Raw genomic sequence first — 899,534 nt, forward strand, 5'->3', positions numbered from 1 at the left:
GCTGCGGGGCGGCGACACGGCCTGCACCGCAGCGTTCGTGCACGAAGTCCGCCGCTTCTACCCGTTCGCGCCCTTCCTCGGCGGCCTCGCCGTGCGCGATCTGTCCTGGCAGGGCGTCTCAGTGCCGGCCGACGGGATGGTGTTGCTGGATGTCTTCGGTCAGAACCACGACGAGAAGCTGTGGGGGGAGCCGTATGTCTTTCGCCCTGAGCGGTTCCTCGAGCACGCGGTTGAGCGCGACGAACTGATCCCGCAGGGCGGTGGCGAGCCGCGTACCGGCCACCGCTGCCCCGGGGAGGGCCTCACCATAGGTCTGCTCGAAGCCCTCGCCCTCCGCGTGGCCGGCCTCCAATACGACCTCCCCGACCAGGACTTGAGGATCTCCCTGCGGCGCATCCCGGCACGGGTGCGCAGCGGTTTCGTCGTGCGGGACATACGGATGCCGAGCACGTCCTCTCGCCCAGCGTGACAAGCTGCAATGGCCGGCGAGCAGGGCGGGCACGCACGCTAGGCCGGCTTCTCCACCAGCTTCGCCAGGTGGTCCAGTGCCATGCGCTGACCCAGTTCGTTGTCCGCGGGCGGCACCGCGTCGGGGACGCCCTCGTGGTGGATGGTGACGTGCGTTCCGCCGCCCGGAGCGTCCACCAGGGTCGTCGTCAGCGTCATCTCGCCCGAGAGCGCGGGATCGGACGTCTCGAACTCGAAGACCTCCACCACCATCTCGTCCGGGACCAGCCGGAGGAAGTGGCCGTGATACGTGTCGGTGTGCTCCGCTGACTTGCCCGTGTCACCAGCGCTTGTGTACGTGAGCGAGATCCTGAATGCGCCGCCCTCGCGTGCCTCGAACTCATGGACCTCGCTGGTCATGTTGTCGGGCACGCGCCACCGCGCGAGCGCGTCGGGGTCGGTGAGCGCACGGTAGATCGCCGCGCGGGAGGCGTCGAGGTGCCGTGTGAGCCGGGTCTCGTACATATAGGGCACGTTACGCGGGAGCACTGACATCGCTTTCGGTGCTCAGCCACCGGTGATCGACGCGTCGGCCGTCTCCGGTCAGTGACCGGCAGAACGCCACCGGTCCTGCAGGACTGCGGTATCGCTCTCGGCCGGCAACGAGTCGTTCACGGGGCTCAGCCGGTCGGCCGGCGCCGGCGGCGGATCGCCCGAGATCGAGGCCAGGGCCAGAGTGAGCAGGGGGTGAGGACGCTGGAGAGGATGTTGCAGGTTTGGCTGTGGTGCGAACATTTTGTCTCTAGGGGGTTGAGGCCCCAGTTCGCGCCGATCAGAGCGGCAACAGCCATGGTGATCAAGGCGAGTTCGACGGCCGCCTCAGCACGAGCCCCGGGACGTAGCAGCGGCTCTTGCGGCTCCGCCAGGTGCGGGCACCCCCGTAGCCCCTCTGGGTCGGTTCGGAAGAGGACATCTGTCGGTGGTTCACGTGGGGGAGGTTCCATGCGCAGGCCCCCGCCAAGGCGTCCAAATCGCAGGCTTCGTCCCACGCGCAGCGAATTTCACCCGCCCGGACCAGTGGCATGAGCGATAGGGGCCGCACGGACCGCGAGCACCTGCGCCGAGGATGACACCGGGAGTTGGCCGAAACATCAACTCATCACACCTGAAACGCAGTTGTCGCCCATCCCGCTGCTTGGCAGACTCGCCCCACCGGCACCCGTGCGGACGCGTGTGCGAATAAGCACGTGGAAGCATCACGTCGGCGGACGGGGCTCACGTCATCTCACCGGGGGGACCACCCATGAAACTCAGCCTGCCCAGACGCGTCCTGGGCCGTGTATCCGCCACCCTCGCGCTGGCGCTCGCCATGGCCACCGGCACCACCGGCCTGCTCGCAGGCACCGAAGCACACGCCCTCCCGGTCACCGAGGGCTCCTTCAGCTTCAGCGGTGACGACGGCGACTACATCAGTGGTGGCCAGTCGTACACCTACGCGACGGCGACCCAGGACCGCATGAACGTCTCCGGCAACACGGACAACGGGGTGGTCACGGTCTCCGTCGACGGAGCGAACGGCGACTGGTGGACCCTGAATCTCGCGGCGCCGTCCGGCAAGGCACTGACGCCGGGAACCTACACCGGGGCCACGCGCTACCCGTTCAACAAAGCGACCGAGCCGGGCCTTTCGCTCAGCGGCAACGGCCGTGGCTGCAACCAGCTCACCGGCACCTTCACCGTCTCCGCAGTGGAGTTCGGCCCGCAGGGCTATGTGAAAAAGCTCGACGCCTCCTTCGAACAGCACTGCGAGGGAAGCACCCCGGCCGCGCGCGGCGAGGTGCACATCGAGAACCCGGCCCCGCCGGCCGAACTCGACCTCGGTCTCGGCATCGCCCTGGACGGCACGGCCAGCTCCCTCAACGGCAAGGCCACCTTCCACGGCACGGTCAGCTGCACCAAGCCGGTGCAGGTGACAGTCACGGGTGACGTCACGCAGGTGAAGAAGCGCGACCTCATTCGTGGTTCCTACTCCACGTCGGTGGCCTGCACCCCCGGCGCCCCGGTCGCCTGGACCGGCACGGCCGTACCCACCGGTTCGGTCCCCTTCCAGAAGGGGGACGTCGAGGTCGAGGGCCACGCGACGGCGACGGACCCGGACTACGCCCAGGCGGTAACGGTCAACGAGACGGTGGCGGTCCACCTCACCCGCGTCTGACCCCCACGTTCACCACAGGCGCGACGAGCCGTCCGGGGAGGTCAGCAGCGCCAGATGGTCGAGGTCTGCGGGCGGCGGCGTCGTCACCGACCACAGCGGTGGCGGGGACCCGTCCGCCACCGCGGCCGGGGCGTCGGTGAGGTTCATGCGCTCTCGCAGACGGCCGTAGAAGTCCATCGGCCCCAGCCGCACCGCCCGCAGCGGCCGCGGGGCGGCGTACACCCCGATCCAGTCCCCTGGATCCAGTACGCCCCGCAACTGGCCGTCGATGCTGACCGCCGCCGGGCCCGAACGTTCCAGCACGCGCAGTCCGACGGGCTCGTCGGGGGCGGTGACGATGGAACGGTTGAAGGCCATGTGCGGCGCCACCGGGGTGAAGAACAGGGCCTCCGCCCGGGGCGACACGACGGGGCCGCCGGCGGCGAAACTGTAGGCCGTCGAGCCGGTCGGGGTGGCCACGAGCAGGGCGTCGGCGGAGTAGGAGGCCAGGAGGCGACCGGAGACGTACACGCCGACGGAGACCTGGCGGTCCCTGGCCAGCTTCTCCAGGACGACGTCGTTGAGTGCGGTGACGTCCAGCGGGATGCCCCAGTCGGCGTCCACGTCGCAGTCGGGGCGCACCTGGGGCGGCGGCAGAAGAGGGCCACGGCCGTACCGCACCCACGGCTCCATGTGCTCGGGCACTTCCAGGCGGCGGGAGGCCCGCAGGGCGAGCAGCATGCGGCTGTCGATCCTGATCCGGTCCTCGCGCACCGCGTCCAGTGCCTCCCGCACGCCGGCGGCCGACACCTCCGTCAGGAAGCCCACCCGACCCAGATCGACGCCGAGCACGAGTGCGTCGTTCTTCGCGGCCAGCCGGGCTCCGCGCAGGAAGGTGCCGTCCCCGCCGAGGGTGACGACGAGATCGGGATCACCCGCGGCCTCCACCTCCTCGCGGGCGCCGCGCCGCCCGCCGTCGTGCCACACGTCGATGTCCGCACACCGCACGGCGTGTTCCTCGCACCAGGCGCGGACCACGCCGGCCGCTTCCACGGCCTCCGGACGTCCTCCGTGCACGACCAGACCGATCCGGTCCACAGTCACATCCGCCTCCGGAAGATCTCGGTGACCGTGTGGTGGCCACCGTACGGAGTGTCGCTCAAGTGACGGCACGAGTGACACCTTGGCGGGCGTGGTCGGCGGCGAGTCGCAGCCATCGCTGCGCGCGGCCGCCGTAGGCGATCGGGTCCGAGATCGCGGCGAGTGAGAGGCGGAGGCCGACTCCCGAAGGGTCCAAGGGGCCTATCTGGACTTCAGGTGCTCGGTGAGGCGCGCCAGCAGGGGCACCGCCGCTGCGAGCGTCTGCCGCTCATCCGGATCGAGGGCCTCGTCGATCGCGGCGCCGAGCCAGCCCGCGCGCCTTCGGCGCTCCTCGGCGAGCCTGCCGCTTCCCTCCGGAGTGAGGTGGAGCAACAGTTTGCGCCCGTCCCTGGGATGAGCTTCGGCCCGCACAAGTCCTTTGGCGAGAAGTTCCTTGACCGCCTTGGCGGCCGACTGGTGGCTGACGCCCCGCTGCTGCGCGACATCGGCGGTGGTCATCGGACCGTCGCGGTCGATGTAGCCGAGGACGGCGGCCTCGCCAGGGGGCATCTTGTCGGCGGCGCGCACGGTGCGGACGAGTTGCCCGATGGTCAGGCGGAGCTCTTCGGCCAAGTGATCGTCGTCCATGGCGCCCACTCTACCTGAACTCGACAACCTAGCTGTACACCCAAGATGCATTCTATCCACACCCTAGGTGTACAGTCTTGGTGTAGACATTCCCCGCAAGAAAAGGCAGTCCATGAAGCTCACCAAGCACGCCCACGCCTGCGTCACGGTTGAAAAGGACGACACCCGTCTCGTCATCGACCCCGGCACCTTCACTCCCGACGCGGCGGACGCCGTCGCCCGGGCTCATGCCGTCCTGATCACTCACGAACATTTCGACCACTTCGACGAAGAGCTCGTCGCCACCGCCCTCGAAACTCGGCCCGACCTGCACGTCTACGGCACGAAGGCCGTCGCCGCGACCCTCGGCGCGCGCGACGGACGCGTCCACGCCGTGACCGCAGGCGACGCCTTCACCGTCGGCTCCATCAGCGCCACCGTCCACGGCCACCGCCATGCGCCGATCCACGCCGACATCCCGTGCCCCGACAACGTCGGCTACCTCCTCGATAACGGCGCCCTCTACCACCCCGGCGACGCCTACTTCGTGCCCGAGCCTCCCGTGCACACCCTCCTGCTGCCGACCAGCGGCCCGTGGACCAAGCTCGGGGAAGCCGCCGACTACGTCCGCGCCGTCAAGCCGCAGCGCATTATCCAGATACACGAACTCATGCTCAGCGAGCTCGGCCAGCACTCCACCGCCAACCTCCTCGGCGAGAACGGACTGACCGGCACCCCGATCACCCGCCTGGAGCCTGGCACCAGCATCCAGCTGTGATGACCGTTCTCGGCACGGGGAGCGTGCCCGTAGTGGCGCAGGGGCGTCAGGGATCTTCGTCGCCACGAGGCCGAAACCCATGGCGGCTGACCGCTCTCACGACCCGATGCCCATGTCGATGAGGATCTGCGCGGCCGGGGTGGCGTTGTCGGTGCGGGCCGCTTCGATCATCGCAGCGCGCGCCTCTTCGGGTGTCGCACTCGGTGGGACCACAAGGAGGGAGAAGTGGTCGGCCTCGCCCCTGGTGACGAGGACGGTGTCGTCGCCGACCGGGAAGGAGTCGAATACGGACGACTCGATCGTCGACAATCAGGCGCGTCGGCAGTTCCTCCCAGACCGCCAGGTCCAGACCGATCCGTGTGATCGGCCCGAGGTGCGCGGTCAGTGCGTAGACCAGTTGGGGAGTTCGGCCGCGATGTCGCGGGAGCGTGGCCACCACGCTCCGTCGAGAACGCCCTGCCGACCCTCGGCCGTTTCCAGCCGTACGACGGCGGTGCCGGGCTTCACCTCGTTGTGGGAAGCGTCCGGCAGTGACCGGGACGCCTGCGGCGGCTGCGGTCCGTCGTCCATGGTCAGCCTTCCAGGGATGTGCCGGCCGCGGCCGCCATGAGGGGGCTCGCGGCTTCCTCGGTCGTGTCCGGGGGGACGACCAGCAGGTCCCAGCGGCCCTGGCCGGGGGCGAGGAGGACGATGGTGTGCGGCGCGGATGCCGCCAGGGTCCTGCACACTCGTACGACCTCGTTGGACACGAGCATCCGGCCCGGCGTCATGGGCCAGAGCGCGCCGTTGACGGTGACGCTGGTGATGTGACCCCACATCCGCGGCAATCCTGCGAGCAGGGAGGGAAGTTCGGCGAGCAGGTCGTACGAGCGCGGCCACCACGCTCCGTCGATGGACCGGGGCACGTCACCGTGGGGCGCCAGGCGCAGACGCAGGACGGGAGAAGAAGGATGCGGGGGCTGTAGTGCGGCGGTCATGACGACTCCTGCCAACTGCCTTGCACGAATGAGCGGCCGGGGTCGGCCGCGGCGAGCCGCGGTCCGGTCACGGAACGGACGGCCGGTCTCCGCCCCGCGCACGGAACCAGGGCCGTCCGGTGGGAGGAGTGAAGTGCCGTCGTGGGTCTGGGGCGGCGTCCGGCGCGGACGTCGCTACGGAAGTGCTCGGGCTGGACGGCGTGGAATGGGCGGCTCTGCCCATGATGAGGCCCCTGGGACCGAGGTGCGGCCGCGGTCACGGGCGCCCCTGGGACGGTGGTGCTCGATACGACATGCCGGGTGGACTTGACCCACCCTCTTGCGGCCCACTCTACTCCCCATACGGGGAGAAACCGCAGTGCCCCTGATCAGCGCCCTCGGGGGAGCATGCGGTCGAGGACGCACCACGTTGACACGTATGGTCGTCGGACGTTGACTGGCTGAACGGCGGGAAGGGTAGGGTCGACCGGCTCTTCACAGGCCAGCAGCAGACTGCCGAGAAGGCGAATGGCGTCTTCGGGCGGTGTCCCCCGAACAAAGGGAAGCGGTACACACGACCATGTACGACCAGACACGCGCCCAGCAGCCGGCGGACCGGCCCTCGGCCTCCGCCGAGCGCCATACCACGGGCCCCGAGCCGCTGCTCCCAAGGGACGGACGGGACGAGATCGTGCGCTCTCTCGGTCATGCCGTCAACACCTTCGCGGACAGCCCGCGCGAGGCGCTGGAGGAGGCAGAGGCCGCATTCGACGAAGCCACCGCGCAGCTCATGAACGCTCTCGCCGAGCGGCGGCGGGTCCTGCACGAGGGTTGGGCCGACCTGGACCCCGAGACACAGTCCACCGAACTCCGTTTCGTGCTGCGGGAGTACCGGGAAATCACCGGGCGGCTGCTGCGCGCCTGAGCGCAACCGGCGCGGCCCGGCGTGGTGTTGCTCGGCTGCCTTCCACCCCGACCAGGGGTGGCCTGAGGGTACCGAGAGCTCTTCGCGCGGCGCGATCGGCGGTGCCGTTCCCGGCGAGTGCGCAACGGGCAGCCGTCCTCGGCTCCCGGGACGTGACCTGGTGGCCGCGCTGAGACGTACTGGAACTCGAACTGCCCTCGCTCGTCGCCTTGTCGGAACCGGAAATGGGGTGTGCTCCTGGTCGTGTCGCAAGGGGAAACCGCCGACACGGGCGCCCGGTTGTCGGCCGGGGCAGGACGGTAATTCGGGGCTCGAACCGCCCGGTCTGCGAGATCATTCCCAGCCCGTGATCGAGCGTGCCGTGCTACTGTCCCATCAGGTTGCAGTTGTGGTTTGCCAAAGGATTCATTTTCCAACGGGTTGATCATCACGGCGACACGGGGTCCCCGTCTGGCTGACCCCGAGCACCGTTTCCGAAGGAGAATGACATGGCCACCGGCACTGTGAAGTGGTTCAACGCCGAAAAGGGCTTCGGTTTCATCGCGCAGGACGGCGGCGGCGCCGACGTCTTCGCGCACTACTCGAACATCGCCGCGCAGGGCTTCCGCGAGCTGCAGGAAGGCCAGAAGGTCTCGTTCGACATCGCGCAGGGCCAGAAGGGCCCGACCGCCGAAAACATCATTCCGGCCTGACACCGGCTCGGACGCTTTTTTCGCAGCTGGGGCCCGCACCTTGGGGTGCGGGCCCCAGCTCGCTGCATTACCGGCCGGAGCCATTCCCGCCGCCTTCGGCCCGTTATCTCGGTTCTCTGCACCGTTCATCGTGCTGCGGGAATTGCTTGACACGCGCCCGCATCGAGGAAGGTTCCGCATGAACCGAGCTCGCTTTTCACGCACCACTCGCAGCACCCTGACGTACGACCGCTTCGACGGTTTGCCGACCGACCGCACCGGCCGCACCCGCCTCGGCCGCCATCCCCTAGCTCACGCGGCCCAACCCGAGGCTTCTTACGCCGAGGCCCAACCCGTCGCCCGGCACATCGAGTTCGCGCCGCCGAAGACGATCCGCCCGGCGCTGTCCGCTGCCCGGTCGTTCGCCGAACTCGCCCTACCGTCGGAACTGCTGGCCGCACTCCGTCACCAAGGCGTGACCGTGCCCTTCCCGATCCAGGCGGTCACCCTGCCGAACTCGCTGGCCGGCCGCGACGTACTCGGCCTTGGCCGCACCCGCTCGGGCAAGACCCTCGCCTTCGGCCTGCCGGTGCTCGCCCGTACGGCAGGCCGGCGCGCCGAACCGCAGCAGCCGCTGGCGCTGGTCCTGGTACCCACCGGCCAGATCGCCCTACAAGTCACCGAAGCGCTCTCCCCGTACGCCCGGGCCGTGCGGCTCCGGCTGGCCGCGGTGGTCGGCGGAGCGTCGAGCGGCGGGCAGACCTACGCCCTACGGGACGGCGCGGAGGTCGTCGTCGCGACGCCGGGCCGGCTGAAGGACCTCCTCGACCGAGGCGACTGCCGACTGCGTGACGTCGCCGTCACCGTCCTGGACGGGGCCGACCAGATGACCGCCATGGGGTCCATGCCCCAGGTCACGGACCTGCTCGACCAGGTCCGTCCCGACGGCCAGCGCCTGTTGTTCTCGGCCACCGTGGACCGCGACGTCGCCCTGCTCATCCACCGATACCTGAGCGACCCAATGGTCCACTCCGTCGGCCCTTCGGCGGGCGCCGTCACCACGACCGGCCGCATCGTGGCGGCCGTACGACCCAAGCCGGAGCGTCCGGCCCTGCCGTCGCCCTCGTCACCGCCGGTCGACGCACTGCGGTGATCGTCGGCTCGATACCGGGCGAAGCGGCACCGAGCCGCCTCACCGGCCCCAGGCATCGTCGGGTTTCCCGACCGGCAGCGCCTGGCCCAGCGTTGGGGTCCGCCCGCCGCCGCGTGCCCGATCGGCGCCAGATCATCGGCCCGGCGGCCGACAGCCGGTCCGAGAACCCCCTCCCCACCATCCGAACCCATCCCGCAGGAGGCAACCTTGACACCCGTCCAGACGCATCGAACCCGGACCGCTCGCGACCTCGCCACCAGGGTCGACCGCCCCCTGCACACCACCGAACTGCGGGTCGGTGACGACATGACCGTCGAGGTGGCCCTGTCCGTCATGGCCGGTGCCGGGGTGGCCTCCCTCCTGCTGTGTGACGCGGACGACGAGCGCACCGGATACATCACCCGGGCCGAACTGGTCGTGCACCGCGACAGCATCGCCTACACCGACCGCGTCCGCCTGCGGGACGTCCTCGTCGCCCCGCACACGAGCGCGGCTTCCTACTCCTTCTCTCATTGAGGCACCATGCGCTGTGTCATCGCCCGATACCCGTTCGAACTGACCAAGAACGGAGTCCTGGCCTCGATGGCGGGGGTTCGGCCCGAACCCGTCACCGGCGACGCCGTGACCATCGGCCGCCGCCGCTATCCCGTGATGCAGGTCGGTACGGTCATCACCCGGCAGGACCGCCGCGACTTCACCGGCGACGAGGTGGCCCGGGCCATGGCACGCCTGGGCTTCACGTGCCACAGCCGCCCAGAGCCGGTCGCGCCCTCGACCCCGGATGCGCTCACTCCCTTCCAGGTCGCCTCAGCCCTGCTCGGGACTCCCGGCCCGCAGGACAGGTGACGCCTTCGCGGCGGGGGCACTCGGCCGCCCGTCGTCGCGTTCCGACCCGACAGAGGAGATGGGCCGCATGTGCCCTCGCCCCGAACCTGCCGAGCCCTACCGAACACCCCAACTGTTCGACGAATGCCGGATGGTGCGCGCCCGAGGCGAGCTGAACCCGAGGACCGTGGCATCGCTGACGCACGCTCTGGACGAGGCCCGCACCGGATACGGACGCATCTTCCTCATCGTCGATCTCCGAGAGGTGACCTTCACCGACGGAAGCATCCTGGAGCCGTTGCTCACCGCGTGGGACGACTGCCGGGCCCGGCAGGGCTGGGTTCGCGTCGTCCACAGCAGTACCGTGATCGACCTCGTCCTGCTGACCGGCGATCTGCTCGACCGCTTCCCCGCCCACGCCAGCGCCCAGGATGCCTGGTACGGAAGAACTGCGGCAGCTTCCGACGTGGGCGCGCTGAGCCCCCGCGGCGACAAGCGGATGCCGGCCGTGTCGCCATCAATGGCTCAGGTCAGCTCGCCTGCCCCACGGCGGTCGTGAAAGCTCCCGTTCTTCCGTGCTCGATACGGGCCGTCTCCAGCAGGCGCCTCCACGAGGAGACGGTCGGCCGTCGCCGCAGCAGAGCCCGGCGTTCCCGCTCGGTCATGCCGCCCCACACCCCGAATTCGATGCGGTGGTCCAAGGCGTAGGCGAGGCACTCGGTCCTGACGACGCAGCCGCTGCACAGCGCTTTGGCGCGGTTCTGTGCGCCCCCCTCGACGAACAGGGCGTCCGGGTCGGCCGTCCTGCACAGCCCTTGTTCACTCCAGTCCGTCTCCGCCATTAGGTGAGCCGTCCTCTCCCCTGGTGTCTGCTGTGAGTTGCCTGCTGCGCCGAGCAACAGGCATATGACGTTATGTCGTTGGGCGGATCGTTCCTGCATCTGCTCCGCAGCATCACACCTTCGGGTGATCGATGCTTGCCTGGCGGGTGGGGAGGGACTAGGGGAGACGCGAAGTCCTTCCGGGCGCAAACGCGATGTCCGTCCGGGCCGCAAACAGGGCATCGGCCCGCATATGATCCCCGCTGTGACGGCAACACCGGAGGCAGCGCGCACCGAGTACGCCCAGCACCGATGGGGCGCCGCCCGTGACCTCTTCACCGCCGCGGCGAGCGCCGATCTCACCGCCGTGGACCTGGAACGGTGGGGGCTCGCCGCGTTCCTGACCGGTCACGACGACGAATCCGACACCGCACGGGAGCGGGCGCACCACGCCTACGCGCGGGCAGGAGACGTCGACGGCGCCTGCCGGGTGGCGTACTGGCTGGCCCTCGCACTCACGCTGCGCGGCGAGCCGGCCCGCGGCGGCGGATGGTTCGGGCGTGTTCGCAGCGTCCTCGACGGCCATTCCGTGACCGACTCGGTGTGGACCGGATTCCTGCTCGTGCCGCGCGCCATGGCCGCGTTCTTCGGCAATGATCTACCGACGTCCCTCGCCCTCTCCGAGCAGGCGATCGCGTACGCCGGGCGGTTCGGCGACCCCGATCTGGCCGTCCTCGCCCACAACGCGCACGGCCAGGCCCTGGTGGGCAGCGGCGCCGTCGAGGCCGGCCTCTCGGAGCTGGACGAGGTGATGGTCCGGGTGACCACAGCCGAGGACGTATCGCCGCAGCTCGTCGGCCTTGTCTACTGCGCCGTGATCAACACCTGCCGGGACGTCTTCGACGTCCGCCGCAGTCGGGAGTGGACCAACGCGTTGAGCCGGTGGTGCGCCGCACAGCCGGACCTCGTCCCCTACCGCGGGCAGTGCACCGTCCACCGTGCCGAGATCCTCCAGCTCACCGGCTCCTGGCCGGACGCGGACGCGGAGGTCGCCCGTGCGTGCGCGCAGGCCGAGGCCCTCAGCCACGACCCGGCCACCGGGATGGCGCTCTACCAGCGCGGTGAGCTCCTGCGGTTGCGTGGCGACCTCGTCGCCGCCGAAGCGGCCTACCGAGCGGCGATCCGCGTCGGGCACGACCCACAGCCCGGCTTCGCCCTGCTGCGCCTCGCCGAACGGCGAACCGGCACGGCGCTCGCCGCGATCCGCCGCGCCCTCGACGAGGCGAGCCGTCCGTCACTGCGGGCCCGCCTGCTTCCCGCGTACGTCGAGATCGCGCTCGCCGCCGGCGACGTCGAAGCGGCACTGCGCGCGGCCGAGGAACTCGTCGACGTCTCCGGCCCGCGGTCCGCCCCGCTGCTCGACGCGGCCGCCCAGCAGGCCATCGGCGCCGTCCGGCTCGCCGAGGGCGACCCGGCAGCGGCGCTGCCGTGCCTGCGCCGGGCCCGGTCGCTGGCCCAGGCGATTCCCGCCCCGTACGACGCGGCCCGCTGCCGCACCCTGATCGCCCTTGCCTGCCGGGCCCTCGGTGACCACGAGAGCGCCGAGCTCGAATTCGGCGCGGCCCGGTGGATCTTCGAGCAGCTGGGTGCCGTGCCGGAGGTCGAGCGCATGGACAGCCTGACCCGCCGGTCCGAGCCACCGGCCCCCGGCAGGCTGACCCTGCGGGAGGTCGAGGTCCTCAGGGCGGTGGCGACCGGCGCCACCAACCGGGCCATCGCCGAGGCGATGTTCCTCTCGGAGAAGACGGTCGCCCGGCACGTCGCCAACATCTTCACCAAGCTGGACCTGTCGTCGCGGGCTGCGGCCACCGCGTTCGCCTACGAACACCGTCTCGTCTGAACCCGCTGGCGATCTGCATAGTTCTGCCGATGCGGACGGCCACACCGGGCTCCTACGGTCACCACAACCGAATCGACCCAGGAGCCCGTCATGAGCAGGGGATACGCCGTCGCGTACGCACTGAACCTCACGCCTTGGGAGCGGGCCGGCACCAGCGGTGCGGCCGCCCTCGACAAGCTGATCGTCCGAGCGGAGACGGAACTCGGCGGGCCGGGACGCGCCCTCGACCTGGGCTGCGGCTCCGGGCTGCACCTCGTCGCCCTCGCCCAGCGCGGCTGGCAGGCCACCGGCGTGGAGCTGATCGGCAAGGCGGTGCGCCGCGCACGCGCACGCGTGGCGGATGCGGGCGCGGAGGCACGTGTCCTCCAGGGCGACGTCACCGCGCTGGACCGCACCGAGGTCGGCGGGCCGTACCACCTGCTGCTGGACATCGGCTGCTTCCACGGCCTGGACGACGAACAGCGCGCCGCCATGGGGCGTTCGGCCACCGCGGTGGCGGCGCCGGACGCCCTGATGATCCTCCTCTCCTTCCGGCCGGGCGCCGTGCCGAAACCGCTGCCCCGCGGCGCCGACTCCACGGACATCGGGACCGCGTTCCCCGGGTGGCACGTCATCGACAGCGAGCGCGCGCCCACCGAGGGGATGCCGGCGCCGCTGCGCAAGGCGGCACCCACGTTCCACCTGGTGCGCCGCACCGCCTGACTTCCTCCGACCCCTTACGTCTCACGTCTTACGACACCGGGTGCCCACTGCCGTCATCCGTGGAGGAAGGCCCGCGAGCGCCAAGAGTGAACGGCGCGCACGCCCGGTGGTCAGGGGGTCGGCGGCAGTCCCAGTACGGCGCAGGCGGCGCGTGAGACGCGCTCGGGTGCGTCCGGGGTCAGCGGGGAGGGCAGGAGCATGTGGCTGATCGTCAGCCGCACCGCGAGGTCGGCCGCCTCGCCCCGGCGCTCGGGGACCACCCCCGGCGCCACCTCGCCCAGCCAATGCGCCAGCAGCTCCCAGGCGCTGGTGAAGACGGGTTCGGGCCTGCTCGTCAAGAACGGCAGCAGCGCGTCCGTACCACCACGGGCCGCCGTGAGTACGGCGCCGATGAAGGGGTTGGTGCCCGCCTCGGCCAGGGCGTGGGCGACCCCGGCCCGCAACGCGGCGGCGAGGTCGTCGCGGTGCTCGTCCAGTACCGCGGCGAGACCTCGCAGGAACTCCTCCGTCTCACGCAGCACCAGTGCCTGCCCTATGCCCGCCCGGTCTCCGAACTCCTTGTAGATCGAGGGCCGGGAGACGTCCGCCCGCAGTGCCAGGTCGGCCACCCTCACCCGGTCCCAGCCGCCCTCGGCGGCCAGCGCACGGGCCTCTTGGAGCACCCGCTCCCGCATCTGCTTGCGCCACGCCACGCGGGGCGGATCGGGGCGGGGTCCGGGGGGAAGGGACGGCCGGTTCTCGCGCATCCCGGCAGTGTGCCATCGTCCCGTCTCCGCATCCTGTACTGACGTTGTGTCAGAACGTTTACACGGCGCCTCCTTTGTCAGCGCTCTCGTCTCCGTGGCACTGTCTGCTCACCCCCCGAAGCGTGCTTTCGCCGTCCCGGACCGGTGCGGCGGAAGCACGCTCCCTTCGCCAAGGAGTCCTCGTGGAGCCAGCGCCGTACGATGCCCGCGTCTGGCGGGATCCCAAACGCCCCCTGTGGCTGCTCGCCCTGGCCGTGCCGACCCTGCCGTTCCAGGCGGGCGGTCTGGTCGCCCTCACGCACCTGCGCGTCTTCTGGTGGTGGGGTCCGTTCTTCGCCTTCGTGCTCGTCCCCCTCATCGACTGGCTGACCGGACCGGACGGCGCCAACCCGCCGGACGAGGCCGTGCCGCGACTGGAAGCCGACCGCTACTACCGCTGGTGCACCTACCTCTATCTGCCGCTCCAGTTCGGCGCCCTCATCTGGGCCTGCGGCCAGTGGGCGACCGGCCGGCTGTCGGTCGCCGACGACCTGGGGCTCGCCGTGACGACGGGTGTCGTGGCGGGCGTCGCCATCAACACCGCTCACGAACTGGGCCACAAGCGTGAGCAGTTGGAGCGGCGGCTGAGCCGTATCGCGCTCGCGCAGACCTGGTACGGGCACTTCTACGTCGAGCACAACCACGGTCACCACGTCCGGGTCGCCACACCCGACGACCCCGCGAGCAGCCGTATGGGCGAGAGCTTCTGGCGGTTCCTGCCGCGCACCGTGTGGGGCAGTCTCCGCTCGGCCTGGGAACTCGAGGCGCGCCGGCTGTCCCGGCGCAAGCGAGCGGTGTTCGGCCCGCACAACGAGATCCTGACCGCCTGGGCGCTCTCGGCCGCCCTGTTCACCGCACTCACCGCGGTGTTCGGCCTGCGGGTGCTGCCCTGTCTGGCGCTCCAGGCGGTGCTCGGCTTCTGCCTGCTGGAGACGGTCAACTACCTGGAGCACTACGGCCTGTTGCGCCGTCGCCGACCGGACGGCCGCTACGAACGCGTGGCGCCCCGCCACAGCTGGAACAGCGACAACACGGTCAGCAACGTCTTCCTCTTCCAGTTGCAGCGGCACTCCGACCACCACGCCAACCCACTGCGCCGCTATCAGACCCTCCGCCACTTCGACGAGGCGCCCCAACTCCCCTCTGGTTACGCCACCATGATCGTGCTGGCCTGGTTCCCGCCGCTGTGGCGCCGGGTGATGGACCACCGGCTGATGAAGCACTACGACGGCGATCTGACCCGCGCCAACCTGCATCCGCCCCTGCGACGCCGGCTCTTCGGCACCACGGGCGCACTGCCCGCCACGGCGCCGAGCACCCCGCCGGAGGCGCGAAACGCCGGCTGACAGGCACTGCTGCTGTCAGGCGGCCGCGACACCGATGCCTATGGCGATGAACAGCCAGCCGGTGGTCAGTTCCCACCGGTCACGAATCCTCGGACGAGCCAGAAGCGCGCGAAGGCGGGCCGCGACGGCGACCAGCGCGAACCAGTAGACGACACCGATCAGCACGTCCAGAAGGCCGAGGAGGAAGATCTGCCGGGTGGTCGATCCGCCGCCGTGGACGAACTGCGGCAGGATGCTGAGGAAGAACAACGCGGCCTTGGGGTTGAGTACGTTGGTGAGGAAGCCCTGGGCGAAACCGGACGGCCAACGGCTGGCACCGGGCCCAATCTCACTGGTCCGGTGCGGTGTTGGGACGCCCTCGGTGCGATGATGCCCGGCACGCCGCTCCTTGGCCGCCCGACGGGCGGCCAGGACCGCCCGGATTCCCAGGTAGACGAGGTAGGTCGCGCCCAGCAGCTTGACGGCGTCGTAGACCACCGGCGAACGCGCGGCGATCACCGAGAGCCCGACGGCGGCGGCGAGCATGTGCACGCACAAGCCCGCCTGGGCCCCCAGCGCCGCGGCCCGCCCCTTCACGGGATGCTCGGTGGCCGATCTGACCACCACCAGGAAGTCGGGGCCGGGGACGACGTAGGCCACCAGGACCACTCCGAGGAAGCCGACGAGATCGACAGACATCCGCTCTCCGTTTCGTCGGGCCTGTAGCGAAGGTGGCCTCGGGTACCCCGGGTTCACCGAGATAGTGACCGTCGCAGCGACGGGCTGTCAGTTCCGGCCGGTGACCGTTCGGTGGAGATGGTCGAGGGCGACGGGGACGACGGTGCCGCGGTGCCACGACAGCCACAGGCCGACCTGCCTGCCGAGTTCGTGCAGCGCGCCGAGCCGGTCGGGCGACAGATCGTGCAGCGGACGCTCGTGATGGGAGGAGATCATGCCCCTCACCTCGCCGTTCGGACCGAGCAGCGGCACGCTGTGACAGGCCTGACTGCCGGCCTCAAGGATCGTCCTGCGGGAACCTTCGTCGAAGATGTCGGAGGCGGCGACATCCTTGACGGTGACCTGCCGGACCTCTTCGGCGGCCTGCGCGCAGGAGGTCGTCGAGGTGGCGACGAAGGCGAAGTAGTCGGTGAAGGGACGGTCCAGGCCGGTGTGCCTCTCCATGCGCAGCGTCCCGCTCTCCACCACCTGTACGTTGCCCATCTCGGCGCCCGTGAGGTGCAGCGTCCGGTCCAGGGCGGCCTTGAGTACGGCGCCGTAGCCGGCCCGTCCCGCTCCGCTCGCTCGCAGCGCGGGCATCGGCGGCTCGGGCCTGCGCCGACGGCTCGGGGCCCAGTGGGGAGCGTGCGCCTTGGGTGCGGGAAGGCGGACCGCGACCTCGGCGAGGACATGGAGTTTGATGTTGAACCGCTGAGAAGTGCGGCGCAACAGATCGAAGGCCTCCTGCCGGGAGGATATGCCGTACCGCGACACGAGCAGTGCCTCGGCCCGTGCGACACCGGCGTGGGCCAGTCGCCGGTTCCGCTCCCCGACGGCGTCATCCCCGGCGTCGTCCTGCGCGGCGTCCTGGGCGCTGGGGCGCTCCCCGCCGGACGGCGCGACGGGCGTGCTGGGATGGTCGGTCACGGTCAGGCCTCCAGTGTTTGCGGCGATCGTGCGGCGTCACGCGACTGCGTTTCGCGCCCGGGCATCATGCGGTGCTTCCGGCTGGAACACCTACCTCCACTGTATGCATGCTCAAGCGCCTCACGTACCGACCAGGGGGTGGACCGGCATCGTTCCCTTCCTGACCTGGAGCGGTGCACAATTGCCGACCATGGGGTCGAAGGGCGGCCCATCCGGTGCGCGAGTAACTCCTCGAACGTGCCGGCCTGTCCGAGGAGCTCTTCGCGCCGTCGATGACCGCGGCCGTCCATGATTCCGACCCCGGCTTCTGCCGCTGGTTCGTCGAGTCCGTGCTCCACGCGTTCGGACGTCGGCGGGTCACAATCGCCCTGCTTCACCGTGCGCGGAGAGGCACGGACGCGGAGCGGTCGGGCGCCTAGCGGGCCTGGTGCTGCGCCCAACTGCCGCTGCGTGCCGTGCGGTCTCCCGCCCACGTGCCTGGCGGAAGTCGTGACCCGGCTTTCGACGAGTGTCAGGTCGTGGTCGGCGAGTGGCTGCGGTGCGCCGCCTCGTCCGACCGCGGGGCCTGACCGAATGGCCGCCCGGTCCCAGGACCGTTTACGCGGTCAGCCAGCGGTGCAGGGCCTGGTGTACCTCCGCGGGCAGCGCGCTGATCTGGTCGATGGCTTCGCAGTCGCCGGGCAGCGGGGCGATGCCGGCTGCGGTGAGCACCGCGTGCAGTTCCAGACGGCGCAGGTCACGCGGCTCGATGTGACGGGGCAGCCGGTGCGCGGGGTTCGGGGGCGGCAGCAGGTCGTCGTCGGTGTGCAGAGTGCTGATCAACGAGTCGGTCATCAGGGTCATACCGCGCTCCTTGCTCACAGGGGGTGTCGTTGTCGGTGTGGGAGAGGCGAGTTGGCCGGTTGCCGGTTGCGGTCCGCGCGAGCTACCACGCGAAGGATGCAATCCGCTGCTTGTCATATCCGCCGATGCGCAGGCGGAGACAGCCGTGCGGCGGTGCATTACCCGCGCAGGGATGCACGCGTGTCCGGTCGGCGGACGCAGGCAGCCGCCTCTTCAGCGGCCTGCATCTGCGCACACAAGGAACACTCCGCCTCGGCGCTCACGAGGCAGCCGTCGTCCTGAGCAGAGGGTTCGAGCTGTGCCGCGCGTACACCGGAAACGTACTCATCGTGCTGGGGGTGCTCGTTCATGACGTCGTCAACCGGCGCCGGCCCGAGCTGGTTGCTGTCCGTGACCGTGCGCCCACCGCCCTGCGAACACCTCGTGACATTGCGGCCAATACGCAACATTCGGGCGACACCGCGTTTGAGCGCAGGGCTCCGCTTCCGCGCTGGGCCGACCGACGCGGATCAACCGCAGGGAGCGTGTGGTGTGGGCCGAGGCAGGGTGAGGATCCCGTCGACCGTCTCCGCCACTCTCGCCTGTTCCTTGAGCACGGTCAGCCGTTTCAGGAGTGCGTAGCCCTCCACGAGGACGGTCTCGTGCCCCCCGTAGGACTCCAGGTTGGTGACGGCGGCCTCCACGTGCCGGATCTCGGAGACGAGCATCGCCACCGCGTGGCCTCGGGCGACGGCGGTCCCGACGCGGGGATAGAGCATCGGCAGGAGTTCGGCGCCGCTGGCGTTGCGGATCGTGTCGGCGTCACTGCCGCCGATGGCCTCCAGCCGCTCCCTGGCATGTTCGATCACGCGGACGAGAATGCGGAAGTCCGCCTGACTCAACTCAATGGCCACGTTGTTGGCATCTCTGAAGTCGGAGGCAGGTTCGTCCCGTCTTCGCTTCGAGAACCACGCCACTGACGCCCCCCATGTAGACAACCGGAACTCTGACTGATTTATATGCCAACTGTTGCAGGATAAAAACTATCCGTACGCGATCAGTCGTACTTACGGGCGTCAGGACAAGGCCTGCAGTTGCCGTTCCGTGAGCTCGAGCCAAGTCCGGTACCACTGGGCGAAGTTCCGGCCGGACGGCCTGATCCCCCCGTCCGCCGGCCTCAAGTCCTCCCATATGGCACCCCGGTGGGGGCCCGTCATCACCAGGAGCGACGTGTAGCCGCACCCCTGCTCGCTGAGGAACACCGCTCCGGCCTCCTGGGCGTCGCTCAGTTCCTCGCAGTGCGCGTCCCATGCCGCGTAGGCGCGGCGGAACGCGTCCTCGGACGCAAAGGCACCCCTCTCGGGCTCCTGCGTCTCGAGCGCGTCCAGTTCCTCCTGCAGCGCTTCGGCCACGAAGGGTTGTCCGGCGAACCGGGCCGTGGTGGGCTGCCCGGGGTAGGCGAGCCCGACGCCGCGCCATTGCCACCCGCCGTCACCCGATACCGGCGTCATGAGCCCGTAGTGGGGGCCGGCGCCGCCGCCTCCGACACAGCGCAGAAAGCTCCGGTACTCCGTCGGCAGGCCGGTCCCCAGGTCCGCCTCGAGTGCCCGCAGCTCTCCTTCGTCCAGGACCGGACCGAGCCGAAAGCCGTGGCCCCGCGCCCCGAAGATCTTCTCCGCCCCCGGGAGTTCGGCCAGTCGAAGTACCCGCTCCCCGACCCCCGCCCATATGTCCTCGATCATGGAGACACGCTAGTGGTGCACGGGCCACGCGGACACGCGATTATCGAGCGCCGGAGTCCGACACGTTCCGTCGGTGGCCGGCCGCGAGGGTCACTGCCGTGGCGCCGTCATGTGGCGGTGGGCCAGGTTCGCAGCAGGGCGGCGATCTCTCCCGCGGTGCAGGCGGGATCGAGCAGCAGATCCTTGAGGGCGACGGCATCCTCGCGGGCGGGCTTGACGGTGATCCCGGCGGCCTCCAGGTACATGACCCCGGAGGCGGCGGCGACGGCCATGTTGGAGCGCTCCAGCCAGCGGCAGCGGCCCAGCGTGTGCACGAGGGCGGCGGCCTTGGCGTAGGGGCCGTCGTAGACGGGCTGCTCGAACAGCTCGGCCCGGTGCCGGGCCACCGCCGAGACGGGAACGCCGTAGTCGTCGGGGGCCGGATCGTCCGCCCCGGCGGCCTCGGCGACCTGAAGGATCCAGGGAACGTCGATGTGCAGGTCCATCAGGCGGCGCGCGCTCCCCCGGGCGACTGCTGGGCCTCTTCGGCCTCGTCGAAGACGCTCTGGTGTTCGGCCAGGAAGCGGGAGGCCGCGTCCACGGCACGGGCACGCAGACCGCTGGCATCGTCCTGCACCAGCCTGGCCAGGTAGTCGCCGACGCTCAGCCCCAGGTCGGCGGCGCGCTTCCGCGCGAGCTCCGCCACATCCTCGTCCACGCGCGCACCCAGCTGTGTCTTAGCCATACCCCGGATGGTAACAGTTGTTACCGCCCCTTGGGGCGCGGCGGGATGCCATGTGCTCGGACACGCCCGCACCGGGAGAGGCACGGCATGCCGCAGCCGGCTCGGGGGTGACTGCGGCATACCGCGCCTTCGGTCTCCGGAAGGTACGAGGAGGATCACCTTCCGGAGGTGACCATCGACTGCCCCGTCCACGCGCGGTCACACTAGGCCGAACAGGCGAATTGCCAGGCACGTCCGCCACACCGACCACACCCGCAACATCCAAGGTCAGCGGGGGAACCGGGCGTCACCAGGCTTTTCGCCGGAAGCCGCTGCGCGCGCCCCGCCGGCCGCAAGTTATACCCGGCGCAGCACCGGCCCGCCCGGCACGCCTTTTCCACCCCGGGCCCCCGTCGCACCGCGCGAACGAGGTACGGGTCCCGGCCCGCCTTCGTTTCGTGGACGGGCCCGCACCGCGATCTGCGGCTGCTGCGACGGGCGAGTCGCCGGCTGCGCCGCGTGGCGACCTTCGCCGCTCTGGGCTACTTCGCCGTCTTCCTCACCCTGACCGTCCGGCTCCCCTCCCTCATGTCCCGCCCCGCACCCGGCGGGCTGCCCACCGGCCTTCTGCTCGCCGTCGCCCAACTCCCCGTCACCTGGCTGGCGGTGCTCCTCTACGAGTTCACCGCACGCTGGTACGTCGACCCCCTCGCCCGGCGCGTTCGCCGGTATGCGAGCGGCGCCGACGACGGGGAGGGGCGGCCGTGACCGACTTCTCCGGCACCGCGCAGTCCTGGTCACTCGTCGCGTTCTGCACGGTCGTCACCCTCACTCTTCTGCTGTGCGTGCTGACAGGCCCCGACCGCGACGACCTCGCCGAGTTCTACACCGGCTACCGTTCCCTGTCGCCGCTGCGCAACGGCCTGGCCATCGCCGGTGACTACATCTCCGCAGCCACCGTGCTCACCATCGGCGGTGTCATCGCGCTGTGCGGTTACGACGGTGTCGTACTGGCCCTGAGCACCTTGTTGTCGCTGCTGTTGCTGATGGTGTTGCTGGCCGAACCCCTGCATCACACCGGCCGGTTCACCATGGGCGACGTGCTGGGCCGACGGCTGTCGGGCCGCGCCGTGCGCATCACGGCCTGTGTGGTCACCCTTGCCTCGCTGGTGCCGATGATGGTCGTACAGCTCGCCGGTGTGGGGCAGTTGCTGGCCTACGTCCTCGGCTTCACCGACAGCGCGATGCGCACGGGGTGTGTCATCGGAGCCGGCGGCCTGATGATCACGTACGCGGCCATCGGAGGCATGCGGGGCACGGCGCTGATCCAGATCCTCAAGACGGTGATGCTGCTCGGGTCCGGGCTGATCGTCGCCGGGCTCATCCTGCACACCTTCGGCTGGAACCCGCGCAGTCTCTTCCAGACAGCCGCGCACCACAGCGGAGCCGGTGACGCGTATCTGCGTTCCGGCCTGCAGTTCGCCGACGGCCCGCACCGCGACCTCGACATGATCAGCACCCAGTGCGCCATCGTCCTCGGCGGTGCCTGCCTGCCGCACGTCACCATGCGCATGTACAGCGCGGGCAGCGCACGCCAGGTCCGGCGCGCGATGAGCTGGGCGGTCTCCACGGTGGCCCTGTTCATGGCCGTCGTGATCGTCATCGCCGTCGGTGCCACAGCCCTGATCGGGCGGACGGGCGTCACGGCCGCGGACGCCCGCGGCAACACCGCCTATCTGCTGGGCGCGCGGGCCGCGTTCGGGACGCGGCTGTCGAATGCGGAGAGCCTGTTGTTCACGACGGTCACCACGGCGATCTTCCTGACACTGCTGGCGTCCGTGTCGAGCATGACGCTCGCCTGCGCCAACTCCCTGACCCACGACGTCGCCGCCACCCGCCGCCCCCTGGGGCCGCTGCGGGAGACGGCGCTGGCCCGGCTGGCCGCTCTCACCGTGGGCCTCCCGGTGATTCTGCTCGCCGTGGTGGCCCAGCACCGCAGCCTCCAGCCGCTCGCCATCCTGTCCTTCTGCCTGGGCACCTCGGCCATCGCCCCCGCGCTCGTCTACAGCCTCTTCTGGCGCCGCTACACCCGCACCGGCCTGCTGTGCACCCTCATCGGGGGCGCGGTGAGCGTGCTCATTCTCATCACCGGCACCAACCTCGTCTCCGGGAGCCCGCAGTCGGCCTTCCCCGACGCCGACTTCAACTGGTTCCCCTTCACCACCACGGCCCTGATCTCGGTACCGGCGGGCTTCCTGTACGGCCTGCTGGGCACCGTGCTGTCGCGCAGGCGGACGACGGTGCGAGAGGCAGACCGCTACGAGGCGATGGAGCATCTGCTGCTGGCCGGGCCGCCAGGACCCGGGACACGATGACGCTGCATCCCCGGGATCGAGGAAGGGCGCCTTCATTCGCGCCCCAACCGAGCGTTCGACCGCACGGCACACGTCGTACACCCAGGAGAACGAAGTGGAAGCGCGATGCCGTGGCCACCGCATGGCCGGCGTCTCGCACGGGCAGCACTGGGCCGACCTTATGCCGCTTTCGGCCACCACGGAGCAGCACGTGAGCGATGTCGTCTTCACAGCCGATTTCACCTCCGAACGCCAGTGGGTCGCGGGGCGTTCGTGGGCCTATCCCGACGGCGGCCCGACCAACCCCGGCGACAACAAACTCGACTACCTCACCGCGGACCCGGCCTACTCCCGCACCGGCACCTTCCGCGCCACCAGGAGAACGGACGGCTGGTGGGACGCCGGTCTGCTCACCACGGAAGGAAGCGACGAAGGCTTCATGGTCCGCACCGGCGACCGGCTCCGGGCCAGGGTCTGCCTGCCCACCGGGCTCGGGGCGTGGCCGGCGATCTGGACATGGCGGGACGGGGGCAACGAGGTCGACGTCTTCGAATACCACCCCGACAACCCTGACCTGCTGGAACTGTCCAACCACGTGCGGCAGGGTCACAGCTACCTGCGGCACCCGGCGGTGCGCCCTGGCGCGACCATCGACCTGCAGGTCACGTTCGGCCGCCACGATGTGGTGTGGTCGCTCGACGGGACGCAGGTCTTCGCCGACGGCCAGGGCGTCGGAGCCCGCTGGCACGCGTTCCTGATCGTCAACCTGTCCGTCTGCGCCGGCCGCTACCACCCGCGCCCCGACCCCACGGCCACCGAACTGTCCTACCGCGTCGAAACCCTGACCGTGCACCGTCCGTCAGCGCCCTCCGTACCGCACCCCACCGTCCCGGAGGCCCGCAGTGATGATCATGGACGGCGCGAGTCGTCGGCGCACCTAGAATGACGCGAGTGACGGCAAGCTTCATTGACATCGAAAAGGCAGCCGGTGTGCTGCGCGCCGGCGGTCTGGTGGGCCTTCCGACCGAAACCGTCTACGGGCTGGGCGCCAACGCCGAGGACCCCGCCGCCGTCGCGCGCATCTTCCAGGTCAAGGGACGTCCGCCGTCCCACCCGCTGATCGTCCACATCGGCGGCGCGGAGCAGCTGGACGACTGGGCCGAGGACGTGCCCGCGACGGCCCGTCTGCTGGCCGAGCACTTCTGGCCCGGACCGCTCACCCTGGTCCTGCGCCGCGGTCCCCGGGTGCCCCTGGAGGCGACCGGCGGCTTGGAGACGGTGGCCGTGCGGGTGCCCGCCCACCCCGTCGCCCTCGCACTGCTGTCGGCCTTCGGCGGCGGTGTCACCGCCCCGTCCGCCAACCGCTTCGGCTCCGTCAGCCCCACCACCGCCGACCACGTCCGCGCCGAGCTCGGCGACGCCGTCGACCACGTGCTGGACGGCGGCCCGTGCGAGGTCGGCGTCGAGTCGACCATCGTCGACGCCACGGGAGAGGTCCCCCGCATCCTGCGGCCCGGCGGGGTCACGCGCGAGGATCTCGAAGCCGTACTGGGACATCCGCTCGCGGTCCCCGCCACCAGTGACGTCCGGGTGCCGGGCCAGCACCCGTCCCACTACGCGCCGCGTGCGCGGGTCGTCCTCGTCGAGCCCGAGGACGTCGTCGCCGAGGCGGAGCGCGCGCAGGCACTGGGGCACCAGGTGGGCGTCTTCCTTCCCTCCGTCTTCGCCGACGCCGCGCCGAAGGCCCACGCCGTGGTGACGGTCCCCGACTCGATGACCGCCTATGCGCACGGCCTCTTCGGGTTCCTGCGCGAACTGGACCGACAGGGCTGCGACCTCATCGTGGCGTCCCTGCCGGCGGAGGAAGGGCTGGGCTTGGCGATCGCCAACCGGCTCCGCCGCGCCGCGGGGCCCCGAAGCAGCGTCTGACGAGCGCCTCCGCGCTATCGCGTGGGGACCAAGGGAAGATCGTCGGTGTACGAGTTCACCGGCTTGGGGGCTTCCTCCACGGAACGGGCGTCGAGTGCGACGGACGCGGAGCTGGTGCCGAGGGTTCCGCCGGGGTGCCAGGTACCCGTGACGGACACCCAGGTGTCGGCCGGCGGGGCCGAGCCGTAGATCCGTAGCTTCACGGTCTGGGCGTCGGCCGCACAGCAGGAAATGATGATGCGGGTCAGGTACCAGCTGCCGGGCTGTTTGCCGGGCGTGACCAGACCGCTCAGCTGGACCGTACGTCCCTTGATGGCCCGCGTGCGGTCCTGCTGAACGCGGAGGGTGAAGTCGGTGAGGGTGATCGGAAGCGGCGAGGTGGCAGGCAGCGGGTCGAACCTGTCCTGCTGCGTGACCGCCTTGGCCGGCTCACGGGCAGCGGTGTACGCCCCGAGGGCGGGCGGGGCGTAGAGCAGCAGGCTCAGAGCCGGGAGGAACAGCAGCCACGCGACGCGGGGCGCGCTGGAATGGTCGTGCCCATGGCCGCCCTCGCCATGAGGAACGTGCTCTTCGTGCTCGTCCCTCCTGCCGTAGGACATCGCGTCTGCCACGCCGAGCAGGATCAGCAGGACGCCGGAGGCGATGAGCAGCGGGCGCATCCCCTCCTTGACGTAGCGCAGGTACAGGTCGGTGAACAGGGCGATGTGCAGCAGGCCGAGCCCGCTGAGGGCGAGCAGAGTGATCTGAAGCGGACGTCTCACAGCAGTGCTCCCCCGATCAGCGCGCTGGAAAGGACCGCGACGACGACCGTGGCGGCGGAGAACCGGAGCGCGAAGGCCCGGCCGAAGGTGCCCGTCTGGAGGGCGATCAGCTTCAGGTCGACCATCGGGCCGACCACCATGAACGCCAGCCGTGCGACCGGCGAGAACCCGCTCAGTGAGGCCGCCACGAAGGCGTCCGCCTCCGAGCACACCGCCAGCAGGATCGCCAGCCCGGCCAGAAACAGCACCGACAGCCAGGCCGAGCCGGAAAAGGTCTCCAGCACGGAACGGGGCACCGCCACGTTGAACGTGGCCGCCGCCATGGCCCCCACCACCAGGAAGCCGCCCGCGTGCAGGAAGTCGTGCTGGAAACCGGCCCGGAACTCCCGCCACCGGCTCGCCCCGGCCTGGTGCCCTGTGTGCCGTACGGCCGGCTTCAGCCATTCGGCACGCCCCAGCCACAACCACAGCCAGCCCATCACCGACGCCGTGACGATCGAGGCCAGCAGCCTGGCGGCGACCATCGCCGGGTGCCCGGGGAAGGCGACAGCGGTGGCTGTCAGGACCACCGGGTTGATCGCCGGTGCCGACAGCAGGAACGCGAAGGCGGCCGCAGGCGTGACACCGCGGCCGATGAGACTGTTCGCCACCGGCACCGACGCGCACTCGCAGCCCGGCAGGACGACTCCCGCCATACCGGCCACCGGCACGGCGAGCACCGGCCGGCGTGGCAGCACCCGGCTGAACACACGGGCCGGGACGAACGCGTTGATGGCGCCGGACAACGCCGTGCCCAGCAGAAGGAACGGCAGCGCCTGCACCGTGACGGCGAGGCAGACGGTCCGCCACGCCTGCATCGCGGGGGTCTGCAACCCCTTGCCCACGAGGTACAGGACCGTTCCGGGCACGATGGCCGCGCCGAGAAAGATGAGCGGCCAGGTCCGTGGCCAGCCGGGGGCGGCCTCGTCCTTCACCGTTCTGTCCGAGTCGGCCTGCTCGGCCGCCTCCGCCAGTTCTGCTGTTCGCTGCATTGCCGCTCCGCCTGTCAGATGATCGGGGCAAACATAGCGGGCGCCTGCGAACACGAAACAAGAACACGCCGACCGCCGAGCTCAGGGGAAGCGGCCGGAAAAGCACGAGGCCCTGGCCGGGCCGGGGCCGTCCAGGGCTCGTCGCCTGCGTAAAGCTGTGTGCCGCTGCTCGAGAGCGAAGCTCCGGGTACGGGATCGGTGTCGTCCTCCGAATGGGCCGTGGGCCGTGGGCCGGCGGCCTCGGCCGTCTCGGAACGTGTCCGGAACCGAGCGCTTCAGCGTCCAGGCGATCGCGGTGGGGGCGGTCGCCGCGAGAGCGGCCAGTATCGGCGTGGTGTGGCCTCCCGCGCCGTCGGCCGCGGCGGCGACGGGGTTCGCAAACCCCGTTCGGCCGAGCAGCCAGCCGACCCGGCGACGGCCGTGAGTACCGCGCCGGCCAGGCGCTCCCCGGCCTGGACGCGGAGGCGGGCGAGGACCAGCAGCGAGAGCAGGGCCAGGCAGACCAGCTGGCCCGCACCAAGGAGAAGGCCATGCCGTGGCCCAGACCGAAGACGCCGGCCACGGTCGCCTCCCTGCCGGGAAACAGGGGGCGGATGGCGTGGACCGCACCCACCAGGATGCTGACAGCGATGAACCTCCACCGGCCGTCCGGGGATGTCGAGGCGGCCCAGAGAACTCGCGGCCAGGGCGACCGAGTGGCCCACGGTGAAGGCGAGCGTGGTACGGCCGATACGGGCAAGCGCCGTGCGAGCGCTCACCAGGCCGTTCCAACCGCCCCTGCCGGCGGCCAGGGGGGGCCGACAGGAGGAGGATCAGCAGGAACAGCAGATGATCGGTGCCGGTGAGGATGTGGTTGCCGCCGAGTTCGGCCATCGCCACGAAGCAGCGCCACGTGCCGCCGGCCCCGAGATCGACCTTCAGCGGCGGGACCTTCATGTGCCGGACGTCGAGCTCGATGCTGCCGACCTGCGTGACGCCCGTGCCGTCGACCTGCCCGGCCGCTCAGTCCTGACGGTCCGTTACCAGCGTGACGTGCGTGACGACTTGGCGGAGGATGACGTCGTAGCCGAAGGTGCGGCGTACGTCCGCGCCGGCGGGCGTGGTGAGCGCGGCCCGGACGGTCGGCTCGCGGTACGGGCCGGTGGCCGTCTGCCGGGTGCGGCTCAGGTGCATCGCGCCGATGCCGACGCGCCATGCCTTGCCGGCGGTCGTGGTCGGGTGGGTGATGTTCACGGCGAGAGGTGGTGGCCCGCCGAAGTGCAGCTGCCAGGTGCCGGACTTCGACGTGCTGCCCAGGAAGGCCAGGCAGTAGGAGCCGCTGCCGTACGAGAAGCCTCCCTGGCCGCCGCCGGTGCCGCCGGAGGGCGGGGGGCCGGTCGGGAGGTCGGTGGCCGTCGCGCTCGGATCCGCCGAGGCCGAGTCGGTGGCCGAGGGGGCTGTCGAGGCCGAGCCGGTGGCTTCCGCCGAGGCCAGGACGTCGTCGGCCTTGGGGGTCTGCAGGACGTGCTCGTAGCCGGTGTCCTTGCCCGAGCCCAGGGCCACCTTCAACACGTGCTCGGCGGCGGTCAGTTGATCGGCGCTCAGTGAGCCGAACTCGATGCCGGGCCGGCAGGAGGAACCGCACGGCAGGTCCGACCAGCATCCTCATGCCGGGCCCGAAGATTCGGGACTTGTGTGGTGCGGGGTCGGGGACCGGTCGCCCGGTCCCCGGTCACGCGCCGGTCAGGTCCGGTAGGCGTAGTACGCCGCGTTCGGGTACGACGCGACGATGCTTGCCACCGACCTGCGGAAGGTGTTGGTGGAGTGGTACGTCACGTACGGCACCCCCTGCGGGCTGCGGTAGGTGACGATCATCGTGTGGTCCTTGGAGCCGTCCTTGTCGAAGTCCATCTGCAGCACGTCGCCGACGTCCAGCTGGTAGACGTTGGCAAGGCTGGTGGCCCGCTTCGAGTTCAGCGCGAACCAGGAGAACTCGTTGACGCCGACGAACGAGTCCGACTGGATGTCGGAGTTGCCGAACCACTTCGTGTAGTCGTACACGTAGCCGGGAACGTGCTTCCAGCCGCCCGCCTTCAGCGACTGGCTGACGAAGTTGGTGCAGTCGCCTCCGCCGCCCTGGCCGTTGAAGTTCGGGTACGCGGGGTTGTAGTTGCTCCAGTACTTCTCCGCGTACGCGGCCATCGCCTTGTAGTCGTAGCCGGTGGCGGAGAAGTTCTTCGGGTTCGCGGGCGCGGGCCACGTGGTGGCGGAACGCGTAGCCGAGGGCATGTTGTCGTCGGCCGTGGTCGGCGCCGCCTTGATGGACGGCTTGGCCGGCTGGTTGACCGCGAGGTAGCCCGCGTCGGTCTCCCGGATGTTCGACAGCTGCCAGTTGCCGTTGGAGTCGGCCGTGAAGGTCAGCTTGTGGTGAGCCTGGAAGCCGGTCGTCTTCGGCTCGTTGCCGCTGACCTTCTCCCCGCCGACCTTCTTGTACGTCAGCGTGGTCGTCTCGGTGACCTGCACCGTGGCATGCCGACCTCGGACGACCGTCCGGTCCAGCGAGACCTTGGTGTTGCCCGCGCTGTAGGTCTCACCGAGCGCCTGCAGACGGGACTTACGGTTGCGCAGCTGGGACAGAGCGGTCTTCTCGTCGTCCGACAGCGTGGAGGACATGCTCACATCGCCGGAGAAGCGGGACGACAGCGGCGTGCGCCGCCCTTTGCCGCTGTCCAGCAGAGCGTCCGTGCGCTCGGTGAAGACCGCGTCGGCCAGCCGCTGGAAGGTGGCCTTGGTCGCCGGGTCCACGGTCGGCTGGTCGGCCCCGACCGCGGCGCCCGCACTCCAGTTGGGCAGCAGCGCCGCACCGGCGACCACCGATGCGGCGGCCGCCGTCACTATGGTCACGTGACGCCGTCTGCGGCTCAGTTTCCTTGATTTCACTCGATTTTCCCCTCTGCCGGCACAGCGATGTACGTACCGGGCGACGGAATCTTCGCACGCCGTGTGTAGCTGCTGTGAAGGGGGATGCGCCAGTGAAACCGACGAAGTGGCCGCCGACGCAGGACCGTCGACGCGCCGAGCCAGACAGACCGGCACAGTGCCGACCTCATGGGCGGGAACGGTTCTGTGGTCGCATAGCCTCTCTTGGCACGCGCACGACAAGGGGAGGATTATGAGAGGCAGAACAGCCTGGGCCGCGGCCGGCGGAGCGGTGGCTCTGGTGCTGGCCACCGCGACCGGCGCCCACGCCGAGGGGCGGGGCGACGTCCGGGTGGTGAAGACCGTGGTCAACGGCGGCGGCAACGTCATCGTGGGTACGTCGAGGACGATCCGCTACCCGATCGACATCACCGTCAAGGACGACTCGGGGGTGAAGGGACTCACCCACGTCAGCACCTTCAACATGACGAACGGCTGGTCGTTCGCGACGTGGGACGGCGACTCGTCCTGCACGAAGAAGAGCGCGACCACCTCGGTGTGCCGGGCCACGATGACCATCGACCCCGCCTGGATCGCCGACAGCGACGACACCGACAGCAACAAGGTCGCCGGCGTCTGGCAGGTCAACGCTACCGTCAAGGCGAAGGACGGCGACTACTGGATCTCCGACCACATCGCCGAGTACAAGGTGAAGCGGGCCGTTCAGCTCCCGACAGTGATCGCACCCGAGTCGGTCGCCAAGGGCTCCACGGTGACCGTCACCGGCAAGCTCTCGCGGGCCAACTGGGAGGACCTCAAGTACCACGGGTTCACCGGTCAGCAGGTCAGGCTCCAGTTCCGGCAGAAGGGCGCCGCCCACTACAGCACGGTCAAGACCGTGACGACGGGCGACGCGGGGAAGCTGGCCACCAAGGTCACCGTCACGGCGGCAGGCAGCTGGCGCTGGTACTTCCCCGGCACGACGACCACCTCGCGGAAGGTGTCCACCGGAGAGGTGCTCAACCTGAAGTGATCGGCGAACGACGCCGTGGGGGCCCGGAGGCGTTCGTTCTCCGGGCCCCGACTCAGCCGCGCTGCGAAAAGCGTTGGACGGCCGATGCCGGGGCTTGTAGCTTGCGGTGGACCGTGACACCGCCCGAGGAGGTGAGACCCATGAACGCTGTATCGACGTGGGTGCTCCCCCTTGTGGTCACGGCCGGCGACTGACGTGAGTGTCGCCGGGAGCGCCTCCACCACAAGGCACTCCCGAAAGGCAACACCAGTGGACTTCAAGCCCCTCATGTACGACGTGATCATTGCGGGATGCGGGCCGACCGGCGCGATGCTGGCTGCCGAACTACGGCTGCACGACGTGCGGGTACTCGTTGTGGAGCGGGAAACCGAGCCCGTGTCCTTCGCCCGCATCGTCGGTCTGCACGTGCGCACTGTCGAGCTGATGGCCATGCGCGGGCTCCTGGAACGCATGCTCGCCCACGGACGGCGGCGTCCGGCCGCCGGCTTCTTCGCCGCCATCGCCAAACCCGCCCCCAAGGACCTGGATTCCGCGCACCCCTATCTGCTGGGGATGCCGCAGCCGACCGTCGTCCGCCTCCTGGAGGAACACGCGGTCCACCTGGGTGCCCAAGTCCGGCGCGGTTGTGCGGTAGTCGGTCTGGAGCAGGACGACGAGGGCGTGACCGTCGAGCTGACCGACGGCGAACGGCTGCGTTCGCGCTGGCTCGTCGGCTGTGACGGCGGCCGCAGCACCGTACGCAAACTGCTCGGCGTCGGCTTCCCCGGCGAGCCCTCGCGCACCGAGACGCTGATGGGCGAGCTGGAAGTGGGTGTGCCGCACGAGGAGATCGCCGCCAAGGTGAGCGAGATCCGCGAGACCCATCAGCGGTTCTGGCTACGGCCCGTCGGCGAAGGGGTCTTCAGTGTCGTGGTGCCCGCCGCGCACGTCGGCGATCGCGCGGAACCGCCCACGCTCGAGGACTTCAGGCAACAGCTGCGCGCCGTCGCCGGAACCGACTTCGGCGTGCACTCCCCGCGTTGGATGTCCCGTTTCGGCGATGCCACGCGGCTGGCCGAGCGCTATCGGGTCGGGCGGGTGCTGCTGGCCGGCGACGCGGCACACATCCACCCGCCCACCGGCGGACAGGGGCTCAACCTGGGCGTCCAGGACGCGTTCAACCTCGGCTGGAAACTGGCGGCGCAGATCCGCGGCTGGGCGCCGGAAACACTCCTGGACACCTACCAGGCCGAACGCCGTCCGGTCGCCGAGGACGTGCTCGACAACACCCGCGCCCAGATGGAACTGCACTCCACCGAGCCCGGCCCGCAGGCCGTGCGCAGGCTGCTCACCGAACTGATGGACTTCGACGAGGTGAACCGCTACCTGATCGAGAAGATCACCGCGATCGACATCCGCTACGACTTCGGTGCGGGCCCCGACCTGGTCGGCCGCCGCCTGCGGGACATCGACGTGAAACAGGGGCGCCTCTACGATCTGCTGCGCCGCGGCCGCGGTCTGCTGCTGGACCGCACCGAACGCCTGAGCACCGGCGGCTGGTCGGACCGGGTCGACCACCTCGCGGATCCCACCGCGGCACTGGACGTCCCGTGCGTCCTGCTGCGCCCGGACGGTCACGTCGCCTGGATCGGAGACGACCAGCGAGACCTCGACGCCCACCTCCACCGCTGGTTCGGCCAACCCACCGGCTGACCCTGCCGCGGTGCTCTGACGCCCCGGCCGGCGTCAGAGCACCGCGCCCGACACCTCACCGCCGTGCCCGGCTCACACCGTCACCAGTCGCTCGAAGAAGAACTCGTGCTTGAGGAACGACGTCTCGTGCTCCGCCCCCGGGTACGGCGGGATCAGCTGGGCGGCCTGGAAGAGACGCCAGCCGTCCTGGAGTGCGGCGACACCGGTCTCGTACGGCGGCTGGTCCTCGTCTCCGGTGGTGGGCCGGGTCGTGCCGGTGCCGTCGTAACGTGCCCATCCGATGACCGGGGAGTCGAGTGCGGAAGTGTCCAGGTACAGGACGAGGACCTGCTGCCGTACCGTGTTCGAACTGGTCACGCGTGGCTCCTCTGCGCAGGTCGGTTCGAGATCCGGGTGGCCCAGTACTCGATGTCGAAGTCCGGGTCACCGCACAGGACCCGCCAGAGCCTGATCCGGTTGTGGATCTCCAGACGGCCGGTGGCCGTTTCGTACCAGGGGAAGGTCCGTCCCAACTCCTCGCGGACAGCCGGGCCTTGGAGGTCTGTGGTGTCCCACAGCCGTGTCTGCGGCACGGTCGGGTTGAAACGGATCTTGTACATGTGGCGGACGGTGTCACTGTCGTTGCGGCGGCCGCCGTGCCAGACGCCGTGGTGCAGCAGCAGGACCGTGCCGGCCGGGCAGGTCAGCCGGCTCTGGCCGCGCAGGTTCTGGTAACGGCCGGTGTCCGACTCGTTGGTGCGGCGCAGATGGCTGCCCGGGACGACGAGCGTGCCGCCCATGTCCGCGGTGACCTCCTGCGGGTAGTACATCAGCTGCACGTCGAAGGCGTCGGTCCGCAGGTCGATGAGGGCGTCGGCGTGCAAGGGCTGCGCGCTGCCCTCATGCGGTTGACGGGTGTGCACGAAGTGGTGGTCGACCGTGGGATCGGGGCCCACCAGGCTCTCCAAAGCGCCCGCGACCGACGGCAGTTCGACGAGCCGCCGGGCGAAGGATCCCACGGGGAACGCCTTCGGCACAGCGGTGCCGTACGGAACCGGTGGCAGTCCCTCGGCGAAGACGCCGAACGCCTCCTCGTTCAGCTCACGGGGCACGACGCCGTCCAGGCGCAGGAAGCCCTGTGCCACGAACCGCGCCACCTGGGCAGAGCTCAGCAGTTGTCGTGTGGTTGGCATACGGCAACCGTAGGAAGAGACGGCTTGCTCGTCGTGGGCTGTAATCGGCGATCACTGGTAATTTTCCGCCATGACACACTCCGTCGAGCTGACCCTCGACCTGCCTCCGCACGTGGAGAACGCGGGTGTGGGCATCCATGGCCACGCGGGGCCGCACGAGGTGTTCCGGCTGCCGCACCTGTGGCAGCTCCATCTGTACACCTACTCCGGCACCCTGGAGTTCGACGGCTTCCGGCATCCGATCCGCCCCGGACACGTCAGCCTCGTACCGCCCGCCACAGAGGTCCACTTCCACTACGACCGCACGCCCTCCCAGCACCTGTACGCCCACTTCGCGCTGCCCGGAGACGGAGAGCGGCGCCGGATCCCTGCGATGCAGGACGCGGGAGCGGATGCCGCGATCCTCACCGCGATGCTGCGGCAGACGGTGGCCGCGGGCTCCCACTCCCCCACCCGCGCCGCGGCGGAACTCTGGACCATGCTGTGGCGCCTGACCACCCTGGCCCGCGCCTCCGGTACCGGGGAGGGAGCCCGGCATCCCGCCCTGCGGACCGCCATGGCCCACATCGAGCAGCATCTGGCGGAGCAGTTGAGCGTCCCGGACATCGCCCGTGCCGCCGGGATCTCCCACACCCAGCTCACCCGCCTGTTCCGCAAGGACACCGGACTCACCGTCGTCGGCTACGTCCGGCGCCGCCGGATGGAACGCGCCCGGCACCTCCTGATCGCCTCGACGCTCGCCATCCCGGCGATCGCCGCGACCGTCGGCATCCCCGACCTGCAGGCGTTCAACAAGACGTGCCACCGGGAACTGGGCGCCTCACCGCGTGCCGTCAGGCGTTCAGGAGGTCGATGAGGGGCGCGTGCACGCGCTCAGTCGGCGCTCTTCGTCTACCGGTTGACGGACCGCATGCCCGCCTCGTCGTAACGGTCACCGGCGGCCTCGGGCAGCTCCGCGTCGATGCGAGCCAGATCGTCCTTCGTCAGGATGATGTCGACCGCCGCGGCGTTCTGCTCCAGGTAGGTGCGGCGCTTGGTGCCCGGGATCGGCACCAGGTCCTCGCCCTGCGCCAGCACCCACGCGATGGCCAGCTGAGCCGGCGTCACGTCCTTCTCGGCGGCGATCTCCTTGACCTTCGCCGCCAGTCGCAGGTTCGCCTCCAGATTGGCGTCCTGGAAGCGGGGGTTCTGGCGGCGCCAGTCGTTGGAGTCCAGCTCGTCCGGCGAGGAGAACCGTCCGGCGAGGAAACCGCGGCCGAGCGGCGAGTACGGGACGAAGCCGATGCCCAGCTCCCGGCAGGCGGGCAGCACCTCGGCCTCCACGTCCCGCGACCACAGCGAGTACTCACTCTGCACGGCCGTGACCGGGTGTACGGCGTGAGCGCGCCGGATGGTCTGCGCGCTCGCCTCACTCAGCCCGATGTGGCGCACCTTGCCCTCGGCGACCAGTTCCCCCAGCGCGCCGACGGTCTCCTCGATGGGCACGTTCGGGTCGACCCGGTGCTGGTAGTACAGGTCGATGTGGTCGGTCCCCAGACGCTTCAGGGAGCCGTGGACCGAACTGCGGACGTGCTCCGCCGAGCCGTCCTGCGGGCCGACCGTGCTGATGTCGCCCGGCACGGCGTCGTCCATCCGGTAGTTGAACTTCGTCGCGATCACATACTCGTCACGATGACCCCGGATCGCCTCGCCGACGAGGGACTCATTGGTGAGCGGCCCGTACATCTGCGCGGTGTCGAGGAAGTCCACCCCGAGGTCGAGGGCGTGTCGGATGGTCGCGATGCCCTCGTCCTCGTCGGTGGACCCGTAGAAGGCGGACATGCCCATGCACCCCAGGCCGATGGCCGATACCTGCAATTCCCGCAGACTACGCTTCTGCATGTCGTGTCCCAGCCTTTCCTGGTCCCTGTGCGCGGTTACGTCCTCGACGCTATGACTTGGAGCGCACTCCATGGCAAGTCCAACGTGCTCGTGGTGCTTCACAGATGCTCACGGTCTGCATCCCCGGCACGGGGTGGGGGTGAAGCAAGAGGCGAGGACAGGAACGGCAGAGGAGAGACCGTGAACAGCACTGCACCGGCCGGTGATCACCGATGACGAAGTGGACGCCCCGGCCCGACGGCGGGCGGCCCTCGGGGAAGCCTTGTTCCCACATCTGGGCCGCCGATCCGACGCCGCTGAGCGGGACGTGCCCGTCCTGCGCGGCGCGCGGACGTACGCCGGCCGCTCTGCTGCTCTGCCTGACCTGCGGTCACGTGGGTTGCAGCGACAGCTCCCCCGGCGCTCACGCCACGACGCACTTCGACTCCAGCGGACACCCGGTGGCACGCTCCCTGGCACGCGGCCAGGAGTGGGCCTGGTGCTACGAGGACGAGGTGTACCTGGACCCGCTGCCCGAAGGTCCGACGCCGCGTTCCGCGCCGCGACCGCCCGAGTCGGTCTGGGACTACCCGCGACCGCCCGCCGTACGCGAGGACGACCGCCACGTGCGGGTCGAATGCGCAGGCGAGGTGGTGGCGGACACCCGGAGGGCGGTCCAGGTACTGGAGACCAGTCATCCCCCGGTGTTCTACATCCCTCCGGCGGACGTCCGTACGGAACTTCTGATTCCATCAGTCTCGGGCCGGACCTGGTGCGAGTGGAAGGGCGCGGCCCGGTACTGGGACGTCACCGTGGGAGAGGAGGTACGCGCTCGGGCCGCTTGGAGCTATCCCCGTCCCGAGCCGGAGTACGCGATCCTCACCGACTTCCTCGCCTTCTACCCGAGCCGCATGGACCGCTGCACGGTCGCGGGCGAGGTCGTCACGGCGCAGGAGGGCGACTTCTACGGCGGCTGGATCACCTCGGAGGTGCGGGGGCCGTTCAAGGGCGGGCCGGACACCTTGATGTGGTGAAGTCGCGCCTTCGTGCCTCGCGCCCCCATGTCGACCCCTCGCCCCGCTCGTCAGCGCGTGCGCACGGCGCCATACTCGGCGGCCGGCTCGTCCGCCATGCGTGCCACGGAGAACCGTTCGGCCACCAGCTTCCCGCTCGCGGCCGCGTAGCGACGTCGGTCGTCGGCGGAGGTGGCCGCGATACGCCGCAACCCCCGCATCAGCCCGGCCTGGCCGGAGGTGTCCATCAGGATGCCGTTGACCTGGTCGCGGAGGTAGTACGCGACGCCGCCGCGGCGCGGGCCGGCGACGGGAAGTCCCGAGTCCATCGCCTCCAGCACCGCGATCCCGAACTCCTCCTTCGCGCTCGGGCACACGTACCAGCAGCAGGTCGGCCGTGCGCTGCCGCAGGGCACGCTGCAGGCGGCGTACTTCGGCATTCGGCAGGGCGGGGAGCAGGGCCAGGCGTCCGGCGGCCTGCGAGCAGGGTGTCGATACGGCGGCGGATGTCGTCCTCGACGGCCGTGCCGGCGCCGGGGCTGCCGCCGACGAGGACCAGGGTCGTGGTGCGCCAGGTGTCCGTCACCAGCCAGGCCCGGACCAGCAGGTCCTGCTGCTTGACCGGGTGCAGTCGGCCCACGCACAGCAGCACGGGCAGTTCACGGTCCCGGGGGTCAAGGGCGTCGGGGCGTGTGCCGTCCCGGTAGAGCCGCTCCAGTACCGCGCGGCGCCGGTCGTCCTCGTCGGATGCGGGGCGGTAGGGAGCAATGCCCTCGGGCGGCGCGCTCGGTCCGCTTCCCTCGTTGAGGCGGGAGAGGCCGGGGAAGTGGCGGACCAGTTCCCGTGTACCGCCGCGTCCGGGGATACCGACGACCGTGTCCGCGCGCTCGACGAGCCGGTCGGCCACGAACACCCGGTGCAGGTCCTGCCGGAGTGCGTCCGCCGCCGTCGGGTCGGCCGGATCACTCGCCCCATGGCGCTCGGCCCCGGCCGCCGTTCGTGACGCCACATGCCCGGCGCCGGGTCAGCCCAGCGGCCTGCCCGACGCAGGCAGCGGCACCGGCGTGCCGAACCGCACCTGGAGGCCGGGAGCGTACAGAACGCTCACGGGCTCGCCCTGCGGCCTCGACAGGCCGGCCGCCGCGACCGGCGACCGCGTCCTCCACCTCCCCGGCGGGCCCGAAGGCGGCAACTCCGACGCACACGACGACACCGTCCAGGCCGCCCAGCTCCGCGGCCGCCCAGTCGACGGTCTTCGCACAGGAATCGGCGTCCCACGCCTCGAAGGCGCGGGCGGGTACGTGCTCGCACGCCGCCGAGACACGAGTGAGGGCCTCGCGGTTACGACCGGCCAGCGCCGTGCGGACGCCGAGGGCGTGCAGACGGACGGCGAACGCCGCCCCGATCTCCCCGCCGGCACCGGGCACCAGAATCCGTGCGCCTCGTAGGTCCATGCCCCGCCTCCCGATTCCGTCGACGACCTGGCACTACGTGTCTGGTTTCGCCGGTCGGCCGTCGGCCGGATGCAGGCGATGGCACGCCGGAGGAGTCAGCCCGCCTCTCCGTGGACGTCTCCGCCTTCCTGCCGGGCGACGGCCAGTGCGTCCGCGAGCTCCCGCAGGTCCTGCGCGCTGCGGCTGGGCGGGGTCATCGTCCGCGGGTACACGGAGGCGCCGCGCCGCAGCCACGCTCCATGCAGTCCCGCTCGCCGTGCCCCGTCGATGTCCCACGGGTGCACGGCGACCAGCATCGCCTGCTCGGGCCGAACGCCGACCCGCTCGACGGCGTACCGGTAGGCGGCCGGTGCCGGTTTCCAGCAGCGTGGGCCGCTGACGTCCGACAGGGCCTCGAAGCAGTGCAGCACTCCCGCCCTGTCCAGCAACCGCTCGGTCCCGGCGACGCTGCCGTTGGTCATCGCGGTCAGCCGATACCCCGCCTTGCTCAACTTCCGTACGCCGTCCGGCACATCGTGGTGAACGTCCAGCTGGGAGAAGCCATCCAGAATGTGCCTGGCCGCGGCCTCTTCATCTCCCGTCCACTCCCCCAGCCCGGACAGCAGCGTCCGCAGCCCGTCATGGGCCAGGGACATGAAGTCCGCATAGGCACCGGCGGCCGTCAGGGCGAAACCGTCCCGCAGCACCCCGGCGAACCAGGTCGGCAGCAGATGCCCCGGAGCGCCGACGTCCTCGAAGCGACCGCGCAGCGGCGTGAGGTCGCTGAGCGTCTCATTGACGTCGAAGACGAGGACCTGGGGCCGGTCGGCAGCCATGTTCTCCCCCTTCCTGGCGTCCGTACGCGGTCGTCGGACGCCGTGGCCGTCAGGCGGCGAGTACCCGCCCTGCGTGGGGTCGCCGCGGCGTTGCCCGCGGGGGATGACGGCCGGTGGGAGCGCGGCGGGTCAGCAGCCGCCGGAGGTGGCCGGGGCGCCGAGGCCGATCCGGAGCGTGGCCGGGGCTCCGCAGCATCCGCCGCCTTCGCCGCCCTGGGCGGCGTCGGGGTCGTCGAACAGGCCCGCGCCACCGCATACGCCGGTCTCGGGCAGGGTCAACTCGACGCGCTCGGCGGCCTCGCGGTCGCCGGCGATGGCGGCGGTGACGGAGCGGACCTGCTCGTAGCCGGTCATCGCGAGGAACGTGGGGGCACGGCCGTAGGACTTCATGCCGACCAGGTAGACGCCCTGCTCGGGATGGGAGAGCTCGTTGACGCCGTGCGGATAGACCGTGCCGCAGGAGTGGACGTTCGGGTCGATCAGCGGGGCGAGCGCCGTCGGGGCCTGCAGGCGCTCGTCCAGGCCCAGACGGATCTCGGAGAGGAACGACAGGTCGGGTCGGAAGCCGGTCAGGACAATCACCTCGTCGACCGGGTCGAGACGGCGGCCGTCCTCGGCGACCAGGACCAGCCGGTCGTCGGTGGCGCGCTCGACGGCCTCGATGCGGAAGCCCGTGGCCGCGCCGGCGTGTCCGTTGTCGACGGCGGCCTTGGCCCGCAGCCCGAGGGCGCCGCGCGCGGGGAGCTGGTCGGCCGCGCCGCCGCCGTAGGTGTCCGTGCCGATGCCGCGCCGGAGGATCCACACCGCGTGCGTGGCGGGGGCCTCCTCGGCCAGGTCGGCGAGGAGGGCGAGGGCGGTGAACGCCGAGGCGCCCGAGCCGACGACAGCGGTCCGCTTGCCGGCGTACCGGGCGCGCACGGACGGGTCACCCAGGTCGGGGACACGGTAGGAGATCCGGTCGGCGGCGGCCTTCTCACCGAGGGCGGGCAGTCCGTCCGCGCCCATCGGACCGGGCGTGGACCAGGTGCCGGAGGCGTCGAGGACGGCGCGGGCGGTGATCCGCTCCTCGCGGCCGTCCGTGGTGCGGATGTGCACGGTGAAGGGCTGCTCGTCGCGGCCGGAGTCGACGATGCGGTCACGGCCCGCGCGGGCGACGCCGGTGACCGTGGTGCCGTAGCGGACCTTGTCTCCCAGGACGTCGGCGAGCGGTTGCAGATACTTCTCGGCCCAGTCGCCGCCGGTCGGATACGTGGCACCGTCGGGGCGGGTCCAGCCGGTCGGGGCGAGCAGCTTCTCGGCGGCGGGGTCGGTGACCTCGGCCCACGGGGAGAACAGCCGGACATGCGCCCAGGCCCGTACGGCGGTACCGGCGGAGGGTCCGGCCTCGAGGACCAGCGGTTCGATGCCGCGCTCGACGAGGTGGGCAGCGGCGGCCAGACCGATGGGTCCGGCGCCGACGACCACGACTGGCGGCTGCTCGGACGTGGGCAGGCTGGTGATGGGCACAGCCACGGGATTCCCCTTTGCTTCGACGTTCGTCGATGAGTACGCGGCCAGCATGCCAACTGATTCGACGGACGTCAACATAGACATTCATCTAATCACCCCTCCTGGTTCGACATGTGTCAACATAGATGCATGTCGAACACCAAGGCGCTGCCGCTGCTGGAAACCGTCGCCGGGGAGGAAGCGGCGCCGTGCTGCCCGCCCCTCACCGAGCGTCCGTTCACCGCGGACGAGGCGGAGACCGCCGCGCGCATGTTCAAGGCCCTCGGTGATCCGGTACGGCTGAGGCTGTTCTCCGCGGTCGCCTCGCACGAGGGCGGCGAGGCGTGCGTGTGCGACATCTCCGACGTCGGGGTCTCGCAGCCGACCGTGTCCCACCATCTGAAGAAGCTCAAGGACGCCGGTCTGCTCAGTTCCGAACGGCGTGGTACCTGGGTCTACTACCGGGTCGAGCCGTCCGTCCTGGCCACGATGGGCAGGCTGCTGACCATTCCGTCGTCCGGAGCCTGAGCAGGAAGCCACGCACGCCGGGTGACTGTCAGCCCTCCTGCGGTGCGAGCGTGAGCTGCCGGGCGGCCGCGAACCTGCGCCGCCAGGCGAGGGAGACATAGACGAGCGCGACCAGGACGGGCACCTCGATCAGCGGGCCGACGACGCCGGACAGCGCCTGGCCGGAGGTGGCGCCGAAGGTGGCGATGGCGACCGCGATCGCCAGCTCGAAGTTGTTGCCCGCGGCGGTGAAGGCGAGGGTGGCGGTGCGGTCGTAGGCCAGGCCGATGGCCTTGCCCAGGGCGAAGGTGCCGAACCACATGATCGCGAAGTAGGCCAGCAGCGGCAGGGCGATGCGGGCCACATCCAGGGGCCGCGAAGTGATCGTCTTTCCTTGCAGGGCGAAGAGGACGACGATCGTGAAGAGCAGGCCGTACAGCGCCCAGGGGCCGATCCGCGGCAGGAAGCGCGTCTCGTACCCTTCGCGGCCCAGCTTCCGTTCGCCGATACGGCGGGTGAGGAAACCGGCCAGCAGCGGGACACCGAGGAAGATGACGACGTTCAGGGCGATCTTCCCCATGGAGATGTCCAGGTGCCGGCCGTCGCCCAATCCCAGCCAGCCGGGCAGCAGTTCGAGGTAGAACCAGCCGAGCAGGCCGAACGCGAGGACCTGGAAGACCGAGTTGAGCGCGACGAGCACGGCGGCCGCCTCGCGGTCACCGCATGCGAGGTCGTTCCAGATGATGACCATGGCGATGCAGCGGGCGAGCCCTACGACGATCAGGCCGGTGCGGTACTCGGGAAGGTCCGGCAGGAAGATCCACGCCAGCGCGAACATCACGGCCGGGCCGATCAGCCAGTTGATGACCAGCGACGAGATCATGAGCCGCCTGTCACCGGTGACGGCGTCGAGCCTGTCGTAGCGGACCTTGGCCAGGACCGGGTACATCATGACCAGCAGGCCGAGGGCGATCGGCAGGGAGACGCCGCCCATCTCGACCTCGGCGAGGGCGTCGTTCAGGCCGGGGACGGCCCGGCCGAGTCCGAGGCCGGCGGCCATGGCGGCCAGGATCCAGACGGCGAGGAAGCGGTCGAGCGTCGACAGCTTCGCGACGACCGAGGACTCCCCGGCGGTCGTGGTCTGTGTGCGGGTCACGGGCAGGCCCTCTTGTTGTCGGCGGCGCGGCGAGCGGACTCGGCCAGTTCGGCGAACTGGCCGGCGAGCGAGGCGATGACGTCGGGGCGCAGCTTGTAGTACAGGTACCGGCCGCACGGTTCGGTCTCCACGACCCCGGCCTCACGCAGCACTCTCAAGTGGTTGGAGAGGTTGGTCTGCTTCGCACCGGTCTCCTCGATGAGGTGGGTGCTGCAGAGGGTCTCCCGCGCCAGCAGGGTGACGATCCGCAGGCGCAGCGGGTCCGCCAGAACCCGCATCAGATCAGTGTCGACCGGCGTCATCATGGGCTGATACTGTCACATCATTCGATACTGATACCAGCCAGCACTGATCCGTCCGACCCGCATCGCCCCGTCATCCGGCCCCGCGTGCGTTCTTGGTCCACCGACGAAGGAAGAACGATGACCTCCAGCCCGCTCGCGTCCGTGCTGTTCGTCTGCGTCCACAACGCCGGCCGTTCGCAGATGGCCGCCGGATTCCTCGACCACCTCGCGGGCGGCCGGATCGAGGTCCGCTCCGCCGGCTCCGTCCCCGGTGACCAGGTCAACCCGGCCGCGGTCGAGGCCATGCGGGAGGTGGGCGTCGACATCTCCGCGGCCAAGCCGAAGATCCTGACCACGGAGGCCGTCCAGGCGTCCGACTACGTCATCACCATGGGCTGCGGCGATGCCTGCCCGGTCTTCCCCGGCAAGACCTACCTCGACTGGGCCCTTGAGGACCCGGCGGGCAAGGGCGTCGAGGCCGTACGCCCCATCCGAGACGAGATCCGCAAGCGCATCGAGGCACTGATCGCCGAGATCGACGCGAAGCAGGAGGCGTGACCTCGGGACGATGTGCATCCGGCCCGCTCGGCATACCGCGGGAGCTGAAGCCCTGACGGTCTGTCGGGGAGAACTCACTCAGGGATGATCAGTCCGCGCTCGCGCAACTGCGGCAGGCAGGTGTCCAGGCAGGCTTCGACGGAAGCGGCGTCAGTGCGTATGAGCAGGGCGTCGTGGAAAGGAGCGCCGCTCACGACGAAGCTCCAAGGCCTCGTTCCGTCCCGCATGCGCTCCGCATCCGCCTTGAACATCACCGTGACGCCCTGCTCGGCCAGCGCCTCCATGACACGCACTACGTCGGCCAACGTTCCACCCCACCTGGTCGCACAGGTGGGACACCATACCTGTGCGACCAGGGGCTACGGCAGTACGACGATCTTGCGGCCCAGGCCCGACGCGAACTGTTCCAGCGCCTGTGGGTACTGGGTCAGGGGCAGGCGGTGGCTGATGAAGATCTGGGGGTCGAGTACTCCGGTGGCGAAGAGTTCCGCGGCCCGCTCGTAGCTGTGCAGGACGGCCATGGAACCGGTGATGGTGATCTCCTGGTTGTAGACGCGGTACGGCGAGATGGTGGCCGTGGTCGCGTAGTCCGAGACGCCGAACTGCAGGAAGGTGCCGGCCTTGGCGACGCGTTCCAGGCCGTCCTGGATCGCGGCGGCGTTGCCGGTCGCGTCGACGACCACGTCCCAGCCCTGAGGATGGTCCAACTCGTCGGCGTTCGCCGCTGCTCGGGAGCAGCCCAGCTTCTCGGCGGTCGCCAGTCGCTCCGGGTTGAGGTCGACGACGTCCACGGAGGCGGCGCCGGTGCGCTTGGCGAGTTCCAGCATCATCAGACCCATCGTCCCGCTGCCGTAGATCAGCACGTGCGCGCCAAGTCTGCTGTTGAGGACGTCGTAGCCGCGCACGGCGCAGGACAGGGGCTCGATCAGGGCCGCGTCCTGGACGTCCACGTGCTCGGGCAGCCGTACGCAGTTGGCGACCGGTGCCACCGCGTACTCGGCGGCGCCTCCCGCCACGGTCACGCCGATCGCCTGCCAGCGGTCGCACAGGTTGTTGCGGCCGGCCCGGCAGTAGCGGCATTCATTGCAGTACAGCGAGGGGTCGACGGCGACCCGGTCGCCGAGGGCGAGTTCGGTGACCTCGCTGCCGAGGCCGACGACCTCGCCGGCGAACTCATGGCCCGGGACGACCGGGAGGGTCGGTGCGAACTCCCCCTGAAGGATGTGCAGATCCGTTCCGCACAGTCCGCAGGCCGCCACGTCGACCACGACTTCGCGCGGCCCGGGGGTGGGGTCGGGCACCGTGGTGACGGTGACCTGGCCGGGGGCTTCGATGACGGCGGCTTTCACTTGACTGCTCCTAGGGACAGGCCGCGGACCAGTTTGTCCTGGGCGGCGAAACCGGCGATGAGCACGGGCAGGGAGACGAGGGTGGCGGCGGCGCAGAGCCGGGCGAGGAAGAGGCCTTCGCTGGTGATGAAGCCGACCAGGAACACCGGCGCGGTGGAGGCGTTGGTCGCGGTGAGGTTGACCGCGAACATGAACTCGTTCCAGCTGAAGATGAAGCAGATCAGCGCGGTGGCGGCGAGTCCGGGCATGGCGACGGGGGCGACGATCCGCCACAGCACGGTGAGCAGGTTGGCGCCGTCGACTTCGGCGGCCTCCAGGATCTCCTTGGGGACCTCGGCGAGGAAGGAGCGCATCATCCACACCGCGATGGGGAGGTTCATGGCGGTGTAGAGGACGATCAGTGTCCAGACGTTGTCGAGCATCCCGGCGTCCTTGACGATCAGGTACACCGGCAGCAGGGCCGCGATGGCCGGCAGGAACTTGGTGGACAGGAAGAAGAACATCACGTCCGTCCACTTGCGCACCGGCTTGATGGACAGCGCGTAGGCCGTCGGCACCGCCAGGGCGAGCACCAGGATCGTGGAGATGATGCTGGCCATGGCCGAGTTGAGCAGGAACGGGGTGATGTCCCGGCTGAACAGCAGCTTGTACTGGTCGAAGGTGAGCGGCGCGAACGGAGTCGGCGGGTTGGTCGCCGCGTCCGCCTCCCGGTGGAAGGAGGTGAGCACCATCCAGGCCACCGGTGCGAAGAACGCCAGCGTGGCCAGCCAGGCGACGAACGTCCACAGCGGGGAGAGCCGGGGGGCGCCGCCATGGTCGTCCTTGCGGCGCAGGATCTTCTTGAACCTCGCCCCGGGGGCGGCGACTGCCGTGTGAGCGGTCATCGGGACACCTCCTCGCGGAACAGCGACGCGATGGTGCGCAGCGCGAAGGTCGCGATCACGATCGAGCCGAGGACGACGACCACGCCGGCGGCGGCCGCCTGGCCGTACTCGTACTTGCGGAACATGGTCAGGTAGATCTCGTAGGGCAGGTTGGTGGTCTGGGAACCGGGGCCGCCCTGGGTGATCGTGTAGACCGCGTCGAAGGTCTGCACGACGTAGATGGTGCCGAGCAGGACGCCCAGTTCGATGTACTGGCGCAGGTGCGGCAGCGTGATGTGGCGGAAGGTCTGCAGCGCCGACGCCCCGTCCATGCGGGCCGCTTCGAGCACGTCACCGGGTTGGGCCTGCAGACCCGCCAGCAGGATCAGCATCATGAACGGTGTCCACTGCCAGACCAGGGAGATGACGACGGCGGGCATGGGATACGACGAAACCCAGTCGACCGTGGGGCCGTTGGCGGCTCCGAACAGTCGCCATACGGCGTTCAGGGTGCCGTTGAGCAGGCCGTAGTCGGGGTTGTAGATCGCGTGCTTCCACAGCAGTGCCGCCGCGACCGGCATGACCAGGAACGGAGCGATGAGCATCGTCCGTGCCAGGCCCCGGCCGAGGAACCGCCGGTCCAGCAGCATGGCCAGACCGAGGCCCAGGACGACGCTGATGAGCACCACCGACGCGGTGAGGACGACGGTGTTGAGGACCGCGGTGCGCAGCCGCTCGTCGGTGAAGACGAACTTGAAGTTGGACAGGCCGACGAAGTGCCTCTCGCCCGGCTTGAGGATGTTCCACTGAAGGGTGGAGATCACCAGCGTGGCCACGAAGGGCAGTTGGGTCACGATGATCGTGAAGATCAGCGCCGGCAGCAGCGGGATGCGGCGCTTCCACGCGCCGGCACGCGGGGATGTGCGTGGGCGGACGGGTGGCGATGCTGTCTTGGGTGGGGCGGTGAGCGTGGTCATGGATGGTTCCTCCGCCGATGACGGCCGGGGTGGGGGAAGCGGTGCCCGGCCGACGCGAGGGCCGGCCGGGCGATGAAGGTCACTTCTGGTAGTTCTTGGCGACGTCCGCGGCGAGCTTCTGGCCGTCGTTCAGGGCCTTGTCCACGCTGGTCTTGCCGGCGATGGCGGCGGAGATCTCCTGGGTGACCTTCGTGCCCAGGTCCTGGAACTCCGGGATGGCCACGTACTGGACGCCGACCGTCGGGCGCGGCTGGGTGCCCGGGTTGGCCGGGTCGGCACCCTCGATCGACTTCAGCGTGATGTCACCGAACGACCCGGCGGCCTTCTGGTACTGCGGAATGGCGTACGTGCTGGCCCGCTTGCCGGACGGAACCCGGGCCCAGCCGAGCTTGTCGCCGACCAGGTTCTCGTACTTCTTGCTGGATGCCCACAGCATGAACTTCGCCGCGGCATCCGCGTTCTTGGTGGTCTTGGGCATCGCCCACGCCCAGGCCCACAGCCAGCCACTGCTCTTGGTCTGAACGGTCGGAGCATAGGCGTAACCCACGTGACCGGCGATCTTGCTGGAGGCGGGGTCTTCCAGCGAACCGGCGGCGCTGGTCGCGTCGTACCACATGGCGACCTTCTTCTGGCTCATGGCGTTGAGGCACTCGGTGAAGCCGGACTGCGCCGCACCGGCCTCGCCGTGCTTCTTGACCAGGTCCACGTAGAAGTTGGTGGCCTTCCTGAACGCGGGGCTGTCGACCTGCGCCTTCCAGTCCTTCGTGAACCAGGTACCGCCGAAGGTGTTGACCACGGACGTCAGCGGCGCGCCGAGTTCGCCCCAACCGGCCAGACCGCGCAGGCAGATGCCCCGCATGCCGGGCTCGGCACCGTCGACCTTGGCCGCGATGTCGGCGACCTGCTGCCAGGTCGGATGCTCGGGCACCGTGACGCCCTTCGCCTTCATGACGTCCTTGTTGTACATGAGCATGGACGACTCGCCGTAGAACGGCAGGGCGTACAGCTTGCCGTCGGCGCCGGACAGTGACTGCACCATGGGCTTGAGCAGGTCGGCCTTGTCGAAGGCCGTGTCCTTGTCGGCGTAGGAGCCCAGTTCGTGCAGCCAGCCGTTCTTGGTCCAGATCGGTACCTCATAGGCGCCGATGGTGGCGACGTCGTACTGGCCGGCCTGGGTGGCGATGTCCTGGGTGACCTTGTCGCGCAGCTCGTTCTCCGGCAGGACCGTGAAGTTGACCTTGATACCGGTGTCCTTGGTGAACGTGCTCTTGGTCAGCTTGGCGATGTCCTCCATCTGCGGGTTGCCGACCATCAGCACGTTGATGCTCTTGCCGCCGCCACCCGAGCTCGACGAACCACCCGCGCCGCTGCAGGCGACCAGCAGTGAGCCGGCGGCCGTGGCCGTGGCGAGAAGTCGGATCGTTCTCCGTGTACGCATGACTGACTCCAGGGGTGTTCGAGGGCATGGGGAACCAGGCCCTGGCCTTGCGGGGTGGGATGTGTGAGAGGTGGACTGCGGGTCAGGCCTGGACGACCTGGGGGCCCAGCAGTGCGTAGCGGCGGGCCTCGGAACCGTGCAGTCCCGCGTCGGTGACGATGGCCTCGAAGTCGGTGACCTGCGCGAAACGGCAGAAGCTGACGGCACCGAACTTGGTGTGGACGCCGGAGAACACCCGGCGTTTGGCGACCCGCATGACCTCGGCCTTCAGGGCGCCGACCGCGGGGTCGGGAGTGGTGAGTCCGTACTCGCGGGAGATGCCGTTCGCGCCGACGTACGCCAGGTCGATGGCGAAGCCGGACAGCATGCGGGTGGCCCAGTGGTCGACGGTGGCCAGCGTGCCGCCGCGCACCCGCCCGCCGAGCAGCAGGACGTTGATGTTCTCGGCGGATGCCAGGGCGCCGGCGGTGGACAGCGAGGCGGTGACCACGGTCAGTGGCCGGTCGCGGGGAAGGGCGGCGGCGATGAGCTGCGGGGTGTAGCCCTCGTCGATGTAGACGGTTTCGGCGTCGCCCAGGAGTGCGACCGCGGCGGCCGCGATCCGGGACTTCTCGGGGACGTGCATGGTGGTTCGGAAGGCGAGCGTGGTCTCGAAACCCGCGCTCTCCACGGGATGCGCGCCGCCGTGCGTGCGCCGGACCAGCCCGTGCCTCTCCAGCACGTTGAGGTCACGCCTCACGGTCTCCTTGGAGACCTGCAGCTCGACGGCGAGCTGCCCGACGTCGACGGATCCGTCACGACGTGCCGTCTCCAGGATTCCACGTCTTCGTTCCTCGGTGTCCACGACGACACCTCCGTTCCACGGCTCCGCGATGTGTGCCCGAGTGGGCCGAGTCCGGAGCCCGTCCCGTTCGGGCTCTGGTGGCCAAATTTCTACAAGGGGACAGCGGCTACTGACCAGGTTCGTCGTAACGAAGTTCGTGACCGAATGTGACCGCTTTTCGGAGCACGGTTCCCCTGCTCGCCGGGGCGGAGCGCGTCGAGGGAAGGGGAACGGGTGCCTGCTCGCCGACTGATCCGTGCCCGTTGGGTGCCCGTTTCCGGATGGATCAGGGGGTGGATGGGGGTGCGGGAGCGGAAATCCGGTCAGGTGAGGTGACATCCGGTGCTCTCGCGTGCGGCGGCGCGGGGGATGCCGATCGAGGCCTACGAGGCGCTCGACGCGGTCCATCCGTCATTGCTGCGGTGACGGTCCAGGCCCACGGCCTCGAACTCGTCCTCGCCCGGGTGCGCTCGTGCTCCCAGCCGCTGGAGGGCCTGGGAGATGGGGCTGACGGCTCGGGAGAACCGTCTCTTCGCCGGCACGTCCAGCGGGCCGGCCGCGAGTGCTCCGTCGGCCCAGACGGCGGCTCGTTGCTCGCCGACGCCTCCAAAGTACTCGGCCTCCACGTACGCCACCGGGCCCGTGGCGGACCAGTGGGCCAGGAGCGCGTCGAAGCCGCCCGGCAGACGCCAGAATCCCAGGGCTCCTCCTTCGCTGCCGTCCGTGACGGCGTCGAAGACCCCAGAGGTCATCGGCATGAGTGCCAGACCCTGGCGCAGGGACACCACATGGGCCCCGGGAACCTCCCGCGTTGCGGCCCGCAGCAACGCGTCTCCCGCGATGACCGCCTGCAATTCGTAAGCCACTCCGAGCCCTCCACGCCGGCTTCGCTTCCTGACCGGCGGCACGTACGATCCGCTTTCGCCGTTCGTCAGGCCTGCGCCGGGGCCCGCTCGTCCAGAAGGCCTTCGCCTCGCAGGTCGTCCCAGACCCCGTTCGGGATCTCCGAGGTGAAGGCCGCTATGTTGCGCCGTACTTCGTCCGCGGTGCGCATGCCGACCACGATGCCCGCGACGGCCGGGTGGAGCAGGGGGAAGGCCATGGCCAGGGCCGGGAGTGTCAGGCCATGTGCTTCGCAGATGTCTGCGAGGCGGTGAGCGCGCTCGATCATCTGCGGAGCGGCGGGAGCGTAGTCGAAGGTGGCCCCCTGCGAGGGGCGGGCCGTGGCGAGCAGACCCGAGTTGAAGATCGAGGCCGCGAGAACCGAGACACCTCGATCCACGCATGCGGGCAGCAACTCGTCCAGGGCGCTCTGGTCCAGGAGCGTGTAACGGCCGGACAGCATCACCACATCGACGTCCGACTCCTCGACCAGCCGGGTCAGCTTGCCGGGGTGGTACATGCCTGCGCCGATCGCGCCGACCACTCCCTGGGCGCGCAGCTCGGCGAGGGCCGGCAAGCCCTCGTTCAACGCATCCTCGAAGTGCTCCTCCGCGTCGTGCAGAAGCAGCAGGTCGATACGGTCGACGCCCATGCGCTCGAGCGAGTCCTCCACGCTGCGCCGCACCCCGTCCCGCGAGAAGTCCCACACTCGACGGTGGGTGGCGGGCACCGCGAAGACCTCGTCCATCCGGCCCGCCGGGTCCTGCGGGACCAGCAGCCTGCCGACCTTTGTCGACAAGGTCGCCTCCGCGCGCGGCTTGCCGCGCAGTAACCCGCCGATGCGGCGTTCGGAGTGTCCGATCCCGTAGTGCGGTGAGGTGTCGAAGTAGCGGATTCCGCTGTCCCAGGCCGCCTCGAGTGCCTCCGCGGCGGTCTCGTCGTCCAGCGGGGCGAACAGGCCGCCTAGAGGACCGCCTCCGAAGCCCAGTTCCGTGACCTGCACGTCGCTCTTTCCGAGCCGGTTCCGCCTCATTCGAACTTCCTCTCACACGGCTGGTGATCCACGATCATCCTGCCGTGGACCGCATGTCTCTCAAAGGGGTTTGTGAGGTGCGGTCGCCTCGGCGCCTGTGTGAGTCGGTGACTTGGCGGGCGTCGCTCGGGCCGAGGGCCGCCTCACGTGGCCCCCGCGACTCTGCTGGAGGAGCGGCGCGAGCTCCCCCTCAGTCCTGTCCGGCCGCGTCCTGGGCTCGCGGCTTGCTCTTGATGACCTTTCCGCCCGCGTTGCGGGGAAGTTGGGGGACGAGCACGAGGGCCTTGGGGAGCTTGAAGGAGGCGAGCTTTCCGTCGAGGAATGCGGTGAGTTGACGTAGTGACGGGTCGGTCTCCGGTGCGACCGTGACGTCGGCGACCGGTACTTGGCCCCAGCGTTCGTCGGGCCTGCCGATCACCGCGACCTCCAGGACCGCGGGGTGCTCGGCGATGACGTTCTCCAGCTCGGCGCAGTAGATGTTCTCGCCGCCGCTGATGATCATGTCCTTCTTGCGGTCGGCCACCCAGACGAAACCCTCTTCGTCCTGCCTGACCAGGAGTGGAACCAACCCCCGTGGAAGGCTTCCGCGGTCTCCTGGGGCTTGTTCCAGTAGCCCTGCGTCACGGTGGGACCGCGGTAGATGATTTCGCCGGCCTCGCCGACCGCGACGTCGTTCATGGACGCGTCGACGATGCGGTACTGGATGGTGGGGATGGGCCGGCCAACCGATCCGAGCTCGCGCAGTGATTCCTCGCCCCGCAGGACACAGGTGATGGGTGAGGTCTCGGTCTGGCCGAACACCGCGACGTTGGGGGCGTCGGGGAACTTCTCCGCCATGGCTCGCAGCGTCGTGTCGCTCGCGGGCGCGGCTCCCCAGCTGATGACGCGCAGCTTGAGGTCACGTTTGTCGATGTCGGGCTGGGCGCAGGGCAGGTTTTCCGACATCCAGCAGCTGGTGGCCGGTGCGCGCGGGCGCCGGGTCTTCGAGGACGGCGACCTCGAAGCCGGCATCCGGTCCGTCGGCCTGTCACAGGGACTGGTGCGCGACATCACACTTGCGGGGGATCTGGTGGAACGGATCGTGAACGAGGCACACGAGGTGATCACCCGAGTCAGCGGGCTCTTCGCCGACGGCGCGCGGGCATGGCGGCCGGACTGAAGAACCAGACTCCCGCACGACCCAACTCGCCCTGCAACAGGGCGAGTTCTTTATGCAGGCAGGGCACGCCCACGCTGCACACAGCTCCCCTCGCTGACGACTGCCAGACACCCGTTTGTTGGATTTCAGCCATGCGGTGGAGAACAATGCCCATGTCTTCCGTACTATCGCTAGGACACAGGTGTGCAGCAGTAACCGCTGCCGCAAACCTGGTTATCAGGATGAACAGCACACGCATGAAGTTCCGCACATGCCGCAGCCTGCTACCCACCGGCCGTGGCGCCCGGGAAAGGGTGTGAGCACCATGTCCGAAACCACTACCAACACCACCGAGTTGACCTCGCAGTACAGCACACAGGTGGCCGGCGACCTTGAGCGCAACCTCAAGGAGCAGGAGCGAGTCCAGGGCGAGATCGACGCACTGCAGGCGCAGTTGTCCGCCCTGCAGCAGGACCAGACCGTGCTGGTGAACATCCAGCAGGCTCTCGGAGTCCCGGCCACGCCCGTCGAGCCGGAGCCGGAGCTGAAGCCGGAACCGGAGGCCGTCGCGGCGGTGCCCTCTCCCCGCAAGCGGAAGACATCGGCCGCCCCGTCCACGGGCAAGCAGGCCCGCGCCCGCAAGTCCTCCGCCCCGGCCCGTAAGCGGGCCGCCAAGAAGAGCGCCGCCGCGTCACCGGCCGCGCCGTCGCCCTCGACCAAGCTCGTGGATCTCGTGCGCGAACACCTGACCGGGCTGAACGAGCCCCGCTCCGCCGCCGAGATCGCGGACTCTCTGCAACAGCAGCATCCCGAGCGCGAGTTCAAGGCCAAGATCGTGCGCCTCACACTCGAAGGGCTCGTGGCCAAGAACCAGGCACAGCGCACCAAGCAAGGCAGGTCCGTCTTCTACACCACCCCGGAGACCGCCGAGCCTGCCGCCCAGCAGGACGAGTCGGCGGAACAGCCTGCCTGACACCTGTCGGCGAACCGCTACGGCGGCTTCCATGTGATCACGGTGCCGCGCGGGAAGGCCCACGCACTGCCGCACTCGACCAGACCCGCGCCCTGGTCGACTGGGCCGCCGACACAATCGCCTTCATTTTGGTCCGTACCAAAAAAGGCAACAAATATTGACGCTCTCGAACAGCGTGCATAGGTTCCGGGCGAGCCGATCGAAGAGACGCACCGTCAGGCCACCGGTGCGCCCACCCCCACTCGTCGAGCACCGGAGGGACTCCCATGCACGGTTCCCATCCCGCACCTCGGACTGTCATGCGCTCGCCAAGAGCGGTTCCACAACTCCTGCGGTGCGCGGCCTCCGCACTCAGCGCGCTCGTCCTCGCCCTCGGCGTCCTGCTCGGTTTCCCCGCCGCCTCCCAGGCAGCCGGTTCACTCCCGTGCGACATCTACGCCGCGGCCGGCACCCCGTGCGTGGCCGCGCACAGTGTCACCCGCGCCCTGCTGTCCTCGTACAACGGACCGCTCTACCAGGTGACCCGCGTCTCCGACGGGGCCACCAGCGACATCGGCCTGCTCGCGCAAGGCGGTCACGCCAACGCGGGGGCGCAGGACACCTTCTGCGCCAACAGCGGCGGCTGCCGCATCACGAAGATCTACGACCAGAGCGGCCGCCACAACGACCTGACCCCGGCCCCGCCGGTACCGCCGGCACGGGTGCCGACCGCGGCGCCGACGCCTCCGAGATCTCCGTCAGGGCGGGCGGCCACAAGGTCTACGGTCTGTGGGTCTCGCCGGGCGTCGGCTACCGCTACACCGGTGTCGCCTCCGGCGTCGCGGTCAACGGCCAGGCCGAAGGGGCCTACATGGTGGCCAGCGGCACCCACGTCGGCTCCGCCTGCTGCTTCGACTACGGCAACGCCGAAAGCACCCCGGCCGATACCGGCAACGGGCACATGGACGCCGTATCCATCGCCACCACCTGCTACTTCGCCCCCTGCACCGGGACCGGCCCGTGGATCGAGGCGGACCTGGAGAACGGCATGTTCCAGGGCGACAACGGCTCCAACACCGCCAACCTGGGCAACAAGTCGACCTTCGTCACCGCCGTCCTGAAGAACAACGGACAGACCACATACGCGCTCAAGGGCGGCAACTCCCAGTCCGGCGGGTTGACCACCTGGTGGGACGGGGCACTGCCCACCCGGGGCGGCTACCAGCCCATGCACCAGGAGGGCGGCATCATCCTGGGCATCGGCGGCGACAACAGCAACTGGAACCGAGGCACGTTCTTCGAGGGTGTCATGGTCTCCGGCTATCCCACCGACGCCGCCGAGAACGCCGTACAGGCCAACATCACCTCCGTCGGCTACAGCGGTGAGACCGACGTGCCCAACGGCCCCCAGGGCACCGTCACCGGACCGGGCGGCACGTGCATGGACGTGGCCGCCGACGACTCGGGCACCAACGGAGCGGCCGTCCAGCTGTGGGACTGCCAGACCTATGCCGAGGACCAGCACTGGACCCACAACCCCGACGGCTCCCTCTCCACCCTCGGGCGTTGCCTGGACATCGAGAACAACGGCACGGCGGCCGGCGCCAAACTCGAACTGTGGGACTGCAACGGCGTCGGCGGGCAGAAGTGGGTGCAGCAGGCGGACGGTTCCCTGCGCAACCCGCAGTCGGGCCGCTGCCTCGACTCCCCCAGCGGCGCCACCGCCAACGGCACCCGCCTGCAGATCTGGGACTGCAACGGCGCCACCGCCCAGAAGTTCTCGGTCAACGGCGGCGGCACCGTCACCGGCCCCGGCGGCAAATGCGTCGACGTCACGGCAGACGACACCGGCACCAACGGAGCAGCCGTCCAGCTGTGGGACTGCCAGTCCTACGCCGTGGACCAGCACTGGACCCACGGATCGGACAACTCCCTCTCCACCCTGGGCCGTTGCCTGGACATCGTGGGCAACGGCACCGCGAACGGCACCAAGGTCGAACTGTGGGACTGCAACGGCGTCGGCGGGCAGAAGTGGGTGCAGCAGGCGGACGGTTCCCTGCGCAACCCGCAGTCGGGCCGCTGCCTCGACTCCCCCAGCGGCGCCACCGCCAACGGCACCCGCCTGCAGATCTGGGACTGCAACGGCGCCACCGCCCAGAAGTTCAGCCTGAGCTGATCCGGACGGGAAGGGCTCGCCGCACGGTGCCGGCGAGCCCGGTGACCCTGTATGCGGCGCGGCCGCCTCCCGCGAAGTCTGCATCTCTCAACAAAAACCACCATGGCACACGACATAAAAGCAATGAGCTGATTTATGTGTCGACCCCCGACGGATTGTTACTCGGGGCTGCAGCGGATGCATGGCCGAGGGACCCGAGACGGCATGACGGCCACCGGTCTCACGGAACGCCCATGGAACCACTCCGCGGCAGGAGGAGCGTCGTAATGAGTGATGCCGAGCAGGACCGTGCCGGGAGGCTCAGGGAAACCGGTGAAACGGCCAAGACAGAGGCCACAGCCACCGCCGACCAGGCAAAACAGGCTGCGGGGCAGATCAAGGAAACCGTCGCGGAGCAGGGGAAGGCCGTGGTCGGCGAGGCCCGGCACCAGGCCGGCCGCGCCCTCGACGATCTGCGCAGTCGTACGGTCGCGGAGGCCGAGGAGCAGGCCCGGCGCGCCGCGGGAGTGCTGCGCCAGTGGTCGGACGACATAGGCGGTCTCGCCGATCACGCCCCGGGCGACTCACCCGCCCGCAGCCTCGCCGCCCAGATCTCCGACAGCGGCCACCGGGCCGCCGGCTACCTCGAGAAGCAGGGTGTCGACGGCGTACTGACCGACCTTCGACACTTCGCCCGCAGGCGGCCGGGCGCGTTCCTGGGGGGCGCTCTGCTGGCGGGCCTCGCGGTCGGTCGACTGGCCAAGGTGGCGGGCAAGGCGGGACAGTCGTCGTCCGGGCAGCGCAGCCTGCCAGCGACGTCCGAGCTTCCGCCGGAAGCCGAGACGGCAGCCCCGCCCCTTCCGCCCGCCTCCGTGCCGCAGGCCCCGCCTGTGCCGCCCGCCTCCGTGCCGCCCTCCTCCGTGCCTCAGGCCCCACCGGTGCCGCCGGTACCACCGGCTGTCGCGCAGGCGCCGGAGCCTTCCGGGCCGCCACAGGCGCCGCCGCCGGTTCGGCCCTATCCGGAGGTGTGAGATGTCCTCGATCCCCCCGAGCCCTGCGGAGCGCGGGCAGGACAGGTCGGTGGGCGAACTGCTGTCGGCAGTGACCTCCGACGTCCAGACACTGTTCCGCCAGGAGATCGACCTGGCCAAGGCGGAGGTCCGCCAGGAAGCGACCAAGGCCGGCAAAGCGGCCGGGATGTACGGGGGCGCGGGTTTCGCCGGTTACATGGTGCTGCTGTTCCTGTCCCTGGCCGCCGTACTGGGCCTGTCCAACGTCATGGACGGCGGCTGGGCCGCCCTGATCGTCACCGGAGTGTGGGCGATCGTCGCAGCCGTGCTCTACCAACGCGGCCGCACCCAGATGCGCACCGTCTCCCCCACTCCTCAGCAGACCGTCGAAACGATGAAGGAGAACGCCGAATGGGCACGTCACCCGAGCGGATAAGGGCCGACATCGACGCGACCCGCGACCAACTGTCCGCGGACGTGGACCAGCTGACGGACCGAGCCAGTCCCCGGCGCATGGTTCACCGCCGCACCGAACGGGCGAAGGGCACCTTCACGGGCCTGCGGGACCGGGTCATGGGATCCGCCTCGAACACCGCCCACGGGGTCAAGGGAAGCACCCGGTCGGCGGCGGACTCACTCCAGGACAGCGCCGGACAGGCCACCGACTCGGTGCGTCAGACGGCGGAACAGGCGGGCGATGCCGTGCGGCAGGCGCCGGAGCAGGTCATGCGTCAGACCCAGGGAAGCCCGCTGGCGGCGGGACTGATCGCCTTCGGCGTCGGCGTCCTCGCCTCCTCGATGCTGCCTGCCTCCTCCACGGAGGAAGAGGCGGTCTCGACTCTCATGGAACGCGAGGGACAGGCACTGGAGCCGGTCAAGCAGGCCGCCCTGGAATCGGCGCAGCACCTCAAGGAAGGTGCCAGGGAAGCGGCGCAGACCGCCACGGAAGAAGTCAGGTCCACAGCCGCCGACGCCGCACGCACCACCCAGGAGCAAGTACGCGACCAGGGCGCCCAGGTGACCGATCAGGCCCGTGCGTCAGGCCGGCAGATCACCGACGAGGCCCGGCAGCAACACTGAGGCACCACGCCGGTCCGTCGGCCGGGGCCCGTCGTCCACGCACATGTGCCTGGACGACGGGCCTTCTGTCGTCATCAGATGGACGACGCCCGGAACGAGAACGACTCCGGACAGGTCACTGAGAGTGCTACCGGCCCGAGGCGGTGTCCTTCAACGTGATTCGGGCGGTGATGCGCTTGCCGGCCGGCTCGCGCTCGGCGTCGACGCTGAGGGCGAGGGCCGTCACGATCTCCAGCCCGTGCTGCCCCACCCGGTCGGCATCGGCACTGCGCGCCACGGGCAGCACCGGGTCCGAATCCCACACCACCACTTCCACCACCGCACCGGTCACCCGCAGGTGCAGCAGTATCGGGCCCGGCGCGTACTTGCAGGCGTTGGTGACCAGCTCGCTGACCACCAGCTGCGTCAGGTCCGACGCCCGGGCGGAAACCTCCACACCGCGCTCGGCCTGGACCCGGGCGAGGAAGTCCGCCGCCGTATGACGCGCCCGGGCGATGCAGGCGCCGTCCCCGTCCAACGCGAGGGACGTCTGCAGTCCGCCCAGACCATGTCGCAGGGCAGTACCGCCACGGTCGACTCCCGACCCTGGGTCCATCACCGTCGCCTCCACTCCCCGTTTCACACCTACGCGTGTACCCGTGCACGCGAGCCTGACCCTCCGCCGCCCCCGGATGGCCCACCACGTACGTGCATCACCCGTACCGTGTGACACACCATTCTGGCCCAAGCTTGCGCATCACCATCACCGGCCTGGACGAGGAACCGTGAGGAAACCAACCAACTCCCCCGCCCGGCTGTCGGTCGTGACGACCACCACCGACGGCATCCGCGTGCTCTGTCTGACCGGAGAGATCGACCACGACACCGGGGAGATCCTCCGCCATGCCCTGGACGCCGCCGACACCGCGCGCCCGCGCACCGTCGTCGACCTGAGCCGGCTGACCTTCATGGACTCCACCGGCATCAACATCCTCATCGCCGCCCACCGCACTCATACGCAGGCGAACGGCTGGCTCCGGCTGGCCGCCCCCACCGGCTCGGTGCGGCGCACGATGGAGATCGTCGGCGTGGACGACGTCATCGACTGCCGCGAAACCCTCCACCAGGCGCTCCGCATCTGAGGGGGACGCGGCTGCTGCGGGGGGGGCGCGGTGTGCCGCGGCGACTCGGGGATGGCCGCGGCACCCGCGCATACACACCCCGGGGCGCGCCAGGAGGATCACGCCCCGGGGGTGACCATCGAATGCCCCGCCCGCACACGGCCAGTCTGCGCCGAACGGGGGAAACTCGTTCGTCGCCGCAAACGGCGCCTACGGTCGTCAATCCTCATCGCGCTGGTCGCAGCCCTGCCTCCGGTCACCGGGGCATGTGACGACCCAGCTCCCCGGCCTTCTCTCGCAGTCGCGACGCCCAGGTCTCGCCTTCCGGCGGTGCGGACATCCCCGTGGGAGCCGACACCTGCACATCGCTGAGCGTGCCCTCGGGCGTGGCTCCGAGCCGGGCCCAGTCCACCTCGATCCCGGCGCGCTCGGCCAGCACCAGTGTCGTGGCGGTGAAGCCTTCGGAGAGGGCCAGCATGATGGTGTGGCTGGTTCTTCGGTGCTGAGCCAGAAGGGCGTTGGCGAAGATCTCGAAGGCGGCCGGATCTATCTGACACTCGTCGTTCTCCATCGGTCCGATACCGGATGCGAGTCCCAGCTCCGCCTCGAAGGCGGCGACTTGGCGCAGAAACAGGCGGGACGCGCCATTGGACGGGTTCCACAGCGTCTCATCGCCGACGTCGAAGTACTGACTCATCACGGCACCTTCCGGTTGATCACGGCCGGCCAGGGTAACCAGCCGGACGGCCACCGCGGCGGGAATGACGACGTCGTCAGCCGGCGGTAGGTTCCTGCCAGTGGGCAAGTAACCGCGCCGCGCTCCCTCGGTTCCGCCGGTGTGACACGCAGGGGCGATGGCTGCGATCGTCCGTCGTCGTGACTTCGCCGGAGCTAGTCTGCGTCGGGTGAACGCAGACGATGCGAGCCGGCGGTGGACACGCTCCATGCCCGAGGCCTACGAACGTCACCTGGTACCGGTCCTGTTCCGTCCCTTCGCGGCGGATCTGGCCGCCCGGGCGGCCGCGCTGGGGCCCGGCACGATCCTGGAGCTGGCCGCCGGAACCGGAGCGCTGACCTCGGCCCTGCTCACCGCCGTGCCCGGGGCGTCGATGGTGGCGACCGATCTCAACGAAGCGATGGTCACCGCCGGCTCCGCTCGTGAGCCGCGGGCGCACTGGCGGCAGGCGGACGCCCAGCAACTCCCCTTCGAGGACGGCAGTTTCGATCTCGTCGTGTGCCAGTTCGGGGTGATGTTCTTTCCCGACAGACCCGCCGCCTACGCCGAGGTGGGCAGGGTCCTGGCACCGCAGGGGCGGTTCGTGTTCAGCAGTTGGGGCCCGCTGGCCTCGCACGGGTTCGACGCCGCCTTCCAGACCGCATTGGAAGAGTGCTTGCCCGGCGAAGCGCCCCCGTTCTTGAGGGAGACGCCGCACGGCTACACCGATCCGGCGGTCGTCGCCTCCGATCTCGCGGCCGCCGGGCTGGCCCTGGCCGGCGCGGAGGAGATCACCCTGGACGGCGTCGCGGAGTCCGCCGCCTCCGTCGCCACCGGCTTCCTCAACGGCACACCGGTCAGCGCCGCCCTGCAGGCCCGTCCGGACGCCCGGACCCTCCAGGCGGCCGTGACGAAGAAGATGACGGATCGCCTCGGGTCCGGCCAGGTGACCGCACCGATGACCGCGACCGTCTATACGGCACAGCATCAGGCATGATGCTCCCCGCTCCGGTGGCCCCGGTCACCGGAGCATCGCTGGGCGGCTCGGCCGGCGGAGGGCCGTAGCGAAGATGCGGACCCCCGTCGCCGCCCTCAGGGTGGTGGGTGTACGTGTACGAGCCCGCACGCGAGGAGGCCGTCATGGCGAAGAACAAGGACAGCCGGGGGAAGAAGGAGCCGGCCAAGGGCGACAAGGTCGCCTGGAGCAGTCACGGCAGCGAGACCACCGGCACCGTCGAGAAGAAGATCACCAAGCGCACCGAGGCGGCCGGGCACACCGTCGACGCCACTCCGGAGGAGCCCCGGTACGAGGTCCGCAGCGACAAGTCCGGCCGTACCGCCGTACACAAGCCCTCCGCTCTGAAGAACAAGAAGAAGTAGGCGACGAGCCGACGTGACGAATGACGACGACAAGCGCGAGACCTGGGACAGCTTCCGCGACCTGGTCAACATGACGCCCTCCTCACTGGAGAAGTGGCTCGCCACCGACGACTCGCAGGCCGCGGGGCAGCGCAAGGACGGCGGCGAGTCCACGGGGCACGCCTCCGGCCGGGCCATCGCGGACATCCTCCGCACGAACTGGGGCCACGCCCCATTGGACGGCAGCGGGAAGTAAACACGAGGGGCGGCGATTTTCAGCCAGGCGTTGTCCAGTACTCAACAGTCGGCCAGGACACGGCTGTTGCGGGCAAGAGATGATCAATAACCTGAGGCGACAGGTTCGTCACTGCCCTCAGGGAGCTCCATGTCCACCGCGCAACAGGTCCCCGACATCCTCTCGCCCGAGTTCTCCGCGAACCCCTACAGCGCCTACCGCGTCATGCGAGAAACGGCTCCGCTCATCTGGCACGAGCCCACCCAGAGTTACATCATCTCGCGTTACGAGGACGTGGAACGCGTCTTCAAGGACAAGAAGAGCGAGTTCACCACCGACAACTACAACTGGCAGATCGAGCCCGTACACGGCAAGACGATCCTCCAGCTCAGCGGCCGCGAGCACGCGGTGCGGCGGGCACTGGTCGCCCCGGCGTTCCGCGGCAGCGACCTGCAGGAGAAGTTCCTGCCCGTCATCGAGCAGAACTCGCGTGCCCTGATAGACGCCTTCCGCCACACCGGCTCCGCGGACCTGGTGGCCGATTACGCGACCCGCTTCCCCGTGAACGTGATCGCGGACATGCTGGGCCTGGACAAGGCCGACCACCTGCGCTTCCACCGCTGGTACACCTCGGTCATCGCCTTCCTCGGCAACCTCTCCGGCGACCCCGAGGTGACCGCGGCCGGTGAGCGGACCCGGGTGGAGTTCGCCGAGTACATGTTCCCCATCATCCGGGAGCGCCGCGAGAAGCCCGGCGACGACCTGCTGTCCGCGCTGTGCGCCGCCGAGGTGGACGGCGTGAAGATGAGCGACGAGGACATCAAGGCCTTCTGCAGCCTGCTGCTCGCCGCGGGCGGCGAGACCACCGACAAGGCCATCGCCAGCATCTTCGCGAACCTGTTGCTCCACCCCGACCAGCTGGCGGCCGTCCGTGAGGACCGCAGCCTGATCGCCCGCGCGTTCGCCGAGACACTGCGCTACACGCCGCCCGTCCACATGATCATGCGGCAGTCGGCGACCGACGTCGAACTCAGCGGCGGCACCATCCCCGCCGACGCCACCGTCACCTGCCTGATCGGCGCCGCCAACCGGGACGAGAACCGCTACGGCGACCCGGACCGGTTCGACATCTTCCGCGAGGACCTGACGTCGGCGACCGCCTTCTCGGCCGCCGCCGACCACCTCGCCTTCGCGCTCGGCCGGCACTTCTGCGTGGGCGCCCTGCTGGCCAAGGCCGAAGTGGAGACCGGCGTCGACCAACTCCTCGACGCCATGCCCGACGTGCGGCTCGCCGAGGGCTACGACCCCGTGGAGCAGGGCGTGTTCACCCGGGGCCCGCAGTCGCTGCCGGTGCGGTTCACGCCGGTGGCCGACTGACCCCTGAGCAGAGCCAACGGGTGGGCGCCCCACAGCCCACCCCGTTCCGCGCCTGCCCGGACGCTAGTGCACCACCGGGGTGAACTGCACCGGCAGCGAGGTCAGCCCCCGCATCCAGATGGACGGCCGCCAGGTCAGCTCCTCCGGCTCCACCGACAACACCAGGTCGGGCAGCCGCTCCAGGAGCGTCTCGACCGCCGTACGGGCGATGACGTCGGCCAGCAGCGGAGCCGGGTAGGGGCAGCGGTGCTCGCCGTTGCTGAACGACAGATGCGCGGCGTTCTCCGCGCCGACATAGGAGTCGGGCCAGATCTGCGGGTCGGTGTTGGCCGCGGCCAGCCCGAGCACCAGACAGTCACCGGCCCGGATCTGCCGTCCGCCAAGCTGAGTGTCGCGCACCGCCCAGCGGCCGATGAAGTTCTGCGTCGGCGTGTCAAGCCACAGCACCTCGTTCAGGGCCTCGCCCACACTGAGCCGGCCGCCCGAGACGTTCAGGGCGAAGCGCTCGTCGGTGAGCAGCAGCCTGAGGGTGTTGCAGATCCAGTTGGCCGTCGGCTGCTGCGCGGCGGCGATGACGGAGATCAGGTCCTGCACGATCTCCTCGTCGGTCAGCCCGGCCGGATGGAGCACGATCCGCGAGGTGACGTCCGGTCCGGGCCTGTCGCGCTTGTCCTTCACCAGCTGCTGGATCCGCGCGCCCACCCGCCCGTACGCGGCCACCGGGTCGTCGCCCTCCGCCGCGTCGAGGGAGATCCGCAGGTCCTCCACGAGCTGCTGGGTGTCGCTGCCGGTCGCCGGCATCCCGCACATCCGCACCGCGGCGCGCATCGCCAGGGCGTGCGCGTACGCGCTCATCAGCTCCGCCTGGCCGCTGCCGGCGAAGTCCGAGATGAGCCGGTCGGCGATCTGCTGGCAGTCGCGGGCCAGCTCGAACTGGTCGACGCCCTCCAGCGCGTCCGTGATCACCCCCGCCCGCCGCCGGTGCTCCTCGCCCTCGGTGAACAGCACCGACGGCTGGTACCCGACGAACGGCAGCAGCGGCCAGTCGGCCGGGATGTGCTCCCACTGGTTCCAGCGGCGCGAGTCCCGGGCGAACAGCTCGTCGTGACTGGTCACGTAGCTGACCTCGGAGTAGCCGAGGACCAGCCAGGCGGGTATGTCACCGTCCAGCAGCACGGGCGCCACCGCGCCGTGGTTCCTGCGCAGCTCGCGGTAGAGCTGCGACGGCGTCTGCTGGTACTCCAGACCTGCCAGGCGCACCGCCCCGGGGTGGGCGGGGCAGCCCGCGGGAGCCTCGGGCGGGGAGGAGGATCCGGCGTCGGTCACGGTGTCGTCTCCCGGGTCATGGCCAGTTCGTAGAGATGGTTCACGAGGGTGATCAGCACGTCCTTGCCCGATGTCCTGACGCGCGCGTCGCAGTCGATCAGCGGCACGTGCTCCGGCAGGGCGAGCGCCTGGCGGATCTCGTCCAGGGAGTACCGGGAGGGGTCGTCGTCGAAGCGGTTGACGGCCACGACGAAGGGCGTCTTGTGGTGTTCGAGGCGGTCGATGGCGTACCACGAGTCGTCCATCCGGCGCGTGTCGACCAGGACGACCGCGCCGAGCGTGCCGGAGAAGAGCCGGTCCCACAGGAACCAGAAGCGCTCCTGGCCGGGAGCGCCGAAGAGGTAGAGGACCATGTGCTCGTTGAGGCTGATCCGCCCGAAGTCGAAGGCCACCGTGGTGGTGGTCTTCGCCGCCACGCCGTGCGTCTCGTCGACGCCGACGCCTGCCTGGGTCATCACCTCCTCGGTGTTGAGCGGCCGGATCTCGCTGACCGAGCGGACCAGGGTCGTCTTTCCGACTCCGAATCCGCCCACGACGACGATCTTCAGGCCGGTCTCGGCAGCGTCGGCCAGGGGCGTTCGCCGGGAAGGCAGCTCAGAGGTTACGGAGCCCATGGAGCACCTCCTTGAGAAGGGCGGAATCGGGGAGCGAGGCGACGGCCTGCGCCGCGCGCGGGTGGCGGGCGGTGATGCGGCCCATGGCGAGCAGGTCGCCGAGCAGGATGCGCACCACGGTGATGGGCAGTCCGAGCTCCGCCGCGATCTCGACGACGGCCGTGGGATGCCGGCAGAGGTCGAGGATGCGAGCGTGCTCCGACTGCATGCCGCCGGTCGGCTCGCACTCGCTGACCACCAGGGTGACCAGGTCGAAGGAGTCGTCAGCGCGGCTGCGTCCGCCCGTGACCGTGTAGAGCCGGTCGGGATCACCGGTGTCCACGGGCTTGCGGATCACGACGAGGCACTCTCCTGGACGCGGTTGCGTGGCTCGGCCCGCAGGTGCTCTCCGATCTGCTCGACCAGCTCGGTCATCTGGTGGCCGACCACGCCGGGATCGGCGTTCTCCTCGGCGAGGACCGCGAGATGGGCGCCCTCGCCGGCCTCCACGATGAACAGCAGGCCGCCGTGGAATTCGGTCATGGAGTGGCGGACGCCGCCGGTCCCGTCGCCGAACTCGACGGAGGCCCCCTGGGCGAGGGCCTGGATGCCCGAGCAGATCGCCGCCAGCTGGTCCGCCTGATCGAGCGTCAGGTGCTCGGTCCAGCACAGCTTGAGGCCGTCCCGGGACAGGACGAGGGCGTGCCGCGTGCCGGGGGTGCGCTCCAGAAGGTTCTTCAGGAGCCAGACGAGGCTGTTGTCGGTGGTCTGCATGGTGGGTGATGGGGCGGTTGTGCCCGGCTGTCCGGTCACCGACCCGTTCCTCCAATCTCATGAAGTCGAGCGGGGGCATGTGCGCCAGAGCCCTGGGCGCCGTACGGGGATGGACGTGGGCCTAAGCGTTGGGCGGCTCGTCCTCGGGGCGGCTCCCGGAGCCGGGGCTCCCGGTGCCGGACTGGCGGCCGCGGTGGAAGGCGCCGAAGCTCGCGCCCGCGTCGCGCGGCGCGGGGCGTCCGCCCGGCCGGCCCTCGTCCCGGGCGGGGGCGTCGGCACGCGCCCTGCGCTGCTCCCGCTCCTGTTCGGCCTCGGCCATGGTGCGGCCGGGGGCGCGTACGGGCAGACCGTTGGGCGTGGAGCCCGCGGCACGCTGGTGTGTCTCGGGTTCGGGGAGGGCCGGTTGTGCGGTGGGCCGCGGCACGGTGGCGGACGGCTCAGCGGCGGGGGGTGCGGCCGGAGCGGGGCGCACGGTCCGCGGGGCGGGTTCGCGCTGCTGGGCGAGGAGTTGCAGGGGCAGGAGTACGACGACGCCGGTGCCGCCGCGCGAGGAGGGTCGGTAGTTGACGCTGATGCCGTACTTGACGGCAAGCCGGCCGACCACGGCCAGGCCGAGCCGGGTGCCCTGCAGCGTGGCGAGGTCGGCCATCCGCCCCGACACCGCCTGCTCGGCGCGCCGCATTGCCGCGTCGGCCATCTTCAGGCCGCTGTCCTCGATGGTGACGACGATGCCGGCGCTGCGTTCCTCGACGTACACATGGACTTCGTCGATCGGCGGCGAGAAGTTGGCCGCGTTGTCCATCAGTTCGGCGAGCAGGTGCATGACGCCTTCGGCGGCGAAGCCGGAGATCGCGGCGCTCGTCGGGCAGTGCAGGCGTACGCGCTGGTAGGCGGCGATCCGGCCGACCGCGCCGCGCAGGATGCTCTCCATTACGATCGGCTTGTTCCAGGCGCGGCTGGCGCGGCCGCCCATGAGCAGGGCCAGCCGGTCGGTCATCAGGCCGAGCTGCGAGGTGCTGTGGTCCAGCTTCAACAGGTCGCCGAAGACCTCCTCGCCGTGCCGCTCCTGCATGTCACGGAGGTCGGCGAGCATGCTGACGGCCTTGGCCTGCACCCGGCTGAGCGCCTTGGCCGAGGCAGCCTGCGCGGCGGCGGCCCGGCGTTCGCTCTGGGCCAGTTCGCGTACGAACGACTCGGCGGGCCGGTACAGCAACGGAAGCCTCGGCCAGTCCAGTTCGGCGAGCACCGTGTCGGCCGAGTTGCCCTCCCGCAGCATGGCGACCGCGGCGGGCAGGGTCTCGGTCGTCAGCCGTTCAAGTTCGGCGGCCCCCGTCTCCAACTCCCGCCGGATCTGCTGCCGTTCGGCGTCCAGGGCCGCGGCGTGCCGTACGTTCTGCTCCACCGTGGAGGCGAACGCGTCGACGATCAGCCGCAGTTGGGGCTCGGAGGGCATGGGTACACCGGCCAGCGTCTCACCGGCGCCCGCTCCGTCCCGCAGGCGCTTGGCGATCGCGGGCAGTGTCACGTTCCCCAGGTGGGCGGCCTCCGCGGACTGCTGCGACAACTGGGCCTTGAGGTGGGCGACTTCCGCGGCCAATACCGTGGTGGACCGGCCGGAGCGCCGGAGCAGCAGAGCGCTGGAGAGTACGGCGACCGCCACGAGGAGCCAGGCGACCAGGGCCGTTGCGACCGTCCAGGTACGGGCATCCGCGGGCGCCATCGCGACGGCGGCACCGGCAGCGGCAGCGCCCACCAGCAGTACGGCCAGAGGCGCGACCGGCACGGCACGGGGCGGCTTGACTGACCCATGCTGACTGGGCGGTGCAGGCACTGACATTCAGCGGTCCTCGGTCCTGGGAACGGGAAACGGGAAAAGAGGGCTTGGCCGACACGCGACGGTTCGGTCCAGAGGACCGAACACCGGCTCATGCTAGTCATTCCTCCGGAGCCGGAGATCGGACAAGCTGCATAGTCCGCCCAAGATTCGATTTCGTCGCGATCACGTCGCTTCGACAGTTCGACGTGATAGAGACCGTTCCGCATCCCGAGCGCCCGACACACCCCGGATGTCCGATCAGGACGGCCCCTCCGGCCCGTCATACGACGACCGAATTCGGTCTCCAGAACGCCTTATTCACGACAGGAACGCTGGTTTTCGGCCAACTGCGTGCAGGGAAGCCACTTCACGCAGTCGCAGCAGCGGCGGTGGACACTCACCGGACCTCGAGTACGACCTTGCCCTGGATGTGTCCTCGGGCGGCGCGCTCGTGTGCCGCCCGGGCGTCCGAGAGGGCGTACGTGCTGTCGATCGCGACGCGGACCGCGCCCTTGTCGAGCAGGCGTCCGAGTTCGGCGAGCTGCGCGCCGTTGGAGCGGACCTGCGCGGTGGAGACCCTGACGCCCAGCTTCACGGTCTCTTCCTCGTCGAAGTCCCCGGGGAAGACGGGGAACAGGGAGCCGCCGCGGGTGAGGGTGCGCAGGAAGCGGCTGCTGTCGGGGCCGCCGACGGTGTCGAGAACGAGATCGAGGTCGTGCACGAGCTCTTCGGGACGGTGGTTGGTGTAGTCGATGAACCGGTCGGCGCCGAGCTCACGCAGGAAGGTTTCGTGCGCGCCCGATGCCACGGCGGTGACATGTGCGCCCTTCCATTTCGCCAGTTGGAGCGCGAGGTGCCCGACGCCTCCGGCGGCGCCGTTGACGAGGACCCTGGTGTCGGCGTCCAGGGTCGTGGGGCGATGCCGTTCGTTCTGGAAGGGCGAGGGGTGGTCGTGGCCGACCTCGATCAGGAACTGCCATGCCGTCAGTCCGGCCATGGGTACCGCGGCGGCGTGCACATGGTCGAGGGCAGCCGGTTTGTGCGCGAGGTCCGACGCGGGCGCGGCCACGTACTCGGCGTACGCGCTGCCGCCGAAGCTGGGAAAGCGCAACAGGCCGAAGACCTCGTCGCATGGGGCGAAGCCGTCGACGTCCGGGGCGACGGCCTCGACGACGCCCGAGACGTCCGTACCCGGGATCGCCGGCAGGCCGACCGTCGACTCCTTCTCCCCCGGCATCCGGGTCAGCCCGCCGCGCAGGTACCAGTCGGGAGGATTGACGCCGGCCGCGTGCACGCGAACGAGTACCTCGCCCGGCCCCGGCTCGGGAACCGGCACCTCTTCGTACCGGAGCACTTCCGGTCCGCCATGTTCGTGGAGCCGAACGGCCTTCATCGTGTGTGTGGACATCGATCTCTCCTGCCGGACTGCGGGATAGGCTTATTCGGATCAGCGATCCATATAAGTGGACCACTGATCCGAATATATGGACCACTGATCCGGATAGCAAGAGGGACCGATGCGGGCCGACGCCAGGAAGAACCGCGACCACCTGCTCGCCGTCGCGGGCAGCGCCATCACCGAGCAAGGTGTCGAGGTCTCCCTGCGCGACATCGCACGCAGGGCCGACGTCGGGCTGGCGACCCTGCTGCGCCACTTCCCCACACGCGAGGCGTTGCTCGACGCACTGCTCCGCACGAGCTTCGAAGAACTCACAGCGAAGGCGGAGGCCCTCGAGACGTCGAGCTCGCCCGAAGACGCCCTCGTCTCATGGCTCCGCGACTGCGTCGCCTGGACGACCGAATACCGGGGCGCGACCGAACTGATGGCAGCCGCCATCGACGACCCCGAATCCGCACTCCACGCCGCGTGCGTCACCCTGCGCGCGGCCGGGGCCCGACTGCTCACCCGCGCCCAGGCCGCGGGCAAGGCGCGCGACGACATCGACGGCGCCGACCTGTTCGCGCTGATCGCCGCACTCGCCTGGCTTGGCGACCAGCCTTCGCTCGCCCCCCGCGCCGACCACCTCTTCGACGTGATCGCGGGCGCGATCCTGACGACCGGACAGTGATCGTCCAGGTCTTGCCGCGGCCCCTTCCCGACGACTCTGACCAGGACCGTCGGCTCGGCGAATCTCACCGATCCCGATATGCGAGATTCCCCTGTCCAGCATATGAACACCCTCTTGGGGTGAGCGCCTCCTTCTGGAACGATCCCTAGCAAGCAGGTAGGAAAACTAGGGATCCGGGGGTGGGTATGGGAGCGCGCGACCTCGCACGGCTGTCGCTGCCTTTGCTGACCTCGCGGCGTCACATCGACCTCCGTCGTACGTCGAGCGCCATCTGTTGCCCTGTCTGAGGCCGTCCGCACCGCCCGGCCACCCTCAGACCAGCGCACCAGGGCTTCACGCCCCGTCGCTCCGTACGCCCTTCCCTTCCTTTTCCTGAGAGGACACCTTCGTGTCTGCCGCAAGACCGCTCACCATGCTGCGCACCCTCGCCGTCGTCGCGACGCTCCCCCTCCTGCTCACCGCCTGCGGCTACGGCTCCGAGGCGAAGAGCGACGACACCGCCAAGGTCGCCGCCGGCGCGAAGAAGATCGACGGTCTCGACTCGGTCAAGATCGGCTACTTCGGCAACCTGACCCACGCCACCGCGCTGGTGGGCCGTGAGCAGGGCCTGTTCCAGAAGGAACTCGGAGCGACAAAGGCCGAGTACGCCACCTTCAACGCAGGTCCCTCGGAGATCGAGGCGCTGAACTCCGGTTCCATCGACATCGGTTGGATCGGCCCCTCCCCCGCGATCAACGGCTACACCAAGTCGGACGGCAAGAGCCTGCGCATCATCGGCGGTTCGGCCTCCGGCGGGGTGAAGCTGGTCGTCAACCCCAAGAAGATCACGTCGCTGAAGGACGTCAAGGGCAAGAAGATCGCCACCCCGCAGCTGGGCAACACCCAGGACGTGGCCTTCCTCAACTGGGCCGCCGAACAGGGCTACAGGATCGACCCGCAGAGCGGCAAGGGCGACGTCACGGTCGTACGCACCGACAACAAGATCACCCCCGACGCCTACAAGTCCGGGTCCATCGACGGCGCCTGGGTGCCGGAGCCGACCGCCTCCAAGCTGGTCGCCGAGGGCGGCAAGGTCCTGCTGGACGAGTCCACCCTGTGGCCCGACAAGAAGTTCGTGATCACGAACATCATCGTGTCGCAGAAGTTCCTCAACGCCCACCCCAAGGCCGTCGAGGCGGTACTCAAGGCCTCGGTCGAGAGCAACAAGTGGATCAACGCCAATCCTGACCAGGCGAAGGCCGCGGCCAACAAGCAGCTGGCGATCGACTCCGGCAAGGCCCTGCCCGCGAAGGTCCTCGACCCGGCCTGGTCCTCGATCAGCTTCACCGACGACCCGCTGGCCGCCACCCTCGACACCGAGGCCGCCCACGCCGTCAAGGCCGGACTGCTCACCAAGCCCGACCTCAAGGGCATCTACGACCTCACGCTCCTGAACAAGGTCCTCAAGTCCGAGGGCGCGAGCACGGTCGACGACGCCGGTCTCGGCGTCCGCTGACACAGGTTCCGACGAGATTCCCAGGAGGTGACGACCATGGCCACGATCACGACGCTCGCCAAGGCCGACGAGTCGGTCGAGCACGCCGCCCGTATCGCGCACGTCTCGAAGTCCTTCGCGACCCCCGCCGGGCAGCAGCTCGTCCTGGACGACATCAGCCTCGATGTCGCGCCGGGCGAGTTCGTCACCCTCCTGGGGGCCTCCGGCTGCGGCAAGTCCACCCTGCTCAACCTGGTCGCCGGCCTGGACGAACCCAGCGCCGGCACCATCACCACCGACGGCCGCCCGGCCCTGATGTTCCAGGAACACGCCCTGTTCCCCTGGCTCAGCGCGGGCAAGAACATCGAACTCGCCCTCAAACTCCGCGGAGTTCCCAAGCCCGAGCGACGCACGCGGGCCGAGGAGCTGCTGGAGCTGGTGCGGCTCAAGGGCGCGCACGGCAAGCGGGTGCACGAGCTGTCCGGCGGCATGCGCCAGCGCGTGGCCATGGCCCGGGCGCTCGCCCAGGACAGCCGGCTGCTGCTGATGGACGAGCCCTTCGCCGCGCTGGACGCCATCACCCGGGACGTGCTGCACGACGAACTGACCCGCATCTGGGCCGAGACGGGCCTGTCGGTGCTGTTCGTCACCCACAACGTGCGCGAGGCCGTACGCCTGGCGCAGCGGGTGATCCTGCTGTCCTCGCGCCCGGGCCGTATCGCCCGCGAGTGGCGGGTCGGCATCCCCCAGCCGCGCCGTATCGAGGACGCACCCGTGGCCGAGCTGTCCCTGGAGATCACCGATGTACTGCGTGGGGAGATCCGCCGCCATGGCCAGCACTGACACGACACCGGCCCAGGACGCCGGGAGCGTCGAGGCCGGCCTCGACGCCCTGGAGACCACCACCACCGGACGGGTGCCGTTCCGGAAGACGTTCGTCGACAAGATCCTGCCGCCGGTCACCGCGATCGCGGTTGTCCTCGTCGGCTGGTACGTGCTGTACCCGATCGTCGACAACCCCTCCAAGCTGCCTTCGCCGGGCGCGGTGGCCGGCACCTTGAAGGACTCGTGGCTCAGCGGCTCGTTGCTGGGTTACATCTGGACGAGCGTCTCGCGGGGCCTGCTCGGCTTCTGCCTCGCGCTGCTCATCGGCACCCCGCTGGGCCTGCTGGTGGCCCGCGTGAAGTTCATCCGCGCCGCCATCGGCCCCATCCTGTCCGGCCTGCAGTCCCTGCCCTCCGTCGCCTGGGTACCCCCCGCCGTGATCTGGCTCGGCCTGAACAACTCCATGATGTACGCCGTCATCCTGCTCGGCGCCGTCCCCTCCATCGCCAACGGCCTCGTCTCCGGCGTCGACCAGGTCCCCCCGCTCTTCCTGCGCGCCGGCCGCACCATGGGCGCCACCGGCCTCAAGGGCACCTGGCACATCACCCTGCCCGCCGCCCTGCCCGGCTACGTCGCCGGCATGAAACAGGGCTGGGCCTTCTCCTGGCGCTCCCTCATGGCCGCCGAGATCATCGCCAGCTTCCCCGACCTCGGCGTCGGCCTCGGCCAACTCCTCGAAAACGCCCGCACCGCCTCCGACATGGCCATGGTCTTCGAAGCCATCCTGCTCATCCTCTTCGTCGGCATCGCCATCGACCTGATCGTATTCAGCCCCCTCGAACGCTGGGTCCTGCGCAGCCGCGGCCTGCTCGTGAGGAACTGACCGAAGGGCCGTCGACCGCCACTGGCGCAGGTCCGGCAGCATCCCGGAACCCCCCACACGGCACCGGTTCGCAGAGGCGTGACCGCCTCACCGCGAGCCGGTGCCGTCGTGTGCGTGAGGGCTCGCCGTGTCGCCGGACATCACGTGCTCGACCTGGCACAGCGAACTGGCACATCTTCCCCGTCCCACCACGAAATCGCAGGTCAACGACCCATCTGTTGATGAGTCAAGTGGCGCAACAATCCAGCAACACACCATTCCCTACCGGATAGGTATGGTCCAGAACATGTCCTCCAGCGATCGCCTCCGAGACCACGCCGGCCAGGGCGCGAGCACCGTCGCCGCCCACCGTGCGCGGCGCCGGCTGCGCGCGGACCGGGCACGCCAACTCGCCGACCTCCTGCGTCACCAGGTCCTCGGCGGCGCCTTTCCCGAAGGCCCTCTTCCCCACGAGTCCATCCTGGCCACCGACTTCCGCGCCTCCCGCAACACCGTTCGCGAGGCCCTCGACCTGCTGCGCGCCGAAGGCCTCGTGGAGCGCCTCCCCGGCGTCGGCACGGTCGTCGTGGCACAGAAGTACCCCCATGGGCTCGACCGCCTGATGGGCCTCGCGGAGACCCTGCGCGAACACGGCCGCGTCACCAACGAGGTCCGCACGATGGGCCCCGTACCCGCCCCCGCACCGGTGGCCGACCGCCTCCACCTGCCGTCCGGCACCGACGTCCTGTACATCGAACGCCTGCGCCGACTTGGCGGCCTTCCGCTGTCCCTCGACCTGACCTACATACCACTCGACGTCGGCGCCGCCCTGCTGGGAGAGGACCTGGAGAACACCGACATCTTCCGGCTCCTGGAGACGCTCACCGGCCGGCCGCTCGGCCACGCCGAGATCAGCCTGGAGGCGGTGAACGCGGACGTCCACTCCGCCGCCGTACTGCAGGCCCCGCAGGGAGCCGCCGTACTGATGCTGGAGCGCCTCACCCATCTGTCCGACGGCCGGCCCGTCGACCTCGAGTTCATCCGCTTCCGCGGCGACCGCATCACGATGAGCGGCCTGCTCCGCCGGTCGCTGTAAGACACCTGCCCCGCCTGCACACCTTCCTGGAGACAGCCATGCCCTTGGCGCCCCAGCGGGCCGACGTGCCCGTGACCATCGACGAGTCGAAGTGCATCGACGGCTGCACGCTCTGCGTGGACATGTGCCCGCTGGACTCCCTCGCCATCGACGACAGCACCGGCAAGGCGTACATGCACGTCGACGAGTGCTGGTACTGCGGCCCGTGCGCGGCCCGCTGTCCCACCGGAGCCGTCACGGTCAACATGCCCTATCTGCTCCGGTGAGAGGTCCCCAGAAGCCATGAAGAACAAAGCAGTCGGCGCCGCCGTCGTCGTACTCCTCGCACCGCTCACGGCATGCGGTGGCACCGCCGCGGCCGGAGGTGACGGATCCACCGTCACGGTGACCGTCGGCTACCAGTCCAAGACCATCAACACGGTCACCGCGGGAACCCTGCTGCGCTCGCTCGGTTACTTCGAGAAGCAGCTCAACTCCCTGGGTGACGGCCGCACTTACAAGGTCGACTGGCAGGACTACGCCACCGGCGCCCCCATCACCGCCCAGATGACCGCCGGGAAAATCGACATCGGCTCGATGGGCGACTTCCCGCTGCTCATCAACGCCGCCCGGGGCAAGCAGCTGAACCGCCCCACCCGCCTGGTCTCCGTCACCGGCTACAACCTGCGCGGCGGCTTGAACACCATCGTCACCGCTCCCGGCTCCAAGTTGACCTCCCTCGAGGACCTGAAGGGCAAGAAGGTGTCCACGAGCATCGGCTCCGCCGCCGACGGCACGCTCGTACGGGCCCTGCAGCGGGCCGGCATCGACCCGGACAGGGGCGTGCAGAAGCTCAACCAGCAACCCGCCGTGGGCGCGTCCGCCTTGAGCGCCGGCAGCGTCGACGCGCTGTCGCAGTTCGTCGCCTGGCCCGGGCTGCTCGCCCACCAGGGCAAGGCCAAGGCCCTGTACGACGGCGCCCTGCTGAACCTGCCCACCTTCCACGGAGTCACCGCCCGCGAGGACTTCGCCAAACACGACCCGGCCGTTCTGGAGGCCTTCCTCAAGGCCCAGGCACAGGCCACCGACTACCTCCACGCCCACCCCGTGACCGCTGCGGAGAAGGTGGCGAAGGCCACCGGCCTGCCCGCCGAGGTCGTCTACCTCTACAACGGCGCCCACGGCATCTCCACCTTCGACCCGTCCATCAAGCCTCAGCTCGTCGCCGCGCTGAAGCGGGACGTGCCGGTCCTGAAGGCGGCGAAGCTGACCGGTGACGTGGACGTGGACTCCTTCGTCGACGACCGGTACGTGAAGAAGGCCCTGGGAGCGTCGTACGGCAAGGACCTCGCCGCCACTCCCCCGCCCGCCGCGAGCGAGGCATGGCCGAAGGGCGCCGGGCAGACCATTGCCTTCAAGTCCCCCGCGCGGCTTCTGAGTTACGTGTCCGCACACCGTGACGGCATCCGCGCCGCCTATGTCCCCGACGCCACCACCGGCACCCTGTGGTTCGCGGACAAGGCGGTCTGGGTGGCCGACGGCGGCCGGCTGCTGCCCTTCGTCGCCCCGGCGACCGCACACAGCTACGTCCTCGCCCACGCCGACGCCCGCGTCATCACCTACGCCGCCGCCCTGGAGCGTGCCTCGTGACCCGGTACGCGCTGCGGGTCGCCGCCCTCGCGGCCGCCCTCGGGCTCTGGCAGCTGTTGACCAGCCTGGACGTCGACCTGTGGCTGCGTTTCTCGCAGTTCCCCACGGTCACCGACGTGGCCCACGCCTTCGCCGACCGCCTCTCCGGGCCGGACTACTGGACGGACCTCACCGACAGCCTGACCCGCATCGTGACGGGCTTCGTGCTGGCGGCGGTGCTGGGCGTGGCGGTGGGCGTGCTCGTGGCGCGCTCCCCGCTCGCCGAAGACCTGCTCGGTCCGTTGTTGGAGGTCGTCCGCCCGATCCCGGCCATCGCCCTGGTCCCCGTCGCGATCCTCCTGTTCCCGTCCAACGAGCAGGGCATTGTCTTCATCACCTTCACCGCCGCCTTCTTCCCGGTCCTGGTCTCCACCCGGCATGCCGTGCGGGCGCTGACGCCGGTGTGGGAGGAGGCTGTGCTGACCATGGGCGGCGGCCGGTGGCGTGTCCTCGGCTCGGTCGTGCTGCCTGGTGCGCTGCCGGGTATCTTCGGCGGCCTGTCGGTCGGTATCGGCGTCTCGTGGATCTGCGTGATCTCCGCGGAGATGATCTCCGGACAGTACGGGGTCGGCTACCGCACCTGGCAGGACTACACGGTCGTCGACTACCCGGGCGTCTTCGTCGGCATGGTCACGATCGGCGTCCTCGGCTGGCTGACCTCCACGGCGGTGGAACTCCTGGGCCGGCGGCTGACCCGCTGGCTGCCGCGTACTTCGCATGTCGCGGCCGCCCGGTCGACGCCCTCACGCCCGCCCGCCGGTCCGTCCCCCCGCCAACTGCCCTCCGACGCAAAGGAGGCACGCGATGAGCACCTCGTCTGACACGGAACCCGTACTCCGTACAACGACATACCTCACACGCGGCACCGGCCTCACCCTCCGCGCCGCCATCCTCGGCCGCCCCGACGCACCGGTCCTGACCGGAGTCGACCTGGACATCGCGCCCGGGGAGATCCTCACCGTCGTCGGCCCGTCCGGCTGCGGCAAGTCGACCCTGCTGCGCACCCTCGCCGGGCTGTTGCCCCCGCTCGCCGGGCGGATCGGCCAGGACGGTGAGCCCCTGGCCGGGCCGTCCGCCGAACGCGCCCTGGTCTTCCAGGAGGACGCCCTCCTGCCCTGGCGCACCCTGCGCGCCAACGTCGAACTCCCGCTGGCCGTCCGCCGCGTCCCCCGCTCGCAACGCCGCGTCCAGGCCGAGCAGTGGCTGGCTCGCGTCGAACTGGCCGACCTGGCGGGGCAGTTGCCGCACCGGGTCTCCGGCGGCCAGCGCCAGCGCGCCCAGTTGGCCCGCGCCCTCGCCGGGGCGCCGCGCGCCGTCCTCATGGACGAACCCTTCGGCGCCCTCGACGCCCAGACCCGTTCGGGCATGCAGGACCTGCTGGTGGAGGTGTTGCACGGCTCGGGCGCGACCGTCGTCTTCGTCACCCACGACGTGGACGAGGCCCTCTTCCTCGGCGATCGCGTGGTCCTCCTCGGAAACGGCCGGCTGACCGCCGTACGGGACGTACCTCGGCCACGCGATCGCACGGCCCACGACGATCCCGCGCGCGTGGCGCTGCGCCGCGAGGTCCTGTCCTCGCTCGGTACGTGATCCGCAACGTGAAAGGCACCCTGGTGGACACTCTCCTGCAGATTCCGGCCCTCAGCGAGGCGGAGGAGATCTCCTGCGACGTCCTGGTCGTCGGCGGCGGCACGGCCGGCACCATGGCGGCCCTGACCGCCGCCGAACACGGCGCGAACGTCCTGCTGTTGGAGAAGGCCCATGTACGGCACTCGGGCGCGCTCGCCATGGGCATGGACGGCGTCAACAACGCGGTCGTGCCCGGGCGCGCCGAGCCCGACGACTACGTCGCCGAGATCACGCGCGCCAATGACGGCGTCGTCGACCAGTCCACCGTCCGCCAGACCGCGACCCGCGGTTTCGCCATGGTGCAGCGCCTGGAGTCGTACGGCGTGAAGTTCGAGAAGGACGAGCACGGCGAGTACGCGGTCCGCCAGGTGCACCGGTCGGGGTCCTATGTGCTGCCCATGCCGGAGGGCAAGGACGTCAAGAAGGTCCTGTACCGGCAGCTGCGGCGGCGTGAGATGCGGGAGCGGATCCGTATCGAGAACCGGGTGATGCCGGTGCGGGTGCTCACCGCGCAGGGGCGGGCCGTGGGGGCGGCCGGCTTCAACACACGCACGGGCGCATTCGTGGTCGTGCGGGCGGGTGCGGTGATCCTGGCGACCGGTGCCTGCGGCCGCCTCGGCCTGCCCGCCTCCGGCTATCTGTACGGCACGTACGAGAACCCCACGAACGCGGGCGACGGCTATGCGATGGCGTACCACGCCGGCGCCGAGCTGACCGGCATCGAGTGCTTCCAGATCAACCCGCTCATCAAGGACTACAACGGCCCGGCCTGCGCCTACGTCGCCAACCCCTTCGGCGGCTACCAGGTCAATCGGCACGGCGAACGCTTCGTCGACTCCGACTACTGGTCCGGGCAGATGATGGCCGAGTTCGCGGCGGAGGTCGCCAGCGACCGCGGGCCTGTGTACCTCAAGCTGAGCCACCTGCCCGAGGAGTCGGTCTCGGCCCTGGAGTCGATCCTGCACTCCACGGAGCGGCCCACCCGCGGCACGTTCCACGCCGGCCGCGGCCACGACTACCGCACCCACGACGTCGAGATGCACATCTCCGAGATCGGCCTGTGCGGCGGCCACTCGGCCTCGGGGGTACGGGTCGACGACCACGCCCGTACGACCGTCCCACGCCTCTACGCGGCCGGCGACCTGGCCTGCGTGCCGCACAACTACATGATCGGCGCGTTCGTCTTCGGCGACCTCGCAGGCGTGGACGCGTCCCAATACCGGTCGTACGAGGGCGAGTTGCCGCAGGAGCAGCTGCGTGAGGCGCATGAACTGGTCTACCGCCCGCTGCACAACCCGGACGGGCCGCCGCAGCCCCAGGTCGAGTACAAGCTGCGCCGCTTCGTGAACGACTACGTGGCCCCTCCGAAGTCCGGTGCCCGTCTGTCGCTGGCCCTGGAGGCCTTCGAGCGGATGCGCGCCGACATCGCCTCGATGGGCGCCCGGACCCCGCACGAGTTGATGCGGTGTGCCGAAGTCGGCTTCATCCGCGACTGCGCGGAGATGGCGGCGCGGGCCTCGCTCGCCCGTACGGAGTCGCGTTGGGGCCTCTACCACGAGCGGATCGACCACCCGCGGCGCGACGACACGTCCTGGCTGCACCATCTCGATCTGCGCAAGTCCCCGTCCGGGACTATGGAGTTCACACTCCGTCCGGTGGCTCCCTACCTCGTTCCGGTCGAGGAGTTCAGCCCGGTCGGCGGTGCCTCCCGGTACCTCGGCGAGGTGCACCCCGAGCAGGTGGCCACGGCGGGGGCGCGGGAGGCGGCTCCGGTGGCCGCCGGCCCGAGGACCGGCGCGCGCCCCGCGCAGTCCGTGACACCCGACCCCGGCGAGATCGCCTCGCCCCGGCTCCTGGCCCTGCTGGCGCTCGCCGAGGAGGAACCCGAACTCTCGCTCCTGCGGCCCTATTTGGCCGACCCCGACCCGGGCGTACGACGCACGGCGGTCTCGGTCCTCACCGAGACCGTGCCGCCCGGCACCGGACAGGCGCTGGCGGACGCGCTCGCCGACCCCGACGCCCAGGTCCGGTCTGCCGCGGCGGCCTCCCTGCGCGAACTGGTCGAGACCCTGCCGCCCGAACCCGCCCTGCGCCATGCGCTCACCCGGGCGCTCACGGAGGCCGACCCCGTCGTCCGCGCCGCGGCCCTCGACGTCCTGCGGGCCCTGCGCCTGGGGGACGCCGGGCTGTTCGCCGAGTCCCTGGCCGACTCCGACGTAGCGGTGCGGATCGAGGCGGTGCGGGCGCTCGTGTCGGTCGACGCGACCGAGCCCTTGGCGCGTGCGGCGTACGACCCGTCCCGCGAGGTCCGCGTCACCGTGGCCAAGGCCCTGGCCGGCGTGGGCTCTTCGACCATCGCGTCCTCGACGTTGGCGGCGCTCACGGAGGACACCGACCCCCTGGTGCGCGGTGCCGCGTTCGGCGCGCTGGCCTCCGTGGACTGCCCGGCGCTCCTCACCGCCCGCGCGGTGGCCGCCCTGTCCGACGAGGCCTGGCAGGTTCGCGCCGGCGCCGCCACGGCCCTGTCCGCCGCCGACCCGGCCACCGCGGTCCCGGCGCTGGCGAAGGCGCTGGCCGACTCCAATGCCGACGTGCGCAAGGCCGCCGTACTGTCCCTGACCCGGCACCTGCAGGCCCCCGAGGCCCGGGCCGCGCTCGCCACGGCCACCACGGACTCGGACGCGGACGTCAGGGCCTACGCGGCACGCGCGTCGTGACCGAGTCGGCCCACGATCTCAGTCGGCCTCGAGCTGGTGGTCGGCCCAGACGTAACTCTCGGGCAGCAGGTCGGAGATGAGGACGGTGCGGGTGCGGTCGCCCGCGCCGACGATGACCTTCAGGGCGGGGAAGTAGTCGAGCAGCACCTGACGGCACCGGCCGCACGGCGGTACGACCCCGCGATCGCGGTCGCCGACGGCGACGATGGTGTCCAGCTCGTAGACCCCCTGGGCCGCTGCCGTGCCGATGAGGACCAACTCCGCGCACGGGCCGCCGGTGAAGTGGTAGGCGTTGACGGCGGTGACGATCCGGCCGTCGCGGGCGCGGCCAGCGGCCGCCATGGTGTGGTTGTCCCCCCGACACCGTGTGCGCGCGACCTGGGCCGCGGCCTGGATCAGCTCGTTGTCGACCTGTTGGGTCTGCGTGGTCATCTTCTCTGCCTTCGTCGCCTTCGCGGCCACGTTGGCCTGCGGGAAGTGAGTGTGGCAAGTGATTATCGACGCCTCGCGCAACGGGATCCATGAATCCCCGGCCCGGGGCCGGGCGGCCCCGTCACGCCGGAAGCGTGAAGGGTGGGTGTGTGCCGTTGAGGAAGTAGTCGCCGACCTCGCGGAGAGTGTGGGAGAGGGGCTCGCGGAGGGTGTGGGTTCGGGCGTTGCGCCAGAAGCGGTCGAATCCTGGGCGGGAGGAGGCGGCGGGGGCGCCGATGGTGTCCAGGGCGCGGGTGGTGATCTCCTGCACGGCGCGGGAGGCGGCGGCCTCGGCCGCGCTCGCGAGGACGGTGATCTCCGCGCACTCCTCGTCGTCGAGGGCCTCACCCTGGCCGAGGCCGCGAAGCAGGGCCTCCACCGCTTGGTCGGCGAGGGCGGACGCGGCCCGTGCGGCGACGGCGAGTTCGCCGTACGCGACCAGTGCGTGCGGGTCCTGTGGTGGGCTGTCGGGCCAGGGCTGTGCGGAGAAGGGCTGCCAGGGGGACTTCACGACCCGGCCGTACTCGCGGACCTCGTCGAGCATGCCCTCGGCGACGCCGAGACAGAACTGGGCGGAGACCAGGCGTGCGGTCGGGGCGGCCAGGCAGGCGAAGGGTGACAGGACGCCGTCGTCCGGCGACAGGGAACCGAGTACGTCGTCCGCCGCGACCGGCACGGAGTCGAACTCCACGCTCCCGCCGCCGGCCAGCCGCTGGCCGAAGGTGTCGCCGCCGCTTCCGGTCACGACGCCCGGGCGGGTGGGGTCGACGAGGACGGCCAGCGGCTCGCCGGTGCCGGATCTGAAGGCGCGGACCAGCAGGCGGTCGGCGATGCCGACTCCGGTGGGGAACCGCTGGTAGCCGTCCAGCAGATGGCCGTCCGCCGTGGGGATCAGCATGAGCGGGGGTTCGTTACCGGCGATGCCGCCTCCCCAGCACCACTGCCCGGCCGCCGACTCCCGCTGGATACGGGCGACTTGGCCGGGTCGGGCGAAGAACCGGGCGCTGAAGGAGAGGAAGTAGTGGCTGCCGAGCAGGTGGCCGATGGCGCCGTCGGCCGCGGCGACCGTCCGTACGACCCCGCAGGCCGTGCGCCAGCTTGGAGGTGCGGGGTGTGAGGGCACGTGGGTTTCGTCATGCTCACACTCCCCGCCGACCCCCGTCCATAGTTTCCTAGTAATTCGATAGGAATACTAGGGATGGAAGCGCGATGTGGCCGATTCACGCTTATCGGGGGCGCGTTCAGGCGAACGGCACCTGCGCGGCTGGGGCGCGATGCCGGTCGGAGGGATGCCGCCACAGGCCCTGCGCGGCGAGCCTCGGCAGCACGCCTTCGCCGAACCGGTACGCCTCCTCCAGGTGTGGGTAGCCGGAGAGCACGAACTCGTCGATACCCAGGGCGTGGTACTCCTTGATCCGCTCGGCGACCTCGTCGTGGCTGCCCACCAGGGCGGTGCCCGCGCCGCCGCGCACCAGGCCGATGCCCGCCCACAGGTTGGGGTGGATCTCGAGGCCCTCCCGGTTGCCGCCGCCGTGCAGAGCCAGCATGCGCCGCTGTCCCTCGGACTCGCTGCGGGCGAGTCCGGCCTGCACGGCTTTCACGGTCTCCGGGTCGAAGCCGGCGAGGAGCCGGTCGGCCTCCGCCCACGCCTGCTCGGAGGTGTCGCGGCTGATGACGTGCAGCCGGATACCGAAGCGCAGGGTGCGGCCCTCCGCGGCGGCCAGTCCCCTCACCCAGGAGATCTTCTCGGCTACCTGGGCGGGCGGCTCGCCCCAGGTGAGGTAGACGTCGGCGTGCCGCGCGGCGACCTCACCGGCGATCGGCGAGGACCCGCCGAAGTACACCTCCGGAACCGGGTCGGGCACCCGCGCCAGCCTGGCGTCCTCGGCCCGGAGATGCCCACCGTGCAGGTTGACGGTCTTGCCCTCCCACAACTCCCGTACGATGCGGAGGAATTCGCCGGTACGGCGGTACCGCGCCTCCTTGTCGAGGAAGTCGCCGTAGGCCCGTTGCTCATGGCTCTCGCCACCGGTGACGACGTTCAGCAGCAGCCGTCCGCCGCTCTGCCGCTGGAAGGTGGAGGCCATCTGGGCGGCCAGCGTGGGCGAGACGAAGCCGGGGCGGAAGGCGACCAGGAACTTCAGTCGCTCGGTGTGCCGGCTGACCATCGCGGTGGTCAGCCACGCGTCCTCGCACCAGGCGCCGGTCGGGGTGAGCACGCCGACGAAGCCCAGATCCTCCGCGGCGCCGGCGATCCGGCTGAGGTAGGCGACCGTCGGCGGCCGGTCCCGTCCGGAAGCGGTGGCGGGGGTGCCGTGACCGCCGCCGACGACATGGCGGCTGTCGCCGTTGGTGGGCAGGAACCAGTGAAAGGTGAGGGATCGCGCCGGGCCGTGCAGGGACTCGGCATCGCCCCCCAGTGCCGTCGCGCCACTCATCCGGCGGCCGCCAGCAACGTCGTACGACCGCCCAGCGCGGCCGAGAACTGGTCGGTGACCTGGAGCAGCGCCTCGGCCGAGCCCGGCGCGACGGTCAGCGTGCCGTCGTCGCCCACCGTGATGTCCTTGTCGAGGGTGAACCAGCCCGGGGTGATGTGGGCGGGGCCCATGGAGGCGAGGACCGGGCGCAGGGCGTAGTCGATGGCCAGGACATGGGCCGTGCTGCCACCGGTGGCCAGCGGCAGGACGGTCTTGCCCACCAGCGCGTACTGCGGCAGCAGGTCCAGCAGCGCCTTCAGCAGCCCGGAGTAGGCGGCCTTGTAGACGGGGGTGCCGATCACGACGCCCTCCGCCTGCTCGAACAGGGCCGCGGCCCGGGCTATCGCGGGATGGCCGAAGTCGGCGTGCAGCAGGGCCTCCGGTGGGAGCGTGCGCACGTCCAGCGGAACCACCTCGTGCCCCTGGGCGGCGAGCCGCTGGTCGAGGTGGCGAAGCAGCCGTCCGGTGCGGGAGGTCGCGGAGGGGCTGCCGGAGACGGACAGGATGGTGGCCATGACAGGACCTTTCGGTTGGTCGGGTGAACTTCCTCGGGGACACGCGTGAGCGTCAGCTCGGTGACTGGGACGAGTGGCCCCTTCGGCGCCATTCCTCCGCGAGCAGTTCGTACGAGCGGACCCTGTCCTTGTGGTCGTGGGTGATCGTCGTGATGAGCAACTCGTCCGCGCCCGTGGCCTCCTGGAGCTGTTCCAGCTGGTCGGCGACCCGGCCCGGCGAGCCGACGAACTGGGTGTCGAGCCGGTCCTGGACAAGGGCCCGGTCCTCGTCGGTCCAGGTGCGGGCGCGCGCTTCCTGCGGCGTGGGGAACTCGATGGCGCCCTCGGCGGTGCGGATGCTGCGCACCCACGGTCCGTAGCCGGTGGCGAGTTCGCGGGCGGTGGCGTCGTCGTCGGCCACGACGACGTCGGCCGAAACGCTGACGTAGGGCTTGTTCAAGACCTCGGAGGGCTGGAAGTAGGCCCGGTAGCCCTCCACCGCCTCCAGGACCGTGGCGGGGCTGACGTGGTAGTTCGCCGCGAACCGCAGGCCGTTGCGGCCCGCCACGGCGGCGCTCTGGCCGCCGCTGCTGCCCAGGATCCACACCTCGACGTCGGCGCCCTCTCCGGGCACGACGTGCGCTTCGACGCCCTCCGGGGAACGGTAGGTGCCGGCGAGCAGGGCGAGGATGTCGTCGATCTGCTCGGTGTAGTCCTGCGATTCGGCGCCCGGCAGGAGGAGGAGCCGGCGCTGCAGGGCGATGCGGGGAGAGCCGAGCAGCTGCGCGAAGGAGAAGGGAGGCGGGATCAGCAGGCCGTTCGGGGCACGGCCGTCGACGACCTGGGTCGTCGTGGGCGGCGGGGCGTCCGACTGCCCCGGCGGGCGGCCCCCGGAGCGGCCGAGGCCCAGATCGAAGCGGCCCGGGTGCAGCGCGTCGAGCAGGCCGAACTCCTCCACGGTGGACAGCGCGGTGCGGTGCCCGAGTTGTACGGCTCCGGAACCGAGCCGGATCGTCGAGGTGGCGGAAGCGGTCAGGGCCAGGACGACGGCGGGTGAGGTTCCGGCCACGCCCGGGTTGAGGTGGTGCTCGGCGAACCAGTAACGGGCGTATCCCAGGCGCTCGGCCTGCTGCGCGAGGTCGATCGAGTTGCGCAGGGCATCGGCCGCCGTCGAGCCGGACGGGATGGGGACCAGATCGAGGACGCCGAGGGCGATGTCAGACATGGACGGACTCCTGGGTGAGTGGCTGCGTCGGAAGCACGGGGTCCCGCACGAACGGTGGGCCCGGGACCTCGCGCCGCAGCACGGGGGCGACGTGGGACTGGAACAACTCGAGGGAGGCGCGGTGCGAGGCATCGGGCAGGCCTCCGGCGTCGGCGTGAAACTTCACGACGCGACCCGGTCGTCGACGGCGTCGGGGTGCGCGAGCCCCAGGTGGTGGCGGAGGGTGGGGCCCTCGTACTCGGTGCGGAAGACGCCTCGTTCCTGCAGGAGCGGGACGACCTTGTAGGCGAAGTCGTCGAGGCCGGTGGGGGTGATGTGCGGTACGAGGATGAAGCCGTCGGCGGTGTCGGCCTGGACGTAGTCGTTGATGGTCCTGGCGATGGTCGCCGGGGAGCCGACGAAGGTCTGCCGGTTGCCGGTGTTGATGACCAGGTCGCGGATGGACCAGTTGTTGGCGGCGGCCAGCTCCCGCCACTCGCGGGCGGTGGCCAGCGGGTCGCGGTACATGCGCACCTGGGCACGGCCCTTGGAGATGTGGTTGTCGCTGACGTCCGGGTCGATGTCGGGCAGCGGCCCTTCCGGGTCGTAGGAGGACAGGTCCCGGTTCCAGACGAACTCCAGGTGCTTGAGGGCGGTGGCGCCGCTGACCTGTTGGCGGCGCACCTCCCTGGCAAGTTCCTCGGCCTCGGCGTCGGTGTCGGCGAGTGCGAAGGAGGCAGCGGGCAGGATCAGCAACTGGTCGTGGCGGCGGCCGTACTTGGCGAGGCGGTTCTTGACGTCCGTGTAGAAGGCCTGACCTGCCTCCAGGGTGGCGTGCCGGCTGAAGACGGCGTCGGCACTGGAGGCGGCGAACTCGCGTCCCTCCTCGGAGTCGCCTGCCTGGAAGATGACTGGGCGGCCCTGCGGGGAGCGCGGCACGTTGAACTGGCCGTGGATGTCGAAGTGTTGTCCGGTGTGGGCGAAGGCGCCGGCTTTCGCGTCGCGCAGGAAGACGCCGTTGGCCTGGTCGGCAACGATCTCGTCGCCGTGCCAGGAGTCGAAGAGCTCGTTCGCGGTGGCCAGGAACTCCTTGGCGCGGGAGTAGCGCTCCTGTTGCGGCAGAAAGCCACCGCGGCGGAAGTTCTCGCCGGTGAAGGCGTCCCAGGAGGTGACGACATTCCAGGCGGCGCGGCCGCCGGAGAGGTGGTCGAGGCCGGCGAACTGGCGGGCGACCTCGTAGGGCTCGTTGAAGGTCGAGTTGATGGTGCCGGTCAGGCCGAGGTGCTCGGTGACGGCGGCGAGCGCGGCCAGGACGGTGAAGGTGTCGGGACGGCCGACGACGTCCAGGTCGTAGATCTTTCCGCCCTGTTCGCGCAGTCGCAGTCCCTCGGCGAGGAACAGGAAGTCGAACCTGGCGCGTTCGGCGGTGCGGGCGAAGTGGGCGAAGGAGCTGAACTCGATGTGGCTGCCGGCCCTCGGGTCGCTCCACACGGTGGTGTTGTTGACGCCGGGGAAGTGGGCGGCCAGGTGGATCTGCTTCAGAGGCTTACTGGTCATGTCGGCGGGGTCCTTCCGGCTCAGACGGCGGCATAGCGGTTGGCGGGGCGCGCGAGGCCCAACAGGCCGCGCAGGGTGTCGGCTTCGTAGGCGGTGCGGAAGACACCCCGGCGCTGGAGTTCGGGGACCAGGCCGCGGGTGATGGCGGGCAGGTCGTGTCCGGCTACGGCGGGCCGCAGCCGGAACCCGCTCAGCCCTTCCTCCGACACCTCCTGCAACAGATCAGCGAGTTGAGCGGGAGTGCCGGCGAAGATGCGGGCGTCGCTGGTATACGGCTCACCCGCGAGGGCGTCGAGCCGTGCGCGCCGGTCCTCCGCGGCGGCCTGCTCGTCGTCCACGAAGACCACCAGGTCCCCGAAGACGTGCAGGGGTTCACCGGCCCGTCCTGCCGCCTCCTGCTCGGCCCGGATCTCGGCGACGATCGCCCGGGCGTGCGCGGCATCCTGCGGAGTGACGTAGCCGACGTCGGCCTGGCGGGCCAACAGCCGGTAGGGAACGGTCTGGTGGGCGAGGGCGGTGACCAGGGGCTGGCCCTGGGGCGGGCGCGGGGTGATGGAGGGTCCCTTGACACTGAAGTGCTTGCCCTGGAAGTCGATGTAGTGCAGCTTGTCGCGGTCGATGAAGCGTCCGGTGGCGGCGTCCCGGATCTCCGCGTCGTCCTCCCAGCTGTCCCAGAGCCGGCGCACGACCTCGACGTGGTCCGCGGCCTCGTCGAAGAGGTCCGTGAGCCGTTCTTGTCCGGCCGGGCTCCGCAGTTCGTTCAGGTCGATCGGCGGGAAGACGCGGCGGCCGAAGTGGCCGGCCTCGTGCGGCCGGGCGGAGATCTGCACCCGTAGGCCTGCGCGGCCGGTGCTGACGTAGTCGAGGGTGGCGATCGCCTTGGAGATGTGGAACGGCTCGGTGTGGGTGGCGATCACGGTCGGCACCAGGCCGATGTGCCGGGTCAGGGGTGCGATCCGGGCGGCGGTCAGTACGGCGTCCAGCCGACCGCGAACCTGGTCGGTGCGGCCGTCGAGTTCGCCGTAGGAGGAAGACTGCAAGGCGAGGCCGTCCTCGAAGGTGACGAAGTCGAGCAGGCCGCGCTCGGCCTCGGCGACGAGGTCCGCCCAGTATCCGGCGGTGAACAGGTCGCGGGGGCGGGCGACTTGCTCACGCCAGGAGGCGGGATGCCAGCCGGTTCCGTCGAGGGCGACGGCAAGGTGCAGAGGAGTGCGAGGAGTTGTGGACACGAGGGTGCCTTTCCTGGAGGCGGGATGAGAGGGGCTCGGCATGGCTATGCCGTTCTTTCCAGGGCCGCGGCGCCGGTGTGCCGGACGAGCGAGAAGACCGTACGGCTGCGCAGGGTGAAGCCGATCGACTCGTACAGCCGGATCGCGTTCGCGTTGGCGGCCGCGGCGTGCAGGAAGGGCTGTTCTCCGCGCTCCTTGATGCCTGCGGCGACGGCACGGACCAGACGGGTGGCCAGCCCCCGGCCTCGGTGGTCGGGGTCGGTGCACACGGCGCTGATCTCGGTCCAGCCGGGCGGGTGCAGCCGCTCGCCGGCCAGGGCGATCAGCCGGCCGCGGTGGCGGATGCCGAGGTAGGTGCCCATCTCGACGGTGCGGCGCCGGTAGGGGCCCGGCTCGGTGCGGGCGATCAGGTCGAGGATCTGGGGTACGTCGTCGCGGCCGAGGCGTACGGCCTCGGAGTCGGGCTCGGCGCGCAGGGAGGTGTCCACGAGCTGGACGCCGTGTCCGACGCTGACGACCTCCCAGCCGTCCGGCGCCTCGGTGACGCCTCGCACCGCGGCGGTGCCACCGGGGCCGACGAGACTGGCCAGGTCGGCCCAGGCGCGCGGGTCGTCCTCGTCGGAGAGGGCGTGGAAGGGGGCGACGTCCTGGTGGTAGCGGGCGGCGTGGCCGATGCGTTCGGCGAAGTGGGCGTGGGGACCGGTGAGGGCGGCCCAGGCGGGGTTGTCCAGGACGTGCGAGGAGGTGGCGTCGACGGTGGTGACGGACATGGTGTGGCGGTCTCCGGTGTGCGGCTCGGGATGTCCGGCGTGTGGGGACTCCACCGCGAGGTGGTGGTGGAGTCCCCACACGCGGTGGTCAGGAGTTGTCGAGCGGGAGTCCGGGCGGGTTGACCTCGGACTTGGCGACGGCCTCGTTGGAGAGGTTGTAGGCCTTGAGCCACTCGGCGTACTGACCGTTCTTGATCAGGTAGTTGATGGCGTCGGCGAGCGGCTTGGCCAGCCCGCTGTCCTTCTTGGCGGTGGCCGCGATCAGGCCCTGAAGGCTCGCTCCGGCGCCCGAGTAGGTGCCCGCGGTGCGGGTGGCGTTGGGCGTGTTCGCGACCTGGCTGTTGTGGTAGGCGATGCCGGGGTTGGGGCCGAGGTACGCGTCAATCTTGCCGCTGGACAGGGCGAGGTAGACGCTGTTGCTGTCCTGGAAGTACTTGACGGTGAGCTTCTTGCCCTCCTTGGCCAGCTTCGCCTTCCACTCCAGGAGGATCTTTTCCTGGTTGGTGCCAGAGCTGACGGAGATCGTCTTGCCGGCGAGGTTCTCGTAGTCGCCGCCGAAGTTCCAGGTGCTCTTCTTGGGCACGGTGAAGGCGAGGTTGTCCTGCCGGTAGGAGGCGAACTCGTATTTCTTCTTGCGCTCTTCGGTGTCGGTGACGTTGGAGAACGCCACGTCGACCTTGCCGCTGTCGATGCCGACGAAGAGGTTCTCCCAAGTGGAGTTCTTCACCTCGGGCTTGAGGCCGAGGACCGCGGCGACCAGGCGACCGAAGTCGGGCTCCGCGCCGGTGAGGGTTCTCTGGTCGCCGCCGACGTAGGCCAGCGGCGGGAAGCCGGCGGGCAGGGCGCCGATGCCGATCTCCAGCTTGCCGCTCTTCTTGAGAGCGGCGGGCAGTTCGGAGCTGATCGACTTGACCTCGGAGACCTTGATGGTGGTCTGCTGGGCGGCGCCGTTGGAGGCCTGGCCGATGACGACCTCGCCGGACGTGGCGGCGGTGTCGGTGGTGGTGGCCGCGTCGCTGTTGCCACCGCAGGCGGCGAGCCCGGTGACCAGGGAGGCGACGGCGGTCGCCGCGGTGATGCCGCGTATCGGGCTGCGTCGGGTGAAGTGGGTGCGCATGGCCGTTCCTTGTCGCTCAGGGGCGGTGATGAGGGTGGTGGCGTGGGGGGAGGTCGTGGGGGCGGCGGGTCACAGGACCTTGCTGAGGAAGTCCCTGGTCCGCTCGTGCCGCGGTGCGTCGAGGATCTCGGAGGGCGGCCCCTGCTCGATGATCTTGCCGCCGTCGATGAAGACGACCCGGTCGGCGATCTCGCGGGCGAAGCCGATCTCGTGGGTGACGATGACGAGGGTGGTGCCGCTGGAGGCCAAGTCCCGTATGACGGCGAGGACTTCGCCGACCAGTTCGGGGTCCAGGGCGGAGGTGGGCTCGTCGAACAGGATGACGCCGGGGCGCAGGGCCAGTGCGCGGGCGATGGCGACGCGCTGCTGCTGGCCGCCGGAGAGCTGGCGCGGGTAGGCGCCGGTCCTGTCGGCGAGGCCGACCCGGCCGAGGAGCTCGCGGGCCAGCTCCTGGGCTTCGGGCCTGCCGAGCCGGCCGGTGGCAACCGGGGCCGCGGCCACGTTGTCCAGGACCGTCAGGTGCGGGAAGAGATTGAAGTTCTGGAAGACGAACCCGATCCGCCCGCGCTGGGTGAGGATGGCCCGCTCGCTCAGCTCCTTCAGCCGGTCGCCCTGCCGCTTCACGCCGATCGGCTCGCCGTTGATGCTGACGTGGCCGATCTCGGGCTTCTCCAGGTGGTTGATGACCCGCAGCAGGGTGGACTTGCCGGAGCCGGAGGGGCCGAGGATCACGGTGACCTCGCCGGGGCGGACGGTCAGGTCCACGCCGTCCAGGACCCGGTGGGTGCCGTACCACTTGTGCACGTCGTGCACCTCGACGGTGGCGGCTTCGACGTCCGCCACGGCGTCGGCGGTCTTGGCGGTCATACGGCGGCCTCCCGGCGGACGCGGGCCCGCAGGTCGGTGAGACCGGTGCGGAGCTTCTGCAGTGGCGCCGGCGGCAGGCTGCGGGTGGCGCCGCGGGCGTAGTGCCGCTCGACGTAGAACTGGATGACGGAGACGACGCTGGTGAGGATCAGGTACCAGACGGTGACGACCAGCAGGAGCGGCACGATGTCGCCGGGGTAGGTGGAGCCCATGGTCTGCGCCGAGCCGAACAGGTCGAGCAGGTTGGTCACCAGTCCGTGGACGAACTGGGCGACCAGGACCAGGACGATCGCGGTGGCGATCCAGCGTCCCGGCCGTCGCAACGGCAGCACTCGCTGGGCGGTGAGGGCCTTGGACGGTTGGGCGGCGCTGGGCGCCTCGGGCAACGTGACGGTGGCGCCAGGGGGTTCGCTCATGGTGGGCTCCGGCTGGGTGGGAACACCCCGGAGGCACGCCGGCATGCGGGGACGCACACGGCGGCGGGAGACCGGGAGTGGGAAGGGCGACGGCACACCGCGCGGGCGGTGTCGGTCAGGGAGTGCGGGGGCTGCGGGGAGGTGTCAGCCCCGACAGCGGGCACGGCCCGGTGCGGTACACAGTGCGCTGTTGACGCGGAGCAGATCGACGGCGCGGTTGGCGACGAGCACGTTCGTGTACGCCGGTTCGCAGCCCTGGGAACGGCGTGCGGCCGTTCTGGGAGCTGCGTACATGGCGTCACCGTCACTGTTCCGGCCCTGTGGGCCTCGCGCTTACCGACGTGTCATCGGCCGGGTCGTCACCTGGGGCACCCCACCGCGGCGCGAGGGTTGCCGGTCAGCAAGCCAGGGCTTGTCGCTGACACTCATGACCGTTCTGGGCCGTAGTCAAGACAACTGCCCGAACGTATGTCAACACCGGTCCACCAGGTGGAACGGCTAACGGGCCGCGTGTGCAGCCCAGTCGAGCATCTGGACGGCCGATCCGGCCGCCTCCCGCCCGCGGCACTGGGCGTGGTGGCGGCGGTCGATGCCGTCGAGGTTGAGGTGGATGCCGAAGGCGGGGTGGGCGGTCAGACGGCGGGCGTAGGACCACAGCGCCGGGTGGCCGGCGATGCGCTGGACCGCGGCGGCGTCGAGGTGGTGCCGGTGCACGGTGTCGAGCCGTATCAGCGCGACCCACAACTCGACGTCGGCGGCGGTGACTTCGTCGCGGATCAGGTAGGTTCGGCCGTCCAGCCAGCGGTCGAGGGCGCCGAGGGTCTCCAGCAGCGTGGCCAGGGCCATGTCACATTCCGCTGCCTCTCCGCCCACGGCCCCGGCCCGCTGCGCCGCCCCCTCGATACCCTCCACGCACATCCGCTCCACCGCCTCGATCTCCGACTCCGCGCCGCACGGGTAGAGCGAGGGACCGCCGGTGTCGAAGCGGTGGGCGAGGTCGCGCATGATGTCCCGGTCATGGGTGCTGACGATCCGCCCTGACCAGCCGTCACTGAGGACCGGCGCCGCGGCCGGGCCGGGGTAGCGGTGCGCGCTCGCCTCGTACAGCGGGCGCAGGGCCGAGTGGCCGCCCTCGGGACAGTCGGGGACGGCGGGCAGGAGGGCCACCGGACAGACGGCGTCCAGGCCGAGCAATGTGTGGGCGACGGCGATGCGCAGGCCGTCGGGACACGCGGTCGACAGATGGAGCCGGTAGCGGCCGGGAACGGCGTAGTGGCCGCTGCGCGCGTCCCTGCCGATGCGGCCACGGAAGGCCGGCGCGGGCCGGACGGAAACGTGGGCGGCCGGTGATGTGACGGTCATGACTCTCCCCGAAAGCGGGCGCGGACGTACGCGCGGCGGAGGCGACATCGGGCTGGGCCCCGTGGTCGAATCCCCCTCGTCCGCCCGCCGGGGGCGTCGGGGATGCGACCACGGAACCCCAGGAGCGGAGCTCACCTGGGCGCGCCGAACGGAAGGATGTCCCAGGGGACACTGTCGGCACGAAGGGCGCAGGTCAGCCCATGAGGCCGAGCGCGCTGCAGACGCGGAGCAGGTCGATGTGACGTCGGGAGGTCAGCAGAGGCGAACGGCTCACTCGGACAGTGACCGGATCAAGGCGCCTCATACTTCCCTACCTGTTCACTAGGATTCCCTCAGTGAGTGTCGATCCGACGGTCGGCGACGTCAAGAGGGCCGTCCCGCATCGCGGACACCCTGCCAGGTACCGGTGCCGACCCGGTCGGCCCAGGAAGGGGTCATACACGTGGTCCGGACATCGGACTGGTTTCGCCTGCCGGAGTACACCGGCAGCACCCTGCGCCGGCACCTCGACCTGCGCGCAGCTCTCGACACAGGTCCAGGACACATGACTGACAAAAAGCTGTCACACGCGCACCGGAATGCGGCTGCGCCCGGCACCTGTTCTGGACTGAATGACTGTTGGTGCAGCGCACGCCCGCTGGGCGGGCGGCCCTCAACCTGCGCACCAAGACATCCCCGATCCGAAGGAGATCCTCCATGACCACCGAGGCCACCACGACGGACCTCCATGCCTTCACCGAGGCATGGCTGGAGTGGTACCGCGCCCAGGAGGCCCGACTCGCCGCCCCGCACGGGTTCCTGGCGGTCACCGGACTGCACTGGCTCGACGACCGGCCGCAGCGCTTCCCGGACGCGCCCGGCGCCTGGCACACAGGTCTGGAGGGGGTCGTCGTCACCCTCGACGACGGCGAGGAATTGGTCGTCGACGGAACGCCGGTGCACGGTGAGCACCGCTTCGGTGTGCTCCCCGAGCGCGGTGGCGTCGACGCCGTCTGGGGAGACGCCGTGATCGAGGTCGCCCGGCGTGGCGGACAGGACATCGTGCGCCCCCGGCACCCGGACGCTCCGCTGCGTACGGCCTTCACCGGAACGCCCGCCTACGCTCCCGACCCCCGATGGACGGTGACCGGCCGTTACATCCCCTTCGACACACCGCGGCCGACCACCGTCGGCGCTGCGGTCGAGGGCCTGGAGCACGTCTACGACGCTCCGGGCAGGGTCGAGTTCGAGCTGGACGGGCGGCAACTGTCGCTGACCTCGTTCCCCGGCTCCGGCGGGGGTCGGTTGATGGTCCTGTTCACCGACGCGACCTCTGGGGTCACCACCTACGCGGCCAACCGGGCCCTGACCCTGGAACCGCCCGCCGCCGACGGCACGGTCGTCCTGGACTTCAACCGGGCCGCGAACCTGCCGTGCGCCTACACCGACCTGGCCACCTGCCCGCTGCCCCCGGCCGAGAACCGGCTGCCGGTGGCGATCGAGGCGGGGCACAAGATCCCCCGCGAGCGCGGCGGTTCCTGAGCCGGGGCCCGCCCTTGACCAACTGCAAGACGTCTTCGCCCGATCACGAACCGGGGGCATCCATGCAACGCATCTTGGTGGTGGGCGTCACCGGCTCGGGCAAGTCCACCCTCGCCCGAGCGCTGAGCAGTCGTCTGGGCCTGCCGCACCACGAGATGGACGCCCTGTACTTCAACGGCCCCGACTGGTCCGTCAACGGCGAGCTGACCGAAGACGTATCGAGGCTCACCGCCGAGCCCGGCTGGATCATCGACTCCATCGGCTATCCGGAAGTCCGGGACCTGCTGTGGAACCGAGCCGACACGGTGATCTGGCTGGACTGTCCCAAACGCGTCGTCATGCCTCGCGTCCTGCGCCGGTCCTTCCGGCGCACCGTCACACGCGAGGCACTCTTCGGTGGCAACAGGGAGACCTGGAAGGACTGGCTGAGCCGGGAGCACCCGGCCTGGTGGGCATGGTCCCAACACGGCACCCGCCACCGAGAAATCGAGAGCCGGGTGAACGACCCCCGCTTCGCCCCTCTCCACACCCTCCGCTTCGCCCACCCCGATGACACGGCGGCCTGGCTGACGTCCCTGTGAGCCGCGGGCCGGACAGGCAGTCCCGGTATCCCTCGTGTGGCCCGCCGCTGGCCGCGACCGGCGTCGGTGGCGGTCACGCTGGCATCCCGCAACCGAAACGGGGTTCCCATGAAACTGTCGCCGGCGATCGTGGTCGGGGCGCTGACCACGGCACTCTGCTCAGCCGCGGGCTCCGTACAGGCTGCCGCGTCCGCAGCCCGGGCACGGCGGCGACACCATTACCTGACAGGGGTGGCGCTCCGCCCCGTCACCCGTGTGTGCGCTGCTACTCCCGGCCTTTTCGCGTCTGGCCAGGGGGGCCCGCGGGAGACTTCTTCTTGTCTGCGGCCTTCCCCGGGGCCGCATCGGTCGCCTTGCCGTCACCGGACGTCCGGGAGGCAGGACCGGTCAGATGCCGCGTCGGCTGATCAACAGGCAATGAGACAGCACGGCTGTCCGGAACCGTCGCGCGGAGAGGGCGGGCAGCGGCCGAACGGGAGGAGGGCGAGGCCTTCGGAGCGGCGGAACCGCCGTCGTCGGCCGAGGACTTCGGGGACGCGGAGTGGGCGGGGTGATCACTGGCGGACGGAGCCGCCTCGCCGGTGGCGTCGTGCTGCGAGAAACCATCGGTGGCGATGAGACCGGCGGTCATCACGGCGACCAGGGCGGCCGCTGATCCACACACCGCCACCCGGCTGCGGGCGAAGGCGTGCCGGGAGGCCGCCCGTGGAAGACCGGCCGCGCCGGCCGCGGCGGTACCGAGCGGCCGCGCGCCGGGCAGCAGACTGCGGTGCGTGCGGTCGCTGTCACCGTCGCTTTCGTGTGCGGTCGACCGCAATACGGCGCTGCTCATGGCCGGTGCCGTCGGCTGAACCCGCCCCGCACTGGACGTGACCTCGGCCAGATGGGCCAGGGCCCGGGCGCACTCGCGTGCCGTGGGACGGTCCTGCTCCTCCAGAGCCGTCATCCGGTGCAGCAGGTCGCCGAACGCTTCGGGCAGGAAGTCGGGGAGCGCGGGTCGGCGGTGCAGTCGGGCGATGGCCGCCTCCAGGGGGCCGCCTTCGTATTCGAGCCTGCCGGTGAGGCACTCGAGTAGGACCAGTCCGAGGGCGTAGACGTCGGCCGGTGGGCCGACGGGCCTGCCGAGTACCTGCTCGGGGGACAGATAGGCGGCCGTGCCGATGAGGGTGCCGGTGGCGGTGTGCGTGGTGGAGTCCAGCAGCCGGGAGATACCGAAATCGGTCAGATGAGGACTGTCCGAGGCGTCCAGGAGGATGTTCGACGGTTTGACGTCCCGGTGGATGATCCCCTTCTCATGGGCGTGGTCCAGGGCGTCGGCGAGGGCGGCGCCGAGCGTGGCGGCAGCTTCGGGCGACAGAGCGCTCTCGGCGATGCGGCTCTTGAGGGTGGGACCGTCCACGAGTTGCATGACGAGGTAGGCGTCGCCGTCGTGCCTTCCGGCGTCGTAGGCGGTCACCAGTCCCGGATGCTGTAGCTGGGCCAGAATGACCGCTTCGCTGCGGAAGCCCTCCTCGGTGTCGAAGCCGGTACCGGACCGGAAGATCTTCACGGCCACGGGCCGCCGCAGTTGCAGGTCGAAGCCGCGGTGCACGTCGGCCGCGCCACCCCAGCCGATCAGCCCGTCCAGGCGGTAACGGCCCCCCAGTATCCGGGCGTTGCACCGTGTGGGCCGTCCGTCATGCCCCTCACGCAACCTCAACTCGCCCTCCCCGGCCTCGCGGAACAGAAACTGGCAGGCACCCGTCGTGGGCCGGCCACCGAACGCAGGTACCCATCCAGCGACCTCTTGCACAGCGGCGGGCGAATCTTCTGGCCCATGCTCAAGTGATCCGTTACGCGCAAGGCCGCCGGCCGCCGGCTCTGGGACCAGGCGGCCGACGGCCGAAAGGGAGGCAAGGAGGCGAGGCGTCCTCTTGAAGTGTCCTCTTGAGGTGTCCTCTTGAGGTGTCCTGTCGAGGTGTCCTCTCAAGCTGTCGAGGTGTCCCTTCGATGTGTCCTCTCGAAGATTCCGGCCCCTGTCAGGGTCCGGGGCCGCCGCCACAGGGCGGGGCGCGGCCGCTCATGCCATGACGGCGCGGCCGCGCCCGTGATCCTTCACCCTGGTCTCAGTCACCACCAGGCCAGGCCTTGATTCAGGTGGGGGTTTGCTCGAGAGGCGGCACGGTCACCAATAGTGGCGTCGGCCGGCGACCGCGTGCCCCATGGATCCCAGGAGCCAGAAGACGGCGCCGACCACGGCCAGGATGATGCCGATGGTCCACAAGATCGATATGCCGGTGAGGAAACCGACGATGAGCAAAATGATGCCGAGCGCGATCATGACGTACCTCCTGGCGTGACCGGACGTTACCTTCCGGGTGCCCCGAAGCGGCGCTATCACGCCACCTCTCAGGACGCATGTTCCAGCGCCCTTGGTCAACGGAGCCGCCCGTCGCGGGCCGGGCGTCCTGCGTACCACCAGGTCGGCGCGCGGACGGTCGCCGCCCGCTCCCGCTCGTCCCCTCAGGCGGGCTGCACCGCGAACATCTCCAGGTGCCCGCAGACCGGGCAGCGGTAGGCGTCGATCTGCCAGTGCGGCCGGCCCATCCGTCTGGCGCCGCCGAGCGGACCCTTCTCGAGGACGCCGGCGATCCAGTTCGAGTATCCGCGAGCGCCCTGCCCGGAGTCCTCGACGAAGCCCGGCTCCAGCCCCACCGCACCACATTGCGTGCACCGTATGTTGTTCATCGTCGGAGTGTAGACAGCGACTTCGGGCGTGAGTACAAGCGAGTCCCGGTCTCCTCGCGGCAGGGACTCCGAATGGAAACCATGCAAAGCAATAGCCCACCGATTACCGGTTCTTGGTGAAGTATTGCCTGCCGCTTTCTCCGACTTCCCGGACCGGTGTGCATGACACCGCTGCCCATGGTCAACGATCAGTCATGAAACACCCTGGAACGCGCGCCGCCAACTGGCCCGGGGGCAGAGCGAGTTGCCGTTCGACCAGCGGATACGGACCACAATCGACAGGGGAGCGGTCACGCACAAGAGGGCGACAGCCTTGTCACTGTGTAAAAGCTGTCTGATTCCATTGACCTGCGCCTGTCAAATCTGATGTGATCTGCCGCGTCTGACAACGCATCACCTTTCAAGCTTCAAAAGGGGCGGCGCGACCCTTCTCACTGCCCTTTTCTTTCGTTCAGGTCAGGACTGGATTCCCCGCAGATCACAACGCCGCGCGTCAATTGCCCAACTGCCGTGCACACCGCCGCCCGTGCAGTGAAGCAACCACCGTTCGGCTCCCTTGTCCTGCCCAGCGACGAAGCCGGCGTCGACATCGACGTCCGGAGACGGCTGTCGGGTGATGCGCCCCTGTCGGCGTCCCATGCAATCCACCTCCCCGCACCGACGGCGGAGGTCCGCGCGAAGAAAGGTTCCCATCACCCATGGGTACTCCCCACATAGGCGGCGCAGCCCGAGCAACCCTCGCCGGTCTCGCGTCGTTGTCCCTGGCCACCGGCCTGGCACTCGCCATCACCCCGCAGGCGACAGCCGCCCCCCAGGCGACGGTGCACGCGGCGAGATCCAACCCCTACAGCCCCGCGTACCAGCACCCGTACCGGCACGGCGTCCTTCCCACCATCCAGCGGAACGCCAAGATGAAGTCGTGGGCGGCCAACCACCCGGCCGCCACCGCGGCGACCGGCCCGGAAACCCTGTCCTACGGCGGCGGCATCGACGGCATCGGCGTCCAGAGCGGCCACTCCAAGGTCTACCTGGTCTTCTACGGCTCCCAGTGGGGGACGCAGAGCACCAACGGCAGCGGTGACGCCACGTTCTCCGGCGACCCGGACGGCGCCGCCCCCGTCGCTCAGGAGATGTTCAAGGACATCGGCACCGGCAACGAGCGATGGTCCGCGGACCTCACCCAGTGGTGCGACGGGCCGAACGTGTCGACGGGCGCCACCAGTTGCCCCTCCAACGCGAACTTCATCCCGTACCAGAGCGGCGGCGTGCTGTCCGGTGTCTGGTACGACAACTCGGCGGCCTCCCCGAGCGCCGCGACGGGGCACCAGCTGGGCGCCGAGGCCGTCAAGGCGGCCGGGCACTTCGGCAACACCACCGCCGCGTCCAACCGGGACGCGTACTACGTCATCCTGTCGCCGCACAACACCAACCCGGACAGCTACCAGGGCCAGTACTGCGCCTGGCACGACTACAACGGCGACAGCACGCTCTCCGGCGGTCCCGTTTCCTCCTCATACGGTGACATCGCGTTCAGCAACCAGCCGTACAACATGGACTCCGGTTCGGGCTGCGGCGTCGGCTTCGTCAACTCGCCCGGCACACTCGACGGTTGGACCATGACGCTCGGCCACGAGTGGCACGAGATGATGTCCGACCAGAACCCGGCCGGCGGCTGGACCAACCACACCGGCAGCTCCTACGACGGCCAGGAGAACTCCGACGAGTGCGCCTGGATCTCCCCCGGCAGCACGGGCGGGGCGGCCAACGTGACCATGGGCACGGGCACGTTCGCGGAGCAGGCGAGCTGGTCCAACGACACCAACAACTGCGCCATCTCCCACGCCATCGTCGGCGGCGGCAGCAACGGTGGCGGCGGCACCCTCACCAACGGCACCTTCGAGACGGGCAGCCTGTCCAGCTGGACCACCAGCGGCAGCACCTCCGCCATCACCTCGGCGGCGCACAGCGGGAGTTACGGCGCGATGGTCGGGTCGACCGGCCCGACGAACACCTCCTCACTCGCCCAGTCCTTCACCGCCCCGTCCGGCACCAGCAAGGTCTCCTTCTGGTACAACGTCACCTGCCCGGACACCGTGACCTACGACTGGGCCACGGCCACCCTCCAGGACACCACGGCCGGCACCACCACGACGCTGCTCGCCAAGACCTGCACCAAGGGCGCGGGCTGGAAGCAGGTCACCGGCACCGTGACCGCGGGCCACAACTACACGCTCACCCTCACCAACAAGGACGACAACTACGCGGGTGACGCGACCTACACCTACTACGACGACGTGACCGTCTCCTGACACCTCGCACCGCACGGTGGGGGCGGGCCGACGGCCCGCCCCCGCTCCCGTCCCGGCCTCCACCCCGGGCGGTAACCACCGGAGGGCCCCTTGTTCCTGTCGTCGGTCCCCTTCCCCTCGGCCCGGCACACGCTGCGCGCCGGGCTCACCACCGTGGCCGCGATGGCCGCCCTCGGCGGCTGTGCGTCCGGCACGGCGGGATCCCCGTCCTCCACATCGCCGTCCGTGTCCGCCTCCCCCGCCCACTCGGTCGTTCTCGACGAACGGGCTCGTGGAACCGCGGTGCGAGTGCCCCCGGGCACCCGCCTGGTCGTACGTCTTCACAGCAGCTACTGGTCCACCCCCGCGGGCTCGAACCCCCGGGTACTCGACCCCGGCGGCGGCGGAACGACCGTCGCCGCCACCTGCCCGCCCGGCCGCGGCTGCGGCTTCTCCTCCGCGCGGTTCACCGCACTACGGCCCGGCACGGCGCACATCACCGCCCGACGTCACTCGTGCGGAGAGGCCATGCGCTGCCCGCCGGGGCAGGAACGCTACGACGTGACCGTGACGGTCACCCGATAGCGCAGCCGACCCTCGGACCGCCCGGAAAGGGACTGATCCCTTTCGTATCCCGTTCGGCAAAGTCGCCGGACCATGGGCTTACTCTCGGCATCCCTTCCGCGACGGGTGGAGCGCAGTCGCGGTTTCACGCGAGCGCGCGGCCCACGGAACCCGGCAGGGGACTGACCGCGGTCCGGTGCGGGCATCATGTCGGGGTGGCCGTTCCCGACTCCCCACCGCTCGCCGTCGACGACCGCGGCAACGTCCTGGCCTCCTTCGTCCGGGGAACGGAGGACGAACCGCCACCGGACGCGCCCCTGCCCCTTGCCCTCGCGGCGCTGTGGCAGGACGACCGCATCCTGATGGCGTTCAACCGGATTCGGCAGGCCTGGGAGCTGCCGGGCGGACAGATCGCCCCCGGCGAGACCGCTCGTGAAGCGGCCGCGCGTGAGTTACTTGAGGAGACCGGCCACGCGCCCGCAGGGCGACTCACGTTCGTCGGTTACGCGCGGTTCACCCTGGCACCCGATCAACGTGCCGAGTACGGCGCCATGTTCGCCGGAACGGCCGCCGACGGCTCCGGACGCTTCACGCCCAACGCCGAGATCACGGCCGTACGCTGGTGGGACCTCCGGGAGCCCTTGCCAGGCCGACTCCAACCGCTGGACGCCCGCCTGGCGGCGCTCAGCCGCGACACACGGCTCATCTGACCTGGGTGGCCGTCGTCCTCACGTGGATGCCTGGTCGCTGTCCTTGATCGCTCCCCAGCAGTGCCAGCGCTCGACCTCGATCCACGCGCTCACCTGTGGGCGCACCCGATCGGGATAGGGCTTTTCCTGCGCCTCACACGTCGTGAGTGGCCCCTCTACCTGTCTGCGCAGGAACCGTTTCGGTCCCCGGGCTGCTCGATTCCGGGTCGGTCGGCGCGCGCCCCACGTCCGACGGCGTCTCGCGGGCCCGAGCGTCGACGAAGCGCGTCACGAGATGCTGCGCGGCGCCGAAGATGACAGCCCACGCCATGATTTGTGCGCTGGAGTCCAGGTCGCTCAGGCCGGGGATGAAGGCCCCCTGATGAGCAGCACCCGTTGGGAAGTTGGACGACGTTCTTTGGCCTGGTCGGCTCGTACGAGTCAACTCGCCTCGGCGCCGCCGGGTGCGCCGTACGTCCGAGCGCGAGCGACGTAACCCACAGGAAAACGAGGGCGATTACATTTCCTCTGAGTTTCCTGGGGTTTCGCGGACCGTTGAAGGCTTTCCCGTTGGCCATCCCGACCTCCGGCAAAGGCTCCCCCTTTCAGCATAGGACGGGCAGCCAACAGGAGCACGACAGGAGCACGACAGGAAGCGGGCAATGGCAGCAATTGCAGACCGCCCGACGGGGGAATAGCGTGGTTCAGCAGGCATCTCGCCCATCCCCGCCAGCCGTTCAAGCCTTCGGGAGCCGTTATGACGATGCTGCTCATCAACGGATCGTTCCAGATCACGGGAACACAGCCGGACGGCGACACCATCCACTTCACTCCCAACGACCCGACAGAATGGTCCTTGGTGGGCAGTGGAGGCCGCGCCGTCAAACACGACGCGCTCGGACGTGCCACGCTCCGCCTGGACGCGATCGACGCACTGGAAACGCACTACGGGCCCAGCCGCGTGCACCAACCTCTCCACTTCGCCCATGCCGCACGTGACGAACTCCAGACCTGGCTGGGGTTCACGAACGTCCAGCAGGGGCCGGACGAGACCGTGACGGCGGCGACGCCCGACACGGTGCCCGGCTTCATCCTCACCAACGGCGCGGACATTCATGGCCGTTGTGTCGCTCTCGTGGGGCGCGGCGTCCCAGAGGGCGCCAGCGGTACTGACATCGACGTCGGGGCCGACCTGCTACGGACCACGGTGAACCATCACCTGCTCGCCACCGGGCTGGCCTACCCCACCTTCTACCGAAGCCTGTTCCCCAGCCTGCGGGCCGAGTTGACCGCCGCCGTGCGGCAGGCACGGACCGCGCCGGCGCAAGGTCTGTGGCCGAGCGACACGACCACGACCGGGGCCAAGGTCACGGGCCTGTCCTCGCTCACGGACGACGCCGTGATCCTGCCCAAGCTGTTCCGGCGTCTCGTCGACTACCTCCAGCTCGACAACGGCTCGCTGGCCTGCTTCCCGGCCTACCTGGCCGGAGTGCAGGACCGCTTCACCATCACGTCCACCGGCAAACGCTGCACCGGCCTCAACAACGTCGTCGAAGTCACCAACGGTCAGATCGTGCGGCTGACCCAGCCACCCGAGGACCTGGTCTTCGAGGAAGCCTGAGACCGAGGCGGCATGACAGAAGCGCGGCGGCCGCCGGCCGGGCCGGTCATCGAGGGTCCGGGCGGCGGCCCGCACCACGCCATCACCTCAGACGGCTTCCACTTGTCGTTCATCGCTGTCGCGACTTCTCAACCGGCTTCCCAGGGGTTCTTGAATTCCCTGGGAATCTTTCTGCATCCGAATGACACGCCGTCATTTTGCCGACGGACGACGTGGTGTCCGCCCGTCAGATTCTGAGGGGACCGTGCGTCGGCAGAGCCTGGATCCGTCACCGCCCCTTGTCTTGAGTTTGGTCCCGGTGTCCTTGGTCTGCAAACCCGGAATTCCGGCTTCTTCGGTTGTCATGGTTTCGGTTGCAACCAATTGAGATGACGGTTCAATGGTTGATGCTTTAACCGCCCTATGGGCGCATGAGTTGCATGGTCCGGTCGCACCGGCTGAAATTGATGACAAGGCTCCTAAGAGGCTGCGACACGAGGCCGGCGAGGGTGACAGGCCTCCGCGGGGTTGGCTGCCCACGCCATGGTGAGCGAGGCGATCAAGGTGACGTCCCCTCCCCGATTGCGCCTGCTCGGCCAGTTCCGGCTGGAGTATGACGCCAAGCCCGTCGAACTGAGCCGCAACGGCCAGCGCTTGCTGGCGTTCGTAGGACTGCACCGTCGCGTGTCCCGCACCGTCCTGGCCGGAACGCTGTGGCCAGAGGTCACGGAAGAGCACGCCAGGGGCAGCCTGCGCACCACTCTGTGGAAGCTGCCCCGCTGTGACCAGGCGCTGATCCGGTGCAGCGGGGACTCACTGTCGAGTGACACAGGCCTGCACGTCGACGTTCACGCCTTGATCGAGACGGCATTCGATGTCGTGCAGGGCTGTGCTCGCCCGTTCGACGCCCAGCTCCCGCCGGGGCTGCTCGCGGCGGAGGAGCTGCTGCCCGGCTGGGACGAGGAGTGGGTTCTGCTGGAGCGCGAACGCCTTCGGCAGCTGCGACTGCACGCACTCGACGCCCTGGCCGAGACCCTCGTACGAGCGGGGAAGTCGGCGTTGGCCCTGGAGGCGGCATGGGCGAGCGTACGCTCGGACCCGCTGCGGGAGAGCGCGCACCGGGCCGCTGTGTCGGCGCACCTCGCGGAGGGCAATCTCATCGAGGCGGTCCGTCAATACCGCTCCTTCCAAGGGCTACTGCGCGACGAACTGGGCGTCGAACCGTCTCCTCAGTTCACACGGATGCTGGCTCAGCGCGGGATCGTCCTCTTCCGGTGAGGGATGACCGGTCGAGAGACGACGGGTCCGAGGGATGACGGGTCCGAGGGATGAAGGGTCCGAGGGATGAAGGGTCGAGGGATGACGGGTCGGCGGATGACGGGAGACTGACGACAGGCTGACAGTGCGCTGACGGCGCGTCCGTAACCTCGTTCGCGGGATCCTCGACGCGGGACCCTCGACGCGGCCGGAGGACGACGTGACCGCCAGGGCGACCATCGCCGAGATCGTGTGCCCACGGCCGTCGGCCTCGACCGGCCTCTCCCCCGACCGAACACCGACTCCACTCGGAGGTCACCATGTCGTGGCGCGTGGCAGCCAGCCTGGAGACCCTTCTGCACCAGATCGACGCGCGCTTTCCGGGACGCAGCAGGCTCTCCGACGGCGCCATCGGCGACGCCGCCCACCAGACGCGCGACAGCGACCACAATCCCTGGTACGGGCCCGGGATCGTCACCGCTCGCGACTTCACGCACGATCCGGACCACGGCCTCGACATCCAGGAAGTCGCAGACCAGCTGCTGGACAGCCGCGACCCGCGGATCAAGTACGTCATAGCCAACCGTCGGATCGCCACCCGCCGCGACTGGCAGTGGGGACCGTACGACGGGGCCAACCCGCACGAGAAGCACTTCCACCTGTCGGTGGTGGCCGATCCGCTCTGCGACGACCCGCAGGACTGGAAGCTGCCCGTCCTGGGCGACACCCCGGACGACGGGGGCGACGCCGCGACCACCGACTTCGTCACCTGGGGCACCGGAGTCAACGTCCGGGCGGAGCCCCGCCTCGACGCACCCGTCGTGACCATGCTGCCCGGCCCGACGCAGGTGACGGTGCAGTGCCAGACCCGGGGCGACACGGTCAGCACCGCGGGCCATGTCAACGACGCGTGGTCCTTCGTACCCCAGCTCGGCGGATACGTGTCCAACATCTTCATCGACCACCCGGCGGCCTGGCTTCCGGGTGTGGGTGAATGCTGAACTGGAGGACGGCATGGCACCGGCCACGAAACTGCCCATCGTCTACGTCCGGGGATACGCCGGCAACACCGCCGGCATCGACAAGGCCGTGACGGACCCCTTCTACGGGTTCAACGAGGGCTCCACCCACGTCCGTATCGGACCGGACGACGAACCGTCCTTCTACCAGTTCGAGAGCCCCCTGCTGCGGCTGCACCTTGACGAGGGATACCACATCCTCGTGGACGGCGGCCAGGAGCTCTACCTGGCCACCCACGACACGATCCCACCGAACTCCATCTGGATCCACCGCTTCTACGACACCTCCGCGAGCACCTGGGGCATGGGCCCTCATGAGTTCCGGCTGGAGACCGCCGCGGAGAGCCTGCTGACCCTGATCGAGACGCTCAAGGACAAGTCCGGGGCGCCCGGGGTTCACCTCGTCGCCCACTCCATGGGCGGGCTGGTGTGCCGTTGCCTGATCCAGAAGATCATCCCGGATCTCGGCCATGATCCGGCCGACTACGTGGGCAAGCTGTTCACCTACGGCACCCCGCACGGAGGCATCGCCTTCGACGTCGGCTTCGGCGTGCTGGAACGGCTGCGTGACGTCACCGGCATCAACGGCGCGGACATCTTCGGCCCGGAACGGATGTACCAGTACCTGACGCCCAAGGCGCTCACCGACCCCGACGGACCGCCGCACAACTGGGACGCCCGCGCGATGCCCCCCGACCGCCCGTTCGCCCTCCCTCGCGGCCGGGTCTTCTGCCTCGTCGGCACCGACCCGACCGACTACGAGGTGGCGCACGGCCTGTCGGCCGCCACGGTCGGGCCCCGCAGCGACGGTCTGGTGCAGACCGACAACGCCTACGTGCCCGGCGCACACCAGGCATACGTGCACCGCAGCCACAGCGGAGCCTACGGACTCGTCAACTCCGAGGAGGGCTACCAGAACCTGCGGCGCTTCCTGTTCGGGGACTGCGAGGTGAACGCGGAACTCGTCGGCTTCCACCTGCCGCGGCGCGACAGCACGACATGGCAGGCCGAGGTCCGGCTGTCGGTGCGCGGTCTGCAGATCGTCACGCACGAACGGACGAGCGCCCAGTGGTGCCCCGTCCAGTTGTCCGAGACCGCAGCCGACACCGTCGACGGCAGGACATGCGTCCCACTGGTGAACACCTTCCTCAACAGCAACCTGCGCAGCAGCGATTCGGGCACCATGCGGTACGCCCTGCACGTGCGCGTCCTGTCTCTGCACCGCCGTGACGGGCTCCTCAGCTTCAACGACCACCTCGAGCAGACCGCCGACTTCGACGACATCCTCGTCGTCGACGTGGGCGCCGGTGACGACCCGGCTGCCATGCCCACGCTCCGGGCCACCTGGAACTCCACGATCAGCGGCCCGATCAGCGACTACCGACCCGACGGCGGCAGCACCCTCGGCGACGAGAACCCCGCTCCCGGTGTCTGGGTCCACAACATCGAACTGCCCGCCACCGCCACCCCGATCCTCGGAGAGGACGCGCGGATCCGGCTCACCGTCACCCCCTGGGACTGACGGCACGAAAGGAAGCGAGCCGTCATGGTCACCGTCGCCCTGTCGAGAGTCCGGTTCGGTGAGACCAACGAGGACATCCGGACCGTACAGAAAGCCCTGATCGCCCGCGGCCACCCCATCCCCGGCGGCCCCACCGGCTTCTTCGGCGAACAGACCAAAGCCGCCTACCGCGCCGAACAACTCGCCCAGGGATTCAACGGCCACGACGCCGACGGCATCCCGGGCTGCACCTCACTCACCACCCTCGGCCACCACGCCCACTTCGACGTCGACCGCACCCGAGCGCACAAGCCGGGCAAGGGGCGGGTCCCTTCACCGGTACCGAACCACAAGGTGACCTTCGCGTTCTTCGCACGCGGCCCCTACGCCTGGAAGCCCGACGGCGTCGGCCGTCACACCGGCGAGGACTTCGCCGCCAACTCGGGCGTCCCCGTGGTCGCCGTGCGCAACGGCATCGTCGCCTGGTCGAACGGCAACGGCGGGGGCGTACGGCCAGTGGATCGGACTGCACGCCGACAACGGTCACGTCTACACCTACTGCCATCTCTCGCAGCGACAGGTGAAGGATGGTCAGAAGGTCACCGCAGGACAGCAGCTCGGCAAGGTCGGCGCCACGGGCAACGCGACGGAACCGCATCTGCACTTCGAGATGTCGAAGGGCTCCAGCTGGTCCTACGGCAACGTCGCGAAGCCCAACTGGTCAGCGGCCGGGAGAGGTTCGTGATGGCACAGCACAACCCCCATCAAGCCGCCGCGGAGCGGGGTGAGTTGATGCCGATCCAGGTCAGGGCCTGGCAGAACGGCTATGACGCGGGCATCAGCACGCCTCCGGACGTACCTGCGACGCCGCTCGTCCGCAGCCCCGACTACGCGCGGGCCTGGGCCCAGGGCGCGGTGGCCGGCAACGCCGACGGACGCCGGGAGGGCTGGCGGTGGGCGTACTTCGACGGGACCGCCCGGCCCGACCCCGGTGAGGGGGCCGGAGGCCCGTACGGGCCCGGGGACAGCGGCGAACGGCTCCCGTCGCAGAGCGCGGGGTTCCAGCAGAGCTGGCCCTGCGTGGGCGAACTGCCGCTCCGGGTGGTCCTGGCGCAGTTCGCCCCCGGCAGCGACGACGACGGCCGCACCGGCACACTGCTCGCTCGAGCCTGCACGGACAAGGGCGTGGGCCGGCTGTATCTGCCCGTTGGCCTGTCCCCTGCCGGCACACCCCCACAGCCGACCGGCGATCCGCTCGCCGACGCCGGTTACTGGCACGGCACGGTGTCCGAGTCCTCGGCGGAGGCCGGCGAAGAAGCGTTCCGGTGGGTGACCTCCTCCCGGATTCCGCGATACGTCGGCCTCGTACGGTACGAACCCGCGGCCGAGCACCACTTCTTCGACCTCCTCCCGGAGGGCAGCCGACTGCCCCCGGGCCGCTGACGGCGAGGCGCGGCATGGCTGGAATCTTCGGACTGGATCTGGAACGGCTGGCCGACGACCAGCTGCCCACCACCGTGGACATCGACAGTCCGCTCCCCCCGGTCCGGCTGCGGGGCAGGCTGCAGCGTCAGCAGTTCCGCTCGTTCTCCGGCGTCCTGAGCGCGGCCATGCCCGCCACGACCGTGACCGCCTTCGGACAGCTGGACCTGGCGGCGCCCGGCGGGCCGGCGTTCATCGCACTCATGGGTGCGACCTTCCCCGACCCCGGACTTCAGCTCGGCCTGGGGTTCTCCCTCAGCGGCGTGGGCGGGGTCGTGGGTGTCAACAAGGCGGTCGACCGAGATGCCCTGATCGCTGCCATCGCCGACGGCACCGCCGGTGACCTGCTGTTCCCGCCGGATCCGGTGAAGGCCGCGCTACGGGTCGTTCCCCGGCTGCCGGCGCTGTTCCCTACCGCGCCGGGGCGGCTCGTCGTCGGGCCCATGTTCCAGGTCTCGTGGGGCGACCGGATGGTCTCCCTGTCGACGGCCGTGATGGCCGAGCTGCCCGAGCCCGTGCGTCTGTCGCTGCTGGGCATCCTGCGGGTCGCCGTACCGGACCCGGCGGTGCCACTGATCGATCTGAAGGCCACCTTCGCCGGGCAGTACGACAGTGCCGAGCCCAGCGCCTTCCTCATGGCGAGTCTCACCGGCTCGCACATGGCCGGGGTGCCCCTGGACGGCGACGTCCTGGTCCTCAGCCGCGGCGGGGCCGACCCGGCCTTCGTTCTCAGCGCGGGCGGATTCCACCCGGCGTACCCCGTACCGCGCGGCGTACCGGCGTTGCACCGGCTGTCCATGAACCTCTCGCCGGTGCCCTGGATCCAGCTGCGCTGCCAGGCCTATTTCGCGGTGACCAGCAACACCGTGCAGTTCGGGGCACAGCTCTCCCTGGTCGCCGAGATCGCCGACTGCGGGCTGCGCGGGCTGTTCGGACTCGACGTGCTCATCCACCTGGAGCCCAGCTTGTCGTTCACGGCCAACATGCGCGGCTCGCTGGCGGTCGAGGTGTTCGGCGAGACCCTGCTGGGCGTCGCGTTCGACCTCACCCTGGAGGGTCCCGCTCCCTGGCACGCGGTGGGGCGCGGAAGTATCGACCTGTTCCTGTTCAGCGCGTCCTTCGACTTCGACCAGCGCTGGGGCAACCCGCCGCCCGCGCTGCCGGCTCCACCGGCCGATCTCGAAGCCCGGCTGAGGGAGGCGTTCTCGCGCCCGGACGCGTGGAGCGCGCACCCGCCGACCGACCTGCGGCATTCCCCGGTCCTGCTGTCCCCCTCCGCAAACCGGCTGATCGGCGACGGCAGTCGGGTACACCCGCACGGCAGCCTCACCGCACGGCAGCGGGTGCTGCCCTTCGGCGTGGACATCCAGCGGTACGGCCGCTCGGGCGTCGAGCCCGCCGAGCGCTGGGACGTGGCCTCCGCCACCCTCGGCGCGGCGAACGCGACCGGCGGGACGACGGTGGACACCTTCGCTCCCGGCCGGTTCTTCAAGCGCAGCGACGACGAACTGCTCGGCAGTTCCGCGTTCGAGACGTACCGGTCGGGTCTGCGTCTGGTGGCCGACACCTCGGGACCGGCCGACGGCGCGTTCGTCAGGGCCGGCCTCGACTGGGAGACCAGGATCGTCCAGGATCCGGTGCCCGCGCTGCGGCCCGAGGGACTGCTGCGGGCCGTCCGGATCGCCGCCCTGGTGGAATCCGAGCAGGTGGCGGCGGCCGCGGGCTCCGTCCGGGACGCCCACTGGTGGCCCGCCGTGACCGCCGGCCTGCGAGTGGCCGCCGAACTGCCGGTCGTGGCCGCGGCCACCTGGGCGATGGTCGCGGCCGGCGAACCGGCCGGCGCCGCGGCCACCCCGGCCGAGCTGCGCAGGAACCTGGCCGGTGAGCCCGGCATGCGCGCGGTGGAGGCGTGGGAGGTGTCGGGCTGATGGCCGAGGAACTGGAGTTCGCCCCGTTCATGCAGAGTTCCGTCGGCGCGGCGATCGAGAGCGACGTACCGAGCGGGCCGGCGGTCCTCCACCCGCGGCTGTCCCTGGCCGGACCGGGCCGCCGGGTGGACATGACAGCGCCGGGCGGTGCGCTGCGCATGCTCGGCCCCGAGGGCGTCGTCGGCATCGACGCCCGGCATGTCCTGCGGGTCGATCCACCGCCGGGCATCCAGGACACCGAGCCGAACTACATGCCGTGCATCGAGTTCGACGTACCCGAACTGCCCTGGCTGTTCACGCCCGCACGGCCCGCCGGCGACCGGCTGCGGCCCTGGCTCGTGCTCACCGCGATCGAAGCGGACGGTCATCCCCTGCAGAGCGGCCTGCCACTGCCCTTCGTCGACGTGGACGCCGCACTGTTGCCACCGCTCGAGCAGTCCTGGCAGTGGGCCCACGTCCAACGGCCCGCCGGCCGGCCCGGACCGCTGACCTCACGGCTGCTGTGCCCGCTGCATCTGAGGGCGGACACGGCCTATACGGCCTGTGTCGTGCCCGCTTTCGCGGGCGGGGTGGCCGCCGGCCTCCAAGGCGGTTTCACCGACGTCGAGCAGCACGGCGACGCCTGGCGGCGCGACCAGGGCACGGTCCGCCTGCCCGTCTACCACAGCTGGCAGTTCCGCACCGGCGACCCGGGAGACTTCGAGCAACTGGCCACCTCGGTCGTACCGTTGTCCGACGACGAGCGCGCCGTGCTGACGGGCCGGACGGTCGACATCACCGAACCCTGGCCGGGCGGCGCCCCGCTCGCCTCGGACGGCGCGCCCGGCTCCCGGCAGACCATCACCGTGCAGGGTGTGCTCAGCCTGGTGGACAGCCCTCCCGAGCAAGCGGGCGCCGCGCTCGCCGACTTCGCGCGGCGCGTGCGGGAGCACATCGCGCAGGGCACCGGGGACACCGTCGCTCCGCCGCTGTACGGCGGTCACCCCGTCGTACGCGATCGGCTCGAGGACGGCGAGCGGGGCTGGCTCGCCGAGCTGAACCTCGACCCCGAGACCCGGATCGCGGCCGCTCTGGGAACCGGCTGGGTGCGCGACAACCAGGAGTGGCTGATGGCCAGAGCCTGGGACCAGGTGGGTGTCGTACGCGAGGCCAACCGGCTGCGGCGGCTGGCCGCTTTCTGCGGCGAGGTCTCCGCCTCGGTGCACCGGCGGTCCGTGCAGAACCTCTCCCCTGCCGAGTCCCTCGGCATGGCGGCCCCGGTCAGCGAGCGCCTGCGGACGGACAGCGGGCTGCCGCTGCGTACCGAGGTGGCGGTCAGTCCCGCCCCGGACGCGCTGGTCACGCCGGCCCTGCAGCGGCTGTTGCGGCGCCGCGGACCGGTCGCCCGGCGGGCGGAACTGGACACCGAGTCGTACGTCCGGCGCACCCTCACCGGCGACCTGCTGCCACCTCTTCCGGCCGCGATGGTGACACGGCCCGAGCCGTCCGCGCCGCCGGCCGAGACGGAGACGCCCGACCTGACCACCACCGTGGACAGTGCCCTGTACGCCACCGCGACCCTGCGGGACACCCGCCGGATCAAGGTCCTGTCGGCGATGGCACTCTCGGCCCGGACCAACGACCTCGGCGCTCAGGCCGACACTTTGGGCGCGATGCTCACGGGTCCGACCCTGGCCGTCCAGTCCGACGGTGACCTCGGCGCCGACGAGATCAGGAGGTTCCGGGCGCTGTCCGGCCCGATAGGGCCACAGATCGCGGATCAGCTGGCCGTCTCGTTCGCCGAGCACGCCGCGGACCAGGTGCTGAACGTCCCCGAACAGGACGTCGCCCTGCCGGCGCAGCCGTCGATGTCCGACGATCCGGCCGCGCACATCCTGGAGTTCGGCGTGCCCGTGGACGCGGACGGACTGCAGGGGCGGCTCTCCCAGGCCCTGGACCCCGGCCCGCTGCTGACCGCCCGCCTGGACAGCATCGTGGCCCCGGTGTCCGAGACGCCGCTCGACCTGCCGCCGACGGTCGCCGATCCGGTGATGGCCTGCCCCGACTTCCCCGCACCCATGGCCATGGCCCTGAAGGACACCGCTCCGGACTGGTTCCTGCCCGGATCCGCCGACATCCCGGACGACCGGGCCGTCCTGCTCCGCGCCAACGCGCCCTTCATCGCCTCCTTCATGGCCGGCGTCAACGACGAGATGAACCACGAGATGCGCTGGCGCGAGTACCCCACCGACCTGCGCGGCAGCCCCTTCACCCACTTCTGGCCGCGTCCTGACGGCGAGCCGGACATCCCCCCGGTGCACGGCTGGCTGCCGGAACTGGGCCTGGCCGCCCAGCTCACCGGCAACGCGGGCGGTGTGGACGTACTGCTCATCCGGGGCCGGCTGGTGCACCGCTACCCCAACATGATCGTCGCCGCCGTGCCCGCACGGTCCGTGACCGAGAGCGGCGACCTGGCCGAGAACACCTGGGAGCGCCCGAAGATGGTACTGACGCTCGACGAACGCACGTGCGCCTATGCCTTCGACCTGCCCGGCGACATCCACGACTGGTGGTTCGTGCTCGCCGAGAACAGCTACCGGATGCGGTTCGGCTTCGACACCACCGCGCAGGAGTACCAGCACTGGTCGGACCTGACCTGGCCGGTGGGCGAGGGAGGCTTCGCCGATCTCGGAGCGATGCCCGCCCTGCCGGACCAGGAACACGACCATCCGCCGTCGGCGTGGAACGCGGCGACGATCGCCATGGTGACGTTGCAACGGCCCTTCCGGGTCGTCACCTCCGCCCGCAACCTGATCGGAGCACCGCGGTGACCGTGAACCCGGACCTGGCCAAGGCCCACCGCGCCGTCAGCGACGCCCGACTCGCCCGGGACTTGTCGCGCGCCGGACTCGCCATGTACGACAAGCGCATCCAGTCCGGCGAGACCGGGCTCGACGCCGAACACCTCGCACAGGGCCAGCAGGCGGCCACCGACGAGACCTCCTACCAGGCGGCCCGCGAGGCGTACACCGAGCTGGCCCAGGAGGAGCCGCAGCTGTGGCCGCACGAGAGTGCCTCCGACCCGTTGCTGTTGCTCCCCCTGCGTCTGGAGACGGTCTACCGCAACGCCGGAGAGGCCGCCCTGGAACTGTGGATCCGTGCCTACCCCGACGAGATCCACGTCGACTCCCACGAACCGGCCCTCACCCCGGCGGAACGTGTCGCCGCCGAAGCCTACTGGCGCGAGGTCTGGGCCGCGGGCCCCAACCAGCAACGTCGAAAGGCCGCCTGGAGCCGGCTCGTCACCACCGTCGGTCCCGGGCGCGCCGCGTGGGCGGTGCACGCGCTGCGACCGGGGCTGCAGCAGCCGCCGGCCACGGAGACCCCGGCCGGCGGCAACCCGCCCTCCCCGGAGCCCTGGTCGGTACAGCCACCGCAGCGCGACGGCACCTGGACGCGGCCGTCGCGCAGTTCCGTGCTCCCCGACCGGCTGGTGTTCTCCGGTTACGAGATCGTCGGCGACGGGCAGATCGGCCTGGTCTGGCGGCAGGAGGGCGCCCCCATCCCCGAGGTGCTCGACGTGGGGCCCGGCCCGGACAGTCCGGTTCCGCCCGCCTGGCTCTGCGACTTCGAGGAGGCCGTCCGCGTGGGCATGGGGGTCAAGGTGCCCGTCGAGGACGGCATGCGAACCGATTTCCCCCTGGTCACCGTCGCCGGGGTGCGCAGCGGGACCTCCGAGCAGACCTCCGCGCTGTTCGGTTCCCTGCTCGACGCCCACCGCTGCACCGACGGCCTGTCCGTGCTGCCCAACGGCACACCGACCAACAACACCGAGGCGACCAGGTCCGCGTGGCGCACCCGCATACCGCCACCGAGCCCCGAGCAGGCCGACACGCAACGCGCCGCGTTCGTCCCCGGCAGCGCACAGGCCGCAGCCCGCGTCGCCCGGGCCCTCGGTCCCACCGCGGGACGCGTACTGGCCCAGACCACCGACGGCCTCTGCGACGACGACCAGGACCTGCTGCTGCAACTGCACGCCGCGATCGGCGCCATGGCGGCCTCCTCCACCAACTGGATGAACTACGACGGCGACGGGCAGGTCGACCTGGTCTTCCTGGTCTCGCACTTCGCCCAGTACGTACGCGCCCGGGGCCCGCTGCCCACTCTGCGCGTCGGGCGGCAGCCGTACGGCATCCTGCCGGTCACCTCGCTCGACCTGTGGCACGGCACCGAGGTCGACCTGAGGATCCTCGACCACATCCAGGGCTTCCGCACCTTCGCCGAGTCCCAGGGCTGGCGCTGTCCGAGGGTGGGCGGCGGCGGCGACTCCGACCAGGTCATCAACGACATCCTGCACCGGCTCCCCGCCTCGCGCCGACTGCGTTTCGTCCAGCAGGAGCCGGTCACGGCGCCCTTCCAGCCGGCCCCCGTCAACCCGATCGGCGGCATCCCGTACCGGAGTGGCTTCGCCTGGCAGCAGCCGCCCGACCCGGAGGCACTGCCCCTGCCGCTGGAGTTCACCGTGGCCGGCGAGACCACGCCGGAACTCCAGGAGGTGCTGAAGAGCCGTCCGCTGCGCACCCTGTGCGACCTGTGGCAGGAAGAGGCCCGTCTCATCTCCCTCCATGAGGAGATCCCGCCCGAACTGGGCGAGCAGATGCGCAAGTTGGCCCCCGCCCTCGACAACGTGGGGACCGGCCGGATCGGGCTCTGGTACCACCTGGCCATGATGGTCCTGTGGCTCTACCGCTTCCGGCTGCTGGAGCGCTTCGACTCCGACGGAGCGGTGGATCCCCTGGTGGCTCTGACCGACGGCAAGGTCACGGCCGAGGCCGGCACGGTCCCGCAGTTCTACGACTGGGCGGCCATGGCCTTCCGGCAGCTCGCCGCGACCGAGGACATGGCGGGCACGGACCTGCCGCGCCTGGAACGGCTGCTGTGCGAGGTGCTGGACACCCAGGCCCACCGTCTGGACGCCTGGATGACGTCCGTGGCCACTGCCCGGCTGACCCGCCTGCGCGCCGACCGCCCCGACGGCACCCACCTCGGGGCGTACGGCTGGGTCACCGACCTGCAACCGCGGGACTCGGAGCAGCAGCCCGTACCGACCGACCCGGAGGACGCCACGGAGGACGGGGCGGGCGCGCCATCCGAAGACAACGGGCAACCCCAGGACGGCCAGGAACCTCATGACGACGGCTATCTCGTAGCCCCCTCCATGCATCACGCCACCACCGCCGCGGTCCTGCGCTCCGGTTGGCTCAGCCACGCGCACGCGCAGGCCTTCGACATCGATCTGCGGGCGAGCCGGGTGCGCCGTGCGCTCGCCCTGGTGGACGGCGTCCGGTCCGGCCAGTCCCTCGGTGCGCTGCTCGGCTACCGTCTCGAACGCGGCCTGCACGACGCCCAGTTGGACCAGTTGATCGCCCTCTTCCGTGCCGCCTACCCCAGCGCGCACGTCGTCGACCCCGAGGCACCGCACAGCCAGGAGGCCCTGACGGCGATGGCCGCCCGCGACGTCGTCGACGGCCAGGCCCTGCTGGCGGACTGGACGGCACACGGCGGCCAGTTGCAGGACCTCGAATCCCTCACCTCGCAGCTGAACGACGTGTCGCTACCGCTGCTGGACCGGGCGAGCCCACTGGTGGCCGATCTGGAAGACGCCGTGGACGCGGTCGGAGACCTGCTGCTCGCCGAGAGCGTCCACCATCTCGTCGCGGGCAACCCGATGCGCTCCGGTTCGGCCGCCGACGGGATCTCGCGCGGTGAGAACCTCCCGCAGGACTTCGAGGTCGTCCGCACCCCGCAGGCGGCCGTCGCCCTGAGCCACCGCCTGGGACTGCTCGCTCCCGCCACCGGGACGGGCGGCTGGCACGCGGACCGGCCGCTGGCCGCGCTCGAACCGGCGCTGGAACGCTGGTGCGAGCACCGCCTGGGCGACGCCTCCGGATGGAGCTTCGGCTTCGGCGACCCGGCCACGCCCACCACCGTCGGTCTCGCCGACCTCGGACTCTGCGCCCTGGACGTGGTGCTGGACGCCGGGCCGGCCGAGAACGACCGGACGGGCTCCGGGACGTACGGCATGCTGATGCGGCGGCTGTTGAGACGCGTACCGGCAGGTGCGAGCGTCACCGACTCCGGTGCGGCCCGATTCGCCGAACTCCGACTGCTGTGCCGCGGCCTGGCCGACGTCCTGCGCGCCGGCCGCCCGTTGCTCGTCACGGATCTGGACGCCGACGCGGGCGACGACTGGGGCACCGCCGACCTGGCCGAGCTGGCGGCGCGCGTCACCGCCTGGCACGGGACGGTCGTATCCGCGCTGGCCGGACTCCGCGAGGGGATCAAGTCGCTGCCGGGCACGGCGCAGCAGGTCGCCGAGGAGCTGGACACGCTCGCCGACTGCGGACTCCCTGACGCGGCGCCACCGGTAACCGTGTCCGCGGCCGACCAGGAGGCCTTGGGCGCCCACGCCTCCGCGGTTCTCGACCGCTTCGAAGCGACTCCGCTGCCCGACCTCCCCGGGCCGCCCCCCGGGGACCCGTCCGCCGTCCTCGAGTGGGTCACGGCGCTGCGTACGGCGGTCTCCTCCGTGGTCGGCCGGTCCCTGCCCCTGCTGCCGACACTCCGGCTGACGGCGACCGCCGCCGGCGCGGCCCTGTCCGGGCCTCCGCAGGAAGCCGACGAGGACACGGTGGCCGACTGGCTGCTGGAGATGGAGCGGGTCCGGCCCAAGGCCCGGACCTTCGGTGACGCGCTGACGGCCGCCGAGGTGCTGGCCGGGACGACGGCGTGCGCGACCACGGTGGCCCAACTGCCTGCCGGGCAACGGTGGATCGCACGCGGCCCCGCTCCCCTGCCGTCCCGCACCCGTCCGGCCCCGCGCCACTGCGCGGTACTGCGCACCGACGGCCCCGCCGACCCCGGGCAGGTCGCCGGCCTGGTCGTGGACGCATGGACCGAGAGCGTGCCCGAGCCCGCCGCCGCGGCATCCGCGGACGGCCAGAACACGCAGGACGGCCACGAGGCGCGAGAGGAGATGGGCGGACTCGCCTTCCACTACGACCAGCCCGACGCCCGCGCTCCGCAGGCGCTGCTGTTGGCGCTGCCGCCCGACCGCGGGCGCGGCTGGCGCATGGAGGACATCCACGCCGTGGTCGAGGAGACCTTCGCACTCACCCAGATCAGGGGCATGGACCTGAACGACTTCGCCGAACTGCGCGGTCTGCTGCCGGTGCAGTGGACGATGCCACCACACGGATCGGGGCTGCTATGACCATGTTCCGCTACGAGCCCCTGCCACGCGACACCGGCATGGAGGAGGCTCTCGCCGCCCGCACCGCCGATGCCGCGTGGTTCCTGGCCAGGCAGTACGCGCTCGGGGAGTTCCGGGGGGACGACGCGGCCTCGCCGGTCTCGGTCTCGCTCGCCCGGGAGACCCACCGGCTGGACGGCTGGCGAAGCACCGTGGGGGACGAGGGTGGCGAGTGGCTGCCGTACGACCCGGCGACGATGGTGCTGGAGGAACTGGTCGAGAGCGAGCCCGTGACCGGCCCCGACGCCCGGCTGACGCTGTCCGGAGCCCTGCGCTGGCAACGCGCTCTGGCCGCCGCCGGACTGATCGCCCTGCTGCCGGCCTTCGCCAGGGTCTGCCCGTTCGCGGCCGACGGCCCGTTGGCGCCGACCGGTCTGTCCGCCGCCGTACGCGGACGGCTCCCCGACCCGGTCGCACTCGCCCCGTGGCTGGCCCGCCTCGCGGAACGCGACGAGACGGCCGCCAAGGAGTTCGACGCCCCAGACACCGCTCTGGACGCTTTGGCCACCGCCGCGGCGGCCTGGCTGTCCTGGTGGCACGCCCACGTGCCGACGGACACGCCCGTCGGGCCCCCGAAACCGCCGCCGTCGTGGAACACCCGCCGCATGGAGTACGCGTTCGAGGTCCGCGCCTCCAGCCTCCCGGGTCTGGAGCTGCGCGCCGAGGAATACCGCGGCGGCCACCTCGACTGGTGGGCCCTCGACGGCCCGGTCCAGCCGCTGCCGGTCTCGGAGGCCGCGGTGACCCGCGACCGGCGCAAGATCGTCCCCACGCCTGCGGTGTACGGCGGGATGCCCGTCTCCCGCTTCTGGGAGATGGAGGACGCCCGCATCGACTTCGGCTCGGTCGACGCCTCTCCCGCCGATCTGGGCCGGCTCATGCTCATCGCCTTCGCGACGGTCTACAACAGCGACTGGTTCTGCGTCCCGCTGCCCCTGCCCGTCGGTTCCCTCAGCAGGATCGTCGACTGCACCGTCACCGACGTCTTCGGCGGCCGGACCACCCTGCGGCACGCCACGGCCGACGACTCCATCGTCTGGAACCTGTACGGCCTGGGCGGCCCCGGCACGAGCGGAACCGGCGGCATCCCGCCCGCCTCCGGCATGACGCAGCCGCCCTCACCCTGGTTCTACCGGCCTGCCGCACTGCCCGCGGGGCTGGAGAGTCCCCCGGTCGAATCGGTACTGCTGCTCCGCGACGAACAGGCCGATCTGGCCTGGGCCGTGGAGGAGTCCGTCGCCGACCACGCCGACGAACGCGTCGACCGCTACGACCGCTGGGTGGCCACCGCGCCGCCCCCGGCACCGCCCTCGCCGGACGGCAGTCCGCGCTACCGCGTGGTCACCGAGGTGCCCTCCCACTGGTATCCGCTGGTGCCACAGGTCCTCGCCGACCACGAGTCCGTCCGGCTCCGTCTGGTCGGCCTGGCCCGTGGTGACGGCACCCCGCGGCCCACGCTGGGGCAGCTGCTCGGCGAGACCGACTGGCTCTACGAGGAGGAAGTGCCCCGCTCCGGAGTCCGGGTCGAGCGCGCCCGCCAGTACACGCGGTGGCAGGACGGCAGGGCACACGCCTGGACCACGCGCAGCAGGGGCAGCGGCACGGGCGGCGGGTCGAGCGGCCTGCGTTTCGACGTACTGGAAGGAGGCTGAGCGGGCGACGCCGTATCCGACTTGGCTTCAGGAGGACACCATGGGCTGGACCGACGTATCCGATGTGGAACCGGGCGACGTCATCAGCATCCTCGGCATCGACCACGTCTTTTTCGAGGAAGTGATGCGCACGGGAGGGACCGCGTCGTGGAACGACCAGAATCCGGGGAACATCATCACCTCCGGCGAGGCGGAGCGATACGGCGCCTACGCCGGAAAGCACAATGACATCTTCGCCATCTTCCCGGACGAGGCCACGGGCTTCGAGGCCGTCCGCCAGTACCTCGAACACCGCGGCGGCAAGACGGTGCTCGACGTGATGCGGGCGTACGCTCCGGCCGGGCACGGCGCGAACGACCCCGAGGCGTACGCGCAACGCATCGCCGAGGCGTTGCGGGTCGGCACCGACACCACACTGGCCGAACTCGGCGACGAGCAGATGACCGCCTTCGCCCAGGAGATCCAGCGGGTGGAGGGATGGCGGAGCGGCGAGGAGCACGGTCCGGCCGATCTGCCCGACGACCTGGCGCAGTGGCTGACCGATCACCCGAGCCGCGAGGAACGCCTGGAGGCCGACCAGCCCTTCGCCAGGACGGGAACCGTCGCGGAGGGCGTGAAGAACATCCAACGGCGGCTGAACGAACTCGGCTGGAGTCCGCCGCTGTCCGTCGATGGCAAGTTCGGCCCCCGCACCGAGGCGGCGGCGAGGTGGTTCCAGACGAACAACGGCCTCACGTCCGACGGCATCGTGGGCAACCGGACATGGCAACGCCTCGTGGACGCACAGGGCTGATCGCCGACTCGCGCGCTACGCAGCTCCCGGGGGTCAGCGGCCGCCGCCCTCGCCGACCCCGCTGGTGGCGAGCCGCTGGCCCGCCTCCCGGGCGCTGATCTCCCTCTTCAGGATCTTGCCGCTCGGCCCCATGGGCAGCGCGTCCATCAGGCGCACCACACGGGGGTACTTGTAGGCCGCGACCCGGTCCTTGACGTACTGGCGCAACTCATCGGCCGTGGCCCGGGCGTTCGGGCGCAGGACCACGGCGGCCGCGACCTCCTCGCCGAGCTGCTGGTGCGGTACGCCCACCACGGCGGCGAGGGCGACGGCCGGGTGCTCGTGCAGCACCTCCTCGATCTCGCGCGGGTAGACGTTGTAGCCACCGCGGATGATCATGTCCTTCTTGCGGTCGACGATGTAGAAGTAGCCGTCCTCGTCCCGCCGGGCCAGGTCACCGGTGCGCAGCCAGCCGTCGGGGATGGCGGCCGCGGTCTCCTCGGGACGGTTCCAGTAGCCCTTCATCACGTTCGGGCCGCGCACGGCCAGCTCACCGATCTCCCCCGCGCCCGCGTCCCGGCCCTTGTCGTCCAGCAGCCGGACCTCGACATCCTGGATGGGGGTGCCGATGGAGCCGGCCTTGCGGGGCCGGTCGAGGTGGTTGAACGTCACCACCGGACTGGTCTCGGACATGCCGAAGCCCTCCAGCACCGCGCAGCCGAAGCGCTTCTCGAAGCCGTGCAGCACCTCGACCGGCAGGGACGCGCCGCCGGAGACGCACATCCGCAGGCTGGTCACGTCCGTGTCGGTCGGATGCTGCAGCAGGGCCGCGTACATCGTCGGCACGCCCCCGAAGACGGTCGCCCGGTCGCCCGCGATGGCATCCAGCACGGTCTGCGGGTCGAAGCGCGGGACGAGGGTGAGCGAGGCACCGCTGCGCACGGCCACGCTCATCGTGCAGATCTGGCCGAAGATGTGGAACAGCGGCAGACAGCCCACCACCACGTCGTCCGGCGTCATCCGCGTGACGTGCACCTTCATGACCTCAGTGTTGTGCCGCAGCCCGCCGTGGGTGAGCGCGGCGCCCTTGGGCTTGCCGGTGGTGCCGGAGGTGTACAGCAGGACGGCCACGTCGTCGTCGGCGGTGCGGGCCACCTCGGTGGACGGCGCGTGCTCGGCCAGCAGCGCGGCGAAGGACGCGGGCTCCACCGCCACACGTCGCACCCCGGCCGCGGCGGCCCCCTGGGTGCCCTCGCCGGGCGCCTGGTGCCACTCGAACAACAGCACAGCGCCGGAATCGGTGAGGTGGTAGGCGGTCTCCCGCTCCTTCAGCAGCGGATTCAGCGGTACGACGATCGCCCCGGCGCGCAGGGCGCCGTAATACAGGACGACGAACTCGGGGACGTTCGGCAGCATCAGGGCGATCCGGTCGCCGGGGCGCACGCCCTCGGCCCGCAGCAGCGCGGCCGCGCGGGCGCTACCGGCGTCCAGCTCCGCGTAGGAGGTGGTGTGGTCCCCCAGCCGCAGCGCCGGACGGTCGGGCCGCGCAGCCGCGGTCTCCACCAGGAACTCCGACAAATTGGCCACGCCCGCCTCCATGAACTCACCGTCGAGATCCGTCGTACACGCGAACGCCATGGTGCTCAGAGCGCACGTCGCCAGCTATGGACGCGGTGACACCATTGCCCGCCTCCATCTGTTCCCGGGAACAAAAAGGGGGCGTTAAGCTGCGGTGATGGAACTCTCGGAGGTGATCGCGGCGATCCAGGACCAGCTTCCCGGGCTGGGTGAGCGGGTTGCGGACCGCATTCGGTCGAACGTCCCCGCCTACCGGAACGAGTCGCTCATCCCGTTCGACTCGCTGTGCCGGTCCTGCACCGACAACGCCGATCTGGTGCTCAGCCAGCTGCGCCGTACGGGCGCGCCCGATGCCGAGCCCGCCCGGGAGACCGGCCGGATCCGTGCGGAACAGGGCATGCCGCTGGCGGACGTCCTGCACGCGTACCGGATCGGCTTCGAGTTCCTGTGGTCGGAGATCCTTTCCGAGGCGCGCGCCCACTCCGCGGTTCCCGACGCCCAGCTCGTGGACCGCTCGGCGCAGATCTGGCAGCTGTTCGGCCTCTACGCCCAGGCGGTGGCGGCCTCGCACCGGGAGACCACCGCCGAACTGGCCGTGCAGCGCGGCGCCCGCCGCTCGGCACTGGTGGAGGCGCTGTTCAGCGGCGTGATCGGCGACCGCATCACGCTGTGGGACGCGGCCCGTGAACTGGGCCTGCCGGAGCGAGGACCCTACGCGGTCGTCGCGGCGGCGGCCGAGTCCCCCGGCGAGGAGCCCCTGCCGGGTGTGGAGACCTCGCTGCGTCAGGCCCACCTGCCCTCGGCCTGGCGGCTGCTGCCCGACCAGCAGATCGGTGTCATCGCCCTCGGCACACCGGACGCGGAGCCGACCGGCCTGCGCATCCTGCGCCGCGCCGGCGCCCGGGTGGGGGTCAGCCCCGGCTTCTCCTCGCTGCGCGAGACACCGCAGGCCCTGCGCTTCGCCCGGCTGGCTCTCGCCGGCCTGCCGGGCGACGGACCCGGGGTGGCCCGCTTCGACGACAACCCCCTCGCCATGCTGGTCGCCGCGGCTCCCGCCGAGGCGGCTCACCTGATGAGCAGGGTCCTGAAACCCGTACTGGACCTCCCCGGCCTCGAACGCACGCGTCTGCTGGAGACACTGGAAAGCTGGTTCGCGGCCGGCGGATCGGCCGCGACCGCGGCACAGCGGCTCTACGTCCACCCCAACACCGTCCGCTACCGCCTGCGCCGCGTCGAGGAACTCACCGGCCGTTCGCTTTCCGACCCCCACACGGTGGCGGACCTCGGCGCGGCACTGCTGGCGGCAGGGCTCGGTAGGGATGCCGGCCGCACGATGCCGGCGGGATGAGGCAGGGGCGATCGCCGGCGGGGGACATGGACCAGGGCCCTGTCCGGTGGGTGGGGAGGAGCGCCGGAAGGGCCCTGGCGAATGCGGTCGAGGCGGGACGCGTCAGTCCAGCCGGTTGAGGAACGTCAGCACGGAGGCGTCCTCCTCGATCAGCGGGGCGAGGGCGGCGTTGAACGGGGCGCCGTAGGGAGCCTTCAGATGCGCCTGGAAGGCGTCCTCGTCCCGGTACACCTCGAAGATCCAGAAGGCGCGCGGGTCACCGGCTCGGGTGTAGCTGTCGAAGGCGAGGTTGCCCTCCTCCTCGCGCACTTTCGCGGCGTAGTCCCGCAGCAGGAGGGCGACGTCGGCCTCCGCCCCCTCGCGGGCGGTGAACTCGGCGTACAGGGTCTTCTTCACGAGGTCGTGCTCCTCTGCCTCAGCCGGCTTCCGGAACGAGCTTCTTCGCGCCGGTCATGATGGCCACCGCGTCTTCCATGGAGTGCGACTGCGGAGTGATGACCCCGGCGCAGCCGCCGAGGCGCTGGATGTGGATGCGGTCGGCGACGTCGAAGACGTTGGGCATGTTGTGGCTGATCAGGATGACGCCGAGGCCCTGGTCGCGCAGGTCGCGGACGAGCTTGAGCACCTGGCCCGTCTCGCGCACGCCCAGGGCGGCGGTGGGTTCGTCGAGGATGACGACCCGGCCGCCGAAAGCGCCCGCGCGGGCGACCGCGACGGACTGGCGCTGCCCTCCGGACAGGGTCTCGACGGCCTGGTTGATGTTCTGCAGGGTGCTGATGCCCAGCCGTTTGATGTGGTCGGCCGCCTGCTTCTTCATCTCGCCGGTGTCGAGCATGCGGAACACCGAGCCGAGCACGCCCTTGCGGCGGATCTCGCGGGCCAGGAACAGGTTGCTCGCGATGTCCAGGGCCGGGGCGACCGCCAGGGTCTGGTACACGGTCTCGATGCCGGCCTCGCGGGCGTCCTGGGGCCGCTTGAACGCGACCTCCTTGCCGTCGACGAGGATGCTGCCCCGGTCCGGGACCAGGGCTCCGGACAGACACTTGATCAGGGTCGACTTGCCGGCGCCGTTGTCGCCGATGACGGCGAGGACCTCGCCGGGATAAAGGGTGAGGTCGACATCGTTGAGGCCGACGACCCTGCCGAAGACCTTGACCAGGCCCTTGGCCTCGAGCACGGGGGCGGTGGTGGTCGTCACGACTTCACGCTCCGGATCCACTGGTCGACGGAGACAGCCGCGATCACCAGGACGCCGACTGCGAGGACTTGGTAGTTGGGGTCGATGCCGGCCAGCGCGAGGCCGTTGACGAAGACCTGGACGATGAGCGCGCCGATCAGCGAGCCGACCACCACTCCGCGCCCGCCGAACAGGCTGGTGCCGCCGATGACGACGGCGGTGATGGACTGCAGGTTGGCGTTGAGGCCGCTGTTGGGGTCACCGCCGCCGACCCGGCCGACGAGGATCCAGGCACCGACGGCGATGGCGAAACCGCCGACGACGTAGGCGCTCAGCAGGACCCGGTTGACGGAGATGCCGGCCAGGCGGGCGGCCTCGAGGTCGTCGCCCACGGCGTACAGGTGCCGGCCCCAGGCGGTGTAGCGCAGCGCGTAGCCGATCACCACGTACAGGGCGATCATGAGCAGGACGCCGTAGGTCAGGTTCAACTGCCCCAGGGAGATCGTCTCGCCGCTCCACATCAGGATGTTGCCCGGCTGCAGGGAGACGGTCTGGCCCTTGGCGTAGATGAGCGTGATGGCGGTGAAGACGCTCAGGGTGCCGAGGGTGACGATGAACGGCGGCAGCTTGATCTTGGTGACGAGCAGTCCGTTGACCGCCTGGGCGGCGACGGCCACGGCCGCTCCGGCGAGCAGGGCCACCACACCGGGAAGGTGGTTGTCGGCGACGAGCTTCGACATCAGCAGCGAGGCGAGCACCATGACGGCGCCGATGGACAGGTCGATGCCGGCGGTCAGGATGATGACGGTCTGGCCGACGGCGAGCGAACCGATGACGGCCACCTGCTGGGCGACCAGCGACAGGTTCTGCAGCGCGTAGAAGCGCTCGTTGACCAGGGAGAAGACGATCGCGGCGAGCACCAGGACGATCGCCGGGCTGAGAGCGGGCTGCCGGTGCAGCACGGAGTGGATGCGCTGGGCCGGGGTGGCGGGCCGGTTGAGGAACTCCTCCGCCGGTGCCGGTGTGGCTTGACTGTCCACGTGGGTGGTCACAGGGGGTCCTTCCGGAATCTTTCCGCGTGCGGGCCTTCGTACGAACTCATGGGCACGTGTGGCGCGGGCGCGCCGCCGGGGTCGGGGACCGGCGGCGCGCCCGGCACGGACGGGGTCAGTTGCCCCAGCAGGCGGACGCGGCCTGCGACGGGGACTGGACCTTCAGACCGCCGACGGACTTGGCGGCGGCCAGCGCGGTGCCGGTGTCGTAGAACGTCTTGCCGTTGGTGACGCTGGGCTTGCTGCCGCCGCGGGCCAGCTTCGCGATGGAAGTGACGCCGAGGGCGGCCATCTTGCCCGGGTACTGCACGGCGTCGGCGGCGAACTTGCCGCTGGTGACGTTCTTCAGGCCGGAGCAGCTGCCGTCGATCGCGTAGATCGCGACGTTCTTCTCCTTGCCCCCCGCCTTCAGGGCGTTGTACGCGCCTTCGCCCGCGGGCTCGTTGATCGCGTAGACGACGTTGATGTCCGGGTTGGAGGAGAGGCAGTTCTCCATGGCGGTGCGTCCGCCGTCGATGGCGCCCTGGGTGGGCTGGTGGCAGGCGATCTTGTACGTGCCGCCCTTGCCGCCGGTGTACTTGCCGGACTTGGCTTCCTTGCCGTTCTCCGTCTTGCTGCCCGGGTCGATGCCCATGCCCTCCAGGAAGCCGTGGTCGCGCTGGATGTCCACGGAGACGACCTGGTTGTTGAACAGGTCGAGCATCGCGATGACCGCTGGCTTGCCGTTCAGGGCCGCCGCCGCGTACTGGCCGTCGAGCTTGCCGGCCTGCTCGTTGTCCGTGGCGTAGGTGATGTCCGCGACGCTCGGCGGGTTGGGCGCGGTGTCCAGGGCTATCACGAACAGACCGGCCTGCTTGGCGCGCTTCAGGGCGGCGTTGACGGCGTCGCCGTTGGTGGTGATCAGGATGCCCTTGTCGCCGCGCGAGACGGCGTTGTCGATCGCCGTGATCTGCGTCTGGGTGTCGCCGTCGGAGTTGCCGGCCGCGACCGTGAGGCTCACGTTGTCCTTGGCGGCCTGGGCCTTGGCGTCCTTCTCCATGCTCACGAAGTACGGGTTGGTGAGCGTCTTCAGAATCAGCGAGACACCCACCTTCCCGCCGCCGCCCGAACCGGACGAAGAGGAGCCGGAGTCGGAGGAACCGCAGGCCGCGAGGGTGGCACCGAGGCACACGGTGACCCCGATCGCTGCCGCCCGGGTGCGCCGACTGCGGCGGCTCGCCGCCTGGCTGGAGGAGATGTTCATGGCTTGATCCCTTTCGGAGCCGTCCCGTGGTCCACGCTGAGACAACGTTGACTGACCGGGATACTGGGCCCGTATGGACGAGTCCGTCAAGGCACTGGTAGACATGCGTCCGCAACGAGTGGGTAACGCGCAACCGGTTGGAGACAACGATGACTCAGGGCGAGCCGCCGCCACGGGCCCCCCGCAGCCGCCCCACCATGCGTGAGGTGGCGGCTCTGGCCGGCGTGGCCATCAAGACGGTCTCGCGCGTGGTCAACGGGGTCCCCACCGTCGATCCGGCCATCGCCGCCCGGGTGCGCGAAGCGGCCGACAAACTGGGCTACCGGCCCAACCTCACCGCCAGCAGCCTGCGCCGCGGGGACGGCCGTACGGCCACGGTCGGCATGCTCGTCGAGGACGCCGCCAACCCCTTCTCGGCCGCGCTGACCCGCACCGTCGAGAACGTGGCCCGCGAGCGCGGAAGCCTGGTGCTGGTGGGCAGCCTGGACGAGGATCCGGCCCGGGAACGGGAGCTGGCCCAGGCACTCATCGACCGCCGGGTCGACGGCCTCGTGATCGTCCCGGCCGGCCGCGACCACAGTTACCTGATCAGCGAGCAGCGTTCGGGCACCTGCGTGGTCTTCGTCGACCGCGAGCCCAGCCTGCTCGACGCGGACGCCGTCGTCTCCGACAACCGGCAGGGCGCCGTCACCGCGATCGAGCACCTGCTGAAGTCCGGCCACCGCCGCATCGCCTACCTCGGCGACCAGGTGACCATCTCCACCGCCGCCCAGCGCTTCGACGGCTACCGGCACGCGCTGGAACTGGCGCACATCGACTACGACGCCGGGATCGTGCGGCACGTCGGCTCCAGCGAGAGCGCCGCCATCACCGCCGTCAAGGAGCTACTGGCGCTGCCCGACCCGCCCACGGCACTGTTCACCAGCCAGAACTTCGTCACCATCGGCGCCGTCCGGGCACTGCGCGCCCTGGGCCTGCAGGAAACCGTCGCCCACGTGGGCTTCGACGACTTCCCCCTGGCCGACATCCTCAGTCCGGGGATCTCGGTCATCGCGCAGGACATCGAGAAACTGGGCCGGACGGCCGCCGAGATGCTCTTCCGCCGACTCGACGGCGACGAGTCACCCACCAGCACCGTGACCGTGCCGACCCGGCTGATCGAGCGGGGTTCGGGCGAGATCGCAGCCGGAGCAGATCTCGGCTGACGTGGCGAAGTACCGGCGTCTCACTTCCCGCTCGTCGCGCGCCGCCCGCCTGCTCGGGTGCCCAGGCGGGTGACCTGGGCCGCGGTGGTTTCGGCCCGACGCCGCGCCTCGCGCAGAAGCCGGTCGGCGTCGAGGGCCTGCTCGCGTGCCTCTCGGGCGGTCCTCTCGGCCTGACGCCGCCGCTCTTCGAGGCTCGCGAGTTCCTCGGTGAGCTCGCCGATGCGCTGTTCGACGGTCTGCACCGCGGTCTGCGCGTCTGCGGCCTGCCGGTCGGCGGCAGCGGCCTCCTCGCGCCGAGCGTCGAGGACGCGCCCGGCCTCGTCCGCGTCCCGCCGAGCCTGTTCGAGCCGCCGGCGCCGCTCTTCATCGGCCTTCTGCTGACGGCTTGGGGCGGGCGGGGTCTCCTTGCGTGCGCGTGCAGCCTTGGTGGGGCGTGCAGCCTGGGCGGGGCGTGGACGGGCGCCGTCGGCTGCCGCCGGGAAGCCGACGGTCTGGTCGAATGCCTTGACCAGGTGTCCGGCGGCCCACTCCCGCGCGACCTCGGGGTCGGCGAGTACGGCGTGGAGGATGCCTTCGACCTCCCGCTGGACGTCCTCGCCGACCGGGTGTCCGGCCTGGGCCGTCAGTTGGCGGGCCTGGCGTGCCAAGGCGTTGATGACAAGGTGCTGCTGCCTGCTCAGCTCGCGCAGCTGCGCGCCGTCCAGGTCGTGGTGAGCCTGCCGCAGACCTTCGCCGATGCGCAGCAGCGGTTCGATCTCCTCGGACCGCTCACGGACGAGGAGATTGCTCGCCCAGGCCGCCAGGCTGGGCCGACGCAGTTTGCCGATCTTTCCGGCGAGCGCGCGGTCGCCGGCGCGGCGGGCCTCGGCCGCACGGGCGTCCCGCGCGGCGGTGAAGTCCTGCGGCCGCAGCCCGTACAACTCGTCCGCGACACTCTCCAGGTCCACCGCTTGCCTCCGTACCGGTCGCCACTACGTCGAATTTCGTGCTTTTTGTGGCTTATGCCGGGATTCCGCTCCCCTCAAACGGACCCCGAAGCGCACCACCTCCGCTACGGCTGGATCGGCCTCGCCATCGCACTTGGGGGTCCCGGCAGTACGTTGTCCCGATGACCGAACCCTCGCTGCCTGGCGGCGTCGTCGTCGTCGATGCAGGCGAACTGGATGCCCGGTGGGCCGACGCCTGGAGGCCGGAACAGATCGCGGAGCGGCCGGCCGGGGTGGGCGCGCCCTGGTGCATCGCGGCGGGGTGGGCGCTGGACCTGTTCCGAGGGAAGCAGTCGCGGCCGCACGGCGATCTGGAGATCGCGGTGCCGGCGGCAGGGTTCGCCGAGGTCCGCGCCCGCTTCCCCGAGTACGCGTTCGATGCGGTGGGCCGGGGGCGGATCTGGGCAGCGGCCGGAGCCGAGACGCTCGCGGCCACCCACCAGACATGGCTGCGGGATCCGGCGAGCGGTCAGTTCCTCCTCGACGTCTTCCGTGAGCCGCACGAGGGCGCAACGTGGATCTGTCGCCGGGACGAGAGCCTGCGGCTGCCGTACGACGTCGTCATCGAGCGGACGGCGGACGGCATCCCCTACCTGGTGCCGGAACTGGTGCTGCTGTTCAAGGCGAAGGAGCCGCGGCCCAAGGACCACGCCGACTTCGACGGTGTCCTGCCACTGCTGAGCCGGACGCGTCGGGACATGCTCGGGGAATGGCTGTCGCGCATGCATCCCGGACATCCGTGGCCGGCGGCACTGGGCGCGTAATGCCAGACACCGCACCGGCTCAGGCCACAGGTGTCGTTTCGTCCTCGAGGGAGATGCCCAACCGGTCGGCCAACGTGGTGAGTGCCGCTCCCAGCGGAAGGTCGACTCGGGTGACGGCGTGCCGGTCGCCGCGGGTCGCGTCGCGGTTGATGATCAGCACCCGCTTCCCGGACTGCGCGGCCTGACGGACGAACCGCAGCCCGGACATCACCGTGAGCGAGGAGCCCAGGACGATCACCGATTCGGCGGCGCGGACCAGCTCACGGCAGTGCTCGACCCGCCGGGGCGACACGGCCTCGCCGAAGAACACCACGTCGGGCTTGAGGATGCCGCCGCAGTCCGCACAGGGGACCACCCGGAAGTCTCCGACCTGGTCGTCGCCGAGATCGGCGTCCCCGTCCGGGTTGATCCCCGCGGCCACCGGCGCGAAGTCCGGATTGGCCTCCCCCAGCCGCCGGGCCAGTTCGCGGCGCGGGCTGGAGGCACCGCACCCCAGGCACACCACCCGGTCGAGACTTCCGTGGAGCTCCACGACACCTTCACTGCCGGCGGCCTGGTGCAACCCGTCCACGTTCTGGGTGATCGTGCCCGAGAGCAGCCCGTGCCGCCCGAACGCGGCCACCGCCCGGTGCCCCGCGTTGGGACGGGCACGCCCGAAGGCCCGCCAGCCGAGGTGACTGCGCGCCCAGTACCGGCGCCGGGCCTGGGCGCTGCCCGTGAAGTCCTGGTAGAGCATCGGCGTGTGCCGGCTCAGGCTCCCGCCCTCACCGCGGTAGTCGGGGATGCCCGACTCCGTGGAGATGCCCGCACCACTGAGCACGAGCACACCGCCGGCCTCGAGCGCGTCGGCGACCGGCCGCAGATCCGTCGTGCTCGGCGGCGGATCCTCGGTGGGGGTCCAGGTCAGGGTGGGGCGCATGCGCATGGCGCAAGGGTACGGCGACGGATTCGGAAGAGCCGGTCCGTAAGCCCCCGATCAGCACTGCTGGTCGTACTCCGGCAGGTCGTACCGGCCCACACACGGGCGCAGCCGTCGCGTCAACTCCCCTGCCATCGGCTCCGTTACGCCGTGTTCTCGCGCCAACTCCCACACCGAAATCTCATCGATCACCGTCGTGACGGAGATCGTGCCACCGCGCACTGACAACGGGTCGGCGGTCACCCCGCTCCAGGGAAGACAGGGCTGAGCCGAGCCGTCGGGGGTAACCGAAGCGACAGCGAAGGACAAAACCCCCGCAGGGAAGGAGCGTCATGCCAGGCATGATGGAGCGCATCAAGCAGTTCGCCAGGGGCCCCCAGGGTCGGCGCGCTGCCGAGCAGGCGCGGCGGGCCGCGGCCGATCCGCGGCGGCGGGCCCAGGCCCAGCGCCTGCTGGGCAAGCTCCGTGGCCACCGTTGACCGCCGAGCGCCCACCACTGCACAGCCCCGGCTGTCACCCCACATCACACGAGCGGGCTGTACGCGGCCCGCTCGTGCGATGCCACGGAACGCCACCGGGATGCCGCGCACTCACCCAGGACGGGACATGCCTGAAGCACACATCGGGAAACCACGGAAGGCAACACAGGAGGGTTCATCGCTGCGAGCGGTCGGCTGGGCCCGCTCGCTGCCGATGCACAGTGAAGTCAGGGCGGCCCGGGACTGGGCCCGCGACCATCTGAAGGCGCTCGGGTGGACCACCACCGCGCCCCAGACGGTGGACGCCGTACTGCTCACCGTCTCCGAGCTGGTCACCAACGCGCACGTCCACGCCCACAGCAACGCCCAGTTGGTGATGACCTGGGACGAGCAGTGTCTGCACATCAGCGTTCACGACGCGTCCAGCGAGCCGCCGGTCCCCCGCGACGCCAGCACCGAGCGCGTCGGCGGACGGGGCATGTTCCTCGTGGACGCCCTGGCCGACGAATGGGAGGCCAGGTCCTGCCGTCACGGCAAGTCGGTCATCGCCTGCTTCCACGCACCCGCGGAATCCAAGGATGCGAAGGAAGCCGAGGAAGCGACCTCGTAAGCACAAAGCGTGTGTCTGGGACAGAGGCGAAGGGCCGCCACCGAAAGGGGTCCTTCGTCCGCATCGTGGGGTCCATCGGCTGTGCCCCAGGGGCGATCTTCGGTGATGTGATGCGCACGTGCGCTCCGGCCTCACCGCGACGGTGAGGCCGGTCCCGACGGTCCGGCGGCGGCGCACGCGCTTCGCGGAAACCGACAGGAACGACAGGAAGCAATGCCGATGGTCCGCCCAGCCGTTCTCGCTCCCATCGTCTGCGTCCTGGCCTCGGGCGCCGCGGTGATGTCCTTCGCCCGGGGATCCTGGCTGGGCGTGATCTGGCTGCTGCTCGCCGGCCTGACGTCGAACATGGCCTGGTACTACGCTCGCAGGGCGCGATCGGCGGCGCCTGCGCCCGGGGTCGGCGGCTGCGCCGACGGCAGGTCGTGCGGCGCCTGTACGAGGGGGGCCTGCGGGTGAACGACAACTACCACGCCCTGCTCGCCCGCCGGGAGGCCATGCGCCTGCGCGATCGCCTGCTGGCCCCCGCGCGACACCCGGGAAAGGCCACACCCCCAGGTCCCGCGTTCTTCGCCGACTCCCCCGGCAACGACGCCTACGACGGGGCCGCGGACCAGGAGGTGATCATGCGGAACCTGGCGCAGGTCACCCCGTTCGGCCACCTCATCGACCACCTCTACCAGGCCATGTTCGAACGCCACCCCTACCTGCGGAAGCTGTTCCCGGACTCGATGGAGTTCCAACGGGTCCACCTGGAGCGGGCGTTCTGGTATCTGATCGAGAATCTGCACCGACCCGAGGACGTGGCCGCCTTCTGCACCCGGCTCGGCCGCGACCACCGCAAACTCGGAGTGCTGCCGGTGCACTACGGGCTGTTCGAGGAGGCCCTCGTCGAGGCGCTGCACCGGTCGGACGGCCGACTGGGAGCGGACGTCGAGGGGGCATGGCTGCGCATGGTGCGGTTCGCCGCCGCGGCCATGGTGGACGGCGCGAACGAGGCGCTGGCCGAGCCGACGTACTGGAACGGCACGGTCGTCGACCATCAGCGCCGCCGTCCCGACCTCGCCGTCCTGCGCGTGCGGACCGCGGAGCCGTACCCGTACCGCCCCGGTCAGTTCGCGACCCTGCAGACGCCGCTCCTTCCGCACACCTGGCGCCCCTACTCTCCGGCCGGCGCACCGGGCGCGGACGGTGAACTGGAGTTCCACATCCGGCGCACCGGACCCGACGGGGTGAGCGACGCCCTGGTGACCCGCACCGGCGTCGGCGACACCCTGCGCCTGGGGCCTGCGAAGGGAACGACCACGCTGGACGACGACCTCGCGCGCGATGTGCTCATCGTGGCCGGCGGCACCGGATGGGCCACCGCCAGGGCCCTGTTGGAGGACCTGGTCGCGCGGCGCCCGCCGGGCCGGCGCGCCCACCTGTTCCTCGGCGCCCGCACCGCCGACGATCTGTACGACGCGTCGGCCCTGGCGCGACTGGAGAGCCACTGCGCCTGGCTGCGGGTAGTGCCCGTCATCGACGAGGGGCCGGGCGGATCCCACCGAGCCCCGGTCACCGAGGCGCTGGCCGGGTACGGCGACTTCAGCGGCCACATGGCGTACGTCAGCGGCCCGCCGGGACTGGTCGGCGCCGCCGTGCGACGCCTGGCCGAACTGGGACTCCCCTCGGACCGCATCCGATACGACCCGGTGACGGCCGGTGTTCCCACGCGGCCGCCGTCAGGACCGACGGGCACCCGTCCCTGACGTCGTACGGGCCGGACCGTCTGCCGACCGGCGCCGACGGGGCGTCCGCCGAAGGACACCCCACCCGTCAGGCCTTGGCCGCCAGGGGTCGCCACGCGTTCCAGGTCTCCAGCCGCTGCCGGTAGGCGGCCTCGACGACCGGATACGGGTAGGTGCCGAGGAACAGGCGCAGCGGCGGCTCGTCGGTGTCGACCAGTTCGAGGATGACATCGGCGGTGGCCTGCGGATCCTGCGGCGCCCGGGCCGTGGCGCCGGACCGGCGTGCCTCGCGGACGGGTTCGTAGGCGGCGATGGGCCGGGCGTGCACCGCGGAGGCTCCGGACCAGTCGGTGCCGTAGGGGCCGGGTTCGACGATGGTGACGCGGATGCCGAGCGGGCCGACCTCCTGGGCGAGCGCTTCACTCATCCCTTCCAGCGCCCACTTGGAGGCGTTGTACAGCCCCAGGCCGGGGAAGGCGGCCAGCCCGCCGAGGCTGGACACCTGCACGATGTGACCGCCTCGCCGGGCGCGCAGGAAGGGCAGGGCGGCCTGGGTCACCCAGAGCGGGCCGAACAGGTTGGTGTCGAGCTGGGCGCGGGCCTGCTCCTCGGTGGTCTCCTCGACCATGCCGAACAGGCCGTAGCCGGCGTTGTTGACGACCACGTCGAGGTGGCCGAAGGCATCGACGGCCTGATGCACGGCGGCCGTGGCGGCATCACGGTCGGTCACGTCGAGGGTCAGGGGGAGGACGTCGTCGCCGTGGGCGTCGACGAGGGGCCGCAGGGACTCGGGGCGGCGCGCCGTGGCGGCGACCCGGTCACCGCGGGCGAGGGCCGCCCGCGCCCAGATGTGGCCGAGGCCGCGGGACGCGCCGGTGATGAACCATGTCTTCTTCGTCATGCCTCCACCCTGCGAGGCCCGCCGGAAGGCAGCCAGCACCCCCGGAGGGTTACCCTTCGGGACCATGGCGAGCGACAACGTCCTGGGTGAGTTCCTCAAGGCCCGGCGGGGACGGGTCCCGAACTCCCGCGCCGACCTGCCCGCCACCGGCCGCCGCCGTGTCCCGGGACTGCGCCGGGAGGAGCTGGCACGGCTGGCCGGAATCAGTGAGCCGTACCTGACGCGGCTGGAGCAGGGCGTCGACCGGCACCCGTCGCCCCAGGTACTGGGGGCGCTCGCGCGGGCACTGGAACTGGACGCCGACACCACCGCGCACCTGTTCGCGCTCGCCGAACCGCGCCCGGTACGGCCCCGCGAGACCGAAGTGACCGCGGACGTGCACCGGTTGCTGGACGCGTGGAGCGGCGCGCCCGCCTACGTGCGCAACCGGCGCTTCGACGTACTCGCCGCGAACAAACTGGCCCGCGCCCTGGCCCCCCTGTACGAGCCCGGGCACAACCTGGCCCTCGACATGTTCTTCGATCCGCGGATCCGCCGGCTCCTCCCGGACTGGCCGGAGATCGCCGCGCAGACCGCCGCGGCCCTGCGCGCCGAGGCCGACCCGCACGACACCGCGACCCGGTCACTCGTCGCCGAACTGGAGGCGAGCGACGACTTCCGCCGTCTGTGGGCCCGGCACGACGCGCGTCCCTCCCGCGACGAACTCAAGCGCTTCGTCCACCCGGTCGTCGGTGAGCTCTCTCTAAGGCGCCAGGCCCTCACCGTCGGTGGTGCCGAACAGCAGGTCATCATCGCCTATCAGGCGGCCCCCGGAAGCGCCTCCGAGGCCGCGCTCGCCCGGCTCCTGTGAGCCGCCCGCGGCACCGACGGGATGCCCGAGCCGGGCCCGCCGGTGCCGCATTCGGTCCGGGGCGGGGACGATCTCGTCGTCACCGCCGGGTCGGCTACCGGACCGTGACCGTGACGGGGCTGTGGACGGAGCGCTTGGGCAGGGTGATCGTGAGGGTGCCGGTCGAGCTGTTCCAGTGGTAGTCGCGCGGGGTCAGCCGGACGCCGGACGCGGTGACCTTGGTGGGTGCGTGGGCCGTTCCCAGCAGGGACACCGTCCACCGGCGGCTCTGCGCCTGGCCGTGGAAGACGCCCGTCGCCGGGGAGATCGTCAAGGTGTGGTTCCGGCCCTTGTGGCCGTAGCGGACGGTCGTCGTGGCTGCGTGTCCCTTCCGCGCGGTGGTTCCGTCGTCCTCGTACAGGCGGTACGAGCCGGACGCCCCGGAGGCGACGGTCAGAGTGACGTCGGTGAGCGGGTTGCGGTCGTTGTCGGTGACGTCATGGGTGCGGGTCGGCAGGACGGCGCCGGCCTTGAGGAACACCGGCATGGTGTCCAGGCCGGTGGTGACATCCTGGGTGGTGCCGCCCTGGTAGGTCTTGCCGGTGAAGTAGTCGGTCCACTGGCCGGGCGGGAACCAGACGGTGGTGGTCGCGGTCGTGCCCGGTTTCGTCACCGGGGCGACCAGGACGTCGGAGCCGTAGAAGTACTCGCTGCCGGCCGTCTCGTAGGCCCGCGCCTCGTCCGGATACTCCAGGTAGGTGGGGCGGACGATCGGCACGCCGGTCCGGTTGGCCTCCTGGGCCAGGCCGTACGTGTAAGGCACCAGGTTCTCGCGGAGGTTGAGGAACTTGTCGGCCGAGTTCCGCGCCTGGGTGCCGTACTGCCAGGGCAGCCGGTCGCTGTGGTTGCTGTGCAGCCGGTCGATCGGCTGGAAGGTGCCGAACTGCACCCAACGCGCGTACAGGTCGTCGGGGAGTTTGCGCGTGGTACGGGTCTGCCCGCCGTCGGTGTAGGTCTCCGAACCGGTCAGCCCCGTGGTGTCGTTGTGCCCGCCGATGTCGTGCGTGATGGCCGCCATTCCGGTCGCCGCGGACTCCCCCGGCGTGTAGCCGACCTCGAATCTCAGCGTGCCCCAGGTGGAGGCGGTGTCGCCGGTGAAGTGGACGGTACTGCGCTTGTCCGCCCACGGCCCGGTCGGCAGCGCCTGCTGGCCGCTGTACCCGCCGGCCTGCAGCGAACCGTAGGCGCGGGAGAGGACGAACCCGCGACCGAGGGTCTCGCCGGTGAGGTCGGCGTACTGCTGGTTGATCCAGGCATCCGGTGTGACGCCTTGCAGCGAGGACTGCGAGGCATCACAGCACCAGTCCAGCCACCAGAAGCCGTTGCCCTGGTCGTCCATGGTCCGGTGCAGGTCCAGGTATGCCTTGAGCTGGTCGGGGTCGCCGAAGTCGAAGGTGTAGCAGTTGTCCTCGACCGAGGCGGCCCCGGCGCAACCGCCCTTGGTCAGCTTGCCCTTGGCCGTGGCCTGCGCCTGGGCGAACTGGGGGTCGGACGCCAGGATGCTCGGATGCACGTTGAGGGTGTTGTGCAGGCCCTGCCCGGCGGACCAGTCGAAGAAGCCCTTCGGGTCGGGGAAGCGGCCCGGATCCATCTCCCAACCGCTCCAGTTGTTCACGGCCTTGAAGTCGGTGTCGGTCACCAGGACGTCCAGCGGCACGTGTTCGGAGCGGAAGGCCGGGAGGATCTTGTTCTGGTAGTCCGCCGCGGTGCGGTCGATGTACTCCGAGTACCACACGCCGTACGCCCACTGCGGGAGCAGCTGCGGCGGTCCGGTCAGGGTGGCGAGGTCGGTGAGTGCCTGCTTGTAGTCGTGCCCGTAGCCGAAGACGTAACCGTCCAGGTAGGGGGCACCGCCGTGCGAGGGCCTGGGTGTGGCCTTCTTCGACGCGGTGTCGTAGAGCGCCGAGGGGGTGTCGTCCAGGAGGTACCAGCCGTCCCGGTGCAGCAGTCCGGGGGTGGTGACCGGGGCGCGGTCGTCGCCGTTCACGCCGTCCAGCCCGCGACGGTAGCCGCCGAGCGCGATGTGGGGCGCGGGCGCGGGTTGCTGCGGTGCGGTCACGGAGACGGTGTCGAGGTTGACGTGACAGCTCGCGGTTTCGGGGCAGTTCAGGGTGAGGTCGTCCTCGCCGGCCTTCAGGGTGACGGGCACGGAGGTGGTCTGCCAGTCGTCCCAGCCGGCGGTCGCGGGCAGGGACAGGGTTGCGGTGGCCCCGCCGGAGGAGACGGAGGCGGTACGGGTCTGGTGAAGGCCGTCGCTTCCGGTGCCGTTGGCGTAGCGCACGCGCAGGGTGTACGTGCCGTCGGCCGGGACGCCTGCCAAGTGGGTCGTCAGGCTCGATCCCTTGTTGAGCTCCGCGACGAACCCGTTGCCCGCGTATCCCGTGTGGTCGATGGCGGTGACGGCGGTGCCGCCGATCCGTCCGGCTTCCGCCTCGCAGCTCGTGTCCACGGGGCAGTCGGTGATCGCGGTGCTGGAGACGGGCGGGTAGGGGGCACTGGGGCGGACCAGGGCGACGCTGTCGACGTTGACGTCACCGCTGTCGGAGACGGTACGGGTGAGCGCGATCGTGTGGTGGCCCGCCGTGAGGTCGAGGCTCGCTGTGGCCGACTTCCAGGTGTCCCAGTCGGCCGTGGTCGGCAGGGACACCGTCTGCGGGGCGCCGCCGTCCACCGTGAGGGTGAGTGTGCGGGTGCGGGTCTGGCCGTCCGCGCCACGGGAGTTGGCGTACCGCAGGGCGAACTCGTAGGCGCCGGAGGTCTTGACATCGATGTCAGCAGAGGCGGAGCTGCCGGTGCCCTCGAATCCCGCTGCGAAGCCGGTGCCGGTGTGGCCGGCATGGTCCGAGGCCACGGACAGACCGTTCAGTTGAAGGTTCTCCGCCTCGCACAGCGCACCGACTTCGCAGGTCAGCCGCTGCCAGGGGGCGGCGGTCACCGGCGCGCCGCCCGCCGCCAGGCGCAGCGACAGGTTGCGGGCGTTGAAGGGGCCCGAACCGACCTGGTAACGCAAGGCCAGCGCACTGGTCCTGATGGTCAGCCAGCCGCCGGACGTCGTGGCCGTGTAGGCGGCCGGGGTGAAGCCGTCGCGGCCGATCGCGTTGAACGTCTGGGCATCGGTGAACTTGCCGTCCCCGGCGTACTCGGTGCGGATCAACGTCGGCGAGAGGATCTCGAACCGCGCGTCCCCCGAGGTGACCGTGGGTATGCGAGCGGCCTGCGATCCTGCTGCCGACGCCGGGCCCGCACCCGTCAACGCCGTCGCGGCGGCGACCGCAGCGGCCGTGACCGCGCCGAGCCGCCGCCGTACGGATCTGAGCCGCCGCCTCTTCGATACGGCCGTCATGTCAACTCCCCTTCCCTGCAACGCTGCCTCGTTCCTGGGTCGTTGGAACTACACGAGTGGCGTGAGAGTACGTCCTGGGCAGGGGTGCCGATAAGAGGCTGTACAACGTTGTCATCGGCGGATGCCCGTGGAGGGCGGACATGACCCGCGATGTCCGGGGGTCAGGGTCTGTCGTTTGGATCAGGTCGGCTGCAGGGGACGGTGCGTTGCGGCCGAGCCGAGCGGGGTCTGGGGCGTGCAGCTGCAAGGCGGAGGAGGGAGTCGACGCGGAGCGTCGGCGAGTGACGACAACGCGGCTGGGGGCGCCCCCTCTGGGGGAGTGCGTGCCAGGGCCCGCGACGCCGAGCTGATCCGAACGACAGGCCCTAGCGGTGGTGTGGGGGATGCGGGGGTGGGGGCGGGATGGTGGCCAGGTCGGGTGCGGATTCGGGCCAGACCAGGAGTACGGGGCACGGGGCGTGGTCGACGACGAAGCGGCTGGCCGGGCCGAGGCTGTGCGGTCCGAGGTGGCTGCGGTCGCCGTCGCGGGCCAGCACGAGCAGGTCGGCGTCCTCGGCCGCGGCGACGACCTCTCGTTCGACGCGGCCGGTCCGTTCGGTGCGGGTGCAGGGCCGGTCGAGACGATCGGCGGCGGCCCGCAGGAGCTGCTCGGCGGAGGCGGCGGCGAGGTGTTCGACGCGGGTGCCCGGATCCCGTTCGCGGTGGCCGCGACCGAGCAGCCCGGCGAAGGCGCCGTGCGCCACTTCCGGCAGGTCGGACGGGGTGACGTGCAGCAGCACGACCTCGGCGTCCGCCGCGACGTGCCGACGCGCGGCGTCCACACACGCGGGCCAGGTGCCCTCGACGACCCAGACGACAACGGCCATTCGGACAGCCTCCCTCACAGCTCGGCCAGTGAACACCACACTGCCACCCACAGGCCCGGGCTCGTCGACACGGCATACGGGCGAAGCCCACTACGATCATCCGCCATGGACTGGCTCGAGCGCACCGCCAAGCTGAGGCAGTGGACCAGGAGCGGCACCCGCGCTCCGCACAAGCCCCTGCTTCTGCTGTACGCCCTCGGACGGTTCCAGCACGACGCCGACGGCGCACTGCGCTACACCGCGGTGGAGGAGGACCTGCAGCGGCTGCTGACCGAGTTCGGCCCTCCCCGCAGGACCTCGCCCGCCTACCCGTTCCACCACCTGGTCAGCGACGGCGTGTGGGAGGTGCGGACCGACCGCGGGCCCGGCAGTCCCGGAAGCGGGGTGCGGGACCTCCGGGAGACCGGTGCCGCCGGGCGGCTGGCGCCGGACCTCAGAGCGGAACTGCGGCGCGACCCGTCCTTGCTGGGCAGGATGGCGCGGCTGCTGCTCGACCAGCACTTTCCTCCCTCCCTGCACGACGATCTGTGCGAAGCGGTGGGCCTGGAACCGGAGTTGGCGGAGACGGAGCGGATGTCGAGCGTGCCCAGGCAGCGGGACCGGCGCCTGCGCGAGCTGGTGCTGACCGCGTACGAGTACCGGTGCGCGTTCTGCGGATACGACGGCCGGATCGGTGCCGTGCCCGTCGGGCTGGAGGCCGCGCACGTGCGCTGGTGGGCGTTCGACGGCCCGGACGACGTGGACAACGGGCTGTGCCTGTGCTCGCTGCACCACAAGCTCTTCGACAAGGGCGTACTCGGCATGGGCGACGGCCACCGCATCCTCGTCTCACAGCGCTTCGTCGGCCACAGTCCCGCCGCCCACACCCAGGTCACGGCTCTCGCGGGCCGCCCGCTCGTCGGCCCGCAGCCTGGTACGCCCGCGGTCGCGGACGGCCATCGCGCCTGGCACACCGCCCAGGTCTTCCAGGGCTCCCCGCGCCCGGACGGAGGCCGCGGACCGGCCCGTCCCTGACCGTCGGTCGATCTGCCCCGTCCGGCCCCTGTCCGTCGGCGGCCGGACGACGTCCAATTGGCCGAGATGCCGGCCCGCGCGTGCCGGCCAGGAGTGGATATCCGGGTAGTCGGAGAGGAGGGTGACCGACAGCCGCCCCGGCCCGTGCATCACACCGACAGAGCAAGGAGACCGACGTGGAGTTCGATGTGACCGTGGAGATCCCGCAGGGTTCTCGCAACAAGTACGAGATGGACCACACCCTGCACCGCATCCGCCTGGACCGCATGCTGTTCACCTCCACGCAGTACCCGGCGGACTACGGCTACATCGACGGCACCCTCGGCGGCGACGGCGACCCGCTCGACGCCCTCGTCCTGACCGGCGACCCCACCTTCCCGGGCTGCACCATCGAGTGCCGGGCCGTGGGCATGTTCGTGATGAAGGACGAACACGGCCCGGACGAGAAGGTGTTGTGCGTCCCGGCCCACGACCCCCGCTACGCCGACGTGCAGGACATCACCGACATCCCCGAGTTCGACCGGCTTGAGATCACCCACTTCTTCGAGGTCTACAAGGACCTCGAACCCGGCAAGGACGTCGAGGGCTCCCACTGGGAGGGCCGCGAGGAAACCTACGCGGAGATCGCCGCCTCCCGCGAACGCGCCGCGCGGCCACCGGCCGAGGGCGCGTGAACCACCCCGCCGGCCCGCCGTCCGGCGGCACCCTGATCCTGCTCAGGCACGGCCAGGGCGAGGCCAACGCCGCCGGTGTCTTCGGCGGCTGGGCGGACTACCGGCTCAGTCCGCACGGCGAGGAACAGGCCGCCGACGCGGCCCGGTTGATCGCCGACGCCGGGCTCCTGCCGGACGTGGTGCACACCTCGCTCCTGCACCGCTCCATCCGCACCGCGCAGATCGTCGCCGACCGCCTCGACCGCTCCTGGATACCGGTGCGGCGCACCTGGCGGCTCAACGAACGTCAGTACGGCGCCCTGACGGGGCGGAGCAAACGACGGATGCGGCAAGACGCCGGCGCCGATCTCTACGAGCGCTGGCGCCGCTCCCTGCACGCCGTTCCGCCGCCGCTGTCCGAGGACCGGCTGGCCCTGCTGCGTGCGGACCCGCGGTATGCCGCGCTGCCGGGCGAGGCCATCCCGCCCGTGGAGAGCTTCGCCGACCTCCTCGCCCGGGTGAAGCCGTACTGGAGCGACGTACTGGCGCCCGGGCTCGCGCGGGGTGCCACGCTCCTGGTCGCCGCTCACGGCAACTCCCTGCGCGCCCTCGTCACCCTCCTGGACCGGCTCGGCGAACCGGCCGTCCGGGCGCTCAACATCCCCACCGCGGAACCGCTCGTCTACCGCCTCGACCCCGAACTGCGGCCCCTCTCCCCGGGTGGCTCCTACCTCGCCCCGGAGCGGGCGCACGCCGTCGCTGCCGCGGTCGCCGCGGAGGGCCACACCTGACAACAGCCGCCTCTCACGGCGGGGAGCGGTGACCCGAACCCGGGTCACCGCTCCGCTCATGAGGTCTGTCGGATCAGTCGCGGTTACCGGCGTCCCTACTGTCCGAAGCCGTAGGCGAACAGGTGGTCGGTGCCCGTGGAGCCCGTCACCGGCAGGGTGACCGATGCCACCTGCTTGGACGGGTCCAGCGGGACCTTCGTGGCGAAGACGTAGGTCTTGACGTTGTTCCGGCCACCGTCACCGGTGTCGCGGTAACCGGTCGTCACGGCCGTCGTGTTCGCCGGGAGCGGCTTGCTGGATCCGCCGTTGAGCGTCCAGTCGGAGAAGCCGACCGTCGCCTTGGCGGTGGTGCCGTCGGTGTAGGTGACGGTCACCGTTCCCGAGACACCGCTGCCGTCGGTCGGCGCGTTGGTCGCCGCGCCGAGCAAGCCCAGCGACGCACCCGATGTGCCGGCCGGCATCCGGATGGTCTGGCCGGCCATCTCCAGGTTGTCCAGCTGACCGGCCGTCACCTTCGGCCACTCGTAGGAGATGCCGTCGGCCGTGACCGTCGAGCCGCTCGTGACGCCCGCCGCCGCCAGCGCGTTCTGCGAGAACGCCCAGCCGCCGTTGTCGAAGCCGCCCGAGAAGGTGGCACCGTCGGGGTAGACGCCCTCGTTGGTGTCGTACGGCCACAGCGCGCCGGCCTTGGCCACCGCCACCCGGAGGACAGCCGCGCTCAGCGCCGCGCCGGTGCTGTGGTCGGACAGCGCGAGGGTGACCGGATAGGTTCCCTCGCCGGCGCCCGCCGTCACCTTGAACCTGGCCTCGGCGCTGCCCGAGGCGGGCGCCGTCAGGGAGCCGGACGACGTGTCCAGCGTGACGCCCGTGGGCGCGGTGGACTTCCAGTCGACCATGACCGCCTTGCCGCCGAGGTTGGTCACGTCGAGGGTGGCGTCACCGGACGCGCCGGGCTCGAGCACCAGGCCGTCGCTCGACGGGCCGGTGGCGGCCAGCACCCGGCCGCCGCCCGTGGTGTCCGACGGCGGCACCGCCGACAGGCCGGACGCCCAGGAGGTGTTGGGCCGGGTGCCGAGCGTGAAGTCGAGACTGCCGGCGCCCGTCAGTTGCCGGTACGTCAGCCACGAGGCGTTCCACGCCTTGCCCTTGACGTCGAGCGACTGCACGTAGGGCGCGTCGGTCGCGGCCTGCGGCGCGTTGATCCGCACCGTCCTGCCACCGCCGAGGGTCACCTGGGCCACCGGGAACACCGGGCTGCCGAGCACCAGGGTGTCGGCGCCCGGGGTCTCGGGATACATGCCGAGCTCGGACCAGACGTACCAGGAGCTCATCGCGCCGAGGTCGTCGTTGCCGAAGGAGCCGACCGGGGCGTTGAAGTACAGGTCCTGCTGGGCGGCGCGGACGGCTGCCTGCGTCTTCCACGGCTGGCCGGTGTAGTCGTACTCCCAGGGGATCTCGACGCTGGGTTCGTTGCTCAGGTCGGCGTCGGTGTTGCCGGGGTGGGCGATGTCGTCGAGCAGGCTGTCCAGGTAGGACGAGTACGCCTTGGCCCCGCCCCGTGCCTGGATGAGCTGCCGCAGGTTGAAGGGGACCATGGGTGTGTACTGGGCCGAGGTGCCCTCCACGAAGCCGTTGGAGGTCCCGGGGGTGAAACCGCTCGCGAACTGGCCGTCCTTGTTCTTGGCCTGGAGGTAGCCGGTCTGCGGGTTGAAGACGTTCATCCAGTCCTGTGCGCGGGCGGCGAACTTCTCGTACACGTCCGTCTTGCCGAGGGACTTCGCGAAGGCGGCGAGGGCGTAGTCGGCGGAGTCGTACTCGAGTTGGGTGGAGACCGGGCCGTAGAAGTTGCAGCAGCCGTAGTCGTTCTCGTCGAGCGGGAGGTAGCCCTTGGCGTCCCGTACCTTCTCGCCGGGGCGGTCGTTGTTCGGGACGGTGGCCTCGTGCTGGAGAGCGGCGAGCGCCTTGCCCGTGTCGAAGTCCGTCGCGCCGAAGGCGTACGCGCCGGCGATGATGCCGGCGGCCGGGTCGCCGACCATCACGTAGCTCTCGCCGTTGTTCGAGGCCCACTTGGGCAGCAGGCCGGTCTGGTCGTACCCGTTGAGCATCGAGGTGACGACGTCGGCGGTGATCTTGGGCTCGACCATCGCCATCAGCTGGGTCTGGGAGCGGTAGGTGTCCCAGCCGGAGTAGTTGGCGTACTGGGCCTTCTGGCCCTTGGCCAGCTTGTGGACCTGGTTGTCCATGCCCATGTACTGCCCGTTGGCGTCCGAGAAGACGTTGGGGTGCAGGAGGGCGTGGTAGAGCGCGGTGTAGAACTGCACCTGCTGGTCGGAGGTGCCGCCGCCGATCCGGACCTTCTTCAACACGGCGTTCCAGGCGTCGTGATTGGCCTTCTCGACCCCGGCGAAGTCCCACTTCCTGATCTCGGTCGCGAGGTTGTCCGTGGCGTTGGCGTCACTCGTGTAGGAGATGCCGACCTTGGCGTTCACCGTGGGGTCGGAGGAGGTGTCGAAGGTCAGGTACATGCCGTTGGCGCCCGTGGTGGGCGGTTGGGCGGCCTTGGCGGAGGACCGGTGTGCGGTGCTCGCGCTCGGCGCCGGGGACGGCGTACCCGAGCCCTTGTCACCGTTGCCGTGGATCGTCGGGGCCGGCCTCGCCGGGACGGTGAAGTGCTTCTCCTTCCGCGGCGCCGACTTGGATGCCTCGGGAGCGGCCCGGACCGTGCCCGCCTTCAGCGACTTGGCGTCGGGGTTGACGGTGCCGCCGACCCAGGTGCCGCTCGCGGTGAACGGCTGATCGAACTTGACGTCGAAGTGCAGGGTGTACCGGTTGCCCGCCCCGCAGAAGTGACCGCTGTCGATCGCACCGCTGATCTCGTGGTCGTTGACCACCTGGACCCTGGTTCCGTCCACCTGCGTGGCCCCGCCACTGAGCTTGAACAGCAGGTTCGCCTGTCGGCCGGCCGGGAAGGTGAAGCGGCCCAGGCCCGCGCGCGTGGTGTCGGTCAGTTCGGTTTTGACACCGTTGCCATCGGTGACCTTGTAGTACCCGATACCCGACTGCTCGTCGCCGTGGCCGAAGCCGACGGAGGTGTCGCCGAGCTTGCCCGACAACGCGCCGGTCACCGGCAGGACGGGCAGGTCGCCCGCGACGGGGCAACCCGGCCCCGAGACGTGGGTGAGGCTGAAGCCGGAGATCTTGTTGTCTTCGTACTCGTAGCCGCCGCCGTCGGGGCGATGGGGGGTCGTGTCGGGGCCCCACTGCACCATGCCGGCCGGCATGTCGGGTCCGGGGAAAGTGTCCACGGCACCTGACGTGCCGATGAGCGGGTTGACGAGGGACGCGGGGTCCTTCACCAGGGCCGGCGTCGTGGTGCCCGCGGCCTGGGCGCTGCCCGCCGTCGTGAGCGGCAGGGCGGCCATGCCCAAGACGCAGGCCACGGCAAGGCGTTGACGGAGTCTCTTACGGTTGCGCTGTGCGGCTGAACGTCGGGGTCTCACCATCGGTCGCCTCCGCGGCAGTCCGTGCTTCGCACATCAACTGCCGGCACCCCGAGAACCACGGAGCACCGGCCACAGGCAACGACTCCGGGCCGCCTCGGCGACGGACTGACAACGTTGCCATTCACAAGTGTCGAGTGAAACGCCAGTGCTGATGGCGTGTCAACGAGGCGTACGAGGCTTTCTCGGTAAGAAGTTCTCTGCAATCGGCCCGAACGGCCGCCGCCTGTACCGCGGATGTCGAGGACCCGCCACCCGTTCCGTCCCGGACAGGGGACCTCTACGGTGGCCGCGCCACGCGAAGGAGACACGACATGGCGATCCAGCGGATGGACAACGTCCTCATCGTCGTCGACGACATGGACGCGGTCATCGCGTTCTTCGTCGCACTCGGCATGGAACTCGAAGGCAGGGGCCCACTCGACTGGCCCGGCGCGGAGCGGGTCATCGGCCTCAAGGACGTTCGGCAGGACGTCGCCATGCTGCGCGTCCCGAACGGCCAGGGGCGCGTGGAACTGGCCAGGTTCCACTGGCCGAAGGCCATCACCCCCGAGCCGAAGCACGCACCCGCCAACACGCTCGGCCTTCGCCGCGTCATGTTCGCCGTCGACGACATCGATGACGTCGTCGCCCGCCTGCGCACCCACGGCGCCGAACTGGTAGGCGAGATCGTGCGGTACGAGAACATCTATCGGCTCTGCTACGTCCGCGGCCCCGAGGACATCGTCGTCGGACTGGCGGAGGAGCTCGGCTGAAGGACGCCGGCCTCGCGGAGGTGAGCGCATGCGTCATGTGATGCTGGCGTCATGACTGATCACCGCGGGGTTTCCATCGTCCGCTGGCCGGAGCCGGGCCCTCTGGCCGGGGGCGGGCCGGAGACGTTGTTGGCGGCCTATCATCTGCGGACGCAGGCCGAGAAGGGTGAGGGCGTCGCCGGTGTGGACGACCTGCCCGAGCGCTACCGGGCCGAAGTGCTCGATCCGCGGGCCGCGTTCCTCGACGACGTCGTGCTGCTGGCGTTGAGCGGAGATACGGCGGTGGGGTGTCTGGTGCTCACCGCCCCCGTCGACGGACGGGCCGAGCTCAAGAGGCTCTGGACGGACCCGGACCACCGCGGCCTGGGCGTCGCCTCAGGACTCGTCGGGGCAGCGCTCGCGCATGCCGAGCAAGGCGGTGTCGGCGTGGTGCGGTTGTCGGTGTGGAAGTGGCGTGCCGACGCGATAGCCCTGTACGGGCGGCTCGGCTTCACCGTCTCCGAGTCCTGGGACGAGAGGGAGCAACTCGTCTGCATGGAACGCGTCATGTGAGGTGAGGCGTCGCCATTACGCTCGTCACGTGGCTTGAGCCGGTGGGCGTGGTCGTCCACGCTCACCGGCTCAGAAGCGCTCGGAGTGTGCCGTACGTGTCACTCCACCGTCAGCAGCCCGGCGCGCAGCCGCTCCAGCAGACGGCTCAGGAGGCGTGAGACGTGCATCTGGGAGATGTTCAGGCTCTTGCCGATCTCGGCCTGCGTGCGCTCCTCCACGAAGCGCATGTGGAGGATCAACCGGTCGCGTTCGTCGAGGTCGGCGATCAGCGGCGCCAGGGAGTGGAAGTCCTCGACCAGTTGCAGGGCGGTGTCCTCACTGCCGATGAAGTCGGCCAGGACGCTCTCGCCGTCCTCGCTGGTGGAGATGGCGGCGTCCAGCGAAGAGGAGGTGTAGCCGTTGGAGGCCAGCCGGGCCTCGATGACCTCCTCCTCCGACAGGCTCATCAGCTGCGACAGCTCCGCCACCGTGGGCGTGCGGCCCAGGCGGCTGCTGAGTTCCTCGGTGGCCTGGGCGAGCTGGACCCTGGCCTCCTGCAGACGGCGCGGCACGTGGACGGCCCACGAGGTGTCACGGAAGAACCGCTTGATCTCACCGACGATGTAGGGGATCGAGAAGGAGGTGAACTCCACCTCGCGTGACACCTCGAACCGGTCGATCGCCTTGATCAGACCGATCACGCCGACCTGGACGATGTCCTCCATCTCCTGGGGCCCGCGGCTGCGGAACCGGGCGGCCGCGTACCGCACCAGGGAGATGTTCATCTCGATCAGGGTGTTGCGCGCGTACTGGTATTCCTCCGTGCCCTCTTCCAGGACCGCGAGCCTCGCCAGGAACTGACGGGTCAGCTCGCGGGCGTCCTTCGGGGCGATACGGGAGGCATCGACGCCCTCCGACAGCTGTCCCGTGCCGACTTCCGTGGTCAACGCCGCCGTCATGATGAATGTCTCTCCCTCGTCCTCGATACGGCCGGTCAGCCGCTCGCGCTGCCGAATACCCCGGATTCTCGATGTAACGCAGCATCGGATGCAGGTAAGCGTCTGTGGCTGAAAATCGACCCTCGGTTCGAGAACCGGTTCACCCCTTCCTCGCCTTCGAACTGCTCGCGGATTCGCCACGATTTGAGTAACAATGAGGCATTCGTACCCGCACCCGCGCCAGTTTCCCCTTGGCCGAATTGCGCCCCTCCTGATCCCGCGCGCGTCGGCGCGGTCGGCCCGCGCTCAAGGCGTGAGCAGGCGGTCCTGCTCCAGCGGCGGTGTGCCCTCGTGCCAGTCGAGGGCCTTGCCGAAGCGGACGAGCTCGCCGTACAGGGCGGGGTCGACGTGCTCGGTGAAGACCAGGTCGAGGACCGCCGCCGCCGCCCGGGCCGGCGACTGGGCCTGGCTGTAGTCGCTGAACCAGGGGCGTGAGGTGGCGGTGTCGACCATGCCGGGGCACACGGCGGCGATCAGGGTGCCGTTGGCGAGGTCGCCGTCACGGCGCTCGGCGGCGAGGGCGCGGACGGCGGCGACCTGAGCGACTTTGGAGGGCACGTTCAACCACACCGGCCAGCCCGCCTCCTGGGCGGTCCCGTGGTGAATGGCGGCGCGCCACGACTCGACGGCCTTCTCGACCTGCTCCAGGCTCGCCCCGTCGAACAGGTGGTGCAGCCGTGGGTCGAGGTGGCCGAGGGTGCCCAGACTGCTGGCCACGACCAGCAGTCGGCCGCCCCGTCGCAGGGCGGGGCCGAAGGAGCGCAGGATCGCGTGTGTCGCAGTGTTGGAGACGTCGATGAACTCGTCCGCTCGCGCCGCCTGCGAATCCTGCGGCAGAACGCGGGCGACCGCGTTGGAGATCACGACGTCGATCCCCCCGTGGCGGGATCGGAGTTCCTCGGCGAGCCGGCCGATGGCGTCGGTGTCGGTGACGTCCAGAACCCGGCCCTCGACGCGGGCCCGGGTGCCGGGCAGTTCGGCGACCTCTTGGGCGGCGTCCGCCACGCGCCGCCGACTGCGGCCCGTGAGCAGGACCAGGTCGTCGGGGTTCATACGGGCCGCCAGCCCTTCGACGAGGGCACGGCCGAGTCCTTGGTTGGCGCCCGTGACGAGGGCGATGCGCGAAGGGTTCATACCGGCAACGCTAGGAACCGCTCATCCATGAGTCCAACGAGACTTCGGCACGCGTGGTATGCGTAAACGTCATGGACTTCAGGGATGTGTCGATGACGGCGCTGCGCGTTTTCCGGGCCGTCGCCGAGCAGGGGACCTTCACCGCGGCCGCCGTCTCGCTCGGCTACACCCAGTCCGCGGTGTCCCGGCAGATCGCCGCGATCGAACGGGCCGCGGGCGCGGAGTTGCTGGAGCGGCGGCGCGACGGCGTACGGCTGACCTCCGCCGGCCGTGTCGTCATGCGCCGTGCGACGGTCGTGCTGGACGAGATCGAGGCGACCGCGCGCGAGCTGTCGGGCCTGCCCGGGCAGGCCGGTACCGTCCGCCTCGGCTGGTTTCCCAGCGCCGGTGCCGTACTGGTGCCGCGCGCCCTGGCCGCCCTGCGCCGCACGGACCCCGGCCTGCGGGTCGTCGGCCGGGAGGGCAGCACTCCGGCGCTGGTGCGTGCCCTGCGGGCCGGAAGTCTCGACCTCGCGCTGCTCGCCTCGGCGCCGCCGTTCCGGCCGCCGGACGCCGAGTCGCCTCCGCTGGCTGTGCAGACGCTCACCGAGCGCGCTCTGCGTCTGGCGGTGCCGGCCGCCCATCCCCTGGCCCGGGCCGACTTCGTCGATGTCGGCGATCTGCGCGGGCAGCGGTGGATCACCGGTTCCGCGTCGGGGGAGGACACGTCGATGGGCGTGTGGCCGGGACTCGACGAGCGGCCCGAGATCGCCCACACCGTCCGCGACTGGCTCGCCAGGCTGCACTTGGTCGCCGCGGGCTGCGGACTGACCACCGTGCCCGCCGTGCTGGCCCGCGTCGCGCCACCGGGCGTCCGTGTCCTGCCCGTTCGTGGCGGTCCCCAGGAGCAGCGGCGTCTGCTCCTGGCCCGCCTCCCCCACCCGCCGACCGAGGCGAGCGACCGGGTGGCGGCCGCCCTCCGTGCGGCGGCGCTCGACGCCGACACTTCGGTGTCGTACCAGCCGCCGTCGTGACGCCACAGCAGGGAAAGGGTCAGGCGTCCGGTGTGAGGCAGGACGGCAGTGGGCCGGTGGAGGGCGGCGGGTCGGCCAGGCGGGCGGCGGCGCGTTCCGGGCCGAGGAAGGGGACCAGGACGGAGAAGGTCAGAACGGGCAGCAGAGCGGGCAGGTCGGTGGTGCGGCCCGCGGCGATGTGCCGGTAGATCGCGGAGTAGACCCCGCCGACCACGGTGTCGACCACCTCCTGGGTGGGCACGGGCAGCTCGGTCTCGGGCGCGTCGGCGAAGAAGTACCGGAAACGGGCCAGCAGTTCCTCGCGCGCCGCCCGCCCTGCGGGGCCGACCGCGTCGATCTCCACTATGGCCATGGCCGCGAACGCCGGCGCCTCGGCGAGGATGCCGAGCAGCGCGCCGAGCCCGGCCCGTACCCGCGCGGGCCAGTCAGGACCCTGGCCGTGGGCCTCCTCCATCGCGTTGAAGACCAGTGAGGTGCCGTGGTGGTGGGCGGCGAGGAAGACGTCCTCCTTGCCCTTGAACAGCTCGTAGAAGACCGGCCTCGTCACGCCCGCCGCCTTGCAGATGTCGCTGACCCGGGTGCCCGCGTATCCGACCTGGGCCACGGTGCGGACGAATCCGTCGAGCAGCCGGTCGCGTTGGTTGGCGGCGACCGCCTCGGCGGAGGCCCGGCGCGGTCCGGGCCGCAGGGAGCGCTGCGGATCGCGTCCCGTACGCGTTCCTGGCAGCACCAACACAGGTGGCATCGTGGGGGTTTCTGCCATCGCGCACCCTTCTTCCTCACCAACTCACGCGCACGGCCTTGACGTTGAATACCCGTCAGGTTTACAACCTTCACAGGTTTTCCACTCGGCCGGACCGGCGGCGACATGCCATCGGAGCCGTCAGTTTCACGCACCCGCAAGGCCGCAACAAGTACGCCCGCGTCCCCGACGCAGGGTCGGACACCCGCACCGGTCCGCCGTTCCCCCCTCCGGGAACGGCCGTGCGGGGTGCCGCTCCCCCGCCCCGCGGCGGAGCGGCACCCCGCCCTCTTCGCCACCCCCCGTACCAGAGGACCTTCCATGCGCAGACACATGGCTTCCGCCATCCTCGCCACCACCGCCCTGACGACCCTGGCCCTCCTCCCGGCCACCGCGGCCTCGGCGGACGGTTCCGTGCTCACCTACGGCAGCGCCGGCGGCAACGCCGTCTCCGTCGGTGACGTCCTCACCTCTTCGCTCGCCTCCGGCACGAAGGCCACCCTCGCCACCAGCAGCGGCGGTTCCTCCGGCATCACCTGCACCGGCTCGACCCTCTCGGCCACCGTCACCGACAACCCCGCCGCTCCGGGCACCGCCACCGAGTCCGCGACCTCGCAGACGTTCAGCGGCTGCACCAGCAACGTCTTCGGCGTCACGGGCGTGCGCAGCATCACCGTCAACGGCCTGCCCTACACCACCTCCGCCGCCTCCGACGGCAGCGTCACCGTGACCCCGGCCTCGGGCGGCACGATCCAGACCACGGTGGTGCTCTCCACCCTGCTGGGCTCGGTCACCTGCGTCTACCAGGCGCCCAGCCTGTCGGCCGTGAGCTCCAACGGCGACAACAGCCTGGCCTTCGCCAACCAGGCGTTCAGCAAGGTGTCCGGATCGGGGCTGTGCGCGGCCAACGGCTTCTTCTCCGCGACCTACGCGCCCGTGGTCGACAGCAGTGTCAGCGGCTCCCCGGCCGTCTACACCAACTGACCGTCCGCGAGCCCGCACAGCTCCGCCCCGCAGTCGAGCACGACGACTGCGGGGCGGTGGCATGCGCAACCGGGCTCCTGTGGGAGGGGCGACCCGGTTTCCGACGGGGGTTCAGGCGCTCGTGTGGCGTATCGCGGGGACCCGCCGCGGGGCCGCCCGATGTGCCGGCCCGGCCGCGCGGTCACTTTCCAGGCTCCGCAGCCATCGGCAGGCCAGCCCCAACAGGACGGCGAAGACGGCCAGGAGCAACAAGGACGTCCACATGGGCCTGCTGCCGGGAGAGACCCACCCCGTCCAGATGCTCGACGCGGCCCACAACACGACGCCCGCCGTGTAGAAGGCCCGCATGCGACGCAGCTGCCTCGCGGCCGGCAGCGACGAGAAGTGATCAGTCTGGGATGCCATGCGCCCCGTGTACCCCCATCCGCGTGATCCACCGGCACGGATCGGATCCGCGGTCCGACCCGTCATTTCCGCAGGTTGAGCTCCCGTGATCCAGGGCACCCGGCGATGGCTGTTGCCCCAGTCGGCCGACGAAGCAGGAGGCACGTGTGGCCGTACGCCATCGACTGATCAAGGCCGCACCCGAGGTCGTATGGGACGTGCTGTCGGATCCCGACAGGTACGCGGACTGGGTCGTCGGCACTTCCAGCTCCCGCCCCGTGCGTGGTGCGTGGCCGCGGACCGGGGCGGCGATCCGCTACCAGGTCCACCTGGGACCGGCGCGGCTGTCCAACGAGACGATCGTCCGCTTCTGCGACCCCGGCGCCCGCCTCGAACTGGAGGCGCACGCGGGCATCCTCGGCACGGCACGGATCGCGATCGAACTGCGGCCGTGGGGCGAGTACTGCCTGGTGATCGTCGACGAGCACCCCCTACAGGGAGCCGGCGGCAAGTGGCACAACTTCGCCTTCGAAGCCCTCATCCACCTGCGCCATCGCGCGATGCTCGGACGCCTGGCCCGGCTGTGCGAGGACCGGACCGGCGACGAACGGCCCACCCCCCGCCCGGCACCGGTCAACGCGGTGGCCGCGGAGACGGAAGGCGGGACGTGACGTGACCGACGCCGTAGTGATCGGTGCCGGCCCCAACGGTCTGGTGGCCGCCAATCTCCTGGCGGATGCCGGCTGGAGCGTGCTGGTGCTGGAGGAACAACCCGAGCCGGGCGGCGCCGTGCGCCACGACCGGGGCGTCGACCCCGCGTTCGTCAACGATCTGTTCAGCTCCTTCTACCCTCTGGCGGCCGCGTCCCCTGTCCTGACCGGCCTCCGGCTGCAGGACCACGGGCTGCGCTGGAGCCACGCGCCCAGCGTGCTGGCCCATCCGCTCACCGACGGCCGGTGCGCCGTGCTGGACCGGCGCATCGACGTCACCGCCTCCTCCCTCGACACCTTCGCGCCGGGCGACGGCGCCGCCTGGCACCGCCTGCACGAGATCTGGGAGCAGCTGCGGCCCGACCTGCTCAGCGTGCTGTTCACCCCCTTCCCGCCGGTCAGGGCGACGGCCCGGCTCGCGGTCCGGTTGCGGGCGGCGGGCGGGCTGCGCATGGCCCGCACCCTGGCGCTGCCGGTGCGCCGCATGGGCGAGGAGGAGTTCGAGGGGCAGGGCGGCAGGCTGCTGCTCGCCGGTAACGCGCTGCACGCCGACCTCGCCCCAGAAGCGACCGGCAGCGGAGGGTTCGGCTGGCTGATGGCCATGCTGGGCCAGACCTACGGCTTTCCCGTCCCGGTCGGCGGGTCGGGTGCCCTCATCCAGGCCCTGATCCGGCGCCTGGAGTCCTTGGGCGGACAGGTGCGCTGCGGACAGCGCGTCACGTCGATCGTCGTCCGCGAAGGCCGGGCGGTGGGTGTGCGGACGGCCGACGGCCGGCCGATCGCTGCCCGCCGGGCGGTCCTCGCCGACGTGTCGGTGCCCGCTCTCTACGGCGAGCTCATCGACCCCGAGCACCTGCCCGACCAGCTCCTGGCCGACCTGCGGCGCTTCCAGTGGGACTTCGCGACCTTCAAGGTCGACTGGGCCCTCGACGGCCCGGTGCCCTGGCAGGCGGAACAAGCGGCACGCGCAGGGACCGTGCACCTGGCCGACGGCATGGACGAACTGACCCGGTTCGCCGCCCAGATCGCCATGCATCAGGTCCCGGACCGGCCCTTCCTGCTGTTCGGCCAGATGACCAAGGCCGACGCGTCCCGCTCCCCCAGCGGCACCGAATCGGCCTGGGCCTACACCCACGTACCGCACGAGATCACCGCGGACGCCGGCGACGACGGCATCACCGGGCAGTGGAACGCCACCGACCAGGAGCGCATGGCCGACCGGGTCGAGCAGCAGGTGGAGCGCTTCGCACCGGGGTTCCGCTCGCTCGTCCGGGCCCGCCGCATCCTGGCCCCGCCCACTCTCCAGGCGCTCGACGGCAACCTGTGCAACGGCGCCATCAACGGCGGTACGACCGCTGTCCACCAGCAGCTCGTGTTCCGCCCCGTGCCGGGCACCGGGCGGCCCGAGACACCCGTCGCGGGCCTGTTCCTCGCCTCCGCGGGTGCCCACCCCGGCGGTGGTGTCCACGGTGCACCGGGCGCCAACGCCGCACGCGCGGCCCTGCGGCGCCGTCGCTCACCGGGTCTGGCCCGCGCCCAACGCCTGCTGACGCACCGCGACCGCACCGGAGACAAACGCTGACCCCGCCGGCGCCGCGACGCACACCGCGGCGGCAACACCAGGAGCACGCATGAACCACCACCAGACACCCGCCGACCCGCACCACCGGCGCCCCGACGGCGCCGACGACAAGACCGTGGAGGCACTGGCCGCCCTGTCGAAGGCGCTGGAGACGACCGAGCGGGCCAGGGGCCGCCTGTACGACTTCCACCAGCTCACCGGCACGGCCGACTTCCAGGTGGGCGACGCGGTACGGCTCCTGCGGGAGGCGGGCCATCACGAGTGGGCCGAGAAGATCAGCAAGGAGATCCTGGGGCGCAACGTCATCCCCGGGCACTGGACGTTCCAGATCGTCGAGGCCTACAACGCCACCTACTACCGGCCCTTCACCGAACTGGAGGCGGGTGCGAAGGCCGAGCTGGCCGAGCACCGGGACCACCTGTACGAGGCGGAACTCAAGGAGGAGCGCCGCACCCACGGTCACCGGGACCACACCGCACGACCGCCCCTGCCCCGGGACTGACCCGCATCCGATCCAGGTGCCGGAGGCGAAGCACGTCGAAAGGACGTGCTCGCCCCGAGCCGGAAGGAAGTGCCCATGGCGACGGACAGCAGTCCCCTGTCGGGCCGGACGACAGTGGTGACCGGAGCCGCACGGGGTCTCGGCGCGGCCCTGGCCCGCGAGTTCTCCGCACGGGGTGGCCAGGTCGCTCTGCTGGGCCACGAGAAGGCGGCGCTCGACGCGGTCGCGGCCTCCCTTCCCGGCCCGGCGCTGGCCGTGGAGGCCGACGTCACCGACGTCGAGGCGCTCCGAGCCGCCGCTCGTCGCGTCCGCCGCCGGTTCGGACGCCCTTCCGTCGTGGTCGCGAACGCGGGGATCGCCGAGGGCGGCCCGTTCGCCTCCTCGGACCCGGCCACCTGGAGCCGGGTCATCGAGGTCAACCTCGTCGGCAGCGCCCACACCGCCCGGGTCTTCCTGCCCGACCTGGTGGCCACAGCCGGCCACTTCCTGCAGGTGGCCTCCCTGGCGTCGATCGGGGCGGCACCCCTGATGAGCGCCTACTGCGCGTCCAAGTCGGGCGTGGAGGCGTTCGCTCACTCACTGCGGGCCGAGGTGGCCCACGAGGGGGTCAGCGTCGGCATCGCCTACCTCAACTGGATCGACACCGACATGGTGCGCGACGCCGACCGGCACGCCGTCCTGCGCGAACTGCGGGCCCACATGCCGCCCCCGGCCCGCCGCGTCTTGGCGGCGGACGTGGTGGCGGCACGGCTGGTGCGGTCCGTGGAGCGGCGCCGTACGGCCGTGTACGCCCCCGCCTGGCTGCGCCTGACCCAGCCGGTCCGCGCGGCCATGCCGTCGGTGGTGCTGCGGCTGTCCCGGCGGGAACTGCCGCGGCTGCAGGAACGGCAGCCCTGGCAGCACACCGGTCCGCTCGGTGCCGGGGGCCAGGCCGACCAGGCCGCTGCCCGCCACACCGCCTGAACCAAGCGCCCCACAGCGAGGCACGACGACCATGCAGACGTTCCTGCCCGACCCGGACTTCAGGGCCTCCGCCCTCCTGCTGGACCGCCGCCGCCTCGGCAAACAGCGCGTCGAAGCCCTGCAGGTGCTGCGCGGGCTGACCGTGCCGGGTTACGGATGGCGCCGCCACCCGGCCGTGCGGATGTGGACCGGCTACGAGGAGGCTCTGGTCCGCTACGGCCTGGAGATCTGCCGCGTGTGGCGCGAGCAGGGGCACCAGGACAGCTGCGCCGCCTCCCTCGTCGCCGGCCTCGCGGCACACCGCCCCGGGGCGCCGGTGCGTGACCAGGCGGACCTGGCCGCCGGCCACGAACTGCCGCCCTGGCTCGGCGACGAGGCCTTCCACCGCAGTCACCGCTCGGCCCTGGTCCGCAAGGACCCGGAGGTCTACGCGGGCCTGTTCCCCGGCGTGCCCGACGACCTGCCCTACGTGTGGCCCGCTTCGGACCGCCAGGACGTGCCCGCGAGCTGAACCGGCCGGGCAGCGCTCACGGGCGCGGCGCGGCACCCTGCCCGCGGGCCGCCAGGGCTCGCAGCAGTCGGCTGCGGCCGCGGTCGGGCACGGTCCACAGTGGGTGGCCGCGTACGCCCCACGACTGCAGAAGGACGTTGGCCGCCATGAATCCGCTGGTGGCGGCCCGCTCCATCAGGGCGACCGGCAGGTCGGTGCGCACCAGATCGCCCGCGAGGACCAGGCCGCTGTGCGGGGTGCGTACGCCCGGGCGGTCGTCGTAGCCGCCGACCGGGAACAGCGGGCAGTCCTGGCGCCATTCGTGCCGCTGGTCGAGGATGCGCGCGTCACGGGTCTCGGGGTAGACGCGCCACAGCTCCTCGATCAGCCGCTTGGCCTCCACCTCGGGGTCGCCGTCTTCGGGCAGCGCGTAGCCGTGCAGTTCCACCACGGAGCCTGCGGTACGGGAGGTCCAGCGGGCGGCCTCGCCCTCCCAGCGCTCCAGCACGCTGACGTTGTCCAGCGGCCCGTATCCGGCCGTGCCCAGGAACCCGGGCCGGCGGCGGTCCACGGGCCGGTCCAGCCAGAGCCGGGAGACGAGGAACGGCGGCGCGGTGCGCAGTCGGTGCACGCGTTCGCGCCAGGTGGTGTCGCAGAGCCCGGGCGAGCGGCCGACCAGCGAGCGCAGCCCGGGAGTGTCGAGGGCCAGGACGACCGTGTCGTGCCGTGTCGCCCGCCGGTCGGCGAGGACGGTGAAGGCGCCGTCCTCGGTGGGTGCGACCTGTGCGACGGGCGTGGAGGTGCGCAGCGTGGCCCCGTGCCCGCGCAGGTAGTCCCCGAGGGGTTCCCACAGGGCGGTCGGAAAGGGCTCGCGGGGGACGTCGAAGAGCAGTCCCTCGGCGCTGCCGAGGAAGTAGATGTGGAACATCAGGACCATCTCGGCGGCCGAAAGTTGGCGGGGGTCGGCGAAGAAGCTGCGCGAGAAGACCTCGAATGCGAGGTGGCGTGCGGCCTGCGGGAAGCGCAGGGACGCGAGGAAGTCGTGGGCGCTGACGGTGTCGAGGCGGGCGTAGACCTCCGGGACGCGGACGTCGAGCAGTGGCAGGGCCGCGGCGGGGTTCATGCGGATCAAGTCCCGCGAGCGGAAGGACGGGCTGAGCGCGACGAAGCCCAGTGCGCTCAGCGGCGGGGTGCGCGGGACCCTGCGGAAGCTGTCGTGCAGTCCGGCGCCGTGGCGCAGCGGGTAGTCCGGCAGGCCGGTGAAGCCGGCCAGGGTCCGGTCGGTACGGCTCAGCAGGCCGCGCAGGTTGTAGTACTGGCGGAAGAACGCGTGGAAGCCGCGGCTCATGGTGGCGGTGGAGCCGTCGTACAGCTCGACCGGCCAGCCGCCCACGCGGCCGCCCAGGTAGGGCTCGCGTTCGTACAGCGTCACCTCGACACCGCGTTCGGCCAGTGCCGTCGCGGCGGCCAGCCCCGCGATGCCGCCGCCGACCACGGCGGTACTGCGCGGTGGTCCGCCGACCCGGGCGGAGCCGGGCGGCGGGGGCAGGTACACGGCGCGCCGGTCGCGGCCGGGGCGGGCGGGGTGCGCCCTGGGGCCGGTCATCGCGCGGCCCGCGCCGTGGTGCCGGCGCGCCGGCCGACGACGGTGTGGGTGATGCCGGTCTGCCAGCCGGGCAGCGGCAGCGCGCGTACCTGGTCGAAGCCGTGGGCGCGCAGACGGTCGGCGAAGGCGTCGACGGTGTCGAAGTCGACGACGCTGCGCCACAGGTGGCGGTACAGCTCACCGTCCCCCAGCGCGGTGGCGACGGGCAGTACCAGCCCACGGCACACGGCCGTCCACACGGCGCGGTGGGCCGGACGGCCACTGAGGGTGTACTCGTGCACGGCGAGCCGCCCGTGCGGGGCGAGCAGGCCGTGGACGGTGGACAGGACGGCGTCGGGGTCCGAGACGTTGCGGAAGAGGTAGGCGGCGAACACCGCGTCGAAGGGGCCCTCGACGCCCGCCTCGGCGAGGCCTTCCGCCGGGGCGCACACGAACCTGACGTTCGCCGGCCAGGGCTTGGCCGCGGCGCGCTGAAGCATTCCCGCGGAGGCGTCCACGGCCGTGATGCCGGCGCCGGGCAGCGCGGCGCAAAGGGCGGCGGTGGAGGCGCCCGTGCCGCAGCCGAGGTCGAGGACGCGCAGTCCGGTGCCGGGGCGGGGCAGACCCAGTCTGCGGGCCGAGCGGCGCAGGTGCGCGTGGTAGCCGGGGTTGGCGGCCACCAGCGTGTCGTACGACTGCGCCGCATGGTCGAACGCGGTGGCCAGGTCCGCGTCGCGCAGCAGGGTCATGCGTTCTCCTGGGTCGGTGGGGCGGGCGGGGCGCACCGCGGTTCAAGAACCGGTGAAGGGGCGCCGGGGCAGCCGCGGGACTTCCGCGGCGGCGCGGAGCATGGGCAGGACGGGGGTGTGCAGGCCGATGCCCAGATCCTCGGGCAGCCGGGTCGTGCCGTCGAGGAAGCGCAGCAGGCGGGCCATGGGTACGCGGGCGAACAGGCCCGAGAAGAACGCGGCACCGTCCACCAGACCGCTGTCGAGCGCGTGCAGCAGTACGGCGTCCATGGCGCGCGAGCGCGCGGAGTGGGCTTGCGGCGGCACCGGCCGGCGCCCGCGGCGCAGGGCGGTGGCCACGGCCGCGGTCTGCCGTTGCAGGCCGGCGAAGGTGTAGCCGGTCGAGGGCCGGGTGGCTCCTCCGGCGGCGCCGATCCGGAAGACGGACGGCGCCGTCTGGCGCGCGAACGGGGCGTCGGTCATGGGGATGACACCGGTCTCGGTCCCGACGACCTCGTAGTCCTTCAGGCCGAGCACCGAGTCGGTGTAGTGGCTGAGCGCGGCGTCGTAGGCGTCCTTCGACAGGACGGACGGGGAGAACTCCGTGTACTCCACGAGTGCCTGCCGGGTGCCGGTGGGCAGCACGTAGCCGAAGGAGAGGCCTTTGGCGGGCTGGGCCGTGCGGAAGTCCATGAGTTCGGCCCGGGACGGGTCGAAGGCCGGGCGGCCGGTGCGCAGGAACCAGCCGCGGAAGTGCTGCAGCAGGGTGGTGCGGGCCGCGGGCAGGCTGCCGGGCGGACGAGAGTCGAACACCCAGCGCGCCCGCACGGACCGCTCTCGTCCGTTCGCCGCGTGTGCGTGGATCTCGGCGCCTTCCGGAAGTGCTTCCACGTGGTCGACCGTCGCTTCGAGGCGCTCGACGCGGCCGCTGCGCTCGAGGTCGCGCCCGACCAGGGCCTCGAAGTCCTCCGAGCGGATCATCTTGTAGGTCAGCGGCGCGATGTCGTCCTCGATGGGTTCGCCGGTGGGCGGGTGCACGCGCAGGTGCCGCCACGAGGCGGTCAGGGCGGCGTCGTAGCGGCCGCGGCCCGCTTCCCAGAAGCACCAGGTGCGCTGGGGCGGCCGCAGCGGGCCGGGCGGGGCGTCGACCAGGATCGCGGACAGGGGGCGGCCGCCGGCCGGGGGTCGGGACAGACGGTGGGCCAGGGACAGCCCCGCCGCTCCGGCTCCGATGATGGCGACCTCCGCCTTGAGCACGACCGCCTCAACCCCTTTCGCGTATCGGACAGACGACAGCATTCCCGGAGCGGTACCCCTGCGGATGCGATGGTCACCCGCTCGCCAGGGGTGAATTTCCGGCGTCGTCCGTGTCGAGGCGGCGGGCGAGGCGGTGCAGCCCGCGGCGGACGTGGCTCTTGACGGTTCCCAGGGGCCATCCGGTGAGCTGGGCGATCTGGGTCTGGGTCAGGTCGTCGTGGAAGGCGAGGTTGAGCACGCGGCGCTGCGGGGCGGGCAGCCGGGACAGTTCGTCGTCCAGGAGCACCCGGTCGAGCGACGCCTCCGGCCGTACCGTCTCCTGGTGGGCGGTCACCAGGAGTCCGGCGCCCGCGGCGGCGACGAGTTCGGAGCGCCGGGTGCGTGCCGCGAGCGCGTCGGCGATCTTGCGGCGGGTGATGCCCACGAGCCAGCCCGGCAGGGTGCCGCGGTCGGGGGCGAAGCCGGCGCGGCCCCGCCATGCCGCGAGGAACACCATCTGGGTGACGTCCTCCGCGTCCCTCGCGTCTCCCAGGGAGCGCTTGGCGAGGCCGTACACGAGCGAGCGCCAGCGGTCGTGGACGACCTCCAGGCATGCCTCGTCTCCGGCGAGGAACCCGTCGACGAGTTCGGCGTCGTCGAGGAGGTCTGCGCGGGTCTGCGGGGCGGTCGTCATGACTACTCCTCTGCTTCGCCAGGTGGCCGCCTGGAGCGACTGTGACGACCCCACCCTCCAAAATCGATGCAGCGAGGACAACTTGCATCGTCTGTGCGTCGAAACAAGCGTCGTGCGGTGCACGGCCATCCGTGTCACATCCGCGAACAAGACCCCGGCATGCGCCGTAGCACCAGCCCATCGGCGAGTAGATGTGTTCGCATAAGCACACCCCTCAAGACCCTGCATCTCTCCGCGTCGTTTTCCGGATCGCGCCGCATCCGTCTTGGCGACCCGGCCCGAACCGATGACGACGAAGCCAGCTCTGATCACGAGGATCTCGATGACGGGAACCGGCATGAGCCCCACCGCGGCACAGGAACACCGCCCTCACGGCACTCGGCGGCACAGCGCGCATCCGACCGGATCGGACGCTCTGCGTGCCGTGGACGCGGACGTGCCCGGCGCCGTACGCGGTGTGCTCGCCGAACTGCTCGCCCGGCGGCTCACGGCGGCCGAGGCCGTCGATCCGCTCTTCGCCCGGGACCTGGCCGCCCGGGTCGCGCGCTTCACGGAGGACGGCGGCAAGTACAGCCGCTCCCGCCTGGTGTGGTGGGGGATGCGGGCCTGCGGCGGCGACCGGTCGGTGCTGCGCGCCACCCTGCGCGTCGGCGCCGCCCTGGAGCTGATCCAGACCTGCGCCCTCGTCCACGACGACGTGATGGACGGGGCCCCGGTGCGCCGCGGACGCCCCTCACTGCACGCCGAGATAGCGGACCGGTACGCGAGCGAGACCTCCGCCCCGCGCGCCGCCCGGCTGGGCCACGCCTCCGCGATCCTCGCCGGCGATCTCGCCCTGGCCTGGGCGGACGACGTGGTGGCGGACACCGAACTGTCCCGGACCACCGCGCGCGAGGTGCGGGACCTGTGGCGCGCCATGCGCATGGAGATGGTCGCCGGGCAGTACCTGGACGTCCACGGCGAGGCGACCTCGGCCAGGTCCCTCTCCCGGGCGATCCGCGCCGCCTGCCTGAAGAGCGCCCTGTACTCCGTGGAGCGCCCGCTCGCCCTGGGGGCGGCGCTGGCGGGAGCCACCCCCACCACGACCCGTGCCCTGTGCTCGGCCGGCCGCTGCGTCGGCATCGCCTTCCAGCTGCGCGACGACCTCCTCGACGTCTACGGCGACCCCCGCGACACCGGCAAACCCCCGGGCGGCGACATCCGCAGCGGCAAACCCACCTACCTCGCCGCCGTCGCCCAGGCAAGGGCCGAGACCGCGGGCGACGGACATGCCCTCGCCGTCCTGCGCGACACGCTCGGCCGAGCCGACCTCTCCGACGCCGAACTGGCCGCCGTACGCGAGGTGTTCGAGGTCACCGGGGCACGCGGCACCGTCGAGGCCAAGATCGACCGGCTCGTGGCCCAGGGCCTGCGCCACCTCGACGGCGCCCTGCTCGCGCCGCACGCCGGCAACACGCTCCGCGCGCTGCTGCGCTCCGCGGCCGGCACACCACCACCGGAGACACCCGACGCCGCCCCGGACGACGTCGTCCCCGTCTCTCTGTCGCTGACCACCCCGGACGAAGGGGCCCGCCGATGACCCGAACCGTTCCCGGGCGCACCGACCACGTCGTCGTGGTGGGCGCCGGCCTGTCGGGGCTCGCGGCAGCCCTGCACCTGCTCGGCGCCGGGCGCCGGGTCACCGTGGTGGAGCGCGACGACACCCCCGGTGGCCGCGCCGGACGCCTGGTGCGCCACGGCTACCACATCGACACCGGTCCCACCGTGCTGACCATGCCCCACCTCGCCGACGAGGCCTTCGCCGCCGTCGGCGACAGCCTGCGCGACCGCGTCGACCTGGTGCCGTTGCACCCGGCCTACCGGGCGCGGTTCGCCGACGGAAGCACACTGGACGTCCACACCGACGCCGACGCGATGGAGGCGGAGGTCGAACGCTTCGCCGGCGCGCGCGAGGCCGCCGGATACCGCAGGCTGCGGGTCTGGCTCGAGAAGCTCTACCGGGCACAGCTGCGGCGCTTCATCGACGTCAACTTCGACTCCCCGCTGCAACTGCTCACCCCCGACCTCGCCCGTCTGGCCGCACTCGGCGGATTCGGCCGTCTGGACGCGCGCATCGGCCGCTTCCTGCACGACGAGCGACTGCGCCGGGTCTTCTCCTTCCAGTCGCTGTACGCGGGCGTGGCGCCCGAACGCGCCCTGGCCGCCTACGCCGTCATCGCCTACATGGACACCGTGGCCGGCGTGTACTTCCCGCGCGGCGGCATGCACGCCCTCCCCCAGGCCATGGCGGACGCCGCCGAGGCGGCGGGAGCGGACCTGCGCTTCGGCCAGACCGTCACCCGTCTGGAGCGTTCCGGCGACCGCGTCACGGCAGTCGTCACCGAGGACGCGCGGATCCCCTGCGACGCCGTCGTCCTCACCCCCGACCTGCCCGTCACCTACCGGCTGCTCGGACACGTCCCCAGGCGGCCGCTGTCCCTGCGCTTCTCCCCCTCCGCCGTGATCCTGCACGCCGGCACCGACCGCACCTGGCCGTGGCTGGCCCACCACACCATCTCCTTCGGCGCGGCGTGGCAGCGCACCTTCCGCGAACTCACCCAGACCGGACGCCTGATGAGCGATCCCTCCCTGCTCATCACCCGCCCCACCACCACCGACCCCACGCTCGCGCCACCCGGCCGGCACCTGCACTACATCCTCGCCCCCTGCCCGAACACCCGACTGGGGCCGAGCGCGACCGCCTGGGGCGACCTGGCCGCCGACTACCGGCACGAACTGCTCACGGAACTCGACCGGCGCGGCCTGGACGGCATCGCGTCCTCGATCGAGGAACAGTGCCTGGTCACCCCGGCCGACTGGCACGCGCAGGGACATGCGGCCGGCTCCCCCTTCTCCGCCGCCCACACCTTCGCCCAGACCGGGCCCTTCCGGCCGCGCAACCTGCTGCGCGGCACGGTCAACGCGGTCCTCGCCGGGTGCGGCACCACACCCGGCGTCGGCGTGCCGACCGTCCTGCTGTCCGGCAAGCTGGCCGCGGCGCGCATCACCGGCGGTGCGGGCTCTCCTGGCGCCGGTGCCCGCCCCCGGCCCGCCGCCCGCCGGGAAGGGAGGCCCGCGTGACGGACCGCGAACTCGACGCAGCCGGCATCACCGACCCCGGCCTGCGCCAGGCGTACACCCGGTGCCGGCAGCTGAACGCGCGGCACGGCAAGACGTACTTCCTGGCCACCCGGCTGCTGCCGGTGCAGCGCAGGTCCGCCGTGCACGCCCTGTACGGATTCGCCCGCTGGGCCGACGACATCGTCGACACCCTCGACCCGGCCGCCACGGACCAGGACCGCCGAGAGCAACTGGCCCGTCTGCAACGGGACCTCACGGCCGGACTGCGCGACGGCGACAGTACCGAACCCGTCGTCCGGGCCCTGGCCGACACCGCCCGCCGGTACGCCATCGACCACCGGCACTTCACCGACTTCATGACCGCGATGCGCGCCGACCTCGACGTCACCGACTACGCCACCTACGCGGACCTGCGCCGCTACACGTACGGCTCGGCCGAGGTGATCGGGCTGCAGATGCTCCCGGTGCTCGGCACGGTCGTACCGCGCGAGGAAGCGGCACCCCACGCGGCGGCACTGGGCGTGGCCTTCCAGCTGACCAACTTCCTGCGGGACGTCGGCGAGGACCTCGACCGCGGCCGGGTGTACCTGCCCGCCGACCTGCTGGCCGCACACGACGTGGACCGGCAGCTGCTGCGCTGGAGCCGCGACACCGGACGACCCGACCGCCGCATCACCGCCGCCCTGCGGGACTTCGCGGACCTGACCCGCCGGGTCTACGACGAGGCGGCCCCCGGCCTCGCCATGCTCGAACCGGTCTCACGGCCCTGCATCCGCACGGCGTTCGTCCTCTACGGCGGGATCCTGGATGCCGTCGCCGAGGACGGCTACCGCTCGGTGCAGCGCCGGGCGGTGGTCTCCCGCCGCCGGCGCGCCACCGTCGCCCTCGACGGCCTGACCCGCGTGGCCGTCGCCCGGCTGCGCGGTCGGCCGGCCCCCGTCGCAGTCCCGGCCCCGCACCCCGCGCCGCCCACACCGGCGATCCCGCCCACGCCCACGCCCGAGAAGGTCACATGAAACCGCGCCGCTACCCCATTGCCCTGCGGCGGAACGCACCGCGCTGGGAGAAGCAGCAGCCCACCTGGCGTCAGGCCCGTCCCGGCGCCATCGCCGAGGCCCTCAAACGGGCCCAGGCACGCCCCTCCGGGAACTGGTACGTCGTCGGCGCGACCCGCGACGTACGCGAGGACCGGCCCCTGTCCGGCACGGTGGCCGGCCACGAGATCGTGGTGTGGCGCGCCGCCGACGGGCGGCTCGTGGCGGGCCCCGGCATCTGCCCGCACCTGGGCGCGCCGCTCGCCGAGAGCCCGGTGCGCTGCGGCACGCTCGTGTGCCACTGGCACGGCATGGCCCTGGAGGGCACGCCGTTCGCCGGATGGGACCCGGTGCCGGTGCACGACGACGGGGTTCTGGTCTGGGTGCGCCTGGACGCGGTCGGCGGCGAGGCACCGCTGGAGGCGCCCGTCGTCCCCACCCGCCCCCGCCTGTCGGGTTCGGTCGCCGCCGTGTACAGCGGCATCGGGATCTGCGAACCCGAGGACATCGTCGCCAACCGCCTCGACCCCTGGCACGGAGCCTGGTTCCACCCGCACTCCTTCGTGGACCTGACCGTGGCCGCGGCGCCCGGCGCGGACGCCGCCGCCGACGACGGGTTCACCGTCGACGTCTCCTTCAAGGTCGCCGGACGGCTCGTCGTACCGGTACGGGCGGTGTTCACCAGTCCCGAACCGCGCACGATCGTCATGCGCATCACCGAGGGCGAGGGCCGCGGCTCCGTCGTCGAGACACACGCCACGCCCCTCGGGCCGGACGACCGGGGGCGGCCGCGCACCGCCGTGGTGGAGGCGGTCGTTGCCTCCTCGGAGCGTCCGGGCTTCGCCGTGGCCCGCGCCGCGGCACCGCTGCTGCGCCGGCTCATGGTGTCGGCCGCCGGCCGGCTGTGGCGCGAGGACCTGGCCTACGCGGAGCGCCGTTGGCTGCTGCGCTCCACCGGCCGCTTTCCCGGCTGATGCGGCACGGGGACACTCGATGCGAAAGCAGAGCGAATTCCCGGTCGAGCCGGGATCAAACAGCTTTGAATTCCCTGCGTAAGGTGCATCTTCCGGGGCACATGAAGCGCCGGAGGTGTTCGACAAATGGTTCCTTTGCTTCTTGTTCTGCTGCTTGCTCTGATTCTTTTCGGTGCCGGTTTCGCACTGAAGGCACTCTGGTGGATCGCGGTCATCGTCCTGGTGCTGTGGCTGCTGGGATTCGTGGTCCGGCCGGCCGGGAACGGCGGCCGCAGGGGCCGCTGGTACCGCTGGTAGAGGGAGCGGCAAGACAGAGCGGGTCCGCGGCTGCACAGCCGGCGGGCCCGCTCGGCCGTTTTCCGAACCGCACAGCGACCGAGAGAAGGTTCCTCGGCTGATGAGACTCATCCCCCTCGGCGGCCCCGGGCTGCGACAGCAACTGGGCCAAGGCCTTTTCACCCGTGTCGCCGGCCCCGACGGCCCGCGCAACCGAGCCCGTATCCACGGCACTCCCGGCCCGCGCTGGTTCGGCCCGGAACGGCCCATACGCCGGGTGCACGGGGACGCGTCGATGTTCATCGGCGGCCTGTCCGCCCTGCTGCTGCAGTCCCTGCACCCGCACGCCATGGCGGCCGTCGCCGCCCACTCCGGCTACCGCGGTGACCCGTGGGGCCGGCTGCAGCGCACCAGCACGTTCCTCGCCACGACCACCTTCGGCACGGTCGAGCACGCGCAGGAGGCCTGTGCCCAGGTCCGGGCGGTGCACGAACGCATACGGGGCCGCACCCCCGACGGCGACCCCTACCACGCCGCCGATCCCCATCTGCTCGGTTGGGTGCACGCCGCCGAGGTCGACAGTTTCCTGCGCGCCCACCAGCGCTTCGGCACCGCGCCCCTGTCCGACGACGGCTGTGACGGCTACATCGCCGACACCGCGCGCGTCGCCGCCGAGCTGGGCGTGCTCGACCCGCCCCGGAACCGCGCGGAACTCGCGCGCCTGCTGGACGACTACCGCCCGGAGCTGCGCGCCTCCCCGCAGGCCAGGGAGGCCGCCCGCTTCCTGCTGCTCAACCCGCCCGTCCCGCTGGCCGCCCGGCTTCCCTACGGAGTCCTGGCCGCCAACGCCGTCTCCCTGCTGCCCGACTGGGCCGCCCGCGAACTGCGCCTGCCCAGGCTGCCGTTGGTCGACGAGTGGTGCGTCCGGCCACTGGGGCAGGCCGTCACCTCGGCGGTGCGCTGGGCCATGGCCCCCTCGCGATCGGCGCCGGCTCCGACGGCGAGCTGACGGCCGCGCCGGGTCGTGTGCTTCACCGCCTCGGGGGTACCGGGGAGGCTCGGTCGGCAGGAGGCGGGAGGCCACAGCCTTGTTCGAGGACTTCGAGACCAAACAGATGGACGTCGGCGAGGCATCGGCGTTCGTCCGTTACGGCGGCGAGGGGCCGGCGGTCGTGCTGCTGCACGGCCATCCCCGCACGTCCGCGACCTGGCACCGGGTCGCCCCTCGCCTGGTCCGGCGCGGTTTCACCGTCGTCTGCCCGGACCTGCGGGGATACGGCCGATCGGCCGGCCCGGCGCCGACCCCTGACCACGCCGGGTACTCCAAGCGGGCCGTCGCCGGGGACGTCGTCGCGGTGATGCGCGCCCTGGGCCACGACCGGTTCGCGCTCGCCGGGCACGACCGCGGAGGCGCCGTCGCACTGCGGCTGGTACTCGACCATCCCGACGTCGTCACGCGCGTGGCACTGATCGACTGCCTGCCCATCACCGAGCACCTGTCCCGCATCACCACCGAGTTCGCCACCCAGTGGTGGCACTGGTTCTTCTTCGCGCAGCCGGACATACCCGAGCGCGTCATCAACGCCGATCCCGACAGCTGGTACCGCGGCGACCCGCACCGGATGGGACGCGAGAACCACGACGAGTGGCGGGCGGCCATGCGCAATCCCGACGTGGTGCGGGCCATGCTGGAGGACTACCGGGCCGGACTGACCATCGACAGGCGGCACGAGGACGAGGACCGCACCGACGGGGTACGCATCCAGTGCCCGGCCCTGGTCCTCTGGTCGCTCCAGGACGACCTGGAAGACCTCTACGGCGACCCGTTGAAGATCTGGCAGCAGTGGGCGGTCGACGTCCGCGGCCACGGCATCGACGCCGGACACCACGTCGCCGAACAGGCCCCTCAGGCCCTCTCGTCCTCACTGGCGGACTTCTTCGCCGGGCGAACCGAGTAGGACGTACGACGGGACCGCGCCGTTTCCCCCACCGGGTGCCGGGCACCCAGTGGCCATGGAAAAGCGTCCCGTTCCGGTACGCACCATTCTCGCCGCCATCGGTCTGGTGCTCACTGCCTACGTCGCACTGCAACTGGTGGTGCAGACCCGCCGGGTCCTGGTCTGGATCGTGATCGCGCTGTTCTTCGCCGTGGCCCTGTACCCGGCGGTCGACGCGCTGGAGCGGCGGATCACACGCTGCCGGCGTTCGGTAGCCACGTTGCTGGTCTTCCTGCTCGCGGTCGTGATCGTCGTCGGCCTGGTGGCGCTCTTCGTCACCCCGCTGGCCCAGGAGGGCAGCCGGCTCGCCGGCCGTTTGCCGCACTTGGTCGAGGACGCCCGCGCCGGACGCGGCCCGGTCGGGGACCTGCTGGAGCGCACCCATGCCCTGCGCTACGTCCAGCAGCACCGCAGCCAGATCCGCTCCTTCGCGACGGGGCTGGGCACACCCGCCCTGGCGTTCGTCCGCAGCGCGGCGACCACCGTGGCAGGCGCCGTCACCATCTTCGTCCTGGCGTATCTGATGGTTCTCGAAGGGCCCAAGGTCGTCCAAGGTGTGCTCGCCCTGACCGACGAGACCCGCGGCGCACGCATCCGCCGTGTGGGCGCCGAGTGCGCCCGCACCGTCAACGGCTACCTGACCGGCAATCTCCTGATCAGCGTCATCTGCGGTGTCCTGACCTATGTGATGCTGCTGATCGCCGGAGTGCCGTTCGCCGGACTGCTCGCCCTCTTCGTCGCCATCGCCGACCTCATTCCCCTCGTGGGAGCCACGCTGGGTGCCGTCGTCGCCTCGGTCGCGGCATTCATCCATTCCCTGCCGGCCGGCATCGCCGCCATCGTCTTCTTCATCGTCTACCAGCAGGTCGAAAACCATCTCCTGCAGCCGGTGATTCTGTCCCGGACGGTGAAACTCAATCCGCTCACCGTTCTGGTCGCTATTCTGCTGGCCGTCGAGATCGCGGGAATCCTCGGGGCCCTGCTCGCCATTCCCGTCGCCGGAATGATCCAGGTCATTCTCCGCGACATCTGGACCCACCGCGAAGGCCGGCCGCTGAAGCTGCCCATGCGGGGCGACGAGAACCCCGAAAGGCCCGTCCGGGCCGTCACGGACGCCGACTAGCCGATCAGCGACCGTCGTACGAGACGCGGCGCGTAGCGAACCAGACCGGCGCTGGCGAGCCCGATGGCGGCGCCGGCCACGACGTCGGTGGGGTAGTGCGCTCCGCTCCACACCCGTTCGACGGCCACCATGGCAGCGGGCACCGCGCACAAGGTGCCCGCCGGCGGCCAGGCGGGGACGACGGCGGCCGCGAAGGCGGCAGCGGCGGCGGTGTGACCGGAGGGAAACGACGAGGAGTCGGGACGGTCCTCGACCTCGTCGTGCGGAAACCATTCTTCTGGTGGCCGGGGCCGGTCGGTGAGCTGTTTGCACAGACCGCTGCAGATCACCTGGGCCACCACCACGGCGCTCAGTCCGCTGACCGCGGCCAGGCGGCCGCGCCTGCCGCCGAACATGGCCATCGTCCCCGCGGCGGCGCACCACAGCTTCGTCTTCTGCGCGGCCGACTCCACCGCCGTCAACGCTTTGCCGATTCGACCCGGAATTCGGACGGCAGCGTGCCGTGTCAGCATCCGGTCGCTCTCGCACACCTCCGTCAGCACCCTCATGAACTGCGGTTTCCCCAAGAGCACGACTCATAACGGCTCTGGGCGCTCATCGTTCTCCGGTGTGGTCCCCGCCGGTTCGGGTACTTGGGGGAACCGCACAACGGGCTTCACGCCGGACGTCGTACCGGCGTCGCGGCGGCACATGAGGAGGACGAACCGTGGCCCAGCCACAGCACCCCACGCATCAGCATCCGCAGCCGGACTTTCCCTCCCAGGACCAGCCCCATCCCGGCTGGACCGGCCCGATGGACCCGCCCCCGGACCACGGGGAGGAGTCCTACCGGGGCAGCGGCCGCCTGGCGGGCCGCAAGACCGTGGTCACGGGCGGGGACTCCGGAATCGGCCGCGCGGTGTGTCTGGCCTTCGCCCGCGAGGGCGCCGATGTCCTCTTCACCTACCTGGAGGACGAGAAGGACGAGGCCCGGGAGACGGCACGGTTGGTGGAGGAGGCCGGGCAGCGCGCCCTGCCCGTCGCCTGCGACATCCGCGAGGAAGAGAACTGCCGGGCTCTGGTGGACCAGGCGGTGGGCGAGTTCGGCCGCATCGACGTCCTGGTGAACAACGCGGCCTACCAGATGTCTCAGCCGGACGGTATCGAGGCCATCTCCACCGAGCAGTTCGACCGCGTGCTGCGCACCAATCTCTACGGCATGTTCTGGCTGACGAAGTTCGCCGTGCCGCACATCCCGGAGGGCGGCAGCGTCATCAACTCCACGTCCGTGCAGGCGTACAAGCCCAGCCCGCATCTGCTGGACTACGCCATGACCAAGGGCGCGATCGTCACCTTCACCCAGGGGCTGGCCCAGATGCTGATCGACCGTGGCATCCGCGTCAACGCGGTGGCCCCGGGCCCGGTCTGGACTCCCCTGATCCCTGCGACGCTTCCGGACACCGCGGAGTTCGGCAAGCAGTCCCCGATCGGCCGCCCGGCACAGCCGGCGGAGATGGCCCCGGCCTATGTGTTCCTCGCCTCCCAGGAGGCGTCCTTCATCACCGCCGAGATCGTCAACGCCACCGGCGGAACACCGCTGCCGTAGGAGCGCCTTCGACGACTGTGTCACCCCGGCCCCGCGGCCGGGGTTTCGTCGATGCCGCTCCTGGTACCGGAGGACCGAAGGAACAACACCGATGCGGAAATCAGGAGTTGAGCCGAATGAAGCGGTCCTTACCCGTGTCCCGTCTGACTGTGTGGGGTACCTCCGGCCTTGTGTCCGTCGCACTGCTGGCGGGATGCGGCAACGACGACGGGAAGGGTGCGAGCGGTACCCATGGACCTGCGTCGGAGGCCGGGACGCAACAGTCGCCGGCACAAGTTGTGCAGGCCACCAACGCGAAGACCACGCAGGCGAAGACCGCTCGCATCACGCTGTCGACCACCGTCGCCGCCGGCTCCGACGACGAGACGATCACCGGTTCGGGCGTGCTCGATCTCCGCGACGGCACGAGTCGTATGCGGATGGGCCAGGGCAGCAAGCAGCTCGAACAGCGCGTCGTCGACCACGTCCTGTACGAGAAGCCCCCGGCGGCGAGCGGCCAACTCCCCAAAGGCAAGAGCTGGATGAAGGTGGACCTGCGCCGCCTCGACACCTCGCGGAGCGGCGGTGGCGCCGCGATGAGCGACCCGGCCGACTCCTTCGCCTACACCAAGTCCCTGTCCGAGAAGGACGTGCGCAAGGTGGGCGAGGAGACGGTGAACGGCGTGTCCACCACGCACTACCGGGCCGCCCTCGATCTCTCCGAGCTGGCCAAGGGCGACTCGGCACGGGAGCGTGAACTCCGCGACCGCCTCGGAGACAGCGTGCCCGTGGACCTCTGGATCGACGAGAACGGGCGCACCCGTCGCCAGCAGCTCCAGATGACGGTCAAGAACTCCGCGCGGTCGACGGGCTCCAGCGCCTTCCCCCGACAGACCCACGCGAAGGTCGTCATGAACTTCAGCGACTTCGGCACCGCGGTGGACGTCGCCGCACCCCCGGCCGGGCAGACCGTCGACGTCACCGCCAAGGTGTCCCAGCAGGCTCGTGCTCGATAAGCGGTGAGACGTCGAGGATGGTTGCAGGGCCAGGCAGTCACCTCTGCCGTGACGAAGTCAGGTCTGCAACCGTTCGACCTGGTGATGCTGGACTCGGACACCGCCGCCTGGATTTCCATTTGGCTCGAGAGCGGGGACGAGCGCGAGGTCGAAGCGGTCTGATTCGCCGCATCGCCGCGATCTCTGACGCAATGGCGCCTGACACTCGTAAATCTCGTTGTCGAAGCTCTCGGAAGCCGTGCCCTCCGTCTGGGGGGTGAGCCGCGGCTATGCGCCGCATGCCGAGCTGGATCGGCCTCCCCGAGCCAGCCCTCGCACTCGGCCTCGGCGATGCGGGCGACGAGGCTGTCGCGGATCTCCGCCAACCGGCCGCGCTGGGCCGGGTCCGGCGGGAGAAGCGAGCAACGAACGCAAGAAGGGCGGGCGGCCCCGCTGGACCGCCCGCCCCTGAGTGCCCCTGTCGGATCAGGGCGCGTCGACGAGACCGTAGGCCGGGACGGTCACCGTGCGGGCGCCGGTCGTGCCGCCCAGGACGACCTTGCGCAGGGAGACGTTGTTCGTGGTGCTGGTCTCCTTGAGCCGGTGGTCCGGGTTGGCGATGACCTGGATGTAGTACGTTCCGTTCGGCAGGTCGGTGACGTCGAACGACTGGCCGGGACGGATCTGGCTGTAGGTGTCGCCGTTGCCGACGTCCAGGACCTCCCGCACGGACACCGAGTTCTCCTCACCGCAGGCGGTGGCGAGGTCGGTGTTGTCCGGGTGCCAGTTGGCGTTCTTCACCGTGTAGTCGACAGCGTCGGTGTTGGCCAGGCAGAACGCCTCCTTGCCGCTGCGGACGATCTCCTTCTTGTCCGCGCCCAGCAGCCGGTAGCTGGCGAAGTCGTGGAAGTGCCAGTGCTGGTGGCCCTCCCTCGGGTCCCACTCCATGCTGCCGGTGGGCGTGTAGCCGACCTGTTTGCCGTTGGCGTCGTAGAAGTACTGGTAGGCGTCCATCGTTTCGGCGCCGGGCTTGCGGAAGCCGTCGACGACCAGCGGGGAGGGGCCGCCGTTCCACACCGTGGCGCCGAAGGCCAGGTAGTCCTTGCCGGCGGCCGCTCCCATGCCGCCGTCGGAGCCGTCGTTGATGGCGATGCCGTACGCGGGCAGGGCCTTCAGGTCGGGCTTGGGCAGGGCGGCCGCGTCGGTGCGGGCGCCGGTCGGGCGGTGCTTGTTGGGCTTCAGCACATGTGAGGCGGCGCCCGTGGAGGACTTCCCCCTCACCTCGCCGTCGGCGGCACGGGTGCGCGGGGCCACGCCCTCGCCGCCGTCGCCGACGTCCTGCACCGTCACCTTGATCGACTGCGGTTGGTCCGCCATGCCGAAGAGGTCCCGGTACTTCTTGGCCACGTGCACCGTCGCCGTGTACTCACCGGCGGCGAGGTCCGCGGGTTCGCTGGTCCAGCCCTGGCTGACACCGGCCGCCCAGCCCTGCTCGGTCCCCCACACCCCGCCGAGGGTGAAGGGGTTGTCCGAGCAGCCGCGAGGGTAACGGGAGGTCGCCGGGGCGTCCGGGCGGACGCGTCCGGCCCGGTCGTTCGGGCAGAAGGCCTGCTTCTCGTTCAGCACCTGCTTGCCCGCGGCGTCGGTGACCGTGACGTCGAGGAACCCCGGCAGGCCCGTGAAGTCCTTGACCAGGCCGGCCGGAAGGGTCTTGGTGCGCGTGGCACCGCCGCTGCGGATGATCTGCTGGGCGACGACGGGGTCGTTGTAGGACTTGCGGGTCACCCGGAACTCCAGGGCCGCCTTGTCCACGGTGATGTAGGTCCCGAGGTCCAGGTAGACGCCCGGCTCGCCTCTCCAGCGTTCGAGGGTCACGGACTTGGACGCGGCGATCAGTTTGAGTTTGGGGACGACGGGTGTCGCCGCCGTGGCGGTGGGAGCGACCCCGGCCGCGGTGGCGGCCATGGTGAGCGTCGCGGCGGTGGCGATCGCCGAACGACCTAACGTGCTTCTGCGGTACGCGGTCATCGAATCCTCGTTCACAAGTGCCTGACGGCATCTGGCGGATGGTGAGGCACGGCGGAATCTGTGTGCCATATGTGAACAGTGGTACGAGAGCCGGTTGGTTGCCTCACCATGCCCACCAACTGCCTTGTCAGCCAGCTCAGTTCACATGGACGTCGATTCGACCGCGCGTTCCGGCTCGTCGTCGGCTGCCACGTCCGGCCGCTGCGGGCCGCGGGCGAGGATGTACAGCAACAGCGCGCCCATGACGACGACGCCGACCCACATGGCCCGCTGCCATCCGTCGACGAAGGATTCCTGCGCGGCGCGGACCAGGCCCTGGGCGTGGGGACCTGCTGTGCGGGAGGCGTCGACGGCGTTGGCGATCCCCTCGCGGGCGGTGTCGGCGGTGTCGTCGGGCACGTTGTCCAGCCGGGTGTCGATGGCGCTTCGGTATCCGGCGGACAGCAGTGCGCCGAGCAGGGCGACACCGAGTGCGGTGCCGAGTTCGCGGGTGACGTCGTTGAGCGCGGACGCCACGCCTTGGCGCTCGGAGGGCAGCGAGCCGGTGATGGCCTCCGTGGAGGGTGTCATCGACAGACCCATGCCGGCGCCCATGGCGAGCATGCCCGGCAGGACCGACAGGTAGCCTCCGTCCACGGAGACGACGGCCGCCATCAGGGCGAGGCCGGTCCCGGCCAGGGCGACACCGCCGGCCATGGTCGCCCTGGCGCCGATCCGCTCGGCAAGCCGAGGGGCGAGGCCGGACGTCGCCATCATGAGCACGGCCATGGGCATCAGCGCCGAGGTGGACAGCAGCCCGGACCAGCCCAACACCTCCTGGAAGAAGGGGAAGAGGACGACGAAGATCCCCGCCTGGACCCCGAAGACGGCCAGCAGCGTGATCGAACCGCCGGCCAGTCGACGCTCACGGAACAGACGCACGTCGAGGAGCGCGGCAGGGCCGCGTCGCAGCTCCCGGATCACGAAGGCGAGGGTGGCGAGGACGCCGGCGGCGAGGCCGAGCAGGGTCGCGGGCGCGCTCCAGCCCCGCTCGGGGCCTTCCTGCAGGCAGAAGATGAGCCCGACCACGGCGACGACGGAGGTCAGCGCTCCGGCGGTGTCGAAGGAATGCGGGGTCGTCCCACGGGAGTTGGGGACGGATCGCAGGGCCATGGCGAGGGCCACGACGACGAGGACGACGGGCAGGACGAACAGCCGGCGCCAATCCGCCACGTCGACCAGGGCGGCGGAGAGGAACATGCCCAGGATGCCGCCCCCTCCGGCGACACCGGTCCATACACCGATGGCCCGGCCGCGTTCCTCCTCGGGGAAGGTGGACGTGATGACGGCGAGCGTGATCGGCATGATCATCGCCGCACCGACACCGCCGACCAGGCGCGCCGCGAGCATGACGCCGGCGGACGGGGCGAGTCCGGCGACGGCTGAGGCGAGGCCGAAGAGGATCAGGCCGGTCACGAGCACGGGCTTGCGGCCCAGGCGGTCGCCGAGGGCACCGAGCGGCAGGAGAAGCGCGGCCAGGGTGAGGGTGTAGACGTTGATGATCCACAGGACGGTGCTCTGCGAGGCCCCGAGATCGACGGCGAGGTCCGGCTGGGCGACGTTGAGCCCCGAGACCGAGGCGACGACGGCCATCAGCGCGACGCACACGGCGATCAGGATCGTGCGGCGCTGTCTCGCATCCGATGCGGTCGCCGGGGACTGGATCTGGTTCATGGACACCTTCTGAACAGGGCGTACGGAGTCGGCGCTGGTCCGGGCGCGGAATGAGACCCGGACGCGGCTCGGGGACGACCGTAGGCAGGCCTTGCGTGACAGGCATAGGATGTTGCGCATGACGCAAGAAGATGGCGAGCTGGACGGCCTCGTACGCAAGCGGATCCGCGCCCTGAGAGTGGCGCAGGGCTGGTCCCTGGAGGAGCTGGCCGCTCGGGCGAACGTCAGTCAGTCCACTCTCAGCCGTATCGAGAACGGCCGGCGCCGCCTGGCGCTCGACCAGTTGGTCACCCTCGCCCGCGCCCTGGACACCTCGCTCGACCAGCTGGTCGAGACGGCCACGGACGACGTCGTGTCGAACCCCATGATCGACGCCACCCACTCTCTGATGCGCTGGCCGGTCAAGGCCGATCCCGGGATGACCGTCGTGCGTCAGCGCATGACGGATCCGCCGCCGGACAGTGCCGCGCGTATGCGCGCGCACCCGGGCCGTGAGTGGCTCGTCGTGCTGTCCGGGACCGCGGTCCTGCTGCTGGGCAACCGCCGCCTTCGGATCGAGACGAACCAGGCGGCCGAGTTCCCGACCATGCTGCCGCACGCCATCGGTGCCGAGGGCGGACCGTGCGAGATCCTCGGCATCTTCGACCGCGACGCCCGCCGCGGGCACCAGCGCGGCGAAGACGGCGCTCGAATTCAGCCGGAATGACGGTCGGTCAACGGATGACGACCGGAAGCACTTCGAAACATTCGATTGATCGATTCGCCGAAGTTGATCTATTTCGGCTTTCCTATTCTTGGCCAAAAGTCATCTGACCGTAGCGAATCCATGTCGAATGTTTCGAAATAATCACCGAAACTATTGACGCTTGACGAGTGCAGGCCAAAACTGACGGACCGAACCACAACCCGGCCTCTATGGACGAGGAGGACCCGCACATGACGCACGAGTTCACCCGCAGGGGCGTCGGCGCCCTGCTGCTGGGCGGCGCGGCCGCGCTGGCGCTGCCCGGTACCGCCAGGGCCGCCACGGTCGTCACCACCAACCAGACCGGCACCAACAACGGCTTCTACTACTCGTTCTGGACGGACGCCCAGGGCACGGTCTCCATGACCCTGAACTCCGGCGGCAACTACAGCACCAGCTGGCGCAACACCGGCAACTTCGTCGCCGGCAAGGGCTGGAGCACCGGCGCCCGCAGGAACGTCACGTACTCGGGCAGCTTCAACCCGTCCGGCAACGGCTATCTGTCGCTGTACGGCTGGACGTCCAACCCGCTCGTCGAGTACTACATCGTCGAGAACTGGGGCACCTACCGGCCCACGGGAACGTACAAGGGCACCGTCAGCAGCGACGGCGGCACCTACGACATCTACCAGACGACCCGGTACAACGCCCCGTCCGTCGAGGGCAACAAGACCTTCAACCAGTACTGGAGCGTCCGCCAGTCCAGGCGCACCGGCGGCACCATCACCACCGGCAACCACTTCGACGCCTGGGGCCGGGCCGGGATGCCGCTCGGCAGCTTCAAGTACTACATGATCCTGGCGACGGAGGGATACCAGAGCAGCGGCAGCTCCAACATCACGGTGTCGGGATGAGCGGCGCGACCCGACGCCCGTACTACCCCGTGACGACGGCCCTCACGGCCGTCACGCTGGCCGCCGCGGCCACCCTCGCCGTCCAGACCGCACACGCCGTTCCCGCCCGGGCCGCCGGCTGCAACGGCTATGTCGGCCTCACCTTCGACGACGGCCCGTCCGGCAACACACCCAACCTGCTCAACGCACTCAAGCAGAACGGGCTGCGGGCCACGATGTTCAACGAGGGCCAGTACGCGGCCGCCTACCCGGCCCAGGTCAGGGCCCAGGTCGCCGCCGGCATGTGGGTGGGAAACCACAGCTACACCCACCCGCATCTGACCACGCTCGGCCAGGCCCAGATCGACTCCGAGATCTCGCGCACCCAGCAGGCCATCTCGGCGGCGGGCGGCGGTACGCCCCAGCTCTTCCGGCCACCGTACGGCGAGACCAACTCCACGGTCCGGACCGTGGCGGCCAAGTACGGCCTGACCCAGATCATCTGGGACGTGGACTCGCAGGACTGGAACGGCGCGAGTACGGACGCCATCGTGGCGGCCGCCGGACGCCTGACCAACGGCCAGGTGATCCTGATGCACGACTGGCCGGCCAACACGACCGCCGCGATCCCGCGCATCGCGCAGGGGCTCGCCGCTCGCGGCCTGTGCGCGGGGCGGATCTCCCCGCAGACCGGCCGCGCCGTAGCACCCTGAACGCACCCGCAGTACACGACGACCGCGCATCGCAAGCAGTGGCGTCCGTCCCCGACGTCTCCGATGCGCGGTCGCTCCTCCTGCCGGGGGCACGGTCCGGCCACTCGGGCGCGAAGTGACGTGGATCACCAAAGATCTACGAGCCGCACGCAACTGCGCCCCTGCCCATCACTGTCTGACAGGGAGGCGGGCCCGTCAGGGTCGGGGAGCGAGAGAGAGCGGAGCAAGGCGTGGGACGGCGCAAGGGCAGCATAGGGATCGCACTCCTCACGGTCGCGACGCTGATGGGCGCGAGTGCCTGCGGCGGGGGCGGCGGCGACAAGGCGAGCGCGAGCGACGGGAAGGCGTCGGGCAAGGCGAACGCGAGCAGTTCGCCCAAGCCGACGAAGCCCGCGGGCCCGCCGATGCTGTTGGACACCATCACCCCGCAGACCGGGAATACGGTCGGCGTGGCCATGCCGATCTCGGTGATCTTCACCAACCCGGTGGCGGCGAAGGCGCGGGCCACGGTCGAGAAGCACATGAAGGTGAGCGCCTCGCAGCCGGTGGCCGGCGCCTGGCACTGGATGGGCGACCGCCGCGCCGACTGGCGGCCGAAGACGTACTGGCCCTCCGGCACGACCGTCAAGATCGACGCCGATCTGAAGGGCGTCAGCAACGGCAACGGACGCTACGGCGTGCACGGTTACACGCACACCTTCAAGATCGGCGACGACGTGCGCGCGGACGTCTCGGTCACCGGCCACACCATGAAGGTGACCCGGAACGGCAAGCTGGTCCGCACCCTGTCGATCAACGCGGGCAGCGCCGAGTACCCGACGTGGAACGGCACGATGGCCGTCATCGACAAGCAGGAGAAGGTGCACATGACCTCCTGCAGTGTCGGCATCAGCTGCGACAAGGGCAGCGCCAACTACTACGACCTCACGCTGCCCTGGGACGTCCACCTCACCCAGTCCGGCACGTACGTGCACTACTCGACGGGCGACCCGTATCCGGGCAGCGGCAGCGCCCGCGGCTCGCACGGCTGCGTCCACCTGTCCATGTCGGACGCCAAGTGGTTCTACGGCCAGGTCAAGCAGGGCGATCCGGTCACCATCACCGGCTCCCCGCGTGCCAAGGCGTCGGCCGACAACGGCTACGCCGACTTCAACCTGTCGTGGGACCAGTGGCTCACGGGCAGCGCCGCCGGGGAGCAGACGACCGCGACCCTGTGACGCGGGGCGCCGCCCACCCCCGGCGCCCGCGGGCGGGACTCAGTGGATGACGGGGGTGTCCGGCAGGTAGTCGTCGGCGTGTTCACCGGTGACCAGGTACACCACCCGGCGGGCGATGGAGACGGCGTGGTCGGCGAAGCGTTCGTAGTAACGGCCCACCAGGGTGACGTCGACGGCCGTCTCCACGCCGTGGTGCCAGCGTTCGTCCATCAGATGCTGGAAGATCATACGGTGCAGCTCGTCCATGCGGTCGTCGTCCCGCTCCAACTGCAGGGCGGCGTCGACGTCCTGGGTGATCAGGACCTCGGCCGCCTGGGCCATCAGGCGCTGGGCGAGCTGGCCCATCTCCAGGATCGTACGGCGCAGGTCCCGTGGCACGGCGTGCTGCGGGTGCCGCCGCCGGGCCAGCTTGGCCACATGCTGCGCGAGGACGCCGCAGCGCTCCAGGTCCGCGCTCATCCGCAGTGAGGTGACCACCACGCGCAGATCCGTGGCGACCGGCTGCTGGCGCGCCAGCACCGCGATGGCCTGTTCCTCGAGATTCCGCTGCAGCTCCTCGACCTGGCCCTCGGTGTCGATCACGCTCTCCGCCAGTCGGAGATCGGTGTCGAGCAGAGCACCGGTGGCCCGGCCCATGGCCGAGCCGACGAGGTTCGCCATCTCCACCAGCGCCTCGCTGATTGACTCCAGTTCCTTGTGATAGGCCTCCCGCATCGTCCTCATCCTCCAGTCACTACGCGTCTGCAACGCTGCCCAGACTCGCACACCCCCTCGGCGCCCTCGGCGTCCGCCTCCGCCCGCGCGGCTACCCGGCGGTGTGCAGGATGCGAAAGCGGTCGGGCTGCGCCGGATCGCGGTCGACGACCTGGACCGGCGCCCAGGTCCACTGCCAGACGCTGATGCCGGGCGAGCGGGAGAACCGGATCCGCCCGCGGGTGCCGTCGACGGCGACGTGCGGCCAGGACGCGGCCGTGCGTCCCCGGTCCGTGCCGTGCGCACGCAGCATCTCGGCGAGGACGACGACCGTGTCGTAGCCCTCGAAGGCCACGAAGGAGGGCGCTTGGGCCAGGCGCTCGCGCAGCGCCGTCCCGACACGGGCGCCCAGCGGGGTCGGCCGCTCGGGCAGGTAGCACAGGAACGGGACGCCGGTACCGTCCTCGCCCAGCAGCGCCGCCCACTCGGTCAGCTCCGGCTGCCCGGCCGGAGCGCCCAGCAGGAGGCCGGCGAGGCGCGGGTCGTCGCGGACGGCCCTGACGATCGACACGGCCGGTTCCGGGAAGCCGAGCAGCAGCAGGAGGGCGGTCGCGGGGTCGCCGGCGAGTTCGTCGCACAGGGCGGCGGGGGCGATCGTACGCGCGTCGAATTCGGTCAGGGTCGCGCCGTGTGAAGCGAGGTGGTCCCGGAGGATGCCGAATCCCGAGGCCCAGTACACGCTCGGTTCGCTGGCCACGGCGACACGTCTGTGACCCGCGCCGAGCAGGAAGTCCGCGTAGGTGCGCCAGCCGTGGGACTGGGCCGGGGAGAGGCGCGCGACCCAGTCGGTCGGCTGCTCGGTGAGCGCGTCGAGAACCGCCGACGAGCAGAGGTAGGGCACACCGAGGGCATCGGCGCCGGCCGCGGCGGCGCGGGCGACGACGCTGTGGTACTCCCCGGCCAGGGCGGCGACGCCCAGCCGAGCCAGTTCCTCCACTGCCGCCGCGGCCCTGCGCGGGTCGGCCGCGGTGTCACGGACGACCAGCTCCAGTGGCCTTCCGCCGATGCCGCCCGCGTCGTTGACCTCCTCGGCGGCCAGTTCGAGTCCTGCGAGCAGGTGCCGGCCGGACTCGACCCAGCCGGGCCGGCTGAGCGGGACCAGAACACCGACCCGGACAGCCGAGGTGTCAGCCTGCTCGGCATCGGACGGTGAGAGTGGTGTGTTCATGCGTCGGATTATGAGACGGCTGGAAGATCGTTGACCTTGGTGACGTCAAATGTCGCCGGGCCGTCGTGACGGCTTCCTTCGGGTCGCGTCAGCCCGTGACGGGGCGTTCGGGCGAGCAGAAAGGCCCAGCCACCTGGGACAACGCGGCCCCACATTGCTGCTCGCCCTGACGCCGGATCGTCGTCGCCTTCCTCACCCTCTCTTGAATCAGTGGTGGTGCAGCGGTACGCGTCGATGCCACGGGGCTCCCATGGGCATCGAGTACGCGGCCTTGCGGTAGAACATCAGGCCCAGCATGGCCGGGACGGAAAGCATCATGTACCCACGGGCGGCCACGCCGCCGGAGAGGACATGGAGCGAGCACAGGACGATGAACGGGACACCAGGTACGAGCATTGCAGCGGCCATCTCCATCGAGTTCCGCCGCCCGTGGCCCCGCCACAGCATCCAGGCAACCATGGGCACTGTCATGCTGAGACCCATCGAGAGCACGGACTGCCAGGGATACTGACTGAACGCCTCGCTGGAGGACAGCCCGGAGACGGCCCGGAAGAGTCGACCTCCGACGGCCATGCCGAGCCACATGACGAAGAACATCTCCAGGAAGTGCTGCCAGAAGGGCGATATCCGCACCTTGCGCCTCACGGCGGCCGAGTTCGGTTCAGCGGTCCTCGTCTCCCTCAGTTGTCGGGGCGGCGGGATGCCGCTTCCGGTGTGAGCATGAACGTGAACCATGACCCCCACCTCCTCTTTTCACATGTTCACATATTCACTGAAGGCGCAGTCCGCTTGCGGATGGTAGGGGCGAAGGTCCCGCGCGCGTAGGCCTTACGCCCCTCAATTGCCGATGCGTCCACGTCACGACGAAGACTTCGGAGAACTGCGACTCTCCGTGGCTTCCTCGGGCTCGATCGCCTCGGCGCTGCTCGCTCGCCGGGCGCGCGGGACGAGGGCCGCCGCCTTCCCCGCGATGTCCCGGCCGACCTCCTGGAGGAGTTCGGTGTACATGTCGCCGGTGAGCTGGATCGTGGAGTGGCGGAGCACCTTCTTCACCGCGAAGATGTCGCCGCCGCCGGCGTGGGTGAGCGTGGCCGCCAGGTGGCGGAGGTCGCGCAGAACGTCGACGCTCCGGCCGCCGATGGTCCACGGACCGTCAGGTGGACCGTCTGGGTGGGCGGATTTCACTTTGGGCGAGCAACGGGTGAGCTAGCGATCTTGCCGCAGGTGGAAACGGTTCTGCCCGCGTAGTACGTGGTGGGACGGGTGGGACTCGAACCCACGGCCGACGGATTGTTTCCCCGCCGCACCGGCGGCACGGCGATCCTAGATCTTCCTCCTCGTCGATCGAACCGGTGCCAGACTCGACCGTCATGAGCGACTGGTTCCTGCAGCGGGAGTATGGGGTCCGATTCGAGTGGGGTCCCGCCGGCGCCCGGCAACTGGCGTCCGACAGTGCCTGCTTGGTGGTGGTCGACGTGCTGTCGTTCACGACGTCGGTGACCGTCGCCGTCGAGGCGGGAACCAGGGTATTTCCCTACGCGTGGCGTGATGAGACGGCATCCGCGTTCGCCCGGGACAAGGAGGCGGCGCTGGCCGTGGGACGGCGAGCGGCCACGCCCGCCGCGCCGTGGTCGCTGTCTCCGGCGGCGCTCCGGCGGGCGCCGTTCACTCCCCGGCTCGTGCTGCCCTCGCCCAACGGATCGGCCATCTCCGCGGCGGCCGCCGCTTCGACGGTTGTTGCGAGCTGTCTGCGCAACGCCACTGCTGTGGGGCGACTGCTGGCGCAGCGGGGTTACGGCACCGCGGAGCGGCCCCTCGCGGTGATCGCCGCGGGTGAGCAGTGGCCGGACGGAAGCCTGCGCCCGGCACTGGAGGACCTGCTGGGCGCCGGGGCGATCATCGACCAACTGGCATCGCGGGGGGTCGGCCCCCTCTCCCCCGAGGCCGCTGCCGCGCGAGCGTGTTTCACCCGGGCTCCCGACGTCGCCGCTGCCGTGGCTTCCTGCTCTTCGGGCCTCGAACTGGCCCGAAGCGGTTTCGCCGACGACGTGGCCGTCGCGACCGAACTCGACGTGTGCACCGTGGTGCCTGTGCTCGCCGACGGGGCGTTTCACGACGGCGGGTCATAGGCCCGCGCGGCACGTGGAGTTCGGCCGGATCACGCTGGTCGCGGGTACGGATCGTGACGGTACGTGCCGGGCGGTCTCGTGCGGCGGCGCCAGGGCGAAGTAGCTTGCCGTTCGTACGTGAGGTTCCCGATCCTCGGAGGCTGCGATGGGACACCCCGATCCCCTGGTGATCGATTCCGACCCCTTAGTGATCGACGCGACCGGCGGCGACATCCACGGCGAGGCCGCCCGGATCCGCGACCGCGGACCGGTGACCCCGGTCGCGCTCCCCGACGGCGTCGAGGCATGGGCCGTCAGTGACCCCGGCCTGCTCAAACGCCTTCTCACCGACCCCCGTGTCTCGAAGGACGCGCGCCGCCACTGGACCCGCTGGATCGACGGCGAAATCGCGCCGGAATGGCCCCTGTTCACCTGGGTGGCCGTGCAGAACATGTTCACCGCGTACGGGGGCGAGCACAAACGCCTGCGCGCCCTGGTCTCCAAGGCGTTCACCGCACGCCGTACCGCGGCCCTGCGACCGCGTGTCGAGGAGATCACCGAGAACCTGCTGGACCGGGTCGAGTCGGCCGGCGAGAGCGGACGAACCGTCGATCTGCGCGAGGAGTTCTGCTACCCCCTGCCGATCCGGGTGATCAGCGAACTGCTCGGCCTGCCCAAGGAGTTGGGCGCCGAACTGCGGACGGTCGTGGACGGCGTCTTCCACACCTCCGCCACACCGGAGGAAGTCACCGACACCTACGCCCGGTTCTACGCCGTGCTCGCCGAACTCGTCGCTCTCAAAAGGGACTCGCCCGGCGACGACCTGACCACCGCACTCATCGCGGCCCGCGACGACGAGGGCGACACCCGCCTGAGCGAACAGGAACTCCTCGACACGCTGATGCTCATGGTCAGCGCGGGGCACGAGACCACTGTCAACCTCCTCGACAAGGCAGTCCACGCCCTGCTCACGCACCCCGACCAGCTCGTCCTGGTCGTTGACGGCGGCGCCTCCTGGGACGACGTGGTCGAGGAGACCCTGCGTGTCGAGGCACCGGTCGCCAGCCTGCCACTGCGGTACGCCGTGGAGGACCTGGCGATGGCCGAGTTCGGCGGCCCCGAGGGAGTCGTGATCGGCAAGGGCGAGGCCATTCTGGCCGCGTACGCCGCCGCCGGCCGCCATCCCGGCCGCCATGGTGACGACGCGGACCGTTTCGACGTCACCCGCATCGACAAGGAGCACCTGGCATTCGGCTACGGCGCGCACTTCTGCCTGGGCGCGCCACTGGGGCGACTGGAGGCGCGGATCGCGCTGCCGGCACTGTTCGGCCGTTTCCCCGAGCTCCGACTCGCGGTGCCCCAGGAGGAGTTGGAGCCGGTGGACTCCTTCATCTCCAACGGCCACCGAACCCTCCCGGTGCGCCTGCGCTGATCGCGGCCCGCGACGCGGGCGTCGCCGACGGGTCTCAGCGCAGATGAGCGGTGTCGATGATCGTGGACTCGGTGTCGGAGCCGGTCACCAGGATGTAGCCGGGGTTGCCGTTGCGGTCCACGTAGCAGGTGAGGCCGAACGAGGTGACCACGGCCTGGCGGACCGGATGCTTGGCGACCGCGTTGCGGCAGTCGGACGCCGTGGGCAGATTCTGCGAACCCCATTCGGCCAGCTTGCCGTTCGTGGCGTTGAAGAAGCCGCCCGAGACATAGATGGCGTCGGTGGTCGTGCCGGCCCGCGAGGGTGGGGTGTGGGAGAAGTCGTACCCGACGGGTGCGCCCTGGTCGCCGTCCTGCATGTGGAAGCCGCGTACCAGCGCGGTCGACACCGAAGGCGCCGGGTCAAAGAGAGCGGCCTTGGTGGCGAGGCCGCCGCCTCCGACGACCGCGAGAGCCGCGACGCCGGCGATCACGGGGTGCGCGGCCGTCAGGGAAAGCAAGGGGCCGATCACGGGGATCGAGAACTTCAGGTGCGTGTTCTTCTGGTTGATCGTGGCATGGTCGCCCGCGGTGACGGTCGACGATGAGTCGTGGACCCGCGAGCGGTGTCCACCTCTCTGCGGTGGCAGGTACGTGTTGTTCTGGACGCTCCCGTCGCCGACCTGGGCGCCCTTGATCCGGCTGTTCTTCATCAGCTTCGTGCTCTCTCGACTTCCGGGGTGCGGACGGCCGCCTAATGGAACGTGTTGTTCTGGGTGGTGCCGTGGCCGACCTGTACGCCTTTGGCCTGGCTGAGATCGATCCCGCCGGTCGAGAGGTGCGCCGCAGCCGGGGAGAGGAGGGCCAGGAGCCGCTGGGCGTGCTCCGTCACCTCCGTGTCCACCGCTCCCGTCACCACGAGTTCGCGGACCAGTCCCTCGGCGGGCGCCGTCGGCCGGCGTTCCAGGACGCCGATCTGTTCCAGTGCGCCGGGGCGGCCGGAGAGACGGTTGCTCAGAGCTTCCCTGAGCGCCCGATAGGAATCGGTGACGGTGGCGGAAGCGGCGCCGCTGAGGCCCGCCGCCGCGCCCGTGACCAGGGCCTGCACCACCAACGTCGCCGGATCCATCCGCGCTCCTCCGCACAGCTTCCTCGGGATCGCGCGAAGACGATCACCCGGTGTGACAACATGAGGAAGCTATCCGGCGACCGACCGTAACGTCTCGGTTTGCTACCAAACGCTGTTTATCGCCTGTTTGATTACAGAATGCCGACGGCGTTTGTCGCTTTTCCGGCGTCGACGGAGGCCGGGAACGTGGTTCACGCCGGGCCTGCGGGGACACTCCTCATACAACCCCCTTCCTTTGAAAGACCCGCTCCTTTCGCGGCCGACACCGAACCCCGGAACCACCGACGGGCTGTCCTGGAGGAACCCATGTGCCGCCTCTTCGGTCTCAGCAGCGCCCCGCTCCGCACGCGCGCCACGTTCTGGCTCCTCGACGCCCCCGACAGCCTCAGCCGGCAGAGCCACCGCGATCCCGACGGCACCGGCCTCGGCCTCTTCGCCGCCGACGGCACCCCGCACGTGGACAAGGCTCCCATCGCCGCCTACCGTGACCGCGCCTTCGCCCAGGAGGCCCGGCAGGAGGAGTCGGTGACCTTCGTCGCCCACGTGCGCTTCGCCTCCACCGGCAGCCTGGACGTCCGCAACACCCACCCCTTCGAGCAGGACGGCCGGCTGTTCGCGCACAACGGGGTCATCGAGGGCCTCGACCAGCTCGACCGGCATCTGGGCGATGACCGCGAGCTGGTCCGCGGCGACACCGACTCCGAGCGGTTCTTCGCCCTGATCACCCGGGAGACGCGACGGCACGACGGGGACGTGACCACAGGCATCCGAGAGGCCGCCCGCTGGGTCGCCGCGAACCTGCCCCTGTACGCCCTGAACCTGATCCTCGTCACCCCACGGGAGCTGTGGGCACTGCGCTACCCCGACACCCACGACCTCTACGTCCTGGAGCGCCCGGCGGGCGGCCGGCACGGCAGCCGCCACCTCGACCACAGCGGCAGTCACGGCCGCATGCGCGTGCACTCGGCGCACCTGGCCGAGCACCCCGCCGTCGTCGTCGCCAGCGAGCGCATGGACGACCACCCCGACTGGCGCCCGCTGGAGCCCGGCGAACTGCTGCACGTCGGCGCCGACCTCCACGTCACCCACCAGATCGCCCTGCCGACTCCCCCGGCCCAGCCGCTCACCCTGGAAGACCTGCACCCCGACGCGGCCGCCTCCCAGAAGGCCGCCTGACCCCGTCCGCGGAGTCACCCCGCCCGGATCCACCTGCGACGCGCCTCACACCCCTGACTTCAGATTTCGATGCCAGAGTCTGGCTTCATTTTTCATAGTCAGAGTAGAGTGCACGTCAAGGGATCCCGGCATCCGGTCACGCGATCCGCACCGGAACAGTCACCTCAGCTAGGAACGCACATGCCTACCGACAGCCCGCTCGGCTACGACGTCTTCGTCGCCGACCCGATCGCCCAGAACGTCACCGAGCCGGTCCCCAACGGAGACCGGCGGATGTTCTCGCCCCTGTCCGTCACCCTCGTCCACGGGGAACGAGACGCCGTACTGATCGACCCGCCACTGACCTCCGCGCAGGCCGAGGCCGTGGGCGACTGGGTCGAGGCCACCGGAAAGAACCTGACCCACGTGTTCGCCACCCATGGACACGGCGACCACTGGTTCACGGCCGGCGTTCTGGCGCACCGATTCGGTGCCCAGGTGGTCGCGACCGAGGGCACGATCAAAGAGATGCACCGCAATGTCGCCCTCCGCCCGGTCTTCTGGGACCGACTCTTCCCCCAGCAGATTCCGGACGCCCCCGTCACCGCCGTCGCCGTGCCCGGCAACCGGCTCAACCTCGAAGGGCACGACCTTCACATCGTCGAGGTCGGCCACAGCGACACCGACGAGACCAGCGTCCTGCACGTCCCCGACCTGGAGCTCGTCGTGGCCGGCGACGTCATCTACAACGGCGTCCACCAGTACCTCGCAGAATCCGGCGACGGCGGGCGCGACGCCTGGCGCAAGGCCATCACCACCGTGGAAGAGCTCAGGCCGCGCCGAATCGTGACCGGCCACAAGAACAAGCGACTCGACGACGACGCCGACCGCGCCATTGCCGAGACCCGGAGCTACCTCGACGCCGTCGACGAAGTCCTCGCCAAGCACGACGACCCGCTCGGCTTCTTCAACGCCATGCTGGAGCGCTTCCCCGAACGTCTGAACCCGGGCGCCCTGTGGGGCGGAGCCGTCGCGCTGTACGAGTAGCCGCTGACCGTTGCGGGTGCGGCCATCCTGGGGTCGCCCTGTTCCGTCAGGTCGGACGGGCGTAGGACGCCAGGCGGTCGGCGAACGCGGCGACGCGGTCGCGCAGTTCGGCGGGGCGGTCGATCACGAACGGTCGGTCGAGCGCGGCGAGCGTCGCGGGCAGCCAGTCGAGGCTCTCCGCCCGCAGCTCGGCGCGCAGCCACGGTCCGTCCGCGCCCGCCGGGGGTTCGCACTCCTCCAGGGTGGCGAGGCCGGCGGGCAGGTGGGGGCGGATCTGCTCGGCCGTCCCCTGGATCCGGACGGTCACCTCGTGCCGGTACCCGGCCGTGGCGAACCCCGACAGCAGGCGTTGCGCCGGGGCGGGTCCCGCGGGTGCCTCGAAGGTACCGGGCAGGGTGCGGGCGTCAGCGATGCGGTCGAGTCGGAAGGTCCGGTCCTCGCCGATCCCGGCGTCCCTGCCGGTGACGTACCAACGTCCGGAATGAGCGACCACCCCGTACGGATGCAGGGTGCGCTCGCTGCCCCGTCCGTCGCGGTCGGAGTAGCGGAGGGAGACGGGCCGGCGGTGGCGCACCGCGTCGGTCACGGTGAGCAGGACCCCGGTGTCCAGGGTGGCGACCTCGCCCGGCCGGTCCGTGAAGTCGAGTGATCGCAGGAGTGCGTCCAGGCGGCAGGCGGTGTGCTTCGGCAGGACCCGCCGGATCTTGGCCGCCGCGGTCTCGCTCGCCGTGTGCTCCGGCGTCAGCCCGGCCCGGCGGCCGGCGACGAGTCCGAGCAGCACGGCCAGCGCCTCGTCGTCACTGAGCATGAGCGGGGGAAGCCGGTACCCGGGGGCGAGCCGGTAGCCGCCGTAGCGGCCGCGGACCGATTCCACGGGTACGTCGAGGTCGAGCAGCTGGTCGACGTACCGCCGCACGGTCCGCCCCTCGACGCCGAGCCGGTCGGCGAGCTCCGCCACGGTACGGGTGCCGCCCGACTGCAGCAGTTCGAGGAGTGTCAGCACGCGACCGGTGGGTCCAGGCATGCGAACAGCGTACGTGAATACAGGACGGATTCCGTCCTCTATTGCTCCTAGTCTGCGAAGTGCAGCGCTTTTGCGGCGCGAAGAAGTTGCACGCCAGCCAGGGAGATCACCATGGAGTTCGTCTCGATCCGCATCATCACCGGCGACGTCGCGCGTCTCGTCGAGTTCTACGAACGGGCCACCGGACTACGGGCGGTCCGGGCCACCGAGGACTTCGCCGAGATCAGGACGCCGCTCGCCACCCTCGCGATCGCCGGTACCCGTACCGTCCCGTTGTTCGCCCCGGACTCCGCCCGCCCGGCGGCGAACCAGAGCGTGATCACCGAGTTCCTCGTCGACGACGTGGACCGTGTGCACGAGAATCTGACCGGTTACGTCACCGACTTCGTGACCGAGCCGACTACGATGCCCTGGGGCAACCGGTCGCTGCTGTTCCGCGACCCCGACGGCAATATCGTCAACTTCTTCACGCCAGTCACTCCGGCGGCCATCGAGAAGTTCCGGAGTCACTGACTCCCGGTGTCCTGGTCCGGCGCTTCGGCCAGAGACCGTTCTTCCTCGTCCTCGTCGTCGCGTTCCCCCTCCGCCTGGGAGGGAGTCGTCCAGGGCGGGTCGTAGTCGGGGCGGGTTCCGGGCGACTCGGGCGCCGTGTCGTCGTCCCGCTCGCCCTCGGCCTGGGATGGTGTGTGCTCGCTCATCGGCTGGCCTCCGCAGGATCGTCCGGCGTGCCGCCCGGGTGCCCGAGCCGCCGACCGCCAAACGGTCCGCCGCACGGAAGGGGACGACCGACGCCGGACGCTACGGTCCTTCCTCCTCCGGCAGGTCGTCGCCCAGCGGTTTCGGCGGCGGCTCGAAGCGCACGCGTACCTTCTGGAAGCCCTTGAAGGTCTCGGTCTCGGCATACGACCGGTAGGCGCGACGGTCGCCCGGACTGAGCAGCACCTGGTCGGTGAACGGAGTCAACAGGCTGCGCGGCCACAGACGCATCACGCGGACCGAGCTCACCTCGGCCGTCGTCAGGAAGATCAGGGCGCCGAGGTACAGCCAGGCCAGCAGGCCGAGGACGATGCCGAACATGCCGTAGGTGGCCGTGGCGCCCCGCAGGACGTGGTCGACGTAGTACGAGCCGCCCCACTGCAGCAGCTGCCAGGCGCAGGCGCCGCCGAGCGTGGCGCCGTAGAGCTTTCGCGCCGGGAGCCGGCGGTGGGTCAGCACTCGGTAGGCGAGCAGGAGCAGAGCGGCGTTGAGGACGGCCGCCCCCAGTGCGGCGCCGACCCGGATGCCGGTGGCCAGGCGGGTGCCGAAGACGCTGGCGGCGGACTCCGCGGTGGTCAGCCCGGTGGCCACGCACAGCCCGACCGCGAGGATCGACAGGAACATCAGGCCCTTCAGCCGTGAGCGCAGCGGATCGGGCCGCGCGTGCCGGGGCACCGCCCAGATCTTGTTGAGCGCGTACTGCGCGGCCTGGGCCACGCCGAGCGCGCCGTAGAGGCAGCCCGCGATGCCCACCGCCAGCGCGGCGCCATTGGCGTGGAAGGAGTGGACGTTCTCGCCGATCTGGTCGCCGATGACGGGAAACTCGCTGAGCGCGGAGTCGATGACGCGCTGCCGCAGTCCCGGGTCGCCGTGGAGCAGCGCTCCCAGGACGGCGACGAGTATCAGCAGCAGCGGGAAGAGGGACAGGAAGGCGTAGTAGGCCAGGAGCGCCGCGAGGTAGGTGACCTGGTCGTCGTAGAACTTGTACACAACTCCCAGCGGCAGGCCCACCCAGCGGTGGCGTCGCTGGTAGGCATCCACGCGGGCCAGAAGTCCCATGGGTCCCACCCGACGCGAGGTCAGTTCTTCTCCGTGAGGCCCGCGCGGGCGGCGGCGAGGTGCAGGAAGGCGTGGTCCGGCGCCCGGGCGACGGCGAAGTCGAGCGGCCCGAGGGCCTCAGGCTGCGTGCGCGCTTCCATGTACCTCACCATCCAGTTCCCGGCGTTCCGGGCCGACACCTTGGAGTACCCGTAGGAGTGCAGGTCAAGCGGTCGCGGCGGGAGCGACTTCCCCGTCCCCGGGCGGACGTTTCCGGCCACGGCACTCGGGTACTCCCCGGTCACCCGGTGGCCTCGGAGACGGAGCCGCGTACATGACGGGCCGGGTTCGACGGCATGTTCGGATTCCTGGGCGGCCCGTCACCGACCGACGGAGCCGAGCCTCGCGAGGCCGCCGGGCGTGCAGGTTCCGGGCGTTGTCGGTCCGGCCGGAGCACCGACCGGTTTCCGTCCGACCAGCCCGGCAGGTCCGAGCCGGATGGATGACATGGCCGATACGCCCGCCTCCACGGAAGACAGCGACTGCCCACCATGGGTGCTGCGCGAATACGCCGTGCTGGCGGACGGCGAGCGCGGCGCGGTCGTCGATCCGGAGGGCAGGATCGTCTGGCTGTGCGCCCCGCGCTGGCACGACGACGCCGTCTTCTCCGCGTTGATCGGCGGCTCGGGGCATTTCGCGGTGGAACCGGCCGACCGCTGGCACGTGTGGGGCGGCGCCTACGCCGAGGGCTCCCTGATCTGGGTGAACCGGTGGGTGAGCCCGGACTCCGTGATCGAATGCCGTGACGCCCTGGCGCTGCCCGCCTCCCCCGACCGTCTCGTCCTGCTGCGCCGGATGCGGGTCGTACGGGGTGAGGCGCGGCTGCGGCTGAGCCTGGACGCGCGTCCTGGCTTCGGCGCACACCGGATGCGCGACCCGCGCCTGGAAGACGGGACCTGGGTCGCGCAGGCCAAGGGGTTGCGGCTGAGGCTCCTCGGAGCACGGCACGCCTCCTGGGACCCCGAGTCGGGTCTGCGCGGTGAGTTCCACCTGCGCCGGGGCGAGGAGCACGACCTGGTGCTGGAGATCACCAGCGGTGACGAAGCGCCCCGCCTGGACGCCGCGCAGCTGTGGCACACCACGGAGCGCGCATGGCGTCGCCGAGTCCCGGGCTGCTCCGGACTCGCCGCGCCCCGTGACGCCGGCCATGCGTACGCCGTGCTGGGCGGGCTGACCGCCGGTAGCGGTGCCATGGTCGCCGCCGCCACGACCTCGCTGCCCGAGCGGGCCAACTCCGGGCGCAGCTACGACTACCGGTACGCCTGGATTCGCGACCAGTGCTACGCCGGTCTGGCCGTCGCCGCGCACGGACCGCACGAACTGCTCGACGACGCGGTCCGCTTCACCACCGAACGCGTTCTGGCCGACGGGGACCGCCTGCGGCCCGCCTACACCGTCACCGGCGACCCGATGCCGCGCGAGCAGTCACTTCCGCTGCCCGGCTATCCCGGCGGCAGCGACCGCGTCGGCAACCGGGCGGGCGACCAGTTCCAGCTCGACGCCTTCGGCGAGGTGCTCCAGCTGTTCACCGCCGCCGCCCGCCACGACCGGTTCACCCCCGACACCGAAGAGGCGGCCCGGGTCGCGGTGCGCGCGATCGAACGCAACTGGACGCGGCCGGACGCCGGGCTGTGGGAGCTGGAGGACCGCTGGTGGACCCACTCCCGGCTGAGCGTGGTCTGCGGTCTGCGCCGGATCGCCGAGGTGCTGCCCGGCGCCGACGGCCGCCGCTGCGGCGACCTGGCCGACGCCATCGACGCCGAGACCCGGCGTCGCTGCCTGCACCCCGACGGGTACTGGCGCAGGGCCGCCAGCGACGACGGCCCCGAGGCCGCTCTCCTCGTGCCCATCGCGCGCGGGCTGCACGCCTCGGGCGATCCCACCGGCACGGCCACCCGTGACTTCATCGTGGACCGGCTGGCCGAGGACGGATACCTTTACCGCTTCGACCACGCCGGGGTCCCTCTCGGCGAGGCCGAGGGCGCCTTCCTGCTCTGCGGGTTCGCCATGGCGCTCGCGACGCACCGCCTCGGTGACCGGGTCGGCGCCTTCCGGTGGTTCGAGCGGACCCGGTCGGCCTGCGGTCCGTCGGGGCTGTACGCGGAGGAGTACGACGTACGTCAACGGCAGCTGCGCGGCAACCTGCCCCAGGCCTTCGTCCACGCCCTGCTGCTGGAGTGCGCGGTCCGCCTCTCCGACACCGCTCTGCACAACTCATTCCCCTGATTCACACAATCCCCTTGGGGTACTTCCGCTGTGAACGACCGCAAATGGAGGGGATCAGGGCATGGTGTCTCATACGTTCGAACGTGGCGTCCTCGTCGTGACCGTCGAAAGTGATCCCGGAATCGCCCGGCGCGCCACGCTCACGACGGAGATCAGTGATCTTATCCATGCCTACAGGCCGATGCCCGTGGTCGTGGTCCTCGAGGAGGGGGCCACAGGAGCGCCGGTGGTCAGCGCGGTGTTGCGCGCCCATCGTATGTGCGCCCGTCTCGGCGTCCTGATGTCCGTGGCCACCCACAGCGCGCCCGCCCGCCGGCTGCTGGAGGCCGACGCCGACGGCGTCAGCCCCCGCCTGGTCGTCCACGCCCGCACCGACACCGCCATCGACGCGGCCTTCGTCGCGGCGGCATGAGAACCGAAGAGGGGCGGACAGGGCTCAGCGGTAGTCGGGGTTGGGGGCGTCGAAGCGGCAGCCCGCGTCCCACTCCGAGCGCTGGTTGCCGTGGGCCGGGAAACCCTTGGCGCGCTTGAGCATGGCGCCCAGGTGCATGAGGTTCCAGGTCATGAAGGTCGTGTTGCGGTTGGTGAAGTCGTTCTCCGGACCGCCCGACCCGGGGTCCAGATACGAGGGACCCGGCCCCGCCGGCCCGATCCAGCCGGCGTCGGCCTGCGGCGGGATGCTGTAGCCGAGGTGCTGGAGGCTGTAGAGGATGTTCATCGCGCAGTGCTTCACGCCGTCCTCGTTGCCGGTGATCAGGCAGCCGCCGACACGGCCGTAATAGGCGTACTGGCCTTCGGAGTTGAGCAGGCCCGAGCAGCTGTAGAGCCGTTCGATCACCTGCTTGGTGACCGAGCTGTTGTCGCCCAGCCAGATCGGTCCGGCGATCACCAGGATGTCGGCGGCCATGACCTTCTCGTACAACGCCGGCCACTCGTCCGTCGCGAAGCCGTGTTCGGTCATGTCCGGGTAGACGCCGGGGGCGAGGTCGTGGTCGACGGCGCGGATCACGTCCGTACGCACCCCGCGCGACATCATGATCGCGCGGCTCTTGTCGATCAGGCCCTGGGTGTGGCTCTGCTGGGGTGACGGCTTGAGCGTGCAGTTGATGAACAGGGCGGTGAGGTCGTCGAAGCGGTAGCTGTCGTCGGTCGCGTTCACGGTGACTCCTCCAGCGGGGCTGCGGTCCCTCCCGGACGGGACGGCTTCAGCCGCAGCCTCTCGCGTGGATCTCCGTTTGTCGCGCTTTGTCGGTCAAGCGTCATCGTTCCGACCGATGTGGCGCACCCTGGGCCGACCGTCGGCCGCGGCGCGGTCAGTCGGCCTGCAGCCGGCGGACGTCCTCCTCGTCCCAGGTGCGGGTGTCGCGGGGCTGGGTGTAGGGCTCGCGCTCGGGCGGGAGGCCGCCGGCGATGGCCCGCTGCCGTACGCTCTCGGCGTCGAACTCCAGGCCCAGGAGGATCGCGAGGTTGCTGATCCACAGCCAGACGAGGAAGACGATGACGCCCGCCATAGTGCCGTACGTCTTGTTGTACGAGGCGAAGTTGGCGACGTAGAACGCGAAGCCGGCGGAGGCGGCCAGCCAGATCAGCAGGGCCAGCAGGCTGCCCGGGGTGATCCAGCGGAAGCCCTTCACCTTGGCGTTCGGGGTGGCCCAGTACAGGATCGCGATCATCACTGTCACCAGCAGGACGAGGACGGGCCACTTGGCGATCGCCCAGACCGTCAGCGCGCTGTCACCGATGCCGAGTGCCTGCCCGGCCTGGCGGGCCAGTCCTCCGGTGAAGACGACGATCAGCGCGCTGATCACCGCCAGCACCATGAGCACGACCGTCACCCCGACGCGTACCGGCAGTACCTTCCACACCGGCCGGCCCTCCGGCATGTCGTAGACGGCGTTCGCGGCGCGGATGAAGGCGGCCACGTAGCCGGACGCCGACCAGATCGCCAGCACGATGCCGACGATGGCCATGACCGAGCCGATCCCGGAGTTGTTCTGCAGCTGTTCGACCGCCCGGGTGATGATGTCCCGCGCCGAGCCGGGGGCCAGCTGTTTGAGGTTGGAGAGCACCTTGTCGGTGGCGGACTTGCCGGTGATGCCCAGCAGGGACACCAGTACCAGCAGAGCCGGGAACAGGGACAGCACCCCGTAGTAGGTGAGCGCCGCCGCCCGGTCGGTGAGTTCGTCGTCCTTGAACTCCTTCAGGCTGCCCTTGAAAACGGCACCCCAGGCACCCTTCGGCATCTTCGTCGGGGTGTCGGGGGCAGCCTGTTCGACCTCCCCGTCGGGTCCTGCCTCCTGCGGCGAAGGCACCCGGGAGTCCGGGTGGTCGTCGCGGTGGTCGTCGCGGTGGTCCTGGTCTTTCCGTCCCGGAAGATGCAGCTTCGCCATGCCTGCCGGGTAACCCGGTGACGCCGCCTCAAGCCGGGGTAATCCGAAGGGAAGACGTCCCTGGCCGGCTCAGGGCCGCGGCGTTTCCGGCTGATCCAGCGTGAACACCGTGATCCACTCGGCGTCCGCGGCGTGGTAGCCGAGCCCGACCAGGGCCTCGGAGGCGGCGCGCATGTGCCCGGCGCCGTAGACGACGGCGACGGAGAAGGGACCGGTGCGTCCCGCGTAGGCACCGTCGAGGTCGGTCAGGGCCTTGGTCAGCAGCCGGTCCCGGCGTCGCAGCACCAGGTCGTCCAGGCCCGGCCAGAGGTCGGCCGCGGCCTCCTCGCCCTCGCTCATCAGGTCCTCGACGGTGAGGTGCCGGGCGAGCCAGCGGCGAGTCCCCAACAGTCGCATGCCGGCCGTGACGGCGGGGACGAGGGTGGCCACCATCGCGCGTTCCTTCCACGGCAGGCGCCCGTACCCCTCCTGGAACCGGGCGCCGCTCATGTCCGGGCACACCACCGGCAGCCCGAGCGCGTCGAAGCCGAGGTCCTGCACCACCAGGCCCAGGCGTTCGTGACCGTCGAGTCGGCGGTACGAGGCGACGAGGGCGTCGGCGCCGGGTGAGCCCTCCCCGATCCCCTCCGCGACCACCAGGTCGCAGCTGCGACGCAGCCGTGCCGTCACCTCCTGGTAGAAGGCCGCCTCCGCGAGGTGGACCATGGGGAAGAGCACGAACGTCAGGCCCGTCCCCGGCTTCGTGAACCGGATGACGGCCGATCGCACCCCGGCCAGCCCGGTCACTTCGATGAACTGCACGTCCGCCCCCTCCGTCACCGGCCTTCTGCCTGTCATCACGCCAAAGGTGCCTGGGAAGTTGCCGGGCGCCGGTCCGAACGCCCGCTGGGGGCGAGGGGTCAGTCGAGCCTGATCTCGGGGTGGTAGAGGTCGAGCCACAGCGCGAGGTCGAGGGCGCGTTCCAGGCCGCGCCGTTCGGCCTGCGTTCTCACGGTGGTCTCGCGGTGTGCGGCGCGGTGCAGGCGGTCGCGGTCGACGAGGCGCAGGCGCGAAACCCTTGGACGCCGGTGGCGCCGCAGCCGTCCCCACGGGAATCGGCCACAGGCAAAATCTTCTTCAACTCTCAGGGCGTTCCCCGGCGGTTCGCGAAGCAGCCCGACTCCTCTCGCGCCACGGCGAGATGACACGTGAGTACGATGATCGAAGACTCGGCCCGTCCCGAACCCGCCCCGATGGAGCTGCCATGACGACCGGCCCCCAGTCCTCCGGCCGGATCGACACCGGCCGACCGCACCCCGCACGGGTCTACGACTGGCTGCTCGGCGGCAAGGACAACTACCCGGTCGACGAGGCCGTCGGAGAGCAACTGCCCCCCGAGGCACGGGACGCGGCCCGGCAGAACCGGGAGTTCATGCACCGGGCCGCCGCATGGCTCGCCGCCCAGGGCATCGACCAGTTCCTGGACATCGGCACTGGGATCCCCACCGAGCCGAACCTCCATCAGATCGTGCAGGAGATCGCACCGGCGGCGAAGGTCGTCTACGCCGACAACGACCCGATCGTGCTGCGCCATGCCGAGGCGCTGCTGATCAGCCACCCCGAGGGGGTCACCGACTACATCGAGGCCGACGTACGGCACCCGGAGGGCATCGTCGAACACGCCCGCCACGTCCTCGACTTCGACCGGCCCATCGCGCTGTCGCTCATCGCGCTGATGCACTTCATCACCGACGAGCAGGACGCCCACGGCATCGTCCGCAACCTGGTGGCCACGCTTCCGCCAGGCAGCTATCTGGTGCTGTCGCACGCCGCGTCGGACCTCTTCCCGGAGCTCGCCGAACGCGTCACGGCCGAGTACGCCAAGGGCGGCATCCAGCTCGGCTTCCGCACCCGCGCCGAGGTGGAGCGCTTCTTCGACGGTCTGGAACTCGTGCCGCCCGGCCTGGTCACCGCCACCGAGTGGGCAACCTCCACCCCGTCCGCGCAGGCGGAGGGCAGCGGCATCTACGCGGGCGTGGCCCGGGTCGGCTGAGACCTCAGTCGGCCAGAGTGGCGGCGAGTTCCTTGGTGGCGTGGACGACTTCGGCGTCCCGCTCGGCCAACAGACGCGGAATCACGCCGCGTTGGGCTCTCACCGCGCTGCGGGCCGCGCACTCCCATTCGACGTGGTGGCCATGGTGACGGCGGAGCTTCGGGAAGGCGGCGACGGTGGTCTCCCACTGACGGGCGTCGGCGATGTTGCGCAGGAGCCGGAGGATCTGCGCCCGGCAGGTGGTCTGCGGCCGTTGCGCGAGGTCCCACAAGAAGGGGACCGTGACAGCGGTCGCCTGGCCGACGACGAAACCGTACTGACAGATGCGATGTTGCAGCCGCTCCAGCGCGTTGCGGGCGGCGGGCGCGTCACCTGAGGCGACGGCTGCGAGCAGGAAGGGGATGGCCGCGGCGGACCCCGAGACGTCCTCGATGTCGCGCCAGGAGACGAGGCCGACGTCCCGGAGCCCTACGGGGAACCTCTCCCCCGCCACCGGATACTGAGCGCCGCGGACCCCAACGTGTGACGTCATGTCAGGCGGGGGCCTCTGTGGGCAGTATGGCCCAGACCGTCTTGCCCGACGGGGTGTAGCGGGTCCAGCCCCAGTGCTGCGCCAGCGCCTCGACCAGGAACAGACCGCGTCCGTGCTCCTGGAAGGAGTCCGGGGCGTGCGGGCTCACGGGCACGGCGTCGCTCCGGTCGGTGACCGCGCATACCAGCTGAGTCGGCCGGCGCGTGAGCCTCAGGCGCACGTCGGGCTCTCTCTCGTCACCCGTCCCACATCGTCGGGCGTGCAGCATGGCGTTGGCCGTCAGCTCGGAGACGACCATCAGGGCGTCGTCGACACACCCGTCCAGTCCCCAGTCGAGGAGCGCGCGTTCGGTGAACACGCGCGCCTGGCCGCATCCGGTGAGATCCCCGGACAGGCACAGCTGGACCGTCCTGGGTGCGGCGGGCCGGGTGGTACCGGTGACTGCGGCCCGTCCCACCGGGAACGCAGTGGGACCGGACCAGGGTGCTGGGTGCGCGGGGAGCGACACGGCATCTCCTGAAGTGACGTCAGGACGGGGCAGGCATGAAGGTCGGCGTCGTGGTTAGTATCCACCCTGAGAGCGACTCCGTGCAATTTCACGAGAAATTGCGCGCAGTTCCAGCCAGCCAGCGTCACTTGGGACCGGGCCGCCTCGAAAGCGGGCGACCGCGTGGCGCGACACATGCGAGGAGAGAGCGGTGTCATCGATTCCGAACGGGGTGCGGGCCAGCTCACTGGACGTCCGCTGGCTCAAGAGCCGGCACAGCAACGCCGAGGGCAACTGCGTCGAGGTCGCGGCCCTGGCCGAGGGGGGCGTGGCGATGCGCAACTCCCGTGACCCGAACGGGCCCGCGCTGATCTACACGCCGGCCGAAGTGGCCGCGTTCCTGGCGGGCGTCAGGGACGGCGAGTTCGACCACCTGCTGTGACGGCACGGACGCAATCTCTTCCGCCTGCGCCTACGGCAGGAGGCCTACAGATGCGATAATGCATGCTGTTGCCCACTGCCCACTGGGAGTCAGGATGCCCTCCGAGTCACCCCGCGTCTCCCGCCTCGAACCGTACCTGGACCGCACCGAGCCCGCGCCGACTCTGCTGAAGATGCTGGTCGGCGTGCAGCTGGCAGGCTTTCGCGAGGACGCCGGACTCCCTCAGGAACAGGCCGCCCGTGCCGTGGGGTTCAGCCCGGCGAAACTGTCGCGCATCGAGGCGGGTAAGGGACGCAGGCCGCCCACCGAGGCGGATGTGCGAGCCCTGCTGGAGCTCTACAAGACGGAGGAGTACGAGACCTCGGTGCTGCTGCAACTGCTGCGGCGTGCCGGGGAACCAGGGTGGTGGCAGCGCTTCGACAAGCGTCTGATGCCGGAGTGGTTCGACAGGCTGGTCGGACTCCAGGAAGCGGCCGACTCCATCCGTACGTTCGAGATCCAGTACGTTCCCGGACTGCTGCAGACTCCCGCCTACACCCGTGCCGTGGTGCAGCGCGGACTGCCCTCCGCCCCGGCCCGCGAGGTGGAGCGACGCGTCGAACTACGCACGAAGCGCGCCGAGTTGCTGCGGCGGGCCGACCCGCCACAGCTGTGGGCCGTCGTCGACGAGTCCGTGCTGCTGCGCGTCCTGGGCAGCCGGGAGATCATGCGCGAGCAGCTGGAGCACCTGATCGTCATGGCCCAACTGCCGCACGTGACGCTCCAGATCGTCCCGCTGGACGTGACCAACGCCTCCGCGCCGGCCATCCCCGTCACCTATCTGCGCTTCGGCGGACTCGACCTGCCGGACGTCGTCTACCTGGAGCACATCAAGAGCGCCACGTTCCTGGAGGACCGCGACGAGACGGAGCAGTACCGGGTGACCCTGGACCAACTGGCGGACGACGCCCTCGATCCGCGCCAGTCCCTGGCGCGCCTGCGCGAGACGGCCGAACAGCGCTACGGCGTGGTGTGAGCCCTGGTCCGACAGCGGCTACGGCGTCGGGTGAGCCGCGGTCCGGTGACGGCTACCGGATCCGGCCCACTCCGCCGAACTCGATCCACTCCTGGGTGGCCTGGCGAGGGGCCACGTCGGTGTCGGGCCGCCAGGTGGACACCTCCACCAGGCCCGGTTCGAGGATCTCGAGCCCCTCGAACCACTCGGCGACGTCCTTCTCCTGGCGCACCCGGCCCCAGTGGCCCTGCGTCGCCTGGTCCATGAAGTTCGTGACGAAGTCCCGGACCTCCGGGTCCTCGCTGACCAGCTGACACATCAGCAGACAGCTGCCCGGCACGAGCCGTTCGGCCACCCTGCGCACCACCGCCATGGGTCCGTCGGTCTCGCTGTCCGGGATGCAGTGGAACACCGAGTTGAACAGCACCGCCACCGGCTGCGAGAAGTCGATCAGCCGCTTGGTGTCCGGGTGGGAGAATATCTCCTCGGTGTCGCGCAGGTCGGCCTGGATGACGGCGGTGCGGTCGTTCTGGTCCAGCAGGGCGCGGCCGTGCACCAGGACCATCGGGTCGTTGTCGACGTACACCACCTTCGACTGCGGATCGATCCGCTGCGCCACTTGGTGCACGTTGTCCTGGGTGGGCAGCCCTGATCCGTGGTCCAGGAACTGCCGGATGCCGTACTCCTTGGCCAGCTGTCCGACCGCCCGCTGCAGGAAGCGCCGGTTGTTCAGGGCCAGCGCCCGCGTGCTGGGCACCACCTTGTCCAGTTCCTCGCAGGCGGCCCGGTCCACGGCGTAGTTGTCCTTGCCGCCCAGGTAGTGGTCGTACATGCGCGCCGCCGTCGGAACCGTGGCATCGATCTTGGTGGACAGCCGCTTCCCGGACTCCATCGTCTCCCCCAGCCGCAGGTCGCGCACCGAAGTCTCCGGCGCGCCAGACAACCCATCCTAGGGAGAAGGCACTTCACTCGGCCACCTCCTTGGCCCGGCTGCCCGCTCCGATATGGAAGGAGGGCATGCAATCGGCGTCCGGCCCCCCTCGCCGGACCTTCGGCCCACTGTGTGCCGCCCCGGTCCTCGCGAGGGTGGCCTCTTGAGCGGCCACGCCGAGCAGCGGTCAGTTCTCGCGCCGGGCGGTGAAGTCGTGTGTTCCCGGGCCCAGTCCGGAGATCGTCACGCTTCCGTCGACGACTCCGACCCCTTCGGACGCGGCGTGGCGACCGTCCCACAGCGTGCGGCCGCGGGCCCGCACGGTCAGCCCTCGGCCGTCCCCCGGCAGGACGAGCGTGCCCCGCGTCCCTCTCGGCACGTCGAGAGCGATGTGGAAGGTCCTCCCGGAGTTCTCCCAGGCGACCCGCAAGGCACCGTGCGGGGTGGGCAGTTGGCCCTGTGCCCAGGCGACGTCGCCCGGCTGCGGACGCACCTCCCAGGTGGCGTATCCGGGCGAGGTCGGTCTCGCCCCCAGCAGATGGTGGGTCAGGGCCGGCAGGACACCGGTGGACCAGCCGTGGGCCATGCTGGTGTAGGCGTCCTCATACAGGGATCCGCCGGGGCCGATGCCCTCCCAGTGCGTGACGCCGGGGTCATGCCCGTCCATCCACCCGTAGGTGCGCCGGATCTGGTCGAGCGCGGAGTCCGCGCGCCCGGTGAGGAAGCGGGCCACGATCTCCGGGTACGACGTGAAGGCGTACACCCGCTGGGACGCGCCGGCGAAGAGCGTGTCGTTGTCCATGAACGCGTTGCCGTACGGCAGTTGGGTCGTGGCGTCGAGATGGGCGAGGGCCGACGCCGCCCGCCCGTCGTCGGCGACGCCCGCGGTGACGGCGAGGGAGTTGCCGTCCTGGGCGTGGCGCGCGGCCCCGGTGGCGGAGTCGAGGTAGGCGCCCGTGTCGGCGTCCCACAGGTGCGTGTTGATCGCGTCGGTGACCGCCTCGGCGCGCTTCGTCCAGCGGGCCGCGTCGGAGTCGTGGCCCAGCAGCCGGGCGAGTCGCGCGGCGTCCCTGAGGGCCTGGACGTACAGGACGTTGTAGTAGGTGACCCGGCCGGTGCGGCCCAGGAACGCGTAGTCGCCGTAGCCCCCGGTGCCGTTGAGCCCCTTGCTGAGCAGGCCGGCCTCGTCGGTGACGCTCGGGTACCAGGTGTCCAGCGCCTTCACCAGGTTCGGGTGGTAGCGGGCCGCGTACGCCCGGTCCCCGGTGTACAGCACGTAGTCCCAGCTGCAGGTGACCCACCACAGGGGATAGTCGAACAGCGGGAGCGTGTAGCCGGAGATGGAGGCGGGCGGTATCCAGCCGTCGGCGCGCTGGTGGTCGGCGAGATCGGCGAGCACGTTGCGTGCGGCGGCCGCCGCGTCGTCGTGGGTGAGATACAGCGTCCGCGCCGAGACGGCGAGATCGCCCACGTACGGGTCGCGGTCGCGTTTGGCCCCGTCGTGCAGGACGAGTCTGCCTTCGAGCGAGGCGCTCCAGGCGCCGCGCGGGTCGACGTCGTCCTGACGGAAGGTGTCGGTGACGAGCTCGTTGGTGTAGGCGGCGCCGTACCAGTAGCGGTTGAGGTCGTCGTCGGAGCAGAGGAACCATCCGCGGTAGGTGCCGGGCGTGCCCCGGTAGGCGGTGAAGTCCAGACCGACGGAGTCGATCTCGACCGTTCCCCAGGGCTGGGCCGCGGGAGCGTCGGACGGCAGGGCGTCGAGGGTGATCCGCAGGTAGCGGAAGCCGTGCAGGCCGTCGGCGTAGACCTTGTCGCCCACCTGGAAGCCCTTGTGGTCGGTCCAGTCGGCGCCCTGCGGCGGGACGGCGAACTGGTCGGTGCCCTGGCCCGCGCCGCCCGACTGGTCGGAGCGGGTGAAGTCGGAGCGGTCGCTGAGGAAGCGCCGGGTCTCCGAGAACGCCAGGCGCACCCCCGGCGCGTTGTCGGAGGCGGAGGAGAAGCGGACGCGCGGGTAGCCGACGACGACCTTGCCGAAGTCCACCGTGACGGCGGGCGGCGGCGCCGGTGGGTCGACCGGCTCGGGCCACACCTCGTTGATCCTGGTGAACGCCCCGCGAGGGGTGTCCTGCACAGCGGTCACGGTGATGCGCACCCGGCTCACCGGGGCCGGGGTGGGGAAGGGCACCGCCCGTTGGGTGACATCGTTGTCGGTGACCGTGGCGGCGGTCGTCCAGGCGCCGTCCGTCCACACGTCGACCGTGAACGCGGTGGGCACCCCGTCGCTGTTGGAGATCACCGTGATGCCGGACAGCTGCCGGGCCTCGGGCATGGTGATGGTGAGGACGTCGGGGAACGCGGCAAGGGTGTCGTCGTTCCAGAAGGTGTCGGGGTCGCCGTCGATGGCGTTGGTGGCGTCGTAGGTGCGCGGTCGCCCGTCGTTGCCGTTGTTGCCGGCGTGCGCGGTCGAGGCCTCGGCGGTGGTGCCCGCCGGCCAGCGGGGCGCGGGGGCGGGCTGCGGGCGGCGCAGCACGGTGACGGCACCGCCGGGTCTCAGCAGCGCGTCCGGGTCGCGTACGTCGCCGGTGGGGTCGAGCACCCGCTCGGGCCGTACGGTCCGGGACGCTGGGCCGTGCACATAGCGCTGCCACCCGGTCCCCGGGCGGGGGGCTCTGGTCACGGTGTCGGCCTCGGGTGCCGCGGCGGCGGGTGCCGTACCCGGGGGGCCGACGGTCAGGGCTGCGGCTGCGGCGCCCGCCGCGATGACGGCGCGGCGGCGCGGGCCGGGTGGTACGGGGTTCTCCGACGTGCTGCTCGATGTCATGGCACCTCGTCCTCGCTCGAAGGCGGCTTCTGCCCCCTGCTGGTGCGCATCGAAGAAGATCAGTGACATTGAAACGATTCAATGCGCTGGGGCAGGGCGACGTTATCCCATGACCCGAACCACGTACAGACACCGCGCAACTTCTCGGCGCGGGACCAGGTGTTGGCCATGCGGAGCCGGTGCTGGTGCCAGTACCGGTTTCGGTACCGGCACGCGTTCCAATACCGGGATGGCGCGTCCCGGTCCCGGTACGGGGACGGCGATCCGGTATCCCCCGCGCGCCCGTCCTCAGCGCGCGATGCGGTGCTTCCTGCCACCCCGGCGGAAGCGCATGGCGGCGTAGACCAGGTCGGCGAGCAGCACGGCAGCGCCGATGATCAGCAGCCAGAACAGGCCGTGTGCGGCGAACCCGATGATGCCCAGGACGAGGGCCACGAGGACGAGGAAGAGGAAGAGGCTCATCGGCACTCCCGGCGGCTTCGGCGGATGACTGGTGTCAGCGGCGGGCGAGGCGGCGTTCACCGCCGCTTCCCGGCAGGTAGTCGAGTTCGTAGTGCGCGAAGATGTCGGGCTCGTCCGAGGCCGGCAGCTCACCGTCGGTGTCGATCGTGGGGGCCTTCTTCACCACGTCCTTGGGGTGGACGATCTTCAGATAGCCAGGTCCCACGGTCGCGCCGGGCAGCGGCGCGAAGACCAGGCGCCGACGCGTGGGGAGCCCCACGGTCACCGTCGCGAAGAAGGGCTGGTCGGTCGCGGTGTCCACGTAGATCGCCTCCAGGACACCGATCTTGTTTCCGTTCGGGTCGACCACGTCGTGGCCACGCCATTCACGGATGTCGCTTGCCTCGAACATCATGAACCTCCGCCTTGGGGTTACCCCCGACTACGTTCCCGATGTCTTGCCGGACGAGTCCGGCTCGACGTCTCGTCACGGTGACGCCGAGCCTCGTCTCCGCCCCGCTGTGGCGGCCGGCCGTGCCGCGGAGCTCAGTCGTCGGAGTCGATGCCCGTGATCACCGCCGGCCCGAGCGGCGCGCTGCCCTCGTCGAGCCCGACGGAGTCCAGGGCCGCCTCCGCGTACCGGCGGGCCTCCCGTTCGGCCTCCGGGCCGGTGGCCGCGTCGACCGTGACGCGGACGGTGAAGGTGCCGTCGTCGTTGACGGTGAGGACGTCGAGATCCTGCTCGTTGCCCATGTGCGTGCGGTGCGGGTCCGCCGGGCGCAGGGCCCGGGCGAGTTCGGCCTGTGTCTGCTGCCCGGCGTCGCCGGTGAAGGTCCCCGGCACCGAGATGACGTACGTCGTCACTGTTCTCCTCCCTCGGTCCCTTTCCGTCTACCCCGCTCGGGCGTCAAGATCCCGGGCGGTTCCGGCGAGCCGCCCGGCGGGGCGCCCGGTCCGTCGCGCGAGGGCCGGTGTCAGACCCTCGTGAGAGCGTGAGGAGACCGGCACCGTGCGCGTAGAGCCGAGGAGGGCCGCGTGATGGCGGACGTCGATGCGCGGTTTCTGCGCGGCCTGTTCGACGAGGAGGGCAGCCTGCACGCGGGCGGCCGGACGGCGCTTTACCGGCTGTACGGCCTGGAGGGTCTGCTGTATGTCGGGATCTCGGTGGCGCCGCTCACCCGCGTGCGCACCCACCTGCGGGAGCAGCCGTGGCGATCACTCGTGGTCGGGATACGGATCGACTACCCCGAGGACGCGGAGGCCGCCGAACGCGAGGCCGTGTGGAGCGAGCACCCCAAGTACAACGTGATCTTCAACGGTGTGCGTCCGCCCCCTCCCCCGGACCGTGTCGCCCGGCTGAGGAACGAACTCTCCCTGGAGCGGCGGCGGCTGGCGGAGTTCGAGGCGGCCGTGCCCGAGTCGACGACCCATCTGAGGCTGATCGTTCGCGCGATCGAGGCGAAGCAGGCCAGGATCGCCGGGCTGCTGGCACGGCTGGAGGAGGCCGAGGCCGGGCGTCGTGAGGTTCCGGAGCAGGTGAGGCGGGTCGAACGACGGGTTTTCGGCAGCGGTCCGGACGGGCCGCAGGGGGCGGGTTCCGCGCAGTGATCAGCAGCGGTCCCGACGGGCCGCGGTTTCGCCGTCCGCGGACCGGATGCAGCATGGAAGTGCCGTTGCTCGGAACCCGGGAGTTCGGCGTGGCCGGAAAGCGGCGCCTGATTCCACGGACGGTGGAGGTGGTTTCCGGATGGCAGCCGAATCGTTCCCGCCCGAAGGGGATGCGCACGGCATCGACACACCCCCGCCCACCCGGCTGCTGGATGTCCTCAGCGTGGCCGCGACCGTCGTCGACGCCGACGGACGCATCGTGTTCTGGACCCCGCAGGCCGAGGAGCTCTTCGGGTACAGCGCCCAGGAGGCACTGGGCAAGTACGCCGCCCGGCTGTTCATCCACCCCGAGCACCTGAAGGCCGTGGTCAGGCTGTTCACGGAGGTACTGGAGACGGGCCGCAGCTGGGCGGGCGCCTTCCCCATCCGGCACAAGGACGGCAGCACGCGGCTGATGGAGTTCCGCAACATGCGGCTCCAGGACGATCTCGGAGACCTCTACGCCCTGGGCATCGCCGCCGACCACAACCTGCTCCAGCGTGTCGAGACCGATCTGGCGCTGTGCGAGAAGCTGATCGACCAGTCGCCGATCGGCCTGGCCCTCCTCGACCCCGACCTGCGGCACGTCCTGGTCAACCCGGCGCTGGCCCGCATCGACGGCATGTCCGCCGAGGACCATGTCGGCCGCGGGCTGCGGGAGACGCTGCCGCTGCCCGACATCGACACCATCGAGTCCGCGCTGCGCCGGGTGCTGACCACGGGCATGCCGCTGCTCGACCAGTACCACGTGGGCCGTCTGTCGGTGGACGCCGAGAAGGATCGCGCCTGGTCGCTGTCCTTCTACCGACTGGAGGACCCCGGCGGGCGGGTCCTGGGCGCGGCCATGTCGGTCGTCGACGTCACCGAACGCCACCGTGCGGCGGCCGAGGCCGACCGGGCCCGGCGGCGGCTCGCGCTGATCGCCGACGCCTCCGTGCGCGTCGGCACCACACTGGAGGTGGAGGAGACGGCCCGGGAACTGGCGGAGATCACGGTGCCCCAGCTCGCCGACGTGGTCGCGGTGGACATCCTCGACTCCGCGCTGGCCTGCCGCCGCTCTCGCAAGCCGGACGACGGTCCCGAACTCTTCCGCGCCCTGGCGCTCAAGGCGGCCCATCCGTCCGAGGCGCTGCGCGCGGCCGATCCCCCGGGCGGACTCGCCGCCTACGACGGGGACAGGCTGGTCACGTTGTGCGTCCACTCCGGCCGTCCGGTGCTGGTGCGGCACGTCGACGCCCAGGACCTGCCGCGCATCGCCCGGGACGCCGAGGCCGGGTCCCTGCTGGCCCGCGCCGGGGTCCACTCGTACCTCGCGGTGCCGCTGATCGCCCACGGCGAGGTGATCGGTGCCCTCGACCTCAAGCGCACCCGCAATCCGATCCCCTTCGACGAGGACGACGTCGTCCTCGCCACCGAACTGGCCGGACGCGCGGCCGTGGCCATCGACAACGCCCGCTGGTTCCAGAGCGTGCGGAACACCGCCCTCACGTTGCAGCGCAGCCTGCTGCCCGACCATCCGCTCGAGCACTCGGGGCTGGAGCTGGCCTCCCGCTACCAGCCCGCCCAGGCCACCAGTGAGGTCGGCGGCGACTGGTACGACGTCATTCCGCTGAGCGACGACAAGACCGCCCTGGTCGTCGGGGACGTCATGGGCAACGGCATCGACGCGGCCGCCACCATGGGCCGGCTGCGCACCGCCACCTGCGCCTACGCCGACCTCGATCTCGAACCCGCCGACGTGCTCCAGCACCTCGACAAGATCACCTGCGATCTGGAGCACTACATCGTCACCTGCCTGTACGCCGTGTACGACCCCCGCACGAGGCTGTGCCACCTCGCCAACGCCGGCCACATGCCGCCCGCGGTCGCCCACCCGGGCCGCTCCCCGGAGCTGCTCGACCTGCCCTCCGGGGCGCCGCTCGGCGTCGGCGGCATCTCCTTCCAGGCCTCCACGGTGCGCCTCGACCCCGGTGATCTGCTGGTGCTCTACACCGACGGCCTCGTCGAGACCCGGCACCACCCCATCGACGACCGGCTCGACGTCCTCCTGAGCTTCCTCGACGAGCCCCAGCGCCCCCTCGAGGAGACCTGCGACCTCCTGCTGTACGGTCTGCGCCACCCCGACGACCACGACGATGTCGCGCTGCTGATCGCGCGGGCCGTCTAGGGCCTGTCGGACATCGGTTCAGCCCATACGTGCCGCTACGTCACCGTTGACCGTGGTCAGCGTCATGTCGGGGCCCCGTTCCGCCGTGTTCGTGGGAAGGTCCGTGGTGGCGTGGCCGTTGTCGGTGTCCGCCGTGATCCGGTAGGCGGGGGCGCCGTGCGGGACGGTGACGTCGACGGAGCCGTTGGTGGTCGTCGCCGTCACGTTCGACGGCGCCGTGGTGCAGGCGAGGACCACGTCGCCGTTGGTGGTCGCCGCGCGTACCCGCTTCGCGTCGAGGTCCGTCGCGTGGACGGAGCCGTTGCGGGTGGCCAGCCGCACGGGCGCGTCCTCACGTCCGGAACGGGTCACTCTCATGTCCCCATTGACGGTGGTGAGGTCCAGTGCGGCGGCGACGCCCGCGGCGTCGATGCCGGCGTTGCGGGCGCTGACGGTCACGCTCAGGCCGTCCGGCACCTTCACATAGGGCATGCGCGGGCACGAGCCGTGGGTCCGGGCCCCGTCTCGGCACGACAGGTCCAGGGTCCAGGTCCGGCCCCGGTGGGACCACTCGGCGTCGACGCGGTCGTCGACGGTCACCCGGTGGCCGTCGGTGGGGCGCAGCCGTAGGCCGTTGTCGGTGGTCACGACGAGGCGGGTGCCCGGTGCGCCGGTCGCGGGAGCTTCTGCCGTAGCCACCGCGGGGGAAGCGGCGTTTTCGTGACCACCGCACGCCGCGCCGAGGGGGAGCACGCTCAGGGTGACGGCCAGGGACAGGACCCGCGTTGTCGACGTCGCCTTCATGTGCGTACGGCTTCCCCCGCATCGCGCCCTCATGGCTGCCACCCCCCGGCGCGGCCCGCGGCTCACCGTGATTGGCTTGCCCCCATCACCGCGGCCGGTACGCGGTCTTCGACAGACAGAAGGACGTTGCAGCCATGAGCCAGGCTTACGAGTACAAGGTCGTCACCTTCCGGGAGTCGCTCATCGGCGACGCGCTGGACAGCGACAAGTTGGAGAAGGCGCTCAACAAGCAGGCGGAGGACGGCTGGCAGCTGAAGGCCATCACCTCCGCGGACGTCAAGGGCCGCATCGGTCCCGGGGCGGTGGAGGGCCTGCTCCTCACCTTCGAACGGCCGCGCGCGTAACCGCGAGGACCTCGGCGGTCATCGCCGCAACAGATCCAGCAGCGGTGCCGCGGGCAGGGGATGGCGGGTGTCCCCGCGCGGGCCCGTCGTCGTCCTGGCCGTCAGCAGTGAGTTCAGGACGGCCTCCTCCACCGCGTCGAGCACCGCGGTGAACAGGGGGTCGAGAGCGCCGTCGGGTACGGCGGCGGGGCCGGCGGGCGTACCCAGTGGATGGGTGCCGAACGCGAGGCCGTAGTCGCCGCTGCCGTGGCCGTAGGCGGCGCCGACCCTGGCCAGGGCGTACACCGCCCGCCGGGCGAGCCGGGTCGACTGGCGTGCGTCCAGGGGCGCGTCGGTCGCGGCCACGACCATGCAGGAGCCCTGTGCCTGGCCCGGTTCGGCAGTGGACAGGCCGACGTCGGCGGGGGTGACCGGGCGGCCCCGGACGCGCAGTGTGCCGTCGAAGTTGGCCTGCACCAGGACGCCGAGGGTGGCCCGTCGGCCGGCGAGCGGCACCCTGCGGGATGAGGTGCCGATGCCGGACTTGAAGCCGAGCGCGACGGTCCCGGTGCCCGCGCCGACGCATCCCTCGGCGACCGGTCCGGCGGCGGCGGTGTCGAGCGCGGCGCGGACGTGTTCCTCGCGCACCGGGCGCGAGCGGATGTCGGACAGCAGGCCGTCGTTGCACTCCCCCACCACCGGATTCAGGCTGCGGATTCCCGCCCCCTCGGGCCGTTCCAGCATCCAGCCGACCAGGGCGTCGGCGACCCGGAAGGCGGACAGGGTCGAGGTGAGCAGGATCGGCGTCTCCAGAGCGCCGAGTTCGGCGATCTGCGTGGTGCCGAGCAGCTTGCCGCAGCCGTTGCCCGCGAACACGCCGGCCGGCAGCGGATGGCCGGGGCCGACGCCGTCGGGCACGATCGCGGTCACGCCGCTGTGGATCAGCGGGGGCCGCACCAGTGTCGTGTGACCGACACGGACGCCGGGCACGTCCGTGATCGCGTTGTGCGGCCCCGTCGGCAAGTCTCCTACGCCCAGGCCGAGTTCACGGGCCCTGCGCGGGACTGGGGGTGACGGGGGCGGTTCCGGTGCGGGCACGCGCATGACCGGCACACTAGCGGCGCCGCCCGGGCCGGTGCGGCACGACGCCGCTCAGTCGTCGGCGAACTGGCGCAGCTTGTCGGCGGTGCCGTTGAACTTGTCGTGGTCGCCGACGGTCTGACCCGACGCGGTGTACTGCCACATCGTGTACGACGACCAGCCCGCCGGCAGCTCCCCGACGGACGAGGCGTACCGGGCGACCCACAGGGGGTTGGACCCGAAGCCGGCGTAGTCGCCGGTGCAGCTCGCCCACCAGGCGGCGGAGGTGTAGATGACGGCGTCGCGACCGGTGCGGGCGCGGTAGCGGTTGAGGAAGTCACGGATCCACGTGACCATGCCGCTCTCGGACTTGCCGTAGCAGGAGTCGCCGTAGGGGTTCCACTCGACGTCCAGGGCGCCGGGCAGGGTGCGTCCGTCGCCGGCCCAGCCGCCGCCGTGGTCGACGAAATAGTCGGCCTGTGCGGTGCCGCTGCTGGAGTCGGGGGTGGCGAAGTGGTAGGCGCCGCGGATCATGCCGGTGTCGTAGGCGCCGTCGTACTGCTGGTCGAAGTAGGGGTTTCGGTAGAACGTGCCCTCCGTGGCCTTGGTGTAGGCCCAATTGACTCCGCTGCTCCACAAGGTGGACCAGGCGACCTCGCGCTGGTGGCTGGAGACGTCGACGCCCTGGCTGTGGACGGTCCGTGTCGTCGGCGGCGAGCTGTCGGGACTGCCGGTGATTCCGTCGTGGGCCATGATGCCGATGCCCATGTAGGCGGTGCCGCGCTCGGGTATGGACTCGCCGGCGGCGGGGGTGGCCGTCACGGCGGACAGGAGGGCGAGGAGGCCGGTGAGGGCGGCGACGAGACGTCGGCGCGCGCGGCCGTGCTGAGCGGATATGGATCTTCGCATGCCATCCATCTGACCCTCGGCGGCGGGCCACCGCACGTCACGTTCGTCCTGGCGTGGCTCGGGCCGTCGCCCCCCGCACGGCGAGCCGGCTCATCCTTCCCGCAGCCAGGCCCGTGTCCCGAACGACGCGCATGCCCGCGCGGCCGTGGCGGCGGAGGCGTGCAGTGCCTCGGCGAAGCCCTGTTCCGTGATCCGGCCCCGCAGCGCGAGGTGATGGGCGAGGGCTCCGTGCAGGACGTCGCCGGCGCCCAGGGTGTCCACGACACGGACCGGGGGCACGTCCACCGTGCCCCCGCCGTCGGGCCCCTGCCAGACCAGGGGCTCCCCTCCCCCGCTGACCGCCGCCCAGGGGACACCGAGCTCCTTCAGGAACCGCAGGGTGTCCGCCGGTGTGTCCGCTCAGGGCGGCCGGAAGTCGGCCGAGCAGACGGCCACCTCGATCGACGCCAGCAGCGTCGGTGTCCCCTCCTTCCAACTGCCGCCGTCGAACAGGGTGGGTCGGCCGGCGGCCCGGGCCCGGCGGGCGGTGGCCACGGCCAGTTCCATGTGGTGGCCGTCGAACTCGACGAGATCGCAGCCGGCGACCAGCGCGTCGAGGTCGTCGGGCGGCGCGAGACGGCGGCCGGTGGCGTTGGTGGAGGCCACCGCCCGGTCCCCGGTCGACGCGGTCACCAGGATGGACGACACGGCGGGTGGCTCGGCCGAGTCGGCCGCCAGGTCGGACACGGTCACGCCGAGCCGGCGCAGGTCCGTCGTGACACCGACGCCCAGCGGATGGGTGCCGACGGCGGTCAGCAGTGTGGCGGCGCCGCCGAGGTGGCTGAAGGTCACGGCCGCGTTCGCCGCCGGCCCGCCCGCGGCGACCTCCTGCCGACGTGCCGTCAGCTTCTCGTTGGGACGCGGCGGGTGATCGACGAGCTGGATGACGTCCAGCGTGCACAGGCCGACGAACAGTCCCGCGGGACGCCTCTCGACACCGGCTGTTCCACCCACGAGCACCTCCTGCCGCCGGACCGCCGTCAGTGTACGAAGCCGCGCCGGGCCAGGGCCTCGGACGACACCCCGGGCGGTGGAGCTGCCGGATGTGGGCCCCGCGAGGGGCAGGCGCCCTGACCGCCTCCGGCCGTCACGGCTCCTTCGTCTCGGATTCGAGTGACGTCCGGGTCGCCGCGCCGTAGACGCCGGGCTCGTCCTGAAGGATGACCCGGGTGAACTGGTAGCCGCGGACGGCGTTCTCCACGTCGCGGTCGAACGTGCCGTCGGCGGCACCGTCGTAGTAGCCGACCTGCCGCAGCCGCAGCTGCAGTTCGACGACTTCCGGCCCCTTGTCGCCGTTGCGGAGCACGGGTGGGCGGCCCCCGGACTCGCTCGGTGCGGGGGCGCCGGTGGCCGTGCCGGTGCCGGTGGGTGTCGCGCTCGGGGTGCCCGAGCCGGTGGGGGTGGCTGAGCCGCCGGTCGCGGAGGCGCTGGGTGAGGAACTCGCTGTCGTGGACGGCTGTGCCGAGGACGCCGTGGTCGACGGCTGTGCGGAGGCCGACGCGCTTCCCGAGGGCCGCTGGTCCGGCAGGCCCGCCCGCACGCCGTCCGACACGGCGTCCTTCCGCGCGGGGCTGTCGTACCAGAAGATGCCCCCGACGACTCCGCCCGTCACCACGACAGCCGCCGCGGCGCCCACGCCCGTCATCAGCAGTGCCCGGGAGCGTCGGCGGGCCGGGGCCGCGCCGGCCGGCGGCGGGGGCTGATCGACCGGCTCGGCGCCTGCCGTGAGCAGGTCGTCGAACTCCCCCGGAACGCCGGGGTGTTGCGCTGTCGCGTCGCCGCCGGACTCGTCGGCCGGTCCGGATACGACGTCGATCTCGACGTACGGCCGTATGCGCACCGGGTCGAAGTCCTCAGCGGCCGCCGCCTCGGCCGTGCGCGTCTCGCTGCGGACATCGGCGGCGCGGACCGTGCAGGAGCAGGTCGGAGTGCCGTCCGCCGCACGGGGTTCGCCACACTCGGGGCAGCCGGGACCCGCCTGTTCACTCACACGTGCTTCCTCTCCGTACCGGCTCCAGATCCTAGACAGGATTCCCACACGGAATCTTCAAGATCTCCCGGAACTCGGAAGGGGCACGTCCGGAGGGTCGAAAAACGGCCATGGCGTGAAGGCCCCGAGCGGGCCTGCCACCTGCACGGGGCGCCGCGACATCACGGGACGGCGGCGCCCACCGGCGGTCGGTGACGCTTAAACCTTTGGCCAGAACTTGCCTATGTGTTATTTTCGGGCGGCCGCGAACGGTGTGAGCGCCGATGGGCGGATCCCGCTCAGCCCTTCCCACCGGGCTGCCGTCAGAACCGCGGCAGCGGCCCCGGTGCCGAGCACGGCGCCGGCGATCACGTCGCCCGGGTAGTGGACGCCCGTGTGCACGCGCGAGTAGCCCACGGCGCAGGCCAGCAGGCCCAGGGGCAGGGTGGCCGCCGGGAACGCGGGGCCGACGGCCGCGGCGAAGGCGACCGCCGAGGCCGTGTGCCCCGAGGGGAAGGAGGCGGATTCCGGCATGGGCACGTGCCGTCCGGGAAACGGCGAGTCCTCGGCGCGGTGGGGGCGCGGACGCCGCACCAGACGCTTGCCGAGCAGGTTGGCCGTCGCCGACGCGACGCCGATCGCAGCGACCCCGAGTGCCGCGGCCCGACGCGAGCTGCCCGGCCAGAGGGCGAGCGCTCCGGCGACCGCGAACGAGATCTTGGAGTGGTCGGCCGCCGCGGACAGCCGCCGCAGCGCGGCGTCCAGCGTGGGCGTACTGGTGACCGTCACGGCCTCGTAGAGCGCCTGGTCGAGGGCGGCGAGATCGTGCAGCAGTCCTCGCGGCACCCGTGGTTCGCGCGGCGGGCAGTCGGTCATCGCTGTGCTCCTGGTTCCTTTTCGCGTGGGTCGGGGTTTCGGTCGAAGGCGAGGCGCACCACTCGTCGCCAGTCGACGGACGGTGCGATGTACGGGGCACCGGGGCGGTGTCTGGGCACACGTACCCGCAGGACGCCCGGCCGCACCCTGCACACCACAGGTGAGGGCATGGTGAGCGCCTCACCGTCCACGGCCACCGGGATGAGCTCGTCGTCGGACTCGATCACGACCCGGCGGGACGTCAGCGAGGTGATGCCACTGGCCCGCTCGCCCAGCAGCGCGAGTTCCGCGGCACGTGCCGCGCTCTCCACCCGGACGGCGATCACACCGAGGCTGCCGGTGTCGAGCCGCGGCCTGCGTCCGACGCCGAGCGGATCGGCGCGGGCGTAGGGGTTGTTGCTGACGAGCACGGCCTGCGGGGCCTCGACGACCTCGTCGTCCGTCCGGGCGGTCAGCGAGGCCGCCGCGTCGCCGGTCAGCAGGTCCGGCAGCTGCTCGAGCGCCGTGGCCGCCTTGGCGTCCCGGTACTCCGGGCTCTGCACGATCTGCGCGTACGTCCCGAACGAGGCGGTGTTGACGAACGGCAGGCCGCCCACCTCCCCGAGGTCGACCCGGAGCTCCACACCGTCAGTGAGGGCGTCCAGGCTCTTCGCCGGATCGTCGCGGTCCAGGCCGAGGTCCATGGCGAAGTGGTTGCGCGTCCCGGCGGCCACGACCACGAACGGCAGCCCGTGCTCGGCGGCCACGCTCGCCACCAGGGCCTGGGTGCCGTCGCCGCCCGCGGCGCCGAGCAGGTCCGCGCCCTCGGCGACCGCCTGGTGGGCAAGCGCCACGGGGTCGGGGGCGGCGTCGAGGTCGAGGAGTATCACCCGGGCGCCCAGTGCCTCGGCCCGTTCCACCAGGCCGAACTGGCCGACCTTTCCACCCCCCGACCGGGGGTTCATGATCAGTACGGCGCGCCGGAACGGCCGGGCGGAGCGGTGGCGCATGCCGTGCGGTGAGCGCAGTCGGCGCAGGGCGCTTCTGGCACAGGCCACCGCGGTGGTCCACGCCGCCACGGCGGCCACGGCCACCACCCACAGGCCCGACACCGCGTACAGCACCAGGACGCCCACGGGGGCGCCGATCGCCAGCAGGGCGCCGCACAGGCGGGCCAGTCCGCGGTGCGCCAGGGCCCACCACAGGCCCGCACCGGCCAGGGCGAGCCCGGCGAGGCCCAGCAGAAGGATCAGCCACTGGCCGGCTCCGGCCAGTACGGCGGCGACCGCGCCGGCCACGCAGAGCAGGGCGAACCGTGCCAGGGCGCGCGCCGACAGTGGCGTTCTGTCGGAGCCGTCCGGCTCCGCCGCACTCGTCGTTCGGGTCGCGTTCAATGTCGAATCCCGTCACGGCCGGATCGGACAGTCGTCGTCGAGCGGGTGAATGGCCTGCACCGCGAAGTGGATCAAGAATACAGGCCCGGGTGTTTGGGCCACGAGGCTATCCCGATTACCGGAACAGCTTGTTATGACCGCCGTCATGACAGATGCTGCCTCCTGGACGGCGCGGGCGAGCGGGAGGGACCGGCGATGGTGACGATGGCGGCACGGGGCATGTGGGAGCGGTACGAGCCGGTCCACGATCTCGTGTACTTCGCGCCCGAGGCCCGCCGGGCCGCGGACGAACTGGGGATGCGCGGGTTCTGGATGGGTTACTTCGCGCTGCGCGCGGCGCCCCTGGGGCCGGTGCCCGCCCCGGTCGTCACCGCGTGCTTCTACGTCTTCCACCCCGACCGGGTGACGCGCGCCCTGCCGGACGCCTGGCGGTACGCCGCCCCGGGGGACGTCGTCGACGCGCGGGAGGGGGCGATGGACGCGGCGATGACGCGCCTGTTCGGCCCTGACGTCGTCTCCTCGGCGCGGATGACCGAAGCGGCGGACCTGGCGTGGCGGGCCGCCGAGGCCGCGGACACCGCCGGCCGGCCGCTGGCCGCCGCGAACCAGGCCCTCGACCGGCCCCGGCGGTCGTGTGCGCGGCTTTGGCAGGCCCTGACCACCCTGCGGGAGCACCGCGGGGACGGCCACGTCGCCACCCTGGTCGCCCACGGCGTCGGTCCCGTGGCGGCGATGGTGCTCAAGGCGGCCGCCGGGGAGTCCGACGCGGCGCTGCTCCGGGAGGGCCGAAAGTGGGACCAGACGGCCTGGCGTGCGGCCGAGACGGAGCTGCGGGAGCGCGGCTGGCTCGACGGGGCCGGGGCGCTGACCCCGGCGGGGGTCACGGGACGCGCGGCGATCGAGGCGCGGACCGACGCGGCGGCCGAAGGGCCGTGGAGGGCGCTCGGCCAGGACAACACCGCCCGCCTGACGGACCTGCTGGACCCATTGGCGGCCGCGGTCCGGAAGTCCGGCCTGCTCCCGGAGGGCAATCCGGTCGGGGTTCCGGACCCCGGAAGGGATGGGTGACGCTGCGCTGCCCGGGCCTGCGGCCGGGCGGGGTATCGCGGGGCCGTGAGGGGCCGGCATCCGCGCCTTCGGCGGCACGGACTTCGACCTGCGCGGTGCGCTGAAGTCCCTGGTCCGGGCGGCCACCGTGCCGACCGAGCAGGACTGTCCGCGTCACGGGTGCCGGCGTAGGGGACGGGCGGCGATGGGCGCGTGAGCGCCGGCCCTCGACCCGACGGTGCCGGGCTGCGACCCTGTGGTCCCCACGCGGCTGGGACGGCGCGTCGACCGCCGAACGGACACGTCCCCGCCGACACCCATGGCGCCCGCTCACCCCACGCGCTGCGCGAGGCGAACGGCTCGGCCACCCCGGCCGGCGCGTCCTCGCCCCACCGCGATGCCCCCGCCACACCGACCACCACACGGACACATGCCCCACCGCCGCCCAGGCCCACGGCACCCGCTCACCCCAACACTATGCGCCCCCGCCACACCGACCACCGCACGGACACATGTCCCACCGCCGCGCAGGCCCATGGCACCCGCTCACCCCACCGCCACACGGACCACCCGACGGGCACCTGCTCCACCGCGGCGACCGCAGCGCTTCGACCACCGCACGGACCAATGCCCCACCGCCGCCCAGGCCCACGGCGCCCGCTCAACCCAACACTATGCGCCCCCGCCACGCCGACCACCGCACGGACCAATGCCCCACCGCCGCCCAGGCCCACGGCACCCGCTCACCCCACCACGACACCCCCGCCACACCGACCACCCGACGGACACGGGCTCCACCGCGGCGACCGCAGTGCTTCGGCCGCCGCACGGGCACGTGCCCCGCCGCCGCCCTGAGGTGTCGGCCCCCTCACACCACCGTCGCGACCGTGGTGCGTTCGTGTTCGGACCAGGCTCGGTCGCGTAGGTCAGGGGAGAGCAGGAGTTCCACCGCCGTGCAGGCGAGTGCCTCCGTCGCCGCCAGCATCACGCGTCGGCCGCGGTCGGACGCCGCGGCGGCCGCGAACTCGGGGGTGTGGTCGGAGCCCTCCTCGCCCATGACGGCGACGAAGGGGTGGATCGCGGGAACGCGGCCGCTGACGTTGCCGATGTCGGAGGAGCCCAGGAAGACGCCGGGCTCGGGAGGCGTGAGCTCGATGCCCGCGCGGGAGAGGTGGTGGGCGAACCGTCCGGACAGCACACCGCTGTCGCGGAAGTGCTCGTAGCGGGGAGTGGCCCGCTCCACCGTCACGGTCGTGTCGGTCGCCCGGGCCACGCCGTGCGCGCAGGTCAGCAGCTCGCCCGCGAGGTCCTCGAGCCCGGCGGTCGTCACGGCGCGCAGCCCGAAGAGTCCTTCGGCGTACACGGGGACGACGTTCGTCGCCCGGCCTCCGTCGGTGATGATGCCCTGGACGTGCGAGCCCTGCGGCAGCCGCCGCTCGACGACCGCGAGTGTGTTGAACAGCTGGATGAGCGCGGCCAGGGCGTCGATGCCCTCGGTGGGGTTGCCGGTGGGGTGCGCGGCACGCCCGTGGAAGCCGACGCGGTACTGCGCCTGGGCGGTCAGCGGCGCCCACCGCCAGCTGTGGACCCCCGGATGGAACATCAGCGCGGCGTCGAGGTCGTCGAAGACGCCCGCGTCGGTCTCGATGACCTTTCCGCCCCCGCCCTCCTCGGCGGGGGTCCCCACGGCCCACACGGCACCGTCCCCTTCGGCCAGCACGGCCCTGGCCGCGAGGGCGGCTCCGAGACCGGCCGCGGCGATGAGGTTGTGGCCGCAGGCGTGCCCGAGGCCGGGCAGGGCGTCGTACTCGAGCAGCAGGGCCACGGCCGGCCGACGGGGCGTGCCTGACCGCGCCGCGAACGCGGTGGGCAGACCGGCCAGGTCGCGCTCGACGGTGAACCCCTCGCGTGCGAGTTCCCCGCTCAGCAACTCGGCCGCCCGGTGTTCCGCGAACGCGTACTCGGGATTGCCGTGCAGCGTCTGCGCCGTCTCCCACAGCCGATCCGCCCGTACGGCCACCTCGCCCGCCACTCGTCCGACCGCCTCGTCCACAGCGTGCCCCACGTCGGCCTCCCCTTCGCCCTCCGCGTCGATGTCGTGGGTCCGGGTTCCAAGGAGGAGGAACACCACACCAAGAGCACCGCTTCGGAAGCGGTGCGTTAGCTCCCCGGGTGCCAGGGCACTCGTCGGCCGTGGCGGATCCGGACCGGGAGCCGCCACTTCCTGGCTGGAGGTGAAGAGCATGGGACACGGCGGAAACATCATCGACGAGCTGATGACCGACCATCGCGAGGTCGAGGAGATCTTCGGCCGGATCGAGGCCCTGCCGACCGGACACAAGGACCGGAAGGTGTACGCCGATCAGGCCACGATGGAGTTGATACGGCACTCGGTCGCCGAGGAGGAGTACCTCTACCCGGCCGTGCGCGAGCACGTCGCGGGCGGGGACGCCATCGCGGACAAGGAGATCGAGGACCACTCCGAGGCCGAGCAGATCATGAAGGACCTGGAGAGCTGCGAGGCAGACCACGGTGAGTTCGACAGGCTCATCGGCAAGCTGATGACGGATGTCCGCGAACACATCGCCGACGAGGAGCAGAACCTCTTCCCCAAGCTGCGTGCCGCGTGTCCTCCGGACGCGCTGGACAAGCTCGGCGACAAGATCCGCACGGCCAAGAAGATGGCGCCGACCCGGCCGCACCCCTCCGCGCCGGACACCCCTCCGGCCAACAAGCTTCTGGCGCCGGGCGCGGGCCTGGTCGACCGGCTGCGCGACGCGCTCAGCGGCCGCGGCAAGCTCGACGACTGACACAAGCCGCGCCGCGTCACACCCCTGGGGCCCGCCGAACGATCGGCGGGCCCCCAGGGGTGTGCTCCGCGCTCTCAGGCGATGAGGGCCCGGCCGGGCTTCAGCAGGTCCACGAGCTGGTCCTGGTGGAGCGAGGCGACGGGAGCGAGCAGATCCGGGTGCCGCAGGAGTGCCGCGGCACGCCGGTCGGTGGCGTCGGGCGCGGTGAGACGGCGGAAGCGGACCGGTGTGCCGGCCGCGTGGCTGCCCTCGGTGAGCGCGGTCACCGCGAGGCCGGCCAGTTCCGGGTCGGTCAGCAGGGAGGCCGCCCAGCTCGCCACGACCTCGTCGACCCAGGTGCGCCAGGCGTGGACGTCGTCGGAGTGCGTGTCGGCGTCCGCGCCGGTGATCCAGTCGAGCCGGGCGGATCCGCCGGGGCCCGCGATGCCGACGAGCGCGGCGTCCGTCGGGGTGGGATAGCGCAGCCAGGCGGCGACCGTCACGGCCTGGCGGGCCTGGACCTCGCACAGCGCCGAGGCCAGCGCGCCGCCGCTTGCCGGGTAGGCGCGCGTGAGCCATTCCGCGGTCGCGGCGATGAGCGGGGAGAGGTCAGTGAGCACTGCTGGCCGTCCGTACTGCGAGGGAGCTGTGCGAAGACGGTAACGTGCGGCCCCGCTACGACGACATGCCTCTCGGCCGCCCGGACGCGTGGGATCGGCCACACCCCTCCACGCCGGTCGGCGCACGTGCCGGCCACCGGACGCGGCGAAGGCCCGGCGCCGCGGGGTGCACGGCGTCCGGGCCCGGTGCGGGCGGCGGTGATCAGCCGCCGTTGAGGCGTGCGCGCAGCAGGTTCTTGCCCAGTTCCGCGCCCTTGCGGCTGTCCGCCTGCGCCTTGCGGAACAGGTCGGCCACCTCACTGTCCTTCTCGCGCTCGGCGTCCTGGATGTAGCTCTCCAGGCGCAGGGCGTTGCTCAGGCATGCCTCGACGTACCAGATGAGGTTGTAGTCCTTGTCCGGCGTACCGGTCACGCCGCCGGTCTCCGTGCTGCTGGTCATGAGGGCCCTCCTCCAGCGGTTGTCGTTCCGGAGAGTCCGAGTACCCGTCCCGCGCCGGGCAATCAGCCGACGTCCCACAGGAAACGGTGCGTGTGGATGCCGAAGTACGGGAACGACTGGATCTGCCGGACGCCCTCGACGGGCCGTACGACGTCGTTGACGAAGTCGAGGAGTTCGCGCGGGCCGGGGGCGACCACTTCGGCGAACAGGTCGAAGCCGCCGGAGGTCAGCACCGCGTAGACGACCTCGTCACGGCGGGCCAGTTCGTCGGCGACCGCGCGCGGGTCGCCGTCCACGGCGATGCCGAGCAGCGCCATGGCCTGCCCGCCCATGGCCATCGGGTCGGTGACGCCCACGACTTGGACGGTCCTGGTGTCCAGCAGGCGCTGCAGGCGCTGGCGGGCCGCCGACGCCGACAGGCCGACCTTGGGGCCGAGGTCCGCGTAGGCGATACGGCCGTCGGTCTGCAGTTCGCGCAGGATGGCCCGGTCGATCTCGTCCACGTTCCTCGTTCTCCCTCGTCCGGTCGTTTCGTCCGACCCTATGCGCGGTGACCGCGCGGGCTCACCGCACCAGTTCGGCCAGGGCGGCGGCGAACTGCTCGGTGTGGGTGTCGACGTCCTGCTCGGTGGTGTCGGGGCACATGAGGGCCATGTTGTGGAACGGGGTCAAAAGGATGCCCCGGTTGGCCAGGTAGAGGTGGAGGAAGTCCTCCAGGACGGGGTCGGCTGCGGCCGCGGACTCGGTACCGGTGCGCGGCGCCGGGGAGGCGAAGCGGTACTCGGTGCGGGCGCCGAGGCGGCTGACCGTCCAGGGCAGGCCGTGGGCGTCGATGCCTGCGCGGACGCCCGCCTCGAAGCGTTCGGAGAGCTTGGCCATGTGGGCGAACGCGTCGTCGGTCAGGACGTGTTCGAGGGTGGCGCGCATCGCGGCCACCGACAGGGCGTTGCCGGCGAGGGTGCCGCCGACGCCGCCCATGTCGATCAGGTCGAGGTCGGTGCGGCCCAGGAGCCGGTCGGCGAGTTCGGCGGACAGGCCGTAGGCGCCGGCCGGGATGCCGCCGCCGATCGCCTTGCCGATCGTGAGCAGGTCGGGGTCCAGGTCCCAGGCCGCGGTGCAGCCGCCGGGGCCGGCGGAGAAGGTGTGGGTCTCGTCGTTGATCAGCAGCGTGCCGTGACGGCGGGTCAGTTCACGGACACCTTCGAGGTAGCCGGGCTCGGGCAGCACGATGCCGATGTTGGTGAGCGCCGGCTCCATGAGGACGGCGGCCACGTCGCCGTGGGCGAGTTCGCGCTCCAGCTGCTCCAGGTCGTTGAACTCGGCGACGCGGCTGGTGAGCGTGACGTCGCAAGGGGCGCCGACGTTGCCGGGGCGGGCCTCTCCCCGGCCGTCGGGACCCACCACGATGAGGGACTCGTCGACGCTGCCGTGGTAGCTGTAGCTGTTGAAGAGGATCTTGGAGCGGCCGGTGACGGCGCGGGCGAGCCGGATCGCCCATCGGTTGGCGTCCGTCGCCGTCAGCGAGAAGCTCCAGCGGGCCAGTCCGAAACGGCGGGTCAGCTCCGCACCGACCCACTCGGCGTCCTCCGTCGGCAGCATCGCGGTGGCGCCGCCCAGCTCGGCGAAGCGGTGCTGGACGGCGTCGGCCACGGCGGCCGGCGAATGCCCGGTCATCGCGCCCGTGTCGCCGAGGCAGAAGTCGATGTACTCGTGCCCGTCGATGTCCGTGACCCGGGCGCCCCGGGCGGCCGCCAGGTAGCGCGGGAAGGCACCGGCCGTCTTGTTCATCCACGTCATCGGCACCCGCCCGAAGAGGTGGTCGGCGCGCCCGTAGGCGTCCTTCGAACGCGGGCAGCGGCGCGCGGCCTCCGCCGTCTCGCGGGCCAGCAGGTCCTGCAGGCGGGAGCGGTCCATGGATCACCTCTGGGCTTGGGCTCGAATGGTCGAACACTCGGACGGTACGACGGAAAGAGCGGCCAGAGCAAGACTTCGCAATGGATTCACGCGTCACGACGATCGAATCGTGCGCAGGGTCGCACATTCAGCGCCGGTGTCCGGAGGAGGGAAACACGAAGGGCGCGACCAGTCCCCCGTCCCGGTCGCGCCCTGCTGGTTGCCGAACTTACGTGACCTGCGGATTGGTTGGATACCGCGTCCGTGCCCGCTGCGGGCACCGCGAGACTCACCCGTGCACAGGTGAGTCCGGATGATCCTGGTTCGCGCGGTCGAGCACCGGCTCGTCCAGGTCGCCGAGCGCGAGATGGGCCAAGACGACCTCGTAGAGGTCGCTGCCGCCGGTCAGCAACTGGCGTTCGAGGACGGGTTCCGCGCTGCGGACGTGCTCGCGGACGGTCTGCGCGTGCATGCCGAGGCTCTGGGCGGCGCGCTCGGCGTTGCCTCCGGCGGCGATCCAGGTGCGCAGTGTGCGCCGCAGGTCGCGGCCGTCCGTCTCCAGGCGGGCGAGCAGGTCGTGGGCCCAGGTGCGCAGCGCCGAGCCGGCCAGCAGGTCGGTGAGCCGGGCCCGGTCGGTCTCGGCACGGTCGAGCCTGCGGTCGTCGTCGGCCAGGCCGACCTGGGTGTTGAGCGCGAGGTGGACCACCGCGCGGGCCGTGAGGTCGGAGAAGTCCGTGTCCAGCAGCGCCTCGACGCGTTCCATGCGGGCGCGGACGGTGTTGCGGCTGACGCCCAGCACCTTGGCGGCGCTGACGGCCGTGAACTCAAGGCCGAGGCGGGAGGTGGCGAGGAGTTCGGCCCGGGTGTGGTGGGCCAGGGTGTCGAGCGGTTCCAGCAGGGTGGCGGTCCAGGCCCGGAGCACGGCCGGGTCCATCAGGCGTTCGGGGTGGGTGCGTTCGGCGTAGACGGCCTGCTTGTCGGGGCGGAAGCGGGCCACGGCGAGCGCGCTGACGGCCTGTCCGTACGCGGTGGCGGTGCGGGCGAGGCTGTGCGGGGCGCTGCCGCCCAGGAGCAGGCCCGGCCACCGCCCGGTGAGCGAGCGCAGCGCGTCGGCGGCGGCGTCGTGCGGCGCGACGACGATGACGTGGGCGTCCACCGCGGGGCAGCGCACCACCAGCGCCCGCTCCCGGGTGGCGTCGAGACACTCCTCGGCGATGTGGTCGCGTTCCTCCGTTTCGCCTTCCAGGACGTAGACGCACGCGGTGTCCGTGTCGAGCAGGCCGGGCCACAGACCTGCGGCCACGCGGCGCGCGGAGACGGTGTCCTCCACCATCAGCAGTTGCAGGATCGCCAGGCGCAGGTCGGAGGCGGCGCGCCGGAGCCGGTGCGCCGCCTCGTTCGTCTCGCGTGCCCGGAGCAGGAGTGCGACGACCTGTGCGGTGTGGGTGACGATGTCCGAGGCCCGCCGGTCGAAGGCGGTCGTGCGGGACACGGCCAGGACCCCGACGGTGCCGGAGTGCGGCAGCTCCACGCCGACCAGGCGCAGGTGACGGCCCGGGTCGCCCCAGGCGGCGGAGGCGATCCGCCCCGCGGTGATGTCCGCGACCAGGTTGGTGTCGAGCGGGACCGGGACTCCCGCGAGGAGGTTGCCGTCGCCGTCGTGGAGACAGGCGGTCCCCCGCACGGCCTGGGCGAGCCACCCGACGACCCGCTCGACACCGCGTCCGGTGGGCCGCATCTGTTCGAGCAGTTCACGCGCCCAGGAAGCGTCCTCGGTGGCGCCCGTCGTCCGCACGGAACGGGCGTCGTCCGTCGGGCCAGTCATGTCGCCCTTCTCCTCGTGCGTCGCATCGATCTCGGTATGTCGCGGGGACGTTACCCCACGAGTGCCCGACGGCCGCACGAGTACCGTCCCGCTGAACCGGGATTCAGGAGCCGCTCTTGCCGAAGGCGCCGCCCTCGGCGAAGGCCAGTGCGGCGAAGCGTTCGCCGATACGCCGGTGGGTGGTGGCATCGGGGTGGAGGTCGTCGGGCAGCGGCAGTTCGGCGCTGTCGGCCTCGCCGTACAGGCTGCGGCCGTCGAGGTAGTGCAGGTGCGGGTCGTCGGCGGCCCGCTGCTCGACGATCCGGGCCAGTTCCTCTCGGACGACGGTGAGGGTGAGTTTGCCGTTGTCACGGTCCGCCGGGTCTCCCGCGGCCTGGAACCGGAGGCGGCCGGCGCTCAGCGCGCTCATGTCCCAGGCGGTGGGGCCGGGCGTGTCCTCGTGGATGGGGCACAGGATCGGCGAGACGACCAGCAGGGGTGTGGTGGGGTGGCCCTCGCGGATGGTGTCGAGGAAGCCGTGGACCGCGGGGGTGAAGGCGCGCAGCCGCATCAGGTCGGTGTTGACCACGTTGATGCCGAGTTTGACACTGATGAGGTCCGCGGGGGTGTCGCGCAGGGTGCGGGCGGTGAAGGGGTCGAGGAGGGCGCTGCCGGCCAGGCCCAGGTTGATGAGTTCCACGCTGCCGAGCGAGGCGGCGAGGGCGGGCCAGGTGGTGGTGGGGCTCGCGGCGTCGGAGCCGTGGCTGATCGAACTGCCGTGGTGGAGCCAGACCTTGCGGCCGTGGTCGGACGCGGGTTCGACGGGGGCGTTCGTGCGCAGGGCCACGAGTCTGGTGGTCTCGTTGTGCGGGAGCCAGATCTCGATGTCCTTGGGGCGGTCGGGCAGGCCGGTGAAGCGGAGGGTGCCGGGATCACCGGACCGCAGTTCGGTGCCGCCCGTGCTCATGTCGATGGTGACGGTGTCGCCGCCCGCCACGGAGGCCTGGCCGGCCGGGCGGCCGTCGACGAGGAGGTCGTAGAGGCCGTCGGGGCGGGTCGGGGCGCCGGTGTAGGCGCGCTTCAGCGGCAGGGCGTCGAGTTCGACGGCGGTGGCCCGGGTACGGAAGACCAGGCGCACCCCGGACGGCTGGGACTCCGCCATCGCCAGCTGCCCGTCGTCGTACTGGGCCCGGGCCCAGGCCGGCAGCCGGTGCGGCAGCACCCCGCGCTCGGTGTGCTCCACGTCGATCGCGCCGCGCAGCAGTTCGGCGGTGACGGGCGTGGTGATCCAGTCGTGCTCGGTGTCCATGTCCTCAGCCTGTCGATCAAGCGGTGGGATGGGCGGGCCAGTTGCGCAGCAGGGCGTCGAGGGCGTCCAGGACGCGCGTCCAGGACTCCTCGGAGCCGGGGGCGCTGTGACTGAAGGCGCCGGCCGTCTCCAGGCTCGAGTAACCGTGGAAGACGCTGCCCAAAAGCCTTACGGCGTGCGTCTGTTCCGGCTCCGGCAGGTCGTAGCCGCGCAGGATCGCCCGCGTCATGCGGGCGTGGCGGACACCCGCGCTCACGGCAGCCGTCGCCGGGTCGAGCGGGAACCGGGCCGCGGCCGCGCGCCCGGGGTGTTCACGGCCGTAGTCGCGGTAGGCGTTGGCGAAGGCGGCCAGGGCGTCCTTGCCGGCCCGTCCGGCCACCGCGTCCGCGGCCCGGTCGGCGAGTTCCTCCAGGGCGAAGAGGGCGATGCGGGTCTTGAGGTCCTGGGAGTTCCTCACGTGCGAGTACAGGCTCGCCACCTTCACGTCGAAGCGCCGGGCCACCTCCGAGACGGTGACCTGCTCGAACCCGACCTCGTCGGCCAGCTCCGCACCCGCCCGGACCACGCGTTCCGTGGTCAGCCCCATACGCCCCATGGTCAGCCCTCTTCCCTCGCCTGTATCGATTATGCGTTTGCCTAAAGCCTTTAGGCAAATTAGCGTGGCCTTATGGAACCGCTGACCGAGCAAGAGATCCGCGCCGCCTTCGTGAACTGCACCAAGGGCGAGGCCAAGCGGCTGCACGTGCCGCGCGACCTGGCCGACCGCCCCTGGGAGGACCTGGACTACCTCGGCTGGCGCGATCCCCAGGCACCCGACCGCGCCTACCTGGCCGTCCAGCTGGACGCCCGCCCCGTGGCCGTCGTGCTGCGCACCTCCTCCGCCGGCTCGTGGCAGACGCGGCGCAGCATGTGCTCGATATGCCTGACCGTCCATTCCGGCGGCGTGTCGCTGATGGTCGCGCCCAAGGCGGGCAAGGCCGGGCAGCAGGGCAACTCGGTGGGCGCCTACCTCTGCGACGACCTCGCCTGCTCGCTGTACGTGCGTGGCAGGAAGGACGCGCACGCCGGCGCGCGGATGCACGAGACGATCACCGTGGAGGAGAAGATCCGGCGCACCGTGGCCAACCTCGCCGCGTTCGTCGCCAAGGTGCGCACGGCATAAGCTCGGCGGATGGCGAAGTACTACGACGTGCACCCCGACAACCCCCAGCCGCGCACCATCTCGCAGGTCGCGGAGAGCATCCGCTCGGGTGCGCTCATCGCGTACCCGACCGACTCCTGCTACGCGCTCGGCTGCCGGCTGGGCAGCCGTGACGGCATGGAGCGGATCCGCACCATCCGCCACCTGGACGACCGGCACCACTTCACCCTCGTGTGCCAGGACTTCGCGCAACTCGGCCAGTTCGTGCGGATCGACAACGACGTGTTCCGCGCCATCAAGGCGTCGACACCCGGCAGCTACACGTTCATCCTGCCGGCGACCAGGGAGGTGCCGCGCATGCTGCAGCACCCGAAGAAGAAGACGGTCGGCGTCCGCATCCCCGACCACGTCGTCACCCAGGCCCTGCTCGGCGAACTGGGCGAACCCCTGCTGTCCAGCACCCTGCTCCTGCCCGACGAGGAGGAGCCGATGACGCAGGGCTGGGAGATCAAGGACCGGCTGGACCATGTGCTCGACGGGGTCGTGGACTCCGGGGAGTGCGGTACCGAACCGACCACCGTCATCGACTTCTCCGGCGGCGAGGCCGAGATCGTCCGGCGGGGCGCCGGGGACGTCACACGGTTCGAATGAGCCCCTCCGCCTGAGCCGGGGGCCGTGCCGACCGGGTCGGTGGCCCGTGCAACGATGACCGGGCCCGGCCCACCGGGCCGCGCAGTTGGTCGTCGCCGAGCATGCAGAGAGGCACCCCCATGACCTCCGTACAGGGAACAGCCATCGACATCACCACCGAGGACGGCGTCGCGGACGCCTATGTGACGCACCCCGACGACGGCCTGCCCCACCCCGGCGTACTGCTCTACATGGACGCCTTCGGCCTGCGCCCGCACCTGGAGGCGATGGCGGACCGGCTGGCCGAGGCCGGCTACACGGTCCTGGTGCCCAACGTCTTCTACCGGCACGGCCGTTCACCGGTGTTCGACCTGCCGGAGTTCATCGACCCCGCGGCCCGCCCGCAGATCTGGGAACAGGTGACGCCGGTACTGATGTCCCACACCTCGGACCTCGCCGTACGGGACGCCGGCGCCTATCTGCGGTGGCTGGCCGACTCCCCGCTCGTGGCCGACGGCAAGGTCGCGGTGACCGGCTACTGCATGGGCGCACGCCTGGCCCTGTACACGGCGGGCGGCTACCCGGACCGGGTCGCGGCGATGGCCGGCTTCCACGGGGGCCAATTGGCCACCGACGCACCCGACAGCCCGCACACGGTGGCCGGGAACGTCAGCGGTGAGGTGTACTTCGGACACGCCGACGAGGACCCCTCCATGCCGCCCGAGCAGCAGCGGCTGCTGGAGGAGACGCTGACGGCCGCGGGCGTACGGCATCGCTGCGAGGTCTACCCGGGCGCACAGCACGGGTACACGCAGGCGGACACGGCCGCATACAACAAGGAAGGCGCCGAGCGGCATTGGGCCGCGCTGCTCGACCTTCTGGCACGCACGTTCTGACAAGTCCCCTCTCCGGCCACGCGTTTCGACAAGTCGCTCCGGGCGCCCGCGGGTTCACCCCGCGGGCGCTCACGCTTTCCCTCACGGCGATCTTATTGACATGCACGCAACCTGAGTGTCACTTTGAGAGCGCTCTCAGAACAGGTACGGACCAACCCCTCGAGTGACCCCACACACGGAGGTGGAGCGTGCGCCACAAGCTCCTTCGACGACTGCTGTCCCCCACAGCAGCAGCCGCAGTGATCGCCGCGGTGATCACCGTCCAGTCGCCCTCGTCGGCCGAAGCGGCCGTCCCCGCGACGATTCCGCTGAAGGTGACCAACAACTCGGGCCGCGGCGACGCGGTCTACGTCTACACGATCGGCACCCTGCTCTCCACGGGCCAGCAGGGCTGGGCGGACGCGAGCGGCACGTTCCACGCGTGGCCCGCCGGCGGCAACCCGCCGACGCCCGCACCGGACGCGTCGATCCCGGGTCCGGCCGCCGGACAGTCGAAGACCATCCGGATCCCCAAGTTCTCCGGCCGGATCTACTTCTCCTACGGCCAGAAGCTCGTGTTCAAGCTGACCACCGGCGGTCTGGTGCAGCCCGCCGTGCAGAACCCGAGCGACCCCAACCACGACATCCTCTTCAACTGGTCCGAGTACACCCTCAACGACTCCGGCCTGTGGATCAACAGCACGCAGGTCGACATGTTCTCGGCGCCCTACGCGGTGGGCGTGCAGCGGGCCGACGGGAGCACGGCGTCCACCGGGTACCTCAAGTCCGGCGGCTACAACGGCGTTCTCAACGACCTGCGCGGCAGGTCCGGCGGCTGGGCCGGACTGATCCAGACCCGCTCCGACGGCACGGTGCTGCGTGCGCTGTCCCCGGGCCACGGGCTGGAGTCCGGAGCCCTGCCCGCGTCCGTCATGGACGACTACATCAACCGCGTCTGGCAGAAGTACGCCTCGTCCACCCTGACCGTCACCCCGTTCACCGACCAGCCGAACACCAAGTACTACGGGCGGGTCTCTGGCGGCGTCATGAACTTCACCAACGGCTCCGGCGCGGTCGTCACCAGCTTCCAGAAACCGGACGCCGACAGCGTCTTCGGCTGCCACAAGCTGCTCGACGCCCCCAACGACCAGGTACGCGGCCCCATTTCGCGCACCCTGTGCGCGGGCTTCAACCGCACCACGCTCCTGACCAACGCCAACCAGCCGGACACCTCCTCGGCGAACTTCTACCAGGACGCGGTGACCAACCAGTACGCGCGCGCCATCCACGCGCGGATGGCCGACGGCAAGGCCTACGCGTTCGCCTTCGACGACGTCGGCAACCACGAGTCGCTCGTCCAGGACGGCAGTCCGCAGCAGGCGTATCTCACGCTCGACCCGTTCAACTGACACGGAAGGGCCTCACCCACGGAGGGTGAGGCCCTTTTGGTGCGCGGGGATCAGCTGGTCGTCAGGGCGGTGTCGTCGACGACGAAGCTGGTCTGGAGCGAGGAGTCCTCGGCACCGCTGAACTTCAGGGTGACCGTGGAGCCCGCGTACGAGCTCAGGTTCAAGGACTTCTGCGCGTAGCCGGAGGCGGCGTTGAGGTTCGAGTACGTCGCCAGGGTGGTCGAACCGGCGGTGACCGTCAGCTTGTCGTACGCGGTGCTGGTGGTGGTCTCCGACGTGTCGATGTGGAGGTAGAAGGTGAGCGTCGCCTTGCAGCCGCTCGGAATGGTCACCGACTGGGAGAGCGTGTCGGTGTGGGTGGAGCCGTAGCCGTCCAGCCAGGCGTAGTACGAGCCGCCGTGGGCGCTCTCACCGGTGGAGTTGGTGATGACCCCGCTGGACGCGGTCCAGGTGGTGTTGCCCGACTCGAAGCCCTGGTTGCCCAGAAGTTGGGCGGAGGTGCAGGTGCCGCCGCCGCTGGAGCCGACCGTCCAGGTGAAGGAGGCGGTGCCGGTCGCACCCGTGCTGTCGGTCACCGTGACGGTCGTGCTGTAGGTGCCGGCCGTGGTCGGCGTGCCGGAGATCACGCCCGTGGAGCTGTTGATCGACAGGCCCGTCGGCAGCCCGCTCGCGGCGTACGACAACGAGCCGCTGTTGGTGCTGCCGGCCGAGATCTGCAGACTCACCGCCGTGCCGACGGTGGAGGACTGGCTGCCCGGGTTGGTGACCGAGACGCCCGACGAGGGCGGGGTGATGTGGCTGCCGACGTTGATGCCGGCGAAGGCGTTGCCGACCCCGGCGTACTGCGTGGAGCCGGTGCCGTACAGCGCGGCGGCGGCGTTCAGGGCGGCGGTGCGGGCGCCGGCGTAGTTGGTGCTCGACGTCATGTACGTCGTCAGCGCCTTGTACCAGATCTGCAGGGCCGCGGCCCGGCCGATGCCGGTGACGGCGACGCCGTCGGAGGTCGGGCTGTTGTACGTCACGCCGTTGATGGTCTTCGTGCCGCTGCCCTCGGACAGCAGGTAGAACATGTGGTTCGCCGGACCCGAGGAGTAGTGCACGTCGAGGTTGCCGACACCCGAGTACCAACTGTCCGCGGAGCCGCCGTCCTTGCTCGGCTTGTCCATGTAACGCAGCGGCGTGCCGTCGCCGTTGATGTCGATCTTCTCGCCGATGAGGTAGTCACCGACGTCGCTGCTGTTGTTGGCGTAGAACTCCACGCCGGTGCCGAAGATGTCGGAGGTCGCCTCGTTCAGGCCGCCGGACTCGCCGCTGTAGTCCAGGCCCGCGGTGTTGGAGGTGACGCCGTGGCTCATCTCGTGGCCGGCCACGTCCAGCGAGGTGAGGGCGTGGGTGCCGCCCGCGCCGTCGCCGTAGGTCATGCAGAAGCAGCTGTCGTCCCAGAAGGCGTTGACGTAGCTGCTGCTGTAGTGGACGCGGGAGTAGGCGGCGACACCGTCGTTCTTGATGCCGGAACGGCCGAAGGTGTTCTTGTAGAAGTCCCAGGTCGTCTGGGCGCCGTAGGCCGCGTCCGCGCCGGCCGTCTGGGTGTTGGAGCCCGAACCGGTGCCCCAGACGTCGTCGGAGTCCGTCATCAGGGTGCCGGTGCCCGAGGTGCCGTTGTTGAGGTTGTACGTCTTGTGGCCGCCGCGCGTGGTGTCGTACAGCTGGTACGTCGAACCCGACAGCGTCGTGTTCAGCGTGACCGTGCCGCTGTACTGGGTGTTGCCGGTGCCGGTCTCGATCGCCTGGAAGCGGTGGAGTTCCTTGCCCGTGACGGCGTCGGTGATGACGTGCAGCCTGCCGGGGGTGCCGTCGTCCTGGAAGCCGCTGACGACGGTCTCCCAGGCGAGCTTCGGGGTGCCCGTGCCCGCCCAGATGACCTTGCGGGCACTGTCGGCCTTGGGCTGCTTGGCGTCCAGGGCCTTGGCCGCCGTGAGGGCCTTCGTCTTCGCGGCGGACTTGGCGACGTCCGCCGTGGTCGAGGCGACCTTGATGGTGTGCTTGTTGTTGAACGTCGTGCTCACCGTGCCGGCCGCGAGGGAGGCGGGCGGGGTGTGCACGACCAGATCGCCGCCGAGGACGGGCAGCCCGGCGTAGGTGCGCTCGTACCGGGTGTGCACGGTGCCGTCGTTGTCCTTGACTACGTCCTTGACGACCAGCTTCTCCTTGGCGCCCAGGCCGAGGGCGCGGGCGGTCGCGCCCGTCTTCTCGGACGCGCTCCTGATCAGAGCGGTGCGCTGGGCCGGGGAGAGCTTCGCCTCCAGGCCCCCGGTGCGGAGGGGGGTGGGGTGGGGGGCTGCGGGCTGCGCGTTCGCCGGGACCGACTGGATGCCGACGGCGAAGAGGGCGGCGGTGGAGAGCAGGGCTCCTACCGCGGTCCGCTTGCGGGGAATGGGTCTCACTCGTTCTCCTACTGCGGTGGCCGCGTGGGGCGGCCGATGACAGACCGGACAGACGGGCGTACTGACCGGGACGAGCCGAGCTGTGCGGGACCGACTGCGTGTCGAGAACGTGGGGGGTGTACGGCGGTTGGAGGGAGAATGGCAGGTTGACCGGGGCATGTCAGCGACGTCCGGGCTAATCAAGGGTTATCCCTCTGTGCCGGGGGCATCGCGCGGGAAACCCCGAACTCCCGCTGCCGTGAGACGACTTCACATTCAAGACGATCTCGGTCGCCGCCGTGGAGGCGGGCGCGGACGGGCACGCGGGGCGGAAATCGGTTGCGGCGTGGCCGGCGGGCCCGGTGGCGTGGATCCATGGACGGCGTCGCGGAGGGAGCGCAACGGGCCGGGACGGGAAGGCACGCTCCTCCCACGGCCGGCCGCGTGGCGCGGACCGGCGGTACGGGCGGCTCTGATGCCGGCCGCGTTCACCTTCAACACCGCGGAGAACCTGCCCGTCGGACTCCTGGAGCCCACTCCCGGGACCTCGGCGTGTCGGTGTCGGCGGTCGGGCTGCTGGTGACCGGCGACGGCGGCACGGTGGCCGTCGCGTCCCTGCCGCTGGCCCACGGCGTACGGACCGTGCCGCTGGATTCACTGCTCGTGGCCTTCGGCGTTGCGTGTCTGGCCGGGGTGACGCTCACCGGGGCGGTGCTGGGCCCTCGGCCACGGACCGCGCTGAGCACCGCCATCGCCACCCAGGCCGTCGGCATGCTCGGCCTCTGCTCACTCGGCGACCGGCCGGTGGCGGCGGTGCTGTTCCTGATGCTGGTGTGCGGCGCCTTGGGCCCGGTCTTCATGACCACCCAGAACGCGATGCTGTGGTGCGCCCCGGGGCCGCACCGACATGGCCCTCGCCGCGAACTCCGGCCTCCTCAACGCCGGAATTGCGGGGCGCCGCCCTCGGCGGGCTGATCCTGTCGCTGACGGACGTCCGCGCCACGTTCCTCACCGGCGGCCTGACGACCGCCGCCGCGTACGGGGTACTGCTCACCGAGCGACTGCTGCCCGGCCGACCGGCATCCGCCGGGTAGCGTCGCAAACGAGGCGCCGGGCCCCGCGAGCTCACCGCACACTGCGTACATGTCCACCGACGTATACGGCATGATCGAGTGCAGACCCATGGCCCGGCTCTGGGGTGAGGACGACGAGGACGCCGTGTGGCACGCCGCCATTGACCTCTTCCTCCTCGATCCCGGCAACGCCTACAACGCTCTGGCCTGCCTTTTCGGCGTCCGCAACGGCTTCGGCTTCCGTCCGCTCGCCGAGGGCCGCGGTCTCCCGGCGGACGCCTCGGGCGGCCTGCGGGACACCTTCCGGGCGTGGGGCGACCCCTCGGACGCACGCGGCACGACCTGGCTCAGCTGGGCCGAGCTGGAAGCCGCAGACTGGGACGAGACGGACGCGTCCGGTCGGCTCAGTCGGAGGAGCGCTGCCGGGGCGGGCACTCGGTGGGCGCCGGTCTGGGACGTCATGCGCACCCTTGCCGGTCTGCACGGGCCCTCGTACGTGCGGCTTGTGGTCTGGTGCGACTGAGCGTCCCACGTCACCGGGCGTGCCCCTAGGCTTGCAGCCCGGACTGGAACGGCTTGAGGAGTGCAGACGTGTTCGACCCCGCGGTGGAGTGCCCCTATCCCGACGGCGACCGGCCCGACGCGGCGCCCGAGCCGCACGCGCTGCTCGCACCCGTGCTCGGGTTCCTGGGTACGTGGCACGGGCGGGGGCACGGCGGTTACCCCACGCTCGACGGGGACTTCGCCTACGCCCAGAACGTCGTCTTCAGTCATGACGGCCGGCCCTTCCTGCGCTACGAGGCACGGGCCTGGCTGCTGGACACGGACGGTGCACCGTTGCGGCCCGCGGCACGGGAGAGCGGCTGGTGGCGGCTGCAGCCCGACGGGCGGGTGGAGGCGCTGATCACCCAGCCCACCGGCATCGCCGAGATCGCGGTCGGTCGCGCGGCCGAGGGCACGGTCGAACTCGCCACGCACCAGGTCGCGCTCACCCCGACCGCCAAGCGCGTCGACGCCACCGGCCGCCGCTACACCCTGGCCGACGACGACACACTCGCGTTCGAGCACGAGCTCGCGGCCGTCGGCCTGCCGTTGCAGCACCACCTCTCCGCGACCCTGCGCCGCGTGAAGTAGACGTCACGGGGCCGAAGGTCCTCACCGGCGGGCCGCCCGGGAGTCGCCGCCGGGACCCCTGGCACTCATGATGGAGGGAGAGACACCTGGCTCTCCGGGTGCGCACCCGCGGAGGCGGACCGACGACGTCGCCGGGCAATCGGGAGGCGTGCGGCGGGTCGCGCCGGGACCGAAGGCCGGCCTCCGCCCGGGGGGATAGGGAGGAAACCATGAAGATCGCAGTGCTGACCGGCGGGGGCGACTGCCCCGGTCTCAACGCCGTCATCCGCAGCGTCGTCCGTAAGGGCGTCCAGGACTACGGCTTCGAGTTCGTCGGTGTGCGCGACGGCTGGCTCGGCGCGCTGCGCAACAACATGATGCCGCTGGACGTCTCCGCGGTGCGCGGGATCCTGCCGCGCGGCGGGACCATCCTCGGTTCCTCCCGCACCAACCCGTTCAAGCACGAGGACGGGGTGCGGCGCATCCGGGACTCCCTGGCCGCGCACGACGTCGAGGCGATGATCGTGATCGGCGGCGAGGACACGCTCGGCGCGGCCACGGAGCTGAGCCGTCAGGGGATCAAGCTGGTCGGCGTACCGAAGACCATCGACAACGACGTGGCCGGCACCGACTACACCTTCGGCTTCGACACCGCCGTCGGCATCGCCACCGAGGCCATCGACCGGCTGCACACCACGGCCGAGTCGCACATGCGGACCCTGGTGGTGGAGGTGATGGGCCGCCACTCCGGCTGGATCGCCCTGCACGCCGGCATCGCGGGCGGCGCCAACGTGATCCTCCTCCCGGAGCGGCCGTTCGACGTCGACCAGGTCTGCGCGTGGGTGAAGAGGCGCTTCGAGATCAATTACGCCCCGATCGTCGTCGCCGCCGAGGGAGCCGTTCCCAAGGAGGGCGAGATGGTCCTCAAGGACCGCTCGCGGGACGAGTACGGCCACGTGCGCCTGTCCGGCATCGGCGAATGGCTCGCCCGGGAGATCGAGGGACGCACCGGCACGGAAGCCCGTACCACGGTCCTCGGACACGTCCAGCGCGGCGGCACCCCGAGCGCCTTCGACCGCTGGCTGGCCACGCGCTTCGGCCTGCACGCCGTGGACGCGGTCAGGGACGGAGCCTTCGGCACCATGGTCGCCCTGCGCGGCACCGACATCGTCCGCGTCCCGCTCGACGAGACCCGCGGCAGGATCAAGGTGGTCGATCCGGCGCTGTACGACGAGTTCGAGGTGTTCTTCGGCTGAGGCGAGGGCCGTTCGACCTCCGCGAGGTGCCGAACGGGGTCTGCCGCGCCACCACGCCGCGCCGCACGGTGGCAGTGGGCCGAGAGACGGCCGTACGACGCCCTGGGGGTGTGACGATGACTGACATCCAAGGCTTGCTGGGTGACGAGGCGAAGGAACTGCTGACCCATGTCGCCCTGGGGATTCCCAAGGAGGACCTGGTGCTGCCGGGCCCCGACTTCGTCGACCGGGTCGTGGCCGCCACCGACCGCTCGCCCCGCGTGCTGCGCAACCTGCAGGCCCTCTTCGCCCACGGCCGCCTGGCCGACACGGGGTACGTGTCGATCCTGCCGGTCGACCAGGGCATCGAGCACTCCGCGGCGTCCGCGTTCGCCCCCAACCCCCGGTACCTCGACCCCGCGAACATCGTGGAACTGGCCGTCGAGGGCGGCTGCAACGCCGTCGCCAGCACCCTTGGCGTGCTCGGGGCCGTGTCGCGGCGCTACGCGCACCGCATCCCGTTCATCGTGAAGCTCAACCACAACGAGCTGCTGACCTACCCCAACCACTACGACCAGGTCATGTTCGGCAGCGTCCAGCAGTGCTTCGACCTCGGCGCGGCCGGCGTCGGCGCCACGGTGTACTTCGGCTCCGAACAGTCCGACCGCCAGCTGCGGGAGGTCGGCGAGGCCTTCGCCCGCGCCCACGAGCTCGGCATGTTCACCGTGCTGTGGTGCTACCTGCGCAACGCGGCGTTCAAGAAGGACGGCGTGGACTACTCGGCGTCGGCCGACCTCACCGGCCAGGCCAACCACCTCGGCGTGACCATCGAGGCCGACATCGTCAAGCAGAAGCAGGCGGAGAACAACGGCGGCTACCGCGCCCTGGGCTTCGGCAGGACCGACCCGCTCGTCTACGACACCCTCACCAGCGACCACCCGATCGACCTCACGCGCTGGCAGGTCGCCAACTGCTACATGGGCCGCGTCGGGCTGATCAACAGCGGGGGCGCGTCGGCGGGCCAGGGCGATCTCGCCCAGGCCGTGCGGACCGCGGTGATCAACAAGCGGGCCGGCGGCACCGGCCTGATCACCGGCCGCAAGGCGTTCCAGCGACCCACCGCCGAGGGCGTCGGGCTTCTCCACGCCGTGCAGGACGTCTACCTCGACGACAGCGTCACCATCGCCTGACGGTGACGCCCCCGGCCGCGACGGCGGACGGCGGAGCGGAGCCGCCGTCCGCCCGTCCCGGACCGGCCCACATGGCCTCCAGCCTCGCCGACCGGGCGTCACCCCATGGCCGCCGCGGGCCGGCTCCGCCGCCTCGAACGGACACGGCGCCCCGCGGACCACCCGCGCTGGGCACCGCCGCCCGGCAGGCCGAGGAGCGACAGACCACCACGGCCGTGAGCGCCCGGCGACCGTCCGCGCGGGCTCAGTTGGGCGCGCCCGGCGGGACCCTCGGCAGCGGGTCGAGGCGGGCCGCGTCAGGGTCGGCCAGAACGGCGCTGATGAGGTCGGCCGCCTCGCGCTGACCGTCGTGGCCGCCCTGCCGCAACTCGTCGGCGAACCGGCGCAGGGCACTGCGCAGCGCCGTGCGGACGGCGGCGTGCAACGCGCCCTCGCACACCACGGTCAACAGGTGGTTCAGCAGCGTCCAGGCGGCCGTGTACTGGACGGCGACACCGCCGGGGAGGTCCGTCGGCACCGGGTCCGTGCGCCGCCAGGTGACGGTCAGGAGCGCGTCGACGACCTCGGTGACGCCGGGGGAGGCCGGGTCGGTGGCGTGCTGCCAGGCGACCCGGTTGAGGCGGGCCGGTTCCAGGAGCTGTTCGGTGACCAGGGTGACGGCCACCCGGACCGCGTCGAGCGGGTCGAAGACCCGTCCGGCGCCGCTGTCGAGGTACTGCTCGGTACGGCCGTAGCGGACCGCCGGTGGCGTCACCACGCTCAACGCCGTCTGCGGAAGCGCGAGTTGTTCGGCGCGCAGGAGCTGGGCCAGGCCGGTCAGGGCCGAGCGCTGGGTGGCCGCGTCCACGGCCCGGGTGCCGCGGCCGTCCTCGCCGGCCAGGCCGTAGGCGTAACGGACCCCGCCGACCAGCCGGGCCACGGCGATCACCTCGTGGCGGTGCAGGAGGTGCAGGAGGGTCAGCCGTTCCTCCAGTTCGCCGGTCTGCCGGTCGGGCGGGAGGGCACCGCGCGAGAACCCCTCCAGCGCGATGCGGCGGGCCCGCAGCATCGTCTCCAGCGCCTGCCGCGCGTCTCCGCCCGTCACCCAGGTGACGGCGTCGGCGTGGGCCGCGTGCGGGCCCTGCGCGTCCTCGTCCGAGACGAAGAGAAGGCCCGACTCCGCCGCTTCGGCGCGCAGTTGGACGAGGGCGGGGTCCTCGTCGGCGAAGTGCCCGTAGGCATGGGCGACGAGGAAGTGGTCCCAGGGGCCGAGCCCGGTGCTGTACGCGGACGACAGGTCGATGCGGTCGTCGTCGGTGATGATGACGCGGGCGTGCGGGTAGTCCATGACGGACGGCTTCGGATGGGTCGTACTGGCGAAGTTGTGCATGAAGCCGAGCGCGTGGCCGATCTCGTGGGCGGCCAGGTGGCGCAGGCGCGCGAGAACCAACTCCTCCACCACGGCGAGCCGTTCGGCCTCGTCGGGACGGCCGTAGGGGGCGAGCAGGGCCTCGCCGAGGGCGCGCACCTGTTCCAGGCGCTGGGAGCCGAGGCGGACCCGGGCGTGCAGGATCTCGCCGGTGCGGGGGTCGGTCAGCCCCTGCCCGAGCGACCAGCCGCGGCCCGAACGGTGCACCCACACCACGCCGTTGACTCCCACCTCGTACGGGTCGAACGCCTCGTCGCCGGCCTCGACCCGGTAGGCGTCGGGCAGCCCGATCAGCGCGAAGGCCTCCCGCCACCAGTTGCCGCCCTCGATCACCGCCGAGCGGAAGGGTTCCGGGATCGCCGGATCGACCCGGAACACGATCGGCTCGGCATCCGGACCAGCCCGGAACCTCGGCTGCATGCGCACCTGGGTGTCACCCGCGCCGACCCGGCCGTGATCGGCGTAACCGACGCCGTAGCCGCCGGAGTTGGGGTGGAAGCGGCGGACGGGCAGCGGTTCGGAGGGCAGGCGGACCAGGTTGAGCTGCTGGACGACGGTGAGGGCCCGCGGGTCGGCGGCGTGCGCGCGGACCGCCGCGCCGCGGCCCGGTCCGGCGAAGGTGATCAGGGCGGGCAGCCGGGTGGCGGACGGGCCGGTGCGGCTGTCCGCGACGAGCGGCAGACTGCGCGAGTCGTCGACGGCGTACTCCCCCTGCTCCTCGTCGTACAGATGCTCGGCGATCCGGTCGTGGTCGACCAGGGCGAGGCCGGTGGCGTCCACGACCGCCGCGCCGTCCTCCTCGCGCAGCACCGGCCCGCTCCACACCACGGACAGCGGGAACGACTCCTGCCCGGCACGCACGGCGGCCGCGTCGCCGTACGTCTGGAAGTGCTTGTTCCGGACGACGAACAGCACCCGGTCCCCGATCCGCCGGAACTCCGCGAGCCGCGCCTTGCCGGCCCTCCCCCGGTCCAGCCACAGCTCGCTGGAGCCCAGCCCCTGGGAGAGGGAGACGGTGAGCAGGAAAGGCTCGTCGAAGTGGCGGATCCCCAGCAGCAGTCGGCCGCCCGGCCGGTCCGGATCGGGCACCAGGTCGATGAAGTCGGCGGTCATTTGGGGCCTTTCGCGCGGACGGAGCTCGGTCGTGATCCTCCCTCAGGCACGGCACGGCCGCCATGGCGGCGCACCCCCCTCTCGTCCGCCGCTTGATCGTTGTTACCGTGCACCGGTGTCTGACTCCTCACGCGATACCGCCGAGGGCGCCGGCTGGGGCGCCGCGGAACCCGGCGAGTACAAGCGGCTGATGCCCGCCAAGGTCGAGAAGCTCTCCTGGCTCGACCCCAGGACGCTGTGGTCCGCCCGCAACGGCGTGCTGGCCTCCTGGTTCGGCGACCCCACGGGCCGCACCCGCGGCCGTTGGGTGGCCCAGCGGGAAGCGGCCGGCGCGCCCGCCGACAAGGTGATCCGGCGCGACGACCCGGACCGCTTCTCGTTCATGGTCATCGGCGACACCGGCGAGGGCGACGAGCCCCAGTACTCCGTCGTGCCGGGCTTCCTGAGGACCAGTCAGGGCACCGACTTCGCGGTCATCACCAGCGACGTCATCTACCCGGTCGGCAGCGCCGACGACTACGGCAGCAAGTTCTTCCGCCCGTACCGGGACTATCCGGCGCCGATCTACGCCGTACCCGGCAACCACGACTGGTACGAGGGTCTCGGCGCCTTCATGCGCGTCTTCTGCGGGGACGCCCCACCGCTCCCGGCGGAACCCGCACCGCGCCCCCTCACCCGGGCGTGGTGGAGGTCGCTGCTGTGGCACCGGCCCCGTCCGACGGACGGTCAACGCCTGGAGGAGACACGGCAGTTGCGGTCCGCCGCCGCCCAACGGGCCGTACAGCCGGGCCCCTACTGGGCGATCGACGCCGGTCCGCTGCGGCTCATAGGCATCGACACGGGTCTGCTCGGCACCATCGACGCCGAACAGGGCGCCTGGCTGCGCGAGGTCTCCCAGGGGCCCCGCCCGAAGATCCTGCTCACCGGATCGCCCCTGTACGTGGACGGTGAACACCACCCGTGCACGATCGAGGGGGACGGCGGCACCGTCGACGACATCGTCCGCGACCCCGAGCACCACTATGTCGCGGCGATCGGCGGCGACATCCACAACTACCAGCGCTATCCGGTCCAGGTGGACGGCCGCACCATCCAGTACGTCGTCTCGGGCGGCGGCGGAGCGTTCATGCACGCCACCCACACCATCCCGCGCGTGAACATCGCGAACGTGACGGAGAAGGACTTCCGCTGCTACCCGCTGCGCGGTGACTCCCTGGCCTTCTACAGCCGGCTCTACGGACGCCGCCTGCGCCTGCGCCGCTTCTTCACCCTCACCGAGGCCGAGGCCACGGCGGTCGTCGCCGAACGCCTGGGCATCACGCCCACGCGGGCGCCCGGCGGCCCCGTCCGCGTGACCCGCCGCGTCCGCCTCGTGGCGAGCCTGCTGGGCGCGGGCGGCCGCCCCGACCGCACCTCCCGCTTCCGCCTCCCGGTCCGCAAGATCTACACGCAGCTGTTCTCACCCGGCTCGGCCACCTACAGCCCGCCCTTCTTCAAGCAGTTCCTGCGCCTGGACGTCACCCCCGACGCCGTTCGGCTGCGGTGCTTCGCGGCCACCGGCAACCTCGCCCAGGAGATCGAGCCGCCCTTGGAGGACGAGGTGACCATTCCGCTGCCCTGAAAGAGCGCTCCCGGCACGGGGAACACCTGCCGCCGGGACCTGGTTGGCACTGCCGTACTGCTTGATACGTCAAACAACTCGTCGAACAGTTACGGAGCAGCCCGTGCCGCCGACCTCCCGTCCCCTGCGCAAGCTCGGTTTCCTGACCATCGGCCTGTTCGACGAAGACGATCCGCGCCGGGGCCACGAATCCACCCTGGAGATCATCGAACTCGGTGAGCGGCTCGGCTTCGACAGCGCCTGGCTGCGTCACCGGCACCTGCAGTACGGCATTTCCTCGCCCGTCGCCGTCATGGCGGCGGCCTCGCAGCGCACCAGCCGCATCGAGCTCGGCACCGCGGTCATCCCGCTGGGCTGGGAGAACCCGCTGCGGCTGGCCGAGGACCTGGCGACCGTGGACCTCCTCTCCGGGGGCCGGGTCAACCCAGGTGTCAGCGTGGGTCCGCCGATGCACTTCGACCAGGTCAAGCAGGCGCTCTACCCGGACACGGCGGACGCGGAGGACTTCTCCTACGAGCGGGTGCGGCGGCTGCTGGACCTAGTGCGCGGCAAGAGCGCCAGCGAGTTCAGCGGCGTCGAGGGATTCGAGACGTTCTCCGACCGGGTGCAGCCGCACTCGCCGGGGCTGGACCGACGGATGTGGTACGGCGGCGGCAGCCTCGGCTCGGCGCGCTGGGCCGGCGAGAACGGCATGAACTTCCTGACGAGCAGCGTCGTCAAGGCGGAGGCCGAGGCTCCGCACGGATCGGGCCACGACTTCGCCGAGATCCAGCTGTCCCACATCCGCGCCTTCCGCGCCCACCACCCCGACGGCGAGAACGCCCGTGTCTCCCAGGGCCTGGTGGTCATCCCCACCGACTCCGCGTCGCCCGAACAGCGGGCCCGGTACGAGGAGTACGCGGCCCGGCGCACCCCTCGTACGACGTCACCGCAGGGCCCGGCTCGGCTGTTGTTCGCGCCCGACATCGTCGGCACCTCGGAGGAGATCGCCGAGCGGCTGCACGCGCACGCCGCGTTCCGCGAGGTGGACGAGGTGGCCTTCGCCCTGCCGTTCACCTTCGCCCACGAGGACTACGTGCAGATCCTCACCGACATGGCGACGCGGCTCGGCCCGGCGCTGGGGTGGCGGCCCTCCGTCTGAGCTCACCACCTGCCGGGTTCGGTGCCGATCACGGGCTGCGACGGCCTGCCGTCCACGCCGACCGGTACGTCGCCCGTGAGCATGACCCGGTGCATGATCCGCGGGAGGCCGAGGTGGGCGTTGTCGCCGGGCGCCAGGTGGATGGTGGCCCGGTTGTCCCAGAAGGCGACGCTGCCCGGCTCCCAGCGGAACCGCACGGTGTACTCCGGCCGCACCGCCTGCTCCAGCAGCATCTCCAGCAGGGCCCGGCTCTCCGGCCGGGAGACGTCGACGATCTGCTCGACGTAGTAGCCGTTGACGTACAGCACCCGCTCCCCCGTCTCAGGGTGCACGCGCACCAGCGGGTGGACGGAGGCGACCTGGTGGTCCAGCAGGTGTCGCAGGTACGCGTCGTCGCCGGGCCTGGGCTGGTAGCCCACCCCGAGCCGGTGCTCGGCACGCAGGGTGTCGACGAACTCCCGCACGGGCGCGGACAGTCCGGCGTAGGCGGCCGCCAGGTTGGACCACGTCGTGTCGCCGCCGTAGGGCGGTACGGTCTCGGCGCGCAGGATCGTCGCTGCGGGCGGGTCGATCCGGGCGCCGTGGTCGCAGTGCCAGCCGCGCAGCAGGGTGTGGCGTCGGCGCTGCAGCCACTCCTCGTGCTCCATGCCGAACCGTCCGCCCAGTTCGAGCCGGTCGGCGGTGGTCTCCACCTCGGGAAAGTCCGGCGGTGAGGCGCTGCCCCGCTTGCCCAGGACGACGGGTTCGCCGAAGCGGCGTGCGAAGGCGACGTGCCGGGCGTGGTCGAGCCGCTGCCCGCGGAAGAACACCACCTTCCAGCGCAGCACGGCCGTGCGGATCGCGGCGACCACGGCGTCGTCGAGGTCGTCGGCCAGGTCGACGCCGGTGATCTCCGCTCCGATGTGTCCGGCGACCGGTTTCACCTCGACACCCGCGGCCCGCTCCGCCGCCGCGTCCCACTCCGTCGTCATACCCACTCCGTCACTCGTGCGCATCGGCTCCCCTCACGCCCTCATCCCCACCTGTGCGTTTGATCAAGCACCCCGTTGTCCGTGACGCTGGAGGTCCGGCACAGTCGAGGGAAGGGTCGCCCCGTGGTCAGCATCCCGACGCACACGCTCAACGACGGCACGCGGCTCCCCGCGGTCGGCCTGGGCACCTGGCCGATGAGCGACGCCGAGGCGGAGCGCGCCGTCGCCGAGGCCCTGGGCCTGGGCTACCGCCTGGTCGACACGGCCACCAACTACCGCAACGAGTCCGGAGTGGGCCTCGGCATCGCCCACGGCGGCGTGCCCCGCGAGGAGATCGTGGTCACCACGAAGCTCCCGGGCCGCGACCACGGCTACGAGGAGACTCTTGCCTCCTTCGAGGACTCCCGCCGCAGGCTCGGCCTGGAGTACGTGGACCTGTATCTGATCCACTGGCCGCTCCCCCGGGTCGACCGGTACGTCGACTCGTGGCGGGCCATGATCAAGCTCCGCGAGGAGGGCCTCGTCCGCTCCGTCGGCGTCTCCAACTTCACGCCGGAGCACATCGAGCGGCTGGAGAAGGAGACCGGCGTCCTGCCGTCCGTCAACCAGATCGAGCTGCACCCGCTCTTCCCGCAGGAGGAGCTGCGCGCCTTCCACACCGCCAAGGGCATCCTCACCGAGAGCTGGAGCCCGCTCGGCCGCGGCAGCGACCTGCTCGACGACCCGGCGCTCGTCTCGATCGCCGGGGACCTCGGCGTGACCCCCGGCCAGGTCGTGCTGCGCTGGCACACCCAGCTCGGCGCGGTGCCCATCCCGAAGTCGTCGGACCCGGGGCGACAGCGCGCCAATCTCGACGTCTTCGGGTTCGAACTGGACGCCGGGCAGATGCGGGCCGTCGCCGACCGCGCCCACCGCCGACTGGGCGGTGACCCCGAGGTGCACGAGGAGTTCTGAGGCGCCCGTGGGGTACTCGCAGGCCCGCGAGGCAGGACGCACGGAAGGAGCCGGAAGTGGGTGACCGGGACCGGCTGCGGGAGTACCGCGGCAAACGCGATTTCCGGCGGAGCGCGGAGCCGGAGGGCCGGTCCGCATCCTCGGACGGCGAACCCCGCTTCGTCGTGCAGATCCACGACGCGTCCACCATGCACTTCGACTTCCGGCTCCAGGTGGGTGACGTACTGAAGTCGTGGTCCATCCCGAAGGGCCCCTCCGCCGACCCCCACGACAAGCGGCTGGCCGTGCCCACGGAGGACCATCCGCTGCAGTACGAGGAGTTCGAGGGCGTCATTCCGGAGGGCGAGTACGGCGGCGGCACCGTGATCGTCTGGGACCACGGCACCTACCAGCCGCTGAGCCACGACCGCGAGGGACGGCCCGTCGACTTCGAGGAGTCGCTGGAGCACGGACACGCCCGGTTCCGGCTCAAGGGCGCCAAACTGCACGGCGAGTACGCGCTCACCCGGTTCCGCGGCGGGAGGGACGGGGACGGCAAGGAGTCCTGGCTGCTGGTGAAGGCCGGCGGCGAGCGGGACCGCGGACACGGGGCGCCGGATCCGCGGCGGGCCCGCTCGGTGACCAGCGGCCGTACGCTCGCCCAGGTCGCCGCCGACGACGGACGGAAGTGAACGGCCGTGCCGGGGCTGCTCGACTCGCTCCCCGAGGAACGGCGCGGGCTGCTGGCCGCGGCGCGCCCCGGGACGGAACTCGCCGCACGGCCCATGCTGGCCACGCTCAGCGACCGGCGGGACTTCGACGACACCGGCGAGTGGATCTTCGAGCGGAAACTGGACGGTGTACGGCTGCTGGCGGTCCGTGACGCGGGGCGGGTGACGCTGCTGTCACGCACGGGGCGCCGCCTCGACGACAGCTACCCCGAGATCGTCGAGGCGCTGTCCGCCCAGTCCTGCGCCGACTTCACGGTCGACGGCGAGGTCGTCGCGTTCTCCCGCGGCCGCACCGACTTCGCCCGGCTCCAGCAGCGCATGGGACTCACCCGCAGACAGGAGATCGAGGCCACCGGTGTCGCCGTGACGTACTACGTGTTCGACCTGCTCAGGCTGGACGGCGCGGACACCACCCGGCTGCCGCTGCGGCTGCGCAAGTCCCTGCTGCGCCGGGCCCTTTCGTACCGTGCGCCGCTGCGCTGGACCTCCCACCGCAATGCGGGCGGCGCCGATTCGCTGGCCGACGCGTGCGCCCGCGGGTGGGAGGGGCTGATCGCCAAGCGCGCCGACGGGCCGTACCGGCCGCGGCGGTCCCCGGACTGGCTGAAGCTCAAGTGCTCCCAGGGGCAGGAGTTCGTCGTCGGCGGTTTCACCGAGCCCGCCGGCAGCCGGGTCGGCCTGGGGGCGCTGCTGCTGGGCTACCACCAGGACGGGAAGCTGCGTTACGCGGGCAAGGTCGGCACCGGCTTCGACCGGCCGACGCTGCTGTCGCTGCGCGAGCGGCTCGAGCGATTGCGAGTGGACGGCTCGCGGTTCGAGGGCCCCGTGCGGGAGGCGGGCGCCCGCTGGGTGAGGCCGGAGCTGGTCGCGCAGATCGACTTCACCGAGTGGACGCGGGACGGGATGCTGCGCCATCCCAGGTTCCTGGGCCTCAGGGACGACAAGAAACCGGCCGACGTGGTTCGCGAGCGGCCCGCGGCCTGAGCGAACCGATCGACGAGGTGGCCGGATTGACGCGTTCCGGCCCCAACAGGCCTTCCATGGCTCTATGTTCACGGCGGTACTCGATCTTCGCCCCTCGTCCGGAAGGTTGTTCAAGCATGCGCACCGCACTCCGCACCGCCGTCGTCGGCGCGATCGTCACCGGCTCGGTCCTGACCTGCGGCACGGCGGGGGCCACGCCGCCGGGGCCGGGGGTCACCGCCAAGCTGATCAGCACGACCACCGTCGGGGACACCGACTACGTGCTGCGCGAGATCACCGTCCCGCCGGGCCAGAGCACCGGCTGGCACTACCACGACGGAGTGGTCTACGGCTTCGTCCGCCAGGGCACGTTGAGCCACTACCACGCCGACTGCGCCGAGGACGGCGTCTATCCGAAGGGCACCACGGTCCGCGAGCCGGGCGGCCCGAGCGACGTCCACCTGGGCCGCAACGAGGGTGACACCCCGCTCGTCCTCGACGTGCTGTACGTGCTGCCGCACGGCGCGCCGTTCTCGGAGGACGTCCCGAACCCGGGCTGCTCCTTCCAGTGATCACACCGGGGGCGGCAGCGTCTGCTCGGCCCAGATGGTCTTGCCGCGCGGGGTCTGCCTGCTGCCCCAGCGCTGGGTGAGCTGGGCGACCAGCAGCAGTCCGCGGCCGCCCTCGTCGAAGGCGTGCGCCCGGCGCAGGTGCGGCGAGGTCGAACTGCCGTCGGACACCTCGCAGATGAGGGCACGGTCGCGGATCAGGCGGAGCTGGACGGGCGGGGCGCCGTAGCGGATGGCGTTGGTGACCAGTTCGCTGACGACCAGTTCGGTGACGAACGCGGCCTCGTCCAGGCCCCAGGCGATCACCTGCTCGGTGGCGGCCCGGCGGGCGGCGGCGACCCGCTCGGGGTCCGGGGTGATGTCCCAGGTGGCGACCTGATCCGCGCCCAGTGCCCGGGTGCGGGCCAGCAGCAGCGCGACGTCGTCGCCCGGCTCCTCGGGCAGTACGGCCTTCAGGATCGTGTCGCACAGGGTGTCGAGGGTGTCGGCCGGGGCGGCGAGGGCGCGGCACAGTTCGGCGGTGGCGTGGTCGACGTCGCGGTCGCGGTCCTCGATCAGGCCGTCCGTGTAGAGGGCGACGACGCAGCCCTCGGGCAGTTCCAGCTCCGTCGCCTCGAAGGGCAGGCCGCCGACGCCCAGCGGCGGTCCGGCCGCCATCGGCACGAGGCTCACCGTGCCGTCGGGGTACAGCAGGGCGGGCGCGGGGTGACCGGCCGCGGCGAGGGTGAGGCGGCGCGAGACGGGGTCGTAGACGGCGTAGAGGCAGGTGGCGCCGAGTTCCGCCACCTCGTCGCCCCGGTCGTCGGAGGCGAGGTGGATGACCAGGTCGTCGAGGTGCGTGAGGAGCTCGTCCGGCGCGAGGTCCACGTCCGCGAGGGCCCGTACGGCCGTGCAGAGGCGGCCCATGGTCGCCGACGAGGGGATGCCGTGGCCGACGACGTCGCCGACGACCAGGGCGACGCGGCTGCCGGACAGCGGGATCACGTCGAACCAGTCGCCGCCGATACCGGCCAGCGATCCCGAGGGCAGGTAACGGTGGGCCACGTCCACCGCCGCCTGTCCGGGCATGCCCCTGGGCAGCAGGCTGTTCTGGAGGGCCAGGGCGGTGGTGCGTTCGCGGGCGAAGCGGCGGGCGTTGTCGATGCAGACGGCGGCACGGCTGGCGAGTTCCTCGCCGAGGACGGCGTCGTCGCCGGCGAAGTCGTCCGGATTGGCGATACGGACGCCGACGACGACCCCCAGCGTGGTGCCGCGGGCCCGCAGCGGCACCGCGAACATTGAGTGCACGCCCTTGCGGTACGGGCGACCCCCCGGGCCCCGTGTGTTGCGTTCGGCGACCCAGCGCACGAAGTCCGGCTCGCCGGCCTGGCTCACCACGGCCTTCCCGGTGCGCAGTGCCTTCGCCGGCGGGGAGAACGGCGGGTAGACGTCCGCCTCACCGACGTGCACTGCGGCCTCGGGTGTGCCCTCGCTGACCGAGCCGTGGGCGACGCGGCGCAGCACGATGTCGTTCTCCGGCAGGCCCGGGCTTTCCTCGGCGCCCAGTACCCACTCCAGCAGGTCGACGCTGGCGAAGTCGGCGTAGCGCGGCACGAGGAGTTCGACGAACTCCTCGGCTGTGCGCACCACGTCCAGGGTGGTGCCGATGGAGGCCGCCGCCTCGTTCAGCAGGGCCAGGCGCTCGCGGGCCCAGTACTGCTCGGTGCTGTCGAACGCCGCCAGAGCGACGGCGCAGACCTCGCCGGCGGCGTCCCGCAGGGGCCACATCTCGGTGGTCCAGGCGTGGTCGCGGTTGAGGGCGGGGGCGGCGGTGTAGCTCTCGTAGCGTGTCGGCTGCCCCGTCTCGGCCACCAGGCGCAGATGGGCGAGGAAGCCGCGGCTGGACTCGGCGTCCTCGACGGTGTCCGCGAAGAACCGGCCGGTGAGCGTCTGCTCCGACACGCCCATGACACGGCAGGCGACGTCGTTGAGCTGCAGGTAGTGCTGGCGGGTGTCGAAGACGGACATCGACATGGAGGCCCGCTGGAAGGCTTCGGCGGCCAGGGCCGTCCGAGGGTCGCCCGGCGGCTCGACGGTGATCACATAGCCGCCGTGGTCGCCGTTTGCTCCGACGACGGGGCAGGCGCTGAGCCGGAGCTCCACGGTGGAGCCGTCGCGGTGGCGCAGTACGACGGTGCCGTGCCGTGCGGCGACGGCCTCGGCGGGCGCCTCCTCGGCGAGCAGCTCGCGCGCCGCCCGTCCCACGGCCTCCCCGGCCGGGTATCCCGTCAGCCGCCGGGCACCCTCGCTCCACCCCGTCACCGTGCCCCGGGCATCGAGAATCGCTGCAGCGGAGGCCTGCTCCATATTCCACAGGATGGTGCTTTTGCCGTGGGGCTTCAACCGAAGCGGAGGACCGCCGCAGCCCTCCGTCTCCCCGCGGTCACTTCTGTTGTGCGGCCCGCAGGGCCTCCAGTGCCCGGTCGGCGTGGGTGTTCATGCGCAGCTCGCTGCGGACGACGTCGAGGACCGTGCGGTCCTGCCCGATGACGAAGGTGACCCGCTTGGTCGGTGCCAGGGAGAAGCCGCGCTTGACGCCGAACCGCTCACGGATCGTGCCGTCGGCGTCGGACAGCAGCGGCATGCCGAGGGTGTGCCGGCCGGCGAACTCCTGCTGCCGTTCGACGGAGTCGCCGCTGACGCCGACCGGCCGGGCGCCGACGGCGGCGAACTCGGCGGCCAGGTCGCGGAAGTGGCAGGCCTCCGCGGTGCAGCCCGCGGTGAGGGCGGCCGGGTAGAAGAAGAGCACGACCGCTCCGTCGGCGAGCAGTTCGGACAGCTTGCGGACGGTGCCGCTCTCGTCGGGCAGTTCGAAGTCGTCGACCTTGTCTCCGACGTTGATCGGCTGACTCATGCCGCGCCCTCCCCGCTCCTGGCGACACTGCGGGCCCACAGGACGAGGGGCAGTTGCAGCGGCAGCCGCCCCATGGCCGCGGCCTTCTGCGACGCGGGCCGGTCGCGCCAGTCGACGGCCATCTTGACGTTGGCGGGGAAGACGCCGACGAAGAACGCGGCCGCGGCGAGGGCCGCCGTCTTCCTGGTGCGGGGCAGCGCGACACCGGCCGCGAGCGCGAGTTCCGCTGCACCGCTGACGTACGTCCAGGTCCTGGGCGCACCCGGCAGGGAGCGCGGGACGATCGCGTCGAACTGACGGGGAACGGCGAAGTGGGCGGTGCCCGCGGCGGCAAGCAGACCGGCGAGCAGCAGGGGCGAGCGTTCGGACCGTGACACGGTTCCTCCTCTGATGACCTGCCGCGCGATGTTACCGGAGGGTAGAGAGGGCCGGTGACCGGCCTCCCCCGAAGGCGGCCCGGGGGCAGGAAGGGCGGCGCCGAGGTCAAGAGGTGGATTCGGTCTCCTCGTCGCCGGCGTAGGCGAGGAAGTCGTCGACCATGCGGTGGAAGAGGGTGGCGAGCTGCCGCAGCTCCTCCGGCGTCCATTCCGCCAGGGCCGACTGCATGCCGCGGGCGCCGGCGTCACGGACCCGCGCTACGGCCTCCCGGCCCGCCCCGGTGAGTTCGATGCGCTGGGCCCGGCGGTCGTCGGGGTCGGGGACGCGGGTGACGTAGCCGGACTTCTGCAACTGCTGCACGGTGCGGGTGACGTGGGAGGCCTCCACGCCCAGCCGGGTCGCCAGCTCGCCCGGGCGCAGCGGCTCCGAGTCGGCGACTTGGCGCAGCAGTGCGACGGCGGCACGATCCAGCGGCACACCGGCCAGCGCCATCAGCCGCTCGTGCCGGCGGGCGCGGGTGCTCAGGTAGGTGATGCGGGTGAGCGCGCGCTCGATCTCGATGACCTCGTCGGACGCAGGGGTGCCGGGGAGGTCGGGGAGCGGTGGTGTGGGCATACACCACGCTACCACCTCGTTGCGTAACGCAAGTAAAGTCACGCGCTCCCAGGTCCGGTACAACAGCCTTCCGCGTCAGGGCCGGTTCGCCACAGGCGCCAGCCACAGGCCGACGAGCGCGTCGGCGAGGCCGGTCGCGGCGTCGTCCCAGGTGGCGCGCGGGGTAGGCCGGTTCTCGGCCAGGGCGTGCTCGCGCTCGGCGGGCATCTGCACGATCAGATGACGCGCCATCTCGCCCCGCTCGGCGCGGACTTCCGGCGGCAGGTCGGGCAGACAGGCGGTGAGTCCGTCGATGATCCGCCGCAGGGACGGAGAGGAGAGCGACTCGTCGACGACGATCTGATGGAGCACCGGGTCGGTCATGATCTGCGCGCAGAAGCGGGCGTACCAGGTGGGGCCGCCCAACGCCGCCAAGTGCTGTGGGACGGGGCGCACCAGGCAGTCCACCCAGTCGCGTACGTCCGGTGAGTCGCCGATGCCGGCCAGCAGCCGGGCGCGGATCTGCTCGATCCGTGTCGCGTGCTTGCGGACGATGGCGCGCACCAGGTCGGCCTTGGTGCCGAAGTGGTAGCCGACGGCGGTGTTGTTGCCCTGGCCTGCGGCCTCGCTGACCTGGCGGTTGGAGACGGCGTTGACCCCGCGCTCGGCGAACAGCCGCTCGGCGGCGGCGAGGATCAGCTCCCTGGTCGCGTTGACCTGTTCCGCGCGTGCCGTCCTGGCCGCCATGCTCACCACCGCATCGGGACTTCGTTCATCCCGCGGCGGCCAGTCCCTCGGACCGTCGCAGGTCCGCCGCCCGTGCGGCGAGTTCCAGCTGAGGAAGCCTACGCAATCACACCGCTCGAGCCGGACCCGGCCGGCCCGGCTGGACCCTGCGGACGTCGGGTTGACCGAGCCTCTAAGCTAAGTCAATCACCTGCCTTAAATCTTGCATTCGCATCGGGTTTCCTGCTCCTCGCACGCCCACGGAGGCTTCTTCATGTCCGACGCCCTGCCCAACCCGGTGAGCCCGGGCGGACCGGCCGCACCGCGGTCGAACGCCGTGGTGGCCGTGCTGGCCTTCGCCGGCATCGTCGTATCGCTGATGCAGACGCTGGTCATCCCGATCGTCCCGGAACTGCCGAAACTGCTGGACGCTCCCGCCTCGGACACCGCCTGGGCGGTGACCGCCACGCTGCTGGCCGCCGCGGTGGCGACCCCGGTGATGGGCCGACTCGGCGACATGTTCGGCAAGCGGCGCATGCTGCTGGTCAGCGTGGTCCTGCTGGTGGCCGGATCGGTGGTCTGCGCGCTCAGCGATTCGCTGGCTCCGATGATCGCCGGACGGGCGGTGCAGGGCCTGGCGGCGGCGGTGGTGCCGCTGGGCATCAGCATCATGCGCGACGAACTGCCCACCGAGCGGTTGGCGGGGGCCACGGCGCTGATGAGCGCCTCGCTCGGCGTCGGCGGCGCCCTGGGACTGCCGACGGCGGCGCTGATCGCGGACCACTACGACTGGCACGCGCTGTTCTGGAGCTCGGCCGGCATGGGCGTGGTGGCCCTGGCGCTCGTGCTGCTCTTCGTGCCCGAGTCGCAGGTGCGCTCCGGCGGCCGCTTCGACGTCCTTGGCGGTGTCGGCATGGCGGTGGGCCTCGTGTCCCTGCTGCTGGCGATATCCAAGGGCGCCGACTGGGGCTGGACAGACGGCACCACCCTCGGTCTGTTCGCAGCGGCGGTCGTGGTGCTGCTCACGTGGGGCTTCTTCGAACTGCGCACGACCGAGCCCCTGGTGGACCTGCGCACCACCGCCCGCCGCCAGGTGCTGGTGACCAATCTGGCCTCGATCGCGATCGGCTTCTCGATGTTCGCGATGTCCCTGGTCCTGCCCCAACTGCTGCAGCTGCCCGCGCAGACGGGCTACGGCCTGGGCAAGTCGCTCCTGACCGCCGGTCTGGTGATGGCGCCTTCCGGCCTGGTGATGATGGCGTTCGCCCCGGTGTCCGCCGCCGTCTCCAGGGCGAAGGGACCGAAGGTGACGCTGATGATCGGCGCGCTGATCGTGGCCTGCGGGTACGGCCTGAACATCGTGCTGATGTCCGAGGTGTGGCACCTGGTGCTGGTGTCGTTCGTCATCGGCGCCGGTATCGGTTTCACGTACGGCGCCATGCCCGCCCTGATCATGGGTGCCGTGAACCCCTCGGAGACCGCGGCCGCCAACAGCCTCAACACGCTGATGCGGTCGATCGGTACGTCCGCGGCCAGCGCCCTCGCCGGTGTCGTCCTCTCCCACCTGACAATCGACCTCGGCGGCTACGCGCTGCCCTCGCGGAACGGCTTCAAGGTCGTCATGGCCCTCGGCGCCGGGGCCGCGCTGCTGGCCTTCGCCGTGGCGTCGTTCATCCCTGGCCGCCGCTCCGTCGCCGTGGACGCGCCGATGCCCGCCACCGAACCGTCGGCCGACGCCGCCAAGGTCGGCTGACCGGCCGCCCCTGATGGCCGCCGACCACCGGTCCGCGGCCATCAGCCGGCCCCTCACCGGGGCAAGAACCGTGCGTCGGCGCCTGTGGCGCGGTGCTGGTCACCCGGCGGACAGCTTGTCCAACCACTGCCCCAGCAGGGCCGATTCGGCCGGGGTGAAGGACGGGGACCGCGCGGCGCGAAGCCGGGCCGCCAAGGTGGCGGCGGCGACCGGGACGGCCCTGTCCCCGTCACCCTCCTGGCCGTCGGACGCGCCGGAGGGCGGGCGGGTGACCGAGTCGAGCACGGCGTCGCGCAGCCGCTCGGAGAACCCCGGGTCCGAGTACTGCTCGGGTCTGGTGAGTACGGACAGGGCCGCCCCGACGTTGGCGGACATGATCATCTGAGTGGCGAGAGCGGGCGGCACGGTGAGCCGGCCGGCGGCGGCGCAGCGTTCGAGGATCCCGTGCAGCAGGGCGTGTGCCTCCTGCGCCGCCGCGGGCGGGACCGTCAGCTCGGGCGAGTACATCAGCCGGTAGTGGTTGGGGTGCTCCAGCGCGAAGCGCATGTGGTTGTCCCAGCCGCTGCGGAGGTCCGCGACCGGGTCGTCGCTGGGCCGGGCCGCCCGCTTGGAGGCGAGATAGGCCTCAAAGCCCCGGTCCACGACGGCGGCCAGCAGCCCGGCCTTGTCACCGAACAGCCGGTAGAGCATCGGCGCACCCACGCCCGCCGCCTCGCACACCGCCCGCGTGGAGACATCGGCGACCGACGCCTCGGCCAGCAGGTCGGTGGCCGCTTCCAGGATCTTCTCCCGCGCATCCATGGGACCACCGTAGCCCATTCGTAGCACCGATACGAAATCGGAGATACCAGCGCTACGAATCTGTGTTATCGTCGATACGAACCAGTCGTAGCAGCGCTAACAAAGGATGCAGCCATGACCACTCAGCCCCAGCAGGACCGGCGCGTGGCGATCGTGACCGGTGGATCACGCGGCATCGGGCGGCAGGTCGCCCGGAGGCTCGCCGCCGACGGTTTCGCGGTCGTCGTCGGGTACGCCGGCAACAAGGACGCCGCGAACGAGGTCGTCCAGGCCATCGAGGCGGCCGGCGGTACGGCCCACGCCGCCCGCGCGGACGTCGGCGACGATGCCGAGGTCGCCGCCCTCTTCGACCTGACGGAGGCCACCTACGGCGGTGTCGACGCCGTCGTGCACGCGGCCGGACGCATGCCCCTGTCCCCCGTCTCCGAACTCGACCTGGACGAACTCGACGCCCTGTACCGCACCAACATCCGCGGCACGTTCGTCGTCGACCAGCAGGCCGCACGCCGGCTGCGCCCGGGCGGAGCGCTCGTCAACTTCTCCAGCTCCGTGGTGGGACTCGCCTTCCCCGGCTACGGCGCCTATGCCGCGAGCAAGGGCGCGGTCGAGGCACTGACCCTGATCCTGGCCAGGGAGATGCGGGGCCGTGACGTGACGGTCAACGCGGTGGCGCCCGGCCCGACGGCGACCGACCTCTTCCTCGACGGCAAGGACGAGGAGACCGTCGCCCGGCTGGCCGCCCAGCCGCCGCTGGAACGCCTCGGGACCCCGCAGGACATAGCCGGCGTCGTGGCCTTCCTGGTCGGACGCGAGGGCCGCTGGGTCAACGGGCAGGTGCTGCGGGCCAACGGCGGCATCATCTGACGACGGCCGGTGGCAGCGCCGTTCAGGGGAAACCGGTGGGCCGGGCGCGTGACGGCGCGCGGCGGCGTCGACAACTCACCCGTGACCCTCCCCCTGATCCCGCCCATGCTCGCCACCCCGGGCACGCTGCCGCCCGTGTCGCAGGACGCCCGCTGGGCCTACGAGACCAAGCAGGACGGCCAGCGGGTCGTGGCCTACCTCGAAGGGGACGGACGTGTGCGGCTGCGGGCCCGGTCCGGGGAGGAGATCACCGCCGCGTACCCCGAACTCCGCGGCCTCGGCGCGGCACTGGGGACCACGGCCGCGGTGCTGGACGGGGAGGTCCTGGCACTGGACGAACACGGCCGCGCCGACTTCCAGTTGCTGCAGTCCCGCATGGGGCTGGCGCACGCGCCCGCCCGGGCGGCGCGGCAGGCCGCCAAGGTGCCCGCCCACCTGGTGCTGTTCGACGTGATGCACCTGGCAGGCCGGAATCTCACCGCGCTGCCCTACGTCCGCCGCCGGGGGATGCTGGAGGAACTGGGGCTCGACGGGCCCTTCTGGTCCACCCCCGCCGCGCTCGTCGGACACGGACGGCAGGCTCTGAGCGCCACTCGTGAGCACGGCATGGAGGGCCTGGTCTGCAAGCGGCTGGACTCGGTGTACGAACCCGGGGTGCGCTCCCGGGCCTGGATCAAGATCCGCAACATGCGCAGCGAGGATGTCGTCGTGGGCGGCTGGCTGGCGGGCATGGGACGGCTGTCGGGGCTGCCCGGCGCGGTCCTGGTCGGACAGCGGGCGGCGGGGCGGCTGCGGTACGTCGGCGGGGTGGGCACCGGCTGGAGCGAGGCCGAGCGGACCCGGCTCGCCGGGCTGCTGCGGGATGCCGAGACCACCGTCTGCCCCTTCGATCCCGTCCCCTCGGTGCCCGGCGCCCACTGGGTGGTGCCCCGCCTGGTCGGCGAGGTCCGCTACAGCACCCGTACCCGGGCCGGAATGCTGCGCCAGCCCTCGTGGCTGCGCCTCCGCCTCGACCTGACTCCCGAGGAGGCGGCGGCAGACTTCCCGGACGACCTGCTCTGACCCGCCGTCAGAGCTGGCTCGCCGGCGGACATCGAAGCGGCTCCGTCGCGGGCCCGGCGTCGGCGTGATGCGCGTCCGAATAGGTCCGTACGGTGCGAACGCGTCCTTCCGGGGGTCTATCGTGTCCGCATGTCCGTCCCCGAACTGATCCGTATCGTCTCCCGCGACTCGCCCATGGCGCTCGCCCAAGTGGAGCGTGTCCGCGCCGAGTTGGCGGCCCTGCACCCCGGTGTGCGCACCGAGGTCGTGCCGGTGAAGACGACCGGCGACAAGTGGATGGGCGTGCTGTCCCAGGTGGAGGGCAAGGGGGCGTTCACCAAGGAGGTGGACGCCGCGCTGCTGGCCGGCGAGGCCGATCTCGCGGTGCACTGCGTCAAGGACATTCCCGCCGACCGGCCGCTTCCGGCGGGCACGACGTTCGCCGCGTTCCTCAAGCGCGACGACGTCCGCGACGCCCTCGTCCATCCGGGCGGTCTGACACTGGACGAACTCCCCGAGGGCACGCGGATCGGTACCTCCGCGGTGCGGCGCGTCGCCCAGCTGGCCGCCAGTCATCCGCACCTGGAGTGCGTGCCCTTCCGCGGTAACGCCAACCGGCGGCTGGCGAAGCTGGAGGCCGGCGAGGCGGACGCGCTGCTGCTCGCGGTGTCCGGCCTCGAACGCATCGGCCGCCAGGACGTGATCACCGAGGTCCTGTCGGTGGAGACGATGATGCCGCCGATCGGCGCGGGCATCCTGGCCCTGCAGTGCCGGCAGGACGACATCGAGCTCATCGACGCCGTCAGCGGACTCGGGGACCCGGACACGCACCGGGAGGCGACCGCGGAACGCATGTTCCTGCACGTGCTGCAGGGACACTGCAACAGCCCCATCGCCGGGTACGCGCGCGTGGCACAGGGCGGCGAACTGTCCCTGCGGGCGTGTGTGTTCACTCCCGACGGCAAGACGCGCCTGAACGCCCACGAGTGGGCCGGCCGGCTCGACCCGGCCACCCTGGGCACGTCGGTCGCCGTGGCGCTGCTGCGTCAGGGTGCCCGCGAGATCATCGACGGCATCCCGCACTGAGGCGGGCGCGGATCAGGCGGTGCCTTCCTCCGCCTGTTCGCGCAGAAAGGTGCTGACCTGGTGGGCCAGGACGTCCCGCGCGGAGACCGCGTGGGCGCCCACCGTCTCCTCGTGCAGTCCGATACCGCCCGCCCACAGCCGGCGGTCGGCCCACTCCTCGTCGACGCGCAGCTGGATCTGGACGTCGACCTGGCTCAGGGAGGCTTCCGGGCCGGCCGCGAACAGCACGGCGGTGGCCCGACGGAGCGGATAGACGTCGAAGCCCTCGATGAACTGCGAGTTGCGCCAGTCGATGAACGCGGCCTCGCCGTCCGGGCCGATCCGCACGTCGATCTGACCGTCCTCGAGGTGGATGGTCGAGGGCCGGTCGCCGCGGTTCTCGACGGTCACGCGGACGCAGAAGTAGGTGAGGCCGGCGGCCGCGTCGTCCCGGCCGCGCGGGGGCTCGGCGGCTTCCAGACGGTGGACGCGGACACGCAGACCGGCATGCTCGTCGTACTCCTGCCAGTCCCCGACCACGTTCGGCTCGTACACAATCCACCTCTTCGACCTCAGAGAGCTGCTTCCTATCTGTGTGCTCAGCGCACTGTCAAATGAGCAGAATGCGCTGTGGCCAGGGAATTCACCCTCTTTGATCACTGATCAAGCCGTGCGCAGGAACAATCGGCGAAATGTGCCACGCGTACGTGGGAGGGGGCGTGCCGCACATCACGTTCCGAACGGTGTGATCACCGGGCGAGCCGGCCCAGCAGCGAGGAGGCCGCGGTGATGCCGAGCGCGGCGGCCACGAGAAGCACTGACACCGGGTACAGGGCGTTGGAACCCCGGTCAGGCGTGAGGCGGGCCCGCCTCGCGCGTCCCCTCACACAAACACGGCCGGAATGTCTGATTTGTTTTGGATGTGCCTACCCTGGGCATGTGCATTGAGTGCTTCGGACAGGAGGCACGTCCGTGGGAGCCGGCCAGGCCCCGGATGTCTCCGCCGGTCCGAGTCCCTTCTCCCATGGTGTCTGTCCACCCGGCACTGCCCGAGGGAGGTGCGCGCGATGCGCGTCACCACCGGTAGAAACAAGCCCCACCCGCACGACGACGCCCCCGACACGGCAGTGGCCTTCGAACGGCTGGCAGGGCTTCCCGACGGTCCCGAGCGCAAGGCGCTGCGGGACGAGCTGGTCCAGGTCTGGCTGCCCATGGCCGAGCGGATCGCCGTCCGCTTCAAGGGGCGCGGCGAGACCCTCGAAGACCTCTACCAGGTCGCGGCCCTCGGCCTGGTCAAGGCCGTCGACCACTACGACCCGGCCCGCGGGCACGCCTTCGAGGCGTACGCGGTGCCGACCATCACCGGGGAGATCAAGCGGCACTTCCGCGACCACATGTGGACGCTGCACGTGCCACGCCGGGTTCAGGACCTGCGCAACCGGGTCAGGCAGGCCGCCAAGGAGCTGTCCCAGACCATCCCGGGCCGCCCGCCGACCGTCGCCGAGATCGCCCTGCACACACGGCTGAGCCAGAACGAGGTGCGCATCGGCATGGAGGCCCTGGAGTGCTTCTCCGCCCTGTCCCTCGACGCCGAGATGCCCGGCACCGACGGCTACGCCCTCGCGGACGCCATCGGCGGCCCCGATCCGGCGTACGACGTCGTCGTCGACCGCGTGGCGGTCGCACCCTGCCTGCAGGCACTGCCCGAGCGCGAGCGCACCATCCTCTACCTGCGGTTCTTCCGCGGCATGACACAGAGCCACATAGCCCAGCAGCTCGGCATCTCGCAGATGCACGTGTCCCGGTTGCTCAGTGGATGCTTCGCCCAGTTGCGCGAGGAGCTCCTCGCGCAGGCCGGCTGAGCCGCGCCGCGTCCGGTCCCTCGCGGGCCGGGCCGGTCACTGCTCCGGTGACTCCCCCGGTATCTGGGTGGGGCCGAAGCGGTCCAGCGCGTCTTCCAGCTCCGCGCGGATCTCCTCGGGCATGACCCCGCTGCGGCCCCAGATGAGTATGAGCTCGGCCACGTTCCGCAGCTTGATGTTCGTGTGCTGGGAGACCTCTTTCAGCACCTGCCAGCCCTCGTCCGGCCCCACGCGGCCGAGCGCGACGATCATCCCGATCGCCTGGTCGACGACGGCGTGCGACGCGACCGCCTCCTTGAGCTGCTGGACCTCCTCCTGCAGCTCGAAAATCCGCTCCGAGCCCCCGTCCCTGGGCATCGCACCTCCCCGGCGCATGGTCGAAACTCCTTCGGTCTCCTCCATCGTGGCCACTCCTTCAGGCCCGCGCCACCGGGCCCGTCCGCCGTTTCGCGACCCCCTCCGGGGTACTCGGCAGGCGCACGGAGCGGTTCCGGTTGGACACTGGTGGCAGACCGGTGACGGCCGGTCGACGACACCAGGACGCAACTGCCATGAACGACGACACGACACGCCCCACCGCCGCCACCGGGGTGGTCTCCTCGCACTCCGTGTTCGGCGCACCCTGCTGGGTGAGTCTGACCAGCCGCGATCTCGACGTCGCCGAGGACTTCTACGGAGCCGTGCTGGGCTGGCGGCTGCGCTCCGCCAAGCTCGGCGACCGGTTCCGGATCGCCATGATGGGCGACACCCCGGTGGCGGGTATCGCCGCCGTGGCCTCCATGTGGCAGATGGCCGTGGCCTGGACCCCGTACTTCGCCGTGCCGAGCGCCGACGAGGCCGCGGCCCGCGCGCAGGAACGCGGGGGTACGGCGGCCGTGGGACCGCTCTCCTTCCCGCCCGGCCGGGCGGCGCTGCTCGCCGACCGCGACGGCGCGACCTTCGGGATCTGGGAGGGCGCGCTGTTCTCGGACTGGGAGAAGTGGCGCGCGGCCGCCCCCGCCTTCATCCGGCTGCACACCCGCGACGCCTTCGACGCCGCCATCTTCTACGGCGAGGTCCTGGACTGGGCGACCGAGCGCCCCGGCTGCTGCGAGGTCCGCTACGAGGGTGGCGAGGTGGTGCTGCGCAGCCAGGGCGACATCGTGGCCCGCATCGAGTCGGGTGCGCTCGGGGCGGCCCCCGACCCCACCATTCGGCCGCACTGGCAGATCCACTTCGCGGTCGAGGACGTGACGGCCTGTGTGCGGGCCGCGGAGCGGCACGGCGGCAGCGTCCTGTCCAAGGGCGGCGACGAGGCCGTGCTGCGCGACACCGACGGCGCGCAGTTCACGGTGACCTCGCGCAAGGAGCGCTGACCCTCAGCGGGCGCTGCGCGAGGGCCGGGTCAGCAGGACCAGGCTGCGCGCCTCGACGATCGTCTCCGCGCCCGCCTTGTGCTCGGTCTCGTCCGGCGGGCCCTGCGTGATCGCGGTGTCGAGGAGCGTCGTCCACCGTTCGCCGTAGGAGACGTCCGGGAGCACGAAGTGCACGGGCTCCCAGTAGCTGTTGAACAGCAGCAGGAAGGAGTCGTCCACGACCGGGCGGCCGCACGGGTCTGGTTCGGCGATCGCGTCGCCGTTGAGGAAGACCGCCACGGAGTGCCCGTCGCCGCGCTGCCAGTCCTCCTCCGTCATCTCCCGCGCGTCCGGCGCCAGCCACACCAGGTCGGGCAGCCGCTGGCCGGCGTGGGTCGCCGTCTCCCCGCGGAAGAAGCGCCGTCGGCGCAGTACGGGGTGGGCGGCGCGCAGCCCGATGACGTACCGGGTGAAGTCGACCAGGTCGCGCTGTTCGCCGGTCAGCCGCCAGTCGATCCAGGAGACCTCGTTGTCCTGGCAGTAGGCGTTGTTGTTGCCGCCCTGGGTGCGGCCGAGTTCGTCGCCGTGGCAGAGCATCGGGATTCCCTGCGAGAGCATCAGCGTGGCAAGGAAGTTGCGCTGCTGGCGGGCGCGCAGTTCCAGCACGCCGGGCTTGGTCGTGTCGCCCTCGGCGCCGCAGTTCCAGGACCGGTTGACGCTCTCGCCGTCCTGGTTTCCCTCGCCGTTGGCCTCGTTGTGCTTGTCGTTGTACGACACCAGGTCGCGCAGGGTGAAACCGTCGTGCGCGGTGACGAAGTTGACGCTGGCGCGCGGGCGGCGCCGGCTGTGCTGGTACAGGTCGGCAGAGCCGGTCAGACGGGAGGCGAACTCGCCGAGCGTGTGTTCCTCGGCGCGCCAGAAGTCCCGTACGGCGTCACGGTACTTGCCGTTCCACTCCGACCACAGCGGCGGGAAGTTGCCCACCTGGTAGCCGCCCTCGCCCACGTCCCACGGTTCCGCGATGAGTTTCACCCGGCTGATGACCGGGTCCTGCTGGATCAGGTCGAAGAACGCCGACAGCCGGTCCACTTCGTGGAACTGCCGTGCCAGGGTGGCCGCGAGGTCGAAGCGGAAGCCGTCTACGTGCATTTCGGTCACCCAGTACCGCAGCGAGTCCATGATGAGCTGCAGGACGTACGGGTGCCGCATCAGCAGGCTGTTGCCGGTGCCGGTGGTGTCGTAGTAGTGCCCCCAGTCGCCGTCCACCAGGCGGTAGTAGGAGGCGTTGTCGATGCCGCGGAAGGACAGCGTGGGGCCCTTCTCGTTGCCCTCGGCGGTGTGGTTGTAGACGACGTCGAGGATCACTTCGAGGCCCGCCGCGTGCAGTGCCTTGACCATCGTTTTGAACTCGGTGACCTGCTGGCCGCGGGTGCCGCCGGCGGCGTAGGCGTTGTGCGGGGCGAAGAAGCCGATCGTGTTGTAGCCCCAGTAGTTGGACAGGCCGCGGCCCTGCAGCACACCGTCCTGGACGAACTGGTGCACCGGCATCAGTTCGACGGCCGTCACGCCCAGCGAGGTCAGGTGGTCGGTCACCGAGGGGTGGGCGAGACCGGCGTAGGTGCCGCGGAGTTCGGCGGGGACGTCGGGGTGGGTGCGGGTCAGTCCGCGGACGTGGGCCTCGTAGATGACGGTCTCGGCGTACGAATGCTGTGGCGGCCGGTCGTCGCCCCAGTCGAATGCCGCGTCCGTGACCACGCCGAGCATGGTGTGGCCGGCGCTGTCGGCCCGGGAGCGGCCGTGCGACGCCCGTTCGAACAGGGAGGCGTGGTTGTCGACCTGGCCGTCCACCGCCCGGGTATAGGGGTCGAGGAGGAGCTTCGCCGGATTGCACCGGTGGCCCAGCTCCGGCTGCCACGGGCCGTGCACCCGGTAGCCGTAGCGTTGGCCGGGGCCGGTCTTGGGCAGGTAGCAGTGCCAGACGAAGCCGTCGACCTCGGTCATGGGGACTCGGCGCTCGGTGCCGTCGTCCTCGACGAGGACCAGTTCGACGTGTTCGGCGACCTCGCTGAAGAGGGCGAAGTTGGTGCCCTCGCCGTCGAAGGAGGCTCCCAACGGGTAGGGGTGCCCGCTCCACACGGGCACCCCTGCCTTGCGGCGGCGCTTCGCGGTCACCGGGCGGCCTCCAGAACGCCGCTCGACTCGCTCGCGAGAGCCGCGACCGGCACCTCGCGGGGCACTTGCAGCACCGCGCGCAGACGCGGCGCGGGCGCCACGGGGACCAGCGGCACGCGTTCGCCGGCGCGAGCCCGCTGCGAGAACCAGATGACCTTGCTGCCGGTGTCGGTCGCGCAGCACCCCCAGCCGTCGCTCATGACGGCGATGTGCTCCAGACAGGCCCGCAGGTCCTGGTCCGGGCGCAGTTCGCAGTCGTTCTCCCCGATGGCGGTGATCAGGTGCTGACCGTTCCACCACAACTCGATCGACGTGTTCTTGTCCGTGGCGTGCTCATCGATGGCCGTCAGCAGCAGCTCGGCGCCGCGGCAGACCGGCTCGACCAGTGTTTCCAGGTCCCAGAGCCTGAGGTGTGCGGCCAGGATGCGCCTGACCTGTCCGACCCGCTCCGGACTGACTTCCACGTCGAGGTGGTAGTAGCAGGGCACTGCGGTCTTCATCTTCGTTGGCTCCTCACCGGCGAAGCTCCCGCTCCTTCCTCGTCCCGGGCGGGACGGGGCCACCGAACGCGGAGCGTGAGCACTGATCGCTTCTGAGTCACCTCAAGCGTGGGAGTGGTACGCCATTCGTGCAACACGAGCGCGTTGTTGAAGCCCCAACAAGACGTTGCGTGGCCATACATGCACCATGTGTGAAGACCTCTCTCTGCCCGTGCTTGTCACATCCCGGAAGGTGAACGGCGTCATGCTGCTACCGGCAAAAGCCGAAGTGGCCCGGCAACTGCGGCGGTACCGGGCCTGGGAGCGGGTCATGCTCGCCTCCCCCACCGACCGCACGGTGCGAGCCACCTTCGAGGACTCGGGCTACACGCTGTGTGTGCTGATGGGCAAACGCTGTGCGCGCGAGGCCGCCGACGCCGCCGAGCGCTATCTGCGCAGCAGCCTGGGCGCCTACCTCGGGGAGCAGACCGAACGACCCCGGGCGGGCACCGCCTAGCACGGAGGTCCGCCACCGGCGGACCGGTGACACCCGCGGGGAGGCACGGCCTTCCGGCGCGGCTGGAAATTCCCGATCGGGCGAACGGCCCGGTCCTGAGCACGGCGGAGGCGAGACCCATGAGTTCGATCCCGGCCATCGGCCGAATCCCGGTGCGTGACGTCCGCCCGGTCGTGGAGTGCGGAAGACGTCCGGCGAAGGCGGTCGCGGGTGAGACCTTCCAGGTCACCGCGACCGTCTTCCGTGAGGGCCACGACGCGGTCGCGGCCAACGTCGTCCTGACCGATCCGGAGGGCACGCACGGACCGTGGACGCCGATGCGCGAACTCGCCCCCGGCACCGACCTGTGGGGCGCGGAGGTCACGCCCACCTCTGAGGGCCGGTGGACCTACCGCGTCGAGGCCTGGAGCGACCCGGTCGCCACCTGGCGCCACAACGCCCGTATCAAGGTCCCGGCCGGCATCGACGTCGGCCTGGTCCTGGAGGAGGGCGCCGACCTGTTGCAGCGGATGGCCGCCGGGGTGCCCGCGGGTGCCGGACGGGCGGCCGTGCTGGCGGCGACGGAGGTGCTGCGCGACGAGTCACGTCCGGCCGCCTCCCGGCTGGCGGCGGCGTTGACGCCGGAGGTGGACGCGGCGCTGGCCGCGCATCCGTTGCGGGAGCTGGTGACGGCCTCGGAGACGCTGCCGCTGCTGGTGGAGCGGGAGCGGGCGCTGTACGGCGCCTGGTACGAGTTCTTCCCGCGTTCGGAGGGGACCGCCGAGGAGCCGCACGGCAGTTTCCGGACCGCGGCCCGGCGGTTGCGGGCGATCGCGGCGATGGGTTTCGACGTCGTCTATCTGCCGCCGATCCATCCGATCGGCACCACGTTCCGCAAGGGCCGCAACAACACCCTCACCCCCGGCCCGGAGGATGTGGGGGTGCCGTGGGCGATCGGTTCGCCGGAGGGCGGCCACGACAGCGTGCACCCGCGGCTGGGCACGATGGAGGACTTCGCCTGGTTCGTGGAGCAGGCCCGCGCGCAGGGGCTGGAGATCGCGCTGGACTTCGCCCTGCAGTGCTCGCCGGACCATCCGTGGGTGCACAAGCATCCCGAGTGGTTCCACCACCGGCCCGACGGCACCATCGCCTACGCCGAGAACCCGCCGAAGAAGTACCAGGACATCTACCCCATCGCCTTCGACGCCGACATGGACGGGCTGGTCGCCGAGACGCTGCGGGTGCTGCGGGTGTGGATGGCGGCGGGGGTGCGGATCTTCCGGGTGGACAACCCGCACACCAAGCCGGTGGTGTTCTGGCAGCGGGTGATCGCCGAGATCAACGCCGCCGCCCCGGACGTGATCTTCCTGGCCGAGGCGTTCACCCGGCCGGCGATGATGCGCACCCTGGCCCAGATCGGTTTCCAGCAGTCGTACACGTATTTCACCTGGCGCAACTCCAAGCAGGAGCTGACCGACTACCTCACCGAGCTGTCGACGGACACGGCGGCCTACATGCGGCCGAACTTCTTCGTCAACACCCCCGACATCCTGCACGAGTACCTCCAGCACGGCGGCCGGCCCGCCTTCGAGGTCCGCGCGGTCCTGGCCGCCACCCTCTCGCCGACCTGGGGGGTGTACTCCGGCTACGAGCTGTGCGAGAACATCCCGCTGCGCCAGGGCAGCGAGGAATACCTGGACTCGGAGAAGTACCAGCTCAAACCCCGCGACTGGGAGACGGCCGAACGCCAGGGCCGCACCATCACCCCCCTGATCACCAAACTCAACACCATCCGGCGACGTCATCCCGCGTTGCAGCGCCTGCGCAATCTACGCTTCCACGACACCGACAACGACGCGGTCATCGCTTACAGCAAGACCACGGGCCAGGACAGGATCCTCGTCGTCGCCAATCTGGACCCCCACCACACCCAGGAGGCCACGGTCTCGTTGGACATGCCGCAACTCGGCCTGGAGTGGCACACGTTCATGTCCGTACACGACGAACTGACAGGTGAGACCTATCACTGGGGCAGGAACAACTATGTGCGGCTCGAGCCCGGGCGGGCCCCGGCACACGTGCTCCACATCCAGAGGTCGTCAGCGTAGTCACCGATCGGAGGGCCAGAGCCTCATGACTGTCAACCAGCCCGTCCCGGACACCTTCGAGGACACCCCGGCCAAGGACAGGGACCCGGAGTGGTTCAAGCGCGCGGTCTTCTACGAGGTCCTCGTCCGCTCCTTCCAGGACAGCAACGGCGACGGCGTCGGCGACCTCAAGGGCCTCACCGCCAAACTCGACTACCTGCAATGGCTGGGAGTGGACTGCCTGTGGCTGCCGCCCTTCTTCAAGTCGCCGCTGCGTGACGGCGGATACGACGTCTCCGACTACACGGCCGTCCTGCCGGAGTTCGGTGACCTCGCCGACTTCGTCGAGTTCGTCGACGCCGCCCACCAGCGCGGCATGCGGGTCATCATCGACTTCGTCATGAACCACACCAGCGACCAGCACCCGTGGTTCCAGGAATCCCGCAACAACCCCGACGGTCCCTACGGCGACTACTACATGTGGGCCGACGACGACAAACAGTACGGGGACGCCCGGATCATCTTCGTCGACACCGAGGCCTCCAACTGGACCTTCGACCCCGTGCGCGGCCAGTACTTCTTCCACCGGTTCTTCTCCCACCAGCCGGACCTCAACTACGAGAACCCGGCCGTCCAGGAGGAGATCCTGGCCGCGCTGCGGTTCTGGCTGGACCTGGGCATCGACGGCTTCCGCCTCGACGCCGTGCCCTACCTCTACGCCGAGGAGGGCACCAACTGCGAAAACCTGCCCGCCACCCACGAGTTCCTCAAGCGCGTCCGCCGCGACATCGACGCCCACTACCCGGACACCGTGCTGCTGGCCGAGGCCAACCAGTGGCCCGAGGACGTCGTCGACTACTTCGGCGACTACCAGTCCGGCGGCGACGAGTGCCACATGGCGTTCCACTTCCCCGTCATGCCCCGCATCTTCATGGCCGTGCGCCGCGAATCCCGTTATCCCGTGTCAGAAATCCTTGCCAAGACGCCCGCGATCCCGTCGAGCTGCCAGTGGGGCATCTTCCTGCGCAATCACGACGAGCTGACCCTGGAGATGGTCACCGACGAGGAACGCGACTACATGTGGGCGGAGTACGCCAAGGACCCGCGGATGCGCGCCAACATCGGCATCCGCCGCCGCCTCGCGCCCCTGCTGGACAACGACCGCAACCAGATCGAGCTGTTCACCGCCCTGCTGCTGTCCCTTCCCGGCTCGCCGATCCTGTACTACGGCGACGAGATCGGCATGGGCGACAACATCTGGCTCGGCGACCGCGACGCCGTGCGCACCCCGATGCAGTGGACACCGGACCGCAACGCGGGCTTCTCGTCCTGTGACCCCGGGCGGCTCTACCTCCCCACGATCATGGACCCGGTCTATGGCTATCAGGTGACGAACGTCGAGGCCTCCATGTCCTCCCCGTCCTCCCTGCTGCACTGGACACGCCGCATGATCGAGATCCGCAAGCAGAATCCCGCGTTCGGACTGGGCACCTTCACCGAACTGCAGTCATCGAACCCGGCGGTGCTGGCTTTCCTGCGCGAGTACAAGGACGATCTCGTGCTGTGCGTGCACAATTTCTCCCGGTTCGCCCAGCCCACCGAGCTCGACCTGCGCGAGTTCGACGGCCGGCATCCGGTGGAGCTCATCGGCGGCGTGCGCTTCCCGGCCATCGGCGAACTCCCCTACTTGCTGACCCTCGCAGGCCACGGCTTCTACTGGTTCCGGCTCTCCCGAGTCGCATCCCGCATCGGCCGACGCCTTTGAACGTGTGCCGAGGAAAGGACGCGTCACCATGCCGAAGACCGCATCACTGAGTCCGAGACAGGCCGTCGTCGCCGATCCCATGGCCTCGCTCGACGGGCTGCTGCGCGAGTGGCTGCCCAGGCAGCGCTGGTTCGCGGGCAAGGACCGGCCGGTCACGGAACTCGGCCTGCTGTCCCTGACCGAGGTGTTCCCGGGCTGTCTGCACCTGCTGGTGCAGGCCGGTCCGGACTGCTACCAACTGCTGCTGGGTGTGCGGGAGCACGTCTCGCCGCGCCTGGGACGGGCGTTGATCGGCAGGGCCGGGACCGGCCCGCTGGCCGGCCTGACGGTGTACGACGCGCTGCAGGACCCCCGGTCGGCCCAGCTGTTGTTGGAGCGGCTGAGGTGCCCCGGCAGGTCGGGACCGCTGCTCTTCGAGGCGGCGCCCTCCATGGCGGTGCCCGCCGGGCTGGTCCCGCGTGTCCTGGACGCGGAGCAGTCCAACTCGTCGCTGGTGTACGGCGAGGAGTTCATCCTGAAGGTCTTCCGGCGCATCCAGCCGGGCGTCAATCCCGACCTGGAGGTGCCGGGGGCGCTGGCCGGGGAGGGCTGCCGGCGGGTGCCGGCGCCGGTGGCATGGTTCCGGACCACGTATCCGCACGAGGCGACGCTCGGGGTGCTGCAGCCCTTCCTGCGGGGTGCCTCCGACGGCTGGACGCTGGCGCTGCGCGCGCTGGCCACGGGTGACGACTTCGCCGCGCAGGCCCGTGAGCTGGGCCGGGCCACGGCGGAGGTGCACCTCGCGCTGGGTGCCGCCTTTCCCACCGGCACCCATGACGAGGGGGCCCGCACGGCGGCGGCGATGGCCGAGCGCCTGGACGCCGCCGCCCAGGCCGTCCCCGCGCTGCGCCCGTACGTCCCGGGGCTGCGCACCGCGTTCGGCGCCCTCATCTCGTGCGACCCCGGGCCGCCCGCCCAGCGCGTCCACGGCGACCTGCACCTCGGTCAGGTCCTGCGGGCCGGCCGGGACTGGTTCGTCATCGACTTCGAGGGCGAGCCGTCCCGGCCCCTCGCCGAGCGGCGCGGCACCCAGTCCCCGGTCAGGGACATCGCCGGGATGCTGCGCTCCTTCGACTACGCGGCACGGCAGCGCCGCCCCTGGCGCCCGGAGTGGGCGCGCCGCTGCCGGGAGGCGTACTGCGCGGGCTATGCCGACCGGGCCGGCTGGGACCCGCGCAAGAAGCACGGGCTGTTGCGTGCCTATGAGACGGATCGGGCGGTGTACGAGGTCCTCTACGAGGCCCGGCACCGACCCGACTGGCTACCCGTACCGATGGCGGCGATCGAGCGTCTCGCCGTAAGAGGAGGCTGACCCCATGGCTCTGCGCGAGACCTCACTTCCCGAGCCCTCCGGCCCTGACCTGTCCGGGGCCGCCCCGCCGCTGGACGACGGCGACCGTGAGCGGCTGCTGTCCGGCCGGCACCACGATCCGCACGCGCTGCTGGGCGCCCATCCGGTCCCCGGCGGCATCGCCTTCCGGACCCTGCGGCCGTACGCCCGCGCGGTCAGTGTCGTGATCGGCAGGAAGCGGCACCGGCTGACGTCCGAGGGCGACGGCCTGTTCTCCGGCGTGCTCCCGCTGAAGTCGATCCCGCGCAAGTACAAGCTGGCGGTGACGTACGAGGACGGGGAGCACCAGACGGCCGATCCGTACCGCTTCCTGCCCGCCCTCGGCGAACTGGACCTGCATCTGATCGCCGAGGGACGGCACGAGCAGCTCTGGAAGGCGCTGGGCGCCGAGCCGATGACCCACGAGGGCGTGGCCGGCACCCGGTTCACGGTGTGGGCCCCCAACGCCCAAGGCGTGCGTGTCGCCGGTGACTTCACCTGCTGGGACGGCACGGCCCTGCCGATGCGGTCGCTGGGCTCATCCGGTGTCTGGGAGCTGTTCGTGCCGGGCATCGGTGAGGGCGCGCGCTACAAGTTCGAGATCACCTCCCGTTACGGCCACCGCTTCCTCAAGGCCGATCCGATGGCGCGGTGCGCGGAGGTACCGCCGGACACGGCGTCGATCGTGCACGCCTCCCATCACAAGTGGGGTGACGCGAAGTGGATGGCGCACCGTGGTGACGTCCCGGTGCACCAGGCGCCCTTCTCGGTCTACGAGGTCCACCTCCCCTCCTGGCGCCCGGGGCTGACCTACCGTCAGTTGGCCGAGGAACTGCCGTCGTACGTCAGGGATCTCGGTTTCACGCATGTCGAGTTCATGCCGGTGGCCCAGCACCCGTTCGCCGGTTCCTGGGGTTATCAGGTCACCGGGTTCTACGCTCCGGCCTCTCGGCTGGGTACGCCCGACGACTTCAAGTACCTGGTGGATGCTCTGCACCAGGCCGGCATCGGCGTGATCGTGGACTGGGTGCCGGCCCACTTCCCCAAGGATGACTGGGCGCTGGCCCGCTTCGACGGGGACCCGCTGTACGAGCCCGGCGACGCGCGGCGGGCCGAGCACCCTGACTGGGGCACGTACGAGTTCGACTACGCCCGCACCGAGGTCCGCAACTTCCTGGTCGCCAACGCCACTTACTGGTGCGAGGAGTTCCACGTGGACGGCCTGCGGGTGGACGCCGTGGCTTCCATGCTCTACCTGGACTACTCGCGTGACTCCGGCCAGTGGGAGCCGAACGTGTTCGGCGGCCGGGAGGATCTGGCCGCGGCGGACTTCCTGCGGGAGATGAACGCCACCGTCTACCGGCGCAACCCCGGGGTCGTGACCATCGCGGAGGAGTCGACCGCCTGGGACGGCGTGACGCGTCCGACCGACAGCGGCGGCCTGGGCTTCGGCCTGAAGTGGAACATGGGCTGGATGCACGATTCTCTGCAGTACATGAGCAAAGAGCCGGTGCATCGCAAGTACCACCACAACGAGATGACGTTCTCGATGGTGTACGCCTACAGCGAGAACTACGTGCTGCCGATCTCGCACGACGAGGTCGTCCACGGCAAGCAGGCACTGGTGTCGAAGATGCCGGGGGACTGGTGGCAGCGGCGCGCCAACCACCGTGCCTACCTGGGCTTCATGTGGGCCCACCCGGGCAAGCAACTGCTGTTCATGGGGCAGGAGTTCGCGCAGGGCGCGGAGTGGTCGGAGGCGCACGGGCCCGAGTGGTGGCTGCTCGATCCGGACTACGTGGCCGAGGGCGACCACCGCGGGGTGCGGGACCTGGTCCGCGACCTCAACCGCCTGTACCACCGCACGCCGGCCCTGTGGCAGCGGGACACCGATCCGGCGGGCTTCCGGTGGGTGCTGGGCGACGCGGCCGAGGACAACGTCTTCGCGTTCCTGCGGTTCGCCGCAGACGGCAGCCCCCTGCTGGCGGTGTCCAACTTCTCGCCGGTCGTCCGGCACGAGTACACGCTGGGCGTCCCCGACGACGTGCCCGTCTGGCGCGAGGTCCTCAACACCGACGCCGCGTGCTACGGCGGCGGCGATGTCACCAACGCGGACGACCTCAAGCCGGAGGACGGGAGGATCACCCTCACCCTGCCGCCGCTGGCGACGGTCTGGCTGGCCCCCTTGGTGTGACCGTCAGGGGGTACTCGTGGACGTCGTAGACCCCGCGACGTCCCGGAGGCAGCTCACGTGCGCACTGTCGGAGTGGAGGAGGAACTCCTCCTGGTGGACCCGGAGACGGGTGAACCCAAGGCGCTGTCCGGCGCCGTTCTCGCTCGTGCCGAGCAGAGCGGCGCGGACGAGGGCGTGTTCGAGAAAGAGCTGTACGGCCAGATGCTGGAGTTCGCCACGCATCCGCAGGCCGACATGAAGGACCTCGGCGACGAGATCGTCCGGTGCCGCCGCGAGGCGGCCCGGCACGCCGGGGAGATCGGGTGCACGGTGGCCGCGCTGGCCTCCTCGCCGCTGCCCGTCAGCCCGTCCGTCGGGCGGGGCAGCCGCTACCAGTGGATGGCGGAGCAGTACGGCATCGCCGTACAGGAACAGATGGTGCTGGGCTGTCACGTCCATGTGGCGGTCGAGTCCGACGAGGAGGGCGTCGCGGTCTTGGACCGGATCCGGCCCTGGCTGTCGGTCCTGGCCGCGCTGAGCGCCAACTCGCCGTTCTGGCAGGGCAAGGACTCCTGCTACGACAGCTACCGCAGCCGGGTGTGGTCGCGCTGGCCGTCGGCCGGGCCGACGGAGGCGTTCGGCTCGGCCGAGCGCTACCACCGGCGGGTGACGGACATGGTGTCGAGCGGAGTGATCCTCGACGAAGGGATGGTCTACTTCGACGCCCGGCTCTCCCAGCGGTACCCGACGGTGGAGATCCGGGTGGCGGACGTCTGCCTGCGGGCGGAGACGGCCGTACTGATCGCCATGCTGGCGCGGGGGCTCGTGGAGACGGCGGCGCGGGAGTGGCGGGCCGGTCACGCGCCGATGGACCACAGTGTGAGCCTTCTGCGGCTGGCCGCCTGGCGGGCCGCGCGCTCCGGGCTCGGGGAGGAACTGCTGCATCCGTCGACGATGCGCCGGCTGCCCGCCGAGACCGTGGTGGCGGGGCTGCTGCAGCACGTGGAGGAGGCGCTCGGGGAGAGCGGCGACCTCGAGCGGGCGCGTGCGGCGTGCGACACGCTGCTGGACGGCGGCACCGGCGCGCGGCTCCAGCGTGAGCTGCTGGAGCGGACCGGGAGTCTGCGGGAAGTCGTGACCACCTGTGCGCGCCTCACCCAGGAATGAGCCCGGCGGCGTGCTCAGAAGATCAGGACGAGGGCGTACACCAGGAAGAACGCGGCGACCAGCACGACGAGACCGATGATCAGCGTCAGCGGCCCCTTCGCCCAGCCCTTGGTGGGATTGTGCGTCTCGCGCGGCCCCGCCTCGGGCATGCTGCTCTCGGCGGGCGGGGTCTCACCGGGCGGCACTCCCCCGCCGGGCTCCAGGCCGGTGGTGCGTTCGGGTTCCGGATCGGGATTCACGTAACTCATGTCCGCCGAGTCCCCCGATCGCCATCAGATCATCACGGGTCCGCAACTTCGTACGTTCCGGTCACCATCCGCACGCACCTGAGCTAGATTCGAGCACCGCCGACAACGGAACCCGTCGGCATGGTCACCCTCCGTACAGCTCAGGAGCAGCGCATGCGCGACGTCGCCCTCGCTCCCCCCACCGTTTCCCCCCTGACCGGCGGGCTGGCCGACAGCATCTTCGACACGGCGGCCCTCGATGCCACCCTTCCGCTTCTCGCCCGCCGGGCCGATCCCGCCTCCAGTACGTGGGAGGAGGTGACCGCCGTGGAGGTGCGCGACGAGGTCGTGGACCTGGCCAAGGGGCTGGTGGCGTCCGGGATCTCGCCGGGCCACCGCGTCGCGATCATGGCGCGGACCCGTTACGAGTGGACGGTGCTCAGTCACGCGCTGTGGGCGGTGGGCGCCGAGGTCGTGCCGTTGTATCCGACCTCCTCGCGCGAGCAGGTGGAGTGGGTCCTCCGGGACGCAGGCTGCGTGGCCGTGGTGGTGGAGGACGAGCAGGCGGTGATGACCGTCGGTTCGGTGTGCGGTGCGCTGCCGCGGCTGCGCCATGTCTGGCAGCTGGACGCCGGGGCCATGGACGACCTGGTCGAGCGGGGCCGGCTCATCCCGCTGGCCACGGTCGAGTCACTGCGCCGCATCGTGCTGCCGGACTCCGCGGCGGCCATCAGCTACACCTCCGGCACCACGGGACGGGCGCTGGGCTGCGCGCTGAGCCACCGCAACCTGGCGAGCGCCTGCGACACGCTGCTGAACGGCTGGGGCCACACCGTGATCCCGCCGGGCGAACGACAGGCGTCGGTCCTGGCCTTCCTGCCCTTCTCCCACGTCTACGGCCTGCTGGTGCAGACGCTGTGCGTGCGCGGCGGCATGGTCATGGCGCACGAGCCGGACATGAGCGAGGAGGCCCTGGCCGCGTCGCTGCGCAGCTTCCGGCCCTCGTATCTCTGCGCCGTGCCCTCCCTGCTGGAGAAGATCTACAAGAACTTCCTGCGGGCCGCCCAGGAGGCCGGCCGCGGGGCGCTGTTCGAGCGGGCCGCGGACACGGCACGGGACTTCGCCGCGGCGCTGGAGCGCCAGCGGCTGGGCGGCGGTTCCGGTCCGGGGTTCGACCTGCGGCTGCAGCACGCCCTGTTCGAGCGGACGGTGTACCGCAAGCTGCGCGCCGCACTGGGCGGGCGGGTGCAGCGGGCCACGTCCGGCGGCTCCTCCCTCAGCCGGGAACTCTCCCTCTTCTACGAGGGCATCGGCATCTACGTCAACGACGGGTACGGCCTCACCGAGGCCGCCGGTGGCGTAACCGCGCAGCCGCTGGGCCGGGAGATGTCGGGGACCGTCGGGCAGGCCCTGCCGGGCACCGACATCATCGTCGCCGACGACGGCGAGATCCTGGTGCGCGGGCCGTCGGTGTTCCAGGGCTACATCAACGCCGAGGCGGCGACCCGGTCGGTGCTGCGCGGCGGCTGGCTGGCCACCGGGGACCTCGGGCGCCTCGACTCGGAGGGTTATCTGACGATCACCGGCCGCAAGAAGGACATCATCGTCACCAGCAGCGGCAAGAACGTCGCGCCGGCCGCCCTGGAGCAGCGGCTGCGGATGCATCCGCTGATCCACCAGGCCGTCGTCGTCGGTGACAACCGGCCCTGCGTGGGGGCGCTGATCACCCTGGACCCGAAGTTCCTGGCGTACTGGCGGGGCTCTCTGTCGCTGCAGAGCGACATGCCGAGCCACCAGGCCCGCGAGGAGAACGCGCTGCGGGAGGAGATCGGGCGGGCCGTGGCCGCCGCCAACAGTGCCGTCTCGCGCTCGGAGTCGATCCGGGTCTTCCGGGTGCTGCCGGACCAGTTCGACATGGCCAACGGGCTGATGACCCCCTCCATGAAGTTGCGCAGGGACGCGATCGTGCGGCACTACGCCTTCGAGATCGACGCCATGTACCAGGCCCGCTCGCGACCCGGGCGGCAGACCGTGCCGGACGAGCTGTCGAACTGGGACGAGGCCGACAACGTGTTCCGATGAGCGGCTGTGACGTACGGTGTTCGTCACGGCCGCCGGTTTCGGTACGCGTACGCGTAGCCGTCGCGCACTCGGGAACCAGGAAACGACAGGGACACAGGGGCGGGGCAGTGACGTGACCGCCGAGCGGGAAGGCGAGATGGCAACCGATCACCGTTGGCACGGAAGTCCGGTCTCCGGCAACATGCCGGAGCGGGTCGCACGCTACCCGGGCGAGCTCCACAATGTGACGGACGCCCGTCTCGACGCGGAGCAGTTCCTCGACGATCTCGCCCAGGTGACGCCACCGACCGCGCCGGAGCACTGGGACGACATACTGCTGGTCGTCACGGAACTCACGGCCAACGCGGTCCAGTACGCGCCCGGGCCCATCGAGATCCGGCTGCGCCCGACCTTCGACGGGGTGCACCTCGTCGTCCACGACACCAGCAGCACTCCCCCGGCCCCGCGCCCCTTCCACCGGGACGGAAGCGGTGGGGTCGGCTGGCACCTGGTGCATGCGCTGTGCAGCCAGGTCAGCGTCGTCACCAACGACGCCGGGAAGGACATCCACGTCTTCCTGCCCTGGTGAGGGCCTTAACGCAGGGCGCGCAGGGGCACCAGCAGACTGATCGTCTTGCCTCCCCCGCCGCGCCGGTCGATGACGATCTCGCGCGCCAGGCGGATGATGAGCGGCCAGCCGTAGCCGTGTCCGTGGTGGCTCACCGGCAGGGCTCCGGAACCGTAGGCGACGTCCGGGATGTCGTCGCTGTTGTCGTGCACGGCGAGCCGGATCCCCTCGGCGGTGGCGGCGACCTCGAAGGCCGCCAGTCCGCCGCCGTGCCGGATGGCGTTGGTGACCAGCTCGGACACGACGAGGAGCAGGTCGATGACGTCCTCTTCCCGTGCCGTGCGCGATGCCGTGTCCCACTGCCGCCGCACCACCGAGCGGGCGTACTCGCGTGCCGCGGCCGCGGTCGTCACGTGCGGCACGGCAAGGGTCCCGCCCGGCATGCCGCCGTTCCCCTCGGCCGTCTGGTCGGGCCGGCTCACCGCTCCGTCACTGCCCAGGGCGTCTCCACAGCGGACCGGACGTCCGGGGCGAGGACGAAGAACCTCGCGGTGCCTGTCACTTCAAACAGCCTTTCGATGCTTTCGTTCAACGGTCCCGCCACCACCAGCGGCCTGCCGCGCGCCAGGTGAGCCTGCTGTGCCTCCAGCAGTACGTGCAGGATGGCGGAGTCGGCGAACCCGGTGGCCGAGAGGTCGACGACCGTACGCGCGGACGATGCCCGCTCCGCCGCGTGCAGCGCCTCCGCGAGCCGTGGGGCGCTGTCGACGTCGACGTCACCGTGCACACTCACGACGGTGACGTCCCGCTCTCCCTCTCGTACGCGGTGCTGGACGACGGCAGGACTCTCATCGTCGGACATACGACGTCCCCTCCCGCTCACGCTGCTCCTTCCGAACCGGCGAGGAATCTCTGCCGCTCGCTTCACAGCAGCAGTTACCCGGCTCGCCCGATCGCATTCGGCACGACTTCCCGGCGGCGCCGGACTCAGCCCGTCCCCGGCCGCCCCTGGCCGTCGGAGTCCTGCTCGTGGGCGGTGAGATGGCCGTGCGTGCCGGTCATCACAAGGACTCGCTCCAGGGCGACGGGCCGCGCCTCCAGGACCAGACGGACACCCGCCTCGTCGGCGCGGCGCCGAAGCAGCAGCAGGGCCGAGAGGCCGGAGGAGTCGACGCAGTGCAGGCCGGCGAAGTCCAGTCGCACCACGCCGGCGGGGCGGTGCCGCGCGGGATCGCCGGGGGCTAGCAACGGCGTGACCGTGTCCACGAGTTCTCGGTGCGTCTCGTAGTCGAGGTCGCCTTCGACGCGCACCACCACGCCGTCCGGTCCCTGGTCGACCTCGAGGCCGAACAGCGGTGGGTGAGGGTTCGTCATACGTGCTGTCCGTCTCCTGGCTTCCTCGGTGCCGGCAGGTGTCTGGCAAGGGTGTCCCGTGCCGCTCGGAGAATGCGGGTGGCGCGGGGAAAGTCCCTCAGCCGGAGGCCGAGCACCTCGAGTGCCGGGTCCAGCGAGTGGGCGGGCACGTCTCGGGCGGTCAGGACGTCGGCCGTCCAGGCGATGAAGTCGATGAAGAGGTCCTCGTCGGCCACGTACAGGGCCGCCGCGAGATGGTCGAGGATGTGGCCGATGTCCTCGGCCGTGCGCTGCCGCTGCCGGTCGCTGTAGGCGCGCATCGGCGGGAAGCGGTCCTCCAGCTCGACGAGGGCCTCCTTGAGCAGCTCCCGCCGGGTGCCGACCACCATGGTGTACTCCTGGTCGGTCAGGTGGGGCAGGTCGTCGACGGTCTGCCGGATGGCCAGGGGCTCGGGCCGGGCGAGTCCCCGGTCGAGGACGCGGGCCGCCTCGCGGGCGTGCGGTGCCCAGGCGTCGGCGCCCAGGGCACGGGCGTAGCGCCCGTCGGTCCCGAAGGCCGCGCCGCCCGCGAACACGGGTACCCCGACCGCCTGGCAGGCCGTGATCGCCGCGTGTGCCGTGGGCAGGTGGGGGGAGAGCGTGGCGGACAGGGCCACGACCCGGGCGCCCGTCTGGTGCAGATGGGCGATCAGGTGGGGTGTGGGCACGTGCGCGCCGAGGAAGTCGACCTGCCAGCCGCGCCGGCGCAGCACCTCGGCCAGCAGCCTGGCCGGCAGGGCGTGCCACTCCCCGTCCACGCAGGCCACGGTGATCCGGGACCGGCTGGGGGCGGGGCCGCGGTGCTCGGGGTCGTGGGCGAGGGCCGCCACGACCCGTTCGTGGATGGCCGTGGCCGCGTGTTCCTGCGCCACCGTGAGCCGGTTCGCCGCCCATTCCGTGCCCACGCGCAGCTGGACCGCGCCGATCACGTCCAGCAGTGCCGTTTCGGGGTCCAGGCCGGACTCGACGGCGCCGACGACGACGGCGCAGGCCTCGTACTCGTCGCCGGCCCGGACCGCCGTCCACAGCCGGTCGCGGACGGCGGTGAGGCCGGGGTGGGTGGCGTTCGCGGCGGTCATGCCGTGAACCTTCCCCGGGTGTGGCCATCCACGGCGCTGAGGTGGGCGTGGCGGGGAGCGGTCACGGTCACCAGGGCCATGTCGTCGTGCGTGCCGTGACCGACCCACTGCTCGGCCAGCATCCGCACGTGGTCGACCACGGCTTCGGCGGGCATGCCCGCGCAGTGGGCGAGCGCGTCCTCGACCCGCTCGGGGCCGAACATCTCGTCGCCGAGCGGCCCGCCCCGGGCCTCGGTCACCCCGTCCGTGAACAGCAGGCAGGTCTCCCCAGGGGCGAGTTCGACGTGTGCGGTGGTCGAGGCGATGTTCCAGAAGACGCCCACCAGTGAGCCGCGTGTGTCCACGCGCTCCACCCGGCCGTCGGCGCGGACGACCAGCGGCGGCGGGTGGCCGCCGCTGGTGACCCGCAGGTGCACCGTCCGCCCGAGGCGGCGCACGGAGGCCAGCAGCAGGGTGGCGAACCGGGTGTGATGGGAGTTGATCAGGGCGCCGTTGAGGAGCTCCAGCAGCCGCTGGTGGTCACCGGCGAGCGGCAGCAGGGCCTGCAGGGTGTTGCGGATCTTCCCCGTCAGTACGGCTGCTTCCAGACCCTTGCCGCACACGTCGCCCAGCACGACCATGGTCTCCCGGTCGGCGTCCGTGCCGGGGTGGACGTCGTAGAAGTCGCCGCCCACCCGGTCGCTCTCCGCGGACGGCCGGTAGGCCCCCGCGTACTCGACGCCGTGCACGGCTCTGAGCGTGGGCGGGAGCAGGTCGCGCATCAGGGTGCTGGTGATGGCCGCCTGTTCCGCGTACATGCGGGCCGCCGACATCGCCGCTCCGGCCCGGGCCGCGAACAGCCGGGCGAAGATCTCCTCGCTCTCGGAGAACGCCTGCCGGTCGCCGGCGCGCAGGAGGATCAGCGCGCCCGCCGGCACGCCGTGTCCCGGCAGGGGGGTCACCACGGCCGAGCCGACGCCGGGCAGGTCCTCGGGCACCAGCCAGGAGGCGATGCCGGCGGGGTCTATCCAGCGCGAGGGCACCGGGGGGAAGCCGCGGAGGGCTTCGCCCAGCCCGGGGACGCCGGCCGGCTCGGCCTCCACCAGCCGGTGGACGACCTGGCCGTCGGCACCGCAGTGGGTGACGGGGAACCGGCCGCCCCTGGCCGGGGCCACCACGACCGCCGCGTCCGCGAGGTGCTCGGCGGCGAGGGAGGCGGTGACCTCCATGCACCGTTCGAGGTTCAGTGAGGCGAGCAGTGCGCTGGAGGCGGCGGCCAGGAACGAGGTGCGCCTGCGCTCCTCGTCGAGGCTGACCTCGGCCTTGCGGCGGTCGGTGTCGTCGACGAGCCACCACATCACATTGCCGTCGTCCGTACGGCTGGGGCGGCCCTGGAAGACGCGGTCGCCGAGGCAGCCGTGCGCCGCCGAGCCGGCGGCGTCGTCCGCGGTGGCCGGACCGGGGGTCAGCTGCTCGTGGGCGCTGGCGATCCAGGCCGGCGCGACGTCCGCGAGGCGCGATCCGACGGCGGCCGTCGGCAGCAGAACGGCGGCGGCCGGATTCAGGCCGACTACACCGCCCTGGATGTCGGCGACGAGCACGGGATAGGGCGCGGAGCCCCAGGCCCCCTCCGTGGGGGCATCGAGTGGACCGACGAGAGAGTGCTGGGATGTGTCCACAAACAAGGCACGCGGTGCGCGCCCACCGCCTTCCGGGCCGAGGATTGTTTCCTTCCGACAACTCTCTCCCGAGTGACGCCGTGACGGCAAGGGGCCACCGGGAAACCACCCGGAAGGGGACGAGCGTGCGGTCGGCGACATCCCGACGCGGGATCAGTTCGAGCCGGCGGTGGCCCCGTAGGCCTCCCAGCGGACCTCGGGCCACAGGTCGGCGGCGAGTGCGAGCAGCCTCGACGGCTGGGGCCGCAGGCCCGCGATCCGCAGCAGTCCGCCGCGTCCGGTGACGGAGTGGTCGACGGTGCGCAGGAGGTGGAGCAGCGCCGAGTCGACGAAGTCGACGCGGGCGAGGTCGAGGGTGAGATACCGCACAGTGAGCGGCAGCCGGGCCGCGGCGCTCTCGATGGCGGGCCGCGCCCGCTCGTCGATATCGCTGTCCACGGTCAGGGTGGCGGTGCGACCGCCGGGGCTCAGTGAGATGCGAGGCATGACGTGGGCATTCAGGGGTAATCGCGGTTGCGCGGTGCACACTGGTCGCCGTAGTACGCGCTGTTGTTGGAGGTAGACGTGTCCGTTGCCCAGAATCCCCTGTCCGTCGAGGTCAGCCTGCCCCGTGAGGATGTGGCCCTGATCACGGTGCAGGGTTACTTGGACGCCGACACCGCGACCGAGTTCCAGCACCATCTCGCCAACCAGCTGCATCACGGCCGCCGGCATTTCCTGCTCGATCTCTCGGAGGTGCCGTTCATGGACTCGTCCGGGATGAACATCATCCTCCGCGTCTACCAGGAGGCCCGGGAACTGCCCGGCAGTGTGCACATCATCTCGCCCACGCCCGCCGTGCGGCGGATTCTCGACCTCACCGGAGTCAGCATCACGGTCCCCGTGTCGGAGAGCACGGAGGAGGCCCTTGCCCTGGTCGACCAGCCGCAGTCCTGACCAACTGTTGCCGTTTGACAACTATGGGTGCAGGCAAGAGAGTGAGCTCGCACGTGGGCGGGAGAGGTGGGGATGAGAAGGGGTCAGGCGGTGACGGCGGCGGACTCGCCGTCGTCGTGGATCTGCGCCGCCGCGGCGGCGCAGAAGGCCTCCAGCCCCTTCAGCAGGGCGGACCGCTGGGCGGTCGGCATCTGTTCGAGAACGGACTGCAGTGCGCTCTCGCGGCGGACCCGCAGGCCGGTCAGGAAGGCCCGGCCGCGGCGGCTGAGGTACAGCTCCAGTTCCCGCCGGCTGGCGGTGGCCGCCCTGCGCTCGACGAACCCCACGGCCTGCAGCCGGTCGCACAGCCGACTGGTCGACGGCGGGGTCGAGCCCAGCGCGTCCGCGAGCGTACGCAGGTTGATGCCTTCGTTGTGCTCCAGGATGAACAGGACACGCAGTTGGGAGGCGGAGACCGGTGCCGTCGAGGCCCGGCCCCACAGGACCTCCAGAAGTTCGGCAGCCTCGGAGGTCACACGCGCCACCTCCTGGGGCTCCGGGCGCGGGTGCGAGATCGTCACCCGCACACCTTCTCAGGCTTGCCCGTCGCTGTCAGCCCACCCAGGTGCGCGGCGCAAGGGACCGGGAGCGGTCCACAAGGCACGGGTGACCGCGTCGCGTCCGTACGGCCGCGGCGGCTCGCCCTCGCACGGAACGGCATGACCGACGACGTGAACAGACTCCAGGCCGCCGGTCGCGCCCTGCGCACCGCCGCTCCGCACTTACTGGCGGCAACCGTCCGCGAGGTGCTGTGCGGTCCGTACGGCGCCGAGAGCGCGGACTTCCTCATCGTGGACTACGGGCTGAAGGTGTTGCAGCCCGTCTCCGCGACGGCGGATCCCGCGCAGGCGGTGCCCGTGCACGGCAGCGCGGCGGGACGCGCGTTCGGGGCACAGCAGCCCTTCGTGCTGGAGGACGACGACGGCCGGGCGTGGATGCACCTGCCCGTCACCGTGCGCGGGGACCGGCTGGGCGTGCTCAGCGTCACACTGCCGCCCAGCGCACGGCCCGAGGCCGACATGGCCGAACTGGTCGAGCTGGCCCAGATCCTGGGACACGAGGTCTCGGTGGCCGAACGTGACACCGACGTCTACCGGCAGGCCCGGCGCCGGGAGCGGCTCACACTCGCCGCGGAGATGCAGTGGCAGTTGCTTCCGGCCCGGTCCTCGGCCGGTCCGGAGTACGCCCTCGGCGCCCAGCTGGAGCCCGCCTACGCGATCTTCGGCGACAACTTCGACTGGACGGTGTCGGCCGACCGGCTGCTGCTGTACGTCACCGACGGCATGGGCGAGGGCATGGACGCCTCGCTGCTGACCAGCCTCGGGATCAACGCCCTGCGCAACGCGCGCCGGGCCGGCATCCCCATCGCCGACCAGGCCGCCCTCGCCGACCAGGCCGTGTACGCCCAGTACCGCGGCGAGGCGCACCTGTCCGTCCTGCTGGTCGATCTCGAACTGTCCTCCGGCCGCGTGCGGGTGGTCGACGCGGGATCGCCGCGGATGCTGCGGCTGCGGGACGGCGCGGTGACGCCCGTGTCCCTCGACGCGCAGCTCCCGCTCGGCATGTTCGAGGGAACCGACTACACGGCGCAGGAGTTCCGGCTGCGGCCGGGCGACCGTCTGCTGTTCGTCAGCGACGGGGTGCACGCGGTCGCCGCTCCGGGCGGTGAGCAGTACGGAGAACGCGCCCTGGCCCGCGCCTTCACGGCCACCCGGCTGCTGCCGGCCGCCGATGTGCCGGCCGCGGTTCTGCGGGAGCTCAGCGGCCATCGCGGCCGCCCGGAACCGGACGACGACGCACTGGTGGTCTGTCTGGACTGGTTCGGCAAGCAGCCGACGGGCGCGTGAGCCCCGGGGCTCAAGTAACGACACGGTCTCGTTACAGTTGTCGCCCGGCAATGGTTTGCGTCGCCCCGGCCGTTCGGCGGCCACCCCGGTCCACGCAACGCGGACGACTCGGAAAGAGGAGAGAGCAGGTGCCGGAACACCAAGCGGCGGTATGTCAGGGAACGCCGGCTCGGCAGGTAGGGGAATTCCTGTACCGCCATCGCGAACGCATCGCCCAGCGCTGGGCCGACGAACCCCTGTTCCGCAGCGTGTTCACGGTCTCGCGGGACGAGGCCGTGGAGGCGGCCCGGGCGGTCGCCGAAGCGCTGGCCCGGGTGGCCGAGTCGGAGCGCGTGCACGACACGGACGCCTCCGGCTTCGTCGTCGTACGGGAACAGCTGGCCCGTATGGCGGCCGCGCGGTCGCGCGCCGGGGCCTCCATGGCGCAGGTCTCGGGCGAGGTGGAGGCGCTGCGCCCGCCTGTGGCGAGTCTGCTCGTCGAGGAGTGCGCGGACCTGCCCGCCGACGAGGTCCGGGAGTACGCCACCGAGCTGACGGTCCTGATGGGGACGCTGCGGCTGGTCGTGCTGGACACGGCACTGTCCGAGGGACAGGCGCTGATAGAGCGGCAGCAGCTCCAGCTGCTGGAGGTGGCCACCCCGGTGATCAGGCTGTGGGACGGCGTCGTGGCGGTTCCCCTGATCGGGACGCTCGACAGCGCGCGCAGCCAGGTGGTGATGGAGACGTTGCTGGAGGCCATCGTCGAGCAGCACGCGCGTTTCGCGATCCTCGACATCACCGGTGTGCCGACGGTGGACTCGCTGGTCGCCCAGCACCTGATGAAGACGGTGGCGGCCGCCCGCCTGATGGGCGCGGAGTGCGTCGTGTCGGGCATCCGCCCGGCGATCGCGCAGACCATCGTCCATCTCGGCCTGGACCTCGGCACGGTGGTCACCCGGGCCAGCCTCGCCGACGCGCTGGCCTACGCGCTGCACGAGCTGGGCGTGGGCATCGTCGCACCGGCGTCCGGCGGTGCGGGGGCGCGATGAGCGACCGACTCCAGCACGGCGTCGCGAGCCATGTGCCGGTACTCCGCCTGGGCGAGGTCCTCCTGGTCACCCTCCAGGGCGATCTGCACGACAGTGACGCGCAGCGGCTCCAGCAGGACATCTGTGAGGCCGTCGCGAGCAGTGGGGTGACCGGAGTGGTGATCGACATCTCCGGCGTCGAGATCGTCGACTCCTTCCTCGGCCGTGTGCTGGCCGAGATCGCGGCCAACGCCTCGCTGCTGGCCGCCCGGACGGTGGTGGCGGGCATGCGGCCGGCGGTCGCGATCACCCTGGTGGAGCTGGGCCTGACGCTGCCGGGGCTGCGCACGGCTCTCACCACCGAGGCTGCCATGGAACTGCTGACGCACCACGACCCGGCGGCCGGCCGCGGCAGGTTGCCCCAGGAGCACGGTTGATGCCCTCGTCCACGGCCGTCGAGGCGAGTCTGCCGATCCAGTCGGAGATGGATCTGGCCTGGGTCCGCCAGCATGTACGACAGGCCGCCGCTCAGCTCGGCTTCGGTCTCGTGGCGCAGACCAAGCTGGTCACCGCCGCCAGTGAGCTGGCCCGCAACACGCTCGTGCACGGCGGGGGCGGCCGTATGGAATCGGCGGCGGTGACGCGCGGACAGGCACGCGGCCTCCGACTGGTCTTCTCCGACGAAGGGCCCGGCATCGCCGACCTGGAACGGGCCCTTGCCGACGGTTACACCTCCGGCGGCGGCCTGGGCATGGGGCTGGGCGGCGCACGGCGCCTGGTGCACGAGTTCGCCGTCGACAGCACCCCGGGGTCGGGCACCAAGGTCACGGTCGTCTCCTGGGTCACCCCACCGCTCCGTCCCTACGGAGGCCTGTGATGGCGCGCGCATGGGACGTGCCGGTCCACGACCCCACCCGGCTGCGCGACGCCCGGCTGGCCGTCGAGGAGGCCGCGGCCGCGGCCGGACTCGACGAGGCCCGGACGGCGGACGCCGCGCTGGTGGCCACGGAGCTGGCCACCAACCTGCTCAAGCACGCCGAGGCGGGACGGCTGCTCCTCGACGTCGTCCCTACCCCGGCCCCCGTGGAGGGCGGCGACCAGACCCGCTTCGTGCAGATCGCGGCGCTGGACCACGGCCCCGGTATCGCCGACGTGCCTGCCGCCCTCGGCGACGGCTTCACGACGGCCAGGTCGCTGGGCGCGGGTCTGGGCACCTGCAGGCGCGTCGCCGACACCTTCGCCGTGCACAGCGAACCGGGCCGGGGCACGGTGGCGCTGGCCCAGGTCGGTCCCGGCACGCGCGATGCCGCGCCCGCTGACCGCCGGGTACGGGCCGGTGGTGTGAACCTTCCCTTCGGCGGGGCCGAGCACTCCGGCGACGCCTGGACCTGCGTCCGGTCCGGTGACCGGGTGACCTTGATGCTGGCCGACGGCCTGGGACACGGTCCCCAGGCCGCCCACGCCTCCACGGCCGCGGTCGAGGCGCTGCGGGGATCGGCCCACCTGCCTCCGGCGGAATGCCTGGGCCGGCTCGATACGGCCCTGCGCGGCACCAGGGGCGCGGCCGTGGCCGTGGCCCAGGTCGACACCGCCTCCGCGACGCTCCGTTTCGCCGGGCTCGGGAACGCGAGCGCCTGGCTGTGGGAGGACGGTGCCTGGCACTGCCTGCTGTCCCGCCCCGGGATCGTCGGCGTCCACCGGCCCAGGACCCTCACGGACCAGTCGCGGCGCTGGGGCGGCGACCGGGTTCTGCTCCTGCACAGCGACGGCCTCCCCGGCCGCCGCACACCGCCGTCCGCACCGGATCTGCTGGCGGCCGACCCGGCCGTCATGGCCGCGGTCACCCTCCGCGACAGCGGCAGCGCCGCCCGGCCGCCCCGCGACGACACAGCCGTGGCCGTCCTGTCGCCGGCACCGCAGGAGGGCCGATGAAGCGCACCTGGCGGATCGACACCGTCACCGACGCGGCCCAGGCTCGCATCGCCACCGCCCGCCTGGCCTCGGCGTACGGTCTGACCGCGCTCGAACGCACCCGTCTGACGACGGCGCTCAGCGCGCGGCTGCGGCAGTGCCTGGCCAAGGGCGGCTCCTGGCGGCTCACGCTCTGCGTCACCGCCGTCCCCGCCGAGCAGGCGCAGCTGCACGTCACCGTCACCTCCTCGGATCCCGCCGAGCATCCGCCGTGGCGGACGGCCGTCGCCTGCGCCGCGCAGCCGGTCGCGGACGACGATGTCGCGGCCGGCTCCCCGGCGGATCTGGCCGAGTCCCTGATGGTCGCCGACGAGGACACTGCGCTGCTGTTGGAGAAGCTCACCGAGCAGGAGCAGCTGGTCGCCTTCCACCGGGAGGAACTGCACCAGACCAACCAGGGTGTGCTGGCCCTGCACGCGGAGCTGGACGCCGCCGGCCAGGCCCAGCAGAAGGCCTTCGCCGCCGAGCGCAGGGCCCGTCAGGAGGCCGAGAGCGCCCGTCGGCGCCTGACCTTCCTGGCCGATGCCAGCGCCGCCCTGACCTCCTCCCTCAACCACGAAGAGATCGTGCGCCGCCTTCCGGAACTGCTCGTGCCGGAGTACGCCCGCAGCGTCGACGTCTGGCTCTTCGACGGCGACGACGACCGGCGCCCCCCGGGGCCGCGCCCCGCCGTCGCCGTCCTGGCGGCGCGCACCGGCCGCCCCCAGTACGCCGCCCGCGAGCCGGGCCACCTGCCCGGCGTCGACGACCAGCCACCCTCGGCACTCGACCCCGAACGGCCCCTGCTGTGCCTGCCGTTGCCCACCCGCAGGGCGCCGCTCGGTGTGCTGACCCTGGCACCGCCCGGCGACCGCTGGGAACCGGACGACGCGGTCATGCTCATCGAGTTCGCCCGGCGCGCCAGCATCGCGATCGACAACGCCCGGCGCTTCGAACGCAACCGGGACATCGCCGAGACGCTCCAGCGGGCCCTGCTCACGGACCTGCCCGCCACACCGGGCCTCCATCTGGCCGCCCGCTATCTGCCGGCCACCCACGGGCTGAACATCGGCGGCGACTGGTACGACGCCTTCCGGCAGCCCGACGGCTCGCTGATCGCCGTCATAGGGGACGTCACCGGGCACGGACTGCACGCGGCCGTGATGATGAGCCAACTGCGCACCGCCCTGCGGGCGTACGCCGTGGACGGCGGCAGCCCCGGCACCCTGCTGACCCGGCTGCACACGTTCCTGCACCATCTCCAGCCCGACCTGTACGCCACCGCCGTCATCGCCCGCTTCCAGCCCGGCCGGCCCACCCTCACCTGGGCCGCCGCCGGCCACCCGCCGCCGCTGCTGCGCACCCCCGACGGACAGGTGCACACGCTGGACGCCAAACCGGGCGCCATGCTGGGCATCCCGTTGCACCAGCGGATCGACGACCACACGGTGGACCTCCCGCCCGGGTCAACACTGGCGCTCTACACGGACGGGCTGGTCGAACGCCGGGCGGCGGGGATCGATCCGGGCATAGCGCGCCTGGCGGCGTCGCTCGGCGGCTTCCGGCCGGACGAGCTCGAGCGGGATCTGGACGGCTCGGCCGACCGCGTCCTCGACCCCCTGCTCGTCGACTCCGAGCGCGACGACGACGTGTGCCTGCTGCTGTGTCACACCACGGAGGGCTTCGTCTAGACGCGGTCCGGCCATTTCCTTCACTTTTCACCCGGTGCGTTTCCGCCCCCGCGGGGGCAGGGTTGACCCCGACGCGTTCGTCTGCCTGCCGTGCCCGGCTGGCGGTACGGCTCAAGGCACGGTGGGATCGATGTGGTGCAAGCAGAGATCCAGGGCAGGCGAAGGGCGTTGGAAGTGACCGCCTGGAGCCGCAGAGAGGGATGAAGAACCGTGACACGACCCAGGATCCTGGTGGTCGGCGCAGGTTTCGCCGGCGTGGAGTGCGTGCGCCGTCTGGAGCGGAAGCTCGCGCCCGACGAGGCCGACGTCACCCTGGTGACGCCCTTCGCCTACCAGCTTTATCTGCCCCTGCTGCCCCAGGTCGCCTCCGGGGTGCTGACGCCCCAGTCGATCGCCGTCTCCCTGCGCCGCAGCAAGCGGTACCGCACCCGGATCATCCCGGGCGGCGCGATCGGCGTCGACCTGAAGGCGAAGGTGTGTGTCATCCGCACCATCACCGACCAGATCGTCAACGAGCCGTACGACTACATCGTGCTGGCGCCCGGCAGCATCACCCGCACCTTCGACATCCCGGGGCTGACCGACAACGCCTTCGGGATGAAGACCCTCGCCGAGGCCGCCTACATCCGCGACCACGTCATCTCGCAGCTGGATCTGGCCGACGCCAGCCAGGACCCGGCCGAGCGGGCCGCCCGGCTGCAGTTCGTGGTCGTCGGCGGCGGGTACGCCGGCACCGAGACCGCGGCCTGTCTGCAGAAGCTCACGCACGCCGCCGTCAAGCGCTACCCGCGCATCGACCCGTCGCTGATCAAGTGGCACCTGATCGACATCGCGCCGAAGCTGATGCCCGAGCTGGGCGACAAGCTCGGCCGCAGCGCCCAGAAGATCCTGGCGCGCAGGGGCATCGACGTGTCCCTGGGCGTCTCCATCGAGAAGGCCGGTCCCGAGGAGGTCACCTTCACCGACGGCCGGGTGGTGCCCACGCGGACCCTGATCTGGACCGCCGGCGTCGTCGCCAGCCCGCTCATCGCCACCCTCGGCGCCGAAACGATTCGCGGGCGGCTCGCGGTCACCGCGGAGATGACGCTGCCGGGCGAGGACGGCGTCTTCGCGCTCGGCGACTCCGCCGCGGTGCCCGACCTCGCCCAGGGCGACGACGCGCTCTGCCCGCCCACCGCACAACACGCCATGCGGCAGGGCCCGCAGGTCGCCGACAACATCATCGCCACCCTGCGGGGCCGGCCGATGCAGCCGTACCACCACAAGGACCTCGGTCTCGTCGTCGACCTCGGCGGCACGGACGCCGTCGCCAAGCCGCTCGGCATCGAACTGCACGGTCTGCCCGCCCAGTTCGCGGCCCGCGGCTACCACTGGGCGGCGCTGCGCACCAACGTGGCGAAGGTCCGCGTGGCTACCAACTGGACGCTCAACGCCATCGCGGGCGACGACTTCGTCCGTACCGGCTTCCAGGCCCGCAGGCCCGCCAAGCTCAAGGACTTCGAGTACACCGACGCGTACCTGAGTCCGGAGCAGGTGCGGGCCCAGATCGAGGGGGCGCGTCGCGAGCAGCTGTGAGGGCGGGCGCCGGCCTTCCCGGCGGGCCGTGTCATGCTGGATACGGATCTTGACGTGAAGCGGGAGTGAGTACGGCGGCGTGAGGGCAGCGGTGGGGTCGGTCCGGGCGCGTCTGCGCGATCTCGTCGCTGCCAACGACCCGGGCCTGCTGCGCCTCGCCGCGGGTCTGCGGACGGTGGGGGCCATCGCCCTCACGCTCGCCGTGCTCGGCCTGGTGGGGACCGACGTACGCCATCTGGTGGCCGGGGCCATCGCCGCGATGGTCTCCACCTTCGCCATCAGGGAGAAGCAGCGGTCGCGGCAGGCCGTGACCCTGGCGCTGGGCCTTCCGGTGGCCCTGGCCTCGCTGACGCTGGCGGCGGTCCTGAACTCCCGCGTGGGCGGCGACGTCGTCTTCGTCGCGCTGATCTTCTGCGCCGTCTACGCCCGCCGGTTCGGCGACCGCGGCACCGCGCTCGGCCTGATCGGCTTCCAGGTGTACTTCATGTCCCTGTTCGTCGGCGCCACCGTCTCGGCCCTGCCGCAGCTGTACGGGGTGGTCGCGGTGGCGTTCGCGAGCAGCGCCCTGGTGCGTTTCGCACTCGTGCCCGAGACGCCCGCGGGAATCCTGGCACGGCTGCGCGAGGCCTTCCGGGCCCGGCTCGCACAGCTGGTGACCGCGCAGCTGGCGCTGCTCGACGCCGGTCCGGAGGAGATCGACGGGGCGCTCACGGACGTCCGCGTCGGGACCGCGCGGCTGCACGAGACGGCCATGATGATCCAGGGGCGGCTGGAGGACGGCACCGACGACGAGGCCGTGGCCCGGCTGGTGCAGCGCCGCGTCGCGGACGCCGAGATCGCCGCCGAGCGCCTGGGCCTGCTGTTGCTGACCGCGCGCAGCGCCGAGCGGGCCGACACCCTCACCCTGCATCTGCCGGGCGCGCCCGTCCCCGAGGGCGGGCTGCTGCCGGTGCGGGAGGAGGCGACCACCACACTTCGCCGGGACCTCGAGGCGCTGCGCATGCTGGTGCTGCGTCCGGTGTCGGCCGACACGGGGACCGGTCTGGCGCAGGTGCGCAACCGGCTGCTGGGCTACCGGGACGAGGAGAACCTGCCGAAGGCCTCGCCCGCCGTGCAGGACGTCTTCCGGGGTGTCGGCGAGGCGGCCCGGGCGGTGCTGGGGCTGCGGATCGCGCTCGGCGGGGCGCGGGACGAGTCGGACGACTCGCCGTCGACGGCCCGTTCACGCGAGGAGCTGGACGCCGAGGACGCGGCGATCGACGCCGGCGAGGAGGCCGCCGAGGCTCCGGCCTCGGGGTGGCAGCGCCCGACCACCCGGGCCGCCGTACAGGTCGCGGTGGGCTCGTCCCTGGCGATCGTCGGCGGCGAGTTCCTGTCCGCCCAGCGCTGGTACTGGGCGGTACTGACCTGCTGGATCGTGTTCATCAACACCGCGTCGACGGGCGAGATCCTGGTCAAGGGCTACCGGCGGCTGCTGGGCACGGTGCTCGGCGTCGTGGCCGGGCTGCTCCTGGCCGGCCTGGTGGGCCACCACACCTGGACGGCGTTCGCGCTGGTGCTGCTGTGCGTGTTCGCGATGTTCTACACGGCACCGCTGTCGTACACGCTGATGTCGTTCTTCGTCACGGCGGCCCTCGGCGTGCTCTACACGCTGCTGCACACCTACAGCCTGTCGGTCCTGGTGCTGCGGGTGGAGGAGACGGCGCTCGGTGCCGCCTGCGGGATCATCGCCGCCGCGTTCGTGCTGCCGGTGCACACCGACCGCCGTACCAACGACCTGCTGGGTACCGTGCTGGACCGGCTCGCCCAGGTTGCGGAGGCGGCCATCGACCAGCTCAGCGGCGGGCCGCCGGACGATCTGCTGGACCGGGCGCGGGATCTGGACCAGGCGCTGGCCGACCTGCGGGCCGCCACCCAGCCGCTCACCCACCCCGTCACGCCGCTGCGCACCCGGCGCAACACCGCCCGGTACGTCGTCGCCCTGCTGGAGACCTGCGCGTATCACGCGCGTTCCCTGGCCGCGATGGCCGAGCTGCTGCCCACCCATCCCTCCATCGCGGCGGACCCGCGACTGCGCAGGGCCGGGCAGCGCATCCTGGACAACATCGCGGCGATCGCCGCGCGCGCCGCGGACGAGCGGGCCTCGGCACAGGTCGAGACGGGCGCGAGCATCGCGTCCCTGGTGGAGTCCGAGCTGCCGGGCGTCTCCCGGTACGGGCGGATCACCGACCGCGTGCTCAGGCACCTTCAGCGGCTGGACGAGGCCGTGGTGGGCCTGGCCCGGCCGCTGAAGGTGCCCGTGGCGGCGCCGAAGCGGTGAGCGCCGCTCAGAAGTCGGTGGGCAGCCCGCTGACCTCGGCGATGCCGCGCAGTTCCTCGTTCTGCCGGTGCCGTTCCCGGATGAAGTCGGCTATCTCGCCGAGCCGTGCCGGGTCCGAGGCGGTGTCCGCGTCGGTGACCACCCGGACCGGGCCGGTCTCCTCCAGCTGTATCTCGACGACCTCGTTGTCCAGCCTGCCGGTGACCGCCGCGGCGATGACCAGGGCGGCCTCGTCGCGGACCTCCTGGGGCAGGCCGTCGGCCTGTTCGCCGTCGAGCGCGAAGTCCAGCGCGGGCAGCTGCTCGTGGTCGATGGCCCGCAGGACGGGTTCGACGAGGTCGAGCAGCAGCCGGTAGTCGTCCGTGTCCATCCGGTTGCGCAGGAGGCCGAGGTACATGTCGACGGGCCGGTGCTCGGGCGAGAACTCGGATTCGTTCATCTCGTGCGTGTGCCCCGTCTCGCGCGCGTCAGACCCGCCGCCAGCGGGCGAGTGCGAAGGAGAAGATTCCGAAGAGGACGAAACCCGCCGCGACGCAGACCAGCAGCCACGGCCCCAGGGGGGTGTGGGCGAAGGAGCGCAGGGTGTCGTCGAGTCCCTTGGCCCGGTCCGGCCGGTAGTCGACGGCCGAGCGCACCGCGAAGCCGCCGGCGACGGCGAAGACGAGGCCGCGCGCCGTGCCGCCGGCGACGCCGGTGATGTCGACGAGCCGGCTCGCCCATCGGGGCATCTGGGCATGCTTGAGCTTGCGCCGGTAGTCACGCCGGATGGCGCGCACGCCCACCCATATGCCGGCCACCACGACGCCGGCCCCGGCCAGGCCGACGATCCACTGGCCGCCGGGCCAGTGCAGGACCCGCGCGGTGACGTCACGGGACCGGGCGTCGCTGGAACCGCTGCCGCTGCCGTGCGGGCCGGCCGCGAAGGACAGCACGGAGTAGGCGACGAACGAGTAGAAGACGCAGCGGCCCAGCGCGAGCAGCCGCTTGTGCGCCTTGCGTCCGTCGGCGCCCGCCGATCCGAAGACCGCTTCGGACAGCCGCCACAGGGCCATTCCGACGAGCCCGAGGCCCAGCGTCCACAGCAGGAACTTGCCGAAGGGCTGCTGGGCCAGTTCGGCGACCGCTCCGCCGCGGTCGGCCTGGCGGTGTGTGTCGCCGAAGGCGATCTTCAGGGCGATCACCCCGACCAGTAGATAGATCACTCCTCTCGCCGTGAGCCCCGCCCGTGCGGCGCCCTCCGTCATCGATCCCCGCGCCGTCCGCTCGGCCTCGATGCGGCCGGAGCGCGCCATGGTACTCGCGTTCATGTGTACCTCCCGTCGTCCGGATGCCCCGGCGCCGGGCGAGCACGCCCAGCACCTCGGGACCTGAATGTGCGGGGCGACCACCCGCTCGCCCCGTCCGGTCGCCGATCAGGCAGCAGCCGCGCCCGCGAGCGCTTCCTTCGCTCGCGGGCGCGGCTATTGCCTGCTGCCCTCCCCGCCCCGTGGGACGGGGGTGCGGTCACTCGGCCCTGGGGGCGGCGGTCGTCCGGTGGCGCGGTGCCATGGACTCGGCCGCCAGAAGACGGTGGGCGGTTTCCAGGGCCCGTCTGACGTCACGCGTGCCGGTCGTCACGCACAGGGTGTAGGCGAGGTCCTGCGCCCGTGGACTCGACCAGCCGCTGCCGGTCTCGGCCTCCTCGGCCAGCAGGGATTCGTACTCGTCCACGAGTTTGCGCAAAAGGGCGGGATGAGGGATCAGCATGGCTCTCGCTCCTTCTCGGTTCCGATGGGCTCAGGCCGCGCTCGGCCCGCGGCCGCCGCCCTTGCGGCCGTTGTGGCCCATGGCTTCGGCGCGTACCCGGGCACAGCTGCGGCTGATGAGGCGGGAGACGTGCATCTGGGAGATGCCGAGTTGGTCGGCGATCCGGCTTTGTGTCATGTCCTCGAAGAAGCGCATGTAGAGGATGGCGCGCTCGCGCTCGGGCAGACGACGCAGGCCCTCCTTGGCGGACTCGCGGTCGATCACGACGTCGTACGACGCGTCGGGCGCGCCCAGGGTGTCCGCGAGGCTGTAGCCGTCGTCGTCGCCGGAGAGTTCGGCGTCCAGGGACAGGGTGCTGAAGCTCTCGAGGGCTTCCAGGCCGCAGTTGATCTCGTCCTCGGTGAGCCCGGTGTGGGCGGCGAGGGCCGCGACAGTGGGTTCGGGGCTGCCCGGCGTCTGGGTGAGTTCGCGGCGGGCCACGCGGACCTTGTTGCGCAGTTCCTGGACGCGGCGGGGCACGCGCAGCGCCCACATGCGGTCCCGGAAGTGCCGCTTGACCTCACCGGTGATGGTGGGCACGGCGTAGCTCTCGAAGGCGCCGCGCTCCGGGTCGAAGCGGTCGATGGCCTTGACGAGGCCGAGGGCCGCGACCTGGCGCAGGTCCTCGACCGACTCACCGCGGTCGCGGAATCGGCCGGCGATCCGGTGGGCCATGGGGAGCCATGCGGTGACGAGTTCGTCGCGTACGGCGTCCCGCTCGGGGCCGTCCTCCATGACGGCCAGGCGGGCGAAGAGCTCGGCTGTGTCGGGGGCGTCGTCGTGGCGCCGCGCGGCGGTGGTCTGAGGGGTCTGCGTGCCGGGTCGGCTGGTCGACGTGTCGATGAGCATGCGGATTGGCTCCTGAACGAGGGGTTTCAGGGACTTACCGCGGGATCGTCGCCGCCCGGACCGGTACGAGGGCCCGGGGCGGCATACCGCTCCCGCTGGGCGCCTCCGGTCCGAAGCACGAAACTCCGTCTGCCCTGCCGCCGGAGGAACAAACTCCGCCGCTCGAAAAAATGTGATCGGCGCGAATTCCCTCAGGTCAGAGCCACCACGGCAGTGATGCGCTTGCCGCCGGCGGGCAGCTCTGACACACGCACGTCACGGGCCAGCCGGCACACGATGGGCCAGCCGCGGCCGCCCACCCGGTACCGCCCGTGCGCGTCGACCGACGGCCTGGCCACCGGCACCTCGTCGCTGCGGTCGCTCACCGACACGCACAGACAGGGACCGGCGATGTCGACGTGGAAGTCGGTGACCCCGCCGCCGTGCAGGATCGCGTTGGACGTCAGTTCCGAGGCGACCAGCACGGCGTCGCCGAGGGCCTGCGGATCGCACGAGGTGTGCGTCGTACGGCAGCGCTCGGCCACCGCCCGCTCCACCGCCCGGCGCGCCTCGGCCGGCCTGCACAGCCGGGTCGGCCCGGAGCCCTGAGCACCCGACGGCTCGTAGGCTGGTTCGGTCGTGTGCCTCTCGCACATCGCCTGGCTCCCTGTGGGCTGAGTGAACGGACTCCTGGAACGGTGAACGGCGCGCCCGGGCAGGCCCGGGGCGTCTTCGGAGCGGCGGGTGCGCGTCCCGTCGCGGCGGGGTTTCTCACGCTGCGTGAGCAATGCGCGGACTCTTCTTCCGGCTCACCTGCATACGCCCGGCCAAACCTCGTGGCCACGCCCGTCGAAACCGGCCATGCCGGGGCGCGAGAGGGGTACTGGCACGGAATGACCGATGTCGTGGACTCAGACGAACTGCTGCGCCGCCTCCAGCGCGCCCGGGCCTGCGCGCAGCAGGAGGAACGGGTGTGGCGGGACCGGCGGGAGGACCTCGGGGCGGCCGACCCCGACCCGGCCCGCGACGCCGTGGTGCGGGCGCTGGCGTACGAGACGGTGGTGCGGGTGCTGGACGAGATCCTGACCCCGGGAAAGCACGACGAGCCGGGCTGACCGGCCCCTCCCCCGGCCGGGCTCCCGATTGGCACCCCCGGCCGGGGGAACCCGGTGCGCATGACAGCTGATCACCACCGAGCACCGGTACTGGAAGCCCTGGTCGACTACCACCGGCGAGGACAGCTCGCGTTCTCGCCCCCGGGACACAAGCAGGCGCGCGGGGCCGACCCCTCCGTGCGTGAGGCACTGGGTGACGCGGTGTTCCTCGGTGACCTGCTGGCCTCCGGCGGACTGGACGACCGCCTCACCCGTGGGCAGGTGCTGGAGCGCGCAGAGGAGCTGATGGCCGACGCGGTGCACGCCGACCACACGTTCTTCACCACCTGCGGCAGCTCGCTGTCCGTCAAGGCGGCCATGCTGGCCGTCGCGGGTCCGCACGAGAAGCTGCTGATCGGGCGGGACGCCCACAAGTCGGTGGTGTCGGGGCTGATCCTGTCCGGTATCGAGCCGGTCTGGGTGGAGCCCTGTTGGGACGCCGAGCGGCGCATCGCGCATCCGCCGTCCGCCGAGAGTTACGAGAAGGCCTTCGAGATCCATCCCGACGCCAAGGGCGCGCTGGTCACCAGCCCGACACCGTACGGCGCCTGCGCCGAGCTGGACGCGATCGCCGAGGTCTGCCACCGTCGCTCCCTGCCGCTGGTCGTGGACGAGGCCTGGGGAGCGCATCTGCCCTTCCATCCGGCCCTGCCGTCCTGGGCCATGGACGCGGGCGCCGACATCTGCGTGACCAGCATCCACAAGATGGGCAGCGGCCTGGAGCAGGGCTCCGTCTTCCATCTGCAGGGCGATCTCGTCCAGCCGCAGGTGCTGAAGATGCGTTCGGACCTGCTCGGCACGACCAGCCCGTCGGTCCTGCTGTACGCCGGGATGGACGGCTGGCGACGTCAGATGGCCCTGCACGGCCGGGAGCTCATGGGCGGGGCGCTGGAGCTGGCGACCGATGTCCGGGCCGCCATCGAGGAGATCGACGGCATGCACGTCAACGACCGTGACGACTTCTGCCGGCAGGGTCTCGCCGACGACTTCGACCCGCTGCCCTGCGTCATCGACCTGACGGAGCTCGGGATCACGGGCTTCCAGGCGGCCGACTGGCTGCGGGAACACCGGCACGTGGACATGCATCTGACCGACCACCGCCGGATCGGCGCCCAGATCACCCACGCCGACGACCGGGACACGACGTCCCAGCTGCTCACCGCGCTCGAGGATCTCGCGCAGGCCGCGCCCCACCTGCCGCGAGCCCCGCGCGTGGAGGTGCCGGAGCCGGCCGAACTCCGGCTCGCACAGGCCATGCTGCCCCGGGACGCCTTCTTCGGCCCGACGGAGGACGTCCCCGTCTCGGCCGCCGCGGGCCGCGTCACGGCCGAGATGATCACGCCGTACCCCCCGGGCATCCCGGCGATCCTGCCGGGGGAACGGCTCACCGAGCCCGTCGTGCGCTACCTGACCACGGGCATGAAGGCCGGTATGAACCTGCCCGACCCGAGCGACCCTGAGCTCAAAACGATCCGGGTGGTTGCGGCGGACGCGGATCCCGCCGAGTGAAACAGGTCACTCGACCCGGTTTCCGCTACGCGAAAGCCACTTGAATGGTTTACGGTTCATTCATACGTGGTGACGGAGTGGACCGTACCGTCCTCCGACATCACCGCTTACGGCCCTGGCTGGCCTCCCCCGTCCAGCCAGGGCTTTTTCATGCCCTCGGACCGATCGGCGGGAAAGCCGCCGTCCGCCGAGGTGCTCTCGCCGCCCGCAGCGGCTGAAATGGGCATAGGCAGACACCGGACCCGGCCGGCGAGGAGCCCCGCGCCATGACCAAAGCCATCAAACTGCTGACCGCCCTTCCCCCGCCGCAACGCCAGCGCCTGATGACACTCGCCAGGGAGGTGTCCTTCCCGGAGGACGCCCGGATCTTCGAGGCCGGGGGCCGGGCCGACCGGTTCTGGGTCATCCGCTCCGGCGCGGTCTCCCTCGACCAGCGGGTCAACTCCCTGCAGCGGGTGACCGTGGCGAGCCTGGGCTCGGGCGATCTGCTCGGCTGGTCATGGCTGTTCCCACCGCACGAGTGGGACTTCGGCGCCGAGGCGTTCAGCCCCGTACGAGCCTACGAGTTCGACGCGGCGGAGGTGCTGCGGCTGTGCGAGGAGGATCCGCAGCTGGGGATGGTACTGGTACGCAGCGTGGCCGAGATCCTCGCGCACCGGCTGGAGATGACGCGCGGCAAGCTCATGGAGCAGTACACCACCCAGCGGCGCCGCGCCCTGTAGTGCCTCAGACGCGGTAGCGGCGCAGGGCCGGCACCGCGGCGGCCAGGGCCAGCATCACCGCGACGACCAGCAGGCCCCCGCCCGCCACGGCCGCGCGCGGGCCGAAGGCCGAGCCCGCCGTGCCGTGCAGGACGTCGGCGAGGCGCGGGCCGCCCGCCACGACGACCGTGAAGACGCCCTGCATACGGCCCCGCATCTCGTCGGTGGCGGCGGACAGCAGGATCGCGCCGCGGAAGACCATCGAGACCATGTCGGCGACGCCGGCCACGGCGAGGCAGGCGGCCGCGACCCACAGGTTGCCGCTCAGTCCGAAGCCGGTGATCGCCAGGCCCCAGGCGACGACCGCGCCGATGACCATCACGCCGTGCCGGCGGGCCCGGGAGAAGGTGCCGGAGAACAGCCCGCCGAGCACGGCGCCGATGGGGATCGAAGCGAACAGCAGACCGAGGGCGAGGCCTTCACCGTAGGAGCCGTAGGTCTCCGCGGCCAGCTGCGGGAACAGGGCGCGGGGCATGCCGAAGACCATCGCGATGATGTCGGCGAGGAAGGACAGCAGCAGCACCTTGTGCAGGGAGATGTAGCGGAAGCCCTCCGCGATCTCGCGCACGCCGGCCCGCCGGGTCGCGGTGCCCGCGAGCGGCGGCAGCGACGGCAGCCGGTAGACCGCCCACACGGTGACGCACAGCGCGAGCGCGTCGATCAGGTACAGCTCCGGCAGGCCGATGACGGGGATCAGGGCGCCGGCGAGCAGGGGGCCGACGACCTGTCCGGTCTGCATGACGGTCGAGCCGAGCGCGTTGGCGGCGGGCAGCTGGCCCTCGGGCACGAGACGGGCGATGGAGGCGTTGCGGGCGGGGGCGTTGAGTCCCCAGAAGGCCTGCTGAATCGCCAGCAGCACCATCAGCACGGCCACCGACTCCAGCCCGGTGACGGCCTGGAGCCAGAACAGCAGTGAGGTCACCGCGATGCCGGTGTTGGTGATCAGCAGCAGCTTGCGGCGGTCCATGCTGTCGGCGACGGCGCCGCCCCACAGCGCGAACACGATCAGCGGGAGCAGGCCTGCGAGGCTGGCGGCGCCGACCCACGCCGAGGAACCGGTGATGTCGTAGATCTGCTTCGGTACGGCGACCGCGGTGAGCTGGCTGCCGACCGCGGTGACGATGGTGGAGGACCAGAGCCGGCGGTAGGCCGGGATGCGCAGCGGGCGGGTGTCCATGGCCCAGCGGCGCCAGCCGCGCCGGGGCGGGTCGACCGCGACGGGGTCCGGACTCTGCGGTTCGGTGCTGCTCTCGCTGGTGTCCACGGGCTTCCTGGTTGCTCGCTACATCTATCGGGTGCGGGGTTCACTATCGCAGCAGCGGACGGGAGTTCGGGACACACGGTCTCAACGGGCGGACGGTCAGGCCCTGACGACGAGCATGCCGCCGATGGCGATCATCGTCGCGGCGACCAGTCCGTCCAGGACCCGCCAGGCCGAGGGCCTGGCCAGCACGCGCCCGAGCAGCCGGCCGCCGAAGCCGAGCGCCGCGAACCAGCAGAGGCTGGCCAGGACGGCGCCGAGGCCGAAGGTCCAGCGCAACGCGCCACGGTCGGCGGCGATCGAGCCGAGCAGGAACACGGTGTCGAGGTAGACGTGCGGGTTGAGCCAGGTCAGCGCCAGGCAGGTGAGCACGGCGCGCCTGCGGGAGCCCGTCGCCTCCCCCTCCGCCCGCAGGGCGCCCTGCGGCCTGAACACCCGGCGGGCGGCCAGGGCGCCGTAGCAGAGCAGGAAGGCGCCGCCGATCCAGCCGACCGCGGTCAGCGCCTGCGGATACGCCACCACGACCGCGCCGACGCCCCCGACGCCCAGGGCGATCAGAACGGCGTCGGACAGCGCGCAGATGCCCACCACGGCCAGGACGGCGTCCCGGCGGATGCCCTGCCTGAGGACGAAGGCGTTCTGGGCGCCGATGGCGACGATGAGCGAGAGGCCGGTACCGAATCCTGCGGCCGCGGCGGTCAGGGCGTTGGTCATGACGTCGACGCTAGGGAAACGATCTCTGGACGTACAACTAAAGATTCTTACGTATCATTAGCAGGCATGAAGAACGAGCTGACCGAGCTTCCACTCGACCAGGTGCGCACCCTGTTGGCCGTGGTGGACGAGGGCACCTTCGACGCGGCCGCCTCCGCGCTGCACGTGACGCCCTCCGCGGTCAGCCAGCGGGTCAAGGCACTGGAACAGCGCACCGGACGGGTGCTGCTGATGCGCACGAAACCGGTGCGGCCGACGGAGTCCGGCGAGGTCGTGGTGCGGTTCGCCCGGCAGCTGGCCAGGCTGGAGCGCGACGCCCGCGCCGAGCTGGGCATGAGCGGGGCGGGCGAGCCGACCCTGGTGTCGATCGCCGTGAACGCCGACTCACTGGCGACCTGGCTGCTGCCGGCGCTCACCGGGGTACGGCACGAGCCACCGCTCTGCTTCGAGCTGCGCCGGGAGGACGAGACCCGCACCGCCTCCCTGCTGCGCGAGGGCATGGTGATGGCGGCGGTGACCTCCTCGCCCGAGGCCGTCACGGGATGTTCGGTGCACGCCCTCGGCCGGATGCGCTACCTGCCGGTGGCCAACCCCGGCTTCGCCCGCGAGCACCTCGACGGGCCGCTGCCGGACGTGCTCGCCACCGCGCCCACGGTGGCCTTCGACCGCAGCGACGACCTCCAGGACGCCTTCGTCCGCCGGCTGCGGCCCGCCGCCCAGGGCGCCAGCCGGGTACGGCACTTCGTGCCCACCTCGGAGGGGTTCGCGCAGTCGGTGGCCGCGGGCCTGGGCTGGGGCCTGGTGCCCGAGGTGCAGGCCGAGCCGCTGCTGCGCGCCGGCCGCCTCGTGAACTTCGCGCCGGGACGCCGGCTGGACGTCCCCCTGTACTGGCAGCAATGGAAACTCGACTCCCCCGCGCTGGCGACGGTGGCCGAGGCGGTCACCCGCGCGGCCGCGGAGGCCCTGCGCCCCTGATCCCGTCCCGCAGCGCCTCCAGCTGCGCGGCGGCAGAGTCCAGCAGCATCTCAAGCGCCGTCGGATAGGCGCTGTCGACCATCCGTGCGCTCAGCAGCCGGGCGGCCTCGGCAATGCGCGGGTGGGTGGCCGCGGGCAGGCGGGCGTAGGTGGAGCGCCACATGTTCTCGTCGGCGCGCAGCGCGGCGCTCGGCAGGGTCAGGGAGGCGGCGTCGAGGGCGGCGAAGGCCAGGGTCTGGTCGATGAAGGCGTGGTAGACACGCACGGTGTCGGCGAGCGGGAAGCCCGCGGTGCGCAGGATGTCCAGGACGGTCTCGTCGGCGGCCAGTTCGTTGGCCCGGCCGGTGACTCGGCTCGTGGTCAGCACGGCCGCCTGCGGGTGGGCGACGTAGGCGGCGTGGATGCGCAGGCCGACGGCGCGCAGGTCCGCCCGCCACTCCCCCGTCGGCCGCCACCCGTCCAGAGCCTGCCCGATGAGGGCGTCGCCGATGGCGAGCGTGAGGTCGTCCATGCCGCGGAAGTACCGGTAGAGCGTGCTCGGGTCGGCGTCCAGGGCCAGGCCGAGACGGCGGGCGGTCAGGCCCGCGCTGCCGTGTTCGCGCAGCATCCGCAGTGCCGTCTCCACGATCAGCCGCTCGGACAGCACGGTTCCGCTCTTGGTGGGCCGGCGCCGGCGCCGCTTGTCCTCGGGCACCACGGCCTTGGGCATCGCCGCTCCCCTTCGCTCCCGCTCTTATGCCAACGCCATTGACCTTACGCGAGAGCCGGGCGTTGTATCTGCGGCGGGGCCCCTCCTACTTCGACCCCGATCGACAGGGAGTGCTTGTCATGCGTGTACTGCTCGTGGGCGCCGGCGGCGTCGGCACCGCCATCACCCGGATCGCGGCCCGCCGCCGCTTCTTCGACGCGATGATCGTGGCCGACTACGACCCGGCGCGCGCCGAGGCGGCCGTGGCCGCGGTCGGCGACGACCGGTTCGGCGCGGCCCAGGTGGACGCGAGCGACGAGACGGCGGTGACGCAGCTGCTGCGCCGGCACGCCTGTGACGTGCTGCTCAACGCCACCGACCCGCGGTTCGTGATGCCGCTGTTCCGGGCGGCCCGCGCCGCCGACGCCACCTATGTCGACATGGCGATGTCGCTGTCGCACCCGCACCCCGAGCGCCCGTACGCCGAGTGCGGGGTCAAGCTCGGCGACGACCAGTTCGCCCGGGCCGAGGAGTGGGAGAAGGCCGGCGCGCTGGCCCTGGTCGGCATGGGCGTGGAGCCCGGTCTGTCGGACGTGTTCGCGCGCTACGCCGCCGACGAACTCTTCGACGAGATCGAGGAGATCGGCGTCCGCGACGGCGCGAACCTCACCGTCGACGGCTACGACTTCGCCCCCTCCTTCAGCATCTGGACCACGATCGAGGAGTGCCTCAACCCGCCGGTCGTGTACGAGGCCGGGCGCGGCTGGTTCACCACGGAGCCGTTCAGCGAGCCGGAGGTCTTCGACTTCCCCGAGGGCATCGGGGAAGTCGAGTGCGTGAACGTGGAGCACGAGGAGGTCCTGCTCGTCCCGCGCTGGGTCGACGCCGGTCGCGTGACCTTCAAGTACGGCCTGGGCAAGGAGTTCATCGACACCCTCAGGACACTGCACCTGCTGGGCCTGGACAGCACCACGCCGGTGACCGTGCCCGGCCCGGCCGGTCCGGTGGCGGTCTCGCCCCGGGACGTCGTCGCCGCGTGCCTGCCCGACCCGGCGACGCTCGGCGAGCGGATGCACGGCAAGACCTGCGCGGGCACCTGGGTCCGGGGCACGAAGGACGGGGCGCCCCGCGAGGTGTACATCCACCACGTGGTCGACAACCAGTGGTCCATGAAGGAGTACGGCAGCCAGGCCGTCGTCTGGCAGACCGCCGTGAACCCGGTGGTCGCCCTCGAACTCCTCGCCGACGGCGCCTGGTCGGGCTCCGGCGTCCTCGGTCCGGAGGCTTTCCCGGCCCGCCCGTTCCTGGATCTGCTCACGGCGTACGGCTCGCCGTGGGGCGTCCGCGAGCAATGAACACCGATTCCGTACAACTTCCTTCGTTTCACATGCGCATCGACAGGTGACCCGAAAGCGAGTAAGCCATTCGCGAGGGCACGTACGACTCGATCGCAGGTGACTTTTTTTCATGGACTACTGGCGAGACCAGGCCGCGTGCCGCAACGAGGACCCCGAGCTGTTCTTCCCGATCGGCACCTCCGGCCCCGCGTTGATGCAGACAGCACAGGCCAAGGCGGTGTGCGCTCGCTGCCCGGTGCAGGAGCAGTGCCTCGAATGGGCGCTGGAGCACGGGGAGATCCTGGGTGTGTGGGGCGGCACCGGCGAGAACGAACGGCGCGCGCTGCAGCGCAGGCGTCGGCGCACGGCCGCGCGCAACGGCTGACCAGGGGCGCGGTCAGCGCCCGGGCGTTTCGGTTCCCGGCAGGCGGAGAGTGAATGCTGCTCCCCTGCCGGGTTCCCTCTGTGCCGTGACCGTTCCGCCGTGCGCGGCGACCAGGTGGCGGACGATCGGCAGACCGAGGCCGCTGCCTCCGGTGCGCCTGCTGCGTGACTTCTCCGCGCGCCAGAACCGCTCGAAGACATGCGGCAGATCCTCGGCCGCGATGCCGCTGCCGGTGTCCGTAACGGTGAAGACGACGTCGTCGCCGTCGCGGCGGGCGGCCACCGCGACCGTGCCGCCGGCCGGGGTGTGCCGCAGCGCGTTGGAGACCAGGTTGCCGAGCGCCTGCCGCATGCGCACCGGGTCGGCGTCCAGCCACGGATCGCCGTCCACGCCGGTGCGCACCTCGACGTCCGCCGCGACGGCCGCGACGCGGTGGGCGGCGGCGACCTGGTCGAGCAGATCCTCGGCGCGCACCGGCTCCCGGTGCAGGCGCAGGGTGCCCGCGTCGGCGGCGGCGAGGTCCTGCAGATCGTCGATGATGCGCTGGAGCACCAGCGACTCCTCGTGCAGGGAGCCGAGCAGGGCGGGGTCGGGGTCGACGACGCCGTCGCGGGTGACCTCCAGCCAGCCGCGGATGTTGGTGAGCGGGGTGCGCAGTTCGTGCGCGATGTCGCTGACCATGGCCTTGCGCTGCTCCTCCAGGCGTTCCCGGCGCTCGGTGAGGTCGTTGAAGGCCTCCGCGAGGATGCCGGTCTCGTCCCGGGTCGTCACCGGGGCCCGCACGTGCAGCTCGGGGGGCTGCTGGGCGGCCGCGGTGAGCGCCCTGAGCGGGCGGACGAGCCGGGTGGCGACGACGGCCGTGACCGCGACGGTGACGGCGAGGACCAGCCCGACGACACCGACGATCTTGGCCTTGTTGGCCGGGGACATGTCGAAGCGGGGCGGGGTCGTCTCGTCGCCGCCCAGGTAGAGGTCGGCCACGGGGGCGACGTACGGGTCGAGTTGGGCGCGCAGGGCGTTGTCGGTGCAGGCCTGTACGGTCTTCAGGTCCTTGACGTCGCCCGTTCCGGCGAACTTGCCGATGACGTAGCGGCTCAGCGGGTCCCTGCCGGTGGGGTTGATGAACAGGTACAGCCGTGAGCCCTTTCCCCAGCCGTGTTCGCGCAGACAGGTGAGGGCGGCCTCGCTCAACGCGTCCAGGGCCTTCCGCTCGGTCCGGACGGGCGTGTTCTGGCTGTAGCCGCACTCCTCGGGCAGGGACTGGGACGCGTCCTTGCCGTCCGGGTCGAGCAGCACCGCCCGGCCGCTCGGAATGTGCACGATCTTCGTGTCGACGCCGTACCTGGTGAAGCAGACGCGGATCTTGCCGGTCAGCGCGTCCAGTTCGGCGCGTTCGCGAGCCGTGAGCCGGTAGGGCCCCACGGCGCGCGGGTCGACACCCCTGAGCTGTGCGCCGGCCTGGGTGTAGGTGTCGGTGTGCAGGGGGTCGACGGTGGCGGCGGCGCCGAGCGGCAGGGCGGTGCCCTTGCGCGCCGAGTCGGCGACGGGGACGCGGTCGGTGGTGGTCAGGGCGATGCGCCGCCCCGTCCGGGTGGCGAGGCGGTCGACGAGGGACTGCACACCCTTCCAGTCGGGATGGGTGGCGGCGTACCCGCTGAGCTCGGCCAGGATCTTCATGTCGTCGGCGAGGTCCTGGCCCTGTTCCTCGCGCAGGGCACGCGTGGTGGTCTCCACCGCCAGCCAGGTCGTGGCCGCCACGGAGCAGACCGCGATCAGGGCGGAGGCGAACAGCAGCCGCACCAGCAGGCGTTTGCGCAGCGGTATGCGGCGCTTCACGGCCGGCCACCGCTGAGCTTGTAGCCCACCCCGAACACGGTCAGCAGCCTGACCGGCCTGCGTGGGTCGGCCTCGATCTTCTTGCGCAGGTTCATGATGTGCACGTCGACGGCCCGCTCGGTGGAGGACCGGTCGAAGCCGCGGGTGGCCTGCAGCAACTGCCGCCGGGTGAAGACCCGTTCCGGCTCGCCGGCCATGGCCAGCAGGATCTGGAACTCGGCCGGGGTGCACTCCACCGGCTCGCCGTCACAGCGCACCTCGTGCCGATCCGGGTCGACGGCGAGGCCGGCCGCGCGGACCACCGGGTCCTCGCGCACGCCCACCGTCCGCCCACTGCGCCGCAGCACGGTGCGGATCCGGGCCATCAGCTCGCGCGGACTGTAGGGCTTGGTCATGTAGTCGTCCGCACCCAGCTCCAGGCCGAGCAGGACGTCGTCCTCCTCGGAGCGGGCGGTCAGCATCAGCACCGGGATGCCGTCGCCCGCGGGGTCGGAGCCGCGCAGCACACGGCACACCCCGAAGCCGTCGACCACGGGCAGCATCAGGTCCAGGACGACCAGGTCGGGTCTCAGCCGCCGGGCGGCGTCCAGCGCCGCCGCACCGTCGTGCACGACGGTGGCCGTGTGTCCCTCGGCCAGCAGGGAACGGCGTATGAGTTCGGCCTGCATCTCGTCGTCCTCGGCGACCAGCACATGTGCGCACACGCGGCGGAATCCTAGGCGCTCAGCGGGCGAGGGCGTCGGCGTCGCCCATCACGACGACGGGGTGGCGGCCGGGGTCCAAGGCGCGCAGCAGCTCCTTCATGTGCTGCTCGGCGATGCTGACGCAGCCGTGGGTGGGGCCGCCGTGGTCCACGTGGATCCATACGCCGCCGCCGCGCTTCGCCCCGAGCGGACGGGTCCAGTCGAGGGGCGAAGTACCGTTCTTGCGGTTGTAGTTGATGGCGACGACATAGTCGAAGGAGCCCGCGAGCGACTCCCCCTCGAACCCTGTGCCGGGCGAGGTGAAGCCCCAGGAGTGGTGGTACGGCAGCCGGGTGCCGGGGTCGGCGCGCAGGCCGCCCGCGTCGGTGAGGCCATAGACGCCGATGGGCGAGCGCAGGTCACCGGCCATGTGGTGGTCGCTCCAGCCGCGAAGTGCGTTGTGCGCGGGCCAGTTGGCGTCGGCTCGCCAGCCGGTGGCGGTACGTTCGTACAGGACGAGCGTGGACATCGGGGAGTTGCGGCCCTTGCCGGTGACCACGACGGCCTGGCGGGCGTCGGCGGGTATCGCGGCCAGTGTCTTCGGCCCCAGGCCGGGCAGGCCGCTCGGGGCGGACTCGGCGGTCGTCGCGGACGACGGCTCGGGGACCGGTATGGCCGGGGATGTCGTCCTCGGCGTGGCGGCGCCGGAGGGGTGGCCCTGCGAGGCCACGGCCCCGCTGCCGCATCCCGTCAGCAGGAGGGACGCGGCGAGCAGGACGACATGGTGTCTGCGCGTGATCATGAACGCATCCTGGCGCAGACATGTAAGGAACTGGTCAGGAACTACGCCCTGTTCGGCTTGCCCGGGGCGTAGAGCCAGGTCTGGAACAGGCTGTTCAGGTCCTTGCCGGACTCCTGTCGGGCCAGGTTCACGAACTGCTCCGTCGTGCCGTGGCCGCCCCGGTGCCGGCCGGCCCAGTCCCGCAGGATGCGGAAGAACACCGGGTCGCCGACGGCCTTGCGCAGTTCGTGGAGGGTCATGGCGCCGCGGGCGTAGACGGGGTTGCCGAAGATGTTCTTGCCGCTGCCGGGGTCGCCGGGCGGGAAGGCCCACAGGCCGTCGCTCGCGGGGCGGGCGTAGAGGGTGTCGAAGATCTTCTGGGCGGTGGCGGCGCCGTGCTGCTCGCTGTAGAGCCACTCGGCATAGGTGGCGAAGCCCTCGTTGAGCCAGATGTCCTTCCAGGAGGTCAGGGACACGGAGTCGCCGAACCACTGGTGGGCGTTCTCGTGCACCAGGGTGCCCAGGTCGGGTGCCCGGTCGTAGAGGGGACGCGACTGGGTCTCCAGGGCGTAGCCGACGTTCGCCTTGTCGACGATCGAGCCCGCGTCGCGGAACGGGTAGGGCCCGAAGACCTTGCTCTGCCACTCCAGGACGGACGGCAGTTGCTTGAGCACGGGCGCGGCGGCGGCCGCCTCGCGCGGATCGACGGCGTTGTAGACGTGGAGGCCGTCGCGGGTGGTGTACTGCTCGACCTTGAACCTGCCGACGGTCGCGGTGGCCAGGTAGGCGGCCATGGGCTCGCTCTGGCGCCAGTGGAACGTGGTACGCCCGTGCGCGGTGCGCCGGCCCAGCAGCCGGCCGTTGGAGACGGCGGTGCGGCCCTTGGGGACGGTGATCGTGATGTCGTAGGACGACTTGTCCTTGGGGTGGTTGTTCGCCGGGAACCAGGTCATCGCGCCCTGCGGCTCCCCGGCGACGAAGGCGCCGTCGTCGGTGGCGATCCAGCCGTCCGCCGACCCGTCGGGGTCGGTGACCTTCCTGGGGACGCCGCCGTAGGTGACTTTGACGCGGAACTCCTGGCCCGGGTGGAGGGTTCGGCGCGGGGTGACGACGAGTTCCTGGCCGTCGCGACGGAAGCCGGCCGCCGCGCGGTCGACCGTCAGGCCGGTGACCTTCAGCCCCTTGAAGTCGAGGTCGAAGCGCGAAAGGCGCTGGGTGGCACGGACGGTCAGGACCGCGGTGCCGTCCAGGTGGCGGCTTCCGGTGTCGTAACGGAGCGTCAGGTCGTAGTGCTCGACGTGGTAGCCGCCGTTGCCGGCGAGCGGGAAGTACGGGTCGCCGACGCCGGAGGTGCCGGCGGTGTCGGCGACCGCCGTTCCGGCGCCGGCGAGCAGGGCCGCGACGGCGACGGGGACCGTCAGGGTCACGACGGTACGTCTGACGGCCCGTGGACGGGACTGGCTCACATGCGCTCCTTGGGGGGTGGCGAGTGACAAATCCGCCCCAGGCTAGATGCCGGGCCGCCCGGTTTCCTCCTCCTTTCGGCCAAGTCACGCAAGGCCACCCGGCGCTCCCCGATTACGCTCGAAATCACCCGCAGCCACCGGAGAAAGAGGCCGAAGTGAGCGTTCGTGTGCGCCGTGTCTACGAACCGCCCGAGCCGGACGACGGCGTCCGTGTCCTGGTCGACCGGTTGTGGCCGCGCGGCCTGTCCAAGGACGCGGCGCACGTCGACGAGTGGCCCAAGGCCCTGACCCCGTCGACCGAACTGCGCCGCTGGTACCACGCCGGCGTGGGTTCCTACGACGAGTTCGGCAGCCGGTACGAGGCGGAGCTGGAGGCCGCCGAGGCCGCCGAACTCCTCGATCATGTCCGGGAGTTGTCGGACAAGGGCGCGGTGACGCTGCTGACCTCCGCCAAGGACCCCGAGCACAGTCACGCGGCCGTGCTGGTCCGCGTGCTCACCTCCCGTTCCAGGTAGTTCTCCGTGACGGCCAGCGCGGCCGCCATGATGCTCAGCTGGGGGTTCACCTCGGGGCAGCCCGGCAGCACGGAGGCGTCCACCACGAGGACGCCGCGCACGCCCCTCAGCCGCCCCTCGGAGTCGGCCGGGGCCCGCTGCGGGTCCCCGCCCGCCGCGACCGTGCCGGTCGGGTGGAAGGCCGACAAGTGCAGATCGCGCGGGGTGACCGTGTCGAGCAGGGAGTCCAGGCCGGCGGGGGTGTCGGCGCGTGGTGCGCGCGGGATTCCGGTGAGGACCTCCTGGGCGCCGGCCGCGAAGAGCAGCCGGCCCATGGCGCGTACGGCGGTGATCAGCCGGGCGCCGTCCCGGGGGTCGAGGCGGTAGCGCACGAGCGTACGGTCGCGACCGCGCACCCGGCCCGACGGCCGGTCCGCGATCATGGCGCCGAGGACCGCGAGCCGGTCGGCGGTCTCCAGTTCTCGGCGCAGGGAGCGTCCCAGGCCGGGCAGCACGAAGCTGCTCATGCCGGGCGGGCTGGCGGTCGCCTCGATCAGGATTCCCTGGTCGTGCAGTTCCTCGACGCCGACGCTCTGCAGGACGCCCGTCCAGGAGTCGACCGGTTCGGCGAAGCGGCCCGCGACGCTGGTGGCGGGATGCACGCTGAGGTTGCGGCCCAGGCGGGGGTGGCGGCCCAGGCCCGAGCGGCGCAGCAGCGCCGGGGTCTGCAGGGCGCCCGCGGCCGTGACGACCAGGGGGCTGAGGATCTCCAGTTCGCTGCCGTCGGCCCGGCGCGCCCGGACGCCCGCCGCCCGTGGCCCGCCCGGGCCGTCGCGGTCGAGGAGGACGCGCAGCACGCGGGCGCCGGTGACGATGCGCGCTCCCGCGGCGCACGCCTCGGGCAGCACGGACAGCTGGACGCTCTGCTTCGCGCCGGTGGGACAGCCCACCACGCACTGGCAAAGGCCCTTGCAACCGGGTGCGTTGCGGCGCAGCGGTCCGGCCCGCCAGCCGAGCCGTTCGGCTCCGGCAAGTGCCAGCAGACCGTTGACGCCGAGGACGTCGAGGGGCTGGGTGGCCACGCGCAGCGTGCGTTCGATCTCGTCGAGCCGGGATGGGAGTCCGTCGGCGAGGTGGAAGCCGTACCGGCTGCTCCAGCGGTCGATGACGTGGTCCGGGGTGCGGTAGCAGGTGCCGGAGTTGACGACGGTGGTGCCGCCGACGGCCCGTCCTACCGGCAGCAGGAGGGGCGGGTCGCCCAGGGCCGCGGTCGCGCCGCCGTCGCGGTACAGGTCGGTGAAGCGCTCCAGCGGCGCGCGGGCGCCGAAGGACGCCGTGGTGTGGTGCTCGCCCTCCTCGAGGACGACGACGTCGAGTCCGGCACGCGCGAGGGTGCGGGCTGCGACCGCGCCGCCGGCGCCCGATCCCACGACGACGGCGTCGGCCCGGGCCCGGGTGGGCCAGTCCCCGGCCGGGACGCAGTCCAGGGGCGGGTCGGTGAAGGCGGCGGCCGGCGGTGGAGCCGGGGTGCGCTCGGTGGCCGCGGCGAGCAGGACGGGGACCTTCAGCAGGTCGAGGGCCGGCAGGAGCCGGGGGCGGGCGGCGAGCGAGTCGAGCACCGCCTGCCGTTCGTCCGGCGTCAGGGCGTTCAGCCGGCGCCCGCTGTGCAGGACGGCGTAGGCGTCCACGACGCCGGTGCCCGCGCGCACCGCGGTCCGCACGGGCGCGGGCAGTGCGGACAGGAACGCCTCCAGCCTCCCGGGCACCCTGCCCGGCCACTCCTCGTCGCCGGTGTCGGCGAGCAGTGCGGCGACCAGCCCGGGCGCCGTCACCGGTCCCCCACTTCGGCGTGCGCGGTCCCCTTCAGCGTCCAGGTGGCCTCGGTGCGCCAGCGGCCCCACCAGCGTTCCAGCAGGATCGTCGCGTCGGCGCTCTCGCTGTTGCGGCACACCGCCGGGGCTCCGTCCGGGTCGCGGTAGTCGAGGGCGAGGGTGCGCTCGTCGGGCTGGGTGACGTCGACGCGGACGCGGCGCAGCAGCGTGCGGCCGGTCACCGTCCAGCGGGGCAGGCCGATGTCGGCGCGAAAGCGTCCGATGCCGAGCAGGCCGACCGCGGAGCGCTCCGCCCGGCGCGGCCAGGTGCGGCCGCGGTGCCTCAGACGCAGGAAGACCAGCGGGGGCAGCCGCCGCAGCACGGGTCTGGTCGACACGGCGGCGACAACTTCCAGGACGCCGCCGTCGCCCAGGTCGGCGTGCAGCCAGGCCCAGCGGCGGGCGTTGCCGTGGCCGTTGATGCGGGCGGAGGCTCCGGGAGCGCCCCGCAGGGTGAGCGTGCGGTCCTGGTCGGCGAACGTGCCGTCGTAGGTGGCCCGGGCCGCCGGGAGCATGTGGGTGGCGGGGAGCAGGGGGCGCCGCCAGGACCAGCGGGGAAAGGTGAACAGGGGTTCCGCCGCGGGCTGTTCGGTGAGGTTCCAGCTGAGGTCGCCGGCGCTGCCGCTCAGCCGCCCGGGGACCGCCGTGACGTCTCCGGCCGCGAAGCCGTGGGCGGGGCCGGTCCAGGGGACGGGGCCGAAGCGGGCGTGGGTGACCTTGCCCTCCGGGGGGAAGACGGCCGCCCAGCCGTGCGCCATCGGCGCGGATCCGTCGGTGGGGGCGACCAGTTCGTGGTGCAGCCAGAGTCCGGTGCCGGTGGCCGGGTCGGTCAGCGTGGTGTACCAGACCTCGGTGCGGCCGGGACTGCCGTCCCAGCGCGGGGCGTGGTGGTCGGCGGCGTTCTCCCGCCGGGGGAAGCGGAAGCTGAGGAGGAAGGGCGCGAGGCCGGTGGCGAGGGGGAAGCGGAGGGTGCCCTGTCCGACCTGTGCGCCGTCCTCGTGGAGCGAGAAGGGCAGGACCGTCATCGACCGCACCGGGTGACGCGCCGTCACCGACTTCCAGCCGTCCAGGGTGAGGCGGCGGCCCTGCGCGGTGAACGACAGCCGGTAGCGGATGCGGCGCCCGGCGAGCGGGGAGATCTCCAACTCGCCCGTGGCGCCCGGGTCGTCGGCCAGTCCGGTGACGCGGACGCGGCCGTCGATCCGGGCCCGGACCGTGCGGTGGGGGTGCAGGACCTCCTCGGCCCGGGCGCGCAGGTCCAGGCGGATACGGCGGACGGGGTCGGCGGCGTCGAGCCGGACCGTGCCGAGCATGGTCTCCGTGAACCGGGTGCCCCTCATGCCAGTCCCTCCAGCATGATCCGCTCGGTGTCCCGCAGGTAGGCGTCGGCGGCGGCGTGCGCCCGACGGCCGTCGCCGGACACCACCGCGTCCACGACCGGCCCGAGCCGCCGGTGGGCGGCTTCGGCGTCGGTGAAGGGCCCGCGCAGGGCGGCCCGGACGGGGAGGTAGGCCTTGAAGAGGGTGTTGGTCAGCAGCGCGTACACGCGGTTGCCGGTGGCCCGGGCGAGGGCCCGGTGCACCTCGATGTCGGCCAGCTGCACGGCGTCGGCGTCGCCCGCTTCCCGTACGGCCTCCAACAGGCGCCGTAGTTCGGCGTGTTGGTACCGGGTCGCTCGGGCGGCGGCCCGCTCGGCGATGAGGGCGCCGATCGAGCGCCGCACCTCGAAGATCTCGTGGAGCCACTTCGGGTCGTGCCGGACGAGCATCGGCAGCAGGTCCGCGCCGCCCTGCCGGGCGTAGTCGAGGACCCTGGTGCCGACACCGTGCCGGGTCTCCAGGAGTCCGGCCTGGACGAGCCGCCCGAAGGCGTGTTTGAGGGTGGTGCGGGTGACGCCGTAGCCGTCGGCCAACTGGCGTTCCGGCGGCAGGTAGCTGCCCGCGGGATGCCGGCCCGCGAGGATGTCCTCGCGCAGCCGCTCCTCGAGCACGTCCACGATCGTCTCGCGGGGCAGGGCCTCCACGGATGTCTCCTCACGGTGCAGTGGCTCAGTGGCTGAGCCACTCAACCAAGAGGAGCACGGGCGAGTCAATCCCTGTGCGGCGACGCGGTGTTCACAAAAAGGTGGGCGGCCGGCTGCCCGCGCCGACCGCCCACGACGTCTGTGCCGGTCAGGCCGACTGCGCGGCCGCCGCCCGGCCGGCCGCCCGGCCCGAGAAGAGACAGCCGCCGAGGAAGGTGCCCTCCAGGGCGTTGTAGCCGTGCACCCCGCCGCCGCCGAAGCCGGCGACCTCGCCGGCCGCGTACAGGCCGTCGATGGGAGTGCCGTCGGTGCCGAGGGCGCGGGAGTCGAGGTCGGTCTGGATGCCGCCGAGGGTCTTGCGGGTCAGGACGTGCAGCTTGACGCCGATCAGGGGGCCGGCGGCGGGGTCGAGAATGCGGTGCGGGGTGGCGACGCGGCCGAGGCGGTCGCCGATGTAGCGGCGGGCGTTGCGGATGCCCTGGATCTGGGCGTCCTTGCTGTAGGGGTTGGCCAGTTGCAGGTCGCGGGCCTCGATCTGGCGGCGCAGTTCGGCCGCGTCGAGGAGCGGCTTGTCCGTCAGCTCGTTCATCTTCGCCACCAGCTGCTCCAGGTTCGGGGCGGTCACGAAGTCGGCGCCCTTGCGCAGGAAGGCGTCGACCGGGCCCGGGACGCCCTTGCCGAGGCGGTTCTTGAGGACGGCCGCCCGGTCCTTGGCGGTGATGTCGGGGTTCTGCTCGGAGCCGGAGAGCGCGAACTCCTTCTCGATGATCTTCCGGGTGAGGATGAACCAGGAGTGGTCGTATCCGGCGATGTCCTCGGTGGTGCGCAGGTGTTCGAGGGTGCTGAGGGTGTCGTAGCCGGGCAGGCACGGGTCGGGCAGCCGGCGGCCGAGCGCGTCGAACCACATGGAGGACGGGCCCGGCAGGATGCGGATGCCGTGACCGGGCCAGATCGGGTCCCAGTTCCGCACGCCCTCGGTGTAGTGCCACATGCGGTCGCGGTTGACCAGGCGTACGCCCGCCTCGGCGCTGATGTCGAGCATGCGGCCGTCGACGTAGGCGGGCACGCCGGTGACCATCTCGGCGGGCGGGGTGCCCAGGCGCTCGGGCCAGTAGCGGCGCACGATGTCGTGGTTGGCGCCGATGCCGCCGGTGGTGACGACGACGGCCTGGGCGGTGAGTTCGAAGTCGCCGACCCGGTCGCGGTTGGAGGCGACGCCGCGCGCCGAGCGGTCCTCGGCGAGCACCGTGCCGCGTACGCCGCGGGCGGCGCCGTCCTCGATCACGAGCTCGTCGACCTGGTGGCGGTGGTAGAAGGTGAGCAGCCCGTCGCGAGCGGCCTGCCGGGCGGAGTCCACGAAGGGCTCGACCACACCGGTGCCGGTGCCCCAGGTGACGTGGAAGCGAGGTACGGAGTTGCCGTGCCCGTCGGCGCGCAGGTCGCCGCGCTCGGCCCAGCCGACCGTCGGCAGCAGCTTGATGCCGTGCCCGTCCAGCCAGGACCGTTTCTCCCCGGCCGCCCACTCGACATAGGCGCGCGCCCAGCGCACCGCCCAGGAGTCCTCGTCGGCCACCCGGTCGAACCGTGCGCTGCCCTGCCAGTCGCTCCAGGCCAGGTCGAAGGAGTCCTTGATGCCCAGGCGGCGCTGCTCCGGGGTGTCGACGAGGAAGAGCCCGCCGAAGGACCAGAACGCCTGGCCGCCGAGGTTGGCGGCGTTCTCCTGGTCGACCAGGGCGACGCGCCGCCCCTTGCCGGTGAGTTCGTGCGCGGCGACCAGGCCCGCCAGGCCCGCTCCGACGACGATGACGTCCGCATCCATGGCGACCGTTCCCTTTCTCAGTGGCCTTGCTGGGGGGCGCCGCTGCCGTCGGTCAGCAGGGCGGTGAGCAGTTGCTTGAGCCAGACACGGGCGTGTTCGACGTCCTTGTCCAGCAGGAGCTGGGTGGTGACCCCGTCGTAGGCGGCGACCACGGCGTGCGCCGCGCCGTCGATGTCGCCGAGCACGGCGGCCGGCGGGGTGAATCCCCGGGCGCGGGCGAGCCGCTCGGCGATCGCGCCGCGCAGCCGGGCCCGGTGCTCCAGGAGGGTCTCGGCCACTTTCGGATCGCGGGCCGCGTGCACCAGGAAGTCCGTTTTCACCAACAGCCAGTCGAGGTCGAGGAGCAGCACCTCGGTGACGCGGTCCACGGCGGCGGTTACGTCGAGGTCCGGGCCGTCCAGGGCGAGGGCGCCGGAGACCTGCTCGGCGATCAGGTCGGCGCGCTGCCGGTAGAGGGCGAAGAACAGCTCGTCCAGGCTGTCGAAGTTGGAGTAGAAGGCGCCCCTGCTGTAGCCGGCCGCCTCGCACACCTCCTCGATCGAGACGCGCCCGAAGCCCTTGGCGGCGAACACCTCGAACGCGGCGTCGAGCAGGTTCGCACGGGTGCGCACCCGGCGCTTTGTCACGCGCCGCGTGGTCTCCTCGGTCACCAATGGCCCGCCTCCGTTCGATACGGGAATGTATCCGATACACAGATGTATCGAAAGGTCCGCGTACGAATTCGAGGGGAACATATTTTCGAATCAGGGGTAAGCTGGAGTCATGAGCACGCACCTCCAGGGCTCCCTCTTCGACCAGACCGACCACCTGTGTCTCGGCCCCCTCGACGGGATCCGCCGGACGACGCTGGGGTTCGGCGCCTGGATCGACGTGCTGCCCGGGTGGCTGAGCGGTTCGGACGCGCTGTTCGAACGGCTGGCCGCCGAGGTGCCCTGGCGGGCCGAGCGCCGCCAGATGTACGACCAGGTCGTGGACGTACCCCGGCTTCTGGCGTTCTACGGCGTCGACGACCCGCTGCCGCACCCGGTGCTGGACGAGGCCCGCGCGGCCCTGTGCGCGCACTACGCCGAGGAGCTCGGCGAGCCGTTCACCACGGCCGGGCTGTGCTACTACCGCGACGGCCGGGACAGCGTGGCCTGGCACGGCGACCGGATCGGCCGGGGCGCGCGGGAGGACACGATGGTGGCCATCGTCTCCGTGGGCGCCCCGCGCGACCTGCTGCTGCGTCCGGTGCGTGGGGGCGAGAGCGTGCGCCGGCCGCTGGGGCACGGCGACCTGATCGTGATGGGCGGCTCCTGCCAGCGGACCTGGGAGCACTGCGTACCCAAGAGCACGCGGGCTTCGGGACCGCGGATCAGCATTCAGTTCCGCCCGCACGGCGTGCGCTGAGGCGGAGAGGCGGCCGCTTCGGGCGCACGCGGGGGCGGCCTCCGGCGGACGGTGCCGGAGGCCGCCCTTCCTTCGCCGGAGGCCGTGCCGAGGTTGGCGCGGACCCGATGCCTCAGCTCCCGCCCGGGTCTGCTTTGCTGATGCCGTCGGACAGGAGCCGAGACGTGGGGCGGTCATGCGGGCAGACGTACGGCAAGTCGCCGACGGCATTCATCTGGTGCACGGCAGCGACACCAACTGGGTGATCCTCACCGAGGGCGACGAACTCACCCTGGTCGACACCGGCTATCTCGGTGACCGGCAGCAGGTCCTCGACTCCCTCATCGCGGTCGGCGGCGCACCGGAGGCGGTCGCGGCGGTGCTCGTCACCCACGCCCACAACGACCACCTGGGCTCGGCCGAGTACCTGCGCTGCACCTACGGCACGCCCGTGTACCTGCACGAGGCCGAAGTGCCGCACGCCCGCCGGGAGTTCCTGCAACAGGTGACCGTCGGCCAGATCGCCCGCAACGGCTGGCGGCCCGGTGTGCTGCCCTGGGCGCTGCACGCCATGCGCTCCGGCGGCCTGACCGACGTCCCGGTCGCCGCGCCCGAGCCGTTCCCCGCACCGGGCGCCCTGGACCTGCCCGGCCGGCCGGTCCCGGTGCACACTCCCGGCCACACCGACGGACACGCGGTCTTCCACCTCCCGCACGCCGGCGTCGTGATCGCCGGTGACGCGATCGCCACCGCCCACCCCACCTCGCGCCTGAGCGGACCCCACCTGCTGCCCGACATGTTCCAGCACGAGCGCGCACGGGCCGTCGCCTCCCTCGATGTCATCGCCGCGCTGGAGGGTGATCTGTTGTTGCCCGGTCACGGTCCGGAGCACCGCGGTCCGATCCGTGAAGCGGCATTTCAGGCCAAGGAGCGCGCGCTCTAAGGTGAGGTGACGATCACGGCGAGGCGAGGACACGCGACCCATGGCACTGCAGATCAGCGCGACGAACCCGGAGCACCCCGCGCTCCTGCTGGAACTGCCGTGGCACCTGCCGCTGGAGGAGTGGCCGGAGAGGTACCTGGTCCCGCTGCCGCGCGGCATCTCCCGGCACGTGGTGCGCTACGCCCATGCCGGGGACGAGGTGATCGCGGTCAAGGAACTCGCCGAGCGGCCCGCCCTGCGGGAGTACGAGCTGCTGCGCGACCTGGACCGGCTCGGCATCCCCTCGGTCGACCCGCTGGCCGTGGTCACCGGCCGCACCGACGCCGAAGGCACCGCGCTGGAGCCGGTGCTGATCACCCGTCACCTGCGCGGCTCGCAGCCGTACCGGTCGATGTTCGAGACGACCATGCGCCCGGCCACCATGCACCGCCTCATGGACGCCCTCGCCGTCCTGCTGGTCCGCCTGCACCTGGCGGGCTTCGCCTGGGGCGACTGCTCGCTGTCCAACACCCTCTTCAGGCGCGACGCGGGTGCCTACGCCGCCTACCTCGTCGACGCCGAGACCGGCGACCTGCACCCCCAGCTCAGCACCGGGCAGCGCGAGTACGACCTCGACCTCGCCCGCGTGAACATCAGCGGCGAGCTGCTGGACCTGGAGGCGTCCGGGGCGCTGCACCCCTCGGTGGATCCGATCGAGTTCGGCATGGAGATCTGCGCCCGCTACCGTGGCCTGTGGGAGGAGCTGACCCGCACCTCCGTGTACCCGGCGGGCAAGTACCACTACATCGAGCGCCGGATCCGCCGTCTGAACGACCTCGGCTTCGACGTGGCCGAGATGCAGATCGAGCACTCCTCGAACGGCGACACGGTCACGTTCGTGCCCAAGGTCGTCGACGCCGGCCACCACCAGCGCCAACTGCTGCGCCTGACCGGCCTGGACGCCGAGGAGAACCAGGCCCGGCGGCTGCTCAACGACCTGGAGAGCTGGATGGCCACCCAGGACGACTACGCCCCGGGCGACCCCCTCGCCGCCCGCCCCGAGGTGCTGGCCCACCGCTGGGTGCGGGACGTCTTCCGGCCCACCGTGCGCGCCGTGCCGCTGGAACTGCGCGGCTCCATGGACGCGGCGGAGATCTACCACGAGCTGCTGGAGCACCGCTGGTACCTGTCCGAGCGGGCGCAGCAGGACATCGGGCTGGACACGGCGGTCGAGGACTACATCACGAACATCCTGCCCAAGGCGCGGGAGACGCTGCAGCCCACGACCGCCGAGTGACCTCAGGAGTGCGGTACGACGGCCACCGGGCACTCCGCGTGGTGCAGCACCCCGTGCGCCACCGAGCCGATCCGGGCGCCCACGGCCGTACGGTGCGCCCGGCGCCCGACGACCATCAGCTGGGCGCGCGCCGCCACCGACAGCAGCACCTGCCCGGCGCTGCCCATCTCCACGTGCTCCACCACCGGGACGTCAGGGAAGCGCTCCCGCCACGGCCGCAGGGCTGCCGCCAGTGCCTTCTTCTCGAACGGCTCCAGTCCCCCGGCCTGGTCGAGGATCTGCATCGAACCGGGGCTGTAGGCGAACACCGGCGGTAGCGTCCACGCGCGCACCGCTCGCACGCCGGCCCCGCGGGCGGACGCCGTCTCGAAGGCGAACCGCAGCGTGTCGGCGCTGTCCTGCGGATCACCCTGCTGGCCGACGACGATCTCCCGCCCCGCCGCCTCGGCCGACGGCTGGTCACCTGCGCGCACCAGCACTACCGGACGTCTGGCCTCGGCGATCACCTGCTGACCCACGGACCCGATCAGGAAGCCGACGACCGGTCCGTGCCCGCGTGAGCCGAGGACCAGCATCTCGGCCTCGGCCCCGGCGCCGACCAGGGTGTCGACGGTGTCCCCCTCCAGCACGTCGGTGATCACCTCCAGACCCTTGTGCCGCGCCTCGACGGCACGGGCCGCGTCGGCGACCGCGTTCTTCACCCATCCGGCCTGGGTCTCCCGGTCGCCGGCGTCGATCGCCTCGTACGGCTGGAACCGCCAGGCCTGCACCACGCGGAGGGCGAGGTTCCGGCGGACGGCCTCCCGGGCCGCCCACTCCAGCGCGGCGAGGCTCTCCTCGGTTCCGTCGACCCCGGCGGTGATCGGACGCGTCATGCGGTTGCCTCCCAGTGTCGTGCTCACGTCGGTCGGACCCAGTCTTCACTACACTGTGCCCGTGATCTTGGAATGGGAACAGGTGATCGTGGACGCCGCCGACCCCGTGGCTCTGGGCCGCTGGTGGGCCGAGGCGCTGGGCTGGGTCGTGGTCGACGAGTCGCCCGACGAGTACGAGATCCGGCCCGCGAAGGACCGGCTGCCGGGGCTGCTGTTCGGGCGCTCCACCGACTCGAAGACCGTCAAGAACCGCCTCCACCTCGACTTCCGTCCCGAGGACCAGGAGGCCGAGGTGGCCCGGTTGCTGGCGCTGGGCGCGCGGCACGCGGACGTCGGGCAGACGGGCGACGAGCCCTGGGTGGTGCTGGCGGACCCCGAGGGCAACGAGTTCTGTGTCCTGGGGCCGAGGCGCGGCTGAGCGTCCGCCGTCCGTCTCATGGCGGAGCGAAGCGGGACGATCGAACATACGATGGGCGGAAGCCGACGCGGTGACCGCCTCTCACGACAGCGCTCATCATGCCGTCGGTCCGATCCACTCGGGGTGGGAGAGGTATGGCACAGGCGTCCGACGCCGCACGGACCGTGATCATGACCGTGGACGACGACCCGGGAGTCTCCCGCGCCGTCGCCCGTGATCTGCGGCGCCGCTACGGCGAGTCGTACCGCATCGTGCGCGCCGAGTCCGGCGAGTCCGCGCTGGACGCGCTGCGCGAGCTGAAGCTGCGCGGTGACCTGGTGGCCGTCATCCTGGCCGACTACCGAATGCCGCAGATGAACGGCATCGAGTTCCTGGAACAGGCCCTGGACGTGTATCCGGGGGCACGCCGGGTGCTGCTGACCGCCTACGCGGACACGAACGCGGCGATCGACGCGATCAACGTCGTCGACCTGGACCACTACCTGCTCAAGCCCTGGGACCCGCCGGAGGAGAAGCTCTACCCGGTGCTGGACGACCTGCTGGAGGCCTGGCGGTGCAGTGACTTCCGGCCGGTGCCCAGCACCAAGGTGGTGGGGCACCGCTGGTCGGCGCGCTCGTCGGACGTCCGGGAGTTCCTGGCCCGCAACCAGGTGCCCTACCGCTGGTACTCCGCCGACGAGCCGGAGGGCAAGCGGCTGCTGGCGGCCGCCGGGGCGGACGGGCAGCGGCTGCCGCTGGTCATCACCCCCGACGGCACGCCGCTGGTGGAGCCGGAGGCCCCCGAACTCGCCGCCCGGGTCGGGCTCGCGACGACACCGGCCGCCGACTTCTACGACCTCGTCGTCATCGGCGGCGGGCCCGCCGGGCTCGGTGCCGCGGTGTACGGCGCCTCCGAAGGACTGCGGACCGTTCTCGTGGAGCGGTCGGCGACCGGCGGACAGGCCGGGCAGAGCTCCCGGATCGAGAACTACCTCGGCTTCCCCGACGGTGTGTCGGGAGCCCAGCTCACCGAGCGGGCGCGCCGCCAGGCCGCCAAGTTCGGCGCCGAGATCCTCACCGCGCGCGAGGTGACGGGACTGGAGGTCAACGGGGCCGCCCGCACGGTGCGGTTCTCCGACGGCTCCGCGGTCGCCGCGCACAGCGTCATCCTGGCCACCGGTGTGTCGTACCGGCAGCTGGCGGCGCCGGGCTGCGACGACCTCACCGGCTGCGGGGTGTTCTACGGCTCGGCCCTGACCGAGGCCGCCTCCTGCCAGGGGCAGGACGTGTACATCGTCGGCGGCGCCAACTCGGCCGGGCAGGCGGCGATGTACCTGTCCAGGGGCGCCAAGTCGGTGACGCTGCTGGTGCGCGGCCCGGACCTGGCGGCGTCGATGTCGTACTACCTGATCCAGCAGATCAACGAGGCGCCGAACATCTCGGTGCGCGCGCGTACCGTCGTCGAGACCGCACACGGAACCGACCACCTCGAACAGCTCACCCTGCGCGACGTCGACACCGGCGAGACCGAACTCGTCGACGCGCAGTGGATGTTCGTGTTCATCGGCGCGGCCCCGCTGACCGACTGGCTGGACGGCACGGTCCTGCGCGACGAGCACGGGTTCATCCTCGCCGGACCCGACCTCACCCCGGACGGCCGGCCGCCCGCGGAATGGGAACTGGACCGGCCGCCTTATCACCTGGAGACCAACATTCCCGGCGTGTTCGTGGCGGGCGACGCGCGCGCCGAGTCCGCGAAGCGCGTCGCGTCCGCCGTCGGAGAGGGAGCCATGGCCGTGATGCTCGTCCACCGGTACCTGGAGCAGTCGTGAGCGGGCGGGCGCTGCCCTGCAACCCGCAGGAGATCGGGTCGCTGTTCCTGTTCGAGAAACTGTCCGCCGAGCAGCTCGGACAGCTGTGCAGCGCCGGCCGGGTGGAGCAGTTCGAGCCCGGGCCCGTCTACACCGAGGGTGACCCCGCCACCTGCTTCTACGTGATGGTCGAGGGCACCGTCGTGCTGTCCCGGCGGGTCGGCGGGGACGACGTGGAGGTCACCCGGACCTCCCAGCGGGGCGCCTACGCGGGTGCGATGCAGGCCTACCTCGGGGACCGGGTGCGGCAGGTCTACCACAACTCCATGCGGGTGACGGAGCCCTCGCGGTTCTTCGTGCTGCCCGCCGAGAAGTTCGCGGCCTTCATGGAAGAGAACTTCCCGATGGCGGTCCATCTGCTGGAGGGCCTGTTCTGGGGCTCGAAGAACACCCAGCGGGCGGTCGGCCAGCGCGAACGGCTGCTGGCGCTCGGCTCGTTGTCGGCCGGTCTCACGCACGAGCTCAACAACCCCGCGGCCGCGGCGGTCCGGGCCACGGCCACGCTGCGCGAGCGGGTGGGCAAGATGCGGCACAAGCTCGCCGTGATCTCCCAGAGTTCGTACACGCCCGAGGACATGGCGAACCTGATCGACATCCAGGAGCGCACCGCCGAACGCGTCGCCAAGGCGCCGGTGCTCAGTCCGCTGGAGGCCTCGGACCGGGAGGACGCCCTCGCCGACTGGCTCGACGACCACGGCATCCAGGAGGGCTGGCGCATCGCCCCCACCTTCGTGCAGGCCGGCCTGGACGTGGACTGGCTGGATCAGATCGCCGCGGCCGTCAACGATGAGATCCTGCCGAACGCGATCGGCTGGCTCAACTACACCGTCGAGACCGAGCTGTTGATGGACGAGATCAACGACTCCACCGCCCGCATCTCGCACCTCGTCGACGCGGCCAAGCAGTACTCGCAGCTGGACCGGGCGCCCTTCCAGGTCGCGGACGTCCACGAACTCCTCGACAGCACACTGCTGATGCTCTCCGGGAAGACCGGCGAGCGGATCAAGGTCGTCAAGGACTACGACCGGACGCTGCCGAGGATCCCGGCGTACCCGGCGGAGCTCAACCAGGTGTGGACCAACCTGATCGACAACGCCGTCTCCGCCATGAACAGCACCGGCGGGGACGGCACGTTGACCGTGCGGACGGCCCTGGAGAACGACCGGCTGCTGGTGGAGTTCAAGGACACCGGGCCGGGCGTGCCGCGGGAGATCCGCGACCGTATCTTCGATCCGTTCTTCACCACCAAGCCGGTCGGCGAGGGCACCGGCCTGGGGCTGGACATCTCCTGGCGGATCGTCGTGAACAAACACCACGGCACGCTCCAGGTGGAGTCCGAACCCGGTGACACCCGGTTCCAGGTCCTGCTTCCGTTGACGGCCCCGGCCGACGAGACACCCGAGGAGAGCGCATGAGCAGCGGCGACGGTATCGATCCCGGCGTTCCGCCGAGCGGCACCGGCTGCGTGGAGTGCGAGGAGGCGGGCGGCTGGTGGTTCCATCTGCGGCGCTGCGCGCAGTGCGGGCACATCGGCTGCTGCGACGACTCCCCGGCCAAGCACGCCACCGCGCACTTCCGGACCACCGGACACCCGGTGATCCGCAGTTTCGAGCCGGGCGAGGAGTGGTTCTGGGACTTCGAGAGCTCCCAGCTGTACGAGTCGGGGCCCGAGCTGGCGCCGCCGTCGAGCCATCCGGCGGAGCAGCCCGCGCCGGGGCCGGCGGGACGGGTGCCGGAGGACTGGGCGCGGACCTTGAGGGGATGACCTCTCGCGGGGCGGCGCGTACGGGCTGTCCGTGGCCCGTCGCGCCCCTCGGGCCGGCATCCCCGCTGTCAGTGGTGGGTGCCAGGATGGGCGTGTGACTGAAACCGGCTTCGCCACTCCGCTGATCGGGCGCGACGAGGATCTCGCCCGGCTCGACGACGTGCTCGCGCGTGCCCGGCGGGGCGAGGCGGGAGCCGTGCTCGTGGCCGGGGACGCCGGAGTGGGCAAGACCCGGCTGCTGGACGAGGTCGCCCGGCGGGCCGCGGCTGCCGGCACGACCGTGCTGACCGGGCACTGCGTCGACCTCGGTGACGTGGGCCTGCCGTACCTGCCGTTCACCGAGATCCTCGGGATGCTCGCCGCCGACGAGCTGTTCGCGCCGGTGCTGTCGGCACATCCCGTGGTGGACCGGCTGCTCGGCTCGGGGTCGGAGGCGGTGCGGGACGCGGGCGGGCGGCTGCGGCTGTTCGAGGGCATGGCCCAGCTGCTGGCCGACCTCGCCGATCACGCGCCCGTGCTGCTGGTCCTGGAGGATCTGCACTGGGCCGACCAGTCCTCCCGCGACCTGCTGCGCTTCCTGCTCAGCCGGGGTGTCCTGCAGCGCCCCGCGGGCGGCGCCCCCGCCCACCGGCTCGCCGTCCTCGCCTCCTACCGCTCGGACGACCTGCACCGCCGTCATCCGCTGCGTCCCCTCCTGGCCGAGCTGGTACGGCTGCCGGCCGTGGAGCGGCTCGAACTGCGCCCCCTGGCTGACGCCGAGGTCACCCGTCTGGTGCGGGCGCTGCGGACCAGCCCGCTGCCGGAGGCCACGGTCCGCCGCATCGTCGAGCGGGCCGAGGGCAACGCCTTCTACGCGGAGGAACTGGTCGCCGCCACCGGTTCGGAGCCCGGCGGGGTGCCGAGCGGCCTGGCCGACGTGCTGCTCATCCGTGTCGAGCAGCTGTCCGACACCGCCCAGCAGGTGCTGCGCACGGCCGCCGTCGCCGGCCGCCGCGTCGAGCACGATCTGCTGCGGGACGCCGTGGGGCTTCCCGAGGACGAGCTGGAGTCGGCGCTGCGCGAGGCCGCCGGACACCAGCTCCTCGTCCCCGGGGACCGGGACACCTACGCCTTCCGGCACGCGCTGGCGCGGGAGGCCGTCTACGCGGATCTGCTGCCGGGCGAACGGGCGCGGCTGCACGGCGCGTTCGCCCGCCTGCTGGCGGGCCGTGGCCGCTCGGGAGAGACCGCGGCCGAGCGCGCCCACCACTACCGCGAGAGCCACGACCTGGCCGAGGCGCTCGCCGCCTCGCTGGAGGCCGCCGACCACGCCCAGCGGGTGGGCGCGCCCGCCGAGGAGCTGCGGCATCTGGAAACCGCGCTCGACCTGTGGGCGTCGGTGGACGCGGCGGCCCGCCCCTCCGGCGAGGGCGTCGACCGGGTGACGCTCACCCTGCGGGCCTCGGCGGCGGCCGCGCACGCCGGTGAGACGCACCGGGCCGTGTCCCTCACCCGGGCCGCCCTCGCCGGAATCGGCGCGGACGCGGACGCCGAGCTCGCCGCCCGGGTCCGGTACACGCTGGCCGGCAACCTGATGAGCGTCGACAGTCTGACGGCCGCCTTCGCCTACAGCAGCGAGGCACTGTCGCTGATCCCCGCCGAGCCGCCGAGCCGCACCTGGGTGTGGGCCGCCGCCACACATGTCATCGCCGCACGCCAGATCGGCGAGAACGAGGTCGCGCTACGGGTGGCGCGGCACGCGCTGGGCGTCGCCGAGCAGCTGCGGGTGAAGGACGCACAGGCCGACCTGCTCGTCTCCCTGGCCGTCCTGGGCCCCGGCGGCCGCGGCGGGGCAGCGGGGCGCGCGCAGCTGGCGGAGGCCCGTGAACTGGCCCGCGGCGCGGGCAACGCGCCCGTGGAGATGCGGGCCCTGTTCAACCTCGCCATCGGCAGCTACGAGTCCGGTGACCTCGAAGGGTCCTTGCGGTGGGTGACCGAGGGCCTGGAGCGCGCCCGCCGGGCCGGGCTGCTGTCCTCGCCGTATCCGCTGGAGATGCGCTACCTGCACTTGGTGGTGCTGTACACGCTGGGCCACTGGGACGAGTGCCTGCGGGCAGCGGCCGCCGACTCGGCGGTGCTCCCCTCGGCGGGCGGGTACGCGATGGCCCCGGCCTTGTACGTGGCGCTGGCGCGCGGTGATCTGGAGGCCGCCGAACGGGCGCGGGCCCTGCTGGAGGGGCCGTTCGACTGGATGGCCACGCTGGTCGCCGGCATCGTGCTGACCGAGGCGGCCGTGCTGCGCGGCGATGCGCGGGCGGCCGTGGAGCGGGTGCGGGCCACGGTCGAGGCGCTGACCGACGAGACGGGCGCGCGCCCCGACGTGAGCGTCCGGCTGGCGGCGCTCGCGCTGGCGGCGGTGGCCGACGCCGCCGTGGAGCTGCGGTCGGCCGGCGGCGAGGCCCACCAGTGGCGGGAGACCGCCGACGAGCTGGTCGCGCTGGCCCGCGAGGTGGCCCGGCGCGACGAGGACGAGCCGCCGCAGGGCCCCGAGGGCCGGGCCTGGCTGGCCCGCGCGGAGGCGGAGTGGACGCGGGCCGTCACGGGGCCGGACGCGACGGCCTGGGAGAAGGCGGTGGCCGCCTTCGACTATGGGGACGTGTACGAGCGGTTGCGCTGCCAAGTGCGTTATGCGGAAGCCCTGTTGGCGTCGGATCAGCGGCAGGAGGCGGCGGCGCAGGCCGGTGCGGCGCGGGCGGTGGCCGAGCGGCTCGGGACGGCGCCCCTGCTGGAGCGTCTGGACGGTCTGATACGCCGCGGCCGGCTCGCCGCCTCCCCGGCGGACGGGGAGCGCAGTTCGCCGCTCACCGCCCGCGAGCAGGACGTGCTGCGGCTCCTGGCCCGCGGCCGCAGCAACCGGCAGATCGGCGAGGAGCTGTTCATCACCGGCAAGACGGCGAGCGTGCACGTCTCCAACATCCTGGCCAAGCTGGGCGCGGCGAGCCGTACCGAGGCGGTGGCGATCGCCTACCGGCAGGGTCTCGTCGCGCCCGAGCACCAGGCGTCCGGCTGAGCCGGTGTCCTCACCCGCGTCCGGCGCAGTCGAGGCGGGAGAGGTCGACGGCGTCGGCCATCGCCTGCATGCCCTTGTCGTTGGGGTGGATGTGGTCGCCGCCGTCGAAGAACGGCAGCATCCGTTCGTGGTCGTAGGGGCTGCGCAGGATGTGGTCGAAGTCGGTGACGGCGTCGAAGTCCCCGCTGCCGCGGAGGTAGGTGTTGACCTCCTGGCGTACGGCCTCCCCCGCCGGGTCCCACTCGGACCAGCCCTTGAAGGGGGCGACGGTGGCGGCGACGACGCACTTGCCGGCCGCGTGGACCCGCTGGGCGATCTCGCGGTAGCCGGCGATCAGGTCCTGGGCGGTGACCCCGGTGTGGGCCTTGATGTCGTTGACGCCCTCGAAGAGGAAGACGGTGCGCACGCCGGGCTGGGAGAGGACGTCGCGCCGCAGGCGGTTCAGGGCGCTCTGGCCGGCGCCGTCGGCGAGGACCTGGTTGCCGGAGATCCCCTCGTTCGCGACGCCCTTGACCTGGGTGTGGGCGGTGCTCAGACGGCGGGCGAGGTAGTCGGGCCAGCGGCGGTCGAGGTCGGTGGTGGACTGCCAGCCGTCGGTGATGGAGTCGCCGAGGGCGACGACGGCCGCGGTGCCGGTGGGCGGGCGTACGGAGACTGCGTCGAGGTAGGTCCAGGACCCGGTCGTCTCCGCCCAGGAACCGGCGCTCTCCTCGGCGGTGTGGTCGCCCTGGGTGGCGTAGGAGGTCTGCATGGCCATCCAGTGACCGGTCGCCGGGCCCGCGGCATCCGGGGTGTGGATGCTGATCACCAGGTCGGTCGCGGCCGGCAGCCGGCCCGGCAGCGGGTCGCTGAGCGCGACGCCGCCGGCGGGGACGACGACGGAACGCGCGCCGGAGAAGGTCAGCGGGCGGTTGCTGCCATGGACGAGCGCGGCGCCGTCCCTGCGCAGGCCCGCGTGGACGCTGTCGAAGGTCACGGGCCGGTCCCCGAAGGCGTTGGAGAGCCGGATGCGCAGATGGCCGCCGCCGACGCTGGTGTGGACGACCAGCCGGTAGCTGCGGTCGGCGACGCCGTCGCCCATCCGGTCGGCGCTCGCGCCCCAGGTCACCACGTCACGCCGGTCCGGGGTGCCCAGGACGGTGAACGGGTGCGCCACCTCGGATGCGTGCACCGGCGCCGCCTGTACCGTGCCGGCCAGCACCAGCAGGGCGGCCAGCCGGGCGGCTCGCGCGAATCGGCCCCTCACCGCACGAAGTCCTTCCCTTTGAGGATCATGGATGCGCCGGGTTCCACGATCACGGTCCGGGATGCGCCGCGGTAGGCCACCGTCGTACTGCGGCCGCCCACGCTGCGGATGCGCACCTCGGTCGGCCTGCCGTCCGTCCAGCGTAGGTCGACGACGAATCCGCCGCGCGCGGGAGCCGCGGTGAGGGAGCCGGAGGCGGCCCAGGCGTCGGGCAGGGCCGGGAGGAGCTCCAGGTGGCCCGGGCGGGAGTACAGGAGCATCTCGGTCACGGCCGCGGGGGTGCCGAAGTTGGCGTCGATCTGGAAAATGCCGTCGCCCGGTCCGAGTTCGTAGATGTCGAAGAGGTTGGGTGCGGTGCCGTTGCCGCCGCCGGTCGACGGGCGGAGGTTGTTGACGATCAGCTCGTAGGCGTTGTCGGCGTTCTTCAGGCGGGCCCAGCACAGGCTGCGCCAGGCGTTGGCCCAGCCGAAGCTGTTCATGCCGCGCGCGGTGAGCAGGGCGGTGGCACCGTCCACGATGTCGGCCGGGGTGGAGCCGTCGGGGCGGATGCGGTCGCCTGGGAACAGGCCGACGAGCGGGGAGAGATGACGGTGGGTGGTCTCCCCGAGGTTGTCGGGGGACATCCACTCCTCCAGCCAGCCGGTCCTGGGGCTGACCTGGGGCAGGTAGAGGCGCTTGCGCAGGCCGGAGACGGTCTGCGCGTAGCCGCTGTCGCGCTTCAACGCGGCCGCGGCCACGCAGTAGTTGCCGAACAGGGCGTGGACGAGCTCCTGGGCGTAGGTGATCCCCTTGGCGTCCAGCGGCCCCTGTTCGGGCGACCAGTCGCTGTCGGCGATGAGCACCTCCCGGGTGGTGCCGGGCAGGGTCGTCGTCAGCAGCCGCGCCTCCCAGAACTCGCAGGCGCCCTTGAGGAGCGGGTAGATCTTCTCCAGGTGGGAGCGGGAGAGGGTGTACTCGTAGTGCTCCCAGAGCGTGTTGCACAGCCAGGCGTTGCCGGCGGGGTGCCACCACCAGCCGCCTCCGCCGTAGGGGTTGGTGGAGATGGCGACGGTCCAGCCGGCGTTCTTGCCGCTGGAGTTGCGGTAGCGGTTGCGCGGGTCGTTGAACAGGCGGCGGGTCAGGTCGGTCCAGGACGGCAGCTGGGCGACGCAGTAGTCGGTGAACGCCTCGAAGCAGCCGGTCAGGCCGACGCGGTCGGCCATCCAGTAGTTCATCTGGATGTTGATGTCGGTGTGGTAGTCGCCCATCCACGCCGGGTCGTTGCCGTCGAGCCACAGGCCCTGCAGCCCCATGGGCAGGCTGCCGCGCGATCCGGAGATCATCAGGTAGCGGCCGAAGTGCACGTAGGCGGCCTCGAGTTCTGGGTCGGGCTCGCCGTCGCGGGCGCGGGCCCGGATGCGTTCCCAGGTGTCGAGGGAGCGCTGTTCGGGGGTCGAGGTGCCCAGGGAGAGACCGAACGCGCCGGAGGCCGCGCGGTGGTCGGCGACATGGGTGCGCAGCAGGGTGTCGGCCGAGTGGGCGGCGGCGTGGCGCACCTTGGCGATGGCCAGCTTTCGGGGATCGAGGGACGGATCGCGGTATTTCTTGGCCGCGTCGGGCGCGTAGTTCGTGCCGCCGCTGACCACGACGGTGAGGTCCTTGCAGCCGGCGAAGGAGATGTGCCCGCCGTCCACGGTGACGCGGCCCGCGGTGCCGTGGGCGGTGACGGCGGCCCCGTACTTCAGGCCGTTGGGCAGGGCCGCTCCGAAGGAGACGGCGGGGTCCTCGCCGTGTGTGCCGGACAGCGTGACGGTGCCGGTGTAGCGGCCTCCCCCGCTCTGGGTGAAGTGCAGGACGATGACGTCGTCGGGCCGGCTGGCGAAGATCTGCCGCCGGTAGGTGACGCCCGAGCGGATGTACGACGTGGTCACCACGCCCCGCTCCAGGTCGAGGGTGCGGCGGTAGCCGGAGACGGCGCCCAGATCGTGGTCGGGGATGTCGACCGTGAGCCGGGCGAGCAGGGTGAGGGAGCCGAAGTCGTCGCGTCCGTAGGGGAACTGGCCGTCGGCGTCGAGGGTGTCGTTGAGGCCCCCGGTCCACATCGTGGCGTCGGTGAGGAGGAGGAGTTCGTGGCCGGGGTCGTTGCTCGCGAGGGCGCCGAGGCGGCCGTTGCCGACCGGGAGACCCTGTTCGATCATGGAGTTGTCGTCGGCTGGGGCCTGCCACCACAGCTCGTGGCGAGGGTCGGCGCCGTGGACGGTCTCGGTGGTGGCGGGCCGCTGGGGTGCGGCCGACGCGGTGAAGGCGGGCAGGGTGGCGAGGGCGGCGCCGGTCGCGGTGGTGAGGGCGAGCACGTCACGTCTGGGCAGCGGGGTGTTGTTCATGGCGGCTCCTGGTGGCTCGTTCAGGACGACTTGGGCACGTCGATCCGGTCGATGTCGGGCGCGTAGCCGTTGCCGCTGTCGAAGGTGATCGTGTTGGAGCCGGCCTTGAGGGTCAGGGGCACGCTGACCGTTCCGGTCGTTCCCCAGTCGCCGGTCGAGGGGAACCTGTGGTTCGTCGCGCCGCCGCCGTTCGCGGAGACGGCCACCGAGCGGGCGTCACCGCTGACGTAGGCGATCCGCACCTGGTAGGTGCCCGCCTTGGGCACGACGACGTCGTTGACGGTGAGCTTGCCGCCCAGGTAGAGGTTGCCGACCTTCTTGCCGCCGGAGCAGGCGGAGCAGTCGGCGACGGAGGCGTTGCCGGCCAGGGTGTTTGCCGCGGCCTCGGCTTCGTAGCCGGTGTAGGCGAGCGCGGTGCCGTGCGGGGTGACGGTGAACAGACGGGAGCCGTGGGCGGGCAGGGCCTCGGTGATCCTGTCCTTGAAGCTGCCGAGGTTCTCGTGGTTCCACAGGTCGCGCACGGCCGCCTTGCCGGTGAAACCGAGGGAGGCCCAGGGGGCGGAGACTGCGGCGGGGCTGTCGGCGAGGTTGAACAGGGCGACGGTGTAGCTGCCGTCGGGGTTCTTCGCGGCCCACACCTGCTGCGGGTCGGAGGGGGTGATCGGGCGTGCGGGCGGCGTGGCGCCCTGGTTGAGCGCGATCACTTCCTTGTTGGTGAGCAGGGACAGGCCGTAGGAGTCGAGCCGTGTGAGGTCGTCGCCGGTGTAGAGGGGCGACTTGGCGATGGTCCAGAGGGTGGCGTAGCTCTGGCGCTCGGCCTTGGTCAGGCCGTCCATCGCGCCGTTGCCGACGTCGAGGGAGTCGAGGTCGTTCCAGCCGCCGGGGCCCGCGTGGCGGGTCCAGCCGGGGGCGTCGTCCCAGCGGTCGTCGACGGAGTTCTCCCAGCTGACGAGGGTGTTGCAGTAGCACTCGACGTCGGTGTCGATCCGCCAGCCGTTGGAGTACTTCTTCCAGTCGTCGGCGTGGCCGATGTCCAGCGACCAGGAGATCTCGAGGTGGATCGGGCGGCCGGTGGCGGCGATGGCCCTGTGCCAGGCGGCCACGTCGGCAACGTTGTCGTACTGGTCGCCGCTCTTTCCGGAGCCGGGCCCGACGCCGTCGAGCTTGAGGAAGTCGTAGCCCCAGCCGGCGATCAACTGGGCCTGGGAGTCTATGTACTTCTGGGTGCAGGGGCGGGAGAAGTCGAGCTTGTAGGAGCTGTCCCAGCCGTTGGTGGTGCGCAGGTCGCCGTAGACGATGTCGGCGGTGGTGCAGCCGTCGGCGTTCCGGATCGGGGTCTTGCCGTCGCCGTACGCCTCCTTCTCCAGGCCGGCGGGGAGATAGATGCCGGCCTTGAGGCCCTTGGCGTGGATGCGGTCGGCGACGGCCTTCATCCCGCTGGGGAAGCGCTTGGGGTCGGCTTTCTGGCGGCCGTACTGGTCGTACTCGGGTTTCCAGGTGTTGTCGCGCCACCAGCCGGCGTCGATGTTGACGTACTCGTAGCCGTACTTCTTGAGCTTGGCGGCCAGGGCGTCGGTCTGCTTGGTGACGTTGGCCTCGGTGAGGTAGCTGTAGTCGCCATCCGGGTTGAGGCCGGGGTACTTGGACGACTGCATGCTCCAACTCGACCAGCCCATGTAGGGCTTGGCGGCGATCGGCGCCGGGTCGGCGGTCGCGGCGTGGGCCGCGGGGGCGACGGTGACGGCTCCCGCGGCGAGGGCCAGGACCACCGCGGCTCTCATTGCGCGTGCGGGCAGGACGGAGTACGAGGATGACCGCATGGGTCGTACCTCCAGGGGGAGTCGGTTCAGCTGCTCGGGTGCGGGTCGTCGGGGGTGATGAAGGACTGGATCGCGGTGGCGGCGGCGCCGCGGGCCCACTCCTCGAAGGGCAGCGGGCGGGTCTTCACGTCGCATTCGGCGGCGGAGCCGAATGCGGCCGCGGTCAGGGTGTCGCGGATCTGCTCGGCGAAGAGGTCGTAGGCGGCCAGGCCCTCGCCGGAGATGATCACGCGTTCGGGGCCGAGGAGGTTGGCGACGGTGGCGATGCCGCGGCCGATGGCCTCGCCGGCCCGGGCGTACACCTCCCGTACGCCGGGGACGTCCCGGTGGGCGAGGGTCACGGCCTCGGTCGCGTCGCGGACCTCGATGCCCGTGACCTCGCGGACCTGGCGGACGATCGCCGCCTCCCCCGCGATCGCCTCAACGCAGCCGCGGTTGCCGCAGTGGCAGGGCGGGCCCGCCGGGTCGACGGTGACATGGCCGATCTCGCCCGCCACGCCATGGGCTCCGGCGACGACCCGGCCGTGGACGACGAGGCCGCAGCCGATCCCGGCGCCGACGGTCACCACGGCGAAATCGGACAGGCCCACGCCGGCGCCGAACCACTGCTCGGCGACGGTGAGGGCGCGTACATCGTTGTCGACGGTGACCGGCAACCCGACCGTCATGGCGGCGAGTTCGGCGAGGGGGACGTCGCGCCAGTTCAGGAAGGGCGAGTAGCGTACGACGCCTTCGGCGCGGTCGACGTCCCCGGAGACGGCGATTCCGAGGCCGTGGACACCGACGCCCAACTCGGCTGCCTGAGTGAGGAGTTCGCCCACCAGGTCCGCGATCCCCGCGAGGACCGGTTTGGGGGCGCGGTCGGTCAGCGGCACACGGCGGGCGCTGCGGGTGCGGCAGCACAGGTCGGTGAGGACACCGATGATCTCGTCGCCGGTCACCTTGACCCCGAGGAACAGCGCCCGCCCGCCGTCGACCCGGACGGGGTTGGCGGGCCGGCCGAGCGCCGGGCGCATCTCGTCGGCGGCGCCCTCCACCAGGTACCCGGCCTCGATCAGCGGCTTGACCGCCTTGGTGACGGCGGCCGGGGACAGCGCGGTACGGCGGGCCACCTCCAGCCGGGTGAGGGGCCCTTGGGACAGGACCGTGGTGAAGATCTGCGAGGCGGCCGGCGTGTTCGCCGGGAACGTCTCGACGCGAGGGGTCGGGCGCATGGCCGGAACCTATTCCGCTTCTTTTCCGTCGTCAATAAAAGAAGCCGGATTGGTCTGTGAGAGGGCTGTCAGCGCCGGCCGGCGCGAGAGGAGACGGCGGGCCGGGATGGCCGACAGGGCCCACCGCCCCTCCCGCGGCGCCGAGTTCGGCGTGTCCGACGAGGTGGAGGGGCAGTGGGCGTGACGCGGGCGGTGCGACGTCAGTGCCGGTCGGCCGGGGTGTTGGCCGCGGTGACATTGACGGCGGCCCAGGACTGGTCCACCGTCCGGTACTCGACGCTGTTCGCCCCGTACAGGTCCTGCGCCGCCTTCAGCGTCGCGACGCGCGCGTCGTGGAAGTCGGTCGTGGAGACCATGTAGCGGGTCAGGGCGCGGTAGTAGATCGCCGTGGCCTTGGTGCGGCCGATGCCCTTGACCGTGGAGCCGTCGAAGGTGGGCGAGTCGTACTTGACGCCGCCGATCGTCTTCTGGCCGCTGCCCTCGGCGAGCAGGTAGTACGCGTGCGAGGAGACGCCGGAACCGGCGTGCACCTCGGCGTCGTACACCTCGGGCGCCCAGTAGTCGATGGTGCCCTCGAGTCTGTCCAGCGACGGGTGATCGAGGCGGCGCAGGAACTTCTGGGCCAGGCCCATCTTCTCGCCGATGAGGTAGTCCGGCTTGTCCGTCGCGTTGTTGGTGGCGAACTCGACGTTGGAGGCGAAGATGTCGGCGAGGGACTCGTTCAGCGAGCCGGGCTCGCCGAACTGGTTGCCCTGGGAGTCCACCCGCGTCGGCTCCAGCTTGGCGGTGGCGTCCACCACGCCGTGGGTCAGCTCGTGGCCGGTGACGTCCAGGGCGACCAGCGGCTTCTTGAACATGTCGCCGTCGCCGTCGCCGTACAGCATGCAGCCGCAGTCGGAGTCCCAGAAGGCGTTGGCGATCTGCTTGCCCCAGTGCACCATCGCCTTGGCGGGCTTGCTGTTGTTGGCGATGCCCTTGCGACCGAAGGTCTTCTTGTAGAAGTCCAGGGTCTTGGTGATGCCGTACTGGGCGTCGGCCGCGGCGCTGTTGCGGCTCGTGGTGGCGCCGTTGCCGAAGACGTCGTTCTTGGTGGTGATCTTCGTGCCGCGGCCGAAGCTCTCCGTGTAGCTGCCCTTGGCGTCCCGGGTCTCGCTGCCGTAGCGGGTGGGGTCCTTGAGCTGGAAGGTGGTGCGGGCCGTCTGGGTCGTCTTCAGCGGAACCTTGCCGACGAACAGGGACTTGCCCGTGCCGTTCGCCGTCACCGGGTAACGGGTGGCGGCGGACGCCGATCCCGCCAGGAGGCCGGCGCTCTGCGCGCCGGCGCCGGTGACGGGCGCCGAGGTCTCGCCGCGCTCGCGCAGGGTGTCGAGCAGCTTCGGCGAGAGGAACTCGTCGTTGTCCGGCGTGTTGCTGCGTACCTTGCCGCTCACGGCGTCGATGACGACCGTGCGGGAGCCGGTGCCCTGCGTGGTGGAGCTGTCGGCCACCGGCACCCGGTAGGCGAGGGCGGAGGCTCCGTCGCGGGCGTCGACGACGAGTTCGGCCGAACCGGCGTCGCCCTTGGCGACCGACGCCGCCTTCTGCTCCGCCTCGGCGGCGGAGAGCTTCGCGCCGGTGGTCGCGGCCTTGACGGTGTGGTCGGCGGCCCGGGTCACGCCCGCGTACGAGAGCTGCCGGGTGAGGTGGACGACGAGGTCCCCGCCCAGGACCGGCAGGCCCTGGTGCGTCCGGGTGAAGCGGACGTGCCGCGCCCCCTCGGGATCGATCATGACGTCGTGGGCCTGCAGGGCGTCCCCCCGGGAGACGCCCGTCGCCGCGGCGTGGGCGAAGGCGGCCGACCTGGCGGCCGACACGACGGCGGCGGCCGAGGCGTCGGCGGCGGTCGCGTGGGTCCCCGTGTCCGGGCCCGCGAAAGCGGTGCCCGCAAGGCCGGTGGCGGCCGTCGTCACGACGACGGCGACCGCCACGCTGCGTATGTGCGGTCTGCGCACTGGTGAGGGTTTCCTTCCTCGCAGAGCGGTCGGGATCACCAACCGCCCTGAGGGATGGCGCCGTTGGGCGCCATGGGGCTGGTCGGGCCCTGGAACGGAACCCTTTCGGATGAGTCATGCACATGTAAAGCCCAAATGATCGCTTTCCATGCGATACAGGGCAATACTTTGCAAATCCACATCACTCGGTGATCGGAGGGTCACCAACTGTGTGTCATCCGTGGAGATGTGACGAGACGGAAGCAGGTTGCCTCCAGTGAATGTGACTCATCTCGCAACGAGGGGAACGGCTCTGGGCGCGGCCGCGCTCTGCCTCCTCGCCGGGACCGCGCAGGCCGCACCGGCCGGTCCGCTCCCCAAACCCGACCTCGCGGGCGTCGACGGCGTGTTGCGCACCGCGCTGCGCCAGGGCGCGCCCGGGGCCATCGCCCGCGTCGACGACCACGGCACGGTCCGCACGGCGGCCGTCGGCGTCGCGGACCGGGGTACCGGACGAGCCATCTCGAACGCCGACCGGTTCCGCATCGGCAGTGTCACCAAGGTCTTCTCGGCGGTGGTGCTCATGCAGCTCGCCGACGAGGGGAAGCTGAGCCTGGACGCCTCGGTCGACCGCTATCTGCCCGGACTCCTGCCCGACAGCCGGATCACGGTGCGTCAGGTACTGGGCCACCGCAGCGGCCTGTACGACTACACGAACGACATGTTCGCCAAGTCGGTCTCCGGGTTCGAGTCGGTCCGCTCCAAGGTCTTCACCTACCGCCAGCTGGTGGACCGCTCACTGCGGCACACCCGCACCAACGCCCCCGGCGCCGCGTACGCGTACTCCAACACCAACTTCGTGGTCGCCGGGATGCTCATCGAGAAGCTCACCGGCCACTCTGTGGGCACCGAGTACGCCAACCGCATCATCGAACCGCTGAATCTGCGGGACACGTTCTACGTGCACCCGGGCAAGAGCATCCCCGGCCGGTACGCCCGCGGCTACCTCACCCCGGACTCGGCGGGCGCCCCGCTGGTGGACGCGACGCGGCAGACGGTGTCCTGGGCGCAGAGCGCCGGCGCGCTGATCTCCAGCACCCGGGACCTGGACAGGTTCCTGTCGGCCCTGCTGGGCGGCCGGCTGATGTCGGCCACGCGGCTCGGGCAGATGGAGCGCATGATCCCGGTGAACAGCACCCAGGCCTACGGACTCGGGCTGCGGCGCCGTGATCTGTCGTGCGGGGTCTCGGTGTACGGCCACACGGGCGCCGTCCAGGGCTACTACACCTACGCCTTCGCGACGAAGGACGGCCGGCGCAGCCTCACCGCGCTCGCCAACACGTCCAACAACGGCGCCGTCCTCAACACCATGCTGGGCACGCTGGAGTCGGCGTTCTGCGGCAAGCCGGGGAAGGTCCGGCGCGGCTCCGCGGTCGTGGAGCGTCACGAGGACATGGCCCCCGAGGTCGCGAGGGATTGACCGGAACCGGCAAGGGACCGGTGGGGGCGACCGCGTACCGTGCGGCGACCGCCGCCGGGGCAGGGTCGACGGGTGGTGGCCGCACCGCCCGTTCGCCCCGGGCCGCCGCGCGTGCTTGCGCACCCGATGCAGGCACTCCGGTCCGCGATCTTGGCGGAACGGATCCCTCCGGGCCAGGATGCCCGCATGAAGGGTTCCCTCTTTTCCAGCGAGCACATGGTGCAGCCGGCCACCGCGCCCGGCATGACCGTCGAGAACGCCAAGTGCATCAAGTACGCGGTCAACGGCGAGATGCTCGCCCGCCAGGGCGCGATGATCGCCTATCGCGGCAACCTGCAGTTCGAGCGCAAGGGCCAGGGCGTCGGCGGCATGCTCAAACGCGCGATGACCGGTGAGGGGCTGCCCCTCATGGCGGTGCGCGGGCAGGGCGAGGCCTGGTTCGCGCACGAGGCGCAGAACTGCTTCATCGTGGACGTCGACCCCGGTGACGAGTTCACGGTCAACGGCCGCAACGTGCTGTGTTTCGACGCCTCGTTGTCCTACCGGATCTCCACCGTGAAGGGCGCGGGCATCGCCGGTGGCGGACTGTTCAACAGCGTCTTCACCGGGCAGGGCAGGCTCGGCCTGATCTGCGAGGGAAACCCGCTGGTCATCCCGGTCTCACAGCAGTACCCGGTGTTCGTCGACACCGACGCGGTCGTGGGCTGGACGGCCGGCCTGCAGACTTCGCTGCACCGCTCGCAGTCGATCGGCTCGATGCTGCGCGGCGGCTCGGGCGAGGCGGTGCAGCTGATGCTGCAGGGCGAGGGGTACGTGGTCGTACGGCCCAGCGAGGCGACTCCGCAGAAGGCGCAGCAGCACTGACGCCCCGTCGGGTGATCTACGCCTCACAGGCAACCTCCCCGGCGCACGCGACGTCTTGACCGACATCAGGTGATGCCCTGGCCCCCTGGGCCAGGGCACTTCTTCGACGTTCTATACACGCCATGTATACGCAGAGTGTAGAGACTCCATGTAGATACGGCATGTACACGCCGCGTGTATAGCGACCGAAAGGGATGCATGTACGGCAAGGCATTCGCTCCGGAGTACCAGGGCGCCCTCACCACTCTGTCCGTCAACGCGTCACTGACCGACGTACTGGACGCCGGGACAAGGCAGTTGAGGGAGGCCGAGCGGGACGGGCGGCACGGGGAGGCGGCCCGTTCCGGCCTCGCGGTCGCCGAGGCGCAGCGCCGACTGGGCCGGATCGGGGACGCGGACCGCGCATGGAAGGCGAGCTACCGCGCCGCCCGGCAGGCCGGCGACACGGCGGCGATGGCCTGGGCCCTGTGGAGCGGCGGCACCCTGGCCCGGCAGCGGGGCGCGTTCCCACTGGCCCGGCGGCTGCTGGCCCTGGCGGCCGAACTCGGTGAGCGCGGCGGCGACGTGGTCGTGCGGGGCTACTCGCTCGCGGGGCTCGCCGAGACCGGCCGCATCCAGGGCGACTACGAGGAGGTCGCGCGACTGCACGAGCAGCTGCTGGCCGAGGCCCGGCGGCGCGGCGAGGCACGGCACACGGTGTGGGCGCTGGAGGGCATCGCGCAGATCCACCGCAACCGGGGAGACTACGACACCGCCTACGCCCTGTTCGAGGAGGCGGCCGGGATCGCCGCACAGGCCGACGACCGGCGTGGGCACGCCTGGGCACTGCGCGGCCTGGCCGACATCGTCTCGGTCCGCGACGGTGACGTCGAGCGGGCGCTCGGGCTGCTCTCGGAGGCGGAGCGCACCTGCCGCGCCATGAGCCTGTCCAGCGCCCTGGCCTACAACCACAAGATGCGCGGCAACGTCCTGTACCGGGCCGGGCGTTACACCGAGGCCCGGGACCTCTACGAGCAGGCGCTGGCGGAGTTCCGGGCGATGAGCGAGCCCCGCGGGCAGGCGCTGGCGCGGCTCGGGCTGACCAAGGCGCTGGCCCGGCTGGGCCGCGACCGCTCCGAGACGGCTGCCGAACTCGCCTCGCTCGCCGATGAGTTGGACCGCATAGGTCTCAGGCACGCCCGGGAGATGGTGGCGCGGGCGCAGAAGGAGCTCCTGGACTCCGACGCGCGGCGGACCGGGCCGGGGTCCATCCCGGCCGCCGTCCGGGCGGAGGCGGCACGGTGACGGCGCCGTCCTCGGCGCTGTCCGCGCCGCTCGACACGGCCAGGATCCTCGAACGCTGCCGGGAGTTGGTGGGGCCCGCGCTGGCCGATGCGGTCGGGCGGCTGCATCCGTGGGTGGGCGAGATGGCCGCGTACTCCTTCGGCTGGTGCGAGGTGGGCGGCGCGGCGGCCGTCGCCTCCGGCGGCAAGGGGGTGCGGCAGGCACTGGCCGTGCTCGGCGCCGAGGCGTCGGGCGCGCCCGGGCGGGCCGGAGTACCGGCGGCGGTGGCGGTGGAACTCGTGCACGCCTTCTCGCTGCTGCACGACGACATCATGGACGGCGATCAGGCCCGGCGCGGACGCCCCGCCGTCTGGCGGGCCTACGGCACCGGACCGGCCGTCCTCGCCGGCGACGGGTTGTTCGCCCTGGCCGTCGGGACGCTCGCGGCGGCGCCCGCGGGCGGTCGGGCGGTGCGGATGCTCTCCGTGGCCCTGGGCGACCTGGTGCACGGGCAGGCCGACGACCTGCTCTTCGCCGGGCGGCCGTGGACGGGGCGTGGGCGGGTGCGGCCGGCCGAGTACCGGTCGATGGCCGAGGGGAAGACGGGTTCCCTGCTGGGCTGCTCGCTCGCGCTGGGCGCGCTGCTCGGCGGTGCGGCGCCGCCCACGGTCGCCGCTCTGGACCGGGCGGGGCGGCAGCTCGGGGTCGCCTTCCAGATCGTCGACGACATGCTGGGCATCTGGGGCGACAGCGCCGTCACCGGCAAGCCCGTCCACGCCGACCTGCGGGAACGGCGCAAGACGTTCCCCGTGCTGGCCGCGCTCGCCTCGACTGCCCCCGAGACCCGCCGTCTCGCCGTGCTGCTCGAAACCGGTGACGCCCCCGAGGAGGCCGCCGCGCTGATCGACGCGGCCGGCGGGAGAACGGCGGCCCTGGCCGAGGCGCACCGCCACATCACCACCGCCGAGACCGTCCTCGCCGACGCCCCGCTGGACGACAGGGCCCGGGAGGAACTGCGGTCACTGGTGGGATTCCTGGTCCGACGCGAGCAGTGACCGAGGGGCGTGCCGTCCGATGCGCCGGGCCGCCGCGGAGCCGCCCCGGCCGCGGACCGGCGCGGGCCCGGGTTGACCAGGGGCGTTCTTGGGGGTCAGGGTGCAGATGGTGCGGATCGTCGTCCCGCGCCGGAAGGATGAGCGCCTTGATCGGGATCTCGGAGATCGAAGCCACCGCCGAGCGCATCGCCGGGCACGTCGTGCGCACCCCGACCGTGCCCAGCCCCGGCCTGTCCGCGCTGCTCGGCGTCCCGGTCACCGTCAAGCTCGAATTGCTGCAGCGCACCGGCTCCTTCAAGGCGCGCGGAGCGACGGCCAAGCTGCTGTCGCTGAGCGAGGAGGAACGCGCGGCCGGCGTGGTGGCGGTCAGCGGCGGCAACCACGGGATCGCCCTGGCGGTCATGGCCGCCGCCCTGGATGTGAAGGCGACGGTCGTCATGCCTCGCTCCGCGCCCGCGCGTGCCGTCGAGATCGCCCGGGAGTCCGGCGCATCGCTGCGGCTGACCGACGACATGGCCGGGGCGTTCGCGCTCATGACACGGCTGCAGGAGGAGGGGTTGACGCTGGTCCACCCCTTCGACGACCCGGTCGTGATCGCCGGACAGGGCACGGTGGGGCTGGAGTTCGCGGCCGACGCCGGCGAGCTCACCGATGTCCTGGTCAGTATCGGGGGCGGCGGGCTGATCTCCGGCGTGGCGGCCGCGCTGCGCCGGCGCCGGCCGGACGTGCGGATCTGGGGTGTGGAGACCGAGGGCGCCGAGGCGATGTCGCGGGCGCTGGGGGCGGGCGGTCCGGTGCCGGTCGCCCTGTCGTCCCTCGTCTCCACGCTCAGCGCGCCGTCGGTGTCGCAGCTGACGTACGAGCATGTGTCCGCGCTGGTCGACGACGTGCTCGTGGTGCCGGACCGGGAGGCGGTGCGGGGCACGCTGGATCTCGCCGACCACGCCAAGGTGTGGGCCGAGCCCGCGGCCGGCTGTCTGCTGCCGGCGGCCCGCCGGGTGCTCGAGCGGGTCGGCGAGGAGGCCCGGCTCGGGCTGGTGGTGTGCGGGGGCAACGCCACGACCGGTGATGTCATGGGCTGGGCGGAGCGCTTCGGCCTGCGCTGAGTTCCTACGGCCCGCGCTGAGTTCCTATGGCCGCACCTGCGGAATGCCCCCTCTTGAATTACGTTCAGTAAAAGGGGACTTCCGCGAATTCGGCCGACTCCGCGTGAACAAAACGCTTCATCCACGGGCGAGTTGCAGATTCTTTGAACACATCCCGTTGTACCTCCCGTACCTCTGCGTGAAAGGTGAGAGCCAGGGGTTCAGCGAGGGATGACCATGGTCAAGGCGCACGTCTTCACACACGAGTTGGTGGCCGGAAGGTACCGGCTCGTCGATGTCGTCCATCGGGAGACCAACCGCGTCTGCTGGTACGGCAAGGGCGTGGAGGGCGCCCAGCGTCCTTATCTGCTCACCGAGATCGCCCTCCCCGCCGAGCCGGAGGGAGAGGCGGCGCCCCGAGCGAGCGCGACCGTCATCCGGATGTCGGAGACCATGGGGATGCTGTGCCCGGGCAGGGTCGCCACGGTCGTCGACGCCGTGGAGGAGAACGGCACCCTGTGGACCGTCACCGAGTGGATCGACGGCACGCCGCTGGGCGAACTCCTCGCCCAGCAGGGCACGTTCAACTACGTGCGGGCCGCGCGCATCGGCCTGGAGCTGTTGGACGTGCTGGAGACGGCGCACGGCGAGGGCATCACCCATGGCGAGCTGAGCCCGGGCCAGGTGTTCGTGCCGGACCGCGGCCCCGTCGTGGTCACCGGCTTCGGCCTCGCGGGCGCCACCCTGGCCCCCAGGCTCACCGCACCGTCGTACGCCTCCCCCGAACAGGCCCGTGACGAGCGGATCGGGCCGGCGGCCGATCTGTGGGCGCTCGGCGCGATCCTCTACACGATGGTCGAGGGACGGCCGCCCTTCCGGGACCGGGACCGGCCGGAGGCCACCCTGAAGGGCGTGGACCGGCTGCCGCTGCGCACACCGGTGCACGCCGGCCCGCTCACCCAGACCGTGCAGGGACTGCTGCGCAAGGACTCCCGGGAACGGCTGACCCGCAATACGGTCCGCGAGGCCCTGAACCGCGTGCTGACCGAGGACCCCGACACTCTCGCGGAGGCCGCCGTACCGCGGCCGCGGCTGCGCGGCGTCTACACCGCCGCCGTCCACGCGGTACCGGGGTGGAGCCGGACCACGCTGGCCGCCGGGACCGCCCTGGCCGTCGTCACCATCGCCGTGGCCGCCCTCGCCGTCGCCCACCGGCTGCCCGGGACCGACTCGTCCTCGACCGACGCGGGCTCCCGGCAGACCGCCTCCGCTCCCCCGCCCCCGCCCTCGGCCTCCGACCGCACCGACGGCAGAAGCGGCACCCCTTCCGCGTCGCCCACACCCACCCCCTCCCCGAGCCGCACCTCGCCGGCGTCACCCTCCGCTCCCCCGTCGTCCGCCTCGGCCGCCGCCCCGCGGCAGGTCTTCCACCGGTACACCGCTCCCGAGGGCTTCTCCGTCGACCTCCCCAGCGGCTGGAAGCGGACCGACACGACGCGCGTCGGCGACCTGTCGTACCGCGTGACCTTCGGCGCGAAGGGCGATCCGCGCTCACTCGCCGTCACGTACAGCACGGTCCTGGGCCCGGACCCCGTCGCCGTCTGGCGCGACGACGTCGAGCCCGAACTGCGCAAGCAGGGCGTCTACCAGCGGATCGGCGCCATCGAGGCGACCACGTACCAGGGCCACAAGGCCGCCGACATGGAGTGGTACTCCGAGGTCGACGGCGTGCGGACGCGGACCTTCGGACGCGGTTTCCTCCTCGGCGGCGGCCGCGGCTTCTCTCTGCGCTGGACGACTCCGGCCGACGACTTCGACGGCACCGCCAGTCAGCAGGCGCTCAAGACCTTCCTGGCGACCTTCCGGGTGCCGTCAACCTGAGGCACGGGGCGCACACATCCGGCGCAGCGGTGTGCTGCGCAGCGGTGTCGTGTGCCAGCGGGCCGTGAACGTCCTCTCGGGCAGCGAGCAGGTCACGGTCAGCCGGTGGGGTGTCTCCAGGAAGACCAGATCCACGGCGAGCGTGTCCGCGTCGGACCAGCCGCCGCTGACCGCGACCGGCACCGGCTTCTCGGCGACCGTCCAGCCGCTCGCGCCGAGCCGCAGTTCCAGAGGCTCACCGCCCTCGGTGAGCGTCAGGCTCCAGCCGTCCGCGGCCGGCGTCACGGCGACCGACGTCAGCTTCGGCACGCCGGCGCAGGCGCCTCCCCGCGGGGTGAACTTGGCCTGCGTCCACCGCGCCGCGCGCTCGGGCAGGGCGGGCTTGCCCGCGGCCGGCGGCAGCGCGAGCCGGGCGAGCCGCTCCCGCAGGGCCGCGTCCGCCTCGTCGGCGCCGGTCAGCGGTTCGGGCCGGAAGGCCGGCAGCAGGTGCTCCCAGACCAGGTCGAGCAGTTGCGGCATCTGCTCGGTGGCCGCCGTGGTCGCGATCACGGCGTCCTGCTCGGGCAGCACCAGGCAGTACTGGCCATAGGCCCCGTCGCCGCGGTAGCCGTCCCGGGACATCCAGAACTGGTAGCCGTAGCCGCGCTGCCAGTCCGAAGTGACGGGCTCGCCCCCGGAGTTGTCGATGTGCGGGCGCGTGGCCTCGGCCACCCAGCCCTCGGGCAGCAGCCGCTCGCCCTCCCAGACCCCGTCGCGCAGGTAGAGCTGGCCGAGCCGGGCGACGGCGTCGGTGCAGGCGTGCAGTCCGCTGAAGCCGATCTCGCGGCCGGCCCGGTCGGACTGCCAGGCCGCCTCGCCGATGCCGAGCGGATCCAGCAGACGTGGGCGGAGGTAGTCGGTGAGCGACTGTCCCGTGACCCGCTGCACGATCGCGGCCAGCGTGTACGTGGTGGGCTGGTTGTAGGCGAAGACGGTCCCGGGGTCGCGCTCGGGCGGCACCAGGAGGAAGCCGCGCACCAGTTCCTCGCGGTCGGCGGCGAGCGCCCGCTCCAGGGTCTCGGCCTGGTGCCCGCTGGACATGGAGGCCACGTGCCGCACCAGCATCGCGCGGCTGCGCGGGTCCGTGATGTCGGCCTCGAACTCGGGGAAGTACGAGATCACCGGATCGTCGAAGCGCAGCAGCCCCTCGGCGGCGGCGAGGCCGGCGGCCGTCGCCGTGAAGCTCTTGCTCAGCGAGTACAGCAGGTGGGGGCGGTCCGCGGTGTACGGCGCCCACCAGCCGGAGGCCACGAGCCGGCCGTGCCTGAGGATCATCAGGCTGTGCGGCTCGATGTCGGGGGCGGCTTCGAGGGCGTCGAGGAAGGCGTGGACACCGGCGGCGTCGACGCCCTGGGTGGCGGGGGCAGCGGGCGGCAGCGGGCGAACGGTCATGACCGCATCCTCGCCAATGATCCTTCCAGAGGCGAGACCCGTTTTCCGTCGCCGGGGCAGGGGACCCGTGCCCTATGGTGCAAATCGGATACACGATGATGACCGAGCAGGCAGGTCCGCGTGAGCTGGTGGACCATGTGGTGCGCGCCGAGGAGGCCGGTTACGACTTCTCGGTGACCTCGGACCACTACTTCCCCTGGCTGCGCTCGCAGGGGCACTCCCCGTACGCGTGGAGCGTACTGGGCGCCGCCGCCCAGGCGACCTCGCGCATCCCGCTGATGACGTACGTGACGTGTCCGTCCTTCCGCTACCACCCGGCGGTCGTGGCGCAGAAGGCCGCCACCATGCAACTGCTGTCCGAGGGCCGGTTCCGGCTGGGGCTCGGCTCCGGGGAGAACCTCAACGAGCATGTGGTGGGCGGGGGTTGGCCGTCGGCCGACGTGCGCCACGAGATGCTGGAGGAGGCGGTGGAGGTCATCCGGGCGCTGTTCGAGGGCGGCCATGTCAACCACCGCGGCAAGCACTTCGACGTGGAGTCGGCCCGGCTGTGGGACCTGCCGGACGAGCCGCCGCCCATCGGTATCGCCGTCTCCGGGGAGCAGTCCTGCGCCCTCGCGGGCCGGCTCGCCGACCTGGTCATCGCCACGGAGCCCAAGGAGGGGCTGCTGACGGCGTTCGACCGGCACGGCGGCGAGGGCAAGCCGCGGGTGGGTCAGCTGCCCGTCTGCTACGCCCCGGACCGGGACGCGGCCGCCAAGCGGGCGCACGCGCAGTTCCGCTGGTTCGGCAACGGCTGGAAGGTCAACTCCGAGCTGCCGCACCCGGACGCGTTCGAATCGGCCACCCAGTTCGTCACCCCCGACGACGTCGCGGCGTCGATTCCGTGCGGCGACGACCCGGAGGACTTCGTCGAGGCCGTACGACCGTACGCCGAGGCGGGGTTCGGCGAGATCGCGCTCGTGCAGATCGGCGGCGAGTCCCAACCGGCGTACCTGGACTGGGCGGAGAAGACGCTGCTGCCCGCGCTGCACGACGCGTTCGGCTGACCGCCAGCGTGCCGACGCCGAGCCCTGCCGAACCATGCCCAAGCGGTGCATATAGGCTTCCGGTCTGCACTTCGCAGCCCGACAAGCTTTGCACAGGAGAGTCATCGGTGACACTGGCGATCGACCCGTCCGAGGCGTCTGAGACCTCTCAACCCGAGCCGGCCCCCGCGCCCCTGTCCGACCTGGTGGCGCGCGACGCCCGAGAGTTCGGGGTGTACGCGCGCACCGGCGGCTGGGCGTTCGGCCTGATGGTGGCGCGCAGCGTACGGCCCGGCGGTCAGGGCGCGGACGAGACGCCGAAGGTGTCCGCGAAGGAGTTCGCGGAGCTGGCCGGGTGCTCCCCGGAGCGTGTGACGCGCTACTACAAGGCCTGGGACCGGGCCGCCGACGACGGCCTCGTCCCGCACTTCGAGGAGCTCGCCCCGGGTCAGGAGGTGGAGCTGCCGGACGCCGACGTGTGGCTGGGCTACTACGTCTCCCGCAGCAGCGCCGGCTCCGAGCGCGGCACCGCCATCGCGGAGGCCGCCGAGGCCGAGGGGATCAGGCCCACCAAGGCGCTGGAGGTCGCCGAGAACCCCACCGCGCTGCGCGCCGCGATCCTCGCCGACCCCTCCACCGCCCGCGCGGCCCGCCAGGCGCTCCTGGACCGCGTACGCGAGGACCCCGACCTGCAGGCCGAACTGGCCCGGGACGTGGTGCGCACCGACGACCTGAAGAAGGCGATCGCCACCGAGAGCCGGGCCGCCGACCGCATCGGGTACGTCCGCCGGATCGCCGAGTCGGGGCAGGTGAGGACCCCTGCCGGACAGACCGTCGACGCCCCGGCCGACGTGCGCCAGGAGGCCGAGCGGCACCTGTCGCTCATCGACGAGCTGGACGAGGACGAGGACACCGGCGAGTGGGCCACCGAGGCCTACGACAGCATGAAGTCCCTGGTCGCCGAGGCCGTGGAGGCCGATCCCGAACTGCGCGTCACGGAGCGGCGCACCAGGTTCTACAGCAGCCTGCAGAAGGCGACGAAGGCGTTCGAGGAGCTGACCTTCGACGATGTTCAGGAGTTCGCCGAGGACGACATGGTGCAGCAGCTGGAGGAGCTCCAGCGGGCCATCGTCTCGTGCCTGAGCGCGCTGCGCGGGGCCGAGGACTGAGGCGCACATACCCGGGCGGCGCTGAGTAGCGGTACTCATGCCCCCGGGTGGCCGCCGCGGTCAGCATGGGGGCTCCCAGTCAGGAGGAGCCCCCATGTCGATCGCTCTGCGTCCAGCCGTTCCGCGACGGCACCTGCCTGCCGTGGCCGTCACCGTCACGGTCGTCGGACTGGCGGTGTCGGCGTGGAAGCCGCACGACCGCCCGACCTGGTTCCTGGAGACGGTGTGGGTGCTCATCGGCCTCCCCCTTGTCGTGCTCACCCGGCGCCGCTTCCCGCTCACGGACCTGCTGTGCTGTCTGCTGGCCGCGCACGCGCTCGTGCTCGCCGTGGGCGGCCACTACACCTACGCGCAGGTTCCCGCCGGGGACTTGGTGCGCGACACCTTGGGCCTGGCCCGCAACCCCTACGACCGCTTCGGCCACCTCATGCAGGGTTTCGTGCCGGCGGTGCTGGTGCGCGAGCTGCTCAGCCGGACCTCACCGCTGCGCGGCAGCCGCTGGCTGGCTCCCCTGACGGTCTGCGCCTGCCTCGCCTTCAGTGCCGTCTTCGAGATGCTGGAGTGGCTGGCCGCGGTGGTCGGCGGGCACTCCGCGGACGCCTTCCTCGCCACGCAGGGCGACGTGTGGGACACCCAGTGGGACATGTTCTGCGCGCTGATCGGCGCGACGGTATCGGTGCTGGTGCTCTCCCGGCTGCACGACCGGCAGCTCGACGCGCTGGGCGTCAGCGATTCGTATGCCGGCGCAGCGTCCACATCGGCACCACGAACCAGCACAGGCCGTACCACGCGACGACCACGCTGACGATCCAGGGGACGATCGCGTTGTGCGTCGCGACCCGCAGGACCAGCAGGAGTGAGGACGTCATGGTCGCGAGCAGCAGTACCAGGCCGGCCAGGGTCATCCGGGAGGCCCACTCCACGGCCTCCGCCTTGACCCGCTGCCCGGACACCAGGCGGTGCAGCGAGACCGGCCCGATGAGGGCGCCCGTCGTGGCGGCGCCCAGGATCACCGTGATGATGTAGATGGTCTTGTCGGTCTGTTCCAGCGAGGCGTACTTCTGCTGGAACACCACCGTGAGCAGGAATCCGAACAGGATCTGCACGCCGGTCTGGGCGACCCTGACCTCCTGGATCAGCTCACCCCACTTGCGGTCGGCCCTCTCCTCCGCGGTCTCGTGCCGACCCCACTCGTTCACGTCCGAACCGCTTTTCGAGACCGTCAATGTTCCTCCCGTTCATCGGCCCGCGCCTCTCCTGGTCCGGGTTCCCTGATCGCGCGGTTTTGACCGGCCCTTTGCGGAAAAGGGCGGCTGTTTGGACGATCACGGGACGGTTACACGGTGCTGACGGCCCACGACGACCATCCGAGGAGTCCGACCAACATGTCCGGCACCGAACTCACGCTCACTCTCAGCGGCGCCACCGCCGCCGACGCGCGCGCCGTCGTGCACGTCCTGGAACCGGCCTTCGGCAGCCCGAAGGAGGAACTGCCCGCCGACGACCGCGTGACGGTGTACACGGCGAGGTTCGCGCACGATCCGGCGGACCGGCCGTCCGGGGGCGCGCCGGCCGGCGGCACCGGTCATCTCTCGGGGGCGGTCACGGTGACCGTCCAGGGCGCCCCGGACGCGGTGGCCCGGGCTCGCGAGGTGCTGTCCCGCTCCTTCACCACGCAGGACCAGGGCGCGGTCTCCGGCGACCAGGAGCAGGAGAGCCAGCTGCTCCTGGAGCCGTGAGCGCAGGGACCGCGGCCGAAGCCGTGAACGGGCGGACGGCGGCCGCTACCAGCGGCCTTCCACCTGGTCCTTGATCCGGCGGTCGTAGAGGTCGCGGATCGCGGAGAGGGTCTCGTCGGAAAGTTCCGGCAGCTTGGCGGCGGCCGCGTTGGCGCGGGCCTGCTCGGGCGAGCGGGCGCCGGGGATCACGGTGGTGACGCCGGGCTGCTGGACGATCCAGCGCAGGGCGAGCTGCGCCGGGGTGTACCCCTCGGGGGCGAGGGCTGCGAACTCGGCTGCCGCTTCGACGCCGGTCGCGTAGTCCACGCCGGCGAAGGTCTCGCCGACGTCGAAGGCCTCGCCGTGCCGGTTGTAGGCGCGGTGGTCGTTGTCCGGGAAGACGGTGTCCTTGGTGTACTTGCCCGACAGCAGGCCGGAGGCGAGCGGGACGCGGGCGACGATGCCGACGCCGGCCTCGCGGGCGGCCGGGAGGACCTCGCGCAGGGGCTTCATACGGAACGGGTTGAGAATGATCTGCACGCTCGCCACACCAGGACGCGCGATCGCGGTGAGCGCCTCCTGGCAGGTCTCCACGCTGACGCCGTAGTGGGCGATGCGCTCCTCCTCCACGAGGGTGTCCAGGGCGTCGAACACCTCGTCCGTGGAGTACACGGCCGTGGGCGGGCAGTGCAGCTGGACCAGGTCGATGCGGTCGACCCCGAGGTTGCGCCGCGAACGGTCGTTCCAGGCGCGGAAGTTGTCGAGGACGTAGTTCTCCGGGATCTGGTCGACCCGGCGGCCCATCTTGGTGGCGACCATCACGTGCAGGTCCGGCCGGCCCGCCAGGAACGCGGCGATGGTCTGCTCGCTGCGTCCGTCGCCGTACACATCGGCGGTGTCGAAGAAGGTCACGCCGGACTCGGCGGCCGCCTCCAGGACCGCCAGGGCTTCCTTGTCGTCGACGTCTCCCCAGTCGGCGCCCAGCTGCCACGTGCCGAGACCGATGACGGAGGCGTGCTGACCCGACCTGTCGAAAGTGCGCTCGTCCATGCCGTCAGTCTGTCATCCACCGCACCCGAGTGCGGAACGAGCCGCTCCGGTGCGCTCCTTGCGAATCTTTCACTCACACGAGTGACGTGTTTCGACAGCGGGTGGACTCGTGTCACCACGCGCCTAGCGTGGCTCCGTGACTGATCGTTCAGTGAGCAACCCCCCGTCCGGGGCCGGGGACTACCCGTCCTGGAGCCGCCGTGGCTTCCTGCTGTCCGCCGCCGCTCTGGCCGCCCTTCCCGTCCTGGTGGACGTGGATCCGGCGGTGGCGGCCCAGGAGCTGCCGGACTTCCCCGAAGGCGTCGCGCTGTACCGCTCGGCGTACCGCAACTGGGTGGGCGAGATCACCGCCGACGGCCTGTGGGCGTGCGCTCCCGAGAGCCCCGGCCAGGTCGTCGACGTCGTCAACTGGGCCTGGCGGCACGGCTGGGCGGTGCGCGCCCGCGGTGCCTCGCACGGCTGGTCGCCGCTGACCGTCACCGCGCACACCTCCTCGGACACCCCCGTCCTTCTCGTCGACACCGCCCGGCACCTCACCGGCCTGAGCCTCGACTCACCGTCCGCCATCCGCGCGGGAACCGGCGTCACGATGGACGCCCTGCTCGGCCATCTGGAGCAGCACGGCCTCGGGGTCACCGCCGCTCCGGCCCCGGGCGACCTCACCCTGGGCGGTGCCCTGGCCGTCGACGCCCACGGCACCGCCGTACCGGCGCGGGGCGAACAGCGGCCGCCGGGGCACACCTACGGCTCGCTCAGCAATCTGGTGCTGTCGCTGACGGCGGTCGTGTGGGACGAGGGCTCGGGGGCGTACGTCCTGCGCACCTTCCGCCGGGACGAGGCGGACTGCGCAGCGCTGCTCACCCATCTCGGCCGCTCGCTGGTGACCGAGGTCGTGCTGCGCGTGGGCGCGAACGCCAACCTGCGGTGCGTGAGCCGTACGGACATCCCGGCGGCCGAGCTGTTCGCCGCGCCGGGCACCGACGGGCGCACCCTGGCGGGCTTCCTCGACAAGGCCGGGCGTGTGGAGGCCATCTGGTTCGCCTTCACCGAGGTCCCGTGGCTGAAGGTGTGGAGCGTGGCGCCGACCCGGCCGCTGACCTCACGGCATGTGACGTCGCCGTACAATTACCCCTTCTCCGACAACGTGCCGACCGTGGTGGCGGACCTGGTGGGGCGGATGACCTCGGAGGCCGCCTGGTACCTGGCCCCGGTGCTGGGCAACGCGCAGTACGACGTCGCCGCGACCGGACTGGTCGCGACGCTGTCGGCCGACATCTGGGGGCCGTCGAAGAACACCCTGCTCTACATCAAACCGACGACACTCCGGGTCACCGCGAACGGGTACGCGGTGCTCACCGGGCGGGACCAAGTGCAGCGGGTGGTGCACGAGTTCACGTCCTACTACCGGGAGCGGCTCGCCGCGTACGCCGCCGTGGGCCGCTACCCGGTCAACGGCTCGGTCGAGATCCGGGTGACGGGTCTGGACGATCCCGCCGACACCGAACTCGACGGCGCCCGCGCCCCGTTGCTGTCGGCGCTGCGGCGCGAGGCGAGGCGTCCCGAGTGGGACACGGCGGTGTGGCTGGACGTGCTGACACTGCCCGGCACCCCGTATGCGGAGCGGTTCCTGCGGGAGTTGGAGCAGTTCCTGCTGCGCGAGTTCGACGGCGAGGACGCCCTGACCCGGGTCGAGTGGTCCAAGGGCTGGGCGTACACCGACGACGCGGTCTGGAGCGACGAGGAGGTGCTGGGGACGGTGATTCCAGGTTCCTTCGGCGAGGCGGCCTGGGGGCAGGCCGCCGGAATCCTGGACCGGCTCGACCCGCACCGGGTCTTCGGCAACGGCTTCCTCGACCGCCTGTTCCGATAACCGGTTGCCCCCGCCGGGTGCGGCTGCGAGGCTCACGATCATGCCTGCCTTCGCCGCGCCCGACGGGACCGAACTCGCCTATCACGTCCTCGGGGACGACGGGCCGCCCGTGGTCTGTCTGCCCGGCGGGCCCATGCAGGCGTCCGCCTATCTCGGCGAGCTCGGCGGTCTGTCCGCGCGCCGTCGGCTCGTGCTGCTGGACTTCCGGGGGACCGGCGACTCCGCGCTCCCCGAGGATCCCGCCACCTTCCGGTGCGACCGGCTGGTGGACGACATCGAGGCCCTGCGCGCGCACCTGGGCCTGGATTCGATGGACTTGCTCGGACACTCCGCCGGCACCAACCCCGCCGTGCTGTACGCGGCCCGCCACCCGCGGCGCGTGGACAGACTCGCGCTGATCACGCCGAGCGCCGGGGCCGTCGGACTGACGGTCGCGCCGCAGGTGCGGCGGGAGAGCGCGCAGTCGCGGCACGACGAGCCGTGGTTCCCGACCGCGTTCGCCGCCCTGCAGGACATCACCACCGGCCGCGCCACCGTCGACAGCTGGGAGGCCATCGCGCCCTTCCTGTACGGGCGTTGGGACGACACGGCCCGTGCGCATCATGCCGCCGGGGCCTCCCAGCGGAATGACGAGGCCGCCGCGGTCTTCGGCGGGGAGGGGGCGTTCGACCCGGCCGCCACCCGGGCCGCGCTCGCCGGTCTGGCGGCGCCGGTGCTGCTGCTGGCCGGTGAGGTCGACCTCAACTCCCCGCCGTCCATGGTCGCCGAGTTCGCCGGGCTCTTCGCCAAGGCCGAGTCGGTGGTGCAGCCGGGAGCCGGTCACTTCCCCTGGCTGGACGATCCCGAGCGGTTCGCGGCTACGGTCGGGGAGTTCCTGGCGTGAGGTGCCCCTGGACGAGCGGGGCGTACCGCTCCACGATCTCGTCCAGTTCCGCCGCGCGGACGTGGGGGCCGCGGGCGAGACCGTAGATCACGCCGAGACCGAGCAGCGCGGCCACGGCGAGTTCGGCGCGCAGGCCCGCGTCGGGGCCCGTGAGCCGCTCGGTGAGGCGTTCGGTGACCTGGGTGCGGAAGTTGGCGCGCAGAATGTCGCCCTGTTCGGCGTGCAGGGGCGCGAACACGATGCGCAGCAGCGGGTCGGCGCCGTGCCGGGACTGACCGACCAGCACGTGCCGCACCATGTGCCGGCCGAGGTCGTCCAGCGGGGCGTCCAGCAGGGCGTCGGCGTCGGTCTCGAAGGACATCACGCGGGCGAAGAGCGCGTCCTTGTTTCCGAAGTACTTGAGGATCAACGGCGCGCTGACCCCGGCGCGTTCGGCGACGGCCTTGAGGGTGATGTCGGCGTGGGCGTGCCGGGCCAGCAGATAGCGGGCGGCCTTGAGGATGGCCGCCTTGGTGGCCTCGGCGTCCCGGCGGGCGGGCGCGGTCGTGGTGGGGGGAGTGCTCACGGCACTCATGCTCCCTCCAACGCCTCGTCCCGCGCATCCAGGGTGCCGCTCCCGGCCCTGCGGGAACCGCGCCGCCCGGTGTCACCGGGGATGGTCAGCGCCGTGGCGCTCGCCACCAGGGCGACGATCCCGGCCACGGTGAAGGCGAGCAGGTAGCCGTGCAGGGTGGGCACCGGGACGCCGCCGAGCGGGCTGGTGTGGTGGACGAGGATGGCGGCCACGGCGGCGCTGGAGGTGGCCTGGCCGATCGTGCGCATCAGGACGTTGACGCCGTTGGCGGACGCGGTCTGTTCGGCCGGTACGGCGCGCAGGATCAGGGTGGGCAGCGCCGAGTAGGCGAGGGTGGTGCCGGTCGCCACGACCGTGGCGCCCAGGATGATCATCCACAGGTCGCGGCTGTCGGCGATGCGCACCGCGTAGCCGCAGGCGATGACCGCGGCTCCGAGCGAGAGTGTGACGCGCGGGCCGCGCGCGGCGGAGATCCGGGCCGACAGCGGTGAGAAGAGCAGCATCGTCACGCCGCCGGGCAGCAGGCACAGTCCGGTCTCCACGATCGACAGCCCGAGGCCGTATCCGGTGGCCTTCGGCGCCTGCACCAGCTGCGCGGTGACGAGGGAGTTGGCGTAGAAGGCGAATCCGGTGAGCAGGGCCGCGACATGGGACAGCCCTACCCGGGGCCGCGAGACCAGGCGCAGGTCGACCAGCGGCCGCTCGGTGTGCAGCTGCTGCCACCACCACACGGCGAGGAGGGCCACGGCGGCGGCGAACAGACCCACGACCCGGGCGCCGGTCCAGCCCCACTGCCCGCCCTGGGACACCCCGAGCAGCAGGCAGACCAGCCCGGCGGCCAGCCCCAGCGTGCCGGCCACGTCGAACCGGCCGGGCTCGCGCACCGGCGACTCCTTCACCGCCCACCACACCGCGGACACGCCCAGGGCACCGAGGAGGCTGGTCAGCCAGAACATGGTGTGCCAGTCGTAGTACTGCACGACCAGCGCGGCGAGCGGCAGGCCGAGCGCGGCGCCGATCCCGACGGTGGAGCTCATCAGGGCGACCGCGGAGCCCCGGCGCTCGGGGGGCAGTTCGTCGCGCAGGATGCTGATCGACAGCGGCACTACGGAGGCGGCGGCGCCCTGGAGGGCACGCGCCGTGATGAGGACGGCGATGTCGGAGGACAGGGCGCACATCACCGAGCCGACGGTCATCAGCAGCAGCGCCGCGGTCAGCACCCTGCGCTTGCCGTACATGTCGCCGGCCCGGCCCAGCACGGGGGTGAGGACGGCACCGGACAGCAGGGTCGCGGTGACCGTCCAGGAGACCGCGCCGGGCGAGGAGCGGGTGAGCCGGGGCAGGTCGGGCAGCAGGGGGACGACGACGGTCTGCATGACGGCCATGAGGATGCCGCCGAAGGCCAGCACCGGGATCGTGAGTCGGCCGCGCAGCCCCGGCCGCACGGAGGGCTGGGCTATCGGTGCGGGCTGCTCCATCGGTACTCCAGCGGGTGACACGCGAGACACTTGGGTGAATGGCAATTCACCATAGCCGGTGAATTGCCATTCACCCAAGGGCTGGGCCGGCCGTCAGCCCTGCCGGCGCGAGGCGAGCTCCCGTGCGTGCACGGTGCGCGCGACCTTCGGTCCGAGCCAGCGCTTGAAGCGGCGCAGCGCTTCGAGCCGGCCGGCCGCCCGGTCGATCCGGTAGTAGATCTGTGGCGGGACGTACGGCAGCAGCGGCGAGTGCCGCTGGCCGAGCAGGGCGAACATCTGCTGGGGGGGCAGGCGAATGTAGCGGGGCAGGTTCTCGTACCACCGGGCGCTGTAGCGGGCCGCGCTCTGGATGGACAGCAGCTCGGCCTTGCGCTGTCGCTCGTAGCGGACGAGGGCCTGCGGCAAGGAAGGCTCTTCGCGCAGGGCGTCGGCCAGCGCGATGGCGTCCTCCAGGGCGAGGGTGGTGCCGGCGCCGATCGAGTAGTGGGTGGTGTGGGCGGCGTCGCCGATGAGGACGAGGTTGTCGCGGGACCACGTGCCGTTGGTGAGGGTGCGGAAGTTCAGCCACTGGGCACTGCCGTCGGCCGTGGCACGCCCGATGAGGGGGTGGCCATCCAGGACGTCGGCGAAGAGCTTCTCCAGCAGGGCCAGTCCGTCGGCCTCGTTCGCGCTGTCGAGCCCGAGGCCGGTCCAGGTCCCGGAGGCGCACTCGACGACGCAGGTGCTGCGTTCGGGGCTGAAGGGGTAGCCGTAGCACCAGATCCAGCCGTGGTCGGTCTCCACGAAGGCGAAGGTGAAGGCGTCGAAGGCCTTGGTGGTGCCGAGCCAGATGTAGGGATTGCGGCCCGCCGTGATCTCGCTGCCGAAGTGGTCGGCGTGGCGGGTGCGCAGGGCGCTGTTGACGCCGTCGCCGGCGACGACCAGATCGGCGGCGGGCAGGTTGCCGTCGGTCATCTCGTGCTCGAACTCCAGCCGCACACCCAGGGAACGGGCCCGTGCGGCGAGGATCTCCAGCAGCCGGTGGCGGCCGATACCGAAGCCCTCGTCCCCGCCGTGCCGGGTGGTGAGGTCCCCGACGTGGGCGACGCCGGCGTTCCAGCGCACCGAGGCCCGCTCCAGGGCGCGCGCCGACTCGGGGTCGTGCTCGTGGAGCTTGTCGAGCAGGCCCCGCCAGTACGTCACGCCCCAGCCGTAGGTCGACCCTTCCGGATCGCGTTCGTGGACGGTGATGTCGTGGGACGGGTCCTGCCGTTTCAGCAGGATCGACAGATACAGGCCGGCGGGCCCGCCGCCGACGCAGGCGACCTTCACGCACACCCCTAGGAATTACAGGAATTACCCAAAGCAGTCATTTGGCAACGCAGGGTAGCAGGAGGGCGCGACAGTGCCCGTCGTTCGAGATCACGTCAGTTTCCCGAGGTGAGGCGGGCCACTGGCGGCGTCATCTACCGGGAAAGATCATCCGGATCACGGGTTTCCGGAGAAGGAATTCCCTCTTCCGGGGTCGCCGGGCCCCTTTCCCGGCAAGATCAACTTTGTTCAACCTTGCACGAGATGTGGCCAATTGTCCTGATCGTAGCCAACCGGTCTCGACGGATTTCTCCCGCTCTCGTCGGGGCCGATAGGCATGCGGGGTCGTCAATCGAACGAATCCCCGGGAGATCCCGTATGCCCGAACTCAGCCGCCGCCGCGCCCTCGGCGCCGCCGCCGCCCTCACCGCGGCCGCCACGGCCCACACCCTCACCGCGCCCGCCGCCTCGGCCGCACCCTCCGGCCACCACCACGACTCCCCCGAACCCTTCGACGAGGTCTACAAGGGCCGCCGAATACAGGGCCGTGCGGCCTCCATGCCGGAGCACCATCACCACGGCGGCGGCTTCGAAGTGCTCGTCGACGGCGTCCCGTTGCACGTGATGCGCAACGCGGACGGCACCTGGATCAGCGTGGTCAGCCACTACGACCCGGTCCCCACGCCCCGCGCCGCCGCACGCGCCGCGGTCGACGAGCTGCAGGGCGCGGTCCTGCTGCCCTTCCCCGCCAACTGACCCGACTCGCACACCACTTCGGAGCAACCACCACCATGACCGTCCGCAAGAACCAGGCCGGACTCACCGCCGACGAGAAGCGCCGCTTCGTCGCCGCCGTCCTGGAGCTGAAGCGCACCGGCCGCTACGACAACTTCGTCACAACGCACAACGCCTTCATCCTCGGCGACACCGACAACGGCGAGCGCACCGGCCACCGTTCGCCGTCATTCCTGCCCTGGCACCGCAGATTCCTGCTGGAGTTCGAAAGGGCGCTGCAGTCGGTGGACGCCTCGGTCGCACTGCCCTACTGGGACTGGAGCACCGACCGATCGCCCCGCTCCTCGCTGTGGGCACCGGACTTCCTCGGCGGGACGGGGCGCAGCCGGGACGGGCAGGTGATGGACGGCCCGTTCGCCGCGTCGGCCGGCAACTGGCCGATCAACGTGCGCGTCGACGGCCGCACCTTCCTGCGCCGCCAACTGGCCACGAGTGTACGGGAGTTGCCGACGCGCGCCGAGGTCGACTCGGTGCTGTCGATGGCGACCTACGACATGCCGCCCTGGAACAGCGCGTCGGACGGCTTCCGCAACCACCTGGAGGGCTGGCGGGGCGTGAACCTGCACAATCGGGTCCATGTGTGGGTCGGGGGCCAGATGGCGACCGGTGTCTCCCCCAACGACCCGGTGTTCTGGCTGCACCACGCCTACATCGACAAGTTGTGGGCCCAGTGGCAGCGGCGCAATCCCCGCTCCGGCTACCTGCCGACCGGCGGGACACCCGACGTGGTCGACCTGGGCGAGACGATGAAGCCGTGGAACGACACCCGGCCCGCCGACCTGCTGGACCACAGCGCGCACTACACCTTCGACACCGACTGACGGCCCGGATCGGGTGGTTGGCCCCGCAGGTCACGGGTACCCGCGACGGACACAACCGACAGCAGAGCGAAGGAGGGGTTCACCCGTGTCGCAGGTCGAGGAATCCATCGAGGTCGGCGTCCCGGTGCGCACCGCTTACAACCAGTGGACGCAGTTCGAGTCGTTCCCCGAGTTCATGAACGGCGTGGACCGCATCGAACAGCGCACCGACACCCTCACCCACTGGGTGACGAGTGTGAACGGCGTTCACAAGGAGTTCGACGCCGAGATCACGGAACAGATCCCCGACGAGCGCGTCGCCTGGACAACCGTCGCCGGTGAGGCCCGGCAGGCCGGGGCGGTGACCTTCCACCGCCTGGACGCGGACCACACCAAGGTGATGCTGCAGATGGACTTCCACCCGGACAGCATCACCGAGAAGGTCGGCGACAAGCTGGGCTTCGTGAAGCGGCAGACCAAGGGCGACCTGGAGCGCTTCAAGAAGTTCATCGAGAACCGCGGTCAGGAGACCGGTCAGTGGCGCGGCGAGGTCAACTGACCGCCGGCCGTCACCCGGCCTGCGCCGTACGGCACTCCGGGTGCCCCCAGCCCTCAGCGTTCTTGGCGATGGGCTCCCCCGCGGCGTAGGAGCGGCCGCACAGGCAGCGGCCGGGGAACTTGGCCTTGATCGTGCGGGAGGACGAGGCACCACCCTTGCGCGCCGCGCCGGGCTTCCGGCGCGGCGCGCCCGTCTTCGCCTTCGGCGTGTCCGGGGAGGGCGGCGGCTCCGGCGAGCCGAGTCCGCTGCCCGCCGCCTCCTGAACGGTGGCCGCCTGGCTGGCCGCGCGGTCGGCGAAGTCGTTGAGCGGATCGCCGTCGACCTGGTGCGCGGGCACGTAGCGGAAGTCCACCGAGCGGCCGTCCAGCAGCTCGTCGATGCGCACCACCAGGTCCTGGTTGGCGACCGGCTTGCCGGCGGCCGTCTTCCAGCCGTTGCGCTTCCAACCGGGCAGCCACGTCGTGACGGCCTTCATCGCGTACTGCGAGTCCATCCGCACCTCGAGCGGCACGGCCGGGTCGGTCGACTCCAGCAGCCGTTCCAGAGCGGTGAGTTCGGCGACGTTGTTGGTGGCTCTGCCGAGCGGCCCGGCCTCCCAGCGGGCCGGGGCCTCCGACTCGTCGGCGACGACCCAGGCCCAGCCCGCCGGCCCGGGGTTTCCCTTCGAAGCCCCGTCGCACGCGGCCACAACACGTTCACGCATGTGTCCGATCATGCCATGGCCCGGCGGGCCGCTCGCCCGCGGTTCAGGAGACGTCCGTGACCTGCGGCATCTCCCCGGCCGTCGTCGTGATGTCGATCACCGAGAAGTTGGCGCCCTGCGGGTCGCTCAGGGCCGCGAACCGTCCGAACGGGCTGTCCATCGGCCCGAACCGCAGCACCCCGCCCAGCTTGGTCGCCCGCGCGACCGCCTCGTCGCAGTCGGCGACGGTGAAGTAGACGTTGATGTACGGCGGCATTTCGGGCGGGAAGTCCTCCGTCATCTTCATGCGGCCGAGGACCGTCTTCCCATCGAGGTCGAACATGCGGAAGTCGATCGCGTCGTCCTGCATCTGCTTCGCCGTGTAGGAGAAGACCGAGGTGAAGAACCCGTCGGACTGCTCGGGCTCGCGGGTGAAGACCTCGGCCCAGCAATACGCGCCGGGCTGCTGCGGCGACGCCTCGAACCCCTCGTGGACCCCGGCCTGCCACACGCCGAACACCACCCCGCTGGGGTCGCGGCCCAGGCACATCGTCCCGAAGTCGCCGACCTTCATCGGTTCCATCAGCACCTCGCCGCCATTCTCACGGATCTTCCCGGCGGTCGCGGCGGCGTCCTGCGACGCGAAGTACAGGCACCACTGGGAGTACCCCTCCTGGCCCGGCATCGGCGGTACGACGGCGGCTACCGCCTTGCCGTCCGCGTAGGCCTGGGTGTAGTTCCCGTACTCCGACGACGCATCGCCGAAGCTCCAGCCCAGGACGTCGCCGTAGAAGCTCTTGGCTCCCTCGACGTCACTGAACATCGCGTCGGCCCAACAGGGGGTTCCCTCAGGTTGCACGGCCATGACCACGGCCCTCTCCTGTGTCGGCGGTTGGTCCGTTTCCTCACGCTAGTCACCCCTTCGCCGAAGCGCGCGCCGAACGCCCGTGCGCGTCCCACACTGGTCGGGACAAGGGTTTCGGCGCTCGGGACGGGGTGCGCAATGGCTGAGGCGACGATGCGCGCGTGGTCGGTGGCGGTGCCCGGCCCGGTGGAGGAGGAGGGAAACCTCCGCCTGGTGGAGAAGCCGGTTCCGGAGCCCGGAGACGACGAACTGCTCGTGCACGTGCACGCGTGCGGGGTGTGCCGCACCGATCTGCACGTGGCCGAGGGCGATCTACCGGTACGCCGGCCCGGCGTGACACCCGGACACGAGGTCGTGGGCGTGGTGGCGGGGCGCGGTGCGGGCGCCGAGGGCTTCGAGGTCGGTGACCGGGTGGGCGTGGCCTGGCTGCGGCGCACGGACGGCACCTGCGCGTACTGCGCGCGCGGCGACGAGAACCTCTGCCCCGCCTCCCGCTACACCGGCTGGGACGCCGACGGCGGTTACGCGGAGTACACGACCGTGCCCGCGGCCTTCGCGCACCGGTTGCCGGCCGCCCTCAGCGACGCGACCGCCGCTCCCCTGCTGTGCGCCGGGATCATCGGCTACCGGGCCCTGCGCCGGGCCGCGCTGCCCCCTGGCGGACGGCTCGGGCTGTACGGGTTCGGGGGCAGCGCCCATCTGTGCGCGCAGGTGGCACTCGCCGAGGGCGCCACCGTGCACGTCCTGACGCGCGGGGCGGCAGCACGGCGGCTGGCGCTCCATCTGGGCGCCGCCTCCGCGCGCGACGCCTACGACATGCCGCCCGAGCCGCTGGACAGCGCGATCCTCTTCGCCCCGGTCGGCGACCTGGTCCCGGTCGCCCTGCGCGCCCTGGACCGCGGCGGCACGCTGGCCGTCGCCGGCATCCACCTCAGCGACATCCCGTCCCTGCGCTACGAGACCGAGCTGTTCTACGAGAAGCAGGTGCGCAGCGTCACCTCCAACACCCGTGACGACGCACGTGAGTTCCTCACCCTCGCCGCCCGGCACGGCGTACACGCCACCACGCACACCTATTCCCTGTCCCGCGCCGACGAGGCGCTGCGGGACCTGAAGGCGGGACGCTTCGACGGAGCGGCGGTCCTGGTCAACGATCTTTCCTGACCCGCAGGCCGGGCCCGGTGCCTGCGAACTCCGTTGTCTCCCTTCCCCCTTGGGCCCGGCTGTGCTTGCCTGGGGAGCCGTTTTCGGTTGCCGGGGCGGGAGTCGCTGCATGCGCGGACCGTGGATCGTGGGGATGCTGCTGGCCGGTGCGCTGCTGCTGGGCGCGTGCGGCGATCCGTCGTCCGGGCCGGAGACCGCGCCGCCCTCCCCCACCGTACCGGGGGCGTCCGCCGCGACCACGCACCAGCGGGCGCCGGCCTCGCCCCGCGTCCCGGCCGTCGGGCCCCGGGTGCTGTACCTGGGCGACTCGCTGGCCATGGAGGCCCAGAACGTGCTCGGGCAGCGGCTCCGCGAGGACCTGAACGCCACGTACACAAGCGCCCCGTACTCGGGCACCACGCTCTGCGACTACCTGGAGGGCACCGGCGCGCGCTCGCTCGTACCGGACGCGGACAAGGCCGCGGCGCTGGTGCGCGCCCGGCATCCGGACTATGTGGTGCTGCAGTTCTGGGGCAACGCGTGGGGCTACACCTGGTGCATGGACGGCATCACCTACAACGCCTCCCCGCAGCGGTACTTCAGCCGCTACCGCGCCGACCTGCGCCGGCTGACCGAGCAGATCGCGGCGGCGGGCGGGGCGCGGCGGCCGAGGATCGTGTGGGTCCTGCAGGGCCCGGACCCGATCACCCCCGACCGGGTACGGCGCGTGAACGGGATGTACGAGCGGCAGGCGGCGGCCTCCGGCGACCTCGTCGCCGACGCGGGCCGCACGGTCGCCCCGGCCGGGGCCCGCTACACCTGGACCCAGTACCTGCCGTGCACCGCGTACGAACACCAGCACCCCGACTACTGCACCCAGCCGGACCGCGACCGCACCGCGCTCCACCGCGACCCGGACTACCTGCACTTCTGCCTCGCGCCCACGACGCCCACCCCCAAGCCGTGTCCGGTCCGCTCTCCCGGCATCCTGCGGATCTCCCGGGAGATCACCGGGGTGATCCGCCAGGCCGTCAGGCGGTGATCTCCACGCTCAGCCGCGTCACTTGGCAGCGGGTCGGCGGCCGATGGTCGAGTACGTGAAGTGGCTGCGCACCAGCAGCCGGGGGTCGGCGGCCAGCCGGTCCACCTCGTCGAGCTGCTGCGGGGTCATCCCGGCCGCCAGGAAGTCCTTCCTCGCCTGCGCGATGTTGGCGGCGATCAGCAGCGCGCCAGCCGTGCCGCCCGGCCAGGAACGGGCGTGCATGACGGTGTCCACGTCGGTCAGCCCCTCCTCCAGCATCAGCGCGGGCACCCGGGCCGCCCAGCTCGGGTCGTTGCCGTGCGCGGGCAGGACATGCTCGACCAGCAGGGTGTGGTAGGTGTCGATCAGTTCGGCCGCCTCGGGGCTCGGGGCGGCCAGGACCATCTTGCGGAACGTCGCCTCGAAGTCCTCCACGACCAGCGCTCCCCCGGGCGCGAGCGCGGCGGCGAGGCGCGCCAGGATCGCCCGCCGTCCGGGCAGGTGGAGCAGCACCAGCCGGGCGTGGATGACGTCCCACGGGCCCTCGGGCACCGGTTCGGTCTCCAGGTCGTGGCGCAGCACCTCGTACGGTGGATTCGGCGGCAGATGGCGGGTGTTGAGGTCGGTCGCCAGTACCCGGCCGGTGGGTCCCGTCGCGTCGGCGAGCCAGGCCGCGACGCTGCCGCCCCCGGCGCCGACCTCCAGGCACCGCCTGCCGGTCAGATCGCCGAGCCCGGACAGCCGCTGGATCGTGAACTCGTCCAGCAGGGTGGCGAGATGGACGTGCCGGCCCACGGCTTCCGGGTCGTCGTTGTCGAAGGCGTACGTCGGCGGGGTCGCGGACACGGGCAGCTCCTGGTGGGCGAGGGGCGATCGACTCGTCTTCGTCGCCGCGAAGTCGACGACGTCGTCCGGTGTCATACCCACCCCGCCCGCGCCCGCCGTGCACCGGCTCGCGACCGTCGGCCGGCTATTCGCCCTCGTACGCCCTGCGCAGGGCCGCGATGTCGAACTTGCCCATCGCCATGAACGCCTTGGTGGTGCGGGAGGCCTTCTCCTGGTCCGGGTCGCTGATCATGTCGATGAGGGTGTCCGGGACGACCTGCCAGGACAGGCCGTACTTGTCCTTCAGCCAGCCGCAGGGGCCGGGCTCGCCGCCGCCCTCGGTGAGCCTGGCCCAATAGTAGTCGATCTCCTCCTGGTCCTTGCAGAAGATCTGGAAGGACACCGACTCGTTGAACTTGAACATCGGGCCGCCGTTGAGCGCGACGAACTTCTGGCCGTTGGCCGTGAACTCCACCGCCAGCACGGAGCCGGCCGGCCCCGCTCCCCCCTCGACGTTGCGGCCGACGCGGCCGATGCGGGAGTTCTTGAAGATCGACACGTAGTGGTGGGCGGCCTCCTCGGCCTGGCCGTCGAACCAGAGACACGTGGTGAATCCGTCGGTGGTCATGGGCACCTCCTGGGCGTGGAACGCGGTCACCTGTACCGACCGATCCTCGGCGCGGAACTCATCGGTGGGGCGGCCGGTTAATCCATATGGCCCCGTCGGCGCCCCGATCTAGGCTCGCGCCATGACGTCATCCCCCGCGGACCCCACGGACCAGGTCCGGCCCTTCCGGCTCGACATTCCGCAGAGCGACCTCGACGACCTGCACGCCCGCCTCGACCGCACCCGCTGGCCCGACGAGCTGCCCGGCACCGGCTGGGCCTACGGCGTCCCCGCCGACTACCTGCGCGAACTCCACCACCACTGGCGCCATGTGTACGACTGGCGGGCCGCCGAGGCCCGGCTGAACGAGTGGCCGCAGTTCACCACCACCATCGACGGCTCCAACGTCCACTTCGCCCAAGTCCGCTCCCCCGAACCCGACGCCACGCCGTTGATCCTGACGCACGGCTGGCCGGGGTCGATCGTGGAGTTCCTGGACGTGGTCGGACCGCTGACCGACCCCGCCGCGCACGGCGGCGACCCGGCCGACGCCTTCCACGTGGTCGTGCCGAGCATCCCCGGGTTCGGCCTGTCCGGGCCCCCGGCGGACACCGGCTGGGAGGCGGCCCGGGTCGCCGACGCGTGGGCCGAGCTGATGCGGCGGCTCGGCTACGAGCGGTTCGGCGCCCAGGGAGGCGACTGGGGCGCCGCCATCTCCCGCGAGCTGGGCCGGGCCCACCCCGACCGGGTGATCGGGGTCCACCTCAACCTCCTGCCGGGCGGCCAGCAGGCCACCGAGCCCACCCAGGAGGAGCTGGACGAGCTGGACACCGAGGAGCAGGAGCGGGCGCTGCTGTCGTGGCGCCGGTGGAGCGAGTGGTCGCGCGAGGGCACCGGGTACGCGGTCCTGCAGGCCACCCGGCCGCAGACCGTGGCGTACGCCCTGACCGATTCCCCGGTCGGTCAACTGGCCTGGATCGTCGAGAAGTTCCAGGAGTGGACGGACTCGCAGCGGCTGCCCGAGGAGGCCGTGGACCGGGACCGGCTGCTGACCAACGTGATGCTCTACTGGCTGACGGGCACCGCGGGTTCCGCCGGCCGCATCTACTACGAGCGCGCCCATGCGACGGCCGGCGGCGCCCGTCCCACCGAGCCGTCCACCGCGCCCACCGCCCTGGCGCTCTTCCCTGCGGAACCGCAGCTTCCGTTGCGGCACAAGGCGGAGCGCACCGAGAACCTGGTGCGCTGGACGGAGTTCGACCGGGGCGGCCACTTCGCCGCGATGGAGGAGCCGGACCTGCTGGTCGGGGACGTGCGGGCGTTCTTCCGGCAACTGCGCGAGAAGGGCTGACGGCCGGGCTCTGCCGGTGGCGAATCTGCCGCGGGCAGAGAAACCCCGTCGAGGCCGTCCAGCGGGCCGACAGTGGAGTCGACGGCATCACCGCACCGACGGGAGACCCCCATGACTCCACTCGCATCGCTCACGCCACGGGCCGAGGAGGGCGACACCACGCCCTCCCGGTTCGACGACCATCTCGCCGCCCAACTCCTCGGCCAGCGGATCGTGTTCCTCGGCACCCAGGTCGACGAGGTTTCCGCCAACCGGGTCTGCGCCCAGCTGCTCCTGCTGTCCGCCGAGGACCCGCGCACCGACATCAGCCTGTGCATCAACAGCCCCGGCGGCTCGGTGTACGCGGGCCTGGCCATCTACGACACGATGCGGCTGATCCCGAACGACGTCTCGACGCTCGCCATGGGCTTCGCGGCCAGCATGGGCCAGTTCCTGCTGTGCGGTGGCGCGCCCGGCAAGCGGTACGCCCTGCCGAACGCCCGGATCATGATGCACCAGGGGTCGGCGGGCATCGGCGGCACCACCGCCGACATCGAGATCCAGGCGGAGAACCTGGAGCACAGCAAGCGGACCATGGAGCGGCTCATCGCGCAGAACACGGGCCAGAGCCCGGAGACGATCGCCAGGGACGGCGACCGCGACCGCTGGTTCACGGCCGAGGAGGCCAGGGAGTACGGCATGGTGGACCAGGTCGTGGAGTCGCTCGCCGACGTCCGCCCGGCCGCCTCGAAGCGACGGATGGGGCTGTGACATGGGCAACTACACGATTCCGTACGTCGTCGAGCGCACCGCGCACGGCGAGCGGTCCTCCGACGTGTTCAGCCGGCTGCTGTCCGAGCGGATCATCTTCCTCGGCACCGAGATCGACGACGGGGTGGCGAACGTCGTCATCGCGCAACTCCTCCATCTGGAGTCGGCCGCCCCCGAGAGCGAGATCGCGATCTACCTCAACTCCCCCGGCGGCTCATTCACTTCGCTGATGGCGATCTACGACACGATGACCTTCGTGCAGGCGCCGATCTCGACGTTCTGCGTCGGGCAGGCGGCATCCACCGCGGCCGTGCTGCTGGCCGGAGGGGACCCCGGGCGGCGCTTCGTGCTGGAACACGCGCGCGTGCTGCTCGGCCAGCCCGCCAGCGGAGGCAGCCGGGGGGCGATCTCGGACCTGACGCTCCAGGCCAAGGAGATGGTCCGCATCCGCTCCCAGGTCGAGGAGGTGCTGGCCCGCCACACGCACCACGACGTGGCCACCCTGCGTGCGGACATGGATCGCGACAAGGTGTTCACCGCCGATGAGGCGGTGGCCTACGGGCTGGCCGACGAGGTGCTGAGCCGGCGTCTCGTCGCGGTCTGAGGCGCCGGCCCGTCCCGCCTCGTCAGGCGGCCAGGCACAGTCCGTCGTGGCGCGGGCCCGAGGTGCCCCGGCCGCGGGCGGCGTGCCGGCTCGTGACCCGGGTCAGCTCCCCGTGCGCCAGCGACAGCAGATCACCGAGGCCCAGCCCCAGGGCCTGGGCGGCGGCCGCGAGGACCTCCGAGGAGGCCTCCTTGCGGCCGCGCTCCACCTCGGAGAGGTAGGGCATGGAGATCCGGGCCGCGTCGGCCACGTCCTTCAGGGTGCGCTCCTGGGCGAGGCGTTCACGCCGCAGCACGTCACCGACGAGGTCACGCCAGAGGGGTTCCCTCGGCGCGGGGGCGGCAGGAGCCGCCGGAGCCTGGGGCGCCCGGCTCGGCGGCGGGGCGGCCGGAGCACCGGCCTGCGGGCGGCGCAGAGGAATGACGCGGGCTTCGTTCGGCGCTTGGCTGCTCACCCCCTCAGACTAAATTCCCTCGCCGCGAAGGGAAGGGATCGGCATTCTGCCCTGGGTGAATCCGAGAGGCGGAGGATGCAATGACAGCGTTGCGGGAGACGTTCAACCAGGACGCCGAGTTGTACGACCGGGCAAGGCCCCGCTATCCCCCGGAGCTGGTCGCCGAGTTGGCGCGGGCCGCGGCGCTCGGTCCGGACAGCAGCGTCCTGGAGATCGGCCCGGGCACGGGTCAGCTCACGCTGCCACTGGCGGAGTCGGGATGCCGCGTCACGGCGGTGGAACTGGGTGACGCGATGGCGGCCGTGGCCCGTCGGCGGCTGCGTGACCATCCGCGCGTCGACGTCCGGGTGGCGGAGTTCGAGAGCTGGCCGCTGCCCGAGGAGCCGTTCGACCTGCTGGTGAGCGCCACCGCGTTCCACTGGATCGATCCCGCCGTACGGATGGTCAAGGCGGCCCGGGCGCTGCGTCCGGGCGGGCAGCTGGCCCTGGTTCTCACGGAACACGTGGCCGGCGGCACGGAGGAGTTCTTCGCCCGCGTCCAGGACTGCTACGAGCGATGGGATCCGGCCACCCCGCCCGGCCTGCGTCCGCGGCCGGCGTCGGAGATTCCCGCCGGCACCGCCGAGCCGGCCGGCTCCCCGCACTTCGAGCGGGTGACGGTGTCCCGCTTCACGCAGGACATCACCTACAGCACCGACCAGTACATCGACGTCCTGCTCACCTACTCCAATCACCGCGCCCTCGACGAGCCCGCCCGCCGGGGTCTGCTGGCGTGCATCCGGAATCTCGTCGACAATGGGTTCGGAGGTAGTGTGACCAAGCGCTACCTGCACGAACTGGTCATCGCCACCCGCGTCGCCGGATGAATTTTGCGCCGCATGGAAAAGCGGTGGGAATGGGCTGCCCGACCCGGGGTACCCGCATGACGAGGACCCGAGCAGACAGACGTCGGATCGTGACTCGTGGGAGAGGAAATGAATACCGCCGTGGATCGGTCGAAGACTGCGATCGCCCAGACGACCGCCGGGACCGGCACGGAGAACGGTGTGCTGCCGGGCATCGAGGAGCCGCGTTCGGTGGCGCCTCGTGACGCACGGGAGCTGTCCCGCCAGTTCTTCCAGCGCCTGGCCGAGCTGGAGGAGGGCACGCACGAGTACCAGTACGCGCGCAACACCCTCATCGAGATGAACATGTCGCTCGTGCGGTTCGCCGCCGGGCGCTTCCGGGGTCGCGGGGACGAGATGGAGGACCTCGTCCAGACGGGCATGATCGGCCTCATCAAGGCGATCGACCGGTTCGAGCTGTCCCGCGAGTTGGAGTTCACGTCGTTCGCTCTGCCGTACATCGTCGGCGAGATCAAGCGGTTCTTCCGGGACACCACCTGGGCGGTGCACGTGCCGCGGCGGCTCCAGGAGCTGCGGGTGGAGCTGGCCAAGGCACGCGAGGAGCTCAGCAGCCGGCTCGACCGTGAGCCGACGGTCGCGGAGCTCGCCACGCTGATGAACATCTCCCAGAACGAGGTCGTCGAGGCGCAGATCGCGGCCAACGGGTACAACTCGTCGTCGCTGGACGCCGCGCTCACCGGTGACGGGCCGGAGGGCGGCGAGGCGGTCCTGGCGGACTTCATCGGGGTGGAGGAGGACGGGCTGCGGCTCGTCGAGGACTTCCAGTCGCTGGCCCCGCTGATGGCGGAGCTCGGTGAGCGCGACCGGCAGATCCTCCACATGCGGTTCGTGGAGGAGGCCACCCAGGCGCAGATCGGCGAACGGCTCGGCTGCTCGCAGATGCACGTCTCCCGCCTGATCAAGCGGATCATCGCGCGGCTGCGCGAGGGGATGCTGGGCGAGCTCGGCTGCGCCTGAGGAACCGGCACACACGAGGGGCGACCGCCGCGGATCAGCGCGGCGGTCACTTTCCGTCCAGCGACACCACCGCACTGACGCGCTTGCCGACGGGCACTCTCTCGACGACGACCCGGGAAGCCAGCGCGTGGACTATCTCCAGACCGTGCCGGCCGATCCGCTCGGGATCACGGGGGAACCGGCGCGGCAGGGCGCTGCTGCTGTCGTAGACGCACACGGTGACGGCGGCGTCCGTGCCCTCCAGATCCAGGATGTACGGCCCGTTGCTGTGGCGGTCGGCGTTGGTGACCAGTTCGCTCACGACCAGCAGCACCTCGTTCTCGGACCGCTCGTCGATCGTGGCGCACCATTCGGTGCGCAGGCTGCGGACGAAGTGTGCGGCGAAGGACCGCGCCTCGGCGATGCATCCCGGTTCGCCGGTGTAGTGGGCAGCCCGCCTCAGTGGTTCCACCGGCACGTCGAAACCTGCTGGTATCACTGCCCCGCCCACGTGGTCGTTCATGCGTTTCTCTCTCGGAAGCCGGACTGGCCGGACGCTGTTGCCCCAGTGCTGATACCCCGAGCCGGGCCGCACAGTCCCCTGTTGCGGGTGATGTATACCCCTCGGCTCACGCGGACGGCGTCGTGGCGGAGGACACGGGTGCGCTCACTGTGGTGCTGTCGGAGGCGAGCGGCGGCTCGAGCGGGGAGGTTGCGGGCGAGCTCTCCGGTTTCGCGGGCGGCTCGCTGGAGCTCGAGGGCGGTGTGGGGGCGGACGACGACGAGGACGGCGAGAACGGCGGGGGCGGCGGGGTCGACGTCGACGGGCAAAGGCTCGGCTTCGCGGTGCCCACGCCCGGCGCCGGCGAGGAGACGCACGGGGACGGGGAGCTCGACGACGACGGTGCCGTGGGCGTGGTCACGCTCACGGACGGGGAGGGCCGCGCCGGCGGCTTGGCCTGGTGGTCCTTGTGGCCGGTGTCGCCGCGGTGCCGGGAGATCCACTGGTCGTGATCCGGGTCGTAGATCACGAAGACGTTGATGATCCGCGGGGCGGGCGTGACCACCACGACGTTCGAGGAGCGGTACGAAGGCCAGGAGTCGCCGGTCGGCGTGGGCGTGGTCTGCTGGGCGACGGGTGGGGTCAGCGGGTTGCCGCAGGCGCAGCGTGTGCGGGGCACGCCGTGGCCGTCGACGAGGACGGCGGTGCCGGCCTGCAGGACGGCCTGGTAGCCGGTGGCGGTGCCGTCGCGGTAGCCGTGGTTGGTGACCCGGGTGTCCATGCGCAGCTGCACGGGGGTGAGGGCGCGCAGGTAGGCGGGGACCCGGGAGGGCTGGACGCCGACGACGGAGGCGAACGCCTGGTTCTTCGCCGGGACCGACTGCAGGTACCTGATCTGCTTCTCCACGTCGCAGCTGGAGACGTTGCGGCTGCCGCCGTACAGTCCGGCGGCGCCGCCGTCGACGCCGCGCACGGCGTTCGCGGGGGTCGATTCGGGGGTGGTCGGGGAGGCGGAGACCGTGGCGGTGGAGTCGTCCTTCGCCGTGGAGGGGGTGAAGGGGTCGGGGCCTGTCTTGCCCGCGGCCTGCAGAAAGACCTCGCCGCCCTTGGCCGAGCCGCCACCGCCGTTGGACTGCGTGAGGACGACGGCCAGGACGACGGCGGCGACGAGCGCCGTGGTCAGGACCGCGACCCGGGGCGCGGACTTCCACCAGGGGCGGCGGGGCTGCGGCGCGGGTGCGCCGCCGCTGCTGCCGGGCGGCGGCTGGGAGGGCGGGCCCGACGGCGGCTGGGAGGGGCCCGAGAGCGGGCCGGAGGGGGGTCCTGTGGGGCGGCCGGACGACGGCGGTTCGACGCTCACGAGCTCTTCTTCCCGACGTGGTGTATCTGCGGCTCGCCCCGAGTTCCGCCGCTTTCCTGCCTGTCTTCCTTATTGTGTGCCCCGATGGTGTGCCCGCCGCAAGCCGACGCGGACGGACCTCCCGGCGGGCGGGGCGGGCCGGAGCTGCTTAGCGTGGCAAGGGTGAGCCCCCGAGCCCCTTCCGCCCCGGCCGTGGCCCGGCACGGCTGGGTGCAGGCCCTCGTCGCGGTGCTGGCCGCGGTGCTCGCCATGGGGGTGGTCGCCGCGCTGGGGCTGTGGGCGGCCGGGGCGACGGACCTGCCGGAGGGGGCCTTCCCCCGGGTCGTCGCGGCGACCGTGGTCACCGCCGTGGGCGGCACCGTCGAACTGTCGGGCGACGCCGGTTCGCTGGCCGGCGCCGACGCCGGGCTGACCGTGATCCCGCTGTCCGTCACTCTGGTCGGCGCCCTCGTGCTCGCCGCCGGTTTCCTGCGCCCGCTGCGGCACCGGGCGGTGGCGGGTGCGCCGGAACTCGCCGGCTGGGCCGGCCGCGTCGCCGTCCTCTGGCTGCTCGCGCTGCTCGGCCTGGCCCTCGGCGCCCGCCACACCTTCACCCTGTCCCTCGGCGACAGCGCCATCAGCGACATCGGCGACCTGTTCGGCGTCTCGCCGAAGGTCGGCTTCACGACCGACGTTCCGCTGACGGTGCTGTTCGGGCTGCTGTGGCTGGCCGGGGTGCTGGTGCTGGCCCTGTTGGTCTCGCGCGGGGCCCCGCTGCCGGGACGGCTGCTGCGCTTCCAGGAGTCGGTGCGCCCGGCCGCGTACGCGATGGTCGCGCTGCTCCTGGCGTACGTCGCTCTGGGCGTCGTCATCGGTGTGGTCGTGGCGGTGACGCGAGGGCACCGCGCCGAGACCCTCGCCGTGATTCTGCTGGGCATGCCGAACCTGGCCTGGCTGGCCCTGACCCTCGGCCTCGGCGTGACCTGGAACGGCCGGGTGCAGGGCCCGTTCGGGCTGCCGATGCCGCATGTGCTCGACGAGGTGCTGCGCACCAAGGAGGTGTCGGCCCTGAACCTGAGCACGCTCGCCGACCACGACGGGCGCGTCTGGTGGCTCCTGGTGGTCGACGCGGTGCTGCTGCTGGCCGCCGCCTTCGTGCTGGCGGCCCGCTCCCCGGCCCGGATGCGGGCCTGGCAGCACGCCCTGCACATGGCGGTCGCCCTGGCCCTGACCGTGCTCATGATCTGCCTGGTCGGCCGGATCTCCGCGCACTTCGGCCTGTCGGTGCTCGGCATCGGCGACCTGGGCGGAGGGCTGGCCGGGAAGGTGTTCCTGCGGCCCGAGGTGTGGTCCGCGCTGGGTCTCGCCCTGTTGTGGGGGCTGCTGACCGGTTTCCTCGGCGCGCTGCTGGCGAGGCCGGTGCGACGCCGTGGACCGGCGGAAAAGAGGTGGGAAGGATGACGTCGTCCGTGGGAGTGTGCGCCGAGTCGCGGGAGGGACATGGCATGGCGTTGGCACTCGAGGACCGGCTGGCCGTCACGGAGCTGATCGCGTTGCACGGCCATCTGGTCGACGAGGGGCAACTGGACCGCACGGACGAGGTGTTCACCCCGGACGTGGTCTACGACCTGTCCGACTTCGGCCAGGGCGAGGTCGTCGGCCTGGCCGCCCTGACCCGGGCCGCGCTGGCGCTGGGCGCGGCGAACCCCGTGGCGCACCACGTGACCAACGTGGTGGTCGAGGAGGTGGCCGAGGGCCGGGTCCGGGTCCGTTCCAAGGGGCTGGGCATCATGGCGGACGGCTCGTGCGGCTCGGTGACGTACGAGGACGTGGTGGTGCGGACGGCGGACGGCTGGCGCATCGGCCGGCGCAGGGTGGTGGCGCGGCGGGTGCCGCTCAACGGGCTGGGCCAGGGGTCCTGAAGACCGGCTCGGCCCAGCGTGGCGGGGGTTGGGGGCGCTCCTCCCCCGCTGCCCCCGCTGCCCCCGCCACCACGGTCGGCGGATGGCCGACGCCCTCGCGGCCCGCCACGGCCGCGCGCAGCGCGGCGACGAAGGCGAGGCAGGAGTCGTGGCGGTCGTCGGGGCTCTTGGCCAGGGCCCGGTCGAAGACGGTGTCGACGGCGGCGGGCAGGTCGGGACGGAACTCCGTCAGCGGTGGCGGCTGGTCGTACTGGTGGGCCCAGAGCAGCGCCATGTCGTCGTCGCGGCGGAAGGGCGGGCGGGCTGCCAGCGTCTCGTAGACGACGCAGGCGAAGCCGTAGACGTCGCAGCGGCCGTCGACGGGGCGGCCGGAGATCTGCTCGGGGGCCACGTAGTCGAGGGTGCCGACGAACTGTCCGACGCTGGTGAATCCGGTCAGCGACAGGGACTTCTTGGTCAGGCCGAAGTCCGTCAGGTAGGTGTGCTCGGGGTGGTCGCTGTCGGTGCCGCGGGCGACCAGGATGTTGCCCGGTTTGACGTCCCGGTGGACCAGGCCGTGTTCGTGGGCCGCGTCCAGCGCGGAGGCGACCTGGGCGGCGATGCGCAGGGCGGTCGAGGGCGCGAGCGGGCCACGGCGGTCGAGGAGGTGGCGCAGGTCGCTGCCGTCGACGTAGCGCATGGCGATGTACAGGACGCCGTCCGTCTCGCCCGCCTCGTAGACCGGCACGATGTGCGGGTGGTCGATCGCGGCGGCCGCCCGGGACTCGTGGGTGAAGCGGAGGCGGAAGGTGTCGTTGCGGGCGAGTTCCGGGGCGAGCAGCTTGAGTGCGACGGTGCGCTCCAGGCGCAGGTCGAGGGCGCGGTAGACGACGGCCATGCCGCCGCGGCCGATCTCGCGCTCGATGCGGTACCCGGCCACCCGGCGGCCGACCAGCTCGGAGGGCCGGCCGGAGAAGAGGCTGGTGTCACGGGCCATCGGGCGTCACGACCTGGGTGGGGGCGTGTCCGGGGTCGGCGGCGGCGGAGCGGGGCCCGTCGTCGGTCGCGTAGGTGCTCAGGCGTGCTCCGTCGCCGTAGACCCAGCGGCCCTGTTCGGTGTCGTAGAGCCAGACGGACTCGCCGTCGACGACGACCCCGATGCGCAGTCCTCGGGTACGGCCGCGGAAGGACTCCCCGTCCAGGCCGCCGCCGGCGAGGTCTTCGACGGCGGCGCGGTAGCGGGCCAGGGACTGTTCCGCGCGGGCGAGCAGGGGGCGCGGGTCCGGGGTGCGGGCCTGGGGGCCGCCGGTGGCGGGCGGGTCCTGGGGGACGGCGACCAGGAGGCGGCCGTCGACCCAGGCCGACCAGTCGTTGGCACACAGCACGTGGGCCCAGTCGCCGCGCCGCTCCACGAGCTGGACGGGCAGCAGCGGGTCGAGCGCGACGGTGGGCCGGGCCGGGTCCGGGGCCTCCCAGGCGGGCATGCCCTGCTGGGGGACGACGTGGGTGGGCCGGAAACCGGGGGTGGTCATCGCGGCTCCTACTTCCGCATGACGGCCGGCTCGTGGCGGCGCAGCAGCCGGGAGACCAGGAACCCGAAGAGCGCCGAGAGCACGACGAGCATGGTGATGTTCAGCAGCCATGCCCCGGCCGAATGCCGGAACAGCGGGTCGGAGGTCAGGTCGCCGGGCACGATCCGGGCAAGGCCGACGGTGCCGGCCATCGCTCCGAGTGCCCACCGGGAGGGCACCAGCCAGGAGAGCTGTTCGAGGACGGCCACGCCGTGGAGCTGCAACAGGGCGCCGCAGAAGACGACCTGGACGATGGCGAGCAGCACGAGCAGCGGCATCGTCACCTCCTCCTTGCGCACCAGCGCGGAGACCACCAGGCCGAGCATCATGGCGGTGAACGCCAACAGGGCGACGGCGACGGTGATTTCCACCAGGGGTGGCATCAACACACCCTTGCCGCCGGGCGCGTTCAGGTCGACGCCGAGGAGCGCGACCAGGGTCAGCACGACGGCCTGCAGCACGGTGACCGTGCCCAGCACGACGACCTTCGACATCAGGTACGCCGATCTGGACAGGCCGACCGCCCGCTCCCGCTGGTAGATGCCGCGTTCCTTGACGAGTTCGCGCACCGCGTTGGACGCGCCGGTCAGGACGCCGCCGACGCACAGGATGAGCAGCGCGTTCATCGCCGTCTCCTGGGTGAGTGCGCTGCCGGCGAGGGCGCGGGCCATGGCTCCCATCACGAACGGCAGGGCGATCATGATGGCGAGGAAGGTGCGGTCGGCGCTCAGGGCGGTCGCGTAGCGGCGGACCAGGGTACCCAGTTGGGCGCCGCGGCTGCGCGGCCGGGCCGGCGGGGTGATCACGACCGGGCCGGTGCGGGGCACGCGGGGCTGTGCGGTGGCGTCGGTGACGTAGTGCCGGTGGAACGGCGAGAGGCGGAAGTCGCCGCTCCAGTCGCGGTCCCGGTCCTGCTCGAAGGCCTCGAAGGCCTCCGGCCACTGTTCGAAGCCGAAGTAGGCGAGGGCGTCCTCGGGCGGGCCGTAGTAGGCGACCCTGCCGCCGGGTGCGAGGACCAGGAGCCGGTCGCACACGTCGAGGCTGAGCACGCTGTGGGTGACGACGATGACCGTGCGGCCGTCGTCGGCGAGATCGCGCAGCATGTGCATCACCGAGCGGTCCATGCCGGGGTCCAGACCGGAGGTGGGCTCGTCGAGGAAGAGCAGGGACGGCTTGGTCAGCAGCTCCAGGGCCACGCTGACCCGCTTGCGCTGGCCGCCGGAGAGGCTGTGCACGGGCTGGTCGGCCCGCTGTTCCAGGCCGAGTTCCCGGATGACCTCCTCGACCCGGGCCCGGCGTTCGGCCTTGACGGTGTCCTCGGGGAAGCGCAGCTCGGCGGCGTAGGACAGGGCGCTGCGGACGGTGAGCTGGGCGTGGAGGATGTCGTCCTGAGGGACCAGGCCGATGCGCTGGCGCAGCTCGGCGTAGTCGCGGTAGAGGTCACGGCCGTCGTAGAGGACCGTGCCGTGGTCGGCGGGGCGCTGTCCGGTGAGGGCGTTGAGGAGCGTGGACTTGCCCGCGCCGCTCGGACCGACGACCGCGAGCAGGCACTTCTCCCCCACCGGGAACGACACGTGGTCCAGCAGCGTCTTGCGGCCGTGGTCTACGGCGACCGCGAGGTCCTGCACGTCGAGGGAGACCTCGCCGCTGTCGACGTACTCCTGCAGTTCGTCGCCGACGAGGCAGAACACCGAGTGGCCGATGCCGACGATGTCACCGGGTCCGACGGGCGCGGCGGTGACGGGGGCGCCGTTGAGGTAGGTGCCGTTGTGGCTGCCGAGGTCGGCGATCTCGTACGTCCCGTCCGGCAGGGCGCGCAGTTCGGCGTGGTGACGCGAGACGACGAGGTCGTCGATGACCAGGTCGTTGTCGGCGGCGCGGCCGATGCGGACGGTGCGCGCCGGCAGCGGGCGCACGCTGGTGGGCTGCCGGAAGGTCCCGGTCAGGCCCGGCATCGAGACGGCCGAGGGGCGCTCCGGGACCGGGGAGGGACACGCCAGCAGGACCAGGCGCGGGCCGTCGGAGGGGCTGCCGAACCGGATCTCGCTCCCCGCGCCCACACCCCAGGCGTGGATGCGTCGGCCGTCGGCGAAGGTGCCGTTGGTGCTGTTCTCGTCCTCGATGGTCCAGTGGTCGGCCTCGGGGCGCAGGACCGCGTGGTGCCAGGAGACCCGGGCGTCGTCGATGACGATGTCGCTGAGTGGGTCGCGTCCGACGTGGTAGTCGTGGCTCGGACTCATCACCGTGGAGCCCGACTCGGTCTCCAGGACCAGTTCGGGCGCGCCCGGCATGAACGACCGTTCCGCCATGCGGGAGATTCTACCGATTTGTTCATGTACGCGCCCGGCGTACCGGGCTCGGTCGGCGCGGTGGGCGGCTTCAGCCGACGGGCATCACCAGCGCCGGAATGATCCGCTGCATGCGCAGCGCGTCCACGGACTCGGCCAGCAGCTCGTACTCCGTGGTCTCGTCACAGATGGCCACCCGCACCAGCCGGCCGCCCGCCAACTCGTTCGCGACCAGATCCTGTTGGCCGAGATCGGCGCACCACCAGCGCAGCGCCGCCGGTACGTCGGGCACGGTGTCGGCGACCGGGACGAGCGAGCTCGGCGGGAAGTGCTCGGCCTCGGGCCGCGGGTCGAGGCGGTCGGCGATCCAGTTGGCGCGGTCGCGCAGCCACCACAGGGCGAGGGCGAGGGTGGGGGCACGGTAGGTGCCCAGGGGGACGCCGATGCGCTGCCCGGCGCAGACGCCGTAGGCGGTGACGTGGCATAAGAACTCGTCATGCATGGTCATTCCCCCGCTGCTCGTTCGCCTCTCGGCCTTGCCTCGCTTTCCGTGCGGCTCATGTGCGGTACGTGACGGCGTCTTCGCTCGCCGTTAAGTGCCTCAACTGTTGAGTATGTTCACGGCTGAATCACTGTCACCATGAATTTCCGGCCAGTCTCCTGGCATATTCACAGCGGCAGTTGGCCGAAACGCGACGGAAGCCGTCATTACCCGAGGGGTAATCGACCCTCCCGCACCGGCCGGGCATGGTGGTTCCACCGGGTCGCCGAGACCGCGAACCGGTACCTGACCAGCAACGACTACCTCTGTGGAGGCTGATCGCCATGTCCGCGAACACCGAGCGCTACGAGAACGCCGTCGCCCGTTACTTCGAGGCCTGGAATGCCGCGGGCGACGAGGAAGTGGTGAAGGCGGTCGCCGCCGCCTGGGCCGCGGACGGCTCCTACACCGACCCGCTCGCGGACGTCCGCGGGCACGAGGGGATCGCCGCGGTGATCACGGCGGCCCACGGGCAGTTCCCGGGGTTCTCCTTCCGGCCCGTCGGCGCCGTGGACGGCCATCACGACACGGCCCGCTTCGCCTGGGAGCTGGTCAGCGAGGCCGACGGCTCGGCACCGGTGGCCGGTTTCGACGTGATCACGCTCGACGCGGACGGCCGTATCCGCACCGTGCTGGGCTTTCTGGACCGGGTGCCCGCCGGAGCGTGAGACGGGGTCGCGCCGATGGTCGCCGTCGCAGGCGTGAGCCGGGACGACGGCGGCCGGGCCCGGTTCGGCCGAAGGGCGCCGCGTCGGAGGGGGACTCAGCGCCCGCCGGTTTCCCGGTAGCGGCGGGGGGCGACTCCCGTCGACCGCTTGAACGCGTTGCTGAAGGCGCTCTCGGAGCCGTAACCGACGGAACGGGCGAGGACCGCGACGGGGACCGTGTCCTGCCGCAGGGCGCGGGCGGCCAGGCTCATCCGCCAGTTGAGCAGGTAGGTCAGGGGCGGCACCCCGGCCGCCTCCCTGAACCTGACGGCGAAGGTGGTGCGGGACATCGCGGCCGCCCGGGCGAGTTCGCCGAGCTGCCAGGGGTGCGCCGGGTCGCCGTGCATCAGGCGCAGGGCGGGGGCCAGGCGCTCGTCGGCGAGGGCGCGCAGCCAGCCGGGCGGCAGCCCGCCGGAGTCGGCGAGGCAGACCCGCAGCACCTGCACGAACAACAGCTGGGCGAGGTGGTCCGAGGCGAACTCCACACCGGCCCGGTGCGTCCTGACCTCGTCGGCCAGCCGGCCGATCAGCCAGCTCAGCACCGGCGCCTCGGCGGCGTCCGCCCGCACGTGGATCAGCTCCGGCAGCGCACGGCGCAGCAGCTCGCCGCTGTCCCGGCTCAGGTCGATGTGCCCGGACACGCACACCACGTCCTCGGCGGTGCCCTCGCCGAGCCGTGCCATCCGGCTCGCGGGGTCCATGACCGCCCGGCCGGAGTCCAGCGGTTCGAGGCCCAGGTCGCTGCACAGGACGTAGGGCTGGCCGCCGTCGGAGACGACGACGTCCCCCTCGGACACCTTCAGGGGCTCCCCGCCGCCCTCCCGGACCAGCAGACACCCGCCGCGCACCACGGCGACAACCCTGAGCCGGTCCCGCCCGCGCAGCCGGACCGCCCAGCTGCACTTCGAGCGCCGCCCCTACGAGCCGTTCGTCGCCTACGGACAGTCGAAGACGGCCAACGCGCTGTTCGCCGTGGAACTGGACCGGCGCGGGCGGGACCTGGGCGTGCGGGCCTTCGCGGTCCACCCGGGCATCATCATCGACACCGGTCTCGCCAAGCACGTGTCCGCCGAGGCCGTCCGCGCCGCCGGAGCGGTGGACGCGCAAGGGCGCCCGGTCCGCGACCCCGCCCGCCAGCTGAAGACGGTCGCCCAGGGAGCGGCCACCGGCGTGTGGTGCGCGACGAACCCGCGGCTCGCCGGACTGGGCGGGGTGTACTGCGAGAACTGCGACATCAGTCCGCTGGTGGCCCCCGAGGAGGAGGCCGCCTGGCGGGCCGGGGCGGAGATCCCCGGCGTTCTGCCCTACGCCGTCGGCCCGGAGGCGGCGGCCCGCCTCTGGGAGGTCAGCGAACGGCTCACTGCTTGACGATCGCGTCGATGCGGGCGAGCTCGTCGTCGGCGAAGTCCAGGTTCCGGGTGGCCGCCACGCTGTCCTCGATCTGCTGCGGGCTGCTCGCGCCGACCAGGGCGGAGGTGACCCGTCCGCCGCGCAGCACCCAGGCCAGGGCCATCTGGGCCAGCGTCTGGCCGCGGCCCTCGGCGATCTCGTTCAGCGAGCGCAGCCTGCCGACCAGGTCCTCGGTGACGGCGTCCGAGTTGAGGAAGGGGCTGTCGCTCGCCGCCCGCGAGTCCTCGGGGATGCCGTCGAGGTACCGGGAGGAGAGCAGGCCCTGCTCCAGCGGCGAGAAGACGATCGAGCCGACCTGGAGCTCGTCCAGGGCGTCCAGCAGGCCGCCGTCCTCGGGGCGGCGGTCGAGCATCGAGTAGCGCGGCTGGTGGATCAGCAGCGGGGTGCCGAGCTCGCCGAGGATGCGGGCGGCCTCCCGGGTCTGCTCCGCCGAGTAGTTGGAGATGCCGACGTAGAGCGCCTTGCCCTGCTGGACCGCGGAGTGCAGGGCGCCCATCGTCTCCTCCAGGGGAGTCTCCGGGTCGGGGCGGTGGGAGTAGAAGATGTCCACGTAGTCCAGGCCCATCCGCTTCAGGCTCTGGTCCAGGGAGGACAGCAGGTACTTGCGGGAGCCCCATTCGCCGTACGGGCCCGGCCACATCAGGTAGCCGGCCTTGGTGGAGATCACCAACTCGTCGCGGTAGCGCGCGAAGTCGTCCTTGAGCGCCTCGCCGAAGGCCAGCTCGGCGGCGCCGGGCGGCGGGCCGTAGTTGTTGGCCAGGTCGAAGTGGGTGACGCCGAGGTCGAAGGCGCGGCGCAGGATGGCCCGCTGGGTCTCGACGGTGCGGTCGGCCGGGCCGAAGTTGTGCCACAGGCCGAGCGAGATCGCGGGGAGCTTCAGGCCGCTGCGTCCGGTGCGCCGGTAGGGCAGGTCCGCGTAACGGTCGGGGTGTGCGGTGTACAACGCGACTCCAGAGGGGTTGGCACACGGATTGACGGTTCCGGGGAACCGGTCACCCACTCTTTCGTGACCTGCGGCCATTGGTCCAACAGGCGAATGCGATGGAATTCAGCGGGGCGGCTTCTCAATCGCGGGCCACAGGGCCCGCCGGGGGGCCGTTCGGTACCTGCCGGTGGCGGCGGCTCCGGGCGCTCCATGGAGGTATGACGTATGTGCACGACATACCGCAGGCAGCCCCGGCACCGGGCGCGGGCGGCGGGAGGAACCGCTGGACGGCCCTCGTGGTGCTCTGTGTGTCGCTGCTGATCGTGACCTTGGACAACACCATTCTGAACGTGGCGCTGCCCACGCTGGTGAAGGAACTCGGCGCCACGACGACCCAGTTGCAGTGGATCGTGGACGCCTACGCACTGGCGTTCGCCGGGCTGATGCTGGTGGCCGGCAGCAGCGCCGACCGGTTCGGCCGCAGACGGGTCTTCACCACCGGGCTCGCCGTGTTCGGCGCGGCCTCGGCGTGGGCCGCGTATTCGGGCTCGGTCGGGATGCTGATCGCGGCGCGCGCCGCGATGGGGGTCGGCGCGGCGATGATGATGCCGGCGACGCTGTCGATCATCACGAACGTGTTCCGGGACCCCGGCGAACGACGGCGGGCCATCGGTGTGTGGGCCGCCACCAGCGGACTCGGGATCGCCATCGGCCCGGTGGCGGGCGGCCTGCTGCTGGAGCACTTCTGGTGGGGCTCGGTCTTCTGGGTCAACATTCCCTTCGCGCTGGCCGGGCTGGTGTGCGCGCGGCTGCTGGTGCCGGAGTCCCGCAACCCCGCCGCGCTGCGACCGGACCCGGTCGGCGCCGTGCTGTCGATCGCGGGCCTCGGACTGCTGCTCTGGTCGATCATCGAGGCGCCGGTGCGCGGCTGGTCGTCGGCCCTGGTACTGGGCGCGGGCGGCGCCGGGCTGGCCGTGCTGGTGTGCTTCGCGCTGTGGGAGCGGGCCGGCAGCCACCCCATGCTGAACCTGCGCTTCTTCGCCGAGCGGCGCTTCTCGTTCGCCACCTCCTCCGTCGCCCTGGCGATGTTCGGGCTGTTCGGCGCGCTGTTCGTACTGACCCAGTACCTGCAGTTCAGCCTCGGCTACTCGGCCCTCGCCACGGGTGTCCGCACCCTGCCGGTGGCCGGCCTGCTGGCGCTTGTGGCGCCGCTGTCCCCCGTGCTGGTCCGTGCGGCGGGCACCAAGGCGGTCGTGGGCACGGGGCTGCTGGTCGTCTCGGGCGGTCTGTGGCAGCTGTCCCGCGCGGACGCGTCGTCGACGTACGGCGACGTCATCGCCGGCATGCTGCTGCTCGGTCTGGGCGCGGGGCTGGTGGTTCCGGCCGCGCTCGACTCCCTGATGGGCACGCTGCCGCCGGGAGACACCGGAGTGGGCTCGGCGTCGAACGGCGTGTCCGTCCAGCTGGGCGGCGCGCTCGGTGTCGCCGTGATCGGCAGTCTGCTGACGACGCGCTACCAGGACCGCATGGGCCCGCCCCTCGCGCCGTACCGTCTGCCGCGCGATGTGTCCGACAGTGTCCTCGGTTCCCTGGGTGGGGCGCTCGAACTGGCCGGGCGGGTGGGCGGCACGTCCGGGCGGCTGCTCGCGGCGCTGGCCCGTTCGGCGTTCGTCAGCGGGATGGGGCTCGGTCTGACGGTCGGCGCCGCGGTCGCGGCGTTCGGTGCGGCTCTGGCGTTCGCGGCCCTGCCGTCCCGGCCGCGTGACTGATCCGCTGCACCGGCATGCTTGGCCGGCGTGTGTCAGTCGTGCGGTGCGATGCCGGCGAGGACGAGTTCCACCACGCCGTCCAGGAACGTCTCGTCCAGGGGCTCGCGGGTCAGCAGCAGCCGCATGTGCAGGGGGCCCATGAGCGCCTCGAAGACGAGGCGGTGGTCGAGGCCGGGACGCAGTTCGCCCCGTTCCTCGGCCCGGGTCAGCACGGCCGACCCGGCGGCGAAGCGGTGGTCCCAGAACCGTTCGCGGGCGCCCTCGTACTCCGCCATGTCCGCACGCAGCGCCAGCCGCAACAGCAGTTCGCCGAGGGGGGTACGGACGAACGCGGCGGTGCCCTGCAGCAGTGCGGCCAGGTCGGTGCGCAGGGCTCCCGTGTCCGGCACGGGCACTTCCGTCCCGGTGCGGTCGAGCACCGCTTCGAGCGCCAGGTTGAACCTGGTGCCCCAGCGCCGGTAGACCGAGCTCTCGTGGACGCCGGCGCGGCGGGCGATGTCGCCGATCGAGAGGGCGTCGAGGCCGCCGTCGAGCAGGACGTCGACCGTCGCCGCGAGGACCGCGGCGCGGACTCGGGCGCTGCGGCCGCCTGGTCGGCGCACTCGGGAGGTGGTGGGGCCCGGCACCCCGCCAACGTATCCCAGGAGCCGTCACCGCAGACGGTGGTCAGCCCGCCTTGCGGTGCGGCGCGGACTCCTGTTCCGGGCGCGGGAGCCTTACGACCGTCTCGCCGGGGTCCCTCGACCGGCGGGGTGTCGGCGGCCGGTGGCCGGTGCCGCCCGGTGTGAGCGCGGCGACCAGCAGCGCGGCCGCGACGGTGGCCACCAGACCGGCCAGGACGACGAGGGTGAACGAGATCCAGAAACCGTCCGGGAGAAGCATCGAAACGACCTCCCACTAAAGCGAGTTTCTTTGCGTCTACAGTCTTTCGCCGTGTTCCCCTCTAATGCAAGGAGTGTCGCTTTTGGGGGGTGGGAACCGGCCGGAGAGCGCTTGCCTACCATTGCGGGGTGAGACCGGTCGTCGCCTGCGAGAAGGGGTCCGATGGAACTGCGCCATCTCCAGCACTTCGTGGCGGTTGCCGAGGACCAGCACTTCACCAGGGCGGCCGAGCGCCTCATGGTGTCCCAATCCGGCCTGTCGGCCTCGATCCGGGCGCTGGAGCGGGAGCTGCAGACGCCGCTGTTCGTGCGGACGACCCGCCGGGTGACGCTGACGGAGGCCGGACGGGCGCTGCTGGGTGAGGCGGAGCGCATTCTGGCGCAGGTCCGGGCCGCGCACGAGGCGGTGGCCGCCGTGCAGGGGGTGCTGCGGGGCACGCTCTCGCTGGGTACCGAGCAGTGCATCGCGGGGGTGCACACGGCACGCCTGCTGGCCACGTTCCGGCACCGGCATCCGGACGTGGAGATCCGGCTGCGGCAGGCCGGCTCGGTGGAGCTCGCCGAGGAGGTCGCCGCTGGCCGGCTGGACCTGGCGTTCGCCTACCGCACCCAGGCGGACACCGACCAGCTCCGCTCGGCGGCGCTGACCGCAGAACCGATGACCGTCCTGTGCCACCCCAGCCACCGGCTGGCCGCCGACGGCATGGCCGTCACCCCGGACGACCTGGCGGACGAGGTGTTCGTCGACTTCCACCCCGACTGGGGCCCGCGCCGCACGACCGACGCCGCGTTCGCCGCGGCGGGTGTACGGCGCACCGTGGCGCTGGAGGTGAACGACGTGCACAGCCTGCTGGACCTGGTCGACGAGAACCTCGGCGTCGCGGTGGTGCCCCGGCACTTCCGGCACAAGCGGGAGACGCTGACCGCCCTGGCCGTGAAGGACACCGACGAGACCGTGTACGAGACGGTGGCGCTGCTTCCGCAGCACCGGGCCACCAGCCCGGCGGCCCGGGCCCTGATGGCGCTTCTGGAACAGGAGACGCAGGACGGGCCGTGATGCGCGATGGTGGAGGGATGCATGCCAAGGACATCCTCATCGACGCGTTCGGCCGCATCCGGGAAGAAGTCCACTCCGTCGTGGAGGGACTCGGACCGGACGTGCTCAACGCCCGCCCGACCCACGACGCCAACTCCATCGGCTGGCTGGTCTGGCACCTCACCCGCGTCCAGGACGACCACGTCGCCGACGCCTTCGGGCTCGACCAGGTGTGGCTCGCGGAGGACTGGGAGAAGCGCTTCGGCCTCGACCTGTCCCGCCGCGACACCGGGTACGGCCACAGCGCGGCGAAGGTCGCCAAGGTGCGGGTCGACTCCCCCGACCTGCTGACCGGCTACTACGACGCCGTCCACGAGCAGACCCTGCGAGCGCTGCGCTCACTGTCCGCCGCCGATCTGGAGCGCGTGGTCGACGAACGCTGGGAGCCGCCGGTCACCCTGGGCGTACGGCTGGTCAGCGTCCTGTCCGACGATCTGCAGCACGTCGGGCAGGCCGCCTACCTTCGCGGTCAGCTTCAGAGCGCGGCTTCGTAGCCGGGCAGGACGACGTCCTCGATGAGGGCCTTGCGCTCGTCGAACGGGATGAACGCGCTCTTGAGGGCGTTCACCGTGACGGTGCGCAGGTCCTCGACCGTCCAGCCGGCCTCCCGCACCAGCAGCGACATCTCGCGGGTCATCGTCGTGCCCGACACCAGACGGTTGTCGGTGTTGAGGGTGACCCGGAAGCCGAGGTCCTTCAAGGCAGTGATCGGGTGCTCGGCGATCGAAGTCGCCGCTCCCGTCTGGAGGTTGGACGTCGGGCACATCTCCAGGGCGACACGGCGGTCCCGGACCCAGCCGGCGAGCCGTCCGAGCTTGCCGTCGACGATGTCGTCGGTGATGCGCACGCCGTGCCCGATGCGCTGGGCGCCGCACACCTGCAGGGCCTGGTGGATGCTGGGCAGGCCGTGCGCCTCGCCTGCGTGGATGGTGAAGGGCACGCTCTCGCGGCGCAGGTGCTCGAAGGCGTCCAGGTGGTCGGCGGGCGGGAACCCGTCCTCCGCGCCGGCGATGTCGAAGCCGACCACACCGGCGTCCCGGAAGGCGACGGCCAGGTCCGCGGCCTCGCGGACCCGGTCGAACATCCGCATGCCGCACAGCAGGGTGCCGACGCGGACCGGAGTCCCGGCGGCGGCCGCCTTGGCCATGCCGGAGGCGAGACCCTCCTGGACGGTCTCGACGACCTCGCTCAGGGCCAGCCCGCCGGCGGTGTTCAGCTCGGGCGCGTAGCGCACCTCGCCGTAGACGACGCCGTCGGCGGCCAGGTCGAGGACGTACTCCTCGGCGGTGCGCAGCAGCCCCTCCCGGGTCTGCATCACGGCGAGGGTGTGCTCGAAGGTGGCTATGTAACGCACCAGGTCACCGGAGTTGGCGGCCTCGTAGTACCAGGCGGCCAGCTCGTCCGGGTCGGTGGTCGGCAGGGTGTGCCCGACCGTCTCCGCGAGCTCCACCACGGTCTCGGGGCGCAGACCGCCGTCGAGGTGGTCGTGCAGGACGGCCTTGGGGAGGCGGCGGATCACATCGGCATCTACGCGCGTAGCAGTCATGGCGGGCTTTCTCGGGCAGGCGGTTCTGGGGAAGCGGGAGGAGGTCAGTCGGCGGGCTGGAGCAGGTCCCAGCGGTTGCCGTACAGGTCCTGGAAGACGGCGACCGAGCCGTAGGGCTCGTGGCGCGGCGCCTCCAGGAACGTCACGCCCGCGGCGAGCATGCGGGCGTGGTCGCGGGCGAAGTCGTCGGTGTGCAGGAAGAAGCCGACGCGGCCGCCGGTCTGGTCACCGATCCGGGCGCGCTGGGCCTCCCCCTTGGCGCGGGCGAGCAGCAGGGCCGAGCCCTGCTCCGGCGCACCCGGTTCGACGACGACCCAGCGGGAGCCGTCCGGTCGCGGCGCGTCCTCGGCGAGCCGGAACCCGAGGGCCTCCGTGTAGAAGCCGATCGCCTCGTCATAGTCGTCCACGACGAGGGTGACCAGGGCGACGCGTCTCATCGGGGGCCTTCCGCAGCAGGGGATTGACGGGTGAGGTTATACGTAAAACGTCACGAACGCCAGTCCGCCGTCACGGGCGTCGCCGTGGCGCCGGTCCCGCTTCCGGCGGTGGCGGTTTCCGGGAGGGAGGAGGTCGATGGGACCAGGACCGAAGGCCGAGGTGCGAGCGCGTGCGCATCGGTAGCATGCGGGGGAATGAAGATCACCGAGCCGCCCCGTGATCCGCGGCGGCGCAAGGACGACGTACTCGCCCGGTTCGCAGGGGAGTCGGACGTCTGGGTGACGACCGCCGACGCGGACGGACTGCCGTGTCTGGTCGCGTTGGGGTTCGTCCGGGACGGCGCGTGCTTCTGGCTGTGCACCCGCCTGACCGATCCCACCGGCCGCAATCTGCGCGACGGCGGGCGCACCAGGCTCGCCTTCGGCGACACCCGGGACGTCGTGCTCGTCGACGGCGACGTGGAGACGTTCTCCCGCGCGCAGGTGCCGGGTATGGCGGCGGAGGCGTTCGCGGACAGGACCGGCTGGGATCCGCGAGCGGACGCGGAGTCCTACGCGTACTTCCGGGTCCGGCCCCGCGCCGTGCAGGCGTGGTGCGGGGTGCACGAGTTGCCGGGGCGCCACCTTGTGCGACGGCGCCTGGACGGTCTGAGCGGTTCGGGCTCGGGCAAGGCGACCGACGGTGGGCACTCAGCGGGGCACGAGAACCATGCGGAAGCGGGCGCCGCCGGAGAGCATCTTGCGGTAGGCCGCGTCGGCCTGGTCCAGCGGGACCGTCTCGGTCATCGGACGGATGCCGTGCAGAGCGCTGAAGGCCATGGTGTCCTGCACGTCCTGCGCGGTGCCGGACGGGTGGCCACGGACGATCCTGCCGCGCATCAGCAGCTGGACGGGGCTGATGCCCATCGCTTCGCTGTCGGCCCCGATGGCGACGAGTTCGCCGCGGTGCGCGAGGCCGTCGACGGTGGCCGTGATGGCCTCGGAGTTGCCCGCGGTGGCCAGGACGACCTTGCAGCCGCCGAGCGACTGGAGCGCCTCGGCGACCGGGGTGGCGGTCCTGCTGTCGACGTAGTGGTGGGCGCCGAGCCGCTTGGCGAAGTCCGCCTTGTCCGCCCCGCGCGCGATCGCCACGGTCTCGAAGCCCATGGCGACGGCGTACTGCACCCCCAGATGGCCGAGGCCGCCGAGCCCGAGCACCGCGACGAGGTCGCCGGGCCGGGCGGAGCTGCGCCGGAGCCCGTTGAACACGGTGACGCCGGCGCAGGCCATGGGTCCGGCATCGGTCGCCGAGAGCGCGTCGGGAATGCGGGCCAGCGCGTCCACCGGCGCGATCATCCGCTCCGCGAAACCGCCGTCGTAGGCCCAGCCGGGCACCTTGAGGTTGTCGCACACGATGAAGTCGCCCTGCCGGCAGGGTGTGCAGTGGCCGCAGCTGCCGCCGAACCAGCCCACGGCCACGCGGTCGCCCGTCCGCCAGCCCTTCGCGTCCGCTCCCTCGCCGAGTTCCTCGATCCGGCCGGCGCTCTCGTGCCCGGGCACCAGTGGGAACCGGACGCCCGGCACTCCGGCGTTCACGAACAGGGCGTCGCTGTGGCAGATCCCGCACGCCTCCACGGCGATCCGCACGTGCCCGGGGCCCGGCCGCGGCACCTCGCGTTCGGTGATCTGGAACTGTCCACCGGCGGCGTCCACTTGGGCGACTCGATAGGTACTCATCCGCATCTCCTGGAAGGGGCCGGGCCGTGGACCGTCACGCGAGCAGCCGGCGCTTCTGTTCCTCGAACTCGGCTTCCGTCAGGACGCCTTGGGCCTTCAGCTCGCCCAACTGCTTGAGCTGGTCGATCTTGTTGGTCATGTCCTCGGTCGTGGAGGTGGTGGGCGCCGGCTGGGGCGGAGGCGGCGGCGCCTGCTGGTAATAGCCCTGGGGCTCCTGGTAGCCCTGTGACTGTTGCGCCTGGGCGGCCCAACGCCCCTGCTGGCGACGGGAGACACGGTTGGACACGGCGGTCGCCGTGCCCGCGACCACAGCCGTGCGGGCAACCCCGCGAAGAAGTCCTGGCATGGGATATCGCCTCTCACCCGTAAGTCGTGGAACGACGCTGTCTGTTGTTCACCGGTCACCGGATCACGAGTTCTCCGTGGCCCGTGCCGCACCTCACGACGCCGCCTCGGCGGCCTCGAGGGCGGCGAGGACGGCCTGTACGTTCAGGCGCCCGGAGGCGACGAGTTGCGCACCGCCGCGTCGCAGGGCGCGGGCGAAGGGCGCCGCCCAGAGGTTCTCGTAGACCAGCAGGCCGGCCGAGTTGCCCGGCTCCACCGCCGCGGCCGCCTCTTCCAGGTCGTCCTGCCCCAGCAGGTCGGAGCTGGCCCCCTCGAAGACGGCGAGGTCGAGGTGCCCGTCCCCGGTGAGGTCGGCGATCTCCAGGGCGGTCACCGAGCCGTCCTCGTCCTTCTTGATGAACCTCAGGTCCAGGATGCGGATGATGCCGCGGTCGACCAGGTCGACCAGCAGGGGGAAGCCCTCGCCCGTCATGTGACTGCCGGGGAACTCGACCACGACGTAGTCGATCGGCCCCATGTCCTCGAACTGCTCGCTCACGGTGATCACCTCTGGCAGGCGTACGTCCCCTGATTGTCATTCCATCACCGGACATGGGCCACCGCACCTTGTGTCCCGGTCCGTCCGTGTCACCCGGCCGGTTGCGCAGGGCTCGACCATCCTGCTCAGCCGGGATTCCCTTGAAGACATGACATACAGCGACGCACTCCCCCCTGGGCGGCCGCAGGACGGCGAGCTGGAAGAACTGCGGCGTCGGGTGAGCGAACTGGAGAGCGCCCGGCACAAGCCCAAGCACCGGATGCGGGCGCTCGGTTCGGCCCTCCTGATCATCCTGGCGTCGCTGCTGGCCCTGCTCGCCGTGGTCGCGGTGTGGGCGAACAGCATCGTCCGGGACACCGATCGCTACGTCGCCACCATGGCGCCGCTCGCGTCGAACCCCGACATCCAGAAGGCGGTGACCAACCGGGTCACCGACGCCGTTCTCCAGCGGGTCGACGTGGACGGGCTCGTGAAGGAGCTGAGCGACGCGGCCGCGCAGAAGGGCGTGCCGCCACGGATCGCGACCCTGGTCGGCAATCTGGACGGCCCCATCGAGAACGGCCTGAAGCAACTGGTGAGCAACACCGTGCTGCGCGTGGTCTCCAGCCCCGCCTTCGAGACGGCCTGGACGAACGCCAACCGCCGGGCCCACAGCGCCGTGAACAAGGCGCTGACGGGCAACAGCGACAGTGTCGTACGGCTGAAGGACAACGAGGTCGCCGTCGACGTCGGGCCCATCGTGGCCCAGGTGAAGCAGCGACTGGTCGACGCGGGGCTGGGGGTGGCGTCCAACATCCCGACGGTGCACACCGATTTCGTCGTGGTCGAGGGCAAGGACGTCGGCAAGGTCAAGTCGTACATGCGGGTGCTGCAGATCGTCGGCAACTGGCTGCCCGTCATCGCGGTGCTGATCGCCGCCGCCGGCGTGTTCCTGGCGGTCCATCGCAGGCGGGCGCTGATCGGTGCGGCGATCGGGGTGTTCCTCGCGATGGTGCTGCTCGGGGTGGCGCTGACCGTCTTCCGCGCGGTGTACCTGGACCATCTGCCGCCGGGCACCAACTCGGACGCCGCGGGCGCCGTCTACGACGCGCTGGTGCGCTTCCTGCGCTCCAGTGTGCGGGCGGTCGGGGCGCTGGCCCTGGTCACGGCCATCGGCGCGTTCTTCGTCGGTCCCTCCCACGGGGCCGTGTTCACGCGTCACTTCTTCAGCCGGAGCATCGGCGCGGGGCGGGACGCGTCCGTCTCGGCGGGACTGCGGCTGGGTCCGGTGGGCCGGTTCGTGCACCGCTTCAAGAAGTGGATCGGGGTGACGATCCTGGCAGTGGCCGCGATCGTGTTGTTCACCTGGAGCTACCCGACCACGGCGGTGGTCGTCTGGACCGCGCTGATCGTGCTCCTCGCCTTCGCCGTACGTGAGTTCCTGGACCCGGGGCCCAGCGGCGCACCCGGTGCGGTCTGACCGTCCGGCCGCTCGGCGGTGTCGTGGGCTCAGGACGTCAGCTGGGCGATGCTCCTGCTCACCAGGAACAGCCCGGCCACAAGGGCGACGCTCACGAGCGCCTGCTCCTGGTGGGTCTCGATCCAGGTGCGCAGCCTGCCGAGGCGCACCCGCGCCGAGTCCGGGGCGAACGTCGTGTAGATCTCCATGGTCAGCAGACTGCTCGCGGCGAGGAGGCAGTAACCGATCAGAGCCAGGTAGGAGGAGGCGTGCGACAGGTCGGCGCTGACCACCGTCGCCGCGCCTGCGGCCACGAGCCCCCAGGGCTGGAGCAACGGACCCAAGGCCGCCGCGGTCCACATGGACAACCGGTCGAGCCGTGACATCAACCCGCCTGAGGACCTGCGCCGTTGGCCGGTTCGCCCGCGGTTCCTGCGCCGGTACCAGCCGAACCCCACGAGCCCGAGGCCGATGGCGAGCTTGGCGGCTGACGCGGCGGTCGAGGGTGCGGACTTGGGAGCCGGCGGTTCGCCGCCGGTGGTGATCAGTACGGCGGCCAGGACGGCCACGAAACAGGCCAGCCAGGCGAGGATGAACGCCAGGCCCTTGCAGATGCCGCGTTCGGCCGACAGCACGAGGACGAACGCGGTCCCCGACAGGGGGAAGACGGCGATCGCGAGACCGATGACCACCAGGTCAAGCACCATCACGGCCCCGGTACGACGCTGCGCGCCCCGCGACGAAGCGGCTCTCGCCCATGGCTTAAGTCTCACCGGCGGTGAGGCACCCCACAAATCGCGGGATCACGGGCTCCTGGCCGCGGAGGGTGCTCTTCACCCGCTCGGCTCGCGCCGCGCCCCTCGCCGGGGGCCGTTCGGCCGCAGGGGCGGCAGGCTGGAAGCATGCAGCCTCGGACAGGGACCGGAAAGGACCGTCCGGACCGCCCGTCACGCCGTGCATCGGCGCGGAAGCGGAGCTCCTCGACGCGGGCCCGGCTGACGGGGCTGCGAAGCCGCGCCGAGACCCGGTTCCCGGTGATCACCCACCTGCTGTCGCACCTGATCTCGGTGAACGTGCTCGACTCGGCGACCCGGCTGGCCGCCCAGGCGTTCCTCACCGCCGTTCCGCTGCTGTTCGTGGTGGCCTCCATCGCCCCGCCGTCGCTGCGCGATCAGTTCGTCACGTCCGTGCGCGACGCCTTCGGGTTGTCCGGAAGCTCGGAGGCCGAGTTGACCAAGGTCATGCAGGGCACCGCAGGTCCCTCCGACGAGCTTCGGCAGACCACCGGTGTGGTGGGCGGGCTGATGGTCCTCATCTCGGCCACCGCGTGCAGCCGTGCCATGCAACGCCTGTGCGAGCGCGCCTGGAGCATGCCCAAGGCGGGCGCCCGGCTGGCCGCCTGGCGCTGGATCGCCTGGCTCGCGGCGTGGCTGCTCATGTTCGGAGTGCAGGGGCCCCTGCGCGACGGCTTCGGTCTCGGCCTGTGGCTGGGCGTGCCGCTGCTGCTGGTCGCGGAGACCGGCATCTGGTGGTGGACGCAGCATCTGCTGCTGGCCGCGCGCCTGCCGTGGCTTCCGCTGCTGCCGGGTGCGCTGCTGACCGGCACGGCGCTGAGCGTCCTGACGTCGTCCGCGTCGCTCTACGTGCCCCGGGCGCTCAACCGCAGCCTGGAGAAGTACGGCTCGCTGGGCGCGGTGTTCACCGTGTTGTCCTGGCTCATCTCGCTCTGCGTGGTCGTGGCCCTGTGCATCACCGCAGGCGCGGTCATCGCCCGTGAGCCCTGGGCGACCCGCCGTCTGGGCACGCTCGCGCCGCCGGTCACCGGTGCCGGCCGCGCGTAGTCAGCCGGCGCGAGGTGCCTCGGTGGCCGCCCGCTCGGCGGGCCGCTCCCCGACCGCGGGGATCCGCGGTCCCTGCGGCAGGCGCTGGCTGAGCACGAAGGACACGACCGACGCGAGCACCACGAGTGCCACGGTGTCCACATTGCCCAGCAGGAGCACGACCAGGACGACACTGCTCACCGGCAGTCGCAGGGCCGCGGTCACCGACGCCGCCATCCCGGCCGCCATCGCCGGGACCAGCCCCAGGCCGGGCAGCGGCGAAAGCAGCACACCGAACGCGCCGCCCAGGAACAGGGCGGGGAAGACGGGGCCGCCGCGCAGGCTGCCCAGGCACAGCGCGTACGTCAGCCCCTTGAAGACCAGTACGGCGATGAGGGCGCCCACCGACCAGGCGTGCGGGTCCTGTGCCAGTCCGGCCAGCGTGGTCTCCCCGGACAGGGCCGCGTCGGCCGGCGACCGACCCGTGGTGACGGAGTAGAGGGTGACGCAGACCGCCGCGCCCAGCGCGCACACTGTCGTGTTCCGCACGGTCCGGGTCGTGACGAAGCGGGCCGCGAACCGGCCGCCGACGAAGGCCCAGTGGACGAGGAACGCGATGAGGGGCGCCAGTACCAGCACCCACAGCACGTCCCCCCAGTCCAGCGGCGGCGGCTTGGGCAGGCCGATGGACAGGCTCCCCGTCTCCAGGCCGGTCCATCGGACGAACCCGGTGAAGATCAGGTCCCCCACCCCACTGGCGAGGAGGGCCGGCAGCATCAGCGCGAACAGTTGCGGCCCGCCCAGCCCGGCGACTTCCATCAGCAGAACCGCGCCCACGATCGGGTTCCCGAAGAGAGCGGAGATGGCCGCCGCGGCCCCGGCCGCACCGAGCAGCGACGTGCTGGCGTCGGTTTCCGGCGCCCGGACCAGCCTCGCGAACAGCAGGGCCAGTCCCCCGCCCATCGCGATCAGCGGTGCCTCGGGTCCCAGTACCGCGCCCAGGGGCAGACCGACCAGGGCGGCGATCACGACTCCCGGGAGCGCCTTCCGGGTGACGCCCCCCGAGTGCAGGCCCGCCGCCGGGACATGTCCGCCCCGGCCCGGAAGCCGCGCGACCACCACGCCGACGACCAGACCGGCCGCCGTCAGCAGGGGCACCCCCCACCACCAGGGGGCCTGCTTCCAGCCCAGATCCTTGGGCCAGGTCGTCCAGATCAGCTGCTCCAGCCGGTGGACCGCCACCAGGAACCAGAACGCGATCAGCGCCACCGGAATCCCGATGAGCCCGCAGAACACCAGGGCCCTGCGGTAGTCCGGCCGGCCGAGCATGGTGCGCAGCAGATCGGCTTCCGGGGGCTGGTTGCGCGCCGCGGGCCCGGAGCCGCTCTCCGACGTCGTTCCGGCGATGGGGTCCTCCCGGGGTCGGCGCCACGCCACGCGGTGGTGTCGGGCCGACCACCGCATGACCCCTCGGCGCATAGCACGACGAACATACCCATAGCGGAACGAAGGTGCTCGCCGTCGCGGAGCGATGGTGCGGCAGGCGGACCGGTCGCCCTGGCGCCGACAGCGCGGACCGTTCCCGGCGTGGTGGCGCTCCCCGCTGCCGGGACGGCCCTCTCAGCGGGTCGGGCTCAAGGGCTTCTCCAGCACCGCCTTGCGGTGGCTGAACGTCTCGATCGAGTAGCGGCCGTGGTAGCTGCCCATGCCGCTCTCTCCCACCCCGCCGAACGGCAGGTCGGAGACGGTGAGATGGGCGAGCGGCAGACCGTGCCCGAGGCCGCCGGAGGACGTCTCGGCGGCGATCCGGTCGCGGGTGTCGCCGGACTCCGAGAAGACGTACAGGGCGAGCGGCTTGTCGCGGTCGTTGATGAAGTCGATCGCCTCGTCCAGCCCGGGCACCGTGACGATCGGCAGGATCGGCCCGAAGATCTCCTCCCGCATCACCGGCGACTCGGGGTCGACGTCCGCCAGCACGGTCGGGGCGATGTACTTGGTGGCGCGGTCTCCGACGCCGCCGACGACCGTGCGGCCCGAGTCGAGCAGGCCGGTGAGCCGGTCGAAGTGACGTTCGTTGACGATCCGGCCGTATGCGCCGGAGGCCGAGGGGTTGTCGCCGTACAGCGCCTCGACCGCGCGGGTGAGGGCCGGCTCCAGGGCGGCGGCCGTCTCCGGGTCGGTCAGCACGTAGTCGGGGGCCACACAGGTCTGCCCGGCGTTGAGGAACTTGCCGCGGGCCAGCCGGTCGGCGACGACGTCGAGGTCGGCGCCCCGGTCGACGAACGCCGGGGATTTTCCGCCGAGTTCGAGGGTGACGGGGGTGAGGTGCTCGGCGGCGGCGCGCATGACGACGCGGCCGACGGTGCCGTTGCCGGTGTAGAAGATGTGGTCGAAGCGCTCGGCGAGCAGGGCCGTGGTCTCGGGGATGCCGCCCTCGACGACGGCGACCGCGTCGGTGTCGAGGTACTCCGGCAGCAGGCGGGCCAGGGCGGCGGAGGTGGCCGGGGCCAGTTCACTGGGCTTGACGACCACCGCGTTGCCCGCGGCGAGCGCGCCGACCAGCGGGGCCAGCAGGAGTTGGGCGGGGTAGTTCCAGGGCGCGATGACCAGGACGACGCCGAGCGGGTCGTACTGCGTCCAGGCGCGCGTGTCCTCGCCGAGGTGGGCCGGGACCGGGGCCGGTTCGGGGCGCAGCCAGTCGGTGAGGTGGTCGAGGGTGTGGTCGATCTCGCGGACCGTGAAGCCGATCTCGGTGCGGTCGGCCTCGGCGGCGCTCTTGCCGAGGTCGGCGTGGAGCGCGGCGGCCAGCTCGGGACCGTTCTCGGTGAGCATCTCGCGCAGGCGGCGCAACTGGGTGGTGCGCCACTCGACGGGCTTGGTGCGGCCGCTGCGGAAGGTGGCGCGCAGCCGGGCGACGAGGTCGGCGGGCTGCTCGGGGGTGGGCTGGTTCATGGTGCCTCGCTGGTGGAACGGTCGGGTCTGCATGGTCAGGTGTATATGCCAACCTTTCATACACCAAAATAAATTCCGGCAGCGAGGCGGGTCGCTCCCAGCATTGGCGTCACATGGACGGGAGCTCCCGTCGGCGGCCTTCCAGGAAGGCGCGCTCGGCTGGGCTCTCGGCGCGTTCGACGGCCGCCTCGTAGGCCCGTGCGGCCTCGGTCTCGCGGCCCAGCCGGCGCAGCAGGTCGGCGCGGACCGCGTGGAAGACGTGGTACGAGTCGAGGTCCAGGGCGTCGACGAGGTCCAGCGCCCGGCTCGGCCCCTCGGTCTCGGCGATCGCGACCGCCCGGTTCAGGGCCACGACCGGGCTCGGGGCGACGGCCATGAGCTGGTCGTAGAGCTGTACGATCTGCCCCCAGTCCGTGACCCGCGCGTGAGGCGCGTCGCTGTGGACGGCCTGGATGGCGGCCTGGATCTGGTACGGGCCGGGCCGGTTGCGGCGCAGACACCGTCGTACGAGGGACTGCCCCTCGGCGATGAGCTCGCGGTCCCAGCGCTCGCGGTCCTGCTCGGGCAGCGGCACCAGCGCACCGTCCGCGTCCACGCGGGCGTCCCGGCGCGACTCGACGAGCAGCATCAGCGCGAGCAGCCCGGTGACCTCGGCCTCGTCCGGCATCAGCTCGGCCAGGAGGCGGCCGAGGCGTACGGCCTCCGCGCACAGCCCGGGTGAGCCTTCGTACCCCTGGTTGAAGATCAGGTAGACGACGGCCAGCACGCCCGCCAGTCGGTCGGGCAGGTCTGCGTCACGCGGTACGCGGTAGGGGATCCGGGCGGCACGGATCTTGGCCTTGGCACGGACCAGGCGCTGCGCCATGGTCGGTTCGGGCACGAGGAAGGCGCGGGCGATCTGCGGTGTGGACAGCCCGCCCAGCAGGCGCAGGGTCAGGGCGACCCGCGCCTGGGGGGCGAGCGCGGGGTGGCAGCAGGTGAAGATCAGGCGGAGCCGGTCGTCGCGCACGGGGCCCTCCTCGGCCGGTGCGTCGGCGGCGTGCAGCAGGGCGGCCTCGGCGTGTCGCTCGTCGCGTGACGCCTCCCGGCGCAGCCGGTCGATCGCCCTGTTGCGGGCCGTGGTGATGATCCAGCCGGCCGGGCTCGGTGGCACGCCGGTATCGGGCCAGCGCTGCACGGCGGTGGTGAAGGCGTCCTGGACGGCTTCCTCGGCGAGGTCGATGTCGCCGAGGAAGCGCACCAGGACGGCGACCGCCCGGCCGTACTCCGCGCGGAACACGGCCTCGACGTCGACGGTGTCGGGCACGGGCACTAGTGGCTCTCCACGAAGGGCCGGACCTCGATCGGCAGCGTGGTGGCGCGGACCGCCTTCCTGCCCCACTCCAGCGCTTCGTCCAGGTCGGCGGCCTGGATCAGGCACAGCCCGCCCAGGTACTCCTTGCCCTCGGCGAAGGGCCCGTCGGTGATCAGGACGTCGCCGCTCTCGGACCGCAGCATGGTCGCGGTCTCGGGGGCGTGCAGACCGCCGGCGAAGACCCAGGCGCCGGCGTCGCGCAGTTCCTGGTTGAAGGCCTCGACATCCCGCATGATCGCGGCCATCGCGTCGGGCTCCGGGGGCGTGCCGTCGGTGGGGGTGACCACGCTGAGCAGGTAGTACGTCATGACGTCCTCCTAGGCGTCGTAACTGATGTCTCACCTCCTACACGAACGGCACACCCGCGGATCGACACCGCGCGCGACCCGATCGGCAGAATCTTCCATGACCGCCGCACCGCACCCGCTCCTGGCCACCGCCCGGACCCTCGCCCGCGACCTCCTCGCCCCGAACGCGGAGCGCGTCGACCGGGAGTCGGTGCCCGCAGGTCATATCGAGGCGCTCAGGCGCTCGGGGCTGCTGGGGGTGGCCGCGCCGCGGGAGTACGGCGGTGCGGGCGCCCCCGAAGCGGTGGTACGGGAGGTGCAGGAGGTCCTGGCGGGAGCCTGCTGCTCGACCTGGTTCGTGCAGACCCAGCACCACTCGCCGGTGCGCATGCTCGCCGCGTCGCGGCTACCGGTACGGGAGCGGCTGCTGCGTCCGCTGGCGACCGGCGAGCTGCTGGCCGGCATCGCGTTCGCGCACGTACGGGCCTTTCCACGGGTGCCGGTGCGGGCGACGGCCGATCGGGACGGCTGGCGCTTCGACGGAAGGGTGCCCTGGTACACGGGCTGGGGCCTGAACGACGTGATGCTGCTGGCCGGGGTGACCGACTCCGACGAGGTGGTGTTCGCGTTCGCCGACGCCCGCGAGCAGCCGGGGCTGCGCCCGTCGCCGCCGATGCGGCTGGCCGCACTGACGGCGGCCCGCACGGTGTCGCTGGACCTGGACGGCCTGTGGCTGCCCGCCGAGTCGGTGGTGCTGCGGACCGCGCGGGAGGAGTTCGCCCTCGTCGATCTGCCCCGCAACACCAACGCCTCCCCCGCCGTGTTCGGCGTCGCCGACGCGGCGCTGCGGGTGGTGGAGGAGGCCGGTGAGAGCGAGACGGCCCGGGCCCTGCGGACGCGGCTCGTCGAGGTCCGCGGCCGGGCGTACGCGCTGGCCGCGCACCCCGTGCCGCACGAGCGGATCGCGGAACGGCTGGAGCTGAAGGCCCGCGCGTACGACCTGATGCGGGCCGCCACGACGGCGGCCGTGGTGGTCGGAGGCGGACGCGCCATGGACCTCGGCAGCCCGGCCCAACGGCTCGCCCGCGAGGGCCTGTTCCTTCTGGTGCAGGGCCAGACCACCGACGTGCGCCGGGCTCATCTCGCCGCGCTCGCGCGGATCTGAGGCCGGTTCGGCTGTTCATCGGACGTTCAATCCGGTGACGGTTTCGGCCCCGCCCAGTGAGCAGAATCGCCTCATGGCGACCGCACAGGCAACCGACATCACACTCCCCGGCGAACTCAAAGACGTCCCCGGCTGGTTCCCGCCGCTGGACCAGCTCCTGTTCACCTGGTTCCTCGAACGGCAGGAGGCCGCGGGCCTCAGGGGCGACCTGCTGGAACTCGGCGCGTACATGGGCAAGAGCGCGATCCTGCTCGGTCAAAACCGCCGGGACGGCGAGGAGTTCACGGTCTGCGACCTCTTCGGCGGCGAGGCGCCGGACGGGGCCAACAGGGCCGAGACGGCGAAGTCGTACTCCTCCCTGACCCGGGAGGCCTTCGAGCGCAACTACCTCTCCTTCCACGACGCCCTGCCACGGGTGCTCGAGGCCCCCACCTCCGTGATCCCCGCGGAGGTCGCCCCGCGCAGCTGCCGCTTCGTCCACATCGACGCCTCGCACCTGTACGAGCACGTCCGCGACGACATAGGCGCCGCCCACGACCTGCTGCTGCCCGGCGGCATCGTGGTCCTCGACGACTTCCGCTCCGAGCACACCCCCGGCGTCTCGGTCGCCACCTGGGAGGCAGTGCTCAACCGCGGCCTGCGCCCGGTCTGTCTGAGCACGCAGAAGCTGTACGGCACCTGGGGTGATCCGGAGCCCGTGCAGGAGGAGCTGCTGGAGATGCTGGGGGCCCGCACGGACGTCGGTCTGAGCGTGCAGGAGGCCGCGGGCCACCGGCTGGTGCGCACCCGCGCCCTCAAGGGCATGCAGGCCCCGCCGTTTCCCCGCTCCCGCCACTACCGGGAGCCCGAGCCGCAGGTGGTCGCCCCGGAGCCGGCCCCCGCGACCATGCCGGTTCCGGCCTCCCGCCGCTCCCGGTCCCGGGCGCGCCGGATAGGTGCGGACCTGCTGCCGCCGATCGTCACGAGGGCGGTCCGCCGCGCCCTGGCGAACCGCCCCTGAAAGACTCCTGCGCCGGAGTGGCCGTGGGTGGACGGGCCGCATGATGCGGCCCGTCCACCCACGGTCAGTCCTCGTCGCCCGCCGGCACCACCACGAGGAAGGCGTCCGACTTCAGGTCCATGACGACCGTCGCGGACTCGCCTTCGGCGCGTCGCTTGGCCGCATACTCCTCCGCCGGCCACGATCCGCGCGGAGCTCCCGCTGGAAACCGCTCCAACACCTTCGCGCCCATAGCGGCAGACACCTCCGGATTCGGTCTCGGACCATCACTTTCGTACAGTGCGACTGCCCGCTGTGCGCGCCGACATGTCCGATCCGGTGAAGAGATTTGTCGATAATCCGTCAAACGGCTCAGCGCAGCCGGGTCCGCAACCCCGCGAGGGTCCGGCTCAGCAGCCGGGAGACGTGCATCTGGGAGATGCCGAGCTCGGCTCCGATCTGGCTCTGCGTCATGTCGTGGAGGAAGCGCATGGTCAGGATCCGGCGCTCGCGCTCGGGCAGGGCGGCGAGCAGGGGTGCGAGGGTGACCAGGTCGTCCGTCCGGCGGAGGGCGGGGTCCTCGGCGCCGAGCCGTTCGGCGATCTCGGTGCCGTCAGCGCCGGAGCCGAGGGGCGCGTCGAGCGAGACGGCCTCGTGGCCGTCGGCCGCCTGCAGCCCCTCCACCACCTCCTCCTCCGACAGGCCCGTGCGTTCGACGAGTTCGCTGACACGGGGCGAGCGCCCCTCGGACTGCTCGAACGCGACGACGGCCTCCCGCAGCACTCCACGGCACTCCTTCAGCCGCCGGGGTACGTGGACGGCCCAGGTGGTGTCCCGGTAGAAGCGCTTGATCTCGCCGACGACCGTCGGCACGGCATAGGCCTCGAAGACGAAGCCGCGCGCCGGGTCGAACCGGTCGATCGCCTTGATCAGCCCGATGGCGCCCGCCTGCAGAACGTCGTCGCTCATCTCGCGCCGGGCCGGGAAGCGCCGCGCCGCCTGCCGCACGATCCACATGTTCAGCTCCACGAGCGTGTTGCGGACGTACGCGTACTCGGCGGTTCGCTCCTCCAGGGAGCGCAGCCGCTCGAACAGCGGCCCGGACCGGGCGCGGGCCTCTCCCGGGCCCGGTTCGGCGTTCTGCAGGCGCACGGTTCACTCCTCGGTCGAGACCCCGGCCGGTCGGGGTGTCGCTTCCTTTTCGTCGCGGCCGGCCGTGACGGATGCAGTGCTGTCCGGCGCCGAGCGCCACAGCCGCCCGGGCCACCAGGCGACGGCGCCCAGGTCGCGGACGAGGGCGGGCACCAGGAGGGAGCGCACCACGAGCGTGTCGAGGAGCACGCCGAAGGCGACGATGAAGGCGATCTGGGCGAGGAAGGCGAGCGGGATCACCCCGAGGGCGGCGAAGGTCGCGGCGAGCACCACGCCGGCCGAGGTGATCACTCCCCCGGTGCCGACCAGACCGCGCAGGACACCCTCGCGCACCCCGTGCCTGAGGGACTCCTCCCGCACCCGGGACATCAGGAAGATGTTGTAGTCGACGCCCAGCGCCACCAGGAAGACGAACCCGTACAGCGGCACCGAGGGATCGCTGCCGGTGAAGCCGAAGACGTGCCGGAAGACCAGGGACGACACGCCAAGGGTGGCGAGGAAGTTGAGTCCCACCGTGGCCACCAGCAGGGCGGGCATCAGCAGGGAGCGCAGCAGCAGCGTCAGGATCACGAAGATGATCGCGAGGACCACCGGAACGATCAGGGTGCGGTCGCGTTCGGCGGTCCGCAGGGTGTCGTACTGCTGGGCGGTGTAGCCGCCGACCAGGGCCCGCGCGTCCGGCACGGCGTGCAGGGCCTTCCGCAGCCGGGCCACGGTGTCCTTGGCGTTGTCGCTGTCGGCCGCGGAGTTCAGGGTGACGTCGACGCGTGCGCGGCCGTCCACGACCTTGGGGGCGCCGCCGGGGCGTCCGGACGCGGTGACCCCGGCCGCGGAGGCGACGCCCTCGGTGCCGCGGGCCGCGGCGAGCACGCGGTCGACGCGGTCGGCGTTCGCGATGACGACGGTGGGGTTGCCCGAGCCGCCGGGGAAGTGCTGGGCGAGGGTGTTCTGGGCGGCCACGGACGGCGCGTCGTTGACGAAGGTCTCGTCGAGCGGGACGCCCTTGGAGGCAAGCGTCGGGGCGAAGGCGGCGCACACCACGAGGGCGGCCAGGCACACCGCCCACACCTTGCGGGGCGCCCGGTCCACCACGGCGGCGACGCGCCGCCACACGCCGTGGCCGCCGCTCTGCGCGCCGGTGGGGCGGGGTGTGGCGGGCCAGTAGGCTGCCCGGCCGAGCAGGACGAGCACGGCGGGCAGGAACGTCAGCGAGCTGAGGACGGCGCAGACGATGCCGATGGCTCCGACCGGGCCGAGCGCGCGGTTGTTGGTCAGGTCGCTCAGCAGCAGGGCGAGCAGTCCCAGGGCGACGGTCGCGGCGCTGGCCACGACGGCGCCCCAGGACTGCCTGAGCGCGGCCCTCGCGGCGGCGTACCGGTCGGTCCGCTCGGCCAGTTCCTCCCGGTAGCGGGCGGTGATCAGCAGGGCGTAGTCGGTGGCCGCGCCGATGACAAGGATGGACAGGATGCCCTGGACCTGTCCGTCGACGCGGACGAGGTCGTGGTCGGCGAGCGCGTAGACGACCGCGCAGGCCAGTCCGAGGGCGAACACGGCCCCGATGATGATCACCAGGGGCAGCAGGACGCTGCGGTAGACCAGCAGCAGGATCACCAGCACGGTCACCAGGGCCACGGCCAGCAGCAGTCCGTCGATGCCGGCGAAGGCGTCGGCCAGGTCCGCCCCGCTGGCGGCCGGTCCGGCCAGCTGGACCGTGCTGCCGGGCACCCGCTCGGCGGCCGCGCGCAGCCGGTCGAGGGTGTCCGGCAGCCGGTCGCCGAGATCGGGCCTCAGCTGTACGACGCCTTCGAGGGCCTTGCCGTCCTTCGAGACAAGCGCGGGAGACACCTCACCGACCACGCCGGACACGTCGGACAGGGAGGCGAGCGCGCGTCCGGCGGCGGCCTGGCGGTCCCGTACCGGACCGCCTTCGTCGTCGGTCCAGACGACGATCGCGGGCAGCGTCTCGTCCTGCTGGAAGGCCCGCTGCTCGCCGATCACCTTCGTGGACTCGGCGCTGCGCGGCAGGAAGGCGGCCTGGTCGTTGGTGGCGACCTCGCCGAGCCGTCCGGCGAAGGGACCGAGTGCCCCGCCGATGCCGAGCCAGACGACGAGCAGGAGCAGGGGTACGACGAAGCGGCCCCGTCGCGGGGTGAGGGACATGACTCTCCAAGCTCCTCAGTATCCCAATGGAAAACAATCTCAACGATTGAGATAAGTAGCGTCGATGGTAAGTGACGCCCGATCTTCCGCCGCGGGAGCCTCGCCGGATGCACCGGCTTTCGCGGGAGTGTTCCGGTACGGGGTCGGTCAGTCGCCGGGAGACCGCAGCGGAGCGAGTTCCTCGTTCATGGCCGCCAGGAAGCGCAGCACCACGGAGAGTTCCCCGTCGTTGAACTTTCCGCAGGCCGCCTCCGCCGCCTTCGCGAGCGGCCGGAAGTAGGCGCGGGCCGCGGCCCGCCCGTCGGCCGCGTAGTAAAGGTGCACCACCCTGCGGTCGGCGCTCTCCCGGACCCGGCGGATGTGCCCCGCGCGTTCCAGCCGGTCGACGCAGGCGGTGACCGCGCCGGAGGTCAGACCGAGGTGCTCACGCAGCCGGCCCGGAGTCATCGGCTCCTCGGCGTCGAGGATCGCCGCTAGGGCCTGGACGTCCGTGGCGTGCAGCCCCTGCTCGCCCGCGAAGCCGTGCGCCAGACGGTTGATCTCACCGTTCATCCGGCGCAGCTGCACGGCGAGGGAGTGCAGGTCGATCCCCGCGGGGAGCGCCCGGTCGGGTCCCGGCGTCACCGCTCGCTGCTCCCGCTCGTCTGCTCTGGCCACGCGATCAGCCTATAGAAGCGCCCGCCCGCATCCGATCCCGGCGTCCGCGTGGAAGTGATCACAGGGACACCGACACGAAGGGCCCGCAGAAGATGAACGCTGACGACGACGGACCGGGGTTGCGCTGCCTGGTGACCGGGGCGACGGGATACATCGGCGGCAGGCTGGTGCCGGAACTCCTCGCCGAGGGGTACCGGGTGCGCTGCCTGGCCCGCTCCCCCGGCAAACTCCGCGACCACCCCTGGGCCGGGCAGGCGGAGGTCGTGCGCGGCGACGTCACCGACGCCGACTCCGTCGCCGAGGCCATGCGCGGCATCGACGTCGCCTACTACCTGGTGCACGCGCTCGGCTCCGGCGGCGACTTCGAGGACACCGACCGCAAGGCGGCCCGCGTCTTCGGCGCCGCGGCCCGGGAGGCGGGCGTACGGCGCATCGTCTACCTCGGCGGCCTGACGCCCTCGAAGGTGCCGGAGAGCGAGCTGTCGCCGCACCTTCGCTCGCGGGCCGAGGTCGGCCGCATCCTGCGGGGCTCCGGTGTCCCCACCACCGAACTGCGCGCCGCGGTCGTCATCGGCTCCGGTTCCGTCTCCTTCGAGATGCTGCGCTACCTCACCGAACGCCTCCCGGTGATGATCACCCCGAGCTGGGTACGCACCCGGATCCAGCCCGTGGCGGTACGGGATGTGCTGCGCTACCTCGTCGGCAGCGCCCGGATGGCGGCCGACGTCAGCCGCGCCTTCGACATCGGCGGTCCGGACGTGCTGACGTACAAGGACATGATGCTGCGCTACGCGGCCATCGCCGGACTGCCGCGTCGCGTCATCCTCCCCGTGCCCGTGCTCACCCCCGGCCTGTCCAGCCACTGGGTCGGGCTGGTGACCCCGGTGCCTGCGTCGATCGCCCGGCCGCTGACGGAGTCGCTGCGCCACGAGGTCGTCTGCCACGAGCACGACATCGCCCGGTACGTGCCCGACGCCCCCGGCCGGCCGATCGCCTTCGACGAGGCGGTACGGCTGGCCCTGCAGCGCGTGCGCGACGCCCAGGTCACCACCCGCTGGTCGTCGGCGTCGGTGCCGGGCGCGCCCAGCGATCCACTGCCGACCGACCCCGACTGGGCGGGCGGCAGCCTCTACACCGACCGGCGGGAGCTCCTCGTGGACGCCTCCCGCGAGGCGCTGTGGCGGGTGATCGAGGGGATCGGCGGCGACAACGGCTGGTACTCCTTCCCGCTGGCCTGGGCGGTACGGGGCCGGCTGGACCGGCTGGTGGGCGGCGTGGGACTGCGCCGGGGCCGACGCGACGCGGCACACCTGCGCACGGGCGACTCGCTGGACTTCTGGCGCGTGGAGGAGATCGAACCGGGCCGCCTGCTGCGGCTGCGGGCCGAGATGAGGCTGCCTGGACTGGCCTGGCTGGAGATGTGCGCCGACACCGACGACGAGGGCCGCACCCGCTACCGCCAGCGGGCCCTGTTCCACCCGCACGGGCTGCTCGGCCACGCCTACTGGTGGAGCGTCTCCCCCTTCCACGCCGTCGTCTTCGGCGGCATGGCCCGCAACATCGCGCTCACCGCGTCGCGCACGCCCACCACCCCCGAGAGGGAAAACGCACCGAGCCGTTGACGGCCGCATCCGCCGCGTCCACCGCGCCGGAAACACCTGATCGGCCGCCCACCACTCGCCGCCCCGGAGAGAAGCACCATGAACGTCTCGGTCGTCCTGTTCACCGCCGACCTGCGCCTGCACGACCATCCCCCACTGCGCGCCGCCTGCGAGGCCCAGACGGTGGTGCCGCTGTTCGTGCGTGACGAGAGCGTCACCGGTGCCGGGTTCGCCGCGCCCAACCGGCTGGCGTTCCTCGCCGACTGCCTGCGCGATCTCGACAGCGCACTGCGCGAACGGGGCGGCCGGCTGATCATGCGCTCCGGTGACGTCGTCGAGGAGGTGTGCAAGGTGGTCGCCGAGACCGACGCCGACGAGGTCCACATGGCCGGTGACGTCAGCGCCTACGCGCACCTGCGCGAGCGGCGGCTGCGCCGCGCCCTGGAGTCGGACGGGCGGCGCCTGCACGTCCACGAGACGGTGACCACGGCCGTCACGCCCGGCGCGGTCACCCCGGCCTCCTCGGACCACTTCGCCGTCTTCACCCCGTACTTCCGGCAGTGGGCGCAGACGCATCTTCGCGACACGTTCGCCGCACCGCGCACCGTCCGCGTCCCGGACGGGGTCGCCTCCGAGGAACTGCCCACCCGTTCCGCGCTGTCGGGGCTGTCGGAGGGCCTGGCGCCCGGCGGGGAGGTGGAGGGCCGCAGACGGCTGGCCGCCTGGCTGCGCGACGGGGTCGCCGCCTACGAGGACCGCCACGACGACATGGCCGGCGACGCCACCTCCCGGCTCTCGCCCCATCTGCACTTCGGCACCCTCTCCCCGGTCGAACTCGTCCACCGGGCCCGCAAGGTCGCCGGCCCCGGCGCCGAGGCCTTCGTACGGCAGATCGCCTGGCGCGACTTCCACCGCCAGGTCCTGGCCGCCCGGCCCGCGGCCGCCACCGCCGACTACCGCACCAAGCACGACCGTTGGCGCTCGGAACGCACCGCCCGCGAGGACGTCGAGGCATGGAAGCAGGGCCGCACCGGCTACCCGGTGATCGACGCGGCGATGCGCCAGTTGCGGCACGAGGGCTGGATGCACAACCGCAGCCGGCTGCTGACCGCGAGCTTCCTGTGCAAGACCCTGTACGTCGACTGGCGGGTGGGCGCCCGGTACTTCCTGGAGCTCCTGGTCGACGGCGACATCGCCAACAACCAGCTGAACTGGCAGTGGATGGCGGGCACCGGCACCGACACCCGCCCCAACCGGGTCCTCAACCCCGTCACCCAGGCCAAGCGTTACGACCCGGACGGCACGTACGTTCGCCGCTGGGTCCCCGAACTCGCCGGGCTGGACGGCCTGTCGGTGCACGAACCGTGGAAGCTGCGGGGCCTGGACCGTGCCGCGCTCGACGGCTACCCGGATCCCGTCGTCGAACTCTCCGAGGGCCTCGCCCGCTTCAAGCAGGCCCGCGCCCGCGACTGAGGAGCCCTCATACGGCCACCCCCCACTGGCTGTTCGGCGACCAGCTCGGCCCGCAGTTCCTCACCCCCGGCGACGGCGGACGCGACCGCGGAGCACCGGTCGTGATGATCGAGGCCCGGTCCGTCTTCCGCCGCCGCTTCCACCGCGCCAAGGCGCACCTCGTGCTGTCCGCCATGCGCCACCGCGCCGCGGAACTCGGCGACCGGGTGACGTACGTGAAGGCGGAGACGTACCGCGAAGGACTGCAGAGGGCCTTTCCCGGACGGCATGCGACGGTTCATCACCCCACGTCCCGGGCCGCGCTACGGCTGGTGTCGTCGTCGGCCGACGTCACCGTGCTGCCCGCGCGCGGCTTTCTGGTCCCGCACGCGGACTTCCGCGCCTGGGCGGACGGTCACGGCGGACAACGGCTGCTGCAGGAAGACTTCTACCGCTGGGTGCGACGCGGGCACGGCCTCCTCCTGGACGGTGACGCCCCCGCGGGCGGGCGCTGGAACCACGACCACGACAATCGCGAGCCGCCGCCGAAAGGAGTGAGGACACTGGGCGCCCCGGCGCCGTACCGGCCGCGCGAGGACGACCTGGACGCGAAGGTCCGCCACGACCTGGACCGCTGGGAGCGCGACGAGGGCATCCGGTTCGTGGGACGCGACGGCCCCCGCCGGTTCCCGGCCACCCGCCGCGAGGCACTGGCCGCGCTCGCCCGGTTCGTCGGACACCGGCTGGCCGGCTTCGGCCCACAAGAGGACGCCGTACTCGCGGGCGACCCGGTGATGAGCCACAGCCTGCTGTCGTCCTCGCTCAACCTCGGACTGCTCGGTCCGCTGGAATGCGTCGAGCGCGCCGAGGACGCCTGGCGGTCCGGGACCGCGCCGATCAACAGCGTCGAGGGATTCGTACGGCAGATCGCCGGCTGGCGCGAGTACGTGTGGCAGCTGTACTGGTACTTCGGCGAGAACTACCGGCACCGCAACGCGCTGGGCCACCGCGCGCCGCTGCCCGAGTGGTTCCTGGAACTGGACGCCGACGCGGTCACCGCGCGCTGTCTCGCCACGGTCCTGGCACAGGTGCGCGACACCGGCTGGACGCACCACATCCCCCGCCTGATGCTGCTCGGCAGTCACGCCCTGCAACGGGGCTGGGACCCGGCGGCGACCGACTGGTTCCACCGCTGCTTCGTCGACGGCTACGACTGGGTGATACTGCCGAACGTGGTCGGCATGTCCCAGTACGCGGACGGCGGACGCATGACGACCAAGCCGTACACCTCGGGCGGCGCGTACGTGCACCGCATGAGCGACCTGTGCGACCCGTGCGCCTACCGGCCCACCGACCGCGTCGGCGAGACGGCCTGCCCGTTCACGGCCGGCTACTGGGCCTTCCTGCACCGCCATCGCGCCCGCCTGGAACCCAACCCGCGCATGACCCGGGCGGTGCGCGGCCTGGACCGTCTCCAGGATCTCGACGAACTCCTGCGCGAGGACAAGCGCCGCGGCGACGGGCCGCCCTGACGCCTCCGCCCTTCAGGCGCGGTGCAGGTCCCGCAGTGCCTCGTGGGCCGCGCGTGCTCCCGAGGCGAGGGCGCCCTGGACCGAGCCGGTGGAGCGGTGGTCGCCGCACACGTAGCGGCCTGGGCCGACACGGGTGGTGCGGCTGAGCGGCTGCGGCGGCGGCATCGCGGGCAGCGCGTCCTGGACCGTGCGGGTGATCAGCAGGTCCCAGCCGCCGGTGTCGCCGTCGTACACCTCCGCGAGTGCCTCGCGCACCGCCGTCTCCCGTTTCTCGGCGTCCCTGCCGAGGACGGAGGTGGCCACCAGGGCGGAGCCGGCCGGCGCGTACGCCGGGACGACCTCGCTGAGGACGCACGTGTTGAGGAAACGGCGGCGCTCGTCGACCAGGAGGGTGGGCTCGGCCAGCGGCGGACGCGGCGCAACGTGGTAGTACGTGGTCACCGTCCGGTAGTCGGGCAGGTCCAGCCCGGGCAGCAGGTGTGCGGCCGGGCCGGGCCCGGTGGCCACCACCACCGTGCGGGCGGGCAGTTCGGTGCCGTCGGCCGTGACGGCGCCCTCGTCCGTCAGCCCGGTCACGGCCGTCTCCAGCCGGACGGTGCCGGTCGGCAGCGCGGCACCCAGCGCGCGGGGCACCGCCCCGATCCCGGCGGTGGGCAGGCACAGGGTGCCGCGCAGCATGCTGCGCCACACGAGATGGAAGAACCGGCTGGACGTCTCCAGCTCGTCCTCCAGGAAGATCCCCGACAGGAACGGGCGGAAGAAGCGCTCGACGAAGTCCTCGGAGAAGCCCGCGCCGGCCAGCGCTGTCCGGGTGGTGCTCTCCCGCGAGCGCTTCACCAGGCGTACCGGCGCGAGCATGTCCCGCGCCGTCAGCAGGCCGAGCGCCGCCAGATCACGCGGGCCGGCGAGCCGTCCCGGGAGCAGGTCGGGCAGGGTGCGGGGGCGCCGCGTGGGGTCGCTGAAGCGGAGTCTGCCGTCCGCAGTGTGCACGAGGAAGCCCGGCGTGAACGGCCGGAGCCCGAGGTCGCGCAGCGCCACACGGTGCCGCATCTGCGGATAGGAGGTGTTGAAGACCTGGAAGCCACGGTCGACGACGAAGCCCTCGACGCGGTCGGAGCGCATTCGCCCGCCGACCGCGTCGGAGGCCTCGACCACGTCGACCTCGAGCCCGGCGGCGAGCAGGTCCCGGGCACAGGCGAGTCCGGCGACCCCCGCGCCGATCACGAGGACGTCGGGAGTACGGGCGGGCGCGGGCATGTCGGGCTCCTAGAGGTCTCGGACGTCCGGTCGGCGATGGCGGCGCGCCGACGCACGCCTGCGTCGATGCCTTCCGCTGCCACACGTTCCCCGGATGCGCCCACCCCTACCGCCTCCGACTGCCGCGCGGGGTGGCGCACGGCCGTGCGAGGCTGCGGTCGCGTGGGCCTGACGGGCGACGCCGGCTGGACGCCGACACCGGCTCCTCAGGGGCGTTCGGCGGTCGCCTCGCCCCGGTGGGTGGCGTGGGTGCCGGACAGGAGGTCCAGGGCTTGCGGGAGGGTTTGCGGTCTGGGCAGTCCCCGTGTCGAGGGGCCCGACCAGCCGGGTCCGCCCAGGACGACCAGCGGCCCGCGGCGCGCGCCCTTGACGCCCCACTGGGTGTCGGCGACGTGCCGGGCCAGCGGCAGGCTGGCGGTGGAGCGCGCCTGCGCCCACAGGACCACGGCCGACGGCCCCAGTCGCTGCACCGCCGCGGTGAGCGCCTCCACCGGCACGGCGGCGCCGAACATCCGGGTCGGCACGTGGAGTGCGCCGAGGGCCGCGTTGAGCGCCTCGATCGCCAGGGTGTGCTGTTCGCCGGGCACGCAGGCGAGCACGACGGGCCCGGTCGCCGACACATCGCCCTGACGCTCGGGGGCCGGGGTGTGGCGGCGCAGGGTGGTGGACACGTGCCAGGACAGCATGTGCTCGACCTCGACGTAGCGGTCACCGGAAGAGGCCCACTTGCGCCCCACGGCGTGCAGGGTCGGCGCCATCACCTCCTGCCAGGCGACGGCGACGCCGTACTGGTCCACGGCGGCGGCCAGTTGCGCCTCGACGGCCGGGGCGTCCAGTCGTACGGCGGCCCGGGCCAGCCCCCGGCACTCCTGGCGCACATCGCCGAGGGGCAGTGTGCCGGCCGCTTTGGAGGTGCTCGGCGTCGCTGGCCGGAGGTACGTCTCTGCCGTTCCCGGCGGGGTGTGGGCCGTCTCCTTCGCGGCTCGGGCCGCCTCCGCGGGCGGTACTCCCGACGAGGTCAGCCGGCACATCGCCTCGAGCACCGCGACGTCCTGCCTGGTCCAACGGCGGTGCCGTCCGTCGGCGCGGGCTGCGGGGCCGATGCCGTAGCGGCGGTCCCAGGAGCGCAGCGTGGTGGGCGAGACGCCGAGCCGCCGGGCCAGGGCACCGGTCGTCAGCGGCACGCCCGCCTCGGTGGCGGCTTGCGCCTCGCCCCGCTCCTCGCCGTGCGTGGCATCGCCGTACGCGGCCGCTTCGCTCATGAAGGGAGCCTATACGACGCAGAAACGATGCGAGTTGATGACCTTGTTCCCGGACTTCCAGCATGGGCGAACCGGCACCCGCTCCGGCGGACATGTCCGGTCCGCCCGCTCGCCAGCCCGCTCGTCCGACGCAAGGAGCCGCCGTCATGTGCCCACAGCGCAGCACCGTCGCACCGGCCCCCGCGGCAGCCCGCCCCGAGCAGTCGGCCCGCAGGCCCCCGGCGGCGGAGTTGATCGCCGAGGACGAACTCGCCCGCGGGCTGGCCGAGGGCGACGAGCACTGCCTGGAGGCGGCCTATCGGCGCTGGTCGAGCATGGTGCACACGCTGGCCTGGCGCTCCCTGGGCGACGCGAAGGAGGCGGAGGACGTCACCCAGCAGGTGTTCCTCGGGGTGTGGCGCGGAAGCCGCGCCTTCCGGCCGGAGCGCGGCACGGTCGGGGGCTGGATCGTCGGCATCACCAGGCGCAAGATCGCCGACGCGCTCTCGGCCCGCACGCGCCGCCTGGCGGCGGTGGCTTCCGTCGGCTCGTCACCGGCCCTGTCCGACCCGTCGGCCGTACAGCCCGACACGGCCGTCGACCGCGTGCTCGTCCTGGAGGAGTTGGCCAGGCTGCCGGCTCCCCAGCAGCGGGTACTGCGGCTGGCCTTCTACGAGGACCTCACCCAGACACAGATCGCGCAGCGCACGGGCTGGCCGCTGGGCACGGTCAAGAGCCACGCCCGCCGTGGCCTGCGGCAGTTGCGGCGGCGGCTCCAGGCGGAGGACTTCTGAGGAGCTCACGAGCCGTCGCCCGCACCGCTCGCACCCCCTTTCGACGCAGAAACGGTGCGGCACTGCGAACCACCCGTAGAAACACACTCGTACGAGAAGGAGGGGGCGCATGTCCGGCCCGTACCGCATCGGCCATGTACCGCCGGAGCTCCTCATGACCCTCGCCCTCGACGGGAGCCGGCTGCCCCGCTCCGCGGACGTCGTGGCGGCCGAGTGGCACGTGGCGGAGTGCCTGCAGTGCGGCGACGCGCCGGCCGGGCTGGCGCGGGTCGTCGCGGCGGGCCGGTGCCCGGGGCCGGGTGACGGCGTGACCCCGCGACGCTCCGCCCCGGTGTGGCGGGCGGTCGCCGAGCGGATGCGCGGGGCGGCAGGCACCGCCCCCAGGTCCGGCGGGAGAGGGCCGGCCGCACTGCCGGGGCCGGCGGCTCTGCTGGTGGCCTCGGTCGGCGCCGTCGTCCTGGCGCGACGGTGGCGCGGAGGTTTTCGGCGCCGCACCGCATCCGCCGGGCGCCCCGCGCCGGAAGTTGGGGTGTACCGCCGTACCGGCTGACGGACCGGCGGGCCGGGGAGCTCCCCTTCTCCCCGATGGCCTCCGGGGAGGGTCGGCGCCCCCTGGAGGCCCCTCCGCGGAGCACCGCGCACGCCGTCGTCAGCGGCTCGTTCAGCGGCTGGGGACCAGCCACGGCTCCTGCGGCAGCGGACTGCCGGTCTCCAGCAGGGACTTGAGGTTGGACAGCACCGCGGGCCAGCCGAGCGAGACGTCGGACAGCGCGCCCTCGTCCCACAGGTCCTCGTGCGTGACGGTGAGGCGGACGATGTCCTCGTGTGGGGTGATGTCGAAGGTGACCCGGGAATACGTCTCCTCCTGACCCTCCTTCTGCGGGTCCACCCAGGTGGTGACCAGCCGGGTGGGCGGCTCGCTCTCCACGACGGTGCCGACGACGTCGGCGATACCGGAGCCGTCCGTGCGGACGTGCTCCCAGCGTGAACCCCGGCGCCAGTCGGAGACGTTGCTGTGGCCCCAGTAGGACGCGGTCAGGTCCGCGTCGGTGAGCGCGTCCCAGACCTTCTCGGGCGTGCTGCGGATGTAGGTGACGTACACGAACGTGGGCTTGTCTGTCATGGCTTCCTCGGCTTGTCGTTTCACTGCGCCGAGCGCGCTCAGGCGCGGGCGCTCGAACTTGTCGATCCACCGTTCCTGGATCTCGTGGAGCGGGACCGGGTTGAGGTAGTGCAGCTTCTCCCGTCCCCGCCGCACCGTGCTGACGAGGTTCGCGGTCTCGAGAACGGCCAGGTGCTGGGTCACCGACTGGCGTGTCATGTCGATGCGCCCGCACAGCTCGCCCAGCGTCTGGCCGTTGTGCTCGTGCAGCCGGTCCAGCAGCCGCCTGCGCGTGTCGTCGGCCAGCGCCTTGAAGACCTTGTCCATCCCGGTGTCGCTCTCTTCTCGCACACTCAACGTTATGCAGGTAATTACCTGCATGTCAACGAACTGGCCTGACCGGCGGCGACGCGGCGCCGGAAGCGGACCGCGGTTGGTTGTCGTACGGGACGGCGAACCTCCAGGAGGACGGTCCGGAAGGAGCCGGACACGCGAAAGGCCTCCCCGGCGGGAGCGTGTCCGGCCGGGGAGGCCTGTGGAAGGCGGGAAGCGGAGTGGCTCAGGCGCCTGCGGGTGCCGCGTCGGGCTCGTCGGCCTTCAGGTACTCCTCGGTGATCTCCTTCGGTCCGAACGGCCACACCTTCTCGAAGCGGGCCCACAGCAGGTAGGCGACACAGCCCAGCGCCAGCCACGCCAGGGACCACTCGATGGGGTGGCGGCCCGGCGAGTTCTTGTCCGCGTACCCGTAGATCACGCACCAGCCGACGAAGGCGACGATGCTCGGCAGCGGGTACAGCCACATGCGGTAGGGGCGGCGCAGCGCGGGCTGCCGTTTGCGCAGCACGGTCAGGGCGACGATCTGGGCGAGCGCCTGGACCAGCACCATGACGGTCGTCAGCAGTTGGATCAGGGTCGCGAGGTCGGTGTGCCGGCCGATCAGGAAGCCGATGGCGGTGATCACCCCCATGGTGGCCAGGCCCAGCATCGGGAAGCGGTGGCGGGGGTGGAGCTTGGCGTAGGGGCGGAAGAAGACGCGTTCGCGGGCCGCGTCGTACGGCACGCGCGAGCCGCCGAGCAGTCCGGTGAAGACGGAGGCGAACGCCGTGATCAGGATGAGCACGGTGACCGTGTCGGCCGCCCCCTTGCCCCAGGTCTTCTCCAGCACCGCCGAGGCCACCGAGGTGGAGGCGATGTCCTTGGGGTCGGTCATGCGATGCCAGTCGATGACGCCCAGCGTGCCGATCTGCAGCAGCAGGTAGATCGCCATGATGCCGAGGATGGAGAAGATGATCGAGCGGGGCAGGGTGCGGCCGGGGTCCTTGATCTCGGCGCCCATGTAGGCCGTGGTGTTGTAGCCGAGGTAGTCGTAGATGCCGATGGTCAGTCCGGCGGCGAAGCCGAGCCAGAAGTGGTTGCTCGCCAGGTCGAAGGCGTGGGCCGGGTAGGTGAAGGCCAGGTCCGCGCTGAAGTCGGTGGCAGCCGCGAGGATCACCAGGAAGACCGAGGCGATCATGACCGTCCACATCACGGCGGTGATCCGCGCGATGTTCTCGATGCCGCGCCACAGCAGCAGGACGACCAGCGCGACGATGCCGAGGCCGATCAGGTCGCCCTGGGTCTCCGTCAGATCCGGGGCCAGGTAGCCGAGGTACTGCACGAAGCCGACCACGCCGGTCGACATGATCAGCGGGATGAACAGCATCGCCGTCCACACGAACAGGAACGGCATCAGCCGGCCGGTGCGGTACTGGAAGGCCTGGCGCAGGTAGACGTAGCTGCCGCCGGAGCCGGGCATGGCCGCGCCCAGCTCGGCCCAGACCAGTCCGTCGGCCAGCGCGAGGATCGCGCCCGCCATGAATCCGATCACCGCCTGGGGGCCGCCGAAGGCGGCGACCATCAGCGGGATCGTGACGAACGGCCCGATGCCGCACATCTGGCTCATGTTGATCGCCGTGGCCTGGAACAGGCCGACGCGACGGACGAAGCCACCGCTGGGTGGCGGGCTACCGGACATGAGGGCTCCTGGGGGTGGGTGCGGGGCGAGAAGGTGCGGTACGGCGTGCGGACCGGTATCCGGTGGCTGACTGGCCGATAAAGTTAAGGAGCCTTACTTGATGCGTCAAGAGGGGAGCCCGTATGCGCGAGAATGGTGCGATGGCCGCCGGTGACGTCGTGGAGCAGCAGGAACAGCCCTGGAACCGGCAGCGGTTGCGCAGCACCAACGAGCGGTTGCTCCTGGACCGGCTGCGCGCGTCCGGCGCCGCGTCCCGCGCGCAGCTCGCCCGCGACACCGGACTGTCCAAGCCGACCGTCTCCAGCGCGCTCGCCTCGCTGGAGTCGGCGGGCCTGGTCCGCGAGGTGGGAACCCACGCGCCCGAACGCGGCCGTACGGCGGTCCTGTACGCACCGGACCCCGCCGCCGGTCACGCCCTCGGCATCGACATCGGGCGCAGCTGGCTGAGGGTGGCCGTGGCCGACCTGGACGGCACCGTCGTCGCCCGCTCCGACGTGCGCAACCGGGCCCGCAGCTCGGGCGCCCTGGCCGACCTGGTGGTGACGACGGCCCGCCAGGTGGTCGCCGGGTCGGGCGTGGCGCCCGAGGAGGTGGTGCACGCGGTGGTGGGGACGCCCGGCGTCTACGACGAGAAGCAGCGCCGGGTGCGGTACGCCATGCACCTCCCGGGCTGGGGGCGCGCCGGTCTCTTCGACCGGATGCGCGCGGAGCTGGGCGTACCGCTGGAGGTGCACAACGACGCCAACCTCGCCGCCTTGGGCGAGTACACCTACGGGGTGGGCGCGGGCAGCAGGCTGTTCGCCTACATCCTGATCGGCACCGGGCTCGGCATGGGGGTGGTCAGTGACGGGCGGCTGTTCACGGGGGCGCACGGGCTGGCCGGGGAGATCGGGTTCCTGCCGTGGCCGGGGCAGCAGAAGCCGGCCCGGCTGGAGGACGCGGTGTCGGGGGTGGCCGTCGTGGAGGCGGCGCGCCGGTTCGGCATGAGCGGGCAGCTCACGGCGAAGGCCGTGTTCGACGCGGCCCGGCAGGGCAACGACGCGGCGGTCAGGGCGGTGCGTCTGGAGGGCGAGCGCATCGCGTACACGGTGGCGGCGGCCGCGGCGGTGCTCGACCCGGATCTCGTCGTGCTGGGCGGCGGAGTCGGCCACAGCGTGGACCTGCTGTTGCAGCCGGTGCGCGAAAACCTCCGCGCGCTGACCCCGTTGCGGCCGCGGATCGCGCCCAGCCGGCTGGGCGAGGACGCCGTGTTGCTGGGGGCGGTGGCCACTGCCCTCGACACCGCTCGGGACGTGGTGTTCGAGCGCCGGTCGGCCGCCTCCTGAGCAACTCGGGTGTCGACAGGGATTGTTGACAGCGCCTCCCCCGGGTCCTAGCCTGCCTCGAGTTAGTAAAGTTTCCTAACTTTACGAAAGCTGGAGCCTCCGTGAACAGACAGCGTCTCGCCACGGCGACCGCGATCCTGGGACTGCTGGGTTCCCTCACCACCCGCGCCTGGACCGGCGGACCGGACCCCGGCCGGCCGGCCCCGCCCACTCGGGTCACCAGGGTCCCCGCTGCGCCGGGCAGCACGACCGCCCTGTCGGGCTACGCCATCCAGTCGACGGCCAGGGTCCGCGACTCCGCGGCCGCCGTCTCCTCCCCCGGCTACCCGGCGACCGGCTGGCACCCGGCCGGCCCGCGTTCCACCGTCCTGGCGGCCCTGCTCGCCGACGGTGTGTACGCCGACCCCTTCTACTCGACCGATCAGCGGAAGATCCCCAAGTCCGACTTCCAGGTCCCCTGGTGGTACCGCTCCGACTTCACGGTCGCCGACACCTCCGAGCGCACCTACCTCGACTTCAGCGGGGTGGTCTCGGCGGCGGACGTGTACGTCGACGGCAAGCGGGTCGCGACCACGAAGGATGTCACGGGCGCCTACACCCACCACGAGCTGGACGTCACCTCGCTGGTCCGCCCGGGGACGAACACCGTGGCCTTCCGGATCCGGCCCAACGACCCGAACAAGAACCTCACCATGGGCTGGATCGACTGGCTGCAGCCGCCGCCCGACGAGAACATGGGCATCGTCCGCGACGTCGTGGTCCGCCGCGGCGGCCCGGTCGCCCTGCGCGACGCCCACGTGGTGACGAAGCTGGACGTCCCCTCGCTCGCCTCGGCGGACCTCACCGTCAAGGCGCGGGCCCGCAACGACTCCGACGCGCCGGTGACGGCGACGGTCTCCGGCAGCATCGGTCCGACGACGTTCACGCGGGCCGTCTCCCTCGCCGCCCACCAGGCGAAGACCGTGACCTTCACCTCCTCCGACGTGCCCGGCCTCCACCTCGCCTCCCCGAAGGTGTGGTGGCCCGCCGGCATGGGCGGTCAGCCCCTGTACGACCTGAACCTCACCGCGTCCGTCTCCGGCATCCCCTCCGACACGGCGCACGAGACCTTCGGCATCCGGGACGTCCGGGCGCCTTTGAACTCCGACGGCGCCCGCCAGTACCGCGTCAACGGGCGCAAGCTGCTGATCAAGGGCGGCGGCTGGTCACCGGACGAGTTCCTCCGCTGGGACCGGAGGTACGTCGAGGACCGTTTGCGGTACGCCCTCGACCTGGGCCTCAACACCATCCGCCTCGAAGGCCACCTGGAACCGGACGAGTTCTTCGACATCGCCGACCGCTACGGCATCCTCACGCTGCCCGGCTGGGAGTGCTGCGACAAGTGGGAGGGTCAGGTCAACGGCGACGAGCCCGGCGACAAGTGGACGTCCGCCGACCACCCGGTCGCCAAGGCGTCGATGGCCGCCGAGGCCGCCCGGCTGCGCGACCACCCGAGCGTCGTCTCCTTCCTGATCGGCAGCGACTTCGCACCCGACGCGACGATCGAGAAGAACTACCTCGACGCACTGGAGGCAGCCGACTGGAACGCCCCGGTCGTGGCCGCCGCCTCCGACAACTCCTCACCTCAGCTGGGAAGTTCGGGCATGAAGATGACCGGCCCCTACGACTGGATCCCGCCGAACTACTGGTACGCCAAGCGCGAGGGCGGCGCCACCGGCTTCAACTCCGAGACCAGCGCGGGCCCCGACATCCCCACCCTCGACACCCTGCGCCGCATGATGACCCCGGCCGAACTCGACACCCTCTGGAAGGACCCGGGCGCCAAGCAGTACCACCGCTCACCGTCGTCCACCTTCGGCACCCTCAAGCTCTACGACGACGCCCTCACCGGCCGCTACGGCGCCCCGACGAGCCTTACCGACTACGTCAGGAAGGCCCAGCTCGCGCAGTACGAGAACGTCCGCGCGCAGTTCGAGGCGTACGAGCGCAACGCCACCGACGCCTCCAGGCCCTCGACGGGCGTCGTCTACTGGATGTTCAACAGCGGCTGGACGTCACTGCACTGGCAGCTGATGGACCGTTACCTCGACCAGGGGGGCGCCTACTTCGGGGCCAAGAAGGCGAACGAGCCGCTGCACGTCCAGTACTCCTACGACGACCGTTCGGTGGTGGTCGTCGACAACCGGCACGCGGCGGCCTCCGGGCTCGGCGTCCGGGCGACCCTGTTCGACCCCGACGGCACCCAGAGGTACGACAAGGCGGTCACCGGTGTGGACGTGAGCGGCGACGGCGCGCACACCACCGCACTCACCCTGCCCTCGTCGGTGAGCGGACTGGCGAAGACGTACCTGCTGCGGCTGACCCTGACCGACAGCTCCGGCAAGGAGGTCGGCCGGAACGTCTACTGGCTGTCCACCGATCCCGACAGGCTCGACTGGGCTCACACCGACTGGTACTACACGCCGACGACCGCCTACGCCGATCTGAAGGGCCTGGCCTCGATGGCGCGGGTGCCGGTGTCGGCCACCGCGTCGACGGTCTCCTCGGCCGGCACGTCCACGACGACGGTGACCCTGCGCAACACCGGCGGAGGCAGGACGCCGTCGCTGCTGACCGACGTACACCTGGTGGACGCCCGGGGCCGGCCGGTGCTGCCGGTGCGGTGGTCGGACAACGAGGTGAGTCTGTGGCCGGGCGAGTCGGTGACGCTCACCGCCCGCTACCGCACGGCCGATCTGCACGGTTCGGCGCCGCGTCTGCGGGTCTCCGGCTGGAACACGCCGGAGCACACGGTCCCGGCCGCGTGACGGAAGGGGCCCGGCCCGGCGGCCGGGCCCCGTGGGTCTCAACTGACGTTGAGGGCCGTGTCGTCGATGACGAAGGAGGTCTGCAGGGTGGAGCCCTCGGTGCCGGTGAACTTCAGCGTGACGGTCTGGCCCGCGTAGCTCGCGAGGCTGAAGCTGCGCTGGGTGTAGCCGCTCGTGGCGTTCAGGTTCGAGTACGTCGCCAGGGTGCCCAGCACGGTCCCGGAACTGTTGAGGACCTGGACCTTGAGCGTGTCGTAGGCCGTGCTGGTACTGGTCTCCGCCGTGTCGACATGGAGATAGAAGCTCAGGGCGGCGGTGGTGCAGCCGGACGGAATGGTCACCGACTGCGACAGCGTGTCGGTGGTGGCGCTGCCGTAGCCGTCCAGCCAGGCGTAGTACGAGCCCGTACGCGCCGACTCGCCGGTGGAGTTGGTGATCACGCCGCTGGAGGCGCTCCAGGTGGTGCCGCCCGACTCGAAGCCGTTGTTGCCGAGCAGCTGGGCCGCCGTGCAGGTGCCCGAACCCCCGCCGCCTCCGCTGCTGCCGCCCGCGCCGGCCAGCCACGCGGTGGCGTTCAGCGCGAGGGCGGCGTTGGTGGCGCCGGAGTCGTTCCAGCCGTCGTAGAGGGTGTTGCCGGACTGGCCGGTGCCGTCGTCGATGGGTGAGCTGTCGCCCCAGAAGGCCACGCGGCCGCTGCCGAAGGTGGACGTCAGGAAGAACGCGCCGGTGTTGCCGGAGTAACCGGTGCGGTAGAGCAGGCCCTTGACCGCGGAGTTGTCCGCGGGCTTGAGGGTGGCGGTGGTGCCGCTGGCGATGAGGCTCTTGGAGACGGTGCCGAAGGAGCCGTGCAGCACCGGGTCGGTGCTGTCGCTGATGGCGGACGGATAGTCGGAGCTGATGCTCAGCGAGTCGATGGAGAAACCGAACGGGTCGGTCGAGTCGACGCTGTTGTCGGTCATCAGGTCGTTGAGGATCTCGACCGCGTCGTAGCCGTCGTTGTTGCGGTCGGCTCCGGTGTGGTCGGAGATCATGAACAGTCCGCCGCCGTTCTTGACGAACGTCATGATCGCCGTCTTCTCGGCGGTGGTGAACAGGGTGTTGGGCTCCGGCAGGACCAGGGTGTCGAAGTTGGACAGGTCGGTGGAGGACGAGCCGCCGTAAGTCAGCGCGCCGGTGGCCGTCTTGAGGCTGTAGCTGCCCGTCTTCTGCAGCGCCACGCCCCAGGACGACAGCGCCCCGGTCCAGTCCGTCTCGGCGGACGGGGTGGAGTCCTGGCCGAGCGGATCGGGCTTACTGGTGGAGATGATCCAGTCCGCGTTGCCCGCCTCCTCGGCGTGGCCGTCGTCGAAGAGGACGCGGTGGGTGGTGGCCGCGTGGGCGGGGGTGGCGCCCGCCGTGGCCTGGAGAGCGGCGCCCGTGCCGAGCAGACCGAAGACCGCGAGGGCCGTGGTGAGTCTGTGGCGGGTTCTGGAACGAGTGAGCATCCGGCGTACCTCCGAGTGGGGTTGGGGACGAGTGGGGCGGGATGCGGGGCCGGACCTACGCGCGTAGACGTGGGGCATCTGCGCGCGTAGACGTTCGGTCGGACGGGACCCGTGCGACCGATTGAACGGTACATGGCAGAACAGGGGCTGAACAGGCGCCACCGGCCGCACCCCGCGGAGATGACCCGACGTTGACCCGGGCTTGAAACGGAACGGACTGTCCCCCTCCCGAGGGGGCATCTGATTGGTGCGGGGGCCTTGGAAAGAGGGGCGGAGATGGAGATCTCAGGCATCATCAGTGCCATCGTGATCGGCGTCGTCATCGGCGTACTGGGCCGGCTCGTCGTGCCGGGCCGCCAGCGCATCGGGATCCTGCTGACGATCCTCGTCGGCATCGTGGCCGCGCTGATCGGCTCGGCACTGGCCAGTGCCTTCGGCGTGGCCGACACCAAGGGCGTCGACTGGATCGAGTGGCTCATCCAGATCGGCCTCGCCGCGCTCGGCGTCGCCGCACTGGACCGGACGAGGGCGCGCCGCTGAGGGATGCGGTAGGTCCGGCAGGGGGCGTCGGCCCTGTAAAGGCGCGGTGGTCAGGCCCGCCGACGCGGCTCCCCTCAGCAGTCGGCGGGCCGGTCGCCTCGACCGTGCGCCCTGAGCGGGAGAGTCGGACGCGGCGGGAGGCTGTCCCCCGGGTGGTGCACCCAAGGACGAGATTGCCAGCCGCGCCGGTCCGTGAGGCGGGGCCGACCGGCCCTCGACTGCGGTCCGAACAGCCCCAGTTGGCCCCTCAACCTCGCGCCGCCGACTCCGCCGCCGCCGCGAGGCCGTCGCGGCAGGAGAGGTACCGGGGTGTCCAGTCCAGCTCCCGTTCCGCCTTCGCCGAGGACACGCGCATGTTGGTCGACATCATCGTGTGCGCGTACGGCATGGGCCGGGTCAGCCACAGCGGCACGGTCAGCGGCTTGGGCAGCCCGAACTCGTGGGCCACGCACAGGAGATGGGCGCGGAAGCCGAGCGGGGTGCGGTCCGTGACGTTGTACGCCTGGCCGTCCCGGCCGCGTTCGACGGCGGCCACCACCGCGCGCGCGGCGTCGGCGAGGTGGATCCAGGGCAGGACCCGGCCGTGGTCGTCGGGGGCGGGCAGTTGCCGCTTGCGCAGCATGGCCAGGATGGCGTCGGTGCCGCCGGGACCGTAGAACAGGCCGAACCGCAGTGAGATGCCCGTCAGTCCGGCCGCCTCGAAGGTGAGTTGTTCCTTGATCCGCATGCCCTCGACGTGCCGCTCCAGCTCCGGGGTGGTGCCGCGCGGGCCGAACGGGTCGTCCTCGGTGAGGATGCGGTCGCCGAAGTCCCCGTAGCCGTAGCCGAAGACCATCGACTCGCTGACGAAGCGGCGGGCACCGGTGGACTGCGCGGCCTCGACGAGGTGGGCGGTGCCGGCGACGCGCAGAGCGTCGGTGGCGTACATGTCGCGGTGGCGCATCGGCGCCTTGCGCAGGGCGGTGGCGGCGTGGATGACGGCGTCGAAGTGCTGCCCCTCGACGGCGCGCAGCAGCCCGTCCCGGTCCATGAGGTCGGCGCGCACCTGATGGGCCGGTCCCCGGCCGAGCCCGGTGACCTGGTGCCCGGCCTCGGTCAGGGCACGAGTGATGTGGCCGCCGAGCACGCCGCCGGCGCCCGCGAGAAGGATGCTCTGGTTCCTGTGGTTCGTCGTCATACCGTTGCGACGAACCGGGTCGCCACGGATGTGACATCCCCGCGGAAGTGACCCGCGCTTGCGGAGCGGACTGGGCCCGGCCTAGGGAACGTACGTGTACGGAGTCGTCGTGGTCAGTGGGGCGAAGCCCAGGCGTTCCAGGATGGGCCTGCTCTGGCTGGAGGCGTCGACCTGGAGGTAGCGGTAGCCGCGTTCGACGGCCGCGCGGGCGCGGTGGGCCACCAGGGCGCGGTACACGCCCCGCCCGCGCCAGCCCTCGACGGTGCCGCCGCCCCACAGCCCGGCGAAGCGGGTGCCGGGCAGGAGCTCCATGCGGGCCGCGCTGACCGGTTCGTCGCCGGCGAGCGCGACCACGGCGACGATCGTGTCCGGTTCCGCGGCCAGCCGGGCCAGCAGTTGCTCCCGCAGGCGGGAGCCGTCGGTGCCGAACGCCTTCTCGTGAACGTCGGCCACGAGGTGCACGCCCGCCGCGTCGGTGACCGGCAGCAGCCGGACGCCCTGGGGCGGCTGGGCGTCGAGGTCGAGACCGGCGGTCTCGGCGATCATCAGCGTCTCCTCGGGCTCGGCCGTGAACCCGGCTTCCCTGAGCCGCTCCCCCAGGCCCACCGGGCGGTCGTGGCCGTACAGCTTCCACTCGAAATCCCGGCCCAGCCCCGAGAAGAAGGCGATCTGCTCGGAGATCGCCGCCTGTGCGTTCGTCTCGTCGAGGTCGGACCAGACGACGCCGTTCCAGCCGCGCGCGGACGACACCTGGCGCACCACGCCGCCCACCCGTTCGACGCGCGTGTCGGGGCCGTCCGGCTGGGCGTCCTCGCGCATGTCCCGGTCGAAGAGCGCGAGCACCGCTGCATGATCCATGGGGTCACTCCAGCACCCGGCGGCCGGGCGCGGCAACGGCTTTACCGCCGGGCAGGCATGCCCATGCGGTGCGACGCCGTCGCCTGGCGGGGCAGCCCTCGGCCTGCGGCGCGCCTTCCCGGCCTGCGTGGGCGACCGTAGGCTGCAACGTCGAAGATCACGTCGTGAGGAGGGCCGTACGCCATGGTCGTGAAGGACATCGAGCTGCCCCATCTGCGGCGGTGCGTCGAGCTGGCGGCCGAGGCGCTGCGGGCCGGTGACGAGCCGTTCGGGTCGGTCCTGGTGGGCGGGGACGGCACGGTGCTCGGCGAGGACCACAACCGGGTGGCCTCGGGAGACCGCACCCGGCACCCCGAGTTCGAGCCGGCGCGCTGGGCGGCCGCGAACCTGACGCCCGAGGAGCGGGCGGCGGCGCCGGTGTACACCTCCGGCGAGCACTGCCCGATGTGCGCGGCCGCGCACGCATGGGTGGGCCTCGGGCGGATCGTGTACGTGGCGTCGTCGCGGCAACTGTCCTCCTGGCTGCAGGAGTTGCAGGTGCCCGCGCCGCCGGTACGGACACTGTCGGTGAACGAGGTGGCACGGGGCGTGGTCGTGGAGGGCCCGGTGCCCGAGCTGGTGGCGGAGGTGCGCGCACTGCACCTCCGGTTTCACGGCGGGGACGCCTGAGTCGGGCCGTTCCGTACAAGATGCAACGGCGCGCGCCGCGTGCCTAGGCTCTGTGGGTAAGCAGACCAGGTGGACGACCCGGTCTCCTCCGTTGGAAAGAGGCGCTTGCCTTTGTTGCCGGCGCATCGACTGATGGTCGCTCATGCCGCGTCGGTCGCGGCGGCCACAACCCTCTACCTGGTCGTGCCCGCCGCACGCGCCGCGGCGTGGGCTGTCATCGGTGTCGCCGGCGTCGTCGCGGTGCTGACCGGCGTGCAGCTCCACCGCCCCGCCCATCGCTGGCCCTGGTGGCTGCTGGCGGCCGGTCTGCTGACGTTCATCGCGGGCGACACGTACTACAACCTCGTCGAGGAGTACTTCCGCGCCTCCAATCCCTTCCCCTCCCCCGCGGACGCCTGCTACCTGGTCGCCTACCCGCTCTTCGCCGCCGGGCTGTCCGGGCTGGTCCGCTACCGCTGGGCGGGCCACGACCTGCCGAGCCTGCTCGACGCGCTGATCCTCACCGCCGGGCTCACGCTGCCGGTGTGGCTGTACCTGGTGCAGCCGCTGACCGAGGTGAACGGACTGACCTGGCAGCAGCGGGCCATCAGCATCGCCTACCCCCTCGGTGACGTCCTGGTGCTGGCACTGCTGGCCCGGCTGCTCACCCCGAGCCCGGTGGGCGGCCACAACCGCTCCCTCCAGCTGCTGGTCATCGGCACGCTGGCGCTGCTCGGCTTCGACATCGCGTACGGGATACTGCGGCTCAACGACGTCTGGCAGGCGGGCACGGCCCTCGACGCCGGGTGGATCGTCTTCTACACCGCCTGGGGGCAGGCCGCCCTGCACCCGGCCATGGTGGAGCTGACCGCGGCGGCGCCCCGGCACAGGTCCTTGCCGGCCCCCGGCCGCCGGCTGGTCATGCTGACCCTGGCAACGATGATCGCCCCGGGGATCCTGCTGTACGAGGGGCTGACCCGCTCGGCCGAGGACGCCGCGGTGATCGCCGCGTTCTCCGGTGTGCTGTTCGTGCTCGTGATCCTCCGGCTCGGCGGGATGATCCTGGCCCACCGCGGCACCGTGGCGCGGGAGCTGACGCTGCGCACCGCGGCCGTCTCGCTCGTCTCTGCGGTCCGCCAGGAAGAGGTCGCCCGGGCCTGCGCCACGGCCGTCGACAGTCTGCTGGGCACCGCGGTCGACCACCGGACCCTGCTGCTCCCGGCCGAGCGCGCCGCCGACCTGGCACCGCACCACGGGCGCCTGGTCGGCGCCCGCGACCTCGACGTCGGCGACGAGCTGGAGCCCTCCGCCACCGTCCTGGTCTGCCTGATGATCCCGCCGGACCGCCCCTACGGTGACGTCCCCGGTGTACTGCTGGTCGCCGGGCCCCCCGGTCCACTCACCGAGACCCGCGGCTCCCTGGAGATCCTCGCCTCGCACGCGGGCCTGGCCCTGGAGCGCATCGCGCTGCGCCAGGAGATCCTCCGCCGGGAGAGCGAGGCGTACTTCCGCACGCTGGTACGCAACACCTCGGACGTCATCCTCATCGTCGAGGACGACGACACCGTCCGGTACGCCAGCCCGTCCGCCGCGTCCGTCTTCGGCACCGCCGACCTGGTCGGCGTCCCGCTGCCGGACCTGGTCGACCCGCCGGACCGGCAGCGCGCGGCACGGGAGCTCGCGGCCGTACGGGCGTCGGGGCCGCGGGCCACGCACGACCACTGGTGGGTCAGGCACCGCGCGGGCCGGGTCGAGGTGGAGGTGCGGTGCAACGACTTCCGGCACGAGCGGACCGTGGGCGGACTGGTGGTCACGCTGCGCGACGTGACGGAGCAACGCCGGCTGGAGCACGAGCTGACCCAGCGGGCCTTCCACGACTCGCTCACCGGCCTGCCCAACCGGACGCTACTGCTGGAGCGGATCGAGCGCGCCCTGCTGCGCGGGCGCCGCGAGTCGTCCCTGACCTGTCTGCTCTTCATCGACCTCGACGACTTCAAGCAGGTCAACGACACGCTCGGGCACTCGGCCGGCGACCATCTGCTGGTCTCCGTCGGCGACCGGCTGTCCAAGGCGCTGCGCCGCAGCGACACCGCCGCCCGGCTCGGCGGCGACGAGTTCGCCGTCCTGATGGAGGACGCCCGCGAAACCCTGGACGCCGAGTTGCTGGCCGCCCAGGTCATCCAGACGCTCACCCGGCCCTTCGCCCTCGGGGAGGAGTCGGTCACCGTCTCCGCCAGCGTGGGGGTGGCCACGGCCCGCGACAGCACCGACGCGGAGGAACTGCTCGGTCACGCCGACCTCGCGCTCTATGCGGCCAAGGCGGCCGGGAAGCGGCAATGGCGGCGCTTCCGCCCGCTGCTGCACACCCGCATGGTCGAACGGCACGACCTGCAGAACCGGCTCGCCCGGGCGGTCGCCGACAAGGAGTTCACCCTGCGCTACCAGCCGGTCGTGGACATCAAGGCGGGCGAGATCGTCGGCTTCGAGGCGCTGGTGCGCTGGCCGCAGGCCCCGCCCAGGCCCATGCCGCCGGAGCAGTTCATCGCGCTGGCCGAGGAGACCGGGCACATCGCGATGCTGGGCGCGTGGGTGCTGGAGAACGCCGTCAACGACATCGCAGGCCTGCAGCGGCTGCCCGGCCCCTCCGCTCCGCCGTACATCAGCGTGAACGTCTCCGCCCGCCAGTTCCGCGACGCCGGGTTCGTCGACCAGGTCGGTGAGGCCCTGCGCACCCCCGGCCTGGCCCCCGGGTCGCTGCAGCTGGAGCTCACCGAGACCGTGCTGCTGCGGCGCGACCCCCAGATCCAGGCCGTGCTGCGGGCCCTGAAGGAGCTGGGCGTGCACATCGCGATCGACGACTTCGGGACCGGTTTCTCCTCGCTGCGGTATCTGCGCGACTTCCCCGTCGACGTACTGAAGATCGACAAGACGTTCATCGACGACATCACCAGCGACGCCCAGCAGGTCGCGCTCGTCGAGGGCCTCGTGCGGATCGCCGACACCCTGGGGCTGCAGGTGATCGCCGAGGGGATCGAGGAGCCGGCGCAACGCGATCTGCTGGCGGGTATGGGGTGCCGGTTCGGGCAGGGCTACCTGTTCGCCCGGCCGATGACGGTGCAGCAGTGCGAACGGGTGCTGCGCCGGAGCGGCAGCGGCCGGTTCGTCGAGGCCGACCCAGGCTCAGAACCGGGGCCCGACGGCGGCCGCCCCGCGCACCGGCGGCGTGCGGCCCGCACCGCGGGCCTGGAACACCTGCGACGGACCAGCCCGATGAGCGAGGCGGTCCTGGACGAGGTGCGGGGCCGGCACATCCGCAGCCGCGGCCACTGGCTGATCGATTTCGCCTCCTGCCACTACCTGGGCTTCGACTGGGACCCGGAGATCATCGAGGCGGTGGACCCCGCGCTGCGGCACTGGGGCACCCACCCCAGCTGGTCCCGGCTGCTGGGCAGTCCGCGCCTGTACGCCGACATCGAGGAGCGGCTGGCCGAGCTGCTCGGCGCGCCGGACACGCTGCTGCTGCCGACGCTGCCCCTGATCCACACCTCGGTGATCCCCGTGCTGGCCGACGGCGGCCATGTCTTCGTCGAGGCGAGGGCACACCGGACGATCTACGACGGCTGCGTCGTCGCCCGCGCCCAGGGCGCCACCCTGCACCGCTTCCACGCCGAGCGCCCCGCGGAACTGGGGACCCTGCTGGCCTCGGTGCCCACGGGCCTGCCCCGGCTGGTGTGCCTGGACGGCGTCGACAGCATGAGCGGGAACCTCCCCGACCTGCCCGCGCTGGCCTCGGTGTGCCGGGCGGCGGGCGCGACGCTGTACGTCGACGACGCGCACGGGTTCGGGGTGGTCGGGGAGCGCGGGCCCCAGGAGCTCTGCCCGTACGGGACGCGCGGCAACGGAGTGGTGCGGCACACCGGGGAGTCGTACGACGGGATCGTGCTCGCCGGCGGCTTCTCCAAGGCGTACTCGTCGCTGCTCGCCTTCCTCGCGCTGCCGACCGGGACGAAGAACCGGCTCAAGACGGCCGCGGGCCCCTACCTGTACTCGGGTTCCTCCTCCACGGCGTCCCTGGCGACGGTGCTGGCCGGGCTGGACGTCAACGACAGGCGGGGCGACGCGCTCCGCGCGGATCTGTACCGCAGGACGGTCCGGGTACTGGACCACCTGGACGCACTTGACGTCGGGACCCTCAACCGGGACCGGCTGCCGATCATCGAGATCCCGCTGGCGGACGCGGACGACCTGGACGCGGTCGCGGCGTTCCTGTGGGAGGAGGGCATCTATGTGACGCTGGCCGCCCATCCCCTCGTACCGCGCGACCGGGTCGGATTCCGCGTCCAGGTCACGGCGCTCAACTCCGACGACGACATCGAGCGGCTCAATGCGACGCTGACCCGGCTGGCCGCCCGTTTCCCGCTGAGGCCGAAGGGCTGAGGCCGATGACGACGCACAACGACGATGTGGACTGGGACCGGTGGCCGGTGACGGACTACCTCGCGGAGAACTACCGCGATCTGCACCCGTCCGACGCGGCGGTCATCGCCCACCACTCCGCCTTCTACCGGCGCATCCCGCCGAGGTCCCTGGGCCGGTCGGTCGAGTTCGGGGCGGGCCCCAACCTGTACCCGTTGATCCTCGCCGCCGCCGCGAGCCGCCGTGTCGACGCCGTGGAGGCGGGCGCCGGCAACATCGCCTACCTGGAGCGGCAGATCCTCTACGGGCCGGACGCCAGCTGGCTGCCCTTCCACGCGCTGTGCCGGCGGCTGAACCCCGACCTGCCCGCCACCCTGGCCGGGGCGCTGGCGGACGTCCACGTCGTCCATGCCGACGTGCGCGAGCTCGCTCCCGGCGGGTACGACCTGGCGTCGATGCACTTCGTCGCCGAGGGCCCCACCGAGGACCGCTGGGAGTTCGCCGACTTCTGCCGGGCGTTCGTGCGCTGCGTCATCCCGGGCGGACGGCTGGTGGCCGCGTTCATGGAGAACCTGCCCACCTACCGCATCGGCCCGGCCTCGCGCTGGCCCGGCTGCCCGGTGAACCCCGAGACGGTCACGGAGGTCTTCGCCCCGCTGACCCGCGACCTGACCGTGACGCACATCGACGCAGACCCGACGCTGCCCGACTACGGCGACTCCGGAATGGTCCTCATGACGGCCCGGGCGGGACAGCCGTTACCGGGGTGGTGACCGCCGGGACCGCCTGCCGCAGAAGCGGCCGGCGGGGCCGGGGAACGCCGAGGGTAAGGCACGTCAGGGGGTTGCGCTCGCCCGGAGGCGGGGGCCGTGGGGGCCGCCTATCGTGAGCGAGGGCGCCGTTTCCCGCCGGTCCGCTGCGGGCGCCCTGGGAGGCATCGATGCTGGCCAAGCTGACGACGCGGTCCGTGGTGCGGCGCTGCGCGGTCATCGGAGCAGCAGCTGCGGTCCTGGTGGCCGCGGGGCTGCAGTCGGGGACCGCGGACAGCACCGGACCCGACCTGTCGCGCTTCTACCGGCAGAAGATCGTCTGGTCCAGGTGCAAGGGCGCGGACGCGCCGAAGGACCTGCAGTGCGGCAAGGTCACGGTCCCGCTCGACTACTCCAGGCCCCGGGCCGGCACGCTGGATCTGGCGCTGGCCCGCTACCGGGCGACGGCGAAGAAGAAGCGCGGTTCGGTGCTGCTGAACTTCGGCGGCCCCGGCGGCTCCGGGGTGAGCGAACTCGCCGCCGGCGGCGACGACTTCATGGGCCTGACGAACGCGTACGACGTGGTGTCCTTCGACCCGCGCGGCGTCGGCCGGTCCTCGCCGGTCAGTTGCGGCAACGACGTCGGCGCGCTCGCGGCGGTGACGGACGACAACGCCGACCTCGGCCATCCGCAGGACGTGCTGCGCCAGTTGAAGGCGGCGGCCGAGCAGTGCGCGCGGCACTCCGGTCCGGTGCTGCGCCACATAGGCACGGTGAACGCCTCGCGCGACCTGGACGTGATGCGCCACGCGCTCGGCGACAAGAAACTCAACTACCTCGGCTTCTCCTACGGAACACGGCTCGGCGCGGTGTACGCCGCCCAGTTCCCCAAGAAGGTCGGCCGGTTGGTGCTCGACGGGGTGGACACGCTGACCGAGCCCATGACGGAGCAGGGGATCGCGGGCGCCGAGGGCCAGCAGACCGCCCTGGAGGACTTCATCACCTGGTGCGTGAAGGACGTCGCCTGCCCCTTCGGCCAGGACGCGCGCGACGCGCGGGAGCAGGTCGTGCAGTTGGTCCACTCGCTCGACCAGGACCCGGTGCCGGGCGACCTCGGCGGCCAGTTCACCGGCCAGGACCTCGTGGGCGCCATCGGGCAGGGGCTGTACAGCAGGGAGTTGTGGCCCTCCCTGGAGCGCGCCCTCGCCCAGCTCGTCGAGGACGGCGACACCCGCGGCGTCATGAACTTCGCGACCGGCGGGGCCCGGCCGGGCCGGACGGAGGGCGACGGCGGGCTGGTCGACGAGGACGACGTCCCGCTGGACAACCTGCCCGCGGCGCTGATGGCCATCAACTGCGCGGACGACCCCGACCGCCCCGGCGCCGACCGGATCGCCCGCGACCTCGGCCGGTTGCGCGCCGAGTACGAGCAGGCCTCCCCCGTCTTCGGCCGCTACCGGCTCACCGAGCTGCTGATGTGCTACGGGCGCCCCAAGGGCACCGACTTCATCCGGGACAAGGTGCGCGACGTGCACAGCGCCAAGATGCTTCTGGTGGGCACCCGGGGCGATCCCGCCACGCCGTACCGCTGGACCGTGGAGACGGCCGCGCGGCTCGGCTCCTCGGCCGTGGTCCTCGACAACAAGGGCGAGGGGCACACCGGTTACGCCGGCTCCAAGTGCGTGCACGAGAAGGTCGACGACTTCCTGCTGTACGGCTCCCTGCCGCCGAACGGCAGTTCCTGCGCGCCGGAGGAGGACGACTGAGTCAGGCCTCCCAGTCGTGGGCGAGGCGGTGCAGGGCCTCGGCCGTGGCCACGAAGCCGTCCTCGCCCAGCAGTTCGCGCAGCTGGGCGTTGAAGCGGTCGATCTCCGGCCGCGCGGCTCGCAGGGCGTCCGCTCCGGCGTCGGTCAGCTCCAGGACGACGGCCCGGTGCTGGCTCGGGTGCGCCCGCTTGGACAGCAACCCCGCCATGGTGAGGCGCCCGACGAGCGCCGTGACGGCCGACTCGCGCAGACCGAGCTCACCGGCCAGCTCCTGCTGGGTGGCGCCGGGCCGGTCCTGTACGGCGAACAGCGCGCCGACCTGGGCGGTGGTGACGCCGGCGGCGGCGATGCAGCGCCGGTCCACCGCGGTGCGCAGACGGTGTGCCGCCCGCTGCAGCAGGAAGTACAGGCGCTGATCCGGCTCGGACATGGGCCGATCTTGACAGACGCCGACGGTGCGCGCCACCCTCACTTCACTGGTGAAGTGAGATGGAGGGCGGACGGCGCGATGGACTTGGAACTGGCTCGCAAGGCCCTGGCGGAGCAGCCCTTCAGCAGGCTGCTGGGCACCCGGCTGACCGGCTGTGCGGACGGCACAGCCTCGCTGGAGCTGGACATCCGCGAGGATCTGCTCCAGCAGTACGGCTTCGTGCACGGCGGGGTGCTCTCCTACCTGGCCGACAACACGCTGACGCTCGCCGCGGCCACGGTGGTGGGCCCCGGGGTGATCACGTCCGGCTTCACCATCGACTATCTGCGGCCCGCCACGGGCGACGTCCTGCGCGCGGACGCCCAGGTGGTGCGGGCCGGCCGCACCCGTGTCGTGTGCCGCTGCGACGTGACGGCCGTGAACGGCGCCGGGGTGCGGACCCTGTGCGCCGTGGCGCAGGGGAACGTCGCGGTGACGGAGCCGCCGGACGGGGGCCGCCAGGCCAGAAGCTGACCGGGTCGCGCACGATCGGGCACGTCATGCAGTGTCCGCCGCCGCGGCCGCGGTCCAGCTCCGCGCCCACGATGGTGATCACCTCGATGCCGGCCTTGCGCAGCAGCGTGTTGGTGTGGGTGTTGCGGTCGTAGGTGAAGACCACGCCGGGCTCCAGGGCCACCGCGTTGTTGCCGCTGTCCCACTGCTGCCGCTCGGAGGCGTCGACGTCGCCGCCGGTCTCCACGACCCGCAGCCCGGGCAGGCCGAGTGCCTTGAACACGCCCGCCCCGACCATCGAGCCGACCACCATGGTGGTGAGCGTCGGAAGGGAGAGCTTGGCGGTGGTGGGAGCCCTGGTGTCCTTCTCGACCTGCGTCATGGGACGTCCTGCGAGGTTCGGGCATCGGCGCGGGTCCGCGATGCGGGAGACGCCATCCGGCGACTCGGGCGACATTAGCAACCAAATGCCCGTAATGCCCCGTCGAACTGCTCCTCATGCCCGCCCGACGAATCGGTCCTATGGTGCTCTTATGGAGCACGATCTGAGTCCTTCAACCCTCTCCGAGCTCCGGCGCCCGCGGCCGTATCCGGCCGTCTCCGTGCTGACGCCGACGCATCGCCGGGAGCCCGACAACGCCCAGGATCCGGTCCGGCTGCGCAACGTCGTGGCCGAGGCCAAGAAACAGCTGGAGGCCGATCCCTCGGTGACGCGGGAACGGCGCTCCGACGTGGTCCGCCAACTCGACAAGGCCCTCATGGAGGTGGATCTGGCCCACGCCGAGGACGGCCTGGCGATCTTCGCCGCTCCGGGTGAACACCAGGTGTGGTCGCTGGCCCGCACCGTGCCCGAGCGGGTGGTCCTCTCGGACACCTTCCTGACCCGCAACCTGGTCTCCGCGCACGCCGCCGAGCGGCCGTTCTGGGTACTGTCGGTCTCCGCCGACCGGGTCACCCTGTGGAGCGGCGGCATCGATCGCGTCACGGAGGACCGCAGCGGCGGCTTCCCGATGAACCGGCCGACGCCGAACTTCGACGCCGAGCGGCTGGAGCGGATCGGCGACGTGCCGAGCACCTTCCGCGACGAGGGCATCCGCCACTTCCTGCGGGAGGCCGACGCGACCATGGGCATGGTGCTGCGCGGGCAGCCACGGCGGCTCTACGTCACCGGCGAGCAGGCCGCCCTGTCCGTACTGGACGAGGTGGGCGGCGTCACCAAGGAGGCGGTGCACGTCCCGCACGGCGGACTGGCGCACGGCACACCGGAGGCGGTGTGGCAGGCGGTGCGTCCGGTGCTCGACGCCGAGGCCCGGCGCGACACCGAGGCCGTGGCCCGTGAACTGGAGACGGCCCGTGGCCGCAAGTCGTTCGCGGCCGGCGTGGACGAGGTCTGGCACAGCGCCCGCGAGGGCCGGGTCCGCCTGCTCGCCGTGGAGGAGAACTTCCGCATGACGGTGCGCGACGCGCTGGGCGAGCACCTGGCCCCGGCCGAGAGCGGCGATCTGGACGCACGCGAGGACATCGTCGACGAGATCGTCGAGCAGTGCCTGGAGACGGGCGCCGAGGTCCGCTTCGTCCCGGACGGAGCGCTCGTCGACGCGCAGGGGATCGCCGGGGTGCTGCGCTACTGAGACCGGGCCGTCACACGTTGCCGAGCAGGGCGCTCAGGCCGCGGTCCAGCGCCTCGTCCAGATCTTCCTGCCCGGCGGCCACGACGGCGTACGTCCGCACCAGGAACCGCTGCAGGGCGGCCGTGTCGAACTGCAGCAGGGCCATGCCATAAGGCGAGTGCAGTTCGATCACCGTGCGGGCGCGGCCGCAGGGCCACAGGTGCACGTCGCCGCCGCCGACCGGACCGCGCAGCCCCTCCTCCAGCAGGGTGCGGGCGAAGGTCCAGGTCACCGCCGTGCCGTCGAGGGACACGTCGGGCGGGAAGTCGAGGTGCACGGCCAGCGGGTCCGCCGAGGTGTAGCGCAGGGTGGCCGGCGCCTGCAGTTCCCCCTCTCGGGCGGTGACCAGGCGGCCCCGGACGGGCTGCTCGAGGGTGATGTTCATGGCCGCTCCCCTGGTACGGGTCCGAGGTCAGCCGGATCGCCGACATAGTTACGACCCCGAAGACCCCGATCGCATTACACGCAAGCGCTTTCCAGTTTGTGTGACCTCCGTCACTGGGTATCGATGCGAACAAACACCGAACACGCGCCCGTCGAACACGCTGCTGAACACGCACCGGCACTCGTTACGATGCCCCAAGTCACGTACGCCGCCTACGACTTGACGACCCTGGGAGGTAAGCGACAGACGCAGCGCAACCACTCCGAGTAGACGCTGGCATATGCCAGAAGCACCACCGGATCGTGTGTTGCCAAATCACTTACAGGGCGTCGCGGGCTGTGCAACAGTCGTAACGGTCCCTCCGTCCGCCTAGGTCGAAACGTCCCCGCATCGGAGTGCGTCATGCCGTCCCATCTCTCTGCGGATCACCCAGCCGCCCAGCCGCCGGGGCGCGGCTCGGTCGACGCGCTGATCTCGCAGACGCGGCGGCTCAAGGGCGACGTGGACGCCGTACGACGGGACACGCACGCGGACGTTTCGGACCCGCAGGAGCGCTGGCAGCGCGCGCTGTACGACCTGGCGCTGCGTCAACTCAACGACATCCACGCCCACTTGGCGCAGTTACGGGACGGACCGCCCGCCGTTCCCACCGCCCCGGAGCCGGCCGGCGGCCGGTCCGTGCCGCCCCCTCCCCGGCACGGCTCGCTGCTCAGCCGGGTCGGCTCCGCGGAGTGGAACCTGCTGACCGACGAGGCCAGTTGGTCCGGCGAGCTGTACCAGATCCTCGGCCGCGACCCCACGACCGCCCCGCTCACCCTCGACGAACTGCCCTCCCTGGTCCTGGACGAGGACCGCGCGGGGCTGACGGCGATGGTCACGCACTGCCTCGTCGACGCCCAGCCCATCGACGGGGAGTTCCGCGTGGTGCGCCCGGACGGCGAGGTGCGCACCGTGCACATGATGGGCGAGCCCGTGCTCGACGCCGACGGCGGCACCGCCTCGATGTGGGCCGTGCTGCGTGACGTCAGCGAACTGCGCCGCAGCCAGAAGGCGGTGAGCGAGACCCGTGACTCGCTCCAGCGCCACCAGCACCGCACGCAGACCGAGCACCGGCTCGCGGTCGAGTTGCAGGAAGCCGTGCTGCCGCCGTGGCGTGGCTCCCTGCGGCTCCCGCGCCGAGGCCCCCAGACGCTGGACCTCGCCGCGCACTGCCTTCCTCGGTCGGACGGCACACTGATCGGCGGGGACTGGTACGACGCACTGGAACTGCCCGACGGACAGACGCTCCTCGGTGTCGGCGACCTGACCGGGCACGGCGTGACCGTCACCTCGGGCATGGCGATGCTGCTCGGCGCCCTGCGCGGCATGGCGATGGCCGGCACCGCACCGGGACAACTGCTGTCCCTGCTGAACCGGTTACTCGACGCCACCGTGCAGCCCGCCCTGGGCAGCGCCGTCTGCTGCCGCTACCGCCCCGAGACCCGCACCCTGACCTGGGCGCAGGCCGGACACCCCGCCCCGCTGCTGTTCCGCGACGGGACGGGACGCAGGCTGCGCGCCCCGCAGGGCGTTCTGCTCGGCGCGACCGCGAGCGCCGCCTTCGAGGAGGTCCACGAGACCCTCGAAGTGGGCGACCTGCTCCTGCTGCACACCGACGGGCTGGAGCCCGGGCATGCCGCGGGAGTGACGGACCCCGCCGGCCGGCTCCTGGACCTGGCCCCCCGCTTCCGTGAGGCGCGCACCGCACTGGACTGCGTACGGCTGGTCGTGGAGGAGTTCGGCGCGAGCGAGCGTCAGGACGACGCGTGCGTGCTCGTCGCCAGGGTGACGGCGTAAGACACACCGGACCACCGGTGTCCCGGGTGGTCGGCCCGGAGGCGTCAACCCCCTATGCCCGTGCGCTGTTGCCGCCCTGGGACGCCTTCTTCGGCAGGGCCAGTTCGATCTCCTCCCGCAGTTCGTGGATCTTCGGGTAGCTCGAGTACTCGGCCGTCAGCCGGTACATCTGGCGCAGCCGGTCCCAGGTGCGGTGGGACGAGTTCGATCCCATCGACATCAGGGCCAGGCGTGCGTAGCGGTCGGCCTGTTCGGGGTCGTCGGCGATGAAGCAGGCCGACGCCATGGACAGGAAGTCGAAGATCTTCGACCGCTGGCGTCCGTCGACACGCAGGGCCAGGGCCTTCTCCGCGTAGTGCTGGGCGTGCACGGCCGCGGACGGGTCGTGTTCGGCCAGCGTGCGGTAGGCCAGGGCCTGCATGCCGTACAGGTCCTCCTCCTTGAACATCTGCATCCAGCTCGGCGGGGGCACGTCCCCCTTGTCGGAGACGAAGAGGTCCTCCGCCTGCCCGAGGGTTCGGCGCATGGCCTGGCCCTTGCCCATGGACGCCTGTGCCCAGGCCTCGATGGTGTAGAGCATCGCCTTGGTGCGCGGCAGCACCTCGTCGCCCGAGCCGGACCGGGCGAGTTTCATCAGGTCGAGTGCGTCGTCGGGCCGGCCCAGGTGCACCATCTGGCGAGCCGCCCGGGAGAGCGCCTCCCCCGCGCGCGGCCGGTCACCGCCTTCTCTGGCCGCGTGCGCGGCGATGACGAAGTACTTCTGGGCCGTGGGCTCCAGGCCGACGTCGTGCGACATCCAGCCCGCGAGGACGGCGAGGTTGGCAGCGACGCCCCACAGGCGGCGCTGGAGATGGTCGGGGTGACGGTAGGCGAGCATGCCGCCCACCTCGTTGAGCTGGCCCACGACTGCCTTGCGCTGCAGCCCGCCGCCGCGGGCCGCGTCCCAGGCCCGGAACACCTCGACCGAGCGCTCCAGTTCCTCGATCTCCTGCGACCCGATGGGGGCGGCCTCGTAGCGGTCGAACCCAGCGGGGTCGGCGTGCAGGGGATCGTCGAATCGTGGGGCGTCGGCCTTGAGTGTCGGGTCGGTGTGCAGCCAGTCGTGCATGGCGCTGCTGAGTGCGGAGCCTGCGGCGAGCGCGGCGCCCGCGCCCACCAAGCCGCGTCGGTTGAGCATGAGGTCCATTCCCGTGAATTCGGTGAGGACCGCAGCCGTCCGCTCGGGCGCCCACGGCACACCGTCGGGATGTTCCAGACTCCCGCCGTCCTGCCGCTTCCCCGTACGCCCGTGCCGGACCAGACCGAGGTCCTCGATGGTCACGACACGGCCGAGACGCTCGGTGAACAGAGCCGCCAGCACCCGCGGCACCGGATCGCGCGGGATCTCTCCCGTGTCGATCCAACGCCGCACCCGGGAGGTGTCGGTCGACAGCTGGGGGTGGCCCATGGCCGCCGCCTGCCGGTTGACCAGCCTCGCGAGTTCACCCTTGGACCAGCCGGCCAGGCCGAACAGGTCCGCCAGGCGGGTGTTGGGTTGTCCGCTCACGTCAAGCCCCCAGGTTCTCGGCTGAGTTGACAGTAGCCCGGGGAGAGTTGCCGGGCGACTATTCGCCAGGGTTCGCCAGGGTGCGCCAGATGGTGTGCCAGTGGGCATCGGGTGTCAGGTAGGAAAGCGCCACCCCGACCCGGTTGCCTTCGTGAACAAGGGACGCATTCCCCAGGGTGCTCCCGAGGGGCCGGGCCGGGTAGCGCGTCTCAGCACAGGCAATGCAGGCACACGAAGGGATCTGTTTCGCCCATGTACGCAGCATCGTCCTCCGTGTCCGCCCCGCCCCGGTCGCTGCGCTCCCGCCCGGCGGGCAGCGGCCCCTACCTCGACCCCGCCGGGCGTCCGGTGGCCCCCGCGCTCGGCGTGGGACGGCCGCGGCGCGCCCCGGGGCCCGGCACCCAACCGCTCAGCGGGAGACTCGACTTGTCCGGCCCTCAGGGCGCCCAGTTGCGTACGGCGATCGCGTCGGTGCACCGGATCTGTCCGGAGTTCGCTCCGGTGCAGGTGCTGCGCCGCAGCGGACGGTCCGTGCTCCTGGTCGGCACGACCGGGCGCAGTACGGCCGTCGCCAAGTGTTTAGTGGACCACTCGCCCGTGTGGTCCGAGCGGATCCGGCACGAGATAGCGGCTTACCGCTCGTTCGTCCGGCACCGCCCTCCGGTGCGGGTGCCGAGACTGATCGCGGCGGACCCGGAAAACTGCACACTGGTCATCGAGCGGATGCCGGGACGGGTGGCCGCGCTGCAGCGGCATCCGGCCGAGGCTCCTCCCCGGGCGGACATCAGGGCGGCGCTCGGCGCGATCTGCCGGCTCAACGCCTGGCGGCCGCCGGCGGGCACCTTCGACGCCCCCGTGGACTATGCGGCCCGGATCTCCCGCTACCACGAGCTGGGCCTGCTGACCGACCGGGACATGGGCGACCTGCAGAAGCTGCTGCACGGCATCGCGCACTCGGCGGGCCGGCAGGGCATGGGCCAGTTCTGCCACGGTGACGCACTGCTTTCGAACATCCTTCTGTCACCGGCCGGTCCAGTGCTGGTGGACTGGGAGCACGCGGGCTGGTATCTGCCGGGCTACGACCTGGCCACCCTGTGGTCGGTGCTCGGGGACGCGCCGGTGGCCCGCCGTCAGATCAGCCAGATCGCGCAGTCGGCGGGCCCGGCCTCGCGGGACGCGTTCCTGGTGAACCTGATGCTCGTCCTCACGCGTGAGATCCGCACCTACGAGACGGCCGTGCAGCGTTCGATGCACGACATGACCCCGACGGCACCGGGGGTGGCCCACCCGAGTGCCGCGCCGTCCGGCGAGGAACAGCGGCTGCTGCTCAGGCGGCTGCACGACGACTGCCAGCTGGCCCGGCGGGCCGTACGCGCGGCGGTCGGCACTCGCTGACGGGGACGAAGGTCCGCGGTGCGCCCGGGGGGAGGAGCGCGCCGCGGACCTTCGTGTTGGACGGGCTCCCCCGTACGGGCCATTGGTGTACTCCACTGACGCCCCGCAGGCCCGGGAGCCGCCGCCCGGAAACTCCTCCATCCTCGTGTTGACATGGGAAATCTCCTGCTCGTGGGCATGATTGACGGATCGTCGGCAAGCCGGTACCACAGACCCACCACCGGTCCTGCACGCCCCGCCACGCCCGCTCGTCCCAGGAGGCTGCATTGCGAGGATCCGTCACCGACCCCACATCCGCCCCCGGCCACAGACACACCCGTCGAGCCGCCAGTGCCCTCGCGACCGGGGCGCTGCTGCTGCCGCTGCTGGGCGCGGCCCCGGCGGCGAGCACGGCCGAGTCGTCGTCGGGCTCGCTGCAGCGGGCGTTCGCGGCCGCGGCCGCCGAGTACCACGTCCCGCAGAGCGTCCTGCTCGGCGTCTCCTATCTGCAGTCACGGTGGGACGCGCACGACGGCGCGCCGAGCGTGTCCGGGGGTTACGGCCCGATGCACCTCACCGACGCCCGCGGCGCGCTCGCCGCCGCCTCGCACCACAGCCAGGGCACCGAGGACGCCCGCGGTGACAGCGCCCGCGCCGCCCTGCACCCCCACGTCCGGCTGCCGGCGGACTCCGAACTCCCCGCCCGGCTGCGGACGTTGCCGAAGGCGGCCGAGCTGACCGGCATCCCGGCCGAGCGGCTGAGGACGGACGAGGCCGCCAACGTGACCGGCGGAGCCGCGCTGCTCGCCGCCGCGCAGCGGGACCTTGGCAAGCCGCTAAGCGCCGATCCGGCGGACTGGTACGGGGCGGTGGCCCGCTTCTCGGGTGCCGACGACACGGCGACGGCTGCCGCGTACGCCAACGATGTCTACGACGTGATCCGCACCGGCGAGGAACGCCTGACGGACGCCGGGCAGCAGGTCGTCCTGGCCGCCCGGCCGTCTCTCGCCCCGGACACCGGGCAGCTGCGCGCCGCGGGCCTGCGGACGGTGTCCGCCGACGGCACGGAGTGCCCGAAGTCCGTGTCCTGCGAGTGGATCCCGGCCCCCTACCAGCAGTTCGGGGAGGACGACTACGGCAACCACGACCTGGGAGACCGCCCGGCGTCGCAGAGCATCAAGTACATCGTGGTGCACGACACCGAGGGTGCCTGGGACGGTGTGCTGAAGCTGGTCCAGGACCCGACCTATGTGTCGTGGAACTACACGATCCGCTCCACGGACGGTCTGATCGCCCAGCATGTGAAGGCCAAGGACGTGGCCTGGCACGCGGGGAACTGGTACGTGAACGCCAAGTCGATCGGCATCGAGCACGAGGGTTTCCTCGCCTCGCCGGACGCCTGGTACACGGAGGCGATGTACCGCTCCTCGGCCCGGCTGGTGCGCTATCTCGCCGCGAAGTACCGCATCCCGCTGGACCGGCAGCACATCCTGGGCCACGAGAACGTCCCGGGCCCGACGACGTCGACCATCCCCGGCATGCACACCGACCCCGGCCCCTACTGGGACTGGCGGCACTACTTCGAGCTGATCGGCCACCCCTTCGGGTGGACCGCGGGCAAGAGCACCGGAGTGGTGACGATCCTGCCGGACTACGACACGAACCAGCCGCAGTACACGGGCTGTGTCACCAAGGACGAACCCTGCGCGCCGCACGGCTCCGGTGAGGTGCGGTTGTACGCGGACCACGACGAGAGCTCGCCGCTGATCAAGGACGTCGGCCTGCACAAGGGCGCCGACTCCACGATCGACGTCAACGATGTGGGCTCGCGGGTGTCGACCGGCCAGCAGTACGCGGTCGCCGGGCGGTACAAGGACTGGACGGCGATCTGGTACCTGGGCCAGAAGGCGTGGTTCCGCAACCCGCACAAGGACCCGACGGCGGTGCCGGCCTCCGGTCTGGTGGTGACGCCCAAGGCGGGCCTGGACAGCGTCCCGGTGTACGGCCGGGCCTACCCGGAGGCGGCGGCCTATCCGGCGGGCGTGCCCGTCCAGGCGGTGTCCCCGCTGCCGTACACCCTTCCGAAGGGGCAGAAGTACGTGGTCGGTGACGTGGTGCCCGGCGAGTACTACTACGCGGTCACCTTCACCACCGACGCGCACCGGGTGGTGGTCGGCAAGGACCTGTACTACGAGATCCAGTACGGCCATCGCGTCGAGTTCGTGCGCGCGGCGGATGTGGATGTGCTGCCCTCGGGCCGGTAGCCGGGTCAGCCCTGCTGGAAAAGCTCCGCCGGGAGTGGCTTCAGCAGGGCGTACAGGTCGTCGGTGATGGGTCGGTCCCAGGCGGCGATGGTCACCAGGACGTTGTCGCTGCGGTCGAACTGGACGCAGGAGATCCGGCTCTCGGAGAGCTTGAGGCGGCGCACGATCAGGAGGTTGTCGCCCTGCATGACCGGCATGTCCTCGACGCCGACGACCGTCACTTCCTCCTCGTTCTCCAGCGCGAGGAGGAGCTGGGCGACCTCGAAGGGGATCTCGCCCTCGGCGACCTCGCGGGCCGGGGAGCCCTCGGGCAGGTTGCCGATGATCATCGCGGGGCCGCGGCCGCCGAAGAGGTCGTAGCGCAGGAAGACGCCCTGGCAGCTGCCGTCGGGGGCGGGCAGCAGGCCGGCGCCGAGGTTGCCGGGCCAGTCGCCCGGGTCCATGGCCAGCACGTCGAAGTCGGGGCCGGCGGGGGTCGCGCTGCGGCGGCGGAGGAACGACATGCGCCAATGGTACGGGGCAGGCGGACATGGTGCGGGGGCTGGTCGTACTCCCCTAGGTGGCCCGGTCCTCCGTCGCCTTGAGGGTGGCCGCCAGGCCCGTGCTGTCCGTGCCGAGCTTGCGGTAGACCGCGGAGAGCAGGCGGACGACCGCCGGCTCGTCGATGTGCAGTTCGCTCGCGATGTCCGCCTCGGTGCGGCCCTGCGCCGCCAGGTTCGCCGCCGAGCGCTCGCGGGAGGTCAGGGTGTCCGTCTCGGTGCTGTGCAGGCGCCGTGGGCGCAGCCCCGCCGCGGTGAGTTCGTCGCGGGCTTCTTCGACCAGTCCGTCGGCGCCGCACTGGACGGCCGTGTCGAGGCCCCGGTAGAGATGCTCGGCCGCCTCCCGGGAACGGCCGCTGCGGCGCAGTTCCGTGCCGAGGGCGACGAGGGCGCAGGCGAGCTCGTAGGCGGCAGGTGAGCGTTCGAGGTGGCTGACGGCCTCCTCCAGGTACTTGACGCGGGCGGAGCCGGAGGAGACTTCGGCGGCCGTGCGCAAGGCCTGGCCGACGGCCGAGGGGGTGCCGAACTGGCGGGCCCGGGCGACCGCTTCGAGGGCGGTGGTGACGGCCCGTTCCGGGCTGGTGTGGGCCTCGGCGCGGGCGAGGTGGAGCTGCCAGGGGCACCATGCGGGGTTGCGGATTCCGCGCGGGTCGAGGCGGCGGCCGGCCGCGGAGAGCTCCTCGGCCGCCTTCCGGTGCAGGCCGCGGGCGAGGAGCAGTTCGCCGCAGACGGTCTGGGCGTCGGGGAAGACGACGGCCGCCGGGTAGGGCGCGCAGAAGGAGTAGTCCTCGCCCGTCCGGGCGGCTTCGATGACCCGGCCGCGGGCCAGCAGCACCTGGATGAGGATGCCCACGGCGTACCACTCGGCGGGGGTGCCGGGGCCGACGCGTTCGGCAAGCCGCAGTCCCGCCCGGACGAAGTCCTCGGCCTCGGCGAGCCGGCCGCGCCGGTAGCGGACGTAGGCGAGGAGCGTGTAGGCGAAGGAGAGGTGGGCGCCGCGCCAGCCCTGGCGTTCGAAGTCGGCGATGCCGGCCGCGAAGAGTTCTTCCGTACGCCCGGGCCGGTCGGCGTACATGAAGGCGAGCGCGACCAGAACGGGCACCTCGAAGCCGCGGTCGGGTTCGGCCCAGCCCAGGCCGCCGGCCAGGGCGCGTTCGGCGTGGTGGAGGGCGATGTGGGCGGGCTCGCCGCGCAGGACGGCGTCCCAGGTGCGCAGGCCGATGACGTAGCGCTCGGTGAGGTCGCGGCCACTCAGGCGGTCGGCGAGCCTGGCCAGGCGGCGGGAGCGGGAGGGGTGGTCGGGTTCGTCGGCGCGGAAGGCGTCCCACATGAACTGTTCGGCGACCATGCGCAGCCTGACCCGGGCGTCGTCGGTGACGCGGATCTCGCGGGCGAGGGTGTCGGAGGCCTCGGCGAGATGGTCGCTGTGCGCGAGGACCTGGGAGAGCCGGTAGACGATGTGGTGGCGCAGGCCCGGGTCGGTGACCGGTTCCTCCAGGGCGGCGCGCAGATGGTTGACGGTGGTGGCGGGCTCGGTGAGCAGGGAGGCCGAGCCCAGTTCGTACAGGACGGCGGCGCGGTCCCCGGGGGGCGGGGGTTCGCGCAGGGCGCGGGCGAGGTAGCCGCGGGCGGCGTCGGGGGCGCCGGCGCGCAGGGTCTGTGCGGCGGCGGCGCGCAGTTGCTGGACGACCCAGTTGTCGCCGTCCGGGTGGGTCTCCAACAGGTGGCGGGCGGCCGCGGAGGGGCCCTGTCCGTCGTTGATCACGCACCAGGCGGCCTGGCCGTGGAGGGCGACCCGGACGCCGGGCGGGATGGCCCGGTAGACGGCGGTGGCGATCAGCGGGTGGACGAACTCCAGGGTCTCGGCGCCGGTGAGGATGCGGGCCGTGCGCAGCGCGTCGGCGGCGTCGGCGGCCTCCTCGTGGCCCAGTCCGGCGACGGCGGCGGCGAGCAGGGGATGGATCTCGGTGCCGAGGACGGCGCAGGCCCAGGCGAAGCGCACGGTGGAGGCGCCGAGTCGTTCCAGGCGGGCGACCAGGCCGCTGCCCTTGACGGCGGCGGCGAGGTCGCGCAGCAGCGGGGCGGCGGACTCGGTCGGGGTGAGACCGCGCTCGCGTACCTTGGCGAGCAACTCGACGGTCTCGAAGGGGTTTCCGGTGGTGACGGCCCAGCACTCGTGGCAGAAGGCGTTGTCGGCGCGGGCGCCGAGCGTCTCGCGTACCAGCCGGGCGACGGCGGCGGCGCTGAGCGGTTCCAGACCGAGGGGACGCGTGCCCGCGCGGCCGGGCAGTCCCCTGAACGACTCGGCGTGCTCGGGGAGTTCGTCCGGGCGGTAGGCGACGACGATCAGCAGCGGGAGTTGTTCGGCGCGGGGCGCGAACGCGGCGAGCCAGCGCAGGGATTCGGGGTCGGCCCAGTGGGCGTCGTCCAGCACCAGCACCATCGGGGCGCGCAGTGCGGCGAGATGGGTGAGGATCCAGTCCAGGCCGTCGCGCAGGCCCTGTTGGTCCGGTGGGGCGGACGGGGTGGGCGCGCACAGGCCGAGGGCGGGGCCGACGATGTCGTACCAACTGCCCAGTGAGTCACGCAGGTCGGCCTGTGCGGCTCCGGCGAACTGGGGCTGGAGCAGTTGGCGGGCGACGTGGAAGGCGACGCGCTGTTCCTGGTCGCCGCCCCGTGCGGAGAGCACGGTGCAGCCCTTCGCGGTCGCGAGCCGCCGGACCTCGGCGAGGAGGGTGGTCTTGCCGATGCCGGCGCGCCCGGCGAAGGCGAGGAGGGCGCCGCGGGGAGGGTCGGGCGGTTCCGCCCCGTCCCCGCGCAGGCCGGTGAGTGCGGCCAACGCCTCGTCGACGGCCGCGAGTTCACTCTCGCGCTCGAAGAGGGTCCGGCTGCTCCGTACGACACGCTGCACCATGGCATACCCCCTGCCGCGGTGGTGTGTTCGCGCGGGGAGCGGACACGCACCGTGGCCTCCAGGCACCTCAGAGTACGCCGCAGGCGGGTTGCACGCCGTGGTACGAGCATTACTGACCGAAACCGGTTCAAACAGTGCTTCGGTGTCGTTCGTGATGCCGTGCGACCCGGGCGCGGTTGCCGCAGGAGGGCTTGCACCACTCCTGACGGGGGTGCTCCTTGAGGAAGTAGCGGACGCAGCGCGGTGCGTGGCAGGCACGCAGTCGCTGCCGGTCGGGGCCCGCGAGGAAAGCGATGGCGGCCTGGGCGAGGGCCGCCGTGAGGTCCTCGGCGCCGTCGGGCGCATGGCGGCTCACGGCGGGTTCGGCGTCGTCGTCCCAGTGCAGGACCGGCACGGTGGGGGTGCGCGCGGCCGCGGCGTTGAGGCGGGCGAGGGCGTCGGGCACGGGCAGGAGGCGGGTGGCGTCGGCGGGGCTGGGCTCGGCGGGTCGCACCGCGCGGGCGAAGAGGGCGCGGACGGCCGCCCGCAGTTCCCGTACGGCGGTGAGGTCGCCCTCGTCGGCGACCCACCGGTGGGCGTCCGGCACGGCCTGGGGGTGGTCGCGGACCCAGGCGGTGAGCCCGGCGGCGTCGCTCAGGTCGTCGGCGACGCCGCCGTGGCCGTCGTGGCGGACGGTGAGGGCGAGGTCGAGGCAGAGTCGGGCTTCTGGAGCGAGCGGGTCCGGCATGCCCCTAATGATAGGGCCGAGCCCATCCATTAAGTCGTCCTCCGCCGAGGAGCGGCGGATCCAGCCCTGTCGTCAAGTTCCCGTCGTCCGCCCGCAGGGCGGGCCCGGAGGCGTCTGGTGCGTGCGATCGCAAGGCGCCGGAGCGCCCTGACAGCGGGGCTGTTCGGGCGTTTGGGCAACGCCGCGAGCGCGCGTGCCAGGCGCCTCCGGGCAGGCGGGAATCTGACGACAGGGTCTAGCCCTCCCCGGGCTCCGGCGGTACGACGGCGACCGGGCTCGCCGCGTGCAGGAGGACCGCCTGGGTGACCGAGCCGAGCATGCGGGCCGGTGCGAGCAGGCGGCGCCGGTGGCGGCCGACCACGACCAGGTCCGCGTCCTTGGAGGCGCCGACCAGCAGCCCGGCCGCGTCGCCCGGCAGGGCGAAGGCGTCGGCGCGCACATCGGGGTGGTTCTTGCGGTGCGGGGCGAGGAAGCCCTCGGCGAGCGTCCAGGTCTCGTTCTCGACGGCCTCCTGGTCGATCATCTCCGGGGCGAGTTCGGCGGGGACCGCCCAGGACCGCACCGGCCACGCGTAGGCGGCGACGACCTGGAGGCGGGCGCCGCGCAGCGCGGCCTCGGTGAAGGCGAAGGACAGGGTGGCGTCGTCGGGAGCGTCCACCTGGAGACCGACGACCACGCGCGGCCCCGGTTCGACGGGCGCGTCCCCGTGCACCTCGCGTCCGGGCCGGGGAACCACGACGACCGGGCATTCGGCGTCGCGGGCGGCGGCCATGCCGTTGGAACCGAGCAGCAGGCTGGCGAAGCCGCCCCGGCCGCGGGAGCCGAGGACCAGCAACCGCGCGGTGGCACCCAGCCCCGGCAGCACGGCACCCGGCGCGCCGTCGAGGCCGACGTACTCGATCCCGGGCGGGTGGGACCGGTCCTTCAGAAGGTCGCGCGCCTGGGCGAGCACGGAGTCGTCGCCCGGGTCCGGCGGTCCGGCGACCAGGACGTCGGGCTGGGCCCAGGCGGCGTACTGCCGCACATGGACCACCCGCAGCGGGGCCCCGCGCTCGCGGGCGGCGTCGAGCGCCCAGTCCAGGGCGCGCAGGCTGTCGTCCGAACCGTCGACCGCCGCGACGACGGGCAGGCTGTCCATGGGGTCCTCACCTCCGGATCTCGACCTCGCCTCCCGGGGGCCGGCCCCGGGAGGGTGTCGGCGCCGGGAAGGTGCTCAAGGTCGAGTGTCCGGGAAACGGGCGGCGGACACCGCCCGGCCGGCACGAACCGCGCGGCTCAGGTCAGGTCGAATTCGCCCTCCCTCGCGCCCGACACGAACGCGCCCCACTCCGCCGGTGTGAAGATCAGGGAAGGGCTCTCCGGGCGGCCGCTGTTGCGCATCGCGATGAATCCCTCGACAAAGGCGATCTGGACATCCCCCAGGCCACGGCTGCTCGAGTGCCATTCGGCGCTGCTGAGGTCCAGCTCCGGCTTGTCCCAGCCCGCGAGCGGGTGCTGCTGGATGGTGGTGCTCTCGGCCACGTCCTGCTCCTCCCGATTCGTCGTCCGCGGCCAGCCTAGCGATCGACCCCTGATGCCAACAGGCCACGTGAAGGGGACCTTTGGCGAGCCCTTCAGGAGGTGGGGGGTTCGCTGCCCACGAGCCACATGGAAAAGAACTGCGATCCACCTCCGTAGGCGTGCCCGAGGACCCGCCGCGCGCCCTCCACCTGGTGTTCTCCGGCCTGCCCGCGCACCTGCAGGGCAGCCTCCGCGAAACGGATCATGCCGGAGGCACCGATGGGGTTGGTCGACAGCACCCCGCCCGACATGTTCACGGGAAGATCGCCGTCCAGTTCCGTCACCCCCGACTCGGTGAGCTTCCAGCCCTCGCCCTCGTCGGCGAAGCCGAGGTTCTCCAGCCACATGGGCTCGTACCAGGAGAACGGCACGTAGATCTCGGCGGCGTCGATCTCGCGGCGCGGGTCGGCAATGCCGGCCTGCCGGTACACGTCGGCGGCACAGTCCTTGCCGGCCTGCGGGGAGACGAAGTCCTTCCCGGCGAAGAGGGTGGGCTCGCTGCGCATCGCCCCGCCCAGCATCCAGGCAGGCGGCCGCGGCGACCGGGCCGCGCCGGCCCGGTCGGTCAGCACCATCGCGCAGGCGCCGTCGGAGGACGGGCAGGTCTCGGAGTACCGGATCGGGTCCCAGAGCATGGGCGAGGCCTGGACCTTCTCCAGGGTGACGTCGTGCTCGTGCAGATGCGCGTACGGGTTCTTCAGCGCGTTGCGCCGGTCCTTGTACGCCACCAGCGAGCCCACCGTGTCGGGGGCGCCGGTACGCCGCATGTACGCGCGCACATGCGGGGCGAAGAAGCCGCCCGCCCCGGCGAGCAGGGGCTGCTGGAAGGGGATCGGCAGAGACAGCCCCCACATGGCGTTGGACTCGGACTGCTTCTCGAAGGCCAGCGTCAGGACGGTGCCGTGGACGCGGGCCGCGACCAGGTTGGCGGCGACCAGCGCGGTGGACCCGCCGACGGAGCCGGCGGTGTGCACGCGCAGCATGGGCTTGCCGACCGCGCCGAGCGCGTCGGCGAGGTACAGCTCGGGCATCATGACGCCCTCGAAGAAGTCGGGCGCCTTGCCGATGACGACGGCGTCGATGTCGGCCCAGGACAGCTCGGCGTCGTCGAGGGCCCGCCGGGCCGCCTCGCGGACGAGTCCCGCGATCGACACATCGCGCCGGGCGGCCACGTGCTTGGTCTGGCCGATCCCTGTGACGGCCACGGGCTCCTTGCTCATCGCGGATCCCCTTCGAGTACGGCGACCAGGTTCTGTTGCAGGCACGGGCCGGACGTGGCGTGGGCGAGCGCCCGGTCGGACTCGCCCCGGTGGACGGCGGCGGCGGCCTCCCCGAGGCGGATGAGCCCGGCGGCCATCATCGGGTTGGCGGCGAGGGCGCCGCCGGAGGGGTTGACGCGCACGGTGTCGTCCAGCCGGAGCGCCTTGCGCAGCACGACCTCCTGGGAGGTGAACGGCGCGTGCAACTCGGCGGTGTCGACGGGCCGTTCGAAGGCGCCGGCCTTCTCGGCGGCCAGCCGGGCGGAGGGCGAGTCGGTCAGGTCCCGCACACCCAGGCTGTGGGCCTCCGTGCGGTGGTCGATGCCGCGGATCCAGGCGGGCCGTTCGCACAGCTCACGGGCTCGCTCGCCGGCGGCGAGGATCACCGCGGCGGCGCCGTCGCCGATGGGCGGGCAGTCCCCGGTGCGCAGGGGCCGTACGAGATAGTCGCCCTGCGGGATGGAACCCCTCAGCTGGGCGTGGGAGTTGGCGGTGGCGTCCGCGCGGCTGCGGGCGGCGACGGCGGCGAGCGCGGGCTCGTCGGTCTCCCCCGCGTCGATCAGTGCCTGTGCCTGGAGGGCGGCCAGGGCCACGGAGTCGGGCCACAGCGGCGCCACGTAGTACGGGTCGAGCTGCCGGGTGAGCACGTCCCGCACCGAGCCGGGCGAGGACTTGCCGTAGGAGTAGACGAGCGCGGTGTCCGCGTCCCCCGTCAGCAGCTTGGTCCACGCCTCGTACAGCGCCCAGGCGCCGTCCATCTCGACGTGCGACTCGGAGATCGGGGGCCAGGCGCCGACGCCGTCGAGGGCGAGGGTGAAGGAGAAGGCGCGGCCGGCCAGGTAGTCGCTGGAGCCGGAGCAGGTGAAGCCGATGTCGGCGGTCCTGAGGCCGGTCTGGTCGAGCACACCGTGCAGGACCGGCATGAGCATCTCGACCTCGGAGAGCTCGTCGGTGGTGCGCCGGTGGTCGGTCTGGGCGAAGGCGACCAGTGCTATGTCACGTGTCACAGCAGCTCCTTGTAGGCGTCGTACTCCGCGTCGGGCTCACCGGTCGGCCGGTAGTGGTCCGGGTAGCGGGCCCCCTCGGTCCACACCGCCTCGACGCGCAGGCCCATGCGCACCTGGTCGTAGGGGATGCCGCCGATGCGTCCGTGCAGCGCGAGGTCGGCGCCGTCGAGGGCGATGTGCGCGTAGACGTACGGCACTTCGATGTCGAGGTTCTTGGCCTTGATGTTGACGATGCAGAAGGTGGTGACCGTACCGCGGGGCCCCACTTCGACCTGTTCCGAGGTGGCGACACCACAGGTGGGGCAGGCGCCCCTCGGCGGCACGTACACCTTGCGGCAGGTGGGGCAGCGTTCGCCGACGGTGCGGCGGTCGGCGAGGGCGTGGATGTACGCCGACTGGGCGCGGCCGGGCGAGTAGGTGTAGTCGAGGCGGGCGGGGGCGACGATGCCGGTGACCGGTTCCTCGAACTCCCCCGCGTGCACGCTGACTTCCGTGTCGTCACCGTCGTACGGCTCGAAGCAGGCGATGTCGGTGATGGCGCCGGAGCGCTCCTCGGCCCAGCGGATGCGGACCCTCATGCCCGTGTGCACGGCGTCGGGGCCGGGGGCGTCCAGGGCGTGCAGCAGGGCGGTGTCGGCGCCGTCGAGGCGGACCAGTACCCAGGCGAAGGGGGTGTCGAGGGGCTGGCCGCGGCGGGGTTCGTGGTTCCAGGCCCAGGTGGTGACCGTGCCGGTGGAGGCCACGGGGACGAGGTCGCGGATCTCCTCGGCGGTGACGGGGTCGTATTCGACGGGCGGGACCAGGGTGCGGCCGTCGACGGTCTTCACGCCGAGCACGACGCGCTCGCGCAGACCGGTCAGGAAGGCGCTCTGGACGGGGCCGAGGGAGCGGGTGAAGGGGAACTCGACGGCGAGGGGTGCTTTGAGGACTTCGGGCATGCCCGGTCTCCTTCTGGTCAGGCGCGCTTGTAGACGGGCGGCCGCTTCTCCGCGAAGGCGCGGGCGCCTTCCTTGGCGTCGGCGGTGTCGAAGATCGGCCAGCCGCGCTTGAGTTCGGAGGCGAGGCCGTCCGTCTCGGTCATCTCGGCGGTCTCGTAGACCGAGGCCTTGATCGCCTCGACAGCCAACGGGCCGCAGGAGTTGACCTGTTCGGCGATCTCCAGTGCCTTGGCGAGCGCGGTGCCGTCGGCGACGACATGGCCGATCAGGCCGATGCCGGCGGCCTCCCGAGCGGTGTAGGGGCGCCCGGTGAGCAGCATCTCCAGGGCGTGGGTGCGCGGGATCTGGCGCTGCAGCCGGACGGTCGAGCCGCCGATGGGGAACAGTCCGCGCCTGACCTCGTAGAGTCCGAAGGTCGCCGACTCGCCCGCGACGCGGATGTCGGTGCCCTGCAGGATCTCGGTGCCGCCCGCCACGCAGTGGCCCTCGACGGCGGCGATCACCGGTTTGCGGGGGCGGTGGTGGCGCAGCAGCGCCTTCCAGTGCAGGTCGGGGTCGGCCTTGAGGCGGTCCCGGTACTGCTCGCCCCGCGTGCCCTGCCCGGCCAGGGCCTTGAGGTCCATGCCGGCGCAGAACGATCCGCCCGCGCCGGTCAGCACGATCGACCGGACCCCGTCGTCCTCGTCGGCCTCCAGCCAGCCGTCGTACAGGCCGACCAGCATCGGCAGCGAGAGCGCGTTCTTGGCGTCGGGCCTGTTGAGCGTGAGCACCAGTGTGGCGCCTTCGCGCCGGACGGTGAGGTGTTCCGTCCCACCCATGACCATCTCCCCTCTCCGGGAACGAGAACAGGTTGCAGTAGCACGGGAGGCACTTCAAGAGTTTTCTGACAGGTAGTCAGATTTCTTCGCGCGAACCCTTCACAGTTGCCGTGCCCTTTGCTCTGATGACCGGCGAACCGACGGATGCGCCTTTCTTCGTCACGGCTGCACGGGGTCAGGAGGAACGGTGGAGTACAACCTTGCGGACCTGTTCGAGTCGGTCGTCGACGTGGTGCCCGACCGCGAGGCCCTGGTGTACATCGACCATCCGGGGACGGGTGCGGAACGCCGGCTGACTTACGCGGAGCTGGACGCTGCGGCGAACCGGATCGGCCACCACCTGATCGACGCGGGGATCAGGCCCGGCGAGCATCTCGGACTGCATCTCTACAACGGCATCGAGTACCTGCAGACGGTGTTCGCCTGCCTGAAGGCGCGGATCGTGCCGGTCAACGTGAACTACCGCTATGTCGAGGACGAGTTGGTCTACCTGTACCGGGACGCCGACCTGACCGCGCTGGTCTTCGACGCGGAGTTCGACGCACGGGTGGCCGCGGCGCTGCCGCAGTGTCCGAGGCTGCGTCACCTGGTGCGGGTGGGCGGCGGGGACGAGGGGGTCTCGGCGGCGGTGCCGTTCACCGAGGCCGAGGCGGCGGGCTCGCCGGAGCGCGGCTTCCCGGCGCGCTCGGGCGACGACCAGTTCATCATCTACACCGGCGGCACCACCGGCATGCCCAAGGGCGTGATGTGGCGTCAGGAGGATCTGTTCTTCTCGGGGCTGGGTGGCGGGGCGCCGACCGGTGAGCCGGTGAAGAAGCCCGAGGAGCTCGCCGAGCGGGTCGCGGCCGGGGGCAGCGGGATCACGTTCTTCCCCACTCCCCCGCTGATGCACGGCACCTCGACCCTCACCTCGCTCATCGGTTTCAACTTCGGCCAACGGGTCGTGATCCACCGCAAGTTCGTGCCCGAGGAGGTGCTGCGGACGATCGAGAAGGAGAAGGTCACCAGCATCTCGCTGGTCGGTGACGCGATGCTGCGGCCGCTGGTCGACGCGCTGGCCGGCCCCATGAAGGCCACGGACTGCTCGTCGGTGTTCAGCGTCTCCTCCTCCGGGGCGGTGCTGTCGGAGACGGTCCGCAGGCAGTTCCAGGAGCTGCTCCCCCACGCCGTGCTGCTGAACAACTACGGCTCCTCCGAGTCCGGCTTCAACGGCACGGCGACGGCCGACTCCGGGGCCGGCCAGAGCTTCCGCATCCGTGTCAACTCCCGTACGCAGGTGGTCGATCCAGCCACCCATGAGCCGGTCGTGGCGGGCGAGGTGGGCCGGGTCGCGCAGTGCGGCCACGTCCCGCTCGGCTACTACAACGACCCGGCGAAGACCGCCGAGACGTTCTTCGACAAGGACGGTGAGCGCTGGGTGCTGCTCGGGGACATGGCCACGGTGGACGAACACGGCGTGGTCACCGTCCTCGGCCGGGGTTCGCAGTGCATCAACACCGGCGGCGAGAAGGTGTACCCCGAGGAGGTCGAGCAGGCCCTGAAGTCCCACCCCGACGTGTACGACGCGCTGGTGGCGGGGGTGCCGGACGCGAAGTGGGGCAACCACGTGGCGGCGGTGGTGCAGTTGCGCGAGGGCGCGGCGCGGCCGTCCCTGGAGGACGTCCAGAGGTACTGCCGCACCCATCTCGCCGGTTACAAGATCCCCAGGCAGCTGGTGATCACAGAGGCGATACGGCGGTCGCCGAGCGGCAAGGCGGACTACCGGTGGGCCCGGGACGTCGCGGAGGCCGCCGACCGGTAGGCGCGGGGGCGGGCGTAGTCTTTGCCCGCGGTTGACCTGCGGACCTGAACGGAGGGTGACGGCGGTCCGTACGCGAGGTAGGCGGCCCCGACCTGCGGGCCCGGTCCGCCGCACCAGCACCGGGAAACCGTACGGAAGGACCTACGGGTGTCGCACCTCACGCCCCCTCGCCAGCTGCCGGACACGGACGCGGACGCCGACGGGAGCCCGGACCCCGACGTGACGGCGACCGACGACCCCCGGAAGGCCTCCGAGCCGGCCGCCGAGCCGACGCCGACGACGCCCACCGCGGCGGAAGCCGCCCCCGAGACCGCCGCCCGCGACGAAGCCGAGCCCGAACCGCAGGAGACCGCCGCCCGCGACGGCGTCGAGCCGGGCGCGCAGGCCCCCTCCCCCGCCCGCCCCGGCTGGTTCGGCTGGCGGCGGCGCTTCCCCCGTACCGCGCGGGGTGTGTGGCTGGGCACGACCGTGCTGGCCGCCGTGCTGGTGTTCGTCGTCCTGCTCGTGCCGAACCGGCTGGACTACATCACCGTCCAGTCCTTCCTCCGCCTTCCCGTCGAGGGGATCTTCCTCGCGGCCGTCCTGCTCGCACTGCCCTCGCGGGCCCGGCGGGTCACGGCCGCCGCCCTCGGTGTGCTCCTAGGACTGTCCGCCGTCCTGAAGTGCCTCGACATGGGCTTCCGCCAGACCCTGGCCAGGCCGTTCGACCTGGTCTTCGACTGGGTCCTGCTCAGCGACGCCGCGGACTTCCTCAAGGACTCCCTCGGCCGCACGGGCGAGGTGTTCGCGGTGATCGCGGTGATCGCCCTGGTCCTCGCCGTGCTCGTGCTGAGCGCGCTCGCGACGGTGCGGCTGGCGAACGTAGTGGCCCGCCACCGCCCCGTGGCCGTGCGTTCCACACTGGTCCTCGGCGTCGTGTGGATCATCTGCTTCACCCTGGGAGTGCAGTTCGGCGGCGTCACGGTGGCCACCAAGGGCTACGCCCAGTACCTGTCCAACCGTGTGCAGTACGTCAGCGACGGCCTCGGGGACGCCGAGGTCTTCAAGAAGCAGCTCACCGTCGACGCCTACGCCAAAACCCCCTCCGACCAGCTGCTGACCGGACTGCGCGGCAAGGACGTCATGCTCACCTTCATCGAGAGCTACGGCCGCGTGGCCATCGACGATCCCACGATGGGACCGGAGGTCGACGCGACGCTCAAGGCGGGTGACGCCCGGCTGAAGGCCGCGGGCTTCTCCGCGCGCAGCGGCTGGCTCAGGTCGCCCGTGACCGGTGCGGGCAGCTGGCTCGCCCACTCCACCTTCCTGTCCGGCCTGTGGGTCAAGAACCAGCAGCGGTACCGGACCCTGACCACCAGCGACCGAGCCACCCTCACCAGCTACTTCCAGAAGACCGGGGCCTGGCGGACGGTAGGCATCGTGCCCGGCGTCCGCAAGGCCTGGCCCGAGGGCAAGTACTTCGGCCTCGACCACATCTACGACTCCACGCACCTCGGCTACCAGGGCCCCTACTTCAGCTGGACGCCGGTCCCGGACCAGTTCAGCCTGGAGGCCTTCCAGAAGCTGGAGCACGGCAAGAAGAACCGCGACCCGATCATGGCCGAGATCATCCTGGCCTCCAGCCACAACCCCTGGTCGCCCATCGCCCACACGATCGACTGGAAGGACCTCGGCGACGGCAAGGTCTTCTACAAGATCAAGAAGGAGGGAACCAACCCCACGGAGGTCTGGAAGAGCGCCAAGCGCGTGCGGACCGAGTACCGCAAGGCCATCCAGTACTCCCTGGACAGCCTGACCCAGTGGGTCCAGCGGTACGGCGACGACAAGACCGTCCTCGTCTTCCTGGGCGACCATCAGCCCGTCCCGACGGTCACCGGGGGCACCAGCAACAGGGACGTGCCGGTCACCGTCGTCGCCCGTGACCCCAAGGTGCTGGAGCGCATCTCCGACTGGGGCTGGACGGAGGGCATCAAGCCGGCCGACAACGCGCCGGAGTGGAGCATGAACACGTTCCGGGACCGGTTCATGACGGCGTACGGGCCGCAGGACGGGTGATCCCACGTCCGCCGGGGGTCGTGGGCCGGGGGCCTTCGGACGGCGTAGCAAGACGCGCCGGGGGCCCGGACCCGTCCCTAGGGTCGAAGTGACGGTGAATCGGATTCACCGTCACTGAAAGGGACCCGCCATGAACATATGCACACGCACCCTGAGCACGGCCGCGCTGGCGCTCGTCGCGACCGTCGGGCCCGCGGCCGCCGTGGCCCACGCGCAGAACAACTTCAATTGCCCTGACTTCGCCTTCCAGGAGGACGCACAGGCCGTGTTCAACAGCGATCCGAGCGACCCCAACCGCCTGGACGCGGACAACGACGGCATCGCCTGCGAGGACCTGCCGCACCGGTCCACGGCCACGGCAACGGCCACCGCTGCCGCCACCGTCGTACCGCAACGGGGTGTCAACGCGGGCCTCGGCGGCAGCACGGGGCCCGCCGACTTCGAGGTGGTCGGCGGAGTCGGCCTCACCGTCCTCGGTGTCGGCCTGGCGGCCGGTCACCTGGTGCTGCGGCGGCGCCGCAGGGCCGCGCTGGGCCGGAGGCACTGAGGCCGTCCGGTGGGTCACCGGTCAAGGAACGCGGCGACCCGCCGCGCGAACCACTCCCCGTCGTCCATCCACGGGTAGTGCCCGGCACCGGGCTGGACGTCGAACTCGGCGTTCGGGAACACGTCGGCGGCGGCGCGCGCGAGGTCCGGGCAAGGCCCTCCGTCGAGGCCGCCGGCGAGGACCAGCACCGGCGCGGTGACCTCGGCGAGGGCGGCGCGGGTGGCGGGCGGGTCGTAGGCGCCGTCGGAGCCGTAGATGTCGTGGGCCTCGTCGTTGAACTCCGCGTCGGAGCGCGCCATGTGCTCGGCGGCGGCCCGGTCCCAGCGGCCGTAGTAGAACGGCGCGAACACGGGGTCGAAGTCGGACCTTCCGGCCAGCCAGTCCTCGAAGGCGGGGAACGCCTCCGCGAACCAGGGCTCACCACTGCGCGCACGGGCCGCCGCCAGCCGCTGCTCCCGGGTCGCCCGCAGGCCCAGTGCCCACGGGATCGCGGTCACCAGGACTAGCCGGGCCACCCGCTGCGGATACCGGGCGGCGTGGAGCATGGCGAGGCTGCCGCCGGCCGAGTGCGCCAGCACGTCCATGCGCTCCAGCCCCAGGTGGACCCGCAACGCCTCCACGTCGTCCACGAGCCGGTCGCAGCGGTACGTCGCCGGGTCCGCCGGCACCGCGGAGTCGCCGGTGCCGCGCAGGTCCAGCAGGATCAGCCGCCGATGCGCGGCGAGTCCGCCCAGGTCACCGAGGTAGGAGGAGGCCTGCATGGGCCCGCCGGGCAGGACGACCAGCGGGGCGCCCTCCCCCCGTGAGTGGTAGGCCAGCTCGGTTCCGTCCGGGGCGGTGAAGGTAGGCATGCCGCCGATCTTCACGGACGGTCCCCGCGGGTCGCAACGGGGTTCCGCGCCCCGCGGTCCCGGTGAGAAATTCCGGGTGGACCCCTTGCCTGCCCGTGGGTGGCCTGAATTACTTGATCCCGAAGAGCTCGACCGAATGATCGGTCGCCCGAATTGATGTGGTCGGTGAGGGAGAAGCCCCCATGGCGGATGGTGCGGAGCTGCTGGACAGCGGGGAACGACTTGACGCGCAGGCGCTGCGGGCGCTGCAGCTGGAGCGGTTGCGGTCCTCGCTGCGGCACGCGTACGAACACGTGCCGTTCTACCGTGAGGCCTTCGCCAAGGCAGGGGTGCGGCCGGAGGACTGCGAGTCCCTGTCCGACCTCGCGCGTTTCCCCTTCACCACCAAGGCCGACCTGCGCGAGAACTACCCGTACGGGATGTTCGCCGTGCCCCAGGACCGCATCCGCCGCATCCACGCCTCCAGCGGGACCACCGGGCGCCCCACGGTCGTGGGCTACACGGACGGCGACCTCTCCGTGTGGGCCGACGTGGTGGCCCGCTCGCTCCGGGCGGCCGGCGGCAGGCCCGGCGACAAGGTCCATGTGGCCTACGGGTACGGGCTGTTCACCGGAGGTCTCGGCGCGCACTACGGCGCCGAGCGGCTCGGCTGTACGGTCATCCCGGCCTCCGGCGGCATGACGGCCCGTCAGGTCCAGCTGATCCGGGACCTGGAGCCGCAGATCATCATGGTGACGCCGTCGTACATGCTCACCCTGCTCGACGAGTTCGAGCGGCAGGGCGTCGATCCGCGCGGTACGTCACTGCGGGTCGGCGTGTTCGGCGCCGAGCCGTGGACGGAGGAGATGCGGCGGGAGATCGAGGAGAGGTTCGCGATCGACGCCGTCGACATATACGGGCTGTCGGAGGTGATGGGTCCCGGGGTGGCGCAGGAGTGCGTGGAGACCAAGGACGGGCTGCACATCTGGGAGGACCACTTCTATCCGGAGGTCGTCGATCCCATCACCGGTGACGTGCTGCCGGACGGCGAGGAGGGCGAGCTGGTGTTCACCTCGCTGACCAAGGAGGCGATGCCCGTCGTGCGGTACCGCACGCGCGATCTGACGCGACTGCTGCCGGGTACGGCCCGGGTGTTCCGGCGGATGGAGAAGGTCACCGGGCGCAGCGACGACATGGTGATCCTGCGCGGGGTGAACCTCTTCCCGACGCAGATCGAGGAGATCGTGCTGCGGACGCCGGGGGTGGCGCCCCACTTCCAGCTGAAGCTGACCCGTGAGGGCCGTATGGACGCCCTCACCGTGCGGGCCGAGGCCCGCGCCGACGCGGGGGCGGAGGTGCGGGAGGCCGCCGCTGCGGCGATCGCCGCGGCCGTCAAGGACGGCATCGGTGTCTCGGTCGCCGTCGAGATCGTCGAACCGGAGTCCCTGGAGCGGTCGGTGGGCAAGATCCGCCGCATCGTGGACCTGCGCCCGCGCGCCTGAGGCCTGCGGCCTGGCGTGAGCGTGGTCGGGGCGCCGGCAAGGCCGGGGACGGACGCGGGCCTGCGGCGGCGCACCCGAAATCCCTGACCGGAGGCGGGCCTGCGTCCGCGCGTCTGAGGCCTGCGGCCAGGCGTGAGTGTGGCTCGGGGCGCCGGCAAGGCCGGGGACGGACGCGGGCCTGCGGCGGCGCACCCGAAAACCCTGATCGGACGCGGGCCCGCGTCCGCACGCCTGACGCCTGCGGCCAGGCGTGAGCGCGGGTCGGGGCGCAGTCAATGCCAGGGGCGGACGTGGGCCTGCGTCCGCACGCCTGAGATCCGGGATCAGGGGCGGGCCTGCGTCCGCGCGCCTGTGACCGCGTCATCGGGCGCGGGCCTGCAGCCGCCCGCCGGCGGCCCCCGGGCAGGCGTGGACCCGCGTCCGCGCGAAACCGAAACCCGTGGTCAGGCGTTCTCCGCCGCCGTGATGGCGAGGGGCGGTGACATGGGGCGGGTGATGCCGGACAGGTCGCGGAAGACCACGCTGTTGCGGTCGGTGACCGAGCGGCCGAGCGCGTGGTGCGGCCACAGCCCGCCGGCCATTCGGCGGCTGCGCTCGCCCCACTCCAGGGCCTCCGCGCCACGCGCCTTGAAGAAGTTCAGGGCGTAGCCGCCGGAGTGGATCCTGAGCAGGCTGAAACCGCCGGGGTACTCCTTGGCGGCGCCGACCTCCTGCAGGGCGACGTGCGGGGCCTGCGGTACGAGGGTGCGCTTGTTGCGGTGGGTGTGGCCGGCGTGATGGAGGAAGACGCCGGGGGTGGTGGCGTAGGCGTCGATGATGGAGCGGGCCTGGCGGCGGCCGAGGCGCTGTCCCGCGCTGACGGGGAAGAGCGAGTCCCGTACGGTCAGCGGATGATGCCCGAAGACCACGGTGGGCTGTTCCCGGTTCTCCCGCAACCGGCTGCGGAACCAGGCCAGTTGCTCGGGGCCGAGCCCGCCCGAGTCGGCGCCGTTGCCCCGCTTCTCGTAGGTGTCCAGGCCGATGATCCGCAGACCGCCCAGCTCGCGGGCGAAGTAGCCGGACTCGTCCGCGCGGCCGAACCCGCGGCGGAAGCCGTCGCCGTCGACGTCCTCCGAGCCGGGCCGGTCGTGGTTGCCGCGGACGACGAAGTAGTCGCGGTCATGGGTGCCGAAGCCGTCGAGGATGCCCCTGGCGCGGGCCAGGTCGGCAGGGCCGCCGCCGGCGGATATGTCGCCCGCGGCCAGCAGCAGGTCCGCTCCGCGCCGCAGGGCCTCCTCCACCAGGGCCCGCGTCATGATCTCCGGGTACGGCGGCAGTCCGGGCTCCTGCGACACCCCGCGCAGCAGGGGGAAGCCGGTCACGAGGCCGGCGACGGTCTCACCGAGGTGCAGGTCGTTGCAGAGGGCGATGGACATCAGGTGGCGGCCGGGCGGCGGCTGCGGCGTGGTGAAGGCGTACGGGCCGCCGAGCGAGCCCAGGCCGTGCAGGGAGGTGCCCGCGGCGTTGCCGCGCACCAGGTGCAGGGTGGTGGGCCGGGCGGCCACGCCCCGGGAGCGGGCCTGGTAGTAGTACGTCTGCCCCGGCTCCAGGCCGGTGAGTTCCACGTGGTGGTGGGCGGTGGGCCCGTCCTCGCCCGCGGTGCGGTTCAGGTGGGACGGGTGGGTGCCGTAGACGACCTCGCCCTCCGTGAGGGCGGGCAGCATGCGGCCGAAGCCGTCGTCGGTGCCGGGGACGCCGGTGTACCACGTGATGACGGCGCGGTCCTCGGTCAGGGTGACCAGTTCCAGATGGACGGCCGCGATCTGGTGCGGGTGCGGGAGGCGTGAGCGGGCGGCGGAGGCGGCCCTGAGCAGGGCCGGAGCGAGCAAGGCTCCCGAGCGCAGCACCTCACAGGGGCCGGGGACTCCGGCGAGGGCGGCGAGAGGAGCGGAGAAGCAGCATCGCATGCTTGTTGGGTGCCCTCCTGCCGTATACATGACTCATGGTAGCGGTGGCAACACCGGATACGGCAGGAGACCGCTTGTGCATCGCGTCACGTGCCGAAGCGGTCCCGCAGGCGCCGTTTGAGGATCTTCCCGCTGGCGTTGCGCGGCAGTTCCGTCACGAACACCACCCGCTTCGGCGCCTTGAACGGGGAGAGTTTCTGGCGGGCGTGCTCGATGAGTTCGGCCTCCGTGACGTCCCGGCGGGGGACGACGATCGCCGTGACGGCCTCGACCCACCGCTCGTCGGGCAGGCCCACCACGGCCACCTCGGCGACGGCGTCGTGCGTGTACAGGGCGTCCTCGACCTGGCGTGAAGCGACCAGTACGCCACCGGAGTTGATGACGTCCTTCACCCGGTCGACGATCGTGTAGTAGCCGTGCGCGTCGCGCACCGCGAGGTCGCCGGAGTGGAACCAGCCGTCGCGGAAGGCCTCGGCGGTCTCCTCGGGCTTGTCCCAGTACCCCTCGCACAACTGCGGGGAGCGGTAGACGATTTCGCCGGGGGTGCCGTCGGGCACTTCCTTGCCGTTCTCGTCGACCACGCGGGCGTCGACGAAGAGGACGGGCCGGCCGCAGGAGTCCATGCGGCCCTTGTGCTCGTCGGGCGCCAGCACGGTGGCGAGGGGGCCGATCTCGCTCTGCCCGAAGCAGTTGTAGAAGCCGAGCTTCGGCAGCCGCTCGCGCAGACGCTCCAGGACGGGCACCGGCATGATCGAGGCGCCGTAGTACGCCTTGCGCAGCCCGTCGAGGTCGCGGGTGGCGAAGTCGGGGCGGTTGGCGAGGCCGATCCACACCGTGGGCGGCGCGAACAGGCTGTCCACGCGGCCGGCCTCGATCAGGTCGAAGAGGCGGTCGCCGTCGGGGGCGTCGAGGATGATGTTCGTGGCGCCGACCGCGAGGTAGGGCAGCAGGAACACGTGCATCTGCGCCGAGTGGTACAGCGGCAGCGAGTGCGCGGGGCGGTCGCCGGCGCTGAGGTCGAGTGCGGTGATCGCGCTCAGGTACTCGTGGACCAGGGCGCGGTGGGTCATCATCGCGCCCTTGGGCAGGGCCGTGGTGCCCGAGGTGTACAGCAGCTGCACGAGGTCCTCGGTGCGCGGCTCCGGGCCGTCGTACGCGGGGGCCGTCGCGAGCCGGGCCAGCAGGGAGTCCTCGGCGTCGCGCAGCGGCAGCGTCCGCACACCGTCGGCGAGCCGCGGCGCCAGGTCGGGGTCGGCGAGGACCAGGGAGCTGCCGGACTGGCCGACGATGTAGGCGAGGTCGTCGCCGGTCAGGTTCTGGTTGACCGGGACGTGCACGAGTCCGGCGCGGGCACAGGCCAGGAAGCCGATCAGGTACGCGTCGCTGTTGTGGCCGTAGGCGCCGACCCGGTCGCCGGGGGCCAGGCCCCGGCCGAGGAGGACGCTCGCCGCGCGCGAGACGGCCTCGTCGAGTTCCTGGTACGTCCACCTGCGGTCGGCGTACTCGATCGCGACCCGCGCCGGGGTGCGCCGGGCGCTGCGCCGCAGCACCCCGTCAACCGTGCTGCCCTGTCCCTGCGTCATGACTCATGATCCTCGGTCCGTGGCCGGGGCGGGTCAAGCACCCGGGCGGGTCACCACCGCGGGCATGCTCAACCACCGCTCCTCTCAAGGATGTTGGGAGACACCATTGCGCACCCGTAGAAGACGACTGGTCGTCGCGGCCGTCGCGTTACTCACCGCCGCGACCGCGTTGCCGGCCACCGCGGCCGAGCGTCCGAGCCGCCAGGAACATCCCTCGCACGGCGGTCTGTCCGCCGTCATCCGCTACACCGAGTACGGAATCCCGCACATCGTGGCCAAGGACTACCCGGACCTGGGCTTCGGCACCGGCTGGGCACAGGCCGCCGACCAGGTGTGCCTGCTCGCCGACGGCTTCACCACCGTGCGCGGCGAGCGCTCACGCTACTTCGGCGCCGACGCGACGACCGACCGTTCGCTGTCGTCGGCGTCCACCAACCTCGCCAGTGACCTGTACTTCCGGGGCGTACGCCGGTCCGGCACCGTGGAGCGGCTGCTCACCCATAGGGCCCCGCTGGGTCCGAGCAAGGACGTGAAGGACCTGATGCGGGGCTTCGCAGCCGGGTACAACGCGTGGCTGGCCCGGAACCGGGTCACCGACCCCGCCTGCGCGGGCGCCGCCTGGCTGCGGCCCGTCACCGCGACGGACGTGGCCGTCCGCTTCTACGCCCTCTCGGTGCTGGCCGGCCAGGGCAGCGCCGTGGACGAGATCACCGGCGCCGAGCCGCCCTCCGGGAGCGCGGCGACGGAACGGGCCGCCGGGGCCGATGCCCTGGTCGGGCTGGTGCGGGACCGGTCGGCGGACATGGGGTCGAACGCGGTCGCCTTCAGCGGCGCGACCACGGCGAACGGCCGGGGCCTGCTGCTGGGCAACCCGCACTACCCATGGCAGGGCGGACGCCGGTTCTGGCAGTCGCAGCAGACCATCCCGGGCCGGCTCGACGTGGCCGGCGGCTCGCTGCTGGGTTCCCCCACCGTCTCCATCGGCTACAACTCCCGCGTGGCGTGGTCCCACACCGTCGCGACCGGTGTCCCGTTCAACCTGACCCGGCTGACCCTGGACCCGGCCGACCCCACCGTCTACCTGGTCGACGGCAGGCCGGAGCGGATGACGAAGCGGACGGTGACCGTGCCCGTCAAGGGCGGTACCTCCGTGACCCGCAGCCAGTGGTGGACGCGGTACGGCCCGGTCGTCGCCGATCCCCAGGGCGATCCGCCGCTGCCCTGGACCGCGACGACGGCGTACGCGCTCAACGACCCGAACGCCGCCAACTTCCGCTTCCCCGACACCTCGCTCGGCTTCGCCCGGGCGCGCTCGACCGCGGGTGTCCTCGCCTCCCTGAAGCGGTACCAAGGGCTTCCCTGGGTGAACACCGTCGCCGCGGACTCCGCCGGGCACTCCCTGTACACCCAGTCACAGGTGCTGCCCCGGATCACCGACGACCTCGCGGCCCGGTGCTCCACGGACCTCGGCAGGATCACCTACCCGCAGGCGGGTCTCGCGGTGCTCGACGGCTCCCGCGGCGACTGCGCGATCGGCAGTGACGCCGACGCCGTACAGCCCGGCATCCTCGGCCCCGCCCGCATGCCCACGCTCAAGGACGCGCCCTACGCCGAGAACTCCAACGACAGCGCGTGGCTGGCCAACGAGGACCGACCGCTCACGGGCTACGAGCGGGTCTTCGGCGACATCGGCACCCCGCGCTCGCTGCGCACCAGGGGCGGCGTCGAGGACGTCGCGGCGATGGCGCGGCGGGGCGGGCTGACCGTCCGGGACCTGCAACGGCAGCAGTTCGCCAACCGGGTGCCGGCGGGTGATCTGGCCGCCGCCGACGCCGCGAAGGCGTGTGCCGCGCTGGCCGGTGGCACGGCGACGGCCGGTGACGGCACGGTGGTCGACGTCTCCGCGGCCTGTCCCGTGCTCGCGGCCTGGGGGCGGACCATGGACACCCACAGCCGGGGAGCGCTGCTCTTCGACCGTTTCTGGCGGAAGCTGACGGCCGCGGTGCCGCCCGGCCGGCTCTGGAAGGTGCCGTTCTCGGCAGCGGACCCGGTCCGCACCCCGAACACGCTGAACACCACTGCGCCGGGCTTCGCCACGGCCCTCGCCGACGCGGTGGCGGAACTACGTGGCAAGGGCACCGCGTTGGACGCCCGGCTCGGCGACCACCAGTACGTCGTCCGGGGTGGCGAGCGCATCCCCGTACCGGGCGGCTCGAACCGGCTCGGTGTGTGGAACGTGATCGAGCCGACGTGGGACGCGGCGAGCGGGGCCTACACGGAGGTGCCGTTCGGGTCCAGCCACATCCAGGCCGTCGGCTGGGACGGCAGCGGCTGCCCGGTGGCCCGCACGCTGCTGACGTACTCCCAGTCGTCGAATGCCGACTCGCCCCACTACAGCGACCAGACGCGGCTGCTGGCCGGTGAGAGGTGGGTGACGGCCCGGTTCTGCGAGAAGGACGTCCTGGCCTCGCCCGCGCTGCGGGTGGTCCGGGTCGGCGAACACCGCTGAGCACCGTACGGCCCCCGTCCCGTGCGGCGTGCGCGGGGTGGGGGCCGATCCGGCTCAGCCACCGCTCGGGGACGTCAGCGGGCGACCGGTGAAGGCGTCCAGGAGGATGCGGTCGCCCAGCGGCCGCTTCAAGGTGACCGTCCTCGGCTCACCGATCATCTCGCTGGTGCAGATGCCGCCCTTGCGCCCGGTGATCGACGCGGACAGCACCACGCTGTCGTCGGACTCCAGGACGCCGACCGCGGGGCCCTCGTCGCAGCCGCCGTGCTGAGTGATCACGGTGAGGGAGCGGCCGTCGCGGGCGACGTTCATCAGCCGCCCCAGGGGCCACAGTTCGTCGCTCGGGACCTTCGCCGCCGGCCGGATCGGCGGGGCGGCCGGGCGCGAGGGGTCGAGGGCCACTCGTTTCAGCGGGGTGTCGTAGCCCTCGATGGTGAACAGCCAGGCCGGGACGGTCGCCGGGCCGCGGCTGGTGAGCAGGGTCGTCTCGCCGAGCCGGGCGTCCGTCACGGTGAGATGCGGTCCGTCGTTGCCGCCGCGGGCCAGGGAGTCGTACGCCTCGCGCGCGCCCGTCAGCGGCAGGGTGAGCGAGCCGCCGTGGGACCACCTCACCCGGCCGGTGCGCGGCGCGACGGTGGGCAGGGTGGTGCGCAGGACGAAGTTCTCGGTGGCGTAGGCGCGTTTGTCGGCGTCGGTGCGGAAGGCGCCGTCGGGCAGTTGCACCACGTCGCCCAGGGGGTAGTAGCCCTTCGTCCAGGCCTCGGCCGCCTCGGAACCGCGCCAGGCTTCGGCGACCGCGCGCGCCCGGGCCTGGGAGGTCCGCTGCGAGCCCGGACCGCCGCCCGCGGCCAACTCGCCGCCGCAGCCTCCGGCCGTGAGCAGGGCGAGTACGGACAGCAGCATGGCTGCGCGAGTGGTGCGCATGGGGTCCCCCGGGGCCGACGGTGACGGTGACGAACGCGGTGCCCCACTACGACGCACGGACGGCGCGCGGCGTTCGATCCCTCCTCCGTCGGCCGGTGCCCGTCACACGGGCCGGGTCCGCCCTTCCCAGTACGGCTCCCTCAGCCGCCGCTTGTACAGCTTGCCGTTGGGGTCGCGGGGCATGTCCGTGATGAAGTCGACGCTCTTGGGCCGCTTGTAGCCGGCGAGCCGCTCGGCGCAGTGCTCCATGATCGAGTCGGCCATTGCGGGGCCCGGCTCGTGTCCCGGCGCAGGTTCGACCACCGCCTTGACCTCCTCGCCCCAGTCGTCGTGCGGGATGCCGAAGACGGCGGCGTCGGCGACGGCGGGGTGGGCCAGGAGCGCGGACTCGATCTCGGCCGGGTAGATGTTGACACCACCCGAGATGATCATGTCGATCTTGCGGTCGCGGAGGAAGAGGTATCCGTCCTCGTCGAGGTAGCCGAGGTCGCCGACGGTGAAGTAGTCGCCGATGCGGTTCTTCCGCGTCTTGGCCTCGTCCTTGTGGTAGGCGAAGCCGCCGGTGGTCATCTTCATGTAGACGGTGCCGAGTTCGCCGGGCGGCAGCCGGTTGCCGTCCTCGTCGAAGACGGCGAGTTCGCTGATGGGCCATGCCTTGCCGACGGTGCCGGGCTTCTTCAGCCAGTCCTCCGCGGTGGCGAAGGCGCCGCCGCCCTCGCTGGCCGCGTAGTACTCCTCGACCGAGTCGCCCCACCAGTCGATCATCGCCCGTTTCACGTGGTCGGGGCAGGGGGCGGCGCCGTGGATGGCGTGCCGCATGGACGAGACGTCGTAGGAGCGGCGGACGTCCTCCGGCAGGGCCAGCAGCCGGTGGAACTGGGTGGGGACCATGTGGGTGTGGGTGCACTTGTGGGTGTCGATGAGGCGCAGCATCTCCTCGGGCGTCCACTTGTCCATCAGGACCAGTCGGTGGCCGATGTGCAGGGACGCGCCCGCGAACTGCAGGACGGCCGTGTGGTAGAGCGGCGAGCACACGAGGTGGACGTTGTCGTCGAACGGCCTGATGCCGAAGATGCCGAGGAATCCGCCGAGGTAGGCCTCCTCGGGTGCCCTGCCGGGCAGTGGGCGGCGGATGCCGCGCGGGCGGCCGGTGGTGCCCGAGGTGTAGTTCATGACCCAGCCGAGCTCGCGGTCGGCGGGCGCCGACTCCGGTTGTCCGTCGAGGAGTTCGGTGTAGGGGCGGAAGCCCTCGACCGCGCCGACGGCGTAGCGGTGGGTGGCCGGCAGGCCGGCCTCGTCGGCGGCGTGCCGGGCGGGGCCGGCGAACCGTTCGTGGGCGATGAGCACCTTGGCGCCCGAGTCGGCGACGATCCAGCCGATCTCCGGGCCGACGAAGTGGTGGTTGACCGGCACGAGATAGAGACCGGCCTGGCTCGCGGCGAGGTAGGCGGTGAGGAACTCGACGCCGTTGGGCAGGACGACCGCGAAGGCGTCCCCGCGCGCGAGTCCCGCGGCGCGCAGGCCGTGCACGAGGCGGTTGGCGGCGGCGTGCAGGCGTCCGGCGGTCCACTCCTCGCCGTCGGGGGCGACAAGGACCTTTCGGTCGGGGTCGGCTGTGGCCTGGGCCCAGAATCCGGCCGGGGGCGTGCTCGTCGTGCTGGTCATTCACCGCTCCTTCCGGCGATGCGGTTGACGCGGTCGACGGCTTTCTCGAAACCGCGGGTGAGGTCGTCGAAGACGGCCCGGACGCTGCGTTCACTGGTCATCCGGCCGACGATCTGGCCGACCGGCGTGCCGAGCAGTGGTTCGACCTCGTACTTCTGGATGCGGGTGAGGGCGTCGGCGACGAGCAGGCCCTGCAGGGGCATGGGGAGGGTGCCGGGTCCGCTCGGGTCGTCCCAGGCGTCGGTCCACTCGGTACGGAGCTGGCGTGCGGGTTTCCCGGTCAGGGCGCGGGAGCGGACGGTGTCGCCGGAGCCGGCGGCCAGCAGTTTGCGGGTCACGGCGGGCGAGGAGAGGTCGGCCTCGGTACAGGTCAGCCAGAGGGAGCCGAGCCACACCCCCTGGGCGCCGAGGGCGAGGGCGGCGGCCACCTGCTGTCCGCTGCCGATGCCTCCGGCGGCGAGGACCGGCAGTGGGTCCACGGCCTCGACGACCTCCGGGGTGAGCACCATGGAGGCGATCTCGCCGGTGTGACCGCCGGCCTCGTAGCCCTGGGCGACGACGATGTCGATGCCGCCCTCCTTGTGCTTGAGGGCGTGCCGGGCGCTGCCCGCGAGGGCGGCGACGAGGACGTCCTGGTCGTGCGCCCGGGAGACCACGTCGGCGGGCGGGGAGCCGAGGGCGTTGGCGAGCAGCCGTATCGGGTAGTCGAAGGCGACGTCGAGCTGACCGCGGGCGACCTGTTCCATCCAGCCGGTGATGCGCCAGCCGGAGGCGTCGCCCTCGGCGAGTTCGGGCACGCCGTACTTGGCGAGGGTGTCCTTGACGTACTGGCGGTGTCCCTCGGGGATCATCGCCTCGACGTCGGCCTCCGTGACGCCTTCGACCTTCTTGGCGGGCATGACGACGTCGAGGCCGTAGGGCTTGCCGTCGACGTGCGCCTCGACCCAGTCGAGGTCGCGCTTGAGGTCGTCCGGGGCGGTGTAGCGGACCGCGCCGAGCACTCCGAAGCCGCCGGCCCGGCTGATGGCCGCGGCGACGGCGGGGAACGGCGTGAAGCCGAAGATGGCGTGCTCGACTCCCAGTTTCTTGCTCAGCTCCGTCTGCATGGGCGCAGGATGCCGCAGTCCTCCGGACGACGGAAGGCCTTTTCTGATGCTCCGTCAGATTTCTTGCCGATGCCCCGCCCTGTTGACACACGGCACCCCTGACATGAAAGTTTCAGTCCGCAAGGTGATCCCGGAAAGATACTTTCAGGCACGGGAGGCTCACCCATGACGGACGACGTGGCGGCCCGGCCGGGACTCTCCCGGCGCCAACTGGCCCGAAGAACCCTCGCCCTGGGCGGCGCCCTGGCCCTCGCCCCGTTCCCCGCCGGTCCCGCGGCCGCGGCCGCCCCCGCCTCGGCCCGCCCCACCTTGCGCCACGGCTCGCCGGAACGCGCCGGTCTGCTCGCCGAGCACCTCGGCCAACTGGTCACGGACGCCGAGGCGTTCCTCGGCCCCTCCCCCAAGCACCCGTGGTACGCGGGCGCCGTCCTGCTGGCCGGGCGCGGCGGGACCGTGGCGCTGCACCGGCCCATCGGCATGGCGGTGCGCTACCGGTCGTACGACGAGAAGACCGACACCGGCGTCGAGTTCCCGGCCGACCAGCAGATCCCCATGGCCGAGGACACCGTCTTCGATCTCGCCTCCGTCTCCAAGCTGTTCACCTCGTTGCTGGCGGTGCGGCGCATGGAGCGGGGCGAACTGGAACTGGAGGCGACCGTCGCCTCCTACGTCCCGGAGTTCGGGGCCGCGGGCAAGCAGGACGTCACCGTCCGCCAACTCCTCACCCACACCTCGGGCTTCCGTGACTGGATTCCCCTGTACAAGGCGCCGACGTACGACGACAGGATCCAACGCGTCTACGACGAGGCACCGATCAACCCGCCCGGCACCAAGTACCTCTACTCCGACCTGAATCTGATCTCCCTCCAGCTGGTCCTGGAGAGGATCACGGGCCGCACCCTGGACGTCCTCCTGCGCGAGGACATCACCGAACCGCTCGGCCTCGAGCGCACCCGCTACAACCCGCCCGCCTCCTGGCGGCCCGCGATCGCGGCCACGGAGGACGAGCGGGCGCCGTGGTCCGGACTGGACCGCGGGCTGGTGTGGGGCGAGGTGCACGACGAGAACGCCTACAGCCTGGGCGGGGTCGCCGGTCACGCCGGGGTGTTCTCGTGCGCCTGGGACCTGGCCGTGCTCGGCCGGACACTGCTCAACGGCGGCGCCTACGGCCGCGCCCGCATCCTGCGCCCGGAGTCCGTGGAGTTGCTGTTCACCGACTTCAACACCGCCTTCCCCGGCCACGAGCACGGCCTCGGCTTCGAGCTCTACCAGCACTGGTACATGGGCGCGATGGCGACCCCGCGCACCGCGGGCCACACCGGCTTCACCGGCACCTCGCTGGTCCTGGACCCGTCGACCGACTCCTTTCTCGTCGTGCTCGGCAACTCGGTCCATCCGGTGCGCACGTGGCGCTCCGGTTCCGCTCCCCGGGTCGCCGCCGGCAACCACCTGGCGCGGGCCGTACCCGTCCGCCCCGTGCGCGGACGTACCGCCTGGTTCTCCGGCATGGCGAACGCCACGACGGCCACGCTCACCCTGCCCGCCCTCGACACCCGGCCGGGCGGCGCGCGGCTCGGCGCCGCACTGTGGTGGGACACCGAACCCGACGCGGACGCAATGACGTTGGAGACCACGGAGGACGGCGGCGCCACCTGGCAGCCCCTGCCCTTCACCACCACCCGCCACGGCGAGCAGGCGCGGCAGCACCCGTCGGGTTCGGTCACGGGCTGGTCGGGCCGCGTCTGGCACCGCCTGACGGCCGAACTTCCGACGGCAGCTCAACTCGCCGTGCGCTGGCGGTACTCGACGGACAAGCTGTACGTGGGGCGGGGTGCGTACGTCGACGCGATCCGGGTCCGGGCGGGCGACGACGTGCTCTTCGACGAGGCCCGTCCGGCCGACTCGGCACGAATCACGGCCGTGGGCTGGACCGCCTCGGCGGACTGGGCAGACGGAAAAGCCATGATCGGTCGGGGCGGTGTTGGCTAGGGTGCGGCCCATGAACCGACGGCGGCAGAAGAAGCTCACCAACCGGCTCTTCGAGGCGGTCCTGGGGGACGATGCCGTCGGGGTGGCTGTGCTTCTGCGGGCCGGAGCCGATCCGGGACGAGCCGACCGGGAGGGCACCACCCCGCTGTACGAGGCGGCCGTCAACGGCCGGACCGCGATCGTCCGGCTGCTCCTGGCGGCCGGCGCCCCGCCCGACGCCGAGAGCAGCGGGACCGGCGCGGAGGGCACACCGCTGTGCGCCGCCGCCTGCTGGGGACACACCGACGTGGTACGGGAGTTGCTGGCGCACGGCGCCGATCCGTCCCTGCGCGAGGACCACGGCACGGGCTGGTCCCCGCTGCGGTGGGCGGAGAACGGTCCCCACCCCGGCACCGCCGAACTCCTCACCGCGGCCGGTGCGGGCTGACACGTCAGCCGCGGCGGCGCAGGGCCGCGTCCAGCAGCGCGGGCGGCGCGTCGAACTTCTCGTGGGCGGCGAGGTCGGTGCCGGGCGCGACGATCGCGTCGATCGCGTCGAGCACGTCGGCGGAGAGCACCGTGTCGGCCGCGGCGAGCTGGCTGCGCAGGTGGTCGAGGGTGCGCGGGCCGATGAGCGCGGCGGTGACGGCGGGGTGTGCGGTCACGAACCCGAGGGCGAGCTGGATCAGGGTCAGGCCGGCCTCGTCGGCGACCTTGGCGAGCCGCTCCACGGCGTCGAGCCGGGCCCGGTTGTACGGCAGGCTCAGGTCGAAGCGTTCCGGCATGAACGCCGAGCGGTTGGTGGTGACTTCAGCGCCCTCGCGGACGGCGCCCGTCAGCCAGCCGGAGGCGAGCGGGCTCCACACCAGCACGCCGAGCCCGTACTCCTCGACGACGGGCAGGACATGGGCCTCGACTCCGCGCTGCAGGATCGAGTAGCTGGGCTGTTCGGTGACGTAGCGGCCCAGGCGGTGCTCGCGGGCGGCCCACTGGGCCTGCACGATGCGGTGGGCGGGGAAGGTCGAGGAGCCGAAGTAGCGGATCTTCCCGGCCCGTTGGAGGTCGGTGAGGGCCGACAGCGTCTCCTCGTCACTGGTGGTCGGGTCCCAGCGGTGGATCTGGTAGAGGTCCACGTGGTCGACGCCGAGCCGACGCAGGCTGTCGTCCAGCGCCGTGACCAGCCAGCGGCGTGAACTGCCGCGGTGGTTGCGCTCGTCGCCCATCGGCATGGTCGCCTTGGTGGCCAGGATGATGTCGTCGCGGCGGCCGGCGATGGCCTTGCCGACCATCTCCTCCGATCCGCCGGCGCTGTACATGTCGGCGGTGTCGATGAGGTTGACGCCCGCCTCCAGGGCGGCGTCGACGATGGCGGTGGCCTCGTCCTGGGTGGTCTTCCCGATGGCGCCGAAGTTCATCGCGCCGAGCGCGAGCGTACTGACCTGCACGCCGGTGCGGCCCAAGGTGCGGTACTGCATGTCCGTGTCTCCTCATGGCATGGCTGGTTACCGGGTCCCCGCTCTGCCAGAATGGGCAAACCGGAACCTCGTTCCGGAATGACGATACGGAACCGCGTTCCGTTTTTGCAAGCGATGGTGGAGGGAAGAGCGCTGTGAAGGACGGCGACAGCGACGAGACGGGCGGGCGCGGTGCTCCGTCCCGGCGTAAGGACGCCCGGCGCAACAAGGAGACGCTGCTGGAGGCGGCCGCCGCGGTCTTCGTCACCAAGGGCGTGGACGCGCCGGTGCGGGACATCGCGGCCGAGGCGGGTGTCGGGCTCGGCACGCTGTACCGCCACTTCCCCACCCGGGCCGACCTGATCATCGGCGTGTACCGGCACCAGGTCGAGGCCTGTGCCGAGGCCGGCCCGGCCCTCCTGGCGAGCAGCGGGAGCCCCTACACCGCGCTGGCACTCTGGGTCGACCGGTTCGTCGACTTCCTGGTCACCAAGCACGGGCTGGCCGGTGTCCTGCAGTCCGACAGCGCCGGGTTCGAGACGCTGCACGCCTACTTCCTGGACCGCCTGCTGCCGGTGTGCGAACAGCTGCTGACCGCGGCGGAGGCCGCCGACGAGATCCGCCCCGGTCTGACGGCCTACGAACTCATGCGCGGCGTCGGCAACCTGTGCGCCGGCACGGAGAGCGACCCCGACTACGACGCGCGCCGCCTGGTCGAACTCCTGGTCGCGGGACTGCGCGCGACGCCGTCCTAGCCTGTCGCCCGGCCCGTGAGGACCGGCTGGTAGAAGCCGGTGGCGTCCGGCGTGCGCCAGTCGAGGCCGGTGAACCCCGCCGCGCTCGCGGCCTCCATCAGCTGCTCCCGGGACAGCGCCCGCGAGGCGGCCTGCCGGACGCGGACCTCCCAGCCCTCCCCCTGCGTCAGGAGCTGGAAGTACTCCTGGTCGTAGTGCTCGCCGTCGGCGTGCCAGTGCCAGAGCTGGAAGGTGATCGTCCGGCCGTCGGAGCCGTACGACACCTGGGGCGGAGTCGACGCGGGGCGGGTGCGCCGGAGGTCGTCGTAGTCCCGGAGGGTGAGCACGAGCAGCCCGTCGTCGCGCAGCATCCGCCGCATCTCACCGAGCGCCAGGGCCGTGTCCTGAAGGGTCAGCAGGTGGGCGATCGAGTTGTCGGCGCAGACGACCGCGTCGAAGGCGCCGGGCCGGAAGGGGAGTCGGCGCATGTCGGCCGCCACGACCGGTAGCCCTATGCCGCGGGCCGCGGCTTCGGCGGCGGCCCGTGCGACGGCGACGGGACTCAGGTCGCTGCCGACGACGCGGTGCCCGGCCCGGGCCAGCCCGATCGCCTGGGTGCCGATTCCGCAGGCGCAGTCCAGCAACCGGTGCGGCCCCGGACCGAGTTCGCTCCGGAGCAGGCCGTCCAGGGCTCCGGCCTGACGGGCGATGCTCGCCTCCCAGTCAGGGAAGATCCGGTGGTAGTCCGGGGCCAGCGAGTCGTAGAAGTCCCCGGCCGAGGAGGTCACTCGCCGGTCGCCTCCAGTGCTGCCATCGCCGCGTTGTGGCCCGGGACGCCGCTCACGCCGCCGCCGCGGATCGCGCCCGCGCCGCAGAGCAGGACGTTGTCGTGGCCGGTCTCCACGCCCCAGCGCCCGGTGCCTTCCTCGGTGGTGTGGGGCCAGGACAGGGCGCGGTGGAAGATGTTGCCGCCGGGCAGGCGCAGGTCGCGCTCCAGGTCCAGGGGCGTCTTCGCCTCGATGCAGGGGCGGCCGTCCGCGTCGACGGCCAGGCAGTCGGCGAGCGGTTCGGCGAGGTGGGCGTCGAGCTGGGCGAGGGTCGACTTGAGGAGTTCCTCGCGTACGGAGTCGTTGTCCCGCTCGAAGAGCCGGGCCGGTGTGTGCAGGCCGAACAGGGTGAGCGTCTGGTAGCCCTGCTCGGCCAGGTCCGCACCGAGGATCGTGGGGTCGGTCAGGGAGTGGCAGTAGATCTCCGAGGGCGGCGCGGTGGGCAGCCGGCCCTCGGCGGCCTGGGCGTGGGCGGTGGCCAGCTGCTCGTAGCCCTCGGCGATGTGGAAGGTGCCGGAGAACGCCTCGCGCGGGTCGACGGAGTCGTCGCGCAGCCTGGGCAGCCTCTTGAGCAGCATGTTCACCTTGAGCTGGGCGCCCTCGGCGGGGGCGGGCGGCGCGTCGCCGGTCAGCTCGGCCAGGGCCTGTGGGGAGGCGTTGACCAGCACGTGCCGGGCGGCGGCGACGGCCTCGCCGTCCGCCGAGCGGTACGTCACCTCGGCGGCTCGTCCGTCCGTGTCGATCCGTACCGCCTCGTGCCCGGTGGCGATGACCGCGCCCGCCTCCCGGGCCGCCCTGGCGAGGGCGTCGGTCAGCGCGCCCATGCCGCCGACGGGGACGTCCCACGCGCCCGTGCCGCCGCCGATGACGTGGTAGAGGAAGCAGCGGTTCTGGGCCAGCGATGGGTCGTGGGCGTCGGCGAAGGTGCCGATGAGGGCGTCGGTGAGGACCACGCCCCGCACGAGGTCGTCGGCGAAGCGGTCCTCGACGGCGACGCCGATCGGCTCCTCGAACACGGTGCGCCAGGCCTCCTCGTCGTCGATGCGGCGGCGCAGCTCCTCCCGGGTGGGCAACGGCTCGGTGAGGGTCGGGAAGACCCGCTCGGCGACGCGGCCGGTCATGCCGTAGAAGCGCTGCCAGGCCTCGTACTCGCGGTCGGAACCCGTGAGCCGGGCGAAGGCCTCCCGGGTGCGCTTCTCGCCGCCGCCGACCAGCAGTCCGGTGGCCCGGCCGGCGCGTTCCACGGGGGTGTAGGACGAGATGGTGCGGGCGCGGACGCGGAAGTCGAGGCCGAGGTCGCGCACGATCTTCTTCGGCAGCAGGCTGACCAGGTACGAGTAGCGCGACAGCCGTGCGTCCACGCCGGCGAACGGCCGGGTGGAGACGGCGGCGCCGCCGGTGTGGCCGAGGCGCTCCAGCACCAGCACGGATCGTCCGGCCCGGGCCAGGTAGGCGGCGGCGACCAGGCCGTTGTGGCCGGCGCCCACGACGACGGCGTCGTAGCTGCGGTGTGCCTCGTGTGCGGTCATGGTTCTTGGTAACACGCGTTGATCCGGATCGGCCAGAGAGCGATGCCGACCGGTGAGCAGCCACGCGGTCTCCTCGACCGGCGATGCGAACCACCGCCGTCGATCCGGAACCGGCGTGGTCACTGCCCGCCGGGTGCCCGCTGCTGCCGGCGCAGCACCGCGACCCTGCGGTACAGCTCGACCGCCTCCGCGCCGCGGCCGAGCTGCTCCAGGCAGTGGGCCTCGTCGTTGCGGCCGGCGAGGGTGTCCGGGTGCTCGGGTCCCAGCACGCGCTCGCGGGCGGCGGCCACCCGCCGGTACTCGGTCAGGGCGTCGGCCCAGCGGCCCAGCCAGCCCAGGCCCACGGCGACCTCGCGGCGGCTGACGAGGGTGTCGGGGTGCTCGGGGCCGAGCACGCGCTCGCGGATGGCGCAGACGTCGCGGGACTCGGCCAGTGCCTCCTCCCAGCGGCCCAGCCGGCCGAGGTTGACGCCGAGGCCGTGCCGGGCGCGCAGGGTCTCGGGATGGTTGGCTCCCTGGACCCGGGTGCGGTCGTCGATCAGGGCACGGTAAAGGGCGAGCGCGTCCTCGCTGCGGCCGAGGCGGCCGAGGCTGATGCCGACCTCGTAGCGGGCGGCGAGCGTGTCGGGATGGTCGGGGCCGAGGGCGCGGGAGCGGGCCTCGGCGACCTCGAGGTAGGTCTGCAGCGCCTCCTGCCAGCGGCCCAGCTGACCCAGCGCGTAGGCGACCTCGTACCGGGTGACCAGGGTGTCGGGGTGCTCGGGCCCCAGGACGCGGGCGCGGGCGGCGGCCACGTCGCGGGCCATGTGGTAGGAGTCCTCGGGGCGGCCGAGCCTGCTGAGGTTGAAGGCGAGGTTGTGGCGGCAGCGCAGGGTGTCGGGGTGGTCGGCGCCCATGCCGCGCTCGCGGGCGGCGAGTACGGCGGTGTACACCTGGTGCGCGTCGAAGTGGCGGCCCAACTGGCCCAGCACGTAGGCCATTTCCTGGCGGGCGGCCAGGGTGTCGGGGTGGTCGGCGCCCAGGGCCCGCGTTCTCGCGGCGGCCACGAACTTGTACTCCCGCAGGGCGTCGGCGGCGTGGCCGGTGCGGCTGAGGGTGAAGGCGACCTCGTAGCGGCTGGCGAGGGTGTCGGGGTGGTCGGGGCCGAGCAGCCGTGCGCGTTCGGCGGCCACGGCGCGGTGCACCTCCCCGGCCTCCGTCCAGCGTCCCGACCGGGCCAGGGCGAGCCCGGCGTTGTGCCGTCCGGCCAGGGCGGAGAGTGTCTGCGGGGAGGGCTCCGGCGCACTCTCGCCAGGCCGCGCCGTGACGGGGCGCGGGATCCACTCGCCGGTCAGCCCGGCGGCGGCGTCCGGCGGGGTGGCGTCCGCTCCGGCGCCGGTGGCCTTGGGACCCCTGGTCATGCCGCGGGTCCAGGACGGCAGGCGGGGCGTGCCCGCGGGCCGCTGCCCGGGCGGGTGGAGGACCGGCCGCGGGGTCACGACGGTCGGCACGTACGCCGGTGTCGTACGCCCCAGACCGAGACGGCGGCCCAGCTCCTGGGCGTCCGGCGGGCGTTGCTCCGGACGCTTGGCCAGCAGGTCCAGGATGATCCTCTCGAGGTATTCGGGCAGGTCGGCGCGGTGGCTGCGGGGCGGCCGGGGCGGGGTGTCGCGGTGGCCGACGAGGATGGCCCAGGGGTCGTCGAGGTCGAAGGGCGGGACTCCGGTGGCGATCTCGTACAGGACGCAGCCCAGCGAGTACAGGTCGCTGCGCTGGTCCACCTCGGAGCCGCCGATCTGCTCGGGGGACATGTAGTGCGGGGTGCCCATCGCGACGCCGGTGCCGGTGAGCCGGGAGGTGAAGCCGATGTCGTGGCCGAGCCGGGCGATGCCGAAGTCGCATATCTTCACCGCGCCGTCGGTGAGCCGCACGATGTTGGCGGGCTTCAGGTCGCGGTGCACGATGCCCTGCTTGTGGGTGTAGGCGAGGGCGGAGGCGACCTGGTCGGCGATGTCGACGACGTCGGCGACGGGCAGCGGGTGGTGCTTGTTGTCCTCCAGCAGCTGGCTGAGGTTGCGGCCCTCGAGAAGTTCCATCACCAGGAAGAGGATGCCGTCGGTCTCGCCGAAGTCGTGCACGACGGTCACCCCGCGGTGCTGGAGGGCGGCGGCCACCCTGGCCTCGCGACGGAACCGCTCCCGCAGCACTCTGGTGAAGGCCTGGTCGTGGTGGGGTCCGAGGGGCTTGAGGCACTTCACGGCGACGTGCCGGCCGAGCGACTCGTCCCGGGCCCGCCACACCTCGCCCATACCGCCCCGCCCGATCAGGTCGAGCAGCCGGTACCGGCCCTGGATCAGCCTGCTGTCCCCCATCGTCCGCGACCGCCCCCGTACCTCTTCGCCCCGCCCACCCCTGGCTCGTCCAGTATGGCGACCTATCGTCCGAGTTTGTACGGTGCCGGGCGGGACCCGGGGCCGAGCCGGTCCATGGCCCGCAGGATGTGTTTGGGCGGCAGTTGCCAGCGCACGCGTGCGGGGACGCAGCGCAGCAGGTTGCCCGTGGCGCGCAGGCGCAGGGTGACGGTCGCCGGTTTCGGCGCCGGTCTGCCGTACAGCTCGTGGGCGTACGGCGGCAGGGCGGCGTAGGCCAGTTGTGCCACGCGCCGCCACAGCACCTCGCGCGCCGGGACCAGGAGGGGATGCGTCGGCGGGCGGAGCAGGAAGTCGTCCACCTCGCGTGCCTCGGGTCCGACGGCGAGTTCGGGGCGGACCTTGTCGAAGTAGGCGTTCATCTCCGCCTGGTTCGCGGGTACGGCGTCCGGGTCGAGGCCCACCAGGCGGGCGCTGACGCGGTGTTCGCCGATGTAGCGGTCGGCCTCGGCGTCGGTGAGGCGGAAGCCGGAGCGGCGCACGACCTGCAGATAGGAGTCGATCTCGGCGCAGTGCACCCACAGCAGCAGCTCTGGTTCGTCGACGCCGTACCGCTCCCCGGTGCCGGGGTCGACGGCCGACAGCATCCGGTGGATCTTGCGGACCCGGGCGCCCGCCCGCTCGGCGGCCTCCGTGGTGCCGTAGGTCGTGGTGCCCACGAAGTCGGCGGTCCGCATCAGCCGCCCCCAGGCGTCATTGCGGAAGTCGGAGTTCTGCATGACTCCGCGCACCGCGCGTGGATGCAGGGCCTGGAGGTAGAGCGCGCGGATGCCGGCGACCCACATCATCGGGTCGCCGTGCATCTGCCAGGTCACGGAGTTCGGCGTGAACAGCCCGGGATCACCCATGCCCGCAGGCTAACGCCGTACCCGCGGCATCCCCAGGCCGATCCAGGAGATGATCTCCCGCTGGATCTCGTTGTTGCCGCCGCCGAAGGTGAAGATGACCGCCGAGCGGTAGCCGCGCTCCAGTTCGCCGTGGAGCACCGCGCCCGCGGAGCCCTCCTTGAGGGCGCCCGCGGCGGCGACGATCTCCATCAGCCAGGCGTAGGCGTCCCGGCGGGCCTCGGAGCCGTAGACCTTGACCGCGGAGGCGTCCTGCGGGGTGAGGGTGCCGTTCTGGACGGCGTTCACCATCTGCCAGTTGAGGAGCTTCATGGCGTCGAGCCTGGCGTGGGTCCGGGCCAGGAGGCGGCGCACCCAGGGCAGGTCGACGACGCGGCGGCCGTCGGCGAGTTTGGTCTCCATGGCCCAGCGCTGCACGTCGTGCAGGGCGCGGATGGCCATGGTGCCGTGGGCGGCCAGGGTGACGCGCTCGTGGTTGAGCTGGTTGGTGATCAGCCGCCAGCCCTCGTTCTCGGCGCCGACGCGGCGGGAGACTGGGACGCGGACGTTCTCGTAGTAGCTGGCGGTGGTGTCGTGGGAGGCGAGGGTGGTGATGACGGTGCAGGAGTAGCCGGGATCGGTGGTGGGGACCAGCAGCATGGTGATGCCCTTGTGGGGCGGGGCGTCCGGGTCCGTGCGGGTGGCGAGCCACACCCAGTCGGCGGTGTCGCCGTTGGTCGTCCAGATCTTCTGCCCGTTGACGACGTACTCGTCGCCGTCGCGCACCGCGCGGGTCTTGAGCGAGGCGAGGTCGGTGCCGGCGTCGGGTTCGCTGTAGCCGATGGCGAAGTCGATCTCGCCGGAGAGGACCTTGGGCAGGAAGTACGCCTTCTGCTCGTCCGTGCCGTACCGCATGATCGTGGGGCCGACGGTGTTGAGCGCCATGAGCGGCAGCGGGACGCCGGCCTGGGCGGCCTCGTCGAAGAAGATGAACTGCTCCATCGCCGTCAGGCCGCGGCCGCCGTACTCCTCGGGCCAGCCCACGCCGAGCCAGTGATCGGTGCCGAGACGACGGATCGTCTCGCGGTAGAAGCGTTTCTGCGCGGCGGGGTCGGCGTGCCGGGCGTAGGCGTTGTCCGGTACCAGCTCGGCGAAGTAGTCGCGCAGTTCGGCACGCAGCCGCTGCTGCTCGGGCGTGTATTCGAGGTGCACGGCGCCTCCAGGCATCCCAGGCCGGTCCTGACGGCGCACACCGTAGAACGTGTTCCAGTAATTGGGAATGGCGAGGGTGCCCGAGGGTGCGGAATGAGCCGGGCCGGGGTCAGTTCAGGGTGGCGAGGAAGTCCGTGCACGCCTGCGCGCACTCCCGGCAGGCCTTGGCGCCGTCCTCGGTGCCGGCCAGCCGGTCGAAGGCGTGCGCGGCCTCCAGGCACACCGTGCGGCACCATTCCACCTGGATGCGGATTCCCGCCTCGTCCAGGCGGTTCTGCTCGGAGAGCACACGACAGGTCGCGTCGCACACCTCCGCGCACATGATGCCCTTGCGTCGTACGAGTTCCTGCTCCTCCGTGCCGTCCGGGTCCACGAGGCTCGCGCGCAGAGCACACGCGCGTGCGCACTCCGTGCACGCCTGAGCGCACGCGAAGCGGTCCTCCAGGAACTGGAAGAGCTCCTGCTGGGTCGTTGTCGAAGTCACCCGGTTCGGGTAGCCGCGGCCCGCGCCGTCAAACACGGTGTCGCCGGTGGCCGTGCCGTTCGCGTCACCCGCGGCGAGCCGGGCCGCCTCACGCGTCACCTGCACAGAGCCGCGGCCGTCTCACGCGCCCCCGCGGAGAGCGGGCCGGTTCACGTGTCGGGCTCGGGGTACTCGCGGGTCATGAACAGCGCATCGATGCACATCGCCGCAAGCAGCGCCTCCGCGATGGGTCTCATCGCGGCCGGTGTCGTGGTCGTGGCCCTGCTGATGGGCGCCTTCTGGATGGGCTCGCGCATCCGCCGCCGGGAGCCCGGTCCGCCGCGCCCGGAGGAGCAGCCCCATCTGCCGGACGGGGGTCCCGTCCGCGAGGTCCGGGAGGTCCGGGAGGCCGACGAGGTACCCCGCTCCGACACCCGGCTGACCCCGCACGAGCTGCCGGGCCACGGCAACTCGCCGACCCGTTCCTCCGCCTCGCAGGAACGCCCGCGCTGGACCGGGGGCAACAGCGGGTCGTTCGGCAGCGGGAGCCCGGGCGGACACTGATCCCGCGGCCTTCCACCGCCCTCCCGAGAGGAAGTGAGAGCCATGACCGACCCCGCCCGCAGCACCCTGCCGCTGCCCGACTACGACCACCTTCCGCTGGGCGGCCTGGAGAGCCGGGTGCGGTCGCTGACCGCCGACGAGGTCGACGCGCTGCTCACCTACGAACGCTCGCACGCCGACCGGCGGCCGGTGACCGAAGTGCTGTCGGCCCGGCTGGAGCAGCTGCGTGCCGGCGCCGAGCCCACCGGGGGCGACCCCACGGCCCTGCGTCCCGAGCAGCACGGCCGGACCACGGGCTCCCCGGTCTCTCCGGCGACCTCCCCCCAGCCGTCCAGCGCGCCCCCGCACGGCACCCCCGACCAGCGGGGCAAGCCGAAGGGCGACCGCACCTAGAAGTTTCCGCGCACGGCGCACGGGCACCCGTGCGCCGTGCTGCCGAGGAAGAACAGTGACCACGCCCTGCCCGCGGCGGAGCGGGCCGCGGACGCGCTCGACGCGCGGCTCCCGGTGTACGACGGGGGAAAGCTGCTGCGCAAGGCCTTCCCCGACCACTGGTCGTTCCTGCTGGGCGAGATCGCCCTCTACAGCTTCGTCGTCCTGCTGCTGACCGGCGTCTGGCTGACGCTGTTCTTCCACCCCTCCATGACGGACGTCGTCTACGGCGGCTCGTACCGGCCGCTGGACGGGGTGCGCATGTCTGAGGCGTACCGCTCCACCCTCGACATCAGTTTCGACGTGCGGGGCGGTCTGCTGATCCGCCAACTGCACCACTGGGCGGCCCTGGTGTTCGTCGCGGCGATCGGCGTACACCTGCTGCGGATCTTCTTCACGGGCGCGTTCCGCCGGCCGCGCGAGGTCAACTGGCTGATCGGCGTGACCCTGTTCGTGCTGGCGCTGGCCGAGGGCTTCGCCGGCTACTCGCTGCCGGACGACCTGCTGTCGGGCACGGGCCTGCGCATCGCCCAGGGTGTCATGCTGTCGATCCCGGTGGTGGGGACGTATGTCAGCATGTTCGTCTTCGGCGGCGAGTACCCGGGACATGAGCTGATCCCGCGGCTGTACTCGCTCCACATCCTGCTGATCCCCGGCCTGCTGCTGGCCCTGGTCACCGTCCACCTGATGCTGGTCTTCTACCTCAAGCACACCCAGTGGGCGGGCCCGGGGCGCACCAACCGCAACGCCGTCGGCAAGCCCATGGTCCCGCAGTTCGCGGCGAGTTCGGGGGGCCTGTTCTTCATGGTCTTCAGCCTGCTGACGGTGCTGGCCGGGGTCGCGCAGATCAACCCGGTGTGGGTGTACGGCCCCTACCGGCCCGACATGGTGTCGACCGGCTCCCAACCGGACTGGTACGTCGGCTTCCTGGAGGGCTCGCTGCGACTGATCCCGCCGTGGGAGACGGCGGTGGCCGGGCACACGGTGATGTGGAACGTGCTGCTGCCCGCCGTGGTGCTGCCGCTCGCCCTGTTCGCCGTGCTGTACGCCTACCCCTTCCTGGAACGGTGGGTCACCGGGGACGACCGGGAGCACCACCTGTGCGACCGGCCCCGCGACAACCCCGCCCGGACGGGACTCGGCGTCGCCGGCATCTGCTTCTACGGCATCCTGCTCCTGGCCGGCGGCAACGACATCCTCGCGCACACGTTCCGGATCTCCCTGAACACGCTGACCTGGATCTTCCGGGTCGCTCTGGTGGTGTTGCCGCCGCTGGCCATGATGGTGGCCAAGCGGGTGTGCCTGGCCCTGCAGGAGGCCGAGCTGGAGCGCCTGGCCGAGGGCGAGGAGACGGGCGCGGTGCGGCAGACGATCGCGGGCGGCTTCACCGAGGGCCACGAACCGCTCGACGAGGACAAGCAGTACGTGCTCCGGGCGCGCCGCCAGGCCGAACCGCTGCCGGCACCGCGGCCCCGGGCCGACGCCGGGCAGGTGCAGCGGCTGCGGGCGGCGCTGAGTTCCTGGTACTACGGTCACCGGATCCAGGAACCGGGCCATGGTGAAGTCCCGGGCGACGGTGAACTCCCGGCCGGGGGCGAGGTCCCGGCGAACGGCGAGGCCGCTCAGCGCGACCGCGAGTTGAAGGGCTGACCGGGCGGGGCGGCGGGCCCGGACGGTTCGGAGCCCGGGTCGGGCCGGTCTACGTACTGGAAGACCATGCCGAAGACGCCCAGCCCCAGGACACCCAGCCCGAGCAGGGCCAGCCACAGCCCGAAGACGATGCCGAGGGCGAGAAGGACCGCGCCGAACGCGACGACGATCGGCCAGGGACTGTGCGGGGAGAAGAACTCCAGCGGGCCCGCCGTGTCGAGGATCTCGGCGTCCGGCCGGTCCTGGGCGCGCAGGCCGCGCCGGCGGTACTGGACGTGCAGGAAGAACGCCACGAGCGCGGCCATCAGGAAGGCGACGCCCAGCGCGGCCGTGCCCGCGGGCTCTCGGGAACGCCACCAGTAGCCGGCCGCGGTGACGGCGAAGAAGACGGCGACCCCGGCGAACAGCCGGGACTCGGTACGCATCAGCCGCTCCGTTCCGTCTGCTGTGCCGCCGTGACCTCCGGGTGGTGCGCGTCGAACGCCGGGGACTCGGAGCGGATGCGGGGCAGGGCGGTGAAGTTGTGCCGCGGCGGCGGGCAGGAGGTGGCCCACTCCAGGGAACGGCCGTAACCCCAGGGATCGTCGGTGTCGACCTTCTCGCCGTACCGGGCCGTCTTCCAGACGTTGTAGAGGAACGGCAGGGTGGACAGGCCCAGCAGCAACGCGCCGATGGAGCTGACCGTGTTGAGCAGGGTGAAGCCGTCGGCGGCCAGGTAGTCGGCGTAGCGGCGGGGCATGCCCTGCTCGCCGAGCCAGTGCTGGACGAGGAAGGTGGTCTGGAAGCCGACGAACAGCGTCCAGAAGTGGATCTTCCCGAGGCGTTCGTCGAGCATCTTCCCGGTGAGCTTGGGCCACCAGAAGTAGAACCCGGCGAACATCGCGAACACCACGGTACCGAACAGGACGTAGTGCAGGTGGGCGACGATGAAGTACGAGTCGGTGAGGTGGAAGTCGAGCGGCGGGGACGCGATCAGGACCCCGCTCATGCCGCCGAGCAGGAAGGTGGCCATGAAGCCGCACGACCACAGCATGGGCGTCTCGAAGGACAGCGAGCCTCTCGTCATCGTGCCGATCCAGTTGAAGAACTTCACGCCCGTCGGCACCGCGATCAGGAACGACATCAGCGAGAAGAACGGCAGCAGGACCGCGCCGGTGGCGAACATGTGGTGGGCCCACACCACCGCGGAGAGCATGGTGATGGCGATGGTCGCGCCGACGAGGGTGACGTAGCCGAAGATCGGTTTGCGGCTGAACACCGGGATGATCTCGGAGACGATCCCGAAGAACGGCAGCGCGACGATGTACACCTCGGGGTGCCCGAAGAACCAGAACAGGTGCTGCCACAACAGGGCTCCGCCGTCGGCCGCCTCGAAGATCCGCGCCCCGAACTTCCGGTCCGCCTCCAGCGCGAGCAGGGCGGCGGTCAGCACGGGGAACGCGGGCAGCACCAGGATCGACGTGAACAGCACGTTCCAGGTGAAGATCGGCATCCGGAACATGGTCATGCCGGGGGCGCGCAGGCACAGGATCGTGGTGATGAAGTTGACGGCGCCGAGCGTGGTGCTGACACCGGTGACCACCAGCCCCATGGCCCACAGGTCACCGCCGGCGCCGGGGCTGTGGACGGCGCTGTTGAGGGGCGCGTAGGCGAACCAGCCGAAGGCCGCCGCTCCCCCGGGCACCAGGAACCCGGAGACGACCATCAGCCCCCCGAACAGGTACAGCCAGTACGACAGGGCGTTCAGCCGCGGGAACGCCACGTCCGGGGCACCGATCTGCAGCGGCATCACCGCGTTGGCGAACCCCGCGAACATCGGCGTCGCGAACAGCAGCATCATGACCGTGCCGTGGATGGTGAACAGCTGGTTGTACTGCTCCTGGCTGACCAACTGCAGTCCGGGGCGGGCGAGTTCGGCCCTCATCAGCAGCGCAAGGACGCCGCCGAAGAGGAAGAAGGAGAAGGCGGTCGTGAGGTACAGATTGCCGATGACCTTGTGATCGGTCGTGGTCGCCCAACGCAGCAGCGCCCGTCCCAGCGACGAGCGCGTGCGCGGCCGCTGCGGCGCCCGGCGCGGCCGCGCCGTTCTCCTGTCCACCGCCATGCGGCGGCGGGTACCCGGGGACGGCGAGCCCACTCACCGTCCCCGGCGTCCCTCACCTGCTGTCGCTCGTGCCGGTGGTCTCCGTCAGAGCCGCGCGTCCCGCCTCCAGCCGGGCCGCCGGGATCCGGAACGGCGAGCAGGAGACGTAGTCCAGGCCCGCGCGGTGGAAGAAGTGGATGGAGTCGGGGTCACCGCCGTGCTCGCCGCAGACACCCGTCTCCAGACGGGGGTTGACGGCGCGGCCGGCCTCGACGGCGATCTCCACCAGCCGTCCGACGCCCTCCTGGTCGATCGTCTCGAAGGGAGACACCGAGAAGACGCCCTTGTCGATGTACAGCGGGAAGAAGGACGCCTCCGCGTCGTCCCGGGACAGGCCCCAGGTCGTCTGGGTGAGGTCGTTGGTGCCGAAGGAGAAGAAGTCGGCGACCTCGGCGATGCGTCCCGCGGTGAGCGCGGCCCGCGGCAGCTCGATCATCGTGCCGATCGGGCAGTCGAGGGTCAGTCCGGTCTCGGTCTCCACCTCGCCGAGCACGGTCTCCGACTCGTCGCGGGCCAGCCGCAGCTCCTCCACGGTGCCGACCAGCGGGATCATGACCTCGGCGCGCGGGGTGCCGCCGTCGCGCAGCCGCTGGGCCACGGCCTCGGCGATCGCCCGCACCTGCATGGCCATCAGGCCCGGCACGGCCAGGCCCAGGCGGACGCCGCGCAGACCCAGCATCGGGTTCTGCTCGTGCATCCGCTCGACGGCCGCGAGCAGTTCGCGGTCGTGCTCGTCCGGGTGCTCGGTGCGGGCGAGGCGGACGGCGAGTTCCGTGCGGTCGGGCAGGAACTCGTGCAGCGGCGGGTCGATCAGCCGGATTGTCACCGGCAGCCCGTCCATCGCCTCCAGAATGGCGGTGAAGTCGGCCCGCTGCAGCGGCAGCAGGGCGTCGAGCGCCCGCTCGCGCGCGGTGTCGTCGCGGGCCAGGATCATCGCCTCGACCAGCGCCCTGCGCTCACCGAGGAACATGTGCTCGGTACGGCACAGGCCGATGCCCTGCGCGCCGAGCGCACGGGCGCGGACGGCGTCCTCGGGTGTGTCGGCGTTGGCGCGGACCTCCAGGCGGCGCACCGAGTCGGCGTGGGCGAGGGCGCCCAGGACCGCGTCGGTGAGCGTGTCGGAGGCGGTGGCGGTCTCCAGGGCGCGTCCGACCTCGGACGCGGTCAGCGGCAGGGCGCCGAGGTGGACGGTGCCCGCGGTGCCGTCGACGGAGACGACGTCGCCCTCGCGGACCACGGCGCCGGACGGAGCGGTGAACTGCCGGGCCACCGTGTCGACGGCCAGCTCCTCGGCGCCGCACACGCACACCTTGCCCATGCCGCGGGCGACCACGGCGGCGTGGCTGGTCTTGCCGCCCCGGCTGGTCAGCACGGCCTCGGCGGCGATCATGCCGGGCAGGTCGTCGGGGGTGGTCTCCCGGCGGACCAGGACCACGTGCTCGCCGGCCGCGGCACGGCGTACGGCCTCGGCGGAGTCGAAGACGGCGGCTCCCACCGCGGCGCCCGGCGAGGCGGGCACGCCGTGGGCGAGTGGCCGGTCGGTGGACTTGGCGTCGAAGCGGGGGAACATCAGCCGGGTCAGCTCGGCGCCGTCGACGCGGACCAGAGCCTCGTCGGCGGTGATGGTCCTCTCCTCGCGCAGGTCGTGGGCGATGCGGAAGGCGGCCTCGGCGGTGCGCTTGCCGACGCGGGTCTGCAGCACCCACAGCTTGCCGCGCTCCACCGTGAACTCCACGTCGCACAGGTCGCGGTAGTGGTCCTCCAGGGTGTGCAGGTGCTTGCCGAGCTCGGCGTAGGCCTCCGGGTCGAGCTTGCCGAGCTCGCTCAGCGGCAGCGCGTCGCGCACGCCGGCGACGACGTCCTCGCCCTGCGCGTCGGGCAGGTAGTCGCCGTACCGGCCGCGTTCGCCGGTGGCGGGGTCGCGGGTGAAGGCGACGCCCGTGCCGGAGTCGGAGCCGAGGTTGCCGAACACCATCGCCTGGACGTTCACGGCGGTGCCGAGGTCCTCGGGGATGTGTTCGCGGTGGCGGTAGACGCGGGCGCGCTCGGTGTTCCAGGACTCGAAGACCGCGCGGATGGCGCGGGAGAGCTGGTCGGCCGGGTCCTGCGGGAACTCCTCGCCGGTCTCCTCGCGGATGATGGCCTTGAACTCCTCGGTGAGCCGCTTGAGGTCGGCGGTGTCGAGGTCGTGGTCGTCCTTCTTCTTGTGCCCGGCCATGGCCTCCTCGAAGAGGTCGCCGTCGACACCCATCACGGTGTGGCCGAACATCTGGATGAGCCGCCGGTAGGAGTCCCAGGCGAACCTCTCCTGCCCGGAGGCCTCGGCGAGGCCAGTGACGGAGCGGTCGTTGAGCCCGATGTCGAGGATGGTGTCCATCATGCCGGGCATGGAGAAGCGGGCACCGGAGCGTACGGACACCAGCAGGGGGTCGTCGGCCGCACCGAGGCTGCGGCCCATGGCCTGCTCCAGGTCCGCGAGCGCCTGCGCGGCCTCGACGCCGAGCTCGGGCGGCTCCTCGCCGGTCTTGAGGTAGACCTTGCAGGCCTCGGTGGTCACGGTGAATCCGGGCGGGACGGGCAGACCGATCCGGGTCATCTCGGCGAGTCCGGCTCCCTTGCCGCCGAGCAGGTCGGCCATGTCGCGGCCGCCCTCTGCGAATCGGTACACGTACTTCACGGGCGTGCTCATTGAAGAGGCCTCTCAGGCGTGAGGGACGACGGCCACGGGGCAGCCGACGTGGTGGATGGCGGCATGGGCGACGGGGCCGGTGCGCGGGACCGTCGGGTGTTCGGTGGTGCGGCGGCCGACGACGAGCAGGCTCGCTCCGGAGGCGGCGCGGACCAGCACGGACTGCGCGCGACCCTCGGTCACGGTCTCGACGACCTCGACCTCGGGGTACTTGTCGCGCCACACGTGGAGCACTGCGCCGAGGAAGCCGAGCCACTCCCCGGGCCGCTCGGACTCGGCGACCAGTGCGAGGTCGCCGGGGCCGAGGCCGATCGCGGAGGGCTGTTGCCAGGCGTGGACGGCCTTCAGACGCGCTCCGCGCATCCGGGCCTCCTCGAAGGCGAACTCGATCACCTCGTCGCAGGGGTCGTTTAGGTCGATGCCGACGACGACGTCGCGGTATCCGGTCTCCTCGGACGCGATGCCGTCGGCCCCCGGAAGGTGCTCGTCGGCGGCTTCCTCGTCCGCCCGGACCAGGACGACGGGCCCGCCGGCCCGCGCCACCACGCCGAGGGCGACCGAGCCGACCAGGAATCCGGTGAAGCCGCTGAGGCCGCGCGAGCCCAGCACGAGCAGGTCGGCATCTTCGGCGGCCTTCAGCAGGGCGGCCGTCGCGGGTCCCTCGACCTGTTCGTCCTCGACCTTGACGCTCGGGCAGACTCGGTGGATGCGGTCCTCGGCCTCGCGCAGGGCGCGACGGGCCAGGAACCGCTCGACGGCCGTGGGCGGCTCACCCTCGCCCTGGCGGGGGTGCCAGTTCCAGGCGTGCACGAGCCGCAGCGGCCGGTCTCGGCGGGCGGCCTCCCGGGCGGCCCACTCGGCGGCGGCGAGACTCTCGGCGGAGCCGTCGACTCCGGCGATGACGGGCGGAAGCATGTGCGTACCTCCAGCGCTCGGTCTGCTCTTCGGTCCCAGCGTCGTCCCCTGCCCGGGGCGGCGATATGGGCCGCCGGGTCTTCGGGCGGGGACCGTTCGGCCCTCTGTCGCGGGCCGCGGTCGGCGGGCACGGTGGGGGTCGAACGGACGGAAGGGGATACGGCATGGGGCGAGTGGTCGTCGCGGGCGACGACGATTCCGCGGCGGGCCGGGCCGCGGTGGCGTGGGCCGAACGGGAGGCCCGGCTGCGCGGGCTGACGCTGTCTTCGGACGACGTCGCCGGCCGGGACGTGGAGCTGCTGGTACGGCCCTCACCCGCGGCGGACGCGGGCGGGGCGGTGTCCGCCGTGTCCGGCTCACCCGTCGTCTTCGTGCCCGGTGCCCCGGTTCGGCTGCCCGACCGGGTGGCGGTCGGCGTCGACGCACGGGATCCGGCACAGGCGGCGATCGGCTTCGCCTTCGAGGCGGCGCGGCTGCGCGGGGCCGGGCTGCACGCGGTGCACGCCTGGACGCTCCCCGCCGAGGCCGCCGACACGCCCTTCGCCCTGCCCGAGGAGGACCGTGCGAGGTGGGAGGACCAGGAGGTGCAAGTGCTGTCGGACGCCCTGCGCCCGTGGCGGGCGCGATACCCGGACGTGGAGGTGCGGCCGGACGTCCTGTCCTTCCCTCCACCCCACGCCCTCACCCACGCCTCCACCACCGCCGGCCTCCTGGTCCTGGGCCTCCGCACGGGCCGGACGGCGTCGGCGGTACTGGGGGCGGCGCGTTGCGCGGTGGCCGTGGTGGCCGGGTGACGGCTGGGGCCGACGCACTCGCCTGGCAACCGGTCACCGTCGGGCCCGGCGAGCGCGGCGACATGTCACCCGGGCCGTACGGCGCCCGCGGTCGTCGTGGCGGGTGGCTCCGAGGGCTGCGCGCCGCCGTGGCACCCGGTCACCGTCGGGCCCGGTGAGCACAGCGGAAGGTCGTTGGCCCGCGCCCGGGTCATCTTGCGCCCTCAGTCGTGTTGCCCCGGTGGCTTCGGAGAAGGTGGAGGCTGCGCACGCGGTGGCCGTGCTCGGTGGGGAGGGTCGGCCCGGTGTACGGGTCCGTTCGGCCCATGCCGGGGTGGGGCGCGGCGAACCACCGTGAGGGCATGAGGACTCGCACGGGTATCGCCGTGATCGGCGTCGGCAACGAGTTCCGGCGCGACGACGGCGTGGGCTGGGCCGTGGTCGCGCGTCTGAAGGAGCGCGCCGAGGACCACCCGCTGCCCGCCGGCACGGTGTTCGCCACCTGCGACGGCGACCCCGGCAGGCTGATCGGCCTGTGGGAGGGCGCCGGGCTCGCCGTGGTCGTGGACGCGGCGCACGCCCACCCCGGCACCCCCGGCCGCGTGCACCGCCTCGAACTCGACGCCGGGCACATCGCACCGCCCTCCGCCACCAGCTCGCACGGGCTGGGGCTGGGCGAGGCAGTCGAACTGGCCCGCGTCCTCGGCCTGTTGCCGGAACGGCTCGTCGTCTACGCCGTCGAGGGCGCCGACAGCGACTTCGGCACCGGCCTGTCCGCCGCCGTCGCGGCCGCCGTGGAGCCCCTCGTGGTCGCGGTCGAGATCACGGCCGGGAGCGGGTCATGACCGTTCGGCGCTTCCATGTGGAGGGCATCGTCCAGGGCGTCGGGTTCCGGCCGTTCGTGTACCGCACCGCGTCCGCGCTGGGCCTGGACGGCTGGGTGGCCAACGTCAACGGGCACGTCGAGGGCGAGGTCGCCGGCCCGTCCCGGGACATCGAGGAGTTCGCGGCGCGCCTGCGCGCGGACGCCCCGGCCCTGGCCCGGGTCCGCCGGATCCGGCTGAGCGACGACGTCCGGGCGTATCTCCCCCCGGGGTTCCTGGTCCGGCACAGCCCGCCCGGCGCGCCGGACACCGCACCCCGCGAGATCCCCCCGGACGCGGCGATCTGCGACGCCTGCCTGCGCGAGCTGCGCGACCCGTCCGACCGCCGGCACCGCTACCCCTTCATCAACTGCACGGACTGCGGCCCGCGGGCGTCGATCATCGAGGACCTGCCCTACGACCGGGTCCGCACCACCATGCGGCACTTCCCGCTGTGCGCGGACTGCGCCGCCGAGTACGCCGACCCGGGCGACCGCCGCTTCCACGCCGAGCCCGTCGCCTGCCCGGTCTGCGGGCCGCGCCTGGCCTGGGACGAGCTGCGCGGCGAGGAGGCGCTGCGGGCGGCCGTGAAGACGGTCGCCGACGGCGGGATCGTCGCGTTGAAGGGCCTGGGCGGCTACCAACTGGTGTGCGACGCGGGCGAGTCGGCGGCCGTCGCCGAGCTGCGGCGGCGCAAGCGCCGTCCCACGAAGCCCTTCGCCGTGATGGTCCCCGACCTGCCCGCGGCGGACCGGCTGGCCCGCGTCGGCGCCACCGAGCAGGCCGCGCTGACCTCGCCGGAACGCCCCGTGGTCCTGCTGGCCCGGCGCAGGTGGCACGGCGCTTCCCCGCTGGCGGCCGAGGTGCACCCGGGTCTGACCCGCGTCGGCCTGTTCCTGCCCACGACCGGTCTGCACCACCTCCTGCTGGACGAACTGGCCCGCCCGCTCGTGGTCACCAGCGGCAACCTCAGTGACGAGCCCCTCTCCATCGACGACGCCGAGGCGCGGCACGCGCTCGCCGGTGTCGCCGACGGCTTCCTCACCCACGACCGGTCCATCCGCTCCCGCTACGACGACTCCGTCGTGCAGTTCGCCGGACGGACCCGGATCACCGTCCGCCGGGCCCGCGGACTCGCCCCCGCTCCGCTGCCGCTGCGCGTACAGCGGCCGGTCGCCGGGGTGGGCGCCCAGCTCAAGCACACGTTCACGCTGGCCGCCGACGGCCGCGCGCATGTCGGTCCGCACACCGGCGACCTCGCGGACGTCATGACCCACGACGCGTTCGTGGCGTCGTACGAACATCTCAAGCGGCTGACCGGCATCGAACCCGCCGTCCTCGCGCACGACCTGCACCCCGGATATCTGTCGACCCGCTGGGCCAAGGCGCAGCCGGTGCCCCGGATGGCGGTGCAGCACCATCACGCGCACGTCGTCGCGTGTGCGGCCGAGCACGGGGTGCGGGGCCCGTTCATCGGGGTCGCCTACGACGGGCTGGGGCTCGGCGACGACGGGACGCTGTGGGGCGGCGAGATCCTCGTCGCCGGTCTCGGCGGCTACCGGCGCGTGGGCAGGTTCGCGACGGCGCCCCTGCCCGGCGGCGACTCGGCGGTGCGCCACCCCTCCCGGACGGCCCTCGGGCTGTTGCTCGGCGCGGAGACGCTGGGCTCCCCGCGGCCGTATCCCTGGCTCACCCGGCCCTTCATCGAACGCCTCGACCCGGCCGAGGCGACGGCGGTACGGGCCATGGTCGCCCGGAACGTCAACTGCCCGCGCGCGTCCAGCGCCGGACGGCTCTTCGACGCGGTCGCCGCCCTCCTCGGGCTGTGCGACCGGACCTCGTACGAGGGCGAGGCGGCCGTCCTGCTGGAGACGGCGGCGGGCGATCTGCACGCGGTGCCGCTGGCCCACCGGATCGTGCGGGCGCAGGGCCTGTGGGTGTACGACCCCACGCCGACCGTCGCGGACCTGCTGCGGCGGCGGCTCGGCGGGGAACCGGTGGAGGCCCTGGCCGCGGCCTTCCATCTGACGCTCGGGATCGTCACCGCGGAGCTGGTCGCCCAGGCGGTGGCCGACGGCGCGCCGCACACGGTGTGCCTGGGCGGCGGTTGCTTCGTCAACCGCCGGCTGCTGACCGAGGTGAAGCGGCGTCTGCACGCGCAGGGGCTGCGGGTGCTGGTCGGCGGTGAGGTGCCGGTCGGGGACGGCGGGATCAGTTACGGACAGGCGGCGGTCGCGGCGGCGCGGCTCGGTGCGAAGGGATGAGGGCGGATGTGCCTGGGAATTCCGGGGCGGGTCGTGGAGGTGCACGACGACGCCGGACTGCGGATGGCGACGGTGGACTTCGGGGGTGTGCGGCGCGAGGTCTGTCTGAGTTGCACGCCGGACGCGGACGTGGGCGCGTACGTCATCGTGCACGTCGGTTTCGCCATCACGCAGGTCGACGAGGAGGAGGCCCGGCGGACGCTGGACGTGCTGCGGGCGATGGCGGGAGCGGTCGAGAGCGAGCTGGGCGAGCCGCTGCCCTAGGCCGGCCCGGACCGGTTCGGGCCGTCACGGGCGAGTGCCCGGTCGGCTCGTGCGGGAGGGCCGGTCGGCCCCTGCCACGGGCCTGCCCCGACGACCAACCTGAAAGTGGATCCGCGTGACCCGCCTTTCTACGAGGAGGACCGCCATGACCGCCACCGCAGCGCCGGCCGTGCTCGACCGGGAGGGCCTGGACGCCCTGGTCGCGGCACTGGTGGCACAAGGGCGGACCGTCGTCGGACCGACCGTCCGCGACGGGGCGGTGGTGCTGGCGGAGCTGACCTCCGCGGACGCGCTGCCCTTCGGCTGGGGAGTGGAGCTGGAGGCCGGGCGCTACCGGCTGGTGCGGCGGGAGGACGGCGCCGCCTTCGCGCACAGCGCGGGGCCCCAGTCCTGGAAGAACTTCCTGCACCCGGCGCGGGAGCGGTTGTGGAGCGCCGACCGGAAGCCGGACGGCGAGGTCACCTTCAGCGCCGAGGAGCCGGCCGACCCGTCGTACGCCTTCCTCGGGGTGCGGCCCTGTGATCTGCGGGCCATTGCGATCCAGGACCGGGTGCTGACCGGGGGACGGTACGAGGACTCCGGCTACGGCAGGCGGCGGTCCGGGGCGCTGCTGATCGCCGCCGAGTGCACCGACCCCGGCGCCACCTGCTTCTGCGTCTCCATGGGGGGCGGCCCCGCCGCCGACCCCGGGTACGACCTGGCGCTGACCGAGGTCGTGGACGAACACGGGCACCGGTTCCTGGTGCGGGTCGGCAGCGAGGAGGGCGCCCGGCTGCTGGCGCGGGTGCCGCATCGCGCGGCCGATCCGGTCACCGAGGACACCGCCCGGGCCTCGGTGGACGACGCCCGGGACCGTATGGGGCGCTCGATGCCGCCGGTCGACCTGCGGACGCTGATGGGTTCGAGCATGGACGCCGAGCGCTGGAACGACGTCGCCGAGCGCTGTCTGACCTGCGGCAACTGCACCATGGTGTGCCCGACCTGCTTCTGCACCACCACGGAGGAGGTCACCGACCTGACCGGTGACCACACCGAGCGCTGGCAGCGCTGGGACTCCTGCTTCGACCTGGACTTCTCGTATCTGCACGGCGGGCCGGTGCGCCGTTCGGCCCACAGCCGCTACCGGCAGTGGCTCACCCACAAACTCTCCACCTGGCACGAGCAGTTCGACACCTCGGGCTGCGTGGGCTGCGGGCGCTGCATCGTCTGGTGCCCCGTCGGCATCGACATCACCGAGGAAGTGGCCGCACTCAAGGCCGAGCTCGAAACGGAGACCGACTGATGCCCCCCTCGATCGCCCTGCGCATGAACCACGCTCTGCCGGCCGAGCACCGCGAGCGGCTGCTGCGCATCGGCCGTGAGACCGACTTCCCGCAGGGCGCCCGCCTCTTCGAGGAGGGCGGGCACGCCGACCGGTTCTGGATCGTCCGCAGCGGGACGGTCGCCCTCGACATGCATGTGCCGGGCCGCCGGCCGCCGGTCATCGAGACCATCGGGGTCGGTGACCTCGTCGGCTGGTCCTGGCTGTACGAGCCGTTCGTGTGGCAGCTCGGAGCCGGAGCGGTGACCTCGGTGCGGGCCTACGAGTTCGACGCGGTCGCCGTCCGTCTGATGTGCCTGAACGACGCCGAGTTCGGGCGCGCGGTCGAGCACTGGGTGGGCCGGGTGCTGGCCCACCGGCTCAACGCGGCGCGCGCCCGGCTCGTGGACCTCTACGGCATCTACGAGACCAAGGAGGAACGATGACCGCCGTGCCGGTCCCCCATCGCGTGGTCGCCCGCCGCCCGGAGACCGCGGACACGGTCACGCTGCGCTTCGAGCCGGTCGGCCGCCCGCTCCCGGACTTCCTGCCGGGACAGTTCGCGATGGTCCACGCCTTCGGCCGCGGCGAGATCCCGGTGTCGGTGAGCTCGGTGCAGGCCACGGGCGGGCTCGCGCACACCGTGCGGTCGGTCGGCGCGGTCTCCGACGGGCTGTGCGCGGTCCGGGTCGGCGACGTCGTGGGCATCCGCGGGCCGTACGGCACGAGCTGGGAGCTGGAGCGGGCCCGCGGGCGGGACGTGGTGATCGTGGCGGGCGGCATCGGCTTCGCCCCGCTGCGCCCGCTGATCCTGGGCGCGCTGGCCGAGCCGGAGGCGTACCGGCGCATCAACGTCCTGATCGGGGCGCGCACCCCGAGCGATCTCATCGCCCGCGCCGAGGTGGCGAGCTGGGCCACGGCGTACACCGGGGTGACGGTGGACCAGCCCGAGCCGGACTGGCGCGGGGACGTCGGCGTGGTCACCCAGCTGCTGGGGCGGGCCCACTTCGAGCCGGAGGAGACGACGGCGTTCGTGTGCGGGCCCGAGCCGATGATCCGGGCCACCGCACGCGAACTGATCCAGCACGGCGTGCCCCACGACCGTGTGCAGGTCTCGCTGGAACGCAACATGCGCTGCGCGACCGGGCACTGCGGGCACTGCCAGCTGGGCCCCGTGCTGGTGTGCCAGGCCGGCCCCGTCGTGGACTGGGCGCAGGCCGAACCCCTGCTCGCGGTAAGGGAGTTGTGAGATGGCACCGAAACTCGCGGTGTTCAAGCTGGCCTCCTGCGACGGCTGTCAGCTCACCCTGCTGGACTGCGAGGACGAACTCCTCGCGCTGGCCGGCGAGGTCGAGATCGCGCACTTCCTGGAGGCCACCAGCACGGTGCAGCCGGGCCCGTACGACCTGTCCCTGGTCGAGGGCTCGGTCACCACGCCGTCCGACGCCGAGCGCATCCGGCAGATCCGGGCCGCCTCCCGGCACCTGGTGACCATCGGCGCGTGCGCGACCGCGGGCGGCATCCAGGCCCTGCGCAACTTCGCGGACGTCGACGAGTACCGGCGCACCGTCTACGCGCACCCCGAGTACATCGAGACGCTCGCCACCTCCACCCCCGTCTCGGCCCATGTGGACGTCGACTTCGAGCTGCGCGGCTGTCCGATCGACCGGCGCCAGCTCATCGAGGTGCTCACCGCGTTCCTGGCCGGCCGCAAGCCGGACATCCCCGACCACAGCGTGTGCTTCGAGTGCAAGCGGCGCGGCACGGTCTGCGTGACCGTCGCGCACGGCACGCCCTGTCTGGGCCCGGTCACGCACGCCGGCTGCGGGGCACTGTGCCCGGCGTACCACCGCGGCTGCTTCGGCTGCTTCGGCCCGTCCGGCTCGGTGAACCTGCCCGCGCTGATCCCCGTGCTGCGCCGCGACGGTATGGACGACGACGCCGTGGAGCGCTTCCTGCACACCTTCAACGCCCCCGCGTTCGAAAAGGAGATGGGCAAGTGACGCACCGCGGATCCCGTGTCCTGCACGTCGGCTCGCTGTCCCGGGTCGAGGGCGAGGGCGCGCTGCGCCTGCACGTGCACGACCGCACGGTCACCGAGGCACGGCTGGAGATCTACGAGCCGCCGCGCTTCTTCGAGGCGTTCCTGCGCGGCCGGTCCTACACCGAGCCGCCCGACATCACCGCCCGGGTGTGCGGGATCTGCCCGGTGGCCTACCAGATGAGCGCCTGCGCGGCGATCGAGGACGCCTGCGGGGTCGAGGTGGACCCGGCGATCCGGGATCTGCGCCGGCTGCTGTACTGCGGCGAGTGGATCGAGAGCCAGGCCCTGCACATCTATCTGCTGCACGCCCCGGACTTCCTGGGCCACCCCAGCGCGATCGACCTGGCCCGCACGCACCGGGCCGAGGTGGAGCGGGGGCTGCGGCTGAAGAAGGCCGGCAACGACATCATGGAGCTGGTCGGCGGCCGCGCCGTGCACCCGATCAACGTACGGCTGGGCGGCTTCCACCGCGCCCCGGCCCGCACCGAACTGCGGCCGCTGCGCGAGGAGTTGCAGCGGGCGCTGGACGACGCGTGGGAGACCGTGCGCTGGGTGGCGGGCTTCGACTTCCCCGAGGCGCGCACCGACGCGGACCTGCTGGCGCTGGCCGAGGCGGACACGTACGCGATCGAGGGCGGCACACCGACCGTGCTGCGCGCCGACGGCAGCCGCGGCTCCTTCCCCGTAGGGCAGTTCACCGACCATGTCAGCGAGACCCATGTGGCCCACTCCACCGCGCTGCACTCGCGGCTCGACGGGCGGCTGCATCTGACGGGCTCGCTGGCCCGGTTCGCGGTCAGCGGCTCCCTGCTGTCGCCGGTGGCGCTGGAGGCGGCCGTGGCGGCGGGGCTCGGTGACCCGCGCGAGGGCGCGGTGTGCCGCAACCCGTTCCGGTCCATCCTGGTGCGGGCGGTGGAGGTGGTGTACGCCGTCGGCGAGGCGCTGCGCATCATCGACGGCTACGAGCCGCCCGCGTCCCCGTACACCGAGGTGCCGCCGGTGGCGGGCGTCGGGCACGGCGCCACGGAGGCTCCGCGCGGGGTGCTCTACCACCGCTACGAGATCGACGCCGACGGCCTGGTCGCCGACGCGACGATGGTGCCGCCCACCGCCCAGAACCAGGGTGCGATCGAGGACGACCTGCGCCGGATGGCCCAGGCCGCCATCGGCGAACGCGACCCGGACGACGACGAGCTGACGGCCCTGTGCGAACGCGCGATCCGCAACCACGACCCGTGCATCTCGTGCTCCACCCACTTCCTCGACCTGACCGTCGTCCGTACCTCGGGCCCGACCACGGGAGGCCACCGTGCCTGAATCTCCGTACACCGTGAGCGATGTGATGACGCAGACCGTCATAGCCGTCGGGCGCGACGCCTCCTTCAAGGAGATCGTCGGCCTGATCGACCAGTGGAAGGTGAGCGCCCTGCCCGTCCTGGTCGGCGAGGGCCGGGTCATCGGCGTGGTCTCCGAGGCGGATCTGCTGCCCAAGGAGGAGTTCCGCGACGGGGGCGAGGAGGACGCGGAGCGCGCCGAGCGGCAGAAGGCGGCCGCGCTGACCGCGGGCGAGCTGATGAGCACCCCCGCGGTGACCGTGCACGCCGATGCCTCCGTCGCCGAGGCCGCCCGCATCATGGCCCGCCGGCACGTCAAGCGGCTGCCGGTGGTGGACTCGGTGGGCATCCTGCAGGGCGTGGTCAGCCGCAGCGACCTGCTGAAGGTCTTCCTGCGGGACGACGAGGAGATCGCCGAGGAGGTCCGGCACAGCGTCCTGGGCCAGCTGCCGATCACCACTCCCCTGACGGTGAGCGTGGCCGACGGTGTGGTCACCCTCGGCGGCGTGCTGCCCGACCGTACCCTCGTGCCGATCGTGGCGCGGGCGGTGCGGGCCGTGGAGGGTGTCGTGGACATCCGGCTGGACCTGACGCACCGATGAAATACCTCGACGAGTACCGCGACCCGGCGCTCGCCCGGCGGCTGCTGGAGGAGCTGCGGCGCACGGCCGGCCGGCCCTGGCGGATCATGGAGGTGTGCGGCGGTCAGACGCACACCCTCGTCCGCCAGGGCATCGACGAGCTGCTGCCCGCCGGGATGCGGATGATCCACGGCCCCGGCTGCCCGGTGTGCGTCACCCCGCTGGAGACCCTCGACCGAGCCATGGCGATCGCCGCCCGCCCCGGCGTTATCTTCACCAGCTTCGGGGACATGCTGCGCGTGCCCGGCAGCGAGACCGACCTGCTGTCCCTGCGGGCGCGCGGCGCCGACGTCCGGGTGGTGTACGCCCCGATGGACGCCGTGCGCCTGGCCGCAGCGAACCCCGACCGGGAGGTCGTCTTCCTCGCGGTCGGCTTCGAGACGACGGCGCCCGCGAACGCCACGGCCGTCCTGCACGCGGCCCGGCTGGGGCTGACGAACTTCTCCATGCTGGTCAGCCATGTCCTGGTGCCGCCGGCGATGACCGCGCTGCTGGAGGACCCCGACTGCGAGGTGCAGGCGTTCCTGGCGGCCGGGCATGTGTGCGCGGTGATGGGCTGGACCGAGTACGAGCCGATCGCGGCCCGCTACCGGGTGCCGATCGTGGTGACCGGCTTTGAGCCGCTGGACCTCCTGGAGGGCGTCCTGATGGCCGTCCGGCAGCTGGAGGGGGGCCGCTTCGAGGTCGAGAACCAGTACGTACGGGCCGTGCGCCGCTCGGGCAACACCGACGCCCAGGAGGCCGTACGGAAGGTCTTCCAGGTCACCGACCGGTCCTGGCGCGGCATCGGGGCGCTGCCGGACAGCGGGCTCGAACTCGCCGACGCCTACGCCGGGTTCGACGCCGCCCGCCGGTTCGACGTGGGCGGGCTGCGGCCCGTGGAGGACCCCGAGTGCATCGCGGGCGCCATCCTGACCGGCGCCCGGCTGCCCACCGACTGTCCCGCGTACGGCACCCGCTGCACGCCCCGTCATCCCCTCGGCGCGCCCATGGTGTCGTCCGAGGGCACGTGTGCCGCCTTCCACGCGGCCGGACGCACCGCTTCGGCGAGGAGCACACCATGACCATCGAATGCCCGACTCCCCGGCACGAGGAGGAGGTCGTGCTGCTGGGCCACGGCGCCGGCGGCCGGCTCACCGAGGAACTCCTCGACACGCTGGTGCTGCCCGCGGTCGGCGAGACCGAGGGGCCGCTGGAGGACGCGGCGCTGCTGCCGGGCCGGCCGGACCTGGTGATGAGCACCGACAGCTTCGTCGTCAGCCCGCTGTTCTTCCCCGGCGGGGACATCGGGTCCCTCGCCGTGCACGGCACCATCAACGACCTGGCGATGCGGGGCGCCCGGCCGCTCGCGCTGTCCGTCTCCCTGATCATCGAGGAGGGGCTGCCGCTGTCCGAACTGCGGGCGGTGATGGCCTCGTTGGGCAAGGCGGCCCAGGACGCGGGGGTGCCCGTGATCACCGGCGACACCAAGGTCGTGGGCCGGGGCGCCGCCGACCGGCTGTTCATCAACACCACCGGGGTCGGGCAGCGGCATGCGCCGATGTGCCCGTCGGCGGCGAACGCCCGCCCCGGTGACGTGGTCCTGCTGTCCGGGCCGATCGGGCTGCACGGCACGACGGTGCTCAGCACCCGGGAGGGGCTGGGCTTCGAGGGGGACATCGCCTCCGACAGCCGTCCGCTGCACCGCCTGGTGCACGCCCTGGCGCCGCTCGGTGCCGCCGTGCACGTGCTGCGCGACCCCACGCGGGGCGGGCTGGCCGCCTCGCTCAACGAGATCGCCCGGGACTCGTCGGTGGCCGTGGAGATCGAGGAGAGCGCGGTTCCCGTGCCGCAGGCCGTCGCCTCCGCGTGCGACCTGCTCGGCCTGGATCCGCTGGTCGTCGCGAACGAGGGCTGCATGGTGGCGTTCGTCGAGCCGGAAGCCGCCGAGGAGGCGCTGACGGCGATGCGGTCGGTGCCGGAGGGCGCGCAGTCGGTCCGGATCGGCGAGGTACTGCACGAGGGCCCGCTGGGCCGGGCGACCCTGCGGACGCTGGTGGGCGCCCGCCGCATCGTGGAAATGCCACTCGGCGAGCAGTTGCCGCGCATCTGCTGAGCACCGGGCGCGCAGGTCGGCCACTGGCGCCGCGGCCGCGACTCACTCGCCGAGGTGGCGCCCCGGTTCAAGACCGGCGCCGCCCGGCTGACCCGAGCACGCCGACCCCGCCCCACCAAGGGCGGCCCCGCGGCCCTGGCCGGACAGAGCACCGGCGACCCCGTCGGCACCCGCGGCACCCGAAAGCGCCGCCGTGAAGACGAAGATGCGGCGATCCGGCCTCCGCTCGGACGTCGACGCCCGTCGTCGACGAGGTCAGGAGCGCGGCTCTGCCCGGCCCGCGTCGGACCGCCGGCCGGAAAGGCGTCAGCGTGTCTTTCCGCCCCACTGCCGGTCCACGCGGGCCCACTCGGTGTCCCACTGCACCAGGCGGCGTCGGTCGAGCAGGGTGCACATCCCCGAGCCGGTGAGGAGCACCACTCCGGCGACGGTCACGCCGGCCAGTGTGCCCAGCACCACGGCCTGGAACCGCGCCTGGCCGACGCCCGCGGGCTCGGGCACGAGCCGGTCCTGGGCGTCCAGCCAGATCCGGGTGGTGCTGCCGGCCCTGCTCGCGGCCGCGACCCGGGTGACGCCCGTGCGCGGCGTCCCGTCTGCCGCGGTCCAGCGCACGGTGGCCCAGGCGCGGGCGTCGCCGACGCCGTCGACGGAGGAGGTGCCGCTCTCCGCGTCCTTGGTCAACACGGCCCGTACGGAGTGCCGTTCGGCCCGCAGTCCGGCGCTGTCGCGCTCGATGGCGCCAGCCGCGCCCAGGCCCGCGGCGACGGCCGCCAGCAGAGCCAGCGTCCACACGGCCAGCAGCAGCCAGGCCTCCACCAGGTAGCTGGGGCGCCTGAGCGGGTTGCGCCGCAGCCGCCACCAGCGCTTCCTGGCCGGTCGTACGTGCCGTACCGCGGCCATCGTCACCACCGGACCAACGCGTCGTCCCGGACGAGGACTTCGGAGGCCGGACGGCGGGCAGTGGTCCACACTTGCGCCGGGACACCCAGCCGCAGCACCATCTGCGGGAAGTTCCCGGCGGCCAGGCGCCGACGCAACTCGGCGCGGATCTCGGGGAGTTCGAGCGGCTGGGTGTGGAAGGCGGCCATGACGTGGCGAGCGGCGGCGGACAGCAGCACACGCTGCAGCGCCTGTCCGGCCCGCAGCCAGTCCATCCGGCCGTCGCGCGGCGTGGACAGCACGGCGACGGTGCCGGTGCCGAGTCCGCGCCGGCGGGCGGGGACGATGAACCGCCGTGCCAGGTCGAGGTAGTCCCGGCCTGCGAGGAGCGTGGCGTCCGGGTGGAAGCGGGCCGCGTCGGCGGGCACCTTGTCGGGACCGACGCTGCGCGTGACCTCCCAGCTGTGGCCGGCGTCCGCCCGGTGCGCGTCCTCGGCGGTGCGCACCAGGCGCGCGATCAGGTCCAGTTCCTCGGGTTCCTCCAGGACGTGGAGGACGGCGCCCTCCATCCGGGCTTGTTCGCGCAGGTCGTCGAGGAGCCCGCTGGGCAGCGCCAGGGAGGCGAAGGGTCCGCGGTGGGTGTGGCGGTGGGGCATGGCGTCGATCAGCTGCGCCTCGTCGGCGGTGGCCGGGGCGTGCACGGCGAAGCCCACGCGGGCCAGGAAGGTGGAGTCGCCGGGCCGCGGCAGCAGATCCACGGACGGCTGGAAGCCGAGGTGGCGCACGGCCATCCGCGTGTTGAACAGGGCCGCTCCGCAGGCGATGACCATCTCCCGGCCGCCGGGGTCGGTGAGGATCATGCGCCGTCCGCCGTCCGCGTGCACCTCGAAGCCGTGGTCGTGGCCCTCCTCGACGAAGAACCAGGGCTGGCTGTTGTGTGGGGAGGGCGCGAGGGAGGCGGCACGGGCCAGGTGAACCGCCGCGTGGCCGGACTTCTCGTACGACACGGTCATGGTGGATCCCGCCTTTCGCGAACCGTCCACCTTTCGTGAACCATCCCTCCCCAGGGTCCCCGGGTGCGGCCGGCGGAGGCAGGGGCCGAGGGTCCCGGTGCGCGGCCTGTGCGGCCCTCTTCCGGCTCTCCGGTCCCCGGCCGGCCGACAACGCGGGCCGCCGTTCGGCCCTCGAGGGGAGCCGGACGGCCCTGGGAGCCCTGGGCGGGGAGCGGTTCGCTGGAAGTGTGGGAGGAGGATGCCATGTCCAGTGGAACGCGGTCCGCGTCGGCGGCCCGCACGGCGACGGTCCCGAAGCCGTCGGCCGACGGCACGGGCACATCATCGGCGAAGAGGGTGCGTACGGCGGTGTACTTCCTGCACGACGGGAAGGTCTCGGCCGTCCCCCGCACCGTGACGGCCCCGGCGACCGCCACCGCGGCCCTGCGCGCCCTGCTGTCCGGCCCCAGCCGCTTCGAGGGCCACCGGGGCCGTACCACCGCCGTCCCGGCCGGTACCGAGCTGCGCTCGGTCGACGTCCAGGGCCGTCTCGCGACGGTCGACCTGTCCGACCGCTTCCTCGACGACTCCGGCGGCCCGTCGATGCGGGCCCGGCTGGCCCAGGTCGTGTTCACGCTGACCAGGTTCCCGACAGTGCGCAAGGTGGCCTTCGAGATCGAGGGCAAGCCGGTGCGGTACTCCGGCCCCGAGGGCATCGTCCTCGACGGTCCGGTCGGCCGTGCCGACTTCGAGGACCTGTCGCCCGCCGTGCTGGTCGAGTCGCCCCTGATCGGTGACGCGGTACGCACCCCGCTGCGGGTGTGGGGCAGCGCGGACACCTTCGAGGCGGAGTTCCGGCTGATGGTGACCGACGTCTCCGGGCACCGGGCGGCCGACGTGCCGGTCCGGGCCACGTCCGGCACGAGCACTCGCGGCACCTTCGACGTCACCTTCCCCTACCGGGCGGTGCGCACCGGGCCGGGTCTGCTGACGGCGTACTTCGTCTCGCCCGAGGACGGACGCCCGGTGACCGTGGACACCGTGCCGCTGGCCGTGAACCGCTGACTCCGGCCCGCGGCACGAGGACCCCGGCGCGAGGACCGCGCCGGGGTCGTCCAGTGCGTTGCCCCTCAGACCTTTGTCAGGGGGTGGTGGTGAGCCAGGTGCCGGGCCAGCAGGACCAGTCCGACGATGGCCGGTATCACCAGCGGCACCAGGGGCAGGCCGGCGACCGAGGCGGCCAGTCCGAGGCACAGGAACGCCAGGATCGCGGCGAGTAGATAGAGCACCGCCTCGGTGGTGACGACGGGGATCTGACGGATGTTCATGATGCGCCTCCTTGGGGAGGGTCTTCTCTCAGGTCGTCTGCTCCTTCTTGACCAGTTCGTCGGCGACCCCGGCCGCCCACGCCTCGATCTCGGGGAAGTCGCGGAAGTCACCGCCCTTCCCGTTGCGGATGATCATCCGGGCGATGCGCCCCTTGGCGCCCTCCTGCAGGCAGCCGCCGAAGGTGACGTGGCCGCGGGCGTCGAGCTTGTCCACGGCGCGCCGCACCCAGGGCACGGGCGGGATGTCCTTCTCGGAGGCCGAGGCGTCGAGCGGGCCGCTGCTGAACAGCCACACCGGCCGCTCGGCCAGGACCCGCCGGTGCCGGCGCACGAAGCGGCGGGCGTCGCGGTGCCAGCGCCCGGCGTACAGGGCGCCGCCGACCACGAAGGCGTCGTACGACGTCACGTCGGTGACCGTGGCCGCGGACGCCGTGTCCACGACGAGGCCCTCCCTGCGCAGGACGTCGGCCACCGCCTCGGCGATCCCCGCGGTCGATCCGTTCGTCGTTCCATAGGCGACCAGCACGTTCTCGGGCATGGGGTCCGCCTCCTCTCACGTCACAGCTTGCGCATCCAGTCGTCGGCGACGCCGTGCATGGCGGACTCCTCGGCCGGCCGGACGTGCGAGTCGTCCAGACGGAAGGTGAGCTTGTCGACGACGGCGACCACTCCGTCGATCTGACGGGTCATGGAGACGGCTATCTCCGTCTCGCTCTTGCGTTCCATGTGTCCGGCGAGCGTGACCACGCCCTCGACCACGGAGACGTCGATGCTGCGCTCGGGGAGCCACAGGGCGCGGACGATGACCTCGCCGACGACCTCGTTGCGGATCTCGGAGTCGGGCCGCAGGAAGACCTGGAGCAGGTCGCGGCGGGTGACGATGCCGACGAGCCGCTGCTCCTCGTCCAGGACGGGCAGCCGTTCCACATGGTGCAGGGCCATGGTGCGGGCGGCCTCGACGATGGTGTCGTCCGCGTGCACGGTGACGGCCGGTTCGGTCATCAGCTGGCCGGCGGTGCGGGCGCGGGCCTTGGCCTTGCGGGTGCGGCTCTCCCGGGTCAGGGCGGCGAGCGGGTGGTGCCGGGGCTGCTCGTAGGGGTCCGGCGTGTCGGCCTGCCGGATCATGAGGTCGGTCTCGGAGATGACGCCGATGACCTTCTCGTCCTCGTCCACCACCGGCAGTCCGCTGATGCGGTTCTCACCGAGCAGCCGGACCACTTCCTTGAAGGGGGTTCCGTACTCGGCGCGGACGACGTCCGTGGTCATGACGGAGCCGACCTTGTTGTGCTTCATGGCTTCTCCTCCTCAGCGCAGCCGGCGCAGATAGGGGTCCTGCTGCCTGCTGGGCAGCAGGCGCACCCGCGCATCGAGCACGCTGACGCCGCCCGGTGACGCGAGTACGGGGTTGAAGTCGGCCTCGGCCAGCTGCGGCAGGTCGCTCGCCATCCGGGACAGCCGCAGCAGCAGCTGTTCGAGGGCTTCGAGGTCGGCGGGCCGCTCGCCGCTCGCCCCGAACAGCAGCGGGGCGCAGCGGGGGGCGGTGATCAGGTCGTGCACGTCGTGGTCGGTGAGCGGGGCCAGACGTGCCGCGTGGTCGGCGAGGATCTCGGTGGCGGTGCCGCCGAGTCCGAACAGGACGAGCGGTCCGAAGACCTGGTCCTGGACGACGCCGGCGAACAGTTCGGTGCCGCGCGCGGCCAGGGGCTGTACGACCACGCCCGTCAGCCGGCCGGCGAACCGGGTCTCCAGGTCGCGGAACGCGGCCCGTACCTGCGAGTCGCCGCGCAGGTCGAGGTGGACGGCGTGTTCGACGCTCTTGTGCAGCAGCCCCGGCCAGTGTCCCTTCATGACCACCCGGCCGTCGGCGCCGCGCAGCCGGTCGGCGGCGAGGACGGCGTCGTCCTCGGTCTCCGCCCAGGCCCAGGGCGACAGCGGGATGCCGTAGCAGCCGAGGAGTTCGGCGCAGACGCGGGGATCGAGCCAGCCGCCGTCGGGGTGGGCGTCGAGGTAGGCCTCGACGACCGCGTGGGCGCGGGCGGTGTCGACGTCCGCCGGGGCGGGGACGGTGCCTGCGGGGCGGGCCAGCCAGGCCGCGCGGCGTGCCGCGTGGGCCAGCGCCCGCGCGGCGGCCTGGGGTTCGGCGTAGGCGGGGACGGCACCGCCGTCCGCGGTGGCCAGCAGCTCGACGGGCAGCGCCTGTTCGAGCCGTACCGCGGCGATCGGCTTGGCCCGTCGGCCGGGGGCTCGGGTGAGGGCCCGGACGAGGTCGTCGCCGGTCGCCGCGGCGACCGCCGTGGGGACGAGGGCGACGAGGACGGCGTCGACTCCGCCGTTGCGCATGATCCGCTCCACGCACTCCATGAGCTGTTCCTCGCCGACGGCGGCGGTGGCGTCGACGGGGTTGCCCACGGCCGCGCCCTCGGGCAGGACGGCGAGCAGGTCGTCGACGAGCTGCGGGGTCGGCGCGGGCAGGATCAGCCCGGCCTCCGCGCAGGCGTCGGCGGCGAGCACACCGGCGCCGCCCGCGTTGGTGACGATGGCGACGCGGGGTCCGGCGGGCAGCGGCTGGGCGTGCATGAGGGCGGCGGCCTCCAGGAGTTCGCCGACCGAGCGGGTGGCGGTGATGCCGGCCTGGGTGAACAGCGCGCCTCGGGTCATGGTGCGGGTGGCGGCGGCCGCGGTGTGCGAGGCGGCCGCGCGGCGGCCCGCGTCGGTGCGTCCGGCGTCGACGGTCAGCACCGGCATCCGGCGGGTCACCCGCCGGGCGGTGCGGGAGAAGGCGCGGGGGTTGCCGAAGGACTCCAGGTGGAGCAGGGCGAGGTCGGTGCGGCCGTCGCTCTCCCACCACTGGAGCAGGTCGTTGCCGCTGACGTCGAACTTGTCGCCGAGCGAGACGAAGGAGGAGACACCGATGCCGAGCCGGGACATGCCGTCGAGGAGGGCGATGCCCACTCCCCCGGCCTGCACGGCGACGCCCGCGGTGCCGGGGCGCGGGTGGCCGGCGGCGAAGGTGGCGTCCAGGCGCAGTTCCGGGTCGGTGTTGGTCACGCCGAGGCAGTTGGGGCCGACGAGGCGCATGCCGTAGGTGCGGCAGGCGGTCAGCAGCGCGGCCGCCTGGTCGGCGTCGAGGCCCGCGGTGACGACGAGGAGGGTGCGTACGCCCGCCTTGCCGCACTCCTCGGCGGTCTCGGCCACCGCGGTCGCCGGTACGGCGAGGACCGCGAGGTCGGGTGTCCTGGGCAGGGCGGCGACGGAGGGGTAGGAGGGGACGCCGAGGATGGAGGTGGCGGCGGGGTTGACGGCGAACAGGCGCCGGGTGAAGCCGCCGGAGTGCAGGTGGTGCAGGATGGCGCGGCCCACGGAGCCCGGTTTGCGGCCGGCGCCGACGACGGCCACCGCGTCCGGGCGCAGCAGGGGCTGGAGGCTGGCGACGTCGGCGGCCCTGCCCCGCTCCTCCACGGCCGTGAGGTAGCTCTCGCTCTCGTCGAGCTCGATGGTGCAGCGCACCTCGGGGCCGTCGAAGTGGCGGGCGGTGTGCAGACCGAGGTCGGCGAAGAGCCGCAGGATCTCGTGGTTCTCGCACAGGGCGTCGGCCTTGAAGGCCGTGATGCCCTCGGCGCGGGCGGCCGAGACCAGGTGCTCGGTCAGCAGGGTACCGACGCCCCGGTGGTGCAGGGTGTCGGCGACCGCGATGGAGATCTCCGCCTCCTGGCCGGCGCCGGAGGTGTCGTACTCGGCGAGGCCGATGACGCGGCCCTGGGTCTCGGCCACCAGGGCCCGGTATCCGGGGTGGGACGTGGCGCAGGCCCGGTCGGCGGCCATCTCGCCGGAGCGCCGGCTGATGGCGAAGAACCGCAGCCTGAGGTTCTCCGGGGACATCTCCTCGTAGAAACCCCGCAGCTGCTCGTGGTCGCCGGGCCGTACCTCGCGGATGCACACGGTGGTGCCGTCCGCGAGCAGGGCGTGGACCTGGGGCCTGCTGAGAGCGTCGTGCGACATCGCGGATCCCTTCCACGTCTGTTGACACTTCGAGGGTCCAGCGGAACGGGCCGCGCTCCCATGGGCTGTCCGGGGGCGGATCGAGGGCCGGTCGGCCCCCGATCCGGGCCCTGTCAGGCGTTCCAGCCCCAGTCGGCGACCTCGGGCAGATCGGTGCCGTGCTCACGGATCCACGCCTGGTGGCGAGTGCGGGCGTCTGCCATCTGCTGGCGTACGGCGGCGGCGCGCACGGCGAGTCCGGGGACGCGGTCGATGACGTCCATGACCAGCCGGTAGCGGTCGAGGTCGTTGCGGACGACCATGTCGAACGGCGTGGTCGTGGTGCCGGACTCCTTGTAGCCGCGCACGTGCAGGTTCTTGTGCCCGGTGCGGCGGTAGGCGAGCCGGTGGATCAGCCACGGGTAGCCGTGGTAGGCGAAGATCACCGGCTTGTCCTTGGTGAACAGGCCGTCGTACTCGAAGTCGCTCATGCCGTGCGGATGCTCCTCGCGGGGCATCAGGCGGGCCATGTCGACGACGTTGACCACGCGGACGGCGAGGTCGGGCAGGTTGCGGCGCAGCAGCTGGGCGGCCGCCAGGACCTCCTGAGTGGGCACGTCGCCGGCGCAGGCCAGGACGACGTCCGGCTCGCCGCCGTTCTCGGTGCCGGCCCAGTCCCAGATGCCGGCGCCGCGGGCGCAGTGGGCGCGGGCGGCGTCCATGGAGAGCCAGTCGAAGCAGGGCTGCTTGCCGGCCACGATCACGTTGACGTAGTCCTTGCTGCGCAGCGCGTGGTCGGCCACCGAGAGCAGGGTGTTGGCGTCCGGCGGCAGATAGACGCGGACGACCTCGGGGCTCTTGTTCAGGACGTGGTCGACGAAGCCGGGGTCCTGGTGGGAGAAGCCGTTGTGGTCCTGGCGCCACACGTGCGAGGTGAGCAGGTAGTTGAGGGAGGCGATGGGTGCCCGCCAGGGCAGCTCCCTGGATGTCTTCAGCCACTTGATGTGCTGGTTGACCATGGAGTCGACGATGTGCACGAACGCCTCGTAGGAGGAGAACAGTCCGTGCCGGCCGGTCAGCAGATAGCCCTCCAGCCAGCCCTGGCAGGTGTGTTCGGAGAGGATCTCCAGCACCCGGCCGTGCCGGTCGAGGTGTTCGTCGACCGGGAGCACGATCGCCTGCCAGGCCTTGCCGCTGGCGTCGAAGACGGCCTGCAGCCGGTTGGAGGCCGTCTCGTCGGGGCCGACGAGACGGAAGTCGCGGCGGTGCGAGGTGTCCTTCATGATCTCCTGCAGGAGGTCGCCGAGGATCCGGGTCGGCTCGTGCAGGGTGGTGCCGGGCTTGTCGACCGGTACGGCGAAGCGGTCCAGGGAGGGGACGGGCAGCTCGCGCAGGAGGACGCCGCCGTTGGCGTGCGGGGTGGCGCCCAGCCGGCGGTCGCCGTCGGGGACGCAGGCGAGGACGTCGGCGACGGGCCGGCCGTCGGCGTCGAAGAGGCTCTCGGGGTGGTAGGAGCGCAGCCAGGTCTCCAACTGCCGCAGGTGATCGGGGTTTTCCCGGACGCCGGCCAGCGGGACCTGGTGGGCGCGCCAGGTGCCCTCCACCGGCAGGCCGTCGACCTCGGCGGGGCCGGTCCAGCCCTTGGGGGTGCGCAGCACGATGACGGGCCAGCGCGGGCGTTCGGTGACCCCGCCCTCGCGGGCCGAGTTCTGCAGCAGGGCGATGCGGTCCAGTGCCTCGTCGAGGGCCTTCGCCATGGCGCGGTGGACGGTGATGGGGTCGTCGCCGGTGACGTGGAGGGGAGCGTGGCCGTAGCCGCGCAGCAGTTCGTCCAGTTCGTGCTCCGGCAGGCGCGCCAGCACGGTCGGATTGGCGATCTTGTAGCCGTTGAGGTGCAGGATCGGCAGGACGGCGCCGTCGCGCACCGGGTCGAGGAACTTGTTGGAGTGCCAGGAGGCTGCCAGCGGGCCGGTCTCCGCCTCGCCGTCGCCGATCACGCAGGTGACCACCAGGTCCGGGTTGTCGAAGGCTGCGCCGTAGGCGTGCGAGAGGGAGTACCCGAGCTCACCGCCCTCGTGGATGGAGCCCGGCGTCTCCGGCGCGACATGGCTGGGCACCCCGCCGGGGAAGGAGAACTGCCGGAACAGCCGCTCCATGCCGTCCCCGTCGCGGGTGACGTCCGGGTACGTCTCGCTGTAGGTGCCCTCCAGCCAGGAGTTGGCCAGGACGGAGGGGCCGCCGTGGCCGGGGCCCCAGATGCACAGGGCGTCCAGATCGCGGGCCCTGATGACGCGGTTGAGGTGGGTGTAGACGAGGTTCAGGCCGGGCGAGGTGCCCCAGTGGCCGAGCAGCCGCGGCTTGATGTGCTCGGGCCGCAGGGGCTCGCGCAGCAGGGGGTTGGCCATCAGGTAGATCTGTCCGGCGGCCAGGTAGTTGGCGGCCCGCCAGTGGGCGTCCAGGGTGCGCACCTCGTCGTCGGTCAGTACGGTGGCGTCCTGGTGTTCGACCTTGGGCATGAGTGACTCCACAAGTCATCGAGGGGAAGAGGCGGCATGGCCGGCAAGAAGGCGGAAAAGCTGCCGCGCAAGGCGTACGAGAAGGAACTGCTGCGCCAGCAGACGGAATTGGTGAAGCTGCAGGAGTGGGTCCGGGCGCAGGGCGCGCGTCTGGTCGTCGTCTTCGAGGGCCGGGACGCGGCGGGCAAGGGCGGGACGATCAAGCGCGTGGCCGAGCACCTCAATCCCCGTGTGGCGCGGATCGCGGCACTGCCCAAGCCGACGGAGCGCGAGCGCACCCAGTGGTACTTCCAGCGGTACGTCGAGCATCTGCCGGCCGCCGGGGAGATCGTGCTGTTCGACCGGTCCTGGTACAACCGGGCCGGCGTCGAGCACGTGATGAGTTTCTGCACCAAGGAGGAGTACCAGCTCTTCCTGCGCCAATGCCCCATCTTCGAGCGGATGCTGGTCGAGGACGGGATCCTGCTGCGCAAGTACTGGTTCTCGGTCAGCGACCGGGAGCAGCAGGAACGCTTCCGGCGCCGGCTGGAGGACCCGCTGCGGCGCTGGAAGCTGTCGCCCATGGACCTGGAATCGATCACCCGTTGGGAGGCCTACTCCCGGGCCAAGGACGAGATGCTGGTGCACACCGACATCACCGAGGCGCCGTGGTACGTGGTCGAGAGCGACGACAAGCGGCGCGCCCGGCTGAACATGATCGCCCATCTGCTGGGCTCGCTGCCGTACCACGAGGTGCCGCCGGCGGTGCTGAAGCTGCCCGCCCGCCCGGCGTCGACCGGATATGTGCGCCCGCCGCGCGACCTGCAGAACTACGTCCCGGATCACGCGGCGGGCCTGTAAGGCACTCACGCCGGCTGTGGTACGACGGCGACCGGGCAGGCGGAGTGGTGCAGTGCCGCGTGCGCGACGCGGCCGAGCTGGAGCCCGAGGTGTCCTTCCCGGCGCCGGGCGCCGACGACGAGCAGGTCGGCGTGGTGGGAGAGGTCCACCAGCACCCGGCGGGCGTTGCCCTCGACGGTGCGGCGGCGCACGTCGACGTCCTCCGGGGCGTCCCGCAGTGCCTCCTCCAGGGCCTCGACGGCCCGCTCCTCGTGCAGCCGGGCGGGTTCGCCGGCCATCAACGGGTGGTCGGTGGTCTCGTGCGCCGGGCACCGCCAGGCCCGTACGGCCTCCACGGGCACCCCGCGGCGCCGGGCCTCGTCGTAGGCGAAGCGCACGGCGGCCGAGTCCTTGCCGTCCTCACCGACGCCCACCAGGACGCGCCCGTGGGTCGCGGGCTGGGCGCGGTTGTCGTGGCTGCCGCGCAGCACGATCACCGGGCAGTCGGCGTGGGCTGCGACGGCGAGGCTGACGGAGCCGAGGAGCATCTCGGCGATGCCGCTGCGGCCGCGGGTGCCGACCACCAGCGCGGTGGCGTTGCGCCCCTCGCGGACCAGGGCGTACTCCGGCTCCTCGGGCAGCACCTCGCCGGTGACCGGGAGCCCGGGGTGCCGGCGCAGCGCGCGTTCGACGGCGTTGCCGACGACGTCCTCGGCCATGACCTCGTCGGACGGCTTGCCGAGGTCCTCGGCGAGCGCGTGGCCCTCGTAGCGTTCCCACAGCGAGGCGTACACCACCCGGAGCGGCACTCCGCGCAGCGCTGCCTCGTCGGCCGCCCAGTCCACGGCGCGCAGACTGGGTTCGGAGCCGTCGGCCCCCACGACCAGGGGCAGTTCCATGGTGCTCACCTTCCCGTGCCGAGATCGAACACGATGCGCGCCTTGACCTGGCCGCGCAGGACCTCGTCGATCGATTCGTTCACGCTCTGCAGGGGCCGGGTCTCGTAGATGACCTTGGTGCGGCCGTCCGCGTGCAGCCGGAAGACCTCGGCGAGGTCCTGCCGGGTGCCGACGATGGAGCCGATCACCGAGGTGCCGTTGAGGACGGTGTCGAAGATCGGCACCTGGATGGTGCCGTGGGCCGGCAAGGCCACCATGACGAGCTTTCCGCCGCGCCGCAACCCCGCGTTGACGGCCTCGAAGGCGGCCGGGTTCACCGCGAGTGCGATCGCGGCATGGGCGCCGCCGTGCCGCTTGAGGACCGCGCCGACGTCCTCCTTGCGGGCGTCGATGACGATGTCCGCGCCGAGTTCGGCGGCCAGTTCGAGCTTGTCGTCGGTGACGTCGATCGCGGCGACGGTGGCGCCGGCGATCTTCGCGTACTGCACGGCCAGATGGCCGAGCCCGCCGACGCCGGAGACGGCGACGAGCTGGGCGGGCCGCACGTCGGCGACCTTGAGCGCCTTGTAGGTGGTGACGCCGGCGCAGGTCAGCGGGGCGGCCTCCAGGGCGCTGACCCCCTCGGGCACGGGCTGCGCGTAGTCGGCCCAGGCCAGCATCTTCTCGGCGTACCCGCCGTCGCAGCCATAGCCGGTGTTGATCTGCTGCTCGCACAGCGTCTCCCAGCCGGACAGGCAGTGCTCGCACCGCCCGCACGCCCGCCCGAGCCACGGCACGGCGACCCGCTGGCCGACGCTCAGGTGGGTGACGCCGTCGCCGATTTCCTCGACGAGGCCGACGCCCTCGTGGCCGGGCACGAACGGCGGGTTCGGCTTGACCGGCCAGTCGCCGTGGGCGGCGTGGATGTCGGTGTGGCACAGGCCGGAGGCCTCCAGCCGGATGCGGACCTGGCCGGGGCCGGGCTCGGGGTCGGGGCGTTCCTCGATGACCAGGGGTTCACCGAACGCTCGGACGACCGCTGCCTTCATGGTTGTTGCTCCTCGGGGTGTCGGGGGGGACGTCAGTCGTGGGCGACGACGGCGACGGGGGCCTTGGCGTGGTGCAGGACGGCGTGGGCGACGGGGCCGATGTGCGGGCCCAGCGGGCTGCGGCGGGTGCGTCGGCCGACGACGACCAGGGAGGCGTCGGCGGAGCCGTCGATCAGGAAGGTGGCGGCGCTGCCCGCCCGGGACTCCTCGACGACCTCGACGTCCGGGTACTTCAGCCGCCACGGGCGCAGGGCCGCGGCCAGGGCGGTGGCCTGCTGGCGGCCGACCTCCCGGTCGAAGTCCGGGTCCACGGACAGGCCGTAGGTGTAGTAGGGCGGCAGGTTCCAGCCCGCCACGACCCGCAGGCCGGTGGAGCGGCGGGCGGCAGCGTCGAAGGCGAACTCGATGACGGAGTCGTCGGCGTGGGCGGGGTCGAGGCCGAGCAGGACGGGCAGGTAGGGGGTCGCGGCGGACGGAATGCCCACCGGGTCCGCCCGGTGCTCGTCGGCGGCCTGCTCCCCGGCACGGACCAGCACGACCGGCCGGGCGGCGTGCGCGACGACGGCGAGGCCGACGGAGCCGACCAGGAAGCCGCCGATGCCGCTCAGTCCGCGGGAGCCGAGCACGAGCAGTTCGGCCTCCTCGGCGGCCTTCGCCAGGATCTCGGCGGGCTGGCCGGTGGAGTGCTCGATGGTGACCTCGAGGCCGGGGTGGCGCAGCCGGAGGCCTTCGGCGGCCTCCCGCGGGATGCGCTCGGTCCAGTGCTGCTGGGTCTCGGCACCGAGCAGGGGGGCCTGGGCCATCGGAGCGGGCACGGGCTCCCAGATGTGCGCGATCTTCAGGGGAAGACCACGCAGCTTCGCCTCGCGCGCCGCCCACTCGGCCGCGGCGCGGCTTTCGGGTGAGCCGTCGAGACCTGCGACAACGGTGCGGACCATGATGCTGCCTCCTGATCGGGTATCTGTGTCCAGCGTCGGGCCGGGAGGCGGCCCGGCTGCAGGGGCCGCTTTTCCTCAACCGGGACCGACCGGCCCAACGGCCATGCGGAACGGCGGGTCCCGTGAGTCCGGGATCCGCCGCCCCTCCCGCGCTCGGCGGGCCGGCTGTACGGGGGACGACCACGCGCCGGCAGCCCGCCGGTGGACGACCGCTCCGCCGGGGCGCACCGGCCGGCGCTCCCGTACGGCCGGGCACGGCGGCTGCCGTGCGCCGGCCGACCGAACCGGGGCCCGGATCGAGCCGATCGGCGGTGCCGGACGCCCGCGCCGTGTCGCCACGGCCCGGTGCCCGAGGGCGTCCACGTTCCCGACGCTGCTCCGGGCCGGTCCGCAGCGCACGGTGCCGATGGTCGGGGCGCGCGGGGCCGAACGGCTTTTCGCGCAGGTCCTGTCGGGCCTCGCGGGGCCGGGGCCCTTCCCCGCGGCGGGGCGAATGGCCGATTCTCGGTGGATGCTGAGGGAGTGTGACGACACAACGCCCATGTCGCGGGGCTGGAGCGGGCACGTACGCGCGTGGCGCCGCCTGACGCCCGGACTCGTGGCGCTGTCCCGGTACCGCCGTTCCTGGCTGCGCGGCGACCTGCTGGCGGGCCTGACGGTGGCCGCGTATCTCGTGCCGCAGGTGATGGCCTACGCGGGCGTGGCCGGTCTGCCGCCGGTCGCCGGGCTGTGGGCCATCCTGCCCGCGCTCGCCCTGTACGCGCTGCTGGGCTCCTCGAGGCTGCTGTCGGTGGGCCCGGAGTCGACGACGGCGCTGATGACGGCCACCGTGGTGGGTCCGCTCGCGGGCGGCGCCCCGGGCCGCTACGCCGAGCTGGCGGCCTGTCTCGCCCTCACCGTGGGCCTGCTGTGCGTGGCGGCCCGCGTCCTGCGTCTGGGTTTCGTCGCCGATCTGCTCTCCCGCCCGGTGCTGATCGGCTACCTCGCGGGCGTGGCCCTGATCATGATCATGGACCAGCTGCCCCGGCTGACCGGCGTGCCCACGACCGGTTCGGTGTTCTTCGCCCAACTGTGGTCGTTCGTACGGCACCTGGGGCAGGCGCACACGGCCACCGTGCTGTTCTCGGCGCTGACGATCGCGTTCCTGTTCACGGTGCCCCGGCTGTCCCGCGCGGTGCCCGGGCCGCTGCTGGCCGTCGCGCTGGGCACCTCGGCGGTGGCCGTGTTCGACCTCGACGACCGGTTCGGCATCAAGGTCATCGGCGCGGTGCCGTCGGGACTGCCCTCGTTCGCGCTGCCCGATCCGGCCGAGCTGCCGTCTCTGGTGCTGCCGGCGCTGGGCGTGCTGATCGTCGCCTACACGGACTTCGTGCTCACCGCCCGCGCCTTCCCCGGGCCCGACGACGACGCGCCCCCGCTCGACGCCGACCAGGAGTTCCTGGCGCTCGGCTCGACCAACATCGGCGCGAGCCTGCTGCACGGCTTCCCGGTCAGCAGCAGCGCCAGCCGGACCGCGCTCGCCGCCTCGGCGGGCGCCCGCAGCCAGGCGTACTCGCTGGTGGCGGGCGCGCTGGTGCTGTGCGTGCTGATGTTCCTGAGCCCCCTGCTGAGCCGTACCCCCGCGGCGGTGCTGGGCGCCCTCGTCGTCTACGCGGCCGTCCGCATGATCGATCTGGCGGGCTTCACCAGACTCGCCTCCTTCCGCCGCCGCGAACTGCTCCTGGCGCTCGGCTGCCTGGCCGGCGTGCTGACCCTGGACATCCTCTACGGCGTACTGGTCGCCGTCGGCCTGTCCGTGGCCGAGCTGCTCAGCCGGGTCGCGCGCCCGCACGACGCCGTCGAGGGGCTGGTGCCCGGGGTGGCCGGCATGCACGACGTGGACGACTACCCGCAGGCCCGCACGATCCCGGGCCTGCTCGTCTACCGCTACGACTCCCCGCTGTTCTTCGCGAACGCGCAGGACTTCCACCGCCGCGCCCTGGCCGCCGTGGACGAACAGATCCGGCCGGTGCGCTGGTTCGTGCTCAACACCGAGGCGAACGTGGAGGTGGACATCACCGCGCTGGACGCCGTCGACGCGCTGCGGCGCGAGCTGACGCGCCGCGGCGTCGTCTTCGCGCTGGCCCGGGTCAAGCAGGACCTCCTGGACGACCTGGAGGCGTACGGGCTGGCGGAGACGGTGGGCCGGGACCTGATCTTCCCCACCCTGCCGACCGCCGTGACCGCTTACCGCGAGTGGAGCCGCGAGCACTGATCGGCCGGGTGGCCCGCAGCTGGGGCCGGGTGGCCCATGGCCGCGGCAGGGGGCCGCCGAGACCCTGGAGGTGGCAGTTCCGTACGCCTGAGTGGAGGCACGCCATGAACGCTCCCGCAACGTCGAGCATGCCGCGGGCCCTGTCTCCCGAGTACCGGGAGCGGCTGATGCGGATGGCTCGCGAGGTGTCGTTTGCCGAGGGCGCCAGGCTCTTCGAGGAGGGTGGCCACGCCGACCGGTTCTGGATCATCCGTACCGGCACCGTCGATCTCGATCTGCGCGTGCCGGGCCGTCAGGCGGCCGTGATCGACTCCCTCGGCCACAACGAACTGCTCGGCTGGTCCTGGCTCTACCCGCCGCACACCTGGCATCTGGGCGCCGAGGCGGTCACCCCGCTGCGCGCCTACGAGTTCGACGCCGCGGACGTGCGGGCCGAGTGCAAGCGGGACGCGGAGTTCGGCCGGACCGTCGCCGAGTGGGTGGGCCAAATCGTGGCGCACCGGCTGCAGGCGGCCCGCACCCGGCTGCTGGACCTGTACGGCCCGTACGGCAGCGGAGGCATGCGATGACCACGCGCCAGGACCATGAGGACCGTACCGGCCGCGGAACCGACGGGCACGGCTCGCCGCGCCTCGTCGGGGACGTGATGACCAGTGCCGTCGCGGTGGTGGACGTCGGAGCGGCGTTCAAGGACATCGTGCGCACCATGCAGGAGCGCCGGGTGAGCGCTCTTCCGGTCGTGGACGGCACGGGAGCGGTCGTCGGGATCGTCTCCGAGGCCGACATGCTGCCCAAGGAGGAGTTCCGCGACAGCGACCCCGACCGCTACACCCAGTTGCGGCGGCTGTCCGACCTCCTCAAGGCCGGTTCGGTCACGGCCGGCGAACTGATGACCTCCCCCGCCCTCACCGTGGCCCCGGACGCGACACTCGCGCAGGCCGCGCGGGAGATGGCGCGGGCCCGGGTCAAGCGGCTGCCCGTCGTCGACGCGTCCGGGCGGCTGGTCGGCATCGTCAGCCGGGCCGATCTGCTGAAGGTCTTCCTGCGCGACGACGAGGAGATCGCCGAGGAGGTGCGCCGGGACGTGGTGACTTACCTCTTCCCCGCCTCCGCCTCGACCGTGCGCGTGGAGGTCCGCGACGGTGTGGTGACGCTCGGCGGCCACGTCGCCGACACCTCGCTGGTGCCGGTGGCCGCACGCATGGTGCGGTCGGTCGAGGGGGTCGTGGACGTGCGGTTCGCCCTCGACGGGCCGGACCCCGCCGGCTGATCAGCCGGTGGTGTGCCCCCAGCGGCCGTCGATCCGCTCCCATTCGGTGCCCCACGCCTCCGTGGCGCGCCGCTGCACGCGCAGCCGCACCAGCCGCCCGCCGACGAGGGCCAGCAGGCCCGCGGTCATTGCGGCCCCGGTGCCCGCCAGTACCGCGCGGGTCGTCGCCTCCGCGGGTCCCACGGGCTTGGACAGCAGATGGCCGTGGCCGTCCGTCCAGGCCCGCACCCTGCTGCCGGCCCTGATCGTGGGGGCGACCTCCATCGTGCCGGTCCGCTCGGTCCCGGCCCCGTCCCGCCAGCGTACGGTCGCCAGGGCCCGGTCATAGCGCACGCCGGTGACCGCGTCGGGGGCGCCGCCCGGCAGGATGCGGACCAGCACCGCGGAGACGGGCTCACGGCCCGCCCGGTCCCGCTCGGCCGCGCGCTCCGACAGCTGCGCGCCGAGGATCCCGGCGAGCGCCGCCAGGACCGCGGCGAGCGTCCAGGCGGCCAGGACGATCCAGGCCTCCAGCACGTCACTGCGCCGCCGCAGCGGATTGTCACGCCAGCGCCACCCCAGGACCTTGCCGGCTCTCACGTTCCGCATCGGTCACACCCCCTCAGGGCGCAATGGGACGGACACACCTAAAAGGTCTCACCTATCGATCTCGGACGGGAGAGGATTGCGGCTGCGCCCTCGGGGGAGCTTTGATGGGGAGTCATGGTTCGGTGGGGCCGGTCGGCCCTAGTGCCTCCGGCCCCGGCGAGTCATGATCTTCAGCACAGACGGCCCGCAGTCCGTCTCACATCAGGGGAACGAGAGGTCGACATGACCGAGGCACGCACCTTCACGGCGCAGGATCCCATCCGCGTCTTCCTGCTCGACGACCACGAGGTCGTCCGCCGCGGCCTCGCGGACCTGCTGGACGCCGAGCCGGACATCAGCGTGGTCGGTGACGCCGAGAACGTCGAGCACGCCCTGGTGCGCGCGCCCGCGGTCCGGCCGAACGTGGCCGTCCTGGACGTGCGGCTCCCCGACGGCGACGGCATCTCCGTCTGCCGTGAGCTGCGCAGCCGTATGCCGGAGTTGGCGGTGCTGATGCTGACCTCGTTTGACGACGAGGACGCCCTGCTGGACGCGATCATGGCAGGGGCGTCGGGGTACGTGCTCAAGCAGATCAAGGGCTCCGACCTGGTCTCGGCGGTCCGCACGGTCGCCTCGGGCCAGTCGATGCTCGACCCGGCGACCACGGCCCGGCTGATGCGGTCACTGCGCACCGAGCCGGCCGAGGCCCCCGAGGTCTCCCCCGAGCTGGCGAGCCTGTCCCCGCGCGAGCGGGAGATCCTCACTCTCATCGGGGACGGCCTGACCAACCGGGAGATCGGCAAGCAGCTGTACCTGTCGGAGAAGACCGTCAAGAACCACATCTCGCGGCTGCTGGCCAAGCTGGGCGTGCAGCGCCGGGTGCAGGCGGCGGTGCTCGCCTCGCATCTGGAGCAGCCCGAGCAGGGCGCGTCGCACACCCGCTGAACCGGGCGGGGCCGTACGGCGGGATTCGAGGCCTTACGGCCCCTGCCCCGAGGTCCCCGTCGGGACCACCCTGGACAGGGTCAACGACCCGTTCCACCGCCCTCGGTCATCGGGCGGGGAGGAGGCCCCCATGTCCACCGCGCTGCTCGACGTGGCGACCCTGGAGAAGCTGATCTCGGCTGCCGTGGCCGCCCCCTCCATCCACAACACCCAGCCCTGGCGGTTCCGGCTCGACCCGGACACGCTCACCCTGGAGATCCGCGCCGCGCAGGACCGCGGACTGCGCCACCTCGACCCCTCCGGGCGGGCCCTGCACGTGTCGGTCGGCTGCGCGCTGTTCAACCTGCGGCTGGCGGTGGCGCACTTCGGCTGGGCCCCGGTGACCCGGCTGCTGCCCCGGCCCGGCGAACCCGAACTCCTCGCCTCCGTCCGGCTGGGCGGCCCGGCCCGCTTCACGCCGCCGACCGAGCTCTACGAAGCGCTCTGGCACCGGCGCAGCAGCCGCTTCCCGTTCTCCGACCGGCCGCTGCCCACCGCCCTGCACCACGAGCTGGCGGAGGCCGCGCACGCGGAGGGCGCCCTGCTCAGCAGCCCGGAGACCGCCGAGACCGAGCGGCTGCTGCGGGTGACGCTGGAGGCGGAGCGCCGCAACAGGGCCGACGCCGACCGGGCCGCGGAGAGCCGCCGGTGGATCCGTGAGCCGGACGAGTCGGCGCTCGGCATTCCGCCGGCCGCCGTCGGCCCGCAGGACTACCGCGACCATGTCCCGATGCGGGACTTCGGGGCCCATCTCCACCCGTCGACACTGGCCGCCCGTGCCTTCGAGAAGCGGCCGACGCTCGCCGTGCTGTCGACCCCGCACGACCGGCGGGCTGACTGGCTGCGGGCCGGCCAGGCCCTGCAGCACGTACTGCTGGTGGCCACCCGGCACGGTGTGCGCGCCTCGCTGCTCCACCAGGCCCTGGAGTGGCCCGACCTGCGCGACCAGCTGATCCGGGACCCGGAGGACGGGCGCGTCCACGCCCAGATGGTGCTCCGCCTCGGCTACGGCCCACAGGGGCCCGCCTCGCCCCGGCGGACCGTGACGCAGACGCTGGACCAGGACACGTTCGCGACGCCCGGCCCGGCGGCCGGCGTATCCGGGTGAGCGGGCCCGCGCGCATCGGGTCGGGAAGTGGGTCCGGGTGACGCGGGAGGCGCCGGACGGCGTGGAGTGGGCGCACTTTGCGCAGCAGATGGCCGCCATGGCGCGGGATCTGCTGGCCCAGGACTCCGTCGGTGCCACGCTGGAGCGGATCACGGCCTCCGCCGTCGAGCTGGTGCAAGGGTGTGACGCCGCCGGCATCCTCGTCCTGCAGGGCAGGAAAGTGCAGACGTTGGCCCCCACCGATGATCTCGTGGTCGAGAGCGACCGGCTGCAGGAGCGGCTGGGCGAGGGGCCGTGCTTCGACACCGCCCGCAGCACGGTGCGCGAGCGGGTCCTGCGCATCGCCGATCTCACCGGGCAGCACCCGCGCTGGCCCGCCTTCGCCCCGCAGGCCTCCCGGCTCGGCGTGGGCAGCATGATGGGTTTCCTGCTGTTCACCGAGGACGAGGACTTCGGCGCGCTGAACCTGTACTCCCGCAAGCCCGGCATGTTCACCGGGGCCAGTGAGCTGGCGGGATGGCTGCTGGCCTCGCACGCGGCGGTCGCGTTCTCCAGCGCCCGCACACATGCCCAGCTGGAGCAGGCCATGGCCACCCGCCATGTGATCGGCGAGGCCATGGGCATCCTCATGGGCAGCCACCACCTCGGCGAGGACGAGGCCTTCGACGTGCTGCGCCGCTACTCGCAGGAGCGCAACGTCAAGCTGCGGGAGGTCGCCCGGATGATCTGCGAACAGGGCGGCATCGCCTGAATCCCGGCGGCGGCTTCCCTGGCTCGGTGTCAGAACCAGAGAAGCCTGGCCGGGCCGGCCCCCCGGGGGAGCGCGCCGCACCCGACGTGACCACCAAGTCCCCTGTGTCGCCGCCTCCACACACCTCACGTGCGGATCGCCGATCAGGCGGCCGCGAACATGTCGACCAGGCCCCGCGGGGTGTCGTCCCCGAAGAGGAGTCCGTGCAGGTGGGCGCCATCGGTCGCGGCTTCGGCACTGCGCGGGAAGAGTGCCTGCTCGTACGCGGTGAGGGCGGCCTCGACGTCGTCGGGGCGGGCGGCGAGCGCCTGGCCGAGTTCGGCGCCGTCGTACATGGCCAGGTTGGCTCCCTCACCGTTCGGGGGCGAGAGGTGGGCGGCGTCGCCGAGCAGGGTCACGCCCGGTACCCGGTCCCACCTGTGCCCGGCCGGCAGCGCGTGCAGGGGGCGCAGGACCGGCGCGGTGTCGGTGTCGGTGATCAGCGCGGTGAGCTCCGGTGCCCAGCCCTCGAACTCCGCCGCGACGCGGGCGGTGGCCGCCGCGCGGTCGGTGAGGTCGACGGCGGCGAACCACTCCTGCGGCCGGGCGAGCGCCACATAGGCGTGGAGGGTTCCGCCGCTCTCGCGGTGGGCCTGGATGCCCTTCCCGGGGGCGAGCGCGAAGAGCGATCCGCCGCCGACGGCCTTCGCGGCGGCGGGGTGCCGGGTGTCGGCGTCGAGGAGGTAGGTCTCGACGAACGACATGCCGGTGTACCGGGGCGTGGCGGTGGAGAGCAGGGGCCGGACGCGTGACCACGCGCCGTCCGCGCCGACCAGCAGGCTCGTGGCGACGCTGGTGCCGTCGGCGAAGGCCACCTCGTGCTGTCCCCCGCCGAGGGCGCGGACGCCGACGGCCTTGTGGCCCCAGCGGACGGTGCCGGCCGGGAGCGAGTCGAGCAGCATCCGCCGCAGTTCGCCGCGCTGCACCTCGGGGCGGCCGCCCGTGCCGTCGTCGGGCTGCTCGAACAGGACGGTGCCGTCCTGTTCGAGGACCCGCAGAGCCTGGCGGCCTTCCAGGACCAGGCCGCGGAACTCCTCGAACAGGCCCGCCGCGCCCAGCGCCGGCTGCCCGTTGTGGTCGTGGATGTCGAGCATGCCGCCCTGGGAGCGTGTCGTCGGTGAGCGCTCCGCCTCGTGGACCGTGGCCGGGATGCCGTGGACGTGCAGGACGCGGGCCAGGACGAGGCCGCCGAGCCCGGCGCCGATGATCGTGACGGGAGTGGTCATGGGGTTCCTTCCGGGAGGCCGCGCGTCACGCCGGGCGGACACCCGGCTCGCACACTGGAACGACGTTCCAGTCACCCCAGATTGGAACGCCGTTCCAGTCATTGTCAAGGTGGAACAGCGTTCCATGCGGCTAGACTGCCGCCATGGCAACCAGGACGCGCCGTGCGGACCGACGGCAGGAACCGCTCTCCCGGGAGCGCATCGTCGGCGCCGCCGTGGAACTGCTCGACGCGGTGGGCGAGAGCGGCCTGACCTTCCGCGCGCTGGCCGAACGCCTGGCCACCGGCCCCGGGGCGATCTACTGGCACGTCACGGGCAAGGCGGAACTCCTGGCCGCCGCCACCGATGCCGTGGTCGCCGACGCCCTCGCCGACGACGGCACCCCCGACGCCTCGCCGCAGGAAGTGATCCGGGCCCTCGCACTCGGACTGTTCGACGCGATCGACGCCCATCCGTGGGTCGGCACGCAGTTGACCCGCGCGCCCGGGCAGCCGCCGATGGTGTCGGTCTTCGAACGCCTCGGACGGCAGGTCGAGGCGCTCCAAGTGCCCGAGGCGGCCCGGTTCACCGCGGTGTCGGCGCTGCTCAACTACATCCTCGGCGTCGCCGGCCAGAACGCCGCCAACGCCCGCTCCCAACGGCCCGGCACGGACCGCGCCGACTTCCTGGATACGGTCGCGAGGGCATGGTCGGAACTGGACCCCGAGCGCTACGCCTTCACCCGCAGCATCTCCGACCGGCTCCGCGAGCACGACGACCGCGAGGAGTTCTCGGCCGGCATCGACCTGATCCTCACGGGAATCACGACGAACCTGCCGCCGAGCACGGACTGAGGTTCACCTCTTCGGGGCTCCCGGTGGGACCACCGCGACGGTGCACGGGGCGTGGTGCAGGAGGGCTCGGCCCAGTGAGCCGGTCAGGGTGTCCGTGAGGCCGGTGTGGGTGGGAACGCCCACGACGGCGAGCTGCGCGCCCGCGCTGGCTCCGACGACGACCGGGCGGTTGCGGCCCCGGATCCGCCGGTGGCGCACGACGACGTCGGGGTAGGTGCGCCGCAGCTCGGCCACCACCGCGGAACCGTCACGGCCGTGTCCGCGCGTGTGCAGGACGACCAGTTCCGCGGCCCGCTGGGCGGCCTCGGCGAAGGCGAACTCGGCCGCGGCGCGGGCCGCGGGCGAGGCGTCGTCGGACGCCAGGACGACGGGGCCGCTGCGGCCCGTCCTGCCGCGCACGACCAGCACCGGGCAGCGTCCCTGCGCGGTGAGCCGGCCGGCGACCGAGCCGAACGGCAGCCCGCCGAAGCGGCCTTGGCGGCGGCCGCCGACCACCGCCAGCGAGGCGGCCCGCGACTGGGACTCCAGCACCGTCCCGGGCTCGCCGACGGCCACCTCACTGGTGATCGGCAGCCGGGGTGAGACCCGCCGCGCGTGCCGTTCGGCCTCGGCGAGCGCTCCCCCGGCCGACGCGCGCAGGCCGGCGCCGTCCGGGTCCCAGGGCGGCACACCGGGCGCCACGGGATCGGAGGGCCACGCGACGGCGTGCGCCAACCGCAGGCCCACACCCCGCCGTTCGGCCTCCCAGGCGGCGGTCTCCACCGCGGCCAGGCTCGACGGCGACGCGCCCACCCCCACCACAACCGGTCCGTTCATGACGCCTCGTCTCCTCTCCGGCCGACCTCGACCGGTCGTCCCGGCCCCGCGGCCACGTCCCTTCGTGCCGCATCCAGCGTCCGCTCGTGGCCCGCTCCCGGCACTGGGCCGTACGGCTCCCGACGCAGCACCGACCGACCCGTTCGGCGCCCGTGACGGAGCCACTCGGCCCAAGTCCCGTACGGGCCGCCCCGGGAGACTGGGACACCGGGGAACATCCGGCGAGGAGGGCTGTCATGGCGGAACGCGCGGTCGGCAACAGTGTCGTGGTCGGGGTCGACGGGTCGGAGGCGTCGGTGGCGGCACTGCGCTGGGCGGCCCGGCAGGCGCGGGCCCTGCACGCCACCGTCGTCGCCGTGCACGCCTGGCAACGGCCCGGATTCGCCCCCTACGCTCCGGCCACGGCACGGCCGACGGCCGCCGAACAGCGCGACGGGGCGGCACGATTGCTCACCGCGACGCTCCGCGAGGTCTTCGGACCGCAGGACGACGACGCCGTACGAGCCGTCGTGGCCGAGGGGGCACCGGCCCGCGTCCTGGTCCAGCAGGCGCAGGACGCCGTACTGCTGGCGCTCGGGCGCACCCCGCACAGGGGGCACGACGAGCACACGGCGGGAGCGGTCGTGCGCGCCTGCCTGGAGCAGGCCACGGTCCCCGTCGTCACGGTGCCGGGCAACCGGCGGTCCGTCCCCGCGCCCGCCGCTGCCGGGACGACCGGCCACACCGTCGCCCCGGCCCCGCGCCACGGCGCCCGTTGGACGTGCACCGTCGCCGGCTGAGCGTGCCACCGTGACGCCCCCCTCAGGCTCTCGGCCGCCAAGTGGCCTCCCGCCGGGCGGAAGTTCTTCGACATGAAGAGGTCCATCGGCCGGGGAGGGGGACGGTCGGATCATGTGCGGGCGCCGACGACCGTTCCAGACTCGCAGTAGGAGATTCACGGGAGGGGTTGGTCATGGCATCGGTCACCTTCGAGAAGGCCACCCGCCGCTTCGCGGGCATGGAGCGCCCGGCGGTCAGCGACCTCGATCTGGACATCGCCGACGGGGAGTTCATGGTCCTGGTCGGGCCGTCCGGCTGCGGCAAGTCGACCAGCCTGCGCATGCTCGCCGGGCTCGAGGACGTCGACTCCGGAACGATCCGCATCGGCGAGCGGGATGTGACCCATCTGCCGCCCAAGGACCGCGACATCGCGATGGTGTTCCAGAACTACGCCCTGTACCCGCACATGACGACGGCCGACAACATGGGCTTCGCCCTGAAGATCGCACGCATGCCCAAGCCCCGGGTACGGGAACGGGTGCGGGAGGCCGCCGCCATCCTCGACCTGCAGGAGTACCTCGACCGCAAGCCGAAGTCGCTCTCCGGCGGCCAGCGGCAGCGCGTCGCCATGGGGCGGGCCATCGTGCGCGAGCCGCGGGTGTTCCTGATGGACGAGCCGCTGTCCAACCTGGACGCCAAGCTGCGGGTGCAGACCCGCACCCAGATCGCCGTGCTGCAGCGCCGTCTGGGCACCACAACGGTGTACGTCACCCACGACCAGGTCGAGGCCATGACCATGGGCGACCGGCTGGCCGTCCTCAAGGACGGGGTGCTGCAACAGGTGGGCACGCCCAAGGAGGTCTTCGAGCGGCCTGCCAACACGTTCGTCGGCGGCTTCATCGGCTCGCCCGCGATGAACCTGTTCCGGCTGCCGCTGACGTCGGACGGTGTACGGCTGGACGGGCTGACCGTGCCGCTGTCCCGTGACGTCCTGCGGTCCGCGTCCGCGGAGGAGGCCACCGAGATCACGCTCGGCGTCCGGCCCGAGCGGTTCCGGATCCTCTCGCCGGAGGACGACAAGACCCCCGCGCTGGACCTCGTCGTCGACGCGGTCGAGGACACCGGCTCCGTCGCCTACCTGCACGCCACCGCACGCGTGGGCGGGGACAGCGCGCCGGTCGTCGTCCGGCTGCCCGGGCGCGCCACGCAGGGCAAGGGGGCCCGGGTCCGGGTCGTGGTGCGGGCGGACGCCGCGCACTGCTTCTCGGCCGCCACGGGACTGCGGCTCGACGAGGGCGCGGGGACGGCCCGGACCGAGCCGGTCACCGGTCCGCAGGACGCCGTGGCACAGGACGCGCGGGGGGCCACGGCGGCCTCGGCATGACGTCCCGGCCGGCGGGCCGTTCGGCCCTGTCCTGGCCCCCGTCAGGGGCGCAGGCTGGGAGGTGAGCGGAGGAACCCGTACGTCCGGGTGCCTGCTCCTCACCCCTCCGCCCGGGAGTGATCACGATGCAAGCCAAGCAGTGGACGGTACAGATCTTCATCAGTGAGGACGGCGACGAGACCCACGCGCGGGCCGTGCTCACCACCCGGGACACCGCGACGGTCACCGGCCGGGGCGTGGCCCGCAAGAACCCGGTCGACCGCCCGATCCCCGAGGTCGGCGACGAACTGGCCGCCAGCCGTGCGCTGGAGGACCTCGCCATCCGGCTGCACGACGTCGCCTCCGACGACATCCTCCAGCTGGCGGGGCCCGTGCTGCGGTGACGGTCGCGCACGATCGGCGGCCGCCGGCGGGGGTGTCCCCGGCCGACGGCCGCCGTTCCTGCGCGGTCACTGGAACGCCGCGTGCACCTCGTCCTCCGTGGCCTCGTGCGAGACGACGAGGATCTCGTCCCCGGCCCGAAGGGCCAGCGTGGGCGCCGGTACGACGGGGCCGCCGTCGCGGACGACCGCGGCGAGGACGGTGCTCGCCGGCAGCGTGATGTCCGCCAGCATGCGGCCGACCGCACGCGAGCGGGCCGTGATGGTGGTCTCGATGACGTTCACACCGGCCTTGCTCAGCCGCAGCAGGGCGACGGTGTCGGTGGCTCCGGCGGCCTCCTCGATGAGCGAGATGAGGGGCATGGCGGCGGGCACGGCGGCGTCGACGCCCCAGTTCCGGTCGAACAGCCAGGCGTTCTCGGTGTCGTTGACCCGGGCCACCACCCGCTCGACGCCGAACTGGCGCTTGGCGAGGAGGCTAATGACGAGGTTGTCCTCGTCCTCCCCGGTCGTCGCGACGACGAGGTCGGCCGAGTGCGCGCCGGCGCGTTCGAGGATCGAGGGTTCGCAGGCGTCCCCGGTCTCCAGCCGCACCGGCAGCCGGTCGTGGAGGGCGGCGATGCGGTCGTCGTCGCGGTCGACGACGGTGACCTGGTTGCCCGCGGCCGCCATCACCTGGGCGACCTGCCTGCCGAGCCGGCCGGCGCCGGCGACGATGACCTTCATGTGCCGAGCTCCTTGTCGAGGAAGCCGCGCAGCCGGGTCAGGGCCTCGGCGGCCACGGCGAAGGTGATCAGATCCTCCGGTTCGGCGGGGGTGCTGTGCGTCGGCAGGAACGAGCGCCCGCCGCGGGTCACCTCCACGAGCCGGATCTCGCCGTCGACCTCCAGCTCGCCCAGCCGCCGGCCGGTGAGGTGCGCGGGCAGTTGGGAGCGCAACAGCAGCGTTTCGCCGTTGCCGAAGCTGAGTTCGGGGGTGAGGTGGCGGTGCAGCAGCATCTGGTGGAGCCGGTCCGCCGTCCAGCGGACGCTCGCGATGGTGGGGATGCCCAGGTCGCGGTAGATGTCGGCGCGCCGTGGGTCGTAGATGCGGGCCAGGACGATCGGCACGCGGTAGGTCTCCTTGGCGGTACGGGCACTGACGATGTTGGTGTTGTCCCCGGAGGTGACCGCGACGAACGCGTCGGCGTGCTCGATGCCGGCCGCCTCCAGCAGGGTGCGGCTGAACCCGTTGCCGTGCAGGACCTGACCGGGGAAGCCGGCCGGCAGCAGGGCGCGGGTCTTCGGCTCGCGGTCGATGATCCGCACGTCGTGGCCCTCGTTGACCAGCCGGGTGGCGAGGGCGGAGCCGACCCGGCCGCAGCCCACGATGACGACCCTCATGGCTGTTTCCTCTCTGGCTGGTGCGGTGGTGTGCGGCGCACCCACGCCTTGCGGGCTTCCTCGGCGGCCAGCAGCAGCACCCCGAAGCCGGTGAGCACCGCCCAGTCGGTGGCCGAGATCGGCGCGGTGTTGAAGACGGCCTGCAGGGGCGGCGCGTAGCTGATGGCGGCCATCAGCGCGATTCCGAAGCAACCGGCGGCCAGCAGCCGCGGGTTGGAGAACAGGCCGACCCGGAAGACGCTCTCGCGGTCGGTGCGCACGGCCAGGGCGTTGAAGAACTGGCTGACGACGATGGCGGCCTGGGTCAGGGTGATGGCCTTGCGGTAGGCGGGTGTGTCCGTGGTGAAGTCGGCGAAGGGGATGCCGGCGGAGTGGATCTGCCAGAAGAAGACCGTGCACACGCCGATGGACTGCACGATGCCGAGGAAGAGGAAGCGGCGTACGAGCGCGGCGGAGAACAGCCGTTCGCGCCGGCCGCGGGGCGGGCGCTCCATGGTGTCGGGCTCGGGCGGCTCGGCGCCAAGGGCCAGGGCGGGCAGTACATCGGAGCCCAGGTCGATCGCCAGGATCTGCACGGCGCTCAGCGGGACCAGCGGGAAGCCGACGAAGGTGGCGGCCAGGATCGGGGTCAGCTCGGCGATGTTGTGGCTGAAGAGGTAGGTCAGGAACTTGCCGATGTTGCGGTAGACGGAGCGGCCGAGCTCGACGGCCGCGGTGATGGAGGCGAAGGAGTCGTCGAGGAGCACCATCACGGAGGCCTCGCGGGCTACGTCGGTGCCGCCGGCGCCCATGGAGACACCGATGTCGGCGTGTTTGAGCGCGGGGGCGTCGTTGGCGCCGTCGCCCGTCACCGCGACGACGTCGCCCCGCTTCTGGAAGGCGGCCACGACGCGCATCTTGTGCTCGGGGCTGACCCGGCACAGCAGCAGTTCTCCCGGAGCCGCGATCACCGCGTCGAGTTCCCCCGCGTCCATCTCGCCGAGCCGGGCTCCGGTCACCACGGTGGGGGCGGCCCCGGTGACGATGCCGACCCTGCGGGCGACGGCCTCCGCGGTGAGCGGGTGGTCGCCGGTGACCATGACGATGCGGATGCCGGCCCTGCGACAGGCCTCGACGGCGGCGGAGACCTCGGGCCGGGGCGGGTCGAACATGCCGACGAGGCCCAGCAGGGTCAGCCCGGACTCGGCCTCCGCGCTGTCGCCGGGCGCCGAGGTCACCGGGCGCAGGGCCGCGGCCAGGACGCGCAGTCCCTGGGCGGCCATGGTGTCGTTCGCCTCGGTGACGCGGGCGCGCAGCTCGTCGGTGAGGGGCCGGGAGACGCCGTCCAGCAGGAGGTGCGTGCAGTGGGCGAGGAGTTCCTGGGGCGCGCCCTTCGCGCACACCACGTCACCCTCGGGCGTGCGGTGGACGGTGCTCATCAGCTTGCGGACGGGATCGAAGGGGAACTCGGCGATCCGCGGCGCGGCGGCCCGCTCGGTGGCCGGGTCGAGTCCGGCCTTGGCCGCGGCGACGAGGATCGCGCCCTCCGTGGTGTCGCCGAGGACCCGCCAGTCGGCCTGCTCGTCCGGTGCCAGCAGCCGGGCGTCGGAGCACAGCACGCCGACGCGCAGCAGGTCCCGTACGGACTCCGGATCGATGACGGCGCCGACGGGGGCGTAGCCCACACCGGAGACCTCGTGCCATTCCCCGCCGCTCCACAACCGGGTGACGGTCATCTCGGCCTGGGTCAGGGTGCCGGTCTTGTCGGTGCAGATCACCGTGGTGGAGCCCAGCGCCTCCACCGCCAGCAGCTTCTTGACCAGGGCCTGGCGGCGAGCCATGCGGCGGACGCCGATGGCGAGGGACACCGACAGGGTGGCGGGCAGTCCCTCGGGGACCAGGGCGACCATCACGCCGAGGGCGAAGACGAACGTGGACACCAGCGGCTGCCCGCTCTGCAGGCGGACAGCGAGGACGAGCAGGCCGATGGCCACGGCCAATACGGCCACCCGGCGGGCCATGGAGGCCACCTGCTGCTGGAGCGGGGTCTGCTGCTGCGGTGCCTCCTGGGTGAGCCGGTAGATGCGGCCGAACTCGGTGTCGGCGCCGATGGCGAACACGACCGCCTTGCCCGATCCGGAGACCGCCGTGGTGCCCATGAACACGCAGTTGCGGGAGTCGAGGACGGTGGCGGCCGCCGTGGGCTCCTCCACCCGGCCGACGGCCACGCTCTCCCCGGTCAGCGAGGCGTTGTTGACCATGAGGCCGTGCCCCTCGACGACACGGCAGTCCGCCGGTACGGCGTCCCCCGCCTCCAGGACCACGAGGTCGCCGGGGACGAGCGCCGACGTGGGCAGTTCCAGGCGCTCGCCGTCGCGCAGCACCCGGCAGGTGTGCGGCACCATCGCCTGCAGCGACTGGGCGGTGCGCTCCGCCGAGTACTCCTGGACGAAGCCGATGACCGCGTTGAGCACCACCACGCCGAGGATCGCGAAGGCCAGCTGCAGGTTGCCCACATCGCGGGGGTCCTGCAGGGCGTAGGCGAGGAAGGTCAGCGCGGAGGCCACGATCAGCAGGATCGCGAACAGATCGGTGAACTGGGCGAGGAAGCGGCGCCACAGGCCGGTACGGCGCGGTTGCGGCAGTTCGTTGGGGCCGTACCGGATGCGCCGCCGCTCGGCCTCCGCCGCGGCCAGGCCCCGCCGTGAGGTGCCGAGCTGCGCGAGCACCTCGTCGGCCCGCTGCCGGGGCAGCGGGGGCCCGGATGCGCGGGGTGCGGGCACCGTGCCGCCCTCCGGGCCGGTGGCGAGCCGCTGAGCGACGCTGTCCTTGTCCACAGGAAGCCCTCCGGACTCCGAGACGACCTCTCCAGCTTCGACGCCCCGGCCAGCCCACTGCCATGGGTCATGTGACCCCCGGGTGGGGCCGGGTGGATCCGGGGCGCCTGGTCACGCCCGCTCGCAGCTGCGATCGGGGCCGGCTCACAACCTTGCGATTCCGCGCACTCGCCGAGCACGAGCGAGTCCGACCCGGGCCCAGGGCCTGGCCCGTCATGTCCGGTCGCCCAAGGCGCGGGCCGCCCAGCGGCGGCGGACCGCGTCCTCGTGCTCGCTCTGTTCCAGGGCGGCGTCCACGCGGGACAGGGCGTGTTCCAGGCGGGGGATCCAGTGGCGTTGCAGGGCTCGGACGCGCTGGCGGGTACGGAGGACCTCCGCGCCGATCTCGCGTGCCGCGGCGTGGGCGACGGCGTGGTCGGCGGCGGCCCTTACCGCCTCGGCGTAGGCGGCCTCGGCGTGGACCAGCGCGGTGTTCACGGGTGCGGGAGTGTCCGGTTCGCGTGGCGGCAGCGCGCAGGTGGCCGTCTCGGGGTGGCGCACGCCCATCGTGGAGGTCCGGACGACGTCGATCTCGGCGGGGTGCGGTGGCGCCGGGGTTTCCAGTGCCTGCTCGCCGGCCAGCAGCAGCCCGCGCCGCTGCCAGGTCTCGGCCTCCCGCAGCCGCTCGTGCCAGGCGTCGCGCGCGCTCTCCTCGGCGGCCAGCAGCGCCTCGTGGCGGGCGCGCAGGATGCGCAGCTTCTGGTCGAGCAGGTCGGCGCCGCGGCGGGCGACGTCCAGGCTGTGGCGCAATCTCATCCGGCCGGCCCGGCCGGGCGGGGTCCGCAGGTCCTTCACGGGGCTCACCCGCCTTCCGGCGCCGCGTGGGCGTCGAGGAACTCGGCGGGCAGCATGGACAGTTGGCTGCGCGGCAGGGTGAGCAGCACCTGCCAGGCGCGCTCCAGTGTCTGCTCCAGCGTGCGCCGTTCGTCGCGGCGCTGGTGGACGAAGCCGTGCGCGAACGCCTCGTCGAAGGCCAGGTAGCGGCGGTCGGTGGGGCTCAGCGCCGCCTGCCCGACCAGATCGGCCAGCTCCCGGACCTGGCGGGCCCGGGCCAGTGCGGCGAGCAGCTGGGCGGCGACATCGAGGTGGTCGTCGCGGGTGCGGCCGGGGCCGGCGCCCTTGCGCATGAGCCGGGACAGCGAGGACAGGGCGTCGACCGGCGGGTAGACGCCCTTGGCGTGCATCTCGCGGGAGAGCACGACCTGTCCTTCGGTGATGTACCCGGTGAGGTCGGGGACGGGGTGGGTGATGTCACCGGCCGGCATGGTGAGCAGCGGCAGCACGGTCACCGACCCCGGCAGCCCGCGGATGCGTCCGCAGCGCTCGTAGAGGGACGCGAGGTCGCTGTAGAGGTAGCCGGGGTAGGCGCGGCGGGCCGGGATCTCGCCGCGGGCCGCGGAGACCTCGCGCAGCGCCTCGGCGTAACTGGTCATGTCGGTCATCACCACCAGCACATGCCGGCCGCCGGTGAACGCCAGCTCCTCGGCGATCGTCAGCGCGATGCGCGGGGTGAGGATGCGTTCGATCACCGGGTCGGCGGCGGTGTTGAGCAGCAGCACCAGTTCGCCCGCCGCGGAGCGCTCCTCCAGCGCGTCGCGCACGAAACCGGCGTCCGCGTGGGTGACTCCCATGGCGGCGAACACCACGCTGAACGGCTCTCCCCCGGCCGTCGACTGGGCCGCGATCTGCGCGGCCAGCTCCAGGTGCGGCAGGCCCGCCGCGGAGAACACCGGCAGCTTCTGACCGCGTACGAGGGTCGTCAGGGCGTCCACCGCGCTGACCCCGGTGAGCACCGGTTCGGCCGGCGGCTCGCGGCGCACGGGGTTGACGGGGTTGCCGCCGACCGCCGAGGTGGTGGAGCCGAAGACGGGCGGGCCTCCGTCGAGCGGTTCGCCGCGGCCGTTGCAGACCCGGCCGAGCCAGCCGGGGCCCACCGGGATCCGCAGCGGCGTGCCGGTGAAGGCGGCCCGGATGCGCGCCGGATCGATCTCGGCGGTGTCCTGAAGCACCTGTACGACGGCGGTGCCGCGGTCGACGTCGAGGACGAGTCCGTGCCGTTGCTCGCCGGAGTCGAGGGTGAACAGCACGAACTCGTCCCAGCCGACGCCCTCGACCTTGTCGACGACGACGAGGGGGCCGTGCAGTTCACGGATGGAGGTGTACTCGACGAGGCCCCAGCCCCGCGTGTCCTGCGTGTCCCGCGTGTCCGTCATGTCAGCTCCCCCAGTCGGTCGAGCATGCTCCGGCCGAGTGCCCGTACGGTGTCCGCGTCGTGCGGTCCCGCTTCCTCGCGGGCGCGCAGTACGGGGGTGAAGTCGGCGTCCTCGATGTGGGCCGCGGGCACTCCGGCGTCGGCCAGTTCGCGGCAGCGGTCGACCACGCCGAGGACCGCCTCGGCCAGTGCGGCCGTCTTCTCCGCTCCGCTGTAGGCGTCCCGCCGCGACAGGGCGCTCTGCTGGAGGACCCCTTCGCGGACGAGCCGGCCGCCCAGGACGCTGACGCGCTCCTGCGCGGGCAGCGCGGTGATGCCGACGAGGTCGACGAGGTCGGCGAGCCGGTCGGCCTCGGCGAGCAGACCGGCGACCCGGGCACGCCGGGCCGGCCAGTCCGGGTCGTCGGTGGCGGCGCGGCGGGCGCCGAGGGCCTCGGCGTCGCGGGAGAAGGACTCCGCCCAGGAGACGGCCGGGTAGTGGCGGGCGTAGGCGAGTTCGCGGTCCAGGGTCCACAGGCAGCGCACGAAGCGCTGGGTGTGCGCGGTGACCGGTTCGGCCATGTCGCCGCCGGGCGGGGACACCGCGCCGATGACGGTCACCGAGCCGCTGCGGCCGCCGAGGGTGGTGACCGCGCCGGCCCGCTCGTAGAACGCGGCGATCGCCGAGGCGAGACCGGCCGGGTAGCCCTCCTCGGCGGGCAGGGCGCCGGTGCGGGAGGCGAACTCGCGCAGCGCCTCCGCCCAGCGGGAGGTGGAGTCGGCGATGACGACCACGTCCAGGCCCATGTCCCGGAAGTACTCGGCGACCGTCACGCCCGTGTGGATGCTGGCCTCGCGGGCCATCATCGGCATGTTGGACGTGTTGGCGACGATCACGGTCCGGTCGGCGAGCCGGCCGCCGGTGCGCGGGTCGGTGAGGGCGCCGAACTCGTCGATGACGTCGGCCATCTCGTTGCCGCGTTCGCCGCAGCCGACGTAGACGATGACGTCGGCGTCGCACCACTTGGCGATCTGCTGCAGCAGTACGGTCTTGCCGGTGCCGAAGCCGCCGGGGACGGCGACGGTGCCGCCGAGGGCCACCGGGAAGAGCAGGTCGATGGCGCGCTGCCCGGTGCCCAGGGCGCGGGGGGAGTCGAGGCGTTCGCGGACAGGTCGGGGGGTGCGGACGGGCCAGGGAGTGGTCATGCGTACGGCCGTGCCCGCGACGGATGCGACGACGGCGTCAGCGGGGTGGCGGCCGGCGTCGGCGACGTGGTCCACGGCGCCGGACCGGCCGGGCGGCACCAGCACCTCGAGCGGCACGGGTCCGGGGCCGTGGATCTCTCCGAGTACGTCGCCCTGCGCGACGAGGTCGCCCGCCGAGGCCCGTGGCACGAACTCCCACTGGCGTGCCGGGCCGCTCCCGCGGCCGGCGGCGCCGGGTTCCAGCCAGGCGCCGGCCGTCGCGAGGGGGCGCAGCAGGCCGTCGAAGACCCCGCCCAGCAGGCCCGGGCCGAGCGGCGCGGACAGGGGGCGGCCGAGCGGGCGGGCCCGCGCGCCGGGGGCCAGGCCGCCCGTGTACTCGTACGCCTGGACGGTGACGACCCCGTCCCGGATGGCGACGACCTCACCGGGCAGTTCCGCCTCGCCCAGCGCGACCAGGTCGTTCATCGCGGTGCCGGTGACGTACTCGGCCTCCACGAGGGGGCCGGCGACGCGCAGGATGCGGCCGTCCGCCGACGACACGTCCGTCATGGTGCCCACAGCTCCTCCGCCTCCCCGTCGATGCGGTCCAGCGCCCGCAGGGCGAGCGCGGTCAGGTCGCACTCGAGCCTGCGGTCCGCCGTACGTCCCCTGACTCCCCCGCGCGGGGCCTCGGTGACCTCGGCCTCCGGGCCGAGCGCGGCGCGTACGTGCGCGGCCATCCGGGCGCGCAGAGCCGGGTAGGAGTCCGCGTGGCGCAGTTCCTCCACGCCGGCCACCACCCGTCGGCGCAGTTCCTCCCAGCACTCCCGGCGGGCGGCGAGTTCGCGGGCGCGGGCGGTGCGGCGGGCCCGGGACCGGACGGCGTCGCGGGCCGCGGCCGCGTCGGCCTCGCCCATGCCGCGGGCCTCGTCCAGAATCGCGGCGGCCTGCCCGTCGGCCTCGGCGAGCACGGCCCGGACGTCGGCATCGGCCGCGGCCGACAGAGCGTCGGCCTCGGCTCGCGCGGCGCGCAGCAACTGCGCCCGCACCGGTTCCAGCGCGACGTCGGCCGAGCCCAAAGGCGGGTTCCTCATACCGGCACCACCACCCCGAACGGCATCTGACCACCGAGGGCATCGGCATCGCCCCGGGCGGCACGCGGCGACCGCGCGGCCCTCATGGCGGCATCACCGCCACCAGCGGCTCCTGGCCCTCGATGGCCTCGGGGTCGAGGGCGTCGGCGGCGGCAGGGGTGAGGAGGACCAGGTCGACGTCCGGCGGCAGGTCCCGCCAGGCGGCGCGCGCGGCGGCCGGACCCTCGGCGGGGCTCAGCAGGACGCCCGCGGACGCCAGTCCGAGGATGCGCAGGGGTTCGCCCATCGCCGCGATGTGTCCCATGGTCAGGTCTTCCCGAGCAGGATGACGGCCACGACCAGGCCGTAGATGGCGATGCCCTCGGCGAGGCCGACGATGACCATGGCCCGGCCGAAGAGTTCGGGGCGTTCGCTCATCGCCGCCAGAGCGGCGGCGCCGGTGTAGGCGACGGCGATCGCCGCGCCGATCGAGGCGCCGGCGACCGCGATGGCGGCGCCGATGAACGCCGCGGAGCCGGAGCCGGAGCTCTGCGCGGCGGCAGTGGCCGTCTGGGCCTGCGCCGCACCGCCGCTCAGCGCGACGACCAGCAGTGCCAGCGCCCCGGCGAACAGGGCGGCGTCCACCACGAGGATGGCCCGCAGGGCCCCTCGGCCGCGGTGGCGCAGGAGTCGGCGGGTGACGGCGAAGGCCCCGACGAGAACGGGAAGCGCGATCAGCCAGGCGATCATGTTGTCACCTCCGTTTCGTGTCGTACGGGTGCGTGGGTGGGCTCTGTGGGCACGTGCCAGGGCATGAACGGCCGGCCCTCGGCGTCGAAGACCCGGGAGAACAGTTCGTAGAACTCAAGGCGCAGCGCCTGGATCCCGGCGACCAGCGCCTCCAGCGCGAAGGCGAGGGCGTTGCCCAGGAGGAAGACGAGGAGCGCAGCGGCCACCGCGAGGGGGCCGCGGCCGGCCAGGGCCGTGGTGGCCTGCCAGACGATGCCGCCGAGCGCGGCGTGGGTCAGTCCGAAGGCCGCGAGCCGTGCGAAGGAGACGGTGTTCGAACCGATGCGGACCACGACGTCGAAGAGCTGGACGCCCGTCTGCAGGACGCCGGAGGCACCGCCCCCGGACTCCGCGATCAGGCCGACGCCGACCAGCACCAGTCCGGTGACGGCGAGCGCCGCTCCGCTCCAGGTGAGGGCCGGGGTGTGCAGCAGCACTCCCCCGGCGGCGAGCGCGAGGCCGAGGAACACCGCCGCACCGGCGATGCCGGAGGCCGCGTACAGGGCGCGGCCGGGCCCGTTCTCCCGCCAGCGGTTGACGATGCCCGCCGCGTAGGCCAGGGCGAGCAGGATCGCGCCGAACCCGACGGCGCTCGCCAGGAGCCGCAGGGGCTCGTCCAGCGGGTCGAGCCACAGCACGGGCAGCACGCCGGTGGGGCCGAAGAACTCGCCGTAGGCGAGGCCGGCCAGGGTGCTGGTGAGCCCCGCTCCGGCGACGAAGGGCCACAGCGGTCGCAGCGGGGCGAGCCGGCGCGGGCGGCCGAGCCGCAGCAGCAGGGCGCCGAGGAGGAGCAGGGCGCCGTGGCCGGCGTCGCCGAACATCATCCCGAACATGACGACGTAGGCGACTCCGGCGGGGACCGTGGGGTCGATGTCGGTGTAGGGGACGGTGCCGTATGTGCGCACCAGGGGGCCGAAGGAACGCCGGACGGGGCTCGTGGTGAGCAGGGTGGGCGGGTCGATGCCGCGGGGTTTCCGCAGGGGTACGAGGGCGCCGCCGGCGTCGGCCAGGTCGGCGCCGAGCCGGGGCACGTCCGTCACGGGGCACCAGCCGGCCAGCGCGGCCGCGGGCCCGCGCGATACCGCGGCCGCCCGGTGCGCCTCGAGCTGGGCCTCGCCGGCCAGCAGGTCGGTACGGCCCGCCGCCTGCAGTTCCGGCATGTCGGGAGGGGTGAGGGACAGCAGTGGCGGGGCGGCTTCGGTGCGCAGCGCCCGCAGGGCCCGCGCGGCCGGCGCGGTGCCGCGGGGCGCGTCGTCGGGGTGGTCCAGTTCCAGGCAGCCGGCGTCGGCGACGCGCACCAGGACGTCCCGCAGGGCGCCGCGGGGGGCGACGACGGCCACCCGCTGCATGCGGACCGGTGCCGCGCGGGCCGGGGAGTCACTCCAGGAGGTCATCGAACGCCTCCCCGGCCCGGCCCTCGTGCGCGGCGGCCAGCAGGGCGGCGCGCAGCCGCCAGGCGTCGGCGGACAGCACGGCGACGGCGCCCACGACGGGGGTCACGCCGAAGTCCGCCTTGTGCAGCATCTCCAGGCCGTCCCGTTCGACGGCGGCCCACCAGCGGGCCTCGGCGCGCCACAGGTCGGCGGGCCGCCCGGTGTCCTTCAGCGCCCAGCGCGCCGCCGAGGGCAGGCGGGCGCGGAAGTCGTCGTAGGAGACGGCCCGTACGGCGGACCGGCCGAGGATGCGCTCGGCGTGTCCGGCGGCCCGTCCGGTCGGCGGACGGTCCAGGACGTAGGACTCGCGGGCCAGCATCAGCGCGGTGTCCCCCGCCGCCCAGCGGGCCGCCTGCGGCAGGTCGGCCACGATGCCGACGGCGGCGGACAGCCGCATCCCGGTCAGTACGGCCGTCGCGGACTCGCCGCCGGGGTCCCCCCAGGGCGAGGCGGTCAGCACGGCCCGCACCCCGCGCGCGTCGGCCGTCCGCGCCAGTCGGGGCCAGGCGGTGGCGAGCGCGCCCAGGCGGTACGGGGCCGGGCACGGCTCCCCGGCCAGGGCGCGCAGATGGTCGCGGGTGTTGGCGATCTCGAAGCCGGCGGCGAGCCGGCGCAGGGCGGCGACACCCGCCAGGGGCTGCCATCCGGCGAGCACGCGCAGCTGCCACAGGAGGGCGGCGGAGACCGCGCGGCACGCCGCGGCGGGCTCGGCCTCGGCCTCCGTCTCGCGGACCTTGCGGTAGCGGGTGTTCGCCAGGGCGCGCAGGGCCTCGGTCAGGCCGGCGGAGGCGGCCAGCTCCCGAGCTGCGTCGGGGCCGAGACGTCCGACGGCCATGGACCTGGCCCGTGTCACCCCCGCGACCCAGCCGGCGCCCATCACGGCCTCCTACTCCGGTCCGCCCCGCTCGGCGGACAGGCCCAGGTCGGCGGCCACCCGCGCCACGATCCGCGCGGCGAGGGCGGGGGTCCGGGCGCGTGCCCGTGCCCGCAGCGCCTCCGTCTCGCGCCGCGACACGGCGTCCGCCCGCTCGGCCTCGGCGGTGGCCTCCCGCCGTATGCGGGCCGCGGTCTCGTTCCTGACGTCCAGGGCCCGTGCCCGCGCGGCCCGCACGATTTCCTCGGCCTGTCGCCGCGCGGCCCGGCGCCGCTGGTCGGCCTCGTGGGCCGCCTCGGCGCGGATGCGGTCGGCGTCGGCCGCCGTGTCGTCCAGCCAGGTCAGCGGGGGCTGCAGTTCGGTCGTGAGTTCGTCCGACCGGTCGGCGGGGACACCGCCCGGCGCGGCCGGACCGGGCGAGCCGGCCGGCCTGAGTCGTATGCGGAACTCGCGGAACCCGGGCATGAGAACCTCCGGACCCGGCGCGGGTGCCCGCCGTGGCCCACTCTCACGCTACGAAGGCGGCCGGAGGTCTTCCAGGGCTGTTCGCCCCGTAGAAGGGACCGGTCGGCCCTGGAAGCGGCCACCGTGTCGGCGAGACGGTAGGACCAGGAGGGGTGTGGTCTCCACGCACGCTGGGAGGTAGCCATGAGCGACCGAGAGGCACGAGAACACGCCGCCGCGTCGGTGGAAGCCCAGCATGCGGTACCGGCCTTCGCGCCGTCGCCGGCGGAGGACGTCCATCAGGACATGATGGTGCGCTACCTGCAGGCCATGGCGTCCCATTCGGCGTCCGCGCCGGAGGCACCGGTCGCCGCAGGCCCGCACCCCGCCGAGGCCCACCACGTCCACCACAAGACACGGACGAGCGCGGAACTGCGGGTGCGTGACGTCATGCGGCGGTCGGTGGCGGGCGTCTCCCGCGACGCGCCGTTCCTCGACGTCGCCCGGATGCTGGCACGCCGGCAGACGGGGGCGGTGCCCGTCGTGGACGAGGCCCAGCGGGTGATCGGCGTGATCGCGGAGTCCGACCTGCTCGCCCGCGCGGCGTCCATCACCGCGGGCGACCACCCCGGCGCGTTCGCCCGAATGCTGCGCCGGCATCCGCGGGACGCGGGCGCGGGGGTGACGGCGGGCATGCTGATGTCGGCGCCCGCGCTCACCGTCCACTCGTGGACCCCCGTGATCGAGGCGGCGCGCATCGCCTCGCGTTCCCGGATCAGGCAGCTGTTCGTCACCGATCACAAGGGACACCTGGTGGGCGTCGTCAGCCGCAGCGAGCTGCTGCACGCCCTGGTACGGGACGACGCGGCCATCCGCTACGAGGTCCTGCACCGCGTCGTCCGGGGCGAGTTGGGCATCGACCCGGCGCAGGTGGACGTCGAGGTCCACGACGGGACGGTGACGCTCAGTGGTTCGCTGGACGCCGGACGGATCCCGAAGCTGGTCGCCGAGGTGGAACGCATCGCCGACGTCGTCGCCGTGGTGGACCACCTGATCCCCGACTGAGCACGCGCCGGCCGCCGGCCTTGCCCCGGCGCCTGGTCACTCCCCCGTGGAGCGGATCACGGCGACGGGGCAGTGCGCGTGGTGCAGCAGGGCCTGGCCGACCGAGCCCAGCAGCAGCCCGGTGAAGCCGCCGTGGGCGTGCGCGCCGGTCACCACGAGCTGTGCCCCTGCGCTCGCATCGACGAGCGTGCCGCCCACCCGGCCCCGGACCAGGCGCCGCTCGACGGCGACGTCCGGGTACCTCTGGCGAAGCCCCGACAGTGCCTCGGCCAGTACCCGCTGCTCCTCGTCGCGCAGCCGGTCCTCGTCGTACGTCATGAAGGGCGGGTCGGCCGGGCCGTCGTACACCCGTTCGGTGGCGGTGTTCCACACGTGCTGCGCCACCAGGTCGGCGCCGCGCGACTGGGCTTCGGCGAAGGCGAACTCGACGGCCGGGCGGGCGGCCGGGGAGCCGTCGACGGCGAGGAGCACGGGCCCGGACGCGTCCGGGCGGCCGCGCACCACCAGCAGGGGGCGGCGGGCATGGGCGGCGAGGTGGGCGGCGGTGGAGCCGAGCAGCAGGCTGCCGAGCCTGCTCAGCCCACGGTTGCCGACCACGAGGAGCGAGGCGTGACGGGAGACGATCTCCAGGACCATGACCGGCTCGCCGAGCACGCTGTCGGTGACGGTCCGCACATGCGGTGCGATCCTGCGGGCCCGCTGTTCGGCCTCGGTGAGCATGCCGTCCACCCGCTCGCGTACGCCCGCGGCGTCCGGGTTCCAGGCGGAGCGGCCCCGCCGCAGCGGAAGCGGCGGCCATCCGACGGCGTGCACCAGGCGCAGCCCGACACCCCGCCAGGCGGCCTCGCGTGCCGCCGTCTCCACGGCGGCCAGGCTCGACGCCGAACCGTCCACTCCCACGACGACGGGGCCGCTCATCACGCACCTCCCCTCGCGGCCGCCGCTCCCGGTCTCGACGCGGGTGATGACGGCGGCAGCTCGGGGCGGCGAAGGTGTCACGGCCGGCAAGCGCGGGCGGACACACCCACCGCTCCGGTCACCAGCCTGCCCCGACAGGCCGTGCTCCCCCAGGGCCGGACGGGTCCCAACAGCGCACCGTCCGGCCCTCCCACCGCCGTCGGGCCCGGGGCGACGCTGGAAGAAACGGACCGAGGGGGACCTGGACGCGGTGCCGCGGCACGGCCGTCGTACCGCCGGGAGGTGCGCCATGACCGGACCCGTCGTCGTCGGAGTCGACGGCTCCCCCGCCGGCACGACCGCCGCGTGGTGGGCCGCCCGGGAAGGCATGACCAGGCGGCTGCCGGTGCTCCTGGTCCACTCGTGGACCACCCAGCCGTTGAACGTGCCGGTCGCGCAGGAGGCCTTGAGCAAACAGCACTACGGGCAGGGCCTGCTGCTGCGGATCGAGGCCGAACTGCTGCACCGCTACGGCGAGCTGAGCCTCACGACCGAGCTGGTGGAGGTCTCCGCGTCGCAGGCCCTGCTGGAACACAGTGAGCGGGCCGCCCTGCTCGTGCTCGGCTCCCGCGGACACGGTTCGGCCGCGAGCTTCCTCCTCGGCTCCCACAGCCTGCACATCTTGGGCCTGTCGCGGTGTCCCGCCGTCATCGTCAGGGCCGGCGATCCGGCCGTCGGGACCGGCTGGGGGCATCCGGGCACGGAGCGGGGCGACGTCGTGGTCGGCGTCGAGCCGGGGCCGGGCGCCGACGCCCTGCTGGAGTTCGCCTTCACCACCGCCGAGGCGCACGGCTGCGGCGTCCACGCGGTACGGGCCCTCCCTCACCAGTACACGGTCGCGACCGGTCGGCAGGCGGAGCAGGGCGCGGTGGACCGCGCGCGGCTCACGGCCTCTCTGGCACCGTGGCGCGAGAAGTTCCCCGGCGTTCCCCTCGTCGACGAGGTGACGGCGGGGCCTGCGGCCCAGGTGCTGCTGTCCGCCGCCACGCGGGGCCGGCTCACCGTGGTGGGGCGCCGCCGGCACTCGTCCCACCTCACCTGGAAGCTCGGACCCGTCGCGCACGCCGTGCTGCACCACGCGCCGTGCCCGGTCGCCGTGGTCCCGCACGACTGACACTCTCCGCGGGTCAACCGCCCGGGACGATCTCCAGGACCTGCTCAACGGGCCGCCGCGGGCTCGCGACCCCCGCGGGGCCGTAACCGAGGCGCAGCACCATCTGGACGAAGCCCATGCCCGAGACGGGGTCGCGGGCCAGCTCGCGCAGGTCCTGACGTTCCAGGCTGTGCGAGGTGAGCGAGGTGGCCAGCCCGTGGAGGGTGGCCAGCAGCAGGACCCGTTCCATCGCCTCTCCGGCGCGCAGCCAGTCGGCGGGGTGGTCGTGGGTGGTGCCGAGCAGGGCCAGGTTCGGGACGGTCTCGAAGACGGCCGCGGGACGGCCGGGCAGGGGCCGGCGGCCGGCGAAGTCCCGCACCGGGGCGCGGCCTCCCCGTTTGCTCGGCCCGAAGGCGTAGTCCGGGACCCCGTCCACGGCGGCGTCGGTCTCCTGCGGACCGACACGGGTCCAGGCGCGCATCTCCGCCATGTACGCGGCGTCGAAGTCGTCGCGTCCCTCGGCGTCGCGGACGTCGTCCAGCAGCGACTCGATGTGCCATCTGTCGGGGAACACCAGCCGCGTCCCCTCCTGTTCGGCCGCGTGCCGCAGGGTTTCCTGCACGGCGGCCGGGACCGGCCGGTCCTCGAACGGGTGGCGGCTGGTGTGGCGCCGGCTGATCACCGCGAAGAGCCGGGCCAGTTCGCGGTCGGGGTGGTCGGTGTCGGTGACGCGCACGGTGGCGAGCAGCTGCCGGTCCGTGGGATCGGGCAGCAGCCGGACGTGCGCGTCCCGGCCGCCGTCGGCCGCGGCGACGCGCAGGTTGAACAGGGCGGCGCCGCACCCCAGGTGCAGACCCCGCAGGTCGGGGTCGAACCGCGGCATCGTCCGCTCGAGGTCGGCCCGCAGTTCGAGCGTGTCGCCGCCGGCGACGTGCCGGAACCGCCAGGGCTGGGCGTTGTGCAGGGACGGGGCGGCCGTGGCCGCGGCCACCAGGGCCGTGACCGTCGTGGTGTCCAGTGGTCGCGCGAGCCCGGGGTGCGTCCTTCCGGGCTCGGAGCCGTGGTTCCCCTTCATGGCGGCCCCTTCCTCTCGCTCGGACCGCTCTATTGGAAAAGCCTCGCCCCGGCCGGCCGGCCGGGGGTAGGGGCCATCGGGTCTCGGCGGTGGCCCATCAGGCCCACCGCCGTTCCCGCCCGTCAGTCGACCAGCAGCAGGTGGCCGGACTCGCCGGGCCGCAGGCTCACCGACCGGTCGGGCAGCCGTACCTCGATCGGCAACGCCTCGGACTCGGGTACGGCGATCTCCAGCCGGCCGCGGCTCAGGCGCAGCCGTACGTCCCAGTGGCCCTGGTAGCGCAGGACGAAGCCGTACGACGACAGCTCCGGCAGCGGCACCGGATCGAGCCACAGGGCGCCGGCGCGGGTCTCCAGGCCGGTCAGCCCGCGCTGCACGAAGTCGAGGGTGCCGGCCATCGCGCCGAGGTGGATGCCCTCCCCGGTGGTGCCGCCCTGCAGGTCGGCGACGTCGCCCTGCAGGGCCTCCTGGCAGAACTTCCAGGCCTCGGCACGCCGGGCGCGGGCCAGCAACCAGCCGTGGACCAGGCCGCTGAGCGTGGAGCCGTGACTGGTGCGGGTCAGGTAGTGGTCGACGGTGCGCGACCAGGTCCCGTCGTCGACGGCCACCCCCAGCCTGCGGAACAGGCCGGCGAGTTCGGCCGGGGAGAACAGGTAGCCGAGCATGAGGACGTCGGCCTGCTTGGACGCCTGGTAGCGGTTGACGGTGTCGCCCTCGGCCTCCAGGATCCGGTCCAGCCGGCGGATGTCTCCGTACTTCCTGCGGTAGCCGTCCCAGTCGAGTTCTTCGAGGTCGCCGTAGCCCTCGAACTGGCTGATGACGCCCGCGTGCACGGGCACGTGCAGAGTGCGGGAGACGTCTTCCCACTGTTCGAGTTCGCCGCCGTCCAGGCCGGTGCGCTCGACGAGTTCGCGGCGGCGTGACTCGGGCAGGTCGTCCAGGACCTCCAGGGTGCGGGCCAGCACCCAGGCGGCGGTGACGTTGGTGTAGGTGTTGTCGTCGAGGCCGGGCAGTTCGGCGCCGGGGTAGGCGTCGTGGTACTCGTCGGGGCCGACGACGCCCTTGATGCGGTGCCGGCCCAGGTCCTCGTCGTAGACGGCGGCGTCCCCCCAGAACCGGGCGATCTGCAGGAGCATCTCGGCGCCCTTGGTCTGCAGGAACTCGGCGTCGCCGCTGGCCTGGCAGTACTGCCACACGTTGTACGCGATCGCGGAGCCGACGTGGTGCTGGAGGCGGGAGTGGTCGGGCAGCCAGCGGCCGGAGTTGGGGTTGAGGTGCAGCCGCTGGGTCTCCTCGCGGCCGTCGCTGCCGCTCTGCCAGGGATACATGGCGCCTCTGCGGCCGGCCTCCCGGGCGGCCGTGCAGGCCTGTTCGAGGCGGCGGTGGCGGTAGCGCAGCAGGGCGCGGGAGACCTCGGGGAAGTGCAGGTTGAGGTAGGGCAGGACGAACAGTTCGTCCCAGAAGACGTGGCCGCGGTAGGCCTCGCCGTGCAGGCCCCGGGCGGGCACGCCGACGTCGAGGTCGGCGGTGTGCGGGGAGAGGGTCTGCAGGACGTGGAAGAGGTGCAGGCGCAGGATTCGGCCCGGTTCGCCGGGGACTTCGAGGTCGGCCCGCCGCCACAGTTGGTCCCAGGCCGTGATGTGGTCGTCCAGCAGGGTGTCGAAGCCGGGCACCCGGCCGACCCGGTCGACGGCGGCGTACAGCGGGTCGCTGATCGCGGGGTCGCGGGAGGTGTGCAGGGCGATCGTCTTGTCGACGGTGACGGGGCGGCCGTCGGTCAGGCGCAGGACGGTGTGCTGGGCGGCGCGGGGCCCGTCGTGCCGGACGGTGACGGGCGTGTCGGCGCTGAGCCGGGCGGCCATGCCGACGCGGATGTCGGAGGTGCGGGTGCGGCAGCGCAGCCACACGGTGCCGTCGGCGGCGCCGGTGTGCACATGGGTGAGGTGGCGGCCGTCGAGGTCGCGGTAGCGCGGCACGCCGGCGTTGGTGACGGTGCCGTCGAGGGCGGCCTCCACTTCGAGCGTGCCGTCGAAGCCCTCGGCGGTGAACTCGGTGCGCAGCGCGGCCACATGGGGGTCGCCCATGTGCACCAGCCGCTCCTGGCGCACCACGAGCGCCCGGCCCTCGCCGAGCCCGTACCGGGTGCGGCGTTCCAGCAGTCCCGACGTCAGGTGCAGCGTCTGGCGGTGGTCGAGCACGGTCGCCGTGTCCGGGGTGAGCCACGGGCCGCCGGGCAGGCGGAAACGCAGCGGCAGCCAGTTCGGCAGGTTGACCATGTCCTCGTTCTCGACGCTGCGGCCGGCCACCTCGGAGGTGAGCCGGTTGTAGCAGCCGGCGACGTAGGTGCCCGGGTAGTGCACCTCGTCCGCGGCGCACTCGGGCAGGGCGCCGCGGGTCGCGAAGTAGCCGTTGCCCAGCGCGCACAGCGACTCGCGCAGCCGCTCGTCCTCGGGGGCGTACCCCTCGTACTCCCAGACCTGGTCCGTCACGTCGCCGGCCCTCCCGTCGTCCCCGTCGGCACCGTGGCCGGTCACATCTGCTGCGGTACGACGGCCACCGGGCACTCCGCGTGGTGCAGCAGCGCGTGTCCCACCCGGCCGAGCTGGAGCCCGAAGTGTCCGTGGCGGCGCCGCGCCCCGATGACGACGAGATCGGCGGCGGCCGACCGGTTCAGCAGCACCTGCCGGGCCGGGCCCTCCACCGTGAACCGGCGTACCCGGACGGCCGGGTGGTCGGCGGCGGCGTCGTGCAGCACGGCGTCCAGCAGGGCCGCCGCCCGCTGTTCGTGATAGCGGGCCTGGTCCGTGCCCGCGCCGAAGTCCGTCGCGCTCTCGCGTTCCGGGCAGCGCCAGGCGCGTACGGCGTCCAGGCCGCACCGGCGTGCCTCGGCCTCCCGGACGGCGAACCGCGCGGCCTCACCGCTGGTGGCCGGGTCGCCCGCGCCGAGCAGGATCCGCTCATGGGTGCCCTCCAGGCCCGCCTTGTCGCCGCGGACGACGATGACGGGGCAGTGGGCGCGGGCGGCCACGGTCAGGCCGACCGACCCGAGCAGCAGTCCCGCCAGTTCGCTACGGCCACGGCAGCCCGTGATGAGGGCGAAGGCGTTGTGACCCTCGCGCAGGAGCGCGTCCGCGGCGTCCTCGGGCACCACCTCGCCGGACACCGGCACCCCCGGTGCGGCACGGCGGGCCCGCTCCACGGCGGATCCGACGATGTCGTCCGCCATCGCCTGCCCCGACGGGCGGTTCCGGCCGCCGGACGGCACGGCGCCCTCGTAGCGCTCCCACAGGGAGGCGTACACCAGGCGCAGCGGCCGGTGGTGCCGGGCCGCCTCGTCGGCCGCCCAGTCGACCGCCGCCAGGCTGGACTCCGAACCGTCGACACCCACGACCAGGGGCAGCTCCATCGTTCCCACCGCCTTTCGTCGGCCGCGGAGCCCGCGGCAGCGCAGGTCTCCGAGTTCACCGTGGCACCCCTACGCGCCCGGCGCGATGGGTGGTTCGGCCCCGGACCGGGACGTTCGGCCCCCGGTGGTGGCACGGCAGAGGGCCTGCGGGACTGGTGAGCGCCTCTGCGTCCAGGGATTCCCGCAGGTGAGGGGCCATTCGGGCCTGCCGCCTGCCCGTTCAGCCCTTGGAATGCGGCCGCGCCGGTGGAGACGCTGGAGATGAGCCGCAGGGGGGAGGCCGCCGGCCGTCCCGGTCAGGCTCGTCGGTACCGGTCTCCGCCCGTGTGCGGAGAACCGAAGGAGGGCAGCCATGTATCTTCCGCTCCTGCTGGTGGCCGCGGCCGTCGTGGGCACCTGCATGGTGTTCGGTTACAGCCAGGCCGTGGTCGGGCTCGCCCTGATGGCGGTCGGCATTCTCGGTCTCATCATGTTCCTGTCCACGCGGGGCATGGTGAAGCGTCCCGGCGAGAGCGGGACGGTCATCGAGGAGCGCCACTACATGGGCACCGGTGAGCGCGACGACCGGCGCCACCACCACCTGTGATTCCGGTGCGGCCCGCCCGGTCCGTAAGGGACCGTTCGGCACCTGTGCACGGCCGCCCGGCCCACGCCCCGGCCTTCCGGGCCGGGGCACGGTGACCCCAGAGTCCTATCGGGAGGCAGCTCGGGAGGCAGCCATGGCCGAGAACACCGCCGGCCGTCCCGTCGTGGTCGGCGTGGACGGCTCCGAGGCGTCGGTGGCCGCGCTGCGCTGGGCCGGGGAGCAGGCGCGGGCGCTGGGCACCGGGGTCCTCGCCGTGCACGCGTGGGAGCCGGCCGCCGGCCTGGCCCCCTACGCCCCGGCGTCCGGCCGGCCGACGCGGGCCGAGCAGCGCGAGGCGGCCGCCGGGCTGCTCGCCTCGGCCGTGCGCAGGGTGTTCGGGGGCCGGGTCGGCACCGGCGTACGCGCGGTGCTGGTCGAGGGGCCGCCCGCGCGGGTGCTGCTGCGGCAGGCGCGTGGCGCCGCGCTGCTGGCGCTGGGGCGCGGCGATCACGGTCGGTGGGACGGGCCGGCGCTGGGCGCGGTGGGCCGTGAGTGTCTGCGGTACGCCCCGGTACCGGTGGTGACGGTGCCCGCGCCCGACCGGGGCGCGGCTCGCCTGCGGAGTGTGGGAGAGGCGTTCACGCCCAGCGGCGCCGCCTGAGGGCGCACGTCTGTCGCGACCGTCCTTCGCGTGCCGTCGTTCACGGCCGGGCGGGCCGCCGCGGTGTGGAAACGGCGCGGATCCACGGCGGCGCATCGCGGTGGCGTACGGCGGCTGACGCCGCCTCGCCGGTCAGCCGCGGACGGGCATACGGGGGTGCCGGGGCGTCGGCCGGTACGCGGCCTGGGCCGGCGGTGTCGGCGGCCGGTGCCCGCCGCGGTTCGTCAGCCGCACCACGAGCGTGTCGAACAGCGCGGCGAGGACGAAGGTCACGGCCATCGCGGCGACCAGCAGCACGGCGAACCGCTCCCAGAATTCCGGTGTCAGGGTCGTACCCACTGTCCTCCCTCCTCTCGGGTAGGCGTTGTGTTCCTTCCCTTACAGCCAACTCCCTTGCGCTGCCCGGCACATGAGTCCTAGGTCCCGACGGGGGGCCTGGAGCGGCCCTTGCGCCGGGCCCGCGCGGCCGCTGCCGTATGAGCCGGTCGGCCCCCGGCCCGGGGGTGCGCGGTGGCCCACGGCGTGGGGAAGGTCGCCTCATGGGCGTGCGGCGCGCGGCGGACGAGGCTGGGGGGATACGCGGCGCCGGAATTCCGGCGGACCGCGGACCACGACCCGGGAGGCGACGGTCATGAGGCGGATACAGCAGACCAGGCGCCCCGGGACACCGCGCCGGCCGGAGCCCGAGGATCCGCGCACCCCCTCCGGGCGGCCCATGCCCTACTGAGCGGCGGTCGGTCCTCAGCGGACCAGCACCCGCTCGCCGGAGCGCGGTACCACGGCGGTCCAGCCCAGGGTGTGGTCGATGCGCTCGCGCAGGGCCTCGGCGGCCTCCTGCTCGCCGTGGACCAGGTAGGTGACGTGCGGGGCGGGGGCGTCGCGCAGCCAGTCGACGATCTGCGCCGCGTCGGCGTGGGCCGAGAAGTGCGGCACGTCGGCGATCTGGGCCCGTACGGGGACGTACTCGCCGAACATCTTGATCGCCGTGGCGCCGTCGACGAGGTCGCGGGCCCGGGTGCCCTGGGCCGCGAAGCCGACCACCACGACGGCGTTGCGCGGATCGGGCAGCAGCCGCCGCAGATGGTGCAGGACGCGTCCGCCGGTGGCCATGCCGGACGCCGAGACGATGACGGCCGGCCCGCCGGCGCGGCCGAGTTCGAGGGACTCCTGGAGGGAGCGCACGGTCCGGAACGGTTCTGGGCTCAGCACGGCGGTGCCGGCGGCGGTGACGTCGGGCCGCAGGTCGGGGGCGCGGGTGAGCAGGGCGTCCCGGTAGACGTCCAGGGCGGCCAGCGCCATGGGGCTGTCGACGTACACCGGTACGGCGGCCGGGAGGCGGCCCTCCCGGCGCAGTTGGGCCAGCTCGTGCAGGACGACCTCGGTGCGGTCGAGGGCGAAGGCCGGGATGACGACGGTGCCGCCGCGGGCCAGGGTGCGGGTGAGCACGTCGGCGAAGTTGGTCCGGGCCTCCCGCTCGTCGTGGCGCCGGTTGCCGTAGGTCGACTCCATGAGCAGGACGTCCGCTCCGGAGAAGGGTTCGGCGGGGCTCAGCAGCGGATGGCCGGGACGGCCCATGTCGCCGCTGACGGCGAGGGTGCGGCCGTCCTCCAGGGTGAGGCGGGCCCAGGCCGAGCCCAGGATGTGGCCGGCGGGGTGCAGGGTGAGCCGGGTGCCCGCGGCGATGTCGACGGGCGCGTGGTAGGGGACGGCCTCCACGAGCTTCATGGTGCGGTCCACGTCGGAGTCGTCGTACAGGGGCTGTGCCACCCGGTGCTTGGACCAGCCGTGTTCGTTGGCGTGCTGGGCCGTCTCCAGTTGCAGCTTGGCGCTGTCGCGCAGCACGATCTCCATCAGCCGGGCGGTGAACTCCGTGGTCACGATGCGGCCGCGGAAGCCGTGGCGCACCAGGCGGGGCAGGTATCCGCAGTGGTCGAGGTGGGCGTGGGTGACCACGACGGCCTCGATGTCGGCGCCGTCGCAGGGCAGTTCGCGCCAGTTGCGCCTGCGCAGGTCGGCGATGCCCTGGAAGAGGCCGCAGTCGACGAGGACGCGGGCGTGGTCGCTCTCCACCAGGAACTTGCTTCCGGTGACCGTCCCCACGCCGCCGAGGAAGGTCAGCAGTGCGGGCCGGCTCCGTCGCTCGGGCCGGTCGTCGGGGTGTGCTGGCACGGTGGTCATGGCCACGGTCTCCTTCGCGGATGAGGCCCATCGGCCCTGGCGCACGCATGGCGGGCGTGGTGTGCTGGATGTGACGGGAAGGACCCGGCGAAGACGCGGAGCAGCGGACCCGAGCCGCGCACCGCGCAATCAGGATCCGCGAGAAGCGGATGGGTCCTTCCCGCCCCCGTCGTGCCGGGGCGTTGAGGGTGTCGTTCTGCACGCGGGCCGCCTCGGACGACGGTCCGCTCCCCTGCGCAAGGTCGCCGGCCTCCCCGGTGGACGCCGCCGTCCGGCCGGACGGACCCGATGACGACAGCGGGTTCGGCGAGCACGACGACCCCGGCACGGGTGCAGGCGGCCATGCGTCCTCTCCCTCCGCTGGTTCCCCTACCAGCGTGCGGGGCCGCGCAGGCGGCGGCTTGGGCCGAAGGGGTCCGGGGTCGGGACCGATGTGCCCCTGCCGGACCCCCGGGACGGGGGGTCGAATGGAGGGAAGGCGGAATCCCGCGTCGGAAGGAGCGGCGGTGTCGCCGCCGCAGTGCGCGCATGAGGAGGTGGCCCATGCGTTACCGGGATCGCAGGGAGGCGGGTCGACGGCTGGCCCTGCGTCTGGATTATCTGCGCGGACAGGACGTGGTGGTCCTGGGGCTGCCGCGCGGCGGTGTGCCGGTGGCCCACGAGGTGGCCCGCGAGCTCGGCGCGCCCCTCGACGTGCTGGTGGTGCGCAAGCTGGGCGTGCCCTGGCAGCCGGAGCTGGGCTTCGGCGCGATCGGCGAGGGCGGAGTACGGGTCCTCAACGACGACGTGATACGCGAGGCCGGTCTGGAGCGCGACGACCTGGCCGCCGTCGAGCAGGCCGAACGGGCCGAACTGGACCGGCGGGTACGCCTTTACCGCGGCGGGCGCGCACCCGTGCCGGTGGCGGGGCGCACCGTCGTGATCGTGGACGACGGGCTGGCCACCGGCGCCACCGCCGAGGCCGCCTGCCGGCTGGTCAGTGGCCGGCACGCCGCCCGGATCGTCCTCGCGGTGCCGGTCGCGCCTCCGGCCACGCTCGCGCGGCTGCGGGGAGCTGTCGATCGGTCGGTCGTCCTGCACCAGCCGCGGCCCTTCGGCTCGGTCGGTGTCTGGTACCACGACTTCACGCAGGTCACGGACGCCGAGGTGACGGACCTGCTCGCCCTGTCCGGGTCCGGCGGTTTCGCGGACCGGCCCGGGGACGGCGAGATCCAGGTTCCCGCCGGCCGGGTCAGGCTCCCGGCGCGTCTGTCGGTGCCCGGGGCGGCCCCGGCGGTCGTGGCGTTCGCGCACGGCAGCGGAAGCAGCCGGCACAGCCCCCGCAACCGCTACGTCGCCGACACCCTCAACCGGGCCGGCCTGGGCACGCTCCTGCTCGATCTGCTCAGCGCGGAAGAGGAGGAGAACCGGCACAACGTCTTCGACATCCGCATGCTCGCCCAGCGTCTGCACGCCGCCGCCCTGTGGCTGCGGCGCGAAACCGGCCTGTACGTGGCCTACTTCGGGGCCAGCACGGGCGCCGCGGCCGCTCTGGAGGCCGCCGCCGCTCCCGACGCCGACGTGGTCTCGATCGTCTCGCGCGGCGGCCGCCCCGATCTGGCGACGCCCGCCGCCCTGGCGCACGTGCACGCGCCGACGCTGCTCGTGGTGGGCTCCGCGGACACCCGGGTACTCGGCCTGAACCGGCTCGCCGCGGACTGGATGCGCTGCGAGCACCGGATCGCCGTCGTGCCCGGCGCCACGCATCTCTTCCCCGAACCGGGCGCCCTGACCATGGTCGCCGAACTGGCCTGCGACTGGTTCACGGGCCACCTCGCGCGTCCGTCCGCCGGAGCCTCGTCGGGCCGGCCGGTGTGAGGCCGGAGGTCAGCCGACCGGTGTCGGCCCGACCGGGCGGGCTCGCGGCGGAGCCCGCCCGGGATCTCCTCGCGGAGCGGCGGACGTTCGTCACTGCGCGTACCGCAGCTGCTCGTCGACCGGCTCCTGGGACGGCCGTTCGCGGGTGAAGACGTCCTGCCCGACGGCCGTGGCCTCCCAGGTGTTGCCCGGGTTCGCGGACGCGGTGAGCAGCCACGTGGCGCGGATCCGTTCCCTGCCGTCCTTGTGGTACTGACCGTTCCAGCTGGTCACCGAGCCGGCGTCGGACTGCCCGTTGTGCCAGGCGACCGTCCAGCCCAGGGTGGTTCCGTGGTCCGGCAGGGCGGCGCTGTCGTAACGGCCGACCAGCGGGTAGGTGCCCGGGGCGTGGCCGTTGGCCGAGACGTAGGTGCCCCTGAGGCCGCCCGTCGGGTCGGCCGTGATCCTCATGTGCGAGCCGTTCTCGCTGTACCAGTCTCCGCCGATGCCCATGACTCGCTCCTCCCTTCGTGTACCCGTGCCCGAAGTGCGGGGGCACCCCGGACGCCGAAGTGCGCGGCCGGCGGATCACCGGTCGCGCACGGGGTGCGGCTCGGCGCCGTGACAAGCGCTCAGACGTGCCGCACGGGGATGGTCCGGGTGTCCGTCTTCTTCTCGGGCACCGGGACCGTGATGGTCAGCACCCCGTCCTTGTACTCGGCGGTCGCCTCGTCGCCCTGTGCCCCCGCGGGCAGCCGCAGGGAGCGGGTGAAGGTGCCGTAGCGGAACTCGGTGTGGTGCTTGTCGGTCGTCTCCTCGGTGCGCGTGGCGCGCAGCGTCAGAATGTCTTCCGCGACGGTGATCTCGACGTCCTTCGACGGGTCGACGCCCGGAAGCTCGGCCCGCAGCACGTACGTCCCGTCCTTCAGCTGCTCCTCGATGCGAATGCCGTGCGTCCCGGGAGCGGTGTGCGTCGCCGGGAATCCGCCCTCGACCCAGCCGAACAGGTCGGGGAGCGCGGGCCAACCCGGGAACCGCTCGATCATGCCGCTCATCTCGCCCTCCTCCTCGTCTCCTGCTTCCAGCGTGGCGCCTTGGACGGGCGCCCGCGTGGGCCGTCCGGCCTCGCGCGGGACCCGGTGGGCCCTGTCAGCCGAGCATCCGCTTGCGCCACTGGGGACCGACCTGCCGCCACTCGGCCGCCCACTCCTCGTAGCAGCGGCGGTCCAGGCGGCCGCACACCAGCCGGCCGCCGAGCAGGACGAGGGCGCCTGCGGCGAGTCCGGTGGGCACGGCCAGCAGGAGGGCCTGGGCGCGCGCCACGGTGGGGCCGGCGGGTTCGACGACCGGGGTGCCCTCGCGGTCGAGCCACACGGTGACGCGGCTGCCCGCGGTCCCGCCGGGTTCGGCCTTGGCCAGGTCGGTGTGCACGGTGCCGTCGCTCACGGTCCAGCGCACCTTGGCCCACACGGTGCCGTCGGAGCCGTAGGGGCTGACGACCGCGGTCTTGGGCGCGTCCTGGAGGAGGACGGCGGACACGGAGTGCACCGAGGCCCGTCGTGCGGCGAGGTCGTGCGCCGCCCAGGTGCCGGCGGCGAGTCCCGCGAACAGGCCGCCCAGCAGGGCGAGAAGCCAGGCGGCCAGGAGGACCCAGCCCTCCACGCGGTCGCTGCGGCGCAGGAGCGTGTTGTGCCGCCACCGCCAGAACCGCAGTCTGGCCGGCCGGGTACGGCGTTGCTGCCTCATCGTCGACGCCCCTTTTCGCGTCTGCCGAGAACGGTTCCTCGTTCCCCTGAGGGAAACGCCTCATGTACGGGCGTCGCAGGTCAGGGGCCGACCGGGGTCGTCACGAGGACATCCGGACCTCTTCCGGGCCCGTCGGGTCCCCGTCGGCCTTGTCTTCGGGCAGGTCGGGCAGGTCCGCGTCGAGGTCGACCCGGCGCGGCGGGCCGGCCAGTCGGCAGTCGACGTCGACCACGCCCTCCACCGCCCGCGCCAGACGGACGGCGACGGGCACGAAGGCGGTGTCCGCGACCCGGCCGGTGATCCGTACGACACCGTCTCGCACCCGGACCGTGATCGGTTCGAGGGGGGCGGGGAAGAGCGGGGCCATCACCTCGCGGCGCACCTCCTGCTCGATGTCGGCGTCCTCGCGCAGGAACACCTCCAGCAGGTCGGAGCGGCTGACGATGCCCCGTAGCACGCCGGCCTCGTCGACGACCGGCAGTCGCTTGACCCCGTACTGGGCCATGACGCGGGCCGCCTGTGCGAGTGTGGCGTCGGCCCGGACGGTGAGCGCGGGGGCGGTCATCAGCTCGCCCGCCGTGCGCGCGCCCGCCTTGGCCAGGTCGCCGCCGCGGTGCATCCGGGTGTACCGGTCGGGGGTCCGGTCGCGGAACTCCTCCTTCGGCAGCAGGTCCGCCTCGGAGACGACACCGACGACGCGCCGGTCCTCGTCGAGCACGGGCAGGGCGCTGACCTGCCACTGACGGATCGCCCTGACGATGTCCTTGAACGGCGCGGCGCTCGCAAGGGCCACGACGGTGCGGGTCATCACATCGCTCACGGTGTGCGGAGTGCCGTACATGATGTCCTCCGGCCGGCCCGGGCGCACGCTCGCGCCCCTCGGGAACGAACCCCTTGCCTTCAGATTCGGCCTCCGGACGGCCGATGGCATGGGCCGAACGGCACAAGCACCCGGCCCCGACGGGCACTTCTGCCGCCCGACGGCCACACGCCGGGCCGACAACGGACAGGAGTGAACAGTGTACGCACAGTAAGCGACATCGCGGTGTGGCGCGGGCGTCGAGGAGGTGTGATGGCCGGATCGTCCCCGGCGGTGGAGGTGAGGCGGAGGTGACCGACTTCGTCGAGACGGAGCTGCAGCCCAGTGTCGGGGTGCGCGAGGGTTGCCGGTGTGCGGCGGCGGTCCGGGAGGGGGCTCCCGGAGGCGCGGAAGAAAGGTTCCGGGGGCTGCTGGAGGCGGCGCCGGACGCCATGGTCATCGTCGACGACACGGGCGTCATCAAGCTCGTCAACGCCCAGACCGAGGCCCTGTTCGGCTACGGACGCGAGGAACTCCTCGGGCATCCGGTGGAATTGCTCATGCCGTATCGGTTCCGGAGCCAGCACACCCTGCACCGCGGCGGTTACGCCGACAACCGCCAGGTGCGTCCCATGGGAGCGGGGCTCGATCTGCACGGGCTGCGCAAGGACGGCACCGAGTTCCCCGTGGAGATCAGCCTCAGCCCGCTGGAGACCTCGGACGGGCTGCTGGTTTCCGCGGCGGTCCGGGACGTCAGCGACCGCAAGGCCGCCGAGGCCCGCATCAACGAACTCGCCGCGCTCGTGGAGTCCTCGCAGGACGCGATCCTCGCCAAGACCCTCGACGGCTACATCACCTACTGGAACGCGGCCGCGCAGGACCTCTACGGCTACACGGCCGAGGAGGTCATCGGCCGGCACGTCTCCCTCCTGGCCCCCGAGGCCCTGCGCGACGAGGTCAGCATCCTGCTGGGGCGGCTGCGGGACGGCGAGAAGGTCGAGCACTTCGAGGCACTGCGGGTCACCAGGTCCGGGGGCCTGCTGGACGTCGACGTCACACTGTGGCCGACCCGGGACACCGCCGGCACCGTGGTCGGGGCGTGCGCCATCGTGCGGGACATCAGCGACCGCAAGAAGGCGGAGGCCGAGCTCACCGCGCTGTACGAGCAGCAGCGTCACATCGCCCTCACCCTGCAGCGCAGTCTGATGGGCGCCCCGCCCTCGCTGCCCGGACTGGCCACCGCCAGCCGCTACCGCCCGGCCACCCAGGGCGCCGGGGTGGGCGGGGACTGGTTCGACCTGATCCCGCTGGGCGCCGACCGGGTCGGGGTGCTCATAGGTGATGTGATGGGCCGCGGTCTGGAGGCCGCCGCCGTCATGGGCCAGCTGCGCTCGGCGGCGCACGCCCTCGCCAAGACCGGCATGCAGCCCAGACAGCTGATGCAGGCCCTGGACACCTGCGTGGGCGACCTGGACGTCCCGGACCAGCTCGTCACCTGCTGCTACCTGGTCATCGCGCCGGACACCGGGACGGTGACGGTGTGCTCCGCCGGCCATCTGCCGATCCTCATCGCGGGCGTCGACAAGGGTGTGGGGAGCCTGTCCTCCCCCGTGAACGCGCCGCTCGGCGTGGGCGGCGTCCTGTACGAACAGTCCTGTACGGCGATCCCGCCGGGCGCGACCCTCGTGCTCTACACCGACGGGCTGATCGAGACGCCGGGCAGCGACATCGAGGAGCGGGTGGGCGAACTCTCCCTCGTGCTGGAGGAGTTCTTCGTCGGTACGCCGTGTCTGGAGGCCGCGGCCGACCATGTGCTGGCGAGTCTCCTCCCCGACCCGGAGAGCCACAACGACGATGTGACGCTGCTGCTGGCGCAGTTGCCGGCCGCGCCGCTGGCGGCCCTCGGCATCGAGCTGCCGGCCGTGCCGTCCTCCGTGCCGGAGGGGCGGGCGTTCCTGCAGAAGGCGCTCACCTCGTGGAACTGCACGCCGAGCGCCCTGGACGCCCTTCTGCTGCTGTCGGAGACCCTGACGAACGCCGTGCAGCACGCGGAGGGCCCCATCGGCCTGCATCTGCACCGCACCGCCACGGACCTGACCGTCGAGGTCAGCGACCACAGCCCGCATCTCCCCCAGCCGCGTCTGGCGGCGGAGGACGAGGAATCCGGACGAGGCCTGCTGCTGGTGCGGGCCCTCGCCGACACCTGGGGGGTACGGCCCACCGACGAGGGCAAGACGACATGGTTCACGCTCAAGCTGTGAGCGGCTCGGACGGGCCAAGGTCGGCTCAGGCCGTGCGCGGCTCCGTGGGGGCCGCGCCCTCGGGCCGTACGACGTCCACGGGGATGACCCGGGCGCGCGCGTAGGCCACCAGGTGGGCGGTGGCGTCACCGCCGTCCGAGAGGGAGCCGTCCCACACCGCGAGGACGGTGCCGCCGCGGCGGACGAGCCGTTCGTCGGCACCGACGCGGGCGCCGCGGTCGGTGGGGTCGAACTCCGCCAGACGTACCTCCTCGGCCAGGAGGAGCAGTTCGCGCGCTTCCCACCCGGTCCTTGCCGGGCAGCGTCGCGGGTACCGAATGCTGGGCGGGCAGGAGCATTCACGAGCCGCCTGCCGGACGCGCGCACCGCCCCCGAAGACAACCGGTAGCCCGACCCCGGCACACACCAGACCGGCGCCGCCGCCCACGGCCGCCGCTCCTGGAGCGGCGGGGGACGGGGCTGTGGCCGACGGCGACGGACCCGGCTGCGCTGATGCCGCGCCGAGTCCCGGGTTTCGGCGGGCTCGCCCGGCTTCCCCCCACCGGAAGCCGGGCGGGCCGCCCGGGGTCGCCGTTCGTGCTCCGGCGACCCGGTCCGGGAGAACGGTTCCGGGACCGGCGGCGGCGCGCCGGCCGGGGCGCGCGGTCCTGTCGTTCTCCATGGACCGGGACGCTATGCGGGTCGCCGACCGACCCACCGTGGGCCGAACGGCCCCGTGCGGGTCCCGACCGGCCATATGTCGAGGTCCTTCGGCCCACGGCACCGGCGGGATCGATCCCCAACCCTTGCTTCAGTCGTTCACCCGCAGAAGGGACCAGTGTCATGCTCCAGCCGTCGAGGAACCCGCAACAGGCGCCGTCGGCACCGGTCCCAGGGCGGGCCTGGCTGATGCTGGCCCTGGCCACCGTCGGATTCGCCGTCAACTTCTGGGCCTGGGCGCTGCTCAGCCCGCTCGGCCCGCGGTTCAAGGACTCCCTCGAACTGTCCTCCTTCCAGCAGTCGCTGCTGGTGGCGGTGCCGGTCGTCGTCGGCTCGCTGGGCCGCATACCGGTGGGCGCGCTCACCGACCGCTACGGCGGCCGGCTGATGTTCCCGCTGGTGTCCCTCATCACCGTGGTGCCCGTGCTGTACCTGGGGCTCGCCGGGCACTCCTCGCTCACGGCGCTCCTGGTCGGCGGCTTCTTCCTCGGCGTCGGCGGTACCGCCTTCGCCGTGGGCGTGCCGTTCGTCAACGCCTGGTTCCCGCCCGAGCGGCGCGGGCTCGCCATCGGCCTGTTCGGCATGGGCATGGGCGGCACGGCGATCAGCGCGCTGAGCACGGTCAAGCTGGTCAAGGCGCACAGTGTCGAGACGCCGTTCCTGATCACCGCCGCGGTCCTCGTGGTGTACGCGGTCGTGGCCGCGCTGGTCCTGCGGGACGCGCCGGACCGTGTCGTGCCGATGGAGCCGCTGAGCACCCGGCTGGCCGCGACCCTGCGGCTCGGCATCACCTGGCAGGCCTCGGCGCTCTACGCGGTGGCGTTCGGCGGTTACGTCGCCTTCTCCGTGTACCTGCCCACCTACCTGAAGAACGGCTACGGCCTCACCCAGGCCGACGCGGCGAACCGCATGGCCGGGTTCGTGCTGCTGGCGGTGGCGATGCGGCCGGTCGGCGGCTGGCTGTCGGACCGCATCGGCCCGGTGCGGGTGCTGGCCGGCTCGCTGGCCCTGGTCGTCACCGGCGCGCTCGTGCAGTCGGCGACGCCGACGCTGGCGCCGATGGGCACGATCGCCTTCCTGGCCATGGCGGCCGCGCTCGGCGCGGGCAGCGGCGCGACCTTCGCCTTCGTGGCCCTGCTCGCCCCGCCGCAGCGCACCGGTTCGGTCACCGGCGTCGTCGGCGCCGCCGGCGGCCTCGGCGGCTTCGTCCCGCCGCTGGTGATGGGCTCGCTCTACGGCTCCTACGGCACCTACGCGGTCGGCCTGTTGCTGCTGGCGGGGGTGGCGGCGGTGGCGCTGGTGTTCACCGGCACCGAGGTGCGGCGGGCACTGACCCGGCGGACGCCGGTCGGCGCCGCCCACTGATCCCGGGGTGGCCCGGGCGGGGAGCAGGGCCGTTCGGCCTGGTGCCGAGGACGGCCAGCCCCTGCCCGGGCCTTCGTGCGCGCGCCGACTCTGGTGGCATGACCCGTGCCGGAGCGGACCGCGCGGGCACCGATCCGGGGAGGTGTTGGCCGTGCTTCGCCCCGTTGTCGTGGGACTGGACGGTTCACGTGAGAGCCTCGCCGCCGCCGACTGGGCTGCCAGGGAGGCGCTGCGGCGCGGGCTGCCGTTGCGGCTTGTGCACGCGTACGAGGGGCTTCCGCCCGACGCGTCGGGCCTGCCGGAGCTGGAGGCACCCCGCTACTGGGCGGGACGGATCCTGCGCGCCGCCCTGGACCGGCTGAACGAGCAGTATCCGCAGGTCGGCCTGAGTTCCGAGCAGATCGCCCGGCCTGCCGCGGAGGCGCTGGTAGGGGTGGGCTCGCAGGCTGAGCTGCTGGTGCTGGGCAGCCGTGCGTTCAGCGGCTTCGGCGGCTTCATGGCCGGGTCCGTGGCGCTGGCGACGGTCGCGCACGTGTCGCGGCCCGTGGTGCTGGTGCGGGCCGATCAGGCCTCCGAGGACGAGCACGTCCCGGACCCGGTGGGGCGGCCGTCGAGGCGGGAGCCGTACCGCGAGGTCGTCGTGGGGGTGGACACCGGGCATCCGTGCGAGGAGGTTCTTCGGTTCGCCTTCGAGAGCGCGGCCCTGCGGGTGGCCCCGCTGCTGGTGGTGCACCTGTGGCAGCAGCCGCGGCTGTCCCGTCCGGCGGACGAGGAGGCGAACGCCGCGGCGCAGGCGGCGGCCGAGCAGCAGCTGGCCGCCATGGTGCGGCCGTGGCGGGAGAAGTTCCCGGCGGTCGAGGTGCGGGAGCTGGTGGAGAACGGGCGTCCGGCGCAGGAGTTGCTGCACGCGACGACCGAGGCCGGTCTGCTGGTCGTCGGCCGCAGGGCCCGCGCGGGCAGGCTCGGCACGCACACCGGTCCGGTGGCCCACGCGATGATGCACCACGTGCACTGCCCGGTCGTCATAGTCCCGCACGGCTGACCCGGCTGAGCGGCAAAGGACCGGCGGCGCGAGCTTGTCAAGGAACCTGAGCTCCCCGGGTCAGCGGCCAGGAGGCGTGGTCCTGGTCGTCCGGGTCGGAGGAAGGTCGGCCGAGGGCGGGTCGGCCGGCCGTGCTTCGAGGCGGCATCGGGATCACACGCGGTATCCCCCTCACTCACCAGACAAGCCGGAGGCCGGCCATGAGTGTCGGACAGACCTTGAAGGGCCGGATCACCGAACGCATGGGCCGTACCACCCACAACAGGCGGCTGCAGCGCAAGGACAGGACCGACCGTGTCGCGGGAGACCTCAAGCAGTCCGGCGACAGAGCCAAGGACGCCTTCAGGCCGTGACCACGAACGCCCCGGGTGGTCCCCACGTCGCGTCGAGAATGCCGGAGACCATGGTCGAAGCGCCGTACGGGACGTCGTCCCGGTGCGCAGATCCGGACTACGTGACGGACTGACGGTGGCGGGCGCCGCGGCGGCCGCGCATCACGAAGCCGACGATCCAGACGACCAGCAGGACGACGGCGGCCCACCACAGGAGATGCATGATGAAGCCGAACCCGAAGACCACCAGGATCAACAGCAGGAGAAGGATCCAAAGAATCATTGCCGGGCCTCCGGATCGCGAGGGATTTGCCTGATCCGCGGGGTCCGGGCGAAGCGGGGAGGTGGAATGCCGCGACCGGTGATCCGGAGTGGCATGGCCCTACGCCGTGCTGCCAGTCAACGCCCGGCGGCCTCCCCTGTCAACGCGGTGCGGACATGGGCGGGTTCCGGGAGGTGCGCCGGGGCTGCCGGGGCGAGGGGAGCCTGGGCGCGGGACGCGGCCGGCTCGGTCGGCGGCGACGGCAGGATGCCGGAGGTCGTCGCCGCCTGGGAGGGCAACCCGCTCCCGGTGCGGATGCAGCAGGCGCTGCGGCGCCCGTTGCGGCGCCTTCACGCGGAGGACCGGGAGTGCTCGTCATTGGCCGATGAGCCGATCAGATAGGCCCGGATTGCCGAGTGCCGGCCGTCGGCAGCATCCGGAGGCCGGCCCGGGCAACGGCGCCCGCGTGTGCTCGGGCAAGGCCCTAACGCACCCGCTCCTCTCGGGGCTCCTGTGTGTCGTCGTCCGGCAGGTGCACGTCGTTGACGGCGATGTTGACCTCGACGACTTCCAGACCCGTCATCCGTTCCACCGCCGCGATCACGTTCTCTCGGACCTCTGCGGCGAGGTCGGTGATGCTCACCCCGTATTCGACGACGACCTGGAGGTCGATGGCGGTCTGCTTCTCACCGACCTCGACCTTGACGCCGCGTCCCACGCTCGCCTGCCCGCCCGGGACCCGGTCGCGCATCGCGCCCATGGTGCGGGTGAACCCACCGCCCAGGGCGTGGATTCCCGGGACCTCCCGTGCGGCGATGCCGGCGATCTTCTCCACCACCCCATCGGCGATGGTCGTCCGGCCGCGGGTCTCCGGCGGTTCCTGGAGCCGGGGACGTGCGGCGTGCGGTGTCGTGGCCTGGTCGGTGCTGAACTCCCTGAGACCGGGTTCGGGCAGAGTCGAACCGTTCGGTTCCGTCATGCGAAGCCACCTCCTCGGGTGGTGCACGGTATGACGTGCCCGGCGGCCGTCGGCCGCCGCGTTTCGCGCCGCTTGCCCAGTACCGCGCTACGCGTAGGACATGCAGGCGTACGGCAACGCATCGGGGTCACGGTAAAGGGGCCGGGATCGGGCGGGGCACCGGAACCCCGCCGGACCACTGCGGAGACTATGCTGCTGTAGGGACGTCCCAGACCCCGGCGGCTTGTCATTGCTCGACACAGATGGCGTGGGGAGCGGGCTCGTGGTCCGTCACCCGGCGCCTCCTTGGAGCGGACCAGGTGATCCTCGGGCCTGTTGTCAGGCTTTCGGACCCGCCTCACTCTGCCTCCGCCGAACGTACGCCCCTGCCGGGAGCGCCCAGGCAGCCGGAAGTCCGGCGCCACCGGGACCGCTGCCGGATGGTCTTTCGAACCGAGGCGTCATGCCCCTGCCGCAGCTCACTGTTCACCGCCATGACCGAAGGACAAGGACGCTGATCACCCTGATCGGTGAGATCGACCTGGAATCGGCGCCCCTGGTGCGCGCGTCCCTGGATTCGTGTCTGCGCGACGGCCCTCGCGCCATCGACGTCCACCTCAGCCTCGTCACGTTCTGCGACTGCAGCGGACTCAACACGTTCCTCCACGCTGCGCAGCAGACCACCGTCGCGGGCGGAACCCTGCGACTGCACCACCCGCCGCCGATGCTCACGCACATCGTCCGCATCGCCGGCTGCGAGTTCCTGTTCGTCGGGTCCCCATCCGTCCCCCTGCCGCCTTCCGCCGGCGACACCGCGACCGCGCCCCGTCCAGCCACGCCGCACCGCTCCGCCCCATCTGGGCCCGTTCTCTCGGGTGATGTGCGATGACGGCCGGACCCGGGTGGGGAGAGGTACGGAAGCCCGGCGACGGCGAACCGCCCGCAGCGGCGCCGGTGCGGTTGCGTCGACTGAACCGATGGCTGGTGGAGGACGTCCTCGGGGATCTGGCGGATCTGTATGTCGACTGTCGCGCAGCGGTGCCGGGTGACACGTACCGCCGTCCCGGCCGACGGGACTTCCTGAACCGTGTCGCCGCTGACATGAGGCGGCCGGGATTCGCGATGGTGATCGCCGAGTCGGACGGCCTCATGGGATGCGCCTTCGGATTCCCAGTGCGCGGTGACGGCTCGTGGTGGCTCGGTTTCGACGGAGCACTGCCGCGCAGCGTCGGTTATGTCACGGTGTCCGGCAGGGCTTTCGCGTTCGGTGACATCCTGATCCGCCCGCACCCGCAGGACGGGCGCCTCGCCCGTCGTGTGCAGGAGCGGCTCCTGGCCGATCACCAGGCGTTGCTCGGCGCCACCTTGGTGGACGGGGCCGATCATCCTGCTCTCGCCGCGCTCCACTCCTGGGGGTGGCGGGATGTGGGAGAGCTTCGCAGGCCACTGGGCACCACCACCTTCCGCGCGCTGGTGTTTCCCGCCGAGGAACGTACCGCGTCGAGGCTGGAGGGTCTTGTCACCATGTCGGGGGGCGGTGGCCCGGGTGGGCCCTGAGAGCAGGTCGGCGCGCATCCATCTGCTCGTGGCCGAGCAGGCGGCCCGACGCGGTGCACGGATCGCTGTGGTGGACGTGTGCACTGCGGCCGTGGCCGCGCTGCCGGTCGGCGGGGCCGGGCTGTCGGCCATGTCCAGAGCCGCGCCGAGCCACCCGCTGTGCAGCACCGACGACATCAGCGAGCGACTGGAAGAGCTCCAGCTCACGATGGGCGAGGGGCCCTGTGTGGACGCCTTCCTGCACGGCTCGGCCGTCCTGACACCCGATCTGCTCACCCGTGACCTGCAGGACCGATGGATGGTGTTCGCCGAGGCGGCACTGGAAGCCGGGGCACGCGCGGTGTTCGCGCTTCCCCTGCAGATAGGGGCGATCAGCCCGGGAGTTCTGGACCTGTACGCCCGCGTTCCGGTCCGGTTGGACGCGGAGGAACTGGCTGACGCGCTGGCGTTCGCCGACCTCGCGACGCTGGTGCTGCTCGACACGCGCGTCGGCGAGACGGGCGGGCCGCGTGGGGACGGCGTCGACGACCTGGGCGCGCACCGGGCGGAGATCGACCAGGCCAGCGGAATGCTCACCGTCCAGCTCGGCGTCGGCATCGAAGAGGCTTTCATCCGGCTCCGCGCCTACGCCTACGCGCAGGGTCGCGGGCTCGCCGACGTGGCCGCGGACGTGGTGGCCCGTCGCCTTCGCCTCCCACCGGACCCGGAGCCGGACCAGGCCGGGGAGGACACCTGACGCAATGGTGCCGATCGAGAAACGCGCCGCACTTCCCGCTCCTTGGGGCCGGGACTCATCTCAATCGAGGGTGTCCACGATGAATCAACAACTTCTGGCCAAGACCTTCGTCGAACTGGCCGACAATCTGGTCGCCGACTTCGACCTCATCGACTTCCTGCGCCTGCTCACCGACCGCTGCGTCGGCATGCTCGACGCGAGCGCAGCCGGGGTGCTGCTCGCCGACCGGGACGGCAAACTCCGCGTCATGGCCGCCTCCGACGAACAAGTACGCCTGCTGGAGCTCTTCCAGCTCCAGAACGACGAGGGTCCCTGTCTCACGTGCTTCCGCACCGGCGCACCGGTGATCGTCCCCGACCTGACCCGGGAGATAGACCGCTGGCCGCGCTTCGTCACGGCTGCCCACCGCAGCGGATTCGGGGCCGTCCAGGCCCTGCCCATGCGCCTGCGCGAGGAAACGGTGGGCGCCCTGAACCTCTTCCGCGCCGCGCCCGGTCCCTTCGACCCGGCCGCCACCCTCGTCGCCCAGGCGCTGGCCGACGTCGCCACCATCAGCTTGCTGCAACAACGTACCGCCCACCGCAGCACGGTGCTCAACGAGCAGCTGCAGACGGCGCTGAACAGCCGGGTGCTGATCGAACAGGCCAAGGGGAAGCTCGCCGAACGCCAGGGCATCGACATGGAGCAGGCGTTCAGCACACTGCGCGGCTACGCCCGTTCCCACAATCGGCGCCTGGCCGACGTGGCGCGCGCCTTCATCGACGGCTCCGAACCCCTTGCCGGGCTGGCGTCCTGACCCACGCCCCGCCACAACTCGCGCGCTCGGCGCGCCGCTCCTGCGCCGGGGGTCCGTGATCCGGACGGCCGCCCCCGTCTCGCGGTGGCGGCCGTCCGGAGCGCGAGGATGGGAGGCCCCCCTCCGCCGTTTCCTCGCGCGCTGTCCTCCACGGCGGCGGGACTGATGGGAACACCCCGTCTGGAAAAATGCCAGGAGGACTGGGGCAGGAACCGCGTTGTCCGGCGATGCGGCTCCGGCCTGGCCTGGGTTTCCGACTCGGGGGCAGGGAGCCTGAATGGGGAGACCTGCTGGTACCTGACACGGTCGCAGTCCCGTCTTCCCTGCGTGCAGCCTAGAACAGATTCAGGAGCGGCGGAACAGGGCCTACATGTGCTGCTCTCGTGTCAACTCCGGGCAGCTGCGGCGGCGGTGCCGCATCGCACCCCGGGCCGATCCCGGACACGACAGGCGAGCGACGGCGACTCGGAGCGCCCTTACGACCCCCCAACTGGCCCTGGCGCGGCACCGATCCGGGGCTAAGCTGATACACAGACGCCCCGGCCCCCGGCGCCGTACGGCACACCGTCCACGATGGCACTCCCGCCCATCTGCCGGTCTCCAGAACCGAGGCGCCCCATGCGCACTCCGCGGCAACCCAACGAACCGGAAAGTCCGAAGCCGTCCGCCATGGACACGGTGCGGCTGCGCCGCCTGAACCGGTGGCAGGCCGAGAGCCTGCGAGAGGACCTGGCGGATCTGTACGTGGAGTCCACCACCACCCTGCCGGGCGAGGAGTTCCGCGGTCGGCAGGAGTTCCTGCTCCGTCTGGCGGACGGCGTGAAACGGCCGGGATTCGACATGCTGGTCGCTGAGGCCCGGTCCCTGACCGGCTGTGTCTTCGGAATCCCCGTCCCACGTGACGGCTCCTGGTGGCAGGGGTTCGGCGGGCCGCTGCCGCGGAACCTGGAGCAACTGACCGCATCCGGACACGTCTTCGCGATCCTCGAGACCGTCGTCCATCCGCACCAGTACGGTCGTGGGCTCGCCCGTCGGCTCCAGGAGCGCCTGCTCGACGACCATCAGGCCTCCCTCGGCGTCACCTTGCCGGACCGGTCCGACCGCTCGGCCCGCGCCGCCTTGGAGGCGTGGGGCTGGCAGGAGGTGGGCCGGATCCACCGTCCCCCGGCCGTCCTGTGCGTACTGCTTCTGTCCCTCGGTCAGCGCACGACGGAGCATCCGGACGGCCTCGCGCACAATGACCGGACCCAACGGCCCGGATAGCCACCTGCCCCGGGCGCGCCGCGTGCGAAGACGTGGATTGCGAAGAGCCGGAGGCTGGGTGGAGCCGTCTCAAGAGCAGAAGGCGCGGCGGATCGCCGCGGTCCGCCGACGACACCCCGGACACTCCGCCCGACAGGGCCTTCCATGCCACCGGCCGGCCGCCGACGGCACCGGGGCCCGCGCCACACCACCGACGCCGCGTTCGCCGCGGCGGGTGTACGGCGCACCGTCCACACCACGGCCCGCCTTGATGTGATCCGCCGTCGCGCGGCGGTGGCAGGCGCTGGAGTCCGCCAGGAGAGGACGAGCTGCCGCCGCGGATTCCATGGATCGGCCGGCCGGAGGAGTACAGTGGTGTTACCGAGAGTATTTCGAGCACCGGTCTCAACGCCTCTGCCATTTTCGGCGATTCACGACACCGGGCCGGTGCGACCGGCCCGGGGCAAGGGTTCGCATCATGACTGCGACCGTTTCGTACGCGCCGACGATCGAAGACCGGCCCTCTGCTTCGTCTCTCCCCACGTCGTTGGCTCTCACCGGTTCGATTCCGGATAGGCCGGACGGCGCCTGGTGGCACCGTTCCTGTTATCCGGGGGCGGCCCCTCCCCCATCGACAACAGGCGGCACGGTCGTGGGACGCCGAAGGATGCCGTAAGGCCCCCCGTCCGACCTCACGTCCACGGATTCCGGTGATCAACCCGATCTCGAGATCCAGCTGTCGGGTCTCCTCACCGCGCCGACGGCACGCCTGGCTTCCCGGTGATCCCACCCGGGGCCGGTATCGGGCCCGCACACGCCGATGGTCGTGGCCGTACAGGGCGACAAACGCCGTATCGGCTGAGCGGATTCTGGCCGCCACCGGCATCACCAGGGCCGGCCGGAACGACTTACCACGGAGTTCTCCCGGCTGAGCCGGGCCTACGTAGCAGAGCATCGACAGCAGCCCCGGACCCCGGCCGCTCCACGGACACCGGCTGGGGTCCTCCCGTGGCCGGGTGCTTCCCGGTCCGCTCGGGTCCGGGGACGACATCGACGTAAGGAATGTGAGAACCATGGGTGTTCTGATCACCGTGCTGGTGCTGTTCGCCGTGGCCGGGCTGGTCCTGCTCGGCCTGAGCGTGCGCAACGTCCAGCAGTATGAGAAGGGCGTGGTGTTCCGCTTCGGGCGGCTGCTGCCGGACATCCGGGGGCCCGGCCTGCGCGTCATCCGGCCGATCGGGGACAGGATGCGGAAGGTTTCCGTCCAGACCGAGGTGCTCGGCATCCCGCCGCAGGGGTCCATCACCGCCGACAACGTGACACTCACCGTGGACGCGGTCGTCTACTTCAAGGTCATCGATCCGGTCAAAGCCCTGGTGAACGTCCGCAACTACCCCAGCGCCGTCTCCCAGATCGCCCAGACCTCGCTGCGCGCGGTCATCGGCAGGGCGGATCTCGACACGCTCCTGTCCGACCGGGACCACATCAACGCGGAACTCAAGAAGGTGATGGACGCCCCCACCGAGGAACCCTGGGGGCTGCGCATCGAGCGGGTGGAGATCAAGGACATCGCCCTGCCGCAGTCGATGATGCGCTCCATGTCCAAGCAGGCCGAGGCCGAGCGTGAACGCCGTGCCCGGGTCATCGCCGCCGACGGTGAGTTCCAGGCGTCCCAGCGGCTGAGTGACGCCGCGGCGACCATGGCCGACACCCCGGGTGCTCTCCAACTGCGTCTGCTGCAGACCGTGGTGGACGTGTCGGCGGAGAAGAACAGCACGCTGGTCATGCCGTTCCCGGTGGAGATGCTCCGCTTCTTCGAGCACCAGAGCCGGGAGACCGACGGCGAATCCCTCCACCGAAGCATCCCGCGCCCCGCGCTCCCCGAACGCCAGGAGCTACCGGAACTGATCACCTCCGCCCCACCCACCGCGCCCGCCTTCCCGCTGAGCGGAGAACGCGTCGGCTCCCACGGAGACCGGGTCGGCACCCGCGCTGCGGTGGCACGGGAACGGCGGGACAACTGGCCGACCCAGGCGGACTCCGACTCCGGCTCCGACGCCTCACGTGCCGACGGCTGATCCCTCCCCGGTTCCGTCCCCGGGGGCTCCGTAATGGGGCTTCCGGCCTTCGGGCCAGGCATGGCCTCCCCCACCTGTCGCCGATGATCCGGCCGCCCAGGGACCGCGCACGTGCTACCCCCTCGGGCCCCCGCTCGGGGACCTTCGGCCCCTGCGAGGTCGGGGTGGGGCGGAGGTACGACTGGAGACAAGGCTCCGGGAGGAGGGTGCCGTGTTTCAGGTACGCATCCACGGTCGCGGCGGGCAGGGTGCCGTGACGGCCGCGGAGTTGTTGTCGGTGGCGGCGTTTCTGGAGGGCCGTCACGCGCAGGCGTTCCCGAGCTTCGGCTCGGAGCGCACGGGCGCGCCGGTCATGGCGTTCTGCCGTATCGACGACCGCCCCATCCGGGTGCGCGAACCCGTGATGCGACCCGACGCCCTCGTCGTCCAGGACGCCACGCTCCTGCACCAGGTGAACGTCTTCGAGGGCCTCCGGCCGGAGGGCGCCGTGCTGATCAACTCGCCGCGCCCGATCGAGGAGCTGGGCCTCGCCGATCTCGCCGAGACAGTGCCGCACGCCGTCGCGCTGACCGTGCCGGCCACCGCGCTCGCGCTGCGCCACTTCGGGCGTCCGGTGCCCAACGCCGTGCTGCTGGGCGGGCTGGCCGCGCTCACCGGGTGCGTACGCATCGACTCGCTGACCGCGGCGATCCAGGAACGCTTCCCCGGCGAGCTGGGCGCGGCCAACGCCGCGGCGGCCCGGGAGGCGTTCGACCATGTCCGCGCCGAGCGTGAGGAGCTCGTCCATGCTCAAGCAGACTGAGGGCTCGCGCGCGGTCGCGGAGACGGTGGCGTACTGCCGGCCCGAGGTGATCGCCGCCTACCCCATCTCACCGCAGACCCACATCGTCGAGGAGCTCAGCCGCCTGGTGAAGTCCGGCGCGCTCAAGCCCTGCGAGTACGTCAACGTCGAGTCGGAGTTCGCCGCCATGTCTATGTGCATCGGCGCCTCCGCGGCCGGTGCCCGCACCTACACGGCGACCGCCAGCCAGGGGCTGCTGTACATGGTGGAGGCGCTGTACAACGCCTCCGGTCTCGGCCTGCCCATCGTGATGACGGTCGCCAACCGGGCCATCGGCGCCCCCATCAACATCTGGAACGACCACAGCGACACCATGTCCCAGCGCGACTCCGGCTGGATCCAGCTGTACGCCCGCGACAACCAGGAGGCCGCCGACCTGCACCCGCAGGCCTTCCGGCTGGCCGAGGAGCTGTCGCTGCCGGTGATGGTGTGCATGGACGGCTTCGTGCTCACCCACGCCTGGGAGCGGATCGAGGTGCCGGAGCAGACGCAGGTCGACGCGTTCCTGCCGCCGTACGAGCCGAGGCAGGTGCTGGACCCCGACGAGCCGGTGTCGATCGGCGCGATGGTCGGCCCGGACGCCTTCACCGAGGTGCGCTATCTGGCGCACGCCAAGCAGATGCAGGCCCTGGAGGCGATCCCGCGCATCGCCGAGGAGTTCCGGGAGGCCTTCGGGCGTTCCTCGGGCGGCCTGGTGCATCCCTACGCCTGCGAGGACGCCGAGACGATCGTGGTGGTGCTGGGGTCGGTGTTCGGCACCGTGTGCGACGTCGTCGACGAGATGCGCGAGCGCGGGGTGCGGATCGGGGCACTGGCGATCACCTCCTTCCGGCCCTTCCCGCTGGAGGCGGTGCGCACGGTGCTCGGCGGTGCGCGTCAAGTGGTGGTGCTGGAGCGGGCGTTGGCGGTCGGCATCGGCGGGATCGTGTCGGCGAACGTGCGCACCGCGCTCTCCGGGATCCAGCTCGCCGGCCACACCGTGGTCGCCGGGCTCGGGGGACGGCCGATCACCAAGGAGTCCCTGCACCGCCTGTTCGACGACGCGGTCGCCGGACGGCTGGAGCAGCTGACCTTCCTCGACCTCAACACCGAACTGGTGGAGCGGGAGCTCGCGCGGATGGCGAAGACCAGGCGGTCGGGTCCGTCGGCGGAGAACATCCTGCGCGATGTGGGGAGCAACCGATGAGTGCCGCACCGCAGGTCAAGTTCTACCAGGTGGGCAGCTTCGCCGCCGGAAACCGGCTGCTGGGGCCCGAGGCACAGTCCGACCAGGCCGACCCGGGCCGCTCCAACGCGCTGACCTGCGGTCACCGGGCCTGCCAGGGCTGCGGCGAGGCGCTCGGCGCCCGTTACGCCCTGGACGCCGCCCAGCGGGCGGCCGGCGGCAAGGTCATCGCCGTCAACGCGACCGGCTGTCTGGAGGTCTTCTCCACACCCTATCCGGAGACGTCGTGGCAACTGCCGTGGCTGCACTCGCTGTTCGGCAACGCGCCGGCCGTCGCGGCCGGAGTGGCCGCCGCCCTGCGCGCCAAGGGCCGCACGGACGTCCGGGTGGTCGGGCAGGGCGGCGACGGCGGCACGGTCGACATCGGCCTGGGCTGCCTGTCGGGCATGTTCGAGCGCAACGACGACGTGCTGTACATCTGCTACGACAACGAGGCGTACATGAACACCGGCGTGCAGCGGTCCGGGGCCACCCCCGCGACCGCGCGCACCGCCACCACCCAGGCGGTCGGCGAGCAGCCCGGCGCCCCCTTCGGGCAGGGCAAGAGCCTGCCGCTGATCGCGATGGCGCACGAGATCCCCTACGTCGCCACGGCCACCGTCGCGGGCCTGCGTGACCTGGAGGCGAAGGTGCACCGGGCGATGGGGATGCGCGGCGCCCGCTATCTGCACGTGCTGGTGCCCTGTCCGCTGGGCTGGGGCACGGCCTCCCACGACACAGTGCGCATCGCGCGGCTGGCCGAACAGACCGGGCTGTTCCCGGTGTTCGAGGCGACCGGCGGGGTGGTCACCGACGTCACACCGATCCGGCGGCGCGTGCCGGTGGAGGAGTACCTGCGGCCGCAGAAGCGGTACGCGCACCTGTTCACGCCAGAGCCGCGCACGGATGTCATCGCCCGTCTGCAACGGGTGGCCGACCGCAACATCGCCCGGTTCGGGCTGCTGGCGCAGGAGGAGGAGGTGTCGTCGTGAAGGAGAAGCCGTTCGCGATCACCCTGGACGTGGGCTCCAGCCTCGCCAACCGCACCGGGGCCTGGCGCACCGAGCGTCCCCGGTACGTCGACCGGATGCCGCCGTGCAACCAGGCCTGTCCGGCCGGCGAGAACATCCAGCAGTGGCTGTTCCACGCGGAGAGCGGCGACTACGAGTCCGCGTGGCGGCAGTTGATGCGGGACAACCCGCTGCCCGCCGTGATGGGCCGGGTCTGCTACCACCCCTGTGAGACCGCCTGCAACCGTGTCCAGGTCGACAACGCCGTCGGCATCAACTCCATCGAGCGGTTCCTGGGCGACGAGGCGATCAGGCGCGGCTGGAGCGTCGAGGCCCCGCCGGCGACCAGCGGCAAGCGGGTGCTGGTGATCGGCTCCGGACCCGCCGGGCTGTCGGCCGCCTACCATCTGCGGCTGCTCGGCCACGAGGTGACCGTCCGCGAGGCGCAGGACCGGCCCGGCGGCATGATGCGTTACGGCATCCCGCGCTACCGGCTGCCGCGTGAGGTGCTGGACGCGGAGATCGACCGGATCACGGCCCTGGGCGTCACGCTGGAGCTGGGCGCCAAGGTCGACGATGTGCTCGCGGCGCAGTCGGACGGCGGCTTCGACGCCGTGTTCCTGGCCGTGGGCGCGGGGATCGGCAAGCGCGCCTACATTCCCGCCGGGGACAGCGCCCGCATTCTCGACGCGGTGTCGCTGCTGGGCAGCATGGAGGGCGCCGGCCCGCCGCTGCTGGGCCGCAGGGTCGCCGTCTACGGCGGCGGCAACACCGCCATGGACGCCGCCCGCACCGCCCGCCGGCTGGGCGCCACCGACGCCGTGGTGGTCTACCGGCGCACCCGGGACCGGATGCCCGCGCACGACGTCGAGGTCCAGGAGGCGCTGGAGGAGGGCGTGCGCATCAAGTGGCTCTCCACCATCAAGCACGCGGGCGAGGACCGGCTGACCATCGAGCGGATGGAGCTCGACGAGACCGGATTCCCGCAGCCCACCGGGGAGTTCGAGGAGCTTGAGGCGGACAGCGTGGTGCTGGCGCTGGGCCAGGACTCGGACCTGTCCCTGCTGCGGGACGTGCCGGAGCTGGCCGTGGACCACGGCATGGTGCGGGTCGCCGACGGTCTCATGACGGGCCATCAGGGGATTTTCGCGGGCGGCGACATGGTGCCCGCGGAACGCACCGTGACGGTGGCCGTTGGGCACGGGAAGAAGGCGGCGCGGCACATCGACGCGTATCTGCGGGGCACCACCTACGACCCGGGCGCCAAGCACGCTCCGGCCGAGTTCGACCTGCTCAACACCTGGTACTACTCCGACGCCCCCGCGTCGGTGCGGCCACGCCTCGAACTGGCCCGCCGGGTGTCGACGTTCGACGAGGTGGTGCAGGGACTCGACGAGTCCACCGCGCTGTTCGAGGCCCGGCGCTGCATGTCCTGCGGGAACTGCTTCGAGTGCGACAACTGCTACGGCGTCTGCCCGGACAACGCCATCAGGAAGCTGGGCCCGGGCAAGGGCTTCGAAATCGACCTGGACTACTGCAAGGGCTGCGGGCTGTGTGCGGCCGAATGTCCGTGCGGGGCCATCGAGATGGTGCCGGAGGAGGGCTCCGGCGCATGACACCCCTGTCGAAGCGCCCCCGCGGGTCACCGCGGGGGCGCCGTGCTGTGCGGTTCAGCCGACGAACTCGCCGACCGCCGACTTCAGTTCGCTCAGGCCCTTCTTCGCGTCGGTGAAGAACATCCCGGTCTTGGGGTCGGTGTAGAGCTCGTTGTCGATGCCCGCGTATCCGTGGCCCATCGAGCGCTTGATGACCACGACGCTCTTGGCCTTGTCGACGTCCAGGATCGGCATGCCCGAGATCGCGTTGCCGGGCTTGCGGGCGATCGGGTTGGTGACGTCGTTGGCGCCGATGACGAGCGCGACGTCGGCCTGCGGGAACTCGGGGTTGACGTCGTCCATCTCCTTCAGCTGGGTGTAGGGGACGTTGGCCTCGGCCAGCAGCACGTTCATGTGCCCGGGCATGCGGCCCGCGACCGGGTGGACGGCGTAGCTGACGTCCACGCCGTTGTCGCTGAGCAGCTTGGCGAGGTCGCCGAGTTCGTGCTGGGCCTGGGCGGCGGCCAGGCCGTAGCCCGGGACGAAGATGACCTTGCTCGCGTAGGCGAGCTGGATCGCGACGTCGTCGGCGGAGACCGGCCGCACCTGGGCGGGGGCGCCTCCGGCGACGGCCGCCGGGGCGCTGTCACCGGTGCCGAAGCCGCCGACCACGATGTTGGCGATGGACCGGTTCATGGCGTCGGCCATCAGCTTGGTGAGGATGCCACCGGAGGAGCTGACCAGCATGCCCGCGATGATCAGCGCGGTCTCGTTCAGGACGAAGCCGGCCATCGCGACCGCGGATCCGGTGAAGGCGTTCAGCAGGGCGATGACGACCGGCATGTCCGCGCCGCCGATGGGCAGCACCATCGTCACGCCGAACAGCAGGGCGACGGCCACGAGCCCGTAGAGGGCGCCGAGGGAGTCGGGCGACAGCACCAGCCAGACGGTGCCGGCGACGAAGGAGGCCGGCAGCAGCACGTTGAGCAGCCGTGCTCCCGGGAAGACGACCGGCGCGCCGGAGACGACGCCCTGGAGCTTGCCGGCCGCGATGAGCGATCCGGAGAAGGTGACCGCGCCGATCACGATGTCCAGGGCGCCCGGCAGGGAGACGCGGGCGCCGAGGGCGGCCGGGTGGTCGGCCTGGAGCAGGTCGTTGACGGCGATGAGGGCGGCGGCCCCGCCGCCGACTGCGTTGAACAGGCTGACCAGTTGGGGCATGGCGGTCATCTTGACCTCGCGCGCGGCGTACAGGCCGAGCGCGGCGCCGATCAGGCCGCCGGAGACGAGCACCAGCCAGCCGGTCGTGGTGATCGTGTCCTCGTGGATCACCAGCCACACGGTGGCGGCGATCGCGACGGCCATGGCACCGGCGGAGATCGCGTTGCCGCGGCGGGCGGTGCGCGGATGGTTCATCAGGTGCAGGCCGAGCACGAAGCAGGCCGCGGTGCCGAGGAAGACGTAGTGGACGGCGTTGGAGACGGTGTCCATGGCGCTCACACGTCCTTCTTCTCACTCGGCCTGGCCCGGAACATCTCCAGCATCCGATCGGTGACGACGTATCCGCCGACGACGTTCATCGCGCCGAACACCATGGCCACGAAGGCCAGGACGTAGCCGAGCCAGGTGTGCGACTCGGCGGCGATCAGCATGGCGCCGATGACGACGATGCCGTGCACGGAGTTCGAGCCGGACATCAGCGGGGTGTGCAGGGTCGCGGGGACCTTGCTGATGACCTCGACGCCGACCAGGACGCTCAGCACGAAGACGGTGATCGCGGTGAGGAGATCGAGTTCGTTCACGATGTCGCGCCTCCCTTCGGTGACGCTTCGCCCAGGAGCGCGGCCGTGATCTCGTCGGCCGGGTCGAGGACGAGTTCGCCGTCGCGCACGAGGTGGCGCAGGAGCGCGACGAGGTTGCGGGCGTAGGCCGTGGAGGCCGCGGTCGCCATGGCGGACGGCAGCCGGCCGGCGCCGATGACGGTGACGCCGTTGTCGAGGACGTCAGTCTTGTCGGGCTCGGATCCCTCGACGTTGCCGCCGAGGTCGCTCGCGGCGAGGTCGACGACGACCGAGCCGGGTTTCATGCCCCGCACGGCGGCGGCGGTGACCAGCAGCGGCGGCTTGCGGCCGGGCACCTGGGCGGTGGTGATGACGATGTCGGTGCGGGCGATGTGCGCGTCCAGTGCCGCGCGCTGGGCCCGCTGCTCCTCCTCGGTCAGCTCCCGTGCGTAGCCGCCCTGTCCGGCGCCCGGTTCCCCTGGTGCCTGGCTCTGGATGTCCAGGAACCGGGCGCCCAGCGACTCCACCTCCCCTCTCGACTCGGGGCGTACGTCGTACGCCGTGACGACGGCGCCGAGGCGGCGGGCGGTGGCGATCGCCTGCAGCCCGGCCACCCCGGCGCCGAGGACCAGGACCTGCGCCGGGCGCATGGTGCCCGCCGCGGTGGTCAGCATCGGGAAGAACCGGTCGTAGGAGTCGGCCGCGAGGACGGCCGCCTTGTAGCCGGCGACATTGGCCTGGGAGGTCAGCGCGTCCATGGACTGGGCGCGGCTGAGGGTGCGCGGCAGCAGATCGAGGCTCACCGTGCGCGCTCCGCGCTCGGCCAGTTCCCGCACGAGCGCCGGGTGGCGCAGTGGTTCGAGCAGGCCGATCAGGGTCTGTCCGGCGCGCAGCGAGCGTGCGGTCTCGGCGTCCGGCGGGCCCACGCACAGCACGGCGTCCGCACGCGTGTACAGCTCGTCCGCCGGTACGACGCCGGCGCCCGCCTCGGTGTAGTCGGCGTCGGTGAACCAGGCGCCTGAGCCGGCCCCGGTCTCGACCAGGACGTCGATGCCGGCCCGGGTGAGCAGGGTGACCGCCTCGGGGACCAGGGCGACACGGCGTTCGCCGGGCGCCCGCTCCCGTACGGCACCTACGGTGACGTTTGGCATGATCTGCTGCCTCTCTCCTGGGCCGCGGGGGTCTCCCGGGCCTCAGAACTCGAAGACGAGCCGGGCTTCGGCCCGTCCGCCGAGGACCTCGTCGAAGGAGTCGTTGACCTGGTCCAGGCGCCGGGTCTCGGCGATGACCTGGGTGCGGCCGGCGGCGTGCAGGGCGAAGACCTCGGCCAGGTCCTGGCGCGTGCCCACTATCGAGCCTATGACGGAGATGCCGCCGAGGACGGTCTCGAAGATGGGCACATTGATCGCGGCGTTGTCGGCGGGCAGCGCGACCATGACCAGGCGTCCCCCGCGGTTGAGCGACCTGAACGCCTGCTCGAAGGCCTTGGGGGCAGCGGCGAGCACGACGGCGACGTCCGCGCCGCCGGCCTTCTTGATCTCCTCGACCGGGTCGTGGGTGCGGGCGTTGACGATCTCGTCGGCGCCGAGCCGGTGGGCCAGGCCGAGCTTGTCGGGTTCCAGGTCGACGGCGGTGACCAGGCCGCCGACGAGACGCGCGTACTGCAGGGCGAGGTGGCCGAGGCCGCCGACGCCGAAGACGGCGACCCGCTCGGCGGGGACGACGCGGGCGACCTTGATCGCCTTGTACGTAGTGACGCCGGCGCAGGTCAGGGGTGCCGCGTCGAGGGAGCTGACCCCGTCGGGCACGTGCACGATCCCGCTCGCGTCGGCGACGGCGTACTCGGCGTAGCAACCGTCCACGCTGTAGCCGGAGTTGACCTGGGACTCGCACAGAGTCTCCCAGCCGGAGACGCAGTAGCGGCAGGTGCCGCACGACGAGCCGAGCCACGGCACGGCGACCCGCTTGCCGACGAGGTCGGCCGGGACGCCGGCGCCGACGGCCGTGACGGGTCCGATGCCCTCGTGGCCGGGGATGAACGGCGGCCGGGGCTTGACCGGCCAGTCGCCGTGCGCCGCGTGAATGTCGGTGTGGCAGAGGCCGGAGGCCTCCATCTTCACGAGTACCTGGCCGGGGCCGGGCTCGGGGACGGGCAGGTCCTGGATCTCCAGGGGCTTGCCGAAGTCGGTGACGACTGCTGCCTTCATCGATCTGCTCCTCAACTGGTCGGTTCGCCGGGCGCCTCGGCCCGGGTCACGAAGTGCAGCCCGTCCCCGGCTGCGAGGGAGAATCCGCCCGGTGTGCCCTCTTCGACGTCCAGGACGAAGGAGGGGCGGCCGAGCGCTCGTACTGGTCGGCGTCCACGTGGAAGGTGCAGCCGTCGATCTCGCCGACGAGCAGGTCGCCCGCTCCCAGGGCGAATTCGCCGCCCTCGAAGCACATGGGGTCGCTGCCGTCGCAGCAGCCGCCCGACTGGACGAACATCACCGGCCCGCCCTGGGCGGCGCACAGGGCCGCGATCGCCCCGCGCGCCGCCGGTGTGGCGGTGACGCGCCCGGCGGTGCCGTTCTCCGCCTTCTCGGACATGTCGCCGTACTCCTCCTAGAACAGCCCGAGCGGTTTGTCGTCGTAGCTGACCAGGAGGTTCTTGGTCTGGCTGTAGTGCTCGAGCATCATCTTGTGGGTCTCGCGGCCGATGCCGGAGATCTTGTAGCCACCGAACGCGGCACCCGCGGGGTACTGGTGGTAGCAGTTGGTCCAGACGCGGCCGGCCTTGATCGCGCGGCCCATCCGGTAGGTGCGGGAGGTGTCGCGGCTCCACACGCCGGCGCCCAGGCCGTACAGCGTGTCGTTGGCGATCTCCAGGGCCTCGGCCTCGTCCTTGAACGTGGTGACCGCGAGGACGGGTCCGAAGATCTCCTCCTGGAAGACCCGCATCCTGTTGTGGCCCTTGAGGACGGTCGGTTCGAAGAAGTAGCCGTTCTCGAACTCGCCGCCCATGGAGGGCCGGTGGCCGCCGACCAGGAGCTCGGCGCCCTCCTTCAGGCCGATCTCGACGTACGACGCGATCTTCTCGATCTGCTGCTTGGAGACCTGGGGTCCCATCATGGTGTCGGTGTCGAGCGGGTCGCCCTGCTTGATGGCGCGGATGCGCTCCAGGCAACGTGCCATGAACTCCTCGTAGATGTCCTCCTGGATGAGCGCGCGGGAGGGGCAGGTGCAGACCTCGCCCTTGTTGAACGCGTACAGGACGAGTCCCTCGACGGCCTTGTTGAGGAAGTCGTCGTCGTGGGCGGCCACGTCGTTGAAGAAGATGTTCGGCGACTTGCCGCCGAGCTCCAGGGTGACGGGGATGATGTTCTCCGCCGCGTACTGCATGATCAGGCGGCCGGTGACGGTCTCGCCGGTGAAGGCGACCTTGGCGATGCGCTTGCTGGTCGCGAGGGCCTTGCCGATCTCGGCGCCGGGGCCGTTGACGACGTTGAGGACGCCCGCCGGGAGCAGGTCACCGACGACCTCCATCAGCTTCAGGATCGACCACGGGGTGGGCGAGGCCGGCTTGATGACGGTGGCGTTGCCTGCGGCGAGCGCCGGGGCGAGCTTCCACGCGGCCATCAGCAGCGGGAAGTTGAACGGGATGATCTGGCCGACCACGCCCAGCGGCTCGTGGAAGTGGTAGGCGATCAGGTTCTTGTCGATCTCGGTGATCTCGCTCTCCTCGGCGCGGATCGCGGCCGCGAAGTAGCGGAAGTGGTCGGCGGCGAGGGGGATGTCGGCGGCCAGGGTCTCGCGGACCGGCTTGCCGTTGTCCCAGCTCTCGGCGACCGCGAGTTCCTCGCGGTGGGCGTCGATGGCGTCGGCGACCTTGTTCAGCACCGCGGCCCGCTCGGCGGTGGAGGCCTCGCCCCACTTGCCCTGGGCGGCGTGGGCGGCGTCGAGGGCGAGTTCGATGTCGGCGGCCCCCGAGCGCGGGATCTCACAGATGGGCTTGGCGGTGGCCGGGCACAGGTTGGCCGAGTACTGATCGGTGGTGGGCGCCTGCCACTTGCCTCCGATGAAGTTCTCGTAGCGTGGCGCCACGTCGACCGGGCTGCCGGGCCTGCCCGGAGACTCGTACTTCATGACCGTCCCCTTTCGATGACGACGATCCGCTGATGCTCGACACGCTAGAAACGGGGACGCTGCAATACCGCTGCATGCCGTCCGGGCCGCGGGATCACACCGTTCTCCAGGCCGAGGGCGCGAGCCCTGGCGGCAGCCGCCGCGCGCTGCGGGGAGCCGCCCGGCAGGGTGTGGGCGAGCGCCGACCAGGCGGGGGCGTCGTCTCCGCCCCAGCCGGCGTCGACCCAGCGGCGCAGCAGCCCGGCGTCCCGGCTGGCCAGGACGGCGCCACGCAACTGCTGTTCCAGGCAGCGGCGTTGCTCCACGATCACCGGTGCGTCGGAGCGGGGCAGCAACGGACCCGCGTAGTGGGCGAGGGCCTCGGCCACCCGGCCCTCGGCGAGGAGTTCCGCCACGTCGCCGAAGTCGGTGCGCACGGGGCGCAGCAGGGCGTACGGCCGTGAGCCGAGCAGTTCGGGGCCCAGCACGGCGCGCAGCCGCGTCAGTTCGGCCCGCAGGGTGGAGGCGGGCACCTCACGCTCCGACAGGTCCACCGCGAGCCGCTCTCCGGTCGCACCGTGGCCGGCGAGGGCGAGCGCGAGGACGATCTCGCTGTGCCGGGGGCTGAGCCGGTGCGTCCGTCCGGCGCCCTCCAGCAGGACACTGTCCCGGCCCAGCGCGTACAGGCGCATCGGGTCCCCCTGGGGCGTTCGCAGGCGGGCCAGCTCGGCCTCGGCGGCCAGCGCTGCTGCCCGCACCGCCGCGAGGGCCGGCGGGGTGGCGATGGTCGGCCCGCCGGACAGGTCGACGACGCCCACGACGCGGCCGGTGCGCGGATCACGGACGGGCGCGGCGGCGCAGGACCAGCCGTGCACGGCGGCGCTGTAGTGCTCGCCGGTCACGATCTGCACGGCGCGCCCCAACTCCAGCGCGGTTCCGGGGGCGTTGGTGCCGGCCTGCCGCTCGGACCAGCCGGCGCCCTCCGCGAAGTGCATGCGTTCGGCGCGTCCGACGGCGTTGGTGTCGCCCTCGACCCACAGCAGGGTTCCGTCGGCGTCGCCGACGGCGAACACGTGCCCGTCGTCGGCGGCTCCGGTGCCCAGTACCTCGCGGAGCATGGGCAGCGCGGCGGCGAGCGGGTGGGCGGTGCGGTAGGTGCGCAGTTCCTGCGTGGTCCTCAGCAGCGGCGGCAGCCGGCTGCCGTCGGGGCGTACCGCGCACTGCGCGCACCGCCGCCAGGACTCGGCCACCAGGCCACGGGCTCCCGGTGCCGTGCCGGGGGAGGCGATGAACCGCTCGTGCGCGGTGCGCGACGCGGAGAGCGAGGCGGCGGTGGAAGCGTCCATGGCACCTCCCGCATGGCTTCCTCCCGGTCGGGTCACCCCAGCCTCGGGCGTGCGCCGCGCGGCCTGCAGAGGCCGAAGGGCCCCGGGGCAGGGCCGCTCGGACCCCGTCCGGACACATGGCCGCGACGGGCTGTCCCTTCGCGTTCCGCCTCTCAGCCTGGGCCGGCGCAGGAGTCATGGGGAGGGGCCACCCGGTCATGCCGGGCGGCCGCTGGGCCCCACTTGGGCGGACACTCTCGGAGGCGCCGCCTCAGGCCCGGCTCAGCGCTCCCCCACCGGCACCAGCCACACCAGCGTCGTGCCGCCGCCCTCGGGGCAGTCCACCCGCAGGGAGCCGCCGAGCTGTTCGGCACGTTCGGCCATGTTGCGCAGTCCGCTGCGGCGGCCGCCGGAGGGGATGCCCCTGCCGTTGTCGGCCACGGTCAGCCGCACCTCGCGGCCGTCGGTCTCCAGGGCCACGTCCGCGCGGTGCGCGCCGGAGTGCCGGGCGATGTTGGTCAGCGCCTCGGAGAGCACGGCTATCACATGGTCGGCGGTCTCCTGCGGTACGTCCGTGTCGACCAGGCCCTCCATCCGCACGCTGGGTGCGAAGCCGAGGACCGGGGTGGCCTCGCCCACCGCCCGGACGACGCGGGCGCGCAGTCCGGTGCCCGCCCCGCCGTCGCGGGCCCGGAGCCCGAAGATGGTCGACCTGATGATCTTGATGGTCTCGTCCAGGTCGTCGACCGCGCGGACCACGCGCTCGGCGGCCTCCTCGTGCTCGATGAAGCGGCCGGCGCTCTGCAGCGTCATACCGGTGGCGAACAGCCGCTGGATGGCCAGGTCGTGCAGGTCACGGGCGATCCGGTCGCGGTCCTTGAGCACCGCGATCTCCTCCGCGTCCCGGCGGCGTTCGGCGAGCTCCATCGCGATGGCGGCCTGTGCGGCAAAGGACTGCAGGGGTTCGATCTCCGTGGTCGAGTACACCGGCCGCCCGTCCTTGCGGGCCAGCAGGACGACGCCGCGCGGCCCCTCCTCGCCCGTGCCGATGGGGACGGCCACGGCGGGGCCGAGTCCTTCGAAGCGCGGCGGCTCCAGGGAGATCCGCTGGTCGTGCGCGGCGTCGGAGCTGGTGACGGGGGCGGCGCCGGAGAAGGCCAGCCCCATCAGGCTGCGGTCCATGGGCAGCACGAGCCCGCGGTGGGCGTCGGCGTCCAGGCCGAAGGCGATCTCCACGGCGAGGGAGTCGGTGTCCTCCATGGGCAGGGCGACCGCCGCCAGGGCGGAGTCGGTGATCTCGCCGGCCCGCTGGGCGATCAGTCCGAGGACCTCGCTGCTCGGACCGCCCGACATCAGGCTGTGCGTGATCTCGGCGTTGGCCTGCAGCCACCGCTCGCGCAGCCGGGACTCCTCGTACAGACGGGCGTTGTCGATCGCGACGCCGGCCGCCACGGCCAGCGTCGACAGGACCGACTCGTCCTCCTCGTCGAACTGTGCCCCGCCGCGCTTCTCGGTCAGGTACAGGTTGCCGAAGACCTGCTCGCGCACCCGGATGGGCACGCCCAGGAAGGAGTTCATCGGGGGGTGGTGGGCGGGGAAGCCGTAGGAGGCGGGGTGCTCGGAGAGCTTCGCCAGCCGCAGCGGCTCGGGATGCCGGATCAGCTCCCCGAGGATGCCGTGCCCCTCGGGGTAGGGACCGATTCTGGCGATCTCCTCCGGGCCGACGCCCACGGTGTGGAAGGCCGACAGCCGCTTGCCGTCCGGGCCGATGACGCCCAGTGCGGCGTACTCGGCGTCGACCAGCAGCGCCGCGGCCTCCACGATGCTGCGCAGCACCTGCTCCAGCTCCAGCTCCCGGCCGACCGAGAGCACCGCCTCCAGCAGGCTGTGCACCCGGTCGCGGGTACCGCGAGCCGCGTCCAGCCGCGCCTGCAGCTCCTCCAGCAGCTCGTCGAGCCTGAGCTGGGGCAGCCGCATGCGAGCCTCCGCGGGCTCCTCGGAGCGTCCCACCCGTGTTCCTCCACATCCCCTGTGCCGTGTCGCCGACCGGCCTCGGCCTCATGTGCCACGGTAACGGTCTTGACGAGGGGACGATACGGGATCTGACGTGGGAGGGGCCGCTCCGGGCCGGTCAGCTCCTGGGCAGCCGGGCGATCACGTGCTCGGTGAGGTCCAGCAGCCGGTTGGTGTAGCCCCATTCGTTGTCGTACCAGCCGAAGACCTTGACGAGTTCGCCGTGTGCCTGGGTGAGCGGGGCGTCCAGGACGCAGGAGGCCGGGTCGCCCACGATGTCGCGGGAGACGATCGGTGCGTCGGAGACCCTGAGGACACCCTTGAGCGGTCCGTCGGCGGCCTCCCGGTAGGCGGCGTTGATCTCCTCGGCGCTCACCGCCCGGTCCAGGACGATGCTCAGGTCGGTCAGCGAGCCGTCCTCGACGGGCACGCGGACGGCGATGCCGTCCAGGGTCCCGGCCAGCTCCGGCAGGACCAGGCCGACGGCGCGGGCGGCGCCGGTCGAGGTGGGGATGATGTTGACGGCGGCGCTGCGGCCGCGGCGCAGGTCCTTGTGCGGGCCGTCGAGGACCACCTGGTCGTTGGTGTAGCCGTGGATGGTCGTCATCAGGCCCTTGACGACGCCGAAGTGCTCGTCGAGGACCTTGACCATGGGGGCCACGCAGTTGGTGGTGCAGGAGGCGTTCGAGATCACGTGGTGGTTCTCGGGGTCGTACGTCCCCTCGTTGACACCCATCACCACGGTCGCGTCGACGTCCTTGCCCGGTACGGACAGCAGCACCTTGCGCGCTCCCGCCCTCAGGTGTGCCCCGGCCGTCTCGCGGGTGCGGAAGCGGCCGGTGGACTCGATGACGACGTCCACGCCCATCTCGCCCCAGGCCAGCGCGGCCGGGTCACGCTCGGCGGTGACCGCGATGCGGTGTCCGTCGACGGTGATCGAGGTGTCGTCGTGCTCGACGGTGCGGCCGATGCGGCCGTACGTGGAGTCGAAGGCCAGCAGGTGGGCCAGCGTGGCCGGCGAGGTGATGTCGTTGATGCCGACGACCTCGATGCCCGTGCCGTTGCCGGCTGCGGCGCGCTCCAGCACCAAGCGCAGGTAGTTGCGGCCGATGCGGCCGAAGCCGTTGATGCCCACACGCACGTTCATGTCCGTCCCTCCTCGGGTGCCCGGTGGTGTCCGGGCTGCACTGCAAGCCTGCGGGAGGCGGGCCGGGTCCGGCATGGGCCGTACGGGGGCGGCCGAGGGCCGATCGGACCCCGCTGGGCCGGATCAGTGGCCCTGCTGGCGCAGCCGGTCCTGGGCCTGGGTGGCGATGACGGCGGCCTGGATGCGCCGCTCCACGCCCAGCTTGGCCAGCAGGCGGGAGATGTGGTTCTTCACCGTCTTCTCGGCCAGGAAGAGCCGCTGGCCGATCTGCCGGTTGGTCAGTCCCTCCCCGATCAGCGCGAGGATCTCCCGCTCGCGGTCGGTCAGCCCGGGCAGCGCGTCCGGTTCCTCCTCCTGGCGCTGGTCGTGGCGCAGCCGCGCCATGAGCCGGGTGGTGGCGCTGGGGTCGAGCAGGGACTGCCCCGAGGCGACGGTGCGCACGGCCGACACCAGGTCGGAGCCCTGGATCTGCTTGAGCACGTATCCGGAGGCGCCCGCCATGATCGAGTCGAGGAGGGCCTCCTCGTCGTCGAACGAGGTCAGCATCAGGCAGCTCAACTCGGGCATGCGCGAGCGCAGTTCGCGGCAGACGCTGACGCCGTCGCCGTCGGGCAGGCGCACGTCGAGGACCGCCACGTGGGGTCGGAGCGCGGGGACGCGGACCAGGGCCTGTTCGGCGGTGGCCGCCTCGCCGACCACGGAGATGTCCGGCTCGTCGTTGAGCAGGTCGTGCACCCCGCGTCGTACCACCTCGTGGTCGTCCAGCAGGAAGACCCGAATCGGTTCGTCGGGTCCCGGCCGCCGGCTGTCCGCCATCAGATGCTCCTCGCCGTGTCTGTCGTGTTCCGCCGTACCGCCTCCCGCGCAGATGGGCGCGGAACCGGTTCCATCACGAGATCCTTCTCGCCCAAGGGTCCGATGGCCAGGGCCGGTCGGCCCTGATTCCCGCCCCTTCCCCGTACCGCGCGAGTACCCGGGACCACCGTCCGTGCACCTCGGCCACGGCGAGGACCCCCGGCCCGGGTCCGGGGGCCGGGCGGCCCCTGGGGTGGAGCGGACCCCGGAGGGAGTCTGTAACTGCTCACAGACGATCAAAGGGGTGGAGCACATGACTCCCAGGGACACCGGCACCGAGGCCGCCACTGCCTTCGCCGTGCGGGTACGGGCCGAGGGCGATGTGGACGAGGCGGCTCTGGCCTACGTCCGGACCAAGGTGGCCGCGGCGCTCGAGCGGCCGGGCCTGCCCGCAGTCGACGGAGAGGTGCGGGTCGCCAAGGCGGCCGCCCACCATGTCGAACAGCCCTGGTCCGCCGGCGCCGAGATCCGGGTGGGCGGCGAGCTGCTCGTCGTCCACGCGAGCGAGGCGAGCGCCCATGAACTCGCCGACCGGCTGCAGGACCGCCTGCGCACCCGGCTGGACCGGCTCGCCGACCGCTGGGAGACCACCCGGCGCACGGCCACCCCACCGCCGTGGCGGGGCGGCCCGGGCCAGGAGCGACAGGGCTAGGACGACACACGCCCCAGGACGTCCGTGGCGGGCAGGGCACCCTGCCCGCCACCCGCCGGAACCAGGAAGAAGGCGCCGTGGAACCGCACATCATCGGCGAGGTGATGACCAGTGAGGTCGTGCTCGCCCACCGCACAACGCCCTTCCAGGAGCTGGTGGGGCTGCTGGACCGGCACCGCATCAGCGGGCTGCCGGTCGTCGACCACGACGACAAGGTCCTCGGCGTGGTCTCGGGCACCGATCTGGCGCGCGCCGCGACCGGCACCCTCACCGCCGGGGACCTGATGTCGACACCCGCGGTCACCGTCCACCCCGAGCAGGCCGTCTCGGACGCCGCCCGGGTGATGGAGCGGCACGGCATCGAGCGGCTGCCCGTGGTCGACGAGGAGGACCGGCTGATCGGCATCGCCACGCGGCGCGACCTGCTGCGGGTCTTCGCGCGCACCGACGACACGATCCGCCGCGAGGTCGTCGACGGCATCGTGGTCGGCGTGCTGGGCCTGCCGCCCGAGTCCGTCGACGTCACCGTCCGGGACGGCATGGTCACGCTGACCGGCCGGGTGCCCCGGAGCAGCGAGATAGCGCCGGCCGTGCGCTCGGCGTGGAAGATCGAGGGGGTCGTCGGCGTCGTCAACGGCCTCGCCTACGGGGACGGCGACGCCGGAACGCGCGAGGGCTGAGGCCCGCGCGGCAGGCCCGACCGCCCGAACCGGTGTGAAGGGTCCACCGGGTGCGGGACAGGGCCCGAACGGCCCTAGCGGGCGCTGTCCCGCACCGGTTTCCATGGCCCGATCGGACGCCGCCCGCGGCACGCGGCGACGGACGACCCACCGAGCGAACCACGAGAACCTACGGAAACCGCCCATGGCCCTGGACCAAGCCCAGCCGGTTCCCACAGGACCCCGCCAGAGCATCGCGCTCGACAGTGCGGAGGCCCTGCGGCTCCTGGGCAGCGTCTCGTACGGCCGGATCGTCTTCACGCAGCACGCGCTGCCGACGGTCCGCCCCGTCAACCACGTCCTCGACGACGGCGACATCGTCATCCGCACCCACGAGCGCGCGGCCATGACCTCCCGCACCCGGCAGGCCGACGGGCAGGGCGTGGTCGTCGCCTACGAGGCCGACGTCATCGACCCGGACACGCATCTGGGCTGGAGCGTGGTGGTGACGGGCTATGCCCATCTGGTCACCGACCCCCAGCAGCTGGCCCGCTACCAGGAGCTGCTGCGTCCCTGGGTCGGCCGTGCCATGGACTACGCGGTGCGCATCCGCCCCGATCTGGTGACCGGGATCCGGCTGGCCCCCACCGACGCCTGAGCCGGCGCGGCGGGGGCGCGGCCCGCGGTCAGTCGTGCGGTACGACCGCCACCGGGGCCACCGCGTGCCGGACCACTTCCTGCGTCACGGGCCCGATCGGTGAACCGACGGCCGCCGTACGGCGGTTGCGGCGCCCGACGACGACCAGGGCCGCGTTCCGCGAGGCGTCCACGAGATGCGGCCCCGCCCCTCCGACGACGGCCTCGCGGGTCACCTCGACCGTGGGGAACTTCTCCCGCCACGGCCGCAGCAGCGTGTCCAGGACCTCCCGCTCGTCCGTGCCGGCGGACAGCACGTCGGGGTAGGCCGGGAGCCGCCAGCCGTGGACGATCCTGAGGGCCGCCCCGCGGCGCGAGGCGGCGTCGAAGGCGAAGGCGAGGAGGGTGTCGTCGGCGTGGTCGTGCAGTTCCAGGCCGAGCACCACGTCCCCGTCCACGGCGCCCGCGTGGTCCCGCGCCGGCTGCTCGTCCGAGGTGTCGTCGGCGGCGCGCACGAGCACCACGGGCTGTTCCGCCCGGTCCAGTACGGCCGCGGCGACGGAGCCGAGCAGATGGCCGGCGGCGCGGCCCAGTCCGCGGGAGCCGAGCACCAGCAGGTCGGCCTCGCGGGCCGTCTCCAGCAGGGCCGCGGCGGGGCGGCCGTCGAGCCGTGCCGCGGTGACGTCCAGGCCCGGGTGACGGTGGGTCAGCGAGGCGCGGACCTCCCGCAGCATGCGCTCGGCCCGGTCCTCGCCGGGCGCCGCCACGGCCTCGCCGGCGAACGGCCGGTAGGCGGAGGGCTGTTGGTCCCCGGCGTACACGGCGCGCAGCGCGGCCGGCCACAACAGGGCTTCCCGGGCGGCCCATTCGGCGGCCGCGAGGCTTTCGGGCGAGCCGTCCAGGCCGACGGTGAGGGTTCGGGACATGTGTGCAGCCTCCTTGTTGTCAGGACCACTCTCGTCGGCGGCGGCCCGCGGCGGGTAGGTCCACAAGTCCCTGTCCGGTACCGATGGGTCCCGCCCTGCCGCACGCGAAAGGGCGCCGCCGCTGCGGGAATCGGATCCCCTCAGCGGCGGCGCCCCTGCCCCGGTGTGCACCGGGCGGTCAGAGCAGCCAGCGGTTACGGCTGACGAAGGGCAGCCGCGCCCACAGCCTGCCCAGGCCCCAGGTGGCGCCGGCGCCCACGACCGCCAGGGCGATCATCACGACGGCGTAGATGACGTGGTAGTCGACGAACGGGTTGGTCGACATGCTCGGCGAGCCGTCCGAGAGGTGCTTGGCCGGCGGCCATTCGGCCATCCACATCAGAGCCATCATCAGCGTGCCCGCGACGGCCGCGAGGCGCAGCGCCACGCCCGAGATCAGCGCGAGGCCGATGCCCAGCAGACCGAGCATGAACAGCCAGTCGGCCCAGCCGGCCCCGGCCCAGTCGTGGAACGTCGACTCCATCGGCCCGGCCGCCACCGAACTCAGGAAGCCCTTGGTGGGCGAACCGCCGTCGATCCAGCCCTTGCCGGACGGGGTCGCGTAGCCGAAGCCGAACGTCTTGTCGAGGAACGCCCACAGGAAGACGAACCCGGTCAGCAGGCGCAGCCCGGCGAGGACGTGCGCGCCGGTCACGGCCGCCGCCGCCGTGGTGTCCGTGGTGCGGGGGGCCGTTCCGGTCCGGCGCAGGGACGGGAAGTGGAATCCCTGGTGACGCTGCGGGTGGTCGTGCACTGCCATGATCTTCATCCCCTCGAAGGAGTCTCACGGGGGCTTTTCAAGCCCTCGTCACGTTTTCAAATATCCCGCCCTCGCGACGGCCGTCGCATGGGCTGCAGGGCCCGGCCGCCGGTCCGAACGTCCCCGCCGCCGGGACCACTCGGATCCCGGCGGCGGGGGCCGTCACGCCTCGGTCGGCACCAGCACGACGGGGCAGTGGGAGTGGTGCAGCAGGGTGTGCGCGACCGTGCCCAGGTGCGGGCCGACACGGCCCGTGCGGCGGTGCGTGCCGATCACCACGACGGACGCGTCCGCGGTGGCCTCCAGCAGTGCGTGGGCCGGCCCGCCGCGGACCGTGCGGGCGTCGACGCCCACCCGGGGGTGCCGTTCCTGCAGCCGGGCGAGGCTGAAGCGCGGTACGGCCTCCTCCGCCCGGTCGTGCTGGGCCAGGCGCTGCTGGCCGGGGCTGGTCGCGGGGATCAGCGAGGGCAGTTCGGGGGCGACGTGCCGGTGGTTGAAGGAGTGCAGCACGTGCAGCCACACCCCGCGCCGCTCGGCCTCCTCGAAGGCGTAGGCGGCCACGTCGGCGTCGCCGTCGCCCTGCAGGCCGAGCAGAACGTGTCGGCCGGCGTCGAACGGCGCGGGGGTGTGGTCGACGGGGTGGTCCCCGCGCACCACCATCAGCGGGCCGTGCACCTGGGCGGCCAGCCGCAGGCTCACCGAGCCGAACAGGGTGCCGGTGACCCCGCCGAACCCGCGGGTGCCGACGACCGTGAGGGCGGCGCCCTCGCTCGCGTCGGTCAACGCCCGTACGGCGTTGCCCTGGACGACCTCGGTCGTCACCCGCAGGCCGGGGCGCCGGGCGTGGACACGGGCCACGGCGGACGCCAGTATCGGCGCGGCCTCGTCCCGGTCGGGCACGGCGTAGACGACGCGCAGTTCGGCGTCGCGTCGTGCGGCCTCGTCCGCGGCCCGGTCCAGGGCGCGTACGGCGGCCAGTGTGCCGTCGACTCCGACGACGACGTGCTGGAGAGTCATGTCCCGTTTCCCTTCTGTGCCGTGCTCTTCCCGTGCGGCGGGAAGGAGCCGCCGGGACCGGGGCGCGTACGCCGCCGTGCGGCTCGCGGGGATCCCGCTACGGCCATCACCTAGATGGTCGTGCCGTGCGGGCGCCGGGGGCAGGGACCGCGCGAACCCGGCGGGGATGCCGGACGGCCCCTTGCCGTAGGGCCGTGCGGTCCTTGAGGCGAGGGGCCGTGCCGTTCGCTCAGCGGGGGGCCTGCAGATCGACCCCGTACAGGCTGCGCCCGGCGATCAGTTCGCGTCCGGTCACCAGCTCGGGCTCGATGCGCACGAAGACCTCCCTCGGGGAGGGCGCCCAGGAGCGGGGTCCGGTGCGGACCAGGCGCTCCTGCTCGGCCGGGTCGGTGACCATCGCCGCGTGGCCGGTGACCACGACGCTCCAGCCGGCGTGTGCCTCGGCGTCGACCTCGTCGGCCTCGAAGGCCACCACCGCGCCGTCGATCGCGCGGACCAGTTCCGAGGTGGCCGAGGTGCGCAGCAGCACCGCACCGTCGGTGTCCAGGGAGAAGTTGACCGGGAGCACCGCGGGCAGGGCCTGACGCGTGTGCACGATACGGCCGACGGGCGCCTTCGCCAGCAGACGCAGGCACTCCTGCCGTTCGAGTTCGCGGAATCCGTCATTGGGATACATCAGCCAGTCGCTTTCGGCCCGTCGTCTGCCGCCCGGACAGGGCGGTCGGGGTGTGTCTCTCCATGGTTGGCGCGGCGGGACCGCGGGCTAAGGGCCATCGGTCCCGAACAGGTCGGGCCAAGGGACCTTTCAGGCGGTGATCCGGCGTCCGGTGAACGCGAGCGGTTCTATGCGGACCCAGGTGTCCCGCCGCCCGCCGGCCCAGGGTTCGCCGCGTGCCTGCTCGGTCAGCCGGCGTACCGCCGCGGGGTCGGTCACGATCCGCGCCAGCCCGCGTACCAGCACGCTCCAGCCCTGGCTGAACACCTCGTCGATGCGGTCCACCTCGAACGCCACGCGGCAGCCGGCGGCCTGGGCCGGCAGGGTGCCGGGGGCCGTGCGGAAGACGATGGCGCCGTCCACCACGCTGTAGTTGACGGGGACGACGAGAGGTCCTTCGACGGTGGGCACCGCGATGCGTCCGACGCCGTGGGTCGCCATCAGGGCGCGGCACTGCTGCGGGGTGAGTTCGGTCAGCTCGGCGTGGCGGGCCGCCCGCGTGGGACCGGGCGGCACCTCCACCTCTCCGCCGGTCAGTTCGGTCAGGGTGGTGCGCAGCGCCCCGGCGAGCCTGAGCAGCGTGCTGGTGCCGGGAGCGGCGGTCGGCTGCTCCTCCAGGTACTGGAGGTAGCCGACGGCCATGCCCGCGCGGGCGGCCGTCTCCTCACGGGTGAGGCCGAGGTCTTCACGTCGCCGGGCGAGTCGGCGCCCGAGATCGCCCGGGGCCGTGGTCTCGTGCGCGTTCGACGGGATCGGTGCGGTCATGGCCCGTCACTCCCTCCGGTCTGGTCCGGTCACGTCGTCCGGACGGCGACGGCCTCGTGCGTCTCCTCGCCGAGCACCACCTTCAGGGCGCCGGTGTCGGCGGCGCGGGCGAAGACGTCGTACGCCTCCTCCATGGCGTTCAGCGGGAAGGTGTGGGTGACCAGGGCCCCGGCGGGCAGCCGGCCGGCGGCCGCCATGCGCAGCAGGGTCGGCGTGGAGCTGGTGTCGACCAGGCCGGTGGTGATGGTCACGTTCTTGATCCACAGGTCCTCGAGGTGCAGGGTCGCGGGGGCGCCGTGCACGCCGACGTTGGCGACGTGGCCGCCAGGGCGCACCATCCGGGTGCACATCTCGAACGTCCCCGGGGTGCCGACCGCCTCGATGACGACGTCGGCGCCGAGGCCGTCGGTGAGGTCGGCGACGAGCTGCTCGGGCTCCTCGCGGGCGTCGGCCACGGCGTCGGCGCCCAGCCCCTTGGCGGCGTCCAGGCGGGCGGCGGCCAGGTCGACGGCGACGACGCGCTCCGGGCTGAACAGCCGGGCGGTGGCGATCGCGGCCAGGCCGACGGGTCCGGCGCCGACGACGGCGACGGTGTCGCCGGGGCGGATGCGGCCGTTGAGGACGCCGACCTCGTACGCGGTCGGGAAGATGTCCGCGAGGAGGACCGCCTCCTTGGCGTCCAGCGTGCTGGGCAGGGCGTGCACGGACAGGTCGGCGTGCGGCACGCGCACGTACTCGGCCTGGGTGCCGTCGATCAGGTGGCCGAGGGCCCAGCCTCCGCCGCCCCGGCACTGGCCGTACATGCCCTGCCGGCAGTAGGCGCAGCGGCCGCAGGCGGTGATGCAGGACACCAGTACCCGGTCACCGGGGCGTACGGTGCGCACGTCGGTGCCGGTCTCCACGATCTCGCCGACCGCCTCGTGGCCGAGGACGGTGCCGGGGCGGACCTCGGGGACGTCGCCCTTGAGGATGTGCAGGTCGGTGCCGCAGATGGTGACGGCGTCGACGCGGACGACGGCGTCCGTGGGGTCCTGGATGCCCGGGTCCGGAACGTCCTGCCAGGAGGACTTGCCGGGTCCGTGGTAGACGAAGCCCTTCATGTCGTTTCTTCCCTCCTCGGCCTGTCGCTCCCGGGGTCCGGGAGGGCCGCGAGCCGGTGCGGCGCCGGGATTGCCCCGCAGGTCCAGCTTGTCCGGCCGTGCCGGGCGGACGCTTGGGCCGGTCGGCCCCCACGGTTCCGCCGGACGGGTCCTCGGCCCCGGCCTTGCCCGTACGGCCCACCCCGGGAGGATCCTGCTGGACCGAACGGCCCTACCCGCCGCCCGGGCGCGCCCGCTTGCCTTTCCCCATGGCCGAAATGCACTCCGATCCCCCACCGCCGACGGTGCGCGTCGTCGCCGGCCGCACCGTCGTGGCGCTGCGCGGGGAGATCGACCTGTCCACGGTGCCGTCGCTTTCGGCCCGGCTCGACGAGCTGACCGCGGGTCCACGTCCCGACCTGGTCGTCGACCTGCGCGACGTGTCCTTCATCGACTGCTCCGGACTGGGCATGCTGTGCCGGACACGCAACCGTGTCGTGGCCCACGAGGGCCGCCTGCGACTGGTCACGGACAGCCCCGACTTCCGGCGCCTGCTGCCCCCGGTGGGCCTGGCGGACGTCTTCGACCTCGAAAGCCGCCTCTGCGAGGCCGTCGCGCACACGGCGGACGCGGGGGACTTGGCCCGCGCGACGGGTTGACGTCCCGGCCCTCGATCGGCGGGACACACGCCGCGCCGACGAGGCGGGGAGGGCGAGATCGCCGGACACCCGACAGCGAGGAAAACCAGACCGCCCGCCAACGGACGGACGCATGGCTGCCGCGGAGATTCGCACCGACAGGACGTCGGTCGACAGCAGCAGCGGCCGCCGCCCGGCCGCGGGCCGGCCGGTGGACCCGCGGCCCGACCCCTCCACCGAGGAAGACGAGACCACCGGCCGACGGACAGACGCGCGGCTGCCGCGGAGATTCGCACCGACAGGACGTCGGTCGACAGCAGCGGCGGACGCCGCCCGGCCGCGGGCCGGCCGGTGAACCCGCGGCCCGACCCCTCCACCGAGGAAGACGAGACCACCGGCCGACGGAGGGACCCGCGGCTGCCGCGGAGGTTCGCACCGACAGGCCTCGGTCGGCAGCAGCAGCGGCCGCCGGCCGGCCGCGGGCCGGCCGGTGAACCGGCGGCCCGACCGCTCCACCGAGGAAGGCAGACCACCGGCCGACGGACGGACGCGCGGCTGCCGCGGAGGCGAGCAGCGGCGGCCGTGGCCGCCCGGCCGCGGGGCTGGGTGTGGTAGGGGGCTGAACGGCCCAAGTGGGTCGGGCAGCAGGTCCCGGATGGTCCCGCGAAAGCGCCTGGTCGGCCCATCCCGGCGCGTCCTTCCCGGTGTCACCGTCTTGTCCGTGACCACAAGGAGGAGGTGCGGACCGATGAGCGGCAAGCCCGTGAAGAAGCGGCTGTGGCGGTGGCGGAACAACCCACTGCGCCGGCACGACGACATCGTCGAGGCCTGGGTCGTCCTGACCATGTGGATGGTCATCGCCGTCGGCGGCGCGATCGCCGGGCTGGTCACCGCGCACGCGGCCGACGACGTGCTCGCCCGGCAGCGCGCCGAACGGCATTCCACCCGGGCCGTACTCCTCACCGACCTGCCCAGTGCCTCCTCGAGCGGGGACACGGCCGAGCGGATATCGGCGAACGTCCGCTGGACCACCTCCGACGGCACGGCCCACACCGGCCGGGCCCTGGTGAGCGCCGGGCAGAAGGCCGGTGCCCGGGTCCTGGTCTGGCTGGACGCCGAGGGCCGGCTCACCTCCGAGCCGCCCAGCCGCGTGGAGGCCGGCTTCGAGGCCGGTCTGCTGGGCACGGCGGCCTCACTGGCCACCGCCGGCGTCGTGTTCGCCGCCGGGGCCGTGGTCCGCTGGCGGCTGGACCGGCGGCGCCTGGCCGGATGGGACACCGAATGGGCCATGGTCGGCCCGCGCTGGGGGCACAAGACCGGGTGAACACCCCGCCCCGGAGCGGCTGAGGACCATCTCCGCGCGGCACCGCCGAGCTCGACAGGGCGGGACTCGGCCGGCGGCCGCGGAGCCCGTGCACCACACCGGTGCACGGGCTTCCTCACGTTCGGGGCGCGGCCGCCGACCAACCGTTCCCGGCCGTTCCCGGCGACCGACCTCGCGCCGGACTCCCACGAGCACTCCCGCGCGCCGACCCCGGGAAGACCGCCTGGCCGGCATCGGGCCGGCATCGGGCCGGTGGGGCCGCCGACGGTGAAGTCCGAGCCCGCAGGCCTCCCTGATGGTCTCACCGCCCGTCAGCCCACCGTGAGGTCCGGGCGGACCAGGGTGCCGGAGCGGCCGTGGACGATCTCGTAGGCCGCGTCCAGGGCCCCGATGGCGGCCAGTGCGCCGGTGCGGGCGACGAAGCGGGCTGCGGCCTCGGTCTTGGGGCCCATGGACCCGGCGGGGAAGCCGCCGCGGCGCAGCTCGATGGGGGTGGCGTCGAGTACGGGCCGCTGGTCCGGGGTGCCGAAGCCGGCGTACACGCACGGGACGTCGGTGAGGATCAGCAGGAAGTCGGCCTTGAGGTCCTGGGCGAGCAGGGCGGCCGCGAGGTCCTTGTCGACGACGGCCTCCACCCCGGTCAGGCCTCCGCAGTCCGGGTCGGCGACGACGGGGACTCCCCCGCCGCCGGCGCAGACGACGAGTGTGTCGGCGGCGAGCAGGTCGTGGATGGTCTCCGTCTCCACGAAGGACTCGGGCGACGGCGAGGGGACGACCCGGCGCCAGCCGTTGGTGTCCCGGGCCACGCTCCAGCCCCGTTCGCGGGCCAGCGTCTGGGCCCGCGCCCGCGAGTACACCTGGCCGACGAACTTGGTCGGCCGGTCGAAGGCCGGGTCGTCGGCGCGTACGCAGGTGTGGGTGACCAGTGCGGCGATCTTGCGGCCGGGCAGCGCGTCGTGCAGGGCCCGCACCAGCAGGGACCCGATCATGCCCTGGGTCTGGGCGCCCAGCACGTCGAGCGGGTAGGGGGCGGTCAGCGCGGGGTCCGTGGCGCTCTCCAGCGCCAGCATGCCGATCTGCGGGCCGTTGCCGTGGGTGATCACCAGCTCGTTCTCCTGGGCGAGCGCGGCCAGCGCGGTGGCCACCCGGACGATGTTGGCGGACTGGACCTGCGCGTCGGGGCGTTCGCCCCGGTGCAGCAGGGCGTTCCCGCCGAGGGCGACGACGATGCGCATGGTTCAGTCCTCCAGGGTGGCGACGAGCACGGCCTTGATGGTGTGCAGCCGGTTCTCGGCCTGGTCGAAGACGATCGAGGCGGGCGAGGAGAAGACCTCGTCGGTGACCTCCAGGCCGTCGAGGCCGTAGGTGTCCAGGAGTTGGTGGCCCAGCCGGGTGCGGTGGTCGTGCAGCGCGGGAAGGCAGTGCATGAACCGCACGTCCGGGTTGCCGGTGGCCGCGAGCGTCCCGGCGCTGACCTGGTAGGGCAGCAGCAGATCGATGCGCTCGCGCCAGGTGTCGGCGGGTTCGCCCATGGAGACCCAGACGTCGGTGTGCAGGAAGTCGGCTCCGCGTACGGCGGTGTCGACGTCCTCGGTGACCGTGATCCGCGCCCCGGTGCGCTCGCCGAACCAGCGGCAGTCGGCGACGAGGCCGCGGTCGGGCCACAGCGCGGCGGGAGCGGCGATCCGCACGTCCATGCCGAGCAGGGAGCCCATCGACAGCAGGGAGTTGGCCATGTTGTTGCGGCCGTCGCCGAGGTAGCAGTAGCTGATGTCGGTGAGCGGCTTCGGGCTGTGCTCGCGCATGGTGAACACGTCGCACAGGCTCTGCGTGGGGTGCGCGGTGTCGGTCAGCCCGTTGTAGACGGGTACTCCGGCGTGGCCGGCGAGCTGGGTGACGGTCGACTGCGCGGAGCCGCGGTACTCGATGCCGTCGAACATCCGGCCCAGCACGCGGGCGGTGTCGGCGACGGACTCCTTGCCGCCGAGGTGGGTGTCGCCGGGGCCGAGGCAGGTGGTGGCGGCGCCCTGGTCGGCGGCGGCCACCTCGAAGGCGCACCGGGTGCGGGTGGAGGTCTTCTCGAAGATCAGCGCGAGGTGACGGCCGGTGAGCCGGGGCCGCTCGGTGCCGGCGCCCCTGGCCTTCTTCAGCTCGGCGGCGCGGTCGAGGAGGTGGTGCACCTCGGCCGAGGTGAAGTCGAGTTCGCTCAGGTAGGAGCGGCCTCGCAGGTCGATGTTCATGGAGGTCTCCTTGCCGGTCAGTCGGCCGGGTCGCGTTCGATCGGGCAACTCATGCAGCGCGGTCCGCCGCGGCCGCGCCCGAGTTCGGCACCGGCGATGGTGACGATCTCGATGCCCTGCCTGCGCAGGTAGGTGTTGGTGGTGACGTTGCGCTCGTAGCCGACGACGGCCCCGGGGGCGAGGGCGAGGAAGTTGCTGCCGTCGTCCCACTGTTCGCGCTCGGCGCCCCGGATGTCCTGGGGCGCGGACAGCATCCGCACCTTGTCCAGGTCGAGGGCCTCGGCGAGGGCGGTGGCCAGGTCGGAGTTGGGCGCGACGTCGAAGCCGATCCCGCGGGCGGGCTCGGGACGCAGGGTCCAGGAGCGCAGCGAGTCGGCGAGTCCCGGGTACACGGTGAAGGCGTCGCGGTCGACCATGGTGAGCACGGTGTCCAGGTGCATGTAGGCGCGGGTGGCGGGCAGTTGGACGGCGATGACCCGGTCGGCGGCGCGGGCGGCGAAGAGGCGGGCGGTCAGGTTCTCCACGGCCTGCGCGGTGGTCCGCTCCCCCATGCCGACCATCACGGCGCCGTTGCCCAGGACGTGCACGTCGCCGCCCTCCAGGGTGCCCACGGCGCCGTCGAGGACCGGTGCGGGCGCGGTGCCGCGGAACATCGGGTGGAAGCGGTAGACGGCCTCGGCGTGCAGGGTCTCGCGTCTGCGGGCGGGCTTGGCCATCGGGTTGACCGACAGCCGGTCGTAGATCCAGCAGGAGTTGTCGCGCGGGAAGAGGTGGTTGGGCAGCGGGGCGAGGGCGAAGTCCTCGGCGTCCAGGGCGTCCCAGACCAGGCTGTGCGGCGCGGCCAGTGGCAGGTCGCCGCGCAGCAGCCCGCCGATCAGGTGTCCGGCGAGGGTCTCCCCGTCGAGCGCGGCGAGGAATTCGCGTACGGGCTCGACGAGGGCCGGGCCCACGGTGGCGGGGGTGACGACCCGGTCCAGCAGCCAGTCGCGGGCCTCGGGCACGTCGAGGGTCTGGGCCAGCAGGTCGGCGAAGTAGTGGACGCGGGCGCCGTGGTCGCGCAGTACCTGGGCGAAGGCGTCGTGCTCCTCGCGGGCCCGCTTGGCCCACATGATGTCGTCGAAGAGCAGGGCGTCGACGTTGCGCGGGGTGAGCCGGGAGAGTTCGAGTCCGGGGCGGTGCAGGATCACCTGGCGCAGGCGGCCGACCTCGGAGTCGACGTGGAACGTGGTCATGGCGGGACTCCCGGGATTCAGTCGTGGTGGCGCAGCACGTTCCCGCGCGGTCCGCGCTGCCGCGGAACGCGCGGGGCCGGCTTCAGGGGCGGGGTCTCCGGTGCGCGGGACTCGGCGGCGGGCAGGGCAGGGCTCTCGCCGTACTCGCCGCGGCCGCGCTTGAGCCAGAGGTAGACCGGCAGGCCGAGGAGCAGCACGAACAGGCCGTAGTAGACGGTCTGGTAGCCGCTGCCCTGGATCGACCAGTACGAGAAGGTCATGGCCAGCGCGGCGACCGTGGCGTCACGGATCAGCCGGCCGCGGCCGAGTCCCTCGCGGCCGCGGACGAGCAGCCAGTACAGCTGGGCGGCCGCGGAGAACAGGTAAGGGACGACGGCGGTCAGCACGCTCAACAGGACGATCTTGGTGAAGACGTCCTCGAAGCGGGTGTAACTGAAGACGGTGATCAGCGAGGCGAGCACGGTGGAGGCGACGATGCCGAAGACCGGGACGCCGTTCTGGCCGCGCAGCCGGGCGAACGCGGCCGGGAAGAGCCCGTCGCGGGCCGCCGCGTACGGCATCTCGGCGCACAGCATGGTCCAGCCGTTGAGGGCGCCGATGCCGGAGATGATCGCGGCCGCGGCGACGACGTCACCGGCCCAGGTGCCGCCGAAGATGTTGTTCGCGGCGTCCGTGAAGGGCGCGGTGGAGGCGCCGAGCCGGCTGTGCGGGACGGTGCCGAAGACGGCGAGGGTGCCGAGGATGTAGATGACGGCGCAGACGAGGGTGCCGTAGACAGTGGCGCGCGGCACGTTGCGCCGGGGTTCGCGTACGCGTCCGGCGACGACGGAGGCGGCCTCCAGACCGAGGTAGCTGAACAGGGCGATGGCGCCGGCGGCGGAGATCGCGCCGGTCGCGGACCGGCCGGAGGCGTTGAAGGGGCCGAAGTCGGCGGACTCGATGAACAGCAGGCCGACGGTGGCCATGAAGACCAGCGGGACGAACTTCAGCACGGTGGTGATCACCTGGAAGGCGCCCGTGTTCCGTGCGCCGGTGAGGTTCACGGCGGCCGGGATCCACAGCCCGACCAGTGCGATCAGGATCGAGACGCCGGTGCGGTGCCCGGTGTTGACGAACACCTCGACGTAGCCGACCCAGGCGACCACGATCGCGGCGTTCCCCGCCCACGCGGTGATCCAGTACGACCATGCGTTGAGGAATCCGGTGAACTCGCCGAAGGCCTCGCGGGCGTAGACGTACGGCCCGCCGCTGGCCGGGACGCGTCCGGCGAGCGAGCCGAAGGTCAGGGCCAGGGCGAGGGCGCCGAGTGTCACGGCGGCGAACGCGACGAGTGCGATCGGCCCGTAGGGCGCCAGGGCGGAGGGGAGCGCGAAGACGCCCGTGCCGATGATGCTGCCGATCACGAGCGCGGAGGCGGCGGGCAGGCCGAGTGCCTTCCCGGGGCCCCGGTCCGGTGCCTCTCGTCCTGTGGGTGTGGCGGACATGACAGTGCTCCTTGCGCCGGTCGCTGCGGTGGGGCGGTCCCGGAAACGATCCTTCTGCGCCGCGCCCGGCGTGGTGAGCGGCCGCAGGTCCCCGGACGTGCCCATTGGTCCCTGGGCGGACGGCCGTCGGCCCGGTGGCCCGTCACCGGCGCGGGTGAACCGGCCCGCTCTCCGGGGCGGGAACGGGGCCGGCGGGGCGCTACTGCACATGCCGCTCCCGGTGTCCCCCGTAGTACGCAAAAGCCCCCGGCCCGCGGAATCCCGTCGGCGCCGGGGGCTAGGGCTGTGGTCTTACGACCTGCTCCACCGCATCCCTCAGGAGGTACGCCGAATGACAGACAGACACCGTGCGACCGTCCGCGGTGCCGCCGTGGTCGCGCTCGGCATGCTCGCGTTCACCGCGGTCCAGCCGGCGGCGTCGGCCGTACCGGGCCGCGGCCCGGCTCCCACCGCCGCCAAGACGCTCGGCGCCGACAAGCCGTCGCCGCAGGTCCTGCACGCCCTGGAACGCGATCTGCGCCTGACGCCGGACCAGGCGGCCACCCGCTTGGTCAACGAGGCCGAGGCCGGCACCCGGGCGGGTGTCCTGCGCAACACCCTGGGCACGCGCTTCGCCGGTGCCTGGGTCAAGGGTGCGACGGCGGCCGAGCTGACCGTCGCGACCACCGACCGGGCGGACTTCTCCGCGATCCGGGCGCAGGGCGCCACCCCGGTGGCCGCCCGGTGGGCGCTGGCCGACCTGCGGTCGGTCAAGCGGAAGCTGGACCGGGCGGCGGCCGGCGTCAAGACCGCCGACACCCCGGTGTGGTACGTGGACGTACGGACGAACCGGGTCGTGGTGGAGGCCAGAAGCCGGAAGGCGGCGGCCGCGTTCGTCAAGGCCGCCGGCGCCGAGGCGGGCCGCACGGCCGTGCGTCTGTCGGCGAAGCGGCCACGCCTCATGGCGGACATCGTCGGCGGGGACGCCTACTACATCGACGCCAAGGCACGCTGCTCCGTCGGCTTCTCGGTCACCAAGGGCGAGCAGCCGGGTTTCGCCTCGGCCGGCCACTGCGGCCAGCCGGGTTCCAAGACCGTCGGGGCCGACCAGACCACCGCCCAGGGGACCTTCCAGGCCTCCACGTTCCCCGGCAAGGACATGTCCTGGGTGGCCACGGACTCCGGCTGGACGGCCACCCCCTACGTCAAGGGGGAGAACGGCCAGAAGGTGGAGGTGGCCGGCTCGGTGCAGGCCATGGTGGGCGCGTCGGTGTGCCGGTCGGGCTCGACCACGGGCTGGCACTGCGGCACCGTCAAGGAGCAGGATGCCGGCGTCAGTTACGCCGAGGGCACGGTCAACGGACTGACGCAGACCGATGTGTGCGCGGAGCCAGGGGACTCGGGAGGCCCCTACATCTCCGGCGCGCAGGCGCAGGGGGTCACCTCGGGCGGCTCCGGTGACTGCACGAGCGGCGGCACCACGTTCTTCCAGCCGGTCAACCCGATCCTCGGCGACTTCGGGCTGACGCTGAAGACGACGGGAGCGACCGCCAAGGCGCCGGAGCCGGCCGACGCGCGCGCCTGGCGTGCGGGGCGGGTGTACGAGGTGGGGACGGAGGTGACGGTCGGGACGGTCACCTACCGGTGTCTGCAGTCCCACCAGGCCCAGAGCTCGTGGGCTCCGGACGTCACGCCCGCCCTGTGGCAGCGTCTGTGAGGCCGCTCCGGCGAGGATGAGGACCCGTCGGGCCCGGGAGCGAGGAAACGCGCCCGGGCCCGGCCGGAGGTGGGCTTCGAGGCTCGGTCAGCAGCGTCGCATGTCCGAATGCGTCCGGCATAATGCTAAAAATAGCGCATTTTAATTACTTACCTGTTCAATTTTCCCGAGCCGCAGTCGCTGTTGCGTGGAGAAGTTGAAGGCGAACATCCGGCGGGCGAAACGCCGCGCACGTGACCATCGCCGTCGGAACGTCGATACTTCCCAGTGTGAGCTGCCGGGACTGCGGCTCAGCGGACACGTTTCCCGGAGGTAGTCATGAAGATGCTCATCAATGTCGCTGAGACCGTGGTGGCGGACGCGCTGCGGGGCATGGCGGCCGCCCACCCCGAGCTGGCGGTCGACGTCGAGAACCGGGTGATCGTACGGCGGGACGCCCCCGTCGCCGGGAAGGTCGCCCTGGTCTCCGGCGGCGGCTCCGGGCACGAGCCGCTGCACGGCGGGTTCGTGGGTCCCGGGATGCTCTCGGCGGCCTGCCCGGGCGAGGTGTTCACCTCGCCGGTGCCCGACCAGATGGTGCGCGCCGCCGCGGCCGTGGACAGCGGGGCCGGCGTGCTGTTCATCGTGAAGAACTACACCGGCGACGTGCTCAACTTCGACATGGCCGCCGAACTCGCCGAGGACGAGGGCATCCAGGTCGCCAAGGTGCTGGTCAACGACGACGTGGCGGTCACCGACAGCCTCTACACGGCCGGGCGGCGCGGAGTCGGCGGCACCCTGTTCGTGGAGAAGATCGCGGGCGCGGCCGCGGACGAGGGCCAGCCGCTGGAGCGGGTGGAGGCGATCGCCCGGCAGGTCAACGAGAACTCCCGCAGCTTCGGCGTGGCCCTGAGCGCGTGCACGACGCCGGCCAAGGGCAGCCCCACCTTCGATCTGCCCGCCGGTGAACTGGAGTTGGGCATCGGCATCCACGGCGAGCCGGGCCGGGAGCGGCGGCCGATGATGACCTCCGGCGAGATCGCGGACTTCGCGGTGAACGCGGTCCTGGAGGACATGCCGCCGCGCAACCCGGTGCTCGTCCTCGTCAACGGCATGGGAGCCACGCCCCTGTTGGAGCTGTACGGCTTCAACGCCGAGGTGCAGCGGGTCCTTTCGGAACGCGGCGTCGTCGTCGCCCGCACGCTGGTCGGCAACTACGTCACCTCGCTGGACATGGCAGGGGCGTCGGTCTCCATCTGCCAGGTCGACGAGGAACTGCTGCGGCTGTGGGACGCGCCGGTGAAGACGCCGGGACTGCGCTGGGGCATGTGAGACGCCGGACATTCGGGCCGCACCTACCACGCAAGGAGATCCAGTGCTCGACGCCGATTTCTTCCGCCGTTGGATGACGGCCACCGCCGCGTCCGTGGAACGCGAGGCGGAACGGCTCACCGCCCTCGACTCCCCCATCGGGGACGCCGATCACGGCAGCAATCTGCAGCGCGGGTTCCGGGCGGTGACCGCGACCCTGGAGAAGGAGGCGCCGGACACGCCCGGCGCGGTCCTCACGCTCGCCGGACGCCAGTTGATCTCCACCGTCGGCGGCGCGTCGGGGCCCCTGTACGGCACGCTGCTGCGCCGTACCGGCAAGGCCCTCGGGGACGCCGCCGAGGTGGGCGAGGATCAGCTGGCCGAGGCGCTGCGGACCGGGGTGGACGCCGTCATGACGCTGGGCGGCGCCGCGCCGGGCGACAAGACCATGATCGACGCTCTGGTGCCGGCGGTGGACGCGCTCGCCGACGGTTTCGGCGCGGCCCGGGCCGCCGCCGAGCAGGGCGCGCTGGCGACGACTCCGCTGCAGGCACGCAAGGGCCGGGCCAGCTACCTGGGCGAGCGCAGCATCGGCCACCAGGATCCCGGTGCGACCTCGTCGGCGCTGCTGATCGCGGGACTGGCGGAGGCGAACGGTGAGTGACGACAAGACCGTCGGGATCGTGCTGGTCTCGCACAGCGCCGAAGTAGCGTCATCGGTGGCCGAGTTGGCCAAGGGCCTGGCGGGCGGCGGCACTTCGGTGCACGTCGCCCCGGCGGGCGGCACCGAGGGCGGGGGGCTCGGCACGAGCGCGGAGCTGATCGCCGCGGCGGCCGCGTCCGTGGACCGGGGCGCGGGGGTCGCCGTCCTCACCGACCTCGGCAGCGCGGTGCTGACCGTGAAGGCGCTGCTCGCCGAGGGCGACGAACTCCCCGACAACACGCGCCTGGTGGACGCCCCCTTCGTGGAGGGAGCGGTGGCCGCGGTGGTCACGGCGGCCACCGGAGCGGACCTCGCGGCGGTGGAGGCGGCGGCCGCGGAGGCGTACACGTACCGGAAGGTCTGACGGCCCGGGCCGGGAAGCGCCTACCCGAGCCCCTCCGCGACGACGGCGAGGGCCGAGCGGACGATCCGCGTCAACTCGTCCTGCGCCGTCGCGCGGTCGGGCTCCGCCTCGGCGGTGTGCCAGGCGTAGTGCTCGACCGCGGCGCGCAGGGCCGCGTTGAACATCGCCGCCCGGATGACGGGCCGCAGGTCGTCCGGCGGCAGCCCCGCGCCCTCGGCGAGAGCGCGCGCGAACGCGGGTTCCGCCTCGTCGTAGGTCTGCAGCCAGACGGCGCGCAGGCCGGGCTCCGTGCGGGTCAGCCGTACCAGGGCGCCCACGGTCTCGTGGTCGGGACCGACGAGTTCACCGAATCGCGCGGTGGCTTCCGGCGCGAAGATGTCCTCGAGCGGCCGCCCCGGCGCCCATGCCCGCAGCCGGTCGGCGACCATCTCGATCCCCGCGGTGAACAGCGGCCGCACACAGGCCTCCTTGCTCGGGAAGTAGCGCCAGACGGTGCGCGCGGAGACCCCGACCGCCTGCCCGATCTGTTCCCCGGTGGTCGCGGCGACGCCCTGGGTGACGAACAGCTCCACGGCGGCCCGGGCGATGCCCAGCCGGATCTCGGCCTTGCGCTCGTCGGTCAGCGGCGGTCGTCCAGCGCGTCCGCGGGCGGCGGTCATCCGGTCCTCCGGTTCGGGGGTGATCACTCCTGCGGAATTCTCCCCCACTATTTTATGTCACTGAGAGACATTAAGTCGTAGGGTGTCCTCCACCAGGACCGTCCCAGGAACAGGAGCACCACATGGCCGGCCAATTCGACGGACGCGGCGTCATCGTCACCGGAGCGGGCTCGGGCATCGGCCGCGCCGCCGCGGTTGCCTTCGCGGCCCAGGGTGCCCGGGTCCTCGCCGCGGACATCGACGCCAAGGGCGCGGACGACGTCGTCCGGGAGATCGAGGGGGCGGGCGGCGTCGCTCTCACGGTCGTGGGTGACCTCGGTGAGCAGAGCGTGGTCGACGAGGTGGTGCGAACCGCCGTGGACGGCTTCGGCCGAGTGGACGTCCTGGTGAACAACGCCGGGATCATGGACCGGATGTCGGCGCTGGCGGACGTGACCGACGCGGAGTGGGAGCGGGTGCTGCGGGTCAACCTCACCGCGCCCTTCCTGCTCACCCGGGCGGTGCTGCCGCACATGCTGGCGGCGGGCGGCGGCGCGATAGTGAACACCGCGTCGGAGGCCGGCCTGCGTGGCAGTGCGGCGGGCGCCGCCTACACGGCCTCCAAGCACGGCATGGTGGGGCTGACGAAGTCCCTGGCGGTGATGTACCGCAGGCAGGGCGTCCGGGCGAACGCCATCGCCCCGGGCGGCACGGCCACCGGCATCGTTGTGGACGCCGACCAGGCCGCGCACGGCCCGGCCGCGCTCGGCCCGCACTTCGTCAACCTCGGACGCATCGCCCGGCCCGAGGAGCAGGCCGCCGCCATCCTGTTTCTCGCCTCGGACGCGGCGAGCGACATCAACGGCGTGGTGCTCCCCGTCGACGACGGCTGGTCGGCCGTCTGACGCATCCTCGCCGCCCTTCCGGTGGACCGACGCACCCCCTGTCTCATCCGCCCCGCACGAACAGCCGCGCCAGGCGCCGTCCCGCGGCGACGGCGGCGGCGTGGTCCTCGATCGGCTTGACCTGCGAGTTCTTGAAGACGATGTAGGTGACCCCGGAGGGCGTGCCGCCGCGCCGCGGGTCGGGGGTGATGCCGAGGCCCCGCGCGGTGGCGTAGGACGCCTCGCCGATCACGTCGCGCGGGCCGATGTCGCCGACTACCGCGTACTGCACCCGGTCCCGGTAGACGACCGCCGCGACCGAGCCGCCGCGCACGCCGTGGTCGCGGTGGTTCCAGAGGCGGCTGACGGCGGGCACGACGATGTACGGCAGGCGTTCGGCGCTCAGATGGCGGCCGTCGGACTGCTGGTAGGCGGTGAGGGAGGAGAACTGCGGGTCGGTGCGGCGGTTGCAGCGTCGGCCGGCCCGCCCGTCGCAGTCGACGTCAAGGTCGGCCTTCCAGAAGACGGCGTCCCGGGTGCCGCAGACCGGGATGGTCGCCGGGGTGCCCTCGTCGCTGCGGTAGCGGCCGCGGGAGACCCGGGTGCAGCCGCGCACCTTGGCGAGGAGGTCGGCGGCGCTGACGTCGCCCTCCCGCCGGGCCACCGGCTGCGCCGCGAAGCGGGCCTCGGGTGCGGGCGACGTAGCGGGGGCGAACACGTCGGCGGCGCTGACGTCGCCCTCCCCCCAGGCCACCGGCTGCGCCGCGAAGCGGGCCTGGGGTGTGGGCGATGTCGTGGGGGCGAGCACGTCGGCGGCGCTGACGTCGGCCTCCCCCCAAGCCACCGGCTGCGCCGCGAAGCGGGCCTCGGGTGCGGGCGACATCGTGGGGGCGAGCAGGGCGGCGCAGGCCGCGGCCAGCGTCAGCGACTGAACATGCACGATAGGGGGAGCCTCTCCTGGGGGACACTGACGAACACTCAGTCAATCTGACCCCGGTGCGCCGGCGCGGCCACCGCAGGGGGGCCGGACGGTGCACAACCCGAACGGCGGGCAGGGGCCGGGGGACCTGAGCCGGCGTCGGCTCAGGTCCCCCGGCCGCCCGTTCCCGGCGCGGGATCAGCGACGACAGCGGCCCGCGCCACGGCATGAACTCCCGAGCCCTCGAGGAGAGTTCGGCCGTCAGGAGCTTCAGCATACGTAACCTCCGCGGGCGGTCACCAACGCACCGTGTCGGCAGCACGGCCCCTTGCCGCGCGTACGCACCCGCCGCCATATTGGTCCGTACCATTGCCGCCGTGTCCGTCCGGAGGGCCGAGCCGTGCCTCTCGCCGCCGTTCTGCTGCGTCGATCCCTCGCCCTGTGCGGCGCTGTTGCCTGTGCCGCGGCGTGCGGCTCAGGGGGCACCGACGACGGCCGGCTGCCGGCGGCACCCGCCGGCGTCACCGCGGCGGCGGGCAGCGCCGCGAGCGTGCACGTGATGTGGGACGCGGTGTCGTCGACTCCCCGCGCCCGGTACTACGAGGTGTACCGCGGCACCACAAAAGTCGCCCGCGTGCCGGCCTCCGAGCACATGGTGGACGTCACCCGCCTCCGACCCGCCACCCACTACGTCTTCACCGTGCGGGCACGCGACAGCGAGGGCCGGCTCGGCCCGCCCAGCCGCCGGGTGCGCGCGACCACCCCGGCGGCCGTGGCCGCGGACGACACGGCCCCCACCCGCCCGGCACGGGCCCGCGGCCGGATAGTCGGCAGCCGCGAGGTCCAGCTGTCCTGGTCCGCGTCCCGCGACGACACGGCCGTGCTGTCGTACGACGTCTACCAGAGCGGCACGAAGATCCACAGCGTGGGCGGGAACCAGACGGCGACCGTGCTCACCGGCCTGCGGCCGGGCACCCGCTACGCCTTCTCCGTCCGCGCCCGCGACGCCGCCGACAACGTCTCCCCGCCCGGCGGCACCGTCCGCCTGACCACCCCCGGCACCGACGACGGACGCGGCACCGCGCCCACCGCCTTCCGCGCGAAGTGCCACCGCGCCGGCGGGGCGTACTACCTCGACCTCTCCTGGACCGTGCCCCGCACGGACGGCGTGGTCACGGAGTACCAGATCCGGCTGGACGGACAGCCGGCCACCTCCCTGGTGTACGGCGGCGCCGCGCCGCGCGACCGGGCGCGCTACAGCTTCTACGTCGGCCGGGACACCGGTGTCACCCACCGCGTACGGGTCCGCGCCAGACTGCCCGACGGCACCTGGGGCGGCTTCTCGGCGGAGCGGTCGGTGACGACGCGGTAGGCGGCGGTCGCGCCACGGACGGGGGAACGCGTCACCTGCCCGGCTGCGCTCCGCATGCGCTCCCGGACGCTGCCACGTTGGCTGACCCCGAGGCAGCACGGGCCGATCCCGACCCCCGGCGGCGCAAGGGATGTACCGCCGACCGTGCCGCCGGAGGGCAGTCGACATGCGCAACTCTCAGCCTCTGATCCGGACCGGCCTGGCCGTGGCAGCCGCCGCCGCGCTGCCCGTCGCCCTGGCCGCCGCCACGCCCGCCGCCGCGCTGGGCTCGGGCATCTCGGTGAGCACCAGCGGGTCCACCGTGTCGGTGACGACCACGGTGTGCAACCAGACCGCGAGCAACGGCATGTGGGGCACCGCCTCACTGCTCAACAGCAGCCAGGCGAACTTCTCCCAGGGCCGGCAGGTGGCGCTGTCGGGGACGACCAGCATCCAGACGGCCGCCTGGCAGGGCGTCAGCCCCGGCACCTACACCGTGATCGTGATGTGCGCCTTCAACAACAGCACCGCGGGCACGCAGTCCGTCATTGTCTCGTCGGCCTCCGCGTCCCCCACCATCTCGGCCACCTCCTCGGCGTCGCCGTCGAGGGGCGTGATGGGCGGTTTCGGCGGCGCGGTGCGGGACTACGGACCCGTGACGCTGGGTGTGGGCAGCGCGCTGGTGGGGACGGGTGTCATCGCGACGGCCTGGTACCTGCGCCGCCGCACCAAGCCCCACCGGCTCTGAGGCTCACGCGCCCTCGCCGCCGGGCAGTTCGGCGAACTCCTCCAACGCGTGGGCGAGCCACTGCGTCCAGAAGGTCTCCAGGTCGATGCCCGCCCGCAGCACGAGGTGCCGCAGCCGGTCCTCGGCACTGGCCCTGCCGGGCGGGAAGTCGCGCTTCTCGATCTCCTCGTACTCCGCCAACTGCCGCTGGTGCAGGGCGAGATGCCGACGCAGGTCGGCCTCGATGCCCTCGGTGCCCACGACGGCCGCGGCGCGCATCCGCAGCAGCAGGGTGTCGCGGTGCGGCCGCGGGTCCTGGGCGGCGGCGGTCCACCGCTGGAGTTCGGCGCGGCCCGCGGGCAGGACCTCGTAGCTCTTCTTCTGCCCGCGGGCCGGCTGCTCGGTGGGCAGCGCCCGGATGTGTCCCTCGGCCTCCAGCCGTCCCAGTTCCCGGTAGATCTGCTGGTGCGTCGCCGACCAGAAGTAGCCGATCGACCTGTCGAACCGGCGGGTCAGCTCCAGCCCCGAGGACGGCTTCTCGAGCAGGGCGGTGAGGATCGCGTGCGGGAGGGACATGGAGTCATCCTAGGGACGGCCCCTACAGGGCGGCCGCGACCTCGGTGCCCTGCTTGATGGCGCGCTTGGCGTCCAGTTCCGCGGCCACGTCCGCCCCGCCGATCAGGTGCGCGCTGCGGCCGGCGGCCACCAACTCCTCGTACAGGTCGCGGCGCGGCTCCTGGCCGGTGCACAGCACGATGGTGTCGACGGGCAGGACGGTGGACTCCTCGCCGACGGTGACGTGCAGTCCGGCGTCGTCGATGCGGTCGTAGCGCACGCCGGGGACCATGGTGACACCGCGGTGCTTGAGCTCTGTGCGGTGGATCCAGCCGGTGGTCTTGCCGAGGCCGGCGCCGACCTTCGACGTCTTGCGCTGGAGCAGGTGCACGGTGCGCGGCGGGGCGGGGCGCTCGGGGGCGGCGAGTCCGCCGGGCGCCCGGTAGTCCATGTCGACGCCCCACTGGCGGAAGTACGTCGCCGGGTCCTCGCTCGCCTTGTCCCCGCCGTCGGTCAGGAACTCGGCCACGTCGAAGCCGATACCGCCCGCACCGAGGATGGCGACGCGGTCGCCGACGGGGACGCCCTCGCGCAGGACGTCGAGGTAGCCCACGACGCTCGGGTGGTCGACGCCCGGGATGTCGGGGGTGCGCGGGCTGACGCCGGTGGCGACGACGACCTCGTCGTAGTCGGCCAAGTCGGTTGCGACGACGGTGGTGTTGAGGCGCACGTCCACGCCGTGCGCGTCGAGCTGGTGGCGGAAGTAGCGCAGGGTCTCGTCGAACTCCTGCTTGCCGGGGACCTTTCGGGCGACGTTCAGCTGGCCGCCGACCTCGCTCGCGGCGTCGAACAGCACGACGTCGTGGCCGCGTTCGGCGGCGGTCACGGCGCAGGCCAGTCCGGCCGGGCCGGCACCGACGACGGCGACGCGCTTGCGCAACCGGGTGGGCGACAGCACCACTTCGGTCTCGTGGCAGGCGCGCGGGTTGACCAGGCAGGAGGTGATCTTCCCGCTGAAGGTGTGGTCGAGGCAGGCCTGGTTGCAGCCGATGCAGGTGTTGATGGCCTCCGGCGTTCCGGCGGCGGCCTTGTTGACGAAGTCGGGGTCGGCGAGCATCGGCCGGGCCACGGAGACCATGTCCGCGTACCCCTCGGCGAGCAACTCCTCGGCCAGATCCGGGGTGTTGATGCGGTTGGTGGTGACGAGCGGGATCGACACCTCGCCCATCAGCCGCTTGGTGACCCAGGTGTAGGCCCCGCGCGGCACGGAGGTCGCGATGGTGGGGATGCGGGCCTCGTGCCAGCCGATGCCGGTGTTGATGATCGTCGCACCGGCGGCCTCGACGGCCTTGGCCAGCGTGATGACCTCGTCGAGGGTGGAGCCGCCGGGGACCAGGTCCAGCATGGACAGCCGGTAGACGATGATGAAGTCCTCGCCGACGGCCTCGCGCACCCGGCGCACGATCTCGACCGGGAAGCGCATGCGGTTGTCGTACGAGCCGCCCCAGCGGTCGGTGCGGTGGTTGGTCTGGGCGGCGATGAACTCGTTGATGAGGTAGCCCTCGGAGCCCATGATCTCGACACCGTCGTAGCCGGCCCGCTTCGCGAGGCGGGCCGCGCGGGCGTAGTCCTCGATCGTCTGCTCGGCCTCGGCGTCGGTCAGCTCGCGGGGCGGGAAGGGGCTGATCGGCGCCTGGAGGGGGCTCGGGGCGACCAGGTCCTGGTGGTAGGCGTACCGGCCGAAGTGGAGGATCTGCATGGCGATCCGGCCGCCGGCGCGGTGGACGGCCTCGGTGATCACCGTGTGCTGTTCGGCCTCGGCGTCGGTGGTGAGCTTCGCGCCGCCCTCATAGGGCCGTCCGGCGTCGTTGGGCGCGATGCCGCCGGTGACGATGAGGCCCACTCCCCCGCGGGCCCGGGCGGCGTAGAACTCCGCCATACGCTCGAAGCCGCGCTCGGCCTCCTCCAGGCCGACGTGCATGGAGCCCATGAGGACGCGGTTGGGCAGCGTGGTGAAGCCCAGGTCGAGCGGGTTCAGCAGGTGCGGGTAACGGCTCATCGGGCCCCTCCGTGCGCGGTGTCGTGTCTGTAGTTGTAGAGGACCGCCGAGGCTTTGTGCAACTAATTGCACAACCCTGGGTGCGTGACTCCGGCCACCGTCGGGCACAGTCACCGCATGACCGCGGAGACCGTCGAGCTGGCCCAGGAACTGATCCGCCGCCCGAGCCGGGGCGGGATCGACGACCACGGCCCCGTCCTCGCCGTCCTCGACGACTGGCTGGGCGCGCGGGAGCTGCCGCGGCGGCGGCTGCGGGACGACTCCGGGCGGACCGTCGCCCTGCTCGTGGAGATCGCCGGCGGCCGTCCCGGGCCCTGGTGGACGCTGGACGCCTGCGTCGACACCGCCCCGTACGGCGACGAGAGCGCATGGTCGTTCCCGCCGGACGCCGGGGACGTGGTGGACGGCTGGCTGCGGGGGCGGGGCGCGGCCGACTCCAAGCTGGCGGCGGCGCTGTTCTGCCGGATCGCCGCCGAGGTGCGGGAGCGGGCCGGCGCACTGCGCGGCGGGCTCGCCGTACTGCTGGACGCCGACGAGCACACCGGTCGCTTCGGCGGCGCCCGCGCCTATCTGGCGGATCCTGCGGCGGTGCGCCCGGCCGGGGTGATGATCGGCTATCCGGGGCCGGACGAGGTCGTGGTCGGCGGGCGGGGGCTGTGGCGGGCCACGCTCGCGGTGCACGCGGAGACCGGCCACTCGGGATCGAGGCGTACGGCGCCGGGTGCCGTCTCCCGCGCGGCCCTGCTCGTGCGACTGCTGGAGGAGGCCGAACTACCGGACGCGGAAGGGGAGTTCCCGTTGCCGCCCAGGCTGACGGTCACCTTCTGCCACGGCGGGGAGGGCTTCTCGGTGGTCCCCGGGCGGTGCGAGGTGGGCGTCGACATCCGCACCACGCCGGGCTTCGGCGCCCAGGACGCGGAGGCCGTCGTCCGCGCCGCGGTCGCCGAGCTGGACGCGCGGATGCCCGGCCCCCGGCCGACCGGCGTCACGCCGGTGGCGTCCTGGCCTGCGTACCGGCTGGCCGAGGACCGCCAGCCCGCCGCCGCGCTGCTGGCGGCCGCCGCCCGCGAGGGTCTCGCCGTACGCGCGAAGACCGCGGGCCCGTCGAACATCGGCAACCTGCTGGCGGCCGAGGGCATCCCGGCCACCGCGGGCTTCGGCGTCCAGCACGAGGGCCTGCACGGCGTGGACGAACGGGCCCGCCTGTCGGACCTGCCCAAGGTCCATGCCACCTACCGCCGAGCGATCCTCACCCTGCTGTCCTGAACCCGCGCCCGAAGGGGCGCGGGGAACTGCGCGACCAGCCACGACCAAGCCGCACCCCACCAACCACCGGACCCGGAGCCTGCCGACCCGAACCCATCAGCACCGGCCCGCCACCCCACCCCAGGGGCGCGGGGAACTGCGCGACCAGCCACGACCAAGCCGCACCCCACCAACCACCGGACCCGGCACACGCAACCCGGCACCCGGCACCCCGCCCCGCACCTCTCAGCGGCTCTCCAAGATCACATGCAGCTCCCGCTCCTGATCCCCCGACGCGGAGGACAGGTCGCGCACGCTGAACAGGGGATCCAGCGTGCTGCGCAGCCGCTCGATCGCCCAGTAGCCGCCCTGGGCGTCGACCTCGACCGAGGACGTGAGGCGGGCGGGTGGCGGGCAGGAGTGGGCTTCGGTGACCTCGAAGGTGCCGAGCCACACCATCGGCCGGGTCTCGTGCAACTGCTGGGGCACCTCGTCGGCGCCGCGGTCGGACTCGAAGCACGCGCACAGCGCGTCGAACACGATCCGGGCGTCCTCCTTGCTGCAGCCACTGATCTCGAGGGAGACGGGCTCCTCGTGCGATCGTTCGCGGTCCATGTCCTGATCGCTCCTCTCGTGGAGGTGACGCGGCACGGCGGGTTCCCCGCGAACCGCGTCACATCCCCAGAAAAGCACCACTGCGGTCAGGGGACCAGCGAGGGCTCAGCTCTTGGTGAACCGGTAGGTCTTGCTGTCCGTCAGCACGCAGAAGCCCGGCGAGACGACGATGACGCGCAGGGTGCCGTCGCGGCGGTCGTAGTCGATGCCCTCCGCCTCGAACGTGCCCGAGCAGGAACTCCGCAGCGGCAGCTGCCGCACCGCCGTGACATGGCCGGTGACGTCGGACGCGCCGTTCGGCGGGGCGGACAGGTCGACCTGGAGCAGCGGCTTGGTGATCCCGAACAGCGTGCCGGCGGGGTCGTCGGAGGAGCACAGCAGCCGCGTAGCCGTGACGAAGTCGCAGCCCTGCACATCGCGGACGGCGTGGTCGAGACGGACGGTGGAGACCTGCGGGAGGTTCGCCGAGGGCGAGGTGGCCGCGTTGACGCCGGGGGTCGGGAAGACGAGGAAGCGGCTCATGGTGCCGTACTCGCCGGACAGCATCCACTGCCCGTCGGGCGAGATCGCCACCCAGGAGTTGTTCAGGGCCTCGCCGGAGCCCAGCGTGTGCGTGTACTCGGACCAGGTGCCGCCGGGCGCCTGCACCCGGAACATCTTCGCGGTGCCCGAGTCGGCCTGGTAGGGCTCGATGTAGTAGCCGGTGGAGGAGGCGTCGGGGTCGCCGACGTGGTTCCAGCCGCGGCTGGAGACGGAGACGGGGATGGTGCCGATGCCGGTGTAGCGGTTGGGACTGCGGGCCGGGACCTCCACCGAGGTCAGGCCCTGGCTCTCGGTCAGCGGGTCGGCGCGGTCGGAGCCCACCTCGGTCCAGGTGTCGGCGGCCGAGGCGGACGGCGCGGCCGACAGGACGGCGGCGGTGGCGAGGGCGAGGGCGGTCAGGACCGTGTGACAACGTTGCCGGGCACGCAGAGGCATGCGGGGCTCCTCCATGGGGGGCGGGGTGTGCGCTCGGCGGCCAGTCTGGCCCGGACGGAGGGTCATGTACAGACCAAGTCGACCTCGAAGGCTCGCGGTCCGGTGACAGCGCGTCCCCGGTAGTGTCGTCACCGCTACGACGACGTCCCGGTCGTGTCGAGGGATGGTGGAGGTGGGCGACGGGGACGTCACGAAGACGGTTGAGCGCGGTAGAACATGGGGAGTCGGCACGGGGGACGGCGTGCCGCGCGAACGGCGAAGGCGGTGCGTGCCATGGGTGCACCCGGGTTTCCGGTGGCCGACGGCCACGAGCCGGTGCGGCCGAGCGGTCTGCTCGACGTACTCGGCATGGCCTCGGTGGTGCTGGACGCCGAGGGGCGAATCGTGCTGTGGAGCCCGCAGGCCGAGGAGCTGTTCGGCTACCCGGCGCAGGAGGCGCTCGGGCACTACGCGGCCCGCATCATGGTGCACGAGCAGAATCTCGACCTGGTGATCAAACTCTTCGCCGACGTCATGGTCACCGGCCAGAGCTGGGCCGGCGCCTTCCCCATCCGCCGCAAGGACGGCAGCACGCGTCTGGTCGAGTTCCGCAACATGCGGCTGCTGGACGACCGTGGTGACGTCTACGCGCTGGGCCTGTGCGCCGACCGCTCGACGGTACGGCGGCTGGAGCGCGACGTGGCCCTGTCCACGCGCATGATCGCCCAGTCACCCATCGGACTGGCCGTCCTCGACATCGACCTGCGCTACGTCTCCGTGAACCCGGCACTCGAACGGCTCAACGGCGTTCCGGCGGAGAAGCTCATCGGCAGGTCGACGCGCGAGGTGCTGCCGCACCTGGACGTCGACGCCATCGAGGCGGCCGCGCTCGACGTGCTGCGGACCGGCCGCCCGCTCGTGGACCGGCTCACCGTCGGCCGGACCCCGGCGGATCCGGTGCGGGAGCACGCCTGGACGATCTCCCTGTACCGCCTCGAGGACGCCGTCGGCACCGTGCTGGGCGTCGCCGCCATGGTCGTGGACGTCACCGAGCAGCACCGGGCGGGCATCGAGGCCGAGGCCGCGCGGCGGCGGCTGGCCGTCATCGCGGACGCCACGACCCGTATCGGCACCACCCTGGAGCTGGAGCGCACGGCACGCGAGCTGGCCGAGGTGGCCGTGCCGGAGCTCGCCGACGTGGCGGCCGTGGACCTGCTGGACGCGGTGGTGGCGGGCAGACGCAGCATTCTCGGACCGACGGAGCCGGCGGTGATAAGGGCTCTGGCCGTACGCGCGGACGACGCTCCGGAGGCGCTGCGGGCGGCCGACCCGCCCGGGCAGGTGGCCCGCTACGGCTCCGATCGCCTGGTCACCGAGTGCGTGCGCACCGGCCGGCCGGTCATGCTGGCGCGGGTCGAGGAGGCCGACCTGCCGCGCATCGCCCGCTCCGCGGAGGCGGCCGAGCGACTGGCCCGTGCGGGCGTCCACTCCTATCTGGCGGTGCCGTTGATCGCGCGCGGCGAGGTGCTGGGCGCCCTCGACCTCAAGCGCACGCGCAACGCGCTGCCGTTCACCGAGGACGACCTGCTGCTCGCCCGGGAGCTGGCGTCCCGCGCGGCCGTGCAGATCGACAACGCCCGCTGGTACCAGAACGCCCGCGACACCGCCCTGACCCTGCAGCGCAGCCTGCTGCCCAGCCATCCGCCGGTCATCGGCGGTCTGGAGGTGGCCTCCCGCTACCAGCCCGCCGGCGCCACCAGCGAGGTGGGGGGCGACTGGTTCGACGTGATCCCCCTGGACGGAGGGAAGACCGCGCTGGTGGTGGGCGATGTGATGGGCAGCGGCATCACGGCCGCCGCCACCATGGGCCGGCTGCGCACCGCCACCAACACGCTCGCCTCCTTGGACCTCGACCCGGCCAGGCTCCTGGAGCACCTGGACCGCATCACCGAGGACCTGGACCACTCCATCGCCACCTGCGTCTACGCCATCCACGACCCGGCGCTGCGGCAGTGCCGGATCGCCAACGCCGGCCATCTGCCGCCGGTCCGGCTGCGCGAGGGCCGTCCCCCGGAACTGCTCGAACTGCCCACCGGTGCGCCGCTGGGCGTGGGCGGGGTGGCCTTCTCCACCACCACGGTCGACCTCGGCCCCGGCGACCGGCTCGTGTTCTACACCGACGGTCTCGTCGAGACCCGGCAGCACCCTCTCGACGAACGCCTGGACGCGCTGCTGTCCCTGCTCGACGGCCCCGACCGTCCCCTGGAGGAGGTCTGCGACCTGCTGCTGCGCACGCTGCACCAGCCGGACAACTCCGACGACGTGGCCCTGCTCATCGCCCGCGTGCAGCACCCGTAGCGGCGGCCCGGGGGCGTCCGTCGGCCGCGGCCCGGCATTCACAGCTACTGATTATCCGGCCCTTATCGGGCTGCTCGCACAATCACAGCAAGGGATGGCATGGGGATGCCGGGTGCCGTGACCGATGGGAGCACACCGTGACACACGATCCGCACGAGGAATCCGCCGCCGGCGGCGGGCCGTCCGAACACCGTGGCGATATAGCACCGCAGTGGGAGGTGATGACGGGGCCGGGTGGCGCGGAACCCGCGTCGGAACCGGCCTGGGACCGGGTCTGGAGGCATCGCTCCGGCCGCGCCCGGGCGGTGATCGCGGCGACGACGGTCGCCGTGCTGGCCCTCGGCGGCACCGTCGCCTACGCCGCCACGTCGGGCGGTCCGGCTTTGGGCGCCACACCCGCCGCCTCGGGTTCCGCCTCCGCGTCCCCGGACCGACCCGGGCACGGGCACGGCGGCCGCTGGTTCGACTTCGGCGGCATGGGCGTGCACGGCGAGTCGACGGTGAAGGACCAGGACACCGGCAAGTGGGTGGTACGGGTCTGGCAGCGCGGGACCGTCGAGAAGGTCGCCGGCGACCAGGTCACCGTCAAGAGCGAGGACGACGCCCAGTGGTCGTGGATCGTCGACTCGGGCACCACGGTCCTGCACGACGGCACCAAGGGCACGGGGGCCGGCGCCCTGAAGAAGGGCGACACCGTCTTCCTGGTGGGCAGCCGCTCGGACAGCGGCACCAGGACGGCGCTGCGGGTGCTGTCCGGGACCTTCGACGGCAGGGGGCCGGGCGACGAGGACTCGGGCCGCGGCCCGCACGGCGGTTTCCCGGGCCACGGCCCCCGCGGCTGGGGCATGCCCTCGCCGTCGGCGAGCCCTTCGGACAGCGGGACGACGGCCTGACGGATGCCGTGACCCGGCCCGCCGGACCTACGGCCTGACGGATGCCGTAGCCCGGCCCGCCGGAGCTACGGCCTGACGCCGATCACCACGTGCGCGTACAGCTCCTCGGAGACCGCGGTCGTGGTCCTGAGTCCGGCGCCGGAGAAGGCGTCGACGGCCGTCTCCGCCTGGCGTTCGCTCGTCTCCACCAGCACACAGCCACCCGGTGCGAGCCAGTCCGGCGCCTGTGCGGCGACCCTGCGCAGGACGTCCAGCCCGTCGGAGCCGCCGTCGAGGGCGACGAGCGGTTCGTGGTCGCGGGCCTCCGCGGGCAGCAGGCCGACCTCGCCGGTGGGGACGTAGGGCACGTTGGCCGCGAGGATGTCGATCCGGCCGCGCAGGTCGCCGGGGAGCGCGTCGAAGAGGTCTCCCTCGTGGACGCGGCCGCCGGCGCCGGCGATGTTGCGGCGGGCGCAGCGCACGGCGGCCGGGTCGATGTCGGCGGCGTGCAGTTGCACGGCGCCGAGGGCGGTGGCCAGGGCGGTGCCGACGGCGCCAGAGCCGCAGCACAGGTCCACCACGACCGATGCCTCGGGGGCGTGCGCGAGGGCCTGTTCGACGAGGAACTCGGTACGGCGGCGGGGCACGAAGACGCCGGGTTCCACGGCGATGCGCAGTCCGCGGAACTCGGCCCAGCCCAGGACGAGTTCGAGGGGCAGTCCGGCGGCCCGGCGCTCGACGAGCGCGGACAGCTCATCCGGTGTGCGGGCGGTGGCGAGGATCAACCGGGCCTCGTCCTCGGCGAAGACGCAGCCCGCGGCGCGCAGCGCGGTCACGATCGAATCATGGGAGGTCAGGGGGAAGGGTGGCATGGAGCCGAGAGCCTTTCGGTGGAGCGAAGGGCGCTCTCGCGGTCGCCTAGCGGCGGCGATCCGCGTCGACGCGAGGAGAGAGCACCCGAGCTGACACAGCGGTAATGGGTCTCACCTCCTCGGTCCCCGGCGGCCGGGACACTCCGCGGCCGGACGGCAACACTACCCCAACGCCCAGACACCGACGGTCTCCTCGCGACCACCGTGAGCTTCAGTTGTACTATACAACCAGTAGCGCGAGGGAGGCCCCGGTGGACGCGGACGAGGCGGTGGAGACGATCCAGCGCGAGATGACGGCTTTCGCCCGGCGCGCCCGGGCCTCGGCGGGGCGCATGCATCCCGAGCTGTCGCTCGTGTCGTACACGCTGCTCGGGCACCTGGAGGAGAGCGGCGGCTGCCGGGCGACCGACCTGGCGGCCCACTACGCCCTGGACAAGTCCACGGTGAGCCGTCAGGTGGCGGCGCTGGAGCGGGCCCGGCTCGTCGAGCGGCGCCTGGATCCGGACGATCACCGTGTGCAGGTCCTGCACCTGACCGAGAAGGGCCGCCGCATCCTCGCCCAGGTGACCGACAGCCGCCGGGCCGCGTTCCGCGAGCGGCTGGCGGACTGGCCGGAGGAGGACCTGCGGCGGTTCGCCGGGTACCTGGCGCGGTACAACGCGTGGGCGACGCGAGGCGCGGAGGGGTAGGCCCGGGGTGCCGCCGAGGCCCCCTCGTCCGTTCGGGGCCGGTCCGGCAGCGACGGGTCCCCGACCGAGGTCGTCCGAGCGCACGATCGCACCGCGCCGGCGCGGCAGCCTCCGGGCGGACGAGCCATGTGGATGGTCGGCGCCGCAGGCATCGCCGCCGATGCCGGGCAGCTCCCGGCCGGGGCAGGAGGCCGCGTCGGTACAGCCGCTCGAAGGCGAAGGCGCGCGAGGCGCCGCCGGGCGGCCGGCACCGACGGCGGAGCCTAGGACACCGCCAACTCCCTGCCCTCCGTGAGGTGTTCGGGGGCGCGGGCCGCCAGGAAGGCGGTCGTGCGGCGGAGCCGGAAGCCGAGGGTCTCGTACAGGCGGATGGCGTCGGTGTTGCGGGCGGAGGTGTGCAGGAACGGGGTCTCGCCGCGCTCGCGGATGCCGTGGGCGACGGCGAGGATCAGCCGGGTCGCCAGTCCCTCGCCGCGGAAGGCGGGATCGGTGCAGACGGCGCTGATCTCGGTCCAGCCCGGCGGACGCAGTCGCTCCCCCGCCATGGCCACCAGGGCGCCGTTCCGGCGTATGCCGAGGTAGGTGCCGAGCTCGACGGTGCGCGGCAGGAACGGGCCGGGCCGGGTGCGCGCGACGAGGTCGAGCATCTCGGGCACGTCGGCGGGGCCGAGACGGACGGCCTCCGCGTCCGGCGCGGCGGGGAGGCCGTCGTCGACGAGTTGCGCGCCCTCGACGTGGAAGACGACCTCCCAGTCGGCGGGGACCTCGGGGCAGTAGCCGTTCAGCGGCACCTCCGCCCCGGGGCCCGCGAGGGCGGCCAGGTCGGCCCAGTCGTCGGCGTCGGGCTCGTCGGGCAGCGCGAGCCACGGTGAGACGTCCACCGGGTAGCGCAGCACCCGGCCGCGCCGCTCGGCGAAGTGGGCATGCGGGCCGGTGAGGGCGGCGAGGGCCGGATTGTCCAGGACGTGGCTCATCCGGCGACTCCTATGACGATCGCGCCCCGGACGTCGACGCTTCCGGCCTCCGCCACTCCCGCGGTCCGCACCGCGATGAGGCGCCGACCCGAACCCCGCTCCCGTCCGGGCGCCTCGACGAGTCCCTCGGCCTCCAGGCCCCCGTACCGCCTGACGACGTGCGCCTTCGGCATGTGCTTCCACTCTCCTTCGTGCTCACCCGCTGCCACAGGCGGCAAGGAAGATCGGGGAGCGGCTGTTCCCGGGGCCCGGGAGAGTTCACACGGCGTTGACGATCGCGGGGTCCCCGGGGTCGGGGCATACCTGACGTGCACGTACGGTTGAACACGTAAGAAACCGATCTCCCTCCCGCTGGATCCCCATGAACGTCACCCGAGGCTTCACCGGGCGCCCCCGCGTCCCCGATCCGGGCCTGCCGCCCGGCCAGTACGACGCGGGCGACGACTGGCCCGTCCTGTCCGCCGAGGTCACGCCCGAACTGGCGGCGGCCGACTGGACCTTCCGCGTCGACGGACTGGTGGAGCGGCCACTGACCTGGGACTGGGCGCAGGCGCACGCGCTGCCCGGGTCGGCGTACAAGGGCGACATCCACTGTGTGACGGGCTGGTCCAGGTTCGGCGTGCGGTTCGCGGGCGTATCTCTGGACGCCTTTCTCGACGAGGCGCGGCCCCTGGCGTCGGCCACCCACGCCGTCGCCTACGCGCACACCGGGTACACCACCAGCCTCCCCCTGACGGACCTGACCGGCGGGAGGGCCTGGATCGCCTGGGAGTACGACGGCGAGCCGCTCCCCGCCGAACACGGCGGTCCCGCACGGCTGTTGGTGCCGCATCTGTACTTCTGGAAGAGCGCCAAGTGGATAGCGGGCATCCGGCTCCTGGACCACGACGAGCCGGGCTTCTGGGAGCGGAACGGCTACCACGAACGCGGCAACCCGTGGGAGGAGCAGCGGTACTCCGGTGACTGAGCGAGCGACCGAGACGTCCCCCGTGTTCGTTCCCCCGACGCGCTTCGCCGTGCCCGGCCGGATCGAGGTGAGCGACCAGGGTGCCGCGCACTGGCAGACCGCCACCCTCACCGAGATCCGGCCCGAGACGCCGCACGCCTCCACGTTCCGCTTCGCGGTGCCGGCCTGGACGGGTCATCTGCCCGGCCAGCACCTGATGCTGCGGCTGACGGCCGAGGACGGCTACGTGGCCCAGCGGCACTACTCGATCGCCTCCGCTCCGGACGACGGCGGGCACATCGAGCTGACCCTCGACCACGTCGACGGCGGCGAGGTCTCGGGCTGGTTCCACACGGTGGCACGACCCGGTGACCGGGTCGAGGTGCGCGGCCCGGTGAGCGGCTTCTTCGCCTGGCCCGGCGACCGGTCCGCGCTGCTCATCGGCGCCGGCTCCGGTGTCGTACCGCTGATGTCGATGGTGCGCCACCGCCGGGCGCGTGGCCTGGACGTGCCGCTGCGGCTGGTGGTGTCGGCACGCAGTCCCCAGGAACTGATCTACGCGAGGGAGTTCGGCGCGGAGACGACGGCGGTCTTCACGCGGAGCGCTCCCGAGGGTGTGCCGGTGGGCCGTCTGGCCGCCGCCCATCTGGCACCGCTCCTGGCCGATCGGCCGCCCGGCGGGTGGGAGGCCTATGTGTGCGGCTCGAACTCCTTCGCCGAGCACGCCTCCCGGCTGCTCGTCGCGGCCGGGCAGCCCGTGGACCGGATCCGCATCGAACGCTTCGGCTGACGCACGGGTCCGGCCGGCCCGACGGTGAGCGATCTCGCCGCCGCTGGGTACCCGCTTCCCTGGGAACTCGCGCGCGCATGCGGCGCGGAGGGACAATACGGACCGGACCCCATCAGTCCCTCCGGCTCCGGTGACGGCGGGGAGGTCGAGATGCGAACCCGGGTGCGCGGCTGGCGCTGGCGGCGCAATCCGCTGCGGCGCCGGTCGGACGTCGTGGAGGCGTGGACGGTGCTGGCCGTCGCCGTGCTGCTGCTCGTGGCCGCCCCCCTGGCGGGGGCGGTGGCCGGCTGGTGGGCACACGACCACGCGCGGGCCGTGGCGGCCGCGGACCGGGCCGAACGCCATCGGGTGCGGGCGGAGGTCGTCGGCACGCCGCCCGACAGGCCCACGACGACACCGGGCGGGCGCGACCACTCGTACCCCGTGGAGGTGCGCTGGACGGATCGGGCGGCCAGGACGCACACCACGCAGGCGCGCGTCCCGGCGGGCACCCGGCGCGGCGACACCGTCGACGTGTGGTTCGACTCCCGGGAGCGCAGCGTTCCCCCGCCGCCCGGGGACAGCCAGATCTGGCAGCACACCGTCACCATCGGCACGTGCGCCGCGGGCGGCGCGGCCGCCGTGGTGCTTCTGGCCAACGCCGTGGTCCGCCGGGTCGCCACCCGCCACCGGCTGGCCGAGTGGGAGCGCGCATGGGCGCGCACCGAGCCGCAGTGGACGCGACGGCAGGCCGGGGGACCCTGACCCCGCTGGAAGGCGGATCTCTCCGCCGGGCCTGGCTACGTTCGAAGGACCGGCCTCCCGGTCGGACCTGGCTACGTTCGAAGGACCGGCCTCCCGGTCGGACCTGGCCCCGTTCGAAGGCCGGACTTCCCGATCGGACCTGGCCCCGTTCGAAGGCCCGACCTCTCCGTGCGGCCGAGCGGCCGACGCCGCTCGTCCGATCCGTCGGACAATTCCATGCACGCGTTCTTGACCTGCTGATTCCTCACCTGCGGCGGCTTCTCGCCGTCGAGCGGGCGAGAGACAGAGGTCTGGCGAGTCGTCCGATCACCCACGTACGGTGTGACAACCGTACGGCCCCGACTCGAAGGCGGTCCTGCATGGCCCTGTTCGACCTTCCCCTCGACGAGCTCCACGACTACCGCAGCGCGTCCGTCGAGCCCTCGGACTTCGACGCGTTCTGGTCCAAGACCCTCCAGGAGGCCCGCGAGCACGACCTGGACGCCCGCTTCGAGCCGGTCGACACGGGGCTGACGACGGTCCAGGTGTACGACGTGACGTTCGCCGGGTTCGGCGGGCACCCCGTGAAGGGCTGGCTGACGCTTCCCGCCGGAACGACGGAACCGGTCCCGCTGGTCGTGGAGTTCATCGGCTACGGCGGCGGACGCGGACTCCCGCACGAGCACCTGCTGTGGGCGTCCACCGGCCGGGCGCACTTCGTGATGGACACCCGCGGCCAGGGCAGCGCCTGGGGCGGCGGTGGCGGCACGGCGGACCCGATGGGCGGCGCCCCCGCGTACCCGGGGTTCGTGACCCGTGGCATCGACGCGCCCGAGAACTACTACTACCGCCGCGTGTTCACCGACGCGGTCCGCGCCGTCGAGGCCGCTCGGTCGCATCCGCTGACCGACGCCTCCCGCACGGTGGCGACCGGCGGCAGCCAGGGCGGCGGCATCACGATCGCCGTGGGCGGGCTGGTCCCGGACCTGGTCGCGATCGCCCCGGACGTCCCGTTCCTGTGCGACTTCCCGCGCGCCACCACCGTGACGGATCGTCACCCCTACCGTGAGATCGGCCTGTTCCTCAAAACACACCGCGGCCGCACCGAGGACGCCCTGCGCACCCTCTCCTACTTCGACGGCGTCCACTTCGCCACGCGCGGCCGCGCGCCCGCCCTCTTCTCGGCGGCCCTGGAGGACCAGACCTGCCCGCCCTCGACGGTCTACGCGGCGTTCAACAACTGGGCGCACGCCGACAAGAAGATCGAGGTGTACGAGTTCAACGACCATGAGGGCGGGGGGCCTTACCAGGAGGCGGCCAAGGTGAAGTGGCTGCGGGCGTATGCCTGAGGGGCCCGGCATGGAGACACAAGAGGCGGCGGAACGCTTCGTCCGGGTCTGGGAGCGGGCCTCGGCCGCGCACGACGTGGACGCCCTGCTCAGGCTGTACGCCGAGGAGTGCGTCCACCGCTCCATGCCGTTCCGCCGGCCGCACCGGGGCCGGGCCGAGCTGGCCGACTACCTGCGCCGGTCCTTCGCACGGGAGCGGGTGACCGACGTGCGCTTCTCGCCGCCCGTCGTCGGCCCGGACGGGGTGGCCGTGGCCGAGTTCCGAGTGCTCGCGGAGGAGGACGGAGCGCCCTCCACCCTGGCGGGCTGCGTGTTCGTGCGGTTCGACGAGGAGGGGCTGGCGGTCGCGACACGGGACTACTGGCACACGGTGGACGGTCACGAGGAGCCGGCAGGCGACCTGTTCTTCCTCTGACCTTCCCTCCAGTCCGACCAGTCGGTACGTTCAGGAGGCCCGGATTGCGGCGGAGCGGCCCGGGCTTCCGACGGACGACGGAGGGGCCCATGGCGGAACGCGAGCCCATCGCGCGGGGACACTGTGACGCGCGGTTCGAGGCGGTGCGCACGGCGTTCGAGGAGAACTTCCGCGAACGCGGGGAGCTGGGCGCCGCGGTCACGGTGACCGTCGGCGGTGAGGTCGTGGTGGATCTGTGGGGCGGCTGGGCCGACGCGGACCGCACCCGGCCCTGGGAGCGGGAGACCCTGGTCAACGTGTGGTCGACGTCGAAGGGGCCGACCGCGCTGTGCGCGCACATCCTGGCGGACCGGGGGCTGCTCGACTTCGACGCGCCGGTGGCCGACTACTGGCCCGAGTTCGCCGCGGCCGGCAAGGGGAAGGTCCTCGTACGGCACCTGCTGTCGCACCGCTCCGGCCTGTCGGGCCTGCGTGAGCCGCACTCCGTCGAGGAGCTCTACGACTGGGAGCTGACGACGCGGCGGCTGGCGGCGACGGAGCCGTGGTGGGAGCCGGGGACGGTGTCCGGCTATCACGCGCTCACCTTCGGCCACCTCGTCGGGGAGGTCGTGCGGCGGATCTCGGGGCTGTCGCCGGGGGCCTTCCTGGAGCGGGAGGTGACCGGACCGCTGGGGATCGACTTCACCATCGGCCTGCCCGAGAAGGAGGCGGGGCGGGCCGCCGAACTGGTGCATCCGCCGGCCGCCTCCGACAGCGAACAGGCCGCCGCCTTCGGCCGGTTGACGCCCGCGGTGCTCGCCGCGCTGACCAATCCCCCGGTGGGCGCGGCCGAGGCGAACACGCCGGAGTGGCGGGCCGCGGAGATCCCGGCCGCGAACGGCCACGGCACGGCGCGGGCGGTCGCCGCCCTGTACGGGATCTTCGCGGGACGAGGATCGTACGGCGGCCGGCTCGTGCTCTCCCCCGAGTCGGCGGAGCGGGTGCGCGAGGGGCAGGGCAGGTGCCGGGACCTGGTGCTCGGCCCCGGACTCGGCGCCGACACGGAGATCGGGCTCGGCCTGTGGCTGAGCGGGCCGAACGGCTCCTACGGGCCCAACCCGAGGGCTTTCGGACACGACGGTTTCGGCGGCTCCTGCGGACTGGCCGACCCCGAGGCGGGGGTGTCTCTGGGCTACGTCATGAACCGGATGGGGCCTCATATCGCCGACGACCCGCGGAAGACGGCACTGATCGAGGCCCTCTACGGCGCCCTGTGAGCCCGGTGCGCGGCGGGCCGGTTTCGGCCGAACCGCCCGCCCACCCTTCCCTGGTGGTTTAGACCAATGCTAGATCTGGTGGCGCACCGACCCCGTACGGCTACCGCACGTCACCAACAGGAGGCGCGGCATGGCCCGCACCACCCCGCACGACCACTCCACCGTCCCCGGCCCGCCGCTGTACTGGCGCGTCGCCACGCGCCTGCTGGACGAGCTGCACGACGGAGGCATCCCGCCGGGTGAACGGCTGCCGAGCGAGAGGAAGCTGGCCGAACGCATGGGGGTCAGCCGGGAGACCGTACGGCAGGCCCTGGAGGTACTGCGCCGGGACGGTCTGGTCGCCACCGACCGGCGGGGCAGCCATGCCACACTGCCCGGACCGGCGGTACGGAGCCCGTCCTCGCTCACCTTCCCGATCGGCGCCCGGGTCACGGACCCCGGCGGCGCGGTCGACCGGGCCACGGTCACCTGGGAGCCTCCCCCGCCCGAGCACGCCGAGGCCCTCGGGCTCGCCCCGCACCGGCCGACACTGATGCACCGCTACGAGTCGGCGGGCGCCGACGGCCGGGGCCGCCGTACCGCCGTGACCTCCTTCTCCGCCGTCGCCCTGTCGGAGGTCGAGGAGCTGGCCCGCTACCGCGACCGCGCCGACGGTGCCGCGACGGCACAGCTGCGCCGTGCCTACGACTGGATGCGCAAGGCCGGCCTGACGCTCCACCACCGCGACTGCATCACCCCGCTCGCCGACGCGCCCTCGGTACGGGTGAGACGGCGCGTGCACGACCAGTACGCGCGGCCGCTGGAGATCACCGATCTGCTGGTGGACGCCCAACAGGAGGCTCTGGTCTACGAGTTCACGCTGCCGGCGGCCGGCTGAGCGGCGCCCGGGCGAGGCACCGGCCCGCCGAGAGAGGCCGAACGGCCCGCCCGGCGCACCTTCCGGCCCTGCCCCCGGTGCCGGGACGACGGCGATCCTTGAAGCGGGGACTGCGTACGGCGCGGCCGCCCCGGGTGCCGCGCCGGGACCGGAGGTGGGCCATGACCGGACCTGTCGTCGTCGGAATCGACGGCTCCCCGGCCGGGACGACGGCCGCGTGGTGGGCCGCCCGCGAGGCCGCGACCACGGGGCGGCCTCTGCTGCTGCTCCACTCCTGGTCCACGCAGCCGCTCGACGTCCCCCTCGCCCGGGAGGCGCTCGGCAAGCAGCGCAACGGAGGACGGCTCCTGCAACGGACCGAGACCGAACTGCTGCGCCGGTACCCCGGTCTGAAGCCGACCACGGAACTGACGTCGACGCCCGCCGCCGAGGCGCTGCTGGACCTCGGCGGGCTCGCCGAGCTGCTGGTCCTCGGCAGCCGGGGGCACGGTTCCACGGCGAGCTTCCTGCTCGGTTCCACCAGCCTGTACGTCCTGGGGCGGGCACGGTGTCCGGCCGTCGTGGTCCGGGCCGGCGATCCGGCGGTCGAGGACGGCTCGGGCCGTCCTGGGGCGGACCGCGGCGAGGTCGTCGTCGGCGTGAAGGAGACGGGCCCGGCCGCCGAACCACTGCTCGAGTTCGCGTTCACGGCAGCCGACGCGCGCGGCACCCGGGTGCGCGCGGTGCGGGCCCTGCAGCCGTTCGGGACGGTGGACCCGGTGCACGCGATGGCCGCCTCTCACGCCGACAGCCGTCACGAGGCGGAGAAACACGCCCGGCTCACGGCCGCACTGGCCCCCTGGCGGGAGAAGTTCCCCCATGTCCCGGTCGTGGAGCAGGTGGCGGCCGGTCCGGCCGGCGCGGTGCTGCTGTACGCCGCGGAGCACGGCGAACTCACCGTGCTGGGGCGCAAGCGCCACCCCTCGCACCTGACCTGGAAACTCGGTCCGGTGACCCACGCGGCCCTGCACCACATGCCGTGCCCGGTCGCCGTCGTCCCGCACGGCTGACCCAGGTCGGCCGGCCAGTGGGGACGGGACCGCTCAGCCGGCGCACCGCACATGGTCGAAGGCCTCGGCCTCATGGCACGAGGGACATGTCACGCGCCGCGCGAGCCTGCGGCCGACGCTCGGCCCCGAGCCGGGGGCGCGCTCCATCAGCAGTCCGACGACATGGGCGTGCCGCAGGCACACACCGCAGCCACAGCGGTCGCACACCGCGACAGCCGGGGCCGTCGTGTCCTTGAGCGCGCAGTCGTAGCAGTTCACGACGCACCTCCCTGAGGCCCGTTCCGCACTGTCATCGTGGCGCGCGGCGGGGTCCGAGGCGCCGGGCCGGTCGGACCTTTCCGGGGACCGATGGCCCAGCCCCGCCCTCAGCCCCTGACGGCCCGCACCAGCCGCACCCGCGGGCTCCCGTCGCCCCGCCGCCCGAACTCCGGCAGCGCTTCGAGGCCGACACGGAATCCGGCACCCTCCAGGTCCCGCCGGACGTCCCCGAGCCGGAAGGCCCGGTAGTACATGACGAAGGGCGGGCGCCACACGGCGTTGCGCACGCGCATGACGGCGTCGAAGCCGAGCAGCATCCAGAAGGCCGGCGACGAGGGCCGGGGCGGTGCGAGGACGGGGAAGGCGAAGCAGCCGCCGGGCCGGAGCACCGCGTGCACCTGCCGGAACAGGCCCGGGAGTTCGCCGGGCAGGAAGTGGCCGAACGCCCCGAAGCTGACGACTAGGTCGAAGGCCGGGCCGAACGGCAGCGCCCGGGCGTCCGCGCGCACCCAGGAGACGGCCGGGCCCGCGGGCCGGACGTTCTCCCGGGCCACGGCGAGCATTCCCGCGCTGAAGTCGACCCCTGTCACGCTCTCCCGGCAGACCCGGCCGAGCACCTCGGTCCCCGCTCCGGTGCCGCAGCACAGGTCGAGCCCCGCCCTGTAGGGCCCGGTGCGGGCAAGGGCCGCCGCGACGGCGTCGAGCACCGTTTCGGCCGTCCGGAAGGGGGTGTGGTCGAACTTCGGCGCGAGCAGGTCGTATCCGCGCTCGACGGACGAGAGCGCCTGGACGGCGAGTTCGCGCAGGCTGGGGCCTTCGGGGCTGAACATCTCCGTCAGCTTAGGGGAAACCGGTCGTGGGCGGCCGCCCATGGACAGGCGCCCGGCTACTGGATAGTGTCATCGGCACCTATTCCACTAGTTCACTATGGAGTGATCGATGCGCGCGTTCCGCGAAGCGGTCGAGGCGGGTGATCTCGACGCGGTCGAGGCGCTGCTGGCGGAGGACGTCGTGTTCTCCAGCCCGGTGGTGTTCAAGCCGTACCCGGGCAAGGCGATCACGGCGGCGATCCTGCGGGCGGTGGCGCAGGTCTTCGAGGACTTCCGTTACGAGCGTGAGCTCGCCGGGCCCGACGGCCGCGACCACGCCCTGGTGTTCGCCGCGCGGGTGGGCGACCGCGAGCTCACGGGCTGCGACTTCATCCACCTCGACGAGGACGGCCTGATCGACGAATTCACCGTCATGGTCCGACCGTTGTCCGGCGCCCAGGCGCTGGCGGCGGCCATGGGCGCGAGGTTCGAGGAGATCGCCAAGGAGGCGGAGGCGCGGTCCGCCTCCGCCTCCTGACGTCACGCGACGGTGAGGACCAGGGCGCCCCTGTAGCCGCGGACTGGTGAACAACGCGGCATTCCCCTGCGGGCCCGTCTCGGCGAGGTCGAACTCGCGGACGGGAACCGGGCGTTCGCGGTCAACATGACCGGCGCCCTGCTCGGCATCCAGGCCCTGACACCCCTGATGCCGCCCGGCTCCTCCGTCGTGAACGTCGGTTGGTCGCCGCCCTCACGGCCCGCCACGCGGTGGCGTACACGGCCAGCAAGTGGGCGCTGCGGGGCCTGTCGAAGTTGCGGCCCCGGAACCGGCCCCGCGCGGCATCCGCACCGACCTCGTCAGCCCGGTTACATCGACACGGCGCTGATGGAGTCCGCCAACCCGGTGTTCGTCCGGGCCCACGTCTCGATGACGCCCCAGGGCCGCGGCGATACCGTCGACGAGGTCGCCCCCCTGGCCGTCTACCTGCTCTCCGACGAGGCCTCCTACGTCAACGGCGCGGAGATCACGGTCGACGGCGGCTACACGGCGCACGGCGGCGTGAAGGCCATCACAACGCCCTGGACCCGGGCAAGGGCCGGTCGGCGTCAGCCTCCGAGGCGCTGCCCGGCCAGCCAGATGTCCGGGGCGCCGGGGGTGTGGATCGCGCGCAGGAGCGCGGCGAGGGCTCGGCGGAGTCGGTCGGGTCGGGGCGTGGTCATCGCGGTCTCGGTCATCGCGGTCTCCTCGGTGGCGAGTGGTCTCACCCCACCGACGAAGGGCCCTCCGCCGATCGACACTCCGCGAGCCGCTTCTCCAGGAACCTCCGTTCGGAGTCGTTCTCCACGAGTTCCAGGGCCCGTTCGTAGGCCTCGGCCGCCTCGGCGGTACGCCCGTCGCGGCGCAGCAGGTCCGCGCGGGTGGCGGGGAGCAGGTGGTAGTCGGCGAGGTCGCCGTCCCGCTCCAGTTCGGCGACCAGGGCGAGCCCGGCGTCCGGGCCCTCGGCCATGCCGACGGCGACGGCGCGGTTGAGCCGGACGACGGCCGAGGGCACGAAGCGGAGCAGGGCGCCGTAGAGCGCGGCGATGTCCGCCCAGTCCGTCTCGTCCGCCGAGGCGGCGCCTGCGTGACAGGCCGCGATGGCCGCCTGGATCTGGTACGGCCCGGGCCGGCCGCGGCGCAGGGCCGTCTCCACCAGCGCCGTGCCTTCGTCGATCTCCGCTCGGTCCCAGGCCGTACGGTCCTGGTCCTCCAGGGTCACCAGGTCGCCGGCGGCGTCCACGCGCGTGTGCCGGCGGGCGTCGTGCAGCAGCAGGAGGGCGAGCAGGCCGAGCGTCTCCGGCTCGTCGGGCATGAGACGGGCCAGCAGCCGGGCGAGGCGGACGGCCTCCGCGCACAGGTCGGTGCGTACCAGTTCGGCTCCGGAGGTGGCGGCGTAGCCCTCGTTGAAGAGGAGGTAGACCACGCCCAGGACGCCGGTGGTGCGTTCGGGCAGGAGGTGGGCGGGCGGCACCCGGTAGGGGATCCCGGCGTTGCGGATCTTCCTCTTGGCCCGCACCAGGCGCTGGGCCATGGTCGCCTCGGGGACGAGGAAGGCGCGGGCGATCTCCGGCGTGGTCAGGCCCGCGAGGGTGCGCAGGGTCAGGGCGACCCGGGCCTCGACGGGCAGGGCGGGGTGGCAGCAGGTGAAGATCAGGCGCAGCCGGTCGTCCTGGACGCCGCCGTCGTCACGGTCGTACTCGGGGTCGTACGGATGCTCGTCACGGGCCAGCACGGCGGCCTCCCGGAGTCTGGCCGCCCCGACTGCCCTGCGGCGCAGGACGTCGAGGGCGCGGTTGCGGGCGGTGGTGGTCAGCCAGGCGCCGGGGCGGCGCGGGACGCCGTCGCGCCGCCACCGGTCGAGGGCCTGGGCGAAGGCGTCCTGCGCGCACTCCTCGGCCAGGTCCCAGTCGCCGGTCACCCGGATGAGGGTGGCCACGACCTGGCCCCATTCCTCGCGGAAGGCGGCGGCGACGGCCGCCTCGACGTCGTCCGTGGCGCTCACTCCCAGACCGGCCGTACCTCGACCGAACCGCCGTCGAGGGCGTACGGATGCCCGGCCGCCAGGGCGATGGCCTCGTCGAGGTCGTCGACGTCGATGAAGGCGATCGCGGCCAGGTCCTCCCCTCTGTTCGCGAACGGCCCGTCGCCGAGCAGGACTTCACCGGACTGGACGCGGACGGTGGTGGCGTCGGCGGCCGGCCGCAGCCGCACCCGGCCGGTGATCTCCGGGGGGACCAGGCACTCCGCAGGACGTTCCTCACCCCCGGCCGGGCAGCGGACCAGCAGGGCGTACCTCATCACGCCCCCTTCAGGGCCACGGCGTGTTCGTGGGTGATCAGCCGGCGCAGGCCGGTGTCGCGGTAGCCGGTGGTCACCCGCAGTGTCTCGTCGAGCGCCGTGCCGTCGGCCCGGTCCGCCGTCAGCCGGACCAGGGCATGGGCGAAGCCGACGCTCTCGTCCACGTGGACCCGCAGGTCCAGGACCTGGCGGGTCACGGGGCCGGTGACGGACGCGAACAACTCCCGCAGCGCCTCCCGGTGGGCTTTCAGGCCCTGGCGCTCCCGGCCGTCGGCGAGGTGGAAGACGGCCGCGTCCGGTGTGTAGCAGGCCAGCGCGCGGTCGAGGTCGCGGGCGCGGAAGGCGGCGGTGAGTTCCGTGTCGCGGGCGCGGATCGCGCTCTCGGCGTCGTCCTCGTCGTCCATCGGCCAGAACGGCCGTACCTCCATGGCCCCGATGGTGGCCACGGGGTGTGCGGCGGCCGCCGCGACCGCCTCCTCCAGGCTGTCGCACTCCAGGATGTCGAATCCGGCGACGTACTCCTTGGTCTCGGCGAAGGGCCCGTCGGTGCGCAGGACCTCGCCTCCGCGCACCCGCACGGTGACCGCCTCGGCGGGCAGGGCCAGCCGGTGGCCGTGCAGGCGTGCGCCGCGCTCCCCGAGTTCCTCCACCCAGGGCTCGACGGGTGCCATGCCGGAGGCGTCGGCGGTGTCGTCGCCGCAGACGAGCAGCATGTACTTCATGGGGCCCTCCCGGTCGTCATGAGCTTCCTACACCCCACCGACGAACGGGACCGCACCGAATCGACACCCGGCGTGCCGAGAGGCCGGAGCGAGTGCCCCGGCCTCTGTTCGCTCGTCCTTTACGCCGACCACGCCGACGCCGTCTGCACCGTCGGCTCTCCCGCGCCCACCGTCGACCGGGCGATGTTGCCCCGGACCAGCAGCATGGTGACCAGGGCGCCCAGCAGGGAGGCGCAGCCGCAGATCACCACGCCCACCGCCATGCCGTGCCGAGGGCGCTCTGGGCGGCGGCGCGGGCGCTGTCGCTGCCGGCGTTACGACGGCGAGCGGTCCGGCGGCCGCCTCCATGCCGGCGTCGGCGCCGCTGAGCTTGCCGACGAGCACCGAGGATGCGGCACTCATCGCGACCGTGCTGACGACGGCCGGCCCGAGGGCCTGGCCGGACTCGCGGACCAATCAGCAGCCAGCGGGGCTCGACCCGGGTGAGCATCCTGCTCAGCACGGGCGCCAGCAGCAGCGGGATCAGCTACGGGCCCCGAAGGGGCAGGCCGGCCCTGAGGGCGCTGCGGTGCATGACGGCGCCCAGCCGGATGGACACGCAGTAGGCGATGCAGATGAAGCCGCACATGCCGGCCAGGGCGACGGCGGCCGCGAAGAGTAGGCCGGGACGGCGATCCTCGGCTCGCTCGCCCTCGCCGCCATGGCCCTGATCGGGTTCCTCGTCGCGGAGATGCGTGCGGCGTCCCTTGGTGGCAGGTATGCGCCCCGAGCGGAATAGGCGCGGCGCCCAGCGTGTTGAGGATGCTGAGCAGTCGAACCGGTTTGGGCCCGCGGCGCCTGTGGTACCGTCCTGCTAGCACTTGTGTACGCCCCGTTGAGGGCGCCGGTGCCAGTTCCACTTCAGTTGGCCGCCCGCCCGCCGTCTTCCGGCCGGCGCACCGGCTTCCCACCTCCACCTCGTGACCGGCGCGTTCCCGCCCCGCATCGAGGTGCCGTTCCCGCCGCCGAAAGCGCATGCCTGCCTTTCCCTCGCGGCCTTCCCCCTCCCTCCCGCATGTCCCATGCCATTCGTCCTCGAAAGGACCGACCATCATGACCACCACTCTCGAACACCCCCCTGTACAGCAGGAATCCCGGACACAGCTCGCCGGCGGTGTCCTCGACATCGACGCGGGCGGAAAGGGCCATCTGCGCGCCGACAGCCTCCACGCCACACCTTCCGACCTGCCGGTTCCGCCCGCGCTGATCCGCCGTCACGGCCTGCGCAAGGGCGACCTGGTGGAAGGCGTGCGCGACGACAGGCGCGCGCTCACCGAGGTCGTACGGGTCAACGGGCGTACGCTCGAGGAACTTCGCGGCCGCCCGCACTTCCGCGACCTCACCCCGCTGCATCCCCGGGGGCGCATCCGCCTGGAGCACCCGGCGGCCGGGCTCGCGGGGCGTGTCACCGACCTCGTCTCACCCGTCGGGAAGGGCCAGCGCGGTCTGATCGTGGCCCCGCCCAAGACCGGCAAGACCGTGCTGCTGCAGCAGATCGCGGCCGCCGTCGCCGGCAACCATCCCGAGTGCCACCTGATGGTGGTGCTGCTGGACGAACGGCCCGAGGAGGTCACCGAGATGCGGCGCTCCGTGCGCGGCGAGGTGTACGCCTCCACCTTCGACCGGGGTCCCAAGCAGCACATCGCGCTCGCCGAACTCGTCATCGAGCGCGCGAAGCGGCTCGTCGAGGCCGGCGAGGACGTCGTGATCCTGCTCGACTCCCTGACCCGGCTGTGCCGGGCGCACAACAACGCGGCCGCCTCGAGCGGCCGTACGCTCAGCGGCGGTGTGGACGCCTCCGCGCTGCTCGGCCCTAAGCGGTTCTTCGGCGCCGCCCGGCTCGCCGAGGAGGGCGGCTCGCTGACGATCCTCGCCACCGCCCTGGTGGAGACCGGCTCGCGCGCCGACGACTACTTCTTCGAGGAGCTGAAGAGCACCGGCAACATGGAGTTGCGCCTGAGCCGCGAACTCGCCTCGCGCCGCGTCTTCCCGGCCGTCGACATCAACACCTCCGGCACCCGCCGTGAGGAACTCCTCCTCTCCCCCGCCGAGTTGACCGCCGTACGCGGCCTGCGCCGTGCCCTGCAGACCCGGGACGGGCAGGCGAGCCTGGAGACCCTTCTGGAGCGCATGCGCGACACCCCGGACAACGCCGCCTTCCTGCGGCGCATCCAGCCCACACTGCCGGCCGGCTGACGAAGCCCCTCGGTTCTGAGCACCGGATTGTCCCCTATCCTTCGGGCTGACCTGCACATGCAAAGCACAGGTTCGACACGGGGGTACAGCACATGACATATCGGCGCGCGGTCATACCGGTACTGGCCGGAGGCGCCCTGCTCACACTGCTGATGCTGTGGGCGGGAGCGAGCGCCTCGGCACTGCAACTCCAGGGCTCGGGCAACGTGTTCGACATCGAGTCCGCGAACGCCCTCAGAGTCCTGCTCTCACCCTGGTCGTACTCGGACGTGGGCGGCGGCGGCCCGTACACCGACCTCTACCGCACCGCGATGCAGATCAGGTTCGTGACGCTCTTCCTGTTCTTCGTGGCCGGTGCGCTCCTCCTGCTGCGCCGGCTGCCGCCGGTGCAGGGCCGCACACCTGCCACGCTGCTCGCGCTGTGGGCCTGGGCCCCGGTGGCGGCGACGCTGGCCGTGACCGTGTCGGCGCCCTGGCTGATCGCCTCGCGGGGGCACGGCAGTTTCCGGGTGCTGCCCCAGCTCGCGGGCGTGATCGCGTCGGGCGGTCCGGTCGCGGTGTTCGCGGGGCTGCTGGCCGCCCCGGTCACGGTGGTGGTGGCGCGTGTCATGGACAAGGACGAGGAACCGCTGCCCCGGAGAAACGTGCCGCCGCTCGCGGCCCGTCTGTCGGCGAGCACCGGGACCGCCGTGGTGGCGCTGTCGCTGGTGGTCCTCTCGTACCAGTCGGTGGCGGCCTGGATCCAGACGTCCTTCCCCGGCGAGGGACTGCTGTCCGAGCCCGGCGACCTGCTGCGCGAGTGGCTGCTGCTGGGAGCATGGAGCGACCCGACGACGTCACCCCTGGGCGACTGGCTGACGTACCGGGCGGCCGACGTGCTCGTGCTCGCCGTGGTGTGGTGGGCGCTGCGGCTGCTGCCGGCCCTCCTCACCGAGGCCACGGCGCCGACCATGGCGGCGGGCGCTGTCTGCGCGACCGTGCTGGGCCTGCTGGCGAGCCAGCTCCTGCACTGGGCGATGGACGACACCACCGCCGTACGCGGGCCGGTGTCCCTGTTGGCCGGGCTCGGCGGCGGCGTCCCGGCCGCCCTCACCTTCGGCATTCTCGCGGGGATCGCGGCCGTCGTGACGCTACGGCTGGCCGGGCACCGCAAGACCGCCGACTCCTCCGGGTGACTGCGGCATCCGGGTGCTCCCGACCGTGGCCCGGCCCGGCCATCGGCCCGCACGCCGGACCGATTCCTACGTTGACGATATGACCATCGGATTCTCCTTCCGTATGCCTCGCACCGCGGTCGCATTCCGTGTGCCCGGGACCGCGGCCGCGTTCCGTATGCCCAGGGCGGCCGCCGCGACCTGCGCGGTGTGCGTGGCGGGCGTTCTGGCGCTCGCGCCCGTCGCGGCCGCCGCCGCGACGAAGCCGGCTCCGGCCGGCGGGCCGAGGGCGGCGGCGATGCCGCGCCCGTCGCTGCTGTACCGGCACGGCACGCTCGTGCGCCCCCACCGCGGCGCTCCCGCGCTTCCCGACGTCTCCGCGCTGTCGTGGCTGGTGGCCGACGCCGATAGCGGCGAGGTGCTCGCCGCGCACGACGCGCATCGCAGGCTGCCGCCCGCCAGCACCCTCAAGACCCTGTTCGCGCTCACCGTGCTGCCGACCCTGCCGGGCGGCATCCGGCACCGGGTGCGGGAGGAGGAGTTGGCGGGCATCGGAGCAGGCAGCAGCATGGTCGGCGTCGCCGAGGGACACACGTACACCGTCGCCGACCTGTGGCGCGGGGTGTTCCTGAACTCCGGCAACGACGCGGTGCACGTCCTCGCCGCCCTCAACGGCGGCTGGGCCACGACGGCCACCCGGATGCAGGCCGAGGCGCGGGCCCTCGGCGCCCTCGACACACAGGTGCGCTCGCCCGACGGCTACGACACGCCGGGCCAGGTGTCGTCGGCGTACGACCTCGCGGTCTTCGGCCGGTCCGGGCTGCGCAACGCGGACTTCGCGCGGTACTGCGGCACCGCAGAGGCGCAGTTCCCGGACGGCACCGGAGGGTCGTACGGCATCCGGAACACCAACCGGCTGCTGACCGGAGCGGACGGTGTGGAGCCGTACCGCGGGCTGATCGGCGTCAAGAACGGCTACACCACCAACGCGGGCAACACCCTCGTGGCCGCCGCCCGACGAGACGGGCGCACCCTTGTCGTCACGGTGATGAACCCTCAGGCCGGTGGCGGAGTCACCGTCTACGAGGAGGCCCGTCAGCTGCTCGACTGGGGGTTCGGGGCGGCCGGGCGGGTGGCACCGGTGGGGTCGCTGGACGGGCTGCGGGCGCGGCCCCACCCGGGACCCCACGCCGCGCCCTTGGCCGCGGTGGTGATGCCGGAGGGCGGCGGCCCCGGATGGCCGGAGACCGGCGTCATCGCGGGGGCCGCCGCGCTGGGTGCCGGTGCCGTGGCGCTCGTGCTGCGGGGCAGAAGCCCGCGCCCGTCGGAGAGTTGACCGACGGGCAGCCGCAGCAGCAGACCGAGGGTGATCCACGCGTAGGCGTTGCCGCCCAGGAATCCGTCGATGCCGGAGGCGTCGTCGAACCACAGCCACACCACGCTGGTGCACAACACCGCGTACAGCACACCGGCGGTCCGCGGGTGCCCGGCGCGGACCAGCACCGCGAGCGCCGGCAGCACCCACACCAGGTGGTGCACCCAGGTGATCGGACTGAGCAGACACGCGGTCAGGCCGGTGAGGGCGAAGGCGCCCGGCCAGTCCCCCGCGGCGACGGCCCGCCTGGTCCGCCGGGCCCACACGGCGAGCACCACGAGCACGACGCACGCCCAGACCGCGTGGTCCGGCACTCCGAGGCGGGCCAGGACACCCTGCAGGGACTGGTTGGAGACGTAATCCAGGCGGCCCACCCGGCCGGTGTCCCACAGCGCCCGTGTCCAATAGAACCGAGAGGCGCCCGGGGCCGCCCACGCGGCGAACGCGGTCGCCGCGCACGCGACGACCGCGGTTGTGCCAGACCGCTGCCGGCCTTCGTGAGCAGCGTGGCGGTGGCGCGGCCGAGCAGGCTGGTCAGCGCCCAGTTGTGCGGGGAGACGGGCGTCCCGAGCGCCGCGATCCAGCCGTAGCCGGCGCCGGTCAGGACGGTGGTCGCGACGGCGGCCGCGGCGGTCGTGAGCACCGCGGGTGCCGGTCCGTGGCCGGCGCGGACACGAAGCGCGACGACCGCCACGAGACCGAGCACCGCGGGTGCCTTGACCAGGGCGGCCAGGGTGACGAGCACGGCCGCCGCCACCGGCCACCGGCCGAGCGCGGCAACCAGTCCCGTGCCGAGCAGTCCGAGCATGATCGCGTCGTTGTGGGCGCCGGCCACCAGGTGCAGCAGGACCAGCGGATTCAGCGCGCCGAGCCAGAGCGCCTGAGCGGGATCGGCGTCGCTGTGGCGGGCCAGGCGGGGCAGCGCCGCCGCCATCAGGGCCACGCCGAGCAGCGCCAGCAGGCGCATCCCGATCAGCCCGGCCGGCAGTTCACCGCGGGTCAGGCCCGTCAGGGCGGAGGCGACGCCGAGGAACACCGGGCCGTAGGGGGTGGCCGTCTGCCGCCACAGCGCGGGGACCTCGTCGGCGAGCGGCCCGCCGAGGTGGGCGGGACCGTATGTGTACACGTCCATGTGCGCGTCGACCATGGCGCCCCTGGGCGAGGTAGCTGTAGACGTCCCGGCTGAACAGCGGCGGGGCGAGCAGCAGCGGCGCCGCCCAGACCGCGAGGACCAGCAGCAGGGCCCGTGTCGTGGGAGGCTCGGCGGCGCGCACGAGCCTGCCCAGCAGCAGCCATGCGGCGATCAGCAGGACGACACCGAGGTACACGCAGACCAGCCCCAGCGCCACGCGCACGTCGGCGGGGGCCGACAACTCCTCGACGGGCAGGGCGCCGGCCGTCTCCCCGCCCAGCGCGAGGAAGGCGGTACCGGCCAGCCCCAGCACCTGGCAGCGGCGGAGATCGACGGGAAAGGCCATGGCCAACACTCGGGAAGCGTGTCAACGCCGGATGGCCGGAGATTGACGCGCCGCCCTCGCGTCGGAGACCTGGACGTGACCGGCGTGTGATCCCGTGGACGCGGCGATGAGTTCCACCGGGCCGGGGGGTCCTACCCGCATACGACACACCAGCGAACGGACGTGATGACGATGCCGGACAGCTCCGCCCATGCCGAGGTCAACGGGCTCCACATGTACTACGAGCTGCACGGCTCGGGCGACGGCGACCGGCGCCCGCTGGTGCTGCTGCACGGCGGGGTGCACACGATCGAACTGTCCTTCGCGGCCGTGCTGCCCGCGCTGGCCTACGGCCGGCGGATCGTCGCGCCCGAACTGCAGGGGCACGGCCGCACCGCCGACACGGCGCGCGAGATGACGGTGGCGAACCTCGCCTCGGACGTCCTGGCCCTCCTCGACGAACTCGGCATCGAGCAGGCCGACTTCCTCGGTTTCAGCCTCGGCGGGCTCACCGCGCTGGAGATCGCGGTGCGCCATCCCGAACGCGTCGGCCGCCTGGTGCTCGCCGCCACCCACTACCGCCAGGACGGCTACCACGACGAGGTGCGCACACCGGACTACGCCTCCCCGCGGCTGCCCAGCCAGGCCGACTTCCAGGAGATGGCCGAGGCGTACGCCGCCGTCGCCCCGCACCCCGAGCACTTCCAGGACTTCCTCGTCAAGGTCACGGGCGCGGCCCACGCGACGCTGCCCTGGACCGCCGACGACCTGCGCGCGCTGACCGCGCCCACCCTCCTGGTCATTGGCGACAACGACTTCGTACGAGTGGAACACGCGGCGGAGATGCAGGCTCTGATCCCCGCGGCACGGCTCGCCGTCCTGCCCGGCACCACACATGTGACCCTGATGCGGCGGGCCTCGGTGCTGGTGCCGCTGCTGACCGAGTTCCTGGACTGAGCGCGGCCCGGCGGCTCAGAACACCGACAGGCCCGTCAGGGTGGTGAAGCGGTCCAGTGCCGCCACCCCCGCCACCGAGTTGCCGCGCTCGTCGAGCCCGGGGCTCCACACGCACAGCGTGCAGCGCCCCGGCACGACCGCGATGATGCCGCCGCCCACCCCGCTCTTGCCGGGCAGGCCGACCCGGTAGGCGAACTCGCCGGCCGCGTCGTACGTCCCGCAGGTCAGCATCACCGCGTTGACCTGCTTGGCCTGGCTGCGGGTGAGCAGCCGGGTGCCGTCGGAGCGGATGCCGTGGCGGGCCAGGAAGGTGGTGGCCAGGGCGAGGTCGGCGCAGGATGCCGTGAGGGAGCACTGGCGGAAGTACTGGTCGAGCAGGACCGGGACGGGGTTGTCGATGTTGCCGTAGGACGCCATGAAGTGGCCCAGGGCGGCATTCCGGTCGCCGCGCCCCGCCTCCGAGGCGGCGACGTCCTTGTCGAAGTCGAGCGCCGGGTTGCCGCTCTCGGCGCGCAGGAAGGACAGCAGCTCGCCGGCCGCGTCGCCGGTACGAGTGTGCAGGCGGTCGGTGACGACCAGCGCGCCGGCGTTGATGAAGGGATTGCGCGGGATGCCGTTCTCGTACTCCAGCTGGACCAGGGAGTTGAACGGGTTGCCGGAGGGCTCGCGGCCCACGTGCTCCCACAGCTCGTCGCCCTCGCGGGCCAGGTCGAGGGCGAGGGTGAAGACCTTGGTGATGGACTGCGTGGAGAACGGCTCCCGCCAGTCCCCCACCCCGTACACCGTCCCGTCCAGCTCGGCCACCGCCATGCCGAAGCGGCGCGGGTCGCGGGCGGCGAGCGCCGGGATGTAGTCGGCGGGCCGGCCGCGGCCGGGGGTGCGTTCGACCTCCGCGAGGATGCGGTCGAGTACCGGTTGGAACTGCGCGGACATGATCTTCATCATGCCGTATGCCCGTTCCTGATCGCACGGCGGACGGTCGGCCACCCGACGCGGGCCCCTTCCTTCCTTGGCAGGAGGCCAATCAGGCATGTCTTGAACGAACCCCGCGCGCTGCCCCTGCGTCGGGCGCGCGGCAGGTCAGGGTGAGGGGTCGCGGGCTTCGCCGATCCGGGTCCGCGGCTGTCCATAGAGCAGAGGAGGAGCGACGCTGCGCCGGCAGAACGAATGCACCGCAGTCGCCGGCTCACCTGGGCGAGCCGACGGGCGCAGCCCCGGGGGCATGGGACTCCTGCGCACACGCGCCGCGGCGGGACTGTGCGCGACAGCGCTGGTGCTGGCCGGATGCAGCCTGCCCCGTCCGCATGTTTCCCCCCGCAGGCCAATGCTCAGACGCGGGCGGACGTTCCACCTCAGCCCGCAGGGCGACGACGGCGCCGACGGCCGCACTCCGCAGACCGCCTGGCGGCCACTGCGGCACGCCGACGCCCTGCGCTTCAAGCCGGGCGACCGGCTGCGGCTGAAGGGCGGGGCGCGCTTCACCGGCACCCCGAGCATCGGGCCGGGAGACGCCGGCGACGTCCGCAAGCCCGTCGTGGTCGAATCCTATGGATCGGGCCGTGCGACCGTCGCCGCCGTCGGCACACGCGGCATCGAGGTGCACGACACGAGCGGGGTCAGCGTCCGCGACCTGGTCCTCGTCGGCGACAAGGAGTCCTACCGGCTCCGGGACTGCATCCCCTTCGTCAGCGATCTTCCGGGCCGCCCGCGCTCGCCGCACGCGGACGGGACGTCAGATCGCCTGCGGCGCGCCGCTGCCGGCGAGCACCTCCGGCCGCAGGAGCTCGGCCAGCCGTTCCGACGGCAACAGGCCCTTCTCCAGGACGAGTTCGGCCACACCGCGGCCGGTGACGAGGGCCTCCTTGGCGATGTCGGTGGCGGCCGTGTACCCGATGTGCGGGTTGAGGGCGGTCACCAGGCCGATGGAGTTCTCGACGCTCGCGCGCAGCCTCTCGGTGTTGGCGGTGATGCCGTCCACGCACCGCTCGGCCAGCGTGACGCAGGCGCTCTGCAGATGCGTGATGCTCTCCGAGAGGGAGTGCAGGATGATCGGCTCGAAGGCGTTCAGCTGGAGCTGCCCGGCCTCGGCGGCCATGGTGATCGCGACGTCGTTGCCGATCACCTCGAAGGCGACCTGGTTGACGACCTCGGGGATCACCGGGTTGACCTTTCCGGGCATGATGCTCGAACCGGCCTGCACCGGCGGCAGGTTGATCTCGCCCAGGCCCGCACGCGGCCCGGACGACAGCAGCCGCAGGTCGTTGCAGCTCTTGGAGAGCTTGATGGCGATCCGCTTGAGCACCCCGGACATCTGGACGAACGCTCCGCAGTCCTGGGTGGCCTCGACCAGGTTGGCGGCCGTGACCAGCGGCAGCCCGGTGATGGCTGCGAGGTGGCGGCGGGCCGCCTCCGCGTATCCGGCCGGAGCGTTGAGTCCGGTGCCGATGGCCGTGGCACCGAGGTTGATCTCATGGATCAACTGGACCGCCTCGTCAAGACGGTTGCGGTCCTCGTCGATCATGACCGCGTACGCCGAGAACTCTTGACCGAGCGTCATCGGCACCGCGTCCTGCAACTGTGTACGGCCCATCTTGAGCACGTCACGGAACTCGACGGCCTTGCGGGCGAAGGAGTCCTGCAGTACGGACATCGCCTTGAGCAGTCCACGTACCGCGAAGACCGTCGCGATCTTGACGGCGGTCGGGTAGACGTCATTGGTCGACTGGCCGAGGTTGACGTCCTCGTTGGGGTGCAGGAATCCGTACTGCCCCTTCTCGTGCCCCAGCAGCTCCAGGGCCCGGTTGGCGACGACCTCGTTGGCGTTCATGTTGGTCGAGGTCCCGGCGCCGCCCTGGATCACGTCGACGACGAACTGGTCGTGCAGCTTGCCGCCCCGGATCTCCCGGCAGGCCCCGACGATCGCGGCGGCCTTCTCCGGCGCCAGCAGCCCCAGCTCCTCGTTGGCGAGGGCGGCGGCCTCCTTGACCGCGGCCAGGGCGTCGATCAGATGCGGGTAGGCGGAGATCGGCGTGCCGGTGATCGGGAAGTTCTCCGTGGCCCGCAGGGTGTGCACACCCCAGTAGGCATCGGCGGGAACATCCCGGTCACCGAGCAGATCGTGCTCGCTACGGGTGAGGGCGGCGGTCATGAGGGTACGGTTCCTCTTTCTGAGAGGGGGACATGGGCGCCCCTGCAAGGGGCGCGGGGAACTGCGCGACCGGCCACACCCGGCCCGCAGTCGCGAAACTGCACATCTGGCAGGGCCCTAGGCGCAGGCCTTGACGACAACGGGGTCCAGCGACCGAGCGGGCCGCACACACCCCACCGGCCGCCCACCACCGAGAAGCGCCTCACCCCGGAACTCGGCGAGCACCGCCGGATCGACCCCGGCCCGCGCCAGGGCGGCCGCCGCCACCGGCACCCGCGCCCGGTTCGCCCCGTCGGCGATCTTCACGGCCACGGCCCGCCCGTCCGGCAGCGCGGCGACCTGCACGCCCTCGAAGCCGTCCTTGGCGAGCAGCCCCGGCACGGCCCGCATGAGGGCGGCCACGTCCCGGCCCGAGCCGGAGGCCATCTCGGCGTGGGCGCGCATCGCGTCGGCGACGCGCGCCTCCGGTGTGCCGACGGCCGCGGTGGTGACGCGCGCGGCGGCCCGGGCGAGCCCGTGCAGGGACACCGAGAACAGCGGCGCCCCGCACCCGTCGACCGTGACCCGGGCGATCCGCTGTCCGGTGAGGTCCTCGACGATCTCGGCGATCGCCTGCTGCAGCGGATGCGCGGGGTCGAGGTACCCCTCCAGCGGCCAGTCGTTGAGCACGCACGTGTACAGCATCGCCGCGTGCTTGCCCGAGCAGTTCTGGGCGAGCCGCGAGGGCGGCCGGCCCTCCCGCACCCAGGTGTCCCGGACGACCGGGTCGAAGGGCAGGTCCGGGACGTTGCGCAGCTGGTCCTCCGTCAGAGCGGCGAGTTCGAGGATGCGCCGGGTCCCGGCGAGGTGCCGCTCCTCGCCGGAGTGGCTGGCCGCGGTGAGCGACAGGAGCTCGCCGTCGAGCGGCAGCCCCGCCCGGACCATGGCGACGGCCTGGACGGGCTTGAGGGCCGAGCGGGGGTAGAAGGCGGCCTCGATGTCGCCGAGCTGGAAGTCGACCTTCCCGTCGGTGCCGAGGACGACGACGGAACCGTAGTGGATGCCCTCCACGACCCCGCCGCGTATCAGGTGGGCGACGGGGGCGTGGAGGGGCTCGCGGATCAGGGGTGCGTCCGCGACGGAACTGCTGAACATCACTGCCTCTTGTCAGGGAGCGCCGCGTGGGTCACGCGTCGGCTCCGGTAGATGCGTTCTCGGTGGAGGTGCGTCCGACACGGCCGCGGATGGCGAACCATCCGCCGACCAGGGCTCCGACGATCAGCGGCAGGCACAGCACGGTGGTGCGGCCGGCGCCTCCGTCGGCGTACATGAGGACCAGGACGGAGGCGAGGAAGGCCAGCGTCACGAGTTCGGTCCAGGGAGAGCCCGGCAGCCGGTAGCCGGGGCGAGTCAGCTCGCCGTTCTGGGTCTTCCGCCAGAACAGGAGGTGACAGACCATGATCATGCCCCAGGTGGAGAGGATGCCGATCGCCGCGAAGTTCAGGACGATCTCGAAGGCGTCCGCGGGGACCACGAAGTTCAGGCCGACGCCCAGGACACAGATACCGCTGGTGAGCAGGATGCCGCCGTAGGGGACCTGGCTCCGGCTCATCACACGGGTGAACTTCGGCGCGGAGCCTGACATGGCCATGGAGCGCAGGATGCGGCCGGTGGAGTACAGGCCGGAGTTGAGCGAGGACATGGCCGCAGTGAGCACGACGAGGTTCATCACGCCGCCCGCCGCGGGGATGCCGATGTTGGAGAGCACGGTCACGAAGGGGCTCTCGGCGGCGCTGTACCTGTTCCAGGGCAGCAGCATCGACAGCAGGACGACCGAGCCGACGTAGAACAGGCCGACGCGCCACATGATCGAGTTGATCGCCTTGGGCATGATCTTCTCGGGGTTCTGGGTCTCGCCGGCCGCGACGCCGACCAGTTCGACGGAGGCGTAGGCGAAGACGACGCCCTGGATGATCAGCAGCATGGGCAGCAGGCCGTTGGGGAAGACGCCGCCGTTGTCGGTGATCAGGGACGGTCCGGGGTGCGCGCCGTCGACGGGGTGCTGGGTGACCAGCAGGAAGATGCCGATGCACATGAACACCACCAGCGCGCTGACCTTGACGATCGCGAACCAGAACTCGAGCTCACCGAAGATCTTGACCGAGATCAGGTTGACGGTCAGCACGACGGCGAGGGCGATCAATGCGATCAGCCATTGGGGGACGTCGGAGAACATGCCCCAGTAGTGCGTGTAGGTGGCCACGGCGGTGATGTCGGCGATGCCGGTGGTCGCCCAGTTCAGGAAGTACATCCAGCCCGCGGTGTAGGCGCCCTTCTCGCCCATGAACTCGCGGGCGTACGACACGAAGGCGCCGGAGGAGGGCCGGTACAGCACGAGTTCGCCGAGGGCGCGCACGACCAGGAAGGCGAAGATGCCGCAGACCGCGTAGGCGATGAACAGGGAGGGGCCGGCGTCGGCGAGACGGCCGCCGGCGCCGAGGAAGAGACCGGTGCCGATGGCGCCGCCGATGGCGATCATGTTGACGTGCCGGGACTTCAGCGACTTGCTGTAGCCCGCGTCGCCCGCGTCGACGTGTACGGCCGGTGTGCGCGTCTCTTCTTTGAGGTGCTCGCTCACGCCTCGGGTCCGCCTTCCGTGGGTGTTTCCGCGCGCGGAGGGCGCACGATGTCGGTGAGGGTGGTCTCGACGCGGTCGAGATGGTGCGCCATGGCGTCCGTCGCGTCGAGTTCGGAACCGTCCATCAGCGCCTCGACGATCGCCCGGTGCTCGCGGTTGGACTGCTCGCGGCGTCCGCCCAGTTCGTTCAGGAAGGCCGACTGACGCGCCAGTGCGTCGCGGATCTCCTCGATGACCCGGCGGAAGACCGGGTTCTGGGCGGCCTGGGCGACGGCGAGGTGGAACAGCGAGTCCAGGGCGACCCAGGAGGTGGTGTCGGTCTCCCGCTCCATGCGCTCCAGCAGGTGCGTCAGGTGGTCGAGGTCCTCCGGGGTGCGGCGCCGGGCCGCGTAGCCCGCCACCGGGATCTCCACGTGGCGGCGCACCTCCAGCAGGTCGCTGGCCGCGTAGTCGCCGAAGGTGGGGTCCTCCACGGCGCTCGCGACGACGAAGGTGCCCTTGCCCGTCTTGGAGACCGTCAGGCCCATCGTCTGCAGGGCCCTGAGGGCCTCGCGCAGGACGGGCCGGCTGACCTCGAGGGTGCGGCACAGCTCGGCCTCGGAGGGAAGCTTGTCCCCCACCGCGTACTCGCCGTTCTCGATGGCGGCGCGCAGATGGGCCAGGACCGCTTCCATGGCGCTGATGCGCCGCGGACCCTGACTGGCTGTCTTGCTGTCTGACAGGTTCACGGGAGTGATCCTCCGGGTGACGTACGGGGGCTGTCAAGGGAGCTGAATGAAAAGATTCGCGGGGTGTGCGATCTGAAAACAGACCTCACACCCCGCGTCGGGCGACCGTACGGGTCAGCTGCTGATCGCGCCCCCGCCGAGCAGGCCCAGCAGCAGCACGCCGACGATGATCCGGTAGATCACGAAGGCGTTGAAGGAGTGCTTGGCGACGAACTTCAGCAGCCAGGCGATGGAGGCGTAGGCGACCACGAAGGAGGTGGCGGTGCCGACGGCCAGGGGGGCGAGCCCCACCCCGGCGCCCAGGGCGTCCTTGAGTTCGTACAGGCCCGCACCGGTCAGCGCGGGGATGCCGAGGAAGAAGGACAGGCGCGTGGCGGCCACGCGGTCCAGGTCCAGGATCAGGGCCGTGGACATGGTGGCACCCGACCGGGAGAAGCCCGGGAACAGCAGGGCGAGGATCTGCGAGCCGCCGACCAGCATCGCGTCCTTGAACGTGGTGTCGTCCTCACCGCGCTTGTGCCGGCCCATCTGGTCCGCCGCCCACATCACACCACTGCCGACGATCAGCGAACCGGCGACCACCCACAGCGAGGCGAGCGGGCCCTCGATCAGCGGCTTGGCGGCCAGACCCACGACCACGATGGGGATGGTGGCGTAGATGACCCACCAGGCGAACTTGTAGTCGTGGTGGTAGCGCTCCTCCTTGTTGGCCAGACCCCGGCCCCACGCGGAGACGATCCGCACGATGTCCTTGAAGAAGTACAGGAGCACCGCGGCGATCGCGCCGACCTGGATGACCGCCGAGAAGCCGACGACGGCGTCGTCGTCGACCGGGATGTTCATGAGCCCTTCGGTGATCTTCAGATGCCCGGTGGAGGAGACGGGAAGGAACTCGGTCAGTCCTTCCACGACTCCGAGGACGGCGGCCTGACCGACGTTGATGACGCTCATGGGATCCAGTTCTGAGGAGTTGGTCGACAGTGCTGTAGACAGTCTTACTACGAGCGGGTGTGGGCCTTTGCGGCTACCCCCACAGCGCCCGGGCGAGCGAAACCCCGGCAAAGGCCGCACCCAGGCCCGCCGTCACACTTCCGACGACGTTGGCCGCAGCGTAGAGCCCCGCCCCTGTCTCGGTCAGCCGCAGGGTCTCGTAGGAGAAGGTCGAGTAGGTCGTCAGCGCTCCGCACAGGCCGGTTCCGAGGAGCAGCTGCGCCTGGGAACCGGCGGCACCCTGGGCCGCGGCACCGGTCAGCAGGCCCAGGATCAGGCAGCCGGTGACGTTGACCGCGAACGTGCCCCAGGGGAAGACCGAGTCGTGCCGGGACTGCACCGCGCGGTCGGTGAGGTAACGCAGCGGTGCGCCGACCATGGCCCCCGCGACGACCAACAGCCAGTTCACAACGACTTCTTACCCTTCCTGTCCGACGCACCGGCGGCCCTGTCGCGGCCGACGTACCGGATGACCTCGCAGTCGTCGAGGATCACGAGTCCTTCCTCCACGAGTTCGTCGAGCTGCGGCAGGAAGGCGCGGACGCGCTCCTCGGTGTCGACGACGACGATCGCCACCGGCAGGTCCTCGCTCAGCGACAGCAGCCGCGAGGTGTGGATCAACGAGGAGGCGCCGAAGCCCTCGATACCGCGGAAGACGCTGGCGCCGGCGAGGCCGGCCGCGTGCGCGCGGTGGACGATCTCGGAGTACAGCGGTTTGTGGTGCCAGGTGTCGTTCTCACCGATGAAGACGGTCACGCGCAGGGCACTGCCGGTCAGCCTCGTCATGGCTGCCTCCACTTCAGGACGCGGCGGGCGGCGGTGACCGCGAGCCACACCGCCGTGAGGGCCGCGAGCAGCGTCGCGGCGAGGTAGGCCAGCCCGGTGCCCGGGTGGCCGGCGTCGACGAGCTTCTGGATGTCGACGGCGTAGGTGGAGAAGGTGGTGAAGCCGCCCAGGACCCCGGTGCCGAAGAAGGGGCGCACGAGCCGGTGGGCGGCCCACACATCGGTGATGACGACCATGAAAACGCCGATCACGGCGCAGCCGACGACATTGGTCCAGAACGTCGCCCACGGGAAGTGACCCGCCGGGGTGGGCCACGCCAGGGTGAGCGCGTAACGGGCGCTCGCGCCGAGGGCTCCGCCCAGCGCCACCACCGCGAGGACCGGCGCCTGGGTGCGCCAGGCCGGCGCTCGCCGGGTGCGGGCCGGGGCGCGCAGGCTCTCGGCTTCCGGTGCGGTCATGGTCGTACGTCTCCTACTCGCCGGGATCCGGATGCGCGGGCGCCGCTCCTTCGCAAGTAGGGACCGTTGGCGGCACCGGTGCCGCGGTTCGGGTACGGCGGGCCCCACCGCCGCGCCGCGAAAGGGGTCGCGGCCGGGCTACAGCGTAGCGTCCGGGCCGCGCGGAGGTCATTTCGGGTCCGGCCGCTCGCACACGGCCACTCCGCGCTCCCAGATGCTGCCCAGGACGAGGCGGTCGCCGGCCTGGCAGACGCTGGTGACGAAGCGGAAGCCGGAGCGGTGGTGGGTGAGGTGGTGGACGACCGTGCCCCGGTCGTCGACCGCGAGGACACCGATGGTGCCGGTGGGGCGGTAGGGGGCGCGGACGGCGACACGGGCGGCCGCGGCGCGGACCGCGGGGGCGGTGCGGTGCAGCAGGTCCAGCGGGGGGATGCGGGGGCCGGCCAGGGAGACCCAGACGGGTCCGTCGGGTGCGCAGCGCCAGATGTTGTCGGGCATGCCGGGGAGGTTCTCGACGAAGGGCTCGCCGTGTCCGGCCTTCGGTCCGCTCAGCCAGTAGCGGGTGAGCCGGCGGGCGCCGGTCTCGGCGACGACCAGGAACGACTCATCGGAGCTCAGCGCCAGCCCGTTCGCGAACTGCAGGCCGTCCAGCAGCACTTCGGGGTGTTCGCTGCCGGGCGCCAGGCGCAGCAGCCGGCCGCTGGCGGTGTGTTCGACGATGTCGCCGATCCACTGGTGCAGGGGGTAGCGGCGGCTGGAGACGGTGAAGCAGACGCTGCCGTCGGACAGCGCCACGACGTTGCTGCAGAACCGCAGCCGCTCCCCCGCCACCGAGTCGGCGAGGATGCGGACGATGCCCTCGCGCAGGTCGACGCGGAGCAGGCCGAGCTCGGCGTCGCAGACCAGCAGGGCGTCGTCCGGCAGCAGTTCGAGGCCGAGGGGCCGGCCGCCGGTCTCGGCGAGGACCTCGACGCGGGCGGGCGAGTCGTCGGTGAGGCCGTCGATGCGCAGGATGCGGCCGTCCTCCACGCCGGTCAGCACGCGGCCGCGGGCGTCGGCCACGACGTCCTCGGGGCCGCGGCCGCCGACGGCGACGTATTTCAGCGGGACAAGTGCGGCGGGACGGTCCATGAGAACCTCCTCGTCGAGGTCGGGACAGTTCATGCTGGCATGCGTACGGACGTCCGACGGGTACCCGCGTCACTCGATCAGGTTTACCTCGGGGCTTTTCTGCCCACTCAGTCCATCGCCACCAGTGTCTCCACCGGACCATGCGCACAGCGGTGTTCCGGTCACGAAGAAGGGGTGGTCCCATGTCACGGTCGTCCGCGTGGTGGCACCGACTGGGGCTGGCCGAGCTCCATCGGCGCGGCGCGGAACTGGAGTTGCTGCACCGGGCCATGGGCTTCGCCACTCTCGCCCTGGTCACCCTGGCGCCGCTGCTGATCGTCGTCGCGGCGGCGGATCCGCTCGGGCACGGTGGGTTCGCGTTGTGGCTGGTGGACGGCATGGACCTGTCGGGCCGGTCCGCGCAGGCGCTCTCGCACGTCTTCACCCCGCCGCGCAAGGTCATCAGCACCACCAGCGCGTGGAGCGTGGCACTGCTCGCGCTGTTCGGTCTGTCCTTCGCGTCCAGCGTGCAGAACGGCTACGAGAGGATCTGGAAGCCGTCGGCCGGCCCGTGGCACCGCCTGTACCGCCAAGTGGTGTGGCTGGTGGTGCTGATGATGTACGTGTACACGCAGGTGCAGACCCGCAGTGTGCTCGGCGGCACGCCCCGCATCCCGCTCAGCCTGGTGGTCGGGCTGCTGTTCTTCTGGTGGAGCGCCCACTTCCTGCTCGCCGGCGAGGTGCGCTGGCGCCATCTGCTGCCCGGGGCCGTCGCCACGATGGCGGGTCTGGTGGGCCTGCGCTGGTTCTCGTATCTGGTGTTCACGCCGCTGCTGGTCACCAACGCGGTCAGCTACGGGCCCATGGGCACCATCCTGGTGGTGGAGTCCTGGCTGGTCGGCGTGGGATTCGTGGTGTTCGGCGGCGCGCTGGTCGGGCGGCTGCTGTGCGAGCGGTTCGGTTACACGGAGGAGCCGCCCGAGGACGAGAGCGGCACGGATCAGGGACCGCCGACGGTGCCGTCGTCGCGGGGGACGGTCTAGGGGCCTGTCCCACGTCCCCTCCCCCGCCGCGGCTACCAGCCCTTCTCGAACATGCGGGCCACCTCGGCGATGCGCACCTCGTCGCGCCGGTAGTAGGTGCGCTGCCGGCTCCCGCTGGTGCTCAGCAGGCCCAGGTCCGCGAGCAGGTCGAGGTGGGTCACGGCGACGGCGCGGGGCACGCCCAGCCTGCTCGCCACGGCGTCCGCGGTGACACCGTCCTCGACCGGGTCTCCGTGCGGCTGCGGGGCGAAGTGCGCGACCGGGTCCTTGAGCCACTCCAGGATGTCCTGACGCAGCGTGCCGCCGGGAGTCCTCAGCATCTCGTCCCCCTTACCGGACGGGGCCACCGCGTACCGCGTCCTCCCACTGTCCCGCAGGGCGCGCCGCCGTGTCCGGGACTCGGTGGCCTTTGTCCGGGACCCGTCGGCCCGGTGCGGGGTGGGCCGTCGGTCCCGGCGGCGGGAACATGGGCGAGGGCCCGGCCGCTCCCCTGCGACCGGGCCCCCTCCACACAGGTTCAGCGATGGCTGAACCAGCTCATGGCCGAGGTCGCCCTGTCGTTGTAGTCGAACAGGGCCTGGTTCTCCCAGCCGTTGCCGGAGGCGGAGTCGGTGGGGTCCCAGCCGTTGCCGGTGACCGCGGTCCAGGTGGCCTCCCAGTAGAAGACGCCGAGGCCCTTGTTGCCGGGGACGGCCTCCACGATGTTCGCGACGGCGTTCATCCAAGCCAGCTGGCCCGCCTGGGTGGCCGGGTAGCCGGTGACGAGCTCGCCGGTGGTGTCGATCTGGTTCTCCAGCGAGTCGTCCTGGGCGAGGGTGAACGGGTAGGCCGTCTCCGCGACGAACACCGGCTTGCCGTAGCGGGAGACGACGTCGTCCAGGGTGGTCTGGGCGGCGGCGAGCGAGCCGTGCCAGTACCCGTAGTAGGACAGGCCGATGACGTCGTAGTCGACGCCGTACGTCCTGGCGTTGTCGAACCACCAGCGGACGGTGGAGTCGTCACCGGCGTTGGCCAGGTGCAGCGCGACCCGGGTGCCGGCGGAGACCGCCTTGACGGCGCTGTAGCCGGAGTTGAGCAGGCCGGCGAGCTGCGACCAGTTGTCCGTGGAGCCCTCGCTCCACAGCATGCCGCCGTTGATCTCGTTGCCGACCTGCACCATGTCGGCGGTGGTGCCCTGCGCCTTCAACGCGTTCAGCACGTCGTACGTGTGGTTGTACACGTCCGTCTTGAGCTGACCGTAGGTGTGGCCGGACCAGGCGGCCGGCTTGGTCTGCTTGCCGGGGTCGGCCCAGGAGTCCGAGTAGTGGAAGTCGACCAGCAGCTTCATGCCGGCCAACTTGACGCGCTTGGCCATGGCCAGCACACGCGCCTTGTTGTTGTAGCCGTCGGCCGGGTCGACCCAGACCTTCAGCCGCGCGTAGTTCATGCCGGCGCTCTTGAGGATGGTGACCGCGTCACCGGTGGTGCCGGAGCCGGTCCTGTACACCCCGCCGAGGGCCTCGCTCTTGGCGAGGGAGGATATGTCGGCACCCTTGACGGACAGTCCCGTCGATCCGGATGCGAACGTCAGGTCGTCGACATTGATCCAGTTGCCCGCGTTCGCGTCACTGTTGATGCTGATGGTGCACTGATTGTTGGTCACCTTGACCGACGTGACGACACGGACCCAGCTGCTGGTGGAAACCGGCAGGTCGGTGCGCTGTTCGGAACTGCCGCAGTTCTTCAGGGACATGTACGCGGAGTTCTGCCCGCCGCTGGAGCGCACCCAGGCGGTGAGCGTGTAGCTGCCATTGGTCAGCCCCGACAGGTACTGGTAGGTCTCCACCTTGTAGGCGGACGCCGAGTAGTGGGACAGCCGGTAGCTCCCGCTGTGACCGCCGGACTCGGTGTACGAGGCGCCGGTGTCGCCGTACTCGGACCAGCCCGCGGGGGCGGCGACGCCCGTGCCGTCGGACTCGAAGCCGCCGTTGGCCAAAGCGGTGGCCGCGTGTGCGCTGGTGGCGGGCAGGGCGATGAGGGCGAGCCCGGCCACGAGCGGCAGCAGCAGGGCTCTGAGGGTGCGTCTGGGATGGAACATCGTCGTCCGTCGTCCCTTCGACGAATGGGGATGGGGGTTCCCTCCGATGGGCCCTCCGATGGAGGTGCACCTCCGATGGAGACCCTTCGGTGGAGGTGCACGTCCGATGGAGACCCCCCGGTGGAGGTGCCTTTCGGTGGTGCCCGGAGGGAGAGCCCCTCCGCCCGCGGCTCTCGTGGCACACGCGGGCGGAGGGGAGTCGGCTCAGCCGTCGAGTCGTACGACCCGCACGGCTCCCGCGGGCACTTCCAGGCGGCCCGCGGCGCGTTCGCCCGTGAGCAGTTCGGTGCCGTGCGCCTCCAGCGGCACCTTGGCGTCCGTGGCGGTGTGGTTGATCGCGAAGAGGTAGCTGCCCGAGTCGCCGGTGCGGCGTACGACCTCGACGTCGCGGGGCAGGTCGGCGCGCGGCGCGATACGGGCGTCCTCGACGGCCCAGCCGAGCAGCGCGTCCAGCCCCTCGGGGGCAAGGCGGGTGGAGACGTACCAGGCGGTGCCCTCGCCGAGGCGGTGGCGGGTGACGGCCGGGTGGTCCGCGGTCAGGCCGTCGGCGTACGTCCACACGGTCTCCGCGCCGCGCGGGGCGACGAACTCCGTCCACACGTCGCCGGCGAGTTCGGAGCCGTCCGGGCCGGTCAGGCGCACCGACTCGCCCGGCAGCAGCGGCGAGAACTCCTCGACGGTCAGCCCGAGCACGTCCCTGAGCGCGCCGGGGCAGGCGCCCTCGTGGACCCCGTCGTGCTCGTCGACGATGCCGGAGAAGTACGACACCACGAGGGTGCCGCCGTTCTCGACGTACTCCCTGAGGTTGTTCCCGGCCGCCTCCGTCATCAGGTACAGGGCGGGCACGACGACAAGGGGATATTTCGACAAGTCGGCTTCCGGGTGCGCGAAGTCGACGGTGAGGTGGCGGTCGTAGAGGGCTTCGTAGAAGGCGTCGGCGCGTTCGCGCGCGTCGTGGTCCTGGCTGGGGCGCCAATCGAGGGTCTGCGCCCACCAGGAGTGCCAGTCCCACAGGACGGCGACGTCGGCCTCGGTGCGGGTGCCGCGGACGGTGCCGATCGAGCCGAGTGCCGCGCCCAGTTCGACGACCTCGCGCCACACGCGCGTGTCGGTGCCGCCGTGCGGGACCATCGCCGAGTGGAACTTCTCGGCGCCGCGCCGGGACTGGCGCCACTGGAAGAACATCGCACCGTCGGAGCCGCGGGCCACGTGTGCCAGGGAGTTGCGGGCCATCTGGCCCGGCGCCTTGGCGGGGTTGCGGGGCTGCCAGTTGACGCCCGAGGTGGAGTGTTCGAGCAGCAGCCAGGGGGCGCCGCCCGCCACGGAGCGGGTGAGGTCGGCGGCCATGGCGAGGTTGACGTGGGTGCGGCGGCCGTCGGTGATCAGGTAGTGGTCGTTGGTGACGATGTCGACCTCGCGGCCCCAGGCCCAGTAGTCGACGGAGTCGCATTGGCTGAGGGCGGTCATGAAGTTCGTGGTGACCGGCACGCCCGGCGAGAGGCGGTGCAGGATGTCCCGCTCCATGCGGAAGTTCTCGCGCATGGTGGCGTCGGCGAAGCGCTTGTAGTCCAGCGCCTGGGCCGGATTGACGGCCGTCGGGGTGGCGCTGGGCGGCGCGATCTGCTCGAAACCGGTGTAGCGCTGGCCCCAGAAGGCCGTGCCCCACGCCTCGTTGACGGCTTCGAGGCTCCCGTACGACGACTCGAGCCAGCGTCGGAAGTGGGCGGCGCAGGAGTCGCAGTAGCAGGCCGAGACCGGGACGCCGTACTCGTTGTGCACGTGCCACATCGCCACGGCCGGGTGGGCGCCGTAGCGCTCGGCGAGCCGAGTGGTGATCCCGGCGGCGGCCGCGCGGTAGTCGGCGTTGCTGTGACAGATGGCGGCGCGCGAGCCGAACGCGAAGCGCACGCCCTCGCGGCTGACCGGCAGCGCCTCCGGATGGGCCCGGTAGAACCACGCGGGCGGGCAGACGGTGGGGGTGCCCAGGTCGACGCGGATGCCGCCCGCGTGCAAAAGGTCGAGGACGCGGTCCAGCCAGCCGAAGTCGTACGCGCCGGGTGAGGGTTCCAGCAGCGCCCAGGAGAAGATCCCGACGCTCACCATGGTGACGCCGGCCTCGCGCATCAGCCGGACGTCCTCCTGCCACACGCTCTCCGGCCACTGCTCGGGGTTGTAGTCCCCGCCGAAGGCGAGCCTGGTGAGGCCCCTGGGGCTGTTCTCCGGCATGGATCTCTCCCGAGTTGGTCGATCATTTGGGAACGTGCACACACATCCGGGGCGGTGCTAGCCCAACATAACCGCACAGCAACAACCATTGACAAGTGTCCGGGATGTTTCTCTACTGTGAACGCTCACAGAGCAGAACGACAGGTCCTCGCGACGGGCGGGGGCCCGGCTCATGTGATTCGCACGGCAGATTCCCGCAGAAGGCGGGACCCAGGTCAGGGGAGAAATCCATGCCCAACGCGCAGCGCCGCCGTCTCGCTGTCAGAAGTGCAGCGTCCGCCCTCGCCGTCGCCCTCGGCGCCACCGCACTCACCGCCTGCGGTTCGTCCGACGGCGACAGCAAGGCCGAGTCCGGTCCGGTCTCGCTGACGTACTGGACCTGGACGCCCGGCATGGACAAGGTCGTGGACCTGTGGAACGAGGGCCCGGGCAAGAAGGACCGGATCAAGGTCACCGTGAAGAAGCAGGCGTCCGGCGACTCGCTGGTCACCAAGATCCTCACCGCGCACAAGGCGAAGAAGGCCCCGGACCTGGTGCAGGCCGAGTACCAGGCGCTTCCGACGCTGGTCAGCAATGACGCGCTGGCCGACATGGCGAAGGACGTCGGCGACGCCGAGGGCAAGTTCGCCGCCGGCGTCTGGCAGCAGACCACGCTGGGCACGGACGCGGTCTACGCGATCCCGCAGGACATCGGGCCGATGATGTTCTACTACCGCGCCGACCTGTTCAAGAAGTACGGCCTGAAGGTCCCGACGACCTGGGACGAGTTCGCGCAGGTCGCCCGGCAGCTGAAGAAGAAGGCCCCGGACAAGGACCTGACCACCTTCTCCGCCAACGACTCGGGCCTGTTCGCGGGCCTCGCCCAGCAGGCCGGCGCCAAGTGGTGGACGACCTCCGGCGACAAGTGGAAGGTCGGCATCGACGACGCGGCGACGCAGAAGGTCGCAAGGTTCTGGGGCGGCCTGGTCAAGGAGGGCGCCGTCGACAACCAGCCGATGTACACCCCGGCCTGGAACAAGGCGCTCAACACCGGCAAGCAGATCGCCTGGGTCTCCGCCGTGTGGGCGCCGGGCACGCTGACCACGGCCGCGCCCGCCACGAAGGGCAAGTGGGCCATGGCCCCGCTCCCCCAGTGGTCCGCCGGCCAGAACGTCACCGGCAGCTGGGGCGGCTCCTCCACGGCCGTCACCACGGACTCCGCCCACCGGGAGGCCGCCGCCAAGTTCGCCGCGTGGCTGAACACCGACGGCTCCGCGCTGCAGGCGCTGGCCAAGGAGAGCGGCATCTACCCGGCCGCCACGAACGCCCAGACCAGCGGCGCCTTCGCCACTCCCCCGGCGTACTTCGCCAACCAGTCGGACTTCTACACCAAGGCCGCCGAGATCGCGAAGACCACCGCGCCCTCCGCCTGGGGCCCGAACGTGAACGTCGCGTACACCACCTTCAACGACGCCTTCGGCGCCGCCGCCAAGAACAAGTCGGACTTCGTCGCCGCCCTGAACACAATGCAGGACGCCACGGTCGCCGACCTGAAGAAGCAGGGCTTCGGGGTCTCTCAGTGACCAGCGCCGCCCGCCGGAGGTCGTACGGGGTCAAGGGGGCCCCGTACGGCTTCCTGATCCCCGCGACGACCCTCTTCCTGCTCTTCTTCGCGCTGCCCATCGGCTACGCCGTCTACCTCAGCTTCCGCAAGGTGCACGTCTCCGGACTCGGCCTGGGATCGGGTGCGCGGAGCGAGGTCTGGGCCGGCGCCGAGAACTACACCGACGCGCTGACCGACAGCGAACTGATGCACGGGGCGCTGCGCGTGCTGGGCTACGGCTGCATCGTCGTACCGGTGATGCTGGGCCTCGCCCTCCTCTTCGCGCTGATGCTCGACTCCGACAAGGTGCGGTTCGCACCCGTCACGCGGCTCGCCATCTTCCTGCCGTACGCCATCCCCGGCGTCGTCGCGGCGCTGATGTGGGGCTTCCTGTACCTGCCGGACGTCAGCCCCTTCTACTACGTGCTCGAAAAGCTCCACCTGCCGCAGCCGGACCTCCTCGACGGCGGTCCGCTGTACCTCGCCATGTCGAACATCGCGGTCTGGGGCGGCACCGGCTTCAACATGATCGTCATCTACACCTCGCTGCGGTCGATCCCGGCCGAGGTGTACGAGGCGGCGAGGCTGGACGGCGCCACCCCGCTGCAGACCGCGCTGCGGATCAAGATCCCTATGGTGGCGCCGTCGCTGGTGCTCACCTTCTTCTTCTCGATCATCGCCACGCTCCAGGTGTTCAACGAGCCGACGACCCTCAAGCCGCTCACCAACTCCCTGCCCCTGACCTGGAGTCCGCTGATGACCGTCCACCAGGACGCGTTCCGCAAGGGCGACATCTACCAGGCCGCCGCCGAGGCCGTGATCATCGCTGTCGTGACGCTCGTGATGTCCTTCGGCTTTCTGCGGGCGGCCAACCGCCGCCAGAAGCAGGAGGTGAAACGATGAGCTCCCTCGCCGTCCGCAAGGCCCCGTCCGCCGCGGGCACCACCGGCGCCACCCGAAGCCGGCCGCCGTCGCGCCGCCGTATCGCCCTGGTCCCCACGCTCACCCTGGTGCTGGGCGCGCTCTACACGCTGCTGCCGGTGGCGTGGGTGATCATCGCGTCCACGAAGTCGGGCAGTGAGCTGTTCTCCACGTTCACCTTCCTGCCCGGCACCGGCTTCGGCGACAACATCGAGCAGCTCGACGCCTATCGCGACGGCGTGTACTGGACCTGGATGGGCAACTCCGCCCTGTACGCCGGTCTGGGCGCGCTGCTGTCGACGTGCGTGTCGGCGTTCAGCGGCTTCGCGCTGGCGACGTACCGGTTCCGCGGCCGCGAGACGATCTTCAACATCCTGCTCGCGGGCGTGCTCATGCCGCCGATCATCCTCGCCATCCCGCAGTACCTGCTGCTGGCGAAGGTGGACCTCACCGACTCCTACCTGTCGGTGCTGCTGCCGCAGATCCTCTCCCCCTACGGCGTGTACCTGGCGCGGATCTACGCCTCCGCCGCCGTGCCCGCCGACGTGGTGGAGGCCGGGCGGATGGACGGCGCCGGCGAATGGCGGATCTTCACCCGGGTCGCGCTGCCGATGATGGTGCCGGGCCTGGTGACGGTGTTCCTGTTCCAGTTCGTGGCCGTGTGGAACAACTTCCTGCTGCCGTACATCATGCTCAGCGACGACGAGAAGTTCCCGATCACGCTGGGCCTGTACACGCTGCTCGAGCAGGGCTCGAACCAGCCCGCGCTGTACACCCTGGTGATCACGGGAGCCTTCCTGGCGGTGCTCCCGCTGATCGCGCTCTTCCTGGTCATCCAGCGCTTCTGGAGCCTCGATCTGCTCTCCGGGGCCGTAAAGTCATGACCATGAGCAACACGGGGGGCCGACGCAGGCCGCCGACGATCCACGACGTGGCGCGCGAGGCCGGTGTCTCACGGGGCACCGTCTCGCGGGTGCTCAACGGCGGGCACTACGTCAGCCCGGCCGCGGCGGAGGCGGTCAACGCGGCGATCCGCAAGACCGGCTACGTGGTCAACCGGCACGCCCGCTCGCTGATCACCGGCCGTTCGGACTCCGTCGGCTTCCTGTTGACGGAGCCTCAGGAGCGGTTCTTCGAGGACCCGAACTTCAACGTGCTGCTCAGCGGCTGCACGCAGGCGCTGGCGGCGCACGACATGCCGCTGCTGCTGATGCTGGCGGGCACCAAGGACGAACGGCGTCGCATCACGCGCTACATCACCGCGGGCCATGTCGACGGGGTGCTGCTGGTCTCCAGCCACTCCGGCGATCCGGTCGCGGAGGAGCTGCGCAAGGCGGGGGTGCCCCTCGTGCAGTGCGGCAAGCCCATGGGGCCCGGCTCCAAGGTCAGTTACGTCGCGGCGGACGACCGGGACGGTGCCCGGGACATGGTGCGCCATCTGCTGTCCCTGGGCCGCCGCCGCGTCGGCATGGTGACCGGCCCGCTGGACCTGCCGGGCGGTGTGGACCGCCTCGCCGGTTACAAGGAGGTGCTCGGGGAAGCGGGCATCGACGTCGACGACCGGCTCATCGTCTCCGGCGACTACAGCCGCGCCAGTGGGGAGGCGGGCGCCGAACGGCTGCTGGCGCAGGCCCCGGACATGGACGCCGTGTTCGTCGCCTCCGACCTGATGGCGCAGGGCGCGCTGACCGCGCTGGCCCGCGCGGGCCGCCGGGTCCCCGAGGACGTGGCCGTGGGCGGCTTCGACGACTCCGTCGCGGCCGTGGAGGCCACCCCTGCCCTCACCACCATCCGGCAGCCCTACGACCGCATCAGCGCCGAGATGGTGCGGGTGCTGCTCGCGCAGATCGGCGGCGAGGACCCGGCGGCGGTGATCCTCCCGACGGAGCTGGTCAAGCGGGACTCGACGTAGCGTCCGGCCCGGGCCGCGCGGGCCGTGCCCCTGCCCATACTGAGGGGCATGGCCATCTACGACACGCTCGGCACGACGTACGGCCGGACCGTCGGCCCGATCCACGGATCGCCGCTCGGATACACGCGGCTCTCGGGGATGCCACGGACGTGGTCAACGTCGGGGCGGGCACCGGTTCCTACGAGCCCGCGCGCACCGTGCTCGCCGTCGAGCCCAGCCGGGTCATGGTGGCCCAGCGCCAGCTGGGGAGCGCGCCCGCGGTGTGCGCGGTGGCCGAGCGTCTTCCGCTGCGGGACGGCGCCGCCGACGCCGTCATGGCGCTGCTGACCGTCCATCACTGGACCGACCCGGCGGCCGGGATCGCCGAACTGCGCAGGGTCGCCCGCCGCCGGATCGTCGTTCTGACCTGGGATCAGCGGATCTTCCGCGAGCGGTTCTGGCTGGTGCGCGAGTACCTGCCCGCGGCGGCCGCCTTCGACGACTCCCGGGCCGTCGCCGTCGACCGCCTCGCGGCCCTGCTCGGCGGGGCGCGCGCGGAGCCGGTGCCCGTCCCGCACGACTGCACGGACGGCTTCGGCGCCGCGTTCTGGCGCCGCCCCCACGCCTATCTCGATCCTCGGGTCAGGGCCGGCATCTCCCTGTTCGCGCAGACCGGCGAGGACGCCGTCGCACCCGGGCTGGCAGCGCTCGCCGACGACCTCGCGGCGGGGCGCTGGCAGGCACGGCACGCCGGTCTGGTCACCTTGGACACCCTCGACGTCGGCTACCGGCTCCTGGTGGCGGATGTCTGAATCGCAACCGGTCAGGATCCGAGAAGCCCCACCCCGCTCCCCCGCTCTAGCGTGACATCACCGACGAAATCCGTCGGTGACACCGCCGAGTCGAGGAGAACGCCATGACCGCCGGCCTGAACACGATCATCTACCCCGTCAAGGACATCGCCCGAGCGAAGGCGGTGTTCAGCGCCCTGCTGGAGACGGAGCCCTACGCGGACGAGCCGTACTACGTCGGCTTCAAGGACGCCGGACAGGACATCGGTCTCAACCCCAACGGCCACGCGCAGGGGTGGACCGGGCCGGTGCCGTACTGGCACGTCTCCGACATCCGGGGACGTCTGGCCGCGCTGGTGGAGGCGGGTGCCGAGGTGCTGGAGGACGTCCGCGACGTGGGCAACGGCAGGCTGATCGCCTCCCTGAAGGACGCGGACGGCAACCTTATCGGGCTGCTCCAGGACCCCGCCGCCTGACGTTCCGCGGGCCGCATGCATCCGCACTAGTTGCACACTCAACAACTGGCCGATTCGGTGTTACCGTGCGGGTATGGCGGTGAAGACGGCAGACGCCCGGCTCGAGGCGAAGTGGCGGGACATCCTGTCCGTGCACGCGCGCGCGATGTGCGAGATCGACCGGGCGCTGCACCCGCACGGCCTGGGCGCGAGCGATTTCGAGGTGCTCGACATCCTCGCGTCCGAGGCGCCCGAGGAGGGCGCCCAGTGCCGGGTGCAGAACCTCGTGGGGCGGGTGCATCTCAGCCAGAGCGCGCTGTCCCGCCTCATCGGCCGGCTGGAGAAGGACGGCCTGGTCGAGCGTTCCGTCTGCGCCGAGGACCGGCGGGGCGTGTACGTCGCTCTCACCCGCAAGGGGCGCGACCTGCACACCGAGGTCCTGCCGCTGCAGCGCGCCGCGCTGGGGCGCATCCTGGGCTGATCAGTCCGGCGCGCAGCCCCGCAGCACGAAGGCGATGACGTCGTCGAGCCCCGTCTCGCCGACCTCCGGGGGCAGGTGTCCGGTCGCCGCGAGGTCGGCGTAGCCGTGCAGCACCGCGAAGATCGGGCTCCCGACCCGCTCCAGCGACCCCTTGCGCACCTCGCCCCTGCGCTGCCCCTCCTCGATCAGCCGCTCGAGCAGCTCCGACCAGCGCTCGGTGGCCACGACCAGGGCCTCGGACGCCTCCGGGGCGTGCTTGAGCGAGTACATCAGCTCCAGCAGCGCGGCGTTCTCCAGGGCGAAGCCCACGTAGGCGCGGACCATCGCGTCGAAACGCTCCGCGAAGGATTCGCCGGCCCCCTGCTGTGACGCCTCAAGGACCTCCCGCAGCCGTTCGAATCCGGCCTGCGCCAGCGCGTCCAGCAGCGCCTGCTTGTCCTTGAAGTGACGGCTCGGCGCGGCGTGGCTGACGCCGAGATCGCGGGCGAGTTCCCGCAGCGACAGGTCGGCCGGCCCCCTCTCGCGGAGCGTCTGCTCGGCTCGCGCCATCAGGGCGGCGCGCAAATCTCCGTGGTGGTAGCGGCGAGTCCGGGAGTGCATGGGCTTCAGTGTAACGGTCATGTTTGTGACGCCTACATTGTTGCCGCCGTCACCATTGTTGTCATTGACAGCATTGTTGGCGCCGCCTACATTTGCGGTCATGGCTACTCGATCCAGCAAGTGGAATCTCAGCGACATCCCCGACCAGACCGGCCGTACCGCCGTCGTCACGGGCGCCAACAGCGGGCTGGGCATCGCCACCGTGGAGGCGCTGGCCGGCGCCGGCGCACATGTGGTGCTCGCCGTGCGGGACCCGGCTCGGGGCACGGCCGCCGCGGCGCGGGTGAACGGAAGCGTGGAGGTACGCCGTCTCGACCTCGCCGACCTTGCCTCCGTGCGGGAGTTCGCGGCGCAGTGGCAGGGCGATCTGGAGCTGCTCGTCAACAACGCCCGCGTCATGAACATCCCGGAGTCCACCACGAAGGACGGCTTCGAGACGCAGTTCGGCACCAATCACCTGGGCCACTTCGCCCTGACCAACCTGCTGCTGCCGCACATCACCGACCGGGTGGTGACCGTGTCCTCCGGCGCGCACCGGATGCCGGGCAGCCCGCGCATCCACTTCGACAACCTCAACCTGACCGGCGAATACGCCCCGATCAAGGCCTACAGCCAGTCGAAGCTCGCCAACCTCCTGTTCACCCTGGAACTGCAGCGCCGGCTCGAGGCCTCGGGCTCGTCCATGCGGGCGCTCGCCGCGCACCCCGGGTGGGCCGCGACCAACCTCCAGAGCCACGACGGCAGCGCGGTGCGCCGCCTCCTGATGCGGTTCGGCAACCGCTTCGTCGCCCAGGACAACAAGGCGGGCGCCCTGCCCACCCTGTACGCCGCCGTCCAGGACCTGCCCGGCGCGAGCTACGTCGGGCCGGACGGCCTCGGCGAGATGCGCGGTGCCCCGGCCCTGGTCGGCCGTTCCGCGGCGGCCAGCGACCCGGTCACCGCCCGCCGCCTGTGGGACGTCTCCGAGGAACTGACCGGCGTCGCCTTCCCGCTGTCCGCGGCCGTCGCGCGGGTGTGAGCGGTGACGGCGCTGCTCCTGGCGGCCGTACTCCTTCTCGGCATCGCCTGCCTGGTCACCGCGGTCGGCTTCTGACGGGCCCCGGTCGGGCACACACGCGACGCGGCACCACCCGCCCGGCCACGCGCCGCGCCCTGACTCACTTCGTCGGTCCCGCTGCCGGTGGTCGGCCCGAGGAGTCCTCGCCCGGTCTGCGGTCCGCCGGGCGGCGCGGGGGGATGGGGGTCGAGGTGAAGTCGCGCGGGCCGGTCCACAGGGCCGGTACGGCGTCGCAGCGGCGGCACAACCGGTAGGCGATCGACTCGTAGTTGACCCGCCACCCGTGGAAGTGCGGCCAGGCCTCGGCGGTGGCGCGTTCGACGCGGAAGCCCGCCGCCTCCAGCATGGCGACGGCGGCCTCGAACTCGACGGGGTCGAGCTGGATCGGGGCGTCCGGGTCGGGATCGGGGTCGAAGGGTATGCGCAGGGCACGGGCGACATCACGCAGGGCGGTGAACCCGGCGCGCAGCACCAGGCGCGCCTCGGGCGGGGCGCTGCGCGGAGTGAGCGCCAGCTGCATGGCCGCCGCGTCCATCACGGCGACGAGGCCGACCAGCCAGTGCCGGTAGGGCCGGGGTGAGCGGAACGCCAGCAGCACAGGGTAGGTGGAGTGGCTCTCGCCGATGTCGGAGGCCAGCCGCTCCCAGGCCCGGTACAGCTCCGGCAGCGCGGTCTCGGTGTCGACGAGGTACTGCCGGGCCAGGATCTCCGGACCCCACGCCGGTTCGCCGGCCCGTGACTGCAGCAGCGTCACCTCCAGTTCACGGCGGTTGTAGGCCGCGTAGAGCGTGGGCAGGTAGGCGATCTGCAGGGCGATGAGGACGGGGCCGGTGGCCGCCGCGACGAAGTCCAGTGCGGACAGCCGCAGCCGGGCGCCGCTGGCGAAGCCGAGGGTGAGCAGGCTGGAGCCCGCCTCCCGGAAGGAGCTGCCCCAGGACAGCCCGGACAGGGCGTGCAGCAACAGCCCGAAGCCGACCAGGGCGCCGCCCAGCCAGCTGGCGAGCATGCCGATCAGGATCAGCGGAGCGAGCCAGGTCTGCGCGCGGTCGATGGCGCCGTAGTCACCGCGCGGCGCAGCGAGCCGCAGCAGCCGGCGCAGCGTCCACCACAGCCGGTACACCAGCGTCGAGTACAGGCCTCGGGGTACGACCAGAGTGCGCAGCACACTGAGGCCCATGACCGCCAGCAGCAGCCCACCGGCCACGCCGGAGATCCATGTCATGCGGCCATTGTGACCCGAGCCGAGGCCCGGCGATCAGTGGCGGGGAGACGCAGGTCGGGGCCGGCACGATGCCCCACGATCGGCCTCGCACTCGGGGGACGGGTGGTTCGCCACCGGCGACCTCGGCTCCCTCGACGAGGACGGCTAGGCGGTCGGGACCAACGCAACATCTCGCGGGCAGCGGCGGGCCGGCCCCGTGGGGCCGATGCGCGTTACGGCCGGGCCAGCAGGGTGCGGACGCCTTCCGAGGTGAGCGTCAGGGGGCGGTCGGAGCCGGCGTCTATGGTCAGCGACAGGTCGTCGGCGGGCCACTGCGAGGCGAGCGCGCCCAGCGGCACCAGCCGGTAGCGCGAGACGAAGGGCAGCAGGTCGGCGAGTTCTCCCTCCGACGTGAACACGGGCACCACCGGGTCACCGCCCGGCTGCTCGAGGACGGGCAGCGCCACGGCCGAGGGGTCGGCGCCGTCCTCCTGGTTCGCGTCGTCGGGTACGGGCACGAGCACCTCGCTGCCGGCGAGGGTGTCCAGCGCCGCGGTGTCGTCGGTGTTCACGGCCAGCGCGTCCAGCGCCTGCCGGGCCGGTGTGGCGGGGTGGTCGTTGGCAGGTGTGTCCATGGAAAGTCCCCAGGTAGCGGCGGTCGTACGGCCTGCCCGGGGCATGATCGCGTCCGGGCACGGTTCTGCTCGCGTACCCGAACCCCGGCAGGCCATTCCCGTGACGCCCGGGGAAATCGCGGCGGTTCGTCCAGCGCATTGAGGCGGACCGTGCCGACTCCGGCGGTTCAGGGCAGCGGCCGGCACTCCAGCGCCTGTTCGTCGGCGCCGCCGCGCCCGTCCGGCTCCACCCGGTGCACACGGGCGTGCGGCAGCCGGGTCACAGTCTCCGTGAGCCGGCCGTCCGTGAACAGGGCGCCCGTCCCGTCGTCCAGCGCCCAGCCGGCCGGCAGCGATCCGGCGGCGACGGCGGACCGGTAGGAGGGGCGCCGGCCCGGTTCGCTGTCGTAGTGGGGGCAGACGGAGCCGGGCAGCAGGCCCAGTCCGTCCCGCAGGAAGGTCAGCGGGCCGAAGGAGTCCGTGTGCGAGCCCTCCGCCCAGCAGTTGGCGCCGGCACTGATGCCGCACAGCAGGGTGCCGCGGTCGTAGGCCTCGCGCAGCAGCCGGTCGACGCCGTGCACGCGCCACACCGCGAGCATGTTGGCGGTGTTGCCGCCGCCCACGTACACGACGTCCTGCGCGAGCAGATGCGCGCGCAGGGCGTCATTGTCCAACTCCCTTTCGAACAGCGGAAGTACGGAAGGCATGCAGTGCCGACGGGGCCGGAAGGCGTCGAGGAACCGCTCGACGTACTCGGGCGCGTCACCGCTGGCGGTCGGCAGGAAACAGATGCGCGGCCAGTCGGTGCGCACATGGCTGAGCATCCAGTCGTCCAGGAGCCCGTCGTCGTCGCTGCTGAAGCCTCCGCCGAGGAGGGCCACGCGGCGTCGCGGGCTCGGGGTCGGGTTCGTTCCGGCTCTCACTGCGCCTCCGCGAGCAACTGGGCGACCGTGGTGACTCGGACCAACGGCCGGTAGAGGTCCATGATGTGCAGCGCCTTGGCGTGCGAGTCGTCATCGGCGCCCGCGCAGGCGTCCGCGGCGACCAGTACTTCGATGCCGGAGTCGGCGGCGGCGAGGGCGGTGGACAGCACGCAGCAGTCGGTGCTCACCCCGGCCAGGACCAGATGGCCCTCGGGCTCCGCGAGGGCGGCGAGGGAGGGGCCCCACTTGCCGAAGGTCGGCGCGTCCAGGACGCGCGGGGCCAGGTCGCCGAAGTCGTCGGTCAGCTCCCACAGGCGGGCATCCGGCGCCTGCCGGGCGAAGGGCCACCGGTCGTAGTAGGCCCGCCAGGCGCCCTCGGGGCGGGTGGGGGCCACGAAGCGGGTGAAGACGGTCCGGTCGCCGTGGGCCGGCAGCAGGCGTCGTACTCCCGCCGCGGCCTCGGCGTAGCGCGGTGCCGCCCAGGGGCTGTCGGGTTCGGCGAAGACGCGTTGCATGTCGATGACGGCGAGCAGTCCGCTGGTCATACGACCGCTCCCGCGTCCGCCTGGCTCGGGGCCTGCGCTTCCTGGTCGCGCACCCGCCCGCGGCCCAGCGCGAGGGTGCCGAGGAAGCCCAGGGCGAGGGCGGCGAGGACCCCGAGGTTGGCGTAGGCCCAGGCGCCGCTCTTGCCGCCGAGGCCGAAGGGCTGCAGCAGGTAGCCCTGCCAGGTGAGCCAGTGGGCGGCCGAGTTGGTGACCAGGCCCCAGCCGAGGGCGGTGGCGGCGACGGTGAGCAGGAGCGGGGTGAGGGGTACGTCGCCGTAGCGGCCGGCGGGGCGGTACAGGTCGCTCTCGTCGTAGTCGCGGCGGCGCAGGGCGAGGTCGGCGAGCATGATGCCGCACCAGGCGGCGATGGGGACGCCCAGGGTGGTGAGGAAGCCCATGAACTGGCCGAGGAAGTCGTCGGCGACGAACACGATGTAGACCGAGCCGGCGATCATGAGGACGCCGTCTATGAGCGCGGCCAGGTAGCGGGGGATGCGCAGGCCCGCGGAGAGCAGGGCGAGGCCGGAGGAGTAGATGTCGAGGACGGCGCCGCCGACCAGGCCGAGGACGGCGACGACGGCGAACGGCACCAGGAACCAGGTGGGCAGCAGGGTCGTGAGGGCGCCGATGGGGTCGGCGGCGACGGCGGTGCCGAGCCTGTCGGAGGAGCCCGCCAGCAGCAGGCCGAAGACCAGCAGGAGCAGGGGGGCCACCGACGCGCCGAAGGTGGTCCAGCCGATCACACCGCGGCTGGAAGAGCCGCGCGGCAGATAGCGGGAGTAGTCGGCGGCGGCGTTGACCCAGCCGAGGCCGAAGCCGGTCATCATGAACACGAGCGCGCCGATGAACTCCTGCGCGGAGCCCGCCGGGATCGCGCTGACGGTGCTCCAGTGGATGTGGTCGGCGACGAGGACGACGTAGACGACGGTGAGGACGCCCGTGACCACGGTGATCACCGTCTGCAGCCGCATGATCAGGTCGAAGCCCATGACTCCGCCGACGACGGTGAGCGCGCCGACGATGATCAGGGCGACGACCTTGGTCTCGGTCCCGCCTCCCCAGCCGAGGCGGGAGAAGACGGTGGCGGTGGCCATGGTGGCCAGCGCGCACAGCACGGTCTCCCAGCCGACGGTGAGGACCCAGGAGATCACCGAGGGCAGGCGGTTGCCGCGTACCCCGTAGGCGGCCCGGCCCAGCACCATCGTCGGCGCGGAGCCGCGTTTGCCGGCGACCGCGATGAAACCGCACAGCAGGAACGAGAAGACGATGCCGACGATCCCGGCGATCAGCGCCTGCCCGAAGGAGATCCCGAAGCCGAGCGCGAAGGCGCCGTAGCTGAGTCCGAGGATGGAGACGTTGGCTCCGAACCAGGGCCAGAACAGGGTGCGGGGCGTGCCCTTGCGCTCGGCGTCGCCGATCACGTCGAGCCCGTGCGTCTCCACCTGGAGCTGCCGGGCCGCCGCTCTGCCCTCGGGGTTGTCCGGGGACCCTGCCATCGACGACCTCCCGTGTCGCGCGCGTGATGGCTGGAGGCTAAGTCGGGGCCGGTCGGCCGTCAATGATCAATGGGGACCGCCGCGCCGCGCTCGCCCCGGACCGCGCGGGGCGATGCCGCCTCGGGAGCCTCAGCGCGCCCAGAACGGCAGCGGTGCGCAGACGTTCGCGCAGGTGTAGCCGCCAGGCATGAGCAGGCCCGCGTCGTCCTCGTTGTTGTCGCCGCCGGCGAAGTGGACCTCGGGGACCCAGCCCCAGCGGCCGTTGTCCGCCATGGTGCTGCCCCACCAGTTGTTCTCGGCGGTGCCGTCCCGGACGGTCTGGCCCTTCATCTCGGTGACTGACCGGTTCGCCGCGTGCCCTGTTCGAGGTGGCCGACGACGAGGGCGCCCGGTGAGCGGGAGGCCAACACCGGGACATGCCCGCGGGTGAGGTTGCAGTGCAGGACGGTGGTGCCCGGCCACACCCGGCCGGAGAGCGGATCGGTGAGGTCCCGCTCGACGGGGCCGTGGCAGGGGACGTCGTCGGTCGCGTGGGCGGCGGGAGCGGTCAGGGCCGCCAGGGCGGCGAGCGCCGCTGGCGGCCCGTGAGGAGTCCGCGCTTGATGTGGATCACGCAGAAGGGAACGACCCCTCGCCCGGGGGTCACGGCGGTGTGGGTCAGGCGGGGGTCTCGGTCCGGTCGGGCGCGGCCCAGTGGGTGTGGAAGGCGCCGGGGCGGTCGGTGCGGAGGTAGGTGTGGGCGCCGAAGTAGTCGCGCTGACCCTGCAGGAGGGCGGCGGGCAGGCGGTCGGCGCGCAGGGTGTCGTAGTGGGCGAGCGCGGCGGAGAAGGCGGGGACGGGGATGCCGCGGCGGGCCGCGGAGGCGACGGTCTCCCGCCAGGGCACCTGCGCGTCGGTGATCTCCATGGCGAACTCCATCTCGCCGAGCAGGCTGACCAGTTCGCGGTCGGCGGCGTACGCGGCGCGGATGCGGTCGAGGAAGGAGGCGCGGATGATGCAGCCGCCGCGCCAGATCTTCGCGACCGTGCCGAGGTCGATCTTCCAGCCGTACTCGGCGGCCGCGTCCTGGATCATCTTCAGCCCCTGGTCGTAGGCGATGACCTTGGAGGCGTACAGGGCGTGCTCCACCTGGGAGGTGAAGCGTTCGGCCTCGGTACGGCTGAGCGCGGGCCGGGTGCCGCCGGGCAGCCCGGCGTAGGCGGCGCGCAGTTCGCTCTGGCCGGAGGCGGCGCGGGCGAAGGTGGCCTGGGCAATGGCGGTGACGGGCGAGGCCAGGTCGAGCGCGGTCTGCACGGTCCAGCGGCCGGTGCCCTTCTGGCCGGCGGCGTCGGCGACGATGTCGACGAAGGGGGCCCCGGTCTCGGCGTCGGTGTGGGCGAGGACCTCGGCGGTGATCTCCACCAGGTAGGAGCCGAGGCGGCCCCGGTTCCAGCTGCGGAAGACGTCCGCGATCTCGGCGGGCGTGTACCCGGCGACCTGGCGGAGCAGGTCATAGGCCTCGGCGATGAGCTGCATGTCGGCGTACTCGATGCCGTTGTGGACCATCTTGACGAAATGCCCGGCGCCGTCGCTGCCGATGTGGGCGGCACAGGGCTCGCCGTCGACCTTGGCGCTGATCCTTTCGAACATCGGCCCGAGGACGTCGTACGCCTCCGCCGAGCCGCCGACCATGATCGACGGTCCCTCCAGCGCGCCCTCCTCGCCGCCGGAGACGCCGGTGCCGACGAAGTGCAGGCCCCTTTCGCGCAGGGCGGCCTCGCGGCGGCGGGTGTCGGAGTAGTGCGCGTTACCGCCGTCGATGATCATGTCGCCGGGCTCCAGCAGCGGGGCGAACTCGTCGATGACGGCGTCGGTGGCCGCTCCCGCCTGGACCATGATCATGAGGCGGCGGGGGCGTTCGAGGGCGGCGACGAACTCCTCGGCCGTCTCGGCGGGCACGAACGCGCCCTCGTCGCCGTACACCTCGATCAGCGCGCGCGTGCGACTGGCCGAGCGGTTGTGGACGGCGACGGTGTAGCCGTTGCGGGCGAAGTTGCGCGCCAGGTTGCGGCCCATCACGCCCAGGCCGGTCACGCCGATGGCTGCGGTTGCGTTCATGGAGTTCGTCCCTTGAATCGGAGCGGTGGCGGGGCGGGCGTGCCCCATGCCCGTCAGGTACGGACGGGCGGCCGGATCGTCTCGATTTCCGCGGAGGCGGATGTGACGAACCCCGCTCAAACGATCGATCAACCAGGGTTTAACATATGAGCGCCGCCTAGCTCGAAAGATGGATCAGTGACTGCTGTCAACGACGACTCGTTCACCAACTGGAAGACCCGCGAGGAGATCGCGGAGTCGATGATCCCCCTCATCGGGAAGCTGCACCGCGAGCGGGACGTCACCGTCCTGCTGCACAGCCGCTCCCTGGTGAACAAGTCGGTGGTGAGCATCCTCAAGACCCACCGCTTCGCCCGGCAGATCGCCGGCGAGGAGCTGTCGGTCACCGAGACCATGCCGTTCCTGCGGGCGCTGACCGCGCTCGACCTCGGTCCCTCCCAGATCGACCTCGGCATGCTCGCCGCGACCTACCGCGGCGACGACCGCGGTCTGACGGTGGAGGAGTTCACCGCCGAGGCCGTCGCGGGTGCCACGGGCGCCAACAAGATCGAACGCGGCGAGGGCCGGGACGTCGTCCTGTACGGCTTCGGCCGCATCGGCCGGCTCGTGGCCCGCCTGCTCATCGAGAAGTCGGGCTCGGGCAACGGACTGCGGCTGCGCGCGATCGTGGTGCGCGGCGGCGGCGAGCAGGACATCGTCAAGCGGGCCTCGCTGCTGCGCCGGGACTCCATCCACGGGCAGTTCCAGGGCACCATCACCGTGGACGAGGCGTCGAGCACGATCTTCGCCAACGGCAACGCGATCAAGGTGATCTACGCCAACGACCCCTCCGAGGTCGACTACACCGCGTACGGCATCCGCAACGCGATCCTCATCGACAACACCGGCAAGTGGCGCGACCGCGAGGGCCTGTCGCAGCACCTGCGTCCCGGCATCGACAAGGTCGTGCTGACCGCGCCGGGCAAGGGCGACGTCCCGAACATCGTGCACGGCGTCAACCACGACACGATCAAGCCGGACGAGCAGATCCTGTCCTGCGCGTCCTGCACCACCAACGCGATCGTGCCGCCACTGAAAGCCATGGACGACGAGTACGGCGTGCTGCGCGGCCACGTGGAGACGGTCCACTCGTTCACCAACGACCAGAACCTGCTGGACAACTACCACAAGGCCGACCGCCGCGGCCGCTCGGCGCCGCTGAACATGGTCATCACCGAGACCGGCGCCGCCTCCGCCGTCGCCAAGGCTCTGCCCGACCTCAAGGCCCGGATCACCGGCAGCTCGATCCGCGTCCCGGTCCCGGACGTCTCGATCGCGATCCTCAACCTGCAGCTCGCCCGGGAGACCGACCGCGAGGAGGTCCTCGACCACCTCCGCGAGGTGTCGCTGACCTCGCCGCTCAAGCGCCAGATCGACTTCACCACCGCCCCCGACGCGGTCTCCAGCGACTTCATCGGCTCGCGGCACGCCTCCATCGTCGACGCCGGCGCGACCAAGGTGGAGGGCGACAACGCGATCCTCTACCTCTGGTACGACAACGAGTTCGGCTACTCCTGCCAGGTGATCCGGGTCGTCCAGCACGTCTCCGGCGTCGAGTACCCGACCTTCCCGAGTCCGGCTGCCTGACCTGGGAGCGCGTCTGGTCAAGGGTCGGCAATGCCACCTTTGACCAGACCGTTCCAGGGAATGAATCCGGCCACAGGGTGGATCTGTTCTCTGGAGGCGCCGTGACCACAACGTCCGAACCGCGGGTGCAGGGCCTGGAGATCCGGTCCATCGACTACGTCCCGCTGGACGAGCGCCACGGCAAGCTGTGGCACCTCGGCCCGCTGTGGTTCATGTCGAACGCGCAGATCGCCACGCTGGCCGTGGGCCTGATCAGCATCACCGAGGGCGGCAACCTGATCTGGTCGCTCATCGCGATCGTGTCGGGCACCGTCCTCGGCACCTTCTTCATGGCCTTCCACTCGGCCCAGGGCCCCCAGCTGGGCCTGCCGCAGATGATCCAGTCGCGGCCCCAGTTCGGCTACGTCGGCGCCCTGCTGGTCTGGCTGTTCGCCTACGTCCAGTACGCGGGCTTCAACGTCTTCAACACGATCCTCGCGGGCGAGGCCATGCACACCACCGTGCACGGCGGAGTGAAGCTGTGGGTGGTCGTGGTCACCGTGCTCGCCCTCGTGATCGCGCTGGTGGGCTACGACATCATCCACAAGGCCGAACGGTTCCTGACCTACACCTTCCTGGTCGTCTTCGGCGTCTTCACCGTCGGCGTCCTTCTCACCCTGCACTACCCGGCCGGCTCCTTCGACCTCGGCGCCTTCAAGTGGACGCCGTTCCTGGCCCAGTTCGGCGTGGTCGCCGGCTACCAGATCAGCTGGGCGATCTACGTCTCCGACTACTCCCGCTACCTGCCGCCGAACGTCACGGTCCGCAAGACCTTCTACTGGACCTACTTCGGCTCCGCCCTCGGCGGCATCTGGCTGATGGTCCTCGGCGCCCTGCTCGCCGCCTGGGCGGGCAAGGACTTCGACACGATCAGGTCGATCAACACGGCGGGTGACAAGGTGTTCAGCGGCTTCGGCGCGATCGTGCTGCTGTTCGCCGCGCTGGGCCTGGTCTCGGTCACCGCGCTGAACATGTACGGCGGCTCGCTCACCCTGATCAGCGCCATCGACTCGTTCAAGCGGGTGCGGCCCACCCTCGCCGTCCGCCTGGTCACCATCGGCCTCACCGCGGTCCTCTCCCTGGTCGGCGCACTGGCCGCGACGTCCAACTTCCTGGAGAACTTCAACAACTTCCTGCTGCTGGTCCTCTATCTCTTCATCCCGTGGACCGCGGTGAACCTGATGGACTACTACGTGGTGCGCCGCGGCCACTACGCCATCGCCGAGATCTTCAACCCGCGCGGGCTGTACGGCCGTTGGGGCTGGCACGGCATCATCGCCTACCTGGTCGGCTTCGCCGTCATGATCCCGTTCTTCTCCGTCGGCACCCTCTACACCGGGCCGGTCGCCGACGCCCTCGACGGCGCCGACATCTCGCTGTTCATCGGACTGCCGGTCTCCGCGTTGCTGTACTGGTGGCTGACCCGCTCGATCGACGTGGCGGCCGAGCAGCGGGTGGCCGAGGCGGAGGCCGAGGCACTGGAGCTCGCGGCGCACGAGCACCGCGAGCCCTGACCCGCCCGCCTTGTCACCGCCGCACTAACCGCGCTCCCCGGGCACTCAACTCCCGCAAAACACAACCCTCAACCATCCCCCTCGCCGTGGCCTCGCTGCCATATTCGAAAGCCACTTCGGAGGTGGCTGTGACGCGAGAGGCGACGACATCCCGGAACGGGGACACGGCGGCGCACGCCCCCGACGGCACCGCCGCGCAGCTCGCCCAACTGGAGAGCCGCCGCGTACGGGCGGTGGCCCCGGGCGGCGCGCGACGGCGGGGGCGACTCGGTGCGCGGGAGCGGATCGAACGGCTGCTGGACGCGGGCTCCTTCACCGAGACCGGTCTGTTCGTGCGGGCCCGCGGGGCCGGGGACGGTGCCCGGCGCCCGTACGGGGACGGGGTGGTCACCGGACACGGCACGGTCGACGGCCGTCCCGTCTGCGTGTTCGCCCAGGACTCCACGGTCTTCGGCGGCAGCATGGGCGAGGCCTTCGGCGAGAAGACGGTCGCCCTGATGGACCTCGCCCTGAAGATCGGCTGCCCGGTCGTCGGGCTCAACGACGGCGGCGGGGCCCGCATCCAGGAGGGCGTCGCCTCCCTCGCCCTCTACGCCGAGCTGGTCCGCCGCAACGTCAGGGCCTCCGGGGTCATCCCGCAGATCTCCGTCGTCCTCGGCCCCTGCGCGGGAGGCGCCGCCTACTCCCCTGCCATCACCGACCTCACGGTGATGGTGGACGGCGCCTCCCACATGTTCGTCACCGGCCCGGACGTCATCGAGGCCGTCACCGGCGAGCGCACCAGCGCCGAGGAGCTGGGCGGCGCCCGCACCAGCAACACCGTCAACGGCAACGCGCACTTCCTCGCCGCCGACGAGGAGGACGCGCTGGACACCGTGCGCGACCTGCTGTCGTACCTGCCCGCCAACAACCTCGAACGGCCCCCGGAGTACGCCCCCGGCTCGGCGCGCGACGGCGCCTGGCTGGACGAGGTCGTACCCGACCGGCTGGGACAGGCCTACGACATGCGGGACATCCTGCACGCGGTCGTCGACGACGGCGAACTCCTGGAGGTCCAGGCCCTGTTCGCGCCCAACATCGTCTGCGCGCTGGCCCGGGTCGAGGGCCGTACCGTCGGCGTCGTCGCCAACCAGCCCCTGCACGCGGCCGGTGTGCTGGACATCGACGCCTCGGAGAAGGCGGCCCGCTTCGTACGGTTCTGCGACGCGTTCGGCATCCCGGTGCTGACCTTCGCCGACGTGCCGGGCTACCTCTCCGGCGTCCGCCAGGAGCAGGCGGGGATCATCCGCCGCGGCGCCAAACTCCTGTACGCGTACGCCGAAGCGACCGTCCCCAAGGTCACCGTCGTCGTCCGCAAGGCCTACGGCGGCGGATACGCGGTGATGGGCTCCAAGCACCTGGGTGCCGACGTCAACCTCGCCTGGCCCACGGCCCGTATCGCCGTGATGGGCGCCGAGGGCGCCGTCGGCATCCTGCACCGGCGCGAACTGGCCGCCGCGGCCGACCCGCAGGCGCTGCGGGCCCGGCTCGTCGCCGCGTACGAGAGCACCCACGGCACCCCGTACCTCGCCGCCGAGCGCGGCTACGTCGACGCGGTCATCGCGCCGCACGAGACCCGCGATCAGGTGTGCCGCGCGCTCAGGACCCTGCGCGGCAAGCGGGCCCCGATGCCGGAGCGCCGGCACGGCAACATCCCCCTCTGAACCCACTGAACGCTCTGAACCCGCTGAACCCTGCCCTCTCTGACCCCGCGCACCGCTCCCACCGCCGCGCCCCACACGCCGACCACGTCAGGAGCCATGCCCGATGGACAGCCGCCGCTCCCCGCTCGTGCCCGCCCACCGCAGCCTGCCGGAACTCGTGCGGCACTGGGCGCAGACCACCCCCGACCGCCGGGCGTTCACCTACGTCGACCATCCCGCGCCGGGCTCCCGAGGCGTCCACCGCACGCTGACCTGGCGGCGCCTGGACCTGCGGGTGCGCGCCCTGGCCGCCCGGCTCGCCGAGGACGCCGAACCGGGCGCCCGGGTCGCGCTGCTGTGTCCGCAGGGCACGGAGTACGTCACCGCCTTCCTCGCCGCGCTCACGGCCGGTCTGGTCGCGGTACCGCTGTATCCGCCGGACCTGCCCGGGCACGGCGACCGGCTCGCGGCGGTGCTCGCCGACGCGCGTCCGACGGTCGTGGTGACCACGAGCCAGGCCGCCGCCGCGGTGCGGGACTTCCGCGCGGACACCGCGGCCCGGGTCGTCGTCGCGGACCAGGTGCCCGACACGGCCGCGGACGGGTGGCAGCCGGTGCCGCCGCGGGAGTCGGCGGTCGCCTACCTGCAGTACACCTCCGGCTCCACCCGCACCCCGGCGGGCGTGGAGATCACCCATGCCAACGTCGTCGCCAACGCCTGCCAGGCCCTGACCGCCTACGCCGCCGACGCCCACCCGGTGACCTGCGTGGGCTGGCTGCCGCTCTACCACGACATGGGGCTGGTGCTGAGCGTGGCCGCCCCGGTGGTGCGCGGGCTGCTCTCGGTGCTGATGGACCCGGTGGCGTTCCTGCACGAGCCGGTGCGCTGGCTGCGGCTGCTGGGCGCGCACCCACGGGCGGTGAGCGCGGCACCCAACTTCGCCTACGACTACTGCGCCGCCGCCGTCACCGAGGCGCAGAAGGCGGATCTGCGGCTGGGTGACATCGCCGCGCTGATCAACGGCAGCGAGCCGGTCCGCCCGGGCACCGCGGACCGCTTCCACGCCGCCTTCGCCGCCCAGGGGTTCGATCCGGCGACGCACTGCCCGTCGTACGGACTGGCCGAGGCCACCGTCTTCGTCAGCGCCGCCCGGCCCGGCGAACCGCCGCACCGCTTCGCCCTCGACCGGGATGCCCTGGCGATCGGCAAGGCGCTGCCCGCCCGGCCCGACGACCCCAGGGCCGTGCTGCTGGCGGGCTGTGGCGCACCGGCGGGCCAGCGGGTGCGCATCACCGACCCGGTGACGGACGCCGTCCTGTCCGAGGGCGAGGTCGGCGAGATCCGGGTGCAGGGACCGAACGTCGGGCGCGGCTACTGGAACCAGGAGGAGCACACCCGGCGCGTCTTCGGTCCCGACGGATGGCTGCGCACCGGAGACCTCGGGACCGTGCTGGAGGGGCAGTTGATCGTCACGGGCCGGCTGAAGGACCTCATCGTCGTCGACGGCCGCAACCACTACCCGCAGGACGTGGAGGCCACCGCCCAGGAGGCGCACCCGGCCCTGCGGCCCGACCGGCTCGCCGCCTTCGGGGTTTCGGGCGCCTCGGGCGAGCGGGTGGTCGTCGTCGCCGAGCACGTGCGCGGCACGTCCCTGGCCGAGATCGACGTTCCTGCCCTCAAGGGTGCCGTGCGCGCGGCCGTGTCGGCCCGGCACGGGCTGCGGCTGGCCGATGTCGTCCTGGTACCGCCGGGCACCGTGCCGCGGACCTCCAGCGGCAAGGTGTCGCGGTCGCTGACCCGCGAGCGGTACCTGGCGGGCGCCTACCCGGCCGAGGGGGTGCGGTGAGCGCCGTCGACGAGCGGGCGGTGCGCCGGCTGATCGCCCGGCGGGTGGCCGAGTGGGGCGGTACGGCGGCCGAACAGGCCCCGATGGACCGGCCGTTGGCGGATCTCGGCATGTCCTCGCGGGACGCGGTGACCCTGGCCGGGGAGCTGTCCGCCCTGGCCGGACGTGAGCTGCCCGCGACCCTGGTGTGGGAGGCACCCACCGGGGAGGCGCTGGTGGAGCGCCTGTGCGGCCCGCCGGAAGCCGCCACCGCGGACGACGGCCGGCCGGGGATCTCCGGCGGACACGGGACGGCACGACAGCTGCCGTCGGGCGAACCCGCTCCGACCGAGGGGGCGTTGGCCTCCGGCGAACCCGTGGCGGTCATCGGCGTCGGGTGCCGGCTGCCCGGCGGGGTGCACGGACCGGACGACTACTGGCGGCTGCTGGGCGAGGGTGTCGACGCGGTCCGTCGGGTGCCCGAGGACCGGTGGCGCGACTTCACCCCCTTTCCGCCCGCCGACGCGCTCCCCTACGGCGGCTACCTGGACGACATCGCGGGGTTCGACGCGGACTTCTTCCGCATCACCCCGCGCGAGGCCGCCGTGATGGACCCGCAGCAGCGGATCCTGCTGGAGGTCGTCCACGAGACGCTCGATCACGCCGCCGTCCCGGCCGCCTCCCTGGCGGGCACCAACACCGGTGTGTTCGTGGGCGTTTCGGCGCCGGAGTACGGCGGACTCACCGGCGCCGACCCGGGCGCGGTCGACCCGTGGGCCCCGGCGGGCGCCGCGCTCAGTGTCACCGCGGGCCGGCTGGCCTACGTCCTGGACACCCGGGGGCCCAGCATGGCCGTCGACACCGCCTGCTCCTCGTCCCTGGTCGCTGTGCACCACGCGTGTGTGAGTCTGCGGACGGGCGAGAGCGACACGGCGATCGCCGCCGGCGTCAACCTGCTGCTCTCCCCCACCGTCACCGTCGCGTTCCGGCGGGCGGGGGCCCTGGCCCCGGACGGGCGCTGCAAGCCGTTCTCCGCGGCGGCGGACGGCATCGGGCGTGGCGAGGGCTGCGCCGCCGTACTGCTGAAACGGCTGTCCGACGCCGAACGGGACGGCGACCGTGTGCTGGCCGTCATCCGGGCCACGGCCGTCAACTCCGACGGCCGCTCCAACGGCCTGCTGGCTCCCAACCCGGCGGCCCAGAAAGCCCTGTTGACCACCGCGTACGCGCGGGCCGGTGTCGTGCCGGCGCAAGTGGACTATGTGGAGGCGCACGGCACCGGCACCCCGCTCGGCGATCCGATCGAGGCGGGCGCGCTCGGCGCGGTCCTGGGCACGGACCGCGACCCCGACCAGCCGCTGCTGCTGGGCTCGGTCAAGGGCAACCTCGGTCACCTGGAGTCGGCCGCGGGCATCGCCGGGCTGGTCAAGACCGTCCTCGCCCTGCACCACGACATCGTCCCGCCGTCCCTGCACTGCGCGGCCGGCAGCGCCGTGGACGGCACGCGGCTGCGGGTGGTGACCGAGCCCGAGCCCTGGCCGCGCTACGGCGGCACGGCCGTGGCGGGCGTCTCGGGGTTCGGCTTCGGTGGCACCAACGCCCATGCGGTGCTGGAGGAATGGCGGCCCGCCCCGACTCCGTCCCCCGAGAATCCGGCCGCCCGGCTGCACTTGCTGTCCGACGTCGACGCGGAACGGGTCCGGGACACCGCGTCCCGGCTCGCCGACTGGCTCCGCACCCCCGCGGGCGCCGGCGCGCACCCGGCCGACGTCGCGCGCACGCTCGCGGGGCGGACCGGCCGGGGTCCTGTGCGGGCCGCGGTCGTCGCCCGTGACCGCGCCGAACTCATCGAAGCCCTGGGCGCGTTGGGTTCGGGGCGGGCGCACGACGGGGTGGTGACCGAGGACCGGGATCGTGTCGGGCGCGGGCCGGTGTGGGTCTTCTCCGGGCACGGAAGCCAGTGGGCCGGCATGGGCCGCCGACTGCTCGCCGAGGAGCCGGCGTTCGCGGCCGCGGTGGAGAAGGCGGATGCCCAACTTGCCGCCGAGTGCGGGTTCTCGCTCTACGACCACCTCGCCTCCGGCGGTGGGATGGAGCTCCTGGAGGTCGCCCAGCCCGTGCTGTTCGGGATCCAGGTGGCCCTCGCCGAACTGTGGCGCGCCCACGGTGTCGAGCCCGCCGCCGTCATCGGCCACTCCGTGGGCGAGGTCGCCGCCGCGGTCTGCTCGGGAGCCCTGGACCTGTCGGACGGGGCGCGGATCGTCGCCGTACGGGCGCGGCTGCTCAGCCGGCTGCGGGGCGGCTCGATGGCCGTGGTCGACCTCGACGAGGCCGAAGTCGACGCGCTGCCACGGGAGTTCACCGGTGTCCATATCGCCGTGCACTCCTCACCCGGACAGCAGGTCGTCACCGGGGAGGAGGCGGCGGTGGCCCGCCTCGTACGACGGCTCCAGGACCGGGGGCGCGCGGTCAAGGCGATGAAGGTCGTCGGCGCCGGGCACTCCCCCCAAGTCGACCCTCTGCTGCCCGAGTTGGCCCATTCGCTCGTCGACGTCCAGGGCAGGCGGCCTCGGGTGCGGGTCTACTCCACCGTCCTCGACGACCCGCGCGGGGAGAGCGTCTTCGACGCCGCCCACTGGGTCGCGAACCTGCGGCGGCCGGTCCGTCTGGACCGGGCCGTCGCGGCCGCCGCGGCCGACGGTCACACCGCCTTCGTGGAGATCTCGCCCCACCCGGTTCTGCTGCGTGCCCTCACCGGGACCGCGCCGGGCGCCCTGTCCCTCGGCACGCTCCGCCGGGACGCCGACGACTCGGCCGCCTTCCTCGGCCGGTTGGGCGTGCTGTACGCGGCGGGCCTGCGGCTGCCGCTGCCGGCCGGGCGCGTCACCGACCTGCCCGTGCCGCGCTGGCGGCACGCGCGGCACTGGTGGACGGACGGGCGGACTGCGCCCCCGGCGACGCCGAAGAAGGAACCGGTGGAGGACGAGGACTCCGTCACCGCCCGCCTGCGTCACCACCTCGCGGCCGTCACCGGCCATGTGCCGGGCCGTCTCACCGCCGCCACCCCGCTGGCCGACCTCGGACTGGACTCGTTGATGGCCGTCCGCGTCCGCACCGCGCTGGAGCGCGAGTTCCGGACCGAACTGCCGCTGCGCGACCTGATGGGCGCTGCCCGGCTCGGCGACCTCGCCGACCGCCTCCGACATGCCCTCCCCGCCGGTGACTCCGGCCCGCTGCGGACCTTGAACGCCACCGGTTCCGGGACCCCGCTCTTCCTGGTCCACGCCGCGGGCGGGACGACCGACGTCTACCGGACGCTCGCCGAACGCCTCGGCGACGACCGGCCGGTGTACGGGCTGAACCGGATCGAGGAAGCCGGAACGGTCACCGAGAAGGCCCGTCGTTACGCCCGGGCCATCACGGCCGCCCACCCGAACGGGCCCTGCCTGCTCGGCGGTTGGTCCTTCGGCGGGTTCGTCGCGCAGGAGACGGCGCGGCAACTTACGGACGCCGGGCGCGAGGTGGAGCTGGTGGTGCTCATCGACTCCGTACGGCCCCACCCCCGGGCCGACCGGCTCCGCGCCCACCTCACGGGCTTCGCGGCGCACGTGGCGGACGTATACGGGGTGCGGCTGGAGCTGCCGTACGACGAGCTCGTCGCGATGGACGACGACGGCGAGCGCATCGACACCGTGCTAGGGGCCCTGCGCGAGGCCGCCGAGGTGCCGGCCGCCGCGCTGGAGCACCAGCGCGCCTCCTACCTGGACCTGAGGATCGGCGAGGCACACCGGCCACGGCGCTACGACGGGCCGGTGGTGCTGTACCGGGCGACCGAGCCCGCGCCGCACACGGTGCGCGACCCGGCCTACGAACGCGACGACGAGGCGCTCGGCTGGGACGAGGTGTGTCCGCGGCTGACCGTCGTACCGGTCGCGGGGCACCATCTGTCGCTCCTCGACCCGCCCCACGTCGACGAGCTCGCCGCACGGCTGCGGCGGGAGTTCGCCGAGCAGGTCCGCTGAACCGGAGACCCGAGGAGCCGCCATGTCCCACCCGCACCGCACCGCCGCAGTGTCCCGACGCACCGTCGCCAAGGCGGCGGCCACCGGACTGGCCGCGTTCTTCGGCGCCGCGACCGGCACCGCGCGGGCCGCCACCCGTCTGACGGCCCGCACCTTCGATGTGTCGCTCCCGTCCGCCGCGCTGGGCCGCAGCGCGCCCGTACGGCTGATCCTGCCGTCGGGCTTCGACACCCAGCCCGGGCGGACGTACCCGGTGCTGTACCTGCTGCACGGCGCCCACGACGACTACACGTCCTGGACGAGGGAGACGGACATCGAGGCCTTCACCGAGGGCCGGAACCTGATCGTGGCCATGCCGGACGCGGGGCCCACGGGCATTCCCACGGCCTGGCGGGGCGGCCCGGACTACGAGACCTTCCAGCTCTCGGAGGTGCCGGCGCTGCTCGCCCGCGACTACCGGGCCTCCGCGGTGCGGGCCGTCGCCGGCGTCTCCACGGGCGGCTACGGCGCCATGGCCCACGCGGCCCGCCACCCGGGCGCGTTCACGGCCGCGGCCTCCTACAGCGGCATCCTCGACACCACCTTCCCCGGCGTGCCGACGCTCGTCGACGCGATCGTGGCCCGCGAGAACCTGGCGCCCCTGTCCCTGTGGGGCAACCCCGTGCTGGACCTGCTCACCTGGCAGAACTTCAACCCCAGGGCCCGCGCGCAGGGACTGCGCGGCACGCCCCTTTACGTCTCCGGCGGCAGCGGTGTGCTGGGCGGCATCGGCGACTGGCTGCCCGAGGCGCTGGAGAGCGCCCTGTGGCCGTCGGCGCACAGCTTCACCGACGCCCTCGACCGGCTCGGCATCGCCGTGACGAAACACTTCTACTCGGGCGGCGGACACAGCTGGCAGTACTGGAAGCAGGAGTTCACCGCGTCGTGGCCGATGCTCGCCCGTGCGCTGGGGGTGCCGGAGTGATGTCGGTGCCGTCGGGGCACGGAACGGAGCGCAGGGGGCGTCCGTCCAACACGGGACATGCCCCTCGTCCCACGGGCAACAGCGCGCGGGTGAGCCTGTTCCGGATGAAAGGAGTGACCTCGATGGCCGTCCCCACCCCCCACGAGGGGCCGGCCGGGCGGGCGGCCCCACTGCTCCCGCCCGATCTGGCCGAGCTGCTGCGTTCCCGGCTCGAGGCGGTCGCCGACGAGGTGGAGGAGGAGGTCCGCAGACAGGTCCCCGAGTACGCGGGCCCGGCCGACGGTGCCTATACGAGGAATCTGCGGGCCGGCGTGGTGCAGGCCCTCACCCTGTTCGTCGACCACATCGCCGACCCGCGCGGCCCGGGCGACGCGATCGCGGCGACGTACTACGAACTCGGGCGCGGTGAGGCCCTGGTGGGCCGCGGCCTGGACGCGCTGCAGTCGGCGCTGCGGATCGGCGGGCTGCACGCCTGGCGGCTGATGGGCCGGACCGTGGAGGAGCTCGGGCTGGACTCCCAGGTGGTGGCCACGCTCGGTGAACTCGCCTTCCGGACCGTGCACGAGGTCGCCGAGGCGGCCGCCGAGGGGTACGCGGACGCGCGGCTGCGCAGCACCGACGAGCTGGAGCGGCGGCGCCGGCGGCTGCTGGACCTGCTGCTGGGCGACGGGCCGGTGCCGGTGGAGGCCGTGCACGAACTGGCGCACGGGGCACGGTGGTCGGTGCCGCGGTACGTGGCCGTCGTCGCGCTCGCCGCCGCCGGCGAGCGGCGCGAGGACGACCGGCCGCTCGCGGCGGCGGGAGCGCTCGTGGACATGGGGTCGCGGCCGCCGCGGATGCTGGTACCCGATCCCGACGGCACCGGCCGCTTCGCCGGGCGTGCCTTCGCGCTGGCGCTGCGCGGCCGTCCGGCGGCGATCGGGCCGACGGTGCCGCTCGCCGAGGCCGCGCGGTCGCTGCGCTGGGCGTCGCTGGCGCTGGGGCTGATGGGGCGGGGCATTCTGCCCCGGCAGGGTGTCGTGCGGTGCGACGAGCACCTGTCGACCCTGCTGCTGCACAGCGACGAACCGCTGCTCGTCCAGCTCCGGGCGCGCGCCCTGGCACCGCTGGAGCGGGTCTCCGAGGGCCAGCGCGCCCGCCTCGCCGAGACGCTGCTGGCCTGGCTGCTCAGCGGCAGCAACGTCCCCGACGTCGCCACCCGGCTGCACGTCCACCCGCAGACGGTCCGCTATCGGATGCGGCAACTGGAGAAGGTCTTCGGCGACGCTCTGCACGACCCGGACGCCCGCCTGGAGATGATTCTCGCGCTGCGTGCCGAGGAGACCCGTCTGCGGGCAACAAAATCAGGGGAATTTCTGAATTCCCCGCAATAACACCCCGTGACGGAACGCGAATACGTTCGGGGGGTCCTTTTCCCCAAGGCGCGCAACGCGCCCGACCCGCAAAGGATCCCCATGCGTATCCGCTTGTGCCTCGCCGCGCTCTCCCTGGTCGGCGGGGCCGGACTCACCACCCTCTCGGCGCCCGCCGCAACGGCCGCCACCTGCTCGGACATCGACGTCGTCGCGGCCCGCGGCACGTTCGAGCCCGGCACGCTGGGCGCGATCGTCGGCGACCCCGTGTATTCCGCGCTGCAGCAGAAACTGACCGGCCGTAGCCTCTCCGGCTACAAGGTGAACTACCCGGCCGACCTTTCTCTCACGTCGGCCGCGCAGGGAAACGCGGACCTCGTGAACCACGTCAACAGTCAGGCGGCGGCCTGCCCCAACCAGCGTTTCATTCTCGTCGGCTATTCGCAGGGCGCGAATGTGGTCGACAATTCCATCGGCATCAGCAGCGACGGCGCGGTCGTGGGCAGCCCCATCGTGGCCACGCTTCCCGCCGCCGTGGCGCCGAGAGTCGCGGCGGTGCTGCTGTTCGGCAACCCGATCCGGGCCCTGGGCAAGAGCGTCACCGGCCCCTACCAGAGCCGCACCGTCGACTTCTGCGCCAAGGGCGACCCGATCTGCGAGAACGGCGGCGGTGACGTCCTGGCCCACCTCGGCTACACCGCCAATGCGGGCGCGGCGGCCGACTTCGCGGCGACCAGGCTCTGACGGCCGGCGCCGGCCACGCCGAGGGCCCGGGAGCGGATCTGCTCCCGGGCCCTCGGCTCGTGCCGTGCGCCGGTCACTGGGGGTTTTCGGCGAAGCGTGCGAGGTTGATGGAGACGGGCTCGGGCCGTCCGTCGTTCTGCACGGGCGCGGCGGTGAGCACGTCCAGGTGCTGGTAGCCGTCGGCGATGACGGGGTGCAGGTCGGCGGGGACGCGGCCGGCCAGCAGTCCGTCGCCCGCGAGCACGGTGAGCGTCGGATCGGCGGTCAGCCCGTCCGGGTGCACGACGAGTTGCCTCACCTGGGGCGAGGCGGCCAGTTCGATGTCGGTGACCAGCTTCGTCGGGAAGTACTGCTCGGTGAAGTCCAGCGGTTGCCGGGCCAGGCTGCGCGCCAACTCCTGGATGTCGGTGACCTCTTCACCGGCGCCGGTGAACGGCGTGCCGTCGGAGGAACGGTAGCCGGGGTCGTCCGGGGCGCCGACACGGTCGTAATCGCGCCATGTGTAGAGCGGGCCGTGCGGCTCGGCCGGGATGGCCTTGTACCGGGTACCGAACAGTCCTGGCTGCGGTGAACCTCCGTTGGCGGCTGGGAAGTTCTTGTCGGTGACGGGTCCGCCGTCGAAGAAGCCGACGCTGCTCTGCAGGAAGGCCAGGGGGACGGAGTTGTCGTCCAGCAGGGCTCCGAGCACGGCCTGGTGGGTGAGCCGGAAGTCCTTCACCGAGGGCGATCCGGTGAGGAAGGTGGTGGGGTCCCTGGAGAACAGGAAGCGGTTGGTCGCCTCGATGTTGGTGTTGGAGGGCAGGTAGGCCGGCAGGTCGGACTCGCCGCCGGGATTCTGCAGGGCGCCCACCCCGGCGATGGCCAGCAGGGTCATGGTCTCGGGGTTGAGCAGAACCGGCGCGGACAGCGAGCGCGGGAGGACGCCGCTGTCCAGGCCGGCCTGGACAGCGGCGTAGCCGAGGCCCACGTCGGGCAGGTCGGTGTCGTCGGGGATGCTGCCGCTCAGGTCGGCGAGTGAGGTGGAGACGGTGGTGTCGAGGGCGAAGTAGCCGGCGCACTGGTTGTATCCGGCGTCGGCGGTGGTGGCGGGGTCGCCGTCGAAGTCGGCGGTCGCGAAGTAGCCGGTGACGACACCGCCGAGCGAGTGCCCGCCGCACAGCAGTTTCCGCTTGCGCAGGTTCTGGTCGGGCAGTTCGGCGGTGAGCAGGTCGTACTGGTCGCGCACGGTCTGCCGGATGCCGAGTTTCGCCATCCAGCCCAGTTGTCCGTTGTCGGCGAACCCGGCGAAGGTGCGGCCGTTCACCTGCTTGCCGCGGTAGTAGTAGTCGACGGCGGTGTGCTGGTCGCCGGAGTCGACGCCGGTGTGGTCCTCCAGGCAGTTGGAGCGCCGGTCCAGCGCCCAGAACTCGATGTGCTCGCCCTGCTCGGCGGCGCTGGTCACGGTGTTGCGGGCGACGCTGTCGAAGGCTCCGGCGCCCTCCAGGATGCCCGGCTGGGCGACCAGGACGCGGTCGGCGTCGGCCGAGGCCGCCGGCCCCGCGGAGGAGCGGTAGCGCAGGTACGACAGCCAGTCGCACGCCGCCGGACGCGCCCCGAAGGACGCCGGCAGCGGCACCTTGACCCGCACCACGGACTCGGTGACCCCGGCCGCGGTGCCCACCGGCGTCTCGGTGCGCGCGCCGCCCGCGTGGGCGTTTGGGGCGGCCGCGGTGAGCGCCCCGGTGGTCAGCAGCGCCGCGAGCGCTGCCGTGCGCAGGGCCTTCGGGGTTCTTCTGCTACGACTCGTGTCCATGGCCGGACCGTAGGACCGCGCGGGACCGGAGTCGGGGCGGTGCTCACAAAGTCTCAGCTCCCGACTGCACGTTTGTCACACCACCGCATGGTGGTTGCGCGGATACGTCGTGGCCGAACTATGTAGCCCCGCCACATGTGCGCCCGACGTGCGTCTTCCTACGGTGTGCCGACACGTACCCGTCCCCATCGCACACGAGGAAGTGGCGCACATGGCCTCCGCAGCAGCATCCGCTCCACCGACCCCCGCCAGCCTCAAGCGCATCGTCGCCGCCAGCCTGATCGGCACCACGATCGAGTGGTACGACTTCTTCCTCTACGGTTCCGCCGCCGCGCTCGTCTTCAACAAGCTGTTCTTCCCGGACTCCGACCCGCTGGTCGGCACGCTGCTGTCGTTCCTGACGTACGCCGTAGGATTCGCCGCCCGGCCGCTGGGCGCCCTGGTCTTCGGGCACTACGGGGACCGGATCGGGCGCAAGAAGCTGCTGGTGCTGAGTCTGCTGATGATGGGCGGGGCGACCTTCGCGATCGGTCTGCTGCCCACGCACGCGACCGTCGGCGGCGCGGCTCCCGTGCTGCTGACCACGCTGCGGCTGGTCCAGGGATTCGCGCTCGGCGGTGAGTGGGGCGGCGCGGTGCTGCTGGTGTCGGAGCACGGCGACGCGCGGCGGCGCGGCTTCTGGGCGTCGTGGCCGCAGACGGGGGCGCCCGCAGGGCAGTTGCTGGCCACCGGTGTGCTGTCCCTGCTGACGGCCCTGTTGACGGACGCCGCCTTCGGATCGTGGGGCTGGCGGATTCCGTTCCTGCTCTCCGGGGTCCTGGTGGTCGTCGGTCTGTGGATCCGGTTGTCGGTCGACGAGTCGCCCGTCTTCAAGGAGGCGTTGGCGCAGGCGGAGGCCCGCAAGGCGGCCCGGGGCGGTGAGGCGGAGAAGCTGCCGCTGGTGTCCGTGCTGCGTCACCACTGGCGGGACGTGCTGGTCGCGATGGGCGCCCGCATGGCCGAGAACATCAGCTACTACGTCATCACCGCGTTCATCCTCGTCTACGCCACCACCTCGGCCGGCGTGTCCAAGCAGACAGCGCTGAACGCGGTGCTCATCGCCTCGGCCGTGCACTTCGCGGTCATCCCGGCGTGGGGCGCGCTGTCGGACCGGATCGGACGGCGGCCGGTGTACCTGCTGGGCGCGGTCGGCGTCGGGCTGTGGATGTTCCCCTTCTTCTCCCTCGTCGACACCGGCGGCTTCGGCGCCCTGGTACTCGCCGTCACCGTGGGCCTGGTCCTGCACGGGGCCATGTACGCTCCCCAGGCGGCCTTCTTCGCCGAGATGTTCGCGACCCGGATGCGCTACTCGGGTGCCTCCATCGGCGCCCAGTTCGCCTCGGTCGCCGCGGGCGCGCCGGCCCCGCTGATCGCCACCGCGCTGCTGGCCGACTACGACAGCTCCACCCCGATCGCGCTGTACGTCGTCGCCGCGGCGGCCCTGACGGTGATCGCCGTGCTCGCGGCCAAGGAGACCCGTCACCGGGACCTGGCCGACGTCGAGCCGTCCGTGGACGCGGAGACCACGGCGGTGCCCGCGGCGGACGCGCGCACCGTCTGAGCGGGCTCGGCACCGGTCCCCGTACGCCCGCGCGTACGGGGGTCAGTGCTGTGCCGGTGCGGACAACCGGTGCAGCCGCAGGGCGAGTTGGATCTCCAGGGCGCGGGCGGGGTCCTGCCAGTCGTCGCCGAGGAGTCTGCCGACGCGCTCCAGGCGCTGGGCGACGGTGTTGACGTGGACGTGCAGCGCGTCCTTGGTGCGGGCCGGGCTCATGCCGCAGGTGAAGTAGGCGTCCAGGGTGCGCACCAGGTCGGTGCCGCGGCGTTCGTCGTAGGCGACCACCTGGCCTATGGTGCGATCGACGAAGCCGGCGATGTCCCGGTCGCCGGCGAGCAGCAGGCCGAGGAAGCCGAAGTCCTCCGCGGCGGCGCCGTCGCCGGCGCGGCCCAGCAGGCGCAGGGCCTCCAGGCAGCGGCGGCCCTCGGCGTAGCCGGCGGCCACGTGGTCGGGGTGGGCGGCGAGGTCCCGGACGGGGGCGGAGGCGCCGACGGTGACCGGTTCGTGGACGGCGGTGCCCAGGTGGCGGGCGGTGCGGCGGGCCAGGCCGGTCGCGGTGTCGTCGCCGGTGAGGGGCAGCAGCAGGACGGTGCCGCCGTCGCGGGCGGCGGCCAGGCCGTGCCGGGTCGCGGCGAGGTGGGAGGCTGCGGCCCCCAGGCGTCTGCGGGCGGCGGCCTCCTGCTCGGCGTCGGCGGCGGGGCCGTCGAGACGCGCGGCGAGGACGACATGGGTGGAGTCGAGGTCGGCGTGCAGCCGGGAGGCGCGCTCGCGCAGCAGCCGCGGATCGCGGTCGCGGGCGTCGAGCAGGTCGTCCAGGAGTTCGCCGCGGACGCGCTGCTCGGCGTCGGCGGCCGAGCGTCTGGCCAGCAGGAGCAGCGAGGTGACCATCGCGGCCCGCTCCAGGGTGAGCTGGTCGACGGGGTCGAGGCCGGGGTGGCCGCGCAGCACGAGAGCGCCGAGCAGTTCGCCGCCGGCGGTGACGGCGGCGATCCAGTCGTCCTCGTGCCGTACGGCGTGGCCCTCCGCCCGGGAGGCCTCCAGGGGTGCCGCGGCCGTGTCGGCGGCTTCGGTGAACTCGACCGTGCCGTCGAGGACCTGGGAGACGGCCGCGGCCACGTCGTGCACCCCGCCGCCGCGCAGCACGAGCTCGGCGAGCCGGTCGTGGACGTCGGAGGCGCGCTCGATGACCGCGCTGCGGTCCCGGATGATCTCGTTGGCCCGCTCCAGGCCGGCGAGGGCCGAGCGGGTCTCGGTGAGGAGGTTGGCGGTGTCGATGGCGGCCGCGGCCAGGGCGGCGAAGGAGCCCAGCAGGGCGATCTGTTCGCGTTCGAAGACGCGGGCGCGCCGGTCGGCGGCGAAGAGCACGCCGATCACGTGATGGCCCAGCATCAGGGGGACGCCGAGAATGGCGACCAGACCCTCGTCGCGGACTCCGGCGTCGATCGTGCGGGTGTGCTGGAAGCGGCCGTCCTTGAAGTAGTCGTCCGTGACGTAGGGGCGGGCCGTCTGGGCCACCAGCCCGCCGAGCCCCTCGCCCATGCCGAGCCGCAGCTGCTGGAAGCGGGCGGCGACCGAGCCCTCGGTCACCCGCATGTAGGTGTCGCCGCGCTCGGGGTCGTTCAGGCTGAGGTAGGCGACGTCCGTGCCCAGCAGGGAGCGGGCGCGCTGCACGATCGCCCTGAGGACCGCGTCCAGGTCGCGCAGTCCGGCCAGGTCGTGGGCGGTCTCGAAGAGCGCGGACAGCTCGGCCTCGCGGCGGCGCCGACCCTCCAGCTCCGCGCGCACCCGCAGCGCGAGCAACTTGGCCCGCTCCAGGGCGCCGATCGTCTCGGCCGGTCGTCCCTCGGCGCGTGCCAGCAGCACCGGCTGCTCGTAGGCGTCGGCCGACGCTCCCCTGGCCAGCAGCTCCAGGAACGGCGTCTCGACGCCGGTGAGCGCGGCGGGCGGCGCTTCGGCGGCGGAGCGCTCGGCGGACTGCACGTGATCGCGGGACATGCTCACAGGATTCCCCATCCCACGGCCGCCCCGTCAGCCCTGTGGACAACTCCTCTTCGCACAGGTGTACGCCGGATCAGTGGGCGGTCCAGCCGCCGTCGAGGACGAGCGAGGTGCCCGTGACGAAGGACGCCTGCGGTCCGCACAGATACGCCACGGCCTCGGCGACCTCCGCCGGTTCGACGAGGCGTTTCACCGCGCTGTCCTGCAGCAGCACCTCGGTCAGGACACGCTCCTCGGGGATGCCGTGCGCCTGGGCCTGGTCGGCCAGCTGCCGTTCGACGAGGGGGGTGCGCACATAGCCCGGGTTCACACAGTTCGAGGTGACCCCGTGGGGGGCGCCTTCCAGGGCGGCGGTCTTGGACAGGCCCTCCAGGCCGTGCTTGGCGGCCACGTAGGCGGACTTGTAGGGCGAGGCACGCAGCCCGTGGACGGAGGACACGTTGACGACGCGGCCCCACCCCTGCCCGTACATGTGCGGCAGGGCGCCGCGGATCAGCCGGAAGGGCGCCTCCAGCATGACCGTGAGCACGGTGTGGAAGACGTCGGGCGGGAACTCCTCGATGGGGCGGACGAGCTGCAGGCCGGCGTTGTTGACGAGGACGTCGGTGCCCGCGGCCGCGTGTTCGGCGGCGTCGAGGTCGGTGAGGTCGAGGACGTGCGGTTCGATGCCGCCCATGAGTCCCGCGGCCTCCTGGGCCAGGGACTCCAGTCCTTCGGCGTCCCGGTCGACGGCTCTGACCTTGGCCCCGGCGGCCGCGAGCCGCAGCGCACAGGCGCGGCCGATACCACTGGCGGCGCCGGTGACGAGGGCGGTGCGACCGCCGAGGTCGAGGGCGAGGGCATGTGGGGGCGGGAGGGCACCGGTCGGGGTCATGGCACGACCCTAGGCAGCGCTGTGCCCCCGCCACATGTGGTCAAAGCACATACTTCATTGGGGCGCCGTGGGGTCGAACCATGTGGGTTCGTCGGACAGGGCCTGCTTGATGCGGAAGTAGTGGAACTCGGTCATATCCGGCAGCTCGTCCAGGGGGAACCAGCCGACGGCCAGCGACTCGTCGTCGTTCACCCGCGCCTCGCCGCTCAGGACGCGGCAGCGGAAGCAGAGGTCCATGAACTGGCAGACGTCACCGTTGGGGTAGGTGACCTGCCTGCTGGAGCGCACCGAGACCAGCCGCTCGACGGCGACGCGGACGCCGGTCTCCTCCTCCACCTCCCGCACGACGGCGGCGGCGGGCTGCTCGCCGGGGTCCGGGATACCGGAGATCAGCGCCCACCTGTGGTTGTCGGCGCGCTGTCCGAGCAGCACGCGGCCCTCGTCGTCGAGGACGACGGCACTGACGCCGGGGAGCCAGAGCAGTTGGTGGCCGGCGGTGGCCCGGATCTCGCGGATGAAGTCAGGAGTCGTCATGGCACCGACCCTAAAGGGCCGGTGCCGGCGTCCCGGCGTACCCCAGGGGGCGTGGGCCCGGCGTACCGCTACACAGCCCCGCGTACGGCTGCACGGCCCTCGCGTACCGCTGCTACGCGTCCCCCGCGCGCCGCCCACGCACCGCCGCGCCGACCGCCCAGCCGAGACCGCCGGCGGCGACCAGCACGAGGGCCATCTCCGGGAGGATGCCCAGCCGGGTGGCGGGCGTCTCGGAGGACCGCAGGGGCACCTTCTGCACCAGGTGGGCGTGGACGAACATGCCGGTCTTCTGGGTGATCCGCCCGTCCGGCATGATGACCGCGCTGACGCCGCTGGTGACGGGCACGGTCACGGTGCGGCTGTGCTCGACGGCGCGGACGCGCGACATGGCGAGCTGCTGGTAGGTCATCTCGCTGCGGTCGAAGGTCGCGTTGTTGCTGGGCACGGAGATCAGCTGCGCGCCGTCGGTGACCTCGGAGCGCACGGCCCAGTCGAAGGCGGCCTCGTAGCAGGTGACCAGGCCGACCTTGGCGTGGTCCATGGTGAACACGCCCGGCTTGCTGCCCCGGCTGAAGTCCTGGCGGACCATCGAGGTCCAGTTGCCGTTGATCGCGCCGATCAGTCCGCGCAGCGGCAGGTACTCACCGAACGGCTGGATCTGCCGCTTGTCGTAGGTGTCGGTCGGGCCCTTCTTCGGGTCCCAGAGGATCTGCTCGTTCCACAGCTTGCCGTCCCGGGCGACGACGCCGCCGACCGAGACGGGCGCGCCGATCGCCTTGGCGGCGTGGTCGATGACGGCGTAGGCGTCGGCGTTGGCGAAGGGATCGACGTCGGAGGAGTTCTCCGGCCACAGTACGAGGTCGGGCCTGGCGATCTTGCCGGCCTTGACCTCGGCGGCCAGGCGCTCGGTCTCGCGCGCGTGGTAGTCGAGCACCGCCCTGCGCTGCGCGTTGAACTCCAGCCCGGAGCGGGGCACGTTGCCCTGGATGAGCGCGACGGTCGTGTAGCCGTCCTGCGCCTTGTCGCTGACCAGAGCACGGGCGGCCACCGCGCCCGCCACCGGCACGGCCACGCTCAGCAGGGCCACGGCCGCGGCCGACCGCCGGATCTCCCGGGTGCGCCGCGCGTCCAGGGCCAGGCGTACGACCTCGTACAGGCCGAAGCCGCACAGGACGACCGCGAAGCCCAGCACCGGGGTGCCGCCCACCGCGGCGAGCGGCAGGAACACTCCGTCGGCCTGGCCGAAGGCGAGCTTGCCCCAGGGGAAGCCGTGGAAGGGCACGCGTGCGCGTGCGGCCTCGCCCGCGATCCACACCGCCGCCGCCCACAGCGGCCAGGCGGGCAGTCTGGACACCGCGGCGACGCCCGCGCCGACCAGCGCGATGAACATCGCCTCGATCGCGGCCAGGGCGATCCACGGCACGGGCCCGACCTCCACGCCGGTCCACACCAGCAGGGGCAGCAGGAAGCCGAGGCCGAAGAGGTAGCCGAGGCCGAGACCCGCCTTCCAGCCGCGGCCGCGCAGCACCCAGCCGAAACCGGCGAAGGCCGGCAGCGCCAGCCACCACAGCGGGCGCGGCGGGAAACTGACGTAGAGCAGCACTCCGCAGAGTGCGGCGGCGAGGGCCGGAACGAGGCGTACGAGGCGCGCCGCGCGCGAGGAGGGCGCGGTCCGCGGCTGCAACTGGTCCGACTCGTCCACGGAAGTTGCGGTGACGGTCACTCGGGGAGTGTACGGCGGGTGACCTTGGCCGGGACAGCGCGGTCCACATGGCAGCACACGGGCCCGCGGGAACCGGCCGCCCCACTGTTCCTGCGCATCTCGGTCCAACTCATCCACAAAACGTCCATCAGCGGTTACGGTGTGCCCAGCCACAGTCGCCCGGCCGGTCACGGCCTCGACGGGCGGGTCGTGCGAGGTCGGGGGGCTTCGGTCGGGTGTGGGGGGCGGGGTGGGTTCCACGGGGACGACGTCCGTCGCCGGTCCTGGGGAGGACGGCGACAGACGAAACGTTTCGGACGCGGCGGGCGTGGTCGCGCTGGGCGGCTGCGCGACCTGGTCGCTGATCACGGCGACCGCGCACGACGGGCGCCCGGAGGGCGTGCTGCTGGCGGTGCTGGCCGTGGCGGCCGGCTACGCCGCGGGCCGGATCTGCGGCGCCCTGCTGCCGGTCGCGGCGCTGTGCGCGGGCGTGCTCGCCGGGCTCGTGCTGATGCTGGTGGTGCCACGCCTAGCGGCCGGCCCGCAGATCGACGCGCCGCTCGGACACGCCGGCGGTACGGCCGCCCTGCTCACCCTCTGCACCGGTGCCGCGTGCTGTGCCGCGTGGGAGGCCAGGTCACCGACCCTGCGGTTCGCGCTGGGCGCGCTGGCGGCCGGGATCGTGGTGGCCGCGCCGGTGCTGGGGTCGGTGAGTGGTTTCGTCGGCTGTACGGCCGTACTGCTGTGCTCGCTCGCCGCCGGCCGGATGCGCCGTCGCGCCCTGGGGATGGCCGGTCTGGCGCTCGGTGCCGTCGCGGTGGGCCTGCTCACCTGGGCGGTCGCCGCCGGCTCGCTGCCCGGCGGGCTGACCGCGGCGTTGCGGGGCGAGCTGACGCCGCACCGGCTGCGGCTGTGGCACGACGCCCTGCGCCTGTCCCGCGACAACGCGGCCCTCGGAGTCGGGCCGGGCCGCTTCGGCGAGGTGAGTCCCACGGCGAGCCGCACCCTGTTCCCCGACGGCAAGCCGCACTCGGCGCTGTTGCAACAGGCGGCGGAGCAGGGAGTCGTCGGGGTACTGCTGCTGGCGGCCGTGTTCGGGTGGCTGCTGTACACGCTGTGGCGCTCTCCGCGCCCCACCCCGGTCGTGCTCACGGCGGGCGCGGCGCTCACGCTGCTCGCCGCGATCGCCTCGGTCGGCAACGCGCTGAGCTTCACCGCCGTCTCGGTCGGTGCGGGCCTCCTGGCGGGCCTGGCCACCGCCCGGCCCCTCACCGACGACTCCCCGGGCCACGAGACCCGCGCCCGCGAGCGGGATGACCGACTGACCCCGTGAGACGGCGGTCGGTACGACGCACTTCGGGACACCGACTGCCTCCGCGAGGGCAGCAGCGGAGCGACCGGGCGGCGCCGCATGGATTCCGGGCCGCGGGCCCGGTGCCCGCCGGGGCGCCGACGACGGAGTGTCCGGCGTACGCCGCGAGGCCCCGCTCAGAGGGATCGTGCGGTGGCACGACCGGGCGCCGCCATGCGGATTCCGGGCCGCGGGCGGAACACCCGCCGCCTGGCCGGCCACGGCCAGGCCAACAGGTCCGTCCCAGCACAGGGCCGCCGCCGACCGTCCCGCATACCCCGCGAGGACTCGCACAGAGAGCCGCGCCGCGGACCGACCGGGCCGCACCGCAAGATCTCCGGGCCGCCGCGCCGGCACCCGCCCGCCACGGCCAGGCCAACAGGTCCGTCCCAGCACAGGGCTGCCGCCGACCGTCCGGCATTCCCCGCGAGGACTCGTACAGAGAGCTAGCCGCGGACCGACCGGGCTGCGCCGCGAGATCTCCGGGCTGCCGTGCCGGAGCCCGCCACGGCCAGGCCAACAGGTCCGTCCCAGCACAGGCCCGCCGCCGACCGTCCGGCATTCCCCGCGAGGACTCGTACAGAGAGCTAGCCGCGGACCGACCGGGCTGCGCCGCGAGATCTCCGGGCTGCCGTGCCAGCGCATGCCCTGGCCTTCCGCGGCGGCACCGACAGATCCGGGCTTCAGAGCCTGCGACGTCCGACCGGCTTACCCCGCCGCCCCTCCGTCAGTGGGCCCTGCCCGGTGTGCCCGGGCGGAGGCGGGCCCTGATGACCCGTACGGCGGTCTCGGCGTTGTCCACAGTGATCGTGAAGGTGTGGCCGTCCCACAGTTGCAGGACGACGCCCTCGCCCCGGCGTACGACGACCGCGGTGCCCTTCTCGGGCCGCCAGCGGTAGCCCCAGCCGCCCCACTGGCGCGGAGTGACGTGCGGGGCGAACTCGGCGCCGGCCACGTGGTCGAGGGGGATGCGGCGGCGCGGCACGCCGATGTGGCCGCAGCGCACCTCGAGGGACTCCTTGTCGAGCTTCAGGTCCACGTGCACGAAGGCGAGCGTGCCGAACAGGACCAGCAGCCCGGCCGCGATGCAGCCGACGACGGACATGACCAGCGGGGCGATGCCGGAGGTCCAGGCCGAGTCGACGGCCAGCTCGACGCCGAGCGCCATGAAGGCCGCGCCGCCGAGCGCCAGCAGCCACTGGGCGCGGTTGGTGGCACGTCCGGTCCAGACGTCGGGGTGCGGGGGGCTCTCGTCGTGGGGGTGGTCCCTCATACCGATGAGGTTACCCAGGTTTCGCAGCGGTGGTACCGGGTCGCGGACAGTGACTGCGCCGACCGGGCACCGGCCGGTCACGGCGCGGTGCTGACCGCCTGGAGGAAACGTCCCTCCTCGTACCTCAGCGCCGTCGCGGGCAGCTCGGCCCGCCGTCCGCTGAGCAGCACCGTCAGCGAGCCGTCGACGTCGGCCTCGGGGTCGGGCTGCGCGCCGATCCGGCGCAGCGCCTGGGCGACCACCGCGCCGGCGGTGCCGTGCAGGATGAGCGGCGGCTCGCCCGGCCGCTGAACCGCTGTGCGGATGCGCTCGGCGACCAGCTCGTAGTTGGTGCAGCCCAGGACGAGGGTGGTGACGTCCCGCGGGGTGCGCGCGGCGGCCGCGGCGACGGCGGCCTCGATCGCCGCGTCGTCGGCGTGGTGCACGGCGTCCGCCAGCCCGGGGCAGGGCACCTCGGTGACGTCCACGCCGGCCGCGAACTCCTGGATGAGGCCCCGCTGGTAGGGGCTGCCGGTGGTGGCGGGCGTCGCCCAGATCGCGACGGGGCCGCCGCCCGCCGCGGCGGGCTTGATCGCGGGCACGGTGCCGATGATCGGCAGCTTCGGCTCGAAGCGGGCGCGCAGCGCGGGCAGCGAGTGCACGGAGGCGGTGTTGCAGGCGACGATCAGCACGTCCGGGTCGTGCTCCGCGGCCGCTCCGGCGACGGCCAGGGCCCGCTCGGTGATGTCCTCCGGCGTGCGCGGTCCCCAGGGCATCCCGTCCGGGTCCCAGGACAGGACGAGGTCGGCGTCGGGCCGCAGACGGCGCGCCACGGCGGCGGCGGGAAGCAGACCGATTCCGGAGTCCATGAGCGCGATCTTCACCCGGCCACGATAGACGATGAGCCGTTCGGGGCCGGTCGGGTGGGGCAGACTGCGCGGGTGAGCGCCATCGTGTGGACCGCCGCCGTATCCCTCGCCGCCTGGCTGTGGCTGCTGCTGTGTCAGGGCTTCTTCTGGCGCACGGACGTCAGGCTGCCGCCCCGCCAGGATCCCGGCGACTGGCCCCCGGTGTGCGTCGTCGTCCCGGCTCGCGACGAGGCGGCAGTCCTGCCCGCCGCCCTGCCTTCTCTGCTCGCGCAGGACTATCCCGGGCAGGCGGAGGTCTTCCTGATCGACGACGGCAGCTCGGACGGCACGGGCGAACTGGCCCGCGAACTGGCCAAGTCCCACGGCGGGCTGCCCCTGACCGTGGGCTCCCCCGGCGAGCCGCCGGCCGGCTGGACGGGCAAGCTGTGGGCCGTGCGGCACGGCATCGGTCTGGCACGCGCGCGGGGACCGGAGTACCTGCTGCTGACGGACGCCGACATCGCGCACGCGCCGGACACTCTGCGCGAGCTGGTCGCGGCGGCGCGCACCGGCGGCTTCGACGTGGTGTCGCAGATGGCCCGGCTGCGGGTGGAGAGCGCGTGGGAGCGGCTCGTGGTCCCGGCGTTCGTCTATTTCTTCGCGCAGCTGTATCCCTTCCGCCGGATCGGCGGGCGGCGGGCGCGGACGGCCGCCGCGGCGGGCGGCTGCGTCCTGATGCGTGCGGACACCGCCGAGCGGGCGCGGATCCCGGACGCCATCCGGCATGCCGTGATCGACGACGTGGCGCTGGCGCGGACGGTGAAGGGCGCCGGCGGGCACATCTGGCTGGGGCTGGCCGAGAAGGTGGACAGCGTCCGGCCCTATCCACGGCTGCACGACCTGTGGCGGATGGTGTCGCGCAGCGCGTACGCCCAGCTGCGCCACAATCCCCTGCTGCTGCTCGGGACGGTCGCCGGGCTGCTGGTGGTCTATCTGGTGCCGCCGGTGGCCCTGGTCGCGGGGCTGGTGGCGGGACACCCGGCGGCGGCCGTCCTCGGCGGGCTCGCCTGGCTGGTGATGACGGGCACGTACGTGCCGATGCTCCGCTACTACCGCCAGCCGCTGTGGCTCGCCCCGCTGCTGCCGTTCACCGCGTGCCTGTACCTCCTGATGACCATGGACTCGGCGGTGCAGCACTACCGCGGGCGGGGCGCGGCCTGGAAGGGCCGCACGTACGCGCGCCCGGACACCGTCGCGGACGAGCGGACTCTCTGAGGGCTCCCAGGGCGGTCACTTCCGGCCGGGGGTCCAGTTCATGCCCCAGCCGTAGGCGTAGTCGACGGTGCGCTGGGGGCTCACCCCGCGCTCGGGCACCAGATAACGGGCCTCGCGCTGGACGATCAGATCGCCGCCGGTGTTGGTGATCAGGGCGAGCGCGCACACGGTGGAGGGGACCGTGCACTCGTCGAGCGAGAAGTCGATCGCCGCGCCGTACTGCGGCTGAAGGGTGACCGTGGCGTGCAGGTCGGCGAAGGAACGCGCTCCCTCGTAGATGGTCACGAAGACGAGGATCCGCCGGAAGCTCGCCCTGTGGTCGAGGTTGACGGTGAGGTTCTCGCCGCTGGATACGGCGCCGGTGCGGTCGTCGCCGTCGAGGTGGATGTACGGCGGGCGGTTCAGGGAACCGAAGGCGTTGCCGAGTGCCTGTACGACTCCCTTGCTGCCGTCGGTGAGTTCGTACAGTGCGCACAGGTCGAGATCGAGGTCGGCGTGCATCGCCACCGCGCGGCCCCGCTTGCTGCCCCATCCCGAGAACTGCTTGCGCACCTCCCAGTTGAGGTTCACGCGCATGGCGCCGGAGGTGCCGCCCTGTTTGGTCAGGGAGACCGCCGGGGCCGCCTTGGTCAGGGTGATTTTGCTCAGGCGGACCGGTGCGGTGGGGGGCGCGGGGGGCTGGACGGGGGCCGGGGGGCCGGCCGGCGCCGGCATCGTCACGGGCGGCGGAACGGTCGCCGGCCGGTCGACCGGGGGCGCCGTGGGAGCGGCGGCGGACGGGGTCTGCTGGGGTTCGTCCACGGTGATGCCGAAGTCCGTGGCGAGGCCCTCCAGTCCGCTGCTGTATCCCTGGCCGACCGCACGGAATTTCCACGCGCCCTGCCGACGGTAGAACTCACCCAGGACGAAAGCGGTTTCTAGACTCGCGCCGGTGCTGTCGAATCGAGCGATGACCGCATTGGAGCCGGCATCGCGGACTTCGATATAGAGATCCGGGACCTGTCCGAACGTACCGCCGTCGGCGGACGCGGCAAGGACGACGGTCTCGATCGACGCCTCCACGCGCGCGAGGTCGACGAGGAGGGTGTCGGTGATCCTGCCGCCGCCGTCGCTCTTGCCCTCATGCCGCACCGCCCCGGAAGCGTGCGTGGGCTGGTTGTAGAAGACGAAGTCGCTGTCGGAGCGGACCTTGCGGCCCACCAGCAGCAGCGCCGAGGCGTCCGCATCGGGGACCCCGGGCCCGGAGCGCCAGCCCAATTCCACCCGCAGCGCCGTCGTCGGCACCGGAGTATTCGATCCTTTGGGCATTGACATGTCCGCCCCCTCGCGTGTCACAGCGCCGCTCCGCGCCCGGAAGCCGCCTTCGGGTTCTCCGTCTGCCCACAACCTATTCCTCAGGGCGGCGAACTCCCATGCGGGGCGCGACGAGACCCTCCGCGACCCGCCGGTAACCCGCCCGGAACTCGGCCTTTACCCGATCACGGCCCCGCGCGGCGCCCCTTTTTGGCACGTTCGATCGCATTGGGCATCCCGGGCCACTGCAGACACGGAAAACAACCTTCTTATCGGTCTCCCCAACCAGCACATCGTGGGCTTAACTTATGTGCCATGACCTCCCCCCGCTCCACTTATGGCGGCGGTTACTACTCCGCCTTCCCGGACACTCCGATCTACGACAGGCTCGTCGCCGAGCGGGGTACCCCGCAGATCGCTCCGATCAGGGTCCCCGCCGCCTACGACATGCCGGGCAGCAATCTGCCCGCGCTGCCGTCGGCCCTGCCCGCCCTCCCGGCGGGCCCGTCCCAGCCCTCCTACGGCTACCCGCAGGCGCAGCAGCCCTCACCGCTGCAACAGGCGCCCGCCGCCTACATCCCGCAGCAGGCCACCGCGCCGCGCGGCTATCCCGGCCCCCAGCAGCAGCCGCAGCGCCCCATGGCGGCCGGCACGGGCTACGAGGCCATGCGTCCCGCGGCTCCTCGTCCTGCGGCCCCCTACCAGGATCCGTACAACCAGCAGCAGTACCGCGGCTACTGAGCCGCTCTCCCCGCTGTCGCCGCCGCCTGGCACGATGGCCCCATGGGGAATGCGCGGCTGCGGTCGATTCACGTTCATCCGGTCAAGGCGTTCCGGGGCCTCGCGCCCCGGGAGGCCGTCGTGGAGCCCTGGGGGCTGGCCGGGGATCGGCGCTGGGCGCTGATCGACGACGGGGGAAAGGTCGTCACACAACGTCAGCAACCGCGTCTCGCACTGGCCGCCGCCGAGCTCCTGCCCGGCGGCGGCGTCCGGCTGTCCGCCCCGGGCATGGACCCATTGACGGTGCCGGTGCCGCGGCCGCAGGGCACGGTGACGTTGGAGATCTTCGGTGACAAGGTGGAGGGCGTCCTCGCGGAGCAGCCGGCCGCACACGCCTGGTGCAGCGAGTACCTGGGCGCCGGGACCCGCCTCGTGCACATGGACGATCCGGCTGTGCGCCGCCCCGTCGAGCCGGAGTTCGCGCTCCCGGGCGAGACGGTGACCTTCGCGGACGGTTATCCCCTGCTGCTCACCACCGACGCCTCCCTCGACGCCCTCAACTCCCTGATCGCGCAGGGTCCGCATCAGGCCGAGGGCCCGCTGCCGATGAACCGGTTCCGGCCCAACCTCGTCGTCTCCGGCACCGCCGCCTGGGCCGAGGACGACTGGACGCGCATCGCGGTCGGGGAGGTGACCTTCCGGGTCGCCAAGGTGTGCGGGCGCTGCGTCGTCACGACGACCGACCAGTCCACGGCCGAGGTGGGCAAGGAGCCCCTGCGCACGCTGGGACGCCACCGCCGGATGGGCAACAAGCTGGTCTTCGGCCAGAACCTGGTGCCCCTCGAGCGCGGCACCATCCGGACCGGCGACGCTGTCACGATCCTCGAGTAGGCCCCGCCGACAGGTCTCGACGAAAGATCCGGCCAACACCCGCGCCCCGGGAACCGGCGCCGGGGCGCCGGGCGTTGCATGTTCGGTGAGAACTCCATGAAAGGCCCCGCGGAGGTGATTTCGCTCTCTCTTCGACGGGGCCCGGCCGTGGACGACTCCGCCAGGGGCTATCACGGAGTGGGGAAGGGGGGTGCGGGACGGTGCGAGCGATCGGCGGACTATGGCGCTGGCGGCACAATCCGCTGCGCCGCACGAGCGATCTGGTCGAGGCGTGGGTGGCGCTGGTCGCCCTGCTGCTGATCCTGGCCGCCGCGCCCGTGGTCGGCTCCCTCGTCGGCCGCGTCGCCCAGAACTCCCTTCAGCAGTCCGTCCGCGATCAGCGCGCCGCGCGTCACGCGGTCACGGCCACCGTGGTGCACAAGCTCGACCGCTCCCCGCTGGACACCGACCCCGAGACCTCCTCGGCGCGCGACCTGCGCAGCCGCGTCCTCGCCGACTGGACGGCCCCCGACGGCACCGCACACCACGCCGTGACCCTGGCCGCCCTCAAGTCCCCGCACCCTGGCGACCACTTCACGATATGGACGGACACCCACGGCCGGCTGGTGGCCCGTCCGCTGGACCCGGCGACGGCGACGACCCACGCGGTGCTCGCCGGATTCGGCGCCGCCCTGCTGACCGCGGGCGCCGTCGAGGGCACCCGGCGATTGATCCTCTGGCGCATGGTCCTTCGCCGTTACGCCCGTTGGGACCGGGCCTGGGACCGGGCGGGCCCGGACTGGGGCAGGACCGGCACCGGCAGCTGACGGCCTTCCGGCTCTGGTCAACCCACCCCCCGCGCGCACGCTACGGTGGACCGGCCGAGCTCGTTCGGCAGCAGGAACCCGCGTACTACGAGGTGGGGGCACAGCAACGCCATGGCACAGGGCACGGTCCAGGTGACGCACACCGGAACATCGCGGTGGCGGCGCCGCACGGGTGAGTACGCGTCGCTCGCCGCCGCCCTGGAGGCCGCGGCCGACGGCGACGTCCTCACCGTCGCACCCGGCACCTACCGGGAGAACCTCGTCGTGCAGCGGGCGGTGACGCTGCGCGGCCCCGAGGGCTCCCCCGGTTCGGTGCGGATCGCGCCCCTGGACGGCGTACCGCTGACCGTGCGATCCTCCGCCGTGGTCCAGGACCTGCACGTGGAGGGCCAGGACGCGGCCGCGCCCGCGCTGCTGGTCGAGGAGGGCACGCCGGAGCTGCTGGACGTGCGGATCGTGACCCGGTCGGCGGCCGGGATCGAGGTGCGCGGAGGCGCGCGGCCCACCGTACGACGCTGCACGGTCGACAATCCGGCGGGCATCGGCATCGCCGTACTCGACGGCGGCAGCGGGGTGTTCGAGGAGTGCGAGGTGGTCGCGGCCGGGCAGGCGGGCGTCGCGGTCCGCGGCGGCGCGCACCCGCGTCTGGAGCGCTGCCGGGTCCACCACGCCTCGGGCTCGGGGCTGACGGCGACGGGGGAGAACTCCGCCCTGGAGGCGGTCGGTTGCGAGGTGTACGAGGTCCGCGGCAGCGGGGTGCAGATCACCGGCCGGGCCACCGCCCATCTGACGGACTGCGATGTGCACCGCACCACGGCGGACGGGGTCACCCTCGACACGGACGCGGTCCTCACCCTCGCTGACTGCCGTATCCACGACATCCCGGAGAACGCGGTCGACCTGCGGTCGCGTTCGGTGCTGACGCTGACGCGCACGACGGTGCGTCAGTTCGGGCGCAACGGCCTGTCGGTGTGGGACCCGGGCACGCGGGTGGACGCCAACCAGTGCGAGATCTTCGACAGCACCGGCGACTACCCGGCGGTGTGGGTCAGTGACGGAGCCACGGCGGTGCTGGAGTCCTGCCGGGTGCACGACGTGCCCGACGCCCTGTTCGTCCTGGACCGCGGTTCCCGCGCGGACGTCGTCGACAGCGACCTGTCGCAGGTGCGCAACACGGCCGTCTCGGTGAGTGACGGAGCGATGGCCCAGCTCGACGACTGCCGGATCCGGGACGCGGCGACGGGCGCCTGGTTCCGCGACCACGGCAGCGGCGGCACCCTCAACAACTGCACCGTGGACGGCACCCAGACCGGTGTGATCGTCACCAAGGGCGCCGATCCGACCATCGAACGGTGCACGGTCGACTCCCCCGCCGAGGCCGGCTTCTATGTGTCGGCCGGCGGCCGAGGCAGCTTCCTGAACTGCCGGGTGACGGGCAGCGGCGGCTACGGCTTCCATGTGATCGACGGCTGCCGCACGACGCTGCGCAAGTGCCGTACGGAGCGGTGCGCGCGCGGGGGTTACGAGTTCGCCGACGCCGGCCCGGACGCCGCCGCCGGCACGGGCCCCGACGTCGAGGACTGCACCAGCGACGAGAGCGGCTCCGGCGTGCGCCCGCCGGCGGCACGGGAGACGGCGGTGCAGACGGCGCACCAGTCCCCCGGTCTGCTGGGCGCCATTCCGGGGCAGCGCGTCACCGAGCAGGGACCGCAGGCCGTCCCCGCGGAACCGGAGCAGCCGACGCGGACCTCGAAGGCCGTGCTCGGTGAACTCGACGCGCTGGTCGGCCTGAACAGCGTCAAGCGCGAGGTGCGGGCGCTGACCGACATGATCGAGGTGGGCCGCCGCCGGCAGCAGGCGGGCCTGAAGGCGGCCTCGGTCAAGCGGCACCTCGTCTTCACCGGCTCCCCCGGCACCGGCAAGACCACCGTGGCGCGCCTCTACGGCGAGATCCTCGCCTCCCTCGGGGTGCTGGAGAAGGGTCACCTCGTCGAGGTCTCCCGTGTCGACCTGGTCGGCGAGCACATCGGGTCGACGGCGATCCGCACCCAGGAGGCGTTCGACAGGGCGCGCGGCGGGGTGCTGTTCATCGACGAGGCCTACGCCCTCTCGCCGGAGGACTCGGGTCGGGACTTCGGCAAGGAGGCCATCGACACCCTGGTGAAGCTGATGGAGGACCACCGGGACGCGGTGGTCGTCATCGTGGCGGGCTACACCGCCGAGATGGAACGGTTCCTTTCGGTCAACCCCGGTGTGGCGTCCCGTTTCTCACGGACCATCACCTTCAGCGACTACAGCCCCGAGGAGCTGCTGCGGATCGTCGGACAGCAGGCCGACGAGCACGAGTACCGGCTGGCGGAGGGCACCGCGGAGGCGCTGCTGAAGTACTTCACGGCGATCCCGAAGGGCCCGGCGTTCGGCAACGGCCGCACCGCGCGGCAGACCTTCGAGGCGATGGTCGAGCGGCACGCGAGCCGGGTCGCCCAGGTCGACGAGCCGAGCACGGACGACCTGACGCTCCTCTACGCCGAGGACCTGCCCGACTACCCCTGAGGGCGCGGGGCCGGCACCTCCGGGCGCAGCCGGGCCAGCAGCCGTTCCCGTTCCTCGGCGAAGACGGGGTCGGCCTGGTAGTCGCTGTGCCCGAGGATCGGCGCGGGCAGCGGATGGCGGGCGGTGCGGCCGTAGGCGAGGGGGTCCCTCAGCGGTGTGTGGTCGACCTCGGGGCCGCAGTCGCCGGGCAGCCGTACGGGACCGCCGATCGGGTCGGTCAGCCGGTAGAGGTTGCGCCAGCAGTCGACCTCCTGGTGCAGGGAGCTGAGCGCGGCCGGGCCGAAGTGGGCGGGGAACCAGCGGCCGTAGAGGCGCTCCAGGGGTGAGCCGTAGGTCAGCAGCGCGACCCGCTTGCGGTCGGACGGCTCGAGTTGCCAGGCCGCCGCCGCGGCGAGGACGCTGCCCTGGGAGTGGCCGGAGATGACCAGTCGGCCGCCAGTGGCGCGGGTCCAGGTGGCCATGCGCCAGGTGAGGTCCGGGACCGCCCGCTCGGCGTAGCAGGGCGGGGCGAAGGGGTGGGCGGCGCGCGGCCAGAAGGTGCCGACGTCCCACAGGATGCCGATGGTGCGGCGGGCGGAGGCGTCCTTGTAGGCGCGCCGGCCCCAGGTGACGAAGAGGATGAAGCCGACGCCGATCAGCCAGGAGCCCAGCGCCTGGGCGGTCTGTGCGGTGCCGTGCACGAAGGCCTGACCGTCGCGGGCGGCCGGGGCGGGTGCCTCGTCGGTGAATGCGGCCCCCGCCAACGCGGCGGCGCCCAGCACCAGGGTGGCGGCGGCGGTCACGGCGGCGATGAGAGGGCCTCGGTCGGTGAGCGTGGCCATCGCGCGCGTGGTGGCGATGGCGCGGGTGCGGGCGGCGTCCCGGCGCTTCCCGGGGTATTCGGCCTCCACCTCCTCCAGCTCGCCGCGGCGCAGCCGCCAGGTGCCGCGTCCCAGCCAGCCGCACACCATCAGCAGGACGAGGAGGAGGACGGGGATGACGGAGGACTGCCAGGTCAGCAGGACGGGCGGCCCGTCGATGGAGGCCCTGGTGCCGTCCAGCCAGTCCGACAGGCGCTGGGAGACGCCGCCGGACATCACCCCGCCGAGGGCGCAGGCCAGCATCGCGACGGCCGGTCCGGCCAGGCCCCGCATCGCCGCCCGGGGATCGGGGTGGGTGCGGTACAGGAGACGCGCCACCACGCCGAGGGCGATGACCAGACCTCCCTGGGCGAGCGCGATGGAGCCGAACGTGGTGCCGCCGCCCAGCAGCCGGCCCTCCGACTCCCACCCCGGGCGCTCCCAGCCGGCGTACACCGCGGCGAGCAGCAGCAGTGCGAGGGCGGCCAGCGGCAGACGTCGTACGAGATGCCTGTCGAGCCGCCGGTCCAGACGGTTCTCGGTGCGCCCACGGCGGCAGATCACCCACAGCGTCACGACGGCGTTGGCGGCGAGCGCGGCGTACAGGAGCCATCCCAGCGTGTCGAGGAGGGCGGGGCCACCCGGTTCCCGGTCGAAGCGGGCCGCCGAGGAGGCCAGGGCCGCGGCGACCGTCAGCAGACCGGCCGCCGTGTGCGCGGCCCGCAGCCGGGCGACCAGGCGGCGGCCGTACCAGAAGCCGGGGCGGCCCAGGGAGGTGCGGACGCTGTCCTCCTCGGATTCGTCGGGGTGGGAGACCGGCTGAACCGATTCGTACGCGCTCCAGGTGCGGCGCGAGAGGTACCACAGCAGGCCGGTGAGCGCCGTGGGGACCAGGGCGGCCAGGGCGAGGCGGCGGCCGGGGCGGCTCCACCAGCCGTCGTGCGAGGCCTCCGGTGAGAGAAAGCCCAGCCAGGAGTGGCGCGCCGCGCACGCGCGGGTGCCGGCGCACTGCCAGGCCGCGAGGTCGAGGGCGACCTCGCAGGCGGCGGCGACCAGCAGCACGGTCAGGGTCAGGCCGGCGAGGCGGACGAGCAGCCCGTAGAAGCGGACCGTGCGGGCGCGTCCGCGAGCGGTGGGGCGCATCCAGTGGGCGAGGTTGACGACCATGAACGGCAGCAGCAGGAGCCACAGGGCACGCGCGCTGTTGCCGGAGGTGAGATTGCACCAGACGTAGGCCTCCGGGACCGGGCGGCCCCGATAGTCCTCGGGTCGGCTCTCGGCGTCCGTGTCCTCGGCCCTTCGGAAGACGGCGGCCGTGTCGTCGCCGGTGACCCGCACCGTGCGCGGATCCCCGAGCATGTCCTGTGGAGTGGTGCCGCCCACCCCGTGGACCAGCAGTTCCAGGGCGATTCCGGATTTCCCGGCCGGCCGGCCGGGGCCTTCCGTCGAGGCGGCTTCCTGCGCGCGTTCCACTGTTCGCACTTCCCCCATGACGAGCCGTCGGCTTGTGCCCGTGCGGCCTCAAGGATCTCCGCCGCGGCGGCGCCCTACACCTCTTCTCACCGAATCTCCCCTATACGTGTGACAAGCGGCGGGCGGATGATGCCTGGCCGGCATGCACGCGTCGTGACAGTCGGTGGCGCCGCCGGGACCAAGGCGTGCGAGGATGGGACGTCCGCGCACCGGGGCCGGGAAGAATGTCCTTGTCGGAGAGGGTGTGCCGGGCGTGTCGGACTGCATGTGGCGAAAGGACCGGAGCGTACGTGAGTGAGAATCAGAACCTCCTCGCGGAGCAGCGGCGCGCCCTGATCCTGGACGAGGTGCGGCGCCGGGGCGGGGTCCGTGTGAACGAGCTGACGCGCAAGCTCGGCGTGTCGGACATGACCGTGCGCCGCGACCTGGACGCGCTGGCCCGGCAGGGCGTGCTGGAGAAGGTGCACGGCGGCGCGGTGCCCGTGGTCGAGGCGAGCACCCACGAGCCGGGTTTCGAGGCCAAGTCGGGTCTGGAGCTGACGGCCAAGGAGGACATCGCGCGGTCGGCGGCCGAGCTGGTCGCCCCGGGCAGCGCGATCGCTCTGTCGGGCGGTACGACGACGTACGCGCTGGCCCACCAGCTGGTCGACGTGCCCGATCTGACCGTGGTGACCAACTCGGTGCGGGTCGCCGACGTCTTCCACGCGGCGCAGCGCAGCTCCGGACCCCGGCAGGGCGCGGCGACCGTGGTCCTGACCGGCGGGGTGCGCACCCCGTCCGACTCGCTGGTGGGGCCGGTCGCCGACCAGGCGATCGCCGCGCTCCACTTCGACGTGCTCTTCCTCGGTGTGCACGGCATATCGGTCGAGGCCGGCCTGTCGACGCCGAACCTCGCGGAGGCCGAGACCAACCGCCGTCTGGTGCAGTCCGCGCGGCGGGTCGTGGTGGTCGCCGACCACACCAAGTGGGGTGTCGTCGGCCTGAGTTCGTTCGCGGCGCTGGAGCAGGTCGACACGCTGGTGACGGATGCGGGGCTGGCGGGCGAGGCCCGCGAGGAGATCGCCGATCACCTGCGGCGGCTGGTGGTGGCGGGCGAGCCGGAGGACTGACCCCGGCGGGGCGGTGCTGACATCTGACGGGACGCCAGTTATCGTGACGTCGCCCAGGTCAACCACCCTTACCCGCAAGGGGGTTCGCGTTCATGGCCAACCGTCTGCGCCCTGTCGGGCTCGACTTCATCGCGACCGCCCCGGTACGGCTGGTCTTCGCACAGGAGATCTCCGCGGCACCCGAGACGGTCTTCCACGCCCTCAACGACGACGTGCCGGGCTGGGCGGAGTGGTTCGCGGCCGTGACGCACGCCCGGTCGATCGACGACGGCGCCGGGCGCGACATCCGGCTCAAGGGCGGCGGACGCTTCCGGGAGACGGTCATCGCCGCCAAGGAGCCGGAGCTGTACGCCTACCGGGTCGACGTGACCAACGCGCCGGGCGCCCGTGCACTCGCCGAGGAGTGGCGGCTGATACCGGCCGGAACCGGCACGCGCGTGCAGTGGACCTTCGGCGCGGACGGGACGGCACCTTTCCGGTGGGTGATGAAGGCGGCACGCGCCGGGCTCGGCCGAGCCTTCCGGGACGCGGTGACGTCACTGGACCGACGGCTTGCGGAACGGGGGTAGCGCCGCTGGGCGCGGGGCGTCTGATGCCGCGCGCGGAACGGCGGGTGCCGCACGGCGCAGGGCGCATGGCACCGGGCTGGATCGGGGGCAACCGCGCGGCGCGGGGCGCCTGACACCCTCAGTGGCCCGAGGGCGCCGCGGTGTCCTGGCGGTAGCCATTCAACTTCGGACGTGAGCGCCGGGTGGCCGTCGCCGGCAGTGACTCGATCTCGGCCGGGCGCGCGGGCGCAGCCGTCAGCGCCACACGCCCGTCGCCAGCAGTGACTCGATCGCCGTGGTGTACGGCGCGATGTCCAGGCCCTGTTCGATGAGCCACGCGTCCGAGTAGTACTTGTCGAGATAGCGGTCGCCCGGGTCGCACAGCAGGGTCACCACGCTCCCCTGCCGTCCCGCGGCCACCATCTCCGCGACGATCTTCAGCGCGCTCCACAGCCCGGTGCCCGTCGAACCCCCCGCCTTGCGGCCGATGGCCCGCTCCAGGGCCCGCACGGCAGCCACACTCGCCGCGTCCGGAACCTTCATCATCCGGTCGATCGCGCCGGGTACGAAGCTCGGCTCCATGCGGGGTCGGCCGATGCCCTCGATGCGGGAGCCGCAGTCGCAGGTGACGTCCGGATCGCCGGTGGTCCAGCCGTCGAAGAAGCAGGAGTTCTCCGGGTCGGCGACGCAGATACGAGTGTCGTACTGCATGTAGTGCACGTAGCGGGCGAGGGTCGCCGAGGTGCCGCCGGTGCCGGCCGTCGCGACGATCCACGCGGGCTCCGGGAACCGCTCCAACTCAAGCTGACGGAAGATGGATTCGGCGATGTTGTTGTTGCCTCGCCAGTCGGTGGCCCGCTCGGCGTAGGTGAACTGGTCCATGTAGTGGCCGCCCGTCTCCGCAGCCAGGCGGGCCGACTCCTCGTACATCTTCCGCGAGTCGTCCACGAAGTGGCACTGCCCGCCGTGGAACTCGATCAGTCGGCACTTCTCGGCGCTCGTCGTGCGTGGCATGACGGCGATGAAGGGCACGCCGATCAGCTTCGCGAAGTACGCCTCCGACACGGCCGTCGAGCCGCTGGACGCCTCGATCACCGGGCGGCCCGGCCGGATCCAGCCGTTGCACAGTCCGTAGAGGAAGAGCGAGCGGGCGAGGCGGTGCTTGAGGCTGCCGGTCGGGTGGGTCGACTCGTCCTTCAGGTACAGGTCGATGCCCCACTTCTCGGGCAGCGGGAAGCGCAGGAGGTGGGTGTCGGCCGAGCGGTTGGCGTCGGCCTGGACCTTTCGCACGGCTTCTTTCAGCCAGTGGCGGTAGGCGGCGTCGCTGTGGTCGACGTCGAGGGTTTCGCCGGTCGGGGCTTGCTGTGTGGTGCTCACCACGGGCTCCTTACGCTTCGCGCCGACGGCGTGTCGCGCTGCCGACACCTCGATCATAGACACCTTCCGCACCCGTCTCACCTGCATAAACACCCCTTTGAGCAGCCCAAAGGACACCTGGGGGCGCGATCGGGCGGGCGTGGGGGCGCATTCGCGCGAGTGCTCCGGATGCCCGGTGCGAGCGCGCCATGCGCACTGGTGCTCGACGGCGGGTGCGGGCAGACTGCACCGAACGGGGCGGCACACTGGATCACGAAAGGCGCTGGACCGGAGCCCGCGAAGGAGCCACGGGCCGGCGCACCCACGCGTACGAGGGGGCATACGGCATGGCGGAGCCGGAGTTCACGGCTACGGGCGTGCGGATCGAGAAGCGGCTGCGTTCGCTCACCCGGGCCGGGCAGGTCCGGATCACGGACGGCAGAGTGCAGCTGCTGACCAGTTACGGCAGCGAGATCGACAGCGCGCCGATACAGACAGTGCGCGCCTCCAAGCCGTGGTTCGCGGCCGACGACCGGGCGCTCGCCGACCTCAACGGCAAGCGCTACACGCTCACACTCGGCGACCACGACCCCGCGCCGGGCGAAGGGGGGCCGCCGGCGGCACGGCGGTTCATCGAAGCCGTGCGGAGGGCCGCGGGGCGCGGGGGCTGACCCGGCCTGGTCCGATGACGCAGAGCCCGCGCGGGGTGACGGCGAGTTGCGGTCCCGCGCCTCTTGCGTCACGCTGGTCTCACGTCACTCTGGGTTTACCGGCGATAACGCTGCGAACCAGCCCGCCGGGCACGACAGCAGCCGACCATCTCCGTCCGGGCCGCTGCTGCATCCGAACTCCGTGTTCTTCCGGACCTCAAGTCGGGGAGTCGCAGCCGTGATCAGTCACCCAAGCAGGCACTGCACGGTGGAGCTCCAAGCCCTGCCGTCGCGGATCGGCCAGGTCCGCAGAATCCTTTCAGCGCAGTTGCGCTACTGGCATCTCGATCCCCTCATAGACCGGGCCGCGCTCGCCGTGACCGAGCTGCTGACCAACGTCCACCGGCACGCCCAACCGGACAAACAGTGCACCGTCAAGATCGAGCTTCTGCTGGACAGGCTCACGGTCTCGGTGCGCGACCACGACCCGCGCCTGCCCGAAGTGCGGGACGTGGAGCCTTGCGCCACCAGCGGGCGCGGGCTCGCCATGGTGGCCGCGGTGAGCGAGAGCTGGGGGGTACGGCCCGAGGGCGAGTCCGGCAAGGTCGTGTGGTTCACGCTCCCCGCATCCGCCGTGACGGTCACCGCGCCCAGCCGGCGCCCACGGCGTACGGCCGAGAAACCCGTACGGCGCTTCGTCGAGCCCGAGCACGCGGTGGAGGGGCACAGGGCCGGGCATGCTCCCGCCCGGTCGGCCGTTGTCGGTTGACCGGGCGGTGATGGGGGGCCGGGGTGCTATCGGGGCTGAGTTGGCGCTGTAGTTGGGTTTACCGGCTGTAGTGCCCTCACCCTTTGGATTGCTCGGTCGCCTCCGGGGGCGCTTTGTGTCGGTGTCGAGGGGGCGATCGTGCTCGGTGCTGCCCGCCTCCGCGCGTTCGCCCTCTCGACACCGACGCGCCCCCTGCGGCTCCCTCGCGGCCGGCGCGTTGGCACAGGGGGCGTGGGTGGGCTCTTGCCCGGAGTTGTTCTTCACTCCGTTGCTATCGCGCGTAGTACGTCCAGGCGCGCCGCTCTGCGGGCCGGGCGCAGGCCTGCCAGGGCGCCTGCCGTCAGGCCCACGAGGGTGACGACCAGCAGACGGGTCGGCGGGAGGGCGAAGGCGAAGCTGCTGTCGCTCGCCCCGTCCGAGGCCTTGACCAGGACCCAGCCGAGGAAGGCGCCCAGGCCCAGGCCACCCGCCGTGCCGAAGGCCGCCACGAGGACCGACTCCCAGCGGACCATGGCCCGCAGTTGGGAGCGGGTCTGGCCGACGGCGCGCAGCAGGCCGAGTTCGCGGGTGCGCTCGTGGATCGCCAGGGTGAGGGTGTTGGCGATGCCCAGCAGGGCGATGAGCACCGCGAGGGCCAGGAGCGCGTAGACCAGGGTCAGCATCATGTCGATGCCTCCGGCCGAGGACTGCGCGTACTCCTCGCGGGTCTGGACGGCGGGATCGCCGTAACGGGTGGCGACCTGTTCGACCACGTTCTTGCCCTGCTTCGTGCTCACGCCCGGCTTGAAGGTGACGGCGACGAGCGTGTCGGAGTCCTGGGTGCGGTGCGGGGCCCAGGCGGCGCGGGTGATGACGTAGTCGCCGGCGAGTTCGGAGCGGCCGTAGACCGCGCGGACCGTGAAGGTCCGCCTCCGGCCGTCGGTGAAGGCCAGCCGGGCCTTGTCGCCGGTGGCCAGGTGTTGGCGGGTGGCCTCGGAGCGGGTGATCGCGATGCCGTCGGTGCCCAGGCCGGCGAGGGAACCGTCGATCCTGCCGAGGTCGAAGGTGCGTTTCAGGGCGACGGGGTCGGTGACGGTGAGGGCGCGGCCCTTGCCGTCGACCTCGGCCACTCCTCGGCCGAGGCCCACCGCCGTGTCGACCTGGGGCAGTTGACGGATCGCCCCGGCCAGGCGGGGGCTCAGTCCGCTGCCGCCCGCGCCGAAGGACGGGGTGCTGACCGCCACGTCGCCCGCGAAGGAGCGGGAGACGGTCTGGTCCATGGTCGCCTTGAGGGACGCGGCGAAGACCGTGAACAGGGAGACGACCGCCACCCCGATCATCAGGGCGCCGGCGGTGGCCGCCGTCCGCTTGGGACTGCGCAGGGCGTTGCGGCGGGCCAGGGAGCCGGTGACGCCGCGCAGTCGGTCCAGGGGGGCGCCGAGGATCCGTACGACCTTCGTGGCGGCGACCGGGCCCAGGACGATGAAGGAGGCCAGGGCGAGTACGGCGCCAAGTCCCGCCAGCGGCAGGGAGGGTGAGGCCAGGACGCCGTAGAGGGTCGCGGCCGCGGCGAGGACCGCCATCGTCGTGCCGGTGACGGCCCGGGTGCGGGAGGCGGCCGAGGCGTCGACGGCCGTCTCGCGCAGGGCTGCCAGCGGGGCGATGCGGCCCGCTCGTAGCGCCGGCAGGAGGGCGGAGGCCAGGCAGACGGTGATGCCGACGGCCAGCGGGATCGTCAGGGAGAGGGACTTGATGACCAAGTCGCCGTCGGGGAAGGGGAATCCGATCGCCGGGAAGAGGGCCTGCAGGCCGGCCGCCATGCCGATGCCGCCTGCGAGACCGGCGGCGGACGCTGTCACGGCGACCGCCGTGGCCTCGATGAGAGTCGTGGCGGTGATCTGGCGGCGGGAGGCGCCCAGGGCACGCAACAGGGCGTTCTCCCGGGTGCGTTGGGCCACGACGATCGCGAAGGTGTTGTGGATGGAGAAGGTCGCGACGAGGAGGGCGATGCCGGAGAAGACGAGCAGGAAGGTCGTGAAGAGGGTCAGGAACTGGCTGGAGATCATGTCCGTGTTCTCCTGGGCCGACTCCTGGCCGGTGATCGCATCGACTCCCTTGGGGAGTACGGGAGTCAGGCGGGCGACCAGTTCTCGCTGGGTGGTGCCGGAGTCCGCCCGGACCTTGATGCTCGCCGCCTCGCCGGGGCGGGCGGTGAGGTACTTCTCGGCGTCGGCGCGGGTCATGCCGGTGAAGGTGACCTGGGCCATGCCGTCCTCGCCCGCGAAGGTCGCGAGGCCCACGACGGTCACCCGGACCGGGTCGGGGGTGCGCAGTGTGGTCGTGTCGCCGATCCTCAGGTGGCCCTTGGCGGCGGCGCCCCGGTTGATGACGACTTCCCCGGTCGCCCGCGGGGCGCGGCCTTCGGCGAGCCGGTAGGGGTTGAGTTCGGGGTCGGTGATCCAGTTGCCGGCGAGGGTGGGCGGGCCCTTGCCGCCGATCGCCTTGCCGTCCTTGCCGACGAGTTGGCCGGCGCCCTCGATGTCGGGTTCGGCGGCCGCGACGCCCGGCACCCTCTCGATCGTGTTCGCGAGGGCCGCGGGGACCGGTTGGCGGGTGCCCTGGCTCTCGCCGGGGGTGGTGATGGCGTCGGCGCTGCGGACGACGGCGTCCGTGCCGGCGGCGGCCCTGCCGAACATGGTGTCGAAGCCGGCGCGCAGGGTGTCGCCCATGACGAGGGTGCCGGCCAGGAACGCGACGCCGAGGAAGACGGCGAGGAAGGTACCGGCGAAGCGGCGTTTGTGGGCGCGCAGGGAGGACGCGCTCAGGCGTACGGCGGCGTTCATGCGGGCACCTCGAAGGCTTTCATGCGGTCCAGGACCCGGTCGGCGGTCGGGGCTTCCATGCGGTCGACGAGACGGCCGTCGGCCAGGAAGACGACCTCGTCGGCGTGGGCCGCGGCGACCGGGTCGTGGGTGACCATGACGACGGTGCGGGAGGTCTGGCGGACGGCCCGGCCCAGCAGGCCGAGGACTTCGCCGCCGGCGCGCGAGTCGAGGTTTCCGGTGGGTTCGTCGGCGAAGACGACGTGCGGCCGTCCGGCGAACGCCCGTGCCACGGCGACGCGTTGCTGCTGCCCGCCGGAAAGTTCGGAGGGACGGTGGTGGAGGCGGTCGCGCAGGCCGACGACGTCGATCAGCGCATCGAGCCACTCCTGGTCGCGTTTGCCGCCCGCGAGGTCGAGGGGAAGCGTGATGTTCTCGGCCACCGTGAGCGTCGGGACGAGGTTGAAGGCCTGGAAGACGAAGCCGACGCGGTCACGGCGCAGCAGGGTGAGGCGGCGGTCGTCCAGCGTGCCGAGGTCGGTGTCGCCGATGTGGGCGGTGCCGGAGGTGAGGGTGTCCAGGCCGGCGGCGCAGTGCATCAAGGTGGACTTGCCGGAGCCCGAGGGCCCCATGATCGCGGTGAAGCGGCCGGCCGGGAAGTCGACGCTCACCCCGTCCAGGGCCCTCACCGCGGTGTCGCCACGGCCGTACACCTTCACGGCGTCGGCGACCCGGGCGGCCGCGCGCACGGTGGTCGCGGTCGTCATGCCGCGCCGCCCTTCGTGCGGCCGAACTGCTCGTCCAGGACGGACAGTCGGCGCCAGTACTCGTCCTCGTCGATCTCGCCCGAGGCGAAGCGGCGGCCGAGCACCGCGAGGGGTGAGTCGCCGGAGGGGCGTGGGTCGTCCATCGGGCGCCAGGGGCCCCGGCGGCCGCGCCAGACGGTGCGGCGCAGGAAGGTGGCGACGCCGATCACGACGGCCGCCCAGATCAGCGGGAAGAGGAGCATCCAGGGGCCGGGGCCGCCGTGCCAGTCCGCGAGGCTCTGCATCTCGGTTCATCTCCTGAGTGGTTGTCGGTGGTGATGCCTCGAGACTGGCGCCGGCAGGGGGTCCGGGTCGTCGTACGCCCAGCGGCAGTGCGGATACCTCCTGGGGAGTACCGGCGGGCTCGTGCGCTGCTCCCTCGCGCTCTCGACTTCTGTAACTACTAGTATGTACAGTGCGTGCATGAGCACCTCGGAGAGCACTTCGGACCGTCTCGTGGAGTCCACGCGCGAGCTGCTGTGGGAGCGCGGTTACGTGGGCACGAGCCCCAAGGCGATCCTGGAGCGCGCGGGCGCCGGGCAGGGCAGCATGTACCACCACTTCAAGGGGAAGCCCGACCTCGCGCTGGCGGCGATCCGGCGGACGGCCGCGGAGCTGCGGGCCACCGCCGAGGGAGTCCTGGGCGGGCCGGGGAGTCCGTACGAGCGCATCGAGGGGTATCTGCTGCGCGAGCGCGACGTGTTGCGGGGCTGCCCGGTGGGACGGCTGACCATGGACCCGGACGTCGTCGCCAGTGCCGAGCTGCGCGCTCCGGTCGACGAGACGCTGGACGCGATCCGCGAGCTGATCGCGGGGATCGTGGAGGAGGGCAAGGAGCTCGGCGAGTTCGCGCCCTCGCTGGACGGCGAGCAGATCGCCTCGGCCGTCCTCGCGACCGTCCAGGGCGGTTATGTGCTCGCCCGCGCCTCCGGCTCCCCCGCCGACTTCGACGCCGGCGTCCGGGGACTGCTGTCCCTGCTCGCGCCGCGACCCGCCTGAGGAGGCATCCGATGCACGCCATGCAGTACGAGCTGACCCTCCCCGCCGACTACGACACGAACGTCATCCGCGACCGTGTCGCCCGGGTCGGGCATCTGCTGGACGACTGGGAGGGGCTCGGGTTCAAGACCTACCTGCTGCGCGAGCGCGGGGTGGACGGCTCACCGGTCAACCAGTACGCGCCGTTCTACCTGTGGAACAGCATGGAGGGCATGAACTCCTTCCTGTGGGGAGGGGCCTTCCAGGGGCTGAGCGACGACTTCGGGCGGCCGTCGGTGCGCCAGTGGTCGGGGCTCGCGTACGCGGAGGGGGCGGCCGCCTCGGGTGCGGCGCGCATCGCGGTGCGTCGCCGTCGGCGGGTGCCGGACGGTGTCGTACTGGCCGATGTGATGGCGGAGGCGACGGACGAGGTCGCTCGGCTGGCGGGCGAGGACGGGGCCGTGCTCGCGGCGGCCGCCGTGGACACCAGCCGCTGGGAGCTGGTGCACTTCTCGCTGTGGGAGCACCGGGCGCCCAAGGCGGAGGGGGACGTCTTCCAGGTGCTGCACCTGTCCGCTCCGGGGCGCGATGACCTGTCGGAGGGGCGGCAGTGGTGAGTTCGATCCGTACGGTGCTGGGGGACGTACGTCCCGAGGAGCTGGGCGTGTGCGACGCGCACGACCATCTGTTCCTGCGCAGTCCCCGGTTGCCCGGCCAGGAGCTGAACGACGCGGCGGCCGCCCGGGCCGAGCTGAACGCGTTCCGGGCCGCCGGCGGCGGCACCGTGGTGCAGTGGACGCCGTACGGCATGGGCCGGCGGGCCGCGGACCTGCCCGACCTGTCCCGGTCCTCGGGGGTGCACGTGGTGTGCGCGACCGGTCTGCACCAAGCGGCGCACTACAGCACGCAGTTGCTGGAGGAGCTGCGTGGCGGGCTCGCCGAGGTGTTCGTCGCGGAGCTCACGCAGGGCATCGGCACCTCGGGGGTGCGGGCCGGGCTGATCAAGGTGGCGGGCGGCTTCCACGCGCTGGACGCGCACGCCCGCTGGACGATGACCGCGGCGGCCGAGGCCCATCACGCGACCGGGGCGGCGATCGCCGTGCACCTGGAGATGGGGACCGGGGCGCTGGACGTCCTCGACCTGCTGTGCGGCAGGCTCGGTGTGGAGCCGCACCGGGTGATCCTCGGGCACCTCAACCGTTCCCCCGACCCGGTCGTCCAGCGCCAGGCCGCCGAAGCCGGCGCCTATCTCGCCTTCGACGGCCCGTCCCTGGCCCACCACGCCACCGACTGGCGAATGCCGCAGGCCGTGCGGGCCTTGGCCGACGCCGGCTTCGGGCATCGGCTGCTGCTCGGCGGGGACACCGTGGTCGCCGGGGCCAGGTCGGTCGACGGCGGCCCCGGTATGCCGTATCTGCTGCGCAGGGTCCGGCCCCGGCTGGCGCTGGAGCTGGGCGAGGAGTTGACGGACCGCGTCCTGACGGAGAACCCCGGCCGGGCGTTCGCCGTACGGTGGCGCTGAGCCGTAAGGAGGGACGCGGGCATGCCCTTCGTCCGTATCGACACGCTGGGGACCGACACGGCACGCCTGGACGCGCTCGGCCGGGCCGTGCACGAGGCGCTGGTGGAGACGATCGGCATCCCGCCGAACGACCGCTTCCAGGTCGTGACCGGCCACGACGGCGTGCACAGCACACTGCGCTGGGACGACTACCTCGGCGTCCCGCGCGACGAGGGCATCGTGTACGTCGCGATCACCATGCGGTCGGGGCGCACACCCGAACGGAAGCGGGCGCTGTACCGGCGGATCGCCGAACTGGCCCACGCCTACGCGGGGACGGAGCCGCGGAACGTGTTCGTCAGCGTGACCGAGAACGAGTCGGCCGACTGGTCGCTCGGTCACGGGCTCGCGCAGTACACCGGGACTCCCCCTTCCTGAACGAGGTCAGCGGCAGAGGGCGTCGACGTCGTCGGAGAACGACGGGAACTCGGCCTGCGCCTCGTCCACGATCTCCCGCGCGGGACGGCGCCGAGTGGTGGCGTGCCGCTCGGCGAGCGCGGTCAGTGTCGGGTTCGGCCGACCCTCGCGCTGCCCGAAATCCACGATCTCCAGGGGCCCGAGGCCGTCGGCGAGGATCCACAGGAAGTCGGACAGGTTCGCCGCCACCACTCCCCGCTCCCCCTCGGAGCCGAAGAACACCACGGGCTGCTCGGCGAGCGGCCGGCCGGGCCGCACGCACCACAGGGCGACGAGACCGCCGGTGCCGTCCTGGCCGAAGACCCGGTAGGCGTCGCCGTCGAGTTCGTGGTTGCCGGTCCAGTGGCGCAGCCAGTCGGTGGTCTCCTCGGCGGAGTCGAAGGCGCCGTACGGCTCGAAGTCGACGCCCTCGCCGTCGTCGTAGTCGAACTCCACCTGGGCCACGTCGGCCAGGGCCGGCGGGAAGCGACGGGAGTCGTCCGTTGTCTCGATCATGCCCGCAGGCTAGCGACCGGCACTGACAACGCCGCCGGCCCCGCCTGGGCGACGGAGATGTCCACGGAGGGGCGCAGCTTCGCAGCCGCGGCCAGGGCCTCGTGCACCGGGTGGGTGCCGAAGGACGCCAACAGGGCGTCGTTCGCCGGGGCTTCGGCGGCGGGGTAGGCGATCTGCTCGTAGGCGGCCCGGAAGCGGGGACCCCAGCGGCGGCCGCCGAGCCGGGCCGGGCGGGAGCAGTTGTCAACCATGTGGGCGACGTTGCGGGCGTGCGGGCATGGCAGCAGGGGCTGTGCGTGCGCCGAGCAGATCTGCGACGGCCCCCGGTGGCGGCCCTGTGGAGCCTTGCCGGTCGCTCGGGAAGCGTCGGCTGAGTCAGGAAGCGGTCCCGCGCAGATCGAGCCGCTCGACGCGGGCGACGTTCTCGCGGTCCTCGGCGTCCTCGCTGGCCGCGGCGGCGAACCAGGCGTCCAGGATCTCCTTCAGCAGCGGTTCGGAGGTCAGCCGCAGGCTGAGCGCGAGGACGTTGGCGTCGTTCCAGCGGCGGGCGCCGTCGGCGCTGTAGGCGTCCGTGCACAGCGCCGCCCGTACGCCCGGCACCTTGTTCGCGGCGATGGACGCGCCCGTGCCGGTCCAGCAGCACACGACCGCCTGGTCCGCCCGGCCGGCGGCGACCTCCCGGGCCGCCGCCTCCGAGCAGGCGGCCCACTGCGGGTCGTCGCCGGGGCTGAGCGCGCCGTGGGCCGTGACCTGGTGGCCGCGCCGGCCCAGCTCGGCGACGAGGGCGCGGGCGACGGGTTCGTCCATGTCGGAGGAGACGGAGATCCGCATGCCGACGAGCCTAGCTCGTCCCGCCGCCGACCGGCGGCGCCGGCCGCTCGGGCAGTCCCCGGACCGGCGAGGCCCGGAGCCTTCCCGCGCGCCGGACGGACGTGCTAGGTCGTCACATTCCCGTCGTCCGCCCGTAGGGCGGGCCCGGAGGCGTCCGGTGCGTGCGATCGCAAGGCGCCGGAGCGCCCCGACAGCGGAGCTGTTCGGGCGTTTCGGCAACGCCGCGAGCGCGCGTGCCAGGCGCCTCCGGGCAGGCGGGAATGTGACGACAGGGCCAAGAGGTGGCCGACCTCCAGGGCCAGACCCGGACTGCCGGTGCGGAGGCGGCCGTCGAGGACCAGGGCGCCGCCGACGCCCCGGTGCCCACACACAGCAGGTCCCGGGCGCCGCGGCCGCGCCGCCTCGGGCGACCCGGGCCCGCGCCCGCCGGGTGTCCTAGGCGAGCGCTCCCAGCGGGTCGTCCAGGACCGGCTGCCAGGCCAACTCCGCCGCTCCCACCAGGCTGTTGTGGTCGAGGGTGCAGGCCAGGATGGGCACTCCCCCGCTCTGGCCCCACAGGCTGCGGTCGGCGACGACGGCGCGCAGCCGGTCGGGGTCGGCGTCCAGGAGGGTGCGGTGCAGGCCGCCGAGGATGATGCGGTCGGGGTTGAGGATGTTGACCAGGCCCGCGAGGCCGAGGCCGAGGCGGTCGATGAGCGTTTCGGCGGCCGTGCGGACGGCCGGGTCGTCGTAGTGCTCGCGGACCAGGTCGTCGGCCTGCCTGAGCAGGGACATCTCGGGGCCCGGGTCCAGGCCGGCCGCCGTGAGGAGGGCCAGCGGATCGGCCTCTACGTCGAGGCAGCCGCGGCTGCCGCAGTGGCAGGGGCGGCCCTCGGGGTTGACGGTGAGGTGGCCGACCTCCAGGGCCAGACCCGAACTTCCGGTGTGGAGGCGGCCGTCGAGGACCAGGGCGCCGCCGACGCCCCGGTGCCCGGTCGCAACGCACAGCAGGTCCCGCGCACCGCGGCCGGCGCCGTGCCGGTGCTCGGCGAGGGCGGCGAGGTTGACGTCGTTGCCCGCGAAGGCCGGCCCGGTGATGCCGGCCGCGCGCACGCACTCGGCGAAGATCCGCCGGACCGGCGCGCCGACCGGCCAGGCCAGGTGCAGGGGGTTCAGGGCCAGGCCGTCGGGTTCGGCGACCGCGGACGGCACGGCGAGACCGGCGCCGACGCAGCGCCGTCCCGTGGAGCGCAGCAGGTCCGTGCCCGCCTCCACCACCGAGCCGAGGACCTTCGCCGGGTCGGCGTCGACGGTCTCGCAGCCGGGCGCGGTGGCCACGATCCGGCCGCCCAGGCCGACCAGCGCGGCCCGGAAGCCGTCGGCATGGACCTGCGCGGCGAGCACGACCGGCCCGTCGTCGGCGACCGCGAGCCGGTGGGAGGGCCGGCCCTGCGAGCCGGCCGCCGCGCCGGGCCGGGCGTCGACCCGGATCAGCCCCAGCGCCTCAAGCTCGGCCGCGACCGCCCCCGCTGTCGCCCGGGTGACCCCGAGCTCGGCGGTGAGCACGGCCCGGGTGGGCGCGCGTCCGGTGTGCACGAGCTCCAACGCGGGCCCGAGCGCACCGCGCCCCCGGTCCAGCCGCGTCCTCGAGGTGGTCCCTTCCCCCGCCGGCCGGGGGTCCGCCTTGCCGCTCATGAGGGCGAGTCTCCCATGATCCGCGGCCGTGTCCGCCTACAGGCCGCTGACCCGGAGCGTGATGTTGAGGCGTCCGCACAGCCCCAACTGCGCAGGCGCGCTGCCCGCGTACACGCGGGGGACCCCGTGGTAGACGAGCCGGGAGGGCCCGCCGAACACGAACAGGTCACCGCTGCGCAGCTCGAGGTCCCTGTAGGGCCTGGCGCGGGTCTCGGTGTTGCCGAAACGGAAGACGCAGGTGTCGCCGAGGCTCAGGGACACCACCGGCGCGTCCGACCTCTCGTCGCTGTCCCGGTGCATGCCCATCCGGGCGTCGGCGTCGTAGAAGTTGATCAGGGCGATGTCGTACGGCGGCGCGGGATCGCCCAGCGCGTCGGCGACGGCCCGTCGTCCCAGCTCGCCGAGCCATTCGGGGAATGGTTTCACGGGCGCGCCGTCACCGTCGACGACCGTGCGTGCGTAGCCGTACGGGTGCCAGTGGTGGCCGAGGCAGACCTGGCGGGCGGACATGGTGCCCCCACCGGGGACCCGCACCGTCCGCAGTCCGGCCGGGGGGCGCGCCCACTCCCGGCAGGCCTCCAGCAGCGCGCGCTGTCGACCGTCGTCGAGCCAGTCCGGCAGGTGCACGGCACCGGGAGACACCTCGGTCCGGGGCCTGGGGAACAGCTCGCCTTCCATACGAGCCATCCTGCTCCACCCGTTCCGTACGAGCCATCCTGCTCGACCCCGGTCAGCTCCGGCGACGGCGGCGGTCGCGGCGGCGGGTGGTGAACCACAGCACGTGGACCGTGAGGAGTGATCCGAGGGTCAGGAGCGCGTCGGCGAGGTCGAGGCCGGTGCGCGCCGTGCGCAGACCGGTCACCGCGGTGAGGATCAGCCGGAGGTCCGCCGGGAGGGTGTAGAGGGCGAGTCCGGCCAGGCAGATGGTGGTTCCGACGACCTGGATCACGCTGTAGACGCGCACCGCGCGCCGTTCCGCCGGAGGCAGGGCCCGGGTGGGGTCGGTGTCCGGGGTGCGCCTGCGCAGCAAGCGGCCCGCCATGTGTCGGGCGTGGGCGCGGCCGTCCCCGTACAGGTTCCGGCACCCGGTGAGGTCCTGCAGGACGAAGTACACGTCCGTCCGCATGAACACCATCAGCTGGAAGGTGAGCGGCAGCAGCGCCCACAGCACGGTCGCGGCGAGCAGCCGGTGCGGGGCCGACCCGGGTGCCATCACGAGCAACAGCAGGAACGCCGTGGCGGCCACGGCGAGATTGACCGCGACGCCGGCCAGGTAGGCCGTCAACCGGTGCCGCCGGGGCGCGAGTTCGATGCCGCTGATGTCCGTCTGCGCGACCAGGAACTGCAGCCGGGTGCCGAAGCCGACCCGGCCCGGGACGCCCGCGGCCCTGGCCACGGCGAGGTGCGCCAGTTCGTGGAGCAACAGGATCGACCAGCCCACGGCGGCACCGGAGAGGATCACCACCCTGCCCCGGTCGCTCCACAGCAGGCTCCGGTAGGCAGGGGCGAGTTCGGGGTGCCGGACGAGCGCGACGAGAGCGGCGACGACCAGGGCGGCGGGCAGCAGTGGAAGGAGGGGGCTCAGCAGGAAGCGCATGTGCTCGGGCCGCAGCCGGGGCATGGTCGGCGGGCGCACCGGCTCCGCCGCCACCGGGAGGCCCGCCGCCTCTGCCACGAATCCCAGGCCGATGAGGTCGCGCACGAACTCGGCCACGTCGAGTTCCTCGCCGGTCTCGGCGAGCACCCGCTCCTGCGTCGGCCCGACGCTCAGTCCGCGCTCCAGCAGGCGGATGACCGTGATGGCGGTTTCCGGTACGGCGACGGACGTCCGTGTCTCGCGACGTCCCACGATCCACTCGGCGCCGTCCGGTCGCCGGGCCAGGTCGTGCAGCCGGACACGGGACGCCGGTCCCACGGTGATCGTCGTTCCCTCGGCGTCCTTCGTCGTGCTTCTGCTGAACCATGGCCGGTTCCGTCACCGGAGCCCCCGCATTGACTCGGTCATGCCATCCTGATCCGGTTCCCGAACCCGTGACAAGGGCGCGCCCGGCCCCGCCAGGGCCGCGGCTTCGGCGGTACGGGGCCGCCCGACCGGGGATGACCTGCGGCTCCGCTAGCCTGGTCGCACGATGAACGACCGTATGACGACGCCCTGGGGCGAGTTCGCGCTGACCCGTTTTCCCGAGGATCCGCGCGAGCGGCTGCGCGCGTGGGACGCCTCCGACGAGTATCTGCTCGCGCACCTCGCCGAGGAGAAGGTCCCGCTGTCCGGCACGGTCGTGGTCCTCGGTGACCGCTGGGGCGCGCTGGTCACGGCGTTGGCCGAGCACCGGCCCACGCAGATCACCGACTCCTTCCTCGCACAGGAGGCCGCCCGGCTCAATCTCGCGCGCAACGGCGTCGAGACCGGTGCCGTGCGCCTGCTGACCACCCAGGACGCGCCGCCGGAGCGGGTCGACGTCCTGCTGGTGCGGGTGCCGAAGAGCCTCGCCCTGCTGGAGGACCAGCTGCTGCGGCTGGCGCCCGCCGTGCACGAGGGCACGGTCGTCGTCGGCACGGGCATGGTGAAGGAGATCCACACCTCGACGCTGGAGCTGTTCGAACGGATCCTCGGCCCGACGCGCACTTCCCTCGCGGTGAAGAAGGCCCGGCTGATCTTCTGCACGCCCGATCCGGCGCTGGAACGGCCCGCCGACCCGTGGCCGTACTGCTACACGCTGCCCGATGGCATCGGTCCGGTCTCGGGGCGCACGGTCGTCAACCACGCGGGCGTCTTCTGCGCCGACCGGCTGGACATCGGCACCCGGTTCTTCCTGCGGCACCTGCCCGCCCCGGGCGCTCGCCGGGTCGTGGACCTCGGGTGCGGCAACGGGGTGGTGGGGACGGCCGTGGCGGTCGCCGACCCGGACGCCGAGGTGCTGTTCGTCGACGAGTCGTTCCAGGCCGTGGCCTCCGCGGAGGCGACGTACAGGGCGAACGGGGTGCCCGGGCATGCCGAGTTCCGGGTCGGGGACGGGCTGGCGGGGGTGCCGGCCGGGAGTGTCGACCTGGTGCTCAACAATCCGCCGTTCCACTCCCACCAGGCGACGACCGACGCGACGGCGTGGCGGATGTTCACCGGGGCGAAGCGGGTGCTGCGGCCCGGTGGCGAGCTGTGGGTGGTCGGCAACCGGCACCTGGGCTACCACGTCAAACTCAAGCGGCTGTTCGGCAACAGCCACCTGGTCGCGAGCGACCCGAAGTTCGTCGTGCTCAAGGCCGTCAAGCGGTGACCGGACCGGCGTGCGGATGATGGCGGTCACGGTCTTCGGACCAGCGTGCGGATGATGCCGGTCACGGTCTTCGGACCAGCGTGCGGATGATGGCGGTCACGGTCTTCGCCATCGCCTCCCGGCCGACGCCGAGGTACTTGCGTGAGTCGACGACCTCGGGGTGGGCGGCGAGGAAGTCACGGATCGCGCCCGTCATGGCGATGTTGAGGGCCGTGCCGACGTTCACCTTGGAGATGCCGCCCGCGACGGCCGCGACGAGTTCGTGGTCCGGTACGCCCGAGGAGCCGTGCAGTACGAGGGGCACGTCCAGGGTGGCCGAGAGGCGCTTGAGGAGGGCGTGGTCGAGAGTGGCGGTGCGGGTCGTCATGGCGTGCGTGCTGCCGACGGCGACGGCGAGGGCGTCCACGCCGGAGTCGGCGACGAAGGCACGGGCCTGGTCGGGGTCGGTACGGGCGCCGGGGGCATGGGCGTCGAGGGCGGGCTGTCCGGCCTTGCCGCCGACCTGGCCCAGCTCGGCCTCGATCCAGAGGCCTTGGGCGTGCGCCCAGTCGGCCGCCGCCCGGGTCGCGGCGAGGTTGCGCTCGTAGGGCAGGCGGGCCGCGTCGTACATGACGGAGCTGAAACCGGCGTCCGCGGCCTGGCGCAGCAGGTCGTCGCTCTGGACGTGGTCGAGATGCAACGCCACGGGGACGGCCGCGCGTTCGGCGGCGGCGACTGCGGCGCGGGCCAGTGGGAGCAGCCGGCCGTAGCGGAACTTGACGGCGTTCTCGCTGACTTGGAGCACCACGCCGGCCTGTGCGGTCTCGGCGCCGGCGATGACGGCTTCGACGTGCTCGAGCGTGATGATGTTGAAGGACGGGACGGCGGAGTGCGCGGCGGCGGCCCGGGTGACGAGTTCGCCGGTGGTGACGAGGGGCACGGTTTCTCCCGGGGGAAGGGGTGCGTCAGGGGGCGAGGATCACCGAGCGGGTGAGGTGGCGGGGCCGGTCCGGGTCGAGTGCGCGGGCCGCGGCGACGGCGACGGCCAGGCGCTGGGCGCGGACCAGTTCGGCGAGCGGGTCCAGGCCGCCCGCGATCCACAGCCCGCCGGTGCCGCGCACCTGTTCGGCCAGACCCTCGGGCGCCTCGCCGAGCATCCAGGTGGCCGTGCCGTGGGTGGTGACGCTGATGGGGCCGTGCCGGTACTCCATCGCCGGGTAGGACTCGGTCCAGGCGAGCGCGGCCTCGCGCATCTTCAGCCCGGCCTCGTTGGCCAGGCCCACCGTCCAGCCGCGGCCCAGGAAGGTGAACTGGGTGCAGCCGACGAGCCCTTCGGGCAGGGGGCGGGCGAGCGCGGTGCGGGCGTCCGCGACGACGGCGTCGGTGTGCACGCCGAGGTGGGCCCGGAGCAGGGTGAGCGCGGTGGTCGCGAACCGGGTCTGGACGACGGACCGTTCGTCGGCGAAGTCGAGGACGACGACGTCGTCGGCCGCCCGCATGACCGGGGTGTGCGGGTCGGCGGTGAGCGCGGTCGTACGGGTGGTGCCGCTCAACTCGTCGAGGATGTCCAGGACTTCGGTGGTGGTGCCCGAGCGGGTGAGGGCCAGGACGTGGTCGTAGGAGCGGCCGCGGGGGAACTCGGAGGCGGCGAAGGCGTCCGTCTCGCCCTGTCCCGCCGACTCGCGCAACGCGGCGGCGGCCTGCGCCATGAAGTAGGAGGTGCCGCATCCGACGATGGCGACCCGCTCCCCCGGCGCCGGGAGCACCGCCGCGTGACGTGGCGCCTCCGCCGCCGCCCGTGTCCAGCACTCCGGCTGACTGCTCAGCTCGTCCTCGACGTGCGTCATGCCGCACCCTCCCTCTCTTTGCTTGTTCTTGCAAGATATAGCGAGCTTTCGAGCACAATCAAGCATGGAGTCCCTATCAGGGTGCGCTAGGGTCGCCGGGAGATCGAGGAATGGAGGGCGGATGTCGCGCGACGCCCGCTGGAAGGCGCTGCTGGAGCTGCTCGTCGAGCGTGGCCGGCTGGACGTCGAGGAGGCGGCTACAGAGCTGGAGGTCTCCGCGGCGACGATCCGGCGCGACTTCGACCAGCTCGCCGAACAGCAGATGCTGGTGCGCACCCGCGGCGGCGCGGTCGTACACGGGGTGTCGTACGAGCTGCCGCTGCGCTACAAGACGGCCCGGCACGCCTCCGAGAAGCAGCGGATCGCGAAGGCGGTGGCGGAGCTGATCGCGCCGGGCGAGGCGGTGGGCCTGACCGGCGGCACCACGACGACCGAGGTGGCGCGCGCCCTCGCCGTGCGCGGCGACCTGGCCTCCGGCTCCCCCGCGCTCACCGTCGTCACAAACGCCCTCAACATCGCCAACGAGCTCGCCGTACGCCCTCAGTTCAAGATCGTGGTGACCGGCGGGGTCGCGCGCCCGCAGTCGTACGAGCTCATCGGGCCCCTCGCGGACGGTGTGCTCGGGCAGATCACCGTGGACATGGCGGTGCTCGGCGTCGTCGCCTTCGACGTCACGCACGGGGCCGCGGCGCACGACGAGGCGGAGGCGGCCATCAACCGGCTGCTGTGCGAGCGCGCCGAGCGGGTGGTCGTCGCCGCCGACTCCAGCAAGCTGGGACAACGGGCGTTCGCGCGGATCTGCGGGGCCGGGGCGGTGGACACGCTGGTGACGGACACGGCGGCGGACCCGGAGGAGGTCCGCCGGTTCGAGGAGGCGGGCGTCGAGGTCCTCACCGTCTGACCCGGCACGTCCGGTACTGCGATCCCCGCGCCGCCGCCCCCGTTTCCGCCTAGGCTGAGTTCCGGGATGCGTGTCGGGTGCGGGAGGCAGCGATGGACGCACGAGCGATCGACGAGGACGTCCCGACGGCCGCCGGCCGGTATCTGCCGATCGCCGAGCACGGGCTGATCGGCGACCTGCGCAGCGTGGCCCTGGTGGGCACGGACGGCACCATCGACTGGTACTGCTGCCCGGCCTTCGACGCGCCGAGCGTCTTCGCGGCGATCCTGGACGCCGAGCGCGGCGGTTGCTTCGAGCTGAGCGCATCCGTGCCGGCGAAGACGAAGCAGTTCTACTTCCCCGACACCAACGTCCTGATCACCCGCTTCTTCACCGAGGACGGCGTCGGCGAGGTGCAGGACTTCATGCCGGTCGACGACGGGTTCGGGGAGCCCGAGCGGCATCGGCTGATCCGGCGCGTGGTGTGCGTGCGCGGCTCCATCCCGTTCCGCACCCGGGTCGCGCCGCGCTTCGCCTACGGCACTCGGCCGCACACCGTACGGATGGCCGGTGAGGTCGCGGTCTTCGAGTCCGACGAGCTCTCCCTCGCCCTGACGTCGACCGTCCCGTTGGAGGCCGAAGCCCAGGACGCGCGCGCCGACTTCAAGCTGTCCGAGGGCGAGACGGCGGTGTTCGCGCTGGACCAGGTCGGCGGTGCCGTGGAGCCGCGCCGCTGCGCCAAGGTCGAGGCCGAGGAGCAGTTCAACACGACGGTGGCGTACTGGCGTCGCTGGCTGTCGGCGTCCAAGTACCGGGGCCGCTGGCGGGAGATGGTGCACCGCTCGGCGCTCACCCTCAAGCTCCTCACCTACGCGCCCACCGGTGCCATCGTGGCCGCGCCGACGACGAGCCTGCCCGAGCAGCTGGGCGGCGAGCGCAACTGGGACTACCGGTACGTGTGGGTGCGCGACGCGGCCTTCTGCGTGTACGCGCTGCTGCGGCTCGGCTTCACCGACGAGGCCGAGGCGTTCATGAAGTTCGTGACCCGGCACATCAGCCCTGGCGACGGCAGGCCGTCCGGCCCCCTGCAGATCATGTACGGCATCGACGGCCGCACCGACCTCACCGAGGCCGAACTCCGCCATCTGGAGGGCCATCACGGCTCGGCACCGGTCCGGATCGGCAACGCCGCCGCCGATCAGCTCCAGCTCGACATCTACGGCGCGCTCATCGACTCCATCTACCTCTACGACAAGTGGGCCAAGCCCATCTCCAGCGACCAGTGGGACGACGTGTGCGCGCTGGTGGACTGGGTGTGTGAGCACTGGGACCAGCCGGACGAGGGGATCTGGGAGACCCGCGGCGGGCGCAAGAACTTCCTGTACTCGCGCCTGATGTGCTGGGTGGCGATCGAACGGGCCATCCGCATGGCCCACCGCCGGGGCCTGCCGGCCGACCTGCCGCGCTGGCGCCTCAGCCGTGACACGATCTACCGGCGGATCATGAAAGAGGGCTGGTCGGACCGGCGGCAGGCGTTCGTGCAGCACGAGGGCGGCGATGTGCTGGACGCGGCGGTGCTGATGATGCCGCTGACGAAGTTCATCGCGCCGACCGACCCCAAGTGGCTGTCCACGCTCGACGCCCTCACCCACGAACTGGTCTCCGACTCGCTCGTCTACCGCTACGACCCGATGGCGAGCCCCGACGGGCTGCGCGGCGACGAAGGCACCTTCTCCATCTGCTCGTTCTGGTACGTCGAGGCGATGGTCCACGCCGGGCGGGTCGACGAGGCACGCCTGGCGTTCGAGAAGATGCTGACGTACGCCAACCATCTCGGGCTGTACGCCGAGGAGATCAGCCACACCGGGGATCAACAGGGCAACTTCCCGCAGGCGTTCACGCATCTCGCGCTGATCAGCGCGGCCTTCAACCTGGACAAGGCGCTGGGCTGACACGGGTGCGGCGGGTGGAGGTGACACCACCCCGCATCCGGTGTCCAGAGCCAGGGACGACGGGCCGCGCGACCGACAGGATTCATGACGTCGGCACAACGGCCGACGCCTCATCCATCGTCGCAGCTCGGGGGGCCACCCATGAACGAAGTCTTCGCCAGGCGCCTGACCGGTATCGCCGGGGTCGTCGCCGCGGTCGCGCTCATCGTCGAAGTACCCCTGTACTTCGTCTACTCGGGGCCGCCGCCGGACGCGAACGTGCTGTCCCGGCTGCTGCTCGGCATCGTCGGACTCACCTCGCTGGCGCTGTTCGCGACCGCCTTCCGCGAACTGGTCAGGCGCACCCGCCCCGACTACGAGTGGGCGGCCGCGATCGCCTCCGCCACCGGGCTCGTCTACGCGACGATCGCCCTGGTCTCCTCGGGGCTGGAGGCCGGCGCGGTCATCGCCGCCGACCACCCGATCGATCCGACGATCACGGTCAGCGGCACGTACATCCTCTACGGTTCGATCTCCCGGCTGCTGCTCGGACTCTTCCTCGGCACGCTGGGCTACGTGGTCACCCGCACCGGTCTGCTGCCGCGCTGGGTCGGCAGGTCGGCCTGCGCCCTCGCGGTGATCAACCTCGCGTTCGTGCCGTCGCTGTTCTTCGGCAACACGCCCGCGCACTTCTACGCCGCGAACGGCTGGGGCACCACCGCCCTGATGGGCGCGATCCTCAGCTGGTGGCTGCTGGCCGTGGGCATCTCCACCTACCGCGGCGCGACCGGTGCCCGAGCGGCGGTGCCCGCGTAACCTCGGGGCAGATCATCCGGCGGCGGGGGCCACGAGTGGCCCCCGCCGTGCGCGTCCTGACGCCTGGAGCCCGCATGACGACCGTCGACGACACACCCGCTCCCCTCACGGACGACGAGTCCGAGGGCCAACCGCCCGCGCTGACCCTCGCCCGGGTGCGGCTGGGACCGGGCGGCCCGCTGGGCAGTGTGCGGATCGACGGCGGCAGGATCGTCGCCGTCGCGGAGACGGACGAACTCGGTGGACCCGCCCTGGACATGGACGGGCGCACCGTGCTGCCGGGGCTGTGGGACGCCCATGTGCACGCGGCGCAGTGGGCCGGCAACCGGCGGCGGGCCGACCTCGCCGGCCTGGAGTCCGCGCGGGCGGTGGCCGAAGCCGTACGGTCGTACGCGCGTGGTCTGCCGGACGGTGAGGTGCTCGTCGGCCAGGGTTTCCGGGACGGGCTGTGGCCGGACGCGCCCGACAAGGCGCTGCTGGACTCGGTGTGCCCGGACCGGCCGGTCGCGCTGATCAGTGCCGATCTGCACGCCGCATGGCTGAACTCCGCGGGCCTGGCCCTGGTGGGGCGGCCCGGGCACGCGACGGGACTGCTGCGGGAACACGACTGCTTCGAGGTGCTGCGGGCGCTGCCCGAGGTGCCGGTCGAGGTCCTGGACCGTTGGGCGGCCGAGGCCTGCCGGGAAGCCGCCGGGCGGGGCGTCACGGGGATCGTCGACTTCCACTTCTCCGACAATCTCGCCGACTGGGGTCGGCGCGCGGCTCGGGGGCCGCTCGGGGTGCGGGTGCGGGCCGCCGTGTATCCCGGGCACCTGGACGCGGTGATCGAGCGCGGCTTCCGGACGGGTGACATGCTGCCCGGGACCGGCGGCCTGGTCCGGGTCGGGCCGCTGAAGCTCTTCACGGACGGTTCCCTGAACACCCGAACCGCCCTGTGCTGCGAGCCGTATCCGGGCCTGGAGGGCACGCCGGAGGCCCACGGCATCGAGGAGACGGCGTACACCGAACTCGTCCGTCTCATGCGGCGGGCCGCCGCGCACGGCATCGAGCCCGCCGTCCACGCGATCGGCGACCGCGCCAACAGGCTGGCTCTGGACGCGTTCGGGGCCGTGGGCTGCCGGGGGCGGATCGAGCACGCTCAGCTGCTGAGGACGGCCGACATGCCGCGGTTCGCGCAGCTGGGCGTCACGGCGAGCGTGCAGCCGGCGCACGCCGTCGACGACCGGGACGTGGCGGACCGGCACTGGGCCGGGCGCACCGGCCGTGCCTTCGCCTACGCCGATCTGCTGGCGGCCGGCGCCCGGCTGGAGTTCGGCTCCGACGCTCCCGTCGCACCGCTCGATCCGTGGCTCGGCATCGCGGCCGCCGTCCACCGCACCGACGACGGGCGGCCCGCCTGGCATCCCGAGCAGCGCGTGCCGATGCGGACGGCGCTCGCGGCCTCGGCCCGCGGCCGCACGGCGATCCGCGCCGGGGACCCGGCCGACCTGGTGATCGTCGACGCCGATCCCGGGACGGCGGACGCCCGCACACTGCGGCGGATGCCGGTGTACGGCACGCTGCTGGGCGGCCACTGGACTTACGGCCCCGGATGACGGAGCCCGGCGGACCGCAACCTTTCGGCCATCCTGAATGTCTACTGCCATATCAGCACCCACCACACTCCGGGGGACGAGATGAAACGAAGCAGATCAGTTTGGGCGGCAGTGGCACTCCTGGTCGCCGCGCTGGGCGCGAGCGCGGTTCCGGTCGAGGCGGCAACGGCCGCCACGGCCCGGACGACCGCCTGCCCCACGGGCTGGGGCAGTCTTCCCAAGTCCCACTCGGCGGCCACCTCGAGTCCGTTGAAGAACGTCAGGACCGGCCGCCACACCTGTTACGACCGGATGGTCATCGACGTCCCCGGCGCGAACCGGAGCGCCCTCGGCTACTCCGTCGGGTACGTCAGCCACCTCTACCAGGACGGATCGGGGCGCGAGATCCACGTCGGCGGCGGAGCGGTCCTCGAGGTGCGGATCAACGCGCCCGCGTACGATCCCGAGACCGGGAAGCCGACGTATCCGGCCAAGGCCGGCCGTCCGCTGCCGGGCGTCGACCTCACCGGCTACCGCGCCTTCCGCGACACCCGCTTCGCCGCGAGCTTCGAGGGCGACACCCAGCTCGGGCTCGGAGTGCGGTCCCGGCTGCCGTTCCGGGTGCTGCGGACGGACGGCCACGTGATCGTGGACGTGGCCCACAGCTGGAACGGAACCCCCTGAGCCCGGGGGCGGGCGCCCTCAGTCGTCGGTGACCAGCTCCACCGGTACGGCGACGACGTCCACCAGCGCTTCGCCGCGCAGGGCGGTCAGCGCCAGGGGGCGCCCGATGGCGTCCTCCAGCATCAGGCGCTGCAGCGCCTGGGCGCTGGTCACTGGAGCGTCGCCCGCGGTGAGCAGCAGGTCACCGGCGCGCAGGCCGGCGCGGGCGGCCGGGGACGCCGGGACGACCTCGACGATCCGCAGGCCGGTGCGCCGCCCGGTGCGGGCGCGCACCGGTGGGGGCAGCGGGCCCGGGGTGCCGGCGAGACCGAGGTAGGCGCGGCGGACCCGGCCCGTGGCGAGCAGAGCCGCGATGATCTTCCGGCTGGTGCCGTTCACGGGGATCGCCAGGCCCAGTCCGACATCGGCGATGGCGGTGTTGATACCGACGACCCGGGCGTCGGCGGTGGCGAGCGCGCCGCCCGAGCTGCCGGGGTGCAGAGTCGCGTCGGTCTGCACGACGTCGTCGATGACCCGGGTCGCCCGGCCCGTGCCGGCCGGCAGCGACCGGCCCAGCGCGCTGACCACTCCGGCGGTGACGCTGCCGGCCAGGCCCAGCGGGTTGCCGACGGCGACGACCAGCTGGCCAACCCGGAGGGCGTCGGCCTCGCCGAGGCGGGCCGGCGGTGGGGTCGGCCCGTCGGCGCGGACCACGGCGAGGTCGGACAGCGGATCCGCCCCGATGACGTGGAAGGGGGTGGTGGTGCCGTCCGCGAAGGAGGCCGTACCGGCGTCGGAGTGGCCGACGACGTGGGCGTTGGTCAGCAGGAAGCCGTCGTCGGTGAAGACGACCGCGGAGCCGGTGCCGACCACGAAGCGTCCGGCGCGGCGGTGCGCGACGTTCAGGGCCGCCACCTTGGGGGTGAGCTCGCCGGCGACGGAGGTGACGGTGCGCGAGTAGGAGTCGAGCGCGGCCTGCTCCTCGCCGGAGCGGTCGGGCCCGGAAAGTGTCTCGGCCACGAGTCGGCCTTTCCGCTTGCCCAAGAGGCTGGGATTACATGCTTACACCCCTGCCTCGGCAGACGGACCGGACTTCGCTGCGGGCTGACGCCCGCCCGCCGCACATGATCAGCGGGGGCCCGGTCCCGTCCCCCGCGAGGTGCGCAGTGTGCCGATCGTCCTCAGCAGGCGGTCGGCGGGGGCGCGCAGCTCGGGGTGGGCGTTGACGGTGTTCCGCAGGCCGCGCACCGGCCGGCGCCACAACTGGTGGGCCGTCGCCACGGGGTGGGGGCGGCTGGCGAAGCCCTCCGACACGCGCAGCTCGCGGGTCTTGAGCCAGTCCTTGTACTCCTTGTCGCCGCGGCCGAGGTCCATGAGCGTCACCCCGTGGCGGGCCGCCGCCTCGGCGGTGCGCAGGTGCATCATCAGGCCGGGCGAGTAGTAGTGCAGTTCGGGGTCGTAGGCGGTGAACCAGGCCGCGAGCACGGTGCGCGATCTCGGCCCGAAGTGGGCGGCGACCGGGCGGTCCCCGGCGTAGAGGACGGACAGCACCCCGGTGAAGTGGGGCTCCCGGACCTGGAACAGGTGGTTCACCAGGTCGACGATCCACGGCTTGGAGAAACGGTCCATCCGTCCCGTTCTGCGGTACTGGGCGGACTTCCACTGCATGAGCCGGCGCAGCATCCGCGGATCGCGCTCGTCGAACTCGAAGCGCACCTCGCCGACGTCACGGCCGAGGCGGCGTTCCTTCTTCAGCGTGGTCTTGGCGAGCCCCGGATAGGCGCCGCGCAGCCACTGGGCGTAGCCGCTGGGGTCGGGCTTGAGGTCGACGACCGGGGAGGCGAACGTCCCCGTGACATGTCTGCCGAACGGTTTCTGTTCCGCGACGAGGTGATCGAACTCGAAGACGGACAGCCCGCACGCCTTCAGCAGTTCCTGGGCGTCCCAGGTGAACCCGGGGCGGTGCACGAGGGCCTGGCAGTCGGACAGGCCGAGACCGACGGCCCGGCCGACGCCGAAGGGGTTGCGCTCGTACGGGAAGAACCCGGCCGGGGCGCCGCCCTCGCGCAGCACGGCGATGCGCGCACCGGATCGGCACCGGCCGACGCCGAGGGCGAACTCGGGCGCCAGAAAGGGGTTGGAGTACTCCGGCGACTCGTCCATGGCCCGGTGCCAGGCTTCGCGCAGTGAGGCGTTCAGTTCGTGGGCTCTGTGGATCGTGACGTCCACTTCAGATCAACCGTCCTTCCACAGGCTCCGCGAGGAACGCGCCGACGGCGACGCAGGCCGGATGGGCGGGTGACCTTCTGTTCATGGATCGCATCGGCGATCGCTCCCCCGTGACGTCCCCCCATGACGCGCTGTCCGCGTCCTACCGCTCAATTCAGTATCAGCCGATTCCACGCTGTGTACACGCTCGTTTCGCGATTGACCCTTCCGGTCGCGAACTGTCCGACGTGGATCAAACCTCGCGAAACAGTACGCATGTTGTCAAGAGCGCCTGCCCCGGCACAGGTCGGTGATGCGCCACCCACCGGGCCGCTCGCGTCACCGGTGTTCACAGGGCCACCGGCCGTCCGCCGCGTGCACGCAGGCGGAGCGAGGCGAGGGTGCCGCAGAGCAGGGCGGTGCCGAGGGTCGGCTTCGCCGCCTCGGAGGCCGCGGGCCGTTTCGCGCCGGGCCCCCTCGATCCTCGGGGCCGCCGCGGGCAGTTGCCGCAGAGCGCGCTCCCCGGCCACAACAGGCTCGCGCCCTGGCTGGACCTTCCGCTGGACCTGGGCGCAGAGTTCGAGGCCGACCTGGAGGACATCCTGCACCTGGTGGAGGCGGCCGCGCGCAAGCGCCCCAGGGGGTGAGGAAGTCCTACTCCGCGCGCACCGCCCGCACCCAGACGCCGTCCTCCGTGAGGTACTCGTCCACCCGCAGGCCGGCCTCCGCCAATGCCTCCTCGAACTGCTCCTTGGTCAGGGGCCGGGTCAGGAAGGTGTGGGTCCAGGTGGCGTCCGGGAACACGTACTCCGCGTGAACCGAGTTCACTCCGTCGCCGACCGGTTCCGCCGAGACGATCCGTACCGTGTAGCCGCTGGGGTCGACGCGTTCGCGGGGCACGTTCGTGTGCCAGTCTGCGCCCTCGCGCTGGATCAGCACACGGCCGCCGGGGCCGAGATGCCGTACGCAGGTGCGCAGCAGCGCCCGGCGCACCTCGGGGTCACCCGCGTGCACCAGGAACGACGCGAGCAGCACGGCGTCGAAGGTCTCCCCCAGGTCCAGTTCCTCGATGGGCGCGCATATCGTGCGCGCCCCGCGGACCCGGGCGAGCATCTCCGGCGACTCGTCCACCGCCGTCACGGCGAAGCCGCGCTCCAGCAGTGGACGGGTCACCCGCCCCACGCCGCAGCCGAGTTCCAGGATGCGCGCCCCTTGCGGCACGGCCGCGGCGACGACGTCGGGCTCCTCCCGCGCCGGTAAGCGCGCGTACAGCTCCACCGCGCATCCGTCCGGCGTGATCGCACCGGGCCCCGTCCCCCGGTGCCCCGTTCGCATGTTCAGCGCCATGCCGTTCCAACGAAGCCCCGCCCGCCGCCGTTCCCTTCGGCCTGCAAGCGTTTTCGGACATTCACGGCCCCGTCATGTCGGGGCCGTTGAGCTCGGCGCCGGCGGCACTAGCGTCTGCGGACGGCCCGACCCGACACGAGTGAGGTAGTGATGTCCACAAGACGCGTCCTCGCCGGCCTGGCGCTGGCTCCGCTGTTCGCTCTCCCGGTGGCCGCTCACGCCACGCCCTACGACGGCACCCCCGCACCGCACCCGAAGAGCCGGTTCGACCTGCAGGCCCACCGCGGCGGCATCGGCATGACGACCGAGGAGTCCCTCGCGGGGTTCGCCAAGGCGATGCGGCTCGGTGTGTCCACCCTGGAACTGGACACGCACATCACCAAGGACGAGAAGGTCGTCGTCACCCACGACCGGCAGGTCAGCTCCGTCAAGTGCCGTGACACGGCACCGGTCACCCCGGGCGATCCGGTGTACCCGTACGTCGGCAAGTACATCAAGGACCTGACGCTGGCCCAGGTCAAGACGATGGACTGCGGTTACCAGCAGCTCCCCGGCTTCCCCGACCAGGAGGTGGTCAAGGGCAACCGGATGGCCGAGCTGAAGGACGTCCTGAGCCTGGTCAGGAGCTACCACGCGTGGGGTCTGAAGCTGAACATCGAGACCAAGGTGGAGGCGGGCGCGCCCGAGGAGACGGCTCCGCGCGAGCTGTTCGTGCGCCGGGTGTACGAGGAGATCCACCGATCCGGCATCGAACGCCAGGTCACCATCGAGTCCTTCGACTGGGGCGCGCTGAAGGCCATGCACCGGCTGGCTCCCAGGTGGCCGCTGGTCGCCCTGACCAACTACGACTTCCTCCAGGTGGGCAAGCCCGGCGCCTCGCCGTGGCTCGGCGGCATCGACGCCGACGACTACGGCGGCGACTTCGTCAGGGCCGCCGCGACGATTCCCGGCGTACGCGCCCTCTCCCCCAACTACGGCTTCCCGCAGACCGGCAAGGTCGGCGACGCCGGCTTCCGCTTCTACTCGGACCGGGCGATGGTCCGCGAGGCCCATGCGCGCGGGCTGAAGGTCGTTCCGTGGACCTGCGACGACCCGGCCACCGTCGAGGCCCTCATGGACATGGGTGTCGACGGCGTCATCACGAACCACCCCGATCACGTCCGACAGCTCATGGCCGACCGCGGCATGCGCCTGCCGAGGCCCTACGAGCCGCACCGGTCCGCCGCTGCCGGGCACACCGACAGCGCAACGTGATCGCCGCCGGGGAGCGGATCCGAGCCGCGGTCTCAGTCGTGCGGTGCCTGGCCGCTCACCCGGTGGTCCGCGTGACTGAGCGCCTCCAGGACGAGACGGCGCAGGTGCCCGTCGCTGAGGCGGTAGTGGATGTGCCGGCCCTCCCGGCGCGTGTCGACGAGGCCGGCCAGGCGCAGCTTCGCCAGGTGCTGACTGACCGCGGTGCGTGAGGCGTCGGTGTGCTCGGTGAGCGTCCCGACGTCCGACTCGCCCTGCGCCAGCAGCCACAGCAGATGCAGCCGGGTGGCGTCCGAGAGCATCGCGAAGACCCCGGTCGCCTCGGCCAGTCGTGCGCTGTCCGGGGTCCGCAGATGCGCACCGGATGCAGTTGACATGGGGTCGCGTCCCGACATGGGAACAGCGTAGAGGCACCGCGGCCCGGCACGGGCAGAGCCGTCGACGCAGCCGCGGCTCCCCTTCCAGCCATCATGTGCGCAGATGCGCACATGATGGCTACACTGGCCGTTCCGAGCCGACGCACGCCCTCGCGCCCAGGAGCCGCCGCATGCTCGCCGTCCTGCGCAACCGCACCTACCGCCACCTCTTCACCGCACAGGTGATCGCCCTGGTCGGCACCGGGCTGGCGACCGTGGCCCTCGGGCTGCTGGCGTACGACATCGCGGGCGGCGACGCCGGCTCGGTGCTCGGCACCGCCCTCGCGATCAAGATGGTGGCCTACGTCCTGATCGCACCGGCGATCGGCGCGGTCGCCGACCGGCTGCCGCGCCGGGCCCTGATGGTCACCGCCGATCTGACCCGGGCCGGGGTCGCGCTGCTGCTGCCGTTCGTGGACCAGGTCTGGCAGGTGTACGCCCTGGTCTTCCTGCTGCAGTCGGCCTCGGCCGCGTTCACCCCGGCCTTCCAGGCGGTCATCCCCGACGTGCTGCCCGGGGAGCGCGACTACACCCAGGCTCTGTCGCTGTCCCGGCTCGCCTACGACCTGGAGAGCCTGTTCTCCCCCGCGCTCGCCGCGGCCCTGCTGACCGTGGTCACCTACAACTGGCTGTTCACCGGTACCGTGCTGGGCTTCCTCGCGTCGGCCGCGCTCGTGGTCTCCGTACTGCTGCCGAAACCGGCCGCCACCGGCTCCGCGCGACCCGGCCGCGGCCACGCCAGGGCCACCGCGGGCACCCGGCTCTTCTTCGCCGTACCGCAGCTGCGCGCGCTGCTCGCCCTGAACCTCGCGGTCGCGGCCGCGAGCGCGATGGTGACCGTCAACTCCGTCGTCTACGTGCGTGACGTGCTGGACCGGCCGGCCGGCGCCGTGCCTCTCGCGCTGGGCGCGTACGGCGCGGGGTCGATGGCCGTGGCGATCGCGCTGCCCCGCGTGCTGGAGAAGGTTCCCGAGCGTGCCGTGATGCTGCGCGGGGCCCTGCTGCTCGGCCTCGTCTTCGCGGGGCTCGGCGCCATCACTGCGGCGGGGAGCGGGAGTTGGCGCTGGCCCGCCCTGCTGGTGGTCTGGGCGGCCTTCGGCGCCGCCTGCTCGATGGTGCTCACGCCCACCGGACGGCTCGTGCGTCGCGCCGCGCCGGCCGAGGAACGTACAGCGGCGTTCGCGGCCCAGTTCTCGCTCTCGCACAGCTGCTGGCTGCTCACCTATCCCCTGGCGGGGTGGCTCGGCACGGTGGCCGGCCTGCAGACGGCCGTCGTCGTGCTCGGCGGGATCGCGCTGGCCGCCTCCGCGGGCGCGGCGCGATTGTGGCCGTCGCCTCGCCCGGCCACCGTCGGGTACGGCCCCGCCGCATCGTCCCGTCCGCTCACCACCGCAACCCGCGTGGCCCACGACCGCTGAGAGGTCCCGGGCTCAGGGCGCGGAGTCCTTCTTGTCGCTCGCCGCCGCGTAGGCCTGGGCCGGGGTCATGGCGACGCCGTTGATCTCGACGGTCTTGTACGGGCTGACCTTCGCGCAGGTCTTGGCCTTGTCGGCGGTCTGGGCATGTGCGTCGGAGACGGCCGCGTGCGTGTCGGCGGGCGCCGCCGACGAGCCGCCCGAGGAACCGTACGCCGTACCGGAGGGCCAGTCGCCGCCGATGACCAGGACCACGCCGGCCGCGGTGCCCTGCGTCAGGTGCGAAGCGGGCAGCCCCAGCGCGGCGGCGACGGTCTGGGCCTGGGCCTTCTGTCCGGGCCCGTAGGTGATCGTCGTCCTCGACGACCGGGTGGGGGCGTTGCCCGAGGTGGTGCCGGAACCGAAGCCCTTGGCGAGGAGCGCGTCGGCGACGACCGAGGCACGTCCGCCGGTGGTGGTGCCGTTCTCCACCTCCACGGCGACCTCGGAGGCCGGCACCGTGGCCGCGGCGGACGCGGACGGTGAGGCGGACGCCTTCTTCTTGCCGCCGGTCAGCGACTGGTCGTTGACGATGGCGTCGAACAGGGCCTTAGCGGCGGCCGCGGGCACGACACGGTTGGCGTCGGCCGGGTCGGCCCCGGTCTGCATGGTGGTGAACGTCATCCGCTTGGAGGGGACCTTGTTCAGGTCGGTCGCGAGGTCGACCAGTTTCGAGACGCTGCCCAGACCGGTGTCCACGGTCAGCGCCTTGGTGGCCGCGTCGGCGAGAGAGTACACCTTGGCCGGGTTCTCCAGCGTGCCCGCGCTCTTGAACTTGCGGATCATGGCGCTGAGGAAGAGGTGCTGGGAGACGGTGCGGCCCAGGTCGCTGCCGTCGCCGAAGCCGTGCCGGGAGCGGACGAACTCCAGCGCCGCGTCCCCCTTGAGGGTGTGGGTGCCCTTGGCGAGCTTGAGGTGCGAGTAGGTGTCGTAGACGTTGTCGCTGACGCACACCGACACACCGCCCACCGCGTCGGACATCTTCACCACGCCCGAGAAGTCCAGCATCACGAAGTGGTCGACGGTGATGCCGGTGAGGTCGTGGACGGTCTTGACCTGGCAGGCCGGGCCGTACTGCAGGGCGCTGTTGATCTGCCCGTAGTAACCGGCCGTGGACTGGCCGCTGTCGGGGTCCTTGCAGGCGGGGACCCGGGTCATGGTGTCGCGGGGGATGCTCATCACGGTGGCGTTGGAGCGGTCGGCGGAGACGTGCACCAGCATCTCCACGTCCGCGTTGTGCCCGACGGTCGACTTCGCCGAGCCGCAGCCGCCGCCCAGCTTGCAGTCGGCGGCGTTGTTCCGGCCGTCCGAGCCGATCACCAGGATGTTGATCGGGGTCCGCCCGAAGGCGTCCGCCTTCTCCTTGCCGCCGGCACCGTCGTCGAGGGCGACGCTGTTGATGTTGCCGTTGAGGTGCTCGTACAGCCAGGCGCCGGCGCCCGCGATGACGAGGACCAGCCCCGAGACGGTGAAGAGGGCTATGCGGGCCAGCCGCCTGCGGCGGGCGACGGGTTTGGCCCGGCGCCCCGCGCGGCGTCCCCGTGTCTGGGCCGCCCGCCGGGCGGCCGCCCGGCCGCCGGGGGCGAGGTCGGACGCGTCGTCACCGGTCTCCCGCTGCCGGGGGACTCCGGCCGTCCGGCTGCGGGTGCCCGTACGGCCGCGGGTTTCGCCCCAGGGGTCGCTCAAGTCCCACTCCCTACGCTGTGGCCGACGCCAACCGTCCCGGCGCGACGACCGGGCGGCGGGCGACCGCCCCACACGTCAGGGCGCACCCCACGGATTGGATGATTGCGCAATATAGCAACCGTTGCTGAGCCCGCCCGTGGCCGGGATCACATCCCCGCCTGCGCGTTCGATGTCCCGGCCACGACGGTCGAGGTGGCGGCGCGCTCGTCCGCGGCGGACGTCACGCCGGCGGCTTCGCCGCCCCCTGCGTGGCCCGCAGATCCGCGAGCAGTTCCGCCTGCCCGGCCAGCACCCCGGAAAGGATCGTCCGCGCCACCCGCAACAGTTCGGCCACCTCCGGACTGGTCAGCGAGTAGTACACGGTCGAGCCCTCCTTGCGGGTCACGACCAGGTTCGCCCGCCGCAGCACCGCGAGCTGCTGGGACAGATGCGCGGGTTCGATGCCCACCTCGGGCAGCATCTCCGCGACCGCGTGCTCCCGTTCGCTGAGGAGTTCCAGCACGCGGATGCGTGCCGGGTGCCCGAGGGTTTTGAAGAACTCGGCCTTCAGCTGGTACAGCGGCGTACTCACCGTGCCGTCTCCTCCACCCGCCCAACAGGTCGAACCGCCGATTCCGGCGGTACGACATCATCAATTATCGACTTTAGCAATTACCGATTGTCATGTGACGATCATCGTCGGCCGCTCCGGTCAGAGCGGCAGGGTGATCCAGATGCTCTTGCCGCCGCCGTCGGCGTCGGGGCGGACGACCGCGGTGCCGTGCAGGCCGAGCAGCAGTTCCATGACGGTACCGAGACCCCCCGTGCCGGTCCCGGTGACCGCTCCGGACAGCGGCGGCTGGTAGGGGTGGCGGTCGTGCACGGCGAAGGCCAGGCAGTCCGCGCCCGCCGCGTACGTCACGGTCACCGTCGGGGACACGGCGGCGGCGTGCCGGACGCTGTTGGTGACCAGCTCGCTCAGGATCAGCAGGGCCGGGTCCACGGTCCTGTGCCGTAGCCCGATCCCCCACTCGACCAGGGCCTGTTCGGCCGTCTCCCGGGCCGTCCGGACGGCCGACGGCTCGGTGGGCAGGGTGAGGACGTGGCGGTGGGGAAGGGTCTGCGGTCGTGTGGGCATCCCTCACACCTCCCTGTGGGCGACCCGGAAACCGGCGACGGTCCGGGGGCGGATGCGCAGGACCGTGTCGTGCGGGCCGGGCGGCCGGCCGCCGGGAGTCGGGCACGCGGCGTCCTCGATGTCGGTGACGACCTCGGCCGGACCGGAGACGGTGACCGTCCAGCCGGTGCCGGGCACGGCGCCGATCTCCTCCACGTCGTACGTGGCCGTCACGGGCCCGACGGCGGCCGGGGCCGACGTTCGCACGAACAGGCGGCCGTCGGCCCACACGTGCGCGGCGGGGCGCAGCACGGTCAGGTCGCGTTGCGTGTACACGAGCCGGCCCAGGCTGCTGCGTTCCAGCAGGCACAGGGCCTCCGCCCCGGAGACCCGGACCATGCGGAGGGTGGCGGGGGCGGTCCTCATCGCAGGGCCTCCTTCGCCGCGCTGTCCGAGGGCCTGGGCGGGGGCAGGAGTCCGGCCGCCTCCAAGTGGTCGCGCGCGGCACGGATCGCCTCGGGCGTGGTGGCGTACTCGTGGCCGTCGCGCCTGAGGAGGTCCAGGGCACCGACGGAGTCGAGGACCTGCATCTGGCCGGCGCGTATGCCGGAGGCGAGGACCACGATGCCCCGGCGCCGCAGCTTCTCCACCGCGTCCTTCAGGACCAGGGCGCCGGTCGCGTCCATCGTCGAGACCCGGGACATGCGGAGGATGACGACGCGGACGTCGGCGACCTCGGTCAGCTCCAGCAGGAAGCGGTGGGCGGCGGCGAAGAACAGCGGACCGTCGATGCGGTACGCCACGATGTGCTCGGCGAGCAGCGCGTGCTCCTCGTCGCTGTGGTCGCCCCGGTCCAGCGGCACCTGCTCGACCCGGGCCTGCTGGGCGACGGCGCGCAGGGCGAGGGTGCCCGCCACGACGAGGCCGATGATCACGGCGTACACGAGGTCGAGGGCCAGGGTCGCGACCGCCGTCAGGACGAGGATCAGCGCGTCGGAGCGCGTCGCCTTCGCCATGGCCCGCAGTGAGCCGACCTCGACCATGCGGATCGCGGTGGCCAGCAGGACACCGGCGAGCGCGGCCAGCGGGATCCGCGACACCAGCGGAGCCGCCGCGAAGACGATCAGCGCGAGGACGGCGGCGTGCACGAGGGAGGCGAGGCGGGAGCTCGCACCCGTGCGGACGTTGACGGCGGTACGGGCTATGGCGCCGGTCGCCGGGACCCCGCCGAACAGGGGTGCCGCGATGTTCGCCAGGCCCTGTCCGAACAGCTCCCGGTCCGGGTCGTGCCGCTGGCCCACCGTCATGGCGTCCGCGACCGACGCCGACAGCAGTGACTCCAGGGCGGCCAGGGCGGCGACCGCGACCGCGGGGGCGAGCAGGGTGCCTAGCGAGCCGAGGTCGAGGAAGGACAACGACGGCATCGGCAGTCCGGACGGCAGGTCGCCGATCGGCTTCGCCGCGTCGAGGTGCGCCAGCTGTGCCACGGCCGTCGCGGCGATCACGGCGACGATCGAGAACGGCACGGTCGGCCGCCACCGCGCCCCCAGCAGCATCACCGCGGCCACGCCGACCGCGAGGCCGGCCGCCGTCCAGTTCGGGGACTGCGCGAACTCCTCGACGGCCCGCCAGGCGACGACCAGCACCCGGTCGCCCGCCGGCTTGGGCACGCCGAGCGCGTTCGGGAGCTGCTGCAGGCCGATCACGCAGGCGATGCCGAGGGTGAACCCCTCGACGACCGGCGCGGGCACGTACTGCATGTACCGGCCGGCCCGCAGCACCGCCAGGCCGACCAGCAGGACGCCCGCCATGAGGCCGACGGTGAGCACGCCCGCCGGGCCGTACCGGCCCACGATCGGGACCAGGACGACCGTCATGGCGCCGGTCGGGCCGGACACCTGGAGGTTGGATCCGCCGAACACCGCGGCGAGGGCGCCCGCGATCACGGCGGTCGCCAGTCCCGCCTCGGCGCCGAGTCCGGAGGAGACGCCGAAGCCGAGCGCGAGGGGCAGGGCGACGATGGCCACGGTCAGACCGGCGAGCAGGTCACGGCGCGGATCGCGCCGTACCTGCGCGAGATCGGTGCGGGAGGGCAGCAACGAGGAGATACGGGCGGCCGCCCTGTGGATTGCGGTGGTCATCGGGTGGCGCCCTCGACTTCCCTGGCATTACTTGCGAGCACAGCAATCACAGCATCTAACGAATTGCGAAAATTTGCAATTCAGCATCTGCCGGGAAGAGGGGCGTGGATGCGGGACGGCAGGGCCAACCGGCCGTGCGGTGAGGCCTGTTGGACCGGGATCGGCGCGGTGGGGCCGGTTCCATGATGGCGAGCACGGCCGCGGACGGTGCCTGCGGCGCGTCACCGAGGAGGGGACCGGATCATGACCGACACCGGAGCGCTGCTGGCCAAGGTGGTGGGGGCGGAGCACGTCCTGAGCGGGGAGGGTGTTCCGGCGGAGTACGGGCACGACGAGTCGCTGACCGCCGTGGCCCGGACGCCCGCGTATCTGGTGCGCCCGGCCACGGCGGACGAGGTGTCGCAGGTGGTGGCGGTCGCCGCGGCGCGGCGGATCGCGGTGACGGCCCGCGGGTCGGGTACCGGTCTGTGCGGCGCGTGCGTGCCGCGCGCGGACGGAGTCGTCGTCTCGTTCGAGCGGATGAACCGGATCGTCGAGATCGACAGCGACAACCACGTCGCCGTCGCCCAGGCCGGCGTGACCCTGGCCGAACTGGACGAGCGCACCGCCGCGTCCAGGCTGTGCTATCCCGTGCGCCCCGGTGAGCAGGGGGCGTCGGTCGGCGGGACCGTCAACACCAACGCCGGTGGCATGCACGCCGTCCGGCACGGTGTGACCCGTCACCACGTCCTCGGTGTAGAGGCCGTCCTCGCGTCCGGCGAGATCGTGCGCAGCGGCGGCAAGTACGTGAAGACCAGTACCGGCTACGACCTCACCCAGCTGATCGTCGGTTCGGAGGGCACCCTGGCCCTGGTGACCGAGGCGGTCCTGCGGCTGCGTCCCCGGGCGGAGCACCGCGCGACGGTACTGGCGCCGTTCGGCTCGGCCGAGGAGGTCTCGCGCGCGGTGCCGCGGCTGCTGGCCGGGGGCGTCGATCCGCTGGCCCTGGAATACGTCGACATGCTCACGATGGCGGCCATGACCGAACGGCAGGAGCTGGCCCTCGGCATTCCCGAGCAGGTCCGCCGCACCGCCCTGGGCTATCTCGTCGTGGTCCTGGAAGAGCGCTTCGCCGAGCGGCTGGAGGCCGACGTGGAACGGCTGGGCGAGCAGTTGCTCGGCCTGGGTGCGGCCGACGTCTACGTGCTGCCCGCGGCCGCCGCGCGGGATCTGATGGAGGCCCGTGAGCGGGCGTTCTGGGCGTCGAAGGCGGCCGGCGCCGACGAGGTCGTGGACATCGTCGTCCCCCGGGCCGCGCTGCCGAGGCTGTTCGCCGAGGCGGACGTCATCGCCCGGGACAGCGCGTCGGTCATCACCGGCTGCGGGCACGCCGGCGACGGCAACGTGCACCTGGCCGTCTTCCAGCCGGACCCCGAGCGGCGTGCGGCGGTGCTGCGCGGGCTGTTCCGGGCCGGTGCGGAACTGGGCGGCGCGATCTCCGGCGAGCACGGCATCGGTACGACGAAGAAGAGGTACTTCCTCGAACTGGAGGACCCCGCCAAGGTGGAGCTGATGCGCCGCATCAAGCACGCCTTCGACCCCGACGGGATCCTCAACCCGGGGATCCTCTTCGACTGACCGCGTGAAAGGCCGAATCACCGTGAACGGTGCCCATGCCGTGGCCCGCACCCTCCTGGAGTGCGGCGTCGAGATCTGCTTCGCCAACCCCGGCACCTCCGAACTGCACTTCGTGGCCGCCCTGGACGACGAGGCCGCCCTGCGGGCCGTGCCCTGTCTGTTCGAGGGGGTGGCCACCGGCGCAGCCGATGGCTGGGGCCGGATGACGGGCCGGCCGGCGGCCACCCTGCTGCACCTCGGGCCCGGCCTGGGCAACGGCCTGGCCAACCTGCACAACGCCCGCCGCGCGCACACCCCGCTGGTCAACCTGGTCGGCGACCACGCCGGCTTCCACAAGAAGTACGACGCCCCGCTGGAGTCGGACGTCGACGCCCTGGCCGGGACGGTGTCCGGCTGGGTGCGCCGCTGCGAGGACGCCGCCACGGCCGCGGGCGACGTGGCCGAGGCGGTGGCCGCAGCCGGCGGCGCACCCGGGCAGGTGGCCACGGTGATCCTGCCCGCCGACGTCTCCTGGTCGGACGGCGCCCGGCCCGCGCCGCCCGTGGCCGTCCGGCCGCCCGCCACCGTGCCCGAGCGGACCGTCGCGGAGGTCGCGCAGGCGCTGGGCAGCGGTGAGCCGGCCGCGATCCTCCTCGGGGGTCCCGCCACTCGCGAACCGGCGCTGCGGGCAGCGGCCCGGATTGCCGCCGCCACCGGCGCCCGGCTGCTGTGCGAGACGTTCCCGGCGCGCCTGGAGCGTGGCGCGGGTCTGCCGGCCGTGGAGCGGCTCGGCTATCTCGCGGAGGGAGCGATGGCGCAGCTCCGCGACGTGCGGCACCTGGTGCTGGCCGGTGCCCGTGAGCCGGTGTCGTTCTTCGCCCATCCCGGTCTGCCTGGTCTGCTGGCGGCCGAAGACTGCCGTATCCACACGCTGGCGACGGCCGCCGACGACGCGGCGGCGGCCCTCGGCCGACTGTCCGACATCGTGGCCGCGGGCGCGGTGCCGGTGCTCCAGGCCGCCGAGCGGCCCGCGGAGCCGTCCGGTGCGCTGACCGCCGAGAGCGCGGCGGCCGCCGTCGGCGCTCTGCTGCCGGAGGGCGCGATCGTGGTCGACGAGGCCAACACCTCCGGACTCTGGCTGCCCGGCGCCACCGCGGGCGCGCCCCGGCACGACTGGCTGACCCTCACCGGCGGCGCCATCGGCCAGGGCCTGCCGCTCGCCGCGGGCGCAGCGCTCGCCTGCCCGGACCGGCCGGTGCTGTGCCTGGAGGCCGACGGCAGCGCGATGTACACGGTCTCCGCGCTGTGGACGCATGCCCGTGAGGGCCTGGACATCACCACGGTGATCTTCTCCAACAGCGCGTACGCGATTCTGAAGATGGAGTCGCAGCGGCTCGGCACGAGCGCGGACGGGCCTGCCCGCCGTGATCTGCTCGACCTGTCCCGTCCCCGCCTGGACTTCGTCGCCCTGGCCCGGGGCATGGGCGTGCCCGCCACCCGGGCGACGACCGCCGAGGACTTCACCGCCCAGTTGCGTACGGCTCTCGCCGAGCCCGGTCCGCACCTCATCGAGGCGGACGTCCCCCCGCTGTTCTGAGCCACGGGTCACGGGATCACCGGGGAGGTCAACTCCCTTGCGGGCAGGCGGCGTTGACACTCGGACCGATCCGCGAAACGGTGATTGTCCCGTCGGCCCGCCCGGAGGTCCGCCATGGCTCCGCCGCCAGCATCCTCGTCCGACACCGGTCTCGTGGCACGCCTGCGGGACCTCGCCCCCTTCGTCCGCACGCGCTCGGCCTGGCGCGGGGTGCGCTGGCGGAGTTCACCGAGCGGATCCACCGCCGGGGCATCACGTACACCTTCCACACGCGGCAGCACGAGGCCGGCGTGACACATCTGCAGGCCGCCGAGGCGGCGATGAAGATCTCCTGCGCCGAGCTGCTGACGCGGGACTTCGTCGCCCGTGTCGAGGCGGGCGGGCCGTACCCGCAGCGGGACCGGGCCAGGATCCGGGCGCAGACGGGCTACGTGGCACGGTTGGGCAAGGAGGCCAAGGACCTGATCGCCTCCGCCGACGGGGCGTCGTCCCTGCATCGGAGGTGCCGATCCAGCGGGCGGTGCGCGATGTGCAGGCCCTGAACCTGCACTCGTTCGTCAATCCGGCGACCAATCCGGAGCTGTACGGCCGGGTGCTGTCGGGGCTGGACGCGGGCACCCCGTTCCTGTGAGGTCCAGGGGGCGGTGTCCGGGAACAATCCGGTCGTCGCGGGCGCTCACCTGGATACCACCGCAGGTACGAATGTGAGCGAGAAGGAAGGGCGTGAGTCCGATGACGGGCACGGGAGGAGAGCGGTTCCGCGAGATCGCCGACTCTGATCTGGTCACCGGTTGCGGCCGCCGTATCGCGGTGAAGTGTCTGCGTCTGACAACGGCGGAGCGGCCCATCACCCGGATCGCGCTGGACGTGGGCCGGGACGGGGGCGGCGTGCCGGGCGCGTGGGCCGCACTGACCGCGGACGAGGCACGCGGCCTGGCCCAACTGCTGCTGGCCCAGGCCGCCATGGCGGAGCGCGGCACCGACGGGCCGCGCGGAGCGGTCAGGTGAAGATGATCTGGCCGCCGGCGGCGTGCTCGTAGAACTCGCCGACGGTGATGATGCCCTGGACCTGCTCGACCAGGTCGTCCTTGTCGAGTTCGAAGAGGTCGACGGACGCCTTGCAGGCGTAGATGCCCGCGCCGGTGTCGGCGATCATCTCGATGAACTCGGGGATCGGCGGGATGTCGAGCTTGTCCATCTTGCGTTCCATGTAGCGGGTGACCAGGTCGGGTACGCCGGGCATGCCGCCGAGCAGGGTCGGCAGGTGCAGGCCGGGGTTGCCGACGGTGGCCAGCTTGATGTGCTCCCAGCGCTTCTTCGTGATCGCGTCCAGCCCGAAGAACGTGAAGAACAGATCGGCCTCGATGCCCTCGGCGCGGGCGCCGTTGGCCATGATCAGGGCCGGGTAGATCCCCTCCAGGGACCCCTTGGAGACAATGATCGAGACCTTCTCGATCGTGGCGGTGTCGGCCATGACCGGCATCCTCCTCAGATGCAGCCGCGGGGCTTGGGGATACCGGCGATCTTCGCGGCGGTCTTCGCCGGTCCCTTGGGGAAGAGCTGGTAGAGCTCCTTGACGCTCACGCCGGAGGTCTTGCCCAGCACCCGCACGGTGGGCCCGGTGCCCTTGGCGGCGTACTGCTCGCGCATGAAGCGGATGACCGTCCAGTGCCGGTCGGTCAGGGTGTCGATGCCGAGTTCCTTGGCGATCTGCTCGCCCATGGGCTCGGTCCACCGCTCGGGCTCGGTGAAGAAGCCCTCGTCGTCGACCGGCACGAGGGTGCCGTCATAGGTGGCGGTGGGCATGACTGTCTCCTTCTCGTTCAGGCAGGAAGGTGGATCTTGCCGCGCTCGGGCATCGCCGAGCCGATGCCGGGCAGCTCCCGGCCGGGCAGCAGGCTGTGCCAGTACAGCCACTCGAAGGCGAGCTTGCCGAGATGGGCGGCGTGCGACTCCTTCATCAGCGGCAGGCCCACCGGGCCGGGGAAGTGGCCGGGCAGTGGCTCGGTGTCGTAGTTGAAGTCGATCAGCAGGGCCCTGTGGAAGCCGGTCTCCACGAAGCAGTTGGCGTGCCCGTCGAAGGAGCCGTCCAGGGGCTGGCCGGCGAGGAAGCGGCCGATGTTGCGCACCAGCACCTCGCCCTCGAAATGGGCCACCGAACCGGCCTTGGAGGCCGACAGCCCGGCCGCGTCACCGATGGCGAACACCTCGGGCCGGTCGGGAAGTTGCAGGGTGTGCGGGTCGACCGGCACGAAGCCCAGCTCGTCGCCCAGGCCGGGCGAGCGCTCGACGTACTCGGCACCGCCGTGCAGCGGCACGACGACGGCCAGGTCGAAGGGCACCTCCCGTTCGTCGTACGACACCAGCCGGCCGCCCTTGCCGTCGACCTCGCCGAGCGTGAACTCGGTGACCAGCTCGATGCCCTTGCGCTCCAGCAGTCCGCTGAGCGCCTTGGCCGCGACCGGCTTGGTGAACGCCCCGTCCAGCGGGGTGGCGTACGTCAGCTCGACGCGGTCCCTGATGCCGCGGCGCTGGAAGTACCAGTCGGCGAGGAAGGCGAACTCCAGGGGTGCGACCGGGCACTTGACCGGCATGTCCGCCACGTCGACGACGACACGGCCGCCCTCGAAGCGCTCCAGCGCGTGGTGCAGGCCGACGGCGCCCGGCAGGTCGTAGAAGGTGAGGACGTTCTCGCCCCAGCCGGGGCCGGTCAGCCCCTCGGTCTCCTCCGGGAGCAGCCGGGCGCCGGTGGCGACCACGAGGACGTCGTAGGCGATCCAGCCGCCGACCGCGAAGTACACCGTCCGCGCGTCGAGATCGACCCGGTCGATGCGGGCCCGCCGGTAGTCGACGCCGTCGTGCAGCTGGTGCGGCCGGGAGCGGACCAGGGCGTGCGGCTGGGCGAGCCCGAACGGCACGAACAGCAGTCCCGGCTGGTAGACGTGGCTGTCGTCCTGGTCGACGACCGTGATCCGCAGTTCACTCTCGTCGTACGCGCGGCGCAGCCGGTTGGCGGTCATGGTGCCCGCGGTGCCGCTTCCGAGAATCACGATGTGTTTACCCATGTCTCCACGGTCGTGCGGGAGATCGGGCCGGGGCAGGGGCCGATGGTCCCCCCACGGGTACCCACCGGGGTATACGTTGCGGCTCTTGCGACCGGGGCGCTCGACGGCGGACGGGACGCGTGACCGCGCCTCGGCCGCTCCGCCAGGGCCGAACGGCCCCCTCGGCACCCGGTCGGCCCGCTGTCCGCGCCGCGTCCGCGCGTTGCACTGAATGAGGACAGCGGGCACGGCACCGAGGAGGCAGGTCATGGCAGGAATCGCGCCGGAGACGTCCACGACAGTTCCCGTGCGGGACTTCGGGCACGTCATCGACGTCACCCATGTCGACGGGGACGCCTACGCCGTCGACGTCCGCGACCACCGCCTCCTGGTCGACCAGCCGCTGGACGCGGGCGGGACCGACACCGCGCCGACCCCGACCGAACTGTTCGCCGCTTCCCTGGCCACCTGCGTCGCCTTCTACGCGGGGCGCTTCCTGCACCGGCACGGACTGGCGCAGACCGGGCTGCGGGTGCGGGCCGAGTTCACGATGGCGCCCGACCGGCCGGCCCGGGTCGACGCCGTACGCATCGTCGTGTCCCCGCCGCCGGGGCTGCCCCCGGAACGGCTGCCCGCGCTGTCGGCCGTCGTCTCGCACTGCACCGTCCACAACACCCTGCGGCAGCCGCCCGAGATCGCCATCAAGGTGGTGCCGTGAGCGCGTCCGCCGAGTACCGGCCGGTGGCGCCGGGCCCCGCGCCGCGAGGAGGTGAGCCTGCCGTGCCCTTTCCCCGGCTGCTGAGCCGCCGGCTGCGCGGCAGCGTCAACAGGACGACCCTGCACCTCGCCGGTCACCTCGCCTTCGCCGACCTCGAACACGTCGGCCGCCGCACCGGCACCGTGCGCCACACACCGCTGCGCGCGTTCCGTACGGGGGACACGGTCGTGGTCGGCATCAACTTCGGTCGTGAATCGGACTGGTTGCGCAACATCCGCGCATCCGGCGGTGGCCGGATGCGGCTGGGCGGCCAGTGGCTGACGCTCGGCGCTCCGCGGATCGTGCCCGTCAAGAAGGGCGTACGGGACATGCCGTGGCTGTTCGGCGCCGCGCTGCGCTACGTGGTGCGGACGAAGGAGTGCGTGGAACTGCCCGTGGTCGGCGAGGAGGGATCGGAACCACCGCCATGATCACCGTCGCCGCCCTGCTCCAACTCCTCATCCTCGCGGGGGCCTTGTACGACACGGCCCGCCTGCTGGGACACTCCGCGGCTCCCCCCGGTGCCGCGCGCTCCCGACGCCGCCGCGCGGCACTGGAGACCACCGAGCGACGGCTCGTCGAGCGACGGCTGCGCGGCCGGATCGACGCGGTCGCCTACCGAGAGGCGATGCACGCGCTCGCGGAGGGGCGTCGGGCGAGGGTGCGGTGGCGGGCGCCGGTGTGGCGGCATCCGCACGCCGGGGCCGGACGCACGCCGGTGGGGCGGCACCCGCTGGCGGAAGGGCGGCGAGCACCGGCACGGAGGCATCCGCGCACTGAAGGCCGCGACGGACACTGATCCGGCGATGCCCGCACGCCGAGGCCGGACACACGCCGGTCCGGCGACGCCCGCTCGCGCAGGGGGCGCGGCCGGAGGCGGACCGGGCCCGCCTTGTCCTGCTGCCCATGACTGAGACCGGCGTGCGGCCTGCGCAGCAGGGCGGGAACGGCGGCGCGCGCGAGGTTGGCCACGCCCATGACGTCCAATGGGATGCGACAGCCGGTTGGCGCGGGGGCCGCGACCGGCACCGCGCACCCTGCCTCGACCCGCCTTCGCGCGCCGCAGCCTACGGGAATGCAGGCCGCGCCTCGTAACCTGCCGTGACACCGCCCGCGGTGGCCCCCACCGCGTGTCAAGGGACCGACCGGCCCCGGCTCCGGGTCGCTCGCCTCTCCTGCATCCGTGGTCGCAGACATGATCATTGGAGTAGGCGCGGACGCCGGACCCGGTACTGCAAGGGGCTCCCCCGTCCCCTCGGTGAAGGCGTCCGTGCCAGGGGGACGGCCGCTCGCCGGACCTCGGTAGCGAGTGGGTCGTCCACCGGGTCCCTGGCCGGGCGGTCCGTTCCCCGTCGGGGCTCACCCGGCGGCGGGGACCGTGCGTCTCCCCCGGGCGCGCCCCGTCAAGCGTTCTTGCGGCCGACTCCCGCGTACACCCAGTACTCGCAGGGGTTGTCCGGGACCTGGTCCCGCGGATCCGGCCGCCACAGCGGGACGTGGACGAGGCCGGGTTCGGCCAGGTCGAAGCCGTCGAAGAAGCCGAGGATCTCGTCGTGGGAGCGGGTGGCGACCTGCGAGGTGGCCCGGGAGTTGTACAGCTGCGTCACCGCGGCGGCCGTTCGCGGGCGGTCCTGGTTCGTGGCGTGGGACAGGGCCAGCCAGCCGCCCTCGGGCAGCGCGTCCCGGTAGGCGGCGACGATGCCGGCCGGGTCCTCCTCGGGCGTGACGAAGTGCAGGATCGCGACCATCAGCACCGCGACCGGCTGGTCGAAGTCGATCAGCTTGCGCAGCTGGGGCGCGGACAGGACGTCGGCCGGGCGGCGTATGTCGGCGTCGACGATGTCGGCGTCCGGGTTGTCCGCCAGCAGTGAGGTGCTGTGGGCGATGGCCACGGGGTCCTTGTCGACGTAGACCACGCGGGCCCCGGGGCTGGCCGCCTGGGCCACCTCGTGCACGTTGCCCTGGGTCGGGATGCCCGAGCCGAGGTCGATGAACTGCCGCACCCCTTCTCCGACGAGGTGGCGCACGGCCCGGCCGAGGAAGGCGCGGTTGGCCCGGGCGAGCATGCGCACCTGGGGATCGATGGCCGTGACGGCCGCGACCGCCTCCCGGTCGATGGCGAAATTGTGCTCTCCGCCCAGCATCGCGTCGTACATGCGCGCGACACTGGCCCTGTCGGAATCGGTCACCGGTGGTCCTGCACTGTCGGACACCACAACATCCTCTCGGATCAGGGCTCTTGACGTCCCATCATATAGTTGCTGTCGACGCGCGGTGATCCGTTGTCACAGCCGCGCGGCCGGCCCCCCACCCGGAAAGGCACGACCCTGCGGAACGAACCGCGCAGCTCCGCCGACGACACCCCCGCCGTCCTGCCGTCGCCCCGCCGGTCGGCCTTCTCTCCTGCGGCGGACGCCATCGGCTCCGAACTCGACCTGCGCTTGACGGGCAGTCATGTCGTACACGCCCTGACACCCGGGTTCTGCGACGCCGCGTCCGTGTACCTGCTGGAGCGCTGGCGGCGCGAGGAGAGCGCGTACGCCGTCGCCGACCCGCCCCAGCGGGAGGCCCGTCGGCTGGCGGTGCGCGTGGGCACGGACGCGCCCGAGACCTGGGAGGGCGTGCTGCCGGTCGGCGAGGTGATCGTCTTCCCGCGCGGGACGCCGTACGCCCGTGCCCTCACCGACGGGCATGCGCAACTGCTGGACACCGTCGACGCGCACACGTCCGAGCGGCTGAAGGCCTCGGCGGACGGCGACGAGCGCATCCACCGGCTGCTGCAGGTGGGGTCCTTCCTGGTGGTGCCGCTGCGGTTGCGCAGCGACGCGATCGGTTTCGTGGCCTGCACCCGCGGCCCGGAGCGCGGGCCGTTCACCACCGCGGACGTGGCGGCCGTGGAGTCGCTGGCCGCCCGAGCCGCCGTAGCGCTCGACAACGCGCGCCGCTACGAGCGCGAGCGCCGCACCGCCCTGGCCATCCGCAACAGTCTGCTGCCCGGCGCGGTCCAGGAGGTCGAGGGCTGCCGCATCGCCCACGGCTCGCTGCCGGCCGGGCAGGGCACGGTCATCGGCGGCGACTGGTCCGACGTGCTGCGGCGGCCGGGCGAGCGGGTCAGTCTGATCGTCGGGGACGCGATGGGGCACGGCCCGGAGTCCGCGGTCGCGATGATCCAGCTGCGCACCGCGGTCCGCACTCTGGCGGGCCTGGACATCCCCGCCGCGGAACTCATACGACGCCTGGACGCCCTCGCCAGCGAAACCCCGGGCGCCTCCTTCGCGACCTGCATCTACGCCGAGTGGGACGCGCGTCTGCGCACCTGCACCCTGGTGGGCGCCGGGCACCCTCCCCCACTGCTGCGCGGCGCGGACGGCCGGACCGCGCCGGTGCAACTCGTCGGCGCCGGCCTGCCCCTCGGGCTGGGCGCCGGCAGTTACGAGCCGACCGTGCTGGAGGTGGCGCAGCCCAGCGTGCTGGTCCTCTACAGCGACGGCCTGGTGGAATCCCGCGAGGACGACATCGACCACGGGATCGCACGGCTGGCCGGTGCCGTGGACGAGGCCGCGCTCGCGCCGCCGGGCGCCGTCGACGACGTACTGTCCGCCGTGTGCCGGCAGTTGCTGCACGCCCCCACCGGCCCGGGCGGCGGCGACGACCGCACTCTGCTGCTCGCCGAGCTGACGCCCGCGAAGGACTGACACCGCGCGCCTTCAGGCCGTCAGGTTCGCCCACACGGCGTTGCCGCCGGTGAGTCTGGAGCGGTCCACCCCCCAGGCGTCGGCGAGCTGTTCGACCAGGAGCAGCCCGCGTCCGCCCTCGTCCTCGGGGCCCGCCTCGCGGAGCGGCAGTTCGCTGCCCGAGTAGTCGTGGTCGTGCACCTCCAGGCGCAGGCACACGTCGCTGACGAAGCCGATGCCGCACAGGATCCGCGCGCTGAGCGTGTGGCGCACGGCGTTGGTGGCCAGTTCGGACAGCAGCAGCACCGCGTCCTCGCTCAGCGCGGCCGGCAGCCGCCAGGCGGTGAGGCGGGCGCCGATGGAGCGGCGGGCCACTCTCACGCTGGAGCGGTGGGCGGGCAGCTCGAGCCAGTGCGTACGGTCGGGGTTCGCCACGTCTAACAGCTGCGGTGACGATGTCAGGTGGGGGGACACGGTGTTGGCCTTCCGTGGGGCGGGCGGCAGCCAGGCGCGGGGGACGCCTCGAACGTCGGAGCACGTCAACTCGGCTTGAGGTGGGCAGGGTTGACGGACCGCGCTCGCGTTCGGCGGCACGGTTCACACAAGTAACTATGATCGCACCCAAGTTCAACCTGCAACAGACCTGCTGATAATTTCAGCGGGCCGGTATCGGTCTGGTGAGGTTCATCAAGTCACTGTCAGACTCGGACGGGTGACAGACCCTCAGGAGGTAAGGGCGTGAGCGAAGGCCGTCAGGGCACGGGTGGCAACAGTGCCCCCACCGTGCTGCGCATGATCCTCGGCCGTCGGCTGCAGGAGCGTCGGCAGGGTGCGGGCGTCTCACTGGAGGCGGCCGCCAAGGCGCTGCGCGTCACGCCCCTCACCATCCGCCGCCTGGAGAAGGCGGAGGTGGGGCTGCGCCCCCTGTACGTGGAGCTGCTGCTGCAGGCGTACGGGGCCGACCGGCAGGAGATCGACGAGTTCGTCGTCCTCGCCGAGCGGGCCAACGAGCCCGGTTGGTGGCACACCTACCGCGATGTGCTGCCCAGTTGGTTCAGCGCCTACGTGAGCCTGGAGACGGGTGCCAGGACGCTGCGCACCTACGAGCCGCACTACGTCACCGGACTGCTGCAGACGCCCGCGTACGCGCGCGGGGTGCTCGGCGGCGGCTTCCCGAACGACAGCGACGAGGACCTCGACCGGCGTGTGGACCTGCGGCTGCGCCGGCAGAGCCTGCTGGAGAGAGCCGACGCGCCCACGCTGTGGGTGGTGATGGAGGAGGCCGTGCTGCACCGGGTGGTGGGCGGCCCAGAGGTGATGCGGGAGCAGATCGAGCGGTTACTGGAGGTCTCGGAGCTGGCGCACGTCAGCGTCGACGTCGTGCCGTTCACCGCGGGCGCCCATGTCGGGGCGTGCGCGCCGTTCACCTACTTCCGCTTCGAGGCCCCGGAGCTGCCGGACATCGTCTACACCGAGGTCCTCTCGGGCGCGATGTACCTGGACCAGCGCTCCGACGTCGTGGCGCATCTCGAGGCGCACAACCGCATGTCCCTGCTGACCTCGGACTCCGACAGCAGGGCACTCCTGAACCGCATGCGCAAGGAGTACTAATGAGCTTCATCGACTGTCACGTGTACAACGGCATGCCCGCGTCGGACCTCGGCGAGCAGGGCTGGGAGTCGCCCTGGAGCGGCCCCAACGGCGGACAGTGCGTGCAGACGAAGCAGCTGGCCGACGGCCGCGTGGCCCTGCGCCAGTCGACCGACCCGGCCGGGCCCGCCCTCATCTACACCCCGGAGGAGATCGCCGCGTTCGTCGCCGGCGTCAAGCGGGGCCTGGCCGACCATCTGGCCACCGGCTGACCGAGAACCCCAGCGGGAAGGACCCGTGCCGGCCCTGGCCGCGACCTGCCCGACACCCCCACGATCACCACCGAAAGGGACAGGATGACCAACTCCCACGCCGCGCGGGACATCGACACCAGCAGGCCGCACTCCGCCCGGATGTACGACTACTACCTCGGCGGCAAGGACCACTTCGAGATCGACGAGCGGGCCGGTGAGCAGGTCGCCGGTGTCTTCCCGGCGATCTACGTGTGTGCCCGCGAGAACCGGGCGTTCATGCACCGTGCCACCCGGGTCCTCGCCCGGGAGCACGGCATCCGGCAGTGGCTGGACATCGGCACCGGTATCCCGACCGAGCCCAACCTGCACCAGGTCGCCCAGTCGGTGGTCCCCGACGCCCGGGTGGTGTACGCGGACAACGACCCGCTGGTCCTCAAGTACGCCGAACGCCTCATGCGCAGCACGAGCGAGGGCCGTACCACCTACATCCACGCCGACTTCACCGAGCCCGACACCATCCTGAACGCGCCCGAGCTGGCCGAGGCGCTGGACCTGACGCAGCCGGTGGCGCTGTCCCTCAACGCGCTGCTGCACTTCATCCCGGACGCGTGGGGCCCGTACGACATCGTGGCCCGGCTGATGGACGCCCTGCCGTCGGGCAGCGCGCTGGCCATCAGTCACTGCACGCCGGACTTCGACCCGGAGACCTGGCGGAAGCTGGTGGACATCTACATCAGCTCCGGCACGCAGGTGCAGGTGCGGTCCAAGGACGAGTTCGCCCGCTTCTTCGAGGGGTTCGAGCTGCTGGAGCCCGGTGTCAGCGTGGGCCACCGCTGGCGCCCGGACGGCGCGAGCGACGCGACGGACGCCGAGGTCAGCCTGTGGACGGCCGTGGGGATCAAGCCGTAGGGCCGCACGGGAGAGGGTGGAGGGGCCGGTCGGCTCCGGAACCGGGCGGCCCCTGGGGGCCGGTGGTCCCCGGTCCCGGGGCCGATCGGCCCCTCTTGGCCTCCACGCCCCGAAACGGCCCGGAAACCCCGGTGGGTGCCTGCTACACCTGAGGCCGCCGCCCGCAGACGGGGCGGCGCTCTTCCTGCCAACCGTTCCCGTCCGGGAGGTCCCCATGCTGTCCGCAGAGTCCGCCGCCGTGGTCCGTGCCACGCTGCCCGCCGTGGCGGGAGCACTCGACGAGATCACGACGCGCTTCTACGGCGCGATGTTCCACGACCGCCCGGAACTGCTCGACGGGATGTTCAACCGCGGCAACCAGGCCAGCGGCGCCCAGCGCCGGGCGCTCGCCGGTTCGATCGCCGGGTTCGCCACCATGCTCCTCGACCACCCCGACGTCCGGCCCGACACCCTGCTGGACCGCATCGCCCACAAGCACGCGGCGGTCGGGGTCACCGACGACCAGTACACGATCGTGCACAAGTACCTCTTCGGCGCGATAGCCGAGGTGCTCGGCGACGCGGTCACCCCCGAGGTGGCGGCCGCCTGGGACGAGGTGTACTGGCTGATGGCCGGCGCGCTGATCGGCCAGGAGGCGCGGCTGTACCAGGAGGCGGGCGTCCAGCCGGGCCGGATCTGGCGGCGGTGGACGGTCGTCGAGCGCCGTACCGAGACGCCGGACGCGGTGTCCTTCCTGTTGCGTCCCGCCGACGGCGAGGCGGCGCCGCGGGCGCGCGCGGGCCAGTACGTCAGCGTGCGGGTGCGCATGCCCGACGGGGTGCACCAGCTGCGCCAGTACAGCCTGTCCTCGGCTCCCGGCGGCGACCTGCGGCGCATCACCGTCCGGCGGGTCGAGGGCGAGGGCGGCGCGCCGGACGGCGAGGTCTCCAACCTGCTGCACGCCGAGGTGCGGGAGGGCGACGAACTGACGCTGTCGGCACCGTTCGGCGACGTGTTCCTCGACGACCCGGCCGACGCCACCACCCCCGTCGTGCTGGTCTCGGCGGGCATCGGCGGCACCCCGATGACGGGCATCCTGGCCCACCTCGCGGCCCTCGGCTCCACCCGCCCGGTCACCGTCCTGCACGCCGACCGCTCCCCCGCCGAGCACGCGCTGCGCGCCGAGACGCGCGAGCTGGCCGGCCGACTGCCGGGCGCCCGCGTGGAGTTCTGGTACGAGCGGCCCGGCGCGGAGGAACCCACCGCCCGCACCGGTCTGATGGACCTCACCGGCATCGAACTGCCCGCCGACGCCACGGTGTTCCTGTGCGGCCCGCTGCCCTTCATGCGCGCCGTCCGCACCCAGCTGCTGGGCGCGGGCATCCCGGCCCGCCACATCCGCTACGAGGTCTTCGGCCCCGACCTGTGGCTGCCCGGCGAGACGGACTGAACGGGCCTCGCCCGTACGGGCCGTCCGGTCCCCCCGGGTGCCGGACGGCCCACTGACTGCCCTGGTCCGCCAGGGAAGAGTGAGGTTCGCGGTCGCGGAACGGCCGTGGGGAGACGAGGAGTCGGGCGATGGCGAAGGCATACCTGGTGGGCGGTGGGATCGCGGCGCTGGCCGCGGCCGCCTTCCTGATCCGCGACGGCGGGTTCGAGGGGGCGGACATCCACCTCTTCGAGGAACAGCGGCGGCTCGGCGGCAGCCTCGACGCCGGCGGCTCGCCGGACGCCGGCTACAGCATGCGCGGCGGGCGGATGTTCGAGGCGGAGTTCCGCTGCACCTACGACCTGCTGTCCGGCATCCCCACCCTCGACGACCCGTCGGTGTCGGTGACGCAGGAGATCCTTTCCGGGCACGAGGAGTTCGCCTGGGACGACGTCGCGCGGCTGGTCGACGGCGAGGGCCTGATCGTCGACACGTCCACGATGGGCTTCTCCGAGCGCGACCGGCTGGAGCTGGTGCGCTGCCTGGCGACCGCCGAGAGCCATCTGGACGGCAAGCGGATCACGGACTGCTTCGGCGAGCACTTCTTCACCACCAACTTCTGGTTCATGTGGTGCACCACGTTCGCCTTCCAGCCCTGGCACAGCGCCATCGAGTTCCGCCGCTACCTGCGCCGCTTCATCCACCTCTTCCCCGAGTTCTCGTCCATGTCGGGGATCCACCGCACCCGTTACAACCAGTACGACTCGATCGTGCGGCCGCTTGCGGCCTGGTTGCGCGAGCGCGGTGTCGTCGTGCACGCCGGCGCCCGGGTCACCGACCTGGCGTTCACGCCCGGGCGGCACAGCGGGACAGTCGAGACGCTCTACGTCACCGAGGGCGGCGTCGACCAGAAGATCGCCGTGACGCCCGAGGACCTCGTGTTCGTCACCAACGGCTCCATGACCGACGCCTCCTCCCTCGGCACCCACACCTCGGCCCCGCCGCCGGCACCGGGCCGCTCGGGCTCCTGGCTGCTGTGGCACCGACTGGCCCGGGGGCGCGAGGAGTTCGGCAATCCGGCGGCCTTCGACAAGCACGTCAAGGAGTCGCGCTGGGAGTCGTTCACGGTCACCGCGAAGGATCCCGCCTTCCTCGACGCGCTCGCCGAGTTCGACGGGCGCGAGACCGGCCGGGGCGGCCTGATGACCTTCACCGACTCCAACTGGCTGCTGACCGTCGTCGCCAACCGCCAGCCCGTCTACCCCGACCAGCCCGAGGGCGTCTCGGTGTGGTGGGGCTACGGTCTCTTCCCGGGCCGCGCGGGCAACCAGACGCTCAAGCCGATGACCATGTGCTCCGGCCGGGAGATCCTGGAGGAGGTCCTGCACCACCTGCGCATCGACGGGGAGCTCGCGGAGCGTGTCCTGGCCACCTCCACGGTCGTGCCGTGCGTGATGCCGTACATCACCAGCCAGTTCCTGGTCCGGCGTCGCGAGGACCGGCCCCACGTGGTGCCGGAGGGATCGGTGAACCTCGCCTTCATCGGGCAGTTCGCCGAGGTGCCGGACGACGTCGTCTTCACCGTCGAGTACTCGGTGCGCACCGCCTGGACGGCCGTGTCCCGGCTGCTGCGCCTGGACCGGCAGCCGCCGGGAGTCTACAAGGGCCACCACGACCCGCATGTGCTGGCCGCCGCGCTGGAGACCATGCACCGCCGGTGACTCACCGCCGGACGGGCCGAATACTGATCGAAACCGCTGTCGACGCGCCGCTGCTGCGTTAGCCTCGTCTTCCCCTCTTGGGCGAACTGGCATACGACGAACATCACTTCGGGGGACCCGTGTCAGAACACCGCTCGGTGCCGTCGGGCGCGGCACCGGACGAGGCCGCGGCGCTGCGGCAGACCGGCGCCGCGCCCCTGCACTCGGGAGATCCGCGCCGCATCGGCCCCTACGTGCCGCTGGCGCTGCTCGGCAGCGGCGGCATGGGGCGGGTGTATCTCGGCCGTCCCGCGGGCGGCGGGTCGGGCCTGGTCGCGGTGAAGGTGATCAGGCCCGAGTACGCGGACGACGCGGGTTTCCGGCGCCGGTTCGAACGCGAGGCGTCGGTGCACGACCTGGTCCGCACCACCCGTACGCCCCGGCTGTGCGGCACGGGCTTCGAGGACCGACTGCTGTGGATGGCCACCGAGTACCTGCCGGGACTCGATCTGGCGGACGCCGTGCGCGAGGACGGCGCCCTGGCGAGCGCCGCGGTGTGGCGGCTGGTGGCCGAGCTGGGGCGGGCCCTGGCGGACCTGGCCGCCGCCGGGATCGTGCACCGCGACCTGAAGCCGTCGAACGTCCTGCTGTCCGTCCACGGCGCCCACGTCATCGACTTCGGCCTGTCGAAGGCCGTCGACGCGAGCGCGCTGACCGGCACCGGCAACCGGGTGGGGACCCCGGCCTACATGTCGCCGGAGCATCTGCGCACGGGCACCTGCGAACCGTCCTCGGACGTGTTCTCGCTGGGCGCGACGCTGGTCTACGCGGCGACCGGGCATGCGCCGTTCGGCGACGGCACGGGCGTCGACGTGATGCACCGGGTGGCCTTCGAGGAACCCAACGGGGAGCTGCTGGGTGAGGTCGCGGCGGCGGACGCCGACCTCGCCGCCCTGCTGTCCGCCTGTCTGTCGAAGGAGCCCGAGGGCCGGCCGGCCCCGCAGGAGCTCGTCGACGCGGCCTCGGCCCGCGCCGGGGCGGCCGACTGGCCCGAGCCGCTGGCCGGCCGGGTGCTGGCCCGGCAGCGGGCGTACGAGGTCCTCGACGGCCTCCCCGGTGACGAAACGACGCGCCTGCGCTCCTGCGACGCCCCGCCGGTGCCGGCTCCCGCTCCGGCCGGGCACGCGGCGCCGTCCGCCGGGGGCGAGGCCGAAGCCCCCGAGAGTCCGGCGGACCCGCCCGAGCGCTTACGCGCCGACGAGCCCCGCACCACCGGCCGCAGGAAGCCGCTGCTGGTCGTCGCCGCCGGTGTCGTGCTCTGCGCGACGGCCGCGGGCATTCTCGCCCTGGACAGCCCGCTCCCGCCCGGCCCGGGCACCTCCCCCGGCTCCCGTACGAGCAGCGGCGGCACCCTCTCGGACGGCGCCAGGCCGTCGGCGTCGGGTTCCGCGGCGTACACGTCCGCCTCCGGCAAGAGCGTCGACGGCGGGGCGCGGACCGCCGAATCCTCCTCCGCGTCCGCCGCCTCCGGCTCGGCCCGGCCCGGGCGGCAGGGCGCCTCCGCCTCCCCGTCGGCCCCGGGGCCGAGCGCGAGCGACGATCCGACCGGGACGGCGCCGGCGACCGGCACGCCCGAGGGCCCCGCGACCCCGCCCTGGATCTCCGACTGCACCTATTACGCCGGCAGCGGCCGCACCCGTGAGGGCGACAGCGGCAAACGTGTTCTGCAGGTGCAGTGCATGCTCACCAAACGCGGCTACGACGTGGGCGGTTCGGGCGTGGACGGCGAGTTCGGCCCGGGCACGACGGCCGCCGTGGAGAGTTTCCAGAGCGCCAAGGGGCTCGATGCCGACGGCGTCGTGGGCCACGACACGTGGACCGCGCTGCGCGAAACCGACTGAGCGCGTGACCGATACCACAATCGAGACGATGCCGTTTCGATAGCAACGGGACTACGCTGATTCCTCACGTGAACGAAACGGTTTCGTTCAGGGGAGAAGCCCGCCATGACCTCCGTACTCGTCGTCCACGACCAGTCCCTGCAGCGCCTCGGCCTCCGTATGCTCCTCGCGGCCGAACCCGACCTGACCGTCACCGGCGAAGCTGCGAACGCCTCCGACGCCGCCGACCGGTGCGAGGAACTCCGTCCCGACGTGGTCGTCATGGGCAACGGCGCGTCCGACGCGGACGGCATCCAGGCCATCCGCCGCATCACCCGCCCCGTCGCGCCGGGCGAGCGCCGCCCGCGCGTCCTGGTGCTGACGCCGACCAGCAGCGAGGCGTACGCCTCCGCCGCACTGCGCGCCGGGGCAGGCGGCTTCCTCGCCCAGCACGCCACTCCGCAGGAACTGACCGCCGCGGTCCGCGTCGTGGCCGCCGGGGACGCCGTCATCACGCCCGCCCTGACGCGCGCCCTGATCGAGACCGTCCGCCTGGAGCAGCCGGCCCCCCGTACCGCCCGCCGGGCCGGACTGGCCACGCTCACCGATCGTGAGCGCGACATCCTCACCGCCGTGGCCTCCGGCTGGTCGAACGCCGAGATCGGCGAGCGGCTGTCCATCGCCCCGACCACCGTGAAGTCCCACGTCAGCCATATCCTCGCGAAGATCGGCGCGCGGGCCCGGGTACAGGCCGTGATCTTCGCCTACGAGACGGGCCTGGTCCGTCCGGCCGCCGCCTGACTCGCGCTACACCCCGAAAAAAAGGCCTCGCCGCAACGGCCGGGCGCAGTTCGACCGTTGCGGCGAGGAGTCGGTCAGCCCTGGACGGGCCGGCCGCGGCCCCAGGCCCAGGCCAGCCGGTCGGCGCCGGACTGGTTGGTGGTGGCCAGCCACGGGCGGGAGGGGTCACCGACCAGCTTCTGCATCGAGTAGATGTCGTCGGTGCGCAGTCCGGGCCAGTACACCGAACCCATGCCGAGCTCGCGGGCGGTGTCGGTCTCGGCCTGGATGAAGTTGACGTAGTTGTCGTCGGGCGCGGGCTTGTCGTAGTCGAGGCCCGTCGTCATCGGGGCGCCGAACTCGTCGATGACCGTGCGGTTCGCGCAGTCGCCGATGCGCTCCTTGAGGTCGGACACCCACTGGTCGTAGGTCGCGTACGACTTCCAGAAGCCGTAGTGGTGCAGCGAGAGGTAGGTGCCCTTCAGACGCGGGTCGGCGCAGACCGAGGTGACGTGGTCGTTGTAGCCGGCGCCGCTGACGAAGACGCGGTCGCGCGGGACGGACGGGTAGGTCGCCAGCCACTTGGCGGCGATGTCGGCCCACTGGGCGTCCGTGTAGCCGTGCGGTTCGTTCATCGGCTCGAAGTAGACGCGCGAGTTGTGCTGGTACGTCTTCACGACGGTGTCCCACATGGGCCAGAAGGTGGCCTCGTCGTCGATGTAGCCGTCCCGCTTGTCGCCGGTGCCCTCCCAGTAGGACACGATGACCTTGAAGCCGTGGGCCGAGGCCGCGTCGATGACCGCGCGGTAGGACTTCCAGTACGCGCCGTTGACCGTGTACGGGTTGATGGGCAGCCGGACCGTGTTGGCGCCCAGGTTCGCGCGGAACGCGCTGATGATCCGGCTCGCCTTCGCGTACGTCTGCGCGTAGCCGTCGGAGGTCGACAGGCCCGACAGCTGGAGGTAGTCGTCGGCGAAATTGTCGCGCGGGTCGGCCCAGTTGACGCCCCGGAACTGGCTCGTGCCGGTCGGAGCGGCGGCGGTGGCGGAGGCGGGGCTGCCGGCCAGTGTCGCGCCGCTGACCGCGGCGATCGCCACCGCCGCACAGGTGGCGCGCAATCGGGAGCTGAGGCGGTTCTTGGCGGGGGTCTTGCGCATCGACGTGCCCTTTCAGGAGGTGGCGGCTCGGCGCTCCGCGATGTTTACGTAAACATCTGCTGCCGTCGTGGGGGATGTTTACGTAAACTCGGCGGCGCCGGAATCGTGGCATCCGCCCCGGCGGCAGTCAAGGTGTCTCATGCGTAACATCCGGTGGGCCCCGCAACGGGTGCGGGGCCGGGTCGAAGGAGGCTCCAGTGGTGGAGCGGGGTGGTTCCGGTGTGCCCGGCGGGCGCCGCAAGCAGCGGGTGTCGATGGCCGACGTGGCCAAGCTCGCGGGTGTCTCCTCGCAGACGGTCTCGCGGGTCTCCAACGGCCATCCCGGCGTGATCGCCTCCACCCGCGAGCAGGTGCTGGCGGCGATGAGGGAGCTGGGCTACCGGCCCAACAGCGCGGCGCGCGCCCTGCGTTACGGCCAGTTCAACACCATCGGCGTGATCCTGTTCAGCCTGTCCTCGACCGGCAACAGCCGCACCGTGGAGGCCATCGCCACGCATGCGGCGGCCGAGGGCTACGCGATCACGCTGATCCCGATCGACGTGCCGACCCAGGACAACGTCCTGGGCGCCTTCACCCGCATGGGTGAACTGGCCGTCGACGCGGTCGTCGTCATCATGGAGGTCCACCTCCTGGACACCGGGACGGTCCAACTGCCGCCCGGCGTCCACGTCGTGGTCGTCGACTCCGACGCCGGTGACCGCTACTGCGTCGTCGACACCGACCAGGCCGACGGCGCCCGCCGGGCCGTACGCCATCTGCTCGACCTGGGCCACGAGACGGTCTGGCACGTCACCGGCCCCGAGAGCTCCTACGCCGGACAACGCCGAACTCAGGCCTGGCGTACGGCGCTTGAGGAAGCGGGGCGCCCGGTGCCGCCTCCGCTGCACGGCGACTGGTCGGCCGAGTCCGGCTACACGGCCGGCCACACCCTTGCCGGACACCCCGACTGCACCGCCGTCTTCGCGGCCAACGACCAGATGGCACTGGGCGTGCTGCGCGCCTTCCACGAACGCGGGGTCGCCGTCCCGGAGGACGTCAGCGTGGTCGGCTTCGACGACATCCCCGACGCCGCGTACTTCGTGCCGCCACTGACCACGGTCCACCAGGACTTCGCGGAGGTGGGCCGACGGTGCGTGGAGAAGGCCCTGCAGCAGATCCGCGGGGACGACGGGGTACGCGCGGGCACGGACCTGGTGCCGACGTCGCTGGTGGTGAGGGGCAGCACGGGGGCGCCGCGGAGGTGACAGGGCGCCGCTGGGATGCTCCCCCATCGACCGACGGACGGTTCGCGACCCAGCCCGGCAAGGGCTGTTTCCGGGCGCGGTAGGTGCGGGCCAGGGTCGGGCGGGCCTGTTCTGCGCCGTCTTCGGTGATGCGGTGGAAGCGGCGGCGGGGGCGGGCGCGCCCCCGCCGATCGGTGGCTCAACCGGTCGTGCAGGTGCTGCCGTTCAGGGTGAACGCGGTCGGGGCGGTGTTGGTGGAGCTCTTGCTCGCGATGAAGCCGACGGTGACCGAGCCGCCGGCGGCGATGGTGGTGGTGTAGGACGCCGGGGTGACGGTCACCGCGCCGCCGGACTGCGCGGCCGTACCGCCCCACATGTTGGAGACGGTCTGGCCGTCGGCGAAGGTGAAGCCGAGTTTCCAGCCGTTGATGGCGGCGGCGCCGGGATTGCCTATCTTGATCTCGCCCTGGAAGCCTCCGGGCCACTCCCCCACGACGCGGTAACCCACCGAGCAGGCGGTGGTCGGGGCCTTGTCGGTGGTGACGTTCACGGTGGCCGAGCGGGTCGAGCGGTTGCCGGCCGCGTCATGGGCGTAGACGGCGAAGGTGTACGCCGTCGCGGCGGTCAGCCCCGACACGGTGGCGGTGTTGGTGGTGGCGGTGGCGGCCCTGGTTTCGTCGGAGCCCGTGACGCGGACGACGTCGTAGCCGGTGACCCCGACGTCGTCGGTGGCGGCGGGCCAGGTGAGGGTGACGGACGTGGCCGTCACGGTCGAGGCGGTGGGCGTGCCGGGGGCCGTCGGCGCCTGGGTGTCGCCGGACCCGCCGCCGAAGACGGTGGCCTCCTTGGCGGTCTGGGCGATGCCGTTGGCGCCGTTGAAGGCGCGCTGTCCCCATGAACTGAGCTGCTTGGGGTCGAAGTTGACCGCCAGGTCCAGGATCGGGTCGGTGTTGCCGCTCCACGACCAGGCCAGGTAGCCCAGCTTCAGCTGCTGGGCGGTGGCCATCATGGTGTCCTCGTCGGGGTCGCCGTACTGGTCGGCGGGGCCGCCGAACTCGCCGATGAGGATGGGCAGTTTGGCGTCGACGTAGGCGTTGAGGTAGTCGGTGATCTCCTGCGCGGTGTCGTACACGCTGTACATGTGGATGGAGAAGATGAGGTTGCCGGTGGTGTCGGCGTCGTAGACCGACCTGGCGTTGGCGCGCATCACGCCCTGCCAGTCCTGACCCCAGTTGGGGGCGTCGACCATGATCGTGTGCTGGAGTCCGGCGGCGCGCAGCTTCTTGACGGCGGCGATGGTGGGGGCGGTCCAGCCGTCGGGGTTGGTGTTCCCCCAGGGCTCGTTGCCGATGTTGATGATGATGTACTTCTCCTGGCCGGCCAGGACGTCCTTCAGGCCGATCCAGTAGTCGGCCGCCTGGTCGAGCGTGCCGGCCGCGCTGTCCTCGCCGTAGCCGGTGGTGTCGTGCACCTCCAGGACGCAGATGAGCCGGTTGGCCTTGCACTGGGCGACGACGTCGGCGACGTCCGAGGCGCTGTTGGCGGCCCAGCGGTGACCGTCGGCCAGGACGACCCGGACGGAGTTGGCGCCGAGGGCCTTGATGTCGGCGAGCGACTGCTTGGTCTTGCCCGGGTACCAGGTGTGGGCGGCGTTGACGCCCCGCATGACGAAGTCGTTGCCGTTGCCCTCGATCAGCCGGCCGTTGCTGATGTGCAGGCCGGCGGCCTGTACGGCGGGCGACTGGGCGTGGGCGACGGCGGGGAAGAGCGCGCCGACGAGGACGAGTCCGAGGAGGCTCGCCAGCAGGGCCACCAGGCCCGTCAAGGGGTGCTGTTGTGTCGTGCTTCTTGTTCTTCTCACTGCGGCTCCATGGGGGTGAGCGCCGGGAGATCCAGGCGTGGAAAGGGCACGAGCAGGTGCATGGGAGCGCTCCCATGAAATCCACATCGTCCAGTACACGTCAAGAAGTGGGGCGTGGTTCCGTCCGCCCGCTCCGCTCAGACCACGAGCCCCGCGATGTGTGCGACGACCGTGTCGAGGATCTCCGACCAGGCCGACTCGTCCCCCAGGACGAGGAAGTTGAGGGTCAGCCCGTCGGTGACGGCGGCCAGGTAACGGGCCAATACGGGTACGGCCACGGTGAGTTCGAGATCCCGCTCCAACCGCAGCCGCTCGATGAGTTCCGCGAAGGCGCTGGCGTACAGCTCGTGCTGGCGCCGGGCCAGGTGCTCGAATCCCGGCTCGCGCAGCGCGTACTGGGTCAGTTCGTAGGTGAGCATGTGCTCGTCGGGGTGGGCACGCACATGGTCCCAGTACGCCTGGAAGCCGGCCCGCACGGTCTCCTCCAGCGTCGCCTTCGGGCGCAGCGCTTTGTTCACCACGGCCACGGAGTGGTCGGTGAGGGTCGTGATGACCGACTCGATCAGGGCCTGCTTGGAGTCGAAGCAGTAGTGGAAGACGCTCAGGGACACGCCGGCCTCGGCGGCGATGGACCGGGTCGTCGTCCTGGGGACGCCGTCCCGGGCCATCGCCCGGATCGCCGCTTCCGTCAGCTGTCTGCGTCGTTCGGCCGACGGTCTGCGTGCCATGCGTGTCCTCGGGTTTCGTGCGGGGGTGTCAGGCGCTGTGGACGCCGACGTCGTAGAGCGAGTATCCCCAGGAGGTGCCGCGGGCGAGGCCGTGGACGCGGACGTAACGGGCCGGTGTGCCGGTGAACCTGGCCGTGTCCAGCCCGCCGTCGCCGGAGGTGGTGGACCACGCGGTCTGCCAGGTGGTGCCGTCGGTGGACAGCTCGATGCGGTACGACTTCCCGTACGCCCGCTCCCAGTCGAGGGTGACCCGGCAGACCAGGTGGGTGGAGCCGAGGTCGACCTGCCACCACTGGTCGTCCCTCCAGTCACTGGCCCAGCGTGTGCCGCCGTCCCCGTCGACCGCCCGCCCCGGCTGATAGCTGGTGAACGGGTTCCACTCGGACGAACTCGCCGTCGCCGGCTGCCCCTTGGCGAGATCGACCGTGGCCTGGTGCCGCTCCGTCGCACCCCAGGTGTCGAGGTAGGACTGCGCGCCCCGGAACAGGTCGTCGACCACGGTCTGTCCGCCGACCTTCCTGATGTCCTCGACCCAGTCCGGGATCATGCCGACGTGGGCGGCGCCGTCGGTGTTGATGTCGAAGGTGCGCTCGCCGGAGGTCTGCCTGTCGATGACCGAGCCGCCGTCGACGCTCTTGAAGGGGTACGTCACCGGGTTCGAGGTGTGCGCGCCGCGGGGGGCGGGGTGGTCGCCGACGCCGTTGAAGTCGGTGCCGAAGCCGTAGCCGACGCCGTACTTGTCGCGCAGGGGCTTGGTGCGGGCCGCCTCGGCGACGAAGCCCTCGGAGCCGTGCATGTACTGGGCGACGAAACCGCCGAGGGAGTAGACCCGCTCGGTCCAGTTCAGGTCCATCCAGCTGTGCGAGGAGAGCACGCCGGGGTAGGAGGCCGACTCCAGGACGTCCAGCGCCTGACCGACCGCCTTGACGCTCATGTGGTCGATCTCCAGCATCATCTTGCGCTTCATCATCCCGCGCACGGCGTACTCGCCGAGGTCGGTGAGCCCACGTTTGTTGCACTGGGCGTCGGAGTCGTACGAGGGCACCGTCACACCCGACGGCAGGTCGGACTCGGCCGCCGAGGCGGCGTTGCCGATGGGGTTGTCGTGCTGCGGGCCTGTGCACTTCTCGGTCTGCCAGAAGGTGCCGGTGGACAGGAACTGGCCGACGTTGATGGCCGTTCCGAGGCCGCCGGAGTCGAACCGGACGCCGCACAGGGCGTTGTCGAACTTGTGGCACAGGAACATCGAGCGCACACCGAGCCCGTACAGCTCGTCCAGCCCCTTGTCGATGTCGGCCTTGCTGCACTGCGGGATGTCGAGGATCTGCTTGCAGCCGAACGGCTCGGAGGTCTCCACGCCGAGGATGACCGCCAGCTTGCCCTGTTCGATGACCTCGCGCGCCTGCGCGCTGTCGGTGACGATCCGGAACCAGCCCCTGCCGGGGCCGCCGTACATGGCGTCGACGTAGTCCTGCAGCTGGTACGTCATCCTCGCCTGCAGTCTGATCGACGTCATCTCGTCGCAACTGCGGTCCTTGAACGGGTAGATGGAGCAGATCATGCCGTTGGTGACGAGGTCGTTGACCAGCACCCGCTGCCCGCCGCGCCAGGCCCGCTCCACCCAGGCGTAGTAGTCGGCCTGGTGGGTCATCGAGTCGTGGGCCGGCCAGTCCTTGAAGGTGGGCCAGCCGACCGGGTCGTGCCTGCCGTCGCCGCCGTGGGTGATGTAGTCGAAGACCGCGAGGGTGCCGTCCGGGTAGTGCTCGGGGCAGTCCTTGAGCGCGTCGGCGACGCCGTTCGGGGAGAACACCTTGCCGCAGATCAGCCGCCCGCCGAAGGCCTCGTTGCCGAAGAGGTGGTTGTGGGCGTCGACGAACCCGCGCACCTTTCCGGCCGAGTCGGTGCCGGTGAACGGCTCACCGGTGACGTTGATCTGCAGGTCCGGGGTGGGTGGCGCGGTCGGGATCCACCAGTCGCCGCCCGCCGCCGAGCTCGGCGTGGGGCCGAGGATCACGGCGAGCACCAGGAGGAGCAGCGACATCAGGGTGACGTTCCTGCGTCTGCGGTTCGAGCGTCGGTTCGGCGTCACTGCCCACGTCCCTCCGTCGGCGCGGCCGGCCCCAGGGCATGGGGGAACCATGGGGTTGTCATGACCAGCGCAATATCTGGGACGAGGATCGGGGCGGCGGCCCGGCGAGTCAAGGGTCCGGGACGCTTGACCTGATGACACCCGGGGACGTTCGCCGGCCCCGATGGCCTCAAGGAGCGTTCAGCCCCCGAACCGGGCCCATTCGCCGAGCACGGGTACGCACTTCTCGGCGAAGTACTCGTAATCGGCGGCCGTGTTGTACACGTGCGCGGACAGGCGCCAGTAACCGGTGCCGGCGAAGCTGGTGAAGGCCGCCTCCACGTCCAGTTCGCGGGCGACCCGGTCGCGCAGGGCGTCGGCCTCGACGCGGGTGCGGCCCAGGCCGCCGGGAAGACGGACCAGACGCATGCCGGGCACGGGCATGCCGACGTCGACCCGGCTGTCCTCGCCGGTGAGTTCCGCGAAGGCGGCGCCGACGACGCGGGCACCGTGGTCGGCGAGGTCGTCCATGTAGCGGCGGGCGGCGTCCCAGCCCCAGGTGTGCTCGACGAGCGCCAGGGCGGTCGGCGCGGCCAGGTAGGAGGTGGCGTCGATGGTGCCCTGCTGGTCGAAGCGGTCCGGGTAGGGGTCCTGGGCGCCCCAGGAGTCGATGAGCGGGTACAGCAGGTCGCGCTGCGGGCCGCGCGCGACGAGCGCCGCGGTGCCACGCGGGGCGCAGCCCCACTTGTGCAGGTTGCCGGTCCAGAAGTCGTACGGGGCGTCGGCGAGCGGCGTGGCGAGCAGCCCGGGCGCGTGCGCGCCGTCGACGAGCATCGGGATCCCGCGCCGCCGCGCCTCCTCGCCGATCGCCTCCACCGGCAGCCTGCGCGCGGTCGCCGAGGTGATCTGGTCGACGACGATCAGACCGGTGGCCTCGCCGATTTCGGCGACCACGGCCTCGTACGCCTGCTCGGCGTCGGCGTCCAGCGGCACCCGCGCGGTGCGCACGCGGCCGCCCCAGCGCCGGGCGAGTCGTTCGGCGCCCATGGTGACGGCGCCGTAGCCGTGGTCGGTGACGACGATCTCGCCGCCCGGGCGCGGGGTGAGGGCGGCGTAGACGACGCTCGCGCCGGCACTGGCGTTCGGCACCAGGGCGAGGTCGCCGGTGTCGACCCGCAGGAACTCGGCGAGTTCCCGGCGGGCGGCGGCCAGACGCGGGGGCAGCGTCGGGAACCACACCACCGGTGAGCGTTCCATCTCGGCCCGCAATTCCTGCTGCCGCTCCTGCGCCGCCAGTGGGACGGCGCCGAAGGATCCGTGGTTGAGATGCCTGAGGGCGGGGTCCAGCGACCACGCCTCGGCGGCGGGCCGGCCGTCGGGCAGCAGCAGGGGGGTCGGCGCGGTGGCCGGCTCGGTTTCGCTCACGTCGGGCAGCCTTCCGGAGGACGTACGATCACCCGCATCCTGACACGGCACGCGGGCCGCCCGAACGCCCGGTCCGGCGGGGAGGCCCGCTCCAAAAAAACGTTTGACGAAGATCGGCACCGGGCGGTCGGATGGCTCCCCATGACCACAGGGCAGATGCATCCCGGCGCGCACCCCGTCGACGAGGACCTCGTACGGCGGCTCGTCGCCGGGCGGTTCCCGCGGTGGGCGGGGCTGCCGGTGCGCCGGTTCCCCTCGGGCGGCACGGTCAACGCCATGTACCGGCTGGGCGAGGACATGGTGGTACGGCTGCCCCTGGTGGCGGGCGGGGCCGAGGACGTGGTGCGGGAGCGGCGCTGGCTGCCCGCTCTCGCGCCGCTGCTGCCCACGGCCGTGCCCGAGGTGCTCGGCGCCGGGGAGCCCGCCGAGGGATATCCCTGGCCGTGGTCGGTGTACCGGTGGCAGGAAGGGCGCAACCCCGAGGAGGGGGCGCTCGAGGCCCCGGTGGCACTGGCGAGGGACCTGGCGGCCTTCGTCACGGCGATGCGCGGCCTGGACCTGCCGGACGCGCCGCGGGCCCACCGCGGCGGACCGCTGACCGCCCTCGACGCCGGGACACGGGCGGCGATCGAGGCACTGCGCGCGCTGCCCGAGGAGGGCGTCGACTGCGACGCCGTGGCCGCCGTGTGGGAGGACGCGCTGCGGGCCCCGGACCGCAAGGGCCCTGACGTGTGGCTGCACGCCGACCTGATGCCGGGAAACCTGCTCGTGGCGGACGGCCGGCTGGTCTCCGTGATCGACTTCGGGTGCATGGGGGTCGGCGACCCCGCCTGCGACCTGTTCCCGGCATGGAACCTGCTGCCCGCCGGGGCGCGGGCGGTCTTCCGGGAGGCGCTCGACGTGGACGACGCGTGCTGGCGGCGCGGCCGGGCGCGGACGCTGTCGCAGGCGGTGATCGCGCTGCCGTACTACCGGACGACGAACGCGGCGATGGCCCGCAACGCCCGGCACGTGATCCGGGCGGTGCTGGAGGAGGTCTGAGGCGGCCGCACCTGCGTGGAGGAGAGGCGGGACGACTGCTCCGGCGGCCTCACGCGGCGGCCCTCGGCCGCGCCACCCGCGTCCGAAGCGCGCCTGCCTCAATCCACCGGCCACGTGTGGGCGGGGGCGTTGAGGTGCATGTAGTCCATGTAGGTCGTGGTCATGCGGCGCAGGGCCTCCGCGCGGTCGGAGACGCCCGCCTTCTGCAGGTGGTGCACCATCTCCGCCTGCCACAGGGCGCCGTTGCGGGCGGTGACGCAGCGCTGTTCGATGATGCCCAGGAGGGGTTCGCGCCAGGCCGCGTCCAGGCCGGCCAGCTCCAGGCCCCGGTGGGCCAGTGGCAGCAGGCGGCGCAACACCAGTTCGGTGACGGGGACTTCGCCGGTGCCGGGCCAGTACAGGCGGGCGTCGATGCCGTCGCGGGCCGCGGCGTGCAGGTTCTCCTCGGCGACCGCGAACGACATCCGCGTCCAGACCGGCCGGTCCTCGTCGACGAGGGCGCGCGTCAGGCCGTAGTAGAAGGCGCCGTTGGCGATGATGTCGGCGACCGTGGGGCCGGCGGGCAGGACGCGGTTCTCGATGCGCAGGTGCGGACCGCTGTCGGTGACGGCGTAGACGGGGCGGTTCCACCGGTAGATGGTGCCGTTGTGCAGGGTCAGCTCGCCCAGCTCCGGAATGCCGCCCGCGTCGAGCGCCTCCTGCGGGTTCTCGTCGTCGCAGAGCGGCAGCAGCGCCGGGAAGTAGCGCACGTTCTCCTCGAACAGGTCGAAGACGCTGGTGATCCAGCGCTCCCCGAACCACACCCGCGGGCGCACGCCCTGGGCCTTGATCTCCTGCGGCCGGGTGTCGGTGGCCTGCTCGAACAGCGGTACGCGGGTCTCGCGCCACAGCTCCTTGCCGAAGAGGAAGGGCGAGTTGGCCGCCAGGGCGATCTGCACCCCCGCGATCGCCTGTGCCGCGTTCCAGTAGTCGGCGAACTCCTTGGGGTCCACCTGCAGATGGAACTGGGTGCTGGTGCAGGCCGCCTCGGGCGTGATGGCGTCGGCGTACATCGACAGGCGCTCCACACCGTCCACATTGATGCGCAGGTCCTCACCCCGCGCCGCGAAGATCTGCTCGTTGAGGAGCTTGTAGCGCGGATCGCCGGACAGGGCCGCCTCGCCCACGTCAGACTCCCGCAGCGTCGGGAGGATGCCGACCATCATCAGGTGGGCGCCCACGGCACGGGCGCGTTCGTCGGCGTGGTTGAGGGCCTTGCGGATGGCTTCTTCCCAGGCGCCCGGCCCGCCGGTCGTCAGCTCCCGGGGCGGGATGTTGATCTCCAGGTTGAAGCGGCCCAGCTCGCTGGACCAGGCGGGGTCGGCGATGGCGCCCAGCACCTCGGTGTTGCGCATCACGGGCAGTCCGTCGTCGTCGACCAGATTGAGCTCGATCTCCAGCCCGACCCGGGGGCGTTCGCTCTCGAAACCCGACTCGCGCAGCATCTGGGCGAGTACGTCGAGGCAGGTGTGCATCTTGTCCCGGTACCGTCGGCGGTCCTCCCGCGTGAACACCAGGGCCGGCACGTCACGTCCCATCGGGCCCTCCCGAGTCCCCTCGGCGGATGCCTGTCGTCCCAGCGTCGCACCTCACGCGGCTCGCGGACAGTCGGAGCCGGGTGTACCGGCGGTACGGCGAACCTGCGGTCACGGAGCGTGCTCTTCGGCGCTTCCCTGGATCGAGGCGTCCCACGATTGTCCGGGTGCCCGCTTCCGGCGGACCGGAACGTCCGCGGTGGCCGCGAGGATGTGCCGGAAGGTGGGGCACTCCATGTGGCTGGGCGCCGGGCAGGCGGCGACGTGCCGCAGGGAGTCGCGCAGGACGACCAGTTCGGTGATCCGCCGGTCCAGTTCTCCGGCCTTGTCCAGCAGAGCCTGCCGGTTGATGTGGATGGCTCCGTCCGGTGCGAACACGCGCGCGATCTCGTCGAGCGGGAACCCGGCGGTGCGCGCCAGCGCGATCAGCGCGAGACGCTGCAGCACGGCGGGGTCGTACTGGCGGCGCAGGCCCCGGCGGCCGACCGGCGTGATCAGGCCTTTCTCCTCGTAGTAGCGCAGCGTGGAGGCGGGCACCCCGGCGCGCCGGACCACCTCGGCGATGTCCAGCTCTGTCATCCTCTTGACCTCAAGTCGGCTTGAAGTAGCACGGTGTCATCCTGGCCCGATGACGGCAAGTACAGGAGACGGTCATGGACGTGGAGCGCAACACCGGTGACGAACAGGCGGCCCGTTGGAACGGCGCCGCGGGACAGCCCTGGGTCGAGTCCCAGGCAGTGCTGGACGGGTTGCTCAGGCCGTTCGAGGCGCCGCTCCTCGACGCGGTGGAGACGTTCGCCGGGCCGGAGGGCCGGGTGCTGGACGTGGGCTGCGGAACCGGCGGCACGACGCTGGCGGCCGCGCGGCGGCTGGGTCCGGCGGCCCGCTGTGTGGGCGTGGACATCTCCGAGCCGATGATCGCCGCCGCGCGGGAGCGCGCCGAGCGTGAAGGGACCGCCGCGTCCTTCGTCCGTGCCGACGCGGCGGACCACGCCTTCGAGCCGGGCGCCTTCGACGCGGTGGTGTCCCGCTTCGGCGTCATGTTCTTCGCCGACCCCGTGCGGGCCTTCGCCAATCTGCGGCGGGCGGCGCGGGAGGGGGCCGGGCTGCGGTTCATCGCCTGGCGCGGACCGGCGGACAATCCGTTCATGACGACGGCCGAACGCGCCGCGGCCCCGTACCTGCCCGACCTTCCGGTACGCCGGCCCGACGAGCCGGGCCAGTTCGCCTTCGCCGACCCCGACCGGGTGCGGAGCATCCTGGCGCAGAGTGGCTGGACCGGGATCGAGGTCCAGCCGTTCGACGCCGAATGCACTTTCCCCGAGGGGCAGTTGAGCGGCTACTTCACGCGGATGGGGCCGGTCGGGCAGGCCCTGCGGGAGGCAGACGAGGCGACCCGGACGAAGGTGGTGGAGACCGTCCGGGCCGCGTTCGAGCCCTTCGTGCACGGCCCGGAGGTCCGTTTCACGGCGGGCGCCTGGCTGGTCGACGCCCACGCCTAGGACGCCGGGTCGCCGTGCGCTACATGTACTCCGTCGCCGCGTCCAGCAGCCAGTCGGTGAGGTAGCCGGCGAAGGAGGAGCGGACCAGCACCCAGAAACCGGCCCGTGCCTCGTCGCGGGAGACCACGACGACCTGGGTGCGGCCCAGCGCGGTCTGGGCGCAGCGGCCGGGGCCGAAGACACGCGGGTGCAGGTCGAGGGCGCAGCCGTGGGCCAGCAGATCGCGGGCGTGGGGGCCGGCGACCAGGAGCGTGGTGCGCTGGGCGGAGACGTCGGTGACGGACACCGGTTCCTCTCCGGCCGCTTCCCGGACGCGGCCCTCCAGGTCGTGCTGGGTGCCGGGCGGGCCGACCAGCAGCCACTCGTCCGGGCCGAGCCACAGCGCGGTCAGCTCCCCCGCGCGCACCACGGTGTCGGGTTCCAGCGGCAGTTGCAGGCCCAGGGCGAGCGTCACCGCGTCCGCCGCGGGCCCCTTGGCGTCGAGGCGGACGTTCACCTGGGCCAGGAACGGCAGTTCGGCCAGCCGGACCGCGCCGCCGGAGGCGCGCGTCACGGCCGCCAGACGGCCGGCGGCGTGCGCCAGGGGGCTGCGGGGCGGGGCGGTGAGCGCGGTGTCAGCCATCGCGGCGGGCTCCCTCGGGGTCGTAGAGAACGGGGCTTGCGACGGTCACCGGGACCAGCCGGTCGCCGACGGGCGCGTACAGCCGGTCGCCGATGCGGTCCCGGCCACCCTTGACCAGGGCCAGGGCGAAGGTCCGGCCCAGGGCGGCGCTGCGGTAGCTGGAGGTGACGTGGCCGAGCATCGGCACCGGCGGGGCGGGCAGCACGCTGTCGGCCACCAGGTGCGTGCCCTCGGGCAGGAAGGCGGCCGGGTCCTCGGGGAGCAGGCCGACCAGGTGCTTGCGGTCGGGGCGGACGCTGTCGGCGCGGGCGTGGGAACGCTTGCCGATGAAGTCCGGCTTCTTCTTCGACACCACCCAGCTCATGCCGAGGTCCTGCGGGGTGACCGTGCCGTCGGTGTCCTGGCCGACGATCGGGTAGCCCTTCTCGGCGCGCAGGACGTGCATGGTCTCGGTGCCGTAAGGGGTGATGCCGTACGGGGCGCCGGCCTCGTACAGGGCCTCCCACAGGGCGAGGGCCTCCCAGGGCGAGACGTTGATCTCGTAGGCGAGTTCACCGGAGAAGCTGATGCGGCAGACGCGGGCCTCGATTCCGGCGACCGTCGTCTCCCGCCAGGCCATGAACGGGAAGTCGTCGTTGGCGACCGCCAGTTGAGGCGCCAGTGAGCCGAGGACCGCGCGGGACTTCGGGCCGACCAGGGCGACGGTGGCCCACTGCTCGGTCACGGACGTGCAGTGGACGCGGAGTTCGGGCCACTCGGTCTGGAGCCACTCCTCCATCCAGTCCAGTACGGCGGCCGCGTTGCCCGTGGTCGTGGTGACCAGGAAGCGGTCGGGGGCGAGACGGATGACCGTGCCGTCGTCGAAGACCATGCCGTCCGGGCGGCACATCACGCCGTAGCGGATCATGCCGACCTTCAGCGTGCTCATCATGTTCGTGTAGAGCCGGTCCAGGAGGACGCCGGCGTCCGGGCCCTGGACGTCGATCTTGCCGAGGGTGGAGGCGTCCATGAAGGCGACGCCCTCCCGGGCCGCGGCGCACTCGCGCAGGACCGCGCTCTCCATGTCCTCGCCGTCCCGCGGGTAGTACCAGGGGCGCTTCCACTGGCCGACGTTCTCGAACAGGGCGCCGTGTCCGACGTGCCAATCGTGCAGGGCGGTGGTGCGCACCGGGTCGCTCAGCACGCCGCGGTCGCGGCCCGCGAGGGCGGCGAAGGAGACCGGGGTGTAGGGCGGGCGGAAGGTGGTCGTGCCGAGCGCCGAGACGTCCACGCCGAGCAGTTCCGCGACGACTCCGCTCGCCAGGACGCCGGAGGTCTTGCCCTGGTCGTTGGCGGTGCCGGCCGTGGTGTAGCGCTTGGTGTGCTCCACCGAGCGCAGACCGGCGCCGGTGGCGCGGGACAGGTCGTCGACGGTGACGTCGCGCTGGAGGTCGACGAAACGGGGGGCGCCCTCGCGGCCGGGGACCGTGAAGACCCGCATGGGGGGTGTCGAGCGCGGCTGGGCGGGCGGCCTCGGCAGGCGGGGGGTCTCGGCGGTGTACCCCTCGGCCTCGAGCGCCCGGACGCCGGCGGCGGCGCCCTGCGCCAGGACCCCGGCCAGGTCGAGGACGCCTCTCGCGCTGCCCGCGACCTCGAGGGCCTGCCGGCAGGTGTCGGGGACGAAGGAGCCGAGCCCGTCGTCGAAGCGGAGCCTGCCGCCGGCCTGGCTGAACAGGTGCGCCACCGGGTTCCAGCCGCCGGAGACCAGCAGCAGGTCGGCGGCGAACTCCCGCTCTCCCACGGTCTGTCCGTACGGGGCGACGGTCACCGCGGTCAGCCGTGCGTCGCCGTCCGTGCCGACGACGGCGTGCCCGGGCAGCACCTCGATGCCGGCCGCACGGGCCCGCTCCGCCCACTCGCCCGGGTCGGTGCGGGTGTCGACGATCGCGGTGATCCCCACGCCGGCCCCGTGCAGGTCCAGCGCCGCCGCGTACGCGCTGTCGTTGGTGGTGAAGACGACCGCGTGGCGGCCGGGCAGCACGCCGTGCCGGTTGACGTAGGCGCGGGCCGAGGCGGCCAGCATCACGCCGGGGCGGTCGTTGTCCGCGAACGCGAGCGAGCGTTCGTGGGCTCCGGTGGCGAGGACGACACGGCGGGCGCGGATGCGGTGGACGCGTTCGCGGGCGACGTGCGGCGGGGCGGCGGCCCCGAGGTGGTTGGTACGGCGCTCGACGGCCAGGAGGTGGTTGTCGTCGTAGTAGCCGAAGACCGTGGTGCGGCGCAGCACCTTGACCTCGGGTGCGGTGTCGAGGTGGGCGGCCGTCTCGTGGACCCAGTCGAGGAGTTCGCCGGTGCCGAGGAGGCTGCCGCCGAGTTCGGGGCGGTCGTCGGCGAGGATGACGCGGGCGCCGCTCCGGGCCGCGGCGGCCGCCGCCGCGAGGCCGGCCGGGCCGGCGCCGACGATCAGCAGGTCGCAGTGGTCGTGTACGGCGTCGTAGCGGGCCGGGTCGGGGCTGGTGGCGAGGCGGCCCTGGCCGGAGAGGCTGGACGCGACCAGACCGTCGTAGAGCTCGACGGTCGTCGCGGGGAGCATCGGCTCGGGGAAGGGCTCCTCGATCTGGACGACGGCGTTGGGTTCTTCGACGCCGGCGGAGAAGATGCCGCGGCGGCGGCCGAGTTTGATGCTGGTCGCCGCCGCGATGATGCCGTTGGCGAGGAGGGCGGAGGCGAGGGTGTCTCCTTGTACGCCCTGGTACTCGGTGCCGTCGAAAGTGAAGGTGAGGGTGCGCTTGCCGGTGCGGACCGGGGGCTCCGCCCCCGCACCCCCGATCGGCCCCGAAAGGGCCTTGTCCTCAATCGCCGGACGGGCTGGATCGTCCGGACGGGGCTGAGAAGTGGCCGGGCGTGGGCTCACGGACTCGGGACGCTCCTCCCCCGTCCGGTACACCGCCAGGACCTCGTTCGTCGCGGTGTCGCGTACCGCGTTGAACCAGCGGCGGCAGCCCGTCGCGTGGCTCCAGCGCTCGGCGAAGGGGCCCTTGGGGTTGGCACGGAAGAACAGGTACCTGGCCCACTCCTCGTCGGACAGGGCCGAGGGGTCCTGGGGGTAGGGGACGTGGGCCTGGCCGCCGTAGTGGAACTCGGACTCGTCGCGGGGCCCGCACCAGGGGCAGGAGATCAGCAGCATGAGGTCGGCTCCTACGGGTCCTAGTGGGCGACCGCGGCCGCGCCGTGCTCGTCGACGAGCGCGCCGGTGGTGAAACGGTCGAGCGAGAAGGGGGCGTTGAGGGCGTGCGGGGTGTCGTGGGCGATGGTGTGGGCGTAGACCCAGCCGACGCCCGGCGTGGCCTTGAAACCGCCCGTGCCCCAGCCGCAGTTGAGGTAGAGGTTGTCGACGGGGCTGAGGCCGACGATCGGCGAGGCGTCGGGGGTGACGTCGACGATGCCGCCCCAGGTGCGCAGGACGTGCGCGCGGGCGAAGACGGGGAACAGTTCCAGGGCGGCGGACATCTGGTCCTCGATGATGTGGAACGCGCCGCGCTGGGTGTAGGAGTTGTAGGCGTCGATGCCCGCGCCCATCACCAGCTCGCCCTTGTGCGCCTGGCTGACGTACACGTGGACGGCGTTCGACATGACCACGGTGGGGTGCACCGGCTCCAGCAGTTCCGACACCAGTGCCTGCAACGGGTGGCTCTGCAGCGGGAGTTCGATACCGGCCATGGCGGCGAGGACCGAGGTGTGCCCGGCCGAGCAAAGGGCGACCTTGCCCGCGGCGATCGGCCCCTGGGTGGTGCGGACTCCCACCACTCGGCCGCCGACCACGTCCAGGCCGGTGACCTCGCAGTTCTGGATGATGTCGATCCCGGCGGCGTCGGCGGAGCGGGCGAAGCCCCAGGCGACGTAGTCGTGCTTGGCGATGCCGGCGCGGGGCTGGTAGGTGCCGCCGAGGACCGGGTAGCGCACGTCGGGCGAGATGTTGACGATCGGGCAGACCTCTTGGACCTGCTCGGCGTCCAGCCATTCGGCGTCGACGCCGTTGAGGCGGTTCGCCTCGACGCGGCGCACGCTGTCCCGGACGTCCTGGAGGCTGTGGGCGAGGTTCAGGACCCCGCGCTGGGAGAAGAGGATGGGGTAGTCCAGCTCCTCCTCCAGCCCCTCCCACAGTTTCAGCGCGTGTTCGTAGATGCCCGCGCTCTCGTCCCACAGGTAGTTGGAGCGGATGATCGTGGTGTTGCGGGCCATGTTGCCGCCCGCCAGCCAGCCCTTCTCCAGCACGGCCACGTTGGTGATGCCGTGGTTCTTGGCGAGGTAGTGGGCGGTCGCGAGGCCGTGCCCGCCGCCGCCCACGACGACGACGTCGTACGAACGTTTCGGCTCGGGCGTGCGCCACAGGAAGTCCGGGTGGTCGGGGAGGTCGGCGCCGGGGGTGGTGGGGCTCATCGGGCGTCTCCTGCGGGTCCGGAAAGGTGCGGGTAGAGCGGGTGCCGGGCGGCAAGCGCCGCCGTGCGGGCGCGCAGGGCCGTGGTGTCCGGCTCCGGCTGGAGGGCGAGGGCGATGACGTCGGCGACCTCGGTGAAGTCGTCCTCGGTGAAGCCGCGGGTGGCCAGGGCCGGGGTGCCGATGCGCAGGCCGGAGGTGACCATGGGCGGGCGCGGGTCGAAGGGGACCGCGTTGCGGTTGACGGTGATGCCGATGTCGTGGAGGAGGTCCTCGGCCCGGCGGCCGTCGAGCGTGGACTCCCGGAGGTCGACGAGGACCAGGTGGACGTCCGTGCCGCCGGTCAGGACCTTCACTCCGGCGGCCGCCGCGTCCGGCCGCGTGAGGCGTTCGGCGAGGATGCGGGCGCCGGCCAGGGTGCGGGCCTGGCGCTCGGCGAACTCGGGTGACGCGGCGACCTTGAAGGAGACCGCCTTCGCGGCGATGACGTGTTCCAGCGGGCCGCCCTGCATGCCGGGGAACACCGCCGAGTTGATCTTCTTGGCGAGGTCGGCCTCGTTGGTGAGGATGACGCCGCCGCGCGGGCCGCCGAGGGTCTTGTGGGTGGTCGTGGTGGTGACGTGGGCGTGCGGGACCGGGTTGGGGTGAAGGCCGGCCGCGACCAGGCCGGCGAAGTGCGCCATGTCGACCATCAGCAGCGCGCCCACCTCGTCGGCGATCCGCCGGAACGCGGCGAAGTCCAGCTGCCTGGGGTACGCCGACCAGCCCGCGATGATCATCTTGGGGCGGTGCTCCTTGGCGAGGCGCTCGACCTCGTCCAGGTCGACCAGGTTGTCGGCCTCGGAGACGTGGTAGGGCACGACGTTCAGCATCTTGCCGCTGTAGTTGATGCGCATGCCGTGGGTGAGGTGGCCGCCGTGCGCGAGGTCCAGACCCAGGATCGTGTCGCCGGGCTGCAACAGGGCGAAGAACACGGCCGTGTTGGCCTGGGCTCCGGAGTGCGGCTGGACGTTGGCGAACCCGGCGCCGAACAGGGACTTGACCCGCTCGATCGCCAACCGCTCGGTGACGTCGACGTGTTCGCAGCCGCCGTAATAGCGGCGGCCGGGGTAGCCCTCGGCGTACTTGTTGGTGGCGACCGAGCCCTGGGCCTCCATCACGGCGGTCGGGGCGAAGTTCTCGGAGGCGATCATCTCCAGTGTGGACTGCTGGCGGTGCAGCTCGGCGGCGAGGGCCGCGTGGACCTCGGGGTCCAGCTCCGACAGCGGGGTGTTGAGCGCGTTCATACGGCGTTCGCGTTCCTCTCGGCTGCCTCGACGACGTTGGCGAGCAACATCGCGCGGGTCATGGGGCCCACGCCCCCGGGCATCGGCGCGACCCATCCGGCGACCGTGGCGGCCTCCGGGTGCACGTCGCCGACCAGCCCGTGTGCGGTGCGGGTGATACCGACGTCCAGGACGGCCGCGCCGGGGCGCAGCATGTCCTTGGTGATCAGTCCGGGCGATCCGGCGGCCGCGACGACGATGTCCGCCTCGCGGACGTGCCACGCCAGGCCCTTGGTGCCGGTGTGGCAGAGGGTGACGGTGGCGTTGTCGGAGCGGCGGGTCAGGAGCAGGCCGATGGGGCGTCCGACGGTGATGCCGCGTCCGATCACGCAGACCCGCGCCCCGGCGAGGGGCACCTCGTGGCGGCGCAGCAGTTCGACGATGCCGCGCGGGGTGCACGGCAGCGGCGCCTCGCTGCCCAGCACGAGCCGGCCGAGGTTGACCGGATGCAGTCCGTCGGCGTCCTTGGCAGGGTCCATGCGGGCCAGTACGGCGTTCGCGTCCAGGTGTGCGGGGAGCGGGAGTTGGACGATGTAGCCGGTGCACGCGGGGTCGGCGTTGAGCTCGTCGACGACGTCCTCGACCTGCCGCTGGGTCGCGTCGGCGGGCAACTCCCGCCGGATGGAGGCGATCCCGACCTGCGCACAGTCCCGGTGCTTGCCGGCCACGTAGGCGCGACTGCCGGGGTCGTCCCCGACGAGAACGGTCCCGAGCCCGGGCGGCGGCCCACCGGCGGCCGTCAACTTGGCCACCCGGTCGGCGAGTTCACGCCGGATGTCGGCGGCGGTGGCCTTGCCGTCAAGCACCTGTGCGGTCACCGACGGTACTTCCTTTCCTGACGAGGACTGGATGCCGTAAAGGGGCGCGGGGAACTGCGCGACCAGCCACAACGAACCCGCAGCCGAACAACAACCCACCGCGGCCCCATCCGACCTCACCCACGCAGCCGCGACATCGTCGGATCGAACAACGGCTCTTCGGCGACGACCGCCTCGATCCGCTGATCGAAGTACCCGATGTGCAGCACCACCCCCGGCGCGGCCACCTCCACCGGCAGCCACGCGTACGCGATCCCCTTGCCGATCGTGTAGCCGTACGCCGCGCTGGTGACGTACCCGACGGCCCGCTCGCCGTCGTAGACGGGCTCCTTGCCCAGCACGACCGACCGCGGGTCGTCGATGGTGAGGCAGGTCAGCCTGCGCCCCACGTTCTCCTTGCGGAGCATCAGCGCCGCCTTGCCGACGAAGTCCTCCTTGTCGGGCTTGACCGCGAAGCCGACGCCGGCCTCGTAGGGGTCGTGCTCGTAGGTCATGTCGGTGCCGAAGGAGCGGTAACCCTTCTCCAGGCGCAGGCTGTTGAAGGCGCCACGGCCGGCGATGATGCCGCCGAGCGGCTGGGCCGCGGCCCACAGCGTGTCCCAGAGCTTCTCGCCGAGGTCGGCGGTGGTGTACAGCTCCCAGCCGAGTTCTCCGACGTACGACAGCCGCATGGCGGTGACCGGGACGCTGCCGATGTGGGCGCGCTTGGCGCGGAAGTACTTCAGGCCGTCGTTGGAGAAGTCCTCGTCGGTCAGCGGCTGCAGGACCTTGCGGGCCAGGGGGCCCCACAGGCCGATGCAGCAGGTGCCGGGCGTGATGTCGCGGACCTGGACGGTGCCGTCGGCGGGCAGGTGGCGGGTGAACCAGTCGAGGTCGAGGTTGCCGTTGGCGCCGACCTGGAAGAGGTCGCGGGCCAGCCTCGCCACGGTGATGTCGCTGCGGATGCCGCCGTCGTGGTCCAGGAGCAGCGTGTACGTCACCGAGCCGACGGACTTGGCGACCTTGCCGGTGACCAGGCGCTCCAGGAACTCGGCGGCGCCGGGACCGCTGACCTCCAGGCGCTTGAGGGCGGTCATGTCGTACAGGGCGACCGTCTCGCGGGTGACCTGGGCCTCGGCGCCGACGATCGGCGACCAGTACCGCGCGGCCCAGTCGTTCGGGGTGGGGATGGAACGGCCTTCCACCAGGTGCGCGTTGGCCTCGTACCACTGCGGCCGCTCCCAGCCGTTGGCCTCCAGGAAGAAGGCTCCGTGCTGCTGCTGGCGGGTGTGGAAGGGGCTCTTGCGGATCGGGCGCGGCTTACCGCTCGGCTGGAGGGGGTGGAGGATGTCGTATACCTCGACGAAGTTCTGGCAGTCGCGTGCCAGGACGTACTCGGGGGTCAGCTGGTGCGGCTCGAAGCGGTTGACGTCGCACTCGTGCAGGTCGAAGGACGAGCAGTGGCCGTCCACCAGCCACTCGGCCATCGCCCGGCCGACGCCCGCGGAGTGGGTGACCCAGACGGCCTCGGCGACCCAGAAGCCCTTGACGTCGGGGGACTCTCCGAGGAGTGGGAAGTTGTCGGTGGTGAAGGAGAACAGGCCGTTGATGCCCTCCTCGACCTTGGCCTCCTGCGTCGCGGGGAGCAGTGACTGCGTCTCGGTCCAGGCGGGCGCGAAGTCCTCCTCGGTGAACTTCAGGACCGAGGGCATCTGGTCGGCCTCGTCGACGGAGAGGATCTCGTCGGCGGTGATGGGCATAGGGCGGTGGCCGTAGTAGCCGATGCCGATGCCGTCGAAGCGGTCGCGGTAGTAGAGATCGGCGTCCTGGTGGCGCAGGATCGGGCGGACGGCCTCCTCGGTCTGGCCGGCGAGGGCGGGGATCGGGCCGGTCCAGGCCAGCTGGTGGGCGAGTGGGGTGAGCGGGAGGTTCATGCCGGCCATGCGGGCGATCTTCGGCCCCCAGATGCCGGCGCAGCACACGACGATGTCGGCTTCCAGGTCTCCCTGGTCGGTGCGGACGCCGGTGACCTCGCCGTCGGCCCGGAGCACGTCCAGGACCTCGTGGCGGGCGAGGAAGGTGACGCCGCGCTCGGTGGCCCGGCGGATCTGGGCCTCGACGGCGAGGACGGCCTTGGCCAGGCCGTCGGTGGGGACCAGGAGGCCGCCGAGGACCTTGTCGCGGTCGACCAGCGGGTGCTGCGCGACGCACTCGTCGGGGGTCAGCAGCCGGGACTCGATGCCCCAGGCCGTGACCCAGCCGTGGCGGCGGTGCAGTTCCGCCAGCCGCTCGGGGGTGGTGGCCACCTCCAGGCCGCCGACCTGGAGGAAGCAGGGCTTGCCGTCGACGTCGAGGGAGCAGAACTTCTCGACGGTGTAGCGGGCCAGTTCGGTCATGGTCTTGGACGAGTTCGTCTGGAAGACCAGACCGGGGGCGTGCGACGAGGATCCTCCGGTGGCGGGGAGGGGGCCCTGGTCGACCACGGTCACTTCGGTCCAGCCTCGCGCGGAGATCTCGTCCGCGAGAGCCGCTCCCACGACGCCCGCTCCGATGATCACCACTCGGGGTCCCGCCATCGCCGCACCTCCGGAATCAGAACCGTTCAGTTGCTTTCTGCGCAACGTGATTCAGGTTGCGCAACTCAGCGTGCCTTCCGCGCATGGGGGTGTCAAGAGGTCCGTGACGTCGGAAAACGGCGCGAAACACGCCCTGAACACGGCAATGCCCGGCGGGCGGTACGCAGAGCTGCGCACCGCCCGCCGGGCGTGTTCGACCGGCCCCGGGCCGGGCCTACTTGAGCCAGGCGTCCACCTTGTCCTTGTTGGCGTCGACCCACTTCTTCGCGGCCGCGTCGTCGGTCATCTTGTCCTGCGCGATGTACTTGGCGACGGTGTTCTGGTCCTCGTTCGTCCAGTTGAAGTTCTTCACCAGGTTGTAGGCGGGACTGCCGGACTTGGCGAACTTCGTGCTGACGATCTTGTCCAGGTTGTAGACGGGGTAGTCGCAGGCGATCTTCTCCGCCACGGCGTCGCAGCCGGTCGTGTACTTGGGCAGCGACACCTTCTTCAGCGGGACCTCGGACAGGAACCACTGCGGCTCGTAGAAGTAGCCGATGACCCACTTCTTGTTCTTCTCGGCGTCCCGGAAGGACTGGATGAGCGCGGTCTCGCTGCCCGCGTACACCACCTTGAAGTTCAGCTTGAGGTTCTTCACCAGGGCGGCGTCGTTGGTGACGTAGGACGGGTCGCCGTCCAGGAGCTGGCCCTTGCCGCCCGACTCGGAGGTCTTGAAGTTCGCGGCGTACTTGTTGAGGTTCTTCCACTCGAGGATGTCGGGGTGTGCCTTGGCCAGCCACGGCGGCACGTACCAGCCGATGATGCCCTTGTTGCCGGTCTGGCCGGCCTCCTGGGCGGTCTTCTGCTGGGTGATGTACTTCTTCTTCAGGTCGTCGTGACCCCAGTTCTCCAGGACGGTGTCGACCTCGCCGGTGCCGAAGCCCTGCCAGGCGATCTCCTCCTTGAGGTTCTTCTTGTTCACGGTGCAGCCCAGGCTGTGCTGGGCGACGTAGGCCACGACCGCGGCGTCGGCCTCGTAGCCCACCCAGGGGTTGACCGCGAGGTTGAAGTTGCCGCACTTGCCGGAGCTGCCCGCGTTGTTCGAACCCGAGGAGGTGTCGCCGACCTTCGCGCCGCCGCAGGCGGTGAGGGTGAGGCCGAGGACGGCCAGGCCGGCCGCGCCGGCACGCCAGTGTCTTGCCATGGTGTCCTGCTCCTTAAGCGCTCGCGCGTCGCGCCGCTGCCTGAGTGATCCGGTCGAACATGACTCCGAGCAGTACGATGGCGAGCCCCGCCGCCAGCCCCTTGCCGTACAGCTCACCCTGCGAGAATCCGGCCACGACGTCGTAGCCGAGGGCGCCCGCTCCTACCAGGCCGCCCACAACAACCATCGACAGCACGTAGATCAGGCCCTGGTTGGTCGCGAGCGTCAGGGCACTGCGTGACATCGGCAGTTGAACCTTGGTGATGATCTGCCAGGTGTTGCACCCGGCGGAGGTGGCCGCCTCCACGGTGGTCTCCGGCACGGCCCGGATCCCGTCCGCGATGATCTTCATGGCGACGGGCGCCCCGTAGACGACGGCGGCGACGATGGCCGTGAAGCGAGTGGCGCCGAACAGCGCGAGGAACGGCACGAGATAGACGAACGGCGGCATGACCTGGGCCGCGTCGAGGCTGGGCCGGATGACGCGGTCGACGAGCGCGCTGCGGCCCATCCACACGCCGAAGACGATGCCGAGGACCATCACCAGCACGGTCGCCACCAGCGTCGAGGCCAGCGTGGTCATGGCGTCCGACCACAGACCGGTGCCGACCAGCAGGCCGACGCACACGGCCGCCGTGACGCCTGCCTTCCAGCCGCCGAGCACCACGCCCAGCACGACCAGCACCGCACCCACCAGCCACCACGGGGAGTCGGTGAGCAGGGTCTGGAACGGGTTGAGCAGGCCGTTGGTGAGGGCGTCGCGGACGGCGTTGGTCAGGCCCGACAGGTGGTCCTGCGCCCAGTTGGTCGCGGTGTCGGCGGCACTGGCGATGTGGGTGCCCACGGTGCCGTCGCCGGGGAAGTCGGCCGCCCACAGGTAGGTGTGCGACAGGTAGACCAGGACCAGCGTGAGGACCGCGCCGGCGCCCAGCAGCGGCCGGCGCCACCTGGCGAAGCGGTCCTTGGCGTTGCGCGACGTCTCCTCGCGGGCGCTGGCCGCGGTGGTCACCCGGTCCAGCACGATCGCCATGACGACGATGGCGAGGCCCGCGTTGAAGGCCGTGCCCACGTCCAGCGACTGCAGGGCCTGGATGACGTTCGCGCCGAGTCCGGGAGCATTGATCAGCGCCGCGATGGTCACCATGGCCAGGGCGGCCATGATGGTCTGGTTGACGCCCATCACCACGGTCCGCTTGGACATCGGCAGCAGGACCTTCAGCAGCGACTGGCGGCGGGTGGCGCCGAGCGAGTCGGCCGCCTCGACGGTCGTCTTCGAGACGTTGCGGATGCCGTGCGCGGTGATGCGGATCGTCGGCGGGGCCGCGTAGATGACGGTGGCGATGGTGGCGGAGGCGCCGCCGATGAGGAAGAACAGGGTCAGCGGTGCCAGGTAGACGAAGGTCGGCATCGTCTGCATGAAGTCGAGGAAGGGCGTCACGACGCGGTTGAACCGGTCGGACAGACCGGCCCACACGCCGAGCGGGATCGCGAAGAGCAGGGCCACGAACACCGCCGAGAGGGTGAGCGCGAGGGTGTCCATGCTCGCCTGCCACAGACCCTGCAGCCCGAAGAAGGTGAAGCCCGCCACCGCCAGCAGCGCCACGCGCCAATTGCCGACGGCCCAGGAGACATAGCCGGCCAGGCCGACCACGCCGAGCCAGCCGATCTGCGGGACCGGGCGGCCGCCGGAGGGCTGGGAGATCAGGTGCTGGACGAAGGTCACCAGGTTGTCGATGACCAGCCGGATCTCGTTGAAGAAGTACAGGAAGAGCGGGTTGGAGTTGCGGTTGGCGCCGATGGAGTCGTTGAGGTCGTTCAGCCACTTGTGCAGACCGGTGAGGTCGGCCGCCGCCAGGGACAGTGTCTGCCTGCCGCGCAGTACGGCGAACAGCACCAGCCAGACGACCAGGACGGCGCCGACCACCATGGCCCGGCTGATCCTGCGGGTCTTCTCGACTGCGGCGGCGGGGACCGCCCTTTCCGCCGTCCCCGGTTTCTCGTCGGGTTTCTCGATGGTGACGGCCATCATGCGCCGCCTTCCTGCCCGGCGACCACGGAGAGAATCTCCTCGTCGCCGACGATGCCGAGCAGCTTGCCGTTCTCGACGACCTTGACCGGCTTGTGGGCGGCCAGCACCGTCCGGGTGGCTTCCTTCACGACCACGTCCGGGCCGAGCTCGGGGCCGTCCAGTTCGTCGCCGTCGGCCGGCGGGCGCATGATCCACCGCAGGGTGAGGACCTCACCGCGCGGTACGTCCTTGACGAACTCGCGGACGTAGTCGTCGGCCGGGGCGCCGACGAGTTCGTCGCCGGTGCCGCACTGGACCGTCCTGCCGTCGCGCATGATCAGGATGCGGTCGCCCAGCTTGAGCGCCTCGGAGAGGTCGTGGGTGATGAACACCATGGTCTTGCCGACCTCGTGGTGCAGCCGGATGACCTCGTTCTGCATGTCTCGGCGGATCAGCGGGTCGAGCGCGGAGAACGGCTCGTCGAAGAACAGGACGTCCGGTTCGCCGGCCAACGCCCTTGCCAGGCCGACGCGTTGCTGCATGCCGCCGGAGAGCTGGTCGGGGTAGGAGTGCTCGTATCCGGCGAGCCCGACCAGTTCCACGACCTCCATGGCGCGCCGGGTGCGCTCGGCCCTGCTCATGCCGCGGATCTCCAGGCCGAAGGCCACGTTGTCGACGACCCGGCGGTGGGGCAGCAGCCCGAAGTGCTGGAAGACCATCGAGAACTTGCGGCGGCGCAGCTCCCGCAGCCGGGCCGCGTCGGCGCCCCGGATGTCCTCGCCCTCGAAGACGACCTCGCCGGAGGTGGGCTCGATCAGCCGGGTCAGACATCGTACGAGCGTGGACTTGCCGGACCCGGACAGACCCATGACGACGAAGACCTCGCCGGGGGCGACGTCGAAGCCGACGTCCCGGACGGCGGCCGTGCAGCCGGTACGGTCCATGAGCTCGCGGCGGCTGAGGCCGCACAGCTCCTCGGACTCCGGCACCTTCTCGGCCTTCGGCCCGAACACCTTCCACAGCTTGCGCACGGAGATCACCGGCGTGCCGGCCGAGTCCTGGGGCCCGCCGCGCCGCTGCGGCACCTCGGTCTGTGTGGTGGTCACGTTCGACCTCATTTCGGCGTTCAGCCGCGGAACCAGTGCTGCGGCCGAGGTTGGATGTTCTGCCAGATGTGTTTGGGCTCGCGGTATTCGTTGAGGCCGGTAGGTCCCAGCTCCCGGCCCGTGCCCGAGTGCCCGAAGCCACCCCATTCCGCCTGCGGCACATAGGGGTGGTAGTCGTTGATCCACACCGTGCCGTGGCGCAGCCGCCGGGCGACCCGCTGGGCCCTGCCCGCGTCCTGCGTCCAGACGGCTCCGGCGAGGCCGTACTCGGTGTCGTTGGCGATGCGGACGGCGTCGTCCTCGCCGGTGAAGCGCTCCACGGTCAGCACGGGTCCGAAGGACTCCTCGTGCACGACCCGCATGTCCTGCCGGCACTCGTCGAGGACGGTCGGCGGGTAGTAGAAGCCGCCCGCGAGGGCGGGGTCGTCGGGCCGCTCGCCTCCGCAGCGCAGTACGGCGCCCTCGGCGAGCCCGGCGGCGACGTAGGCCTCGACCTTCGCAAGGTGCTGGGCGGAGATCAGCGCGCCGGTCTCGGCGTCGGAGTCGAAGGGGCCGCCGAGCCTGATGTGCCGGGCGCGGCGGACGACCTCGTCGACGAACCGGTCGTGCAGCGTGTCCTCGACGATCAGCCGGGCGCCGGCCGAGCAGACCTGGCCGGAGTGCAGGAAGACGGCGGTGAGGGCGAAGTCGACCGCCGCGTCGAAGTCGGCGTCGGCGAAGACGACATTGGGGTTCTTGCCGCCGAGTTCGAGGGCGACCTTCTTCACGGTCGCGGCGGCGGTGGCCATGATCCGCTTGCCGGTCTCCAGTCCGCCGGTGAAGGAGACCATGTCGACCGCGGGGTGTTCGGCGAGCGGGGCACCCGCCTCGGGTCCGGCGCCCAGGACGAGGTTGCCGGCACCCGCGGGCAGTCCCGCCTCCTCAAGGGCCCGCATCAGCAGGACGGAGGTGGAGGGGGTGAGCTCGCTGGGCTTGAGGACGAAGGTGTTGCCGGCGACGAGGGCCGGGGCGACCTTCCAACTCGCTTGCAGCAGGGGGTAGTTCCAGGGGGTGATCAGTCCGCACACCCCGACCGGCTCGTACTCGACGCGGCTGACGGCGTCGTCGCGTCCGGTGTCGATGACGCGTCCGGCGTCGGTGCCGGCGAGGCCGCCGTAGTGGCGGAAGCAGGAGACGACGTCGGCGATGTCGTACTCGCTCTCCACCAGCCGCTTGCCGGTGTCCAGCGACTCGGCGCGGGCGAAGTCCTTGGCGTCCCGCTCCAGGATGTCGGCGGTGCGCAGCAGCAGGGCGCCGCGCTCGCGCTCGGGGGTGCGCGACCAGGGGCCTTCGTCGAAGGCGCGGCGGGCCGCGGCGATCGCCGCCTCGGTGTCGGCGCGTGTCGCTTCGGAGACGGTCGCGGCGAGCGTGCCGTCAGCGGGACAGCGGATCTCGCGGCGGCCACCGGCCACCGACTCCCGCCATTCACCGTCCACATACAGGTCTGCCACGCGCCCAGCCCTTCAACCGAAATGCGTTGCGCATCGTGCACCGTATTGCTTGTGGTGGAACACCCTGGCGAATGTGAGGACATACGTCAAGGGGTCCGCCGATGACGATTCGGCAAGGGTCCAAAGGCCCCTTCTCTCTTGACCGAGAGTCCCGCAAGCCCGGACTATGTTGCGTATCGCTCACTGAGTTGTGCAATGCGCACCGACGGAGGCCGCCGTGTCCCCTAAGTTCCCTCGTCCGCAGTCAGGCCGCGAGTACGTCCTCACCCTCTCCTGTCCCGACAGCGCGGGACTGGTCCATGCCGTGAGCGGCTTCCTCGTCAGGAACTCCGGCAACATCCTGGAGAGCCAGCAGTTCGACGACCGGCTCAAGGGCCGCTTCTTCATGAGGGTGCACTTCGACGTTTCCGATCCAATCGCGGATCTGGAAACCCTGCGTTACCGGTTCGGCCCGGTCGCCGAGGCCCACCGCATCTCCTGGATCATGCGGGACGCCGCCACCCCGACCCGGACGCTCATCATGGTGTCGAAGTTCGGGCACTGCCTCAACGACCTGCTCTTCCGCCGGCGCACCGGGTCCCTGAACATCGAGATCCCGGCGATCGTCTCCAACCACCGTGACTTCGAAGGGCTGGCCGAGACCTACGGCGTCCCCTTCCACCACGTCCCCGTCACCAGGGACACCAAGCCCGAGGCCGAGGCCCGCCTGATGGAGCTGGTGCGCGAGCTGGACATCGACCTGGTCGTGCTGGCCCGCTACATGCAGATCCTCTCCGACGACCTGTGCAAGCAGCTCGACGGCCGCGCCATCAACATCCACCACTCCTTCCTCCCGAGCTTCAAGGGCGCCCGCCCGTACGAGCAGGCCTACGCCCGCGGCGTGAAGCTCGTCGGCGCGACCGCGCACTATGTGACGCCGGACCTGGACGAGGGCCAGATCATCGAGCAGGACGTGGTCCGCGTCGACCACTCCCTCGACCCCGGCGAACTGGTGACGGTCGGCCGCGACGTGGAGGCGCAGGTACTGGCGCACGCGGTGAAGTGGCACAGTGAGAGCCGCGTGATGGTCGACGGCAACCGCACGGTCGTCTTCCGCTGAGGCCGCGGGGCCCGTCCCCTGTATACGGCGGCCACAGGCCGTATACAGGGGACGGCGCGCGGGCGAGCGCGGCCTCAGCCGCCCAGCCGCTCCCGCCACGCCCGGCGCCAGCGCTCCGTCTCGGCGATCTGGTTGAAGGTGAACAGGTGCAGGCCCGCCACACCGGACGACGGTGCGGTCAGGGCCTGATCGGCGCGCTCCAGCAGGCGCTGCGGCGCGTGACCCGCGGGAGCGGCGAACCGCAGGAACCACGACGGGTGCCTGCGCAGGAACCGCGTCGACTCCCCCACGCCGATCTTCGTCGCCATGGCCAGCAGTTTGGCCCGCTGCACGGGCCCGGCGACGCCCACGTACAGCGGCAGTGTCACTCCCCGGCGCCGTACGCGCGCGATCCACTCCCCCAGCACCCGTGCGTCGAAGCACAGGTTGCTGACGATGTACGTGGCGTGCGCGCGCTTGTCCCACATCGACTGGACGGTGAGGTCGTCGTGGATGAGGGGATGGCTCTCGGGGTAGCCCGTGATGCCGACCCGGGCGAAGGGCGCGCCCAGCTCGCCGAGCCTCACCAGCACCGGCAGGGCGCCGTCGTAGGCCCCCGCCGGCGGATCGGCGTCGCCCGCCGGTACGAAGACGTCGTCGACGCCCGCCTCGCGCAGGCGCGCGACGACCTCCTTGAGGTGGACGTCGTCCCGCAGCAGCCGCGCCGGCACGTGCGGGACCACGCGGTAGCCGTGCGCGGCCAGCCGCCCGGCCAGTTCCAGGGTCGGCTCCAGTCCCTTGACCGGCGACGCCGTGACGGTGATCACGACGTCGTGCGGGACATGCGCGAGCACCTTCTCCTCCGTCGCCGCCGCGGGCAGCACCTCGTAGCGCACGTGCTCCAGCAGCGCGCGGAGCGCTTCGCCGGCCAAGGTCTACCCGGCCTGCTTCTGGGCGTCGCGGTGGCGGTAGTAGGCGGCCTTGGAGGCGGGCAGCGGCTCCTTGCCGAGGATCAGGTCGGCGGCCTTCTCGGCGACCATCATCACCGGCGCGTAGATGTTTCCGTTGGTGACGTACGGCATCACGGAGGCGTCGACGACGCGCAGGCCCTCGACGCCGTGCACCCGCATGCTGGCCGGGTCGACCACGGCCATCTCGTCGGTGCCCATCTTGCAGGTGCAGGACGGGTGCAGGGCGGTCTCGCCCTCCTTGGCTACCCAGGCGAGGATCTCCTCGTCGGTCTCCACCTTCGGGCCCGGTGAGAGCTCCCCGCCGTTGTAGGGGGCCATCGCGGGCTGGTTGAGGATCCTGCGGGCGACCCGGATGGCCTCGACCCACTCGCGGCGGTCCTGCTCGGTGGAGAGGTAATTGAAGCGCAGCGCAGGGTGCTCGCGCGGGTCCCGGCTCCTGATCTTCACCGAGCCGATGGCGTCGGAGTACATGGGGCCCACGTGCACCTGGTACCCGTGGCCGCCGGAGGGCGAGGAGCCGTCGTAGCGGACGGCGACGGGCAGGAAGTGGAACATCAGGTTGGGGTAGTCGACGTCGTCGTTGCTGCGGGCGAAGCCGCCGGCCTCGAAGTGGTTGGTGGCGGCGGGCCCCTTGCGGAACAGCCACTGCAGGCCGATGAAGGGTGCGCGCCACTTCGCCATGTACGGCTGCATGGAGACCGGCTGCTTGCAGGCGTACTGGACGTACACCTCCAGGTGGTCCTGCATGTTCTCGCCGACGCCCGGCAGGTCGTGGACGACGTCGATGCCGAGCGCGCTCAGCTCCTCGGCGTTGCCGACCCCGGAGAGCTGCAGGAGCTGGGGGGAGTTGATGGCGCCGCCGCACAGGATGACCTCTTTGGCGCGGACCTGCTGGGGGGCGCCCCTGCCGCGCCGGTACTCGACGCCGACGGCCCGCTTGCCCTCGAACAGGACGCGGGTGACGAGGGCGCGGGTGGTGACGGTGAGGTTGGGGCGCCTCATGACGGGCTTGAGGTAGGCCTTGGAGGCCGAGAGGCGGCGGCCGCGGTGGACGTTGCGGTCGAACTTGGCGAAGCCCTCCTGCCGGTAGCCGTTGACGTCGTCCGTGGGCGCGTAGCCGGCTTCCTCGGTGGCCTTCTGGAAGGCGGTGAACAGCGGGTTGGTGGCGGGGCCGCGCTCCAGGACGAGGGGGCCGTCGTGGCCGCGGAACTCGTCGTCCGGGTCGGCGGCGAGACAGTTCTCCATGCGCCGGAAGTAGGGCAGGCAGTGGGCGTAGTCCCATGTCTCCATCCCGGGGTCGGCGGCCCAGCGCTCGTAGTCCAGGGGGTTGCCGCGCTGGAAGATCATGCCGTTGATGCTGCTGGAACCGCCGAGCACCTTGCCGCGGGCGTGGTAGATGCGACGGCCGCCCATGTGGGGCTCGGGCTCCGACTCGTACTTCCAGTCGTAGAAACGGCTGCCGATGGGGTACGTCAGGGCCGCGGGCATGTGGATGAAGACGTCCCACGGGTAGTCGGACCGGCCCGCCTCCAGGACCAGCACCTTGTTCGCCGGGTCCGCGGAGAGCCGGTTGGCCAGTGCACTGCCGGCCGAACCGCCGCCGACGATGACGAAGTCGTATTGCAGGGGAGCCATGGTGCCTCGTCTCCTCGCGCCGTAGATACGCGAGGCATGCTAATACCGGTATCGCTATACGCACTAGGTTGCGACCCACGCAACTTGACGGCGCCGAGCCGGCGAAACGATCTCCACCCCGACACCGGCCCCGCACCCAGGGGTGGGGGCTTATGCTTACGGCCACGGCGGTCAACCCGGCAGGTCCGGGTTTTTCAACCCTTTCCCAATCCCTTGTCGAAAGTCCCCCGCAGGCCATAGCCTTGCGCCGCGCCGGTGCTGGTGTTCACTGCCGACCCGGCCGGGACCGGCCTGGGAAGGGATGGGGACGAACGTCAGTGAAGACTCCAGTGAAGCGCACATCGCGTGACATCCGTACCGCGAACCGCTACGAGGTGCTGCGCCAGATCATCGCCGAGTCTCCCACCTCCCGGCAGGAGCTCGCGGCCGCCACCGGCCTGAGCCTGGCCACGGTCGCCACGCTCGTCGGCGAACTCCTCGACCTGCGGATGATCACCGAGGTCGGCTTCGAGGACTCGGCCGGGGGCCGCCCCCGCGGCCTGGTGGCCGTCAACGCGTCGGGGGGCGCGTTGATCGGCGTCGACATCGCCGAGACCTACGTCCGCGTCGAGCTCTTCGACCTCGGACTGAACGTCCTGGCCCGCGCCATGGAGGAGATGCGGCCCGGCGAGAACCGGCCCGAGCAGGTCGTCGGCCATGTCGCAGCGGCCGTCGGCGCCGTGGTCACCCAGGCCGGTGTGGAGGGCGCCCGGGTGCTGGGCGTCGGGGTGAGCGTGCCCGGCCAGGTGGACCGCGCGACGGGCATCTCGGAGTACGCGCCCAACTGGGACTGGCACGACGTGCCGCTGCTCGACCTGCTCTCCGAGGTCATCGCCTATCCCCTCTACCTGGACAACCCGCTGCGCGCCTGCGCGGTGGCCGAGCTGTGGTTCGGGGCCGCGCGCGGGCGCAGGGACGCCGTGGTGGTGAACCTCGGCACCGGGGTGGGCGCCGGCCTGATCCTGGACGGCGCGCTGCACCGGGGAGTGAGCAACAGCGCCGGCGAGTGGGGGCACAACACGATCGTCCTGGACGGCAGGCTGTGCCACTGCGGCAACCACGGCTGCGTGGAGACGTATGTCGGGGCCCCCGGAATCATGCTGAACCTGCGCGAACTCAGCCCGCGCAGCACGCTGTTGCACCCCGAGGACCAGACGGCCACCATCGACGCGCTCGCCGCCTCGGTCGCCGTGGCCAACCCGGTGGCCGTCAAGGTGGTGAGGGACACGGCCCGTTACCTCGGCGCGGGCATCGCCAACCTGGTCAACCTGTTCAACCCCGAAGTGGTCGTCCTGAGCAGCTGGGTCGCCAAGAAGCTGGCCGAGCCGCTGCTGGACGAGGTGCGCGCCGCCGTGGGGCGGCACGCGCTGAAGCGGCCGATGGCCGCCACCGAGATCGTCCTCTCCCCCATCCCCACCGACCCGGTGTGCCTGGGCGCGGCCACGTTCGCGCTCGAAGGGGCCCTGCAGTCGGTGAGCCAGAGGACGGGCAGACGCACCACCCCCGCAAGGAGCCGTACCGCACCACCTTCATGACGACGGAAGGGATGCACGTGACTCACCCCCACCGCAGGAGATCGCTCCTGCTGACGGCCGCGGCCGCGCTCGCCGTCACCGGCCCCCTGATATCCGCCCCGACCGCCTCGGCCGCCACCCCCACGGCGGCCGAGGTCTCCCCCCATGCCGCGCAGACCATCGACGACATCGGCGCGTCGGGCGCCTGGTGGGTCAATGATCTCCAGCACTTCGAGCCCGGGGTACAGGCCCGGGTGGCGAAGCTGCTGTTCTCCAAGCAGGGCCTGGCCCTGTCCTCCTACCGCTACAACATCGGCGGCGGCGGAGTCGCGGTCACCACCCCGGCCCGCGCCGCCGAGGACTTCCTGAACCCCGACGGCTCCTACGACTGGAGCAGGGACAAGGGCGGCCGGACCTTCCTCACGTACGCCTCGGCATACGGCGTCAAGGACCTGATCGGTTTCGTCAACAGCGCACCCGCGCAGTGGACGACCAACGGGCAGAGCTGCGGCGGCCAGTTGAAGGCCGAGAACGAGGGCGACTTTGCCGAGTACGTCGCCGACGTCACCGACCACTTCGCCCGCCACGGCGTGAAGCTGGACTACATCAGCCCCTTCAACGAACCCGACAACGACTTCGGTTCGTGCGGCCAGGAGGGCATGAAGGTCACGGTCGACCAACGCGACGACATCGTAAGGGCGTTGGGCGCCGAGCAGCGGGCCCGCAAGCAGAAGACGTCGATCATCGCCGACGAGTCCAGCCAGACCACCCAGTTCGTCTCCGAGCTGCCGCAGTGGATCTCACAGCCGGGGACGCAGCAGTACGTGTCGGCGCTCGCCCACCACACGTACAACAATCCGAACGACGGTCAGCTCGCCAACGTCCACGAGACGTCGAGGACCGTCGGCCAGAAGTCCTGGGCCACCGAGATCTGCTGCTTCGGCAAGGGATCGACGGGCTGGAACCAGGAGTACGACCCGAGCATCGACAACGCCCTGCTGATGTCGCGGATCATCTACAAGGACTTCGCGAGCGCCCACGACTCCGCCTTCCAGTGGTGGGTGGCCCTGGCGAGCGGCTACGGCAGCGACCCGTACACGAGGAACGACACCGGCTGGAACGACGGCCTGGTCTACTACGACCCCGACTACGCCACGAACGGCAACCAGAGCCTGTACTTCACCAAGCGGTACTACGCGCTCGGCCAGTACAGCAAGTTCGTCCGGCCGGGGTCGGTCGCGCACAACGTGACCGGGGCGCCGGACGGCGTCGAGGTCTCGACGTACGACCGGAACGGCACATGGGTCGTCGTGGTCAACAACCACAACGCCACCGACACACCGCTGAGCCTGCACTTCAACAGCAAGGCGCCGGTACGGGCCACACAGGCCGTACGGACCTCGGCGACCGAGGACTGGGCCAAGGTCGACAAGCCGTCGGTGAGCGGCGGCACGGTTTCGGCGAACCTCGCCGCGCGCTCCGTCACGACGTACGTCCTCGACCAGAGGGGTCACGGCAGTACGGCCGTCACGGGCGCCTGGCAGGGCAAGCAGTCCGGCAAGTGCCTGACCGCGGGCGCCACGGGAGCCGCCATCAGCACCTGCACGGGCGGCCCGGAGCAGTCGTGGTCGTACGACGGAAAGGGCGCCCTGAAGGGCGTGAACGGCTATCTGACAGCCGGGAGTTCGGGGCTGACGACGACCTCCGACTTCACCGGTGACCCGACCCAGCGATGGCTGCTCAACGCCAACGGCCAGATCATCGGCGAGGCGTCCGGCAAGTGCCTGGACGTCAGCGGGCAGGCGACCGCCGACAGCAGCAAGGTGATCCTCTACAGCTGCAACGGCGGCGGCAACGAGGCGTGGTTCAGGCAGTGATCATGTAGCGCTCGCCGTTTTCGAGGGCCGCCGGCCAGCCATGGCCGGGCGGCCCTCACTTACCTCAACTCCCGTGGAAAGTACCCGCGTTCGGCATGCCGAACGGCAGACAACGTTTCGCGCAGACTTCGTCCAACCCCTTGCCTAAGCCCTGCTCGAAAGCTTAGCGTCCGGCCCTGCAATCACATTCGAGCCACCGGGCGCTGAGCCGCAGAGCCGCAGCCGCACTCGAGACAAGGACGTCAGCATGTCGGCATTGAGCAACGACAACTTCTCCCGCCGGTCCCTCTTCCGGGCCGCCGCGGGCATGGCCGCCGCCGGCACCCTCGCCGCGTGCGGCAGCAACAACGGGCGCGGCGGGAGCGGTGGCTCCGGCACCCAGCTCGTGCAGTACTTCCACGCCTACGGCGAGGCGGGCACCGAGCAGGCCATCAAGCGTTACGCGGCGGCGTACAAGAAGGCCGGCGTCAGCACCAACTGGATCACGGGCAACAACTTCGAGGCGAAGCTCTTCTCTGCGCTGCTCACCAAGCAGGCCCCGGACGTCTTCGAGTTCCACCCGCAGCTGCAGATGGTCAAGAGCGGCCAGGTGGCCGACCTCAGCGACCTCATCGACCCGGTCAAGGACGACTTCAACCCGAACGACATCAAGTCGCACACGGTCGACGGCAAGATCTACGGCATCCGGATGATCGACGACCCGCAGTTCTTCTATTACCGGAAGTCGATGCTGGAGAAGGCCAAGGTCGAGGTCCCGACCACGCTGGACGAGCTGCTGGACGCCGCCGCCAAGCTCACCACCGACAAGGTCAAGGGCGTCTTCCTCGGCAACGACTTCACCGCGATCCAGAACAACCTGATCTTCTCGGCCGGCGCCGAGACCCTCGACGCGAACAACAAGATCGGCTACCACACCGACGGCGTCGTCGAGGGTCTGAAGAAGCTTCGGACCCTGTTCACCAGCGGCCACGTGCTGCTTGACGCCCCGACCGACTTCTGGGACCCGTCCGCGCTCAACCAGGGCCTGTGCGCGATCCAGTGGGGCGGCATGTGGTCCATGCCCGCCATGCAGAAGGCGCTGGGCGACGACCTCGGCATCTTCCCGTTCCCGAAGATCGGCAGCGCCGGCAAGCTGTCGGTCTACAACGGCGGCTGGTCGATCTTCGTCAACGCCAAGGGCAAGAACGTCGACGCGGCCAAGGAATACGTCAAGTGGCTGTGGATCGACCAGAAGAAGTACCAGGAGGACTGGGCGCTGTCCTACGGCTTCCACATCCCGCCGCGCACCTCGACAGCCCAGTCCGCCACCAAGCTCAAGTCGGGCCTGCCCGCCGAGGCGGTCAAGCTCTTCACCGACTACGGCCACTTCGACAACATCGGCTTCGACCAGGTGATGATCACCGCGTTCAACGACGTGATCGCGTCCTCCGTACGCAAGAACGGCAACCCGGAGGCGGCGCTCGACGCCTGCGACAAGAAGGTCAACGTCGAGCTCAAGAAGCTGTTCGGATAGGCCGCCGGGCAGACCACGACATGTCGACCACCACCACACGCGGGGTCGCCCAGCCCGCCCCGGCCAAGGCCTCCCAGGCCCGGCCGCGGCGGGGCCTGCGGGGCAACCCGACGCTCAACTTCTGGCTCTTCACCGGCCCCTTCCTCATCGGCCTGGTGATCTTCGTCTTCGTACCGATCGTCTGGAGCGTCTGGCTCAGCTTCTTCGACGCGCGGTACACCGTCACGCCGAGCAACTTCATCGGCCTCGACAACTACAAGCAGATCCTGACCAACAGCAACTTCCCCGACTCGTTGCTGACGTTCAGCGTGTTCGCCGCCTTCATAGTGCCGACGACCTGGGCACTGTCCCTGGGACTGGCGCTGCTGGTGAACCAACTGCGGTTCATGCGGGCCTTCTTCCGGTCCGTGTTCTTCCTGCCGACCGCCGTGTCCTATGTCGCCGCGGCGCTGATCTGGAAGATGTCCATCTTCAGCGGCGTCCGCTTCGGTCTGATGAACACCGTCCTCGGCTGGTTCGGGGTCGACAACATCGCCTATCTGGCGGACCCGACCCCGCCCTGGTACTGGCTGGTCATCGTGACCCTGCGCCTGTGGATCCAGTCCGGGTTCTACATGATCCTTTTCCTGGCGGCGCTGCAGAACATCCCGGCCGAGCTGTACGAGGCCGCCGCCATCGACGGCGCCAAGAAGGGCTGGCAGACCTTCCGGTACATCACCCTGCCCCAGCTGCGAGCCACCTCGACCGCGGTGATCCTGCTGCTGCTCATCGCCGCGTACCAGGCGTTCGACGAGTTCTTCAACATCATCGGCACCAAGGCGACGTGGGCGCAGACACCGCTCATGGAGCTGTACAAGGCAGCCCTCGGCACCAATCAGGACTACGGGGCCGGCAGCGCGGGCGCGGTCATCCTGTCGTTGCTCATCTGCCTCGTCACCCTGATCCAGGGCAAGTTCATGGGCTTCGGAAGGGGGGATGAGTCCAAGTGACCACCACCGCACATCATCAGGTCGGCGATCAGCGCAAGAGGGCCCGCGGCGTCCTCGGCAGCACGGGACTGTACGTCTCCGTGGGCGTGGCCGCCCTGCTCTTCCTGGTCCCGTTCTACCTGATCGTCCGCAACGCCCTCTCCACGGACCCGGAGATCACGGGCGAGAACTGGAAGCTGCTGCCCTCCTTCCAGTGGGCCAACATCTCCGAACTGTTCGACGATCCCACGGTCGAGTTCGGCCGCTCCATGGTGAACTCGCTGGTCGTCGCCGTGTCGACCACGCTCGGCACCCTCCTGGTCTGCTCCATGGCCGGCTACGGCCTGGCCCGCATCCCGTACAAGCACGCCAACAAGGTCTTCTACGCGGTCCTCGCGACCCTGATGGTCCCCACGGCCGTCACCTTCGTGCCCAGCTTCGTGCTGGTCTCGTCCCTCGGCTGGGTGGACACCTACCGCGGGCTGATCATCCCGGGCCTGTTCAGTGGTTTCACCTGCTTCCTTTTCCGGCAGTACTTCCTGGGATTCCCCAAGGAGCTGGAGGAGGCGGCACGCGTGGACGGGCTCGGTTACTGGGGCGCGTACTGGCGGATCGTCGTACCCAACTCGCTGAACTTCTTCGCGGCGATCGCCACGATCACGTTCATCAGCGCCTGGAACTCCTTCCTGTGGCCGCTGGTCATCGGACAGGACCCGAGTTCCTGGACCGTCCAGATCGCGCTGTCCTCCTTCATGACCAACCAGACGGTCAACTTCCATCTGATCTTCATGGCCACCGCCATCTCGATCCTGCCCCTGGTCTTCGTGTTCCTGTTCCTCCAGCGCTGGCTGGTCCAGGGAATCGCGCAGACTGGTATCAAGGGCTGACGCCCTCCACTCACGACCTGGAGACCGATGTCTTTCCGTACCTCCCCATCGGCCGTCGACTACGTCGAGGACGTCTCACCCGGCAGCGGGGCCCTTCCGCCCCGTGCCTGGTACGCGTCCTCCGACGCGACGTCACTCTCGCTCAACGGCAGCTGGCGGCTGCGTGTCTCGCCGACCGCCGACGCCGAGGACGACTCGTTCGCCGAGCCCGGCTTCGACGCCGGGGGCTGGGACGAGGTCACGGTCCCGGGCCACTGGGTGCTCCAGGGCGACGGCGCCTTCGGCCTGCCGATCTACACCAACCACCTCTACCCCTTCCCGGTCGACCCGCCGCACGTCCCGACGGAGAACCCGACCGGCGACCACCTGCGTGTCTTCGACCTGCCCGCGGACTGGCCGTCCGAGGGCGGGGCGGTGATCCGCTTCGACGGCGTGGAGTCCTGCGCCCGCGTCTGGCTGAACGGCACGGACATCGGCGAGTTCAAGGGCTCCCGGCTGCCGCACGAGTTCGCGGTCGGGCACCTGCTGAAGCCGACCGGCAACGTGCTCGCCGTCCGCGTCCACCAGTGGTCGGCCGGCTCCTACCTGGAGGACCAGGACCAGTGGTGGCTGCCCGGCATCTTCCGTGACGTGACGCTGCTGCACCGCCCGGCGGGCAGCGCGCTCGACTTCTTCGTGCACGCCTCCTACGACCACACCACGGGCGAGGGCACCCTGCGCGTCGACTCAGACGTCGACGGGCGGGTGTCCGTGCCCGCCCTGGACATCGATGTCGAAACGGGCACGACGGTCACGGTGCCGGTCCAGCCCTGGTCGGCCGAGGTGCCGAAGCTGTACGACGGCGAACTGATCACCGAGGGCGAGCGGGTCCCGCTGCGCATCGGGTTCCGTACCGTGGAGCTGGCCGACGGGCTGATCAAGGTCAACGGGCGGGCGGTGCTCTTCAAGGGCGTCAACCGCCACGAGTGGCACCCGGAGAAGGGCCGCGCCCTGGACCTGGAGACGATGCGCGAGGACGTGCTGCTCATGAAGCGGCACAACCTCAACGCCGTGCGCACCTCGCACTACCCGCCGCACCCCGCCTTCCTCGACCTGTGCGACGAGTACGGCCTGTGGGTCATCGACGAGTGCGACCTGGAGACCCACGGCTTCACCGAGCAGGCCTGGCGCGACAACCCCGTCGACGACGACCGCTGGACCCCGGCCCTCCTCGACCGCGCCGCGCGCATGGTGGAGCGGGACAAGAACCACCCGTCGGTGGTCATCTGGTCGCTGGGCAACGAGGCCGGCACCGGGCGTGGCCTGACCGCGATGGCCGAGTGGATCCACGATCGGGACTCCTCCCGCCTCGTGCACTACGAGGGCGACTGGAACTGCCGTGACACGGACGTCTATTCGCGGATGTACGCCTCTCACGCCGAGGTCGAGGCCATCGGCAGGGACCTGGACGGCGGTACGCACAAACGTCGTGAACTGCCCTTCATCCTGTGCGAGTACGGGCACGCCATGGGCAACGGCCCCGGCGGCATCGCCGACTACCAGCGGCTGTTCGAGGCCCACGACCGCCTCCAGGGCGGCTTCATCTGGGAGTGGATCGACCACGGCGTCACCCACGCCGAGCTGGGCTACGCCTACGGCGGCGACTTCGGCGAGGAGCTGCACGACGGCAACTTCGTCTGCGACGGCCTGATCTTCCCGGACCGGCGGCCCTCCCCCGGCCTGCTGGAGTTCAAGAAGGTCATCGAGCCCGTCTCCCTCGAGCCGTCCGACGGCACCGTGCGGGTGACCAACAAGCAGGACTTCGCCGACCTTTCGGCCTTCGCCTTCGAGTGGTCCTACCAAGTGGACGGTGAGACGGTCGAGTCGGGCTCCCTGGCCGTGCCCGCGCTCGCCCCGGGCGAGTCGGCGGAGGTGAAGCTGCCCGACCGGCCGCACGGGCACACGGGCACCGAGACACTGTGGACGGTACGGGCGTCGCTGGCGGCGGACACCGCCTGGGGGCCGAAGGGCCACGAGGTGGCCTGGGGCCAAGTGCCCGTAGCCGCACGACCGTTGCCGGTGGTGTCCGCGAGCGCCGGGCCGGTGGCCGACGGCGGCGTGATCACGCTCGGCCCGGCCACGTTCGACGCCCGCAGCGGGGCGCCGATGACCATCGGCGGCGTCGAGGTCAGCGGTCTGCGGCTGGACGTGTGGCGGGCGACCACCGACAACGACGAGGGCGCGGAGTGGCAGTCCGACACCCGCTACGCGCAGCTGTGGCGCAAGTACGGCCTGCACCGCATGCGGCATCGGCCGGACTCCGTCGAACTCGACGGCGACGCGCTGACCGTACGCACCCGGGTGGCGCCCGCAGCCTGGGAGTTCGGCCTCGCCGCGGTGTACCGGTGGACCTCGGACGGCGACCGTCTGAAGCTGACGGTGTCCGTGGGACCGGAGGGCGAGTGGCCGGTGCCGCTGCCCCGGCTCGGTGTGCGGTTCGGGCTGGCGCAGGCCGATGCGGTGAAGTGGTACGGAGGCGGCCCCGGCGAGGGCTACCCGGACACCAAGTCCGCCTCCCGGCTGGCACGTTGGGAGTCGACGGTGGACGGGTTGCAGACGCCCTACCTGCGTCCGCAGGAGAACGGCGCGCGTGCCGACGTCCGGTGGGCGGAGCTCGGCGGGCTGCGCGTCGAGGGCGACCCGGAGTTCTTCTTCACCGCCCGGCGCTGGACGACCGAGCAGCTGGACGCGGCCACCCACCTCACCGACCTGACGCCCGGTGAGACGGTGTGGGTCAACCTGGACCACGGCCTGCACGGCATCGGCACCGGGTCCTGCGGGCCCGGTGTGCTGCCCCCGTACTGGCTGCGGGCCGAGCCGGCCGAGTTCTCCTTCGTGTTCTCGGCCGCCGAGTGACACATCCCGAGTGACCCTCGGACCGTGGCCGTCCCGTCCTCGTCGACGGGGCGGCCACGCCATGCCGCCGTGAAGAGCGAGGAGACCCCTGTGCACCACGCCGTCGACCACGTCGTCGAGGCCTACGGACTCGGCACCGGACCATGGACGATCACACCGGTCACTCGCGGCGCACTGGGGCAGATCTGGAGACTCGCCAGGGGCGGCCGCCGATGGGCCGTCAAGGAGATGCTGTTCGGCTGCGACGAGGAACAGGTGCGTCGCGAGGCCGCTCTGAGGGACGCCGGGGAACACCTCGGCATCGCCTCGCCCAGGCTGCTCGCCAACCGGGACGGCAGTCACGTCTCGACGCTTCCGGCGCGGGTGGGCGGCTCTTGTGTGAAGGTCTACGACTGGGTGGACGGAAGCGGCGCCGACCCCAGCCGCCCGGAGATCCTCGCCTGGGTCGGACGCACCCTCGCACTGCTGCACATCGCCGGAGCGGGGGCGAGCGAGACACCGGTCTCCTGGTACGAGCGGTGCCCCGACGCGTCCGACTGGGAGGCTCTGCACCGCAAGATCCGCGCATCCGGGCTGCCGTGGTCGGACCGGCTGGAGGAACTCGCCGTGGGCCGGGCGGCGGAGCTGGCGCGGTTCGTGACACCGGCCGACCGCACCGGCCTGGTGACGTCGCATCTCGACGTCCAGCCGCAGAACGTGCTGGTCGGCCCGGCCGGCCCGGTCCTGATCGACTGGGACAACGCGGGGCCCGTGGCACCGGAGCGCGAGCTGGCCTCGGCCGTGTACGCGTGGTCCGGCGGGAACGCCGTGCACGCCGACTCCGCGCGCCGGCTGGTGCGTGCCTACGTGGACGCCGGCGGCCCGGGGACGATCAGGAGCCTGGACGCGTTCTCGATGCTGTTCGCGACCAGCCTCAACTACTTCCAGGTGCAGGCCGAGGCGGCGGTGGACCCCGAAATCACCGCCGAGCAGCGGGCGTTCGCGGACCGACAGGTCCATGACTCCCTGGACGCCGTCCCGGACCCGAGCGCACTCTCCCACCTGGTCGAGGAGCTCGAGGACGAGTGGGGACCCGGGCGGCGGGGCGCGTAGCTACGGGCGCGCGGTGACGGGATCCCCCGCCCATCGGTGCAGGGCGGCCTCCAGACCTGTGACGGCCACCGTGCCCTCGCCGTCGGCTTCGGTGGCCCAGGCGACCACGCCGTCGGGGCGTACCAGCAGCCCGGCCGGCGTGCCGTGGGCGTCGGTCACGCTGTTCACCCGGTCGCCCCAGGCGGCGGCGCGGCGGGCGAACCCGGCGTCCGCCGTGCGGTCGAGCAGCAGGAACCCGCCGTCGTGCCCGTGGTCGGCCAGCCGGGAGCCGTCCGCCAGCCACAGATCGGGGGCGTACCGGCCGGTGAGCGGGTGGTCGCCGGGCAGGTCGAGGCGCTGCGTGACACCGGAGATCTTCTTGACCGCGTAGGTCGCTCCGGCGCCGGTGCTCAGCAGATCGGCCACCACCTCCCGCAGCGCGGCGGACTTGGCGTCCCCGCGCAGCACTCCGATCTGGGCCCGTGTCCAGTCCAGCACCCAGGCGCCGAGGGGCCGGCGCTCGTCGTCATAGGTGTCGAGCAGTTCCTCGGGCGCCCGTCCGGCGGCCACGGCACCGAGCTTCCAGCCGAGGTTCATCGCGTCGCCGGCCCCGAGGTTGAGTCCCTGGCCGCCGAACGGCGAGTGCACGTGCGCGGCGTCGCCCGCCAGGAACACCCGGCCCGACCGGTAGGCCGCGGCCTGGCGGGCGTTGTCGCTCCAGCGGGTCGCGGTGCCGCGCAGTGCGGTCAGCGTGACATCGGTCCCCGAGACCCGGCGCAGACTGGCCTGCACCTCGTCGAGGGTGACCGGCGCCCTGCGGTCGGCGGCGGCTCTACCGAACTCGACCGTGACCACCCGCCCGGGCTGCGGCCCGTGGCGGTACGCGCCCTGGGGCGACCACGCCCAGCCGTTCGCGAGCTTCTCCGGGTCGGCGATGTCGGCGACCGCGAGGTGTCCGGTGAGTTCGGGGTCGGTGCCGGGGAAGTCGATGCCCGCGAGGCGGCGCACGGTGCTGCGTCCGCCGTCGCATCCCACCAGCCATCCGGTGCGCAACGGGCCGGCGGTGGTGCCGACGAGCACCTCGTCACCGGTGTCCCGGAGCGCGGTGACCTCGACCCCGCGGTGCACGGGTACGCCGAGGCGCGCCACGTGGTCGGCCAGCAGCGCCTCCAGTTCGGGCTGCGGCACCATGCGCGCTCCGTCGACCGCGGTGTGCGCGGCGAGGTCGGGATCGGACCAGTCCACGAGGCCGGGGTCCAGGACGATCCCCGCGAAATGCCCGGTGAACCGGTGATCGCGCGCCGCCCGGCCTGCGGTCGTCCCGGCGAACGAACCGACCCTCTCGAAGATGTCGCGCTGCACTTTCTCGGCCTCGGGCAGCAGTCCCCGACGGTCGAGCGCCTCGGCCGTCGGCACGTTGATCGCTCCGGCCTTCATCGCCCTGTCGGGCGCGGCGAGCCGTTCGAGCACCTGCACCGAGGCCCCGGCGAGCGCCAGTTCTCCGGCGAGCAGGAGGCCCACCGGTCCGGCGCCGACCACGGTCACGTCCACGTCGTACTTCTCATTCGCTGTCACGAACGGTGTTCTATCTACGAACACTGTTCGCGTCAAGTTATAGTGTTCGGGTGAACCCCAGAGAGCGACGCGCGGCACGTCACCTGCCGCCGAAGACCGAGGCCGTAGCGGGCCCCAGGCCCCGGCGCCGCAGGGACCCGATCACCGTCGAGCAGGTCGTCGACACCGCGCTGGGCATGATCGCCGCCGAGGGCTACGACGCCCTGACCATGCGGCGACTGGCCGGTGCCCTCGACACCGGTCCCGCGTCGCTCTACGCCCACGTCGTCAACAAGGCCGATCTCGACGAGCTGCTCATCGGCCGGCTGTGCGCCGAACTGGTCCTGCCCGCGCCCGATCCGGAGGCCTGGCGGGAGCAGGCCCACGGCGTGTGCGCCCAGATCCGCGACCAGTACCTGAAGTACCCGGGCATCTCCCGAGCCGCGCTCGCCATGGCCCCCACGGACCTCGAGACCATGCGTGTCAGCGAGGGGCTGCTGGCGATCCTGCTCGCCGGCGGCGTCGCTCCGCAGGCCGCCGCGTGGGCCATCGACGCGCTCCTGCTGTACGTGGCCGCCTACTGCCTGGAGACCTCGATCGCCAGCCTGCGCGCGGCCGACGACGACGCCGTCTGGGTCGTCGACCGCGCCGAGCTGCTGCGGCGGTTCGCGGCCCTGCCCGCCGAGACCTTCCCCCACACCACCCGCCACGCCGCCGAACTCACCGCGGGCGAGGGCCACGACCGGTTCGACTTCACCCTCCGCCTGATGATCGACGGCCTGGCACGCCACTGAGGCGCTTCCCGTCTACTGCGATCGCAGCAGGCGCGAGTGTCTGCGGACGGCCGACGGCGTAAGGCCGCGGGGCCGCGAGCGTGAGGGTGGGCCGTGACCGCCGGCCCGTTCCTGGTGTGTCCCCGGAAAGGCCCGTCGATGTCCCCTCTCTCGCCCGCTGGTGCCACCGGTACCGGCTCGCCGTCGTCCTGGTCTGGGTGGGCGTGCTGCTCGCCCTCGGGGCCGGGGTCGGTGCGGCCGGCAGTGCCTTCGGCAACAGCCCGACCTCGCAGAACACCGACTCGGCCAAGGCGACGGCCCTGTTGCGACGGGCCTCCGACAGCGCGGCGGGCAAGAGCGGCCGGGTCGTCCGGCAGGTCGACGGCGGCAGGGTCACCGATCCGGCGGCCGAGCGGGCCATGGCGAGCGCGCTGGACCGTATCGCCGACGCTCCGGGCGTCGCCTCCGTCGCCGGCCCCTTCACGGCCGCCGGCCGGGCACAGGTCAGCGAGGACGGCCGTACCGCCTATGCCACGGTCGCGTTTGCCGCGAGGTGGCCGACGCGCAGATCGAACACGTCCAGGACCTCGCGACCGCCCCGGAGTCGAAAGGGCTGCACGTCGCACTGAACGGGCAGGCGTTCACCGTCAACCCGGCGCCGAATCCGGTCGCCGACGCCATGGGCATCGCGCATCGCACGCGACCTGCACGACGCGGTCGCACACCACATCACCCTCGTCAACGCCCAGGCAGGGGTGGCCCACCATCTGCTGCGCACCGACCCCGACCGGGCGTACGAGGCCCTGGCCCACATCAAGGACGACAGTCGCACCGCGCTGGACGAACTGCGCGCCACCGTCGGCCTGTTGCGCCAGCCCGACGACGCACCGGGCGCACGCGCCCCCATCCCGCGCCTCGCCGACCTCGACACGCTCGTCGGCGGCATCCGGGCGGGCGGGCTGCCGGTGTCGGTGGCCCGCACCGGCAGCGCCTGCCCCCCTGGCGCCCGCCACCGGGCTGACCGCCTACCGCATCATCCAGGAGGCCCTGACCAACGCCCACAAGCACGCGTCCGCGACCCGGGCCGAGGTGGTCCTGGACTACGGTCCGCTCGCGCTGCGGGTCACCGTCACCGACGACGGACGCCCCGGCGCGTCCGAGGCCACGGGCGGCGGCCACGGCCCGGTCGGCATGCGGGAGCGGGCCACCGCCATCGGCGGCAGCGTCACCGCAGGCCCGCGGCCCGGCAGCGTCACCGCGGGCCCGCGGCCCGGGGGCGGCTTCCGGTTCGTCGCCGAACTGCCGCTGTCCCTCGCCCCCTCCACGCTCTGACAGCCCCCTCGCCTCTTGAGGAAGCACCCCCGATGACGATTCGTGTCCTGCTCGCCGACGACCAGGCCCTGCTGCGCGGCACCTTCCGGCTGCTCATCGACGCCCAGCCGGACATGGAGGTCGTCGCGGAGGCCGCCCACGGCGGGGAGGCGGTCCGGCTGGCCCGTTCGGAACGGGCCGACATCGTGGTGATGGACATCCGGATGCCCGAGGTCGACGGCATCGAGGCGACCCGCCTCATCGGCCGGGACGAGGACCTGGCCGGCGTCAAGGTCCTCGCCCTGACCACCTTCGAGGAGGACGAGTTCGTCATCGAGGCCCTCCGGGCGGGCGCGAGCGGATTCCTCGGCAAGGGTGTCGAACCGGCGCGGCTCCTCGACGCCATCCGCCTCCTCGACGCCATCCGCCTGGTCACCGCCGGAGAGGCGCTGCTGTCGCCCGCGGCCACCAGGGGGCTCGTCGCCCGCGTGCTCGACCAGCCCTCGACGGGCGACCTCGTCGACCCCGAGCGCCTGGCCACGCTCACTCCCCGGGAGCGCGAGGTGATGACGCTGGTGGCCCAGGACCTGTCCAACGACGAGATCGCCGAACGTCTCTTCGTCACCCCGGTCACCGCCAAGACCCATGCCAACCGGGCCATGACCAAACTCGGCGCCCGCGACCGGGCCCGACTCGTCGTCATCGCCTACGAGAGCGGTCTGGTGCGCGCCGGGCGGCGCGCGGACCCGGGGACGGCCTCCACCGGGTGACGCCGGCTCGCGCACCATCCGGCTCCGGCGAATCACGCGTCAGGCATTGACGTCCGGCACAGGATTCCTATCATCCTGAGAGTCCGAAGTTCCGAGCAACGTTCGATATTACGAACGCGCATGGACAGGCTCGGAATCGCACCTCCGCGCCATCCGTTCGGCTCCCGCACCGCAGCGCACATGCGACGGCACACCTCACCGCACTGCCCCGGCACAGCTCTGCCCCGGAGTTCGGCCTGCCTGCGACCGCGCCGTATCCGCACTCAGGACGGACTCCCCGGGCACGACCCCCCACCACCGAAGGAGTTCACCCATGTCCCTGCGCCTTGGGCCACGGCCCCTGCGGCACGCCCTGCTCGCCACCGCGGCGACCGCCGCGCTCGGCGTCGGCCTGCTGACCGCCGCCGCGCCGGCCGCACCGGCCGCCACGTCCGGCCCCTGCGACCTCTACGCGTCGGGCGGCACCCCCTGCGTGGCCGCGCACAGCACCACCCGCGCCCTGTACGCCTCCTACAACGGCCCGCTGTACCAGGTGCGCCGCGCCTCGGACAACGCCACCCGGGACATCGGTGTCGTCAGCGCGGGCGGCGTGGCCAACGGCGCCGCCCAGGACTCCTTCTGCTCCGGCACCACCTGCCTCATCACCGTCATCTACGACCAGTCCGGCCGCAACAACCGCCTCACCCAGGCACCCCCCGGCGGCTTCTCCGGCCCGGCCGCCGGCGGATACGACAACCTCGCCAACGCCACAGCCGCCCCGATCACGGTCGGCGGCCGCAAGGCGTACGGCGTCTTCGTGGCCCCCGGCACCGGGTACCGCAACAACGCCACCAACGGTGTCGCCAGGGGCGACCAGGCGGAGGGCATGTACGCCGTCCTGGACGGCACGCACTACAACGGCGGCTGCTGCTTCGACTACGGCAACGCCGAGACCAACAGCCGCGACAACGGCAACGGCACGATGGAGGCCATCTACTTCGGCAACATCAAGGTCTGGGGCTACGGCAGCGGCAACGGCCCCTGGATCATGGCCGACCTGGAGAACGGCCTCTTCTCCGGGGTCAACCAGCACTACAACGCGGGCGACCCCTCCATCAGCCACCGCTACACGACCGCCATCATCAAGGGCGGCCCCAACCACTGGGCCATCCGCGGCGGCAACGCCCAGTCCGGTGCCCTGTCCACCTTCTACAACGGGGTCCGCCCCAACGTCGCCGGATACAACCCGATGAAGAAGGAGGGGGCCATCATCCTCGGCATCGGCGGCGACAACAGCCACGGCGCCGCGGGCACGTTCTACGAGGGCGTCATGACCTCCGGCTACCCCTCGGACGCCACCGAGAACGCCGTTCAGGCCAACATCACCGCGGCCGGCTACGGCAGGTAGAGGTCCGGCACGGCCCCTTCCCCTCCCCGGCACGGAAGGGGCCGTGCCGTCGCCCCAGATGTGAGCATCCACACCTCCTTCACCATTGCGCCCCCTGTCACGGCAGGGCAGAGTGTTCCAACTGCGGGACACGTGAGGCGAGTTGCCCGCACTCACACGGCAAGGCGGCACGGACGACCCGGAGGAACCAGTGAGCCCGATCTCGGTCCGCGGATTCGCGGTGGCCTCGGCGTCCGCGGTCACCGCCGTCGGAAGCGTCGTCGGCGTCGCCTCGGGCAGTGCCGCGCAGACAGGCGGCGCCGAGGCCGGCGCGGCCGACGCGACCCTCCTCGCGGACATACCCGCGGGCCAGCAGGCCCAGGTGCAGACCGCCTCCCTGAACATGCAGGCCGACGCACAGGCCGTGCAGGCGGACGCCGGCGCCAGGAAAGAGGCCGAGGCGGCCGCCCGTAAGGCCGCCGCCAGGACGGCCGCGGCGAAGAAGGAAGCCGCGAAGCGCGCCGAGACCAAGAGCGCCGCCAGTCGTGGCGCCGGTGTGTCCCTCCAGCGGACGTACACCGTGGCCGAGCTCCAGGCGCTCGCCCGGCAGATCGTGCCCAGCGGGCAGTACCAGTGCTTCAGCAACATCGTGGAGCGCGAGTCCAGCTGGAACATGCACGCCCTGAACGCCTCCTCCGGCGCCTACGGCCTCGTCCAGGCCCTGCCCGCCTCCAAGTACGCCACGGTCGGCGCCGACTGGCAGACGAACCCCGCCACCCAGATCAAGTGGGGGCTCAACTACATGAACGCCGCCTACGGCAGCCCCTGCGACGCCTGGGCCTTCTGGCAGGTCCACCACGCGTACTGAGACACACCCCCCTGCTTCGACGGACTTCTATGTTGACGTCCGTCGATGCAAGGAGCAGGCTTGCATCAAGGAAGCCTGGGGGTGCGTCATGAACGAGCAGTCCACCGATCTGCGCGAAGCGGTACGTCGCCGGTACGCGGCGGCAGCCGTCAAGGTCACCGAGGGCGCGGCCGCCTGTTGCGGACCCGAGCCGGTCGAGGTCGGCGACGACTTCGGCTCCACGCTGTACCCCACGGACGAGCGCGACGCCCTGCCGGTGGAGGCCGTCGCCGCCTCCCTCGGCTGCGGCAATCCCACCGCCGTCGCCGAACTGCGCGCGGGCGAACGCGTGCTGGACCTCGGCTCCGGCGGCGGCATCGACGTCCTGCTGTCCGCCCGCCGTGTCGGTCCGACCGGCAAGGCGTACGGGCTGGACATGACCGACGAGATGCTCCAACTCGCCGTGGCCAACGCGGCGAAGGCGGGCGCGACGAACGTGGAGTTCCTCAAGGGCACCATCGAGGCGATCCCGCTGCCCGCGGACACCGTCGACGTGGTGATCTCGAACTGCGTCATCAACCTGTCCACGGACAAGGCCGCCGTGTTCGCGGAGACCTTCCGCGTGCTGCGGCCCGGCGGCCGGATCGGCGTCTCCGACATCGTCGCGGACGACACCCTCACCGTCGAGCAGCGCGGCGAGCGCGGCGACTACGTCGGCTGCATCGCCGGCGCCCTGTCGTTCGCCGAATACCGGGCGGGCCTAGAGGCCGCCGGGTTCACCGACATCGAGATCACCCCGACCCACCCGGTCGCCGACGGCATGCACTCCGCCATCGTCCGGGCGGTCAAGCCTGCCGAGAGCAGGTCGTAGAGACGGGCGCCGCGCGGCCGTGGCGCCCTGTGCTGCATCTGGCGACCCCGGTGCGCCGGCGGGGGCGATTCGGCCGTACCCTGCGACATCATGAGCGATGTCTTCCCTTCCGGCCCGCACGAGGCCTACGACCTGCTCCTGGCGGGCAACCGCCGCTTCGCCGCCGGCACGCCCCTGCACCCCAACCAGGACGCCGCCCGCCGCGCCGATCTGACCTCCACCCAACGCCCGTTCGCCGTGCTCCTCGGCTGCTCCGACTCCCGGCTGGCCGCCGAGATCATCTTCGACCAGGGGCTGGGAGACCTGTTCGTCGTCCGCACCGCCGGACACGCCGCGGGTCCGGAGGTGCTCGGCAGCATCGAGTACGGGGTGAGTGTGCTGGACTGCCCGCTGGTCGTGGTCCTCGGTCACGACGCCTGCGGAGCGGTCGCCGCGACCAGGGCAGCCGTGACGGAGGGCAGGGCCGCGCCCGGCTACCTGCGGGACGTGATAGAGCGGGTGACCCCGAGCGTGCTGGCCGCTCACGCCGCCGGTGCGAGCGAGGACGAGGAGTTCATCGCCACCCACGTGCGGCACACGGTCGACTTCGTCATGGACCGCTCCCGGGAACTCGCCGACCAGGTCGCCCGCGGACGCACCGCCGTGGTGGGTCTGACCTACCGGCTGGCCGACGGCAGCGCCCACCCGGTCACCGCCCGCGGCCTGGACCTCCCGGCCGACCACCCCGGCGCCGCCTCACGAGCCGAGGTCGGCTGACGCGCCCGCCGCGTACGAGGAGACCAACACTCCGAAGCCGATCAGTACGACGCCCGTGGCGCGGCCGAGCGCACGGCCGAGCGCACGGCCGATCCGCGGATGCCCCAGGACGCCGGCGGCGGCCACGAGAGGGGTCAGCACGCCGTCGGCCTTCCCGGGTTGGCGGCCGTGCCCTCGGTGCTCAGCAGTACGACGACCGAGGCCGGCCCGAGCCCCAGTGCCGTACGGCGTTCCGCGGCGCCGGTGCCGGTGAGCGCCGCCCGCAGACCGGCGAGCGCCGCGGCACCGCAGGGCCCCGAGGAGACACCCGAAGCGGCGAGGTCGGCGGCGGCGCGGGCGCAGTCGGCGTCGGTGATGGCGATCGCGGCGTCCAGCCCCGCCAGCAGGTGGGGCCAGGCGATGCCGGACGGTGTGCCGCAGTTGAGGCCGGCCATCACGGTCTCGCCCGTGGGCACGGTGACGGGCCGGCCCAGGGTGAGGCTGCGCAGGACGCAGGCCGCGGTCTCCGGCTCCACCGACAGCAGCGCCGGGGCCCGACCGGAAGGGCGGCTGCGGTAGTGGGTCACCACCGCTTGGGCCAAAGACCCCACGCCCACGGGCAGCGCGACGAGGTCGGGGCCTTCGGCGGCCCCCGCGGCGGTCAGCTGCTCGTCGGTCTCGGCGCAGAGGGTGGAGTACCCCTCGACGATCCAGCGCGGGATCCGCTCGTAGCCCGGCAGGCCGGTGTCCTGGATCAGGAGGGTGCCCGGCGCGGTGGCCGCCTTCGCCGCCATGCGCACGGCCTCGTCGTACGGGCCGGCGACCTCGGTGACCCGGGCCCCTTCGGCGGCGATGGCCGCCACGGCCTGCGGATGCAGGCCCCGGGGGACGAAGACGTGGGCGGCGTGCCCGTGAAGGTGTGCCATGCGGGCCACGGCACGGCCGTGGTTGCCGTCGGTGGCCGCCACCAGGGTGACCGGGCCGGGTTCCGTGCCCTCCGCGGCCCGCTCGGCGAGGGCACGGTGCACCGCCCAGGACGCGCCCAGCGCCTTGAACGCGGGCAGTCCCAGCCGGCACGACTCGTCCTTGACGAAGACGCGGCCGACTCCGAACTCCGCGGCCAGTGCGGGGAGTTCGGTCAGCGGGGTGGGGGCGTGGTCGGGCAGCGAGCGGTGGAAGCACCGTACGTCGGCGGGTGCGGGCTCGCACCGCCAGGTGCGGGCAGCGGGTCGCGCGTACCAGGAGGGCGCGTGGGGAGGCAGAGAGTCGTCGGACACCCGTCCAGGGTCCGACGCGCCCCTACGATCGGTCCATCGAATGTTTCCGATCCGTATTCGTCGAAAAACCGAGCATTCGCGATCACTGGCCCGCGAGAGCGGGAAGGCGTACGGCCCATCGCCGAGGTCGGTGTCCCCGTGCTCGAACCGGTGGGGCGGCGGGTGCGGCTGACCGTGCAGGCGGAGATCCTCGTCGCCGTCTGCTGCGCGACCGGCATCCGGGACTGCGCGTCCACGTCACGCACATGGAGCCGGAAACGGCCCTGCCCGCCCTGCAGGCACGCGACTTCGACCCCGTCCTCGCCGAGGAGTACCCGGGCGGCCCCAACCCGCGGCCCGCCGAACTCGAACAGGCCCGGCACCGGACCATGTCGCCGTGCCGCGACGCCGGCTTCGAATCCGACGTACGGTTCGAGACCGCCGATCTCCTGCTCCACCAGCGCCTCGTCGAGCAGCGGCGGGCGTTCCTCCCCGGCCTCGTGTGGAGCGGACAGCCCCCGACCGTTGCCCTGCGGCCGCTCCCACGCGGCCGGAGCACGCGCCGCGTCGCCACCGTGGTACGTCGCGGCGGCGGCCGTCACCCGGCCGTACAGGCGTGCCGGAGCGCGCTCCAGGAGCCCTCGCCCTGCACGCCGTCAAGGATGCCTCGCACGAGGCCGGTTGAGTCCTCCCCGTTCCAGGCCTGTTCAGGTGGCGATGGTGGCCAGGCCGGCGATTCCCACCAGGTAGATGACGACGGCCGTGACGCTGTCGATGCCCATCCGCGCGTACTGCCGGCGGGGGCGGAAGACGAGTCCCGCCATGTAGGTGACGGTGAGGATGATGCCGAGGGCGGTGAGATAGATGTCGGTGTCGTGCGCGGCGGGCAGGACGGGCTTGCCGGAGATGACCGTGGCCTGGAGGAACAGCACGGGGAGGAAGGCGTTGCCGCCGAAGATGTCGCTGATGGCGAGCTGGTGGTCGCCGAGTTTGGTGGAGGTCAGGCCGGTGCTGACCTCGGGCAGGGAGGTGGCCGCGGCCAGGACGGTCGCGCCGAACAGCACACCGCTCAGCCCCTGACGGGCGAAGAACTCCTCGCCGCTGCGTTCGACGACCACTCCGGCGACCAGCGTCGCGAGGGCCGCCGCACCGAAGATCAGCCCGGCGCGGCCGGTGTGCATACCCTTGTCGGTGGCGTCCTTCTCCTTCTTCCCCCGGGAGTGGCCGCGCGGTTCGGGCTGGCTGTCCGGGGCGTCGCCGCCCTCCCGCCACGGCAGCCCGCGACCGGCCCGGTTCAGCAGTACGAGCCCGATCACCCACAGGGCGGCGATCGCCACGGATGCCGGAGCCAGCCGGCCGGCGTGCAGGCTGGGCGAGAGCTGGGTGCCCATGACGACCACGGCCAGGACCACCACCACGAGGGCGCCCTCCAGGACGAGCTGGAGGCTGGCGGCGACGCGGGTCAGCGGGGCGCGCGGACGGGTCCCCGCGGCGTCGAGGACGGCCAGGACGACGGTCTGGATGGCGATGCCGCCGAGGATGTTGCCGACGGCGACGTCCAACTGGCCCGCCAGGGCCGCCGAGACGGTGATGGCGATCTCGGGCAGGTTGGTCGCGACGGCGAGGAGGATCAGCCCGCCCAGCGCACTGCCCAGGTGAAGACGCTCGGCGAGGACGTCGGTGGTGTCGGACAGTTTGATGCCCGCGTACCAGATGACGGCCGCGCTCAGGACGAACAACAACAGCAGAACCGGAGAGCTCAGAGATCCCATGCGCGGGCGGGTACCCACCGATCGTCTACACGTGTACGACGCTCGTGCCTCAGCTCTCCTCCGCCGCCGAGTGCTCCTGCGCCGCGACCGAGACGGCGTGTCGCCGGACATGTCCGAAGAACCGTTCGGAGTTCGGCGGCAGGGTGCGGGAGGTCGGCTTGGCGATGCCGATGTCCCTGGCCGCCTCCACATCCGTGACCTGCAGGTACGACGGTCCGCGTGCCGGAGCGGCCGAGTGCGGGCGGGGGACGAGCGCGACGCCCGGTCCCGCGCCGACCAGAAGGCGGCCACCGCCCGTTTCTGAGGCCGTGGACCGCCACAGGCTGCTCACCTGTGTCCAGGAGGGGCTGCGCGACTTCCAGGTCCCCTACGCCGGTCGGCCGACGAGGTCGCCGACTGGCGGGGGGCCCGAAGGTCGGGGCCATTTCCAACCGCTGTACGCTCCGCGCTCATACCTCGTTGGGGCGGGCGAGTCCGATGTCGTAGGCGAAGATCACGGCCTGGATGCGGTCACGGGCGCCGATCTTCGCCAGGACGCGGCCGACGTGGGTCTTGACGGTGGACTCGGACAGCACGAAGTGCGCGGCGATCTCGCCGTTGGTCCAGCCCCTGCCGACGGCCTCGAGGATCTCGCGTTCCCGGTCGGTCAGGGTGCTCAGTCTGGGGTCCTCGGCGGGGTCGCCGGGGCGGACGGGCCGGTGCCGGGCGTACTCGTCGAGGATGCGGCGGGTGAGGGCGGGGGCGATGACGGCGTCGCCCGCGGCCACGGCGCGAATGCCGGCGAGGAGTTCCTCCGGGCGTGCGTCCTTGAGGAGGAAGCCGCTGGCTCCGGCGCGCAGGGCGGCGTGGACGTACTCGTCGAGGTCGAACGTGGTCAGCACCAGGATGCGGGAGCGGTCGCCGGAGGCGACGATGCGGCGGGTGGCCTCGATGCCGTCCATGCCGGGCATCCGTACGTCCATCAGCACCACGTCGGGCCGCAGTTCGGCGGCCTTGCGGACGGCCTCGGCGCCGTGCGCGGCCTCGCCGACCACGTCGGTCTCCGGGACCGATTCCAGCAGGATGCGGAAGCCGTAGCGCTGCAGGTGCTGGTCGTCGACGATGAGCACGGTGGTCACCGCGCGCCTCCCTGCGGGGTGAGGTCGAGCGTGGCCCGCACGCTCCAGCCGCCGCCGGGCACCGGGCCGGCGCTGACGGTTCCGCCGTAGAGTGCCGCTCGTTCGCGCAGGCCCACCAGCCCGTGTCCTTCCTCGCCCGGCGGTCCGGGCAGCAGGGCGGGGCCGCTGTCGCGGACCCGGATGGTCAAGGAGGTGTCCTCCACGAGGACGGCCAGGTGCACCCGGGTGTCGGGCCCGGCGTGCTTCAGGGTGTTGGTGAGGGCTTCCTGCACGATCCGGTACACCGTCAACTGCACGCCGCTGTCCAGCGCTTCGACGTCTCCGGCGGTGCGGTAGACGACCTCCAGGCCCGCGGCGCGCACGCCGGCGCACAGGGCGTCGATGTCCGCGAGGCCGGGCTGCGGGCTGAGCGCGGGCCCGGCGGGGGAGGCGTCGGAGGTCTCGCGGAGCACACCGAGGACGCGCCGTAGTTCGCCCAGCGCCTGCCGGCCGGTGTCGCCGATGAGCCGCAGGGCCTCCTTGCCGCGTTCGGGGGCAAGGTCGGTGGCGTATCGGCCGGCGTCGGCGAGGGTGATGATGACGGACAGGTTGTGGCCGACGATGTCGTGCATCTCGCGGGCCACGCGTGCCCGTTCGGTGGCGACCGCGAGTCTGCCGCGCTGGTCGCGCTCGATCTCCAGCCGGGCGGCCCGCTCGCGCAGCCCGGCGAGCTGGGCCCGGCGGATGCGCACCGTCAGGCCGAGCGCGAGCGCCGCGGTCGCCGTGCTCAGCAGGAAGAACAGGGCGTCCCAGACGGACACCGCGTGGGCCACGCGGAGCGCGACCACGGTCATGGCGCCCGCCACCGCCGCGCAGGCCCACGGCAGTTGCCGCAGCCGCCCGTGCAGCGCCAGGCTGTAGAGGGCGATGAACAGGGCGATGTCCGCGCGCAGCCCGGCGCCCAGGGACCACTGGAGCAGGAACACGGCCGTGATGACGCCGAACGTCGCCGGCGGCCGTCGGCGCCGCCAGAGCAGGGGCAGTACGAGCCCGGCCTGTAGCGCCAGCGTCGCCGGCAGGGGCAGGTCGGTGAGGGCGAGGCGCAGCCGGTGCGGTCCGTCGCCGCCGGTGACCGCGCCCGTGGCGCGCAGCAGGTCCGGCACGCAGAACAGCGCGAAGACCACGACCACGACCGCGGTGTCCAGCGCCCAGGGGCGGGCGCGGTCGGCCTGCCGCAGCCGCTGGCCGGCCCGTGCGAGGCGGGCGACCAGCGGCCCCAGGCCGCCGGCGTCGTCGAAGGTCACGGATGTCACCCGTCCATGGTGCAGGCGGTCACACGTCGGTGCGCACCAGCCGGTACGCCGCGCCGGCCAGTGCGAGGGCCGTCCAGCCGAGGAAGACCCACAGTCCGGCGCCGGGCGAGAGGGTGGTGGCGTCGTGCGTGAGGGCGTACATCGCCTGACCGGCGTTGCCCGGCAGGTAGGGGCTGATGTCGTCCTGCCAGGAACTGGGCAGCAGCGTCACCAGGCCGGGGATCAGCATCAGGGTGGCGACCAGTACGGAGATCCCGCCGGCGACCGAGCGCAGCAGCATGCCGAGGGCCGCGCCGATCACTCCGACCAGGCCGAGGTAGAGCCCGGCCCCGAACAGGCTGCGGACGACTCCGGCGTGCGACAGGCTCATGGCGGCCGGTGTGCCGGAGAGGATGCCGCTGCCGATCCGGAAGGCGACGAACGCGCCGGCGGTGCCGACGACGAGCACGACCGCGCCGTAGAGGGCCGCCTTGGACCACAGCACGGGCAGGCGGCGTGGCACGGCGGCCAGGGTCGAGCGGATCATCCCGGTGGAGTACTCGCCCGCGGTGATCAGGACGCCGAGGACGCCCAGGGCCAGTTGGGCGAAGTTCGTGCCGAACAGGGACAGTTCCACGCCCGTGGAGCTGGCGAAGTCCCTGTTCAGGGTGCCGGAGGTGTAGCCCGACTTGTAGCGGGTGGCCGCGATGAGCCCGAACGCGACCAGGAAGAGCACGCCGAGGGCGAGCGTGATCCAGGTCGAGCGCAGGGACCACAGCTTGGCCCACTCCGAGCGCAGCACTCCCCCGGTGGTGACCCGGTAGGCGGGCCGCGGGGTGGTGGTGGGCGGTGTTCCGGTGGTGTCCGTGGTCGCGGTGACGGTGCTCATGCCGCCCTCCCGGGGTTTTCTGCGGTGGCCGTGGTGCCGTGGTACTCCACCGCGTCCCTGGTCAGGTCCATGAATGCCTGCTCCAGCGACACCGTGCGGGGGCTGAGCTCGAACAGGGCGATGCCGTGCTCGGCCGCCTTCAGGCCGATCTCGCGGGCGGTGACCCCGGTGACCTGGAGCTCTTCGGAGCCGACGTGTCCCGTGATGTCGACGCCGGGTCCGGCCAGCGCCTCGCGCAGCCGTGCCGGGTCCTGGGTCTTGACCGTCACGGTGTCGCCGCCCGCCCGGCGGACCAGGTCCCGCACGGTGGTGTCGGCCAGCAGCCGCCCCCGGCCGACGATGATCAGGTGGTCGGCGACGAGTGCCATCTCGCTCATAAGGTGCGAGGACACGAAGACCGTGCGGCCCTCCTCGGCGAGGGTGGTCAGCAGGTTGCGGATCCACAGCACGCCTTCGGGGTCCAGGCCGTTGACCGGTTCGTCCAGCATCACCGTCTGCGGGTCGCCGAGCAGCGCGGCCGCGATGCCGAGCCGCTGTCCCATGCCGAGGGAGAAGGCGCCGGCCCGCTTGCGGGCCACGCTGCCCAGGCCGGCGAGGTCGATGACCTCGTCGACGCGGCGGCGGGGGATGCCGTGGGTCAGCGCCAGCGACCTGAGGTGGTTGTGGGCCGAGCGCCCCGGGTGGATCGACTTGGCCTCCAGCAGCGCCCCCACCTCCTGCAGCGGCGCGCGGTGCCGGGCGTAGGGGCGGCCGTTGACCGTCACGGACCCGGCGGTCGGGGCGTCCAGCCCGACGATCATGCGCATGGTGGTGGACTTGCCGGCGCCGTTGGGCCCCAGGAAGCCGGTGACGGTGCCCGGTTTCACGACGAAGTCCAGCCCGTCGACGGCCGTCGTCTCGCCGTACCGTTTGGTGAGTTGCCGTGCCTCGATCATCCGCGCCTCTCCCTCGGTCCGCGGCGCCGGTCGGACACCGCACCACCCACGCTAGGAAGAGATCGGTCCGTTTCGGTGGTACCGCGGGCCGATCTGCGGTCGTGGCGTGGTACCCGGGTACTACACGGACCGGTGCGGAGGCCGGATCAGTCCGTGTCGGCGCGCAGCACGAGGTCGAGCAGGCCGGGGAAGCGCGCGTCGAACTCCTGGCGGCGCAGCCGGTTGACCCGCCGCGACCCTTCGTCGCGCTGTTCGACCAGGCCGGCGCCGCGCAGGACGGAGAAGTGGTGGCTGAGCGCCGCCTTGCCGACGGGTACGTCGAAGCTTCCGCAGCTTCGGGTCCACTCCGCGGAGCCCGCGAGTTCGCGGATGAGCTTGAGACGCACGGGGTCGGCGACCGCGGACAGCGCGGTCAGCACGGACACGTCCGCGGGATCCGTGTGCACCGGCGCAGCCCGGTGACTGCCGCCCACAGCCTGCTTCGACATGCCCCTCTTCCCGTCCCGCGCGCCTCGCCGGTCCGCCCGGAGGCGCGCCGCCGCTTGCCGAGTGTTCGATCCGTATCTTACAGTCCCAGTGTTCGGTTTTCATTGAACACCTCTCCGAGAGGCGGGTACGGCCCATGCGTGCAGTGGAGTTCCAGGAGTACGGCGGCCCCGAGGTGCTGAGGGTCGTCGAGGCCGACGTGCCCGAGCCGCGGGCGGGGCAGGTGACCATCGACATCGCGTACGCCGGCGTCAACTTCGCGGACCTGAAGGCACGCTCCGAGGGCTACCGTGTGCGGTCGCTGCCCTTCCGCCCGGGCCTGGAGGTGTCCGGACGGGTCCGGGCCGTGGGTGCGGGCACCGAGGGACTGCGTGCCGGTCAGGACGTCGTCGCCCTCGTCGACAGCGGCGCGTACGCGGAGGTCGTGCTCGCCGAGGCCGCCACCGTCTTCCCGCTTCCCGAGGGCCTGGACCTTCGGACCGCGGCGACGCTGCCCACCGTGCTGCCGACCGCGCACGCCCTGCTGCACGAGGTGGGGCGGCTGCGCGCCGGGGAGAACGTACTGGTGCACGGTGCGGCCGGCGGCGTCGGCACGGCGGCCGGCCAGCTGGCGCGGGCGGCCGGTGCCGGCGCGGTCTACGGCGTGGTCTCCTCAACGGACAAGGCCGACCACGCCCTCAAGCACGGCTACGACGAGGTGTTCCTCGCCGACACCTTCGCCGAGGACGTCCACCGCGCCACCGGCGGCAGGGGGGTCGACCTGGTGCTCGACCCCGTGGGCGGCGACACCCTGCGCCAGGGCCTGGACGCGCTCGCCGTCTTCGGACGCCTGGTGTCGTACGGCAACGCGAGCGGGGCCGAGCCGTGGCAGGTCGGACAGCCCGAGCTGTACCCCTACGGCCGTTCCGTCGCCGGCTTCTCCATCCTGGGCCTCGCGCAGACGACCCCCGAGGCGCTGCGCTCGCTGACCGAGCGCGCCTTCCGCAAGGCGACCGACGGCACCGTGAGCCTCCCGGTCACCGCGGAGTTCCCGTTGGCAGAAGCGGCCGAGGCGCACCGACTGATGGGTGGGCGCACCTCCACGGGCAAGCTGCTGCTGCGAGCACGCGGCCAGCACGCGCTCCCGCCGGGGCCGGTACGGCACATCAACGCCGGTGGTACCGACAGGTAACAACTTGTGCCGTACTACGCGTATAGTTTCGCTGTGAGCAACCACAGCACAGACACCGAAACGTCAAATTCACAGGCCGGCGGAGTGCAGTCGGTCGATCGTGCCATCAGCGTCCTGGAGATCCTGGCCCAACGCGGCGAGGCCGGCGTCAGTGAAGTGGCCGCCGAGATCGATGTTCACAAGTCCACCGCGTTCCGCCTCCTCGGCGCCCTGGAGGCACGCGGTCTGGTGGAACAGGCGGGCGAGCGGGGGAAGTACCGGCTCGGCTTCGGCATCGTACGGCTGGCCGGCGCGGTCACCGGCCGCATCGACATCACCCAGCAGGGCCGCCCGGTCTGCGAGCGTCTCGCCGAGGAGATCGGCGAGACCGTCAACATCGCGGTGCTGCAGGAGCATTACGCCATCAACCTCTACCAGGTGCGCGGTCCCGGGGCGGTCACCGCCCACAACTGGGTCGGCCAGCTCACCCCGTTGCACGCCACGTCGAGCGGCAAGGTCCTGCTGGCGCATCTGCCCGCCAAGGAGCGCGCCACGCTGCTGGCCGAAGCGGGCCTGAAGAAGGTCACTCCGCACACCATCACCTCGAAGGCGAAGCTGGAGAAGCACCTCGCCGAGGCGCGGGAGGCCGGATACGCCTGGACCCTGGAGGAGTTGGAGATCGGTCTGCACGCCATGGCCGCCCCGGTCCTCGACCGGGACGGGAAGGTCATCGCGGCGGTCACCGCCTCCGGGCCCTCGTACCGCTTCACCGAGGAGCGCATGCGCGAGCTGGCCCCGGTGCTGATCAAGGGCGCGGAGGAGATCAGCCACCGGATGGGCTACCTGGGCTGAGGAAGCCCGCCGCTGAGCCGTTCGTTCACCCAGTCGTGAAAGGCGCCGATGTGGTGCTCGCTGGGCACCAGCACGCCGCCCTTGGCGTACATACGCGAGCTCATTCCGGGCTGTGTGCGCTCGCAGGCGTCGAAGTCCTGCTGGTTGACGCGGTGGAAGAGCTCCACGGACCGCGTGACGTCCTTGCCGCTCTCGACGACGTGCGGCAGATAGAGCCAGTCGCACTCGACGATCGTGCGGTCGGCCGACACCGGGTACATGCGGTGGAAGATCACGTGGTCGGGGACGAGGTTGATGAACACTTGCGGCTTGACGGTGATCGCGTAGTAGCGGCGGTCCTGCTCGTCGCCGACGCCCGGGATGCGGTCGAGGCCCTCGCCGCCGTCGACGGTGAAGCCCCGGACCTCCTCGCCGAACTCGGCGCCGTGGCCGACGTAGTACTGCGCGGCGTAGCCGTCCGCGAACTCCGGGAGCACCTCGGTGAGTTCGGGGTGGATGGTGGCGCAGTGGTAGCACTCCATGAAGTTCTCGATGATGAGCTTCCAGTTGGCCTTCACGTCGTAGGTGATGCGCCTGCCGACGGAGAGGTTGTCGATGTCGTAGTGCTCGATCGACTCGACGTCCCCCAGCCGTTCGACGACCGCCCCGATGACGTCCTCCTCGAAGGAGGGCGGGTTCTCCGCGAGGCAGACCCAGACGTAGCCGAGCCATTCGCGCACGGCGACGCTCGCCAAGCCGTACTCGGTCCGGCCGACGTCGGGCATCTTGGTGAGGTTCGGCGCGGCGACGAGCTTGCCGTCCAGGCCGTAGGTCCAGGCGTGGTAGGGGCACTGGAAGGCGCGCTTGACCTCGCCGGACTCCTCGGTGCACAGCTTGGCGCCGCGGTGCCGGCAGACGTTGAAGTAGGCGCGGATCGAATGGTCCCGGGCGCGGGTGACCAGGATGGACTCGCGGCCCACGTCGACGGTGCGGAAGGCGCCGGGTGCGGCCAGTTCGGAGGCGCGCGCCACGCAGAACCACATCGTCTCGAATATGCGCTCCTGCTCCTGGGCGAAGACCGCCGGATCCGTGTAGGAGGAGCCGGGCAGGGTGGCGATCAGGCTGTCCGGCAGGCTGGTCGAGGTCACGGTGCACTCCTCGGGGAACGTCGTGGAGGGGTCATTCACGCGCCGGGAAGAGCGACTCCGGACGGCGTTGGGGCGATACGCGCTTCTGTTGTTCATTACGCAACTGCGCGTGCTGTACGCAACCGCTGAGTTCGCAGCATGTGATGCCGCGGCGGCGGTGTCAAGACATGGCGGCGAGCTGCTTGCGCCACCGCGTGAACAGCCGGGGCTGGTTCATTCCGAGCACGGCGACCGGCTCTCCTGCACGCCGGTAGACGGCGAGGACGTCGCGGTCGTCCACGGCACCCGCCTCGACGGTCACACTGTCGGCGCCGGCCGCGTGACCGGCGAACTGGATCTTCACGCCGTACTGGTCGGACCAGAAGTACGGCGGCCTGGGCACGCCCGGTTCCACGGCGCCGCCCGCCAGCAACGCAGCCACGGCGGCGTCGGGGCGTTCTCGCGCGCCGGTCCAGTGCTCGACGCGGCGATGGGCGCCCGCGCGCGGGTCGTACCAGTTGGCGCAGTCGCCGACCGCGACCACACCGGCGAGGCTGGTGCGCCCGTCCGCGCCGCACTTCACGCCGTTGTCGAGAGCGATGCCGGAGCTCTCCAGCCACTCGACGCACGGACGGGCGCCCACGCCGACGACGACGATGTCGGCCGGCACGCTGCGGCCGTCCTCCAGCAGCACGGCGTCGACGTGCTCCTCGCCGCTCAGGCCCTTGACGCCGACGCCGCACAGCAGCCGTACGCCGTGGTCGGCGTGGAGGCCGGAGACGACGGCGCCCATGGTCATGCCGAGAGGCCCGGCGAGGGGGGTGGGGGCCGCCTCGACGACCGTGACGTCCAGCCCGAGGACGTACGCGGTGGAGGCGACCTCGGCGCCGACGAACCCGCCGCCGATCACCACCAGGCGTCCGCCGCGGGCCAGTTCGTCCCGCAGGGCGCGGGCGTCGTCGAGGGTGCGCAGGGTGTGCACGCCCGCCAGGCCCGCGGAACCCGGCAGGGTGCGGGCGGCGGCGCCGGTCGCGATGACCACGCCGTCCGCACGCACCTCCCGCCCGTCGGCGAGCCGCAGGGCACGGGACGCACGGTCGAGCCCGACGGCGCGGGATCCGAGCAGCCACTCGGCGCCCAGGTCCTCGCCCTCGGTCTCCAGTCCCAGGTCCGCCTCGCCGAGGGTGCCGGCCAGGAACTCCTTGGACAGCGGCGGTCTGTCGTAGGGGCGGTGGGTCTCGTCGCCGATGACGACGAGCCGGCCGTCGTAGCCCTGTCTGCGCAGTGAGCGCGCCGCCGACAGACCCGCCAGCGACGCGCCCACCACGGCGACGGTCCTCACGCGGGACCTCCGGCGAGCCGGGAGGCGACGCACGGCGGCAGGTTCGGGGCGTCGGTCGACACCCGCACGTAGACCATGCCGTCCTCGACGACGACCTCGTGCGTGCGGACCGGCAGCCTGGCCGGGGGCGCGTCGACGGCACCGGTGCGCAGGTCGAACTTCGAGGCGTGCAGCGGGCATTCGACCTCGCAGCCCTCCAGCCAGCCGTCGGCGAGCGAGGCGTCCTGGTGGGTGCAGGTGTCGTCGATGGCGAAGACCTCGCCGTCGTCGGTGTGGAACACCGAGACGGGCGGGTCGATGTCGAGCCGGAAGGCCTCGCCTCGCGGGAGATCCGCGAGACGGCACGCGGGAATCATCATGACACCTCGGTGCGTATAGCGAAACGGATTGCGGTAAGCGCAACATCAGTCTGAGGTCGCCCAGAATGCTTGTCAAGGAGTTCCGACGCCGCGACACCCCGTAAGGCGTGGTTGCTCCATTCGCAACACCGCGCGCGATACGAGACACAAAAAGCGGCAGCCCGCCGTTCCGTCCGGCGTGGGCCGGACGGAACGGCGGGCGTGGGCGAGGTGGAAGGGGACGGCGGTCAAAAGCCGCGGTCGATCCACTCCTGGAGATGGGGCGCCTCGGCGCCGACGGTGGTCGTCTCCCCGTGCCCGGTGTGGACGACCGTGTCGGCGGGCAGCGTCAGCAGCCGCTCGCGGATGGACTCCACGATGGTCGGGAAGTGGGAGTACGACCGCCCCGTGGCACCGGGCCCGCCGGCGAAGAGCGTGTCACCGCTGAAGAGCGCCGACAGGGCCGGTACATGGAGACAGACCGCGCCGGGAGCGTGTCCGGGGGTGTGCAGCACGGTCAGTTCGACGCCCGCGACCGCCAGCACCTGCCCGTCGGCCAGTTCGGCGTCGGGCGCGCGGTCGGGATGCGTCTGCTTCCACAGTGGCAGGTCGTCCGGGTGGAGGAGGACGGGAGCGCCGGTGCGGGCGGCGAGGTCCGGCGCGGCGTCGATGTGGTCGTTGTGCGCGTGGGTGCACACCACCGCGCGCACCCGGCGTCCGCCCACGGCCGCGGCGATGGCGTCGGCGTCGTGGGCGGCGTCGATGACGACGACCTCGTGGTCGTCACCGACGAGCCACACGTTGTTGTCCACGTCCCAGGTGCCGCCGTCGAGGCTGAACTGCCCGGAGGTGACGATGAGTTCGATGCGGGCGGCCATCACAGCACCACCACCGAGCGCAGCACGTCACCGCCGTGCATCCGCTCGAAGGCCTTCTCCACCTCGTCCAGGGCGATCGTCTCGGTGACGAAGGCGTCCAGGTCGAGCCGGCCCTGCCGGTAGAGGTCGATGAGCATGGGGAAGTCGCGGGAGGGCAGGCAGTCGCCGTACCAGGAGGACTTCAGCGACCCGCCCCGGCCGAAGACATCGAGGAGCGGCAGCTCCAGCTTCATCTCCGGGGTGGGCACGCCCACCAGCACGACCGTGCCGGCGAGGTCACGGGCGTAGAAGGCCTGCTTGTACGTCTCCGGGCGGCCGACCGCCTCGATGACGACGTCGGCGCCGAAGCCGCCGGTCAGCTCACGGATCGCCTCGACGGCGTCGTTCTCCCTGGAGTTGACCGTGTGGGTGGCGCCCAGCCTCTTCGCGGTCTCCAGCTTCCGGTCGTCGATGTCCACGGCGACGATCTTCGCCGCGCCCGCCAGCCGGGAACCGACGATCGCCGCGTCGCCCACACCACCGCAGCCGATCACCGCGACCGAGTCGCCCCGCCCCACGCCTCCGGTGTTGATGGCGGCCCCGATGCCCGCCATCACGCCACAGCCCAGCAGACCCGCGGCCGCCGCCGACGCCTCCGGGTCGACCTTGGTGCACTGCCCGGCGGCGACCAGCGTCTTCTCCGCGAACGCCCCGATCCCGAGCGCCGGGGACAGCTCGGTGCCGTCGGTCAGCGTCATCTTCTGCCGGGCGTTGTGGGTGTTGAAGCAGTACCAGGGGCGCCCACGCAGACAGGCCCGGCACTGACCGCACACAGCACGCCAGTTGAGGATCACGAAGTCACCCGGCGCCACATCGGTGACGCCCTCCCCCACCGACTCCACCACACCTGCCGCCTCATGCCCCAGCAGAAAGGGAAAGTCGTCGCTGATGCCGCCCTCGCGGTAGTGCAGGTCGGTGTGGCAGACCCCGCACGCCTCGATCTTGACCAGCGCCTCGCCCGGACCGGGATCGGGCACGAGGATGGTTTCCAGGCTGACGGGGGCGCCCTTCGCGCGCGCGACGACAGCACGGACCTGATGAGTCATGGCCACTCCTCGGCTGGTACGAGACCTGATCCCGATGTTGCTCATTACGGCACGCATCTCACGTGTCGCAACACAGCATCACCGGAGTGGTGCACGAGGGTCAAGGAGTCGGTCCGTCGGCCTTGAGCGAGTCGATCCAGTCGAGGAGGCGGGCGCCCTCGCGGGTCATGACCTCGGGATCGCGCAGGGCGTTGGCCAGCAGCGACATGCCCTGGTAGGCGGAGACGAGGGTGAGTGCGTGCCCGTCGGGGTCGGGGACCCCCGCCGCACGGAACTGCTCGGCGGCCCAGTCGAGGAGCTGCCGTATGACCGCGGCCGCCTCCACGTCGAGGGTGCCCTCCTCGCGCTTGTCGAGCTCGACGGCCAGTGTTCCGGTGGGGCATCCGCGGCGGGCGGCGGTGTCACGTCCGTCCACCCAGGCCGCGATCAGCCGCTTGAGCCGGTCGAGCGGGTCGGCCGACTCCTCCAGGGCCGCGGTGAGTTCGTCCAGCCGGGAGCGGTGCTCGGACAGCGCGGCCTGGACCAGCTCGTCCTTGGTCTTGAAGTAGTAGTAGACGTTCCCGACCGGCACGTCGGCCACGCGCGCGATGTCGGCGAGTGTGGTCCTCTCGACGCCCCGCTCGTGCAGCACCTCGGCCGCCGCGGCCTTCAGACGACGTCGTTTGTCGGCCGCGCGCGCCACCCGGGGCGCCACTGAGTCAGTCACCCAACCAACTATAGGCAGCGGCCGCGTTCTGCTGCTAAGGTCCTTCCAAGTCAGTCGACTAACTAACAAGGGGGAAGACGATGATCGTGGTGACGGGTGCGACCGGCAATGTGGGGCGAGAACTGGTGCCGTTGCTGGCCGGGGCGGACGAGGAGGTCGTGGCCGTCTCACGGCGGCCGCGGCTCGCGGACCTCCCGGACGGCGTCCGGCACGCCCGGGCCGACCTGGCGGACGCCGCGAGCCTGCGGTCGGTCCTCGACGGCGCCGACGCGCTCTTCGTCGTGCTCGGCGGGGAGCTCAACAGCCACGGAGAGAGCCCGAAGGCCCTGCTGGACGAGGTCACGGCCGCCGGTGTGAAGCGGGTCGTCCTGCTGTCCTCGCAGATCAACTCCACCCGCCCGCAGGCGCCTTCGCACACGCGTCTGCGCGAGTTCGAGGACGCCGTGCGTACCTCGGGAGCGGACTTCACCGTCCTGCGCCCAGCCGGCTTCGCCTCCAACGCCTTCGCCTGGGCGGAGTCGGTGCGGACCCGGCGCACGGTGTTCGCACCGTTCGGCGAGGTCGCCCTGCCCGTCGTCGACCCGGCCGACATCGCGGAGGTCGCGGCGGCGGCGCTGCGGGAGGACGGACACGCGGGACGGACGTACGAACTCACCGGACCGGAGGCGATCAGTCCGCGTCGGCAGGCCGCGGTGATCGCCGAGGCGCTGGGCGAGGACGTCGCCTTCGTGGAACTGTCCCGTGCGGAGGCCCATGCCCACCTCGCACGGTTCATGCCCGAGGAGGTCGTCGGCGGCACCCTGGACATCCTCGGTCTGCCGCTGCCGGCCGAGCAGACGGTCGCCGCCGATGTGCAGCATGTGCTGGGCCGTCCGGCGAGGCCGTTCGCCGCCTGGGTCGCCCGCAACCTGGCGGCCTTCCGATAAGACCCGGTGGAAAAGGAGTTGGGGCAATGGCGTGCGCTTGGTAGCGTGCGACAGCCGTGAGACCGAGCGAGGAGGTGAGACCCGTGAACGCTGTATTCGTGTGGGTGCTCCCCCCTCCCGTCACGGTCGGGCGACTGACGTAGCCGTCGCCGGGAGCGCCGCGATCACCAGGCACTCCCGAAAGGCGCACGCCATGAACTCTTCCTTCTTCACCGCCGAGAACATGTCCGAGGGCGTCCTCGAACGCGACTTCACCGTGGGCGACGTCCCCGGTGTCCTCTGGTCACCCACCTCCGGCGCCGACCGCGCACCCCTCGTACTGATGGGCCACGGCGGCGGCACCCACAAGAGGTGGCCCGCGATGACGGGCCGCGCGCACCGACTCGTCACCGGCGCCGGTTTCCACGTCGCCTGCATCGATGCGCCGGGTCACGGCGACCGGCCGCGTACGGCGCACGACGAGCAGGAGATCGCCGTCATGCAACGGGCGATGGCGGAGGGCGAGCCCGTCGGCCCGATCGTCGTCCGCTACAACGCCCACCTGGCCGAGCGCGCCGTACCGGAATGGCGGGCGACCCTGGACGCACTCCAGGAACTCCCCGAGATCGGGACCGCGGGACCGGTGGGCTACTACGGCCTGAACATGGGCACCGCGATCGGGGTGCCGCTGACCGCGGCGGAGCCGAGGATCACCGCCGCCGTCTTCGGCCTCCACTGGCCCGACGCCCTGGCCGAGGCGGCGAAGCGGATCACGATCCCCGTCGAGTTCGACATGCAGTGGGACGACGAGCACATCCCACGGGAAGCCGCTCTCGCCCTGTTCGACGCCTTCGCCTCCAAGGAGAAGTCGCTGCACGTCAACGCGGGCCGCCACAAGGAACTGCCCAGGTTCGAGGCGGACAGCGCGGTCCGCTTCTTCGCCCGCCACCTGACCCGCACGGTGGCGGTTCCGGCCTGACCGAAGGGATGCCGGCGCCCGGCCACCGGTCGGGCGCCGACTGCCCGGACCCGGGGCCTAGTCGGGCAGTTGTTCCAGCACGGCGGCGATTCCCGCTCGCTCCGCTACGTCGATCAGGGCCTGGCCCATCACGGAGACCGGCTCCCGTGCGGGCAGGACCAGGCCGATGCGTTCCGTGCGGACCGGGCGGACCAGCGGCACGGCGTGCATGCCCGCGGGGACGCCGAAGACGTGCAGCCAGGCGTGCGGCACGATGCTCGCCCACTGGCCCGCCCTGACCTGGGCGAAGAGGGAGGCGATCGAGTCGGTCTCCACCCGTGGGGTCACGGAGACGCCGACGGCCTCGAACGCCGCCTCCAGCACCTGGCGTCCCTGCATGCCGGGGTGGAGCAGACACAGGGGGTACTGCGACGCGTCCTGCCAGGAGATCTCCGCCGGGTCCGTGTCCGGGGCGGTGCGCCGGATCAGGAGGACGTAGCGCTCCCGGTACAGCGGGACGAACTTGAAGCCGTGTGCGGCGACGGTGCTGTGGTAGGTCACGGCGGCATCGAGCTCGTACGTGCCGAGCCTGCCCACGATGTCCACGGACTGCAGGTCGGCGAAGACCTGCACGGTCGCCAGCGGGTTGGCGGCGCAGAACGGCTGGGTCAGCAGGGCCACCGCCGTGGCCGCCGTCGGCACGGTACCGATGCGCAGCCGGCCGGTCAGCCCCGCGCGCAGCGCCCGGATCTCGTCCTGCATCGCGTCCCGGTCGGCGAGGATGCGCCGCGCCCACTCCACGACCCGCTCGCCCTCCGGCGTGAACCCGTCGAACCTGCGCCCCCGCCGGACCAGCGGGATGCCCAGCTCGTCCTCCAGTTTGCGGATGCCCTCGGACAGGGTCGGCTGGGAGACGAAGCAGGCCTGCGCCGCCTTCGCGAAGTGGCGGGCACGGGCGAGGGCGACGAGGTACTCGAGTTGGCGCAGCAGCACCCTCCCATGATCCCCCGCATCCGGCCCGCCGGCACCGGTGGCCCGCACAGGCAGCGGTGATCGGCGTGGCCTGTCAGGCGATCGGAACTTCCGCTTTGACCCGGCCCGACACCGCCCGAACAGTGGGGAGGCACATTTACGGAAAGGGGCGTGTCGCCCGATGCGGGACTTCGACGAACCGGACGGGGACGAACTGACCGTCACGGCTCCCAAGACCTGGGCCACCGGCGCGCCCGCGGTCGCCCACGCCCTGAAGTACGCCCTGGGCCAGACCTCGCCCCGGCGCACCGCCCTGACGCTGCTCGGCATCAACCAGGCGAAAGGCTTCGACTGTCCTGGCTGCGCCTGGCCCGAGCCCGCCCCCGGGCAGCGGCACCGCAACGAGTACTGCGAGAACGGCGCCAAGCACATCAGCGACGAGGCCACCACCCGGCGGGTGACCGCGGAGTTCTTCCGCGAGCACTCGGTCGACGAGCTCGGCCGCAGGTCCGACCACTGGCTCAACCAGCAGGGCAGGCTGACCGAGCCGATGGTGCTGCGCGAGGGCGACACCCACTATCAACCCATCGGCTGGGACGAGGCGTTGGACCTCCTCGCCGGTGAACTGCGCGCCTTGGACCACCCCGACGAGGCGCTGTTCTACACCTCCGGACGGCTGGCCAACGAACCCGCCTTTCTGCTCCAGCTGTTCGCGCGTGCCTTCGGCACCAACAACCTGCCGGACTGCTCCAACATGTGCCATGAGTCCAGCGGCTCGGCCCTCGGCGAGACCCTGGGCATCGGCAAGGGCAGCGTGAGCCTCGACGACCTCTACGACGCCGACCTCGTCTTCGTCGTCGGCCAGAACCCCGGCACCAACCACCCGCGCATGCTGTCCGCGCTGGAGGAGACCAAGCGCCGCGGCGGCCGGGTCGTCGCCGTCAACCCGCTGCCCGAGGCCGGGCTGCTGCGCTTCAAGCACCCGCAGAAGGCACGCGGCGTCCTCGGCCGCGGCACGCAGATCGCCGACCAGTTTTTGCAGATCCGGCCCGGCGGCGACCTCGCCCTGTTCCAGGCGCTGAACCTGCTGCTGCTGGAGGCGGAGGACAAGGAACCGGGCACCGTCCTGGACCGGGAGTTCATCGAGGCGCACACCACGGGATTCGACGCCTTCGCCGAACACATCAGGCAGACGTCCTGGGCGGCGGTCCTCGATGCCACCGGGCTCACCCGCGACGAGATCGAGCAGGTCCACGAACGCGTCCTGGCCAGCCGCGGAGTCATCGTCTGCTGGGCGATGGGCCTGACCCAGCACAAGCACGGCGTGCCCACCATCCGGGAGGTCGTCAACTTCCTTCTGCTGCGCGGCAACATCGGCCGTCCGGGCGCGGGCGTGTGCCCGGTGCGCGGGCACAGCAACGTGCAGGGCGACCGCACGATGGGCATCTGGGAGCGGATGCCGCAGCCGTTCCTGGACCGCCTCGGACGCGAGTTCGCCTTCACGCCGCCGACGGCGCACGGCCTGGACTCCGTGGACTCCATCCGGGCCATGCGCGACGGACGCGCCAAGGTCTTCGTCGGCGTCGCCGGCAACTTCGTGCGGGCCACGCCCGACAGCGACGTCACCGAGCGCGCCCTGCGCAACTGCCGTCTGACGGCGCACATCTCGACCAAGCTCAACCGCTCCCACGCGGTGTGCGGGCGCACCGCGCTGATCCTGCCGACGCTCGGCCGCAGCGACCGCGACGTCCAGGCGGGCGGGGAGCAGTTCATGACGGTCGAGGACTCCATGAGCGAGGTCCACGCCACCCGCGGCCGGCTCGCCCCCGCCTCCCCGAACCTGCTCAGCGAGGTCTCCATCATCACCCGCCTCGCCCGCAGGGTCCTCGGCGCCGAACCGGCCGTCCCCTGGGCGGACTTCGAGGCGGACTACGACCTCGTCCGCGACCGCATCGCACGGGTCGTCGACGGCTTCGAGGCCTTCAACGAGCGGGTACGGCGCCCCGGCGGCTTCCGCCTGCCCAACCCCGTCAACTCCCGTGTCTTCCGCACCCCCAGCGGCAGGGCCGTCTTCACCGCCAACGACTTCACCGCGCTGCGGGCCCCCGAGGGCCACCTGGTCCTGCAGACGCTGCGCTCGCACGACCAGTGGAACACCGTCCCCTACGCCCTGGACGACCGCTACCGCGGCATCAAGGGCGGACGGCGCGTCGTCCTCGTCAACGAGGCCGACCTCACCGGTCTCGGCCTCGCGGACGGTGACCTCGTCGACCTCGTCGGCCTCTGGACCGACGGTTCGGAACGCCGCGCCGACGCCTTCCGCGTCGTCGCCTACCCCACTCCCCCGGGCTCCGCCGCCGCCTACTATCCGGAGACCAACGTCCTGGTTCCGCTCGCCAGCGTCGCCGACATCAGCAACACCCCGACGTCGAAGAGCGTGATCGTACGGCTGGAGCGTGCGGGCACGGCCGGCTAGGACCTCCTCGGGCCTCGCTCAAAACGTTGCAACCCCGCACGGGGTAGAATTGCGTCGCCTACAAGGACCACGTCGTGCCTGCTCGCGCGGCTGTCACAGCGAGGGGGTGGACGCCATTCCGGTTCGCCCCGCCCGTATCCAGGACGTCGCGGCCGCCGCCGGGGTCTCGGTGTCGACGGTGTCGAACGTCCTCAACCGGCCCGAGCGCGTCAACGCCCGCACCGCGGAGCGGGTCCGCGACGCGGTGGCGGCGCTCGACTACGTCCCCCACCCGGGCGCGGCCGGCCTGCGCACGGGCCACTCGTCCTCGATTGGCCTGGTCCTGCCGGACGTCACCAACTCCTTCTACGCGCGCATCGCGAGGGGCGCCGCCGACGCCGCCTACGACCACGGCTATTCCCTGGTGCTCTGCCACAGCGGGGACGCGCCGGAGCGGGAGCAGGGCTACTTCACCATGCTCGCCGAGCAGCGGGCCGTCGGCGTCGTGGTGGTGCCGCTCAGCGCCGATCCCACCCGGCTGACGCGGCTGCGCGAGCGGGGCATCCCGCTGGTGCTGGCGGACCGGGCGATGCCCTCCCAGGACGGCTGTTCCGTCTCCGTCGACGACATCGCGGGCGGCCGTATCGCCGTCCGGCACCTCCTGGAGTGCGGAGCGCGCGACGTCCTCGTGGTCAACGGGGAGCGGTCGATACGGCAGTGCGCCGACCGGTATCAGGGCGCCCGGCAGGCCGTGCGCAGCCGGCGCGAGGCACGGCTGGGGCAGGTGGTGGCCGAGGAGATGACCGTCGGCTACGGCCTGGAGATCGCCCGTGGCCTCGACGACCTGCCCGACGCGGTGTTCTGCACCAACGACTTCCTCGCCGCCGGGCTGTGCCGCGGGCTGGCCGAGCGGGGGGTCAAGGTTCCCGAGGACGTGCAGGTGGTCGGCTACGGCGACCTCGACATCGCGAGTTTCGTGGGGACGACCCTGACGACGGTGCGCCAGCCGGTCGAGGAACTCGGCAGGGCGGCCGTGGAGATGCTGCTGGACGAGGTGGAGGCGGGGCCCGAACACGCCCATGAGGCAAGGGTGTTCGCGCCGGAGCTGGTTCTGCGGGACTCCACCCTGTCACTGTCCGCCGGCTGATCCGGGGAGCGTCAGCGTCACCGGCCCCAGCAGGCCCGACGCCAGCTGTGAGGGGAACGCCCAGGCCGTCGGAGTGGCTTCGGCGAGATACGGCGCCAGGGTGTTGCGCACCGTCACCTCGATCCGGACCGTGCGGCCCGCGGCGCCGCGCAGCTCGAAGCGGTACGGCGGGCAGAACGCCTCCCCGACGGGTTCGCCGTCGACCGCGACCTCGACGCTGCCGCGCACCCGTCCCAGATCCAGCACCGGGTCCGCCCCCGCGGCTACCTCCACTTCCCGGGCGTAGGTCACGCCGCCGCTCCACCCGCCGAGGCCCAGCGACCGCCAGTCCCCCAGGGGCAGCGGTGCGGGCTCGGTACGCACGCGTACCGGCCCGTGCCATGCGCCACCGCCGCGCAGCACGGCCGTGGGCGCGGTGACGACCTCGACGTCGGCGGCCTCGGCCAAGGGCCGCTCCAGCGTCAACTCGACTGCTGTGAGCGTCCGTTCGGGCTCTCCGTCGATCTTCACGCGGGCGGGCAGCGCCAGCGGCAGGTCGAGCGCGACGGTGCCGGGCGGCACGGTGAAGCGGAAACGCTGTGCCGCCTCGCGGACGTCGTCGGTGCAGCGCAGGGGCAGTACGGCGGACCCGAGGACGGGAGTGCCGTTGAGCCACTCGGCGTCGGGCAGCGGGTGCGGCCGTACCGCCGATTGGCAGTGCTGCAACTCCCCGAAACGGCCCCCGTGTTCCACGGTACGGCCGTGCCACGACCCCGTCCGTGCCTCCCACCCGGCGCCGCTCACCAGCGAGGTCGCGCCGGCCACCAGGTCGACGAACACCGCGTCCCGGGTGCGGGTGCCGTCCGCCACGACGTCCAGCACGTGTTCGCCCGCCGCAGGGGTCAGTTCGTGCCGGAAGAACATCGGCACCGCGCCCCAGTCGGACTCGTAGTACTCGGCCTTCTCCTGCCGGGCCACGACGACCCCGTCGAGGAGCACGGTGACGCCCGCCGCGGCCCCGACCACCAGCACCGCCCGAGTCTCGTCGCCGTCGACGGACAGCCGCCCCCGGTAGGTCACGGAACCGTCCGGCCGTACGCCCTCGGGCAGGCACATGAACTCAGGGCGGGGTCCGAACCGGTCCGGGTGGGATAGGCAGAAGTAACTGCCCAGGGGGGCATGGGCCTTGGCGGAGATCTGGGACGGGCGGTCCTCGGCGCCTGACAGTTCGTACTCGAGGACGTTGCGTTGCCGCTCCACGTCCACGCGGGCGCTGGTCAGGTAGCCGTCGCCGGTCTCCAGCAGATCGCCGTTGAACCAGACGCGTTTGGCCGCCGCCGCGCCGACGTTCAGGTCGGCGGGCCCGCGGTGGTCGGTCTCGACGATGGTCCGGACGCGGGCGACGGTTCCGGCGCCGGGCACCGGAACCCGTACGAACTCCTCGGTCACCAGGCCCTTGTTGCCGAGCAGACCGTCGGGGTCGGGGATGCCGCGGCTCGACGAGAACAGCGACACCGCCCACCTCTCGGCGGGCGGCACGAGCGGCAGTTCGCCGGTCAGAACGCGTGCGACGCCGGCACGGTCCAGTGGGTCGGGGGCCCGGTCGGCCGGTACCGGAGGCAGGTGGCGCACCCGGTTGCCGTAGGTCGCCCGTGTCCGCCCCCAGCCGGTGTCGTCCTCCGTCCAGTCCATGGTCCAGATCTGCGGCTCGTCGACGGCGGTGTCCGCGGGCAGGGCGAGGTCGCCCCAGGTGTTGTCCAGGGTGGGGACGAGGCGGCCCTGCCAGCCGGACGAGAGGTCGACCGTCCGGGACGGCTCGCGCCGGCGTGCCGTGCCGCGGGCGACCGGGTCGCCTTCGCGCCACACGACGAGGGCGGCCGGGGCGCCGTCCAGCGGTACGTCGATGTGCGACGCGGCCGGGGTGACGGTGACGTGGGCGGGGTGGCGGGTGCCGGTCGCGGGGTTCCAGAACTCGGCCTCGGCGACCGGGGCGCGTACGGTGACCGTCCTGGTGCGGGCGTAGCGCGCGGGGTCGATGGTGTGCTCGCCCTTGGGCGGGTGGGCCCGGGCATCGGGGAAGGCCGCCGTCACCAGGGCGACGGCCTGCTCGCCCTGCCGCCGGACGAGCAGGGGCACGTCGGCCGTCGCGTGACCGGCGGCGTCCGCGACGGCCGCCGCTCCGGCCTCGGCGTCCGGCGCGCGCAGCAGCCGCGGATGCGCGGTCAGGGCCGCTACGGCGGAGTCGTCGCCGGCCGTTCCGGCCGCGGCCTCGGGGAGGCGGCCGACGGCCACCACCCGGCCGCCGGCGTCGAGCAGTTCGGTCAGCCGTCGTGCCGTGCCCTCCTCCAGGACAGTCGCCGAGGGCAGCAGCACCGCCCTGTACGCCAACTCCCGCAAGCGCAGGGCACCTTCGTCGGCCCTGGCGCGCTGCACCGAGGAGTCGTCGATGACGTCGAAGGAGATGCCGTGCCGGTCGAGGGCGCCCGTTCGGGGCCGGAGCCAGTTGTTCGTGCCGCACAGCTCCAGGTAGTGTCGCTGGGTCTCGTCGACGTCGGCGTGGTCCTCGCCGAGGCGGCCGTCGCCGAAGTGCCTGACGGGTGCGTTCAGGGGGACGAGGGCCTGCATGGTGGCGGTGGGGTGCAGGACGGCGACGTCGGCACTGTAGGTGCCCCAGGACATGATCGAGCAGATCCGGGCGACGGCTCGGGAGAAGGCCGGGTACTGCCGCCAGTACGGCTGCCGCCAGTCGGTGGAGGGCGGCGCCCACTCGAACCAGCCGCCCGCGGTGCCGAAGTAACTGGCGTGCGGGTTGTACAGGTTGGCGCCGCTGCGCAGGAACGGCAGCAGCCAGTCGTAGGTGTCCTCCAGGGTGCCGCCCCAGCCGGAGGAGTGGAACGCCTCGATCCACACTCGTTCGTGGCCGTAGAGGTGGGCCATGGAGGAGTGCACCTTGGAGTCGCCGTGGTGGTCGCTGCCGGCGGCGCTGAACCAGCGGTGGGTGCGGAAGTAGTCGGTGTAGATCTGGGTGGACTGGGCGGGGTAGCCGGAGCGGGCGGGGTGGCTCTGGTCGCAGCCCAGGAGCATGCCGCGTTCCCCGTGCCAGGCGGCGAGCGGCTTGAACAGGGCTTCCTCGGTGAGTTCGGCGCGGACCGCGTAGTAGTCGGCGCGGATCTTCGCGGTCCGCGGGTCGCCGGGCGGTTCGCTGTCGAAGAGCGCGGGGAGGTGGTCGAGGAGGTCGTAGCCGCGGCGGGCGAGGAACTCCTTGGGGAAGCGGGTGCTCCAGGAGTTGGTGCCGGGCAGTTCGTCCTGGAAGCTTCCCGCGACGACATTGCCCAGGTATTCGGGGACCCGGCGGTCGAACTCGTGGTGGACGGTGTCCATCAGCCGGGCCACGGCGTCCGGGGCGAGGTAGTCGAAGGCCGTGGGGACGGCGGTGACGAGGTCGACCCGGGTTCCGTCGGGGGCCGCGATCCGCCCGGTGCCGGTGCCGGTCCCGTTGCCGTTGCCGGTCAGGCGCCGGCCGTCGGCGGCGTAGGCGCCCACCACAATCTCCGAACCGCCCAGCGGCACGGTGCCGTTGGTGAGGGTCGTCCGGCGGCGGCGCAGCGCGAGGCCGGCCGCCTCGGGGTGCAGGCGGGTCACGCCGCCCTGGACGTTGGCGCCGGAGAAGCCGATCTGGTCGTAGAACCACAGGCGCATGCCCGAATCGCGGGCCAGAGCGCAGGCGTCGGTGAAGCGGGCCCACCACTTCTCACTGAACCACGGCGGGTCGTCGGCGGGAGCGCCGAAACCGGGCCCGGCGGGGGCCAGGTTGATGACCACGAGGTTGTGGACGCCGCCCTCGGCGAACCGGCGCATCTGCCAGGCGAGGCGTTCCCGCGTAACCTTCGCGCCCGACCACCACCACAGCGGTGTGGGGCCGAAGTCGCGGGGCGGGTCGTCGAACAGCTGCTGCAGGGCGGACGAGATCACGGATGCGGTCCTTCCGGCGGCGGCTCGGACGCTCTCACGGACCAAAAACGTTCTATACGTGATTCACGGTAGAACACCGACAGGGAACCCACCAGCGTGGCGGCGCCGCGGGTGCTCGATTCCCTCTTTCGCAGCTATTACGTGCGCCACGTCTTGTTGGAACGTTTTTCGGATCCTACAGTCACTGTGACTCGGCCTCCCCGGCCCGCCCGGCCGCAGAGTCGCGACGTTCCCCTCCGCTCGGCCATTCCCCAGACGACGGAGTCGCATCATGGCCTCAGCCACGAACTCCCCCACGCATGCCGAACAACCGCCCATCCCCAAGCATCTGTGGAAGGTCGCCGCCCTGTCGGGCATGGCGTCCTACCTCGATGCCGCGCTGATCGTCAGCATCGCCGTCAACCTGGCCATCTACCGCGACAGTTACCACATGGGTGTGTGGATGGCGGGCGCGATCAGCGCGATCGTCACCGGCTGCATCGCAGTCGGCTCCCTGGTCGGCGGCCGGCTCGCCGACATGTTCGGCCGCCGCCGCGTCTACAACTGGGACATCTTCTGCTTCGCCCTGGGCGCGGTCGTCATCACCCTCGCTCCCAACGACATCGTCCTCTTCGTCGGCGTGCTCGTCGCGGGCCTGGCAGCCGGCGCGGATCTGCCGACCTCCCTCGCCGTCGTCTCGGACGCCGCACCCGCCGACGGCCGGGCCCGGCTGGTGTCCTTCACCCAGGTCATGTGGGTGGCCGGCATCGTCGTCGTCATCTTCCTCGGCTATCTGCTGTCCGACACCGGCATGACCGGGGCCCGCTGCATCACCGGCCACCTGGCCGTCGCCGCCCTGGTCACCTGGCAGTTGCGCTCCCGGCTGGAGCTGGCCGACGAACCCTCCGACGCCGAAGTGGCCCAGGAGGCGGCCGTGTTGGAGGCGCCGCGCGGCACCGCGCTGAAGAACGTGTGGAACCGCGCCGCCCTGCTGCCGATGGCCGCGACCTTCGCCTACTACGTCACCTGGGGCATCGGTGCCAACACCTTCGGCCAGTTCGGCACGTATCTGCTGGTGACGGTGAGCGGCGCCTCGCAGAGCCTGGCCACCGGGATCAACCTGGCCTTCCTGCCGATCGCGCTGGTGCTGACCTTCGTCTTCGTGCGTCTCGCCGACACCCCCTGGCGCGACCGGCTGTTCTACGTGTTCACGCTCGTGCAGATCCTCGCTTTCTGCATCGCCTCGCTGACGGCCGGCGCCCTGGCCGGCATGCTCGTCTTCTTCGTGCTCTACCAGATCTCCAACCCCTTCGCGGGCGAGGCGAGTTACAAGGTGTGGTCGCAGCTCACCCTGCCGCCGGACACCCGGGGCACCACCCAGGGCCTGACCTACGCCCTGTCGCGGGGGGTCTTCGCGGGCGTCGCGTTCGTCACGCCGGCCCTCATGGAGTACAGCGCGTCCCTGCTGCTGTGGTCGATCACCCTGTGCATGGCCGCGTCCGCGGTCGCGGGCGTGTACATCGTCCGCGTCCTCATCCGCCGTACCCCTCAGGCGGTGCAAGCACCGGCGGATCTGGGCGTGGCCGGGGCCTGAACGCCGCAGCGGACCCCATCCGGGGCGCGGACCTCACAAGGAGCACCGACCATGGCAACGACCCACACCCCGACCGCGAGCGAGGACCGCGCCGCCGTACTGCGCGATCTGCTCCCCCCGATCGCCCGCCGTCGCCCCCGAATCGGCCTGGTGGCGGGCGGACTCGGCACGTACTGGCCGCAGTTCCCCGATCTGCTGCCGCAGTTGAAGGAGTCGGCCGGCTACGTCGCCGAGCGGCTGCGGCGGATGGACGCTGAGGTGACCGACGTCGGCTTCGTCTCCGACGCCGAGGAGGGCGCCGCCGCGGCCGAGCGGCTGCGGCGCACCGACTGCGATCTGATCGTGCTGTTCCTGACGACCTATCTGACGTCGTCGATGGTGCTGCCGATCGCCCGCCGCTCCCACACACCCGTCCTGGTCGTCGACCTCCAGCCGACCGAGCGGATGGACCACGCCCGCTTCGACACGGGTGCCTGGCTGGCGTACTGCGCGCAGTGCTCGGTGCCGGAGGTCGGCAACGTCTTCCGCCGCGCCCGTATCCCCTTCCGTTCGGTGTCGGGCTGGCTGCGGCAGGAGTCCGCCTGGCGGCGCATCGAGCAGTGGATCAGGGCCGCGCACGTCCGCGCCGCGCTCCGGCACGCCCGGCACGGTCTGATGGGGCACCTGTATCCCGGCATGCTGGACGTGTCGACCGATCTGACCCTGCTGTCCACGACGTTCGGTTCGCATTTGGAGGTGCTGGAGTTCGACGACCTGCGCCACCGGGTGGAGCGGGTGAGCGAGGCGGAGACCCGGGAGCGCGTGGAGCTGGCCCGCCGGGTGTTCACGCTCGACGAGAGCGTGGTGGACGAGGACTTCGCGTGGGGCGCGACGGTGTCCGTGGCGCTGGACCGGCTCGTCGAGGACTTCGGCCTGGACTCCCTCGCCTACTACCACCGCGGCCTCGACGGCGAACTGCACGAGCGGCTCGGCGCCGGCATGATCCTGGGAGCCTCTCTGCTCACCGCCCGCGGCGTGCCGGCGGCGGGCGAGTACGAACTCCGCACGAGCGTGGCGCAGTTGGCCTCGCAGAGCATGGGCGCGGGCGGCTCCTTCACCGAGATCCAGGCGCTGAACTTCGAGGACGGCGTGGTGGAGATGGGGCACGACGGGCCCGCCCACCTGGCCGTCAGCGCCCGCGAGCCGCTGCTGCGCGGGCTCGGTGTCTACCACGGCAAACGCGGCTGGGGTGTCAGCGTGGAGTTCGACGTCCGGCACGGCCCGGTGACCCTGCTCGGCCTCGGCCAGGACGCCGATGGGAGCCTGTCGTTCGTCACCTCCGAGGGCACGGTCGTACCCGGCCCCCTGCTGGAGATCGGCAACACCACCAGCCGTGTCGACTTCGGCCGCGACCCGGGCGAGTGGGTCGACGCCTGGAGCGCCACCGGCGTGGGCCACCACTGGTCCCTGGCGATCGGCCATCACGCCGCCGACTTCCACGCGGCGGCAAGCCTGCTCGACATCGACCACCGGCACGTGTGACACCGGCCCGAAGGCGCCTGCCGACAGACGCCTTCGGGCAACGGGTCATCACCGGCTCCGCCCGGCCGCCCCACGTTCGAGATGACGCCCAACAGCCTTATCCGGTGGGCACCTTGAGGCCTACGGCCTCCGATCGCGCCGGTCTCGTCGTCGAGCCGTCGGTCACTCCGGGCGCGTCACGATCCTGAAGGAACCCGACCGCCGCGCCGGCCGGCAGGTGGTCACCGTCGTGTGCGGCAGCGATGCCGTTCCGCGCGTCTGCCACCGCTGGACAGACACGGTCGCCGGCCGATCACGGCGACCGCGGGTCCGGCGGTCAGATCTCCCGGCGCTCCAGCGGCCTTGTCGCCGGTCCCTGGACGACGTTGCCGTCGGGGTCGAAGCGGGAGCCGTGGCAGGGGCATTCCCAGGTGCGTTCGGCGCGGTTGAAGGCGACCAGGCAGCCCAGGTGCGTGCAGCGGGCGGCGACGGCGTGGAGCTCGCCGGACTCGTCGCGGTGGACCGCGCAGTGGTGTCCGCCGGCCAGGACGACCGCACCGTCTCCCGGGGCGATGTCGTCGACCGAGCCTCCGCCCGACACCGAGGGCAGCCGGTCGCCGACGAAGTGCCGGGCCACATGGGCCTGGTGGCGGAGGAAGGCGGGCGCCTCACGGACGACGGTGCCCAGCCGACGGGGGTCGTAGAGCCCGCTCCACGGTGAACTCCGGCCGGTGATCAGGTCGCCGAGCAGCCGCCCGGCCATGATGCCGCCGCTCATGCCCCAGCCGCCGAAGCCCGTGGCCACGTAGGTGTGGCGGCCCATCGTGGGCAGCGGTCCGACGAGGGGCACCGAGTCGGTGGAGTCGTTGTCCTGCGTGGCCCAGCGGTGGGTGAAGTCGAGTTTTCCGAAACGTTCCACGGCCCAGCGGGCGAGCCGGTCGAAGCGCTCCTCGACGTCGGCGGTGCCGGGGGCGAAGTGCTCACCGGTGACGATGAGCAGCCGCTGCCCGTCGGCGTACGGGGCCGTGCGCACCGAACGGGTGCCCTGCTCGGGGGTGATGAACATGCCGTGCGGGTCCAGGTCGGCGGGGACGGGCGCGGCCCAGACGAGTTCGCGGCGCGGGGAGAGCCGGGTGAAGAGCATGGCCCGGTCGAAGATCGGGTAGTGCGTGGCGACCACGACGTCGTCGGCGCTGAGCGTGACCCCGGCCTCCGTGGTCAGACGGCAGGGCTCGCCCTCCTTGAGACCGACGACGCGTGTCCCCTCGTAGATGGACACGCCTTGCCGGCGCAGTTCGTCGGCGAGGGCGAGGAGGTACTTGCGGGGGTGGAACTGTGCCTGCCCGGTCACCCGGACGGCGCCCGCGACCGGAAAGGGCAGATCCGTCCCGGTGACGAACTCCGCGGGCAGGCCGGCTGCCCGGGCGGCCTCCGCCTCGGCCTTGAGTTCGCCGACGCGCGCCTCGTCCTCGGTGTAGGTGAAGGCCGCCGTGTCCTCCCAGTCGCAGTCGATGCCGAGTTCGCGGGCCGTCTCGGCGGCGTGGCGGACGGCTTCGGTCTGGGACTGCGCGTACAGCTTCGCCGCGTCCTCGCCCCGGGTGCGGCGCAGCCGCTCGTAGACGAGGGTGTGCAGCACGCTCACCTTGGCGGTGGTGTGGCCGGTGACCCCGGCGGCGATCCGGTCGGCCTCCACGAGCGCCACGCTGCGGCCGCTGCGCGCCAGTTCCCATGCCGTGCTGAGGCCCGCGATGCCCGCGCCGATCACGGCGACGTCGACGGTGGTGTCCCGCTCCAGCGGGGGATGGGGCTCTCGTTGGGGTGCCGTGTCGATCCAGTACGACCGCTGCTCGGCTGCGTACGTGTTCATGGCAGCCGGGTTCCCCGGGCGGGCCCGCCGAAGCGCCCGCCGTCGGCCGGGGTGTCAGCGCAGCGGCGAGCGTACGTGTTCGGGTTCCGTCCAGCGGCACAGCAGCCGGAAGCCCTGGACCAGGGTCAGCGGCCACAGCCCGGCGAAGGCCCAGATGACCGGGGGATCCGACGTGCGGATGCCGACGACCATGAGGAAGAGGGATGCGGCGCCCAGCAGCGTCACCGCCAGCGGCAGCCAGTAGGAGCGGACCCGGTGCCCGGAGCGCATACGGTGCCTCAGCCGCGGGTCGCGCCGCAGCCTGCGCTCGATGTCCTTGAGGATGAATCGTTCGCTCAGCGAGAGCGGGGGGTCGTCCACGCCCACCGAGTACCCGGGCGTGGCCGCCGAAACGGTACCGGCGGACCCCCGCCGACAGGCTGTGCTCCACTGTCGGCGGTCGCGAAACGGAGCCCGTCGGCGGGGTTCCGGCCCCTTCCGACGGGCTCCGTGTCGTGTGCCGCTCTCATCCGGGGGTGACCCGGCCGCGCCAGGACCCGGTCTCACCGCCGTGCTCCTCGATGTACTCCTTGAACCGCTTCATGTCGCCCTTGACCCGCCGGTCCACCATGCCGAGCGCGTCGGCGGCCTTCTCGGCGGCCCCGCTCGTCTCCACCTCCATGACCAGCTCCACGCGCGTGTGCGCGTCGTCGAGGCTCTCGAAGTGCACCATCCCCATCTGCTTGGTGTCGCCGCCGACCGTGCGCCAGGCGATCCTCTCGTCCGCCAGCTGGTCGACGATCTCGGTGTCGAACTCCCGGCGCACGCCGCCGATCTTGGTGGTCCAGTGGTTGTGGGTGTCGTCGACCTGGGTGACCTTCTCGACGCCCTCCATGAACTTCGGGAACTCCTCGAACTGGGTCCACTGGTTGTATGCGGTGTGGACCGGGACGGCGACCTCGACCGCTTCCTTGACCTTGCCCATGACCGTTCCTCCCTCTCATCGACGCTCGTTGTCGTCCGGCTCGTGAACGGTGTGCCGGGTACCCCGGATCCGCGCCGGTACCGACCCGGGACCTCGCCCCCTGCCCGTAGAAGCGGCTCACCGGGCCCGGCGCCGCATCGGCCCCCACTCACGTGCCCGCTCCTGCTCCTGCACGGCCCGCCGCGCCTCCTCGATGACGCTCTCGCCGATCCAGCCGATCGGCTCCACGTCCCGGACCAGCGGCTCGTTGTCGGGACCCCGTCCCCCGACCCGGCCGCGCAGCACCCAGGGGCGCACCCCCTCGCCCTTGTCGCGGGGCAGGTGCGAGTAGTCGTACAGCCGCCGCGCCACCCACAGCTCGGCCGAGCGGTCCTCCCACCACGGCTCGACGTCGAGCGGGTTGGCGGACAGGCCGGGCAGCCGTATCCCGGTCAGGCCGTCCCGGCTCTCGGCGATCGCCTCGTCGGCCTCGGGCCCTTGTGACCAGCGCACATACAGGTGGGGCGTGGACTGGACCACCTCCGCCAGTTCGCGGAGGGTCCGCAGCACGGGCAGGTCGTCGCGGGCGTTCATCGGGTCGTCTTTCCGTCCTGGCAGTCGTCGGGGGTTTCGGGGTGCGCCGGGTACCCCGCCGACCTCCCGGGACACGTTCATTACACGGGGCCGGACCGGTGGCCGTTCGTCGTGCCGGAACAGCCCCTCGCCGCACCGTCGCCACCGTTCGCCGACGTCTGGACTGGCACGGCTTCGATCGGGTACTTGGGCCGCACAGGGTTCATTTGCACCTTTGTGCCCTCGGAGACAGGAGGCTGCCACTCATGAGCACGCCAACATCCACTCCGGCCGGCAACATCGCCGACCCCGGTCCGCTCGGACTCGCCGCCTTCGCAGCCACGACGTTCGTCCTGAGCACCTTCAACGCCAACCTGATCACCGACAAGAAGCTCGTCGCCGTCGTCCTCCCCCTCGCCCTCTTCTACGGCGGCCTGGCCCAACTCCTGGCCGGTATGTGGGAGTTCCGCAAGGGCAATACCTTCGGCGCGACCGCGTTCTGCTCCTACGGTGCCTTCTGGCTGTCATACGCCGCCTTCGCCAAGTTCGTGGCCCCGGGGCTGCCCGCCTCCACCGCGCACCAGGCGAGCGGGCTGTTCCTGCTGGTGTGGGCGGTCTTCACGGTGTACATGACGGTCGCCGCGCTCCGTACGACGGGGGCGATCCTGGCGGTCTTCGTGACCCTGTCGGCGACCTTCATCGTGCTGTGCATCGCCGACTTCGCCCAGTCCGAGACCACCGTCAAGGCGGGCGGCTGGCTCGGTCTGGTGACCGCCGTGTGCGCCTGGTACGCGTCCTTCGCCGGCGTCACCAACTCCACCTCGGAACGTCCGGTCGTGCCGGTCTTCCCGAACGTCGCCACCCGCCTGCACCTGCAGCGGGGCGGACCGGTGGCAGGGGCACGGGCATGACCGACACCGGTGGCGAGACACTCTCGAACCTGCTGCGGGAGGAGCGGCGGTTCCCGCCGCCGACGGAGCTGGCCGCCACGGCGAACGCCACCGCGGCGGACTACGAGCGGGCCGACGCCGACAGCCAGTCCTTCTGGGCCGCCCAGGCGGCCCGGCTGGACTGGGCGCGGCCCTGGGACGAGGTGCTCGACTGGAGCCGGGCACCCTTTGCCCGCTGGTTCACCTCGGGCCGCCTGAACGTGGCCCACAACTGCGTGGACCGGCATGTGGCCGCGGGCAACGGCGACCGGGTCGCCTTCCACTGGGAGGGCGAGCCGGGCGACACCCGCACCCTCACCTACGCCGATCTGAAGGACGAGGTCTGCCGGGCGGCCAACGCCCTGGTGTCGCTGGGCGTCCGCACCGGCGACCGGGTGGCCATCTACATGCCGATGATCCCGGAGACGGTGGTGGCGATGCTGGCCTGCGCCCGCATCGGCGCCCCGCACACCGTGGTCTTCGGCGGCTTCTCGGCCGAGGCGCTGCGCGGCCGGATCCTGGACTGCGACGCCCGCGTGGTGATCACCGCGGACGGCGGCTACCGCAGGGGCAGCCCCTCGGCGCTGAAGCCGGCCGTCGACGAGGCGCTGCGCGAGTGCCCGGACGTGCGCAGCGTGCTGGTGGTGCGGCGCACCGGACAGGAGGTCGACTGGAGTGACGGCCGGGACGTGTGGTGGCACGAGCTGGTGGCGGCGCAGCCGGCCGAGCACGAGGCCGAGGCGTTCGACAGCGAACACCCGCTGTACATCATGTACACCTCCGGTACGACGGCCCGCCCGAAGGGCATCCTGCACACCACCGGCGGCTATCTGACGCAGGTGGCGTGGTCGCACTGGGCGGTGTTCGACGTCAAGCCGGAGCGGGACGTCTTCTGGACGGCCGCGGACATCGGCTGGGTCACCGGCCACTCGTACATCGTCTACGGGCCGCTCGCCAACGGCGTCACCTCCGTCATGTACGAGGGGACGCCGGACACCCCGCACAAGGGGCGCTGGTGGGAGATCGTCGAGAAGTACCGGGTGTCGATCCTCTACTGCGCGCCGACCGCGATCCGCACCTTCATGAAGTGGGGCGGGGAGCACCCCGAGCGCTTCGACCTGTCCTCGCTGCGGCTGCTGGGCTCGGTCGGTGAGCCCATCAACCCCGAGGCGTGGATCTGGTACCGGCACCACATCGGCTCGGACCGCTGCCCCGTGGTGGACACCTGGTGGCAGACCGAGACCGGGGCCCAGATGATCAGTCCCCTGCCGGGGGTGAGCACCTGCAAGCCGGGCTCGGCGCTGCGTGCGCTGCCGGGCATCCGGGCCGACGTCGTCGACGACACCGGCAAGCCCGTGCCCGACGGCTCCGGCGGCTACCTGGTCCTCACCGAGCCGTGGCCGGCGATGCTGCGCACCATCTGGGGCGACGAGCAGCGCTACCGCGACACCTACTGGTCCCGTTTCCCGGGCATGTACTTCGCCGGGGACGGTGCGAAGAAGGACGAGGACGGCGACATCTGGCTGCTGGGCCGGGTCGACGACGTCATGAACGTCTCCGGCCACCGCATCTCCACCACGGAGGTCGAATCGGCCCTGGTCTCCCACCCGATGGTGGCCGAGGCGGCCGTGGTCGGCGCCACCGACCCGACGACCGGGCAGGGTGTGGTGGCCTTCGTCATCCTGCGCGGCGAGGCCGGGACGCCCCAACCGGAGGACGTGTCCACCGAGTTGCGTGCCCATGTCGCCAAGGAGATCGGGCCGATCGCCCGGCCGCGGCAGATCCTGGTCGTCGCCGAGCTGCCGAAGACCCGCTCCGGGAAGATCATGCGGCGGCTGCTGCGGGATGTCGCCGAGAACCGCCGGCTCGGTGACGTGACCACGTTGACCGACTCGACGGTCATGGACGAGATCCGCGACCGGCTGCCCGGCGCGGGGACCGGTGGGGACGAGGAGGCGTAGCGGACCGCGCGCGGGGCCGTGACCCGTCACGGCCCCGCCGGTTCCGCGCCCAGGTACCGCAGCACCGCCAGCACCCGCCGGTTGGCGTCCTCCGCCACCGGCAGCGTCAACTTGCCGAAGATCGCGGCGACATGTTTCTCCACCGTCCCCGCCGACACCTCCAGCCGCCGGTCGATCGCGGTGTTGGAGCGGCCCTGCGCCATCAGCTCCAGCACCTCGTGCTCGCGTGCCGTGAGCGCGCCGATGCCGTCGACGCGCCGTGCCGCACCGGCGAGTTGGGTGACCACCTCGGGATCGAGGGCGGTCCCGCCGGCCGCGACCCGGTCCAACGCGTCCGTGAACTCGGCCACGTCGGCCACCCGGTCCTTGAGCAGGTAGCCGACGCCCGCGGAGCCGGCCGCGAGCAGCCGGGTGGCGTACCTGGTCTCGATGCACTGCGAGAACAGCAGCACCGGAGTCCCGGGGCGCCGCTCCCGGATGTCGATCGCGGCCCGCAGCCCCTCGTCGGTGTGTGTCGGCGGCATCCTGATGTCCACCACGCTCACGTCGGGCCGGTGTTCGGCCACGGCCGCCCGCAGCGCGTCGGCGTCGCCCACGGCCGCGCACACGTCGTGACCGCGTTCGGTGAGCATCAGGGCGAGCAGCTCCCGCAGCACCGCTGCGTCCTCGGCGATCACCACGCGCATGACGGGCATGATCCCGTAATTCGCTTGACCCCGCCACGGGGTGACACCGCATGGTGGCGGGGCACCACGGGTCGTGGTGCCGGTTTTCGCGGGAGGCGGCGGCAGCGATGGAGATACGTTCGACCACCGATGAGGACCTCGACGTCTTCGTGGACACGCTCCACACAGCCTTCGGACTCTTCCCGGAGACGCCGGCCGAAGGGGGCGGCGGGGTCTGGTGGTCGGCGCTCGAGATGGACCGCGGTCTGCTCGCCCGCACGGCGGACGGCAGGCCCGTCGGCACCGCCGCGTCCTACTCCTTCGAACTGACCCTGCCCGGTGAGACCCTCGTCCCGGCCCCCGGGGTGACCGCCGTCGGCGTCCTGCCCTCGCACCGACGCCAGGGCGTGCTCAGCGCGATGATGCGGCATCAGCTCACCGGACTGCGGGCCGGGGGCGAGTTCCTGTCCGTGCTGCTGGCCTCCGAGGCCCTGATCTACCGCAGGTTCGGCTACGGACCGGCGACGTACACGCAGCGGCTGACGGTGCCGCGCCACCGGGGCGCCGTCGCCCACCCCCGGGCGGGCGGAACGGCCGAGGCACCCACGACCGGCTCGGTCGAGGTGCTGCGGCGCGCCGAGTGCGGCGAGATCCTGGAAGAGGTCTACGACCGCTACCGCCGCGCACAGCCCGGCGCGCTGTCCCGTCCGCACCGCTGGTGGGCCCTGCGCGCCGGACAGCCCCCGATCGCGCCGGCGGCACGGTACATCGCCGTCCACCGTGACACCGACGGCGTCCCCGACGGGTACGCCAGCTACTCGGTCGACTCCGGCACCCTGACGGTCGACGAGACCATCACCACGGACGACGCCGTCTTCACTTCCCTGGCCCGGTTCGTTCTCGGCCACGACCTGGTCGCCCAGGTGGTGTTCAAGCACGTTCCGCCCGGGCATCCGCTGCGCTGGCAGCTCGCGGACTTCCGGGCCGGCCAGGTGAGCGACCACACGGACTGGCTCTGGGTACGGCTGCTCGACGTCCCGCGCGCGCTCACCGCGCGCGGCTGGTGCACGGACGGCGAGCTCGTCCTCGACGTCGACGACCCCTTCCTCGGCGAACGGAACCGCTATCTGCTGTCCGTCCGGGACGGCAAGGCCGACTGCGTCCCGACGGACCGCGAACCCCACCTGTCCCTGGACATCACCGACCTGGGTTCGGTCTACCTCGGCGGCACCGCGCCGAGCACGCTCGTACGGGCCGGACACGTCCGGGCCCACCGTCCGGGTGCGGCCGCCCTCGCCGACGCGTTCTTCGCGGCCGAGCGCATCCCGCACTGCCTGCACTGGTTCTGACCCGCGGTCAGAGCCGGAACGCCGCTGTCAGCACCTCGGTGAGGGCGTCCCGCGTCATGGTGGCGTCGACCGGAACCGCGCGCAGACCCAGCCGCTCGGTCTCCTCCCGCAGGTGTTCCGTGAACAGGCCGTCGCGTTCGGCGAGGTTGCGGCCGGCCCGCTCCGGATCGCTGGTCCTCCACAGGAACCCTTCACCGGGCGCCGCTCGGCTGCGGAAGGCGGCCCGGCGGAAGTCCGGGGTGGGAAGGAGCCAGACCGCGTGGTCGGGATCGGCGAGGAGCGGCTGCACGAGGTGCGGCAGCAACCGGAAACCCTCGACGACGACGCAGGGCCGGCGCGGCAGGCGCAGCAGGTCCTCGACGATCAGCCCGAAGCCCTCGCCGCGGAACCAGTGGAAGGTCTCCAGCATGACGCGCGGAGGCCGGTTCACCCAGCGCTCGTCCATGTCCATGGCCATGAACGCGTGCAGGAAGGGCGCTTCGTCGGGTGTGGTCCGGGCGGCGTGGTCCGGCATCGCGTCGTCGGTCGAGTACAGCCGCCAGCCGTGGCGGTCGGCGAGCCGGCGGGCGACCGTCGACTTCCCGGCCCCGCTGCCGCCGCCGATCCAGTAGACGTGCGACAGCCGTGCGGCGAGGCCGGTCACGTAGCCGAGGAGAGCTGTCGGCGCACCCATTCCGGATCGGGGTTAATGTGCGGCCGGCCCGCCACGACGACGGTCGGCACGGTCTCGTCGCCGCCGTTGGCGGCCCGCACCACCGCCGCCCCGGCGGGGTCGCGCCGGATGTCGACCCAGTGCAGCCGACGGGCCCGGCGGCCCAGCCGCACGCAGTACGCGCAGCCCGGCCTCCAGTAGACGACGGGGCGTCCGTCGGCGGCGCTGCGGCGCTGTGCCTCCTGCGCGTCGACCGACCTCGGGAAGATCAGGGGCGAGTTGACCGCCGCCAACGCCAGGAACACCAGCAGCAGTGCCGTGGCCTCGACGGGGCTGCCCTCGAGGGCGAGGTCCGTCGCCAGGGCCGAACCGCACAGCACGAACAGCAGGGGCGGCAACCAGACGCGCGTCATACTGCCGCAGGCTACTCACGCATGCAGCGGCAGCACCACCGTCACCGTCGCCGGCCCGCCCACCGGACTGCTGATCTCCAGCGTGCCGTCGACCGTACGGACGCGCTGCGTCAGCCCGGTCAGACCGCTGCCGGAACCCGCTCGCGCTCCGCCGCGCCCGTCGTCGGTGACGCACAGCCGCAGCGCGCCGTGCCTCCGGGTGACGTCCAGTACGGCTCGGCGGGCGCCACTGTGCCTGATGACGTTGGTGAGCAGTTCGGCGGCGCAGAAGTAGGCGATGGTCTCCATGGCGGGGGTGGGCCGCTCGGGCACGTCGACCGCCGGCTCGACGGGGAGGCCGCTGCGCGCCGCGAGGGTGGCCAGGTCGTCGGGCGGACCGCCGTCGAGGACGGGCAGGTGGAGGCCGCGGGCGAGGTCGCGCAGCTCGGTCATGGCTTCGGTGGCGTTGCGGTGTGCCAGTTCGACCACTTGGCGCACCCGGCCGGGGTCGGCCACCGGCTCGCCGGCCGCGCCCAGGCGCTCCCTGGCCACGGCCGGTCGTGGTCACGGACGCGACGCTACGGACGGGCACCTCCCGGCGGAACACGGCCGTCCCCCGTCTCACCCGGGGGTTTTCCCCAGCGTGCCGCGCCGCTGCCGGGTTAGTCTGCGCGCATCGGACCACTCACGGCACGGAAGGGGGCTCACCGCCCATGCTGATCGAACACCGCGGGCGGCGCCCGCTCGTCCCCGATTCCGCGTACGTGGCGCCCAGCGCCACCCTGTGCGGGGCGGTCGTCCTGGGTGAGGGCGCCCGGGTGCTGCACGGCGCGGTACTGACGGCCGAGGACGGGGAGGTGCGCGTCGGCGTGGACACGGTGGTCATGGAACACGCCCTCGTGCGCGGACGGGCCCAGCATCCGGCGGTGATCGGCGACGCCGTGCTGATCGGCCCGCACACCCATGTCAACGGCGCCGTCGTCGAGGACGAGGTCTTCGTGGCCACGGGTGCCTCGCTGTTCCCGGGTTCGGTGGCCGGCGCGGGAGCCGAACTGCGCATCAACAGCGTGCTGCAGGTGGGCTCCCGGCTCGCGCCCGGCACCGTGGTCCCCATCGGCTGGATCGCGGCGGGCGACCCGGCACGGCTCTTCGCACCGGAACAGCACGAGGAACTGTGGCAGGTGCAGCGCGAGTTGGACTTCCCGGGGACGGTGTACGGGGTGCCGCGGGGCACGCCGATGCGCGACATCATGACCCGTCAGAGCGCGTTCTACGGCGCCCACCTGGACGACCGGCTGCTCGAAGAGGAGTGACCGCGCCCCAAGCCCCCGGCCGCCAATTCCTCGACTTCCGTCGGACATTGGCATAGACCTGACCATGATCACCGACTAGGATCTGCGGCGCACCCCCCTGAGAGCGCTCTCACCGTTCTGCTGTTCCACCCCCACTCCGCTGGAACAACGAAGGGGCACCCCCTTGAGACGCATCACATCCCTGCGCACCGGCCTGTCCGCGCTCCTCCTGCTCGGCACCTGGGCCACCGCGAGCAGCCTTCCGGCCTCCGCCGCGGACTCCCCCGCGCGCTCCTCCTCCGAGGCACCCGCCTCCGCCTCCCTCCTCACCGCGATGCGGCACGACCTCGGCCTCACCGACGAACAGGCCAGGGCCCGGCTGGCTGCCGAGAAGACCGCCACGGCCGTGGAACGCAAGGCAAAGCGAGCCGCGGGAACCTCCTACGGCGGCTCCTGGTTCGCCCCGGCCACCGGCAGGCTCACCGTCGCCGTCACCCGCGGCGCGAACACCGAGGCCGTCCGCGCGACCGGCGCGACCGTGCGGATCGTGGAGCACAGCGCACGCCGCCTGGACGCGACGAAGGCGCACATCGACGCTCTGTCCGCGCCCGCCGGGGTCGGCAGCTGGTACGTCGACCCCAGAGCCAACAAGGTGGTCGTGGACGTCGTAGCCGCACACCGCGGTGACAACGATGTCCGCGCGTTCCTCGCCCGCGCCCGTCAGGCCGGGCCCGTCGCCGTCGAGGAGACCGCCGCGGCGCCGCGCACCTTCGCCGCCGGAACCGTGGGCGGCGACCCGTACTACACCGGCAACGTCCGCTGCTCCATCGGCTTCTCGGTCTACGGCGGCTTCATCACCGCCGGGCACTGCGACCAGCACACCGGCGCGGTGTACGGCTGGGACCGCTCCTACATAGGCAACTTCCAGGGCTCCTCGTTCCCGGACAACGACTACGCCTGGGTGAACGTCGGCAGCGGCTGGTGGACCGTCCCGGTCGTGCTCGGCTGGGGGACCGTCTCCGACCAGCTGGTCCGCGGCTCCGCCGAGGCCCCGGTCGGCGCCTCGATCTGCCGTTCCGGCTCCACCAGCCACTGGCACTGCGGCACCGTCCTGGCCAAGAACGAGACGGTCAACTACAGCCAGGGCGCCGTCCACCAGATGACGAAGACGAGCGTGTGCGCCGAACCGGGCGACTCCGGCGGCTCGTTCATCAGCGGTGACCAGGCACAGGGCGTCACCTCCGGTGGCTGGGGCAACTGCAGCTCCGGCGGCGAGACCTGGTACCAGCCCGTCAACGAGATCCTCAACCGGTACGGGCTGACGCTGCACACCGCCTGATTCCCGTACGGCGGCTCCGAGGTGGGCTTCAGCGGCTCCCGGCCCACCTCGCAGCCGCTGAAACCCGCCATGCGGAGGGTCAGCACCGAGCCCTTCCGGCCGTGGGCGCGGACCGTCTACATTCTCGATCACCATGAGGCACACGCAGACATACGACACCACGACAGCCCGCGGCGCGCGCGGCCCAACCGCCGCCGGGGGGAGCCTTCTTGTGGGCCCGGCGGACACGCCCCGGTGAGGGCTTTCGTGCTGACCGCGCCCGGGGCGTACGAAGTCCTGGAGGTCGCGGCGCCGGTGGCCGGGCCCGTTGAGGTCGTGGTGGACGTGGAGCGGGTGGGCGTCTGCGGGACGGACATGGAGTTCTTCACCGGCGCGATGGCCTATCTCCACCAGGGGCACTCGGCGTATCCGATGCGGCTGGGGCACGAGTGGGCGGGCCGGGTCGCGGCGGTGGGCGAGGGCGTCGACCCCGCGTGGCTGGGCCGCCGGGTCATGGGCGACACGATGCTCGGCTGCGGTGGCTGCCGCCGTTGCCTACGGGGCCTGCAGCACGTGTGCGAGAGGCGGCAGGAGGTCGGCGTCCGCGCCGGCCGGCCCGGCGCCTTGGCGGAGCAACTGGCCGTGCCCGCCTCCTCGTTGCACGCCCTGCCCGACTCCGTCGACGCCACGCTCGGGGCCCTCGTGGAGCCTGGCGGCAACGCGTTGCGCGCCGCTCGGGCCACGGCCGTGGGCCCCGGCGACCGGGCGCTCGTCCTGGGTCCGGGGACGATCGGGCTGCTGACCGCGATGTTCCTGCGCGTCACCGGCGCGGAGGTGCACCTCGCCGGTCTCACGGAAGCGTCCCTGTCGTTCGCACGCGACCTGGGTTTCGCGCACGTGTGGCCGGAGGACTCCGTCCCCGGCCTTCCCTTCGACGCGGTCGTCGACGCCACGAACGCGGCCCATCTGCCGCGCAGGGCGGTTGAGTTGGTGGAGCCGGCCGGTCGCGTGGTCTGCATAGGACTGTCCGGCGGACCCAGCCGGGTCGACACCCGCGCGCTCGTCCTGAAGGACGTGACCGCGATCGGCATCCTGTCCGCCTCCCCCGGCCTGGCCGCCACCATCCGGGCGTACGCCGAGGGGGCGGTGGATCCCCGGCCGCTGGTGGCGGCGACGGTGGGGCTGACGGAGGTCGGCGCGGTACTGGCGGGAGAACGACCGCCCGGAGCCGGGGCGGGACCGAAGATCCAGGTGGATCCCCGGTAGTCGGCGCTGAGCAGTGCCCTGCGCGCCGCCGCGGAGGGCGCCGATTGCGCGTGCGCCGACGTCGGCCCCGGCGCCGTACGAAATTCCCTGAAGTGTCTGCCTCTTAGGGCAGCATCACGAGCTTGCCTGCGGCCTGGTCTTCCTCCATGTACCGGTGGGCGGTGACGATCTCGTCCAGGGCGAACACACGGTGCACGTTGGGCCGGTAGGTGCCGGCCTCGACCTCCCGGACGACCCGCTGGAGCACGGACGCCCCGGCGCTGCCCTTGATGTCGTCGCTGTGGAAGGCCGTGAGCCGGGTGCCGGACGGGATCATGGCGATCGGCTCGAAGTCCGGGATCAGCCAGCCGCTGAGCGAGCCCGACATGCACACCGTGCCGCCCCGGCGCACCAGTCGCAGTGAGTCCACGAGCGTGTCCGCCCCGACCAGGTCCAGCACATGGTCGGGGCCCTCGGGCCAGATCTCGCGCAGCCTCTTCTCCAACGGCTCCCCGTCGTCCAGGAGTTCGTGGTCGACGCCGGCCGCGGTGAGCGCGTCCGCCTTGTCCGGGCGCCGGGTCGTGGCGGCGGTCTCCAGCCCGTGCCCGGCCGCGATGGACGCGGCCGCCATCCCCACCGAGGAGGTGCCGCCGCGGATCAACAACCGTCCCGGGACGCCCGGTTCGATGCCCAGGGCGTCCAGGGAGCCCCGGGCGGTCAGGTACGTCTCGGGCAGCGCGGCCAGGACGTCCCAGGGCAGGGTGGTGGCGAGCGGCATCAAAAGGGGGTTCGGCAGCAGCGCGTACTCCGCGTAGCCGCCGTCGAACTCCCGGCCCATCTCGCCCATCACCGCCGCGACGGTGGTGCCTTCGGGCAGTCGCGGATCGGTCGAGACGGCCACGACTCCCACGCACTCGATCCCCAGCACACGCGGGAACGTCACACTCGGCGAGTGCCCCTGACGGGTCCTCAGCTCCGAGCGGTTGAGGCCCGCGCCCTTCACCCGCACCAGGCTCCAGCCCTCCCGTACCTCCGGCACCGGCAGCTCACGGACCTCCAGCACCTCCGGGCCGCCCGGCCGGACACAGACCGCGGCTCGCATCGTCGCAACCATTGCCACTCCCCCAAGTCGAAGCGTCGTCGCCCTCGACCGTAGGCGACCGTGCTCGCGGTGGCTCGTGGATTCAGCGAGCGAGTCGCTTGCGCAGGCGTCGCTTCGAGGCGTCCGCCCAGGCGGCCGGCAGCTGCCGCTCGCGCTCGGCGGCCGCGGCCTGCTCCTGGCCGTAGAGCAGGCCCCAGGTGAAACCGGGCTCCCCCGCGGCGTGCGCGGCCACGGCCAGCTTCCGCAGGGTGTCACGTGCCACGACGCTGTCCTGGTGATCCCCGAGGACCTTCTGCACGGCCTTCACGCGTTTGCCGAGCCGCTTCGCGGGGGCGCCGAGCGAGGCACGCGCAGGTTCGGTGGCGTAGCGCGTCTTCTTGGCGGCCCTGCGGGCCTCGTGCAGGGCCTTGTCGAGGTCCTTCCCCGGCGGCAGGTCCAGCGCGTGCGCCATGCGCGCTGCCAGGCGGTCGTACTCCTTGAGGATCGCCTTGGGCATCGCCTTGCGCGGCTTGCGGCCTGCCTTGCGGCGCAGTGGGGGCTGCTGGGTCAGCGTGGCGAGGGAGTCCAGCAGGGCGAGGTAGCGGGGCGAGTTCAGGGCGTCGAGGGTGCGTCGGCGCCCCTCGGCGGTACCGGCGACGTGCCACGCCTTCAGCCGGGCGGCGACCGGTCCGAGGACCAGCTCCGGGGGCGCGGCGCCGACGCGCGCGTCGAGGCGTTCTTCGAGGACCTCGCGGTCGCGGGCCTCGGCCAGCTCCCCGCCCAGCCATTTCAGGTCCTCGCGGATCGGGTCGGTGATCTCCCGGTCCAGTACGGACCGGTACGACCGCAGGACGCTGCGCAGCCGGCGGCAGGCGACGCGGAACTTGTGGACCGAGTCGGGCAGGTCGCGCCGTACCGCGGGATCGAGGGCCACGAGGGTGCGCACCTGCTCGTCGACGTAGCGGAGGACCTTGTCTCCCGCCGAGCCGGGTACGACCCGCTCGGCGCGGGCGTCCGGCAGGCGTGGCGCGCTGAGTCCCGTCTCCTCCAGGGCCCGGGCCAGCTTGGAGGGGTGGGCCGCCCGTTCGATGCCGCTCTTGCGCAGCGCCTTCTCCACGAGGTCCAGCACCGCGGGATCGGCGTCCTCGGCGAGCTCGACCTCCATCTCGGTCCAGGCGGCCAGGGTGGTGGTGCCGCCCAGGGACTCGGCGCGGACGCTGTCGACGGTCAGCTCGGCCAGCACCTTCTCGTCGGGACCGACGAGGTGCCGGGTGCTGCGGGTGGACCGGACACGGACGACGGGGGCCAGCGGCGCCCCGCGGGTGCGGGAGAGGGCGAGGTCGCGCAGGTCGTCCGGGACCGTCTGGGACAGCGGCGCCTGGACCTCCTCCCGGCTGTCTCCGGCAAGGGGCAGCTTCAGGTGCCAGCCGGCATCGGGCCCGCCCGTCCTGCGCCGCAGCGTGGCCGACGCGCCGGCCAGGCGCAGGTCCTCGGTGTCGTGGTACACGGCGTCCAGGTCCTCGGAACCCCGCTCCACGACCGACACCACGCCGTCCGCGCCGGTGAGTTCGCGGAGCCACGCCGTGTCGCCGGCCGACGGAGCGGCGTACTTTCGCTCTGTCTCACGCTTCGACTGGGTCATATATGTCGCGTGGCCGCATCCGGGCCGCTCAAACACCCCGCGGGCCTCGCTCACCTACGCGGCCGTGCCGCACGGGCGGGGAGCGGAGGGGCGCGGATTCAGCGGGGTGTTCTGGCGAAGGTGTACGGCGCGGAGACGAACGAGCTGTGATGGTCGGCCGCGCGCAGGGCGGCCGTCAGGCGCTCGCGCGGCTTGAGGCCGAGCCCGGCCGTGGCGTGCAGGGCGCCCAGCGCCAGGTCGTCGCCGCAGCCCACGGCTGCGTAGCCCGCGGCGGGCTCGCCGACCTGGTAGTCGTCGTGGATCTCGAAGAGTCGGCCCTGGACGCCGACGAGGAAGGCGCCGGCCTGTTCCTGTTCGGAGTCCTTGCGGGCCCATCCGCCCTCCTTGAGGCAGGTGCGCACCGCGTCGACGAAGGTCGTGACCATGAAACGGTCGAGATCGCCCTCGGGGTGCGGGGCCTGGAAGGCGTGGTGCAGGAGCTGGCCCATGCGGAACGAGGTGGTGAAGCCGAGTACGTAGGGGCCGTTGGTGAAGACCTTCGGGTCGCGGCGGATGGTGAGCTGCGAGCCGCTGCTGCCCGCGGAATCGCCCGCGAGGTGGACGCGCCGTCGATGGACCAGGCCGACGATGACGGTCAAGTCACCACCTCCACGCGTTCGTTGGGACTTCGCAGTGCTCCATGGTCTCGTTCTGCCCGCCGGCCGGGCGGATCTACCGCTTCCGTGCCCTTCCCGGAAGCCGCCGCGCCCTTCCCGAAAGCGCTCCGCGTCCTTCCCGGAAGCGTGCCGTCTCCCTCCCGGAAGGGTGCCGCCTCCCTCCCGAAAGCCAGCCGCCCCCTCCCGAAAGCGCGCCGCCCCCTCCCGAAAGCGCGCCGCCTCCCTCCCGGAAGCCAGCCGCCTCCCTCCCGGAAGCCACGCCGCCTCCCTCCCAAAAGCGCGCCGTCTCCCTCCCGAAAGCCAGCCACCTCCCTCCCGAAAGCCAGCCGCCCCCCTCCCGAAAGCGCGCCGCCTCCCTCCCGAAAGCCAGCCACCTCCCTCCCGGAAGCCACGCCGCCTCCCTCCCGGATGCGAACCCCGCCCTTGTCCCCGCCGTCGGACCTCGCCTAGCCTGAGTTTGTGCCGCAAGTAAACAAAGCCCGATCGCACAGCGCCGTGCCGGGCCCCCGCAGCGACCTCGCCCGGCTCCGTGTCGTCCTCACGGTCTTCTTCGCCCTCGACGGCTTCGTCTTCGCCGGCTGGGTCGTCCGCATCCCCGCGATCAAACAGCAGACGGGCGCCTCCGCCAGCGCCCTCGGTCTGGCCCTGCTCGGCGTCTCCGCCGGCGCGGTCGTCACGATGATGCTCACCGGCCGCCTCTGCCGGCGCTTCGGCAGCCACCCGGTCACCGTCGTCTGCGGCGTCCTGCTCTCGCTGAGCGTCGCGCTGCCCCCGCACACCCACTCGGCGCTCGCCCTGGGCCTCGTCCTCCTGCTCTTCGGCGCCGCCTACGGCGGCATCAACGTCGCCTTCAACAGCGCGGCCGTCGACCTCGTCACCACACTGCGCCGGCCGATCATGCCCAGTTTCCATGCCGCGTTCAGCCTGGGCGGCATGATCGGCGCCGGGCTCGGCGGGCTGGTCGCCGGGCAGCTCTCCCCCGCGTGGCACCTATTCGGCCTGACCCTCGTCGGGCTGCTGGTGACCGCCGTCGCCGGACGCGCCCTGCTGCGCATCGAGCCGCCCCGACCCGCCGACCGGCCGGCCGACGCCCCGTACGACGGCCCACGCCGACCGGACGCCCGCACCCGTGGGCTGGTCGTCGTCTTCGGCCTCATCGCCCTGTGCACGGCGTACGGCGAGGGCGCCATGGCCGACTGGGGCGCCCTGCACCTCGAACAGGACCTCGGCGGCTCCCCCGGGGCCGCCGCCCTCGGGTACTCCTGCTTCGCGCTCGCCATGACGGCCGGGCGGCTGACCGGCACGACCCTGCTCGAACGGCTCGGCCGTACCCGTACCGTCGTCGTCGGCGGGAGCACCGCCGCGGCCGGCATGCTGACCGGGGCCCTGGCGCCCTCCCTCTGGGCGGCGCTGGTGGGCTTCGCCGTCACCGGCCTCGGCCTCGCCAACCTCTTCCCGGTCGCCGTGGAACGCGCCGGGACGCTCGCGGGCCCCAGCGGGGTCGCGATCGCCTCCACCCTCGGCTACGGCGGCATGCTGCTGGGCCCGCCGGCCATCGGCTTCATGGCGGACTGGTTCTCGCTTCCCGCGGCGCTGACCAGCGTCGCGATACTGGCCGCGGTCGCCGCGCTCATCGGCTTCGCGACCCGGCGGGCGACGGCGCCCTGACCCGGCCCGGCGGTTCCGGACGCGGTCAGCGGTCCCGCAGTCGTACGAGGTGGTACAGCACCGGTATCGCGGTGGTGTGGTTCTCCCGCAGCGTGGGCCGCAGGAAGCGGTAGAAGCTCGGCTTGCCGAACTGGCGCAGCGCCGCGGCGGGCAGGCTGAGGTCCCAGCGGGCGTGGGCGACGTGGGTGTAGGGCGAGGCGTCGGCGTCGAGGGGTTCGAGCAGCAGGGCGTTGTCCAGGCCGGTCTCGGTGGCGTACCAGCCGGTGAGGTGCTCCCAGAGTTCGGCGACGCGTCGCGGGTCCTCGCCGGCGAGGTAGTGGAAGAGGAACAGTCCCTGCCGGGTGCGGTCGACGTCGGCCACGCACTTGCCGCAGCGGGCGGTGAGCACCTGCATCTCCCGGCCGTGGTGTTCGAGTCGTCTGCGCAGGTCGCGGTAGGCGGCGGTGCGCTGCACGGCCGGGATGTCCTGCGGCGTCCTGGTCTCCACGAGCACGGCCACGTCGTGGGGGGCGCGGGGCGGCCCGTCCGGTGGGTTCCAGCCGATCGCCGGTGCCGTGGCGGCCGCCCGGTACACGCTGGCCCGCTTGACCTCGGCCAGGCTGGCCAGGTCCTCGGCCTCGGCGCGCAGCATGTCGAGCAGGAGCGCCCGGTCGCGGTGGTGGCCCGGCCTGCCGGGTCCGGCCGCCGACGGCAGGAGCGTCGCGGCGAGGTGGAGGTAGCCCGACGGCGGCGGCTCGGTGAGCGGGGCCGGGTGGAACTTCGGGCGGGGGTGGACGAGGGTGACGCTCATGGGATCTCCCGCGGGGCGGTGTCTTCCCTGGTGTCCTGGCACCTACCCGATGGCAGCCGCCTCACGCCCCCGCCACGGCCCCGGCCCACTCGCGGCGCCGCGCTCATCCGCAGGGGTTCCTCTCCGCGTTCGCCGCTCTGCCCGACCGCTCCAGCGGCATCGCCTCCGCCCTGACGGATTTGGCCGCGGACACGTCACTCTTCTCCGCCCCGGGCGTCCTGGGACCGTTCCGCCGGGTGGCCGCCACGGTGCCGGCCCGCGGCGCCTTCCTCGCCGAGCGCGGCATCGCCCCGGACGCCGTCCTCACCCTCGACGCCTTCCGTGAACTGCCCCTGTCCGATGTGGAGTCGAGGCCCCGCGGGGCGCGCACCCCCGGCTGGCGAAAATGCCTGCGGTCCCCTGCCCGGACCGACGTACTCTGACCTCCGCTGTCTGCCGAGGGAGAACACATGGGGATCCGTAGCCTGACCCGTAGCGAAGCCGAGCGACGGGCCGCGCTGCTCACGGTCGAGCGGTACGACGTGGAGATCGACCTCACCGCTCTGCCCACCGGGCCGGAGGTCCGCTGCGTCTCCACCATCACCTTCACCTGCCACGAGGCGGGCGCCGAGACCTTCGTGGACTGCGCGGCCCAGGTGCGCGGCGCCACGCTGAACGGCGCCGCACTCGCCCCCGGTGACGACGGCCGCATCCCGCTGCCCGCCCTGGCCGGGCACAACGTGCTGCGCGTGGAGAGCGTCCAGTCCGACACGGCCGCCGGTCCGGGGGTGCACCGGGCCGTCGATCCCGCGGACGGCGAGGTCTACGTGTGGATGAGCTTCGAGCCGGACGAGGCCCGGTTCGTGTGGGCGTGCTTCGACCAGCCCGACCTCAAGGCCCCGCACGCCTTCACGGTCACGGCCCCGGCCGCCTGGACCGTGACCAGCAACTCCGGTGACGCCCGCGTCGAGGACCTGGGCGGGTCCCGGCGCTGGACCTACCCGGACACCCCGCCGCTGTCGGTGTACAACACCGTCGTCAACGCGGGCCCCTTCCACGAGATCCGCCGCGAGGCCGACGGCCGCGACCTGGGCCTGTACGCCCGCCGCTCGCTCGCCGAGGTCCTCGACCGCGACGCCGACGAGATCTTCACCCTCACCCGCCAGGGCCTCGCCTTCTACGGCGAGGCCTTCGCCATGCCGTTCCCGCAGCGCCGCTACGACCAGGTGTTCATGCCGGAGTTCGGCGGCGCGATGGAGAACTACGGCTGCGTGACCTGGTCGGACGCCTTCCTGCGGCGGGCCGAACCGACGCCCGCCGAGCGGGAGTTGCTCGCCGTCGTGCTGCTGCACGAGATGGCGCACATGTGGTTCGGCAACATCGTCACCATGCGCTGGTGGGACGACCTGTGGCTGAACGAGGCGTTCGCGGAGTTCGCCTGTCACTGGGCAGCCGAGGGCGCCACCCGCTACACCGACGCGTGGGCGGGCCATCTGGCGGCCGACAAGCTCAGGGCGTACCTGGCCGACCAGGGTCCCGCCTCGCACCCGATCCACCAGCCCATCCACGACGTCGCCCAGGCCGCGTCCATCTTCGACAGCATCACCTACCCCAAGGGCGCCTCCGTCCTGCAGCAGCTCATGACGTACGTCGGCGAGGACCGCTTCCGGGCGGGCATGGCCGCCTACTTCGCCCGCCACGCCTGGGGCAACACCTCGCTCCAGGACCTCGTCGACGCCCTCGCCGAGGCCGGCGGGCGCGACCTGGACGCGTGGCGCGCCGCCTGGCTGGAGAGGGCGGGCACCGACCGGTTCTCCCTGGAGCGGGACGGCGAGAGCGTGACGCTGGTGGCCGCCGACACTCCTCGCCCGCAGGTGCTGGCCGTCGGCGCGTACCAGCGGAAGGGCGGTGACGGCGAGGCGCTGGAGCGCGCCGCGCTGGTGCGCGTCGAGGTGACCGGGTCCCGGACCCCCGTGACCGGCCTGCCGCCCACCGCGGACCTGCTGCTCGTCAACGACGACGACCTCACCTTCGCCACGACCCGCCCCGACCCCACGACGAGGGACGCCTTCTTCGGTACGGCGGCACAGCTGCCCACCGCCATCTCCCGTGGCGTGGCCGTGTCCACGGTGTGGGACATGCTGGTCACCGGCGAGGCCACGGCGGCGGAGGCCGGACGGTGCGTCACCGCGGTGCTGTCGGCCGAGACGTCCGACGCCGTGATCGAGCCGTATCTGGACCTCGCCGCGAACATCGCCGAACTGTGGGCGCCGCCCGCCGAGCGCGCCGGGCTGACGGCGGCGGTGGCCGCGGCCTGTCGCGAACTGGCCGCGGACCCCGGCCGCCGGCAGGTGGCGCTGCGCGGTCTGGCCCGCACCGCGACGGGCCCGGACGACCTGGCCTGGCTGCGCGAGCGGGCGGGCGACGACGTGGACCTGCGCTGGCGTGCGCTGGTCCGCGAGGCGGAGCTGGGCGGGGACGTCGCCGCCGAGACCGCGCTGCTGCTCGAACACGATCCGGACCCCGACGCCCGGATCCGCGCCCTCGCCGTACGCGCCGCCCGGCCCGACGCCGCAGCGAAGGCCGAGGTCTGGCAGCGGCTGGCCGTGGACCGCGAGGTCCCCGTCTCCGCGGTCGGCCAGATCGCGACGGCCTTCTGGCGCCCGGACCAGGACGATCTGCTGGCCCCCTACACCCAGCTGTACCTGGAGGCGATCCCCCAGCTGCACGTCGGCGGGATGATCCCGGCGATGGGCTACACCCGGCACCTGTTGTCCCCGTACGCCGTCGATGCCGACTACCTCGACAAGGCCCGCCAGGCCTCCGCCGAGGCGCCCCCGGTGGTCCGCACCACCCTCCTGGAGCGTTCGGACGCCATCGCCCGCATGCTCCGGGCCCGCGCCGGGGCCGCCTGACGGACCCGGCCCCTTCGCCCACGCCCGGCCGGGACTCCTCGGGGATCCCGGCCGCCGTCCGCCCTCAGGGGTTCCGGGCGGGGGCCGGGGCGCGCAGCATGAAGACGTCGACCGGGTCCTCGCTCTGCGGCTCGAAGCCGAACCGCTCGTAGAGGCGTCGCGCCGGGCTGCCCTGCAGCACGTTCAGGCGGACGGGGACACCGGCACGGTCGCACCGTCCCAGCAGTTCGCGCAGCACCGCCGATCCGATGCCGCGCCCCTGGAGAGGTGGGTCGAGGAGGAAGTGCTCCAGCCAGTGCGCGTCCTCGGCGGGCCGCAGGGCCACGCAGCCGGCGAACGCGCCGTCGACCTCGATGATCGAGGTGTGCGCCGGTTCGAATCCGTCCCGCAACCGCTGCCGCACCCGGTGCTCGTCGTACCGCCCGAGTCGCTCCAGATGGGGCCGCATCACCACGGCCCGCAACTCCACCACCGGCTCGAGATCCGCCCACGTCGCCGACCGTATGTCCCAGTCCTCCATGATCACCACGCTAACGGGACGGACCGGGGCGGTACGCAGGCGTCCGTCATTCAGGACGGAGCCCGGCCTACTTGCCGCCTGGCGTCGGTGTCCTGCGAGCGATCCGGAAAGGCAGGGCCGTCATGTCCGAGCAGCGTCGAGGAAGGCCCCCGTGTCGTCGGTGACGACCCAGGGCGCGACCCCTTCGGCCACATCTGGTGGGTGGTCGCCCGCGTCGAGGACGTCTCCGAGGAGGAGATGTGGAAGCGGCTGCGGGAGCCTGGGTACGCCGAGGTCGTGCGCGTGTCCCTGGAAACGTTCGACGCCGAACTCGGCGGCCGGAGCCGGGGGCGCGGCAGCGCCCCGGTGCGGACGACCGGCTGACGGAACGGTCGCCTTCGGCCGGCCGCGCTCCGTCCGGCACAATCCCCTCATGGAGACAGCGGAGTTCTTGGAGACCCTGGACCGGGAGGGCCGGCTGCTGGCCGCGGCCGCCGAGCGGGCCGGCACCGACGCCAAGGTGCCGACCTGTCCGGACTGGACGGTACGGGATCTGCTGCGGCACACCGGGGTGGTGCACCGCTGGGCGGCCGGCTTCGTCGGCGAGGGGCACGCCTCGCCCCGCCCCATGGGCGATCCGCCCGGGCTCGACGGCGCCGAGCTGCTCGCCTGGTTCCGTGCGGGGCATCGGGCTCTCGTCGAGACCCTCGCCGCCGCCCCGTCCGACGTGGAGTGCTGGCACTTCCTGCCCGCGCCGTCCCCGCTCGCGTTCTGGACCCGGCGGCAGGCACACGAGACGACCGTGCACCGGATCGACGCCGAGGCGGCACGCGGCGGGGCGCCCGGCGAGATCGCGAGCGAGTTCGCCGCGGACGGTGTCGACGAGCTGCTGAGGGGGTTCCACGCCCGCGCCAGGAGCAGGGTCCGCAGCGAGCGGCCCCGGGTCCTCCGGGTTCGGGCGACGGACGTCGACGGCGCGGTGTGGACCGTACGCCTGGCCGCCGAGCCGCCGGTGACCGTGCGGGACGACAGCGGTGCCGCCGACTGCGAAGTGGCCGGGCCCGCCGCGCAGTTGTACCTGTCCCTGTGGAACCGGCTGCCGTTCCCGAGCGTGACCGGGGACGCCTCGGTCGCCGCGCTGTGGCGCGAGAGGTCCGCCGTCTGAGGCCGAGAGCCCTCAGCCCGCCAGCATCTTCGTCAGGACCGCGCGCTGTACCGGCAGCACCTCGCCGTACAGCGCGCGCCCCTTCTCCGTGAGCGCCACCCGCACGCCCCTGCGGTCCTCGGGGCACATGGCGCGGTCGACCAGACCGTCCTTCTCCAGCCGGGCGATCAGGCGCGACAACGCGCTCTGGCTCAGATGGACCCGCTCGGCGATCTCCTGCACGCGGTAGGTGCAGGACTCGCCGGACAGCACGTCGAGCACCTCGAAGTCGCTGGCACACAGGCCGTGTCGGTGCAGTGCGCGGTCGAGTTCGCACTGGGTGCGGGCATGCAGCGCGAGGATGTCCCGCCACTGGTCCACGAGCGCCTGCTCGGCCTTCTTCGCCGCCATGGCCGCACCGTAGCAGAGAAACGAATTCATTGCATTGGAATTAAATGCGTTTGCATTCGATGCATGCGCATGTAGTGTCTGTGGACATGACCTCTCCGCTCACCAACCCCGCGGCCCCGGTTTCGGCGGTCCGCTGGACTCCCCGGCTGTGGGGCACCCTGCTGGTGCTGTGCGCCGCGATGTTCCTGGACGCCCTCGACGTGTCGATGGTCGGCGTCGCCCTGCCGTCCATCGGCTCCGACCTCGGCCTGTCCACCTCGACCCTGCAGTGGATCGTCAGCGGCTACATCCTGGGTTACGGCGGTCTGCTCCTGCTCGGCGGCCGCACCGCCGACCTGCTCGGCCGGCGCCAGGTCTTCCTGATCGCCCTGGGTGTCTTCGCGCTCGCCTCGCTGCTGGGCGGCCTCGTCGACTCCGGCCCGCTGCTGATCGCCAGCCGGTTCGTCAAGGGACTCAGCGCCGCCTTCACGGCACCGGCGGGACTGTCCATCATCACCACGACCTTCGCCGAGGGACCGCTGCGCAACCGCGCCCTGTCGATCTACACCACCTGCGCGGCCACCGGCTTCTCCATGGGCCTGGTCCTCTCCGGACTGCTGACGGAGGCCAGTTGGCGCCTGACCATGCTGCTGCCCGCGCCGATCGCCCTGATCGCGCTGCTGGCCGGCCTGAAGCTGCTGCCGCGCAGCGAACGCGAGAAGGACCACAACGGCTACGACATCCCCGGCGCCGTTCTCGGCACCGCCTCGATGCTGCTGCTGGTCTTCACCGTCGTGCAGGCACCCCAGGCCGGCTGGGCCTCGGCCCGCACCCTGCTGTCCTTCCTGGCCGTAGCCGTCCTGCTGACCGTGTTCGTCCTGGTCGAGCGCCGCTCCCCCGGCCCGCTGATCCGGCTCGGCGTACTGCGCTCCGGCAGCCAGATCCGCGCCCAGCTCGGCGCGGTGGCCTTCTTCGGCTCGTACGTCGGCTTCCAGTTCCTGACCACCCTCTACATGCAGTCGCTGCTGGGCTGGTCGGCGCTGCACACGGCGCTCGCCTTCCTGCCCGCGGGCGCGCTGGTCGCGGTGTCCTCCACCAAGGTGGGCTCGATCGTCGACCGGTTCGGCACCCAGCGGCTGATCGCGGCGGGCTTCGCCCTGATGGTGCTCGGGTACGCGCTGTTCCTGCGCGTCGATCTCGACCCCGTCTACGCCGCCGTCATCCTGCCGTCGATGCTGCTCATCGGCGCGGCCTGCGCACTGGTCTTCCCCTCGCTCAACATCCAGGCCACGAACGGCGTCGAGGACCACGAGCAGGGCATGGTCTCCGGTCTGCTCAACACCTCGGTGCAGGTGGGCGGCGCGATCTTCCTGGCCGTGGTGACAGCGGTGGTGACCGCCCACGCGCCGCAGCACGCCACCGCCCAGAGCGTGCTGGACAGCTACCGGCCCGGCTTCCTGGTCGTCACCGGGGTCGCGGCGGCAGGCCTGCTCATCACCCTCACCGGCCTGCGCACCCGCCGGCCGGCACACTCGGTGGTCGTCGCCAAGTCCACCTCCCTGGAGGCGGATCGCGTGCCCGTACGCGACTAGAGGGAGTCTCCATGCTTGCGCCCGGCGGGAGTTGGTTGCCCGCCGGGCGCACGGCTGTGAGACTGAACGGATGGACGGGCACGGGGGACGGCCGCACAAGGCCGAGCGGGACGCACTGACCGTGGAGGTCGGATTCGCGCTGGTCAGTGCGGCTTTCCTGGCCGCCTTGGTGTTCGCGGCCGTCGTCGGCCCGGCGTTCCTCTTCGGCCTGCCCGACCTGCTGTCGGCGCTGCTGTTTCAGGTGGGCCTGGCGCTCGCCCCGGTCGTGTTCGTCGTCCGGGTCGTGTACGTCCTGGTGGATTTCCGGCGTGGCGCTCAGCCCAGCCAGCCCGGCCGGACCAGTCCCGACTCGTAGGCGAGGACCACCAGTTGGGCCCGGTCGCGGGCGCCCAGTTTGACCATCGTACGGCTGACGTGGGTCTTCGCGGTGAGCGGGCTGACGACCAGGCGGCGGGCGATCTCCTCGTTGGACAGACCGATGCCGACCAGCGCCATCACCTCCCGTTCACGCTCGGTGAGTTCGGCGAGGGCGTCCACGGCGGCGGGCTCCTTCGAGCGGGCCGCGAACTCGGCGATCAGCCGCCGCGTCACCCCCGGGGAGAGCAGGGCGTCCCCCTCGACCACCGCCCGCACCGCGCGCAGCAGTTCCTCCGGTTCGGTGTCCTTGACCAGGAAGCCCGAGGCGCCCGAGCGGATCGCCTCGAAGACGTACTCGTCGAGTTCGAACGTGGTCAGCATGACCACCTTCACCTCGCCCGGAGCGGTGTCCCCGGTGATGCGGCGGGTCGCGGCAAGACCGTCCAGCACCGGCATGCGGATGTCCATCAGCACGACGTCGGGGCGCAGTTCACCCACCTTGCGCAGCGCCTCCTCGCCGTCGGCGGCCTCCCCGGCCACCTCGATGTCCGGTTGCGCGTCGAGCAGCGCCCGGAAGCCTGCCCGTACCAGTGACTGGTCGTCGGCGAGCAGTACACGGATCACCGGTCGTCCTCCTTCGCCGCGGGCTTCAACGGCAGTACGGCGAGCACCCGGAAGCCCCCGTCGGGGCGCGGGCCCGCCTCGATCGTGCCACCCAGGGCGGCGGCCCGCTCACGCATTCCGGCCAGGCCGTTGCCGCTGCCGCCGGCGTCCGCGCCGGTGGCGGGGCCGTCGTCGTCGACCCGCAGCCGCAGCGCCCCGGCATCGTGGCCGACGCGCACGCGCGCGTGCCGTGAGCCGGAGTGCCGTACGACGTTGGTGAGCGCCTCCTGCACGATGCGGAACGCGGCCAGGTCCGTGCCCGGCGCGAGCCGCGGCGGCGCCCCCTCCACGTCCACCGTCAGACCGGCGCTCGCCGCCTGCTGCACCAGCTCCGGCAGCCGGTCCAGGCCCGGCGCGGGCGCGCGCGGCGCGTCTCCGGGCGTACGGAGCGTGTCGAGGACGTGGCGGACCTCGCCGAGCGCCTCCTTGCTGGCGGACTTGATGGTCGTGAGCGCGGCGCGCGCCTGCTCGGGGTCGGTGTCGAGCAGAGCCAGGCCGACACCCGCCTGCACGTTGATCACCGAGATGCTGTGCGCGAGGACGTCGTGGAGTTCGCGGGCGATGCGCAGCCGCTCCTCGTCGGCCCGGCGCCGCGTCGCCTGTGCCCGTTCGGCCCGGTCGCGGGCCCACTGCTCACGGCGGGCGCGGGCGAGTTCCGCCAGCGCCACGACCGCCGCGACCCAGGCGGCGATCACGCCCTCCTGCGCCCAGGACGCGGGGTGGCCCCCGGCCGGCGGCAGCCATCGGTACAGCCAGTGGGCCACCAGCACATGCCCCGCCCACAGCATGCCGACCGCGCCCCAGGCCGCCCTGCGGTGCCCCGCGACGACGGCGCTGAAGCAGGCCACGACGACGGTGAGGAACACGGGCCCGTACGGATACCCCGCACCCAGGTAGGCCAGCACGGCGGCCGCCGTGCCGAACACCACCGCCACCGGGTACCGGCGCCGCCACAGGAGCAGCCCCGACGCGACCAGCAGCAGCGCCCATGCGAAGACGTCCAGATCCGCCCGTTCGCCGTGCTGCCGGTGGGCGGCGAAATGGGAGCCGAACAGCACGAAGGCCGTGAGCAGCACGGTGGAGCGCCACGGCCACCGGGCCGCCCGCTCCGCCTCGCCGCGGCGGGCGGCCCACGGCGGCCCGTGCCGCCCCCGCCACGGCGGGCCGCCCCCGCGCACGCCCTGCTGCTCGTCCATGACGGCCACGCTAGACGCCGTCACGCCCGGTGGGCGTCAGCCGGGCGAGGTGATCACACGTACTCCCCGGGAAGTACGACAGGTGAGTCGCTGTGGGCGCGCACATCCGCATCGACCGGGTAGTGCGGCAGGTGGGGTCGCTGTGGGCGCGCCCATCCGGATCGAGGCGCGACGGCCTGACGGGGCGACGAGGCGCGGCAGCGCGGTCGACGAGGCACGGCGGCGCGGTGGACGAGGCACGGCTGCCCGACGGGGCGAACCATACGCGGCTGCGCGGTGGACTAGGCACGGCTGCCCTGGCTGACATACGCGCGCCTGCCCGAGCGAACGGGCGCAGCCGCCCAGGCCGAAGTGGGCGCGCCCGCCCCGACGAGTCCGGCCGCCTCGGTCGACGAGGCGCGCCCGCCCGGGGGGACGAGGTCGATGGGCGCGGCCGGCCGCGTCGGTGACCTCGCCCGGCGTATCCATGAGGCAGCCGCCTCAGCGCCTCGCCGACGGGCGGTCCGAGAGTCCGACGCCCAGGGCGAGTTGGCCCGCGGCATGCCGGAAGAACGCCTCCCGGTCCTCGACGACCCGGTTGAACTGGCCGAACAGCTCGAACCCCACCAGCCCGAACAGCTGCGCCCAGGCGGCGACCAGCGCCGCCGCGACCTCGGGCGGCAGATCGGGGGCGATGTCGGCGGCGAGGCGCTCGGCCTCCGGGCGCAGTTCGGCGGCCAGCGGGGGGAAGGTCACGCCGGGGTTCTTGATCGCGTCGCGCACGATGCCGATCAGCAGCAGGCCGACCCGGGAGGCGGCGGGGACGGTGGTCTGCGGGGCGACGTAACCGGGCACCGGTGAGCCGTAGATGAGGGCGTACTCGTGGGGGTGCGCGAGGGACCAGGCGCGTACGGCTTCGCAGACGGCGATCCAGCGCCGGGTGGGCTTGGCGTCGGAGACGGCCTCGGCCGCCGCCTCGGCCGCCGCGCCCAGGGAGTCGTAGGCGTCGATGATGAGCGCCGTCAGCAGGTCGTCGCGGCTGGGGAAGTACCGGTAGAGGGCGGAGGAGACCATGCCCAGCTCGCGGGCGACGGCCCGCAGCGAGAGCTTGGTCGCGCCCTCCGAGGCGAGTTGCCGGCGGGCCTCGTCCTTGATGGCGGCGGTGACTTCGATCCGGGCTCGGGCGCGGGCGCTGTGGGGGGTACTCATGCGTGGCAGTGTGCCACGAAAACAGAGCAGTGCACACAAACGAGAGCGCTGCACAAAAAAGAGAGCAGTGCTCTTGCTTTGGATCGGCGATCCGGTGCAGACTGCTCCTCGTAGGGAAAACCGAGAGCACCGCTCACAAAAGAGAGCGCCGCTCACCCACTCCATGGGGGACATCATGTCCGCGCACGTCCACGTCCAGAAGCCCGGTTGGTTCACCGTCAACGTCTTCAACCGCGCGGTCGCCTGGATGACCCGCCGCGGCCTCAGCGTCTGGGGCTCCCGGGTCCTGGCGGTGCGCGGCCGCAAGAGCGGCGAGTGGCGCACCACCCCCGTCAACCTGCTGACCGTCGACGGGCAGCAGTACCTGCTCGCCCCGCGCGGTCACGTCCAGTGGACGCACAACATGCGCGCCGCCGGCGGCGGTGAACTGCGCCTGGGCAAGAACGTGGACGTGTTCACCGCCGTCGAGGTCGCCGACGACGACAAGGTCCCGCTGCTGCGGGCCTACCTCAAGCGCTGGAAGGCCGAGGTCGGAGTCTTCTTCAACGGCGTGGGCCCGGACTCCCCCGACGCCGACCTGCGCCGCATCGCGGCCGACCACCCCGTCTTCCGGATCACCGTCACGAACTGACCTCGGCGCCCTCATCGCCCACCGGGCCGGCCGTCACGCCGCCGGCCGGACGCCGGTCCAGCGCGCTCAGGGCGCGATGCGCCATCGGGTGGGTGCGCACGAGCTCGCCGAGGGACGTCGAACCCTGGGTGATCTCCTTGAACGCGTTCCACGCGGGCCGGAACCCCGTCAGCACCGCGTGGAACAGACCGGGACGGCGCTCGAAGACCGTCAGCATCCGTTTGCCGACGCTCATCTCGACACCGAGCCCCGCCTTGATCGCGAACGCGTAGTTCAGGGCCTGCCGCCGGGCGTCCACCGCGTCGTGCGCCTCGGCGATCCGCACCGCCCACTCTCCCGCGAGCCGCCCGGAGCGCAGCGCGAAGGAGATGCCCTCGCGCGTCCACGGCTCCAGCAGTCCGGCCGCGTCGCCGCACACCAGCACCCGGCCGCGCGACAGGGGCGAGTCGTCGGCCCGGCAGCGGGTCAGGTGGCCGGAGGAGATGCTCGGCTCGAACCCGGCGAGACCGAGCCGGCCGATGAACTCCTCCAAGTACCGCTTGGTGGCCGCGCCTTCGCCGCGGGCCGAGATCACACCGACCGTGAGCGTGTCCCCCTTGGGGAACACCCAGCCGTAACTGCCGGGCATCGGCCCCCAGTCGATCAGGACCCGCCCCTTCCAGTCCTCGGCGACGGTCTCGGGCACCGGGATCTCCGCCTCGAGGCCGAGGTCCACCTGGTCGAGCTTGACGCCGACGTGCGCTCCTATCCGGCTCGCGCTGCCGTCCGCGCCGACCACGGCCCTGGCGAGCAGCGTCTCGCCGCCCTGCAGGACCACGGCGACCGTGCGCCGGTCGGGGACCGCCGAGCCGTGCTGCTCGACGCGCTGCACGGTGACGCCGGTCCGCAGCTCGGCGCCCGCCTTCTGCGCGTGCTCGACGAGCTGCTGGTCGAACTCGGGCCGGTTGATCAGCCCGAAGAGCATCTGCCGGGAGCGGCGGGTGCGGGTGAAGCGGCCGTTGTTGGAGAAGGTGACCGCGTGCACGCGGTCCCGCAGCGGCAGCTCGAAGCCGGGCGGCAGGCTGTCGCGCGAGGGCCCGATGATGCCGCCGCCGCACGTCTTGTAGCGCGGCAGCTCCGCCTTCTCCAGCAACAGCACACGCCGTCCCGCCACCGCGGCCGCGTAGGCGGCCGAGGCCCCCGCGGGTCCCGCGCCCACCACGACGACGTCCCACACCCGCTGCACGTCGTCCGCCGAAGAGTTCTCGCTGCTCACGATGGTCTACTGCTCCCGATCAAGCCGCTGCCGCACCTGTCCACCGCATCCTACGGCGGACGTCGTCGCAGGCCACTGTGGGAGGATCCCGATATCCACCTGTACAACGTCGCACCCACGAGGAGCGTGCCCATGTCGTCGAATCCGGTCGCCGAGACCGTCGCCTCGCTCATGCCGCGAGCGCGGGACGAGCTCGCCGAACTGGTGGCCTTCAAGTCGGTGGCGGACTTCGACCAGTTCCCCAGGAGCGAGAGCGAGGGCGCCGCGCGCTGGATCGCCGACGCGCTGACCGCCGAGGGCTTCCAGGACGTGGCCCTGCTGGACACCCCGGACGGCACCCAGTCCGTCTACGGCCACCTGCCCGGACCCGAGGGCGCCAGGACCGTCCTGCTCTACGCCCACTACGACGTGCAGCCCCCGCTGGACGAGGCAGGCTGGGCCACCCCGCCCTTCGAGCTGACCGAGCGCGACGGCCGCTGGTACGGGCGCGGGGCCGCCGACTGCAAGGGCGGTGTGATCATGCACCTGCTCGCGCTGCGCGCCCTGAAGGCCAACGGCGGCGTCCCGGTCCATGTGAAGGTCATCGCCGAGGGCTCGGAGGAGCAGGGCACGGGCGGTCTGGAGCGGTACGCCGAGGAGCACCCCGACCTCCTGGCCGCCGACACCATCGTCATCGGCGACGCGGGCAACTTCCGCGTCGGCCTGCCGACGGTCACCTCCACCCTGCGCGGCATGACGATGCTCCGAGTCCGCGTCGACACCCTCGAAGGCAACCTGCACTCGGGCCAGTTCGGCGGCGCCGCCCCGGACGCGCTGGCCGCGCTGATCCGCGTACTGGACTCGCTGCGCGCGGAGGACGGCTCGACCACGGTCGACGGGCTGAGCGCGGACGGCCCCTGGGAGGGCCTGCAGTACGACGAGGAGCAGTTCCGCAAGGACGCCAGGGTGCTGGACGGAGTGCGGCTGATCGGCTCGGGCACGGTCGCCGACCGCATCTGGGCGCGGCCGGCCGTCACCGTCCTCGGCATCGACTGCCCGCCGGTCGTCGGCGCCACCCCGTCCGTGCAGGCGAGCGCCCGCGCGCTGGTCAGCCTGCGGGTGCCGCCGGGCGCGGACGCGGCCGAGGCGACCAAGCTGCTGCAGGCCCATCTGGAGGCGCACACCCCGTGGGGTGCCCGCGTGGCCGTCGAGCAGATCGGTCAGGGCCAGCCGTTCAGCGCCGACACCACCAGTCCGGCATACGCGGCGATGGCGGGGGCGATGGCGGTCGCCTACCCCGGCCAGGAGATGCAGTACGCCGGCCAGGGCGGCTCGATCCCGCTGTGCAACACGCTCGCCACGCTCTACCCGGAGGCGGAGATCCTGCTGATCGGTCTGAGCGAGCCGGTTGCGCAGATCCACGCGGTCAACGAGAGCGTTTCGCCCGAGGAACTGGAGCGGCTGTCGGTGGCCGAGGCCCTGTTCCTGCGCAACTACGCGGCGAACTGAGCCGCTTCGCCGTCGGCAGAGGGTCCTCGCCTTCGGGCGGGGGCCCTCCTACGGTCGTCCGCATGGACGTCGTAGAGCTGCTGCCGCGGCTGTATCTTCTGCGTTTTCCCGTGGGCCAGGCCTATCTGTGGTGCGACGCCGACGAGTTGACGCTCGTCGACGCGGGTCCGGCAGGCTCGGGGGCCGCCGTCGCGGCCGTTGCCGAGCCGCTCGGCACGATCCGCCGCATCGTGCTCACCCACTTCCACGAGGACCATGTGGGCGGCGCGGGCGAGCTCGCCGCGCTGACCGGCGCCGAGGTGGTGGCCCACCACCTGGACGCCCCCGCGATCCGGGGCGAAGTGCCGGGCCCGCCGCCGGTGTTCGAGGACTGGGAGCTGCCGATCCACGCGGAGGCCGCCCGCCGTCTCCCCGAGGCCCCCTTCGTCCGCCCTTCGCTGATCACCGAAGTCACCGACGGTGACGTCCTCGGCTTCGGCAACGGTGCCCACGTCCTGCACACCCCCGGTCACACGGACGGCAGCATCGCCGTCCATCTGCCGCGTCGGCGGGTGCTGTTCACGGGTGACACCGTGGCGGCGTCGCCGGTCGACGGCGGGGTGATGCCGGGCGTGTTCAACCTGCACCGGCCCCGGTTGCTCGCCTCGTTGCACCGACTGGCCTCGCTGGACTGCGACGTGGCGTGCTTCGGGCACGGTGATCCGGTCGTCGGCCAGGCCGGCACGGTCCTTCGCCGAACGGCGGACAGGCACCCGGTCCGACCCTGACCATGGAGGTATGTCCTCCGTCGCCCGCATCGCCCGCATCGCCCGCATCGCCCGCCATACCGAACTCGCCACAGAGCTGGCCCTGTTGGGGGACGCCGAGCTGGCCGATCTGCTGGCGGCCGGGACGCCCGCGGGCGTCGGCATCGGCGGGCGCTACGTGCTGGTCGAGGTGGCGGGCACCCCCCTGTTCGTGAAGCGGGTGCCGCTCACGGACATCGAGTTGCTGCCGCCGAACGCCCGCTCCACGGTGAACGTCTTCGACCTGCCGGCCGCCTGCCACTACGGCACCGGACGCAGTCCCGGCTTCGGCGCCTGGCGCGAGCTGGCCACGCACACGATGACGACGAACTGGGTGCTGTCCGACGCCTTCCCCGGCTTTCCGCTGCTGCACCACTGGCGGGTGCTGCCGGACGACGTACAGCCCCTGCCCGAGGAACTGGCCGATGTGGACGGCACGGTGGCCTACTGGGGCGGCGCCCCGCAGGTACGCGAGCGCCTGGAGGCCCTGCGGACGGCGTCCGCGAGCCTGACGCTGTTCCTGGAGTACTTCCCGCACACCCTCCACGACTGGCTCGACACGCAGGTCCGCACCGAGGACTCGGATCGGATCTGCACGCGGGTGGACGACTGGCTCGGCGCGCTGACCGGCTTCCTCCGGCGCCGTCAACTCCTCCACTTCGACGTCCACTTCCAGAACGTCCTCACCGACGGCGCCGACTTCTTCCTCACCGACTACGGCCTGGCGTTCGGCCCCCGCTTCCGCCTCTCCCGGCCGGAGCACGCCTTCTTCGACCGGCACCGGGACTACGACCTCTTCCACGGCCGCGCCCACCTGGTGAACTGGCTCGTCACCGCCCTGTACGGATACGACAGGCTGGAGCGGGAGGCCTTCGTACGCGCCTGCGCGGTCGGGGCCCGTGCCGACGGCGTCCCGAAGGCGGCTGCCGCGATCATCTCCAGGGACGCGCCGCTCACAGCCGTCCTCAACGGCTTCCTCAGCCGTCTGCGCCGGGAGGGCAGGCGGACGCCGTACCCGTACGAGGAACTCCGTCTCGCCCACGACACCTCCACGCTCTCCGCGTAGTGGCACGCGAGGGGAGCGGCGAAAGTGGCACACGCAGGTGGACCGGAAACGGGTGTGCGGATGGATGGATGAATCAGCCGAGCGGAATGCCCGCCTCGAGGTAGAGCGCCGCGCCGCGTTCCCGCGCCCGCAGGGCCCAGCGCAGCCGCTCGTAGCGGACCGGCGGCAGCAGGTCGGCGGCCTCCTGCTCGCTGACGAAACGCCAGTCGCGCAGTTCGGGCCCCGGCAGCAGCAGCCGCTCCGCCTCGGCGGATTCGAGCCGGCCGCCGTCGAACAGGAGCCGCAGCCCGCCGAAGCCGGGCGGCGCGGGCGCCTCCCAGTCGACGACCAGCAGCCGCGGTACGTCGTCCAGGTGGATGCCGGTCTCCTCGGCGACCTCGCGCATGCCGGCGCGGGCGGGTGCCTCGCCCGGTTCCACGACGCCGCCGGGGAACTCCCAGCCGGCTTTGTAGGTGGGGTCGACGAGGAGGACGCGGTCCTGTTCGTCGAAGAGGAGGACGCCGGCGGCGAGCGTCTCGGCGGTCGGCTCGGGCGTCTGCACTATGTCGCACACCGGCACCTGACCGCTGCCCACCGCCTCCGCGACGCGGACCGCGGCCTCGTACGGGGTGAGAGCACCGGTGTCGACGGGGTGGGCGTCGGCGGTGAGCCAGCCGGCCAGGGCGCTGCGGTACGGCTCGATGTGGTCGTACGACCACTGCCGTATCCGCATCTCGCCGTCGGGGAGGTCGGGCGGGACCTCCCGGGCGGCTATTCGCTCGCGCAGGATCGTTTCGGCCGGGGCGAGGAGCACATGCCGGACCGTGATGCGACGGGCGGCGAGCCCGCCGAAGATCTCGTCGCGGTACTCCTGGCGCAGCAGGGTCATGGGGACCACGAGCGTCCCGCCGAGTTCCGCGAGCATGGCGGCCGCCGTGTCGATCACCAGACGCCGCCAGATCGGCAGGTCCTGGTAGTCGCCGACCTCGGCGAGGTGCTTGGCCGGGAGCAGGTGTGCCAGCGCTCCGCCGACGACCTCGGGGTCGAAGAGCGTGCTGTTCGGGATCAGTTCGATCAGTTCCCGTGCGGTGGTCGTCTTCCCCGCACCGAACGCGCCGTTGATCCAGACGACGGTCACAGGTCCCCCTCTTCTGTTGGCCCCCTGAGGCTTGCCCGCTCCACCCTGCCACGGAAACCAGCCCCAGTTGAGGGCACACATGGAGCGGCGCCGGTGCTCCCGGGGCGGGAGCACCGGCGCCGTGCCGCCAGGGCCTTATCCGAGGGTCTTGTCCGCGTCGGAGAAGCTGCCCTCGCCGACGGTGTCGGTGACCGTGCCCACGGTGTCGTCGACGCCGAGGTCACTGAGCACGGGGTGATCGCCGAGGACGTGGTGGTCCCCGGTGTGCGTGGGGCTGATCGCCGCGACGACGAACCCGGCGGCGAGGGAGGCGATGGCCATCATGCTGCGCTTCTTCATGCCCCGATCAACTGCCGGACCCGGGCGGGGGTCACGCATCCGGGAGGCGTGGGGCGTGGCGACATCCGACGATCACCCCGTTATTGGTCTGAACCAATGAAGGAACCTCACACTACCGCACCTCTTCCAACACGGTCCGACACGTTCTACCGTAAACGCGCACCGATGACGGGGACATGGCGTCATCCCACCTTTGTGTGTTCGGAGGAACGTAACGATGCGTCACCCGCACACCCGCACATCCCGCCGAAGAATGCTCGGAGCGCTCACCGCGGGCCTCCTGGGCACCGCCGGACTCGCCGCACCGGCCGCCGTCGCAGCACCCGCCCCGAAGCCCGCCGCCGAGACCGCCGCTCCCGCCCTCGCCGACGGTCTCGCCCTCACCCCTCCGATGGGATTCAACAACTGGAACTCCACGCACTGCCGTGCCGAGTTCAACGAGTCCATGGTCAAGGGAATCGCGGACCTGTTCGTCGAGAAGGGCCTCAAGGACGCGGGCTACCGGTACGTCAACCTCGACGACTGCTGGGCCCTGCCGAACCGGGACGCGGACGGCCGGCTCGTCCCGGATCCGGCCCGGTTCCCGAACGGGATCAAGGCCGTCGCGGACTACGTGCACTCCAAGGGCCTCAAGCTCGGCATCTACACCAGCGCCGGCACCAAGACATGCGACAGCGTCGGCTTCCCGGGCGCGCTCGGACACGAGTACAGCGACGCCCGGCAGTTCGCCGACTGGGGCGTGGACTACCTCAAGTACGACAACTGCAACAACCAGGGTGTGGACGCCAAGGTGCGCTACACCACCATGCGCGACGCCCTCAAGGCGACCGGGCGGCCGATCGTCTACAGCATCTGCGAATGGGGCGAGAACAAGCCGTGGGAATGGGCCGCCGACGTCGGTCATCTGTGGCGCACCACGGGCGACATCAGTGACAACTGGGGCTCGATGCTGGGCATTCTGAAGCAGAACCTGCCGCTCGCCCCGTACGCCGGTCCAGGGCACTGGAACGACCCCGACATGCTGGAGGTGGGCAACGGCGGCATGACCGACACCGAGTACCGCAGCCACTTCTCCATGTGGTCGGTCATGGCCGCCCCGCTGCTCATCGGGTCGGACCTGCGCAAGGCCACTCCTGCGACCTTCGACATCCTCGACAACAAGGAGGTCATCGCCGTCGACCAGGACCCGCTGGGCAAGCAGGGGACGGTCGTCTCCTCGTCGGGCGGCCGCTGGGTCGTGGCCAAGGAGATGAAGGACGGCAGCCGCGCGGTGGCCCTCTTCAACGAGAACGGCACCGCCCAGCACATCTCCACCACCGCACAGGCCGTCGGCCTGCCCGGCGCCCGCGGCTACACCCTGCGCGACCTGTGGCGGCACAGCAGCTACAACACCGCGGGCACGATCTCGGCGACCGTCCCGGCGCACGGCACGGTGCTGCTGCGCATCTCGGCCGACCGCGCCTGGGCCACCCACCCGCCGGCCGTGGAACTGGGCCTGAACCGCAGCCCCTTGGTCGAGGCGGGCACACCCGCCACGCTCACCTCCGTCGTCACCGACTGGGGCCGCACGCCGGCCACACGGGTCTCGGTCTCGCTCACCGGACCGGACGGATGGGCGGTCCGGGCGGCCTCACGCCCCACCGCGGCCCTGCTGCCCACCGGCCGCTCCCTGAGCACCAGGTGGACGGTCACCGCTCCACAGGGGACGCCGACGGGCTCGTACGACCTGACACTCAGGGCGAGTTACCGCTCGCCGACCGGTCTGCGCGCCACGCAGGTCCTGCCGCTGACCCTGTCCGTCGTCGTTCCGCCGCCCTCCGGAACCTCCGGGCTCGGCGACCTGCCGTGGCTGTCGGCCACCAACGGCTACGGGCCGGTCGAGCGCAACACCAGCAACGGGGAGAGCGCCGCCGGTGACGGACATCCGATCACCATCGGCGGGACGGTGTACGCCAAGGGCCTCGGCGTCCACGCGAGCAGCGAGGTCGAGTACTACACCGGCAAGGCCTGCGAGAAGGTCACCGCGGACGTCGGGGTCGACGACGAGAAGGGTGCCAACGGCACCGTCGCCTTCGAGATCTGGGCCGACGGCACGAAGGTCGCCTCGACCGGCGTCCTGACCAACGCGATGCCCGCCCAGTCGCTCACCGCGGACGTGACCGGCACCCAGGTGGTCCGGCTCGTCGTCACCGACGGCGGGGACGGGATCGACTCCGACCACGCCGACTGGGCGAACGCGCAGGTGAGCTGCTGACACCGGAAAGGTCGTGCCGGCAGCCCGCCTGAAACGTTCCTGCCGCCGACGCCCCGGCAGCGCGACTCAGACCGCGGCCGCGTCCGCCCGCTTGGCGAGCGCGGCCGCCGCCGCTCCCACCAGCCCGGCGTCCGTGCCCATCTGCGCCGGGGTGATCTGAAGGCGCTGCACGAAGGACAGGGTCGCGTAGTCGCCCAGCGCCTTGCGCAGCGGGGTGAACAGGACGTCGCCGGCCTTGCCCACTCCCCCGCCGATCACGGCGATGTCGATCTCGACGAGCGTCGCGGTGGCCGCGATCCCGGCGGCCAGCGCCTGGGCGGCCCGCTCGAACGACGCCACCGCGACCGGGTCGCCGGCTCGCGCGGCCTCCGCCACCGCGGCGGCGGAGGCGTCTCCGTCCGGACCCGGCCGCCAGCCGTTCTCGATCGCCCGGCGGGCGATGTTGGGCCCGCTGGCGATGCGCTCCACACACCCCCGCGAGCCGCACGGGCACAGGTCACCGTCGAGATCCACGCTGATGTGGCCGATGTGACCGGCGTTCCCGGTGGGTCCCGGGTGCAGCTGGCCGTTCAGGACCAGACCGCCGCCGACACCGGTGGAGACCACCATGCACAGCGCGTTGTCGTGGCCGCGGGCGGCGCCCTGCCAGTGCTCGGCGGCCGTGATGGCCACGCCGTCGCCGATCAGCTCGACGGGCAGGCCGCCGGCTGCCTCCTGGACCCTGCGCACGAGCGGGTAGTCGCGCCAGCCCGGCACGTTCACCGGGCTGACGGTACCGGCGGAGGCGTCCACCGGGCCGGCGCTGCCGATACCGAAGGCCGTGGCGCGTCCCCACAGGGGCGAGGCGGTCAGTTCACCGACGACCTCCTCCACGGCGCCCATCACGATGTCGCCGTTCTCCTGCGCGGGCGTCGCGCGCTGCGCGCGGACCAGGATCCGGCCGTGGCCGTCCACCAACGCCCCGGCGATCTTGGTGCCGCCGATGTCGAGCGCGGCCACGAGGTCGGTGTGCATCAGAGTCGGACTCCCCGTCAAACCATCGAATCCCGGTGGACCAGGGGAACTTACCCCTTCGGCCACGGGGATGAGCGGGCCGGCCTCGCGGTGGGGGCGCAGGCCGGAGATTGTGGTGGACAGTCTCTCGCGCATATGACAACGTTGTCCAGGCTCTATGCTCGACGCCACATCCTCATACAAACTCATGGTCCGACGCATCCCCGTGGACAAGACCCGTCGACGAGACAGGACAGGACAGCGCATCGTGCCCGAGACCGCCCGCCGCACCGACCGATTTTCCGGCAGCCGCTACGGCAACCGTCCGACCATGAAGGACGTGGCCGCGCGGGCCGGGGTCGGGCTGAAGACCGTCTCCCGCGTGGTCAACGGCGAACCCGGGGTCACCCCGGAGACCGAACGCCGCGTCCAGGAGGCCATCGAAGCGCTGGGCTTCCGCCGCAACGACAGCGCCCGCGTCCTGCGCAAGGGCCGCACCGCCAGCATCGGCCTGGTCCTCGAGGACCTGGCCGACCCGTTCTACGGCCCCCTCAGCCGCGCGGTCGAGGAGGTGGCCCGTGCGCACGGCGCCCTGCTCATCAACGGCTCCAGCGCGGAGGACCCGGACCGCGAGCAGGAGCTGGCGTTGGCGCTGTGCGCCCGCCGGGTGGACGGACTGGTGATCATCCCGGCCGGTGACGACCACCGCTATCTGGAGCCCGAGGTCAAGGCGGGCGTGGCCACGGTGTTCGTGGACCGGCCGGCCGGGAGGATCGACGCGGACGTCGTCCTCTCGGACAACTTCGGCGGTGCCCGCAGCGGGGTCGCCCACCTGATCGCCCACGGCCACCGCAGGATCGGCTTCATCGGCGACATGCCCCGTATCCACACGGCCGCCGAGCGTCTGCGCGGCTACCGGGCGGCCATGGAGGACGCCGGCATACCGGTCGAGGACTCCTGGATGTCCCTCGGCGTCACGGACCCGGAGCGGGTGCGCCGGGCCGCCGAGGACATGCTGACCGGCCCCGACCCCGTCACCGCGATCTTCGCGGGCAACAACCGGGTGACCGTCACCGTGGTGCGCGTCCTCGCCGAGCAGAGCCGCCGGGTGGCCTTCGTCGGCTTCGACGACATCGAGCTCGCGGATCTGCTCCAGCCGGGGGTGACCGTGGTGGCCCAGGACGCGGCGGCGCTCGGCCGGACCGCCGCCGAGCGGCTCTTCCGCCAGCTGGACGGCGAACTGATCGCACCGGAACGCATCGAACTGCCCACTCGCCTGATCACCCGCGGCTCGGGCGAACTGCCACCGGCGGACTGAGCGGCCGGTGGACGAGGCGAGGCGCAAGGAACGGAGTCCGGAGGACCGGACACCGGGGAACCGGCTGCGCCGAGGGCGGATGACGCAGGACCGGCGGTCTCGGGACCGGGCGGCGGAGGAGCGGAATCCGGAGGACGGAGCGCCGGAGGGCTGGGCGCCCGAGGACCGGATGCGCCGGGGTCGGACGGCGGAGGAGCGGCTGCCCCGCGAGCGGGCGGCGGAGGAGCGGTTCCCGGGGGACCAAGTGGTCGATGGGCCATGGTCCGACGACCCGAGTCCGGAGGACCGGGGGCCGGACGAGCAGCCGTGGGGGCGGCGGGGTGTGCGGGAAGCGGGAGCGTCATTGGCGGCGCTGGGGCTGGACTGTGTGCCGCGGGAGGAGCCGTTGCTCTATCCCGGGGCCTGGCCCGCCGAGTCGGGGCTGCTCGACGGGGACCGGCTGCTGCCGCTGGACCGACTGGTGCACGAGGACCGCGTTCCCGTCCTGGCGGTCGGCTCCAACGCCTGCCCCGGCCAACTGCGCTACAAGATGGCCGAGTCGGGGATCACCGCGCCCATCCCCATGGTCCGCGCCCGGGTCACCGGCATCGACGTCGGCGTCTCCGCGCATGTGAGCCGTCCCGGATATGTCTCGGCGTCGCCGTTCCAAGCACCGGATGCCGTACACGAGTTGTTCGTGACCTGGTTCGACGCCGAGCAGCTCGCGGTGATCGACGCCAGCGAGGGTGTACCGCTGCCGCACGGCAACTACCGGCGCGCCTGGCTGCCCGCGCCCGAGGTGCGGATCGAGCTGGAGGACGGAAGCCGGCTGCCCGGCGCCCACATCTACGTCAACCGGCGCGGAGTGCTGCGCAACGGCACCGACATCCCGCGCCGGCACCCGGGGCAGCGGCGGCTGCTCACCGAACTCCTCGTCGGATCGGCCCGGTTGAGGGAGTTGTTCGGCGTCACACCCGAGGAGTTCTGCGCACGGGCCCGCGCCGACGCGTGGCTGCGCGAACGGGGCGCCCGGGTGTTCGCCGAGGAGAAGATGGTGACGGCGTCCGGTCTGGAGAGGTTCGTAGGAGATCAGCAGACCGGCAGCCCGGGGACGGGTTCGTCGTTGTCCCCGCCCTTGATGTAGACGTCGCTGACGTAGACGTTCGTGCTGCCGCTGTCGTCGTCCGTCTTCGCCCACCAGACGTTGGTCCACTGCCCGTACGTCTCGCGGCGCCCCAGATTCTGCTGGCAGTAGAAGTAGTTGACGCCCGCGTCAAGGACCCCGGCCTCGGTGCCGGAGGCGGTGGAGGACTTCGCGGTGCGCCAGACGGTGCAGTCGTACGTGCCGCCGCCGACGGGGGTGCGGGCCGGGGCGGGGGTGGTCGCGGTCCCTCCGCCGGTCGTGCCGCCCGTGGTGCCGCCACACCCTTTGCTCCCGCTCCCCGAGGTGGCTCCCGCCCCGCCGCGTGAGGAGTTCGCGGTGGCGGAGGCCGAGGCGCGGCCCGTCGGCGGGGCCTCGCCCTTCTTGCCGCCGGACGCCGTCGGCTCGGGGGTTTTCTCGGGAGCGGCGGTGACGGTGTCGGCCGGCGGTGACTGCCGTGACCGGCCCGCTACTTGGCGGACGCGGTCAGGTCGCCGCGCCGGGGCGCCGCGAAGCCCTCCAGGTCGGCCCGGGTGAGGCCGGTGAGTCGGGCCACCTCGGCGATGTCGAGGGCGCCGCAGTCCAGGCCGCGCAGCAGGTAACCGCTGAGGGCCTTGGCGGTGGCGGGCTCGTCCATGACGTCGCCGCCGGCCCGGTTGGCGTAGCGGGCGAGCCGGGCGGCGGCCTGTTCGAAGCCCTCGCGGTAGAAGGCGAAGACGGCGGCGTAGCGGGTGGGGAGGTGCCCGGGGTGCATGTCCCAGCCCTGGTAGTAGGCGCGGGCGAGGGCCCGCCGGGTCAGTCCGTAGTGCAGCCGCCAGGCGTCGTGCACCTTCTGCGTCGGCCCTACGGGCAGCACGTTGGTCGAGCCGTCCGACACCCGCACCCCGGTCCCCGCCGCCGCGACCTGCATGACCGCCTTGGCGTGGTCGGCGGCCGGGTGGTCACTGGCCTGGTGGGCGGCGGAGACGCCGAGGCAGGCGCTGTAGTCGAAGGTGCCGTAGTGCAGTCCGGTGGCGCGCCCGTCGGCGGCCCGGATCATGCGGGCGACGGTGGCGGTGCCGTCGGTGGCGAGGATGGACTGGCTGGTCTCGATCTGGATCTCGAAGCCGATCCGGCCGGCGTCCAGGCCGTGCGCCTTCTCGAAGGCCTCCAGGAGCCGGGCGAAGGCGCTCACCTGCTCGGCGTACGTCACCTTCGGCAGGGTCAGCACCAGCCCGTCGGGCAGGCCGCCGGCCCGCATCAGGCCGGTGAGGAAGACGTCGAGGGTGCGGATGCCGCGGTCGCGCACCGGCGCTTCCATGCACTTCATGCGGATGCCCATGTACGGGGCCCCCGTGCCGTTCTCGTACGCCTCGGCGATCAGCCGGGCCGCGCGGGCGGCGGTCTCGTCCTCCTCGGCGTCCGGGCGCGGGCCGTAGCCGTCCTCGAAGTCGACGCGCAGGTCCTCGACGGGCTCGTGCTCCAGTTTGGCGCGCACGCGCGTGTAGACGGGCTCGGCGAGGTCGTCGGCGAGGCCGAGGACGGCGGCGAAGGAGGCGGCGTCCGGGGCGTGTTCATCGAGGGCGGCGAGGGCCTGGTCGCCCCAGGAGCGGATGGTGTCGGCGGCGAAGACGTCACCGGGGACGTAGACGGTGTGGACGGGCTGACGGGTGCCGGGGTCGCCGGGGTAGCGGCGCTCCAGTTCGGCGTCGACCGGGGCGAGGGAGGCACTGATCTCCTCGCTGACGGCGCCCGCGAGGCTCGTCGCCACCGTCTCCTGCTGGCCCTGACCCATCCCACACCCTCCAGCTTTCCGCTCTACGGAATCAACAATCCGTAGAGTGAAGGTATCCGTGCCCGGTCGGCCCGGTCAACACCGTGTCCACGGGCCGACCACGCGATGACCTCGGCATGTTCACTCCCCGCCGCACCCCGGGTATCACACTGCTCGACGCACAACTCCCCCCACGCGAGACTCGTCCGGCCCGTGCGACCGAAGGAGCCCCCGTGCCCGAACAGCGCCGAGTCACCCGCCGTCTGGGCCTGCGGGCCCTGTTCGCCGCGGCCCTCACCGCGCCCCTCTCCGGAGCCGCCGCCATCTCCGTCTCGTCACCGGTGCAGGCCCGGGTCCGCAGCGCCCCGGTGCGCGGGCATCAGGGCCCCCGTCTGCAGGTGATGACCTTCAACCTGCGTTTCGCGAGCACCAGGGAGCCCAACAGCTGGAGCGACCGCCGGCCCGTGATGCGCGAACTGCTGCGCCGTGCGCGTCCCCATGTCATCGGCACCCAGGAGGGCCTGTACCAACAGCTGCGGGACATCGAGTCCGACCTGGGCGCCCACTACGACTGGATCGGCACCGGCCGTGAGGGCGGCAGCCGCGACGAGTCCACGGCGGTCTACTACGACAACCGGCGGCTGGCGCCCGTCGAGCACTACACCTACTGGCTCTCGGACACGCCGGAGACCATCGCCTCCAACACCTGGGGCGCCGCCTTCCCCCGCGTCGTCACCTGGATCAGATTCCGCGATCTCGCCGACGGCGGGCGGGAGTTCTACGTCTGCAACACCCACTTCGACCACGCGAGCCAGTACGCGCGGGAACGCAGCGCCGATCTGATGACCCAGCGGATCGCCGCGCTCCGGCACCCGCTGCCGGTCGTGGTGACGGGCGACTTCAACGCCGCCGCGCACAAGAACCCCGCCTACGACCGGATGCGGTCCACGGGTCTGGTCGACGCCTGGGACGCGGCGGCCGAGCGCGGCACGCTCTACGCCACCTTTCACGGCTACCAAGGGCTGAAACCGGACGGCGACCGGATCGACTGGATCCTCACCAACGCTGGAGTGACCGTGCACCGCGCGGCGATCGACACCTTCTCCGCGCACGGCCGGTACCCCAGCGACCACCTGCCGGTGCGGGCCTGGCTGAGCCTGGCATGAGACGAGGCCCCCGCGACCGTTCGTGCGGTCGCGGGGGCCTCGTTCGGCAGGTGTCGGTGATCAGCCCTTGCGGGCCTTGATCTCCTCGGTGAGGGCGGGGACGACGTCGAAGAGGTCGCCGACGACGCCGTAGTCCACGAGGTCGAAGATCGGGGCCTCGGCGTCCTTGTTGACCGCCACGATGGTCTTGGAGGTCTGCATGCCGGCCCGGTGCTGGATGGCGCCGGAGATGCCGTTGGCGATGTACAGCTGCGGCGAGACGGACTTGCCGGTCTGGCCGACCTGGTTGGTGTGCGGGTACCAGCCGGCGTCGACGGCGGCACGCGAGGCGCCCACCGCGGCACCCAGGGAGTCGGCGAGGGCCTCGATGATCGCGAAGTTCTCGGCGCCGTTGACACCGCGGCCGCCGGAGACCACGATCGCGGCCTCGGTCAGCTCGGGGCGGCCGGTCGACTCACGCGGGGTGCGGGAGATGACCTTGGTGCCGGTGGCCTGCTCGGAGAAGGACACCTGAAGGGCCTCGACCGCACCGGCGGCCGGGGCGGCCTCCACCGCGGCGGAGTTGGGCTTGACCGTGATGACCGGCGTGCCCTTGGAGACGCGGGACTTGGTGGTGAAGGAGGCGGCGAACACCGACTGCGTGGCCACCGGGCCCTCGTCGCCGGCCTCCAGGTCGACGGCGTCGGTGATGACGCCCGAGCCGAGACGCAGCGCCAGACGCGCGGCGATCTCCTTGCCCTCGGCGGAGGACGGCACCAGCACGGCGGCCGGGGATACGGCGGCGACGGCGGCCTGCAGCGCGTCGACCTTCGGCACGACCAGGTAGTCGGCGTACTCGGACGCCTCGTGGGTGAGGACCTTGACGGCGCCGTGCTCGGCCAGCGCGGCGGCGGTGCCGGCGGCACCCGCGCCCAGCGCGACGGCGACCGGCTCGCCGATGCGGCGCGCGAGGGTCAGCAGCTCCAGGGTGGGCTTGCGGACGGCACCGTCCACGTGATCGACGTAGACGAGAACTTCAGCCATGGGAACGAAACTCCTTGCGGATGTGCGAAGTCTGAGGGGCGGAAAGGGAGTTGAGCCTTAAGGGCCGGGGGCCCTTAGATGAACTTCTGGCTCGCGAGGAACTCGGCGAGCTGCTTGCCGCCCTCGCCCTCGTCCTTGACGATCGTGCCCGCGGTCCGCGCCGGGCGCTGGGCCGCCGCCTCGACCTTCGTCCAGGCACCTTCGAGACCGACCTCTTCGGCGTCGATCTCGAGGTCGGACAGGTCCCAGGACTCCACCGGCTTCTTCTTCGCCGCCATGATGCCCTTGAAGGACGGGTAGCGCGCCTCGCCCGACTGGTCGGTCACCGACACCACCGCCGGCAGCGAGGCCTGAAGCTGCTCCGAGGCCGTGTCGCCGTCGCGACGCCCCTTGACCGTGCCGTCCTCGACCGAGACCTCCGACAGCAGCGTCACCTGCGGCACGCCCAGGCGCTCGGCCAGCAGCGCCGGGACCACGCCCATGGTGCCGTCGGTGGAGGCCATACCGGAGACGACCAGGTCGAAGCCGGCCTTCTCGATCGCCTTGGCCAGCACCAGCGAGGTGCCGATGGCGTCGGTGCCGTGCAGGTCGTCGTCCTCGACGTGGATCGCCTTGTCCGCACCCATCGACAGCGCCTTGCGCAGGGCGTCCTTGGCGTCCTCCGGGCCCACCGTCAGGACGGTGACCTCGACGTCGTCGTCGGAGTTCTCCGAGATCTGCAGCGCCTGCTCGACGGCGTACTCGTCGAGCTCGGAGAGCAGACCGTCCACGTCGTCCCGGTCGACGGTCAGGTCATCGGCGAAGTGCCGGTCGCCAGTGGCGTCGGGCACGTACTTCACAGTGACAACGATCCTCAAGCTCACGCCGGCTCTCCTACTGCATCGTCATTTCGGTGCTGCCTACCTTCAGGCAGCATAGGCGCCTCTAGCGGCCGATCCCGATCGGGGCGACCCCGCGCTCCGAGCGAAATATTACTCGTCAGTACACCCAGTTGGTTCCCGCTAAGCAAGCGCTTTGAACTGTGACCTTCGCAACGCAGCGTAATCGGAATCCGACCGTCTCGCAGGGCGAAGCCGGCGACGATCAGTCACGCAGACCGTTGAACCGGCCCTGGTGGTACAGGAGGGGACGGCCGGGGCCGGCGGGGTCACCGAGGACGACCTCGGCCACCACGATGCGATGGTCCCCGGCCGGCACGCGGGCGACGACCCGGCACACGAGCCAGGCTAGGACGTCGTCGAGGACGGGGACTCCCTCGGGCCCCTCGCGCCAGGCGGTGGATGCCCCGAAGCGGTCGGCGCCGCTCCTGGCGAAGGTGGCGGCCAGCTCCTGCTGGTGCTCGCCGAGTATGTGGACCCCGACGTGGTCCGTCCCCGATATGGCGGGCCAGCTGGAGGCGCCGGTGCCGACGCCGAAGGAGAGCATCGGGGGTTCGGCGGAGACGGAGCTGAGGGAGGTGGCGGTGAAGCCGACCGGGCCGGCCTCGCCCCGCGCGGTGATCACGGCGACGCCCGCCGCGTGCCGCCGGAAGACGGAGCGCAGCAGGTCGGGAGAGGCGAGGCGAACGCTGTGGGCGTCGAGGTCGGGAGTGGCCGGCACGGCGGTGTCCTTCTGCGAGGAGGGGCGAGCGGAGTCGGGGCTGCTCAACAGCCGGGACAGCGCGCGCTCGCGGTGCGGGCCAGGTCGATGTGGGCCCGCCCGTGCAGCAGGATTTCCGTGGGCATGCAGTCAGGCTGGCGATACGTGGCGCACACAGTCAAGTACGTTACGGCATGTGGGAGATGCCTCACCGTCCACGTCAAGGGCTCAGACGGCCTCCCCCAGTGCGGCGATGACGTCGGCCTTGCGGGGCTGGCCGGTCGCGCGCCGCACGACCCGGCCGTCGGCGTCGAGGACCAGCACCGTCGGGGTCTTGAGGATGTCCAGTTCGCGGACCAGCTCCAGGCGGTCCTCCGCATCGATCTCGACGTGCCTCACGCCGGGCACCATGCCGGCCACCTCGCCGAGGATCCTGCGGGTGGCCCGGCAGGGGGCGCAGAAGGCGCTGGAGAACTGCACGAGGGTGGCTCGCTCGCCGAGTTCCCCGCCCAGTTCGGCCGCGTCGAGCCGCTTTCCGTCGTCGCGCCCGCGCACGCGCACCCTCCCGCTCCGCTGTCGGTGCAGCACTCCGAAGGCGCCCGCCACCGCGAGCACCGCCACGCACACCACCACTCCGGTCATCGACTGCTCCAGCGTTCACAAGACTGCAAAGATTCCCGAGCCCCTGAATCATTTTCCATGCGGAATGCTTGATTCATGGACATCGATGTGAGGGGTCCGCGCTTCGGCGCGGTCGTGACGACCCTGGTGCTGGTCCTCGTGCTCGTCACCGGGAGCGCCTGGCTGCTGGCCTGGCAGACGCTGGTCTTCGCCCTGGGCGCGGCCGGACGTTCGCCCTACGGCTGGCTGTTCCGCATGGTCGTACGGCCCCGGATCGGGCCGCCGACCGAGTTCGAGTCGCCGCGGCCGCCGCGGTTCGCCCAGGCGGTGGGACTGGTTTTCGCCGTTCTCGGACTCGTCGGGTACTGGCTCGGGCCCGCCTGGCTGGGGATGGCCGCGACGGGGCTCGCGCTCGCGGCCGCCTTCCTGAACGCCGCGTTCGGATACTGCCTGGGCTGCGAGATGTATCTGCTGGTGCGCAGGGTGACACCGCGCACCGAGTAAAGGGGGTTTAAAAGGGCGAGGTGGATCACCGGGGCGGACGTGACGAGGATCTCCGCCGCCGACCGGAACTTGGGCTGGCTCCCGGGCCGTTCTTCGGGCACGATCTGCGACATGCCGTAACCTACGGCTGCGTAACTTTCCGCTGGGAATCTCTTCCCAGGCCGAGAAGGAAGGGTCCACCCCGTCCATGGCAGAGCTTGTCTACCGCCCCGTCATCGGTCTCGCGCTCACGTTGTTCAAGGCGTGGGACCTGAAGATCGACTGCAAGGGGTCGGAGAACATCCCGCGCTCGGGCGGCGCCGTGCTGGTGAGCAACCACATCAGCTATCTGGACTTCATCTTCGACGGCCTCGCGGCACTGCCGCAGAAACGACTTGTTCGCTTCATGGCGAAGGAGTCCGTCTTCCGGCACAAGATCTCCGGCCCGCTGATGCGCGGCATGAAGCACATCCCCGTGGACCGCGAGCAGGGCGAGGCGGCGTACGCGCACGCGCTGGAATCGCTGAGGTCCGGTGAGATCGTCGGGGTGTTCCCCGAGGCGACCATCTCCCAGTCCTTCACCCTGAAGTCCTTCAAGTCCGGTGCCGCGCGCCTGGCCCAGGAGGCGGGCGTCCCGCTGATCCCGATGGCGGTGTGGGGGACGCAGCGGCTGTGGACCAAGGGGCATCCGCGCAACTTCAAGCGCAGCCACACCCCGATCACCATCCGGGTCGGCGAGGCGATCGAGGCGTCCAAGGACAAGTACGCCGGCGCGATCACCCGTCAGCTGCGCGAGCGGGTGCAGGAACTGCTCGAGGCCGCCCAGCGCGCCTACCCCGTCCGCCCCAAGGACGCCGACGACACCTGGTGGATGCCGGCCCATCTGGGCGGTACGGCCCCCACGCCCGAGCAGGTACGGGAGTCCGAGGCACGCTGAGACGGCGCCGGCGGCCGGCCCCGGACCGGCGATGCGAAAAAGTCACCTGCGCTTCCCCGGAAACGGCCTCCTGACGGCCCGTCGCCCCCACGGTGCGCCCGCTTCATCCCCACCCCGGACGACGGCCCCGTCCGCCGCCACTCAAGCCCCTCCAGGCGTCGGCCACGGCTTCCGCGCCGACCGCCCGAACTCGGCGTCAGCGCTGCTCAGGCCTAGGATCCCGGGGCGGAAGGGGATCTGATGGACCGGAACATACGCACGGTGGAGGACGCCCTGCGGCTCCTGGACGGGCTGTTCGCCTCGACAGCCGACCGCTGGACGGGGAGCGCGGGCTCCTGGTGGGACGACTTCTACGCGGACCGCTCCAGACCCGTCCCGTTCTTCGCCGCGAAGCCCGACGAGAACCTCGTCTCCCACGTCGGCCGCGGCCTGGTCACCCCGGGCCGCGCCCTGGACCTGGGCTGCGGCCCGGGCCGCAACGCGCTGCACCTCGCCTCGCTGGGCTTCGAGGTCGACGCCGTGGATCTGTCGCCGGTGGCGGTCGACTGGGCACGGGAACGCGCCCGCGAGACGGGCGCCCAGGTCCGCTTCCTGTGCGGCGACGCCTTCGCACTGCTCGACGACGGGATCCTCGGCCGCTACGACCTGATCTACGACTCCGGCTGCTTCCACCACCTGCCGCCGCACCGCCGCATCAGCTACCTGGCGCTGCTCGACCGATGTCTCGCGCCCGGCGGCCTGTTCGGCCTCACGTGTTTCGCAGCCGGCGCCATGGGGTCCGAGCTGCCCGACGCGGAGTTCTACCTGCGCGGCCGCCTGGAGGGCGGCCTCGCCTACACCCCCGAGTCGCTGCGCCGGATCTTCTCCGGTCTGACGGAGATCGAGTTACGGCGGATGCGGGACGAGCCGCCCGACTCCGCCCGCTTCGGCGAACCCTTCCTGTGGACCGGCCTGTTCCGCCGCCCCTGAGCCCGCGCTCAGCCGGCGGATCTCGCCGCGTGTACGTCGATCCGCGCACCTGGGCTGAACTTCTCCAGCAGCTCGGCGAGTTCGGCCCCCGCCGCCTCCAACTCGGCGTCCGGAAGCGGGGCCATGCCCTCCAGCAGGAAGATGCCCGAGACGGTCTCCTCGGTGAGCCGGGTGCGCGGGCCCTGGCGCCAGTTCCAGCGGCGGCAGGTCACACCGGCGTCGTCGCGCCACACCACCTCGCCCGCGTCGGGGTGTTCGACGACCTCCTCGCCTCCGGCCACCGTCACGAAGTCCTCGTCGCCCGCGGCCCGTACGAGCCGCATCCCGCCCCGGATGCGGTCGACGTCCTCGCCGCCCACCGGGATCAGGTGGGCGACGCTGACGGCGTTGTAGAGGTCGACCAGGAGGTTGACGCGGGGCAGGCCGGCGTCCGACAGGGCCCTCTTCGCCAGCGCCTCGGCCGAGTTGCGGGTGCGGGAGGGCTTGGAGCCGAACGCGGTGTACACCGCGCGCCAGGCGGCCATGTGCGGGTCCTCGTGCGGGGCGCGGCCGTCCAGGCGAGTGGCGAGACGGCGGGCCGCGTCGTCCAGCAGGGCCGAACTCCCGGCAGTGCTGGGCCCGTTGACCAGGCCGTGCGCCTCGATCGCCAGGTGGGTGAAGCCGGGCGCGAGGGCGCGCACCTCGTCGGACACGGTCAGCGAGAGGGTCATCGTCTGCCTCAGAGTGCGGTGGGGAGCGTCTTCCACAGGTACGCCCGGTCGGGGGCGGACCTGAGTGCGTCGAGGACGGCCGGGTGTGGTTCAGCATACAGGACCGGATAGTCCAGCTCATTGAACTCCGGGTCCGGCGCGAAGGCCAGGCGCTCCCCGTCGAGGGAGAACTGCGCGTCCACGCCGGGTTTGTTGCCGCGCGGGTCCTGCCGGTGCCAGGCGCCGTTGAAGCGGACGGCGACCAGGCCGTGGAGCACGTCGAACTTCTGGTAGCAGAGCGCGGTCGGGATGTCCTCCGCCCGCAGCAGGGCCGCCAGCGCGTGGGCCTTCGCGTAGCAGATGCCGGTGCCCTGCTCCAGGACGTCGGAGGCCCGCCAGGTGACGCGCGGATCCCCGGAGTCCTGGGAATGCGGGATGGTGTCGCGAACGAACTCGAACGCCAGCCGCGCATAGGCATACGAGTCCTCGGCATCCCGCGCGAGTCGGGCCGCCGTCCGCCTGACGAGCGGATGGTGATGGTCGATGACCTCGTCGGCGGCCAGATACGCGGACAGGTCGGGGGTGTTCTGGATCAGCTCCATGCCCGCAGAGCATAGAAACGCGATCACCCGACCGTCAATGACTTTACGGGCGATCGCATATCTATGCATCCGAAGCGTGGGATCTACTGGCGCGCCATCTCCTCCTTCAGCGCCGCCACGAACGCGTCCACGTCGTCCTCGGTCGTGTCGAACGCGCACATCCAGCGCACGACACCGGCCGCCTCGTCCCAGAAGTAGAACCGGAAGCGCTTCTGCAACCGCTCGCTCACGTCGTGCGGGAGCCTGGCGAAGACGCCATTGGCCTGCACCGGGTAGAGGATCTCCACGCCGTGCACGGCGCGCACGCCCTCGGCCAGGCGCTGGGCCATCTCGTTGGAGTGGCGGGCATTGCGCAGCCACAGGTCCTTGGCGAGCAGGGCCTCCAGCTGCACCGACACGAAGCGCATCTTGGAGGCGAGCTGCATGGACAGCTTGCGCAGGTGCTTCATGTGGCTCACGGCGTTCGGATCGATCACCACGACCGCCTCGCCGAAGATCGCGCCGTTCTTCGTCCCGCCGAGGGAGAGGATGTCGACGCCGACCGCGTTGGTGAACGTCCGCATCGGGACGTCCAGCGACGCGGCGGCGTTGGCGATGCGGGAGCCGTCCAGGTGCACCTTCATGCCGTGCGCGTGGGCGTGCTCGCAGATCGCGCGGATCTCCTCGGGCGTGTAGAGGGTGCCGAGCTCCGTGCTCTGGGTGATCGAGACGACCTGCGGCATGGCGCGGTGCTCGTCCTCCCACCCGTACGCCTGCCGGTCGATCAGCTCCGGCGTGAGCTTGCCGTCGGGCGTGGGGACCGTGAGCAGCTTCAGGCCGCCCATGCGCTCGGGCGCACCGCCCTCGTCGACGTTGATGTGGGCGCTCTCGGCGCAGATCACCGCGCCCCAGCGGTCGGTGACCGCCTGGAGCGCGACGACGTTGGCGCCGGTGCCGTTGAAGACCGGGAAGGCCTCCGCCGTGGCCCCGAAGTGGCTGCGGATGATCCGCTGGAGGTTCTCGGTGTACTCGTCCTCGCCATAGGCGACCTGGTGCCCGCCGTTGGCCAGGGCCAGGGCGGCGAGCACCTCCGGGTGTGCCCCGGCGTAGTTGTCGCTGGCGAAGCCGCGGACGTCCGGGTCGTGGTGGCGACGGGCGTCGGTCTTCGGGGGGTTCACGGCTTGTCGGTCAGCCACAGACGCTTTCCGTTCACTTCGGCGGCGGGCTTGCTCCAGACGTCTGCGATGGCCTCCGCGAGGTCCTTGACGTCCGTGAAGCCCGCGAACTTCGCGTTGGGGCGCTCGGCGCGCATGGCATCGTGCACCAACGCCTTCACCACCAGGATCGCAGCCGCCGACGTCGGCCCCTCGGAGCCCCCGGCCTTGCGGAAGTAGTCGGCCATGGCGAGCGTCCACGCCTCGGCGGCGGCCTTGGCGGCGGCGTACGCGGCGTTCCCGGCGGTCGGCTTGGAGGCGCCGGCGGCGCTGATCAGGACGTAGCGGCCGCGGTCGCTGCGCTGGAGCGCCTCGGAGAAGGCGAGCGAGGTGTGCTGCACGGTGCGGATGAGCAGCAGCTCCAGGAAGTCCCAGTCGTCGAGGCTGGTCTTGATGAAGGTCTCGCTGCCGCGCCAGCCGCCGACGAGGTGGACGACGCCGTCGACGCGGCCGAAGTCCTTCTCGATGTGCGTGGCCCAGTCCCGGGTGGACTCGAGGTCCAGCAGGTCGACGGACTCACCGGTGACCGTGGCGCCGCCCGAGGCGTACCGGGCCGCGTCCACGGCCTCCGCGAGCCGCTCGGGATCGTTGTCGGCGCCGACGACGGTCGCCCCGGCCTCGGCCAGCCGCAGCAGCGCGGCCCGTCCGGCGGGTCCGCCCGCGCCGGCCACCGCGATCACCGCACCGCTGAGAGCTCCGTTCCCCGCCATGTTCTTCGCCTCCTGAGCTTGCTGAGCAGTGTTCCCGGTGCCGCGCACGCTCACGCGGCGGCCCGCTCGGCGCTCTGCGCCGTGATGCCCCGGGTCGAGGCGATCACGTTCTTGAGCTTCTTGGAGAGGGCCTCATAGAACATGCTCAGCGGAAACTCGTCCGGAAGCACGTCATCGACGAGTTTCCGGGGCGGCTGGCTCAGGTCGAGTGCGTCGGGGCCCTTGGCCCACTTGGAGCCCGGGTGCGGGGCGAGGTAGGTGGAGACCAGCTCGTACCCGGCGAACCAGTGGACGAGCTTGGGGCGGTCGATGCCGTCGCGGTAGAGCTTCTCGATCTCGGCGCACAGCTCGTTGGTGACCTGCGGGGCGCGCTGCCAGTCGATGTGCAGCTTGTTGTCGGTCCAGCGGACGACGTCGTGCTTGTGCAGGTAGGCGAAGAGCAGCTGGCCGCCCAGACCGTCGTAGTTGCGCACCCGCTCGCCGGTGACCGGGAAGCGGAACATGCGGTCGAAGAGGACCGCGTACTGCACGTCACGGGCCTGCGGGACGCCGTCGGCCTGGAGCTTGACGGCCTCCTTGAAGGCGGTGAGGTCGCAGCGCAGCTCCTCCAGGCCGTACATCCAGAACGGCTGGCGCTGCTTGATCATGAACGGGTCGAAGGGCAGGTCGCCGTGGCTGTGGGTGCGGTCGTGGACCATGTCCCACAGGACGAAGGCCTCCTCGCAGCGCTTCTGGTCGTGGACCATCGCGGCGATGTCCTCGGGCAGCTGAAGGCCCAGGATGTCGACGGCGGCGTCGGTGACCCGGCGGAAGCGGGCGGCCTCGCGGTCGCAGAAGATGCCACCCCAGGAGAATCGTTCCGGCGCCTCGCGGACGGCGATGGTCTCGGGGAAGAGGACGGCGGAGTTGGTGTCGTACCCGGCGGTGAAGTCCTCGAACTTGATGCCGCAGAACAGCGGGTTGTCGTAGCGAGTGCGCTCCAGCTCGGCCAGCCAGTCGGGCCAGACCATGCGCAGCACGACCGCCTCGAGGTTGCGGTCGGGGTTGCCGTTCTGGGTGTACATCGGGAAGACGACCAGGTGCTGCAGGCCGTCCGCGCGGTGCGCGGCGGGCTGGAAGGCCAGCAGCGAGTCCAGGAAGTCGGGCACCTGGAAGCCGTCCACGGACCACCGCTCCAGGTCCTTGACCAGGGCCTCGTGGTAGGCGGTGTCGTGCGGGAGCAGCGGGGAGAGCTCCTCGACGGCCTCCGCGACACGCCGTACGGCGGCCTCCACATCGGCAAGGTCGGGGGCACCCTCGGCCTCGAAGTCGATCGACCCGTCCTTGGACTGCCATGGCCGGATCCGCTCCACGGCATCCTTGAGCACCGGCCACGCCGGGTGCTCGACCACCCTGGTCGCGGGAGGAACCTGGTCCCCCGAAGCCGCCTGCACAAGAATTTCCGTCATGTCCCATCCTCCACGGGAGAAGCTTGCGTAAGGAGACCGTATACATACGGGCTTTCTCCCAGCAAGAGCGCCCTCCGGAAATTATCCTGCGCACCCGCATCGTCACGGAACTTTTTCCTGCCCGACGCAGTGAAAACGGCTCCGCCGGGTATACGACGGCACCGCACGGGTATCAGCCAACCGGTCAATGCCCGCAGGACTCGCCCACGCCCGGGTGAGCGGCCCCGGCCACAAGGGCCGTACAGGCCCCGTACGCCACGCCGATCCCCCGTGTACGCAGGGGTTCATCGCGCGGCCGGGCCGTTAGGCTGCGGCTCTGCCCGCGCGGCCGTCCGCTCCGGTCCGCGCGCGGTCCGAGCCGCCCGTCGACGGAAGCGAGTTGAACTTTGAACTTCCTTACCATCGGTCACCGCGGAGTCATGGGTGTCGAGCCCGAGAACACCCTCCGTTCCTTCGTCGCCGCCCAGCAGGCCGGCCTCGACGTCATCGAACTCGATCTGCACCTGAGCAAGGACGGCGCACTCGTCGTCATGCACGACACCGACGTGGACCGCACGACCGACGGCACCGGCCCCATCGCCGAGAAGACCCTCGCCGAGCTGCGCGCCCTGGACGCCGGCCGCGGCGAGCACGTGCCGGTCTTCGAGGAGGTCCTGGACGCGGTGCGCACGCCGCTGCAGGCCGAGATCAAGGACGTGCAGGCCGCCCGGGCGCTGGCCGAGGTGATGCTCAAGCGGGACCTGGTCGCCCGGGTGGAGGTGTCCTCCTTCCACGACGAGGCGGTCGCCGAGATTGCCCGCCTCGTGCCCGGGGTGCGCACCGCGCTGATCGGCAGCCGCTTCGGCACCGACATCGTCGACCGCGCGGTCGAGGCCGGCGCGGCGACCGTCTGCCTCAACATCCGCCGGCTCACGCTGGAGATCGTGGAGCGGGCCCGCAAGGCGGACCTGCGGATCATCGGCTGGGTGGTCAACACCCAGGATCATCTGCGTCTGGTCAGGGCCCTGCAGCTGGACGGCGCGACCACCGACTACCCGGAGATCAAACGCACCGCCCGCTTCACGGCGTGACGCTCAGCCGAGCTCCTTGACCAGCAGCTCGAACTGCAGGTCGTCGCGCTGCGGGATACCGAAGCGCTCGTCGCCGTACGGGAAAGGGGTCATCCTTCCCGTACGGCGGTAGCCGCGGCGCTCGTACCAGGCGATGAGGTCCTCGCGTACGGAGATCACGGTCATGTGCATCTCGCTGACGCCCCACGCCTCGCGCGCCGCGCGCTCCGCCTCCGCGATGATCACCTTGCCGAGGCCGCCGCCCTGGAGTCGCGGGCTGACCGCGAACATCCCGAAGTAGGCGTGGGCGCGGCGGTGTTCGAGCTGGCAGCAGGCGATGACCACGCCGTCGCGCTCGACCGTGAGCAGACGGCTGTCGGGGGACTTGATGACCGCGAGCACACCCTCCTGGTCGGTGCGCTGCCCCTCCAGGATGTCCGCCTCCGTGGTCCACCCGGCCCGGCTGGACTCTCCGCGGTACGCCGACTCGATCAGCGCGACCAGGGCGTCGACGTCGGCGTCGGTGGCGTCGCGGAAGGTCAGTCCGGCGGCGGTTTCCATGGGGCGGCTCTCCGATCTCTGACACGGCACGGCACGGCACCGATGAGGGTAACGCCGCCACTAGGCTTCGGGTGCATGGTGCACGTTCTCAGCAGTCGTACCCTGCTCCGGCCCTCGGACCCCGAGCGCTCCCGCCGCTTCTACGGCGAGCAGCTGGGCCTGGCCGTCTACCGCGAGTTCGGCACCGGGCCGGACCGCGGCACCGTCTACTTCCTCGGCGGTGGCCACCTGGAGGTGTCGGGACGCTCCGATGCCCCGCCCTCCCCCGCCGTACGGCTGTGGCTGCAGGTCGAGGACGCCGACACGGCGCACGAGGAGCTGCGCGCCAAGGGGGTCGCGATCGTGCGGCCCCCGGTGCGCGAGCCCTGGGGGCTGATCGAGATGTGGATCGAGGACCCGGACGGGACGCGGATCGTGCTGGTGGAAGTGCCGGCGGACCATCCCATCCGGTACCGGCCCGGCATCTGAACCGCCTGCGGTGGTACCGGAGCACCCCGGATCAGGGGCGCGCCGCGAGAGGGGTCACCGTGATCCGGTCGATCACCGGGGCGTAGGGCGAGCGCTGGCCGTGGGGGTTCCGGGTGTCCCCGTCGAAGTCGGGGAGTTCGTCGGCGGTGAGGGTGACGGTGTTGGTGCCCTCGCCCAGGGTGACGGGGACGGTGAGGTGCCGGAAGTCGTTGAAGTGGAAGGTGGTCGGGAAAAGCGCCCGGTGCGGGGCCGCCCCGTTGACGGAGATGTCCGCGTGACGGCAGATGGGGTCGGGGTTGTAGTGCGTGGCGGGGGCCTGTTCGCCGTTGGAGTAGCGGATGGTCAGCGCGTGCCGGCCGGCGTGCGCCGCCGTCACGGTGAGGGTCAGCGCGTTGGCGGGACCGGCGCCGATGCCGTCGACCGCCTTGCCGCCGGTGGCACGGGAGTACGCGGTCACCTCGGCGGCACCGGACAAGGTGCCCTCCTCGGCGGCGTAGGCGGTCGTGGGCAGCAGGCCGCGCGACGGGCCGACGGTCAGCCGGTCCACGACCAGATGCTCCGAAGTCCCCGTCACCGTCACCTTGTTGACGCCGCCGGCGAGGAAGAGCGGGACGGGTCCGCGCGCCAACGGCCCCGTCTCCTCCCCGTTGACGGTGAGCAGGCCCTCACCGGGGCCGAGCAGGTCGACGGTGACCGTCGCCTCGCCGTCGCCGGCGGCGTGCACCCAGAAGGTGACGGTGCCGCCGCGCGGGAGGACCACGGCGCCGGGGCCGCCGGCGCCGCGATACGTGCAGTCGACTCGCGCTCCCGCCCCGAGCGCCGCGAACTCGGCTTCGTAGGCGTCCACTTGGTGTTCGTCGCGCAGGACGAGGTCCAGTCGGTCGATCACGGCGTCGCCCATGGTCGCGCCGAGGTCGGGGTCCAGGGCGGCAAGGGTGATGCGGTGCGGGCCACGGGTCAGCCCGGCGCGGGTGTCCGTGTGTCCCCACACGGCCCACTTGTAGCCGAGCGGCAGCAGCAGTTCGCGCGGGTCCTCGCCGTCGATGCGCAGGAAGACGTTGGTGGGGCCCGACTCGCGCACCAGGTCGGCTTGGTTGTGGGAGTTGGCGAAGACCCGGATGTCGTACGTCCCGTCCTGAGGCACCTCGACGTCGAAGGCGAGGACGCCGTCGGAGCCGGTGCGCAGGCCGCCCACGTGATAGCCGCCGGAGGTGGCGAACTTGTCGACGGCGGAGGGGGACCCCTCGGGGCCGTTCCGCGAGTAGCCGCCGCCCGTGTAGAGCGCGTCCTCCGCCTCGTACGTCCCGCGCCAGCCGGTCGACGGCGCGAGCGGCACGGCCCCGTTGCCGCCCGGGGAGATGATCAGCTGGTAGGCGGACATCTCGTCGAGGCCGGTCAGCGGAAGCGTCACCCTGCCCGCGGTGACCGGCAGTTCGACGTCGCGCAGCCGCGACGGCTGTGCGGAGGCACCCACTTGGCCGGTCCAGGGGATCTCCTGCAGCCGCAGGTGGACCCGGGTGCCGAAGAGCTCCGCGTCGACGCCCTCGACGACCAGGTCCGCCGCCCCGCCCGCGCCGCCGAACAGCACCCGCGCCTGGCGCTTGTCCCGGTCGAGCGTGGCGACGCCCTGCAGCGTGTACTGCGCGTTGGGGTGCGGCGCGGTGACCCGCACGGTGCTGCCGGACATCTGGCCGTAGGCGTTGAACAGCCACCACTGCCCGTTGGCCTTGTTCGCCTCCACCGCCGAGTCGTTGAGATTGCCGGCGATGTTCCAGTACGCCATGTCGGCGTCGACCTTCGACTCCTCGACGGCGGCGATCCACTGGATCATCTGGCCGGGAACGGAGAGGTGGTAGTTGTGCGCGTACTCGTTGAGGTTGACGGGAAGCGGGCCGATGCCCAACTCCTTCTCCATGGCGCGGTACTCGGCGACTCGCGTGCGGACCTCGTCCGGGGACGACAGCTCGTGCCAGGTCACCACGTCCGGCAGTACGTCGTGGTCGCGCGCGAACTCCAGGAAGCCCCGCACCTCGGGGTAGAGGATGCTGGTGTTGGGGCCGGCGACGCGTGCGCCGGGGTCGATCTCCTTGATGAGGCGGTGGGCCCGCGTCCAGGCCGAGAAGAAGGGACCGGGCTCGGTCCGCCAGGAGACCCCGTCGTAACTCCACTCCCCCGTGCCGAACATGTTGCCCTCGGGCTCGTTGAACGGCACCCACACGAGGTGGGACGTGAGCGCGCCGAGCCGCTGCGCCTGCCGCACCTGCCGGCGGACGGTCTCCAGGTGGCCGGCGAGCCTTTCCTCGCCGGTGGCGCCCGGCCATTCGTAGGGGAAACCGCGGTGGAAGTCGGTCGTGTACACGTAGACGTCCCTGCCGCCCGAGGCGACGAAGGACGGCAGGATCTCCAGGGCGTCGGCGCCGGGGTGCTGGACGCCGTCCTGGGCCTTGGTGGTGACCGTGCGGACGTACATGCCCTCGACCACCGCGCGGCTGGGAACGCCGTCGCCGTAGAGGCCGTAGAGCGTGCCGCTCGCGCCGCCGTGGAAGGGGCCCGTCTCGGTGCCCAGGTCGACAGTGAGCGTCTCGGCCGTCACGGCGCCCTCTTTCGTTCGAGATCCCGTACGCCAGCCGAAGATCCGAACCGGCCTGGTCGAACCTAGGGAGCGGCCGGGGATCGCGTCAACGGGGGTCCGGTCTACGAAAATTTCCGGAAGCCGCCGCTCAGGCCCGCAGCATGCCCGGGGTGCCCTCCAGCCGGCCGAGCAACTCGCCCAGCAGGTCGGCGAGTTCGCCCTGGCCTCGCGGGTCGAGGACGGAGAGCACGGCGGTCTCGTAGGCGAGTTGCTCGGGCAGGATCGAGTCGACGAGGTCCCGGCCGGCGTCGGTGAGGCGGACGTGGGCGACGCGTCGGTCACGGGTGTCACCGCGGCGCTCCACCAGGCCACGCTCGGTGAGCGCCTTCAGCCGCTTGGTGACGGCGGCGCCGGAGGAGAAGGTCTCCCGCGCCAGTTCGCTGGGGGTGAGTTCGTGGCCGGTGCGCCGCAGCGCGCCGAGCAGGTCGAACTCCGGGCGGCTCAGGCCCGCCTGGCGCAGCGGGGCGTCCTCGGCCTGCTGCAGGAGGGCGGCGCAGCGGTTGATCCGGCCGATGATCTCCATGGGACCGGTGTCGAGGCCGGGGTGGACGGCCTGCCACTGCCGGACGACCGCGGAGACGGTGTCGCCCCCGGTCGCGCCCTGCCGCCGCCCGTTCGCTGCCGTCATGGCCGTACGTCCTCCCTCGCGCCGCGCAGCCCCAGCTGCCGTACCGTCGCCGCGAGCGTACGGTGTCCGGCCTGCTCGGCGCCCACGACCCGCTCCTGGGGCAGCGCGCGCTGCCACCATTCCCCGGACGCGGCGTCCACGGTTGCGCGCAGGTCGGCCAGAGCCGCGGCGAGCCCGCGCCGGGCGGCTTCCAGGGCGGCGGGGGCGGCGGGCCCGGCCAGCAGACGGGCGGTGCGTTCGCGGACGCGCTCGACGTCGGCCAGCGCGTGCTCGACGCGGTCGCCGGAACGGCGGTTGGTCACGGCCACGGCGACGAGGAAGCCGACCAGGGCACCGACGAGGGTGTCGACGACGCGCTCGGTGATGAGCTCTCCGGGCGCCTGGTAGCGGTTGAACTCGGTGATGAGCAGGGCCATCGGGGTCACACAGACGGTCCCGAGCCAGTAGTTGCGGCCGATCAGGGCCTCGGCGCCGAAGTTGAAGGCGAGGCAGCACAGGACCAGGGCCGGCCGCCCGAGGTGGGCGAGCGGGGCGACGGCGGCGAAGAGCAGCACGCCGAGGATGTTGCCGACGACGCGCTGGACGCCCCGGCTCCAGGTGAGGGTGAGGTTGGCCTGGTAGAGGGACGCCGCGGTGACCAGGGCCCAGTAGGGGCGGCCGACGCCGAGGGCGAGGGAGGCGTAGCCGGCCAGGGCGCAGCCCAGTGCGGTGCGGACGGCGAGGGGGGTGAGCGGGCCGAGCCTGGTCCACAACGGCCGTGCCGGGACGGCGAGTTCAGCGTCGACGCCGAGGAGTTCGTCGGCGTCCCGCGGTTCGTGGAACTCGGGGATCGGGCCGCTGCCGCACAGGTCGCGCGACCAGGTGCGCAGCAGTTCGGGGTCGGTGTCGGCGGGGGCGGCGAGGGCGACCTCGGCGCGCACCAGGAGGCGCTCCAGGGCCCGCCGGGCGGAGGGGTCACCGGAGGCCAGGAGGGCCTGCCAGGCGGCCTGGATCGCGGCGGCCGCTGCGGCGCGGGATCGGGGGTGGCCGTCGTCGGCGCCGTGGGTGGCGGCGCAGGCGGCGGCCGCGTCGAGGGCCTGGGCGGTGGCCCGGCGTTCCGGGCCGTGCGGGCGCAGCAGGCCGGGCGCCATGCCGACCAGCCAGGCCCAGGCGCCCGCCGCGAGGGCCAGGGCGAGATGGCCGGGGAGCTGCGCCAGGGCCTGCGGGACGAAGAGGGAGGCGGAGCTGATGAAGGTGAGCACGACGTTGCCGGGCGGGCCGACCCGGGTCACGTCGCACAGCACCTTCTGCGCCGCCGCGAGCACCGCGCCCACGGTGACCAGGACGACCGCGCTGGAGGTGAGGGAGGCCGCGGTCAGGGCGACGGCGAGGCCGCCGACCATGCCCAGGACGACCCAGGCCAGAACGCGGGCCCGGGCGGCGTAGGGGCGGTTGTGGGCGTACAGGGCGCACAGCGATCCGGCCATCGTGTACATGGCCAGGTCTTGCCGGCCTAGGGCCAGCAGGAGGAGGTTGGGCGGGGCGACCGAGGCGACCACGCTCAGCGCGGGCTTGAACCAGATGGCCGAGGGGCGACCGAGACGCAGGACGCCGGCCAGCGGGAGTCGGCGGGCGCGGGGGGCGGTGGGGACGGGGGTCGCACGGCTCATGGAGACAAGCTTAGCAGGTGTTTTACTAGTAAATCATTTCGTCATGGGCCGCTCACCTGCCGTGCTCCCTCGAATGCTCCCCGTGTACATCCTTGCGCTCGCGTGCGCACCGGGCGGCCCGGGCATCGACGCACTGTCGAGACCGTCGAGCGGGGAGGTGCGCGTGCACGGACCGGCTTCGCCCGGCTGGCTGCTGGTCGCGCTGTGTACGACGACCGGGGCCTACTGTCTGCTGCGGATGCGCAGCAGAGTCGAGGAACAGCGCCGCTCCGCGGGCGGCGAGGCGCTGATGGGCTTCGGAATGGCCGCGATGGCCGTACCGGCGGCGGCGGTCGGCCAGCCGTCGTGGGCCTGGCCCGGTTACGCGGTCCTGTTCGGGTCCGCCGCGCTGCGCGCCCTGTGGGCGGCGCGGCGGGACCCGCACCATCTGCACCACCTGGTCGGCGCCTCGGCGATGGTCTACATGGCGGTGGTGATGGCCGCCTCTCCGGGCCACCACACCGGGCACGGCGGGCCGGCCGGGGTGCCACTGCTCACGGGTGCGCTGCTGCTCTACTTCACCGGCTACGTCCTGGTGTCCGGCGTCCGGCTGATACCCGTGGCCGCGGGCGGCGGGACCGTGGGATGGGGGGACCGGCCGGAGCTGGCGAGGGCGTGCCGGCTGTCGATGGGCATCGCGATGGTGGCGATGCTGATCACGCTCTGAGCGCCGCCGTGGAGGCCGGCCGGCCCCGCGTAGCCACCGCCGCTGATCACGCGCCGAGCGCCGCCGGCCCCCAGGGTGGCCACCGCCACTGATCACGCGCCGAGCGCCGTCGCGGAAGCCGGCCGGCCCCGCGGCTGATCACGCGCCGAGCGCCGTCGCGGCAGCCGCCCCCGCACGGCCACCGCCGTCACCTCGCACGCGGCGCCGGGCCGGAAGGGGCCCGCGCGGGAACCCGTGGAGGACACGGCCCTCCGCGTAAGCCACGGGCCTCCCCCGTCGGCGAGGATCACTCCATGCACAACACGTCCGTCGATTCCCCGCCCCGCCCGCCGGACCACCGCCCCGCTGCGCGCGCCGCGGGGGCGGCGGGTGTCCTGGCGGTGTGCTCGGCCCTCCTGCTCGCCCTGGTCGTGGCCGAGTGGCACCCGTTGATGGCCCTCGACAGTGACGTGGCCCGCACCACCCACCGCCGGGCCGTGGACGAACCCGGCCTCACCCACGTCTGCCGCATCCTGACCGACTGGGTCTGGGACCCCTGGACGATGCGCCTCGCGACCGCGCTCGCCGTGGTGTGGCTGGTGTGGCGGCGCTCGGCGCGGTGGACCGCGTACTGGCTGGCGGCCTCGGTCACCCTGGGTTCAGTGCTCCAGCAGGGGCTGAAGGCCGCGGTCGGCCGTCCGCGCCCCGTCTGGCCCGACCCCGTGGACTCGGCGCGCTACGCGGCCTTCCCCTCGGGTCACGCGATGACCGCCACCGTCGTCTGCGGGCTGCTGCTGTGGCTGGTCCACCACTACGGCGCGGGGCCCGCCCTGCGGCGAACGGCACTGTGGCCGGCGGTGGTCTCGGCGGTCGGTGTCGGCCTGACCCGCGTGTGGCTGGGCGTGCACTGGCCCTCGGACGTGCTGGGGGGCTGGCTGCTCGGGGCGACCCTGGTCGCCGTCGCCGTCGCCGTCCATCAGCGGTGGGGCCCCGAGCGCGCCTGAGCGAGGTCCTCTCGTACGGCGGAACCTCGCACCGTAGGATCCACCCATGCTCGCCGTCCTCTTCGACTTCTCCGGCACCCTGTTCCGCATCGAGTCCACCGAGTCCTGGCTGCGCGCCGTGTTGCAAGAGGCCGGGACGGCGCTTCCGGAGCAGGAGTTGCTGCAAGCGGCGAAGGCCCTGGAGGCGGCGGGCGCTCTGCCGGGCGGGGCGTTCCCGCTCCAGGTGCCCGCGGACCTCGCCGAGCTGTGGCGGGTGCGGGACGCGAGCGCCGAGCTGCACCGGGCCGCCTACACCGGCCTCTCCCGTAAGGTGCCACTGCCCGACCCCGCCCTGCACGACGCGCTGTACGACCGGCACATGACGCCGGCCGCGTGGGCGCCGTACCCCGACGCCGCCGAGGTGCTGTACGCGCTGTGCGAGCGCGGGCTCGGCATCGGCGTGGTCAGCAACATCGGCTGGGACCCGCGGCCCGTCTTCGAGGCACACGACCTGGACCGGTTCGTGGACACGTATGTGCTGTCGTACGAGCACGGCATCCAGAAACCCGATCCGCGGCTGTTCGCCCTCGCCTGCGAGGCCCTCGAGGTCGAACCCCGCGAGGCGCTGATGGTGGGCGACAGCCGGGAGGCGGACGGCGGGGCGGCGGCTCTGGGATGCCGGGTGCACTTCGTGGACCATCTGCCCGTCGCGCAGCGGCCGGGCGCACTGCGTCCGGTGCTGGATTTGGTCGGCTGAACCGCGTCCGCGGCGCCTACTCCAGATATCCCTCCACCTGCGAGGAGGGACGCACACTCGCCTCGTCCGGGTTCTCCCCGAACTCCGCCTTGGCGCGCCGCTGGCGCAACAGGTCCCAGCACTGGTCGAGTTCACGCTCCAGCCGGCCGAGCCGCTGCTGTTCCGTCTCGCCGTCGATCTCACCGGAGGCGAGAGAGGTGCGGAGCCTGCGCTCGTCCTCGACCATCTCCGAGATCCTGGCCAGGATCCGCTCGTCCTGTTCCATGCCCCTACGCCTCCTCGGCTCGACACCGATGACCACTGTAGGGACGCGGAGGCCGCTGTGCGACGGGAGTGCAAGAACCGGAGGTCGCGGCCGTGAGGGAGCGGAAACAGTAGCCTCAGGACACCTTCGGGGCGGTATGACCGCCCGCCTGAGACGATCCCCCGCGTCGCCCCAGACGGACGGCAGCCCTGACCACGCCCTTAAGAGGCGGCGGCCCGGATGCGTTGAGTATAGTTGGCTGGCAGCCAGTCAACGCAGGAGTTACAGCATGTCCCCGCGCAGCGCCTCGGTCAATGAAGAGTTGCGGAGACGTTCCCGGGAGCGGCTCCTGCAGGCGGCTGTCGAGATGGTCGGCGAGCACGGCTACGAGGCGACGACGCTCGGCGACATCGCGGACCGGGCCGGCTCGGCGCGCGGTCTGGTGTCGTACTACTTCCCGGGGAAGCGGCAGTTGGTGCAGTCGGCGGTGCACCGGCTGATGCACCGCACGCTGGAGGAGGCGCTGGAGCGCGAACCGCGCACCGAGGACGCGCGGGAGCGGATGGCGCGGGCCATCGACGCGATCCTCGGCCTGGCCCGGGACCGGCCGGTGTTGATGCGCCAGCACATGGCGGGGCTGCTGCAGGCCGAGGGGTTCATGCAGTGCCCGGAGCAGCAGCGGCTCGCCGAACTGCTGCGGGACACCGTCGCCCGGCACGGTTCGCGGGACGCGGCCACCGACTACCCCATGCTGCGCTCCCTGTTGATGGGCGCCGTCTACGCGATGGTGCTGCCGAACGTTCCGATGCAACTGACCACCCTGCGGGCCGAGTTGTTCGCGCGTTACCGGCTCGACTGGGAGATGGGCGTCCCGCCGGACACCGGGGAAGCGTCCGGCGGGACTCAACCGTCCGACCTGTCACGGTTCTTCGCCACGGGCGAGGGTCCGGACGAGGGATCGGAGGTCTCGGCCGGGTCGAAGTAGCCCGGCACCACCGGGAGCAGAACAACTCGGCGGCTCAGCGCCGAGCGTGACGGGGAGTCAGGAAACCCGCTTCACGCGCCTGCGAGATCATCCGCAGTGACTTGCGGCGGCTGTGCCCGGTCGCGCACATCACCGCGAGGACAGGGTCGACGCCCTCCTCCTGGGCCGCGCGGTACTCCTGCGCCACCAGCCACCGCCCCTCGATCCCGCGCGGCCAGGACGGCCGGGCCCGACGTCCGCCCCCGGCCCCCTCGCCCTCCGCGCCCGGCTCCCCGGTGGCGCCGCACGCCTCGAAGAGCGGCTCCTCGATCCACTCGGCGAGCACGGCGAGGTCGTCCAGGGACAGCGCCGGCTGCGCCCGGACGTCCTCCAGGCAGACACACCCCCCGCCGACCACGGCGAGCGCGTCGACCCGGGCGCCATCGGTGAACGCCAGCCGGACCTGGAACCACGCCGTACTGTCCCCGCCCTCCCGCACTTCCCACGCGGGCCACACGGACACGGCCCCATCCGTCGGACAACGATCAGAAAGATTAAGAAAGGATGCTTCTAGCACACACGCAACGTAACCGCATGATCACTTTCCCTACGAACGGACACGCACGCGGTGGCTCGCCGACACCCTGTCAGCGCAGCACCGGCGGTGCCATCCTTGAGCCGTCCGCGATCTCCCGCCGTGAGGAGTTCCGCCGTGCTGCATGTCGCCGTGGTCGGCTCCGGGCCGAGCGGTTGCTACACCGCCCAGAATCTGGTCCAGGCGGACCCGGAGGTCCTCGTCGACGTCCTGGACCGCCTGCCGTGCCCGTACGGACTGGTGCGGTACGGGGTGGCACCGGACCACGAGAAGATCAAATCCCTGCAGAACAACCTCCGTTCGGTGCTGGAGCACGAGCGGGTGCGGTTCCTCGGTGGCGTCCGGGTCGGCCCGGGCGGGATACCGGCCTCACGGCTGCGCGAGTCGTACCACGCGGTGGTGTACTGCGTGGGCGCGGCCACCGACCGGCACCTGGGCATCCCGGGCGAGGACCTGCCGGGCAGCTGGTCGGCGACGCAGTTCGTGGCCTGGTACAGCGCCCATCCGGACGCCGCCGACGACGGGTTCGTACGCGACGCCCGCTCCGCCGTGGTCATCGGCGTCGGCAATGTGGCGGTGGACGTCACCCGGATGCTCGCCCGGGGCGCGGCCGAGCTGAGCACGACCGACATACCGCAGGCGGCCCTCGGCGCGCTGGCCGCCAGCCGGGTCACCGACATCCACATGGTGGGGCGGCGAGGGCCCTCGCAGGCCCGCTTCACCACCAAGGAGCTGCGCGAGCTGAGCGGTCTGCCGGACACCGAAGTCACCGTCGACCCCGCGGAGTTGGCACTGGACCCGGCCTACGCCGATCCGTCCGCGCTGCCGACGGCGCGGCGCCGCAACGTGGAGGTGCTGCGGGGCTGGTCGTCCGCCCCTCCACGCGCTGGATCGGCCGCCCGGACCGCGTCCCGCAGGATCGCCCTGCGGTTCTTCCTGCGTCCCGTCGAACTGCTCGCCGACAAAGGGCGGGTGGGCGCGGTGCGCTTCGAGCGGACCGTGTGCGACGGGGACGGCGGTGTCACGGGCACGGGGCGGTACGAGGAGATCGAGGCGCAGTTGGTGCTGCGCTCGGTGGGCTATCGGGGTCTGCCGCTGGAGGGGCTGCCGTTCGACGCGGCGCACGGCACCGTGCCGCATCTCGCCGGGCGGGTGCTGCGCGACGGTGCCGTCGGGCCCGGCGAATACGTGGCCGGCTGGATCAAGCGCGGCCCGACCGGCGTGATCGGCACCAACCGGCCGGACGCCAAGGAAACGGCGACCTCCCTGCTGGAGGACGCCCCCGTGCTGCTGCGCAGGGACGTGCCCGGCGACCCGCTCGCGGCGCTGCGGGCGACCGGTGTCGAGCCGGTGACGTGGGCCGGCTGGCAGGCGATCGAACGTGCCGAGGCGGCGCTCGGGGCCTCGCTGGGGCGGAGAGTGGTCAAGCTGGCCGACTGGGAGTCGCTGCTGGCGGCGGCGCGGACGGCGGCCCCGTAGCGGAGTCCGCCGCCTGTGGGTGGGCAGTACACAGAACGGCAACACGACAGAAATCAACAAACTGTTCAAGCCTCGTACGGTCTCGTGCTGTTCGGATGCCCCCGCCGCCCTGGAGTTCCCATGACCTCACCCGCCCCCGTCCATCCCGTCGACGAGGTCCCGCCCGTACGGCAGTTGGCCGCCTTCGGGCTGCAGCACGTGCTCGCGATGTACGCGGGCGCGGTGGCCGTCCCGCTGATCGTCGGCGGGGCCATGAAGCTGTCGCCGGCGGACCTGGCGTACCTGATCACCGCCGATCTGCTGGTGTGCGGCATCGCCACGCTCGTGCAGTGCGTGGGGTTCTGGCGGTTCGGCGTCCGGCTGCCGATCATGCAGGGCTGTACGTTCGCCGCGGTGTCGCCGATGGTGCTCATCGGGACGACCGGTGGCGGTCTGCCCGCGATCTACGGGTCGGTGATCGTCGCAGGACTCGCGATCGTGCTCCTGGCGCCGGTGTTCGGGCGGCTGCTGCGCTTCTTCCCGCCGCTGGTGACCGGCACCGTGATCCTGATCATCGGGGTGTCACTGCTGCCCGTGGCGGGCAACTGGGCCGCGGGCGGCGCCGGTTCGAAGGACTTCGGCGAGCCGAAGAACCTCGGCCTGGCCCTGTTCGTGCTGCTGGTGGTGCTCGGCGTCCAGCGGTTCGCGCCCGTTTTCCTGAGCCGCATCGCGGTGCTGATCGGCATCGCGGTGGGGCTGGCGGTGGCGGTCTCGTTCGGCTTCACGGACTTCGGCGGCGTCACCGACGCGGACTGGCTGGGCATCAGCACGCCGTTCCACTTCGGCGCGCCCGCCTTCCACGCCTCGGCGATTGTCTCGATGCTGGTGGTGGCGCTGGTGACGATGACCGAGACCACCGGTGACCTGATCGCCGTCGGCGAGCTCACCGGGCGCGCGGTCGAGCCGCGCTCGCTGGCGGACGGGCTGCGCGCCGACGGCCTGTCGACCGTGCTGGGCGGGGTCTTCAACACCTTCCCGTACACGGCGTACGCGCAGAACGTGGGCCTCGTCGGGATGACCCGGGTGCGCAGCCGCTGGGTGGTGGCCGCCGCGGGCGGCATCCTCGTGCTGCTCGGCCTGCTGCCCAAGCTGGGCGCGGTGGTCGCGGCGATACCGGCGCCGGTGCTGGGCGGCGCGGGGCTGGTGATGTTCGGGACGGTGGCCGCGAGCGGCCTGCGCACCCTCGCGCAGGTGGACTTCAAGGACAACCACAACCTCACGGTCGTAGCGGTGTCGGTGGCCGTGGGCATGCTCCCGGTCGGCGTACCGACGGTCTACGAGCAGTTCCCCGACTGGTTCCGGACCGTGATGAACAGCGGCATCAGCGCGGGCTGTCTGACGGCGATCGGGCTGAACCTGCTGTTCAACCACCTTCCAGCGAAGGGGGCTTCAGTCCCCGAGGCGGGCGGCCTGCCGGCCGGCGGCGGCGAGCAGGGCGTCGAGCAGTCCCGGGAAGAGGTCGTCTAGGTCGTCCCGGCGCAGGCCGTTCATCTTGGCCGTGCCCCGGTAGCACTGCCGGATCACCCCGGCCTCGCGCAGCACCCGGAAGTGGTGCGTGGTCGTGGACTTGGTCACCGGCAGCGCGAACTGCGAACACGTGAGCTCGTCGTCGGCGGCGAGCTCACGCACAATCTGCAGCCGCATCGGATCGGAGAGCGCGTGCAGCACGGCTTCCAGGCGGATGTCCTCGCTCGCGGGGTGCGGCAGGTCGCGACTGCTGGTGGCGGGGGCGGTACTCACGGGACCATTGTACGAGGGGCATCGTAGTTTGACACTCGACGTACTACGATGGTTATCGTACGAGCGTCATTCGGTCCCGCGAGAACGGAGCAGCTCGTCATGAGCGCCCTCTTCCAGCCCTTCACCCTGCGTGACGTGACCATTCCGAACCGGGTGTGGATGGCCCCGATGTGCCAGTACTCGGCCGACCCCGAGGGCCCCGGGACCGGCGCGCCGAACGACTGGCACTTCACCCACCTCGCGGCCCGCGCGGCCGGGGGCACGGGCCTGATCCTCACCGAGGCCACGGCCGTGTCGCCCGAGGGCCGCATCTCCCCGTACGACCTGGGCATCTGGAACGACGCGCAGGTCGAGGCGTTCCGGCGGATCACCCGCTTCCTCGCCTCCCAGGGCACGGTGCCCGGCATCCAGCTCGCCCACGCCGGCCGCAAGGCCTCGACCGACCGGACGTGGAAGGGTGGCGGACCGGTGGGTCCGGAGGCGTACGGCTGGCAGCCGCTCGCGCCGAGCGCGGTCGCGTTCGACGACCGGCACGTGGTGCCGACCGAGCTGTCGGTGGAGCAGATCCAGGAGATCGTCGGCCAGTTCGCCGACGCCGCCCGCCGCGCCCTCGCCGCCGGTTTCGAGGTCGCCGAGATCCACGGCGCCCACGGCTACCTGATCAACGAGTTCCTCTCGCCCCACTCCAACCACCGCACCGACGCCTACGGCGGCTCCTACGACAACCGCACCCGTTTCGCCCTCGAGGTCGTGGACGCCGTTCGGGAGGTGTGGCCCGAGGACAAGCCGCTGTTCTTCCGGATCTCGGCGACCGACTGGCTTCAGGACGGCGGCTGGACGGCCGACGACACCGTCCGGTTCGCCGCGGACCTCCGGGCCCACGGCATCGACCTGCTGGACGTCTCCACCGGTGGCAACGCCTCCGGTGTGCGCATCCCGGTCCGTCCCGGCTACCAGGTGCCGTTCGCGGCCCGGGTGAAGGCCGAGACCGCCCTGCCCGTGGCCGCCGTCGGCCTCATCACCGACGCCGAACAGGCCGAGAAGATCCTGGCCAACGACGAGGCCGACGCCGTGCTGCTGGGCCGCGAGCTGCTGCGCAACCCCTCCTGGGCGCGGCACGCGGCGCGGGAGCAGGGCGGGGACGTGCACGTGCCGGACCAGTACCACCGGTCCGTGTAGCTCACTGCGGGTCGAAGTCGGAGCCGGCCGCGACGGCGTGGCCGTGCAGGCCCTGCCATGCCTGGTGCTGGGCCAGCTCGGCCACCTCGCGGGTCTCCGCCACGACGTCACCGCGTTCCCGGACGAGGCTTTCGTAGACGGGTAGGTGATCGATGTGGGTCGCGTTCGATGTCACGGCTTGATCCTTCTCGGTGCGGTACGGACGACCAGCAAATAAAACAGAGCCAGGTGGTCGTAAGCGCGGAGAAGACGGACGCTTTCTGTGCCTATGGTGCGAACATCCTGTGTCACCGGGCCAGCCGCCGCACCGCCTCCTCCAGCCCGGGCACGGCCCGCTGCCCCGCAAGCGCCAGCGCGATCGCCGCGGCGACACCCGCCCAGGCGACCGGTCCCAGCGGGGTGCAGCCGAACAACCCGCTGACGCCCGGGGTCTGGATCAGGGCGACCAGCGCCACCGCGGAGCCGATCGACGTGACCCGCACCAGCGGGCTGTCCCGGCGGTCCAGCAGGGTCTGCGCCAGCTGGGTGCCGACCACCCCGCACAGGGCCATCGTGCCGGAACGGCGGGCCGTGCCCGGTGTGAAGCGGCCGAACAGCCACGCCGCGGTCGCGCCCAGACTGGTCGTCAGGGCACGGTCCCGGATCTGCCGGATCAGCGGCGCGCCCAGCACGTCGGAGGTGTCCTCCGGCGACCCGGCCGCCGCCGCCTGCGCCTTCTCGTCCGGCGTCACCGCCACCGCCATCGCCGGGAACAGGTCGGTGAACAGGTTCACCAGCAGCATCTGCCGGGTGGACAGCGGCGCTCGGCCCGACAACAGCGTGCCGAGGATGCCGAAGCCGACCTCGCCGGCGTTGCCGCCGATCAGGATGGCGATGGCGTCGGCGACGCTGTGCCACAGGGCACGGCCCTCGTGGATCGCCTCGATCAGGACCGACAGGTCGTCCTCGGTGAGAACCAGGTCGGCGGCGTTGCGGGCGGCCGCCGAACCCCGGGCGTTGATGCCGACGCCGACGTCGGCCGCCCGGATCGCGGCGGCGTCGTTGGCGCCGTCGCCGACCATGGCGACGACCCGGCCCGCGTCCCGCAGCGCCTCGACGACCTGCAGCTTCTGCTCGGGCGCGACCCGGGCCACCACACCCACGTGCTCCAGCATCCGCGCCCTGGCCGAGCGGTCCGCGGCCGTCAGCTCGTCGCCGGTGACCACGACCGTGTCCTCGGGCCAGCCGAGGTCGGTGGCGATGGACCGCGCGGTCTGCGGATGGTCGCCGGTGAGCATGACCGGCCGCACGCCCGCCTCGCTCAGGCCCCGCAGCAGAGCCGGGGAGGTCTCCCGCGGCGGGTCCGACAGCGCCAGCAGTCCGACGAACTCCAGTTCCTGCAAGGGCTGTTGGAGTACGTCCGGGTCGCTCTCGCCGTCCGCCGGCCGGCGTTCGGCCACGGCCAGCACGCGCAGCCCGTCGGCGGCCAGCGCGGACGCCGTGTCAAAGACGTGGGAGGGCAGGCCGGCGCAGGCCGGCAGGATGTTCTCCGGCGCCCCCTTGACCACCAGCATCCGTGTGCCGTCCGCGCCCCGTCCGACGGCGGCGGCGTAGCCGCGGGCGGCCTCGAACGGCAGCCCCTCGAGCTGGCTCCAGTCAGGGTCGGGGCCGGCCGCGTCGAGCACCGCCTCGTCGGTGGCGTGCACGATCCGGTCGGTGTCGCCGTTCTGGGGACAGGCGCGCGCCGCGACCCGCAGCGTGGGCACGGCCGCGTCGTCGTCCACGGCGTGGACATCACCGTCGGCGTCCGAGACCCGGGTCAGGCGCAGCGCGTTCTCGGTGAGGGTGCCGGTCTTGTCGAAGCAGATGATGTCCATCCGGCCCAGCGCCTCGAGCGTGCGCGGGGTGCGGACCAGGACACCGCGGCGGCTGAGCCGCCGGGCGGCGGCGAGCTGGGCCACCGTGGCCACCAGCGGCAGCCCTTCGGGTACGGCGGCCACGGCGACGGCCACCCCACCGGCGACCGCCTCGCGGATGGGGGTGCGGCGCAGCAGCGCGAGCCCGGTCACCGCCGCTCCCCCGGCCAGGGTCAACGGCAGTGCCTTGGCGGTGAGTTCCTGCAGCCTGCCCTGCACTCCGGCGGCCGGGGGCGTACGGGAGGCGAGGTGGACGGCGCGGGCGGCCTCGGTGCGCTCGCCGGTGTCCACCACGACGGCGCGGGTCTGTCCCGCGACCACGGTGGTGTGCTCGAAGACCATGCAGCTGCGCTCGGCGACCGCGGCGTGCGGTGTCGGGTCGGTCTGCTTCTCCACCGGCAGGGACTCCCCGGTCAGCGCGGACTCGTCGACCTCCAGCCCGTCCTGCCACAGCAGCCGCGCGTCGGCCGGGACCACGTCGTCGGCACCGAGTTCGATCACGTCGCCGGGCCGCAGCCGGGCCGCGTCGACGATGCGGGTGCCGCCCTGCTCGGCCTCGTCCCGGGGCGCGACGCGCGCCATCTGCTTGTGCTCGTCCAGCAGCCCGGACAGGGCCCGCTCGGCCCGCAGCCGCTGGAACCCGCCGACCAGGGCGTTCAAGTCGAGCGCGCCCACGACCAGCAGGGCGTCAACGGCGGAGCCGAGGATCGCCTCGGCGGCCGAGCCGACCACCAGCACCGGGGTGAGGGGATCGTCCAGCTCCCCGCGCACGGCCTGGGCCAGCTGCACCGACCAGCGCGCCGGTGCGAACAGCGGATGCCGGCCCACGCGGCGGGCGGCCCGACCCGCCTGGGCCGTCACCCGCCGCCTCTCGCCCGGTTCCGCCTCGGCCAGACGCTTCAGGTGACGTCGTACGCCCTTGTGGTCCAGTTCGTGCCAGGCCACCCGGGGGCGCGGGTGCGGAGCGGGTGCCGCCGCCACGCGCAGGGCCGCGCGGGCGCCGGAGAACAGGGCCACGGCCGCGCTCACGTCGACCGGGGTGTGGCGCAGACCGGGCCACGGCGGGCGGTTGCGGCCCCGGGCGCTGGACTCGCCGACCGCCACCAGGATCCCGGACAGTGTGGCGCCGGAGCGGGCGAGCGTCTGCGACCTGCGGCCGACCGCGCGCGCCGCCGGGATGGCGGCCAGCAGCCGCCACGCGTCGCTCAGACCGTGCGGCGCCAGCACGTCCGCGCCCCACACGACGGCACCGTCGTGATCCGTCAGCGCGACCGCCACGTCACCGGCGAGCAGCCCGGTCAGTACGTCCGTGTCGTCCGCCGACCGGGGCCGGGCGACGGTGACCACCGTGGCGCCTTCCTCGCGCAGCCGGCGCACCGCCTCGCCCAGCGACTCTTCGGCGGGCAGCACGGTGTCGGCGAGACCGGTGAAGTCGGCGAGCGCCGGATCGTCCCCCAGCACGACGCGCAGCCCCGCCCTCCGAGCCGCGTCCAGGACCGGCTCGGCCCACTTGTCCGCTCCCTCGCCCGGTGTGCGCAGGGCGCTCGGGTGCAGGACGACGGTGTCGGCCATCTCCAGCTCTCGCAGGCGCTCGGTGTCACGGACCAGCACCCCGGTCCGCGACAGCGCGGTGCTCAGCACGGCGTGGAAGGCCGCGGGACCGTAGCGCGCCGCCTTGGGCGAGCCCGCGAGGACCGCCTCGGCGGCCTCGTTGGTGTCGCGCTTGACCAGCAGGGCGGCCACGGCACCGAGCAGACTGCCGACGGAGGCGTGACCGGCGTACTCCTGCGCCGGGGACGTCCGCAGCGGCGGGCGCGGCGAATGATCCGCCGGTACGCCGCACCGGTCGGGGGTGCACACCTCGTCGTGCGCCGTTTCGAACGCGGTCACCCGGGCCACCGTCTCGACCAGCTGGCAGGAGCGCAGCGCCCCGTCGAGCACCAGGGCGGTCGGGGTCCGGCCGGCCCCGTGCACGGCCGCGTTGACGCCGGCCAGCAGCAGGTCCATCCGGGTACGGCCGAGCCGGTCCCGCAGCCAGCCGCGGACCCTGGGGTTCTCGCGCAGCAGCGTCACCAGCGCGGTCACCTGGCGTGGCGTCGGCGGCAGCCGCAGGCCGTAGCCGGCCAGCGCGAGCGCGACTCCCAGCCCGTCGGCCGCGAGGGCCATCGCGGCGGCCCGTACCCCGGCCGGGTCGGCGGGGTGGGCGAACTCCTCCACCGCCTCGTCGGTCGGCACCAGGCCGTGCCGTTCGGCGGCCTCGCCCGCCGCCTCCACGACCCGGTCGCCGAGCGTCTCCTCGGCGGCGACCACCACCAGCCTGCGCAGTCCGCCGTCCCAGTACGCGTACGCCACGTCCGGCCGCTCGGCCAGGGTCTCCGCGACCCGCCGCGCCAGATGCTCCTTCCCGCCCTCCCGACGCACCCGCTCCGGCTCCTCGGGGCGCAGTGCGAGATGCGTCCTGGTGCCGACCCGCCAGGGCCCCCGGCTGCCCGGCAGCGCCGCCCGGGCGACGCGCGTGACGTGCGCGACGCCGTCCGCGCCGCGCACCCCGGCCCGGGCCGCCCCCGCCACGGCCCCGGCCGCCGTGCCCACCGCGGGAGCCGTCCCGCGGACCAGCAGCCGCGGCCCTGCCACGGCGAGCCGGCCCGCGGTGGCGGCGGGCCGTGTCAGCAGTCCCAGAACCATCACACCCCCTCCCCCGAAGCACGCCCACCGACGCCCCCGTCGTCCGACCCGCTCTCGGCAGCCCCGGGCTCCGGCGCCTCGGGACCGGGCAGATCCTCCACATCACGGGCGAGCACGGGACCCGGCGCCTCGGTACCGGACGCCTGCGGCACGCCACCGGCGCCCTTCTCCGCGGCCGCCCCGGGCTCCGGCGCCTCAGGACCGGGCAGATCCTCCACATCACGGGCGAGCACGGGACCCGGCGCCTCGGTACCGGACGCCTGCGGCACGCTACCGGCGCCCTTCTCCGCGGCCGCCCCGGGCTCCGGCGCCTCAGGACCGGGCAGATCCTCCACATCACGGGCGAGCACGGGACCCGGCGCCTCGGTACCGGACGCCTGCGGCACGCCACCGGCGCCCTTCTCCGCGGCCGCCCCGGGCTCCGGCGCCTCAGGACCGGGCAGATCCTCCACATCACGGGCGAGCACGGGACCCGGCGTCTGACCCGGCGTCTGCCGCGTGTCACCGGGCACCGGCGCCATCGCACCGGCTTCCGGCGTCTCCACGCCCGTCCATCCGGGACCCGCCGCCTGCGTGTCGGACAGCTGCCGCCCATCGCCGGTCACCGGCTCCATCGCGCCCAGGACCGGCGCGTGCCGCCCCAGAATCCGCTCCTCGTCGTCGGTCGTCGTCTCGGCCTCGCCGGGGGCCGGCGCCCTGGGGCCCGTGGGCAGCTGGGTGTCACCGGTGATCACCGGCTGCTCGTCGGACGGGAGGCCGCCGGGCGCTCCGCCCCTACCGGCCCCGGGCGTCGTGCCCACATCACCCGAGGGCGCTTCGAACACCTGGCCCGAGGAGGTGTCAGGCCCCTGGCCCGAGGAGGTGTCAGGCCCGTGGCCAGAAGACCTCTCGGAGCCCTGGCCGAACATCTCGGCCCCCTGGCCCGAGGACGCCTCGGACCCCCGGCCCGAAGGCGTCTCGCGCCCCTCGCCCGCGCGCATCTCCCCCATCTCGTCCGCGGGCGTCTCCGGCTCCTCGGGTTCCTCGTCCAGCGGGATCACCCCGATCTCACCCGCGGGTACGCCACCCCCGGACTCCCCCGAGCCCCGGGAGTCCCCGGCGTCCCCGGAACGCTCCCGCTCCTCCGGTCGCGGCTGTGTCAGCCAGGCC

845 protein-coding genes, 17 pseudogenes and 1 riboswitch (2 of these 863 cut by a window edge) are annotated in these 899,534 nt (G+C 72.0%); of the genes and pseudogenes, 417 read left to right on the plus strand and 445 right to left on the minus strand.

Annotation, left to right across the window (positions count from 1 at the left end):
• Nucleotides 1-469 carry the 3' portion of a cytochrome P450 gene (locus FBY22_RS21405; RefSeq protein ID WP_313905444.1) on the plus strand. 464 nt of this gene lie to the left of the window's left edge, so 469 of the gene's 933 nt are visible here — the last part of the coding sequence; its start codon lies beyond the left edge, outside the window; the stop codon is at nt 467-469.
• 38 nt (nt 470-507) lie between these two features.
• On the opposite strand, the gene FBY22_RS21410 is transcribed toward FBY22_RS21405, so the two are convergent.
• Nucleotides 508-972 (minus strand): SRPBCC family protein, encoded by a 465-nt coding sequence (locus FBY22_RS21410; RefSeq protein WP_142148326.1) that lies wholly within the window; start codon nt 970-972, stop codon nt 508-510.
• Between the two features lie 778 nt (nt 973-1,750).
• Here FBY22_RS21410 and FBY22_RS21415 point away from each other — a divergent pair.
• On the plus strand, nt 1,751-2,662 hold the full coding sequence (locus FBY22_RS21415) for a hypothetical protein (protein WP_142148327.1): 912 nt from the start codon (nt 1,751-1,753) through the stop codon (nt 2,660-2,662).
• Between the two features lie 9 nt (nt 2,663-2,671).
• Here the strand turns inward: FBY22_RS21415 and FBY22_RS21420 are convergent, their stop codons facing one another.
• On the minus strand, nt 2,672-3,745 hold the full coding sequence (locus tag FBY22_RS21420; protein WP_142148328.1) for an NAD(+)/NADH kinase: 1,074 nt from the start codon (nt 3,743-3,745) through the stop codon (nt 2,672-2,674).
• 198 nt (nt 3,746-3,943) lie between these two features.
• Nucleotides 3,944-4,369 carry a MarR family winged helix-turn-helix transcriptional regulator gene (locus FBY22_RS21425; RefSeq protein WP_142148329.1) on the minus strand — a complete coding sequence of 142 codons (426 nt, stop codon included), beginning with the start codon at nt 4,367-4,369 and terminating at the stop codon, nt 3,944-3,946.
• A gap of 112 nt (nt 4,370-4,481) precedes the next feature.
• Here FBY22_RS21425 and FBY22_RS21430 point away from each other — a divergent pair, with 112 nt between their 5' ends.
• Complete coding sequence (locus tag FBY22_RS21430; RefSeq protein WP_142148330.1) at nt 4,482-5,126, plus strand: MBL fold metallo-hydrolase; 645 nt, start codon at nt 4,482-4,484, stop codon at nt 5,124-5,126.
• Between the two features lie 96 nt (nt 5,127-5,222).
• On the opposite strand, the pseudogene FBY22_RS21435 reads toward FBY22_RS21430, so the two are convergent.
• Both FBY22_RS21435 and FBY22_RS21440 read right to left on the minus strand, forming a co-directional pair.
• Nucleotides 5,223-5,696, minus strand: a pseudogene (locus tag FBY22_RS21435) (DUF5994 family protein).
• A 2-nt stretch (nt 5,697-5,698) separates the two neighbouring features.
• Nucleotides 5,699-6,103, minus strand: coding sequence for a DUF5994 family protein (locus FBY22_RS21440; RefSeq protein WP_142148331.1), 405 nt, complete (start codon nt 6,101-6,103; stop codon nt 5,699-5,701).
• 559 nt (nt 6,104-6,662) lie between these two features.
• Between FBY22_RS21440 and FBY22_RS21445 the strand changes: the two genes are divergently transcribed.
• The 6 genes and pseudogenes from FBY22_RS21445 to FBY22_RS21470 all read left to right on the plus strand — a co-directional run bounded on the left by FBY22_RS21445 (nt 6,663) and on the right by FBY22_RS21470 (nt 10,215).
• Nucleotides 6,663-7,007 carry a hypothetical protein gene (locus FBY22_RS21445; RefSeq protein WP_142148332.1) on the plus strand — a complete coding sequence of 115 codons (345 nt, stop codon included), beginning with the start codon at nt 6,663-6,665 and terminating at the stop codon, nt 7,005-7,007.
• A 488-nt stretch (nt 7,008-7,495) separates the two neighbouring features.
• Nucleotides 7,496-7,699, plus strand: coding sequence for a cold-shock protein (locus FBY22_RS21450; RefSeq protein ID WP_142148333.1), 204 nt, complete (start codon nt 7,496-7,498; stop codon nt 7,697-7,699).
• A 178-nt stretch (nt 7,700-7,877) separates the two neighbouring features.
• Nucleotides 7,878-8,741, plus strand: a pseudogene (locus FBY22_RS45275) (DEAD/DEAH box helicase); the annotation flags it as partial.
• A 363-nt stretch (nt 8,742-9,104) separates the two neighbouring features.
• Nucleotides 9,105-9,347 (plus strand): CBS domain-containing protein, encoded by a 243-nt coding sequence (locus FBY22_RS45280; RefSeq protein WP_174267365.1) that lies wholly within the window; start codon nt 9,105-9,107, stop codon nt 9,345-9,347.
• Between the two features lie 6 nt (nt 9,348-9,353).
• Nucleotides 9,354-9,677 carry an SCO5918 family protein gene (locus FBY22_RS21465; RefSeq protein ID WP_142148335.1) on the plus strand — a complete coding sequence of 108 codons (324 nt, stop codon included), beginning with the start codon at nt 9,354-9,356 and terminating at the stop codon, nt 9,675-9,677.
• A 130-nt stretch (nt 9,678-9,807) separates the two neighbouring features.
• Entirely contained in the window at nt 9,808-10,215 is a 408-nt protein-coding gene (locus FBY22_RS21470; protein ID WP_186363025.1) for an STAS domain-containing protein, read from the plus strand.
• On the opposite strand, the gene FBY22_RS21475 is transcribed toward FBY22_RS21470, so the two are convergent.
• Complete coding sequence (locus FBY22_RS21475) at nt 10,187-10,498, minus strand: WhiB family transcriptional regulator (protein ID WP_142148336.1); 312 nt, start codon at nt 10,496-10,498, stop codon at nt 10,187-10,189. The two genes, FBY22_RS21470 and FBY22_RS21475, sit on opposite strands and share 29 nt — an antisense overlap.
• 244 nt (nt 10,499-10,742) lie before the next feature.
• Here FBY22_RS21475 and FBY22_RS21480 point away from each other — a divergent pair, with 244 nt between their 5' ends.
• Entirely contained in the window at nt 10,743-12,377 is a 1,635-nt protein-coding gene (locus FBY22_RS21480; RefSeq protein WP_222127816.1) for a LuxR C-terminal-related transcriptional regulator, read from the plus strand.
• A gap of 90 nt (nt 12,378-12,467) precedes the next feature.
• Nucleotides 12,468-13,079 carry a bifunctional 2-polyprenyl-6-hydroxyphenol methylase/3-demethylubiquinol 3-O-methyltransferase UbiG gene (locus tag FBY22_RS21485; protein ID WP_142148339.1) on the plus strand — a complete coding sequence of 204 codons (612 nt, stop codon included), beginning with the start codon at nt 12,468-12,470 and terminating at the stop codon, nt 13,077-13,079.
• Between the two features lie 110 nt (nt 13,080-13,189).
• Here the strand turns inward: FBY22_RS21485 and FBY22_RS21490 are convergent, their stop codons facing one another.
• Entirely contained in the window at nt 13,190-13,825 is a 636-nt protein-coding gene (locus tag FBY22_RS21490; RefSeq protein ID WP_142148341.1) for a TetR family transcriptional regulator, read from the minus strand.
• A gap of 182 nt (nt 13,826-14,007) precedes the next feature.
• Between FBY22_RS21490 and FBY22_RS21495 the strand changes: the two genes are divergently transcribed.
• Nucleotides 14,008-15,210: an alkane 1-monooxygenase gene (locus FBY22_RS21495; protein WP_142148343.1), complete on the plus strand. Its 1,203-nt coding sequence runs from the start codon at nt 14,008-14,010 to the stop codon at nt 15,208-15,210.
• Between the two features lie 15 nt (nt 15,211-15,225).
• Here the strand turns inward: FBY22_RS21495 and FBY22_RS21500 are convergent, their stop codons facing one another.
• The 7 genes from FBY22_RS21500 to FBY22_RS21530 form a co-directional block, all read right to left on the minus strand.
• Nucleotides 15,226-15,888 (minus strand): LysE family translocator, encoded by a 663-nt coding sequence (locus tag FBY22_RS21500; RefSeq protein ID WP_142148345.1) that lies wholly within the window; start codon nt 15,886-15,888, stop codon nt 15,226-15,228.
• Between the two features lie 87 nt (nt 15,889-15,975).
• A complete protein-coding gene (locus FBY22_RS21505) occupies nt 15,976-16,833 on the minus strand; it encodes an ANTAR domain-containing protein (protein ID WP_260845051.1) in 858 nt (285 codons plus the stop codon).
• Between the two features lie 597 nt (nt 16,834-17,430).
• Entirely contained in the window at nt 17,431-17,676 is a 246-nt protein-coding gene (locus tag FBY22_RS21510; protein WP_142148347.1) for a hypothetical protein, read from the minus strand.
• Between the two features lie 509 nt (nt 17,677-18,185).
• A complete protein-coding gene (locus tag FBY22_RS21515) occupies nt 18,186-18,524 on the minus strand; it encodes a hypothetical protein (protein ID WP_260845052.1) in 339 nt (112 codons plus the stop codon).
• A 207-nt stretch (nt 18,525-18,731) separates the two neighbouring features.
• Nucleotides 18,732-19,397: an SMI1/KNR4 family protein gene (locus tag FBY22_RS21520; RefSeq protein WP_142148351.1), complete on the minus strand. Its 666-nt coding sequence runs from the start codon at nt 19,395-19,397 to the stop codon at nt 18,732-18,734.
• A 107-nt stretch (nt 19,398-19,504) separates the two neighbouring features.
• The gene (locus FBY22_RS21525) at nt 19,505-19,882 is read right to left on the minus strand and encodes a fic family toxin-antitoxin system, toxin component (RefSeq protein WP_142148353.1); all 378 of its coding nucleotides are present in this window, start codon (nt 19,880-19,882) and stop codon (nt 19,505-19,507) included.
• Nucleotides 19,882-20,121 (minus strand): hypothetical protein, encoded by a 240-nt coding sequence (locus FBY22_RS21530; protein WP_142148354.1) that lies wholly within the window; start codon nt 20,119-20,121, stop codon nt 19,882-19,884. The genes FBY22_RS21525 and FBY22_RS21530 overlap by 1 nt, the downstream gene beginning before the upstream one ends.
• A 498-nt stretch (nt 20,122-20,619) precedes the next feature.
• On the opposite strand from FBY22_RS21530, the gene FBY22_RS21535 reads away from it, so the two are divergent.
• The 4 genes from FBY22_RS21535 to FBY22_RS21550 all read left to right on the plus strand — a co-directional run bounded on the left by FBY22_RS21535 (nt 20,620) and on the right by FBY22_RS21550 (nt 24,383).
• Nucleotides 20,620-20,868 carry a DUF485 domain-containing protein gene (locus tag FBY22_RS21535; RefSeq protein WP_399211604.1) on the plus strand — a complete coding sequence of 83 codons (249 nt, stop codon included), beginning with the start codon at nt 20,620-20,622 and terminating at the stop codon, nt 20,866-20,868.
• The gene (locus FBY22_RS21540; protein ID WP_142148358.1) at nt 20,865-22,475 is read left to right on the plus strand and encodes a cation acetate symporter; all 1,611 of its coding nucleotides are present in this window, start codon (nt 20,865-20,867) and stop codon (nt 22,473-22,475) included. The genes FBY22_RS21535 and FBY22_RS21540 overlap by 4 nt, the downstream gene beginning before the upstream one ends.
• A 190-nt stretch (nt 22,476-22,665) precedes the next feature.
• Nucleotides 22,666-23,400: a beta-glucanase gene (locus FBY22_RS21545; RefSeq protein WP_260845053.1), complete on the plus strand. Its 735-nt coding sequence runs from the start codon at nt 22,666-22,668 to the stop codon at nt 23,398-23,400.
• Nucleotides 23,397-24,383 carry an L-threonylcarbamoyladenylate synthase gene (locus FBY22_RS21550; protein ID WP_142148360.1) on the plus strand — a complete coding sequence of 329 codons (987 nt, stop codon included), beginning with the start codon at nt 23,397-23,399 and terminating at the stop codon, nt 24,381-24,383. Before FBY22_RS21545 ends, FBY22_RS21550 begins: the two co-directional genes overlap by 4 nt.
• Nucleotides 24,384-24,397: 14 nt before the next feature.
• Here FBY22_RS21550 and FBY22_RS21555 read toward each other — a convergent pair whose 3' ends face one another.
• The 4 genes from FBY22_RS21555 to FBY22_RS21570 all read right to left on the minus strand — a co-directional run bounded on the left by FBY22_RS21555 (nt 24,398) and on the right by FBY22_RS21570 (nt 29,058).
• On the minus strand, nt 24,398-25,144 hold the full coding sequence (locus FBY22_RS21555; protein WP_142148362.1) for a TIGR03943 family putative permease subunit: 747 nt from the start codon (nt 25,142-25,144) through the stop codon (nt 24,398-24,400).
• Nucleotides 25,141-26,175: a permease gene (locus FBY22_RS21560; RefSeq protein WP_142148364.1), complete on the minus strand. Its 1,035-nt coding sequence runs from the start codon at nt 26,173-26,175 to the stop codon at nt 25,141-25,143. Before FBY22_RS21560 ends, FBY22_RS21555 begins: the two co-directional genes overlap by 4 nt.
• Before the next feature lie 1,002 nt (nt 26,176-27,177).
• Complete coding sequence (locus tag FBY22_RS21565; RefSeq protein WP_142148366.1) at nt 27,178-27,804, minus strand: DUF3500 domain-containing protein; 627 nt, start codon at nt 27,802-27,804, stop codon at nt 27,178-27,180.
• 93 nt (nt 27,805-27,897) lie between these two features.
• Entirely contained in the window at nt 27,898-29,058 is a 1,161-nt protein-coding gene (locus FBY22_RS21570; protein ID WP_260845054.1) for an amidase domain-containing protein, read from the minus strand.
• A 268-nt stretch (nt 29,059-29,326) separates the two neighbouring features.
• Between FBY22_RS21570 and FBY22_RS21575 the strand changes: the two genes are divergently transcribed.
• Together FBY22_RS21575 and rox are read left to right on the plus strand one after the other, a co-directional pair.
• Complete coding sequence (locus FBY22_RS21575; protein ID WP_142148370.1) at nt 29,327-30,106, plus strand: hypothetical protein; 780 nt, start codon at nt 29,327-29,329, stop codon at nt 30,104-30,106.
• Nucleotides 30,107-30,373: 267 nt separating this feature from the next.
• Complete coding sequence (gene rox, locus FBY22_RS21580) at nt 30,374-31,798, plus strand: rifampin monooxygenase (protein WP_142152434.1); 1,425 nt, start codon at nt 30,374-30,376, stop codon at nt 31,796-31,798.
• A gap of 72 nt (nt 31,799-31,870) precedes the next feature.
• Here rox and FBY22_RS21585 read toward each other — a convergent pair whose 3' ends face one another.
• Complete coding sequence (locus FBY22_RS21585) at nt 31,871-32,155, minus strand: hypothetical protein (RefSeq protein WP_142148372.1); 285 nt, start codon at nt 32,153-32,155, stop codon at nt 31,871-31,873.
• Nucleotides 32,152-32,970 carry a phytanoyl-CoA dioxygenase family protein gene (locus FBY22_RS21590; RefSeq protein WP_174267229.1) on the minus strand — a complete coding sequence of 273 codons (819 nt, stop codon included), beginning with the start codon at nt 32,968-32,970 and terminating at the stop codon, nt 32,152-32,154. Before FBY22_RS21590 ends, FBY22_RS21585 begins: the two co-directional genes overlap by 4 nt.
• Nucleotides 32,971-33,040: 70 nt before the next feature.
• On the opposite strand from FBY22_RS21590, the gene FBY22_RS21595 reads away from it, so the two are divergent.
• A complete protein-coding gene (locus FBY22_RS21595; RefSeq protein ID WP_142148374.1) occupies nt 33,041-33,826 on the plus strand; it encodes a helix-turn-helix domain-containing protein in 786 nt (261 codons plus the stop codon).
• A 35-nt stretch (nt 33,827-33,861) separates the two neighbouring features.
• On the opposite strand, the gene FBY22_RS21600 is transcribed toward FBY22_RS21595, so the two are convergent.
• Nucleotides 33,862-34,851 carry an aldo/keto reductase gene (locus FBY22_RS21600; RefSeq protein ID WP_142148376.1) on the minus strand — a complete coding sequence of 330 codons (990 nt, stop codon included), beginning with the start codon at nt 34,849-34,851 and terminating at the stop codon, nt 33,862-33,864.
• 212 nt (nt 34,852-35,063) lie between these two features.
• Between FBY22_RS21600 and FBY22_RS44590 the strand changes: the two are divergent.
• Nucleotides 35,064-35,348, plus strand: a pseudogene (locus FBY22_RS44590) (UBP-type zinc finger domain-containing protein); the annotation flags it as partial.
• Entirely contained in the window at nt 35,346-35,864 is a 519-nt protein-coding gene (locus FBY22_RS44595; protein ID WP_399212525.1) for a DUF427 domain-containing protein, read from the plus strand. The pseudogene FBY22_RS44590 and the gene FBY22_RS44595, both read left to right, overlap by 3 nt.
• Before the next feature lie 50 nt (nt 35,865-35,914).
• On the opposite strand, the gene FBY22_RS21610 is transcribed toward FBY22_RS44595, so the two are convergent.
• The 4 genes from FBY22_RS21610 to FBY22_RS21625 all read right to left on the minus strand — a co-directional run bounded on the left by FBY22_RS21610 (nt 35,915) and on the right by FBY22_RS21625 (nt 39,705).
• Nucleotides 35,915-36,283, minus strand: coding sequence for a glycosyltransferase (locus tag FBY22_RS21610; protein ID WP_142148381.1), 369 nt, complete (start codon nt 36,281-36,283; stop codon nt 35,915-35,917).
• 522 nt (nt 36,284-36,805) lie between these two features.
• Nucleotides 36,806-37,297 (minus strand): SDR family NAD(P)-dependent oxidoreductase, encoded by a 492-nt coding sequence (locus FBY22_RS46025; protein ID WP_142148383.1) that lies wholly within the window; start codon nt 37,295-37,297, stop codon nt 36,806-36,808.
• 95 nt (nt 37,298-37,392) lie between these two features.
• Nucleotides 37,393-38,112, minus strand: a complete 720-nt coding sequence (locus tag FBY22_RS21620; protein WP_142148385.1) for a haloacid dehalogenase type II — start codon at nt 38,110-38,112, stop codon at nt 37,393-37,395.
• A gap of 129 nt (nt 38,113-38,241) precedes the next feature.
• The gene (locus FBY22_RS21625; protein ID WP_174267230.1) at nt 38,242-39,705 is read right to left on the minus strand and encodes an FAD-dependent oxidoreductase; all 1,464 of its coding nucleotides are present in this window, start codon (nt 39,703-39,705) and stop codon (nt 38,242-38,244) included.
• Between the two features lie 45 nt (nt 39,706-39,750).
• Between FBY22_RS21625 and FBY22_RS21630 the strand changes: the two genes are divergently transcribed.
• Nucleotides 39,751-40,128, plus strand: a complete 378-nt coding sequence (locus FBY22_RS21630; protein WP_142148389.1) for a helix-turn-helix transcriptional regulator — start codon at nt 39,751-39,753, stop codon at nt 40,126-40,128.
• Nucleotides 40,129-40,156: 28 nt separating this feature from the next.
• Here the strand turns inward: FBY22_RS21630 and arsB are convergent, their stop codons facing one another.
• Nucleotides 40,157-41,263: an ACR3 family arsenite efflux transporter gene (arsB, locus tag FBY22_RS21635; protein ID WP_142148391.1), complete on the minus strand. Its 1,107-nt coding sequence runs from the start codon at nt 41,261-41,263 to the stop codon at nt 40,157-40,159.
• On the minus strand, nt 41,260-41,568 hold the full coding sequence (locus FBY22_RS21640) for a helix-turn-helix transcriptional regulator (protein WP_142148393.1): 309 nt from the start codon (nt 41,566-41,568) through the stop codon (nt 41,260-41,262). The genes arsB and FBY22_RS21640 overlap by 4 nt, the downstream gene beginning before the upstream one ends.
• A 117-nt stretch (nt 41,569-41,685) precedes the next feature.
• Here FBY22_RS21640 and FBY22_RS21645 point away from each other — a divergent pair, with 117 nt between their 5' ends.
• Complete coding sequence (locus FBY22_RS21645; RefSeq protein ID WP_142148395.1) at nt 41,686-42,105, plus strand: arsenate reductase ArsC; 420 nt, start codon at nt 41,686-41,688, stop codon at nt 42,103-42,105.
• A 74-nt stretch (nt 42,106-42,179) separates the two neighbouring features.
• Here the strand turns inward: FBY22_RS21645 and FBY22_RS21650 are convergent, their stop codons facing one another.
• From FBY22_RS21650 to FBY22_RS45790, 10 genes are all read right to left on the minus strand, one after another.
• Nucleotides 42,180-42,389: a hypothetical protein gene (locus FBY22_RS21650; RefSeq protein ID WP_174267231.1), complete on the minus strand. Its 210-nt coding sequence runs from the start codon at nt 42,387-42,389 to the stop codon at nt 42,180-42,182.
• Between the two features lie 75 nt (nt 42,390-42,464).
• Nucleotides 42,465-43,454: a zinc-dependent alcohol dehydrogenase family protein gene (locus tag FBY22_RS21655; RefSeq protein ID WP_142148399.1), complete on the minus strand. Its 990-nt coding sequence runs from the start codon at nt 43,452-43,454 to the stop codon at nt 42,465-42,467.
• Nucleotides 43,451-44,338: a carbohydrate ABC transporter permease gene (locus FBY22_RS21660; protein ID WP_142148401.1), complete on the minus strand. Its 888-nt coding sequence runs from the start codon at nt 44,336-44,338 to the stop codon at nt 43,451-43,453. Before FBY22_RS21660 ends, FBY22_RS21655 begins: the two co-directional genes overlap by 4 nt.
• Nucleotides 44,335-45,294, minus strand: a complete 960-nt coding sequence (locus FBY22_RS21665; protein WP_142143657.1) for a carbohydrate ABC transporter permease — start codon at nt 45,292-45,294, stop codon at nt 44,335-44,337. Before FBY22_RS21665 ends, FBY22_RS21660 begins: the two co-directional genes overlap by 4 nt.
• Before the next feature lie 79 nt (nt 45,295-45,373).
• Nucleotides 45,374-46,732 (minus strand): sugar ABC transporter substrate-binding protein, encoded by a 1,359-nt coding sequence (locus tag FBY22_RS21670; protein ID WP_142148403.1) that lies wholly within the window; start codon nt 46,730-46,732, stop codon nt 45,374-45,376.
• Nucleotides 46,733-46,814: 82 nt separating this feature from the next.
• Nucleotides 46,815-47,576 (minus strand): DeoR/GlpR family DNA-binding transcription regulator, encoded by a 762-nt coding sequence (locus FBY22_RS21675; RefSeq protein ID WP_142148405.1) that lies wholly within the window; start codon nt 47,574-47,576, stop codon nt 46,815-46,817.
• Between the two features lie 362 nt (nt 47,577-47,938).
• A complete protein-coding gene (locus FBY22_RS21680; protein ID WP_222127817.1) occupies nt 47,939-48,421 on the minus strand; it encodes a hypothetical protein in 483 nt (160 codons plus the stop codon).
• A gap of 65 nt (nt 48,422-48,486) precedes the next feature.
• Complete coding sequence (locus tag FBY22_RS21685; protein WP_142148407.1) at nt 48,487-49,470, minus strand: aldo/keto reductase; 984 nt, start codon at nt 49,468-49,470, stop codon at nt 48,487-48,489.
• 190 nt (nt 49,471-49,660) lie between these two features.
• The gene (locus FBY22_RS45785) at nt 49,661-49,993 is read right to left on the minus strand and encodes an AMP-binding enzyme (RefSeq protein WP_313905445.1); all 333 of its coding nucleotides are present in this window, start codon (nt 49,991-49,993) and stop codon (nt 49,661-49,663) included.
• A complete protein-coding gene (locus FBY22_RS45790) occupies nt 49,969-50,415 on the minus strand; it encodes an AMP-binding protein (protein ID WP_313905446.1) in 447 nt (148 codons plus the stop codon). The genes FBY22_RS45785 and FBY22_RS45790 overlap by 25 nt, the downstream gene beginning before the upstream one ends.
• Between FBY22_RS45790 and FBY22_RS21695 the strand changes: the two genes are divergently transcribed.
• From FBY22_RS21695 to FBY22_RS21725, 7 genes and pseudogenes are all read left to right on the plus strand, one after another.
• A complete protein-coding gene (locus FBY22_RS21695; RefSeq protein WP_174267222.1) occupies nt 50,306-50,629 on the plus strand; it encodes a hypothetical protein in 324 nt (107 codons plus the stop codon). The genes FBY22_RS45790 and FBY22_RS21695 overlap by 110 nt on opposite strands.
• Before the next feature lie 304 nt (nt 50,630-50,933).
• On the plus strand, nt 50,934-51,581 hold the full coding sequence (locus FBY22_RS21700; RefSeq protein WP_142148411.1) for a hypothetical protein: 648 nt from the start codon (nt 50,934-50,936) through the stop codon (nt 51,579-51,581).
• 299 nt (nt 51,582-51,880) lie between these two features.
• Nucleotides 51,881-52,881, plus strand: a pseudogene (locus FBY22_RS45295) (arabinofuranosidase catalytic domain-containing protein); the annotation flags it as partial.
• Nucleotides 52,882-53,001: 120 nt separating this feature from the next.
• Nucleotides 53,002-53,736: an RICIN domain-containing protein gene (locus tag FBY22_RS45300; protein WP_260845311.1), complete on the plus strand. Its 735-nt coding sequence runs from the start codon at nt 53,002-53,004 to the stop codon at nt 53,734-53,736.
• Nucleotides 53,737-54,002: 266 nt separating this feature from the next.
• Nucleotides 54,003-54,746, plus strand: a complete 744-nt coding sequence (locus FBY22_RS44460) for a hypothetical protein (protein ID WP_186363034.1) — start codon at nt 54,003-54,005, stop codon at nt 54,744-54,746.
• A 1-nt stretch (nt 54,747) separates the two neighbouring features.
• Nucleotides 54,748-55,161: a phage holin family protein gene (locus FBY22_RS21720; RefSeq protein WP_142148413.1), complete on the plus strand. Its 414-nt coding sequence runs from the start codon at nt 54,748-54,750 to the stop codon at nt 55,159-55,161.
• Nucleotides 55,137-55,805 carry a DUF3618 domain-containing protein gene (locus FBY22_RS21725; protein ID WP_142148415.1) on the plus strand — a complete coding sequence of 223 codons (669 nt, stop codon included), beginning with the start codon at nt 55,137-55,139 and terminating at the stop codon, nt 55,803-55,805. The genes FBY22_RS21720 and FBY22_RS21725 overlap by 25 nt, the downstream gene beginning before the upstream one ends.
• 127 nt (nt 55,806-55,932) lie before the next feature.
• Here the strand turns inward: FBY22_RS21725 and FBY22_RS21730 are convergent, their stop codons facing one another.
• Nucleotides 55,933-56,400: an ATP-binding protein gene (locus tag FBY22_RS21730; protein WP_142148417.1), complete on the minus strand. Its 468-nt coding sequence runs from the start codon at nt 56,398-56,400 to the stop codon at nt 55,933-55,935.
• 169 nt (nt 56,401-56,569) lie between these two features.
• On the opposite strand from FBY22_RS21730, the gene FBY22_RS21735 reads away from it, so the two are divergent.
• Nucleotides 56,570-56,926, plus strand: a complete 357-nt coding sequence (locus FBY22_RS21735; protein WP_260845055.1) for an STAS domain-containing protein — start codon at nt 56,570-56,572, stop codon at nt 56,924-56,926.
• A 235-nt stretch (nt 56,927-57,161) separates the two neighbouring features.
• On the opposite strand, the gene FBY22_RS21740 is transcribed toward FBY22_RS21735, so the two are convergent.
• Nucleotides 57,162-57,602 (minus strand): DUF6086 family protein, encoded by a 441-nt coding sequence (locus tag FBY22_RS21740; RefSeq protein WP_142148419.1) that lies wholly within the window; start codon nt 57,600-57,602, stop codon nt 57,162-57,164.
• A 247-nt stretch (nt 57,603-57,849) separates the two neighbouring features.
• On the opposite strand from FBY22_RS21740, the gene FBY22_RS21745 reads away from it, so the two are divergent.
• From FBY22_RS21745 to FBY22_RS21760, 4 genes and pseudogenes are all read left to right on the plus strand, one after another.
• On the plus strand, nt 57,850-58,617 hold the full coding sequence (locus FBY22_RS21745) for a class I SAM-dependent methyltransferase (protein ID WP_142152438.1): 768 nt from the start codon (nt 57,850-57,852) through the stop codon (nt 58,615-58,617).
• 143 nt (nt 58,618-58,760) lie between these two features.
• The gene (locus FBY22_RS21750) at nt 58,761-59,000 is read left to right on the plus strand and encodes a DUF2945 domain-containing protein (protein WP_142152439.1); all 240 of its coding nucleotides are present in this window, start codon (nt 58,761-58,763) and stop codon (nt 58,998-59,000) included.
• 13 nt (nt 59,001-59,013) lie between these two features.
• Nucleotides 59,014-59,205 (plus strand): annotated as a pseudogene (locus tag FBY22_RS21755) (DUF3140 domain-containing protein); the annotation flags it as partial.
• 159 nt (nt 59,206-59,364) lie between these two features.
• Nucleotides 59,365-60,591, plus strand: a complete 1,227-nt coding sequence (locus tag FBY22_RS21760) for a cytochrome P450 (protein ID WP_142148420.1) — start codon at nt 59,365-59,367, stop codon at nt 60,589-60,591.
• Between the two features lie 63 nt (nt 60,592-60,654).
• On the opposite strand, the gene FBY22_RS21765 is transcribed toward FBY22_RS21760, so the two are convergent.
• The 6 genes from FBY22_RS21765 to FBY22_RS21790 form a co-directional block, all read right to left on the minus strand.
• The gene (locus FBY22_RS21765) at nt 60,655-61,917 is read right to left on the minus strand and encodes a cytochrome P450 (protein ID WP_142148422.1); all 1,263 of its coding nucleotides are present in this window, start codon (nt 61,915-61,917) and stop codon (nt 60,655-60,657) included.
• Nucleotides 61,914-62,531 carry an ATP/GTP-binding protein gene (locus FBY22_RS21770; protein ID WP_142148424.1) on the minus strand — a complete coding sequence of 206 codons (618 nt, stop codon included), beginning with the start codon at nt 62,529-62,531 and terminating at the stop codon, nt 61,914-61,916. The genes FBY22_RS21765 and FBY22_RS21770 overlap by 4 nt, the downstream gene beginning before the upstream one ends.
• Nucleotides 62,512-62,868: a DUF742 domain-containing protein gene (locus tag FBY22_RS21775; RefSeq protein ID WP_174267232.1), complete on the minus strand. Its 357-nt coding sequence runs from the start codon at nt 62,866-62,868 to the stop codon at nt 62,512-62,514. Before FBY22_RS21775 ends, FBY22_RS21770 begins: the two co-directional genes overlap by 20 nt.
• The gene (locus tag FBY22_RS21780; RefSeq protein WP_174267233.1) at nt 62,865-63,284 is read right to left on the minus strand and encodes a roadblock/LC7 domain-containing protein; all 420 of its coding nucleotides are present in this window, start codon (nt 63,282-63,284) and stop codon (nt 62,865-62,867) included. The genes FBY22_RS21775 and FBY22_RS21780 overlap by 4 nt, the downstream gene beginning before the upstream one ends.
• Nucleotides 63,285-63,405: 121 nt before the next feature.
• On the minus strand, nt 63,406-65,121 hold the full coding sequence (locus tag FBY22_RS21785) for an ATP-binding protein (protein WP_142148428.1): 1,716 nt from the start codon (nt 65,119-65,121) through the stop codon (nt 63,406-63,408).
• 376 nt (nt 65,122-65,497) lie between these two features.
• Complete coding sequence (locus FBY22_RS21790; RefSeq protein WP_174267234.1) at nt 65,498-66,508, minus strand: NADP-dependent oxidoreductase; 1,011 nt, start codon at nt 66,506-66,508, stop codon at nt 65,498-65,500.
• 109 nt (nt 66,509-66,617) lie between these two features.
• Here FBY22_RS21790 and FBY22_RS21795 point away from each other — a divergent pair, with 109 nt between their 5' ends.
• The 11 genes from FBY22_RS21795 (at nt 66,618) to FBY22_RS21840 (ending at nt 77,440) form a co-directional block, all read left to right on the plus strand.
• Nucleotides 66,618-67,169 carry a TetR/AcrR family transcriptional regulator gene (locus FBY22_RS21795; protein WP_142148430.1) on the plus strand — a complete coding sequence of 184 codons (552 nt, stop codon included), beginning with the start codon at nt 66,618-66,620 and terminating at the stop codon, nt 67,167-67,169.
• A 185-nt stretch (nt 67,170-67,354) separates the two neighbouring features.
• Nucleotides 67,355-67,456, plus strand: a complete 102-nt coding sequence (locus FBY22_RS46030) for a putative leader peptide (RefSeq protein WP_351478117.1) — start codon at nt 67,355-67,357, stop codon at nt 67,454-67,456.
• Nucleotides 67,457-67,581: 125 nt separating this feature from the next.
• Nucleotides 67,582-68,664 carry an aliphatic sulfonate ABC transporter substrate-binding protein gene (locus FBY22_RS21800; RefSeq protein WP_142152443.1) on the plus strand — a complete coding sequence of 361 codons (1,083 nt, stop codon included), beginning with the start codon at nt 67,582-67,584 and terminating at the stop codon, nt 68,662-68,664.
• Nucleotides 68,665-68,700: 36 nt separating this feature from the next.
• On the plus strand, nt 68,701-69,486 hold the full coding sequence (locus FBY22_RS21805; protein WP_142148432.1) for an ABC transporter ATP-binding protein: 786 nt from the start codon (nt 68,701-68,703) through the stop codon (nt 69,484-69,486).
• Nucleotides 69,473-70,351 (plus strand): ABC transporter permease, encoded by an 879-nt coding sequence (locus FBY22_RS21810; protein WP_142148434.1) that lies wholly within the window; start codon nt 69,473-69,475, stop codon nt 70,349-70,351. The genes FBY22_RS21805 and FBY22_RS21810 overlap by 14 nt, the downstream gene beginning before the upstream one ends.
• A 286-nt stretch (nt 70,352-70,637) precedes the next feature.
• A complete protein-coding gene (locus FBY22_RS21815; protein WP_142148436.1) occupies nt 70,638-71,426 on the plus strand; it encodes a GntR family transcriptional regulator in 789 nt (262 codons plus the stop codon).
• Between the two features lie 38 nt (nt 71,427-71,464).
• On the plus strand, nt 71,465-71,692 hold the full coding sequence (locus tag FBY22_RS21820; RefSeq protein WP_030180763.1) for a ferredoxin family protein: 228 nt from the start codon (nt 71,465-71,467) through the stop codon (nt 71,690-71,692).
• Nucleotides 71,693-71,708: 16 nt separating this feature from the next.
• A complete protein-coding gene (locus tag FBY22_RS21825; protein WP_142148438.1) occupies nt 71,709-73,055 on the plus strand; it encodes an ABC transporter substrate-binding protein in 1,347 nt (448 codons plus the stop codon).
• Complete coding sequence (locus tag FBY22_RS21830; RefSeq protein ID WP_142148440.1) at nt 73,052-73,915, plus strand: ABC transporter permease; 864 nt, start codon at nt 73,052-73,054, stop codon at nt 73,913-73,915. Before FBY22_RS21825 ends, FBY22_RS21830 begins: the two co-directional genes overlap by 4 nt.
• Nucleotides 73,899-74,684 carry an ABC transporter ATP-binding protein gene (locus FBY22_RS21835; RefSeq protein ID WP_142148442.1) on the plus strand — a complete coding sequence of 262 codons (786 nt, stop codon included), beginning with the start codon at nt 73,899-73,901 and terminating at the stop codon, nt 74,682-74,684. The genes FBY22_RS21830 and FBY22_RS21835 overlap by 17 nt, the downstream gene beginning before the upstream one ends.
• Nucleotides 74,681-77,440: a fumarate reductase/succinate dehydrogenase flavoprotein subunit gene (locus tag FBY22_RS21840; protein ID WP_260845057.1), complete on the plus strand. Its 2,760-nt coding sequence runs from the start codon at nt 74,681-74,683 to the stop codon at nt 77,438-77,440. The genes FBY22_RS21835 and FBY22_RS21840 overlap by 4 nt, the downstream gene beginning before the upstream one ends.
• 18 nt (nt 77,441-77,458) lie before the next feature.
• Here the strand turns inward: FBY22_RS21840 and FBY22_RS21845 are convergent, their stop codons facing one another.
• The 14 genes from FBY22_RS21845 to FBY22_RS45795 form a co-directional block, all read right to left on the minus strand.
• On the minus strand, nt 77,459-77,872 hold the full coding sequence (locus tag FBY22_RS21845; protein ID WP_142148446.1) for a cytidine deaminase: 414 nt from the start codon (nt 77,870-77,872) through the stop codon (nt 77,459-77,461).
• Between the two features lie 121 nt (nt 77,873-77,993).
• The gene (locus FBY22_RS21850; protein ID WP_260845058.1) at nt 77,994-79,034 is read right to left on the minus strand and encodes an acyl-CoA dehydrogenase family protein; all 1,041 of its coding nucleotides are present in this window, start codon (nt 79,032-79,034) and stop codon (nt 77,994-77,996) included.
• A gap of 118 nt (nt 79,035-79,152) precedes the next feature.
• The gene (locus FBY22_RS21855) at nt 79,153-80,349 is read right to left on the minus strand and encodes an LLM class flavin-dependent oxidoreductase (RefSeq protein ID WP_142148450.1); all 1,197 of its coding nucleotides are present in this window, start codon (nt 80,347-80,349) and stop codon (nt 79,153-79,155) included.
• On the minus strand, nt 80,346-80,903 hold the full coding sequence (gene ssuE, locus FBY22_RS21860) for an NADPH-dependent FMN reductase (protein ID WP_142148452.1): 558 nt from the start codon (nt 80,901-80,903) through the stop codon (nt 80,346-80,348). Before ssuE ends, FBY22_RS21855 begins: the two co-directional genes overlap by 4 nt.
• A 52-nt stretch (nt 80,904-80,955) precedes the next feature.
• On the minus strand, nt 80,956-82,107 hold the full coding sequence (locus FBY22_RS21865; protein WP_142148454.1) for an LLM class flavin-dependent oxidoreductase: 1,152 nt from the start codon (nt 82,105-82,107) through the stop codon (nt 80,956-80,958).
• Entirely contained in the window at nt 82,100-82,273 is a 174-nt protein-coding gene (locus FBY22_RS43975) for a hypothetical protein (protein WP_160159925.1), read from the minus strand. Before FBY22_RS43975 ends, FBY22_RS21865 begins: the two co-directional genes overlap by 8 nt.
• On the minus strand, nt 82,270-83,643 hold the full coding sequence (locus FBY22_RS21870) for an NtaA/DmoA family FMN-dependent monooxygenase (RefSeq protein WP_142148456.1): 1,374 nt from the start codon (nt 83,641-83,643) through the stop codon (nt 82,270-82,272). The genes FBY22_RS43975 and FBY22_RS21870 overlap by 4 nt, the downstream gene beginning before the upstream one ends.
• A gap of 20 nt (nt 83,644-83,663) precedes the next feature.
• On the minus strand, nt 83,664-84,872 hold the full coding sequence (locus FBY22_RS21875) for an LLM class flavin-dependent oxidoreductase (protein WP_142148458.1): 1,209 nt from the start codon (nt 84,870-84,872) through the stop codon (nt 83,664-83,666).
• Between the two features lie 44 nt (nt 84,873-84,916).
• On the minus strand, nt 84,917-85,642 hold the full coding sequence (locus FBY22_RS21880; RefSeq protein ID WP_142148460.1) for a GNAT family N-acetyltransferase: 726 nt from the start codon (nt 85,640-85,642) through the stop codon (nt 84,917-84,919).
• Nucleotides 85,643-85,730: 88 nt separating this feature from the next.
• Nucleotides 85,731-86,759 carry an ABC transporter substrate-binding protein gene (locus FBY22_RS21885; protein ID WP_142148462.1) on the minus strand — a complete coding sequence of 343 codons (1,029 nt, stop codon included), beginning with the start codon at nt 86,757-86,759 and terminating at the stop codon, nt 85,731-85,733.
• Nucleotides 86,760-86,828: 69 nt separating this feature from the next.
• Complete coding sequence (locus tag FBY22_RS21890; RefSeq protein WP_142148464.1) at nt 86,829-87,626, minus strand: amino acid ABC transporter ATP-binding protein; 798 nt, start codon at nt 87,624-87,626, stop codon at nt 86,829-86,831.
• Nucleotides 87,623-88,042 carry a hypothetical protein gene (locus tag FBY22_RS21895; RefSeq protein ID WP_142148466.1) on the minus strand — a complete coding sequence of 140 codons (420 nt, stop codon included), beginning with the start codon at nt 88,040-88,042 and terminating at the stop codon, nt 87,623-87,625. The genes FBY22_RS21890 and FBY22_RS21895 overlap by 4 nt, the downstream gene beginning before the upstream one ends.
• A 324-nt stretch (nt 88,043-88,366) precedes the next feature.
• Nucleotides 88,367-88,475, minus strand: a riboswitch (SAM riboswitch).
• 65 nt (nt 88,476-88,540) lie between these two features.
• Nucleotides 88,541-89,404: a glutathione S-transferase C-terminal domain-containing protein gene (locus tag FBY22_RS21900; RefSeq protein ID WP_142148468.1), complete on the minus strand. Its 864-nt coding sequence runs from the start codon at nt 89,402-89,404 to the stop codon at nt 88,541-88,543.
• 193 nt (nt 89,405-89,597) lie between these two features.
• Nucleotides 89,598-89,708 (minus strand): putative leader peptide, encoded by a 111-nt coding sequence (locus tag FBY22_RS45795; protein WP_313905447.1) that lies wholly within the window; start codon nt 89,706-89,708, stop codon nt 89,598-89,600.
• A 392-nt stretch (nt 89,709-90,100) separates the two neighbouring features.
• On the opposite strand from FBY22_RS45795, the gene FBY22_RS21905 reads away from it, so the two are divergent.
• Together FBY22_RS21905 and FBY22_RS21910 are read left to right on the plus strand one after the other, a co-directional pair.
• The gene (locus FBY22_RS21905; protein WP_142148470.1) at nt 90,101-90,925 is read left to right on the plus strand and encodes a DUF1684 domain-containing protein; all 825 of its coding nucleotides are present in this window, start codon (nt 90,101-90,103) and stop codon (nt 90,923-90,925) included.
• A gap of 62 nt (nt 90,926-90,987) precedes the next feature.
• Nucleotides 90,988-91,506, plus strand: coding sequence for an AAA family ATPase (locus FBY22_RS21910; RefSeq protein ID WP_142148472.1), 519 nt, complete (start codon nt 90,988-90,990; stop codon nt 91,504-91,506).
• A 265-nt stretch (nt 91,507-91,771) separates the two neighbouring features.
• Here FBY22_RS21910 and FBY22_RS21915 read toward each other — a convergent pair whose 3' ends face one another.
• The 3 genes from FBY22_RS21915 to FBY22_RS21925 all read right to left on the minus strand — a co-directional run bounded on the left by FBY22_RS21915 (nt 91,772) and on the right by FBY22_RS21925 (nt 94,233).
• Nucleotides 91,772-93,205, minus strand: coding sequence for a serine/threonine-protein kinase (locus tag FBY22_RS21915; protein ID WP_260845059.1), 1,434 nt, complete (start codon nt 93,203-93,205; stop codon nt 91,772-91,774).
• 465 nt (nt 93,206-93,670) lie between these two features.
• The gene (locus tag FBY22_RS44260; RefSeq protein WP_142148474.1) at nt 93,671-93,826 is read right to left on the minus strand and encodes a DUF6131 family protein; all 156 of its coding nucleotides are present in this window, start codon (nt 93,824-93,826) and stop codon (nt 93,671-93,673) included.
• A gap of 182 nt (nt 93,827-94,008) precedes the next feature.
• Nucleotides 94,009-94,233, minus strand: a complete 225-nt coding sequence (locus FBY22_RS21925) for a hypothetical protein (protein WP_174267235.1) — start codon at nt 94,231-94,233, stop codon at nt 94,009-94,011.
• Nucleotides 94,234-94,931: 698 nt separating this feature from the next.
• On the opposite strand from FBY22_RS21925, the gene FBY22_RS44465 reads away from it, so the two are divergent.
• The 3 genes from FBY22_RS44465 to FBY22_RS21940 all read left to right on the plus strand — a co-directional run bounded on the left by FBY22_RS44465 (nt 94,932) and on the right by FBY22_RS21940 (nt 97,795).
• Nucleotides 94,932-96,542 (plus strand): hypothetical protein, encoded by a 1,611-nt coding sequence (locus FBY22_RS44465; protein WP_186363026.1) that lies wholly within the window; start codon nt 94,932-94,934, stop codon nt 96,540-96,542.
• A gap of 90 nt (nt 96,543-96,632) precedes the next feature.
• Nucleotides 96,633-97,106 (plus strand): hypothetical protein, encoded by a 474-nt coding sequence (locus tag FBY22_RS21935; protein WP_142148476.1) that lies wholly within the window; start codon nt 96,633-96,635, stop codon nt 97,104-97,106.
• Nucleotides 97,107-97,300: 194 nt separating this feature from the next.
• Entirely contained in the window at nt 97,301-97,795 is a 495-nt protein-coding gene (locus FBY22_RS21940; RefSeq protein WP_260845060.1) for an NUDIX hydrolase, read from the plus strand.
• Between the two features lie 18 nt (nt 97,796-97,813).
• Here FBY22_RS21940 and FBY22_RS45305 read toward each other — a convergent pair.
• Nucleotides 97,814-97,915 (minus strand): annotated as a pseudogene (locus tag FBY22_RS45305) (PPOX class F420-dependent oxidoreductase); the annotation flags it as partial.
• 616 nt (nt 97,916-98,531) lie between these two features.
• Between FBY22_RS45305 and FBY22_RS21955 the strand changes: the two are divergent.
• From FBY22_RS21955 to FBY22_RS22000, 11 genes and pseudogenes are all read left to right on the plus strand, one after another.
• Nucleotides 98,532-99,395 carry a nuclease gene (locus FBY22_RS21955; protein WP_142148478.1) on the plus strand — a complete coding sequence of 288 codons (864 nt, stop codon included), beginning with the start codon at nt 98,532-98,534 and terminating at the stop codon, nt 99,393-99,395.
• Between the two features lie 522 nt (nt 99,396-99,917).
• On the plus strand, nt 99,918-100,652 hold the full coding sequence (locus tag FBY22_RS21960; protein ID WP_142152447.1) for a BTAD domain-containing putative transcriptional regulator: 735 nt from the start codon (nt 99,918-99,920) through the stop codon (nt 100,650-100,652).
• A 311-nt stretch (nt 100,653-100,963) separates the two neighbouring features.
• Nucleotides 100,964-101,632: a hypothetical protein gene (locus FBY22_RS21965; protein WP_260845061.1), complete on the plus strand. Its 669-nt coding sequence runs from the start codon at nt 100,964-100,966 to the stop codon at nt 101,630-101,632.
• Between the two features lie 13 nt (nt 101,633-101,645).
• Nucleotides 101,646-103,172, plus strand: a complete 1,527-nt coding sequence (locus FBY22_RS21970; protein WP_142148481.1) for a triacylglycerol lipase — start codon at nt 101,646-101,648, stop codon at nt 103,170-103,172.
• A 24-nt stretch (nt 103,173-103,196) separates the two neighbouring features.
• Nucleotides 103,197-103,337 (plus strand): annotated as a pseudogene (locus FBY22_RS46035) (peptidoglycan-binding protein); the annotation flags it as partial.
• Between the two features lie 340 nt (nt 103,338-103,677).
• Nucleotides 103,678-103,896 carry a M23 family metallopeptidase gene (locus FBY22_RS45310; protein WP_260845312.1) on the plus strand — a complete coding sequence of 73 codons (219 nt, stop codon included), beginning with the start codon at nt 103,678-103,680 and terminating at the stop codon, nt 103,894-103,896.
• Nucleotides 103,897-104,608: 712 nt separating this feature from the next.
• Nucleotides 104,609-106,561, plus strand: coding sequence for a DUF6603 domain-containing protein (locus tag FBY22_RS21985; protein ID WP_142148485.1), 1,953 nt, complete (start codon nt 104,609-104,611; stop codon nt 106,559-106,561).
• Nucleotides 106,561-109,371 carry a hypothetical protein gene (locus FBY22_RS21990; RefSeq protein ID WP_142148487.1) on the plus strand — a complete coding sequence of 937 codons (2,811 nt, stop codon included), beginning with the start codon at nt 106,561-106,563 and terminating at the stop codon, nt 109,369-109,371. The genes FBY22_RS21985 and FBY22_RS21990 overlap by 1 nt, the downstream gene beginning before the upstream one ends.
• Nucleotides 109,368-113,813, plus strand: coding sequence for a hypothetical protein (locus tag FBY22_RS43980; protein ID WP_160159926.1), 4,446 nt, complete (start codon nt 109,368-109,370; stop codon nt 113,811-113,813). The genes FBY22_RS21990 and FBY22_RS43980 overlap by 4 nt, the downstream gene beginning before the upstream one ends.
• Nucleotides 113,810-115,504, plus strand: a complete 1,695-nt coding sequence (locus FBY22_RS21995) for a hypothetical protein (RefSeq protein WP_160159927.1) — start codon at nt 113,810-113,812, stop codon at nt 115,502-115,504. The genes FBY22_RS43980 and FBY22_RS21995 overlap by 4 nt, the downstream gene beginning before the upstream one ends.
• 40 nt (nt 115,505-115,544) lie before the next feature.
• Nucleotides 115,545-116,297, plus strand: coding sequence for a peptidoglycan-binding protein (locus FBY22_RS22000; RefSeq protein ID WP_142148491.1), 753 nt, complete (start codon nt 115,545-115,547; stop codon nt 116,295-116,297).
• A gap of 33 nt (nt 116,298-116,330) precedes the next feature.
• Here the strand turns inward: FBY22_RS22000 and FBY22_RS22005 are convergent, their stop codons facing one another.
• Nucleotides 116,331-117,863, minus strand: coding sequence for a long-chain fatty acid--CoA ligase (locus FBY22_RS22005; protein WP_142152448.1), 1,533 nt, complete (start codon nt 117,861-117,863; stop codon nt 116,331-116,333).
• A 148-nt stretch (nt 117,864-118,011) separates the two neighbouring features.
• Here FBY22_RS22005 and FBY22_RS22010 point away from each other — a divergent pair, with 148 nt between their 5' ends.
• On the plus strand, nt 118,012-119,202 hold the full coding sequence (locus tag FBY22_RS22010) for a CdaR family transcriptional regulator (RefSeq protein WP_174267236.1): 1,191 nt from the start codon (nt 118,012-118,014) through the stop codon (nt 119,200-119,202).
• A gap of 102 nt (nt 119,203-119,304) precedes the next feature.
• Here the strand turns inward: FBY22_RS22010 and FBY22_RS22015 are convergent, their stop codons facing one another.
• The 4 genes from FBY22_RS22015 to FBY22_RS22030 form a co-directional block, all read right to left on the minus strand.
• Entirely contained in the window at nt 119,305-119,598 is a 294-nt protein-coding gene (locus FBY22_RS22015; RefSeq protein WP_142148493.1) for a putative quinol monooxygenase, read from the minus strand.
• A 19-nt stretch (nt 119,599-119,617) separates the two neighbouring features.
• The gene (locus tag FBY22_RS22020; protein ID WP_142148495.1) at nt 119,618-120,400 is read right to left on the minus strand and encodes an ATP-binding cassette domain-containing protein; all 783 of its coding nucleotides are present in this window, start codon (nt 120,398-120,400) and stop codon (nt 119,618-119,620) included.
• A complete protein-coding gene (locus tag FBY22_RS22025; RefSeq protein WP_142148497.1) occupies nt 120,397-121,431 on the minus strand; it encodes an ABC transporter permease in 1,035 nt (344 codons plus the stop codon). Before FBY22_RS22025 ends, FBY22_RS22020 begins: the two co-directional genes overlap by 4 nt.
• Nucleotides 121,432-121,546: 115 nt before the next feature.
• Nucleotides 121,547-122,674, minus strand: a complete 1,128-nt coding sequence (locus FBY22_RS22030; RefSeq protein WP_142148499.1) for a substrate-binding domain-containing protein — start codon at nt 122,672-122,674, stop codon at nt 121,547-121,549.
• Between the two features lie 149 nt (nt 122,675-122,823).
• Between FBY22_RS22030 and FBY22_RS22035 the strand changes: the two genes are divergently transcribed.
• Nucleotides 122,824-123,879: a LacI family DNA-binding transcriptional regulator gene (locus FBY22_RS22035; protein ID WP_142148501.1), complete on the plus strand. Its 1,056-nt coding sequence runs from the start codon at nt 122,824-122,826 to the stop codon at nt 123,877-123,879.
• Nucleotides 123,880-123,899: 20 nt separating this feature from the next.
• Here FBY22_RS22035 and FBY22_RS22040 read toward each other — a convergent pair whose 3' ends face one another.
• Nucleotides 123,900-124,826 carry a hypothetical protein gene (locus FBY22_RS22040; RefSeq protein ID WP_142148517.1) on the minus strand — a complete coding sequence of 309 codons (927 nt, stop codon included), beginning with the start codon at nt 124,824-124,826 and terminating at the stop codon, nt 123,900-123,902.
• Nucleotides 124,827-124,987: 161 nt separating this feature from the next.
• Here FBY22_RS22040 and FBY22_RS22045 point away from each other — a divergent pair, with 161 nt between their 5' ends.
• The gene (locus FBY22_RS22045) at nt 124,988-125,629 is read left to right on the plus strand and encodes a nucleotidyltransferase domain-containing protein (protein ID WP_142148519.1); all 642 of its coding nucleotides are present in this window, start codon (nt 124,988-124,990) and stop codon (nt 125,627-125,629) included.
• Nucleotides 125,630-125,648: 19 nt separating this feature from the next.
• Here FBY22_RS22045 and FBY22_RS22050 read toward each other — a convergent pair whose 3' ends face one another.
• On the minus strand, nt 125,649-126,554 hold the full coding sequence (locus FBY22_RS22050) for an NAD-dependent protein deacetylase (protein ID WP_142148521.1): 906 nt from the start codon (nt 126,552-126,554) through the stop codon (nt 125,649-125,651).
• Between the two features lie 326 nt (nt 126,555-126,880).
• Here FBY22_RS22050 and FBY22_RS44265 point away from each other — a divergent pair, with 326 nt between their 5' ends.
• The 4 genes from FBY22_RS44265 (at nt 126,881) to FBY22_RS22065 (ending at nt 129,385) form a co-directional block, all read left to right on the plus strand.
• Nucleotides 126,881-127,027: a hypothetical protein gene (locus FBY22_RS44265; RefSeq protein WP_174267237.1), complete on the plus strand. Its 147-nt coding sequence runs from the start codon at nt 126,881-126,883 to the stop codon at nt 127,025-127,027.
• A 214-nt stretch (nt 127,028-127,241) separates the two neighbouring features.
• Nucleotides 127,242-127,637 (plus strand): ATP-binding protein, encoded by a 396-nt coding sequence (locus FBY22_RS22055; protein WP_142148523.1) that lies wholly within the window; start codon nt 127,242-127,244, stop codon nt 127,635-127,637.
• Between the two features lie 219 nt (nt 127,638-127,856).
• On the plus strand, nt 127,857-128,093 hold the full coding sequence (locus FBY22_RS22060; RefSeq protein WP_142148525.1) for a hypothetical protein: 237 nt from the start codon (nt 127,857-127,859) through the stop codon (nt 128,091-128,093).
• Nucleotides 128,090-129,385: a globin domain-containing protein gene (locus FBY22_RS22065; protein WP_260845063.1), complete on the plus strand. Its 1,296-nt coding sequence runs from the start codon at nt 128,090-128,092 to the stop codon at nt 129,383-129,385. Before FBY22_RS22060 ends, FBY22_RS22065 begins: the two co-directional genes overlap by 4 nt.
• Before the next feature lie 67 nt (nt 129,386-129,452).
• On the opposite strand, the gene FBY22_RS22070 is transcribed toward FBY22_RS22065, so the two are convergent.
• The gene (locus tag FBY22_RS22070; protein WP_142148526.1) at nt 129,453-130,265 is read right to left on the minus strand and encodes an SDR family NAD(P)-dependent oxidoreductase; all 813 of its coding nucleotides are present in this window, start codon (nt 130,263-130,265) and stop codon (nt 129,453-129,455) included.
• A gap of 64 nt (nt 130,266-130,329) precedes the next feature.
• Here FBY22_RS22070 and FBY22_RS22075 point away from each other — a divergent pair, with 64 nt between their 5' ends.
• A complete protein-coding gene (locus tag FBY22_RS22075; protein WP_142148528.1) occupies nt 130,330-131,115 on the plus strand; it encodes a helix-turn-helix domain-containing protein in 786 nt (261 codons plus the stop codon).
• Between the two features lie 94 nt (nt 131,116-131,209).
• Here FBY22_RS22075 and FBY22_RS22080 read toward each other — a convergent pair whose 3' ends face one another.
• On the minus strand, nt 131,210-134,497 hold the full coding sequence (locus FBY22_RS22080) for a TIM-barrel domain-containing protein (protein WP_142148530.1): 3,288 nt from the start codon (nt 134,495-134,497) through the stop codon (nt 131,210-131,212).
• A 365-nt stretch (nt 134,498-134,862) separates the two neighbouring features.
• Nucleotides 134,863-135,363 carry a universal stress protein gene (locus FBY22_RS22085; RefSeq protein ID WP_142148532.1) on the minus strand — a complete coding sequence of 167 codons (501 nt, stop codon included), beginning with the start codon at nt 135,361-135,363 and terminating at the stop codon, nt 134,863-134,865.
• 105 nt (nt 135,364-135,468) lie between these two features.
• Here FBY22_RS22085 and FBY22_RS22090 point away from each other — a divergent pair, with 105 nt between their 5' ends.
• The 3 genes from FBY22_RS22090 to FBY22_RS22100 all read left to right on the plus strand — a co-directional run bounded on the left by FBY22_RS22090 (nt 135,469) and on the right by FBY22_RS22100 (nt 137,821).
• Complete coding sequence (locus tag FBY22_RS22090) at nt 135,469-136,377, plus strand: phosphorothioated DNA-binding restriction endonuclease (protein ID WP_142148535.1); 909 nt, start codon at nt 135,469-135,471, stop codon at nt 136,375-136,377.
• Nucleotides 136,378-136,553: 176 nt separating this feature from the next.
• Nucleotides 136,554-137,051 carry an inorganic diphosphatase gene (locus FBY22_RS22095; RefSeq protein WP_142148536.1) on the plus strand — a complete coding sequence of 166 codons (498 nt, stop codon included), beginning with the start codon at nt 136,554-136,556 and terminating at the stop codon, nt 137,049-137,051.
• Complete coding sequence (locus tag FBY22_RS22100) at nt 137,048-137,821, plus strand: 2,3-diphosphoglycerate-dependent phosphoglycerate mutase (RefSeq protein WP_142148539.1); 774 nt, start codon at nt 137,048-137,050, stop codon at nt 137,819-137,821. The genes FBY22_RS22095 and FBY22_RS22100 overlap by 4 nt, the downstream gene beginning before the upstream one ends.
• 95 nt (nt 137,822-137,916) lie before the next feature.
• Here the strand turns inward: FBY22_RS22100 and FBY22_RS22105 are convergent, their stop codons facing one another.
• On the minus strand, nt 137,917-141,243 hold the full coding sequence (locus FBY22_RS22105) for a lectin (RefSeq protein WP_260845065.1): 3,327 nt from the start codon (nt 141,241-141,243) through the stop codon (nt 137,917-137,919).
• Nucleotides 141,244-141,635: 392 nt separating this feature from the next.
• Here FBY22_RS22105 and FBY22_RS22110 point away from each other — a divergent pair, with 392 nt between their 5' ends.
• The gene (locus FBY22_RS22110) at nt 141,636-142,076 is read left to right on the plus strand and encodes a VOC family protein (RefSeq protein WP_142148543.1); all 441 of its coding nucleotides are present in this window, start codon (nt 141,636-141,638) and stop codon (nt 142,074-142,076) included.
• A gap of 51 nt (nt 142,077-142,127) precedes the next feature.
• Nucleotides 142,128-142,628 (plus strand): GNAT family N-acetyltransferase, encoded by a 501-nt coding sequence (locus FBY22_RS22115; RefSeq protein ID WP_142148545.1) that lies wholly within the window; start codon nt 142,128-142,130, stop codon nt 142,626-142,628.
• A 98-nt stretch (nt 142,629-142,726) separates the two neighbouring features.
• Here FBY22_RS22115 and FBY22_RS22120 read toward each other — a convergent pair whose 3' ends face one another.
• A complete protein-coding gene (locus tag FBY22_RS22120; protein WP_142148547.1) occupies nt 142,727-143,566 on the minus strand; it encodes a SigB/SigF/SigG family RNA polymerase sigma factor in 840 nt (279 codons plus the stop codon).
• A 285-nt stretch (nt 143,567-143,851) separates the two neighbouring features.
• Nucleotides 143,852-144,739: an SDR family NAD(P)-dependent oxidoreductase gene (locus tag FBY22_RS22125; protein WP_142148549.1), complete on the minus strand. Its 888-nt coding sequence runs from the start codon at nt 144,737-144,739 to the stop codon at nt 143,852-143,854.
• A 71-nt stretch (nt 144,740-144,810) separates the two neighbouring features.
• Here FBY22_RS22125 and FBY22_RS22130 point away from each other — a divergent pair, with 71 nt between their 5' ends.
• Nucleotides 144,811-145,752 carry a LysR family transcriptional regulator gene (locus FBY22_RS22130; protein WP_142148550.1) on the plus strand — a complete coding sequence of 314 codons (942 nt, stop codon included), beginning with the start codon at nt 144,811-144,813 and terminating at the stop codon, nt 145,750-145,752.
• Between the two features lie 19 nt (nt 145,753-145,771).
• Here the strand turns inward: FBY22_RS22130 and FBY22_RS22135 are convergent, their stop codons facing one another.
• On the minus strand, nt 145,772-146,515 hold the full coding sequence (locus tag FBY22_RS22135) for a TetR/AcrR family transcriptional regulator (protein ID WP_260845066.1): 744 nt from the start codon (nt 146,513-146,515) through the stop codon (nt 145,772-145,774).
• A gap of 300 nt (nt 146,516-146,815) precedes the next feature.
• Between FBY22_RS22135 and FBY22_RS22140 the strand changes: the two genes are divergently transcribed.
• Nucleotides 146,816-147,478 (plus strand): Tat pathway signal sequence domain protein, encoded by a 663-nt coding sequence (locus tag FBY22_RS22140; RefSeq protein WP_142148552.1) that lies wholly within the window; start codon nt 146,816-146,818, stop codon nt 147,476-147,478.
• A gap of 111 nt (nt 147,479-147,589) precedes the next feature.
• On the opposite strand, the gene FBY22_RS22145 is transcribed toward FBY22_RS22140, so the two are convergent.
• Nucleotides 147,590-147,883, minus strand: coding sequence for a hypothetical protein (locus FBY22_RS22145; protein ID WP_142148554.1), 294 nt, complete (start codon nt 147,881-147,883; stop codon nt 147,590-147,592).
• A 146-nt stretch (nt 147,884-148,029) separates the two neighbouring features.
• On the opposite strand from FBY22_RS22145, the gene FBY22_RS22150 reads away from it, so the two are divergent.
• The 5 genes from FBY22_RS22150 to FBY22_RS22170 all read left to right on the plus strand — a co-directional run bounded on the left by FBY22_RS22150 (nt 148,030) and on the right by FBY22_RS22170 (nt 152,130).
• On the plus strand, nt 148,030-148,533 hold the full coding sequence (locus FBY22_RS22150; RefSeq protein ID WP_142148556.1) for an SRPBCC family protein: 504 nt from the start codon (nt 148,030-148,032) through the stop codon (nt 148,531-148,533).
• Nucleotide 148,534: 1 nt separating this feature from the next.
• On the plus strand, nt 148,535-150,154 hold the full coding sequence (locus FBY22_RS22155; RefSeq protein WP_142148558.1) for an NAD(P)/FAD-dependent oxidoreductase: 1,620 nt from the start codon (nt 148,535-148,537) through the stop codon (nt 150,152-150,154).
• A 49-nt stretch (nt 150,155-150,203) separates the two neighbouring features.
• The gene (locus tag FBY22_RS22160) at nt 150,204-150,656 is read left to right on the plus strand and encodes a hypothetical protein (protein ID WP_142148560.1); all 453 of its coding nucleotides are present in this window, start codon (nt 150,204-150,206) and stop codon (nt 150,654-150,656) included.
• A 75-nt stretch (nt 150,657-150,731) separates the two neighbouring features.
• The gene (locus FBY22_RS22165; RefSeq protein ID WP_142148562.1) at nt 150,732-151,619 is read left to right on the plus strand and encodes an SDR family oxidoreductase; all 888 of its coding nucleotides are present in this window, start codon (nt 150,732-150,734) and stop codon (nt 151,617-151,619) included.
• Nucleotides 151,620-151,650: 31 nt separating this feature from the next.
• A complete protein-coding gene (locus FBY22_RS22170) occupies nt 151,651-152,130 on the plus strand; it encodes an MSMEG_6728 family protein (RefSeq protein WP_142148564.1) in 480 nt (159 codons plus the stop codon).
• Between the two features lie 16 nt (nt 152,131-152,146).
• Here the strand turns inward: FBY22_RS22170 and FBY22_RS22175 are convergent, their stop codons facing one another.
• The 4 genes from FBY22_RS22175 to FBY22_RS22190 all read right to left on the minus strand — a co-directional run bounded on the left by FBY22_RS22175 (nt 152,147) and on the right by FBY22_RS22190 (nt 156,352).
• Nucleotides 152,147-153,715 (minus strand): FAD-dependent oxidoreductase, encoded by a 1,569-nt coding sequence (locus FBY22_RS22175; RefSeq protein ID WP_142148566.1) that lies wholly within the window; start codon nt 153,713-153,715, stop codon nt 152,147-152,149.
• Entirely contained in the window at nt 153,712-154,443 is a 732-nt protein-coding gene (locus FBY22_RS22180) for a methyltransferase domain-containing protein (RefSeq protein WP_142148568.1), read from the minus strand. Before FBY22_RS22180 ends, FBY22_RS22175 begins: the two co-directional genes overlap by 4 nt.
• Before the next feature lie 42 nt (nt 154,444-154,485).
• A complete protein-coding gene (locus FBY22_RS22185; protein ID WP_142148570.1) occupies nt 154,486-155,679 on the minus strand; it encodes a lycopene cyclase family protein in 1,194 nt (397 codons plus the stop codon).
• Between the two features lie 73 nt (nt 155,680-155,752).
• Nucleotides 155,753-156,352 carry a sigma-70 family RNA polymerase sigma factor gene (locus tag FBY22_RS22190; protein ID WP_142148572.1) on the minus strand — a complete coding sequence of 200 codons (600 nt, stop codon included), beginning with the start codon at nt 156,350-156,352 and terminating at the stop codon, nt 155,753-155,755.
• A 337-nt stretch (nt 156,353-156,689) separates the two neighbouring features.
• Here FBY22_RS22190 and FBY22_RS22195 point away from each other — a divergent pair, with 337 nt between their 5' ends.
• The 8 genes from FBY22_RS22195 to FBY22_RS22230 all read left to right on the plus strand — a co-directional run bounded on the left by FBY22_RS22195 (nt 156,690) and on the right by FBY22_RS22230 (nt 164,876).
• Nucleotides 156,690-157,931 carry a polyprenyl synthetase family protein gene (locus tag FBY22_RS22195; RefSeq protein ID WP_260845067.1) on the plus strand — a complete coding sequence of 414 codons (1,242 nt, stop codon included), beginning with the start codon at nt 156,690-156,692 and terminating at the stop codon, nt 157,929-157,931.
• Nucleotides 157,928-159,472, plus strand: a complete 1,545-nt coding sequence (gene crtI / locus FBY22_RS22200) for a phytoene desaturase family protein (protein ID WP_142148576.1) — start codon at nt 157,928-157,930, stop codon at nt 159,470-159,472. The genes FBY22_RS22195 and crtI overlap by 4 nt, the downstream gene beginning before the upstream one ends.
• On the plus strand, nt 159,469-160,488 hold the full coding sequence (locus FBY22_RS22205; protein ID WP_142148578.1) for a phytoene/squalene synthase family protein: 1,020 nt from the start codon (nt 159,469-159,471) through the stop codon (nt 160,486-160,488). The genes crtI and FBY22_RS22205 overlap by 4 nt, the downstream gene beginning before the upstream one ends.
• Nucleotides 160,485-161,480, plus strand: coding sequence for a DUF5914 domain-containing protein (locus FBY22_RS22210; protein ID WP_142148580.1), 996 nt, complete (start codon nt 160,485-160,487; stop codon nt 161,478-161,480). Before FBY22_RS22205 ends, FBY22_RS22210 begins: the two co-directional genes overlap by 4 nt.
• Before the next feature lie 126 nt (nt 161,481-161,606).
• Nucleotides 161,607-161,777, plus strand: coding sequence for a DUF5670 family protein (locus tag FBY22_RS22215; RefSeq protein WP_142148582.1), 171 nt, complete (start codon nt 161,607-161,609; stop codon nt 161,775-161,777).
• Nucleotides 161,778-161,877: 100 nt separating this feature from the next.
• Nucleotides 161,878-162,765, plus strand: coding sequence for an oxygenase MpaB family protein (locus tag FBY22_RS22220; protein WP_142148584.1), 888 nt, complete (start codon nt 161,878-161,880; stop codon nt 162,763-162,765).
• A gap of 79 nt (nt 162,766-162,844) precedes the next feature.
• Nucleotides 162,845-163,714 (plus strand): alpha/beta fold hydrolase, encoded by an 870-nt coding sequence (locus tag FBY22_RS22225; protein WP_142148586.1) that lies wholly within the window; start codon nt 162,845-162,847, stop codon nt 163,712-163,714.
• Between the two features lie 55 nt (nt 163,715-163,769).
• Nucleotides 163,770-164,876, plus strand: coding sequence for an AI-2E family transporter (locus tag FBY22_RS22230; protein ID WP_142148588.1), 1,107 nt, complete (start codon nt 163,770-163,772; stop codon nt 164,874-164,876).
• Here the strand turns inward: FBY22_RS22230 and FBY22_RS22235 are convergent.
• Nucleotides 164,873-165,424 (minus strand): phosphatase PAP2 family protein, encoded by a 552-nt coding sequence (locus tag FBY22_RS22235; RefSeq protein WP_142148590.1) that lies wholly within the window; start codon nt 165,422-165,424, stop codon nt 164,873-164,875. The two genes, FBY22_RS22230 and FBY22_RS22235, sit on opposite strands and share 4 nt — an antisense overlap.
• Nucleotides 165,425-165,582: 158 nt before the next feature.
• Here FBY22_RS22235 and FBY22_RS22240 point away from each other — a divergent pair, with 158 nt between their 5' ends.
• Both FBY22_RS22240 and FBY22_RS22245 read left to right on the plus strand, forming a co-directional pair.
• Nucleotides 165,583-166,461, plus strand: coding sequence for an SDR family oxidoreductase (locus FBY22_RS22240; protein ID WP_142148592.1), 879 nt, complete (start codon nt 165,583-165,585; stop codon nt 166,459-166,461).
• Nucleotides 166,462-166,739: 278 nt separating this feature from the next.
• Nucleotides 166,740-167,456, plus strand: a complete 717-nt coding sequence (locus FBY22_RS22245) for an LppX_LprAFG lipoprotein (protein WP_260845068.1) — start codon at nt 166,740-166,742, stop codon at nt 167,454-167,456.
• 465 nt (nt 167,457-167,921) lie between these two features.
• Here FBY22_RS22245 and FBY22_RS22250 read toward each other — a convergent pair whose 3' ends face one another.
• Together FBY22_RS22250 and FBY22_RS22255 are read right to left on the minus strand one after the other, a co-directional pair.
• On the minus strand, nt 167,922-169,463 hold the full coding sequence (locus FBY22_RS22250; protein WP_142148596.1) for a lysyl oxidase family protein: 1,542 nt from the start codon (nt 169,461-169,463) through the stop codon (nt 167,922-167,924).
• Nucleotides 169,464-169,604: 141 nt separating this feature from the next.
• Nucleotides 169,605-171,176, minus strand: coding sequence for an MFS transporter (locus tag FBY22_RS22255; protein WP_142148598.1), 1,572 nt, complete (start codon nt 171,174-171,176; stop codon nt 169,605-169,607).
• 118 nt (nt 171,177-171,294) lie between these two features.
• Here FBY22_RS22255 and FBY22_RS22260 point away from each other — a divergent pair, with 118 nt between their 5' ends.
• The 4 genes from FBY22_RS22260 (at nt 171,295) to FBY22_RS22275 (ending at nt 174,684) form a co-directional block, all read left to right on the plus strand.
• Nucleotides 171,295-171,882, plus strand: coding sequence for a helix-turn-helix domain-containing protein (locus FBY22_RS22260; protein ID WP_142148600.1), 588 nt, complete (start codon nt 171,295-171,297; stop codon nt 171,880-171,882).
• Nucleotides 171,883-172,112: 230 nt separating this feature from the next.
• Nucleotides 172,113-172,775, plus strand: a complete 663-nt coding sequence (locus FBY22_RS22265) for a glycoside hydrolase family 11 protein (protein WP_260845069.1) — start codon at nt 172,113-172,115, stop codon at nt 172,773-172,775.
• Nucleotides 172,772-173,467, plus strand: coding sequence for a polysaccharide deacetylase family protein (locus tag FBY22_RS22270; RefSeq protein ID WP_142148602.1), 696 nt, complete (start codon nt 172,772-172,774; stop codon nt 173,465-173,467). The genes FBY22_RS22265 and FBY22_RS22270 overlap by 4 nt, the downstream gene beginning before the upstream one ends.
• A 284-nt stretch (nt 173,468-173,751) precedes the next feature.
• Nucleotides 173,752-174,684 carry a L,D-transpeptidase gene (locus FBY22_RS22275; RefSeq protein ID WP_260845313.1) on the plus strand — a complete coding sequence of 311 codons (933 nt, stop codon included), beginning with the start codon at nt 173,752-173,754 and terminating at the stop codon, nt 174,682-174,684.
• A gap of 39 nt (nt 174,685-174,723) precedes the next feature.
• Here the strand turns inward: FBY22_RS22275 and phoU are convergent, their stop codons facing one another.
• The 4 genes and pseudogenes from phoU to FBY22_RS22295 form a co-directional block, all read right to left on the minus strand.
• Entirely contained in the window at nt 174,724-175,398 is a 675-nt protein-coding gene (gene phoU, locus FBY22_RS22280) for a phosphate signaling complex protein PhoU (protein WP_142148606.1), read from the minus strand.
• Nucleotides 175,399-175,489: 91 nt separating this feature from the next.
• Nucleotides 175,490-176,605: an ABC transporter substrate-binding protein gene (locus FBY22_RS22285; RefSeq protein ID WP_142148608.1), complete on the minus strand. Its 1,116-nt coding sequence runs from the start codon at nt 176,603-176,605 to the stop codon at nt 175,490-175,492.
• Between the two features lie 207 nt (nt 176,606-176,812).
• Nucleotides 176,813-177,250, minus strand: coding sequence for a hypothetical protein (locus FBY22_RS22290; RefSeq protein ID WP_142148610.1), 438 nt, complete (start codon nt 177,248-177,250; stop codon nt 176,813-176,815).
• Nucleotides 177,251-177,463: 213 nt separating this feature from the next.
• Nucleotides 177,464-177,721 (minus strand): annotated as a pseudogene (locus FBY22_RS22295) (site-specific integrase); the annotation flags it as partial.
• Between the two features lie 254 nt (nt 177,722-177,975).
• Between FBY22_RS22295 and FBY22_RS22300 the strand changes: the two are divergent.
• Nucleotides 177,976-178,734: a 2-phosphosulfolactate phosphatase gene (locus FBY22_RS22300; protein ID WP_142148612.1), complete on the plus strand. Its 759-nt coding sequence runs from the start codon at nt 177,976-177,978 to the stop codon at nt 178,732-178,734.
• Between the two features lie 145 nt (nt 178,735-178,879).
• Complete coding sequence (locus FBY22_RS22305; protein ID WP_142148614.1) at nt 178,880-180,145, plus strand: cytochrome P450; 1,266 nt, start codon at nt 178,880-178,882, stop codon at nt 180,143-180,145.
• A gap of 34 nt (nt 180,146-180,179) precedes the next feature.
• On the opposite strand, the gene FBY22_RS22310 is transcribed toward FBY22_RS22305, so the two are convergent.
• Nucleotides 180,180-180,836, minus strand: coding sequence for a hypothetical protein (locus tag FBY22_RS22310; RefSeq protein ID WP_142148616.1), 657 nt, complete (start codon nt 180,834-180,836; stop codon nt 180,180-180,182).
• A gap of 41 nt (nt 180,837-180,877) precedes the next feature.
• Entirely contained in the window at nt 180,878-181,252 is a 375-nt protein-coding gene (locus FBY22_RS22315; protein ID WP_142148618.1) for a hypothetical protein, read from the minus strand.
• A gap of 306 nt (nt 181,253-181,558) precedes the next feature.
• On the opposite strand from FBY22_RS22315, the gene FBY22_RS22320 reads away from it, so the two are divergent.
• Both FBY22_RS22320 and FBY22_RS22325 read left to right on the plus strand, forming a co-directional pair.
• Nucleotides 181,559-182,428, plus strand: coding sequence for a class II glutamine amidotransferase (locus tag FBY22_RS22320; protein ID WP_142148620.1), 870 nt, complete (start codon nt 181,559-181,561; stop codon nt 182,426-182,428).
• Nucleotides 182,429-182,608: 180 nt separating this feature from the next.
• Nucleotides 182,609-183,454, plus strand: coding sequence for an MBL fold metallo-hydrolase (locus FBY22_RS22325; protein WP_142148622.1), 846 nt, complete (start codon nt 182,609-182,611; stop codon nt 183,452-183,454).
• A gap of 46 nt (nt 183,455-183,500) precedes the next feature.
• On the opposite strand, the gene FBY22_RS22330 is transcribed toward FBY22_RS22325, so the two are convergent.
• The gene (locus FBY22_RS22330) at nt 183,501-184,478 is read right to left on the minus strand and encodes a YafY family protein (protein WP_142148624.1); all 978 of its coding nucleotides are present in this window, start codon (nt 184,476-184,478) and stop codon (nt 183,501-183,503) included.
• A gap of 111 nt (nt 184,479-184,589) precedes the next feature.
• Between FBY22_RS22330 and FBY22_RS22335 the strand changes: the two genes are divergently transcribed.
• On the plus strand, nt 184,590-184,991 hold the full coding sequence (locus FBY22_RS22335; RefSeq protein WP_142148626.1) for a VOC family protein: 402 nt from the start codon (nt 184,590-184,592) through the stop codon (nt 184,989-184,991).
• Here FBY22_RS22335 and FBY22_RS22340 read toward each other — a convergent pair.
• The gene (locus tag FBY22_RS22340) at nt 184,985-185,176 is read right to left on the minus strand and encodes a hypothetical protein (protein WP_142148628.1); all 192 of its coding nucleotides are present in this window, start codon (nt 185,174-185,176) and stop codon (nt 184,985-184,987) included. The two genes, FBY22_RS22335 and FBY22_RS22340, sit on opposite strands and share 7 nt — an antisense overlap.
• Nucleotides 185,177-185,276: 100 nt before the next feature.
• Entirely contained in the window at nt 185,277-186,293 is a 1,017-nt protein-coding gene (locus tag FBY22_RS22345) for a YihY/virulence factor BrkB family protein (protein WP_142148630.1), read from the minus strand.
• A gap of 477 nt (nt 186,294-186,770) precedes the next feature.
• On the opposite strand from FBY22_RS22345, the gene FBY22_RS22350 reads away from it, so the two are divergent.
• Together FBY22_RS22350 and FBY22_RS22355 are read left to right on the plus strand one after the other, a co-directional pair.
• Nucleotides 186,771-188,558 carry a glycoside hydrolase family 15 protein gene (locus FBY22_RS22350; RefSeq protein ID WP_142148632.1) on the plus strand — a complete coding sequence of 596 codons (1,788 nt, stop codon included), beginning with the start codon at nt 186,771-186,773 and terminating at the stop codon, nt 188,556-188,558.
• A gap of 61 nt (nt 188,559-188,619) precedes the next feature.
• Nucleotides 188,620-188,970, plus strand: a complete 351-nt coding sequence (locus FBY22_RS22355) for a hypothetical protein (protein WP_142148634.1) — start codon at nt 188,620-188,622, stop codon at nt 188,968-188,970.
• 24 nt (nt 188,971-188,994) lie between these two features.
• On the opposite strand, the gene FBY22_RS22360 is transcribed toward FBY22_RS22355, so the two are convergent.
• The 3 genes from FBY22_RS22360 to FBY22_RS22370 form a co-directional block, all read right to left on the minus strand.
• Complete coding sequence (locus tag FBY22_RS22360; RefSeq protein WP_142148636.1) at nt 188,995-189,717, minus strand: flavodoxin family protein; 723 nt, start codon at nt 189,715-189,717, stop codon at nt 188,995-188,997.
• Nucleotides 189,718-189,871: 154 nt separating this feature from the next.
• Complete coding sequence (locus tag FBY22_RS22365; RefSeq protein ID WP_142148638.1) at nt 189,872-190,948, minus strand: YihY/virulence factor BrkB family protein; 1,077 nt, start codon at nt 190,946-190,948, stop codon at nt 189,872-189,874.
• Between the two features lie 69 nt (nt 190,949-191,017).
• Nucleotides 191,018-191,785 carry a hypothetical protein gene (locus tag FBY22_RS22370; protein WP_260845070.1) on the minus strand — a complete coding sequence of 256 codons (768 nt, stop codon included), beginning with the start codon at nt 191,783-191,785 and terminating at the stop codon, nt 191,018-191,020.
• 406 nt (nt 191,786-192,191) lie between these two features.
• On the opposite strand from FBY22_RS22370, the gene FBY22_RS22380 reads away from it, so the two are divergent.
• Nucleotides 192,192-192,980, plus strand: coding sequence for an SAM-dependent methyltransferase (locus tag FBY22_RS22380; RefSeq protein WP_142148642.1), 789 nt, complete (start codon nt 192,192-192,194; stop codon nt 192,978-192,980).
• A gap of 4 nt (nt 192,981-192,984) precedes the next feature.
• Here the strand turns inward: FBY22_RS22380 and FBY22_RS22385 are convergent, their stop codons facing one another.
• A complete protein-coding gene (locus tag FBY22_RS22385) occupies nt 192,985-193,512 on the minus strand; it encodes a hypothetical protein (RefSeq protein ID WP_260845071.1) in 528 nt (175 codons plus the stop codon).
• A gap of 1 nt (nt 193,513) precedes the next feature.
• On the minus strand, nt 193,514-193,969 hold the full coding sequence (locus tag FBY22_RS22390) for an ATP-binding protein (protein ID WP_174267238.1): 456 nt from the start codon (nt 193,967-193,969) through the stop codon (nt 193,514-193,516).
• Nucleotides 193,970-194,219: 250 nt separating this feature from the next.
• On the opposite strand from FBY22_RS22390, the gene FBY22_RS22395 reads away from it, so the two are divergent.
• Together FBY22_RS22395 and FBY22_RS22400 are read left to right on the plus strand one after the other, a co-directional pair.
• Nucleotides 194,220-194,441, plus strand: a complete 222-nt coding sequence (locus tag FBY22_RS22395) for a DUF397 domain-containing protein (RefSeq protein ID WP_142152456.1) — start codon at nt 194,220-194,222, stop codon at nt 194,439-194,441.
• A gap of 94 nt (nt 194,442-194,535) precedes the next feature.
• On the plus strand, nt 194,536-195,456 hold the full coding sequence (locus FBY22_RS22400) for a helix-turn-helix transcriptional regulator (protein ID WP_142148644.1): 921 nt from the start codon (nt 194,536-194,538) through the stop codon (nt 195,454-195,456).
• A 52-nt stretch (nt 195,457-195,508) separates the two neighbouring features.
• Here FBY22_RS22400 and FBY22_RS22405 read toward each other — a convergent pair whose 3' ends face one another.
• From FBY22_RS22405 to FBY22_RS22420, 5 genes are all read right to left on the minus strand, one after another.
• A complete protein-coding gene (locus tag FBY22_RS22405) occupies nt 195,509-196,327 on the minus strand; it encodes an SAM-dependent methyltransferase (protein ID WP_142152457.1) in 819 nt (272 codons plus the stop codon).
• 226 nt (nt 196,328-196,553) lie between these two features.
• Entirely contained in the window at nt 196,554-199,187 is a 2,634-nt protein-coding gene (locus FBY22_RS22410; protein ID WP_142148646.1) for an alpha-L-rhamnosidase C-terminal domain-containing protein, read from the minus strand.
• 288 nt (nt 199,188-199,475) lie between these two features.
• The gene (locus FBY22_RS44270; RefSeq protein ID WP_174267240.1) at nt 199,476-199,649 is read right to left on the minus strand and encodes a hypothetical protein; all 174 of its coding nucleotides are present in this window, start codon (nt 199,647-199,649) and stop codon (nt 199,476-199,478) included.
• A 34-nt stretch (nt 199,650-199,683) separates the two neighbouring features.
• Nucleotides 199,684-200,040 carry a PRC-barrel domain-containing protein gene (locus FBY22_RS22415; RefSeq protein ID WP_142152458.1) on the minus strand — a complete coding sequence of 119 codons (357 nt, stop codon included), beginning with the start codon at nt 200,038-200,040 and terminating at the stop codon, nt 199,684-199,686.
• 134 nt (nt 200,041-200,174) lie between these two features.
• Nucleotides 200,175-200,492 (minus strand): hypothetical protein, encoded by a 318-nt coding sequence (locus FBY22_RS22420; RefSeq protein ID WP_142148647.1) that lies wholly within the window; start codon nt 200,490-200,492, stop codon nt 200,175-200,177.
• Between the two features lie 174 nt (nt 200,493-200,666).
• Between FBY22_RS22420 and FBY22_RS22425 the strand changes: the two genes are divergently transcribed.
• Together FBY22_RS22425 and FBY22_RS22430 are read left to right on the plus strand one after the other, a co-directional pair.
• Complete coding sequence (locus tag FBY22_RS22425; RefSeq protein WP_260845072.1) at nt 200,667-201,236, plus strand: GIY-YIG nuclease family protein; 570 nt, start codon at nt 200,667-200,669, stop codon at nt 201,234-201,236.
• 139 nt (nt 201,237-201,375) lie between these two features.
• The gene (locus FBY22_RS22430; RefSeq protein WP_142148649.1) at nt 201,376-203,442 is read left to right on the plus strand and encodes a SpoIIE family protein phosphatase; all 2,067 of its coding nucleotides are present in this window, start codon (nt 201,376-201,378) and stop codon (nt 203,440-203,442) included.
• 18 nt (nt 203,443-203,460) lie between these two features.
• On the opposite strand, the gene FBY22_RS22435 is transcribed toward FBY22_RS22430, so the two are convergent.
• A complete protein-coding gene (locus tag FBY22_RS22435) occupies nt 203,461-204,225 on the minus strand; it encodes a DUF4097 family beta strand repeat-containing protein (RefSeq protein WP_142148651.1) in 765 nt (254 codons plus the stop codon).
• Between the two features lie 134 nt (nt 204,226-204,359).
• Here FBY22_RS22435 and FBY22_RS22440 point away from each other — a divergent pair, with 134 nt between their 5' ends.
• Nucleotides 204,360-204,569: a DUF4177 domain-containing protein gene (locus tag FBY22_RS22440; protein WP_142148653.1), complete on the plus strand. Its 210-nt coding sequence runs from the start codon at nt 204,360-204,362 to the stop codon at nt 204,567-204,569.
• Between the two features lie 18 nt (nt 204,570-204,587).
• Here FBY22_RS22440 and FBY22_RS22445 read toward each other — a convergent pair whose 3' ends face one another.
• From FBY22_RS22445 to FBY22_RS22470, 6 genes and pseudogenes are all read right to left on the minus strand, one after another.
• Complete coding sequence (locus tag FBY22_RS22445; protein WP_142148655.1) at nt 204,588-205,652, minus strand: P1 family peptidase; 1,065 nt, start codon at nt 205,650-205,652, stop codon at nt 204,588-204,590.
• 48 nt (nt 205,653-205,700) lie between these two features.
• Complete coding sequence (locus FBY22_RS22450) at nt 205,701-206,537, minus strand: lysozyme (RefSeq protein ID WP_260845073.1); 837 nt, start codon at nt 206,535-206,537, stop codon at nt 205,701-205,703.
• A gap of 90 nt (nt 206,538-206,627) precedes the next feature.
• Nucleotides 206,628-207,530, minus strand: a pseudogene (locus tag FBY22_RS22455) (PfkB family carbohydrate kinase).
• 133 nt (nt 207,531-207,663) lie between these two features.
• On the minus strand, nt 207,664-208,566 hold the full coding sequence (locus tag FBY22_RS22460) for a peptidoglycan-binding protein (protein WP_142148657.1): 903 nt from the start codon (nt 208,564-208,566) through the stop codon (nt 207,664-207,666).
• Between the two features lie 228 nt (nt 208,567-208,794).
• Nucleotides 208,795-209,421, minus strand: a complete 627-nt coding sequence (locus FBY22_RS22465) for a phosphatase PAP2 family protein (RefSeq protein WP_142148659.1) — start codon at nt 209,419-209,421, stop codon at nt 208,795-208,797.
• On the minus strand, nt 209,418-210,794 hold the full coding sequence (locus FBY22_RS22470) for a diacylglycerol kinase family protein (protein ID WP_260845074.1): 1,377 nt from the start codon (nt 210,792-210,794) through the stop codon (nt 209,418-209,420). Before FBY22_RS22470 ends, FBY22_RS22465 begins: the two co-directional genes overlap by 4 nt.
• Nucleotides 210,795-210,989: 195 nt before the next feature.
• On the opposite strand from FBY22_RS22470, the gene FBY22_RS22475 reads away from it, so the two are divergent.
• Nucleotides 210,990-211,862, plus strand: coding sequence for an SCO6745 family protein (locus FBY22_RS22475; RefSeq protein WP_142148661.1), 873 nt, complete (start codon nt 210,990-210,992; stop codon nt 211,860-211,862).
• An 847-nt stretch (nt 211,863-212,709) separates the two neighbouring features.
• Here FBY22_RS22475 and FBY22_RS22480 read toward each other — a convergent pair.
• Entirely contained in the window at nt 212,710-213,906 is a 1,197-nt protein-coding gene (locus FBY22_RS22480; protein ID WP_142148663.1) for an amidohydrolase, read from the minus strand.
• A 178-nt stretch (nt 213,907-214,084) separates the two neighbouring features.
• Here FBY22_RS22480 and FBY22_RS22485 point away from each other — a divergent pair, with 178 nt between their 5' ends.
• A complete protein-coding gene (locus FBY22_RS22485; protein ID WP_142148665.1) occupies nt 214,085-214,651 on the plus strand; it encodes a hemerythrin domain-containing protein in 567 nt (188 codons plus the stop codon).
• 74 nt (nt 214,652-214,725) lie between these two features.
• Here the strand turns inward: FBY22_RS22485 and FBY22_RS22490 are convergent, their stop codons facing one another.
• From FBY22_RS22490 to FBY22_RS22520, 7 genes are all read right to left on the minus strand, one after another.
• On the minus strand, nt 214,726-215,250 hold the full coding sequence (locus FBY22_RS22490; RefSeq protein WP_142148667.1) for a hypothetical protein: 525 nt from the start codon (nt 215,248-215,250) through the stop codon (nt 214,726-214,728).
• A 202-nt stretch (nt 215,251-215,452) separates the two neighbouring features.
• On the minus strand, nt 215,453-215,689 hold the full coding sequence (locus FBY22_RS22495; RefSeq protein WP_142148669.1) for a hypothetical protein: 237 nt from the start codon (nt 215,687-215,689) through the stop codon (nt 215,453-215,455).
• 62 nt (nt 215,690-215,751) lie between these two features.
• A complete protein-coding gene (locus FBY22_RS22500) occupies nt 215,752-216,192 on the minus strand; it encodes an Lrp/AsnC family transcriptional regulator (protein ID WP_142148670.1) in 441 nt (146 codons plus the stop codon).
• A 61-nt stretch (nt 216,193-216,253) separates the two neighbouring features.
• Nucleotides 216,254-217,603, minus strand: coding sequence for a transaminase (locus FBY22_RS22505; protein ID WP_142148672.1), 1,350 nt, complete (start codon nt 217,601-217,603; stop codon nt 216,254-216,256).
• A 268-nt stretch (nt 217,604-217,871) separates the two neighbouring features.
• Nucleotides 217,872-219,407 carry a helix-turn-helix domain-containing protein gene (locus FBY22_RS46040; RefSeq protein ID WP_142148674.1) on the minus strand — a complete coding sequence of 512 codons (1,536 nt, stop codon included), beginning with the start codon at nt 219,405-219,407 and terminating at the stop codon, nt 217,872-217,874.
• Between the two features lie 103 nt (nt 219,408-219,510).
• Entirely contained in the window at nt 219,511-220,695 is a 1,185-nt protein-coding gene (locus tag FBY22_RS22515; protein ID WP_142148676.1) for a GDSL-type esterase/lipase family protein, read from the minus strand.
• Between the two features lie 16 nt (nt 220,696-220,711).
• A complete protein-coding gene (locus FBY22_RS22520) occupies nt 220,712-221,290 on the minus strand; it encodes a TetR/AcrR family transcriptional regulator (protein WP_142148678.1) in 579 nt (192 codons plus the stop codon).
• 72 nt (nt 221,291-221,362) lie between these two features.
• Between FBY22_RS22520 and FBY22_RS22525 the strand changes: the two genes are divergently transcribed.
• The 4 genes from FBY22_RS22525 (at nt 221,363) to FBY22_RS22540 (ending at nt 224,750) form a co-directional block, all read left to right on the plus strand.
• Nucleotides 221,363-221,857 (plus strand): FBP domain-containing protein, encoded by a 495-nt coding sequence (locus FBY22_RS22525; RefSeq protein ID WP_142148680.1) that lies wholly within the window; start codon nt 221,363-221,365, stop codon nt 221,855-221,857.
• A gap of 9 nt (nt 221,858-221,866) precedes the next feature.
• Complete coding sequence (locus tag FBY22_RS22530) at nt 221,867-222,487, plus strand: L-threonylcarbamoyladenylate synthase (protein ID WP_174267241.1); 621 nt, start codon at nt 221,867-221,869, stop codon at nt 222,485-222,487.
• Between the two features lie 119 nt (nt 222,488-222,606).
• Nucleotides 222,607-223,362 carry a dienelactone hydrolase family protein gene (locus FBY22_RS22535; RefSeq protein WP_142148682.1) on the plus strand — a complete coding sequence of 252 codons (756 nt, stop codon included), beginning with the start codon at nt 222,607-222,609 and terminating at the stop codon, nt 223,360-223,362.
• A 188-nt stretch (nt 223,363-223,550) separates the two neighbouring features.
• On the plus strand, nt 223,551-224,750 hold the full coding sequence (locus FBY22_RS22540) for a glycoside hydrolase family 64 protein (RefSeq protein WP_142148684.1): 1,200 nt from the start codon (nt 223,551-223,553) through the stop codon (nt 224,748-224,750).
• Between the two features lie 50 nt (nt 224,751-224,800).
• On the opposite strand, the gene FBY22_RS22545 is transcribed toward FBY22_RS22540, so the two are convergent.
• Nucleotides 224,801-227,194, minus strand: a complete 2,394-nt coding sequence (locus FBY22_RS22545; RefSeq protein WP_142148686.1) for a M4 family metallopeptidase — start codon at nt 227,192-227,194, stop codon at nt 224,801-224,803.
• A 531-nt stretch (nt 227,195-227,725) separates the two neighbouring features.
• Here FBY22_RS22545 and FBY22_RS22550 point away from each other — a divergent pair.
• From FBY22_RS22550 to FBY22_RS22570, 6 genes are all read left to right on the plus strand, one after another.
• The gene (locus tag FBY22_RS22550) at nt 227,726-228,148 is read left to right on the plus strand and encodes a hypothetical protein (RefSeq protein ID WP_260845075.1); all 423 of its coding nucleotides are present in this window, start codon (nt 227,726-227,728) and stop codon (nt 228,146-228,148) included.
• A complete protein-coding gene (locus FBY22_RS45320; protein WP_260845076.1) occupies nt 228,121-228,267 on the plus strand; it encodes a hypothetical protein in 147 nt (48 codons plus the stop codon). The genes FBY22_RS22550 and FBY22_RS45320 overlap by 28 nt, the downstream gene beginning before the upstream one ends.
• A gap of 49 nt (nt 228,268-228,316) precedes the next feature.
• Nucleotides 228,317-228,769: a hypothetical protein gene (locus FBY22_RS22555; RefSeq protein ID WP_142148688.1), complete on the plus strand. Its 453-nt coding sequence runs from the start codon at nt 228,317-228,319 to the stop codon at nt 228,767-228,769.
• Between the two features lie 68 nt (nt 228,770-228,837).
• Nucleotides 228,838-229,380 (plus strand): FABP family protein, encoded by a 543-nt coding sequence (locus FBY22_RS22560; RefSeq protein WP_142148690.1) that lies wholly within the window; start codon nt 228,838-228,840, stop codon nt 229,378-229,380.
• A 209-nt stretch (nt 229,381-229,589) separates the two neighbouring features.
• On the plus strand, nt 229,590-230,615 hold the full coding sequence (locus tag FBY22_RS22565) for a 6-phosphofructokinase (RefSeq protein ID WP_142148692.1): 1,026 nt from the start codon (nt 229,590-229,592) through the stop codon (nt 230,613-230,615).
• A gap of 116 nt (nt 230,616-230,731) precedes the next feature.
• Entirely contained in the window at nt 230,732-231,784 is a 1,053-nt protein-coding gene (locus FBY22_RS22570) for a class I fructose-bisphosphate aldolase (protein ID WP_142148693.1), read from the plus strand.
• A 244-nt stretch (nt 231,785-232,028) separates the two neighbouring features.
• Here FBY22_RS22570 and FBY22_RS22575 read toward each other — a convergent pair whose 3' ends face one another.
• Nucleotides 232,029-234,305 (minus strand): zinc-dependent metalloprotease, encoded by a 2,277-nt coding sequence (locus FBY22_RS22575; RefSeq protein ID WP_142148695.1) that lies wholly within the window; start codon nt 234,303-234,305, stop codon nt 232,029-232,031.
• A gap of 115 nt (nt 234,306-234,420) precedes the next feature.
• On the opposite strand from FBY22_RS22575, the gene FBY22_RS22580 reads away from it, so the two are divergent.
• Complete coding sequence (locus FBY22_RS22580) at nt 234,421-235,926, plus strand: metallophosphoesterase (RefSeq protein WP_142148697.1); 1,506 nt, start codon at nt 234,421-234,423, stop codon at nt 235,924-235,926.
• A 103-nt stretch (nt 235,927-236,029) separates the two neighbouring features.
• A complete protein-coding gene (locus FBY22_RS22585) occupies nt 236,030-237,067 on the plus strand; it encodes an LLM class flavin-dependent oxidoreductase (protein WP_142148699.1) in 1,038 nt (345 codons plus the stop codon).
• A gap of 2 nt (nt 237,068-237,069) precedes the next feature.
• On the opposite strand, the gene FBY22_RS22590 is transcribed toward FBY22_RS22585, so the two are convergent.
• Nucleotides 237,070-238,038, minus strand: a complete 969-nt coding sequence (locus FBY22_RS22590; protein WP_142148701.1) for a TauD/TfdA family dioxygenase — start codon at nt 238,036-238,038, stop codon at nt 237,070-237,072.
• 123 nt (nt 238,039-238,161) lie between these two features.
• On the opposite strand from FBY22_RS22590, the gene FBY22_RS22595 reads away from it, so the two are divergent.
• The 4 genes from FBY22_RS22595 to FBY22_RS22610 all read left to right on the plus strand — a co-directional run bounded on the left by FBY22_RS22595 (nt 238,162) and on the right by FBY22_RS22610 (nt 241,237).
• On the plus strand, nt 238,162-238,992 hold the full coding sequence (locus FBY22_RS22595; RefSeq protein WP_142148703.1) for an aldo/keto reductase: 831 nt from the start codon (nt 238,162-238,164) through the stop codon (nt 238,990-238,992).
• A 56-nt stretch (nt 238,993-239,048) separates the two neighbouring features.
• Nucleotides 239,049-239,663, plus strand: coding sequence for a DNA polymerase ligase N-terminal domain-containing protein (locus FBY22_RS22600; RefSeq protein ID WP_142148705.1), 615 nt, complete (start codon nt 239,049-239,051; stop codon nt 239,661-239,663).
• Nucleotides 239,664-239,669: 6 nt separating this feature from the next.
• The gene (gene ligD / locus FBY22_RS22605; RefSeq protein ID WP_142148707.1) at nt 239,670-240,686 is read left to right on the plus strand and encodes a non-homologous end-joining DNA ligase; all 1,017 of its coding nucleotides are present in this window, start codon (nt 239,670-239,672) and stop codon (nt 240,684-240,686) included.
• Between the two features lie 116 nt (nt 240,687-240,802).
• Nucleotides 240,803-241,237: a cupin domain-containing protein gene (locus FBY22_RS22610; protein ID WP_142148709.1), complete on the plus strand. Its 435-nt coding sequence runs from the start codon at nt 240,803-240,805 to the stop codon at nt 241,235-241,237.
• Here FBY22_RS22610 and FBY22_RS22615 read toward each other — a convergent pair whose 3' ends face one another.
• The 5 genes from FBY22_RS22615 to FBY22_RS22635 all read right to left on the minus strand — a co-directional run bounded on the left by FBY22_RS22615 (nt 241,238) and on the right by FBY22_RS22635 (nt 245,846).
• On the minus strand, nt 241,238-243,580 hold the full coding sequence (locus FBY22_RS22615; RefSeq protein ID WP_142148711.1) for a SpoIIE family protein phosphatase: 2,343 nt from the start codon (nt 243,578-243,580) through the stop codon (nt 241,238-241,240).
• Between the two features lie 76 nt (nt 243,581-243,656).
• Nucleotides 243,657-244,127, minus strand: coding sequence for a peroxiredoxin (locus FBY22_RS22620; RefSeq protein ID WP_142148713.1), 471 nt, complete (start codon nt 244,125-244,127; stop codon nt 243,657-243,659).
• A complete protein-coding gene (locus FBY22_RS22625) occupies nt 244,124-244,504 on the minus strand; it encodes a hypothetical protein (protein ID WP_142148714.1) in 381 nt (126 codons plus the stop codon). The genes FBY22_RS22620 and FBY22_RS22625 overlap by 4 nt, the downstream gene beginning before the upstream one ends.
• 106 nt (nt 244,505-244,610) lie before the next feature.
• On the minus strand, nt 244,611-245,120 hold the full coding sequence (locus FBY22_RS22630) for a MarR family winged helix-turn-helix transcriptional regulator (protein ID WP_142148717.1): 510 nt from the start codon (nt 245,118-245,120) through the stop codon (nt 244,611-244,613).
• Between the two features lie 75 nt (nt 245,121-245,195).
• A complete protein-coding gene (locus tag FBY22_RS22635) occupies nt 245,196-245,846 on the minus strand; it encodes a TetR/AcrR family transcriptional regulator (protein ID WP_142148719.1) in 651 nt (216 codons plus the stop codon).
• Between the two features lie 253 nt (nt 245,847-246,099).
• On the opposite strand from FBY22_RS22635, the gene FBY22_RS22640 reads away from it, so the two are divergent.
• Complete coding sequence (locus FBY22_RS22640) at nt 246,100-247,578, plus strand: MFS transporter (RefSeq protein ID WP_142148721.1); 1,479 nt, start codon at nt 246,100-246,102, stop codon at nt 247,576-247,578.
• A gap of 99 nt (nt 247,579-247,677) precedes the next feature.
• Here the strand turns inward: FBY22_RS22640 and FBY22_RS22645 are convergent, their stop codons facing one another.
• Complete coding sequence (locus FBY22_RS22645) at nt 247,678-248,379, minus strand: TetR/AcrR family transcriptional regulator (RefSeq protein ID WP_142148723.1); 702 nt, start codon at nt 248,377-248,379, stop codon at nt 247,678-247,680.
• Nucleotides 248,380-248,493: 114 nt separating this feature from the next.
• On the opposite strand from FBY22_RS22645, the gene FBY22_RS22650 reads away from it, so the two are divergent.
• The 3 genes from FBY22_RS22650 to hemC all read left to right on the plus strand — a co-directional run bounded on the left by FBY22_RS22650 (nt 248,494) and on the right by hemC (nt 251,370).
• Complete coding sequence (locus tag FBY22_RS22650) at nt 248,494-249,243, plus strand: SDR family oxidoreductase (protein ID WP_142148725.1); 750 nt, start codon at nt 248,494-248,496, stop codon at nt 249,241-249,243.
• 81 nt (nt 249,244-249,324) lie between these two features.
• A complete protein-coding gene (gene ligD / locus FBY22_RS22655) occupies nt 249,325-250,305 on the plus strand; it encodes a non-homologous end-joining DNA ligase (RefSeq protein ID WP_142148727.1) in 981 nt (326 codons plus the stop codon).
• Nucleotides 250,306-250,434: 129 nt separating this feature from the next.
• Entirely contained in the window at nt 250,435-251,370 is a 936-nt protein-coding gene (gene hemC / locus FBY22_RS22660; protein ID WP_142148729.1) for a hydroxymethylbilane synthase, read from the plus strand.
• A 12-nt stretch (nt 251,371-251,382) separates the two neighbouring features.
• Here hemC and FBY22_RS22665 read toward each other — a convergent pair whose 3' ends face one another.
• The gene (locus FBY22_RS22665; protein WP_142148731.1) at nt 251,383-251,904 is read right to left on the minus strand and encodes a hypothetical protein; all 522 of its coding nucleotides are present in this window, start codon (nt 251,902-251,904) and stop codon (nt 251,383-251,385) included.
• 512 nt (nt 251,905-252,416) lie between these two features.
• Between FBY22_RS22665 and FBY22_RS22670 the strand changes: the two genes are divergently transcribed.
• A complete protein-coding gene (locus FBY22_RS22670; RefSeq protein ID WP_142148733.1) occupies nt 252,417-253,211 on the plus strand; it encodes a SigB/SigF/SigG family RNA polymerase sigma factor in 795 nt (264 codons plus the stop codon).
• A gap of 36 nt (nt 253,212-253,247) precedes the next feature.
• On the opposite strand, the gene FBY22_RS22675 is transcribed toward FBY22_RS22670, so the two are convergent.
• The gene (locus tag FBY22_RS22675; RefSeq protein WP_142152462.1) at nt 253,248-253,568 is read right to left on the minus strand and encodes an ANTAR domain-containing protein; all 321 of its coding nucleotides are present in this window, start codon (nt 253,566-253,568) and stop codon (nt 253,248-253,250) included.
• Nucleotides 253,569-253,762: 194 nt separating this feature from the next.
• Between FBY22_RS22675 and FBY22_RS22680 the strand changes: the two genes are divergently transcribed.
• Nucleotides 253,763-254,566 (plus strand): VOC family protein, encoded by an 804-nt coding sequence (locus FBY22_RS22680; RefSeq protein ID WP_174267242.1) that lies wholly within the window; start codon nt 253,763-253,765, stop codon nt 254,564-254,566.
• Nucleotides 254,567-254,569: 3 nt separating this feature from the next.
• Here the strand turns inward: FBY22_RS22680 and glgX are convergent, their stop codons facing one another.
• Nucleotides 254,570-256,717, minus strand: coding sequence for a glycogen debranching protein GlgX (gene glgX, locus FBY22_RS22685; protein ID WP_142148737.1), 2,148 nt, complete (start codon nt 256,715-256,717; stop codon nt 254,570-254,572).
• Nucleotides 256,714-257,217, minus strand: coding sequence for a pep a2 (locus FBY22_RS22690; protein WP_142148739.1), 504 nt, complete (start codon nt 257,215-257,217; stop codon nt 256,714-256,716). The genes glgX and FBY22_RS22690 overlap by 4 nt, the downstream gene beginning before the upstream one ends.
• Nucleotides 257,218-257,461: 244 nt before the next feature.
• Between FBY22_RS22690 and FBY22_RS22695 the strand changes: the two genes are divergently transcribed.
• The 6 genes from FBY22_RS22695 (at nt 257,462) to FBY22_RS22720 (ending at nt 266,253) form a co-directional block, all read left to right on the plus strand.
• A complete protein-coding gene (locus FBY22_RS22695) occupies nt 257,462-257,713 on the plus strand; it encodes a DUF5133 domain-containing protein (RefSeq protein WP_142148741.1) in 252 nt (83 codons plus the stop codon).
• A 119-nt stretch (nt 257,714-257,832) separates the two neighbouring features.
• A complete protein-coding gene (locus FBY22_RS22700) occupies nt 257,833-259,800 on the plus strand; it encodes an alpha-1,4-glucan--maltose-1-phosphate maltosyltransferase (protein WP_142148743.1) in 1,968 nt (655 codons plus the stop codon).
• Nucleotides 259,801-259,825: 25 nt separating this feature from the next.
• Nucleotides 259,826-261,544: a maltose alpha-D-glucosyltransferase gene (gene treS, locus FBY22_RS22705; protein ID WP_142148745.1), complete on the plus strand. Its 1,719-nt coding sequence runs from the start codon at nt 259,826-259,828 to the stop codon at nt 261,542-261,544.
• A gap of 28 nt (nt 261,545-261,572) precedes the next feature.
• Nucleotides 261,573-262,895: a maltokinase N-terminal cap-like domain-containing protein gene (locus tag FBY22_RS22710; RefSeq protein ID WP_142148747.1), complete on the plus strand. Its 1,323-nt coding sequence runs from the start codon at nt 261,573-261,575 to the stop codon at nt 262,893-262,895.
• Nucleotides 262,896-262,899: 4 nt separating this feature from the next.
• A complete protein-coding gene (gene glgB / locus FBY22_RS22715; protein ID WP_142148749.1) occupies nt 262,900-265,107 on the plus strand; it encodes a 1,4-alpha-glucan branching enzyme in 2,208 nt (735 codons plus the stop codon).
• Nucleotides 265,108-265,164: 57 nt separating this feature from the next.
• Nucleotides 265,165-266,253, plus strand: coding sequence for a glutamate--cysteine ligase (locus FBY22_RS22720; protein WP_142148751.1), 1,089 nt, complete (start codon nt 265,165-265,167; stop codon nt 266,251-266,253).
• A gap of 14 nt (nt 266,254-266,267) precedes the next feature.
• Here the strand turns inward: FBY22_RS22720 and FBY22_RS22725 are convergent, their stop codons facing one another.
• Nucleotides 266,268-266,501: a DUF6480 family protein gene (locus FBY22_RS22725; protein ID WP_142148753.1), complete on the minus strand. Its 234-nt coding sequence runs from the start codon at nt 266,499-266,501 to the stop codon at nt 266,268-266,270.
• A 153-nt stretch (nt 266,502-266,654) separates the two neighbouring features.
• Here FBY22_RS22725 and FBY22_RS22730 point away from each other — a divergent pair, with 153 nt between their 5' ends.
• Nucleotides 266,655-268,562 carry a long-chain fatty acid--CoA ligase gene (locus FBY22_RS22730; protein WP_142148755.1) on the plus strand — a complete coding sequence of 636 codons (1,908 nt, stop codon included), beginning with the start codon at nt 266,655-266,657 and terminating at the stop codon, nt 268,560-268,562.
• 136 nt (nt 268,563-268,698) lie between these two features.
• Complete coding sequence (locus tag FBY22_RS22735; protein WP_142148757.1) at nt 268,699-269,130, plus strand: ATP-binding protein; 432 nt, start codon at nt 268,699-268,701, stop codon at nt 269,128-269,130.
• 5 nt (nt 269,131-269,135) lie between these two features.
• On the opposite strand, the gene FBY22_RS22740 is transcribed toward FBY22_RS22735, so the two are convergent.
• The 6 genes from FBY22_RS22740 to FBY22_RS22765 form a co-directional block, all read right to left on the minus strand.
• Complete coding sequence (locus FBY22_RS22740; protein ID WP_313905449.1) at nt 269,136-269,591, minus strand: ATP-binding protein; 456 nt, start codon at nt 269,589-269,591, stop codon at nt 269,136-269,138.
• Nucleotides 269,588-269,971 (minus strand): STAS domain-containing protein, encoded by a 384-nt coding sequence (locus FBY22_RS22745; RefSeq protein ID WP_142148759.1) that lies wholly within the window; start codon nt 269,969-269,971, stop codon nt 269,588-269,590. Before FBY22_RS22745 ends, FBY22_RS22740 begins: the two co-directional genes overlap by 4 nt.
• A gap of 125 nt (nt 269,972-270,096) precedes the next feature.
• Nucleotides 270,097-270,483, minus strand: a complete 387-nt coding sequence (locus FBY22_RS22750; protein WP_142148761.1) for an STAS domain-containing protein — start codon at nt 270,481-270,483, stop codon at nt 270,097-270,099.
• Nucleotides 270,480-271,580, minus strand: coding sequence for a B12-binding domain-containing protein (locus FBY22_RS22755; protein ID WP_142148763.1), 1,101 nt, complete (start codon nt 271,578-271,580; stop codon nt 270,480-270,482). Before FBY22_RS22755 ends, FBY22_RS22750 begins: the two co-directional genes overlap by 4 nt.
• Nucleotides 271,577-273,238, minus strand: a complete 1,662-nt coding sequence (locus FBY22_RS22760; RefSeq protein ID WP_399211670.1) for a PP2C family protein-serine/threonine phosphatase — start codon at nt 273,236-273,238, stop codon at nt 271,577-271,579. Before FBY22_RS22760 ends, FBY22_RS22755 begins: the two co-directional genes overlap by 4 nt.
• A 153-nt stretch (nt 273,239-273,391) precedes the next feature.
• Nucleotides 273,392-273,724, minus strand: coding sequence for an STAS domain-containing protein (locus FBY22_RS22765; protein ID WP_142148767.1), 333 nt, complete (start codon nt 273,722-273,724; stop codon nt 273,392-273,394).
• A 78-nt stretch (nt 273,725-273,802) separates the two neighbouring features.
• Here FBY22_RS22765 and FBY22_RS22770 point away from each other — a divergent pair, with 78 nt between their 5' ends.
• A complete protein-coding gene (locus FBY22_RS22770) occupies nt 273,803-274,174 on the plus strand; it encodes an STAS domain-containing protein (protein WP_142148768.1) in 372 nt (123 codons plus the stop codon).
• 83 nt (nt 274,175-274,257) lie between these two features.
• Here FBY22_RS22770 and FBY22_RS22775 read toward each other — a convergent pair whose 3' ends face one another.
• On the minus strand, nt 274,258-274,689 hold the full coding sequence (locus tag FBY22_RS22775; protein ID WP_142148770.1) for a MarR family winged helix-turn-helix transcriptional regulator: 432 nt from the start codon (nt 274,687-274,689) through the stop codon (nt 274,258-274,260).
• 183 nt (nt 274,690-274,872) lie between these two features.
• Here FBY22_RS22775 and FBY22_RS22780 point away from each other — a divergent pair, with 183 nt between their 5' ends.
• From FBY22_RS22780 to FBY22_RS22815, 8 genes are all read left to right on the plus strand, one after another.
• Nucleotides 274,873-276,060: a PP2C family protein-serine/threonine phosphatase gene (locus FBY22_RS22780; protein WP_142148772.1), complete on the plus strand. Its 1,188-nt coding sequence runs from the start codon at nt 274,873-274,875 to the stop codon at nt 276,058-276,060.
• Nucleotides 276,061-276,188: 128 nt separating this feature from the next.
• Complete coding sequence (locus FBY22_RS22785; protein WP_174267243.1) at nt 276,189-277,088, plus strand: STAS domain-containing protein; 900 nt, start codon at nt 276,189-276,191, stop codon at nt 277,086-277,088.
• Complete coding sequence (locus FBY22_RS22790) at nt 277,085-277,504, plus strand: STAS domain-containing protein (RefSeq protein WP_142148776.1); 420 nt, start codon at nt 277,085-277,087, stop codon at nt 277,502-277,504. The genes FBY22_RS22785 and FBY22_RS22790 overlap by 4 nt, the downstream gene beginning before the upstream one ends.
• Nucleotides 277,504-277,944, plus strand: coding sequence for an anti-sigma regulatory factor (locus FBY22_RS22795; protein WP_142148778.1), 441 nt, complete (start codon nt 277,504-277,506; stop codon nt 277,942-277,944). The genes FBY22_RS22790 and FBY22_RS22795 overlap by 1 nt, the downstream gene beginning before the upstream one ends.
• Nucleotides 277,944-278,999 carry a SpoIIE family protein phosphatase gene (locus FBY22_RS22800; protein ID WP_142148780.1) on the plus strand — a complete coding sequence of 352 codons (1,056 nt, stop codon included), beginning with the start codon at nt 277,944-277,946 and terminating at the stop codon, nt 278,997-278,999. Before FBY22_RS22795 ends, FBY22_RS22800 begins: the two co-directional genes overlap by 1 nt.
• Entirely contained in the window at nt 278,996-280,708 is a 1,713-nt protein-coding gene (locus tag FBY22_RS22805) for a PP2C family protein-serine/threonine phosphatase (protein ID WP_142148782.1), read from the plus strand. The genes FBY22_RS22800 and FBY22_RS22805 overlap by 4 nt, the downstream gene beginning before the upstream one ends.
• A 210-nt stretch (nt 280,709-280,918) precedes the next feature.
• Complete coding sequence (locus FBY22_RS22810) at nt 280,919-282,283, plus strand: NAD(P)/FAD-dependent oxidoreductase (RefSeq protein ID WP_142148784.1); 1,365 nt, start codon at nt 280,919-280,921, stop codon at nt 282,281-282,283.
• Between the two features lie 79 nt (nt 282,284-282,362).
• Nucleotides 282,363-284,603: an FUSC family protein gene (locus FBY22_RS22815; RefSeq protein WP_142148786.1), complete on the plus strand. Its 2,241-nt coding sequence runs from the start codon at nt 282,363-282,365 to the stop codon at nt 284,601-284,603.
• Between the two features lie 7 nt (nt 284,604-284,610).
• Here FBY22_RS22815 and FBY22_RS22820 read toward each other — a convergent pair whose 3' ends face one another.
• The 5 genes from FBY22_RS22820 to FBY22_RS22840 all read right to left on the minus strand — a co-directional run bounded on the left by FBY22_RS22820 (nt 284,611) and on the right by FBY22_RS22840 (nt 287,872).
• Complete coding sequence (locus FBY22_RS22820; protein WP_142148788.1) at nt 284,611-285,042, minus strand: hypothetical protein; 432 nt, start codon at nt 285,040-285,042, stop codon at nt 284,611-284,613.
• A 28-nt stretch (nt 285,043-285,070) separates the two neighbouring features.
• Nucleotides 285,071-285,910 (minus strand): DUF1206 domain-containing protein, encoded by an 840-nt coding sequence (locus FBY22_RS22825; RefSeq protein WP_142148790.1) that lies wholly within the window; start codon nt 285,908-285,910, stop codon nt 285,071-285,073.
• Nucleotides 285,911-286,106: 196 nt separating this feature from the next.
• Complete coding sequence (locus FBY22_RS22830; RefSeq protein WP_142148792.1) at nt 286,107-286,349, minus strand: DUF5133 domain-containing protein; 243 nt, start codon at nt 286,347-286,349, stop codon at nt 286,107-286,109.
• 30 nt (nt 286,350-286,379) lie between these two features.
• Nucleotides 286,380-287,237 carry a SigB/SigF/SigG family RNA polymerase sigma factor gene (locus FBY22_RS22835; protein ID WP_142148794.1) on the minus strand — a complete coding sequence of 286 codons (858 nt, stop codon included), beginning with the start codon at nt 287,235-287,237 and terminating at the stop codon, nt 286,380-286,382.
• A gap of 191 nt (nt 287,238-287,428) precedes the next feature.
• Nucleotides 287,429-287,872 (minus strand): ATP-binding protein, encoded by a 444-nt coding sequence (locus tag FBY22_RS22840; RefSeq protein ID WP_142148796.1) that lies wholly within the window; start codon nt 287,870-287,872, stop codon nt 287,429-287,431.
• A gap of 237 nt (nt 287,873-288,109) precedes the next feature.
• Here FBY22_RS22840 and FBY22_RS22845 point away from each other — a divergent pair, with 237 nt between their 5' ends.
• From FBY22_RS22845 to FBY22_RS22855, 3 genes are all read left to right on the plus strand, one after another.
• Complete coding sequence (locus FBY22_RS22845) at nt 288,110-288,331, plus strand: hypothetical protein (protein WP_142148798.1); 222 nt, start codon at nt 288,110-288,112, stop codon at nt 288,329-288,331.
• A 60-nt stretch (nt 288,332-288,391) separates the two neighbouring features.
• On the plus strand, nt 288,392-289,879 hold the full coding sequence (locus FBY22_RS22850; RefSeq protein ID WP_142148800.1) for an aminotransferase class I/II-fold pyridoxal phosphate-dependent enzyme: 1,488 nt from the start codon (nt 288,392-288,394) through the stop codon (nt 289,877-289,879).
• Between the two features lie 266 nt (nt 289,880-290,145).
• Nucleotides 290,146-290,601, plus strand: a complete 456-nt coding sequence (locus tag FBY22_RS22855) for a cyclic nucleotide-binding domain-containing protein (protein WP_142148802.1) — start codon at nt 290,146-290,148, stop codon at nt 290,599-290,601.
• A gap of 4 nt (nt 290,602-290,605) precedes the next feature.
• On the opposite strand, the gene FBY22_RS22860 is transcribed toward FBY22_RS22855, so the two are convergent.
• Together FBY22_RS22860 and FBY22_RS22865 are read right to left on the minus strand one after the other, a co-directional pair.
• The gene (locus FBY22_RS22860; RefSeq protein WP_142148804.1) at nt 290,606-291,904 is read right to left on the minus strand and encodes an MFS transporter; all 1,299 of its coding nucleotides are present in this window, start codon (nt 291,902-291,904) and stop codon (nt 290,606-290,608) included.
• Nucleotides 291,905-292,000: 96 nt separating this feature from the next.
• Nucleotides 292,001-292,615, minus strand: a complete 615-nt coding sequence (locus FBY22_RS22865; protein ID WP_142148806.1) for a LysE/ArgO family amino acid transporter — start codon at nt 292,613-292,615, stop codon at nt 292,001-292,003.
• A 66-nt stretch (nt 292,616-292,681) separates the two neighbouring features.
• Between FBY22_RS22865 and FBY22_RS22870 the strand changes: the two genes are divergently transcribed.
• Nucleotides 292,682-293,590: a LysR family transcriptional regulator ArgP gene (locus FBY22_RS22870; protein ID WP_142148808.1), complete on the plus strand. Its 909-nt coding sequence runs from the start codon at nt 292,682-292,684 to the stop codon at nt 293,588-293,590.
• Here the strand turns inward: FBY22_RS22870 and FBY22_RS22875 are convergent.
• A complete protein-coding gene (locus FBY22_RS22875; protein ID WP_142148810.1) occupies nt 293,556-294,299 on the minus strand; it encodes a TetR/AcrR family transcriptional regulator in 744 nt (247 codons plus the stop codon). The two genes, FBY22_RS22870 and FBY22_RS22875, sit on opposite strands and share 35 nt — an antisense overlap.
• A 119-nt stretch (nt 294,300-294,418) precedes the next feature.
• Here FBY22_RS22875 and FBY22_RS22880 point away from each other — a divergent pair, with 119 nt between their 5' ends.
• Together FBY22_RS22880 and FBY22_RS22885 are read left to right on the plus strand one after the other, a co-directional pair.
• Nucleotides 294,419-295,633 carry a saccharopine dehydrogenase family protein gene (locus FBY22_RS22880; RefSeq protein WP_142148811.1) on the plus strand — a complete coding sequence of 405 codons (1,215 nt, stop codon included), beginning with the start codon at nt 294,419-294,421 and terminating at the stop codon, nt 295,631-295,633.
• Between the two features lie 112 nt (nt 295,634-295,745).
• Nucleotides 295,746-296,000 carry a WhiB family transcriptional regulator gene (locus FBY22_RS22885; RefSeq protein WP_142148813.1) on the plus strand — a complete coding sequence of 85 codons (255 nt, stop codon included), beginning with the start codon at nt 295,746-295,748 and terminating at the stop codon, nt 295,998-296,000.
• A gap of 12 nt (nt 296,001-296,012) precedes the next feature.
• On the opposite strand, the gene FBY22_RS22890 is transcribed toward FBY22_RS22885, so the two are convergent.
• From FBY22_RS22890 to FBY22_RS22905, 4 genes are read right to left on the minus strand one after another with little or no spacing between them, the layout of a single operon-like run.
• Complete coding sequence (locus FBY22_RS22890; protein WP_142148815.1) at nt 296,013-297,836, minus strand: HAMP domain-containing sensor histidine kinase; 1,824 nt, start codon at nt 297,834-297,836, stop codon at nt 296,013-296,015.
• Nucleotides 297,833-298,540, minus strand: coding sequence for a response regulator transcription factor (locus FBY22_RS22895; protein WP_142148817.1), 708 nt, complete (start codon nt 298,538-298,540; stop codon nt 297,833-297,835). Before FBY22_RS22895 ends, FBY22_RS22890 begins: the two co-directional genes overlap by 4 nt.
• A 19-nt stretch (nt 298,541-298,559) precedes the next feature.
• Nucleotides 298,560-299,321: a L,D-transpeptidase family protein gene (locus FBY22_RS22900; RefSeq protein WP_142148819.1), complete on the minus strand. Its 762-nt coding sequence runs from the start codon at nt 299,319-299,321 to the stop codon at nt 298,560-298,562.
• A 41-nt stretch (nt 299,322-299,362) separates the two neighbouring features.
• Nucleotides 299,363-300,766 (minus strand): M1 family metallopeptidase, encoded by a 1,404-nt coding sequence (locus FBY22_RS22905; protein ID WP_260845080.1) that lies wholly within the window; start codon nt 300,764-300,766, stop codon nt 299,363-299,365.
• Nucleotides 300,767-300,921: 155 nt separating this feature from the next.
• On the opposite strand from FBY22_RS22905, the gene FBY22_RS22910 reads away from it, so the two are divergent.
• Entirely contained in the window at nt 300,922-301,281 is a 360-nt protein-coding gene (locus tag FBY22_RS22910; protein WP_142148821.1) for a DUF488 domain-containing protein, read from the plus strand.
• On the opposite strand, the gene FBY22_RS22915 is transcribed toward FBY22_RS22910, so the two are convergent.
• From FBY22_RS22915 to FBY22_RS22935, 5 genes are all read right to left on the minus strand, one after another.
• Nucleotides 301,236-303,092, minus strand: coding sequence for a GMC family oxidoreductase (locus FBY22_RS22915; protein ID WP_142148823.1), 1,857 nt, complete (start codon nt 303,090-303,092; stop codon nt 301,236-301,238). The genes FBY22_RS22910 and FBY22_RS22915 overlap by 46 nt on opposite strands.
• Complete coding sequence (locus FBY22_RS22920) at nt 303,089-304,471, minus strand: hypothetical protein (protein WP_142148825.1); 1,383 nt, start codon at nt 304,469-304,471, stop codon at nt 303,089-303,091. The genes FBY22_RS22915 and FBY22_RS22920 overlap by 4 nt, the downstream gene beginning before the upstream one ends.
• Complete coding sequence (locus tag FBY22_RS22925) at nt 304,468-305,154, minus strand: FadR/GntR family transcriptional regulator (RefSeq protein ID WP_142148827.1); 687 nt, start codon at nt 305,152-305,154, stop codon at nt 304,468-304,470. The genes FBY22_RS22920 and FBY22_RS22925 overlap by 4 nt, the downstream gene beginning before the upstream one ends.
• Before the next feature lie 148 nt (nt 305,155-305,302).
• Nucleotides 305,303-306,973 (minus strand): FAD-binding dehydrogenase, encoded by a 1,671-nt coding sequence (locus FBY22_RS22930; RefSeq protein ID WP_142148829.1) that lies wholly within the window; start codon nt 306,971-306,973, stop codon nt 305,303-305,305.
• Nucleotides 306,974-306,990: 17 nt separating this feature from the next.
• Nucleotides 306,991-307,626, minus strand: a complete 636-nt coding sequence (locus FBY22_RS22935) for a TetR/AcrR family transcriptional regulator (protein WP_142148830.1) — start codon at nt 307,624-307,626, stop codon at nt 306,991-306,993.
• Between the two features lie 109 nt (nt 307,627-307,735).
• On the opposite strand from FBY22_RS22935, the gene FBY22_RS22940 reads away from it, so the two are divergent.
• From FBY22_RS22940 to FBY22_RS22950, 3 genes are all read left to right on the plus strand, one after another.
• Complete coding sequence (locus FBY22_RS22940; protein WP_142148832.1) at nt 307,736-308,362, plus strand: alpha-ketoglutarate-dependent dioxygenase AlkB; 627 nt, start codon at nt 307,736-307,738, stop codon at nt 308,360-308,362.
• 175 nt (nt 308,363-308,537) lie between these two features.
• A complete protein-coding gene (locus tag FBY22_RS22945) occupies nt 308,538-309,284 on the plus strand; it encodes an MBL fold metallo-hydrolase (RefSeq protein WP_142148834.1) in 747 nt (248 codons plus the stop codon).
• 40 nt (nt 309,285-309,324) lie between these two features.
• Nucleotides 309,325-310,560 (plus strand): DUF4032 domain-containing protein, encoded by a 1,236-nt coding sequence (locus FBY22_RS22950; protein ID WP_142148836.1) that lies wholly within the window; start codon nt 309,325-309,327, stop codon nt 310,558-310,560.
• A 2-nt stretch (nt 310,561-310,562) separates the two neighbouring features.
• Here FBY22_RS22950 and FBY22_RS22955 read toward each other — a convergent pair whose 3' ends face one another.
• Nucleotides 310,563-311,435, minus strand: a complete 873-nt coding sequence (locus FBY22_RS22955) for a universal stress protein (protein WP_142148838.1) — start codon at nt 311,433-311,435, stop codon at nt 310,563-310,565.
• A gap of 61 nt (nt 311,436-311,496) precedes the next feature.
• Here FBY22_RS22955 and FBY22_RS22960 point away from each other — a divergent pair, with 61 nt between their 5' ends.
• The 5 genes from FBY22_RS22960 to FBY22_RS22980 all read left to right on the plus strand — a co-directional run bounded on the left by FBY22_RS22960 (nt 311,497) and on the right by FBY22_RS22980 (nt 318,517).
• Nucleotides 311,497-311,853 (plus strand): VOC family protein, encoded by a 357-nt coding sequence (locus FBY22_RS22960; protein WP_142148840.1) that lies wholly within the window; start codon nt 311,497-311,499, stop codon nt 311,851-311,853.
• 134 nt (nt 311,854-311,987) lie between these two features.
• Nucleotides 311,988-313,664: an FAD-dependent oxidoreductase gene (locus FBY22_RS22965; protein WP_142148842.1), complete on the plus strand. Its 1,677-nt coding sequence runs from the start codon at nt 311,988-311,990 to the stop codon at nt 313,662-313,664.
• A complete protein-coding gene (locus FBY22_RS22970; RefSeq protein WP_142148844.1) occupies nt 313,661-315,118 on the plus strand; it encodes an ATP-binding protein in 1,458 nt (485 codons plus the stop codon). The genes FBY22_RS22965 and FBY22_RS22970 overlap by 4 nt, the downstream gene beginning before the upstream one ends.
• Complete coding sequence (locus FBY22_RS22975; protein WP_142148846.1) at nt 315,115-315,468, plus strand: UBP-type zinc finger domain-containing protein; 354 nt, start codon at nt 315,115-315,117, stop codon at nt 315,466-315,468. Before FBY22_RS22970 ends, FBY22_RS22975 begins: the two co-directional genes overlap by 4 nt.
• A 94-nt stretch (nt 315,469-315,562) precedes the next feature.
• Nucleotides 315,563-318,517: a helix-turn-helix transcriptional regulator gene (locus FBY22_RS22980; protein ID WP_142148848.1), complete on the plus strand. Its 2,955-nt coding sequence runs from the start codon at nt 315,563-315,565 to the stop codon at nt 318,515-318,517.
• Between the two features lie 10 nt (nt 318,518-318,527).
• Here FBY22_RS22980 and FBY22_RS22985 read toward each other — a convergent pair whose 3' ends face one another.
• The 5 genes from FBY22_RS22985 to FBY22_RS23005 form a co-directional block, all read right to left on the minus strand.
• Entirely contained in the window at nt 318,528-319,763 is a 1,236-nt protein-coding gene (locus FBY22_RS22985; RefSeq protein WP_142148850.1) for an SGNH/GDSL hydrolase family protein, read from the minus strand.
• Nucleotides 319,760-322,126 carry a glycosyl hydrolase family 95 catalytic domain-containing protein gene (locus FBY22_RS22990; protein ID WP_142148852.1) on the minus strand — a complete coding sequence of 789 codons (2,367 nt, stop codon included), beginning with the start codon at nt 322,124-322,126 and terminating at the stop codon, nt 319,760-319,762. Before FBY22_RS22990 ends, FBY22_RS22985 begins: the two co-directional genes overlap by 4 nt.
• A 20-nt stretch (nt 322,127-322,146) precedes the next feature.
• A complete protein-coding gene (locus tag FBY22_RS22995; RefSeq protein ID WP_142148854.1) occupies nt 322,147-323,946 on the minus strand; it encodes a carbohydrate-binding protein in 1,800 nt (599 codons plus the stop codon).
• 26 nt (nt 323,947-323,972) lie between these two features.
• Complete coding sequence (locus FBY22_RS23000) at nt 323,973-325,160, minus strand: ROK family transcriptional regulator (protein ID WP_142148856.1); 1,188 nt, start codon at nt 325,158-325,160, stop codon at nt 323,973-323,975.
• 200 nt (nt 325,161-325,360) lie between these two features.
• Nucleotides 325,361-327,151 (minus strand): M4 family metallopeptidase, encoded by a 1,791-nt coding sequence (locus FBY22_RS23005; protein WP_142148858.1) that lies wholly within the window; start codon nt 327,149-327,151, stop codon nt 325,361-325,363.
• A gap of 262 nt (nt 327,152-327,413) precedes the next feature.
• On the opposite strand from FBY22_RS23005, the gene FBY22_RS23010 reads away from it, so the two are divergent.
• The 6 genes from FBY22_RS23010 (at nt 327,414) to FBY22_RS23035 (ending at nt 334,758) form a co-directional block, all read left to right on the plus strand.
• Nucleotides 327,414-328,610, plus strand: coding sequence for a serine hydrolase (locus FBY22_RS23010; RefSeq protein WP_142148860.1), 1,197 nt, complete (start codon nt 327,414-327,416; stop codon nt 328,608-328,610).
• Between the two features lie 186 nt (nt 328,611-328,796).
• On the plus strand, nt 328,797-329,474 hold the full coding sequence (locus FBY22_RS23015) for an AIM24 family protein (protein WP_142148862.1): 678 nt from the start codon (nt 328,797-328,799) through the stop codon (nt 329,472-329,474).
• 198 nt (nt 329,475-329,672) lie between these two features.
• Complete coding sequence (locus FBY22_RS23020; protein WP_142148864.1) at nt 329,673-330,758, plus strand: tetratricopeptide repeat protein; 1,086 nt, start codon at nt 329,673-329,675, stop codon at nt 330,756-330,758.
• Nucleotides 330,755-331,792, plus strand: coding sequence for a polyprenyl synthetase family protein (locus tag FBY22_RS23025; RefSeq protein WP_142148866.1), 1,038 nt, complete (start codon nt 330,755-330,757; stop codon nt 331,790-331,792). Before FBY22_RS23020 ends, FBY22_RS23025 begins: the two co-directional genes overlap by 4 nt.
• A 146-nt stretch (nt 331,793-331,938) precedes the next feature.
• A complete protein-coding gene (locus FBY22_RS23030) occupies nt 331,939-332,898 on the plus strand; it encodes a threonine/serine dehydratase (protein ID WP_142148868.1) in 960 nt (319 codons plus the stop codon).
• 216 nt (nt 332,899-333,114) lie between these two features.
• A complete protein-coding gene (locus tag FBY22_RS23035; RefSeq protein WP_142152465.1) occupies nt 333,115-334,758 on the plus strand; it encodes a serine/threonine-protein kinase in 1,644 nt (547 codons plus the stop codon).
• Here FBY22_RS23035 and FBY22_RS23040 read toward each other — a convergent pair.
• On the minus strand, nt 334,750-336,189 hold the full coding sequence (locus FBY22_RS23040) for a serine hydrolase (RefSeq protein ID WP_142148870.1): 1,440 nt from the start codon (nt 336,187-336,189) through the stop codon (nt 334,750-334,752). The two genes, FBY22_RS23035 and FBY22_RS23040, sit on opposite strands and share 9 nt — an antisense overlap.
• Before the next feature lie 74 nt (nt 336,190-336,263).
• On the opposite strand from FBY22_RS23040, the gene FBY22_RS23045 reads away from it, so the two are divergent.
• The 3 genes from FBY22_RS23045 (at nt 336,264) to FBY22_RS23055 (ending at nt 339,188) form a co-directional block, all read left to right on the plus strand.
• Entirely contained in the window at nt 336,264-337,235 is a 972-nt protein-coding gene (locus tag FBY22_RS23045; protein ID WP_142148872.1) for an LLM class F420-dependent oxidoreductase, read from the plus strand.
• Nucleotides 337,236-337,342: 107 nt separating this feature from the next.
• Entirely contained in the window at nt 337,343-338,383 is a 1,041-nt protein-coding gene (locus FBY22_RS23050) for a hypothetical protein (RefSeq protein WP_142148874.1), read from the plus strand.
• A gap of 94 nt (nt 338,384-338,477) precedes the next feature.
• Nucleotides 338,478-339,188, plus strand: a complete 711-nt coding sequence (locus tag FBY22_RS23055; protein ID WP_142148876.1) for a DUF2238 domain-containing protein — start codon at nt 338,478-338,480, stop codon at nt 339,186-339,188.
• On the opposite strand, the gene FBY22_RS23060 is transcribed toward FBY22_RS23055, so the two are convergent.
• Nucleotides 339,109-339,582 (minus strand): DUF6328 family protein, encoded by a 474-nt coding sequence (locus tag FBY22_RS23060; RefSeq protein ID WP_142148878.1) that lies wholly within the window; start codon nt 339,580-339,582, stop codon nt 339,109-339,111. The genes FBY22_RS23055 and FBY22_RS23060 overlap by 80 nt on opposite strands.
• 186 nt (nt 339,583-339,768) lie before the next feature.
• Between FBY22_RS23060 and FBY22_RS23065 the strand changes: the two genes are divergently transcribed.
• Nucleotides 339,769-340,122, plus strand: coding sequence for a hypothetical protein (locus tag FBY22_RS23065; RefSeq protein ID WP_142148880.1), 354 nt, complete (start codon nt 339,769-339,771; stop codon nt 340,120-340,122).
• Nucleotides 340,123-340,167: 45 nt separating this feature from the next.
• Here the strand turns inward: FBY22_RS23065 and FBY22_RS23070 are convergent, their stop codons facing one another.
• Nucleotides 340,168-341,151 carry an aldo/keto reductase gene (locus FBY22_RS23070; protein WP_142148882.1) on the minus strand — a complete coding sequence of 328 codons (984 nt, stop codon included), beginning with the start codon at nt 341,149-341,151 and terminating at the stop codon, nt 340,168-340,170.
• Nucleotides 341,152-341,287: 136 nt separating this feature from the next.
• Here FBY22_RS23070 and FBY22_RS23075 point away from each other — a divergent pair, with 136 nt between their 5' ends.
• Complete coding sequence (locus FBY22_RS23075; RefSeq protein WP_142148884.1) at nt 341,288-343,021, plus strand: cholesterol oxidase substrate-binding domain-containing protein; 1,734 nt, start codon at nt 341,288-341,290, stop codon at nt 343,019-343,021.
• Between the two features lie 40 nt (nt 343,022-343,061).
• A complete protein-coding gene (locus FBY22_RS23080; protein ID WP_142148886.1) occupies nt 343,062-343,904 on the plus strand; it encodes an alpha/beta fold hydrolase in 843 nt (280 codons plus the stop codon).
• On the opposite strand, the gene FBY22_RS23085 is transcribed toward FBY22_RS23080, so the two are convergent.
• The 3 genes from FBY22_RS23085 to FBY22_RS23095 all read right to left on the minus strand — a co-directional run bounded on the left by FBY22_RS23085 (nt 343,879) and on the right by FBY22_RS23095 (nt 347,273).
• Nucleotides 343,879-344,478, minus strand: coding sequence for a TetR family transcriptional regulator (locus FBY22_RS23085; RefSeq protein ID WP_142148888.1), 600 nt, complete (start codon nt 344,476-344,478; stop codon nt 343,879-343,881). The two genes, FBY22_RS23080 and FBY22_RS23085, sit on opposite strands and share 26 nt — an antisense overlap.
• Complete coding sequence (locus tag FBY22_RS23090) at nt 344,475-345,956, minus strand: MFS transporter (protein ID WP_142148890.1); 1,482 nt, start codon at nt 345,954-345,956, stop codon at nt 344,475-344,477. Before FBY22_RS23090 ends, FBY22_RS23085 begins: the two co-directional genes overlap by 4 nt.
• Before the next feature lie 93 nt (nt 345,957-346,049).
• Nucleotides 346,050-347,273: an FAD-dependent monooxygenase gene (locus FBY22_RS23095; protein ID WP_142148892.1), complete on the minus strand. Its 1,224-nt coding sequence runs from the start codon at nt 347,271-347,273 to the stop codon at nt 346,050-346,052.
• Nucleotides 347,274-347,624: 351 nt separating this feature from the next.
• Between FBY22_RS23095 and FBY22_RS23100 the strand changes: the two genes are divergently transcribed.
• From FBY22_RS23100 to FBY22_RS23110, 3 genes are all read left to right on the plus strand, one after another.
• Complete coding sequence (locus FBY22_RS23100; RefSeq protein WP_142148894.1) at nt 347,625-348,002, plus strand: apotyrosinase chaperone MelC1; 378 nt, start codon at nt 347,625-347,627, stop codon at nt 348,000-348,002.
• A 35-nt stretch (nt 348,003-348,037) separates the two neighbouring features.
• Nucleotides 348,038-348,862 (plus strand): tyrosinase MelC2, encoded by an 825-nt coding sequence (locus FBY22_RS23105; protein WP_142148896.1) that lies wholly within the window; start codon nt 348,038-348,040, stop codon nt 348,860-348,862.
• Between the two features lie 85 nt (nt 348,863-348,947).
• On the plus strand, nt 348,948-349,400 hold the full coding sequence (locus tag FBY22_RS23110; protein WP_142148898.1) for an SRPBCC family protein: 453 nt from the start codon (nt 348,948-348,950) through the stop codon (nt 349,398-349,400).
• A gap of 10 nt (nt 349,401-349,410) precedes the next feature.
• Here the strand turns inward: FBY22_RS23110 and FBY22_RS23115 are convergent, their stop codons facing one another.
• Both FBY22_RS23115 and FBY22_RS23120 read right to left on the minus strand, forming a co-directional pair.
• Nucleotides 349,411-350,115, minus strand: a complete 705-nt coding sequence (locus tag FBY22_RS23115; RefSeq protein WP_142148900.1) for a ribonuclease H — start codon at nt 350,113-350,115, stop codon at nt 349,411-349,413.
• A gap of 31 nt (nt 350,116-350,146) precedes the next feature.
• Nucleotides 350,147-350,947, minus strand: coding sequence for a VOC family protein (locus tag FBY22_RS23120; protein WP_142148902.1), 801 nt, complete (start codon nt 350,945-350,947; stop codon nt 350,147-350,149).
• 153 nt (nt 350,948-351,100) lie between these two features.
• Between FBY22_RS23120 and FBY22_RS23125 the strand changes: the two genes are divergently transcribed.
• Together FBY22_RS23125 and FBY22_RS23130 are read left to right on the plus strand one after the other, a co-directional pair.
• Entirely contained in the window at nt 351,101-352,111 is a 1,011-nt protein-coding gene (locus FBY22_RS23125) for a zinc-binding alcohol dehydrogenase family protein (RefSeq protein ID WP_186363030.1), read from the plus strand.
• 109 nt (nt 352,112-352,220) lie between these two features.
• Nucleotides 352,221-353,132: an SGNH/GDSL hydrolase family protein gene (locus FBY22_RS23130; protein ID WP_142148906.1), complete on the plus strand. Its 912-nt coding sequence runs from the start codon at nt 352,221-352,223 to the stop codon at nt 353,130-353,132.
• 18 nt (nt 353,133-353,150) lie between these two features.
• Here the strand turns inward: FBY22_RS23130 and FBY22_RS23135 are convergent, their stop codons facing one another.
• The gene (locus FBY22_RS23135; protein WP_142148908.1) at nt 353,151-354,032 is read right to left on the minus strand and encodes a class I SAM-dependent methyltransferase; all 882 of its coding nucleotides are present in this window, start codon (nt 354,030-354,032) and stop codon (nt 353,151-353,153) included.
• Nucleotides 354,033-354,081: 49 nt separating this feature from the next.
• On the minus strand, nt 354,082-354,564 hold the full coding sequence (locus tag FBY22_RS23140; RefSeq protein WP_142148910.1) for a VOC family protein: 483 nt from the start codon (nt 354,562-354,564) through the stop codon (nt 354,082-354,084).
• 121 nt (nt 354,565-354,685) lie between these two features.
• Here FBY22_RS23140 and FBY22_RS23145 point away from each other — a divergent pair, with 121 nt between their 5' ends.
• From FBY22_RS23145 to FBY22_RS23155, 3 genes are all read left to right on the plus strand, one after another.
• Complete coding sequence (locus tag FBY22_RS23145) at nt 354,686-355,894, plus strand: epoxide hydrolase family protein (protein ID WP_142148912.1); 1,209 nt, start codon at nt 354,686-354,688, stop codon at nt 355,892-355,894.
• Nucleotides 355,895-356,005: 111 nt separating this feature from the next.
• Entirely contained in the window at nt 356,006-356,644 is a 639-nt protein-coding gene (locus tag FBY22_RS23150; RefSeq protein WP_142148914.1) for a ClpP family protease, read from the plus strand.
• 1 nt (nt 356,645) lies between these two features.
• Complete coding sequence (locus FBY22_RS23155) at nt 356,646-357,248, plus strand: ClpP family protease (RefSeq protein WP_142148916.1); 603 nt, start codon at nt 356,646-356,648, stop codon at nt 357,246-357,248.
• A gap of 22 nt (nt 357,249-357,270) precedes the next feature.
• Here FBY22_RS23155 and FBY22_RS45800 read toward each other — a convergent pair whose 3' ends face one another.
• Nucleotides 357,271-357,702, minus strand: coding sequence for a helix-turn-helix domain-containing protein (locus FBY22_RS45800; protein ID WP_142148918.1), 432 nt, complete (start codon nt 357,700-357,702; stop codon nt 357,271-357,273).
• An 80-nt stretch (nt 357,703-357,782) separates the two neighbouring features.
• Here FBY22_RS45800 and FBY22_RS23165 point away from each other — a divergent pair, with 80 nt between their 5' ends.
• A complete protein-coding gene (locus tag FBY22_RS23165) occupies nt 357,783-358,568 on the plus strand; it encodes a class I SAM-dependent methyltransferase (RefSeq protein WP_142148920.1) in 786 nt (261 codons plus the stop codon).
• Nucleotides 358,569-358,676: 108 nt separating this feature from the next.
• The gene (locus FBY22_RS23170) at nt 358,677-359,564 is read left to right on the plus strand and encodes an RNA polymerase sigma factor SigF (RefSeq protein ID WP_142148922.1); all 888 of its coding nucleotides are present in this window, start codon (nt 358,677-358,679) and stop codon (nt 359,562-359,564) included.
• 46 nt (nt 359,565-359,610) lie between these two features.
• Here FBY22_RS23170 and FBY22_RS23175 read toward each other — a convergent pair whose 3' ends face one another.
• Nucleotides 359,611-360,066, minus strand: a complete 456-nt coding sequence (locus FBY22_RS23175) for an ATP-binding protein (RefSeq protein WP_142148924.1) — start codon at nt 360,064-360,066, stop codon at nt 359,611-359,613.
• A gap of 106 nt (nt 360,067-360,172) precedes the next feature.
• Nucleotides 360,173-361,405 (minus strand): DUF6777 domain-containing protein, encoded by a 1,233-nt coding sequence (locus tag FBY22_RS23180; protein ID WP_142148926.1) that lies wholly within the window; start codon nt 361,403-361,405, stop codon nt 360,173-360,175.
• A 162-nt stretch (nt 361,406-361,567) separates the two neighbouring features.
• Here FBY22_RS23180 and FBY22_RS23185 point away from each other — a divergent pair, with 162 nt between their 5' ends.
• Both FBY22_RS23185 and FBY22_RS23190 read left to right on the plus strand, forming a co-directional pair.
• On the plus strand, nt 361,568-362,845 hold the full coding sequence (locus tag FBY22_RS23185; RefSeq protein ID WP_142148928.1) for a streptophobe family protein: 1,278 nt from the start codon (nt 361,568-361,570) through the stop codon (nt 362,843-362,845).
• Between the two features lie 44 nt (nt 362,846-362,889).
• On the plus strand, nt 362,890-363,306 hold the full coding sequence (locus tag FBY22_RS23190) for a nuclear transport factor 2 family protein (protein ID WP_142148930.1): 417 nt from the start codon (nt 362,890-362,892) through the stop codon (nt 363,304-363,306).
• Here the strand turns inward: FBY22_RS23190 and FBY22_RS23195 are convergent.
• The 4 genes from FBY22_RS23195 to FBY22_RS23210 form a co-directional block, all read right to left on the minus strand.
• Complete coding sequence (locus tag FBY22_RS23195) at nt 363,281-364,282, minus strand: serine/threonine-protein kinase (RefSeq protein WP_142148932.1); 1,002 nt, start codon at nt 364,280-364,282, stop codon at nt 363,281-363,283. The genes FBY22_RS23190 and FBY22_RS23195 overlap by 26 nt on opposite strands.
• Entirely contained in the window at nt 364,272-364,817 is a 546-nt protein-coding gene (locus tag FBY22_RS23200; RefSeq protein WP_142148934.1) for a hypothetical protein, read from the minus strand. Before FBY22_RS23200 ends, FBY22_RS23195 begins: the two co-directional genes overlap by 11 nt.
• Before the next feature lie 8 nt (nt 364,818-364,825).
• Nucleotides 364,826-367,165 (minus strand): FHA domain-containing protein, encoded by a 2,340-nt coding sequence (locus tag FBY22_RS23205; protein WP_142148936.1) that lies wholly within the window; start codon nt 367,163-367,165, stop codon nt 364,826-364,828.
• Between the two features lie 70 nt (nt 367,166-367,235).
• On the minus strand, nt 367,236-367,646 hold the full coding sequence (locus tag FBY22_RS23210; protein WP_142152466.1) for a hypothetical protein: 411 nt from the start codon (nt 367,644-367,646) through the stop codon (nt 367,236-367,238).
• Between the two features lie 323 nt (nt 367,647-367,969).
• Here FBY22_RS23210 and FBY22_RS23215 point away from each other — a divergent pair, with 323 nt between their 5' ends.
• Nucleotides 367,970-368,353, plus strand: coding sequence for a nuclear transport factor 2 family protein (locus FBY22_RS23215; protein WP_142148937.1), 384 nt, complete (start codon nt 367,970-367,972; stop codon nt 368,351-368,353).
• 95 nt (nt 368,354-368,448) lie between these two features.
• On the opposite strand, the gene FBY22_RS23220 is transcribed toward FBY22_RS23215, so the two are convergent.
• Nucleotides 368,449-369,243 (minus strand): AraC family transcriptional regulator, encoded by a 795-nt coding sequence (locus FBY22_RS23220; RefSeq protein ID WP_260845081.1) that lies wholly within the window; start codon nt 369,241-369,243, stop codon nt 368,449-368,451.
• A gap of 121 nt (nt 369,244-369,364) precedes the next feature.
• Here FBY22_RS23220 and FBY22_RS23225 point away from each other — a divergent pair, with 121 nt between their 5' ends.
• The gene (locus FBY22_RS23225) at nt 369,365-369,760 is read left to right on the plus strand and encodes a hypothetical protein (RefSeq protein ID WP_260845082.1); all 396 of its coding nucleotides are present in this window, start codon (nt 369,365-369,367) and stop codon (nt 369,758-369,760) included.
• Here FBY22_RS23225 and mgrA read toward each other — a convergent pair.
• Nucleotides 369,750-370,745: an L-glyceraldehyde 3-phosphate reductase gene (gene mgrA / locus FBY22_RS23230; RefSeq protein WP_142148942.1), complete on the minus strand. Its 996-nt coding sequence runs from the start codon at nt 370,743-370,745 to the stop codon at nt 369,750-369,752. The genes FBY22_RS23225 and mgrA overlap by 11 nt on opposite strands.
• A 200-nt stretch (nt 370,746-370,945) precedes the next feature.
• On the opposite strand from mgrA, the gene FBY22_RS23235 reads away from it, so the two are divergent.
• Complete coding sequence (locus FBY22_RS23235; RefSeq protein ID WP_160159929.1) at nt 370,946-372,496, plus strand: MFS transporter; 1,551 nt, start codon at nt 370,946-370,948, stop codon at nt 372,494-372,496.
• A 32-nt stretch (nt 372,497-372,528) separates the two neighbouring features.
• Here the strand turns inward: FBY22_RS23235 and FBY22_RS23240 are convergent, their stop codons facing one another.
• The gene (locus FBY22_RS23240; RefSeq protein WP_142148946.1) at nt 372,529-373,122 is read right to left on the minus strand and encodes a TetR/AcrR family transcriptional regulator; all 594 of its coding nucleotides are present in this window, start codon (nt 373,120-373,122) and stop codon (nt 372,529-372,531) included.
• Between the two features lie 40 nt (nt 373,123-373,162).
• The gene (locus FBY22_RS23245; RefSeq protein WP_142148948.1) at nt 373,163-373,378 is read right to left on the minus strand and encodes a hypothetical protein; all 216 of its coding nucleotides are present in this window, start codon (nt 373,376-373,378) and stop codon (nt 373,163-373,165) included.
• Nucleotides 373,379-373,540: 162 nt separating this feature from the next.
• On the opposite strand from FBY22_RS23245, the gene FBY22_RS23250 reads away from it, so the two are divergent.
• Together FBY22_RS23250 and FBY22_RS23255 are read left to right on the plus strand one after the other, a co-directional pair.
• Nucleotides 373,541-374,434 carry a LysR family transcriptional regulator gene (locus FBY22_RS23250; RefSeq protein ID WP_142148950.1) on the plus strand — a complete coding sequence of 298 codons (894 nt, stop codon included), beginning with the start codon at nt 373,541-373,543 and terminating at the stop codon, nt 374,432-374,434.
• 17 nt (nt 374,435-374,451) lie between these two features.
• A complete protein-coding gene (locus FBY22_RS23255) occupies nt 374,452-374,967 on the plus strand; it encodes a mycothiol transferase (RefSeq protein WP_142148952.1) in 516 nt (171 codons plus the stop codon).
• Here FBY22_RS23255 and FBY22_RS23260 read toward each other — a convergent pair.
• Complete coding sequence (locus tag FBY22_RS23260; protein ID WP_142148954.1) at nt 374,949-376,019, minus strand: adenosine deaminase; 1,071 nt, start codon at nt 376,017-376,019, stop codon at nt 374,949-374,951. The genes FBY22_RS23255 and FBY22_RS23260 overlap by 19 nt on opposite strands.
• A gap of 44 nt (nt 376,020-376,063) precedes the next feature.
• Nucleotides 376,064-376,456 carry a VOC family protein gene (locus FBY22_RS23265; RefSeq protein WP_142148956.1) on the minus strand — a complete coding sequence of 131 codons (393 nt, stop codon included), beginning with the start codon at nt 376,454-376,456 and terminating at the stop codon, nt 376,064-376,066.
• Between the two features lie 195 nt (nt 376,457-376,651).
• Between FBY22_RS23265 and FBY22_RS45330 the strand changes: the two are divergent.
• Nucleotides 376,652-376,876, plus strand: a pseudogene (locus FBY22_RS45330) (pyridoxamine 5'-phosphate oxidase family protein); the annotation flags it as partial.
• Between the two features lie 270 nt (nt 376,877-377,146).
• On the opposite strand, the gene FBY22_RS23275 reads toward FBY22_RS45330, so the two are convergent.
• The 3 genes from FBY22_RS23275 to FBY22_RS23285 form a co-directional block, all read right to left on the minus strand.
• Nucleotides 377,147-378,172 carry an alcohol dehydrogenase catalytic domain-containing protein gene (locus FBY22_RS23275; RefSeq protein WP_142148958.1) on the minus strand — a complete coding sequence of 342 codons (1,026 nt, stop codon included), beginning with the start codon at nt 378,170-378,172 and terminating at the stop codon, nt 377,147-377,149.
• A gap of 34 nt (nt 378,173-378,206) precedes the next feature.
• Nucleotides 378,207-378,518 (minus strand): SHOCT domain-containing protein, encoded by a 312-nt coding sequence (locus FBY22_RS23280; RefSeq protein ID WP_142148960.1) that lies wholly within the window; start codon nt 378,516-378,518, stop codon nt 378,207-378,209.
• Between the two features lie 93 nt (nt 378,519-378,611).
• Nucleotides 378,612-379,034, minus strand: a complete 423-nt coding sequence (locus tag FBY22_RS23285; protein WP_142152467.1) for a DUF6325 family protein — start codon at nt 379,032-379,034, stop codon at nt 378,612-378,614.
• Between the two features lie 169 nt (nt 379,035-379,203).
• On the opposite strand from FBY22_RS23285, the gene FBY22_RS23290 reads away from it, so the two are divergent.
• The gene (locus FBY22_RS23290) at nt 379,204-380,514 is read left to right on the plus strand and encodes a hypothetical protein (RefSeq protein WP_174267246.1); all 1,311 of its coding nucleotides are present in this window, start codon (nt 379,204-379,206) and stop codon (nt 380,512-380,514) included.
• A 29-nt stretch (nt 380,515-380,543) separates the two neighbouring features.
• Here the strand turns inward: FBY22_RS23290 and FBY22_RS23295 are convergent, their stop codons facing one another.
• Nucleotides 380,544-381,200 carry a GAP family protein gene (locus tag FBY22_RS23295; RefSeq protein ID WP_142148962.1) on the minus strand — a complete coding sequence of 219 codons (657 nt, stop codon included), beginning with the start codon at nt 381,198-381,200 and terminating at the stop codon, nt 380,544-380,546.
• Between the two features lie 327 nt (nt 381,201-381,527).
• Between FBY22_RS23295 and FBY22_RS23300 the strand changes: the two genes are divergently transcribed.
• Nucleotides 381,528-382,334: a YhjD/YihY/BrkB family envelope integrity protein gene (locus FBY22_RS23300; RefSeq protein ID WP_260845085.1), complete on the plus strand. Its 807-nt coding sequence runs from the start codon at nt 381,528-381,530 to the stop codon at nt 382,332-382,334.
• On the opposite strand, the gene FBY22_RS23305 is transcribed toward FBY22_RS23300, so the two are convergent.
• The 4 genes from FBY22_RS23305 to FBY22_RS23320 all read right to left on the minus strand — a co-directional run bounded on the left by FBY22_RS23305 (nt 382,335) and on the right by FBY22_RS23320 (nt 386,927).
• Entirely contained in the window at nt 382,335-383,642 is a 1,308-nt protein-coding gene (locus FBY22_RS23305; RefSeq protein WP_142152469.1) for a chloride channel protein, read from the minus strand.
• A 291-nt stretch (nt 383,643-383,933) separates the two neighbouring features.
• Nucleotides 383,934-385,265, minus strand: coding sequence for an aldehyde dehydrogenase family protein (locus FBY22_RS23310; RefSeq protein WP_142152470.1), 1,332 nt, complete (start codon nt 385,263-385,265; stop codon nt 383,934-383,936).
• 109 nt (nt 385,266-385,374) lie between these two features.
• Nucleotides 385,375-386,571 carry an RNA polymerase sigma factor gene (locus FBY22_RS23315; protein ID WP_142148965.1) on the minus strand — a complete coding sequence of 399 codons (1,197 nt, stop codon included), beginning with the start codon at nt 386,569-386,571 and terminating at the stop codon, nt 385,375-385,377.
• A gap of 5 nt (nt 386,572-386,576) precedes the next feature.
• Complete coding sequence (locus FBY22_RS23320) at nt 386,577-386,927, minus strand: YciI family protein (protein WP_142148967.1); 351 nt, start codon at nt 386,925-386,927, stop codon at nt 386,577-386,579.
• Nucleotides 386,928-387,024: 97 nt separating this feature from the next.
• Between FBY22_RS23320 and FBY22_RS23325 the strand changes: the two genes are divergently transcribed.
• Entirely contained in the window at nt 387,025-388,071 is a 1,047-nt protein-coding gene (locus tag FBY22_RS23325; protein WP_142148969.1) for an acyl-CoA dehydrogenase family protein, read from the plus strand.
• A 73-nt stretch (nt 388,072-388,144) separates the two neighbouring features.
• On the plus strand, nt 388,145-389,071 hold the full coding sequence (locus FBY22_RS23330) for a class I SAM-dependent methyltransferase (protein WP_142148971.1): 927 nt from the start codon (nt 388,145-388,147) through the stop codon (nt 389,069-389,071).
• 64 nt (nt 389,072-389,135) lie between these two features.
• Here the strand turns inward: FBY22_RS23330 and FBY22_RS44275 are convergent, their stop codons facing one another.
• The 4 genes from FBY22_RS44275 to FBY22_RS23345 all read right to left on the minus strand — a co-directional run bounded on the left by FBY22_RS44275 (nt 389,136) and on the right by FBY22_RS23345 (nt 393,019).
• Nucleotides 389,136-389,303: a hypothetical protein gene (locus FBY22_RS44275; protein WP_174267247.1), complete on the minus strand. Its 168-nt coding sequence runs from the start codon at nt 389,301-389,303 to the stop codon at nt 389,136-389,138.
• Between the two features lie 119 nt (nt 389,304-389,422).
• Complete coding sequence (locus tag FBY22_RS23335) at nt 389,423-390,202, minus strand: SigB/SigF/SigG family RNA polymerase sigma factor (RefSeq protein WP_142148973.1); 780 nt, start codon at nt 390,200-390,202, stop codon at nt 389,423-389,425.
• A 3-nt stretch (nt 390,203-390,205) separates the two neighbouring features.
• Nucleotides 390,206-392,362 (minus strand): MMPL family transporter, encoded by a 2,157-nt coding sequence (locus FBY22_RS23340; RefSeq protein ID WP_142148975.1) that lies wholly within the window; start codon nt 392,360-392,362, stop codon nt 390,206-390,208.
• Between the two features lie 147 nt (nt 392,363-392,509).
• Nucleotides 392,510-393,019, minus strand: coding sequence for a MarR family winged helix-turn-helix transcriptional regulator (locus FBY22_RS23345; RefSeq protein ID WP_399211701.1), 510 nt, complete (start codon nt 393,017-393,019; stop codon nt 392,510-392,512).
• A 92-nt stretch (nt 393,020-393,111) separates the two neighbouring features.
• Between FBY22_RS23345 and FBY22_RS23350 the strand changes: the two genes are divergently transcribed.
• The 3 genes from FBY22_RS23350 (at nt 393,112) to FBY22_RS23360 (ending at nt 397,604) form a co-directional block, all read left to right on the plus strand.
• The gene (locus tag FBY22_RS23350) at nt 393,112-394,641 is read left to right on the plus strand and encodes an SDR family oxidoreductase (protein ID WP_142148976.1); all 1,530 of its coding nucleotides are present in this window, start codon (nt 393,112-393,114) and stop codon (nt 394,639-394,641) included.
• A 78-nt stretch (nt 394,642-394,719) separates the two neighbouring features.
• Complete coding sequence (locus FBY22_RS23355) at nt 394,720-396,093, plus strand: deoxyribodipyrimidine photo-lyase (RefSeq protein ID WP_142148978.1); 1,374 nt, start codon at nt 394,720-394,722, stop codon at nt 396,091-396,093.
• Complete coding sequence (locus FBY22_RS23360) at nt 396,090-397,604, plus strand: cryptochrome/photolyase family protein (RefSeq protein WP_142152472.1); 1,515 nt, start codon at nt 396,090-396,092, stop codon at nt 397,602-397,604. The genes FBY22_RS23355 and FBY22_RS23360 overlap by 4 nt, the downstream gene beginning before the upstream one ends.
• Before the next feature lie 12 nt (nt 397,605-397,616).
• On the opposite strand, the gene FBY22_RS23365 is transcribed toward FBY22_RS23360, so the two are convergent.
• Both FBY22_RS23365 and FBY22_RS23370 read right to left on the minus strand, forming a co-directional pair.
• Nucleotides 397,617-398,861: an NAD(P)/FAD-dependent oxidoreductase gene (locus FBY22_RS23365; protein WP_142148980.1), complete on the minus strand. Its 1,245-nt coding sequence runs from the start codon at nt 398,859-398,861 to the stop codon at nt 397,617-397,619.
• Nucleotides 398,862-399,067: 206 nt separating this feature from the next.
• Nucleotides 399,068-400,123: a MerR family transcriptional regulator gene (locus FBY22_RS23370; protein WP_142148982.1), complete on the minus strand. Its 1,056-nt coding sequence runs from the start codon at nt 400,121-400,123 to the stop codon at nt 399,068-399,070.
• Between the two features lie 146 nt (nt 400,124-400,269).
• On the opposite strand from FBY22_RS23370, the gene FBY22_RS23375 reads away from it, so the two are divergent.
• A complete protein-coding gene (locus FBY22_RS23375; RefSeq protein ID WP_142148984.1) occupies nt 400,270-400,896 on the plus strand; it encodes a sigma-70 family RNA polymerase sigma factor in 627 nt (208 codons plus the stop codon).
• Between the two features lie 109 nt (nt 400,897-401,005).
• The gene (locus FBY22_RS23380; protein WP_142148986.1) at nt 401,006-401,446 is read left to right on the plus strand and encodes a hypothetical protein; all 441 of its coding nucleotides are present in this window, start codon (nt 401,006-401,008) and stop codon (nt 401,444-401,446) included.
• A gap of 111 nt (nt 401,447-401,557) precedes the next feature.
• Here the strand turns inward: FBY22_RS23380 and FBY22_RS23385 are convergent, their stop codons facing one another.
• Nucleotides 401,558-402,325 (minus strand): metalloregulator ArsR/SmtB family transcription factor, encoded by a 768-nt coding sequence (locus tag FBY22_RS23385; protein ID WP_142152473.1) that lies wholly within the window; start codon nt 402,323-402,325, stop codon nt 401,558-401,560.
• Nucleotides 402,326-402,557: 232 nt separating this feature from the next.
• Nucleotides 402,558-404,012, minus strand: a complete 1,455-nt coding sequence (locus FBY22_RS23390; protein ID WP_142148987.1) for an APC family permease — start codon at nt 404,010-404,012, stop codon at nt 402,558-402,560.
• 140 nt (nt 404,013-404,152) lie between these two features.
• Between FBY22_RS23390 and FBY22_RS23395 the strand changes: the two genes are divergently transcribed.
• Nucleotides 404,153-405,337: an ROK family transcriptional regulator gene (locus tag FBY22_RS23395; RefSeq protein ID WP_142152474.1), complete on the plus strand. Its 1,185-nt coding sequence runs from the start codon at nt 404,153-404,155 to the stop codon at nt 405,335-405,337.
• 101 nt (nt 405,338-405,438) lie between these two features.
• Nucleotides 405,439-408,144, plus strand: coding sequence for a glycosyl hydrolase 2 galactose-binding domain-containing protein (locus FBY22_RS23400; RefSeq protein ID WP_142148989.1), 2,706 nt, complete (start codon nt 405,439-405,441; stop codon nt 408,142-408,144).
• 38 nt (nt 408,145-408,182) lie between these two features.
• Here FBY22_RS23400 and FBY22_RS23405 read toward each other — a convergent pair whose 3' ends face one another.
• Nucleotides 408,183-409,628: a hydrolase gene (locus tag FBY22_RS23405; protein WP_142148991.1), complete on the minus strand. Its 1,446-nt coding sequence runs from the start codon at nt 409,626-409,628 to the stop codon at nt 408,183-408,185.
• A gap of 276 nt (nt 409,629-409,904) precedes the next feature.
• Between FBY22_RS23405 and FBY22_RS23410 the strand changes: the two genes are divergently transcribed.
• On the plus strand, nt 409,905-410,168 hold the full coding sequence (locus tag FBY22_RS23410; RefSeq protein ID WP_142148993.1) for a GlsB/YeaQ/YmgE family stress response membrane protein: 264 nt from the start codon (nt 409,905-409,907) through the stop codon (nt 410,166-410,168).
• A gap of 247 nt (nt 410,169-410,415) precedes the next feature.
• Here FBY22_RS23410 and FBY22_RS23415 read toward each other — a convergent pair whose 3' ends face one another.
• Together FBY22_RS23415 and FBY22_RS23420 are read right to left on the minus strand one after the other, a co-directional pair.
• The gene (locus tag FBY22_RS23415; RefSeq protein WP_142148995.1) at nt 410,416-411,345 is read right to left on the minus strand and encodes an NAD(P)-dependent oxidoreductase; all 930 of its coding nucleotides are present in this window, start codon (nt 411,343-411,345) and stop codon (nt 410,416-410,418) included.
• An 81-nt stretch (nt 411,346-411,426) separates the two neighbouring features.
• On the minus strand, nt 411,427-412,203 hold the full coding sequence (locus FBY22_RS23420) for a GNAT family N-acetyltransferase (RefSeq protein WP_142148997.1): 777 nt from the start codon (nt 412,201-412,203) through the stop codon (nt 411,427-411,429).
• Between the two features lie 183 nt (nt 412,204-412,386).
• Here FBY22_RS23420 and FBY22_RS23425 point away from each other — a divergent pair, with 183 nt between their 5' ends.
• The 4 genes from FBY22_RS23425 (at nt 412,387) to FBY22_RS23440 (ending at nt 419,782) form a co-directional block, all read left to right on the plus strand.
• Nucleotides 412,387-412,872, plus strand: coding sequence for a nucleoside deaminase (locus FBY22_RS23425; protein ID WP_142148999.1), 486 nt, complete (start codon nt 412,387-412,389; stop codon nt 412,870-412,872).
• A 132-nt stretch (nt 412,873-413,004) separates the two neighbouring features.
• A complete protein-coding gene (locus FBY22_RS23430) occupies nt 413,005-417,288 on the plus strand; it encodes an aminotransferase class I/II-fold pyridoxal phosphate-dependent enzyme (protein ID WP_142149001.1) in 4,284 nt (1,427 codons plus the stop codon).
• 5 nt (nt 417,289-417,293) lie between these two features.
• Nucleotides 417,294-418,040: a class I SAM-dependent methyltransferase gene (locus FBY22_RS23435; RefSeq protein WP_142149003.1), complete on the plus strand. Its 747-nt coding sequence runs from the start codon at nt 417,294-417,296 to the stop codon at nt 418,038-418,040.
• 167 nt (nt 418,041-418,207) lie between these two features.
• Complete coding sequence (locus tag FBY22_RS23440) at nt 418,208-419,782, plus strand: alpha/beta hydrolase (RefSeq protein ID WP_142149005.1); 1,575 nt, start codon at nt 418,208-418,210, stop codon at nt 419,780-419,782.
• Nucleotide 419,783: 1 nt separating this feature from the next.
• On the opposite strand, the gene FBY22_RS23445 is transcribed toward FBY22_RS23440, so the two are convergent.
• Nucleotides 419,784-420,212: a MarR family winged helix-turn-helix transcriptional regulator gene (locus FBY22_RS23445; protein ID WP_142149007.1), complete on the minus strand. Its 429-nt coding sequence runs from the start codon at nt 420,210-420,212 to the stop codon at nt 419,784-419,786.
• A 78-nt stretch (nt 420,213-420,290) separates the two neighbouring features.
• Between FBY22_RS23445 and FBY22_RS23450 the strand changes: the two genes are divergently transcribed.
• Complete coding sequence (locus tag FBY22_RS23450; RefSeq protein ID WP_142149009.1) at nt 420,291-420,725, plus strand: PaaI family thioesterase; 435 nt, start codon at nt 420,291-420,293, stop codon at nt 420,723-420,725.
• Here the strand turns inward: FBY22_RS23450 and FBY22_RS23455 are convergent.
• A pseudogene (locus tag FBY22_RS23455) lies at nt 420,718-420,987 on the minus strand (arginine deiminase family protein); the annotation flags it as partial. The gene FBY22_RS23450 and the pseudogene FBY22_RS23455 overlap by 8 nt on opposite strands.
• A 250-nt stretch (nt 420,988-421,237) precedes the next feature.
• Here FBY22_RS23455 and FBY22_RS23460 point away from each other — a divergent pair.
• Nucleotides 421,238-422,335 (plus strand): chemotaxis protein, encoded by a 1,098-nt coding sequence (locus FBY22_RS23460; RefSeq protein WP_142149011.1) that lies wholly within the window; start codon nt 421,238-421,240, stop codon nt 422,333-422,335.
• A gap of 10 nt (nt 422,336-422,345) precedes the next feature.
• Here the strand turns inward: FBY22_RS23460 and FBY22_RS23465 are convergent, their stop codons facing one another.
• A complete protein-coding gene (locus FBY22_RS23465) occupies nt 422,346-422,759 on the minus strand; it encodes an SsgA family sporulation/cell division regulator (RefSeq protein WP_142149013.1) in 414 nt (137 codons plus the stop codon).
• A 402-nt stretch (nt 422,760-423,161) separates the two neighbouring features.
• Between FBY22_RS23465 and FBY22_RS23470 the strand changes: the two genes are divergently transcribed.
• Nucleotides 423,162-424,595, plus strand: coding sequence for a PP2C family protein-serine/threonine phosphatase (locus FBY22_RS23470; RefSeq protein WP_142149015.1), 1,434 nt, complete (start codon nt 423,162-423,164; stop codon nt 424,593-424,595).
• 52 nt (nt 424,596-424,647) lie between these two features.
• On the opposite strand, the gene FBY22_RS23475 is transcribed toward FBY22_RS23470, so the two are convergent.
• Complete coding sequence (locus FBY22_RS23475) at nt 424,648-426,141, minus strand: hypothetical protein (protein WP_142149017.1); 1,494 nt, start codon at nt 426,139-426,141, stop codon at nt 424,648-424,650.
• Nucleotides 426,142-426,393: 252 nt separating this feature from the next.
• On the opposite strand from FBY22_RS23475, the gene FBY22_RS23480 reads away from it, so the two are divergent.
• Complete coding sequence (locus FBY22_RS23480; RefSeq protein WP_142149019.1) at nt 426,394-427,536, plus strand: aminoglycoside phosphotransferase family protein; 1,143 nt, start codon at nt 426,394-426,396, stop codon at nt 427,534-427,536.
• A gap of 266 nt (nt 427,537-427,802) precedes the next feature.
• The gene (locus FBY22_RS23485) at nt 427,803-429,779 is read left to right on the plus strand and encodes an N-acetylmuramoyl-L-alanine amidase (protein WP_142149021.1); all 1,977 of its coding nucleotides are present in this window, start codon (nt 427,803-427,805) and stop codon (nt 429,777-429,779) included.
• 5 nt (nt 429,780-429,784) lie between these two features.
• On the opposite strand, the gene FBY22_RS23490 is transcribed toward FBY22_RS23485, so the two are convergent.
• The 9 genes from FBY22_RS23490 to FBY22_RS23530 all read right to left on the minus strand — a co-directional run bounded on the left by FBY22_RS23490 (nt 429,785) and on the right by FBY22_RS23530 (nt 439,541).
• Complete coding sequence (locus FBY22_RS23490; protein WP_142149023.1) at nt 429,785-430,282, minus strand: hypothetical protein; 498 nt, start codon at nt 430,280-430,282, stop codon at nt 429,785-429,787.
• 52 nt (nt 430,283-430,334) lie between these two features.
• Nucleotides 430,335-433,232 (minus strand): AAA family ATPase, encoded by a 2,898-nt coding sequence (locus FBY22_RS23495; RefSeq protein WP_142149025.1) that lies wholly within the window; start codon nt 433,230-433,232, stop codon nt 430,335-430,337.
• A 127-nt stretch (nt 433,233-433,359) separates the two neighbouring features.
• Nucleotides 433,360-433,959 carry an ABATE domain-containing protein gene (locus FBY22_RS23500; protein ID WP_142149027.1) on the minus strand — a complete coding sequence of 200 codons (600 nt, stop codon included), beginning with the start codon at nt 433,957-433,959 and terminating at the stop codon, nt 433,360-433,362.
• A gap of 235 nt (nt 433,960-434,194) precedes the next feature.
• Nucleotides 434,195-435,097 (minus strand): universal stress protein, encoded by a 903-nt coding sequence (locus tag FBY22_RS23505; RefSeq protein ID WP_142149029.1) that lies wholly within the window; start codon nt 435,095-435,097, stop codon nt 434,195-434,197.
• Nucleotides 435,098-435,234: 137 nt separating this feature from the next.
• Nucleotides 435,235-435,480, minus strand: coding sequence for a DUF397 domain-containing protein (locus FBY22_RS23510; protein WP_058928597.1), 246 nt, complete (start codon nt 435,478-435,480; stop codon nt 435,235-435,237).
• A gap of 92 nt (nt 435,481-435,572) precedes the next feature.
• The gene (locus tag FBY22_RS23515) at nt 435,573-436,739 is read right to left on the minus strand and encodes a thiolase domain-containing protein (RefSeq protein WP_142149031.1); all 1,167 of its coding nucleotides are present in this window, start codon (nt 436,737-436,739) and stop codon (nt 435,573-435,575) included.
• Nucleotides 436,736-437,785: a thiolase domain-containing protein gene (locus FBY22_RS23520; RefSeq protein ID WP_142149033.1), complete on the minus strand. Its 1,050-nt coding sequence runs from the start codon at nt 437,783-437,785 to the stop codon at nt 436,736-436,738. The genes FBY22_RS23515 and FBY22_RS23520 overlap by 4 nt, the downstream gene beginning before the upstream one ends.
• The gene (locus FBY22_RS23525; protein WP_142149035.1) at nt 437,782-438,723 is read right to left on the minus strand and encodes a Zn-ribbon domain-containing OB-fold protein; all 942 of its coding nucleotides are present in this window, start codon (nt 438,721-438,723) and stop codon (nt 437,782-437,784) included. The genes FBY22_RS23520 and FBY22_RS23525 overlap by 4 nt, the downstream gene beginning before the upstream one ends.
• Nucleotides 438,724-438,740: 17 nt before the next feature.
• Entirely contained in the window at nt 438,741-439,541 is an 801-nt protein-coding gene (locus FBY22_RS23530) for a crotonase/enoyl-CoA hydratase family protein (RefSeq protein WP_142149036.1), read from the minus strand.
• Between the two features lie 187 nt (nt 439,542-439,728).
• Here FBY22_RS23530 and FBY22_RS23535 point away from each other — a divergent pair, with 187 nt between their 5' ends.
• The 3 genes from FBY22_RS23535 (at nt 439,729) to FBY22_RS23545 (ending at nt 443,944) form a co-directional block, all read left to right on the plus strand.
• On the plus strand, nt 439,729-441,342 hold the full coding sequence (locus tag FBY22_RS23535) for an acyl-CoA synthetase (protein WP_142149038.1): 1,614 nt from the start codon (nt 439,729-439,731) through the stop codon (nt 441,340-441,342).
• A 147-nt stretch (nt 441,343-441,489) separates the two neighbouring features.
• Entirely contained in the window at nt 441,490-443,397 is a 1,908-nt protein-coding gene (locus FBY22_RS23540) for a sulfatase (protein WP_142149040.1), read from the plus strand.
• 130 nt (nt 443,398-443,527) lie between these two features.
• Nucleotides 443,528-443,944, plus strand: coding sequence for an excalibur calcium-binding domain-containing protein (locus FBY22_RS23545; RefSeq protein WP_142149042.1), 417 nt, complete (start codon nt 443,528-443,530; stop codon nt 443,942-443,944).
• Nucleotides 443,945-443,958: 14 nt separating this feature from the next.
• On the opposite strand, the gene FBY22_RS23550 is transcribed toward FBY22_RS23545, so the two are convergent.
• Nucleotides 443,959-444,795, minus strand: a complete 837-nt coding sequence (locus FBY22_RS23550) for an alpha/beta fold hydrolase (protein WP_142149044.1) — start codon at nt 444,793-444,795, stop codon at nt 443,959-443,961.
• Nucleotides 444,796-444,977: 182 nt separating this feature from the next.
• On the opposite strand from FBY22_RS23550, the gene paaK reads away from it, so the two are divergent.
• A complete protein-coding gene (gene paaK, locus FBY22_RS23555) occupies nt 444,978-446,276 on the plus strand; it encodes a phenylacetate--CoA ligase PaaK (RefSeq protein WP_142149045.1) in 1,299 nt (432 codons plus the stop codon).
• Nucleotides 446,277-446,719: 443 nt separating this feature from the next.
• On the opposite strand, the gene FBY22_RS23560 is transcribed toward paaK, so the two are convergent.
• A complete protein-coding gene (locus FBY22_RS23560) occupies nt 446,720-448,222 on the minus strand; it encodes a metallophosphoesterase family protein (protein WP_142149047.1) in 1,503 nt (500 codons plus the stop codon).
• An 86-nt stretch (nt 448,223-448,308) separates the two neighbouring features.
• Nucleotides 448,309-449,805: an acyl-CoA synthetase gene (locus FBY22_RS23565; RefSeq protein WP_142149049.1), complete on the minus strand. Its 1,497-nt coding sequence runs from the start codon at nt 449,803-449,805 to the stop codon at nt 448,309-448,311.
• A gap of 106 nt (nt 449,806-449,911) precedes the next feature.
• Between FBY22_RS23565 and FBY22_RS23570 the strand changes: the two genes are divergently transcribed.
• Nucleotides 449,912-452,314 carry a penicillin acylase family protein gene (locus FBY22_RS23570; protein ID WP_142149051.1) on the plus strand — a complete coding sequence of 801 codons (2,403 nt, stop codon included), beginning with the start codon at nt 449,912-449,914 and terminating at the stop codon, nt 452,312-452,314.
• A 54-nt stretch (nt 452,315-452,368) separates the two neighbouring features.
• Here FBY22_RS23570 and FBY22_RS23575 read toward each other — a convergent pair whose 3' ends face one another.
• The 3 genes from FBY22_RS23575 to FBY22_RS23585 form a co-directional block, all read right to left on the minus strand.
• Nucleotides 452,369-453,238: a hypothetical protein gene (locus tag FBY22_RS23575; protein WP_142149053.1), complete on the minus strand. Its 870-nt coding sequence runs from the start codon at nt 453,236-453,238 to the stop codon at nt 452,369-452,371.
• Nucleotides 453,239-453,340: 102 nt separating this feature from the next.
• The gene (locus FBY22_RS23580) at nt 453,341-454,903 is read right to left on the minus strand and encodes an acyl-CoA synthetase (protein ID WP_142149054.1); all 1,563 of its coding nucleotides are present in this window, start codon (nt 454,901-454,903) and stop codon (nt 453,341-453,343) included.
• Nucleotides 454,900-456,009 (minus strand): nitronate monooxygenase family protein, encoded by a 1,110-nt coding sequence (locus FBY22_RS23585; RefSeq protein WP_142149057.1) that lies wholly within the window; start codon nt 456,007-456,009, stop codon nt 454,900-454,902. Before FBY22_RS23585 ends, FBY22_RS23580 begins: the two co-directional genes overlap by 4 nt.
• Before the next feature lie 165 nt (nt 456,010-456,174).
• Here FBY22_RS23585 and FBY22_RS23590 point away from each other — a divergent pair, with 165 nt between their 5' ends.
• Nucleotides 456,175-457,998, plus strand: a complete 1,824-nt coding sequence (locus tag FBY22_RS23590; protein WP_142149059.1) for a serine hydrolase domain-containing protein — start codon at nt 456,175-456,177, stop codon at nt 457,996-457,998.
• A gap of 10 nt (nt 457,999-458,008) precedes the next feature.
• The gene (locus FBY22_RS23595) at nt 458,009-458,425 is read left to right on the plus strand and encodes an ankyrin repeat domain-containing protein (RefSeq protein ID WP_142149061.1); all 417 of its coding nucleotides are present in this window, start codon (nt 458,009-458,011) and stop codon (nt 458,423-458,425) included.
• Nucleotides 458,426-458,429: 4 nt separating this feature from the next.
• On the opposite strand, the gene FBY22_RS23600 is transcribed toward FBY22_RS23595, so the two are convergent.
• Nucleotides 458,430-459,452: an aldo/keto reductase gene (locus FBY22_RS23600; protein WP_142149063.1), complete on the minus strand. Its 1,023-nt coding sequence runs from the start codon at nt 459,450-459,452 to the stop codon at nt 458,430-458,432.
• Between the two features lie 134 nt (nt 459,453-459,586).
• Here FBY22_RS23600 and FBY22_RS23605 point away from each other — a divergent pair, with 134 nt between their 5' ends.
• Nucleotides 459,587-460,186 (plus strand): TetR/AcrR family transcriptional regulator, encoded by a 600-nt coding sequence (locus FBY22_RS23605; protein WP_260845086.1) that lies wholly within the window; start codon nt 459,587-459,589, stop codon nt 460,184-460,186.
• On the opposite strand, the gene FBY22_RS23610 is transcribed toward FBY22_RS23605, so the two are convergent.
• The 6 genes from FBY22_RS23610 to FBY22_RS23635 form a co-directional block, all read right to left on the minus strand.
• On the minus strand, nt 460,183-460,953 hold the full coding sequence (locus FBY22_RS23610; protein ID WP_142149067.1) for a class I SAM-dependent methyltransferase: 771 nt from the start codon (nt 460,951-460,953) through the stop codon (nt 460,183-460,185). The genes FBY22_RS23605 and FBY22_RS23610 overlap by 4 nt on opposite strands.
• On the minus strand, nt 460,950-462,521 hold the full coding sequence (locus FBY22_RS23615; protein WP_174267248.1) for an NAD(P)/FAD-dependent oxidoreductase: 1,572 nt from the start codon (nt 462,519-462,521) through the stop codon (nt 460,950-460,952). Before FBY22_RS23615 ends, FBY22_RS23610 begins: the two co-directional genes overlap by 4 nt.
• A 119-nt stretch (nt 462,522-462,640) precedes the next feature.
• On the minus strand, nt 462,641-464,872 hold the full coding sequence (locus FBY22_RS23620; RefSeq protein WP_142149069.1) for a serine/threonine-protein kinase: 2,232 nt from the start codon (nt 464,870-464,872) through the stop codon (nt 462,641-462,643).
• A 62-nt stretch (nt 464,873-464,934) separates the two neighbouring features.
• On the minus strand, nt 464,935-465,777 hold the full coding sequence (locus FBY22_RS23625) for an oxygenase MpaB family protein (protein ID WP_174267249.1): 843 nt from the start codon (nt 465,775-465,777) through the stop codon (nt 464,935-464,937).
• Nucleotides 465,778-465,786: 9 nt separating this feature from the next.
• Nucleotides 465,787-466,965, minus strand: a complete 1,179-nt coding sequence (locus FBY22_RS23630) for an acyl-CoA dehydrogenase family protein (RefSeq protein WP_142149071.1) — start codon at nt 466,963-466,965, stop codon at nt 465,787-465,789.
• A 109-nt stretch (nt 466,966-467,074) separates the two neighbouring features.
• Nucleotides 467,075-467,449, minus strand: a complete 375-nt coding sequence (locus FBY22_RS23635) for a ferredoxin (protein WP_142152477.1) — start codon at nt 467,447-467,449, stop codon at nt 467,075-467,077.
• A 180-nt stretch (nt 467,450-467,629) separates the two neighbouring features.
• Here FBY22_RS23635 and FBY22_RS23640 point away from each other — a divergent pair, with 180 nt between their 5' ends.
• Genes FBY22_RS23640 through FBY22_RS23650 form a run of 3 tightly spaced genes read left to right on the plus strand, consistent with a single transcriptional unit; the run spans nt 467,630 to nt 470,074 of the window.
• A complete protein-coding gene (locus FBY22_RS23640) occupies nt 467,630-467,992 on the plus strand; it encodes a DUF6479 family protein (RefSeq protein WP_142149073.1) in 363 nt (120 codons plus the stop codon).
• 42 nt (nt 467,993-468,034) lie between these two features.
• Nucleotides 468,035-468,385: a hypothetical protein gene (locus tag FBY22_RS23645; protein WP_142149075.1), complete on the plus strand. Its 351-nt coding sequence runs from the start codon at nt 468,035-468,037 to the stop codon at nt 468,383-468,385.
• 39 nt (nt 468,386-468,424) lie between these two features.
• Entirely contained in the window at nt 468,425-470,074 is a 1,650-nt protein-coding gene (locus tag FBY22_RS23650) for a cytochrome bc complex cytochrome b subunit (protein ID WP_399212533.1), read from the plus strand.
• On the opposite strand, the gene FBY22_RS23655 is transcribed toward FBY22_RS23650, so the two are convergent.
• Genes FBY22_RS23655 through FBY22_RS23670 form a run of 4 tightly spaced genes read right to left on the minus strand, consistent with a single transcriptional unit; the run spans nt 470,047 to nt 475,821 of the window.
• Nucleotides 470,047-470,499, minus strand: a complete 453-nt coding sequence (locus FBY22_RS23655) for a cytochrome c oxidase subunit 4 (protein ID WP_142149079.1) — start codon at nt 470,497-470,499, stop codon at nt 470,047-470,049. The genes FBY22_RS23650 and FBY22_RS23655 overlap by 28 nt on opposite strands.
• Nucleotides 470,499-472,178, minus strand: coding sequence for a cytochrome c oxidase subunit I (ctaD, locus tag FBY22_RS23660; protein ID WP_142149081.1), 1,680 nt, complete (start codon nt 472,176-472,178; stop codon nt 470,499-470,501). The genes FBY22_RS23655 and ctaD overlap by 1 nt, the downstream gene beginning before the upstream one ends.
• A gap of 52 nt (nt 472,179-472,230) precedes the next feature.
• A complete protein-coding gene (ppdK, locus tag FBY22_RS23665) occupies nt 472,231-474,906 on the minus strand; it encodes a pyruvate, phosphate dikinase (RefSeq protein WP_142149083.1) in 2,676 nt (891 codons plus the stop codon).
• A gap of 12 nt (nt 474,907-474,918) precedes the next feature.
• Nucleotides 474,919-475,821: a universal stress protein gene (locus FBY22_RS23670; RefSeq protein ID WP_142149085.1), complete on the minus strand. Its 903-nt coding sequence runs from the start codon at nt 475,819-475,821 to the stop codon at nt 474,919-474,921.
• A gap of 164 nt (nt 475,822-475,985) precedes the next feature.
• Between FBY22_RS23670 and FBY22_RS23675 the strand changes: the two genes are divergently transcribed.
• The 12 genes from FBY22_RS23675 to hypE all read left to right on the plus strand — a co-directional run bounded on the left by FBY22_RS23675 (nt 475,986) and on the right by hypE (nt 487,399).
• Nucleotides 475,986-476,615 carry a universal stress protein gene (locus FBY22_RS23675; RefSeq protein WP_142149087.1) on the plus strand — a complete coding sequence of 210 codons (630 nt, stop codon included), beginning with the start codon at nt 475,986-475,988 and terminating at the stop codon, nt 476,613-476,615.
• 341 nt (nt 476,616-476,956) lie between these two features.
• Nucleotides 476,957-477,439 carry a hydrogenase maturation protease gene (locus FBY22_RS23680; protein WP_142149089.1) on the plus strand — a complete coding sequence of 161 codons (483 nt, stop codon included), beginning with the start codon at nt 476,957-476,959 and terminating at the stop codon, nt 477,437-477,439.
• Entirely contained in the window at nt 477,436-479,721 is a 2,286-nt protein-coding gene (gene hypF, locus FBY22_RS23685) for a carbamoyltransferase HypF (RefSeq protein WP_142149091.1), read from the plus strand. The genes FBY22_RS23680 and hypF overlap by 4 nt, the downstream gene beginning before the upstream one ends.
• 6 nt (nt 479,722-479,727) lie before the next feature.
• A complete protein-coding gene (locus FBY22_RS23690; RefSeq protein WP_142149093.1) occupies nt 479,728-479,985 on the plus strand; it encodes a HypC/HybG/HupF family hydrogenase formation chaperone in 258 nt (85 codons plus the stop codon).
• 145 nt (nt 479,986-480,130) lie between these two features.
• Nucleotides 480,131-481,267 carry a 4Fe-4S dicluster domain-containing protein gene (locus FBY22_RS23695; RefSeq protein ID WP_142149095.1) on the plus strand — a complete coding sequence of 379 codons (1,137 nt, stop codon included), beginning with the start codon at nt 480,131-480,133 and terminating at the stop codon, nt 481,265-481,267.
• Nucleotides 481,267-481,731 carry a Crp/Fnr family transcriptional regulator gene (locus FBY22_RS23700; protein ID WP_142149097.1) on the plus strand — a complete coding sequence of 155 codons (465 nt, stop codon included), beginning with the start codon at nt 481,267-481,269 and terminating at the stop codon, nt 481,729-481,731. Before FBY22_RS23695 ends, FBY22_RS23700 begins: the two co-directional genes overlap by 1 nt.
• Entirely contained in the window at nt 481,728-482,534 is an 807-nt protein-coding gene (locus FBY22_RS23705; protein WP_142149099.1) for an FAD/NAD(P)-binding protein, read from the plus strand. Before FBY22_RS23700 ends, FBY22_RS23705 begins: the two co-directional genes overlap by 4 nt.
• A gap of 1 nt (nt 482,535) precedes the next feature.
• Complete coding sequence (locus tag FBY22_RS23710) at nt 482,536-483,288, plus strand: oxidoreductase (RefSeq protein WP_142149101.1); 753 nt, start codon at nt 482,536-482,538, stop codon at nt 483,286-483,288.
• The gene (locus FBY22_RS23715) at nt 483,285-484,646 is read left to right on the plus strand and encodes a Ni/Fe hydrogenase subunit alpha (protein ID WP_142149103.1); all 1,362 of its coding nucleotides are present in this window, start codon (nt 483,285-483,287) and stop codon (nt 484,644-484,646) included. Before FBY22_RS23710 ends, FBY22_RS23715 begins: the two co-directional genes overlap by 4 nt.
• Nucleotides 484,639-485,265 (plus strand): CBS domain-containing protein, encoded by a 627-nt coding sequence (locus FBY22_RS23720; RefSeq protein WP_142149105.1) that lies wholly within the window; start codon nt 484,639-484,641, stop codon nt 485,263-485,265. The genes FBY22_RS23715 and FBY22_RS23720 overlap by 8 nt, the downstream gene beginning before the upstream one ends.
• The gene (gene hypD / locus FBY22_RS23725) at nt 485,262-486,368 is read left to right on the plus strand and encodes a hydrogenase formation protein HypD (protein WP_142149107.1); all 1,107 of its coding nucleotides are present in this window, start codon (nt 485,262-485,264) and stop codon (nt 486,366-486,368) included. Before FBY22_RS23720 ends, hypD begins: the two co-directional genes overlap by 4 nt.
• Nucleotides 486,365-487,399, plus strand: coding sequence for a hydrogenase expression/formation protein HypE (gene hypE / locus FBY22_RS23730; RefSeq protein ID WP_142149109.1), 1,035 nt, complete (start codon nt 486,365-486,367; stop codon nt 487,397-487,399). Before hypD ends, hypE begins: the two co-directional genes overlap by 4 nt.
• Before the next feature lie 306 nt (nt 487,400-487,705).
• Here the strand turns inward: hypE and FBY22_RS23735 are convergent, their stop codons facing one another.
• Together FBY22_RS23735 and FBY22_RS23740 are read right to left on the minus strand one after the other, a co-directional pair.
• Complete coding sequence (locus FBY22_RS23735) at nt 487,706-488,299, minus strand: hypothetical protein (RefSeq protein WP_142149111.1); 594 nt, start codon at nt 488,297-488,299, stop codon at nt 487,706-487,708.
• 2 nt (nt 488,300-488,301) lie between these two features.
• Nucleotides 488,302-489,291, minus strand: a complete 990-nt coding sequence (locus FBY22_RS23740; RefSeq protein WP_142149113.1) for an Acg family FMN-binding oxidoreductase — start codon at nt 489,289-489,291, stop codon at nt 488,302-488,304.
• A gap of 243 nt (nt 489,292-489,534) precedes the next feature.
• Here FBY22_RS23740 and FBY22_RS23745 point away from each other — a divergent pair, with 243 nt between their 5' ends.
• Nucleotides 489,535-490,335 (plus strand): GerMN domain-containing protein, encoded by an 801-nt coding sequence (locus tag FBY22_RS23745; RefSeq protein ID WP_142149115.1) that lies wholly within the window; start codon nt 489,535-489,537, stop codon nt 490,333-490,335.
• A gap of 65 nt (nt 490,336-490,400) precedes the next feature.
• Here FBY22_RS23745 and FBY22_RS23750 read toward each other — a convergent pair whose 3' ends face one another.
• From FBY22_RS23750 to FBY22_RS23770, 5 genes are all read right to left on the minus strand, one after another.
• Nucleotides 490,401-490,598 carry a hypothetical protein gene (locus FBY22_RS23750; RefSeq protein ID WP_142149117.1) on the minus strand — a complete coding sequence of 66 codons (198 nt, stop codon included), beginning with the start codon at nt 490,596-490,598 and terminating at the stop codon, nt 490,401-490,403.
• Nucleotides 490,599-490,626: 28 nt separating this feature from the next.
• Nucleotides 490,627-491,136, minus strand: coding sequence for a flavodoxin domain-containing protein (locus tag FBY22_RS23755; RefSeq protein WP_142149119.1), 510 nt, complete (start codon nt 491,134-491,136; stop codon nt 490,627-490,629).
• Between the two features lie 20 nt (nt 491,137-491,156).
• Nucleotides 491,157-491,891: a CBS domain-containing protein gene (locus tag FBY22_RS23760; protein ID WP_142149121.1), complete on the minus strand. Its 735-nt coding sequence runs from the start codon at nt 491,889-491,891 to the stop codon at nt 491,157-491,159.
• 12 nt (nt 491,892-491,903) lie between these two features.
• On the minus strand, nt 491,904-494,597 hold the full coding sequence (locus FBY22_RS23765; RefSeq protein WP_142149123.1) for a bifunctional GNAT family N-acetyltransferase/acetate--CoA ligase family protein: 2,694 nt from the start codon (nt 494,595-494,597) through the stop codon (nt 491,904-491,906).
• 113 nt (nt 494,598-494,710) lie between these two features.
• Nucleotides 494,711-497,092 carry a phosphoketolase gene (locus FBY22_RS23770; protein ID WP_142149125.1) on the minus strand — a complete coding sequence of 794 codons (2,382 nt, stop codon included), beginning with the start codon at nt 497,090-497,092 and terminating at the stop codon, nt 494,711-494,713.
• A gap of 36 nt (nt 497,093-497,128) precedes the next feature.
• On the opposite strand from FBY22_RS23770, the gene ppk2 reads away from it, so the two are divergent.
• A complete protein-coding gene (gene ppk2 / locus FBY22_RS23775; RefSeq protein WP_142149127.1) occupies nt 497,129-497,932 on the plus strand; it encodes a polyphosphate kinase 2 in 804 nt (267 codons plus the stop codon).
• Nucleotides 497,933-497,937: 5 nt separating this feature from the next.
• Here ppk2 and FBY22_RS23780 read toward each other — a convergent pair whose 3' ends face one another.
• Genes FBY22_RS23780 through FBY22_RS23790 form a run of 3 tightly spaced genes read right to left on the minus strand, consistent with a single transcriptional unit; the run spans nt 497,938 to nt 500,776 of the window.
• Nucleotides 497,938-498,810 carry a universal stress protein gene (locus tag FBY22_RS23780; RefSeq protein WP_142149129.1) on the minus strand — a complete coding sequence of 291 codons (873 nt, stop codon included), beginning with the start codon at nt 498,808-498,810 and terminating at the stop codon, nt 497,938-497,940.
• A 5-nt stretch (nt 498,811-498,815) separates the two neighbouring features.
• Nucleotides 498,816-499,838 (minus strand): alcohol dehydrogenase AdhP, encoded by a 1,023-nt coding sequence (gene adhP / locus FBY22_RS23785; protein WP_142149131.1) that lies wholly within the window; start codon nt 499,836-499,838, stop codon nt 498,816-498,818.
• A 32-nt stretch (nt 499,839-499,870) separates the two neighbouring features.
• On the minus strand, nt 499,871-500,776 hold the full coding sequence (locus tag FBY22_RS23790; protein WP_142149133.1) for a universal stress protein: 906 nt from the start codon (nt 500,774-500,776) through the stop codon (nt 499,871-499,873).
• 541 nt (nt 500,777-501,317) lie between these two features.
• Between FBY22_RS23790 and FBY22_RS23795 the strand changes: the two genes are divergently transcribed.
• The 3 genes from FBY22_RS23795 to FBY22_RS23805 all read left to right on the plus strand — a co-directional run bounded on the left by FBY22_RS23795 (nt 501,318) and on the right by FBY22_RS23805 (nt 504,300).
• Complete coding sequence (locus tag FBY22_RS23795; RefSeq protein ID WP_142149135.1) at nt 501,318-503,030, plus strand: SulP family inorganic anion transporter; 1,713 nt, start codon at nt 501,318-501,320, stop codon at nt 503,028-503,030.
• Between the two features lie 104 nt (nt 503,031-503,134).
• Nucleotides 503,135-503,599, plus strand: coding sequence for a Crp/Fnr family transcriptional regulator (locus FBY22_RS23800; protein WP_142149137.1), 465 nt, complete (start codon nt 503,135-503,137; stop codon nt 503,597-503,599).
• Nucleotides 503,596-504,300 carry a CBS domain-containing protein gene (locus FBY22_RS23805; RefSeq protein ID WP_142149139.1) on the plus strand — a complete coding sequence of 235 codons (705 nt, stop codon included), beginning with the start codon at nt 503,596-503,598 and terminating at the stop codon, nt 504,298-504,300. The genes FBY22_RS23800 and FBY22_RS23805 overlap by 4 nt, the downstream gene beginning before the upstream one ends.
• Here the strand turns inward: FBY22_RS23805 and FBY22_RS23810 are convergent, their stop codons facing one another.
• Entirely contained in the window at nt 504,301-504,888 is a 588-nt protein-coding gene (locus FBY22_RS23810) for a hypothetical protein (RefSeq protein WP_142149141.1), read from the minus strand.
• Between the two features lie 222 nt (nt 504,889-505,110).
• Here FBY22_RS23810 and FBY22_RS23815 point away from each other — a divergent pair, with 222 nt between their 5' ends.
• From FBY22_RS23815 to FBY22_RS23825, 3 genes are all read left to right on the plus strand, one after another.
• Nucleotides 505,111-505,812, plus strand: a complete 702-nt coding sequence (locus FBY22_RS23815) for a response regulator transcription factor (RefSeq protein ID WP_142149143.1) — start codon at nt 505,111-505,113, stop codon at nt 505,810-505,812.
• A 130-nt stretch (nt 505,813-505,942) separates the two neighbouring features.
• Nucleotides 505,943-506,959, plus strand: a complete 1,017-nt coding sequence (locus tag FBY22_RS23820) for an Acg family FMN-binding oxidoreductase (protein WP_142149145.1) — start codon at nt 505,943-505,945, stop codon at nt 506,957-506,959.
• 88 nt (nt 506,960-507,047) lie between these two features.
• Nucleotides 507,048-507,710 (plus strand): GAF and ANTAR domain-containing protein, encoded by a 663-nt coding sequence (locus tag FBY22_RS23825; RefSeq protein ID WP_142152478.1) that lies wholly within the window; start codon nt 507,048-507,050, stop codon nt 507,708-507,710.
• A gap of 143 nt (nt 507,711-507,853) precedes the next feature.
• Here the strand turns inward: FBY22_RS23825 and FBY22_RS23830 are convergent, their stop codons facing one another.
• A complete protein-coding gene (locus FBY22_RS23830; protein WP_142149147.1) occupies nt 507,854-508,975 on the minus strand; it encodes an NAD(P)/FAD-dependent oxidoreductase in 1,122 nt (373 codons plus the stop codon).
• Between the two features lie 143 nt (nt 508,976-509,118).
• Here FBY22_RS23830 and FBY22_RS23835 point away from each other — a divergent pair, with 143 nt between their 5' ends.
• On the plus strand, nt 509,119-509,808 hold the full coding sequence (locus FBY22_RS23835) for a TetR/AcrR family transcriptional regulator (protein ID WP_142149149.1): 690 nt from the start codon (nt 509,119-509,121) through the stop codon (nt 509,806-509,808).
• A 3-nt stretch (nt 509,809-509,811) separates the two neighbouring features.
• On the opposite strand, the gene FBY22_RS23840 is transcribed toward FBY22_RS23835, so the two are convergent.
• On the minus strand, nt 509,812-510,624 hold the full coding sequence (locus FBY22_RS23840) for a universal stress protein (RefSeq protein ID WP_142149151.1): 813 nt from the start codon (nt 510,622-510,624) through the stop codon (nt 509,812-509,814).
• Between the two features lie 236 nt (nt 510,625-510,860).
• On the opposite strand from FBY22_RS23840, the gene FBY22_RS23845 reads away from it, so the two are divergent.
• The 3 genes from FBY22_RS23845 (at nt 510,861) to FBY22_RS23855 (ending at nt 513,150) form a co-directional block, all read left to right on the plus strand.
• Nucleotides 510,861-511,403: a universal stress protein gene (locus FBY22_RS23845; protein ID WP_142149153.1), complete on the plus strand. Its 543-nt coding sequence runs from the start codon at nt 510,861-510,863 to the stop codon at nt 511,401-511,403.
• Nucleotides 511,404-511,576: 173 nt separating this feature from the next.
• Nucleotides 511,577-512,767, plus strand: coding sequence for an ABC transporter ATP-binding protein (locus FBY22_RS23850; RefSeq protein ID WP_142149155.1), 1,191 nt, complete (start codon nt 511,577-511,579; stop codon nt 512,765-512,767).
• A 125-nt stretch (nt 512,768-512,892) separates the two neighbouring features.
• Nucleotides 512,893-513,150 carry a DUF1876 domain-containing protein gene (locus FBY22_RS23855; RefSeq protein WP_174267250.1) on the plus strand — a complete coding sequence of 86 codons (258 nt, stop codon included), beginning with the start codon at nt 512,893-512,895 and terminating at the stop codon, nt 513,148-513,150.
• Between the two features lie 66 nt (nt 513,151-513,216).
• On the opposite strand, the gene FBY22_RS23860 is transcribed toward FBY22_RS23855, so the two are convergent.
• From FBY22_RS23860 to FBY22_RS23915, 12 genes are all read right to left on the minus strand, one after another.
• A complete protein-coding gene (locus tag FBY22_RS23860) occupies nt 513,217-513,873 on the minus strand; it encodes a TrkA family potassium uptake protein (RefSeq protein ID WP_142149159.1) in 657 nt (218 codons plus the stop codon).
• The gene (locus tag FBY22_RS23865) at nt 513,870-514,529 is read right to left on the minus strand and encodes a TrkA family potassium uptake protein (RefSeq protein WP_142149161.1); all 660 of its coding nucleotides are present in this window, start codon (nt 514,527-514,529) and stop codon (nt 513,870-513,872) included. Before FBY22_RS23865 ends, FBY22_RS23860 begins: the two co-directional genes overlap by 4 nt.
• Nucleotides 514,526-517,345, minus strand: a complete 2,820-nt coding sequence (locus tag FBY22_RS23870; RefSeq protein WP_260845088.1) for a cation-transporting P-type ATPase — start codon at nt 517,343-517,345, stop codon at nt 514,526-514,528. The genes FBY22_RS23865 and FBY22_RS23870 overlap by 4 nt, the downstream gene beginning before the upstream one ends.
• Nucleotides 517,346-517,558: 213 nt before the next feature.
• Complete coding sequence (locus FBY22_RS23875; RefSeq protein ID WP_260845089.1) at nt 517,559-518,179, minus strand: V-type ATP synthase subunit D; 621 nt, start codon at nt 518,177-518,179, stop codon at nt 517,559-517,561.
• A gap of 5 nt (nt 518,180-518,184) precedes the next feature.
• Nucleotides 518,185-519,597: a V-type ATP synthase subunit B gene (locus FBY22_RS23880; protein ID WP_142149163.1), complete on the minus strand. Its 1,413-nt coding sequence runs from the start codon at nt 519,595-519,597 to the stop codon at nt 518,185-518,187.
• Nucleotides 519,594-521,330, minus strand: coding sequence for a V-type ATP synthase subunit A (locus tag FBY22_RS23885; RefSeq protein WP_142149165.1), 1,737 nt, complete (start codon nt 521,328-521,330; stop codon nt 519,594-519,596). The genes FBY22_RS23880 and FBY22_RS23885 overlap by 4 nt, the downstream gene beginning before the upstream one ends.
• A complete protein-coding gene (locus FBY22_RS23890) occupies nt 521,327-521,854 on the minus strand; it encodes a V-type ATP synthase subunit E family protein (protein WP_142149167.1) in 528 nt (175 codons plus the stop codon). The genes FBY22_RS23885 and FBY22_RS23890 overlap by 4 nt, the downstream gene beginning before the upstream one ends.
• A gap of 82 nt (nt 521,855-521,936) precedes the next feature.
• A complete protein-coding gene (locus FBY22_RS23895; protein ID WP_174267251.1) occupies nt 521,937-522,158 on the minus strand; it encodes a hypothetical protein in 222 nt (73 codons plus the stop codon).
• Between the two features lie 2 nt (nt 522,159-522,160).
• Nucleotides 522,161-522,583, minus strand: coding sequence for an ATP synthase subunit C (locus FBY22_RS23900; protein ID WP_142149171.1), 423 nt, complete (start codon nt 522,581-522,583; stop codon nt 522,161-522,163).
• Entirely contained in the window at nt 522,580-524,016 is a 1,437-nt protein-coding gene (locus tag FBY22_RS23905) for a V-type ATPase 116kDa subunit family protein (protein WP_174267252.1), read from the minus strand. The genes FBY22_RS23900 and FBY22_RS23905 overlap by 4 nt, the downstream gene beginning before the upstream one ends.
• Complete coding sequence (locus FBY22_RS23910; protein WP_142149173.1) at nt 524,000-524,932, minus strand: hypothetical protein; 933 nt, start codon at nt 524,930-524,932, stop codon at nt 524,000-524,002. Before FBY22_RS23910 ends, FBY22_RS23905 begins: the two co-directional genes overlap by 17 nt.
• Before the next feature lie 9 nt (nt 524,933-524,941).
• On the minus strand, nt 524,942-525,394 hold the full coding sequence (locus FBY22_RS23915) for a hypothetical protein (protein WP_142149175.1): 453 nt from the start codon (nt 525,392-525,394) through the stop codon (nt 524,942-524,944).
• A gap of 183 nt (nt 525,395-525,577) precedes the next feature.
• On the opposite strand from FBY22_RS23915, the gene FBY22_RS23920 reads away from it, so the two are divergent.
• On the plus strand, nt 525,578-526,438 hold the full coding sequence (locus tag FBY22_RS23920) for a CBS domain-containing protein (RefSeq protein WP_142149177.1): 861 nt from the start codon (nt 525,578-525,580) through the stop codon (nt 526,436-526,438).
• A gap of 36 nt (nt 526,439-526,474) precedes the next feature.
• Here FBY22_RS23920 and FBY22_RS23925 read toward each other — a convergent pair whose 3' ends face one another.
• Nucleotides 526,475-527,356, minus strand: a complete 882-nt coding sequence (locus FBY22_RS23925; protein WP_142149179.1) for a universal stress protein — start codon at nt 527,354-527,356, stop codon at nt 526,475-526,477.
• A 289-nt stretch (nt 527,357-527,645) separates the two neighbouring features.
• On the opposite strand from FBY22_RS23925, the gene FBY22_RS23930 reads away from it, so the two are divergent.
• Nucleotides 527,646-528,509 carry a universal stress protein gene (locus FBY22_RS23930; RefSeq protein WP_142149181.1) on the plus strand — a complete coding sequence of 288 codons (864 nt, stop codon included), beginning with the start codon at nt 527,646-527,648 and terminating at the stop codon, nt 528,507-528,509.
• Nucleotides 528,510-528,522: 13 nt separating this feature from the next.
• Here the strand turns inward: FBY22_RS23930 and FBY22_RS23935 are convergent, their stop codons facing one another.
• From FBY22_RS23935 to FBY22_RS23945, 3 genes are all read right to left on the minus strand, one after another.
• The gene (locus FBY22_RS23935) at nt 528,523-529,563 is read right to left on the minus strand and encodes an Acg family FMN-binding oxidoreductase (RefSeq protein ID WP_142149183.1); all 1,041 of its coding nucleotides are present in this window, start codon (nt 529,561-529,563) and stop codon (nt 528,523-528,525) included.
• Between the two features lie 122 nt (nt 529,564-529,685).
• The gene (locus tag FBY22_RS23940; RefSeq protein WP_142152482.1) at nt 529,686-532,052 is read right to left on the minus strand and encodes a glycoside hydrolase family 65 protein; all 2,367 of its coding nucleotides are present in this window, start codon (nt 532,050-532,052) and stop codon (nt 529,686-529,688) included.
• Nucleotides 532,053-532,093: 41 nt separating this feature from the next.
• The gene (locus FBY22_RS23945; RefSeq protein ID WP_142149185.1) at nt 532,094-532,969 is read right to left on the minus strand and encodes a universal stress protein; all 876 of its coding nucleotides are present in this window, start codon (nt 532,967-532,969) and stop codon (nt 532,094-532,096) included.
• A gap of 352 nt (nt 532,970-533,321) precedes the next feature.
• Between FBY22_RS23945 and FBY22_RS23950 the strand changes: the two genes are divergently transcribed.
• Both FBY22_RS23950 and FBY22_RS23955 read left to right on the plus strand, forming a co-directional pair.
• Nucleotides 533,322-533,555, plus strand: a complete 234-nt coding sequence (locus tag FBY22_RS23950; protein ID WP_142149187.1) for a hypothetical protein — start codon at nt 533,322-533,324, stop codon at nt 533,553-533,555.
• A 133-nt stretch (nt 533,556-533,688) separates the two neighbouring features.
• A complete protein-coding gene (locus tag FBY22_RS23955) occupies nt 533,689-534,195 on the plus strand; it encodes a universal stress protein (protein ID WP_142149189.1) in 507 nt (168 codons plus the stop codon).
• Between the two features lie 132 nt (nt 534,196-534,327).
• Here the strand turns inward: FBY22_RS23955 and FBY22_RS23960 are convergent, their stop codons facing one another.
• Together FBY22_RS23960 and FBY22_RS23965 are read right to left on the minus strand one after the other, a co-directional pair.
• Nucleotides 534,328-534,534, minus strand: coding sequence for a hypothetical protein (locus FBY22_RS23960; RefSeq protein WP_142149191.1), 207 nt, complete (start codon nt 534,532-534,534; stop codon nt 534,328-534,330).
• A 402-nt stretch (nt 534,535-534,936) separates the two neighbouring features.
• Nucleotides 534,937-536,373 carry an MBL fold metallo-hydrolase RNA specificity domain-containing protein gene (locus FBY22_RS23965; protein WP_142149192.1) on the minus strand — a complete coding sequence of 479 codons (1,437 nt, stop codon included), beginning with the start codon at nt 536,371-536,373 and terminating at the stop codon, nt 534,937-534,939.
• Nucleotides 536,374-536,916: 543 nt separating this feature from the next.
• On the opposite strand from FBY22_RS23965, the gene FBY22_RS23970 reads away from it, so the two are divergent.
• Nucleotides 536,917-538,230: a phosphoribosyltransferase gene (locus FBY22_RS23970; RefSeq protein WP_142149194.1), complete on the plus strand. Its 1,314-nt coding sequence runs from the start codon at nt 536,917-536,919 to the stop codon at nt 538,228-538,230.
• 90 nt (nt 538,231-538,320) lie between these two features.
• Here FBY22_RS23970 and FBY22_RS23975 read toward each other — a convergent pair whose 3' ends face one another.
• From FBY22_RS23975 to FBY22_RS23990, 4 genes are all read right to left on the minus strand, one after another.
• Nucleotides 538,321-538,722 carry an avidin/streptavidin family protein gene (locus FBY22_RS23975; protein WP_142149196.1) on the minus strand — a complete coding sequence of 134 codons (402 nt, stop codon included), beginning with the start codon at nt 538,720-538,722 and terminating at the stop codon, nt 538,321-538,323.
• 119 nt (nt 538,723-538,841) lie between these two features.
• Entirely contained in the window at nt 538,842-539,264 is a 423-nt protein-coding gene (locus FBY22_RS23980) for an Hsp20/alpha crystallin family protein (RefSeq protein WP_142149198.1), read from the minus strand.
• Nucleotides 539,265-539,358: 94 nt separating this feature from the next.
• Nucleotides 539,359-539,955: a hypothetical protein gene (locus FBY22_RS23985; protein WP_142149199.1), complete on the minus strand. Its 597-nt coding sequence runs from the start codon at nt 539,953-539,955 to the stop codon at nt 539,359-539,361.
• A gap of 100 nt (nt 539,956-540,055) precedes the next feature.
• Nucleotides 540,056-540,796: a CBS domain-containing protein gene (locus FBY22_RS23990; protein ID WP_142149201.1), complete on the minus strand. Its 741-nt coding sequence runs from the start codon at nt 540,794-540,796 to the stop codon at nt 540,056-540,058.
• Nucleotides 540,797-541,065: 269 nt separating this feature from the next.
• Here FBY22_RS23990 and FBY22_RS43990 point away from each other — a divergent pair, with 269 nt between their 5' ends.
• The gene (locus FBY22_RS43990; RefSeq protein ID WP_160159930.1) at nt 541,066-543,015 is read left to right on the plus strand and encodes a PAS domain S-box protein; all 1,950 of its coding nucleotides are present in this window, start codon (nt 541,066-541,068) and stop codon (nt 543,013-543,015) included.
• Nucleotides 543,016-543,040: 25 nt separating this feature from the next.
• On the opposite strand, the gene FBY22_RS24000 is transcribed toward FBY22_RS43990, so the two are convergent.
• The gene (locus tag FBY22_RS24000) at nt 543,041-543,442 is read right to left on the minus strand and encodes a hypothetical protein (RefSeq protein ID WP_142149203.1); all 402 of its coding nucleotides are present in this window, start codon (nt 543,440-543,442) and stop codon (nt 543,041-543,043) included.
• A gap of 395 nt (nt 543,443-543,837) precedes the next feature.
• Between FBY22_RS24000 and FBY22_RS24005 the strand changes: the two genes are divergently transcribed.
• The 3 genes from FBY22_RS24005 (at nt 543,838) to FBY22_RS24015 (ending at nt 546,474) form a co-directional block, all read left to right on the plus strand.
• On the plus strand, nt 543,838-545,079 hold the full coding sequence (locus FBY22_RS24005; RefSeq protein WP_142149205.1) for an MFS transporter: 1,242 nt from the start codon (nt 543,838-543,840) through the stop codon (nt 545,077-545,079).
• Between the two features lie 151 nt (nt 545,080-545,230).
• The gene (locus tag FBY22_RS24010) at nt 545,231-546,121 is read left to right on the plus strand and encodes a universal stress protein (RefSeq protein ID WP_142149207.1); all 891 of its coding nucleotides are present in this window, start codon (nt 545,231-545,233) and stop codon (nt 546,119-546,121) included.
• A 200-nt stretch (nt 546,122-546,321) separates the two neighbouring features.
• On the plus strand, nt 546,322-546,474 hold the full coding sequence (locus FBY22_RS24015) for a CsbD family protein (RefSeq protein ID WP_142149209.1): 153 nt from the start codon (nt 546,322-546,324) through the stop codon (nt 546,472-546,474).
• 97 nt (nt 546,475-546,571) lie between these two features.
• Here the strand turns inward: FBY22_RS24015 and FBY22_RS24020 are convergent, their stop codons facing one another.
• Nucleotides 546,572-546,736: a hydrophobic protein gene (locus FBY22_RS24020; RefSeq protein WP_174267253.1), complete on the minus strand. Its 165-nt coding sequence runs from the start codon at nt 546,734-546,736 to the stop codon at nt 546,572-546,574.
• A gap of 463 nt (nt 546,737-547,199) precedes the next feature.
• The gene (locus FBY22_RS24025) at nt 547,200-547,694 is read right to left on the minus strand and encodes an Asp23/Gls24 family envelope stress response protein (protein WP_142149211.1); all 495 of its coding nucleotides are present in this window, start codon (nt 547,692-547,694) and stop codon (nt 547,200-547,202) included.
• A gap of 442 nt (nt 547,695-548,136) precedes the next feature.
• Here FBY22_RS24025 and FBY22_RS24030 point away from each other — a divergent pair, with 442 nt between their 5' ends.
• The 10 genes from FBY22_RS24030 (at nt 548,137) to FBY22_RS24075 (ending at nt 558,753) form a co-directional block, all read left to right on the plus strand.
• Nucleotides 548,137-548,562 (plus strand): STAS domain-containing protein, encoded by a 426-nt coding sequence (locus FBY22_RS24030; RefSeq protein ID WP_142149213.1) that lies wholly within the window; start codon nt 548,137-548,139, stop codon nt 548,560-548,562.
• A gap of 95 nt (nt 548,563-548,657) precedes the next feature.
• A complete protein-coding gene (locus FBY22_RS45335; protein ID WP_260845090.1) occupies nt 548,658-549,230 on the plus strand; it encodes a hypothetical protein in 573 nt (190 codons plus the stop codon).
• Between the two features lie 70 nt (nt 549,231-549,300).
• A complete protein-coding gene (locus tag FBY22_RS24040) occupies nt 549,301-549,966 on the plus strand; it encodes an ANTAR domain-containing protein (protein WP_260845091.1) in 666 nt (221 codons plus the stop codon).
• 79 nt (nt 549,967-550,045) lie between these two features.
• A complete protein-coding gene (locus FBY22_RS24045; RefSeq protein ID WP_142149215.1) occupies nt 550,046-550,762 on the plus strand; it encodes a GAF and ANTAR domain-containing protein in 717 nt (238 codons plus the stop codon).
• 669 nt (nt 550,763-551,431) lie between these two features.
• Complete coding sequence (locus FBY22_RS24050; protein WP_260845092.1) at nt 551,432-552,025, plus strand: hypothetical protein; 594 nt, start codon at nt 551,432-551,434, stop codon at nt 552,023-552,025.
• A gap of 1,052 nt (nt 552,026-553,077) precedes the next feature.
• Entirely contained in the window at nt 553,078-554,082 is a 1,005-nt protein-coding gene (locus FBY22_RS24055) for a slipin family protein (protein ID WP_142149217.1), read from the plus strand.
• A 211-nt stretch (nt 554,083-554,293) separates the two neighbouring features.
• On the plus strand, nt 554,294-554,884 hold the full coding sequence (locus tag FBY22_RS24060) for a 2-oxoacid:acceptor oxidoreductase family protein (RefSeq protein WP_142149219.1): 591 nt from the start codon (nt 554,294-554,296) through the stop codon (nt 554,882-554,884).
• Nucleotides 554,868-556,109 (plus strand): pyruvate ferredoxin oxidoreductase, encoded by a 1,242-nt coding sequence (gene porA / locus FBY22_RS24065; protein ID WP_142149221.1) that lies wholly within the window; start codon nt 554,868-554,870, stop codon nt 556,107-556,109. The genes FBY22_RS24060 and porA overlap by 17 nt, the downstream gene beginning before the upstream one ends.
• A complete protein-coding gene (locus FBY22_RS24070; RefSeq protein ID WP_142149222.1) occupies nt 556,106-557,119 on the plus strand; it encodes a thiamine pyrophosphate-dependent enzyme in 1,014 nt (337 codons plus the stop codon). Before porA ends, FBY22_RS24070 begins: the two co-directional genes overlap by 4 nt.
• Nucleotides 557,116-558,753 carry an NAD(P)-binding protein gene (locus tag FBY22_RS24075; protein ID WP_142149224.1) on the plus strand — a complete coding sequence of 546 codons (1,638 nt, stop codon included), beginning with the start codon at nt 557,116-557,118 and terminating at the stop codon, nt 558,751-558,753. The genes FBY22_RS24070 and FBY22_RS24075 overlap by 4 nt, the downstream gene beginning before the upstream one ends.
• A 54-nt stretch (nt 558,754-558,807) precedes the next feature.
• On the opposite strand, the gene FBY22_RS24080 is transcribed toward FBY22_RS24075, so the two are convergent.
• The 10 genes from FBY22_RS24080 to FBY22_RS24125 form a co-directional block, all read right to left on the minus strand.
• Nucleotides 558,808-560,223, minus strand: a complete 1,416-nt coding sequence (locus FBY22_RS24080) for an NAD(P)(+) transhydrogenase (Re/Si-specific) subunit beta (RefSeq protein ID WP_142152485.1) — start codon at nt 560,221-560,223, stop codon at nt 558,808-558,810.
• Nucleotides 560,224-560,228: 5 nt separating this feature from the next.
• Nucleotides 560,229-560,534, minus strand: a complete 306-nt coding sequence (locus tag FBY22_RS24085; RefSeq protein WP_142149226.1) for an NAD(P) transhydrogenase subunit alpha — start codon at nt 560,532-560,534, stop codon at nt 560,229-560,231.
• A complete protein-coding gene (locus FBY22_RS24090; protein WP_142149228.1) occupies nt 560,531-561,664 on the minus strand; it encodes an NAD(P) transhydrogenase subunit alpha in 1,134 nt (377 codons plus the stop codon). The genes FBY22_RS24085 and FBY22_RS24090 overlap by 4 nt, the downstream gene beginning before the upstream one ends.
• A gap of 42 nt (nt 561,665-561,706) precedes the next feature.
• Nucleotides 561,707-562,720 (minus strand): zinc-dependent alcohol dehydrogenase, encoded by a 1,014-nt coding sequence (locus tag FBY22_RS24095; protein ID WP_142149230.1) that lies wholly within the window; start codon nt 562,718-562,720, stop codon nt 561,707-561,709.
• A gap of 46 nt (nt 562,721-562,766) precedes the next feature.
• Entirely contained in the window at nt 562,767-563,099 is a 333-nt protein-coding gene (locus FBY22_RS24100; RefSeq protein ID WP_260845093.1) for a DUF779 domain-containing protein, read from the minus strand.
• Between the two features lie 15 nt (nt 563,100-563,114).
• Nucleotides 563,115-564,635 (minus strand): aldehyde dehydrogenase family protein, encoded by a 1,521-nt coding sequence (locus FBY22_RS24105; protein ID WP_142149232.1) that lies wholly within the window; start codon nt 564,633-564,635, stop codon nt 563,115-563,117.
• A gap of 44 nt (nt 564,636-564,679) precedes the next feature.
• On the minus strand, nt 564,680-565,960 hold the full coding sequence (locus FBY22_RS24110) for a GAF domain-containing protein (protein WP_142149234.1): 1,281 nt from the start codon (nt 565,958-565,960) through the stop codon (nt 564,680-564,682).
• Nucleotides 565,961-566,221: 261 nt separating this feature from the next.
• A complete protein-coding gene (locus tag FBY22_RS24115) occupies nt 566,222-567,916 on the minus strand; it encodes a GAF domain-containing sensor histidine kinase (protein WP_399212535.1) in 1,695 nt (564 codons plus the stop codon).
• Between the two features lie 154 nt (nt 567,917-568,070).
• A complete protein-coding gene (gene gap, locus FBY22_RS24120; RefSeq protein ID WP_142149238.1) occupies nt 568,071-569,099 on the minus strand; it encodes a type I glyceraldehyde-3-phosphate dehydrogenase in 1,029 nt (342 codons plus the stop codon).
• Nucleotides 569,100-569,222: 123 nt separating this feature from the next.
• Nucleotides 569,223-569,915, minus strand: a complete 693-nt coding sequence (locus tag FBY22_RS24125; protein WP_142149240.1) for a response regulator transcription factor — start codon at nt 569,913-569,915, stop codon at nt 569,223-569,225.
• A 292-nt stretch (nt 569,916-570,207) separates the two neighbouring features.
• Between FBY22_RS24125 and FBY22_RS24130 the strand changes: the two genes are divergently transcribed.
• The 3 genes from FBY22_RS24130 (at nt 570,208) to FBY22_RS24140 (ending at nt 571,923) form a co-directional block, all read left to right on the plus strand.
• Nucleotides 570,208-570,606, plus strand: a complete 399-nt coding sequence (locus FBY22_RS24130) for an HPF/RaiA family ribosome-associated protein (RefSeq protein ID WP_142149242.1) — start codon at nt 570,208-570,210, stop codon at nt 570,604-570,606.
• A gap of 77 nt (nt 570,607-570,683) precedes the next feature.
• Nucleotides 570,684-571,286, plus strand: a complete 603-nt coding sequence (locus FBY22_RS24135) for a CBS domain-containing protein (protein WP_260845094.1) — start codon at nt 570,684-570,686, stop codon at nt 571,284-571,286.
• A 184-nt stretch (nt 571,287-571,470) separates the two neighbouring features.
• Nucleotides 571,471-571,923: a pyridoxamine 5'-phosphate oxidase family protein gene (locus tag FBY22_RS24140; protein ID WP_142149244.1), complete on the plus strand. Its 453-nt coding sequence runs from the start codon at nt 571,471-571,473 to the stop codon at nt 571,921-571,923.
• 28 nt (nt 571,924-571,951) lie between these two features.
• Here the strand turns inward: FBY22_RS24140 and FBY22_RS24145 are convergent, their stop codons facing one another.
• The 6 genes from FBY22_RS24145 to FBY22_RS24170 all read right to left on the minus strand — a co-directional run bounded on the left by FBY22_RS24145 (nt 571,952) and on the right by FBY22_RS24170 (nt 577,223).
• Complete coding sequence (locus tag FBY22_RS24145) at nt 571,952-572,827, minus strand: universal stress protein (RefSeq protein ID WP_142149246.1); 876 nt, start codon at nt 572,825-572,827, stop codon at nt 571,952-571,954.
• Between the two features lie 178 nt (nt 572,828-573,005).
• On the minus strand, nt 573,006-573,626 hold the full coding sequence (locus FBY22_RS24150; protein ID WP_142149248.1) for a DoxX family membrane protein: 621 nt from the start codon (nt 573,624-573,626) through the stop codon (nt 573,006-573,008).
• Nucleotides 573,627-573,788: 162 nt separating this feature from the next.
• Entirely contained in the window at nt 573,789-574,643 is an 855-nt protein-coding gene (locus tag FBY22_RS24155; RefSeq protein ID WP_142149250.1) for a universal stress protein, read from the minus strand.
• Between the two features lie 229 nt (nt 574,644-574,872).
• Entirely contained in the window at nt 574,873-575,319 is a 447-nt protein-coding gene (locus tag FBY22_RS24160) for a pyridoxamine 5'-phosphate oxidase family protein (RefSeq protein ID WP_142149252.1), read from the minus strand.
• A gap of 129 nt (nt 575,320-575,448) precedes the next feature.
• Nucleotides 575,449-576,123 (minus strand): pyridoxamine 5'-phosphate oxidase family protein, encoded by a 675-nt coding sequence (locus tag FBY22_RS24165; RefSeq protein ID WP_142149254.1) that lies wholly within the window; start codon nt 576,121-576,123, stop codon nt 575,449-575,451.
• A 29-nt stretch (nt 576,124-576,152) separates the two neighbouring features.
• Nucleotides 576,153-577,223, minus strand: a complete 1,071-nt coding sequence (locus tag FBY22_RS24170) for a zinc-dependent alcohol dehydrogenase family protein (RefSeq protein WP_142149256.1) — start codon at nt 577,221-577,223, stop codon at nt 576,153-576,155.
• A 248-nt stretch (nt 577,224-577,471) separates the two neighbouring features.
• Between FBY22_RS24170 and FBY22_RS24175 the strand changes: the two genes are divergently transcribed.
• Nucleotides 577,472-577,861 carry an STAS domain-containing protein gene (locus FBY22_RS24175; protein ID WP_142149258.1) on the plus strand — a complete coding sequence of 130 codons (390 nt, stop codon included), beginning with the start codon at nt 577,472-577,474 and terminating at the stop codon, nt 577,859-577,861.
• Nucleotides 577,862-578,588: 727 nt separating this feature from the next.
• A complete protein-coding gene (locus FBY22_RS24180) occupies nt 578,589-579,164 on the plus strand; it encodes a hypothetical protein (RefSeq protein WP_142149259.1) in 576 nt (191 codons plus the stop codon).
• Between the two features lie 311 nt (nt 579,165-579,475).
• On the opposite strand, the gene FBY22_RS24185 is transcribed toward FBY22_RS24180, so the two are convergent.
• Genes FBY22_RS24185 through FBY22_RS24200 form a run of 4 tightly spaced genes read right to left on the minus strand, consistent with a single transcriptional unit; the run spans nt 579,476 to nt 584,039 of the window.
• The gene (locus FBY22_RS24185) at nt 579,476-580,399 is read right to left on the minus strand and encodes a carbamate kinase (RefSeq protein ID WP_142149261.1); all 924 of its coding nucleotides are present in this window, start codon (nt 580,397-580,399) and stop codon (nt 579,476-579,478) included.
• 3 nt (nt 580,400-580,402) lie between these two features.
• Nucleotides 580,403-581,404: an ornithine carbamoyltransferase gene (argF, locus tag FBY22_RS24190; protein ID WP_142149263.1), complete on the minus strand. Its 1,002-nt coding sequence runs from the start codon at nt 581,402-581,404 to the stop codon at nt 580,403-580,405.
• 17 nt (nt 581,405-581,421) lie between these two features.
• The gene (locus FBY22_RS24195) at nt 581,422-582,636 is read right to left on the minus strand and encodes an arginine deiminase (protein WP_142149265.1); all 1,215 of its coding nucleotides are present in this window, start codon (nt 582,634-582,636) and stop codon (nt 581,422-581,424) included.
• 17 nt (nt 582,637-582,653) lie between these two features.
• Nucleotides 582,654-584,039 carry an APC family permease gene (locus FBY22_RS24200; protein WP_399212537.1) on the minus strand — a complete coding sequence of 462 codons (1,386 nt, stop codon included), beginning with the start codon at nt 584,037-584,039 and terminating at the stop codon, nt 582,654-582,656.
• 412 nt (nt 584,040-584,451) lie between these two features.
• Here FBY22_RS24200 and FBY22_RS24205 point away from each other — a divergent pair, with 412 nt between their 5' ends.
• The 4 genes from FBY22_RS24205 to dhaM all read left to right on the plus strand — a co-directional run bounded on the left by FBY22_RS24205 (nt 584,452) and on the right by dhaM (nt 588,173).
• Nucleotides 584,452-585,816, plus strand: a complete 1,365-nt coding sequence (locus FBY22_RS24205; protein WP_142149269.1) for an alpha-lytic protease prodomain-containing protein — start codon at nt 584,452-584,454, stop codon at nt 585,814-585,816.
• Between the two features lie 318 nt (nt 585,817-586,134).
• Nucleotides 586,135-587,127, plus strand: coding sequence for a dihydroxyacetone kinase subunit DhaK (gene dhaK, locus FBY22_RS24210; protein WP_142149271.1), 993 nt, complete (start codon nt 586,135-586,137; stop codon nt 587,125-587,127).
• A 43-nt stretch (nt 587,128-587,170) separates the two neighbouring features.
• Complete coding sequence (gene dhaL / locus FBY22_RS24215; protein WP_142149273.1) at nt 587,171-587,770, plus strand: dihydroxyacetone kinase subunit DhaL; 600 nt, start codon at nt 587,171-587,173, stop codon at nt 587,768-587,770.
• Nucleotides 587,763-588,173, plus strand: coding sequence for a dihydroxyacetone kinase phosphoryl donor subunit DhaM (gene dhaM / locus FBY22_RS24220; RefSeq protein ID WP_142149275.1), 411 nt, complete (start codon nt 587,763-587,765; stop codon nt 588,171-588,173). The genes dhaL and dhaM overlap by 8 nt, the downstream gene beginning before the upstream one ends.
• A 20-nt stretch (nt 588,174-588,193) precedes the next feature.
• On the opposite strand, the gene FBY22_RS24225 is transcribed toward dhaM, so the two are convergent.
• Nucleotides 588,194-588,832: a TetR/AcrR family transcriptional regulator gene (locus tag FBY22_RS24225; protein ID WP_142152487.1), complete on the minus strand. Its 639-nt coding sequence runs from the start codon at nt 588,830-588,832 to the stop codon at nt 588,194-588,196.
• 122 nt (nt 588,833-588,954) lie between these two features.
• Here FBY22_RS24225 and FBY22_RS24230 point away from each other — a divergent pair, with 122 nt between their 5' ends.
• A complete protein-coding gene (locus FBY22_RS24230) occupies nt 588,955-589,716 on the plus strand; it encodes an SDR family NAD(P)-dependent oxidoreductase (protein ID WP_142149277.1) in 762 nt (253 codons plus the stop codon).
• A gap of 43 nt (nt 589,717-589,759) precedes the next feature.
• On the opposite strand, the gene FBY22_RS24235 is transcribed toward FBY22_RS24230, so the two are convergent.
• Nucleotides 589,760-590,635, minus strand: a complete 876-nt coding sequence (locus tag FBY22_RS24235) for a glycoside hydrolase family 75 protein (protein ID WP_260845096.1) — start codon at nt 590,633-590,635, stop codon at nt 589,760-589,762.
• A 379-nt stretch (nt 590,636-591,014) separates the two neighbouring features.
• On the opposite strand from FBY22_RS24235, the gene FBY22_RS24240 reads away from it, so the two are divergent.
• Both FBY22_RS24240 and FBY22_RS24245 read left to right on the plus strand, forming a co-directional pair.
• The gene (locus FBY22_RS24240; RefSeq protein WP_260845097.1) at nt 591,015-591,986 is read left to right on the plus strand and encodes a fibronectin type III domain-containing protein; all 972 of its coding nucleotides are present in this window, start codon (nt 591,015-591,017) and stop codon (nt 591,984-591,986) included.
• 166 nt (nt 591,987-592,152) lie between these two features.
• Entirely contained in the window at nt 592,153-592,713 is a 561-nt protein-coding gene (locus tag FBY22_RS24245; protein WP_142149279.1) for a hypothetical protein, read from the plus strand.
• Nucleotides 592,714-592,716: 3 nt separating this feature from the next.
• On the opposite strand, the gene FBY22_RS24250 is transcribed toward FBY22_RS24245, so the two are convergent.
• Together FBY22_RS24250 and FBY22_RS24255 are read right to left on the minus strand one after the other, a co-directional pair.
• Nucleotides 592,717-593,268: a PadR family transcriptional regulator gene (locus FBY22_RS24250; protein WP_142149281.1), complete on the minus strand. Its 552-nt coding sequence runs from the start codon at nt 593,266-593,268 to the stop codon at nt 592,717-592,719.
• Between the two features lie 22 nt (nt 593,269-593,290).
• Nucleotides 593,291-595,306: an NADPH-dependent 2,4-dienoyl-CoA reductase gene (locus FBY22_RS24255; RefSeq protein WP_142149283.1), complete on the minus strand. Its 2,016-nt coding sequence runs from the start codon at nt 595,304-595,306 to the stop codon at nt 593,291-593,293.
• A gap of 117 nt (nt 595,307-595,423) precedes the next feature.
• Here FBY22_RS24255 and FBY22_RS24260 point away from each other — a divergent pair, with 117 nt between their 5' ends.
• Nucleotides 595,424-596,572: a M20 family metallopeptidase gene (locus FBY22_RS24260; protein ID WP_142149285.1), complete on the plus strand. Its 1,149-nt coding sequence runs from the start codon at nt 595,424-595,426 to the stop codon at nt 596,570-596,572.
• Nucleotides 596,573-596,797: 225 nt separating this feature from the next.
• On the opposite strand, the gene FBY22_RS24265 is transcribed toward FBY22_RS24260, so the two are convergent.
• Together FBY22_RS24265 and FBY22_RS24270 are read right to left on the minus strand one after the other, a co-directional pair.
• Nucleotides 596,798-597,166, minus strand: coding sequence for a hypothetical protein (locus FBY22_RS24265; protein ID WP_142149287.1), 369 nt, complete (start codon nt 597,164-597,166; stop codon nt 596,798-596,800).
• 105 nt (nt 597,167-597,271) lie between these two features.
• Nucleotides 597,272-598,144 (minus strand): hypothetical protein, encoded by an 873-nt coding sequence (locus FBY22_RS24270; RefSeq protein ID WP_142149289.1) that lies wholly within the window; start codon nt 598,142-598,144, stop codon nt 597,272-597,274.
• 273 nt (nt 598,145-598,417) lie between these two features.
• Between FBY22_RS24270 and FBY22_RS24275 the strand changes: the two genes are divergently transcribed.
• Nucleotides 598,418-600,481 (plus strand): SpoIIE family protein phosphatase, encoded by a 2,064-nt coding sequence (locus FBY22_RS24275; RefSeq protein ID WP_142149290.1) that lies wholly within the window; start codon nt 598,418-598,420, stop codon nt 600,479-600,481.
• A 221-nt stretch (nt 600,482-600,702) separates the two neighbouring features.
• Nucleotides 600,703-601,374 carry a hypothetical protein gene (locus tag FBY22_RS24280; protein ID WP_260845098.1) on the plus strand — a complete coding sequence of 224 codons (672 nt, stop codon included), beginning with the start codon at nt 600,703-600,705 and terminating at the stop codon, nt 601,372-601,374.
• Between the two features lie 65 nt (nt 601,375-601,439).
• Here the strand turns inward: FBY22_RS24280 and FBY22_RS24285 are convergent, their stop codons facing one another.
• A complete protein-coding gene (locus FBY22_RS24285) occupies nt 601,440-602,225 on the minus strand; it encodes a putative protein N(5)-glutamine methyltransferase (RefSeq protein ID WP_142149294.1) in 786 nt (261 codons plus the stop codon).
• A 251-nt stretch (nt 602,226-602,476) separates the two neighbouring features.
• Between FBY22_RS24285 and FBY22_RS24290 the strand changes: the two genes are divergently transcribed.
• Entirely contained in the window at nt 602,477-602,914 is a 438-nt protein-coding gene (locus FBY22_RS24290; protein ID WP_174267254.1) for a MarR family winged helix-turn-helix transcriptional regulator, read from the plus strand.
• Between the two features lie 263 nt (nt 602,915-603,177).
• On the opposite strand, the gene FBY22_RS24295 is transcribed toward FBY22_RS24290, so the two are convergent.
• Nucleotides 603,178-603,888, minus strand: a complete 711-nt coding sequence (locus tag FBY22_RS24295; protein ID WP_142149298.1) for a GNAT family N-acetyltransferase — start codon at nt 603,886-603,888, stop codon at nt 603,178-603,180.
• Nucleotides 603,885-604,061, minus strand: coding sequence for a hypothetical protein (locus FBY22_RS43995; protein ID WP_160159931.1), 177 nt, complete (start codon nt 604,059-604,061; stop codon nt 603,885-603,887). The genes FBY22_RS24295 and FBY22_RS43995 overlap by 4 nt, the downstream gene beginning before the upstream one ends.
• Before the next feature lie 188 nt (nt 604,062-604,249).
• Here FBY22_RS43995 and FBY22_RS24300 point away from each other — a divergent pair, with 188 nt between their 5' ends.
• The 8 genes from FBY22_RS24300 to FBY22_RS24335 all read left to right on the plus strand — a co-directional run bounded on the left by FBY22_RS24300 (nt 604,250) and on the right by FBY22_RS24335 (nt 611,293).
• A complete protein-coding gene (locus tag FBY22_RS24300) occupies nt 604,250-604,855 on the plus strand; it encodes a sulfite oxidase-like oxidoreductase (RefSeq protein WP_142149300.1) in 606 nt (201 codons plus the stop codon).
• Entirely contained in the window at nt 604,848-605,624 is a 777-nt protein-coding gene (locus FBY22_RS24305; RefSeq protein ID WP_142149302.1) for a ferredoxin reductase, read from the plus strand. The genes FBY22_RS24300 and FBY22_RS24305 overlap by 8 nt, the downstream gene beginning before the upstream one ends.
• Nucleotides 605,625-605,774: 150 nt before the next feature.
• A complete protein-coding gene (locus tag FBY22_RS24310; protein WP_142149304.1) occupies nt 605,775-606,368 on the plus strand; it encodes a DUF3592 domain-containing protein in 594 nt (197 codons plus the stop codon).
• Nucleotides 606,369-606,727: 359 nt separating this feature from the next.
• Nucleotides 606,728-607,696, plus strand: a complete 969-nt coding sequence (locus FBY22_RS24315) for an acetylxylan esterase (protein ID WP_142149306.1) — start codon at nt 606,728-606,730, stop codon at nt 607,694-607,696.
• A 10-nt stretch (nt 607,697-607,706) separates the two neighbouring features.
• On the plus strand, nt 607,707-608,111 hold the full coding sequence (locus tag FBY22_RS24320; RefSeq protein WP_142149308.1) for a nuclear transport factor 2 family protein: 405 nt from the start codon (nt 607,707-607,709) through the stop codon (nt 608,109-608,111).
• A gap of 89 nt (nt 608,112-608,200) precedes the next feature.
• Nucleotides 608,201-609,367 carry a serine hydrolase gene (locus FBY22_RS24325; RefSeq protein WP_142149310.1) on the plus strand — a complete coding sequence of 389 codons (1,167 nt, stop codon included), beginning with the start codon at nt 608,201-608,203 and terminating at the stop codon, nt 609,365-609,367.
• 130 nt (nt 609,368-609,497) lie between these two features.
• A complete protein-coding gene (locus FBY22_RS24330) occupies nt 609,498-610,244 on the plus strand; it encodes a GntR family transcriptional regulator (protein WP_142149312.1) in 747 nt (248 codons plus the stop codon).
• A gap of 161 nt (nt 610,245-610,405) precedes the next feature.
• On the plus strand, nt 610,406-611,293 hold the full coding sequence (locus FBY22_RS24335; protein WP_142149314.1) for a universal stress protein: 888 nt from the start codon (nt 610,406-610,408) through the stop codon (nt 611,291-611,293).
• A gap of 33 nt (nt 611,294-611,326) precedes the next feature.
• On the opposite strand, the gene FBY22_RS44000 is transcribed toward FBY22_RS24335, so the two are convergent.
• Both FBY22_RS44000 and FBY22_RS24345 read right to left on the minus strand, forming a co-directional pair.
• The gene (locus tag FBY22_RS44000; RefSeq protein WP_160159932.1) at nt 611,327-611,551 is read right to left on the minus strand and encodes a DUF2180 family protein; all 225 of its coding nucleotides are present in this window, start codon (nt 611,549-611,551) and stop codon (nt 611,327-611,329) included.
• Nucleotides 611,552-611,658: 107 nt separating this feature from the next.
• Complete coding sequence (locus FBY22_RS24345) at nt 611,659-612,381, minus strand: class I SAM-dependent methyltransferase (RefSeq protein WP_142149318.1); 723 nt, start codon at nt 612,379-612,381, stop codon at nt 611,659-611,661.
• Between the two features lie 109 nt (nt 612,382-612,490).
• Between FBY22_RS24345 and FBY22_RS24350 the strand changes: the two genes are divergently transcribed.
• Both FBY22_RS24350 and FBY22_RS24355 read left to right on the plus strand, forming a co-directional pair.
• On the plus strand, nt 612,491-612,898 hold the full coding sequence (locus FBY22_RS24350; protein WP_142149320.1) for a nuclear transport factor 2 family protein: 408 nt from the start codon (nt 612,491-612,493) through the stop codon (nt 612,896-612,898).
• Between the two features lie 40 nt (nt 612,899-612,938).
• Nucleotides 612,939-613,435 (plus strand): annotated as a pseudogene (locus FBY22_RS24355) (SDR family NAD(P)-dependent oxidoreductase); the annotation flags it as partial.
• Between the two features lie 32 nt (nt 613,436-613,467).
• Here the strand turns inward: FBY22_RS24355 and FBY22_RS45340 are convergent.
• The 5 genes from FBY22_RS45340 to FBY22_RS45345 form a co-directional block, all read right to left on the minus strand.
• Nucleotides 613,468-613,596 carry a hypothetical protein gene (locus FBY22_RS45340; protein ID WP_260845099.1) on the minus strand — a complete coding sequence of 43 codons (129 nt, stop codon included), beginning with the start codon at nt 613,594-613,596 and terminating at the stop codon, nt 613,468-613,470.
• 26 nt (nt 613,597-613,622) lie between these two features.
• On the minus strand, nt 613,623-614,903 hold the full coding sequence (locus FBY22_RS24360; protein ID WP_142149322.1) for an RNA polymerase sigma factor: 1,281 nt from the start codon (nt 614,901-614,903) through the stop codon (nt 613,623-613,625).
• Nucleotides 614,900-615,199: a YciI family protein gene (locus FBY22_RS24365; protein WP_142149324.1), complete on the minus strand. Its 300-nt coding sequence runs from the start codon at nt 615,197-615,199 to the stop codon at nt 614,900-614,902. Before FBY22_RS24365 ends, FBY22_RS24360 begins: the two co-directional genes overlap by 4 nt.
• Nucleotides 615,199-615,921, minus strand: coding sequence for a YciI family protein (locus FBY22_RS24370; RefSeq protein WP_142149326.1), 723 nt, complete (start codon nt 615,919-615,921; stop codon nt 615,199-615,201). Before FBY22_RS24370 ends, FBY22_RS24365 begins: the two co-directional genes overlap by 1 nt.
• A gap of 119 nt (nt 615,922-616,040) precedes the next feature.
• On the minus strand, nt 616,041-616,178 hold the full coding sequence (locus tag FBY22_RS45345; RefSeq protein ID WP_260845100.1) for a hypothetical protein: 138 nt from the start codon (nt 616,176-616,178) through the stop codon (nt 616,041-616,043).
• Between the two features lie 835 nt (nt 616,179-617,013).
• On the opposite strand from FBY22_RS45345, the gene rho reads away from it, so the two are divergent.
• The 3 genes from rho to FBY22_RS24390 all read left to right on the plus strand — a co-directional run bounded on the left by rho (nt 617,014) and on the right by FBY22_RS24390 (nt 620,646).
• Entirely contained in the window at nt 617,014-618,156 is a 1,143-nt protein-coding gene (rho, locus tag FBY22_RS24380) for a transcription termination factor Rho (RefSeq protein ID WP_142149328.1), read from the plus strand.
• Between the two features lie 92 nt (nt 618,157-618,248).
• Nucleotides 618,249-619,331 carry a hypothetical protein gene (locus FBY22_RS24385; RefSeq protein ID WP_142149331.1) on the plus strand — a complete coding sequence of 361 codons (1,083 nt, stop codon included), beginning with the start codon at nt 618,249-618,251 and terminating at the stop codon, nt 619,329-619,331.
• Between the two features lie 79 nt (nt 619,332-619,410).
• Complete coding sequence (locus tag FBY22_RS24390; protein WP_260845101.1) at nt 619,411-620,646, plus strand: D-alanyl-D-alanine carboxypeptidase family protein; 1,236 nt, start codon at nt 619,411-619,413, stop codon at nt 620,644-620,646.
• A gap of 272 nt (nt 620,647-620,918) precedes the next feature.
• On the opposite strand, the pseudogene FBY22_RS45350 reads toward FBY22_RS24390, so the two are convergent.
• Together FBY22_RS45350 and mptB are read right to left on the minus strand one after the other, a co-directional pair.
• Nucleotides 620,919-621,269: pseudogene (locus FBY22_RS45350) on the minus strand (glycosyltransferase 87 family protein); the annotation flags it as partial.
• A pseudogene (mptB, locus tag FBY22_RS44280) lies at nt 621,161-622,163 on the minus strand (polyprenol phosphomannose-dependent alpha 1,6 mannosyltransferase MptB); the annotation flags it as partial. The pseudogenes FBY22_RS45350 and mptB, both read right to left, overlap by 109 nt.
• Before the next feature lie 171 nt (nt 622,164-622,334).
• On the opposite strand from mptB, the gene FBY22_RS24400 reads away from it, so the two are divergent.
• Nucleotides 622,335-623,099, plus strand: coding sequence for an alpha/beta fold hydrolase (locus FBY22_RS24400; protein WP_260845102.1), 765 nt, complete (start codon nt 622,335-622,337; stop codon nt 623,097-623,099).
• A gap of 15 nt (nt 623,100-623,114) precedes the next feature.
• On the opposite strand, the gene FBY22_RS24405 is transcribed toward FBY22_RS24400, so the two are convergent.
• The 10 genes from FBY22_RS24405 to FBY22_RS24450 all read right to left on the minus strand — a co-directional run bounded on the left by FBY22_RS24405 (nt 623,115) and on the right by FBY22_RS24450 (nt 632,957).
• Nucleotides 623,115-624,041, minus strand: a complete 927-nt coding sequence (locus FBY22_RS24405; RefSeq protein WP_142152492.1) for a glutaminase — start codon at nt 624,039-624,041, stop codon at nt 623,115-623,117.
• A 790-nt stretch (nt 624,042-624,831) separates the two neighbouring features.
• Nucleotides 624,832-626,247 carry an aspartate ammonia-lyase gene (gene aspA, locus FBY22_RS24410; protein WP_142149333.1) on the minus strand — a complete coding sequence of 472 codons (1,416 nt, stop codon included), beginning with the start codon at nt 626,245-626,247 and terminating at the stop codon, nt 624,832-624,834.
• Between the two features lie 117 nt (nt 626,248-626,364).
• Nucleotides 626,365-627,381 carry an asparaginase gene (locus tag FBY22_RS24415; protein ID WP_142149335.1) on the minus strand — a complete coding sequence of 339 codons (1,017 nt, stop codon included), beginning with the start codon at nt 627,379-627,381 and terminating at the stop codon, nt 626,365-626,367.
• 31 nt (nt 627,382-627,412) lie between these two features.
• Nucleotides 627,413-628,864 (minus strand): amino acid permease, encoded by a 1,452-nt coding sequence (locus FBY22_RS24420; protein WP_142149337.1) that lies wholly within the window; start codon nt 628,862-628,864, stop codon nt 627,413-627,415.
• Complete coding sequence (locus FBY22_RS24425; protein WP_142152493.1) at nt 628,861-629,538, minus strand: FadR/GntR family transcriptional regulator; 678 nt, start codon at nt 629,536-629,538, stop codon at nt 628,861-628,863. Before FBY22_RS24425 ends, FBY22_RS24420 begins: the two co-directional genes overlap by 4 nt.
• Nucleotides 629,539-629,706: 168 nt before the next feature.
• On the minus strand, nt 629,707-630,543 hold the full coding sequence (locus FBY22_RS24430; protein ID WP_142149339.1) for an undecaprenyl-diphosphate phosphatase: 837 nt from the start codon (nt 630,541-630,543) through the stop codon (nt 629,707-629,709).
• A 73-nt stretch (nt 630,544-630,616) separates the two neighbouring features.
• Nucleotides 630,617-630,991, minus strand: a complete 375-nt coding sequence (gene crcB, locus FBY22_RS24435; RefSeq protein WP_142149341.1) for a fluoride efflux transporter CrcB — start codon at nt 630,989-630,991, stop codon at nt 630,617-630,619.
• The gene (locus tag FBY22_RS24440; RefSeq protein ID WP_142149343.1) at nt 630,988-631,368 is read right to left on the minus strand and encodes a DUF190 domain-containing protein; all 381 of its coding nucleotides are present in this window, start codon (nt 631,366-631,368) and stop codon (nt 630,988-630,990) included. The genes crcB (FBY22_RS24435) and FBY22_RS24440 overlap by 4 nt, the downstream gene beginning before the upstream one ends.
• Nucleotides 631,365-631,826: a fluoride efflux transporter CrcB gene (crcB, locus tag FBY22_RS24445; protein ID WP_142149345.1), complete on the minus strand. Its 462-nt coding sequence runs from the start codon at nt 631,824-631,826 to the stop codon at nt 631,365-631,367. Before crcB (FBY22_RS24445) ends, FBY22_RS24440 begins: the two co-directional genes overlap by 4 nt.
• Nucleotides 631,827-631,994: 168 nt before the next feature.
• Entirely contained in the window at nt 631,995-632,957 is a 963-nt protein-coding gene (locus tag FBY22_RS24450) for an SMP-30/gluconolactonase/LRE family protein (RefSeq protein WP_142152494.1), read from the minus strand.
• Nucleotides 632,958-633,139: 182 nt separating this feature from the next.
• On the opposite strand from FBY22_RS24450, the gene FBY22_RS24455 reads away from it, so the two are divergent.
• Nucleotides 633,140-633,979, plus strand: coding sequence for a YihY/virulence factor BrkB family protein (locus tag FBY22_RS24455; RefSeq protein ID WP_260845103.1), 840 nt, complete (start codon nt 633,140-633,142; stop codon nt 633,977-633,979).
• 32 nt (nt 633,980-634,011) lie between these two features.
• Here FBY22_RS24455 and FBY22_RS24460 read toward each other — a convergent pair whose 3' ends face one another.
• The 3 genes from FBY22_RS24460 to FBY22_RS24470 form a co-directional block, all read right to left on the minus strand.
• Entirely contained in the window at nt 634,012-634,299 is a 288-nt protein-coding gene (locus FBY22_RS24460) for a helix-turn-helix domain-containing protein (protein WP_142149347.1), read from the minus strand.
• Between the two features lie 197 nt (nt 634,300-634,496).
• The gene (locus FBY22_RS24465; protein WP_142149349.1) at nt 634,497-636,056 is read right to left on the minus strand and encodes a glycosyl hydrolase 53 family protein; all 1,560 of its coding nucleotides are present in this window, start codon (nt 636,054-636,056) and stop codon (nt 634,497-634,499) included.
• A 204-nt stretch (nt 636,057-636,260) separates the two neighbouring features.
• The gene (locus FBY22_RS24470; protein ID WP_142149351.1) at nt 636,261-638,282 is read right to left on the minus strand and encodes a beta-galactosidase; all 2,022 of its coding nucleotides are present in this window, start codon (nt 638,280-638,282) and stop codon (nt 636,261-636,263) included.
• A 230-nt stretch (nt 638,283-638,512) separates the two neighbouring features.
• Between FBY22_RS24470 and FBY22_RS24475 the strand changes: the two genes are divergently transcribed.
• From FBY22_RS24475 to FBY22_RS24505, 7 genes are all read left to right on the plus strand, one after another.
• Nucleotides 638,513-639,844, plus strand: coding sequence for an extracellular solute-binding protein (locus tag FBY22_RS24475; RefSeq protein WP_142149353.1), 1,332 nt, complete (start codon nt 638,513-638,515; stop codon nt 639,842-639,844).
• Nucleotides 639,841-640,767, plus strand: a complete 927-nt coding sequence (locus tag FBY22_RS24480) for a carbohydrate ABC transporter permease (RefSeq protein WP_142149355.1) — start codon at nt 639,841-639,843, stop codon at nt 640,765-640,767. The genes FBY22_RS24475 and FBY22_RS24480 overlap by 4 nt, the downstream gene beginning before the upstream one ends.
• Nucleotides 640,764-641,669: a carbohydrate ABC transporter permease gene (locus FBY22_RS24485; RefSeq protein WP_142149356.1), complete on the plus strand. Its 906-nt coding sequence runs from the start codon at nt 640,764-640,766 to the stop codon at nt 641,667-641,669. Before FBY22_RS24480 ends, FBY22_RS24485 begins: the two co-directional genes overlap by 4 nt.
• Nucleotides 641,666-642,697: a LacI family DNA-binding transcriptional regulator gene (locus FBY22_RS24490; protein ID WP_142149358.1), complete on the plus strand. Its 1,032-nt coding sequence runs from the start codon at nt 641,666-641,668 to the stop codon at nt 642,695-642,697. Before FBY22_RS24485 ends, FBY22_RS24490 begins: the two co-directional genes overlap by 4 nt.
• A 149-nt stretch (nt 642,698-642,846) precedes the next feature.
• Nucleotides 642,847-643,488 carry a class I SAM-dependent methyltransferase gene (locus FBY22_RS24495; RefSeq protein WP_260845104.1) on the plus strand — a complete coding sequence of 214 codons (642 nt, stop codon included), beginning with the start codon at nt 642,847-642,849 and terminating at the stop codon, nt 643,486-643,488.
• A 104-nt stretch (nt 643,489-643,592) separates the two neighbouring features.
• Nucleotides 643,593-643,943 carry a VOC family protein gene (locus tag FBY22_RS24500; protein WP_142149359.1) on the plus strand — a complete coding sequence of 117 codons (351 nt, stop codon included), beginning with the start codon at nt 643,593-643,595 and terminating at the stop codon, nt 643,941-643,943.
• Between the two features lie 73 nt (nt 643,944-644,016).
• Nucleotides 644,017-644,403, plus strand: coding sequence for a MarR family winged helix-turn-helix transcriptional regulator (locus tag FBY22_RS24505; RefSeq protein WP_142149361.1), 387 nt, complete (start codon nt 644,017-644,019; stop codon nt 644,401-644,403).
• On the opposite strand, the gene FBY22_RS24510 is transcribed toward FBY22_RS24505, so the two are convergent.
• On the minus strand, nt 644,404-645,003 hold the full coding sequence (locus FBY22_RS24510) for a TetR/AcrR family transcriptional regulator (protein ID WP_142149363.1): 600 nt from the start codon (nt 645,001-645,003) through the stop codon (nt 644,404-644,406).
• Between the two features lie 100 nt (nt 645,004-645,103).
• On the opposite strand from FBY22_RS24510, the gene FBY22_RS24515 reads away from it, so the two are divergent.
• Entirely contained in the window at nt 645,104-646,021 is a 918-nt protein-coding gene (locus FBY22_RS24515) for an oxidoreductase (RefSeq protein ID WP_142149365.1), read from the plus strand.
• A gap of 139 nt (nt 646,022-646,160) precedes the next feature.
• Here FBY22_RS24515 and FBY22_RS24520 read toward each other — a convergent pair whose 3' ends face one another.
• The 7 genes from FBY22_RS24520 to gndA form a co-directional block, all read right to left on the minus strand.
• A complete protein-coding gene (locus FBY22_RS24520; protein WP_142149367.1) occupies nt 646,161-647,282 on the minus strand; it encodes a hypothetical protein in 1,122 nt (373 codons plus the stop codon).
• 212 nt (nt 647,283-647,494) lie between these two features.
• Entirely contained in the window at nt 647,495-647,896 is a 402-nt protein-coding gene (locus FBY22_RS24525) for an SseB family protein (protein WP_142149369.1), read from the minus strand.
• A gap of 167 nt (nt 647,897-648,063) precedes the next feature.
• Nucleotides 648,064-648,798 (minus strand): peptidase E, encoded by a 735-nt coding sequence (locus FBY22_RS24530; protein ID WP_142149371.1) that lies wholly within the window; start codon nt 648,796-648,798, stop codon nt 648,064-648,066.
• Nucleotides 648,795-649,343, minus strand: coding sequence for a cysteine hydrolase family protein (locus FBY22_RS24535; protein WP_142149373.1), 549 nt, complete (start codon nt 649,341-649,343; stop codon nt 648,795-648,797). The genes FBY22_RS24530 and FBY22_RS24535 overlap by 4 nt, the downstream gene beginning before the upstream one ends.
• Nucleotides 649,340-650,839, minus strand: a complete 1,500-nt coding sequence (locus FBY22_RS24540; protein ID WP_142149375.1) for a cytosine permease — start codon at nt 650,837-650,839, stop codon at nt 649,340-649,342. The genes FBY22_RS24535 and FBY22_RS24540 overlap by 4 nt, the downstream gene beginning before the upstream one ends.
• 129 nt (nt 650,840-650,968) lie before the next feature.
• Entirely contained in the window at nt 650,969-651,169 is a 201-nt protein-coding gene (locus tag FBY22_RS24545; RefSeq protein ID WP_142149377.1) for a hypothetical protein, read from the minus strand.
• A 327-nt stretch (nt 651,170-651,496) separates the two neighbouring features.
• The gene (gene gndA / locus FBY22_RS24550) at nt 651,497-652,936 is read right to left on the minus strand and encodes an NADP-dependent phosphogluconate dehydrogenase (protein ID WP_142149379.1); all 1,440 of its coding nucleotides are present in this window, start codon (nt 652,934-652,936) and stop codon (nt 651,497-651,499) included.
• Between the two features lie 177 nt (nt 652,937-653,113).
• On the opposite strand from gndA, the gene FBY22_RS24555 reads away from it, so the two are divergent.
• The 8 genes from FBY22_RS24555 (at nt 653,114) to FBY22_RS24590 (ending at nt 666,704) form a co-directional block, all read left to right on the plus strand.
• The gene (locus tag FBY22_RS24555) at nt 653,114-654,562 is read left to right on the plus strand and encodes a glyceraldehyde-3-phosphate dehydrogenase (RefSeq protein WP_142149381.1); all 1,449 of its coding nucleotides are present in this window, start codon (nt 653,114-653,116) and stop codon (nt 654,560-654,562) included.
• 101 nt (nt 654,563-654,663) lie between these two features.
• Nucleotides 654,664-656,115, plus strand: a complete 1,452-nt coding sequence (locus FBY22_RS24560) for a cytosine permease (protein ID WP_260845105.1) — start codon at nt 654,664-654,666, stop codon at nt 656,113-656,115.
• A 128-nt stretch (nt 656,116-656,243) separates the two neighbouring features.
• The gene (locus FBY22_RS24565) at nt 656,244-657,818 is read left to right on the plus strand and encodes an acyl-CoA carboxylase subunit beta (RefSeq protein WP_142152496.1); all 1,575 of its coding nucleotides are present in this window, start codon (nt 656,244-656,246) and stop codon (nt 657,816-657,818) included.
• Nucleotides 657,819-657,921: 103 nt separating this feature from the next.
• Nucleotides 657,922-659,643, plus strand: coding sequence for a fatty acyl-AMP ligase (locus FBY22_RS24570; RefSeq protein WP_142149383.1), 1,722 nt, complete (start codon nt 657,922-657,924; stop codon nt 659,641-659,643).
• Complete coding sequence (locus FBY22_RS24575; RefSeq protein ID WP_142149385.1) at nt 659,640-663,644, plus strand: type I polyketide synthase; 4,005 nt, start codon at nt 659,640-659,642, stop codon at nt 663,642-663,644. The genes FBY22_RS24570 and FBY22_RS24575 overlap by 4 nt, the downstream gene beginning before the upstream one ends.
• Before the next feature lie 22 nt (nt 663,645-663,666).
• Nucleotides 663,667-664,608: an alpha/beta hydrolase family protein gene (locus FBY22_RS24580; RefSeq protein WP_142149387.1), complete on the plus strand. Its 942-nt coding sequence runs from the start codon at nt 663,667-663,669 to the stop codon at nt 664,606-664,608.
• A gap of 122 nt (nt 664,609-664,730) precedes the next feature.
• Nucleotides 664,731-665,981 (plus strand): CdaR family transcriptional regulator, encoded by a 1,251-nt coding sequence (locus FBY22_RS24585; RefSeq protein ID WP_142149389.1) that lies wholly within the window; start codon nt 664,731-664,733, stop codon nt 665,979-665,981.
• A gap of 81 nt (nt 665,982-666,062) precedes the next feature.
• A complete protein-coding gene (locus tag FBY22_RS24590; protein WP_142149391.1) occupies nt 666,063-666,704 on the plus strand; it encodes a cutinase family protein in 642 nt (213 codons plus the stop codon).
• A 73-nt stretch (nt 666,705-666,777) separates the two neighbouring features.
• On the opposite strand, the gene FBY22_RS24595 is transcribed toward FBY22_RS24590, so the two are convergent.
• A complete protein-coding gene (locus tag FBY22_RS24595; RefSeq protein ID WP_142149393.1) occupies nt 666,778-668,496 on the minus strand; it encodes a hypothetical protein in 1,719 nt (572 codons plus the stop codon).
• Between the two features lie 211 nt (nt 668,497-668,707).
• On the opposite strand from FBY22_RS24595, the gene FBY22_RS24600 reads away from it, so the two are divergent.
• The gene (locus tag FBY22_RS24600; RefSeq protein ID WP_142149395.1) at nt 668,708-670,096 is read left to right on the plus strand and encodes an MFS transporter; all 1,389 of its coding nucleotides are present in this window, start codon (nt 668,708-668,710) and stop codon (nt 670,094-670,096) included.
• Nucleotides 670,097-670,138: 42 nt separating this feature from the next.
• Here the strand turns inward: FBY22_RS24600 and FBY22_RS24605 are convergent, their stop codons facing one another.
• From FBY22_RS24605 to lnt, 4 genes are all read right to left on the minus strand, one after another.
• Nucleotides 670,139-672,088 (minus strand): GAF domain-containing protein, encoded by a 1,950-nt coding sequence (locus tag FBY22_RS24605; RefSeq protein ID WP_174267255.1) that lies wholly within the window; start codon nt 672,086-672,088, stop codon nt 670,139-670,141.
• Between the two features lie 76 nt (nt 672,089-672,164).
• A complete protein-coding gene (locus tag FBY22_RS24610) occupies nt 672,165-672,965 on the minus strand; it encodes a 3-hydroxybutyrate dehydrogenase (protein ID WP_142149397.1) in 801 nt (266 codons plus the stop codon).
• A 54-nt stretch (nt 672,966-673,019) separates the two neighbouring features.
• Nucleotides 673,020-673,499 (minus strand): NUDIX domain-containing protein, encoded by a 480-nt coding sequence (locus tag FBY22_RS24615; protein WP_142149399.1) that lies wholly within the window; start codon nt 673,497-673,499, stop codon nt 673,020-673,022.
• 112 nt (nt 673,500-673,611) lie between these two features.
• Nucleotides 673,612-675,222: an apolipoprotein N-acyltransferase gene (gene lnt / locus FBY22_RS24620; protein WP_142149401.1), complete on the minus strand. Its 1,611-nt coding sequence runs from the start codon at nt 675,220-675,222 to the stop codon at nt 673,612-673,614.
• A 229-nt stretch (nt 675,223-675,451) separates the two neighbouring features.
• Here lnt and FBY22_RS24625 point away from each other — a divergent pair, with 229 nt between their 5' ends.
• Nucleotides 675,452-676,534 (plus strand): O-antigen ligase, encoded by a 1,083-nt coding sequence (locus FBY22_RS24625; RefSeq protein WP_142149403.1) that lies wholly within the window; start codon nt 675,452-675,454, stop codon nt 676,532-676,534.
• Between the two features lie 745 nt (nt 676,535-677,279).
• On the opposite strand, the gene FBY22_RS24630 is transcribed toward FBY22_RS24625, so the two are convergent.
• Together FBY22_RS24630 and FBY22_RS24635 are read right to left on the minus strand one after the other, a co-directional pair.
• Nucleotides 677,280-677,825, minus strand: a complete 546-nt coding sequence (locus tag FBY22_RS24630; protein ID WP_142149405.1) for a hypothetical protein — start codon at nt 677,823-677,825, stop codon at nt 677,280-677,282.
• A gap of 77 nt (nt 677,826-677,902) precedes the next feature.
• Nucleotides 677,903-678,688 carry a glutamate racemase gene (locus FBY22_RS24635; protein WP_142149407.1) on the minus strand — a complete coding sequence of 262 codons (786 nt, stop codon included), beginning with the start codon at nt 678,686-678,688 and terminating at the stop codon, nt 677,903-677,905.
• Between the two features lie 39 nt (nt 678,689-678,727).
• Here FBY22_RS24635 and FBY22_RS24640 point away from each other — a divergent pair, with 39 nt between their 5' ends.
• On the plus strand, nt 678,728-679,927 hold the full coding sequence (locus tag FBY22_RS24640; protein WP_142149409.1) for a glycosyltransferase: 1,200 nt from the start codon (nt 678,728-678,730) through the stop codon (nt 679,925-679,927).
• Nucleotides 679,928-679,942: 15 nt separating this feature from the next.
• On the opposite strand, the gene FBY22_RS24645 is transcribed toward FBY22_RS24640, so the two are convergent.
• Nucleotides 679,943-681,235, minus strand: a complete 1,293-nt coding sequence (locus FBY22_RS24645) for a TerD family protein (protein WP_142152498.1) — start codon at nt 681,233-681,235, stop codon at nt 679,943-679,945.
• A 300-nt stretch (nt 681,236-681,535) separates the two neighbouring features.
• Here FBY22_RS24645 and FBY22_RS24650 point away from each other — a divergent pair, with 300 nt between their 5' ends.
• The 4 genes from FBY22_RS24650 to FBY22_RS24665 all read left to right on the plus strand — a co-directional run bounded on the left by FBY22_RS24650 (nt 681,536) and on the right by FBY22_RS24665 (nt 686,190).
• Nucleotides 681,536-681,961, plus strand: a complete 426-nt coding sequence (locus FBY22_RS24650; RefSeq protein ID WP_058927034.1) for a DUF6643 family protein — start codon at nt 681,536-681,538, stop codon at nt 681,959-681,961.
• A 42-nt stretch (nt 681,962-682,003) separates the two neighbouring features.
• The gene (locus tag FBY22_RS24655; protein WP_142149411.1) at nt 682,004-682,831 is read left to right on the plus strand and encodes an MOSC domain-containing protein; all 828 of its coding nucleotides are present in this window, start codon (nt 682,004-682,006) and stop codon (nt 682,829-682,831) included.
• Nucleotides 682,832-683,031: 200 nt separating this feature from the next.
• The gene (locus FBY22_RS24660) at nt 683,032-683,637 is read left to right on the plus strand and encodes a hypothetical protein (protein WP_142149413.1); all 606 of its coding nucleotides are present in this window, start codon (nt 683,032-683,034) and stop codon (nt 683,635-683,637) included.
• 111 nt (nt 683,638-683,748) lie between these two features.
• A complete protein-coding gene (locus FBY22_RS24665; RefSeq protein ID WP_174267256.1) occupies nt 683,749-686,190 on the plus strand; it encodes a right-handed parallel beta-helix repeat-containing protein in 2,442 nt (813 codons plus the stop codon).
• Here the strand turns inward: FBY22_RS24665 and FBY22_RS24670 are convergent.
• Entirely contained in the window at nt 686,181-688,502 is a 2,322-nt protein-coding gene (locus FBY22_RS24670) for a lipase family protein (protein WP_142149417.1), read from the minus strand. The genes FBY22_RS24665 and FBY22_RS24670 overlap by 10 nt on opposite strands.
• A gap of 290 nt (nt 688,503-688,792) precedes the next feature.
• Here FBY22_RS24670 and FBY22_RS24675 point away from each other — a divergent pair, with 290 nt between their 5' ends.
• Together FBY22_RS24675 and FBY22_RS24680 are read left to right on the plus strand one after the other, a co-directional pair.
• The gene (locus FBY22_RS24675; RefSeq protein ID WP_142149419.1) at nt 688,793-689,611 is read left to right on the plus strand and encodes a DeoR/GlpR family DNA-binding transcription regulator; all 819 of its coding nucleotides are present in this window, start codon (nt 688,793-688,795) and stop codon (nt 689,609-689,611) included.
• Nucleotides 689,612-689,703: 92 nt separating this feature from the next.
• Nucleotides 689,704-690,180 carry an SRPBCC family protein gene (locus tag FBY22_RS24680; protein WP_142149421.1) on the plus strand — a complete coding sequence of 159 codons (477 nt, stop codon included), beginning with the start codon at nt 689,704-689,706 and terminating at the stop codon, nt 690,178-690,180.
• Between the two features lie 234 nt (nt 690,181-690,414).
• Here FBY22_RS24680 and FBY22_RS24685 read toward each other — a convergent pair whose 3' ends face one another.
• The gene (locus tag FBY22_RS24685) at nt 690,415-691,536 is read right to left on the minus strand and encodes a PLP-dependent cysteine synthase family protein (RefSeq protein WP_142149423.1); all 1,122 of its coding nucleotides are present in this window, start codon (nt 691,534-691,536) and stop codon (nt 690,415-690,417) included.
• A 326-nt stretch (nt 691,537-691,862) separates the two neighbouring features.
• On the opposite strand from FBY22_RS24685, the gene FBY22_RS24690 reads away from it, so the two are divergent.
• Together FBY22_RS24690 and FBY22_RS24695 are read left to right on the plus strand one after the other, a co-directional pair.
• On the plus strand, nt 691,863-692,186 hold the full coding sequence (locus tag FBY22_RS24690; RefSeq protein ID WP_142149425.1) for a hypothetical protein: 324 nt from the start codon (nt 691,863-691,865) through the stop codon (nt 692,184-692,186).
• A 217-nt stretch (nt 692,187-692,403) separates the two neighbouring features.
• Entirely contained in the window at nt 692,404-692,934 is a 531-nt protein-coding gene (locus tag FBY22_RS24695; RefSeq protein ID WP_142149427.1) for an ATP-binding protein, read from the plus strand.
• A gap of 260 nt (nt 692,935-693,194) precedes the next feature.
• On the opposite strand, the gene FBY22_RS24700 is transcribed toward FBY22_RS24695, so the two are convergent.
• Genes FBY22_RS24700 through FBY22_RS24710 form a run of 3 tightly spaced genes read right to left on the minus strand, consistent with a single transcriptional unit; the run spans nt 693,195 to nt 696,786 of the window.
• On the minus strand, nt 693,195-695,756 hold the full coding sequence (locus FBY22_RS24700) for an ABC transporter permease (RefSeq protein ID WP_142149429.1): 2,562 nt from the start codon (nt 695,754-695,756) through the stop codon (nt 693,195-693,197).
• The gene (locus FBY22_RS24705) at nt 695,753-696,502 is read right to left on the minus strand and encodes an ABC transporter ATP-binding protein (RefSeq protein WP_142149431.1); all 750 of its coding nucleotides are present in this window, start codon (nt 696,500-696,502) and stop codon (nt 695,753-695,755) included. The genes FBY22_RS24700 and FBY22_RS24705 overlap by 4 nt, the downstream gene beginning before the upstream one ends.
• Nucleotides 696,499-696,786, minus strand: coding sequence for an SHOCT domain-containing protein (locus FBY22_RS24710; protein WP_142149433.1), 288 nt, complete (start codon nt 696,784-696,786; stop codon nt 696,499-696,501). Before FBY22_RS24710 ends, FBY22_RS24705 begins: the two co-directional genes overlap by 4 nt.
• A gap of 163 nt (nt 696,787-696,949) precedes the next feature.
• Here FBY22_RS24710 and FBY22_RS24715 point away from each other — a divergent pair, with 163 nt between their 5' ends.
• From FBY22_RS24715 to FBY22_RS24730, 4 genes are read left to right on the plus strand one after another with little or no spacing between them, the layout of a single operon-like run.
• The gene (locus FBY22_RS24715; RefSeq protein WP_142149435.1) at nt 696,950-697,540 is read left to right on the plus strand and encodes a TetR/AcrR family transcriptional regulator; all 591 of its coding nucleotides are present in this window, start codon (nt 696,950-696,952) and stop codon (nt 697,538-697,540) included.
• 11 nt (nt 697,541-697,551) lie between these two features.
• Nucleotides 697,552-698,136, plus strand: coding sequence for a DUF4865 family protein (locus FBY22_RS24720; protein WP_142149437.1), 585 nt, complete (start codon nt 697,552-697,554; stop codon nt 698,134-698,136).
• Nucleotides 698,133-699,041: a phosphotriesterase gene (locus FBY22_RS24725; protein WP_142149439.1), complete on the plus strand. Its 909-nt coding sequence runs from the start codon at nt 698,133-698,135 to the stop codon at nt 699,039-699,041. Before FBY22_RS24720 ends, FBY22_RS24725 begins: the two co-directional genes overlap by 4 nt.
• Nucleotides 699,042-699,062: 21 nt before the next feature.
• The gene (locus FBY22_RS24730; RefSeq protein ID WP_142149441.1) at nt 699,063-699,458 is read left to right on the plus strand and encodes a tautomerase family protein; all 396 of its coding nucleotides are present in this window, start codon (nt 699,063-699,065) and stop codon (nt 699,456-699,458) included.
• A 6-nt stretch (nt 699,459-699,464) separates the two neighbouring features.
• Here the strand turns inward: FBY22_RS24730 and FBY22_RS24735 are convergent, their stop codons facing one another.
• From FBY22_RS24735 to FBY22_RS24765, 6 genes are all read right to left on the minus strand, one after another.
• Nucleotides 699,465-699,992, minus strand: coding sequence for an SMI1/KNR4 family protein (locus FBY22_RS24735; RefSeq protein WP_142149443.1), 528 nt, complete (start codon nt 699,990-699,992; stop codon nt 699,465-699,467).
• Nucleotides 699,989-700,243 (minus strand): hypothetical protein, encoded by a 255-nt coding sequence (locus tag FBY22_RS24740; RefSeq protein WP_260845106.1) that lies wholly within the window; start codon nt 700,241-700,243, stop codon nt 699,989-699,991. The genes FBY22_RS24735 and FBY22_RS24740 overlap by 4 nt, the downstream gene beginning before the upstream one ends.
• A 124-nt stretch (nt 700,244-700,367) precedes the next feature.
• Nucleotides 700,368-700,823, minus strand: a complete 456-nt coding sequence (locus FBY22_RS24745) for an RpiB/LacA/LacB family sugar-phosphate isomerase (RefSeq protein WP_142149445.1) — start codon at nt 700,821-700,823, stop codon at nt 700,368-700,370.
• 435 nt (nt 700,824-701,258) lie between these two features.
• Entirely contained in the window at nt 701,259-702,497 is a 1,239-nt protein-coding gene (locus FBY22_RS24755) for an ROK family protein (RefSeq protein ID WP_142149447.1), read from the minus strand.
• Between the two features lie 36 nt (nt 702,498-702,533).
• On the minus strand, nt 702,534-703,175 hold the full coding sequence (locus FBY22_RS24760) for an alpha-ketoglutarate-dependent dioxygenase AlkB (protein ID WP_142152499.1): 642 nt from the start codon (nt 703,173-703,175) through the stop codon (nt 702,534-702,536).
• A 52-nt stretch (nt 703,176-703,227) separates the two neighbouring features.
• The gene (locus FBY22_RS24765; RefSeq protein WP_260845107.1) at nt 703,228-704,412 is read right to left on the minus strand and encodes a site-2 protease family protein; all 1,185 of its coding nucleotides are present in this window, start codon (nt 704,410-704,412) and stop codon (nt 703,228-703,230) included.
• 226 nt (nt 704,413-704,638) lie between these two features.
• On the opposite strand from FBY22_RS24765, the gene FBY22_RS24770 reads away from it, so the two are divergent.
• Nucleotides 704,639-705,769, plus strand: coding sequence for a methyltransferase (locus FBY22_RS24770; RefSeq protein ID WP_142152500.1), 1,131 nt, complete (start codon nt 704,639-704,641; stop codon nt 705,767-705,769).
• A 61-nt stretch (nt 705,770-705,830) separates the two neighbouring features.
• Here the strand turns inward: FBY22_RS24770 and FBY22_RS24775 are convergent, their stop codons facing one another.
• Nucleotides 705,831-706,688 carry a class II fructose-bisphosphate aldolase gene (locus tag FBY22_RS24775; RefSeq protein WP_142149451.1) on the minus strand — a complete coding sequence of 286 codons (858 nt, stop codon included), beginning with the start codon at nt 706,686-706,688 and terminating at the stop codon, nt 705,831-705,833.
• A gap of 25 nt (nt 706,689-706,713) precedes the next feature.
• Complete coding sequence (locus FBY22_RS24780; protein ID WP_142149453.1) at nt 706,714-707,595, minus strand: SIS domain-containing protein; 882 nt, start codon at nt 707,593-707,595, stop codon at nt 706,714-706,716.
• A 121-nt stretch (nt 707,596-707,716) separates the two neighbouring features.
• Between FBY22_RS24780 and FBY22_RS24785 the strand changes: the two genes are divergently transcribed.
• The 5 genes from FBY22_RS24785 (at nt 707,717) to FBY22_RS24805 (ending at nt 713,480) form a co-directional block, all read left to right on the plus strand.
• A complete protein-coding gene (locus FBY22_RS24785; protein WP_142149455.1) occupies nt 707,717-708,496 on the plus strand; it encodes a DeoR/GlpR family DNA-binding transcription regulator in 780 nt (259 codons plus the stop codon).
• 92 nt (nt 708,497-708,588) lie between these two features.
• Nucleotides 708,589-710,427 (plus strand): glycoside hydrolase family 15 protein, encoded by a 1,839-nt coding sequence (locus FBY22_RS24790; RefSeq protein ID WP_142149457.1) that lies wholly within the window; start codon nt 708,589-708,591, stop codon nt 710,425-710,427.
• A gap of 141 nt (nt 710,428-710,568) precedes the next feature.
• Nucleotides 710,569-711,222, plus strand: a complete 654-nt coding sequence (locus FBY22_RS24795; protein ID WP_142149459.1) for a hypothetical protein — start codon at nt 710,569-710,571, stop codon at nt 711,220-711,222.
• 74 nt (nt 711,223-711,296) lie between these two features.
• Nucleotides 711,297-712,817 carry an amidohydrolase gene (locus FBY22_RS24800; RefSeq protein ID WP_142149460.1) on the plus strand — a complete coding sequence of 507 codons (1,521 nt, stop codon included), beginning with the start codon at nt 711,297-711,299 and terminating at the stop codon, nt 712,815-712,817.
• An 81-nt stretch (nt 712,818-712,898) separates the two neighbouring features.
• Nucleotides 712,899-713,480, plus strand: a complete 582-nt coding sequence (locus FBY22_RS24805; protein ID WP_142149462.1) for a hypothetical protein — start codon at nt 712,899-712,901, stop codon at nt 713,478-713,480.
• An 18-nt stretch (nt 713,481-713,498) separates the two neighbouring features.
• On the opposite strand, the gene FBY22_RS24810 is transcribed toward FBY22_RS24805, so the two are convergent.
• Nucleotides 713,499-714,479, minus strand: a complete 981-nt coding sequence (locus tag FBY22_RS24810) for a S1C family serine protease (RefSeq protein ID WP_142149464.1) — start codon at nt 714,477-714,479, stop codon at nt 713,499-713,501.
• A 108-nt stretch (nt 714,480-714,587) separates the two neighbouring features.
• Nucleotides 714,588-715,688, minus strand: a complete 1,101-nt coding sequence (locus tag FBY22_RS24815; RefSeq protein WP_142149466.1) for a GNAT family N-acetyltransferase — start codon at nt 715,686-715,688, stop codon at nt 714,588-714,590.
• A 380-nt stretch (nt 715,689-716,068) separates the two neighbouring features.
• Between FBY22_RS24815 and FBY22_RS24820 the strand changes: the two genes are divergently transcribed.
• The gene (locus FBY22_RS24820) at nt 716,069-716,314 is read left to right on the plus strand and encodes a hypothetical protein (protein WP_260845109.1); all 246 of its coding nucleotides are present in this window, start codon (nt 716,069-716,071) and stop codon (nt 716,312-716,314) included.
• A gap of 7 nt (nt 716,315-716,321) precedes the next feature.
• On the opposite strand, the gene FBY22_RS24825 is transcribed toward FBY22_RS24820, so the two are convergent.
• Nucleotides 716,322-717,014 (minus strand): bifunctional 2-polyprenyl-6-hydroxyphenol methylase/3-demethylubiquinol 3-O-methyltransferase UbiG, encoded by a 693-nt coding sequence (locus FBY22_RS24825; protein ID WP_174267257.1) that lies wholly within the window; start codon nt 717,012-717,014, stop codon nt 716,322-716,324.
• A gap of 150 nt (nt 717,015-717,164) precedes the next feature.
• Between FBY22_RS24825 and FBY22_RS24830 the strand changes: the two genes are divergently transcribed.
• Nucleotides 717,165-718,268 carry a glycerophosphodiester phosphodiesterase family protein gene (locus FBY22_RS24830; protein WP_142149470.1) on the plus strand — a complete coding sequence of 368 codons (1,104 nt, stop codon included), beginning with the start codon at nt 717,165-717,167 and terminating at the stop codon, nt 718,266-718,268.
• Nucleotides 718,269-718,300: 32 nt separating this feature from the next.
• On the opposite strand, the gene FBY22_RS24835 is transcribed toward FBY22_RS24830, so the two are convergent.
• Complete coding sequence (locus tag FBY22_RS24835; protein WP_234491065.1) at nt 718,301-718,642, minus strand: metalloregulator ArsR/SmtB family transcription factor; 342 nt, start codon at nt 718,640-718,642, stop codon at nt 718,301-718,303.
• Between the two features lie 170 nt (nt 718,643-718,812).
• Here FBY22_RS24835 and FBY22_RS24840 point away from each other — a divergent pair, with 170 nt between their 5' ends.
• Nucleotides 718,813-720,099 (plus strand): MFS transporter, encoded by a 1,287-nt coding sequence (locus FBY22_RS24840; RefSeq protein WP_142149474.1) that lies wholly within the window; start codon nt 718,813-718,815, stop codon nt 720,097-720,099.
• Between the two features lie 12 nt (nt 720,100-720,111).
• Here FBY22_RS24840 and FBY22_RS24845 read toward each other — a convergent pair whose 3' ends face one another.
• The 5 genes from FBY22_RS24845 to FBY22_RS24865 form a co-directional block, all read right to left on the minus strand.
• Nucleotides 720,112-721,821 carry an LCP family protein gene (locus FBY22_RS24845; RefSeq protein ID WP_174267258.1) on the minus strand — a complete coding sequence of 570 codons (1,710 nt, stop codon included), beginning with the start codon at nt 721,819-721,821 and terminating at the stop codon, nt 720,112-720,114.
• 220 nt (nt 721,822-722,041) lie between these two features.
• Nucleotides 722,042-722,392 (minus strand): metalloregulator ArsR/SmtB family transcription factor, encoded by a 351-nt coding sequence (locus FBY22_RS24850; RefSeq protein ID WP_142149476.1) that lies wholly within the window; start codon nt 722,390-722,392, stop codon nt 722,042-722,044.
• Between the two features lie 120 nt (nt 722,393-722,512).
• Nucleotides 722,513-722,938 (minus strand): ATP-binding protein, encoded by a 426-nt coding sequence (locus FBY22_RS24855; RefSeq protein WP_142149478.1) that lies wholly within the window; start codon nt 722,936-722,938, stop codon nt 722,513-722,515.
• A 3-nt stretch (nt 722,939-722,941) separates the two neighbouring features.
• Nucleotides 722,942-723,343 (minus strand): pyridoxamine 5'-phosphate oxidase family protein, encoded by a 402-nt coding sequence (locus FBY22_RS24860; RefSeq protein ID WP_142149480.1) that lies wholly within the window; start codon nt 723,341-723,343, stop codon nt 722,942-722,944.
• Nucleotides 723,340-725,058, minus strand: coding sequence for a SulP family inorganic anion transporter (locus FBY22_RS24865; protein ID WP_142149482.1), 1,719 nt, complete (start codon nt 725,056-725,058; stop codon nt 723,340-723,342). Before FBY22_RS24865 ends, FBY22_RS24860 begins: the two co-directional genes overlap by 4 nt.
• Nucleotides 725,059-725,301: 243 nt before the next feature.
• On the opposite strand from FBY22_RS24865, the gene FBY22_RS24870 reads away from it, so the two are divergent.
• The 4 genes from FBY22_RS24870 (at nt 725,302) to FBY22_RS24885 (ending at nt 729,259) form a co-directional block, all read left to right on the plus strand.
• Nucleotides 725,302-726,675 (plus strand): FAD-binding oxidoreductase, encoded by a 1,374-nt coding sequence (locus FBY22_RS24870; RefSeq protein WP_142149485.1) that lies wholly within the window; start codon nt 725,302-725,304, stop codon nt 726,673-726,675.
• Between the two features lie 22 nt (nt 726,676-726,697).
• Nucleotides 726,698-728,251, plus strand: coding sequence for an acetolactate synthase large subunit (locus tag FBY22_RS24875; protein WP_174267259.1), 1,554 nt, complete (start codon nt 726,698-726,700; stop codon nt 728,249-728,251).
• Between the two features lie 80 nt (nt 728,252-728,331).
• Complete coding sequence (locus FBY22_RS24880) at nt 728,332-728,793, plus strand: hypothetical protein (protein ID WP_313905459.1); 462 nt, start codon at nt 728,332-728,334, stop codon at nt 728,791-728,793.
• 190 nt (nt 728,794-728,983) lie between these two features.
• Nucleotides 728,984-729,259 carry a hypothetical protein gene (locus tag FBY22_RS24885; RefSeq protein ID WP_142152502.1) on the plus strand — a complete coding sequence of 92 codons (276 nt, stop codon included), beginning with the start codon at nt 728,984-728,986 and terminating at the stop codon, nt 729,257-729,259.
• Here FBY22_RS24885 and FBY22_RS24890 read toward each other — a convergent pair.
• From FBY22_RS24890 to FBY22_RS24900, 3 genes are read right to left on the minus strand one after another with little or no spacing between them, the layout of a single operon-like run.
• Nucleotides 729,252-729,725: a DsrE/DsrF/DrsH-like family protein gene (locus FBY22_RS24890; protein WP_142149489.1), complete on the minus strand. Its 474-nt coding sequence runs from the start codon at nt 729,723-729,725 to the stop codon at nt 729,252-729,254. The genes FBY22_RS24885 and FBY22_RS24890 overlap by 8 nt on opposite strands.
• Nucleotides 729,726-729,739: 14 nt before the next feature.
• Nucleotides 729,740-730,057: a TusE/DsrC/DsvC family sulfur relay protein gene (locus FBY22_RS24895; RefSeq protein WP_142149491.1), complete on the minus strand. Its 318-nt coding sequence runs from the start codon at nt 730,055-730,057 to the stop codon at nt 729,740-729,742.
• 17 nt (nt 730,058-730,074) lie between these two features.
• A complete protein-coding gene (locus FBY22_RS24900) occupies nt 730,075-731,316 on the minus strand; it encodes an NAD(P)/FAD-dependent oxidoreductase (protein WP_142149493.1) in 1,242 nt (413 codons plus the stop codon).
• A gap of 247 nt (nt 731,317-731,563) precedes the next feature.
• Between FBY22_RS24900 and FBY22_RS24905 the strand changes: the two genes are divergently transcribed.
• The 3 genes from FBY22_RS24905 to FBY22_RS44470 all read left to right on the plus strand — a co-directional run bounded on the left by FBY22_RS24905 (nt 731,564) and on the right by FBY22_RS44470 (nt 732,851).
• Nucleotides 731,564-732,013, plus strand: a complete 450-nt coding sequence (locus tag FBY22_RS24905) for an OsmC family protein (RefSeq protein ID WP_142149495.1) — start codon at nt 731,564-731,566, stop codon at nt 732,011-732,013.
• A 62-nt stretch (nt 732,014-732,075) separates the two neighbouring features.
• A complete protein-coding gene (locus tag FBY22_RS24910; protein WP_142152503.1) occupies nt 732,076-732,483 on the plus strand; it encodes a nitroreductase family deazaflavin-dependent oxidoreductase in 408 nt (135 codons plus the stop codon).
• Nucleotides 732,480-732,851, plus strand: coding sequence for a hypothetical protein (locus FBY22_RS44470; protein WP_186363027.1), 372 nt, complete (start codon nt 732,480-732,482; stop codon nt 732,849-732,851). Before FBY22_RS24910 ends, FBY22_RS44470 begins: the two co-directional genes overlap by 4 nt.
• 604 nt (nt 732,852-733,455) lie before the next feature.
• On the opposite strand, the gene FBY22_RS24920 is transcribed toward FBY22_RS44470, so the two are convergent.
• Nucleotides 733,456-734,241, minus strand: a complete 786-nt coding sequence (locus tag FBY22_RS24920) for an SAM-dependent methyltransferase (RefSeq protein WP_260845111.1) — start codon at nt 734,239-734,241, stop codon at nt 733,456-733,458.
• A 93-nt stretch (nt 734,242-734,334) separates the two neighbouring features.
• Between FBY22_RS24920 and FBY22_RS24925 the strand changes: the two genes are divergently transcribed.
• Entirely contained in the window at nt 734,335-735,747 is a 1,413-nt protein-coding gene (locus tag FBY22_RS24925; RefSeq protein ID WP_142149499.1) for a PP2C family protein-serine/threonine phosphatase, read from the plus strand.
• 12 nt (nt 735,748-735,759) lie between these two features.
• Here the strand turns inward: FBY22_RS24925 and FBY22_RS24930 are convergent, their stop codons facing one another.
• Entirely contained in the window at nt 735,760-736,200 is a 441-nt protein-coding gene (locus FBY22_RS24930) for an ATP-binding protein (protein WP_142149501.1), read from the minus strand.
• Between the two features lie 264 nt (nt 736,201-736,464).
• Between FBY22_RS24930 and FBY22_RS24935 the strand changes: the two genes are divergently transcribed.
• From FBY22_RS24935 to FBY22_RS24965, 7 genes are all read left to right on the plus strand, one after another.
• The gene (locus FBY22_RS24935) at nt 736,465-737,337 is read left to right on the plus strand and encodes a helix-turn-helix transcriptional regulator (RefSeq protein ID WP_142149503.1); all 873 of its coding nucleotides are present in this window, start codon (nt 736,465-736,467) and stop codon (nt 737,335-737,337) included.
• Nucleotides 737,337-737,588 (plus strand): DUF397 domain-containing protein, encoded by a 252-nt coding sequence (locus tag FBY22_RS24940; protein WP_058926992.1) that lies wholly within the window; start codon nt 737,337-737,339, stop codon nt 737,586-737,588. The genes FBY22_RS24935 and FBY22_RS24940 overlap by 1 nt, the downstream gene beginning before the upstream one ends.
• A gap of 84 nt (nt 737,589-737,672) precedes the next feature.
• Nucleotides 737,673-738,479: an SAM-dependent methyltransferase gene (locus tag FBY22_RS24945; protein ID WP_142149505.1), complete on the plus strand. Its 807-nt coding sequence runs from the start codon at nt 737,673-737,675 to the stop codon at nt 738,477-738,479.
• Between the two features lie 214 nt (nt 738,480-738,693).
• Nucleotides 738,694-739,908, plus strand: a complete 1,215-nt coding sequence (locus FBY22_RS24950) for a globin domain-containing protein (RefSeq protein WP_142149507.1) — start codon at nt 738,694-738,696, stop codon at nt 739,906-739,908.
• A 128-nt stretch (nt 739,909-740,036) separates the two neighbouring features.
• Nucleotides 740,037-741,608 carry an oleate hydratase gene (locus FBY22_RS24955; RefSeq protein WP_142149509.1) on the plus strand — a complete coding sequence of 524 codons (1,572 nt, stop codon included), beginning with the start codon at nt 740,037-740,039 and terminating at the stop codon, nt 741,606-741,608.
• 119 nt (nt 741,609-741,727) lie between these two features.
• On the plus strand, nt 741,728-743,488 hold the full coding sequence (locus tag FBY22_RS24960) for a serine/threonine-protein kinase (protein ID WP_260845112.1): 1,761 nt from the start codon (nt 741,728-741,730) through the stop codon (nt 743,486-743,488).
• Nucleotides 743,489-743,593: 105 nt separating this feature from the next.
• The gene (locus tag FBY22_RS24965; protein WP_142149511.1) at nt 743,594-744,268 is read left to right on the plus strand and encodes a response regulator transcription factor; all 675 of its coding nucleotides are present in this window, start codon (nt 743,594-743,596) and stop codon (nt 744,266-744,268) included.
• Between the two features lie 74 nt (nt 744,269-744,342).
• Here the strand turns inward: FBY22_RS24965 and FBY22_RS24970 are convergent, their stop codons facing one another.
• Nucleotides 744,343-745,404 carry a glycoside hydrolase family 5 protein gene (locus FBY22_RS24970; RefSeq protein WP_142149513.1) on the minus strand — a complete coding sequence of 354 codons (1,062 nt, stop codon included), beginning with the start codon at nt 745,402-745,404 and terminating at the stop codon, nt 744,343-744,345.
• Between the two features lie 197 nt (nt 745,405-745,601).
• Here FBY22_RS24970 and FBY22_RS24975 point away from each other — a divergent pair, with 197 nt between their 5' ends.
• Entirely contained in the window at nt 745,602-746,648 is a 1,047-nt protein-coding gene (locus FBY22_RS24975; protein WP_260845113.1) for a LacI family DNA-binding transcriptional regulator, read from the plus strand.
• Nucleotides 746,649-746,826: 178 nt separating this feature from the next.
• Here FBY22_RS24975 and FBY22_RS24980 read toward each other — a convergent pair whose 3' ends face one another.
• The 4 genes from FBY22_RS24980 to FBY22_RS24995 form a co-directional block, all read right to left on the minus strand.
• Entirely contained in the window at nt 746,827-748,488 is a 1,662-nt protein-coding gene (locus FBY22_RS24980; RefSeq protein ID WP_260845114.1) for a cellulase family glycosylhydrolase, read from the minus strand.
• Between the two features lie 137 nt (nt 748,489-748,625).
• Complete coding sequence (locus FBY22_RS24985; RefSeq protein ID WP_142149515.1) at nt 748,626-749,216, minus strand: TetR/AcrR family transcriptional regulator; 591 nt, start codon at nt 749,214-749,216, stop codon at nt 748,626-748,628.
• Between the two features lie 28 nt (nt 749,217-749,244).
• Nucleotides 749,245-751,257, minus strand: coding sequence for a discoidin domain-containing protein (locus FBY22_RS24990; protein ID WP_142149517.1), 2,013 nt, complete (start codon nt 751,255-751,257; stop codon nt 749,245-749,247).
• A gap of 228 nt (nt 751,258-751,485) precedes the next feature.
• On the minus strand, nt 751,486-752,709 hold the full coding sequence (locus FBY22_RS24995; RefSeq protein WP_142149519.1) for an aminotransferase class V-fold PLP-dependent enzyme: 1,224 nt from the start codon (nt 752,707-752,709) through the stop codon (nt 751,486-751,488).
• A gap of 141 nt (nt 752,710-752,850) precedes the next feature.
• Here FBY22_RS24995 and FBY22_RS25000 point away from each other — a divergent pair, with 141 nt between their 5' ends.
• Nucleotides 752,851-753,750: an aminoglycoside phosphotransferase family protein gene (locus FBY22_RS25000; protein WP_222127819.1), complete on the plus strand. Its 900-nt coding sequence runs from the start codon at nt 752,851-752,853 to the stop codon at nt 753,748-753,750.
• Nucleotides 753,751-753,848: 98 nt separating this feature from the next.
• On the opposite strand, the gene FBY22_RS25005 is transcribed toward FBY22_RS25000, so the two are convergent.
• Both FBY22_RS25005 and FBY22_RS25010 read right to left on the minus strand, forming a co-directional pair.
• On the minus strand, nt 753,849-755,327 hold the full coding sequence (locus FBY22_RS25005; RefSeq protein ID WP_142149521.1) for a glutamate-cysteine ligase family protein: 1,479 nt from the start codon (nt 755,325-755,327) through the stop codon (nt 753,849-753,851).
• Between the two features lie 108 nt (nt 755,328-755,435).
• Nucleotides 755,436-755,903 carry a helix-turn-helix domain-containing protein gene (locus FBY22_RS25010; RefSeq protein ID WP_142149522.1) on the minus strand — a complete coding sequence of 156 codons (468 nt, stop codon included), beginning with the start codon at nt 755,901-755,903 and terminating at the stop codon, nt 755,436-755,438.
• 74 nt (nt 755,904-755,977) lie between these two features.
• Here FBY22_RS25010 and FBY22_RS25015 point away from each other — a divergent pair, with 74 nt between their 5' ends.
• Nucleotides 755,978-756,826 (plus strand): class I SAM-dependent methyltransferase, encoded by an 849-nt coding sequence (locus tag FBY22_RS25015; RefSeq protein WP_142149524.1) that lies wholly within the window; start codon nt 755,978-755,980, stop codon nt 756,824-756,826.
• Nucleotides 756,827-756,845: 19 nt separating this feature from the next.
• Here FBY22_RS25015 and FBY22_RS25020 read toward each other — a convergent pair whose 3' ends face one another.
• The 10 genes from FBY22_RS25020 to FBY22_RS25065 form a co-directional block, all read right to left on the minus strand.
• The gene (locus FBY22_RS25020) at nt 756,846-757,448 is read right to left on the minus strand and encodes a sarcosine oxidase subunit gamma (RefSeq protein WP_142149526.1); all 603 of its coding nucleotides are present in this window, start codon (nt 757,446-757,448) and stop codon (nt 756,846-756,848) included.
• Nucleotides 757,441-760,614 carry a sarcosine oxidase subunit delta family protein gene (locus FBY22_RS25025; RefSeq protein ID WP_142149528.1) on the minus strand — a complete coding sequence of 1,058 codons (3,174 nt, stop codon included), beginning with the start codon at nt 760,612-760,614 and terminating at the stop codon, nt 757,441-757,443. Before FBY22_RS25025 ends, FBY22_RS25020 begins: the two co-directional genes overlap by 8 nt.
• A gap of 20 nt (nt 760,615-760,634) precedes the next feature.
• On the minus strand, nt 760,635-761,867 hold the full coding sequence (locus FBY22_RS25030; protein WP_142149530.1) for a sarcosine oxidase subunit beta family protein: 1,233 nt from the start codon (nt 761,865-761,867) through the stop codon (nt 760,635-760,637).
• On the minus strand, nt 761,864-763,150 hold the full coding sequence (glyA, locus tag FBY22_RS25035) for a serine hydroxymethyltransferase (protein ID WP_142149532.1): 1,287 nt from the start codon (nt 763,148-763,150) through the stop codon (nt 761,864-761,866). Before glyA ends, FBY22_RS25030 begins: the two co-directional genes overlap by 4 nt.
• The gene (locus tag FBY22_RS25040; RefSeq protein WP_142149534.1) at nt 763,147-764,007 is read right to left on the minus strand and encodes a bifunctional methylenetetrahydrofolate dehydrogenase/methenyltetrahydrofolate cyclohydrolase; all 861 of its coding nucleotides are present in this window, start codon (nt 764,005-764,007) and stop codon (nt 763,147-763,149) included. The genes glyA and FBY22_RS25040 overlap by 4 nt, the downstream gene beginning before the upstream one ends.
• Before the next feature lie 116 nt (nt 764,008-764,123).
• Entirely contained in the window at nt 764,124-766,562 is a 2,439-nt protein-coding gene (locus tag FBY22_RS25045; RefSeq protein WP_142149536.1) for an FAD-dependent oxidoreductase, read from the minus strand.
• Between the two features lie 214 nt (nt 766,563-766,776).
• Nucleotides 766,777-767,745, minus strand: coding sequence for an ABC transporter substrate-binding protein (locus tag FBY22_RS25050; protein ID WP_142149538.1), 969 nt, complete (start codon nt 767,743-767,745; stop codon nt 766,777-766,779).
• Between the two features lie 13 nt (nt 767,746-767,758).
• Complete coding sequence (locus tag FBY22_RS25055; RefSeq protein ID WP_142152508.1) at nt 767,759-769,771, minus strand: proline/glycine betaine ABC transporter permease; 2,013 nt, start codon at nt 769,769-769,771, stop codon at nt 767,759-767,761.
• Nucleotides 769,771-770,859, minus strand: coding sequence for a glycine betaine/L-proline ABC transporter ATP-binding protein (locus FBY22_RS25060; RefSeq protein WP_142149540.1), 1,089 nt, complete (start codon nt 770,857-770,859; stop codon nt 769,771-769,773). Before FBY22_RS25060 ends, FBY22_RS25055 begins: the two co-directional genes overlap by 1 nt.
• Nucleotides 770,860-770,879: 20 nt before the next feature.
• On the minus strand, nt 770,880-772,349 hold the full coding sequence (locus FBY22_RS25065; RefSeq protein ID WP_142149542.1) for an aldehyde dehydrogenase family protein: 1,470 nt from the start codon (nt 772,347-772,349) through the stop codon (nt 770,880-770,882).
• 217 nt (nt 772,350-772,566) lie between these two features.
• Here FBY22_RS25065 and purU point away from each other — a divergent pair, with 217 nt between their 5' ends.
• Nucleotides 772,567-773,448 (plus strand): formyltetrahydrofolate deformylase, encoded by an 882-nt coding sequence (gene purU / locus FBY22_RS25070; protein WP_142149544.1) that lies wholly within the window; start codon nt 772,567-772,569, stop codon nt 773,446-773,448.
• Between the two features lie 74 nt (nt 773,449-773,522).
• On the opposite strand, the gene FBY22_RS25075 is transcribed toward purU, so the two are convergent.
• Nucleotides 773,523-774,359 carry a methylenetetrahydrofolate reductase gene (locus FBY22_RS25075; RefSeq protein ID WP_142149546.1) on the minus strand — a complete coding sequence of 279 codons (837 nt, stop codon included), beginning with the start codon at nt 774,357-774,359 and terminating at the stop codon, nt 773,523-773,525.
• Between the two features lie 3 nt (nt 774,360-774,362).
• A complete protein-coding gene (gene betA, locus FBY22_RS25080; protein ID WP_142149548.1) occupies nt 774,363-776,033 on the minus strand; it encodes a choline dehydrogenase in 1,671 nt (556 codons plus the stop codon).
• Nucleotides 776,034-776,362: 329 nt separating this feature from the next.
• Between betA and FBY22_RS25085 the strand changes: the two genes are divergently transcribed.
• From FBY22_RS25085 to FBY22_RS25115, 7 genes are all read left to right on the plus strand, one after another.
• A complete protein-coding gene (locus FBY22_RS25085; protein WP_142149550.1) occupies nt 776,363-777,607 on the plus strand; it encodes an ROK family transcriptional regulator in 1,245 nt (414 codons plus the stop codon).
• Between the two features lie 11 nt (nt 777,608-777,618).
• Entirely contained in the window at nt 777,619-779,463 is a 1,845-nt protein-coding gene (locus FBY22_RS25090) for a glycoside hydrolase (protein WP_142149552.1), read from the plus strand.
• Between the two features lie 247 nt (nt 779,464-779,710).
• Nucleotides 779,711-780,976, plus strand: a complete 1,266-nt coding sequence (locus FBY22_RS25095) for an ABC transporter substrate-binding protein (RefSeq protein WP_174267261.1) — start codon at nt 779,711-779,713, stop codon at nt 780,974-780,976.
• Nucleotides 780,977-780,996: 20 nt separating this feature from the next.
• Complete coding sequence (locus FBY22_RS25100) at nt 780,997-781,965, plus strand: carbohydrate ABC transporter permease (RefSeq protein WP_142149553.1); 969 nt, start codon at nt 780,997-780,999, stop codon at nt 781,963-781,965.
• The gene (locus tag FBY22_RS25105) at nt 781,962-782,831 is read left to right on the plus strand and encodes a carbohydrate ABC transporter permease (protein ID WP_142149555.1); all 870 of its coding nucleotides are present in this window, start codon (nt 781,962-781,964) and stop codon (nt 782,829-782,831) included. Before FBY22_RS25100 ends, FBY22_RS25105 begins: the two co-directional genes overlap by 4 nt.
• A 27-nt stretch (nt 782,832-782,858) precedes the next feature.
• Complete coding sequence (locus FBY22_RS25110; protein ID WP_142149557.1) at nt 782,859-785,726, plus strand: glycoside hydrolase family 2 TIM barrel-domain containing protein; 2,868 nt, start codon at nt 782,859-782,861, stop codon at nt 785,724-785,726.
• A 90-nt stretch (nt 785,727-785,816) separates the two neighbouring features.
• Nucleotides 785,817-786,818 (plus strand): phosphotransferase enzyme family protein, encoded by a 1,002-nt coding sequence (locus FBY22_RS25115; protein ID WP_142152510.1) that lies wholly within the window; start codon nt 785,817-785,819, stop codon nt 786,816-786,818.
• Here FBY22_RS25115 and FBY22_RS25120 read toward each other — a convergent pair whose 3' ends face one another.
• Complete coding sequence (locus FBY22_RS25120; RefSeq protein WP_260845117.1) at nt 786,819-788,372, minus strand: FAD-dependent monooxygenase; 1,554 nt, start codon at nt 788,370-788,372, stop codon at nt 786,819-786,821.
• A 50-nt stretch (nt 788,373-788,422) separates the two neighbouring features.
• Here FBY22_RS25120 and FBY22_RS25125 point away from each other — a divergent pair, with 50 nt between their 5' ends.
• From FBY22_RS25125 to FBY22_RS25160, 9 genes and pseudogenes are all read left to right on the plus strand, one after another.
• Complete coding sequence (locus FBY22_RS25125; protein ID WP_142149559.1) at nt 788,423-789,145, plus strand: TetR/AcrR family transcriptional regulator; 723 nt, start codon at nt 788,423-788,425, stop codon at nt 789,143-789,145.
• 116 nt (nt 789,146-789,261) lie between these two features.
• A complete protein-coding gene (locus tag FBY22_RS25130; RefSeq protein WP_260845118.1) occupies nt 789,262-789,753 on the plus strand; it encodes a hypothetical protein in 492 nt (163 codons plus the stop codon).
• Nucleotides 789,754-789,852: 99 nt separating this feature from the next.
• Nucleotides 789,853-789,945: pseudogene (locus FBY22_RS45360) on the plus strand (hypothetical protein); the annotation flags it as partial.
• A 226-nt stretch (nt 789,946-790,171) separates the two neighbouring features.
• Nucleotides 790,172-790,456, plus strand: coding sequence for a sensor histidine kinase (locus tag FBY22_RS45365; RefSeq protein WP_399212543.1), 285 nt, complete (start codon nt 790,172-790,174; stop codon nt 790,454-790,456).
• Between the two features lie 32 nt (nt 790,457-790,488).
• On the plus strand, nt 790,489-791,205 hold the full coding sequence (locus FBY22_RS25140) for a response regulator transcription factor (RefSeq protein WP_142152512.1): 717 nt from the start codon (nt 790,489-790,491) through the stop codon (nt 791,203-791,205).
• A 313-nt stretch (nt 791,206-791,518) separates the two neighbouring features.
• Nucleotides 791,519-792,583, plus strand: a pseudogene (locus tag FBY22_RS25145) (arabinofuranosidase catalytic domain-containing protein); the annotation flags it as partial.
• A gap of 199 nt (nt 792,584-792,782) precedes the next feature.
• Complete coding sequence (locus tag FBY22_RS25150) at nt 792,783-793,439, plus strand: lytic transglycosylase domain-containing protein (RefSeq protein ID WP_142149561.1); 657 nt, start codon at nt 792,783-792,785, stop codon at nt 793,437-793,439.
• An 88-nt stretch (nt 793,440-793,527) separates the two neighbouring features.
• A complete protein-coding gene (gene arsM, locus FBY22_RS25155) occupies nt 793,528-794,289 on the plus strand; it encodes an arsenite methyltransferase (protein WP_142149563.1) in 762 nt (253 codons plus the stop codon).
• A 90-nt stretch (nt 794,290-794,379) separates the two neighbouring features.
• Nucleotides 794,380-795,045, plus strand: coding sequence for a carbonic anhydrase (locus FBY22_RS25160; RefSeq protein ID WP_142149565.1), 666 nt, complete (start codon nt 794,380-794,382; stop codon nt 795,043-795,045).
• Here FBY22_RS25160 and FBY22_RS44010 read toward each other — a convergent pair.
• From FBY22_RS44010 to FBY22_RS25205, 9 genes are all read right to left on the minus strand, one after another.
• The gene (locus tag FBY22_RS44010) at nt 795,025-795,186 is read right to left on the minus strand and encodes a hypothetical protein (protein WP_160159934.1); all 162 of its coding nucleotides are present in this window, start codon (nt 795,184-795,186) and stop codon (nt 795,025-795,027) included. The two genes, FBY22_RS25160 and FBY22_RS44010, sit on opposite strands and share 21 nt — an antisense overlap.
• Complete coding sequence (locus tag FBY22_RS25165; RefSeq protein ID WP_142149568.1) at nt 795,180-796,301, minus strand: diaminopropionate ammonia-lyase; 1,122 nt, start codon at nt 796,299-796,301, stop codon at nt 795,180-795,182. The genes FBY22_RS44010 and FBY22_RS25165 overlap by 7 nt, the downstream gene beginning before the upstream one ends.
• A 686-nt stretch (nt 796,302-796,987) precedes the next feature.
• Complete coding sequence (locus FBY22_RS25175; protein WP_142149570.1) at nt 796,988-798,052, minus strand: sodium:calcium antiporter; 1,065 nt, start codon at nt 798,050-798,052, stop codon at nt 796,988-796,990.
• A gap of 49 nt (nt 798,053-798,101) precedes the next feature.
• Entirely contained in the window at nt 798,102-798,383 is a 282-nt protein-coding gene (locus tag FBY22_RS25180; RefSeq protein WP_142149572.1) for a hypothetical protein, read from the minus strand.
• Between the two features lie 118 nt (nt 798,384-798,501).
• Nucleotides 798,502-799,170, minus strand: a complete 669-nt coding sequence (locus tag FBY22_RS25185; RefSeq protein WP_142149574.1) for a response regulator transcription factor — start codon at nt 799,168-799,170, stop codon at nt 798,502-798,504.
• Nucleotides 799,167-800,462, minus strand: coding sequence for a sensor histidine kinase (locus FBY22_RS25190; protein WP_142149576.1), 1,296 nt, complete (start codon nt 800,460-800,462; stop codon nt 799,167-799,169). The genes FBY22_RS25185 and FBY22_RS25190 overlap by 4 nt, the downstream gene beginning before the upstream one ends.
• Nucleotides 800,463-800,481: 19 nt before the next feature.
• The gene (locus FBY22_RS25195; protein WP_142149578.1) at nt 800,482-801,330 is read right to left on the minus strand and encodes an ABC transporter permease; all 849 of its coding nucleotides are present in this window, start codon (nt 801,328-801,330) and stop codon (nt 800,482-800,484) included.
• A complete protein-coding gene (locus FBY22_RS25200; RefSeq protein WP_142149580.1) occupies nt 801,327-802,265 on the minus strand; it encodes an ATP-binding cassette domain-containing protein in 939 nt (312 codons plus the stop codon). Before FBY22_RS25200 ends, FBY22_RS25195 begins: the two co-directional genes overlap by 4 nt.
• Before the next feature lie 146 nt (nt 802,266-802,411).
• Complete coding sequence (locus FBY22_RS25205; protein WP_142149582.1) at nt 802,412-802,753, minus strand: helix-turn-helix transcriptional regulator; 342 nt, start codon at nt 802,751-802,753, stop codon at nt 802,412-802,414.
• Nucleotides 802,754-802,887: 134 nt separating this feature from the next.
• On the opposite strand from FBY22_RS25205, the gene FBY22_RS25210 reads away from it, so the two are divergent.
• A complete protein-coding gene (locus FBY22_RS25210; RefSeq protein ID WP_142149585.1) occupies nt 802,888-803,922 on the plus strand; it encodes a zinc-binding dehydrogenase in 1,035 nt (344 codons plus the stop codon).
• 84 nt (nt 803,923-804,006) lie between these two features.
• Nucleotides 804,007-804,753 (plus strand): IclR family transcriptional regulator, encoded by a 747-nt coding sequence (locus FBY22_RS25215; RefSeq protein ID WP_142152513.1) that lies wholly within the window; start codon nt 804,007-804,009, stop codon nt 804,751-804,753.
• Here the strand turns inward: FBY22_RS25215 and FBY22_RS25220 are convergent.
• The 6 genes from FBY22_RS25220 to FBY22_RS25245 form a co-directional block, all read right to left on the minus strand.
• Nucleotides 804,741-805,880, minus strand: coding sequence for an aromatic ring-hydroxylating dioxygenase subunit alpha (locus FBY22_RS25220; RefSeq protein WP_142149587.1), 1,140 nt, complete (start codon nt 805,878-805,880; stop codon nt 804,741-804,743). The two genes, FBY22_RS25215 and FBY22_RS25220, sit on opposite strands and share 13 nt — an antisense overlap.
• A gap of 160 nt (nt 805,881-806,040) precedes the next feature.
• A complete protein-coding gene (locus FBY22_RS25225) occupies nt 806,041-807,201 on the minus strand; it encodes an NAD(P)/FAD-dependent oxidoreductase (RefSeq protein WP_142149589.1) in 1,161 nt (386 codons plus the stop codon).
• On the minus strand, nt 807,198-807,560 hold the full coding sequence (locus FBY22_RS25230; protein ID WP_142149591.1) for a bifunctional 3-phenylpropionate/cinnamic acid dioxygenase ferredoxin subunit: 363 nt from the start codon (nt 807,558-807,560) through the stop codon (nt 807,198-807,200). The genes FBY22_RS25225 and FBY22_RS25230 overlap by 4 nt, the downstream gene beginning before the upstream one ends.
• Nucleotides 807,561-807,787: 227 nt before the next feature.
• Nucleotides 807,788-808,417: an MBL fold metallo-hydrolase gene (locus FBY22_RS25235; protein ID WP_142149593.1), complete on the minus strand. Its 630-nt coding sequence runs from the start codon at nt 808,415-808,417 to the stop codon at nt 807,788-807,790.
• Nucleotides 808,417-809,502 (minus strand): S-(hydroxymethyl)mycothiol dehydrogenase, encoded by a 1,086-nt coding sequence (locus tag FBY22_RS25240; protein WP_142149595.1) that lies wholly within the window; start codon nt 809,500-809,502, stop codon nt 808,417-808,419. The genes FBY22_RS25235 and FBY22_RS25240 overlap by 1 nt, the downstream gene beginning before the upstream one ends.
• A 100-nt stretch (nt 809,503-809,602) precedes the next feature.
• Nucleotides 809,603-810,208, minus strand: coding sequence for a TetR/AcrR family transcriptional regulator (locus FBY22_RS25245; RefSeq protein ID WP_142149597.1), 606 nt, complete (start codon nt 810,206-810,208; stop codon nt 809,603-809,605).
• An 80-nt stretch (nt 810,209-810,288) separates the two neighbouring features.
• On the opposite strand from FBY22_RS25245, the gene FBY22_RS25250 reads away from it, so the two are divergent.
• Together FBY22_RS25250 and FBY22_RS25255 are read left to right on the plus strand one after the other, a co-directional pair.
• Nucleotides 810,289-811,134 carry an NAD(P)H-binding protein gene (locus FBY22_RS25250; protein WP_142149599.1) on the plus strand — a complete coding sequence of 282 codons (846 nt, stop codon included), beginning with the start codon at nt 810,289-810,291 and terminating at the stop codon, nt 811,132-811,134.
• Between the two features lie 193 nt (nt 811,135-811,327).
• Nucleotides 811,328-812,092, plus strand: a complete 765-nt coding sequence (locus tag FBY22_RS25255) for an alpha/beta hydrolase (RefSeq protein ID WP_142149601.1) — start codon at nt 811,328-811,330, stop codon at nt 812,090-812,092.
• A gap of 57 nt (nt 812,093-812,149) precedes the next feature.
• Here FBY22_RS25255 and FBY22_RS25260 read toward each other — a convergent pair whose 3' ends face one another.
• Complete coding sequence (locus FBY22_RS25260; protein WP_142149603.1) at nt 812,150-813,064, minus strand: LysR family transcriptional regulator; 915 nt, start codon at nt 813,062-813,064, stop codon at nt 812,150-812,152.
• 160 nt (nt 813,065-813,224) lie between these two features.
• On the opposite strand from FBY22_RS25260, the gene FBY22_RS25265 reads away from it, so the two are divergent.
• Nucleotides 813,225-815,519: an FdhF/YdeP family oxidoreductase gene (locus tag FBY22_RS25265; protein ID WP_142149605.1), complete on the plus strand. Its 2,295-nt coding sequence runs from the start codon at nt 813,225-813,227 to the stop codon at nt 815,517-815,519.
• A gap of 106 nt (nt 815,520-815,625) precedes the next feature.
• The gene (locus FBY22_RS25270; RefSeq protein WP_142149607.1) at nt 815,626-816,645 is read left to right on the plus strand and encodes a LacI family DNA-binding transcriptional regulator; all 1,020 of its coding nucleotides are present in this window, start codon (nt 815,626-815,628) and stop codon (nt 816,643-816,645) included.
• Here the strand turns inward: FBY22_RS25270 and FBY22_RS25275 are convergent.
• Nucleotides 816,628-820,596, minus strand: coding sequence for a glycosyl hydrolase (locus FBY22_RS25275; RefSeq protein WP_142149609.1), 3,969 nt, complete (start codon nt 820,594-820,596; stop codon nt 816,628-816,630). The genes FBY22_RS25270 and FBY22_RS25275 overlap by 18 nt on opposite strands.
• 271 nt (nt 820,597-820,867) lie before the next feature.
• Here FBY22_RS25275 and FBY22_RS25280 point away from each other — a divergent pair, with 271 nt between their 5' ends.
• Both FBY22_RS25280 and FBY22_RS25285 read left to right on the plus strand, forming a co-directional pair.
• Nucleotides 820,868-822,169, plus strand: coding sequence for an MFS transporter (locus FBY22_RS25280; protein ID WP_142149611.1), 1,302 nt, complete (start codon nt 820,868-820,870; stop codon nt 822,167-822,169).
• A 51-nt stretch (nt 822,170-822,220) separates the two neighbouring features.
• On the plus strand, nt 822,221-823,690 hold the full coding sequence (locus FBY22_RS25285; RefSeq protein ID WP_142149613.1) for an L-fucose/L-arabinose isomerase family protein: 1,470 nt from the start codon (nt 822,221-822,223) through the stop codon (nt 823,688-823,690).
• A 316-nt stretch (nt 823,691-824,006) separates the two neighbouring features.
• Here the strand turns inward: FBY22_RS25285 and FBY22_RS25290 are convergent, their stop codons facing one another.
• The 4 genes from FBY22_RS25290 to FBY22_RS25305 form a co-directional block, all read right to left on the minus strand.
• Nucleotides 824,007-825,536, minus strand: coding sequence for an FAD-dependent oxidoreductase (locus FBY22_RS25290; RefSeq protein ID WP_142149615.1), 1,530 nt, complete (start codon nt 825,534-825,536; stop codon nt 824,007-824,009).
• A gap of 54 nt (nt 825,537-825,590) precedes the next feature.
• Nucleotides 825,591-825,896 (minus strand): DUF3040 domain-containing protein, encoded by a 306-nt coding sequence (locus FBY22_RS25295; protein WP_174267262.1) that lies wholly within the window; start codon nt 825,894-825,896, stop codon nt 825,591-825,593.
• Between the two features lie 145 nt (nt 825,897-826,041).
• Nucleotides 826,042-826,500: an SRPBCC family protein gene (locus tag FBY22_RS25300; protein WP_142149619.1), complete on the minus strand. Its 459-nt coding sequence runs from the start codon at nt 826,498-826,500 to the stop codon at nt 826,042-826,044.
• A gap of 117 nt (nt 826,501-826,617) precedes the next feature.
• Nucleotides 826,618-827,073, minus strand: a complete 456-nt coding sequence (locus tag FBY22_RS25305; RefSeq protein ID WP_142149621.1) for a DUF6098 family protein — start codon at nt 827,071-827,073, stop codon at nt 826,618-826,620.
• Between the two features lie 245 nt (nt 827,074-827,318).
• Here FBY22_RS25305 and FBY22_RS25310 point away from each other — a divergent pair, with 245 nt between their 5' ends.
• Together FBY22_RS25310 and acs are read left to right on the plus strand one after the other, a co-directional pair.
• The gene (locus FBY22_RS25310) at nt 827,319-827,963 is read left to right on the plus strand and encodes an acetate uptake transporter (protein ID WP_142149623.1); all 645 of its coding nucleotides are present in this window, start codon (nt 827,319-827,321) and stop codon (nt 827,961-827,963) included.
• On the plus strand, nt 827,960-829,942 hold the full coding sequence (acs, locus tag FBY22_RS25315; RefSeq protein ID WP_142149625.1) for an acetate--CoA ligase: 1,983 nt from the start codon (nt 827,960-827,962) through the stop codon (nt 829,940-829,942). The genes FBY22_RS25310 and acs overlap by 4 nt, the downstream gene beginning before the upstream one ends.
• A gap of 26 nt (nt 829,943-829,968) precedes the next feature.
• Here acs and FBY22_RS25320 read toward each other — a convergent pair whose 3' ends face one another.
• Nucleotides 829,969-830,628, minus strand: a complete 660-nt coding sequence (locus FBY22_RS25320; RefSeq protein ID WP_142149627.1) for a response regulator transcription factor — start codon at nt 830,626-830,628, stop codon at nt 829,969-829,971.
• 107 nt (nt 830,629-830,735) lie between these two features.
• Here FBY22_RS25320 and FBY22_RS25325 point away from each other — a divergent pair, with 107 nt between their 5' ends.
• Nucleotides 830,736-831,956 carry a GNAT family N-acetyltransferase gene (locus FBY22_RS25325; RefSeq protein ID WP_142149629.1) on the plus strand — a complete coding sequence of 407 codons (1,221 nt, stop codon included), beginning with the start codon at nt 830,736-830,738 and terminating at the stop codon, nt 831,954-831,956.
• A gap of 7 nt (nt 831,957-831,963) precedes the next feature.
• Here FBY22_RS25325 and FBY22_RS25330 read toward each other — a convergent pair whose 3' ends face one another.
• Genes FBY22_RS25330 through FBY22_RS25340 form a run of 3 tightly spaced genes read right to left on the minus strand, consistent with a single transcriptional unit; the run spans nt 831,964 to nt 833,552 of the window.
• Entirely contained in the window at nt 831,964-832,599 is a 636-nt protein-coding gene (locus tag FBY22_RS25330) for a hypothetical protein (protein WP_260845120.1), read from the minus strand.
• Nucleotides 832,596-833,021, minus strand: a complete 426-nt coding sequence (locus tag FBY22_RS25335) for a hypothetical protein (RefSeq protein ID WP_142149633.1) — start codon at nt 833,019-833,021, stop codon at nt 832,596-832,598. Before FBY22_RS25335 ends, FBY22_RS25330 begins: the two co-directional genes overlap by 4 nt.
• Before the next feature lie 15 nt (nt 833,022-833,036).
• On the minus strand, nt 833,037-833,552 hold the full coding sequence (locus tag FBY22_RS25340) for a sensor histidine kinase (protein WP_260845121.1): 516 nt from the start codon (nt 833,550-833,552) through the stop codon (nt 833,037-833,039).
• 161 nt (nt 833,553-833,713) lie between these two features.
• Here FBY22_RS25340 and FBY22_RS25345 point away from each other — a divergent pair, with 161 nt between their 5' ends.
• The 3 genes from FBY22_RS25345 to FBY22_RS25355 all read left to right on the plus strand — a co-directional run bounded on the left by FBY22_RS25345 (nt 833,714) and on the right by FBY22_RS25355 (nt 836,876).
• Nucleotides 833,714-834,313: a gamma carbonic anhydrase family protein gene (locus FBY22_RS25345; RefSeq protein WP_142149635.1), complete on the plus strand. Its 600-nt coding sequence runs from the start codon at nt 833,714-833,716 to the stop codon at nt 834,311-834,313.
• A gap of 163 nt (nt 834,314-834,476) precedes the next feature.
• Nucleotides 834,477-835,631: a S1 family peptidase gene (locus FBY22_RS25350; RefSeq protein ID WP_174267263.1), complete on the plus strand. Its 1,155-nt coding sequence runs from the start codon at nt 834,477-834,479 to the stop codon at nt 835,629-835,631.
• Nucleotides 835,632-835,865: 234 nt separating this feature from the next.
• On the plus strand, nt 835,866-836,876 hold the full coding sequence (locus tag FBY22_RS25355) for a zinc-binding dehydrogenase (protein WP_260845122.1): 1,011 nt from the start codon (nt 835,866-835,868) through the stop codon (nt 836,874-836,876).
• Nucleotides 836,877-836,979: 103 nt separating this feature from the next.
• Here the strand turns inward: FBY22_RS25355 and FBY22_RS25360 are convergent, their stop codons facing one another.
• The 3 genes from FBY22_RS25360 to FBY22_RS25370 form a co-directional block, all read right to left on the minus strand.
• The gene (locus FBY22_RS25360; RefSeq protein ID WP_142149639.1) at nt 836,980-837,969 is read right to left on the minus strand and encodes a zinc-binding dehydrogenase; all 990 of its coding nucleotides are present in this window, start codon (nt 837,967-837,969) and stop codon (nt 836,980-836,982) included.
• Nucleotides 837,970-838,039: 70 nt separating this feature from the next.
• Nucleotides 838,040-839,578, minus strand: a complete 1,539-nt coding sequence (locus tag FBY22_RS25365) for a CYTH and CHAD domain-containing protein (RefSeq protein ID WP_142149641.1) — start codon at nt 839,576-839,578, stop codon at nt 838,040-838,042.
• A 98-nt stretch (nt 839,579-839,676) separates the two neighbouring features.
• On the minus strand, nt 839,677-840,216 hold the full coding sequence (locus tag FBY22_RS25370) for a hypothetical protein (RefSeq protein ID WP_142149643.1): 540 nt from the start codon (nt 840,214-840,216) through the stop codon (nt 839,677-839,679).
• Nucleotides 840,217-840,729: 513 nt separating this feature from the next.
• Between FBY22_RS25370 and FBY22_RS25375 the strand changes: the two genes are divergently transcribed.
• On the plus strand, nt 840,730-841,902 hold the full coding sequence (locus FBY22_RS25375; protein WP_142149645.1) for an MFS transporter: 1,173 nt from the start codon (nt 840,730-840,732) through the stop codon (nt 841,900-841,902).
• A 25-nt stretch (nt 841,903-841,927) separates the two neighbouring features.
• Here FBY22_RS25375 and FBY22_RS25380 read toward each other — a convergent pair whose 3' ends face one another.
• Nucleotides 841,928-842,692, minus strand: a complete 765-nt coding sequence (locus FBY22_RS25380; protein ID WP_142149647.1) for a hypothetical protein — start codon at nt 842,690-842,692, stop codon at nt 841,928-841,930.
• Nucleotides 842,693-842,928: 236 nt separating this feature from the next.
• Here FBY22_RS25380 and FBY22_RS25385 point away from each other — a divergent pair, with 236 nt between their 5' ends.
• Nucleotides 842,929-843,114 carry a hypothetical protein gene (locus tag FBY22_RS25385; RefSeq protein WP_160159935.1) on the plus strand — a complete coding sequence of 62 codons (186 nt, stop codon included), beginning with the start codon at nt 842,929-842,931 and terminating at the stop codon, nt 843,112-843,114.
• 27 nt (nt 843,115-843,141) lie between these two features.
• The gene (pepN, locus tag FBY22_RS25390; RefSeq protein WP_142149651.1) at nt 843,142-845,586 is read left to right on the plus strand and encodes an aminopeptidase N; all 2,445 of its coding nucleotides are present in this window, start codon (nt 843,142-843,144) and stop codon (nt 845,584-845,586) included.
• Between the two features lie 64 nt (nt 845,587-845,650).
• Here the strand turns inward: pepN and FBY22_RS25395 are convergent, their stop codons facing one another.
• Nucleotides 845,651-846,106 (minus strand): GNAT family N-acetyltransferase, encoded by a 456-nt coding sequence (locus FBY22_RS25395; protein WP_142149653.1) that lies wholly within the window; start codon nt 846,104-846,106, stop codon nt 845,651-845,653.
• Between the two features lie 174 nt (nt 846,107-846,280).
• Here FBY22_RS25395 and FBY22_RS25400 point away from each other — a divergent pair.
• Both FBY22_RS25400 and FBY22_RS25405 read left to right on the plus strand, forming a co-directional pair.
• Nucleotides 846,281-846,469 (plus strand): annotated as a pseudogene (locus FBY22_RS25400) (VOC family protein); the annotation flags it as partial.
• A gap of 49 nt (nt 846,470-846,518) precedes the next feature.
• Complete coding sequence (locus tag FBY22_RS25405; protein ID WP_142149655.1) at nt 846,519-847,250, plus strand: maleylpyruvate isomerase family mycothiol-dependent enzyme; 732 nt, start codon at nt 846,519-846,521, stop codon at nt 847,248-847,250.
• 12 nt (nt 847,251-847,262) lie between these two features.
• On the opposite strand, the gene FBY22_RS25410 is transcribed toward FBY22_RS25405, so the two are convergent.
• Complete coding sequence (locus FBY22_RS25410) at nt 847,263-847,640, minus strand: MarR family winged helix-turn-helix transcriptional regulator (protein ID WP_142149657.1); 378 nt, start codon at nt 847,638-847,640, stop codon at nt 847,263-847,265.
• Nucleotides 847,641-847,726: 86 nt separating this feature from the next.
• On the opposite strand from FBY22_RS25410, the gene FBY22_RS25415 reads away from it, so the two are divergent.
• Both FBY22_RS25415 and FBY22_RS25420 read left to right on the plus strand, forming a co-directional pair.
• Entirely contained in the window at nt 847,727-849,211 is a 1,485-nt protein-coding gene (locus FBY22_RS25415; RefSeq protein ID WP_142149659.1) for an MFS transporter, read from the plus strand.
• Nucleotides 849,212-849,281: 70 nt separating this feature from the next.
• Nucleotides 849,282-849,566, plus strand: a complete 285-nt coding sequence (locus FBY22_RS25420) for a DUF6332 family protein (protein ID WP_142149661.1) — start codon at nt 849,282-849,284, stop codon at nt 849,564-849,566.
• Here FBY22_RS25420 and FBY22_RS25425 read toward each other — a convergent pair.
• The 3 genes from FBY22_RS25425 to FBY22_RS25435 all read right to left on the minus strand — a co-directional run bounded on the left by FBY22_RS25425 (nt 849,527) and on the right by FBY22_RS25435 (nt 852,615).
• Nucleotides 849,527-850,192: a response regulator transcription factor gene (locus FBY22_RS25425; protein ID WP_142149663.1), complete on the minus strand. Its 666-nt coding sequence runs from the start codon at nt 850,190-850,192 to the stop codon at nt 849,527-849,529. The two genes, FBY22_RS25420 and FBY22_RS25425, sit on opposite strands and share 40 nt — an antisense overlap.
• Nucleotides 850,189-851,427 (minus strand): sensor histidine kinase, encoded by a 1,239-nt coding sequence (locus tag FBY22_RS25430; protein WP_142149665.1) that lies wholly within the window; start codon nt 851,425-851,427, stop codon nt 850,189-850,191. The genes FBY22_RS25425 and FBY22_RS25430 overlap by 4 nt, the downstream gene beginning before the upstream one ends.
• Before the next feature lie 480 nt (nt 851,428-851,907).
• Nucleotides 851,908-852,615: a TetR/AcrR family transcriptional regulator gene (locus tag FBY22_RS25435; RefSeq protein WP_142149667.1), complete on the minus strand. Its 708-nt coding sequence runs from the start codon at nt 852,613-852,615 to the stop codon at nt 851,908-851,910.
• Between the two features lie 175 nt (nt 852,616-852,790).
• Here FBY22_RS25435 and FBY22_RS25440 point away from each other — a divergent pair, with 175 nt between their 5' ends.
• Entirely contained in the window at nt 852,791-853,246 is a 456-nt protein-coding gene (locus tag FBY22_RS25440; RefSeq protein WP_142149669.1) for a nitroreductase family deazaflavin-dependent oxidoreductase, read from the plus strand.
• Here FBY22_RS25440 and FBY22_RS25445 read toward each other — a convergent pair.
• Nucleotides 853,236-854,501, minus strand: a complete 1,266-nt coding sequence (locus FBY22_RS25445) for a geranylgeranyl reductase family protein (protein WP_142149671.1) — start codon at nt 854,499-854,501, stop codon at nt 853,236-853,238. The two genes, FBY22_RS25440 and FBY22_RS25445, sit on opposite strands and share 11 nt — an antisense overlap.
• 132 nt (nt 854,502-854,633) lie before the next feature.
• On the opposite strand from FBY22_RS25445, the gene FBY22_RS25450 reads away from it, so the two are divergent.
• From FBY22_RS25450 to FBY22_RS25460, 3 genes are all read left to right on the plus strand, one after another.
• Nucleotides 854,634-855,989, plus strand: coding sequence for a dipeptidase (locus tag FBY22_RS25450; RefSeq protein ID WP_142149673.1), 1,356 nt, complete (start codon nt 854,634-854,636; stop codon nt 855,987-855,989).
• Nucleotides 855,990-856,051: 62 nt separating this feature from the next.
• Nucleotides 856,052-856,756 (plus strand): MBL fold metallo-hydrolase, encoded by a 705-nt coding sequence (locus FBY22_RS25455; RefSeq protein ID WP_142149675.1) that lies wholly within the window; start codon nt 856,052-856,054, stop codon nt 856,754-856,756.
• 10 nt (nt 856,757-856,766) lie between these two features.
• Entirely contained in the window at nt 856,767-857,840 is a 1,074-nt protein-coding gene (locus tag FBY22_RS25460; RefSeq protein WP_260845123.1) for a protein kinase family protein, read from the plus strand.
• 73 nt (nt 857,841-857,913) lie between these two features.
• Here the strand turns inward: FBY22_RS25460 and FBY22_RS25465 are convergent, their stop codons facing one another.
• Entirely contained in the window at nt 857,914-858,957 is a 1,044-nt protein-coding gene (locus FBY22_RS25465) for an NUDIX domain-containing protein (RefSeq protein ID WP_142149677.1), read from the minus strand.
• Between the two features lie 135 nt (nt 858,958-859,092).
• Nucleotides 859,093-859,296, minus strand: coding sequence for a hypothetical protein (locus FBY22_RS25470; protein WP_142149679.1), 204 nt, complete (start codon nt 859,294-859,296; stop codon nt 859,093-859,095).
• Nucleotides 859,297-859,513: 217 nt separating this feature from the next.
• On the opposite strand from FBY22_RS25470, the gene FBY22_RS25475 reads away from it, so the two are divergent.
• A complete protein-coding gene (locus tag FBY22_RS25475) occupies nt 859,514-861,550 on the plus strand; it encodes an NPCBM/NEW2 domain-containing protein (protein ID WP_174267264.1) in 2,037 nt (678 codons plus the stop codon).
• A gap of 66 nt (nt 861,551-861,616) precedes the next feature.
• On the opposite strand, the gene FBY22_RS25480 is transcribed toward FBY22_RS25475, so the two are convergent.
• Nucleotides 861,617-862,564 (minus strand): ROK family protein, encoded by a 948-nt coding sequence (locus FBY22_RS25480; RefSeq protein ID WP_142149681.1) that lies wholly within the window; start codon nt 862,562-862,564, stop codon nt 861,617-861,619.
• A gap of 187 nt (nt 862,565-862,751) precedes the next feature.
• On the opposite strand from FBY22_RS25480, the gene FBY22_RS25485 reads away from it, so the two are divergent.
• Nucleotides 862,752-863,861 carry a LacI family DNA-binding transcriptional regulator gene (locus tag FBY22_RS25485; protein ID WP_174267265.1) on the plus strand — a complete coding sequence of 370 codons (1,110 nt, stop codon included), beginning with the start codon at nt 862,752-862,754 and terminating at the stop codon, nt 863,859-863,861.
• Between the two features lie 385 nt (nt 863,862-864,246).
• On the plus strand, nt 864,247-864,984 hold the full coding sequence (locus FBY22_RS25490) for a hypothetical protein (protein WP_260845320.1): 738 nt from the start codon (nt 864,247-864,249) through the stop codon (nt 864,982-864,984).
• A gap of 466 nt (nt 864,985-865,450) precedes the next feature.
• Here FBY22_RS25490 and FBY22_RS25500 read toward each other — a convergent pair whose 3' ends face one another.
• Complete coding sequence (locus tag FBY22_RS25500) at nt 865,451-866,755, minus strand: DUF6986 family protein (RefSeq protein WP_142149684.1); 1,305 nt, start codon at nt 866,753-866,755, stop codon at nt 865,451-865,453.
• 212 nt (nt 866,756-866,967) lie between these two features.
• Here FBY22_RS25500 and FBY22_RS25505 point away from each other — a divergent pair, with 212 nt between their 5' ends.
• The gene (locus tag FBY22_RS25505; protein ID WP_142149686.1) at nt 866,968-867,900 is read left to right on the plus strand and encodes an endonuclease/exonuclease/phosphatase family protein; all 933 of its coding nucleotides are present in this window, start codon (nt 866,968-866,970) and stop codon (nt 867,898-867,900) included.
• 60 nt (nt 867,901-867,960) lie between these two features.
• On the opposite strand, the gene FBY22_RS25510 is transcribed toward FBY22_RS25505, so the two are convergent.
• From FBY22_RS25510 to FBY22_RS25525, 4 genes are all read right to left on the minus strand, one after another.
• Nucleotides 867,961-868,923 carry an electron transfer flavoprotein subunit alpha/FixB family protein gene (locus FBY22_RS25510; RefSeq protein ID WP_142149687.1) on the minus strand — a complete coding sequence of 321 codons (963 nt, stop codon included), beginning with the start codon at nt 868,921-868,923 and terminating at the stop codon, nt 867,961-867,963.
• Between the two features lie 74 nt (nt 868,924-868,997).
• A complete protein-coding gene (locus FBY22_RS25515; RefSeq protein WP_142149688.1) occupies nt 868,998-869,786 on the minus strand; it encodes an electron transfer flavoprotein subunit beta/FixA family protein in 789 nt (262 codons plus the stop codon).
• Between the two features lie 220 nt (nt 869,787-870,006).
• On the minus strand, nt 870,007-870,522 hold the full coding sequence (locus FBY22_RS25520) for a flavin reductase family protein (RefSeq protein WP_142149689.1): 516 nt from the start codon (nt 870,520-870,522) through the stop codon (nt 870,007-870,009).
• A 207-nt stretch (nt 870,523-870,729) separates the two neighbouring features.
• Nucleotides 870,730-871,143, minus strand: a complete 414-nt coding sequence (locus tag FBY22_RS25525; RefSeq protein WP_142149690.1) for a thioredoxin family protein — start codon at nt 871,141-871,143, stop codon at nt 870,730-870,732.
• A gap of 75 nt (nt 871,144-871,218) precedes the next feature.
• Between FBY22_RS25525 and FBY22_RS25530 the strand changes: the two genes are divergently transcribed.
• The 3 genes from FBY22_RS25530 (at nt 871,219) to FBY22_RS25540 (ending at nt 873,511) form a co-directional block, all read left to right on the plus strand.
• The gene (locus tag FBY22_RS25530) at nt 871,219-871,626 is read left to right on the plus strand and encodes a DUF4395 domain-containing protein (protein WP_142149691.1); all 408 of its coding nucleotides are present in this window, start codon (nt 871,219-871,221) and stop codon (nt 871,624-871,626) included.
• 187 nt (nt 871,627-871,813) lie between these two features.
• Entirely contained in the window at nt 871,814-872,542 is a 729-nt protein-coding gene (locus FBY22_RS25535) for a 1-acyl-sn-glycerol-3-phosphate acyltransferase (RefSeq protein ID WP_142149692.1), read from the plus strand.
• 240 nt (nt 872,543-872,782) lie between these two features.
• A complete protein-coding gene (locus FBY22_RS25540) occupies nt 872,783-873,511 on the plus strand; it encodes a class I SAM-dependent methyltransferase (protein ID WP_142149694.1) in 729 nt (242 codons plus the stop codon).
• A gap of 8 nt (nt 873,512-873,519) precedes the next feature.
• Here FBY22_RS25540 and FBY22_RS25545 read toward each other — a convergent pair whose 3' ends face one another.
• From FBY22_RS25545 to FBY22_RS25565, 5 genes are all read right to left on the minus strand, one after another.
• Nucleotides 873,520-874,221, minus strand: coding sequence for a B3/4 domain-containing protein (locus FBY22_RS25545; RefSeq protein ID WP_142149696.1), 702 nt, complete (start codon nt 874,219-874,221; stop codon nt 873,520-873,522).
• A gap of 8 nt (nt 874,222-874,229) precedes the next feature.
• Nucleotides 874,230-874,802, minus strand: coding sequence for a transglutaminase domain-containing protein (locus FBY22_RS25550; protein WP_142149698.1), 573 nt, complete (start codon nt 874,800-874,802; stop codon nt 874,230-874,232).
• An 83-nt stretch (nt 874,803-874,885) separates the two neighbouring features.
• Nucleotides 874,886-875,959, minus strand: coding sequence for a low specificity L-threonine aldolase (locus FBY22_RS25555; protein WP_142149700.1), 1,074 nt, complete (start codon nt 875,957-875,959; stop codon nt 874,886-874,888).
• Entirely contained in the window at nt 875,956-876,705 is a 750-nt protein-coding gene (locus tag FBY22_RS25560; protein WP_142149702.1) for an SDR family oxidoreductase, read from the minus strand. The genes FBY22_RS25555 and FBY22_RS25560 overlap by 4 nt, the downstream gene beginning before the upstream one ends.
• A 50-nt stretch (nt 876,706-876,755) precedes the next feature.
• Nucleotides 876,756-878,153: a DUF6421 family protein gene (locus FBY22_RS25565; protein ID WP_142149704.1), complete on the minus strand. Its 1,398-nt coding sequence runs from the start codon at nt 878,151-878,153 to the stop codon at nt 876,756-876,758.
• Nucleotides 878,154-878,539: 386 nt separating this feature from the next.
• On the opposite strand from FBY22_RS25565, the gene FBY22_RS25570 reads away from it, so the two are divergent.
• Nucleotides 878,540-879,223 carry a glycerophosphodiester phosphodiesterase family protein gene (locus tag FBY22_RS25570; protein ID WP_142149706.1) on the plus strand — a complete coding sequence of 228 codons (684 nt, stop codon included), beginning with the start codon at nt 878,540-878,542 and terminating at the stop codon, nt 879,221-879,223.
• Between the two features lie 3 nt (nt 879,224-879,226).
• Here the strand turns inward: FBY22_RS25570 and FBY22_RS25575 are convergent, their stop codons facing one another.
• Nucleotides 879,227-879,763: a GNAT family N-acetyltransferase gene (locus FBY22_RS25575; RefSeq protein WP_142149708.1), complete on the minus strand. Its 537-nt coding sequence runs from the start codon at nt 879,761-879,763 to the stop codon at nt 879,227-879,229.
• A 75-nt stretch (nt 879,764-879,838) separates the two neighbouring features.
• Here FBY22_RS25575 and FBY22_RS25580 point away from each other — a divergent pair, with 75 nt between their 5' ends.
• The gene (locus FBY22_RS25580; RefSeq protein WP_142149710.1) at nt 879,839-880,231 is read left to right on the plus strand and encodes a VOC family protein; all 393 of its coding nucleotides are present in this window, start codon (nt 879,839-879,841) and stop codon (nt 880,229-880,231) included.
• 31 nt (nt 880,232-880,262) lie between these two features.
• Here FBY22_RS25580 and FBY22_RS25585 read toward each other — a convergent pair whose 3' ends face one another.
• The 3 genes from FBY22_RS25585 to FBY22_RS25595 all read right to left on the minus strand — a co-directional run bounded on the left by FBY22_RS25585 (nt 880,263) and on the right by FBY22_RS25595 (nt 885,140).
• Nucleotides 880,263-882,866 carry a cellulosome protein gene (locus FBY22_RS25585; RefSeq protein WP_399212545.1) on the minus strand — a complete coding sequence of 868 codons (2,604 nt, stop codon included), beginning with the start codon at nt 882,864-882,866 and terminating at the stop codon, nt 880,263-880,265.
• Nucleotides 882,867-882,951: 85 nt separating this feature from the next.
• Entirely contained in the window at nt 882,952-883,491 is a 540-nt protein-coding gene (locus tag FBY22_RS25590; RefSeq protein ID WP_142149714.1) for a MarR family winged helix-turn-helix transcriptional regulator, read from the minus strand.
• Nucleotides 883,488-885,140, minus strand: a complete 1,653-nt coding sequence (locus tag FBY22_RS25595; protein WP_142149716.1) for an FUSC family protein — start codon at nt 885,138-885,140, stop codon at nt 883,488-883,490. The genes FBY22_RS25590 and FBY22_RS25595 overlap by 4 nt, the downstream gene beginning before the upstream one ends.
• Before the next feature lie 163 nt (nt 885,141-885,303).
• Here FBY22_RS25595 and FBY22_RS25600 point away from each other — a divergent pair, with 163 nt between their 5' ends.
• The 3 genes from FBY22_RS25600 (at nt 885,304) to FBY22_RS25610 (ending at nt 887,565) form a co-directional block, all read left to right on the plus strand.
• Nucleotides 885,304-885,846: a DUF5134 domain-containing protein gene (locus FBY22_RS25600; RefSeq protein ID WP_142149718.1), complete on the plus strand. Its 543-nt coding sequence runs from the start codon at nt 885,304-885,306 to the stop codon at nt 885,844-885,846.
• 293 nt (nt 885,847-886,139) lie between these two features.
• Nucleotides 886,140-886,829: a phosphatase PAP2 family protein gene (locus FBY22_RS25605; RefSeq protein ID WP_142149720.1), complete on the plus strand. Its 690-nt coding sequence runs from the start codon at nt 886,140-886,142 to the stop codon at nt 886,827-886,829.
• A gap of 46 nt (nt 886,830-886,875) precedes the next feature.
• On the plus strand, nt 886,876-887,565 hold the full coding sequence (locus FBY22_RS25610; RefSeq protein ID WP_142149722.1) for an HAD family hydrolase: 690 nt from the start codon (nt 886,876-886,878) through the stop codon (nt 887,563-887,565).
• 16 nt (nt 887,566-887,581) lie between these two features.
• Here FBY22_RS25610 and FBY22_RS25615 read toward each other — a convergent pair whose 3' ends face one another.
• On the minus strand, nt 887,582-887,830 hold the full coding sequence (locus FBY22_RS25615) for a DUF2630 family protein (RefSeq protein WP_142149724.1): 249 nt from the start codon (nt 887,828-887,830) through the stop codon (nt 887,582-887,584).
• A gap of 268 nt (nt 887,831-888,098) precedes the next feature.
• Between FBY22_RS25615 and FBY22_RS25620 the strand changes: the two genes are divergently transcribed.
• A complete protein-coding gene (locus tag FBY22_RS25620; RefSeq protein WP_142149726.1) occupies nt 888,099-888,794 on the plus strand; it encodes a TetR/AcrR family transcriptional regulator in 696 nt (231 codons plus the stop codon).
• Between the two features lie 34 nt (nt 888,795-888,828).
• On the opposite strand, the gene FBY22_RS25625 is transcribed toward FBY22_RS25620, so the two are convergent.
• Nucleotides 888,829-889,296: a DUF6214 family protein gene (locus tag FBY22_RS25625; protein ID WP_142149728.1), complete on the minus strand. Its 468-nt coding sequence runs from the start codon at nt 889,294-889,296 to the stop codon at nt 888,829-888,831.
• 189 nt (nt 889,297-889,485) lie between these two features.
• Between FBY22_RS25625 and FBY22_RS25630 the strand changes: the two genes are divergently transcribed.
• Both FBY22_RS25630 and FBY22_RS25635 read left to right on the plus strand, forming a co-directional pair.
• Nucleotides 889,486-890,847, plus strand: coding sequence for an FAD-dependent oxidoreductase (locus tag FBY22_RS25630; RefSeq protein ID WP_142149729.1), 1,362 nt, complete (start codon nt 889,486-889,488; stop codon nt 890,845-890,847).
• Nucleotides 890,848-890,967: 120 nt separating this feature from the next.
• On the plus strand, nt 890,968-892,353 hold the full coding sequence (locus FBY22_RS25635) for a nucleobase:cation symporter-2 family protein (protein WP_142149731.1): 1,386 nt from the start codon (nt 890,968-890,970) through the stop codon (nt 892,351-892,353).
• On the opposite strand, the gene FBY22_RS25640 is transcribed toward FBY22_RS25635, so the two are convergent.
• A complete protein-coding gene (locus tag FBY22_RS25640; RefSeq protein ID WP_142149733.1) occupies nt 892,276-892,626 on the minus strand; it encodes a helix-turn-helix transcriptional regulator in 351 nt (116 codons plus the stop codon). The two genes, FBY22_RS25635 and FBY22_RS25640, sit on opposite strands and share 78 nt — an antisense overlap.
• A 99-nt stretch (nt 892,627-892,725) precedes the next feature.
• Between FBY22_RS25640 and FBY22_RS25645 the strand changes: the two genes are divergently transcribed.
• Nucleotides 892,726-893,805, plus strand: coding sequence for an NADH:flavin oxidoreductase/NADH oxidase (locus FBY22_RS25645; protein ID WP_142149735.1), 1,080 nt, complete (start codon nt 892,726-892,728; stop codon nt 893,803-893,805).
• A 1-nt stretch (nt 893,806) separates the two neighbouring features.
• Here the strand turns inward: FBY22_RS25645 and FBY22_RS44285 are convergent, their stop codons facing one another.
• The 3 genes from FBY22_RS44285 to FBY22_RS46045 all read right to left on the minus strand — a co-directional run.
• Nucleotides 893,807-893,980 (minus strand): hypothetical protein, encoded by a 174-nt coding sequence (locus FBY22_RS44285; protein WP_174267266.1) that lies wholly within the window; start codon nt 893,978-893,980, stop codon nt 893,807-893,809.
• Between the two features lie 112 nt (nt 893,981-894,092).
• Complete coding sequence (locus FBY22_RS25650; RefSeq protein ID WP_142149737.1) at nt 894,093-898,385, minus strand: cation-translocating P-type ATPase; 4,293 nt, start codon at nt 898,383-898,385, stop codon at nt 894,093-894,095.
• Nucleotides 898,385-899,534 carry the 3' portion of a hypothetical protein gene (locus tag FBY22_RS46045; RefSeq protein ID WP_399211820.1) on the minus strand. Its footprint extends 239 nt past the window's final position, so only the last 1,150 of its 1,389 coding nucleotides appear in the window; its start codon lies beyond the right edge, outside the window; its stop codon occupies nt 898,385-898,387. The genes FBY22_RS25650 and FBY22_RS46045 overlap by 1 nt, the downstream gene beginning before the upstream one ends.

This window comes from Streptomyces sp. SLBN-31 (genome assembly GCF_006715395.1).
Taxonomy (GTDB): Bacteria; Actinomycetota; Actinomycetes; order Streptomycetales; family Streptomycetaceae; genus Streptomyces.

Bases quoted from the DNA above. Each gene is read 5' to 3' on its own strand.
- FBY22_RS24315 (WP_142149306.1), top strand. From the start codon at position 606,728: ATGGCCCTGTTCGACCTTCCCCTCGACGAGCTCCACGACTACCGCAGC.
- FBY22_RS21660 (WP_142148401.1), bottom strand. From the start codon at position 44,338: ATGACCGCTCACACGGCAGTCGCCGCCCCCGGGGCGAGGTTCAAGAAG.
- FBY22_RS25435 (WP_142149667.1), bottom strand. From the start codon at position 852,615: ATGAGTACCCCCCACAGCGCCCGCGCCCGAGCCCGGATCGAAGTCACC.
- FBY22_RS24520 (WP_142149367.1), bottom strand. From the start codon at position 647,282: ATGACATGGATCTCCGGCGTGGCCGGTGGGCTGCTGCTGGCGGTCATG.
- FBY22_RS21970 (WP_142148481.1), top strand. From the start codon at position 101,646: ATGGCACCGGCCACGAAACTGCCCATCGTCTACGTCCGGGGATACGCC.
- FBY22_RS21665 (WP_142143657.1), bottom strand. From the start codon at position 45,294: ATGACCACGCTCACCGCCCCACCCAAGACAGCATCGCCACCCGTCCGC.
- FBY22_RS22865 (WP_142148806.1), bottom strand. From the start codon at position 292,615: ATGACCAACGCCCTGACCGCCGCGGCCGCAGGATTCGGTACCGGCCTC.
- FBY22_RS24170 (WP_142149256.1), bottom strand. From the start codon at position 577,223: ATGAAGGGCTTCGTCTACCACGGACCCGGCAAGTCCTCCTGGCAGGAC.
- FBY22_RS22940 (WP_142148832.1), top strand. From the start codon at position 307,736: ATGAGCACGCACCTCCAGGGCTCCCTCTTCGACCAGACCGACCACCTG.
- FBY22_RS25635 (WP_142149731.1), top strand. From the start codon at position 890,968: ATGACCTCACCCGCCCCCGTCCATCCCGTCGACGAGGTCCCGCCCGTA.
- FBY22_RS23370 (WP_142148982.1), bottom strand. From the start codon at position 400,123: ATGAGCGAAGCGGCCGCGTACGGCGATGCCACGCACGGCGAGGAGCGG.
- FBY22_RS25015 (WP_142149524.1), top strand. From the start codon at position 755,978: ATGGACGTGGAGCGCAACACCGGTGACGAACAGGCGGCCCGTTGGAAC.
- FBY22_RS23385 (WP_142152473.1), bottom strand. From the start codon at position 402,325: ATGGACAAGGTCTTCAAGGCGCTGGCCGACGACACGCGCAGGCGGCTG.
- FBY22_RS22990 (WP_142148852.1), bottom strand. From the start codon at position 322,126: ATGAACAACACCCCGCTGCCCAGACGTGACGTGCTCGCCCTCACCACC.
- FBY22_RS44270 (WP_174267240.1), bottom strand. From the start codon at position 199,649: ATGAGCCTCTTCCTCTTCCTCGTCCTCGTGGCCCTCGTCCTGGGCATC.
- FBY22_RS23550 (WP_142149044.1), bottom strand. From the start codon at position 444,795: ATGCCTACCTTCACCGCCCCGGACGGAACCGAGCTGGCCTACCACTCA.
- FBY22_RS23375 (WP_142148984.1), top strand. From the start codon at position 400,270: ATGTGCCCACAGCGCAGCACCGTCGCACCGGCCCCCGCGGCAGCCCGC.
- FBY22_RS24475 (WP_142149353.1), top strand. From the start codon at position 638,513: ATGCCCAACGCGCAGCGCCGCCGTCTCGCTGTCAGAAGTGCAGCGTCC.
- FBY22_RS22530 (WP_174267241.1), top strand. From the start codon at position 221,867: ATGGCGAAGTACTACGACGTGCACCCCGACAACCCCCAGCCGCGCACC.
- FBY22_RS24515 (WP_142149365.1), top strand. From the start codon at position 645,104: ATGGCTACTCGATCCAGCAAGTGGAATCTCAGCGACATCCCCGACCAG.
- FBY22_RS24155 (WP_142149250.1), bottom strand. From the start codon at position 574,643: ATGACTCTCCAGCACGTCGTCGTCGGAGTCGACGGCACACTGGCCGCC.
- FBY22_RS23390 (WP_142148987.1), bottom strand. From the start codon at position 404,012: ATGTCCGGTAGCCCGCCACCCAGCGGTGGCTTCGTCCGTCGCGTCGGC.
- FBY22_RS43995 (WP_160159931.1), bottom strand. From the start codon at position 604,061: ATGCCGAAGGCGCACGTCGTCAGGCGGTACGGGGGCCTGGAGGCCGAG.
- FBY22_RS24900 (WP_142149493.1), bottom strand. From the start codon at position 731,316: ATGGGTAAACACATCGTGATTCTCGGAAGCGGCACCGCGGGCACCATG.
- FBY22_RS23970 (WP_142149194.1), top strand. From the start codon at position 536,917: ATGCGTTACCGGGATCGCAGGGAGGCGGGTCGACGGCTGGCCCTGCGT.
- FBY22_RS25140 (WP_142152512.1), top strand. From the start codon at position 790,489: ATGACGATTCGTGTCCTGCTCGCCGACGACCAGGCCCTGCTGCGCGGC.
- betA (WP_142149548.1), bottom strand. From the start codon at position 776,033: ATGGCTCCCCTGCAATACGACTTCGTCATCGTCGGCGGCGGTTCGGCC.
- FBY22_RS23470 (WP_142149015.1), top strand. From the start codon at position 423,162: ATGCCGTCCCATCTCTCTGCGGATCACCCAGCCGCCCAGCCGCCGGGG.
- FBY22_RS22820 (WP_142148788.1), bottom strand. From the start codon at position 285,042: ATGAACGAATCCGAGTTCTCGCCCGAGCACCGGCCCGTCGACATGTAC.
- FBY22_RS23065 (WP_142148880.1), top strand. From the start codon at position 339,769: ATGTCCGGCACCGAACTCACGCTCACTCTCAGCGGCGCCACCGCCGCC.
- FBY22_RS44470 (WP_186363027.1), top strand. From the start codon at position 732,480: ATGATCACCGTCGCCGCCCTGCTCCAACTCCTCATCCTCGCGGGGGCC.
- FBY22_RS24865 (WP_142149482.1), bottom strand. From the start codon at position 725,058: ATGACCACCGCAATCCACAGGGCGGCCGCCCGTATCTCCTCGTTGCTG.
- FBY22_RS21610 (WP_142148381.1), bottom strand. From the start codon at position 36,283: ATGCCGAAGTACGCCGCCTGCAGCGTGCCCTGCGGCAGCGCACGGCCG.
- FBY22_RS23460 (WP_142149011.1), top strand. From the start codon at position 421,238: ATGGAGCACGATCTGAGTCCTTCAACCCTCTCCGAGCTCCGGCGCCCG.
- FBY22_RS23285 (WP_142152467.1), bottom strand. From the start codon at position 379,034: ATGGGGCCGATCGACTACGTCGTGGTCGAGTTCCCCGGCAGTCACATG.
- FBY22_RS24025 (WP_142149211.1), bottom strand. From the start codon at position 547,694: ATGACGGAACCGAACGGTTCGACTCTGCCCGAACCCGGTCTCAGGGAG.
- FBY22_RS24780 (WP_142149453.1), bottom strand. From the start codon at position 707,595: ATGACGCACGTCGAGGACGAGCTGAGCAGTCAGCCGGAGTGCTGGACA.
- FBY22_RS23210 (WP_142152466.1), bottom strand. From the start codon at position 367,646: ATGCATGACGAGTTCTTATGCCACGTCACCGCCTACGGCGTCTGCGCC.
- FBY22_RS23055 (WP_142148876.1), top strand. From the start codon at position 338,478: ATGTCGATCGCTCTGCGTCCAGCCGTTCCGCGACGGCACCTGCCTGCC.
- FBY22_RS22965 (WP_142148842.1), top strand. From the start codon at position 311,988: ATGGCACAGGCGTCCGACGCCGCACGGACCGTGATCATGACCGTGGAC.
- FBY22_RS23820 (WP_142149145.1), top strand. From the start codon at position 505,943: ATGTCCACCGCGCTGCTCGACGTGGCGACCCTGGAGAAGCTGATCTCG.
- FBY22_RS21530 (WP_142148354.1), bottom strand. From the start codon at position 20,121: ATGGCTAAGACACAGCTGGGTGCGCGCGTGGACGAGGATGTGGCGGAG.
- ppdK (WP_142149083.1), bottom strand. From the start codon at position 474,906: ATGAGCACGCCCGTGAAGTACGTGTACCGATTCGCAGAGGGCGGCCGC.
- FBY22_RS45795 (WP_313905447.1), bottom strand. From the start codon at position 89,708: ATGAGGCGCCTTGATCCGGTCACTGTCCGAGTGAGCCGTTCGCCTCTG.
- FBY22_RS22835 (WP_142148794.1), bottom strand. From the start codon at position 287,237: ATGCTCATCGACACGTCGACCAGCCGACCCGGCACGCAGACCCCTCAG.
- adhP (WP_142149131.1), bottom strand. From the start codon at position 499,838: ATGAAGGCAGCGGTCGTCCGAGCGTTCGGTGAACCCCTGGTCATCGAG.
- FBY22_RS22045 (WP_142148519.1), top strand. From the start codon at position 124,988: ATGACCGAACCCTCGCTGCCTGGCGGCGTCGTCGTCGTCGATGCAGGC.
- FBY22_RS24690 (WP_142149425.1), top strand. From the start codon at position 691,863: ATGGCGGAGCCGGAGTTCACGGCTACGGGCGTGCGGATCGAGAAGCGG.
- gndA (WP_142149379.1), bottom strand. From the start codon at position 652,936: ATGAACGCAACCGCAGCCATCGGCGTGACCGGCCTGGGCGTGATGGGC.
- FBY22_RS23790 (WP_142149133.1), bottom strand. From the start codon at position 500,776: ATGGTCCGCACCGTTGTCGCAGGTCTCGACGGCTCACCCGAAAGCCGC.
- FBY22_RS24460 (WP_142149347.1), bottom strand. From the start codon at position 634,299: ATGCTGAGGACTCCCGGCGGCACGCTGCGTCAGGACATCCTGGAGTGG.
- FBY22_RS23770 (WP_142149125.1), bottom strand. From the start codon at position 497,092: ATGCCCAAGGTCGAACACCAGGACGCCACCGTACTGACCGACGACGAG.
- FBY22_RS24045 (WP_142149215.1), top strand. From the start codon at position 550,046: ATGAATCAACAACTTCTGGCCAAGACCTTCGTCGAACTGGCCGACAAT.
- FBY22_RS22320 (WP_142148620.1), top strand. From the start codon at position 181,559: ATGTGCCGCCTCTTCGGTCTCAGCAGCGCCCCGCTCCGCACGCGCGCC.
- FBY22_RS22250 (WP_142148596.1), bottom strand. From the start codon at position 169,463: ATGACCGCGTACCGCAGAAGCACGTTAGGTCGTTCGGCGATCGCCACC.
- FBY22_RS25395 (WP_142149653.1), bottom strand. From the start codon at position 846,106: ATGGAGGACTGGGACATACGGTCGGCGACGTGGGCGGATCTCGAGCCG.
- crtI (WP_142148576.1), top strand. From the start codon at position 157,928: ATGACCCGAACCGTTCCCGGGCGCACCGACCACGTCGTCGTGGTGGGC.
- FBY22_RS23295 (WP_142148962.1), bottom strand. From the start codon at position 381,200: ATGGTGCTTGACCTGGTGGTCATCGGTCTCGCGATCGCCGTCTTCCCC.
- FBY22_RS24280 (WP_260845098.1), top strand. From the start codon at position 600,703: ATGACGGGGCCGGGTGGCGCGGAACCCGCGTCGGAACCGGCCTGGGAC.
- FBY22_RS23515 (WP_142149031.1), bottom strand. From the start codon at position 436,739: ATGAGCAAGGAGCCCGTGGCCGTCACAGGGATCGGCCAGACCAAGCAC.
- FBY22_RS21650 (WP_174267231.1), bottom strand. From the start codon at position 42,389: ATGGAGGCGCTGGCCGAGCAGGGCGTCACGGTGATGTTCAAGGCGGAT.
- FBY22_RS21890 (WP_142148464.1), bottom strand. From the start codon at position 87,626: ATGACCGCCAAGACCGCCGACGCCGTGGCGGACGTCGAAGCCGCCACC.
- FBY22_RS22485 (WP_142148665.1), top strand. From the start codon at position 214,085: ATGGGACACGGCGGAAACATCATCGACGAGCTGATGACCGACCATCGC.
- FBY22_RS21700 (WP_142148411.1), top strand. From the start codon at position 50,934: ATGTCCGAAACCACTACCAACACCACCGAGTTGACCTCGCAGTACAGC.
- FBY22_RS23415 (WP_142148995.1), bottom strand. From the start codon at position 411,345: ATGACGACGAACCACAGGAACCAGAGCATCCTTCTCGCGGGCGCCGGC.
- FBY22_RS22170 (WP_142148564.1), top strand. From the start codon at position 151,651: ATGCAGACGTTCCTGCCCGACCCGGACTTCAGGGCCTCCGCCCTCCTG.
- FBY22_RS24415 (WP_142149335.1), bottom strand. From the start codon at position 627,381: ATGTTCAGCAGTTCCGTCGCGGACGCACCCCTGATCCGCGAGCCCCTC.
- FBY22_RS24710 (WP_142149433.1), bottom strand. From the start codon at position 696,786: ATGCAGAGCCTCGCGGACTGGCACGGCGGCCCCGGCCCCTGGATGCTC.
- FBY22_RS23755 (WP_142149119.1), bottom strand. From the start codon at position 491,136: ATGCCCGAGAACGTGCTGGTCGCCTATGGAACGACGAACGGATCGACC.
- FBY22_RS21925 (WP_174267235.1), bottom strand. From the start codon at position 94,233: ATGAACAACATACGGTGCACGCAATGTGGTGCGGTGGGGCTGGAGCCG.
- FBY22_RS22060 (WP_142148525.1), top strand. From the start codon at position 127,857: ATGGTCCGCCCAGCCGTTCTCGCTCCCATCGTCTGCGTCCTGGCCTCG.
- FBY22_RS25560 (WP_142149702.1), bottom strand. From the start codon at position 876,705: ATGGCGGGGAACGGAGCTCTCAGCGGTGCGGTGATCGCGGTGGCCGGC.
- FBY22_RS24050 (WP_260845092.1), top strand. From the start codon at position 551,432: ATGGACACGGTGCGGCTGCGCCGCCTGAACCGGTGGCAGGCCGAGAGC.
- FBY22_RS24630 (WP_142149405.1), bottom strand. From the start codon at position 677,825: ATGAGGGACCACCCCCACGACGAGAGCCCCCCGCACCCCGACGTCTGG.
- FBY22_RS25360 (WP_142149639.1), bottom strand. From the start codon at position 837,969: ATGGTTGCGACGATGCGAGCCGCGGTCTGTGTCCGGCCGGGCGGCCCG.
- FBY22_RS22875 (WP_142148810.1), bottom strand. From the start codon at position 294,299: ATGCCCAAGGCCGTGGTGCCCGAGGACAAGCGGCGCCGGCGCCGGCCC.
- FBY22_RS25235 (WP_142149593.1), bottom strand. From the start codon at position 808,417: ATGGCCGCCCGCATCGAACTCATCGTCACCTCCGGGCAGTTCAGCCTC.
- FBY22_RS23245 (WP_142148948.1), bottom strand. From the start codon at position 373,378: ATGCTTCTCCCGGACGGTTTCTGGATCTCGTTCACCCTCGTCGTCCTG.
- FBY22_RS21800 (WP_142152443.1), top strand. From the start codon at position 67,582: ATGCTGCGCACCCTCGCCGTCGTCGCGACGCTCCCCCTCCTGCTCACC.
- FBY22_RS23405 (WP_142148991.1), bottom strand. From the start codon at position 409,628: ATGCTCACTCGTTCCAGAACCCGCCACAGACTCACCACGGCCCTCGCG.
- FBY22_RS24705 (WP_142149431.1), bottom strand. From the start codon at position 696,502: ATGACGACCGCGACCACCGTGCGCGCGGCCGCCCGGGTCGCCGACGCC.
- hypE (WP_142149109.1), top strand. From the start codon at position 486,365: ATGACCATCGAATGCCCGACTCCCCGGCACGAGGAGGAGGTCGTGCTG.
- FBY22_RS23440 (WP_142149005.1), top strand. From the start codon at position 418,208: ATGCTGGCCAAGCTGACGACGCGGTCCGTGGTGCGGCGCTGCGCGGTC.
- FBY22_RS22805 (WP_142148782.1), top strand. From the start codon at position 278,996: ATGAAGCGCACCTGGCGGATCGACACCGTCACCGACGCGGCCCAGGCT.
- FBY22_RS23645 (WP_142149075.1), top strand. From the start codon at position 468,035: ATGACCGACCCCGCCCGCAGCACCCTGCCGCTGCCCGACTACGACCAC.
- FBY22_RS24615 (WP_142149399.1), bottom strand. From the start codon at position 673,499: ATGACGACTCCTGACTTCATCCGCGAGATCCGGGCCACCGCCGGCCAC.
- FBY22_RS23305 (WP_142152469.1), bottom strand. From the start codon at position 383,642: ATGCTCGGCCGGCCGGACTACCGCAGGGCCCTGGTGTTCTGCGGGCTC.
- FBY22_RS23170 (WP_142148922.1), top strand. From the start codon at position 358,677: ATGAATACCGCCGTGGATCGGTCGAAGACTGCGATCGCCCAGACGACC.
- FBY22_RS23215 (WP_142148937.1), top strand. From the start codon at position 367,970: ATGTCCGCGAACACCGAGCGCTACGAGAACGCCGTCGCCCGTTACTTC.
- FBY22_RS25550 (WP_142149698.1), bottom strand. From the start codon at position 874,802: ATGGAGCTGATCCAGAACACCCCCGACCTGTCCGCGTATCTGGCCGCC.
- FBY22_RS22310 (WP_142148616.1), bottom strand. From the start codon at position 180,836: ATGAAGAACAGCCGGATCAAGGGCGCCCAGGTCGGCGACGGGAGCGTC.
- FBY22_RS23925 (WP_142149179.1), bottom strand. From the start codon at position 527,356: ATGAGCGGCCCCGTCGTCGTGGGAGTGGACGGTTCGGCGTCGAGCCTG.
- FBY22_RS24465 (WP_142149349.1), bottom strand. From the start codon at position 636,056: ATGTTCCATCCCAGACGCACCCTCAGAGCCCTGCTGCTGCCGCTCGTG.
- FBY22_RS25430 (WP_142149665.1), bottom strand. From the start codon at position 851,427: ATGGACGAGCAGCAGGGCGTGCGCGGGGGCGGCCCGCCGTGGCGGGGG.
- FBY22_RS22080 (WP_142148530.1), bottom strand. From the start codon at position 134,497: ATGACGGCCGTATCGAAGAGGCGGCGGCTCAGATCCGTACGGCGGCGG.
- FBY22_RS25415 (WP_142149659.1), top strand. From the start codon at position 847,727: ATGACCTCTCCGCTCACCAACCCCGCGGCCCCGGTTTCGGCGGTCCGC.
- FBY22_RS23805 (WP_142149139.1), top strand. From the start codon at position 503,596: ATGACCACGCGCCAGGACCATGAGGACCGTACCGGCCGCGGAACCGAC.
- FBY22_RS24890 (WP_142149489.1), bottom strand. From the start codon at position 729,725: ATGGCCGACACCGCCACGATCGAGAAGGTCTCGATCATTGTCTCCAAG.
- FBY22_RS23105 (WP_142148896.1), top strand. From the start codon at position 348,038: ATGACCGTCCGCAAGAACCAGGCCGGACTCACCGCCGACGAGAAGCGC.
- FBY22_RS25510 (WP_142149687.1), bottom strand. From the start codon at position 868,923: ATGGCTGAAGTTCTCGTCTACGTCGATCACGTGGACGGTGCCGTCCGC.
- FBY22_RS23365 (WP_142148980.1), bottom strand. From the start codon at position 398,861: ATGCCCGCGCCCGCCCGTACTCCCGACGTCCTCGTGATCGGCGCGGGG.
- FBY22_RS24580 (WP_142149387.1), top strand. From the start codon at position 663,667: ATGTCCCACCCGCACCGCACCGCCGCAGTGTCCCGACGCACCGTCGCC.
- FBY22_RS24990 (WP_142149517.1), bottom strand. From the start codon at position 751,257: ATGTCGCTGCTCCTCCTGGTGCTCGCCGTGATCCTCGGCCCCACGCCG.
- FBY22_RS24115 (WP_399212535.1), bottom strand. From the start codon at position 567,916: ATGCGGCTGCCCCAGCTCAGGCTCGACGAGCTGCTGGAGGAGCTGCAG.
- FBY22_RS21900 (WP_142148468.1), bottom strand. From the start codon at position 89,404: ATGACCGTCACATCACCGGCCGCCCACGTTTCCGTCCGGCCCGCGCCG.
- FBY22_RS24835 (WP_234491065.1), bottom strand. From the start codon at position 718,642: ATGTCAACTGCATCCGGTGCGCATCTGCGGACCCCGGACAGCGCACGA.
- FBY22_RS21410 (WP_142148326.1), bottom strand. From the start codon at position 972: ATGTACGAGACCCGGCTCACACGGCACCTCGACGCCTCCCGCGCGGCG.
- FBY22_RS23975 (WP_142149196.1), bottom strand. From the start codon at position 538,722: ATGGGCATCGGCGGAGACTGGTACAGCGAGAACGGCTCGCACATGAGG.
- FBY22_RS22870 (WP_142148808.1), top strand. From the start codon at position 292,682: ATGAAGAACGAGCTGACCGAGCTTCCACTCGACCAGGTGCGCACCCTG.
- FBY22_RS22590 (WP_142148701.1), bottom strand. From the start codon at position 238,038: ATGACGACGGAGTGGGACGCGGCGGCGGAGCGGGCCGCGGGTGTCGAG.
- FBY22_RS24720 (WP_142149437.1), top strand. From the start codon at position 697,552: ATGCACGCCATGCAGTACGAGCTGACCCTCCCCGCCGACTACGACACG.
- FBY22_RS22630 (WP_142148717.1), bottom strand. From the start codon at position 245,120: ATGCCCACACCACCGCTCCCCGACCTCCCCGGCACCCCTGCGTCCGAC.
- acs (WP_142149625.1), top strand. From the start codon at position 827,960: ATGACCGACACCGGTGGCGAGACACTCTCGAACCTGCTGCGGGAGGAG.
- FBY22_RS23200 (WP_142148934.1), bottom strand. From the start codon at position 364,817: ATGACCACCCCCGGTTTCCGGCCCACCCACGTCGTCCCCCAGCAGGGC.
- FBY22_RS23705 (WP_142149099.1), top strand. From the start codon at position 481,728: ATGACCGCCGTGCCGGTCCCCCATCGCGTGGTCGCCCGCCGCCCGGAG.
- FBY22_RS24525 (WP_142149369.1), bottom strand. From the start codon at position 647,896: ATGGACACACCTGCCAACGACCACCCCGCCACACCGGCCCGGCAGGCG.
- FBY22_RS24760 (WP_142152499.1), bottom strand. From the start codon at position 703,175: ATGGAAGGCGAGCTGTTCCCCAGGCCCCGGACCGAGGTGTCTCCCGGT.
- FBY22_RS24545 (WP_142149377.1), bottom strand. From the start codon at position 651,169: ATGAAGGGCCAGACCGTCCGGGACGGCACCGCCGAGAACAACTGGTGG.
- FBY22_RS24485 (WP_142149356.1), top strand. From the start codon at position 640,764: ATGAGCTCCCTCGCCGTCCGCAAGGCCCCGTCCGCCGCGGGCACCACC.
- FBY22_RS22380 (WP_142148642.1), top strand. From the start codon at position 192,192: ATGACGACCGGCCCCCAGTCCTCCGGCCGGATCGACACCGGCCGACCG.
- FBY22_RS22300 (WP_142148612.1), top strand. From the start codon at position 177,976: ATGAGCGACTGGTTCCTGCAGCGGGAGTATGGGGTCCGATTCGAGTGG.
- FBY22_RS22210 (WP_142148580.1), top strand. From the start codon at position 160,485: ATGAAACCGCGCCGCTACCCCATTGCCCTGCGGCGGAACGCACCGCGC.
- FBY22_RS23450 (WP_142149009.1), top strand. From the start codon at position 420,291: ATGGACTTGGAACTGGCTCGCAAGGCCCTGGCGGAGCAGCCCTTCAGC.
- FBY22_RS22010 (WP_174267236.1), top strand. From the start codon at position 118,012: ATGGAACTCTCGGAGGTGATCGCGGCGATCCAGGACCAGCTTCCCGGG.
- FBY22_RS23950 (WP_142149187.1), top strand. From the start codon at position 533,322: ATGTATCTTCCGCTCCTGCTGGTGGCCGCGGCCGTCGTGGGCACCTGC.
- FBY22_RS24970 (WP_142149513.1), bottom strand. From the start codon at position 745,404: ATGCGCAAGACCCCCGCCAAGAACCGCCTCAGCTCCCGATTGCGCGCC.
- FBY22_RS22235 (WP_142148590.1), bottom strand. From the start codon at position 165,424: ATGAGGGTGCTGACGGAGGTGTGCGAGAGCGACCGGATGCTGACACGG.
- FBY22_RS23100 (WP_142148894.1), top strand. From the start codon at position 347,625: ATGCCCGAACTCAGCCGCCGCCGCGCCCTCGGCGCCGCCGCCGCCCTC.
- FBY22_RS25420 (WP_142149661.1), top strand. From the start codon at position 849,282: ATGGACGGGCACGGGGGACGGCCGCACAAGGCCGAGCGGGACGCACTG.
- FBY22_RS25405 (WP_142149655.1), top strand. From the start codon at position 846,519: ATGGAGACAGCGGAGTTCTTGGAGACCCTGGACCGGGAGGGCCGGCTG.
- FBY22_RS24350 (WP_142149320.1), top strand. From the start codon at position 612,491: ATGCGCGCGTTCCGCGAAGCGGTCGAGGCGGGTGATCTCGACGCGGTC.
- FBY22_RS24105 (WP_142149232.1), bottom strand. From the start codon at position 564,635: ATGAAGTACGAGTCTCCGGGCAGGCCCGGCAGCCCGGTCGACGTGGCG.
- FBY22_RS23900 (WP_142149171.1), bottom strand. From the start codon at position 522,583: ATGATCGCCTGGCTGATCGCGCTTCCCGTTCTCGTCGGGGCCTTCGCC.
- FBY22_RS23325 (WP_142148969.1), top strand. From the start codon at position 387,025: ATGACCGCCGCACCGCACCCGCTCCTGGCCACCGCCCGGACCCTCGCC.
- FBY22_RS25450 (WP_142149673.1), top strand. From the start codon at position 854,634: ATGTCGTCGAATCCGGTCGCCGAGACCGTCGCCTCGCTCATGCCGCGA.
- FBY22_RS24505 (WP_142149361.1), top strand. From the start codon at position 644,017: ATGGCGGTGAAGACGGCAGACGCCCGGCTCGAGGCGAAGTGGCGGGAC.
- FBY22_RS25335 (WP_142149633.1), bottom strand. From the start codon at position 833,021: ATGACGCGCGTCTGGTTGCCGCCCCTGCTGTTCGTGCTGTGCGGTTCG.
- FBY22_RS21895 (WP_142148466.1), bottom strand. From the start codon at position 88,042: ATGAGCGAACCCCCTGGCGCCACCGTCACGTTGCCCGAGGCGCCCAGC.
- FBY22_RS22305 (WP_142148614.1), top strand. From the start codon at position 178,880: ATGGGACACCCCGATCCCCTGGTGATCGATTCCGACCCCTTAGTGATC.
- FBY22_RS24745 (WP_142149445.1), bottom strand. From the start codon at position 700,823: ATGCGGATCTCCGTCTCCTCCGACATGGACGAACCCGTCGCCCGCGCC.
- FBY22_RS24825 (WP_174267257.1), bottom strand. From the start codon at position 717,014: ATGGCGCTGAACATGCGAACGGGGCACCGGGGGACGGGGCCCGGTGCG.
- FBY22_RS25620 (WP_142149726.1), top strand. From the start codon at position 888,099: ATGTCCCCGCGCAGCGCCTCGGTCAATGAAGAGTTGCGGAGACGTTCC.
- FBY22_RS24985 (WP_142149515.1), bottom strand. From the start codon at position 749,216: ATGGCACGCAGACCGTCGGCCGAACGACGCAGACAGCTGACGGAAGCG.
- FBY22_RS46040 (WP_142148674.1), bottom strand. From the start codon at position 219,407: ATGACTGGCCCGACGGACGACGCCCGTTCCGTGCGGACGACGGGCGCC.
- FBY22_RS24335 (WP_142149314.1), top strand. From the start codon at position 610,406: ATGACCGGACCTGTCGTCGTCGGAATCGACGGCTCCCCGGCCGGGACG.
- FBY22_RS23700 (WP_142149097.1), top strand. From the start codon at position 481,267: ATGCCCCCCTCGATCGCCCTGCGCATGAACCACGCTCTGCCGGCCGAG.
- FBY22_RS22880 (WP_142148811.1), top strand. From the start codon at position 294,419: ATGCGTGTACTGCTCGTGGGCGCCGGCGGCGTCGGCACCGCCATCACC.
- FBY22_RS21525 (WP_142148353.1), bottom strand. From the start codon at position 19,882: ATGGACCTGCACATCGACGTTCCCTGGATCCTTCAGGTCGCCGAGGCC.
- FBY22_RS21740 (WP_142148419.1), bottom strand. From the start codon at position 57,602: ATGAGTCAGTACTTCGACGTCGGCGATGAGACGCTGTGGAACCCGTCC.
- FBY22_RS23255 (WP_142148952.1), top strand. From the start codon at position 374,452: ATGCATGCCAAGGACATCCTCATCGACGCGTTCGGCCGCATCCGGGAA.
- FBY22_RS24370 (WP_142149326.1), bottom strand. From the start codon at position 615,921: ATGAAGTACATGCTGCTCGTCTGCGGCGACGACACCGCCGACGCCTCC.
- FBY22_RS25310 (WP_142149623.1), top strand. From the start codon at position 827,319: ATGAGCACGCCAACATCCACTCCGGCCGGCAACATCGCCGACCCCGGT.
- FBY22_RS44260 (WP_142148474.1), bottom strand. From the start codon at position 93,826: ATGATCGCGCTCGGCATCATTTTGCTCATCGTCGGTTTCCTCACCGGC.
- FBY22_RS22505 (WP_142148672.1), bottom strand. From the start codon at position 217,603: ATGGACCGCTCCCGCCTGCAGGACCTGCTGGCCCGCGAGACGGCGGAG.
- FBY22_RS22135 (WP_260845066.1), bottom strand. From the start codon at position 146,515: ATGGCAGAAACCCCCACGATGCCACCTGTGTTGGTGCTGCCAGGAACG.
- FBY22_RS22745 (WP_142148759.1), bottom strand. From the start codon at position 269,971: ATGTCCGACGATGAGAGTCCTGCCGTCGTCCAGCACCGCGTACGAGAG.
- FBY22_RS24490 (WP_142149358.1), top strand. From the start codon at position 641,666: ATGACCATGAGCAACACGGGGGGCCGACGCAGGCCGCCGACGATCCAC.
- FBY22_RS21760 (WP_142148420.1), top strand. From the start codon at position 59,365: ATGTCCACCGCGCAACAGGTCCCCGACATCCTCTCGCCCGAGTTCTCC.
- FBY22_RS22220 (WP_142148584.1), top strand. From the start codon at position 161,878: ATGAGACTCATCCCCCTCGGCGGCCCCGGGCTGCGACAGCAACTGGGC.
- FBY22_RS24175 (WP_142149258.1), top strand. From the start codon at position 577,472: ATGGCCGAAATGCACTCCGATCCCCCACCGCCGACGGTGCGCGTCGTC.
- FBY22_RS25255 (WP_142149601.1), top strand. From the start codon at position 811,328: ATGAACTCTTCCTTCTTCACCGCCGAGAACATGTCCGAGGGCGTCCTC.
- FBY22_RS24950 (WP_142149507.1), top strand. From the start codon at position 738,694: ATGCTGTCCGCAGAGTCCGCCGCCGTGGTCCGTGCCACGCTGCCCGCC.
- FBY22_RS23955 (WP_142149189.1), top strand. From the start codon at position 533,689: ATGGCCGAGAACACCGCCGGCCGTCCCGTCGTGGTCGGCGTGGACGGC.
- FBY22_RS23590 (WP_142149059.1), top strand. From the start codon at position 456,175: ATGACGGACGACGTGGCGGCCCGGCCGGGACTCTCCCGGCGCCAACTG.
- FBY22_RS22725 (WP_142148753.1), bottom strand. From the start codon at position 266,501: ATGAGTTACGTGAATCCCGATCCGGAACCCGAACGCACCACCGGCCTG.
- FBY22_RS22350 (WP_142148632.1), top strand. From the start codon at position 186,771: ATGGATGACATGGCCGATACGCCCGCCTCCACGGAAGACAGCGACTGC.
- FBY22_RS23825 (WP_142152478.1), top strand. From the start codon at position 507,048: ATGGCCGCCATGGCGCGGGATCTGCTGGCCCAGGACTCCGTCGGTGCC.
- FBY22_RS21670 (WP_142148403.1), bottom strand. From the start codon at position 46,732: ATGCGTACACGGAGAACGATCCGACTTCTCGCCACGGCCACGGCCGCC.
- FBY22_RS24510 (WP_142149363.1), bottom strand. From the start codon at position 645,003: ATGCACTCCCGGACTCGCCGCTACCACCACGGAGATTTGCGCGCCGCC.
- FBY22_RS25020 (WP_142149526.1), bottom strand. From the start codon at position 757,448: ATGGCTGACACCGCGCTCACCGCCCCGCCCCGCAGCCCCCTGGCGCAC.
- FBY22_RS22315 (WP_142148618.1), bottom strand. From the start codon at position 181,252: ATGGATCCGGCGACGTTGGTGGTGCAGGCCCTGGTCACGGGCGCGGCG.
- FBY22_RS23670 (WP_142149085.1), bottom strand. From the start codon at position 475,821: ATGCTTCCGCCCGTCATCGCCGGAGTCGACGGCTCCGCCGAGAGTCTC.
- FBY22_RS23430 (WP_142149001.1), top strand. From the start codon at position 413,005: ATGGTCGCTCATGCCGCGTCGGTCGCGGCGGCCACAACCCTCTACCTG.
- FBY22_RS24260 (WP_142149285.1), top strand. From the start codon at position 595,424: ATGACCGCGGAGACCGTCGAGCTGGCCCAGGAACTGATCCGCCGCCCG.
- FBY22_RS22680 (WP_174267242.1), top strand. From the start codon at position 253,763: ATGAACGACGACACGACACGCCCCACCGCCGCCACCGGGGTGGTCTCC.
- FBY22_RS22650 (WP_142148725.1), top strand. From the start codon at position 248,494: ATGACCACTCAGCCCCAGCAGGACCGGCGCGTGGCGATCGTGACCGGT.
- rho (WP_142149328.1), top strand. From the start codon at position 617,014: ATGACCACCACTCTCGAACACCCCCCTGTACAGCAGGAATCCCGGACA.
- FBY22_RS21730 (WP_142148417.1), bottom strand. From the start codon at position 56,400: ATGGACCCAGGGTCGGGAGTCGACCGTGGCGGTACTGCCCTGCGACAT.
- FBY22_RS22070 (WP_142148526.1), bottom strand. From the start codon at position 130,265: ATGACGAAGAAGACATGGTTCATCACCGGCGCGTCCCGCGGCCTCGGC.
- FBY22_RS22125 (WP_142148549.1), bottom strand. From the start codon at position 144,739: ATGAACCCTTCGCGCATCGCCCTCGTCACGGGCGCCAACCAAGGACTC.
- FBY22_RS23945 (WP_142149185.1), bottom strand. From the start codon at position 532,969: ATGGAGCTGCCCCTGGTCGTGGGTGTCGACGGTTCGGAGTCCAGCCTG.
- FBY22_RS24090 (WP_142149228.1), bottom strand. From the start codon at position 561,664: ATGCCAAACGTCACCGTAGGTGCCGTACGGGAGCGGGCGCCCGGCGAA.
- FBY22_RS22430 (WP_142148649.1), top strand. From the start codon at position 201,376: ATGGCAGCCGAATCGTTCCCGCCCGAAGGGGATGCGCACGGCATCGAC.
- FBY22_RS22465 (WP_142148659.1), bottom strand. From the start codon at position 209,421: ATGACCGACTGCCCGCCGCGCGAACCACGGGTGCCGCGAGGACTGCTG.
- FBY22_RS21785 (WP_142148428.1), bottom strand. From the start codon at position 65,121: ATGTCAGTGCCTGCACCGCCCAGTCAGCATGGGTCAGTCAAGCCGCCC.
- FBY22_RS24870 (WP_142149485.1), top strand. From the start codon at position 725,302: ATGACCGACACCGGAGCGCTGCTGGCCAAGGTGGTGGGGGCGGAGCAC.
- FBY22_RS23350 (WP_142148976.1), top strand. From the start codon at position 393,112: ATGAACGCTGACGACGACGGACCGGGGTTGCGCTGCCTGGTGACCGGG.
- FBY22_RS25175 (WP_142149570.1), bottom strand. From the start codon at position 798,052: ATGGGATCTCTGAGCTCTCCGGTTCTGCTGTTGTTGTTCGTCCTGAGC.
- FBY22_RS23560 (WP_142149047.1), bottom strand. From the start codon at position 448,222: ATGCGATGCTGCTTCTCCGCTCCTCTCGCCGCCCTCGCCGGAGTCCCC.
- FBY22_RS21510 (WP_142148347.1), bottom strand. From the start codon at position 17,676: ATGACCCTGATGACCGACTCGTTGATCAGCACTCTGCACACCGACGAC.
- FBY22_RS23130 (WP_142148906.1), top strand. From the start codon at position 352,221: ATGCGCGGACCGTGGATCGTGGGGATGCTGCTGGCCGGTGCGCTGCTG.
- FBY22_RS25475 (WP_174267264.1), top strand. From the start codon at position 859,514: ATGCGTCACCCGCACACCCGCACATCCCGCCGAAGAATGCTCGGAGCG.
- FBY22_RS21960 (WP_142152447.1), top strand. From the start codon at position 99,918: ATGGTGAGCGAGGCGATCAAGGTGACGTCCCCTCCCCGATTGCGCCTG.
- FBY22_RS23435 (WP_142149003.1), top strand. From the start codon at position 417,294: ATGACGACGCACAACGACGATGTGGACTGGGACCGGTGGCCGGTGACG.
- FBY22_RS24230 (WP_142149277.1), top strand. From the start codon at position 588,955: ATGGCCGGCCAATTCGACGGACGCGGCGTCATCGTCACCGGAGCGGGC.
- FBY22_RS24945 (WP_142149505.1), top strand. From the start codon at position 737,673: ATGACCAACTCCCACGCCGCGCGGGACATCGACACCAGCAGGCCGCAC.
- FBY22_RS23565 (WP_142149049.1), bottom strand. From the start codon at position 449,805: ATGACGCAGGGACAGGGCAGCACGGTTGACGGGGTGCTGCGGCGCAGC.
- FBY22_RS24265 (WP_142149287.1), bottom strand. From the start codon at position 597,166: ATGGACCGCGAACGATCGCACGAGGAGCCCGTCTCCCTCGAGATCAGT.
- FBY22_RS25160 (WP_142149565.1), top strand. From the start codon at position 794,380: ATGAGCGATGTCTTCCCTTCCGGCCCGCACGAGGCCTACGACCTGCTC.
- FBY22_RS23935 (WP_142149183.1), bottom strand. From the start codon at position 529,563: ATGAAGGGGAACCACGGCTCCGAGCCCGGAAGGACGCACCCCGGGCTC.
- FBY22_RS24125 (WP_142149240.1), bottom strand. From the start codon at position 569,915: ATGGCGGACAGCCGGCGGCCGGGACCCGACGAACCGATTCGGGTCTTC.
- FBY22_RS24310 (WP_142149304.1), top strand. From the start codon at position 605,775: ATGCGAACCCGGGTGCGCGGCTGGCGCTGGCGGCGCAATCCGCTGCGG.
- FBY22_RS24790 (WP_142149457.1), top strand. From the start codon at position 708,589: ATGGACGCACGAGCGATCGACGAGGACGTCCCGACGGCCGCCGGCCGG.
- FBY22_RS23905 (WP_174267252.1), bottom strand. From the start codon at position 524,016: ATGACCTCCTGGAGTGACTCCCCGGCCCGCGCGGCACCGGTCCGCATG.
- FBY22_RS21440 (WP_142148331.1), bottom strand. From the start codon at position 6,103: ATGACCGCCGCACTACAGCCCCCGCATCCTTCTTCTCCCGTCCTGCGT.
- FBY22_RS21885 (WP_142148462.1), bottom strand. From the start codon at position 86,759: ATGCGCACCCACTTCACCCGACGCAGCCCGATACGCGGCATCACCGCG.
- FBY22_RS24680 (WP_142149421.1), top strand. From the start codon at position 689,704: ATGGCCAACCGTCTGCGCCCTGTCGGGCTCGACTTCATCGCGACCGCC.
- FBY22_RS21880 (WP_142148460.1), bottom strand. From the start codon at position 85,642: ATGTCCGTCACCACCGTCGACGCCACCTCCTCGCACGTCCTGGACAAC.
- FBY22_RS24645 (WP_142152498.1), bottom strand. From the start codon at position 681,235: ATGCCCAAAGGATCGAATACTCCGGTGCCGACGACGGCGCTGCGGGTG.
- FBY22_RS22735 (WP_142148757.1), top strand. From the start codon at position 268,699: ATGGCAACCGATCACCGTTGGCACGGAAGTCCGGTCTCCGGCAACATG.
- FBY22_RS24405 (WP_142152492.1), bottom strand. From the start codon at position 624,041: ATGAAGATCATGTCCGCGCAGTTCCAACCGGTACTCGACCGCATCCTC.
- FBY22_RS24800 (WP_142149460.1), top strand. From the start codon at position 711,297: ATGACGACCGTCGACGACACACCCGCTCCCCTCACGGACGACGAGTCC.
- FBY22_RS23890 (WP_142149167.1), bottom strand. From the start codon at position 521,854: ATGAGGAACCCGCCTTTGGGCTCGGCCGACGTCGCGCTGGAACCGGTG.
- FBY22_RS24020 (WP_174267253.1), bottom strand. From the start codon at position 546,736: ATGATTCTTTGGATCCTTCTCCTGCTGTTGATCCTGGTGGTCTTCGGG.
- FBY22_RS21630 (WP_142148389.1), top strand. From the start codon at position 39,751: ATGTCGAACACCAAGGCGCTGCCGCTGCTGGAAACCGTCGCCGGGGAG.
- FBY22_RS23465 (WP_142149013.1), bottom strand. From the start codon at position 422,759: ATGAACATCACCCTCGAGCAGCCCGTCCGGGGCCGCCTGGTCACCGCC.
- FBY22_RS23495 (WP_142149025.1), bottom strand. From the start codon at position 433,232: ATGGTGCAGCGTGTCGTACGGAGCAGCCGGACCCTCTTCGAGCGCGAG.
- FBY22_RS22440 (WP_142148653.1), top strand. From the start codon at position 204,360: ATGAGCCAGGCTTACGAGTACAAGGTCGTCACCTTCCGGGAGTCGCTC.
- FBY22_RS22120 (WP_142148547.1), bottom strand. From the start codon at position 143,566: ATGACGGCGGCGTTGACCACGGAAGTCGGCACGGGACAGCTGTCGGAG.
- FBY22_RS24605 (WP_174267255.1), bottom strand. From the start codon at position 672,088: ATGTCCCGCGATCACGTGCAGTCCGCCGAGCGCTCCGCCGCCGAAGCG.
- FBY22_RS22000 (WP_142148491.1), top strand. From the start codon at position 115,545: ATGGGCTGGACCGACGTATCCGATGTGGAACCGGGCGACGTCATCAGC.
- FBY22_RS23615 (WP_174267248.1), bottom strand. From the start codon at position 462,521: ATGACCGCACACGAGGCACACCGCAGCTACGACGCCGTCGTCGTGGGC.
- FBY22_RS22105 (WP_260845065.1), bottom strand. From the start codon at position 141,243: ATGGCCGCCCTGCCGCTCACGACGGCGGGCAGCGCCCAGGCCGCGGGC.
- FBY22_RS22845 (WP_142148798.1), top strand. From the start codon at position 288,110: ATGACCGATGTCGTGGACTCAGACGAACTGCTGCGCCGCCTCCAGCGC.
- FBY22_RS25365 (WP_142149641.1), bottom strand. From the start codon at position 839,578: ATGACCCAGTCGAAGCGTGAGACAGAGCGAAAGTACGCCGCTCCGTCG.
- FBY22_RS23425 (WP_142148999.1), top strand. From the start codon at position 412,387: ATGGTCGTGAAGGACATCGAGCTGCCCCATCTGCGGCGGTGCGTCGAG.
- porA (WP_142149221.1), top strand. From the start codon at position 554,868: ATGCTCAAGCAGACTGAGGGCTCGCGCGCGGTCGCGGAGACGGTGGCG.
- FBY22_RS25615 (WP_142149724.1), bottom strand. From the start codon at position 887,830: ATGGAACAGGACGAGCGGATCCTGGCCAGGATCTCGGAGATGGTCGAG.
- FBY22_RS22230 (WP_142148588.1), top strand. From the start codon at position 163,770: ATGGAAAAGCGTCCCGTTCCGGTACGCACCATTCTCGCCGCCATCGGT.
- FBY22_RS23690 (WP_142149093.1), top strand. From the start codon at position 479,728: ATGTGCCTGGGAATTCCGGGGCGGGTCGTGGAGGTGCACGACGACGCC.
- FBY22_RS25290 (WP_142149615.1), bottom strand. From the start codon at position 825,536: ATGAACACGTACGCAGCCGAGCAGCGGTCGTACTGGATCGACACGGCA.
- FBY22_RS23395 (WP_142152474.1), top strand. From the start codon at position 404,153: ATGGCCGCCGGTGACGTCGTGGAGCAGCAGGAACAGCCCTGGAACCGG.
- crcB (WP_142149345.1), bottom strand. From the start codon at position 631,826: ATGACCGCACCGGAAGCCGAGAGCCTGCGCGCCCCGGCCCGCACCCGG.
- FBY22_RS21485 (WP_142148339.1), top strand. From the start codon at position 12,468: ATGAGCAGGGGATACGCCGTCGCGTACGCACTGAACCTCACGCCTTGG.
- FBY22_RS23120 (WP_142148902.1), bottom strand. From the start codon at position 350,947: ATGGCCGTGCAACCTGAGGGAACCCCCTGTTGGGCCGACGCGATGTTC.
- FBY22_RS25110 (WP_142149557.1), top strand. From the start codon at position 782,859: ATGTCTTTCCGTACCTCCCCATCGGCCGTCGACTACGTCGAGGACGTC.
- FBY22_RS24145 (WP_142149246.1), bottom strand. From the start codon at position 572,827: ATGTCCCGAACCCTCACCGTCGGCCTGGACGGCTCGCCCGAAAGCCTC.
- FBY22_RS25265 (WP_142149605.1), top strand. From the start codon at position 813,225: ATGCGGGACTTCGACGAACCGGACGGGGACGAACTGACCGTCACGGCT.
- FBY22_RS23595 (WP_142149061.1), top strand. From the start codon at position 458,009: ATGAACCGACGGCGGCAGAAGAAGCTCACCAACCGGCTCTTCGAGGCG.
- FBY22_RS21780 (WP_174267233.1), bottom strand. From the start codon at position 63,284: ATGCAGACCACCGACAACAGCCTCGTCTGGCTCCTGAAGAACCTTCTG.
- FBY22_RS24030 (WP_142149213.1), top strand. From the start codon at position 548,137: ATGCCCCTGCCGCAGCTCACTGTTCACCGCCATGACCGAAGGACAAGG.
- FBY22_RS23085 (WP_142148888.1), bottom strand. From the start codon at position 344,478: ATGAGTGCCGTGAGCACTCCCCCCACCACGACCGCGCCCGCCCGCCGG.
- FBY22_RS22830 (WP_142148792.1), bottom strand. From the start codon at position 286,349: ATGCTGATCCCTCATCCCGCCCTTTTGCGCAAACTCGTGGACGAGTAC.
- FBY22_RS22110 (WP_142148543.1), top strand. From the start codon at position 141,636: ATGGCGATCCAGCGGATGGACAACGTCCTCATCGTCGTCGACGACATG.
- FBY22_RS23275 (WP_142148958.1), bottom strand. From the start codon at position 378,172: ATGAGTACCTATCGAGTCGCCCAAGTGGACGCCGCCGGTGGACAGTTC.
- FBY22_RS25055 (WP_142152508.1), bottom strand. From the start codon at position 769,771: ATGGCCGTCACCATCGAGAAACCCGACGAGAAACCGGGGACGGCGGAA.
- FBY22_RS23000 (WP_142148856.1), bottom strand. From the start codon at position 325,160: ATGCGCCCGACCCCTCGCGTCGAGACGTTCCCGGCGAACACGCCGGCC.
- FBY22_RS25050 (WP_142149538.1), bottom strand. From the start codon at position 767,745: ATGGCAAGACACTGGCGTGCCGGCGCGGCCGGCCTGGCCGTCCTCGGC.
- FBY22_RS23920 (WP_142149177.1), top strand. From the start codon at position 525,578: ATGAGCGACCGAGAGGCACGAGAACACGCCGCCGCGTCGGTGGAAGCC.
- FBY22_RS23640 (WP_142149073.1), top strand. From the start codon at position 467,630: ATGAACAGCGCATCGATGCACATCGCCGCAAGCAGCGCCTCCGCGATG.
- hypD (WP_142149107.1), top strand. From the start codon at position 485,262: ATGAAATACCTCGACGAGTACCGCGACCCGGCGCTCGCCCGGCGGCTG.
- FBY22_RS22765 (WP_142148767.1), bottom strand. From the start codon at position 273,724: ATGCCTCGCATCTCACTGAGCCCCGGCGGTCGCACCGCCACCCTGACC.
- FBY22_RS23195 (WP_142148932.1), bottom strand. From the start codon at position 364,282: ATGGCCCGTGACACCAGCCTCTTCTCCGGCCGGCCCTCCGAGCTGGTC.
- FBY22_RS24585 (WP_142149389.1), top strand. From the start codon at position 664,731: ATGGCCGTCCCCACCCCCCACGAGGGGCCGGCCGGGCGGGCGGCCCCA.
- FBY22_RS23845 (WP_142149153.1), top strand. From the start codon at position 510,861: ATGGCGGAACGCGCGGTCGGCAACAGTGTCGTGGTCGGGGTCGACGGG.
- treS (WP_142148745.1), top strand. From the start codon at position 259,826: ATGACTGTCAACCAGCCCGTCCCGGACACCTTCGAGGACACCCCGGCC.
- FBY22_RS22400 (WP_142148644.1), top strand. From the start codon at position 194,536: ATGCCCTCCGAGTCACCCCGCGTCTCCCGCCTCGAACCGTACCTGGAC.
- FBY22_RS46025 (WP_142148383.1), bottom strand. From the start codon at position 37,297: ATGGACCTACGAGGCGCACGGATTCTGGTGCCCGGTGCCGGCGGGGAG.
- FBY22_RS22755 (WP_142148763.1), bottom strand. From the start codon at position 271,580: ATGACCGCCGCGAACGCCACCCACCCCGGCCTCACCGCCGTCCGCGAC.
- FBY22_RS24140 (WP_142149244.1), top strand. From the start codon at position 571,471: ATGGCCCTGGACCAAGCCCAGCCGGTTCCCACAGGACCCCGCCAGAGC.
- FBY22_RS24540 (WP_142149375.1), bottom strand. From the start codon at position 650,839: ATGGCAGGGTCCCCGGACAACCCCGAGGGCAGAGCGGCGGCCCGGCAG.
- FBY22_RS23780 (WP_142149129.1), bottom strand. From the start codon at position 498,810: ATGGAACTGCCCCTGGTCGTGGGGGCCGACGGCTCCGAACCCAGTCTG.
- ssuE (WP_142148452.1), bottom strand. From the start codon at position 80,903: ATGGCCACCATCCTGTCCGTCTCCGGCAGCCCCTCCGCGACCTCCCGC.
- FBY22_RS25645 (WP_142149735.1), top strand. From the start codon at position 892,726: ATGAGCGCCCTCTTCCAGCCCTTCACCCTGCGTGACGTGACCATTCCG.
- FBY22_RS21985 (WP_142148485.1), top strand. From the start codon at position 104,609: ATGGCTGGAATCTTCGGACTGGATCTGGAACGGCTGGCCGACGACCAG.
- FBY22_RS25500 (WP_142149684.1), bottom strand. From the start codon at position 866,755: ATGGGTCAGGGCCAGCAGGAGACGGTGGCGACGAGCCTCGCGGGCGCC.
- FBY22_RS24400 (WP_260845102.1), top strand. From the start codon at position 622,335: ATGCCGGACAGCTCCGCCCATGCCGAGGTCAACGGGCTCCACATGTAC.
- FBY22_RS22920 (WP_142148825.1), bottom strand. From the start codon at position 304,471: ATGAGGGGCACCCGGTTCACGGAGACCATGCTCGGCACGGTCCGGCTC.
- FBY22_RS22085 (WP_142148532.1), bottom strand. From the start codon at position 135,363: ATGGCCGTTGTCGTCTGGGTCGTCGAGGGCACCTGGCCCGCGTGTGTG.
- FBY22_RS23150 (WP_142148914.1), top strand. From the start codon at position 356,006: ATGACTCCACTCGCATCGCTCACGCCACGGGCCGAGGAGGGCGACACC.
- FBY22_RS24610 (WP_142149397.1), bottom strand. From the start codon at position 672,965: ATGACCCCGACCGGTGCCCTCCCGCCCCCACATGCCCTCGCCCTCGAC.
- FBY22_RS24250 (WP_142149281.1), bottom strand. From the start codon at position 593,268: ATGTCCCTCCCGCACGCGATCCTCACCGCCCTGCTCGAGAAGCCGTCC.
- FBY22_RS23530 (WP_142149036.1), bottom strand. From the start codon at position 439,541: ATGGGTGGGACGGAACACCTCACCGTCCGGCGCGAAGGCGCCACACTG.
- FBY22_RS23445 (WP_142149007.1), bottom strand. From the start codon at position 420,212: ATGTCCGAGCCGGATCAGCGCCTGTACTTCCTGCTGCAGCGGGCGGCA.
- FBY22_RS21465 (WP_142148335.1), top strand. From the start codon at position 9,354: ATGCGCTGTGTCATCGCCCGATACCCGTTCGAACTGACCAAGAACGGA.
- FBY22_RS22850 (WP_142148800.1), top strand. From the start codon at position 288,392: ATGACAGCTGATCACCACCGAGCACCGGTACTGGAAGCCCTGGTCGAC.
- FBY22_RS25410 (WP_142149657.1), bottom strand. From the start codon at position 847,640: ATGGCGGCGAAGAAGGCCGAGCAGGCGCTCGTGGACCAGTGGCGGGAC.
- FBY22_RS24965 (WP_142149511.1), top strand. From the start codon at position 743,594: ATGACCTCCGTACTCGTCGTCCACGACCAGTCCCTGCAGCGCCTCGGC.
- FBY22_RS23860 (WP_142149159.1), bottom strand. From the start codon at position 513,873: ATGAAGGTCATCGTCGCCGGCGCCGGCCGGCTCGGCAGGCAGGTCGCC.
- hemC (WP_142148729.1), top strand. From the start codon at position 250,435: ATGTCCGTCCCCGAACTGATCCGTATCGTCTCCCGCGACTCGCCCATG.
- FBY22_RS23655 (WP_142149079.1), bottom strand. From the start codon at position 470,499: ATGCGTACCGAGTCCCGGCTGTTCGCCGGGGTCGCCGTCTTCTTCGCC.
- FBY22_RS24055 (WP_142149217.1), top strand. From the start codon at position 553,078: ATGGGTGTTCTGATCACCGTGCTGGTGCTGTTCGCCGTGGCCGGGCTG.
- FBY22_RS21990 (WP_142148487.1), top strand. From the start codon at position 106,561: ATGGCCGAGGAACTGGAGTTCGCCCCGTTCATGCAGAGTTCCGTCGGC.
- FBY22_RS25025 (WP_142149528.1), bottom strand. From the start codon at position 760,614: ATGCTGCTGATCTCCTGCCCCTGGTGCGGGCCCCGCGACGAGTCCGAG.
- FBY22_RS21550 (WP_142148360.1), top strand. From the start codon at position 23,397: ATGACGCGAGTGACGGCAAGCTTCATTGACATCGAAAAGGCAGCCGGT.
- FBY22_RS22255 (WP_142148598.1), bottom strand. From the start codon at position 171,176: ATGAACCAGATCCAGTCCCCGGCGACCGCATCGGATGCGAGACAGCGC.
- FBY22_RS23045 (WP_142148872.1), top strand. From the start codon at position 336,264: ATGGTGCAAATCGGATACACGATGATGACCGAGCAGGCAGGTCCGCGT.
- FBY22_RS24270 (WP_142149289.1), bottom strand. From the start codon at position 598,144: ATGCCTCTGCGTGCCCGGCAACGTTGTCACACGGTCCTGACCGCCCTC.
- FBY22_RS24535 (WP_142149373.1), bottom strand. From the start codon at position 649,343: ATGACCAGCGGACTGCTCGCCGTCATCGACATGCAACGCGTCTTCGCC.
- FBY22_RS23040 (WP_142148870.1), bottom strand. From the start codon at position 336,189: ATGACCGTTCGCCCGCTGCCGCCCGCTGCCCCCGCCACCCAGGGCGTC.
- FBY22_RS44265 (WP_174267237.1), top strand. From the start codon at position 126,881: ATGCCAGGCATGATGGAGCGCATCAAGCAGTTCGCCAGGGGCCCCCAG.
- FBY22_RS25205 (WP_142149582.1), bottom strand. From the start codon at position 802,753: ATGTCGAAGCAGGCTGTGGGCGGCAGTCACCGGGCTGCGCCGGTGCAC.
- FBY22_RS22035 (WP_142148501.1), top strand. From the start codon at position 122,824: ATGACTCAGGGCGAGCCGCCGCCACGGGCCCCCCGCAGCCGCCCCACC.
- FBY22_RS25345 (WP_142149635.1), top strand. From the start codon at position 833,714: ATGCTGATCGAACACCGCGGGCGGCGCCCGCTCGTCCCCGATTCCGCG.
- FBY22_RS23765 (WP_142149123.1), bottom strand. From the start codon at position 494,597: ATGTCGCACGACGCTCTCAGCAGGCCCCAGGTCCACGCCCTGCTCGCG.
- FBY22_RS21795 (WP_142148430.1), top strand. From the start codon at position 66,618: ATGCGGGCCGACGCCAGGAAGAACCGCGACCACCTGCTCGCCGTCGCG.
- FBY22_RS24730 (WP_142149441.1), top strand. From the start codon at position 699,063: ATGCCCTTCGTCCGTATCGACACGCTGGGGACCGACACGGCACGCCTG.
- FBY22_RS24275 (WP_142149290.1), top strand. From the start codon at position 598,418: ATGGGTGCACCCGGGTTTCCGGTGGCCGACGGCCACGAGCCGGTGCGG.
- FBY22_RS24470 (WP_142149351.1), bottom strand. From the start codon at position 638,282: ATGCCGGAGAACAGCCCCAGGGGCCTCACCAGGCTCGCCTTCGGCGGG.
- FBY22_RS23080 (WP_142148886.1), top strand. From the start codon at position 343,062: ATGCCTGCCTTCGCCGCGCCCGACGGGACCGAACTCGCCTATCACGTC.
- FBY22_RS22730 (WP_142148755.1), top strand. From the start codon at position 266,655: ATGCGCGACGTCGCCCTCGCTCCCCCCACCGTTTCCCCCCTGACCGGC.
- FBY22_RS23320 (WP_142148967.1), bottom strand. From the start codon at position 386,927: ATGACGTACTACCTGCTCAGCGTGGTCACCCCCACCGACGGCACGCCC.
- FBY22_RS21415 (WP_142148327.1), top strand. From the start codon at position 1,751: ATGAAACTCAGCCTGCCCAGACGCGTCCTGGGCCGTGTATCCGCCACC.
- FBY22_RS25535 (WP_142149692.1), top strand. From the start codon at position 871,814: ATGGCAGAGCTTGTCTACCGCCCCGTCATCGGTCTCGCGCTCACGTTG.
- FBY22_RS23525 (WP_142149035.1), bottom strand. From the start codon at position 438,723: ATGCCCGAAGTCCTCAAAGCACCCCTCGCCGTCGAGTTCCCCTTCACC.
- FBY22_RS23070 (WP_142148882.1), bottom strand. From the start codon at position 341,151: ATGGACGAGCGCACTTTCGACAGGTCGGGTCAGCACGCCTCCGTCATC.
- FBY22_RS24165 (WP_142149254.1), bottom strand. From the start codon at position 576,123: ATGACCGCACCGATCCCGTCGAACGCGCACGAGACCACGGCCCCGGGC.
- paaK (WP_142149045.1), top strand. From the start codon at position 444,978: ATGGCGGATGGTGCGGAGCTGCTGGACAGCGGGGAACGACTTGACGCG.
- FBY22_RS21815 (WP_142148436.1), top strand. From the start codon at position 70,638: ATGTCCTCCAGCGATCGCCTCCGAGACCACGCCGGCCAGGGCGCGAGC.
- FBY22_RS21910 (WP_142148472.1), top strand. From the start codon at position 90,988: ATGCAACGCATCTTGGTGGTGGGCGTCACCGGCTCGGGCAAGTCCACC.
- FBY22_RS24095 (WP_142149230.1), bottom strand. From the start codon at position 562,720: ATGAAGGCAGCAGTCGTCACCGACTTCGGCAAGCCCCTGGAGATCCAG.
- FBY22_RS23580 (WP_142149054.1), bottom strand. From the start codon at position 454,903: ATGACCAGCACGACGAGCACGCCCCCGGCCGGATTCTGGGCCCAGGCC.
- FBY22_RS24205 (WP_142149269.1), top strand. From the start codon at position 584,452: ATGACAGACAGACACCGTGCGACCGTCCGCGGTGCCGCCGTGGTCGCG.
- FBY22_RS22640 (WP_142148721.1), top strand. From the start codon at position 246,100: ATGTCCGACGCCCTGCCCAACCCGGTGAGCCCGGGCGGACCGGCCGCA.
- FBY22_RS24570 (WP_142149383.1), top strand. From the start codon at position 657,922: ATGGACAGCCGCCGCTCCCCGCTCGTGCCCGCCCACCGCAGCCTGCCG.
- FBY22_RS22695 (WP_142148741.1), top strand. From the start codon at position 257,462: ATGCTGCTACCGGCAAAAGCCGAAGTGGCCCGGCAACTGCGGCGGTAC.
- FBY22_RS24015 (WP_142149209.1), top strand. From the start codon at position 546,322: ATGAGTGTCGGACAGACCTTGAAGGGCCGGATCACCGAACGCATGGGC.
- FBY22_RS21575 (WP_142148370.1), top strand. From the start codon at position 29,327: ATGAGAGGCAGAACAGCCTGGGCCGCGGCCGGCGGAGCGGTGGCTCTG.
- FBY22_RS25320 (WP_142149627.1), bottom strand. From the start codon at position 830,628: ATGCGCGTGGTGATCGCCGAGGACGCAGCGGTGCTGCGGGAGCTGCTC.
- FBY22_RS22190 (WP_142148572.1), bottom strand. From the start codon at position 156,352: ATGACGACCGCCCCGCAGACCCGCGCAGACCTCCTCGACGACGCCGAA.
- FBY22_RS24330 (WP_142149312.1), top strand. From the start codon at position 609,498: ATGGCCCGCACCACCCCGCACGACCACTCCACCGTCCCCGGCCCGCCG.
- FBY22_RS25090 (WP_142149552.1), top strand. From the start codon at position 777,619: ATGCACGTGACTCACCCCCACCGCAGGAGATCGCTCCTGCTGACGGCC.
- FBY22_RS22975 (WP_142148846.1), top strand. From the start codon at position 315,115: ATGAGCAGCGGCGACGGTATCGATCCCGGCGTTCCGCCGAGCGGCACC.
- FBY22_RS24080 (WP_142152485.1), bottom strand. From the start codon at position 560,223: ATGGACACCGTCTCCAACGCCGTCCACTACGTCTTCCTCGGCACCGCG.
- ppk2 (WP_142149127.1), top strand. From the start codon at position 497,129: ATGGCCGGCAAGAAGGCGGAAAAGCTGCCGCGCAAGGCGTACGAGAAG.
- FBY22_RS22145 (WP_142148554.1), bottom strand. From the start codon at position 147,883: ATGGCATCCCAGACTGATCACTTCTCGTCGCTGCCGGCCGCGAGGCAG.
- argF (WP_142149263.1), bottom strand. From the start codon at position 581,404: ATGAACATCGACCTGCGAGGCCGCTCCTACCTGAGCGAACTCGACTTC.
- FBY22_RS23265 (WP_142148956.1), bottom strand. From the start codon at position 376,456: ATGAGACGCGTCGCCCTGGTCACCCTCGTCGTGGACGACTATGACGAG.
- FBY22_RS23505 (WP_142149029.1), bottom strand. From the start codon at position 435,097: ATGGACAGCCTGCCCGTCGTCGCGGCGGTCGACGGTTCGGACGACAGC.
- FBY22_RS25280 (WP_142149611.1), top strand. From the start codon at position 820,868: ATGGCCTCAGCCACGAACTCCCCCACGCATGCCGAACAACCGCCCATC.
- FBY22_RS25030 (WP_142149530.1), bottom strand. From the start codon at position 761,867: ATGAGCCCCACCACCCCCGGCGCCGACCTCCCCGACCACCCGGACTTC.
- FBY22_RS23710 (WP_142149101.1), top strand. From the start codon at position 482,536: ATGGCACCGAAACTCGCGGTGTTCAAGCTGGCCTCCTGCGACGGCTGT.
- FBY22_RS25250 (WP_142149599.1), top strand. From the start codon at position 810,289: ATGATCGTGGTGACGGGTGCGACCGGCAATGTGGGGCGAGAACTGGTG.
- FBY22_RS23915 (WP_142149175.1), bottom strand. From the start codon at position 525,394: ATGCCCGGGTTCCGCGAGTTCCGCATACGACTCAGGCCGGCCGGCTCG.
- FBY22_RS23680 (WP_142149089.1), top strand. From the start codon at position 476,957: ATGAGGACTCGCACGGGTATCGCCGTGATCGGCGTCGGCAACGAGTTC.
- FBY22_RS21685 (WP_142148407.1), bottom strand. From the start codon at position 49,470: ATGAGGCGGAACCGGCTCGGAAAGAGCGACGTGCAGGTCACGGAACTG.
- FBY22_RS24830 (WP_142149470.1), top strand. From the start codon at position 717,165: ATGTCCACAAGACGCGTCCTCGCCGGCCTGGCGCTGGCTCCGCTGTTC.
- FBY22_RS24325 (WP_142149310.1), top strand. From the start codon at position 608,201: ATGGCGGAACGCGAGCCCATCGCGCGGGGACACTGTGACGCGCGGTTC.
- FBY22_RS23880 (WP_142149163.1), bottom strand. From the start codon at position 519,597: ATGACGGACACGCGGGACACGCAGGACACGCGGGGCTGGGGCCTCGTC.
- FBY22_RS21590 (WP_174267229.1), bottom strand. From the start codon at position 32,970: ATGCCAACCACACGACAACTGCTGAGCTCTGCCCAGGTGGCGCGGTTC.
- FBY22_RS22370 (WP_260845070.1), bottom strand. From the start codon at position 191,785: ATGACAGGCAGAAGGCCGGTGACGGAGGGGGCGGACGTGCAGTTCATC.
- FBY22_RS23380 (WP_142148986.1), top strand. From the start codon at position 401,006: ATGTCCGGCCCGTACCGCATCGGCCATGTACCGCCGGAGCTCCTCATG.
- FBY22_RS23620 (WP_142149069.1), bottom strand. From the start codon at position 464,872: ATGGGGGACAGCAGGCTGATCCAGGGCCGGTACCGGCTGCTCGACCTG.
- FBY22_RS24860 (WP_142149480.1), bottom strand. From the start codon at position 723,343: ATGAGGACCGCCCCCGCCACCCTCCGCATGGTCCGGGTCTCCGGGGCG.
- FBY22_RS24650 (WP_058927034.1), top strand. From the start codon at position 681,536: ATGACCTCCCCCCGCTCCACTTATGGCGGCGGTTACTACTCCGCCTTC.
- FBY22_RS22260 (WP_142148600.1), top strand. From the start codon at position 171,295: ATGACGCAAGAAGATGGCGAGCTGGACGGCCTCGTACGCAAGCGGATC.
- FBY22_RS23600 (WP_142149063.1), bottom strand. From the start codon at position 459,452: ATGCAGTACCGCACCTTGGGCCGCACCGGCGTGCAGGTCAGTACGCTC.
- FBY22_RS22215 (WP_142148582.1), top strand. From the start codon at position 161,607: ATGGTTCCTTTGCTTCTTGTTCTGCTGCTTGCTCTGATTCTTTTCGGT.
- FBY22_RS22995 (WP_142148854.1), bottom strand. From the start codon at position 323,946: ATGCGGTCATCCTCGTACTCCGTCCTGCCCGCACGCGCAATGAGAGCC.
- FBY22_RS21855 (WP_142148450.1), bottom strand. From the start codon at position 80,349: ATGAGTGGCGCGACGGCACTGGGGGGCGATGCCGAGTCCCTGCACGGC.
- FBY22_RS22945 (WP_142148834.1), top strand. From the start codon at position 308,538: ATGCGGGCAGACGTACGGCAAGTCGCCGACGGCATTCATCTGGTGCAC.
- FBY22_RS22565 (WP_142148692.1), top strand. From the start codon at position 229,590: ATGAAGATCGCAGTGCTGACCGGCGGGGGCGACTGCCCCGGTCTCAAC.
- FBY22_RS21725 (WP_142148415.1), top strand. From the start codon at position 55,137: ATGGGCACGTCACCCGAGCGGATAAGGGCCGACATCGACGCGACCCGC.
- FBY22_RS21445 (WP_142148332.1), top strand. From the start codon at position 6,663: ATGTACGACCAGACACGCGCCCAGCAGCCGGCGGACCGGCCCTCGGCC.
- FBY22_RS24425 (WP_142152493.1), bottom strand. From the start codon at position 629,538: ATGGAAGCGGTCCTGGCCCATCTGCGCGCCGCCATCGAGAACGGCGAG.
- FBY22_RS23155 (WP_142148916.1), top strand. From the start codon at position 356,646: ATGGGCAACTACACGATTCCGTACGTCGTCGAGCGCACCGCGCACGGC.
- FBY22_RS22130 (WP_142148550.1), top strand. From the start codon at position 144,811: ATGGACTTCAGGGATGTGTCGATGACGGCGCTGCGCGTTTTCCGGGCC.
- FBY22_RS25285 (WP_142149613.1), top strand. From the start codon at position 822,221: ATGGCAACGACCCACACCCCGACCGCGAGCGAGGACCGCGCCGCCGTA.
- FBY22_RS25530 (WP_142149691.1), top strand. From the start codon at position 871,219: ATGGACATCGATGTGAGGGGTCCGCGCTTCGGCGCGGTCGTGACGACC.
- FBY22_RS21475 (WP_142148336.1), bottom strand. From the start codon at position 10,498: ATGGCGGAGACGGACTGGAGTGAACAAGGGCTGTGCAGGACGGCCGAC.
- FBY22_RS24130 (WP_142149242.1), top strand. From the start codon at position 570,208: ATGACTCCCAGGGACACCGGCACCGAGGCCGCCACTGCCTTCGCCGTG.
- FBY22_RS24740 (WP_260845106.1), bottom strand. From the start codon at position 700,243: ATGGTTGACAACTGCTCCCGCCCGGCCCGGCTCGGCGGCCGCCGCTGG.
- FBY22_RS22415 (WP_142152458.1), bottom strand. From the start codon at position 200,040: ATGTTCGAGGCAAGCGACATCCGTGAATGGCGTGGCCACGACGTGGTC.
- FBY22_RS24735 (WP_142149443.1), bottom strand. From the start codon at position 699,992: ATGATCGAGACAACGGACGACTCCCGTCGCTTCCCGCCGGCCCTGGCC.
- FBY22_RS21520 (WP_142148351.1), bottom strand. From the start codon at position 19,397: ATGATCGAGGACATATGGGCGGGGGTCGGGGAGCGGGTACTTCGACTG.
- FBY22_RS21645 (WP_142148395.1), top strand. From the start codon at position 41,686: ATGACCTCCAGCCCGCTCGCGTCCGTGCTGTTCGTCTGCGTCCACAAC.
- FBY22_RS22030 (WP_142148499.1), bottom strand. From the start codon at position 122,674: ATGAACATCTCCTCCAGCCAGGCGGCGAGCCGCCGCAGTCGGCGCACC.
- FBY22_RS24590 (WP_142149391.1), top strand. From the start codon at position 666,063: ATGCGTATCCGCTTGTGCCTCGCCGCGCTCTCCCTGGTCGGCGGGGCC.
- FBY22_RS22265 (WP_260845069.1), top strand. From the start codon at position 172,113: ATGACGCACGAGTTCACCCGCAGGGGCGTCGGCGCCCTGCTGCTGGGC.
- FBY22_RS25095 (WP_174267261.1), top strand. From the start codon at position 779,711: ATGTCGGCATTGAGCAACGACAACTTCTCCCGCCGGTCCCTCTTCCGG.
- FBY22_RS25305 (WP_142149621.1), bottom strand. From the start codon at position 827,073: ATGAACGCCCGCGACGACCTGCCCGTGCTGCGGACCCTCCGCGAACTG.
- rox (WP_142152434.1), top strand. From the start codon at position 30,374: ATGTACGACGTGATCATTGCGGGATGCGGGCCGACCGGCGCGATGCTG.
- FBY22_RS21620 (WP_142148385.1), bottom strand. From the start codon at position 38,112: ATGGCTGCCGACCGGCCCCAGGTCCTCGTCTTCGACGTCAATGAGACG.
- FBY22_RS23965 (WP_142149192.1), bottom strand. From the start codon at position 536,373: ATGACCACCGTGCCAGCACACCCCGACGACCGGCCCGAGCGACGGAGC.
- FBY22_RS22570 (WP_142148693.1), top strand. From the start codon at position 230,732: ATGACTGACATCCAAGGCTTGCTGGGTGACGAGGCGAAGGAACTGCTG.
- ctaD (WP_142149081.1), bottom strand. From the start codon at position 472,178: ATGGCGGTGGACAGGAGAACGGCGCGGCCGCGCCGGGCGCCGCAGCGG.
- FBY22_RS22790 (WP_142148776.1), top strand. From the start codon at position 277,085: ATGAGCGACCGACTCCAGCACGGCGTCGCGAGCCATGTGCCGGTACTC.
- FBY22_RS24895 (WP_142149491.1), bottom strand. From the start codon at position 730,057: ATGCCCACCGCCACCTATGACGGCACCCTCGTGCCGGTCGACGACGAG.
- FBY22_RS23410 (WP_142148993.1), top strand. From the start codon at position 409,905: ATGGAGATCTCAGGCATCATCAGTGCCATCGTGATCGGCGTCGTCATC.
- FBY22_RS24855 (WP_142149478.1), bottom strand. From the start codon at position 722,938: ATGCCCACACGACCGCAGACCCTTCCCCACCGCCACGTCCTCACCCTG.
- FBY22_RS24905 (WP_142149495.1), top strand. From the start codon at position 731,564: ATGGCAGGAATCGCGCCGGAGACGTCCACGACAGTTCCCGTGCGGGAC.
- FBY22_RS21600 (WP_142148376.1), bottom strand. From the start codon at position 34,851: ATGCAGAAGCGTAGTCTGCGGGAATTGCAGGTATCGGCCATCGGCCTG.
- FBY22_RS25650 (WP_142149737.1), bottom strand. From the start codon at position 898,385: ATGGTTCTGGGACTGCTGACACGGCCCGCCGCCACCGCGGGCCGGCTC.
- FBY22_RS22425 (WP_260845072.1), top strand. From the start codon at position 200,667: ATGGCGGACGTCGATGCGCGGTTTCTGCGCGGCCTGTTCGACGAGGAG.
- FBY22_RS25580 (WP_142149710.1), top strand. From the start codon at position 879,839: ATGGTGCACGTTCTCAGCAGTCGTACCCTGCTCCGGCCCTCGGACCCC.
- FBY22_RS21595 (WP_142148374.1), top strand. From the start codon at position 33,041: ATGACACACTCCGTCGAGCTGACCCTCGACCTGCCTCCGCACGTGGAG.
- FBY22_RS45790 (WP_313905446.1), bottom strand. From the start codon at position 50,415: ATGTCGGAAAACCTGCCCTGCGCCCAGCCCGACATCGACAAACGTGAC.
- FBY22_RS24715 (WP_142149435.1), top strand. From the start codon at position 696,950: ATGTACAGTGCGTGCATGAGCACCTCGGAGAGCACTTCGGACCGTCTC.
- FBY22_RS23280 (WP_142148960.1), bottom strand. From the start codon at position 378,518: ATGCCAGGACTTCTTCGCGGGGTTGCCCGCACGGCTGTGGTCGCGGGC.
- FBY22_RS24110 (WP_142149234.1), bottom strand. From the start codon at position 565,960: ATGGACGCTTCCACCGCCGCCTCGCTCTCCGCGTCGCGCACCGCGCAC.
- FBY22_RS24365 (WP_142149324.1), bottom strand. From the start codon at position 615,199: ATGAGGTACGCCCTGCTGGTCCGCTGCCCGGCCGGGGGTGAGGAACGT.
- FBY22_RS23420 (WP_142148997.1), bottom strand. From the start codon at position 412,203: ATGGATCATGCAGCGGTGCTCGCGCTCTTCGACCGGGACATGCGCGAG.
- FBY22_RS23330 (WP_142148971.1), top strand. From the start codon at position 388,145: ATGGCGACCGCACAGGCAACCGACATCACACTCCCCGGCGAACTCAAA.
- FBY22_RS24500 (WP_142149359.1), top strand. From the start codon at position 643,593: ATGACCGCCGGCCTGAACACGATCATCTACCCCGTCAAGGACATCGCC.
- FBY22_RS24955 (WP_142149509.1), top strand. From the start codon at position 740,037: ATGGCGAAGGCATACCTGGTGGGCGGTGGGATCGCGGCGCTGGCCGCG.
- FBY22_RS23850 (WP_142149155.1), top strand. From the start codon at position 511,577: ATGGCATCGGTCACCTTCGAGAAGGCCACCCGCCGCTTCGCGGGCATG.
- FBY22_RS22050 (WP_142148521.1), bottom strand. From the start codon at position 126,554: ATGCGCATGCGCCCCACCCTGACCTGGACCCCCACCGAGGATCCGCCG.
- FBY22_RS25230 (WP_142149591.1), bottom strand. From the start codon at position 807,560: ATGATGATTCCCGCGTGCCGTCTCGCGGATCTCCCGCGAGGCGAGGCC.
- FBY22_RS24700 (WP_142149429.1), bottom strand. From the start codon at position 695,756: ATGAACGCCGCCGTACGCCTGAGCGCGTCCTCCCTGCGCGCCCACAAA.
- FBY22_RS23545 (WP_142149042.1), top strand. From the start codon at position 443,528: ATGAACATATGCACACGCACCCTGAGCACGGCCGCGCTGGCGCTCGTC.
- FBY22_RS24180 (WP_142149259.1), top strand. From the start codon at position 578,589: ATGAGCGGCAAGCCCGTGAAGAAGCGGCTGTGGCGGTGGCGGAACAAC.
- FBY22_RS22365 (WP_142148638.1), bottom strand. From the start codon at position 190,948: ATGGCGAAGCTGCATCTTCCGGGACGGAAAGACCAGGACCACCGCGAC.
- FBY22_RS22340 (WP_142148628.1), bottom strand. From the start codon at position 185,176: ATGAGCGAGCACACACCATCCCAGGCCGAGGGCGAGCGGGACGACGAC.
- FBY22_RS25000 (WP_222127819.1), top strand. From the start codon at position 752,851: ATGACCACAGGGCAGATGCATCCCGGCGCGCACCCCGTCGACGAGGAC.
- FBY22_RS22710 (WP_142148747.1), top strand. From the start codon at position 261,573: ATGCCGAAGACCGCATCACTGAGTCCGAGACAGGCCGTCGTCGCCGAT.
- FBY22_RS23290 (WP_174267246.1), top strand. From the start codon at position 379,204: ATGACATACAGCGACGCACTCCCCCCTGGGCGGCCGCAGGACGGCGAG.
- FBY22_RS21955 (WP_142148478.1), top strand. From the start codon at position 98,532: ATGACGATGCTGCTCATCAACGGATCGTTCCAGATCACGGGAACACAG.
- FBY22_RS44460 (WP_186363034.1), top strand. From the start codon at position 54,003: ATGAGTGATGCCGAGCAGGACCGTGCCGGGAGGCTCAGGGAAACCGGT.
- FBY22_RS22615 (WP_142148711.1), bottom strand. From the start codon at position 243,580: ATGGAGCAGGCCTCCGCTGCAGCGATTCTCGATGCCCGGGGCACGGTG.
- FBY22_RS21750 (WP_142152439.1), top strand. From the start codon at position 58,761: ATGGCGAAGAACAAGGACAGCCGGGGGAAGAAGGAGCCGGCCAAGGGC.
- FBY22_RS22950 (WP_142148836.1), top strand. From the start codon at position 309,325: ATGGCACTGCAGATCAGCGCGACGAACCCGGAGCACCCCGCGCTCCTG.
- FBY22_RS21865 (WP_142148454.1), bottom strand. From the start codon at position 82,107: ATGTCTGACATCGCCCTCGGCGTCCTCGATCTGGTCCCCATCCCGTCC.
- FBY22_RS23090 (WP_142148890.1), bottom strand. From the start codon at position 345,956: ATGGAGCAGCCCGCACCGATAGCCCAGCCCTCCGTGCGGCCGGGGCTG.
- FBY22_RS22345 (WP_142148630.1), bottom strand. From the start codon at position 186,293: ATGGGACTTCTGGCCCGCGTGGATGCCTACCAGCGACGCCACCGCTGG.
- FBY22_RS22575 (WP_142148695.1), bottom strand. From the start codon at position 234,305: ATGACCGCCGACTTCATCGACCTGGTGCCCGATCCGGACCGGCCGGGC.
- FBY22_RS21835 (WP_142148442.1), top strand. From the start codon at position 73,899: ATGAGCACCTCGTCTGACACGGAACCCGTACTCCGTACAACGACATAC.
- FBY22_RS46030 (WP_351478117.1), top strand. From the start codon at position 67,355: ATGGGAGCGCGCGACCTCGCACGGCTGTCGCTGCCTTTGCTGACCTCG.
- FBY22_RS23815 (WP_142149143.1), top strand. From the start codon at position 505,111: ATGACCGAGGCACGCACCTTCACGGCGCAGGATCCCATCCGCGTCTTC.
- FBY22_RS23340 (WP_142148975.1), bottom strand. From the start codon at position 392,362: ATGTCCCTCACCCCGCGACGGGGCCGCTTCGTCGTACCCCTGCTCCTG.
- FBY22_RS22165 (WP_142148562.1), top strand. From the start codon at position 150,732: ATGGCGACGGACAGCAGTCCCCTGTCGGGCCGGACGACAGTGGTGACC.
- FBY22_RS23260 (WP_142148954.1), bottom strand. From the start codon at position 376,019: ATGACTGCTACGCGCGTAGATGCCGATGTGATCCGCCGCCTCCCCAAG.
- FBY22_RS25595 (WP_142149716.1), bottom strand. From the start codon at position 885,140: ATGAGCCGTGCGACCCCCGTCCCCACCGCCCCCCGCGCCCGCCGACTC.
- FBY22_RS25565 (WP_142149704.1), bottom strand. From the start codon at position 878,153: ATGACGGAAATTCTTGTGCAGGCGGCTTCGGGGGACCAGGTTCCTCCC.
- FBY22_RS22475 (WP_142148661.1), top strand. From the start codon at position 210,990: ATGGTGACGATGGCGGCACGGGGCATGTGGGAGCGGTACGAGCCGGTC.
- FBY22_RS22115 (WP_142148545.1), top strand. From the start codon at position 142,128: ATGACTGATCACCGCGGGGTTTCCATCGTCCGCTGGCCGGAGCCGGGC.
- FBY22_RS25240 (WP_142149595.1), bottom strand. From the start codon at position 809,502: ATGACTCATCAGGTCCGTGCTGTCGTCGCGCGCGCGAAGGGCGCCCCC.
- FBY22_RS22885 (WP_142148813.1), top strand. From the start codon at position 295,746: ATGGACTACTGGCGAGACCAGGCCGCGTGCCGCAACGAGGACCCCGAG.
- FBY22_RS24300 (WP_142149300.1), top strand. From the start codon at position 604,250: ATGAACGTCACCCGAGGCTTCACCGGGCGCCCCCGCGTCCCCGATCCG.
- FBY22_RS22645 (WP_142148723.1), bottom strand. From the start codon at position 248,379: ATGGATGCGCGGGAGAAGATCCTGGAAGCGGCCACCGACCTGCTGGCC.
- FBY22_RS21430 (WP_142148330.1), top strand. From the start codon at position 4,482: ATGAAGCTCACCAAGCACGCCCACGCCTGCGTCACGGTTGAAAAGGAC.
- FBY22_RS22385 (WP_260845071.1), bottom strand. From the start codon at position 193,512: ATGACGTCACACGTTGGGGTCCGCGGCGCTCAGTATCCGGTGGCGGGG.
- FBY22_RS24285 (WP_142149294.1), bottom strand. From the start codon at position 602,225: ATGCCACCCTTCCCCCTGACCTCCCATGATTCGATCGTGACCGCGCTG.
- FBY22_RS21450 (WP_142148333.1), top strand. From the start codon at position 7,496: ATGGCCACCGGCACTGTGAAGTGGTTCAACGCCGAAAAGGGCTTCGGT.
- FBY22_RS25575 (WP_142149708.1), bottom strand. From the start codon at position 879,763: ATGGAAACCGCCGCCGGACTGACCTTCCGCGACGCCACCGACGCCGAC.
- FBY22_RS23740 (WP_142149113.1), bottom strand. From the start codon at position 489,291: ATGACCGTGTCGTACGAGAAGTCCGGCCACGCGGCGGTTCACCTGGCC.
- gap (WP_142149238.1), bottom strand. From the start codon at position 569,099: ATGAACGTGCGTGTGGGCATCAACGGCTTCGGCCGCATCGGCCGCAAC.
- FBY22_RS24225 (WP_142152487.1), bottom strand. From the start codon at position 588,832: ATGACCGCCGCCCGCGGACGCGCTGGACGACCGCCGCTGACCGACGAG.
- FBY22_RS22275 (WP_260845313.1), top strand. From the start codon at position 173,752: ATGGGCGCGAGTGCCTGCGGCGGGGGCGGCGGCGACAAGGCGAGCGCG.
- FBY22_RS25005 (WP_142149521.1), bottom strand. From the start codon at position 755,327: ATGGGACGTGACGTGCCGGCCCTGGTGTTCACGCGGGAGGACCGCCGA.
- FBY22_RS21720 (WP_142148413.1), top strand. From the start codon at position 54,748: ATGTCCTCGATCCCCCCGAGCCCTGCGGAGCGCGGGCAGGACAGGTCG.
- FBY22_RS22800 (WP_142148780.1), top strand. From the start codon at position 277,944: ATGGCGCGCGCATGGGACGTGCCGGTCCACGACCCCACCCGGCTGCGC.
- FBY22_RS23800 (WP_142149137.1), top strand. From the start codon at position 503,135: ATGAACGCTCCCGCAACGTCGAGCATGCCGCGGGCCCTGTCTCCCGAG.
- FBY22_RS24150 (WP_142149248.1), bottom strand. From the start codon at position 573,626: ATGGCAGTGCACGACCACCCGCAGCGTCACCAGGGATTCCACTTCCCG.
- FBY22_RS24160 (WP_142149252.1), bottom strand. From the start codon at position 575,319: ATGTATCCCAATGACGGATTCCGCGAACTCGAACGGCAGGAGTGCCTG.
- FBY22_RS23480 (WP_142149019.1), top strand. From the start codon at position 426,394: ATGTACGCAGCATCGTCCTCCGTGTCCGCCCCGCCCCGGTCGCTGCGC.
- FBY22_RS23745 (WP_142149115.1), top strand. From the start codon at position 489,535: ATGTCCAGTGGAACGCGGTCCGCGTCGGCGGCCCGCACGGCGACGGTC.
- FBY22_RS25540 (WP_142149694.1), top strand. From the start codon at position 872,783: ATGGACCGGAACATACGCACGGTGGAGGACGCCCTGCGGCTCCTGGAC.
- FBY22_RS23895 (WP_174267251.1), bottom strand. From the start codon at position 522,158: ATGGGACACATCGCGGCGATGGGCGAACCCCTGCGCATCCTCGGACTG.
- FBY22_RS25380 (WP_142149647.1), bottom strand. From the start codon at position 842,692: ATGAGCGTCACCCTCGTCCACCCCCGCCCGAAGTTCCACCCGGCCCCG.
- FBY22_RS24385 (WP_142149331.1), top strand. From the start codon at position 618,249: ATGACATATCGGCGCGCGGTCATACCGGTACTGGCCGGAGGCGCCCTG.
- FBY22_RS23760 (WP_142149121.1), bottom strand. From the start codon at position 491,891: ATGAAGCACAACAAGGTCGGCTCCGTCATGACCACGGACGTCGTCCGC.
- FBY22_RS22675 (WP_142152462.1), bottom strand. From the start codon at position 253,568: ATGCCCAGGGACGGGGGCTCGGAGCGGATTTTCGAGCTGCAGGAGGAG.
- FBY22_RS24885 (WP_142152502.1), top strand. From the start codon at position 728,984: ATGACGGGCACGGGAGGAGAGCGGTTCCGCGAGATCGCCGACTCTGAT.
- phoU (WP_142148606.1), bottom strand. From the start codon at position 175,398: ATGCGGGAGGCCTATCACAAGGAACTGGAGTCAATCAGCGAGGCGCTG.
- FBY22_RS22160 (WP_142148560.1), top strand. From the start codon at position 150,204: ATGAACCACCACCAGACACCCGCCGACCCGCACCACCGGCGCCCCGAC.
- FBY22_RS22520 (WP_142148678.1), bottom strand. From the start codon at position 221,290: ATGGGGCGTATGGGGCTGACCACGGAACGCGTGGTCCGGGCGGGTGCG.
- FBY22_RS24655 (WP_142149411.1), top strand. From the start codon at position 682,004: ATGGGGAATGCGCGGCTGCGGTCGATTCACGTTCATCCGGTCAAGGCG.
- FBY22_RS24245 (WP_142149279.1), top strand. From the start codon at position 592,153: ATGCGCAACTCTCAGCCTCTGATCCGGACCGGCCTGGCCGTGGCAGCC.
- FBY22_RS24070 (WP_142149222.1), top strand. From the start codon at position 556,106: ATGAGTGCCGCACCGCAGGTCAAGTTCTACCAGGTGGGCAGCTTCGCC.
- FBY22_RS22515 (WP_142148676.1), bottom strand. From the start codon at position 220,695: ATGGACACCGAGCACGACTGGATCACCACGCCCGTCACCGCCGAACTG.
- FBY22_RS23910 (WP_142149173.1), bottom strand. From the start codon at position 524,932: ATGGGCGCCGGCTGGGTCGCGGGGGTGACACGGGCCAGGTCCATGGCC.
- FBY22_RS23015 (WP_142148862.1), top strand. From the start codon at position 328,797: ATGAAGGGTTCCCTCTTTTCCAGCGAGCACATGGTGCAGCCGGCCACC.
- FBY22_RS24795 (WP_142149459.1), top strand. From the start codon at position 710,569: ATGAACGAAGTCTTCGCCAGGCGCCTGACCGGTATCGCCGGGGTCGTC.
- FBY22_RS23500 (WP_142149027.1), bottom strand. From the start codon at position 433,959: ATGCCGGACCCGCTCGCTCCAGAAGCCCGACTCTGCCTCGACCTCGCC.
- FBY22_RS21500 (WP_142148345.1), bottom strand. From the start codon at position 15,888: ATGTCTGTCGATCTCGTCGGCTTCCTCGGAGTGGTCCTGGTGGCCTAC.
- FBY22_RS22195 (WP_260845067.1), top strand. From the start codon at position 156,690: ATGAGCCCCACCGCGGCACAGGAACACCGCCCTCACGGCACTCGGCGG.
- FBY22_RS25605 (WP_142149720.1), top strand. From the start codon at position 886,140: ATGCACAACACGTCCGTCGATTCCCCGCCCCGCCCGCCGGACCACCGC.
- FBY22_RS23235 (WP_160159929.1), top strand. From the start codon at position 370,946: ATGACGTATGTGCACGACATACCGCAGGCAGCCCCGGCACCGGGCGCG.
- FBY22_RS23135 (WP_142148908.1), bottom strand. From the start codon at position 354,032: ATGACACCGGACGACGTCGTCGACTTCGCGGCGACGAAGACGAGTCGA.
- FBY22_RS21790 (WP_174267234.1), bottom strand. From the start codon at position 66,508: ATGTCCACACACACGATGAAGGCCGTTCGGCTCCACGAACATGGCGGA.
- FBY22_RS21625 (WP_174267230.1), bottom strand. From the start codon at position 39,705: ATGTCTATGTTGACGTCCGTCGAATCAGTTGGCATGCTGGCCGCGTAC.
- FBY22_RS22495 (WP_142148669.1), bottom strand. From the start codon at position 215,689: ATGACCAGCAGCACGGAGACCGGCGGCGTGACCGGTACGCCGGACAAG.
- FBY22_RS23625 (WP_174267249.1), bottom strand. From the start codon at position 465,777: ATGGGTGATCCCGGGCTGTTCACGCCGAACTCCGTGACCTGGCAGATG.
- FBY22_RS21870 (WP_142148456.1), bottom strand. From the start codon at position 83,643: ATGACCAGTAAGCCTCTGAAGCAGATCCACCTGGCCGCCCACTTCCCC.
- FBY22_RS24295 (WP_142149298.1), bottom strand. From the start codon at position 603,888: ATGAGCCACGTCCTGGACAATCCGGCCCTCGCCGCCCTCACCGGCCCG.
- FBY22_RS22325 (WP_142148622.1), top strand. From the start codon at position 182,609: ATGCCTACCGACAGCCCGCTCGGCTACGACGTCTTCGTCGCCGACCCG.
- FBY22_RS22690 (WP_142148739.1), bottom strand. From the start codon at position 257,217: ATGAAGACCGCAGTGCCCTGCTACTACCACCTCGACGTGGAAGTCAGT.
- FBY22_RS22075 (WP_142148528.1), top strand. From the start codon at position 130,330: ATGGCGAGCGACAACGTCCTGGGTGAGTTCCTCAAGGCCCGGCGGGGA.
- FBY22_RS21845 (WP_142148446.1), bottom strand. From the start codon at position 77,872: ATGACCACGCAGACCCAACAGGTCGACAACGAGCTGATCCAGGCCGCG.
- FBY22_RS22670 (WP_142148733.1), top strand. From the start codon at position 252,417: ATGCGCGTCACCACCGGTAGAAACAAGCCCCACCCGCACGACGACGCC.
- FBY22_RS22700 (WP_142148743.1), top strand. From the start codon at position 257,833: ATGAGTTCGATCCCGGCCATCGGCCGAATCCCGGTGCGTGACGTCCGC.
- FBY22_RS22445 (WP_142148655.1), bottom strand. From the start codon at position 205,652: ATGCGCGTGCCCGCACCGGAACCGCCCCCGTCACCCCCAGTCCCGCGC.
- FBY22_RS23575 (WP_142149053.1), bottom strand. From the start codon at position 453,238: ATGCGCACCACTCGCGCAGCCATGCTGCTGTCCGTACTCGCCCTGCTC.
- FBY22_RS22780 (WP_142148772.1), top strand. From the start codon at position 274,873: ATGACCGACGACGTGAACAGACTCCAGGCCGCCGGTCGCGCCCTGCGC.
- FBY22_RS23145 (WP_142148912.1), top strand. From the start codon at position 354,686: ATGACGTCATCCCCCGCGGACCCCACGGACCAGGTCCGGCCCTTCCGG.
- FBY22_RS23190 (WP_142148930.1), top strand. From the start codon at position 362,890: ATGGCGTTGGCACTCGAGGACCGGCTGGCCGTCACGGAGCTGATCGCG.
- FBY22_RS22525 (WP_142148680.1), top strand. From the start codon at position 221,363: ATGGAACCGCTGACCGAGCAAGAGATCCGCGCCGCCTTCGTGAACTGC.
- FBY22_RS23885 (WP_142149165.1), bottom strand. From the start codon at position 521,330: ATGACGGACGTGTCGTCGGCGGACGGCCGCATCCTGCGCGTCGCCGGC.
- FBY22_RS25010 (WP_142149522.1), bottom strand. From the start codon at position 755,903: ATGACAGAGCTGGACATCGCCGAGGTGGTCCGGCGCGCCGGGGTGCCC.
- FBY22_RS23865 (WP_142149161.1), bottom strand. From the start codon at position 514,529: ATGAGGGTCGTCATCGTGGGCTGCGGCCGGGTCGGCTCCGCCCTCGCC.
- FBY22_RS23750 (WP_142149117.1), bottom strand. From the start codon at position 490,598: ATGAACATCCGTCAGATCCCCGTCGTCACCACCGAGGCGGTGCTCTAT.
- FBY22_RS25210 (WP_142149585.1), top strand. From the start codon at position 802,888: ATGCGTGCAGTGGAGTTCCAGGAGTACGGCGGCCCCGAGGTGCTGAGG.
- FBY22_RS25525 (WP_142149690.1), bottom strand. From the start codon at position 871,143: ATGACCGGAGTGGTGGTGTGCGTGGCGGTGCTCGCGGTGGCGGGCGCC.
- FBY22_RS23855 (WP_174267250.1), top strand. From the start codon at position 512,893: ATGCAAGCCAAGCAGTGGACGGTACAGATCTTCATCAGTGAGGACGGC.
- FBY22_RS23840 (WP_142149151.1), bottom strand. From the start codon at position 510,624: ATGAACGGACCGGTTGTGGTGGGGGTGGGCGCGTCGCCGTCGAGCCTG.
- FBY22_RS23930 (WP_142149181.1), top strand. From the start codon at position 527,646: ATGACCGGACCCGTCGTCGTCGGAGTCGACGGCTCCCCCGCCGGCACG.
- FBY22_RS25480 (WP_142149681.1), bottom strand. From the start codon at position 862,564: ATGCACACCGACCTCGTGGCCGCGCTCGACATCGGCGGCACCAAGATC.
- FBY22_RS22610 (WP_142148709.1), top strand. From the start codon at position 240,803: ATGCGCACCGCACTCCGCACCGCCGTCGTCGGCGCGATCGTCACCGGC.
- FBY22_RS22335 (WP_142148626.1), top strand. From the start codon at position 184,590: ATGGAGTTCGTCTCGATCCGCATCATCACCGGCGACGTCGCGCGTCTC.
- FBY22_RS23125 (WP_186363030.1), top strand. From the start codon at position 351,101: ATGCGCGCGTGGTCGGTGGCGGTGCCCGGCCCGGTGGAGGAGGAGGGA.
- FBY22_RS23985 (WP_142149199.1), bottom strand. From the start codon at position 539,955: ATGAGGCAGCAACGCCGTACCCGGCCGGCCAGACTGCGGTTCTGGCGG.
- FBY22_RS25470 (WP_142149679.1), bottom strand. From the start codon at position 859,296: ATGAAGAAGCGCAGCATGATGGCCATCGCCTCCCTCGCCGCCGGGTTC.
- FBY22_RS23835 (WP_142149149.1), top strand. From the start codon at position 509,119: ATGGCAACCAGGACGCGCCGTGCGGACCGACGGCAGGAACCGCTCTCC.
- FBY22_RS22140 (WP_142148552.1), top strand. From the start codon at position 146,816: ATGCGCAGACACATGGCTTCCGCCATCCTCGCCACCACCGCCCTGACG.
- FBY22_RS23695 (WP_142149095.1), top strand. From the start codon at position 480,131: ATGACCGCCACCGCAGCGCCGGCCGTGCTCGACCGGGAGGGCCTGGAC.
- FBY22_RS24840 (WP_142149474.1), top strand. From the start codon at position 718,813: ATGCTCGCCGTCCTGCGCAACCGCACCTACCGCCACCTCTTCACCGCA.
- FBY22_RS22620 (WP_142148713.1), bottom strand. From the start codon at position 244,127: ATGAGTCAGCCGATCAACGTCGGAGACAAGGTCGACGACTTCGAACTG.
- FBY22_RS24595 (WP_142149393.1), bottom strand. From the start codon at position 668,496: ATGGACACGAGTCGTAGCAGAAGAACCCCGAAGGCCCTGCGCACGGCA.
- FBY22_RS21490 (WP_142148341.1), bottom strand. From the start codon at position 13,825: ATGCGCGAGAACCGGCCGTCCCTTCCCCCCGGACCCCGCCCCGATCCG.
- FBY22_RS22795 (WP_142148778.1), top strand. From the start codon at position 277,504: ATGCCCTCGTCCACGGCCGTCGAGGCGAGTCTGCCGATCCAGTCGGAG.
- FBY22_RS23795 (WP_142149135.1), top strand. From the start codon at position 501,318: ATGTCGCGGGGCTGGAGCGGGCACGTACGCGCGTGGCGCCGCCTGACG.
- FBY22_RS22535 (WP_142148682.1), top strand. From the start codon at position 222,607: ATGACCTCCGTACAGGGAACAGCCATCGACATCACCACCGAGGACGGC.
- FBY22_RS21560 (WP_142148364.1), bottom strand. From the start codon at position 26,175: ATGCAGCGAACAGCAGAACTGGCGGAGGCGGCCGAGCAGGCCGACTCG.
- FBY22_RS22090 (WP_142148535.1), top strand. From the start codon at position 135,469: ATGGACTGGCTCGAGCGCACCGCCAAGCTGAGGCAGTGGACCAGGAGC.
- FBY22_RS25460 (WP_260845123.1), top strand. From the start codon at position 856,767: ATGTCCTCCGTCGCCCGCATCGCCCGCATCGCCCGCATCGCCCGCCAT.
- FBY22_RS25590 (WP_142149714.1), bottom strand. From the start codon at position 883,491: ATGACGGCAGCGAACGGGCGGCGGCAGGGCGCGACCGGGGGCGACACC.
- FBY22_RS24455 (WP_260845103.1), top strand. From the start codon at position 633,140: ATGTCACGGTCGTCCGCGTGGTGGCACCGACTGGGGCTGGCCGAGCTC.
- FBY22_RS21805 (WP_142148432.1), top strand. From the start codon at position 68,701: ATGGCCACGATCACGACGCTCGCCAAGGCCGACGAGTCGGTCGAGCAC.
- FBY22_RS24345 (WP_142149318.1), bottom strand. From the start codon at position 612,381: ATGTTCAGCCCCGAAGGCCCCAGCCTGCGCGAACTCGCCGTCCAGGCG.
- aspA (WP_142149333.1), bottom strand. From the start codon at position 626,247: ATGACCGCCGCCCTCACCCGTAGCGAGCACGATCTGCTCGGTGACCGG.
- FBY22_RS22900 (WP_142148819.1), bottom strand. From the start codon at position 299,321: ATGATCACGCGCAGACACCATGTCGTCCTGCTCGCCGCGTCCCTCCTG.
- FBY22_RS24785 (WP_142149455.1), top strand. From the start codon at position 707,717: ATGTCGCGCGACGCCCGCTGGAAGGCGCTGCTGGAGCTGCTCGTCGAG.
- FBY22_RS22930 (WP_142148829.1), bottom strand. From the start codon at position 306,973: ATGGATGCGGACGTCATCGTCGTCGGAGCGGGCCTGGCGGGCCTGGTC.
- FBY22_RS22450 (WP_260845073.1), bottom strand. From the start codon at position 206,537: ATGCGAAGATCCATATCCGCTCAGCACGGCCGCGCGCGCCGACGTCTC.
- FBY22_RS21825 (WP_142148438.1), top strand. From the start codon at position 71,709: ATGAAGAACAAAGCAGTCGGCGCCGCCGTCGTCGTACTCCTCGCACCG.
- FBY22_RS24665 (WP_174267256.1), top strand. From the start codon at position 683,749: ATGGCACAGGGCACGGTCCAGGTGACGCACACCGGAACATCGCGGTGG.
- FBY22_RS24450 (WP_142152494.1), bottom strand. From the start codon at position 632,957: ATGGACCGTCCCGCCGCACTTGTCCCGCTGAAATACGTCGCCGTCGGC.
- FBY22_RS21820 (WP_030180763.1), top strand. From the start codon at position 71,465: ATGCCCTTGGCGCCCCAGCGGGCCGACGTGCCCGTGACCATCGACGAG.
- FBY22_RS25610 (WP_142149722.1), top strand. From the start codon at position 886,876: ATGCTCGCCGTCCTCTTCGACTTCTCCGGCACCCTGTTCCGCATCGAG.
- FBY22_RS25485 (WP_174267265.1), top strand. From the start codon at position 862,752: ATGGTCCGACGCATCCCCGTGGACAAGACCCGTCGACGAGACAGGACA.
- arsM (WP_142149563.1), top strand. From the start codon at position 793,528: ATGAACGAGCAGTCCACCGATCTGCGCGAAGCGGTACGTCGCCGGTAC.
- FBY22_RS23490 (WP_142149023.1), bottom strand. From the start codon at position 430,282: ATGTCGTTCCTCCGCCGCCGCAGCGCGACCCCCGCCGGCCCCGACTTC.
- FBY22_RS23675 (WP_142149087.1), top strand. From the start codon at position 475,986: ATGGGGCGAGTGGTCGTCGCGGGCGACGACGATTCCGCGGCGGGCCGG.
- FBY22_RS24940 (WP_058926992.1), top strand. From the start codon at position 737,337: ATGAGCTTCATCGACTGTCACGTGTACAACGGCATGCCCGCGTCGGAC.
- FBY22_RS21470 (WP_186363025.1), top strand. From the start codon at position 9,808: ATGGTGCGCGCCCGAGGCGAGCTGAACCCGAGGACCGTGGCATCGCTG.
- FBY22_RS22180 (WP_142148568.1), bottom strand. From the start codon at position 154,443: ATGACCCTGCTGCGCGACGCGGACCTGGCCACCGCGTTCGACCATGCG.
- FBY22_RS25100 (WP_142149553.1), top strand. From the start codon at position 780,997: ATGTCGACCACCACCACACGCGGGGTCGCCCAGCCCGCCCCGGCCAAG.
- FBY22_RS23585 (WP_142149057.1), bottom strand. From the start codon at position 456,009: ATGCAGACGGAGCTGAGCAAGAAACTGGGAGTCGAGCACGCCATCTTC.
- FBY22_RS21770 (WP_142148424.1), bottom strand. From the start codon at position 62,531: ATGGGCTCCGTAACCTCTGAGCTGCCTTCCCGGCGAACGCCCCTGGCC.
- FBY22_RS23830 (WP_142149147.1), bottom strand. From the start codon at position 508,975: ATGACCACTCCCGTCACGATCATCGGCGCCGGGCTCGGCGGCCTCGTC.
- pepN (WP_142149651.1), top strand. From the start codon at position 843,142: ATGGGGATCCGTAGCCTGACCCGTAGCGAAGCCGAGCGACGGGCCGCG.
- FBY22_RS44275 (WP_174267247.1), bottom strand. From the start codon at position 389,303: ATGGGCGCGAAGGTGTTGGAGCGGTTTCCAGCGGGAGCTCCGCGCGGA.
- FBY22_RS23980 (WP_142149198.1), bottom strand. From the start codon at position 539,264: ATGAGCGGCATGATCGAGCGGTTCCCGGGTTGGCCCGCGCTCCCCGAC.
- glyA (WP_142149532.1), bottom strand. From the start codon at position 763,150: ATGAACGCGCTCAACACCCCGCTGTCGGAGCTGGACCCCGAGGTCCAC.
- FBY22_RS21995 (WP_160159927.1), top strand. From the start codon at position 113,810: ATGACCATGTTCCGCTACGAGCCCCTGCCACGCGACACCGGCATGGAG.
- FBY22_RS44465 (WP_186363026.1), top strand. From the start codon at position 94,932: ATGGGTACTCCCCACATAGGCGGCGCAGCCCGAGCAACCCTCGCCGGT.
- FBY22_RS21745 (WP_142152438.1), top strand. From the start codon at position 57,850: ATGCCCGAGGCCTACGAACGTCACCTGGTACCGGTCCTGTTCCGTCCC.
- FBY22_RS23115 (WP_142148900.1), bottom strand. From the start codon at position 350,115: ATGATCGGACACATGCGTGAACGTGTTGTGGCCGCGTGCGACGGGGCT.
- FBY22_RS45340 (WP_260845099.1), bottom strand. From the start codon at position 613,596: ATGACCGAGACCGCGATGACCACGCCCCGACCCGACCGACTCCGCCGA.
- hypF (WP_142149091.1), top strand. From the start codon at position 477,436: ATGACCGTTCGGCGCTTCCATGTGGAGGGCATCGTCCAGGGCGTCGGG.
- FBY22_RS24100 (WP_260845093.1), bottom strand. From the start codon at position 563,099: ATGTCCGAGAAGGCGGAGAACGGCACCGCCGGGCGCGTCACCGCCACA.
- FBY22_RS24770 (WP_142152500.1), top strand. From the start codon at position 704,639: ATGACGACGCCCTGGGGCGAGTTCGCGCTGACCCGTTTTCCCGAGGAT.
- FBY22_RS23250 (WP_142148950.1), top strand. From the start codon at position 373,541: ATGGAACTGCGCCATCTCCAGCACTTCGTGGCGGTTGCCGAGGACCAG.
- dhaK (WP_142149271.1), top strand. From the start codon at position 586,135: ATGAAGATGCTCATCAATGTCGCTGAGACCGTGGTGGCGGACGCGCTG.
- FBY22_RS22175 (WP_142148566.1), bottom strand. From the start codon at position 153,715: ATGACCGGCCCCAGGGCGCACCCCGCCCGCCCCGGCCGCGACCGGCGC.
- FBY22_RS22855 (WP_142148802.1), top strand. From the start codon at position 290,146: ATGACCAAAGCCATCAAACTGCTGACCGCCCTTCCCCCGCCGCAACGC.
- FBY22_RS23020 (WP_142148864.1), top strand. From the start codon at position 329,673: ATGTACGGCAAGGCATTCGCTCCGGAGTACCAGGGCGCCCTCACCACT.
- FBY22_RS24390 (WP_260845101.1), top strand. From the start codon at position 619,411: ATGACCATCGGATTCTCCTTCCGTATGCCTCGCACCGCGGTCGCATTC.
- FBY22_RS45300 (WP_260845311.1), top strand. From the start codon at position 53,002: ATGGACGTGGCCGCCGACGACTCGGGCACCAACGGAGCGGCCGTCCAG.
- FBY22_RS23205 (WP_142148936.1), bottom strand. From the start codon at position 367,165: ATGGCGGAACGGTCGTTCATGCCGGGCGCGCCCGAACTGGTCCTGGAG.
- FBY22_RS22955 (WP_142148838.1), bottom strand. From the start codon at position 311,435: ATGACGCGTCCGATCACCGCCGGGGTCGACGGAACCGAGGAGAGCCTC.
- FBY22_RS25545 (WP_142149696.1), bottom strand. From the start codon at position 874,221: ATGACCCTCTCGCTGACCGTGTCCGACGAGGTGCGCGCCCTCGCGCCC.
- FBY22_RS23140 (WP_142148910.1), bottom strand. From the start codon at position 354,564: ATGACCACCGACGGATTCACCACGTGTCTCTGGTTCGACGGCCAGGCC.
- FBY22_RS23165 (WP_142148920.1), top strand. From the start codon at position 357,783: ATGACAGCGTTGCGGGAGACGTTCAACCAGGACGCCGAGTTGTACGAC.
- FBY22_RS23735 (WP_142149111.1), bottom strand. From the start codon at position 488,299: ATGGCCGCGGTACGGCACGTACGACCGGCCAGGAAGCGCTGGTGGCGG.
- FBY22_RS23355 (WP_142148978.1), top strand. From the start codon at position 394,720: ATGAACGTCTCGGTCGTCCTGTTCACCGCCGACCTGCGCCTGCACGAC.
- FBY22_RS24185 (WP_142149261.1), bottom strand. From the start codon at position 580,399: ATGCGCATCGTCGTCGCCCTCGGCGGGAACGCCCTGCTGCACCGGGGC.
- FBY22_RS25455 (WP_142149675.1), top strand. From the start codon at position 856,052: ATGGACGTCGTAGAGCTGCTGCCGCGGCTGTATCTTCTGCGTTTTCCC.
- FBY22_RS24195 (WP_142149265.1), bottom strand. From the start codon at position 582,636: ATGACCACGTTCCACGTCGACTCCGAGGTCGGCCGCCTGCGCCAGGTG.
- FBY22_RS21640 (WP_142148393.1), bottom strand. From the start codon at position 41,568: ATGATGACGCCGGTCGACACTGATCTGATGCGGGTTCTGGCGGACCCG.
- FBY22_RS22055 (WP_142148523.1), top strand. From the start codon at position 127,242: ATGCACAGTGAAGTCAGGGCGGCCCGGGACTGGGCCCGCGACCATCTG.
- FBY22_RS22355 (WP_142148634.1), top strand. From the start codon at position 188,620: ATGGTGTCTCATACGTTCGAACGTGGCGTCCTCGTCGTGACCGTCGAA.
- FBY22_RS21695 (WP_174267222.1), top strand. From the start codon at position 50,306: ATGGCTCGCAGCGTCGTGTCGCTCGCGGGCGCGGCTCCCCAGCTGATG.
- FBY22_RS22285 (WP_142148608.1), bottom strand. From the start codon at position 176,605: ATGAACACACCACTCTCACCGTCCGATGCCGAGCAGGCTGACACCTCG.
- FBY22_RS24600 (WP_142149395.1), top strand. From the start codon at position 668,708: ATGGCCTCCGCAGCAGCATCCGCTCCACCGACCCCCGCCAGCCTCAAG.
- FBY22_RS22435 (WP_142148651.1), bottom strand. From the start codon at position 204,225: ATGAAGGCGACGTCGACAACGCGGGTCCTGTCCCTGGCCGTCACCCTG.
- FBY22_RS24805 (WP_142149462.1), top strand. From the start codon at position 712,899: ATGAAACGAAGCAGATCAGTTTGGGCGGCAGTGGCACTCCTGGTCGCC.
- FBY22_RS22405 (WP_142152457.1), bottom strand. From the start codon at position 196,327: ATGGAGTCCGGGAAGCGGCTGTCCACCAAGATCGATGCCACGGTTCCG.
- FBY22_RS22330 (WP_142148624.1), bottom strand. From the start codon at position 184,478: ATGCCTGGACCCACCGGTCGCGTGCTGACACTCCTCGAACTGCTGCAG.
- FBY22_RS23035 (WP_142152465.1), top strand. From the start codon at position 333,115: ATGGTCAAGGCGCACGTCTTCACACACGAGTTGGTGGCCGGAAGGTAC.
- FBY22_RS23175 (WP_142148924.1), bottom strand. From the start codon at position 360,066: ATGAACGACCACGTGGGCGGGGCAGTGATACCAGCAGGTTTCGACGTG.
- FBY22_RS24005 (WP_142149205.1), top strand. From the start codon at position 543,838: ATGCTCCAGCCGTCGAGGAACCCGCAACAGGCGCCGTCGGCACCGGTC.
- FBY22_RS22410 (WP_142148646.1), bottom strand. From the start codon at position 199,187: ATGACATCGAGCAGCACGTCGGAGAACCCCGTACCACCCGGCCCGCGC.
- FBY22_RS25325 (WP_142149629.1), top strand. From the start codon at position 830,736: ATGGAGATACGTTCGACCACCGATGAGGACCTCGACGTCTTCGTGGAC.
- FBY22_RS25440 (WP_142149669.1), top strand. From the start codon at position 852,791: ATGTCCGCGCACGTCCACGTCCAGAAGCCCGGTTGGTTCACCGTCAAC.
- FBY22_RS22270 (WP_142148602.1), top strand. From the start codon at position 172,772: ATGAGCGGCGCGACCCGACGCCCGTACTACCCCGTGACGACGGCCCTC.
- FBY22_RS24255 (WP_142149283.1), bottom strand. From the start codon at position 595,306: ATGAGCCGTTACCCGCACCTGCTGAACCCGCTCGACCTGGGCTTCACC.
- FBY22_RS22555 (WP_142148688.1), top strand. From the start codon at position 228,317: ATGTCCACCGACGTATACGGCATGATCGAGTGCAGACCCATGGCCCGG.
- FBY22_RS22750 (WP_142148761.1), bottom strand. From the start codon at position 270,483: ATGACGAACCCTCACCCACCGCTGTTCGGCCTCGAGGTCGACCAGGGA.
- FBY22_RS22825 (WP_142148790.1), bottom strand. From the start codon at position 285,910: ATGAACGCGAGTACCATGGCGCGCTCCGGCCGCATCGAGGCCGAGCGG.
- FBY22_RS22840 (WP_142148796.1), bottom strand. From the start codon at position 287,872: ATGTGCGAGAGGCACACGACCGAACCAGCCTACGAGCCGTCGGGTGCT.
- FBY22_RS24430 (WP_142149339.1), bottom strand. From the start codon at position 630,543: ATGAGCGTCATCAACGTCGGTCAGGCCGCCGTCCTCGGAGTCGTGGAA.
- FBY22_RS21905 (WP_142148470.1), top strand. From the start codon at position 90,101: ATGACCACCGAGGCCACCACGACGGACCTCCATGCCTTCACCGAGGCA.
- glgB (WP_142148749.1), top strand. From the start codon at position 262,900: ATGGCTCTGCGCGAGACCTCACTTCCCGAGCCCTCCGGCCCTGACCTG.
- FBY22_RS23990 (WP_142149201.1), bottom strand. From the start codon at position 540,796: ATGTACGGCACTCCGCACACCGTGAGCGATGTGATGACCCGCACCGTC.
- FBY22_RS25045 (WP_142149536.1), bottom strand. From the start codon at position 766,562: ATGGCGGGACCCCGAGTGGTGATCATCGGAGCGGGCGTCGTGGGAGCG.
- FBY22_RS23310 (WP_142152470.1), bottom strand. From the start codon at position 385,265: ATGAACCAGCCCACCCCCGAGCAGCCCGCCGACCTCGTCGCCCGGCTG.
- FBY22_RS24320 (WP_142149308.1), top strand. From the start codon at position 607,707: ATGGAGACACAAGAGGCGGCGGAACGCTTCGTCCGGGTCTGGGAGCGG.
- FBY22_RS21810 (WP_142148434.1), top strand. From the start codon at position 69,473: ATGGCCAGCACTGACACGACACCGGCCCAGGACGCCGGGAGCGTCGAG.
- FBY22_RS25200 (WP_142149580.1), bottom strand. From the start codon at position 802,265: ATGATCGAGGCACGGCAACTCACCAAACGGTACGGCGAGACGACGGCC.
- FBY22_RS23810 (WP_142149141.1), bottom strand. From the start codon at position 504,888: ATGCGGAACGTGAGAGCCGGCAAGGTCCTGGGGTGGCGCTGGCGTGAC.
- FBY22_RS21425 (WP_142148329.1), bottom strand. From the start codon at position 4,369: ATGGACGACGATCACTTGGCCGAAGAGCTCCGCCTGACCATCGGGCAA.
- FBY22_RS24440 (WP_142149343.1), bottom strand. From the start codon at position 631,368: ATGACGAGGCTGACCGGCAGTGCCCTGCGCGTGACCGTCTTCATCGGT.
- FBY22_RS22635 (WP_142148719.1), bottom strand. From the start codon at position 245,846: ATGGCGGCCAGGACGGCACGCGCGGAACAGGTCAACGCGACCAGGGAG.
- FBY22_RS25300 (WP_142149619.1), bottom strand. From the start codon at position 826,500: ATGGGCAAGGTCAAGGAAGCGGTCGAGGTCGCCGTCCCGGTCCACACC.
- FBY22_RS25195 (WP_142149578.1), bottom strand. From the start codon at position 801,330: ATGAGCACCGTCACCGCGACCACGGACACCACCGGAACACCGCCCACC.
- FBY22_RS24755 (WP_142149447.1), bottom strand. From the start codon at position 702,497: ATGAGCGGCAAGGCGGACCCCCGGCCGGCGGGGGAAGGGACCACCTCG.